Below are 907,922 nucleotides of genomic sequence, written 5' to 3'. Positions count from 1 at the left end.
CGCAGCGCCCTGCTCTCGAAGAGCGGCGCCGTTTCCATCGAGGCCGCAAATGCCGCGCTCGCCGGCACGGACATCGACGGCACGGCCGGCACGGCGATCCAGGCGCAGTCGCTGGCGCTGCAGGATGCCGACGTGCGCTCCTCCGGCGGCGCCATCGCGGTCACGGTCGCGGGCGGCTATGCCCAGCAGGACAGCACCCTGCTGGCCGCCGGCGATGTCCACCTGCGCGCGGGCGCGGTGTCCATCGGCTCGGACGCCCGGCAATCGAGCGTGGTCGCCACCGGCGGCGGCGTGCTGGTGCGGGCCGACGGCGACATCGCCAACAGTGGCGGCCTGATCCAGGGGCAGGCGAGGAACGCCGACGACGCGCAGTCGGCGGGTGCCGTCACGCTGCGGGCCGGCGGCAACATCCTCAACACCGCCACGCCGCAATGGCTGGGCATCCTGTTCGGCGCCGGCGACGACGTCTCGGTGCAGGCCGGCGGGGATATCGTCAACCTGCACGGCCGCATGCTGTCCAACGGCTATCTCGACGTGCGCGCCGGTGGCGACCTGCTCAACCAGATCACCAAGCAGGCCGGCGCCAACGGCGAGCAGCCCGACTTGCGCACCGCCTCCGGCAAGCGCTGGCTGTTCCTGACCAAGAGCACGGCCAGCTTCGACGTGGACTACGGCCAGGCCGACCGGCCCGGGCAGATCGCCTACCTGCTGTCGGACAAGGGCACCACGCTGACCGGCCGCAACGTGATCAACCAGGGCGGCGAGATCTACGCCAACAACGGCGACATCACCGTGCGGGCCGCCGATACCTTCAGCACGCAGGGCGTTGCCACCGGCAGCGCGCACTACGCGCGCTCGTGCCTGATCGTGTGCCGCACCTCGGCATCGTCCACCACCACCGTGACCGGCGGCCTGCTGTCCGCCGGCGGCAACATCGACATCCAGGCGGGCAGAGTGGCATCCAACGTCGGGGGCCGGGTGCTGGCGCTGGGCGACCTGCGCGTCGACGCGCCAGTGACCTACGCCACAGGCATCACCGGCTACAGCGCCATCGCGCGCGACCGCGGCTTCAAGGCCTTCTTCGGCGATACCTGGGCGCGGCTGTACGCGATGGACGTGGGCGGCAGCTGGATGGCGGCGGGCCGCACCCATGTCAGCGGCGACACCGTGACCAATGGCGGCAGCTTCGACGGCGACGTGACCATCGCCGGCAACGCGGCCACGGTCCGGCCGCGCCAGCGCGATCCGGTGTCCATCGACAACCGGCTGGGCCTCACGTCGTGGTTCTGGAAATGACGGACGTGAGAATGCGCGACTTCGACGGATTCCATGCCGTGGCGGCACTGGCCGCCGCGCTGGCGATGACGCCGGCAATGGCGCAGGTGCCGCCGCTTGCCGTGCCGTCCGCGCCGGCGGTGCAGGAAGACCCGGCGCAACGCCTGCTGCGCGAGCAGCGCCAGCGCGAGCTTGAGCGCGAGGCCACCCAGCCGCCGGCGCAGATCCAGGCCGCCCCCGGGCTGGCGCCGGACGCGCCGGTCGAGGCCGTGCCGGAAACCTCCGCCACCTTCGAGATCCGGCGCATCCAGGTGCGCGGCAACACCGTGCTGTCCGATGCCGAGGTCGATGCCATCACCGCGCCGTTCCTGGGCCGCGCGCTCGGCACCAACCGCATCAACCTGCTGCTGCGCCGCTTCACCGAAGCCTTCGTGGCCCGGGGCTACATCACCACCCGCGCTTACCTGGGCGAGCAGAACCTGGCCAGCGGCGTGCTCGTCGTCACCGTCGTGACCGGCACGGTGGAGTCGTTCCAGCTCAACGGCCGCGTCATCCGCCCGGGCGGCGGCGGGCTGTTCGACACCGTCGGCGGCGGCCTGCTGACCGACGCCGGCACCGCGTGGCAGTTCCCGGCGCCGGACGACACCCTGCGCCTGCCCGACCTGGAGCAGGGCGTGGACCAGATCAACCGCCTGCGCCGCAACCAGGCCGAGCTGCAGATCCTGCCCGGCCAGACCCCCGGCAGCTCGGTGGTGGCGCTGACGAACCAGACCGGCGACCGCTTCCGCTTCAACGCGGGGGTGGACAACTACGGCAGCCGCAGCACCGGCATCGCGCGTACCCGGCTGGGCATCGACGCGGACAACGCGCTGGGCTTCCAGGAATCCGTTTCCGCCAGCTACATCGGCACGGTGGACACCAATGCCGCCGTGCTGTCGGCGGCCGTGCCGTTCGGCTACAACACGTTCAGCTATACCGGCTCGCTCTCGGAGTACCACAGCGCCATCGCTGACACGGTGCTGCTCTACGGCCGCAGCCTTGGCCACACGCTGGGCTGGAACCGCGTGATCACCCGCGACAAGGGCGGCCGCCAGGCGCTGGACCTGACGCTCACTTACCGCAAGAGCGAGCGCGAGATCAACAACCTGCAGCTCGACCCCCAGCGCCTGACCGTGCTGCGCGCGGCCTGGAGCGGGCTGCGCCGCTTCGCCGCCAACGGGCAACCCGGATACGCCACCGCGGAGGCCGGCATCTCGCGCGGCCTGACCTCCCTGAACGCCACCCGCGATCCGTCGGACATCCGCGCCGACGAAGCCCACGCGCAGTTCACCAAGCTGGACGCCAGCGCCACGCTGCAATTGCCGCTGCCGCGCCTGCCCGGCGGCGCGCAACTGGCGTGGCGCGCGCAACTCGCCGGCCAGTGGGCCAACGTGGCGCTGTTCGGCTCCGAGCAGATCTACGCGGGCGGCATGAGCACCGTGCGCGGCTTCCGCGAAGGCGTGATCGCGGGCGACCGCGGCGCCTACCTGCGCAACGAGCTGGCCTGGGCCAACGCCCCGGCGCTGGCCGGCGTGCGCATGGAGCCCTATGTGTTTCTGGACGGCGGCCAGGCCGCCTATGTGGCCACGCGCGACTGGCAGTCCGTTGCCGGTACCGGCCTGGGGCTGCGCCTTTCCGCCCAGTGGGCCAGGCAGGTCTTCACCGGCGAGCTGATGCTCGGCATGCCGCTGGCGCAGCCCGCCTACCTGGGCGCGAAGAGCGCGCTGGTGCTCGCCACCCTGAACTGGACTTACTGAACCCACGCTTTATCGGCTATCCCAAGGACCCGTCATGCAAGCACAGATCCGCCTCGTTCGCCTCACTCGCCTCACTCGTCTCACTCGCCTCGTTGCCGCCACCGCGCTGGCCTGCGGCCTGCAGGCCGCGCAGGCCGCCACCGTCAACGGCGTCGCCGTGACCGACGAACAGGTCACGCAGGCCATGCAGCAGATGCGCATCGCCGACGCGCCGCAGGCGCGCGAAGCCATCAAGCAGCAGCTCATCGCGCGCGAGCTGTTCCGCCAGGAAGCGGCCAAGGACAAGACGCTGGAGACGCGCCCCGAAGTCCAGGCCGCGCTGCGCGAGGCGCGCAACAACATCCTCACCCAGGCCTGGCTCAAGGACCACATCAAGCCCGCGCCCGTCACCGACGAGCAGGTCAGGCAGCGCTACGACGCCATCGTCGCCAGCCTGGGCGAGAAGGAATACAAGGCGCGCGTGATCGAAGTCGCCGACGACGCGGCCGCCGGCAGCGCGCTGGCCCGCATCAAGGGCGGCGAGGACTTCGGCAAGGTCGCGCAGGCGGTCAGCCTGGCGCCGTCCCGGGCCAGCGGCGGCGCCATGGAATGGATCAGCTTCAAGGTGCCGGCGCAGGAGGGGCAGACCCAAAGCCTGCCGCTGCCGCTGGCCCAGGCCATTGCGGCGCTGCCCGCCGGGGCCGTCAGCGCCGCGCCCATTGCCTGGAACAACCACCGCTTCCTGGTCAAGGTCGATGAAGCGCGGCCGACCCAGGTCCCGGCCTACGAGGCCGTCAAGCCCGGCATCCAGCAGGCCCTGCAGGCGCAGGCGCTCGAGCGCGCCACCACCGCGCTGGTCACGCAGTTGCTGACCAAGGCAAAGATCACCCAGTAAGGCGATCCGGCGCCGCCCCAGCGCAGGCGGCGCGCGGGACCAGCAAGCAGAACGAACAAGAAGACAGCCAGAACCGACCATGCACCACGACCGACCGGCCACGCCATCCACCGACACGCAGCAGCCCATGCCGCCGCTCGCCGCCACCGGCGCCGCCGACGCGGGCGCGCCGTCGCTTGCCGAACGCGGGCGCCGCAGCGTGCTGGCGCGCGCGGTGGCGGGGCTGGTCGCCGCGGCCTTGTGGGTCGGCCCCATGCAGGTCACCTTGCAGCAGGCGCGGCAGGCCGCCGGCGTGCTGGCCGCGGGCGCGGTGGAACTGCAAGCGCCGGCGGTGCATGCGGGCGCGGTGCGGCAGAGCTTGCTGCGCTGGGCGGTCGCCCACTTGCCGGTGACGCTGCGCTTCGGCCCGGCGCAGGCCTACGCCGCGCCGATCACGGACCCCAGCGCTCCGGTACGCTTCACCCCGACCATCACCAGCACCACCGGCCCCGGCGCACCGCAGGGCGGCGTGCCCGTGGTGGGCATCACCACGCCCAATGCGCAGGGCATTTCGCTGAACCAGTACCGCGCCTTCGTGGTCGACCCGGTCGGCCTGATCCTGAACAACAGCGCCACCGGCGGCGGCAGCTTCCTGGGCGGGCAGGTCGGCGCCAACGCCAACCTCGCCGCGTCGGGTCCGGCCAGCCTCATCATCAACCAGGTGACCAGCCAGTTGCCGGCGCAGATCAACGGCACCGTGGAAGTGTTCGGCGCGCCGGCCGGGCTGGTGATCGCCGCGCCGGGCGGCGTCTACACCAGCGGCGCCGGGTTCACCAACACCACGCAGGTCACGCTGACCACCGGCACGCCTCAGTTCCTCACGGCCGGCGGCGCGCCGACCAGCTTCGACACGGCGGCCGCGGCCGGTTTCCTGGTGCAGGGCGGGCGCGTGCAGATCGCCAGCCCGGCGCCGGGCAACGCCAATGCGTCCGGCATCGAGGGCACGGTCGGCAACATCAGCCTGATCGCGGAGTCGATCGGCATCGACGCGGCCCTGCACGCCGGCAACCAGATCAACCTCGTGGCGGGCCGGCAACTGGTCACGCCTGACGCGGGCGGCTTCGCCACGTCCGCCGCGGGCGCCAACAACGCGGCCGCCAACAGTTCCGCCACCGGCGGCCTGGCCATCGATGCCGCCGCCTTCGGCGCCATGAACGCCGGCCAGATCAAGATCGTCAGCACGGCCGCCGGGCTCGGCGTGCGCGCCGACGGCAGCCTGGCGGCATCGTCCGGCAACCTGACGCTCGATTCGGCAGGCAATCTCAAGGTGGGCAACACCTACGCCAAGCAGCAGGCCGCGCTCACCGCCGCCGGCGCGGCCGCCGCCTCGGGCAATGGCCTCGGCGAGGCTGGCTACAGCGTCAAGGCGGGCACGGACGCCACGCTTGGCGGCACGCTCGAATCCGGCCGCGCCTTGTCGGTGGCGGCCGGCGGCTCGATCACCGGCGCCGGCGGCGCGAAGGCGCAGGACGCCGTGACCCTGGCCGCGGGCGGCAGCGTCGATATCGGCGGCGCGGTCAGCGGCGCGCAGGTGGCGGTGCAGGCCGCCGGCAACGACGGCCGCGGCGACATCCGGCTGCGCGGCGACGTCACCTCGCCCGGCCAGATCCAGCTTGCCGCGGCGCGCGACACCACCATCGACGGCAACGCGATCTCCGCCGGCGACCTGAACCTGTCCACCCAGCGCAACCTGACCATCAACGGCGCGGCCGGCAGCACCAGCGGCAACGTGGCGCTGACCGGCGTCACCGGCAGCGTCACCACAGCCGGCAATGTCGTGTCGCCCGGCACGCTCACGGTGAACGCCGGCACCGACGTCAACCTTGGCGGCGAAGTGTTGTCCGCAAAATCCGCCACCGTAGTGGCCGGCAGCGGCAGCATCGCCACCATCGGCCAGATCGGCAGCAATGAGGATCTCACGCTCTCCGCCGCGCAGAACGTGACCGTGGGCGGCCAGGCGCAGAGCGCCGGCAACACCGCGATCACCGCCGCCGCGGGCAGCGTGGCCATCGACGGCGCGCTCACCAGCGACAAGGACGTCACCGTCACGGCCGGGCGCGATGCCGTGGTTTCCGGCAACCTCGGCAGCGGTGGCGCGGTCGCCCTGACGGCCACGGCCGGTTCCGCCACCGTGAACGGCACGCTCGGCAGCGTCGGCAATGCCAGCCTGGCGGCGGGCCAGGACATTCACCTCGCCGGCCGCGTGCTGGCGGGCGGCAACCTGGCCGCCAACGCCGGCCGGACCCTCGACGCGGGCCAGCTCACCTGGGTCGCGGGCAATGCCACGCTGCGCGGCAAGGACATCTCCATCGGCTCCGCGCCCGGGCAGGTCAACGCCGTGAGCGGCACGCTCGACGCCGCCGCCACGCGCAATCTTACGTTGACGGGCGACACCACGACAGGCAACGCCAGCCTCGCCGGGCAAGCGGTCGCCAACGGCGGCGCCACCATCGCCACGCAGCAACTGACCGTGCAAGGCGGCGCGCTCAGCAATACCGGCACCCTTGCCGGCAACCAGCTCACCCTGTCCGCCGACAGCCTCGTCAACCGCGGCACCATCGGCGGCCAGAACGTCACCGCCACCATTGCCGGAGGCCTGGACAACGCCCAGGGCCTGATCGCCGGCACGCAAAACCTGGCGGTCACGGCAGGCGCGCTCACGGCCAACCAGGGCGGCACGCTGTTCGCCGGCGACCTGAGCGGCCAGAACCCGGCCATCGGCGACCTGACATTCAGCGTGACGGGCGGCAACGGCAGCTTCAACAACGCCGCCGGCCAACTGCTGGCCGGCAACAATCTCACGCTCAACACCCCCAGCCAGGTATTCGACCCGTCCGCCGCCGCCAACGGCACGCTCAATGCCAATGGCACGCTGACGCTGGCCGCGCTAGCCATCAACAACACCGGTACCTGGAACGTGCCGGGCGGCAGGGTCGTGCTCAACGCCAGCCAGGGCATCACCAATACCGGCACCATCCAGAAGGCGGGCGACCTGTCGCTCGCCACCGGCGGCACGCTGGCCAACAGCGGCCAGATCATCGGCGGCGGCAACCTGTCCCTGTCGGCCGGCAGCCTCGGCAACACCGGCACCGTGCACGCCAATGGTGACCTCGCGCTGAACGGCGACATCACCAATGCCGGCACCGTGGAATCGCTCGGCAATATCGCCATCACCGGCAGCAACTACGACAACCGCGGCGGCACCACGCAGGCCAATGGCGATCTCAAGATCGACATCGGCGGCACGGTGAACAACCTGGGCAGCGTGCTCGGCGCCAACGGCAACCTGCATATCGCGGCCGGCGCGGTCATCAACGACCGTGCCGGCCCGGTGGATGCGGGCAGCGCCACCAGCAAGGCCAGCAATCCGGGCCTGCTCGATGCCGTGGTCATCGGCAGCTATGTGCCGTGGCTGCCCGGCGGCAGCTGCGACAGCTGCCCGGGCTACATTCCCGGCACGCCGGCCGAAGTCACGCTGGGCAACGTCGTGCGCAACCCGGACGGCTCGGTGCGGCTGGTCCTGGGCAGGGAGAACACCACGGGCGGGGATGGTTTTGCGCAGGTTTATCTCTGGCATTTCATTCCCACCTCGGCGTGGGGCGGCACCATGCCGCCCGAATACCAGAAGGCCACCGTGCGGGACATCGCCGCGCCCACGGTGGACCGCACCACGATACGGCAGGCCGACGGCGCGGCAGGACAGATCATCAGCGGCGGCAATCTCGACATTACCGCCGCATCCCTGTCGAACAAGGGTGGCGTCGTGTCCGCCGGCAGGGACGTCACGCTCAATCTCGGCAGCCTCGACAACGGCCGCTCGGCAACGCTGGTCAACAGCGTCACGGATACCGTCAACCAGGGCGACTTGTCCGCCTTCATGGCGCGGCTTGCCGCGCTGACGACCGAGGTGGTGTCCCCGACCATGCCCGGCCCGCTGGTCTACGGCGTGCCGCCGGTCATCAGCGACTGCGACACCTGTGCGGGCCCGCCACCGTGGTCGCCGGTCGTGCTCGGCCAGACCGGCAGCGGCGCCCAGCCGGCGCTGCCCAGCCAGTCCACCGTCAGCTACCAGCTTGGCAAGGCCGGCCAGATCGCCGCCGGCGGCAACCTCGGCCTGACCGGTACCGGTGACCTGACCAACACCGGCGATCTGGCGGCCGCCGGCAAGATCGCCATCGCCACGCCCGGCACCTTCACCAATCAGGGCCTGTACGACAGCAAGGTCACCACCACGCCCGGCTGCCTGCCCGGCGCCGCCTCCTGCCCCGGCGACAGCAACCCGCGTGTGGAGACGCTGGCGTGGCAGCAGACCCCCAGCACGGTCGCCGCGGGCCAGACGCTGACCATCGACGCCGCCAATATCCAGAACCTCAGCGGCACGCTGGCCGCGCAAGGCGACGTCAAGCTCACCGCCGGCAGCAGTGTCACCAACCAGGCCGGGGCCATCCAGTCCCTGAACGGCGACGTGTCGATCACCGCGCCCACGCTGGTCAACAAGACGCTGGACCCGGTCCAGCTGCACAAGAGCTACGGCAGCAGCAACCCCGCCTACGCGGGCGGCTGCAACCCGGGCGGCAGCTACGGCAACAGCCAGTGCGCCGCCACCGAAGACACCGCCGCCGGGCCGGCCGCCGTCATCAGCGCCGCGCGCGACGTGCAGATCAACGGCGGCACGCTGACCAACAAGGGTGCCCTGATCACCGGTGGGCGCGACGTCACGGTCAGCGCCAGCGGCGCCATCGACAACAGCAGCCTGCCGCTCAATGCCGACTGGGTAGGCCGCTGGCAGGAAGACCGCTCCGGCGGCGACCGCTGGCACGACACCGGCGGACGCGCCACGCTCGGCAGCCTCGAATCCGGCATCCAGGCCGGCCGCGCGCTGTCCGTCACCGCGGGCGGCCAGGTGCTCAACACCGGCAACCTGATGGGTAGCACCGTCGACCTCACCGGCGCGGCGCTGGTCAACGGCTACACCAGCCCCAACCAGCCCACGCCGCCGTCCACCGGCGCGCAGCAGGTCATCTCCCTCGGTCCCGTGGCCGCACCCGCCGGCGCCGTGCCGGCCGCCACGCCCGTGAGCGATCCCACCCGACCCTGGCAGTTCAACCCCGTGATCGTGGCCGCGCCCACGGCGCCGGACGTCGGCGGCAAGCAGACCATCGACTGGCACTTCAACGCCAACCTGGGCGGCAACCCGGTCAGCGGCCCCAGCGTCAATACCGACCGCGCCCAGTACATCAACAACAGCGCGGCCACCGCCGTACTGGCCGGCGTCACGCCGGACAGCCTGCTGGCGCAACTGCCGGCCGAGCTGCGCCCAGGCAACGTCAACTTCTACTACGACCCCTACACCGAAGGCCAGAAGCTCCAGCAAGCGGCCCTGCAACAGACCGGACAAGCCAGCTTCATCAACGGCCTGGCGTGGGATAGCCAGAACCAGCTCTCGGTCACCGACCAGGAAAAGCTGGTCCTGTACCGCAACGCCGCGGACTACGCCAAGGAACACAGCATCGCACTGGGCACCGCGCTCACGCCCGAGCAGGTGTCGGCGCTGGACGCGCCGATGCTGTGGTACGTGCAGCAAGCCGTGCCCGACCCGAGCTGCAACAGCCTGGCGAGCACGGCCTGCCCGACGGTCAACGCGCTGGTGCCGCAGGTCTACCTGCCCGAAGGCTACGCCCAGGCCCTGACCAAGCCCACCGGCGGCAGCATCGCGGGCGACAACATCAAGCTGGACATCGAAGGCCAGCTACGCAACACCGGCACGGTGACGGCCACTGACACGCTGCAGGTCAAAGCGGGCAGCATCGAGATCGGCCCGAACGTGGTGGACATCGGCACCTCGGCGTACAAGGTGCAAGGCGGCTGGAACGAAATCACCGGGACGGTGGTGCAGCCGGGCGGGTTCATGAGCGCGATGCACATGGACATCGAGACCGAGCGCATCCACGCGGTAAACGATGCCTTCCTGATCCGCAACGCCGACGGCACGGTAGACGAAGCCGCGACGCTGGCGCTGGTGAACCAGTTGAAGGCCAACCTCGGGCTGAACTACACCGAGGATACGGTCAGCGACGATATTCATACGCGGTTCATTAAGGAGAAGAAGGGGTTTGGGCCGCTGGGGCAGATTGTGGCGCTGGTGGCCGCGGTGGCGATTTCGATTGTGACGGCGGGGACTGGCACAGCGATTGTCGGTGCGGCCTACAGTGCTGCGATGGGGGCCACGGCAGCGGCAGGGGCGGCATTTGCCGCCGCTGGCATTGGCGCGGCGATGTCGCTGGCGGTGACGGGGCTGGTAGCCGGCACGCTGTCGAGCATGGCAAGCCAGTTGATCTTGAACGGATCACTTGATATCGGCGCCGCGCTCAAGGCGGGCGTGGTGTCCGGCGCGACTGCCGGCCTGACCAAGGGCGTGACAGCCGGTTTGGACCTTGGCGGCGCGGGGCTTTCCAGCATTGGCGAGAACATCAGCCTTGGCAACTGGGGAGCGATCCAGGCTAATTTCGGCAGCTACGTAGCATCCTCCGTGGTGCGCTCGGCGATCAGCGCCGGGGTGAACACCATTGCTTATGGCGGCAGCTTCGGCCAGGCGTTTGCCGGCGGCTTGGTTCGGGATGCGGCGGCGGGAGTGGCCAATGCGATTGGGGGGGGACTGCCGGGCATCGGCTCGGACAAGGCGACTGCGGAGACGATCCTGGCGAATGCGGCTGGTCATGCGCTGCTGGGTTGCGCTGCGGCGAGCCTAACGGGCGGTGACTGTGCGGGTGGTGCTGTGGGTGGCGCGGCCAGTGCCATTGGCGCCCCATTGATCCGGGATGTGGTCTACGCGGACAGTCCGGTGCTCAACTACAGCGACGACAAGATCCGGCAGGCGTTGACGGTCGGTCTGGCGACGCTGATCGGTGGAGTAGCCGGCGAGCTGCTCGGTACGGATGCAACGTCGGCGGCACTGGCTGCGCAGAATGAGTCGTTGAATAATGCGGCTTCGACAGGACCGGCGCGCGGCATTGCCAACCGTGAGAACGCAAGACTGACGAAACTCTGTGAGCCAGACTGCACGGTTGATGACTTTAGACGTATCGACAAGCAAGTCCGGGAGGTAGAGGCCGCCGCGATGCTGGCGCGGATGAATAACCTGACGCCAGAGCAAACGCTGAAACTGGCCGACACGTTGTCGAATCTGCTGCCGTACTACGGTTCGGCGGCGATGCTGTACCAGGCGGTTACGGGGCAGACCCTGAGCGGTCAGTCCCTCGATACGGCGGATCGGTGGTTGTCCGGAATTCTGGGTGCTATCCCCGTGGGGGCGGTAGCCTATAGCAAGATCAGCAGGTTCATAGCGACCAAGGGCACACTTGCCAGCGATGCAATTGTGACGGCGGGGGGGACTGCGAATGCAGCGACTGCACCAAAGCTTGCGGACGATCTGGCATCGAAGATGGCAAAACCTGTTGTCTCAGACGCAAAGCTTGGCGGTTTGATCGACGACTTGTATCGTGATGGTGCGAAAATTGGCACGGGAAGCACGGCAGACGCTGTTCGCTATGAAACCCAGACTGGTAGTCCTATCGGTGGTGTGTTCCATACCCAAAAGGCGCAAGACTACTCGATTGCTCTGCAAAAATGGTTGGACTCGAGTCCAAATGCTTCGTTTGGAGATCGTTCAGCAGCTCAGAACGTCTTACGGGATCTTCAAAATGCCTTGGGAGGAAAATAATGCGTACCTGGCAAGAGTTCGTTGCGGAACTGGCCCAATGCAATGTGCTCAGTTCGGCCAGGAGACTGGCCTTTGAGGAATGGGGAGAGGACATTCCCACTACAGTTTTGTTTGGAAAACTTGGCAAGGCTCTCGCCGATCATGTTGACGAACTTGATCTTGAAACCAGAACGCATATCTTCCAAATCATCGAGAGTGGTCTTGCAAGCAGCAATGTGGCGCTCAAGGAACTTGTGGCGACGGGCTTACTAGAGGCCTTTTATTTGCGAGTCTCTGGCGTTTTTGGTCATTGGAATCGGACTAGAGATTATCTCGGTCCTCTATCTACTGCTTATCTGGTGGAGTGGGGGGGGATAAATTCTTGACGCAGAAGAATCGAACCCGACCACAGTTGGGGTTGTCGTTTCTATGGAAAATTTCTTCTGGCCTGCAGACGTTAGGCTTACGGATCCTGCGAGGATAATGGAAAATTCGTGAAGGACGGGACCCGTGATGGTGTCAGTATTCTTATCGTACTTGAGCCACCCAGCAAGGGCGGAATTGTTACTTATATGCGGGATAAGCGCCGACTGTTTGTTACCTCTCAAGCTGGGACACTGGTCAACATTACGTCCGCTATGCCCCGGGGAGGTAGCTAGTCAGCTATGGAAGTTCTCAACGTAAAATCAAGGATGCATTACATTATCGCCAGGTGACTATGACTGGATTTGATATGCTGAAGTGGGTGCCTTGCGACTCCCGCAGCGACATGGAGGCGCGCGCTTCTGGGGAAAATGTGCTGGGACGCTGCTGACCTGCGATGCGAATACGTGGGGATATGTTCAAACGCCGGAAGGCTCGCATCTGAACGTTGGCTACGCGATCTCAGGTCTGGTGCCGCAGGGCCGTGCTCGATGGTCAACGTATGCTCGTGGGTATCAATGAATGTTTGGTCTGCTACGATTTGACGATCGGTATCAAGTGCTTCTCCTTCCGCATGCCTTTGGTGTTTCACGAATTCATCGAGATTGGTGATCCGCTAATTGTTCGAGATGAGATGGGCTTTGTCGGCATTGCTCAAGATGGCACTGAGCTTTGGAAGCTTGGTATCGAAGGTATCGTTGAAAGCTATACGGTGACATCGTCCAAAATCAGCGGGCAAACGACTGAGGGGTCGCGTTTCTCATTTGAGCTACCTATGAGTTGGCGTTTGTTTTGCGCCGAGTGATGCCCGACTACAGGATATCCGCACGGCGACGCACCCGGCGCGGTTGGCGGCGCAGCCAGCGCGATCGCGGCGCCATTGATTCGGGATACGGTGTATGCCGATAGCACGGTTGCGAAATATAGCGACGATCTCAACCGGTTGGCTTTGACGGTCGGACTGGCGACATTGATCGGCGGCGCGGCTGGTGCTTTGCTGGGGACGAATGCGACTTCGGCGGCACTAGCTGCTCAGAATGAGTCGTTGAACAATGCGACCAGTGGCAACGTGAAAAAGCCGGGGACCCCCGACGAAATCCGGAGGATGCTGGAGCAGGAGCGACGGGCGCTGGGGTACACGGGAACTGTGAGCGGGACAGCCGGCACCGGCGCGGTGGGTCCCAGCCTATTGGTGCTTGGGGGGGGCGAAGAGCAGTGGACCGAACTTCATTGTCTCGCCCGGTGGGACGGCATACCCCGTTCCTTCGGGGGCAACCGGGCCGATTCCTGTCACCAATCCTTCGGGAAACCAAACGGGTGTAGCCTTTACGGGGGGGCAGGGCGGAGCGAACGGTCAAGTTTCGTCGATGCGAATCATGGATCCTACTCTGCCTCGGGGAAGTAGTCCCGGCTATCCGGATGGCTATATTAAGTATGAAAACTCGACACAACCAAAGCCGCAGGGGGTTGATCCATACACAGGAAAGACGATTCCTAATTCACAGTCACACTTCCCAATTACAAAGTGAGAAAAATGAATTTCCGATCTCTTGAAATTGTTGTCGGGAAAAAAGTCGTGGATGCGGACCTGACTCCGCAGGATGGCGGTCTCGTGTTTGAAGGTGGGATTACTTTAAATATATACAATCGTTACACAGTATTCGATCGAAATCAGGTAGCAGTAAGGAAGATTTTGGTCGGGGCGATTGTTACAAAGGTCGAGGAAGAAAAGGATCATATCTTCATCATTTTTGGCGAGGAAATAAAGATGGAAATAGATTTAACCGATGATGCGTATTCTTCTCCGGAGGCTATGCAACTTCGGGTTCCGGGTAAATCTATAGTTATATGGAATTGAACGGCTTCTCAGGTAATTATTGCGTAGTTGGTGTCGTTGGCCGGCGAAACTTGGTCGAGCGACTTTCACAGAGAAAAATGAGCTTGAGAGGCGTGGGGCGGTCCGGGATACCGCATTTCAAGCGATAGCTTGTCGTGGGTAAGTAATGATGGTCTTCGAATTTATCGCCCGCCATCGGCCAAACCGAACAGTTCTTATGCCACAACTGGTGTGCAGGCTAATTTCGAATCGAAGCTGACACCCGGAAGCAGGCCAATTAGTAATGGACATTTAAATATCATGCCATGAAAGCCGAAATAAGATCATTATATTCTCTGCATTTAGAGGACAAATTGATAAACTACTGGCCGGATGACGTGTCGAACTTCGGTACGTGGATTCGAGCTTATATTGGTCCCCAAGGCGAGGCGGGTTCAGAGGCATTCGATATTCATGTTTGTACGCCGGAATGGCTTAAGGCGCAATGTGCTGCCCTAGGGCCGACGTGGGGCAGGCATATGCTGATTGTCGATGCCTACAGTTACGATGCCATCAAGGCAATTATTGAGGGCTACATAGTGAACAGCGAGAGTGATTGCTGGTCGACGGTGGCCGCCAAGTTGAGCCGAATTGGTGCATGGGAATTTGAGGATTATCAGTCTTGATGACTGTATAGTGTTCTTCATTTGGCACACCCCGGGATTTGAAGCAAGGCTGGATTGCACTTGGGATGGAGTTGATTCCCAAGTTGATCTCCGGATAAGGGAGTCACTGTTTATTGGACCGTCGGGTCAATCTGCAAAATTCAGAAGTACATTTCAGGTTCTTCCTGATGGAAGTAGGAAGTTTAGTGCGATCATCCCATTTAATAGTGGGGAGTAATATGGTTTTTCCTGGCAAAGAAGAATTTCTTAGGGAGTTTGGGCTGGAGCCAGTCGAAGAGGACTCTTCTATGGCGCTATGTCGTTATAGGGTTCGCTCCGAGCGGCGTGGTTTGGAAATTGATATTTCGTTTAGCGCGGTCCTTGAGTCATTCGAGGTTGTTGTCTATTGCAATGGCTACGAAATAGCAAGCCTAGTTAGTGAGAGAGTAAATAAAATTGAGATGCGAAATGACTCGTCTGGGTCTGGGATTCGGGCAGTCTTCGATATTCAAGGTGTTCGGAGCGAGGCTGTGGTGAATTTCGAACCGGAAATAGCATGTCGGTGGTGGGCAATTCGTGTCTAGGAATGTGTATCTCGATGGCGAGGTTGGTAAAATCTGTCGAGATTTCTTGAGGGCGTTGTTAAAGATAGCGAGAGCGTGAAATAAGAAGGGCACGGAATTGTTATGGATGTCATCTCGGTGCCGAATGGTGCTACCGGCCCGGAGTTGACAGCGCCGAATCCGCTGGCGCCAGGTGGCATTAAATATGGTAGTGTAGCCACAAACAATGGTCAAACACCCTCCGGCTCATCGGTCGTTTGCCGGCGAGGTACATGGTTGGCAGAGAATTTTGCGAACGGGAGTGATGTCACTCAGAACCCCAATGGTTCGAACGAATACATTGTGCATGTGAGTCCCGTAAGTACTTGGAAATCAGTGAAATGAAATCCATTCGTCTGGGCGTGGTTTATGGCGGTCCGCCCATCTTCTGTGCTGACATTGACCAAATGGGGTATGTCGAGCCGGATTGCCTACCTCTGACGCCCCCATTGGTCGCTGATCTCAAAGCTTGGAATCAGGACTTTCAGGCGACCTTTTGTGAAGACTACCCGCCGGACTCAGGATTCCAGTCAGAGGACGAGCGGCTAGAGCCCAATAAACGGGGAGCGCAACTCTGGCTGCAGCTTCAACAGGAGCTGGGAGCCAATATGTTCGTTGAATTTATTCCGTTAAGGGAGTAAGCGGCTGCCGCCAGGATCGAGACTGCCGCCGAACTTCAAGACTTTCGACTTTTACGATGAAGCAACAGGTATCGCAACCAGTGCCAAGACTCTGGATACTATGACGGAGGCAAAGATAGCTAATCCGGCACAAATCTATTCATCGTTGAAAGGAAATATCGATGCGGTTGCAGATTTCACGCAAGCTAGTCTTGGCGGCGTGGTATTGAGAGAGAAAGAAATTGTCGCCCGACAACTGCAAGTGGCGGTTCCTTCTGGAACCACTCAGGTGCAACGGCAGCAGATTGATCGCGCCATTCAGTATGGCCAGAGCCTGGGAATCAAAGTGATCGTTACCCCGGTGAAATGATGGAAAGTGAACCGATTTGGGAAAAACTGGTAATGGCATTGGCTAATGAGAAGTTTATCTGTCTCGTGCCTCAATCAGGATATCGGATAGCGATGGCAGAGCCGACGGCAACGGAGCGTTTGTTGGTGCCAGATACTCCGGATAGTGTGTTGGGTGAGGCTATCCAGGGCGCAATAGCTGAAAGTAGATTCTTGAATCTCGAAGAGGCAAAGGCGTTGCGATCAACGGTCGATTCGCGCTACGCGGAATGGGTGCGATCCCTAATGGATCGTTACGGATACAGAACGAAGCAAGCATTGTTCAAGAAGATGAAGAGTTGCAGCATTGTGGTATCGGGCGATGAATTTGTTCTATCCCCAAGTCATCACGATAAGTTGGATAGTTGGAGTCGAAGCAAGGGCGATGGCATCGAGGATGTAATTATTCCATCCGGCAGTTCTATGGTAGATGTTGGCGCGGCTTTGCGTTTGGCGCTCAGTCGTTGCACGTAGTAGGTTTGTAACGACTTGTTCTTGCATAAGTCACAAAATGAACGTGGCTATGCGGTCGGACTCAATCGTGTCGGACTTGGTTGAATTTGCCGAAAGACTGTCGGAGAGCGAGAGAACGCCGATCGCTCACTTGGTTGCCTCTTGGGCTTGCCAGGAAGCAGATGCGATTGAGTTCCTACGTGAGATTCAAAGTACGTCTCCGAAGACCGATATTCATACGACCGCTGAGCAGGCCCGCAAACGTCTATTAGCGATAGTGGAGGGTTTAGACAGTCGTCACTTTGACATTGTAGAGCAGCACGGCGGTCTAGATGATGCAGGCGAGGCTTTGCAGTGGTTTCGCAAAGCAAGAGCAGCAGCATTGCGGCTCTATTCGGTTGATGCCAATGTTATATGCAAGTTCTGCGAGACCCTGCATGAGGCTCATGCGGCGACAGGCGATCTTGATAGGCTCAGAGAACTATGTCTCCGCGAAGAGCAGAGTTAGAGCCCTTCTCTATCTATCGATTCAAACGGCTACCCGAATGAAAACGCCATTTCCTCTCTGATTTCGACGCTTTGGACTTTCTGCAGGAGCTTGCCTGGTGATTTTGGCCTGATTCCAAGAGCGGCAGGGTAATTGTCATTGACTATGGCAAGATTAAACAATGAGCGAAATTGAAATGAGCGAATACGAGCAGCATCAGTTGGGGATGATGCGTGACTTCCTTGTTGATTACACATGTCATGGGATCTCGCTGAAACGTCCGATCGATGTGATGGAGGGGCTATTGTTGTGCGTTCCCGACTTTCCCCTTAACTGGCGCACGGAATTCCATGAACATTGGTTCTCGTTGGAACAAGCTCGGGCAATAGTGCTAGATCGGGGTGAAGATGTATCTGAATTTGCCACGGAAATTGACGCTGCCATTGCTATCTCAAACAAGGAGATTAAGTTATTGGGGGGGCGAAATGAATATAAAGAATATAAAAGAGATCATTGAATGCTCGTTTGGGCTATGGATTTCAGTATTGTTCAGTGCTATTAGTGGCTGGAATCCAGGGATATCGTTCCATGAACAAAAGGGCGAATTTTTCTGTTTATTGGAAGAGCTTCTCAAGGAAGGGCGGGTAAAATTCTGTCCTCCAAATGAACTGTGGCGTGATGGTTATGATATTTGGGATGTTGATGTTAAGACCATCCTTCAATATTTGCGGTCGCGCTGGCCGGATGCGGCGAGGTCAGAGAACGATATCGTCCTGGCCGAATATTTTTACGATATGCCGGCCATTCTATGGATTTCCGAAGATGGAACGCTACACGGGTCATAGTTCTTGCACTTAACGCTGCGACCGCCTAGATGGGTACGCTGAAGAGCGTTGGTCTCTTGGGCATGATGAGATCTGTAGATGGTGATGCTGCGAGAGTTAATGGCGGGACCTATTTACAGGTTGCTGGCGGCGGAGCGACTTGTTTGGTCGAGAGGCTCGATGCTAAGGCGGGAAAACGTAGGCGCGCATATCATGATGCGCCGAACGCGGCGTATCCGGATGGCACATTACTGGTCTTTCGTGCAGGATAGATCAAAATGCTGTCCGACGAATGGTTCAGAGCAGATCAGGTGGCAGAGATCTTTGTGGTTTTTTTTGAATCAGTTGCCTGAAGCTGAATACCTAAGGTAGAGAGATGCGCCAGGGTTCTGATCGCCATGACCCATGCGAAAGGAATACGCTCGAGCAACCACAACAACATTGAAGTATCGCTACCCCAAGGGCTATATAACGGCACCGTCGTCGTGAACGGGAAAACCTTACTACAGTGCCTTCAAACTCCCCGACGGGGCAATAAATGTTGGCCGCATTACACCACCGAGGTAAACATGGGTACGCCGCGAAGGTTAAGAGACGACGAACGTGCGTTGTTAGTTGCATTGATAGCTGGCAAACCTGAGGCAAGTCGTCTCCTTGGTTCGCTAGATGAAACGATTGTTGAAGAGATGGACGGCGGCGGGATGGGCAGTTTGCTTTTCCTCCGGTCAGACAACAGACCGCGTCACCTCGGAAAGCAATTGGTAGAAAAAGAGTTTGCTGATATCGATGGCGTACCTGTTATGGTCACAGTTAACTTGGACGAGCGCGGAGAGCTATTCGAGCTTGATATTTGGAAGGTTGATTTCTCCCCGTTGATGCGATTTCCTTTTGATATCAAATGATTGCACATACACGCTCGCCCAAATTTTCGTTCGCGCTCGGTCGCTGATTTTTGTCGACGGCATAGCTCGTTCTGGTGGCGAACGACATTGTTGACGCGCGGGGATGCTGGTGTCAGGGCAGGTCGATGAAGTCGCCCTCCAGACACTGGGGGGGCAGTCGCAAGTATCCTTCCAAACTACTCGAGGTTTGCGTGTGATCGACCAACTAGCTCCTGGTGGTATTGCTAACGAAGCAAAGGTCGGTTACACCACTCTCACTAAGGATGTTCAGTTGCAGATATTGAAAGATACTGAATTATTAAAAACTGGTGCTGTAAATAGTGTGGCCTGGAATTTTTATACCAGTCCTGTTACAGGGAGGGCCGGCCCTTCAGGGCCATTGGTACGAGCACTCAATGAGGCTGGTATTAACATTATTATTCATTAACTATGATCTTTGCAATCTGCTATTCGCCTGTTTCGATGGCATTTTCAGAGATGTCAAAAAAGACCTAGTGCGATTTTATGGGTGGTTCATGGGGATTGTGCCTGGGTGTATATTGGATTTGGAGAGGGCGATAAGAGGTACATCTGGTGATGAGGGTTGGTCAGCGAATGGTGAGGTGAATTCTCTGCTCGATCTTGGTATCTGGTTTTCTACGGAAGTCGGGAGAAGGAGGCTGGATCAAGATGAGATTTTTATCCTGAAGAAGAAAATGCAACTTCCTGTCGAAGTGCAAGACTGGGATCTGGATGAAAAAACGAAATCCATGGCGGTAAGGGTGGGTATGTACTACGGTAGCGTCGCGTTGAAGAATAATCCTGGCCTGAAATGGGAGCAATTGCTAGGGAACAAACGACTTGCTGACTATGGGCAGCCGGTGCTGGCCGGTCCTGGCTTTGTTTCAATTAACCCCGTGAGAGTTGCACATTCTTTTGCATGTGGTCTTGTCGATGGGTCACGGCAGGGCGGGCGCTTGCGAGAGGTCTACGAAAACTGGGCCGAACTTAGGATGCCCTTGTAGTTAGGGTGGTAGGGTTCGTGATCATGGTGGCAAGCCGTTCTGACTTCAACGAGGCGCGGTTGAGTTGTATGGGGCCCGGCTATACGGCCGGGCTCATCGTTTCTGGGGTGGGCTCAGTCACGAGAGCTGGTTGGACTTCTGAGGTTGGAGGAAATATCCCCTTCGGACACACATTCTTCATGGTTTCTGGGGCGATTCGACTATCCGGGCGTTGAATGGCTCCATACGGCGACACACCCGGCGCGGCTGGCGCGCAGGCCCCGCCGGGCGGCCGCCGAGGACGAACCGGCGCCGACAGCGGCCGACCTGTTGCCCGCACTGGACGCCGAAGCCGACCGGCTCGACTGACTCCTCGGCGCCGAGCCGGCAACCCTCCAAGACTTGCCGGCTCGGCCGGTCCCTCCTTACCGCCCGGTCCTCCCTGGCGGCGTCACATTCCATTGCAATGGCGGGCCAGATCCACGACTAGACTGGCGCATCCGCGCGCCCGTGTGGGCGCGCCTTGTTCTTTAACGAAACCGGATTGCGCGGCCAAAAACCGCGTCTGGGCAAAAAACTCGGGAAGGGAACCCGCATCGGGGCAATTGCCGCCCGCCAAGCCAAACTGCGTCTAGGGTTGCGGGCTGGCGCCAACGTGGGACGTGTCGGGTGCTGGATATGGCGTGGTTGGCGGCGCAGCTAGCGTGATCGCGGCGCCATTGATTCGGGATACGGTGTATGCCGACAGCACGGTTGCGAAATATAGCGACGATCTCAACCGGTTGGCCTTGACGGTTGGACTGGCGACATTGATCGGCGGTGCGGCTGGTGCTTTGCTGGGGCAAATGCGACGTCGGCGGCACTAGCTGCGCAGAATGAGTCGTTGAGCAACTCGGCTAGCGGGAAGCTACCAATCCTAATTCCTGTCCCGGGGCCTGGTGGTATGGTGACGTACATGCCACTGCCTGGGCCAGAGGGGCCAGAGGGGCCAGAGGGCACGTCTACGCCGAATAATGGACCGCAGAAGACGGGCCCGTTGACCACACCACTGGAGGCGCAGAATAGCAACGGCAACGCTATTACGACGCCGAATGATGGGCCTCAGGGTTCGACGTTGACGGGATCGCCGGTTGGCACGCCGCAGGGACCAACGATTCTGGGAAATCCTGGCTGTATATTTCCGCCTACGATCTGCGCGGGTCTGACTGCTATTGCGCAGGTAGTGGGGATGGGTGACGCTGAAACTGCAATCAGTGGCTCTGGTCCTGGACTATCAGCAACACCAAGCCCGGCGCTAGCTGACAGCCCGTACAGTCCTTCTAATGTAGAGGTTCGCGTAGAGCCGCCATATCAAACCAATCCGGCGCATGACACGGGGAGTTCGTTGTATAACCCGAATAAAACACCTGAGCCTTTTGACGCTCAGAGCGCATACAACGCTAAAGCAGTTCGGGGAGGCATGGGGACGTGGTATGCGTTGGGTGAAAGCGGCTACTATCGGTATTTCTCGGATAATGCTGGTGCGGTGCATTTCAGTGGATCAGTTCCCAAATCACAGGTGCCAGATAGTGTTCTGAAACAGTTGGGGACGTAGCCATGGAGTTTGGTGATAGATATAGATTTTCGATAGCGCTAGAGGTGGACCGGAACTGCGGTGGTCCATGGTTGTTCGGGCGATTTTGCTACTGGCTGGAAGGAAAGGTCGTTGGAGACTACGGCATGGGGACTTCTCTGCGAGATATTCTTTTTCAGATGAAGTATATTATCGGCGATAGAGGGGGGAGACTATGTCCGAAGCTCCTTATGTTGCCGGAGGAAAAGATATTCGGCATGATTTCGGATGCGCTAGACGGAGTCAGTGATGAAATTCTTGGCTATACAAACCAGGATTTTTTGCCCGCGCGACTTGATGTGCGTATACCAGTCGATGTTTTTGATTGCTGGAAGATATATTTAGTCGAAGGTGTGAGTGAGGCGAAGCTCCTATATCGTAGCCTAAATTCGGATAAATTGAATGTGACAACACTGAACTCGGGGGAATTCGACACAGTATTTGAGTCGGCATACAACTATATTGAGCGTCTTTACCAAGAAATTGGTGATGAGGCCGGAGAGTCGTTTCGCAGTGATAATAATGGCACATCCAGTGATGATTTCTTCGATGGGAGTTGAATCAATTGTTGAAAAACTCGGCTAGAGGGCGCTATCAGTCCTGATATCTGTCCCCGGGGCCTAGTGATACGGTGATGTAGAAGAGCCGTTGCCGTTGCCGGAGAAGCCTGAGGTAGTCCGACCATTCAGGTCCGACGGCAATTGGTGCAACCGGACTTCGGATTGGCCTCACCTACAAAGACGGCCGCCGGTGGCCTCCTTGCCAGTTCGGCATTTGCTGTTGGTGGCATGGCAAATCTCGCCATTGCTGGCGCGCTCGGTAGCCTCGCGTCCAGCGCGACAATCCAACTCGGAACGAGTGGAACGATTGATCTTGGACAGTGGGCGACAGCAGGTCTTGCGGGAGCGGTAACTGGAGGTCTTGCAGGGTACTTCGGGTCCAGCTACGGTGTTGACCGGCTACTGGCGTCCGGTGCCGCTGGTTGTGGTACCGCCGCTATGCAGGGGGGGCGACTGCGCGTCAGGGGCCATGACGGGCTTTGCGATGGCTGCTGTCGCTTGGGCGGCCGATGCAATGCGTCAGGACCAGATTGAATCGTCTCAGCGATTCAAGGGTGTCTACGACACGCAGGACAAATCCGGTACGCTTACCTCCAATGCGACTGGACCTAGTGCCGGTATTGACGGTGATGGGATGAAAATTGCCGGAACGCGTGTCAGCATTGACGATCTGCAGAAATATGGAACGGTTGTAGCGCGGCCGGATGGCGCATGGGATTTCACTGGAAACGTTATCAATCCCGACACGAATAGTGCCTGGTCTTTGAAAGACGCGCTCGATAAGGAGGGCGGACTCACCGGTGGATTCCAGGGACTCGAAGGAACGTTGGCGAATTCACCGTATCAGCCAGGTACGTTTACTGATAAGGTTCTAGAGTCATTCGCTGGACCTCACGATTATCTTGGCAGTCTTATGGCTTACGATAACCTTGGTAACTTGAAGCAGGGCATGACATCATTCCAGCGCATGATGTTCGAAATCCAGACGGATATTGACATTCCGTTGGCGGCGCCTTTCGCCGCAGTCACATTGCTGAATCAATATGGCATCGATTGGTCGACCTTCCGTAACCAGGCACAGCAAACGAAGGACAAAAAATGACGCGAGCTAAGTCATGTATTGTGGGACTGGCTCTTAGTTGTACTGCTTGTTTCCATTCCCCGCCGAACTACCCAGGTGCTGGAGGCAACAATCTTGATCCGGCAGAGTACGCGGCTGCACGTTGCCCGAATCTCAGTGGGCGATATGAAGGGATAGGTGAGCTCATTGAAGGGGATGCAACAGCAAAACGAGCGGCGAGGAGCTGGCGTCTATCAAATGTTTTTCCCTTCCGGGACACTCGTCAATTGAAAGATGTGCTAGCTACTTCCCAGTCAAGCGACGGTCGGTACCTCCCCCTTATTTACGCAAAAGTGAGGATGAGAGAGCGTCTTGTGACACTCGATCTGCACTATGAGGGCGGAAGATCTATTGAGTATGTTTCGTCCTTTGAGAACAAGGGCAGATTTGTCTGCACTGGCGAGAATGGAATCATTTCTTGGGGAGGGTCAAGTGATGGGGGCCGGTCTGAGTTTGGGCCAAATCGTTCCGATTCCGTCGTCACGTTGTACCTGGATCCCTCCGGAAATCTCATCTTTGAACGCGGAATGCAAGTCCACATGAGTCTGCGCCTCGGCGCAATTCCCGTGGGGACAGCCAAATATTTCTCTATCTATCGATTCAAACGGCTACCCGAATGAAAACGCCATTTCCTCTCTGCTTTCGACGCTTTGGACTTGCTGCAGGGGCTTGTCTGGCGCTTCTGGCCTGTGCCCCGATGATTGCGACGGTTCCGTCGACTATCGAGGTCACGCAACCAAGTGAGGCTACCAAGCGCATCCAACTCCTGGCGGCTGCGTCCGTCGAGCTGGACACTGGCTATTCCCGCACGCTGGCTGATAAGTCGGTCTGGTCGCGGGTTGGCCGTGTGCCGCAGGGTGACGTTTACCGGCCCGTCGGCACCGTTTTCACGATCGAGGGCCGCCAAGTTCATGAGGCTTACCTGGTTATCCGCGACGGGAACCTGGTGGGCTTCTATTTGCCGGGGGAACAGAACTATTCCCCCGTTATCCCTGCAGTCGCTTTGAACTTAGGAGAATTGGAATGAAACGAGTTGCACGCATGCTGATCGCCGGACTGGCGGTATCGTCGCTGCTGGCGGGGTGTGCTTCCGGCGTGAAACACGCCGACATGGCGGCGTCGATTCCGACGCTGAAGCCGGGCGAGGGGCGGGTCTACTTCCTGCGCTCGGCGTCGATGTTCGGCGCCGCGATCCAGCCGGATCTGCGTCTCAACAATCAGGTGGTCGGCGAGTCCAAGCCCGGCGGCTTCTTCTTCGTGGACCGTGCCGCCGGCAGGTATGTGGCTTCGGCCTCGACCGAGACCGAGAAGACCCTGAGTTTCGTGCTGGATGCCGGCGAGACAAAGTACGTGCGCAGCTCGCCCTCGATGGGGTTGATGGTGGGCCGTGTCGTGCTGGAGCTGGAGACGCCGGAGAAGGCCAAGGAAGAACTGGCTTCGCTTAGCTACACGGGCGACGTGGTCAAGGCAGCGGCGAAGTAACGTGAGCGCTCTGTAAGAATCTACCGCAGAGCCTCAGCCTCCTGTGAGGGGGGCCATTGACGGTGGGCGACGTCGGCGGCGGTGGCCACGCCCGCCGGCGCGGTGCCCACCGCCACACTCGTGAGTGACCCCACCCGGTCCTGGCAGTTCAACCCCGTGATCGTGGCCGCGCCCACGGCGCCGGACGTCGGCGGCACGCCGGAACAAACACTGAAGCTGGCCGACACGTTGTCGAACTTGTTGCCATACTATGGTTCGGCGGCGATGCTGTATCAGGCAGTGATGGGGCAGACGCTGAGCGGCCAGGATCTGGGGACTGCGGACAGGTGGTTGTCGGGGATTCTGGGTGCCATTCCAGCGGGCGCGGCGGCTTACGGCAAGATCAGTGATTTGTGGCCAGCAAGGGGCCGCGGCTGTCGCTGACACGACCTTTAAGACTGCCCATTACGCGTCGCGTCTTGAAGCAGCGGGAGTAAATATCTCTCGTGCAGAAGCTGCTGTCGCAACAGAGATCAACGCCATGCGTGGAAGCTTGACCACAAACTCTGACGTCGTCGGACGCTTGATAGTCGATGGAGTCAAGGTGGAATACCGTGCTCGCCCTGCTTCCCAACGGTACCGTAAATGTCGGAACACTGTTCCCGGTGACATGACCATGCGCCAGCTAACTCACGAAGAGCAAATGCTCATAATGGAATTCGCTAGGAAGCTCGAAGAGGGCGCCCGTCAGCGGTTGCTGGAGGACCTGAGAAGCGCTGCCACGACTTCGGTGGCTCCTGATGGATCTCGAGTTGTGTTCGAAATTTCCGGCTACGAGCGGCCTCCCTATCGAGGCCAACATCCGATCGGCGTAGAAGGAAGGATGCTTGATGGGGATGGCGTTGATTTGTCGGTGTTACTTTATGCAGATGAGAATGATCATTTGCTTGAACTGGAATTTATTCGCTGGGATGCCAGCGATCTCGTTGGGCCGCGGTGGGATACGCTTACGTTGTGGTAGTTAGGTAGGTAGGGGATGAAACTGCATGTCAGAAGTGCTGGGCAATACCTGTGCGCCGGAGCACAACTACGGCACGTCAAAGAGTGCGCCGGCAGATACGGGGCGCGTGGCCGTGAACGTCGTGAGCCGACCTGCATGGTTGATGATTTAAGAAACTTTGTACTTGATATGACCATTATCCCAACAGGCATCCTTTGCAAGGGAGGGAGGTTGGCTGTCGTCGTGCTGGCGACTGTCGCCGCGCTTCTGTCGAACTCAGATGCTCGGGCAGAGAAATTGGACGGACCCGCTAATAACATTAAAGGCGTGGTAAGGATGTGGTCGGTGCTCCACGAACTTGGCAATGTGTGTGCCGGTTTCCCGGATGAGTCTGGACGGCTGACGCAACTGGACATCATGGGCCGGGATAGGTATGGCTTTTCGGCTGTCACCTATGCTGGCGAACTTGCGAGGAATCCGGAATGGCAAAGAATCATCCGCAAAGACTTGAGCTTTGTTGTCGGAGAGGCCAGCGACTGTGATACGCCGAGACTAGCCGATTGGCAGGCAGACGCCCGGCAGTACCTTGATATCGCTGTTCAGGCGCTTGGTAACCCCCGAGGCGACTTGGTGACGACATGGCCCGCGCCCGCCTTGTTGACCCCTGTACGGTTTTCCGTGGAAGGTGGTGGTCACGATGGCGAGGGACGAGGGTATTTGAGTTTATCGATTGGTAACACGACATCCCAGCCTATAGGCGTGGCATTGTCGGGGCGGAGATTGATGGTCGGATTTTGCGACCTGCTGAGTTCTGCGGAGATCCCCATTGCAGCAGATAGTTATCGACCGTCTTCGCTACTTACGCTGGCGCGCGGTGAAACCGTCCGAGTCAGATTGAAACTGGACGAGAGCTGTGTTGAGTCGGATCCGACGGCGTTGTTGGGAACGCTTATCATCCAAACGGCAGAGGGTATGGAGTACCGGGGAATTGTATTGCTCGATGTGCCGGCAATATAGGCGACTGCACAAAATTAGTGTGGCTGACAAAACCGATAGCGATGGTTGCGGGGTTCCATGCCACGCATCTGCCGGGTGTTAGTTCGGTAAGGACACGGGCCTGCGAGCCCCAAAGTCGTCAAGGCAAGAGACACGGCCCGCGGCCGCGTCTCCTGCGCCGAGCGCTAGTACATCCCCTGAATCCGACCGACAGCCAGATCCAACTGCACCTTCTGCGGCAAGAGCAGCGCATGCAGCCCGAGGCCAAACGTCGAGTCTTCACGCTGCTGGTCCAGCATGGCAAGGACCGATTCCAGCGCGGCGCTGACGCGCAACAGCGCATCGCAGCTTTCGAGCGTGGCGTCGCACACGGTATCGCCGAGCGCGCCGAGTTCGGCGGTGATCTCTGAAAAGACCGGACCGACGCGCGGCGCGTCGGGGTCGGCCATCAAGATCAGTTCCGCGACGAGATCCCGGTATCGCGAGGCCGCGAGGGTTGGATTTTCGGTGCCGGGTGGATTGTGTTGCGTCGATGCTGGCGCGGGATTGGCGCCGGTGCCGATGTGGTCAGGAAAAGCAGTGTGGCTTTGCATGAGACCTCCGTGTGTGGGTTGGAGGCCCGCTGTCCGCTGTCAATCGGGGTGGGCAGGCCAAGGCAGGGTTGACAGACCGGCACACACGCAACCGGCGAGCCCGGAGGCTCCCCCACCGAGGCCCGCCCATTGAATCATATGGGCGTGCGACGGCTACGGACGAAAAAAGCCGCTGCTGCGCGGCTTCGTCCGGCGTGTAGTGAGCAGGCTGTCAAACCCGGTCGCCCGTTGTTTCAGACGACGAGCCGATTCTTCGCGATCAACGAAGAGCTGTCAATACAACCGCGCAAGCAGAATGTTAACTTGTGCTACCGCACCGCCCCCTGAACGAAGCCCACACACGCCATCCCGGCACGTCACTACATCCCCCCAGCCTGCGCCCTCAACAACCCCACAAACGCCTGCGCCTGACGGCTTGGCGTATCGAAGCGCGAGCGCACCAGGCTCAGCGTCAGCGGAATGTGTTCGCGCAGCGGCCGCACCACGGTGCCGGGCCAGCCGGCGCGGCCGACCGAGAATTCGTCGACGATGGCCAGGCCCACGCCGGCGCGGACCAGCGCGCAGGCGATCTCGGCGCGTTCGATGTCGGCGCGCGCGCGCCACTCGACGCCGGCTTGCGCGAACGCCGCCGCCATCAACTGCCCAAACGGGATCTGGCGCGCGTAGAGCACCAGCGGATGGGCGGCGACCTCGGCCAGCGTCAGCACCGGCGATGCGGCGAGCGCGTGCCCTTCGGGCAGGATGCAGACCATGCGGCCCTGCGCGAACGGTTCCACCACGAGGTTTGGATGTTCGATCGGCAGCACCGACACCGCCAGTTCGGCCTTGCGGCCGAGCAGCTCGAGCGCCATGTCGGCCAGCAGGGTGGTACGCATGGTGAGCCGGACCTGGGGATGGGCGTCGAGGAAGGCCGCCATGATGGGCGGCAAGAAGTTCAGCGCGAGGCTCGGGCTGGAGCAGATCTTGAGCACGCCCTGGGGGTTGGTGGCGAGGTCGCGCGCGAATTCGTCGATGCGCAGCGCTTCTTCGTAGAGCGAGCCGACTTCCTGGAACAGCAGTTGCGCTTCGGCGGTCGGCCGCAGCTTGCCCTTGACGCGCTCGAACAACCGCAGGCCGAGGCTCTGCTCGGTGTAGGCGATCAGCCGGCTCACGGCGGGCTGCGAAATGCACAGCAGGCTGGCGGCGCCGTTCATGGAGCCGGTCAGCATGACGGCCCGGAAGACCTCCATTTGTCTGAGTTTGAAGCGCATCGATAACAGATGGTTATAACCCACAATTACAAGAGCATACGACAAGTTACGGCAAAACCCATACGATCTGGAGCACGTGCCGGGGTACGGACGGCAAAAAAGACATAGGAAGAGAGGAGACCACATGCGCCGCAAGATCGGCTTTATCGGCCTGGGAATGATGGGCTTGCCGATGCTCGAAAACCTGGCCACGGCCGCGGACCTGGAGATCCGGGCCTTCGACACCGCCGACGCGCCGTTCGCGCAACTCGCCGGCCATGCCGCCTGGGGCAGCACGCTCACGCGCGCCACGGCGCTGGAGGCGCTGGCCGGCTGCGAGGTGGTGATCACGATGCTGCCGAACAGCCCGATCACCAACGCGGTCGTCGCCGGCGAGGGCGGCCGCGCGGGCCTGTCGGACATCCTTGCCGCGGGCGCCACCGTGGTGGACATGGGTTCGTCCAACCCGGCCGATACGCGCCGCCTTGCCGCCACGCTGGCCGGGCGCGGCATCGCGCTGGTCGACGCGCCGGTCTCGGGCGCGGTGGCCAAGGCGCGCGCGGGCACGCTGGCGATCATGGCCGGCGGCGATCCGGCGCACGTGGAGCGTGCGCGCGCGCTGCTGGAGCACATGGGCGAGACGCTGATCGTGACCGGCGCGGTCGGCTCCGCGCACGCGATGAAGGCGCTCAACAACTACGTCTATGCGGCGGGGTTGCTGGCTGCATCCGAGGCGCTGCTGATCGCGCAGCGCATGGACCTCGACGCCGGCATCTTCGCGAGCGTGCTCAACGCGTCGAGCGGCCGCAACGTGGCCACGGAAACCAAGCTGGCGCAGTTCATCATCCCGGGCACGTTCAACGCGGGCTTCGCCATGCGGCTGCAGGCCAAGGACCTTGCCACGGCCGCGGGGCTGCAGGCGCTGGCGGGCGTCGAGGCGCCGCAACTGTCGCTGTGCGCGTCGCTGTGGCAGCAGGCCGCCGGGGCGCTCGACCCGCGCGCGGACAACACGGAGATCATCCGCTACCTAGACAAGCAGGTGTAGCACGGGCGGCCTCGCGCCGCCACGACAAGAACACAAGAGCACAAGAGCATAAAAGCACAAGAGGAGACAACAACATGAGCATTTACCGAGGCATTGCCGCCGCGGCAATCGGCCTGGCCTTCAGCATGGGCGCGCTGGCCGGCGGTTATCCCGAGCGGCCGATCCGGATGGTGGTGCCGTTCCCGGCCGGTAGCATCACCGACGTGGTTGCGCGCGCGCTCGCCGAGCCGATGTCGCAGGACCTGGGCCAGCCGTTCGTGATCGACAACAAGCCCGGCGCCAACGGCATCATCGGCACGCAGCAAGCCGCGCAGGCCAAGGCCGACGGCTACACGATCGTGATCGTCGGCGTGACCACCGCGGCCAGCAACGTGAGCCTGTTCAAGAAGCTGCCCTACGACCCGGTCAAGGACCTGCAGCCGCTCGGCGGCGTGGCGGAGACGCCTTACCTGCTGGTCGGCTCGCCGGACGCGCCGGGCAAGCGGGTCGGCGACGTGTTCAGCTACGCGCGCCAGAACCCGGGCAAGCTGACCTATGGCTACGGCTCGGGCAGTGCGCAGGTGTTCGGCGCGAAGCTCGCCCACATGGGCAAGTCGGACATCACGCAGGTGCCGTACAAGGGCGGCCCGCAGGCGCTGACCGACGTGATGGGCGGCATCGTCAAGCTGACCTTCACCGATTTCGCCAACGGGCTGCAGCAGGCGCGCGCCGGCAAGGTCAAGGTCTATGGCGTGAGCACGCGCGAGCGTTTTCCGCTGGCCGCGGACATTCCCACGCTCAACGAGAGCGGCGCGCCGGGCTTCGACCTGACGGTGTGGTTCGGCCTGATGGCGCCCGCCGGGCTGCCGGACGACGTGGCGCGGCGCCTGTCGGCCTCGCTCGACAAGGCGCTGTCCTCTGACGAGCTGATCCGCCGCTTCGCGGCGCAGGGCCTGACGCCCAAGCGCCAGCCGGCGCCGGACTTCGGCGCCTTCGTCAAGGCCGAGATCGGCAAGTGGGCGGCCATCGTCAAGGAAGCCGGCATCACGCCGGAATAGGCGGTGCTGGCCGCGCTGGCCGCGCGGTCGGCGTTGCCTGCTTTTTTCTGTGTTTCTGAGTTTTCTGGAGAGTTTCCCGTGTCCCTGATCGAAATCCGCAAGCGCTGCCTGATCGTCGAAACCACGTATCACGAAGGCGGCCCGCCGCCCGAGAAACCGCTCAAGCTGGCGGCGTCGTGCGCGGTGATCCGCAATCCCTACGCGGGCCGCTACGAGCCGGACCTGATGCCGTTCATGGCGGAGCTGCGCTCGCTCGGCTCGCTGCTGGCCGGCGAACTGGTCGACACGCTCGGCGGCAAGGAGAACGTGGAGGTCTACAGCAAGGCCGCCATCGTCGGCATCAACGGCGAGATGGAGCATGGCGCGGTGTGGCACGAGGCGGGCGGCTGGGCCATGCGCACCGTGCTCGGCGAGCCCAAGGCGATGGTGCCCGCGGTGAAGGCCGTGGCCTCGGCCGGCTACCGGATGATGGTGCCGGTGCACTATATCCACGCGTCCTACGTGCGCAGCCATTTCAACAGCATCGAGGTCGGCATCCAGGACGCGCCGCGCCCCGACGAGATCCTGTTCGCGCTGGTCATGGGCACCGGCGGCCGCGTGCATTCGCGTCTCGGCGGCCTGCTCAAGGAGAACGTCGTCGGGGCCGACGGGCAGCGGTAGTTCGCGCTGCTGCCCCGTTACCAGATCGTCTTGGCGTGCTTGCAGGCCCGGATCTTCTCGTTTTTCGTGACGAGCGGCGCGGCGAGCTTGCGCGCGGTTGCGACGATCATCCGGCCTGCCGGGTTCTTGTGGAACGCGCCCGGCAGGACGACGGGCTTCACTGCAATGTCGATAACGACCGGCAGGAAGTGCACGCCAGGAACGGGTACTGACCGGGGCCTGGGCGAGCATTGCGCACCCCGCCCGGCCCGCTAGGCATTCACCAGCACCCGCTCCCGCCACCAGCCCTCCAGCTCCTCCGCGCCCATCGGCCGCGCATACAGGAAGCCCTGCAGTTCGTCGCAGCCGAGGCTGCGCAGGATGTCGGCCTGGTGGCGGCTTTCGACGCCTTCGGCGACCACGCGCAAGCCGAGGTCGTGGCCGAGTTCGATGATGGCCTTGATGACGGCGAGGTCGGCCGGCGCGTCGAGCATGTCGTGGACGAAGGCGCGGTCGATCTTGAGCCGGTCGAGCGGAAAGCGGTTGAGGTAGCTGAGGCTGGAGTAGCCGGTGCCGAAGTCGTCCAGCGACAGCTTGACGCCGAGCGCGCGGATGGCGTTGATGGCGTCGAGGTAGTTTTCCGCGCTGTCCATCAGCACGGTCTCGGTGATCTCGAGTTCGAGCCGGTCCGGCGCCACGCCGTATCTTGTGAGGCTGGTGCGCAGCGTGGCGACCAGGTCGGCGTCGCGCAGCTGGATCGCCGACAGGTTGATGGACATGCGGATGTCGGGCATGTCGGCGTCGGTCCAGCGGGCGAGCTGGCGGCACGCTTCGTCGATCACCCAGGCGCCGATGGGGATGATCAGGCGTGTTTCCTCGGCGATCGGGATGAACTGCGAGGGCATGATGCTGCCGAGCTGGGGGTGGGTCCAGCGCAGCAGGCCTTCGACGCTGATGACGGCGCCGGTGATGGCGTCGAGGCAGGGCTGGAAGGCCAGGCGCAGTTCGTGCCGCTCGGCCGCGGTGCGCAGGCAGGCTTCCAGCGCCAGCCGTTCGCGCGCGCGTTCGGCCATGTCGGGCGAGAAGAATTTCACCAGGTTGCGCCCGGATGCCTTGGCCTGGTACATCGCGGCGTCGGCGTTCTGCATCAGGGTATCGATGTCGGTGCCGTCGTCGGGGTAGAGCGCCACGCCGACGCTGCACGAGACCTGCAGCGTGACGCCGCCGATGGCGTGCGGCTCGCGCACCAGCGGCAGCAGGCGCTCGTCGATGGTGCGGGCGACGTCCGCCGCGCTGCTGACGTCGTTGAGGACGATGGTGAATTCGTCGCCGCCGAGCCGGCTCACGGTGTCGCCGCTGCGCACGGCTTGCAGCAGGCGCCGCGACACCGAGCGCAGCAGCCCGTCGCCGACATGGTGGCCGAGCGAGTCGTTGATGTCCTTGAAGCGGTCGAGGTCGATGAACAGGACGGCGGCGCGCGCCGGCGAGCCTTTGGCGTGGTCGAGTGCGAGGCCGAGGCGCTTGGTGAAGAGGGCGCGGTTGGGCAGTTCGGTGAGCACGTCGTGCTCGGCGAGGAACTGGATGCGCGCTTCGCTCTTCTTGCGGTCGGTGATGTCGATCAGCGTGCAGATGTAGTGCGAGACGCTGCCGCGCTTGTCGCGCACGGCGCTGATCATCAGCCACGCGGGATAGTCGCCGCCGTGGCGCCGCTTGATCTGCGCTTCGCCGTTCCACACGCTGGACAGGTCGACGAGCGTCGCCAGGCCTTCGATGACGGGGGCGCCGCTGGCGCTGGCGACGACGAATTCGGGCAGCTTGCCGGTCACGTCTTCGGCGCGGTAACCGGTGGCGCGATAGAACGAGGCGTTGGCGGTCAGCAGGCGCCGTTCCTGGTCGAGCATCAGGATGGCTTCCGAGGAGGCTTCGAACACCTTTCCCCACAGTTCGAGCCGCTGTTCCATCAGCTTGATCTGGTTGATCGGGGTGAAGGCGGTCAGCACCGCGTCGCGCCCCTGGAACTTCAGCCGCCGCGCGGACAGCATCGCCCAGGTCGGTTCGGCGCTGCCTTTCCAGTGCACTTCGAATTCCTCGACCGCGTCGCGGTCGGAGAGCTGCTGGAAGAAGCGCGCGCGCACCGACGAATCGAGCGCGAAGGCCCACGGGTCCGTGGTGCAGCCGTTGAGCCAGTAGAGCGCGGGCTGGTTGGCGTGCAGGATTTCGTGGCCGGGCACCGCGGTCACCATCATCGGCACGGGCGTGGCCTCGACCAGCGCGTGCTGCGCCGCGGAGGCGCGCGCGGTGGCCGCGAGCTCCTTCTGCACGTCGCGCTCGCGGTCGAGCTGTTCGAGCATTTCATTGAAGCCGCGCACCAGCTGGCCGATCTCGTCCTGGCTGTGCCAGCTCGCGCGCAAGGTGTGGTCGCCGGTGCGGCGCACGGTGTCCATCACGCGCGCCAGCTGCCGCAGCGGCCGCGAGATCTGCTGCGCGACGAAATACACCATGCCGAGGATGCCGCACAGCAGGAACAGCGCGGTGCCCAGGTGCAGCCACATCCGCGAGAAGAGCCCGCGCACCCGCGCGTGGAGCAGTCCGTCGAGCTGCTCGCTGGTATCGCTCCAGGTGTCGCGCACGCTCAGCACCAGCGCCTGTTGGGCGGCGTCGAGGTTCGCCAGCGGGGCGGGATCGGCCTTGTCGCTGCCGTTGACCACGATGCGCGCGGCATGGCGGTAGGCTTCCACCGCGGCCCGCATCCGCGCGACGGAGGGCGCCAGCGCGGTGCCGAGCGCGTGGTCGGCCGCGGCGGCCTCGGCCAGGTCGGAGCGCAGGCCCTGCAGCACCGCGTCTAGCTGGCCTTCGAGCACGAGGTAGCGAGTGCGCAGTGCCTCGCTGGACTCCTGCTCGTGCGTGCCGTCGTGCAGGCGCCGGCCGATGCCGTGTACCGCGTCGACCAGCGCGGGGTAGCGCAGCAGCGACAGCGACATGGCGTAGTAGCTGTCGAGATCGGGGTCGAGGATCAGGTTGGACTGGTTGCCGATCCGCGTGACAAGCTCGCGGCATGCCTCCAGGGCCTCGCCCACGGCCGCCGGCGTGGGTTGCGCCTCGCGCGCGATGACGGCCAGCGCCGCGCGCACGCGCCGGCTCAGCTCGGCGCTCTGCATGTGCGTGCCGTATTGCTGCTCGGCGTTGGCCAGCTCTGCCCCGATCTGTTCCAGGCGCGCGGCAGGCGGCCGCGCTCCGGCCTCCGTCAGCGCGACGTCGACCAGCGCGTCGCGCACCGTGTGGAGGTACATGTTGCCGCCGATCTCCTTGTTGGAGAAATCGATGGCAATGTATTTCTCGTGGATCAGTATCCCGCTGATGTAGACCACGGCGCTCAGGTCCAGCAAATAGATCAGCAGCAGCTTGCGACCCACGCGCAGGCGCCCGAGAAACCGGAAGAAGGGATTGTCTTTCATCGTGCGCGCACCGTCGCGCATTATTTAAGGTGACTCATGGTGCACTCCAATGGGCTGGCGGTAAAGAGGCAAGAAAGATGCCGGGCTGCGTCGGAGGGCTGGCCGGCATTCCCATATCGACGCCGCGCGCCGGGGCTTTAGCGCTTGCCGGATATTCCCCGTGGCGGTGCGCGCATGCCGCACGAGGGTGCATGCGGCGGCCGGGGAGGGCACGCGCGGCGGCGCGGCCGATGTGCCCAGGCCCAGACTTTGGTGGGGGATTCAGGAGTCCCCGTCTTTGCCGATATCTGCAATCAATGGCAGAGGACGTATATCGTCCTCGATCAATGCAAAAGGCAAATCGGGGTGAATACGCCAGATATCGCCGAATCTGCCAGATTGCGGCGCGCCGGCTCCCCGCGGGCCGTGGCGCCGAGCCTCACGCTACAAAATCGAACAGGAGAATCAATGAGTCGTATCCGTCTTGCCGGGCTGTTCCTGGCGCTGGGTCTGCTGGGTGGCTGCGCGGTCATGCAAAAGCCGATTCCCGCTTCCACCAAGCTTTTCGAGAACCGGGCCAGCACGGTCGCGGTGGCGGTGCAGAAACTGCCGGAGCCGAACCAGAGCATGACCGGGGCGCAGGGCGTTCTCGACTACGCAATCAACAAGGCCAACGCCAAGGCCATCGTGGACCGCCTGCAGCAGCACGATTTCTCGGTGGTGAAGAACCTGCCCCAGGCGTTCGCGCAGGGGCTGGAGTCGCGCCAGATCAAGACCGTGCTGGTGCCCGAGCCGCTCGATACGGAGCAGCTGGCGAAGTTCACGGAGGGCTCCGGCGATGGCGTCGCGACCATGGACTACCGGCCCCTGGCCAAGCGGTACGGGGTCGACCGGCTGTTGCTGATCGAGCCCAAGTGGCTGGGCACGCAGCGCAACTACTACGCGTTCATGCCGCTGGGCGCGCCGGTGGGCTACGTGTCGCTGGTGGGGCAGATGATCGACTTGCGCACCAACCGGCTGGAATGGTATGAGCCGGTGCAGGTCAACACGCCGGTGGCCGGCGAATGGGACGAGGCGCCCGACTATCCCAACCTGATGAAGTCGGTGGATGCGAGCACGCAATCCGCGAGCGCAAAGCTGCGCGCGGCGTTTTTCATGGAGCAGGCCACGCAGGCGGTGAGCGCGGCGGCCGCGCCGGCGACGGCGCAGTAGCACGACGCAATACAGCGGCGGGGCTCTCGCTTGGCCGGCCCGTTTCTTGCGCATCCGTGGTGCTGGCGCCGCCAGCGGCCGCGCGCATATGCGAAAACCGCCTTTGCATAGCTGAAAAGTTGTCTATACAAGTAACGGGCGGCCCGATAACATCGGCCTGATCTACAAGCGCGTGCGGTCCCGGCGCGCTTGTTGTCTTTCCATGTTTCCGGAGTCAGAAGTGAACCGTCTTGTCCGCCAGTTGGCCGATTCCCTTGTCATCCGCTTTGCCGGCGCCGCCTTGCTGGCCTGCGCGAGCCTGTCGGCCCAGGCCGCGGGGCCGGCCGGGGCGGAAGGCTATCCGGCGCGGCCGGTCAGGGTGATCGTGCCGTTCGCGGCGGGCGGGGTGGCCGATGCGCTGCCGCGCCTGATCGGGCAGAAGCTGTCGGAGCAGTGGGGCCGTCCGGTGGTGATCGACAACAAGCCGGGCGCCGCCGGCAACATCGGGATGGAGGCCGCCGCGCGCGCACCCGCCGACGGTTATACGCTGGCGCTGGCGCCGGCGGGCAACCTGACGGTGAACCCGATCCTCTTCCCCAGGCTCGGCTTCGAGGTGAAGGATCTCGTGCCGGTCACGCTGCTGGCGACGTCGCCGAACGTGCTGGTGGTGAATCCGGGCTTTCCGGCGCACACGCTCAAGGCGCTGGTCGAATACGCCCGCGCCCATCCGGGCGAGCTGAATTTCGCTTCGCCGGGCAACGGCAGCGGCGCGCACTTGGCGGGCGAGCTGTTGAACCTCGAGGCGGGCATCAAGACCGTGCACGTGCCTTACAACGGCATCGCGACCGCGCTCAACGACGTGCTGGGCGGGCAGGTGCAGATGGTGTTCGCGGGCGTGTCGAGCGTGCTGCAGCATATCCGCTCCGGCAAGCTGGTGGCGGTCGCGGTGGCCGGGCCGCAGCGGCTGGCGCAGTTGCCGGGCGTGCCCACGGTGGCGGAGTCGTATCCGGGCTTCGACGTGACCTCATGGTACGGGCTGGTGGCGCCGAAGGGCACGCCGGACGCGGTGGTGCGCAAATGGCAGGCCGACGCGGCCGCCGTGCTGCGCCAGCCGGAGGTGCGCGAGAAGCTGCTGGGACTCGGCCTGGAGCCGGTGGGAAGCACGCCGGAGGCCTTCGCCAGGACCATCTCCACCGAAACCCTGAAATGGCGCGCGATCGTGCATCGCGCGAAAATCCAGCCGCTGCAGTCGTAGGCTGGCGCCGGGCCGCGCGTGCCGGGCGCGCGGCCCGGCCGGCATCGCCCATCTTTGCTGCTTTCCCGCCTTCTCGCTTTCCTGCTTTCCGGCCTTTCCCAAGCCCTTTCTCAAGCCCTTTCTCAAGCCCTTTCTCAAGCCCTTGGCGGCTCCGTCCTAGGGTAATCCCCAATATGCCGTATCATCTCGCCCGGTGCGTTCGTCGCCAGGGCCTGGCCGCGTCGCGGACGCGGCACATTTTTGCATCCGCCCTGTCCAACGTGCCGGTTTCACAATGAAATGGGTAACGGATCCGCCATATGACGGGTCCGGGGGCAGCGTGGCGCTCGTCGGGAGCCTGCTGCCGGGTAAATGCAGGACATGCGCAGGAATGCGCAGGAATGCGCAGGAAATGCGCAGGAGATGCTTTTGGCGATAAACGAAACCCAGCGCAGAACTGAGGTTGACCTGATTCGCGGCGTGGCGCTGATCTTCATCGTGGTGGACCACGTGAACGGCAGCGTGCTGGCCGACTACACCATCCGCAATTTCGCGTTCTTCGATGCGGCGGAGATCTTTGTCTTCCTGGCCGGCTATTCGGCCAGTTCCGCCTTCCTGGCGATGGAGGCGCGGCACGGCGTGGCCGCCGCGCAGAACCGCCTGGTGCGGCGCAGCTGGGAAATCTACAAGGCCTTCGTGCTGACCGGGTTGCTGATGCTGGTGTTCGGCCTGCTGCTGGCGCTCGCCCGCGTGCCGGCGCCGGCGGTGGTGTCCACCGAGGCGCCGGTCTTCATGGCGCATCCGTTCAGCACGCTGATCGAGGTGTTCAGCGTGGCGCGGCAGCCTTTTGTCTCGGACGTGCTGCCGATGTACGCGGTCTTCATCCTGTGCGCGCCGCTGTCGATCCGCATGGCGCGCGCGCGGCCGCTGACCTTCGTCGGCGCCAGCGCGCTGCTGTGGCTGATGGCGCCGATGCTCACGCCGCTGCTGCCGAGCAGCGACGGCAATGGCTGGAGCTTCAACCCGTTCGCGTGGCAACTGATGTTCGGCCTGGGGCTGATGTCGCGCCTGCGGCCGGACGTGATCCTGCCGCGCCAGCCACTGGTGCGCTGGGTGGTGACGGTGCTGGCGGTGGCGATGACGCTGGCCGGCGTGCTGTTGGCTTACTTGTGGATGCGCCCGCACGTGTACGAGCCGTGGCTGCCCGCGTGGCTGCCGACCATGGTGTTCCCGCTGCCCAAGCAGAGCCTGGCCGCGCTGCGCGTGGCGAGCTTCCTCGGGCTGGCGTGGCTGGCCTACCTGGCGGTGCGCGCGGGCTGGGTGGCGCGGCTGGCTGCGGTGATGGGGCCGGTGGTGCAGATCGGCCGCCACAGCCTGTTCTGCTTCGTGTTCGGCGCGGTGGTGTCGGTGGTGATCGAGGGCTTTACCTATGGCATCGCCGGCGGGCGGCCTTCGCGGCCCATCGCGCTCGGCGGCGACATCGTGGCGGTGGCGCTGCTGCTGGTGATCGGCGGCTGGTGGGGGCGGCGCAAGGAGGAGCGCAAGGCGGCGGCGGCCGCCTGACGGCCGCGCGCGGCCGGGCCGGATAGCCGTCTATGGCCGGGCCGTGGCCTTCGGCCGCGACTTCGGCTTCGGCGCGGCGGCGGCGGCTTTCTCGCGGCCGGCGGCCAGCAGGCCGGTCAGCACGAACTGCTGCACGCCCTGCCGCCATTGGGCCAGCGCCACCTTCGGGCGCGTGGTGGGGCCGGTCGGCTTGGCGCTGAAGAACATGCTGACGCCGTGCATGGCGGACCATGCGCAGCGCACCATCATGTCGTCGAACTGCTCGGCCAGGCCGTTCTCGCCGAAGTAGTCCCGCACCGCGCCATACAGCAACTGGTACGAGGCGGCGCCCGCCTCCAGCAGTTCGGGATAGTTCTCCTTGCCCACGATCTGCGGGCCGAACATCAGGTAGAACAGCGCCGGATGCCTGACGGCGAATTCGATATAGCCGTCCATCACGGTCAGCAGCCGCGCCTCGGCCGTCATCTCGGGCGACATCCGCGCGCGCCGTATCGCCACCAGCTCGCGGAAGCCGTCGGCCGCAATGGCGGCGAGCAGTCCCTCCTTGTCGGCGAACTGGTTGCGCGGCGCCCCGTGCGAGACGCCGGCGAGCCGGGCCGCCGAGCGCAGCGTCAGCCCATGCACGCCTTCGGCCGCCAGGATTTCCCTGCCGCAGCGGATCATCTCTTCGCGCAGGTTGCCGTGGTGGTAGCTCAGGCGGGGCGCGGGGGGGCTAGCGTTGGTCATGGTGTTGCCATTCGCGGTGTCGTCAGGCCTACATGGTAGCGCCAACCGCACCGCGTTCCCCCGGAACCGCCGGGCCGCGCCTATTGCAGGGTGATGTGTTTTTCGGCGACCACCCGGGCCCAGCGGTCCGCGTCCTTGCGGATCTGGGCATCGAACACGGCCGGCGTGGTGCCGCTCGGCTCCGTCCCCAGCTCCTGCAGCTTGGCCTTGACCTCGGGTACCGCCACCGCCCTGGCGACTTCCGCGCTGAGGCGGTTGACGATGGCGTCCGGCGTGCCGGCCGGCGCGAACAGGCCGAACCAGCCCACGTCGGCGAACTGCGGGTAGCCTTGCTCGGCGAAGGTGGGCACGCTCTCCAGGCCCTTCCAGCGGCGCGGTCCGGTCACGCCGATCGCGCGCACCGTGCCGGCCTGGATATGCGGCTTGATCGCCAGCGGATCGACGAACAGGCCGTTGATCTGGCCGCCGATCAGGTCCTGGATGGCCGGTGCCGAGCCTTTGTAGGGCACGTGCATCATGTCGAGCCCGGTGACCGAGGCCAGCACCTCGCCCCACAGGTGGGAGCCGGTGCCGGCGCCGAAGGAGCCAAAGTTGAGCCTGGCGGGCGCGCTCCGGCCGTATGCCAGGTAGCTCTTCAGGTCCGTCACCGGCAGCTTGCGGTCCACCACGAACACCACGGGTGCCGCCGCGATCTCCGCCACGCCCCGGAAACTCTTGATGGCGTCGTAGGGAAGGTCCTTAAACAGGGCCGGCTGGATGCTGTGCGCGGAGTTGTTCAGCAGCAAGGTGTAGCCGTCCGGCGCGGCTTTCGACGCGATCGAATAGCCGACCACGGTCTGTCCGCCGGGCCGGTTGTCCACCACGACCGCCTGCCCCAGTTGCCGGGAGAGGGCCGCGCCCACGGTGCGGGCGATGATGTCGGTGCCGCCGCCGGCCGCGTAGGGCACGATGATCCGGATCGGATGCGTGGGGTAATCCGCCGGCTTCTCCGCGAGCGCGGGATGGTGCGCGAGCAGCAGCAAGCCGGCGGCGCCGGCGATGCCGGCCGCAAGGCGCCGGGCCGTGGTGAGGGTGGTCATGGTTGTCTCCTTTCTTGTCGATGCGCTTCCGATCTGCTTTGGTTCGTTCGAACTGCCCGGACTGCGTTCCGGCCTGCCCGGGCCCGCCCGGGCCTACTCGTACACCACGGAATACTTGATGGTCAGCGTGGCGAAGGCGGTGTCGATGGTGGCCAGTGCCGCGGCCCGTTCGGTGTCGCTCAGGGTGGCGGGCAGCACCAGCGTGGAGGTCAGCCCCAGGTCGCCGCGGTCCTCGACGCGGATGTCGCGCACGGGGACCGGGGCGTTTGCCGGGGTGGCCGTGCCCGCCGCGTTTGCCACATCCGCCGCGTTTGCCGTGGCATCCGCCAGCATCTGTTGCTGCGCGCGCCGGATGGCGTCGCCGCGCAGCACGTTCTTCTGGATCTTGCCCACCGCCGTCTTCGGGATGGTGTCGACCAGGTAGAGCTGCTTGGGCACGGCGGCGCGCTCGGGAATCGCCTCGTAGGCATAGTGCTTGAGGCGGCCGAGCGGGTAGTCGCTGCCGGGCTTGAGGGCGATATAGGCTACCGGCAGCTCGCCCGCGTGCGCGTCCGGAATGCCGATGGCGGCGGCGTCGAACACCGCCGGGTGGCGGTACAGCGCTTCCTCGATCATGCGCGGGTCGATGTTGTTGCCGCCCCGGATGATCAGGTCCTTGGCGCGGCCGGTCAGCCAGAAATACCCTTGCGCGTCCATGTAGCCGAGGTCGCCGGTGTTGAACCAGCCGCCCTCGAACCAGATGTTCCGGTTGTGCTTCGGGTCGAGGTAGCCGGAAAAGACGTTGGGGCCGCGCACCACCACCACGCCCGGTTCGCCCGGCTCGCAATCGCGCACGATGCGGTGGTCGGCCACCTTGACCGCCTTCATCTGCTGGTAGGCCTTGCGGAATCCGATCGAGCCGGTGCGCGCCTCGCCGTAGCGCGGGTTGCAGGCGCTCAGCGCGGTGCCTTCGGTGAGGCCGTAGCCTTCCAGGATGGCCGAGCCGGTCTTGCTGCCGAAGGCTTCGGCGATGGCGGTCGACAGCGGCGCGGTGCCGCAGGTCGCGGCGCGCAGCGAGCTGATGTCGGCATCCTCGATCGGGATGTTCAGCAGCATGTTGACCACGCTCGGCACCATGCTGATGGTGGTGACGCGGAACCGCTCGATGATGCGCCAGATGTTGCGGATCACGGACGGGTCGCGCCAGCCGCCCGAGGTCAGCATGACCACCGAGGCGCCGCGCGCCAGCGGCATCAGGCAGTTGGTCAGCACGCCCGTGACGTGGAACATCGGCACGCCGCAGACGCGCACGTCGTCGGGCTGCACGTCGTACTGCATACCGCTGACCCAGGCCATGAAGACCTCGTTGCCGTGGGTATGCAGGGCCAGCTTCGGCGTGCCCGTGGTGCCGCCGGTGTGGAACATCGAGGCGGTGTCTTCGGGCGCGATCCGGCGCCCGCTGTCGAGCGTGTCGGCGCCGAAGCGCGGCAGCTCGGCCAGCAGGTCGACGATGCCGCCGTCGCTCGCCGGGCCGCCGCCGGCCTTAATCCAGTGGCGCACCCCGGGCAGGTCCGGGCGGATCAGCATGGCTTTGTTCCACGCCTCGATGTCCGGGTCGGGCCCGTACACGATCACCGCCTTGGCGCCGGCGTTGGCGAGCAGGGCGCGGATGATCTCGGGCTCCAGCATCCAGTTGACCGGGCAGGCGATGCCGGCGGCCTCGGCGCCCCAGATCGCGTATTGCGACTCGGGCGCGACCGGCATGAGGATGCCGATCACGTCGGCCGGCCCCAGGCCGAGCGAATGCAGCAGGTTGGCGGTCTGGGTGATGCGCCCGAACAGTTGCCCGTGGGTCACGGTGGTGGCGCGCTCGAGCTCGTCGCCGGAGGCGAAGTGATGCAGCGCGGGCGCGTCGGGGGCGCGGTCGCGCGCCAGGCGCAGCAGTTCATAGGTGCTCGCCGGCAGGTTGCGCGCCGACAGCGGGGTTTGCTCGAAGCGCTCTATGTCGGCGAGCGTGGCCACTTGCAGGCGGGGCTGGTAGATGTCCGGCTGCGGGCGGGCGGCGCCTGCCGCGCGGGCGGTGGCTTCCATGGTGGCATGCGTCATGGTCAGGATCCCCGATAGGCCGGACGGCGCTTGTTGAGGAAGGCATCGCCGCCTTCGTGCATGTCGTCGGTGCTGAACAGCGTGGCGAAGGCGAGCTGCTCCATCATCAGCGCGGTGTCCAGGTTGGTGTCCTGCCCGTTGTTGATCATCAGCTTGGCCATGGCGATCGAGTGCGGCGACTTCTCGGCAATGCGGTGGACGTAGGCCTTGGCCTCGTCGAGCAGCTGCGCGGCGGGCACTACCTTGTTGACCAGGCCGATGCGGTAGGCCTCGTCGGGCTTGATGATCTCGCCGGTGAAGATCATCTCCTTGGCGCGAGTTGCCCCCACCAGCCGCACCAGGCGCTGGGTGCCTCCGCGCCCCGGGATCAGGCCGACGTTGGTCTCGGTCTGTCCCATCAGCGCGTTGTCTGCGGCCACGCGCAGGTCGCAGGCCATCGCCAGCTCCAGGCCGCCGCCGAAGCAGGGCCCGGCAATGGCCGCCACCACCGGAACGGTGCTGTGGTGGATCAGCGCCCACAGATCGGACGCGCCGCTGGTGGGGCCGAAGGCGTCGATCGGGCGCCGCTTGAGCATCTCGACCAGGTCGCCGCCCGAGACGAACGCCTTGGTGCCGCCCCACAGGACGATGCCGCGGATGGTCTTGTCGGCCATCAGCGCCGACATTGCCGCGTAGATGTCGTTGCGCAGCGCGGCGTTGAGCGCGTTGTATTTCTCGAGCCGGTTCATCGTGACGATGCCGCAGCTGCCGTCGCGGTCGACGAACACGGTGTCGTACTCGGTGACGTTGGCGGCGGGATGGGTCGGATTGGTTGTCATTGGCTGGTCTCCTGTTTGCGTTTTACGGCGTTGCCCGCGGCTCAGTGGATGAACTCGAACAGGCCGGCCGCGCCCATGCCGCCGGCGGCGCACATGGTCACCACGCCATACTTCGCCTTGCGGCGCCGGCCCTCCAGCAGCAGGTGGCCGACCTGGCGCGCGCCGGTCATGCCATAGGGATGGCCGATCGCAATGGCGCCGCCGTTGACGTTGACGCGGTCCTCAGGCAGGCCGAGCCGGTCGATGCAGTACAGCGCCTGGCAGCCGAACGCCTCGTTGAGTTCCCACAGGTCGATGTCGTCCACGGTCAGCTCGTTGCGCTCCAGCAGGCGCGGCACCGCGCGCACCGGGCCGACGCCCATCTCGTCCGGTTCCACGCCGGCGGTTGCCAGGCCGACGAAGTACCCCAGCGGCACCAGGCCGCGCCGCTGCGCTTCTTTCTCGGACATCACCACGAGGGCCGCGGCGCCGTCCGACAACTGGCTGGCGTTGCCGGCGGTCACCTGGTAGCCCTCGCCCTTGACCGGGGGCAGGGCGCTGAGTTTTTCCAGCGTGGTGTCGGGGCGGTTGCCTTCGTCCGCCTCCAGCAGGCACGCCTCGGTGGTGGTCTGTCCGGTCGCCTTGTCGGTCACGCCCTTGAGCGTGGCCAGCGGCACGATCTCGTCCTTGAACAGGCCGGCTTGCTGGGCGCGGTCGGTGCGCTGCTGGCTGCGCAGCGAGAAGGCGTCGGCGCGCTCGCGGGACATGCCGTAGCGCCGGGCCAGGATCTCGGCGGTGTCGATCATGTGCAGATACACATCCGGCCGGTGCTCGGCAAGCCAGGCTTCCTGCTGCGCCACCTTGAGCGTGACCGGCTGCGACAGGCTGATCGACTCGACGCCGCCGGCGACCATGACCGGCACCTTGTCGATCAGCACGCGCTGCGCGGCAAACGCGACCGCCTGCAGGCCGGAGGCGCAGAAGCGCGTGAGCGTGGTGCCGCTTACCGAGACCGGCAGGCCGGCGCGGATGGCGCCGGCGCGGGCGACGTTGCCGCCGGTGGCCGCCACCGGCTGGCCGCAACCGAAGATGATGTCTTCCACTTCGCCGCCGTCGAGCCCGGCGCGCTTCACGGCATGTTCGATGACGTGGCCCGCCATGGTGGCGCCGTGCGTCTGGTTGAAAGCGCCGCGTCCGGCTTTGCCGATGGGGGTGCGGGCGTAGGAAACGATCACTGCGCGAGACATGGGTTCTCCTTTGACATGGGTATCCGCACGGGGGCATACGCTCCCGTCGCGCGGTTTATATAGACAGTGGATAGATTTGGGCGGAACGATCCGGCCTGTTGCCGGAATGGAGTGCGTCTGCCTGCGTTCCTGCCCGCCCGGCGCTGGACGTCTCGCCGGTGTATCCACTGTCTACATGCTAGGCAGCGGATTTCCGCAGGTCAAGCGCCAGACAGCCTGGCGCGGGTTTACCTCGATGGAGCTACGGCAAGGGGAGGCGTGGAAGGAAAAGCGCGGAAGGAAAAGCGCAGAAGGAAAAGCGCAGAAGGAAAAGCGCGGAGAAGCGGCGCCCGCGTCATCGCGCAGAAATGACGGCGCGCAGGCGCGGCGGCGGAGTTGCGCCGCTATCGCGCCGCCCGCACGGTATCCACGATCTCGGTGGACAGCGCTTCCGAGCGCACCGCGCGCGCGAGCACGAGGCCACCGACCATGGTGGCGAGCATCAGGATCGCGTCCTTGCGCGACGACTCGCTCTCGTCGCCGGCTATCAGCGCGATCAGCGACGCCACGCGCGCCTCGAACCGCTTGCGGGTGCCGGCGTCGAGCCGCGACACGTCCGCGCCGAGCGCGGCGATGGCGCAGCCGCTGGCCGGCTTGTCGCGGTGCTTCTTGTTCATGTAGGCGTGCAGGATGGCGCGCTTGCGCTGCCGCGCGGGCGCCGCGGACGCGGCCTCTTCGAGGGCGGCCATGGTCTGGTCGAAGGCGGCATCGACCGCGTCGGCGACCAGGGCGTCGCGGGAATCGAAGTGCGCATAGAAGCCGCCGTGGGTCAGGCCGGCGCTTTGCATCAGTTGCGCAACGCCGATGCCATCGACACCGTGCCGGCGAAACTCGGCCGCGGCCGACTCGACGATCTGCTTGCGGGTTTCGGCCTTGTGTTCCGGCGAGTAACGCACGATTGGACTCCGTAGGTTGAAGGGCGGCGCGGCCCGTTGGATGGCGATCATCATATCAAGAGCCCGATCCTCTTTTCCGTTCTTTAGTATGATGACCATAATTCAATCGAATGCCGCATGGGCGGAATGTTCACCCAAACCAGGAGCGATGTGATGAAAGCGAGAGACGTGGTGCTATGCCATCCGGTACGCACGGCAATCGGGGCCTATAACGGCGCACTGAAATCGACGCCGGCGACCGAACTCGGCGCGGCGGTGATCGCGGAGACCTTCCGCCGCTCCGGGCTCGACCCGGACCTGGTCGGCAGCGTGGTGTTCGGCAACGTGATCCAGGCCGGCAACAAGATGAATCCGGCGCGCCAGGCCGCGCGCGGCGCCGGCCTGCCGGTCTCGCTGCCGGCGATGACGGTCAACCGCGTGTGCGGCTCCGGCGCGCAGGCCATCGCCAGCGCGGCCGACGAGATCCGCCTGGGCTACGTGGACGTGGCGATCGCCGGCGGCATGGAGAACATGGACCAGGCGCCCTACCTGATGCCGGCCGGGCGCTGGGGCAGCCGCATGGGCGACGCGGTGCTGCACGACAGCATGCTGCGCGACGGCCTGGTGGATGCGTTCTCGGGCGAGCATTCCGGCTGGCATACCGAGGATCTGGTGGAGCGCTGCAAGCTGACCCGCGAAGACCAGGACCGCTGGGCCGAGCGCTCGCAGCAGCGCTTTGCGCGCGCGCAGGAGCAGGGCCGCTTCGCCGCGCAGATCGTGGGCGTGCCGGTCAAGGGCAAGGGCGGCACGGCGACGTTCAGCGTGGACGAGGCGAACCGGCCGGACACTACCTACGAGGTGCTCAGCAAGCTGCGGCCGGCATTCCGCAAGAACGGCACCATCACGGCGGGCAACGCGCCGGGGCTCAACAGCGGCGCGGCGGCGGTGGTGGTGGCCGAGCGCTCGCTGGCCGAGGCGAAGGGGCTGGCGCCGATGGCAAGGCTGGTGGCCTACGGCGTGGGGGCGGTCGAGCCGGGCCTGTTCGGCCTTGGCCCGGTGCCGGCCGTGCGCCAGGCGCTGCAGCGCGCCCAATGGGCGCTGGACGACGTCGAGCGGGTGGAAATCAACGAGGCGTTCGCCGCCGTGCCGCTGGCGGTGGCCGGCGAGCTGGGCCTGCCGCTCGACATCGTCAACGTGGATGGCGGCGCCATCGCGCACGGCCACCCCATCGGCGCCACCGGCGCGGTGCTGACCACGCGGCTGCTGTATTCGATGCGCGCGGACGGGATCCGCCGGGGCATCGTCACGCTGTGCATCGGCGGCGGCCAGGGCATCGCGCTGGCGCTCGAAGCGCTGGACTGAGGCGGCGCGGCGGCAGCGCTACGCGGTCTTCTGCCGCAGGGCGAAGGCCCGCTGCGCGGCCGGCCGCGTCACGCAGCGCTGGTGCCAGGCGGCCACGCCGGCGAGGTCCGCTGCGTCCAGGTCCGCCAGCCGGTGCAGCACTGCGGCGACGTTGAGGTCGGCCACGGTGAAGCTGTCGCCGAGCAGGTACGGCTGGCGCGCGCAGTGTGCGTCGAGCACGGCGAGCGGCTTGCGCAATGCGGCCAGCGCGGCGGCGGCCTGCGCCGAGTCGCGCTGCGCTTGCGGCAGCAGGCGCGAGTGCTGGGCGAACTGGGTGGTGAGCGGCTCGACCATGGTGGCGGCCCACAGGGTCCACTGGAGGATATGGGCGTCCTGCCGCGGCGTGCCGTCCCACAGCACGCGGCCCGCGTGCTTGCGCGCCAGGTACATGGTGATGGCGAGCGATTCGTAGATGACCAGGCCGTCGTCGTCGATGGCCGGCACCAGGCCGTTGGGATTGATCGCCAGGTAGGCCGGCGCCTTGGCTTGCGGCGAAGCGTAGTGCAGGGGAATGTTCTCGTAGGGCAGGCCAAGTTCTTCCGCCGCCCACAAGGGGCGGATGGCGCGCGAGGCGGCGATGCCGTAGATCTTCAGGGTCACGGATGCGGTTCCGGCTGGTTGGTTGGATGTGGTGAAGGGGGGCGCCGCGTGCTTATTCGCCCAGCGCGATGCCGTCCTTGCGCTTGTCCGACGCGCCCCGCAGGCCGCCCGCGGCATCGCGCATGACGATCTGCGCGCCGCCGAAATCGCTGCGCCCGCCCAGCTCGCCGAGGCCGGCGGGGTCGCTGTAGCCGGCGTCGCGCAAGGCCTTGGTGATGGCCGGGGCCATGCCGGCTTCGATGGCGAGCGCGGTGTCGGACTCCAGCCGCCAGCGCGGCGCATCGAGCGCGGCCTGCAGCGGCTGCTGCCAGGCGGCCAGCCGCACCAGCAACTGCAGCTGGCCTTGCGGCTGCATCAGCCCGCCCACCACGCCGAAGCCGGCATGGAAACGCCCGTCGCGCAGCGCCGCGCCCGGCACCACCGTGTGATAAGGGCGCTTGCCCGGCGCCGGGCTGTTTATGTGGCCGGGGCCGGCAAAGCCGAAGCCGCGGTTCTGCAGCACGAAGCCGCAGCCCGGCACGGCGATGCCCGAGCCGAAGCGCTTGAAGATGCTGGTCATCAGCGTGACGGCGAGGCCGTCGCGGTCCACCACCACCGTGCAGACGGTGTTGCCGGCCGGGTCCGCCACGGTCTGCTTGGCGTATTGCATGGCGCGGCCCATGGCCCGCACGGTGCGCAGCACGGCGGCGGGATCGTCCTCGGCCAGCAGGGCCGGATCGAGCTGGCCCAGTTCGTCGAGCGCGTGCAGGATGGCCACGCCGTGCGTATTGGGCGGGCATTCGAGGATGGTCAGGCCACGGAACTCGGTGGAAACCGGCGTGCAGAAGTCGCCGCGGTGGGCCGCGAAATCGGCCGCGGCCAGCGCGCCGCCGGCATTGCGGCTGGCGGTCTCGGCCGCCTGGGCGGGCGCGCCCAGGTAATAGGCATCGGCACCTTCGGCGGCGATGGCGCTCAGTACCCTGGCCAGTTCCGGGTTGCCGAAGGTCTCGCCGGCCGCCGGCGGCCGGCCCGCGCGGTAGAGCGCGGCGCAGACCGGGTCCTTGTGCAGCACGCGGTCGAACACGGCCCATTCGCGCGCCGCCACCGGCGCCACCGCGAAGCCGTCGCGCGCCAGCGCGATGGCCGGGGCGAACAATGACTTCCAGTCCATGCGGCCATAGCGGCGGTGCAGGTCCTCCCAGCCGCGCACCGCGCCCGGCGTGGTCAGCGAAAGCGCGTGGCGCTCGGGAATGCGCTGGTTGGGCAGGTCCGCCAGCGCCGCCATGGGAAACGTCGCGGGCGCGCGCCCGGTGCCGTTGTAGCTGACCGCATGGCCGTCGGGCTCGACGATCATGGCCAGCATGTCGCCGCCGATGCCGGTGGCCATGGGCTCGACCACGCCGAGGATGGCGTCGGCCGCGAGCGCCGCGTCCACGGCGCTGCCGCCTTCGCGCAGCACCCGCAGCGCGGCCTGCGCGGCGAGCGGGTGGCCGGTGGCGACCATGCAGTGCGGCGCGTGCACGCCTTCGGGCGGGATTGCGGTTGTCATGCGGTTCGCTCCATCAGGTTGAAGTGCATCAGGGGGAGGGGATTCGGGTTCTTGCGTTTCAGCGCCACAGCACCACGGCGCACATGGTCGACACCGCCAGGCCGGCCAGCACCGGCACCAGCAGCGCGCGCACGGCGTCGAGCACCGGCACGCGCGCGAAGCCGGCGATGGCCACCAGCGAGGACCACGCGATCAGCGTGCCGCCGCCGGTCCACACCGCGCCCATCTGGCCCACCGCGCACAGCGTGGCGGCATCCAGCCCGACGGTGGGGCCCAGCGCGCCGGCCAGCGTGCCGGTCAGCGGCAGGCCGGCGAAGCCGGAGCCGTCGATGCCGGTGATCATGCCGACCAGCAGCACGCCGAAGGCCACCAGCACGTGGTTGCTGGGAATCCAGTTCTCGGCGCCCTGGATCAGCTCGAACAGCAGGCTGGGCGCATGGCCGGCGCCGGTCTGCAGAATGGCGCCGGCGGTGTCGCCCGCGCCGATGAAGAAGAAGCCGGCGATCGGCAGCACCGAGCCCATCGCCTTGAAGGCGAAGACGAAGCCGTCGGTGATGTGCTCGGCGCTGGTGTCCAGCATCTTGCGCGGGCCTTCGGCGGCCAGCGTGCACAGGATCATCAGCAGCGCGGCGGTGCCGCCCACCATGGCGGCCGCTTCGCCGCCCTTGAGCTCGGCCACGCCGAGGCCGAGCTTGGGCGAGACCATCAGCATGATCACCGCGGCGAAGGCCAGCGGGGTGAGCAGGGCGAAAGCCTTGGACCACTTGATGCGCCGCCGCTCCACCATCGACAGGCTGCGCGCGATATTGGCATCGGTGACCAGCGGCTCGCCGTGCGCGGTGCCGCGCGCCAGCTCGCTCTTGTCGAAGCTGCCGGCGGCTTCCACGCGCGCCAGCGCGGCATCGGGCGCGCGGCCTTGCCAGCGCTCCAGCAGGCCGGCGCTGGCGGGGCGGATATGGCCGCGGATGGAGACATAGGCCAGCGTCAGCGCGATGCCGCCGGTGATCAGCGACAGCACCAGCGCACGGTCCGCCACCATGGCGGCGCTGACCGCGGCGCCGGCGGCCTTGGCGCTGATGCCCGGCGCCACCCCGATCACGTAGTCGGACGACAGCGCCGTGCCCTGGCCCGCGATGGCGATGGCCATGGCGCCCGCCAGCGGCGGCAGCCCGGCGGCGATGGCTGCCGGCAGCAGGATGGCGGACACCAGCGGGATTGCCGGGGTGGGCCAGAAGAACAGCGAGATGGCGTAGGTGATGGCAGCCAGCATGAAGTAGGCCGCATGGCCGTTCTTCATCACCGCGCGGAACGGCTCGACCATGCGCACGTCCGAGCGCAGCGCCTTGAGCGAGTTGAGCAGCGCCGTCATCAGCGCGATCACCAGGAAGATGTTGAACAGTTCGCGCGCGGCCACGAAGCTGGCGTTGAAGATGCTGGCCAGCGCTGTGACGGGGCTGTGGGTCCAGGCCAGCGTGACCAGGAAGGTGGCGATGATCGCGGGCACCACCACGTTGGCGCGGAACACCATGGTGAGGACGATGGCGAACACGCCGGCGAGGTAGACCCAGTGGGCCGCGCCGAGGGCGATATGTGAATCCATTTGGGGGCTTGTCTCCTGTGCCGGCAGGCCTGGGGCTGGCGTTGCCGGTCTGTGCAGAGGCGGCATCGTATCCGGCCTTGCGCCCGGGCGGCAAACTTTGGCGCGCGCCGGCCGCCGCCGGGTGCGGCAAACGCATCCTGCGGCGGGCCGCCCGCCCGCGGCATGGCTGCGGGCCGCGCGGGCTTGTCAGCCTATTCGGCGTCGGTGGTGCTGGCCGCCGGCGCGGCGGCGGGCGCTTGCGGGGCGGCGGCCGGCGCCGCGGCCGCGGCCGGCCGCACGGCGATCGACAGCGGCTTGGCGGGGCCGGCCTGCGGCTCCCACGACACGCTGATGTCGCCGTTGACGAAGGTCTGGCACGCCATGCGGTAGCCCTGCGCGAACTGCTCGTCGGTCAGGTGCCGGCGTTCCTTGGGCTTGATGGCGTCGGTGGATTCCAGCCCGCTTTCGATCTTGCACTTGCAGGTGCCGCACAGGCCGCCGCCGCACTTGAAGGGGATGCCGCCTTTTTCGCGCAGGGAGACGCGCAGCAGGTTGCTGTTCTCGGGGGCGCTGACGACCTTGCTGTCGTTGGTGAGGAAGGTGATTTCAATCATGGAACGGTCCGATTGCATGAGGGGGCTGCCCGGCACCGTGCCGGTCATACTCGGGTTGTCTCGCGAGCCTGCTTCACGGCCTGCCGCGCAGGCCTGGATACGGGGCTCAGCGCTTGACCAGCGCGATATCCATGCTGCCGAAGCTGGCCAGGTGCCTGAGTTCCGCGCGAGCGTCTTCGAGCGTGTCGAACTTTTCCAGGAACTTGGAGGGCACGTAGTTGATCAGCGGCGGCGCGGCACTGTCGGTTTCTTCCACCACCTTCAGCTTGACCGGATGCGCCAGTTCGGCGATCACGTACTGCGCCGTCATGCGGCCGTAGAAGAGGTAGTCGTAGGCCTCCACGGCCACCAGCCCGTCGACGAGCTCGGTGCGGAACTGCCCTGGCTTGCTGCTGAGAATCACGTACATGACTGCGCTGCCTGCTTGATGCTGTGGGTTGCGGCGGATTGCCGGGATTACGGATTGGTGGCCGCCGCGGCCGGCTGGAGCGCGGCGGCGGCGCTTTGCGCCGGCAGCTCGTCCTGCTCCAGCTCGATGTCCTGCTCCAGCCAGAGCTGGCAGGTCAGGCGATAGCCCTGTTCGAGCCGCTCGCCAAGCTGTTTCTTTTCCTTCCAGTTGGGCGGGGGCAGGTGCTCGGCGCCGGAGATCACGCGGCAGGCGCATTTCGAGCACTTGCCCATGCCGCACTCGTAGCGCAGGTTGGGATACGGAAACTGCTTGATCCCGGCCCGCACCACCAGGTTGGTATTGGGCTTGACCTCGTCTTCAAAGGTCTGGCCGTTCTTGTGAAATACGACTTTCGGCATACGACTGTCCCGCGAGCGGTCTCTTCTGGTGCGGCGGGCATCGCTTGATGCCCGCCGCGTTATGGCAAGGTCAACGCACGCTCATGCGGCGAGTTCGAGCGCGGGCAGGGGGATTTCCTGTGCGACGTAGTCGTGGTAGAGGGCGGTGGTATAGAGCAGGCGCATCTGCGCGCCGATCTCGCAGATCTTCAGGCAGCGCTGTTGCAGCTCGGGGGTGTTGGCGTGCTCGAGCACGATCTGGTAGCCGCGCTCGCCGTGGATCTCGTCGGAGACGATGTGCAGGTCGAAGAACTCGACTTCCTCGTCGGAGAAGCCGTACTTTTCGCGCAGGGTGGGGGTCTGCTTGCGGTAGATGGAGGGGACCTGGGATTCGAGGCCGACGACGAGTCCGGCGACGGCGACGATGGGGTCCTCGCGCATGGCGACGGCGTAGCACCAGCTTTGCAGGCCGCGGGTGGTGGGGGACATGTTGTCGGGGTCGACGACGCGCTCGCGGGTGGTGCCGCAGGCTTCGGCGAAGCGGATGAGCAGGTCGGTGTGGCGGTCGCCGCCGATTTCCTCTTCATACATATTGGCCAGCAGGAAGTCCTTGGCTTCGGTGAAGCGGTCTGGGGTGCGGGCGTAGATGTAGGCGAGGTAGTCGGCGAAGGGGCCGACGTAGTGGTAATGGTTTTCGGCCCAGCGGGCGAGGTGGTCGCGGGAGAGCTTGCCGCTGGCCCAGGCGACGCTGAAGGGAGCCTTGTTGGCGCTCTTGCCCTTGATGGCGTTTTCGAGTGCGGCGCGGAAGTCTTCGCGGTTCATGAGTTCAGGCATTTGGGGGCTCCGGGGTGGGTTCGAGCTGAGGGACGGGCTTGGCAGCCCTGCCGATGAATCGATATGTAGATTGTATACTATCTACCAGTTTAGCCCAGGTCAACCCGGTTTTTCCGGTTTTTTACCGGCGGGCGTGATTTCCCGCGCTCAAGCCACCTTCAGTTCACCTGCTGCGCGGATTTTCCGGTAGGCGAATCCCGCCAGCGCCACATCTTCCAGGCCCACGCCCACCGATTTGTAGATCAGCACGTCCGCCTCGCTGGCGCGCGGCCGGACCTTGCCGGTCACGACGTCGGCCAGCTCGACGATCTTCTCGGCGGGCAGCGCGGCGGGATCGGCCAGGACGATGTCGCCGGCTTCGCGCACCGATTGCGGCCGCCACTCCACCACCAGCTTGCTGGCGCGGGCCAGTGCCACGTCGTCCAGTTCGCGGGTATGCGGCAGGCTTGAGCCGATGGCAGCGACGAAGACGCCGGGCTTGAGCGAATGGCCCGAGAACAGCGGCGTGGTGGAGCGCGAGGCGGTGACCACGATGTCGGCCTGGGCGACGGCTTCGTCCGGCTCGGCGAAGGCTGCCGGGATGCCGCACCACTGCGACAGGCGCTCGGGCATGGCGGCATCGGCATACGGGTCGGACAGCAGGATGCGCTTGAGCGGCAGGGTGGCGGCGAGCTGGCGCGCATGTTGCACGCCTTGCGTGCCGGCGCCGAACAGCGCCAGTACCTCGGCGCCTTCGCGGGCCAGGTGGCGCGCGGCGAGCACCGAGCAGGCCGCGGTGCGCAGGCGGGTGATGGCGCCGGCATCGAAGGAGGCCAGCGGGCGGCCGTTTTCGGTGGAGAAGATCAGGATGACGAAGGAGAACTGGCCGGCGATGGTGGTGTACACCTTGGCGCCCGCCACCTGCTGCTCCGGGATCACCGCGCCGAGCGTGGACAGCTTCACGCCGCCGGCTTCGGTGCGGATGCGTTCCTGCATGGCGGCCTTGCCTTCGCCGAAGCTGCGGAAGGCGTCCAGCATGACTTGCTGGGCGTCGGCGGGGCTGACGTGGCGGTCGATCATCTCGTCGGTGATATGCAGCATGGTCTGTTTCCTCGAATGGCGCGGGGGCGCACTGGGTAGGTGAAGCAGGTTGAAATCGATGGGGCGGCCGCCGGCGGGAACGCCAGGATCAGGTGTCATGTGCGGTCGGGGCGGCAAGAGCGGGCCGGTAACAGTCTCCGGAGGCGCTTCCCGATGTTTATTTGTATACAGTCTACATAAAATGTACGGAGAAGGCATCTGTCGGCAACCGGCACTGATAGAACCTGCTCTTAAAAGGTGCCGGAAATCCCTGTTTTAGCGCGGAAATATAAGGCTTCGCACCAATCCGGGGGCATTCCCTAATCCTTTCAGATTTCGCTTGTTTTGATCTCAGTCAAGAATATAGTATACGTTCATGGGGCAGTCATAGTCCCCGGGAAACAGTACAAAGGTCTCTACAGATAAGGATCCAAGGGGAATACATGCAACACGAAGTGGTGATAGGCGCGGCACACTGGATCTATCTACTGGGCGTGGCGGTCATCGTCCTGACCATGATCCTGCGGGCCAACGTGGTCGTACCGTCGATTCTGGGTACGTTCCTGGTGGTGTTCGCGCTGACCGGCAGCCCGGTCTCGGCGCTCGGAGGCATTTTTTCGGCCAGCCTGGTGGCGGCCAAGGAGTTGTTCAACATCTTCCTGGTCATCGCCTTCATGACGGCGCTGCTCAATTCGCTCAAGACGCTGCGCTCGGATATCCGGATGGTGGAGCCGTTCCGCGTGGTGATGAAGAACGGGCATTCCGCCTTCTTCATCCTGGCTGGCATCACTTATGTGATCTCGCTGTTCTTCTGGCCCACGCCGGCGGTGCCGCTGGTGTCCGCCATCCTGCTGCCGGCGGCCATCGCCGCCGGGCTGCCGCCGCTGGCCGGCGCCATGGCCATCGCCATTGCCGGGCAGGGCATGGCGCTGTCGTCGGACTACGTGATCGGCGTGGCGCCCGGCATCAGCGCCAAGGCGGCCGGCGCCGCGGTCAGCGCCGCGGTGGTGGCGGACCGCGCGCTGGTGCTGTCCATCATCACGGGCGGCATCGCGCTGACGCTGGCTTACCTGTCGATGCGCAGGCATATCGTGCCGGCCAGCGGCAGCTTGCTGACCAAGTGGCAGGCCCGCGCCAGCGGCACCGATGCCGAACTGGAGCACTCGGGCACCTTCGACAAGGCGGAGATCGCGCGCGGCACCGAGCACACCGAGCCGCTCGTGACCGATTCCAATATCGAGCGCAGCCTGTCGATGGTGGAGCAGCGCCGCGTGAAGTGGTCGAAGTGTTTTGCCGTCGTCACGCCGCTGGCTTTCCTGGCGGTGGTCGCGGTGATGGTGCTGCCCAAGATGGGCGCCGGCCTGCCGGAGCTGAAGGGCGGCGACGCCGCGGCGCTGGTCGGCGGCGTGGCGGCCTTGCTGATGATGCTGGCCACGCTGGCCGCCGAAGGGCCGCGCAAGATGCTGGACGTGTGCCCCGAGCACATCACCGATGGCTTCGTGTTCGCCTTCAAGGCAATGGGCTCGGTGCTGCCGATCGCCGGCTTCTTCTTCGTCGGCGCCGGCGAGACCGCCGCGCAGATCCTGGGCGTCAGCGCCGACAAGGCGCCCAGCCTGCTGTTCGAGCTGATCCAGGCTTACCAGCACATGATTCCGGACAACCACGTGCTGGTCGCCTTCGGGGTGCTGGTGGTGGGCATGATCACCGGCATCGACGGCTCCGGCTTTGCCGGCCTGCCGCTGACCGGCACGCTGGCGGGAGCCCTGGGGCCGGTGGTCGGCTTCGACTCGGCCACGCTGGCGGCGATCGGTCAGATGGGCGCGGTGTGGACCGGCGGCGGCACGCTGATCGCATGGTCCTCGCTGATCGCGGTGGCGGGTTTTGCGCGGGTGCCGGTGCTGGACGCGGTGCGCGCGCTGCTGTTGCCGGTCCTGATCGGCCTGGGCGTTTCCACCGTGTGCGCGATGCTGATCTGGAGATAGGCCCCGGCCCGAAAGGCGGCCCCGCCATTCCGGCGGCGGCCTTCGTGCAGCCTTCGTGCGGCCTGTCGCTGGCGGCGGTTTGAATGCAAAGGCGGTTCCACCAGCCCGAGGGGCGATGGAACCGCCTTTTTCTTTGCGCTTCTGGCCCGCCGGAAAACTTCCACCGATCGCGCAAAAACTCATTGACCTTGGTCAATATGGTAGATAGTATACAATCTACATATCGATTCATCGGCAGAGCTGCCAAGCCCGTCCCTCAGCTCGAACCCACCCCGGAGCCCCCAAATGCCTGAACTCATGAACCGCGAAGACTTCCGCGCCGCACTCGAAAACGCCATCAAGGGCAAGAGCGCCAACAAGGCTCCCTTCAGCGTCGCCTGGGCCAGCGGCAAGCTCTCCCGCGACCACCTCGCCCGCTGGGCCGAAAACCATTACCACTACGTCGGCCCCTTCGCCGACTACCTCGCCTACATCTACGCCCGCACCCCAGACCGCTTCACCGAAGCCAAGGACTTCCTGCTGGCCAATATGTATGAAGAGGAAATCGGCGGCGACCGCCACACCGACCTGCTCATCCGCTTCGCCGAAGCCTGCGGCACCACCCGCGAGCGCGTCGTCGACCCCGACAACATGTCCCCCACCACCCGCGGCCTGCAAAGCTGGTGCTACGCCGTCGCCATGCGCGAGGACCCCATCGTCGCCGTCGCCGGACTCGTCGTCGGCCTCGAATCCCAGGTCCCCTCCATCTACCGCAAGCAGACCCCCACCCTGCGCGAAAAGTACGGCTTCTCCGACGAGGAAGTCGAGTTCTTCGACCTGCACATCGTCTCCGACGAGATCCACGGCGAGCGCGGCTACCAGATCGTGCTCGAGCACGCCAACACCCCCGAGCTGCAACAGCGCTGCCTGAAGATCTGCGAGATCGGCGCGCAGATGCGCCTGCTCTATACCACCGCCCTCTACCACGACTACGTCGCACAGGAAATCCCCCTGCCTGCGCTCGAACTCGCCGCATGAGGGCAGGGCAGCACACGACTGCATTGGCATCGACGGCCCCGCGCGGGGGCCTGACCGGACGAAAGGCTTGCACATCATGGCAGTAACCAAAACAGACGAATTCGCCAATCACATCAACGGCGAATGGACCAAGAGCGCCAGCGGGCGCACCTTCGACAACGTCAATCCCGCCGATACGGACGATATCGTCGGCCGCTTCCAGGCCTCCACGGCGGAAGATGCCCAGGCCGCGGTAGCCGCCGCCGCGGCGGCGTTCGAGGCGTGGAAGAAGACCCCGATCACCAGGCGCGCCAAGATCCTCAACGGCGCGGCCGACTGGCTCGAAGCCAATGCCGGGCAGATCGCCGAGGAACTCACGCGCGAGGAAGGCAAGGCGCTCAACCTGAGCAAGGACGAAGTGCTGCGCTCGGCGCAGACCATCCGTTTCTACGCGGTGGAAGGGCAGTCGTTCGCGGGCGAGACCTATCCGCAGGATGACGCCGACATGCTGGTCTACAGCCAGCGCGAGCCGCTCGGCGTGGTGACGGTGATCTCGCCGTGGAACTTCCCGGTGTCGATTCCCGCGCGCAAGATCGCGCCGGCGCTGATCGCCGGCAACACGGTGGTGTTCAAGCCGTCGTCGGATGCGCCGCTGAGCGGCTACCGGCTGGCGCAGGCCTTCATCGAGGCCGGCATGCCGAAGGGCGTGCTCAATTTCATCACCGGCCGCGCCGGCGACGTGGGCCCGGCCATCACCGAGGCGCCGGCCGTGCGCGCGATTTCCTTCACCGGCTCGACCGCGGCCGGCCAGCACATCCATCGCTCGGTGTCGCTGAGCACGCGCACGCAGATGGAACTCGGCGGCAAGAACCCGCTGATCGTGATGGAAGACGCCGACCTCGACCGCGCGGTGGACCTCACCATCAAGGGCGGCTTCTCGCTGAGCGGCCAGGCCTGCACCGGCACCAGCCGCGTGCTGGTGATGGCATCGGTCAAGGCCGCCTACACCGAGAAGCTGCTGGCCAAGGTCAGGACCCTCAAGATCGGCAGCGGCATGACCCCGGGCATGGACCTCGGCCCCCTGGCCACGCGCAAGCAGCTCGAAACCGTGCTGGGCTATGTGGACATCGGCAAGGCCGAAGCCACGCACCTGTGCGGCGGCGAGCGCCTGACCGGCGGCGAGTTCGACAAGGGCTTCTACGTCGCGCCGGCCATCTTCACCGACGTCACGCAGCAGATGCGCATCGCCCGCGAGGAGATCTTCGGCCCGGTGATCGCCATCATCGAGGCGAGCAGCTACGCGGACGCCATCGCCAAGGCCAACGACACCGAGTACGGCCTGTCCGCCGCCATCGTGACCAGCAACCCGCGCTATGCGCACGATTTCGCCAGCGACATCCAGTCGGGCACCGTCAAGATCAACCGCACCACCACCGGCAACCTGATCAACGCGCCGTTCGGCGGGCTCAAGCAGTCCAGCACCTCCACCTTCCGCGAGTCGGGCCGGGCCGGGCTGGAGTTCTATACGCAGATCAAGACCGTGTACCGCGGCTGCTGAGGCGGCAGCGGACCCACCCCATCAAGCACAAAGCGAAGAAGCAGGAGCAGGACATGAGAAAAGCCATCAAGCTGGAACTGAAGGAAGCCCGCCACATGGTGGCGGCCGCCATCCGCAAGTCGGAGGAAATTGGCGTGCTGGAATCGATCTGCGTGGTCGATGACGGCGGCTACCCGCTGGCGCTCGAGCGCATGGACGGCGCCCGCATCACCGGTCCGCAGATCGCCTGGAACAAGGCGTTCACCGCCGCCGGCCACAAGCGCTCCACCCACCTGTTCAACCAGGCGCCCAACGGCCCCGCGCTGCCGGGCAACGAAGCGTTCGGCATCCAGTGGAGCTTCGAGGGCAAGTTCGCGGTGTTCGTGGGCGGCTTCCCGATCGTGGTCAACGGCGAGGTGATCGGTGGCATCGGCCTGAGCGGCGGCAACGGCGAGCAGGACACCGCGTGCGGCGTGGCGGCCCTGGCCGCGCTGCAGGAACTGCTGGCCGGCGACGACCTGAAGGTGCTGGTCGAGGCCGACATCAAGAAGTAAGCAGGAAACCGACACCGTCAACCTGCCGATCGTGGCCGCCCCCCTCCCGTCGGATGGGAGAGGGGAGCAGACCGTCGGCAACGTACCACGCGCCTTCGCCTTTCACGCATTGCCGAGTCTGCCATGTCTTACCGTATCCATCTCATCGAATCCCAGCAATCGTTCGACGTCGGCGCCGACGAATCTGTGCTCGACGGCGCGCTGCGCGCCAACGTGCAAATGGCCCACGACTGCCGCTTCGGCGGTTGCGCCACGTGCCGCGTCAGGCTGGTGGAAGGCACGGTGGCTTATGAGGAATACCCCATGAGCCTGACGCCGGAGGAAGAGGAGGAGGGCTTCGCGCTGGCCTGCCAGGCGCGCCCCACCAGCGACCTGGTGATCAGCACCGCGCGGCCCGGCGAACCCTGCGCCGAGCCCGCGCGGCACACCGCGGTGATCCGCAAGATCGAGCCGCTGTGCGACGACGTGGTGCACCTGACGCTGGAGCTGCCGCAGGCCGAGGCGCTGGATTACCGTCCGGGCCAGTACCTGAAGATCTTCACCGGCGACGGCGTGGCGCGCAGCTTCTCGATGGCGTCGGTGCCGAAGGACCGCATCGTCGACCTGCACGTGCGCCGCATTCCCGGCGGCTATTTCACCGAGCGCCTGCTCGCCGGCCTGCGCTCCGACGACCAGCTCGACGTGGAGCTGCCGCTGGGCGGCTTCTACTTCCGCAAGGACGACTACCGCCCGCTGGTGATGGTGGCCACGGGCACTGGCCTGGCGCCGATCAAGAGCATTCTCGAATCGCTGATGGACGACCCGGACTGCCCGCCCGTGTCGCTCTACTGGGGCATGCGCACCGAGGCCGATCTCTATCTGCACGATCAGATCCAGCAGTGGGGCGCGCGCCTGTACGACTTCCAGTACGTGCCGGTGCTGTCGCGCGCCGGCGAGAGCTGGGCCGGGCGCCGCGGCCATGTGCAGCAGGCGGTGGCGGAGGACCTGCCCGACCTGTCCGAGCACGCCATCTACCTGTGCGGCTCGCCGGACATGATCCGCGACGCGCGCGAGACCTTCATGGGCCTGGGCGCCAGCGGCGCGCACATCTACGCGGACAGCTTCACCTTCCAGCGCACCTGAGCATGGACCATCCCGGCGACAGCCTCGGCGCGCGCCATTCGCCGCTGTTCGCGCAGGTGACGGACACCCTGCGCCAGCGCATCGTGGGCGGCATCTACCGCCAGGGCGACCGCCTGGTGGAGCATGCGCTGTCGGAAGAACTGGGCGTGTCGCGCGTGCCGGTGCGCGAGGCCCTGCGCGCGCTCGCGGCCGAAGGGCTGGTGCGCATCGAGCCGCGCCGCGGCGCGTCGGTGGCGCGGCTGTCGGAACATATGGCGCGCGAGATGGTGGAGGTGCGCGCCACGCTGGAGGGGCTCAACGCCAAGCTGGCCGCGCAGCGGCGCGACCCGCGCCTGGTGACGGAGCTGCAGGAGGTATTGCGGCAAGGCTCCGCCGCCGCGCGCAGCGGCGAGGAGGATCGCCTGCTCACGCTCAACTTCCGCTTCCACGAAGTGCTGGGCACCATAGCCGCCAACAGCGTGCTGCAGGAAATGATGCGCTCGCTGCGCGAGCGTACCGGGCTGGTGTTCGCGCCGGCCCATCGCCTGCGCGCGCAGCAGAACTGGGACGAGCACGCGCAGATCCTGCAGGCGGTCATCGCCGGCGACGCCGACCTCGCCGCGCTGCTGGCCACGCGCCACGTCTACAGCGCGGCGGACGCCGCCACGCCGGTCACGCCCGCGGCGTGGATCAAGGGATGAACAGCTTGTCGATATAGCACCAGCGCCACGACTCGCCCGGCTCGAACGAGCGCACCACCGGATGCTGGGTGGCGAGGAAATGGCGGGTGGCGTGCTGGTTCGGCGAGCTGTCGCAGCAGCCCACGTGGCCGCAGCACAGGCAGATGCGCAGGTGCACCCATTCGTCGCCGCTGCGCAGGCATTCCTCGCAGCCGCTTGCGCTGGGCGTGACTGCATGGCTCAGCGCAAGATGCTGACACTCCGTTGTCATCGCGGTACTCCCTCCCCGGTGCCGGCAGCGTATCCGTGCTCGACCACGCCCAACCACGCGGAACCACGCCCAACCACGCCAGACCCCATCGACGCCAGCATGGCCCGGACCATGCCTAATTGTAGGCGCCGGTGCCGCGAAGGAAAGCGTGGCGGCGCCTTCGCGCCGCCGCCACGCTTCGCCTAGACTCAACGGGTGGGCGCACCGGGGCGCGGATCGCCCGTCCGTCGTCCCTCGCCGGTTCCCCCGCGCTTTCGCGTTTCCCCGTTTCCCGTTTTTCCGACAGGAGAGTGCTCATGACCTGCAAGATCCAGGTGGTCTTCTACAGCATGTACGGACACGTCTACAAGATGGCGGAGGCCGTGGCGGCCGGCGCGCGCGAGGTCGGCGGCGCGGAGGTGGCGCTGCTGCAGGTGCCCGAGCTGGTGCCCGACGCGGTACTGGAAAAGAGCGGCGCCAAGGCCGCGCGCGCGGCGTTCGCCCACGTGCCGGTGGCGGAGCCGGACAAGCTGGCCGAGGCCGACGCCATTTTGTTCGGCACGCCCACGCGCTTCGGCAACATGTGCGCGCAGATGCGCAATTTTCTCGACCAGACCGGTGGCCTGTGGATGGGCGGCAAGCTGGTGGGGAAGGTGGGAAGCGTCTTTACCAGCACGGCCACCCAGCACGGCGGGCAGGAAACCACCATCACGAGCTTCCACACCACGCTGCTGCACCAGGGCATGGTGATCGTCGGCGTGCCCTACGCCGAGGCGCGGCTGCTCGACATGAGCCAGATCACCGGCGGCACGCCGTACGGCGCTTCCACCCTCACGGCGGCGGACGGCTCGCGCCAGCCCAGCGAGAACGAGCTGGCCATCGCCCGCTACCAGGGCCGCCACGTGGCCACCATCGCCGCGAAGCTGGCCGCGCACTGAGGCACACTGAGGCAGGGCGCGTCGCCGGCGCGCGGGCGGCTAGTCCCGCGCGGCGCCCCGCAGGATTTCGGCCACGCGCTCGCGCAACACTGGCAACAGATCCTGCCCGAACCAGGCGTTGTGCTTGAACCAGCCCTGGTTGCGCGGCGATGGGTGGGGCAGCGGCAGGTAGGCAGGTCCGTGCGCGGCAAAGCCGGCCACCGTGGCGGTCACGCCCGCGCGCGCCGCCGCGCCGAGAAAACGCCGTTGCGCGTATTGCCCCACCAGCAGCGTCAGTTCGACGTGCGGCAGGCACGCCAGCAGCGCGTCCATCCAGAGCGGCGCGCATTCCTTGCGCGGCGGCAGGTCGCCGCTGGCGCCGCGCCCGGGATAACACAGGCCCATCGGGACGATGGCAATGCGCGCCGGATCGTAGAACACGGTCTTGTCGACGCCCATCCACTCGCGCAGCCGGTCGCCGCTCGGGTCGTCCCACGGGATGCCGCTGGCATGCACGCGCGCGCCGGGCGCCTGGCCGACGATCAGGATGCGCGCGGATGCCGCAGCCTGCACCACCGGGCGCGGGCCGAGCGGAAGGTCGCTGGCGCAGACGCGGCAGGCGCGGACCTGCGTCAACAGGGTAGGAAGGTCGGGTTGGGAACGTGCCTCGGTGGCGGGCCGCTGCGCCAGCAGGTAGTGGGTGCCCATGCCGGCAGTGTAGGGAGCCTGGCAAGGTTTGCCAAGCATGGGGCAGGGATCGAACAGGGCACTTTTCTCGCAATGTGGCGCCCGCGGTATGCCAGTGCCTTTGTTGGTGCCTTTTGCTGCCCGGAATATCACGGGGGCGGGCCGCGCTTTTCGCGGGCCCGCCCCGCGGGGACGCCCGCGTCAGAAGCGGTGCCGCATCCCTACCCCGAAGCTGTCGCCGTGCGACTGGTCGGTCAGCTTGTCGTAGAAGTAGGCCACGTAGACGTCGGTGCGCTTGGACAGGTTGTAGTCGTAGGCGACGCCGGCCGTGTTGCGGCGGAAGTCCGCGGCGTCGTTCTTGGTCTTGTCGTAGGCATACGAGACCAGCACGCTGCCGGCGCCCACCGGGATGGCCGCACCGACCTGGCCGTTGGTGTGCTTGATGTCGCCGGTGGCGTTGTTCACGCTGCTCTTGATGTACTGGCCCTGCGCGAACAGCTTGACCACCTTGAAGTCGTAGCTCACGCCGACCTGCACCGCGTTCTGCTTGTCGAAGCCGGCCAGCGCGGCGGGCGAGGTGACGTCGCCCGGCACGCTGTTGAACTTGACCTGCTGGAAGGCCACGGTGGCGCCGAAGCCGCCGTTGAAGTAGAGCACGTTGCCGCCCCACTTGTTCTGGCCGTTGCTGCCCGGCTGCTCGCCGAAGGCGTAGATCGCATTGGCGGTGAGCCCGCCCATGGTGGGGGTGGAATACACCACCGAGTTGCTCCAGCCCGAATCGCCGATGATGCCCGGGTCATAGACGCGGCCGTTGCTGGCGGTGAAGTAGGTGTGGAAGATCGCCGGCGAGAACGTGTAGGAGTCGATCAGCGGGTTGAACAGGATCGTCGAGATGAAGTAAGGCGTGGTGTTGCGCCCGAGCTTGACGGTGCCCAGCTTGTCGCTCTGCAGGCCGACGAAGGCGTTGCGGGTAAACAGCGCGTCGCCGTCGAAGCGGCCCTGCTTGCCGGCGTCCGGGCGGAAGAAGCCGTTGAGGTCGAAGATCGCCTTCAGGCCGCTGCCCAGGTCCTCGGTGCCGCGCACGCCCCAGTACGAGGTCTGCATGCCGCCGCTGTTGACGCCGTAGGCGCGCTCGCCGCCGCCGGCCTTGCTGGCGCCGACGAAGGCGTCGGCCATCCCGTAGAGCGTGACGCTCGATTGCGCCATCGCGTTGCCGCACAGCACGGCTGCGGCCATGACTGCCAGTTTGACTACCGGCTTGAACTTGCATTGCATAAAGACCTCCATGGTGGACCCCGTTTTTGTCATTGCTGTCGTTGCTGGCTCTTGTGTCGAAACGTCGAATCGCCGAATCCGGTCGCCGGCCGGACGCGCGGGCACAAGGAGTCCCCCGGGGCGTGTGCAGGACACCGCCCCGTCGCATCTGGCGCATTGCTGTTCGCTGGAAATGGCGGACCCGGAGGCGGGCCCGCTACGCTAGGCTTGCTGCTGCATCGGGCACGCCCGCGTGCGTGGCTGGTGTTTCATCGTATGGCGACGGATGGCTGCGATGGATGCAGTTTGCGGCAATTCGATTGCACGCAACCAGCACTTATTTCTTCTCATGGCGCACGCAAAATGTGTGCGCTCGCCGCGCCGGCGCAGCCGGCTCATGCGGCTTCCTCCAGCGGCTGGTACAGCCCGGTCAGCGCCGCCTTCAGGTGCTCGGAAAAGGCGGCCGCCGCAGGCGGCAGGATGCGGCCCTTGCGCGCGCCCAGCACCAGCCGGCCGGCGCACAGTTCGGGGTCCGACAGCGGGATGGCCGTCAGCGTGCCCTGGCGCGTCTCGCGCAGCGTGCCGGCCTGGAACTGGAAGCTGATCGCGCCGGTCTGGCGCGAAAAGCTCTTGAGCGTCTCCACCGTGGTGGCTTCCAGCATGACCCGCAGCGACAGCCGGTTGCGCGCGCAGATGGCCTCGATCAGCTGCCGGCTGCCGAAACTCTCGGGCCCGAGCGCGACGGGATAGGGCTGGCAATCCGACAGGCGCAGCGAGCGCCGGCCCGCCAGCGGATGGTCGGGCCGCATCATCGCGCAGAACGGCTGCGCGGAGACGGACAGTTCGTGCAGGAAGGGCGTGGGCGGCGGGTCGTGCGCCAGCAACAGGTCCGCCTCGTCCTCGCGCAGCGCGGCCAGCAGGTCGCAGGAGTGGCCCACCGAGACGCGGAACTGCACGCCGCGGTGGGTGGCCTGGTAGCGGCCGATGACCTCGGGCAGGAAATCGGTGGCCACCGATTCCACCGTGGCCACCCGCACCGTGCCGCGCACCAGGCCGCGCAACTGCTCCATCTGCGCGGCGGCGGAGTCCAGGTCCGCCAGGCTGCGGCGCACGGTGGCGATCAGCACCTCGCCGGCGGCGGTCAGCCGCACGCCGCGCGGCAGGCGCTCGAACAGCGCGGTGCCGACTTCCTGCTCCACCTCCAGGATCTTGCGGTTCAGCGCGGTGGAAGCCACGTGCAATTGCTCGGCGGCCTTGCGGATGGAACCGTGGCGGGCCACGGCGTCCAGGTAGAGGTACAGGCGAGGCGGGTGGAGCATGGCGTGGGCGCTCGGGCGCTAGTGAGATCGATACGCTCTCGCTAGCAAGGATCGTGCGCACCGCGCGCCGCTCACGCCGGCAAGGCGATCTCGCAGTAGAGCCGGCGCAGGGCGTCCAGCCGGGGCGCCTGGTCCGGTGCCGTCTCCGGTGCCGTCTCCGGCGCCTCCTTTGGCGCCTTGCCCGGCGCGGGCGCGCCGTCCGGCAGCGCCGAGGCCACGGCCCGCAGGCGCGCGCGCCGGTTGGCTTCGAAACCGGCCAGCCACGCGCGCGGCGCGCCGTCGCCGCGGGCCAGCGCCGAGGCGATCAGCTGCGCGGCGCAGCAGGCGTCCTCGATGGCCTGGGTCGCGCCCAGCCCTGGCACCGCCGCGGTGGCATGCGCGCTGTCGCCCAGGTACATCACCTGCGTGCGGGGCTCGGCGTAGCGGGGCGGGGACACGCGCGGGCAGGACCAGCGGACCGCGTCGGCATGCCGGCACAGCGTCTCCAGCAGCCAGGCCGGCCGCGCGGCAAGCGCAGCATGCGCGGGTTCGAACGCGGCCTGCAGCGCGGCGCGCAGGCGGGCGGGCGTTGCCGGGCTGCCGTTGCTGCCGTCGCTGCCGTCGCCGGGCAGCGTGCCGGCGATATGCAGCAGGCCATCCGGCATGCGGATGGCGCACAGGCGGCTGGCGCCGTTGCGCCATTGTTCGTAGCCGTCGCCGGCGCCGGCCTGAGCGCCGCTGTCCGGCACCAGCAGGCGGAACTGCCGCACGCCATCCCGGGGTTCGGCGCCGTTGCCGGCGAATGCCATGCGGGTGGCCGACGCGGCGCCGTCCGCGCCGACCAGCAGGTCGATGTCGTCGAGCCGGTGGCGGCGGCCGTCCTGCTCCCACTCGACGTAGCCGCGTGCCGGATCGCGCGCGCCGCTGCCGCAGGCCAGCATGTTGCAGCGATAGCGTACCGCGCTGCCCGCTCCGTGCCGCAGCACCCGGTAGAGCGCCGCGCGCAGGATGCGCACGCCGCCGTGATCGGCCACCCGCGTGAGCGGCAGGTCCGCCAGCGTCTCGCCGCTGCACTGCGACTCGCGCCAGTGGTCCCACGGCAGGCCGGCCTCGCCGATGGCGCTGGCCAGCAGCGGGTCGCGCAGGTGCAGGGCCTTGACGGCATTGGGCGCGATCACCATGCCGGTGCGCGCGCCGGCATGATGGCCGGGCGCGGCGCGTTCCAGGCAGGTGACGTCCAGCCCTGGGTGCCGGGCCAGCGCGCGGGCCAGGACGGTGCCGGCCACGCCCGCGCCGACGATGACGATTCGCATGGGTGCTATGGATCCCCGGCCGTCAGCGCAGGCTCCGGCGGCGGTGCGCGGGGGGATCGTTCGATGGGGTGGTCATGGCCGCCAGTGTGCGCAAATCGGGCGCGCGCAACCAGCACCGTTTTGGTCTCATGGCGAGCGCGCAATGTGTGCGCTCGACACGGCGCTCGACACGGAAAAAAGGCGCGGCGCGCCCGCAAGCTGCCGCGTGCGTCGCCGCGTGTTCAGGGAACCACCGACAGGAACAGGTAGGCCGCCAGCAGCACCAGGTGCACCACGCCTTGCAGCATCGTGGTGCGCCCGGAGTGCAGCGTCAGCGTGCTGACCAGCAGGGTGAATGCCAGCAGCACGGTCTCGGTCGGCCCCAGGCCCAGCATGAGCGGCTTGCCGACCACGATGAAGACCGCCGCCACGGTGGGAATGGTCAGGCCGATGCTGGCCAGCGCCGAACCCAGCGCCAGGTTCATGCTGGTCTGCAGGCGGTCGGCGCGCGCGGCGCGCAGCGCGGCCAGGCCTTCGGGCAGCAGCACCAGCGCCGCGATCACGATCCCCACCACGGCGGGCGGCGCGCCGGCGCTGGCCACCGCGGCTTCCACCGTCGGCGAGAGCAGCTTGGCCAGCCCGACCACCGCCACCAGGCAGACCAGCAGCATGCCGCCGCTGGCCAGCGCGACGCGCGCGGGCGGGGGCGGGGCGTGCACGCTTTCGTCGGAGTTGCCGGGCACCAGGAAGTAGTCGCGGTGGCGCACCGTCTGCACGAACACGAAGCTGCCATACAGCACCAGCGAGGCGACGCCGGCGAAGGCCAGCTGCGATTGCGACAGCATCGGCCCGGGCACCGCGCTGGTGTAGTTCGGCAGCACCATGGTGAGCCCCGCCAGCGCGGCCAGCACGGCCAGCGCGGCGGTGGCGCCGGGCGCCTGGAAGGCCTGCTCGCGGTGGCGCAGGCCGCCCACCAGCAGGCACAGCCCGACGATGCCGTTGCACACCAGCATGGCCGCGGCGAACACGGTGTCGCGCGCCAGCCCGGCCTTTTCCGGGCCGGCGGAGAGCATCACGGAGACGATCAGCGCCACCTCGATCACCGTCACGGCGATGGCCAGCACCAGCGTGCCGAACGGCTCGCCCACCTTGTGCGCCACCACCTCGGCGTGGTGCACGGCGGCAAACACGGAGCCGGCCAGCGCCACCGCGGCCAGCGCCAGCAGCACGCCCTGGCCGGGCAGCGCCATGCCCGCGGCCAGGATGGCCCAGGCCGCCAGGGGCAGCCAGAGCGTCCAGGCCGGCAGTTTCGTCGAAGTCAAAGTCATCCGTTCTCCCTTTTTCGTTGGATTTTGTCGTTGGATCTTGTCGTTGGATCTTGTGCTTGCGCCCGCACCCGGCCGTGCGCGGCTTGCGGCGCCGGTCTGTGCCGCGCCGTGTGCCGCATCGAACACGCCTGGCAGGCTTCCTGTCCGTTTCCGGCTTTGCGTCCTATTGTGGTTCAGCCTGGGCACGCGAGCCGCGCGCCAGCCGGCAGCGCGCAGATAAGGCATCTTCACAGGCAATTCGGTTCCCGAGAATTCGCATGAATTGACGGAAATTGACGGTTTATTTGCGGTAATTGCTGTCGATTCGGTGAATTTTCACCAGACGGTGCCGTTCCGGGGTGAAGCCGGCGACACCGGACCGCGCCGGAGTCGCATGCGGCGCATGGCGCGGAGCGTTGTCCGGGCGGGACGCGGTTCCGTCACATCACCGGCTCGGCGCAAGCCATGCCGCAACCTTTTCATCGTGGGAGCACAGTCATGCAAAAGTACGGATCGGCCAAATGGCAAGGCGGCATCAAGGACGGGCAGGGCACCATCTCGGCGCAGAGCGGGGTGCTGAAGGACGCGCCCTACGGCTTCAAGGCGCGCTTCGAAGGCGGCCCCGGCACCAACCCCGAGGAACTGATCGGCGCCGCGCACGCGGGCTGCTTCTCGATGGCGCTGTCGCTGATCCTCGGCGAGGCCAAGCTGGTACCGGAGAAGATCGAGACCAAGGCCACGGTCACCTTGGACAAGGACGGCGCGGGCTTCACCATCACGGCGGTGCAGCTTGACGTGACCGTGCGCGTGCCGGGCGCCGACAAGGCCGCCGTGGAGAGTTGCCTGCAGGCGGCCAAGGCGGGCTGCCCGGTATCGAAGGTGCTCAAGGCGGAGATCAGCATGAACGCCACCGTGGAAACCTGAGCGTGCCGCACGGCGCGGCGGGAGGGGCGTGCCCGCCGCGCCAACAGTCCGGGCACGCCCGGACTGGCTTCCTATAATGAAAACTGCCTGCCGGGCACCGCCACGTCGGCGCACGGCGGAGTGTGCGTTCGCCGGAGGGGACGCGTCTCCTATATCCAGACTATTAAAGATAAGGCAGACATCATGTATAGCAGTGAAGCAGTCCTGACCCAGGCCCGGGCGGCCATCGCCCACGTGCCGTTTCACAGCCATTCCATCCATCCCACCATCCATCTGCGCCTGAGCGACGGCGCGCTGATCCTCGAAGGCGAAGTCCAGGATATCGTCGACAAATCCCGCGTGGCCGCCATGGTGCGCCGCGTCGACGGTGTGCCTGAGGTGATAGACCATCTGCGCGTGGCGTCCGAGGGCACGCCGGTGGGCGACGGAGAGCTGCGCAATGCGATCTGCGTGCGGCTGCTGCAGGCCATCGATTTCCGCAATTGCCGCATATGCGCGCATACCAAGGGCCGCATGGAGCCGGTGCGCGAGGCGGTGGGCGAATCCAGCGGCGAGATCGCCATCGAGGTCACCGACGGTGTGGTCACGCTGCGCGGCCACGTGATCAGCCTGTCGCACATGCGCCTGGCCGGGGTGCTGGCGTGGTGGTCGCGCGGCTGCCGCTGCGTGATCAACGAACTGGTGGTGGCGCCGGCCGAGACAGACCGCGACGACGAAGTCACCGAAGCGCTGCGCCTGGTGCTGGAAACCGATCGGTTCGTCGACGCCGACCGCATCCACGTGCAGACCCGCAACCGCGTCGTGACGCTCGAAGGCTATGCCACCAGCGAAGCCGCCCGGCGCCAGGCCGAGCGCGATGCCTGGTATGTGCACGGCGTGGAAGACGTGGTCAACCGCATCGTCCTGAGCAACTGAGCTTCCTGGCAGTACCCGGGGGCGCGGCGCCGGCGCGCTACGCCCCGCCCGTGGCGCGCGGCAGGTCTTCCACGCGCCAGTAGCGCCGCTGTGCCCGCAGCGCGAAGCGCGCGCGGTAGTTCGACATGGACATGCCGGTCGCGCGCTGGAACAGCCGGCGGAACGCCGCCGCGTCGCTGTAGCCGCAGGCTTCGGCCACCGCCTGCGCGCCGTGCAGCGTCACCTCCAGCAAGGTCTTGGCGCGCTCCACGCGCAGCGTGTGCAGATAGTCCAGCGGGCTCATGCCGCTGACCTGCCGGAAGTGCCGCAGCAAGGTGCGCTCGCTCACGGCGGCGGCCTCGGCCACCTGCGCCAGCCGGTAGGGCGCGTCCACGTTGGCCTGCAGCCAGCGCATGGCGCGGTAGACCGGGCTGTCGGCGGTGCGGCTCAGCCAGCGCTGCGAGACCAGCTCCGGCGTCAGCTGCTGGCGCTCGGCTTGGTACAGCAGCAGCCGCGAGCAGGCCTGCGCGAGGTCCGGGTCGTGCAGGTGGCCCAGCACGCGCAGCATGAACTCGGTCTGCAGCGCCGGCGCCACGCAGCCGAACACGCGCTGGTGCACGCTCATGGGCTCACTGGCGGAAAAGTCGCAGCGCGTGTAGCGCCGGGCCATCCAGCTCTGGAACGGCCAAGGCGCGCCCATGCGCGCGCCGTCCAGCAGCCCGATCTCGGCGGGAAAGGCGATGCCGCACTCGCCGGCGGCGATCCAGCCGCCGGCTTGCGCATGCCGCTCCAGCAGGCGCAGCGCCGGCCCCGCGCCGCTCACGATTTCCTCCAGGTGCAGCGCGTTGCGCGCATGCACGCCCGGCACCACCACCAGCGCGTTGCCGTCCTCGCCGCCGCGGCGGCGGCGCGCCGGCTCCAGCCCCAGCGCGGGCAGGGACAGCGCGCGGCCGCTGGGGCCGATCACGCTCCAGCTCAGGCCGGGGTCCGCCCCGGGCCGCTGCAGGCGGGCCACGCCGGCGGCGGTGCGCAGCACGTCCAGCGCGCCGAACAACATGCCCGGCATGGCATCGGGCAGCCACAGCAGGCGCACGCGCAGCGGCGCGGCGATGCCCCGGGCGGGGTTGGCAGGAGGGGTCGCAGAAAGGGCGGCGGCGGTGGTCATGGCGAGATCGGCATTCCAAATGGCGGGATCGATCCTACCTCGGCGCGCGCGTACCGGCTAGCATCGTCGCTCGGCCGGCACCCCGCCGCCGCCACGACAACAATGCAAACAGGAGACTTCATGCAGCCATCCCTGCGCCGACTTACCCATGCCGCCGCCGCCGCGCTCGCGCTGGCCCTCGGCGCCGCCGGCAATGCGCGCGCGGCCGACCAGCAACTGCTGGACGGCGCGCGCGCGGCCCAGCCCGCGGTGATCCAGTCGCTCAAGGACATGGTGTCGATCGAGTCCGGCAGCGCCAACGCCGCGGGCCTGGCGCAGATGGCCAGCTTTACCGAGGGCCGCCTCAAGGCGCTCGGCGCCACCACCGAGCGCCTCGCCGTCACGCGCGGGCCGGGCACCATCGTCAAGGGCACCTTCACCGGCAACGGGCGCCGCCGCATCATGCTGATCGCGCACATGGACACGGTCTACGGCCCCGACACGCTCGCCACCCAGCCGATCCGGCAGGACGGCAACCGCCTGTACGGCCCGGGCATCGCCGACGACAAGGGCGGCATCGCCGTGATCCTGCATTCGCTGGCGCTGCTCAAGGCGGCCGGCTGGCAGGACTATGCCCAGCTCACCGTGCTGTTCAACCCGGACGAGGAAGTGGGCTCGCCGGGCTCGGGCGACACCATCGCCCGCCTGGCCGAGCAGCATGACGTGGTGCTGTCGTGCGAGCCGTCGGCCGGCTCGGTGGTCATGAAAGGCCAGCCGCTGCTGCTGGCCTCGGCCGGCGTGGCCACCGCCACGCTCGACGTGAAGGGCCGCGCCGCGCATGCCGGCGCGGCGCCGGACCTGGGCCGCAACGCGCTCTACGAGCTCTCCTACCAGATGCTGCAGACGCGCGACGTGGCCAGGGATGTGCCCGGCGCCGCGCTGATCTGGACCCGCGCCAGCGCCGCCGGCCCGCTCAACCAGGTCACCGAGAAGGCCGAGGCGGTGGGCGACGTGCGGCTGACCCAGCCCGGCGCGCTGGAAAAGCTGCAGACCGCGCTGCAGACCAAGCTGGCCGCCGGCAAGCTGATCCCCGACACGGAAACCACGCTCACGCTGACCCCCGGCCACCCGCCCTACGTGGCGGACCAGCGCAGCCGCGCGCTGGCCGCGCGCGCGCAGGACATCTACAAGGAGATCGACCGCGACCTCACGATGGTGCCGCAGACCGGCGGCGGCACCGACGCGGGCTACGCTGCGCGCTCGGGCAAGCCCACCGTGCTGGAGAGCTTCGGGCTGGCGGGTTTCGGCTACCACGCCCGCGACGAATACATCGAGATCGATTCGATCGTGCCGCGGCTTTACCTGATGTCCCGCATCCTGCAGGAGATCGGCCGCAACTGAGGTTGGCCGCGGGCCTCAGCCGGGCTTGCGGGCGGTGCCGAAAGCCTGCTCGCAGCAGGCCAGCCACGCGCGCGCGGCGCGCGACAGGTAGCCTTCGCGCCAGACCAGGCCCAGCTCCCACACCAGCCCGGCGGCCAGCGGGCGGGTGGCCACGCGCGCGGGGTCGAGCTGGCCGGCCACCGGCGCGGGCAGGATCGCCACGCCCACGCCGGCCGCCACCAGCTCGCCGATGAAGTCCCATTGCCGGCTCTGCCCGGCGATCTGCGGCGTGAAGCCGGCCGCCTCGCAGGCATCGAGCAGCATGCGGTAGAGCACGAAGTCGTCCTCGTACATCACGAACGGCTGGCCGGCCAGATCCGCCAGCTTCACCGCGCCGGCCTTGCGCGGCGCGCTCCCGGCGGGAAACACCGCGACCAGCGGGTGGCGCGTCACGGTCAGGCTGGCCAGGCCCGCCACCGCCGCCGGCAGCACGGTCACGCCGAGGTCCAGCTCGCCGGCGGCGACGCCTTCTTCCAGCGCGCGGCCGCCTTGCTCGCGCAGCCGCAGCTTCACGCCCGGATACAGGCGCCGGTAAGCGCCGATCACCGGCGCCATGTAGCGCCCGGCCATCGGCGGGATGCCCACCATCAGCTCGCCGCGCGCCATGCCGTCCACCTCGGCCACCTCCTGGCGCAGGCGCGCCACTTCGGCCAGCACGGCCTGGCCGCGCGCGAACACCACCTCGCCGGCATCGGTCAGCTGCACCGTGCGGCCTTCGCGCAGCAGCAGCGGGCCGCCCAGTTCCTCTTCCAGGCCCTTGACCATCTTGCTGATGGTGGGCTGGGTCACGTGCAGGGTCTCGGCCGCGCGGGTGAAGCCACCCTGGCGGACCACCTCGACGAAATAGCGCAGGGCGCGGATGTCCATTGGGTTGCCTGGAAAAGGGCCGCTCCGGATTGCCATTCCAGATCGGCATCGATTCGATAATTTATATTCATTTTATATATCGAATTGCGCTTCGTACACTAGCATCCGTCGCCACCTTGCAGTGGCACCCATTCCGGTCCCAACCACCATGCAAAGCGCAGCCCCCTCCACCCACGACACCCGTTCCGTGCCTCCCGCCCGATCCTTGCCGGCCGGCGGCCGCCTGCTCAATGGCGCGGCGGCCGGCGTGCAGGTGGCCGCGCTGTGCGCCCTGTGGCTGCTGGCGGACTGGCTGCGCGCGCGCCTGGGCATTGCGCTGCCGGCCGGCCTGCTGGGCCTGGTGGCGCTGGCGGCGCTGCTGTTTACCGGCGCCGTGCGCGGCGGCTGGGTGCGGCGCGGCGCCGACTGGCTGCTGGGCGAGATGCTGCTGTTCTTCATTCCCGCGGTGCTCGCCGTGGTGCAGTACCCGGACCTGGTGCGGCACCAGGGCCTGCGCATCTGCGCCGTGATCGCCCTGAGCACGGTGGCGGTGATGCTGGTGACCGCGCTGGTGGTGGAGCAGGTGTACCGGCTGGAGCTGCGGCTGGCGCGCCGGGCGCGCGGCCGCCGGCATCGGCGGCAGGACCCGCGGCAAGACCGCCAACAAGACCAGCGGCAGGACCTGCGGCAGGACCGGCGCCCGGGCAAGGAGCAGCAGCATCATGCGTGATACCGTGCTGGCGGCCCTGAGCTTCGCGGCTACCGTCGCTTTCTACTATCTCAACAAGCGCGTCTACGCGCGCCGCGCGCGGCTGTGGCTGATGCCGCTGCTGGCCACGCCGGTGGTGCTGATCGCGCTGGTGCTGGCCGCGCGCATCCCTTACCGCGACTACATCGCCGACACGCGCTGGCTGATGTGGCTGCTGGGCCCGGCCACCATCGCCTTCGCGCTGCCCATCTACGACCATCGCGCGCTGGTGCGCCGGCACTGGCTGTCGATCTCGGTGGGCGTGCTGGCCGCGGTGACGACCTCCGTGTTCAGCTCGGTCTGGCTGGCGCGCGGCTTCGGCCTGTCGGAGATGCTGCAGAAGGGCCTGGCGGTACGCTCGGTGAGCACGCCGTTCGCGGTGGACGCGGCGCGCGCGCTGGGCGGGCCGCCGGATCTTGCCGCGGTCTTCGTCGTCATCACCGGGCTGCTCGGCATGGCCATCGGCGAGACCGTGCTGGCCTGCCTGCCGTCGGTGCGCAGCCGGCTCGCGCAGGGCGCCATCTTCGGCGCGGCGGCGCATGGCGCCGGCACCGCCAAGGCGCGCCAGCTCGGCGAAGAGCAGGGCGTGGTGGCCTCGCTGGTGATGATGATCGCGGGGCTGGTCAGCGTGCTGGCCGCGCCGCTGATTCGCGGCGTGTTCTTCTGACGCCGGGGCTGCGTAGTACTGCGCAGGCCCCGCAGCCGTCGGCGCCGCGCCTGCGCCCTGCGCGAAAAGGGCGCAAAATGCAGCCCTTGCGCAATGGCGCAATGGCGCAACCGCGCCGGCTGTCCCCCGTCACGGCGCGCCTCGCGGCGCTGCGCTCTCTTTCGCCTCTCCACAAGATTCGCCCCTCCACAAGATCATGCGCTTACCGCTTCTCGCGCTGGCAGCCGCGGCCTTCGGCATCGGCACCACCGAATTCGTCATCATGGGGCTGTTGCCCGATGTCGCCGCCGACCTCGGCGTGTCCGCCCCCGCCGCCGGCATGCTGGTGTCCGGCTATGCCATCGGCGTGGCCGTGGGCGCGCCCATCCTCGCCGTCCTCACCGCCAGGTGGCCGCGCAAGAACGCGCTGGTCGGGCTCATGGGCCTGTTCATCCTCGGCAATGCGCTGTGCGCGCTGGCGCCCGGCTATGAGCTGCTGATGGCCGCGCGCGTGGTCACGGCGTTCTGCCACGCCGCCTTCTTCGGCATCGGCGCCGTGGTGGCGGCCGAGCTGGTGCCGCGCGACAAGCGCGCGCAGGCGGTGGCGCTGATGTTCACCGGCCTGACCGTGGCCAACGTGCTCGGCGTGCCGTTCGGCACCGCCTTCGGCCACCTGCTGGGCTGGCGCGCCACGTTCTGGGCTGTCACCGCGATCGGCGTGGCCGCCGCGGCCGCGCTGGTGGCGTGGCTGCCCAAGGCGATCCCCATGCAGGGCGGCAGCATCCTGCGCGAGTTCCGCGCCATCGGCGCCATGCAGGTGCAGCTCGCCCTGCTGATCAGCACGCTGGCCTCGGTGAGCATGTTCACGGTGTTTACCTACATCGCCTACATCCTGCGCGACGTGACCGGCTTCAGCGCGCAGCAGGAGAGCATGGTGCTGCTGCTGTTCGGCGCCGGCATCACCGTGGGCGGCCTGGCCGGCGGCAGGCTGGCCGACTGGAAGCTCATGCCCGCGCTGGCCAGCCTGCTGGCCGCGGTGGCGGTAGTGCAACTGCTGTTCTCGTGGACCAGCCACTTCCCGCTGCCCACGCTGGTGACGCTGTTCGTGTGGGGCATGGTCGCGTTTGCCGTGGTCCCGGCCACGCAGGTGCGCGTGCTCGACAAGGCCAGGGGCGCGCCCAACCTGGCATCCACGCTGAACCAGGGCGCCTTCAACCTGGGCAACGCCACCGGCGCGTGGCTCGGCGGGCTGATGATCAGCGCCGGCCTGCCGCTCACGCAGCTGCCGTGGCTGGGCGCGGCGGTGGCCGCCATCGCGCTGCTGGCGGTGGGGCTGTCCGCCTCGCTCGACCGCGGCGCCCGCGCCACGGCGTAACCCGCCGCGGGCAGCGCGGGCTGCCCGTCCCGCGGTACGATGTGCGCAGGCTTTCCAACCCGACGCTTGCCGCCACGCATGGACTACGCGCACATCCTCGAACGCATCCACCGCGACATCGAGCCCCTGCTGGGCCAGGGCCGGGTGGCGGACTATATTCCCGAGCTGGGCAAGGTTTCCCGCGATCATTTCGGCATGGCCCTGGTGTTCGCCGACGGCCGCAGCCACTGCGTGGGCGACGCCGCGGTGCCGTTCTCCATCCAGAGCATCTCCAAGCTGTTCGCCTGCACGCTGGCCTTCCAGCTGCTGGGCGAAGATCTCTGGCAGCGCGTGGGGCGCGAGCCTTCGGGCAACGCCTTCAACTCGCTGGTCCAGCTCGAATACGAGCAGGGCCTGCCGCGCAACCCATTCATCAATGCCGGCGCGCTGGTCGTGACGGATATCCTCTGCAGCCGTTTCGTCCAGGCCGAGACCGCGCTGGTGCAGTTCATGCGCCGCCTGTGCGGCAACCCCGCCATCGACTACGACGCCCGCGTGGCGCAGTCCGAGTCCGAGCACGCGGAACGCAACCGCGCCATGGCTTACTTCATGAAGAGCTTCGGCCGGCTGGAGATGCCCGTCGACAAGGTGGTCGAGGCTTACTGCCGCCAGTGCGCCATCGCCATGAGCTGCCAGGACCTGGCCCGCGCCGCGCTGTTCCTCGCCCACGGCGGCGTGGTGCCGTGGAGCGGCGAACGCATCCTCGGCGCCAGCCCGGCCAAGCGGCTGTCCGCCCTCATGCTGACCTGCGGCACCTACGACGCGGCCGGCGATTTTGTCTACCGCGTCGGCCTGCCGGCCAAGAGCGGCGTGGGCGGCGGCATCGTTGCCGTGCTGCCGCACCGCTGGGCGGTCTGCGTGTGGTCGCCTGGCCTGGACCACAGCGGCAACTCGCTGGCCGGCGTGCAGGCGCTGGAATGGCTGACCACGCTCAGCGGGCACTCCATCTTCTGACCGTCCGCCGCAGGGCATGGCTCGCCGGGGGCCCCGGGGGTACCTTCGGCGCAACAGCCCGGCGAACGCGGCCGGCGTTCGCGGCCAGCTTTGATAGGATAGTGAGTAGGTTCCCGCGCCCGCCCGCGGGTGACGCGCAAGCGTCATCGCCCGCCGGCGCGCGCGCCGGGGCCGCCCCATAAGAACGGAGACCGTCATGCCATACGAGATTGCCTGGAAGAAGCGTGTGTTCGAGACACACGAGGTGCAAGTGCTGGTGCGCGCCAAGACGCCCAGCGCGTGGGACTACACGGTGCGCGTGTGCCGGCCCGGCACCAATATCCGGGCCGCGAGCACCCTGGTGGAATCGGCCAGGCCCACGGAGCAGTATTCGACGCCGGAAGCGGCGGAGGCGGCGGGGTTCGTGCACGGCAACGAGATGGTCGGGCGCCTGCCCTAGGCCCGCCGGCGTCTTTCCCCTACATGTCTTTCCCTACGTTTTTCCGGCCCAGGCCGCCAGCGCCGCCAGGCAGCAGAGGATCGCGCCACCCGAAAGCCAGAAATACAGGCGCCTGGCCCGGTCGCGCGCATAGCCGGCAAGGCTGATCGCCGCCTCGGCGATCAGCGCGCCGACGAACGACAGCAGTTCGACCATGCCGCCGTGCGCGCGCGGTTGCGGTGGCCGGCCCTCAGGCCGGGCCGCGGCGGTACACCGCCAGCACGCCGGCCAGGCCGATCAGCGTCGCGCCGGAAATGCGGTTCAGCCAGCGCATGCCGCTGTCGCGGAAGGCGTGCATCACGCGCGCGCCGAGGATGGCGTAGACCAGCATGGCGAGCAGGTTCAGCAGCGCCAGGATCGCCATGATCAGCGCGTATTGCGGCAGCAGCGGCGCGCCGGTGTCGATGAACTGCGGCAGGAAGGCGGACATGAACAGCAGTGCCTTGGGGTTGGTCGCCGCCACCAGGAAGCACCGCATGAACAGCTCGCGCGGCGGCGCGCTTTCGCGCCGGTGGATGGCCGCTTGCGCGGCGTCGCCGGGCAGGGGGCCGACTTTCGCGCGCAGCAGCTTCCAGCCTACGTAGGCCAGGTACGCGGCGCCGATCCACTTGAGCGCGCGGAAGGCGACTTCCGAAGCGGCGATCACCGCGCCCAGGCCGGCCGCGGCGGTGGCGATCAGCAGCATGTCGGCGCATACCGCGCCGGCCATGCCCCAGCAGGCCGCGCGCACGCCGAAGCGAGAGCCGTTGCTGAGCGCCAGCAGCACGGTCGGGCCCGGCGTGGCGATGGTGACGGCGGAGGCCAGCAGGAACAGCAGCAGGGTGGAGTGCGTCATGGCGGAGTCCGGATGAAGTCGGATGGAGTCGGTGAAGCCCCGGGGGCGGCAGGCGTGTGCCCGCCATTCTAGCGTCCGCGCGCGCCGCGGCTATTTTTCCGCCATCCAGCGCGCCACGGCCTGCACCACCTGCGGCTCGATGCCGTTGAAGCCGTGGTAGGCCATGGCCTCGCAGGGATCGCCCTCGTTGTTGCCGCCGTCGAACTTGATCAGGCCGGCCTTGGGCGCCTTGGCCAGCTTGTCCATCAGGCCCTGCACGTCGCCGAACGGGCAGAGCTTGCAGCCGTCCTGCACGTGATGGACCACCAGCACCGGCACCTTGAGCTTGTCGAGCTCCATCGCGGGCACGGGGCGGCCGCGCTCCTCGCGCAGGATGGTGGAGGTCAGCACGATGCCGTCGGGGCCGCCGCCGTCGGCCAGCCGGATGGCGATGGCGGCCACTGACTGGGTGCCGCGGCTGGTGCCGACCAGCCACACGGGCACCCTGGCGCGGTTGCGCATCCAGGCGATCACGGCCTGGGCGTCCTGCGCGTGCTCCGCGGTCTGCCGGAAACCGTTGAGGAAGGGCGGCACGAGGCGGTCGCTCGGCGCGTCGACCACCGCCACGGCGAAGCCGTTGTCGACGAACAGTTGCCGCGCGCGCACCAGGAAATTGTTGGCGCCCCAGCCGAAGCCGCCGCCGGGCGCGATGCGCAGGCCGCCGTGGCCGCCCGCGTAGAGGATGACCGCGGCCGTGGGTTGCGCCGGGGCGAGATAGATGAAGCGCTGCGTGACGCCGGGCCGGGTGGGGATGTCGACGACTTCCGGCGCGCCTTGCGCATGCGCCGGCGCGGCCAGCCACGGCTGGGCAAGCAGCAGGGCGAGCAGCATGGCGGCCATCAGCGCGGCGCCGGGCAGGCGCGCGGATCCGGAAGCGGGGCGGTTCGGCATGGTGGTCTCCGTGAGCGGCAGGCCGGTGCGGATGCCGGCGCGGCCCGGGGCGGGCTGCCGGCACCAAGATAGCATCGCCGCGCACGCCGATCAAACGCGGCCCGCGCGGCTCAGGGCGCCGCGCTGATGCGGTACACGCAGCGGCGCGCGTTGCTCAGCAGGTGTTCCTCGCGGCTGACGGCGGCGCCGGCACCGGCGACTTCGCGGAAGATCTCCAGCTCGGAACGGCAGAAACCCTGGCAGGCCTGCGCCGCGGCGCAGATGGGGCAATGGTCTTCGATCAGCAGCCAGTCTTCGCCGTCGCGCTCCAGCCTTGCCATATAGCCTTCGGCGCGGCGCAGCCCGGCCAGCGTTTCCAGCCGCTGGCCGAGCTGCGCCTGGCCGGCCACCGCGCCCAGGTATTGCGCGCGGGTCTCGGCTTCGCGCCGGGCGATCAGTTGCTCCATGCCGGCTTCGCCGAACAACTGGCGCACCGAGCCGATCAGCTGGATGGTCAGTTGCGCGTGGCTATCGGGGAAGCGGCCGTGGCCGCTGGCGGTGAGCACCCAGTCCTGGCGCGGGCGGCCCGCGCCGGCCGCGTTCTGCTGGCGGCCTTCGATCAGGCCCGCCGCCAGCAGCTTCTGCACCTGCTGGCGCGCGGCCTCGGCGGTGCCGCCGAGCGCCTGGGCAATCTGCGTGGTGGAGGCCGGGCCGCGGGTCTTGAGCAGGAACAGGATGCGATCACCCGGAGAGCCGGCAGGGTTATCCAAGCTTTCTATTGCGTAATTCATGGTGGCGCCCTAATATCCAAAAACTTTCTTGGATATTAGGGTAACCCGTCCGCGCTGTCGAGCGCGCGCCGGTTTGCTCCTTGTCCCGGCCAACTCGTTCCAGCCTTCATTCCATTCAAGGGAAACCGCCCCATGCACGCTCCAGACGTCCCCGCGCCGCGCCAGCTCACCATGCTCAACCCGATCGGCTTGTACGATCCGAGCGCCAACGGCTATTCCCACGTGGCGATGATTCCGCCCGGCGCCGGCCTCGTCTGCGTGGCCGGGCAGGGCGGCGAGCGGGCCGACGGCAGCCTGCCCGATGGTTTCGCGGCCCAGGTCCGGCAGGCGCTCGACAACCTGCGCGTGGCGCTGGCGGCCGCGGGCTCGCAACTGCGGCAGGTGGCCAGGCTGACGGTACTGGTGGTGGATCACGACGCGGCGCGCCTGGCGGTGCTGTCCGGCGAGCTGCGCCGGGCCTGGGGCGACGCGCCGGCGCCGGCCTGCACGCTGATCCCGGTGCCGCGGCTGGCGCTGGACGGCATGCTGTTCGAGATCGAGGCGCTGGCGGTGGCGCACGCCCCGCGCGCCGCCTAGCGTGAAGCCGCAGGGGTGCCTACGCGGCCAGCCTGGACGGCTGCGCGGGCCGGCCGTCCTGGCTGTCGCCGAAATGCGGATGGCGGGCGAACAGGTCGGCGGCCCAGTTGACGAACACGCGCACCTTGGCGGACAGGTGGCGGTTCTGCGGATACATGGCGGAGACCGGCAGCGAGTCGGTGGGCCAGTCGGCCAGCACTTCGACCAGCCGGCCGCTTTCCACGTAGGGCTGCGCCATCATGCGCGAGATGCGCGCCAGGCCGTGGCCTTCCAGCGCGCAGGCCAGGTAGACGTCGGCGTCGTTGGTGGAGATGGACGAGGGCAGCAGCAGCTCGGTGCGCTTGTCGCCCTGGCCCATCGGCCACGGCACTTCGCGCCCGGTGCGGTTGGACAGGTAGTTGACCGCGCGGTGCTGCGCGAGGTCGCTGGGCTGCGTGGGCGTGCCCTGGCGGTTGAGGTAAAGCGGCGAGCCGTAGAAGCCCAGGCGCAGTTGCCCGATGCGGCGCGCCACCATGGTCTCGTCCACCGGGTCGCCCACGCGCAGCACCACGTCCACGCCTTCCTTGAGCAGGTCGATGGGCTTGCCGTTGATGGTCAGCTCCATCTTCAGCTCGGGGTAGGCGGCGAAGAATTCGTGCAGCCTGGGTATCAGCACGCTCTGCGCCAGTCCGGCCGTGGTATCCACGGCCAGCGTGCCGCGCGGCGTGTTGTTCTGGTGGGTCAGCGACTGCTCGGCTTCTTCCACGTCCGCCAGGATCCGCACGCAGCGTTCGTAATAGGCGGCGCCGTCGGTGGTGACGCTGATGCGCCGCGTGGTGCGGTGCAGCAGCTTCACCCCGAGGTGCGTTTCCAGGTTCTGGATCAGCCGCGTGAGCGTGGCCTTGGGCAAGTCCATCGATTCGGCCGCCCGCGCAAAGCTGCCGACATCCACGACGCGGGTGAATGCCTGCATTGATACGAGACGATCCATGTTCACTCCCCGGGAAAAGGATACAGGCGGTACAGGCGATACAGGCGGGTCCGGCAGGCCGTTCCGGCACTTGCGCCGGGGCCGGCGAGGCCCCGCCGGGCGCGGATCGTGCTCCGCGCGCGGCTGCGGAAGTGCGGGAGTGGATCACAAAACCAATGACCTTGCTCGGCGCAGGGTTTCCCGGCGCGGGCGTGCCGGATTATTCCACCGCAGAAACAGTGCATTGGTAAAGCCTCGCTTTATCCCACGTTTATCAACCACCATAATTCGCTGCATCGCAATATGCAATGGAAGCGCCGTTAACGCGGCGCATGTGACCGCCATGGCGCCTTCCCGCACGAAAGCCGCAGCCGCAGCGTCCGCCGCCGAACTGGCCGCGGGGCGCACGACCGAGCACGCCGTGGAGAGCTGTGGCCGCACGATCACGGTGCGCCTGAGCTATCCGCCCGGCTATCCGGAAGGCAAGGGCGCTGCGCTGCTGCCGTGGCTGGTCTACCTGCATGCGGGCGGCTTCGTCGAGTGCAGCATGGAGAAATCCCAGCGCCTGGCCGCCTGGCTGGCCGCGACGATGCCGGCCGTGGTGGTGACGCCGGCGTATTCGCTGGCCCCCGATTTCCCGTTCCCGGCCGCGCCGGAGGACGTGTTCCATACGACTGCCTGGGTGTTGCGCCATGCGCGCCGCCTGAAGGTGGACAAGTTGCGTTTCGCCGTGGTGGGCGAGGAAGCCGGCGGCAACCTGGCGATCGCGCTGGCGCAGATGCTGCGCGACCGCGGCCTGCCCGAGCCGCGCGCGCAATGGCTGATCCGGCCGGTGACCGATCCCTGCCTGGAGCACGCCTCGTGCGCGTTCGCGCAGGGCGGCCCGAGCGTGTCGCTGGAGCGGCTGCAGCGCATGGCCGGCTATTACCGCGATTACCTGCCCACCCCGGCCGCCAGCGTGCATCCGTACGCGGCACCCGCGCTGGCCTCCCGGCTGGCGGGTTTGCCGCCCACGCTGATCCAGGTGGCGGAAGAAGACGCGCTGCGCGCCGAGGGCCAGGCCTTCGCCGCGCGGCTGCAGACGGCCGGGGTGCCGGCCGAAGCCCGAGTCATGCCCGGCGCCTGTGGCGACGGCGTGGAACAGACCCTCGACCGATGTCAGGTCTGGGTCAACGAAGGCGCGCATTACCTGCAAGGCTACCTTGCCGGCGATGACGATGCCTCACCAAGGACCGGACGCGACCCGGGAGCCAGCTCGCCAGGCTGACCCGCGCGAACCACGACAAGCCCGCCTGCACGAGCAGGCACCCCCGGCGCTTCCCCTGGCGCCCCGGGAGGCGGCGTTCGTCCTTTTTTTGCTTTCCAGTTGAAGAAAACCCGCTACGGAATACGGAGTGAAGAAAATGAAGCAGCAATATCGACGCACCATGATTGCCCTGGCCATCGTCGCCGTGCTCGGCGCGGGCCTGGCGACCTCGTTGCTCAAGCCCTGGCACGCCGGCGAGGCGCAGGCCGTGCCGGCCCCGGCGCCCACCGCGGTGGACGTGGCCGGCGTGATCGGCAAGACCATCACCGAATGGGATGAATTTTCCGGCCGCCTCGAAGCGGTGGACCGCGTGGAGATCCGCGCGCGCGTCGGCGGCACCATCGACGCCGTGCACTTCCGCGAGGGCGCGCTGGTGAAGAAGGGCGATCCGCTGTTTACCATCGACCCGCGCCCGTACGCCGCCGAAGTGGCGCGCGCCGAGGCCGCGCTGGCCGCCGCGCAGGTGCGTGCCTCGCATGCGCAGACCGAACTGGCGCGCGCCCAGCGGCTGGTGCAGGACAACGCCGTGTCGCGCCGCGAGTTCGACGAGCGCGACAACGCCGCGCGCGAGGAAGTGGCCAATGTCCGCGCGGCGCAGGCCTCGCTGGAAGTGGCGCGGCTGAACCTGAACTACACCCGCATCGTGGCGCCGGTGAGCGGCCGCGTCTCGCGTGCCGAGATCACGGTGGGCAACCTGGTGGCGCCGGGCGCGTCGTCGCCGGTGCTGACCACGGTGGTGTCGGTGTCGCCGATGTACGCGAACTTCGAGGTCGACGAGCAGACCTACCTGCGCTATACGGCCCCCGAGACCGGCGGCACCGCCGGTGCCGCCGGCACCCAGGGCGCGCAGCCGAAGCTGCCGGTGTTCCTGGGCCTGGGCAACGAAGAGGAATACCCGCGCGAGGGCCGCATCCAGTCGATCGACAACCGGCTCGACACCAAGAGCGGCACCATCCGCGTGCGCGCCGTGTTCGACAACCCGGACGGCCGCCTGCTGCCGGGGCTGTACGCGCGCATCAAGCTCGGCGGCGGCGCGCCGCATCCGGTGGTGCTGATCAATGACCGCGCGATCGGCACCGACCAGGGCAAGAAGTTCGTGCTGGTGGTGGACAAGGCCAACAAGCTGGCCTACCGCGAAGTCACGCTCGGGCCGTCGTACGAAGGCTTGCGCGTGATCCGCGCGGGACTGAAGGCCGACGAGAAGATCGTGGTCAACGGCCTGCAGCGCGTGCGCCCGGGCGACACGGTGGCGCCCAAGGCGGTGGAGATGGCGTACAAGCGCGAGCTGGAGCAGCGCGCCGACTCCCCCGACCGCAAGCAGGCCGCCGCCGACAAGGAAACCGACAAGGCCGCCGAGGGCAAGCCGGTGACCTGAGCCGCAGTGGCCGCATGAGCCCGACATGAACGGAACCTGCTGAGGGTTTGCTCCCCTCTCCCGCGCGCGGGAGAGGGGCCGGGGGAAAGGGCCGGCGCTTGTCGTGCGCCGGCCCCGATGAAATACCGTCCCCCAAAAGAGCCGAGCCATTTTCTTGCTTCCCCATGCTCCATATGGCGCCCCCGCTTCGGGCCGCCAGGGGGAGCGCTTTCGCCGAGACTGAGATGAATCTCTCGAAATTCTTTATCGACCGGCCTATCTTTGCCGGCGTGCTATCGGTGCTGATCTTCCTGATCGGCGCCATCTCGATGTTCAAGCTGCCGATCTCGGAGTACCCCGAGGTGGTGCCGCCTTCCGTGGTGGTGCGCGCGCAGTTCCCGGGCGCCAACCCCAAGGTGATCGCGGAAACCGTGGCCACGCCGCTGGAAGAGCAGATCAACGGCGTCGAGGACATGCTCTACATGTCGTCGCAGGCCAACAGCGACGGCACGCTCACGCTGACCGTGACCTTCAAGCTGGGCACCGACCCGGACAAGGCACAGCAGCTCGTGCAGAACCGCGTCTCGCAGGCCGAGCCGCGCCTGCCGGAAGACGTGCGCCGCCTGGGCATCACCACCGTCAAGAGCTCGCCCGACCTGACCATGGTGGTCCACCTGGTCTCGCCGAACGACCGCTATGACATGACCTACCTGCGCAACTACGCGCTGATCAACGTCAAGGATCGCCTCGCGCGCATCCAGGGCGTGGGCCAGGTGCAGATGTTCGGCTCGGGCGACTACTCCATGCGCGTGTGGCTGAACCCCGAGAAGATGGCCGAGCGCCAGCTCGCCACCAGCGACGTGGTCAACGCGATCCGCGAGCAGAACGTGCAGGTGGCCGCCGGCGTGATCGGCCAGTCGCCTTCGCTGCCGGGCACCGACCTGCAGCTCTCGGTCAACGCCCAGGGCCGCCTGACCAGCGTGGAAGAGTTCGGCGACGTGGTGGTGCGCACCTCGCCCGACGGCGCGGTGACCTACCTCAAGGACATCGCCCGCATCGAGCTGGGCGCGTCGGAATACGCGCTGCGCTCGCTGCTGGACAACAAGTCCGCGGTGGCGCTGCCGATCTTCCAGGCGCCGGGCTCCAACGCCATCCAGATCTCGGATGACGTGCGCAAGACCATGGACGAGCTCAAGGAGAACTTCCCCGACGGCGTGGACTACAGCATCGTCTACGACCCCACGCAGTTCGTGCGCCACAGCATCGAGGCGGTGACCCACACGCTGTTCGAAGCCATCGCGCTGGTGGTGCTGGTGGTGATCCTGTTCCTGCAGACCTGGCGCGCCTCGATCATCCCGCTGCTGGCGGTGCCGGTGTCGATCGTCGGTACCTTCGGGCTGATGCACGCGTTCGGCTTCTCGATCAACGCGCTGAGCCTGTTCGGGCTGGTGCTGGCCATCGGGATCGTGGTGGACGATGCGATCGTGGTGGTGGAGAACGTCGAGCGCAACATCGAGGAAGGGCTGAGTCCGAAGGAAGCGACCTACAAGGCCATGCGCGAAGTCAGCGGCCCGATCATCGCCATCGCGCTGACCCTGATCGCCGTGTTCGTGCCGCTGGCCTTCATGAGCGGCCTGACCGGGCAGTTCTACAAGCAGTTCGCGCTGACCATCTCGATCTCGACCATCATCTCGGCCTTCAACTCGCTGACGCTGTCGCCGGCGCTGTCCGCGCTGCTGCTGCGCGGCCACGATGCGCCCAAGGACTGGCTGTCGCGCGCCATGGACCGCGTGCTGGGCAAGTTCTTCGCCCGCTTCAACCGTTTCTTCGGCGCCAGCGCCGAGCGCTACGGCCGCGGCGTGAAGGGCGTGATCTCGCGCAAGACCGCCGTGTTCGGCGTCTACGCGGTCATGCTGGTGCTGACCTGGGGCGTGTTCCAGCTGGTGCCGAAGGGCTTCGTGCCGGCGCAGGACAAGCAATACCTGGTGAGTTTCGCCAAGCTGCCCGACGGCGCCACGCTGGACCGCACCGAGGACGTGATCCGCCGCATGTCGGAGATCGCGCTCAAGCATCCGGGCGTGGAATCGGCGGTGGCCTTCCCGGGCCTGTCGATCAACGGCTTCACCAACAGCCCGAGCGCCGGCATCGTGTTCGCCACGCTCAAGCCGTTCGAGGAGCGTAAGAGCGCGGCGCTGTCCGGCAACGCGATCGCCGCCGACCTGAACCAGAAGTACGCGTCGATCCAGGATGCCTTCATCGCGGTGTTCCCGCCGCCGCCCGTGCAGGGCCTCGGCACCATCGGCGGCTTCAAGCTGATGATCGAGGACCGCGCCGCGCTCGGCTACGACGCGCTGTTCGACGCCACCAACGCGTTCATGGGCAAGGCGCGCGCCACGCCCGAGCTGGCCGGCATCTTCAGCAACTACCAGGTCAACGTGCCGCAGCTCGACGTCAAGCTCGACCGCGTCAAGGCCAAGCAGCTCGGCGTGCCGGTCACCGACGTGTTCGACACGCTGCAGACCTACCTCGGCTCGGCCTACGTGAACGACTTCAACAAGTTCGGCCGCACGTACCAGGTCAAGGTGCAGGCCGATGCGCAGTTCCGCAACCACGCCGAGGACATCCTGCAGCTCAAGACGCGCAACCGCGCCGGCGACATGGTGCCGCTGTCGTCGCTGCTCACCGTCAAGCAGGGCTTCGGCCCGGACAGCGTGGTGCGCTACAACGGCTTCACCGCCGCCGACATGAACGGCGGCCCGGCGCCGGGCTTCTCCTCGGGCCAGGCGCAGGCCGCGGCCGAGCGCATCGCCGCCGAGACGCTGCCCAAGGGCATCAAGTTCGAGTGGACCGACCTGACCTACCAGGACATCCTGGCCGGCAACGCGGGCGTGTGGATCTTCCCGCTGTGCGTGCTGCTGGTGTTCCTGGTGCTGGCCGCCCAGTACGAAAGCCTGACCTTGCCGCTGGCGGTGATCCTGATCGTGCCGATGAGCCTGCTGGCCGCCATGACCGGCGTGTGGCTCACGCGCGGCGACAACAACATCTTCACGCAGATCGGCTTCATCGTGCTGGTGGGGCTGTCGGCGAAGAACGCGATCCTGATCGTGGAGTTCGCGCGCGAGCTGGAGCATGAAGGCCGCACCATCGTGCAGGCCGCCATCGAAGCCAGCCGCCTGCGGCTGCGCCCGATCCTGATGACCTCGTTCGCCTTCATCATGGGTGTGGTGCCGCTGGTGATCTCCACCGGCGCCGGCGCCGAGATGCGCCATGCGATGGGCGTGGCGGTGTTCGCCGGCATGCTGGGCGTGACCTTCTTCGGGCTGTTCCTCACCCCCGTGTTCTATGTGGCGCTGCGCCTGCTGGCCACGCGCGGCGAGCGCCGCCGCGCCGCCAGCGCGGGCGACGCCCCGCCGGCGAGCCACAAGGCCATCGCCTCCGCAGAATAAGGACGACTGACATGACTGCATCAATCACATCCGGGACCCTGCCGCGCCTGGCCACGCTGGCCGTGGCCCTGATCCTGGCGGGCTGCTCGCTGGCGCCCACCTACAAGGTGCCCGAGAGCGCCACCGCCGCCACGCCGGCCTACAAGGAAGCCGAGGCCGCGCGCGCCGAAGGCAGCCAGTGGAAAGTGGCCACGCCCGCCGAAGGCGCGCAGCGCGGCGAGTGGTGGAAGATCTTCGGCGACGCCGACCTCGACCGCCTGATCGCCCAGGCCACCGAGTCCAACCAGGACCTGGCGGTGGCCGCGGCGCGCCTGAAGCAGGCGCGCGCCTTCACCGGCGTGGCCGAGGCCGACCAGTACCCGCAGCTCAGCGTGGGCCTGGACCCGACCCGCACGCAGTACTCGGCCGCCTCGCAGGGCTTCCCCGACGGCACCAAGGTGCCGGCGCAGACCGTGTACAAGGCGCGCGCGTTCGCCAGCTACGAGCTCGACCTGTTCGGCCGCGTGGCCGACAACGTCAAGGCCGCGCGCGCCGAAGGCGCCGCCGCCGAAGACCTGTACCGCTCGGTGCAGCTCGCCCTGCAGGCGGACGTGGCGCAGGCCTACTTCGCGCTGCGCACGCTCGACAGCGAGCGCGACCTGCTCAACGCCACCATCGTGCTGCGCGAGGACGCGCTCAAGCTGCTCAAGCGGCGCTTCGACGAAGGCGAGACCACCGACCTCGATCCGGCCCGCGCCGAAGCCGAGCTGGGCACGGCGCGCGCCGACCTGGCCGCCATCGAGCGCCGCCGCGCCAACCAGGAGCATGCGCTGGCAGTGCTGACCGGCGCGCCGCCGGCCGCTTTCACGCTGGCCGCGCGCCCGCTCGACGCGGCCCTCATCACGGTGCCGGCCGGGCTGCCGTCGGACCTGCTGGAGCGCCGTCCCGACATCGCCCAGGCCGAGCGCCTGATGGCGGCGGCCAACGCGCGCATCGGCGTGGCCAGGTCGGCGTTCTTCCCGAAGATTACGCTGACCGGGCTGTTCGGCTTCGAGTCGAGCGACCTGTCGAACCTGTTCAAGTGGTCGTCGTCGGCATGGATGCTGGGGCCGCTGGTCGGCAGCACGCTCGCCGCGCCGATCATCGACGGCGGGCGCAACCGCGCCAACCTGAACGCGGCCAAGGCCCAGCACGAAGAAGCGGTGGCAAGCTACCGCCAGAGCGTGCTGACGGCGCTGCGCGAAGTGGAAGACAGCCTGGCCGACGTGCGCTGGCTGAGCCAGCAGGCCGGCGCGCTGGACGGCGCGCTGGGCGGCGCGCGCCGCGCGGCGAAGATCTCGCGCAGCCGCTACGAGGCGGGCGCGGTGGACTACCTGACGGTGATCGACGCCGACCGCACGGTGCTGCAGTCGCAGCGCGATGCCAACCAGGTGGCCGGCCTGCGCGCCTCCGCCACGGTGGCGCTGGTGCGCAGCCTGGGCGGCGGCTGGGGGCCGCTGCCGGATGCCGGCTCGTCCGCGCCGCCGGCACCGCTCGCCGCGAACCCCTGAAGCAGCAAGGCAGCAGCGCGCCGCACGCGACCGGTCGCGTGCGGCGTATCACACGGCAACCGTCCCTGGCGGTTGCCGTTTTTTTTTTGCGGGTGCGGCCAAGGCCATGCGCCGGCGCGCCCGCTCGCACGGCGACGCGCTCCCGCCCTGCGCGGCATGGCCGGTCCGGTGCGATCCTGACGCAAATCCCGCCGCCCGCAAAGAGTAGATCCACTCATTTTCACGGGGGGGATTTTCCCTAGATGGTGCTGCCGCATCCGCGCCCATACACTGCGCCAGCCCTTCACCGGGGTCGTCGCTTTTCTTGTAGGGCCCGCCATGCGCGGGCTTTTTTTGACTGCGATGCGGCGCCGGTGCCGGGACATTGCCCGCGCGATTTCCCATGCCCGTGCACCGGCAACGATCAAAAGATCGGGCTTTCTGCCGATAGACAGAAGCGCGATCGCTATCGGTACGCGCGACCGGGCAGCGGGCAAAGACCCGCGCACGGGGAATCACTACGGGTCTGCAATCAATGGAGCATGGAAATGAAGGACCTTAGCATCAGGTCGCGGCTGTACTTTGTGATCGGACTACTTTCGGTGCTGCTGGTGGGAGTCGGCGGGCTGGGCGTGTACAGCCTGCATACGGTGAATGCTTCGCTCAAGACGGTCTATGACGACCGGCTGGTCGCACTGGGGCAACTGGACCAGATGGCGCGGCTTGTCCTGCGCGGCCAGCTGTCGATCGCCACGGCGGATGTCGCCGACGAGGGAAAGCGCGCCAGGGAAGCCGAGGACATCGAGCGGCTCTTCGGCAACGCCGACAAGGAATGGGAGGCCTATGGCGCAACCTACCTGACGCCGCAAGAGAAGGAACTCGCCGCGCAGTACGCGAAGCTCCAGAAGACATTCCGGGACGGCGCCGTCACGCCGGCGCTCGCCGCGCTGCGGGCCGGCGACCAGGGCGGCGTGGACGCGATCGTGCGCGGCGCCATGCGCGATCTGTACCTTCCCATGCGCAAGCCGCTGAGCGACCTGCTGCAGCTCCAGCTCGACGTGGCCAAGGAGGAATACCAGCGCTCACAGGCCCGCTACGGCACCGTGCTTGCCTTCACGCTGGCCGTGGTGACGGGCGGCGTGCTGCTGGCGGTGCTGATCGGCTGGTGGCTCGTGCGCGCCATTTCCGTGCCCCTCGAGGCGGCGGTAAGGCTGGCCAGGAGCGTGGCCCGGGGCGACCTGACGCAGCGCATCGAAGTGGCATCCCGCGACGAGGTCGGCCAGCTCGTGCAGGCGCTCAAGGACATGGTCCACAGCCTGGTGGGCATCATCGGCCAGGTGCGGAACAGCACCGACACCATTGCCACGGCGTCCGCCCAGATCGCCAGCGGCAACCTGGACCTGTCCTCGCGCACGGAACAGCAGGCAAGCTCGCTGGAGGAGACCGCGGCATCCATGGAAGAGATGACCGCCACCGTCAGGCAGAACGCCGAGAACGCGCGCCAGGCCAACAGCCTGGTCGCCAACGCGTCCGACATGGCGGGCAAGGGCGGCGAGGTGGTGGCCCGGGTGGTGCGGACGATGGGCTCGATCAATACGTCGTCGAAGCGGATCACCGACATCATCGGCGTCATCGACGGCATCGCCTTCCAGACCAATATCCTCGCATTGAACGCCGCGGTGGAAGCGGCGAGGGCGGGAGAGCAGGGCCGCGGCTTCGCGGTCGTGGCGGGCGAGGTCCGCAGCCTCGCGCAGCGCAGCGCCGGCGCCGCCAAGGAGATCAAGGGGCTGATCGAAGCGTCGGTGGAGCAGGCCGCGCTGGGAAGCACCCTCGTCGAGGAGGCCGGCAGCACCATGGAGCAGGTCGTCGCCAGCGTGAAGCGGGTCGCCGACCTGATGGGAGAGATCACCGCCGCCAGCGACGAGCAGAGTGCCGGCATCCAGCAGGTCAATACGGCCGTGACCCAGATGGACGAGGTCACCCAGCAGAACGCCGCGCTGGTGGAACAAGCCGCGGCCGCGGCGGAGTCGCTGCAGGAGCGGGCCAGGGACCTGGCGCAGGCGGTATCCATCTTCCGCCTCGACGGACACGCGGCGCGCGCCGCATAGCGTCCGCGGCAGGCGCGGCGGCAGGCGCTCTGCGGCGGGGCTACGCGCGGTGCGCCAGCTCGAAGGCGAACACCAGGCGCTGCAGCCGCCTGGCCGCCTGGCCGTCGACATCGCGGAAGGCCGCGCCGACATGATGGATGGCGTTGCCGCCCCGCCAGGCGATCCGGTGTCTCACCACCTCGAAGTCCAGCTCGAGGGTGCCCAGCTCCCCGCAGACGAGGCGGCATCGGCCGCGCCGGGCATCTCCCGGCCATGGCGGCGCGCCTGCGCCGGTGGCGCGCAGGCCGATGCCCGACACCGACAGGTCGACGATGCTCATCTCGGCCAGCGCGCCGTCGCCGGCCAGGATCTCGCAGCGAAAGCCGTTGCCCGCCGGGGCGCTGGCGCGGAAATGCCGGCGGCGATGCAGGTGATGGATCCGGGCCGGAAACGGAACGATGAACGCGGGCTGGCCGTCGAAGCGCGCGATGGCCGGCGCGCAGACCGGAAAGCGCACGGGCGCGCCGTTCAGCATGCCGCCGACGTGCAGCTCGCGGGCGTTCAGGATGGCGTCGAGCTCGGCGCCGTCGCGGCACCACGCCAGGATGCAGGTGCGGCTAGAGGGCTCGGCCCGCAGCAGCATGGTGGCCACGCGGCGCATGCCCGCCGGCTGGAAGTGAAGGAGCGCGCGCTGACGGGCCAGGTCCAGCAAGGTACGCAGGACGTGGCCCGGATCGCCGCTTGCGCGGTCGTCGTCGTGCGCGGGGAACATTGCGGTTCGCATTGTCGTGGCGGGCATATCGTCATTCATGGCAATGGCGGTCCGCCAGGCATTCCTTTCTTTTGCGCCGCGGCGCCGGCCCGCAATTATGCCAGCGGCATCCACGCGCCCGGTAGCGCAAGCCGGCGAAATACCGGCGAATGCCAGCGAATGCCGAGTCAATCCCGACCCTGGTGGGAAATGACTTGCGCACGGGAAAAGCCGTAAGGTCGCTCCTGGTGGAATTCCCCTTTCCACCTAACCCTGTTGAGGATTGCGCCGCACCCGCTGCGGCGTTTTTTTTTTGCCGGCATGGGGTCCCCCGTTTCTTTTCCATGCATGCGCGCGCCTCGCCGGAGGGTACTTCTACTCTTTTGCCCGCGCGGACAAGCGATGACAATTCAGCATTCAGGAGGGACCTGAAGCAGGCTCTCACGTCAACGCCGTGCGTCAGCCTGCCCGTCGCGGCGGCCCCGGGTTCATGGCGGTGGCGGTCTCGCTCCGGCGGGGAGCAGACGTCACGCAAGAGCGATTCAATGAAGCAGGTAGAGAAGATTATCGAGACCGAATCCCTGGCTGCCAGCAATCAGGTCCGGCATGTGGACCGGTGGCTCTCGGAAGTATCCGCGGGGAAATCCACCATGGACTACGACACCTGGCTGGAATGCCATCTGAGCGAGATCGTCCCGTTCGGGCAGGCCGTATGGTATCGCCAGGGACGCGTGACTTTCCGGCTGGAGCACGGCGCGGTCTACGAGGTGAGCAGTCCGGCGAAAGGCGTCAGGCGATTCCGCTGCCTGCTCGACGGCACCCTGCCGCTGATTGCCTTTGTCGGGACGCGGCACCATTCGCCGTGGCTGACGATACCGAATCTCTTCACCCTGGCTGAACTGAAGAGCCTGAACCGGATCGGGTGAGCCGGGGCGGCCGGTTGCCCCGTCCCCGTCCCTGCGGGCCCGCGCGCCCGGCGGTATACTGGGCGGGCAATCCAACCGGAGTCGATGGTGTCGGCACAAAACCCCGCGTCCGCAGCAGGGCGCAACGCAGGAACGGCGCAGGCGCCGGAGCAGGCAGCCGCGGCCTTGCCGCCCCGGCCGGAGCCCCCGGTGACCCCGGACATCAACGAATGCTGCGGCAATGGCTGCGATCCCTGCATCTTCGACCTGCACGCCGAGGCGATGGAACGCTACCGCGCGGAACTGAAGGCGTGGCAGGCCCTGACCGGCCAGGCGGCGGATGCCGGCGCCGGCGGCCCGAGTTTCTGAAGCCGGCGCCGCCTTGCCACAGGAGTTGCCCGTGCTCGCCACCGACCAGCCTGTCCTGGCCGATCTCCACGATTTCGTGCGGCGCCACCCGCGCCTGCTGGTGCTGACCGGCGCCGGCATCAGCACCGATTCCGGCATTCCGGGCTACCGCGATGCGCAAGGCAACTGGCAGCGCACGCCGCCGGTGCAGGCGCAGGATTTCTTCCGCTCGCACGCGGTGCGCCAGCGCTATTGGGCGCGCAGCATGCTGGGCTGGCCGGTGCTGGCCCAGGCGCTGCCCAACGCCGCGCATTTCGCGCTGGCGCGGCTGCAGGCGGCGGGCCACGTGCGCCAGCTCGTCACGCAGAACGTGGACGGGCTGCACCAGCGTGCCGGCAGCCACGGCGTGATCGAGCTGCATGGCCACGTGGGCACGGTGGTCTGCCTGCAATGCGGCACGCGGCGCCCGCGCGCCTCGCTGCAGGCGCAGCTCGAAACGGACAACCCGGCGCTGGCCGAGCTGCGCGCGTTGCCCGCTTCCGACGGCGACGCGCACCTCGAACTGGCCAGCTTCGCGGACGTGCGCATTCCGGCCTGCGGCCATTGCGGCGGCGTGCTCAAGCCCGACGTGGTGTTCTTCGGCGAATCGGTGCCGCGCGAGCGGGTCGACGCCGCCATGCAGGCGCTGGAGCAGGCCGATGCCCTGCTGGTGATCGGTTCCTCGCTCACGGTGTTTTCCGGCTACCGCTTCTGCCTGGCGGCGGACAAGCTCGGCAAGCCGGTGGCCGCCCTCAACCTGGGCCGGACGCGCGCCGACGCGCTGCTGGCGCTGAAGGTGGACGCCCCCTGTGCCCCGGCGCTGACGGACCTGACCGCGCGCCTGGGCCTGGCCTGAGCGCGGCGGCGTCAGGCCGCCGCCTTGCGCGCGATCAGCCGGTGCACCCGCTTGCCCGAGGACTGGCTCGTTTCTTCCTGGTCGGACAGCACGCGGTCGCCGCTGCCCAGCGCGCCGGTCACCAGCGCGCTGCCGAAGGCGGCATAGAGCCGGCCGGCCTTGTCGCGCTGGGAGACATGGTCCGTGACGCGCCAGCTCAGGTAGAGCGTGCCGCCGGGGCGCAGGATGTCGAGCAGGTGCCGCACGGCGCTGGCGACCATGCGCGGCTCCAGGTGCATGATGACGGTCTCGCACAGCACGTTCTGGTAGTAGCCGCGCGGCACGCCCTCCAGTTCGGGCAGGGCGGCCTGCTCGAAGGCCAGGGCGGGATAGCGCCGGCGCGCTTCCTCCAGCAAGGCCGCGGACGGGTCGAAGCCGCACGGCTCGAAGCCGTTGGCGGCCAGCCAGGCGGTGTCGCGCCCGGCGCCGCAGCCGATGTCGGCGGTCGGGCCCGGCGTGAACGCGCGCAGCAGCGCGGCGTAGAGATCGGCGGGCGCCTCCTGCGCGTGCCAGTCCCTGGCATAGTCGGCGGCGGCGTGGTCGTAGGCCTGCAGTGTCGCGGTATCGGTGTTCACGATGTGCTCCCTGAGGGCGGCTCTTGCGGGCGGTTCCTGCGGGTGGCTCCCTATGGGTGGCTCCCTATGGGCGATCGCCGTGCAAGGCCGCGTCGAATTCGCCGGACCTGCCTGCAAATCTAGCAGATCCGGCGCGCGCCTGGCGGTCCGGCGGGCTCGTTTTGCCGGGGGCGGCATGCCGGAGCGGCGGCGCTGCGTGCCGCAGCGCACGGAGCGCAGGGCGGCACGGGCGCATAGTCGCCGGGGCGCATGTCACGCTGCCGCGCTTGTGCGGCACGTCGCCGCCCGGCTAATATGGTCCGCAAGTGCCCACGGAGCATGGGAAAGTGGCGTGCAAGCCAGCCAGCTGGCGCGCCGCGTGTCTCACGAGGATGCCTGAATGCCATCGCAGATGAATCGCCTCTCCACCACCGACGCGCGCTTCGGCCAGCTCCCGGTGCCGCTGTCCGCGATCGGGCTGGACACGATGGACAACCCAGTGGCCGTCGCCGACGCGCGGGGCCGCATCCTCCAGGCCAACGCCAGCTTTGCATCGGTGTTCGGGCCGCCCGCCGGCCGCGACGCCGAGGCGGCCCGGCGCAACTGGCTGCCGCCTTCCATGGACACCATGCACGGCGCGGCGGCCGGCGACTTCCTGATCCGGCTCGCGGCGGGGCAGGCGGTGCGCAGCGAATGCCTGCTGGACACCGCCGGCGGGCACCCCCGCTGGTTTTCCGCGCTGACCAATCCGGTGTTCGACGACCACGGCGGGCTGGTGAACCTCGTCTCGGTGCTGACCGACATCACCGAAACCAAGCTGCGCGACGGCATCCAGCGCACCGCGCTCGAGGCCATCGCGCAGGACCGGCCGCTGGCCCAGATCATGGAAGCCATGTGCCGGGAGATCGAGCGGGTCACGCCCGAGGTGGCGGTCTCGGTGCTGCGCATCGACGCCGAAGGCCGCCTGCGCCCGCTCGCCGCGCCCAGCCTGCCGCCGCTTTACTCCGCCAGCATCGACGGCGCGCCGGCCGGTCCCTGCAACGGCTCGTGCGGCACCGCCGCGTTCCGCGGCGAGCCGGTTGCGGTCACCGATATCTTCACCGATCCGCTGTGGGCGCCGTTCCAGGACCTCGCCCGCCTGTCCGGCATGGCCGCCTGCTGGTCCACGCCGATCAAGGCGGGCGACGGCCGCGTGCTCGGCACCTTCGCGTTCTACTATCCCACCCGCCGCGGCCCGGACGCCTATCACTGCCGGCTCACCGAGATCTGCACGCACCTGTGCGCGCTGGCGCTGGAGCGCGACGCCGCGCGCGAGCACATCCGCTGGCAGGCGTATCACGATGCGCTGACCGGCCTGCTCAACCTCCAGGCCGTGCGCGGCCGCACCGAGGAAGCCATCGCGCAGGCAGACCGCAGCGGCACGCCGCTCACCGCGCTGTTCGTGGATCTCGACGACTTCAAGCAGATCAACGATGCGCTGGGCCACAAGCAGGCCGACCTGCTGCTGCAGGAGATCGCGGCGCGCATGCGCGGCCACGCGCCCGCGGGCGCGCTGCTGGGCCGGCGCTCGGGCGACGAGTTCGTCATGGTGCTGCCCGGCATGGACGCGCCGGACGCGCTGGCGCTGGCCGAGGGCCTGCGCGCGGCCATCGGCCAGCCGCTGGTGTCGGTGCCCGGCCGCAAGCTGAGCGTATCGGCGAGCATCGGCGCCTGCGTCTGCCCCGCGCACGGCCGCGACTGGGACGCGCTGATGCGCCATGCCGACCTGGCCCTGCGCGAGGCCAAGCGTGGCGGCCGCAACCGCGTGCGCCTGTTCGACGCCGAACTGGGCGCCCGCGCGCTGGCGCGCGCCAGCCTGGAACAGGCGCTCAAGGCGGCGCTGCAGGAGAACCGGCTGCAACTGCATTACCAGCCCAAGGTGCGCCTGCGCGACGACGCCCTGGCCGGGGTCGAAGCGCTGGCGCGCTGGCACGACAGCGAGATGGGCGACATCTCGCCGGCCCGGTTCATTCCGCTGGCCGAGGAGTGCGGGCTGGTCGTCGAGCTGGGCTACTGGGTCCTCGACGAGGCATGCGGGCAGCTTGCGCGCTGGCGTGCCGGCGGCATGCAGGTGCCGTCGGTTGCCGTCAACCTGTCGCCGCTGAACTTCCATCACCACGAACTCCCCGCGGTCATCGCCGCGGTCCTGCAGCGGCACGGCCTGGCCGGGGCCGACCTGACCGTGGAGATCACCGAGGGACTGGTGATGGAGAGCAAGCCCGAGATACAAGCCACGCTCGCCGCGGTGCGCCGGCTCGGGGTGTGCCTGTCGATGGACGATTTCGGCACCGGCTATTCCAGCCTCGGGCATTTGCTGAACCTGCCGGTCGACGAGATCAAGCTCGACCGGAGCTTCGTGCAGGGCCTCCACAGCCACCGCGCCGCCGCCACGCTGGTGGACGCGGCCATCCGCATCGGCCAGAGCATCGGGCTGACCCTGGTGGCCGAGGGCGTGGAGGACGAATCGCAGCGGGCCTTCCTGCGCGCGCACGGCTGCGAGATCGGCCAGGGCTACCTGTTCGCCGGGGCCATGCCGCCGCAGGCGTTCGAAGCGTGGCTGGCCGAGCGCAGCGCGGCGGCGCCGGCAATCTGAGGGCCTCGGCCGCCGGCTTATCCGCGCCCGCCGGGCAGCACGATTTCTATCTCCAGCCCCGGCTGCGCGTTGCGCACCTGCCAGCGGGCGCCGTGCGCCTGCGCCACCAGCCTGCACAGGTAGAGGCCGAGCCCCACGCCGCCGGTGGCGCGCGCGCGCGCGGCATCGGGGCGGTGGAAGGGCTCGGCCAGGCGGGATAACTGGTCCTCTGGCACGCCGGCGCCATGGTCGCGCACGCGCACCACGACGCCATCGCCGGCGGCGCGCGCCAGATGCAGCTCGGGCGGCAGCGGCGCGCCGGCGCTGTGGCGCAGCGCGTTGTCCAGCAGGTTGCGCAGCAGCAGGCGCATGCGGGCGCGGTCGAGCATCAGCGAGGCCGGCAAGGCCGCGTCGATATGCAGGGCGACCGGCCCGGCGGCGGGCTCGCCGGGCATGCCGCCGGACATGTCGCCGGACATGGCCTGCGCCACCTCGCCGGCCACCTCGCGCGCGAGCGCGGCCAGGTCGGTGGCCTCCAGGTGCAGGGCGGCGTGCCCCTGGCCCAGGCGCTCGCTTTCCAGCAGGTCCGTCACCAGGTCGCGCATGCCGGCCAGGTCGCGCAGCAGCGCGTCGCGCTGGGTCCGGACTTCGGGCGTGTCGGGCAGCAGTTCGGTGTTGAGGCGCGCCCGCGTGAGCGGGCTGCGCAGCTCGTGGCTGATGGCCAGCAGCAGCGCGCGCTTGGCGTCGAGCATGCGGTGGATGTCGCGCGCCATGGCATTGACGTCGTGCGCCAGTTCGCCCAGCTCGTCGCGCCGGCGCACCGGGATGGGCTGGCCGAACTCGCCCGCGCCGAAACGCCGCGCGCCCGCGCGGATGTCGTCGAGCGGGCGCAGCAGGTGGCGCACGTAGAGATAGGCCAGGGCGGTCAGGCACAGCAGCACGGCCAGCGTGGCCCAGCCCGCGCGGTGCGGCTGGTTCTGCCAGGTGGCGGTGCTCAGGCCGAAGTCCACGCGGTGGCCGTCGGCGGTGGCGCGGCTGAACAGCGGCGTGTCGTCGTCCGCCGCGCGGCGCGGCCAGCGCGGGTTGCCGGCATGGCCCTGGCCCGCGCCCGGCGCATTGTCCGACTGCCAGTTCACGCGCGGGCCGGAGATGCGCACGCTCACCGGCAGGCGCGCGCTGATCGCGCGGGCGCGCTCGACGCTGGGCGGGCTGCCGATCTCGGCCGCCAGGCGGTCCACGTAGTCCGCCACCAGCGGGCGCGCGGCGCTGCGCCAGCCGCTGCTGAACGCCTTCTGCATGCCGCCGACGAAGGTCACGGTGGTGGCCAGCGCCAGCAGCAGGAACAGCAGCACCAGCCGCAGGTGCAGCCGGTGGCGCACCGCGTGGCGCGCGCGCCGGTGCCAGCGCGCGGAATCCGGGCGGGCCGCGGGCCGCGCCGTCATGCCGGCGCTCCGCCTTGCTGGCGCAGCGCGAGCGCGTAGCCCGCGTTGCGCAGCGTCTTGATGCAGTCCAGCGGCTCGAGCTTCTTGCGCAGGCGGCTGACCACGATGTCCACCGCGCGCGTGTACAGCTCGGCCTCGTGGCCGCGCAGGTGATTGAGGATGTCGTCCCGGCCGAAGACCTTGCCGGGCTCGCGCGCCAGCAGCAGCAACAGGTCGAACTCGGTGCCGGTCAGCTCCACCGGCTGGCCGGCGCGGCGCACGCCGCGCGTGGCGGGGTCGATCTCCAGCCCGCCCTCGAACAGCAGCCGCGCGCCGGCCTCGGGCCCCGGCGCCGCGCCGCGCCGGCGCAGCACGGTCTGGACGCGCGCCACCAGCTCGCGCGGCTCGAAGGGCTTGGGCAGGTAGTCGTCGGCGCCCAGTTCCAGGCCCACCACGCGGTCCATGACCTCGCCGCGGGCGGTCAGCATGACGAGCGGGATGTCGCTGTCGCGCCGGATCGCGCGGCACAAGGCGAAGCCGTCCATCTCGGGCAGCATCACGTCGAGGATGGCGGCGTCGAAGCCGCCGCGCGCGAGCCGCGCCAGGCCGTCGCTCGGCCGCAGGGCCTGTTCGAGCTGCAGCTCGAAGCGGGCGAAATACGCGGCCAGCGGCGGGCCGAGTTGCTCGTCGTCGTCGATCAGCAGGATGCGGGGCATGGCCGGCATGGTGTCTCGCTGGTGTTCCAGTTCATGCCCCGGGCCTGCTCAGTGGCCGCGCCAGCCGCCGCGGCGTTTTTGCAGGAACTCGCGCACCTGTTGCTGCTGGGTGGCATCGAGGCTGTCGTAGAAGTCTGCCATGGCGGCGATGACTTCGGGGCTTCCGGCGTTGATGACGGCGGTTTTCTCGCTCACCAGCGACTGCGCGCGGGCGCGGTCGAACCTGTCGCCGGCGACCAGCGCCTGCACTTCGGCGCGCGGGTCGGCCGCGTTGCCGGCCAGCGCGGCGCGCTGCGCCTTGAGCTTGTCCGCCAGCACCGCCAGGCGTTGCTTCTGCTGCGCGTTGAGGTCCAGCTTCTTGCTGATGCGCTCGATGATCTTCTCGCGCATCTGGGCCACTTCCTCGGGGCTCATCTTGCCGCCCGGGCCGTGGTGGTAGCCGCCGCACGCGGTCAGGCCGCCCACGGCGATGCCGGCGCCGAACAGGCCGAGCAGGGTGCGTTTGATCCAGGGTCTCATGACAGTTTCCTTCGGACAGGGGTGAACGTGGCTGTCATGGTGCCGGCCGCCGGGCCGGGGCGGGTGTCGCCGGGGTTTCGCTTTGTTTCGTTTTGTTTCCGGGCTGGGAGGGGCTGGGAGGGGGCCCGCCTAGGGAATCCCACTACAGCACTGGTGCGGAAATTGCATAAGAATCGCCGCTGTTGTGACTGTGAAATTTCAGTGCGCAGTGCACGGGCAAGGGGAAATATGCAGACGACGGTACCTGGGGCGCCGGCCCCCAGAGCGCGGCCCGCCCGCCGGGCGCAGGGGCGGCCGCGCGCGGGAAGCCGGGCGCCATGAACACGCGCTTTATCGAAGCCTTCATGTGGGTGGCCCGCCTGGGCAGCTTCCGCGCGGCGGCCGAGAAGCTGCACATCACGCAGGCGGCGATGTCCAACCGCATCGCCTCGCTGGAGCAGGAAATCGGCGCGCGGGTATTCGAGCGCGAGGCGCGCGACCTGCGCCTCACGCCGGTCGGCCTGCGCCTGCTCGGCTACGGCGAGCGGCTGCTGGAACTGCAGCGCGAGATCATGGTGCTGGGGCGCGCCGGCGATGCCCTGCTGGGGCTGGTGCGCATCGGCGCCATCGAGAGCGTGGTGCATACCTGGCTGGTCGATTTCCTGCGCCACCTGCAGACCCACTATCCGGGCATCGAGGTGCAGATCACGTCGGAGACCACGCAGAGCCTGCACAACACCCTGCGCGCCGGCGGCATCGATATCGCCTTGCAGACCGATCCGGCGGTGGGCGAGGGCATCACCAGCACGCCGTGCCTGCCGATGGCCATCGGCTGGGTCGGCCCGCCGGGGCCCGCGCTGCCGGACGAGGGCCGGCTGGCCACGCTGCTGCAGCACCCCACCATCACCATGAGCCCGGGCTCGCAGCCGCACCTGGCGCTCAAGGAGCTGTACCGCAAGGCCGGACTGCCGGTGGGCAAGGTGCATTGCGTCAGCTCCATCGCGGCCATCGTGCGGCTGGTCAGGGGCGGCTTCGGCAAGGCGCTGATGCCGCTGGCGCCGGTGCGCGAGGAGGTCGAGCGCGGCGAATTGCGCGTGATCCCGTGCGATGTGCCCTTGCCGCACCAGCGGCTGGTGGTCAGCCACGTCGACCACGCCGCCTCGGAGGCGATCCGCCTGGTGGCGGAACTGGCCTGCCGCGAATCCGACCGCTGCGTGCTGTCGCTGCCTGCACCATTTGCGCCGGCTTAGGGCACGCCCGCGCGCCGTGCTGGTGCGCGCGCGTGGCGCGATCGAACAGAAAAACTGATCGGAAACGCGAAGAAAAACCCGTTTGCCGCGCGCGCCGGCCGCGCCGATCATCTTCTCACCGCCCGCCGTCGGCGCGGGCCACCGGAGAGAAGGATGAGCGAGATGCAAGAGATCAGCGAGGCGGCCGGCGCGGCTGGCACGAGCGAGGCGCCGGCAGGCCGGGAAGGGGGCCGGGTGGTCCGGGCGGCCCGGGCCACCCGGGACGTGGCCGGCATGGCGCCGCACGGCATGCTGTTTGTCGCGTCCAACGTGGATGCGGCCGACGAGGACGATTTCAACCAGTGGTACGACCGCGAGCACGTGGAAGAGCGCGCCCGCATCCGCGGCTTCATTTCCGCCGCGCGCTACGAAGCCGTGCAGGGCGGCCCGAAATACCTCGGCCTGTACCGCACCGAGTCGCTGGCGGTGTTCACGTCCGCGGCCTACCAGGCCGCCTTCGGCCGCCAGACCCCGTGGTCGGTCACCAATCTCGGCCGCATGCGCCAGCCCATGCGCCGCGTGAGCGAAGTCGCCGCCGCGGTGGGGCAGGGCAGCGGCAGCTGGCTTGCCGTGCTGCCGCTGGCGCAGCCCGAGGATGCGCCGGCGCTGGTCGACCAGGTGGCCGAAGCGGGCGGCGAACTCTCGTCGCGGCCCGGCTTCGTGCACTCCTACCTGCTGATGCCCGATGCCGCGCTGAGCCAGCCGCTGCCGCGCGAGAGCATGGAGAACCGCCAGTTGCTCCCCATCCTCGTGATCGAGACCAGCAGCGAGGCCGCCGGCGCGGCCGCGCTGCGCGACGCCGCCGGGCACCTGCGCGCATGCGGCGCCGATGCCGCCAACGCCGCGCGCTATGCGCTCAAGTGGAAGCTCTTCTCGCAGGAGGTGGCATGATGCCGGGCGCCGACACCATGACCGCCGCGCCGGACCTGGCCGGCGCGCAGGCCGTCGCCGGCAGGCCCAGGATGGGCCGCCTGGCCGCGGCCAGCACCATCGGCACCACGCTGGAGTGGTACGACTTCACCGTCTACAACCTGATGGCCGCGCTGGTCTTCAACGCCATTTTCTTTCCCTCGTTCGACCCGCTCACCGGCACCATCCTGGCGTTCTCAACCTACGCCGTGGGCTATGTCTCGCGCCCGCTCGGCGGCGTGCTGTTCGGCCACCTCGGCGACAAGCTGGGGCGCCGCTTCGTGCTGGTGGCCACGCTGGTGGTGATGGGCGTGGCCACGGGCCTGATGGGCGTGCTGCCGACCTATCAGTCGTGGGGGATCTGGAGCCCGCTGCTGCTGGTGGCGCTGCGCTTCGTGCAGGGTGCGGCCATCGGCGGCGAATGGGCCGGCGCGGTGCTGCTGTCGATGGAGCACGGCGCGCAGCACCAGCGCGGGCGCAATGCCTCGTTCACGCAGGTGGGGCCGTCGTGCGGCACGCTGCTGGGCACCGGCTTCATCGCGCTGGTGTCGCTGTGGCTGAGCCCGGAAGACTTCCAGGCGTGGGGCTGGCGCATTCCCTTCCTGTCCAGCGTGCTGCTGGTGGTGTTCGGGCTGTGGCTGCGCCGGGGCGTGGAGGAAACCCCGCTGTTCCGGGAGATGGAAGCGCGCAAGAGCACCGCGAAGACGCCGATCAAGGAAGTATTCGCGGACCACTGGCGGCGCCTGCTCGTGGCCGGCGGCGCGCGCATCGGCTCGGACGTGCTCTACGCGCTGGTGGTGGTGTTCACGCTGACCTACGTGACCAGCGTGCTGCACTTGTCGCGCCCGCTGGCGCTGACCGCCACCATGATCGGCGCGGGCTGCAACGCGATCGCCGTGCCGCTGTTCGGCAGCTTGTCGGACAGGCTCGGCCGGCGGCCGGTGTATGTCGCCGGGGCCTTGCTGGCGGTGGTGTGGGCGTTCGTGTTCTTCCGCCTGATGGACAGCGCGCAGCCGTTGCAGATCTGCGTGGCGGTGGTGGTCGGCCTGGTGATCCACGCCATGATGTACGGCCCGCAGGCCGCCTTCGTGACCGAGCAGTTTCCCACCCGGGTGCGCTACGCGGGGTCGTCGCTGGCCTACACGCTGGCCGGCATCCTCGGCGGCGGCTTTGCGCCGCTGATCATCGCCAGCCTCTACAAATCGTATGGCTCGACCACCGCGATCTCGCTCTACGTGAGCCTGGCGCTGGCGCTCACGCTGGCGGCCCTGCTGGTGGCGCGCGAGACGGCGCGCCGGCCGCTCGAGAACTGACGCAGGCGCCGGGCCGGGCGCCGCGCGGATGCCGCTAGCCGCCCGCGCCGGTCATGGCGAAGACCGGCTCGCGGCGGCCCTGCAGCAAGGCCTGGCGGAACGACAGCACGTGCGCCGTCACCGCGCCGGCCGCCGCCGCGCCGTCGCCGTCGCGCAGCGCCCGCAGGATGGCGCGGTGTTCTTCGCCGACTTCGCCCAGGTGCCCCTCGGACGACAGCGAGATGGCCCAGAAGCGCTGCGAGCGCGCGTGCAGCACCTTCAGGATCTCGATCAGGATGGGGTTGCTGGACAGGTGCGCCACTTCCTCGTGGAACAGGCGGTCCAGGTTGGTCACCCGCGGCAGGTCGCGCCGCGCCACGGCTTCGTCCAGTTCGCCCAGGATGGCTTCCAGCGTGGCCAGGCCGTCCGCGGTGACGCGCTCGGCGGCCAGGCGGGCGCACAGCGTCTCGTTGGCCAGCCGCACGTCGATCAGGTGCAGCGCGTCGTCGAGCGACAGCGGCGCGACCACCACGCCCTTGCGCGGCAGGATCTGCACCAGGCCTTCGTTGGCCAGGCGGTGCAGCGCCTGGTTGATGGGCGTGCGGCCGATCTCGAGGTCGTCCACCAGCGTGGAAATATTGAGATGCTCGCCGGGGCGGTAGACCAGCGTGGTCAGCCGTTCGCGCAGGCCGGCATAGGCCCGCTCGTTTTCCGACACGGTCTCGGTCCGGGCGCGCGGCGGGCGCGGTGTGCGCAACGAGCCGGCGCTGCGGCGTTCCACTGATGGCAAAACTCTCCCCCTGCTGTCTGGCGTGGCTTGGCAAGGGCGTAATCGTACTACCAATCCGTGGCGGCCCCGCCGCGGGCGGGCGGCGCTAGCGCCGGCGCAGCGGCTCCAGCAGCCCCTTCAGGCCGTTGTGGTCCAGCTCGTGCATCAGCGCCAGCAACTGGCCGATCTCGCCGGGCGGGAAGCCTTCGCGCGCGAACCAGTTCAGGTAATTGCCCGGCAGGTCCGCGATCGCGCGGCCCTTGTACTTGCCGTAGGGCATGGTGCGGGTGAGCAGGAGCTGCAGGTGTTCGGGATTCATGGAACGGACGTCGAAGGACGGCGGCAGGCCGATGGTGCCGATGGTAACAGCGCCCCGGCGCGGCGCAGGGGCCCGCTGGCGCCGATTGCGGCACACGGGCGCGCCGGGGTACGATCCCCACCTTGAGCCGGACCCGCCGGCCCGGTCGGCGGAACGGGCAGGCTGAGTCCGGCAGGCCGATTCGACAAGATGATTCGGCAAGACGATTCGACAAACCGAGTTGACAAGGATGGGCAAGATGGCAAAGCACGCCGGGGCCGCCGGCCTCAAGAGCATCGCCCTGTTCGAAGCCGCCAAGGGCGCGCTGGTGATCCTGGCCGGGCTGGGACTGGTCGCGCTGCTGCATCGCGACGCGCAGGCGCTGGCCGAGTCCATCGTGATGCGCCTGCACCTGAACCCGGGCAGCCGCTATCCCACCATCTTCCTGTCGCTGCTGAACCATCCCAGCGATGCGCGGCTGTGGGCCATCGGGGGCTCGGCCATGGTCTACGCGGCCATGCGTTTCGCCGAGGCCTTCGGGCTGTGGCACCAGCGCGTATGGGCAAGCTGGCTGGGCGTATGGTCCGGCGCGGTCTACATCCCGGTGGAGATGTACGAGGCGCTGGCCCATCCCACGCCGATCCATATCGGCCTGGCCGTGGCCAACGCGCTGATCGTGCTCTACCTGGCCAACGGCATCCGGCGCGCACCGGCGGGCGCCCGCTAGCGCGGCCGGCGGCGCAGCCGCGCCAGGCACGCCAGCGCGGCCAGCGCCAGGGCCGGCGGCAGGTCCACGGCGCCGCCGCCGCCCGCGGCGGGAAATGCCAGCGCGCCGGCTTCCTTGCCGTCCCCGGCAGGCGCCCCGGCGGCGGGCAGCACGGCATCGTCGCGCATCGCCAGGTCGACCAGCACCGGATCGTGGTCGGACGAGCGGTAGGCATCCGCCGCGTAGAAGGCCTGCTGCTGCGCCGCGCTCTTGTTGGCCAGCGGATAGGCCAGCGCCACCGGTTCGTCGGCATTGATGTGCCAGTGGCGCGCGGCGCGGATGCGGCCGGCCGCGCCGGCGTCGGCCAGCGCGTGGTCCAGGTAGCCGGCCTCGCCGCCGAACACGAAGCTGTACGACGGCGTCGCCGAAAAGCGCGCGATCATGTCCGCGTAGCCGCGCTCCGCGAGCAGGCGAAGCGGGTCTTCGCGCGCATAGCTGTTGAGGTCGCCGATCACCAGCTTGCCGTCGTCGGGCACGCCGGTGGGCGAGCCGGCCAGCCAGTTGGCCAGGCGCATCGCCGCGGCCATGCGGGCGGGGTTCCAGCAGGCCTGCCCGTCGCCCTGGTCGGCGTCGGCGCCACGCGCGTCGGTGCAGCGCTTGGACTTGAAATGGTTGACGGCCACGGTGAGCTGGCGCGCCTGGCCCGCCAGGCGGAAGGTGGCGGCCAGCGGCTGGCGCGTGCGCTCGCCGAACCACAGCGTGGCGGGCTGGCCCACCGGCTGCACCGCGCGGCTGTCGTAGAGCAGGCCGACCGCGATGGCATCGCCGCCGAGGCTGACCCCGCCGGGGTCGACGAAGCGCCAGTCCGGCCCCATCCGCGCCGCGAGCCGGTGGATGGCGCTGCCGGCGTCGAAGCCGTTGTTCTCGACCTCCATCAGGCCGATCACGTCGGCGTCGAGCGCGCGTAGCGCGGCCAGCAGCTTGGCTTCCTGGCGGGCGAACTCGGCCGGCGTGGCGGCGCCGCGGTTGGCGGGGTCGTCGAAGCCGCCGCCCTTGCCGTCGCCGTTGAAGTAGTTCTGCAGGTTGAAGGCGGCCACGCGCAGGTCGCTGCCGGGCGCGCGCAGGGGCGCGCCGGCGCGCGGGTTGTCCGCCGCGAAGCGCGGCGGCGGCGCTCCCGGCACCGGCTGCACGCGCCAGTTGCCGTAGCGCATGTCCAGCACGCCTTGCACGCCGGCCACCGTGGCGCCGGCGCGCAGCGTGTTGGCGGCGTCCAGGCCCGGCGCCGGATGGACGACCGTGGCCGGGTTCTGGCGGCTGGAGCCGTCGTCCAGCGTCAGCCGGTTCAGCGCGTTGGCGGCGGCCTGGGCGCGGGCGCCGTCGCCCGGCGCGGCGACGTTGGTGGGGATCGGCAAACGCCCGTGGCTGAGCACCACGCTGCCATAGCGGCCCAGCTCGTAGGTGTCGCTGACGGTGAGCGCCTGCGGCAGGCGCACCAGCATGCCGGCGTGGGCGGCCGGCGCGTCCGCGCGCGCGAACGGCAGCGCGATGTCCACCGGCGTGACATGCCGGTCCCGTGCGCAGACCGTGGCCGTGCCGGCCAGGCGCAGCTGCATCTGGCCGGCGCGCTGCTCCACCGTGCCGTCCAGCCGCACGAGGTCGCCGGCGCGCATGCCGGCGCGCGGCGCGTACACGAACATGCCGTCCGAGACGCCGGGGCGGCGCTGGCGTTGCGCATCGGCCTGCTGGACGAAGAAGCCGGCGAAACCGTCGCTGCCGGTGTAGTCGGCGCTGACCACGGCTTCGAGCGTCACCCGGCGGCCGACCGAAGGCGCGCCGGCGGCCCGCAGCTCGGCGATGGGGGTGGCGGGCATGCCGCACTGCGCGGCGGGCGGCCCGGCATGGGCGGGCGCGGCGAGCCAGGGTACGGCAAGGCAGGCCCAGGTGAGGCAGGCCCAGGTGAGGCAGGCCCAGGCGGGGCAGGCGCGCGCAGGGCGCCGGAACGAAGGATGCGCAAGGGCAGGCAGGGCTGGCAGGGTGGGCGGCGGAGGCATCGGGCGCATGGCTTGGGCGGGCTGGTGGCAGCGGAGGTAGCGATGCCTTCGAGCGTACGGCGCGCAGGCCGCCCGTTCACTGCGAAAAATCTCATTTTCGCGCGGGTTTGCGTCTTGCCGGCGGCGGACTCTGCGAGAATGCCGGCTATCCGTTTCCACTGCCGGCCAGCCCGGCGAGACCCCGTGACCGTCAATGCCGTCGTATTCGATTTTGGTGGCGTCCTGTTCGACTGGAACCCAGAATATCTCTACCGCGAACTGATTCCCGACGCCACCGAGCGCGCGCGCTTCCTGTCGGAGGTCTGCTCGCCCGCGTGGAACCTGCGCCAGGATGCGGGCCGCCCGCTGCGCGAAGCCACCGAGCAGCTCGCCGCCGAGCATCCCGCGCAGGCTGGCCTGATCCGCGCGTTCTACGGCCGCTGGCCGCAGATGCTGCGCGGCCCGCTGGCCGGCGGCGTGGACCTGCTCGAGCGCCTGCATGCCGCGCGCGTGCCGCTGTTCGGCCTGACCAACTGGTCCAGCGAGACCTACCCGCATGCGCGGCGCATGGGCGATTTCCTGCACGTGTTCCGCGATATCCTCGTGTCCGGCGAAGTGGGCGTGGCCAAGCCCGACCCCGCCATCTACCGCCTCATGCAGGAGCGCGTCGGCGCGCACCTGCCTGGCATCGCGCCGCGCGAGATATTGTTCATCGACGACAATGCGGCCAACGTGGCGGCCGCCGCCGCGCTCGGCTGGCAGGCGGTGCATCATGTCGGCGCCGCCGGCACCGAGCTTGCCCTGCGCGAGGCGGGCGTGCGTTTCTAGCGGCTGGTTCGCTTCTTGCGATCCTTCCCCGACGTGCCAACGGACCCAGGAGAACGCCAAGATGGCATCGACGCCGGAACGCCCCAAGCATTTCTCCATGATCCGCGAGATGCAGCTCGCGGACCTGTTCACGCTGGGCAATGCCGCCTGCGGCATGGCTTCGGTCTTCTTCGCCATGTTCTACGTGGCCACGCAGCTGCCGGGCCATTTCTACGCGGCGGCCGCGCTGGCGCCCGCCGCCTTCATCTTCGACGTGCTGGACGGCCGCATCGCGCGCTGGCGGCACCAGCACTCGGCGCTCGGCCGCGAGCTCGACTCGCTGGCGGACATCATCTCGTTCGGCGTCGGGCCTGCCGCGCTGGCGTTCGCCGCCGGCATGCGCGGCGGCTGGGACATGGCCGCGCTGATCTACTTCGTGTGCTGCGGCGTGAGCCGGCTGGCGCGCTTCAACGTGACCGCGGAAACCTTGTCCGAGGGCTCCGGCAAGGTGGCTTACTTCGAAGGCACGCCGATCCCCACCAGCGTGCTGCTGACCGGCGTGCTGGCCTGGTGCGCGTGGCAGCAACGGCTGGGCGACGCGCTGCCCGGCGGTGCCTGGGCCGTCGGCCCGGCGGACCTGCATCCGCTGGCCCTGCTGTTCGTGCTGTCCGGCTCGCTGATGATCAGCAAGACGCTGCGGATTCCGAAGATCTAGCCCGCCGGCCCGGCGGCAAGATTTGCAGCGCACGGCAGGATTTTCATACCGGCGGCTGCCACTGATCGCCGATGGCGCGCCCGCCCATGGCCGGATCGCTGACCGACGGCCGGCCGGTTTCCACGCGCCCCGCGCAGCGCCGCATGAAGCCCGGCTGGTCCGCCGCCAGCACGGTGAAGTCGTACCAGCCGCCCGATGCCCGCGCGGGCCAGGGCAGTTCGCGCCGGCTGCGCGCCGGCACCGCGACGCTGCGCGGCGCGCCATCCAGATAGGCGTTGGCGCGCACCGTGAAGGCGAGCGGCTGGCCGCCGTCGTTGCGCAGCGCGAGGCGCACGCCGTGCCCGGCGAGGTCGTAGCCGAGTTCGATTTCCGCGGCCGCGTCCGTGGTGCCGGCGAAGTGCCGGTGCCAGCCGTTGGGGCCCAGCACCCACAGGTCGTAGCGGCCGCCGTCGGCGCGCGTGTCCCACTCGCCGGCCAGGCGCTTGCCGGCTTCCACGGTATAGCGGCGCGGCACGCGCTCCAGGTGCAGGCGGTCGTAGACGTGGAAGACCGCGCCCGCGCGCCCGGTGTTGGCGAAATCGAGCCGCAGCGTGCCGCCGCCGGCGCTGGCGTGGGCATGCAGTTCGTAGGGCAGCGCGCGCGACGGGCGCGTGCCGGCGGCCTGCTCGGGCAGCGCGGGCAATGCAGCCATGGCCGGAATGGCCGGCGTGCGCGTGCCCGGCAAGGCGCGCGCGCGGGCCGCCTGCGCGGCGGTGGCGGGCAGCCCCGCCAGCGCGTCGGCATGGTTGGGCGTGGCGAAGTCGAACAGCGAGGTCAGGTCGCCGCACACGGCGCGCCGCCACGCCGAGATGTTGGGCTCGCGCACGCCGAAGCGCGCCTCGATGAAGCGGATCACCGAGGTGTGGTCGAACACCTCCGAGCCGACCCAGCCGCCCTTGCTCCACGGCGAGATGGCGATCATCGGCACGCGCATGCCGAGGCCGTAGGGACGGTGCCGCAGGCGCGGGAAATCGTCGGCCGCCACGCCGCTCGCGACGTGGTGGTACTCGCCGCCGGTGTCGGCGGTGGAGGCGCCCGCATAGGCGGCGCGCGCGGGGTCGTCGTGCCAGTCCAGGCAGGACGGCACGGCAGGCGGCGGCATGTGGTCGAAGAAGCCGTCGTTCTCGTCGTACATCAGCAGCAGCACGGTCTTGCTCCACACCGCGGGGTCGGCGGTGAGCGCGTCCAGCACGGCCGCGACATAGGCCGCGCCCTGCGCCGGGCTGGACGGCGACGGATGCTCGGAACCCTGCCGCGTGGGGCAGATCCATGCCACCTGCGGCAGGCGGCCATCCAGCACGTCCTGGCGCAGCCGGTCGAGGCCGCGCGTGCTCAGCGCGCGCTCCTTGAGCGCGGCTTGCGCCCCGGGCACGCCGTGCCAGGCGTCGCGGTAGGCCTTGAAGCCGGCGGTGGCGTTGAGCGAATAGTTGTCGGCCATGTCCTGGTAGATCCGCCAGTCCACGCCGGCCGCTTCCAGCCGCTCCGGATAGGTGGTCCAGGCGTAGCCGCCGTCGGGCTTGCCGCCGCCGAGCTTGTTGTAGGTGTTGTCGATGGCCGGGCCGCCGCCGTTGCCGTCGGGGCCGTTGGTGCCGCTCCAGAGGAAGCAGCGGTTGGTGTTGGTGCCGCCGAGGAAGGACGAGTGGTAAGCGTCGGCCACCGTGAAGGCGCCGGCCAGCGCGTACTGGAAGGGCAGGTCGGGCTGGCTGAAGTAGCCCATCGCATGGCGGTGCTTGAAGGTGGGCCATTGCTGCATGCGGCCTTCGCCCCAGGCGTCCTGCGCGTTGGACCAGGTGTGCGGCGTGCCGGTGACGCGCATCAGCTCGAAGGCCTGCGCGGTGTCGAGATGGAACGGCGCCAGCGTGGACGGCGCGGCGGGATCCGCCTCGTCGCGCTGGTACCAGACCGTCCCGCCGCCGGCCACCGGCACCGGAAAGCGGTCGGCAAAGCCGCGCACGCCCGGCATGGCGCCGAAGTAGTGGTCGAAGGCGCGGTTCTCCTGCATCAGCACCACGATATGTTCCACGTCCCGCAGGGTGCCGGTGGGGCTGCTGGCGGGGATGGCGAGGGCGCGGCGGATGGCGGGCGGCAGCAGGGACAGCGCGCCGGCACCGGCGAGGGTGCCGGCCGCCGAGCGCAGGAATTGGCGTCGGTCGGGCATTGCGGGGCGTTGGCATGAGGGCGCCGGGCGGCGCGTGCGTCATCTTAACGCCGCCGCGCCCGCGCGGCACGCGCCATGCGGCCCGCGGCCGCCTTGTGGGCCTGCCGCCTTACTGCCGCAGCGACAGCCAGATCGCCTTGGGTTCGGTGAAGTTGTCGATGGCCGCGTCGCCGTGCTCGCGGCCCAGGCCGGAGTCCCCGGCGCCGCCCCACGGCAGGCGCACGTCGGTGTGGCCGTAGGTGTTGATCCACACGGTGCCCGCGCGCAGTTCGCCGGCCACCTGGTGCACGCGGCCGATGTCCGCGCTCCATACGCCGGCGGCCAGGCTGAAGGCGGTGCCGTTGGCGATGCGCACGGCATCGGCTTCGTCCTCGAAGCGGATCACGCTGGCGACCGGGCCGAAGATCTCTTCCTGCGAGATGCGCATCTCGTGCTCGACGTTGGCGAACACGGTGGGCGCCACGAAGTAGCCCTTGTCGCCCAGGCGCGCGCCGCCGGTGACGGCGGTGGCGCCTTCGCGCTTGCCGATTTCCACGTAGTCGAGCACCGTCTTCATTTGCGCGGCGGACACCACGGGGCCCATCGTGGTGTCGGGCGAGGCCGGGTCGCCCACGCGGATCGAGCCGGCGCGAGCCGCGAGCTTTTCCACCACCTCGTCGTAGATCTCGCGCTGGGCCAGGATGCGCGAGCCGGCCGAGCAGACCTGGCCGGAGTTGAAGAAGATGCCGGAGGCGGCGGCGCGCACGGCGGCGTCCACGTTGGCGTCGGCGAAGATCAGGTTGGCGGACTTGCCGCCCAGCTCCAGCGTCACGCGCTTGAAGTTGGCGGCGGCGCCCTGCATGATGCCGCGCCCCACGCCGGGCGAGCCGGTGAAGGTGACCTTGTCGATGCCGGGGTGCGCCACCAGCGCGTTGCCCACCACGCTGCCCTTGCCGGTGACGATGTTGAGCACGCCCGGCGGCAGCCCGGCCTCGAGCGCCAGTTCGGCCACGCGCAGCGCGGTCAGCGGCGTGATCTCGGCGGGCTTGACGATCAGCGTGCAGCCGCAGGCCAGCGCCGGGGCGATCTTCCACATGCCGATCATGAGCGGGAAATTCCACGGCACGATGGCCGCCACCACGCCGACCGGCTCGCGCACGGTGTAGGTCAGCGCACCGGGGCGCGCCGGCACCACCTGGCCGTTGATCTTGTCGGCCCAGCCGGCGTAGTAGCGCAGGGTGTCGATCGCCGCCGGCATGTCCTGGCGGCGCACCGCGGCGAGCGGCTTGCCGGCGTCCAGGCTTTCGAGCGCGATGAGCTCTTCCTGGTGCAGCTCCAGCAGGTCCGCCAGCCGGTACAGGATGCGGCCGCGGTCGGCCGCCCGCATGTTGTTCCAGACCTTGAGCGCGGCGCGCGCGGCGGCCACGGCGAGGTCGACGTCGGCGGCGCTGCCCTGCGCGACCAGCGCGATGGGCGCCTCGGTGGCGGGGTCGAGGTCGGTGGAATACTCGCCGGTGCCGGGCGGCAGGCGCTTGCCGTCGATCAGCAGGTCGTGTCTGGGCAGTTCGGGCTGCGTGCTCATGGTTGCTCCTCGCTTGGGTCGGTGGAACCGGGCGGCACTGTGGCGCGATGCGGCGATGCGGCTTGCGGGCGCCCGCGCCTGCTGTCATGCAATGCAGTGTGGGCGGGCGATAGTCCTAAGTCCAATTAATAGGATGGATTGATTGATACGAAATTTGCATAAATAGGGCGGAGGCACGCCGACGCTGGGACGGCGGCACCGGCGTGGCGGCCTCGCCTCAGCCGTGCGCCCGCAGCGCGGCGGCGCGGGGAATGTCCGGCCGCCAGCCCGCTTCGCTCAGCAGGGCCGTCATGGCCGTGTGCAGGTGCTGCGCCACCACCGGCTTGTGCAGCAGCGCGGCGCTGTCGGCATGGACGCTGCGCAGCCGTTCCGGCGCGGTGTCGCCGGTGATGATGACGGTGGGCACGGGCCGGCCCAGCCGCGCGCGGATGGCTTCCATGGCCTGGCTGCCGGTGCGCTCGCCGCGCAGGCGGTAGTCGGCCAGCAGCAGGTCGGGCTTGAAGTCTTCCAGCGCGTCCAGTGCTTCGTCCTCGGACTCCACCGCCAGGCAGGTAGCACGCCAGCTCTGCAGCAGCTCGCGCATGGCGGTGCGGATGTCGGGGTCGTCGTCGAGCACCAGCACGCGCAGCCCGTTCAGGGCGGGCCTGGGCTGCGGCTCGCCGGGGGCGTCGCCGGCCATTTCCGCGTAGGGCGCGGCCTGCCCCGTGAGCGGCAGGGCAAAGCGGAACACCGAACCGCGCCCCGGGCGGGAGTTCAGCAGTACGCGGGTGGAGATGGTGCGCGCCAGGCCCTCCACGATGGCCAGCCCCAGCCCCAGCCCCTTGCGCTGGTCGCGCTCCGGGTTGCCGAGCTGGTGGAACTCCCTGAAGATGGCGCGCCGCTGGCCCAGCGGGATGCCCACGCCGGTGTCCCACACCTCCAGCACCGCCGTGCCGCGCCGCAGGCGGCATGCCACCAGCACGCCGCCCTGGCTGGTGTAGCGGATCGCGTTGGCGATCAGGTTGCGCAGGATCAGCTCGACGAGGTTGGGATCGGCGAACACCGAGACGGTGGTGTCGCGGGTGCGGTAGAACAGGCCGCGCGCGTCGGCCTGCGGCGCGAACTCGTTCTCCAGCTTGTAGAGCATCGGCTGCAGGCGGAATACGCGCGGCCGCGGCGTGATCACGCCGGCGTCCACCTTGGAGAAATCCAGCAGCGTGTTGAGCATCTCGCGCGCCGCGCCCGAGGCCGCCTCGATATGCGCCAGCAGCTGCCGCTGCTTGTCGTTCAGCTCGGAGCGGCCCAGCGTGACCACGAACAGCCCCAGCGCATGCAGCGGCTGGCGCAGGTCATGGCTGGCCGAGGCCAGGAACACCGACTTGGCGCGGTTGGCCTCCTCGGCCTCGTGCTGGGCCGATTCGGCGCGCGCGGTCTGCTCGCGCAGGCGCGCGATCAGCTCCACGTTGGCGAAGCGCAGCGCGATGGCGTGGCGCGCCACGCGCGCATAGTTGCGCGCGAACACCATCAGCACCGCTAGGTAGAGCGGCGCGCCGAGCAGCATGGCCAGGTAGGCGGTGTCGCCGGTGGCGATGAACACCGCCCACACCGGCACGATGGCGGGCACGAAGAACCCCACCGCCACCGGCAGGCACGCCGAGAACACCGCCAGCGCCGCGGCGCTCATGCCGGCGATCAGCGACAGGATGCAGATCACCGTGGCGGGCGAGCCGACATCCATGTAGAGCCACGCCGCCAGCCCCCAGAGGCCGCCGATCACGGTCAGCAGCGCCGTCATGCAGCGGGCGTAGGTCCCGGCCCCGGCTTCGTCCAGGCGGTCGGGCAGGGCGCGCCGCCCGAAGTGCCCCAGCGCGCAGCACGCGGCCAGCGCGGCGGCCCACAGCAGGGCGCCGGGGTGCCGGTGGTCCACGCTCAGCCCGAGGGCGAGGATCAGGCCCGCCAGCGCGCAGCCCAGCATGGCGACGCCGAAGCTCTGGTCGATCAGTTCCATCTCCGCGGCCAGCAGGCGCGGTTCGTCGTAGCGGGGAATGAGCAGCGCCATCGCTCACCTGCCGTTCTGGACCAGGCCGCGTCGCTGCGCCTCGAGCACGGCTTCGACGCGGCTGACCACGCCCAGGTGGTCGAGGATGGCCGCCACATGGACGCGCACGGTGTTCTCCGAAAGGCCCAGGTGATGGGCGATGATCTTGTTGGAGCGGCCCAGGCTGAGCTGCTCGAGCACTTCCAGCTGGCGCGGCGTCAGCGAGCTGGCCTGGTAGGCCGGGCCGCCCGCGTTGCCGGACGGGTGGTCCGCGCCGCCGTCGCCGGGGGCGCTGCCGGACGCGGCGGCCAGCTCGGGATCGAAATAGGTATCGCCGCGCAGCACGCAGGCGATGGCCTGCTCGATCTGCACGCTGTCCGCGGATTTCGGCAGGAAACCCGCGATCTCCTTGCGCGCCGCGCCCGGAATGGTCTCCAGGCCGGAGGTGCCCGAGACGATCAGGATGCGCGCGGCCGGGAAATGCCGGCGCAGCACCTTGACGCCCTCGATGCCGTTGAGCCCCGGCATCTGGATGTCGAGCAGGATGATGTCCACGGGCGCGCCGCGGTGGTCCTGCACCGCGCCCATGACGGAGCCCGCCTCGATGATGCCGGCCACGCTGGGGCTGTCCGCCAGCACCAGGCGCAGCCCGGTGCGGAACAGGGTGTGGTCGTCGATCAGCAGCAGGCGGGCGTTGAGCATGGGGGCGGTGGATGGCACGGTGGCCGTGGCAGAAAGGCTAAGCATAGCAAGCGGCCGGCCGCGAAGCCGCATGCGCGATGCCGGGCGCCGAAGGGCGAATTGGACTCGATTCTGGCTGTACTGTCCATCACCCCTACCTTCGAGGGGACCGGCAATCCGCGCGGGCCGCGCGGATTGCCCGCCAGGCCGCGCCAGCGCTGGATCCGTGGGCAACCGGGCCGCTCTGGCCGCGCGCGCGACTAGTCCGGAAAGATTATTTCGCTGGCGCGCGCGCGCTGTCACCATGCAGGCGTGGGCGATTTCCGCGACTCGCCCATACCACTTTTCTTGCCCACAACCACCCGGCTGTGGGCTTTTTTTCGCCTGTACGGCCGGAGCCGGCGGCGGCGCCACGCGCCGCCCGCCGCGTCCGCTGCCTTGCATGCCCCGCATCGCCCCGTCCGCCTTTGGCCCGCGCGGGCCGCTCAGTCGATCAGCTTGCCGGCCGCGTCGAAGAATGGGTGGTCCGCGCCGAACTCGCCGATCACCGCCGCGTGGCTGACCAGCCCGTGGGCCGGATGCCACCAGTGCAGCAGGTAGCCCGGCGGCTCCATGCGGAAGCGCGAGGCCGCCCGCGGGTCGAGGTCGAGCGTGACCTGGTGCGCCGGCCCCGGCGCGGTCATGGCGATGGTGCCGCCGAAGCGGTGCGCGATATGGCGGTGCAGGTGCCCGCACAGCACGCGCTCCACCTGCGGGTGGCGGCGCACCACGGCCTCCAGCAGGCCGGCGTTCTCCAGTCCCTGCCGGTCCATGTGGCCGATGCCGGTATGGAAGGGCGGGTGATGCAGCAGCAGCAGCGTGGGCCGCGCGGGCGCCGCCGCCAGCGTGGCTTCCAGCCACGGCAGCGCGGCGGGCTCGACGCGCCCGCCCGGCTGGCCCGGCACCGTGCAGTCCAGCGCCACCAGCCGCAGCGGGCCGGCGTCCACGCTGTAGTGGACCGGCGCGTCGCCGTCGCCGTTGGCGAACAGGTAGGCGTGGTCGGCGAACACGCGGCGCAGCGAGGCGCGGTGGTCGTGGTTGCCCGGCAGCAGGTGCACCGGCAGCGGCAGGCCGGCCAGGATGCCGCGCAGGAAGCGGTATTCCTCCTCGCTGCCGAAGTCCACCAGGTCGCCGGTGACGACCACCGCGTCGGGCCGCTGCGGCGCGGCCAGGATGGTGTCGATGCAGCGCCGCAGCGCGCCGGCGGTGTCCACCAGGCGGTAGGACAGCTTGCCGCCCGCCTTGATGTGCAGGTCGGTGATGTGGGCCAGCAGGTAGCCGCCGGCGGAGCCGGCCGCGGGGTCTTGGTCAGGAGTGTTCATGCGGTGCTTATGGGATGCCTGTGTGGTGCCTGTGCGTTGCTTTGCGGCGCTCGTGTGGCGCCCTGTCAGGCGGCGAGCGCCGGCGCAAGCGTGATCAGGTGGCCGGTATCGAGGCGCAGGCCGACGCGGTCGCCCGGGTGCCAGCCGTCGCGCCGGGTGGTGTCGACCACCAGCGGCGCGGGCGCGCCCACGTCCACCAGCAGGCGCGTGTAGTTGCCGAGGAACAGCGCGGTCACCACCGCGCCGCCCAGGTGCGCATCCTCGGGGAGTGCCAGCGCCACGTCCTCGGGGCGGAACAGCAGTTCGGCGTGCGGCGCGGCCGCGGCGTTCGCGGCGCACGGCACCAGGCCGCCGGGCACGCGCCAGGCGTTGCCTTCCAGCGCCGCCGGCAGGCGGTTCATGGTGCCGATGAAGTCCGCCACGAAGGCGTTGGCCGGGGCGCGGTAGATCTGCTGCGGCGTGCCGGCCTGGGCGATGCGGCCGCGCTCCATCACGATGATGCGGTCGCCCAGCGCCATCGCCTCGGCCTGGTCGTGGGTGACGTAGACCGCGGTGATGTGCAGGCTGCGCAGCAACTGGTTGATGTCGGCGCGCAGCGCGTCGCGCAGCTTGGCGTCGAGCGCGGTGAGCGGCTCGTCGAGCAGCAGCACGCGCGGCTGCACGGCGATGGCGCGCGCCAGCGCCACGCGCTGGCGCTGGCCGCCGGAGAGCTGGTCGACGCGGCGCCCGGCGAACGGGCCGAGGTGCATCATGGCCAGCATCTCGTCCACCCTGCGGCGGCGCGCGGCGGCGTCCACGCGGCGCACGCGCAGGCCGTAGGCGATGTTCTCCGCCACCGTCATGTTGGGGAACAGCGCGTAGCTCTGGAACACCATGCCCACGCCGCGCCGCTCGATCGGCAGCGGCGTCACGTCGTTGTCGCCGAACATGACCACGCCGCCGGCGTCCGGATATTCCAGCCCGGCGACGATGCGCAGCGTGGTGGTCTTGCCGCAGCCCGATGGCCCGAGCAGGACCACGGTCTCGCCGGCGCCGATCTCCAGGTCGAGCGGTTCCAGCGCCAGCGTGCCGTCGGCAAAGGTCTTGCCGCAGCGGTGCAGCGTGATGGGAGTGGGTTCATGCATGGCGGGCCTCGGAAGCGGGAAGCGGTTCGGCGCCGGCCAGGTCCCTGGCCACGGCGTCGTCGGCGGGCGGCCGGTGCCGGCGGGCGCGCGCGCCGAGCGCGCTTGCGGCCTGCATCAGCACCAGCAGCGGAATGATCATGAAGAAGAACACGATGGTGTAGGCCGAGCCGATCTCCAGCCGCATCGAGGCGTAGCTGTCGGCCAGCCCCACCGGGAGCGTCTGGGTGGTGGGCGTGTGCAGCATCCAGGTCAGGTTGAATTCGCCCACCGACAGCGTGACCACCATCAGCGCGCCGGCCAGGATGCCCTGGCGGCAGTTGGGCAGCACCACCGTGAAGAAGCGCTGGACGCGCGTGGCGCCCAGGCTGGCGGCGGCGTCTTCGAGCGTGCGGATGTCGATGGCCGACATGATGGCCAGCACCGAGCGCACCATGAACGGCAGCGTGAACAGCACGTGCCCGACCAGGATGAACACCCAGCTGGTGCGGAACGCCTGCCAGCCGCCGTACAGCAGGATCAGGCCCAGCGCCGTGGCCAGCCCGGGCACGGCCACCGGCAGCATCAGCAGCTCCTCGATCAGGCGCGTCACGCGCCCACGCCGCAGCGCCATGTAGTAGGCCGCCGGCACGCCCAGCGCCAGCGTGCAGGCCAGGCAGGCCAGCGCGATGCCGAGCGACAGGAAGATGGTGTTGCGGTAGAGCGACCACACCTCCGCCAGCCAGCGCGTGGTCAGCCCGCTGGCCACGCCGATGAAGATATTGTTGGTCAGTCCGGCCAGCACCGACAGCACCACCGGCACCACCATGAACAGGCAGACCGCCAGCGCCAGGGCAAGCTGCAGCCAGTAGGCGCTGCCGCGTCGTCGTGAATGGATCATGCGCGCTCCTCAGGCGGTGGCGGCGACGGCGTCGCCGGAGAACCAGCGCGCCAGCGCCAGCAGGGCCCACGTCACCGTGCCGAGCAGCACCGACAGCGCCGCCGCCATGCCGAAGTTGGCGTAGTTGGTGAACTCGTTGTAGATGGTCAGCGGCAGCACGTCGAGCTGCGTGGCCAGCGTAAACGCCGTGCCGAACGCGCCCATGCTGGTGGCGAAGCAGATCGCGCCGCTGGAGATCATGGCCGGCATCAGCGCGGGCAGCATCACGTCGCGCACCACGCGCCAGCGGCCCGCGCCGAGCGAGCGCGCGGCTTCTTCCAGCGAGGTGTCGAGCTTGGCCACCGCGGCCATCACGGTGAGGATCACGCGCGGGATGGAGAAATACAGGTAGCCGACGAACAATCCCGCCAGTCCGTAGGCGAAGGTCCAGCGTTCGTCCGCCAGCCACTCGCCGGCCATCGCCAGCAGGCCGTTGCGCCCGCCCAGCATGATCACCATGAAGCCGATCACCACGCCGGGGAAGGCCAGCGGGAAGGTCAGCATGGCCACCAGCAGCGATTTGCCGGGCACCGCGTTGCGTTCGAGAAAGGTGCCCGTGATGCCGGCGATGATCAGCGTGGCCAGCGTCACGGTGGCCGACAGCAGCACCGTGACCAGCAGGCTGTGCAGGTAGCGCTGGCTGGTGAGCACGGTCCAGTAGACGCTGGCGCCGTCCTTGCCGCTGACGCTGATGGCCAGCAGCTTCGCCATCGGCAGGCAGAAGAAGGCCACGAAGACGATCAGGGCGGGCAGGGCGAAGAGGAGAAGAGGAAAGGGCTTCTTCATGGGCGGGGCGCTTCCCGGTGCGAGCCTGTGGAGGCGGGTTTGCGCGGGCCCGGCGGGCACCGCGGCTGGAACCGGCGGCGGACCGGGCGGCCCGCCGCCGGCTTCGGCGGCAACCGGGCCGCCGCGGCCGGCATTGCCGGAGTGCTTGCCGGAGCGATTACCGGACTTCCTTCAGGTACGTCTCGCTGAAGGCCTTCTGCGCATCCGCCATCTTGCCGAAATCCACCGGCCTGGCGCGCGCATAGTCCGCCGCGGGCAGGAACTTCGCCTGCACTTCCTTCGGGATGCCGGCGCTGCGCACCGGGCGCAGGTAGGCGCTGGCCCACAGCGCCTGGCCGGCGTCGGACAGCACGAAGTCGAGCACCTTGCGGCCTTCGGCGTCATGCGGCGCCTTGTTCACCAGGCTCATCACGTAGGGCACCACCACCGTGCCTTCCTTCGGGATCACGAAGGCCACGTTGGCGCCGTCCTTGTAGCGCGCGCGGTAGGCGTTGAAGTCGTAGTCCAGCAGGATGGGGATCTCGCCGGACAGCACGCGCGCGTAGGCGGTCTGCTTGGGCACGATGGGCTGGTTCTTCTGCAGGTCCTTGAAGTACTTGAAGGCGGGGCCGAAGTTGTCCATCGAGCCGCCCAGGGCCTGGTTGACGGCCACCGCGCCCACATAGCCGACGAAGGCGCTGGCCGGGTCGAGGTAGCCGATCAGGCCCTTGTACTCGGGCTTGAGCAGGTCGGCCCACGACTGCGGCACGGGCTTGCCGCGCAGCGCATCGACGTTGACCATGAAGCCGAGCGTGCCCGAGTGGATGGCGAACCAGTTGCCTTGCGGGTCCTTCAGGCCGTCGGGGATGTCGTTCCAGTGGGCGGGCTTGTAGGCGGCGGTGACGCCGTCCTTCTTGGCCTCGATGCCGAAGGTCACGCCGTAGTACACCACGTCGGCGACCGGGCTGGCCTTCTCCGCCACCAGTTGCGCGAGCGACTGGCCGGAGTTCTTGTTGTCGTGCGGCACGGTGACGCCGGTCTTTTCCTTGATGGCGCGGATCTGCGCGGCCCAGTCTGCCCATTCGGGCGGGCAGTTGTAGCAGATCGCGGTCTGGGCGGCCACGCCCTGGCTGAAGGCGGCGGCGCCGAGCGCGATGGCGATCCAGCGTAGCGGTTTGTGCCAGGAACGGCTTGCTTGCATGGTGAACTCCTTGGTTGCGGACTGGGGCTGGGGGAAAGGCTGGGGGAAAAGGTCGGGCCGCATGCGGTGCTTCATGTGGTGCCGCGCGCGGTGCCTCGTGCCGGCGCGGCGACCGTGCCGCCCAGGCGCAGCGCGTGCGGCAGCAGCGTGACCCGAGCGGTGCCGGCGTCACGCGCGGCGCCCGCGGGATCGAAGCGGGCCAGCAGGCGCGCCACGGCGCGCGCGCCGATCTCGGCATTGGGCTGCACCACGGAGGCCAGCGGCGGCTCCACCAGCGCGCCGAGCGCGATGCCGTCGCAGCCCAGCACCGAGATGTCGCGCGGCACGCGCAGGCCGAGGCGCTTGAGGTCCGAGATCACGCCGATGGCCAGCAGGTCGTTGGTGCAGAAGAAGGCGGTGGGCGCGTCCGGCCCCGCGGCCAGCGCGCGGATCTGTCCGGCGCTGCTGGCGGTATGGCTGGGCAGGCACAGCGGCGGCGCCGGTTCCAGGCCGTGCGCGCGCATGGCGTCGCGGTAGCCGTCGAAACGCTGGCGGGCGCGGTCGGAGGCCACGAAGGCGCCGGACACCACGCGGATGCGGCGGTGCCCGGCGGCGATCAGCGCCGACACGCCTTCGCGCGCGCTGCCGCGGTTGTCCACCGAGACCGAATGGCGCCGGCCGCGCGCGGCGGCCTGGTTGTAGGCCAGCACGTAGGGCACGCCTTCGGCGTCGAGCTGGTCGAGCACGGCGCTGCGCGCGGCGTCGGCCACCGTCAGCACCATGCCGTCGACGCGGTGGCGCAGCAGGTATTCGATGCGCTCGCGCTCGCGCGCGGGGTCGTAGGCGCTGGTCACCAGCATCAGCGAATAGCCGGCGGCCAGCGCGGTGTCTTCGATGCCGCGCCAGCAGTCGGCGAACACGGCGTTTTCCAGCGTCGGCAGCATCACGCCGATCATGCGGCTTTGCTGCGCGCGCAGCTTGCTGCCGAGCAGGTTGGGGCGGAAGCTCAGTTCGCGCGCGGCATCCAGCACGCGCTGCACGGTGCTCTTGCGCACCAGCGCCGGGCTGTTGAAGGCACGCGATGCCGTGGCCAGCGACACGCCGGCCGCCTGCGCCACGTCGACCAGGGTGACGGCGGCGTCTTGCGGGGCACTGGGCGAGCGGTCGTGGTGGCGGTTCACGTTGACGAAGCGGGTGTGGTTCTGAAGGGGGCAAACGTTCCCGGCAATGAAAACGTTTTCATTCAAGTCGCAAAAAAATCGGGCAGCAAGCCTTTGAGATGTTGCGGCGCATGAGCCAAACCTGCGCCGCCAAGGCGGTAACCCGGTACAGCGCGGATTGTGGGGATGGTGCGTGACAGCACGATGACAGCCGCGGCGGCGGCAGGCGCCAGGGTTCCGCAGCAGAGGCGGGGGAGCAAAAGCGCGGAGCAAAAGCGGGGAGAGGGCACCGCTGGCATGGCGTTTGCGGCAGGCAGTGGGTCCCGCCGCCACCGCGGCAGTCCAGCAGAGGAATCCGCCATGAACCGCTCCAGCAAGACCGCCCGCTCCGAAGACGACAAGCCGGTGCCCGGCCGCGCCGGCACCGCCACGCGTGCGCAGGACCCGCAAGGCGGCGCCGAGCCCCGCCTGCCGCACGAGCACGACGAGAGCCACCACAGCCAGGACAGCGGCCCGCGAAAGGAAGTCGAGCAGGCCGGGCGCGATATCGAACGCGGGCTGGAAGATACCGATCTCTACCGCACGCGCGGCAAGCGCACCGGGCGCCAGCAGTAGCCCGCGGCCATAGCCGATGGCACGGGCCGTCAATACGCACTTGGGAAGCAATCGGGAAGCCGGAAACGGCAGCGGCCTCCGCGCATGCACGCGGAGGCCGCATCTGGCGGCGCCCGGAGGCGCCGCGCCGGGCTCAGGGCCCGGGGGCCGGGCTGCCCTTAGCGTTGCCCGCCTTGCTGGCCGCTCCCTTGCTGGCCGCTCTTCTGGCCTTGCTGGTCCTGCTGGCCGGCCTGATCGGTCTTCTGGCCTTGCTGCCCTTGCTGGCCGGGCTGACCTTGCTGGCCCTGTCCGCGGTCTTGTTGCTGCTGCTGGCCGCCCTTCTGGTCATGGCTGCCCGACTGGGAGCCTTGCTGACCCGATTGCTGCTGTTGCTTGCTCTGGTCCTGCTGGCCTTGGCCGGATTGCTGTTGCTGTCCCATCGTGTTCTCCATGGCGCGGCGGAATGCCGCGTTGTGGAGAACGTGCAAAGCGCGTGCCAAACGCGGTGGCGGCAGCGGCGCATGGCGTGCGCCGCGCCGCCTGGCACCCCGCCAGGCGCCGACTGGCAACGGCTGGCCGCCGGGGCACCGTGGCCGGCGCGCGCCGGCCGGCCCGGTCCGGGCCCGGAAAGTCGATGGCGCGCCATATGCGCGCGGCCACGCGATGCCGCGTCCCCGGCGTTTTTTACAACGCCCGCAGTTTTTTACAGGCGGCGCCGGGGCCGCTCGCCGCTTCCGCTCGCGGTGCTTTGCCCGTCCGAGCCTGCCTCGATGCCCGCGCGAGCGCGCAATCGAGGAGGGGCCGCTGCCCGGAACGGTCTTTGCAGAGAGGTATGCAGGAGCCCGCACACGGCGGCATGCCTGACGGCGTGACAGACGGCGTGCCAGACGGCGTGACGCCGCCATGCAAGGCCTACCGGCTCTTTTCCCTCTTTCCCGAGTCTTTCGGGCCATCATCAGGAGATCGCCATGAACACCACCACCACGCTGCGCACCCTTTGCCTGGCCGCCATGCTGGCAGTCGCCGGCGCCGCCCAGGCCGCCACCGATACCGGCACCAGCATGAGCAACACCACCGACAACGCCAAGCAGAAGATCAGCGACGGCACCCTCACCACCAAGGTCAAGGCGGAATTGCTGGCGGCCAAGGGCCTCAAGTCCACCGGCATCCACGTCAAGACCAAGGATGGCGTGGTGTCGCTCGACGGCAAGGTGCCTAGCGAGGATCAACGCACGCTCGCCGTGCAGACCGCCCGCAACGTCGACGGCGTGGCCTCGGTGTCGGATTCGCTGCAGGTGGTCGCCAAGTAGGGCGCAGCTGGCCGGCCCGGGCGGCGCGCAGGGCGCGGCTCAGGCCGCGAGATGGAAGCCCGCCGGGCCGAAGCCGGCGCCGTGCGGGAGCGGGTCCGGCGCGTCCGCCTCCAGCAGGCGCACGGCGGCCGGGCCCACGGTATTGGCGCAGGCGGCCGCCAGCGCGCGCGCATGGGGCAGGCCGGCCTGCCGCGCCAGCCAGTCGCCCGGAATGCCGCGGCCGGTGGCCAGCAGGTAGAGCGCGTGCGCCACGCGCTGTTCGCGCAGCAGCACGCGCAATGCCTCGCCCTCCGCGAACAGGCGTGCGCGCACCAGCCGCGGCGCCACCTGCCAGCGGGTCGACACCAGCGAGGCATCCCAGGCCAGCCGGGGCAGTTCGAACATGGCCCCGGCCAGCGCGCGCGACCAGTATTTCTCGGTCGTGCCCTGGCCGTGCGGCAGGCCGCCCAGCGTCATGCGCGGGCAGGCCGCATCCGGCACCGCGCGCAGCGCGAGTGCCGTCTCCTGCCCGGCCCTGGGCAACAGGTCGCAGTCGAAGTAGGCGAAGGCCGGCACCACGAAGGGCTTGCCCGGCACCACCTCGCGCCGCGCGTTGGCATCGCGCAGGCGCGCGCTGCCGCGCAGGGCGTCCACGCGCACGGCGAAGGGAAAGCGCAGATGGGACAGGCGCAGCTCGGTGCTGCTGACAAGGGCCATGCGGGGTTCAGGGGCGCGGCCGGCGCACGGACGTCGCACGCGGGCGCAAAGGCCCCATTGTACGTGGGTGGGCGCGGCAGATTGTCGTCGCGGCGACCATTGCCGGCGCTACAGTTCCGACAGCCCGACGCGCCGCAGCCGCTCCAGGTCGGTCACGCGGATGCTCTGGTACGAGATGTCGACCATGCCGTCGGCCGCCAGCCGGCGCAGCGCCTGGTTGACGCGCTGGCGCGACAGGCCGGTAAGCAGGCCGATTTCTTCCTGGGACAGCTCCAGCACGGCATTGGTGCGCGGATACAGCGCCGCGTGGAACAGTTGCGCGATGGCCTGCGCCACGCGCGCATCCGCGCCCAGCAGCCGGTCGTTCTGCACGGTGGCGATGAACTGGCCCATGCGCTCGTTGAGCTGGCGCACCACGAAGCTTGAGAAGGGCAGGCTCTCGGCCAGCAAGGCATGGAATACCGTATCGGGCACCAGCGCGATGCGCGAATCGCGGATGGCGATCACGTCGTAGCGGCGCGCCTCGCGCTTGATGACGCTGCCTTCGCCGCACCAGCCGCCCGCCGGCACGCCGGAGAACGTGCAGCCGCGCCCGTCGGGCGTATAGACCGCCAGCTTGATCAGCCCGCTTTCCACCCCGATCCAGTAGCGCGAGGGCTCCCCCCGGCGCGCCACGAAGGCGCCCGCGGCAAAGTCCTGCATCACCACCTGCCGCGCCGCCAGCGCCTGGTGCTGCGGGGCGAGCGACGCGAACCACTCATGCCGGGCCAGCAGCGTGGCGGGCGCCTCGGGCGTGGCGGGGGCGGTCGCGGGAAGTCCGGCGGGGGCAGGGGGGATCGGCAGGCTGGACATTGATGTGGGTCAAGCCCGGAGCGCTGGCCGGGCAGGCACTGTCATCCGGGCGACAAAGCTTTGTCGTGTGGGATGATAGCCTTGCGCAGCAAAAAGTAACAGCGACCGGCGGCGCACGCCGCGCCCGGCGCAAGCGGAGACCAGCAATGCCAACCGATTTCGACACCGGCCTGGGCAAGAACCCGGCCAACCACGTTCCCCTCACCCCCATCGACTACCTGGCCCGCGCCGCCAACGTCTACGGCGAGCGCCTGGCCATCGTGCACGGGCCGGTGCGCCAGACCTGGCGCGAGACCTACGTGCGCGCGCGCCGCCTGGCCAGCGCGCTGGCGCGCCTGGGCGTGGGCAAGGGCGACACCGTGGCGGCGCTGCTGCCCAACACGCCGGCCATGGTGGAAGCCCACTTCGGCGTGCCGATGGCGGGCGCGGTGCTCAACGCGCTGAACATCCGGCTCGATGCCTCCAACCTGATCTTCATGCTGCGCCACGGCGAGGCCCGGGTACTGCTGGCCGACACCGAGTTCGCCGACCTCGCGCGCCAGATCGCCAACGAAATCCCGGGCCTGAAAGTGGTGGCCGTGGTCGACGCGCTCGGCCCGCAGGACGCGCCGCGCTTCGCCGAGACCGACTACGAAAGCCTGCTGGCCTCGGGCGATCCCGAATACGCGTGGCAGATGCCCGCCGACGAGTGGGACGCCATCGCGCTCAACTACACCTCCGGCACCACCGGCGACCCCAAGGGCGTGGTCTACCACCACCGTGGCGCGGCCATCAACGCCGTCTCCAACATCCTCGAATGGGACCTGCCCAAGCACGCGGTCTACCTGTGGACGCTGCCGATGTTCCACTGCAACGGCTGGTGCTTCCCGTGGACCATCGCCGCGCGCGCCGGCGTCAACGTCTGCCTGCGCAAGTTCGAGCCCAAGCTGGTGTTCGACCTGATGCGCGACGAAGGCGTGACCCACTACTGCGCCGCGCCCATCGTGCATACCGCGCTGGTCAACGCGCCGCCGGCCTGGCGCGAGGGCCTGCGCGGACCGGTGCGCGGCATGGTGGCCGGCGCGCCGCCGCCGGCCGCGGTGCTGGCGCAGATGGAAGCGATGGGCTTCGAGCTGACCCACGTCTACGGCCTGACCGAAACCTACGGCCCGGCCGCCGTGTGCGCCGAGCAGGACGACTGGGCCACCCTGTCGCAGGAAGAGCGCGCCACCAGGAAGGCCCGGCAGGGCGTGCGCTACCACCTGCAGGCCGACGTCGCCGTGCTGGACCCGGACACCATGCAGCCGGTGGCCGCCGACGGCGAGGAGATCGGCGAGATCATGTTCCGCGGCAATATCTGCATGAAGGGCTATCTCAAGAACGAGAAAGCCACGCGCGAAGCCTTCGCCGGCGGCTGGTTCCACACCGGTGACCTGGGCGTGCGCACGGCGGACGGCTACGTCAAGATCAAGGACCGCAGCAAGGACATCATCATCTCCGGCGGCGAGAACATCTCCAGCGTGGAGGTGGAAGACGCGCTCTACCGCCACCCGGCCGTGCTGGCCGTGGCGGTGGTGGCCCAGCCCGACGCCAAGTGGGGCGAGACGCCGTGCGCGTTCGTCGAGCTGAAGGAAGGCGCCGGCGTCACGGCCGAAGAGCTGATCGCGCACTGCCGCACGCTGCTGGCCGGCTTCAAGGTGCCCAAGGCGGTCTACTTCGGGCCCTTGCCCAAGACCTCGACCGGCAAGATCCAGAAGTTCGAGCTGCGCCGCAAGGTCAAGTCGGATACGGCCATCGACGTCTGAGCCGCCGGCATGCGGGCCGCCGCGCGCCGGGCGCGCGGCGGCGGTGGCGTCAGTGCGTGGCCGCGCGCGCCGGGGCCGGCGCCGGCGCGGCCGGCCGCGGCGCGCGCGCCGGCAACTCGCCCGTGAAGGCAAAATCCACCTCCGGCACGCGCCCGCTCACGATGTCCGCGATGGCGCGGCCCGAGCCGCAGCCGTGCGTCCAGCCCAGCGTGCCATGCCCGGTGTTGAGGTACAGCCCGCGCACGGCGGAGGCGCCGATGTACGGCACGTTGCCCGGCGTGGCCGGGCGCAGGCCGGTCCAGAACTGCGCCAGTTCGGGCCGGCTCATGCCCGGGAACACCTCCAGCGTGCGCCGCACGATGGCCTCGCAGCGCACCGGGTTGAGGTCCATCGCATAGCCGTTGAGCTCGGCCGTGCCGGCAATGCGCAGGCGGTCGCCGAAGCGCGAGAACACCAGCTTGTACTCGTCGTCAGTCAGGCTCACGCTGGGCGCGCGCGCGGCGTCGAGCACCGGCAGCGTCGCCGAGTAGCCCTTGGCCGGATAGATGTCGAGCTTGACGCCGAGCGGGCGCGCCAGCACCGGGCTGAAGCTGCCCAGCGCCAGCACGTAGGCGTCGGCGCTCTCGATCTCATAGGCGCCGGTCTCGCTGGCGATCTCCACCCCGCGCATGGCGCCGCCCTCGGCATGCAGCCGCTGCACCCGCACGCCGTAGCGCAAACGCACGCCCAGCGCCTCGCAGCGCGCCGCCAGCGCGGTGGTGAAGCGGTGCACGTCGCCCGATTCGTCCTCGCTGGTATAGGTCGCGCCCGCCAGGCGCGGCGCGATGTTCGCCAGCGCCGGCTCCAGCCGCACCACCTCGTCCGGGCCGATCACGCGGCGCTCGCAGCCCAGCTCGCGCATGATGCGCGCCGGCTCGATGGCCGCGTCGAACTCCTTCTGGCTGGTGTAGAAATGCAGGATGCCGCGCGTCAGGTGGTCGTACTCGATGCCGGTCTCGGCGCGCAGCGCCTGCAGGCTGGCGCGGCTGTAGGTGCCGAGGTTGAGCAGCTGGACCATGTTGTGGGTGGAGCGCCGCGCCGAGCACTCGCGCAGGAACTTCAGCCCCCACGACCACTGCGCCGGATCGGCGCGCAGGCGGAACAGCAGCGGCGCATCCTCGCGCCCCAGCCAGCGCAGCATCTTCAGCGGCGCGCCCGGGTTGGCCCACGGCTCGGCATGGCTGACGGAGATCTGCCCGCCGTTGCCGAAGCTGGTTTCGCGGGCCGCGCCCGCATTGCGTTCCAGCACCACCATCTCATGCCCGGCGCGCGCCAGGTACCACGCCGAGGCGACGCCGATCACGCCGGCTCCCATCACGATGACTTTCATTTCTCAGGCTCCGGATAGCAAAAAGGGACAGCCAGGCCATCCGGCCCGGCTGTCCCCACTGTCCTTTTACCTGAGAGATTCGCCGCACCCGCAATGGGTACCGGCTTGCCCCTTCGGCGGCCGCGCGCCGCTTACCTTGTCGGTGCGGCCCGGCGCTCTCCAGTTCGTTCGGTTTCCAGTCTTTTGCACCTGAGCGTTTCAGGGGTACGCCTTCGGTAGAGCCGCCCGCATCGCCGCGGCGGGGGTGGCTCGTTCTCCTGGAAGCGGCACATTAGCATGCGCCGCGCGCGGCCGCAATGGCCGCGGCGCCGCCCTCGGCCGCCCTGGCCGCTCTTGACCGCTGTCAGCCGCCGATGCCCAGCAGCTCCACCTCGAAATTCAGCGTCGCGTTGGGCGGAATCGTGCCGGGTACGCCACGCGAGCCGTAGGCGGTCGGGCCCGGGCAGACCAGCCTGGCCTTGCCGCCGACCTGCATCTTCTGCACGCCCTCGGTCCAGCACGGGATCACGCGGTTGAGCGGGAAGGAGATCGGCTGGCCGCGCTTGTACGAGCTGTCGAACTCGGTGCCGTCGGTGAGCGTGCCGCGGTAGTGGACCTTGACCGTGTCGGACGCCTTGGGCGAGGGACCGGTGCCCTTGACGAGGTGCTGGATGGTCATGCCGGAGGGCAGGGTCTCCACCGGGCCGGCGGGCGCGGCGGCGTGGACGGCGCCGGCGGTGGCAAGGGCGGCGAGGAGCAGGGTGATCTTCTTCATCGTGGGTTTTGCTGGGTGAAAAAAGCAGGCGCCGGCCGTGGCCGGAAAGCCGCATCTTAAACCGGGACGGAGACGGCCCCGGGTTTTGGCTCGTGGCGCCCGCCTTGCGCCACCGTGGCGTCAACGCATCACGGCATCACCGGCGGACGATAGGGCAGCGTCGTCGCGAACGCCCACAGCATGAACAGCACCAGCGGCGCATGGACCAGCAACTGGGTGAAGGTGAAGCCCACCACGTCCTTGGCGCGGATGCCGAGCACGCCCAGCAGCGGCAGCATCCAGAACGGGTTGATGAGGTTGGGCAGCGCCTCCGCGGCGTTGTACACCTGCACGGCCCAGCCGAGGTGGACCTGCAACTGGTTCGCGGCCTGCATCACGTAGGGTGCCTCGATGACCCACTTGCCGCCGCCGGAGGGCACGAAGAATCCCAGCACGGCCGAATAGACGCCCATCACGGCGGAGAACGATTCCCGGGTGGCCACCGAGACGAAGGCGGACGCCAGGTGGTGCGACAGGCTGGCGCCGTCCACGCCGGTGGCCTTGGTCAGCATGAACGCGATGCCGCCGTACAGCGGGAACTGGATCAGCACGCCGGCCGTCGACGGCACGGAGCGCGCGACCGCGCGCAGGAAGCGCTTGGGGCGCCAGTTCAGCAGCATCCCCAGCATCAGGAACAGGAAGTTGTAGGTGTTGAGGTTGGAGATCGCGAGGATGGGGTCCTTGCTGGTGAACTCGTGCGCCAGCCAGCCGGCGCCGAGCGCGACGATGACCAGGGTCAGCAGCGGGCTGTATTCGAGCCATTCGCCGGGGCGCGCCGGGCGCGCCGTCGCGTCGGCGGCATCGTCGAGGTCCACGCCCATGTCCTGCGCGGTGCGTGCGCGCTCGCCGGCGGGGGCGGAGAAGTAGGCCACCAGCAGCGAGGCCGTGATCAGCACGGCGGTCATCGCTATCGACTGCCACAGGAAGATGGTCTCGGCGAACGGGATCACGCCGGTGATGTCGAGCAGCGACTTGGGCAGGCTGCCCGGGTTTGCCTGCAACTGCGCCGCGGACGAACTCAGGCCGAGTGCCCAGGTGGCTCCCATGCCCAGGTAGGCGGCCGCGCTGGCAGCCCGGTAATCCACGCGCAGCCCGGTGCGGCGGGCGATGGCGCGCACCAGCAGGCCGCTGAAGATCAGGCTGATCGCCCAGTTGAGCAGTGAAGTCAGCAGGCTCACCAGCGCCACGAAGGCCACCGCGCCGCGCGCCGTCCTGGGCAGCGCGGCGAGCCGCGCGATCAGCAGCGAGGCGGGCGGCGACGCCGCCACCACGTAGCCGGAGATCGCCACCACCGCCATCTGCATGGTGAACGGAATCAGGCTCCAGAAGCCGTCGCCGAACGCCTGCGCCACGCTTTGCGTGGAGGCGCCGATGCCGAGCGCGCCGAGCGCGACCACGACCACCGCGATCGCGGCGAAGATATACGAATCGGGGAACCAGCGCTCGGACCAGTCGGTGACCTTGACGGCCAGGCGCTCGAGCCCGCCGCGGCTTGGGTGGTCTTCGCTTTCCAGTGACAGGGGTGTGCTCGTCATTGCTCTCTCCTTACTTTGCCAGGGATATGGCGCGCGGCGCGGTGCCGCGCGGGTCTTCGAATCCTTCGTAGGCCATGACGGCGGCCGCCAGGTCTTCCAGCGCGGTGCCGACCGCCTTGAACACGGTGATTTCGCTCTCGCCCGCGCGTCCCGCGTGGGCTTGCCGGCACAGCTCGGCGAGCGTGGCGCGGATGTCGGCCGCGCGCAGCACGCCCTGCCCGATCGGGTGGAGCAGGTCGCCCGCCTTGAGGATGGCTTCGCCGGTATCGACGAACACCGAGGTCCCGCCGAAGCAGGCGTCGTCGGCCTCGCGCATCTCCGGGGTGAAGCCGCCGATCAGGTCCAGGTGCGTGCCGGGGCCGAGGAAGGCGCGCCGGACCAGCGGCGCGGTGGCCAGCGTGGCCGAGCTCACGATGTCGGCGCCCGCGCAGCCTTCCTGCACGGACGCCGCCACGCGGGCATCGAAGCCGTCGGCGCACAGCCTCGCGGCCAGCGCCGCGGCCTGGCGGGCATCGATGTCCCACACGGCGACGCGCGCGACGGGCCGGACCGCGCGGTAGGCATAGGGCAGCAGGCTCGCCACCCGTCCCGCGCCGATCACCAGCATGGACGACGCCTGCGGCCGGCTCAGGTACGAGGCGGCCAGCGCCGACGCGGCGGCGGTGCGGCGCGAGGTGATCTCGTTGCCGTCGATCATCGCCAGCGGCCTGCCGGTGCGCGCGTCATGCAGCAGATAGGTCGAGTACAGGCCCGGCAGCCCGGCCTGCGTGTTGCCGGGGAAGATAGTGACGGTCTTCACGCCGAGATAGGCGCCGGCCTGCCAGGCGGGCATCAGCAGCACCGTGCCGGTGCCCGTTCCCGCTGCCTGGCCGGGCGCGCCGATGGCATGGCTGTGCCGCTGCGGGACCTCGCAGCCGCGGATGAAGGCCTCGCGCAGGGCGGGGATGAGCGTGTCGAACGGCAGCAGCGCGCGGGTGGTGTCGGAGTCCAGTGTCAGCATGGTCGCGTGATGAAGTGAGAAGGGAAGAGGCATGGGGGCCCTGGTGGCTGGCATGGCGCGGTTCCGCTCAGGCATCGAGCACGATGTCGCTGGCGGGGATCGCCTGGCACGCAAGGCACATGCCGGCGTCCTCCGGGTCTTCGCCGTGCAGGTGGCGCACCTGGCCGGCGGCGAGCGGCACGGCGCAGCTCTCGCACTGCCCGACCCGGCAGCCGCTGGGCAGCGCCACGCCCAGCCGTTCGGCGAAGCCCAGCAGCGGCCCGTCGGCCGAATGCCAGATGCCGGCCAGGCCGGATTTGGCGAACACCACGTTGAACTGCCGCGCGGGGCCGGCGGGCGCGTGCGCGGGCGCGCGGAAGATCTCGCGGAAGATGTCCGAGCGGTGCACGCCGCGCGCGGCCAGCGCGTCGGCAAAGGCGGCCATCATCGGCGCCGGCCCGCACATGTAGACCAGCGGGCGCGCGTCCAGCCACGGCGCGGGGACGTGCCCGGCGCCGACGCGCCCGGCCACGTCGTAGTCGATGCCGGGGCGGTCGTGCGGGTCCGGGCGGTCGTAGAAATCGATGATCTCCAGGCCGGGGATCTGCCGGCGCAGCGCGCGCAGGCGCGCGCGGAAGGCATGGGCCTGCCCGTTGCGGTTGGCGTACAGCAGCAGGATCCGGGGCGGATCGCCGATGCCCTCCAGCGATTCGAGCAGCGAGATGAACGGCGTGATGCCGATGCCGCCGGCCAGCAGCACCAGCGGGCGCCGCGTGCGCACCGGCATGACGAAGCTGCCGGACGGCGCGCGCAGCGCGACGAGCTCGCCCACCGCGAGGCGCTGGTTGATGTAGGAGGACACCAGCCCGGGCACGGCCTCGCCGGTGGCCGACACGCCGCCGGCGCGGCGCACCGAAATGGAGTAGCCGCGCCGCCCCGGCACCGTGGCGGGCCCCGTGAGCGAGTACGAGCGCACCACGTCCTCGCCGCCGGGCTGCACGGCGAGCTTGATCGTCACGTGCTGGCCGGGCTGGAAATCCGGCAGGCCGCCGCCGTCGGCGGGCTCGAGGAAGACCGACGTGACCTCGTGCGCTTCCTGGCGCAGGCTGGCCACGCGGAACGCGCGATAGCCGTCCCACGCGCGCCGCGCCACGTCCAGCCCCGGCTCGCGCTCGACGTTGCAGCGGAACGCGCGCAGCGGCACGGAGCCGCTGAGCGGGTCGATGCTGTCGGTGCTGATCAGCCCGTTGTAGTTGCTGTTGCCCGGCCCCGTGGCCGGCAGCGGCCCTTGCGCCAGCGCGTCGCAGCGCTGCCACCAGCCGAACTCGCCGACCACCACGCGCGGATGCAGCCCTTCCCTGACCCGGGCGGTGAAGGTGGCGCTGCCCGCGGCGGTGGTCACGCGGATGGCGTCGCCGCTGGCGATGCCGCGCGCGGCGGCCAGCGCGGTGGAGATGTCCGCCTCCGGCCGCGGCGCCTTGCGCCTGAGCGACGGCAGGCCGCGGTGCTGGCTGTGGCAGTAGTAGCCGCTCTTGGCCGATGTCAGCATGAACGGAAACGGCTCTGCCGCCGCACCGGGCGCGTCGCCTGCGGGCTGCGACGGGCGCGGCAGGGCCGGATAGCCGTGGCGCAGCAGCAGCTCGGAATACAGTTCCACCAGGCCGGTCTGCGTGTCGAAGGCGCGCCCGCGCGGCTTTGCCGCGTATTTTCTTTCCACGTCGGCCACCGGCACGCGCATGCCTTCGGGATGCCGGCGCAGCTGGCTGACGGTCAGGCCGCTGGGCGCCAGCATGTGGTTCCAGCCGGCTTCCAGGCTGCCGCCGAAGAACGCGTCCGACATCCCCAGCCTGACCGCGAGGTCGAACACGATGTCGTTGTCCGAGCGCGCTTCGCCGCGCGGCGAGACCATGCGCTGGCGCAGCTGCACCAGTTGCTCGGCTTCGGCGCTGATCTCGAAGCCGATGCGCAGCCCTTCGCGCTCCCACGGCGTGTTGACCGGCAGCAGGATGTCGGCATAGCGCGCGCTGGGCGTCTCGAACAGGTCGCAGTGCGCGTAGAAGTCCAGGCTGCGCAGCGCCCGCGCGCCGTCTTCCACGTCGGCCTGCGACAGCAGCGGATTGGTGCCGAACGCCACCAGCGTGCGCACGCGGTAGGGCTGCGCGTGCAGGATGGCGCGGTAGAGGTCGCGCGCGGTGATCCAGCCCTGCGCGGGCGGGCCCAGCGGCCGTTCGCCGTAGCCGAGGGCCTTGGCCTTCTGTTGCGGCGGCAGCAGGCCGAAGCCGCTCACGGCGTTGGAGGGCGGTTTCTGGTAGATGCGGTTGCCGCCGGCGCGGTCGAAGCTGCCGGTCAGCGCGTACAGGCAGGCGATGGCGCGGTCGGTCTGGGTCGCGTTGTCGTGCTGGCCGACGCCGGACCAGGCGTGATAGGCCACCGGCCCGGCGCTGGCGAACAGGCCGGCGGCCTGGCGGATGTCGCCCTCGGGCACCCAGGTCAGCTCGGCGGCCAGCGCGGCGGGATAGCGCGCGCATTCCTCGGCATACAGGTCGAAGGCGGGCCGGCACGCGACGGCGGGCAGGCCGGGGGCGTTCGCGTCGCTCACGCTGAACGCGCCCCTGAGCGCGACGTGGGCGAAATCCCCGGGCTGCAGCGCCAGCCAGGGCTGCGCCCGCGCCGCGCGCGCGTTCCACACCAGGTAGGCGTCGCCGTCGGCCAGGCCGATGTCGCGCCCGCGCAGGAAGCGCCCGTTGTCGTTGCGCACCAGCAGCGGGCCGTTGGTCCACCGGCGCACGAAGTCCAGGTCGAAGGCATTGGCTTCGATCAGCAGGTTGGCGATCGCCAGCGCCAGCGTGGCATCCGTGCCGGGGCACACGCGCAGCCACTGGTCGGCCTGCCCGGCCAGCGCCGTTTCCCGGGGGTCGACCACCAGCAGCTTCGCGCCGGCCCGCCTGCCGGCGCCGATGGCATCGGCCTGCGCCAGCCAGGTATTGGCCGGGTTGTGCCCCCACAGCACGATGAGCCCGGCGTGGCGGTAATCCGCGGTCGGCATGCCGCAGCCGAAGGTGAAGGCGTGGGCGTAGTCCTTGTGCCAGTTGCAGATCTCGGTGGCGTAACAGGTGTTGGGGCTGCCGAAGAGCCGGATGAACCGTTCGATCCAGTCGATGCTGTCGCTCAGCGGCGTGCCGCTCGGCGTGGTGACCGCGAACGCCACCGATTCGGCGCCGCCTTCCTGCCGGGCCAGCCGCATGCGGCTGGCCACCTCGGCCAGCGCCTCGTCCCAGGAAATGCGCTGCCAGCCGGGGTCGGGATCGGTCTTGGGATTGGTGCGGCGCATCGGGTAGAGGATGCGCTCGGCGCTGTGGACCAGTTCCGGCGCGGACTTGCCCTTCAGGCACATGGCCTTGCCGGTGGGGTGGGCGGGGTCTGGCCGCACCGATACCAGGGCGTCGTCCACCACCACGTTGACCGTGCCGCAGCGGGAGCGGCACAACGTGCAGTAGCCGTGCTTGTGTTCTTCGTTGCTCATTGCGGGTCCATGCTTCTTGTCTCCTGGGCGGATGCTAGCTAGCATGGGCACGTATTTCTAATTCTTAATTTTGAAGACGCAATATCGGAAAAATCGATGCTCCCCACTTTGAAGCAGGTGCAGCACTTCATTGCGGCGGCCGAGTGCGGACAGGTGTCGCGGGCGGCACTTCGCTGCCATGTGTCGCAGTCCTCCATGACGGCGTCGCTGAAGAGCCTGGAGGAGGCCCTGAGCGTCCAGTTGTTCACGCGGCACGCCGGCGGCGTCCGCCTGACCGAGGCGGGCGCGCGTTTCCTGCGGCATGCGCAGCGCATCGAGGATTCGGTGCTCGACGCCGTGGAGGCCGTCAGCGTTGCCCCGGTGGAGATCGCCGGCACCGTGCGCCTGGGCGTGACGGAAACCATCACGGCGTACGTGCTGCCGGGCCTGCTGCCGTCCATCGAGCGGAAATTCCCCAGGCTGCGGCTCGAAGTGCTGGAGCACGAGCGGCATGACCTCGAACGCGGCATCCTGGGCGGCAAGATCGACGTGGCCCTGCTGCTGGTGTCGAACCTGCCCGGGCTGAACCACGTCACCTGCGAGACGCTGCTGCGCTCGCCGCGGCAGTTGTGGGGACACCCGGAGCATCCGCTGATGACGGCCGAGCGCGTCGGGCTGGCCGACGTGGCCCGGCACGACTACATCCTGCTCGACATGGACGAGCACATCTCCACGGTCGGGAAGTACTGGGGCCAGTACGGCCTGGCGCCCGCGGTGCGCTACCAGAGCTGCTCGATCGAGGCGGTGCGCAGCCTGGTCGCGGCCGGGCGCGGGGTGGCGATCCTGTCCGACCTGGTCTACCGGCCGTGGTCGCTGGAGGGCCAGCGCATCACGCGGCGCGGCCTGGCCGACAAGGTGCCGTCGATGGACGTGGGCCTGGTCTGGAAGCGCGAGCCCGCCACGCCCGGCAACGTGGTGGCGCTGGCGGACTTCCTGCGCGGCGCCGTGCGCGAGAAGGCCAGGTTCTAGCCGGCGCCATCCGGTCATCCGCTCATCCGGTCAATTTGACCAATTTGGCCAGTTCGCCCAAACCGGCCTATGCCCGCGCGGCCGGCGCCGCCTATCCTGTCTTGTGCGGCGCGCGGTCCCGACCGGCGCCGTGCAGCCGGGCGCACCCACGACAGGAGCACGACAATGGCCGGAACCACAGTGGCAGACATGATGGCGGACATCCTCACGGTGGCCGGCGTGCAGCGCATCTACGGCATCGTCGGCGACTCGCTGAACGGGCTGACCGATTCGCTGCGGCGCAAGAAGACCATCGACTGGATCCACGTGCGGCACGAGGAGGTCGCGGCCTTCGCCGCCGGCGCCGAAGCGCACCTGAGCGGCAAGCTGGCGGTGTGCGCCGGCAGTTGCGGCCCCGGCAACCTGCACCTGATCAACGGCCTGTTCGACGCGCACCGCAGCCGCGTGCCGGTGCTGGCCATCGCCGCGCATATCCCCAGCTCGGAGATCGGTTCCGACTACTTCCAGGAAACCCGCCCGCAGGAACTGTTCCGCGGCTGCAGCCATTACTGCGAGATGGTCAGCAACCCGGAGGAACTGCCGCGCATCATGCAGTCGGCCATGCGCGCCGCGCTGGGGCAGCGCGGCGTGGCGGTGATCGTGGTGCCGGGCGACATCGCCCTGATGGAGGTGCAGGCGCCGGCCCTGCTGGAGCTGGCCTTGCCGGAAGCGCCCGCGGCGGTGCCGCCGGCCGAGGAGCTGGCGGTGACCGCGCGCCTGCTCGATGCCGCCGGCAGCGTGACGCTGCTGTGCGGGCGCGGCTGCGAGGGCGCGCACGCCGAAGTGGTGGCGCTGGCGCAGCAGCTGAACGCGCCGGTGGTGCACGCGCTCGGCGGCAAGGAGTTCGTCGAGTACGAAAATCCGTTCGACGTGGGCATGACCGGCCTGATCGGCTTTGCCTCGGGCTACTACGCCATGCTCGAGTGCGACACGCTGCTGATGCTGGGCACGGACTTCCCGTACCGCCAGTTCTACCCGACCAAGGCCAAGGTCATCCAGGTGGACATCCGCGCCGAGAACCTTGGCCGGCGCTGCCGGCTGGCGCACGGCGTGGTCGGCTCGGTGAAGGAGACCATCGGGGGCCTGCTGCCGCTGCTCGCGCAGAAGAGCGACCGCAGCCACCTCGACCGCGCGCTCGAGCATTACCGCAAGGCACGCGCGGCGCTCGACGACCTCGCCACCGGCGCGCCGGGCAGCGGGCTGGTGCATCCCCAGTATCTCGCGCGCTGCATCAGCGAGAGCGCCGCGCCCGACGCGGTCTTCACCTTCGACGTGGGCACGCCCACGGTCTGGGCCGCGCGCTATCTCGCCATGAACGGCCGGCGCCGCCTGATCGGCTCGCTCAACCACGGCTCGATGGCCAACGCCCTGGCGCAGTCCATCGGCGCGCAGTCGCTGCTGCCGCAGCGGCAGGTGGTGGCCATGTGCGGCGACGGCGGCTTCTCCATGCTGCTGGGCGACCTGCTCACGCTGCGCCAGCACAACCTGCCGGTCAAGGTGGTGATCTTCAACAACGGCAACCTCGGTTTCGTCGCCATGGAGATGAAGGCGTCGGGCTTCCTCGACACCTATACCGACATGGTCGACACCGACTTCGCCGCGATCGCCATGGCCGCGGGCATCCCCGGCATCCGCGTGGAAGACCCCGGCCAGGTGGCGCCGGCGCTGCAGGAAGCGTTCAGGCGCCCCGGCCCGGTAGTGGTGGACGTGAAGACCAACCGGCTCGAGCTGGCCATGCCGCCCACCATCACCACCAAGGAAGCCAAGGGTTTCAGCCTGTACCTGCTGCGCGCGATCATCGACGGGCGCGGCGGCGAGATCGTGGACCTGGCAAAGACCAATTTGTGGCGGTAGGCCGCGCGGGGGACCGCGCGGCGCTCAGTCGATGCGCGCGCCGCTGGCCTTGACGATCGGCTGCCAGGCCTGGTACTCGGCCACCACGAACTTGCCGAACGATTCAGGCGTGTACGACATCGGCTCGGCGCCCTGCATCACGAACTTCTTGCGGATGTCGGGGCGGTTGACGGCATCGGCCACCGCCTTGTTGAGCCTGGCCACGATCTCCGGCGGCGTGCCCTTGGGCGCGAACAGGCCGAACCATGCGCCCGTGACCAGGTTCTTCACGCCGGCCTCGGCCATGGTCGGGGTGTCGGGCAGCGCTTCGGCGCGCCTGGCGCTGGTCACGGCCAGCGGGCGCAGCTGGCCCGCGCGGATATGGCTCATCACCGACGGGATGGTGGCGAACATGAATTGCACTCGCCCGGCCAGCAGGTCGTTGAGCGCATCCGCTCCCTTGTACGGCACGTGCACGGCATTGGCGCCGGTGCGCTCGTTGAACAGCGCGCCGGACAGGTGGGCCGCGGTGCCCACGCCGGTGGACGCAAAGTTCATCTTGCCGGGATGGGCCTTGGCATAGGCCACCAGCTGGCTTACGTCGGCGGCCGGCACGCCCGGGTGCACGACCAGCACGTTCGGCACGTCCGCGATCGGCGCGACGGCGGCCAGCGTGGTCTGCGGATTGACCTTCAGGTTGGGATAGAGCGTGGGGTTGATGGCGATCGGGCCGACCGACGTGGCCAGCAGCGTGTAGCCGTCCGGCGCGCTCTTGGCCACGAATTCGGTGCCGATGTTGCCGCCCGCGCCGGGCCGGTTTTCCACCACCACCGTCTGCTTCAGGCTCTGCCCGAGCTGGTTGGCCACTTCGCGCGCCAGGATGTCGGTGGTGCCGCCGGCCGAGAACGACACCACCATGCGGATGGGCTTGTTGGGATAGTTGTCCGTGCCGGCGACGGCACAGGTGCTGGCGGCGCCGGCCAGCAATAGCAGCGCAGCGGCGTGCAGCCGCTTTGGCAGATTCATGTCTCGCTCCACGATTTGAGGTGGTTTCGGCCCGCGCTGCATTGGCGCGGACCGTTGGAGACATCGTAGGGGCCCGGCGCGGCCCAGCGTTGATCAATGAGAAACGCTGCTTTCTTTGCGCATGATGGCTGGCTGTACCGCCTGTCCGAGAAGTCGTTTCAAAATGAAGCGAAGCGGTCCTGGCTAGGCGTGCGGCCGCACACAGTGCAAGTGGTACCGCAAGGCCGCGCAGCGATGCCAGGATCTTTTTGAAACAACTTCTCAGCGCGCGCGCTGGTAGTGCCGCTCCATGCTGGCGCACTGGCCCAGGTAGTCGAGCAGGCGTGCCGTGCCGGCCGGCAGCGACTGGCGGTCGCGCACGCACACGTAGAAATTGCGCGCGGCCCAGGCATCGGTCAGCGTCAGCAGGCTCAGTCCCATCATCCCCAGGTAGTTCCTGGCAATGCCCTCCGGCACCACCGCGATGCCCAGCCCCTCGCGCACCATGCGGCAGCGCGCCTCGAAGTTCGAGACCTGCGTCTTCACCGTCAGCGGACGCGAGATGGTGCTGCTCACCAGTTGCAGGAACGCGTCGAACGTATGGCGCGGGAAATAGCCGAGGAAATCGTAGTCGAGCGCATCTTCCAGGCGCAGCGTGCCCCGCGCTTCCAGCGGGTGGCCGCGCGGCACCACGAGGCCGACGCGGTCCGAGCGGTAGGGCAGCGAGAACACGCCCGGGCTGGGCGCCTCGGCGTGGTAGATGCCGATGTCGGCGTCGCCGTTGGAGACCATGCGCGGGATGTCGAAGCTGAACGACTCGATCAGGTCGATGCGGCTGTCGGGCGCGCTCTGCTGGAAGCCGCTGATGTCGGTGGGCAGGAACTGCAGGATGGTGGACGGGTTGGCCGCCAGCCGGATCTTGGCGGTGCCGTCGGTGGAGTACACGGTCAGCGCTTCCTCGGCCAGCCTGATGCTGCGCACGATGGCCTTGGCGCGCTGGTAGAGCATGGCACCGGCCGGCGTGGGTTCCACGCCGCGGCCATGCCGCACCAGCAGCGCGGTGCCCGCCTGGCGCTCCATTTCCGAGACGCGCTTGCTGGCGGCCGAAGTCACGAGATTCTCGCGCTCGGCGGCGCGGGACAGGCTTTTTTCCTCGACGGCGGCGATGAGGATTTCCAGGGAGGCGATATCCATGCGGGGTAGGGGATGCGTGGGTGGATGCGTGTCGGGGATGCGGACCGGGGATGCGGGCCGGGCAACGCGGACGGGGGTGGGACGCGGAGCCGTGTCCGCCGCGCAGCAATGCTATGCATCCGCGCCGCCGCCGTCAAACCGGATTTTCCCGGGCGTGATGGCAGCGCCGCCGCGTGCGCTGCGCCGGTGGGCTGGCGCGGCCGCGCCCGCGTCGCTTCGCGCGCCCGCTCACGAGCTTTCACCAAATTTCAAGGCTCGGCGCCGCGCGCCCAATAACATTGGGCACCTGGGCAGACACGCCGCGCAAGGCGGAAGAAAGACAAGCGACCAAAGACAGGAGACAAGGAGCGATGCAGCATGGTGATCGATGAACTGGCCGAGTATGTCGGCGCACAGGGGCGGCGCGCGCTGGCGCCGGAGGTGGCGCACCACGGCAAGCGCGCCGTGATCGACTGGTTTGCCGCGCTGTTTCCCGGCACGCGCATGTCGCCCGGCACGAACCTCGTGCAGGCGCACCGCGCGGAGCTGGGCGTGGGCGCGGCCTCGGTGGTCGCGCATGGCACCACGGCATTCCCGGCCACGGCGGCGTGGATCAACGGCAGCGCTTCCCACGCGGCCGAGTTCGACGACATCTTCCGCGATGCCGTCTACCATCCCGGCTGCCCCACCATCGCCGCGGCGCTGGCGCTGGCCGAGGCGCGCGATGCCTCGGGCGCGGATTTCCTGCGCTCGGTGGTGGCGGGCTATGAGGTGTCCACGCGCATCGGCGCGGCGATCCAGCCCGCGCACTACCGCTATTTCCACACCACCGGCACGGTGGGCTGCTTCGGCAGCGCGGCGGCCGGCGCGCTGCTGGTGTCGCCCGGCGACGCCACCGTGGCGGCCGACGCGCTGGCCACCGCCGCCACCTTCGCCTCGGGCCTGCAGCAGGCCTTCCGCTCCGACGCCATGACCAAGGCGCTGCACGCCGGCCACGCCGCCCAGGTGGGCGTGCAGGCCGCGCAGGCCGCCGCGGCCGGCGTCAATGGCGTGCACGACATCCTCGAGGGCGCGGCCGGCTTCGGCGCCGCGCTGTGCGGCAGCCCCGACTGGACCGCCGTCGCGCAGGGGCTGGGCACGGACTACAACGTGCTGCGCATCACGCAGAAGAACCACGGCTGCTGCGGCCATACGTTCGCGGCGATCGACGCGGCCATCGCGCTGGTGCGCGAGCACGGCATTGCCGCCGGAGCGATCGAGTCGGTCACGGTCGATACCTACCAGACCGCCCTCGACGTGACCGGCAACGCCACGCCGCGCACCGCGTTCGAGGCGCGCTTCAGCCTGCCCTACGTGGTCGCGCACGGCATCCTGCACGGCGCGGTGCGGCTCGATGCGTTTGCCGACGCGCGCCTGGCCGATCCGACCATCCGCCAGCTGATGCGCACGGTCGTCCTGCGGGCCGACCCGCAGCTGACCGCGGCGTTTCCGCGCCAGCGCGCGGCGCGCGTGGAGATCCTGCTCAGGGACGGCACGCGCCACGCGCATTTCGCGCCGTACCGCAAGGGAGACCCCGAAGCCCCGCTCGACGACGCCACGCTGGCGGACAAATTCACCGAGCTGGCCGCGCCGGTGATCGGCAGCGACGCGGCGCGCGCGCTGCTGGCCGCGCTGTGGCGGCTCGACGGCGGCAGCGTGCGCGCGCTGCGACTGGCGGAACTGGGAAGGGCCTGAGACGATGAGAAACGACATGAGTGAAATGATCGCGCAAGCGAGCGGGGAAGCCGGCGCGCAAGCCGCTGAAGAGGGGCGCGATCCGGCGCGCCCCGCAACCGGCGCCGCGCTGGCCAGGGCGCTGTTCGCGCCGCGGTCGGTGGCACTGGTGGGCGCCTCCGGCGATATCGCCAAGAACACCGCCCGGCCCATGCGCTTCATGCGCAAGCATGGCTACCGCGGCAGCCTCTACCCGATCAACGCCACCCGCGGCGAAGTGCTCGGCGAACGGGCGTATCCGTCGCTGGCGGCCGTGCCCGGCGCGGTGGACCACGCCTTCGTCATGGTGCCCGGCAGCCAGGTCGAGGCCGTGCTCGCGCAATGCGCGGCCAAGGGCGTGAAGGTGGCCACGGTGTTCTCCGACGGCTTCGCCGAGACCGGCGAGGCCGGCATGGCCGCGCAGCAGGCGCTGGTGCGCAAGGCCGCGGAAATGGGCGTGCGGGTGGTCGGCCCCAACAGCATCGGCGTGGTCAACGTGGCGTCCGGCGCGGTGCTGTCCGTCAACGCGGTGTTCGAGATGGACGAGCTCCATGCGGGCCCCATCAGCCTGGTCTCGCAAAGCGGCTCGATGCTGGGTGCGCTGTTGTCGCGCGGCGCCGCGCGCGGGCTGGGCTTCGCCAAGCTGGCGTCGGTCGGCAACGAGAGCGACGTCGGCGTGGGCGAGCTGGTCGACCTGCTGGTCGACGATGCCCAGACCGGGGTCATCCTGCTGTTCCTGGAAACCATCCGCGACGCCGCCGTGCTCGGCCCGGCGCTGCGCCGCGCGCATGCGGCGGGCAAGCCGGTCATCGCCTACAAGCTGGGCCGCTCGGCGCAGGGCGAGGCGCTGGCGCAGTCGCACACCGGCGCGCTGGCCGGCAACGATGCCGCGGTCGGCGCGTTCCTGCGCAAGCATGGCGTGATGCGCGTGGAGATGCTGGAAACGCTGTTCGAGGCTGCGCCGCTGGCGCAGCGCTACGGCGGCCGCGTGCCCGCGCTGGCGCGCCAGCCGCGCGTGGCGGTGGTGACCACCACGGGCGGCGGCGCGGCCACCGTGGTCGACCGCCTGGGGCTGTCGCGGATCGAGGCGGTGGCGCCGCCCGATGCCTTCGTCGCGCACATGGCGGCGCGCGGCGTGCGCATCCGCCAGACCCCCATCATCGACCTGACGCTGGCCGCGACCAGCGCGCAATACAAGGACCTGGTCGGGCAACTGTTGCGCAGCGACTGGTGCGACGCCGTGCTGTGCGTGGCCGGATCGTCCGCGCAGTTCCATCCCGAACTGGCCGTGCGCCCCATCGTCGAGGCCGCCGCCGGCGGTGCCGGCAAGCCGCTGCTGGCCTTCCTCGCGCCAGAGGCGCCGGCTTCCCTGCGCGTGCTCCAGGCCGCGGGCGTGGCCGCGTTCCGCACGCCGGAGGCATGCGCGGACGTGCTGGCGCAACTGTTCCAGGCGGCGCGCGCGCGCACCGATGCCGGCGACGCGCCCGCGCCGCAGGCCTGGCCGCAGGGATTGCCGCTGGCCGGCAGCCTGTCGGAATACGAAGCGGCCCGGGCGTTCGCGGCGCTGGGCGTGCCCATCGCGCCGCTGGCGCTGCTGGTGCCGGGCGGCGAGTCCCGCCACGGCATTCCGTATCCGGTGGTCGCCAAGATCTGTTCGCGCGACATCCTTCACAAGACCGACGTGGGCGGTGTGCGCGTGGGCGTGCGCGATACCGGGGAACTGGAACACGCCGCCGCCGCGATCCTGGCCAGCGTGGAGCGTGCGGCGCCCGGCGCGCGCCTCGACGGCATCCTGGTGCAGCGCATGGAGGACAAGCTGCTGGAGCTGATGCTGGGCTACCGGGACGACCCGCTGGTCGGGCCCATCGTCATGCTCGGCGCGGGCGGCATCGCCGCCGAGCTGCATGCCGACGTGAGCCTGCGGCCCGCGCCGGTGACGCGCGAAGAGGCCGTGGAGATGATCGGCGAAGTGCGCAGCACGGCGCTGGTGCGGGGCTTTCGCGGCCTGCCGCGCGGCGACATGGATGCCCTGGCCGATGCCATCGTGCGTTTCTCGCGCCTGGCGGCGCTGCGCGGGGTGCGCGTGCAGGAGGCCGAGATCAACCCGCTGTTCGTGCGCGCGGACGGCGTGGTGGGCGTGGATTGCGTGCTGCGGCTGGCGGAGGCGGGCTGAGCCCGCGTCCGGGTTGCCGCGAACGATTCACAGGATTCACCGAAACAGGAAACGGAGACAAACGATGGATTTCAAGCTGACCCCGGAGCAGGCCGAGTTCGAGCAGGCCGTGACCCGCTTCGCGCAGAAGGAACTGCTGCCCGGCGCGGTGACCCGCGCGCACACCGACGACTACCCCTGGGACGTGGCCCGCAAGATGAGCGCGCAGGGGCTGCTCGGCATCACCGTGGCGGAGGCCGACGGCGGCCAGGGCGGCAGCCTGATGGACGCCATCATCGCCATCCAGGCGGTGGCGGCGGTGTGCCCGCGCAGCGCCGACGTGGTCCAGGCCGGCAATTTCGGCGCCATCCGCGTGCTGGCGGAGTACGGCTCGCCGGCGCAGAAGGAAAAATGGCTCAGCCGCCTGCTGGCCGGCGAGGCGCTGATCTCGGTCGGCATGACCGAGCCCGAGGCCGGCTCCGCGGTGACCGAGCTGCGCACCACCGCCACGCCCGACGGCGACGATTTCATCATCAACGGCACCAAGGTCTTCACCACGCATGGACCGCACGCCGACGTGATCCTCGCCTACGTGCGCTTCGGCCCCGGTATCGGCGGCATCGGCTCGGTGCTGATCGACACCCGCCTGCCGGGCGTGCGCATCGGCCAGCGCTCGCGCTTCATGTCGGGCGAGGAATGGGCACAGATCTATTTCGAGGACGTGCGCATCCCGGCCACCGACGTGCTGCTGGGCGAGGGCGGCTTCAAGAAGCAGATCGCCGGCTTCAACGTGGAACGCATGGGCAACACCGCGCGCTCGCTGGCGCTCGGCCGCTACGCCTACCAGGCGGCGCGCGACTGGGCCATGCAACGCCGGCAGTTCGGCCGCCTGCTGTGCGAGTTCCAGGGCCTGCAATGGAAGTTCGCCGAGATGAAGATCAAGCTCGATGCCGGCCAGTTGCTGCTGTACCGCGCCGCGGCCAACGCCGACAGCGGCTTCCCGTCGGCGGAGGAGACCGCCATCGCCAAGGCTTTCTGCAACCAGGCGGGCTTCGACGTGGCCAACGAAGCGCTGCAGGTGATGGGCGGCATGGGCTACAGCCAGGAGGCGCTGGTGGAGTACTGCCTGCGCCGCTGCCGCGGCTGGATGATCGCGGGCGGATCGATCGAGATCCTCAAGAACCGCATCGCCGAATCGGTGTTCGAGCGGACGTTCTCCCAGCGGCCGGAACGGCGGCAGGTGGCGTAGGGAGGTCCGGGCGGCGGGACGGGCTCCCTGCCGCCGCGGAGTGTCTTCCTGTGTACAACGGAAGGCCCGCGCTGGCAAGCCTGCCGGCGCGCGGCCGTGCCGGGCTGTGGCGCGCTGCCGCATTGCGCCGGGTAGCGTACGCTACGCCGCCCCCGCGGCGCGAACTTGCGCTAGAGTGGAACCCCCGCACAGCTTGCGCCACAGATGAGGATGCCCATGGAAGCCCAGCGCCTGCAGTTTCCCGGTAGCGACGGCCAGCAGCTTGCCGCGCGGCTGGATCTACCGGCCGGCCCGGTCCGGGCCTTCGCCTTGTTTGCCCACTGCTTCACCTGCGGCAAGGACGTGCTTGCCGCCACGCGCATCGCGCAGGCGCTCACCGAGCACGGCATCGGCGTGCTGCGCTTCGACTTCACCGGTTTGGGCGGCAGCGGCGGCGATTTCGCCAACACCAATTTCTCCTCCAACGTGGCCGACCTGCTGGCGGCGGCCGATTACCTGCGGCAGCATCACCGCGCGCCCGCACTGCTGATCGGCCACAGCCTCGGCGGCGCCGCCGTGCTGGCCGCGGCGCAGGGCGTGCCGGAGGCCAAGGCGGTGGTCACCATCGCCGCGCCGAGCGATCCCGGCCACGTGGTGGGCCTGTTCGGCGACCAGGCCGCGCGCATCGCCGCCGAGGGCGAGGCCGAGGTCCAGCTTGCCGGCCGGCCGTTCCGCATCAAGCGCCAGTTCCTCGAGGACGTGGGCGAGCAGAAGCTGCTCGACAGCGTATCCCGGCTGCGCCGCGCGCTGCTGGTCATGCACGCGCCGCAGGATGCCACCGTCGGCATCGACAACGCCACGCAGATCTTCATCGCGGCCAAGCATCCCAAGAGCTTCGTCTCGCTGGACCGCGCCGACCACCTGCTCACGCGCAAGGAAGACGCCATCTACGTGGCCAACACCATTGCCGCCTGGAGCCAGCGCTACCTCGGCACCGAGACGCTCGACATGCCGCCCGCGGTGGCCGAGGAAGGGTTCGTGCGGGTGGAGGAGGCGCACATCGGCAAGTACCAGCAGCGCATCGCCGCCGGCCCGCACCGGCTGGTGGCCGACGAGCCCGTCTCGTTCGGCGGCCTCAACGGCGGCCCGGCGCCGTATGACCTGCTGCTCGCGGGCCTGGGCGCCTGTACCTCGATGACCATGCGCATGTACGCCGACCGCAAGGGCTGGCCGCTCGAGCACGTGGCCGTCTCGCTGCGCCACGAGAAGATCCACGCCGCCGACTGCGCGGACTGCGCCACCACCGAGGGCAAGATCGACTGGATCGAGCGCGAGATCACCATCCAGGGGCCGCTCGACGACGCGCAGCGCGCGGCCCTGATGGAGATCGCCGACAAATGCCCGGTGCACCGCACCCTGCATTCCGAGGTGGTGATCCGTACTCACGCGGCGGAGACTAAGGCGAAGTAGGTCTCTTCGGCGGCAACCGGCCGTTGGTTTTCTCCCTTTTCCCACACGCGGGGGAAAGGGCAGCGCTGCCCAGCGGTAGTATGAGAAAAATAATAGGAATCGAATTTTCGGTCGATTTTATTTATCTACTTCGGTATTGGTGCGGGGAATCAATGTATTCTTTTGGGGGGGGCGGTTAAATATTTGCGTTGCATATAAATCGCTGCTATCTAATAGGGTACGCAGCATATGAAGCAAGCTTATTTCTCCTTGGTTTGGGTTTCAAGGTAGTCTCGGCCATTCCAGGAAAATTGATGCCGCTCTAACTCTCCCGCTTCGATATACTCAATCCCTACTAGGGGGGTGGGAGAGGCGTGTGTATCCTTCTTCGGTGTCAGCCATGTGCCAAAAAATATAAATTGAGGACGAATTTTGCCTTCCTTGATGACATAAAATCCGGTATAGAAATTTCTCGCCTTCCTGATGGGAGTTGCAAAGCATCCAATCACATCACTGCCAAGAGATTCTTGATAAATTGTAATAGAATTGGCGAAATAATCTATTGGGCAATCATTATTTGCGCATACGAATTGCTTGTAATCAGGGTCGCTATAGATGTCGTGTATGATGAAATTAGCATTGGTTTGGCACTCTGTGGCTTGCGCTGGGAAAGAGATGGATATTAGTAGGAAAAGTATTTTTTTCATGGCCTCTGATCACTCAATGGCACGTCTATCGAATGCGTTGTAAAAATATAACCAGTTTTTTGCTGTCCGTTTGGGTTGAAGACGGGCTGCCCGTTCGGATGGAACAACGGTTCTCTTGAGGAATTCCTGCGCCAAACAAATGAAACTCGCTCTGTGTCGTCTGGCTTCACTAGATCGAGGAGTATATATTTGATGAATGTAAAGGCCTGAAAACGTGTGGCAAGGCCATTGATGTTCTGAATGCTAACGTTTCCATTGGTAGTTTTGCTGACCTCCACGACCTCATCTATTCCAGTGCCTCTATCCGATACCTTGATCGCATTTATTTGGGTTGCGGTGATATTAGGGCAAGTCCAATAGAATCCCGCGCTGTCTGCACAGTTTTCTGCATTGTGACTTGTGCTGCCGGCTATCAATTGATCTGGATCCCATCCTAACCCGGGGAATCCCGATGTGGCACTGGGGTGCGTATGCGCGAAGTTACGAAAATTGCCATAGGCGATGTAGTTTTCGCGATGCGTAAGCTGGATAAGTCCGCGGCCAAAGTACGGCGCATACGGCGCATTCTGAGCGCCGCCCTCTCTGACAAGGCGGTAATATCCGGTTTCTTCAGTCAGTTGTGCTAAAAAATGAAGCAATCGCTGCATTGTGTTACTGATGCAGTATTTTCTGAGTGAGCGATTGGTGTGAATGCTCCAGTGGTCGGCACGTTTTCTAGCGGTAGGCCATGTGGCCACCAACTGGTTTGAAAATTGGGTTCCGCTCAAATGGAGATTTCGACGCGGAATGCACTGCGCAAGCTCATCTGTTGTTAGCCATGGGCAATGTCTGTAATGCTCGATGAACTGAAGTGGGTGGAAATGCCAGACAGACCGATCCCCCATTCCTGCTTGCGACCAGAATGCCATTTGGTTGACGTGGGCCTCGAATTTCTGCCATGCCTGCGCATCGTTCAGTGGCCCGCCGGGTTCCCGCTCGCGCTGGTAGCGATTGGCCAAATCGCCGCTATCCCACTCGCTAGGATGCTTGCAGATGAGAAACCTCAGTTTTTTGGCAATCTCGGGGCGTGAGGTATATGTGTCAAAGTCTGTCTCGTCGATCACTCCATCCTGGTTGGTGTCGGGTACCTGACCAATGAGTTGGAGCAAAAGAGCCACGTCGCAAATGCCATCCGATGCGTTGGCGGCTTGCCCTTCGTCCAGCAATTGCCAGTTGAGCGGGAAATCCGCATCGGACCAAACCGACACATTATTGGCTACAGCAGCAAGGTCGATGTAGCCCGCGGCAGTGCTGGTGTAGCGAACAAGCTGCCAGTTCTCATTGCGCGTGGTGCTATCCGGCCCGAGGATGCGGCCAAACCGTAGATATTCAAAGCCTGCGCTCGGGCAGTCGGGGTAGAGCGCAGTTGCCAGCCGAAAGAGTTCGTATTCGTAGTCGTCTTGCTCCACTGGTGGACCCAGTCGTTCACGACTTCCATCGGCGAGAATGCGGAAGGTGGTAGCTATGCGCCGGCCTTGCGACAATTGCACTGTGACATGTAAGGCTTCTGTCGTGTTAGAGCCGGCTTGCCCGAGCGCCAGGTTGTAAAAATTGTTCGCCCCCGGCAGGTCAATACGATGGGGCGCAATGGCCCGGGGATGACGCTCAACGAAGTTGCGATTGACGGGTATGACGAAGTGCGTGTCGCCAAAAACGTCACGGATGCCATGCTGTCCTTGCGGTATGGCCAGTCGATCACGCCAGAATCCCGTCTGAGCGGGCGTATTGCCGTTGGCCGGTGTGCCTTTAAAGTTAGCGTCCGTGGCGAAGATCTCGAAATGGACTTGACGGCACCCGTACAGCGCACCGGCAAAGCCAAGCACGTCCTTGCGCCAAATTCGCGTGCTGGCGGGGGCGCGAACGACATTCGGTCCAGGGGTAGCGTTGCGCAGGCACGGCGGGAGCTGCGCTTGTTGCGCGGCATTTAATTGTGTGCGAGAGCGCAAGTGCATATAGAGCGAATAGAACACCACGAGGGTATCCTCGCCAGATTGCGTGGTGTGCTTGATCAGCACGAAGCTGGTATCGACCATATCCTGCGATCCCGCGGGATATATTTCCGGCGAGGCCGCCACACGATACGCGACGATTTCGCCGTCGGCAATGGCGCGAATGGGCTCGTTATCGCTGCCGGGGTCAAGGTGAATCCCGCCGTGCCAACGATTATGGAAACTGACAGGATAAACACCTTCGTTAGGGCGAACACGTCCCAGCATGTAGTTGAACTTCGCCTCTTCATCTGCTGCCTGCAGATTGGCAGGGAGAATGGGATAACTAATCAGCATTGATCTCGTTCCTTAAACCGAGAAGGGGAATGCCTTCTTGTAGTTGACCGTTGACCACTTGAGCTGGGTCACCGACATGCTGGCCGGCCCCGTCAATGTGTGCTTTGCCGCTTTGGCGGTGAACTTTCCCGGCATACCCAACTCGATATTCCCGCCCTGCATCCTGATGTAGGCACCGCCGCACAACAGCGTGATGTGCTCGTCCGCACTGATCTGTACGTGCTCATCGCTCGCGGCAATTTCCACGCTCTGATCCGCTTCGACACGGATGGTGTTGTGCTGCGCCTGCAAGAGCAGCTCGCCCTGATGCGCGATGTGGCGCATGTCACCGCTCTGCGCAAACGTGCCCAGCCCAGTGCCGGCGTTGATCACCACCCGCTCGCCCGCACTGAGTTGCACGTTCTGCTGTGCCGCGCCGTCCAGGTGCTCACCCGCGCCCAGCGCGATGCTGCGCGGCGTACCCGCGGCAATCCCCGCCGGCGCCGACAGCGCAATCACCGGCTGGCCGCCTTCTCCTGCGCCGTTAGCCTCGTCGTTGGCACCATGCCCGAGATCGCGCACGGCTTCGGTCAATTGCCGCCGCGGCTTGGCGTCATGGGCGACGCCCTGGTGCTCGCCGGCATAGTCGCCCAGGCCCTTGGCCACCTGCAGCGCCGTCTCTAGCAAGCTCACCACCTCGCGGCGGTCCAGATGGCCACCCCCGGCCTCGGGTTGCGCCTCGGTGCTCAGCAGCAAGCCCTTGGCCGCGCGCAGCGCGCCGTGTTCGTCGGTGCGCAACTCGAAGCCCTCGCCGCGCGGTGCGCCGCCGTCCGGGCGCGGGTGCGTCAGATAGCCCAGGTGTAGCGCGCTGGCGCCGTGGTCGTTGATCAGCGCCGCGCTGATCTCCTTGGTGGTGTCATCGATGCGCAGTTCGCTGGCGCGCTGGCCTTTGTGTTCCTTGCTTTTGATGACGCTGAGGATGTTGTGCCTGGGCAGCGCGTACGGCGTCGGGTGAGTGGACCGGAACGCGCGGGACGTGATCAACGGCTGGTCCGGGTCCCCGTCCAGGTAGTCGACGATCACTTCCTGCCCGATGCGCGGGATGGCGATATGGCCCCAGCGGGCGCCGGCCCAGTTGCTGGCCACGCGGATCCAGCACGAGCTGTGCTCGTCCTCGCGGCCCTGGCGGTCCCAGGGGAACTGCACCTTGACCCGGCCGTGCTCGTCGACGTAGATCTCCTCGCCCTCGGGCCCGACCACGGTGGCCACCTGCGGGCCGGCGATGACGGGTCGCTCCAGAGGTTCTGGGCGCCACTCGATGCGGTCGGGGATGATCTCGGCGGTGTAGCGGTAGTGGGTGCCTTGCTGGGCACCGGCGCTCTCCTCGGCCTGGCTGGTGTGCTGCACGCCGTGGTGGTGCATGCGCACGGGGCGCCAGCCGTGGTTGAGGTCCTCGCGCGGGTGGTCGACGAGGTCGAAGGCCACGCCGGGCACCAGGCGCGGGTCGTCGCCCTCGACCACGGCCATGCGTGCATCGCGGCGATGGCCGAGCAGGCGGTTCTCGGTGAAGGGCCGGCCAGCCTCGTCTTTCTTGTATCTGCCGGGGTAGCCGTAGTGTTCGTAGCGGTCATCCTGGCCGCCCAGAGCACACCCGACCTGGGTGTGCTCCTGCCGATAGCGCGGGTGCGTGAAGGTGTAGTCACGCTGGGTCTGGCGCGCGGTGCGGACGTGCTCGGTGTAGGTAAAGCGGCGCAGAGCAGGCTCGGGCTGGTCGCCACCGGGGTTGGGTTGATAGCGCACGGGGCCGCCCTCGATGGCGCCGTGGATGTAGAGGCGATCCCCGTGGATGAGGCGGTGGCCATCGGCGGTAAAGGCGAAGCGATGAAAAAGGCCTTCCTCCGTCGCGATCCGCTGGACGAATTGGAAATCGGTCTCGCCGGCCTGCACGCAGTACTCGCGGGGCAGGTGGGTGTTGGTGATGACCTGTTCGTAGTCGGTGATGCCGTAGTCGCCGAGCACGGACTGGAGGATCTCGGGGACGGAGCGGGTCTGGAAGAGGCGCCAGTCGGAGCCCAGGCGCAGGCGCGCGAGGGTGGGGTCGACGACGGCGCGGTAGCGGGTGCGGCGAAAGCCGGTGTCGCCCTGCTGGAAAGTGGAGATGCGGCCGTGGACATGGCGCACCGGCCGCTCGCCGTGCCAGATGGTGAGCAGGGCGGGCTGGTCGAGGATCCGGTCGAAGTCGAGGTCAGGGTTGGCGTGGGCCAACTGCACATCGAGACGGAAGGTCTCGCTGAGGGCTTCCTGGAGGTCGAACTCGATGACCTCGAAGTCCACGCCGCCGATGACGGCGAAGGTGAAGCGCAGATCGGACTGGCTGGGCATGGCGGGTTCCTGGCAAGGCGATGCGGCTCGCCGGCAGGAACGGCGGGGGCATCGCGACGGGAGCGCGGCTTAAGATGAGATGACTTTCCTGCGGCGTCGAACGGGATGGCCGTCGATGGACTAGCTCTCGCGGGGAGAATGCAGCAGGAAAAGGCTGGTGGGCATCAGATGTTTCGGAAAATGCGCATGGAAACGGCTTTATTCCATGCGCGCGAGATGCCAGGCATGCCATGCCATGGCATGCCCCCGCGCGTTCTTGGTGTGTCGGTGAATCACACAGGATTCACGCCGTACTATCTCGGCGCACTATCGCCGGCGTCGGTCACGTCGTCACACGGCGCTGGTGCCGCATGCGGAAGGGCAACGAAAGGGCCGGCGCCCGCCTTTGCAAAAACCCCCGCCTCGCAGGCATCCTCCCTGCCGGCAGGCTCCGGCAACAGCCGGGTATCACACGAACGTCGTCTCGATCCGCGACGCCGCCTTCAGGAACAGTGTCACCGGCGTGCGCTCGCAGATCTGCGCGAGCCGCTCGCGCTCGGCCTCGCCCAGCGCCGCGCCGCTCACCCGGACCTCGCGCCGGATGAAGCGCGCCTCGTCCTTGCCCTGGAACGCCGCCGTGACTTCCACGTCGGCCACGGGCCATCCTTTGCGCTGCATGTACATCTTCAGCGTGATCGCGGTACACGACACCAGCCCCGACAGCACGAAGGCGAACGGCGCCGGGCCCTGGTCCGTGCCGCCCAGGCCGGCGGATTCGTCGCCGGTCAGCGCATGGCTGCCGGCCTGCAGGTGCACGAGATAGTTGGCGTCGGCCGGGCCGAGGCGGGCGGTGGCTTGGGAGTTCGACATGGCAGGTCCAGGCGGGATCGGTTGCAGGGCTGCGCGCGTCGCGCAGGCGTGGAAGCCGATTGTAACCACGCCGCGGACGGCGCGTAAGAGCTACCCCGGTGCCGCCGCCGGCTCCCTGCGCCAAAACCATGCCGCCGTGCACCATGTGTTTCACCATCATTGTGCAAAGAAGCGTCTGTTTCCATTTTCCTGGTGAAAATACGATTGTTTCATGGTTATCCATGATGGAACAAATGTTGCTCAGTGGCTAGCATCTGAAACGACGACGGATTTCGGTATCCGGCAGACAAGGAGCAAGCGATGACGGCAGTGGCAGCAGTGGAAGCGACAAAGGCAGTGAAGGCGGCGGCGCTCGGCATGGCCGTGGCCGCGGCGGTGCTCGGCACGGCGGCGGCCCGCGCCGCGGACGTGCCGGCCAGCGAGACGCTGGCCAGGATCAGGGAGTCGGGCGCGATCTCGATCGGGCACCGCACCTCGTCGATCCCGTTCTCGTTCTACGACGGCAGCCAGAAGGTGATCGGTTTCTCGCAGGACATCTGCGACAAGGTCATTGCGGAGGTGAAGAAACAGACCGGCGTGGCGAACCTGCAGGTGCGCATGGTGCCGGTGACCTCGCAGAACCGCATCTCGCTGGTGCAGAACGGCACGGTGGACCTGGAGTGCGGCGTGACCACCAACCTCAAGGCGCGCCAGCAGCAGGTGGCGTTCTCCACCACCTTCTTCGTGGCGGGCACGCGCCTGCTGGTCAGGAAGGGCAGCCCGGTGCAGGACTTCGGCGACCTGTCCGGCAAGGCCGTGGTGACCAATGCCGGCACCACCTCCGAGCGCATCCTGCGCAAGCTCAACGATGAGAAGAAGGCCAACATCGCCATCCAGAGCGCCAAGGACTACGGCGAGTCCTTCCTGATCCTGCAGTCGGGCCGGGTGGCGGCCTTCATGATGGACGACGTGCTGCTGTCCGGCGTCAAGACCACGGCCCCGGCGCCGGCGGACTGGACCGTGGTGGGCACGCCGCAGTCGTTCGAGGCCTACGGCTTCATGATGCGCAAGGACGATCCCGGCTTCAAGAAGCTGGTCGACGGCGTGATCACGGGCCTGATGAAGGACGGCGAGATCCTGGCCATGTACGACAAATGGTTCAACAAGCCGATCCCGCCCAAGAACGTGAGCTTCGAGTTCCCCATGAGCGCCGCGGTCAAGAAGGCGTACGCGCAGCCGAGCGACGAGGCGTTCGAGTAGCCGCCGTTCAGCCCCGTTTCGCCGCCACGTAGGCTCCGGTCTGGTGGACCTGCCCCTCCGCCAGTTCGAGCGCCTTGATGGCGCCCTTGCCCTTCTTGGCCAGCAGTTGCTCGGCCAGCGCCTCGGCCAGCGCCACGCCGGCGGTGATGGACGGGAAGAAGGAAGGGCTGTCGAGCGAGAACAGCAGCGTGCAGTCGGCATGCAGGGCGATCGGTGCGACGGTGCTGTCGGTCAGGGCGACGACGCGGCAGCCGGCTTCGTGCGCGGCGCTGGCCACGCGGATGCTTTCCTGCGAATACGGCGCGAAGCTGGCGACCACCACCGCGTCCTTCGGCGCGAAGGCGCGCAGTTCCATCTCCAGCGTGCCGGCGTCGCCGCGCACGAGGTGCACCGAGGCGCGGAACAGGCGGTAGAGATAGTGGAAGGTGAAGGCGATCGGGTAGCACGAGCGGAAGCCCGCCACATGGACGCTGGGCGCGGCGCTGATGAGTTCGGCCGCGCGCGGCAGCGATTCGGCATTGCCGGCGCCGGTGCGGTCGAGGTTGCGGTGCTGGATCTCCAGCATCTCGGCCAGCATGCGCGTGGAGCCGCTTTCCCGCACCACCTTGCGGGCGCGCTTGGCGTAGGGCTGCGGGCCGCCGCGCAGCGACTCCACGAACAGCTCGCGCAGGCCCTGCCAGCCCTCGAAGCCGAGGAACTGGGCCAGGCGCACCAGCGTGGCCGGCTGCACGCCCGCGTCGGCGGCGATCTTGCGCATGGACAGCATGGGCACTTCCTGCGGATGGTCCAGCAGGTAGCGCGCGCCGCCCTGGAATTGCGTGCTCAGCGAGGCGAAGTGCTCGCGCAGGTGGGCCTGCAGGTCGTCCAGGCTTTGCGGCGGCTGGGGGCTTTCGGTGGGCATCGTGAATCCGGAATGAATGGATGCAACGATTGTTGCACAAACTCCGGCGACCGTCCGTGGCGGCCTGGGCGGCGCGGTTGCCGCCGATCCGGCCAGGTCGGAATCAAATGAATCTTAATTTATTGATAAGGAAACATATGTTGCATGCGCGGCGGTGTTTCCTTATACTCTCCACGGCCGGCATCTCCGGCCCTTTTCCGTACCGCACACCATGACCAACGTCTTCCACCGCAATCCGCGCCAGGCACTTCCCGTTGCCGTGGCGGGCCGGGGCATCGAGCTGATCGACAGCAACGGCAAGCATTATCTCGACGCTTCCGGCGGCGCGGCGGTGTCGTGCCTCGGCCACGGCCATCCGCGCGTGATCGAGGCCATCAAGCGGCAGGTCGACACCATCGCCTATGCGCATACCTCGTTCTTCACCACCGAAGTGTCGGAGGAACTGGCCGGGACGCTGGCGCGCTCGGCGCCGGGCGACCTCGATCATGTGTATTTCGTCTCGGGCGGCTCGGAGGCGGTGGAGGCGGCGCTGAAGCTCGCGCGGCAGTATTTCGTGGAGACCGGGCAGCCCGCGCGCCGCCATTTCATCGCGCGCCGCCAGAGCTACCACGGCAATACGCTGGGGGCGCTGGCCATCGGCGGCAATGCCTGGCGGCGCGAGCCGTTCCTGCCGCTGCTGGTGCCGGCGCATCATGTCTCGCCTTGCTATGCCTACCGCGACCAGCATGCCGGCGAGACGGACCGGCAATACGCGCAGCGGCTGGCCGGCGAGCTGGAAGCCAAGATCCTGGCACTGGGGCCCGACAGCGTGGCCGCGTTCGTGGCGGAGACGGTGGTGGGCGCCACGGCCGGCGCGGTGCCGCCCGTGGCCGACTACCTCAGGCGCATCCGCGCGGTGTGCGACAAATACGGCGTGCTGCTGATCCTGGACGAGGTGATGGCGGGCATGGGCCGCACCGGCCATCTGTTCGCCTGCGCGGAGGACGGCGTGGTGCCTGACATCGTCACCATCGCCAAGGGCCTGGGCGCCGGCTACCAGCCCATCGGCGCGATGCTGTCCACGCGGCGGATCTATGGCGCCATCGTGGGCGGCAGCGGCTTCTTCCAGCACGGCCATACCTATATCGGCCATGCCACCGCCTGCGCGGCGGCGCTGGCCGTGCAGCGCACGATCGCCGAGGAGAACCTGCTTGCCAACGTGCTGGCGCGCGGAGAGCAGCTGCGCGCGGGCCTGCGCGCGGCGCTCGGCGGCCATCCCAACGTGGGCGACATCCGTGGCCGCGGGCTGTTCGTCGGCGTGGAGTTCGTGGCCGACCGCGCCAGCAAGGCCACGCTGGCGCCGGCGCTGAAGACGCATGCCCGGCTCAAGTCGGCGGCGATGCAAAACGGGTTGCTGGTCTACCCGATGGGCGGCACGGTGGACGGCGTGCATGGCGACCACGTGCTGTTCGCGCCGCCGTTCATCTGCACGGCGCAGGATATCGACCGCATCGTCGCGCGCTTTGCCGACTCGGTGGCAGCCGTGCTGCCGGGCTGACGCCGGGCCCGGGAGGGCTCAGGGCTGGCGCGTCATGCGCAGCAGGCTGGTGTCGTAGCCCATCGCCGCCGCCTTGCCGAGCAGCAGCGCGCGCGTGGCTTCGTCGGGCCGGGCCTCGCGGCTCAGGAGCCACAAGTATTTGCCCGAAGGCTCGCCGACGATGGCCCAGGCATAGTCGTCGGCGCGGTCCAGCACCCAGTAGTCGCCGACATAGAACGGCCCGAAGAAGGATACCTTCAGCTTCGCGCCGCCGGTATGCCTGACCACCTTGGCGCGCCCTTCCTCGGCGCGGACCTTGCCGTGCGGCCCGTCCTGGTGGCAGGTATTGAGCACGCGCAGGCGGCCGTCGGCCAGCAGGCTGTAGTCCGCCGTGACGGCCTCGCAGCCGCGCTCGAAGCTGCTGTCGTAGCGCGCGATCTCGTACCAGCGTCCCAGGTAGCGCTGCAGATCCACCTCCCGCGCCGGCTCCGGCACATTGCGGTTGCCGCTGCGGCGGCACGTGCCGCACAGCAGCGCCAGCGCGCCGGCGGCGAGCGCCGCCGCGGCCAGCGCGGCGCCGGGGCGCACGGGGCAGGGCGGTGCCTCGCAGAAAGGCCGGATGTCTCTGGTCATGTGCTTTCCCGGAAAATGGATGCCGCCGCGCCGGCGGCGTCGCAAGCAGTGTAGAAGGCGGCCGCCGGGCAGGAAAGCGGACGCCGTCCTACACCACCTTCCGGCGCCATGTCGACCCGGCGCCGCTCGATGCGCGCCGGCGCCACGCCCGGCCGATTTCTGTCGCGCCACACCGAAACGTTCATCGTTTTGTCATCAGCGCCACCCAGAATGCGCTCACTGTTTATGCAAGTGTTGATGCAAGGAGAGCGGGATGACGCATGCGATCGAAGTGCACGGCTTGTCCAAGTCGTTCCAGGCGGGACGCAAGGCGCTGGACAATGTCGGCCTCGCCGTCGCCCCAGGTGAAATGGTGGCACTGCTGGGCGCCTCCGGCTCCGGCAAGTCCACGCTGCTGCGCCATCTGGCCGGCTTCGTGGCGGGCGACGCCGGCAGCGGCAAGGTGGTCGTCAACGGCCACGTGATCCAGCAGGGCGGCCGCCTGGCGCGCGACGTGCGCCAGGCCCGTGCCGGCATTGGCTTCGTGTTCCAGCAGTTCAACCTGGTGGGGCGCCTGCCGGTGATCACCAATGTACTGACCGGCATGCTGCCGCGCGTGCCACTGTGGCGCAGCCTGGTGCGTTATTTCCGCAACGAGGAAATCGACGCGGGACTGGAAGCGCTTGCCCAGGTTGGTATAGACGACTATGCGTTTCGACGGGCTTCGACCCTGTCGGGCGGCCAGCAGCAGCGCGCGGCCATTGCCCGCACGCTGGTGCAGAACGCGCAGGTGATCCTGGCCGACGAGCCGATCGCCTCGCTCGACCCCGAATCGGCGCGCCGCGTGATGGAGCTGCTGGCGCAGATCAACCGCACGCGCAAGGTAGCGGTAGTGGTGTCGCTGCACCAGGTGGACGTGGCGATGCGCTATTGCCCGCGCGTGGTCGCGCTGCGCCACGGCCAGGTAGTCTACGACGGCCCTTCGTCGGCGCTCACGGCAGCCATGCTGCGCGACCTGTACGGCACCGAGGCGGACGAACTCTTGCCGCATGACGCAATGCAGGACGCGCCCGGGCTGGCCCCCGCCCCCGCCGGGCTGGCGGCCGCCTGACCCCGCCCGACGCCGCCTGATGCCTGTCTCCGATACCGGACCGATGTCTTTCCCGTAGCGCTTTCGCCAGTCTTACCGAAGCAACCCCAACCCAGCCTCAACCCCGTTTTCCCCCCGGAGCCTTTACATGCTGCGCAGAACCTTTGTTGCCCTGATCGCGACCGGCGCCGCCGGCGCGCTGTCGCTGCCCGCCCTTGCCCAGGAAGGCAAGACCATCACCATGGGCTTTATCTCGACCGAGACCTCCTCCAACCTGAAGTCGGCCTGGCAGCCGGTGGTCGACGACCTCAGCAAGCAGCTTGGCATGCAGGTCAAGCCCTTCTTCGCCTCCGACTACGCCGGCATCATCGAAGGCATGCGCTTCAACAAGGTGCAGGTTGCCTGGTACGGCAACAAGGCGGCCATGGAAGCCGTGGACCGCGCCAACGGCGAAGTGTTCGCCTCGGTGATCGACAAGGACGGCAACCCGGGCTACTGGTCGCTGCTGATCGTCAACAAGGACAGCGACCTGAAGTCGGTCGACGACGTGATCAAGAACGGCAAGTCGCTGAGCTACGGCGCCGGCGACCCGAACTCGACTTCCGGCACCGCCGTGCCGGGCCACTACCTGTGGGGCGCGCACAATGTCGACCCGAAGACGCTGTTCAAGACCGTGCGCGTGAGCAACCACGAAACCAACCTGCTGTCGGTGCTGAACAAGCAGGTCGACGTGGCGGTGAACAACACCGAGAACTTCGAGCGCTATCGCATCAACACCGGCAAGAACGCCTACGACCAGGTGCGCGTGCTGTGGAAGTCGCCGCTGATCCCGGCCGACCCGCTGGTCTACCGCAAGGACCTGCCGGCCGACCTCAAGCTCAAGATCAAGACTTTCTTCGTCAACTACGGCAAGGGCGCCGACGCCGCGCGCGAGAAGGCCAACCTGGCCACGCTGACGTACCAGGGCTTCCGCCCGTCCACCGACGCGCAGCTGGTGCCGATCCGCCAGATCGAGCTGGCCAAGGAAAAGGCCAAGATCGAGTCCGACACCACGCTGGCCGGCGCCGACAAGGAAAAGCGCCTTGCCGACGTGAGCCGCAAGCTGGCCGAGCTGGACAAGATCGCCGCCACCAGCGCCCAGTAAGCGCGCACCGCGCCGCAGCAGCCGCGCCGCCGCGCGCGGCCCGTCCCGCGAAAAAAGCGGGGCGGGCCGCCCGGCCGCGCCGCAGTACTCATGCCCGCATTTCCGGGCTTCCGGTTTTTTGTCCTTATGCATCGTCCCGCCAACCCCGCCATGATCCCAGCCACCTCGCCCCGCGCCGCCCGCCCGCCGCGCACCAGCCTGCCCGTCCTGTTCGTGTGGGCCGTGGTGCTCGCGCTGCTGGCGCTGTCCTGGCAAGGCGCCGACATGCGCCCGCTCGACCTGCTGCGCGATTCCGGCAACATGGGCAAGTTCGCCGCCGACTTCTTCCCGCCGAGCTTCCGCGACTGGCGCATCTACCTGGACGAGATGGTGGTGACCGTGCAGATCGCCATCTGGGGCACCTTCCTGGCCGTGGTGGCGGCGGTGCCGCTGGGCCTGGCCTGTTCGGCCAACATCGTGCCGCGCTGGGTCTACCAGCCGATGCGGCGCGTGATGGACGCCTGCCGCGCCATCAACGAAATGGTGTTCGCCATGCTGTTCATCGTGGCGGTGGGCCTGGGGCCCTTCGCCGGCGTGCTGGCGCTGTGGGTGCATACCACCGGCGTGCTGGCCAAGCTGTTCTCCGAGGCGACCGAGTCGATCGACCCGCGCCCGGTCGAGGGCGTGCGCGCCACCGGCGCCAACGCGCTCGAGGAAATCGTCTACGGCGTGATTCCGCAGGTGCTGCCGCTGTGGATCTCGTTCGCGCTGTACCGCTTCGAGTCCAACGTGCGCTCGGCCTCGGTGCTGGGCATCGTCGGTGCCGGCGGCATCGGCACCGTGCTGTGGGAAATCATCCGCAGCTTCCAGTACGCCGAGACCTGCGCCGTGATGATCATCATCGTGGTATTCGTCACCGCCATCGACGTGCTGTCGGCCCAGATCCGCAAGGCGCTGGTCTGACCGCGCGTCGCCGTGCACGGCGCGCAACCTGAAAGGCGCCGGCTTTTCCATCCAACACATCTGTTCATGACCATCCTCAGGCGCATCGAAATCCTGTTCTCCGGCCACGGCGCCAACTACTACGGCGGAGAAGCCATCACCCAGACCGAGCACGCGCTGCAAAGCGCCTACCTGTCCGAGCAGGCCGGCGACCCCGAGCCGCTGGTGGTGGCCAGCCTGCTGCACGATCTCGGCCACCTCGTGATGGCCGAAGACAGCACCACCGACATGCGCCACCAGGAAGTCGGCGCCGACCTGCTCGCGGTCGGCTTCGGCCCGGCCGTGACCGAGCCGATCCGCCTGCACGTGGCCGCCAAGCGCTACCTGTGCGCCACCGAGCCGGGCTACCAGGATGCGCTCTCGCCGGCATCGCAGCACAGCCTCGCGCTGCAGGGCGGCCCGTTCGACGCGGCCCAGGCCCAAGCCTTCCTCGCCCAGCCCCACGGCGCGGAAGCGGTGCGCCTGCGCCGCTACGATGACCTCGCCAAGGTGGTCGGCCTCGTCACGCCGCCGCTGGAGCACTACCTGCCCATCGTGGAGCGCTGCCTGCGCCGGCCGCTCCAGGAGGCGTGACATGGCCGAAGACAATGCACCGGCCCGCCTGCGCGAACCGCACGGGCGGGGCAACGCCGCGCCCGGCGCGCTGACGCTGCACGAAGTCACCGGCACCGACGCCGAACTCGGACAAGTGGCCGCCTTGCTGTCGGAAATGGACGGCGAGACCCCGCTGCCCCTGCCGCGCATGCGCGCGCTGTTCGCCCGCCTGCGCGCCGTGCCCGACTATCGCTGCTACCTGATGCTCGGCGCCGGCGGCGAGCCGCTCGGCACCTTCAGCCTGCTGGTGTTTCCGGTGCTGGTGCACGCCGGCCACAACGAAGCCATCATCGAAGGCGTGGTGGTCACGCAGAGCGCGCGTGGCGGCGGCGTCGGCTCGGCCATGATGAATGCCGCCATGCGGCTGGCGCGCGAGGCCGGCGCGGACAAGCTCGCGCTGTCGTCCAACGGGCGGCGGTTGCAGGCACATCAGTTTTACCGCCGGCTCGGGTTCAGGGAGCATGGGGTTAGTTTTAGTATTGATTTGGGTTAGTGATAGGTTGATTTCCTATTTCCTATTTCATCTCTTGGGTCTTGGCGAGATTTTATTGGTTTATTAAGTCGTGTTTGAGAGTGTGCTTGCGTCTGCGGGCCTGGCGGCTTGGGCTTGGTAGCCCATTCGCACACATGTAAGTGTCACTTTTCTTTTCTCGAAAAGAAAAGTAACCAAAAGAAAGCGATTCTTGCAGAAGGCTGGGCGCTCAGATTTTAAATTTTATTGTGGTTTCGTGGTGGGCGCGTTGGCTTCGATGGGACTGCTGACGCTACCGGTTTGCTTGCCTGCGGCGTCGCGGGTGGTGTCGGATTCATGGTGGCGCTGCATGATGGCAGCGGCGCAGGTGGTTCAGGCTGCTGCCGCGACCGGGGCGGATGCCACGTCATAGGCACGACACTGGTTTCGTGGTGGGCGCGGTGGCCCCAGTTTGAAACGTAGCCCCATACACCCGCGCCCCGGTCCACCACGCCCACCACGAAACCATGAGGGTGCTACGTCGTGGCCGCCAAAACCGGTAACGGCAGATGGCCGAACAAGCAGTGCGTTCGCCATCATAGGTCTGACCCCGAAACCAATACCGCCAGCAAGATCGTGGTGGGTCGCACCGGTAACGGCAGCATGCCAGCAGAACCGCAGCCCCCACCACGAAACCACCAACAATCAGAAATTCCAATGTTTCTGCCCCTGCCGGCCAGGCAGTCCGCTTTCTTTGCCTACTTTCTTTTCGGAAAAAAGAAAGTAGGTCGCTCCGGGGGAGCGAAAGCCTTTGACTTTGACTTTAATATTTTAAGTAATTTGATCTTTAAGTAAATATTAAAAATAGTATAGAAGTCATTGAAATATGGGGCAACCCGCTACCCCACGCCAACAGCATTGGCAGAATGAAACAACAACCGCCCCCCAATCTCGCGCCCATGGTCGCGCAGACTCCGGCCCAGCAGCACCTGCTCCGGTTCCCAGCTCGCCAGCGCGCGGTCGGGATCGTCCGGGAAGGCGTGCAGGGCGGTGGCGAGCGCGATGGCGTTGGCGGCTGCCTTCGAGGTGCTGGCGGCGGTATGCGGGCGGGGAATCGAGGCGGCATCCCCCAGCAGAATCACGCGGCCGTCGACCATGTGGTCCACCGCGAGGTCGCGGATGGCCTGGGCGAAGGGCTGCGCGGTCGCCCTGACCACCGCGCGGAACGGCGCGGGCAGCAGCGCGTCGGCCTCGCGGTAGACGTGCTCGCGCCACGCCGGCGCCAGCAGGCCTTCGGGAACGGCATGGCCACGGTAGCGCCCGGCCGTGTCGGTCATGATGGCGCGCAGTTGCGTGGCGCCCGCCACGCGGTACCAGACCCAGTTGTAGAGTCGGTGCCCGGGGCGCATGTCGTTGCCGGGGCCGGGCACGAGATAACCGAGGATATGGGAGCCGCGGTTGTTGGCGAAGCCGAAGTCGCCATGCAGGAATTCCCGGGCGACGGCCGGCATGGCGTCTTCAGGCAGCAGGCCGCGCCAGGCAAGGTAGCCCGCATAGGACGGCTGCGCGTGTGACCACAGTTGCTGCCGCACGCGGGAGTTGCCGCCGTCCGCGCCGACCAGCAGGTCGGCGCTCGCCTGCGTGCCGTCCTCGAAGATGGCCGTGACGCGCCGGTCCGGCAGTTGCCGGACCTCGGCCAGCGCGCTGCCCTGGTGATAGTGCGCCGCGCCGAATGCCTGGCGCAGCGTCGAATAGATCAGCGACCACGACGTCTGCGTCTGCGGCGCGGGCCGCCGGCTCTGGACCGAGCCGTCGGGACGCAGGACCACGCGCGCCTGCGAGCGCACGCCTAGTTCGCTGTCCGGCAGCGTCACGCCGGACAGCCGGAAGGCCTCGACGACCTCGGGTTGCAGCACGATGCCGCCGCCACGGCTGTCGAGGTCGCGCGGCGAGCGTTCGTGGATGTCGACGTCCCAGCCGGCGCGGCGCAGCAGGTTGCCGGCGAACAGGCCGCCGAGCGAGCCGCCGACGACGATGGCGCGGCGCCGGGACGGGGTTTCGGGGCGGGGAGGCTGTGGGCGGGAGGCTGGCATGGTCGGTTCCGCGATGCGGTGGCTGTGTTGACGCCCTCACTTTAGGCCGTAGCGACGGCGCTGATAATCGGGTAAGGTCCGGCAGGTGCGTTGCGCCGTACGCAACGATAAACCGGGCCCCCCGCATGGACACATTCGCTGCCTTGAAGGCTTTCGTCGCGGTCATCGAGGAAGGCGGCTTCGCGCCCGCCGCGCGGCGCATGGGCGTGGCCACGTCGTCGGTCACGCGGCAGGTGGACGCGCTGGAGGCCAGCCTCGGCACGCAGTTGCTGAACCGCTCGACGCGCAGCGTGACGCTGACCAGCGTGGGCGAGAGCTACCTGGAGCACGCGGTGCGCATCCTGGGTGACCTGGAGAGCGCCAACCTGGAGGCCGGCGAGGCCGCCGGGCCGCCGCGCGGGCTGCTGCGGGCGAGCCTGCCGGTGGCGTTCGCGCGCCTGCACATCGCGCCGGCATTGCCCGAGTTTGCCCGCAGGTATCCCGGCATCCGGCTCGATCTCGCCATGACCGACGACGTGGTCGACCTGGTGGCGCAGCGGCTCGACCTGGCGATCCGGCTGGGCAGCGTCGATGCCCCCAGCCTGGTGGCGCGCAGGATGGCGCCGCACCGGCGGCTGGTGTGCGCGAGCCCGGACTACCTGGCCCGGCGCGGCGAGCCACAAGCGCCGGCCGAACTGTCCGGGCACGATTGCCTGACCTTCTCCTACGCGCGCGGCAGCAGCATCTGGCGGTTCTCGGGCCGGTCGGAAGAGGCGGTGCGCGTCGGCGGCAGCCTGCGCGCGAACAATTCGGAGATGCTGCGGGAGGCCGCCATCGGCGGCATGGGGCTGATCCTGATGCCGAGCTGGCTGGTCGGCGCCGACATCGAGGCCGGCCGGCTGCGCGCCGTGCTGCCGGGCTGGGAGGCGGGGCTGGGCGCCGGCGGGGCGATCCAGGCGGTCTACCTGCCGAACCGGCGCGCCTCGCAGAAGGTGCGCGCGTTCGTGGACTTCTTCATCGAGCGTTTCGGCTCGCCGCCGTACTGGGACCGGCAGGGCAACACCTGAACGGGGCGGGGTGTCTCAGGCGCGCCGCGCCGCCGCCAGGCTGTCTTCCTCGCTGGCGGCTTCCTGCGCCTCCCGCACCACCTCCAGCAAACGCGCCGCCGCCGTCTCCAGCCTGCCGCTGTTGTCGATTTCGGTGAAGCGGCATCCCGCCGGCACGGCAAACGGCTCGGCCGCGCGCGCCAGGCGGCGGGCAATGTCGTCTTCGTCCTCGCGCCCGCGCTGGCGCAGGCGCTGCGCCAGGACTTCGGGCCGCACCCCGACCTGCACCGCGTGCAGGCCGGGGTAGCGCGCCTGCGCCTGCGCCAGGTATTCGCGCGAGCCGTTGACCACCACGCACAGGCCTTGCGCCAGCCAGTGGTCGAGCTCGATGCCGATGCCGTAGCGCAGGCCGTGGCTGTCCCATTGCAGGGCGAAGCAGCCCAGCGCCGCGCGGCGCGCGAACTCGGCCGCGGTGATGGCGACGCTGGCCTCGTCGGCGCCGCTGGCGCGCGTGATGTAGCGGTGCGCGATCACCACGCGCTCGCCGGGACGCAGGCGCTCGTGCAGCGCGCGCAGCAGCGAGTCCTTGCCGCTGCCCGACGGGCCCATCAGGTAGACCAGTTGGCGGCCGGCATCGCTCATGCCGCATCCTCCAGCAGGGCCGCGCCGGCAGCGTCGGCGGTGCTGCCGTCGAAGCCGTAGTGGCGCGCCGCCACGAACGGCGCGTCGGGCGCGGGCTGCACGAACAGGCTCACGTCGCGCACCGGCATCGGCGTGGCCGCCAGGTGGCCGGCGTGGGCCTGCAGCAGCGCGGTGGCGGCGGCCTGGTCGGCTTCGTCGAGCTGGCCGCTGAGCGTGATGTGGAAGATGAAGGTCTCGAACGCATAGGGGTAGCCCCAGGCATCGAGCATGCGGCGCGCCTCGGGTGCCAGCGCGTCGGGCTTGCGGCGGGCGATTTCCTCGCTGGTGGGCGGGGCGCGGAATGCGTCCAGCTCGCGCACGGCGGCGTCGGCCAGCGCGTGCATGCGCGCGTTGGCCGGCTGGTCTTCGCCGAGGCACCAGGCCAGGAAGCCGCGCAGGTTGCGCAGCGCCAGCGGCACCGCGAACGGGTGGCGGTCCAGCGCGAACGCGCGCATGGCGGCGTCGAGCGCGGCGGGCGTGCAGCCGGGCGCGAGGCGGAACGGTGCCTTGAGCGTGGCGTGCAGGCCGTAGTGCGCGGGCGCCTCGGTCCAGCGCGCGAGGCGCGGATCGTCGGCGAGGCGGTCGAGCGGACCGCCGGTCTCGGCGCTGCGGCCGAGCCAGCGGGCGCCGAGGTCGCGCCACGGCGCCGCGGGGGTGAGGTAGATGGCGTAGCGGTAAGCTGGCTGCATGGGCGTGGCGGGGGATTTCAGGCCGGTCTCGGGCCGGTTTCAGGCGGCGCGGCGCTCGCCGCCGGCCTGTTGCAGCGGGAAGGCGCGCGTGGCGTGGTGCAGCACGCCGCCGACGATGGTGGCGCAGACCTGGGGCAGGGCGGGATTGCTGTCGTCGACCAGGATGGCGTCGGCGCGCAGGCCCGGGCTCAGCGCGCCGCGGTCGGCCAGGCCGGCGGCGCGGGCCGGATTGCGCGACACCAGGTCCCACGCGGCCGGCAGCGGCAGCACGCCGAGCTGGGCGATGCGGAACGCCGCCTGCAGCGGCGCGGGGTAGTAGTAGTCGGAGGCGAGCACGTCGCACAGGCCGGCGGCGATCATCTCGGTGGCGTTGGGCGCGCCGGTATGGCTGCCGCCACGGATCACGTTGGGCGCGCCGAACACGGTGAGGTTGCGCAGCGCGCGCGCGGCGCGGGCCACGTCCACGGTCAGCGGGAACTCGGCGACGGTGCAGCCTTGCTGGTGGAAGTTCTGGCGCGTGGCGGCGTCGCCGTCGTCGTGCGAGGCTACCTGCAGGCCGGCCGCGCGCGCGGCGGCGATCAGGCGGGCCACGGCGGCGGGCACTTCGGCGGCCCGCGCGGCGGCCTGCTCCAGGCGCTGGCGGAAGGTGGCCGTGTCGCACTCGGCGCGCTCGGCGTAGCCGGCGAGCTTGCGCGTGTCCTGCATGCGCCTGAGCATCTGCGGCAGGTGATCGTTGATGGCCAGGAAGCGCACCTTGCCGCTGGCGATCCACGCCAGCGCGGTGTCCAGCCCGTCCAGGTGATGCGCCTCGAAGCGCAGGTGCACGTGGTGCTGCGCGCCCAGCGTGCCGCGCATGCGCTCCAGCCCGTCGAACATGCGCTCGGCATAGGCCTCGCCGCGCAGCCCGCCTTCCCACGACAGCGTGACGCCGTGCAGCTCGGTGGTGATGCCGTGCGACAGCAACTGGCGGTCCACGTCGAACAGCGCGCCGGCATACGGGAAGCTGACGCCGGGGCGCGGCATCACCGCGCGCTCGAAGGCGTCGCCATGGATGTCGACGATGCCGGGCAGCACCAGCAGGTCGCCGGCGTCGAGCGTGGGCCCGGCGGCGCCGGGCGCGCCGATGCAGCCGTCGCGGAACGCGAGGCCGGCCGGCGCGATGCCGCCGGCGGTGAGGACGCGCCGGCCGCTGAGGCCGGTGAGGGTGGGGTGCAGTGCGAGAGTGGTATCCATGCTGGCGACCTTAGCGCGGGCAGATGACAAGCGGATGTCTAGACCAATTTTGTTGCCGGGAGGGCCACCGCGTGATGCGGCAATGGCCCGTGAAGCGAGTGTGGCGATGCAGCGATCGGGGAGGGCGGCCTCAGTCCTGGTCGGCCACCGTCAGTTGCACCCAGTCGCCGGCGAAGCGCACCACGCTGTAGTGCAGCGGCACGCCGGCGGTATCCACGTTGAGGGCCTCCACCTGCAGGATGGGCCGTGTCTTGGGCTGGTTGAGCTGGCGCGCCACCGGCGCGGTCGGCATGGCCGCGGTGATGCGCGACCACTTGCGGGTGTAGTCGGTCACGCCGAAATGCGCGAGCGCCTTGGAGATCGACTGGCGTGCGCGCAACTGCGCATCGAGCTCGGGGAAGCGCGCGGCGTCGAAGTAGTGCTCGGCCACGTCGATGGTGCGGGCCTCGGCCTTGCCGAGCATCTGCACGCGCAGGATGGAGGCGTTGCGCGCCAGCCCCAGGTGCTTGGCGATCTCGGGCGCGCGCAGGGTCTGCGACTCGATCACCTCCATGTGGGCGCGCATGCCCTGGCTGGCCAGGTTCTGCGAGAAGCGCGTGCGCCGCCCGATGGCGTAGTCGATCGCGTGTTCCTGCACGAAGGTGCCGCGGCCCTGCTCGATGCGCACCAGCCCGTTCTGCTCCAGCTCGCCCATGGCGCGGCGGATGGTGTGGCGGTTGACGGAAAAGCGGCTGGCCAGCTCGGGCTCCGGCGGCAGGCGCTCGCCCGGCTCGTAGAGCTTGTTGCGGATGTCGAGGGCAAGGGCCTCGCCGATCTGGCGCCACACCGCTACTCCCGAACCGCGTTCGACTTCCTGTTCCAGCATCGTTTCCTGCCCCTTCGTCATCCAGCGTTCATCAACGGCGTGCTTCAATGGAATGCGATTGTGCCTCAACGGCGCGCCCCGTGCGTTGCATCGGCCAGGCTGGCGTGCCGTCATGAAAACTTCATCTGCCTGTGTTCTAGTTCTGCCCCATGGATGGTATTCTACATCTAAACGTATAGACGTATAGGGGATGTACAGATGAATCGAACCGATACCGGAAGCACGGCCCGCGCCGGCTGGCTGCGCGAGCTGGCCCTGGCGGCGCCGGAAGCGCTCGAACAGGCCTTCGGCCAGCTTGGCACCGTGCCCGCCCACCAGCTGCTGCGCAAGCCGGAAAGCGGCATGGCGATGGTGCGCGGGCGCGCCGGCGGCTCCGGCGCGCAGTTCAACCTGGGCGAAGTCAGCGTCACGCGCTGCGCGGTGACGATGGCATCGGACGATGGCGGCGTGGTCGGCGTGGGCTATGTGCAGGGCCGCACCCACCGCCAGGCGGAACAGATCGCGGTGCTGGACGCGCTGCTGCAATTGCCGGGCTGGCACGACCGCGTGCAGGCCACGGTGATCGCGCCGCTGGCGCAGGCGCGCGCGGCGCGCCACGCGCAGCAGGCGGCGGTGGCGGCACAGACCAAGGTGGAGTTTTTTACGATGGTGCGTGGAGAGGATTGAGATGCCAGGCCAAGCGAATGCCGCCCCCGCGGCAGGTAACGACAACGCGGCCGCGGGCCGTGCCGGCGCGGCGATGCTGCTGCCCGGCTTCGACGATGCGGTGCAGTCCGCGCAGCGCACTTTCCGCGCCGCGCTGGACGCGATGTCCCGTCCCGGCAGCGTGCGCGAGCTGCATGAGTCCTGCGGCGTGCCGCACGGCTTGTCCCCGGCGCTGAGCGCGCTGCTGCTGACGCTGGTCGACGCCGACACGCCGCTGTGGCTGCCGCCCGGCGTCCCCGCGGCGGTGCGCGCCTTCCTGCGTTTCCATTGCGGCTGCCCGCTGGTGGACGACGTGGCCCGGGCCGCCTTCGTGGCGGTGCCCGCGGGCCATGCCGCGCCCGCGCTGGCGGCCTGCGCGCAGGGCGATCCGGCTTACCCGGACCGCTCCGCCACGCTGCTGCTGGAGGTGGCCGCGCTGTCCGGCGGCCCGGCGGTAACGCTGCGCGGCCCCGGCATCGAGCACGAGGCCGCGCTGTGCGCGCAAGGCCTGCCGGCGGATTTCTGGACCCAGTGGCACGCCAACCAGGCGCGTTTCCCGCTGGGCGTCGACGTGCTGCTGACCAGCGGCCACGCCCTGAGCGCGCTGCCGCGCACCACCCAAGCGGAGCTTTGACATGTACGTAGCCGTCAAAGGTGGCGAACGCGCCATCCTGAATTCCTATCGCATGCTCGACGACTACCGCCGCGGCGACCGCGCCGTGCCGGAGCTGACGCTGGCGCAGGTGCGCGAGCAGATGCCGCTGGCGGTGTCGCGCGTGATGGCCGAGGGCTCGCTGTACGACCCGCACCTCGCCGCGCTGGCCATCAAGCAGGCCGCGGGCGACCTGATCGAAGCCGTGTTCCTGCTGCGCGCCTACCGCACCACGCTGCCGCGCTTCGGTTATTGCGCGCCGCTCGATACCGGCACCATGCGCCTGCAGCGCCGGATCTCGTCGACCTTCAAGGACGTGCCGGGCGGCCAGGTGCTCGGGCCGACCTACGACTACACCCAGCGCCTGCTCGATTTCACGCTGGAGGCCGAGCGCGGCAACGCGCCGCTGCCGCCCGCGCAGTCCACGCTGGATGCGCGCATGCCGCGCGTGACCGACCTGCTGCGCCAGGAATCGCTGATCGAGCCGGAAACCGTGCCGGCCGGCGATCCCGCCCCGCCGGACCTGACGCGCGAGCCGCTGGAACTGCCCGCGGCGCGCCCGGCGCGGCTGCAGAACCTGGCGCGCGCCGACGAGGGCTTCCTGCTGTCGATGGGGTATTCCACCCAGCGCGGCTACGGCAACTCGCACCCGTTCGCGGCGGAGATCCGCTACGGCCAGGCGGAAGTGGAGCTGTTCGTGGAGGAGCTCGGCTTTGCCGTGACCATCGGCGAGATCGAGGTCACAGAATGCCAGATGGTCAGCCAGTTCGCCGGCAACGCGCAGGAAGGGCCGAGCTTCACGCGCGGCTACGGCCTGGTGTTCGGCTACGGCGAGCGCAAGGCCATGTCGATGGCGCTGGCCGACCGCGCCATGCGCGCCGCCGAGCTGGGCGAGGCCGCCGACGCGCCCGCCAACGACATCGAGTTCATGCTCTACCACAGCGACAACGTGGAAGCGTCCGGCTTCACGCAGCACCTGAAGCTGCCGCACTACGTGGACTTCCAGACCAATCTCGAACTGCTGCGCCGGCTGCGCGCCGAGCGCGCCCAGGCTGCGCCGGCCGCGCCGGCCGTGCCTGAAGCGGCGGACACCCGGCCCGCGCAGGACGGCACGCAAGCGCAGGAGGCACTCGCATCATGACCAACGCCAGCACGAATCCCAACGCGAACGCGAACGCCACGGCCGACGCCGCCGTGCGCGACGAGCACTACAACTTCGGCTATCTCGACGAATCCACCAAGCGCATGCTGCGCCGCGCGCTGCTCAAGGCGGTGGCGATCCCCGGCTACCAGGTGCCGTTCGGCAGCCGCGAGATGCCGCTGCCCTACGGCTGGGGCACCGGCGGCATCCAGGTCACCGCCTCCATCATCGGCGGCGACGACGTGCTCAAGGTGATCGACCAGGGCTCGGACGACACCACCAACGCCATCAACATCCGCCGCTTCTTCGGCCGCGTCACGGGCGTGCGCACCACCGAGCGCACCGCCGAGGCCAGCATCGTGCAGACCCGCCACCGCATCCCCGAGACGCCGCTGGCGGCCGGCCAGATCATGGTGTTCCAGGTGCCCATCCCCGAGCCGCTGCGCTGGCTGGAGCCGAGCGAGACCGAGACGCGCACCATGCACGCGCTGGCCGAATACGGCGTCATGCACGTCAAGCTGTACGAGGACATCGCGCGCCATGGCCGCATCGCCACCACCTATGACTACCCGGTGATGGTGAACCAGCGCTACATGATGCGGCCGTCGCCGATTCCCAAGTTCGACAACCCCAAGCTGGACAACAGCCCGGCGCTGATGCTGTTCGGTGCCGGGCGCGAGAAGCGCGTCTATGCCGTGCCGCCCTACACCAGCGTCAAGAGCCTGGACTTCGACGACCATCCGTTCGCGGTGGAGACCTGGGACGGCTGCTGCGAGCTGTGCGGCTCGACCCACAGCTATCTCGACGAAATCATCACCGACGACGCGGGCGGGCGCATGTTCGTCTGCTCCGACACCGAATACTGCGCCACGCGCCAGGAGCAGGGCATGACCGGCCCCGCCAATGCCGCGGATATCGACAGCAGCCCCAGCATCACCAGCACCAGCAAGGAGCCAGCATGAGCCCCACCGACCAGCCGCTGTTGTCCGTGCGCGGCCTGACCCGCACCTGGGACGGCGTGCACGGCTGCCACGACGTGAGCTTCGACCTGTTCCCCGGCGAGGTGCTGTGCGTGGTGGGCGAATCCGGCTCGGGCAAGAGCACCTTGCTGCAGGCCGTGTCCTGGCAGGCCGCGCCCGAAGCCGGCAGCGTCAGCTACGACACCCGCGAGCAGGGCCTGACCGACCTCGCCACGCTGTCGGACGCGCGCCTGCGCCTGCTGGCGCGCACCGACTGGGGCTTCGTGCGGCAGAACGCGCGCGACGGCCTGCGCATGCGCGTGAGCGCCGGCGCCAATATCGCCGAGCGCCTGATGGCGGTGGGCGGGCGCCACTACGGCGAACTGCGCGAAGTGGCCGGCACCTGGATGGAGCGCATGGAACTGGACCTCGCGCGCCTGGACGATGCGCCCTCCAGCTTCTCCGGCGGCATGCAGCAGCGCCTGCAGATCGCCCGCAACCTGGTCACGCATCCGCGCCTGGTGTTCATGGACGAGCCCACCGCCTCTCTCGACGTGTCCGTGCAGGCGCGCCTGCTGGACCTGCTGCGCGGCCTGGTGGCCGACCTGGGACTCGCCGCCATCATCGTCACCCACGACCTCGCCGTGGCGCGCCTGCTGGCGCACCGCACGCTGGTGATGCAGGGCGGGCGCGTGGTGGAGAGCGGCCTGACCGACCAGATCCTCGACGACCCGCACCACCCGTACACCCAGTTGCTGGTGTCCTCCATCCTGCAGAGCTGACCATGACGCAAGACTTCGACACCAATCCCGGCGCCAATCCCGGCACCGATCCCGCCAGTGCCGCCAGCGCCGCCGACCCGCGCCGCATCGAAGTGCGCGGCCTGGGCAAGACCTTCGTCCTGCACAACCAGGGCGGCACGCGCCTGCCGGTGCTGCAGGCCATCGATTTCGACGCCGCCGCCGGCGAATGCGTGGTGCTGGCCGGCAGTTCCGGCGCGGGCAAGAGCACGCTGCTGCGCTGCCTGTACGGCAATTACCTGGCCACCGAAGGCAGTATCCGCATCCGCGACGAAGCCGAGTGGGTGGAGCTGACCCGCGCGCCCGAGCAGCGCATCCTGCGCCTGCGGCGCGAGGTGATCGGCTACGTCAGCCAGTTCCTGCACGTGATCCCGCGCGTGAGCACGCTCGACGTGGTGGCCGAGCCGCTGCAGCAGCGCGGCGCCAGCTTCGAGGAAGCGCGCGAGCGCGCCGCCGTGCTGCTGGCGCGGCTGCAGGTGCCGGGCCGGCTGTGGGCCTTGCCGCCGGCCACCTTCTCGGGCGGCGAGCAGCAGCGCGTGAACATCGCGCGCGGGCTGATCGGCGGCCATCCGGTGCTGCTGCTGGACGAGCCCACGGCCTCGCTCGACGCCGACAACCGCGCGGTGGTGGTGGCGCTGATCCGCGAGGCGCTGGCCGAAGGCCGCTGCCTGGTGGGCATCTTCCACGACGAAGCGGTGCGCGACGCCGTGGCCACGCGCCTGCTGCCGCTGCACCCCGCGCCGGCCGCCGACGCGCCGGCCGGCAAGCTGGCCGCCGTGCCGGCCTGAACCCCAGTTTTTTCCGTGCCTGACCCGTTCCCGGAACCGACCATGCTTCCTGCCTACCTGACCCGCGCGCGCATCGTGCTGCCCGACGGCGTGCTGACCGATAGCGCGCTGCTGATCGAGGACGGCCGCATCGCGGCCATCGAACCCGACGCCGCGGCCGTGCCGCGCACCGCCCAGGTGATCGACCTGGGCGGCCAGACCCTGATGCCCGGCCTGATCGACCTGCACTGCGACGCCATCGAGAAAGAAGCCGAGCCGCGCTCGCGCGTGATGTTCCCGCTGGACTTCGCCGTGGCGCAGGTGGACCGCCGCAACGCCGCGGCCGGCATCACCACGCCGTATCACGCGCTGTCCTTCGCCAGCACGCAGTTCGGCGTGCGCAACAACGAGACCGCGTCGCAGATCGTGCGCACGGTGGCCGCCTTCCGTGCCCACAGCCTGGTGGACAACCGCATCCACTGCCGCTACGAAGTCACCGACGCCAGCGCGCTGCCGGTGCTGAAGACGCTGCTCGAAGCCGGCGTGGTGGACCTGATCTCGGTGATGGACCACTCGCCCGGCCAGGGCCAGTTCAAGACGCTGGAAGCCTACGTGGCCTACATGATCGGCAACCACGACATGAGCCGCGAGGAAGCCGTCGCGGCGGCCGACAAGAAGGCCGCCGAGCAGCAGGGCGCGCTCGCGCGCGTGGAGCGCCTGCTGGCGCTGGCCGCGCGCCTGGGCGTGCCGGCCGCCAGCCATGACGACGATTCGGTCCAGCGCATCGCCACCATGCAGGCGCTGGGCGTGCGCATGAGCGAATTCCCGATCAACCTGGAGACCGCGCAGGCCGCCGTGGCGCGCGGCCTGCCGACCATCCTGGGGGCGCCCAACGTGCTGCGCGGGCAGAGCCAGAGCGGCTCGATGCGCGCCATCGACGCCATCCGCGCCGGCGTGGCGGACTGCCTGTGCTCGGACTACCAGCCCTCCACGCTGATCGCCGCCGCGTTCGCCGCCGAGCGCCAGGCGGAGCTGACGCCGTCGCAGGCGGCCGCGCTGGTCAGCGCCAATCCGGCGCTGGCCTGCGGCCTGTCCGACCGCGGCCGCATCGAGCTCGGCCTGCGCGCCGACCTCGTGGCGGTGGCCACGGTGGCGGGGCAGCCGCTGGTCACGCATACGTGGTCGTGCGGGCGGCTGGTGTTCTCGGCCGGCTATCCGGCCAGCGCCATGAGCGCCGGCGCGGCCGTTGCCAGCGCGCCGGCCGCGCGCAGCGAGGGGCGCGTGGCGGCCTGACGGCCTGAGAAGTGAATAGCGCGAAGTGTGACGGCGTGAGGGCGGGGTGCGGAGGGGCGGCGCTAACGGTGGGCGGCACGGGCGGCGACGCGGCGCGGCGCGTGCCACTCGCCGGGGATGTCCGGCACCACTTCGCACTCGCCGCGCACGATCAGCTCCACCGTGGCGCACACGCCGTTGACCCCGCGCGGGCCGACGCAGACCAGGCTGCGCGGATGGTCCGAATGGTTGGGGATGGCGTACACCCGCATCCCTTCCTGATACAGGGGATGCTCGGGCAGCCTCGCGTTCAGTATCTCGACGAACCGCAACGGGCTCACGATCGGCTTTTCCATCGCGCTCTCCCAAAGAGCGTGGGCACGGTACACGGCGGCGCCGGATGGCCCGAAGGTGCCTGGCCGGCGGGAAGCGGGGGCTTTCCGGACGGGTTTGCAGGCACAGACCAGGATATGTGGCCCGGGAGCCGCGGCGGGGGCGGAATTGCGGCTCGGTAGCCGCTTGGCGCGCAATGCGATGCCGGGGGCCACGCGGTAAGGTTAGGCGATCTGGCGGCAGGATCAAGGATTCTGGCCGTTTGAAACGGAAACGCGATGCACGCGGCACTCCGGACCCTGGCGCGGCAGCGCTGCCGGCGGCCCGCGCGCGGCGCTGATGTATATTTGCGGCCATAGCAGCATCCGCGCGCCGCCCCGAGCCGCCGCCGCTGCGCCTTACCGACCCGCCATCCGCATGAACGCCACCCCGAGCCTTGCCCCCGACGATGCCGCGTCGATCGCCGCGTCCGTTGCCGCGCTGCGCGCGCACTACGACGCCGCCGTCCTTCCCCTGTGGCGCGGCCCCGGCTGGAACGCCGGCATGCAGTTGCCCTACGAGGCATTGGGCGGCGCGGACCGGCAGCCGCTGCCGGCCAGCCGCTACCGCGCGATGGCCTGCGCGCGCCAGCTCTATGTGTTCTCGCAAGGCGCGGGCGCCGGCGACGCCGCCCATGCCGGGCAGCTGTTCGGCTCGCTGCGCCGGCATTTCGCCGACGCCGCGCGCGGCGGTTTCGTCTACAGCGTCGACGCGCAGGGCAAGCCGCTCGATACCACCCGCGACCTCTACACGCACGCCTTCGTGGTGTTCGCCTGCGCGGCCTATGCCGAGCGCACCGGCAGCGCCGAGGCGCGGGCCTTGCTGGAGGAAACCACGCAACTGATCGAGGCGCGCTTCGCCACCGCGCACGGCTTGTATCACGCCGCGCTGGCCGAGGATTTCAGCCCGGCCGCCACGCCGGCACAGAACCCCATCATGCATCTCACCGAGGCCTACCTGGCGGCCCACGCGCTGACCGGCGACAGCTTCTATGCCACGCGCCTGCAGGCCATCGCCACGGCCATGCTGGACGCCTTCGCCGACCCGGCCACGGGCTGCATCGCCGAGCTGCCGCTGCTGCCCGCCATCGCGGGCGCCGTGGCGCCGGCGGACAACCGCGTGGAGCCGGGCCACCAGTTCGAGTGGTTCTCGCTGCTGGCGTCGGCGCCGTCGCTGTTCGGCGGCTCGCCGCTGGCGCGGTCGCTGGCGCGCGCCTTCGATTTCGCGCTGGCGCACGGGGTGGACATGAAGACCATGGGCGTGGCCGCCGCGCTGCGCCTCGACGGCTCGCCGCGCGACGCCACGCAGCGCATCTGGGCGCAGACCGAGTTCGCGCGCGCGCTCGCGGTGCGCGGCGACGGCGCGGCGCTGGCGCACCTGCGCGCGTGGCTGCAGGCCTTCCCGGCGCGTTTCCTCCACGCCGGCGGCTGGCACGAGTGCCTGGCGCCGGACGGCGCGGTGGCGCGGGCCGAGATGCCGTCGACCACGCCTTACCACCTCGCCACCGCATACCAGGCGCTGGCCGAAGCGGGCGGCTGGTAGGGCGGTAGAGCGGTAAAGCGGTAGAGCGGCAGGCGCCGGCCTTACCAGCCGTACTTCAGCTCCACGCCGACATAGTCGGCATTGCGCCCCCCCAGCTCGCGGATCGAGTCGCCGACCTGGAAGTGCACCGCCTCGACCGCGCCGATCAGGTTGGCGGCCAGCGTGACCTCGGTACGCAACTGCAGGTACATGCCGGTCCAGCGCGAGCCGCGCCCGGCGGTGCCGGGCACGGTGGCGTTGCCCTGCGCATAGACCGCGTCGCCGGTGGTGGCGCGCCACTGGAAGCCGGCCGCGGCGAGCACCGACAGCTTGCTGGTCGGCTTGACCGTGATCGAAGGCTTGACGTGGATCAGGTTCGAATACCCCGTGTAGCCGGCCAGCGTGAAGTAGTAGCCGTTCGGAAACAGCGGGTTGAAGGTGCCGATGTGCCCGTCGCCCGGATGGCGGTCGCCCGAGGCCGCGTCGACCTGCAAGCCCGCGCGCGGTTTCCACGGCAGGGTGGCGAAGGTGTAGCCGCTGAGCGAGCCGAGCGCCCAGGCGTTGATCGTCTGGTTGCCGACGTGCCCGGTCTGGACCATGCCTTCGACGTCCCAGTCGATGTGGTTCACGTTGCCTGAGTAGCGCGCGTCGAAGACATTGCGGTGCTCGTCGCCGCCACCATCGAGGAAGCGCGCGTTGCAGCGGTTGTAGCGCGAATAGTAGGCCGACAGGTCGCCCGGGCCGACGTTCTGCCGCTCGACGCGCACGCCGCTGAAGGTCAGGTCGCGGTTCGACACGTCGTCGAACGCCTGGTTGTCGCGATACTGCACCGGCTGCGTGGCGTAGGCGATCAGCCGCCAGCGGTTGATTTCCCAGTCGGCCCAGAGCGCGTCGAACGCCTGCCGCACGTTCGGGCCGTCGCGCACGGAGATGAAGCGCTGCAAGTCGAACGCCATCTCCTGGCGCCCCACGCGCGCCTTGAACACGCCGTCGCCGAGCGGGTGGACGACGGCGATGAAGGCCTGCTCGACGTCCACGACGTTCTTGTCGGTCGGGCTCACCATGTCCTTGCCGAACGGCCGCGCGTCCTCGAGCTGGACGAAGACCTGCACGTACTTGCCCAGGCGCGCGTCGGCGTGTATCTCCGCGCGTTGCAGCAGATAAGTGTTGGCGCGCGCGGCGCCGAGGCCGAACAGGGGCGTGTTGTTGACCTCGACGCGCTCGCGCAGGTTCGCGCCCAGCGACAGATAGGTGTCCGGGTCGCCGGAGAACGGGATGTACTTGAGCGCGTCGAACGGCTGGCGCGGCACGCACGGACTGGCCAGCACCGACCAGTCTTCCTGCCACCGGTTGAACATGACCGGAGGCCGCTTTGCGGCGCAGGCCGCGGCGGCGGGTGCGGGTGCGGAAGTGGGCTGGGCGTCGGCAGCCTGTGCCCACGCATGGCCCGGCAGCGCGGCGCCGGCGCTGGCCGCCAGGCACAGCGCCACGCGGGCGAGCCGGCGCGCGCGCCGGTACCGGCGGCCGGCGGGGCCGTCAGCGGGCGGCATCGCGGGTCTCCTGGGCCGGCTCGCCGGCGCTCGTCCTGACCGCCAGCCAGACGATCAGCGCCAGCGGCAGCAGCAGCGCGCCGAACGACAGCCGGACGTAGGTGGTCGCCCCCGCGATGGCGCCGATGCCGAAGCCGGCCAGCGGCCCGAGCGTGCGCGCCAGGCGCTCGCGCGCGACGCGCCGGGCGGCGGCATCGGGATGCGACAGCAGCGCGTCGAGCGTGTCGAGCACGGCCTGCGTGACGTTGCCCGTCATGACCGTGTTGGGCACGCCCGGGCGGCCGACCAGCTTGGCGTGGGCGTTCTGCACGCCCATCGCCACCGCGCCCAGCAGCCCGCACAGGATGGCGGCGGGCGCCTGCGCATCGCGCACGGGCGCGGCGTACAGGCCCGCGGCCAGGAAGCCGGCCAGCAACACCGCCTGCAATGCGTACAGCGGCCGCGCCGCGGTGGCCGGCGGCTTGCCGCCGCGCGCCCTGACGACGGCGCTGCTGAGCACCACGCCGGCGATGAAGGCCGGAAACGCCAGCAACTTCATCAGCACGCCTTGCCCCAGGCCCGCGGCTTCCGCGCCGATCAGCACGAAGTTGCCGGTGACGTGCGCGGTGAACAGGCCGAACAGCGCCACGAAGCCGAGCGTGTCGACGAAGCCGGCGACGACGGCAAGCAGGGTGTCTTCATGTTTCATCCGGCATCTCTCGGCATCTCTCGTTTGCCGGCCGGCTTCATCGCGCGGCCGCGGCGTGGATCTCGGCGACGTAGCCGCCGGGGAAGCGGACGATCGCCGCGCTGCGCCCGTCGGCCGTGTAGGGCGGCACCAGCACGGTCACGCCGGCGGCGGTCGCCTTGGCGAGCGTGTCGGCCAGGCTGGGGACCTCGTAGCCGGTCAGCTCGTGCCCGTACGGATAGGGCAGGTGGCCATCGGTCACCAGCACGGTGATCTTGCCGAAGCCGGACTCGATGCGGACCCGGCGGTAGGTGTCGTTCGGCCGGCCGATCTCGATGCCGGGCGCGCGCGCGGCGTCCGATACCACCTTGCCGCCCGAGAAGCGGACGAAGCTGCGGACGAAGGCGTCGGCGCGGTCGGCGGAGAGGTAGACGCGGTTCTCGGGAATGGTCGCGAGCTTCGGGTAGTCCGGCGCCGTGGTGTGCCAGTAGAGCTGCATGTTGACGCCGCCGGGCCATTGCACGATGGCGTCGCGGCCGATCGGGTCGGGGAACGTCGAGACGATGACGTCCGCCCCCGCGGCGCGCGCGGCGGCGACGGCCTTGTCCATGTCGGTCACCAGGTAGCCGGTGCGCTCCGCGCCGAACGGATACGGGATGGGCGTCTTGAAGCCGAACACGGAGAGCGTGCCGGCCGGCGTCAGCACCAGTTGCGACATGGTCAGGCTCGGCGTGGGCGTGACCGTGAATTCGCCTTCTTTCGACGTGGTGCCGCCGAAGGTGGCGACCAGGCTGTCGACGAAGCGGCTGAAATCGGCGGGCGCGACATACACGTGGGTCGTGTCGTATTGCGGCCCGACCGAGACCGCCGCCGCCGCTGCCGGGGGCCGGGCCTGGGCCACGGGGGCGACGGGGCTCATCGCGCTGGCCGCCACCAGCGCGGCGGCCGTCAGGAGGGATCGGATCGAACGCATGGAAACCTCTTCTTATCGGATTTATCGAATCTATCGAATTGACCGGCGTGAAAACGCGAACCGGGAAACCCGGATTGCGCGCCACGGCCGGGCGGCTGCGCGGCGCACGGCGCGTCGCGCAGCGCAAGCAGGCCGGAGCGGGCCGGGCGCGTCAGTGTGGCTCGGCGGCGTCCTTGCCGAGCGGGGCCGCCGGCTGGTTCTCGGCGAGCGTCTTGGGCGGCGTGCCGGTGATCTTCGGCACGCACTCCGAGCTGAACCACGCCACGGTGACCGGCTCGCCGGCGAGCATGCGCTTGATGGGGGGCACCACCTGTTCGCCGATCAGCATGCCCAGCAGGCCGACCAGGGCCACCACGGGCGGCGCCGGCGAGCGGACCTGCAGCAGCGCGTAGATGATGCCGACCAGGATGCCGACGGAAAGAGAGACGAGATAAAGCTTCATCAGGGGCTCCAGGAAAGGGGAAAGTGGGGACCGGTGGGCACCGGCCCTAGCGCCGCGCCGGCCGGCCGTGCCGGAGGTCTTCCCAGGCCACCAGCAGGAAGCCGCCGGCCAGCCCGATGTGCTCGAAGAAGGCATTGGCCATCATGAACTGCGCGCCGGGCGGCGCCTCCCAGAAGCGGTTCGCCAGGAAGCTGGCCATCACCGTGAAGCCGGCCAGCGCGAGCGCGCCGAGCCAGCGGAACCAGCCGCCCAGGATCAGCAGCGAGGCGCCCAGCTCCAGCGCGATGGTGGCCGCCGCCAGCGGCGCCGCGGGCGCCAGGCCGAAGTGCTGCATCTCGGCGATGGCGCCGCCGAAGTCGGCGAGCTTGGTCAGGCCGCCTTGCAGGTAGGCCGCGCACAGCGCCAGCAGGGCGAGCCAGCGCACCCAGGCCGGGGCGAAGCGCGCCCGCGCGCCGTCGGCGGGCTCGAAGAGGGGCGTGGCCTTGCTCATGGCCGGCTCCCGTGTCCCGCGCGCCCGGGCGGCATCCGCGCGTGCATCGGAGCATGCATCGGAGCGCCCCGCATCAGAACGCCCAGCACGAGCAGCCGAGCGCGCCCCAGAAAGCGCTCTCGTCCGCGGCCGGCGCGCTCGCGGTCCAGGCGCGCGCATGCGCGTGGCCGTGCACGCCGCAGGCGCTGGCGCAGCCGCAGGCGGTGCGCAGCGCCGCTGCCTGCGGGCGCGGCTGGTAGCCGCCGTGGCGGCGCACCGGCGACCAGTCCGGCATGGCCGGCGGCAGCGGCGGCGCGAGCTTGCCGAAGTCGCCGTCGCCGTACACCGGCTTGCCGCCCAGCAGCGTCAGCACCGAGGTGATGTCCTGGATCTCGTCGCCGGGCACGCTGAAATAGTCGGCCGACAGCACCACGAGGTCGGCCAGCTGGCCGGCCTTGATCTCGCCCTTCTTGCCTTCTTCGGAAGAGAACCAGGTATTGGCCTCGGTCCACAGCCGCAGCGCCGTCTCGCGGTCCAGCAGGTTGGCCTGCGGGTACATCGACAGGCCGCCCACGGTCTTGCCCGTGGTCAGCCAGTACAGCGACACCCACGGGTTGTACGAGGCCACGCGCGTGGCGTCGGTGCCGGCGCCGACCTTCACGCCGCGCTCCAGCATGCGCTTGACGGGCGGCGTGGCCTCGGCCGCGCGCGCGCCGTAGCGCTCGACGAAGTACTCGCCCTGGTAGGCCATGCGGTGCTGCACGGCGATGCCGCCGCCGAGCGCGGCGATGCGGTCGATGTTGCGGTCGGTGATGGTCTCGGCATGGTCGAAGAACCAGTGCAGGCCGTCGAACGGCACGTCCCTGGCCACCTTCTCGTAGACGTCGAGTGCGCGCGAGATGGTTTCGTTGTAGGTGGCATGCAGCCGCCACGGCCAGCGGTTCTCGGCCAGCAGGCGGATCACGGGTTCGAGGTCGCCCTCCATCGAGGGCGGCATGTCGGGCCGCTCGACGCGGAAGTCCTCGAAGTCGGCCGCGGTATAGACCAGCATCTCGCCGGCGCCGTTGTGGCGGTACAGGTCGTCGCCCTGGCCGGGCTTGACCTTGCCGGCCCAGTTCTTGAAGTCGCTCAGTTCGTCCTTGGGCTTCTGCGTGAACAGGTTGTAGGCCAGGCGCACCGTGAGTTCGCCGTCGCGGTGCAGCTCCTCGATGATGCCGTAGTCCTCGGGGTAGTTCTGGTAGCCGCCGCCGGCGTCGATCACGCCGGTCACGCCGAGCCGGTTGACCTCGCGCATGAAATGCCGCGTGGAGTTCTTCTGGTACTCGGGCGGCAGCTTGGGGCCCTTGGCCAGCGTGGCGTAGAGGATGGTCGCGTTGGGCTTGGCCAGCAGCAGGCCGGTGGGGTTGCCGGCGCTGTCGTGGACGATCTCGCCGCCCGGCGGGTTGGGCGTGTCCTTGGTGTAGCCCACCGTGCGCAGCGCGGCGCCGTTGAGGATGGCGCGGTCGTACAGGTGCAGGATGAAGACCGGCGTGTCCGGCGCGGCCGCGTTGAGTTCTTCGATGGTGGGCAGGCGCTTCTCGGCGAACTGGTGCTCGGTGAAGCCGCCCACCACGCGCACCCATTGCGGCGCGGGCGTGCGCGCGACCTGCTCCTTGAGCATGCGCATGGCGTCGGCCAGCGAGCGCACGCCGTCCCAGCGCAGCTCCATGTTGTAGTTCAGGCCGCCGCGGATGATGTGCATGTGGCTGTCGATCAGCCCGGGGATGACGCGGCGGCCCTGCAGGTCGACCACCTGGGTGGCGGGGCCGGCAAGCTGCATGATCTCGTGCTTGCCGCCGACCGCGGCGAACTTGCCGTCGCGGATGGCGACGGCTTCGGCCTGCGGGTTGGCGCGGTCGAGCGTGGCGAACTTGCCGTTGACGAGGATCAGGTCCGGGGTGGCCGGTGCGTTCATGGCGAAACTCCTGCGAATGGGTGCCGCCCGTTGCGGCGGGTGGGGCCAGGTTGGGGGGCCAGGTTGGGGCCGGACCAGGGCCAGGGCGGGGGCGGAAGGCGGCGCCGCGCGGCGGCGGCCACGGCGCGCCGCCGCCGCCGCGGCGCGGCGGGCTTACTTGGCCGGCACCGGGGCCAGCACTTCGTGCTCGCCGGCGGCGCGCTGCGCGGCCTTGTGCACCATGGTGTAGGCATAGTCCACGCCCATGCCGTAGGCGCCGGAGTGCTCCTTCACCAGCGCCATCACGGCGTCGTAGGTGTCGCGGTGGGCCCAGTCGCGCTGCCATTCGAGCAGCACCTGCTGCCACGTCACCGGCACCACGCCGGCCTGGATCATGCGCTGCATGGAGTAGTCGTGGGCTTCCTTGGAGGTACCGCCGGAAGCATCGGCCACCATGTAGATCTCATAGCCGCCTTCGCCCATCGCGCACAGCGCGAAGGTGTTGTTGCAGACTTCCGTCCACAAGCCGGCCACGACCACTTTCTTGCGGCCATTGGCCTTGAGCGCATCGCGTACCTTCTGGTCGTCCCAGGAGTTCATCGAGGTGCGCTCGAGCAGCTTGTGGCCGGGGAAGACGTCGAGCAGTTCCGGGTAGGTGTAGCCCGAGAACGAGGCCGACTCGACGGTGGTGATGGTGGTCGGGATGTTGAAGATCTTGGCGGCCTTGGCCAGGCCCACCACGTTGTTCTTCATGGCCTGGCGGTCCATGGACTGCACCCCGAAGGCCATCTGTGGCTGATGGTCGATGATGATCAGCTGGCTGTTCTGGGGGGTCAGGACTTCGAGCTTCGGATTGGTCATGGCGATTTCCGGTTGCGCGCCGTTGCTGGCGCGGGGTTCGCGAAGGCAAGGACTACGTCGGAGGCCGGCATCGGCAACCGACATCGGCCTGCAACATCAACATGCTTGACATTGCGCCAAGCATTTCATTCTCCACAACTCAGCGTGGCGAATCTGGCATCAATGAATCTAGTGCACGCGGCTCCGGTTTTCAAAAAAGAATTAAAAGCGGCAGATGAAAATATTCGCTTGCGCGCACGCAAGGCACCTGAAGGGGATTGACGGCACGCCGCCCCGCTGGCATGCCGGCGGCCACGCGATATATCGATGCAGAGATTATGGGATTGCGTCCGCCGCGTCTTGTAGGAAAGGACGCAAAGTTAGCGAAAAGTGTGATCGCCGTGCGCGCGGATCAGGCTCGCGGCGGCCTCGGGGCGCCAGGCGCCAGGCGCCGCGCCGCGCACGGCGGGCGCGCGCGTTCTCGCGAGGGCGCACGGGCGCATCCTCGGCGGCGGAAAATGCGCCGGCGATTATGCTGGCGCCCGGTCAGCGGCGATTTTCGCGCGGCTTTCGTTTATAAATCATTGCGATTTCGCCATTTGGCCGGTGGAATGCCGACGACGCCGCTGAATATGCGAGTGAAATGGCTTTGATCGGAAAATCCGGAGCGCGCTGCAATTTCAGATATTGGAATACCCTGGCGCAGCAATCCCTTGGATTGCTCGATGCGGTGTTCCAGCAGCCAGCGATAGGGCGTGACCCCGGTATTCTGCTTGAACGCCTTGATGAAATAGCTGCGCGACAGATTGCAGTGCGCCGCCACCATCTCGATCGAGACGTCTTCGCCGGCATGGGCGACCAGGTATTCCTTGGCCAGCGCCTCCTGCCGGCGCGACAGCGTGGCCGTCTTCAGCATGTGCACCGAGGCGCTGCCGTAATGCGCGACCAGGTGGGCCAGCATGGCGTTGGCCAGCTGGTCGAGGAAAAGGCGCGAGGCCTGGGCGGGCATTTCCAGCGAAGGCAGGAACGCGCGCGCCAGCGACAGCATCACCGCATCGGTGTCGCCTTCGGGATTGCGCAGGGAAATCGGCGCGCGCGCGCCGTGTTCGCGCGCAAAAGCCTGCAGCTCGTCGCAACCGACCTGCAGCCTCACATTGTCGAACGACGCGCGATGATGGCAGCGCCAGCTCTGCTGCAGGCTGGTGATGGCCAGCGCGCCTTCGGCATGACCGCCGGCAAAGACCTGCCGGCCGTCGCGCCACAGCGTGTGCGCGGCGAACGGGCGCAACTGGACGATGGCGGAAAACGCGTCCTGGGACGCAATCACGGGAGCCGGAGGCAGCCCGCCCGGCTCGTCGCAGCGCATGCGCGTGATGCTGGCATGCGTGGTGTCGAGCCTGTCTATTACCGGAAAGGCTGCCGTTGGAGGCGGGCGGTCCGGCCTGGCCGCGCTTTGCATCATATGTCTTCCCTGGCAAGCGAAGCGTTGAAGGCGGTCGAAGCGCCGCCCATGAGGAACGCAAGGTGCCAGTGTGCTATCGCGGCGCGGGCCGCGCAATGGGCAGCGCATCATTTGGCCGGCCGGCCCGGCATGCCGGCGTGTGGAGGCTCGGGCCTGCGGCTCGGGCCTGCGGCGCGGCGAGGTCGCGCGAAGAGGGAAGGCGGCGGGCGCGGCGCGGGCCGGCGCGGCTCAGGCGTCCCAGTCGGGCGCGAACGGCGGCGTGACGTAGCGCAGGTGCTTCGGCAGGGCCGCGATGGCGCGCCGGTCTTCGTCGTCGAGCTTCACGTTCAGCGCGTCGAGATTCGATTGCTGGCTGTCGCGGCGCTGTGCCTTGGGAATGGCCGCCACGCCGTCCTGCTCCAGCAGCCATGCCAGCGCCACCTGGGCGGCGCTGGCGCCGTGCCGCGTGGCAATGCCCTGCAGCACCGGGTCGGCCGCGGCCCGGCCTTGCGCGAGCGGCGCGTAGGCGACCAGCGGAATGCCCTTGCCGCGCAGGTAGGCCAGCATCCTGGACTGGTCCAGGAACGGGTGGTACTCGACCTGGTGGCAGGCAATCGGGGCGCCGATGTCGTCGATGGCGGCGCGCAGCATCGCCAGGTTGAAGTTGCACACGCCGATGGCGCGCACCGAGCCTTCCTGCAGGAAGCCTTGCAGGGTATCGAGCACGGCGCCGAGGTCCATGTCGCGCGACGGCCAGTGGACCATGTACAGGTCCACGTAGTCGACGCCGAGCTTGCCGAGGCTGGTATCCAGCGCGCGGTGCATGGCCTGCGGCTTCAGGTTCTCGTGCCACACCTTGGTGGTCAGGTGCAGGTCCTCGCGCGCCATGCCGAAGGCCGCGATGGCGGCGCCGACGGCCTCTTCGTTCTGGTACATCTCGGCCGTGTCGATATGGCGGTACCCGAGCGCCAGGGCGTTTTCGACGACCGGCTGGCAGCCGCCGCCCGGCATGCGGAATGTGCCGAATCCGAGGCGCGGCATGCGGATGCCCTGTGTTTGCAAGAATTCCATTTCGATGAACCCCAACTTGGTTGAAGCCTGCGCGCAAGCGTGCCGCAGTGCCCTGGGCAGCAATTTCGCACGCCGGGGTCATTGAATAAAGTATGTCTCGCTCAAATCAATCGTGATTAAACTCACGCAATGGGCGGGATGGGAAACGCGGGAGCGGGAAATGGGGGAAAAGATGCGAAAAAAGAGGCGGGGCGGACATGACGTTTGACGGGCGGCTGTTTTCGGGCATCACCGTGCTGGCCGCCGTGGCCGAGAGCGGCAGTTTCGTGCGCGCCGCGGACGCGCTGGGCCTGTCGCCGTCCGGCGTCAGCCGGGCGGTCTCGCGGCTGGAAAAACGCATCGGCGTGCGGCTGCTCGACCGCACCACGCGCTCGCAGACGCTGACCGACGAGGGCCGGCGGCTCTACGAGGCGGTCGGCCCGCACCTGACCGGCATCGAGGAGGCCGCTTCCGCCGCGTCCGGCTCCGCGAACGTGGTGCAGGGCAAGCTGCGCGTCAACGTCGATCCGTTCTTCTCGCGCACGGTGCTGGCGTCGCGGCTGCCCGATTTCCTGGCGCGCCATCCCGACCTCTCGCTCGAGCTCATCATGCGCGACGACGTGGGCGACCTCGTGGCCGACGGCTTCGACCTCGCGGTGCGCTTCGGCCCGCCGCCGGCCGGGACGCTGGTGGCCAGGAAACTGCTCGACACGCGCATCATCACGGTGGCCTCGCCGGGCTACGTGGCCGCGCACGGGCGGCCCGCCAGCCCGCGCGACGTGAGCCGCCACCAGCGCATCATGTTCTACGATCCGGTGGCGGCGCGGCCCTTCGAATGGGAATTCCACCGCGGCAAGAAGGTCATGCAGATCCCCGCCGAGGGGCGGCTGCTGGTGTCCGACGTGGGGGCGATGCTGGGGGCGTGCATCGCCGGCGCGGGCATCGCGCAGGTGATGGAGATCAGCGTCGAGCAGCCGCTCGCCGACGGCCTGCTCGTCGACCTGTTGCCGGACTGGCCGGACGAGAAATTCCCGCTCTACGCGCTGTTCCCGTCGCGCCGCCATCCCGCCGCCAAGGTGGAGGCGTTCATCGCGTTCTGCCGTGCCTCGCTGGCCCCGGCGCTGCCCGGCGCCGGCCCGGGCGCGGTGCCACCCGCATAGCGTCAGTCCCGTCGCGCAGCGGAACGTGCCCGGAACGGAGCGGGCCGGCCGCTACTCGTCGAGCGAGGCGCCGCGCAGGTCGCTTTTTTGCAGCAGTTGCAGCAGCGTCTCGGCCGGGCGGCTCAGGCGGCCCGCGCGCAGCGAGATGAATTCCACCTCCGGCAGCGCCGGCAGCGCATCGCTGTTGACCAGCGGCGCCAGCCCGCGCCCGGACAGGTATTGCGCCCGCACCGTGATGCCGAGCCCGCCGCGCGCCGCGGCGATGCAGCCCGAATGGCTGCTGCTGGTGCACACGATCTGCCAGCGCATGCCGGCCTTGGCCAGCGTGTCGAGCACGATGGCGCGCGTGACGCTGGGCTCGGGCACGAGGATTAGCGGCAGCGGCTGGCGCAGGTCGGCCACCGTGCCGGGCCGCGCCAGCCATTCCAGCTTGCCGCGGAATAGCGGCGTGCCGCGGCGGTCGCCTTCGCGGCGCTTGCCGATCATCAGGTCCAGCGCGCCGGCGTCCATCAGCTCATAGAGCCTGCTGGTCATGCCGATGGTGATCTCCAGCTCCACGTCCGGATGCGAGTCGCGGAACGCCGCCAGCACATTGGGCATGGGGCCGAGCACGAGGTCCTCGGAGGTGCCCAGCCGCACGCGGCCTTGCAGGCGCGGCGCGTTGAACTGCGATTCGGCCCGCGCGATGGCTTCCAGGATCAGCCGGGCGTGCGCCAGCAGCGCCTCGCCGTCGGCGGTCATGGTCAGGGTGTGGGTGTCGCGCACGAACAGCCGGCGTCCCACGTGCTGTTCGAGGCGCCGGATATGGTCGCTCACGCTCGATTGCGACAGGCCGAGCTGGCGCCCCGCGTCGGTAAAGCTGTGCGCGGCCGCCACGGTGGCGAAGGTCTTGACCCAGACGGGATTCAGCATGCGGCATTGTCATCGGATTGTCCGATGACAGTCAATATGTCCAGCGGGGTTCCCGATTGAGGCGGCAATCATTAACATCGGCACATTCGTGGCGTTTTCGCGCGCGCGCCTTTTTCGCGCGCTGCCGGGCGTCCTGCCCGGATGCCACGCCGGCCCCCGCCGGTTCTTCAAGAGATGTACCAGAATGCACAGTCAATCCTCGCAGAAATCGCACACGGCCATGCTGTGGATCGTCGCCGCAGGTTTTTTCATGCAGACGCTCGACACCACCATCGTCAACACGGCCTTGCCCGCGATGGCGCACAGCCTGGGCGAAACGCCGCTCGACATGAAACCGGTGGTGGTGGCCTATACGCTCACCATGGCCATGCTCACGCCGGCCTCGGGCTGGCTCGCCGACCGCTTCGGCACGCGCCGCGTGTACTTCACGGCCATCCTGATCTTCGTGCTCGGCTCGCTGTTCTGCGCCACCGCGCAGAGCCTGGACCAGCTCGTGGTCGCGCGCGTGGTACAGGGCATCGGCGGCTCCATGCTGTTGCCGATCGGGCGCCTGGCGGTGCTGCGCAGCGTCTCCGGCGAGCAGTACATCGCGGCGCTGGCCTTTGTCTCGGTGGCGGGCCAGGTGGGGCCGATCTTCGGGCCGGTGCTGGGCGGCTGGATCGTGCAGACGGTGGCCTGGCACTGGATCTTCCTGATCAACGTGCCGGTCGGCGCGATCGGCCTGCTGGCCGTGCTGCGCTACCTGCCCGACAACGCGCTCGCGCGCCCGCCCGCGTTCGACTTCATCGGCTGCGGCCTGCTGTCGCTGTGCATGGTGGCCTTCTCGCTGGCGCTGGACACGCCGCGCGAAGCCAGCCACGCCGCCTGGAGCGGCAGCCTGTTCGCGCTCAGCCTGCTGTCGGCGCTGCTCTATATCCCCTACGCGCGGCGCAAGCGCAATCCGCTGTTCCGGCTGGCGCTGTTCCGCGAACCCAATTTCAGCGTGGGCCTGGCCGGCAACCTGGTATGCCGCATCGGCTCCGGCGCGGTGCCGTTCCTGATGCCGCTGCTGCTGCAACTGCAACTGGGCTACACGCCGCTGCATTCAGGCATGATGCTGCTGCCGGCCGCGCTGGCCGGCGTGGTGGCCAAGCGCGGGATCGTGCCGCTGGTCAAGCGCTTCGGCTATGACAACTTCCTGCTGGTCAACACCGTCCTGGTGGGCGGCTCGATCGCTTCCTTCGCGGCGATCTCGCCGGGCTGGCCGCTGGCCCTGTCGATCACGCAGCTGGCCCTGTTCGGCGCCACCAACTCCATGCAGTTCGCCGCCATGAACAGCGTCACGCTCAAGGGTCTGAGCGTGGAGGACGCCGGCAGCGGCAACAGCCTGTTCTCGATGGTGCAGATGCTGGCCATCGGGCTCGGCGTGACCATCGGCGGCGGGCTGGTGAGCCTGTTCACGGCGCAGTTGGGCGAGGGAGGGACTGCCTACCGGCTGGCTTTCTTCAGCGTCGGCACGATTACGCTGCTGTCGGCGCTGGTGTTCCGGCGGCTTGACGTGGAGCAGTTTGACAAGGGGAGGCGGGTGGTGGGGGTGGCGGGGAGATAATACGGTTTTGTAGGGATCGGGTTTCCCTTGTTCGGGCCTTTGGGGTCGGTTGGTCGTTTGGTCGTATGCGCGAATGGGCTATCAAGTTCAGGCCGCCAGCCGACTATTACGCGGATAAGAAACGCAAAAGAAGATCCCGCCGCCGCGGCCCGGCATCCAGATAACTACTACTCAGCAACCCCATTCTCCCGCAGCAACCTCTCGCATTCATCCAGCATGTCATGCGCGACAGCGGACTGATAATTGGGGTCGAGCGCTTCCATCATGTCGTGAGATACATAGAGCCCCGCCTCGCGCGACAGCGTGCCGGCCAGTTGCCGCGCGAAGTCGTCGCTGAGCTGTGACAGCAGGCGGCGCTCGGCCAGCGCGAGCTGGAGCTTCGAGCGCGACAGCCACAGTCCGGCCAGGGTCGCGCCCTGGCTGTCGGTCATCCACTGGCCGTGTTCGTAGTAGGCCGACAGGCGCTCGGCGGTGAGCGCGAACAGCAGCGCCTTGCGCGTGTCGAAGTCGATCCTGGGCGGGGGCGGGGAAGGGGCGTCGGTGCCGGGCGGCGTGGTTTTCATCTGGCTGGCAAAAAAGGCAATGGGCGCGAGACTACCACGGCGCGGCCGGCGCGGGCCGGGACTTCAGGCCGCGGCGGCGGCAAGGCGCGCCTGGAGCCAGGCGCCGATCGCCGTGATTTCCTCCATGCAGACCGTATGCGGCATGCGGTAGGCATGCCATTCCATCGGGCAGCCAAGCTGCTGCACGGTGTCGCGCGCCAGCATGCCGAGCCGCACCGGCACCACGTCGTCCTCGCTGCCATGCGCGGCGAAGACGGGCGTGGCGCGGTTGGCCTCGCTGAACTCGGCGGCCAGCAGCGCCGGTGCCGGGATGTAGGTGGACAGCGCGATGATGCCGCCGAGCGTTTCGGGATGCGTGAGGCCGGCGGTGTAGGCGATGGCGCCGCCTTGCGAGAAGCCGGCCAGCACCACTTGCCGGCTGGGCACGCCGCGCTGGTTCTCGCGCGCGATCAGGGCGCGGATGGCCTCGCGCGAGGCGCGGATGCCGGCCTCGTCGCAGTGGCTGCGCGCGTCGTCCAGCGAGGTGATGTCGTACCACGCGGGCATGACGTAGCCGCCGTTGCAGGTCACGGGGATGGCCGGCGCGTGGGGGAAGACGAAGCGTACCGCGGGCGCGGGGCCAAGCCCGAGGTCGGGCACCACCGGGGCGAAGTCGCCGCCGTCGGCGCCCAGCCCGTGCATCCAGATCACGGACCACGTGGGCGACGGCGCGCTCTCGATTTCAATGGAAGGCAGCAATTCGCTCATGGGGATTCCTGTTGGCGCCGCGCGGCGGCAATGGCAATGGCAATGGCAATGGCAAGAGCGCGGGCCTGCCGCGCGAGGCTGCCAGTATCGCATGGCCGCAAGTCGGGCCCGCGCGCCGCGGCGGATGCCACGCGGCCGCGGCGCGCCATGGATGGCGCGCACCCGTCCGCCCGCTACACAGGGGTACGCCGGCGCTGCGCGCGCCGGCATGCCGCCGTGTCAGGCTGCCGAAGGAACCGTTGGTATGGTGACGAGGCCCGGCGCGCTGCGCGGGCCCTGTGCGGGCTCGGCGCTGGCGGGGGCGCGGCGCTTGTCCACCACGTTCTCGACGCCGGTGGCGGACACATCTTCGAGGAAGGCGACGAGGTCGCGGTAATAGTCGACCTGCATCTGTGCTTCGAGCAGGCGACGCTCGGCCTGGAACAACGTAAGCCGCATTTGCTGCAATTCCCTTGCTGCGATTTTCTCCGGGGTGGGCGGACTAAACATGTCTGCAAGCGAACGCATGGCATACCTCCCAAAAAGACGGCCTCGAATTGAAGCGCCTGCCATTGCTTCCAATATAGTCAAGAAACACGCATTTCAGGTTTTGTCGCATGCCGTCCACACGGTCGATTGCGGGCGACTTGCGGCAGGAGTAGATTTATTGGCCGGCAAGCGGATCCGACGCAGGGCCGACGCAGGGCCCACATACCGGACGATATCGGCAGTATGGTGCCAGCTGGCTCCATCCGGACCTATATCCGCCTGGAACGCCCGCGCGGCGAAGCTACATCGCCAGCATGCCCGGTTCCGGCTGCTCCATCCTGGCCAGGTAGGCGTGGATCTGCGCCACCACGGCCGCGCCTTCGCCCACCGCCGCGGCCACGCGCTTGGTGGAATTCGAGCGCACGTCCCCGATCGCGAATACGCCCGGCACGCTGGTCTCCAGCGCCGAGGCTGGCCCCATGCCTTCATGCGGCGTATCGGCGCCGGTCAGCACGAATCCTTTCTCGTCCACGCGCACGTTGCAGGTGCGCAGCCATCCCGTGTTGGGATCGGCGCCGATGAAGAGGAACAGATGTCGGATCGGCATGTCGGTGATGCGGTCCGTATTGCGCGAGCGGAAGCTGATGCCGGCCAGGCGCTCGTCGCCGGCCAGCGCGGTGATTTCCGCGCCCGTGTGCAACTCGATATTGGGCTGGGCCGCGATGCGCTCGATCAGGTAGCGCGACATGCTGGCCTCCAGTCCCGGGCCGCGGATCAGGATGTGCACGCGCCTGGCGTGCGAGGCCAGGAAGACCGCGGCCTGTCCCGCGGAATTGCCGCCGCCGACCAGCATCACCTCTTCGCTGTTGCACAGGCGCGCCTCCACCGGCGAGGCCCAGTAGTAGACGCCGCGGCCTTCGAAGCGTTCGAGCGCGGCGATGGACGGATGGCGGTAGGCCGCGCCGCTGGCGATCACCACCGTGCGCGCCGGGATCTGGCGGCCGTCGCTCAGTTCGAGCCGCTGCGGGTGTTCGCCGCAATGCAGCGCCGCCACTTCCAGCGGGATCGCCAGGTGCGCGCCGAACTTCTGCGCCTGCACGAAGGCGCGCCCGGCCAGCGCCTGGCCCGAGATGCCGGTGGGAAAGCCGAGATAGTTCTCGATGCGCGAGCTCGCGCCGGCCTGTCCGCCGGGCGAGAGCGAATCGAACACCGCCACGGAAAGGCCTTCCGATGCGGCGTACACCGCGGTGGCCAGGCCGGCGGGACCGGCGCCCACCACCACCACGTCATAGATGTGGTCGGGGTCGAACTCGGGCACCAGCCCGAGGCAGGTGGCAAGCTGGCCGGGGTCGGGGGCGCGCAGCACGGCGCCACCCGGGCAGATCACCAGCGGAAAATCGCCGGGCGAGGCGCCGCTGAACTCGAGCAGGGCGCCCGCATCGGGGTCGGTGTCGGCGTCGACCACGGTGTGCGGATAGCCGTTGCGGCGCAGGAATGCCTGCAGGTGCAGCAGCTTGGGTTCGCTGCCGTGGCCCAGCAGGGTGGGGCCTTTGCCGCGTTCGATCAGGCCCACGCGGCGCAGGATCAGCGCGCGCATGATGCGCTCGCCCAGTTCGGCCTCGGCCACCAGCAGCGCGCGCAGCCGCTCCGGCGGGATCGCGATGGCCTCGACGTCTTCCATGGCCTCGCCGTCGACGATGGCCGGCTTGCCCGACAGCTGGCCCACCTCGGCCAGGAAATAGCCGGGGCCGTGCTCGCCGACCAGGCTGGGACGGTCCAGCGCGTCGCGCTGCTGGATGCGCACGCGGCCCTTGAGCAGCACCGTCATGCCATGCGCGGTTTCACCGATGCGGTACAGGTACTCGCCGGCGCGCCAGTGACGCACCGTGCCGAACTGGTGGAGCCGGGCGATCTCGGCGTCGGTCAGCCGCGGAAACATCTGGTGGCGGCGCGACTCCATCGGGGAAAACGCCGCCGCCGCCGCGTCCGGCTCGTGGGCCTGGCCGGGCGGCGGCATGACCTGCGGGCTGGCCGGGCCAATGCTGCCGATGGAATGCTCTGCGCTCATGACGGTATGGCCTCCCGGTGGCGCCGCGGCATGCGGCGCGGATGGATGCGAGTGCTGCAGGTGCGTGGGGCAGTTTGCACGCGATGCCGCACCGCGGCAATCCCCTTCGCGCCGATGTCGCGCGGCCTGCACCTGGCGGAAGCGGCAAAGAGCACGCGCCCTGAAATGCAAGCCTAGTACAAGCCGGTACGGGCGCCAGCGGCAGTTGCGTGCCCGGCGGCCAGCGCAGGCCTGATCGGGCACCCAGGGCAGCGGTCAGCCCGCAGCGATCCTCGAAGAGGCGTCTGGCGCACCTGAAAAGTATTTCTAAAACAACCTAGTGAAAACCCTTGACTATCTACCTACAGATAGATAAGATTCGTTCCATGGATGCGGCAACGAGACAAGGGCAGAGCAGCAAGGCCCACCCGGCGCCGGATTCCAGTGCAGCAAACAGCAACAAAGACGGAAGTCATTTTTTTTGCCTCGTCAGTCTACCTATTGATAGATAAAGCAAAAAAGACGGCCTCCCGGATAAATCCCGGTCCCCGCGGCCAGTGCAGACCCCCGGACCCATGCTTCGATTGGAGAAAATCATGAACGCCAAGCTTCTTGCCAAGTCCCTGCTCACCGCCGCCACCCTTGCCGCGGCTTTCGCCACCGGCGCCGCCCAGGCCGGTACCGTCCCCGCCGACAAGTACGGCTACAACTACCGCGTCCGCGACGCCTATACCGACGGCGCCCGCACCGGCAAGTTCGATTCCTTCACCGAAGGCGCCCGCGCCGGCAAGGCCGACCCGTTCACCGAAGGTGCGCGCACCGGCAAGTTCGACGTCTTCACCGAAGGCGCGCATGGCGTCACCGTTGCCGGCCTGGACCGCAGCGGCGTGTCGGCCGAGCCGGCCCGCAGCGCGGACCCGTACACCGACGGCGCACGCGGCAACGGCAAGCGCAACCCGTTCTACGACGGTGCCCGCAGCGGCCGTGCCGACCCGTACCTCGACGGCGCCAACGCCTGAGACACCGGCGGCAGCGCGGCGCCGCTCAAGGCGCCGCCTGACGCCATCCCCGATCCACCCCGTCGCGCCGCCCAGGCGGCGCGCGGATACCAGGAGCGCATCATGAGCCGTTGGCAGAGTTTCCGTCTGCTGGCAGGCTGGGTCTTGGTCTGTGTTGCCAGTGGCTCGATGGTCACCCTGGTAGCGCAGACACTGCCCGCCTGACTTGCCTCGCCGCAGTCCCCCGACGGCGTGCCCTTACCGGCACGCCGTCGTCTTTTGCACTATTTTTTCATCACCGCGAATCCATTCCGCATCCGGCCGCCTCTTAGCCTGCGAGGGTCGTCCTCGTGATACGCAAAAGGAGAATTCCATGTTCTACGTGAAGAATGTGCCCGGCTGGGAACGGGTGGTGCGCGTGATCGCCGGCCTCGTGGTGGCCGGTTTTGCCTTGTTCTCGCCGGGCGGCGTGGCCGGCATCGCGATCGCGGTGGCAGCGGCCGGCATCGTGGTGTCCGGGCTGGTGGGTTTCTGCCCCGCGTGCGCGCTGGCCGGCCGCAAGCTGGCGCGCCAGGCGGCCCAGGCCAGGCCGCGCCGTTGAGGCCGGCATGACGCTTGCCACCAAGCTTGCCGGCGCGCACCAGCCAGTCGTGGAAGCCGCGCGCGGCGGCGACCCGGAAGCGCTGGCGCGCCTGCTGGCCTTGTGCCAGCCGGACGTGCGCCGCTATGCGCAGCGCCATTGCATGATCAGCGATGTCGACGACGCCGTGCAGGAGGCGCTGCTGGTGCTGTCGCGCCGGCTCGGCTCGGTGCGCGCGCTGGCCGCGCTGTCGGGCTGGCTGTTCAAGGTGGTGCAGCGCGAATGCCGGCGCCTGGGGCGCAAGGCGTTCCACTTCGATCCCTACGACGAGGAAAAGCTGGAGCACTGGCTGGCCTCGCACAGCAACGATTCGCTGCGGCTGGAACTGGTGCACGCGCTGGAGTCGCTGCCGGCGGACTACCGCCAGATCATCCTGCTGCGCGACTTCGAGGCGCTCACGATCGCCGAGATCGCGGCCGAGCTTGGCCTGAGCGTGCCGGCCACCAAGAGCCGGCTGCACCGCGCGCGGCAACTGGCGCGCGAATACCTGCTGGCGGGCTGAGGCGCGCTGCCCGGCCAAGGGTAAATTTCCGCCCCGTCCTGCCGTTATCTCCGTAGGCGACCAGCGCAAAGGCAGCGCTGGCGCGTCCGTCCGCCCGTGCGCGCAAGGGGCTCTTCCCGACAGGGGCGAGTGCGTGTCCGGGCGGCATACACAGATAACGCCGACACCATCCATGCCGCATATCCAAGGTCCGCCCGCCGAGGCGGAGCTCGTTCGCCTGCTCATCCAGGGCGTGACCGACTACGCGATCTACGCGCTCGATCCGTCCGGCAGCGTAAGCAGCTGGAATGCGGGCGCGCAACGGGCCAAGGGTTATACGCGCGACGAAATCCTGGGCACCCATTTCTCGTGCTTCTACACGCCCGAGGACCGCGCCGCCGGCCTGCCCGCGCAGGCCCTGCAGCGGGCGCGCGAACTGGGCCGCTGCGAGGTGGCGGGCGCCTGGCGCGTGCGCAAGGACGGCAGCCGTTTCTGGGCGCACGTGCTGGTCACCCCGATTTACGACCGCACCGGCAGGCTGCTCGGCTATGCCAAGATCACGCGCGACGCGACGCAGCAGAAGGCCGAGGCCGAGCGCATCGCCGAGGTCACCCGCAAGCTGGACCTGGCGCTCGAGAACATGGCGCAGGGCCTGTGCATGTTCGACCCGGACGGCACGCTGGTGCTGGCCAACCGGCGCATGGAAGCGATCTTCGGCGCGGCCGCCGGCGGGCTGGGGCCCGGCACCGATTTCCTGGAAGTCTGCCGCGCCATGACCGGCGCGCGCGCGAGCGAGGCCGCCGCGCCCGGCGCGCCGGCCCGCCCCGGCGCCATGCCGTCCGAAGCGCGCGCGGGGCAGGCCGAACACTATGCGCAGGCGCTGTCCGGGCGGCACCTCGACCTCCTGCGCCGGCACCGGCGCTGGCGCAGCGTGGAAGCGCTGCCGGACGGGCGCGCCATCGCCTTGTCGCACAGCGCGCTGCCCGACGGCGCCTGGGTGACCACCTGCGAGGACATCACCGAGCAGCGCCGCATCGAAGCCCAGATCCATCACATGGCGCGCCACGACGGGCTGACCGGCCTGCCTAACCGCAGCTTCCTCAACGATTACCTCGACGAGGAGTTGCCGCGCGCGCGCAAGCAGGGCTGCCAGGTGGCCACGCTGGCCATCGACCTGGACCGCTTCAAGGAAATCAACGACCTGTACGGCCGCGCCGCCGGCGACACCGTGCTGCGCGCGGTCGCCGGGCGCATTGCCGCGCAACTCGATACGGGCGAATTCATCGCCCGCACCGGCGGCGACGAATTCATGGCCGCCAAGCGTTTCACGCAGCAGTCCGGGCTGAGCGATTTCACCGCGCGGCTGGTGACCTGCCTGGGCGAGCCGGTACGGCTGGACGGCTTCGAGCTGACCGTCGCGGCCAGCATCGGCATCGCGATCTTTCCCGGCGACGGCATCCGCCGCGAGCAGCTCGTGGGCAACACCGAGCTGGCCCTGCGCCGCGCCCGGGGCAACCTGTCGGAATCGATCTGCTTCTACGAAAGCCGCATGGACGAAGCCGAGCGCGAGCGCCGCACGCTGGCCGGCGAGCTGTGGACGGCCATCACCGCCGACCAGTTCGTGCTGGACTACCAGGTGCAGGCCGCCATCGCCAGCGGCGAGCCGATCGGCTGCGAGGCGCTGCTGCGCTGGCAGCATCCACGGCGCGGCCTGATCTCGCCGGACAGCTTCATCCCGCTGGCGGAGTCGTGCGGCGCCATCCTGCCGATCGGCGAGTGGGTGCTGCGCACCGCCTGCCGCGCGGCCGCGCAATGGACCTCGCCGCGCAAGGTCTCGGTCAACCTGTCGCCGGTGCAGATCATCCATGGCAACCTGGTGAAGCTGGTGACGCGCATCCTGGCCGAAACCGGGCTGGATGCCAGCCGGCTGGAGCTGGAGATCACCGAGTCCGCCATCATCGGCGACAAGGCGCGGGCGCTGGACATCCTGCGCCGCATCCAGGCGCTGGGCGTGACCATCGCCATCGACAACTTCGGCACCGGCTACTCGTCGCTGGATATCCTGCGCTCGTTCCCGTTCGACAAGATCAAGCTGGACCGCACCTTCATCGCCGAGATTTCCGGCAGCCGGCAGGCCCGGGCCATCATCCGCGCCATCCTTGCGCTGGGCCGCAGCCTGGCCATCCCGGTGCTGGCCGAAGGCGTGGAGACCGGCGAGCAGCTCCGCCTGCTGCAGGCCGAAGGCTGCGACCAGGCCCAGGGCCTGCTGTTCGGCCGGCCGCAGCCGCTCGACCATTTCCGCCGCGACCATATCTAGGCTAGGGGATACGCGCGTCCGTTGCGGGTGATGCACAAGGCGCGCGGATGCCGCATGGCAGGCTTGCCGCGCCGGCGCGGCGGAACTCGCCCGCCGGGGCCGCACTCTCATCCCTTATCGGCGGCCGTCCGGCCGCCGCCCCAACAAGCACCGACAAGAAACGGGAGCGGGAATGCCAGCACGGATCACCAGCACGGGGGAAGTCACCGATGGCGCCGGCGGTGGCGGCGCACGCCGGCCATGAAGAACCTGCCCCGCGCCGCCGCCGTGCCGCGCGCGCTGCGCGTGCGCGAGGTGGCCGACCGCACCGGCGGCCACCATGTCGCCCCGCACCGCCTGCCGGGCCGCCCCCACGCCGATCCGCTCACGCCGGCCGACCGCTACCAGGAGTTGTTCGTCGCCGTGCAGACCGGCGGCCTCTTCGGCGACAGCAAGACCTTCACCGATGCCATGCCGCGCCAGGACCCGGCTTCCATCCTGGCGGCCTACCGCGCCCGCGCCGGCGCCGCCGGCTTCGACCTTGCCGCCTTCGTGGGCGAGCACTTCGCGCTGCAGGAAGTGCCGCGCAGCAGCTATGTCTCCGATCCGGCCCAGACGCTGGGCGACCATATCGACGGCCTGTGGCCGGTGCTCACGCGCCATCCGGCCGCGCACCCGCCGCAATGCTCGCTGCTGCCGCTGCCCCACGCCTATCTGGTGCCGGGCGGGCGCTTTACCGAGCTGTATTACTGGGATTCCTACTTCACCATGCTGGGCCTCGCCGCCAGTGGCCAGGACAGCCTGCTGCACGGCATGGCGGACAATTTCTCCTACCTGCTCGACACCTACGGCCTGATTCCCAACGGCACGCGCACGTATTACCTCAGCCGCTCGCAGCCGCCGGTATTCGCGCTGATGGTGGAGCTGTTCGAGGACCACGGCGTGCGGCCCGAGCTGGCCTACCTGCCGCAATTGCGCAAGGAGTACGCGTTCTGGATGCGCGGGGCCGAACACCTGGCGCCGGGCCAGGCCTGCCGGCGCGTGGTGCGGCTCGCCGACGGCAGCCTGCTCAACCGCTACTGGGACGAGCGCGACACGCCGCGCGAGGAAGCGTTCGTCGAAGACATCGCCACGGCCGCCGCGTCGTCGCGCCCCGCGCCCGAGGTCTACCGCGACCTGCGCGCGGCGGCCGAATCGGGCTGGGACTTCAGCTCGCGCTGGCAGGACCCCGACGGCGGGCTGGAGACGGTGCGCACCACGGCCATCCTGCCGGTCGATCTCAACAGCCTGCTGTACAAGCTGGAAACCAAGCTGGCCGAACTGGCCGCCGCCGCCGGCGACCACGACGCGCCGGACTTCCTGGCGCGCGCGCGGGCGCGGCGCCACGCCATCGACCGCCTGATGTGGAACGAGGCCCAGGGCGCCTGGTTCGATTTCGACTGGCAGCGCCACCGGCCGCGCGCGGGCCTCACGGCGGCCACGGTGCTGCCGCTCTACGTGGACGCCGCCAGCCCGGCGCAGGCGGCGCTGCTGGCCCGCACCGTGGCCGCGCGCCTGCTCCAGCCGGGCGGCATCGCCACCACCGAGCGCATCAGCGGCGAGCAGTGGGACCAGCCCAACGGCTGGGCGCCGCTGCAATGGCTGGCCATCGGCGGGTTTGCGCGCCACGGCCAGCACGCCATCGCGCGCGAGATCGCGCACCGCTGGCTGCATACCGTGGCCAGCCTCTACCGCCGCGAGTACAAGCTGGTGGAGAAGTACGCGCTGCGCCCGGCGCCGCACGGCGCCGTGGGCGGCGGCGGCGGCGAGTACCCGCTGCAGGACGGCTTCGGCTGGACCAACGGCGTGGTGCGCCGGCTGCTGCAGCAGCATCCCGGCCACGCGGCCTGCACCTCGCGCGCCGGGGAGCATGGCTAGCCTGCGCCAGGCCGGGCTAGGCCGCGCCGGTCTCCCCCAGCCAGTGCGCCACGGTGGCCGCCAGCCAGGCCGGGTCGTCGTGCGGCAGGTCGTGGCCGGCCCACGGGTGCCAGCGGTGCCGCACGCTCCACGCCGCCGCCAGGCGCGCCGAGCAGGCGGGGTCTACCAGGCGGTCGGCGCTCGACGATACCAGCAGCGTTGGGCACGGCGGCGGCGACGCCTGCGCGCGGTAGCGCGCCGCGGCCCACAGTTGCCGCAGCGCATTGCCGCGGCTCACCGGAGCGCTGGCGCGGATCGCGCTCCACGCGGCCACGTCGGCGGCCACCGCCGCGCCGGCGTTGCAGGTCAGGCGGTGGATGGTGCGCTCGCAGAAAGTGCCGTCGTGCCAGCGCAGCGCCATGCAGGCCAGCGCGGGCCAGTTGCGCGGGCGCAGGCGCTGCGCCACGGTGCCGAACGGCCGCATGCTGGTGTTGACCAGCACCAGCGCGGCGATCTCCGCCGGATAGCGCCGTGCCCATTCGGCCGCCACCATCGCGCCGAGCGACATCGCCAGCACGCGGTAGGGCGGCGCCAGCGCCTGCCGGCGCGCGCCGGCGCGCATGTGCTCGACCATCGCCGCCACGCTCGCCGGCGCGCGCACCGCCGCCTGCGTGCCGTTGCCGGGCAGGTCCAGCAGGGTCAGGCGCGCGATGCCGCAGCGCGCCCGCAGCGCCGCGGGCAGGGCGCCCCAGTGGCGCGCTTCGCGCGTCAGCCCGCGCAGCAGGATCCAGTCGCTCATCGGTGGCTCATCGGCGGCTCATCGCGGGCCACCGCGCGGCGGCCACTGCGCGGTGGCCAGCGCCTGCAACTGCTCGCGCCGCTCGCCGCGCGGCAGCCAGCGTTCGGGCGCGTACGCCACGCGGCCGAGGAAATCGAGCAGGTTGGCGTGGCGGCGCAGCACGCGCTCGGTGCGGTGCGCCTTGACCGGGTTGAAGAAGCCGTGGCGCGAGAACAGCTGGCGCGGGTTCTTCTTGATCCATAGCCACGAGCCCAGCTCCAGCGTCATCGGCAGGAAGATGTTGGACGCCGGCGTGTGGTCGTAGGCCCAGTCCCACAGGTCGCCGTGCAGCAGGTACTGGTGGCTCTGCGGCTCGAAGGCATAGCCGTGGTGCGGGTGGGCCTGCTCGAACATGGTCTTGAGCGCGAACATCTCCGGCAGGTGCGCCATCGGCGCCGCGGTGCGCGCATAGGGAAACCAGATGCTGTCGCCCCAGCCGTAGCCCGAGTGGCAGTCCAGCGCGAAGCTCAGCGGGCGCTGCTGCAACTGCTGCGACACCACGCGCAGCATCGACAGGCTTTCCTCTTCCATCGGCGCGCCCAGCCTGCCGCGGTACCACGGCAGCCACGGGCCCAGCCGCTGCCCGCCGGCCAGCGGCGGCACGCGGCCCTCGGCATCCTGCGGCGCGTTGCGCATCAGGTCCACGCCGTTGGGATTGGCGCGCGTGGAGGCCCACATGCCGCCGGGGTTGACGATGGGCATGAACAGCAGCCGCACGGACTGCAGTTGCCGCTCGAGCAGCTCGTCCCACTCCAGCCGCCACAGCAGCATGCGCATGTAGTCCAGCAGCAGGTGGGTGCCGATGCGCTCCAGGCCGTGGATGCCGGCAAAGAAGCCGATGGCCGGCGCGCGCGGGTCGGCCGAGCCGATGCTGGCGGTGTAGAGGGGGAAGCGCTGTCGGCCCGCGCCGACCTCGCCGACCTGGCAGGCATCCAGTCGATGCGCGCCGGCTTCGAGGATGGCTTCCAGTTGCCGCATTTCGGCGAAACCATCGGCGGCGGGCGGGGGCATGGGCGAGGGCAGATCCGGGTCCAGGCAAGCGGGCGTGCCTCCCATGATCCGCCCGCAATGTGAAATCCCCGTGACGCGGCGCGCCGGCGGCGGCTCACCCCGTCCTCACCCCGCCATTTCTTCCTCGAACAGCTCCAGCACCGCCCAGCCGCGCGCCGCCGCCAGCTCGCCCAGCGCCATGTCAGGGTTGGTGGCCACCGGATGGCTCACCACCTCGAGCAGCGGGATGTCGTTGCGGGAGTCGCTGTAGAAGGCGGTGCGCTCGAAGCCGTCCCACGACAGGCCGAGCGAGGCCAGCCACTGCGCGACCCGCTCGATCTTGCCCGCGCCGAAGCTCGGCACGCCCGCCACGGCGCCGGTGAACTCGCCGCGCGCGTCGCACGCCGCTTCCACCGCCACCAGGTGCCCGACGCCCAGCGCCGCGGCGATCGGCTCGGTGACGAAGCGGCAGGTCGCCGTGACGATGCAGCACAGGTCGCCGGCGTCGCGGTGGCGGGCCAGCAGCGCGAGCGCGCCGGGCTGGATGGCGGGCGCGATGACGTCGCGCATGAAGCCGTCGCGCAGCGCCTCCAGGTGCGCGCGCGGATGGCGCGCCAGCAGGCCGAGGGCGAAGGCCGCGTGGCGGTGGAAGTCGAGCCGCCCCGCGCCGTATTCGGCCAGCCAGAGCGCGTTGTTGGCCTCGACCTCGCGCGCGTCGGCGGCGCCGGCCTGCACCAGGTAGCGAGCCCATTCGTATTCGCTATCCAGCGGTAGCAGGGTGTGGTCGAGGTCAAACAAGGCAAGGCAGGACATGCGCCGTCTCCGGTCGGAAAACCGGAAAGCATGCGCAGGCGCGGTGACCCGCAGATGATGCGCGGCGCAAGAATTCCGATACGGCTATCGGCGTATTTGCGCGGCGCCTCCCGCGCGCCTGCCTACGCGGCCGCGCGGGGGGCCAGGCACTCCAGGAACGCGCCGATCAGGCGCGTATGCGTGCGGCCCTGCAGGCAGTACAGGTATTCGTGCAGCACCGGCGGCTGGCTGGCGAAGGGCACCGCGCACAGGCCCGCGTCGCGCGGGACTTCGCCCAGCGGCACCACGCTGGCGCCGAGGCCCTGGCGGATGGCTTCGTAGATGGCCTCGCGGCTGCCGATCACGGTGCTGGACGGCAGCTTCAGGCCGGCGTTTTCCAGCGCGGTCTCGACCGCCTTGCGCGTCATCGAGCCGTGCTCGCGGATCAGCAGGTGGCAGGTGGCGATCTGCGCCAGGCTGACGCTGCGCGCGCGCGCCAGCGCATGGCTGGGGTTGACCACCAGCACCATCGGGTCGGACGCCAGCGTGATGCGGGCCAGCCGCTCGTCGTCCACGGCGTGCGAGGACACCGCGACGTCGATGCGGTATTCGAACAGCGCGTCGAGCATCTGCTGCGAGTTGCCGATGTCGATGCTGATCTCGATGGCCGGGTGGCGCTCGCGGAACGCCGCCACGCTGGGCAGGATGTAGTACGGGCCGGTGGCGCCGATGCGCAGGTTGCCCAGGTGCAGGTTGCCGGCGTTGCGCAGCAGGAAGTCCGCGCTGCCCTCGTGCTGCATGAGCTGCTCGACCACCGGCATCAGGGCCACGCCCACGTCGCTGAGGTCGACGCGGCCGGCGCGCCGGTAGAACAGTTCCACGCCATAGCTCTCTTCGAGCTGGCGGATGCGGCCCGTGACGGTGGGCTGGCTGACGCGCAGCTGCTTGGCCGCGGTGGTGATGCTGCCCTGTCGCGCCACTTCATAGAATGTCGTCAGCAGGTCGCCGAGCATGGGGAAATCCGTGGGAAATGAGGCAAGCGCGACAGTGTAGCGGCGCTTTATGACAGTTCCGTGCAACGCCGCCGAAAACAGGGGGAAAGGCGGCGCCGCACGGCGGGCGGGGCGGGCAAGAGAGGGCCGGGGCGCGCGGCCCCGGCCCGGCGGCGCTCAGGTCACGATCTGCGCCGGCAGGCCCAGCGCGGGATCGGACTTGCCGTCCGCGCCGGTTTCCACGCGGCCGGCGAAGCGCCGCAGGAAGCCGCCCTGCGGCACGGTGACGACGAAGTCGTACCAGTTGTCCTGCAGGGCCAGCGGCCAGTGCTGGTCGAGCTGCTTGCCGGCCGGGATGTCGAACGACCACGGGCCGTCGGTGCGGTAGGCACCCGGCGTCACGGTGAAGGTGCAGGGCGCCGCGCCGGTGTTGATCATGGTCAGGTAGACCGCGGCGTTGGCCACGTCGTAGCACACGCGGATCTCCGGCGCGGTGCCGCCCACCGCCGCCACGGCGCTCACGTCGCCCTTGAAGCTGCGGTGAAAGCCGTTCGGGCCGGTGATCCACAGGTCGTACTTGCCGCCGTCGGTGGCGTAGGCGTCCCAGCTGTCGTGCAGTTCCTTGCCGGGCTCGACCGCGTAGCGGCGCGGCACGCGGTCCAGGTGCAGGCGGTCGTACACGTGGAACACGGCCGCGGCCGTGCCGGTGTTGCTGAACAGCAGCCACATCAGGCGCGAGGCCGGGTCCTCGCGGCCGCTCACGTGCAGTTCGTAAGGCAGCGCGCGCGACGGGCGCTGGCCGACTTCCTGGTTGGCCGGCGTGGCGGCCTGGGCGCTCTCGGTGGGCACCGGCACCTGGGCCTTGGCTTCCTGCGCGGTGCGCACGGCGTCGGCATCGGCCTTGGTGCTGGTCGGGATGGCCGGCAGCGCCGCGCTGTTCGGGTTGACGAAGTTGAAGGCCGAGAGCAGGTCGCCGCAGATGGCGCGGCGATAGGCGCTGATGTTGGTCTCCGCCACACCGAAGCGGGCTTCCAGGAAACGCAGCACCGAGGTGTGGTCGAACACCTGCGAATTGACCCAGCCGCCGCGGCTCCACGGCGACACCACGTACATCGGCACGCGCGGGCCGGGGCCGTACGGGTGCTTGTCGGTGTGGTACTCGCCGTCGGTGGAGATGGTGGACTTGCCGGCCAGCACGCCGTTGCCGTCGAAGGCGGGCGCGCACGGCGGCGGCACGTGGTCGAAGAAGCCGTCGTTCTCGTCGAAATTGATCAGCAGGACGGTCTTGCTCCAGATGTCCGGGTTGGCGGTCAGCGCATTGAGCACTTCCTGCGTGTACCAGGCACCCTGCACCGGGCTGGAAGGCCCGGGATGCTCGGAATAGTTGGCGGGTGCCACGACCCACGACACCTGCGGCAGCGTGCCGGCGGCGATGTCGTCCTTGAACGACTGCAGGAAGCCGTTGTCGGGCATGGTATTGCTGATGCCCTTGATGAGCGGGTTGATGGCTTCATCGGTGGCGGCGTTGTACGCCGTGTAGGGGCTGCCGTTGGCTGCGTTGCCCTTGGCCTCGTTGGCCTTGCGGTACTGCACGAAGCCGGCCAGCGGGTTGTCCGTGAAGTTGTCCGGCATGTTCTGGTAGAGCTTCCAGCTCACGCCGGCGGCCTGCAGGCGCTCCGGGTACGTGGTCCAGGTGTAGCCGCTGGTGGACGCGCCCATCGAATCGCCGCTGTTGTCGATCACGGGACCGCCGTGGGCGCCGGTGGGATCGTTGGTGCCGGTCCAGTGGAACAGGCGGTTGGTGTTGGTGCCGCCGTGGAAGCCGCAGTGGTACGCGTCGCACAGCGTGAAGGCGTTGGCCAGGGCGAACTGGAAGCCTACCTCGGCCTCCGTGTAGTAGCCCATCGACTGGGTGTTCTTGTAGGTCGGCCACTTGTTCATGCGGCCCAGGTCCCAGGCGTTCTGCGCGTCGGGGTAGCTGTGCGGGGTGCCGCTCACGCGCTGGGCGTTGCCCTGCGCGCTGTCCAGGTGGTACGGGCGCACGATGCGGTTGGTATAGCTCTGCTGCCACACGTTGAGGCCGCCGGCCAGCGGGATCGGGAAGCGGTCGCCGAAGCCGCGCACGCCCTTGAACGTGCCGAAGTAATTGTCGAAGGAGCGGTTTTCCTGCATCAGGATCACCACGTACTCCACGTCGCGGATGGTGCCGGTGGCGTTGTTGGCGGGAATCGCCAGCGCCCGGCGGATCGACGGCGGGAAGGCGGCCAGCGCCGCGGCCGCGGCGGTGGTGCCGCCGGCCATCTTGAGGAAGTTGCGTCTGCTGTGAAGGCTCATCTTGGTATGTTCTGACTAGGCTGGTTCGGCGGATCGGTGCGCGCGATGGCGGCCCGGCGCGCGGCGCCGGGCGCGGGCATCAGGGCGCGCAGCGCAGTTGCGGCGTGACGGCGGGCTCCTGGCCGGGCTGCCCCGGTTGCGAAGGCTGCGCGGGCTGCTGGGCGCCGGCGGGGCTGCTGTCGTCGCCGCCGCAGGCGCTCAGCGCGGCGCACAGCGCCAGGGCTGCCAGCCAGCCGGGCAGGGCGAGGGTATGGGAAGGCTTCATGGTCACGTTGGCTCTCATGGGGAAATCAGGGGTTGAGCGTGGACAGCGGCTGGCGCGAGCCGGTGATGGTCTGCAGCTCGGCCAGGCTGAGCTGGCGCGTCCACATGGCCAGGTCGTTGAACTCCATCAGGCCCTTGAGCGAGCCGGAGTTGTTGGGCACGTAGGCGTGCGTGGCATCGTCGTTGATGCCCCACTGCTTGGTGGCCAGGCCGTTGAGCTTGGTCACGTCGGTGTTGACGATGGCCTTGTTCTCGGTCTTCTGCACGCCGAGCACCGGGTCGATGATGTAGGCGCTGAAGGTCTTGGCCGTGGCGTTGACCGACAAGGCCAGGTAGGCCCACTGGTTGGCGCTGAACTTCATGCCCTGGATGTCGTCGCGCTTGCCGCCGCTGCCGATGTTGAAGCGCACCTCGCAGCTGCCGAACAGGCCGAGGGCGATGCCCGCGTTGGCGCCGGACACATAGTTCTTGTTCGACAGGATCGGCTCGCCGGTGCCGTTGCCCTGCGTGCAGTCGGACTTGAACCAGAAGCCGATGGTGAACTGCGGCGACAGCGCGATGTCGGCGCCGCTCTGGTTCAGCACGTAGGCGTCCACGTTGGAGTTGACCTTGAGCGACCGGGCGCCGAAGTTGTCGGTGCCGAGCGAGCCGCCGTCGGTGCCGGCCACCCACGGGCCGATGGTGGTGGTGCCCTTGGCGTCCACCGCCGGCAGCGTCTCGAAGCTGTAGTACGCGGCCAGGTTGTTGCGCAGCGTGTCGGCCAGCACGATCGGCTTGACGTAATTGATCTGCGCCAGCAGCGAGGTGGGCACGCCGTTGCGCACCAGCGTGTAATTGAAGCGGTAGAGGCCGCTGGCCGGCGCGTCGAAGCTCTTGTCCTCGTAGCTGGTGGTGCCGGCCGGCAACGTGGCGATCTGCACGCCGTCGCGCAGCAGCGTCATCTCGCCGGTGGCGCTGGCGGGGTTCTGCCAGGACAGCAGCAGCGAATCGTTGAAGGTGCCGACGGTGGACTTGAGCGCGCGCGCGCCGGCGTTGCCGGTCAGCGCGGCGCCGTCGATCTGGTACGAGGCGGCCGGCACCGAGACGCTGCGGTAGGCCAGCAGCGTGGGCAGCAGGTCGGCCTCGCTCGGCATGGCCGACAGCGCGGCCGCGGTGGCCGGCGTGGCGGGCAGGTTGGCGGCCATGGCGTTGAACGGCTGGTTCAGCGCGATGAAGGCGGTGCGGTTCTCGATGGTCGGCAGCGTGGTGGTCGCGCCGGTGGCATCGAGGCCGTGGCTGGTGGTCACGGCGACCAGCCATTCTTCGCCGGCATTGGCCTGGCGGCGCGCCTGCACGGCGGCCAGCAGCTTGCCCAGCGCCTGGTCGAAGCCGGCCAGCGCGCTCGCGTAGCGGCCGCCCTGGAAGCCTTCCGCCATGGCGGCCAGGTCGGGCGCGGTGTACTGGGCCAGGACCACGTCGTAGCCGGATTGCACCAGCTTGACGCCTTCCTGCGTCACGCAGCCGTCATCGTAGGCGCAGTCGCGCAGCGAATCGACGTTGCCCGCGGCGGCGTCGGCCTTGAGCAGCAGGGGCAGCGTGGCCGAGCTGCTGGCCACGCCCAGGCGCGGCTTGGCGCTGCCGGCGTCGGCGGCGCGCAGGTAGGCGAACAGGGTCGGCGCCTTCAGGCCGGCGGCGGCGGAGACGTCGTCGGTCACGCCATGGCGGTCCTGCCAGGTGCCGGTCAGCACGGTGGCCCAGCTCGGGCCGTCGAGCGGCGCCTGCTCGGTGGTGGTGCCAAGCCGGCCGCCGGTGGAGGCAGCCGTGATCGACAGCGTGGCCAGGTTCGGCAGGGCGCGCTGGGTCATGGCGGCCTGCAACTGGCTGTAGGTGGCGCCGTCCACGCCGACCAGCAGGATCTTCTTGCTGGCCGCGCCGCTGCCGCCCCCGCCGGGGTTGCCCTGGTCCGGCGTCACCGTCGCCGGCGCATCGCCGCCGCCGCCGCACGCCGCTACCACGCCCGCCAGGGCCAGGCTGCACGCCACGCGTGCCTGCTGTTTCCATGCCATGTTTGCTTCCCTCTTTTCTGTTGTCTCTCAAGCCGCGCGCCGCAACGGCGGCGCTGCCGATCACGCTCCCCGTGACGCGTTGGCAGAGTAAGAAAAGGGGTTGTCAGCCGGGTGACATGCGGGCAAAGAATGCTGATGCGCCTATTTGTATTCTTGATGGAACAGGTACGGGCGCCCCCGGGAGGGCGCCCGCAAACGCAAAAACGCCCGCGCGGAGGCGGGCGTTTCGGGGGTGTCCGGGGGTGTCCGGGGGTGTCGGGGCCGGGCGCCCGGGCGGGTCGTCAGGCCTTGGCGGCCTGCACCGGCGCGCCGTCGTCGCGCACGGTGCGGCGCCCGGCGGCGAGCGCGAGCAGGGCCGCCACCACGCAGGCCGCGCCGGCGGCGTACAGCGCCGGGGTGTAGGTCAGCAGCAGCGTGCGGGTCAGGCCGGCGCCGAACGCCGCCGTGGCCGCGCCCACCTGGTGGGCCGCGAAGATCCAGCCGAACACCATCGGCGCGCGCTCCTTGCCGAAGGCGGCGCCCGCCAGCCGCACCGTGGGCGGTACCGTGGCGATCCAGTCCAGGCCGTAGAACATGGCGAAGATCGACAGGCCATACAGCGTGAAGGTGGAGTGCGGCAGCCAGAACAGCGACAGCCCGCGCAGGCCGTAGTACCAGAACAGCAGCTTGCGGCAGTCATAGCGGTCCGACAGCCAGCCCGACAGGATGGTGCCGACGAAATCGAAGGCGCCCATCATCGCCAGCGCGCCGGCGGCCGGCACCGCGGCCATGCCGAAGTCCGCGCACAGCGCGATGAAGTGGGTCTGGATCAGGCCGTTGGTGCTCAGGCCGCAGATGAAGAAGGTGCCGGCCAGAACCCAGAAGGTCTGGGTGCGGGCGGCATCGCGCAGCACCACGAAGGGGCCGCGCAGCGTGAGCGGCGCCGGCGGCTGGGCCGGCGCGGCGTGGACCTGCTGCGGGACCTCGCCATACGCGGCCAGGCCCACGTCGGCCGGCCGGTTGCGCATGAAGCAGAACACCAGCGCGGCCAGCACGGCGCAGGCCAGCAGCACCGGCAGCACGGCGGTGCGCCAGCCCATGTGCTCGATCAGCCAGGCGGCCACCGGCAGGAAGGCCAGCTGCCCGGTGGCCGAGCTGGCCGTCAGGATGCCGATCACCAGCCCGCGCCGCGCGCTGAACCAGCGGCTGGCCACCACCGCGGCCAGCACCAGCGCGGTCAGCCCGGAGCCGACGCCGAGCATCAGGCCCCAGGCGATGAAGAGCTGCCACAGCTGCGTGGCGGCCGTGGCCAGCGCCATGCCGCCGGCGATCAGTGCCAGTGCGGCCCACACCACATTGCGCACGCCGAAGCGCTCCATCAGGATGGCCGAGAACGGCGCCATCAGCCCGAACAGGGCAAAGCGCACGGCCAGGATCGACGAGATCTGGTCGGTATCCCAGCCCATCTCGCGGGTCAGCGGCTTGAGAAAGGCGCCGGGCAGGCCGAGCGCGGCCGAAGTGGTCAGCATCACGCCGAAGGTGAGGGCGGCGATCAGCCACGCGTAGTGGATGCCGCGCCGGTCGAGCCGGCTGGAAAGCGCTTGAGCGAACATGAATTTTCGGGGGCGGGGTTCGTTGTCGGTGAATGGATATATGGGGGTCAGGGCGCGAGCGGGCCCAGCAGCATCTCGCGCGCGGCGGCAAGGATGTCGTCGGACAGGGCGTCGCCGGCGGTGGCCCGCGCCAGCGTCATCGCGCCCAGCAGCATGGACAGCTCGGCCAGCGCCAGCTTGCGGCGCTGGGCCGGATCGGGGTGCTCGACGGTCTTCATCCAGTCCTCGACCATGACCTTGAGGCCGTCCAGGTAGGCCTGGCGCACCGGCTTGCCGGCCGGCTCGCGCGCCACGTCGCTGGCCAGCGCCACCGCCGAGCAGCCTTCGCCGGGCGCGGCGCAGTGCTCCTGCGTCAGGTAGGGCTCGACCAGATTGGCGCGCATGGCGTGCTTGTCGTCGCCGGCGCGGCCCAGGCGGCGCGCCCAGCGCTGCGCCGACTCGTCGAAGCCGCGCTTGCACGCCAGCGCCACCAGTTCGTCCTTGGACGAGAAGTGCCCATAGAAGCCGCCATGCGTCAGGCCCGCTCCGGCCATCAGCTCGGCCACGCTGACGCCGTTCAGTCCGCGCTCGCGGAACAGCTTCGTGGATGCTGCTTCGATCGCTTCGCGGTGCTTCTCGACCTGTTCTCGTGAGGCGCGCGCCATGTCTGTTTTCCTCCGGGGATTCCCGCCAAAACTCTGCTTGACCGGATTTTATATGACGGCCATAATTTATTCAATAGATGTCGGTCATCATTTAAGAGATCGCGGCCCGTCCCGGGCCGCGCGCCTTTCGTCCCCAAGGAGTCCCCTCATGCAAAACCTGTTCGATCTCACCGGCCGCGTCGCCGTCGTCACCGGCTCCACCAAGGGCATGGGCCTGGAAATGGCCCGCGCGCTGGGCGCCTCGGGCGCCGCCGTGGTGGTGTCCGGGCGCGACCGCGCCGGCGCCGAAGCGGCAGCCGCCACGCTCGCCGCCGAAGGCATCGCGGCCAGGGGCATCGCCTGCGACATCGGCGACGTGGACAGCGTGCGTGCCTTCGCCGAGCAGGCACTGGCCGCCTACGGCCGCGTCGATGCGCTGGTGCTGAACGCCGCGGCGGGCGCCGCGCCCGGTTCGCTGCTGGCGCAGGGGCCGGACCTGTTCGACCAGGCCATGGGCGGCAACGTGCGCGGCAACCTGATGCTGGTCAACGCGCTGGCGCCGCAGATGGTCGCGCGCGGCGACGGCGCCATCCTGTTCATGTCGAGCATCGCCGCCAAGCGTGGCTCGGCCTTCCTCGGCATGTACAGCATCACCAAGGCGGCGACCGACCAGGCCGTGCGCAGCCTGGCGCTGGAACTGGGCCCGAAGGGCATCAACGTGAACGCCATCAACCCGGGGCCGGTGCGCACCGAGTTCTCGCGCGAGGCGCTGTGGGGCAACCCGGAACAGGAAGCGCGGCTGGCCGCCGCCATTCCCATGCGGCGCATCGGCGAGGCCAGCGACGTGGCCGGGCTGGCGGTGCTGCTGGCCTCGCCGGCCGGGCGCTTCATCAGCGGGCAGAGCATCGGCGTGGACGGCGCGCTGTCGGTCGCCTGAGCGCGGTGGCGCGTGGCCCGCGCTTCCCATCCGGCCGCCGATGCGGCAAAGTAGCCGAATTCGAATGTCCGGACGGCGCGCCGATGCGCCGGCCGGAGCGGACGCACAGGAACCACGCCATGACGCAATCCTCTCCACAGCCCGCCCCCCGGCCCGATCCCGATCCCGACCACGAGCGCATGCAGGCCGCGCTGGCCGAGGTCTTCGCGCTCGCGCGCGCCGGCGACGCGGCCACGCTGGCCGGCCTGCTCGAGCGCGGCCTGTCGCCGGACCTGCGGAACGAAAAGGGCGACAGCCTGCTGATGCTGGCCTGCTACCACGGCCACGCCGAGGCCGCGCGCGTGCTGCTGGCGCGCGGCGCGGCGCCCGACCTGCGCAACGACAACGGCCAGACCCCGCTCGCGGGCGCGGCGTTCAAGGGTTATGCGGACATCGCCGCGCTGCTGCTGGACCACGGCGCCGACGTCGAGGGCGCCTCGCCCGACGGCCGCACGGCGCTGATGGTGGCGGCGATGTTCGACCGCGCCGAGATCGTCGATTTACTGCTGGCGCGCGGCGCCAATCCCGCCGCGCGCGATGCCGGCGGCGCCACCGCCGCGGCCGCCGCGGCCATGATGGGCGCGCGCAGCGCCGCTGCGCTGCTGGCGGGCAAGGACGGGCAGTAGCCCCGCGGCGCGGCGTCGGCAGCGCCGTGCCGGACGCGGCAACGCATGGGCATTTTCCCGCCCGCGAGAAGCTACGTTCGCCGCCGTCACGTCCTCCTCACCGGCTGACGCCCGCCAGGCCGCCCCGCCGGGCCGGTCGACCGGCGGCGCTGTCGTCGGCCTCGACCTCGCCGCCGGCGCCGAGGCACCGCCCGTAGGGCTGGTCCGCGCTAAAGCTGCCGAAAAGCCCGCTTTCGAAAAGCAAAATTGGCCGCCCGTGGTTTCTTCGCGATACTGCGAGGCTGTTGCCACGAGAGCGGCATGAGGCCGGCCAGGATGCCGCCGGCCCGTCACAAGGCGCGCAAGGAGACATGAAAATGATGCAATCCCGCCAGGTCGGCGACCTGAAGGTTACCCGTATCCTCGAATATGCGGGCCCCACGCACGATCCGGCTTTCCTGTTTCCGGACGCCGACCGCGCGGTGCTCGACGCGAACGCGGACCTGATGGCGCCGCACCACTGGATCCCGCACATGAACAAGCTGATCGTGACGATCCAGTTCTGGGTGGTGCACGCCGGCAGCAACATCATCGTCATCGACACGGGCGTCGGGAATTTCAAGCCGCGCGCCGGCATCGCGCGGATGAACATGCTCAATTCGCTCGTAAGGGAGTGGATGATCGCCGCGGGCGCGCCACCGGAGAAGGTGACCCACGTCGTGCTGACCCACCTGCATGCCGACCACGTTGGCTGGAACACCACCTGGCAGGACAATCGCTGGACGCCCACCTTTCCCAATGCGCGCTACTACATTCCGCGGGAGGATTTTGTCTTCTGCAGCGAGGGGCGCAACAAGGAGGCCGGCGTGGTCGACGTATTCGGCGATTCGTTCTTCGACAGCGTCATGCCCGTGGTCGACGAAGGGCTGGCGGAGATGACCGACCTGTCGCGCGAGATCGCGGATTGCCTGCTGGTCGAGCCGGCTCCCGGCCACAGCCCCGGCCAGGTCGTGTTCCGGGTGCGGTCCCGGGGAGAGGAAGCGGTATTCTGCGGCGACATCCTGCATAGCCCGCTGCAGATCGTGCGCCCCGACCTGAACTCCGGCTACTGCATCTGGCCCGACACGGCTCGCCGCACGCGTCTCGACTTTCTCCACCGCGCCGCGGACCGCGAGGCACTGATTCTGCCGGTGCATTTCGGCGAACCATATTGCGGCTACGTTCGTCGCGAAGGGCAGGGATTCCGCTTCGAGCCCGCCACGTGGTAGCGGGCGGGCGGATGGCAGTCCCGGCGGCGGGGTGCGCGCGCGCTTGAACCGGCGGGCATGCCTGCGCAGCCGCGGCGGCGCCGGCATGCCGGGCGCTATCATTCGCGGAGCCCCGATCCCGCCGCGAGACTCCGATCATGTCCGTACCCTTTGATATCACCGATTTCCGCCTGTTCGTGAACGTGGCGGAAACCCGCAGCCTGACTCGTGGCGCGGAGCGCTCGTTTCTGTCGGTGCCGGCCGTCAGCAACCGGATCAAGAACCTCGAGGATACGCTGGGTATCCGCTTGCTCGAACGCTCGCCGCAGGGCGTGACCGTGACCGAGGCCGGGGAAATCTATCTTCTGCACGCCCGCAGTGTCCTGCTGGAACTCGAACGGCTGACCGGCGAGCTCCAGCGCTTCGCCACGGGACTGACCGGACAACTGAAACTGGTCGCGAACACGACCGCGATCACGGAATATCTGCCGCCGGTGATCGGCGACTACCTTGCCGCCAACCCCGACGTGCATATCGATGTGCGCGAGCGGCTGAGCGACGACATCGTTCGCATCGTCCGCGAAGGTGGCGCGGACCTGGGCATCATTTCCGGCAACATCCCGACCGCCGGCTTGCAGGCGGTGCCTTTCGTATCGAGCGGCCTGATCCTGATTGCGCCGCTGGGCCACCCGCTGCTCGCGGCGGCGGAAATCTCGTTCGAGGAAGCGATGGCGCATGCCTTCGTCGCATTGCTCGAGGGAAATGCCATCCAGGTGTTCCTGACGCGGGCGGCCGGCGCGTTGCACAAGCCCATGACAATACGCGTGCATGTCGCCAGCTACGACGCCATCCTGCGGATGGTGGCGGCGGGAGCGGGCATCGCCATCGTGCCCAAGGCCGCATTCGCGCGACTCAAGGGGGACCAGCCCATCGGGGCCTGCAACCTGCGCGACGACTGGGCAGTCCGGACCTTCCAGGTCTGCGCCAGGGACTTCGACGGCTTGTCCAGTTTCGCGCGCGAGTTCGCGAACCGGCTGATCGATCGCTATGCCCCTGCCAACGCTGCGTAGCGACCGGTCCGCATCCGCGTCCGCGGCCTGACGAAGCCGGCCGGCAGATGCCGGACATGGGCCCGCGCGCGGCGGGTCGCGCGACCAATCCGTCCACGTGGTGCCGCCGGCGGATGCGTTCGACAGGAGCGTTAGCCGTGGCTTAACGGCGCTTGCGAATCGCGAAATTGCCCGATGCGGACTGCGGTGGCAATCTGGTCTCGTGGGCTGGCCCGGGCAATCCGGCCGGCAAGAAAATCAACTACACGAGACATGATCAACAAGCTATGCGAAACGGCACGCGATGCCGTGGCCGACGTGCGCGATGGCGCGACCATCGCCGTTGGCGGATTCGGGGGCGCGGGCATGCCCGACGAGCTGATCGACGCGCTGGTCGACCAAGGGGCAAGGGACCTCACCGTCGTCAGCAACAATGCCGGCAACGGGGATACCGGCCTGGCCGCGCTGCTCAAGGCGGGAAGGGTACGCAAGCTGATGTGCTCCTTTCCCCGTCAACGCGACGCCTATGTATTCGAGGGGCTCTATCGCTGCGGCCGTATCGAGCTGGAGGTCATTCCACAGGGCAGCCTCGCGGAGCGCCTGCGTGCCGCGGGATGCGGCATCGGCGCTTTCTATACCCCTACGGGATTCGGCACCTTGCTCGCCGAGGGGAAGGAGGCGCGCCGCATCGGCGGCCGAGACTACGTGCTCGAGTATCCGATCCATGTCGATTTCGCCCTGATCAACGCCGCGGCGTCCGACCGCTGGGGCAACCTCGTCTACAACAAGACGGCGCGCAACTTCGCTCCGGTCATGGCAATGGCGGCGGCCCGGACCATCGCGGCGGTTGCCCGCGTATGCGAGCTGGGCGAACTCGATCCCGAAGCGATCGTCACTCCCGGCATCTTCGTGAGCCGGGTGGTGTTGCGCGATGGCGGGCGGACATTCTGAACCGGACGGCTGGACAAAAGAGAAGATGGATCAAATCGCAAGGAATCTGCTGGCGCGGCGCGTGGCGCGCGACATTCCCGAAGGCGCCTACGTGAACCTCGGGATCGGCCTGCCGACACTGGTGGCCAATCATCTGCCCAAGGACAGGGAAGTCATTCTTCACAGCGAGAACGGCGTCCTGGGCCAATGGGCCGCGGCCGAGCCAGGCCAGGAGGACTGGGACCTCATCAATGCCGGCAAAGAGGCCATCAGGCTGTCGCGGGGCGCGGCGTTTTTTCACCACGCGGATTCCTTCGGGATGATGCGTGGCGGCCATCTGGATATCTGCGTGCTCGGCGCGTTCCAGGTTTCGGCGCGAGGCGATCTCGCCAATTGGCATACCGGCGCGAAGGACGCGATCCCGGCAGTGGGTGGTGCGATGGACCTGGCGATCGGCGCCAAGCGCGTGTTCGTGATGATGGACCACCTCACCAGGGAAGGTAACAGCAAGCTCCTGCGGAGCTGCACCTACCCACTGACCGGGCTCGCGTGCGTGAGCCGCGTGTACACAGACCTGGGCACCTTCGACATCGGCGACGGCAAGGTGCGAGTGACGGAGATCGCGACGGACATGTCGCCTGTCGAGTTGCAGGCGGTAACCGGCGTGGACCTGGATTTTTCCCCACTGACGATCGAAGCGGGTGCCTGACCCCTGCGCACGGCAGGAGCGCAGGAACAAGAAGATAAAGAACGCAAGGAGACAAAAAATGCTGGCTTGGTACAAAAACGGAACGCCGCAACAGAAGAATACCTTCTGGGCGTGTTATTCGGGCTGGATGCTGGATTCGTTCGACATGCAGTTGTTCAGCTTCCTGCTGCCGGCCCTGACCGCGGTCTGGGGACTGGCCAAGGGCGAGGTAGGACTGCTGGGCACGATCGCGCTGATCGTCACGGCGGTTGGCGGCTGGGTTGCCGGCATTCTCAGCGACCGCTATGGCCGTGTGCGGATCCTGATCTTCTCGATCATATGGTTTACGTCCTTCGGCGTGCTGGCCGGCTTTGCCCGGTCGTTCGAGCAACTGCTGGTGGCCCGCACGCTGCAGGGACTGGGCTTCGGCGGCGAATGGGCGGTAGGGGCGGCGCTGATGGCGGAAGTGATCGGAGCCCGGGACCGCGGCAAGGCGCTGGGCTTCGTGCAGTCGAGCTTCGCGCTGGGTTGGGCGCTGGCGGTACTTGTCGCGACGGCGTTGCTGGCCTGGCTGCCGGCGGAGCTGGCGTGGCGCGTGGCACTCTGGAGCGGCGTGATTCCCGCCACCGTGGTGCTGTTCATCCGCCGCAACGTCAAGGACTCCACCGTCTTCGAGCGCTCGCTGCGGAGCAACGCGCCGCGCGCTTCCCTGGCCTCCATATTCGACCGCCGATACGCCGGTACGCTGATATTGTCGAGCATGCTGGTGATCGGCCTGCAGGCGGGGTGCTACGCCATTCTTGTCTGGCTTCCCTCGTTGCTGAGCGAACGGCACGTCGCGGCCGGCTCGTTGATCGCCACCGTGCTGGTCATGTCGCTGGGATCGTTCGGCGGTTTCGTGTCGTCGGCCTACCTCGCGGACAAGGTGGGACGACGCCCGACGCTCATCGGGATGTCCGTCTGTGCGTGGGCGGTCACGGTGAGCTATATGTTCATGCCGCTCAGTCCGGTGCTGGCCGCGGTCATGGGATTTCTGGTCGGATTCTCCGCGATCGGCATGTTTGCGGCCTTGGGGCCGTTCCTGAGCGAATTGTTCCCGACTCATGTGCGCACTACCTGCATGGGATTCGCGTACAACGTCGGCAAGTCGGTAGGCGCGGGGTCCGTCGTCGGTGTCGGCTTCCTGTCCGCACATATCGGCCTGGCAAACTCGATGGGAGCATTCTGCCTGGTGGCCTATGCCATTGCCGTGTTCGGCATCCTGCTATTGCCCGAGACGCGCGGCGTCGCGATCGAGGCCGTGGACGCCGTGGCGCAAGGCGGCGGCGAGCCTGGCCTGGCCGATCCTCTGCGCGTCCATGGCTGAGCGCACGCCGTTCCTGTTCCATCCATTCCAACCCAAAGCCTCCGAGGAGGAGACATGATTCGAATGCTGTATCTGCTGGTCAAGCCGGAGGGCATGCCGGACGAAAAGTTCAGGGCCGAATGCATGCGTCATGACGAAATGTCGCGCGACGTGCCGGGCCTGTTCAGATATGAGGTGAGGCTCGTGAGCGAGCAGCCGACCGATACGCACGTGCCATTCCTGGACATCGGGCATGTGGACGCGATTGGCGAGTGCTGGTTCGAGAGCGAAGCCGACTACGCCACCTATCTGGCTTCGGACATCAGGAAGGCCTGGTTCGAACATGGCAAGACCTTCATCGGCCGGCTCAAGCCCTTTCGGACGCAAGCGCTGCCGGCGAACGCCAAGGGCGGCTGAGGCCGCCGGGCGACAGGGGCCGGAGCAGGGCGCCGCCGTGGCCGGCCGCGTCCCTCACGGCCTCCAGCTCACAGCCAGCTCACAGCCGCCGGATATCTGACCAGGAGAAAAATATGCTCTATTGCGTGGAAATGACCGTAAACCTGCCGGCATCCCTCGATCCCAAGCGGGCCGAAGAGATCAAGGCGGCCGAAAAGGCAAGAGCCATCGAGATTCAGCAATCGGGAAAATGGCCGCACCTGTGGCGGGTGGCGGGGCGCTATTCGAACATCAGCATCTTCGACGTGCAGAGCAATGACGAACTGCACTCGCTGCTATCGTCGCTGCCGCTGTTCCCTTTCATGGAGATCCAGGTGACGCCGCTGGCGCGCCATCCCTCGGCGATCTGACCGGCCGCGGCGCGGCACCATGCCGATGGCGGCCGCGCTCGTCACGCATGCATCCCCGCGAGCCGCATCACGCCCCTGATCAGCAGCGCGGCCACGCCGAGCCCCGCCACGCTGGCGATCCAGATCGCCAGCAGCCAGCCCACCCGCGCCAGCCAGCCGCGCGGCGCCGTGCCGTTCTCGCGCCGGTTCGCCGCCATCAGTGGTATCCCTCGCCGTGCTTCACCTTGCCGCGGAACACGTAGTACGCCCACACCGTGTACATCAGGATGAACGGGATGATGAACAGGGCGCCGACCAGCGTGAAGCCCTGGCTCTGCGGCGGCGCGGCCGCGTCCCAGATCGAGATGTTGGGCGGCACGATGTTCGGCCACACGCTGATGGCCAGCCCGCTGTAGCCGAGGAAGACCAGCGCCAGCGTGTAGAGGAACGGCGCGAGGCGCGCGTCGGCGCGCAGCGAGCGCACCAGCCGGTACATGCACAGCAGCACCAGCAGCGGCACCGGCGCGAACCAGAACAGGTCGGGCAGGCTGAACCAGCGCGCGGCGATGCGCGGCTGCGCCAGCGGGGTCCAGATGCTGATCACGGCGATCACGCCGAGCAGGATCCAGGCCAGCCTGCCGGTGAGCTGGAGCATGCGCCGGTGCAGCTCGCCCTCGGTCTTGACGATCAGCCAGGTGCTGCCCAGCACGGTGTACGCCACCGCCACGCCGACGCCGCAGAACACCGGGAACGGCTGCAGCCAGTCCAGCGGGCCGCCGGCGAAGGCACGGCCGCTGACGCGGATGCCGTCGATGTACGCGCCCAGCGACACGCCCTGGAAGAAGGCCGCGGCCAGCGAGCCGCAGATGAAGGCCTTGTCCCACACGTGGCGCTCGCGGTCGTTGGCCTTGAAGCGGAACTCGAACGCCACGCCGCGGAAGATCAGCCCCAGCAGCATCAGGACCAGCGGCAGGTAGAGCGCGCTGAGCACCACCGAGTAGGCCAGCGGGAAGGCGGCCAGCAGGCCGGCGCCGCCCAGCACCAGCCAGGTCTCGTTGCCGTCCCACACCGGCGCCACGGTGTTCATCATCACGTCGCGGTCCTGGCGGTCCGGCACGAAGGCATAGAGCATGCCGATGCCGAGGTCGAAGCCGTCCATCACCACGTACATCATCACCCCGAAGAAGATGATGACGGCCCAGATCAAAGAGAGGTCGACACCCATGTTCAGCTCCCGGAAGTGTTGGCGGCGGGCACGTCGCCGCGGTCGTCGACGGCGGACAGCGGGCGCGCCGGCGTATGGGCAGGATGGGCCGGATGGCCATCGTCTTCGGCTTCGTCGTCGCCTTCATGCATGACCGGGCCCTTGCGCACCAGCCGCATCATGTAGGCGATGCCCACGCCGAACACGAACAGGTAGGCCACCACGAACAGCGCCAGCGTCAGCGCCAGTTCCGGCGCGCCGTGCGGCGAGACCGCGTCGGCGGTGCGCATCACGCCGTACACCACCCACGGCTGGCGCCCGATCTCGGTGGTGAACCAGCCGGCCAGCAGCGCCACCAGCCCGGCCGGGCCCATCCACAGCGCCACGCGCAGGAAGGCGCGCGCGCGGTAGAGCGCCTCGCCGCGGCGCAGCAGCAGGCTCCACAGGCCGAGCAGGATCATCAGCACGCCCAGCCCCACCATCACGCGGAAGCTCCAGAACAGGATGGTGGCGTTGGGCCGGTCCTGCGGCGGGAATTCCTTCAGGCCGGGGATCTGGCCGTCCAGGCTGTGGGTCAGGATCAGGCTGCCCAGGCGCGGTATCTCCAGCGCGAAGCGGGTTTCCTCGCGCGCCATGTCGGGCCAGCCGAACACGATCAGCGGCAGCGGCTCGTTGCCGCGGTTTTCCCAGTGGCCTTCCAGCGCGGCGATCTTGGCGGGCTGGTGGGCGAGCGTGTTGATGCCGTGCATGTCGCCGATCACGGCCTGCACGGGCGCGACCACCAGCAGCATCCACATCGCCATCGACAGCATCTTGCGGATGGCCGGGTTGTCGCGCCCGCGCAGCAGGTGCCAGGCGGCGGAGGCGCCGACGAACAGCGCCGTGGCCAGGAAGGCGGCCACGCTCATGTGCGCGAGCCGGTACGGGAACGACGGGTTGAAGATCACGCGCAGCCAGTCCACCGGCACCACGCGCCCGTCGATGATCTCGTAGCCCTGCGGCGTCTGCATCCAGCTGTTGGAGGCCAGGATCCAGGTGGCGGAGATCAGCGTGCCGAGCGCGACCATCAGGGTGGCGAAGAAGTGCAGGCCGGGGCCGACCTTCTTCCAGCCGAACAGCATCACGCCGAGAAAGCCCGCTTCCAGGAAGAATGCGGTCAGCACCTCGTAGGTCAGCAGCGGGCCGGTCACGCTGCCGGCGAAGTCCGAGAAGAAGCTCCAGTTGGTGCCGAACTGGTAGGCCATCACCAGCCCGGACACCACGCCCATGCCGAAGTTGACCGCGAAGATCTTGGACCAGAAGTGGTACAGGTCGCGGTAGACCGGGTTCTGCGTGCGCAGCCAGCAGCCTTCCAGCACGGCGAGGTAGCTGGCCATGCCGATGGTGATGGCGGGGAAGATGATGTGGAACGAGATGGTGAACCCGAACTGGATCCGGGCGAGGTCGAGCGCACTCAGGCCAAACATGGCGTGGTCTCCGTGGGGCGGTGGTTGTCCGGGGTGGCTTGTCCAAGACACCCGCCGGCGCGTATGGATAGGGTAGACCACGGCGCGAGCGCATTAAAGGACGCTTGCGGGAAAGGGCGGCGCCGGCGCGGCGCGGCTGCCGGGGCAGGCCGCTCGCGGCCGGAGGTGGCGCCTGCCCGCGCGGGCAGGCCTGATGCGGGGATGTCCATGTGCGTAAGCCGGAAATTGGGCTCGCGCCCGGAGCGCGGACTGCGCCCGGCGCATGCCATGGACCTCATGCTACCGGCGGCCCGGTGTGGATAACAGAAGCAAATGCGGGAAAAAAGACCGTATCAGTTTGCTGCGGTGCGGTGCAACGCCGCACCGCCCGGGAGAGCCAGGCATTTCACCGCCTCCCCGCATCGGCACATCAGCGGCTCAGCCCGCGCGCCGCCACCGGCCACACGCTGGCCACGGTGCCGCCGCGCACGCCGACGATGTCGTCGTACAGGTTGAGCGTGGGATCGCAATGGCCCGGCACCAGCAGCACCTGGCTGCCCAGCGCGGGCAGCAGCGGCATGGCGCGCGCGCCCGGCGCCGGCAGCGCCTCGACGATGCCGTGCTCGTCGTTGGCGGCCACGTAGGCCAGCGCCAGGTCGTGGCCGTCCGCGCCCCATACCAGCGGCAGGCCGGAATCCACCGCCATCGACTTCAGCCCCGCGTCCAGCACCACGCGCGGCGTGGCGGGCGCCGGCGCCGTCGCGGCGGCCACGCTCATGACCGTGCTGGCGATGAACAGGCTGTGCTCGAAGCGCAGCGGGCCGCAGTACTCGTTGCGGCCGTAGTCGCCGTCCATGAAGACATAGGAGCCGGGCTGGATCTCGGTATAGACGCCGCTGGCGAGGTCGAACTCCACGCTGCCGCTGCCGCCGCCGGTGACCGTGGCGCAGGCCACGCCGGCCTCCGCCAGCGCGGCGACCACGGCCGCGGTGCGTGCCGCCGCCTCGGCCGCCGCCCGCTTGCGCGCGGCGTATTCGCGCACGTGCTGGATGCCGCCCTGGTAGGCCTGCAGGCCGCGGAACGACAGCCCGGCATGCGCGCGGATGGCTTCCACCAGCCGCAGCGCGGCGGCGGCGCCGGCCACGCCGCAGCGGCCCTGGCCCACGTCAATCTCGACGAACACGCCGACGGTGCTGCCGGCCTGCGCGGCGGCCGCGGCCAGCGCCTCGACCTGGCGCGCGTCGTCCACGCACACGCTCATGCGCGCATGGAGAGCGAGCCGCGCCAGCAGCGCGGCCTTGGCCGGCCCGGCGATCTCGTTGCTGATGTGGATGTCCCTGACGCCGGCCTGCACGAACGGCAGCGCTTCGCTGACCTTCTGGCAGCAGATGCCCGCCGCGCCACGCGCGATCTGCGCCAGCGCGATGGCCGGGCATTTGTGCGCCTTGGCATGCGGGCGCAACCGCACGCCGGCCTGGTCGGCGGCCTGCTGCATGCGCGCGAGGTTGCGCTCGAACGCGTCCAGCTCGAGCACCAGCGCGGGGGTGTCGATGGCGGCCATGGGCTGGCCGGGCTCGGCGGCCGGCGGCAATGGCAGGTCCGGGAAGGCTTGCGGGACGGATGGAGCGGATGTGGCGGATGGGGCGGGCGTGGCGTGTGTCATGGGGCGGGCTGTCCTTGGGCTGGATGGCAAGGCGGGGTCTGACCGTGCCTGCGATGATGTGGCGCGGAGACGGGCGCTGTCAAATCGGCCGGCGGCGCCCCCTGCCATGCGCCCGGCCGGCCCGGCGGCGGATGACAAGCGCTCCGATTCGGCGCATAGTTTGCGGCTTTCGCACGATGCGCATCGCGCACTTGTCGCCAGCGGCATCCCTGCGGCATCCCGGCGGCATCCCGGCGGCATCCTCTACCGAATGGACTTTCCTCTCCTGATCGTGGCGCTCGGCGCCGTGGTGGCCGGCTTCGTGCAGGGCCTGTCCGGTTTTGCCTTCGGCATGGTGGCCATGTCGTTCTGGGTGTGGACGGTGGAACCGCGCCTGGCGGCGGCGATGGCGGTGTTCGGCTCGCTCACCGGGCAGGTGGTGGCGGCGCTCACGGTGCGGCGCGGCTTCTCGCCGCGGCAACTGCTGCCGTTCGTGGCCGGCGGCGTGGCTGGCATTCCCATCGGCGTGGCCCTGCTGCCCATGCTCGATGCCAACCTGTTCAAGGCCTGCCTGGGCGCGTTCCTGGTGGTGTGGTGCCCGCTCATGCTGCTGTCCGCGCAACTGCCGCGCGTGCGCATCGGCGGGCGCCTGGCCGACGGCCTGGCCGGCACCGCCGGCGGCATCATGGGCGGCATCGGCGGCTTCTCCGGCGTGATCCCGACCTTGTGGTGCACGCTGCGCGGGCTGCCCAAGGACGAGCAGCGCGCCATCATCCAGAACTTCAACCTGGCCACGCTGGCGGTGACGATGGCCACCTACGTCGGCACCGGCATCGTCACGCGCGACATGGTGCCGATGTTCCTGGTGGTGGGCCCGGCCATGCTGGTGCCGAGCATCCTCGGCGCGCGGCTGTACATCGGCATCAGCGAGATCGCCTTCCGCCGCATCGTGCTGAGCCTGCTGACGGCCTCGGGCGTGGTGCTGCTGTGCGCCTCGCTGCCCCGGCTGCTGGCCGCCGCGCACTGAGCGCGGCGCCTTCAGGTGTGGAAGGCGCCGGCGTCGCCGCGCTCGAACTCGGCGATCACCTGCGCGCCCAGCAACAGCAGCGTGGCGGCGATCTCCAGGCTGAGCAGCACCACGATGGCCGTGGTCAGCGAGCCATACACCACGCTGACCTGCGACAGCGTGGCGAAGTACCACACCAGCACATGGCGCGAGATTTCCCACAGCACCGCCGCGGTCACCGCGCCGAACAGCGCGTGCCGCCACGACAGGCGCCCCACCGGCATCACCAGGTAGATCGAGGTCAGCAGCAGGATTTCCCCGCCCAGCCCGAGCAGGTAGAGCAGGGTGCCGGAGAGCCGGTCCAGCGACCAGTCGTGCCCCAGCACCTCGACGTGCCGCTCGCCGAACGCCTGCAGGCCGCCCGCCACCACCGTCACCAGCAGCAGGCCGAAGCTGAGCACCACGATATAGCAGTAGGGCAGCACCGCCGACACCAGGAAGTGGCGCCGGCGGATCGCCACGCGGTGCTCGAAGATCACCGACATGGCGTTTTCCAGCACCGTGAAGGCCAGCGAGCTGAAGAAGATCATGCTGGCCAGCAGCACCCAGCCGATCACGCCCCGGTTGTCCAGGAAATGCGCCAGTTCGCCGACCAGCGCGCGCGACTGCCCGGGCACCAGCCATTCCAGGTAGCGCGACAGGGTGCCCAGCAGGGCCCGCCGCTCGATCACGTGGGACAGCGCGATCACCATCAGGATCAGCAGCGGCACGATTGACAGCAGCGCGTAGTAGGCCACCGCGCCCGCCAGCAGCAGTCCCTGGTTGGCGCGGAACTGCCGCAGCGTGCGCAGCGCGAAGCCGGCCGGATGCTTCAGCACCAGGCGGGTGCGCGCGTCGAGGAAGGGCATGGCGGCGGGGCGGTCATCATGGTCTTCATCCAATGTGGTGTACCGCGCGCGCGCCGGCAAGACGCGCTTGTCCTACATGCGCTGCCGGCATCGGCCGACAGCCGGCGCGGCGCGCGCGGCTATGCTGGTAGGGAGCCATCGCCGGATCCCCCGCCATGCCGTTTCTCATGCCCTTGCGCAGCCATTTTCGCCCCCGGCACCGGCAGGCGGCGGGAGCGGACGCGGACGCCGCGCCGGGCGAGGGGGAGGGCGTGGAGGGGGGAGTCGAAGGGGCGCCGCCCGCCGCGGTGCCTGGCGCGGCCCCGGTCGTCCTTGCGGCGCCGCGCCCGCGCGGCGAGGCGGCCCTCGTCGTCCTGGCCGTGCTGGCCTCGCTCTATGCGCTCCACCTCGCCCGCGCCTTCGTGATCCCGGTGGTGCTCGCCATCGTGATCGCCTACATGCTCGATCCGCTCGTCACCTTCCTGTGCCGGCGCCGCGTGCCGCGCGTGATCGGCGCCTCGCTGGCGCTGCTCGCGCTGCTGGCGGGCGCGGCCTGGTGCGCCTACCTGCTGCAGGACCAGGCGGCGGGGCTGGTCGACCGCCTGCCCGAAGTGGCCGCCAAGCTGTCGCGCTCGCTCGGCGCGCTGGCCAGCGGCGACGATTCGATGCTGCAGAAGATCCGCCGCGCGGCCACCGTGCTGGCGGACACCGGGCAGCCGCCGCCGGCGCGCGTGCCCCAGGTCGTCGTGGAGCGCCCGGGCGACCCCGTGACCAACCTGCTGCTGGCGGGCTCGCTGGGCGTCTTCGCGGTGATCGCGCAGGCCGCCGTGGTCCTGTTCCTGACGTTCTTCATGCTGGTTTCGGGCGACATGTTCAAGCGCAAGTTCATCAAGATGGCCGGCACCACGCTGTCGCAGAAGAAGATCAGCGTGCACATGCTCGACGAGATCAACCGCCAGATCCAGGGCTACATGGTGATGCTGCTGGTCACCAACGCCGGGCTCGGGCTGCTGACCTGGCTCCTGCTGAAATGGCTGCGCCTGGACAATGCCGCCGCCTGGGCGCTGACCGCGGCGGCGCTGCACCTGGTGCCGTATTTCGGCGCGGCGCTGATCGCCGCGTGCATCGGGCTGGCCGCCTTCATGCAGTCCGGCGGCGACGTCGGACTGGCGGCGCTGGCCGCGGGCGGCTCGCTGCTGATCGCCACGCTGATCGGCTCGGTGGTCACCACCTGGATGACCGGGCGCATGGCGCGGATGAACGCGGTGGCGGTGTTCGTGATGCTGCTGCTGTTTACCTGGCTATGGGGCGCGTGGGGCGTGCTGCTGGCCATTCCGATCGCGGTGATCGCCAAGGTGGTGGCCGATCACGTGGAGGGGCTGGAAGTGCTGGCGGAATTCCTCGGCGAGTGAGCGCGCGCGGACGCGAAGGCGGTTCCGGCGCCGCCCCGGCCTGCCTGCCTCAGCCTGCCGCGACGAACGCCGTCACCAGCGCCATCGCCTGCGGCGCCGGCGATGCGCAGGCCCGCAATGCCAGCGGATGCCGTCCTTCCAGCACCAGTTCGGCCGCTTCCTCGCCGAAGCGCAGCGTGCCTTGCTCGAACACGCGCCGCTGCGGCAGCGGCGCGCCCGGCTCCTCGTCCATCGACACGAAGCGCAGCGGCCGCACCTGCGGCGGCAGGCGCGTGCCGTCCAGCCACAGCCATTGATAGAGGCGCGCGCGCGGCGTGCCGGCGGGCAGGCCGAGCCGCTTGATTTCGAGCACGGTGCCGGCGTCGGCGCCGAACGCGTACAGGATGCGGAAGGCGGGCGTAAGGGGTGCGGAAGGTGAGTCCTGGGTCATGGGCCGGGCCTGGCGTCGCGGGGAGCGCAATTCTACCGGCTTCGCCGCGCGGCATGCGGCGTCGTGCGGCGTGATGCGGCGTGATGCGGCGTCATACGGCGCATATCGATAGGCGAACACCTTCATTCCGCGCCGCGAAGCGCGGCGCTAACATCGCTGCCACGCGAGCCGGCGTCACGAGCGCCGGCCGCGCCCCTCACCACAGCGGCCGCCCCGGCCGCGACCAACCTCAGTGGAGACTGCATGCAGCGCCGTACCTTGTTCAAATCCATCGCCCTGGCCGCCGCCATCGCCGTGCTGCCGGGCTTCGCCGCGCAGGCCGCGCACGCCGCCGACCAGGTGGTGCGCCTCGGCACCATGAGCGGCCCCGACGCGCAGATCTGGGAAGTCGTGCGCACCGTGGCCAAGCGCAGCGGCCTGGATGTGAAGATCGTCGAGTTCAACGACTACGCCCAGCCCAACGCCGCGCTCGACGCCGGCGACCTCGATGCCAACGGCTTCCAGCACCAGCCTTTCCTCGACAGCCAGATCGAGGCGCGCCACTACAAGATCGCCAACGTGGGCCTGACCTACGTGGCGCCGATGGGCTTCTACTCGAAGAAGTTAAAGTCGCTCAAGGACCTGCCCGAAGGCGCCAAGGTCGGCATCCAGAACGATCCCTCCAACGGCAACCGCGCGCTGCTGCTGTTGCAGAAGGAAGGCCTGATCACGCTGCGCGACGGCGCCGGCAAGAACGGCAAGAACGCCACCCCGCTCGACATCGCCGCCAACCCGCGCAAGCTGAAGATCGTCGAGCTCGATTCCGCCATCCTGCCGCGCTCGCTGGACGACCTCGCCGCCGCCTCGATCAACACCGACTACGCCGTCAAGGCCGGCCTGAATCCCACGCGCGACGCCATCGCCGTCGAAGACCTGCGCGGCCCGTACGCCAACCTGATCGCGGTGCGCACGCAGGACAAGGACAAGCCGTGGGTCAAGCCGCTGGTGTCGGCCTACCAGTCGCAGGAGGTGCGCGACTTCCTGGCCAGGCAGTTCAAGGGTTCGATCCTGCCGGCTTTCTGAGCGCGCCCGCGCCGGCGCCGGGCCTTACCCGCCCAGCGCTTCTTCCACGAACAGCAGGCGGTCGTTGCCCCAGAACAGTTCGTCGCCGACGATAAAGCTCGGCGCGCCGAACACGCCGCGGGCCACCGCCGCCTCGGTGGCCTGCCTGAGGGCGTCCTTGACCGCGGGCTCCTCGATCATCTTCAGCGCCGCGCGCGGGTCGAATCCGGCCGCCGCCAGCACGGCGCCGATCTCGGCCGGATCGTTCAGGTTGCGCTGCTGCTCCCACATGGCCGCGAACATGGTTTCCACATAGCGGTGGAAGGCCGCCTCGTCGCGCAGCTGGAAGCCCTTCGCCGCGCGCATCAGCGCCAGCGTGTTGACCGGGAAATGCGGGTTCTGCCGCAGGCTCGCGCCGTAGCGCCGCGACCAGCGCTCGGTGTCGGCCGTCGACCAGCGCGCCTTGGCCGGAATCTCGGCCGGGCTGTGGTTGCCGGTCGCCTTGAAGATCCCGCCCAGCAGGACCGGCTGCCAGTCGATGCGCGCGCCGGTGCGCTGCGCCACGCGCGGCAGCTCCTTGTAGGCCAGGTAGGAGTAGGGGCTGCCGAAATCGAAATAGAAGGTGACCTGCTTGCTCATCCGTTGTCTCCGCATGCCGCGCGGTGCGCGTTGTTTTTGCGGCAGCGCGTAAGGCCCGCGCGCCGTGCCGTATCCGGCAGGCAGACGTTAGGGCACGCCTGCGCCGGGCGTCAAGGCAGGCCGCGCGCGCCACCGCGGTTTTCCGGCCGGAGCCGCATGACATTTGCAAACATCTATAAGTATTTTAAGTGACATTAAAGTCATACATTTAGCCATATCCCTGTCACTTGCGGTGCCTACCATCGGCGGCTTTCCAAGGTCTTGCGCGTCACTTGCGCGGACCGTTTCCGACGAAAGCCCACCTTGCGAGCCGCCGCATGACAACCACAGCCCCGCCTGTCTTCCGCTTCCCCCGTCGCCTGCCCGCGTTGCTGGCGGTCTCGCTGTTCGCCCTGCTCGCCGCCTGCGGCAGCGACAGCGACAACGGCCCGGCCGCCTTGCCGCCGGCCGCCACCACGCCGCCGCCCGCGGCCCCGGTCGCGCCCGCTTCCACGCTGGTCGCCTTCATGCCGGACATCCACTTCCACGATGTCTATGCCACGTTCCAGGACGGCTCGTTCCAGGGCATCCCGAACCAGAAGTCCGGCCGCAACGCCACCATCCGCCTGATGCAGGCGCAGATGACTTCCACCCGCCTGTTCAACGAGAACTACTTCGCCTTCATCGCCGCGCTGGACGATGCGGTGGCGCGCGGCGTCAAGCTGATCGCGCTGCCGGGCGACTTTTCCGACGACGGCCAGCCCGTGCACATGCGCGGCCTGAAGAAAGTGCTGGACGAGTACGCCGAGAAGTACGGCATCGAGTTCTTCGCCGCCCCGGGCAACCACGATCCGAACAAGCCGTTCGCCCGCGCCGGCGGCAAGAGCGACTACCTCGGCGTCGACCCCAACAACGGCGAAGTCGGCTTCCCGCAGCCCATCTTCAGCCGCGGCGGCAACGGCGACTGCTCCAATGCCTACGCCGGCAACTGGTCGAAGCAAGGCTTCTCCTATTGCACCGAGGAAGTACAGGAACTCGGCTACGCCGGCGTGACCGCGGCGCTCGAGCAGCACGGCTTCATGCCCAAGGCCAAGTTCCGCTACTTCGAGACGCCGTACAGCACGTACGACACCAAGACCTATTCCTTCCAGGCCGCCAAGGACCAGGCCGCCTGGGCCAACCGCCAGTACGAGATCTGCAAGGAAGGCACCGGCGGCCCGTACAAGAAGACCGGCTACACGCTGTGCAAGACGGTGCCGGACACCACCTACCTGGTCGAGCCGGTGGACGGCGTGTGGCTGGTCGGCATCGACGCCAACGTCTACATCCCCACCGGCGCCGGCAACACGGCCGCCGATTTCAATGGCTCGGGCGACGCCGGCTACAACGCCATGCTGACGCACAAGCAGCACGTGATCGCCTGGCTCAAGGACGTGGTGGCGCGCGGCAAGGCGGCCGGCAAGCAGGTGGTGGCGTTCAGCCATTTCCCGATGAGCGAGTTCTTCAACGGCGCCTCCGACGACATCATCGCGCTGCTCGGCGCGGGCAAGATGCAGATGGTGCGCCGTCCCGCCGAGGACGTGACCAAGGCGCTGGCCGAGACCGGCCTGCAGGTGCACGTGGGCGGCCACATGCACTTCAACGACACCGCCATCCGCAACTACGACGGCGGCCGCGCGCTGTTCAACATCCAGGCGCCGTCGATGGCGGCCTACGTGCCGGCCTACAAGCTGATGGCGATCCAGGCCGACGACAAGCTCGAGGTGCAGACCGTGCGCATCGACAACGTGCCGCGCTTCGACGAGCTGTTCGAGCACTACCGCGATGAGCACAAGTACTTCACCAACTACGGCTTCATGATCCCGGGCGGCGGCGAACTGTGGAACGCCTCCATCCTCGACGCCAAGAACTACGCCGATTTCAGCTCGCGCTACATGGCCGAACTGGTGCGCCTGCGCCTGCTCAAGGACGACTGGCGCTGCGAAATGCGCGAGCTGGTCAAGAGCCCGCTGTTCGGCTCCGACTTGCTGGTGCTGTCGCAACTGCAGACCAATGTCACGCTCAAGGAACTGGCCAACACCGGCACCCACGGCCTGCTCTCCAACGCCTTCTTCGCTTGTTTGGCCGACGGCGGCGGCCCCAACGCGGCCAATCCGGCCTACGCCACCGACTACGCCGCGGCCGAGGCCCGCGCCCGCGCGCTGGCCCAGGCCAACGGCATGCGCCTGGAAGACTTCAACGACTGGAAGGCGATCGACCTGGCCGGCGACTTCGTGCGCCTGGCCAATGCCGGCGACCTCGCGTTCTCGGACATCCCCGAAGCCCGGGCCCGCCAGTACAAGCTGCTGGCCCAGGCCCTGCAGGGCACCTCGGCCACGCTCGCCATGACCGGCGACCAGGTCAAGGACAGCAACACCGCGGGGGCGCTGTTCCAGGCCCGCTTCAAGCCGCTGATGGCCATCCTGCTCAAGCTCGCCAAGGGCGCGCCGACCAAGCACTTCGTCATCGACCTGAAGGCCAACAAGCTCACCGACCTCAGCACCGAGCCGTCGCTGTTCTGAGGCCGCGAGCCGATGTCCCGAGGTGATGTCCTGAACTGATGTTTTGAGTGGCGCGCAGGACCGGCCCGCCCGCGCGGGCGGGCCGGCTTGCCGCGTCCTTCCGACTCCCGATTCCTATCGTTGACCCCATGAGCCAATCACGCGAACAAGAACTGCCCGACACCACGCGCCGCCAATTGCTGCGCGGCGGCCTGGGCGCCACCACGCTCGCCATGCTGGGCGTGTCCACCTCCATGCTGGCCGCCTGCGGCGGCGACGACGACACGCCGCCGGCCTCCGGCAACGCCCCGGTGCCGCCGGCCACCACCCCGCCCGCGGCCACGCCGGAGGCGGAAGTGCAGGCCCCCACGCTGCTGGGCCGCGCCGTGCTGCCCGCCGACAGCTTCGTGGCCGGCCCCACCAGCGGCCAGTTCATCTCGGGCGGCGACTACGACCGCGCCACCGGCGTGTACCGCTACACGCTGCCGTTCAACGCCAGGCAGCCCATGCAAGGCTTCTCGGCCATCATCCCGGGCCCCAAGGCCGGCACGTTCTACGCCCTGCAGGACAACGGCTTCGGCGGCCGCGGCGCCTCGCCCGACGCGCTGCTGCACATCTACGCGGTGTCGTTCGACTGGGCCGCCGGCAAGGTGGTCCCGGTCCATTTCCAGACCGGCGCGCCGCTGGCCGCGTTCACGCCGGAAAGCTACATCCGCCTGAGCGACCCCAACCGCCGCATCGGCTACCCGATCGTGGCCGACATGGCCAACTACCCGGGCACCTCGGTCTCGCCGGCCGGCCAGACCATTCCGGTGGACAGCGCGATCATCAACGGCCGCCTGCTCACCGGCTATGACATCGATCCCGAATCGATGCAGCTCGACGCCGACGGCAACCTGTGGCTCGGCGACGAATTCGGCCCCTTCCTGCTCAAGTTCGACAAGCAGGGCAGGCTGCTCGCGCGCGAAGTGCAGATGCCCAACCTGCGCCGGCTCGGCGCCAACCCGCTGGTGCAGACCGCCAACAATCCGTACCTGATCAACAGCGGCACGACCGCGCAGGCCAACCTGGGCGGCTCGGGCGGCATCGAAAGCCTGGCCATCAACGCCAGCCGCACGCGCCTGTACGGCATGTACGAAAAGGAGGTGAACGGCGACGACCTGCGCAGCCGCATCATCAACGTCTTCAACCTGGCCACGCTCAACTTCGAGACCAGCTACCGCTACCGCGTCGGCAGCGGCCAGCGCATCAACGGCGACGGCAACCTGGAAACCGAGTACTACTCGGTCAACGACATGGTCGCCATCAACGACCGCGAGTTCCTGGTGGTGGAAAAGGACAGCGGCGCGGGCGACGTGCGCACCGGCAAGTTCGCCGCGTCGAACACCTGGCGCAATGCGGCCCGCTTCAAGCGCATCTTCAAGATCAGCCTCGACCGCACCGACGCCGACGGCTTCCTGGCCAAGGAAGAAGTGGCCGACCTGATGCAACTGCTCGACCCGAAGAAGCTGGGCGGCAGCGACACCATCGAAGGCGTGTTCGCCTACCCGATGGAATGCATCGAAGCGGTCGCCATCGTGGACTCGCGCACGCTGCTGCTGGTCAATGACAACAACTACCCGGGCGGCTCGCCCTCGCGCGTGCCCTCGGGCGTCGACGCCAACGAGTTCGTCATGATCCGCCTGCCGAAGCCGCTCGCGGTGGCCTGACGGGCAAGGGCGCTGCCGGGCCGGCCTCGCTGGCAGCACCCCTTTCTCCGCGCGGCGTGGCGTCCCCATGAGCATCCGCCGTCGCCGCGCGCCCTCCCGCGTTTCCGGAATACGCGCTCACCGATTGCCAGGCCCATCCGCTATCGCCGCGATAGAAAACGGCAAAGGAAAAGCCGCGCGCCATGCACCATACTGGAAAACAGAGGGGCCACCGGTGACGAGAGCGCGGCAGGCAGGCGCGAAGCGGCGTGTGCGTCCCAGTCACGACTTGCCATGCCAAGAGACGCACATCATGTCCTTCACCCTCAAGATCAACCTGTTCCACGATATTTTTCCCAACGCGCTCGACGCCCGCGTGGCCGAAATACGCCAGCTCGAGCAGGACGTCAGCAAGGAGATCGCCCGCAAGCGCGAACGGCGCGAGCGCGAGCGCCTCATGCCAGACCCGGACGCGCCGCGCACGCGCCACTAGTGCGCGTCGGGCCCATGCGGCGAAGTGCATGCCAGGCATCGTCCGCGAGGCGTCAGGTGCCGGGTTCCCGATGCTGGCCGCCGCGCTTTCGGCGTAGCGCCGAACACTGTCTGCGATCATTCTGATCCGCAGCCGGAATTCCCAAGGCTATATTCCTGGTCCACGTGCCGTATTACGTACGGCTTAATGTCGCTTGTCTATATTTGTTGCAGTAAGTCAGATCAATCCGAGGGAATAAATATTCGCTTTGTGTTAATTCTTGCTGTTGGTTTAATGCCGGTGGCGAGAATGCGCATGGAGAAATCGGACAAGCGGATAGCATTTTTTGAGCAACGGCTTTTCAGGCCGGCCTCATGGGCCCTTCGGCGCGAGCGGCAAGGCTGCACCATCGAAGACGCGGCCGAGTTCTACGTTTCCACGGATCGCGCACCCCCTCCCTTGCGAGACCAGCCGCCGCCTCCAGCGCCGCCGAAACCGGAGGCGCCAAAGCCTCCCCCGAAATCACTGGCGGAAAGACTGCGGGACTGGATGAACGAGCCGCCGGAGTCAGCGCCGCCTCCGGCGCCCGCGAAACCAAAGGTTAGAAAACCACGCGTCAAGCCGTTCGACCTTCAGGATATTCCTATTGCCATGGATCGCATTGGCTGGCCCATGTCGGCCAAGGTCATGCGCAAGTGGTTTTCCGGGGAGTTGAATTACGCCAATACTGATTTGGGTGCGACAAAAGGGATCAATCAAGGCGGCGAGCCATTCCCTGCCAGCATGATTGATACAACCATGTTTACGATGGAGTGGATATTAAGTTTTTCGCGTGCCAGGAATAAATATGATGAGCTGGTTGGGAAAATAATATTCAGCCAGGATTCAAAAAAGGCAATAAAAGGGATATTGGCGCGATATGAGCCATCGCCATACTATTTTGATGCGTGGGAGATTTGCGGTGGTGATTTTGGTGGATATCACCGGGAATTTCAATTCCAGTTGAATCGTGTCGACGCCGAGAATAAAGATAAATTCTTGATGTTTATAAGAGGGGCCGTTCTGCCCAATGGCGTGCTGATGGATGATCTGTATGGAGCTCTCGGGGCTTTTTCACTGTATGCTGCACTTGATGGATTCTATTATAAAAAGATTGGCCCTGCGCGGGTGCGCTTGATAATAATGAGCATATCTATATACATGAAGGACGTTTTTACGTTCCACGACCGTTCGGATAAGACAGTCGGTGTCATTCCTAACGGAACTCAATATTTGGGGCATTGGAACAAGACGGGGTTCATCATCATCCCTTTCGATACTGTGGTTGGCGAGGTGAGTAAGGCCGATTGGCTCATGTCGCCGGTGGCGCGGTGGGGGATGGTTTCTTCGGACATGGTTTACTATCCCGTGAGGAATAAAGATTACAGGGCTTGGCAATTAAAGCATAGGCAAGGAGGGGATCTGATCATTTATTCAGATCGGCGAATACTGAGATTTCGTGATCCGTGGGTGATGGATTTCAACCTGTGAACGCTGATATGGGCGTGCGAGAGAGAGGGGGCGGAAGGCGCGTTGGGAGACGGGTGTTCAAGCTCTTGATTTTTATTTCAATTATTTCCACGGTAATTTTCTATGGTCTGGATGTTGCGAATCGGAAGGGGGCACATGAGTGCGAGCGGATTCGCGGTAGTGACCTTTATGTCGGCGAGATGTGTTTTTTGTCGTTCGATAATTCAATGATGTTTCGACTTTATAGTAAGAATGGGGAGTTGCTGGCAGAGAGAACCTACATCCACCTCGATCCAAAAATAATCTGGGCCGACGACCGCGTGATATATGACCTGGGCGACCCCGACGGAAAGGGGCATGTGCTGTTGCCGCCCACGCGCTGGGACTGGATAAGGGCCAGACTCCCATAGCGGGCAGAAACGCTCGCGTCAACCATATCTCGGATCGGGATTGCTCAAAGGCCGTGCCGGGCGAAGCGGCCGCTTTCTGCAGCCGGTCGCATGCCATGCCTCGCATGCACGCCCCAGCGCACTACCGATGAAAGCCCCGAAAGCCACCCCCCAAGCGCCGGCCGCCCCCGCGCCCGCCGAAGTCGCCGCCGCCCCACTGGTGGGCGGTCTGCCCGAACCGCTGCTGTCCCACGTCGCGCGCCTGGCGCTGCTGCTCTAGCTGCCCGCCGACGTTGGCGCCGGGCTGCACGGGTTCCCAGCCGCCGCCGGTGTGTTTCTGCCACCCGCCGTCCTGCGTGTGCTGGTAGATGTTGCCGTCGTGCCCGGCGTACACGTCGCCGTTGTTCCAGGCCACGCCGTTGCCCTGGCCCCGGTTGACCACGAAGCCCTTGCTGCCGGCTTCGCGCTGGCCGGTCTGGGTATTGCCGGCCACGCCGAACTCGGCGGCGCCGGCACGCCCGGTCTGGGCGTTGTAGCCGGCCACTTGCCGCCCGCCCGCGTAGTTGCCGGTGTATTCGTTGCCGGCGATGCCGCCGCGCCCAGCGCCTGCGCTGCCCGTCGACGGGTCGTGGAACGCGCCCTGGCGCCCCGCCGCGGCGTTGCCGCTGTACGGGTTGAAGGCGGCGCCGGCGCTGCCCTGGAAGCGCGCTCCGGTGGCGGGGTTGTAGCCGGCGCCGGCGGTGCCGCGCCATTGCGTGCCGGTCCAGGCGTTCCAGCCGGAAGCGTGCGTGACGGTGCCTTGTCCCCAGCGGCCGTAGAAGTTGGCCCGGTTGACGTTGACGTAGTTCCAGTTGTAGCCGCCACCCCACCAGTACGGCCCCCAGTAGGGCGACGCCGCGCCCCAGAAGGCGCCCGCCGCGAAACCGAAGGCGAAGCCCTCGGCCGCGCCCAGGGCAAAGCCGGCGCCGTAGCCGTAGGTGGGCGGATAGCCGTAGTAGACGTTGCCCACGTAGGCCGGGTAGGCGTAGCCGGTGCCGTACACCACGGTGCCGTCGGCGCCGATCACCACGCCCATGTAGCCGGGTGTGTAGCCGACCACCACGGTGTCGGGCGCGACGGAATAGATGCGCACATAGGTGACGTAGTGCAGCGGCGAGCTGGCCGGGATGGTGTAGATCGCACCCGGCACCTCGGTGGCGACCCGCCACGGGCCGGTGGGGCCCGCGGCGGTGAACCACACGCCGTTGGCCACCGCGTAGAAATGCTCGCCGTCGGTCTGGATCACCGGCGTGGCCGAGTTGACCGCGTAGTTGAGCGTGGTGCCCTCGATCGGCGCGAAGCGCGGCGAGCCGTCGAAGGCCACCGTCAGCGAGGCCTTGGCGCGCGATACCGAGGCGGTCTGCGGGATGGTGGCGGCGATGCTCGCCTCGCGCGCCTGCGGCGTGCCCGGCACCGAGACCAGCACATTGGCCTTGGGATCCTGCGGCGAGATGCGCGCGAAGTCCGCCGGCAGCTCGCTGCCCGGCACGAACCGCCACGGGCCGTCCATGCCCGGCGCGGCGAACCAGCGCCCCGAGACCAGCACGTAGTAGCGGTTGCTGGCGGGATCGACGAACACCGCGCGGTCGGTATTGCTCACGGTAAGCAGGCTGACGCCGGCCACCGGCGTCAAGGCGGGCGCGCCGTCCGTGACGATCAGCTCGGTGGGCGCGGTGGCCACCAGGATGGCGGGCGGCGCGGCGGGGCGCTTGCCGTCGGCCGGCAGCATCGGGTCGGCCCTGGCGCCGGCCTGGGCCTTGCCCGCGGCGGCCAGCAGCGCCTGCGGCGGGCTGGCCATTACCTGCCACGGGCCGGCGAGCGCGGCCGCGCCGTACCAGTAGCCGGCCGCCTGCAAGTAGAGCTGGCCGGCGCTGTCGCGCAGCAGCAGCGCGCGGGTGTTGAGCGCGTGCTGGTAGCGCGTGCCGCCGGCTTCGCGCCAGGCCGGCTCGCCGTCGATCAGCACCAGCAGCGTGGGCGCCGAGGCGAACACGATGCGCGGCGCGTCGTTCTTCACCGCCACGCCGTTGGCCCTGGCGATCTCCTGCGAGGCCGCGTAGCTGGCCTGCAGCTCGTCGAGCGGTACCGTCAGCCCGGCCGGCGGCAGGCGCGCCACCAGCGCCTGGCGTACCTGGTCGGCGGCGCCGGGATTGGTCGGCACGTCCACGCTGTCGATGCGGATCGCGCGCATCTGCACCAGGCCGGAAGCCTTGTCGATATCGGCGCGGGCCGAGAAGCGCACCACGCCATAGGTCGGGGTGCCGTCCCTGGCGCCCACCGCCACGGCGGCGCGGCCGGAGAGGAGATCGCCGTCCCATTGTTCGACTTGCGGCTGGTAGATCTCGATATGCTGGCTGGCCGCGTCGAAGTTGCGCGGCCAGGTCAGCGGGGGCGCGGCGCGCGGCGGGCTGGCGGCATGGAGCGGCGGCATGCCGGGCGCCAGGCAGGCGGCGATCAGCAGCATCCGCAGGCATGCGGCGCGCGGCGAGGGCATGGACGAGGAAGATGGCATGAGGTGGCTCCCTGGCGGCAGGATGGCTGAGGCAGCCGCCGGACGGCAGGCGCGGGCCTGCCGCGGCTCCTCCGCCGCGCACCGGCTACCTTACCCCCGCCGCGCCGCGCGGCGCGTCCGCGCGAAAACTTTCAGATCGAGGCCCCAAAGGACTCAATATCGTCCGGCCGCGCGCCATGGCAGCATCCGGTAGCGCCTGGGCCCGCGAGGGGCCACGGCCCACGATCCTCTGGAGGACGCCGATGACGACCAGGGCACATCGACTCAGGCAGGCAGCCGCGCTGGCCCTCGCGCTCGGCGCCGCGCCCGCGCTGCACGCGCAATCCGCGGCGGAAGATGCCAACAAGAGCAACAACCCGCTCAACCCCGCGCCGTCGCTCAACCTGCAGAACTACTATTCGCCGCGCCTCTACGACAGCAACGCGCACAGCAACGATTTCCTGCTGCGCGGCACGCTGCCGGTATTGCCCGGCGAGCTGGTGGGCGTGCCGCAGATCCTGCGCGCCACGGTGCCGCTGAGCACGCGCCCGCAGGCCGACGGCAGCTACGCCACCGGCCTGGGCGACGTCAATATCTTCGACATCTTCCTGCTCAGGGAGCACGGCACGCAGATCGGCGTGGGGCCGCTGCTGACCATGCCGACCGCCACTTCGCGCGAGCTGGGCACCGGCAAGTGGCAGGCCGGGCTGGCGGCCGTGGTGGTGGACCCGACCCCGGCGCGGCTGCTCGGCGCGCTGGTGCAGTGGCAGCACTCCTTTGCCGGCCAGAGCGACCGGCCCACCGTGCAGTCGCTGACCTTCCAGCCCTTCGGCATCTTCAACTTCCCGGGCGGCTGGTACGCGCGCTCCACCGGGGTGTGGACCTTCAACCTGCGGAGCAACGACTACTACATCCCGCTCGGCCTCGGCGCCGGCAAGGTGTGGAAAGAGGGCAAGACCATCTTCAACGCCTTCATCGAGCCGCAGTACTCGGTGGCGCACAAAGGCGCGGGCCAGCCGCAATGGACGGTATTCGCGGGGCTGAACATGACCTTCGGCAAGTAGGCGCATGCCGGCCGGCGCGGCGGGCGTTTGCCTTGTTTCCTGCGCCCGCGCGGCCGCCGGGCATGCCGGTCAGGGCGTGATCGCCACCTTGAGCACGCCGTCGCGCTGGTTGGCGAACAGCTCATACGCCTGCTCGATCTGGCCGAGCTTGTAGCGGTGGGTGACCAGCGGCCCGAGGTCGAGCCGGTCCGACTCGATGATGCGCATCAGCCTGCGCATGCGTTCCTTGCCGCCGGGGCACAGCGAGGTGATGATGCGGTTGTCGCCGAGGCCGGCATGGAAGGCATCGAGCGGGATGCGCAGGTCGCTGGAGTACACGCCCAGGCTCGACAGCGTGCCGCCGGGCTTGAGCACGCGCAGCGCGGATTCGAACGTGCCCTGCGTGCCGAGCGCTTCGATGGCGGCATCCACGCCGCGCCCGCCGGTGATGCGCCGCACTTCGTCCACCACGTCCACCTTGCGGAAATTGACGGTGGCGTCGGCGCCCATGCGGCGCGCGATCTCCAGGCGCTCGTCGATGCCGTCGATGGCGATGATCAGGCCGGCGCCGCGCAGCCGCGCGCCCGCCGTGGCGCACAGGCCGATCGGCCCCTGCGCGAACACCGCCACCATGTCGCCGATCTTGATGTTGGCGTTCTCCGCGCCGGCAAAGCCGGTGGACATGATGTCCGGGCACATCAGCACCTGCTCGTCGGTGAGCGCATCGGGGATCGGCGCGAGGTTGGCCTGCGCGTCCGGCACCAGCACGTACTCGGCCTGGGTGCCGTCGATGGTGTTGCCGAAGCGCCAGCCGCCCATCGGCTTGTAGCCGTGCCCGTGGCCCTGGCCGTCCTGCGAGGCGCAGCCGTCCTGGCACGCGTAGGAATGGAAGCTCGGGCAGATCGCGCCGGCGATCACGCGCTGGCCCTCGCGGTAGCCGGTGACGTTCTTGCCGAGCTTCTCGATGATGCCGACCGGCTCGTGGCCGATGGTGAGGCCCTGCGCCACCGGGTACTCGCCCTTGAGGATGTGGACGTCGGTGCCGCAGATGGTGGTGGTGGTGATGCGCACCAGCGCGTCGGACGGGCCGACGTCGGGGATGGGCTTTTCCTGGAGCGCGATGCGGTTCGGCCCGAGGAATACCGCTGCTTGCATGTTGGGCATGGGATCTCCTTCGCGGCCTCGCCGGCCGCATGGTTGCCGCCTGCCTGGCCGCGCGCGGCGCCTATTCGTTGCTCACCTTGCGCGACTTCCAGCGGCCGTCGCTCTGCTTGCAGAACCAGCCGGTCCAGTTGTCTTCCAGGCCGTCGCGCTTGAGCTGGGTGCGCAGCTGGCGGCAGGACTGGCCCTGGTCGGTCTTGCTGCGCACCGGCGTGAGCGTGCCGTCGATGGCGCGGCGGCCCTTGGTGGCGGGGTAGTTCCATTGCGCGGTGGCGCCGTCGGCGCCGGTGTCGAGCACTTCGCGCACGCGCTTGGCCAGCGAGGCGGATTCCTGCTGGTTCATCTTGCCGATCACCGTGGAATTGATGAAGGTGTCGAAGTAAGCGAGCGCGGGCGTGGCCGGGGCCAGCGCCAGTACGGCGGCGCATGCCAGCGAGGCTTGGAACGACTGGCGCGGTGTCATGAATACGGTCCTCGGATAAAAGTGGATGGATGCGTCGGCCGCGGGCTACGGGTTCTCCACGCGGGCCCAGCCCTCGCCCGGCGCGAACGTGCGCAGCGCCGCGGCGCGCGCCGCGGTGGCCGGGCCCAGGTCGCGCTGGTAGGCCACGCGGTCGCTGCCCATCACGAAGGTGTGCACGCCGCTCTGGCCATACCGCGCCGGCCACGCGATGAAGCGGAACGTCGCATCGCCGCCGCTGCCGGGCGGCAACACCCGGTAATGATAACCGTAGAAGGCGGCCTCGGGCGGGGTGTCCGGGCCCATCGCCAGCGCATCGGGGCCGAGCGGGCTCGGATCGCCTGCGCTGACGGCGGGCCAGTAGAGGCCGTCGGTCTTGCCGGCGCTGCTCACCAGGCGCGTGGCATAGCGGCCGCCGCCGACCTGCTGCGCGTAGCGCTGCTGCGCTTCGGCCAGTTGCCGCAGCGTGTCCAGCGTGGCCAGTTCGTTGCGGCCGATGCGGCGCGCATGCACCTCCTTGCGGCCTGCGGCGAGGTCGAACTTCCAGCCCGCCGGTGTCCTGGCGAGCGGCACCGGGAAGGTCCAGCCGCTGTCGCCCACCGCCACCACGGCGCGGTCGGCGCCCTGCGGCTGGATGGCGTGGTGCCGGGCCCAGGCCGCGAGGAAGGCGTAGATGTCGTCCTGGTGCACGCCGCCCTCGGGCAGCAGCGCCGGGTAGCCGGCGCCCAGCACCTGGGCCAGCGCGGCGCGGTCGCTGCTGGCGATGGCGTCGCCCATCGCCTCGGCGGCCGCTTCCGGCGTAGGGTAGGCGCGCTGCGCCAGCGCCGGGCCGCTGGCGGCGAAGGCCGCCGCGCACAGCAGGGCCGCCAGGGCCGCCGTCGCGGCACGGTTGCGCAGCGCGCGGGCCAGCTTGAGCAGGGTCGCATGCATTGTGGTTACCTCCGGCCGTGGCCAAGACGTCCGCCGCCACCGCCGCCGATGGCCCCCGCGCCCGGCCGCGCGCCGCCGCCGGGATTGCCCAGGCGCTGCTGTGCGCCGAAGCCTTGCCCGGCCTGGGCCGCGCGCTGGTTCTGCTGGCGCAGGCGGTCGCCGTTGCCGGCGTCGCGCAGGGCGCTGTCGCGGTTGGCGTCGCGCGCGCGGTTGCGCGCTTCGTTCTGGTCGGTGCGCTGGCGCTCGGCGCCGCTGAGCTGGCGCTGCTGGCCGCCGCCGGCCGCGCCCGGCCGCTCGCCGCCGGGGCGGTTGCGCTCGCCGGCGCCGCCGTGCCCGGGGATGGATTCGCCGGTGCGGCTCTGGAACGACTGCGCGGCGCGGTCGCGCGCGGCCTCGCGGGAGCCGGCCGCCTGCGTGCCGCCGGCGCCCCCGATGCGCGCGCCGGGCTGCCCGCCCTGCGGCCGGCCGGCCAGCCCGGCCTGGCGCTGCTGGTCGTAGCGGTTGCGCACGTTGGCGTTGTTGTACGGCACGTTGCCGCGGTTGGCCGGGTTGTGCTGCCAGTTCACGTTGTTCTGGCTGGCGTTGAGGCGGTTGTTCACGTTGATGTTGTTGTAGCGGTTGACGTTGATGTTGACGTCATGCGTGTTCCAGTTGAAGCCGCCCCAGATCGAGTTGACGGCGGCCACGCCCAGCCCGAAGCCGATGCCGGCCACCACGGCGGTGGCGAAGGCCGAGCCGGGCGGCGGCGGGTAGTAGGCCGGCGGATAGGCGGGATAGGGCCAGGTGCCGTACACCACGGTGGGGTTGTAGGCGGGCACGTAGACCACCTGCGGGCTGGCCGGCTCGATCTGGATCACGGTGGTGCCGCCGCTGCCGGGCTGGGTCACCACCTTCTGCTGCTCGGTGGTCTTGAGCGAGCCGGCCTTCTGTGCCTGGGCGCGCAGGCGCTGCACGGAATCCATTACGCCATCGGGCTGGGCCAGGAAGGCGTCGCCGACCGACTCCACCCACTTGGGCTGGCGGCCCATCATGTCCAGCACGGACGGAAACGCGGCCAGCGACTGCACGCTGGGGTCCCAGGGCTCGCCGGCGACCGCCCTGGTGGCGGCGTCGCCGGACAGGCTGGGGTTGGCCTTGGACCATTGCGCCGCGGCGGCCACGTCGGCCGGGTAGGTGGCGGCCATCAGCACCTGCGACAGCAGCGCATCGGGATAGAGCGCCACCGGCGCGGTGAGCTGGTCGAGCTGGGCCTTGCCCAGCGTGGCCTGCGCGGCGGCGTCGCAGGCCGCGGCCAGCATCATCAGGCCGAGCCAGCAGGCCACGACATGTCGAAATCGATGCATCTTGACTCCCTCCCGGGCAGGGCCCGCCGGCAGCCCTGCCGCCAAGGTAGTCCACCCGCATGGCAAAAGGCAAACCGGCATGGCCGGTGAGCGCGCCGTGCGGGAGTACCGCCCGCGCCACCTGTGCGCATGCGGATACCTTAGGCCATTCCCGTGCGCTTGCGTCGCCACGCGAAAACTTTCAGATCGGCCCCAAAAAGGACATATCGCGGCCGAAAAGTTTCAATGGAGCGCGCCTCCCGCCCTGTGCCATGCTGGACCCCACTGCCCAACCGGGCACGGAGCGCGCATGCCTTCGCGCCCGCACCGACAAGAGACCGCCAGATGAGTGCACGAGACGCAATGGCAGCGCTGCAGCGCCACGTGGAGGAGGCCATCAAGGGCCAGGGCGAGGTGATCCGCCAGATCGTGATCGGCCTGCTGGCCAACGGCCACCTGCTGCTGGAGAGCGTGCCCGGGCTGGCCAAGACGCGCATGGTCAAGAGCGTGGCCGCCAGCCTGGACGCGCAGATGCGCCGCATCCAGTTCACCCCCGACCTGCTGCCGGCCGACATCACCGGCGCCGACGTGCTCTACCAGGAGGGCGGGCGCAACAGCTTCCGCTTCCAGCCCGGCCCGGTGTTCGGCAACCTGGTGCTGGCCGACGAGATCAACCGCGCGCCGGCCAAGGTGCAGTCCGCCCTGCTCGAAGCGATGGAAGAGCGGCAGGTCTCGGTGGGCGGCACCACCCATCCCATGCCGCCGCTGTTCATGGTGCTGGCCACGCAGAACCCGATCGAGCAGGAGGGCACCTATCCGCTGCCCGAGGCGCAGATGGACCGCTTCCTGATGAAGGTGCTGATCACCTATCCGGCGGCCGGGGACGAATGCGAAGTGCTGCGCCTGGTGCGCGGCGAGGAGCGCGGCGAGGAGCGCGGCGGCACCGGGCCGGCCCACGCTTCGGCGCAGCGCGTGCCGCAGTCGGAGATCTTCGCCGCGCGCGCGGAGATCGGCGCCATCCACGTGGCCGACGCCATCGACCGCTACATCGTCGACCTCGTCAACGCCAGCCGCGCGCCGGCCCGCTACGACGAGGCGCTGGCCAGGTGGATCGCGCTGGGCGCCAGCCCGCGCGGCGGCATCGCGCTGGACCGCGCCGCGCGCGCGCATGCGTGGCTCGAAGGCCGCGACCACGTCACGCCCGACGACGTGCGCGCGATGGCGCTGCCCACGCTGCGCCACCGCCTCATTCTTTCCTACGACGCCAACGCCGACGGCGTGGATGCCGACACGGTGCTGCGCAAGCTGGTGGAAAGCGTGGCCGTGCCGGCCTAGGCGCCGCGCGCATCGCAAAAGGAGGACGAGCGTGGCGATACAGGCAGCGCCCACGGCGGCGGAGATCGGCACGGTGTGGGTGGACGTGGCGCACCTCGCGCGGCTGGAGCATGCCGTGCGCGGCCTCGGCTTCACCATGCGCCAGCCGCACGCCAGCGTGCTGGCCGGCAAGCACGGCTCGCGCATCCGCGGGCGCGGGCTGAACTTCGAGGAGCTGCGCGGCTACCGCCAGGGCGACGACATCCGCCACCTGGACTGGCGCGCCTCGCTGCGCGCCGGGCGCGCGCTGGTGCGGGCCTATACCGAGGAGCGCGACCTGCCGGTGCTGCTGGTGGTGGACCAGCGCATGCCCATGTTCTTCGGCTCGCGCCGCGCCATGAAGTCGGTGCTGGCGGCGGAGTTCGCCGCGCTGTGCGCGTGGATGGCGCTGCAGGCCGGCGACCGCGTGGGCGCGGTGGTCTTCAACGACGGCGAGACCCGGCTGGTGCGCCCGCTGCGCAGCCGCGCGCGCGTGCAGGCGGTGCTCGGCGCGGTGGCCGGCATGAACCAGGCGCTGCATGCCGCGAGCGAGGCGCGGCCCGGCTACGGCCAGCTCGACCGCGCGCTGGAGCGCGCGCTGCAGGTGGCCGGCCACGACCACCTGGTGTGCGTGGTGAGCGATTTCGCCGGGGCCGGGCAGCGCACGCAGGACCTGCTGCGCCAGCTTGCCAGCCACAACAGCGTGATCGCCGCGCTGGTGTTCGACCCGATGTTCCAGGCCGTGCCGCAGCACGGCGGGCGCATGGTGGTGACCGAGGGCGAGCTGCAGGTGGAACTGGACATGGGCGCCAGGACCGTGCGCGAGCCCATCGAATCCTTCTTCGCCGGCCGCCTGCACGACGTCGCCGCGCTGCTCAAGCGCAGCGGCGTGCCGATGATGGCGCTCGACACCGAGGGCGAGGCGCCGGCCCAGCTGCGCCGCCTGCTCGGCCGCCTGGCGCCGCGCGGCAAGGCGCCGCGGCGGCAGTGAGCGCACCGCCATGGCCGACCTGATCCACGCCACCGCCGGCGCCGTGCCCGCGGACGCGCCATCGCTGTCCGGCCTGCAGGAGATTCCGCTGCCGGAGCCGGTCTCGTGGCTGCCGCAGACCTGGGGCTGGGCCGTGCTCGCCGCGTTGCTGCTGGCCGTGCTGGCGCTGCTGGCGTGGCGCGCATACCGCCGCCGCCAGGCCGGCCGCTACCGGCGCGAGGCGCTGGCCGCGCTCGCGCGCATCGAGGCCGCGCTGGCCGACGAGCGCGGCCGCGCCGGCGCGCTGGCGGCGCTGCCCGCGCTGGTCAAGCGCGTGGCGCTGGCCTTCGCGCCGCGCGCGCAGGTGGCCAGCCTGTCGGCGCAGGCGTGGCTGGCCTGGCTGGACGGCACCTGGCGGCCGGGCAGCTTCACCAGCGGGCCCGGACGCCTGCTGCCGGCGCTGGCCTACGGCAGCGGCGAGCCGGCGCCGGCCGAGGTGGCGGCGCTGGTGGCGCTGCTGCGCGACTGGATCGGACAGCATCATGCTCGCCTTTGAATATCCCTGGATGGCTTTCCTGTTGCCGTTGCCGCTGCTGGCGTGGCTGCTGCTGCCGGCCTACCGCGAAACCATGCCGGCGGTGCGCGTGCCGTTCTTCGAGGAAATGGCCGAACGCAGCGGCCAGCGCCCCGCGCCCGGCGCGGTGGTGATGCGCGCCAACTGGGCGCAGCGGCTGCTGGCGCCGCTGTGCTGGGCGCTGCTGGTGGCCGCGCTGGCCCGGCCGGCGTGGGTGGAGCCGCCGGTCGAGCGTACCGAGCCCGCGCGCGACCTGATGCTGGCCATCGACCTCTCGCAGTCGATGGAGGCGCGCGACTTCACCGCGCCGGACGGCAGCCGCGAGGACCGCCTGACGGCGGTCAAGCAGGTGGTGCGGGACTTTATCGCGCGCCGCAAGGAAGACCGCATCGGCCTGGTGGTGTTCGGCGCCGCCGCGTTTCCGCAGGCGCCGCTGACGATGGACCACGACAGCGTGCTGGCGCTGCTCGGCGAGACCCGCATCGGCATGGCCGGGCCGCAGACCGCCATCGGCGATGCCATCGGCGTGGCGGTGCGCATGACGCAGGCGTCCCCCGCGCAGGAGAAGGTGCTGATCCTGCTGACCGACGGCAACGACACCGCCAGCAAGGTGCCGCCGGCGCAGGCCGCGCAGGTGGCCCGGGACAACATGCTGGTGATCCATACCATCGGCATCGGCGACCTCCATGCCAGCGGCGAGGACAAGGTGGACCTGGACGCGCTGCGGGCCATCGCGGCGCGCACCGGCGGCCAGAGCTTCCGCGGCGAGGACCTGGCTGGGCTGGAGGCGATCTACGCCACGCTGGACCGCATCACGCCGGTCAAGGTCAAGCGCCGGTCGCACCAGCCCAGGCGCGAGCTGTTCTACTACCCGCTGGGCGCGGCCGGCATCGTGCTGCTGCTGTACCACGCGGCCATGCTGCTGCTCACGGCGGCGCGGCGGCCGCGCCGGCAGCCGCTGGTGGACGAGGGCGCCGCGCCGGCGCGGGAAGGCGGGCGCTGATGGACTTCGCCGCCTTCCACTTCCTGCGCCCGGCATGGCTGCTGCTGGTGCCCGCGGCGGCGGCCATCGCCTTCGCCTGGCACCGGCTTTCCGATCCGCGCCGCCGCTGGCAGGGCGTGATCGCCCCGCACCTGCTCGCGCGCCTGATCGTGGACAACGGCCGCGCCTGGCGCCTGCGCCCGGTGCATGGCGCCTGCGTGGCGCTGGCGCTGACCGGCCTGGCCGCCGCCGGGCCGGCCTGGGAGCGCGAGCCGCCGCCGTTTACCGAGGACAAGGCGCCGCTGGTGGTGGCCATCGACCTCTCGCGCAGCATGGACGCGGTGGACGTGGCGCCCACGCGGCTGGAGCGCGCCAAGCAGAAGGTGCGCGACCTGATGGCGCTGCGCGCCGGCGCGCGCACCGGGCTGGTGGTCTACGCCGGCACCGCGCACATGGTGGTGCCGCCCACCGACGACCCCGCCTTCATGGAACTGTTCCTGGCCGCGCTCGACACCGGCATGATGCCGGCCGCCGGCAAGAACGCCGCCGCCGCGCTGGCGCTGGCCGACGGCCTGCTCGGGCGCGAAAGCGCCGCCGGCACGGTGCTGCTGGTCACCGACGGCTTCGAGCGCGCGCAGATCCCGGCCTTCGCCGCCCATGCGCGCGCCAGCCGGGTCCAGGTGCTGGCGCTGGCGGCGGGCACCGCGCGCGGCGGCCCGGTGCGCACGTCCGACGGCCGCGTGGCCACCGACCAGCAGGGCAGGCCGGTGCAGGGCACGCTCGACCTGGCCGCGCTCCAGGCGCTTTCGTCGCAGGCCGATGTCCCGCTGGCCAGCCTCACGCTCGACGACGACGATGTGCGCTGGGTGCAGCGCCGGGCGGTGCGCAACATGGAGGCCGCGCAGGAGAAGAACGCCGAGGTGCGCTGGAAGGAGGCGGGCTATCCGCTGGTCGTGCCCGTCGCCGTGCTGGCGGTGCTGTGGTTCCGCCGCGGCTGGGTGGTGCGCTGGCTGCCGCTGTGGCTGGCCGCGCTGGCCGGGCTGCTGGCGCCGCCGCCGCGCCCGGCGCAGGCCGCCGAAAGCCGCGTGGCCGGGGCCGTCGCCAACGCCTTCCTCACGCCGGACCAGCAGGGCCGCCGCCGTTTCGGGCAAGGCGACTTCGCCGGCGCGGCGGCGCATTTCCAGGACCCCATGTGGCGCGGCTGGGCCAGCTACCGCGCGGGGGACTACGCAGCCGCGCTGACCGCCTTCGCCAGCCTCGACACGCCGGACGCCTTCTTCATGATGGGCAACTGCTACGCGCGCCTGCGCGACTATCCGCGCGCGCTGGCCGCCTACGACAACGCGCTGCGGGGCCGCCCCGCCTTCGCCCAGGCCAGCGCCAACCGCGCGCTGGTGGCGGCCCTGCTGGCGCGGCAGAAGAAGGACGAGGACGATGGCGAGCAAGCGCCAGCCCTGCCGCCGGACAAGGTGGAATTCGACGACAAGGACCACGGCGGCAAGCAGGGCAAGCTCGACATGAGCCAGTTGCAGCGGCAGAACGCCGAACTCTGGATGCGCAACCTGCAGGTCTCGCCGGCCGATTTCCTGCGCCAGAAGTTCCTGATCGAGGCGCGGCAGCCGGCACCGGCATCCGCGCCGGCATCGGCTGCCGCCGCGCGCGGAGCGGCGCCGTGAGCCGGCGCGCGCTGCTGGCCGCGCTGCTGCTGGCCTGTCTGCTGGCCGCGCTGCCCGCGCTGGCCGAGGGGCCCGGCAGCATGGCGCGCGCGCACCTGGAGCCGGCCGGGCCGGTGGCCGCCGGCCAGCCCGTCCGGCTGGTGGTGGACGCGCTCACCACCAACTGGTTCACGCAGGCGCCGGCCTATCCGGTGCTCGACATCCCCGGCGCCATCGTCAGCCCGCCCGGCGACGACGCCGGCAACCTGAGCGAGGACATCGGCGGGCGGCGCTGGTTCGGCGTGTCGCGCACCTACATCGTCACGCCGCAGGGCGGCGGCAGCCTGGCCATCCCGGCGCTGGAGCTGACCCTGCACGTGGGCGAGGTCGACGGCGCGGTCAAGGTCAGCACGCCGCCGCTCACGCTGGCGGTCAGGGAAGTGCCGCGCCCGCCCGGCGCCGAGCATGCGGTCGGCACCACACGCCTGGAGGTGCGCCAGACGCTCGACCGCGACCTGGGCGCGCTCAGGCAGGGCGACGCCTTCACGCGCGCCATCGAGATCAGCGCCGACGGCGTGCAGGCCATGCTGCTGCCGCCGACCGCGTTCGGGCCGGTGAGCGGGCTGGCCGTCTATCCGAAGGCGCCGCGCGTGGAAGACCTCAGCCGCGAGCGGCAGGGCTTCATCGGCGGCCACCGCATCGACGCGGCGACCTACGTGGTGCAGCGCCCCGGGCACTACACGCTGCCCGGCGTCAGCGTGCAATGGTGGGACGTGCGCGCGGGCCGGCTGCGCACCGCCAGCGTGCCGCCGCTGCGGTTCAGCGCCGCGGCGCAGCCGGACTACCGGCCGCCCGTGGCCATTCCCGGCGAGCCCGCGCTGGCGCAGGCCGGCGGCATTTCCCGCCTCGGCGCGCGGCAACTGGCGGGCGCCCTCGTGGCGGCGGCGTTGCTGGGATTCGCCGGGTGGCTGCTGCTGCCGCGCTGGCGCCGCTGGCGCGCGCGCCGGCTGGCGCGGCGGCGGCAGCGGCGGCTGGCCCGGGAGGGATCGGAGCCGGTGGCCTTTGCCCGGCTGCGGCGCGCGCTGCGGCGCCGGCCGCCGGCGCCGGCGGAGGTGGCCGCCCGGCTCTATGCCTGGCTCGACCGCGTGCCGGCGCTGGCCGACAAGCCGGCCACGCTGGCGGGCGCGGCGCGCGCCGCCGCGCGCTCGGTCTTCGCGCAGGCCGGCCGGCAGTGGCTGGCGGCCCGCTACGGCGGCGCCGCGCCGGACCCGGTGGTGGACACCGCGCTGGCGCGGTCCCTGGGCGAGGCGCGCAAGGCCCTGGCCCCCGCGCCGGCGCGGCCGGGCCGCGCGCGCCGGCTGCCGCCGCTGAATCCCGGCGGCTAGCGCCGCGCCATGCCGATGCCGCCGGCCGCGAAAACTTTTGTCGCGGCCGCGCAAAACATTCAATTCAGGCGCGCCGCGATTCCGCGCAGAATGCCCTGCAGGCCGCCGCCGCCGCGCCGCCGGTGCATCGCCGGCGCGGCGCCACGGCTCTCCCAGCCCACGGTCCGAGGTGAAACAACCATGCGCCCCACACTGACCAGGCAACTCGCCATGACCCTCCCGCTGCTGCTCGGCGCGGCCCACGCGCATGCCACCGAAGGCGCGCTGGGGCGGCCGGTCAGCGGCACCAGCGTCGCGCCCAACGCCGGCATCGTGGCGCCGGAGCCCATCCTCGCCGTCAATATCGGCGAGATCTACCTCAACGGCTCCATCGGCGGCAGCCGCGAAGTGCCGGTCGGCGGCCAGACCACGCTCGGCGTGGATGGCAAGGTGGCGTTCACGCTGGCCACCATCATGAAGGTCTGGGACACCAAGACCGGCGCCTGGAACTTCGCTTCCAGCTTCACGCTGCCCTACGTCTGGACCCAGGTGAACGCCACCGTGGCGGTGGGACGCCTGCAAGGCAGCCGGCAGGACACGGCGTCCAACCTGTTCGACATCTACTTCGCGCCCGTCATCGCCGGCTACCACTTCTCCAAGACCGAGCACATTGCGTTCAGCCTCAACATCTGGGCGCCCACCGGCAAGTACGACCCCAATGCGCTGGCCAATCCGAGCCTGAACAACTGGACTTTCATCCCGCAAGTGGCGTACACGAAGATCCTGCCGCAGTACGACATGCAGATCAACGTGGTGGCCGGCGTGCAGTTCTATACGCGCAACAGCGCCACCGACTACCAGAACGCGCCGCTGTTCACGCTCGACACCATGCTGACCAGACAGTTCGGGCATGGCTTCGGCGCGGGCGTGATCGTCGGCACCACCCAGCAGCTCGGCAACGACAGCGGCCCGACCGCCGACCGGCTCAACGGCTTTCGCGGGCACGACTGGGCCATCGGCCCGATCGTCACCTACGACACCAGGATCGGCGCCAAAAGCACGCTCTCGCTCGGGCTGCGCTGGGTGCCCACCGTGTCCAGCCAGAACCGGCTGAGCAGTACCAGCACCTTCATGGGCACGGCCACCGTGGTGTTTTGACACGCCTTTCGGCATTCGTCCCTGCTTGTCCCCGGCCCTGAGTTAAACGGATTCGATCATCGCGCCACCCGCGCGCGCGCGGGCCCCGCGCCATGCGCCGCGCTTTATCGACCCGGCGCCGCTTTTCGTGCCGGATTGCTGCGCCACCACACGCGCCGCGCCATGGCCGCCGATGAAAACTTTCACTACGGGTTGCGCCATCCGCCACCTACAAATCAGGAAGCAAATCTTGCTTCGCTAAGTCGCAAATTGGACCGTCGTCCGTTCTGGCAACGGCGGCCAAGACAAGTCCTGGCTCACCAGGCAAGGAGCGGCGGAGATGATCGGAATGCGGAATACGGCAAGGACACTGCCCATGCCGGGCAGCGGGGCCTCGCCGCCTGCGCGCGGCCACACGCGCTACCTGCGCACCTTCGTCGATCTCGCCGAGCGCGGCAGCGTGCACGCGGTGGCGCAGGCCCACGGCATCCAGCCCTCTTCGGTGCTGTATCACCTGCGCGCGCTGGAAGACTGCCTTGGCGCGCTGTTCGTGCCCGGCGCGGAAAAGGGCGCGCTGGTGCCGACCGCCAGGGCGCTGGAGATCCTTCCCAGGGTCCGGCGCATGTTGTGCATTCTCGACGAAACCTGCGCCGGGCAGGCACTGCCGCTTGCCCGCGTCATGGGGCTGGTGCGCGTGCGCCTGGCGGGGCCGCTCGGCCTGGCGGCCGGACTGGTGGTCGAGGTGGTGCGCGGCGCCGTGCCGGTCAGCCGGCTCAGCCTGTCGCATGCCGGGCCGGAGTTGCCGCAGGACGGCGGCGACCTCGAGGTCGTGGTATCGCTGGGCGAGGCGCGCACGGACGGCAGGGCGGGGGCGACGACGAGGATGCCGGGCTTGCTGGTCCCGGTGTTCTGCCGCGCGCATGCCGGCTTCGACGTCGCGGCGGCGCCGTGGCTGATTCCGGAGGCGCTGCTGGGGCTGTCGGGCCAGCTCGACCACTGGATCCGCACCGTCGGCGCGCTGGGAGTGGCGCGGCTGTCGTCGCTGCCGATGGAGGCGTTGGTCGAACTGGCCCAGGCCAGGCCGGCGGTCGTCCTGCTGCCGGCGCCGGGACTGGAGAGCGCATTGCAGCGGCGCGATTTCGCCGTGCTCGGCGTGGCCGGGCTGTTCGGACAGCCGCCGCCGCTGGAGCTGGGCATTGCCGCTATCGCGCACGATCCCGCCCTGCGCCGCTTGGCGCAGACGGTGCGCAGGCAGTTGCACCGCGGCCTGGCGGCGCGGCCGCCCGATGCGCGCGATGAATCGACGGGCGCGATGAGAACGGCTCGCGTGTGCCGGCCTGACGATGAAATCGTGCAGATCGAGCGCGCAAAGAATTGATTTCCGTTTTGCCGCGCGATTTGCGAGCATGAGTTGGCGATGGTGGCGATGGGCCTGTTGCAGGAGGCGGAATGGGACGAAGCAGGAATAGCAAGCGGCGCTTCGCCGTGGCCGGCGCGGCCGTGGTGCCAGCCGTGGCGATGCCGGCCGGCCGGGCCCCGCAGCGCCGCCGCATCGTGTTCGGCGGCGCGCTGCTGTGCGCCGCGGTGGCCGCGGGCGGCGCGTTTTCCTACTGGCAGGGCGGCACGGCCGGGGCAACGCCCGCGCAGGTCGGCGACGGCGTGCGCGGGCCGGCCGGCATGGTCCACGTGCCCGGCGGCGAGTTCCTGATGGGCAGCGACCACAAGCTGGCGCAGCCCAACGAACGCCCCGCCCACAAGGTGCGCGTGCGCGGCTTCTGGATGGACCAGCATCACGTCACCAACGCCGAGTTCCGCAGGTTCGTGCAGGCCACCGGCTACGTCACCACGGCCGAGCGGAAGCCCGAATGGGAAACGCTGCGCGTGCAGCTCCCGCCGGGCACGCCGCGTCCGCCCGACAGCGCGATGGTGGCCGGCGGCATGGTGTTCGCCGGCACGGCCGGGCCGGTGCCGCTGCAGGATTACTCGCGCTGGTGGCGCTACGTGCCCGGCGCCGACTGGCGCCATCCCGGCGGCCCCGGCAGCTCCATCGCCGGCAAGGACGACCACCCCGTGGTGCAGGTTTCCTACGAGGACGCGCAGGCCTACGCGAAATGGGCGGGCAAGCGCCTGCCCACCGAGGCCGAGTGGGAGTTCGCCGCGCGCGGCGGCCTGGAGCAGGCCACCTATGGCTGGGGCGACCAGTTCGCGCCGGGCGGCAAGCAGATGGCCAACGTCTGGCAGGGCCAGCAGGCCCAGCCGTTCCCGGTGGTCAGCGCCAAGGCCGGCGGCGCGCTCGGCACCAGCGCGGTGGGCACCTTCCCGCCCAACGGCTACGGCTTGTCCGACATGACCGGCAACGCCTGGCAATGGGTGGCCGACTGGTACCGCGCCGACCAGTTCCGGCGCGAAGCCGTGGCCGGGCGCACCATCGACTCCCCGGCCGGGCCCGCGCAGTCGTGGGACCCCGGCGACCCCGGCGTGCCGGTGTCCGCGCCCAAGCGCGTCACGCGCGGCGGCTCCTTTCTCTGCAACGAGGACTATTGCCTGAGCTACCGGCCCAGCGCGCGGCGCGGCACCGATCCGTACAACAGCATGTCGCACCTGGGCTTTCGCCTGATGATGGACGACGCGCAATGGGAGACGCTGCGCAGGCAGCGCCAGCCCGCGCTGGCGCGGGCCGGCACGGACCAGGCCGCCGGCGGGAACTGAGGGAAGACAAGCCATGCCGCTATTCACGCCATTGCCCGCAGGCACGCGCTGGCGCCGTGCCGCCGGTCTTGCCGGCGCCGCGCTGGCTGCCGCTGTCATGGCAGGCTGCGCGGCGCCGCCCGCCGACGGCGGCGCCACCGCGGCGCCGTCGCAGGCCGGCACCACCAGCGCCGCCAGCGTATTGCCGTCCTGGCGCGACGGCGCGGCGCGGCAGGCGATCCTGTCCTTCGTGGCCGACGTGACGCGCGCCGGCGCGCCCACCTTCGTGCCGCCGGCCGAGCGCGTCGCCGTGTTCGACAACGACGGCACGCTGTGGAGCGAACAGCCGCTGTACTTCCAGTTCCTGTTCCTGCTCGACCAGGTCAGGGCGGCCGCGCCGGGCCATCCGGAGTGGAAGGGCAACCCGGCCTTCAAGGCCCTGATGGCCAACGACATGGCCGCGCTGCACGCGCAGGAAAAGCAGTTGCTGCCGCTCATCATGGCGGCCAACAGCGGCATGACGGTGGACGACTACGACGCGGCGATCCGCGCCTGGCTGGACCGCTCGCGCCATCCCAGGCTCGACCGCCCGTACACCGAACTGGTGTACCAGCCGCAGCTCGAACTGCTGGCCTACCTGCGCGCCAACGGCTTCAAGACCTACATCGTGTCCGGCGGCACGGTCGAATTCATGCGGCCGTGGACGGAGCGGGTCTACGGCATCCCGCCCGAGCAGGTGATCGGCTCCACCGCCGGGATCAAGTACGAGCCGCGCAACGGCAAGCCGGCGCTGGTGCGCGAGCCCAGGGTGGCCTTCGTCGACGACGGCCCCGGCAAGCCGGTGGGGATCTACCTGCATATCGGCCGCCGCCCGATCCTGGCGGTGGGCAATTCCGACGGCGACCTGCAGATGCTGGAGTACACCACCGGCGGCAGCGGCCGGCGCCTGGCGCTGCTGGTCCACCACGACGATGCCGAGCGCGAGTTCGCCTACGACCGCAAGTCCGCGGTCGGCAAGCTCGACAAGGCCTGGGACGCGGCCGCCGCGCGCGGCTGGACCGTGATCAGCATGAAGCAGGACTGGCAGCAGATCTATCCGCCGCCCAGGTAGCGCCGTCGTACACGGCAATTCCTTCGTCATACCCTTGCAAACGTCCGTTCATGCCGGACGCGGATGCATTCGCCTTGAATCTACAGGGAGACTGGCCATGAATTTCTCGTTCGGGAAACTGCATCGATGCCGGCGCGCCGCGCTGGCGCTGGCCGCGGCGGCCACGGCCATGCTCTGCCTGGCGGCGCCGCCCGCGGCGCAGGCCCAGGGCGCCGGCAAGAAGCCCAATATCCTGGTGATCTTCGGCGACGATATCGGGCAGACCAACATCAGCGCCTACAGCATGGGCGTGATGGGCTACAAGACGCCCAATATCGACCGCATCGCCCGCGAGGGCATGCTGTTTACCGACTACTACGCGGAGAACAGCTGCACCGCGGGCCGCTCGTCGTTCATCACCGGGCAGACGCCGCTGCGCACCGGGCTGTCCAAGGTGGGATTGCCGGGCGTGCCCGTGGGCCTGCAGAAGCGGGACATTACCATCGCCGAGGCGCTCAAGCCGCTCGGCTACGCCACCGGCCAGTTCGGCAAGAACCACCTCGGCGACAAGGACGAGTACCTGCCCACCCGGCACGGCTTCGACGAGTTCTTCGGCAACCTGTACCACCTCAATGCCGAGGAAGAGCCGCAGCGCGACTACTGGCCCAAGGACAAGAACGATCCCTACGTGAAGAACTTTTCGCCGCGCGGCGTGATCCGCAGCACGGCCGACGGCAAGGTGGAAGACACCGGCCCGCTGACCACCAAGCGCATGGAAACCGTCGACGACGAGACCACGGCCGCCGCGCAGAACTTCATCACCAAGCAGGCCCAGGCCAACAAGCCGTTCTTCGTTTGGATGAACACTACGCGCATGCACGTCTACACGCACGTAAGGCCGTCGATGCGCGGGCAGAGCGGCATGCCGGGCAACGAGTACGCCGACGGCATGGTCGAGCACGACGGCGACGTGGGCAAGCTGCTCAAGACGCTCGACGACCTCAAGATCGCCGACAACACCATCGTGGTCTACACCACCGACAACGGTCCCAACCAGTTCTCGTGGCCGGACGCCGCCACCACGCCGTTCCGCAGCGAGAAGGACACCAACTGGGAAGGCGCGTTCCGGGTGCCGGCCCTGATTCGCTGGCCGGGCAAGATCAAGCCCGGCGCGGTGAACAACGAAATGTTCTCGGGGCTGGACTGGTTCCCCACGCTGCTGGCGGCAGCCGGCGACACGGGCGTGAAGGACCGGCTGCTCAAGGGTGGTGCCTTCGGTGGAAAGAACTTCAAGGTCCACCTGGATGGCTATAACCAGTTGCCCCTGTTGACCGGCCAGAGTGCCAAGAGCGCGCGCGAGGAGTTCTACTACTTCAACGACGACGGCGACCTGGTGGCGATGCGCTTCGGCAACTGGAAGGCGGTGTTCTGCGAGCAGACCACGCCCGGCGGCTTCCAGGTATGGGCGAATCCGTTCAGATGCCTGCGCGCGCCGAAGATATTCAACCTGCGCATGGACCCTTACGAGCGAGCGGACATCGTCTCCGACCAGTACTACGACTGGATGGTCCGGAACGCTTATCTGGCCGGGATAGCCGCCATGAAGGCCAGCGCTTTCTTGCAGACCTTCGTCGACTATCCGCCCAGCCAGAGGCCGGCGAGCTTCAGCATCGACCAGGTGCGCAAGGACGTGGATCGCAAGGTCGAAGAGGCCCTGAAGAAGCGCGGGCCACAGTAATCCCGCCGTAGCTCGACGTGGCTTGCCGTTGGCATGGCCTCAACCGCAGCCGGCGGGCCGCAGCCATTGCGGTCCGCCTGTTTGCGTTTCCAGGGTGGCAAGCGATGTTGAATTCCCATGTGGCTCGGGGCGGCAGGAAACACGGCAAGCGCGGCGAGCCGGCACGCGGTGGCATCGCCGGCCACGGCTTGCCGCGCGCGCAGGCACCGGCAGCAACAGCGCAGGCTTGGCCGGCGCTGCTGCTGCTGGCCTCCGGCGCGGCCGGGCTGGTATTCCAGGTGCTGTGGATCAAGCAGCTCACGCTGGTGGAGGGGGTGGAGGTGCACGCGGTCACGGTCGCGGTCAGCGCGTTCTTCGGCGGGCTGGCGCTGGGCGGCTGGCTGTTCGGGCGCGCGGCGGACCGCAGCGCCTGCCCGCTGCGCCTGTATGCGTGGCTGGAACTGGCGGTGATGGTGCTGGCGCTGGCGAGCACCGCGGGGCTGTCGGCGGCGGCGGCGCCGTTCGCCTGGCTGGAGGACCGCGCTGGCCTGCTGGCGTGGGCCTTGCCCGTGCTGCTGGCTGGCACGCCGGCGGTGGCGATGGGCGGCACGCTGCCGGTACTGATGCGCGCGCTGGCGCCGGCGCACGGCATGGGCGCCCACGGCGGGCGCCTGTACGCGGCGAACACCGCCGGCGCCATTGCCGGCACCTTGCTGGCCGGCTTCGCGCTGGTGCCGTGGCTCGGCGTGCTGGGCAGCGCCTGCGCGGCGGCGGCGCTCAACGGCGCGGCCGGCGGCGCGGCGCTGGTGCTGGCGCGCGGCGCCGGCGCCGCGCCCGGCCCGGCCGCGCCGCAAGCCGCGTTGCCGTTGCCCGGGCGGCGCCTGGCGCTGGCCTTGTACGCCATCGCCGGCGGCATCGCGCTCGGCTACGAAGTGGTGTGGTCGCAGGCCATCGTCCAGTTCATCAGCACCCGCAGCTTTGCCTTCAGCGTGGTGCTGGCCACCTACCTGTGCGGGCTGGCGGCGGGCAGCGCGCTGATGGCGCGGCGCGCCGACCGCGTGCGCGACCCGTGGGGCGTGTTCGCGGCGCTGATCGCCGGCGCCGGGCTGGTGGCGCTGCTGGAGATCGTGTGGCTCGGCGCGTGGCTGCCGCGCTGGCAGGCGCAGGCGGCGGCGTGGCTGCTGGCGGCCGGCGCCAGCCAGCTTGCCGCCATGTGCGCCCGCTTCGCGGTGGCCGCGCTGTGGGTGGTGTTCGTGCCGACGCTGCTGCTCGGCGCCGCGTTCCCGCTGATGCTGCGCATCGCCGTGGACCGCCGCCGCGTGGGCCGCGACGTGGGCGCGGTGGTGGCGCTCAACACCGTGGGCGGCATCGCCGGCAGCGCCATCGCCGGCTTCGGGCTGGTGCCGCTGCTGGGGCTGGTGCACGCGCTGGCCGCGCTGGCGCTGGCGGCGTGCGCGGTGGCATTGGCGGCGGCCTGGGCGGGCCGCGGCACCGGCCATCCTGCGCGCGCGGGCGCCGCGCTGCTGGCCGTGGCGGCACTCGCCGCGGCGCTGCTGGCGCCGCCCGACCGGCTGGCCGTGCTGCTGGCGCGCGCGCGCGGCGGCGAGCTGGTGTTCTACGAGGAAAGCCGCGGCGCCACGGTGGCGGTGGTGGAGCAAGGGGCCGGGCAGAACCGCTTCCGGCGGCTCTACATCCAGGGCGTGTCCAACTCCGGCGACGCCATGGCCTCGCTGCGCTACATGCGCCTGCAGACGCTGCTGCCGCTCATCATCCACCGCGGCACGCCGCGCTCGGCGCTGGTGATCGGCCTCGGCACCGGCATCACGGCCGGCGCCATGCTGGCCTATCCCGGGCTGGAGCGGCGCGTGGTGGCCGAGCTGCTGCCGGCGGTGGCGCGCGCGGTGCCGCAGTTCGCCGGCAACTACGGCGTGGGCGCCGACGCGCGCGTGCAGGTCCGCCTGCGCGACGGCCGGCGCGAACTGCTGCAGAGCCCGCAGCGCTACGACCTGATCACGCTGGAGCCGCCGCCGCCCTCGGCCGCGGGCGTGGTCAATCTCTATTCGACCGATTTCTACCGCCTCGCCGCCGCGCGGCTGCAGCCGTCCGGCCTGGTCGCGCAATGGCTGCCGCTGCCCACGCAGAACGACGAAGACACGCGCGCGCTGGTGCGCAGCTTCCTCGACGCCTTTCCCTACGCCACGCTGTGGACCACCGAACTGCACGAGATGATGCTGGTGGGCTCGGCCGCGCCCATCGAGCTGGACGCGGCGCGCATCGCGCAGCGCTTCGCGCAGCCCGAGGTCGGCGCCGCGCTGCGCGCGGTGGGCATCGCCTCGCCGGCGGCGCTGATGGCCACCTGGGTGACCGGCCGCGAAGGGCTGGAGCGGTACGCCGGCGACGCCCGCGCGGTGACCGACGACCGCCCGCGCATCGAATACGCGCAGTGGGTGCGGCGCGCGGATTTTCCGCTGGTGCTGGAACACCTGCTGGCGTTGCGCACGGAAGCGCCGCTGAGCGGCGCGGACGATGGGCTGCGCCGCGCCATCGCGGCCGAGCGGCAGAACCTGCTGACTTTCTACGGCGCCGGCCTGGATGCCTACCGCGGCGACCGCGAGCAATGGTCGCGGGATATCAGCGAAGTCATGCGCGCCGATCCCGGCAATCCGTACTACAACTGGTTTGCCGGGGGAAGGCCGGGGCCTGCCCAATGAGTTTTACTTTCCTGATTTCCGATATGAAATCTTTCAGGCGCCACGCCGCGGCGGCCCATGGCAGGCTATGTTGTAACCGATGCGCCCACGTGCGGTAGCAGACGACGCGCGCGGACTGCAGGTTGACGTCCATCACGGCGGAGAATCGGCACAATGAAGGTTCGGGTCCGCATGCTATTTCTTGCCCTGCTCGCATGCGTCGCGTGCGGCGCGGCGATGCTTCCCGCTTATTCTCAGCCGACGCGTTCCGTCATGCCGGCAGACAAGGTGCGCGAGGAGAATGCGTACGCGATCGGGCTGCAAGCATATTTGTGGGGATATCCGCTCCGTGAGTACGGGGTCGTCGTCCCGGCCACCGTGAAGGCCGGTGGCTCATACGTGAACAGCCTGCGTAAATTTGCGCAACTGAAAAGTGCGAAGGATCGCACGATCGTCACGCCTAACAACGTCACGATCGATGCATACGGCGCCTTCGACGTCAGCCGCGAACCGGCGGTGGTCTTCGTCCCCCGACTAAATGAGCCGCGCTGGTACATCGTCCAGGTCGGCGACCATTTTGACGAAGTCATCCACAACATCGGCGGCACGAAGGGACAACAACCAGGGGCGTATATCATCACCGGCCCCGATTACGCTGGCAGCGTGCCAGGGGACATGGTGGAAATCCGCAGCCGAACAAAAATGGGGGCCGTCGCGGTGCGCATCCTTGCCAACGGCTCGGCGGATCTTTCGAAGGCGGTGGAGGCGCAAAAAGGCTTCGCACTGATGCCGCTTTCCGCCTATCTGAAGGAAGGGCTGGCCCACAGGGAGCCGGAGCCCAGGCCCACGCTGGAGGCATACGCAGGCAAGGCGCCTGCCGAGATACGCTACTTCGATGAGCTTGGCCACTGGATGACCAGATTCCTGGCAGTTTCCAGCGACGCCTCCAACGAGCTGGTCGCGTCGTTTCATCAGATCGGTTTGAGTGTGGGCGGCGGTTTTCAGTGGCAAAGCCTTGACGAGGCCACCAGGCGGGGCCTCGCGCGGGCGATCGCGGCCGGCGGCCAGATCGTCGATAGCCGGTGGGCGGAGGCGGGCCAGATTGTCGACGGTTGGAAATACACCTTCGCCGGCGGACGGGCAGGGCACGACTTTGCCCTCCGCGGCGCGCTGGCGAAGTACGAAATAGGCGCGCAGCTTTCCGATCAGGTGCTCTATCCCAACACCAAAGTGGACGCAGCGGGCGAGGCGTTGACGGGAGCCAGATCCTACGTGTTGCACTTCGATGCCGGCAAGCTGCCACCCGTGTCCGTGTTCTGGAACATGGCCATGTACGGGGCGGACATGCTGTTCGTCGAGAACGACTTCGGCCGCTACAGCATAGGCAGCACCACGGATGGACTGAAGAAGAACGCCGATGGCTCGCTGACGATCCTGATCCAGCGCGACAGGCCGGCGGAGACGTCGAATTGGCTACCGGCACCTGAAGGACCGTTCAACCTCACATTGCGGCTCTACGGGCCCGATGCGTCTGTCCTGGACGGGTCGTACCGGCTTCCCGCTGTGAAGCGGGTCCGCTGAGTGGCATGGTCAATGCCGCAAAGGGGCGGAAGCAGGGTTTCACCTCTTTTCTTTCGGACGCAAAGATGATGCTCGATCCACTGCCCGCGCGGCTTACGCTCTGCGCCTCTGTCCTGGCCGCTGTCTTCGCTGCGCCAAGCCTTGCGGAGCCGCCCGGCCGCGCCGATCCGGCCCAGGCAGTGGTCCAGCGCCGGGCAGTGGAATCCGCGATCTGGGGCATTCCATGGGTCAATTTCGACATGATGTTTCAAGCCATGAAGAGGGCGGGCGGTGACTACGGGCAGCTCGCCTACTGGTCGCGTCCGTCGGACTGGAAGAATCAGACGCTCACCCCCAACACGGATGCCCTTTACATACTGCCCTTCTGGAATACAAGGGATACCGGACCGATGGTGCTCGATCTCCCACCGGCAGACGACGGCGCGATCGTCGGCAGCGTCATGGACAGTTGGCAGGTCGCTCTGGACGATGTCGGCCCTGCCGGTGCCGACAAAGGACAAGGGGGCAAGTACCTGATACTGCCGCCCGGGTACAAGGACGACGTGCCGCAAGGCTACATCGCCCTGCGGTCGCAAACCTATCAAGGGTATGCACTCCTGCGATCGATTCCGCGGAGCGGCGACGAAGCGGGAATCGCACGCGCGGTGACGTACCTCAAGCGAATCAGGTTCTATCCGTTGTCGGCCGCCGCGAATCCGCCGGAAGGGCGGTTCGTGGACGTCACCGATGTCGTCTTCGATGCGACGATCCCCTACGACATGCGCTTCTTCGCGTCGCTGGACCGCATGGTCCAGGCCGAGCCGGGGCTCGAGCGAGACCGCGTCATGATCAACATGCTGAAGTCCATTGGCATCGAAAAAGGCAAGCCGTTCGCGCCCGACGCCAGGCGTGCGGCAGCGATGAAATCGGGGCTCGCGCAGGCGCGGGCGGAGATGACCAGAGCCTACGAATCCTTCCCGGCGTATTTCCCCGGCAAACGATGGGTTCTTCCCGCCGCCCCGGATCTGGTGAAGTCGGTCGAAAGCGGCTACACCGATCCGAGCGTGTATCCCATCGATTCGCGTGCCGCCATCTTTTCGGCAGCCTTCAGTACCGTCAAGCATCTCGGTACCGGGCAGTTCTACCAATTCGGAATGCGAGACAGCAAAGGCAGGCCTCTGGATGGGGGCAGGACCTATCGGCTGAGAGTGCCGCCCAAGGTGCCGGTGCATCAATATTGGTCCGCGACGGCCTACGACTTCAGCACGCATGGACTGATCCGAAATGTACCCTGGGGCAGCCGCTCATCGCTGACGCCGGGACTTCAGACCAATTCGGACGGCTCGACGGATCTCTTTTTCGGTCCCAGGGCACCTGCCGGCAAGCAGTCGAACTGGGTCCCCACCCGCGCCGGAGAGCGCTTCGAGACGGTCTTTCGTTTTTACGGGCCCGACCGGCCGATATTCGAAAAGACCTGGGTCTTGCCCGATCTGGAGCGGATTCAATAAGATCACGCGCGGCTCACTGGCCTCGCCGGCCACGCCCCGATCGTGCGGACCGATCGTGCGGACTTTTCCCGGCGGGGCGCTTCTCGGCGCGGGAACTCACCAGGTGTACTTGACGCCCACTCGCCCGATGAAGGCGTGATAGGCCTGCGTGCCCCATTGCCAGCCGACGTTGCTCCAGCCGGTCCAGCCCTTGCGGCCCTGGACGTCCAGGCCCAGCTTTACCTCGTACCGGTTGCGCGGGTAGAGGTCGCTCATGGCGATGCCGTTCAGCGCGATGTTGTTGTCCACGGAATCGTGCCACCAGTTCAGCGTCAGGTAGGGCTGGTAGCGCTGGCCCTTGCCGTCGATCCAGGTGCGGTGCATGCGCACGCCGAGCCGGGTGATCACGCCGCCGGAGTCGGCGCCGCCCACCTGGGTGCCGTTGGGCTCGGAGAACGTGCCCTGATAGCCGTGCACGTAGATGACCTGCGCCTGCGGCTCGACCGCCCAGTCGCGCGTAAACGCGGGCAGCCACGCGTAGCCGGCCTCGGCCGACAGGGCCAGCACCTTGGAGTGGTAGCTGACGGAGGGCAGCAACTGGCCGTCGACGTGGTTGCTGAACCAGCCGAACTGCGCCCACAGGTCGGTGTACCAGCCGAGCCGCGACTTGTCGTTCTGGAACCAGGTGCCGTAGACGCCCACGTTGACGCCTTGCACGTCGCTGTCGGCGGTGAACGGGTTGCCGGCGGCGCGGCCGGTGCTCGATCCCCAGTTGTAGCCGGCCATGCCGCCCAGGTGCAGGCGGTCGTCGCCACGGAACACCGACCACTGCGCGACGTCGCCGCCGAGCTGGAGCATCCATGCTGTGCTCTGGACGTCGAAGGTGCCGTTGCGGGTGCGCGAGCCGATGTCCTTGCCGACCAGCCGCACCCAGCCGGATCCGCGCTTGGCGTCGTCGTTCTCGAAGGTCTGCTGCTCGGTCCACTGCGGCTCGCCCAGCCGGTCGTGCAGGCTATGGATGAGGAAGCCGGTGGCGATGCGCTGGTTGGCGAGGTAGGCGCCGACCTCCGGGCGCAACAGCGGGACGATGACCTCGGGGTTCGGCGGCGGGGGCACCGGCGGAGCGGGCGGCTCGGGCGGGAGTTCGCTGCGCAGGTACCAGGCTTGCGGGCTGGCGCCATCGACGCCGCCGCGGAACAGCCGGTACTCGTAGACGCCCGCGACCGCGCGTCCGCTCTGGGAAAACGACGTCGGCCCCGTGGTGCCGCCGTTGGCGACGTCCACCACCAGAATCCCGTTGCTGGTGGTCAGCGCGCCGGCGCCGCCGGCATTGGCGACGCGGATCCCCGACGTGCCGGAGGCCGTGCCGCCGTTGATGACCAGCTTGTCCGACGGCGAGCCGTCGGCGCCCAGGACCGTGTTGACGGCCAGCACGCCGCCGTTGCCGGCGTAGTTCTGCGTGGTCAGCGTCTTGAAGGCGCCGCCCGCCGGCGCCGTGAAGGCCACCGTGCCGGCGTTGGAGACCTGCTGGCTCACGGTCGAGTTGCCCGTCACGAGCCACGTGCCGGTCGGATCGGTGCTCACGTTGGTCACGTTCAGCGCGGCGCCAGTCCAGCGCGAAGCGGTCTGCAGCGTGATGTTCGCCGTGGCCGTGGCATTGGCGGAGGCATCGCCGGTCAGCACGCTGCTGTTGCGGGCAAGCACGTCGGCCACGGTTGCCTGCGGCGCGCCGGCACTGCCGATCGCCGTCAGCAGGCGGGTGCCGCCGTTGATGGTGGCGTTGTCCGCGACGACGCTGGTGGGGCCGCCGGATACGTAGATGCCAACCGCTTCCGGGGCGTTCACGCTGGAGCCGGTCAACTGGACGCGGTTGGTCAGCGTGTTCGAGAAATTCTGCGACACGATGCCGTAGGTGGCGCTGCCGCTGGTCGTCACGTTGCTGCTGTTCAGCGCGATGGCGGGGCCGACCCCGCCGGCCACGTCGGTGCCGGTGATCAGGTAGAGCCCGCCGCCGCCGCCCGATACGTTGACGGTGGACCCGGTCGCGTTCACCGCGCCGTTCTGGTCGGCCCCCAGCCCGTAGCTGGCCGCGCCGGTACCGTTCACGGTGCTGTTGGCGAGATTGACCGTGTTGAGGCCGGAGACCGCGCGGGCGCCGGCATAGACGCCGAAGCCGTTCGCGGCATTCATGTTGATGGTGGTGTCGGTCGCGTTGATCGTGCTGGTGGCGGCCTGGGATGCCTGCGAGCCGGGCGCCGCGCGCAGGCCGGCGGGGGTGGAGATGTTCTGCGAGGTCAGGGCAGGCGTGGTGTTGCCCGCGAGAGTCACGAGTTGCGTGCCCGACGAAGATGCCATCGAGAACGTGGAAGTGCCGGCCCGGCCGATGGTGATGGTCGCACCCGCAAGATCCACGCGCGAGCTGGCGCCGGCATTGCCGGCCCCGGTAGAACGGGGATCGCCGGCGTATGCGACGACGCCCGTGCCGGCGTCCGCGCCATCCACGACCAGGCCGTTGAGCGTGGCCGTCGACCCGGCAAGGGCGGCCACGCCGACGCTGCCGTTGACATAGGACTGGCCGGTCCCGGTGAGGTGGATCGTCAATCCGTCGCCGATGGCCGTGGCGGCCTGCGGCGCCGCATCGAGCACCACGCCGGCATTTCCCTGCCCGTTGAGGTTCAGCACGGTGCCGGCGGGCAGCGAGACCGTTCCGCCGTTTTGCGCGTAGAGGCCCACGCCCTGCGCGCCGTTGCTCGTGATGGCGTTGTTGCCCTGCATGGCGAGGCTGCTGCCGGCACCGGATGCGCCGAGCGCGATGGCGCCGCTGCGCGATACCGTGACCGAGGTATCGGCCAGGGAAATCGTGCCGCCGTTCTGCGCAATGGCGCCGTAGCCCGCGCCGCTTCCCGTGGCGGTATTGCTGATGGTGAGCCCGCTTGCCGTCACGCTTGCCGCGCTTCCGAAGGCCACGACGGCCGTGCCGAAAGTCGAGGTGGAAACGGTCACTCCCGGCAGCGCCACGATCGCGGCCGGCGTGGTGGCCGAGTTGGCGAACAAGCCATGCCCGCTTGTCGACTGAATCGTGATCGGCCCGGCGGGAAAACCCGGGGCATTCGGGTCCAAGGTCAGTGTCCCGGCCGTCACGCTGGTGGCCGAGCCTGCCGCGGGGATGGCGACGGTCGTGTTGCCGACGATGGTGCGGTCGCCGGTCGCGCCGTTATTGAGTACCGGCACCGTGATCGTGCCGGGCCCGACGGTCTGTCCCGACGAGGTCTCCGCACCCAGCGCCGCCAGCGCGAGCACGACCAGGCGGCGTGCCGCCAGCTGGCCGCGGCAACGCGGCGTGGGAGCCGGATTTGCCGGATTTGCCGGCGTTGCCGGCCGGCAGGGGCGGGCGCAGGGGTATGGGGAGGCAGAAGTGGACATAGGTCAGTGGCTCGTCACGGGAACGGGCAGGGCGACATCCGGGCGCGCCAGCGACCGGGCAAACGCCGATTCCGCGTTGACATAGTCGAGCATCACCTTGCGCAGGATCTCGGTGGTGTCGCCGAGAAGCGCGGCTTTCCCGTCCTTGTCGACGTAGTGGACGGTGGCGAAGCCGCGTTGCGTGTCGTACAGCGCGACGATCAGGTGCGCGGGGTTCTCCGGATCCGTCATGCGTCCAAGCACGTAGGGACGGTCATCTATGCGCAGCGGCAGCATTGCCGAGGCTGTCGTCGGCGGTGGCGTGTCGCCGCGTTGCCGCCTGTCCGGGAGCTTGGCCTTGACCCATTCGGGAACGACCTGATCGCCGTGGCGCAGGCTGAGCGACAGCGCGTGGCGAAACGCCGGCGTGGCCGCGTAGACCTCGTCGAACAGCGGGCACCGGGAGGCTTCCGTGCACTGGCTGGCAGCATGCGCGCCGGCCGGCGGGGGGCGGTCCGGGGAGCGGTCCTTATCCGCCGGCTCCGCAGCCGGCGCCGGGAGGCCCAGCAGCATTGCGATGCACAGTACGGCAATGCTTCCATGCAACGGTTTCAGCAGCATGTCGATCATCCCTGTCGGTTAATCGATGGCCTGGCTATCTGGAGCGGAGCACGGACCGTTGCCCGCATCTTTGATTTTGATCGATTAAAGCAAACGGCAGGTACAAAGCGTAGTTACTATTCTGGTCGGCCGTGTTTAGTGGCTTCGTGCCTCCGCGGCAGTCGCCGGCCACGTCCGCCAGCCGCCCTTCGACCCGCGGCGATGCGGATCGCAGGAGAGATCGCAGGAGGGGATCGCAGAAGGGATCGCGGAAAGCCTGCCCGATGGGCCGAGGCAGCCTCCGCACGGCAAGCGGGGGGGCTGCGCAGCGAGCTTCACTTTCCCGGTCTCCGATATGAAATCTTTCAAGCGCCACGCCGCGGCTGCGCATTGCGGGCTATGTTGTATCTGATGCGCGCCCCAACCCCGAGGCCCCGGCCGTGAGCGGGTGATGCCGGCGTTGCATTTCCTCTTTCACCAGACTCCGACAAGAAGGCCAGGATCTCCATGCAAACACGCCGCCTGATTACCCATTCCCTGTCCGCGCTCAGCCTCGGCGCGGCCGTATTGCTCGCGCCCGCCGTCCATGCCGCGCCGCCCCAGGGCGTGGGCGTGGCCGAGGAGGCCGTGGTGTCGGGGCGCATCGTCGCCATCGACCCCGATACCAAGGCGGTGCTGGTGCAGGGTCCGCGCGGCAACGTGGTCGAGCTGATCGGCGGCGACGAGGCCAGGAACTTCAAGCAGATCCGCAAGGGCGACATCGTCACGCTGGCGCGGCAGGCGGTGCTGGTGACCAGCCTGGACCCGGTCGACACCAAGGACACGCCGATGACCGAGACCGTGGAGCGCACCGCGCGCGCCGGCGAGGGCGACAAGCCGGGGTTTGCGCGCGAGATCACCACCACGGTCACGGCGCAGGTCACCAAGGTGGATGCCAAGAACCGCACGGTGACCTTCCGCGGCCCGCAGGAAACGCTGCGCACGGTGGCCGTGCGCGATCCCAACATCGACCTGAGCAAGCTCAAGCCGGGCCGGCTGGCCAAGATCGTCTACCGGCAGATCGTCTCGATCTCGGTCAGTTCGCCCAAGTCCTGAGGCCGGCATGCCAGCCGGGGAGGGCGCGCAGGCCGCCGTGGCGACGCCTGCCGAGACGCATGCCCGCCGCGCCAGCGGCAAGGACACGCGCAAGCACGTGCCGCGGCGCTCCCATGCCGCGCTCGGCAACGTGGACCGCGATCCGGTGGCGTTGCTGGAGCTCAGCAGCGCCGGCCGCGTCGAGCGGCTGGTGCCGCTGCGCTACGGGCGCATGATCGAGTCGCCGTTCGCGTTCTACCGCGGCAGCGCCATCCTGCAGGCCCACGATCTCGCCGGCACGCCGAACTCGGGCATGACGATCCAGATCTGCGGCGACTGCCACCTGGCCAACTTCGGCGGCTTCGCCAGCCCGGAGCGGACCCTGATGTTCGACCTCAACGATTTCGACGAAACCAGCCCGGGGCCGTGGGAATGGGACCTGAAGCGGCTCACCGGCAGCTTCGTGGTGGCGGCCAGGCACCTGCGGCACAAGCGCGGCGTGGCCGAGGAACTGGTCTACCGCGCGGTGCGCAGCTACCAGGAGCGCATGGCCGCCTATGCGGGCATGAGCATCCTCGACACCTGGTACGACGCCATCACCTTCGAGCGGCTGATGGCGCAGACCCAGGAGCCGCAGGTGCGCAAGCGCCTGGAGCGCGGCATGGAGCGCGCCGCGGCGCGCACCAGCGACGCGCTGCTGCCCAAGCTGTCCGAGCACGACGGCGAGCGCTGGGTCATCCGCGACGCGCCGCCGGCGGTGTTCCACGTGCGCGGCGAGAACACGCTGTTCTCGCCCGAGGACAACTGGATGAAGGTGGCCGACACCGGCAAGGCGCTGAACGAGGCGTTCGAGATGTATACGTCCACGCTGTCGCCGGACCGGCGCCTGCTGCTGAGCCATTTCACGCGGCACGACGTGGCGTTCAAGGTGGTCGGCGTGGGCAGCGTGGGCACGCGCTGCCTGATCGTGCTGATGATCGACAACCACGGCAAGCCGCTGTTCCTGCAGAGCAAGCAGGCCACGCAGTCGGTGGTGGCGCGCTTCTTCGGCTCGCCGCCGGTCGAGCACGAGGGCCGGCGCGTGGTGGAGGGGCAGCGGCTCATGCAGGCCGCCAGCGACGCTTTCCTGGGCTGGAACGACGGGCCCTTCGGCCGCCACTTCTACCTGCGCCAGCTGCGCGACATGAAGCTCTCGCCCGAGGTCGAGCTGATGGACGCGGACATGCTGGGCGGCTACGCGGCGCTGTGCGGCTGGGTGCTGGCGCGCGCCCATGCCAAGGCCAGCGGCATGGCGCTGGAGATCAGCGGCTACCTCGGCAGCGGCGACGCCATGGCCGAAGCGCTGGTCGCGTACTCGAACGCCTGCGCCGACCAGGTCGAGCGCGACTACGAGGTCTTCGTCGCCGCCTGCCGCTCGGGCCGCCTGGAAGCGCGCACCGATGCCGACATGGCGGCGGACTTCCGCGTATAGCGCGGCTCAGTCCAGCGCCTGCGCGTCGGGCATGCGGAATGCATGCCCGAGCAGCGCCGCGCGCGGATGGTAGTAGCGCAGCGCCAGCGAGAACCTGCCCGCCGGCGCCGGCAGCCAGTTGGCGCTGCCCTCGGCCGGCCCGGCATGCTGGATGGCGATGTCGAGCGAGCCGTCCGCGTTGCGCCGCAGGCCCGGGGTGCGGTCGCCGATGGCGAAGCGGTCCAGCGGGTTGGCCGTGAAGAAGCGGCGCCCGTCCGGCTCGAACTCATACATGGTCAGCGACCAGAACGCGTTGACCGGCACGTCGGCCGGTACGTGCAGGCGGTAGCGGCGCGCGCCGTCGAAAAGGTTGCCGTCGGCGTCGACCAGCGCGGTCGAGTAGATCGCCTCGGCGCGCTCCAGCGCGCCCAGCCCCACCAGCGCGATATAGGCGCGGTAGGCGTAGTCGCTGCCGAAATTGCCGATGTGGTCGGGCCCGCTTTGCCAGCTGACGCGCGGCCCGCCATGCTGCGCCTGCGACCGGGGCGGCTGCTCGAGCTGGCGGCGCAGCGCCGGATAGAGCCGCGTCCAGGCCTGCCGCACCGGCTCGGCCATCTGCCGCCACGCGTCGCGCTCGCCCGCGCGGATGCCCAGGTCGGCCATGCCCGCCACCATCTCCCGCTCCGCCGCCGGCACGCCGTTGCGGCCAAGCGCCTCGTTGACCAGCGCCAGGTACGCGGCCGGGTCGGTCTCGTCCGGCGTGGTGGCCAGCGGATTGGGCGACGCGCTGGCGGGCGCCAGCGTCATGGCGTCCTGCAGCGCGTGCACGGCGGGCAGGTCGGGTTCGCCGTCGATCAGCAGGCGCGCCAGCAGCCACACGTCGTTGCACGGCGCGCGCACCAGCATGGTGTCGGCCGGCAGCGCCGCCGGCACCTGGCCGGCGTGGCCCGGGCCGGCGATGATGAAGGTGCGCACGCCCGGCGCGCAGGTGCGCGGCCCCAGGCAGGCGAAGTTGTTGGTGAAGCAGTCCAGCAGCGCCACGCTGTAGTAGCGCGCGCCCATGTCCGGCAGCGCGAGCGTGACGGGGCCGCCGGCCAGGTCCAGCCACGCCGACGAATAGAGCGTGTCGTTGTTGGGCATGGTGACCTGGCGCGCGCGGTGGTTCAGCAGGCGCCGGTTGTGGTGCAGCCGGTTGGGTGGCGCGGCGCGCTCGCCCGGGCCCTGCGTGAACAGCCAGCGCGTGCGCGCGAGGTCGTGCAGCGCGAAGGCGTAGGTGAAGGCGGCGGCGATGCGCTGGTCCAGGGCGGTGTCGATGGTCATCGGGTGGTCCTTGGAGCGGGAAAGGGGCTGGCGCGCACGGCCCGGGCGGCCGTGCGCGCCGGCGGGGTCAGTCGGCGCTGATGCGGTTGACGCGGATCACTTCGCCCCACGCCTGGATGTCGGCGCGCACCGTCTGCGCGAACTGCTCGCTGGTCTTGGCCGGCATCTGCGCCATGTTGAGCTGGTCGAAGCGCTCGCGCATGGCCGGGTCGGCCAGCACGCGGTTTACTTCCGCGTTGAGCCGCTGCACGATCGGCGCGGGCGTGCCGGCCGGAGCGAACATGCCGTACCAGCTGTCGGTGTCGAAGCGCACGCCCTGTTCGGTCATGGTGGCCAGTTCGGGCAGGGCCGGCCCGCGATGCGAGCCGCTCAGCGCGAGCGGGCGGATCTTGCCGGCGCGGATCAGCTGCAGCGGCGAGGACGCATCGACGAAAGCCACCTTGATGATGCCGCCCTGCAGGTCGTTGAGGATCTGCGGCACGGTCTTGTAGGGCACGTGGCGCAGCTTGATGCCGGTCTGCATCTTGAGCGATTCCATGGTCAGGTGGCCGCCCGAGCCGATGCCCCAGGAGGCGTAGTCGTAGCTGTCCGGGTGCCCCTTCATGTAGGCGACGAAGCTCTTCAGGTCGCGCGCGGGAAAGTCCGGCGACACCACCAGCAGGTTGCCGCCGGCGCCCACCTGGGCCACCGGCACCAGGTCGCGCAGCGCGTCGTACGGCACCTTGGGCTGCAAGGTCTGGTTGATGACCACCGAGGCCGCGTAGGTGAACAGCAGCGTGTAGCCGTCAGGTTTGGCCTTGGCCACCATGTCGTTGCCGATCATGCCGGTGGCGCCGGTGCGGTTGTCCACCACGATGGTCTGGCCGAGCGACTTGCCCAGGCGCTCGGCCAGCAGGCGGGCGAACAGGTCGGTGCCGCTGCCGGCGGCGGAGGACACCACCAGCCGGATCGGGCGCGCGGGCCAGGGCGCCTCGGCGCGCGCGGCGTGGAACGGGGCCAGGGCGCCGGCGGCCAGTGCCGCCGCGAGCAGGCGCGCCGCGCGGCGGCGGCCGAGGCGGGGCGGGTTCGTCGGGGCGGCCATCAGCGGATCCCCAGGGCGTTGGCGCCGCCTTGCTCGATGGTGTCCGCGGCCGCCGCATAGAGGCTGCGCGAGACATAGCTGCGCACCTGCGCGGCGCGCTCGCGCAGCAGGCGGGCCTTGAGCGCGCGGGCGCGGTTCAGCGCCGGCGTGTCGCCGCGCGCGGTGGCGAGCACGTCGATCACGTGCAGCGCCAGCTGGGTCTCGCCGCGCGCGGCGAGCGCCTCGGCGTGGCGGATCAGCGCGTCGTGGTCGGCCACGGCGGCGGCGATTTCCTCGGCGGCGCGCTCGGGCGCGGCCGGGTGCAGCGAGGTGGGGTTGCGGTCCCACCAGCCGTTCTCCGAGCGGTAGATGTCGCGCGCGATATAGCTCGGGTCGCCGTAGGCGGGGCGCATCCACGGCTGGTCGAACAGTTCGGGCGGCAGTTCCAGCCGGGCCAGCATCTCGCGTTCGCCGTAGCCGGCATTCATCAGGCGCACCACTTCCGCGCGCAGCCAGCGCAGCGCGCGCGCCGTCTGCGCCAGCACGTGGCGGCACTCCTGCTCGCCCCGGAGCGCGCTGCCGAACTCGCGGATCACCGTGCGCGGCGCCAGCGCGGCAAGCCGCTCCAGCGTGTCGGCCCAGCGCACGGTGTCGCGCAGCGTGCGGAACGGCGTGCCGATATTGGGGATGGAGTCGATCACCGCCGGGCCGCCGTACAGCAGCCGCGGGCCGGGCAGCCACACGGCCACGGCGTCGTCGGTCTCCGACGGGGCCCACAGGATTTCCGCGCGCCGCTCGCCGCTGCCCAGCGCCAGCGTGCCGGTGAAAGTCTCCGCCGGCGCCGGGAAGAGGAGCCGGCCGCTGAGCGCGCCGGCCGGATGGCGGAACTGGATCTCCGCCATGCGCTCCTGCAGGCCCATGGTCTCGCGGTAGCGGGCCTGGCGCGCGAGCACGTTGGCATGCGCGATCACGCGCGGCGGCGCGTCGCCGCGCGCGGCCGCGTGGGCCAGCCATTCGGACAGCCCGGCGTTGTAGCCGAGGTGGCCGTGGCTGAAGCAGATGGCGGCCAGCGGCAGGCCGGTCTGCTCGCGCAGCGCCGCGATCATGGCGCGCGTGACCTTGCCGCCGGGTCCGGCATCCACCAGCAGCAGCGCGCCGCCGATATCCGCCACGAAGGACTGGCCCTGGCCGTGCAGCAGCCAGATGCCGTCCGCGACGGCTTCGCAGCCCGTGCCGGTGGCGAGTGCGGCGGCGGGGCGTTCTTCGGTGTCCTGCATGTCTGCTGTCTCCTGTCTTTGCGTTCTTGTGTCATTGCCGACGGTCAGCATAGCAATAATCCGTCGTATTAATACTAGGCATTATCCCTGAAGGATGCCTGAAGGCGGCACGCGAAACTGTGCCGGATCAGGCACGCAGAGGGCAATGCGCGCGCTGCATGCCGCGTCATGCACGCGCCGGTGCTTGGGGAAATCCCCAAATGCCATAACGTGTTCTCCCGGCTTTAATCTGCTGCATTACAAATTAAGACAAGAGATTAACCGGGGCGGGGCAGGCGCGGCCCGCGTTCCCGCAGGGAATCCACCTACAGAGCATAGCCACAGAGCACAACCGGGAAAGTAACGATGAAAAAGACGTTGTTCGGCGCGGCCTGCGCCGGCCTGCTGATGCAAGGCGCCCATGCGCAGTCGTCGCTGACGCTGTACGGTGTCGTGACGGCGAGCATGCAGTACGTGAACCATGCGCAGAACGTGAGCGGCGGCGTGCTCGCGCCCGGCAGCGGCTCGCAGGTGCTGATGACCTCGGCCGGCATCGCGCAGTCGCGTTTCGGCCTGCGCGGCGTGGAAGACCTGGGCGGCGGGCTGCAGAGCCTGTTCGTGCTAGAGAACCAGTTCAACACCGACAACGGGCAGCTCGGCGGCGGGCTGCTGTTCGGGCGCCAGGCCTACGTCGGGCTCAAGAACAGCCTGGGCCGGGTGAGCTTCGGGCGCCAGTACACCTCGTCGTTCCTGACCATGGCCAACTTCATGCCGGCGGCGTATGCGCCGGAGTTCGAGCCGGTGGTGGGCTTCGCCGGGGCGAACTTCCGCGAGAACAACATGGTGCAGTACCAGGGCCAGTTCGGCCCGGCGGGGCTCAACGCGCACTGGTCGTTCGGCGAGCGCGCGGGCTCGGCCACGGCGGGCTCGGCCTACGGCATCGGCGTGGCGTATTCGGCCGGCGCGTTCGGGCTGGGCATGGCCTACGACGAAGTCAAGACGCTCAACCAGGCCGAGGCCGCCGGCACCTCGGCCGGCAACGAATACGGGCGCGACATGCGCGCGGCCATCGGCGCGAGCTACCAGATCGGCGCGGTCAAGCTGATGGGCGGCTACCGCTGGGGCAACTCGGTGGCGCCCGCCACGGGCGCCTTCACGCTGCTGCCGCACCGCGACGACATGTACTGGCTGGGCCTGAACTGGGACGCCACCGCCGCGCTGCGCCTGACGCTGGCCTATTATTACGACGACATCAAGCACGCCACCGTCAGCGGCACCAGCGTCAATCCGGCCAACCCGCAGCAATACCTGGCGATCGCCGACTACAACATCTCCAAGCGCACCGATTTCTTCTGTGCTGTGATGTACGCGCGCAATGCCTCGCTGAACTGGGACAACATCGCCTACCTGCCCAACGGCCAGTCGGTGGGCTACCTGCCGGCCACCGCGCAGACCTACTACAAGACGCCCGGCTCCAATGGCCAGCTGGGGGTCTCGCTGGGCATCCGCACGATCTTCTGAGTGCCGACCGACCGTCCCCTTCCCGCATTGCCGAGGCTTCGCACCATGCCAGAATCGCTGACCACCTCCACCCCGCCGGGCCTGCTGGCCGGCACCGCCGCGCCCGCCGCCGGCGGCACCTACCAGCCCGCCCGGGCCTGGGCCACGGCCGTGTGGCTGACGGTGTTTTCTTCCATCAACTTCCTCGACAAGGTGGTGCTCGGCATGGTGGCGGTGCCGGTCATGCGGGAGATGCACCTCAGCCCCACGCAGTTCGGCATGATCGCGGGCAGCTTCTTCTGGCTGTTCTCGCTGTCGGCGGCGGTGGTCGGCTTCGTCGGCAACCGCGTCCAGGCGCGCTGGCTGCTGCTGGCGATGGCGGTGCTGTGGTCGCTGGTGCAGTTCCCGGTGGCCTTCGCCGGCAGCGCGGCGGCGCTGCTGGCCGCGCGCGTGATCCTGGGCGCGGGCGAGGCGCCGGGCTTTCCGGTGTCGGTGCACGCGCTCTACAAGTGGTTCCCGCACGAGAAGCGCAACCTGCCGGTGGCGCTGATCAACCAGGGCGCGGTGATCGGCCTGTTGCTGGCCGGGCTGGCGGTGCCCTTCATCACGCAGCACTGGGGCTGGCGCGCCAATTTCGTGGTGCTGTCGGCGGCGTCCGCGCTGTGGGCGCTGGGCTGGCTGTGCTTTGGCCGCGAGGGCACGCTGCAGGCCGGGCCCGCGCGCGGCGCGCCGGCGCGGCCGCGCGTGCCGTACCGGCTGCTGCTCACGGATGCCACCGTGCTGTCGGGCTTCGCGGCCGGCTTTGCCGCGTACTGGGGCCTGGCGCTGGTGCTGACCTGGATGCCGTCCTACCTGGAGCAGGGCCTCGGCTTCGACAGCGTGGCCGCCGGCCGGATGTTCGCGGTGATCGTGGCGGTGGGGGTGCCGGTGAGCCTGGCGCTGAGCTGGTGCTCGCAGCGGATGCTGCGCCGCGGCGCGTCCTCGCGCGCGGCGCGCGCGGTGTTCGGCGCGGCCTGCGTGGGACTGGGCGGCGCGCTGTTCGTCTGCCTGCCGCTGCTGCCGCTCTCGCCCGGGCAGAAGGTGGCGCTGCTGGCGGTGGCCGCGACGCTGCCGCCGGTGGCGTTCGCGGTCGGGCCGGCGATCCTGGCGGAGATCGTGCCCGACGCCCAGCGCAGCGCGATCATCGCGCTGAGCACCGCGGTTTCCACCAGCGCCGGGGCCATCGCGCCGGTGGTGATGGGGCGGCTGGTGCAGGTGCAGGGCCACGGCGGCGCGCATGGCTTCGAGCTGGGCTTCACGGTGTGCGGCGCGGTGATGCTGGCGGGCGCCGCCGTCGGCTTGCTGGGGCAGCATCCGGCGCGCTCGCTGCGGCGCCTGTACCGCTGAGCCGCGCCGGCGCGGCAGGGGTTTCCCTTGCTTGCCGGGCGCATGGCGTTGCCCCGATAATCCCATGCATTAGATCGCCGGCATCCGCCCAGTCCATGACCCGTACCCGCAACCGTTCTCTGGCCACCGTGCTGGCCGACAGTGCCGTCCTCGACAAGCCGCTGCCGCGCAAGGCTGCCGCCGCCGATGGTGCGCCGCCGCCCAGTCCGCTCGACAACGAGACCGCGCGCCGCATGCTCGAGATCGCCGAGCGCCTGTTCGCCGAGCATGGCGTCGAGCTGGTGCCGCTGCGCCAGATCGTGGTGGAGGCGGGCCAGCGCAACCGCTCCGCGCTGCACTATCACTTCGGCTCGCGCGAGGCATTGGTCAGCCAGTTGCTGAACTTCCGCCTGGCCCATATCAACAAGGTGCGCAACAGCTACCTCGACGAGGTCGAGGCCGCCGGGCTGGCCGGCGACGTGCGCGCCATCGTGGAGGCTTCCATCAGCGCGCTGGCCGACACCATCCGCGACACGCCGTGGGGCGCGCGCTACGTGCAGGTGCTGGCGCAGGCCACCTTCAGCCCGAGCCTGGTCAACGCGGAGCTGATCGACCCGGACGCCATGACCGGCGTGCTGCGCGCGCGCCGCATGATCGCCGCCGCGCTGCCCGGCCTGCCGCGCAAGGTGCTGCATCACCGCCAGGTATGGTTCAACAACAGCGTGGTGTATTCGCTGGCGCAATGGTGCCGCCGCAAGGGCGCGCTGCGCGGGCAGCCGCCGGTGGCGGAGCTGGTGGACTACTGCGCGGCGGCGCTGACCGGGCCGGTCGGCAAGCCGCGCGCCGTGCCGCGCGCCCGCAGCCGGGCGGAATAGGCCGATGCCGGCCGGCCCGCGCGCCGGCGGCGCTTTGTAGTTTTTCTGCCCTGAAGCGCCATCAACTGCCAGAAAGTGTAAAAAAGCCAAATTCGCCTGCCTCTGTCACCCGATCAGGTGATGGCGCGGCCCGCCCGGCGCTCTATGATCCGGCCTTGGGCGGACCCCGCGAACCGCCTTTTTTGCCTTGAGCCCTTGACCACCCCGGCCAGGGGCTTTTCTTTTCGGGCTTCGTCGTGCCGCTTGCGTATTTTGCTCACGGCTTGCCGAGAAACAGGTAAAAGCTGTAACGCCCGCCGGCGGCCCGCCCGTAGCCGAGATAGAACGGCCCCAGCGGGCTGTCCAGCGCCAGGAACAGCGAGCCGGACTTGAGCAGGCCGGTCGGGCTGCCCGGCACCAGCGGCGCGCCCATGCGGCCCGCTTCCAGCGACAGGCCGGCATACATGCCTTCGAGCAGCGTCTGCTTGACGAACTTGTTGTAGTAGACGAGGCGCGCGAACTGCAGGTTGCCGCCGATCAGCTCGCCGGTGCTGTAGCCCGACTGCTGCAGGAAGCCGCCCCACTGGAACAGGTCGTAGCGCGGCAGCGGGTCGCCGCCGACGTTGCTGCCGGCCTTGAAGCCCAGGTTGAGGGTGTGCACGCCATGCGACCAGGCGTAGGTGCCGTCGGCGTCGACCTTGACGTAGGGCTGCTCGGCCCCGAGGGCGCGCTGCGAGGCGTAGGCCCGGAAGGTGCCGCCGTAGCCCGAGCGCGGGAAGTTCACGCTGTCGAGCTGGTCGAACAGCAGCCGCGCGGTGACGGCGCCGCGCCCGACGCTGCCGTTGCCCGGCGAAAGGAAGGCGGGGCCGGTGCTGAGCGTGGCGTTCTCGATGCCGGTCAGCACGCCCAGGCGCGCCTCGCCGTACTTGGTGAACTGGCTGCCCAGGTCGAGCGCGAAGTCGGCGCGCCGCTGGTCATAGGCGGCGAAGCGCACGCCCTTGTTGAAGATGTCGACATTGCGCCGTTCCAGCTCGATGCGCGGGGCGACGAAGAAATACTGGCGCAGGTCGAGCGGCTGGTAGAACTCGCTGACCACGCTGCTGGTCTGGCCGAGCTGGAGGTCGGTGCGCCATTCCGCGCCGAGCGAATTGAGCCAGGTGCGGCGGTAGCTGGCCAGGATGTTGAAATAGGCATTGCCGCGAAAGTCGGAACTCAGCCCCAGGCCCAGGCGCAGGTAGTTGGGGCCGTAGGATTTCTCGACCGCGTCCACGGCCAGCACGCGCTTGCCCGGCTCTTCGAGGAAGCGATAGTTGACGTGCTCGAAGTCGCCGGTGCCGAACAGGCGCCGCATGTCCTGGTCGAGCTGCTCCTGGCGGATCGGCTCGCCCGGCCTGGTTTCCATGGTGGCGGCGGCGAAGGCCGGGTTGACGCGCTCCATCGGCGCGAAGCGGATCTCGTCCACGTCGCGCTCGTCGGGCGCGGGCACGGCGCGCTGGCGCGCGCGCAGCGCCGCATAGGCCTGCGGCGGCAGGGCCAGCGCCGAGAGGCGGTCCGCCACCTTGCGCGCGGCCGCCTCGCCGATGGGGATGGTGCCGGGCAGGTGGTCGAAGTCGCCGGCCGAGAAATCGCCCAGCTCGGGCAGGATCAGGATGTCCTGCGGCTTGAGCTGGGCCAGCGAGGCGCGCACGTTCTGCTCGCTGAGGATGTTGAGCATCTGGCTGGTCACGCCGACCACCGAGGTCAGGTTTTCGCGCTTCATCAGCGTGGTGCCGAGATTGACCGCGATGACGATGTCCGCGCCCATCGCGCGCGCCACGTCCACCGGCAGGTTGTCGACCAGGCCGCCGTCCACCAGCAGGCGCCCTTCGTATTCGACCGGCGCCACGGCGCCCGGCACCGACATGCTGGCGCGCATCGCGATGGCCAGCTCGCCCTGGCTGAACACCACCGCGGTGCCACTGACGAGGTCCGTGGCGACGGCGCGGAACGGGATCGGCAGCGTGTCGAAATTGTGGTAGCCGGGCGTGCGCGCGAGCGTGCGCAGCACGGTTTCGAGCTGGACGCCGGACACCAGGCCCTTGGGCAGCAGCAGGCCCTTGCCGCTCACGCCGATCTCCGGCGTGAGCAGGTTGGTGTGGTCGTCGAGCTTGCGGCGGATCGCCAGGTCCTGGCGCGGCGGGCGCTCCTTGAACAGTTTGTCGGTGGACAGGCCGCCGACCAGTTGCGCCATCTCGTCCGGCAGCATGCCGGTAGCGTAGGCCGCGCCCACCAGCGAGCCCATGCTGGTGCCGGCGATGCAGTCCACCGGCACGCGCAGTTCCTCCAGCACCTTGAGCACGCCGATGTGCGCCGCGCCGCGCGCGCCGCCGCCGGACAGCACCAGGCAGATGCGCGGGCGCGCGGAAATGGCCGGGGCGCCGGGCAGCGGGGCGGGGGGCGTGGAAGGCGTGGAAGGTGTAGATAGCGCCGAGGGCGTGGAAAGCGCCGGAGGCGCTGTAGGCGGCACGGCCACGGCGGGAGACGTGACGGCGGACGCGGGCGCCGTTTCCGGCGGGGCCGCCGGCGCGGCCTGCGCGCGCGCGTGGCGCGCCGCGCCGCACGCGGCCAGCATCGCGAGCGCCACCAGCAGCGCAGGCAGGCGGCGCGGGCGCGCACGGACAGGCGGAAGGGGCATGGATCGCGATGCCAATGGCTTGCTTCCTCGCTCTCGCGAAGGCGCGCCGGAGACCCCGGCGCTGGGTGCCGGCACGCGCCCCCGGCCGGTAACGTCAAACGGCTATTGCAGGGTGTAGCCGCGGCCCTGCATGCAGGCGCCGACGGCGCGCCAGTACGTGCCCATGGCCGCCTGCGTGCCGGCCTGCTGGTTTTGCGCCTGCTGCGCCTGCGCGGCGTGCTCGCGCCGCGAGCGCACGCCGCCCGCCACCACGCCGGCGGCCGCGCCCACCGCCGCGCCGTGCCCGGCGTCGTCGTTGGCCACGTCGCCGACCACCGCGCCGGCCGCCGCGCCGCGCGCCGCGCCCCTGACGCGCGCGCCGGTGGGACCGGCCGGCGCCGGCGGGGGCGTGGAAGCGATCGCCGCGGGATCCACCCCCGTGGTCTGCTTTGCCCAGCCCGCGCAGTCCGCTTCGTCCTGGCTCTGCTGGGTCGGGCTCTGGCCCTTGGCCGGGTACACGATGGGCTTTTGCGCCTGCGCGGCGCCCGCGGCGAGCAGCAGCAGGCCGGCGGCGACAAGATGCGGTCTCATGGCGTATTCCTCAGGTGGCGGGCAGCCGTCCGGATGCCGCTGCGCAACGGGTGCCTTTCATGGTCGGGCATGGGCGGGGGCAGGGCAATTGAATGTTTTCGTGATTTGGCGGGGGCGTGCTGCACGACATCGGGGGGCGCGGCGGATACGGCGCGGAGGCGGGGCGGCAGGGCCTCGACGGTGTGCCGGCCTTGACTTTATTACTTACGATATATATCTTAAGATATGTTTTGCGATAACAAGGAGTCGTCGACATGCGCCACCACCTCTTGAGCCACCATCTCTTGATGGGCCGGATGGGTCACCACATGCTTGCCCGCCTTTCCTCTCATTTCGCCTCGCACCCGCATGATTTCCATGGCCGCGGCGAGGGACGCCACGCCATCGGCCGCCACCGCCATGGCGGCGGCCCGGGCGGTTTCTTCGGCGGCGGCGGGGACGGCTTCGACGGCGAGGGCGATGCCTGGCGCCGCGGCCGCAAGTTCAGCGCGGACGACCTGCAACTGCTGCTGCTGTCTCTGCTGGAAGAAAAGCCCAGCCACGGCTACGAGCTGATCAAGGAACTCGAGACCCGCACCAACGGCTTCTACAAGCCCAGCCCCGGCATGGTGTATCCGGCGCTGACCTTCCTCGAGGAAGTCGGCTACGCCACCGTGGACAGCCAGGGCAACAAGAAGCGCTACCAGCTTGCCGGGCCGGGGCGCGCGCATCTCGATGCCAACCGCGAGCGGCTGGCGCTGATGCTCAACAAGCTCAAGCACGTGGCGCGCAAGATGGAATGGGTGCGGCGCGCGCTGTCCGGCGACAGCCCCGAGGCGGGCAGCGACGACGGCGCCGAGGCGCGTGGCGGCTGGCTGCCCGAGTTTGTGCAGGCGCGCATGGCGCTCAAGCGCGCCTTGCTGCTGCGCACGGACGCCGCGCCGGACGAGCAGCGGCGCATTGCCGCCATCCTCGCGCGCGCCACCGCGGAGATCGAAGCCGGCCCCGGCGCGGCGGGCGCGTGATGCTGATTGCCCGCATGACCCAAGTCAACCAACAGGACCAGACCCCGATGACCACCCGTGACCTTACCGTCCAGCGCGTCCGCCATACCCTCAAGATGCGCCTGCTGCAGGTAGTGCGCACGCGGCAGGTGTCGCCGCAACTGCTGCGCGTGACCCTGGCCGGCGACGACCTCAAGGACTTCGTTTCCGCTTCCTTCGACGACCACGTCAAGGTGTTCTTCCCCCCGCCCGGGCAGCAGAAGCCGGCGCTGCCCGAAGTCGGGCCCAACGGCCCGGTATTTCCCGAGGGCGCCCCGCGCCCCGCCGCGCGCGACTACACGCCGCGCCGCCATGACCCGGTGGCCGGCGAGCTCGACCTGGAGTTCGTGCTGCACGGCGACGGCCCCGCCTCCACCTGGGCGGCGCAGGCCGCGCCGGGCCAGTACCTCGGCGTGGGCGGCCCGCGCGGCTCGTTCGTGATCCCCGACGGCTTCGACTGGCACCTGCTGGTGGGCGACGAGACCGCGCTGCCCGCCATCGCCCGGCGCCTGGAAGAGCTGCCGGCCGGCACGCAGGCGCTGGTGGTGGCGGCGGTGGACAATGCCGCGGCCGAGATCCCGCTGCCCAGCCGCGCCAGCGTGGAAGTCCGCTGGCAGCACCGCGACGGCGCGCCGGCCGGCGACACCGCGCTGCTCGAGCGTGCGCTGCGCGAGATCGCGCTGCCGCGCGGCGAAGGTTATGTCTGGGCCGCGGGCGAGGGCGCGGCGATCCGCGCGGTGCGCCAGTACCTGGTGGCCGAGCGCGGCATCGACAAGAGCCGCATCCGCGCCTCCAGCTACTGGAAGGCCGGCGCGGCCGCCGTGCACGAGACGCTCGACGACTGAGGCGGCGGCTTGTCCGCGGCGCCGCGCGGTTTTACAATGCAACCGCTTCGCCGCGCGAGCCGCCATCGTCCTGGACGGCCCGGGCCGCGCGCCGCATCCCGCGGCGCCGCGCCGGCGGCATGTCAAGGGAGTGGCGCGATGGTGCGGCGAACCAGCCTGGAAGGCGCGGAGTGTCCGGTGGCACGCTCGCTCGATGCGATCGGCGACTGGTGGTCGCTGCTGATCGTGCGCGATGCCTTCGACGGGCTGCGCCGCTTCGGCGAGTTCCAGCGCAACCTCGGGCTGGCCAAGAACATCCTCGCCGACCGGCTGCGCACGCTGCTGGCGCACGGCATCCTGGAACAGGTGCCCGCCTCCGACGGCAGCGCCTACCAGGAATACGTGCTCACGCCGCGCGGCCGCGCGCTGTTCCCGGTGGTGGTGGGGCTGCGCCAGTGGGGCGAGGCCTTTTTCTACGCGCCCGGCGAGGCGCATTCCGTGCTGGTGGATACCGAAGGCGGCCAGCCGGTGCCGCCGCTCGAGGTGCGCGCCGCGGACGGCCGCCTGCTGGGGCCGGACGATGCGGTGGTGCGCAAGGTGGACGAACTGGCGGCAAGGTAGCGGGCAAGGTAGCGGCGCCGCGTCGCGCAGCCCCGCGTCGCGAAAATCCTTGGACGCCGCGCGCGTTCGCCGCTAAGATCTTTCCCGTCCGGCCGCAAACAACGGCCGGCAGCGTCGCTCGGACGGTTCCGGGCGCTTACGTTCAAGGAAAACCATGTCCGCCTCCGCAGGCAAGCGCCGTTTCGCGCGCATCGATCGTCTCCCCCCGTACGTCTTCAACATCACCGCCGAGCTGAAAATGGCGGCGCGCCGCCGTGGCGAAGACATCATCGACATGAGCATGGGCAACCCGGACGGCGCCACGCCGCCGCATATCGTCGCCAAGCTCACAGAGGCCGCGCAGCGGCCGGACACCCACGGCTACTCCGCATCGAAGGGCATCCCGCGGCTGCGCCGCGCCATCTCGCGCTGGTACCGCGAGCGCTACGACGTCGAGATCGACCCCGACAGCGAGGCCATCGTCACCATCGGCTCCAAGGAAGGCCTGGCCCACCTGATGCTGGCCACGCTGGACCGCGGCGACACCGTGCTGGTGCCGGACCCGAGCTATCCGATCCATATCTACGGCGCGGTGATCGCCGGCGCCGACATCCGCTCGGTGCCGCTGGTGCCGGGCGTGGACTTCTTCGCCGAGCTGGAGCGCGCCATCCGCGGCAGCTATCCCAAGCCGAAGATGATCGTGCTGGGCTTCCCGTCCAACCCCACCGCGCAATGCGTCGAGCTGGACTTCTTCGAGCGCGTGATCGCGCTGGCGCGCAAGCACGACATCTTCGTGGTGCACGACCTGGCCTACGCCGACATCGTGTTCGACGGCTGGAAGGCGCCGTCGATCATGCAGGTGCCGGGCGCCAAGGACATCGCGGTGGAGTTCTTCACGCTGTCCAAGAGCTACAACATGGCGGGCTGGCGCATCGGCTTCATGGTGGGCAATCCGGAACTGGTGGCCGCGCTCACGCGCATCAAGAGCTATCACGACTACGGCACCTTCACGCCGCTGCAGGTGGCCGCCATCGCCGCGCTCGAAGGCGACCAGCAGTGCGTCAAGGAGATCGCCGCGCACTACCAGGCGCGCCGCGACGTGCTGGCGCGCGGGCTGATCGAGTCCGGCTGGCCGGTGGAGATTCCCAAGGCGTCGATGTACATCTGGGCGCGCATTCCCGAGCCGTACCGCGCGCTGGGCTCGCTGGAGTTTTCCAAGCAGCTGCTGGCCAAGGCCAAGGTGTGCGTGTCGCCGGGCATCGGCTTCGGCGACTATGGCGACGAGTACGTGCGCTTCGCCCTGATCGAGAACGAAGGGCGCATCCGCCAGGCCGTGCGCGGCATCAAGGCGATGTTCCGCGCCGACGGGCTGGTCAAGGTACCGGTGGACGAGCACGCGGCGCACGGCCACGCGGGCAAGGCGCGCGCGTAGGCCCGCGCGCGTAGGCCAGATCGGGCCGGCGCTCCCGTGCCGGCCTCGTCTTTCCTTTCCTCTTTTTCCTCATCTTCTTCGCGCGCTCCGGCACCATCGCCGTGCGCGCATGCCTTCCGGCGGTGCGTGCCTGCCCATCCCTGACGCCGCCCAGCCGCGTCGCGGCGGCGGCCGCCGTTCGCGCCATCCCCGTCTTTGCTAGGTAAAAACGCCGATAGGCGTCTTCGCATGCACGGTGGCATAAATGTTGCAAGTGAATCTGCAATCCATACGTATCGCAGTGCGATATACAAAGAGTGCAGTATTCAAGGCCGCGCCGTCCCGGGCGCCGGCCCCCACGCCTGAGAGGCCCGCATGCAAAGAGGTTCCCCGCTGTTCACCCCGGCCCTGCCGTTCATGAATGCGCCCGCCGCGCGCCCGCGCCCGGCGCTGCCGCCGCTGGCCACCGTCATCGGCATTCCGTTCGATTGCGGCTCGCACGCGTTCCGCATCGGCGCCCGCCAGGGCCCGGACGCCATCCGCGAGCAGGCGCGCCTGCTGCGTCCCTACGACGTGGCGCCGGTCGGCGAGATCGACAATGCGTTCGATTTCCTGCGCCTGACCGACCTGGGCAACGTGGCGTGCACGCCGGGCGACGTCGAGGCTTCCTTCCCGCACATCGAGGCGGCCATCGAGCAGGTGCAGCGCACCGGCGCCATGACGGTCACCATGGGCGGCGACGGCGCGGTCAGCCTGCCGCAGATGCGCGCCGTGGCGCGGCACCATCCGGACCTGGTGGTGCTGCATTTCGATTCGCACACCGACACCTACGACATCGGCGGCTACAACACCGCCACCACCTTCACGCGCGCGGCCGAGGAAAAGCTGGTCGACACCGCCAACAGTTTCCACGTGGGCACGCGCGGCCTCACCTTCATGCCCGGCGTGATCCCGTTCGGCCGCTCGGTCGGCTACAACGTGGTGCCGTTCGGCGAGTTCGCGCCGCAGCAGGAGGAGGTGCTGGTGCGCATCCGCGAGCAGGTGGGCGAGCGCCCGGTCTACCTGTGCTTCGACATGGACCTGTTCGACCCGTCCTGCGCGCCGGGCGTGTGCACGCCCGAGTGGGGCGGCCTGACCGCGCGCGAGGGGCTGAGCCTGCTGCGCGCGCTGCGCGGGCTCAACTTCGTCGCCTTCGACGTCAACACCGTCTCGCCGCCGCACGACGTGGGCGGCATGACGGCCTTCCTGGCCGCCACCGTGATGCAGGAGTTCCTCTGCCTGGCCGCGCAGACGGTGCGCGCGCATCCGCAGCGCTTCGCGCACCTGATGCGCTGATTTCGCCGGCCTGTTCCGCCAGCCCGGCCGCACCACCCCGAACCTGCCTCGCAACTAACTTCCACCTACCTCGCACCTAACTCGCACTATCCGGAGAAACGACATGAAACTGACCGCAGCCATCACCGCCGCCGCGCTGTGCGCCGCCGCCTGGTCCGGCCTGGCGCAGGCCCGCACGCTGGACGAGATCAAGGCCAGCAAGACCATCAACATCGTCACCACCGCCGCGAGCCCGCCGCACGGCTTCATGGACCCGGCCAGCGGCACGCTCAAGGGCGTGATGGTCGAGGTGGCGCAGGGCGTCGGCAAGCGCCTGGGCGTGGAAGTGAAGCTCAGCGACGTGCCGTTCGCCGGCCTGATTCCCACGCTGACATCGGGCCGCGCGGACCTGATGTCAGCGCCGCTGTTCATCACCGAGGAGCGCGCCAGGGCGGTGTCGTTCTCCACGCCGGTGTACGGCTGGGGCGAGGGCGTGGTGGTCAGCGACAAGACCGACAAGAAGTACGCCCGCTTCGACGACCTCAAGGGCGCCAAGGTCGGCGCGCTGGTCGACAGCGTGCAGTTCGCCATGATGAAGGACCTGCCGGGCACGCAGGTCTCGACTTACCAGGACTACCCGAGCCTGCTGACCGACGTGCGCGTGGGCCGCGTCGACCTGGGCATCGTCGATCCGCCCAGCATCGCGTACCAGATCCGCTCCAAGGGCATTCCCGGCGTGCATCTCGACGAGAGCTACAAGCCGGTCAAGCGCTGGCTGGTGGGCATGGCGGTGCAGAAGGACAACGCCGCGCTGCTGGCGTCGGTCAACGCCGCGCTGCAGGACATGGAGAAGAGCGGAGAGATCGAGGCGATCCTCAAGAAGTGGGGCATCGGCGGCCTCGCCGGCAATCTCGCGGCGAAGTAACCGCGAAGCCGTAGCGCGCGCCGGGCGCCCGTGCGGGCTTGCCCGGCTTTTCCGACCGCACCGACTGGAGTTCGACCGTGGACCTGGCCACCCTGAAGATGTACCTGTTCCCGCTCGCCGAGGGGGCGAGCGCGACGATCGCCCTGTTTTTCCCCACCGCCTTCCTCGCGGTGGCGCTGGGCCTCGCCGTGTGTTTCTGCCGCATGTCCTCCAACGGGCTGGTGCGCGGCGTGGCCAAGGGCTACATCGAAATCATCCGCGGCACGCCGCTGCTGGTGCAACTGTTCTTCATCTACTACGGCATGCCCGAGATCGGCATCGTGCTGCCCGGCTTCGTAGCCGGCGTGATCGGGCTGACCATCAACCTGTCGGCCTACCTGGCCGAGCTGTTCCGCGGCGGCATCCAGTCCGTCGACGCGGGCCAGTACGAGGCGGCGCGGGCGCTGGGGCTGACCCGCGCGCAGCGGCTGCGCGCCGTGATCCTGCCGCAGGCCGGGCGCATGATCTTCCCGGCGCTGGGCAACTACGCGCTGGTGCTGGTCAAGGAAAGCTCGCTGGTGGCCGTGATCAGCGTCTACGAGCTGATGCGCGCGGGCGAGATGCTGGCCGGCGCGACCTTCAAGTCGCTGCTGGTGTACAGCCTGGTCGGGGCGGTCTACTTCCTGCTGTGCAGCGTGGTGTCCGGCGCGTTCCGCTGGGGCGAGCGGCGCCTCGCGGTGCCGGGCTACTGGGACGGCGCGGCGGGCCACGATCATCTGTCCAAGGCATGAGGCAAAGCGACATGGATACCACGCAGGCCGGCGCGGATGCCGGCGCGGACATCATCCGCATGACCGACGTCTCCAAGTGGTACGGCGACTTCAAGGTGCTCGACCAGGTGTCGCTGCGCGTGCGCGCCGGCGAGAAGGTGATCCTGTGCGGGCCGTCCGGATCGGGCAAGTCCACCACCATCCGGCTGCTCAACCGGCTGGAGGAGCACCAGGAAGGCGAGATCGTGGTCGACGGCATGGCGATGAGCGCCGGCATGGGCAATATCGAGCGCATCCGCGCCGAAGTCGGCATGGTGTTCCAGCACTTCAACCTGTTCCCGCACCTGAGCGTGCTGCAGAACTGCACGCTGGCGCCGATGATGGTGAAGAAGGTGCCGCGGCGCGAGGCCGAGGCGCGCGCGATGCGCTACCTGGAGCGCGTGAAGATCCCGCAGCATGCCCACAAGTACCCGGGCCAGCTGTCGGGCGGGCAGAAGCAGCGCGTGGCGATCGCGCGCAGCCTGTGCATGGAGCCGCGCATCATGCTGTTCGACGAGCCCACCTCGGCGCTCGACCCCGAAATGGTCAAGGAAGTGCTGGACACCATGATCGCGCTGGCCGACGACGGCATGACCATGATCTGCGTCACGCACGAGATGGGTTTCGCGCGCCAGGTGGGCGACCGCGTGATCTTCATGGACAAGGGGCGCGTGGTCGAATCGGCGCCGCCGGCGGACTTCTTCCGGGCGCCCGCCACGGCGCGCGCGCGCGAGTTCCTGGGCCAGATCCTGCACGGCTAGCGCCGCGCGCGCCGGCGCGCTATGGCCCGCCGGCGGCGTACCCATTAACATGCGGAGTTTTCCTTGCCTACCAAGCCTGCCATGACAGACCAAACCAGCCCGGACGAGCCGCCCGAGGAATCGCGCCTGTTCGTCACCTCGCTCGCCCGCGGCCTGAACGTGCTGACGGCCTTCTGGGAGGGCAAGCCGTCGATGAACCTGGTGGAGCTGGCCGACGCCACCGGCATGACCAAGAGCGCGGTGCAGCGGTTCACGCACACCCTGCTGGCGGTCGGCTATCTCAAGAAGGACCCGCTCAGCAAGGAATACGCGCTGGCGCCGCGCTCGCTCGAGGTGGGGCTGCGCTACCTGCAGACCAGCGCGCTGCTGAGTTCGGCCACGCCGTATCTGCACGCGCTGGTGCGCACCTGCGAGGAAACCACCACGCTGTCCGAGCGCGACGGCCTGCACATGACGTATATCTCGCGCTTCCCGACCCACAAGGAGATGTTCGTCAACATGCCCCTCGGCATGCGCATCCCGATGTATTGCACGGCCGGCGGGCGGGCCATCATGTCGCACCTGGACCCGAAGGAGGTGGCGGAAATCCTCGATCAGAGCGACCGCGTGGCCTATACCCCGACCACCCTGACGCGCGTGGCCGACATCCGCGGCGCGGTCGCCCAGGCGCGCGCGGACGGCTTTGCCGCGACCAACGGCGAGTACTACACCGGCGACATCACGGTCAGCGCGGCCATCCTCGGGCCGAGCGGGCAGCCGCTCGGCGCGGTGAACGTATCGGCGCCGTCGAGCCGCTGGTCGTTCGAGGAAGCGTGCGCGGGGCTGGGGCCGCAGGTGGTGGCCGCCGCGCGCGCGATCGGCTCGAGCAGCGCGGTCAAGCAGATGCCCAGGAAGGGGCGCGCGGCCGCCTGAGCGGCCGCGCGCGTCAGCCCAGCGCCGCCAGCGGGTGGGCTTCGGCCGGCCACGGGCTGGCGAAGAACGCCTGCACCGCGGCCTCGCCGACTTCCTGCGGCGACGCCACGCGCCAGCGCGGCGCGTTGTCCTTGTCCACGATCAGCGCGCGCACGCCTTCGATGAAGTCGCCCTGGGTGAACGCGTGCGCCACCACGCCCAGCTCCATGCGGAAGCAGCTCGCGAGGTCGAGCCGGCGGCCGCGCAGCAGCAGCTCCTGCGTCACTGCCGTCATCAGCGGCGAGCGCTTGCGCAGGATCTGCAGCGTGCTGTCCGCCCACGGCGCGTAGCGCGGATCGGCCTCGCGCTCCAGGCTGGCGCACAGCGCGGCCACGCTGGCATCGGCGCGGAAATGGCGCAGCACGGCGGGCAGCACCGCCTGCAACGGCGCGCTGGCCGCTGCCGCCACGGCGTCCGGCTGCGGTTGCAGCGCGGCGCGCAGGTCTTCCGTCACATCGCCGGTCCAGCGGATGCCGGCCAGCGTCTGCTCCAGGTTCTCCAGGCGCGCGGCGGGCACGGCGATATCGGCCAGCCCGCACAGCAGCGCGTCGGCCGCGCCCAGCGTGGCGCCGGTCAGCCCCACGTAGAGCGACAACGCCAGCGGCAGCTTGCCGAGGAAAAAGCTCGCTCCCACGTCCGGCACCAGGCCGATGCCGGTCTCCGGCATGGCCACGCGCGAGCGCTCGGTGACCACGCGCAGGCGCGCCGCCTGCGCCAGGCCCATGCCGCCGCCCATCACGATGCCGTCCATCAGCGCCACCACCGGCTTGGGATAGCGGTGCAGGCGGTAGTCCAGCCGGTATTCGTCGACGAAGAACTGGCGGTGCAGCGGCGTGCCGGCATGGAAACTGTCGTACAGCGCGCGGATGTCGCCGCCGGCGCAGAAGGCCTTGGCGCCGGCGCCGCGCAGCAGCACCGCGGCGATGCCGGGCTGCGCGGCCCAGGCGGCGAGCTGCGCGTCGAGCGCGCCGATCATCGGGTAGGACAGCGCGTTGAGCTGGCGCGGGCGGTCCAGCGTGGCCACGCCCACGCCGTTGATTTCGTCGAAGCGCACCTCGGCCGGCGCCGCGCCGGCCGCGCCTTGCTGGCCGGCGTGGTCCGGGTCCAGGCGCATGGCGTGCGCGGTCATGCCGCGCGCTCCGGGTCCAGGTAGCGGCGGATCACCCCCGAGAAGTCGAGCTGGCCGTCGCCGGCCTGGCTCATGGCCTGGTAGATCTGCTGCGCCAGCGCGCCGAGGAACAGCGGCTGGCGCACGCTGCGCGCCGCGTCCGCGGCCAGGCCCAGGTCCTTGAGCATCAGGTCCGCGCCGAAGCCGCCGCTGTAGCCGCGCGAGGCCGGCGCGGTCTCGATCACGCCCGGGTACGGGTTGCAGGTGTCGGCGGCCCAGCAGCGCCCGGTGGAGGTGTTGACGATGCCCGCCAGCACATTGGCGTCGATGCCCAGCCGCGCGCCCAGCGCCATCGCCTCCGACACGCCGATCATCGAGATGCCGAGGATCAGGTTGTTGCAGATCTTGGCGACCTGGCCGGTGCCGGTATCGCCGCAGCTCACCACGTTGCGGCCCATGCCGGCCAGGACCGGCCGGATGCGCTCGAACAGGTCGGGCTGCGCGCCCACCATGAAGGTCAGCGTGCCGGCCTGCGCGCCGCCGGTGCCGCCGGAGACCGGCGCGTCGGCCATCGGGTTGCCGCGCTGGCCGGCCTGCGCCGCCAGCGCGCGGATGGTGGCCGGGTCGATGGTGCTCGAATCCACCAGCGGCACGCCCGGCCGCACGCCGGCCAGCACGCCGTCCTGGTCCAGGTAGGCCGCGCGCACGTGGGCCGCGGCGGGCAGCATGGTGATGACGAAGTCGGCCGTGGCGGCGGCCTCGCGGGCCGATGGCGCCACCGTGGCGCCATCGGCCCGCAGCGCGGCGAGCGCGGCGGGGCTGAGGTCGAACACGGTCAGGGCATGGCCCGCCTTGAGCAGGTTGCGGGCCATCGGCGCGCCCATGTTGCCCAGGCCGATGAAGGCGATATGCATGTTTGCTCCTTGGTGGTGGCGCCGTTCAGCGCAGGCTGATGGTGGTATTCACCCCGTCGTTCACCGTCGCGTCGTCGAACCAGCGCGCCGTGACGGTCTTGGTCTGGGTGTAGAACTGCACCACCTGCTTGCCGTAGGGACCGAGGTCGCCGAGCTTGGAGCCGCGCGAGCCGGTGAAGCTGAAGTAGGGCACCGGCACCGGGATCGGGATGTTGATGCCGACCTGGCCCACGTCGATCTCGCTCTGGAACTTGCGCGCGGCCGCGCCGCTCTGCGTGAACACGCCGGTGCCGTTGCCGAACGGGTTGCGGTTGACCAGCGCGATGGCCTCGTCGAGCGTGTCCACGCCGATCACCACCAGCACCGGGCCGAAGATCTCCTGGGTGTAGATCGACATCTGCGTGGTCACGTCGGCGAACACGGTGGGGCCGACGAAATTGCCGTCGGGATAGCCCGGCACCTGCACGCCGCGGCCGTCCAGCAGCAGGGTGGCGCCTTCGCGCACGCCGGCGTCGATGAGGCCGGTCACGCGCCGTTTCGCCGCCACCGAGATCACCGGGCAGACGTCGGTGCCCGGCTCGTGCCCGGCGCCCACCTTGAGCGTGGCGGCCTTGGCGACCAGCTCCGGCAGCCATTCGCGCGCCGCGCCCACCAGCACCGCCACCGAAGTCGCCATGCAGCGCTGGCCGGCCGCGCCGAAGGCGGCGCCCACCAGCGCATTGAGGGTGTGCTCGCGGTGCGCGTCGGGCAGCACCACGGCGTGGTTCTTGGCGCCCATCATCGACTGCACGCGCTTGCCGTGCGCGCCGGCCAGCTCGTATACGTGGGTGCCCACCGCGGTGGAGCCGACGAACGAAACCGCCTTGATGTCCGGGTGCGTGCACAGGGCATCGACCACCTCGCGCGCGCCGTGCACCACGTTCAGCACGCCCGCCGGCACGCCGGCTTCCACCGCCAGCCTGACCAGCTCCATGGTGGACAGCGGGTCCTGCTCGGACGGCTTGAGCACGAAGGTGTTGCCGCACACGATGGCCATGGGGAACATCCACAGCGGGATCATGGCGGGGAAGTTGAACGGCGTGATGCCGGCGCACACGCCGATGGGCTGCTGCAGCGTATAGGTGTCCACCGTGGCGGCCACGTTCTCGGCAAAGCCGCCTTGCTGCAGCGTGCCGATCGAGCAGGCGTGCTCCACCACCTCGAGGCCGCGGAAGATGTCGCCCTCGGCGTCGGCCAGGGTCTTGCCTTGCTCGGCGGTGAGGATGGCGGCGATGCGCTTGCTGTGCTCGCGGATCAGTGCCTGGTAGCGCAGCATGATGCGCAGGCGCGCGCCCAGCGGGGTGTGGCGCCAGGTGGCGAAGGCGCGCTGCGCGGCGCCCACCGCGGCATCGACCTCGGCCGGCGTGGCCAGCGGCACGCGCGCCAGCACTTCCTGCGTGGCGGGGTTGACCACCGCGCGGAACTCGGTGGCGGCGGATTCCACCCATTCGCCGTTGATCAGCAGCCTGACGGCGGGCGCGGCGGCGGTTGCGGCGGCGGTGTTTGCGGATTGGGCACTCATCTTGTCTCCGTCGGTTCTGGTTCCGGGTTTGGATACTGCGCGGCTCAAAGGCTGCGCGCGATCAGCATGCGCTGGATCTCGCTGGTGCCTTCGTAGATCTGGGTGATGCGCGCGTCGCGGTAATGGCGCTCGACCGGGTAGTCCTCCAGGTAGCCGTAGCCGCCGTGGATCTGCAGCGCCTTGGAGCACACGCGCTCGGCCAGCTCGGAGGCATAGAGCTTGGCCTGCGAGGCTTCCGACAGGCAGGGCTGGCCGGCCGTGCGCATATGCGCGGCGCGGTGCACCAGCAGGCGCGCGGCGTTCAGCTCGGTGGCCATGTCGGCCAGCATGTTGGCGATGGGCGGATGCTCGCGCAGCGCGCGGCCGAACTGCACGCGCTCGCCGGCGTAGCGGCAGGCGGCCTCGAAGGCCGAGCGCGCGATGCCCAGCGCCTGCGCGGCGATGCCGATGCGCCCGCCCTCCAGGTTGGACAGCGCGATGCGCAGGCCCTCGCCGGGCTCGCCGAGCAGGGCGTCGTGCGGCACGCGGCAGCCTTCCAGCGTGATGGCGCAGGTGTCGGAGGCGCGGATGCCGAGCTTGCGCTCGGGCGCGTGCACGATGAAGCCGGGCGTATCGGTGGGCACCACGAAGGCCGACAGGCCGCGCTTGCCCTGCGCCGGCTCGGTGACGGCGAACACGATGGCCACGCCGGCGCGCTGGCCGTTGGTGACGAACTGCTTGCTGCCGTCGAGCACCCAGCCGTCTTCGGCCGCGCGCGCGCGGGTGCGCAGGTTGTGCGCCTCGGAGCCGGCCTGCGGCTCGGTCAGGCAGAACGCGCCGATGACCTCGCCGGCGGCCAGCGCGGGCAGGTAGCGCGCCTTCTGCGCCTGGCTGCCGTAGTGCAGGATCGGCCCGCAGCCCACCGAGTTGTGCACGCTCATCAGCGTGGCGCAGGCCGCGCAGCCGGCGGCGATCTCCTCGATGGCCAGTGCGTAGGCCACGTAATCGGTATAGGTGCCGCCCCATTCCTCCGGCACGATCATGCCGAGCAGGCCGAGCGCGCCCATCTCCGCCACCACCTCGGGCGGCAACCGGCCGGCGCGGTCCCAGGCCGCCGCGTGCGGCGCCAGGCGCTCGCCGGCGAAGGCGCGCGCGGTGTCGCGGATCATGGCTTGCTGTTCGGTGAATTCGTGTTGCATGGCGGATCGCGGTGGGTGTGGCGTGGCGCCGGCGGCGGGAAGGGGCATGCCGGCAGGAGGCGTTGGCAGCAGTGTAGGAAGACGGCCGCGGCGGCGGTATGCCAGAATCCGCCAGATTTGCTGAACTCGTTTGCCAGTCCCTTCGGCTGGTCCTTCGAACTGGTCCTTTGAACTGGCCCTTCGACTATCCCTTTGACCGGCCCTTTGCCGGTCCACGACTTCTGTCCATGGAAAAACACAGCGTCGCCATCTGCTTCGTCCATCACGCCATCGCCGGGCTGCGCGCGCGCGGCATCGCCCCGGAGCCGGTGCTGCAGGCCGCCGGCATCGCGCCGGCGCTGCTGGCGGTGCCGCAGGCGCGCGTGTCGGCGGCCAGCTACAGCGTGTTGTGGATGGAGGTGGCGGCCGCGCTCGACGACGAATTCTTCGGCCAGGACTCGCGCCGCATGAAGCGTGGCAGCTTCGCCATGCTGTGCCACGCGGTGGCGGGCAGCAAGACGCTGGCGCAGGGGCTGGAGCGGGTGGCGCGCTATTTCGGCCTGCTGCTCGACGATATCGGCGTGCGGCTGGCGCGCGAGGGCGAGGCGCCGGGCACGGACCTGGCCGCGCCGGCCGGGCGCGGGCACGAGCGCGCGGCGCTGGTGCTGACGGCCCCCTCGGCGCGGCCGCCGGGCGTGTTCGCGCAGGAGACCATGCTGATCATGCTGCATGGCCTGATGAGCTGGCTGCTGCGCCGCCGCGTGCCGGTGCTGCTGGCCGCCTTCAGCTACGCCGAGCCGCCCTATGCGGCCGAATACCGCCGCATGTACTCGCGCCACCTGGCCTTCGGCCAGCCCGCCACGGCGCTGGTGTTCGACGCGCGCTGGCTGGACCAGCCGGTGCACCAGGACGAGCGCAGCATCAAGGCCTTCCTGCGCGAGGCGCCGCACAACGTGGTGGTCAAGTACACCGACCGCGCCAGCGTCATGGCGCGCGTGCGGCGCCAGTTGCGGACCCAGCCGCCGGAGCGCTGGCCCACCTTCGAGCGGCTCGCGCAGGGGCTGCACATGTCGGCGTCGTCGCTGCGGCGGCGGCTGATGGAAGAAGGCGGGACATACCAGCAGCTCAAGGACGAGATGCGGCGCGACCTCGCCATCGAGGCGCTCAGCCATTCCAGCCGCTCGCTGGCGGAGATCGCGGCCGGGCTCGGGTTTGCCGAGCCGGGCGCCTTCCACCGCGCGTTCCGGCGCTGGACCGGGCTGCGGCCCGGCGCCTACCGGGCCACCAGCGCGGCCAATGTCGCCAGCGTCGCCGGCGGGGCCGCCTAGTTTCCGATGCGCGCCGGCGCCGGCTGCCGGGCCGCCGTGTGCGGCAGCATGCGGTTGCGCCCGGACAGCTTGGCCATGTAGAGCGCGGCGTCGGCGCGCGCGGTGAGCTGCGCCAGGGTTTCGCCGGGCTGCCACGCGGCATAGCCGCCGCTCACGGTATAGCGCACCGTGGCGGGCTGGCCGCCGGCGTGGCCGATGCGGCTGGCCTCGGCCCGCGCGCGGATGCGCTCGGCGGCATGGCGCGCATCGTCCTGCGAGCTGCCGGGCAGCAGCACCACGAACTCCTCGCCGCCCATGCGGCCGATATGGTCGGTGGCGCGCAGCGCCGCCATGGCCAGCCGCGCGAACGCGGCCAGCACGGCATCGCCGGTGGCATGGCCGAAGGTGTCGTTGACCGCCTTGAAGTGGTCGATGTCGACGATCAGCAGCACCGGCGCGCGGCCGCCGCGCGCTGCGCGCGCCAGCTCGCGCGCGGCGATGTCCTCGAAGGCCTTGCGCGACAGCACGCCGGTCAGGAAGTCGGTGTTGGCGATGGCTTCCAGCCGGCGCACCATGGCGTCGTGGATCATCAGCACCGCGCCCATCGTCAGCGCCGGGCTGGCGATCGCGCCCAGCACCAGGAAGATCGCGTTGAGCCCGGGCGACACCATCGTGGCGGGGTCGTCCATCACCGACAGGGCCGACAGGGTGCCGCGCAGTACGTGCGCCGCGGCCAGGAAGAAGGCGAAGCCGGCGGTGGCCAGGTGATGGCTGGCGGCGTGCGTGCGCGGCCGCCAGCGCACCAGCGCCACGCCGGTGGCGGCGCAGAACCATGCATGGAAGGCCGAGACGATCGCCACGCGCGTGTTGAAGTCGGGGAAGGCATAGCGCCAGGTCACGATGCCGGCCACCACCGCCAGCGTGCAGGCGGCCAGCAGCCGCCACGGCGGCGCGCGCCCGCAGAAGCGCAGCGCGCCGGCATGGAACAGCGCCAGCGCCCACGCCAGCGCGCCGTTGGCCACCACGATGCTGAGCACGTCGGGGAGGATGCCGCGCAGCGTAAACAGCATCAGCGCGGCCATGGCGGTCAGGTTGCTGTACAGCCACAGCGTGACCCCCGGCAGGCCGCAGCGGCGCAGCGACCAGACGATGCCCAGCATCATGACGCTGAGCAGCGTCGTGACGGCCAGCAGGGCGATCGGGTCGGTCATCGGCGGGGGGCCTCCGGGTGGCGTGGGCAGGCCGGCCGCGGGCGCGGCGGGCGGGCGAAGCCACGGAGAATACCGCAAGCGGGGCGCCGCATTTCACCTACGCAGGTGGGGTGTCCCGCGGCCCGCGCCCCGGCTACGGGCGGCAGCCCCGGGCGCCGGGGCGCGGGCGGCTAGGCTGCCTGCGCTTCAGTCTGCGTTGCCAGCGCCAGCTCCTGCGCCAGCCGCGCCGCCAGCGCGGCGGCCTGGTTGCGCACGTCGATGATGGTGCCGGACTCCCACAGCGCGCCGCGCAGGGGCGCGCCCAGGGCGCTCAGGCCGGGCACGGCGCGCCCGCCGCGGTCGAACACGGTGCCGCGCGCGTCGCCGTCCACGCCGGAGCCGGCCGCGGCGGGGCGCACGATGCCGCGCGCCAGCAGGTTGCGCACCAGCGGCCGTTCGCTGCCGGCGTGCCAGCCGTATTCCGCGCCGGTGCAGTTGACCAGGGCATCGACCGCGGGCACCGCCGGCAGCGCGCGCGACAGGCGCAGCGCCAGCCGGCCGCCGGCGTCTTCCACGCCGGTCACCCGCGCCGCATGGACCTGCAGCCGGCCCTGCGCGCGCACCGCCGCCAGCACGGCATGCGTGGGCGCCGCCGCGCGGTGCAGCAGGTTGTCCCAGAACGGGCGCGCGTGGCGCAGGAAGCGCTGGCGCTCCGGCACGCTGGCGGCGGCCCACAGCGGGCCGACGTGCTCGCGCAGCGCGGGCGGCACGCTCTGCCAGTCAAGCCCCCGCGCGTCCAGCGCGCGGCACTGGGCGCGCACGCGGCGCACCACGTCGCGCGCGGTGGGCCTGGCCAGCGCCGCCGGGCCGGCGGCGGCGAGGAAGTCATCGCACGGGCCCGCGCCGTGGCGCGGCCACGGCAGCAGCGCGCGCCGCGAGAAGGCATGGTAGGTGCCGCCGAAGCCGAGCCGCTCCAGCGTGGCCACCACGTCGAGCATGGTCAGGCTGGTGCCGGCCAGGGCGACGGCGCGCGCGCCGGCCAGCGCGGCCAGCGCCGCGGGCTGCCACGGATCGGGCACGTAGCGGCCGTCGGCCTCCAGCGCCGGGTCCCGCGCCAGCGCCGGGCGCGCCGGCTGCACGCCGGTGGCCAGCACGATATGGTCGGCATCCCACGCGCGGCCGTCGGCGCCATGCACGCGGTGGGGCACGCCGATGGCCAGGTCGGCGATTTCCGTGCGGATGTGCTCCAGCGTGGCGCGCCCGGCGGCGCCGGCCAGCGCGCGCGCCAGCGTGTCCTGCAGGTAGTCGCCGTAGACGCTGCGCGGCGCGAAGGTCTCGTCGGCGTCCGCGGCGGCGGCGTGGCCGCGCCGTACCAGCCAGCGCGAGAAATCCTCGGGCGCTTCCGGGAACAGGCTGAAGTTGAGCGCGGGGCCGTTCAGGTAGTGGGCGGGGTCCGGCGTGCCGTAGGCCAGGCCGCGCCCCACCTCGGCGCGCGGCTCGAACAGCTGGATGGCCAGCGGGGCGCGGGTGTCGCGCAGCAAGCGGATGGCGGTCAGGGTGCCGGCCATGCCGCCGCCGACGATGGCGATGCGGAACGGCCCGGCATCGGGTCCAGGGCGGAATCGGATCATGGCGGCCTCAGGCGGCGGCGGGGGCCTGGGCGGCGGCCCGCAAGGCCTGCGCGCCGGCGCCCGCCAGGATGGCGTCGTTCTGCGGAGTGTGGATGCGGCTGCACAGCACGTTGCGGTAGTGGCGCTCGAGCGGATTGCCGCGCGACAGCGCCGGGTTGCCGGCCAGCTTGAGCGCCAGTTCCACCGCGGCGATGGCGTTGTCGGTGACGTTGAGCTTGAGCAGGTTGCTGTCGGTGACGCCGGCCGGCGCGCCGGCGTCGGCGTCGGCGCTGAAGCGGTCCAGCAGCACGCGGTTGGCCAGCAGCCAGGCGTCGATGCGGCCGACCGCTTCCTGGAAGCGCGGCAGCGTGGCCAGCGGCGCGCCCAGGCTGCCCGGCGCGCGCAGGTTGAGCCAGCCGGCGAACCAGTCGCGCGCGGCGCGGGCCACCGCGTCGTAGAGCGTGCCGAGCAGGGTGGAGGTCCAGGCGGCCCAGGCCGGGTCCACGCGGTCGGCCCAGGCCGCGGGCGGACGCAGGTCCACGGCGTGGTCGGCCGGCAGCGGGGTGTTGTCGAAGATCACCTCGTGGCTGGCGGTGGCGCGCATGCCGAGATGGTCCCAGGTGGGCAGCACGGTGATGCCGGGCGCGTCGCGCGGCACCAGGAACACGCCAGTGCGCGGGCTGGCCTCGTCGGTGCGGCCCCAGACCGCCAGCCAGCCCAGCGCGGGAATGCCGGTGGCGTAGATCTTGTGGCCGGACAGGACCCAGCCGTCGCCGTGCCGGCGCGCCACCGTGCCCGGCAGGCCGCCGCGCGCGGGCGAGCCCAGCTCGGGCTCCACGCGCAGCGAGTTGATCAGCGCGCCGCGCTCCACCGCGCTGCGCTGCACGGCCTCGCGCACGGCCTGCGGCCATTGCGTGTCGTTGGCGAGGTTGCGGTGGCCGAGCGTCTGCATGACCAGCACCAGCGCCGTGGACGGATCGCCGGTGGCCACGTGGTGGATCACGCGGCGCGACTCGGCCAGCCCGGCGCCGGCGCCGCCGAGCGCGCGCGGCACGGTGAGCGCGAGCAGGCCGAGCTGGTGCAGCTCGGCGATGTTCTCGTGGGCGAAGCTGGCGTCGCGGTCGTGCGCGGCGGCGCGCGCGGCAAAGCGGGCGGACAGCGCACGCAAGGTGTCGTCGGTGGGCAGGGCGCGCGGCGCGCTGGCGGCCGCATCCGCCGCGGCGGATGCGGGGGCGAAGCCGCTGGCGCGATGCCACTCGGAGATCCGCTGGCGGCTGCTGGCGCCGCCCGATGGCAAACTCATTGTTGCTCCTGTGTTGCGTTGTGCTGCATGTGTGTGGTGCGGGCGTTGCCGCCGGCGCGGCCCGGTCGGTTCGTGTTGGCCCGGGTGGATCGGTTGGTTCAGGGGGCTAGTGGCAGATCAGGCCGCTTTCCACCAGCATCATGTTGAAGGCCGCGTCGCCGGCGGCGGCGTCGCGCCAGCGTGCCAGCAGGCCGTCGCGCCGGCGGCCCGCCAGCCATTGTTCGAGGAAGCGGGCGGACTGCGCGTCGGCCTGGCGCAGCGCAAGCAGCGGCCCCGCGCCGTCCACCAGCAGCGGCGCCGCCGCGAAGAAGCGCCATTCGGGCAGGCGCATGACGCGCGCGGCCAGCGCGGCGTCTTCCGCCACCGCCGCGCAGTCGCCGCGGCGGAAGGCCAGCAATGCCTGCAGCGCGGACGGGTAGCGGCGCAGCGTGGCGCCGGCGCGGGCCAGCGCGGCCTGGTAGGGGCTGTCCTGGCTGACGCAGGCGGTCTTGCCGGCCAGCATGGCCAGTCGGTCCACGGGCGTGAAGCGCAGCGTCAGCAGCGTGCCGGGCGGGATGGCGGGCGCACGGGCGAAGGCCGCGCGCGGCTGCGTGGCGGCGGGGCCGCCAAAAGACAGATCGGTGCCCGGCGGCAGCGTGCCGCGGCCGTCCGCCGGCTGGGGCAGGTGGCGCAGCCTGACCGGCACGCCGAGCGCGCGGCCGAGTTCGGCGGCCAGCGCGGCCTCGGCCGGATCGGGTTCCGGCACCAGCGGCCGGCCCGGCGGCGTGGCGCGCGGATACGCATGCACGCCGACCACCAGCTCGCCGCGGGCCTGGGCCTGCCGCAGCAGCGGGCCGGGCGCCGGCTGGCCGCGCCACGGCAGGCCTGCCAGCAGCCACCACAGCACGATGGCGAGGACGAGAGCAAAGCTGGCGGGCCGCAGCGCGGCGCTGCCCGGGCGCGGCGCCGCGGCGCGGCCCGGCAGCACGTCGGCGCCCAGCCACCAGGCCCCGTGCAGATGCCAGAGCTCATCCGGCATGGCGGCTCCGCGCGCTTGCCGGCGGCGGTGTCATGCGCGTGGCTACCATCCTTCGCCCAGGCCCAGCAGGCCGAGGATCTCGCGGCGCAGCCGGATCAGCTCGGGGTCGTCGCGGTGGCGCGGATAGGCGCGGTCGATCTTCAGTTCCGCGGTGATGCGCGCGGGGCGCTCGCTGAACACGATCACGCGCGTGGCCAGCAGCAGCGCTTCTTCCACGTCGTGCGTGACCAGCAGCGCGGTGAAGCCGGCGCGCTGCCACAGCGAGACCAGCTCGCCCTGCATGCTCAGGCGCGTGAGCGAATCGAGCTTGCCGAGCGGCTCGTCGAGGATCAGCAGGCGCGGCTCGTTGACCAGCGCGCGCGCCAGCGCGGCGCGCTGCGCCATGCCGCCGGAAAGCTGGCGCGGGTAGGCGCGCGCGAAGTCGCTCAGGCCCACGCGCGCCAGCGCGTCGTCCACGCGCTGGCGCTGGGTGGAAAGCAGGCCGCGCGCTTCCAGCCCGAGCGCGGCGTTGTCCCACACGGTGCGCCACGGGTACAGCGTGGGGTCCTGGAACACCACCACGCGGCTCGGGTCGGGGCCGGTGATGGGCACGCCGTCCACGGCCAGCGTGCCGCGCCGCGGCGGCTCCAGCCCGGCCACCAGCCGCAGCAGCGTGGACTTGCCGCAGCCGCTGGGGCCGAGCAGGGCCACGAACTCGCCCGGCTCGGCGTTCAGGCTGACGCGGTTGAGCACCGGCAGCACCTGGTCGCGCAGGCTGAAATGATGGCTGACCTGGTCGATGGTCAGGCGCACGCCATTGCTGGCGGCGGCCTGTTCCGCGACGATGGCGGGGGCGGCGCTTACCATTTGACGACTCCTTTCTGCCACGCCAGCAGGCGGTCGCGCGAGCGGAACAGCAGCGTGATGAGGCCCGAGAACAGGATGGCCATGACCAGCAGCGCGCCATACATGCTCGCGTAGGCGGCCCAGCCCTGCGCCCACTGCAGGTACCAGCCCAGGCCGGACTTGACGCCCAGCATCTCGGCCACCACCAGCACCGAGAACGAGGCGCCCAGGCCCATGAACAGGCCGACGAACACGCTCGGCAGCGCGGCCGGCACGGCCACCTTGAGGACCAGGAAGCGCTCCCTGGCGCCAAGCGTGCGGGCCACGTCGTAATAGGCCGGGTCCACCGCCGCCACGCCGGACCACGTCAGCACCGTGACCGGGAACCACGTGGCCAGCGCCACCAGGAAGGTGGCCGCGCTGGCGCTGCTGGGAAAGGCGAAGAACACGATCGGCAGCCAGGCCGTGGCCGGCAGCGGCCCGAGCAGGCGCAGCACCGGGTGGACCCAGTAGCCGGCGCGGCTGGACCAGCCGATCGCCACGCCGGTCAGGAAGCCCGCCAGCGCGCCGAGCAGGTAGCCGGTGGCCAGCAGGCGCAGCGAATGCGCCACGGCGTCGGCCAGCTTGGCGTAGTCGTCCAGGAAGACTTCCAGCAGCGCCTGCGGCGGCGCGAAGAACGGCCGCGGCAGCAGGCCGAGCTTGGCGGTCACCACCTCCCACACCAGCGTCAGCGCCGCCAGCACCACCAGCCACGGCCCGGAGCGGCGCAGCGCGGCGCCGGCGCGGCCCAGGCGGTGCTGCACGAAGGCCAGCACCAGCAGCAGCCCGGCGAACGTGGCGAACAATTGCGCGGTTTCCTGCGTCAGCGGCCAGTCCTCGGCCTCCGGCCAGAACTTCACGGTGGCGGCCACCGCTAGCCAGCCGGCCGCGGCCAGCGCGCCGCCCAGCCACACGCGCGGCACGGCCGGCGCGGGCAGCGCGAGGAAGTCGTCGTGGGTGTCGTGGGCGCCGGGCGCGCCGTGCTGCCCGTCAGCTGAGTACGTTGGCATAGATGCGGTCCGCGAACTTGGTGGAATCGGTACCGGGACGGATCACCGACACCAGCTTGAGCTCGTCCGTGTACTGCGCCAGCTCCTTCTTCAGGTCGCCGCCGGTGGGGTGGTGGCCGTGGGTGTGGCTCTTGAGCATGGCCACCACGTCGGCCTGCGGCACCTTGGCGAACTCGGCGAAGTGGCGGGCGGTTTCCTCGGGATGCGCCACGGTCCATTCCTGCGCCTGCAGCACCGAATGCGTGAGCGCGGCCGCGGTGGCCTTGTCCTCGCGGATCAGGCTGCCGCGGATGCCGAGCACGCAGCACGCGCGGTTGGCGTATTCGTCGGACAGGTTGGTGGCCACCTCGACCAGGCTGCGCTCCTTGCGCAGCAGGTAGGTGCGCGGATCGCCGTCGGCGGCGGCCTGGGCCTCGCCTTTTTCCAGCGCGATGCCGAGCAGGTCGGCCGGATACTGGCGCCATTCCACGTCGCGTACCGGGTCGATGCCGCGCTTGGCCAGCAGGATGGAGAAGAAATTCTTGGCCGGGCTGGCCATGTCGCTGACCGCCACGGTCTTGCCCTTGAGGCTCTTGAGGTCGGTCACGCCGGAGTTGCGCGTGGTCAGCAGGCGCATGCAGCCGCCGTGGGTGGCGGCCGTGAGCTTGACGTCGAAGCCCTGCTCGAGCGGCTTGAGCCAGCGCAGCGCCATGCCCACGCCGGCATCGGCCTTGCGCGTGGCGATGGCTTCGAGCAACTGGTCGGTGGAGCCGCCGAAGTTGATCAGCTCGACGTCCAGGCCGTGGTTGCGGAAGATGTCTTCCTTGATCGCGGCCGCCACCGGCGCGAAGCACACCGAACTGGCGTTCCAGGCCAGCTTGATCGGCTTGAGCTGCCCGGCGGCGCGGGCGCGCGGCGCCCACACGAAGGGCGCCACGCCACCGGCCACGGCCAGCGTGCCGGCGGCCTTGAGCCAGCCGCGGCGGCTCAGGGTGCCGGTGGCGCGCGGCGTATCGGCGGGATGATGGATGGCGGACGGCTGCTCTGGCTCGTGATGCATGACGCTCCTCGGTTGGGCTGCCCGCCGGCGTGGCCGCCGCGGGCGCGGAATGGGGACGGATGGATGGCCGGACTTGGACGGCATGCACCATGCTAAGAAAGGGTTCACCGCAACAGAACGAATTTGTTGGCGCAAGCTTGCACGCGCAGCGCTTTAGGCGGTGGGCGCATAACCTTCATAGCCCGGTGCGCGCCGGCGCAGGTGCCGGCGCAGGTGCCGAGTTAAGATCGGCGCTTTCATTGCGGACCAGGCCGATGCAAGCGCAGCCGAACACCGCCCCGCGGCGGGTGGATATCGTGGTGTACCCGGGATTCAAGGCGATGGAGGCGGTCGGCCCCATGACGGTGTTCGACTACGCCAACGTGCGGCTGGCCCAGCGCGGCCAGCCGCCGGCCTACGCCACGCGCGTGGTGGCGCTGGAGGCCGGCCCGGTGCGCTCGGACACGCTGATGACGCTGGAGGCCACGGCCCGGCTCGATACCGTGCTGCTGCCGGACATCGCGCTGATCGTGGGCGCGCGCGACATCGAGCGCGCCATGGGCGAGGCGCACGGCATCGTGCCGTGGGCGCGCGCGGTGGCGCCGCGCATCGGCCGGCTGATCGCGCTGTGCTCGGGCACCTTCTTCCTGGCCGCGGCGGGCCTGCTCGACGGGCGCCGCGCCACCACGCACTGGAGCGTGGCCGCGCTGCTGCGCCAGCGCTTCCCGGCGGTGGAGGTGGATGCCGACGCGATCTTCATCCGCCAGGGCAACCTGTGGACCTCGGCCGGCGTGACGGCCGGCATCGACCTGGCGCTGGCGGTGGTGGAAGAAGACCTCGGCCGCGAGCTGGCGCTGGACCTGGCGCGCGAACTGGTGGTCTATCTCAAGCGCCCGGGCGGGCAGTCGCAATACAGCCTGCACCTGGCCAGCCAGGCCACCAGCCACGCCGGCATCCGCGGGCTGCAGGACTGGATCCTGTCCGACCTCGCGCGCGACTTCACGCTGGCCGAAATGGCGGCGCGCGTGGCCATGAGCGAGCGCAATTTCCGGCGCGTGTTCGCGAAGGAGACGGGCGCCAGTCCGATGGCCTTCATCGAGTCGGCCCGCATCGAAGGCGCGCGCCGCCTGCTGGAGCAGGGCGACCTGCCGCTCAAGGCGATCGCCGCGCGTACCGGCTTCGGCTCGGACGAAGGGCTGCGGCGCGCGTTCCTGCGGCAGATGGGCATCACGCCGCGCGACTACCGCGAGCGCTTCGGCCCGGGCCGGCGCTAGGCGGGCCACGCCCGCGGGCCGGCCAGGGACGGCCCCGGCCACTTTCTCGCTACCGCACACGCCGCGCACCCCGGCGGCGGGGCCGGCGCCAGCCCGCAGCGGCGCGCCGGCCGCGCGCCGCTGCCCTCATCTGTTCGGCGCGGTTCCGCCATACCGCACGCCCGGGGCGACCGCGCCCGGGTTTCCTCCTCCACCCTGAGCGCCGGCGATCTCCATTAAGTAATCTTAACGGAAGATGCAGACGAGAATCATTATCATTAGGCATCCATTTGCATCAGCCGGGTTTCTCGCCGCCGGTTCCGCCTCCCATGCGTCTGAAATACCTTGCCGTCGTTGCCGGCACCCTGCTTTCCGCCACGCCGCAGGCCCGGGCCCAACAGGCCGCGCCTGACGACCCCCTGCCGACGGTCGTCGTCACCGGCACCCGAAGCGAGAAGACGCTGGACGAGACGCCGATCCGCACGGAGGTGGTGACTCACCAGGAAATCGAACGCACCCATGCGCGCACGCTCAAGGATGCGCTGGAGAACGTGCCCGGCCTGCAATTGCGCGAGATCCACGGCAAGTCGGGCTATGAAGTCACCCTCCAGGGCATGACCAGCGAGCAGGTGCTGATCCTGATCGACGGATTGCCGATCACCGCCAGCACCGGCTCGACGGTCGATGTCTCGCAATACCTGCTCACCGAGGTCGACCATGTCGAAGTGGTCAAGGGCGCCAGCTCGGCCCAGTACGGCAGCTCGGCGATGGGCGGTGTCATCAACGTGATCACGCGGCCGGTCGCCAAGGGCTTCTCGGGCGCGGTCGCGGCCGATACCGGCACCTACGGCGGCCAGAACGCCGACGGCTCGCCGGGGCTGCTGCATGGCAATGTCCGGGTCGAAGGCGGCACGGAGCAATTCCGGGCACGGGTCAGTGCGGACGCGCTCGACAACAAGGGCTATGCCGTCGATGCGGACGGCTGGACGCGCCACGGCGACAAGGTGCGCCGCGAGCAGTATGCGGGCCGGCTCGAATGGCTCCCCAGCAGGGCGGGCAAGTTCTGGTTCGACGCCAGTGCCTACCGGGAGACGGACGAGCAGCGTTACCAGTACTACGCGCCGCCGAACTACGTGCCGCAGCGCAAGACCGAGGACATCGACCGCAACCGCTACACCTATGGCGGGCAATGGGGCTTCGACAACGGCGTGCGCGCCCGGCTGGCCGGCGTGCACGAGACCTACGACAGCACCTCGCGCGAATACTCGAACGGCTTCCAGACCTCCACGCGCAATTCCGCGCAGCAGACCGACCATGTCTCGGCCCAGTTCGACATGCCGGCGTGGTACCGGCAGCTCTGGCAGTTCGGCGGCGACTTCCACCGCGAAACGCTGAACCAGAGCGTCAACGGTGCGTCGGAGCTGGCCGGCGCCGGCAGCGCCGAGCGCAGCGCGGGCGAGCTCTACGTGCAGAACGACATCCTGTTCAACGACACCTGGGAAATGGTCGTCGGGCTGCGGGGCCAGCATGACTCCGACTTCGGCAGCCACTTCGCGCCGAAGGTGGGCCTGCGCGCCAACCTGCTCTCCAACGACACCTGGAAGGGCGTGCTGCGCGCCAACTATGGCCAGGGCTACCGCGTGCCGAATCTCAAGGAACGCCACTACCTGTTCGACCATAGCTCGCTGGGCTACATCGTGCTGGGCAATCCGGACCTGAAGCCGGAGTCGTCGAACAGCTTCCAGTTCGGCGGCCAGCTCACCTGGCGCGAGCGCGTGACGCTCGATGCCAACCTGTTCTACAACCGCGTCACGGACCTGATCCAGACCGACATGACCAACTTCTCGATGGTCAACGGCATCGCGGTCTATACGTACCGGAACGTGGCGCGCGCCAAGACGCAGGGCGCCGAGACGTCGCTGCGCTGGCGCGCCACGGACCAGCTCAACCTGACGGCGGCCTACACGTTTACCGACACCGAAGACCTCAACACCGGCTCCGAGCTGACCCGCCGGCCCCGCCACATGGCCCGCGTGGGCGCCGACTGGCGCATCTTGCCGTCCACCGAGCTGTCGACCCGCGCCCGCTTCCAGAGCAGCGAGCTGACCGATTCCGCCACCGGCGCCCGCTCGCCGGGCTGGGGCACGCTCGATCTCGTGCTGAACCAGAAGATCGGCCGCGGCGTCACCGCGTTCGTCGGCGTCAACAACCTCTTCGATCGTCAACGCGATTTCGCGAATGCCAGTGACTTCGGGCCCGTGGCGGGGCGCTTTATCTACCTGGGCGCGCGGTTCAACGTGGACCTCGCCCGCTAACAAGAAACCAAAGGGGAAGCCTCATCATGATGAATGACACTCTCTCACTGTATCGCCGCCCGCTTGGCGCACTCGGCGTGGTCGCTCTCGCACTGGCGCTGGCCGCATGCGGCGGCGGCGACGACGGCGGCACGACCACCGGCGGCACCGGTGGCACGGGCGGCAACGGCACCCCGGGCGGCGGCACGACTACCCCGCCCGCCGCGACCACGGCCTTCACGCAGTCGGCCGAATGGACGTTCGCGCTGCCGGCGGCCGGCGCTTCGCTGTGCTACGACTTCAATGCCAAGGCACAGGCAGCCTGCACCGGCACCGCATGGGACCTGAAGGTCAAGACCGACACCGGCGGGCGCACCGCCACGCTGTGGACGAACAGCGGCACCACCGACACCGGCAACGGCGGCGCCTTCGGCAGCCCCTTCGACCATACCTGGACCGCGCTGTCGGCCTGGAAGAACGCGACCGTCGACCCGGTCAACGGCGCGTTGCCCGACGCGGTATTCCTCAAGGATTCGGCCAGTGGCGTGTTCTCGGGCACCAACGACATCGGCTCGGCCGTGTTCGAGTACGGCGTGACCGGCGCGGCCACCGACCACTCGCTGTATCCCACCTTCCGCACGTTCGTGATCACCACGAACAGCGCGCTGCCCGATACCACCGGCACCGTGGCGGCGCCCGTGTTCGCGCTGCAGATCACCGGTTACTACGGCGGCCCGGGCGGCACCACGTCCGGCTATCCGAGCTTCCGCTTCGTCGATCGCAGCAACCCGGGCACGGTGTACACGGCGTCGGTCAACGCCTCGGCCGACTGGGTCTACTACGATCTGGTCAACCGCGCGGAAACCACCGCCACGGGCACCTGGCACATCGCGTTCAACCGCTACAACGTCAAGCTCAACGGCGGCGAGTCGGGTACCGGCACGGTGGCCGGCTTCCTGGGCAAGACGCCCGCGGGGTTCTATGACGCGTCGAACAAGCCGGTGGCGTCCGCGTTCACCAGCGTCAACAACGTGACCACCACGCTGGCGGACCTGACCGCCGCGGACATGAGCCTGCCCGCCACGGCCGCCCAGTGGAAGAAGGATGCGACGGCATCGGTGCTGAATCCCACCTACACTGGCACGTACCCGAACCCGCTGAACTACGGCTGGTACTCGTACTTCCCGACTGCCGCGGCAGCCGCGGCGAATGGCCTGCCGGCGGTGGCCCACCTGATCAGCGCCAATGCGGATGCGGGCGGCCTGATTCGCGGCGGCGAGGGTGCCACGTATGCGCGCTTCCACCTGACCAAGATCGTCTACGCCGATCCGAACTCGAACAGCAGCCAGCAGACCTGGACGATCAACTTCGACGTCCAGCCCTGAACCATCCCGGATCTGCATGGAAATGGAACAACAAAGCAATGACGCGCTGCGCCAGCGGCATCAGGAACTGGTCGAAGCCCACCCAAAACTGCGTATCCGGGACCGCGCGCAGCGCCTTGGCGTGAGCGAGGCCGAGCTCGTCGCGGCGGGGTGCGGCGTGGCCGTGCGGCAACTCGGGGGCACGGCGCAGCAGTTGTTCCGTGACCTTGGCATGCTCGGGCCGGTGATGGCATTGTCGCGCAACGACCGTGCCGTCCATGAGCGCCACGGCCAGTACCAGGGCATCGAAGCCGAGGGGCCCGTGGGCATCGTGCTCGGGCCCGACATCGACCTGCGCATGTTCTTCGGCAGTTGGCGGTACTTCTACGCCGTGACGGAGAACGGCCGCGACAGCGTGCAGTTCTTCGACAAGGCGGGCGAGGCGGTGCACAAGGTCTACCGGACCGACGCCACCGACGCCGCGGCATGGCAGGCGTACGTCGACCGGCACGCCGTGGACACGGTGGCGCCGGTCGTGGTCGAGCCCGTCGCGGCGGTTGCCGAGGCCGACGCGCCTGCCGATGCCGCGGCACTGCGCGACCACTGGCGCAGTCTGCGGGACACGCATGACTTTTTCGCCATGCTGCGGCAGTTCAGCGTGTCGCGCCTCGGCGCGCTGCGCGCCGCCGGCGAAGATCTGGCGCAACGGGTGGACGATGCGGCCGTCGAAACCGTGCTCGGCCGCGCCGCCGGATCCGCGCTGCCGATCATGTGTTTCGTCGCCAACCGGGGGATCGTGCAGATCCACACCGGGCCGGTGCGGAAACTGGTGCGCACCGGTCCGTGGTTCAACGTGCTCGATGACAACTTCAACCTGCACCTGAACACCGATGCCGTGGCGTCGAGCTGGGTCGTCAACAAGCCCACCGTCGATGGCTGGGTGACGTCCCTGGAACTGTACGGTGCCGGCGGCGAACTCATCGTGCAGTTCTTCGGCGAGCGCAAGCCCGGCAAGCCGGAGCTGGGCGCCTGGCGAGCGCTGCTGCAGTCGCTGTGCCCGGTCGCGCTGGCGGTCTGACGGCATGCCGGAGTCAACGATGAAACTGCTGCGCTCTGCGCTGTTGTCCCTGCTGTGCGCGGCAGGTATCGCCCAGGCCGCTCCGCCTGCCCGCGTGGTCGGGCTGGGTGGCGCCGTCACCGAAATCGTCTATGCGCTGGACGCCGACAAGGCGCTGGTCGGTGCCGATGCGTCCAGCATCTATCCCGCCGCGGCGGCGAAGCTGCCAAAGGTGGGTTACTACCGCACGGTTTCGGTGGAAGGGCTCGCCAGCCTGAAGCCGGACCTCGTGCTGGCTTCCGACCAGGCGGGTCCGCCCCAGGCGCTGGACCAGATCCGCAAGCTCGGCGTCAAGGTCGTGATGCTGCCGTCCGCGCCGACCGTCGAGGCGCTCGACCAGCGCATCCAGGGCGTGGCCGCGGCGCTGGAAATACCCGAGCGCGGGCGTGCCCTGGTCAGCCGGCTGCACGCCGAGCTGCGCGACATTCGCCCCGTCAGCCCGCCGGCGCGCGTGCTGATCGTCAGCAGCCATACCGGGAAAATGCAGGCGGTGGGCAACGACACCGCCGGCCATGCGATGCTCAGGCTCGCGGGCGCCACCAACGTGCTGGCCGACCAGAGCGGGTTCAAGCCGTTCTCGGCCGAAGCCGCGGCCGCGTTGAAGCCGGACGTGATCGTCACGACCACGATGTCGGTGAGCGCCAGCGGCGGCGCCGATGCTTTCCTGGCGCAGGCGGGCCTCAATGCGACGCCGGCGGCCAGGAACCGGCGCCTCGTCGTCATGGATGACCTGTTGCTGCTCGGCTTCGGTCCCCGCTTGCCCGAAGCGCTGCGGCTGTTGCAGGCCGGACTGACCGCCGGGCAGCCGGCGGCCCGCTGATGCGCGTTCACCGAGCGGCCGTCTTCACCGCCCTGTGCGTCATGCTGGCATTCACCGCGCTGTGGGCGGCGGCCAGCGGTGCGCTGCCGATTCCCCGCGGCCGGCTGCTGCCGCTGCTGTGGTCGTCCGCCGCGACCGGCGAGGATGCCATGTGGCGCAACGTGCTGATCCAGGTGCGCTTGCCGCGCATCGTGCTGGCCGTCACGGTGGGCGCCGCGCTGGCCTTGTCGGGGGCGGTCATGCAGGCCTTGTTCCGCAATCCGCTGGCCGAGCCGGGCCTGATCGGGATTTCGCTGGGCGGCGCGGCCGGCGCCGTGGCGGCCATCGTGCTGGGTGCGGAGGGCCTGGCCGGCGTCGCGCCGGCGGCGTTCGCGGGCAGTCTCGCGGCCACCGCGCTGGCCTATCGCCTGGGCTCGCGGCGCGGGGGCATGGCCAATCTCCTGCTGGCGGGCATCGCCATCAACGCGATCTGCGCGGCAATCGTCGGTTTTTTCACGTACCAGGCCAGCGATGTGCAGCTGCGCAACCTCACGTTCTGGAACATGGGCAGTCTCGCCGGCGCGACGTGGCCCATGCTCGCGTGGCTGGTGCCGCTGGTCGGCGTGCTGTGCGCGTTGCTGCTGCGCGACTGGCGCGCCATGAATGCCCTGCTGCTCGGTGAGCGGGAGGCCCAGCACCTGGGCTTCGACCTCAAGCGGCTGCGGCGCCGGCTGATCGTGCTGACCGCGCTGCTGGTGGGGCCCATCGTCGCCGTCACCGGCACGATTTCGTTCGTCGGCCTGGTCGTGCCGCACCTGGTACGCATGCCGCTGGGCGCCGATCACCGCTGGCTGCTGCCAAACACGCTGGCCGGCGGCGCGATCGCCATGACGCTGGCCGACTGGCTCTCGCGCATGGTGGTGATCCCCGCGGAATTGCCGATCGGCATCGTGACGAGCCTCGTGGGCGGACCGTTCCTGCTGTGGATGCTGGCGCGAAAGGGAGCATGACATGCTGGTAGCCCGGAAACTCAGTTGCAGCCGCGGCCGCCGCCAGGTGCTCTCCGGCATCGACCTGAGCCTGCCCGCGGGCGAGGTGCTCGGCGTGCTCGGCGCGAACGGCGCGGGCAAGAGCACGCTGCTGGGCGCGCTGGCCGGCGAGATCGCCGCGCCGGCCGACGCGCTGACGCTGGACGGGCGCAGCCTCGCGGACTGGCCCGTCCAGGCGCTCGCCCGGACCCGCGCCGTTCTTCCGCAGTCGCCTGGCCTGAGCTTCGACCTCGACGTGACCGAGGTGGTCGCCATGGGCGGCTATCCGTTCCCGGAGCTCGATCCTGCCGCCATCAGCGCGCTGATCCGCCGCGCGCTCGATCTGGCCGACGTGACGCACCTGGCGGGCCGCGACTATCAACGCCTGTCCGGCGGCGAGCAACAGCGTGTCCAGTTTGCCCGCACGCTGGTGCAGGTGCTGGCCTGCCGGTCGCCGGGCAGCTACCGCGCCTTGTTGCTCGACGAGCCGATCTCGAGCCTGGACCCGCGCCACCAGCTACTGATGCTCGACAGCATCAGAACGCTCAGCCGCACGGACGGCCTGGCCGCGCTCCTCGTGCTCCACGACGTCAACCTGGCCGCGCGATGGTGCGACCGGCTCCTGCTGCTGGCCGACGGCCGCGCGGTCGCGTATGGCGAACCTGCCGAGGTCCTCACGGAAAGCCATCTCGCCAGCGTCTATGGCATATCCGCCAGGGTGATGGCGTCTCCCGTGCACGCGGGCGTGCCGTTTGTGTTCTTCGGTTGACGAACGGTTGACCGACAACGGGGACAAGGACGGTGCGGCGTTACCCAAGGTGTTTTTGTCGTGCTTCTGCCGTGCTTTCGCTGTGATTTTTCCGTGACTTTTCCGTGTTCCCGCCGTGTTCCGGAGCCCCTCATGCCGCCTCGCTTTCCGCATTTGCTGCAAGACGCCATCGCGCTCGTGCCGCCTTCACTGACGTTTGCCGCCCTGGTGCTGCCGCCCGCGCTGCTCTGGGCGGTGCTGTCGGACCTGCTGTATCGCCGCATCGCCAACCGGCTGGTCCTGGCGCTCCTCGCGCTGTGGACGATCCACGCCGCGTGGCTGGCCTTCCAGGATGGGCAGGCGCTGGCCTGGCCGGAGCTCGGGCGCAGCGCGCTGGCCGCCGCGCTCGTGCTGGTCGTGGGCTATGGTCTGTTCGCCATGCGCTGGGTCGGCGCGGGCGACGTGAAGCTGGTGGCGGTGCTCTGCCTCTGGCTGGGAGGCGACGTGTCGATGTTCCTGCTGGTCACGTCACTGGCGGGCGGCGTGCTGGCACTGGGCATGCCGGTCCTGCGCAGGGTCGAGCTGTGCGTCGCGCGGCGCGTCGAGCAGCTTGGCCCGTGGCTGCGCCGGCCGCTGGCCACCCCGATGGCGCTGCGTTCCCATTCGCTGCCGGGCATTCCCTATGGCTTTGCGATTGCCGCCGGCGCGGCGTTCGTGTTGTTCCTGGGCTGACGTGATGCGCCAGCACCTTCCGGCATTGCACGTTGCCGTCCGCCGCATCGCCGCCGGGCGCGGCTTCCGTAAAGAGCGCGGCAATGCGTAACCGTCGCATGCATCGGAGCGGCAGCCGCGGCGCGGTGGCCGTCGAGGCCGCGTTCGCGCTGCCCGTCATCATTGCCGGCGCGATGATGTTCATCGAGCTCGGGAACATCGGGCTTGCCATCGCCATGGGCGGCACGGCGCTGGAGCGCGCCGTCCAGCAGTTCCACACCGATCCCGCCGAATCGCTGGAAGCGCGGCAGATGGAGCGGCGCGTGCGCATGCGCATGGCGGCCGCGGCACATGGCTATCTGGGCGACGGCGACATTGCCACCGTTGCCGTGGAGAGCTTCACGTCGCTCGATACCATCGGCGGCGGCCAGGCGGGGAAGGGCGCCGCGGCGCCCGGCCGCGCGGTGCCGGTCTGGCGCATCACGGTGGAAATCCGCAAGGACTTCATCACGCCGTTGCCGCGCCTGCTGGGCACGGGCGGTACCGCGTTCCGTTACCAGTACCAGCAGTTGCTGGGCCACCAGCTTCCCCGGACAGCCAGTCCGCCGGCCGCGCGGTGACGGCAGCCGGCCGCGCGCGCCGGCCTACATGAAGCAAGATTAACGTGTCTTGAGCGGCGCGATCACGTAAAAAGAAGGCTGGCTTACGCGTGCCGCCGCGCCCGCTATCCGCTATCCGCCACCCGCTATCTGTTCAATCCTGGAAGCATTCCCATGACCACCTCCACCGAAGCCCGTCCCATGCTGTCTGCCCGGCTCAAGCACGAGACCGCCGTCCAGCACGAGCGCATGCACGCGCTGATGGAAGCCGCCGATCCCTTTGCCAGCCGCGACGGCTACGCCCGTTTCGTTGCCGCGCAGTATCTGTTCCAGCGCGATGTGGAGCATCTGTTCGAAGACGCCGCCGTGCGCGCCGCGGTGCCGGATCTCGATGGCCGCGGCCGCGCCGCCGCGTCGCAGGCCGATCTCGCGGACCTGGAACGGGATGTGCCGCAAGCCGAAATCGCCAGCACTGGCGTCGCCATGCCCGAGGCGCTGGGCTGGCTCTACGTCTCCGAAGGCTCGACGCTCGGCGCGGCGTTCCTGTTCAAGGCCGCGCAGGAGAAGCTCGGGCTGTCCGCCGAATTCGGCGCACGCAACCTGGCCGCCTATCCCGAAGGCCGCGCCGTGGCGTGGCGGAATTTCGTGGCTGCGCTGGACAGCGATGCGCTGGACGCGCGCACGCACGACGCCGTCGTCGCGGGCGCCAATGCGGCGTACGACCGCTTTGGCCAGTTGCTTGCCGACATGTTCGAGACGGCCTGACCCGTGCGCAGGCGCAACGACGAAGCCAGGCCGGCGCGCGGCATGGCGCGGTGGGCCTGGCTGGCGCTGGCCGGTTCGAGCCTGGCCGTCGCCGTGGTCGCGCTGTTCGTGCCGGGCCTGCCGAGTACCGAGTTCGTGCTGTTGGCGGCCTGGGCCGCCACGCGCGGCTCGCCGCGGCTTGCGGCCTGGATCGAGCGGCACCGCCTGTTCGGCCCCATGCTCTATAACTGGCGCAATGGCCGCGCGGTGTCGCGCCGCGCCAAGGTGACCGCCACGCTGAGCATGAGCGCCTGCGTGGCGATCATGGCGATGTCGGTCGACGACCGGCGCTGGGTGATCGCCGCCGCGCTGGCCATGGCATGCGGGGCCTGCTGGATGTGGGGGCGTCCCGAGAAGCCCGAAGCGCCCGAGGCGCCGGTGACGCCGGTGACGCCCGGGCGCGTCTAGTGCTCCCGTCCGGGCCACCGGCGCGTCGCTCGACGGAGCGGGGGGACTGAGCTGGGGAGATGCCGCCCCCAGGGCCGGCCGCTCAGGTCCGGAGCGCGTTCTTGAGGCCGGTCTGGTCGTTCCAGTGGCGGCGGTCGAGCAGCAGCACGGCCAGCAGTCCGGCGGGACGGTTTTCCTCGAGCGAGAGCTGCGCGCCGTGAAGCCTGGCGATGGCATTGACCAGCGCCAGGCCAAGTCCGCTGCCCGATTGCGACGTGCCGCCCAGGCGGCGAAAACGTTCCACCGCCTGGCCGCGCAGCGTGGCGGGAATGCCGGGGCCGTGGTCGGCCACGCCCAGCGCGATGCCGTCGCCGCGGCGGCGCGCCAGCAATACCAGCGTTTCGCCGCCGGGCGCGTACTTGATGGCGTTTTCCAGCAGGTTCGACAACGCCTGGAACAGCAGCGCGCGGTCGCCGTAGATCTCGCGTCCCGGCTCCGCCTCGATGTGCAGCGCCATGCCCGAGACCGCCACCAGCGGCGCGTAGTATTCGGCCAGGTCGTCGAGCAGCGGACGCACCTCGAACCATTCGAACGCGTGCTCGCAGCGGCCCGCATCCACTTCGCCGATGCGCAGCACGGCGCGGACCATGCGCTGGATGCGCTCGCCTTCCTCGAGCGCGCCAAGCACGTCGTCGCGCATGGGGTCGTCGACCTTCTCGGCCAGGTTGGCGAGCTGGTTGTACATGCGCGTGAGCGGCGTGCGCAGTTCATGCGCGAGATGGCTGCTGACGCTCTTGACCTCTTCCATGAGCCGGTTCACGCGGTCGAGCACGTGGTTGATGTCCTGCCCCAGCAGGTCGAACTCGTCGCCATCGGGCCCGCACGGCACCGTCGCGCCGCGTTCCCCGGTCACGTAGCGGCGCAGCGCGCTGCGGATGCGGTCCACCCGGCGCATGCTTTGCACGCTGGTATAGAGCCCGATGGCCAGGCTCGACAACAGCACGGCGAACAGTCCTGCGCCGGCCACCAGCGGGATCACGCGCAGCCGCTCGCGCATCGGCAGGATGTCGTACCCGCTGAAAAACATGCCGCCGTCGGCCAGCGGCACCTGCACGCCAAAGAGTTGCGCGAGCTGGGCGCTGGCATCCCCGACCGTGACATTGCGCCACTGCAGCGCGCACGGCGGCTCGCATTGCAGCGCGGACCTGACCCTCGGGTCGCCGAACAGCAGCGCGCCCGAGGGCGACAGCACGAGCGACTTGTTGCCTTCGCGCTCGCGGGTGTCCTCATGCGCGAGCGCGAGCGCCAGGCCGCCCGCCTCGGCGAAGTGATGGCTGCGCTCCTGTGCGCGGACGTCGGCCAGGACCATGTCGCGCACATGGCTGTGCAGCAGCACGTCGATCTGGTGGGCGCTCAGCAATACCGTGCCGACCGCCACCAGCAGGAACAGGAACGCGACCAGCGAGGCATGGCGAAAGGTGCGGGTCTCGAGCAGATGGGCAGCGCGCTCAGCCCAGGACATAGCCGACCGCACGCACCGTGCGCAGCAGCGACCGGGGGAAATTCCGGTCGATCTTGCTGCGCAGCTTCGAGACATGGACGTCGATCAGGTTCGTCTGCGGATCGAACTGGTATCCCCAGACTTTTTCCAGCAGCATGGCGCGCGTGACCGTGCGGCCGGCATTGGTGGCCAGCACCTGCAGCAGCGCGAATTCCTTCTCGGTCAGATCGATGGCCTGGCCGCCCCGCGACACCCGCCGCTCGCGCCAGTCGATGCAGAGATCCTCGAGCCGGGTGACCCAGTCCGCGTCGTTCGGCACGGCGCGCCACTTGGCCAGGCCTTCGAGGCGCAGCAACAGCTCGGTGAAGTCGAACGGCTTTCCCAGGTAATCGCCGGCGCCGGCGCGCAGCCCTTCCACACGGTCGCTGGGCTGGTCCACCGCGGAGAGCACCATGACGGGGGGATGGGGATGATCGGCCAGCGCGCGCAGCACGCCAATGCCGTCGATGCCGGGCAGCATCCGGTCCAGCAGTACGGCGTCAAATGCCTCGGATCCGATCAGCTCGAGCGCGTGTTCGCCGGTGTCCGTCACGAGGCAGTCGTGTCCTTTCTGTTGCAGCCTGGCGCTTAGCCACTGGCTGACCCGCTGATCGTCTTCCACAATCAGAACACGCATGACCATTTTCCCCTTTCCCAATGCGCACTTGCGGCACCCACTCCAACTGACCCTTTCATCCAGCGGCTTAATGTCTTATGTACCAGCCACGCTCAATTCTACATGAGACGCATTCGCATTTGTGCGCAAACCACGACGAAACATAGGGGTACCGCCAGGGCGCCCGATCCGGACTTGCCGGCTGCATGCCGCGGACGCCGGCGCCGAGCATCATCGGTGGGAACCGGCCTTGGGCCCCCGTACGCCTGATGGGCATTATTAAGGAATTGGGCGCCGCGAAGAATTAACTTTGCTTAACGCCGCTTGATCGCGTCACGCCCGGCGCCACCGCCGGCCGGTCCGGCGCCTGTCCGGCCGGGCGATGGCGCGGGGGTGCATGCGGGTTTCCGGCAGTTGACTAAATTTTTCATGCATATAAAATTTAATTCATAAACATGAAAAATGGCATGCCTGACCGACCCCGCGCGAAACGCGCCGGGAAAACGGGAAGGCGCGGCCGGCAAGGAGACGATCGATGGCTGCATCCCCGGCGCCGCAGGCGGCGCCCACCTATTTTGTCCGCACCGAGGACGTCGCGGGCTATCACCCCGCCAACCACGTCGGCACGCTGAACCGACGCATCATCGGCCGCGAGAACGTGGGCGCCACGCAGCTGGAGGTCATCCACGGCACCATCGAGCGCGGCAAGGGCGCCTTGCCGCACGCGCACCCGGGCATCGAGCAGGTCTGCTACGTGCTGGAGGGCAGGGCGCGCGCGGAGGTCGACGGCCAGTCGCGCGAGCTCGGCCCGGGCGATTGCTGCTTTTTTCCGGCCGATGCCATGCATGTGTTTACCGTGATCAGCGACGAGCCGGTCAAGCTGCTGGTGATCTACGCCCCGCCCTACGAGGAATCGCCGCAGCGCGTGATCCGTCCGGCGTGAGCGCCGCGGCGCCCGCCCCGCGGGCGCGCCCTTGCTAGTTCGCAGTTCAAGCCTGGAAGGAGATGCAGATGACCTTGTGTTCCCGACGCCGGTGGCTGCTGTGCGCGGCGCTGTCGGCCTGCCTGCCGGCCACCGCGTGGAGCGACGCCTATCCCAGCAAGCCGATCCGCATGGTGGTGCCCTATGCGCCCGGCGGCGCGACCGACGTGGTGGCGCGGCTGGTCTCGCAGAAGCTGGCGCAGGCGCTGAAGCAGCCGGTGGTGGTGGAAAACCGGCCCGGCGCCAACGGCATCATCGGCACCGACGCGGTGGCGCGCGCCGCGCCCGACGGCTACACCATCCTGCTCAACACGGCGGGTGCGCAGACGCTCAGCCCGGTGCTCTACAAGGCTGGCTACGAGCCGCTCAAGAGCTTCGCGCCGATCAGCCTGATCAGCAGCATCGGCTTCGTGATGGTGGTGCACCCGTCGGTGCCGGCCAGGACGGTGCAGGAATTCGTGGCACTGGCGCGCGGCAAGAGCCGGCCGCTGAGCCTGTCGGCTGGCAGCAGCATGATCGAGCTGATCGGCGAGACCTTCAAGGCGACCGCCGGCACGCTGGACGTGGTCAGCGTGTCCTACCGCGGCACCGGGCCGCAGCTGCAGGCGGTGGTGGCGGGCGAGGTGGACATGACCATCGACCCGTTCAACGGCATGGCGATGATCCGCGCCGGCAAGCTGCGGCCGCTGGCGGTGCTGTCGTCCAGGCGCTCGCCCGCGCTGCCCGAGGTGCCGACCATGCAGGAGGCCGGCATCCAGGGACTGAACTTCAATTCGTGGGCGGGCCTGCTGGCGCCGGCCGGCACGCCGAAGGAGATCGTGGCGCGGCTGAACCAGGAGGTCGTGCGCATCGTCGCCGAGCCCGACATCAAGGCGAGGCTGGCCGCGATCGACTATGAAGCGGTGGGCAGCACGCCCGAGCAGTTCGCCGCCGTCATCGCCGACGATGCGGCGCGCTGGGCGCGGCTGGTCAGGGACACCAACTACAAGGACAAGACCGCGCCCTGAGCGCGGCGGCCGATTTCATGCAACCGGCGCGGCCACGGCGGCCGTCAGCCACAGGAGACAAGACGCAATGGCAATGCTTACCACGCTGCGGCGCGCGGCGCTTTCCCTCTTATCGCTGGCGCTGGCGGCGCCGTTCGCGGCCGCCGCGGACGCCTATCCCAGCAAGCCCATCCGGATGGTGGTGCCGTTCGCCGCCGGCAGCGGCACCGACGCGGTGGCGCGCATCACCGCCAAGGAGCTGGGCGACGCGCTGCGGCAGAACGTGCTGGTGGACAACCGGCCCGGCGCCAACGGCGCCATCGCGGCCGAGATCGTGGCGCAGGCGGCGCCGGACGGCTATACGCTGTTCATGACCACCAACACCACGCATTCGGCCAATCCGTCGCTGATGAAGAAGCTGCCGTACGACCCGATCCGCGACTTCACGCCGGTGGCGCGCATGGGCAACCTGCCGTTCATGCTGGTCATCAATCCCAGGCTGCCGGTGAAGACGGTGCCGGAGCTGATCGCCTACGCCCGCACCCATCCGGGCATGTCTTACGCCAGCGGCAACAGCACCGGCATCGTCTCGGGCGCGACCTTCGCCCGCCTGACCGGGCTGGACCTGCTGCACGTGCCGTACAAGAGCACGCCGCCGGCCATGACCGACGTGATCGCCGGGCAAGTGCCGATGATGTTCGTCGACGTGGCCGCGGGCATCGCCAACGTCAAGGCCGGCAAGCTGCGCGCGCTGGCGGTGACCACCGCGCAGCGCAGCCGCCTGCTGCCGGACCTGCCGCCGCTGGCCGACACGCCGGAGCTCAAGGGATTCGACATCACCTCGTGGAACGGCGTGTTCGCGCCCGCGCACGCGCCGGCCGAGGTGGTGGACAAGCTCAACCAGGCGCTGTCGCGCATCGCCGCCAGTAAGGAGGTGGCGCCGCGCTTCGAGGCGCTCGGCTTCGAGGCATTCGGGCAATCGCCCAAGCAGTTCTCCGGTTTCGTCGCCGGGGAGCTGGTCAAGTGGACCAAGCTGGTCAAGGACGCCGGCATCCAGCCGGAATGAGGCAGGCATGAATTTCGAAAGAACCCCAGAACAGCGCGCCATCGTCGAGGCGGTGGCGCAACTATGCAGCGGCTTCGGCGCCGAGTACTGGTCCGGGCTGGACGAGCAGGGCAAGTTTCCCGAAGCCTTCCACCAGGCCATGGCCCGCGCCGGCTGGCTCGGCATCGCCATGCCGGAAGCCCATGGCGGCGCCGGGCTGGGCATCACCGAGGCAGCGCTGATCATGCAGGCGGTGTCGGCCTCCGGCGCGGGCTTCTCCGGCGCGTCGGCCATCCACATGAATGTGTTCGGGCTCAACCCGGTGGTGGTGTTCGGCAGCGCGCGCCAGCAGGAGGCCGCGCTGCCGCCGCTGATCGCCGGCACGGAGAAGGCGTGCTTCGCCGTGACCGAGCCGGACGCCGGGCTCGACACCACGCACCTCAAGACCCAGGCCGTGCTGTCGGCCGACGGCACGCACTACCGCGTCGACGGCCGCAAGATCTGGATCTCCACCGCGCAGGTGGCCGACCGCATGCTGCTGCTGGCGCGCACCACGCCGCTGGACAAGGTGGCCAAGCCCACCCAGGGCCTGAGCCTGTTCTACACGGCGCTGGACCGCCAGCACATCGAAGTGCGCGAGATCCACAAGATGGGCCGCGCCGCGGTGGACTCCAACATGCTGTTCATCGACGGCCTGCGGGTGCCGGTCGAAGACCGCATCGGCGAGGAGGGGCGGGGCTTCGAATACATCCTGCACGGGCTCAACCCGGAGCGCATCCTGATCGCGGCGGAAGCGGTCGGCCTGGGCCGCGCGGCGCTGGAAGCGGCCACGCGCTATGCGAAGGAGCGCACCGTGTTCGGCCGCCCGATCGGCCAGAACCAGGGCATCCAGCATCCGCTGGCGCAGGCCTGGATGGCGCTGGAGGCGGCGGACATGATGGTGTGGAAGGCCGCGTGGCTGTACGACCAGGGCAAGCCGTGCGGCGCCGAGGCCAACACCGCCAAGTACCTGGCCGCCGAGGCGGCCCACCAGGCCTGCCAGACCGCGGTGCTCACGCTGGGCGGCATGGGCTACGCGCGCGAGTACCAGGTGGAGCGCTACCTGCGCGAATCGTATATCCCGCGCATCGCGCCGGTCAGCGCCCAGCTCATCATGTGCCATATCGCCGAGCGGGTGCTGGGTTTGCCGAAGTCGTACTGAGCGCATGGAGGGCAAGGCGACTCTTTAGCCGTTGCCGTGCAATCTGGCCCTTGGTGACGCCATTCTTTCAGCGATGAAAATAATGAAAAACGCGCCGCTGGCGACAGCGGCGCGTTGCAGGTTGCGTTGCGGGTTCGCTCCCGCCGCGGGCTCCTATAAGCGGCCCATCAGCACGAGGATCACCACGATCAGCACGACCAGGCCCAGGCCGCCGCTGGGGTAATAGCCCCAGCCGGTGCTGTACGGCCAGGTTGGCAGCGCGCCGAGCAGCAGCAGGATAAGAACGATAAGCAGGATCGTGCCGATGGCCATGATGGGCTCCTTGCGGGTTGGATTTCTGGCCGGCCCAGGCGAGAGGTGCCTGGCGCCGGACGGGCTTACTTGCCCAGTTCGTGGCCGATGACGGCGCCGCCCACGGCGCCGCCGACCGTGGCCGCGGTATTGCCGTGGGAGAGTTCATGCCCCGCCACGCCGCCGGCCACCGCGCCGGTGGCGGTGCAGCCGTTCAGGCCCATCAGCAGGGCAGCGCCCGCGGCGAGCGCGCTTGCGAGTCTCAACATGGTGGTCTCCTACATGCTTGGTTGGCGATGCGGGGCAGCGCGCGCGACGCGCTTGCCATGCTTCCAAGATAGCCGGGCAGCGCGCGGCACCCAGCGGGGCAGGCGCTGATACGGATGTAGGAATCGGACGACGCCGCGCAGGCGGCGCCGTCGGCGCGGGAGGCGCGCGCAGGGAGGGGAGGCGGGAGGTTGCCTAGCGCAGCCGCTTGATCAGGGACGAGGTATCGGCACGGCCGCAGCCGTCCTGCTGCAGGTCGGCGTAGAACTGGTCGACCACGGCGGTGACCGGCAGGCTGGCGCCGTTGCGGCGCGCTTCGTCCAGGCACAGGCCGAGGTCCTTGCGCATCCAGTCGACCGCGAAGCCGAAGTCGAACTTGTTCTCGATCATGGTCGGGCCGCGGTTCTCCAGTTGCCACGAACCGGCCGCGCCCTTGCTGATGACGTCCAGCACCACCGCCATGTCCAGCCCGGCGCGCTCGCCGAAGGCGATGGCTTCGGACAGCCCCTGCAGCAGGCCGGCGATGCAGATCTGGTTGACCATCTTGGCCAGCTGGCCGGCGCCGCTGCCGCCGATGCGCGTGACCGCGCGCGCGTAGGCGCCCAGCACGGGCTCGACGCGCTCGTACACGGCCTGGTCGGCGCCGCACATGATGGTGAGGATGCCCTTCTGCGCGCCCACTTCGCCGCCGGAGACCGGCGCATCGACGAAGTGCAGGCCGCGCTCGGCGGCGGCGGCATAGAGCTCGCGCGCCACATTGGCGCTGGCGGTGGTGTGGTCGACGAACACGCAGCCGGCCGGGGCCTGGGTGAAGGCGCCGTCGGCGCCGGTCATCACCGCGCGCAGGTCGTCGTCGTTGCCCACGCAGGCGCACACCACCTCGGCATCCCGCGCGGCCAGCGCCGGGGTGGCCGCCGATTTGCCGCCGAACTGAGCCACCCACTGCGCGGCCTTGCTGGCGGTGCGGTTGTAGACGGTGACCTGGTGGCCCTTGGCGGCGAGGTGGCCCGCCATGTGATAGCCCATGACGCCAAGGCCGATAAATGCAACACGCATGACTGGAAAGCTCCGAGACCGGCAGGCCGACGCGGTGCGGCGCTGCGCATGGTGCGGTGCGGCCGCAGCGGCCCGCACGCGCATGAAGAACCGGGCGGCAAGCCCGCCGAAGCAGCGAATGCTGCCATTCTTGCACTGCAACGTCAACCGCGCCGGCGGCGCTTTCCGGGCGGCCCGCGCGCGCGTGCGCGGTCAGGCGGGCGGCGGGCCGGCGTCCGGCGCGAAGGTGTACCGGTCCTTGCCGGCGCGCTTGGATTCGTAGAGCGCCTCGTCTGCCTTGATGAAGGCCCGCGTGAGGGTGTCGCCGCCGCCCAGGCGCGCGATGCCGATGCTGACGGTGACCGGGTGCGCCGACGGCGCCTCGCGGATGCCGCGGCATAGCAGGCCGATGCGCGCTTCGGCCTGCTCGTGCGACATGCCGGTCAGGTAGATGCCGAATTCCTCGCCGCCCAGGCGCGCGTACTGGCAGTCGGCCATGATCCGCCGGATGCCGCCGGCCACGTGCCTGAGCACTTCGTCGCCGGTGTCGTGGCCGAAGCGGTCGTTGATCTTCTTGAAGTCGTCGATGTCCACCATGGCCAGGTAGTGGTCCTGTTCGGCGCCGGCGCGCGCCAGCAGGCCGCCGGCCCTGAGCATGAAGGCGCGCCGGTTGGGGATCTCGGTCAGGGCGTCCAGGTACGCCTGCTCCAGCAGGACCCTCGACATGACGAAGTTGCGCAGCTTGGTCCGCCGCAGCGCAAGGAAGGTGTAGATGGTGACGGCGCTGAAGTAGAGCGCGTAGCAGATCACCAGGATGCCCTTGAGCTCGAGGTACTCGGCCAGCGGCAGCACCGGAAAGAGCAGCAGCCACGTGACCGCCACCACCGCGACGAAGCCGCGCGGGCTCAGTGGCAGCGTCGAGCCGCCGAACAGCACGGTCGCGCCGATCAGCAGGGCCCAGACCGGCCGCACGGCCTCGTCGATGCCGTCGAGCACCAGCCGCGCGCCCATGCAGAAGGCCAGCGCGAAGGCAAAGTTGAGGCGCTCGAAATGCCGCGCCAGCCGCACGAAGGGCACCGCGATCGTCAGCGCCGACAGCAGCGCCAGGTGCAGCACCGAATTGAGGGTGAAACCCTGGCCGCCCTTGAAGCTGACCAGCAGGTCGAACAGCAGCCACATGGCCACGCTGACCGCGAACGTCATCAGGCTGAAGCGCTGCAGCCGTTCGTATTCATGCTGGGCGAACTCCGCCTGCATTGCCGCCGGGACAGGCTTCTTGAGCAGTTCCGACTCAACGGTTCCGAACATGTTCCGATAGGCCCTTTCGATGTACCGGCGGTATGTACCAGCGGTGTACGGGGTCCGGATCGGGCAACGCGCGGGAAGCCCGGAGCCAGCGCATTCAGCGGCAATCATACAAGCTCCGCAGGGCGTTTGAGCCGGCTGTTTCTTGCCGCCGCCAGGGCGTGCCGGGCGGGCGGCGAGGCTTGGTGGCGCGGCGCTCACAGGGCCGCGCGGCGAGGTTTCCCGCGCCTTGCACGGGTGCCTATGCTTAAGGCGTGGTACGGCATGCCGGCGCCTGCACCGACGCGGCGCCGGCATGCCGATGCCTGGCGCGGGCATTGCGCGCTGGCAGTTGTGCAGGAGGTTGTATGAGAACGCTGGGCTTGCTGTTCGCCGCTTCGGTGGCGATGGCGTTGCCGCTGCGCGCGGGCGCGGCGGGTTGCCAATATGACATGCAGTGCAAGGGAGAACGGATCTGTCAGCAGGGACAGTGCGTTGCGCCCGACGACGACACGGACGGGGACCAGGCCCGCCCGCCGGCGTCCCGCCCGGCCCAGGTTCCACCCGCGACCTCCACCCCCGCCTCGGCCCGCATGAGCAGGAGCGCGCCGCCGCCGGCCGATCCGCAATACTGCTGCACGGTGGCCGGCAAGCTCAAGCCCTATGGCGGCATGTCCGCCGGCGCCGCCGTGGGCGATGCCTGCCAGGGTGCCACCAACTCGGGCAAGCCGGTACCCGGCACCGCCTGCCAGTAAGGAGGCGCGCAGGAAGAACGGACGATGCCGGCTCAGGCCGGCGCGGCGCCATTGCTGCCGGGGGCCGGCAGCAATGGCTTGGCGCCGGGCAGGCAGGCGGTGACCCACTGGGTCATCGCGTCGCCCATGGCCGGCAGCGTGCTGCCTTCGGGCAGGAAGTCGCGGCCCATCAGGCAGAACTGGAACGGATCGCCGCCGGTCATGAGGGCGAACTGCTGCTGCAGCCCCTGCGCCCATTGCAGGTGGGCCGCGTTGACGATCTCGTTGAGGCTGGTGACATAGGCGGCGAAGCGCTGCCCGAGCACGTCGGCCAGCTCCGGGCGGAACATGCCGAACGGAAACGGCTGCGCCGCGGCTTCGGTGGCGTACTCCGCGCCTTCCGCGAACATCGCCGTCATGGTCTGGGTGTTCAGGGCGCCGATCTTCTCCGCCGCTTGCGCCCACGCGTCCGCGAGGCCGAGGAACGGACCGCGGTAGGACAGTCCGGCTTCGATGGTGGCAGGCCCAGAGGATTGCGCCATGAATGTCTCCAAGGTGCGATGCAAGGCGCCCGGAGGGATTCCCCGGGCGGCACGGTAGCCTGCTGCGCCGCAGCATCGTTGCTAGTCAGCATAGGCGTATTCGACCCGGAGTCAAGACGTGAAACACGCCAGGCGCCCGCGCGCACGGGCCGTCACACAGGCCGGGCGGCTACCGCCGGGCCGCGGCTTTCTCTTTCTCTTTCTCTTTCTCTTTAATAAGGCTCGCGCGTTTCCTGCGCGGGCTGGGGCTGCGGCGGTTGCGGCTGGGCCGGTGCCGCCGCGGCGCTGGCCGGCGGCGGCGCGGCAGCGGGCGCGGCGTCCCACGCGCTGCGCAGCGGCGGCCGCGCCAGGTTGGCCTGCCAGGCGCGCCGGATGACTTGCGCGATCTGGTTGTAGGCCTCCTTGGAGATCACGTTCTCCTCGCGCATGGCTTCCAGCGCGCGCTCGCCCTTGCGCAGGGCGAACAGCATCAGCAGGCGTTTTTCCAGCGCCAGCGTGTAGCCGCCGAACTGCGTGCGCATCGCGTCCAGCCCGCTCATCACCGATTTGTTGCGATCCGCCAGCACGCCGTCCAGCACCGTCGCCAGGCGCGCGCCGAACACCGGCGTGAGCAGCGAGCGGTTGTACTGGCGCAGGCGCTCCAGCACGGTCTGGCGGCATACCAGCAGCTCGAAGCGGTCGGCCAGCGCATGCGCCAGCGGGCTGTCGATCGACAGCCGCCGGTGCAGGAACAGCGCGATGCGGTAGCCGAGCTGGTAGTCGAGGATATGGCGCGCGGCGCGGTTGTAGCCGATGCGGCCCTGCTCGCGCGCGGCGTCGATCATGCGCGTGGTGTTGCGCACCATGGCGTCGAGGTTGGCCACCGAGATCACGCCGTCGCCGTATTCCGGGATCAGCTCGCGCTCGCGCGTGGCCAGCGTGACCAGGCCGATGCTGAGCCGGTCGCGCTCGGACAGCGCGGTGTCGAAGTCGAACTCCACCGAGCCCAGCTCGATCTCGCGCCGGTAGTGCAGCGCCACCTCGCGCGCCGCCGCGGGCGGCAGCCCGAAGGTCTCGGCGATGTGGTTGAGTGTGGTCTCCACTTCCTCGGTGGAGAGCTGGATGGCCTGGCGCTGCAGCGCCAGGTCCTGCGGCGAGAGCCGGTCCAGGCCGAGCTGGTGGATCAGCCAGCGCAGCGTGGTGCCGTTGAGCAGCAGGCTGACCAGCACGAAGCCGGTGGCCAGGATGGCGATGAAATGGCGCGATTCGTACGGCAGCGCGCTGTTCTCCGCGATGTCCAGCGCCAGCACCAGCGTGACGGCGCCGCGCAGGCCGCCCCATGCGATCGCCAGCTTGTAGGCGCCGTTGATGGGGGCGCTGAGCTTGAGCCAGGACAGCAGCGGCAGCAGGCCGAACAGCGTCAGCAGGCGCGCGGCCAGCGCCGCCAGCACCAGCACGGCCAGCAGCACGCCGTGGTGCAGCGTCACCCCGGCCAGCAGCGACGGCACCCGCACCGCCGCCAGCAGGAAGACGATGGCCCCGGCGATGCCGGCGAACTGCTCCCAGATCATGCGCAGGTGGCCCCAGTTGCGCGGGCTCAGGCGGGTGGGCCCGAGCGCGCTGACCATCAGGCCGGCGCATACCACGGCCACCACGCCGGACACGCCCAGCATCTGTTCGGCCAGCAAGTAGAGCGGGTAGGGCAGCGCCAGCGTGAGCGCGCCCTCGGCCATGGCCAGCCCGGCCAGGCGCGGCAGCAGGTCCGCCACCAGCCGCCCGGCGACGGCGCCGCACAGCACGCCGCCGGCGAACGACCAGGCCAGCGCGCGCAGGCCGGCGCCGAGCGTGGCATCGGTGCCGTGGCCGGTCAGCATGGCCACCAGCACGCCGGCGATGGCGATGGCGGCGGCGTCGTTGAGCAGGCTTTCGCCTTCGACCAGCCGGATCAGCCGCGCCGGCGCGCCCACGTCGCGGAAGATGGCGATCACCGCGGCCGGATCGGTGGTGGCCACCACCGCGCCGAGCAGCAGGCACACCACCAGGTTGGTGCTGCTGGCCAGCGAAGTGACCAGGCCGATCACGCCGGTGGCCACGATTACCGCGACGATGGCCAGCAGCAGCACCGGCGCGGCATCCGGCAGCATGTTGCGCACGTCGGCGGTCAGCGCGGCATGGAACAGCAGCGGCGGCAGGAAGATCCACAGATAGGCCTCGGGCGGCAGGGCCGGGTCGATCAGCGGATGAAGGAAATGCTGGGCGAACTGTGGCGCGGAGGCATCGATGGCCACGTAGCCCGCGCCGATGGCGATGCCGATGGCGGACAGCAGGGTGGACTCGGGCAGCGCCAGCCGCGCCGCGGCGACCTGCACCACGGCGACGATGGCCAGCAGCGCGCCGGCCAGGATCAGCACGTCGACGACGATATTCAAGCGCGCCTCCGTGCCGCCGCGGCGGGCCGGCTGGACGACGGCGCGCGGGTGGCCGCAGGGCTGGCCGCGGGGGTGGCCAGAATGACGGCGGCCGGCAAGATGGCCAGGAATGCAAGCGGAAAGATGGCTGGGGATGTCACGGCGGGATCCTCGGACGGCTGCCGGTTCAGACCATACCCCGAATTGCCGCGCCCTTTCAAGCGCCGCGGCGCTTTGTTGCGGATCGGCGGGCCCAGTGCCGCTTCAAGCCGCTTCATGTCGCTTCATGTCGCCTCAGGCCCCCTAATGCCGCTTCATGCCGCTTCATGGCGCCTCATGCACGCCGCCACCGGCCTGCGCCATGTGTCGGCGCAGCGCGGCCGCCAGCGCGCCGGCGGCGGGCGACAGGCTGCGGTTGCGCGGCGTCACCAGGCCGATGGAGCGCTCGGTCAGCGGCGCGGTCAGCAGCCGTTCGACGATGCCGGGCTGGCGCACGGTGCCGGCCGCGATCTCCGGCAGCGCGGCCACGCCGAAGCCGCACTCGACCATGGCCGCGATGGTGGCCAGGTGCTCGGCCTCGAAGCCCGGCTGGAAACGGATGCGGTTCTGCAGGAAAGCCCACTCGGCGTACTGGCGCACGCTGCTGGGATGGGTCATCGACACGTGCTCGGCGCCCAGCGTGTCGGCCCAGCGCAGCGGCCCGCTGCCCCGCGCCAGCGCGTGGCCGGCCGGGATCAGCAGCACGAAGCGGTCGGACATCATCGGCTCGTAGTGCAGGTCGGCCTGCTGCGGGTCCGCCGCGGTCAGCGCGAAATCCACCTCGCCCGCGCGCACCAGGTCGAAGGCGGGGCCGGAAAGCGTGTCGCAGACCTTGAGCGCGACCGCCGGGTGGTCGCGCCGGAACGCCATCAGCACGCGCGGCAGCAGGCGCGCCGCCAGCGAGGGCAGGGCCGCCACCGCGACCTGCCCGCGCTCGGCGCTGGCAATGCCGCTGACCGCGTCGATGGCGTCGCGGAAGGCCGCCTGCAGCAGCGCCGCCTGCTGCATGAAGACTTCGCCCGCGGCGGTGAGCCGGACCGTGCGGGTGGTGCGGTCGAACAGGCGCACGCCGAGCGCTTCCTCGATGCGCAGGACCTGGGTGGACAGCGCCGACTGAGACAGGTGCAGCTGGCCGGCCGCCTGGCGGAAGTTGAGCGTGCGGCCGAGCACCAGCATGGTCTCGATGTCGCGCATCGACAGGTTGATTTTCATTGCATTGATCTGGTTTGCAGATCATTTTATCCATAAATTCTGCTTCATCAATCAAAGCCCCTTGTCTACACTGGCGCCCTGACTGGACCGAACGGGTCCCAGCGAAAGGATTTCCCCATGCCAGACACTCCCGCAACGTTCCCGCTCGCCGCGCCCGGCAAGGCCCATGCCGTGGTGGTCGGCGGCGGCACCATGGGCGCCGACGTGGCCGTGGTGCTGGCCCGCGCGCATTGCCGCACCACGGTGGTGGAGCCGGATGCCGCGCGCGCCGCGGCCGTGCCGGCGCGGGTCGGCGCCAACCTGGCCGCCATCGGGCCGCACGCCGAGGCCGGCATGGCCGGGCTGTCCGTGGCCGCGTCGCCCGATGCCATCGACTGGGACACGGTGGACCTGGTGATCGAATGCATCCCCGAGCGCCTCGACCTCAAGCGCGCCCTGTTTGCCGATCTGGTCCGGCGCGCGCGCCCGGATGCCATCCTGGCCAGCAACAGCTCCAGCTTCCCCGTCAGCGCCATCGGCGCGGGCCTGGCCACGCGCGCGCGCATGTTCGGCCTGCATTTCTTCATGCCGGCGCACCTGGTGCCGCTGGTGGAAGTGGTGATGGGCGAGGGCAGCGCGGAGGCCGGCGCCGATGCGCTGGCCGCGTTCATGCGGCGCTGCGGCATGGTGCCGGTCAAGGTGAAGAAGGATCTGCCGGGCTTCCTCGCCAACCGCCTGCAGCACGCGCTGTCGCGCGAGGCCTTCGACCTGATCGACCGTGGCATTGCCTCGCCGGAGGACGTGGATGCCGCGGTGCGCTTCGGTTTCGGCTTCCGTTTCCTGGCGGCGGGCCCGGTCCTGCAGCGCGACCATGCCGGCATCGACGTGCACGCGGCGGCCGGCGCCACCATGTATCCGACGTTCTGCAACGCCGCCGAGCCGGCGCGCTGCCTGAGCGAGCGCGCGGCGGACGGCCGCCACGGCATGAAGGCCGGCGAAGGCTTCTATGCGTGGACGCCGCAGTCGATCGCGGCCGAGCGCGAGCGCTATGACCGGCTGCTGCGCGCGGGGCTGGACCTGATCGCGCCCGAATTGCCGAAGATCGAACCCTGAGCCGGCCGCTTAGGGCCGGGCGCATTCCCACGCCATTTCCTACCGAAGCCCCATGACCGAACAAGCCCTGCTGGCGGATTCGCCGCTGATCGTCACCGTCGCGCCCAACGGCGCGTACAAGACCGCCGCCGACCACCCCGCGGTGCCGCTGACCGCGGCGGCCCTGGCGGCCGAGGCGCGTGCCTGCCTGGAGGCCGGCGCCGCCATGATGCACATGCACGTGCGCCAGCCCGACGGCCGCCACTCGCTCGATGCGCAGATCTACCGCGCGGCGCTCGCGGCCGTGAAGAATGCGGTGGGGGACGAACTGCTGGTGCAGGTGACCAGCGAGGCCGCCGGCATCTACCGTGCCGCCGAGCAGATCGCCATGGTGCGCGAGTTGCGGCCCGAGGCGGTGTCGATCGGGCTGCGCGAGATCGCGGTGCCGGACATTGCCGAGGCCGGGCTGGCCGATTTCCTGGCCTGGCTGGCGCGCGAGCGCGTGATGACGCAGATCATCCTGTACGACGCCGCCGATGTGCAGCGCTGGCAAGCGCTGCGCGCCCGGGGGCTGGTGCCGCCGGGCGCGTGGTCGCTGCTGTTCGTGCTGGGCCGGTATGCGGCGGGTCAGGTCTCGTCGCCGCGCGACCTGCTGCCGTTCCTGCAGGTGTTCGACGGCACGCTGCCATGGGCGATCTGCGCTTTCGGCCGGGAAGAGAATGCCTGCGTCACCACCGCGGCCGCCTTCGGCGGCCATGTGCGGGTGGGTTTCGAGAACAACCTGAAACTGCGCGACGGCAGCACCGCGCCGGGCAACGCGGCGCTGGTCGGGCAGGCCGCGGAAGGAGCGCGCACGCTTGGCCGTCCGCTGGCTTCGGCCGCCCAGGCCCGCGCCATCTACGGCGCGGTCCGCTGAGCGGCGCCGCGCTCATGCGCCGTCGGTGAACGGATCGCGCGGGCCGTTGCGGGCGCCGTCGGTGAACACGTCGCGCTGGCTGATGTTGCCGCCGCCGTCGGTGTAGGGATCGCGCGGGCCGTTGCGGCTGGCGCCTTGCGAGAAGACGTCGCGGCCCTGCGCGGCGGCGCCGTCGAGGTACGGATCCACGCTGCGCGGCGCGGCGCCGGCGAGGCCGGCGGCACCGGCCAGGGTGGCGGTGGTGGCAGTGAGCAACAGGGCTTGCTTGAGAGTACGCATCGTTCTTCTCCGAGGATTTGCCGGTCACCATCGACCGACAACGGAAGCCAGTCTAAGAACGCGCCCCCCACGACAACATGACTTCGGCATGACAATGGTGTCATGCATCACGCGCCACATCCTGCGGCAGATATTGCCGGTTCCGCTGGCGCCCCGGCATGCCATGGCGCGCGGCGCCGCCCTCCCTTTTTTTCGCGGCTCCGCGCAATTCCCGTCTTCCGCCGCGCTCGGCTTGCGGATTGGCCGGGCGCCCCCAGTCATGCAAGGCCGCGGACCCGCCGCGCCCGCCAACTGTGTCCAAAATGTGCCAAAAACCTCATAAGTTGTTAATGATTGGCGGAAACGCACAATCCGGCTATCCTTGCCCGATTGTCGGGCGCGCAGCACCCCGCACGGTCGCTACGGGAGGCGGGGCGAACGTGGGGCGACAAGCCCGATCGTGACGGAACAAATCAAAACCATAAGGCCCAGGAAATCCTCCGGAAAGGCCCCCGACCATGACGCTTTATCAGATCAAACCCAAGTTCCAGGCGCTGCTGCGGCCCCTGGTGAAGCGCCTTGCCGCGCGCGGCGTGACCGCCAACCAGGTCACGCTTGCCGCCGCCGCCGGTTCGCTGGTGGCAGGTGCGCTGGTGGCGGCGCTGGCCTGGCTGCCGGCGGTGTTCCTGCTGATGCCGCTGTGGCTGTTCCTGCGCATGGGCCTCAACGCCATCGACGGCATGCTGGCCCGCGAACACGGCCAGCAAAGCGTGCTGGGCGCCTATCTCAATGAACTCGGCGACATCGTCTCCGATCTTGCGCTGATTCTCCCGTTCGCCGCCGTGACGCCGTTCGGCGCCGGCGAGGTGGTGGGGTTCGCCCTGCTGGCGGTGACGGTCGAATGCGCCGGCCTGATCGGGCCGCTGGCCGGCGCCAGCCGCCGCTACGACGGCCCGCTCGGCAAGAGCGACCGCGCGCTGGTGCTGGGCGCGCTGGGGCTGTGGATCGGGCTCGGCCTGGGCCTGGCGCCCGCCGCGCACTGGCTGTGGGGCCTGCTTTCGCTGCTGTCCATCCTGACCATCGTCAACCGGGTGCGCCGCGGGATCGAGGAAGCCGGGCAGCCCGGCCGCGCGCGCACGCCGCCGCCCGCGGCACCGTCTTCGCAATCCGTGGAGTAAACCTACGTGGATAGTCAAACCGGGCGTTCCGCCATCGAGGCGCAGTTCGAGACCCATGACGGCCAGTCGCTTTTCTATCGGCACTGGCCGGCCAGGGACGCGGCGCCGCAGGGCGCCGTGGTGCTGTTCCACCGCGGGCACGAGCATTCGGGCCGCATCGCCCACCTGGTCGACGAACTCGACCTGCCCGGCCATGCCTTCTTCGCGTGGGATGCGCGCGGCCACGGCCGCTCGCCGGGCGAGCGCGGGTTCAGCCCCAGCCTGGCCACCTCGGTGCGCGACATCCAGACCTTCATCGATCACATCGCCGCGGCCCACGGCATTCCGGCCAGCCGCATCGCGGTGGTGGCGCAGAGCGTGGGCGCGGTGCTCGCTGCCACCTGGGTGCATGACTACGCGCCGCCGATTCGCGCGCTGGTGCTGGCCTCGCCGGCGTTCAAGGTCAAGCTCTACGTGCCGCTGGCGCGCCCGGGGCTGAAGCTGATGCACAAGCTGCGCGGCAAGTTCTTCGTCAACAGCTACGTCAAGGCGAGGTTCCTGACGCACGATCCCGCGCGCATCGCCAGCTTCGGGCAGGATCCGCTGATCACGCGCCCGATCGCCGTCAATATCCTGCTGGATCTCCATGAGACCGCGGGGCGCATCGTGGCCGATGCCGCCGCCATCACGGTGCCCACGCAACTGCTGATCTCGGGTGCCGACTGGGTGGTGCACCGCGCGCCGCAGGACGCCTTCTTCGAGCGGCTGGGCTCGGCCGTGAAAGAGCGCATCGTGCTGGACGGCTTCTACCACGACACCCTCGGCGAGCGCGACCGCGCGCAGGCGGTGGCGGCGGCGCGGCGCTTTATCGTGCGCGAGTTCACCTCGCCGTCGGCGCCGGTCTCGCTGCTCGACGCGCACCGGCGCGGCGCGTTCAAGGACGAGTCCGAGCGCCTGTCCCGCCCGCTGGCGGCGGCCAGCCCCGCCGGCCTGTACTGGGCGCTGACGCGGGCCGGCCTGAAATTCGGCGGCCTGCTGTCGGACGGCGTGCGGCTCGGCCACCGGACCGGCTTCGATTCCGGCTCCACGCTGGACTATGTGTACTGCAACCAGGCGCGGGGCCGCTTCGGCATCGGCGCGCTGGTCGACCGCGGCTACCTGGACGCGATCGGCTGGCGCGGCATCCGCCAGCGCAAGGTGCATGTCGAGGAACTGCTCGGCCAGGCCATCGGCGCGCTGCATGGCGCCGGCGTGCCGGTGCGCATCGTCGACATCGCCGCGGGCCACGGCCGCTACGTGCTGGAGGCGCTGGCCGCCAGGGGGTTCAACGGCTCGGCCGCGCAGCATGTGCAGAGCATCCTGCTGCGCGACTACAGCGACATCAACGTCGAGCAGGGCCGCGCGCTGATCCGCAGCAAAGGGCTGGCGGACATCGCCCGTTTCGAGAAGGGCGATGCCTTCGACGGCGACGGCCTTGCCGCGCTGGACCCGGCGCCCACGCTGGCCATCGTCTCCGGCTTGTACGAGCTGTTCGGCGACAACGCGCTGGTGGCGCGCTCGCTGGGCGGCCTGGCGCGCGCCGTGGCGCCGGGCGGCTACCTCGTCTACACCGGGCAGCCGTGGCATCCCCAGCTCGAGTTCATCGCGCGCGCGCTGACCAGCCACCGCGCGGGCTCGGCCTGGGTCATGCGGCGGCGTCCGCAGGCGGAGATGGACGAACTGGTGCGCCAGGCCGGCTTCGAGAAGATCGCGCAGCGCATCGACCCGTGGGGCATCTTCACGGTCAGCCTGGCGCGCCGGGTCGCGTGATGCCGCAGGCAGCCGAAGGCGGCCACCTGGCAGGGACGGCGGCGCCCGCCGCCGAGGCGCGCCCCTGGGGACTGGCGCTGGCCTTGCTCGCCGGCATGGGCACGCTGTTCTTCTCGTCCTACGGGCTGGCCAACTGGCTGGCGAGCCAGCGCGCGGCGGTGCCGTACTTCCATTTCGCGTGGGAGCGGCATATTCCCTTCGTGCCGTGGAGCATCGTGCCGTACTGGTCCATCGACCTGCTCTACGGCTTGTCCTTTTTCCTGTGGCGCACGCGCGCCGCGCTCCTCACGCATGTGAAGCGGCTGCTGGCCGCGCAACTGATCTCGGTCGCGTGCTTCATCGCGTTCCCGCTGCGCTTCGCCTTCGAGCGCCCGGCCGCCGGCGGTCTGCCGGGGCAACTGTTCACGTTGCTGGGCGGCTTCGACAAGCCCTTCAACCAGGCGCCGTCGCTGCACATCAGCCTGCTGGTGATCCTGTGGGTGGCCTACGCCATGCATGCGCGCGGCGGCTGGCGCTGGCTGCTGCACGGCTGGTTCGCGCTGATCGGCCTCTCGGTGCTGACTACCTACCAGCATCACGCCGTCGACGTGCCGACCGGCTGGCTGGTGGGCTGGTTCTGCGTCTTCCTGTTCCCGTTCGGCGCGCGTGAGGACGCGGCCGGGCCCGCCGCGCGGGCGCGCACGCACCGGCTGTCCCTGCGCTACGCCGCGGGCGCGCTGGCGGCCGCGGCGCTGGCATGGCTGGCGCTGCCGGGCTCGGTCCTGGCGGCGCTGCTGCTGGGCTGGCTGGCGCTGGCGCTGGGCTGCGTCGCGGCGATCTACCGGCGGGGCCTGCCGGCGCTGTTCCAGAAGCGGCCGGACGGCGGCATGCCGATGGCCGCGCGCTGGGTGCTGGCGCCGTACCAGCTTGGCGCCTTCGCCAATTTGCGCTGGTGGACGCGCCGCCGGCCGCAGGCCAGCGAGATCGTGCCCGGCATCTGGGTGGGCCGTTTCCCGGGCGCCGCCGAACTGCGCCGGCTCGGCGCCGATGCCGTGCTGGACCTGACGGCGGAACTGCCGCGGCTGGTGCCCGCCGCCGTCGCGTACCGCTGCGTGCCGGTGCTGGACCTGACCGTGCCGCCGCCGGCGCAACTCGACGAAGCGGTGTCCATACTGGATGCATGGCACGGCCAGGGCCGCAAGGTGCTGGTCTGCTGCGCGCTGGGCTATTCGCGCAGCGCGCTGGTGGCGGCCGCCTGGCTGGCCGTGCGCGCGCCGGGCGAGCCGCTGGCCCTGCTGCGCAAGGGCCGCCCCCAGGTCGTGCTGGGGGCGGACAGCGTGGCGGCGCTGGCGGATTTCATCGGCCGCAGGCAGGCCGCGCAATCTTCGGGAGGGGCAAGCCATGCCGGACGCAATGAATGAAGACGACAGCCGGCGCGACGCCGGCGCCGCGCGCTGGGTGGCGCTGGCCGCGGTGGGCGGGCTGGACGCGGCGGCCAGGCTGACCTGGGCCGGGCTGGTGCTGGCGCTGATCAACGTGCTGCTGGCCGGCACGCTGTCGCCGGCGGGCACGGTCTACCTGGTGCTGGGCATCGTGGCAGCGCTGGCGGGCGCGCTGCAGTTGTGGCTGCTGGTGCGCGTGACCATCGACCGCCCGTTGTTCGCGGCGCTGGCCGCGGCGGAGCCCGCGCCGGGCGCGCCCCTGGAGGCGCTCGATCATGCCCTGCGGCAACTGGGCTGGCTGCGGGGCGAGAAGCGGGGCGAGAAGCCGGACGAGAAGCAGGCCAAGGCTGGCCGCAGCCTCGTGCAGCGCGCCCGCGGCGCCTTGCGCTTCCTTCACTGGGCCGCGGCGCTGGCCGCGCTGCAATTGCTGGCGGCCCTGCTATTGCTTCTGCTGAGATAACACGCCATGTGGTTTTCCAAGCTGGTGGCGCGCGCCATCATCCTGTTCGCGCGCCTGCTCACGGGCATGCAGGCACGCTGGAACGGCTGCCTGCCGGTGGCCGCGCAGCGCATCTACTTTGCCAACCACAGCAGCCATGGCGATTTCGTGCTGATCTGGGGCTGCCTGCCGCCGGACCTGCGCCCGCTCACGCGGCCGGTGGCCGGCGCCGACTACTGGAACAAGTCGGCCGTGCGCCGCTTCATCGGGCGGGACGTGTTCAATGCCTTGCTGATCGACCGCAGCGGCGCCGGCCAGGATGGCGGCGCGGCGGCCGACCCGGTGGCGCTGATGCAGGCGGCGGTGCTGCAGGGCGATTCGCTGATCCTGTTTCCCGAGGGCACGCGCAACACCACCGACGCGCGGCTGCTGCCCTTCAAGAGCGGCATCTACCACCTGGCGCGCGTGTGCGGCAGCGTGGAGTTCGTGCCGGTGTGGATCGACAACCTCAACCGCGTGATGCCCAAGGGCGAGATCGTGCCGGTGCCGCTGCTGTGCACGGTCACCTTCGGCAAGCCGCTGACGCTGGGCGCCGGGGAAGCCAAGGACGATTTCCTGGCGCGTTGCCGCGCGGGCCTGCTGGCGCTGGCGCCGGCGCTGGAGTAATGGTGATGATCCAATCGTATTCGACCGTGCCGCGCGAGACCTGGCTGCTGTTCGCGGCGGTGTTCGGCGTGCTGGCGCTGGCTTCCGCGGTGACGGCGCTGCTGCGCTGGCGCGTGGCCGGCGGCCGCCCGCACGCGGTGATCGACAACCTGGGCGCGCGCGTGTCGGCCTGGTGGTGGATGATCGGCGTGCTCGGGGTGGCGTTCGTGCTGGGGCGCACCGCCATCATCGTGCTGTTCTACCTGCTGTCGTTCTTCGCGCTGCGCGAGTTCGTCACCATCACCACCACGCGGCGCGGCGACCACCGCGCCATCGTGGCGGCCTTCTTCGTCTTCCTGCCGCTGCAGTACGTGCTGGTCTATGTCGGCTGGTACGGGCTGTTCTCGATCCTGATCCCGGTCTACGCCTTCCTGATCCTGCCGATCCTGTCGGCGCTCTCGGAGGAGACCACGCGCTTCCTGGAGCGCTGCGCGGGCGTGCAGTGGGCGGTCATGGTGTGCGTGTTCTGCATATCGCACGTCCCCGCGCTGCTGACGCTGCCGATCCCCGGCTTCGAGGACCGCAACCTGCTGCTGATCGCCTTCCTGGTGATCGTGGTGCAGGGCAGCGACGTGCTGCAGTACGTATGGGGCAAGCTGTTCGGCAAGACCAGGATCGCGCCGCTGCTGTCGCCGTCCAAGACGGTGGAGGGGTTTGTCGGCGGCGTGGCCAGCGCCACCGCGCTGGGCGCCTCGCTGTGGTGGATCACGCCCTACTCGCCGTGGCAGGCCGGCCTGATCGCGCTGGTGATCGCCCTGATGGGCTTTCTCGGCGGGCTGGTGATGTCGGCCATCAAGCGCGACCGCGGCATCAAGGACTGGGGCCACATGATCCAGGGCCACGGCGGCATGCTCGACCGGCTCGATTCGGTGGTGTTCGCCGCGCCGGTCTTCTTCCACATCACGCGTTACTGGTGGGTGCCCTGAGGTGCCGCCGGCGTCGTCCTCCCGGGGATACCGGCGGCAATTCCCCGCCGGCACCAGGGGAAAACCGGCGCCATTGTGGTGCAACCGGAGTGCAACTGCGGCCCGGCCAGGCGGCCGCGGGCGCCGCCGTGAAATAATCCGTAGGAAATGTCTCTGCCAGCATTGGCGCAAGACCCTGTAAAATCTCGGGCTACAGGCGGCACGACCCGCCGGATTACCCCCTTCCTTCGCTTTGCCGGCCCGTCCTTGCCGGCAAAGTCAATTACGAAAGTCATGTCAGAGTCTGATGAAGCCAGAATAGCCGCGGCGGCGTGGGTCCGTGAGCAGATGGATCGCCACGGCCTCACGTTCGACGATTTGGTCGAAGCCGGCTGTTTTGCCGAAGCGCAGCCGGACGAAGCGGATGCGGAAGCGGCCAATGCAGCAGAGGCGCCCCCGCCCCCGGCAGCCCCGAAGCCGGCCACGCCCCTTTACCGCAATGCCCTCGGCCAGAGCTGGGACGGCACCGGCGAGCGGCCGGAATGGCTGCAGCGCGCGGTGAACGCCGGCCAGTCGGTGGAGTTTTTCCGCGTCGAATAAGCAGCGGACGCCGGCCGGCCGCCGGGCGGGCACGCTTACTGCGCGGGTATTTCCACTTCCAGCGCGGTGACGGTCAGCGCGCCGTTGACGCGCTCCACGCTGAATTTCACGTGGTCGCCTTCCTTTACCCGCCCGATCATGGCGGGGTCCTGCACGCGGAAGATCATGGTCATGGCCTGCATGTCCAGGTTGACGATGGGGCCATGCCTGATGGTCAGCTTGCCGGCCGCGGCATCCACCTTGCGGATTTCGCCTTCGGTCATGGGGGCCTGCGCCTGCGCCGCGGCGGGGGCACCGGCGTCGGCGGCCTCCGCGGCGCCGGCTGGCGCCGCCGCGACGGCGCCGAGCAGGGCCAGCAGGGCGATGAGGTGTTGACTGGTTTTCATGTCGGTTCCTTGATCTCGATATTCCGGATGTGCGGCGCGGCGCGCCGGCGGATTCAGCGCACGCGCACTTCGCCGCGCATGCCGGCGTCGTAGTGGCCCGGCTGCAGGCACGCGAACGGCACGCGGCCGCCTTGCGCGAAGCGCCAGACCAGCTCGCCGGTCTGGCCGGCGTCGAGCGTGACGGCATTGGCTTCGGCGTGCTCCATCTCCGGCATCTTCAGCATGGCGGCGTAGTGGGACCGGAGATCGGCCTCGCTCGCGATCACCATCTCATGGCGCAGCCGGCCGGCATTGCGCACCACGAAACGGATCGTCTCGCCGGCGCGCACGTCGATGTCCGGCGGCGAGAAACGCATGTCGTCGCCCATGTCGATGGCGATGGTGCGGGCCACCCGGGCCGCGTCGCCGGGCTGGCCGATGGCGCCGCCGTCGCCGGCGTGGTGGCCGCCATGGTTGCCGGCGGCGAATGCGGATGACAGCGCAAGGGCGCCGGCGATGGCCAGCAGCGTTGCGCAAGCGCGGGATGTCGGTCTGTTCATGTCAGGCTCCGTCGGTGTATTCGAAGGCAACCGTGCCCTTGGGATGGCGGTACCAGCCCGGGTCGCGGTAATCGTTGCGGCCGAGGCCGGCGCGCACCTTGAGCACGCTGAACATGCCGCCCATCTCGATCGGCCCGAACGGGCCCTGGCCGCTCATCATCGGCAAGGTGTTGTCGGGCAGCGGCATTTCCATGCCGCTCATGTCCGCCATGCCCGCTTCGCCCATCGCCATGTAGTCCGGCACCAGCGCGTTCATGCGCCTGGCGAGGTCTTTCTGCTTGACGCCGATCATGGTCGGCACCTGGTGGCCCATGGCGTTCATGGTGTGGTGCGCCTTGTGACAGTGGAAGGCCCAGTCGCCCGGGTTGTCGGCCACGAACTCGATCGCGCGCATCTGGCCCACCGCCACGTCGGCGGTGACCTCGGGCCAGCGCGCGGACGGCGGCACCCACCCGCCGTCGGTGCCGGCGACCTCGAAGCGGTGGCCGTGCAGGTGGATCGGGTGGTTGGTCATGGTCAGGTTGCCGAAGCGGATGCGCACCCGGTCGCCCAGCCGCGCGGGCAGGCTGTCGATGCCGGGGAACACGCGGCTGTTCCAGGTCCACATGTTGAAATCGGTCATCTCCGCCACGCGCGGCGTGTAGGAGCCGGGGTCGATGTCGTACGCCGCGATCAGGAACACGTAGTCGCGGTCCACGCGCATCTGCGCCGGATCCTTCGGGTGCACCACCAGGAAGCCCATCATGCCCATCGCCATCTGCACCATCTCGTCGGAATGCGGGTGGTACATGAAGGTGCCGGCGTGCTTCATCTCGAACTCGTAGACAAAGGTCTTGCCCGGCGGGATGTGCGGCTGCGACAAGCCGCCCACGCCGTCCATGCCGGCCGGCAGGATCAGGCCGTGCCAGTGCACGGTGGTGTGCTCGGGCAGCTTGTTGGTGACGAAGATGCGGACCTTGTCGCCCTCCACGCATTCGATGGTGGGGCCGGGGCTCTGGCCGTTGTAGCCCCACAGGTGCGCCTTCATGCCGGGCGCGAACTCGCGCTCGACCGGCTCCGCCACCAGGTGGAACTCCTTCCAGCCTTGCCGCATGCGCCACGGCAGGGTCCAGCCGTTGAGCGTGACCACCGGGTTGTAGGGGCGGCCGGAAGCGGGCATGAGCGGCGCCTGCGTGGCGGCGCTCGATTGCAGCGCCGCCTCGGGCAGCATGGCGGCGCCGGCGCGCGACACCAGCGCCGCGCCGAGCATGGCGGCGCCGGAGCCATGCAGGAATTGTCTTCGGGTGACCATGTTCAGTTTCCTTTGGGCAGGGCGGCGGCCTCCGGGCCGGGAGCGGTGCCGGAGGGCGGCAGGGCGGGAGACGGCGCGCGCGCGGGCGCGGCGGCGTCGCCGGGCAGGCGTCCGCCCAGCGCGGCCTGCAGGTCCGTCTCGGCCAGCCAGTACTCGCGCAGCGCGTCGAGGTAGCCGTTGACCGCGTTGACCTGCTCGCGCGCGTCGGCCAGCAGCTCGAACACGCTGACCAGCATGCCGTTGTAGCGCAGCAGGCTCTCGCCGGAGATGCGCTTGCGCAGCGGCACTACCTCGTCGCGGTAGTGCCGCGCGATGTCGTAGCGGGCCTGGTAGCCGGCATAGCTCTCGCGCACCTCCGAGCGGGCGTCGACCGCGCTCCCGGCCAGGCGGCTGGCCGCCTGCATGTAGACCGCCTCGGCCCGCGCCACGCGCGCGCCGCCCCAGTCGAACAGCGGGATTTCGAGATTGATGGCGTAGCCGTTCTCGGTCGGCTGGGCGGTCTCCGAATTGCGCAGGTAGGCCACGTCGATCACGCTGACGAAGCGCGTGGCGCGCGTGAGGCCGAGCGAGCGCGCCAGGCTCTCCAGCTGCACGCGGCCGGCCTGCAGGTCGAGCCGGTTGCCCACGGCATAGCCTTCCAGGTCGGTGAATTCCGGGCGCGCCTTGGGCAGGTCCGGCAGGCGCTCCGGCAGGCGGTATTGCGCGCCGGTGCCCCACAGGCCCAGGCGGCGGGTCAGCTGCTCGCGCGCGGCCAGTGCCTGCTGGCGCGCGCGCGCGAGCTGGGCGGCGGCGTCGGCGTAGAAAGCCTGCTCGCGCGCATGGTCGAGCGAGCTGACATTGCCGGCGCGCGCCAGGTCGCGGGCAAACAGCGCGCCGGTCTCGGCGGCCTGCTTGACCTGCTCGGCATAGCGCGCCGCCTGCTCCGCGGCGACCGCGTTGACGAAGGCGCGGCGGGTTTCGAACGCATGGCGCAGCAGCGTGTCGGCCACCGCCAGCCGGGTTTGCGCGAAGCGGTCCTGCTCGATGCGCGCCACCAGCGGCAGCGTCAGCAGGTTGACCAGCCCCACCGCGATGGCGCGGTCGATCTTGAGGTCGTCGCCCTGGCGCTTGCGGCTGAAGGAAAACCCGGGATTGGGCAGGCGCGTGGCCTGCACGTACTCGGCCTCGGAGATGCCGAGTTCGGCAAAGGCGGCCTGCAGGCCGGCATGGTTGAGCAGCGCGATCTGCACCGCGCTGTCGGCGTCGAGCGGCTGGGCCAGCAGTGACCGGGTGCGCTGGTAGGCGTCGGCGCGGTCCTGGTCGGAGCGGACCCACAGGGCGTCCTTGCCCAGCCGCGCGCGCGCGGCATCGGCGGCGGTGCCGAAGCCGCCGTCATCGGTAAAGCTGGCGCAGCCGGCCAGCAGCAGGGCGCAGGCAGCCGCGGCCAGCCCCGCCCTCGGCGCCGCCGGGCGCCCGGGAAATGGAAACGACATGCGGCGTCCTCAGTGATGTTGGTGATGGCCGCCGGACGCCGGGGCAACCGCGCCGGCGCTGCCGGACGATGCCGGCATCGGCATGGCGGTGCCGGCGGCCGGCGCCGTGCCTCTGGCGGCGGGCGCGACCTGCTCGTTGGTCTGGCGCCACGGCGCGACCGGCTGCGCCTGGAACGGGATGTAGCCGGCCAGCACGTTCGGCGACGGCAAGGGCGGCACGGCGGCGCCGGGATCGAGCGGGTCGGCGGAGCGATCGGCGGGTGTGCTGGCGGACGTATTGCCGGGCGCGGGGGCGGACTGCGCCGACGCCAGGGCGGGCCCGAGCAACAGGCAGGCCGCCGCCAGAATGCGGACGTATTGCATGACAACCTCAGTGTTCGTGGGGTGCGCCGCGGATGGCGCGGGAAAAGACGAACTTCAGCGAGCGTGCGATGGACGCACCTCGGGTGTCAGCAGCGTGCGGCGGGCGGACGGTCGGAGGGAATGGGGAGGAAACCCGTGAAAGCCGCGAGCGCGGCCTGCGGCGCGGCGTGGCCGTGGCTGGCCAGCGCGAGTTCGGGCAGCACGGTAGGCATTACCGCGCCGGCGGCGCAAGCCGCGCAGGCGCTGCAAGTCCCGTTGGCGCCGTGGCCGGCATGGTGGTCGGTGTGGTGGCTGCCGGCGTGCTGGCCGGCGGCGTGGCCGGCCCGATGCATGGCGACATGATCGGCGCTGGTGGCCATGGCCGTGTCGTCGCTATCGGCCATCTCGTGCGCCGCCGCCGTCTCGTGGCAATGTCCGCCGGCGAGCGCCGTTTCCGCCGCCGATTTCACGGCGGCGTGGCGCACCATCATCGACTCGATGGCCGGCGAGTCCACCGCCATGGCCGCCATGGCGGGCAGGGCCTGGCGCGACGGTGCCTGGATCGACTGCGCCGTGCTGCACACCATCATGACCGCCGCCGCGGTGCCTTGTGCGGGCAACGCGATCATGGCGAGACACAACAGGAAGCAGCTCAGGAAGCGTTTCATCGAAGCCGGGGAGCAGATCGGGGGAAGAGGTCGGACAAAAACGGATGCGGTATTGTACCCGCATTGAAAGCCGCCAGAGCGTGACGCGAACATGACAATGTTGACATCTTCGGCCGTGGCCGCGGTTACTCGTATAGCGTGTCGGTCTGGCAGGGCCGGTTCGATGGCGGCATATGGCCGCAGCCCGGCCCGGAGTGAATGGAAATGCGCATACTGATCGTGGAAGACGAGCCCAAGGCGGGGGACTACCTGCGCAAGGGCCTCAGTGAATCGGGCTTCGTGGTGGACCTGGCGCGCGACGGCGTGGACGGCCTCGCCCACGCGCGCGGGCAGGAGTACGACCTGATCGTGCTGGACGTCATGCTGCCCGGCATGGACGGCTGGAAGGTATTGCAGGAGCTGCGCCGCGAGCGCGACACGCCGGTGCTGTTCCTGACCGCGCGCGACGAGCTGTCCGACCGCCTCAAGGGCCTGGAGCTCGGCGCCGACGACTACATGGTCAAGCCCTTCGCGTTCGCCGAGCTGGTCATGCGCATCCGCACCATCCTGCGGCGCGGGCCACTGCGCGAGAGCGAGCTGATGGAAGTGGCGGACCTGCAGATCGACACGGTCAGGCGCCGCGTGACGCGCGGCGGGCAGAAGCTCGAGCTGACCTCCAAGGAATTCGCGCTGCTGCAGCTGCTGGCGCGCCGCCGCGGCGAGGTGCTGTCGCGCTCGCTGATCGCCTCGCAGGTGTGGGACATGAACTTCGACAGCAATACCAATGTGGTCGACGTCTCCATCCGCCGCCTGCGCGCCAAGGTCGACGACCCGTTCCCGGCCAAGCTGATCCATACCCGCCGCGGCATGGGCTACGTGCTGGAAGAAGAGGACGCGCAATGAGCCAGGCGCCAGCATCGGACGGCGGCCTGGCGCGCGCCATGATGGGCCTGCCGGCTTCGCTCACCGCCCGCATGGCGCTGGCCTACGGCGCGGCCACCGTGGCCATCCTGGTGGCGGTCAGCACCTACCTGGCCAGCGCGCTGGCCACCCAGCTGCAGGACCGCGACGAAGGCGAGCTGGTCGGCGAGGTGCTGCTGGTGCGCCATCTCCTGCGCGAAGTCAGCTCCGAGGCCGAGATCCGCGCCGACACCCACCGCTTCGCCGACCTCGCGCTCGGGCACGAAGGCCTGATCCTGCTGGTGCGCGGCAGCCGAGGCGAGCCGCTGGTCACGCTCAACCCGCGCCACGAGCCGGTGCCCGCGCTGCCGGTGCTGCCGGCCAACGCCACGCCGGACAAGTCGCGGCTGCACACCTGGTATCCGCGCAACGGCGTGGCCTCGCGCGGCATCGCCGCGCTCGGCCAGCTCGGCGACGGCGAGCGCACCGTCGAGATCGTGGTGCTGCGCGACGCCGGTTATCGCGTCGCCCTGATGAAGGCCTACCAGTCGCAGATGCTGTGGGCCACGCTGTGCGGCGCGGGGGCCGCCGCGGGGCTTGGCTACCTGCTGGCCAGGCGCGGCCTGCGGCCGCTGCGGCGCATGGCCGAGGACGCCTCGGCCGTGACCATGAGCCGGCTCGCTACGCGGCTCGACGCCGGCCACGTGCCTTCCGAGCTGCGCGTGCTGGTGGACGCGCTCAACGACATGCTGGCCCGCCTCGAGGATGGCTTCCAGCGCCTGTCGGAATTCTCCGCCGATCTCGCGCACGACTTCCGCACCCCGATCAGCAACCTCATCGGCCAGACCCAGGTCACGCTCGGGCACAGCCGCACGGTGCAGGAATACGAGAACCTGCTGGAATCCAACCTCGAGGAATACGAGCGCCTGGCCCGCATGATCGAGAACATGCTGTTCCTGGCGCGCGCCGACCATGCCCAGGTCGCCATGGCCGTGCGCGAACTCGATGCGCGCGCGGAACTGGACACCGTCGCCGAATACTTCGAGGCGGTGGCCGCAGACCGCGACATCAAGGTCCGGCTGGCGGGTCAGGGCATGGTGCGCGCCGACCAGACCCTGCTGCGCCGCGCGGTGACCAACCTCGTCGACAACGCCCTGCGGCACGCGCCCACCGGCAGCGCCATCGACATCCGCGTGGCGGCGGGCAGCACGGCCACCACCATCCGCGTCGGCAACGGCGGCGCCGGCATCCCGCCCGAAGCGCTGCCGCACGTGTTCGGCCGCTTCTATCGCGGCGACCCCGCGCGCAGCAATTCCTCGTCTTCCACCGGCCTGGGGCTGGCGATCGTCGACACCATCATGCGCCTGCATGGCGGCAGCGTCAGCGTGCGCAGCCTGCCCGGGGAAACCGTGCTGGAATTGTCGTTCCCGGTCGTGAACGTGCTGGCGCAGCGCGCGGACGGGTAGCCCGCCCCTCCCGCCTGCGGGAGAGGGGCGGGGGTGACCGCCTTCGCCATGCGAGAGCATCCGGGAGCCGCCTTGCGCGGCTCCCGGCGCCGTCACGCCAGCGACTGTGTCGCGCCGGCTTCCGCCTTGTCGCCGTCCTCTTCCCGCTGCGCCTCGCGCCGGTGCGCCAGCCGGTAAAGCACCGGCAGGACCAGCAGCGTCAGCGCCGTGGAAGACAGTATCCCTCCGATCACCACGGTGGCCAGCGGCCGCTGCACCTCCGCGCCCGTGCCGGTGGCGATCGCCATCGGGATAAAGCCCAGCGAGGCCACCAGCGCGGTCATCAGCACCGGGCGCAGCCGCGTGAGCGCGCCGGTGTGGATGGCTTCGTCGAGCGGCCTGCCTTCCTCGCGCAGGCTGCGGATGAACGACAGCATCACCAGGCCGTTGAGCACGGCGACGCCGGACAGCGCGATGAAGCCGACCGCGGCGGAGATGGACAGCGGGATGCCGCGCAGCCACAGCGCGACAATGCCGCCGGTGAGCGCGAACGGGATGCCGGTAAATACCAGCAGGCCGTCGCGCGCGTTGCCGAACATGGCGAACAGCAGCACGAACACCATCAGCAGCGCTACCGGCACCACGATCTGCAGGCGCGTGGTGGCGGACTGGAGCTGCTCGAAGGTGCCGCCCCAGGTGACCCAGTAGCCGGCCGGGATGCTGACCTCGCGGTCGAGCGCCGCCATGGCCTCGGGAACGAAGGTGCCGACGTCCCTGCCGCGCACGTTGGCGCTGACCACGATGCGGCGCTTGCCGTTCTCGCGCGAGACCTGGTTGGGGCCGGGCGCGAGCGTGAGCGTGGCGATCTCGCCGAGCGGGATGTAGCTGGCCGGCGCCGCCTCGCCGTTGCGCGCGGCGCCGCCCCTGGGCAACGGGATGGGCAGGCGGCGCAGCGCCTCGACGTCGGTGCGGATGCCTTCGGGCAGGCGCACGCCGATATTGAAGCGGCGGTCGCCCTGGAAGAAGATGCCCGCGTCGCGCCCGCCCACGGCAATGGCGACCGTGTCCTGCACGTCGGTCATGTTGAGGCCGTAGCGCGCCGCGCGGGCGCGGTCCACGTCCACCGTGAGCACCGGCAGGCCGCTGGTCTGCTCGATCCTGATCTCGGCCGCGCCGGGGATGCCGCGCAGCACGCCGGCCACCTTCTGCGCGGTGCCTTCCAGCACCTGGTTGTCGTCGCCGAAGATCTTCACGGCGACGTCGCTGCGCACGCCGGAGATCAGCTCGTTGAAGCGCAGCTGGATCGGCTGCGAGAACTCGTACTTGTTGCCGGGGATGGTCTCCAGCTCGGCTTCCAGTTGCGCCAGCAACTGCTCGCGCGTCTTGCGCGGATCGGGCCACCGGTCGCGCGGCCTGAGCATGATGTAGCCGTCGGAGGCATTGGGCGGCATCGGGTCGGAGGCGATCTCGGCGGTGCCGGTGCGGGCGAAGACGCGTTCGATTTCGGGGAATTTTTCCTTGAGCCGGGTCTCGATCTGCTGTTGCATGGCGAGCGACTGGGTCAGGCTGGTGCCCGGGATGCGCAGCGCCTGCACGGCGATGTCCCCCTCGTTCAGGTTGGGGATGAACTCGCTGCCCAGGCGCGTGGCGACCAGGCCGCTGAGCAGCACGGCCACGGCGGCGAAGGTCAGCACCACCGGCGTGTTGGCGATGGTCTTGCCGAGCAGCGGCGCGTAGGCGCGCCTGGCCCACAGCATCAGGCGGTTCTCCTTCTCGGCCACCTTGTCGCCGATGAACAGCGCTACCGCGGCAGGCACGAAGGTCACCGACAGGATCATCGCGCCGATCAGCGCCAGCACCACGGTCATGGCCATCGGGTGGAACATCTTTCCCTCGACGCCGGTGAGCGCGAAGATCGGGATGTAGACGATCATGATGATGAGCTGGCCGAACACCAGCGCGCGCCGGGCTTCCTGCGAGGCGGCGAAGACCTCGTGGAAGCGCTCGCCGCGCGTGAGCGGCCGGCCATGCCGCTGCTGCGCATGGGCCAGCCGGCGCACGCAGTTTTCCACGATGACCACCGCGCCGTCGATGATGATGCCGAAGTCCAGCGCGCCCAGGCTCATCAGGTTGGCGCTGATCTTGTAGGTCACCATGCCGGTGAACGTAAACAGCATCGACAGCGGGATCACCAGCGCGGTGATCACCGCCGCGCGCAGGTTGCCGAGGAACAGGAACAGGATGACGACGACCAGCACCGCGCCTTCGACCAGGTTCTTCTTGACGGTGGCGATGGCGCGGTCCACCAGCAGCGTGCGGTCGTACACGGTGACCGCCTTGACGCCCGCCGGCAGCGAACGGTTGATGGCCTCCATGCGCTTGTCCACCGCCTGCGACACGGCCCGGCTGTTTTCGCCGATCAGCATGAAGACGGTGCCCAGCACCACTTCGCGCCCGTTGTCGGTGGCCGCGCCCGTGCGCAGCTCGCGCCCGATGCCCACCTCGGCCAGGTCGCGGATGCGGATCGGCTGGCCTTGCGCGCTGCCGACGATGATCTCGCGGATGTCGTCGACGGACCTGACCTGGCCGGGCGCGCGCACCAGGTACTGTTCGCCGCGCCGCTCGATGTAGCCGGCGCCCACGTTGGCGTTGTTCTTCTCCAGCGCGGCCACCACGTCCTGCAGGCTCAGGCCGTAGGAGGCGAGGCGCTCGGGGCTGGGCGCGACCAGGTATTCCTTGGCGAAGCCGCCGATGGAGTTGATCTCGGTCACGCCGGGCACGGTGCGCAGTTGCGGCTTGATGACCCAGTCCTGGATCTCGCGCAGGTCGGTGGGCGTGTAGGCGCTGCCGTCGGGCTTCCTGGCGCTGTCTTCGGCTTCCACCGTCCACAGGTAGATCTCGCCGAGGCCGGTCGAGATCGGGCCCATCTGCGGGGCCACGCCGGGCGGCAGGCTGCGCGCGGCCTCCTGGATGCGCTGGTTGACCAGCTGGCGCGCGAAGTAGACGTCGGTGCCGTCCTTGAAGATCGCCGTGACCTGCGACAGCCCGTAGCGCGACAGCGAGCGGGTCTGCTCCAGCCCGGGCAGGCCCGACAGGGCGGTCTCGATCGGATAGGTCACGCGCTGCTCGGCCTCCAGCGGCGAGTAGCCGGGCGCGGCGGTATTGATCTGCACCTGCACGTTGGTGATGTCGGGCACGGCGTCGATCGGCAGCCGGCTGTAGTTGTACACGCCGAGCGCGGCCATGGCCAGCACCGCCAGCAGCACCAGCCAGCGCTGCGCGATGGCGAAGCGGATAAGTCGTTCGAACATGGCAGTCTCCGCTCAGTGGCTGTGCTCGGCGCCGGCCTTGCCGAGTTCCGCCTTGATCATGAAGCTGTTGCCGGCGACGTACTGCCAGCCGGCCCGCATGCCCTGCGTGATCTCGACCAGCTTGCCGTCGCTGCGGCCGGTCTTGACCGGCTGCGCCAGGAAGCCGCCCGGCACGGCGACGAACACCACCTGCTGGTCGCCGTTGCTCTGCAACGCCTGCGCGTCGATGGCGACCGGCACCTCGGCGCTGGAATCCGTCACGCCCACGGTGACGAACAGCCCGGGGCGCCAGGCCGTCTTGGGGTTGGCCAGCGTCACGCGCGCGGTGGCGGTGCGGGTCTGCTGGCCCAGCAGGGAGCCGACGTAGGACACCGTGCCTTCGGCCTTGCCGTCGAAGGCGGTGGAGGCGATGCGCACCTTCTCGCCCACGCGCACGCGGTCCAGGTCCTTGGGCGCGATCACGAACTCGGCCCACACGGTGCCGAGGTCGGAGATGGTGAAGACGTTGGCGTCGGCAGCCAAGGCTTCGCCGAGCGCGAGGTGCTTTTCCACCACGGTGCCGTCGAACGGCGCGCGCAGCTCGAAGCGGTTGAGCGCGCGCATGTTGCCCGCGCTGCCGCTGGCGCCGATGGCGGTGAGCTTCTGCGCGGCATTCTGCGCGGCGATGCGGGCTTCCTGCAGCGCGGTGCGCGCGGCCAGGTAGTCCTGCTCGGCCGAGATCTTGTCTTGCCATAGCGTCTTCTCGCGCTGGAAGGTGGTTTCGGCCAGTTCCAGGCGCTTCTGCGCGGCCAGCAGTTCGCTGCGCTGGTCCGACAGCGCGGTGCTGGCCAGCACCGCCAGCAGGTCGCCCTTCCTGACCTGCTGGCCGAGATTGGCGGCCACGCCTTCCACCACGCCGGCCACGCGCGGCACCACGTGGGCGGTGCGGTCTTCGTTGAAGCGGATCTCGCCGGGGAAGGAGACGATGCCTTCGATGCGCGCCGGGCCGGCGGCCTGCAGCGTCAGCCCCGCGCCCTGGATCTGCGCCGGCGTCATTTCGACCAGGCCTTCTTCCTTGCGCAGCTTGATGGCCAGCGGGGCGCCCGCGCCGGGCAGGGTCACCTCCAGGCTGGCTTCGAAGGCGTGCGGCTCGCCCACGGCGGCCGCGCTCTGCAGGTAGGCCTGGGCCGGCACGAAGGCGAGGCGCTCGCTCTCGCCGGTGAGCCGCCGCAGTTCGCCGGCGGCTTTCACGCTGGCGGGGGCGAGCGGCTTGCCCGCGCGCGAGGCCCACAGCCGCAGGCGCGCGCCACCTGCGCCGGGGCCGGCTTCGCCCACCAGCACTTCCACGGCGGCGTCGCCTTGCCGGAACAACTGGCCGCCGTTGGGGCCGGCGGCGCTGCCGGCGTGGTGCTCGCCGTCGCCATGCGCGCCGGCGTCGTCGTGGGCGGCGCCGGAACTGGCGCCGTGGTGTTCGTTGTCGTCATGGGCGGCTGCCTCGGCATGGGTGCCGCTGCCGTGCCCGTCGGTGCCGTTGCCGCGCCCGGCGAAGATCAATGCCGCGCCGGCCAGCGCGCCGCCGGCGAGGATGACGGCGACGGCGGTTTTCTGCTTGCTGTTCATAGCCATGATGGGGTTCCTTTGGCGCTAGCGGCCGAGAATGCGGTCGATGGTGGTGGCGGCCTGGTAGGCGCTGGCGACCACGCCGAGATAGCGGGCGCGTGCCTGGAACCAGGTACGCTGCGCATCGAGCACGTCGAGGAAATTGAACTTGCCGGCCTCGAAGCCGCGCGTGGCGGCCTCGTAAGCCTGTTGCGCCGCGGGCAGCACGGTGCCCCGCAGCGTCTCGGCCGAGGTGCGCGACACCGTCAGCTGCTGCGCGGCCTGCTGCAGTTCGCCGGACAGGCGCACCTGGGTGGCGCGGTACTCGTCCGCGGCCTTGTCGGCCTGGCGCGCGGCGGCGTAGAGATTGCCCTGGTTGCGGTCGAACAGGGGCAGCGGCAGGGCCACGCCGACCACCGGCATGGTGCCGCGTTCCGAGCCGTTGTCGCGCTTGCTGCCCAGGCTCAGGGTCAGGTCGGGATACTGGCGGCTGCGCTCCACGCCGATCACGGCCTGGCGCCGCTCCAGTTCCAGGCGGCTGCTGAGCAGTTCGGGCGCGCTGTCGAGCGCCTGCATCAGGCTCGGCGCATCGGGGCGCGCGGGCAGTGTGTCGAGGTTGCCGGCGGCTTCGCTGAAGCGGGCCTCGCCGCTGCCCCACAGGCTGGCCAGCGACAGGCGCGCGGCGGCCAGCGCGGCCTCGGCGTCGGCCACTTCCAGCCCGGCGTTGGCCTGCTCGACGCGCGCCTTGCTTTCTTCCAGCGGGGCGATCTTGCCGGCCGCCACGCGGCGCGCGGCGGCCTGCGCGCCCTTGGCGGCGATCTCGGCCGAACCGCGCGCCAGCCTGAGGCGCTCCTGCGCGATGACCACGCCGAAGAAGCCGCCGATGACGGCCGCGCGCAGGTCGGTGCGCGCCGCGCCCAGCCGGGACTGCGCCAGCTCGCGCGCCTTCTGCGCCGCGCCGATGCGCGCCGCGCGCTTGCCGCCCAGCTCGATGGGCAGGTTGATCTGCGCGGTGGTGGTGCGGGTATCGCGGCGGTGGTCCTCGAACAGGACCGCGACCTCAGGGTTGGGGATGGCGCGAGCCTGCATGATGCCGCCCTCGGCGGCATCGAGTTCTCGGCCGGCGGCCGACAGCGTGAAGTTGCGCGCGTCCGCCAGCGCGAGGGCGGCGTCCAGCGTCAGGGCGCCGGCGGGTTCCGCGGCGGCCCATGGCGCCTGCGGCGTGGCCTGGGCCGGCATGGAGGAAGGCGCCGCGCCCTGGGCGAGCGCGGCGGGGCTGAGCAAAGCTGCCGCCAGCCCGAGCGGCATCACAAGTGTTCTCATCGAATTTCACCGGAAAAAGACCAGGGAAGTTCGGCGAGACGAGAGTCTGGAAAGGAGTGGAGTCGTCTCGCCGGTCAGGCGAGAGACCACTGCGGGCGGTCGGGCGTGGCGCCGGGCGCGGAGAGGAAGGAGGGGGCCAGCGAGCGGTAGCTGATGGCTACCCCGAAGTGCGGGCCCGGGCCGGCGAAGTCGGGCAGCACGAGCTGCGCGCCGGCGAAATGGCAGACCGCGCAATCGAGGTCCGGCAGCTTGACCTTGCCGCTGCCGTCCTTGCCGTCGGGGCTGCCGTGATCGGCGGTCTTGGTGGTATCGGCGGCATCGGCGATATTGGCGCGATGGGCATGGCTATGGTGGCCGAAATGCCACTTTGCGACCGCGTTGGCGCCGTCGTGCTGGCTGTCATGGCTGCAATAGGCCGCCGCCCCGGCCCAGGCGAACTGGAGCGGCAGCAGGAGCACGAAAAGCAGGATCAGGAAACGGCGCATGCGGCGGATTATATAGGCAGCGGCTTCGACCAGGACACAGATGGGGTTTAACCGATGCATTTCCTGGCGGGAACGGCCGGTTGGAGTGCGATGCGCGGCGAGGGTTCCCCGGCGGCCGTGCGGCAGAAGATTCACTTATTCCCGGGCAGGGCGGCGCTTGACCCTGTAGCCGCTCCAGGGTCTTAAATGGCGGTATGCACAACAAAGCAGGGAGCACCGCCATGTCCAGCGCCACGCCAGACCACGCCGCCGTCCGCGAGCGGGAGGGCGACAGCCACGACCATGCGCACGAGCACGCACATGAGCATGCACACGAGCACGCACATGACGGTGCGCACGCTTGCGCGCATGACCATGCCCATGGGCATGGCCACGATCACGTGCATGAACCCCGGCCTGCGCACGAACACGCGCATGGGCATCAGCACGGCCAGGTCGGCGCGCCGGCCTGCTGCGGCAGCGCCTGCGGGTCGCCCAGCGTGGCGCCCGCTCCGGCTGCAGCCATGCCGGCGGTCGCGGCCGGCGCGGCGATGGCCACCTACCGCATCGACGCGATGGACTGCCCGACCGAGGAAACGCTGATCCGCAACAAGCTCGGCGGCATGGCCGGCGTGGCGGGGCTGCAGTTCAACCTGATGCAGCGCGTGTTGACGGTGCACCACACGCTGGATTCGCTGGACCCGGTGGTGCGCGCCATCGAGAGTCTCGGCATGAAGGCTGAGCCGCTCTCCGAGCAGGCCGCCGAACTCGCCCCGCAGGCCGCCAGGCCCTGGTGGCCGCTGGCGCTGGCCGGCGTGGCGGCGCTGGGCGCGGAAGCGGTGGGCTGGCTGCAGGTGCCGGGGCAGGACTGGCTGGCGCCGGTGCTTGCGCTGGCGGCGGTCGCCATTGCCGGCCTCGGCGTCTACAAGAAGGGCTGGATCGCGCTGTCCAACGGCAACCTCAACATCAACGCGCTGATGAGCATCGCCGTGACCGGCGCGATGCTGATCCGCCAGTGGCCGGAGGCGGCCATGGTGATGGTGCTGTTCGCGCTTGCCGAGCGCATCGAGGCAGCGTCGCTGGACCGCGCGCGCAACGCCGTGCGCGGCCTGATGGCGATGGCGCCCGAGCAGGCCACGGTGAAGCAGACGGACGGCAACTGGCTGCCCGTCGACGCGCGCGCGGTCCCGGTCGGCGCGCTGGTGCGGCTGCGTCCGGGCGAGCGCGTGGCGCTCGACGGCCGCGTGCTGCGCGGCCAGTCCACGCTGGACCAGGCGCCCATCACCGGCGAGAGCGTGCCGGTGGACAAGGGCGTGGGCGACGCGCTGTTCGCCGGCACCATCAACCAGGCCGGCGAGCTGGAATACGAAGTGACCGCGGCCGCCAGCGGTTCCACGCTCGCGCGCATCATCCACGCGGTCGAGGCCGCGCAGGGCAGCCGCGCGCCCACCCAGCGCTTCGTCGACCGCTTTGCCCGAGTGTACACGCCGCTGGTCTTCCTCGGCGCGGTGCTGGTGGCGGTGGTGCCGCCGCTGGCGCTGGACGGCGACTGGAGCGCGTGGATCTACAAGGCGCTGGTGCTGCTGGTGATCGCCTGCCCGTGCGCGCTGGTGATCTCCACCCCGGTGACCATCGTCAGCGGCCTGGCCGCTGCAGCGCGGCGCGGCATCCTGGTCAAGGGCGGGGTCTATCTCGAGCAGGGCAAGGACCTGGCCTGGCTGGCGCTGGACAAGACCGGCACCATCACGCACGGCAAGCCCGTGCAGACCGACTTCCAGCCGCTCGGCGAGATCGCCGCGGGCGGTGCCGCGGCCAGCGCGGCGGCGCGCGCGGTGGCCGCCAGCCTGGCCGGCCGCTCGGATCATCCGGTGTCGCTGGCGGTCGCCAGCGCCGCGCGCGCCGAGGGCATCGCGCCGCTGGACGTGCAGGACTTCGCGGCGCTGCCCGGCTACGGCGTGAGCGGCACCGTCGGCGGCCGCGCCTACTACCTCGGCAACCACCGCCTGATCCATGACCGCGGGCTGTGCTCGCCAGAACTGGAGGCCACGCTGGAAGCCCTGGAGCGCCAGGGCAAGACGGTGGTGCTGCTCGGCGCCGGCCACGGCGTCGAGGCCCTGTTCGGCGTGGCCGACACGGTCAAGGAAAGCAGCCGCCAGGCGGTGGCCGAACTGCACGCGCTGGGCGTGCGCACGCTGATGCTGTCGGGCGACAACCCGCACACGGCGCAGGCCATCGCCGCGCAGGTGCAGATCGACGAGGCGCGCGGCAACCAGTTGCCGCAGGACAAGGCCGACGCGATCGCCGCGCTGAGCGTGAAGGGTGGCGAAGGTCAGGCCAGCGCCGGCGGCAAGCGCGTGGTGGTGGGCATGGTCGGCGACGGTGTCAACGACGCGCCCGCGCTGGCGCGCGCCGATATCGGCTTCGCCATGGGCGCGGCCGGCACCGACACCGCCATCGAGACCGCCGACGTGGCGCTGATGGACGACGACCTGCGCAAGATCCCCGCGTTCATCCGCCTGTCGCGGCGCACCTCGGCGATCCTGACGCAGAACATCGTGCTGGCGCTCGGCATCAAGGTGGTCTTCCTCGTGCTGACCGCGGCGGGGCTGGGCACCATGTGGATGGCGGTGTTCGCCGACATGGGCGCGAGCCTGCTGGTGGTGTTCAATGGCCTGCGGCTGGCGAAGGCCGGGCGGGGGTGAGGGATTGGCCCGCCGGGGAATTCGCTCTGCCCCATGTTGTCTCCCCTCTCCCGCTTGCGGGAGAGGGGCGGAGAGAGGGCCGGCGTTTCCACGAGGTGACAGCCTTCGCCATGCGCGAGCGCCTTGCCCTCTCCTCCGGCGCCTTGCTCTCCCGTTTCATGGAAGAGGGGAGCAAACCAATGGTGACGGGAGGCGCTGCCGGGGTCCTAGGGCTGCACGATCAATTCGCCGCTGCGGCCTTCGATGGCGCCCCACGTGACCGGCGCCAGCGGCAAGGCGGTCCGGTCGAGCTGCCGGTAGAACGTGGCCATCGACACCAGTTCGTGGCCCTGCGCGCGCCAGCCGTCCAGCAGCCGGTTGAACACCGGCGCCAGCTTGCCGCCTTCCAGTTCGGTATGCAGCGTGAAGACGTGGTCGCGGCCGTCGCCGCTGAGCCGCAGCACGGCTTCGTGGACGTTGTCCTCGGTCAGCCCGTCCACGCCGATCAGCTCGTCGAGCGTCGGCAGCGTGGTGGGCATCTGCACGTGGCGCAGCGCCACGCCGTCCACGGTCGGGATGTACGGCGCGGTGCCGCGCCCGTCGGACGCGTAGGCCATGCCCCAGTCGTCGATCTGGCGGAACGCTTCGTCGTTCATCTGCCAGCCCGCCGCGCCGTGCGTGGGCGGGGCTTCGCCGAAGATGTCGACGTAGCGGTCGAACGCGCTTTGCATCTGGCGCCGGGTCCAGGCCGCGTCGCGCCCGCGCACGTTGTCCTGCCAGTAGACGTGGTCCCAGGTATGGATGCCGCACTCATGGCCCGCCGCGCGCGCCGCGCGCATCTCGGCCGCGCCCTTGCGGCCGATGTCCGGCCCCGGCAGCAGCACGCCATACATCAGCGTGCGCAGGCCGTAGTTGGACACCACCGAGGTACGCGACACCTTCTGCAGGAAACCCGGGCGGAACACGCGCCGCAGCGCCCAGCCGGTGTGATCGGGGCCCAGGCTGAACAGGAAGGTGGCCTCGGCCCGCACGCGGGCCAGCATGGCGAGCAGCGCCGGCACGCCTTCGCGGGTGCCGCGCAGCGTGTCGACGTCGACCTTGAGGGCGATGCGTGCCATCGGCGCGGGCCTCAGCTGGCCGAATCGACCAGGGTACGGGCCTCGACCACCTTGCCGCGGTAGGCCTCGAAGATGGCGCGCAGCGCGTCTTCCATGCTGACCGCGGGCTTCCAGCCCAGCTCTTCGATGGTGTTGTCGATCTTCGGCACGCGGTTCTGCACGTCCTGGTAGCCCTTGCCGTAGAAGTCGCCCGAGGACGTTTCCACGATCTTGGTTTCCTTGGCCTGGTCGGCGTATTCCGGGTAGTCGGCGGCCATCTTGAGCATCATCTCGGCCAGCTCGCGCACGGAGTGGATATTGGCCGGGTTGCCGATGTTGTAGATCTTGCCGGTGGCGATGCCTTCCGGGTTCTCGATGATGCGCATCAGGGCGCTGATGCCGTCGGTGATGTCCGCGAAGGCGCGCTTCTGGGCGCCGCCGTCGACCAGCTTGATCGGCTCGCCGCGCACGATGTGGCCGAGGAACTGGGTGACCACGCGCGAGGAGCCTTCCTTCGATTCGAAGATGGAGTCCAAGCCGGCGCCGATCCAGTTGAACGGGCGGAACAGGGTGTAGTTCAGGCCTTGCTCCATGCCGTAGGCGTGGATCACGCGGTCCATCAGCTGCTTGGAGCAGGCGTAGATCCAGCGCGGCTTGTTGATGGGGCCGCAGATCAGCTCGGAGGTCTCGGGGTCGAACTCGTCGTCGTGGCACATGCCGTACACCTCGGAGGTGGACGGGAAGACCAGGTGCTTGCCGTACTTGACGGCCGCGCGCACGATCGGCAGGTTGGCCTCGAAGTCGAGCTCGAACACGCGCAGGGGCTGGCGCACGTAGGTCGCCGGGGTGGCGATGGCGACCAGGGGCAGCACCACGTCGCACTTGCGGATGTTGTACTCGATCCACTCCTTGTTGATGGTGATGTCACCCTCGAAGAAGTGCATGCGGGGGTGGTCGATCAGGTCGCCGAGGCGGTCGCTGGACATGTCCATGCCGTAGACTTCCCACGGCGTGGTTTCGAGAATGCGGCGCGTCAGGTGGTGGCCGATGAAGCCGTTGACGCCAAGAATCAGGACCTTTTTCATCGGTTTTCCTCTTTGGACGATGCGGTAAGAAATGTAGAGAGTGCGTCGGGCGAAACGGCCTGTGCCGGTGCGCCCGCGCCGGGTAATTCGAGCAATTCGCGGACCAGGATCACGCCGCCGTCGCCGCACAGGCCGACGATCTGCCCGCCGGCCACGTGCAGCCCGGGGCGGGCGCCCGCCGGCAGCGCGGGGGCGGCGCCGTGCGGCCGGCGCGCCTGCGCCACCACGAAGCGGCGCCCGGGCGCGTCGGTGAAGGCGCCGGGATAGGGCGGCGCCACCGCGCGCACCAGGTTGTAGACCTGGGCGGCGCTTTGCTGCCAGTCGATGCGGCCGTCTTCCGGCTTGCGGCCGGAGAAGTAGCTGCCTTCGGCGAGGCGGTTCGGCAGCGGGACGATATGGCCGGCCATCATGGCGGGCAGGGCGCGCCAGAGCGTCTGCTCGGCCGCCACGGTGACCTTCTCGAAGACTTCGCCGGCGGTGTCGTCCGGCAGGATCGGCACGGCGGTCTGGTCGACGATGTAGCCGGCGTCCGGCTTGGCTTCCATCGCGTGCAGCGTGGCGCCGGTCTCGCTCTCGCCGTGCAGCACGGCCCAGTTCACCGGCACGCGGCCGCGGTACTTCGGCAGCAGCGAGCCATGCATGTTGAACGCGCCGCGCGGGGCCAGCGCCAGCACCGCCGCGGGAATCATCGCGCGGTAGTAGAACGAGAAGATCATGTCCGGGCGCGCCGCGGCCACCGCTTCGGCCACCGCCGGGTCGGCGGGGTCCTCACCGTAGATGAAGGGCACGCCCAGTTCGGCGGCGGTGTCGGCGACGCGGCGGAACCAGATGTTCTCGTCCGGGCGGTCGCGGTGGGTGACCACCAGCGCCACTTCCACGCCGCGCGCGTGCAGCACGCGCAGGCAGCGGTCGCCGACGTTGTGGTAGGCGAAGACTACTGCGCGCACGATGGCTCCGTGGCCGGCTGGCCCTTCTGCGGCTCGGGGCTGCCCTCGAGCACGGCCTGGATGCGGTAGCGCGGGCGGTTGCGCACTTCCTGGTAGATGCGGCCGATGTATTCGCCCAGCAGGCCGATGCCGAACAGCATGATGCCGACCAGGAAGAAGTTGAAGGCCAGCAGGGTGAACACACCCTGCACTTCCGCGCCAAGCAGGAAGCGGCGCACCAGCAGCACCGCCACCAGCCCGCCCGAGGCCAGCGAGAGCAGGGTGCCGATGGCCGAGAACCATTGCAGCGGCACGATCGAGAAGCCGGTCACCAGGTCGAAGTTCAGCCGGATCAGCTGGAACAGCGAGTACTTGGATTCGCCGGCGTGGCGCTGCTCGTGCTCGACCACGATCTCCACCGGGTTGGAGGCGAAGGTGTAGGCCAGCGCGGGAATGAAGGTGTTGACCTCGCGGCAGGCGTTGATGGTGTCGATCACGTTGCGGTCGTAGGCGCGCAGCATGCAGCCCTGGTCCGTCATCTTGATGCGCGTGATGCGCTCGCGCAGCCGGTTCATGGCGCGCGACGCCACGCGGCGGAAGGCCGTGTCGTTGCGCTCGCGGCGGATGGTGCCGACGTAGTCGTGCCCTTCGCGCATGGTCGCCACCAGGCGCGGGATTTCCTCCGGCGGGTTCTGCAGGTCGGCGTCGAGCGTGATCACGATCTGGCCGCGGGTCTGCTCGAAGCCCGCCAGGATCGCCATGTGCTGGCCGAAGTTGCCGTTGAACAGCACCACGCGCGTGACGTCCGGGCGCAGCCGGTACTGGCTGGCCAGGATCTGCGCCGAGCGGTCGCGGCTGCCGTCGTTGACGAAGATGATCTCGTAGCTGCAGGCCAGACCGTCCAGCGCCGGGTAGAGGCGGTCGAACAGGGCTTGCAGGCCGTCTTCCTCGTTATAGACGGGAATGACGACGGAGACCTCGACGGGGCTTATTTGAAGAGGCGTTTGCATGTTTCGCTGAGAGTTGCGCAGACCCGCTCCACGTCGGCGGCCTGCATCGCAGGGAACATCGGCAGGGTGACGATGCCCTGCCCGATGCGCTCGGCATGGGGCAGCATGCCTTCGCGCCAGCCAAGGGAGCGGTAATAGGAAAACAGGTGCAGGGCGGGATAGTGCACGCCGGTGCCGATGCCGCGTTCGCGCATGGCTTCCATCACGGCGGTGCGGCCGCCGTCGAGGCGCGCGGCCGGCAGCACCACCTGGAACATGTGCCAGTTGGTGGTGGCCAGCTCGCCGTCGCGCGGCAGCGGCAGCTCGATGCCGAGCTCGGCCAGGCCGGCATCGGCGGCGCAGCGGAAATACGCCTCGGCCAGCTCGGCGCGGCGCGCGGTGACGTGGTCCAGGTGCGCGAGCTGCGACAGGCCGATGGCGGCGTTGACGTCGGTCAGGTTGAACTTGCCGCCCGGCTCCTCCACGTCCATGCCGTCCGGGCCGGTGCGGATCACGCCTTGCAGGCGCAGGCGCTCGGCGCGCAGCGCTTCTTCGGGCGAGTTCATCACCAGGCAGCCGCCTTCGACGCTGGTGATGTTCTTGTTGGCCTGGAAGCTGAAGCTGACCAGGTCGCCGAAGGCGCCGATGCGCTGGCCGCGCCAGCGCGAATCGATGGCCTGGGCGGCGTCCTCGATCACGCGCAGGCCGTGCTTGCGCGCGATGGCGTAGAGGCGGTCCATGTCGACCGGCAGGCCCGACAGGTAGACCGGCATGATGGCGCGCGTGCGCGGCGTGATGGCGGCCTCCACGGCGTCGAGGTCGAGGTTGCGCGTGCGCGGGTCGATATCGACGAAGACGGGCCTGGCGCCCACGGTGACCACCACGTTGGCGGTCGCCACCCAGGTGACCGGCGTGGTGATGACCTCGTCGCCGGGGCCGATGTCGGCGATGCGCAGGGCGATTTCCATGGTCGCCGAGCCGTTGGCGAAGGTGCGCACGGGGCGGCCGCCGAACAGCGCGGACAGCGCGTCCTCGAACGCGTGCATCTTGGGGCCGGAAGTGATCCAGCCGGAGGCCAGCACCTTGCCGACCTCGGCAATGGCGTCGGCGTCGATCGCCGGCTTGACGAAGGGCAGGAAGGCTTGGGCAGCGGGGGCGGTCATGACGGTCGGGCTTTCCGGTACGTTGTTGTGGCGCTCACGAGCGGGCGATCAGGAACACGCCGGCGAGGATGAGCAAGATGCCTGCCACGCGCAGCGGGCCGATCATCTCGCCGAACAGCCACCACGCCGCCAGCGCGTTCACCACATAGCCGAGCGACAGCATCGGGTAGGCAATGGACACGTCCACGCGCGACAGGCCGACGATCCACACGCCCACGCTCACCACGTACAGCGTCAGGCCGGCCAGCACCGGCCACTGCGTCAGCACGCGCAGCGCGGTGGCGAGCAGCGTGGCGCGCTCCAGCGTGATGGCGCCGACGGCGTTGGTGCCCGCCTTGAGCAGCAGTTGCGCGCACGCATTGAGCAGCACGCCGGTAAAAATGAATGCGAAGGTAGAAAGCGTCATGGGGCGCGGGTCGGTTCGGGCTGGGCGGCGGCCGGGGCCTGCCCGGGCAGCGGGAAGTTGGCGACCGCCACGCGGCGCTTGTCCTGCGCGATCTTGTACATCGGCACGTTGCGGTCCTGCAGCAGGCGGTAGGTCGCGGCCGACATGATGCCCACGGCGTGCTGGCCGTCCTGCCATTTTGCAATAAAGGCATCCAGCGTGGGCAGCCATTTCTGCGGCTCCTGCTTGGTGCCGAATTCGAGCTCGTCGGGCCATTCCACCATGATGGTGGTGCGGCGCAGGTAATACGGCAGGGTGTGGTCCAGCATGCGCACGCCGTAGATCGGCATGTCGTCGGTCAGCACCGCCTTGATGGCCGGCACCATGTCCACGCCGGAAGTGGGCCGCCCCATGACCTCATGGCCGAGCAGCGCCACCGTGAAGCTGGCGAACAGGCCCACCGCGTAGGCGGTGATGCTGACCATCAGGCCCTTGCGCGGCAGCAGCCAGCGCGCCAGGAAGACCGTGCCGAGCATCAGCACGAACGCCGCGCCGACCCATACCGCGAACAGGCGGTACAGCTCGTTGGGCGTGTTGTCGGAGTTCAGCGTGGCCACGTAGGGGCTGGCCAGCAGGCCGACAGCCGCGATCGCCAGCATGCCGGTCATCTGGCGGCGCCAGCTGCGCTCGTCGATATGCTGCAGCGCGACCGCGGCAAGCATGCCCAGCGCCGGGAAGATCGGCACGATATAGCCGGGCAGCTTGGAGCCGGACAGGCTGAAGAAGACGAAGATGGCGATGGCCCACACGGACAGCAGCAGCGCCGGCTGGAACGGCCTGGTGCCGGTCGCGCGCGCCGCGGCGGCGCCGCCGCGCACCACCTGCCACATGCGCGGCGCCAGGCCCAGCCACGGCAGGAAGCCGGCCACCAGCAGCGGCACGAAATACCAGAGCGGGCCTTTGCGCGAATGCACCGTCGAGGTGTAGCGCTGCCAGTGCTCGTGGATGAAGAAGAAGTTGAGGAATTCGGGATTGCGCTCCGACACCAGCCAGAACCACGGCACCGTGACGATCAGCATCAGCGCGATGCCGGTGACCAGATGCAGCCGCTTCCACAGGCCGAAGTCGCGCGAGATCAGCGTATAGATCACCAGGACCAGGCCCGGCAGCGCGATGCCCACCAGCCCCTTGGTCAGGATCGCCACGCCCATCGCCACCCAGCACGCCCACATCCAGTAGCGGCGCGCGGCCGGCGTGGCGGACGGGTGCTGCGCCAGCAGCATGAACGCCAGCACGCAGGCCATGGCGCCGGACAGCGTCATGTCGAGCGAGTTGAAGTGCGAGGCCACGCTCCACATCGGCGCGGCCGCCAGCACCAGGCCCGTGAGCAGCGCGGCGCGGGCGCCGTACCAGCGCGCCGCCGCCTTCATCGACACCAGCAGGCCGAGCATGCCGGACAAGGCCACGCACAGCCGCGCCTGCCAGTCGCCGACGCCGAACAGGGTGTACGACAGCGCCGTCACCCACATGTGGAAGGGCGGCTTCTCGAAATACTTGAGGGCGTTGTAGCGGATCGTGACCCAGTCGCCGCTGGCGAACATCTCGCGGGCGATTTCCGCGTAGCGGCCTTCGTCCGAGCGCAGCAGGTGACGGGCTTCGAGCGTGCCGAACCAGACCAGGAGAATAAACAGGCTGACCAGGATAATCGCGCCCAGGGGCAGGCCGGCGGACTGCGAAACACCTTGCACGGTGCTTCGCGAAGTATCTCGCGAGGTCACGGAACTACGCATACGTCTCCTGGAAACGGTCGGATGGGCGTCATGGCAATGACGGGCGATTCCCGGCGGAGCACGGCATGGCGCCGCGCCGCCGGAAACGCCGGGATCGGCCGTGGGTGTGCCAGCGCATCGCGTGCCAGTGGCCAGCCCGGATCTGGCGGTTCGGGGGCGGCTCGCGTGCAGGAAACACATCACAACGCTGCATCGGCCGCTTTGGTGGACAACAAACCAGAGTCATGCCGGCACAGGCCGCCCGGGCGGGATTCGCCAACGGCAAACCGCGCCCTCAATGTGGCGCGGCGCGCAATGTTAGCACGACCGCCGGGGTTCCCCGCCGGCGGCGGGGGCAGGTGGCGCGCGCGGGGCCCGGCGCGCGCCGCGCGTCAGCCGGGAAGCGGCGTGGACGCTACATGCCGGGCGCTGCGCAGGCGCAGGGCGACGCCGATCAGGAGCACGCCGCAGACCAGCGCCCAGGCCCCGATCATCCACAGCAGCGCGAGCGCGCCGGCCAGCGGCTGCCACAGCAGCAGGAACGCAAACACGATGCTGACCGCGCCGGCCAGCACCAGCCACCACTCGTTGGGAATATCCTTGCGCAGCCGGATGGCGGCCACGATCTGCAGGACGCCGGTGGCCAGCGTCCAGGCCGCGATATATAACAGCAGCGAAAATGCCGTGACCACCGGGCTGAACCACGTCAGCAGGCCCACGCCGAGGCCGAGCAGGCCCTGCAGCGCCAGGATGCCGCGGTCGCTGGCCTCGCGCTGGCTGCCCGAGATCGCCATCGCCAGCGCGGTCACGCCGTCGGCCGCGGCAAAGGCGCCGAACACCAGCACCAGCGCGGCCAGCGTGGCGATGGGCGCGAAGAACGCGCAGATCCCGAACAGCAGCGCGAACACGCCGCGCAGGCCGACGACCCACCAAAGCTTGGCGTAGTAGTGAAGCATGGCAATTTCCCGACGAGTGGCAGGCCGCCGTGGCGGGCACGGCCTGCGCGGACCAAGACCGACAAGACGACCAACAAGACGACCAACAAGACAAGCCAGCGAAAAAGCGCTACTTTGTCACCAGCGCGGGCGCACACGCCTGCCCGCCCTGGCGCGCGGTGCCTTGCCGGAACCAGCGGGGGCGTGAACCCATTCTAGACAGGAATCATGTGAGGACAAAGGCGCAACTCGTCGGGGCGGCCATCGCGGCGGGACTGCTGGCCCAGGGCGGCCCCGCGCTCGCCCAGGCCGTGGCCGCGGCGGCGCAGGGCCAGGCCGCGGCGCAGATGCCGGTGGAGGCGGTGGCGCGCTCGGCGGCGTTCCTGTGCGACGCGCCGTGGTTCCGCTCCGGCGCCCGGGTGCAGATGGAAGGCGATGGCGACATGCCCACCTCCATCACCATGACCCTGCGCCAGGCCACCAAGAGCGCCGACGGCTGCCGCGCCCAGCTCGAAGTCCGCTCCAAGTCGGCGCTGTCCGCGCTGATGGGGCCGCCGGTCATCATGGACCAGATCCACATGGTCAACATCGAGCGCCGCAACAGCACGGCCAGGACCAGCATCGAGAGCGAGCATGCCGTGATCAACGCGCAGGGGCGCTATGCCCGCATGTACGGCGAGGCGGCGTTCCGCGGGCAGGGCGTGTTCAACTATGCCGGCCTGGATGTGCGGGAGGGCGGCACGCTCGACGGCGAGACCTTCGAGTCCAGCGTCTCGCTGCAGATCTATCCGCTCGGCGGGGATGAGGCCATCGGCAATCTGCGCGCGCTGTACGCGTCGATCAACGTCGGTACCCGCCATGTCGGCAAGCGCCAGATGATCGATACCGTGCTGGGCCGCAGGGAATGCATGCCCATCACGTACGAGAAGCGGACGTCGCTGGGGCCGCTGATGGTGGGCGAGGAGGTGGTGCAGGTCGAGCCCGCGGTGCTGAACGTCACGGACTGGTACTGCCCGGCGGAAGCGTTCGTGCTGCGCACCGAGGTCCGCCAGCGCGACAAGCAGGACAACAAGGAAAGCAAGGTCGAGCGCATCGACGTGACCGCGCTGGAACTCGGCGCGCCCTGAGCGCGCCGCCCGAATCCCCGTTCTCTCCATTCTGTCCGGGACACCCTTGAGCGCCATAGCAGGCAACGGCCGGCGGGACGGTCGCGCCCGCCGCGCGCCCGGGCCGGGGCCAGGCCGTTGCCGCCGGTGGCGACCACGGCGTTGCATGGTGGTGCACGGCACGCACCGGCGCCGGGCTTGCGCCATTGTCCGGATGCACCGGGCCGGCGATTCGCCGCTCCCCGCGTACGCGCCCGGCTCCTGCCGGGCTGGCGCGGAAATTACGCAAGCCGATGATTTTCAATGATTTTCCAGCGATCCTGGTCGTCTCCGCACGCCATGGATGGCCTGTGGCACGCCCTTTGCTCATCTTGAATCCAAGATTGAATTTTCTGTGGGACACGAATGAGCCAGGTCCGCATGACCGCCTCCCGGCCTGCCGTGGCCCGTCCGGGGGCGGCGGGTCCGCCGGATGTTCTCGTTTCCTGACCGCGTTTCCGCTCCATCCATTGCCTCCATTGCCTCCATTGCCGCCTGACGCCCATAACAAGGAAGCCGCCATGTCCAAGCCCTCGCTCCCGCCCGACGCGCAACCCGCCGAGGGCGCGCCGGACGTTTCCGCTACGCGCCGCCGCCTGCTGAAGACCACGGGCGCCGCCCTGACCGCGCTGGCCGCGCCCGCCATCGTGCGCGCGCAGGCCGCGCCGAAGCTGCGCATCGGGTTCTGGCCGGTGGCGTCGGGGCTGCCGTTCTATGCCGCGGTGGAAAAGGGTTACTTCAAGGAGGCCGGGCTCGATGTGGAGCCCATCAAGTTTGCGAGCGCGCAGCAGGTGATCGAGGCCATCCTCGCCGGCCGCTGCGACGGCAGCGCCAACGGCACCGCGTCCGCCGCGCTGGCCCTCGGCGAGATCGCGCAGCCCGGCCTGCTCAAGATCTTCTGCACCAACCCGACCAATGCCAGGTACGTGCTCGAGGAATTCCTGGTCGCCCGGGACAGCCCGATCAAGTCGGTGGCGGAGCTGAAGGGCAAGCGGGTGGCGAGCGGCCCGGGCGTGCAGAACGTGGTGCTGGCCAAGACCATGCTCGAGCGCGCCGGCGCCGGCCAGATGAGCGTGATGGAGCTGCCGATCGGCCAGCACGTGGCGGCCCTCGCGGCCGGGCAGATCGACGGCGTCTATACGCTGGAGCCGACCGGCACCGTGGGCCGGCTCAAGGGCACCACGCGCACGCTCGAGGCCGGCGTGGTGGCGCGCTACATCCTCGGCGATCCGATGGCGCCCTGGCATGGCGGATCGGCCAGCCTGACCTCCGAGTTCCTCGGCAAGAACAAGGACGCGGCCAGGCGCTACATGACGGCCTACCGGCGCGGCGTGGCGCTGGTCAAGCAGTCGCCGCAGGAGGCGCGCCCGTACCTCAAGGGCTATACCGCCATCGACGGCGCGCTGACGGCCGAGGTGCCGATGTCCGATTACCTCTTCTATGACGAGTTCAAGGCCAGCGACGCCGCGTACTTCCAGAAGTTCTACGACCTCTTCACCGAGAAGGGGATCTTCTCGCACAAGGTGGACGTCAACACCATGCTCTACAAGGGGTGAGCGCCATGCCCGAACTTTCCACGCCCGAGGCGCCCGCGGGCGCGCCCGGGGCCATGCCGCCGGCGTCGCTGCCCGGCGCCGGCGGCGCCCGTGCCGCCCAGCCCTGGGCGCCGCCGGCCTCGCGCGACGCCATGCCGCGCCGCCCCGCGTCCGACCGCCTGCTGCCCGTGCTGGGGCCGCTCGCGCTGTTCGTGGCCTGGGACCTCGTGGTGCGGCTCGGCTGGATCAAGGCGATCCTGCTGCCGAGCCCGGCCGATACCCTCGTCGCGCTGGTCACGGGCCTGGCCGGCGGCGCGCTGCTGACCGACTTCGCCGTCACCGTGTCGCGCACGCTGGAGGCCTTCGCCATCGCGGCCGTGATCGGCATGCCGCTCGGCGTGCTGCTCGGCAGCAACGAGCGCGCCTACCGCAGCGTGGAGTTCCTGATCGACTTCTTCCGCTCCACGCCGTCGTCGGCGCTGATCCCGCTGTTCCTGCTGATCTTCGGCGTGTCCGACATCAACAAGGTTGCCATCGCCGCGTTCGGCGCGCTGCTGATCGTGGTGTTCAACAGCGCCTACGGCGTCATCAACGCGCGCAAGCAACGCGTGATGGCCGCGCGCGTGATGGGCGCCTCGCGCTGGCGCATCTTCCGCGACGTGCTGATCTGGGAAAGCCTGCAGCCGAGCTTCGTCGGGCTGCGCTCGGCGGTGTCGATGGCGCTCGTGATCGTCATCGTGGCGGAAATGTTCATCGGCTCGGAGAACGGGCTCGGCCACGCGATCATCGACGCGCAGCAGGTGCTCAACGTCAAGACCATGTACGCGGCCATCCTCGCCGCCGGCGCGCTCGGCTACGTCCTCAACATCGTGTTCCTCCTCATCGAGCGGCGCGTGGTCCACTGGAGCGGGAGGTAAATCATGAGCGCAGTCCTCACCCCGGCGCGCCACGCCGACGTGCCGGCCCCGGCGTTCCAGCCGGGGCCGCCGGGCACCCATATCACCATCCGTGGCCTGACCAAGTACTTCGCCGGCTGGCCGCTGTACGAGAACTTCGATCTCGACATCCCCAAGGGCAAGATCGTTTCCGTGTTCGGCCCCAACGGCTGCGGCAAGAGCACGCTCATCAACATGATCGCCGGGCTGATTCCCATCGACCGCGGCGAGATCCTGTTCGACGGCAAGTCGCTCAAGGACACGCGCATCGGCTACGTGTTCCAGAACTACCGCGAGGCGCTGTTCCCGTGGATGCGCACCATCGACAATATCGCCTATCCGCTGCTGCTCGAAGGCCGCAGCAAGGCCGAGGTGGACCGGCGCCTGGCCGAGCTGGTGGCCTCGTTCGACGTCAAGTTCGACCTCAACCGCTATCCGTACGAACTGTCCGGCGGCCAGCAGCAGACCGCCTCCATCATGCGTGCGCTGGCGCCGCGGCCGGAGGTGCTGTTCCTCGACGAGCCGTTCTCGGCGCTGGACTTCGAGATGACGCTGTTCATCCGCGAAAAGCTGCAGGAGGTATTCATGCAGACCGGCACCACCATGCTGCTGGTCTCGCACGACCTGGAAGAAGCCGTGTACCTGGCCGACCAGATCCTGCTGCTGACCAAGCGCCCCACGCGCGTGGCCGAGATTCTCGATTATGCCGACGCGCGCCCGCGCACCGTGGAAACGCTGTCGCAGGCGAGCTTCGTGGCCGCCAAGCGGCTGAGCCTGGACATCTTCCAGCGCGAGGTGCGGCGATAGCGCGCGCCTCGCATCGCCGGCGGGCGCATAATGAAGGCCTCGCCGTCGCCCCTGTACACGATCCGCGGCGATCCGCGACGATCCGAACCCACTCCCGCCATGACTTCCGCCCGCGCCGCGCCTCTGCCCGAACCCATGCCAGCCAACGACCTGCCGGACAGCCCCGCCGTTGAACTGGCCGAGGCCGGGCGCGCCGAGGACGGCCGCACGTCGCGCGCGGACAGCGTCTACGCGCTGCTCAAGCGCGACATCGCGGAGTTTCGCCTGGTGCCGGGCGACCGCTTTACCGAGAACGAGGTCTGCGAGCGGCTCGGCGTGTCGCGCACGCCGGTGCGCCAGGCGCTGTTCCGCATGAAGCAGGAGGGCTTTGTCGACGTCAGCTTTCGCGCTGGCTGGCACGTGCTGCCGTTCGATTTCGACAAGTTCGAGCAGCTCTACGACCTGCGCATGGTGCTGGAGACCGAAGCCGTGCGGCGCCTGTGCGGCATGGACCGCGACGCCGTGCAGGCGTCGCTGGCGGAGCTGGCCGCCATCTGGCTGGTCGCCCCCGAGGCGCGGCTGGCGGACATGGCGCGCGTGGGGGAACTCGACGAAGCGTTCCACTGCGCGCTCGTGGAAGTGGCCGGCAACGGCGAAATGGCGCGCGTGCACGGCGAGCTGACCGAACGCATCCGCATCATCCGCCGGCTCGACTTCACCAAGCGGGCGCGCGTGGACGCCACCTACGAGGAGCACGCGCAGATCCTGCGCGCCATCCTCGCGCACCGCGCCGACGAAGCCACGCTGCTGCTGCGCTCCCACATCGGCACCAGCCAGTCCGAGGTCCGCAAGATCACGCTGCACGAGGTGTACCTGGCGCGCATGCAGGCGCGCGGCGACGGTCACTGATATCCGGCCCGCCGCGGCTCGTTTCTCCACCCTCCATGCCGCCGTTTACGCATGAAGCCCGCCAATGGCGGGCTTCATGCCGTGCCGCGCTGATCCTTGCGGATCAGCTGGCGGCGGCAGCCGAGGCGGCCTTCTTGCTCTTCTTGGTTTTCTTGTGCGACTTCTTGGCGGCCGGGGCCGAGGCGTCGCCGGCGAGGTCGGCGCGGGTGCTCTTGTTCGCGCCCTGGGTATACGGGTCGAACTTGTCGCCGGACTTGGCGCCCTGGGTGTACGGGTCGAACTTCTCGCCCGACTTGGCGCCCTGGCTATACGGGTCGAACTTCTTCCCGCCGGTCTGGGCCTGGGCAGCCACGGAAACGGCGCCGATGCAAAGCGCGATGGCTGTCGCGACGAACTTGTTCATGGTTTCTCCTGAAAAATGCCGCCTTGCGGCGGTTCGAATACGCGGTGCCGCGGGGAGATTCGCCTTGCCTGAGCCTGGCCGCTCCTGCGGGTTTGTCCGCTCGGTCCCAGTGTCGCCAACATTTCGCCGGCTTGTCAACTTGCGCCGGCTCGCGTTGTATTGCCGGAAACACGCTTGGCACCGGCCTTATGGAAACCCGCTATTGCGGTAGCCGCCGGCTCTTGGTTTACAACTGCCGGGAATATGCGCCATGGCGCATTTTGTCTGCGTTGCGCCGCGGATTGTGCGGCGAGCGGCATAAAAAAATCCCGCGAGCCTGTCGGCTGCGGGATTTCCCGGTGCTGAAAAGGCCGCGCCTTACTCGGTGGCGACGTCCGAAGGATGCTTCCACGCCTCGCGCACCTGGGCGCTCGGCGCCAGCGCCAGATTGATATTGCGTGCGCCGATGGGCTGCTGGAACCACTGCTTCTGCAGCGCCACCACCTGCGGCCCGGCGAACACCGAGGCCAGCGTCTGGTCCACCAGCTGTTTCCACTCCGGATCGGCGCGCGACATCATCAGCGCGTTCTGCTCGGTCGACAGCGCCGGGCCGATGATCACGTACTGCGACGGATCCTTGGCGCGGGCGCGCAGGCCGGCCAGCAGCACGTCGTCCATGACGAAGGCCTGGGCGCGCCCGGACTCCAGCAGCAGGAAGGACTCGCCGTGGTCCTTGGCGTAGATGTCGTGAAAGCCGTACTGGCTCTTCAGGCGGCGCACATGGCGGTCGCCGGTGGAGCCGGCGCTGGTCACCACGTTCTTGCCGCGCAGGTCGTCGAAGGACTGGATGCCCGAGTCCACGCGCACCAGCATGCGCACCGTCGAGATGTAGTGCGACACGCTGAAGGCAACCTGCTTCTGGCGTTCCAGCGAGTTGGTGTTGGGCGCGCAGTCCAGGTCGACCAGGCCATTGACCACGGCCGGGATGCGGTTCTGCGGCGTAAGCGGAATCCACCGTACCTTGATGGCGCTCAGGCCCAGCTTGACGCGCGCGGCTTCGGCGGCGCGCAGGCACAGGTCCACGGCGTAGCCGGCCGGCTGGCCTTTGTCGTCGGCGAAGGAAAAGGGCAGGGCCGATTCACGGTAGCCGAGCACGATGGTGCCGGTGCTGCGGATCTTGTCCAGCACCGGGCTCGGGCTCTGCGCCAGGGCGGTGTGGGGAACGGCGGCGATGGCGCTGGCGGCAACGGCGAGCCCGGCCAGCAGGCGGGAGGCGCGCGCCGCGCCGGCGCGGCTGAAGGTGGCAAACGGCAACATGTGGCGAAATTTTCAAAAGAAGGAAGGCTACGTGGGTTGCCGCGGTGCACAAAGTACATCTTCGTCATAAGCAAATATCTCCCGCTCAGCCGCCAGGGCCACGGTTTCCCCGCATTCACTTGCCGCGCCGCGCCGGATATATCACAAATTTTCACAACGGCCGGCTTGCGGGCGGATTGATGTGCACGGTACGCTACCGGGCTCGCCGCGTGGTGAGTCGGGGCGGCCAAAAGAACGGGAAGGGGACCATGAAGATGTCGCGCAAGAAAATCGCGCTTGGCGTGGCGGTGCTGGCGGTCGCCGCGGGGGTGGCGGTGCAGCTGGTCTGGCACCCCTTCGGCAAGGCCTGGAAGGGCCAGCCGCGGCAGGTCGAGCTCGACTTCGGCCGCCCGGACGCGCTGGTCGACAGCGAGAGCCTGTCGAGCCTGCCGCGCGACATGCTGCGCGTGCCGCTGCTGCGCGATGTGCTTACCGAGGACTTCGTCAATTACTACGAGGACAACGAAGGCCGCCTCTCGGTGGCCGGCGCGCTGCGCCGCATCGCCTTCGAGCATGACCTCGACTGGTCCGACAGCCTGCTCAAGCGCGTGTTCGACGAGCCCGGCCGGCTGATGGCCTGGCGCGGCGCCGACGGCACGCTGCGCTACTGGGCGCTGGCGATGGAGCGCAACGGGCTGGCCAAGGCGCTGCAGATGCTGGCCACCGTCGCGCCCGCCGATGCCCAGCTCGCGCGCGCCGGCGAGATCGGCGGCACGCCGCTCTACGCCCTGCGCATCGGCGCCGCGCGCAGCCTGCTGATCGCCGGCAAGGGCGACCGCCTGGTCGTGTTGTCGGAGGCCGGCATGCTGCTCGACGCCGAAAGCAAGCCCATCGGCGCGCGCGCCAAGGCGGTGTCGGCATGGTTGTCCGACGATGCCGCCGCCCGCGAGGCGCCGCTGCTGTCGTTCGCGCTGGAGCCCGCCAAGGGCCCGCCCAAGGGGCACCGCGCGGTGGTCGGGGCGAACTACCTGTCGTTCGGCTACCAGGCCTTCTTCCCCGGCATCGAGGCGCTGCGCTTCGATTTCGCCGGCGCCGATCCCGAGGCCGCCGCCGGCAGCACGGACTGGCGCAGCGCGGTGCTGGTCGACGGCGCCCGCCTGCCGGACAAATGGAACACCGCCGCGTTGTGGCAGGCGCTGCCGGCGGATCCGGCGGCCTGCGCCACCTTGCCGGTCGACTGGCAGGCCGCCGGCAAGATGCTGCAGAAGGTCGGCGGCGGCCAGGGCGAGCTTGCCGCGCAGCCCGGCCAGGCATTCGAAGGGCCGGCCGCTGTGTGCTGGTACGGCAAGTCCGCGCTGGCCGCGCCCTTGTTCATGGCGCGGCTCAAGTCGGCGGCGGCCGCGGCCGCGCTGCAGCCGGTGCTGGCCAGCCTGTTCGAGCAGGTCATCGGCGCCTACGAGCCCAAGGCCGGCGCCGGCCAGGGCGGCTATGCGCGGCTGCCCGTGCAGGCCAGCAAGGGCCCCGGCGGCGCGCAACTGTGGTCGCGCCCGGTCAGTTCGCCCTACGGCACGCGCGAAGCCAGCGGCGCGCCGTTCGCCGGGCAGTTGTCCGCGGGCGCCTATTTCCCGGTCACGCTGGCGCTGGCCGGCAACATCGTGCTGTTTTCGCCGGACGCCACGCTGGTCGACGACGCACTGGCGGTGCGGGGCAAGCGCTTCCCGGCGGTGGCCGACACCATGCCGCGCGACCAGCAGTCCCGCACCGTGCTGAGCTTCACCCCGGCCACGCTGGCGCCGCTGGTGCGGCGTGAGGCCATCAAGGCGCTGCCGGCCGAGCAGGAAGCGCTGTTCCTGAACGCGGCGCGCGCCCACCTGTTCCCCAAGCTCAAGGCGCTCGGGGCCTATCCGGCGATGTCGCTGGTGCTGCCGGACAGCCTGCCCTCGGGCCGCGCCTGGGTGCCGGTGACATGGCAGCAGTCCGGCGCGCCGCGCGGCGTGCTGGCCAGCGCGGACGCCCCAGAGGCCGCGCGGTGACGGCGGCGCGCCGGGGGCGCCGCGCCGCGCTGGCGGCGCTGGCCGCCGCCTGCCTGCCGCTGGCCGGCGTCGGCCGCGCGCTGGCGCTGTCGGGCCTGGAGCCCGCCGTGCCCGCGGACGACCTGCTCGATCCCGCGCAGTCGGCGGTGTTCCGCGCCTGGTTCGTGCGCATCGCCGGCGAGCAGTTGCGGCAGGGCCCGACTCCGCGCTGGTATCAGCGCGACTGCGCCGGCCTGGTCCGCTTTGCCGTGGGCGAGGCGCTGCGCGTGCACGATGCGCGCTGGCTGCGCGCCAACGGCATGCAGGGCAGCGCGTCCGCCCGCCAGTTGCCGCCCGAGCTGAACCTCACCGCCGCGCAGCGCTCGCTGGGCCAGCGCTGGACCCGCGCCGACGGCAGCACCGGCGCCTATGCCTCGGCACTGGCGCTGGTGCAGGGCAACAGCCGCTTCGTCGCGCGCAACGTCAACCTGGCCCAGCCCGGCGACCTGCTGTTCTACGACCAGGGCGACGAGCAGCACCTGATGATCTGGATGGGCCAGTACCTGGCCTACCACACCGGCACCGTGACCCGCACCGACAACGGTCTGCGTGCCGTCACCCTTTCCCGCCTGATGCAATGGAACGACTCCCGCTGGCAGCCGCAGGACGGCAATCCCAATTTCATCGGTGTGTTCCGTTTCGCTTTTTTGTCGAGGTAAAGACGATGCCTGTCGTCATCACGCGCGCCCGCGCGCTGCTGCGTTCCGTGACCATCCGCATGCTGCTGGCGCTTGCCGTGCTGGGCGCGGCCCATGCAGCCCGCGCCGACGGGTCCGTCGCCACGCTCGACACGGTGCCGTCGAGCGGCTATGCCGCGTTCCAGGGCCAGCCGTTCTTCCTGCTCTCGGATGCCAGCTTCGGCAGCGACCAGACCGCGCAGGTGCGGCTCGAAGCGCCGGGCCGCGAATACAAGGAGGAGCTGCGGCGCTACGGCGGCGCCGACATCCTGGTCTACCGCGTGGCCGATCCGCTCGCCTTCCTGCGCGCGCAGAAGAACCTGCACCGCATCGACGTCAAGGCGAACTACCGCGGCGAAGGGCTGGCCAACACGCTGTCCTACCTGTGGGACAGCTGGTACAAGCAGGCGCGCCGCGCCTGGCAGCGCGTGCTGTCGTTCGCCACGCGCAGCAAGGCGGTGGAGGACGCGCCGCAGTTCAGCATGGGCGACCAGATCGCGCAGCCCACCCGCTTCGAGAACAACCCGCAATACGAGCCGCTCAAGGGCTACGAGGTGGTGGCGCGCTTCCGCTACCCGATCTGGGACGCCAGGGAGATCGCGCCGCCCAGGGACGTGAAGCTCGAAGGCAGCAGCAGCGAATTCCTGCCGCGCGACGCCGGCAACGTGATGGTGCCGCTGGGCAAGCTCAAGCCCGGCCTGTACATCGTCGAAGGCATCGTCGGTGCCTACCGCGCCCATACGCTGCTGTTCGTCTCGGACACCGTGGCGGTCACCAAGAGCACCGCCGACGGCATGCTGGTATGGGCCGCGCAGCGCAAGAGCGGCCGCCCCGTGAGCGGCGCCAGCCTGGCGTGGACCGACGGCCTCGGCGTGCTGCAAAGCGCCACCACCGGCGCCGACGGCGCGGCCGAGCTGGCTCATGCCAGCCCCGAGCGCAGCTACCTGCTCGGCGTGGACCCGGCCGGCGGCGCCTTCATCTCGGAAAACTTCTACTACGACAGCGAGATCTACAACACCAAGCTGTTCGCCTTCACCGACCGGCCGCTGTACCGCCCCGGCGATGAGGTGCGCGTCAAGTTCATCGGCCGCAATTTCCGCAGCGCCACCGAGTCGGCGCCCGCCGCCGCCGGCGACATCAAGCTCGACGTGCTCGACCCCAACGGCGCGCCGCTGGCCTCGCTCGGCACCGTGCTCAGCGCGGACAACGGCGCCGACGCGCGCTTCACGCTGCCGGCCAACGCGCTGGCCGGCGGCTACACGCTGCGCTTCGACTACGGCGGCGATACCTATGGCGGCGCTTTCCGCGTGGCCGAATACATCAAGCCGCATTTCGACGTCAACCTCGCGCTGGACAAGGCCGACTACGCCACCGGCGAGGCGCTCAAGGGCAAGATCCAGTTGCGCTATCCCGACGGCAAGCCGGTCAGGGACGCCAGGCTGTCGGTCAGCCTGCGCGCGCAGCAGGTGACGATGGTCGAGGGCGAGCTGCGTTACGCCGGCCTGTTCCCGGTCAAGCTCGAACAGCAGGAGCTGACCACCGACAGCAGCGGCAACGCCGCGCTCGCGCTGCCGGCGGCCAGGGAGCCGAGCCGCTACGTGGTCACGGTGTTCGCCAACGACGGCGCGGCCTACCGCGTCAAGGTCACGCGCGAACTGCTGATCGCGCGCGGCGCCACGCCGTACAGGCTGAGCGGCCCGGCCAACTTCACCAACGCCGGCCAGAGCGTGACCTTCACGCTGGAGGCGCTGGCCGCCCAGGCGCCGGCGCAGGCGCCCGCCAGCTGGGAGCTGGTGCGGCTCGAATCGCGCACGCGCACCGAAGGCAAGCTGGGCGCGGGCGCCGGCGGCGCGCTGTCGTTCCCGGTGAAGTTCGACCAGCCCGGCTCGTACACGCTGTCGGTCAAGGACGCCGCCGGCAACCTGCTGGCCGCGGCCAGCCACTGGGTGGCGGGCGAGGGCCTGCAGACCGTGCCCGGCAATATCGAGATCGTGTTCGACCGCGACCGCTACCGCATCGGCGACACCGCCGAGGCGCTGGTGACGTTCCCGCTGGCGGTGGAGGACGCGCTGCTCACGCTCGAGCGCGACCGCGTCGAGCGCCGCGGGCTGCTGTCCAGGGGCGGCGACTGGCTCTCGCTGGAAAAGGTCACCGACCGGCAATGGCGCGCGCGCATCAAGGTCGGCAACGGCTTCAGCCCGAACATGACGTTCTCGGTGCTGTACGTGAAGGACGGCGACTATGTGTTCCAGAACGCCGGCATCGCCGTGGCGCAGCCGGCCATCGAGCTGGCCGTCAAGAGCGACAAGCCGGTCTACGCGCCCGGCGAGACCGTCACGCTGGATCTGAGCAGCGCCTTCGGCGGCAAGCCGGTGCCGGCCAACCTCACGGTCAGCGTGGTCGACGAAATGGTCTACGTGCTGCAGCCCGAGATCGCGCCGAGCATCGTGGACTTTTTCTATCATCCGCGCCGCAACAGCGTGCGCACCACTTCCAGCCTGAATTTCATCGGCTACGACCTGGCCGTCTCCGGCCAGCCGGGCGGCGCCGGCCCCGAGCGCGGCCGCTACAACGAGCGCGGCGTCAAGGTGCTGGAGCGCCCGCGCCGCGACGAGAAGGACACCGCCGCGTGGGAAGCCACTCTGCGCACCGGCGCGGACGGGCGCGCGCGCATGAGCTTCGTCATGCCGGACTCGCTGGCCCGCTGGCGCATCACGGTGCGGGCCATCGCCGCCGACGGCACGGTCGGCCAGCGCACCGCCAATATCCGCTCGGACAAGGCGCTGTACCTCAAGTGGACCGGACCGCAGCGCTACCGCGCCGAGGACGCGCCGCGCATCGACATGGTCGCCTTCAACCAGGGCGGGCAGGACGTGGCCGCCGACCTCGTGGTGACGGGCGCCGGCCTCAACGTCAGCCAGAGCGTCACGCTCCGGCGCGGCGCCAATTATGTGAGCCTGCCGGTGGCGCCCGGCGCGCTGCGCAGCGGCACGGTCAATGCCGAGATCCGGCAGCAGGGCAAGGCCGTGGACCGCCTGCAGACGGCGCTGACGGTGGAGCCCACCGGCTGGCTGTCGCAGCGCGAGCTGACGCTGCCGCTGTCGGGCGCCAATGCCGGGCTCAGGCTGCCGGCCGACGCGCAGGACGTGCGCCTGCGCTTCGTCGACAGCGCCGCCAGCCAGTTCGCCCGCGTGGCCGACGACCTGCTGGCCTATCCCTATGGCTGCACCGAGCAGACCGCCAGCCGCCTGATCCCGCTGGCGCTGGCGCAGCGCAGCCTGGCCGCGAGCGGCGCCAGCACCGGCGCCGATACCGGCGGCGGCACCCAGGGCCTGGACGCGCTGCTGCGCACCCAGCGCCAGCGCCTGGCGCTGCTGGCCGGCGTCAACGGCCAGTTCGGCTGGTGGGGCGACACGCTCGGCAACAGCGCGCTGCTGACCGCCTACGCCTACTACGCCGATTGGCTGGCCACGCGCGCGGCCGGCATCAGCCTGCCGCCCGAGCACTGGAAGCACACGCTGGACGCCTACAAGCAGAGCATGAAGGAGCCGCCGCTGCACCGCATGCTGGCGCTGTGGTTCATCAACGAGATGGGCTTGCCGGTGGCGACGCAACTGGGCGGCCTGGCCGCCGAGCTGGGCCGGCCAGGCAGCGATGCGGGCGCCGCCGTGGCAGCCGGCGACAGCCTGGTCTTCGCCGCGCCGGATTCGCCGCAGGGCCGCCGCGTGGCGACCGTGCTCGCCGCGCAGCTCTACAAGCAGATCGGCCAGCCCATGCCCGAAGGGCTGGCGAGCGCGGCCGAGGCCGCGCGCCAGGCGCTGGCCGCCGATCCGTCGCCGCTGGTGCAGAGCCTGCTGCTGATGGCCGGCAAGGGCGCCGCCGCGTCGGACGTGCAGGCGCTGCTGTCGCGCGCCGGCGCCGCCAGCCCGACCATCGACCGCGCCGTGACCCTGGTCTGGCTCGACAAGGCGCTCGGCGGTGGCCTCGGCCGCGGCCTGCCGGGCGAGGCGGGCGCCGCGCCGCGCGCGCCGCAGGGCGACTGGCAGGCTGCGCGCAGCCCGCTCGGCCTGCCCGAATGGCGCTGGACCGGCGCGCAGCTGCCGCAGGCGCTGACGCTGGGCGCGCCGCAGAACATGGATGCGGCCGCGCAGTCGTACAACACCAACGCGGTGGTGTCGTACCGCAGCCGCGCGCAGGAAGCGCCGGGCCTGCCCATCGGCATCGAGCGCAAGCTCTACCGGCTGGTGCCGGCCGGGGACGAAGGCAAGACCGACAAGACCGGCAAGCCGGCCGATCCCGCCGCCGGCACCGCGGGCCTTGCCTTCTCGGCCCGGCCGGTCAAGCCGGGCGACAAGCTCGACAGCAACACGCTCTATGTCGACGAGATCGTGCTGAGCCCGCGCCAGGGCGTCTACCGTTACGGCCTGGTCGAGGCGCCGCTGCCGCCGGGCGGCGAAGTCGAGGGCACCACCTGGGGCCTGCGCATCGAGGGCTTGCCGGACCCCGACAACAAGGCCACCGGCCTGCAGCCGTTCCAGCGCGCCGTGACCTACGAGATGGGCATGCTGTCGTACCACCAGCCGGTGGTCGCGCTGGAGCGCCCGGTGGTGCTGCGCCAGCTGGTGCGCTTCTCGCTGCCGGGCAGGTTCAGCCTGCCGCCGGTGCGCTACTTCCGCATGTACCAGCCGGAGGCCAAGGCGCTGCAGGGCGACGGCAAGACCGCGGTCTTCCCGCTGGCGGTGGAGTGAGGCCGGCATGCGCGTGGCCGTGACGGCAGGCAGGGTGGGGCGCCGCTTGGCGCATTGTCTTGCTCTGTTCGCTGCTCTGTTCTGCGCCGCGCCCGCGTTCGCCGCGGCGCAGGCGGAGGGCGGCGAGCCGCTGCGCTTCGCGCGGCTGGCCGGCGGCGAGGCGCGGCTCTACCGCCTCGGCGGCAGCGGCGAGAGCGCGCCCGCGCCGCTGCCCGCCGGCCTGCGCACGCCGCTGGGCAGCGTCTGGAAGCTGTTCGTCTACAGCTACCTCGTGGCCCGCGACCGGCGCACCGAGGACTACACCTGCCGCGGCGGCGACCCCGAGGAAGTCTATTGCTGCACGGCCGGCCAGAGCATCGACCGCGAGCATGCGCTGGTGCAGTCGTGCGGGCGCTATTTCGAGCCGCGGCGGCTGGGTTTGTCGGGGGCCGACTGGCGGCGCTTCTGGCAGGACGCGGGCGCGCCCGCGTGGCTGCAGGACTTGCAGGCGATGCGCCCGGAGCATGCGGTGCCGGTGGCCGAGCTGCTGGCGGCGCTGCACGCGGTGCCGCCCGCCGCGCAGCAGGCCGCCTCGGCCACGCTGGTGTCGGTGCTGACCGTGGGGCGCGGCGAAGGCACGCTGGCCGACTACGGCAGCCTGCTGCGCGCCAAGACCTGGACCATGCCGGACCCGGCGCGGCCGGGCGCATCCATCGGCGGCGCCGCGGGCTGGCTGGCCGACGGCAGCCCGGCGTGGCTGGGCGGGCAGGGCGCCAGCGCCAATGTGCTGCGCCGCGCGGCGCCGCTGCTGCGCCCGCTGCTGGCCGCGCTGCCGGTGCCCGACGACGGCGCCTGCGTGCTGGTCGACATGTTCGAGCGCTACCCGCTGCGCGAACTGCTCGATGCGGGCAGGGCCGGTGGCGAGGCCGCGCCCGCCGGCCCGCTGGACGGCGTCTTCCGCGCCGAGTTCGCCAATGGCAACAGCGTGCGCGTGGCAAGCCGCGGCGAACTCAGCCTGCTGCGCCCGGCCGGCGCCGCGCCGCGCGTGGTCGGGCGCTTCGGCCTCAACGACTACGTGGCGCGCGTGGTGGAGCGCGAAGGCGATACCGCCGAGCCCGAGGCCGCCCGCGCGCTGGCGGTGGCCGTGCGCAGCTACCTGGTCCAGCAGGCCACGCGCGAGCAGGGCTGCTTCCGCATCGCCGACAGCAGCCGCACCCAGCGCGTGCTGCCGCGCGCGCCCACCGCCGCGGCGCGGCGCGCGGCCGACCAGACCGACGCGCTGGTGCTGTCCGGCGTGGCGGTGCGTTACCACCACGATGCCGGCGGCCAGGGCCGCATGGCGTGGACCGAGGCCAGGCGCGCGGCCGGGCAGGGCCTGGCCTTCGACGCCATCCTCGCGCGCTGGTGGCCGCAGGCCACGTTGACCTCGTTCCAGAGCCCGGTGGCCGGCGACTGCCTGGCGGTCGCCGGCGCGCGGCAATGGCTGGCGCAGCGCGCGCCGCGGTGGCAGCGCCGGCTCGGCGCCGAGCCCGGCTTCGAGGCGCCGCCGCTGCCCGCCGTGTGCGAGGTGCGCGAAGGCCGGCCTTATGCGGACGCGCGCCGCAACCGGCTCTACATCCACCGGCTCGCCAGCGAGGACGACCGCATCGCGCTGGCCCACGAATACCTGCATCTCGCATTCGCGCGCCACCCGCGCGGCCAGGACGAGTCCTTCGTCGAAGGCCTCGCGCGCCGGCTGGTGCGCACGGAAGATCCCTCATGAACCCCCATTCCACTTCCCCGCGTTCCCGGCGCCGCGCCGCGCTGGTCCTGGCCTGCGCGCTGGCGCCGCCGGCGGCCTTGGCCGGCCCGCTCGCCGATCTCGACGGCCCGGCCGGCGGCTGGCGCCACAGCGGCCTGTCCAGCGAGCTGGAGCGCTACACCGCGGCCTATCCCAAGCCGCCGGTGGACCGCGGCGCGCAGAAATACCGCACGCTGATCGAAGGCCGCCTGCGCCAGGCCGGCAGCGCAGGCCGCAAGCCGCCCACGCTGGTGGTCAACGGCAATGCCATGCCGCTCTATGCCGACGAGCAAGGCCGCTTTGCGCGGCCGTGGGCGTTCGGGCGCGGCTCCAACAGCGTGGAGATCGTCTCCGCCGACGGCGCCTCGCGCCAGCGCCTGCAGTTCTACGAGGCCGACGCCACCAAGGTCCAGGCCAGGCTGCGCGCGGTGCTGACCTGGGACGATCCCCGGGCGGAAGTCGACCTGCACGTGATTTCGCCCGCGGGCGGGCACGCCTTCTGGGCCAGCCCGCTGCTGCCCGAGGGCGGCGGGCTCGACGTGGACAGCGTGGACGGCGCTGGCCCCGAGATATTCTCCAGCGCGGCGCCGCGCCCTGGCGTGTGGCTGTTCTACGTGAACTACTGGGGCAACTTCGACGCGGGCGGCTACAACTTCCAGGCCGGGGCGAACGCGCGCGACCTGATCACCGCCCGGCTCACGCTGATCTACAACGAAAACACGCTCGACGAAAAGCGCGAGACACTGGCGATGCCGCTGCGCAAGCTGGGCGAGCTGGCGTTGATGAAATCGGTGCGCTTCTGAAGCAGACAACGCCCGCAAGGGAGATGGGACCGTGGATATGCATCGCAAGCCGAACCTCGTTCTGGCCAGCCTGATCCTGCCGCTGCTGGCCGCCGCGGCACATGCCGACGACGCCATCGAGTTCGCCACGCCGCGCAACGGCTGGCGCAACTCCGCCGGCGACACGGCTTCCTACACGCAGGAAGTCCACTATCCGGCCGTGTCGGTGTCCACGCCGGCCGGCCAGGCCGCCAGCGCGACGATCGCCGGGCGCATCCGCTCGTCGCCCAAGGGCAATGCTGGCGGGTCTGTCGCCACGCTGGTGGTCAACGGCATCGCCATGCCGCAGCGCGTGGAAGAGGACGGCAGCTTCTCGCGGCCGTATGCCTTTTCCGGCGGCAGCAACAGCGTGGAGATGCGCAGCGCGCAGGGCGCCGGCAAGCGCGTGCAGTTCTATGACGACTACCAGGGCCGCACGCGCCCGCGCCTGCGCGTGGTACTGTCCTGGGACAGCGACGCCACCGACCTCGACCTGCACGTGGTGTCGCCCGACGGCCAGCACACCTTCTACGCCCACCGCGTCGCCGGCAACGGCGGCGCGCTCGACGTCGACGTGACCACCGGCTACGGGCCCGAGATCTATTCGATCGCCGCGCCGCCGCCCGGCACCTACCTCGTCTACGTGAACTACTACGGCAGCGGCGCGGGCCCGGCAGCCATCACGGTGGCGCAGGTGGCGGTCGTCACCGACGAGAACACGCCCAGCGAGAAGCAGCAGGTCTTCCGCGTGCCGATGCGCAAGCCCGGCGAGCTGACCCTGGTCAAGTCCTTTGTGATGAAGTAACCCGAACCGATATCGCCGATGCCGCAGATGCCGCCGACGCCGCAGCACAAAATCCTGTTTCTCAGCGTTTCCGCCGGCGCCGGCCACATGCGCGCGGCCGAGGCGCTGCGCCTGACGGCGCAGGCCGAATTTCCCGCAGTGCGGACCCTCCATCTCGACGTGATGGGCTATGTGCCGGCCACCTTCCGCAAGCTCTACACGGACTTCTACATCAAGCTGGTCAACAGTTATCCGGCCTTGTGGGGCATGCTCTACGCCCACACCTCCGAGGCCGACCCGGCCGCGCCGATGCAGAAGCTGCGGCGCGCCGCCGAGCGGCTGAGCACGCGCGCGCTGCGCCGCGCGATCGACGAGTTCGCGCCGGACGCCATCGTCTGCACGCATTTCCTGCCCGCCGAGATCCTGATGCACGAAGTGCGCCGCCAGCGCCTGGCGGTGCCGGTGTGGGTGCAGGTGACCGACTTCGACCTGCACGGCATGTGGGTGATCCCGCATATGGCCGGCTACTTCGCCGCCAGCGAGGAGATCGCTTTCCGCATGCGCGCCAGCCGCATCGAGCCGGGCCGCATCCACGCCACCGGCATCCCGGTGGTGCCGGCCTTCACCCAGCCGCAGGACCGGCAGGCATGCGCCGCGCATTTCGGGCTCGACCCGGCGCGGCGCACCATCATGCTGATGGGCGGTGGCGCCGGCCTCGGCGGCCTGGACGAGGTGGCCGAGGCGCTGCTGCGGCTGGACCACGGTTTCCAGCTGATCGTGATGGCCGGGCGCAACGAGGCCGCGCTCGGGCGCCTCGGGACGCTCGCCGCCGCCCGGCCCGGCCAGCTGTTTCCGTTCGGCTTCATCGACGAAGTGGCGCGGCTGATGGGCTGCTCGGACCTCGTCATCACCAAGCCCGGCGGCCTCACCACCTCCGAGTGCCTGGCGATGGGCGTGCCGATGATCGTCAACGCGCCGATTCCCGGACAGGAAGAGCGCAATGCGGATTACCTGCTGGAGCAGGGCGCCGCGCTCAAGGCGGTGGACCTGGTCTCGCTCGAATACCGCGTGCGCCTGCTGCTGGGCGAGCCGGCGCGGCTGGCGCAGATGCGCGAGCGCGCCCGCGCGCTGGGCCGCCCGGCGGCCGCCCGGCAGGTGCTGCAGGCCGTGCTGGCGCAACTGCCGGGGTGGCCGCAGCCGGCGCCGGCGGGGACGGACCGATGCGCTCGCTGAACCTGTCCGCGCTGCCGCCGCACGCGCAGGCCTGGCCCCCGCGGCACCCGCTGGCGCTGGCACTGACGCTCGGCTGGACCATGCTGCTGGCGTACTTCTTCGCCAACGTCGAAATCCAGATCGAAGGCGCCGCGGGCTGGGCCGCCAACCTGCCCACCTGGCGCATCGAGCATCACTGGCTGCTGGATATCTTCTGGGGCGGCCGCCCCATGACCGGCTATCACGCCTGGGTGTTTCCCTGCGTGGCGCTGTTCTTCCATTTCCCGCTGCTGTTCGCCGGCCGCTGGAACTGGCGCGCGCAGGCCCGGGTCGTGGCCTGCATCATGGTGTTCTGGGTCACGGAGGACTTTCTCTGGTTCGTGCTCAACCCGGCCTACGGCCTGGCCCGCTTCGCGCCGGAGTTCGTGCCCTGGCACATTCACTGGCTGGGCGTGGCGCCCACCGACTACTGGGCGGGGCTGGGCGCGGCGATGGTGCTGACGTGGTTTTCGTGCCGGCGGGGCGGCTGAGCAGGGCGCGGCATAAACGCACCCGGAAAGGGAATCGGGGCGGCGGTGAAGTGGCCCAGGCGGCGGTGCCGCACTGGTGCGGTGCGTCATGCACACATAGGAGTAGAATCACGCCTCCTGCACTTTGTCGCGTTCTTATAACAATGAGCCCCCGTCCTTCGCGCATGGCGTGCATTGACGCACTCAAGGCGATCAGCTCGCAGTTGATCGTGCTGCATCACCTTGCCTTCTACGGCCCCATGTCCGACGCGGCCCACGTGCTGGCGCCCGATCTGCTCGACTGGTTCTCGCAGTACGCGCGCATCGCGGTACAGGCTTTCCTGGTCATCAGCGGCTTCCTGGCCGCGCGCAGCCTGGCGCCCGGCGGCCACCTGACGGTGCCGCATCCGCTGCTGGCGATCTGGCGCCGCTACCAGAAGCTGGTGGTGCCTTATACCGTGGCCATCCTGATCGCCATCGCCGGCGCCGCCATCGCGCGCACCTGGATGCATCACGATTCCATTCCCGGCGCGCCCGGCCTGCACCAGTTCCTGGCGCATGTGCTGCTGCTGCACAACGTGCTCGATTTCGACGCGCTTTCGGCGGGGGTCTGGTACGTGGCCATCGACCTGCAGTTGTTCGCCCTGCTGATCGTCGCGCTGTGGGCGGCGCGCGCGTGCGCGCGGCGGCTCGAAGCGGGCGGCGCGGCGCTGGGCGTGCTGGCGGTGTCCGGCCTGGCGCTGGCGTCGCTGTTCTGGTTCAACCGCGATGCCGCCTGGGACGTGTGGGCAATCTATTTCTTCGGCGCCTACGGCATGGGCACGCTGGCGTTCTGGGCCTCCGCGCCCGGGCGCTCGCCGGTGGCGCTGCTGGTGCTGGGCGCGGCGGTGGCGGCCGCGCTGATCGTGGATTTCCGCCTGCGCATCGCGGTGGCGCTGGCGGTGGCCCTGCTGCTCGGCGTGGCGCGCCGCGGCGGCTGGCTGGAGCACTGGCCGCGCGCCAGTATGCTGGCATTTTTCGGACGTATTTCTTACTCGGTGTTTCTGGTCCATTTCCCGATCTGCCTGGTGGTCAACGCGGTGGTGTCCCACCTTGCACCGCAGCAGCCGGTGCTCAATGCGCTCGGCATGATCGCCGCGTGGCTGCTGAGCAACGCGGCCGGCGCACTGTTCCATCGCTATGTGGAAAGCGGGGCGGCGCTGGGCGCATTGCGCCAGGCGCTGTGGGCGGCTCCTGCCGGGGCCCGGGCGCAGCGCCAGGCGGTTGGCCGGGAGCGGTCCACCTGACGCCGGCGCCGGCCGGCCCGGCTTCCATCTCGGCCCATCGCGGCCCGTTCGCGCGCATGCAGGCGGCGCCCGGTTCCCCAGGACCGGGCGCCGCTTCCACATGGTGCCGCTGCACCACAAGCCGGCAGCGTCCCGCGTTGCGCCGCACGCGCGCGGTGCGATGCCGCCGCCCTGCCATGGTTTGCTGTGCAACACACGGTAAAAACGAGCATTAGGATATGGCACGAAGGTTGCCTACTATGAAGTCGTAAACCTGACCGTTTGGTCAGGATTCCTGTTTCGAGGCTGCCATGTCCGATCATATCGTCCTGACCTCGCACGCCCGCCGCGACAAGCCGGCGGAGCCCATTCACTGGGGGGCAGCCACCGCCGCCGAGCGCGGCCCCGTGATCGCCAGCCTCACCAATCCGGCCCAGCGCAACGTGATCGGCACCCACTCGGGCGCCTACGCGGTGTATCGCGCGCTGGCGGTGGCCTCGGGCAAGCTGCAGCGCGACCACCGCGCCGACCTGACCGATACCGCGCCGGCCGAGGTCATCGGCCCGCATCCGCAGTGGGCCGACCCGGACAAGATCGTCTCGCTGGATCCCTGGGGCCACCTGGTGTCCACCGCGTTCGCCGACCGCATCGCCGCCGGCATCGATATCCGCCCTTCCATCGCCATCACGCGCGCCCACATCAACATGCCCGAGCTGGCGGGCGCCATCGCCGCGGGGCGGCTGGTGCCGGACGGCCAGATCCTGCATGCCAACGGCGACGTGCGCGTCACCAAGGCCGCCATCGACCCGGTCTGGTACCTGCCCGGGCTGGCGCGGCGCTTCGACATCAAGGAAAGCGCGCTGCGCCGCGCGCTGTTCGAGCAGACCAGCGGGATGTTCCCGGAGCTGGTGACGCGGGCGGATCTCAAGGTGTTCCTGCCGCCCATCGGGGGCATGACGCTGTACTTTTTCGGCGACGTCGGCCAGCTCGGCAAGCCCGAGACCAGGGTGGCATGCCGCGTGCACGACGAATGCAACGGCTCCGACGTGTTCGGCTCCGACATCTGTACCTGCAGGCCTTACCTCGCGCATGGCATCGAGGTCTGCATCGAGATGGCGCAGCAGGGCGGCGTCGGGCTGGTGGTCTACAACCGCAAGGAAGGCCGGGCGCTGGGCGAGGTCACCAAGTTCCTGGTCTACAACGCGCGCAAGCGCCAGGTCGGCGGCGACCGCGCCGAGACCTATTTCGCGCGCACGGAATGCGTGGCGGGCGTGCAGGACATGCGCTTCCAGGAGCTCATGCCCGACGTCTTCCACTGGCTCGGCATCAAGCGCATCGATCGCTGGGCCTCGATGAGCAACATGAAGCACGGGGCGCTGACCGCCCAGGGCATCGAAGTGGTCGAGCAGGTGGCGATCCCCGATGCGCTGATCCCGGCCGACGCCCGCGTGGAAATCGACGCCAAGGTAGCGGCTGGCTACTTCACGAGCTATACCCCGCCCGACGCGGAAGAACTGGCGCTGGCAAAGGGTAGAGGACTGGACGAATGAACGAGACACCTGAAGCGGGCGCGCCGGGCGGCGCGTCCGATGGCTTCACCGATGCAGCCGGCTGGGCCAGTCCCGTGCCGCCGGGGCACCCGGCCGCGGCGCTGCTGACCGGCCAGGCCGTGCGCGCGCGCTGCGCGGCCGTGACCGAGCATGTGGCGGCCGGCGCGTCGGCGCTGTTTACCTGGCACCCGGACCGCATTCCCGCCGTGGCCGACTACGTGGCGGCCACCATCCGCCAGCGCTACCCGGACCTCAAGGTGCCGTATCACAGCCGCTGGCGCCATTTCGAGAGCGGCCAGGGCGGCGAGAAGCTGGACCGCTGGCAGATCCTGTGCGAGCGCGGCGGCTTGTCCGGCGAGGCCGACCGCGAGGAGCGGGCCCGCATCGGCATCGACCTGGTGATCCCCAGCGTGCTGCTCGATGCCGGCGCGGGACCCGACTGGCGCTACCGCGACCCGGCCAGCGACCTGCTGCTCACGCGCTCGGAGGGGCTCGGCGTGGCCAGCTTCGACCTGTTCGCGCGCGGCGGTTTCTCCGCCGAGCACGGCCAGCCGCTGCGCGCCGACGCCGAGCGGCTGATGCGCATCGATGCGTCGTCCATCGCCACCGCCTTCCAGGTGGCCCAGCACAATCCGCTGGTCGGCCTGGAAGGCCGGGCCGGGCTGCTGCGCCGGCTCGGCGAAGTGGCGCAGGCCACCCCGGCCGTGTTCGGCGCGCCGGCGCGGCTGGGCAACCTGTACGACTACCTCAAGGCGCATGCCGTCGACGGCCGCATCGAGGCCGGCTTCGTGCTGACCACGCTGCTGGTGGCGCTGGGGCCGGTGTGGCCGGGCCGCGTCAGGCTCGACGGCGTCTCGCTGGGCGACTGCTGGCATCACCCGGCCAGCCCCGACGGGCTGGTGCCGTTCCACAAGCTCACGCAATGGCTGACGTATTCGCTGCTGGAGCCGCTGGAAGATGCGGGCCTGACCGTGACCGGCCTCGAAGTCCTCACCGGGCTGCCCGAATACCGCAACGGCGGCCTGCTGTTCGATTTCGAGCTGATGGTGCCGCGCGACCCGGCCTTCGCCACGCTCACGCATACGGTGGACGAGCCGGTCATCGTGGAGTGGCGCGCGCTCACCGTCACCGGGCTGGACCTGGTGGCGGCGTCGGTGCGCGAGGCGCTCGGGCTGTCGGCAGCGGACTTTCCGCTGGCGCGCGTGCTCGAGGGCGGCACCTGGGCGGCGGGGCGGCGCATTGCCGCCAAGCGCCGCCCGGGCGGCGCGCCGCCGTTCGCCATCGACAGCGACGGCACCGTGTTCTAGCCGGCACGCCGCGCGCCCCATGCGGCGCGCGGCAGATCTTTTCGCGATTCGCCTCCCGAGGAGCGCAACATGACCGACCTTTCCGCCGTACCGCCCGTCACGCCATCGGTGATGGTGGTGGACCACCCGCTCGTGCAGCACAAGGTCACGCTGGTGCGCAGCGAAGACACCACCACCGACAATTTCCGGCGGCTGGTGCGCGAGATCAGCCAGTTGCTGACCTACGAGGCCACGCGCGACCTGGCCATGGAGACCATCGCCATCAAGACGCCGATCGCGCCGATGGAGTCGCCGGTGCTGTCGGGCAAGAAGCTGTGCCTGGTGTCGATCCTGCGCGCCGGCAACGGCTTCCTGGACGGCATGCTGGACCTGCTGCCGGCGGCGCGCGTGGGCCATATCGGGCTGTACCGCGACCCCGATACGCTGGAGCCGGTCGAGTACTACTTCAAGATGCCGGAGGACATCCAGGAGCGGCTGGTGATCGTGGTGGACCCGATGCTGGCCACCGGCAATTCCGCCATCGCGGCGCTCAACCGCCTCAAGGAGGCCGGCGTGAGCACGCTCAAGTACGTCTGCCTGATCGCCTCGCGCCCGGGCCTGCGCGCCTTGCAGGCGGCGCACCCGGACGTGGCCATCGTCACCGCCGCCATCGACGAGGAGCTGAACGAGCACGGCTACATCGTGCCCGGCCTGGGCGATGCGGGCGACCGGCTTTACGGCACCAAGTGATGGGGGCGCCGGCCACGGCGCAGCCGCCATGCTTTCCGCCGCCGCGGGAAGCGGCGGGCGGGCGCATTCGCCAGGAGAACGAGGCGCTGATCCTGCGCGCGGCCGAATACGTGTTCGCGCGCGCCGGGTTCGCCGGCGCCACCATGGCCGAGATCGCCGCGCGCGCCGGCGTGCCCAAGTCCAACCTGCATTACTACTTCCGCACCAAGCAGGCGCTGTACCGCGCGGTGCTGGCGCACACGCTGGCGCTGTGGCTGTCCGAGACCGACATCATCACCGCCGAGCAGCGCCCGCAGGTGGCGCTGGAGCAGTACATCCGCGCCAAGATGCGGCTGTCGGCCAGCCACCCGGACGCCTCGCGCGTGTTCGCCAACGAGCTGCTGCACGGCGCGCCGGAGATCCGCGACGTGCTCAGCGGCGCCCTGCGCGCGCTGGTGGTGCGCAAGGCCGGCGTGATCAAGGAGTGGATCGCGCGCGGCGAGATGGCCAGCGTGGACCCGCGCCACCTGTTTTTCACGATCTGGGCCGCCACCCAGACCTATGCCGATTTTGAGTCGCAGGTATGCGCCGTGCTCGGGGTGAGCCACCTGGGCCAGCGCGATTTCGAACAGGCCACCGACCACCTGGTACGGCTGCTGCTGCGCGGCTGCGGGCTGGAGCCGGACGGCCTGGCCATGGAGTTATCGTCAACAAGGGGAGAAAGTCATGAGGTTTGAGGGCAAGCGCAGGACCTGGTTGAAGCTCGCGGCGGCCGCTGCCGGCGCGAGCGCGCTGGCCGGCATGCAGCCGGCGCTGGCGCAGGCCAAGGTGAAGGTCGCGGCGGTCTACACGGTGCCGGTCGAGCAGCAGTGGGTGTCGCGCATCCACAAGGCGCTCAACGAGGCCAAGGCACGCGGCGAGATCGACTACGTGTTCTCGGAAAGCGTGTCCAACGCCGACTACGAACGCGTGCTGCGCCAGTACGCCGAGCAGGGCTCGGCGCTGATCCTGGGCGAGTCCTTCGCGGTCGAGGCGGCCGCGCGCAAGGTGGCCAAGGACTATCCCAAGACCGCTTTCCTGATGGGCTCGTCCGGCAAGCCCCAGGCGCCCAACTTCTCGGTGTTCGACAACTACATCCAGGAGCCGTCCTACCTGACCGGCATGATCGCCGGCGGCATCACCAAGACCAACCATATCGGCATGGTCGGCGGCTACGCCATTCCCGAGGTCAACCGCCTGATGCACGCCTTCATGGAAGGCGCGCGCGAGGTCAATCCCAAGGTGAAGTTCACGGTCAGCTTCATCGGCTCGTGGTTCGATCCGCCCAAGGCCAAGGAAGCCGCCTTCGCCATGATCGACAAGGGCGCGGACGTGCTCTACGCGGAACGCTTCGGCGTCTCGGACGCGGCCAAGGAAAAGGGCAAGCTGGCCATCGGCAACGTCATCAACACCCAGCCGCAGTATCCCGCCACGGTGGTGGCCTCGGCGCTGTGGAACATGGAGCCCACGGTGGCCGCGGCGCTGGCCAAGGTCAAGTCGGGGCAGTTCAAGAACGAGGACTACGGCCCTTACTCGCTGATGAAATTCAAGGGCGCCGAGCTGGCGCCGCTGGGCACCTTCGAAGGCAAGGTGCCGGCCGACGTGATGGCCAAGGTCAAGGCGAAGGAGAAAGCCATTCTCGACGGCAAGTTCGTGGTGAAGGTGGTGGAGACGGAGCCGAAGTCGACGCAGTGAGGCCGGACCTTGGCGACGCAGCCGGCATTCCCTTCGGCTCGCTCTCCTCTTCCGCGTGCGGGAGAGGGGAGCGAACCATTCGCATCCCCGATACCCAGCATTCCGCTTCCATGCCCACTCCCATCCTCCGCCTGAGCGGCATCACCAAGCGCTTCGGCACGCTGCTGGCCAACGACGCCATCTCGCTGGAGCTGCAGCGCGGCGAGGTGCTGGCCCTGCTGGGCGAGAACGGCGCCGGCAAGAGCACCCTGGTCAGCATCCTGTTCGGCCACTACGTGGCCGATGCCGGCACGGTGGAGGTCGACGGCCGGCCGTTGCCGCCGGGCCAGCCGCGCGCGGCGCTGGCGGCCGGCATCGGCATGGTGCACCAGCATTTCACGCTGGCCGACAACCTGTCCGTGCTGGACAACATCCTGCTCGGCACCCAGCCCCTGTGGCAGTGGCGGCTGGAGCGCCGCGCCGCGCGCGCGAAGGTGCTGGCGCTGGCGCAGCGCTTCGGCCTCGCGCTGCGGCCGAACGCGCGCGTGGGCGAACTGTCGGTCGGCGAGCGCCAGCGCGTGGAGATCGTCAAGGCCCTGTACCGCGGCGCGCGCGTGCTGATCCTGGACGAACCCACCGCGGTGCTGACGCCGCACGAGGCCGAGACCCTGTTCGCCACGCTGGCGCAGCTGATTGCGCAGGGCTTGTCGGTGATCTTCATCAGCCACAAGCTCGACGAGGTGCTGCGGGTGTCCGACCGCATCGCCGTGCTGCGCGGCGGCAAGCTGGTGGCGCAGCGCGCCGCGGCGCAGACCGGCAAGGCGGAACTGGCCGAGCTGATGGTGGGGCGCGTGGTCGCCATGCCGGAGCGGGCGCCATCGGCGCAGGGCGCGGAGGACGCGGCGCCGGTGGTGCTGGCGCTGGAGCAGGCCGGGGCGCGCGGCGCGGACGGGCGGATGCTGCTGGACCGGCTCAGCCTGCAGGTGCGCGCCGGCGAGATCGTCGGCATCGCGGGCGTGTCGGGCAACGGGCAGGCGGCGCTGGCGGAGCTGCTCAGCGGCACGCTGGCGGCCACCGAAGGCCGCGTCGCGCTGGCCGGCCTGCCGATGCCGGCGCGGCCGCGCGCGTGGATCGGCGCGGGCGTGGCGCGCGTGCCGGAGGACCGGCATGCGGTTGGCGTGGTGGGCGACCTCGCGGTATGGGAGAACGCCGCCAGCGAACAGCTCGGCCAGCCGCGTTTCTCGCGCGCCGGCGTGATCCGCCGCGCGGCGGCGCAGCGCTTCGCGCGCGAGCTGGTGGCGCGCTTCGACGTGCGCACCGCCGGCATCGACGTGCCGGCGCGCACGATGTCCGGCGGCAACATGCAGAAGCTGATCCTGGGCCGGGCGCTGTCGGTGCGCGGGGAGGGCCGCGCGCCGCTGCTGGTGGTGGCCAGCCAGCCGACCTGGGGACTGGACATCGGCGCGGTGGCCTACGTGCGCGCGCGCCTGCTGGAGGCGGCGCGCGAGGGCGCCGCCGTGCTGCTGATCTCGGAAGATCTCGACGAACTCCACGCGCTGGCCGACCGCATCGCGGTCATGCATGCCGGCCACCTGACCGAGGCACGCCCGACCGCGGCCTGGACGCTGGCGGAGCTGGGCCTGGCGATGGCCGGCGCCGGCGATGGCGCGCGCGGCGGCGCCGGCCACGGGGAGGTGCTGCATGCGGCTTGAACCCCGGACCGGCACATCGCGTGTCTCGCGCGTGGCCATGCTGGCCGCGCCCATCCTGGCCATCGCGGCCACCCTGCTGATCTGCGCGGTGCTGGTGCGCTGGGCCGGCGCGCCGGTGGGGCGCGCCTACGCGTTGCTGCTCGAGGGCGGCTTCGGCTCGCGCTTCGCGTGGTCCGAGACGCTGACGCGCGCCACGCCGCTGATCCTTACCGGGCTGTCGGTGGCGGTGGCGTTCCGCGCGCGGCTGTTCAATATCGGCGCCGAGGGGCAGCTCTATCTTGGCGCGCTGGCGGCGGTGGCCGTGGGCGGGCAGGTCGACGGCGCGGTGGCGCCGTGGGCGGAACACCTGCCGGCGGCCGCGCACTTCGCGCTGATGGTGGCGGCCGGCATGCTGGCGGGCGCCTTGCTGCTGCTGGGCGCCGCGTGGCTCAAGACCCGGCTCGGCGTGGACGAGGTGGTGACCACCTTGCTCGGCAACTTCATCGTGCTGCTGTTTGTCTCGATGATGCTGGACGGGCCGATGAAAGACGCCACGGCGATGGGCTGGCCGCAGTCGGTGCCGCTGGTGCCCGAGCTGGAGCTGTCCAAGCTGATGGCGCGCTCGCGCGTGCACAGCGGCCTGCTGCTGGCGTGCGCGCTGGTGGCGATCCTGTGGGCGGTCAACCGCTTTACCGTGTTCGGCCTGCAGATGCGCGCGGTGGGCGCCAACGCGCGCGCCGCGGCTTTCGCCGGCGTGCCGGTGCGGCGCGTGACGATGTGGACCGCGCTGCTGTCGGGCGCGCTGGCGGGGCTGGCCGGCGTGGTGGAGGTGGCGGGCCGCACCAGCTATCTCACGCTGGACATCTCGCCGGGCTACGGCTACGCGGGCGTGGTGATCGCCATGCTGGCCGGACTGCATCCGCTGGGCGTGGTGGCGGCCTCGGTGTTCGTGGCCGGCGTGCTGGTCGGGGCCGACGGCATGAGCCGCGCGGTGGGCGTGCCCAATACCATCGCCGACGTGATCGTGGCGGTGGCGCTGCTGGCCATGCTGGTGGCGACCATGCTCACGCGCTACCGCATCCGCTTCGACACCCTGCGCAAGGTGGCCTGATGGAACTGCTCGATATCGTGGCCTCGGCGCCATTCTGGATCGCGGTGCTGCGCGTGGCCACGCCGCTGGTGTTCGGCACGCTCGGCGTGCTGCTGTGCGAGCGCGCCGGCGTGCTCAACCTGGGCATCGAAGGGATCATGGTGGCCGGCGCCTTCGGCGGCTGGCTGGCGGTCTATCACGGCATGCCGCTGTGGGGCGGGGTGGCGGTGGCCGCCGGTGTCGGGCTGGCGTTCGGCCTGCTGCACGGCTGGCTCACGGTCAGCCTGGCGCTGTCGCAGCACGTGGCCGGGCTTGGCGTGACGATGCTGGCCACCAGCTTGTCCTACTACGCCTACCGGCTTGGTTTTGCCTCGGTGTCCACGCCGCCCACCATCACGCCTTTCGGGCCGATGCGCTGGATCGGCGAGATTCCGCTGCTCGGCGGCCTGCTGGGCCCGGTGCTGGGCGAGGAGACCGCGCTGACGCTGCTGGCGCTGGCGCTGGTGCCGCTGGTGGGCTGGCTGCTCTACCGCACGCCGCTCGGCCTGGCCGTGCGCATGGTCGGCGAAAACCCGGCCGCGGCCGAGGGGCAGGGCATCAGCGTGGGCGCCATGCGCATCGGCGCGGTGATGGCAGGCTCCGCGCTGATGGCGGTGGGCGGCGCCTTCCTGACGCTGTCCGCCTTCAACGCCTTCTTCTTCAACATGATCAACGGCCGCGGCTGGATCTGCGTGGCGCTGGTGGTATTCGCCTCGTGGCGCCCCGGGCGCGCGCTGGCCGGCGCGGTGCTGTTCGCCGCGTTCGACGCGCTGCAACTGCGCCTGCAGCAAAGCGGCGCCAGCCTGCCCGGGCTGCCGGCGCTGCCGTACCAGCTTTACCTGATGCTGCCCTATGTGCTGTCGATCCTTGCGCTGGTGCTGGTGGCGCGGCGCGCGACCTATCCGCAGGCGCTGATGAAGCCCTACCGCAAGGGCGAACGCTGATCCACGCCATCCTCCAAGAAAAAGAACCCGCCATGCTCGACCTGATCCTGCGCAACTGCACGCTTCCCGATGGCCGCACCGGCATCGACATCGGCATCGCCGGCGACCGCATCAAGGCGGTCGAGCCGGCCATCAAGACGCACGCCGCCACCGAGGTAGACGCCGCCGGGCAACTGGTGGCGCCGCCCTTCGTCGACGCGCATTTCCACATGGACTCCACGCTGTCCTACGGCAAGCCGCGCATCAACCAGTCCGGCACCCTGCTGGAGGGCATCGCCTTGTGGGGCGAGCTCAAGCCGCTGCTGACCCAGGATGCCATCGTCGAGCGCGCGCTGGCCTACTGCGACTGGGCCGTGGCCAAGGGCCTGCTGGCGATCCGCTCGCACGTGGACGTGTGCGACCCGCGCCTGCTCGCCACCGAGGCGCTGCTGCACGTGCGCGAGAAGGTCAAGCCCTACCTGGACCTGCAACTGGTGGCGTTCCCGCAGGACGGCCTGCTGCGCGCGCCCGGCGCGCTCGACAACCTCAAGCGCGCGCTCGGCATGGGCGTGGACGTGGTCGGCGGCATTCCGCATTTCGAACGCACCATGGAGGACGGCGCGGACTCCGTGCGCATCCTGTGCGAACTGGCCTGCGAGCGCGGGCTGCGCGTGGACCTGCACTGCGACGAGACCGACGATCCGCTCTCGCGCCATATCGAGACGCTGGCCGCGCAGACCGTGCGCCTGGGCATGGAGGGCAGGGTGACCGGTTCGCACCTGACCTCGATGCACTCGATGGACAACTACTACGTGTCCAAGCTGATCCCGCTGATGCAGCAGTCGGGCGTGGCCGCCATTGCCAACCCGCTCATCAACATCACGTTGCAGGGCCGGCACGACACCTATCCCAGGCGGCGCGGCATGACGCGCGTGCCGGAACTGATGGCGGCGGGCGTGCCGGTGGCCTTCGGCCACGATTGCGTGATGGACCCCTGGTACGGGCTCGGCTCGGGCGACATGCTGGAGGTGGCGCACATGGGCCTGCACGTGGCGCAGATGACCGGGCAGGATGCCATGCGCGCCTGCTTCGCCGCCGTCACCGAGACCCCGGCCCGCATCCTGGGGCTGGAGGGCTACGGCATCGCGCCGGGCTGCCGCGCCGACCTCCTGTTGCTGCAGGCGCGCGACCCGGTGGAGGCGATCCGCCTGCGCGCCACGCGCCTGATGGTCCTGCGCGCCGGCAAGGTGGTGGCCAGCACGCGCCCGGCCACCGCCACGCTGCACCTCGACGGCCGGCCGGGGCAGGTGTGCTTCCAGCCATGACCGGGACCGGCGCAAGAAAGTGCAGGCCGGGGTGTTGACAGACGAATCCGAACTTGCCATAATCCTTTTCTTCGCAGCGTTGCAGTAGTTCAGGCAGCGAAACGAAGCCCAGATGGCGGAATTGGTAGACGCACTAGGTTCAGGTCCTAGCGGTGGCAACACTGTGGAGGTTCGAGTCCTCTTCTGGGCACCAAGACTCGATGGAAAAGGCCGTTGCAAATGCAGCGGCCTTTTTCTTTTTCGGGCGCGGTTTCATCGGCCGGCGCGCATCGGTCTTCGCGTCTGCCGCGCCGTTCCGTTTCAGGCCTGCATCGCCTGCCGCGCAGGGTCCGCGGGCCTCGTCATCGCGTTCGGTCCGGCCGTGCGCTGGCGCACGCAGGAGCCTGCGGGGGTGCCCTTACGCTTGCCCTGGCTTTGACCTATGCTCAAGCAAAGCCGTAGCGTATTTTCGAGCCAGAGGTGCGGTCATGGCCAGGGGCGTGTCATCTCCGAGCAGGGTGGAGAGCGGTGCCAGCAGCGCTGCCACCGGGCTTTGCCCGAGCATTTCCCGTCGTCATCTCCATCCCCATTCGTGCCGCCAGTGTTGTTGCTCGATACTTGCCATGCTCGTCGCCAGCCTGGCACAGGGCGAGGAACGGCCAGCCGGCGGCAATTCCGGTTTCGGCTGGGACCGGTTCGAGTCCGAGCCTCCCGCGCAGTTCTCCGGCAGCGATCCGGTCATGCTGGCCGCCAACACGATCGGCGCTGTTGCAGCGGACACGGCAGCGAACATGGCAGCGAACATGGCGGGCAGCGCGATAGCCGCGCCGCCGTATCCGGCCGCCGCGGAATCCGCGCAACCGGCAGGCGCGGCGCGGACCGGTGAGCCGGTCCTGGTTGCCTCGCTGGGCGGCTGGGGCGGGCCCGCCGCGCCGGCGCCATCGGGCCCGCCCTCGGCCTATCACGACGCGCCCGGCCCGCTGCCGGCCGCCGCCGGCACGCGCTACGCGGATCCGGCGCCGCGGCCCCTCCGGCCCGCCATGTCGCTGCACCTTGACGATGCCAGCTCCGCCACGGGCTACGTCGGCAACCGCGTGCAGAGCATGGCGCTGTCGCTCGACACCGTGCTGCCGCGCAGCGGCGGCCTCACGATCCAGCCGCGCGTGCAGCTCGCCTACCAGCCGGCCCCCGACCGGAGCGGCGCCGGCTTCCTCGGCAGCCAGCCCGCCGATGCCAGTGCCGCCGAAGTGCTGGTGCGGGTCTACCGCACCCAGCCGACCCGGCTCAACGGCGCCAACGGCGTCTACCCCTTCGTCGAGGCCGACCTCTGGCAAGACCACAAGCAAGCCATCAACATCAACGGCACGCGCATCGACCCCGACATGCTGCGCGGACTGCTGTCGGTCAACGTCGGCGCGCACGGCAGCACGAATGGCGGCGTCAAGCTGTGGATCAAGCTCAAGGGCGGGCGCAACGCGGGCGGCACGCTGGGCGCGCGCTATCGGTGGTAGGCGGCGCCAGGCCAGGCCTGGGGCGGGATCGCGGCCTGACACATGGCTGTAAAAAACGCTTGCATTCATGCATGGCTGCGCTACAATTGCGACCTCGCGTGCGGCTGTAGCTCAGTTGGATAGAGTACTTGGCTACGAACCAAGGGGTCGTGGGTTCGAATCCTGCCAGCCGCACCACCTATAGCAAGCAGTAAGCAGCAGTAAATCGACGGCCTGGAGAGACGCTCTCCAGGCCGTTTTTCTTTTCCCCGATGCCCCCGAACCGGCGGCGGTTGACTGCGCCGAAGTCCGCGCACTCGCGACTCCGTTTCGCGGGCTGGGATTGGATGGGAAGCGCGGTCGCGATCCGCCATTGGTCAATGGACTGGCTTACCATGTCTCCCATAGACACAGCCAATGGCCCATCGCGATGCTGCTTCGACATGTCCGCTACTTCCTCGCCGTCGCCGAGTGCGGCAATTTCACCCGCGCGGCCGAGGTGCTGCATGTTTCCCAGCCGACGCTTTCGCAGCAGATCCGGCAGCTCGAAGACACGCTGGGCGTGCAGCTTTTCGACCGCTCCGGCCGCAGTATCCGCACCACCGATGCGGGGCAGGCGTACCTGATCTATGCGCGCCGCGCGCTGCAGGACCTGGAAGCGGGCAAGCGCGCGGTCCACGATGTCCAGGAACTGACGCGCGGCACCTTGCGGCTGGCGATGACGCCGACCTTTACGCCCTACCTGGTCGGCCCGCTCGTGATGGATTTCAACGAGCGCTACCCGGGCATCGTGCTGAGCGTGCTGGAGATGCCGCAGGCGCAGATCGAGCAACTGCTGGTGCAGGACAGCCTCGACGTGGGGATCGCGTTCAAGGACGTGCGCCTGGCCGATATCGAAACGCAGCCGCTGCTGCTGGAGCCGCTGGCGCTGGTGGTGGGGCCGGGGCACCGCTATGCCCGCCGGCGCACGGCGCTGACGCGCAAGGAATTGCAGGGCGAGCCCTTCGCCTTGCTGACGATGGAATTCGCTACGCGCCATTACATCGACAACTACCTCGGCCGGCAAGGCATCCTGCCGCAGGTCGCGCTCGAGGCCAACTCGGTCGCCGCGGTGGTGGAGGCGGTGCGGCGCGGGCGCCTGATGACGGTGCTGCCGGCGGCCATCGCGCAGGACAGCGGCGGGCTGTGCAGGGTGAAGCTGGAACCGCCGCTGCCGCCGCGCGAAGCCGCGCTGCTCCAGCGCAAGGACGCTTACCGGAGCGCGGCGGTGCGGGCTTTCGTCGAGTTTGCCCGCAAGGCGGCGCCCGCCTGAGCCGGCGCGATGCCGGTGGCGCCGGCGGTGCCGGGGGTTCAGGCCGGCGCCACCGGCCGCCGGTAGCCTTTCTGGTAATGGACCGTGAACGTGCCCAGTGCTTCGAGGGCCGCGCGGGGATCGTGGCTGGGCTTGATGGCGAAACTGTCGAAGCCGCAGCGCGCCATGTAGTGCACCGTGTCGATCATCACGTCGCCCACCGCGCGCAGCTCGCCGGCCCAGCCGTATTGCGTCCGCAGCAACTGGGCGAGCGAGTAGCCGCGGCCGTCCGTGTAGACCGGGAAGTCGATCGCCAGGTGGGCGATGCCGGCCGGGTCGATGCGGTCCGCGCCGGGGTCGAGAAGCGCCTCGGGATCGGCGTCCGGCGCGAGATACACGGCCACCGGGTTCGCCCGCTGCCGCAATTGCGCCTTCATCGCCTGCCAGGTGGCGGCGGTTACCAGCCAGCCGTCTTCGTCCGGCGGCAGCGCGGCGGCATCGCCGCCGGCGGGCACGAAGGCGCGCCACCTGTCGGGTTCGAGCACGCCGTTGCGGATGACGTTGGGCACGGGGTTCTGCGCGGGGGGCTGCACGGGGATCTCAGGCACGTGCGCTCTCCGCTTGCAGCTTGCGCTTGACGATCCGCTCGTCGGCATAGACCGCGGTCTTGAACGGCTCGATGCCGGTGCGCTCGACCACGTCGATGAAGCGTTCTTCGTCGCTGTCGCGCAGCGAGAGGTAGGTCTGCACGAGCAGCTCCACCACGTCCGGGATTTCCCCGCGCGCGAACGACGGGCCGATGATCTTGCCGATGGCCGCGCCGCCGGCGCTTTCCATGCCGCGCCGCTCGCCCGCCAGCGCGCCGTTCTGGCGGCCGCCGATGGTGACCTGGTACCACTCCTCGCCGGCCTTGTCGACGCCGAGAATGCCGATGTGGCCCACGTGGTGGTGCCCGCACGAGTTGATGCAGCCGGAGATGTTCAGGTCCAGCTCGCCGATGTCGTGAAGGAAGTCCAGGTCGTCGAAGCGCTGCTGGATCGCCTCGGCCAGCGGGATCGACACGGCATTGGCGAGCGAGCAGAAGTCGCCGCCCGGGCAGGCGATGATATTGGTCAGCAGGCCGATGTTGGGCGTGGCGAGATCGAGCTTGTCCAGCCGCTGCCAGATGTCGTGCAGGTGGATGCGGCGGATGTCGGCCAGGATGAGGTTCTGCTCATGCGAGACGCGCAGCTCGCCGAAGCCGTAGGCATCGGCGAGGTCGGCGACGGCATCCATCTGGCCGGCGGTGATGTCGCCGGGCGGGCTGCCGGTGGCCTTGAGCGACACCGTGACCGAGCAATAGCCCGCCACGCGGTGGCGGTGGACGTTGCTGCGCAGCCAGCGCCGGAAGCGCGGGTCCTGGGCGGCCAGCGCCGCCGCGGGGTCGCCGTCGCCGGCCGCGGCGGGATCGTACGCCGGCGCGGTGAAGCGGCCGGCGATGTCCTGCACGAACTCGGCGCTCACGGTATCGGGGCCGCCGCGGATGCGCTGCCATTGCTCGTCGACCTGCTGCGCGAACACGGCCGGGGTCAGGTCCTTGACGAGGATCTTGATGCGCGCCTTGTATTTGTTGTCGCGGCGGCCGTGCAGGTTGTAGACGCGCAGCGTGGCCTGCAGGTAGGTCAGCAGGTCGGACCAGTGCACATATTCGTTGATCAGCTTGCCCACAATCGGCGTGCGGCCCATGCCGCCGCCTACCCATACGCGAAAGCCGATCTCGCCGTCCACGCTGACCGCCTGCAGGCCGATATCGTGGACGCCCACCGCGGCCCGGTCCGTCAGCGCGCCGCTCACGGCGATCTTGAACTTGCGCGGCAGGAAGGCGAACTCGGGATGCAGCATCGACCATTGCCGGATGATCTCGCACCACACCAGCGGGTTCACTACCTCGTCGGCGGCGATGCCGGCGAAATGGTCGGTGGTGGTATTGCGGATGCAGTTGCCGCTGGTCTGGATCGCGTGCATCTGCACCGTGGCCAGCTCGGCGAGGATGGCCGGCGCGTCTTCGAGGCGCGGCCAGTTGAACTGCATGTTCTGGCGGGTGCTGAAGTGGCCGTAGCCGCGGTCCCAGCGGCGCGCGATCTCGGCGAGCTTGCGCAACTGGCGGCTGACGAGCATGCCGTAGGGAATGGCGACGCGCAGCATCGGCGCGTGGCGCTGGATATAGAGGCCGTTCTGCAGGCGCAGCACGCGGAATTCGTCTTCGGTCAGCCGGCCGTCCAGGAAGCGCCTGGTCTGGTCGGAGAACTGGACGACGCGCTGGTCGACCACCTGCTGGTCGACGGTGTCATACGAATACATGGCGAAGATCGCAACAGGTGCTGCCCGCGGCAGGCGCCGGACGCTTGAGTGAGGAGAGGGCACAAGGCTAGCCCCTGCGGCGCCCGGCGAACAGAATCAGTTCCGGCGAATTCGGTCGTACCAGCGCGCACGGTTGTGCGCTTCGTTGCGGGCCTGGCCATCGAAAAGGGGCGCAACGGAGCCCCAAGGCGGAGGTGGCGCGGGCGACATGCCCCGGCTTTACAGAGACAGGTCTGTCTGTAATACTGGCTTGTCTACTCCATTTCAAGGAAGGGTGCCATGGCACAGCCCTCGGCGCGTGACCGGATCCTCGATACCGCGGCACGCTTGTTCTACCAGGATGGCTTCCGGGCGACCGGCATCGACAAGATCATTGCCGAGTCGGACGTGGCGAAAATGTCGCTCTACCGGCATTTCGCCTCCAAGAACGAACTGATTTCCGCTTTCCTAGACTGGCGCCATGATTTCTGGATGAACTGGTTCACCGAGGAGGTGGAGGCGCGCTTTGCGGCGTCTCCGGGCCTGGGCGCGATCGCGGACGCGCTGGGGGCCTGGTTCGCGCAGGAAACGTTCCGCGGCTGCGCCTTCATCAACGTGGTTGCCGAAGCGGGGTCCACCGGGCTCCCCGAGCATCTGCAGCAGGCCATCGCGCACAAGGCGTCGCTCAGCGCGTACCTCGCCGGCCTCGCGCAACGGCTCGGGCTGGCCGCGCCCGAGGAGGTGGCCGAGGAAGCCATGTTGTGCCTCGAGGGCATGATCGTCCGTTACCAGATGACCGCCGATCCGGCCGTGGTGGCTTCCGGAAAGCGCCTCCTTGCCCGTATCGAGCAGGCCGCCGGCGCTCGCGCAACGGGCGCCATCGCGGCTTGAGGCCGGGCCGTCAAGGCTGGGATTGCCCGGCTTGCCGAAGCTGCCCGACGTCGCCGGGCGGCTTCGGTTACGACGCGCAGGCCGTTTCCTGCAGCGTGGCATAGTGGCGCTCGCCGCGCGTGCGCAGGCACAGCGTGACGGGGCTGAGGAATTCCATGCCTTCGGCGATGCTGAAGCTGATGCGCGCGCCGTCGCGCTCGAACGCCAGCGCGTCGATGGTCCACGGCAGCGCTTTCAGGGCGGCGGTATCGATGCCCGAGAGATACAGCGTCGCGCCGGCGGCCTGCGCGGCCGCTTCGGCTTCGGGGTTCCAGGTGTCCGCGATGAGCAGCGGGTCGTCCACCGTCAGGAGCGGGCAGCGGATCGACAGCCTGGCCGCGGCGGGGCGCTGGCTGTACAGGTAGAGGGTGCCGGGGTCGCAGCTGAACATGATTTCTTGGCCTCATGTGGTACTGTATGGATATACAGTATAGCGCGGTTTTGGCGAACGGCTACCCCCGGCTGGACGAGGAGGGCCAAGGCTCGTCAGCGGGGCGCGTGCTAGCATGCAGCGCAGGATTCGCCCTGCGGCGAGAACGGACGAGCAGGCCAAATGGACAGCGGCACCACGGCATACAAGGCGGAATACAGAGGCTACGTCATCCACGTGTTCTGCAAGACCATCAAGGCGGGCCTGCACATGGCCTCGTGCGCGATCTGGGAGGACGGGGCCATCGTCCAGGACGCGAAGGCGATCGGCAGCCATCATGCCACGCCCGCCGACGCGACGTCGGCGGCCTATGCGTGGGCAAGGAAGTGGATCGACGGCAATAGCTGACGCGAAGCCTGGCGCGAAGCCGCGGCGGCGTGCCCGCCGAGCGCGCTTCGCAAACGTCTCCCGCGCTGCCGGCCGATCCGCCGCGCAAGTGGCCCGAGTGGCCCGCGTGGCCGGCGGGCCGGCGCTTTTCCGGTTTTTTCCTCTCCAGGGGTATCCAGATGCCGCCGATCCGCGTATATTTCGGCCCGCGGGGTGGAGCAGTTGGCAGCTCGTCGGGCTCATAACCCGAAGGTCGCAGGTTCAAGTCCTGCCCCCGCAACCAGGCCTGCGCACGGTCAGCGCGCTCCACCGGCCCGGGCCTTTTTTCCCATTTCAGCATCCCCAGCCTTAGCCTTTGCCAGACCCAATGCGGCCTCGGCAGATGCGCACCTCGTCGTTTTCCCGCCCGATCCAGCTTGCCACGCCCGCGCCCGACAGGCCGATAACGCCGCAACCGCAGCGAGCGCTCTGTGCGCCAGGCCGCAAATGTCGGCTGCCGTCCTACCCGCAACGCCTTCCTTCGCGCCGCGCTCGCCTAAGATGGTTGCTGGCGATGCGATTCGATCACGTATTGCCATGCCGGCAGCCGGGCGGGCCGGTCGGACCGGGCCCCCGGCCGACATCGCGTTGCGAGCGGGCGTGCCCGAACGGCTCGATTAGCCCGCTGCAGTCTCCTTGGCTTACCCGATTCGGAGCGCTACATGCCGATGCACTCGATGCCCGCCGCCGTTGCCTGCCTTCGCCCCGTTCCCGGCGGCGCGGCAATTTCCTTCCGGTGCCGGATTCCGGTCTTGGCCGTCGCCGGACTGCCGCGCCGGCCACGGGGCCGCGGCCTGGCCGTAGCCGCGATCGCGGGGCAGTAATGCAGCAGATCGTCCTGATCTTCATCTGCCTGCTCATCGGCATCGCGCTGCGCTGGACCGGGCGGCTGCCGGACACGACCACCAAAGTGCTGGGCGGCTGGGTGATCAACGTCGCGCTGCCGGCCGCCGCCTTGCACAGCGTGCACGGGCTTACGCTCGACTCCGACTGGTGGCTGGCCGCAGCGACGCCGTGGATCGGCGTGGGACTGGCCTTCGCGGTGATCGTCCCGCTGTGCCGGGTGCTCGGCTGGTCGCGCCAGCGCGCCGGGGCGCTGCTGCTGGTGGCGGGCTGGGGCAACACCTCGTTCGTCGGTCTGCCGATGATCGCCGCCTTCGCCGGCAGCCAGTGGCTCGGCCTGGGCATCGTCATCGACCTGTTCGGCTCCTACATGGCCTTGTCCACGCTGGGTCTTGCCATCGCCACGGTGGCGAGTTCCGGGCGCTTCGACTGGCGTGCCGTGGTCAGGCGGATCGTGACTTTCCCGCCGTTTATCGCGATCCTGATCGCCTTCGCCACCAATCACCTGGAGCGGCCGGAATGGCTGACGCAGGTGTTCGGGACGCTCGCCGATACGCTGACGCCGCTCGCGCTCGCGGCGGTGGGGTTTGCGCTGCGCTTCGACCACCTTGCCGGCCGCCTCGCGCCGCTCGCCGCCGGGCTCGGCCACCGGCTGCTGCTGGCGCCGCTGCTGATCGTGCTCATGTACCTCGGGCTGGGCAGCGCGGGAGACCCCGTCGCCAAGGTGGCGATGCTGGAAATGGCGATGCCGCCCATGCTGGGCGCGAGCATCATCGCCATGGACCACGATCTCGAGCCCGACCTGGTCGCCTTGCTCATCGGCGTCGGCGTGCCGCTGTCGTTGCTGACGGCGTGGGGCTGGTGGCTGGTCATTGCGGGTCTGTGACCGGCTGCGCCGGGTGCCCGCGCAGCAATGGCGATCCTTGCCGCACGGGCTTTCTTGCCGTTGCGCCGCCCGACGCGAGGCGGGCGAACCGCGTCAGGCGATGACCTGCAGGAAGACGCCCCGCGCGCTAGGCGAAATCGCCGGGCGGGTCGTCGGGAATGGTCCACTTGGGCGGTTTGTCTTCCGCCAGGGGCGTGCGCTGCGGCGCCTGCGAAGGAGGATGCGGCGCGATCCGGGACAGCACTTGCGCGGACGATACGTCGACGGTTTCCTCATCGCCGTCTTCTGACCAATACCTGAGCGTCACTGTCATGTTCCTCTCCGGTAAGCAAATCGATAAACCCGCCTGCCGGCATGGCGCGGGCGGGGCCAGCCTTTACCTTAGGCGGCTTTGGGCTGCCTGCCTGTCGTCGTTGGCGATGGCCCGCAGGCCGCGGCCGCGGCGCCCTCATGTCCTTGGGCCCTTGCCCGGCTAGCGGGACGTATCGATGTTCAGCCGCGCCTGTCCCGTTGCGGTGAGGTAAGGCGAGAACAGGCTCATCACCTGCGACGCGCCCCAGCTGATGTGTTCGCGCCGGAGCGCGTCGATGCCGTGGCGCGAGCGCAGGTAGTCGATCCAGTAGGTCGACACGATCCAGCTGTTGACCACCAGGTGATCGAGCTGCGCGGGCGTGGCGCGCAGCAGGCCGGCCGCTTCCATGCTCGCGAACACGCGCCGCACGTGGCGCTGCCCGTCGTCGGCGAGCGTCTCGGTGCGCGCGCGCAGGGCGGGGGCGAGCGCGCGGATCGCGGCCGCGTCGCGGTAGAAGAAACGCCATTCCCACATCAGGCTGAACCAGCCGCTCAGGTAGCTGGCAAAGCGCCCCGGCGCGTCGCCTTGCGCGAGGTCGGCTTCCGCCGTGCCGCGCAGCGCGCTTTCGAACGCATCGAACAGGGCTTCGAGAATCTGCTCCTTGCGGTTGAAGTGGTAATGGAGGTTGCCTTCCTTGATGCCGACCGCCGCCGCGATCTCGGCCGTGGTCACCACCATCGGCCCGCGCTCGTTGAACAGGCTCAGGCAGGCCTCCAGGATGCGCTCGCGGGTCTTGGGCCGCCGCGCGGCCGCGTGGTCCGCGTGGTCCACGTGGTCGGCGTTCATGGGCGGTGGCTCCCGGGCATGGCGGGAGCGGGGCGGCCGTGTTTCGTATGCGGCATTTTCTGCGTATCGCGTTGGATCGCGGTTTAAGGGAAAGCCCTAGGAAAGCCTGGGTCCGGGCGATCTCGGTTGATTAATTAGGGTGAACACCCTAGTCTAGTCGGAAGACGGCACGCCGGCACCGCGGAAATGCGATGCGGATGCGCGCGGCCGCAGCCGAACAACAGGAGACGATCGATGCTATCAGGCAACGCAGACAAGGCGCATCCCCCGGCGCGCGCAACGGTTCCGGACCCGGACGCGGCACAGCAAGTCCTTCATTTCGACGTGCTGGTGGTGGGAGCCGGGCTGTCCGGCATCTGCGCGGCCTATCACCTGCAAGCCAGTTGCCCCGGCAAGCGCTATGCGATCCTGGAGGGCCGCGAGGCGATCGGCGGCACCTGGGACCTGTTCCGCTATCCCGGCGTGCGCTCGGACTCGGACATGTACACGCTGGGCTTCAGCTTCCGGCCGTGGCGCAGCGACAAGTCGATCGCCGCCGGCGGCGCCATCCTCGAATACATCCGCGACACGGCCAGGGCCTTCGACATCGAGCGCCATATCCGCTTCGGCCACCGCGCCACGCGCGCGTCGTGGTCGTCCGAGACCGCGCGCTGGACGGTGGAGGCCGCCGTGGGCCCGCGGGGCGAGCCGGCGCGCTTCACCTGCAATTTCCTCTATCTGTGCAGCGGCTACTACGACTACGCCGACGGCTACATGCCGGGCTGGCCGGGCATGGAGCGCTTCGGCGGCCGCGTGGTGCATCCCCAGCACTGGCCCGAAGACCTGGCGTACGACGGCAAGCGCGTGGTGGTGATCGGCAGCGGCGCCACCGCGGTGACGCTGCTCCCGGAAATGGCCAGGCGCGCCGCGCACGTGACCATGCTGCAGCGCTCGCCCACCTACATCGTCGCGCGCCCGTCCAGCGATGCCGTGTCCGCATGGCTGCAGCGCAAGCTGCCGGCGGGCATGGCGCATCGCGCCACGCGCTGGAAGAACGTGCTGTTCGGCATGTACTTCTACAATCTCGCGCGCAAGAAGCCGGAGCTGGTCAAGCGCAAGATCCTCCAGGCCGCGCGCGCGCAGCTGGGCCCGGACTACGACATCGACAAGCACTTCACGCCTTCCTACAAGCCGTGGGACCAGCGCCTGTGCCTGGTGCCGGACTCGGACCTGTTCAAGTCGATCCGTGCCGGCCAGGCGTCGGTGGTGACCGACCATATCGAATCCTTCACCGAGACCGGCCTGCAACTGCGTTCGGGGCAGCAGCTCGACGCGGACATCGTCGTCACGGCCACCGGGCTGAAACTGAAGGTGGCGGGCGGCATGAAGATCGAAGTGGACGGCGTGCCGGCCGATCCGGCGCAAGCCTTCATGTACAAGGGCATGATGTACAGCGACGTGCCCAACCTGGCCGTGGCGATGGGCTACGTCAATGCGTCCTGGACGCTGAAGGCGGAGCTGTCGTCGATGTACGTGTGCCGGCTCATCAACCACATGGACGCGAACGGCCATGCCTGGTGCGCGCCGCGGCGCGGCGGCGCGGCCGGCGACGGCGAGGAGCCGTCGCTGTCGCTGACCTCCGGCTACGTGCAGCGCGCCAGCGGCATCCTGCCCAGGCAGGGCCGCAAGCGTCCGTGGAAGGTCCACCAGAACTACCTGTTCGACCTGATGGCGCTCAAGTTCGGCAAGGTCGAGGACGGTGCGATGGAATTCGGGCGGGCCGGCCAGCCCGCGCCGCGCATGCCGGCGCCCGCCAGCGCGGCGGAATCGGCGCGCGGTTGAGGAAGAGACGAAAAACGAAAGGACACCATGACCATACTGATTGCCTGCATCGCCGTCGTCGCCGCCGTCATTCTCGGCCTGGTGGCATTCACTGCCTTTATCGCGCGCAAGGTCGAGAAGGCGCTGCCGCCGCGCGGCAAGTTCATCGAGATCGACGGCGCCCGCCTGCACTACATCGACCAGGGCCAGGGCCCGGTCATCGTGATGGTGCACGGACTGGGCGGACAGACCGGCAACTTTTCCTACGCGCTGCTGGAGCGCCTGACCCCGCGCTTCCGCGTGATCCTGGTCGACCGGCCCGGGTCGGGCTATTCGACCCGTCCGGCGGGCATGTCGGCGCGCCTGCGCACGCAGAGCGAGGTCATCGCCAAGTTCATGCGGGCGCTGGACCTGAAGGATCCCCTGCTGGTGGGGCACTCGCTGGGCGGCGCGGTCGCGCTTGGCGTGGCGCTCGACCATCCGGGCGCGGCGGCCGGCCTGGCGCTGATCGCGCCGCTGACGCATCCGGTGGCGGGCACGCCCGCCGTGTTCCGCGCGCTGGCGGTCTCGCCGGCCGCGCTGCGGCGCGCGGTTGCCTGGACACTGGCCGTCCCGCGCTCGATCCTGCGCGGGCGCGACATGCTGGAATTCGTCTTCAGCCCGGAGCGGCCGCCGGCCGATTTCGGCACGGCCGGCGGCGGCTTGCTCGGGCTGCGGCCCGGTGCTTTCTATGCCGCGTCGTCCGACATGACCAGCCTGGCAGAGGACCTGCCGTCGATGGCCGGGCGCTATGCATCGCTGGCGCTGCCGGTCAGCATCCTGTACGGCACCGCCGACGCCATCCTTGACTGGCGCGCGCACGGCCAGGCCATGAAGGACAAGCTGCCGGCACTGGAGCTGGAACTGGTGCCCGGCGGGCACATGCTGCCGGTCACCATCCCGGATCAGGCCGCGGCCTGGCTTGCGGCGGCGGCCGAGCGCACGCGGCTGGCCGGCGCGCCCGCGCGAGGCCCATGCCTGAGCCCCGCATGAGTGCCACCTTAGCGCCACCTGAGGGCCACCTTAGGGCCACCTGAGCGCCCGCGGCTTCAGGCGTCGATGCTGAAGCCGATTTCCTTGATGAACTCGCCCCAGCGCAGGTAGTCCGCCTTGACCTGCGCGGCGAACACCGGCGGCGTGATGGCCTGCGGCGGCAGCACGCCCACCGCGAACAGGCGCTTGTGATAGGCGGGGTCGACGAGCACCTTGCGGATCGCGGCCGAGACCGCGGCCACCACGTCCGCCGGCATGGCCCTGGGCCCGAACAGCGCGAAATAGCCGCTCAACTGCTCCATGTCCGCCAGGCCCTGCTCGCGGAAGGTGGGCACGCCCGGCGCCATGTCCGAACGCTCGGAGGTGGTGATGGCCAGCGCCTTGGTCTTGCCGGACTGGTACAGCGGCACGGCCGTGGTGAGCCCGTCGATCATGAGCGGCACCACGCCGCCCACCAGGTCCTGCGTGGCTGGCGCCGAACCCTTGTACAGCACCGGCTCGAGGCGGCTGCCGGCGAGCTTGTTGAGCAGCAGCGGGCCGAAATGCGAGGAGGTGCCCGGCCCGTACGAGGCCGAATGCAGCGGCGCCCTGGCGGTCCTGGAGCAGGCGATCATCTCGGCCAGCGTCGAGAAGGGCGCGTTCTTCGTTGCCACCAGCAGCACCGGCGCGCGCGCTGCCTCGGCCAGCGCGGTCAGGTCATTGAGCGGGTCGTAGGGCACCTTGTTGATATGGGCGCCCGAGGTGGCCGACGAACCCAGCGTCATCAGCAGGGTGTGGCCGTCGGGCCTGGCGCGGATGACGTCCTGCGTGGCGGGAATCGTGGCGCCGCCGGGCTTGTTCTCCACCACTACCGACTGGCCGAGCGCCTTGCCGAGGAAGTCGGCGAACAGCCGCGCCACCACGTCCGTGCCGCCGCCGGCCGGATAAGCGACCACCAGGCGCAGCGGGCGGCTGGGCCAGCTGGCCGCGAAGGCAGGCAGCGCGCCGGCCGCGGCCACGGCAGCGGCGGTCGCAAGGAAATGTCGTCGGTCCATGGCAATGTCTCCTGTCTGGATCATGTACGGGCGGTGTTGGTCCCGCTACATGGTCATGGACGTTCGACATCGGGCGGAATCGGGCGATACCCTCGCCCCGATTCCGTGCATGGCGACGCGGCCGCGCGTGCCCGCGCTGGGCCGTCAGGGCACGGAGAACGTGCGCACCAGCTTGGTCTTGAGCGGCCACGGCCGCGCCGCCAGGATCCAGATGCACAGCAGCGGTCCCATCAAGGGGATCAAGGACAGGTAGGCATAGGGCGCGCCGAAGTGCGCGGCGCGGAAGACTTTCCTGAACGGAAAAAACCAGATGGCTTCGAAAGCCACGAACCCCAGAAGGTAAAACGTCATTGCCGTGCTTCCTGTGTCATTTTTACGGCTCCGTATACGCGCCTCTGCAGGACTCTGGCGGTCCTGCTGGTGTTTGCCGAACGGCAGCGGGCAGCGTTTTCCGGGGTGGCATCGGTGTTGTGCAGCGGCATTGTAGTGCGCAACCGCATGGGTACAATCCCGCCCCTTCGGGGGATTTTTGCTGCTTTGTCGTCATCGCTGCGTCGTCTACGGCAGGTAGGTATTGTCTTGCGCGATCAGCCCCGAAACGGGGCGTCCGAGATACATGGCCCGATATTGTGCGCCGGTCACGATATCGGCGCTTCTGGCGCCGGAAAAGGTATTTCCGCTCACCGTATTATTGTCGTCCTCCACGACGACGCCCTGCCAGACATTGCTGAAGCGGTTGCTTATCACCTGGTTGTCCTGCGCATAATCGAGGAAATAGCGGCCGGCGTAGTAGGAGGGATCGCCGCAATTCCAGTTGCTCAGGTCCCGGCTCTGCCGGGATGCGATCCAGACGCCGACGTTTTCCGCGGCAAAATCGTTGTCCTGGATCAGGTTGCCGTCCGAGTGCTGCCAGCGCGCCGGGCCCTGGTTCTCGCCGCAGTTCTTGTAGAGCGTGATCGCGGCCAGGGCGTTGCCGCCGAACTTGTTGCCGGCGATGGTGTTGCCGGCCGAGGAATCGATGGCGATGGCTTCGCGGGTGCGTGGCAGGCCGTTGCCGGTGAACGTGGAGTTCACGATCCGGTTGCCGCGCGTCGAGGCATCCAGGTACACGCCCGGGCCGCGCGAGTTGGTCACGGTGACATGGCTGAGCGTGTTGCCGGACGCATAGGTCTCTAGATAGATGCCGGCGTTGCCCGCGCCGTCCACGCTGGCATTCTCGATCAGCACCTGCTGCGGCGTGCGGGCGTAGATCTCGTCGCGGGAGTAGGCCAGCAGCCTGGCCGCCAGCGAACCGCTCCAGCCGATCGCGATGCCCACCGAGGCCTGGTTCTTCAGGTGGCAGTTGCGGATGGTGACGTTGCGCAGTGCGTTGCCGCGCGAGTCCACGTAGATGCCCCTGGCATCGGTGCCGCGGCCGTCGATGGTGGCGCCGTTGCAGTCCAGCGTGACGTCGGAGCGGGTGATCGTGAAGGCCTGCTTGTACACGCAGGCACCGTCGAGCACGGTATCGGCGGTGACCTCGGCGGGGGATGCGCAGGCAGGCGCATCCGGCGCGGCGGACGGCGTGTTGCCGCTGGCCGGGCCGTCGCCGCCACCGCCGCAGGCGGCCAGCGCCAGGGCAATGCCGGAGCAAAGGGAAGCAGGAAAGGGCGGTTTCCAGGCGGGCATGAGGGCGCCTCCGATGCAGGAGTTATCGGGCCGCCGGACAAAAGGAGGCCCCGCGCCTGCGTGCCGAACGCAGGCGCCATTTTGTTTTCTGAATGGATCTGGTTATCCCGCGATTTTTCCGGGCAAGAATCGTGCGGCGGGCCGTCGATTATTCGATGGTCCCGGTGTCGTGGTCCGGATACGCGGCTGGTTTCCCCGTTCGACGGTTTCCCTGTTTTGTCTTTCCTCCCGTGTCGAGATGGATCTGCGGCTTGAGCAGGAAATTTCTTTATTGGCGATGAGAGAATTCTAATTGTGGTTTTTACGATTTCATATAAGAATGGTCTTATTGCGGGTGCTATTTAAGGGTGGATCAGAGGGTGGTTTACCCTTCAATTCCGGCGGGAAGGAAGAGCCGGATGACAAAAGCCGGATGACGCACAAGGCCCGGCGTGTCAACGGCCGGGCACCCTGCGCGGAGGAACAGGCGAGAGCCGGCCGGGCCAGGCCGGCGCTCCTGCAAGAAGCATGCGGGCGACAAGCGGCGCGGCCAGACGGAGGCTCCCGATTCCCGGCCGGCGCAACCGCCATAAGGCTGGTGCTTGGTGCGCTGCGCCGCATTAATTCCCACTGGCGAATTGACAAGGGCGGACTCGCCAGCCCATCATCGATCGAATAAAATCACACCTTCATGCGGGAAAATATCTCCGCTTCAGCGGTAACCGACATGACGGGTAGTCAAACCAAAAAAGGGATCGGGGTCATGAGTTTTTCGATTCGCCAAATCGCGGGCGCGGCAGCCCTCGGCCTGCTGCTGGCAGGTTGCGCCGCGGCGCCGCAGAAGGCGCAGGCGCCGCAAGGCGCCTCCAGCCAGCCGGATGCGACCGTCAAGGCCTTGTCGGCCCAGGTCTTCACCTACGCTTATCCGCTGGTGCTGATGGATGTCACGCGCGAGGTCATGACCGCGCGCACGCCGGTCAATACCTTCGCGCATAAGCGCAGCTTCCCGGATGCCACCTTCACCGACGTGGTCAGCCCCAACGCCGATACGCTTTATTCGTCGGCATGGCTGGACCTGAGCGAGGAACCGCAGGTCCTGTCCCTGCCCGACACCCGCGGCCGCTATTACCTGATGCCGATGATGGACGCGTGGACCAACGTGTTCGCCTCGCCGGGCAAGCGCACCACCGGCACGAAGAAAATCGTGTTCGCCATCACCGGCCCGCGGTGGAAGGGCACGCTGCCGCCCGGCGTGAAGGAAATCCGCTCTCCCACCGAGATGGCCTGGCTGATCGGCCGTACCCAGACCAACGGCAAGCAGGACTACGCGGCGGTGCGCCGCCTGCAGAACCAGTATCGGCTGATGCCGCTGTCGGTGTGGCAGAGCGGCGGCAAGGCGCGGCCCCGGGCCGCGCCGGCGAGCAGCGCGGCGGACGTGGACACGCCGCCGGCCGAGCAGGTGGCGGCGATGGATGCGCAGGCGTTCTTCACGCGCTTCGCCGCGCTGCTGCCGGCCAATCCGCCGGCGCCGGCCGACGCGGCGATGGTCGCGTCGATGAAGAAACTCGGCATCGTGCCCGGCGCGCCGTTCTCCGTGACCGCGCTGGAGCCTGCCACGGCCCGCGCCGTGCAGGAAGGCGCCACCACGGCGCTGGCCGGCATCGTGGACGCGGCCAGGCGCGGCGCCGATACCGGGGCGGAATGGACGGTCCGCCGCGACCTCGGCGATTACGGTACCGCGTATGGCAAGCGCGCGCTGGTGGCATGGATGGGGCTGGGCGCCAACCTGCCCGCTGACGCGCTCTATCCCAGCACGCGCGTCGACTCGGCCGGCAAGCCGCTGAACGGGTCGAAACGCTACGTGGTGCATTTCGACAAGAACCAGTTGCCGCCGACCAATGCGTTCTGGTCGCTCACGCTCTACAACGACAAGCAGGCGTTCGTGGCGAACCCGCTGAACCGCTACGCGATCGGCGACCGCGACCGCCTCAAGTACAACCGCGACGGCTCGCTCGACATCGTCATCCAGAATGCGCGCCCGCCCGCCAGCCAGGTACCCAACTGGCTGCCGGCGCCGCCGGACGGCTTCAACCTGATGCTGCGCGTCTACTGGCCCAGGCAGGCCATGATCGACGGTACCTGGGTGGCGCCCCCGGTCGAGCGGATCGACTGAAGCAAACGGCGGGGCGGCATGCGCCGCTCCGGCCGCGGCCTTCAGAACTGGTACTTCACCCCGGCGTAGAAGGCACGTCCCGTGCCGGGATAGAACACCGCGGTATTGGCCGTGCGCGCATCCGCCACGGTGCTGAAGTCGCTTACGTAGCGCTTGTTCCCCAGGTTCCTGGCATCCAGGAAGACCGTCACCGCGCGCCGGAATGCGTAGCTGGCCTGCAGGCCGAACAGCGCGTACCCCGGCGTGCGCAAGGTGTTCGCATAGTCCACGTAGGCGCCGCCCGGCACCCAGTCGAGGGTGCCGGCTACGCGCAGTCCGCCCGCGCGGCTGTAGGCGACGGTGGTGCGCAGCACGTGCGCGGGCACGCCCGCGATGCGGTTGTTGCCGTACTGCGGGTCGTTGTCGAAGCGGAAATCGCTGTAGCTCCACAGTTGCGACAGCGTGAACTTGTCGCCGGCGCCGAACACGTTGCGCAGCACGTCGCCGGACACGCCCAGTTCCACGCCCTGCAGCGTGGTGCGCCCGGCGTTGAAGGTGGCGGCGGGCACGTCCGGGCTGGTGGTGTATTGCAGCAACTGGTCGCGCACCAGCGAGCGGTAGGCCGTCACGTCCCACGCAAAGCGTTCGCGCGTGCCGCGCGTGCCGATCTCCAGGGTCCAGCCGTGTTGCGCGGCCAGCGGCACGAAGCGCGTGGTGGTGGCGATGGTCTGGGTCAGGTCGGTGAAGTCCGGCACATCGGCGCTGCGGGCGATGTCGGCGAAGGCCTGCACCGCGTGCGCCGGTTCCCACAGCACGCCGAACTTGGGATTGACGCCGCTGAAGGTGGCGCGGTCCGACCTGGCCGCCGGGTTGGCCGCCAGTCCGCCGTAGTCGTGGTAGTCGCGCACGCTGCGGTAGGCCTTGGCGCCGGCCATGAGCGCAACCGCGGGCAAGACCCACAGGCGGTCCTCGAGGTAGGCCTCGTAGTTGTAGGCGTCCTGCGCCGCGTCGAGGGTCTGCGCGCCGCGGTTGCCGCCGTTGTTGACGAACTGGCGCGCATCGTTGTTGCCGCCGAAGAAGCGCGCGCCGGCGATGACCTGGTTGCGCAGGCCGCCGACGGCGTGGGTGCCGGTGTAGCGCGGGGCGAAGCCATAGGTCCAGTAGTCCTGGTCGATGACCTGGAAGATCGGGTGGTACAGGCTCTTGTGGATGACCCAGGTGCCGAAGTCGAGCTGGCCGCCGTCCAGCCTGACGGTGGTGACGTTGGCCACGCGCTCGGTGCGCGTGTCGCGCGCCTGGTCGCCCGACAACGCGCCGGCGGACGCCTTGCGCGGGCTGTCGAGCGCATCGCCGAGCGAGAGCGAGCCCGGCAACTGCTGGTCGACGACATAGGCGCCGAGGTAAAAGCGCGTTTCCACCGCCGGGCTGAAGCGGTAGCCGAAGTTGGCGTTGAACTGCTCGTACTGGCCGCGCTCATGGGCCCGGAAGCCATCCGCGTGGCTGACGCTCAGGCTGGCGAGGAAATCGAAGGCGCCGATGCGGCGCGAGACCTGGCCGCTGGCGCGTGCCGTGCCGAAGCTGCCACCGTCCACGCGCACCTGGCCGGGCGCGTCGGCGGTCAGCGCGGTGGGCGTGGTGAAGTTGAGCGCGCCGCCCAGCGTGGTGCTGCCGTAGGCCAGGCCGTTGCCGCCTTTGTAGACTTCGGCCGCGCTCAGGGCCAGCGGGTCGATCTGGTAGTAGTCTCCGCTGCCGTCGGCAAAGTTGGTGGGCACGCCGTCCTGCAGGATCTCCAGGCCGCGCACGTGATAGCCGCGCGCGATGCCCGAGCCGCGCACCGACAGGCGCAGCTCCTGCCCGTAGCGTTCCTGCACGTACACGCCCGGCGCGTCCTTGAGCACGTCGCGCAGGTTGCCGGCGTAGCTGTCGCCATACGCGGCGGCATCGACGAAGCCGACCGAGCCGGCCGTGCCGAACAGGATTTCCTTTTGCTGGCCCACCGCAGGCACCGTGAGCGATCCTGGCGCGCTGGCGGTCACGGTGGCGAGCGGCAGCGTGACCGTGGCGCCGGGACCGGCCTGGGCCAGGGCGGCCGTGGTGAATGCCGCGGCCGGCAAGGCGGCCGCGCGCCGCCTCCAGTGTGTGGCTGGTTTCATCTTCTTCCGTTGCGGCAGCGGTCCTGCGTGGGACCGCGCCTTGTATCGTGCTGGACAAGCCGCGTACGATACGAAACAAGGCTTGCCGCGCGCTATGTGACACAGTGCCGCAACGGATGTTGCAACGCATGCCGCAACGCGTGCCGTGGCACATGCGGCGGCGCATGCCGAAGGGAAGAAAACAGCAAGGCGGGCTGCCCGCGCTGCAGGCAGCCTTGCCGGCTCAGCTCGCGTGCGTGGCGCAGTCGCAGGCCCCTGCATGCGTGGCGTGGCGGGATGCCTGGCCGGCCGTCCCGGCACGCTGCCAGCGCGTGGTGCCGGCGTCGCCGACACGCTCGCGCAGTGCGTGCGCGGCCGCTACCATGTTGGCCAGCGCGGCCTCGGTCTCCGGCCATGCGCGCGTCTTCAGGCCGCAGTCCGGGTTGACCCACAGGCGCTGCGGCGGGATGACCTCGCAGGCGCGTTCGAGCAGATGCGTGATGGCCTCCACGCTCGGCACGCGCGGCGAATGGATGTCGTACACGCCTGGCCCGATCTCGTTGGGGTAGTCGAATTCGCCGAAGCCTTCGAGCAGCTCCATCGCCGAGCGCGAGGTCTCGATGGTGATCACGTCGGCGTCCAGCGCGGCGATGGCGGGCAGGATGTCGTTGAACTCGGCATAGCACATATGGGTGTGGATCTGGGTCTGGTCCGCCACCGAGGCGGCCGAGACCTTGAACGCGCGCACGGCCCATTCCAGGTAGGCGGCCCAGTCGCCCTTGCGCAGCGGCAGGCCCTCGCGCAGCGCCGGCTCGTCGATCTGGATGATGCGGATGCCGGCCTGCTCCAGGTCGCTCACCTCGTCGCGGATCGCCAGCGCGAGCTGCAGCGTGGTGGCCGAGCGCGGCTGGTCGTCGCGCACGAAGGACCACTGCAGCATGGTTACCGGGCCGGTGAGCATGCCTTTCATCGGCCGCTCGGTGAGGGACTGGGCGTAGCGCGTGGTCTCCACCGTCATCGGCTCGGGGCGGTACACGTCGCCATAGATCACCGGCGGCTTGACGCAGCGCGAGCCATAGCTCTGCACCCAGCCGTTGGCGGTGAAGGCGTAGCCGCACAGCTGCTCGCCGAAATATTCCACCATGTCGTTGCGTTCGGCCTCGCCGTGCACCAGCACGTCCAGGCCCAGCGCTTCCTGCTTGCGCACGGCGGTCTCGATCTCGGCGCGGATGCGCTGCAGGTATTCCAGCGCGCCGATGTCGCCGCGCTTGTAGGCCGCGCGGGTCTGGCGGATCGCCGCGGTCTGCGGGAAGGAGCCGATGGTGGTGGTGGGCAGCGCCGGCAGTTGCAGCGTCTCGCGCTGGCGCGCGATACGCACCTCGAACGGGCTGTTGCGCTCGGCCATGGCGGCGGTGACGGCGGCCACGCGCGCCTGCACCTGCTGGTTGACCACGCGGCGCGAATTGCGGCGCGAGGCCAGCGCGGCGTCGTTGGCGGCCAGTTCCGCCGCGACGGCCGCTTCGCCCTCGTCCAGCGCGCGCGCCAGCACGCTCACCTCGCCGAGCTTCTCCGTGGCGAAGGCCAGCCAGCTGCGGATCTCGGCATCGAGCTTGTGCTCGGCCTCGAGCGACACCGGCACGTGCAGCAGCGAGCAGGACGGCGCCACCCACAGGCGCTCGCCCAGCTCGGCCTGCAGCGGCGCCAGCAAGGCCAGCGCGCGGCGCAGGTCGGTGCGCCAGATGTTGCGGCCGTCGATCACGCCGGCCGAGAGCACCGCGCCGGCGGGCAGCACGCGGCGCCACGCGTCGAGCTGCTGCGGCGCGCGCACCAGGTCGATGTGGAAGCCCTGCACCGGCAGCGCGGCGGCGCGCGCCGCGTGGTCGGCGGCGGTATCGAAGTAGGTGGCCAGCAGCAGCTTGACGCCCGTGCCGGCCAGCGCCGCGTAGGCGCTGTCATAGGCGTCGAGCCACGCCGGTTCCAGGTCCAGGCACAGCGCCGGCTCGTCGATCTGCACCCACTCGATGCCGCGCTCGCGCAGGCGGCCCAGGATGCGGGCGTAGGCGGCCACCAGCGCCGGCAGCAGGCTCAGGCGGTCGAAGCCTTCCACATGGCTCTTGGACAGCCACAGGTAGGTGACCGGCCCGATCAGCACCGGCTTGGCAACCAGGCCCAGCGCCAGCGCTTCGTCCACCTCGTCGAAGAACCAGTCCACGCCGCCGTCGAAGCGCGTCTGCGCGTCCAGCTCGGGCACCAGGTAGTGGTAGTTGGTATCGAACCACTTGGTCATTTCCATGGCGGGCTGCGCCTTGTTGCCGCGCGCCAGCTCGAAGTACTGCGCCAGGCTCAACTGCTTCGCGTCGAAGTCGAAGCGCGCGGGCAGCGCGCCCAGCAGCGCGCTCATGCCGAGCACCTGGTCGTAGTAGGCGAAATCGCCCACCGCCACGCTGTCCAGGCCTGCATCGGCCTGGGCGCGCCAGTGGCGCTGGCGCAGCCCGGCGGCCACCTCGCGCAGGTTGGCTTCGCCGGTCTCGCCGCGCCAGAACGCCTCCTGGGCGAATTTCAGTTCGCGCTGGGCGCCGATGCGGGGAAAGCCCGCGATATGTGTCCGTGCCATCTGATACTCCGTATGTGGTGTGTGACGATGGCGCCCAGTGTGGAATCCGGCGTAGAATGAATCAAGCGATAAGATTTAATCAACGTATGAATATGTTTCATATCAGGCCATTTCCCATCAGGCCCATCAGGCCCATCAGGCCCATCAGGCCCATCAGGCCATTTCCCGTCAAGCGTTTTGCCGGGAGCGCGCCATGATCGAAGTCAGGCACCTCCGTTCCCTGGTGGCGATCGCCGAGTCCGGCAAGCTCGCCACCGCCGCCGAGCGCGTGCACGTGAGCCAGTCGGCGCTGTCCCACCAGATCAAGGGCATCGAGTCGCACTACGGTTTGCCATTGTTCGACCGCACGCGCCAGGGGCTGCGCTTCACGCCCGCCGGCGAGCGCCTGCTGGCGCTGGCGCGCGAGACGCTGGCGGCCATCAGCACGGCCGAGCGCGATCTGGCCCGGCTCAAGGGCGACACGCGCGGCGAGCTGCGCATCGTGCTCGAATGCCATACCTGCTTCGACTGGCTGATGCCCGTGATGGACGAGTTCCGGCGCCGCTGGCCGGAGGTGGAAGTGGACCTGGTGGCGGGCTTTCACGCCGACCCGCTGGCGCTGCTGGCCGAGGGGCGGACCGACATGGTGATCGGCTCGCTGCCGCCGGCCAAGCGCGGGCTGGCGGTGGCGCCGCTGTTCCGCTTCGAGATCCTGGCGGTGATCGCCAACGAGCACCGGTTGCGCAACAAGCGCCGCATCGAGGCGCAGGACCTGGCCGGCGAAACCCTCATCACCTACCCGGTGCCGGAGCAGCGCATCGACCTGATCCGCGAAGTGCTGGAGCCGGCCGGCATCAAGCTGCAGCGGCGCACGGCGGAGCTGACGGTGGCCGTGCTGCAACTGGTGGCGAGCCGACGCGGCGTGGCCGCGCTGCCCAACTGGGGCGTGAAGAACTACGTCGACCACGACTACGTGCTGGCCAAGCGCATCGGCGCCAAGGGGCTGTGGAGCGAGTTGTACGCCACCACGCCGGCGGCGCTGGCGCAGCGGCCCTACGTGCGCGACTTCGTCGCCATCGTGCGCGACACCTGCGCCGCGGAGCTGGACGGCATCGAGCTGCTGCCGGACGGCCGGTAGCGTTCCGGGCGCCCGGCCGCGCGGCGGCGGCCGCTCGGTAGGCCGCTCAGGCGGAGCGCGGGGCAGCGCCGCGCGGCGCCGGCTGCGGCGCGGGCGTGCCGGCCGCGGTGTCGTCGATGGGGAAGTGCAGCAGCGCGGCCACCAGCCCGGCCAGCGCCGTGGCGGCCCACACTGCCGAGTAGGAGCCGGTCAGGTCGAACATGAAGCCGCCCAGCCAGGCGCCGAGGAAGGAGCCGACCTGATGGCTGAGGAAACACACGCCGAACAGCGTGCCCAGGTGGCGCGTGCCGAAGACCTTCGCCACCAGCCCGCTGGTGAGCGGCACCGTGCCCAGCCAGGTCAGGCCCATCACGGCCGCGAATACCATCACCGAGGCCGCGCTCTTGGGCAGCAGCAGGAAGACCGCGATGGCCAGGCCGCGCGCCAGGTAGAGCCAGCCCAGCACGTATTGCTGGCGGAAGCGCCCGCCCAGCCAGCCGCAGGCCCAGCTGCCCGCCATGTTGAACAGCCCGATCAGCGCCAGCGCGGTCGCGCCCAGGCTCGCGGGCAGGTGGCACAGCGTCAGGTAGCCCGGCAGGTGCGTGCCGATGAAGGCGAGCTGGAAGCCGCAGGTAAAGAAGCCGAGCGTGAGCAGCCGGTAGCCGCGATGCCGGCATGCCAGCGCCAGCACCGCGCGCAGCGGCGCCGCCGGCGGCTGCGCCTGGGGCGTGCCGGCCGCGCCGCGCTTGTCGAGCAGCAGGCCGAGCGGCGCCGCCAGCAGCATCAGGGCGGCGAGGACGTAGAGCGAGGCGCCGACCCCCGCGCCCGCGCGGACCGATTGCGCCAGCGGCACCACCAGCACCTGGCCGAGCGATCCGCCGGCGCTGGCGATGCCCATCGCCATGCTGCGCTGCGCGGGGCTGGCCACGCGGCCCACCGCCGTCAGCGCCACGCCGAAGCTGGTGCAACTGATGCCGATGCCGACCAGCAGGCCCATGCCGACCACCAGCATGGCGCCCGACGGCGCCACCGCCGCCAGCCCGAGCCCCGCCGCGAAGGCCGCGCCGCCGAACGCCACCACGCGCGCGCAGCCGTAGCGGTCGGCCGCCGCGCCGGCGAACGGCTGGGCGATGCCCCAGACGAGATTGTGGAGCGCGATCGCGAAGGCGATCAGCGTGACCGGCATGCCGCGGTCGAACGACAAGGGCCCGAGGAACAGCCCGAAGGTCTGCCGCACGCCCATCGCCGCGCTGAGGATCAGCGCGGCCGCTATCACGACCGGCAGCGCGGGGTTGCGCAGGGAAACGAAGCGCTGTTCGTGGTCATCGTGGATTTTCGCCGTGGGCATGGTGGACTTCCTCCTGCGCCAATACTGGCAGCGGGGCAGGCGCGCGGCAAAGGAAAAGAATTCGGCCGCGGGTGAGCCATGCTCACCCGGGCGGGGCGGCTCAGCGCGCCACGGCGCTCGCGGGCGCGTGATCCTCGCAGGCGCGCGCCTCGGCCAGCAGCCATTGCCGGAAGCCGGCGAGGTCGGGCCGGCCCCGCATCTGGCCGACGCCTTCGGCGCTGACCAGCCAGTAGGCCGTGCGCGCGGCCAGCGGCGGCGCGCCGAGGGTGACCAGCGTGCCGGCGGCCAGTTCGCGGTCGACCAGCGGCCGCCGCCCCAGCGCCACGCCCAGGCCCGCGGCGGCGGCTTCCAGCGCGAGCTGGATGGTATCGAAGTGCAGGTTGCCGGCCGGCGCCGCGTCCGGCATGCCGGTGGCGGCCAGCCACGCGGGCCAGTCCTCGGTGGCGGTGTCCACATGGATCAGCGTGGCCAGGCGCGGATCGAAGTGGCCTTGCGCGTCGAGCACGCCGGCGCGGCACGCCGGGCCGCATACCGGCAGCAACTGTTCGCCGAACAGGCGGTCCCACGCCGCGCCGGGCGCTGGCGCGCGGCTCATGCGGATGGCGAAGTCGAAGCCGTCGGCGGGGAATCCCACCAGCCGCCGCGAGGTATCGACGCTGACGCTGATGTCCGGCCATCTGCGGCGGAAGTCCTGCAGCCGCGGCAGCAGCCAGCGCGAGGCCAGCGTCGGCGCGCAGCTCACGGCGATGGTGCGGCCGGCGCGGCGGTCCGGCAGGCGCTGCGTGCCGGTGGCGATCAGCGCGAACGCTTCCGAGATGTAGGCCAGGTAATCCGCCCCGGCCGGCGTCAGCGCCAGCCCGCGCGGCTCGCGCACGAACAGCTCCACGCCGAGCGCCTGTTCCAGGCCGACGATGCCGTGGCTGACCGCGCTCGGCGTAACGTTCAGCTCGGCGGCGGCAAGCTTGAAACTCTGGTGCCTGCCGGCGGCTTCAAAGAAGCGCAGCGCCGAGAGGGGTGGCAGACGAAGCGGCATGAGACGTTCCCGGGGGCAGCCTGTTGGCGGCCTGAGGATACCGAGCCGGGGCGGCGGCCGCAAGCGCGGGTGCGCTGGCGATTTCGCGCACCTCCAGCACGTCCACGCCGTTGCCGAGGCGCCTGACGAACAGCGCCAGCAGGTCCGCGTCCGCGGCGGCGACCGACAGCGTCAGCGCCCACGGCGCGGCGGCGTCGAAATCCATGCCGGCCAGGGTCAGGCCGGTGCGGCGGGCATTGGCGAGCGTCCATTCGATGGCGCCGAAGACATCGCCGCGGTCGAGGCGCAGCGCGAGATTGAGGGTGGGCATGGCAGGCATGGACGGGCTGGAAAGGGACGTTGAAGACATGCGACGAATTTACCAGCGGCACCGCGAAATGAGCTTCTTTATTCCCTATCGTTCTGGTGTATATGCAGATGAATTGACTTGCAATGATAGGATTGCGGGTGAATTATCCTTTTCGATCCCGCAAAGCCATGGCAACTTCTCCCAAGCTCGACGAAACCGACCGCCGCATCCTGCGCGCGCTGCGCCGCGACGGCAGGCTCTCCAACCTCAAGCTCGCGGAGCAGGTCGGCCTGTCGCCCACGCCGTGCTGGAACCGCGTGCGCGCGCTCGAGGAGAGCGGCGTGATCGAGGGATATGCGGCGCTGCTGAACCAGAAGGCGCTGGGCTTGCCCGACACCGTGCTGATCGAAGTCACGCTCGACCGGCACGACGACGACATGCTCGACCGCTTCGGCGAAGCGCTGGCCGAACTGCCCGAGGTGATGGAGGCCTATCTGCTGACCGGCGAATACGACTATCTCATCAAGGTCGCGGTCGCCGGCACCGAGGGCTATGAGCAGTTCCTGCGCCACAAGCTGTACAAGCTGCCCGGCCTGCGGCATAGCCACTCCACCTTCGTGCTGCGCACCATGAAGCGCGAGCCCTCCGTGGCGCCGTGAGGCGCGGCTCAGGACGCCGGCGTGTCCCAGCCGTCGGTGGCCACGAACGCCGCCAGCGGCCGGCCGTGGCGCCAGTCCTCGAGTTCCAGCATCGGCGCCGGATAGAACGCCGCCACCGGCCCCAGGCACAGGATGGCGACGGGCTGCGCGCCGGGCGGCATCCGCAGCAGCGCGGCCAGCGCCTCGGGCGCGAACATCGAGACCCAGCCCATGCCGAGGTTTTCCGCGCGCGCCGCCAGCCACAGGTTCTGGATCGCGCAGGCCGCCGAGCACAGCGCCATCTCGCGCGGCATGGTGCGCCGGCCGAACACCGTGCCGTCGTCGGGCGCCAGCGCCACCACCAGCAGCTCCGCGCATTCGCGCACGCCTTCCACCTTCAGCCGCAGGAACTCGGCATCGCGCTCGCCCAGCGCCAGCGCGGTCTGCTGCCGCTCGGCTTCGACCAGCGCGGCGATCTCCGCCCGCACGGCCGCATCGGCGATGCGGATAAAGCGCCAGGGCTGCATCAGGCCGACCGAAGGCGCCGCATGCGCGGCCTGCAGCATGCGCAGCAGCACGGCCTCGTCGACGGCCGCGCCGGCGATGAAATGGCGCATGTCGCGGCGCGCGGCCACGAGATCGTAGAAGCGCTGCTGGTCGTGGGGCGTGAAGACGGCGTCGGCGTGGTCGGTCATGGGCAAAAGCAGGTGGGCAGGGAGGTCCGGTGGCCTCCGTGGCCGGATATCAGTCGTGCCACGGGTCGACCACGGTCAGGCCGATGCCGCCGAAGTCCTTGCCGTTGCGGGTGGCGAGCACGGCGCCGTGTTGCAGGCAGATCGCCGCGATCTGCGCGTCCGCCATGCTGATCGGGCGGCCGGCGCGGGTGCGCATGGCGACGATTTCCGCATGGCAGCCCGCGGCCTCCGCGTCGAACGGCAGCACGGAGCCGGTAAATTCGGCGTCGAGCATATTGGTCGCCGCCGCGTAAAGGCCGGCTTTGCGCTGTCCATCCGCAAGCAGGGCAATGCCTGTCAGCAACTCGGCGACCGTGATGGCCGTCACCGCGAATGCCTGTTCGGAAGCACGGTCCAGCCAGGCGACGACCACCGCGTCCGGCTCCGCCCGCATGAGCTCCGACAGCACGTTGGTGTCGAGGACGATCATTCCGGCAGGTCCGCCGCGCGCGGCGGTTCGTCGCGCGGAGGCAGCGCCACGCCCGGGTCGGACAGGTGCGCGAAATGCATGCGGATCCGGCTGCCGAGCCCCTCGGTGCGATACGGCTTGCTCAGCGCCTGCCGCAGGATGGCGCGCACTTCTTCTTCCATCGAGCGCCCGTGCTGGGCGGCTTCGAGGCGCAGGCGTGCCTTGAGCGCCTCGTCGATATTGCGGATGGTCAGCGTTGCCATGGCTTGTCCTGTGCTTGCGTTGCAGGCAATGCTAGCACAAGGGCGCCCGGCTCATCCCTCGCTTTCGTCCCTTTCGTCGCTTCCGTCCCTTCCGTCGCTTTTCCTCGCAAACCGCCGCATCGCCTCGAACCCCCGCGCGAGGTCCGCGATCAGGTCGCCGCTGTCTTCCAGCCCGATATGCAGCCGCACCACCTGTCCGCGCGCCGACCAGTCGGTCACGCTGCGCGCGCCGCGCATGTCGGCGAGCACGGCCAGGCTTTCGAAGCCGCCCCACGAGGCGCCGATGCCGAACAGCGCCAGGCTGTCGACGAAGTGCTCCGCGGCGCCGGGCGCGCTGCCGCGCAGCGAGAACGACAGCAGGCCGTTGGTGCCGTGGCAGTCGCGCTGCCACAGCGCGTGGCCGGGGTCGCCTGGCAGGGCGGGACAGAAGACTTCGGCCACCTCGGAACGTGCCTGCAGCCAGCGCGCCACGGCGAGCGCGCTGCGCTCGTGCTGGGCCATGCGCGCGCCCAGCGTGCGCATGCCGCGCTGGACCAGGTAGGCGTCGTCGGGACTGACCGCGATGCCGAACGCGTCGGCCAGGCCGGCCAGCGCCGGCCACGCGGCCTCGGTGGTGCAGACCGTGCCCATCATCACGTCGGAATGGCCGGACAGGTACTTGGTGGCGGCCATCAGCGAGATGTCGGCGCCGAGCGCCAGCGGGCGGTAGAGCAGGCCGGAGCCCCAGGTATTGTCGGCGGCGACCAGCGCGCCGTGGCGGTGGGCGATGGCGGCGATGGCGGGCAGGTCGCACATCTCGTAGGCCAGCGAGCCCGGCGTTTCCACGTAGACCAGCCGGGTTTCGGGCCGCAGGCGGGCTTGCAGGTCGTGCCCGTCGCCGGCGTAGAAGCTGGCGGCGATGCCATGCCGGGCAAGAAAGCCCGTGGCCAGCTTGCGCACCGGCTCATAGACGCAGTCGGGCAGCAGCACGTGCTCGCCCGGGCGCAGGCAGGCCAGCAGGGTCATCGCGGCGGCGGCCAGCCCGGTGGGGAACAGGCGCGTGCGGTAGCCGCCTTCCAGTTCGGTGACCATGTCTTCCAGCGCGAAGGCGGTCGGGGTGCCGCGCGCGCCGTAGGTAAACAGGCGCTCGCTGCCGCGCCGGCCGCGCATCTCGCGCATCTGCGCGGTGGAATCGAACAGCACTGTGCTGGCGCGCACCAGCGGCGGGTTGACGGGCTGGCCGCCGTCCACCACGGAGGGGCGGCCGCCATGCGCGAGCCGGGTCAGGGGGCGGTGTTTCATCGGCTGGCCTTAGTCCACGCGCGCGCCGGACAGCTTCACGATCTGCGACCAGCGCGCGATGTCGCTCTTGAGCTGGGCCGCGAACGCCTCGGGCTTGCTGGCCACCACGTCGCTGCCGCCTTCGTTGATGAGCCTCGCCACCTCGGGCATCTGCAGCACCTGCACGATGGCGCGGTTGAGCAGGGCGATGCGCTCGGGCGAGGTGCCGGCCGGCGCGAACACGCCGTACCAGTCCTCGAAGCGGGCGTTGCGGTAGCCGAGCTCTTCCAGCGTCGGCACTTTGGCGAACACGCCCAGCCGGCGCGGGCTGGTGACGGCCAGCGCGCGCATGCGGCCGCTCTGGATAAAGCTGGCCACCGAAGAAGTGGAGGTGATCAGCACGTCGACCTGGCGGCCCAGCAGGTCGTTGATGGCCGGTCCCGCGCCCTTGTACGGCACGTGCTGCAGGGCGATGCCGCTGTCCTTGTCCAGCACCACGCCGACCAGGTGCGAGAGCGTGCCGTTGCCGGGCGTGGCGAAGGTGATCTTCTGCGGCTGGGCCCTGGCCTGCGCGGCCAGTTCCGCGAAGCTCTGCCACGGCGCGCCGGCGGCCACCACGATGGCCAGCGGCGCGGCATTGATCTGCGTGACCGGCGCGAAGTTCTTCACCGGGTCGAAGCCGGGCGCGCTGTAGAGCGTCGGGTTGACCGCCATCACCGAGACCTGCGAGGTCAGCAGCGTGTAGCCGTCGGGCCTGGACTCGGCCACGAAGCGCGTGCCGATATTGCCGCCGGCGCCGCCGCGGTTGTCGGTCACGGCGGCCTGCCCCAGCACCTCGCCCAGGTGCGTGGCGACGATGCGGGTGACGGCATCGTTGCCGCCGCCGGCCGGAAAGGGCGAGACGATGCGCAGCGGCTGCGCGGGAAAGCCGCCGACGGGCGCGAGCGGCTGGGCCGCCGCGGGGCCGGCGCACAGTACGGCGCACAGTACGGCGCTCAACGCGGCGATGGCCGCGAGCGCGCCGGCGAGGACTTGCGTGGGGCGAGACATGGGGACCTCCTTTTTTGCTTTGGGGTGGGGCACTGTCCGAGGCGGGTAAGTCGGGCGAATCGGGCCAATCAGGCCAATCGGGCCAATCAGGCAAAGCGGAATGTGGCCAGCTCCTGCTCGTCGAGCTGGCCGACCAGGCCGGTCTCCCATGCCAGGTAGCGGCGGGCGGCCTCCTTGTTGCCGTCGTGCCGGTCATGCACGAAGAACAGGAAGTCGATGCAGCGCGCGTCGGGCAGGATGCTGCCGGCGGCATCCGCGGCGAGCGCGAGGCCGGCCGCCTGCCAGGCCGGCGCGCCGCCGTCGAGCAGGCGGATGTCGCCGTAGCCGAGCGCGGCCAGTTCCGCCGCGGCGAGTGTGGCCACGCCGTCTTCGTCGGCCACCAGCACCAGTGGCGTGTCGCGGGGCACGCCGGCCAGGTCGCGCGCCAGCACCGGGCGGATCGACCAGCGGCTGCCGGGCACGTGGCCGGCGCGGAACGCCATGCCGGGGCGCACGTCGAGCGCCAGCATCTGGCCGGCCGCCAGTCCGGCGGCGAGGGCGCGCGCGTCGATGCGCGCCGGCGCGCCGGCCGGCGCGCGCGGCCCCGGCGGCGCGGCGAGCCGGGCCGCCCGCGCGGCATCGAGCCCGCCTTCGAGCACCACCGCGTCGTGTCCCATCTGGCGCAGCCAGCTTGCCACCACCGGGGCCCGCACGCCGTCGGCATCGATCAGCACCAGCCGCGCGCGGCGCACGCCCACGTACTGGTCGGTGGCCTGGATCAGTTGTCCGCCGGGCGTGTTTTGCGCGCCCGGGACGGAGCCGGCGGCGAATTCCTCGGGGGTGCGCACGTCGCACAGGAAGGTGGTGCGCGCGGGGTCGCGCAGCCAGCCGCGCACCTCGCCGGCGCCGGCGTGCGGCACCGCGAAGCGACCGGCCAGCGCCCGCGCCGCGGCGCGGGCGTCTTCCAGGCCGGCGGGCGCGGCGTTGTCCGGGTAGCGCCGCGTGCCGCCGTGCTCCAGCGGGAAATCGTTCAGGTACCAGCCCTGCGTGCCGTTTTCCAGCGCGAACACCGGGTTGGGCACGCCGAAGTTGATCAGCGTCTGGGCGCCGATGATGCTGCGCGTGCGGCCGGCACAGTTGATGACGATGGGCGTGGCGGCATCGGGCACGAGGTCGCGCAGCCGGTAGGCCAGCTCGCCGTTGGGGCAACAGATGGCGCCAGGGATGTTCATCTTGCGGAATTCCGCCGCGGGACGTCCGTCGAGCACCACCGGCGGGCGCTCGCCGGCCTGCATGGCGGCCAGCTCGGCCGCCGACACGCGCGGCGTGCCGTAGTGGTGCTCGGCCAGCTCGCCGAAGGTCTTGGAGGGCACGTTGACGCCGGCGAACAGCGCGTGGCCCGCGGCCTGCCAGCCCGGCACGCCGCCCTCCAGCACGAATACATGGCCGTAGCCGAGCCCGGCCAGCGCCTGCGCGGCGCGCGCCGCCACGCCGTCGCCGCCGTCGGCCAGCACGATGCGCGCCGCGGGGTTGGGCGCCAGCCGGCCGATCTCGAGTTCGAGCCGGCTGTACGGCAGCGGCACGGCGTGGAAGGGATGGCCTTCGCCATACTGGCCGTGCTCGCGGACGTCGAACAGGGCGATTTCCTCGTGGCCGTGCAGCCAGGCCTTGAGCGTGGCGGGATCGACAGGCAGAGGGTGGAAGTGCTGGGGCATGCGGGTTTATCCAGGCAAGAAGGGGGCCTGCCTCCTGGCCGCGCGAAGCGCGGGAGGCAAGCTGCGATGCATTCGAACGGGAAGCCGGGGCGCGCCCCGGGGGAAGGCGGGCCGGTGCCGGGCACCAGCCCCCGCGCCGGTCAGCGGCGGGTCTTGACGCCCACGCTCATGACCTGGCAGCGGCCGGTCTCGAGGTCGAAGGACAGGCGCTCGGTCAGGGTTTCCAGCGCGCGGCCGTACATGTGCAGGTGGCGGATCACGCTGTCGCCGCGGATCTCCACCGAATGGATGTCGTCGGGCAGCAGCGCGATGCCGCTGCCCGGCCCGACCTCCACCGTGTGCGAATGGGCCAGCGTGCCCACGCCGGGCTCGCTGCCGTCGTCGGTGCGCAGGTAGACGTCGTTGAACTCGGTGCCCACCACGCCGGCCACGCAGGCCCAGGTGGTGTGGTTGTGCGGCGGGATGCGCTTGCCGGGCCGCATCACGTTCAGGTAGAGCGCGAAGGTCTGGTCCGGGTCCTCGGCGATCAGGTAGCGCGCCTGGCGCTCGCCGTCCTCGGGCGGCGCGAACTCGCCCTCGGCCCACAACCGCGGCTGCGCCGCGAGCTGCTCGACCTGGCCCAGCACGGCGGCCAGCGAAGTGCGGGTGACGCCGCCGGCGGCAACGATGTCCTTGATGGAACGGATGGCGTCTCCGACGGCTTGCTGGCGTTGTTGTGCGATCGACATGTCTCTAGAATCCTTGCTTGATCTTATGGTTCTCGGGTTTGCGGGGCGCTGGCTGGCGTTGTCTGGCTTCACTTTAATGAACCCGGCCGTCCGGAACCACTTAATCGCCGATAAAAACACTTAAGCAAGTCTAATGAATGCCTGATCCCGATGCGTAATCTCGACCTCGACCTGCTGCGCACGCTGGCCGCCATTGCCGACCGCGGTACCTTCGGCGCCGCCGCCGAGCACCTGCACCGCACGCAGTCCGCGGTGACCCAGCAGATGCAGCGGCTCGAAGAACAGGTGGCGCTGCCGCTGTTCGAGCGGCAAGGGCGCGGCAAGCAGCTCACGCGGCACGGCAACAAGCTGGTGGAATACGCGCGCCAGCTGCTGAGCCTGAACGACGAGGCGCTGCGCGTGCTGCGCGAGGGCGACCTGACCGGCTCGCTGCGCATCGGCGCGCCCCACGACGTGGCCGACACCATCCTGCCGCCGCTGCTGTCGCATATCGCGCGCGCTTCGCCGGCGCTGCGGCTGGAGATCCACGTGGGGCGCAGCCCTTTCCTGATGGAGTCGCTGCGCCGCGGCGAGATCGACCTGACCGTTTCCACGCGCGAGGACAGCAGCCTGGACGGGCTGGTGCTGCGCACCTCGCCCACCATCTGGGTGTGCGCGGCGGATTTTGCCTACGAGGCGGGCAGCGCCGTGCCGCTGATCCTGGCCGACGAGCCCAGCCTGTTCCGCCGGCTGGCGCTGGAAGCGCTCAAGGAGGCCGGCGTGCCGTGGCGCGCGGCCTACCTGGCGCCGAGCCTGATCGGCATCAAGGCGGCGATCCGCGCCGGGCTGGGCATCACCGCGCGCAGCATCGACCTGCTCGGCGCCGACATGCGCGTGCTGGGCGACAAGGACGGCCTGCCGCGCCTGCCGGACGTGACCTATTACCTGTGGGCGCGGCCCAACGCGGCCAACCCGGTGGCGCGCCAGGTGTTCTCGATGCTCAAGACCACCTTGCAGCGCGGGCTGGGGGCGTAGCCGGGCGGGTGGCGCGGCCGGCGTGGCGCTCAGGACGCCGGCGCCAGCCGGAACGCGCCCACCGCCTCGGCGAGCTGCCGCGCCTGCGTCTCCAGCGAGCCGGCCGCGGCCGCGGCCTGCTCGACCAGCGCCGCGTTCTGCTGGGTGACTTCTTCCATCTGCGTCACCGCGCGGCTGACCTGGACGATGCCGGCGCTCTGCTCTAGCGAGGCGGCCGAGATATCCTCCACGATGCGGGCCACGCGCTGCACGGCCTCGACCGCCTCGTTCATGGTGTGGCCGGCCTGCGCCACCAGCGCGTTGCCGGCGGCGACCTTGCCGGCCGAGTCGTCGATCAGGTTCTTGATCTCGCGCGCGGCCTGCGCGCTGCGCTGCGCCAGCGCGCGCACCTCGCCCGCCACCACGGCGAAGCCGCGGCCGGTCTCGCCGGCGCGGGCCGCTTCCACCGCGGCGTTGAGCGCCAGGATGTTGGTCTGGAAGGCGATGCCGTCGATCACCCCGATGATGTCGGCGATGCGCTGCGAGCTGCTGCTGATGTCGCCCATGGTTTGCACCACGCCGCGCACGTCGTCGCCGCCGCGGGTGGCCAGCCGGGCCGCTTCGGCGGCCAGCTCGCTGGCCTGGCGCGCGCTCTCGGTGTTGTTGCCGACGGTGGAGGTGAGCTGCTCCATGCTGGCCGCGGTCTGCTCGAGCGAGGCGGACTGCTGCTCGGTGCGGCCGGACAGGTCGGCATTGCCGGCGGCGATCTCGCGCGCGCCGATATTGACCGAGTCCGAGCTGGCGCGCACCTGGCTGACCGTGCGCGTGAGCGCGGCCTGCATGCGCGCCACCGCGCCCAGCACGCGGCCGACTTCGTTGCCGCTGGCGGCTTCGGCGCGCTGGGTCAGGTCGCCCTCGGCCACGCGGTCGAGATGCTCGGCGGCGGCGGCCAGCGGCGCCACCACGAAGGTGCGCAGGCCCAGGTGCACGGCCACGATCAGCGCCAGCGCGGCGCCGATGCCCACCGCCACCAGCTTGACCACCAGGCGGTAGCGCGCGCTGCTGGTCTCGGTTTCCTGCAGCGAGCGATCGCTGGCCTCCTGCTGGAAGCGTTCCAGCAAGGCGGAAAAGTCCGCGCCGGAGCGGGTGATGTCCTGGTCGTTGAGCGCCGCATAGGCGGCGGGGTCGCCCGCGCGCAGCGCCGCCGCGGCGCGCTCGACGGCGCCGGCGTGCCGCTGCGCGGCCTCGGCGAGCCGGCGGCGCTCGCCGTCCGTCTCGCCGTCTTGCGCCGGGGCCGCGGCAAATCGCTGCATCCGCTGCGCCGCGCTGCCCAGCGACTTGGCGGCCGACGCCAGCGCTTCGGCATTGACGCCGCCGCCTTCGCGCGCGGACGCGTAGGCGCGCGACAGCGCGGCCCGGGCCCGGGTCATGTCCTTGTAGGCATCGTTGAGCAGCAGGGTGCTGGCCGAGAATTGCTGCACGCGCACCGTGGCCTGGTTGGCGGCGCCGAGCGCGAACACGCCGACCACCGCGCCGAACACGATCATCAATGCAAAAGTCACCAGGATGGCCAGCAGGGCAGTGCGTACGCTCAGGTTTTTCATCTTCGCGGCAGTCTCGGAATTGGGATGCCTACGCTAACGGACGGCCCCGCCGGGACTTGACGCGCGCGGCGCCGGATATTGAGCGAGATCAAATGCGGACGGGGGAAGGGCACAGAACGGCACCCATGTGACGGGTAAGTATGAATGTTTTGTGACGGTCTCAAGGAAATGTTGCGCTGCACCGATAGAACGGTTTTCCGTCCCGGCGCATCCCGCGCCCGTCCTGCGAGCCCATCTCATGTTCCCGAGCCTGACCATCCGTGCGCGGCTGATTGCCGCCATTTCGCTGTTGTTCTTGCTGGCGCTGGGCGTCGGCATTGCCGCGCTGCTCGGGCTGCGCGCGGCCAACCAGGCACACGATTCCACCTATTCCAACCAGCTTGCCTCGGCGCTGGCGCTGGGCGAGGCCGACCTCAGCATGACCCGCGCGCGCACCGCGCTGGACCGCGCCATGCTCTATCCCGACAATGCCGAGTTCGATGGCTTGCTGCGCCGCACCGAAGAACTGATGCAGCGCTCCGACGAAGCCTGGAAACGCTTCATGGCGCTGCCGCGCGACAACGAGGAAGACCAGCTGGCCCGGGAAGTGGCCGCCAAGCGCGAAGCCGCCAGCCGCGACGGCATCGCCGCCATCATCGCCGCCTTGCGGGCCAAGGACCGGGCGCTGGCGGACCAGATCATGGAAAAGAAGCTCTCGCGCCTGTTCCGCGACGCCAACGACACCGGCCTGAAGCTGGGCAAGCTGCAGATGCAGCTCGCCACGGGCAATTTCGAGGCCTCGCAGGTGGCCTACCACCGCTTCCGCGACGGCCTGATCGCCGCGCTGGTGCTGGCGCTGCTGGTGTCGGTGGCATGCGCGGTGCAGTTGCTGCGCGCCATCGTGGGGCCGCTGGAACTGGCCCTGGCGCAGTTCAACCGCATCGCCGAGGGCGACCTCAGCCAGTCCGTGCCGGCCGGCCGCAAGGACGAAATGGGCCGCCTGATCGAGGGCCTGGGCCGCATGCAGGCCAGCCTGGCCGGCACCGTGGGGCGCGTGCGGCAGGGCTCGGACGCCATCACCGCGGCCACCCGGCAGATCGCCGCCGGCAACGCCGACCTGTCCGGCCGCACCGAGGCGCAGGCCGCCTCGCTGCAGGAAACCGCGGCCAGCATGGAACAGATGACCTCCACCGTGCGCCAGAACGCCGACAATGCGCGCCAGGCCAGCCAGCTGGCAGTCAGCGCGGTGGAAGTGGCGCAGCAGGGCGGTACCGTGGTGGGCGAGGTGATGTCCACCATGGGCGACATCAGTACGGCCGCCAAGACCGTGGCGGAGATCATCGGCGTGGTCGACGGCATCGCCTTCCAGACCAATATCCTGGCGCTCAACGCCGCGGTGGAGGCGGCCCGCGCCGGCGAGCAGGGCCGCGGCTTCGCGGTGGTGGCCGGCGAGGTGCGCAGCCTGGCGCAGCGCAGCGCCAATGCCGCGCGCGAGATCAAGTCGATGATCGAGACCTCGCTGGCGCACGTGGCCACCGGCAACGGCCTGGCCAGCCGCGCCGCCACCACCATGGAAGAGGTGGTGACCGCGATCCGCCGCGTGACCGACATCATGAGCGAGATCGCCGCCGCCTCGGTCGAGCAGAGCAGCGGCATCGAGCAGGTCAACCGCGCGGTGACCTCGATGGACGAGGCCACGCAGCAGAACGCCGCGCTGGTGGAGGAGGCGGCTGCCGCGGCCGCCTCGATGGAAGAGCAGGCGCGCCAGCTCAACCTGGCCATCGCCGCGTTCCGCGTCTAGCGGCCGGCCTGCCCGGGCATCCCGCGCCGCGCGGGATGCCATGATGCTGCACGCGCACTTTGTGCGTTAGGCCCCATTGGTCTAGGGTATACGTTGTGACGCAGGCGCCCCGATCGGTGCCATCGTTGCCAGCAGGCGGCCAGTGCTGGCCGACGTGCCGGGCATTCCCCGGTTTCCTTGCAAGACGGACCTGAAAGCGGACCTGAATCGTGCGACGACGTCTCTGGCCCAGGCTCGTGATACTGGCCCTGCTGGTGGGGGGCGCGTACGTCCTGTACGCGGTGGTGGCCGAGGAGCTGGCCACCTCGCGCCTGCAGGCCCGCTATTTCTCCGCGCGCGTCAAGGGCGTGTCCTACGCGGACGCGGCCGGGCCCAGCGACCGCATCCGCTTTCCCGACGACGGCCCGTACGACCTGCGCTTCGGCTACAGCCGCCTGCCGCAGTTCACCGAGCTGCTGGAAGCGCGCGGCTACCGGCGCGAGCGCCAGGCGCGCTGGTCCGACCGCCTGCTGGAGCTCACCGACGCCGGCCTGTTCGCGCCCTACCGCGAGAAGACCCAGGCCGGCCTGGCCCTGCTCGACTGCAACGACCAGCCTTTCGGCACGGTTCCCGCGCCGCGGCGCGCCTACGCCAGCTTCAAGGACATCCCGACGGTGCTGGTGAACGCCTTGCTCTATATCGAGAACCGCGACCTGCTCGACCCCGAGTTCCCCACCCGCAACCCCGCGCTCGACGTGCGCCGCTTCACGCGCGCGGCGATGGACCAGGGCGTGCGCCTGTTCAACGACCGCCACGACGCCCCCGGCGGCAGCACGCTGGCCACGCAGATCGAGAAATACCGCCATTCGCGCGCCGGGCGCACCGGCTCGCCGCGCGAGAAGCTCAGGCAGATGGCGAGCGCGTCCATGCGGGCCTACCTCGACGGGCCGGACACCATCGGCGCGCGCCAGCGCATCCTGCTGGACTACCTGAACACCGTGCCGCTGTCGGCGCGCCCCGGCCTGGGCGAGATCAACGGCCTCGGCGACGGGCTGTGGGCCTGGTACGGGCAGGATTTCGACGAGGCCAACCGCCTGCTGGCCGCCGCCGGCACGGGGCCGGGGCCGGACAGCGGGCCGCTGCCGGGCGCGCAGGGCGAGCGGCAGGCGCGCGTGTTCAAGGAGGCGCTGTCGCTGATCATCGCGCAGCGCGGGCCGTCGCATTTCCTGCGGCGCGACGCGGCCACGCTGGCGGCGCTGACCGACAGCTATATCCGCCTGCTGTCCGCCGCCGGCGCCATTCCGCCGTGGCTGCGCGACGCCGCGCTGGCCCAGCCGCTCAGGCTGGGCAGCGCGGATGCCGGCGCGCAGGACCGCCCGGAGATTTCCTTCGTCTCGCGCAAGGCCATCAGCGGCGTGCGCACGGACCTGCTGCGCTACCTCGGCCTGGACAGCAGCTACGAGCTGGACCGCCTCGACCTGACCGCCCACAGCACCATCAACACCGCCTTGCAGCGCGTGGTCACCGACGCCCTGCTCAAGGCCGGCACGCGCGAGGGCGCGCGCGCCACCGGGCTGTACGGCCGCAACCTGCTGCGCGACGGCGACGACCCCGGCCGCCTGGCGATCAGCTTCACGCTGTACGAGCGCATCGGCGGCGCCAACCTGCTGCGCGTGCAGTCCGACAACCTCGACCTGCCGTTCGACCTCAACCGCGGCGCGCGCCTCAACCTGGGCTCCACCGCCAAGCTGCGCACGCTGGTGACCTACCTGGAGATCCTCTCCGAGCTGCACGAGAAGTTTTCCGCCATGACCCCGGCGCAGCTCAAGGAGGTCAGGCCGGCCAAGCTCGATGCGCTCAGCCTGTGGGCGCAGAACTACCTGCTGACGCAGCCCGACAAGAGCCTGCGCGCCATGCTGGAGGCCGCCATGCTGCGCAAGTATTCCGGCGGCGCGGGCGAGGCCTTCTTCACCGGCGGCGGCCTGCAGACCTTCACCAACTTCGAGCGCTGGGAAAACCTGAAGATCATGCCGGTGCGCGAAGCCTTCGAGCATTCGGTCAACCTGGTGTTCGTGCGCCTGATGCGCGATATCGTGCGCTATGAAACCTACCGGCTGCACCCGGACGCCGACGAATGGCTCAACAACCCGGCCGCGCCGCAGCGCCACGCCTACCTGGTGCGCTTCGCCGACAAGGAGGGCAGCGACTACCTGCGCGCCTTCTACGGCAAGTACCGCGGCAAGACCTGGCCGGAGCGCTTCAGGCGCGCGCTGGAGAACCGCCGCTTCAGCCAGGTCGGGCTGGCGGTCACGCTGCGCAGCATCGAGCCCGACATGGACCTGGAGCAGTTCGGCAAGACCATGCGCGCCACGCTGCCGAAGATCGCCAAGGCGCCGCTGACCGACGAGGCGCTGGCCAAGATGTACAACAAGTACGGCCCGCGCAGCTTCAACCTGAACGACCGCGGCTACCTGGCGCGCGTGCATCCGCTGGAGCTGTGGCTGCTGGACTACCTGCGCCAGCATCCCGACGCCAGCCTGGACGAAGTGCTGCGCGACAGTACCGCGCAGCGCCAGGAGGTCTACGCGTGGCTGTTCAAGTCCCGCAACCCGGGCGGCCAGACCCGCCGCATCCGCGGCCAGCTGGAGCGCCAGGCCTTCGGCGAGATCGCGCGGCGCTGGCAGCGGCTGGGCTATCCGTTCAGCGCCATCACGCCGTCCTATGCCTCGGCCATCGGCGCTGCCGGCGACCGCCCGGCGGCGCTGGCCGAGCTGGTCGGCATCATCCAGAACAACGGCGTGCGCCAGCAGGCCACCGCGCTGCGCAGCCTGGATTTCGCCGAAGGCACGCCGTATGCCACGGCATTCGGCCTGGACATGCAGGGCAAGCGGCTGCTGAGCGAGGATCTGGCGCAGGTGGTGCGCGCCGCGCTGGTGGGGGTGGTGGAGGCGGGCACGGCCGGCTCGCTCAAGGCGGTGCTGGCGGGCAGCGGCATCGTGGCCGGCGGCAAGACCGGCACCGGCGACCACCGCTACGAAGTCTACGGCCCCGGCGGCCGGCTGATTTCATCGCGCGTGGTCAGCCGCTCGGCCACCTTCGTGTTCTTCCTCGGCGAGCGCTACTTCGGCAACGTCACCGCCTACGTGCAGGAACCGTACGCGGCGCGCTACGCCTTCACCAGCGCCTTGTCGGTGCAGTTGCTGAAGTCGCTGGCGCCGACCATCCTGCCGCTGGCGCGCGACGGCGGCACGCGCTCGCCGCTGGCCTGCAAGCATTGAGGCCGGGTCAGTCCCAGCAGTGGCGCAGGGCGGAGTAGCGGTCCTCGGAACTGCGGGCTTCGCGCTCGTACTCGGCGATGACCTGCAGGGTCGCGCGCTGGAGCAGGGACCCGGCGGTCAGCAGGGCCGCCAGATCGCGCAGGCCCTGCAGGCAGGTCACGGTGGGGACGTCGATGTCTTGCTGCATGATGCGTTGCTGGCTCGGGAGGGGCGGCTCGTGCCGCTCGATGATTCGAGTGTAGTGAGCGGCCGGGCGCCCGAATGCAAGGCAATGTGTCCGCGCCCACCTTTTCCGCTCCGGGCCTGGGGGCCGTCACATCATGGCCGCCCGAAGTGGCGGGCAAGCAGCGTGGCCGACAGCGCGGCGATGCAAATCCACAACATCACGATCACCACCGCGGCGGTCCGGCTGCGCGGGCGTTGCGCGGCCGCCACGGCCGCCGCGCGATATTCGCGCATCAGCGCTGGCGGCACCATCCGCACCGCCAGCAGCACGCCCAGCGGCACCAGCACCACGTCGTCGAGGTAGCCCAGCACCGGGATGAAGTCCGGGATCAGGTCGATCGGCGACAGCGCGTAGCCCGCCACCAGCAGCGCCACGGCCTTGGCGTACCACGGCGTGCGCGGGTCGCGCGCGGCCAGCCACAGCGCATGCACGTCGCGCAGCACCTCGCGCGCCCAGGCGCGGCAGCGCACCGCTATCCGCAGCAGGTGGCCGCGCACGTCGTCGGCCACCGGCACCACCGCCAGCGCCAGCAGCAGCGCCGCCAGCACCAGCGTGGCGCTGAAGCCCATGTGCTTGAAGCCCAGCGCGCCGACCACGCCGCCGCCGAAGAACAGCCCCACCAGCGTGGCCAGCGTGCGCAGCCGCGAGCGGTTGGCCAGCACCACCGGCTTGCCGGCCACGGCGCCGGTGGCGTTCCAGTAGAACAGCTTGCCGAGCTCGATGCCGATGTCGGTGACCATGCCGGTGACGTGGGTGGTGCGGATCTCGGCGTTGGAGACCTTGGTGATCATGGCGTTCTGCAGGCCCATGATGAAACACAGCACGATCACCGTGGCGGTGCCGAGCGCCCAGCGGTGCATCTCCAGGTTGCCGCCCATCAGGCCGAAGCACAGCAGCAGCACGGCCTCCAGCAGCAGCGGCAGCGCGTATTCGCTGTGCAGGTCCTCGCGCCGGGCCCAGTTGATCAGCACCGCCGAGGTGGCGGCGCCGGCCAGGAAGGACAGCAGCGCGCCCAGGCCTTCGAGCAGCAGGCCCGCCTCGCCGAGCGCGAGGTGGTCGGCCATCGCCGAGACGATGCCGCTCATGTGCGAGGTGTATTGCTGGACCGCGAGATAACCGCCGGCATTGGCGGCGCCGGCGACGAAGCTGAGGTAGCAGGCGAGCTGCCGGTTGGCTTGCGGACTACGCTGGCGGCCGGCTAGGCTGCGCAGGTAAGGGATGGGCATGGCGACGAATTCCGTGGGCGGGGGCCGTTTGGAGCAGGGTGCTATGGATGGAATGGTAATCCACGCGGCGCCGCGCTCGGCAAGACGGCCTGCGTGCGCGATGTGCCATGCCATGCCGGGGGCTGGCAGAATGGCGGTTTGCCCGGCTTGCCCGGTTTGTCCCTCGCGCCATCCACCCACGGAGCCACTGCCCCCGCCATGCCTGCACGCCCCCAATCCGCTGCCGTCGCCGTGCGTTCCCTGCCGTTGCTGCTGGCCGCGCTCGCGCTTGCCGCCCCGGCCGTCGCCCAGACCATTCCGGTCCCGGCGGTATCGCCCGCGGTGGACCGCGCCTACGCCAGCCTCGAAGCCGCGCCGCTGTTCAAGGCGCTGCAGGCCGCCGTGAAGGCGGACGACGCGCGCTCGCTGGGCGATCTCAAGGCGATGACCGAGATCCCCGCGCCGCCGTTCAAGGAGCGCGCCCGCGCCGAGTACTTCGCCGGCCGCCTCAAGGCGCTCGGGCTGAGCGACGCGCATATCGACGCCGAGGGCAACGCCATCGGCATCCGCAAGGGCAGCGGCAACGGGCCCCGGCTGCTGATCTCCGCGCACCTGGACACGGTGTTCCCCGAAGGCACCGACGTCACCGTGAAGCCGCGCGACGGCCGCCTGTACGCGCCCGGCATTTCCGACGACACGCGCGGCCTGGCCGTGCTGCTGTCGTGGCTGAAGGTGCTCGAGGACAACAAGGTGAACACGGTCGGCGACCTGGTCTTCGTCGGCAACGTGGGCGAGGAGGAACTGGGCAACCTGCGCGGCATGAAGGCGGTGTTCCGCGACCACCCGGACATCGACGGCATGGTCGGGCTGGAGCCCGGCGAGAGCGACCGCGTGCTTTCGCTGGGCACCGGCAGCCATCGCTATGAAGTCACCTTCCGCGGCCCGGGCGGCCACAGCTTCGGCGCCTTCGGCCTGCCCAGCGCGATCCACGCGATGGGCCGCGCGATCGCCAAGGTGGGCGACGTGCGCCCGCCCGCCGACCCCAAGACCACCTTCACCGTGGGCACGGTGGGCGGCGGCACCTCGGTCAACGCGATTGCCGGCGACGCGCGCATGGCCGTGGACATCCGCTCCAACGCCACGCCGTCGCTGCTGGAAACCGAGAAGCAGATCATGGCCGCGATCGAGGCCGGCGTGGCCGAGGAAAACCAGCGCTGGCAGCCGGCCGGCGCCAGCAACCGGATCACCTGGCAGGCCCGCCAGATCGGCGACCGCCCGGCCGGGCAGACGCCGCCCGACGCGGTCATCGTGCAGGCCGCGGTGCGCGCCATCGGCGGCCATGGCAAGGGCAAGCCCAGCCTGCGCGGCGGCAGCACCGACGCCAACGTGCCGATGTCGCTCGGCATCCCGGCCATCATCATCGGCAGCGGCGGCAAGACCGGCGGCTTCCACGCGCGCGACGAATGGTACGACCCGGCCAATGCCTGGGAAGGCGCGCAGATCGGGCTGGCCACCGTGCTCGGCCTGGTGGGCGTGCAGGGCGTGAGCCAGCCGCTGCTGGAAAAGCGGCCTGGGACGCGGTGAGACGGCATTGTATTTAAACGGTTTAATATTCAATTTGTAGTGAACCCACGGACCCCACTGCCCATGCCAGCTTCCAGCAAACCGGCTTCGCCGCTGCAGATCGACCTTGCGCGCCGCATCGCGCGGCAGGTGGTCGAAGGCGAACTGGAGCCCGGCGCGCATCTCGCCGAGGAAACCCTGGCCGGCCGGTTCGAGGTATCGCGCACGCCGGTGCGCGCGGCGCTGCGGCTGCTGGCCGGGCACGGCCTGATCAGCTACCGCGCCAACAGCGGCTATTTCGTCGAGGCGCCGGCGCCCGGCGCCGGGGTGCCGGACTTCGGCGAGTCCGGCGTGGGCGGCGACGAGCTGTACCGCCAGCTGGTGGACGGCCGCGCCCGCAAGCAACTGCCCGACACGCTGACCGAGAAGGAGCTGCTGCGCGCCTATCCGGTCTCGCGCAGCCTGCTGGCCAAGACCCTCACGCGCATGGCGGCGGACGGCCTGATCGAGAAGCGCCCCGGCCACGGCTGGCGCTTCCTGCCGTCGCTGGAGACGCCGCAGGCGCTGGCCGAAAGCTACCGTTTCCGCATGATCGTGGAATGCGGCGCGTTGCTGGAGCCCACCTTCGTGGCCGACAAGGCGCAGATCGAGCGCTGCCGCAAGGCCTACGAGCAGGTTATCCGGGACGGCGGCGCAAGCTTGTCGCCGGCCGGGTTCTTCGCGCTGAACACGTCCTTTCACGAGATGCTGGCGCGCTTTTCCGGCAACCGCTTCGTCCTGCAGGCGGTGCAGCAGCAGACCCAGCTGCGCCGGCTGGAGGAGCATGCGGCGTTCTACCGCGAGATCGACCTTCTCGAAGCCTGCCGCGAGCACCTGCAGATCCTCGACGCGCTGGAGCTCGGAGACCGCGAGTGGGCGGCGGCGCTGATGCGCCGGCACCTGCTGAGCGCGCGCGACCACAGCAACTGAGCCGTCCGGGCGGCGGCCTCTCTTCCGAATACCTCGCGATACGCGGCCGGGCGCGCGGACGCGGCACGGCTGCGCGCGCGGCTTGCGCATGGACTGTTTTTCCTCTGAATTGCACTTTATTATTATTTAGTACAAAATGGCTGGCAGCCTGTTCCACTCCGATGTCACTTCGACGAGCCCCGCCATGACCGCCCACAGCGTATTGCCCGATTCCGACACTACTTCCGACGCCACCTCCGCCACCTCCGCCTCGATGGCCGCGTACTGGATGCCGTTCACGTCCAACCGCCGCTTCAAGCAGCAGCCGCGGCCGCAGATGTTCTCCGGCGCGGACGGCATGTACTACATCCGCCCCGACGGCAGCCGCGTGCTGGACGGCATGGCCGGGCTGTGGTGCGTCAATGCCGGGCACCGCCGCCCGGAAATCGTCGAGGCCATCGCGCGCACGGCCTACGAGCTGGACTACGCTCCGTCGTTCCAGATGAGCCATCCGCTGGCCTTCGAGTTTGCCGAGGCGCTGGTGGCCGAGGCGCCGGCCGGCTTGTCCAACGTGTTCTTCTCCAATTCCGGATCGGAGGCGGTGGACTCGGCGCTCAAGATCGCGCTGGCCTATCACCGCGCGCGCGGCGAGCCGCAGCGGGTGCGCCTGATCGGGCGCGAGCGCGCCTATCACGGCGTGGGTTTCGGCGGGCTCTCGGTGTCGGGCATCGCCGGCCATCGCAAGCCGTTCGGCAACCTGCTGCCGTGGGTGGACCACCTGCCGCACACCTACAACCGCGAGGCGATGGCGTTCTCGCGCGGCCAGCCGGCCTGGGGCGCGCACCTGGCCGACGAACTGGAGCGCATCGTCGCGCTGCACGACGCGTCCACCATCGCCGCCGTGATCGTCGAGCCGGTATCGGGCTCCACCGGCGTGCTGGTGCCGCCGGTGGGCTACCTGCAGCGCCTGCGCGAGATCTGCGACAAGCACGGCATCCTGCTGATCTTCGACGAGGTGATTTCCGGCTTCGGCCGCGTGGGGGCGCCGTTCGCCTCGCAGGCCTTCGGCGTGGTGCCGGACCTGATGACCAGCGCCAAGGGCCTGACCAACGGCGCGGTGCCGATGGGCGCGACGCTGGTGCGCAGCCATGTGTACGAGGCCTTCATGCAGGGCGCGCCGGGCAGCATCGAGCTGCCGCACGGCTATACCTATTCGGGCCACCCGATGGCTTGCGCGGCCGGGCTGGCGGCGCTGGACATCTATCGGCGCGAGGGCCTGTTTTTGCGCGCCGGCGAACTGTCGGAGCGCTGGGCCGACGCGGCGCACGGCCTCAGGGGCCTGCCGCATGTGGCGGACGTGCGCAACATCGGGCTGCTGGCGGCCATCGAGCTGGAGCCGCTGCCGGGCCAGCCCGGCCAGCGCGGCTATGCCGCGCACCTGGCCTGCCTGGAGAAGGACTGCCTGATCCGCGCCTCGGGCGACACCATGGTGCTGTCGCCGCCGCTGGTGATCGAGCCGGCGCAGATCGACACCCTGTTCGGCACGCTGGCCGAGGTGCTGCGGGCGTCGTGATGCCGTCGTGATGCTGTCGTGATGGCCGCCGCCGCGCCTGCCGCGGCGGCGGCGGGCTTACCGCAGCGAGTGGTTGGGCAGCGGCGCCGCGCGCTCGGGCGGGCGCCGCGACTTCATCCATTGCGCCGCGGCGTCGGCGTCCAGCGGGCGCGAGAACAGGTAGCCCTGGCCCATGTGGCAGCCCTGCGAGAGCAGGAACTGGCGCTGCGCCTCGTTTTCCACGCCTTCGGCCACCACCGCGAGCTTCAGGCTGTCGCCGATGCGGATCACGGCGCTGGCCAGCTCGCGCGCGGCGGCGTCGCTTTCCAGGTCGATCACGAAGCTCTTGTCGAGCTTGAGCTGGTGCACCGGCAACTGGCGCAGGTAACCCAGGCTCGAATAGCCGGTGCCGAAGTCGTCCATCGACAGGCGCACGCCCTGCGCGTGGATGGCGGCGACGGTGGCGGCGATGCCGGCATCGTCTTCCATCAGCAGGCCTTCGGTCATCTCCAGCACCAGCGCGTGGGCGGGCAGGCCGTGGCGCGCGAGCGTCTCGGCCACGTGGGTGGCCAGCGCCGGGTCGCGGAAGCTGGCCGGCGAGATATTGACGGAAATGGTCGGCACAGGGATGCCCTCGCGGCGCCACGCGGCCAGTTGCGCGCACGAGCGCTCCAGCACCCAGCGGTCCAGCGTGCCGATCAGCCCGGCGTCCTCGGCCAGCGGCACGAAGCGGTCCGGCGGCACCTTGCCGAAATGCGGATGATGCCAGCGCACAAGCACTTCCAGCCCGTACAGGCGCCCGTCGCGCAGGAACACCTGCGGCTGGAAATTGAGGTGGAGCTCCTCGTTGAGCAGCGCGTCGCGCAGCGCGGACTCCAGCGCCAGCCGCTCCTGCGCGGCCCAGTTCATCTCGATGCTGAAGAAGCGGAACAGGTTGCGCCCGGCCGCCTTGGCGTCGTACATGGCCATCTCGGCGCAGTGCAGCAGGTAGTCCAGCGTGTCGCCGTCCGACGGGAACAGGCTGATGCCGATGCTGGCCGAGGGCGCGATGCTGGCGTGGTCGATGCGCAGCGGCTGGCGCATGGCCGCCAGCAGGCGCTGGCCGGCGGCGATGGTGCGGGTGCGGTCGGAGCCGGGCAGCACCAGCGCGAACTCGTCGCCCGACAGGCGCGCCACCAGCGCGCTTTCGCCGGCATGGGCGATCAGGCGCTTGGCCACCTCGCGCAGCATCTTGTCGCCGCCGCTGTGGCCGAGCGAGTCGTTGATGTACTTGAAGCGGTCCAGGTCGACGAACAGCACGCTCAGCGCGGCGCCGGCCTGGCGCGCCGCCAGCAGCAGCTTGCCGGCCTGGCGCTGCAGCAGGCTGCGGTTGGGCAGGCCGGTGAGGGAATCGTACTGGTCGAGCTGCTGGATGCGCTCGGCGGCGTCGTCGCGCTCGAAGGCCAGCTTGCACAGCGAGGCGCATACCTCCACCAGTTGCTGGTGGAAGGCGTCGGGCTCGCACACGCGGCGGAAATAGAAGGCCAGCGTGGCGAGCACGCGGCCGTCGCCGGCCTTGATCGGGTATGACCAGCAGGCCGCCAGGCCCAGCGGCAGCGCCAGGTGGCGGTAGTCCGCCCAGCGCGGATCGGCGGCGATGTCGCTCACCACCACCGGCTCGCCCAGCCAGGCGGCGGTGCCGCAGGAGCCTACCGTGGGCCCGACCGGCAGGCCGTCGAGCATGGCCGAATATTCGGGCGGCAGGGCCGGCGCGGCCAGCGGGCGCAGGCGCCGCTCGGCGTCCACGCGCAGCACGCTGGCGATGACCGAGGGCGCCACGCGCTGCACTTCCTGGCAGATCAGCTCCATCACCGCCGGCAGCGGCTGCTCCATCACCATCGCGTGCAGCACCTTGCGCTGGAGCAGCTCGTAGGTCTTCTTCTGGGTGATGTCGGACAGGATGACGATGCCGTGATGGTGGCCTCCGCCCGTGCTGGCCAGGTGCCGCACGGTGGCCGAGACCCACAGCGGGCTGCCGCCGCGCGCATAGATCAGCGCCTCGTGGCGTTCCACCAGCGGCGCGGGGTGCGGCGCCTGCAGGCGCCGCAGGGCGGCGAGGTCGGTGAACTCGCCGGCCAGCACGTCGCAGGGCGTGCGCCCGACCATGTCCTCGGGCGCGTAGCCCAGCATGCGCGTCAGGCCCGCGTTGACGTAGACGATGCGCCAGTCGGCATCCACCACCAGCACCGCGCTGTCGATCTCGTCGGCGATCACCGCCAGCAGCGGGTGGTCGTCGCGGCACGGCCCGGCCGCGTCGGACAGCTTGACCAGCAGCGTGCGCAGCGTGAGGTCGCCCAGCGTGGTGGCCGATTCCGCCAGGAAACCGAAGCGCTTCCCGCCGTCGGCGCGCAGCACCTGCACCGCCGGCAGCCGGTCGCCGCGCCCGTCGCGCTCGTCGCGCTCGTCGTTTCCGCGCCCGGGCTGCGGGCAGGCCTCCGGAGTGGCGTGGCCGCCATCGGGCAGCCGCTGCACCAGCGTATCGACATGCAGGCCGATCACCTCCGCCCGGCTGGCGCCGCACAGCGCCTGCGCCGCCGCATTCAGGAAGATCACCTGGCCGTCCGCGTTCAGCACGAAGACGGCATCGGTGGCCTGTTCGAGCGAGTTGCGAAATAGCTGATGGGGGTCGGCTATGCTGAGCGCTTTGTCTCTGTCTGGCATGAGTGAGGTAAACGTCGCTAACGACCGATGATGCTTGCCCGCCCCGGCGGGGCCTCGCGGGCCAATGACTCGGCTCTGGCATTGCTATCGGCAGCCCGGCGCGGATTCTGAAGTTATTTTTTCGGCGCTCGCCCGCCGCCCCGGCCGGGGGCTGCCACGGCGCGCCCGGGCTTGGCATAATTGCGGCGCGGCGGCACCGCGGCATCGTGCGCAGGCCCCCGCCGCCGCCCAATCCACCGCTGACCGTGCCCGGAGCCCCAGACATCATGGAATACAAGACCCTGCTGGTCGAACTTGGCCCGGATACGGGCTGCGCCGACCGGGTGCGCCTGGCGGCCGGGCTGGCGCGGCACAGCGGCGCCAGCGTCACCGGCGTGACCGCGACCGGCATGCGGCTCGAGCCCTTGCGCGGCGCCGGCGACGACGCCGGCCGCTATGCCGAGCTGGCCCGGCGCCAGTTGCTGGCGCAAGGGGCGGCCGCCAGCGCCGAGTTCCACCGCGTCATGCAGGAGGCCGCGCCGGAGGTGAGCTGCACGCATCGCCTGATCGAGGAAGATCCGGGCTGGGCGCTGGCCCGGGAAGGGCGGCTGGCCGACCTGATCGTGCTGGCCCGGCTGCCGGGGCTGGAATCGCTGCCCGTGCTGGTGGCGCAGACCCCGGAATACGTGATGCTGGAAGCGGGCCGGCCGGTACTGCTGGTGCCGCCCGGCGTGCGCAGCCTGGCCTGCGGACACGTCGCCGTGGCCTGGGACGGCGGCCGCGAAGCCGCCCGCGCGGTGGCCGACGCCATGCCGCTGCTGCGCCGGGCCGCGCGCGTCAGCGTGATCTCCGCCCCGGCCGCCGACGGCGGCACGCCGCAGCCGCAGGCCGCGCCCGCCGCGCTGTGCGAGCACCTGGCAAGCCACGGTATTGCCGCCGCCGTCCATGCCGTGCCGGGCGGGCAGCGGCCCGGGCCGCTGCTGCTGGCGGCGGTGCGCGAATTGCAGGCCGACCTGCTGGTCGCGGGCGGCTACGGCCACGCGCGCCTGCGCGAGCTGGTCACCGGCGGCACCACCCGCACCCTCATGCGGCAGTCCGACATTCCCGTGCTGATGTCGCACTAGCATCGCACTCGCATCGCACCAGCGCAGCACCAGCGCAGCACGAGGGTGGCACCAGCCGCCCGGGACCCCGACAAGAAGACCATCATGACAATCGACTGGACGCATTTCACCCCGCTGCCCGCGCTGGCCGGCGGCCTGCTGATCGGGCTGGCCGCGGCCCTGTTCATCCTGTTCAACGGACGCATCGCCGGCATCAGCGGCATCGTCGGCGGCCTGCTGCGCCCGGCGCGCGGCGAGGTGGCTTGGCGGCTGGCCTTCGTGGCCGGCCTGGTGGCGGCGCCGCTGGGCTGGCGCCTGGCCGCGGCGCTGCCGGAAATCCGCATCGAGGCCGGCACCGGCATGCTGGTCGTGGCCGGGCTGCTGGTGGGCCTGGGCACCCGCTATGGCGCGGGCTGCACCAGCGGGCACGGCGTGTGCGGGCTGTCCCGGCTGTCGCCGCGCTCGCTGGCGGCCACGCTGGCCTTCATGGCCGCCGGCTTTGCCACGGTCTATGTGGTGCGCCACGTGACCGGCCGCTGAGATGGCCATGCATACGACGGTTTCCGCTACGCCTTCGCGCGGCGCTCCCGATGCCGCCGCGCGGCCGGCGTCCCTGCTGTCCCTGCTGTCCCTGCTGTCCGCGCTGCTGGCCGGGCTGGTGTTCGGCCTCGGGCTGATCCTGGCCGGCATGGCCAACCCCGCCAAGGTGCTGGGTTTCCTCGACCTGGCGGGCGCCTGGGATCCGTCGCTGGCGCTGGTGATGGGCGGCGCCATCGCGGTCGGCCTGGTGGCGTTCGCGCTGGCGCGGCGCCGCCGCGTATCGCTGCTCGGGCTGCCCATGCAGCTGCCGGCCGCGCGCCGCATCGATGCGCGCCTGGCCGGCGGCAGCCTGCTGTTCGGCATCGGCTGGGGCCTGGCGGGCATCTGCCCGGGCCCGGCGCTGGTGTTGCTGGGCGCGGGCGCCTGGCAGGGCGCGGTGTTCGTGCTGGCCATGCTGGCGGGCATGGTCTTGTTCGAGTGGCTGGAACGGCGCGCCCGCGCCGCGCGTGCGCGATGAGCGCGGCAACGCCCGGCGAGGGCCGCATGAGAACCGACGCGCGCGAACCCGGCGAGCAGGACGGCGCCGACACGACGGTCAAGTCCGAGGCGGCGCGCCGCAGCACGCTGGTGAGCGTCGGCGTGAATATCCTGCTGACCTGCATGCAGATGCTGGCCGGGCTGTTCGCCGGCTCGCAGGCGCTGATCGCCGATGCCGTGCACTCGCTGTCCGACCTGGTCTCGGATTTCGTGGTGCTGTTCGCCGGTCACCATAGCCGCAAGGACGCGGACGACGACCACCAGTACGGCCACCAGCGCTTCGAGACCGCCGCCTCGCTGGCCATCGGCGTGCTGCTGCTGGCGGTCGGCGCGGGCATGTTGTGGAGTGCGGTGAGCAAGCTGGAGCATCCCGAGCTGATCCAGCCGGTCAGGGAGATCGCGCTGTGGGTGGCGCTGGGCGCGCTGGCGGCCAAGGAACTGCTGTTCCGCTACATGCTGGCGGTGGCGCAGCGCGTGCGCTCCGGCATGCTGGTGGCCAATGCCTGGCACGCGCGCTCGGACGCGGCGTCCTCGCTGGTGGTGGCGCTCGGCATCGGCGGCAACATGCTGGGCTTCCACATGCTGGACCCGATCGCCGCGCTGGTGGTCGGCCTGATGGTCAGCCGCATGGGCTGGAAGTTCTCGTGGGAGGCGCTGCACGACCTGATGGACCGCGCCGTGGACGAGCAGACCGTGGAGCAGATCCGCCGGGCCATGGCCGACACGCCCGGCGTGCAGGGCCTGCATGACCTGCGCACGCGCAAGATGGGCGACTTCGTGCTGGCCGACGTGCACCTCGAGATCGACGGCTCGCTCACGGTGGAGGCCGGCCACCGCATTGCCACCGAGGCACGCCGGCGCGCCTTGCTGGTGACCGACGTGCTGGACGTGATGACGCACGTGGATCCGGTGCGCGTGCCGCGCTGAGCGGCGACGGCAACGGCTGGCGCCCAGGCCCGGTATGATGGCGCTTTTGCCCCGGCGCGCCAGCCCCGGGGCGGCCGCCAAGACCGAGACAACCCACCCCTGTGCCCGGCGGCACCCTGCCGGGCCGCGCACGCCAGTCCATGGAAACCACGCAAAGCCAGTCTTCGATGAGATTCCTGCCGTATCTCGTCGCCGCCACCTTTTTCATGGAGTACCTCGACACCACCGTGATCGCCACGGCGCTGCCGCAGATGGCGCGGTCGTTCGGGGTCGGGCCGAACGACCTCAGCCTGGGCATGACCGCCTACATGCTGGCGCTGGCGGTGTTCATCCCGGTCAGCGGCTGGATTGCCGACCGCTATGGTTCGCGCACCGTGTTCGGCGGCGCCATCGTGGTGTTTACGGTGGCATCGGTGCTGTGCGGGGCTTCCGGCGGGCTGGTGGAGTTCACCGCGGCGCGCGTGCTGCAAGGCATCGGCGGGGCGATGATGGTGCCGGTGGGGCGCCTGATCGTGGTGCGCAATACCGACAAGCGCGACCTGATCAAGGCCATCTCCACCATCACCTGGCCGGCCATCGTCGCGCCCGTGGTGGGGCCGCCGATCGGCGGCTTCATCACCACCTATGCCTCGTGGCGCTGGATCTTCCTGCTCAACGTGCCGTTCGGCATCGCCGCGCTGGTGGCCACGTTCATGATGGTGCGCAACGCGCGCGAGGCCGAGCGCAAGCCGCTCGACGTGGCCGGATTCCTGCTCAGCGGCGCCACCCTGACGCTGGTGCTGTACGGCACCGAGCTGGCCAGCCAGGACGGCGCCAGCCTGGCGCTGGCGGGCGGCTGCGTGGCGGCCGGGGTGGTGCTGGGCCTGCTGACCGTGCGCCACGCCGCCGGGCATCCGCACCCGCTGCTCGATTTCACCACGCTGCGCGTGCCGACCTTCTCGGTCACGGTGATGACCGGGTCGCTCACGCGCGTGGGCATCGGCGCGGTGCCGTACCTGATGCCGCTGCTGTTCCAGGTCGGCTTCGGCTTGTCCGCGTTCCGCTCGGGCCTGCTGCTGCTGGCCAGCGCGCTGGGCAACCTCGGCATGAAGGCGCTCACCACGCGCGTGCTGCACCGCTACGGGTTCCGCACCACGGCAATCGTCGACGTGGCCTTCGCCAGCCTGTTCATCGTGGCCTGCGGGCTGCTCACGCCGCAGACGCCGCTGGCGGTGGTGCTGTTCGTGGTGTTCGTCTACGGCGTGACGCGCTCGATGCAGTTTTCCACGCTCGCCACGCTGGCCTACGCGGACATCCCGCAGGCGCAGATGAGCAGCGCCAACACGCTGTGGAACGCCGCCCAGCAGATGACCATCGGGCTCGGCATCGCGTTCGGCTCGCTGTCGCTGCGCGTGGCGGCGTCGCTGCGCGCGGAGCCGGTCCAGGCGGGCGCGCTGCCGCATTTCACGCTCGGCGATTTCCGCTGGGCCTTCCTGTTTGCCGGCGTGCTGACACTGGTCTCGCTGATCGGCTACGTGCGGATGGCGCCGGACGCGGGGCGGAACCTGGGCGGGCAGCGCAAGGCTGCCTGAATCCCCCTTGGGCGGGCGGCGCTACAGCAGGTCTGCGTCGACGGCCAGGATTGCCGGCGCCATCGCCTGCAGCGCCTCGGCCTGGCGCCGGACCAGCGCCGCGATGGCCCGCACCATGTCGCGCTCGGCGCCGACGTAGGCTGCGTCGCCTGCCTGCGCCTCGGCCTGGGATGAGGCTGCGCGCGCCAGCGCGGTCATGATCCGCACGCCGGTGGGCCGGCGGATGCCGATGCGCGAGAGGAAGTCCGCGAAGGCAAACGGCGTGATCTTGTCCAGTTCGAACGCGTCGCCATAGGCCATGGCCAGGTCATGCTGGAAACGCGGGTATTGCACCACCGAGACCAGGTCGTAGAAGGGTGTGGGTGTCAGGCCGGCGCGCGTGCAGAAGAAGGAAAAATTCTTGCCGTGCGCGTCGCTGTTGCCGATCAGGAACTGTAGCGTGGCCCATTGCAGCATCACGCGCTGGGCCACCGCCTGGTCCACGGTCTGGCCGCGCAGCGAGAACAGCCGTTCGAAGCCCACCCCGTCGCGGATGGCGGCTATGTCGCTGCCGGCGCCGAAATTGCGCTCGTACTTGTAGCTCACGGGCAGGTCCAGCGCCTGGCATGCATCCACGATGTGCAGGCGCCGTACGGCGCCGCCTTCGCGCACGCGGTCGAAGCGCTCGATCAGCAGGACCGGGCTGGGGATGCGCAGGATCGACACCGGCGCGGCGGGCAAGCCGAGGCGCGCGGCCAGCGTCATGCAGAAGTGTTCGTTGGCCACCATGCAGGGGGCAGACTCCTGTGCCGCCTCCGGCTTGACGATATGGGTGGAGGCCACGCCCTCGCCGTCGGCCAGCCAGAGGCGGCCGCCCTCCACGTAGACCGCGAGCTTGTCCTGATATCCGGCAATCGACAGCCGGACGCGGCCATCCCACACCGAGAACGGCACCTGTTCGCGCGCCCGGATGCGCTGGTCCAGTTCCTCCGAGGTGATTTCGCGCAGGCGTGGCGCATCGGGCGGGGGCGGCGCGCCGGCATGAAAGCGCAGGGCGCCAGCGGTCTCGCCGCCGAGTTGCCGGATCAGGCCGTAGACATTGTTCCTGGCGACCTGCCCGTACTCGGAGGCGATGTCGAGCGCATGGCCCTCGGGCAGCAGGTTCTCGATGAAGCGCCGGATCGTTGCCGAAGCGGCGGGTGCCCCGAACGGGATTGCCGGAGACAGCGGGTAGCGCCGCGCGGCACCGAGCCAGGCCGCATCGTAGGCGAACGCGAAGGTGTCCGCGAGTGCGTCGTAGCTGACCGTGCCGACGCGGTCGTCGCCGTCATGGACGGACAGGGCATGCGTTGCCATCAGGCGTCCGCTTCCGCGGCGGCAGGCAGGGACAGCCCCGCTACCATTGCCTTCGGCCCGGCGACGAGGCCGAGGCCGAGGCCCGCCAGGACCAGCAGCAACTTGTCGGTCTGCACCGGGCGGCCGTTTTCCAGCCGAGACAACAGGTTGGCCGAGACGCCGCAGAATCCCGCCGCATCGTCGATGCGAAGTTGTTGTTCCAGGCGGCGGCGGCGCACCAGCGCACCCAGCTCCGCGAGGGTGGTCAGGCGCGGATCGACCGGCGCTGGTACGGGCAATAGCTGGCGTGGCATGGTGGCGGATAGGGTCAGGTGGTTTCCAGGAATAGAAACAACGAGATGAATGCAGTACGGAAACTCGATTGTTTCCTCAAGCGGAAACTTTAGGGACGCCGGGACACAAAGTCAAATTAGTTTCCTTATACGGAAATAAAAAGCACTCGCCCCGGCTCACGTCGATTGTTTTGCTATACGGAAACAATGTGACGCCATATTGGCTCAGTGCAGGTGAGCGCCGCAAACGCCGGCTGTCGGCGCGCCGCCAGCACCGTGCCGCGCGGCCAGTTCATGCTCATGCAGGCTGGCATCCTGCCATTTGCCGCCGTCCCAGGCCTGAAAGCGCAGCTCGGCGAGCGGGATGGCGGACATCGTGCCCAGCCAGTCGGTCGGGTTTGCGCCCATGCGCAGGCCGCTGGCGACCATCACCATGGCCTGCGGCACCGCGATGCCGGCCACACGGGTGATGGCGGGCCAGGGCAGCAGGCGGGTGTCGCTGCGCGGCAGGCCGAAGCGGAACAGGGGCGGCTGCCCGGACATGCCGGGCCGCGGGACGGCGCGCGAGGCGTCGCGGCGCTGCCATGCGGCGTGGGCGGCGGATGGCTCCCAATGCTGTTGCCGCGAGAACCACAACACCTTGCCCGTGCCGGCGGGCGTGGCGGCAGGGATCAGGCCTCTGGATTGCGCGATCGCCGGCAGATGGCTCCCCGTGGTGTAGTGCCAGACGAAATAGGTGGTGTTCATGACGGACTCCTGCTGTTCGCCTCCTACACTGAGTGCGAATGCTTGTCATGACAAGGAAGGGCAATGACGCGTTGCGCCGCGTGGAAATATGCCTCGGGCAGCACCGCGGGCGCATGACGACCGCGAGGCCAGTGTCAGCGCGGTCTGGCGGGCGGGTCCATGTTCCGCGTCGCGCGGGACTGCCGCGATGTGCAGGGGAAATGGAGGAAAACTGCTAGTCGGGAGAGCGCCGAAAGTGGTTCAAGCCTTGCTTTCATGCCAGGGAAGGCGAACGAGAGAGAGCGGGCAGGGTATACATTTCTTGACCTGGAAAATGATAATCATTACTATTTAATTCTCAGGTTTGTGACACGATCTGAGTCAGCAAATGGGTTCCCGGACACCTCGCGTGTCCGGACTTTTTTGCGGCGCCCGCTTCATGCGGCCGTTCACGCAGCCGTTGTGCCTGGCACCGGCCTTTCCCGCCATCTCCGTCCCCGCCGTTCTTTCGGTCTTTTCTGGTCCTCCCTCCCGGCTCCGCCACGCTGCGTTGCGGTAGCATCTCTTCCTGCATTGCCTTCTGTATTGCCTTCGTGACGGCCGCTCCCGTATGCCCGCCGTTTTCGTTCCATCCCGCAGATCCGATCAATGCCGAGGCGCATGGGAAAGCCAATGACGGAAGCCGCAGGTCCGCCGCCCTTCGACGCTGCGCCCGCCGGCGCGCAGGCTGCCGGCCGCCGCTGGGCCTGGCTGCCGGCGCAGGGCAGCTGGGGTTACTACGCGCTGCTCGGCGCGGTCGGGGTGCTGGTGCTGGGGCCCCTGGGCGGGGTCGCGGCGGCCTACATGAATTTCTCGCTCGGGTTCTTCGTGGGCGGCCAGGTGCTGGCCGGCATCCTCGGCTCGACCATCACCTACGGCTATGGCGCGGACGGCCGCCACGGCGCCAACTACATCCAGACCATTGCCGCCTCGGTGGCCGGCATGAGCGGCATGGCCGTGGTGGTCCAGGCGATGACGTGGATGGGCCTGCCCGAGCCGCCGCTGTGGCAACTGATGTTGTACATGCTGTGCGTGGGCATGTTCGGCGTGGGCGTGGGCATGCTGTACACGCCGATCCTGGTCGACCGCCTGCAGCTGACGTTCCCTTCCGGGCTGGCGGTGGCCAATATCCTGCGCGCGCTGACCGATCCGGTGCTGCTGCGGCGCTCGGTCTCGCGCCTGGCCGGCGGCACCGTGCTGGGCGCGGCCTGCGGCATCGGCGCGGCGCGCGTGGCGCTGCTGGCGGCCGTCGATTTGTCGGCTTCCACCTTCGGCGCGGGCATGATCGTGGGCGCGCGCATCGGGCTGGCGGCGCTGGCGGCAGGGCTGGCGGGCCAGGCGCTGGTGCCGTATTTCATCTCGGTCGGCTGGCTGGCGCCCGGCGATCCGTTCCGCAAGATCACCTTCCTGATCGCGCTCGGCATGATCATGGGCGCGGCGCTGGTCGACATCTCATTGCTCCTGCGGCGCGCCTGGCGGCAGGCCCGGGAAGTGCGCGCGGCCCGCCCGCGGGCCCGCGGCGGCGCCTCGTGGCGGCTGCTGGCGTGGGTGGTGTTCTGGGGCGGCGCCGTCGTGGCGGTGGGCAGCGGGTTGCTGCACCAGCCGGCCGGCTACCTGCTGCTGGCCGTGATGCTGGTGTTCCTGTTCGCGATGGTCAACGGCATCTCGGTCGGCATGGTGGACCAGAACCCGATTTCCTCGGCCTTCGTGCTGTCGGTGATCCTGATGGCGGCGCTCGGCCTGAAGGATCCCCAGGTGGGTTTGATCGCCGCCACGGTGCTGCTGGTCTCCACCAGCCAGGCCTGCGACATGCAGCAGGACCGTTCCACCGGCTGGCGGCTGGGCACGGACCGTACCGTGCAGTTCCGTTTCCAGGTGGCGGGGATCGTCGTCGGCGCGGTGCTGGCGGTGCTGTTCGCGCGCCTGTTCATGCGGGCCTATCCGGAGCTGGCGCTGGACCAGACCATGCTGTCCGCGGGCGCGCAGCCGCAGCGCTGGGCCTCGGCCATGACCTACAAGATCGTCGGCGCGCTGCGCGGGCTGGCGCAGGACCTGCCGCACCAGCGCACCGCGGTGGCGCTGGGAATCGGCCTTGGCCTGGCCACCGCGCTGCTGCGCCTCGCGGTCAAGTCGCGCGCGGGGTATCAGCGCATGGTCGCCGCGGGCGGCCGGGGCCGGGTGCTCGATTTCCTGGTCGATGCCGTGCTGCTGCCTTCGCCTTATGCGTCCTCGTTCGGCGGTTTCGTCAACCTGCCGACCTCGGCGTGGTTCGCCGCCGGCGGGGTGGTGGCCAGCGTGCTGAACGCCATGCCGGGCCGGCGCGCCGAGGCCGATCCGCTGCCCGAGGACATGAGCACCACTTCGCTGGTGGGCGGCGGGCTGATCGCCGGCGATGCGCTGGCCGCGGTGGGCCTGGGCATTGCCGGGCTGCTGTTCACGGCGATGGGGTGAGGCGGCGCCGAGTTTAGTCTTTTCGAAAGCGATCTGAATTTTTTGCCAGCCGCGGCCGCGCGCGGGCGGGGCGGGGCGGTTGTGGCGCAGAATGGCCGCAGGCACCCGCCCGCGGGGAGCGGGCCGCACCGGAGGGTCAGCACCATGACCGTGGTAGTGCTTGCAGCAGACGGTTCGCCCGGCAGCGAGGCAGCAGCGGCCAGGCTGGCCTCCCGTCCCATGTTCGCGCCGCCGCTGGTGGTGCACGTGGTGCACGTCTCGCCGGTGCTCGGCGCCGCCGGCCGGCAGGTGATGCCGGGCGCGGACCTGGCGCTGGAGAACAAGGCCGCGGCCGCGCGCGCCTTCGACAAGGCCAACGCGGTGCTGGCGCCGGTGGCCGGCGAGATCCGCCGCCACTGGGTGAGCGGCGATCCGGCGCGCGAGATCGTGGCGCTGGCGGCGCAGCTCGACGCCGACGCCATCGTGGTCGGCGCCAGGCGGCGCGGCGCGCTGGTCAATGCCATCCTCGGCTCGGTGGCGGCGGCCGTGCTGGCGAAATCGCACGTGCCGGTGGTGGTGGTCAACCGCGAGCCCGGCGGGCCCGGCGGCACGCCATGACCACGGTGGTGCTGGCCACCGACGGCTCGGCCAACAGCGTGGCGGCGGCGCGGCGGCTGCTGGCGCCGGGCGTGCTGACGCCGCCGCTGGTGGTGCATCTCGTGCATGCCTCGCCGGACATCGAGGGCCGGCCGCGCCCGTACTTTTCCACGGACCTGCTGGAGCAGTGGGTGGACGAGGCCGCCGCCCAGGCCTTTGCCGCCATCCTGCCGCTGCTGCTGCCGGCATGCGCCTCGGTCACGGAGCATCGCCGCCTGGGCGACCCGGCCGAGGTCATCACCGAGGTGGCCGCGCAGAGCGGGGCGGACATGATCGTGATGGGCACGCACGGCCGCGGCGCCTTGCTGGCCGCGGTGCTGGGCTCGGTCGCGTCGCGCGTGGTGGCCTCGGCGACCGTGCCGGTGCTGCTGGTGCCGCGCGGCGCCGCGCCCGGCGGGCCCTGAGCGTGCCTGGCGCCGCGCGCCCGCGCTGCCGGCCCGCGCGCCACCTGCGGGTTGCCGGAGAGCGCCGATGTTGATGGTCTGGCTGATCGCGCTGCCGCTGATCGCCGCGGTGCTGGCGCTGCCGGCATACCGCCATGCGCGCGTGCTGGCGGCGCCCATCGTGGCGGGCGCGCCGCTGGCGGGCCTGGCCTTGCTGCTGGCCGCGCGCGCCCGCGTGGCCGGCGGCGGCGTGGTCGCCTGGCGCCAGCCCTGGCTGACGGATATCGGCCTGGACCTCAGCCTGCGCCTGGACGGCCTGTCGTTCCTGTTCGCGCTGCTGGTGCTCGGCATCGGGCTGCTGGTCATCCTGTATGCGCGCTACTACCTGCCGCGCGGCGAATCGAGCGCGCGCTTCTTCGCCTTGCTGCTGCTGTTCATGGCGGCCATGCTGGGCGTGGTGCTGTCGTCCAACCTGCTGTTGCTGGCGGTGTTCTGGGAGATGACCAGCGTCGTGTCGTTCCTGCTGATCGGCTTCTGGTCGTACCGGCAGGAAGCGCGCCAGGGCGCGCGCATGGCGCTGGCGGTGACCGGCGCGGGCGGCCTGGCCCTGCTGGCCGGCGTGCTGCTGCTGGGCCATATCTGCGGCAGCATGGAGCTGTCGGACGTGCTGGCCCGGGCCGGCACCGTGCAGCGCCACCCGCTGTACGTGCCGATGCTGGTGCTGATCCTGCTGGCGGCGTTCACCAAGTCGGCGCAGTTTCCCTTCAGCTTCTGGCTGCCGCATGCGATGGCGGCACCCACGCCGGTGTCGGCCTACCTGCATTCGGCCACCATGGTGAAGGCCGGCGTGTTCCTGCTGGCGCGGCTCTACCCGGTGCTCGACGGCAGCAACTGGTGGTTCTACCTGGTCAGCCTGACCGGCCTGGCCACGCTGGTGGCGGGCGCCGCCATGGCGCTGCTGCAGCGCGACCTGAAGGGCCTGCTGGCCTATTCCACCATCAGCCACCTCGGCCTGATCACGCTGCTGTTCGGCCTGGATACGCAGCTCAGCACCGTGGCCGCGCTGTTCCACATCATCAACCACGCGGTGTTCAAGGCCTCGCTGTTCATGGCCGCGGGCATCATCGACCACGAAACCGGCACGCGCGACCTGCAACGGCTGCGCGGCCTGCGCCGCTACATGCCGCACACCGCGCTGCTGGCCATCGTGGCCTCGCTGTCGATGGCGGGCGTGCCGCTGTTCAACGGCTTCCTGAGCAAGGAGATGTTCTTCGGCGAAACCCTCGCACAGGGCCTGCTCGGCGAGTTCAACTGGGTCATTCCGGCGGCGGCGACGTTTGCCGGCGCGCTCACCGTGGCGTATTCGCTGCGCTTCATCTATGGCGTGTTCTTCGACGGCAAGCCGGACGGCCTGCCGCGTTTCCCGCCGCACGAGCCGCCGCGCTTCATGCGCATTCCGGTCGAGGTGCTGGTGGTCATCTGCCTGGTGGTGGGGCTGTTCCCGGCCTACACGGTCGGCTCGCTGCTGGCCGGCGCCGCGCTGGCCACGCTGGCCGCGCCGCTGCCCGACTACAGCCTCAGCCTGTGGCACGGCGCGAACCTGCCGCTGCTGATGAGCGGGGTCTCGATGGTGGCCGGCGCGGTGCTGTTCTTCCTGCGCCGCCACGCGTTCCACCGCTATCACGCGCGCATCGCCCATCTCAATGCGCGCGACATGTTCGAGGCCGGCGTCGCCTGCCTCGCCCGCACCGCCGGGCGGCTGGTCGCGCTGTTCGAGAACGGCTCGCTGCAGGCTTACCTGGCCTGGATGCTGGCCGCCATGCTGGGCATCCCGGCGATCCTGCTGGCCGGCCTCGACTCGCTGGCCGGCCCGTTGCCGCCGAGTCCGCCGGACGCGCTCACGCTGGCCGGCCTGGGCCTGCTCGCCGTGGCCGCGCCCGGCGTGGTGGCCGCCCGCCGGCGGCGGCTCGATGCGCTGATCCTGCTGAGCGTGTGCGGGCTGCTGGTGGCGCTGGCGTTTACGCGCTTCTCGGCGCCGGACCTGGCGCTCACGCAGGTCTCGGTGGAGGTGGTGACCATCCTGCTGCTGGTGCTGGCGCTGTATTTCCTGCCGGTGGACCGGCCCGAGGCAGCCTCGCGCGCGCGCCACGCGCGCGACGGCGTGCTGGCGCTGGGCGGCGGCGCGCTGGTGGCGGCGCTGGCGTATGCCGTCATGACGCGCCCCTACGATCCGATCGCCTCGTTCTTCGTCGACAACAGCGTGAGCGGCGGGGGCGGCCACAATGTGGTCAACGTGATCCTGGTGGATTTCCGCGGCTTCGATACGCTGGGCGAGATCTGCGTGCTGCTGGCCGCCGGGCTGGGCGTGCACGCCATGCTCAAGGGCCTGCGGCTGGCGGCGCCGCCAGCCGGCCCCAACGGCCTGCCGTGGACCGGGCAGCGCCATCCCCTGCTGCTTGCCATCCTGGCGCGGCTGATGCTGCCGCTGACCATGCTGGTGGCGGTATTCATCCTGCTGCGCGGGCACAACCTGCCGGGCGGCGGCTTCATCGCCGCGCTGGTCACGGCGGTGGCCCTGCTGCTGCAATACGTGGCCAGCGGCGTGCTGTGGACCGAGGCGCGCATCGCGCTGCACCACCGCGCGCTGGCCGGCGGCGGCATCCTGCTGGCGGGGCTGACCGGGCTGGGCAGCCTGGCCTTCGGCTACCCGTTCCTGACCACGGCCTTCGGCCATTTCCATGTGCCGCTGCTGGGCGAGATTGAGCTCGCCACCGCCATGCTGTTCGACCTCGGCGTGTACTTCACCGTGGTCGGCACCGCGCTGCTGATCGTGTCGCACCTGGGCGTGCGCGACAAGCGCGGCGGCGGCCAGCCGGACGCGGGCGAGGGAGGCCGCTGATGGAAGCCGCCTACGCCGCCACGATCGGCATCCTGATGGCCAGCGGCATCTACCTGCTGCTGCGCGCGCGCACGTTCACGGTGGTGCTGGGGCTGGCGCTGGTTTCCTACGCGGTGAGCCTGTTCCTGCTCGGCATGGGCCGGCTGGCTACCGGCAAGCCGCCGGTGATCGCGGCCGGCGCGCAATATGCCGATCCGCTGCCGCAGGCGCTGGTGCTGACCGCCATCGTCATCGGCTTTGCCATGACCGCGTTCGCGGCGGTGCTGGCGCTGCGCTCCCTCGGGCTGACCGGCAGCGACCACGTCGACGGCGCGGAACCTGGCACGGAACCTGGCGCGGGGCCGGGCGGGGAGAGCGGGCCATGAACGCCGGCGCGCCGCTGTCCACGCTGTTCATCCTGCTGCCGGTGCTGCTGCCGATGTTCGCCGGCGGCATGCTGGCCGCGGCCCCGGCGCGCCGGACCGGCGCGCGGGCCGCGCTGAACCTCGCCGCCACCTTGCTCCTGCTGCCGCTGGCGGCGGGCCTGGCCGGGCAGGCCGCCAGCGGCGGCATCGCGGTCTATCGGCTCGGCAACTGGCCCGCGCCGTTCGGCATCGTGCTGCAGCTCGACCGGCTCGGCGCCATGATGCTGTTGCTGACCGCCGTGCTGGCCGCGGCCGCGGCAGTGTGCGCCGGGCGTGGCGACGCGCGGCTCGGCCGCCATTTCCATGCGCTGTTCCAGTTCCAGCTGATGGGGCTCAACGGCGCTTTCCTGGCCGGCGACCTGTTCAACCTGTTCGTCTTCTTCGAGATCCTGCTGATCGCCTCTTATGCGCTGCTGGTGCATGGCGGCGGGCGGACGCGGGTGGGCGCGGGGCTGCACTACGTCGTGCTGAACCTGGCGGGCTCCGCGTTCTTCCTGGTCGCGCTGGGCGTGCTGTACGGGCTGAGCGGCACGCTCAACATGGCCCACATGGGCCTGCGCCTGGCCGGCCTGCCGCCGGCCGACCTGCCGCTGGCGACGGCCGCCGCGGCCATGCTGATGCTGGTGTTCGCGCTCAAGGCGGCGCTGTTCCCGATGGCGTTCTGGCTGCCGCGCGCCTATGCGGGCGCCGCCGGCGCGGTGGCCGCGCTGTTCGCCATCCTGAGCAAGGTCGGCATCTACGCCATGCTGCGCTGCACGGCGCTGGTCTTCGGCGGGCCGGACGGCATGCTGGCCGCTTTCCTGCACGGCTGGATCTGGTGGCTGGCGCTGGCGACGATGGCGTTCGGCGCGGCCGGCGCGCTCGCGGCGCGGGGCCTCAAGGCGCTCACCGGCTATCTCGTGCTGGCTTCGGCAGGGCTGCTGGCCGCCGCCATCTCGCTGCAGACCGGTCCGGCGTGGAGCGGGGCGCTGTACTACCTGCCCGGCACCGCGCTGTGCACGGCGGCGCTGTTCCTGCTGGCGGACGCGCTGGAGCCGGCGCGGGAGCGGGCCGGCTCCAGCGTGGTCCATCCTTCGCGGCTGGCCGGGCTGCTGTTCCTGGCCGGCGCGGCGGCGGCGGTCGGGCTGCCGCCGCTGCCGGGCTTCATCGGCAAGGTCATGGTGATGCGCAGCGCGCCGCTGGACGCCGCGGCCGTGCTGTGGCCCGCGATCCTGCTGTCGAGCCTGGCGCTGCTGGTCGCGGCCAGCCGCACCGGCACGCGCCTGCTGTGGCGCCTGCCGCAGCAGCCCACGGCGCCGCGCCGCGCGCCGGACCGGTGGAAACTGGGCTGCTGCGCCTTCCTGCTGGCTTGCAACGTGGCGCTGGTGCTGTTCGCGCGCCCGCTCAAGCTGTACCTGGACGCCACCGCGGCCCAGCTGGCCGACCGCGCCGCCTACCGGCGCGCGGTACTGCCCGCCGGGGAGGGCTAGGTCCATGTCCGCGCTGGCCCGCCGCTGGTTTCCCCATCCCCGGCTCAGCCTGGCGCTGCTGGCCATGTGGCTGCTGCTGGCCAACAGCGTGGCGCCGGCCAACTGGGCGCTGGGCGCGTTGCTGGCCTGGGCCATCGGGCTGCGCGTGGGACAGCGGCTGTGGCTGCGCCCGATGCGGCTGGCGCGCCCGGGGCTGATGGCGCGGCTGGCGGTCCATGTGCTGACCGATATCGTGAAGGCCAACGTGGAAGTGGCGCTGCTGGTGCTGGGGCGGCCGTCGCGGCTGCGCCCGGCGTTCATCGTGGTGCCGCTCGAGCTGGAGCACGAGCTGGCGCTGGCGGCGCTGATCAGCATCGTCTCGCTCAGCCCCGGCACGCTGTGCGCCGAGCTCAGCGACGACCGCCGCCGCCTGCTGGTGCACGTCCTCGACCTCGACGACGAGGCCGCGCTGGCGGCGCTGATCCGCGCGCGCTACGAGGCGCCGCTCAAGGAGATATTCGCATGCTTGCCATCGTCATCCCGCTAGCGCTGGCCCTGCTCGGGCTGGCCTTTGCGCTGGCCTTTGCCCGCCTGCTGCGCGGCCCCGGCCTGCCGGACCGCATCGTGGCGCTCGATACGCTCAATATCAACGCCATCGCCCTGATCCTGGTGGCCGGCATCTGGCTGCGCTCGGGCCTGTTCTTCGAGATCGCGCTGCTGATCGCGGTGATGGGCTTCGTCGGCACGGTCGCGCTGACCAAGTACCTGCAGCGCGGCGACATCATCGAACTCAAGTGAATGGGGAGGAGGAAATCATGAGCATCGTCGCCGAACTGGCCACCTGCGCGCTGCTGCTGGTGGGCAGCATCTTCACCCTGGTCGGGGCCATCGGCCTGTTCCGGCTGCCCGATTTCTACATGCGCCTGCACGGGCCGACCAAGTCGACCACGCTCGGCGCGGGCGGCATCGTGCTGGCCTCGCTGGTGTATTTCAGCTGCCAGGGCAACGGCCCGAGCCTGCACGAACTGCTGATCTCCGCGTTCCTGTTCCTGACCGCGCCGATCAGCGCGCACATGCTGGCCAAGGCGGCCATGCAGCAGCGCCTGCCGGTCGACCCGCGCACGCGCGGCCGGCCGTGGGAGGCGCAGGCCGGCGCCTGCGCGGACGACGCGGACGGGCAGGACCCGGCCGCCTAGCCCTGTTCCCAGGCGCTGCACCAGCCTGCCGCCGCGACCTGCTTGTCGCCGAACAGCACGCAACTGCCCATGGCCGGGCTGCTGCCTTCCTGGAACAGCTGGCAATTGGCGCAGGTCTGGCTGGCCGCGTGCCTGGGGTACTTGGCCTGGTCGACCTTGCGGGTATCCGCCTTGTAGCCGAGGCCGACGGCCTGCGGGTCCTGTTCGTCGAGCGCGGCTGCCGCCGCGCGGGTGGCGGACGCGGCCGCCAGGCCAGCGGCCACGGCCGCCGGCACGGTCTTGAGGAACACACGGCGAGTGGGCATGCTGCTTCCTTTTTCTGGCTGGAGGAACCGGGACGGCCGGCGCCCGCCGGGGATCGGGGTCTTGTGGGGAGGGGCGCCGGCCTGCGTGCCGGATTGTGGCACAGCGCGCGTGGCCCGGCGCGCCGCTTCTGTGGCAAACTCGCCGCTGCCTTTTCGTTCTTCCCGCCGCCCACGTCGCCACCATCACCGCCATCGCACCCATGACCGCTCCTACCAACACCGACACCCTGCGCCAGGCCCTGCAGGAGCCGCTGCCGCTACAGCTCTCGCCCCTGATGGGCACCGGCTTCCTCGACGGCGGCGAAGCCGGCCGCTTCGCCATCTACACCGAGCCGCCGGAAGCGCCCGGCCGCGACGAGGTGCTGGCCGGGCTGCGTGCCTTGCTGGCCGCGCAGGCCGATGCGCAAGCCAGCGGCGAGGCGCTCGACGGCGAGGACTGGGAGCCCGGCCAGGCCTTCGAGATGGACATGGACAGCGACGAGGTCTGCGGCCAGGTGCTGTTCTACCGCCTGATCCTCGCGCGCGACCTGGACCCGGTGGGTTATTGCGCATTCGAGATCAATGCCGACGAGACCGGCGTGATCTTCGTGACCCTGGTGGAATCGTGGGTCCGCGCGCAATACCAGCCGCTGGGCGTGCAGCGCGGTTTCGTGCTGCAGATGGCCGGCGCGGTCTACGCCGTGCTGGCCGAGCTCGACGCGCGGCTGCAGGCCGCCGGCGAGCACGGCGCCTCGTTCGAGGTGCTGCTGGGGCTGGAGCAGGAGTCCGACGACAGCGGCGCGCTGCTGGAGGCGCTGCGGGACACGCTGCGCGCCTGGACCGGCCCGTCCGCCCCGAGCGATGCCGAGCGCCAGCCGCTGGGCATCGCGGCGGTGAACGTGTCGGTGATCGGCGGCTCGGCGGCATGAGGCGGCATAAGGCGGCACGAGAGATGGCGCAAGACAGGGCGGCGCAGCCCCGCAGCCGACGGCCGGAATGCCGCGCGCGGCATGGCGCGATCCGGGCGACGGGAATGCGTCTTGCATGGTTCACCCAAGCCGTCGCGGCAACGATATCCCCGGCATCCTGACCGATGCGTGCGTGGCGCAGGGATTCCGCTCCCCGCGCCGCGGAATGCGCGGCACCGGCCGCACGCCTTGCCGGCGTGACGGGTACGCCAATGAAGGGCGCGCCAATGACGGGGACACGTCATGGCGAGGCAGGCAGGCGGATTCTTTCGCAGCACCGGGGTGCGGGGAGTGCTTTGAGATGCGAAAAGACGAGATTCTCCTGCGAATGCGGCTCGGGGCCACGCTGACCCTGGCGGTCAATCCGTGGGGCGGGCGCATTCCGGCGGCGATACTGAAGCATCCGTCGCTCAAGCGGGACGTGCATATCGCCTGGTGGCAGATCCAGCGCCTGATCGATGCGCAATTGCTCGCGCTCGATGGTGCAACCGTTGAAAAATCTACTTCCCTGCGGCTGACGCGCCTGGGACACCGGCGTGCCGGCGCCGACGGCGCGGGCGGCCCGGCTTGAGGCCCGCCGGCCGCCTGCGCCGGCCGCCTTCAGTCCACGCCCAGCAGTGACTTGGGCTCCATGAATGCTTCCAGCCCGAAGGTGCCGTACTCGCGGCCGATGCCCGACTGCTTGAAGCCGCCGAACGGGGCGGCGGGCTCGTGCGCGAGCGTGTTGACCAGCACGCGGCCGGCCTCGATGCGGCCGGCCACCGCGCGGGCGCGCGCCGCGTCGGCCGACAGCACGTAGGCCTGCAGCCCGTAGCTGGTGTCGTTGGCGATGGCGATGGCTTCCTCGGTGTCGCGGTACGGCAGGATGGCCAGCACCGGGCCGAAGATCTCCTCGCGCGCGATGGTCATGTCGTTGCGCACGCCGCTGAACACGGTCGGGCGCACGAACCAGCCGTCGCGCGTGCCGCGCGGGCGGCCCTCGCCGCCGGCCAGCAGCCGCGCGCCTTCGCCGATGCCGAGGCGGATATAGCGCTGCACGCGCTCCCATTGCTTCTGGCTGACCATCGGGCCGATGGCGGTGTCGGGGTCGCGCGGGTCGCCGCTGCGGATGCGCGCCACCTCGGCCACCACGGCCGCCTCGAACTCGGCCAGGCGCTGCCGCGGCACCAGGATGCGCGTGCCGGCGATGCAGGCCTGGCCGCTGTTCATGAAGCCGGCCTGCAGTGCCAGCGGCACGGCCTGCGCGAAGTCGGCGTCGTCGAGCACCAGCACGGGCGACTTGCCGCCCAGTTCCAGCGTGACGCGCTTGAGTGTCTGCGCGCCGGCACGCAGGATGGCCTTGCCGACCTCGGTGGAGCCCGTGAACGACACCTTGGCCACGTCCGGGTGCGTGCTGATCTCCGCGCCGACCACCTCGCCGCGCCCGGTCACGATATTGAACACGCCGGGCGGCAGGCCGGCCGCGTGCAGCGCCTCGGTGACGACGCGGGTCTGGAGCGCGCTCATCTCGCTGGGCTTGATCACGGCGGTGCAGCCGGCGGCCACGGCCGCGGCGAGCTTGCCGCAGATAAAGCCGCCGTTGCTGTTCCATGGCGTGATCAGCCCGGCCACGCCCAGCGGCGTCATGACGACTTCCGCCGTGCCCATGCGGCGCGTGAACGCATAGTCCTCCAGCACGCTGGCCGCGTCGAGCAGCACGCTGGCGGCATACTGCGCCATCCAGCGCGCGCGCGAGACCGGCGCGCCGTATTCCTCGACGATGGCGTCGAAGAGATCGTCTTCGCGCGCCTGCACGGCGGCGTGCAGGCGCCGCAGCCATTCGACGCGCTCGGCCTTGCCGGTGCGCGAAAAGGCGGGAAAGGCGCGCCTGGCGGCGGCGATGGCGCGCCGCGCATCGTGCTCGTCGGCGAGCCTGACCTGGCCGATCACCTGGGCGGTGGCGGGATTGAACAGGTCGAACCACTCTTGGCCGTGCGGGGCGACGAAGGCGCCATCGATGTAGATCTGCTCGATGCGATGCATGAGGACTCCGGGAATGCGCAGGATGCGTAGGAACATGGAGCAGAAGATAAGCGCCTGGCATTGGCCGGTCTAGCCATATAATTGCGGACGAACTGTTGAACGATTTGGGACAATGCAGACTTCCGGCCTGACCGAGCTCGAAGGCGTGGCCGCGGTGGCGCGCCTGCGCAGCTTCCGCGCGGCGGCCACGGAGCTGGGCGTTTCCACTTCGGCGCTCAGCCATGCCGTGGCCGCGCTGGAGGCGCGCCTGGGCGTGCGGCTGTTCCATCGCACCACGCGCAGCGTGTCGCTGACCGAGGCCGGCACGCAGTTCGTGGCGGGCATCGCGCCCGCGCTGTCGGCGATCCGCGGCGCCATGGAACACGCCGGCAGCTACCGCGACACGCCCTCCGGCACGCTGCGCATCAACACCTCGGTGGGGGCGGCGCAGCAGGTGATGCCGCTGTTCCTGGCTTTCCTGCGGCGCTATCCCGAGATGAAGCTGGACATCGTGACCGAGGGCCGCCTGATCGACATCGTGGTGGCCGGCTTCGACGCCGGCATCCGGCTGGCCGAGAGCGTGCCGCTGGACATGGTGGCGGTGCCGCTGGGGCGACCGCAGCGCTTCGCGGTGGGTGGGCAGCCCGGCGTACTTCGCCGCCCACCCGGCGCCGCGCGCGCCCGCCGACCTGCTCGCGCACCGGTGCATCCGCACGCGCATGCCGAGCGGCAGCCTCTACCGCTGGGAGTTCTCCCGCCACGGCGAGTCGATGAGCGTGGACGTGCAGGGCGCGCTCACGCTGGACGATGCCTCGCTGATGCTGGAAGCGGCGCGCGACGGCCTCGGCCTGACCTACCTGACCGAGTGGAACGTGGCGGCGGACCTCGCCGCCGGCACGCTGCTGCGCGTGCTGGAAGACTGGACGCCGACGTTCGGCGGGCTCAGCCTGTACTACCCGAGCGGCCGCCATGTGCCGGCGGGGCTGCGGGCGCTGATCGGCATGGTCCGCGAAGGCGCGCTGGCCGCGCCGCCGCCGCCGCGCGCGGCCGGCAAGGTGCCGAAGAAAGGCTGAGGCGCGGCGAGCGCGGGGGCCTTGCCGCGGGCGGCGTCAGGACTTCTTGTGCCCCGGCTTGCCCTTCTGGCTGGTGGAAGCCATGTCGTGCAGCTCGCCCTCGCTCATCGACTTGTACATCGACTTCGACGCGCCCTTGAGGCTGCCTGCCTTCTTGTCGCCGCGCTTGGCGGAAAGCGCCGCGCCCGCGGCCATCTGCTGTGCCTTGGATTTTGCTGGCATGGTGTGCTCCTTGTGTGGCATGCCGGCCGCCGGTGCGGCCAGCGGTACATGGAAACCGGAACGGCGGCAAGAACGATGCCGAAACGGCCTACCGGAACGACGCGCGTTCAGCCGCGCACCGTGCGCGGATCGTGGCCGTAGCTGTTGCGCGAGCGGATCTGGCCGTCGCGCCCGTGGATCAGCAGTTCGACCTGCTCGCGCTGCGCGTCGAGCGTGCCGGCCGCGATGGCGGCGTCCTGCGTGTCGTGGTGCGAGTTGGCGTTCCTGGCGCCTTCCTGGATCACGTCCCAGCCGGTGCCGTGCGGTACGACGTGGATATTGTGGGCTGTCATGGTCGCTCTCCTGCTGGTCCTCGGGTTGGTGCGGCCGCCACCGGCCTGCTGCCGGCGCGCGGCATATCTCCATTGTGGCGCGCGCCGCGCGCGCGGCAATCGGCATCTGTCTGACACGCGGCGCGGCCTCAGCGCACCGCGCCCAGATACCCCGGCAGCCCGCGGGCCTTGCCGCTGCGCGCCAGCTGCACCGCGCGCGCCAGCGCCTCGGCAAAGCCGTCCACGGTGTCGAGCGGCCCGCCGACGTGGCGGCGAAAGAAATCGGCCCAGCGGAAATCCGGGTAGGCCTGCCGCACCTTGCGGTAGCCGCCGGCCAGCTGGACGAACGCTTCGAGGCTGCGGTAAGGATCGTCGCGCATGTCGCCCACGCGCTCGGGCAGCGCGCTCACGGGCAGGCGCCTGCCGTGCTCGTCGTAAGGATGGACCGAATGGGTCTTCAGCATGGCCTGCCAGAACGCCGCGGGCGCCAGCGCGCTGAGGTCGCGCAGCACCAGCACCGGCGCGGCGTGGATGCCCAGTTCATGCCAGGCGCGCACCCAGTGATGATGGTCCACCACGTAGGCGACGTGCTCCGGGCCCATCACCACGTCGAGCCGGTGGCGTTCCAGGAACGCGGGGCGCTGGTGTGCGCCGCGCCGGGCGGTGGCGTGCATTTTTTGCTCGACGTGGTACCAACCCACTGTAATTTGGGTGGGTCGCAGCTCGTCGATCGGGATCACGAGCTTGCTGCCTTTGCCCAGCGGCGCAATCATCGGCGGTCTCCTTCAGGGCTCGCGCGGTACATGGGCGCCAGGGGCGCAAGAAACATGCCCTGGCGACATGCCCTCGGGCGGCGCGTCCGGCGCGAAGCTTGCTTTTACGCTCTTGCTCTTACGCTTTCACGCTTTCACGCCGGACGGCCCGGACAGGAGCGAGCACGCCATGAAAAAGGCCAGCATCACCCGCGCGAGCCCCGAGGCGGACGCGCCCGCCGCGCGCAAGCGCGCCGCGGCCGGCGGCCCGGAGGCGGCCCTGGGTCATCCCGCCGTGCCGCCCGGCGAGATGCGCGTCGAGCTGTACGCGCTGCGGCCCACCCAGCTCACGCTGGGCATGGACCAGGTCCGCGAGAAGATGCGCGCGACGCTGCGCCATGCCGGCACGGCCGACGCCGCGCGCGCGGATGCCGCGCTGTGGGCGTTCCTGCGGCGCCATCCGCTCAAGCTGGTGCGCGGCCCGCAGCAAGGGCTCCATATCGTCGACCACCATCACTGGGCGCGCGCGTGGGCGGAGCTCGGCTACGTCCATGCGCCGGCCCGCCTCCTGCTCGACCTCGGCCATCTCGCGCCGGATGCCTTCTGGCGCCGCATGGAGACGCTCGGCCATGTGCACCCCTACGACGAGCATGGCAAGCGGCTCACTATCGCCGCCTTGCCGCACAACGTGATGGGCATGCGCAACGATCCCTACCGCAGCCTGGCCGCGTTCGCGCGCAATGCCGGCGCCTACCGCAAGCCCGGCAGCGCCTATGGCGACTTCCAGTGGGCCGGGCTGTTCCGCGAACATATCGGCGGGCGGCTGGATACCGTGGGCGGCTTCGCGCTGGCGCTGGCGCAGGCGATCAAGCTGGCGCAGGGAAGCAAGGCGCGGCGCCTGCCGGGCTTTACCGGCAAGCTGGAGCGGGTCGCGTAGCCGGCGCGGCCATCACATAGCGCCGCCGCACGTTGTGCCAGTGGTACAGCGCCGGCCGGATCGCCGCGCCGGCGGATGGCCCGCGCCGGCCATGCCCGCGGCTCCCGCGCGGCCCGTACTGCACGTAATGCGTATCGAAAGTGCCATGCCCGGCGCGTGGTTGCGCCGCCCGCGATGCGCGCGCGCCGCACGCGCGCTGTCAACCGGCAAATAGGCACCTTTTCCCGGCCAAACCGCGCGTTTGGGCAAGCCGCGCCTGCGGGTAAATTGCTGCGCGAATCCATCGCGAGTTCATCGCAAGTTCATCGAAAGTCCATCATTTCGGGAAGCCATTCCATGTGCAATATGTGCAATACCGCGGACCGGCCGCGCGCCGGGCGCCGCGCACCGGCCTCGCTGGCGTCATTGGCATGCTCGGGCGCGGCGGCGCTGCTCGCGCTGGCCGGTTGCGCGCAATTGCCGGAATCGACGGCCACGGCGGGCGCCCCGGCACCGCGGGCCGCGCTCGCCGGCTTCGTGATTCCGCCCGATGCGCTGGGCGCGCGCGATCCGCAACTCGCCAGCGTGCTGGCCAAGGCCGGCACGCTGGCGGCCCGGCAGGGCCAGCCGGCTACCGTGCTGGTCACCGCGCTCGCGCAGGACCTGCCTTACCTCAACCAGGCGATCTGGAAAGGCGTGCCGGCCCAGCGCGCGGCGGCCGTGCGCCTGGAGAACCTGACGGCCGGCGCAGGCCAGCCATACAGCGTCACCGTCAAGACGGCCCGATAAGGAGCCCCGGCCATGTACCGCCTTACCCTGCTTGTCCTTGGCCTGACGCTGGCGCTGGCGCTGCCGGCGCTTGCCGCCGAAGCGGGCGCCGTTGCCCGTCCCGCCGCGTCCACGCCCGCTCCGGCGCCGGACAAGGTCTATCCGCCGTTGCCTTCGCTGGCGATGCTGCCGCCCGCGAGCGACAACGAGGAACTCGCCGCGCCGCGCGCGGGGCGCGTTGCCAGGGCCAGGATCAAGGCAGCGGCCGCGCCGGAGCGCAAGAGCGCGGCGCCGGTGGCGCACCTGGTGGTTTCCGAGGCCTCGCGCGCCTATCTCGACACGGTCGGGCGCGAACTCGACCAGGCGCTGCTGCAACTGCCTGCGCCGGCGCTGCCGAACGAGCGCCGCACGCGCCTGGCCAGCGAGAGCGGCAACCATGTCCAATAACGGGAACGACGGCAGCCATGGCCGCCGCCGGCGCTCCGGCACGGCGCTGTCCATGTGGCTGCCGCTGGGCTTGTCGCTGCTGCTGTTCCACGGCACGGCGCGGGCGCAGCAGGATTGCTTCGAGCAGGCCGGTACCTACCAGGGCGTCAATCCAGTGGTCCTGCGCGCCATCGCCTGGCTCGAATCGAAGGGCGACGCGGCCGCGGTGAACCGCAACGCGAACGGCTCGGTCGATGTCGGGCAATTGCAGATCAACTCGATCCATTTCGGCGCGCTGGCGCGCCATGGCGTGCCGAGCGGGGCGCTGACCGATGCCTGCGTCAATGTCTACGTCGCCGCGTGGCTGCTGAAGCAGAAGATGGTGCGGCACGGCAACACCTGGCGCGCGATCGGCGCGTATCACTCCGAATCGCCCGTGCGCCGCGATGCCTACGCCCGCCGCATCCAGCGGATCCTGGTGGCGTGGGGCGAATTGCCGGCGGCGCGTTAAGCAGCGTCCGCGCTGGCCCGGATGCGGCCGTCATGCAGCGCGGCTTCGGCTTCCTCCAGCACCCCGGCTATCTGCCGCACGATCGCTTCCATCGCCGTGCCCGGGCCGAACAGGGCGCGCACGCCAAGGCCGAGCAGCAGGCGCGCGTCGGCATCCGGCACGATGCCGCCGGCAAAGACGGGCGTGCGCAGCCGCGCGGCCGCCAGCGCCTGCAGGAAGCGCGGCAGCAGCGCGAGATGCGCGCCGGCCAGCGTGGAAATGCCGACGGCGTCGAAACCGCCGCGCGCCACTTCGGCGGCCACGTCCTCGGGCTGCCGGAACAGCGGGCCGAGCGTGACGGCGAAGCCCGCGTCGGACAGGGCCGCGGCCACCGCCTTGGCGCCGCGGTCGTGCCCGTCCAGCCCCAGCTTGGCGACCAGGATGCGCGGCGCCCGGCCGAGCCGCGCGCCGAGCGCCCGCACGCGCGCCGCGGCCTGTTCCCACGCCGCGTCCTCGGCGCGCCCGCCGCCGTATTCGCCTTGCGCGAAGACCGGGCTGGCCTGGTGGCGCGGCCAGACCTGCTCCAGCGCGGCGGTGCATTCGCCCACCGTGGCGCGGCAGCGCATGGCGTCGATGGCGAGCGCGAGCAGGTTGCCGCTGCCGCCGCGCGCCGCCGCCGTCAGGGCGGACAAGGCGCGCCGCAGCGCCGCCGGATCGCGGCCGGCCTTCAGCGTGGCCAGGCGCTGCGCCTGCGCGGCCAGCACCGCGCGCCCGTCCACCGCGAAGCAGGCCGGTTCCTCGTCCGGCGCCACGAACTGGTTGACGCCGATGATGGCCTGCTCGCCGGAGTCGATGCGGGCCTGCGTGCGCGCCGCGCTGCGCGCGATCATGGCGTGCACCCAGCCGGATGCCAGCGCGGCGTGCACGCCGCCGCGCGCCTCGATCTCGGCCATCAGCGCGCGCACCTTGCGCGCGACCTCGCCGGTCAGCGACTCCATCATGTAGGAGCCGGCCCACGGGTCGGCCACGTCGCACAGGCCCATTTCGCGCTGCAGGATGAGCTGGGTGTCGCGCGCCAGGCGCGAGGCATCGGCGCCGGGCAGCGCCAGCGCTTCGTCGTAGGCATTGGTGTGCAGCGACTGCGTGCCGCCGAACACCGCCGCCATCGCCTCCACCGTGGTGCGCACCACATTGTTCTGCGGCTGGCGCGCGGTGAGCGACCAGCCCGAGGTCTGGCAGTGCATGCGCAGCGCGCCGGCGCGCGCGCTGGTGCCGCCGGCGGCCTGGACGATCTCCCACCACAGCAGCCGCGCGGCGCGCAGCTTGGCGATCTCCAGGTAGAAATCCTTGCCCACGCCGAAGAAGAAGCTCAGCGTGCCGCAGAACGCGTCGACGCCGATGCCGCGCTCGCGGATGGCTTCGACGTAGGCCCGGCCGTTGGCCAGCGTCAGCGCCAGTTCCAGCACCGGGTCGGCGCCGGCCTCCTGGAAGTGGTAGCCGGAGATCGACATGCCGTTGAAGCGCGGCACGTGCCGGGCCAGCCACGCCACCACGTCGCCGGCGATGCGCATGGACGGCCCGGGGGCGAAGATCCACGCGTTGCGGACCATGTACTCCTTGAGGATGTCGTTCTGGATGGTGCCGCTCAGTTGCGCCAGCGGCACGCCGCTTTCCTCGCCGGCCACCAGGAAGGCGGCCAGCACCGGCAGCACCGCGCCGCTCATGGTCATCGAGACCGACACGCGGTCCAGCGCGATGCCCTCGAACAGCCGCTTCATGTCCTCGACCGAATCGATCGCCACGCCCGCCATGCCCACGTCGGCCTGCGCCAGCGGGTGGTCGGAATCGTAGCCGCGGTGGGTGGGCAGGTCGAACGCCACCGACAGCCCCTGCGTGCCTTGCGCCAGCGCGGTGCGGAAGGCGAGGTTGGAGGCGGTGGCGTCGGCATAGCCCGCGTACTGGCGGATGGTCCATGGCTTGCCCGCATGCATGGTGCGGTGCACGCCGCGCACGAACGGCGCCTCGCCGGGCAGCGTGCCGAGGTGGGCGATGCCGTCCAGGTCGGCGGCGGTATAGACGGGGCGCCGGGGCACGGCGTGGTCCTCGGCGCTCATCGCGTTCTCCAGTGCTTGCGGGTGACCACGTCGGCGATCTTCTCGCCGTCGCTGGCGCGGCGGATCTCGCACCAGTGGGCCAGCCCGCCGGGGCCGCTGTGCACGGCGCCGAACGACAGCTCCAGCGCGTCGCCCAGGTTGACGTTGCCGTGGAAGAAGAGGTCGCGCTGCGACACCGCCGGCGGCTCGTCGAAGCGCTGCCATTGCCATTCGGCGCGGTCGACGATGGCCTGGAAGCTGGCGAAATAGAGCAGGTCGGCGCCGTTGAAGTCGGTGTACGGGCAGGGCAGGTACTCGGCCGTGTGGCGCGCCGGAGCCAGCGTCTGCGCCAGCCCCAGGTGGGTGCCCCAGTCGGCCGCGCGGAAGCGCTTGGCCAGCGCCGCCATCTCGGCGGCGGCCGGCAGCGGCGCCTCGGCGGCCGGGCCGAACGCCGCGCGCACCACCGAGCGGTTGTCGCGCTCGCGCTCGCGGCGGATGAAGGTGGACATCATCGATACCTCGGCGCGGCGCGCGCCGCCCACCATGACGCGGTGCGTGCTGTGGTGGCGCGCGCCGGCCACGCGCTGGAGCTCGGTCTCGATGGCGAATGCCGCGTGCTCGCCCAGTGTCTCCAGCGCGGCCTCGCGCACGCGGATCGCCAGGAAGGCGGCGTAGGACTTGTGGCCGCCGGCGTCGCGGAACTCGGGCAGGGCCTGGCCGGCCAGCGCGGCCAGGCCCTGCCAGTGCAGGTCGCCGCAGGTCTTCAGCAGCCAGTTCTCCGACAGCCCCGTGTACGACAGCTGCGGCATGCCCGCCACGTAGCCGGTGCGCGCGCGGTGCATGTCAGGCCGCCAGCGCTTCTTCGCCGGCCAGCGTGGCGGCCACCCTGCCGGCCAGGAACTCGGCGTCGCGCGCGATGCCCGAGAAGCGGCCCGAGCCCCAGGTGTGCAGCCACGGCAGGCCGAGGAAGTACAGGCCGGCCTGCGCGGTGACGCCGCGCACGTGGCCGGGATAGCCGCGGCCGTTGAAGACGGGCACTTCGAGCCAGCTGAAGTCGGGGCGAAAGCCGATGCACCAGATGATGCTGCCGATGCCGGCGCTGCCCAGGTCCAGCGCGGTGCGCTCGCCGGCGGGCCGCCACACCGGCTCGTAGACGCTGGCCGGCGGCGCCTCGATGCCCTGCTTCTCGATGTACTTGTCGATGCCGGCGTTGATGCGGTTGTAGGTGTCGTCGGCGTCCTGGAGATTGGCCGCCAGGTTGGGCGCGAAGCGCAGGTGGCCGTCGCGGTAGTCGTCCAGCACGCCGTACAGCTCCATGCCCTCGGCGGCGAACTTGCGCAGGTCGATGTCGCGCCCGCCGTCGCGCCCGGTCACGTAGTGGTTGGTGTTGTCGCGCACGCCTTCGCGCAGCGGGTGCTCCTGCACCGGCATGTCGTAGTACTGCATGTCGGCCAGCCAGTCCACCACGTCGCGGCCGCGGTAGAAGCGCGCGCAGCGCGGGGCCTCGCCCACCGCCAGGTAGACCTTGCGCCCGGCCAGGTGGAGGTCTTCGGCGATCTGCGCGCCGGACTGGCCCGAGCCCACCACCAGCACCGCGCCTTCGGGCAGCGCCTGCGGGTTGCGGTACTCGGACGACTGGATCTGGCGGATGCCGGCCGGCAGCCGCTCGGCCATGCGCGGCACGATGGGCGAGTGATAGCCGCCCGACGCCACCACCACCTGGTCGGCGGTGAAGTCGCCGTTGGAGGTGAAGACCTCGTAGCCGCCGCGCTCGCGCGGCCTGACGCGGCGCACTTCGGTGTGTTCCAGCACCGGCGCGTCGACCATGGCGATGAAGCCGTCGAGGTAGGCCTCGATCTCGTCCTTCTTCATGAAGCCGTGCGGATCGTCGCCCTGGTACGGATAGCCGGGCAGGGCGCATTGCCAGTTGGGGGTGACCAGGCAGAAGGCGTCCCAGCGCTGGTTGCGCCAGGTGTGGGTGACGGTGTGCTTCTCGAGCACGAGGTGGTCGATCCTGGCCTGCTGCAGGTAATAGCTCATGGACAGGCCTGCCTGGCCGCCCCCGACCACGATCACGCTGTAGTGCTTGGCGGCGGGCGCGCCGGATTGATTTGCGCCGAGAGTGCTGGACATGATGGTTCCTTGTTAGATGGCGGTGATGCGGAATGACTGGCGTGCTGGCCGGGCCGCGCTAGCGCCCGAAGCCGAGCACGCGCACGGTGGCGTCCGGCTGGGCGCTCCACCTGGCGGCGGTGTTTTCGATCTGTTCGAGCTGGTCCATGGCCGAGGAGCAGGCGTAGCCGTACTTGGCCCTGACCCGCTCGGAAGCGCTGCCCAGGGCCTGCCGCGCGCGCGCCAGGAAGTCTTCGAGCGGATAGTCCTGCCCGGCGGCGAAGTACTCGGTGACGACCGAGGACGGCGAGTAGCAGGTGGCCTGGCTGTGGTCCGGCCATTGCACCCGGAAATGCGTGACTGGCATGGGTACTCCTTATGCGGTGAGCGGCTGCGCGCCGCGCGGAACGATGAAGGCGTCGCTGGCGAAGTCCCACAGCACGGCTTGCTCGCCGTCCCGTTCGACCCGCACGGTGCGCGTGGCGTCGATGGCGCCGATGTCCGCGCAGGCGATGCCGCGCGCGCCGAAACGCGCGCCCACGGCCGGCACGTGCTGTTCGTCCACGGCCAGCAGGAAGCCGTAGCTGGGGAAGGCGGTCAGCCAGCGCTGCAGGTCCACGCCGGGCGGCACGGGGATGCGCGCGAGGTCGATGCCGGCGCCCACGCCGGAGCATTCCAGCAGCATCAGCGCGGTGCCGAGCGTGCCGGCCATGCTGATGTCCTTGGCGGCGCCGCACAGGCCGTCCTCGGCCAGCGCCGGCAGGATGTCCAGGTCGCCGCGCAGGCGCCCTGCCGGCGCCTCGGTGGAGGCGTTCCAGTACGGATACGGCTCGACGAAGGCGCCGCGCAGGTCCACCGCCATCAGCAGGCGCTGGCCCGGCCGCGCGGCGAAGCTCGACAGCAGGCGCCCGGCGCGGCCGAGGATGGCCACCGCGAGCTGGGCCTGGTCGCTGCGGGCGTTGCTGTGCCCGCCGACGATCGGCACGCCATAGCGCGAGGCCGCCGCCGCCATGCCCTTGAAGACCTCGGCGGCATCGTCCACGCCCTGGCTCCAGATCGCGTCGACCACGGCCAGCGGGCGTCCGCCCATGGCGTAGACGTCGCTGACGTTGACCATCACCGCGCTGTAGCCGGCGAACCACGGCATGGTGCGGATGAAGTCGCTGACCATGCCTTCGATGGCGAACAGCAGGTAGCCGTCGCCGTCCGCGATGGCCGCGCAGTCGTCGCCCACCGCCACGGCCTGGTCGAGGTCGCGCGCGCCGCCGGGCAGGGCGTTGCCGAGCGACGAGAGCATGCCGGCGATGTCGGTCTTGTGGCCGAAGCCGCGGCTGGCGCGCTGCGCGCGCACGAGTTCGTCGAGCGTCATCGCGCGGCCCTGCCTTCGGCGACGAAGCCCTCGCGCGGCGTATGGCAGGGCGGGTACATGTTCAGGTCCGCCTGCATCAGGTGATGCGGATGGCCCAGCAGGGTTTCCTCCGACAGCACGCTCCAGTGCAGGCGCCGGAACAGCGGCACGTTCTGGCTCTGCACGTGGGCGAGGAAGCGCTGGCAGCCCAGCGCGTTGGCGCTGCTCACGGCCAGGCGGATCAGCGTGGCGCCGATCTTGCCGTGGCGGCGGAAGGCGGCGTCCACCGCCAGCCGCGAGCCGAACCACACGCCGGGCTCGCTTTCATGAATGCGCACCGTGCCGACCACCTGGTCCAGCTGGCCGGGCCGGGACACCACGGCCACCAGCAACTGGGCCACGTCGTCGACGGCGTCGCGGTCGTCGCCGGCGAAGATGCCCTGCTCGTCGCAGAACACCGCGCGCCGCAGGCGGTAGGCCTGCTCGCTCTCCCAGGCCGCGTCGGCCCAGCGCACGCGCAGGACCTCGGCGGCCGGCACTTCGACGCACAGATCGGCTTTCATGCTGCCAGCCCTTCGTAGGACGACAGCGACGAGCAGGCGCCGCACTTGCCGCAGCCGGCCTTGATGTCGGCCGAGCGCATGCCGGCCGCGCCGACCATGGCGCCGAGCGGCTGCAGCACCGACTTCATGAACTCGGGCGTGGGCGCGGGGTGGTCTTCCAGCGGCGTGCCGGAGATCGGCACGAACGGCACCACGAACGGGTAGACGCCGATGTCGAGCAGCTCGCGCGAGATCGACAGGATGGCTTCGGCGCTGTCGCCCAGGCCGGCGAGGATATAGGTGCTGACCTGGCCGCGGCCGAACACCGCCACCGCGGCCTTGAACGACTCCATGTAGCGGCTGACGGGCACCGAGGCCTTGCCGGGCATGATGCGCTCGCGCACGGCGGGCGTGACCGCTTCCAGGTGCATGCCCAGCGTGTCGACGCCGGCGGCGCGCATGCGGCCGAACCAGCGGTCGTCGTCGGGCGGCTCGCACTGCGCCTGGATCGGCAGGTCGACCGCGGCGCGGATGGCGAACGCGCTGTCGCACAGGATGCTGGCGCCGCGGTCCGGCGTGGGCGGCGTGCCGGTGGTCAGCACCATGTGCTTGACGCCGTCGAGCAGCACCGCGGCGCGGGCCACCTCGGCCAGTTGCTCGGGGGTCTTGCGGGCGATGGTGCGGCCGGCCGCCAGCGACTGCCCGATCGAGCAGAACTTGCAGGTCTTGCGCCGGCTTTCATAGCGGATGCAGGTCTGCAGCACGGTGGTGGCCAGCACGTCGGCGCCGTGCAGCGTGGCGATGTGGGAGTAGGGCACGCCCTCCATGGTCTGCATCGCGTAGAAGCGCGGCGTCTTCGGAAAGCTGATGCTGGCGATCGGGATGGTGCCGCGCGTGAGCCTGACCTCGCCGCGCGCGTCGGGCGCCGAGGCGACGAACGGCGAGTCCCAGGCCGTGCTGGTATGCACCGGCACCATGATGGTCACGCCGTCGATGGTCACCGCCTTGTGGTCCGACGGGCCCGCGCCGCCGCGGCGGCTGGCCGCGCCGGCACGAGGGTCTTCCAGGCGCATCCCGACGGATTGAAGCTCAGTCATCAACTGCCGGCTCGAGGCCGGCGTCGTCTCGCTGGAGTGCATGTTGGGTGCTCCCGTTGAAGTTGGCGAATGCGGTGCCCATGGCCGCGGGCATGGACGAGAAGGTGGCGGCCGGCCGGTCGTTGATGGCGAGGCTCAGCAGCTCGGGGCGCGCGTAGTGCCCCACCGAGTCCATCATGCGTTTGCGCTTGGTGATGAGCGACATGTCCAGGTCGGCGATCACCAGGCCTTCGCCTTCGCGCAGCGGCGTGGCCAGATGCTGGCCTTCGGGCGAGATGATCGCGGTGTTGCAGCCGCCGCGCAGGGCCTTCTGCAGGCCCGGGTCGGTGGTCACCGAAGCGATCTGCTGCTCGGTCAGCCAGCCGGTGGCGTTGACCACGAAGCAGCCCGACTCCAGCGCGTGGTGGCGGATGGTGACCTCGATCTGCTCGGCGAAGACCGGGCCCACCAGCGAGCCGGGGAACTGGCTGCAGTGGATTTCCTCGTGCTGGGTCATCAGCGCGTAGCGCGCCAGCGGGTTGTAGTGCTCCCAGCAGGCCAGCGCGCCCACGCGGCCGACGGCGGTGTCGGCGACCTTGAGGCCGGCAGCGTCGCCCTGGCCCCAGATCATGCGTTCGTGGAAGGTGGGGGTGATCTTGCGGCGCTTGAGCACGAGGCGGCCGTCGGCGTCGAAGATCAGCTGGGTGTTGTAGATGCTGCCGTGGTCGCGCTCGTTGACGCCGAGCACCACCACCATGCCGTGCCGGCGCGCGCGCTCGGAGACGGCGTGCGTGACCGGGCCGGGTACCACCACGGCTTGCTCGTACAGGCGCATGTGGTCGCTGCCGGACTGCACCGGCGGCCGCACGAAGGAAAAATACGGGTAATACGGCACGAAGGTCTCGGGAAAGACGATCAGCTGCACGCCCTCCAGGGCGGCCTTGTCGATCGCCTCGCAGACCTTGCCGAGCGTACCCTCGCCGTGTTCGAGGTCCGGGGAGATCTGGACCGCGGCTGCGCGCACGATGCGTTTCTGTGACATGGTGATACCCGCCTCTGTGTGCTTAAACCGTCCAGGTGTCGATGATCAGCGCGTTTTCCTTGCGGTGCAGGAGCTTGAGGTCGAGCACGTCGAGCGGGTTGATCGGGCGCACGCCTTCGATCAGCGAGGCTTCGCCGTGGCCGTACAGCGCCTGCAGCGCGAAGCGGCACGCGTACACCTTGCCGCCTTCGTCCATGAACTTGGTGAGCTGCTTGTTGAAGTTCAGGTGGCCCGGGAACGCTTCGTCGCCGAGCGTGGGGAAGCCGCGCTGCAGGCCCAGCGTGACGCCCGGGCCATACAGCAGGATCGAGGTCTCGAAGCCCTTGCGCTGCAGGCGGGTGGCCTGCAGCATGTTGACGAAACCGATCGAGCCTTCGAAGGCCACGGTGTGGAAGGTCACCAGCGCCTTCTCGCCCGGCTCGGCTTTCACGTCCTCGAAGACCTTCTCTTCGTAGTCGACCAGGAAATCGCCCTTCTGGTGGGCCGGTTTGTTCACTGCGGGCATGTTTTGCTCCAATTCGTTGGGGTTCAGTCGATCAAGCGATCCGTCGATCGATCGATCGGCCGGGGGGCCGACGTGGAACCTTGTGCAACCGGTATGCCATCCGCGCGGCGCAGCCATGCGATCAATCTGCGATCTGGCAGGCGCAGCCGCATTGATCGCATCGGTGATCGGCAGCGATGTGGCCCGGCCGAGTCGTGCCGCTGCCACATCGCGCAGGCGCGCCGGCCGACGGAAATGCACCGTGGCGCGGCCCGGGAGGCGATCGCATGCGCTCAATCGGTGCAATCAGCCTCGTTCACGCACCATCATGTTGCGCGTCATGATGCAATCAATATTGCGTGGAAAAAGCAATCGCTTGGTGCTAGCCTTGAGGCCTGAATCCAGCTACCGGAGCCCGCCTTGTCTGGCCTGACGAACCATTGGGAAAAGCGCATCGCAGAGAGCCCGAAGCCGGCTTATCTGATGATTCCCGACCTGATCGAGGAGGCGCTGGCGAGCGGCCGCCTGCAGGCGCGCGACCGGCTGCCGGCGCTGCGCGACCTCGCCGACGCCCTCAAGCTCAACTACACGACCGTGGCGCGCGGCTACAACGAGGCGCGCAAGCGCGGCCTGATCGACACCAAGGCCGGCAGCGGCACCTACGTGCGCGGGCGCGCGCCGGCGCTGCCGCTGCGCGCCGGCACGGGCGCCGAGATGACCATGAACATGCCGCCCGAGCCGCCGGTGCTGGCCGCGCGGCTGCGCGAATCGATGACGCGCCTGATGGGCGCCACCGATCCGTATACGCTGCTGCGCTACCAGGATTTCGGCGGCACGCCGGCCGACCGCGCGGTGGCCACCGGCTGGCTGCGGCGGCTGGTGCCGGCCTGCAGCGCGGAGACGGTGCTGATCGCGCCCGGCATCCACAGCGCGCTGGTGGCGCTGCTGTCGCAGTTGTCCCGGCCGGGCCAGGCGATCTGCCTGGACACGCTGGCCTATCCCGGCATCAAGGCCATCGCCGCGCAGCTCGGGGTGCAGTTGCAGGCGCTGCCCGGCGACGAGGACGGACCGCTCGCGCCGGCCTTCGAGGCGCTGTGCAAGACCCAGAAGCCGGCCGCGTTCTACTGCAACCCCACGCTGCAGAACCCGAGCACGCGCACGATCCCGCAGCGCCGCCGCGAGATCCTCGCCGACATCGCGCTGCGCTACAGCGTGCCGATCATCGAGGACGACGCCTACGGCATGCTGCCGCAGAGCGTGCCCGATGCGTTCGCCACGCTGGCGCCGGAGCTGACCTACTACGTGACCGGGCTGTCCAAGTGCTTCGGCGCGGGCCTGCGCATCGCCTTCATCCACGGCCCCAACGCGCGCCAGACCCAGCGCCTGGCCGGCACGCTGCGCGCCACCACGGTGATGGCCAGTCCGTTCAACACGCTGCTGGCGACGGCCTGGATCAAGGACGGCACCGCGGACGACATGCTCAAGGCGATCCGCGCCGAGAGCGTGGCGCGCCAGGCGATCGCGCAGCGGATCCTGGCGGACCGGCCCTACGATGCCGATCCCGGCGGCTTCCACCTGTGGCTGCCGATTCCCGGCGAAAGCGTGTGGAGCCCGTCCGAGCTGGCGCTGCACCTGCGCTCGCGCAGCATCGGCGCGGTGTCCAGCGCGGCGTTCTCCACCGACGGCAACCCGCCGGACGCGGTGCGCATCTGCCTCGGCGGGCCGAGCGACCGCGACGAGGTGGAGGAATCGCTGCAGATCATCGCCGACACGCTGGACGACCCGCACCACCTGCACTCCGCCATGCTCTGACGCGCCGGCGCCGGTAGAATGTCCGGTGGCCGCGAGGGCCGGATGTTCATGGCGCAAAGGCAGCGCAGGCAGCGCAGGCGGCGAAGGCAACGACAGGGTGGATCGACTACAACAGGGGTTTCTTCTGACCCGGCACTGGCGCGACACCGCGGCCGGCGCCGAGGTCGAGTTCTGGCTGGCGACCGACGACGGTCCCCGGCATATCCGGCTGGCGCCGCAGCAATCGGTGGCCTTCATCCCGGCCGAGCATGGCGAGCGCGCCGCCGAGGTCCTGCGCGGCGAGCGCGGCTTCGAGCTCAGGCCGCTGCCGCTGGCCGACTTCCACCAGCGCCCGGTGCTGGGCCTGTACTGCGCGCAATACCGCCAGCTCGGCAAGCTGGAAAAGCTGCTGCGCGAATACGGCGTCGATGTCTACGAGGCCGACATCCGGCCCACCGACCGCTACCTGATGGAGCGCTTCATCAACGCGCCGGTGTGGTTCGGCGGCGAGCCGCCCGCGCCGGGCGCGCAGGGGCCGCTGCTCAACGCGCAGATGAAGCCCGCGCCGGACTACCGGCCACGCCTGAAGCTGGTCTCGCTCGACATCGAGACCACCGCCCACGGCGAGCTGTACTCGATCGCGCTGGAAGGCTGCGGCCAGCGCCAGGTGTACATGCTCGGCCCGCCCAACGGCAACGCCGACGGCCTCGATTTCGACCTGGCATATTGCGCCAGCCATGCCGACATGCTGGAGCGGCTGAACCAGTGGATGGAGCGCCACGACCCCGACGCCGTCATCGGCTGGAATGTGGTGCAGTTCGACCTGCGCGTGCTGCAGAAGCACGCCGACCGCCATCGCGTGCCGCTGCGCTTCGGGCGCGGCGGCGGCCTGCTGGAGTGGCGCGAGCACGGCTTCAAGCAGGAGCACTATTTCGCCTCCGCCGCGGGCCGCCTGATCGTCGACGGCATCGAGGCGCTGCGCTCGGCCACCTGGAATTTCCCCTCGTTCAGCCTGGAGAGCGTGGCGCAGGCGCTGCTCGGCGAAGGCAAGTCCATCGACAACCCGTACCAGCGCATGGCGGAGATCGACCGCCGCTTCGCCGAGGACAAACCCGCGCTGGCGCGCTACAACCTCAAGGACTGCGAGCTGGTCACGCGCATCTTCGCCAAGACCGAGCTGCTGCACTTCCTGCTCGAGCGCGCCGCCGTCACCGGGCTGGCGGCCGACCGCAGCGGCGGCTCGGTGGCGGCATTCAGCCACCTGTACATGCCGCTGATGCACCGGCAGGGCTACGTGGCGCCCAACCTCGGCGACGTGCCCGAGGCGGGCAGCCCCGGTGGCTTCGTCATGGACTCGCGGCCCGGCCTGTACGATTCGGTGCTGGTGCTGGACTACAAGAGCCTGTATCCGTCCATCATCCGCACCTTCCTGATCGATCCGGTCGGGCTGGTGGAGGGCATGCGGCATCCGTCCGACGCCGACTCGGTGCCGGGCTTCCGCGGCGCGCGCTTCTCGCGCGGCAAGCACAGCCTGCCGGCCATCGTCAGCCAGATCTGGCAGGAGCGCGAGGCCGCCAAGCGCCAGCGCAACCAGCCGCTGTCGCAGGCGCTCAAGATCATCATGAACGCCTTCTACGGCGTGCTGGGATCGAGCGGCTGCCGCTTCTTCGACCCGCGCCTGGCCTCGTCGATCACCATGCGCGGCCACGAGATCATGCACCGCACGCGCGAGCTGATCGAAGCGCGCGGCTACGAGGTCATCTACGGCGATACCGACTCCACCTTCGTCTGGCTCAGGCACCCGCACTCGGAGCATGACGCGCGGCAGCTCGGCCGCGCGCTGGTGGACCACGTGAACCAGTGGTGGCGCGGCCACCTGCGCGAGGCCTACGGGCTGGAAAGCGCGCTGGAGCTGGAGTTCGATACCCATTACCACCGCTTCCTGATGCCCACCGTGCGCGGCGCGGAGCAGGGCAGCAAGAAGCGCTACGCCGGGCTGGTGGCGGACCAGGACGGCAACGAGGAAATGGTGTTCAAGGGGCTGGAGACCGTGCGCACCGACTGGACGCCGCTGGCCCAGCGGTTCCAGCAGGAGCTGTACCAGCGCGTGTTCAAGAAGCAGCCCTACCGCGAATACGTGCGGGACTACGTGGCGCGCACCCTCGATGGCGAGTTCGACGACCTGCTGGTCTACCGCAAGCGCCTGCGGCGGCCGCTGGAAGCCTACCAGCGCAACGTGCCGCCGCACGTGCGCGCCGCGCGCACGGCCGACGAATTCAACCAGCGCGAAGGGCGGCCGCTGCAGTACCAGAACGGCGGCTGGATCAGCTACGTGATGACCACCGCCGGGCCCGAGCCACTGGAGACGCGGCGCGCCGCGCTCGACTACGGCCATTACCTGGAGCGCCAGCTGCAGCCGGTGGCGGACGCCATCCTGCCGTTCCTGGACGAGGATTTCTCAAGGCTGGTGACGGGGCAGCGGGATCTGTTCTGAGTCGGCGCGCGCGAGCGCGTGGTCGCAGTCCTCCTCCCATTCGCACGGGAGGGAGAGAGGGGAAACCCGCCGCCGCCCCGGCCCGCCCGCCTAGGCGAGCTGGAAGCGGCCGGCGGCCTGCATCAGCCCGCTCGCCTGGTCCTGCAGGGAGCCTGCCGCGGCCGCCGCCTGCTCGACCAGCGCGGCGTTCTGCTGGGTCACGTGGTCCATCTGGCTCACGGCTTCGTTGACCTGCTCGATGCCGGCGGCCTGTTCGTGCGTGGCCGCGGTGACCTCGGCCATGATGTCGGTCACGCGCCGGATGCTGCCGACCACGTCTTCCATGGTGCGCCCGGTCTGCGCCACGAGGTCGTTGCCGATCGCCACCTTCGAGGCCGAGTCGTCGATCAGCACCTTGATTTCCTTGGCGGCGGAGCCGGAGCGCTGGGCCAGGCTGCGCACTTCCTGGGCCACCACCGCGAAGCCGCGCCCCTGCTCGCCGGCGCGGGCCGCCTCGACCGCCGCGTTGAGCGCGAGGATGTTGGTCTGGAAGGCAATGCCCTCGATCACCGCGATGATCTCCCCGATCCGGGCCGAGGATTCGCTGATGGTACCCATGGTGTCGACGACCTGGTTGACCAGCGAGCCGCCCCGGGCCGCCACGTCGGAGGCCGACAGCGCGAGCTGGTTGGCCTGCCTGGCGTTCTCGGAGTTCTGCCTGACGGTGCCGGTCAGCTCTTCCATGGACGCGGCGGTTTCCTGCAGCGAGCTGGCCTGGTGCTCGGTGCGCGCCGACAGGTCGGTGTTGCCCGCGGCGATCTGCGTGGAGGCCGAGGAGATGGTGTCCGCGCGGCTGCGCATTTCCGCGACGATGCGCGCCAGGTTGCCCTTCATGTCGATGAGCGAGCGCAGCAGCATGCCGGTTTCGTCCTTGGCGGTGTCGGCCGCGTCGCCGGCGTCTTCGCGCAGGTTGCCCTGCGCGACTTTCCTGGCCACGGCGACCGCCTGCCCGATGGGGCGGGTGATGCCCGCGGTGAGCCAGCGCGAGAAGCCAAAGCCGAAGCACGCCGAGATCACCACCAGCGCCACCAGGATGGTGCGGCTCCTGGCGGCCAGGGCTTCGTTGTTCGCCGCCATGGTGTCCATCTGCTCGCGCTGGTAGTCCAGCAGCTTCTGCACGGCCGTCTCATAGCTGTTTGCCGCCGGCATGTATTCCTGCTCCAGCACGCGGTCGGCCTCGGCCTGCTGCTGGGCGTCCTGCGCCTGCGCGATGCGCGTGCGCGCATCGAGGTACTGCTTGCGCACGCCGGCCAGCTCCTGCAACAGCGCGCGTTCCGGCGCGGTCTCGGCGAGCGCCTCGATCTTCTTGGCCAGGTCCTGCGAAGCGGCGGTGGAGGCGGCGGCATCCTTGGCGAAGAAGGCGGCCAGGGAATGGTCGCTGCTCTTGGCGATGGCCGTGGTGCGGCGGATGCCCGCGTAGACGAAGCGGTTCCAGTCCGCCAGCATGCGCTCCTTCGCCAGCGGCAGGTCCATCATCCGGCGCGCGTCCTGCGAGACGGTCTGCAGGCAATAAAGGCCGATGAGGGTGTTGACCACCAGCAGGAACAAAACTACGAAGAACCCCAGTCCCAGCCGGGTCCCGATCCGCAGGTCGCGTATGCGTGCCATGATTTCCTTCTTGTCGACGCTTGGAAGGGCGTATCGACGCCCGTGAAAAGGGGCTTCTCCGTGGCTTGCGCGCGGCCTTTTTCCGGCAGCGGGCCGCCAGCCCCCCGCCTACCTTATCGGCCCCTTCGTGGCGGCAATTTCCCCCCACTGAAGTCGGGGTTCAGGGATGCCGTTTCCGGCCGGGGCCAGTGACGAAAAAGCGGCTTGCGCCTTGCCGGGCGCTCAGGGTTTCGCCGGGGCGGGGCTTCGCGGCGGCGGCACGCGGCATGCCTGCCGCCCCACGCGCGGCCGCAAGCCCGGTTACGATGGCGGCGATATCAACGGCAACCAACGGAGAGTGCAGCGGTGGAACTCAACCTGCAGGACAAGCTCGTCGTCGTCACCGGCGGCAGCAAAGGGATCGGACTGGCGTGCGCGCGGGCGTTCGCGGGCGAGGGCGCGCGCGTGGCCATCATCTCCAGGGACATCGGCAACGTCGAGCGCGCGCTGGCCGCGCTCGGGCAGGAAGGGATCGAGGCCAGCGGCTACGCGGTCAACCTGTCGGTGTACGAGGACGCGGCCAAGGTGGTGGCGGCCATCGAAGACGCGCAGGGCCCGGTCGACGTGCTCATCAACAGCGCCGGCGCGGCCAAGCGCTACGAGCCCGAGGCGCTCGACGGCAATGCGCTGCGCGCGGGCATGGAGGACAAGTATTTTCCGGTCGCCAATGCGCAGGAAGCGGTGCTGGCGCATATGCGGCCGCGCGGCAGGGGCGCCATCGTCAACATCATCGGCTCCGGCGGGAAAATGCCCACCTCCACCCATCTCTCCGGCGGCGCGGCGAATGCCGCGCTGATGCTGTCCACGGTGGGCCACGCCGCGCACTACGCCGCGCTGGGCATCCGCATCAACGCCATCAACCCGGGCTACACGCTCACCGGGCGCGTGGAGCAGTCGCTGGCGCTCGAGGCCAGGCGCCTCGACATCAGCCGCGACGAGGCCTTCGCGCGCACCGCGGCCGACGTGCCGCTGGGCCGCTACGGCCGGCCCGAGGAGGTGGCCGACGCGGCGCTGTTCCTCGCCAGCGAGCGCGCCAGCTACATCGTCGGCGCGATCCTGTCGGTCAACGGCGGGCGCAATCCGGTGATCTGAGCTTGCCCGCGGGCGCGCTGTTCGCGGCACGCCCGCGAGGCAGCCGGGGCGGGTCAGGCGGCCTGCCCGCGCTTCAGTCCGGCCAGCACGGCGTCCGGCAGGAACGGCACGGTGCGCATGCGCACGCCGGTGGCGTCGAACACCGCGTTCGAAATCGCCGCGGGCACGGTGGCCGGGGCCATCTCGCCGGCCCCCCAGGGCGGCGAGTCCGGATGGTCGAGCAGGTTCACCGTGATGCGCGGCGCGTCGGGGAAGCGCAGGATCGGGTAAGCCGCCCAGTCCAGCGAGGTGATCCTGTCGCGGTCGAAACGCACTTCCTCGAACAGCACGCGGCTGATGCTCTGCACCACGCCGCCTTCGATCTGGTTGCGCGTGCCGTCCGGGTTGACGACCTGGCCGCAATCGTGGCTGCACCAGATGTCCGTGACGCGGATGCGGCCGTCCTTGCGGCTGACCGCCACCTCGGCGACTAGCGCCACGTAGGTCCGTTCGTTGTCGTAGTGGATGAAGGCGAGGCCCCGGCCGCGCGCCACGTCGCCGCGCTGGCGCGGGGCCGGCGACGGGCGCGCCTGCCATTTCGACAGGCGCGCCACGTCTTGCAGCACGGCGCGGGCGCGCGGGTCGGACAGGTAGGCCAGGCGCCACTGCAAGGGGTCCGCGCCCGCGGCGGCGGCCAGCTCGTCGAAGAAGGCCTCGTTGGCGAAGGTGTTCTGCATGCGGCCCGGCGAGCGCAGGTGGGCGGTGCGGAACGCGTGGTCGACCATGCGGTGGATGCGGGTGCTGACGGCGGGGAAGGCATACGGCACGTCGGCGTTCTTCTGGATGTTGCCGGTGATGTAGCCGGTGCGCTTCACGCCCGACAGCACGGCGGCCAGCAGCGGGAATTCGTCCAGCGTGCCGTGGGCTTGCGCCAGGTAGAAATCGGAAACCCAGCCCGCCGGCTTGCCGCGGGCATCCAGGCCGGCTTCCAGGTCCACGATGGCCGGCGGGCTTTTCGGGTCCCAGCCGTGCTCGTCCGCGCGCATCCACTGCACCCGGACCGGCGCGCCGGCGAGCTGCGAGACCAGCGCGGCGTCGGCCGAGCAGTCCTCGTGGCCGTTGCGGCCATAGCAGCCCGCGCCGTCGAGATAGATCAGCCGGACATTGGGCCGGGGCACGCCGAGCATGGACGAGATCTCGCCCTGCAGCGAGTGGGTGGACTGCGCCGCCGACCAGATCGTGCAATGGCCGTCGCGGAAATCCGCCACCGCGCACGCCGGCCCGATGGAGCCATGCGTGTGCGGCGGGAACAGGTAGGTGGCCTTGATGCGCTTGCGGGCCGTGGCGAGCGCGCCGCCGGCGTCGCCGGTGCTGGCCACGCTCTCCACCTTGCTCTCGGGCAGCGCGCGCCAGTAGGCGTAAAGCTGGTCCTGCGCGGGGAAATTGGGATGCATTTCCCAGTCTGCCTTGAGCGCGCGGGCGGCCTTGACCGCGCCCCATTCCGACCGGCACACCACCGCGAGGAAATTCTCCTTGCGCACCACGCGGACCAGCCCGGGGATGTCGCGCACCGAGTCCTCGTCGACGCCGCGCAGCGTGGCCGCGGGGCCGGCCGGGCGCACCACGCGCGCGTGCAGCATGCCCGGCAGGCGGAAATCGTGCACATAGGTGAAACGCCCGGTCAGCTTGGCCGGCAGGTCGACGCGCGGCACGCTCTTGCCGACCAGCGCATGCGCCGCCGCCGGCTTGAGGCGCACCTGCGGGTCCAGCGGGATATCGAGCGGCTTGCCGGCGACGAGTTCGGCATAGCCGATCTGGTGGCCGCCGTCGGCGCTGGAGATCACGCCGTCGCGCACCGCCAGCCCGGCGGCGGGCAGGGACCATTGCGCGGCGGCGCGCGCCACCAGCGCCTGGCGGGCACTGGCGGCGGCGCGGCGCAGCGTGCCGCCGCCTTCCTGGATGGTCAGGCTGCCGGCGGTCTGGCCCTGGTCCGGCGTGAGCAGGGTGTCGCCCATGACCATGCCGACCCGGTCCAGCCCCACGTCGAGTTCCTCGGCCACCATCTGCGCCAGCGCGGTGCGGGCGCCGGTGCCGAGGTCGACCTTGCCGCTGTACACCGTGACGCTGCCGTCGGTGCCGATGGCCAGCCACGCATCGACCTCGTTCTTGGCCATGCTCTTGCCCGCGCCCGTCGTTCCGGCGGTCCCGGCCGTGCCGCCGGCCGCCTGCGCGCCGGCCGCCAGCGGCAGGCCGCCCAGCGTGAACGAGACCACCAGCCCGCCACTGCGCTTGAGGAAATCCCGGCGGTCCATGTTCATGCCTCCCCGGCGGCGGCCTGCGCGGCGCGGCGCACCGCCTTGACGATGCGGGTATGCGTGCCGCAGCGGCACAGGTTGGCCGCCAGCGCATTGCGGATCTGAGTGTCGTCCGGGTTGGGCGTCCGCGACAACAGCGCCACCGATGTCATGACCATGCCGTTGATGCAGTAGCCGCACTGCGCGGCCTGCTCGTCGATGAACGCCTGCTGCACCGGGTGCGGCTTGTCCGGCGAGCCGAGCCCTTCCAGCGTGACGATGGCGGCGGTTCCCACGGCCGACACCGGCAGGACGCAGGAGCGCGTGGCGGCGCCGTTGAACAGCACCGTGCAGGCGCCGCACTGGCCCAGCCCGCAGCCGAACTTGGGGCCGTGCAGGCCGAGCGTGTCGCGCAGCACGTAGAGCAGGGGCGTGTCGTCTTCCACGTCGACGGGCGCGACTGCGCCGTTGACGTGCAACTGGTAGGTCGTCATGGCTTTTCCTCGGGATGTGGGGGCGCCTGCCAAAGGCATACCGGGCTGATCACAATGTATGCGACAAGCGGCGCGGAGAACAGGAACGGGGCGCGCGCATTTCCATTGCCCGGAAATGGCCGGCCGTTTTGGGAAAAACTTCTCTTAAACTCGGCTGGAATCAAGGCATGCCGCATCGACGGCACACGATAAGAAAGGAGACATTGGCATGGCCCATATTCTTCGCCGCCGCCGGGCGCTGCTGCTGGCCGCGCCGGCGGCGCTGTGCGGCGGCTGGCTGCCGCGCGCGCACGCCGCGGCATACCCGGACAAGCCGGTGCGGCTGGTGGTGCCGTTCGCCGCGGGCGGGCCCGTCGACGGCATTGCGCGCATGCTCTCGCGCCAGATGGGCGCGGGGCTGGCGCAGCCGGTGGTAGTGGACAACCGGCCGGGCGCGGGCGGCGTGATTGGCCTGAACGTGGTCGCCAACGCGCCGGCCGACGGCTACAGCATGGTGCTCTCCTCGATCCAGCTGGTCACGAATCCGGCGCTAATGCCGTCGCTGCCGTTCGTGGCCGAGCGGGATTTCGCGCCGGTGACCGTGGTGGGGTTCATCCCGCACGCGCTGGTGGTGCGCGGCGACTATCCGGCGCGCACGCTGCAGGACCTCGTCGCGATGGCGCGCAAGTCGCCGGGCTCGATGAACTACGGCTCGTCCGGCAACGGCACTTCGGCGCATCTGGCCGGCGCCATGTTCGCCGAGCGCGCGGGCATCCGTGCCGTGCATGCGCCATATCGCGGCGCCTCGCCGGCGCTGACCGACCTGCTGGCCGGGCAGATCCAGTTCATGTTCCTCGACGTGCCCACCGCGCTGCCTTACCTCAAATCCGGCAAGCTGCGCGCGCTCGCGCTGGCGCCCAGCAGCGGTTCCTCGGTGCTGCCCGAGGTCCCGACCATCGCCGCTTCCGGTTATCCCGGCTTCGACATCCATGCGTGGTACGGCATGCTGACGCGCGCCGGCACGCCGCCCGACATCCAGCAGCGGCTCTACCAGGAAACGCGGCGCGCCATCCAGAGCGAGGCCGGGCAGAAGTACCTGAAGGCGCAGGGGATCGAGCCGGGCGGCATGCCGCCGGCGGAGTTCGGCGCGCTGATCCACGCGGACCTGGCGAGCTGGCGGGGCGTGGTCGAGCGCCTGCACATCTCTCTTTCATAAGCCTTCCACGGAGTTCCGACCATGCGAATTGTCATTCCCGACGACTATCAAGGCTGTGTCCGCGGCCTGCGCTGCTTCTCCAGGCTGGCCGGCCATGACGTCACCGTCTACGAGGACAACGTCAAGTCACTCGACGCGCTGGCCGAGCGCTTCCGCGAAGCCGACGCGCTGGTGCTCACGCGCGAGCGCACCCAGATCACGGCCGCGCTGCTCGACCGCCTGCCCGGGCTGCGGCTGATCAGCCAGACCGGCAAGGTGGCCGGCCATGTCGACGTGGAGGCCTGCACCGCGCGCGGGATCGCCGTGGCCGAGGGCTCGGGGTCGGGCGCCGCCACGGCGGAACTGACCTGGGCGCTGATCCTGGCAAGCCGGCGCCACCTGGTGACCGAGGTCAACCGGCTGCGCGGCGGCCGCTGGCAGGGCACGCTGGGGCAGGAGCTGCGCGGCCAGCGGCTTGGCGTCTGGAGCTATGGCCGCATCGGCAGGCAGGTGGCGGCGTACGGACGCGCCTTCGGCATGAAGGTGTGGGTGTGGGGCAGGGAGGGATCGGTGTCGGACGCCCGCGCCGACGGCTTCGAAGCCGCGCCCTCGCGCGAAGCCTTCTTTGCCGAGAGCGACATCGTCAGCCTGCACATCCGGCTCAACGCCGATACCGAAGGCCTGATCCGCGCCGCCGATCTCGCGCGCATGGGCCCGCAGGCGCTGCTGGTCAACACCAGCCGCGCCGAGCTGGTGGAGCCCGATGCCCTGGTGGCGGCGCTGCGCGCCGGGCGCCCCGGCTTCGCCGCGGTCGACGCCTACGAGCAGGAACCGGTGCTGGGCGCCGCCCATCCCTTGCTCCAGCTGGACAACGCGTTGTGCACGCCGCACATCGGCTTTGTCGAGCGCGACAACTACGAGGCTTATTTCGGCACGGCGTTCGACAACATCAACAGCTTCTTCGCGGGCTCGCCGCAGAACCTCGCCAACCCGCGTGTGCTGGCGGCGATGCGCGGCTGAGGCGGCCAGCCGCCTCGCATGGCTGGCGCGGGCACCGCGCCGGCCTAGTCCGTCTCCGTGAAGCCGAACAGGAAGACCGACGAGACGACGACACCGTACAGCACCATGCCGAGCGCCGACGCCGCGAAGAACGCGACCAGCGAGCCGGTGAGATGGATCGCCAGCCACCCGCCGCCGACCGCGACCAGCAGCCGCAGAAGACCGGCCACCAGCGGCCACTTCAGGCGGCGCGCGCCCTGCGAGGCAAAGTAGAGCGCGAATCCCAGGCCGAAGAAGCCATAGAAGGGGCCGACCACGCGCAGGTAGGTGATGCCGGTGGCGAGCATGCCGGGGTCGGAGCCGAACAGCCTGAGCCAGCTCTCCGGCCAGATCGCGGCGCACAGGCCGATGGCCTCGGTCACCGCGAACGACATCGCGCCGCCGGTCAGCGCGATCTGGCGCACGCGCGCCGGCTGGCGGGCGCCGAGGTTGGAGCCGACCATCGCCACCAGCGGCGCGCCGATGCCGAATGCCACCGGAATGACGAGATACTCCAGCCGCACGCCGGTTCCGTAACCCGCCAGCGCCGATACGCCGAAGCCGGCGCCGACCATGGCCGTGGTGGCGCCGATCATGGTGTTGGTGATCACCGGGTTGATCGCGGCGACGCCGCCGACCGAGAGTATTTCCATGGCCAGCGGCCAGCGCAGCGGGCCGGCCTGCAGCTTCGCCGGGTTGCGCCCGCTCAGGCAATACCAGGCCAGCACGGCGGCCCCGAGGGTGTAGTAGACCAGCATGGCGACGCCGGCGCCGGCGATGCCGAGCTCCGGCATGGGGCCCCAGCCGAAGATCAGGCTCGGCGACAGCGGTATGAGCAGCAGGGCGCCGCCGCAGATGACGGCGCCCGGCGTGAGCATGTTGCCCGTGCCCCGGATCACGCTGGCCAGCGCGTTCATGATCCACATCATGACGGAGCCGGCGAACACGATGTCGGAGTAAGTCAGCGCCGCGTCGAGCGCGGCGCCGCTGCCGCCGAGTGCGCGGTAGAGCTGCGGGCCGGCGAGAAGCAGGGCGGCGGAGGTGACGATGCCCAGGGCCGCGTTGATGACCACCGCATGCAGCGCGAGGCTGCTGGCGTCGGCATGCCTGCCGCTGCCGAGCGCGCGCGACACCGCGGCGGCGATGCCGCCGCCCATGGCGCCGCCGGCCATGTTCTGCAACAGCATCAGCACCGGCAGCACCAGCGCCATGCCGGCCAGCGGCGCCGTGCCGAGCCGCGATACGAACCATGTCTCGATCAGGCCCGTGCTCGACTGCGCCAGCATCATGGCGAGATTGGGCCAGGCCAGCCGCGCGACCGTGGGCAGAACCGGTCCCTTCAGCATTGCCTGCAGCCGCGGGTTCGCCGCGGCGCCGGCGGCATGCGGCGCATTGGTGGCTGCGGGAGTCGTCATCATGTCACCTGGGATGGGTTCGCATGGCGGCCGGCGCACAGCGTGGCTCGCATCACATGCTTGCATATGCAATCAGTCAAGGAGGCAAAGGTAGGTGCATATGCAAGCAATGTCAAGTGAGGTAAGCTCGTCCGCTGACGCTATCAGCCGCGGACCGATCCGCCCAGCCACGATGACATCCCTCCGGAGTGACGCAACCCTGTGCAATGGCGGCGCCCTGCGCAAGGCAACCCGCCGCGTGTCCCAGCTCTACGACACCGTGCTGGCGCCTTGCGGCCTGAAATTGTCGCAGCACGCGATCCTTGCCCATATCGACCGCGCGGGCGCGCCGCCGTCCATGGGGCAACTGGCAAAGGCGCTGGTGCTCGACCGTTCCGCGCTGGCTCACAACATCAAGCCACTGGAGCGCGACGGCCTGGTCGAGCAGCTGCGGGATCCGGATGACGGGCGTAGCCGCCTTGTCGCCCTGACCGACGCCGGCAGGAGCAAGCTCACCGAATCGAAACGGCTGTGGCGGGTGGCGCAGGCGCGCTTCGAGCGCGTCTATGGCGAGGACGAGGCGAAGGTACTGCGCAGCGCGCTTGCCAGGATCCACGCCGAGGAATTTGCCGAGAAGTTCGTGGCGCTGGGCGACTGAGCCTGGCGGAGGCGGCGAGGGCGGGGCGGCCCGCCCGGCAGCGCGGACGAGGGTGCGGGGAGGGCGGGGCTGTGCCTGCGTGCCGCCCTACGGGTTGGGCTTGCGGCCAGAACCGGCCGACCCGAGCTGGGGCCGCGTCGCATAGTCGACGCCGTGCTGCTCCAGGTAGCCGCGAATCAGCTGGCGCACCACTTGCGACGGCGTCTGATCCTGCGCCGCGCACAGCGTCTCGAAGGCTTTCTTCTTCACCGGGTCAATCAACACAGTAAGCCGGGCGGTCTTGGTTTCCATGCGTGCCAGAGTGGTATCGTATGATAATGCTATTATCATAGTATACAACTGATAGCCGGAGTACAGTCCGCGTTGGTCCAGGCTGCCATGACGTGGCAAAACCGCGTCCCGAGACCGCGTTTCGGGACGCGCGGCCAGACTGCCTGGTACCGCGGCGAGCCCGCCTCACCACGATGGATCCATCCCGCGCCTCCTTCGAAGCCTATTTGAAGTTTCTTGCCGAAACCCCGGATGACGGAAAGCCGGTGGTGCTGGAAACCGATCACGCGCTTTCGCTCCATTTCGACGTGCACGCGACGCAGAGCCTCATGTCGCGGCGCGATCCCGACAAGCTGGTGCTGGGCTATACCCGGACCATGATGGGATTTCTGCTGCTGCGCCCGGCGCCGGCCCGCATCTCGATGATCGGCCTGGGCGGCGGCTCGCTGGCCAAGTATTGCTACCGGCATCTTCCCAACGCCAAAGTCGTGGCCATCGAGATCGATCCGGCCGTGATCGCGCTGCGCGACACCTTCCATATCCCGCCCGACGACGACCGCCTCCAGGTCATCTGCGCGGACGGCGCCGAGTACGTCAAGGGCCAGGACGCCCGCCCGGACGTGATCCTGGTCGACGGTTTTCTCGCGCACGGCATGCCGGCGCAGCTGGGGACGGCGGCCTTTTATGGCGCCTGTCACGCGCGGCTTGCCGATGACGGCGTGCTGGTCGCCAATTTCCTCGAAAGCGATCAGGACATCCCGTTCTACCTGGAAGAGGTGCGCTCCGTGTTCGGCGAGTCGTTTGCCGTTTCCCAGTCCGAAGACAGCTGTAACTACACGCTGTTTGCCTGGAAAGGCACGTGGACGCTGCCGTCCCTCGATACGCTGCTCGCCCGCGCCCGCATCCTGGAAACGGCGCACGCATTGAACTTGCGCTCGGCCGCGCGCCGGCTGAAGCAAGGCAAGCGGCTCGCGTCGGACTGGCGTTTCTGGCGGAAGCTGGCGGGCTGAGTCCTCGACGGCGCGCGAGAGCGCCACCGCCCGCGCAGCCTTGCCGCGAAGGCTACTCAGGAGGGAAGTAGGACTCGAGAAACTGCTCCAGCGAGGCCGCCATTTCGCGCTCGGCGGCTGTGGCGTCGCCGCGCGCGAAATGCGCCATGAAGCGGCGGCGCGAAGCGAAGATCTCGTCGTTTTCGTAGGTGCCGATGCGCAGGATGAACTCCACCAGCAGCGCCATCATGCCGTCCACGAGGACGACCATGATGGGGTTGCCTCCCATGCGCGCCAGCATCCGGTGGAACTCATGATTCAAGGTGAATCTTTTCTCGAATTCGCCAGCCGCCGTGGCTTCCTCCGCCGCGTCGATGTTGCGGTTCAGCCTGGCGATATCGTCTTCGGTCGCTAGCCGGCACGCCTCGCGCACGATGGCCGGCTCGATCGCGATATGGGCCTGGATGAGCTGGCGCGGGGTGATGCCGCCGAGCCGGTAGAGATCCAGCAACCCCTCGACCACCACCGAGCCGTCGGCGCGCGCGATGAAGATCCCGCCTTGCGCTCCCTTTTTTGTCTCGACCAGTCCCGCCTGCTCGAGCGAGCGCACGGCCTCGCGCAGCGTATTGCGCGACACCCCCAGCTCGGCAGCCAATTGCCGCTCCGCCGGCAGCCGGCTGCCCGGCGTCAGGCGGCCGCCGGTGATTTCCTCGCGGATCTGGTTTGCGATCTCATCCGCGGCGCGCCGTACCTGCACGGGGCGGAAAGCCGGGCGGACGAGTGTCTCGGGACTTACCCGAGGGTTGTCTTGTTCTTCGCTCATCGTTGCCTATAGAATGGTTCAACCATTAAGCCATTGTGACACATTCGATGCCGCAGGCACAGGAGACGAGCGATGACATCCGAGTATCAGACCACCCGACCGCGGTTCACCAGGCGCAGGCCGCACGCATTCGCGGCCGCGGCGATTTTCCTGCTGTCGACGGTAGCCATGGGCGCGGCCCGCGCCGAGCCCGACGCGGCAAGGTTTCCGTCGCAGCCGGTCAAGCTGGTCGTGGTGTACCAGGCGGGAGGGGCGAACGACATCGTCGCGCGCGTCCTGGCGGACCGCATGACGCGGGTCCTTGGCCAGTCGGTGATGGTGGTGAACAAGCCGGGCGCGTCGGGAGCCATCGGCGCGCAGTTCGTCGCCGGCAGTCCTCCCGACGGCTACACGGTGCTGATGGGTGGCGCCCCGCTGGTGGTGGCGCGCGCCCTGTACAAGAATCCGCCGGTCGACTTCGAGAAGAGCTTTTCTCCGGTCGGCAAGGCGGTCAATCTCAACGTCGTGCTGGTGGCCCGCAAGTCCTATCCGGCGCACACGTTCCACCAGGCCGTGGAACGCGAACGCAAGCAGCCGGGCAGTTCCACCATGGCGGTGACGGCCGGCGTTTTCGAGCTCTATTTCGCGCGCCTCAACCGTCTCGCGAATACGCAGATCGTCAAGGTGCCCTATAACGGCGTTCCAGCCGCCATGAACGATATCAATGGCGATCGCGTCGACATGCTGATCGACACGGTGGCCGCGCAAAAGCCGTTCATCGCCAGCGGAGCCACCAAGCCGCTGGCGGTGTTCGGCCCGAAGCGGCTGGCCGCGCTGCCGGACGTCCCCACGCTCGCGGAACTCGGCTTGAAGGGGTTCGAGGATCAGTCGTATGTCGGCATGCTGGTGCCCAAAGGCACGCCGGGGAGTGTGGTGCGCAAGCTCAACGGCGCGCTGAATGTGGCGCTGGCCGATCCCGACGTCAAGGCGCGTCTCGAGAACCTGGACTTCGGCGTGGAGGGCAGCACGCCCGAGGCCTTCTTCAAGGAAATGAAGGCAGATTCAGACCGGTTCGCGGAGCTGGCCGACGTGGCCCACATCGAAAAGCAGTGAGGAGATTCGACATGCAGGATTCAGGACCGCTCTACGGATGCGCTACGGTTGCCGCGCTCTATCGCTCGGCATTCAAAGCGTTCGCCCACCGCGAAGCGCTGGTCGGCGATGACGTTCGCCTGAGCTACGGCGAGCTCGAGGGCCGGTGCCACCGGATGGCGCGCTACTTTCTGTCGATCGGGCTGCGCCGCCAGGACGGCATCGGCGTGCTGGCCGGCAATCGCGTCGACGCCATGGCCGCCATCATCGCCGCGCAACTGCTTGGCCTGCGCTACACCGCGCTGCACCCGCTCGGCTCCGCCGAAGACCAGGCGTTCGTGCTCCGCGACGCCAGCATCAAGGCGCTGGTGGTCGACACGCCGCGGCATGGGGAGAGGGGGGCAACGCTCGCAAGCCTGGGCATTGTCGAACACGTACTCACGCTGGGTCCTGCCGGGTTCGGCACCGACCTGGCGGCGGCATCCGCATCGATGGAAGACGGCGATTTCCCGCTCGAGGTGCAAGCCGGCGACGTCTTCAAGATCTCGTACACCGGCGGCACCACGGGCAAGCCGAAAGGCGTGGTCCACCATCACCGGACCGCCGTCACCATGGCCATGCAGCAGCTCGCCTGCTGGGAATGGCCCGACCAGGTCCGCTTCCTGGCGACCACGCCGATCTCGCATGCAGCGGGAGCGGCCATACTGCCCACCTTCCTGCGCGGCGGCACGGTGTATTTCCTCGACAAGTACGACGCGCCGCGCTTCCTCGAAGCCGTTGCGCGCCACCGGATCACATGTACCTTCCTGGTGCCGAGCCAGATCTACGGGCTGCTCGACTTTCCCGGGCTGGAGCGCCACGACCTGTCGAGCCTGCACCGCATCTGGTATGGCGCGGCGCCGATGGCGCCGGCCCGGCTTGCCGAGGCCCTCGGAAAGATCGGCCAGGTATTCGGCCAGATCTATGGCCAGGCGGAGGCGCCGATGACAGTCACCTATCTGCGCGCGGACGAGCACGATCCCGGGCGGCCCCATCTCATGGGCTCCTGCGGCCGGCCAATTCCCGGCAATGAGGTGCGCCTGCTCGACGCCCGGCTGCGCGAAGTGCCGCCCGGCGAAATCGGCGAACTATGCGTGCGCGGGCCGCTCGTGATGTCCGGCTACCTGAACCGGCCGGAGGAAACCGACAAAGCATTCGCGGGCGACTGGCTCCATACGGGGGATATGGCTCGCCGCGATGCGGAAGGCTATCTGTATCTGGTGGACCGCGCCAAGGACATGATCATCTCGGGCGGCTTCAACGTCTACTCGAGCGAGGTCGAAAACTGCCTGGCCTTGCATCCGGCCGTCGCCATGTCCGCGGTGATCGGAGTCCCGCATGCAAAATGGGGCGAAGCCGTGACCGCGCTTGTCGTGCTCAAGCCGGATGCGTCCGTCAGCGAACAGGCGCTGATCGACTTCGTCACCGAGAGAAAGGGCGTGGTATGCGCGCCCAAGTCAGTCTCGTTCGAACCCGAGCTTCCTCTCACGTCGCTCGGAAAACTCGACAAGAAGACGCTGCGCGCGCGTTATTGGAGCGGACAGGCGCGTTTGGTCAGTTGAGCGCGGGGTGCGACCGCCGCTTGGGCGGTCGTGCCGGGCTTGCCGGAGCCGTGGACGTTGGGCCGGACGTGGATTCAATATTTAACATAAGGCTAATTATGAGTTTTATGGATGGCATGTCGGCGATCCCCGTCCCACCATTCGCCGGCAACAAATACAAATCGCACACATACCGTGGCACCGCCATCCCCCCATGTGTACCCCGGATCATATCTTGTCAATTCCACCTCTGGTTGGGTATCGGGCATAAGACAGTTCCGACACACTCCACACCGCCTGGTGTGGGCCTGACGGACCATGCCAGCCCGGCGTGCACGCCAGAGCCAAGGGAGGGTCAGGGTCGGCCATCCCGGCGCGCGCGATGGAAATCAACCATACAAAGAGATATCAGGGATGAAATCGAGACTTCTTTTGACGGGTCTGGCTGTTGCCGTGCTTTCCGCATGCGGCGGCGGCGGTTCGGGGGATAGCGCAGCGCCGGCCGCGGTCACCACCAAGGTCAGCGGCACTGCCGCAGTGGGCGCCGCGCTGGCCAACGTCACCGTGCAGGCCAAGTGCGCATCGGGCAGCGGCAGCGCCACCACGGCAGCCGACGGCACGTTCACGATCAACATTGCCGATGCCAAGCGCCCTTGCGTGCTGAGCGCGGTGGCGCCGGACGGCACGGTACTGCATTCGGTGGTGGAAGCCGGTACGGATACCAACGTCGTGGCCAACATCACGCCGCTGACCGAACTGCTCACGGCCGCGCTGGCGCAAGGCAGCACGAGCACGTTCTTCGACCAGTTCGATGCCACCGCCCAGGCACGCCTGACCTCGGCCAATCTGTCGACCTCGACCGACACGGTGCGCCTGGCGCTGACCGGCCTGGTGGACATCTCCGGCGCCGATCCGCTCAAGGGCACGCTGGTGGCCGCCAACGGCAGCAAGGCCGGCAATGCGCTGGACCAGTTGCTGGACCAACTGGCCGCCCGCCTGGCATCGTCCAAGGCCACCGTGGCCGATCTGTCCACGGCCATCGGCAGCAATGCAGGCCCGGTGGCCATCGGCACGATTCTGCAGAAGGCTTCCGCCACTTGCGCGGGCCTGCGCACGGGCAAATACTTCGGGCTGCGCCCCGGCAGTTTCTCCCCGCTGACCATCGACGCCGACGCGCTGACCGTGACGGACAATTCCGCGCCGCCGCCCAGCATGGTCTCGGCCATCGTCCTGAATCCGGTACGGCCGCTGGTGGCCGCCTTGAACGACGCTTGCCGTTTCGACATCACCGATGTGGGTTCCAGCATGCTGGTCTCGAAATCGGGCGTGGCCTTGCTGATCCCGAGCACCGGCGCCGCGGCGGCGCCGAACGGCCTGCCGGGATTCATCGTGCCGGCTCAGCAGTTGCCGCTGGCCGACCTGGCCGGCAACTGGAATGCAGTGGCTTTCCAGAGTCCCGATGGTGGCAACACGTACGGCACGGCCCGCCTGACTTTCACGCTGGACGCCAACGGCAAGATGACCGCCGCTTCCGCCTGTAACGACGACAACGCCTGTACGAGCTGGGGCGCCGGCGATCTGGTCACGCTCACGGCCAACAACGACAACTCCTTCTCGGCAACCGACGCCACCGGCAGCGGCCGGGCGGCGGCGTTCAAGGGCACGGACGGACTGGTGTCGGCGGTGATCAGCCAATCCGACGGCCTCATCGTTGCCACCAAGCAGGTCGCGCGCGCCCTGCCCGTTGCCGGCTCGACCAACTCGTACTGGGACTACGTGGCGTTTGCCGACCGTTCCAGCACGCTGGGAACCTGGAGCACCAAGATCCTCAGCGTCGACCCCAAGACGAACACCTACACGCGCAACCGCACCAATGACAACCGGGTCGACACCTGGACGCAGAACGTCCCGGCGAATGGCCTGCGTTATCGTGCCAAGAGCAGCGCGGCGGACGAACTGCTCGCGATGACGCTCGGCAATACCGGCGTGGGTGTGGACATCGGCCTGCATGTTTCGAAGCCGTACTTCGACATTTCGGTGAATCGTCCGTGATGTCGCGCCTGACGGTGCCGAACCGTCAGGCGCATCCCGCATGGAGAAGCCCGCCGCGAAGCGGGCTTTTTTTCGTCGGGTCCGCCGAAATGGCCGAGGTTGTGCGCCGGATACGCCATGCCGGGGATTCGGGGGCATGCGATTGCCGCTCATTTCATGCAAGAGTTTTCTGAATTAATAATGATTCTCATTTATAATCCGTCGCGAATCGACCAGGACCTGGCTCCTTCCGGCTTTGCTACGCGATCCCGCACACCTTCCGCTGTTCGCCGCCCTGATGCGGCATTACGACGACCTGGTCGACCATGTCCGCCGCCGCTTTGGCGACCGCCATTTCGCCCGTGACGTGGTGCAGGACGTCTGCGTGCAGTTGCTGGAGCGTCCGCCCGTGGACGCGGTGGCCAGGCCGCTGGCCTTTCTGCGCCACATTTCCACGCATCGCGCCATCGATAGATACCGGGCCGACCAGGCTCGGCAAGAAGCCCTGGACGAATGGGCCGCCGTCACCGACGTGCATGGTTCGTCGGCCCCGGACGGCGCCGCGGCGCTGGAATTCCGCCAGCAGGTCGACCGGCTGGAGCAGTGCATCGCCAGCCTGCCACCGCGCTGCCGCGACGTCTTCGTGCTGCACCGGCTGCACGACCTGCCGCAGCACGAAGTTGCCGAGCGGCTGTGCATCTCGCGCGGGATGGTGGCGCGCCACATGGCGCGCGCCATGGCAACGCTGGCGCCGCTGATTGACGAATTCGCCGTGAGGGTGGAACCTCCGGGCTCGTCCTCAATCGTGAGGACGCCATGACATCTTCCCCGGCCCCGCTGCATCGGCAGCCCGCTATGGCCTGCCCTGCCCCGCCCAACGAATCCATGCCCGAACCTTCGCCTACCCCCACGCCGGATCCCGCCGCGCCCCAGGCGGAAGACCGGCTGTCGCCGTACCGGCAGGCGCTGCGCGAGCGCTTTCCGTCGGTCGACGAGATCACGCAGGCGGCGCAGGCGCGCCGGCAGCGCCGCCGCCGCACGCAGGCCGCCAGCGCGGCCGGCGCGGCGCTGCTCGCGCTGGCGGTGTGGATTGCCGATCCGGCCTATCGCAGCGACCTCGTCGCGGCCGCCCCCGGCCAGAGCATGTCCCGCATGCTGGCGGACGGCAGCGAGGTCCAGCTCGACGGCGGCAGCACGGTCGCCGTGGCCTGGCACCTGCGCTCGCGCCGGCTGTCGCTCGAGGCCGGCGAGGCGCTGTTCCGCGTGGCGCACGGCCCGCGTGAGTTCACGGTCACCGCGGGCGATACGCGCGTGCGCGACATCGGCACGGTGTTCGATGTGCGCCTGCAGCCCGGCGGCACGCGCGTGATCGTGCTCGAAGGCGCGGTCGAGGTCAGCGCGGGCAACCAGACGCGCCGGCTCGAAGCGAACCAGCGGGTCGACGTGCCCGACGGCGGCTTGCCCTCGGCGGTATTCCATGTCGACGCCGAGCGCGCCACGGCGTGGCGCCGCGGCAAGCTCTCGTTCGACGGGCTGACGCTGGCCGAGGCGGTGCGCGAGATGCAGCCGCACGCGCACCGCCCCATCGTCATCGACGATGCCCGTGCCGCGGCGCTGCGGCTGTCGGCCGAATTCGACCGCGACCAGGTCGACGCGATGCTGCCGCTGCTGCCCGGCATCCTGCCGGTGACCGTGCGCACCGCCGCCGACGGCAGCGTGCACCTCGCCGCGCGCGGCGCGCCATGAGGCCATGAGGCCATGAACTGACCGCGGAAAATTTTTTTTGGCGCGCAGGTGTACATCGCGCGCGTTTCGTTCGGCACCTACCTGTAAAGGCCGGATGCACCGGCCAGATTCAGGAGGAATCGTTGAAGCCGATCGTTCGTAGTCTGCCCGCGCGCCGCGCCGGGCATCGCAGCCGCCCCGCCGGCGCCCGTCCGTTTTCCCACGTGCTCGCGCCGCTCTCGGCCGCCCTCGCCGCCTTGTTCGCGGCCGGCGCCATCGCGCAGAGCGTGGCCACGCCGGTCGACATCCCGGCCCAGCCGCTGGCGCAGTCGCTGGCCGCGCTCGCGCGCCAGTCCGACGTGCAGATCCTGTTTTCCACCACGGTGGCCGAAGGCCGGCGCGCGCCGGCCGTGCGCGGCACGCTGACCGTCGAGGACGCGCTGGGCCGCCTGCTGGCGGGCTCGGGCCTGCAACTGGTGTCCAACGGACCCCGCACCTATACCGTGGTCCAGGCCCCGTCCGAGCGCTCGGATGCCACCCTGCCCCCGGTGACGGTCAGCGCGCGGGCCGACGGCGGCGAGCAGGCCGCCGGCATGGTCGCGCACCGCACCGGCAGCGGCACCAAGACCGACACCCCGCTGATCGAGATTCCGCAGGCCATCAATGTGGTCACGCGGCAGGAGATGGACGAGCACGGCGTGCAGAGCGTGACGCAGGCGCTGCAGTACACGCCGGGGCTGGTCAGCCCGTACGGCAACACCGATCTGCGCTACGACTGGCTGACCGTGCGCGGCTTCGTGCCGCTGCGCTATCTGGACGGCCTGCGCCTGCCGTTCGGCGCGCGCGGCTATTCGCAGGCCAAGGTCGAGCCGTACGGGCTCGAGCGCATCGAGGTGCTCAAAGGCCCGGCCTCGGTCCTGTATGGCCAGAGCGCGCCGGGCGGCCTGCTCAATATGCAGAGCAAGATGCCGCAGGCCGAGGCCTCGCGCGAGCTCCAGCTCCAGACCGGCAGCTTTGGCCGCGCCCAGGGCGCCATCGATCTCACCGGCCCGCTCGACGGCGACGGCAAGGTCCTGTATCGCGTGGTCGGCCTGGCGCGCGACACCGGCACCCAGATCGACTATCTCAACGAGAAGCGCGTGTACGTCGCGCCCAGCCTGACCTGGCGCCCCACCGCGGACACCTCGCTCACGCTGCTCGCGCAATACCAGAAGCTGCGCTCCGATGGCGGCGGCGCGCCACAGGCGTTGCCGGCGGTGGGCACCCTGCTGCCCAATGTCAACGGCGCGATTCCCACCAACCGCTTTATCGCGGAGCCGAACTACGACCGCTTCGACAGCGAGCAGGCCATGTTCGGCTACGCGTTCTCGCATCGCGCCAGCGACACCTGGCAGTTCCGGCAGAACGTGCGCTATACCTACGTGAACACCGATACGCAGCGCGTGCAGGCCATCAGCCTGGGCGCCGACCAGCGCACGCTGTCGCGCTACGGATGGGCCTTCCCCGAGCACAGCGGCATCTTCGCCATCGACAACCAGGCCGAAGCGAAGTTCGCCACCGGCGCGCTGCGGCACACGGTGCTGATGGGCGTGGACTACCAGCGCGAGGACGCGCGCTACGACGAATCCCAGCTCGTCATGGTGCCGCCCATCGATGTCTTCAACCCCGTCTACGGGGCCTCGGTCTCGCGCCCGCCGCTGGCCACGCGCGTCACGCAGTCGCGCCAGCAGGTCGGCGGCTATCTGCAGGACAGCATCGCCTGGAACCGCTTCACGTTCCTGCTCGGCGGCCGCTACGACTGGGCCGGCAGCGACACCGACACGCTCACCGCCAGCACCGGCCGCACCGTTTCGCTCAATCAGAGCGACACCGCCTTCACCGGCCGCGCCGGCATGGTCTATCAGTTCGACAACGGCATCGCGCCGTACGTGAGCTATTCGACCTCGTTCCAGCCCCAGGCCGGCACCGGCCGCACCGGCGCCCCGTTCGATCCCACGCGCGGCCGCCAGACCGAAGTCGGCGTGAAGTTCCAGCCGAACGGGACCAACGCCTTCATCACGCTGTCGGCGTTCGAGCTGCGCCAGTCCAATGTGCTCACGCCGGATCCGCTGAACATCAGCTACAGCGTGCAGAGCGGCGAGGCCCGCGTGCGCGGCATCGAGCTCGAAGGCAAGGCCTCGCCGATGCGCGGGCTGGACGTGACGGCGTCGTATGCCTACACGGACAGCAAGGTCACCAAGGCCAATCCCAACGCGGCCGGCGTCACCACGGTCGGCAACATGCTGGCCTTCGTGCCCGAGCACCAGGCATCGTTGTGGGTGCACTACACCTTCTTCGGCGGGACTTTCCAGGGCCTGGGCCTGGGCTCGGGCGTGCGCTATATCGGCCGCTCGTATGGCGATGCCGCCAACCTCTATGGCATCCCCGCGGTGACGCTGTTCGATGCCTCGCTCAGCTATGACCTCGGCAAGGCGTTCGCCGGTCTCAACGGGGTGAGCCTGTCGGTCAACGCGACCAATCTGTTCAACAAGCGTTATGTGTCGACCTGCATCTCGGCCACGGGATGCTATTACGGCGCGAGCAGGACGGTGCTGGGAACGGTGAGCTACAAGTTCTGAAGCGAAGGCGCTCGGGCCGGCGGACCCCATCCGCCGCCATGGCGCGGGGCGCCGCGCACGTGCCGCCGCGCCGGGTCCGGGCAGCCATCAGGCGGATCTTCCCGCGCGCGAACGCGCTGCTCCGGACAAGCGCCGGAAAGCGGCGAACATGCCTCACTGCTTACGACTTACTGCGTCATCGATCGCCCATCTGCCTCAGCTTCGCTCTGAGCGTCTCGATCTGCTCCAGCAGGTCGAGCACGACCGCGGTGCCGCTCACATTCAGCTCCAGGTCGCGCATCAGCCGCAGCGCGGTGCGCGTGCGTCTGAGCGCCGTGCCGTCGAAGCGCCAGTGCGGCGGATCCTCGCCGTGCGCCGGGATCACGCCCTCCTCCACCAGCGCGGCTACCTGGGCCGTGTCGGCCCGGCACGCCACGCTCAGCTCGACCAGCGTGAACTGGACCTCCTGCTCCACCAGAACGCCCTGCAGGCCGGGCATGCCGTTATCGCTCATCGCATCAAGCCTCCAGTGAACGGCGCGGTGCAAAGCCGTCGAAGGTCTTCGCCATCTCCCGGTAGGCTTGCTTCGCCTTCTCGGTATCCGCCGGCGGCAAGGCGATCGACAGCACCGCATACAGGTCGCCGGGCTGGCTGCCGGGGATGCCCTTGCCTCTGAGCCGCAGCTTGCGGCCCGACGACGATCCGGCCGGCAGGCTCATCTGGACATTGCCGTCCGGCGTGGGGATGACGACGTCCGCGCCCAGCGCGGCTTCCCACGGGGCGACCGGCACGTCGACATAGACATCGGCACCGTCCACGCGGAACAGCGGGTCCGGCGCGAACCCGACTTCGATGTACAGGTCGCCCGCCGGCGCGTCGCCGACGGCGGGTCCGCCCTGGCCGGCGAGCCGCAGGTGCTGGCCGCTGCGGATGCCTTTGGGAATGCTCACGTCCAGTTGCCGCTCGTGCATCCGCACGTGCCCGTCGGCATCCACCTGCGGCACGCGCAGCGCAATGGTGCGGCGGCCACCCCGGTAGGCGTCGCGCAGGTCGATCTGCACCTTGGCGTGGTGGTCGCTGCCGGCCATGCGCGCGCCGCGTCCGCCGCCCTGGCGGGCGCCGAACAGCGTTTCGAAGAAATCGCTGTGGTCCGTCTCGTGCTCGGCGTAGCCGTCGCCGCCGCTGAACTCGAAGCCGCTGTCCCAGCCCGGCGGCGGCGTGAAGTCCCGTCCGCCGCTCTTGTAGCGGGCCTCGACGTCGTCGTAGGCAGCTCTTTTCTCGCTGTCCTTCAACGCCTCGTAGGCCTCGGCCACGTCCTTGAAACGGGCCTCGGCATCGGCTTCCTTGTTCAGGTCGGGGTGATACTTGCGCGCCAGCTTGCGATAGGCGCGCTTGATGTCATCCTGCGTGGCCGTACGCTCCACCCCTAGCGTCGCGTAGTAATCCTTGAACTCCATGCGGACTCCCGGCAAAGGGACTGCGAGATGTGGCCGGCACTTGTGGCCGGCGTCCGCTCAAGTATAGACAAGGGTTGCCGCGGGGCGTGTGATTCTCTCGTGGCTGGCAAGGGCCGCAAAGGCCGGCAAAGGCCGGAAGCGGCCCGCGAGGCGCTACTTGATGAGGGCAGGCTCGTTGCCGGGGACCTCGATGGGCTTGCCGGTTTTCTTGCGGCCGCGCAAGGCGGAATACGTGACGCCGAGCAGCAGCAGCGCGGAGGCGACGACGAAGGTGCAGCTGATCGGCCGCTGCACGAACACCATCATGTCGCCGCGCGACAGCAGCAAGGCGCGGCGGAAGTTCTCCTCCACCATCGGCCCCAGCACGAAGCCGAGCAGAATCGGCGCCACCGAGAACCCGAGCCACATGAACAAGGCGCCGATCAGGCCGAAGGCCATCACTTCCCAGATCTGGAACAGGCTGTTCTGCGTGCTGAAGACCCCCACCACGATAAAGAACATCGCCGAGGGGAACAGGTAGCGGTACGGGACCTGCAGCAGCTTCACCCACACCCCGATCAGCGGCACGTTCAGCACGATCAGCAGCACGTTGCCGATCCAGAAGCTGGCGATCAGGCCCCAGAAGATGTCCGGGTGCTCGCCGATCAGCTGCGGGCCGGGAGAGATGCCCTGGATCATCAGCGCGCCGAGGATCAGCGCCATCACCGCGTCGCCCGGAATGCCCAGGCTCATGGTGGGGATGAAGTCCACCTGCGTCTTGGAGTGCGACGAAGCCTCCGGCGCCGCCACGCCCGCGATCATGCCGGTGCCGAATTTCTCCGGCGTCTTGGAGATCTTGCGCTCGAGCGCATAGGCGATGAAGGTGGTGATGGTGGGGCCCGTGCCCGGCATGGCGCCGAACACCGTGCCCACGCCGGTGCCGCGCACCATCGGCCAGAACGCCGTCTTCAGCTCGGCCATGGTGGGCCGCATGTCGCGGATGCGCAGCGTGCCCTTGTTGCTCACCACCGCCATGCGGTTGACGTTGAGCAGGAAGTCCGCCACGCCGAACAGGCCCATGGCGATCGCCACCAGCTCCAGGCCGTCGCTCAACTCCGGAATGCCCAGCGCGAAACGGAACGTGCCGGTGTTGACGTCGGTGCCGACCACGCCGCAAAGCAGGCCGAACAGCGTCATCGCCACGCCCTTGAGCGGCGAGCCGCGCGACATGGTCGAGCCCGCCAGCAGCCCCAGCAGCATGATCGAGAAGATCTCGGTCGGGCCGAACTTGAACGAGATTTCCGTGAGCAGCGGCGAGGCGAAGATCATCACGATGATGCCCACCGACGCGGCGAAGAACGAGCAGATCATGGTGATGCCCAGCGCCGTGCCGCCCTTGCCTGCCCGCGTCATCGGGTAGCCGTCGAGGCAGGTCACCGCGTGCGGCGGGTGCGAAGGCAGGTTGAGCAGGATCGCGCCGATGGCGCCGCCGTACTGCGAGCCGTAGAAAATGCCGGCCAGCATCAGCACCGCGGGCACCGGATGCATCGCGTAGGTCAGCGGCAGCAGGATCGAAATGGCGGACAGCGCGCCCATGCCCGGCAGCACGCCGATCAGGTTGCCGACCAGCACGCCGAAGAAGGACCACATCAGGTTGGTGCCCTGGAAGGCAACGCCGAAGCCGAACCAGAGGTCATGCAGAGCATTCGAGACCATGGTGTCAGCCTCCCCACGTAAACAGCGGCAACTGCAGCTGCAGCGCCCACCAGAACACCACCGCGGCGATGACGCACATCGCCAGCGCCAGCAGGACGGCCTGCTTGATCGTGTTGCTGCGGTCGCCCAGCGCCGAGATGAACACGATCGCAAACGTGGCGGGAATCAGGCCGCCGTATTTGCCCAGCAGCAGGAATGCCAGCACGCCGAGGATGATGCAGACGCATCCGCGCACGTCCGGCAGCCCGTGGCTGTGGTCATGCCCGGGCACCGGCGTCGCCGCCGCGGCCTTCTCGTTGCGCGCCGACAGCGCGATCAGCACGCCGACCAGCGCCAGCAGCGTTCCCACCGCGACGGGAAAAAAGCCCGGCCCCATGTGGGCCAGCGTGCCGGTGCGGTATTGCAGGCCGGCGGTGACCGAGGCTAGCCCGATCAGCGTCATCAGTGCGCCGCCGTAGTAATCCTTCTTGAAGTGCGATGGTGTGCTCATTGGCAGGCTCCCGGGGGATTTTGCAGGGGGAGCCCGGCTGGCCGGCCGGCCGCGGGACGGTGTGAGTCGGTGTCTTGGTACATAGGTGGATCCTTGTCTCCTATTTCTCCGCCCGCGCGCCGCCTCGGATTCACCGAGCGCGCTGGAGCGTGTGGAGACTTTATGAACGCAGCCTTCCAAACCGCTTACCGTCGCCTTGCATTCGGCTTTCGTCCGAATGAAATTCCTGGGGAAAATGAATGTTTCTTCTTTGTACAAATCCCGATACAAAATAGATCACCGCGTGATGCATATGCGAGCGGAACTTTTCGGCGGCGGGCCCGCACAACGGCGGGCCGCCGCCATGCTCAGGCGACCTGCTCCAGCAGCGCGATGATTTCCTCGGGCCCCTTGAACTTGCGCGGGTTGCTGTGCGTCCAGCGGTCCAGCAGCGCGTTCCTGGCCACCAGTTCGAAATCCTTGCGCTCCACGCCGACCTTGTGCAGGCGGTCGGGCATCTCCAGCGCGTCGATCAGTTCGGCCACGAGGTCGGCCGTCTCGCGGCTGGCGTCGCCCAGCGCCGCGCTCAGCAGCTTCTGTTTTTCCTCGGTCACCGGCTTGTTGAAGCGCAGCACGCCCGGCAAGGTCACGCAGGTGCAATGGCCATGCGGCACGTGGAAGGTGCCGGCGAGCACGTGGCCAATGCCGTGGCTGGCGCCCATGGGCACCAGCGACCACATGCCCATCTGCGACAGCCACATGCCGGCCTGCGCGTCGGCGCGCGCTTCCATGTCGCCGGGATCGCGCCTGGTACGCTTGAGCGCATCGGGCAGCGTGCGCAGCGCCTGCAGCGCGGTGCCGTCGACGAACGGGCTGCCGTACGGCGAACAGAACGATTCCACCGCGTGGTCGACCGCGCGCATGCCGGTGGACAGCCACAGCCCGAGCGGCGTGTGCCGCGTCAGCGCCGGGTCGAACACCACCGTGCGCGGGATCATCAGCGGGTTGCGGATGCTCTGCTTGAGCTTCTTGGCCGGATCGTTGGAGCCGCCGCTCTGGTGGAATTCCCCGCCCGACAAGGTCGTCGGCACGGCGATCTGCCGCACCTTGGGTCCGCGGAACACCGGCGCCTCCACCATCCCGGTGAGCGGGTCCGTCTTGAGGCGGAACGGTTCGAACTGGTCCAGCTCGGTGATGTTGTGCTCGAGGCACAGTTGCACGTTCTTGCCCGCGTCGGTGATCGAGCCGCCGCCCACCGTCACGATCAGGTCCGCGTCCGCCGCGCGCGCCACCGCCGCCGCGCGCAGCACCGCATCGCGCGGGATATGCGCGGGGATGTCGTCATAGATGGCGGCGAACTTCGGGCCCAGCGCGTCGCGCAGCTTGCCGATCTCGTCGGTCTTGTGGTTGAGCGTGTTGCTGACCAGCAGAAAGACCCGGCGCGCGCCGAGCCGCTCCACCTCTTCCAGGACCACCTCGACAAATGGCCGGCCGAAAAATACGCGTTCCATCGGCGGAATGCTGAATGAACCTTGTCTCATCGTGATCCTTTCGTTGTGTTGGCCGGACTGTCCGGCGGTGGCATGGCGCGGCGCGAACGCCGCCCCGGCCGGGCGCCAGCGCCCGGCCGCGGTAAACAAGAGAGCAAGAAAGGGAATGCCCGGGCGGCACGCCGGCTCAGCCGGCCTTTCAGGCGGCCCTCAGGCGGCCAGCACCGCCGCCTCGACGTTGCGGACCACGTTGAGCAGGCGCGGGCCCCACTTCTCGACGAGGTCGCCCGGCGTCAGCTGGTAGGACGGCCCGCAGCAATTGAAGCCCAGCACCGCGGTGCCGTCGGCCGCGCGGTAAGGCACGCCCACGGCATTGACGTCGGTCTGCCATTCGCCCACGGACAGGCAGAAGCCCAGTTCCCGGAACGACGCCAGGCCGGCTTCGAGCGAGTCGCGGATCTGGCCGAACTCCGACGGCGCGCGCTGCGACAGTTCGGCCAGCAGCCCTTCCCGCTCGTCCTCGTTCAGGCCGCAGTAGTAGGCCCGGCCCATCGCCGAGGTCGCCAGCGGCACGCGCGAACCGATGTTGAGGCGGAAGTTCTGGTTGGCCGCGCTGGCCGCGTTCTCCACGTAGAGCATGGTGTGGCGGTCGCGCATGCCGATGCCCACCGAGGCGGAGCAGCTATCGGCCAGCTCGCGCATCAGCGGCCGCGCCAGTTGCCGCACGCGCATCGCGCCCAGCACCGAAAAGCCCAGCGAGACCACCCGCGCGCCCAGGTAGAACTTGGCCTGCGCCTGCGCGTATTCGAGATAGCCGTTGGCCAGCAGCGTGTAGGCCAGCCGGGAGACGGTGGCTTTCGGCAGTCCGGTGCGCTCCACCAGTTCCTGGATACCGAGGAAGCGTTCATGGGAGCGGAAGCAGTCCAGCAGCATCAGGCCGCGCGCAAGCGCGGAGACCTGGTCCTTGTCGGTGTCTTCGGGGTCTGGAAGGGTAGCGGTCCTGGCGTTCACGCTTGGCCATATAAATGGAACATGACGGCCATTATATTCAATGAAGTCTGCAATACAAGTGTCTAATGCTGCATAAAAGTAAAAACAAAATAAGGTTTGACTTATATCGGCTGCAAACACAAAATAAATCGGAACTTTTGTTCCATTTATTTTTTTCGAGGCCAGCTGGCTTCGACTGGCCGGGCTGGGCCCGTTCCGCACGCCCGCCGCCCGCGCGCAAGCGCGGGCCGCCCTGCCGGCCGAGGGCGAGAAATGGCGCGCCGTCATCAAGCAAGCCGGCATCACCGCAGACTGAAACCCAAACCTGATATCCCACCCATGTCCACCGAACCGACCAGCAGCACCCCCGGGCGCGAAGCCATCCAGCGCGCCTGCAACGCCGTCCTCGACGCCTTCATGCAGGCGCTCAACGACCACGACGCCGCGGCCATGGACCGCTGCATGCACTTCCCGCACACCCGGCTCGCCAACGGCGCCACCACGCTCTACCAGGCGCCAGGCAGCAACCCGATGGACCTGTTCAAGCGGCTCGAAGAGGCCGACGGCTGGTCATACAGCCGCTGGGAATCGCGCGAGGTCGTGCAGTTCAATGCCCACAAGGCGCACGTGCTGCTGAGCTACACGCGCTTTCGCAAGGACGACAGCGTGATCGGCGTCTACGATTCCATGTACGTCATGACCCTCGAGGCCGATGGCTGGGGCATCCAGGCGCGCTCCAGCTTCGGTCCCTGAGCGCCGCGCGGGGCCCCGAAGGCGCGGCCAAGGTGCGGCGGCGGGCATGTGCATGGCGGATGCGGGCAAAAAGAGGGAAAAGCGGGCGGAACGGGCCGCGCCGGCCCAAGTACAATGCGGGACGCATTCGCGGCCAGTCCGCAGTTTCCGCCTTCGCCAGCCCAGCCAGTCCCCTATTCCTGATCCATGTCCAATCTCATCGTGCACGGTGGTACGCCTTTGCGTGGCCGCATCATTCCCTCCGCCAACAAGAACGCCGTGCTGCCCGTGCTGTGCGCCACGCTGCTCACGGCCGAGCCGCTGCGCCTGCACGGCGTGCCGGACATCACCGACGTGCGCAAGATCCTCGACATCTTCCGCACGCTGGGCAGCGACGTGCGCATGGACCACGCCACCGGCACGCTGGAACTGCACCACCGCGACACCCGCTTCGACGCCGGCAGCCACCGGCTGCCCGAGGAAATGCGCTCCTCCATCATGCTGGTGCCGCCGCTGCTGGCGCGCTTCGGCGTGGCGCGGCTCGAGGACAACGTCAAGGGCTGCACGCTGGGCGTGCGCGAGATCGATCCGCACGTGGACGTGTTCCGCCGCTTCGGCGGCCAGGTCGAGCGCGCCGACGGCTCGCTGCTGGTGCGCAGCGCCGGCCGCCTGACGCCCAACGATCACTGGCTGGACTACGCCTCGGTCACCACCACCGAGAACTTCGTGCTGTGCGCGGCCGCGGCGGACGGCGTCTCCACGCTGACCAACGCGGCCTCCGAGCCGCACGTGCAGGAATTCTGCCGCTTCATGGAAATGCTCGGCGTGCGCGTCGAAGGCATCGGCACCTCGCGCGTGACGGTGCACGGCGGCCACGCGCTGCGCGGCGGCGAATTCCACTTCGACGAGGATTTCCACGAGATCACCACCTTCCTGGCGCTGGGCGCCATCACCGGCGGCGACGTGGTGGTGCGCAACAGCGCGCCCGGCAATTTCCCGCTGATCGACCGCACCTTCGCCAAGTTCGGCGTGCACATCACGCACGAGGACGGCTGGTCGCGCGCCACCTGCGCCGGCCCGCTGGAAGTGCAGACGCCGTTTACCAGCAACGTGCTGACCAAGGTGGAAGCCGCGCCGTGGCCGTATTTCCCGGTCGACCTGCTGCCCATCTTCATCGCCCTGGGCGTGCGCGCCAAGGGCAACGCCATGTTCTGGAACAAGGTCTACGACGGCGCGCTGGGCTGGACCGGCGAGCTGTCCAAGTTCGGCGCCCATGTGTTCTCGTCCGACCCGCACCGGCTGATCACCTTCGGCGGCAACCCGCTCACGCCGGCCGTGGTGGAAAGCCCCTACATCATCCGCGTGGCGATCGCCCTGTTCATGGTCGCGGCCAGCATCGACGGCCGCTCCGAGATTCGCAACGCCACCCCGATCCGCCGCGCCCATCCGCGCTTCGTGGAAAACCTGCGCAGCCTGGGCGTGCAGGTGGAATGGACCAGCGAGGAATAAGGCGGCCTCAGGTATAGGCGGCCAGCGTGGCCTCGTCGCGCATGACGAAGCGGTCGCGCCCGCCGCGCTTGGCTTCGTACATGGCGGCGTCGGCCTTCTCCAGCAGCGACTCCAGCCGCGGCGACGACGGGATCTCGCAGACCGCGCCCACGCTGACGGTCACGCAAGGCTGCTCGGGCCAGCCGCCGTGCGGCAGGCGCAGCGCCCGCACCGCCTCGAGCAGGCGCAGGCCGGCGGTGCGCGTCTCGGGCAGCGTGATGGACGGCAGCACCACCACGAACTCCTCCCCGCCCACGCGCGCGCAGAAGCCGCCCGGGCCATCGCGCAGCGCGCCGCTGATGGCGCCCGCCACGCGGCGCAGGCACTCGTCGCCGTGCACGTGGCCGTGCAGGTCGTTGTACTGCTTGAAGTAATCGACGTCGATGAGCAGGAAACCGACCGGCACGCCGCGCTCGAACGCGCTGGCCGCCACGGCCGCCGCCTCGCGCTCGAAGAAGCGCCGGTTGTAGGCGCCGGTGAGCGCATCGCGGTACAGGTCCGCCTCGATGCGGGAGAGCTTTTCCTCGGTCTCGCCCAGCCGCTCGGCCAGGCTGGAGTTCTCCACCGTCAGCGCCTGTTCGCGCGAGCGGAAGCGCGTCACGTCGCGCAGGAACACGATGATCCCCACCGCCTGCCCGTTCAGGTTGCGCACGGACTCCACTGTCAGCTCGTAGTCAACCCGCGTCGCGGAAATCAGGTATGACCCGCCGCCGTGCGCGCCCGAGCGGCTCGCGGCAATGGCCTGCTGCCATGCCGGCGGCACCGGCTGGCCGCGCCCCATGTCGGCCAGCAGGCGCCGCGCCGCCGGGTTGGAATCCACGATGACGTCGTTGGCGCTGACGATCACGCAGCCTTCGTGCAGCGTGTCGAACACCCGCAGACGGGCATAGTGCCCTACGTCCTCCAGGTGGCTGCGCAGCGCGCAGAACCACACCAGCACCGTCATCACCGAAAACGTGGCCGGCGTCAGGTCGCCGCCCAGCGGCCCGGTATGCCGCGTCAGGTAGGCCACGTTGGCCAGCAGCGGCAACAGCAGCCCGCCCGCCAGCACGGCGCGGCCGCCGCGCGTCAGGCTGCCCGGCACGGGCGCCGTGGCCAGGAAATAGACACTCAGGAACAGCAGCAGGTAGGTATATGCCGCCAGCCCGGCGTAGGCCGGGCCATGCGAGAAAACCGGCGGCAGCCCGCCCGGCACCAGCGCGACCGACGACCAGACCAGCCGGTGCTGCTCATTGGTGAAGACCAGCCCCAGCGTCACCACGCTGATCACGGCGTGCATCGACAGCAGCCAGCGCGGGATGACGACCTTCGGCCGGCTCAGCAGCAGCATGGCGCAGAACCAGCCGATCGGCACCGCCATGATGCCGAAGTACTGCAGCTTGGCCCACAGCACCCGCGTTTCCAGGTCGGTGGCGCTCAGCTCCATCAGGCGTCCGCCGCTCCACAGCGCCGTGCCGAACGCCAGCACCAGGAACGCCTTGACGGTGGGGTCGTCCCGCCTGGTCCAGGCCATCAGGGCCATCGTCAGGCTGCCGACTACCGCGAAGGTCAGACAGAGAACTAAGGGGTACGAAGGCATTCGGCCGGTTCCTGGGTATCCGCCCGGCTGCGGCGGTAGATGCCGCCGATTATATAAGGGGCGTGCCGCTATATTCCGCCCGGCTTGCGCAAGCGCTCGGACATTTCCTTGAGCGGCATGGCCACCGTCTTCTATCAAATACGTTACCGGGCCGCCCCTTGTGATGTCCCCATAAAAGCCACAAACGCATACGTTATCGTCGCGCTTGCCTTAGAACCCCAGCTGCCGCGCCGCCAGATCCTTCATGATCTCCTCCGATCCGCCGCCGATCATCATCACCTTGACCTCGCGGTAGACGCGCTCGCTCAGGGTGCCGCGCATGAAGCCCATCCCGCCCAGGATCTGCACGGCCTGGTCGGCGCAGAACTGCATGGCCTGGGTGGCCTGGATCTTGGCCATGCAGGTGCGCGCGACCAGTTGCGCCGGGTCGCCGGCCTCGTGCTGGACGCGGTAGGCCAGGTCGTAGACGAGGTTGCGCGCGGCTTCGATGCGCAGGGCCATGTCCACCAGCTTGTGGCGGATCACCTGCCGCGCCGCCAGCGGCTGGCCGAAGGTGTGGCGCTGGCGGGCCCAGTCCAGCGCTTCCTGCAGGCAGGCTTCGCCGTAGGCGTAGGCGCTGGCGCTCATGCCGAGCCGCTCCGAGTTGAAGTTGCGTATGATGAGCGGGAAGCCGCGGTTTTCCTCGCCGATCAGATTGGCGGCGGGAATGCGGCAATTGTCGAAGCGCAGGTGGGCGGTGTCGGAGGCCAGCCACCCCATCTTGCGCAGTTCGGTGCGCGTGAGCCCGGGCGGATTGCCCTCCACCAGCAGCAGGGAGATGCCGCCCGCGCCTTTGTTGGCGGGGTCGGTGCGCACGGCGGTGGTGATGAAGTCGGCGCGCATGCCGGAGGTGATGAAGGTCTTTTCGCCGTCGACGACGTAGTGGTCGCCGTCGCGCACGGCGGTGGTGCGCAGGCTGGCCACGTCGGAGCCGCCGCCAGGCTCGGTGATGGCCAGCGCGGCGATCTTCTCGCCGGCGATCACGGGCGGCAGCACGCGCTGCCGCAGCGCCTGGCTGCCGGCCGCGACGATGGGCGGCACGCCGATGGTGTGCGAGTTGAGCGAGGCGTTGACGCCGCCCGAGCCGCTGCGGGCGAATTCCTCGGCCTGCACGAGGTGATAGAAGATGTCGCCCGGCGTGCCGCCGAACGCCTCGGGGTAGCCCAGGCCCAGCAAGCCGATCCCGGCGGCGCGGCGGTACAGCGCGCGCGGGAAGGTGCCAGCCTCGTCCCACTCGCTGGCGAACGGCGTGATCTCGCGCGCGACGAACTCGCGCAGCGTGCTGCGGAACTGTTCGTGCTCGGCGGTGAAGTAGTGCGGCAGCGGCGGCAGGGTCAGGAGGCGCATGCGGAATCCGGTCTGTGGCGGGTGGCTGGGGATGCCCCGAAACATAGGCCGCGCCGCCGCGCTTCGTCTTGCGCTAAGTGGTTGGCACCCGCGAGCTACGCCGGCGGCATGCCTTCCAGCAGCCGCGCCGACGCTGCCAGCCCGCCCAGGATGCTGTCCGCCACCTTCTGCGGAAAGCCTGCCGGCAGCGCCGCGTTGACCTGTCCGATCACGGCCGGGGTTTGCGCCACCAGCCGGCCGATGATGGCCTCCGCGTCCGGCCCGTGGAAGCATTTCGCCGCCATCGCGTTGAAATGCCGGCGCTGCACCTCCTTGAACAGGTAGTGGCGGTTCTTGCCGGCCACCGCCATGGCCAGCTTGGCCTTGTGCCAGGACCACTGGCCGGCGCCGTTGCCCTCCACCGGCCAGATCGACATCACGTCGTACAGCGGCGTCATGCGGAAGCGCCCGCCCGGCAGCAGCCGGATGCTGAAGTTCTTGGCGTGCCCGTCCGGCGCGGCCAGCATCCAGAACAGGACCTGCGCGGCAAGGAAGGTTTCCAGGTCATCGTCCGCGTCGACGGACTGGCGCAGGATCTGCGCGATGTCGCGCATGCCGGGGCCGCCGTCCGCCTCGTACTTGAGGTGCGGCGGCACGCCCAGCACCTGGCAGAAATCCTCCTGCGGCAGGCGCAGGATCCAGTTGCCCGACGAATGCATCTGGCGGTCGAAGCGCTGCACGGCCAGCACCTTCTGCCCGTCGAAGACATGGATTTCACTGCGCGCGGCCGGCAGCCCGTAGGCGGCCAGGATGGCCAGGCACAGCCATTCGTTTTCCACGGAGGTGCCGAGGTCGGCGCGCTTGTTGCCCACCAGCCCGAGCGGCAGCTTGAGGATATGCGTGGTGGGCGTGGCGCCGTGCGGCTTGAGCCAGCGCCCGCCATGCCACAGCAGCGCGGTCTTTTCCTGGGCGCCGGCCAGGGAAATGCGGAAATCGTCGTCGCGCGCGCCGGGCCCGGCCGAGCCCACGGTCTGCCGCAGCAGTGCCGCGATATCGCCGTCCGACAGCGGCGTGCCTTCGATGCGGTCATGGCCGGCCGGCTGCGCGTGCTCCGCGAGCAACTGCACGGCGCCCACGCAGTCGCGGCCGATGGCTTCGAGCAGGTCGAAGGCGTCGGTGCCGGCGGTCTGGAAGCGCGTGGCCAGCCGCTTGCGGATGGCGTCGCTGTCCGGCAGCAGGTTGTCGAAATAATTGCGCACCCGCTCGCCCCGCAGCGGCGAGGCGTCCACGCCGAACGGCAGCGACAGGGACAGCGGCCGCCCGGCCGGCGAGGCTAGCCACGCCGGGTCGTACAGCAGCTCCATCTCGCCGCGCGCGGGAATGCGCCACGTTCCCACGCGCTCGCCGTTGGCCCACAGCGACAACGCCCGCGCGTGCGATCTGCGGCCCATCGCTACCACTCCACCGCGGGCGCTGCGACGTCCGCCGCGCCCCGGTCCTGCACCACCAGTACCAGCCCCAGCACGCTCACCAGCGCCAGCAACTGGCTGGCGCTGATGGTGCCCGGGTTCAGTTCCATATGGGAGATGCGGCTCTGGCTGACGGACAGGCGCGCGGCAAGGTCGGACTGCGACAGCCCGGCGGCCCGCCGCGCGGATTGCAGTACCTGGCCGAGCTGTGTGGCGGTGGAAAGCTGTTGTTTCATGGTCTTACCTGCGACATGGGTAATGCCACTTTACAAATAATGTGGGTATTTTGCAAATACCAATGAGATAGGTATTTGTCATTTACCGATGTCATTGGTAGTACAGCGAAAACCCGGACGTCTCGTCAGCCACTTTCCGCAAGCCTCGCGCCGGCGTGTTGGCTAGGCTTTCCCGCTCAAGCGCGCATTTCCCCTCCCCATGCCTTCCCCACACGGAGATTCCCACATGGTCCCCACCCAGCCGCCCGCCACCATCGGCGCCGCCCTGCAGCAAGCCAGCGAGCGCTGGGACAAGCGCACCGCCTACCTGTGCGGCGACCACGCCTACAGCTTCGCCGAGGTCGAAGCCGCCTCGGCGCGGCTGGCCTGCGGACTGCTCGGGCTGGGGCTGCGGCACGGCGACCGCATCGGGCTGATCGGCCTGAACCAGATCGAATGGCTGCAATTGTTCTTCGCCGCCACCCGCATCGGCGTGGCGGTGGTGGGCCTGAGCGTGCGCTATCGCGACAACGAGATCGAGCACATGGTCAACGACAGCGGCGCCAGGGCCATCTTCACGGTGCCGCAGGCGGAAGGCTTCGACTTCCTCGGCATGCTGGCGCGCCTGCTGCCGCGCATGCCCGGGCTGCGCCACGTCATTCCCATCGATGCCATGCCGGAGCCGCTGCCCGGCGTGCCCGGCCTGGCGCAACTGCTGGACACGCCGCCGGACCGCGCCGCGCTGCAGGCCGCCGAGGCGCGCGTGGCGCCGGACGACCTCGCCATGGTGATCTACACCTCCGGCACCACCGGCCGCCCCAAGGGCGCCGGGCTGTCGCACCGCAGCCTGCTGGCCTCGGCCTGGGCGCAGGCACGCCACACGCGCGCCAACGAGCATGACCACGTGCAGCTCGCCCTGCCCTTCAACCACGTGGGCGGCATCACCTGCGGCGTGCTGAGCTACCTGCTCGGCGGCGGCACCTGCGAGCTGGTGCCGGTGTTCAAGGCCGACACGGTGCTGGCCATGATGCGCAGGCACCCGCCGACCATCTTCTCCGGCGTGCCGACCATGGCCACGCTGCTGCTGATGCACCCGGACGCCGCCGGCATGGACTTTTCCTCGGTGCGGCTGGTGATCGTGGGCGGCGCCACCGTGGATGCGGCCTTGCTGGAAAAGCTCCAGGCGCGCATGCCGCAGGCCGCCGTGATGAACCTGTACGGCCTGTCCGAAGCCTCGGGCGCCATCGTGATGACGCCGTGGGAGGCCGCGCACGAAGACCTGATGTCGTCCATCGGCCGCGTCTTCGATACCGCCGAGGTGCGCGTGGTCACGCCGGCCGGCGACATCGCCGCGCCCGGGGAAATCGGCGAGCTGTGCTTCCGTGGCGCCGGCGTGTGCGCCGGCTACATCGGCGGCGCCGGCAACGCGGACGCCTTCGGCGCCGACGGCTGGCTGCGCTCGGGCGACCTGGGCTGCGTGGACGCGCGCGGCTACATCGAGCTCAAGGGCCGCAAGAAGGACATGTATATCCAGGGCGGCTTCAACGTCTACCCGGCCGAGATCGAAGGCGTGATCGCGCGCCACCCGGACGTGATGCTGGTGGCCGGCATCGGCGTGCCGGACCCGGTGCTGGGCGAGATCGGGCGCTACTACATCGTGCCCAGGCCGGGCAGCGAGGTCACGGAGCAGGAGATCCGCGCCTACTGCGCGAGCCGCCTGGCCGACTACAAGGTGCCGCGCCAGGTGGTGGTGCGCGCCAGCCTGCCGATGACGCCGGCCGGCAAGATCCACAAGGCCGCCCTGCGCGAGGAAAGCGCGGCCGACGCCCGCGCCGCGCGCTAGCGGGCCCGGGCCGGCCAGCCGCTTGGCCGCCTAGCCGCCTAGCCGATTAGCCGCTTAGCCGCTTAGCCGGCCGGCACCCGCCGCTCGCCGATCAGCGCCAGCTTGCGCGAGCCGGCGAAGATGTCGCTCGGCTTGAGCCCGTAGACCTGCCGGATCGAATGGCTGAAATGGGTGGAATCGGGGTAGCCGGTATCCAGCGCCACGTGCGCCAGGTTGGAATCCTGCGTGACGTAGTGCAGCAGGCTGCGCGCGCGCTTCCAGGTGCGGAAACTGCGGAACGGCGCGCCCACCTCTTCCTTGAACAGGTGCAGGAAGCGCGAGAACGACAAATGCGCCGACGCCGCGCAGGACTGCGCCGTGGCCGTGGCCGACGGCGCGCCGCGGATGCGCTCCACCACCGCCTCGATGCGCGGGTCCAGCCGGCGCCGCGCCAGCGCCTGCCCGAAGAAGATCTGGTCGAAGCTGCCAGCCTCCAGGTCGAGCGCCCTGCCGTGCCGGCCCAGCCAGGCATGGGCCTGCCGCACGTGGCGCGCGAAGGCGGCATCCTCCACCGGCCCGGCCCGCCCGCGGATCACGGCGGGCAGCCGCTCCAGGTCGATGCTCTCGGCTTCCAGCCCGAGGTCGCAGATCATGCGGTCGTCGCAGGCCACCGAATGCGGCATGTAGGCCGGCACCACCGCGAGCTCGGTGCTGTCCCAGTGCGCGCCGTCCAGGCTGATGCGGATCGGCGCGCGCAGCGCCACGTAGATCAGCAGCCCGCCCATGGTGCGCACCGACGGCGAACCGAGCAGGCCGGCGTAGAACAGCCGCTCCGGCGTGACCCACATCACCCGGCCGCCGCCGTCCGCGGCGCCGGGCGCCGCGGACGTGGCTGGCGGGCACGCAATGCTGCTTGCCTGCATCTGCATGTCCTTTGTCTCCTGCCGGCGCCGTCCGCGCGCCCGTGGCGCTTCGCCGGGCCGGCTTGTGCGTGGTGGCGCCGCATGGAGCCGGGCGCCGGGAGTAGCCTGGCCGGCGCCGCCGCCTGCGTGCAGCGGCAGGCGGCTACGGGCGGCTGTCGCCCACCAGCGCCGGCGCCTCATCGTAGTGCCCCTGGCAGCGTTGGCGCAACCGGAGTTTCCCCCGTCCTGCCGGCGAGGGGCGCCACCCTCCGTTGATACAATGAGCGCCCTCCAGCCCCGATCCCACAGCCAGCATGTCCAGCCCCGACCAGCCCGAAAGCCCCCTGCAGGCCACCTTCCTGCCGCACAAGGAAACCCTCGCCCCGCCCGGCCATGCGTTCGGCGACGACGACAGCGCGGTGTACCGGACGCTGCTGGAGTCCACCAAGGCGATTCCCTGGAAGATCGACTGGGCGACCATGGAGTTCGCCTACATCGGCCCGCAGATCGAGGCGCTGCTGGGCTGGGCGCCGTCGACCTGGAAGACCGTCAACGACTGGGCCGAGCGCATGCATCCGGACGACCGCGCCGCGGTGGTGGAGTTCTGCGTCGCGCAGTCGCGGGCGGGCACCGACCATGAGGCGGACTACCGCGCGCTCACGCGCGACGGCGGCTATGTCTGGCTGCGCGACGTCGTGCACGTGGTGCGCAACGCGCGGGGCGAGGTGGATTCGCTGGTCGGTTTCATGTTCGACATCAGCGAGCGCAAGCGCACCGAGGAAAAGCTCGCGCAATTGCAGAAGGAGCTCGAGCACCTGTCGTTCCGGGACAGCCTGACCGGCGCCGGCAACCGCCGCATGTTCGACAACGTGATGGCGCGCGAGTGGGCGGCGGCGAAGGAAACTGGCAAGCCGCTGTCGCTGCTCATGATCGACATCGATTTCTTCAAGTCATACAACGATTACTACGGCCACCTGCAGGGCGACGGCTGCCTGAAGCGGGTCGCCCGCATCCTGGACGAAGTGGCGGGCCCGGACAATTTCCTCTGCCGCTTCGGCGGCGAGGAATTCATGCTGGTGCTGGCCAACACCGATGCGGAAGCCGCCATGAAGGCCGCCGAACGTTGCCGCGCGCTGATCGCGCAGGAAGCCATCGCGCATGTGCGCTCGCCGTACAACCAGTGCCTGACGGCGAGCTTCGGGGTCGGCACCATCGTGCCGACCGAACGGATGGACCAGACCGCGTTCATCAACCTGATCGACGCGCAGCTCTATCACGCCAAGGACAACGGCCGCAACCGCATCGCCGCCGTCGACCGCGCCGGGATGCAGGGCGAATCGTTCAAGCTCCAGTCGCGCTGAGCGTGCCGGCGGGACATGGGCCGCGCGCGCGGCGCCCGCCGGGTAGCTTCCGCGCCACAAGCTATGGCATCATCGCCCCAGACCACTCGCGCGAGGCCAACGATGTATGTACCGCATGTACCGAGCAATCCCCCGGGCAACCTCCCGGGAGACACGCACAGCAAGGTCATCGGCTACCTGCTGTGGATCTTCGGCTTTACCGGCTCCCACCGCTTCTACTACGGCAAGCCCGTCACCGGCACGATCTGGTTCTTCACGCTCGGCCTGCTCGGCATCGGCTGGCTGATCGACGTGTTCCTGATCCCCGGCATGGACCGCCGGGCGGACTACCGCTTCACCGCCGGCCGGACCGACTACAACGTGGCGTGGCTGCTGCTGACCTTCCTCGGCATCTTCGGCGTGCACCGGATGTATATCGGCAAATGGATCACCGGCCTGATCTACCTGCTGACCGGCGGCCTGTTCCTGGTCGGCGTGCTGTATGACTTCTGGACGCTGAACGAGCAGGTCTCGGAGCGCAACCGGACGCCCTGAAGGTCGCCCCCTCTCCGGCCGCGGCAGCGCCGCTCGAACCGCTCAGCCAGCGCCCGGCGAGCCCGCATCGCGCGGGCCCGGTCCGTCTTGCGGACGCATCCCTTCGCGCTCCAGCCAGGAGCGGAACAGCAACACGAGGTCGTCCCCGGATTTCCCCTCCGGAACGTAGGTGCAATAGCTGCGTGAAGGCAGCCGAGGCTCCGCGAACGGCGCGACGAGCCGGCCGGCGGCGAGGTCGTCCGATACCAGCGCGGTCGGTCCCATCGCGATGCCGATCCCGTCGATGGCCGCTTGCAGCGTCAGATAGAAGTGGTCGAACGTCAGCACCGCCGCCGGCCGCAGCGCGGGAATTTCTGCCTTTGCCAGCCAGTCCGGCCACAGCCGCGGCAGGCTCGACGTGTGGAGCAAGGTGTGTTTCTGCATGTCCTCCGGCAGGCGCAGCGGCAGGCGCCGCAAAAGCGCGGGACTGCAGACCGGGAGTCTCTCCTCCGACAGGAACGGCCGCATCGCGTAGCCATAGAACGTATCCGGGCCGCCCCGGATGACGATGTCGTGGCTGTCGGTCAGGCTCTCCACCGGCTCGTTCGACGTCTCCACCCTGACCTCCACATCGGGATGCGCGGCGCGGAACTTCGCCAGCCTCGGCACCAGCCAGCGCAAGGTGAACGTCGCCGGCGCACTGACCGACAGTGTCCGCGAAGCCGCCTCCGGCATGCCATAGCTGGCGGTTGCCCGCGCGAGCTGCTCGAACAGCGGACCGATTTCCGCCAGATAAGCCTTGGCCGCCGGGGTTAGCACCACGCGCCGGTTGTGGCGTTCGAACAATGCGGCGCCGAGCCATTCCTCCAGCAAGCGCACCTGCTGGCTCACGGCGCCGTGCGTCACGTGCAGTTCGGCGGCGGCTTCCTTGAAGCTGCCGAGCCGGCCCGCGGCCTCGAAGGCGCGCAAGGCATTGAGCGGGGGCAATATCCGTTTCATTCAAAGGAGTTTATCTAACGCGAGCGCCCAATTTATCTGGTTTGCTGGGCCACCACAAGATAGATATCCTTCCTATTGTGCTGCCGGTCCTGCTTGCGGCAGTCGGCAGTCTCCCTCGCCCGCAACCCTCTACGCACCGGAACCCGAATGCTCAGCGATACCGGCGGCATCGTCCTCCTTGCGGCCCTGCTCCACGCGAGCTGGAACGCGCTGCTGCACGGCAACCGCGACCGGTTCCTGTCCATGACGTGGATGAGCATCGCCATCGCGGCGGTCTCCACGCTCGTGGTCCTGTTCACGCCGTGGCCCGGGGCCGCGGCGTGGCCGTACATCGTCGCATCGGGTCTCGTGCACATCGTCTACAACGTGAGCCTCGTGCGCTCGTACCGCCGCGGCGATCTGGCGCAGGCGTATCCGATCGCGCGCGGCTCGTCGCCGCTGCTGGTCGCGCTCGGCGCGGCGCTCTTCGCGCATGAGGCGATCGGCCCCGTGCACGCGCTCGGCATCGTGCTGGTCTCGGGCGGCATCATCGCGCTCGCGCTGCAGGGGCGCCACGCCTCCCGCGCTGGCGTGCCGGCCGCGCTCACGACCGGCGCGACGATCGCGCTCTATACCGTGATCGACGGCATCGGCGTGCGGCGGTCCGGCGGTCAGGCGCTGGCCTACACGGCCTGGATGTTCCTGTTCTACTGGCTGATGCCGGTGTTGTTCGTCGCCAGGCGCGGCGGCACGGCGCTGTGGGCGCCGGTACGGGCGGCGCCGCTGGCGGTGGGCTCGTCGCTGGCCGGCGGGCTGGTATCGATCGCGGCGTATGGCATCGTGATCTGGGCGCTGCAATCGGGCGCGATGGGCGCGGTATCGGCGCTGCGCGAGACCAGCGTGGTGTTCGCCGTACTGATCGGGCGGGTGTTCCTGCGCGAAGCGGTCAGCGCAAAGCGCTGGCTCGCCTGCGTGATCGTGGCGGCCGGCGCGGTTTGCCTGGGTGCCTGACCCGGCAAGATCGCGGCGTCGCGCAGGGCATTTCCCTCATTATTGACTGATCGTTCCAGATTGCTGTATCGTCCCGCCATGGCGAGACCAAAGGCATTCATCGAGGAAGAGGCGCTGGACGCAGCGATCGCGGTATTCCGCGAGCACGGGTTCGAGGGAACGTCGACCGAGATGCTCGTGCGCGCGCTGAAGATCGGCCGGCAGAGCCTTTACGACACTTTCGGCGACAAGTGGCAGATCTACCTCGCCGCCGTGCGCCGCTATGCCGATGCGGAAACGCGCTCGCATGTGCTTGCCCTGCGCAGCGGGCCGGGCGCCATCGACGGCATCCGGGCGATGATCGGCCGCGTGGTCGACGATGCGGGCCACAGCTGCCTCGGCGTCAACTCGGTCTGCGAGTTCGGGCGCAGCCGCCCGGACCTGGCGGCGATCCACGATGCCGCGGCGCGCGTGCTCGGCGCCGCCGTGGCCCGGCGCATTGGCGAAGCACAGGCCGAAGGCGATGTCGCGGCCGAAGTCGATCCGGAAGATGCGACGCGGTTCTTGTTCGCGAGCTTCGCCGGCATCCGGATTGCCGCACGCGGCGGCGCCGCGCCGGCCGAACTGGATGCCCTCGGAAAACTGGCGCTGCGGGCCTTGCAATGAAGCGCGCCGTTTTTTTTCTCTATTTTGGAATGATCGTTCAAATATTGAGGTGACGAGATGAAAGCGATAGTCATGTCCCGCGCAGGCGGACCCGAAGTGCTGACACTGGCCGACCGTCCCGATCCTGTCCCCGGCCCGGGGCAGGCGCTGGTCGAGATCGCCGCGGCAGGCGTGAATTTCATGGACACGGGCGTGCGGCGGGGCCAGTTCTGGACCGAGATGCCGCTGCCCCGCCCCGTGGGCGTGGAAGGCGCGGGGCGCGTGCTGGCGGTCGGCGACAGCGTGACCGGGGTCCGGCCCGGGCAGCGCGTCGCCTGGGTGTACGCGCCCGGCAGCTATGCCGAGCGCATCGCCGTGCCGGCCGACTCGCTCGTGCCCGTGCCGGACGGGATCGACGACCGCACCGCCGCGGCGGTGATGATGCAGGGCCTTACCGCCAGCCACTTCGCCACCCAGTTCTATCGCGTGCAGCCGGGCGACATAGCGCTGGTGCATGCGGCGGCGGGCGGCGTCGGGCTGTTGCTGACCCAGATCATCAAGTTGAGGGGTGGCCACGTGATCGGCCGCGTGTCCGGCGCGGCCAAGGTCGCTGCCGCGAAGGCCGCGGGCGCGGACCATGTGATCGTGGACACCGAAGGACAATTCGCGGAAGAGGCGGTCCGCCTGTCCGGCGGCGAAGGCGTCCACGTGGTCTATGACGGCTCGGGCCCGGCCACCTTCCAGGGCTCGCTCGATTCGTTGCGCCGCTGCGGCACCTTCTGCTGGTACGGGCCGATTCTGGGCGCGCCCGCATCGCTGGACCTCATGAAACTGCCGAAAAGCATCAAGATCGGCTACGCCGTCTTTTCCGACCACGTGCACACGCCGGCGCTGCTGCGGGCGCGTTCCGCCCAGCTGTTCGACTGGATCGCGGACGGCGCGCTGAAGATCGGCATCGGCGGCGCCTATCCGCTGGCGGAGGCCGCGCGGGCACACGCGGACATGGAAAGCCGCGCCACCACCGGCAAGCTGTTGCTGATCCCGTAACGTCGCGGGTGGCCGCGGGTGGCCGCTGTCTCCCGCCTCGCGCGCGTGCGCCCCGGAACCGGGAAAACCTGTAACCGGCGCAAAAAACGCCGCGAGTGTGTGCGACATTGGGAAGTCCGGCCACGGCACTCATTCCGTCTCCGAGGTGCGGGTGCCCGGATTTTCAGGAGACACGACATGACCAGCAAGAACACGATCTGCTTGTGGTACGACGGCGGCGCCCTGGACGCCGCGAACTTCTATGCGGAAACCTTCCCCGACAGCGCCGTCAGTGCCGTGCACCATGCGCCGGGCGACTATCCGGACGGCAAGCAGGGCGATGTCCTGACGGTCGAGTTCACCGTCGCCGGCATCCCCTGCCTGGGGCTGAACGGCGGCCCGCATTTCAAGCACAGCGAGGCCTTCTCGTTCCAGATCGCCACGGACGACCAGGCCGAGACCGACCGCCTGTGGAACGCCATCGTCGGCAATGGCGGCCAGGAAAGCGCATGCGGCTGGTGCAAGGACCGCTGGGGACTGTCATGGCAGATCACTCCGCGCGCCCTCACCGCGGCCGTGTGCGACCCCGACCGCGCGGCGGCCAGACGCGCTTTCGACGCCATGATGACCATGAAAAAGATCGACATCGCCGCGATAGAGGCGGCGCGGCGCGGAGGCTGAAGCCCTTGCAGCCGGCCGTGTCCGTTTAGCGGTCGCGGCCGGGACGCCACTTCCCGGCCAGCTGCCTGGCGGTTCGCTCGCGCGCCAGCAAGCGGGCCTGCAATGCCCGCAGTGCGCCCAGCAGGGTCTCGTTGCCGAGGTGATGGCGATAATCGGCGTCGATATGCGCGAGCACGATGACGCCTTCCTGGTCCACCAGGTAGGTCGCGGGAATCGGCACGAGAAAACTGTCGGCCTTCCGGGTCCTGGGCGGGACGTAACCGAGTTCGAGATACCTGCGCCTGAGCTCCGCCGGCAACTCGAAGGCAAGGCCAAAGGCACGCGCGACCTTCATGTCCGCGTCCACGAGTTCGGGAACCGGCAGTGACGTGCCGGTCGACGGCAACCGGCCGGGCGGCGCGATCGCAAAAGCCGCCGCGCCCGCCGCGACGACGCGCTCGTGCGTCGCGGCCAGCTGTGCCAGGCTTTCCTCGCCGAACGCGCACCAGGTGCCACGCAGAAAATTAAGGACGACGGGACCGGCGCCCAGCGGGTGGTCGAGCGAAACCAGCCTGCCGCGCGTGTCGGGCAGCGCGAACGCCGGCACGCGCGCGCCGGCGCGCAGCGCGCCCGGCACGGCGCCTGCCGCGGCGGCCATCGCAACCTCGGCCGCATGGTCGGCCGCGCACTTCGACACGGAAGAAACTCGGCTCATGTTGGATTCTCGTCAGGTCACGTCAGGCTACATCGCCGATGCCTGTCCGGTCGGGCCGGCCGCGCCCCGCCTGCCGTGGCCGGGGCGCGGCGCGCGCTCAGACCGTCTCGGCGTCCACCTCGTCCTGCGCCGCGCGGGCGGCCACTTGCTCGTGGTAAGTCGGGAAGTCCGAATAGCTGGTCGCGTCGCCGCCCCAGAATGCCGCGCGGACGTACGGCGTCAGCGGCAGGTTGTGCTGCAGCCGGTAAGGCAGGTCCGGATTCGACGAGAAGTGGCGGCCGAAGGCCACGAGGTCGGCGTCGCCGCGCTCGACGATGGCGATCGCGCCGTCCCGGTCGAAGCCGCCGGCGGCGATGATCGGGCCGGAGAAATGCGGGCGCAGGTACGATGCGGCGACCACCGGATGGCCTTCGTGCAAGGTGTCGTCGCCCTTGACGCGCGGCTCGATCACGTGGAGATAGGCGATTTTGTAGCTGTCCAGGACCTTCGCCACGTAGCTGAAGGTCGCTTGCGGATCGCTGTCCGAGACCCCGCCCCATTCGCCCGAGGGCGAGATGCGCACGCCGACGCGGTCGGCGCCATAGACCGAAATCAGTGCCTCCAGCGCTTCGCGCAGGAAGCGCACGCGATTCTCGACCGGGCCGCCGTAGGCGTCCGTGCGCTGGTTCGTGCCGTCCTGGATGAACTGGTCGACCAGATAGCCGTTGGCGGCGTGCAGCTCGACGCCATCGAAACCGGCTTTCCGGGCGCGCTCGGCGGCAGCGCGGAAGTCCTCGATGATGGCCGGGATCTCCCCGATCTCGAGCGCGCGGTGCGGCGATGCCGGAACGAACCCTTCCTTCGTGAGCGCCACCCCGTCAAAGGCAACCACCGACGGCGCCACCGGGTCGGCGCCACCGGTCACCTCGACGTGGCTCTGGCGCCCGCCATGGATCAACTGGAGGAACGCGCGGCCGCCCTTGGCGTGCACCGCGTCCGCGATGGCCTTCCAGCCTTCGTGCTGGCCATCGTGGTAGATGCTCGCGGCGCCCAGGTACGAACGCGCCTGAACGGAAACGCTGGCGGCCTCGATCACCAGCAGGCCGCCCTGCGAGGCCCGCTGGCCGTAGAAGTCAGCCATGATCGGGCTCGGGATGTCGCCGGGCTGGAGCGTGCGCACGCGGGTCATCGGCGCCAGCGCCACGCGATGGTTCAGTTCATATGCGCCGACTTTCGCCGCTGTAAAAAGCTTTGCCATGATATTTCCTCTCAATGTTTCGAATCGCCGGAAGGCACCGGCATGCAGGCTTCGGTGAGAGGAAATGTAGAGATTCCAGCGACGGTCAGATAGCCATCGGGCGGGATATGGTTTATTCCGAATACGGATGAGTCCCGGCGAATGCCGTCCCGGCGGGCGCCGTGCGCCGTGCGCGGGGCTGGGACAAGTCAGGCTGGCGCCACCGGGCCGGTGACTGCCGTGGGCGGCGCACGGGGCGGGGCCGCCGGCGCGCCGGTCAGCGCCGGAACCACAAGATCGACAGCACGCACGCCGCCACCAGCAGCAGGCCCGAGGCCGCCGCCAGCAGCGCGCCCACCTCGGTTTCCCTGCGCTCGAGCGCGAAGCGGGCGCTGAGCTGACGATACACCTTGCTCAGGTCGGCGGCCGAGCCCGCCTGGAAGTACTCGCCGCCCGTGAGCGCCGCGACCGCGCGCAGCGCGGTTTCATCGAGCTGCATGTAGAAAGACAGGTTCGATTCGTCCGCCCCGCCCTGCGCCGAGCCGAAGCCCACGGTATAGACGCGCACGCCGCGCTGGGCGGCCATGCGCGCGGCGTCCGTGGGGTCCGGGCCGGTGGTGCGGCGGCCATCGCTGAGCAGGATCACCGCGCCGTGCTGGTACGAGCCGGGCTGCGCCGCGGTGCGCGCCTGCGCGCGCTTGCGCACCGCGTCGGCGGCCGCGGCTTCGTCCAGCGACGGGGTGGGGCTGTCGGCGCGGCCGGACCCGCCGTTGAACAGGATCGCTTCCAGGTCGATGCCATCGTCGGGAAACAGCACCGCCAGCGCCTGGTACAGGCCGCTGCCGGTGGCCGTGCCGCGCTGGAGCTGGAAGCGGTCGATGGCATCGAGCATGTCGTGCCGGTTGTCGGTGGGCGGCAGCACCACGGTGGCCGTGGAGGCGAAGGACACGATGCCCAGCCGCACGTTGGCCGGCAGCCCCACGATGAGATCGCGCGCGGCCTGCTGCGCGGCGCTGATGCGCGTGGGCGCGACGTCGGTCGCCTCCATGCTGCGGGACGTGTCCATGGCCAGGACCAGCGTGACCGCGTCCGACGGCAGCGTGATGGTGGCGCTGGGGCGCGCGCACGCCAGCAGGGCGGCGGTCAGCGCGAGCAGGAACAACAGGGGCGGAATGTGACGCCGCAGGCGTTGGCCGGGACCGAGGGCAGCGCGCGGCAATGCCAGGCTGGCATAAAGGAGGGCGGCTTTCTTGCGCCGCGCGATCAAATAGAGATAAGCGGCTACCAGCAATGGGACCGCCAGCAGCAGCCAGAGCATCTGCGGCCAGAGAAACTGCATGCCGTGCTCCTTGGCGCGTGGGTAAGAGGATGGTACTGTATTTTGCACTGCGGGACCTCGGGGGCTGCAATGAGACGGGTAACGATCTACGGGTGGGTCTCGGCGGCTGCCGCGCTGCTTTTCGCGGCGGGCATGGGCGCCGCCTGGCTCCTTCAGCCCAAGTTGCGCACGCTCACGCAGGCCGACATCGACTCCGCTGTGCTGCATACGCTGCAAACCAAGAATCTGCCGTCGCGCACGGCCCGGGCAGCCGAGGCGGTGCGCGAATCGGTGGTGGAAATCCGCGGCTTCGTGCCACCGGAAAAAACAGCGGAAGCGCCCGCCGCCCCCAAGGCCCGGCGCGATCCCCCCGCCCGGCGGGATGCGCCAGCCAAACGCCCCAAATCGTCTCCGCCCGCCCCGGCTGCCCCTTCCGCCCCTTCTTCCCCGCGTGACGAGCTCGCCATGGGCACCCCGCCCAACGGCAAGGACCCGGCCGCCGGCAAGAATCCGCCCGAGGCCAGGAAACAGCCCCCCGCCGCGCCCGAGGGCCGCCAGATCGGCTCCGGCGTGGTGGTGACCGAAAGCGGCATGATCCTCACCAACTATCACGTCATCGCCGGCGCCAAGCGCCTGGAGATCACGTTCTTCGACGGCTCCACGTCCGAGGCCTCGGTGGTGCAGGCCATCCCCGAGAAAGACCTCGCCATCATCAAGGCCAAGACCATTCCCGACGACCTGCCGGCCGCCACGCTCGGCTCCAGCCGCGATCTCGCGCCCGGCAGCGAGGTGGTCGCGGTCGGCTTTCCGTTCGGCATCGGGCCGTCGGTCTCCGCCGGCGTGGTGTCCGGGCTGGACCGCGAATTCATCTCGCCGGACAACAAGCAGAACCTGGACAAGCTCATCCAGTTCGACGCCGCGGCCAACCCGGGCAACTCGGGCGGGCCGCTGGTGAACATGAACGGGGAGGTGGTGGGTATCGTCACCGCCATTTTCAGTCCCCACGAGAGCGGCACCTTCGTCGGCATCGGCTTTGCCATCACGATCGAAAGCGCCGGCAGTTCCATCGGATCTTCTCCTTTCTAGACAGACGCGGAGGCCTATGAACGACCAAGCCCGGGACGCTGTGGACAGCGCCAACCTGATGGAACGCCTGCTGTACGAGGTCAAGCGCGTGGTGGTGGGGCAAGACCACTTTCTCGAACGGGTGCTGGTGGCCATCCTCGCCGGCGGCCACCTGCTGGTGGAAGGCGTGCCCGGCCTGGCCAAGACGCTCACCGTCAACACGCTGGCCAAGACCATGAGCGGCTCTTTCAAGCGCATCCAGTTCACGCCGGACCTGCTGCCGGCCGACCTGATCGGCACCCGCATGTACAACCAGGGCACGGGCGAGTTCTCCACCGTGCGCGGGCCGGTCTTCGCCAACCTGCTGCTGGCCGACGAAATCAACCGCGCGCCGGCCAAGGTGCAGAGCGCACTGCTGGAAGTCATGCAGGAACGGCAGGTCACCATCGCCGGCGAAACCCACCGCGTGCCCACGCCCTTCCTCGTCATGGCCACGCAGAACCCGATCGAGACCGAAGGCACCTACCCGCTGCCCGAGGCCCAGGTCGACCGCTTCATGATGAAAGTGCTGGTGGGATACCCCACCGAGGAAGAGGAAGTCGTCATCGTCAACCGCGTCACCGGCCCGCGCATCAGCGTGGCCCCGGTCGCCACGCCCGAGCACCTGACCGGCCTGCAGGAACAATGCCGCAAGGTCTACGTGGACCCGGGCCTGATCCAGTACGCGGTGCGCGTGGTGGCGGCCACCCGCAAGCCGGGCACCTACGGCCTGGCCGAGCTGGACCGCTACGTCTCCTTCGGCGCCAGCCCGCGCGCCACCATCGGCCTGATCGAAGGCGCGCGCGCCCTGGCCTTCCTGCGCGGGCGGCACTATGCCCTGCCCGACGACGTGATCGACCTCGTGCCCGACGTGCTGCGCCACCGCGTCACGCTCTCCTACGAAGCCATGTCCGACTGCATGACGGCCGACCAGCTCATCAGCCGCATCCTGCAAGCGCTGCCGGTGCCCGAGCGGCCGCTGGAATCCCATGTTCGGGCGGCTGCGCGCTAGGCGCCGGGGCGGCCCGGACGCCGCCACGTCCGCTACGTCCGCCACGGCCCCCGGGCCCGCCGACGGGCCGGCCGGCCGCGTCGGCGCCAGCCAGACCGAGGCCCTGCTGCGCCGCCTGGAATGGACGGTGGTGCGCCGCCTCGACGGCCTGCTGCAGGGCGACTACCGCACCCTGTTCCGCGGCTTCGGGCTGGACCTGGCCGACCTGCGCGAATACCACCCCGGCGACGACGTGCGGCACATCGACTGGAACGTCACCGCGCGCCTGCAAACGCCCCACGTGCGCGAGTTCCAGGAAGACCGCGAGGTCTGCGCCTGGTTCCTGCTGGACCTGAGCGGCTCGGTCGACTTCGGCTCCGGCGAGGTGCGCAAGCGCGACCTGCTGAGCGACTTCACCGGCGTCATGGCCAGCCTGCTCACGCGCTACGGCAACCGCGTCGGCGCGGTGCTCTACGGCGGGGCGGCGGACACCGCCGCCGCCGTGGTGCCGGCGCGCTCCGGCCGCCGCCACCTGCTGCACCTGCTCGACCGCATCCGCGCCACGCCGGCCGCCTCGCCCGGCGACACCCGGCTGCGCGACCTGCTCGAGCGCGCGCGCGCCGTCGCCAGACGGCGCTCGGTGCTGTTCGTGGTCTCCGACTTCATCAGCGCTCCCGGCTGGCAGGCCTCGCTCAGCCTGCTGGCCCGGCGCCACGAAGTCATCGCCGTGCGGCTGGTCGATCCCCTGGAGGTAGCCCTGCCCGACCTCGGCCTGGTGGTGCTGCAGGACGCCGAAACCGGAGAGCAGATGTTCGTCGACACGCATGACCCTGCCTTCCGCAAGCGCTTCGCCGCCGCCGCCGAAGCGCGCGAGGCCGAGTTGCGCCTGGGCTTCGAGCGCGCCGGCGTGGAGTGCCTGACGCTGTCCACCTACGCGCGCCTCGACCTGGCCCTGCTCCACTTCGCCCGCCAGCGCCGCCACCGGCAAGGCGCGCAGAGCGGCCAGAGTGCCCAAAGCGGCCAAAGTGTCGTCAAGGGGGCCGCATGACCGATGCCCTGACCGGCCTGCCCGCCTTCAGCTTCCAGTGGCCCAGCATGCTGTGGCTGCTCGCGCTCATCCTGCTGCTCGCCGGGAGCTATGTCTGGCTCGACGCCCGCCGCCGGCGCGCATCGGTGCCCTACCCCACCCTCAAGACCGTCGGCCTCGCCATCCAGGGCGGCGCGCGCTGGCGCCGCCACATAGCGCCCGCGCTCATGCTGCTGGCGCTGACCGCGCTGATCGTCGCCATCGCCCGGCCCCAGGCCGTGATGATGCTGCCCTCCCGCATCGAAACCGTGGTCCTGGTCATCGACCTGTCCGGCAGCATGCGCGCGCAGGACGTGCAGCCCAGCCGCATCCGCGCCGCCCAGCGCGCCGCCAAGACCCTGCTCGACGCCCAGCCCGCCGGCGTCAGCGTGGGCGTGGTCGCCATGGCCGGCACCGCCGCCCTGGCGCAAGCTCCCATCCGCCGCAAGGAAGACGTGGCCGCCGTCATCGACAACCTCAAGCCCCAGGGCGGCACCGCCCTCGGCAACGGCCTGCTCATCGCCCTCACCACCTTGCTGCCGCAACTGGGCAGCGACGCCGCGCAGTTGCTGGACGACGACGATTCGCTCGCGAAAGCCGCCGCATCGCGCAAGGCAGCCAAGGGACAACAAGCCTCGCCCGGCGGTACCAGCGGCACCGACCCCGCCAAGCCCGGCTCGTACGCCGCCGGCGCCATCGTCCTGTTCTCCGACGGCGAAAGCAACGCCGGCCCCGCCGCCATGCAGGCCGCGCAACTCGCCGCCGCCAACGGCGTGCGCATCTACACCGTAGGCGTGGGCACCACCGACGGCGTGGTGCTCACCGTCGACGGCTGGTCAGCCCGCGTCAAGCTGGACGAACAGGTGCTCAAGCAAGTCGCCGACGCGACCGGGGGCGAATATTTCCGCCTGGAAGACGCCAACAGGCTCAAGCAGGTCTACCGCGCGCTCAACGCCAAGCTGGCCTTCGACAAGCGGGATCAGGTCGAGATCACCGCGTTCTTCGCCGCGCTGGGGGCGTTGCTGGCGGCCTGCGCGGGGCTGCTGTCGCTGTGGTGGTTCGGGCGGGTGGTCTAGGCGGAGGCCGGAATTACACGACCTCGTCAGTTCTGTCGGCCCTTGAGCAAAGCCATGCCAGCATTTGCTGTGCGGCCGGATCCTTGTGCATCGATGGATCATGGCAGACAGTGATCTCGAATTGGCTCGCATCCGCCGATAGCTGTGCAATGGCGAGGCCTTCGGGGCGATTCCGGGGAACGGCCACGTTGGGCACGACTGCGATGCCGGCCCCCTCCCTGACCGAGTGCCAGACGACCTCGAAGCTGCGGATGGTCAAGCCGACTTCCGGGTCGTCGTGGTTGAACCCGGCGGTCTTTCGTCCGCCTTGCGTTCCAAGGTCAACCGGCGGCTTCCACACCAATGGATAGCCTTCGAGTTCAACGGGCGAAATTATGGCGCGCGCCGCCAACGGATGGGTGGCGGGCATGACGACAACGAGCTCGGTTTGCCTGTATGGGCGGCATGCCAGCCCCTTCACAAAATCCGTCCGCACGCAGACCCCGATGTCCACCTGATTCTTCTTGACGGCCTCCGCTGTCTCAGGACTGCTGCCCTCGGAAACCAGGACGCGGATGCCGGGGTGAGATTCGCGGAACTGCCTGATATCGTCCAGGAGCCCCAGCAAGATGGCGGCTACGTTGGACATGATTCGCACTTCGCCCGATTGTTTGGCCAGAAGATCGGCAATCTCCTGAGTCATCTCCGCCACCCGGCCCATCAGATCGTCGGCACAGCGTGCGACGACCTCACCGGCTGCAGTCAGCCGTACACCGGTTGCATGCCTGACCAGCAATGGCGTGCCGAAGCGGGCCTCCAGTTCCGCGACCCGTTTGCTGACAGCCGATGTGGTCATGTTCAACTCCGCCGCCGAGCGCGTGAGGCTCTTCGTGGCGGCGACGGAGGCCAGTATCTGCATGCTGTGGAGGTTGATGCGAGACATTGCTGCGGATGTGGAACCAGGAACGGTCGAAAGTTTCTGAGCATACGCCGCTCCACTATTGCCTACAAGCCGGGGAAAAGATGCACTAGATTGGGGAGCACATCTTGCTGATTGGGAAACCCCCGCTTTCCAACTTCTCGCTTTCCAATCCACTCCGATCGCGCGAAATTCGAGGGCACCGCTGCCAGCGCGCACGGCGGGGCTCACAGCACGCTGTGCCGGCCTCGCGGTCTTCACGGCCTTATCGTTGCGGGCAGCTTGACAGCACTTCGGCTCTCTCGATGAAGTCGCGTACGGCGCGAGAGAAAACGAGGATGCATTGGTAATCCAGTTGGCTCACGCCGACTTCACGAAACAGGACGAACAGATGGCCCGCAATACTCACATCGTCGCAGACCAGAATGCGCCGGCAGTCACCAGCATTCTTGGCCGCTATGTCGCGAACCACCCCTCGGCGGGATGGGATCGCTCGATTGAACACGAGGCGCATCGGACGTTCATGAACTGGCTGGGCTGCGCTGTCGGTGCAGCAAGGCACGAGACAGCCGATGCCGCGCTAGCCGCCGTGGCAATGCTGGAACCTGCGGCCCAGGCGACGGTTCTTGGCCGCAGCGAGAAAGTCGACATGGCAAGCGCGGCATTGCTCAACGGCATTACGTCGCACACTTTCGACTTCGACGATACCCATCTGAAAACGATCATCCACCCCGCGGGTCCTGTTGCGTCGGCAGTGCTGGCCCTCGGGGAGTTCACTCGCGCCAGCGGCCGAAAAGTCATCGATGCCCTGGTTCTCGGCATCGATGTCTCTTGCCGTGTAGGCAATGCAATGTACCCGGACCACTATGATCGCGGATGGCACATTACCGGCTCGACCGGCACGCTGGGGGCGGCGGCAGCGTGCGCACGGCTTCTGGGCCTCGATGAATCCCGCACGATCATGGCGCTGGGTATTGCCGCGTCACAACCTGTGGGACTGCGCGAGCAGTTCGGGACGATGACCAAGCCGTTCCATCCCGGCGGTGCCGCGCGGGCAGGCCTGATGTCGGCCCTGATGGCGAGCCACGGTTTCACGGCCAGTGCGCGGGCGCTGGAAGCGCCTCGCGGTTTCCTGCAGGTCATTTCCTCAAAGCAAGATTGGCGTGAAATCACCGACGAACTCGGCAGCCGTTTCGAGATCGGCTTCAACACCTACAAGCCGTTCGCATGCGGCATCGTCATCCATCCGAGCATCGACGCGTGCGTCCAACTGCGCCAGCAGGGCATTCATTCCGGCGATATCGAGCGGATCGATCTGCATGTCCATCCGCTGGTACTGGAACTCACCGGGAAAAAAGAACCTGCGGACGGCCTTCAGGCAAAGTTCAGCGTCTATCATGGCTGCGCCGCCGGCCTGATCTTCGGGCGCGCAGGGGAAGAAGAGTTCTCGGATGAAATCGTTCTGCGCGATGACGTGGTCGCGCTTCGCAGGAAGGTAGTTGCCCACGCCGATAGCGAAATCGACGAGGCGGCGGTCCGATTGAAGGTGGTTCTCAAGAACGGCAGCGAGACGACACTGTGTGTTGAACATGCAATCGGCTCACTGCAGCGCCCCATGACCGACGCCGACCTCGGCCAGAAATTCCACGATCTGGCAGACCCCGTGTTGGGCGCGGCAAAGACAGGAGAACTTATCCAGGCGTGTTGGGCTTTGGGTGAGACTGCCGACGTCTGCGCCATCACGGCCCTCGCTCGCCCTTGAGCCAGGAGTTCGAGCCGCCCGCACCGTGAGGTGCGCGTCATCAAGGTGCGTCGCCTCGGTCGAGGTGATGCACGCCGTCAGCCATGACGCGATCAGGCTGTTCCTTCCTACCCAATGCCGGCGACTGCATTGAGCACATTGCTCATGCGTGTCGACTTTCCTGTTCCATCGTGTCAGCGACAGCGGATAGCGTTGTATGTCCAGCGCAATACGCAACTCTGTCGCCCCAGCTTTCCTTGCGCCCCGATCATCCTGGTGCATTCATCCACCGTATTGGTGCACACAAAATGGCGGCCGTGCATGTTGCCATGAGTGCCCCGGCGCAATGAATTGGCTTGCCCAGGTCAAGGGCATTTTTCGCGCGAATGGAGCATTGGGGCGCACTGCAGGCTGGGATTTGGTGCCTCTTGAACTGTGGGAAAGGACGGCTTTCCAAGTTCTCGCTACCGTCTTAACCTCATCCGCGCCAAATTAGCAGTACACGCTGGCGCGGGGCCGTAGCCAGTCCGACGACGCCGGCGCATGGCCCTGCCTTTCTGCTCCCCCATCCATGCGGGCGCTTCGCGGCGCCGGATGAAATTGCCAATGCGGCCTTTTTTTTCTTTGTTCTTCGCGAGCGTCCCACATCAACGCAACGTGCCTGACCGTCGATGACGGCACCACGGACGACGTTGTTTGACAAGGCTTTAGCCACACCACCACCTACGAACTGGAGAAGGGAATGAACCACAAGTCCTATTCGATCGGCAACAGCCGGCGCAATGCACTAGCAGCGCTGCTGGTGATCGGTGCCTGTTGCGCCGTCACGCATGTCTGGGCCGCGCCTTACCCGACCAAGCCGATTACTCTGGTGGTCCCCTTTGCGGCAGGAGGCCCCGTCGACATCGTTGCACGCGCGATTGCCCAACCGCTGAGCGTGCAACTTGGCAAGCCTGTCGTTGTGGAGAACGTCGGGGGCGCCTCGGGGATGATAGGCGCGGCGAGGGTCGCACGCTCACAGCCTGATGGTTACACGCTGCTTCTTGGTACCGCCGGAACGCAGGCTTTGAATCCGAATGTCTATGCGAAGGTGCCATATCGCTCACCGGAAGACTTCCAGCCAATTGCAGAGGTTGCGAGCATCCCGTCTGTTCTGTCGGTGCCTACCAGCTCTCCTCACAAGACGATCCAGCAGTTCGTGTCCTTCATCACGAAGAATCCCGGGTCCGTGACAATGGGCAATGCCGGTCCGGGTTCCGTTTCGAATCTCGCGGCGCTGACGTTTCTGGCTAGCGTGAAGGCGAAAGTCACTCCGGTTTCATACAAGGGAACCGCCCCTGCCTTTGTCGACCTCATGGGAGGTCAGATCGACTCTCTATTCGACACCACCGTACAGGCCGTCCCGCAGATCAAGGGGGGGCGTGTCCGCGCGCTTGCCACGACATCTCCTTCCCGTCTTCCGAGTTTGCCGGATGTTCCTACGCTCGCGGAAAGCGGCTACCCGAATACCGAACTTCTCATCTGGTACGGACTGTTGGCCCCCGCAGGATTGCCGAGCGACGTCCTCAAGACGCTTAGCGACGCCGTGCGGAAGGCTCGCGCCGATGCTCAGTTCAACAAGGCCATGCGCGATGGCGACGCCCTCGTCCCGCCCGAAAACCAGGGAAGCGCGGAATTCGCGGAAAGGGTCCAGCGCGATGTCCGTCGATTCGGAGAACTGGTCAAGCAAGCAGGCATCACGAAGGGCAGCGAATAGCCCCTGGCCAGAGCGTAGCCGATGCTCATGGCCTTCATGAAATCGCGACGCGAAGGCGTCGCCTCATCCAGCAAGACCAACGAACAAGGATCTCAAAATGATTCAGTATCCGCGCTACAAAGCCGCAGCAGCGCACGTTTCCCCTGTCTATTTCGACATCGATCGCACGGTGGACAAGGCCTGCGATCTTATCGCCGAAGCGGCACGCAGTGATGTACGACTGCTCGCGTTCCCGGAAAGCTTCATCCCCGGCTATCCGCACTGGGGACGCATTGTCGCCCCCATCGAGACCGACGAACTCTTCGCCGCCATGGCCGCACGCGCCATTCGCATCGATGGCCCCGAGATCGCCCGGCTCCGCGCCGCCGCGGCCCGGCACGAGATGGTCGTGTCGATCGGATTCAACGAAGGCACCAATGCCAGCGTAGGTTGCCTCTGGAACTCCAATGTGCTGATCGGCAGCGACGGCACGATTCTGAATCACCATCGGAAGCTCGTTCCGACCTACGTGGAGAAGCTGGTCTGGGCCAACGGCGATGGCTCCGGTCTGCGCGTGTCGGAGACCGACCTCGGCCGGATCGGCATGCTCATCTGCGGAGAGAACGCCAATCCCCTGGCCCGGTACACGCTGATGGCGCAAGGCGAGCAAGTGCACATATCGAGCTACCCGTCCGTGGCCCCGGCACGCAAGCCGGATGGCAGCGGTGGCTATGACATCCAGGACGGCATTCGCATCCGGGCCGCCAGCCACTCGTTCGAAGCGAAGGTGTTCAACATCGTGGCGTCCACGCCATTCGACGACACCGCGAGGCGCTTCCTGGAGCCGCTGGGCAAGGACGTGCTCGCCTTGCTCGAGAACGGCTCCCAGACTGTCTCGATGATTCTCGATCCGACCGGGAAGCCGGTCTCGGATGTCCTGTCGACGGACGAAGGTCTCTGCATCGCCGAGATTGACCTCAGCCGTGCGCTTCCCGTGAAGCGGATCCACGATGTGGTCGGCTATTACAACCGCTTCGACATCTTCGATCTCCAGGTCAACACGTCTCGCAATCTTCCGATCTCCTGGCGGAATGGCACTCAGCTTCGGGAACCGGGCGCCGGCACGCCTGCGGCCGCCGAGTCGGAACTGCCCATCCATCTGGTGCCGACAGAGGTGTTGTAAGCCTTGAAAAATGGAGGGTTCGTGGCGGATACGATCCAAGGCGCGAACCCTCGCAAAGCCGGAATCGGGTCGAAGACATTATCTCGGTCAGACTCGTGATGTTGTCCAGCACATCGTCCCGCGTGAGGCCTTCCGGCTTGCCGTCGAAGACGCGCGCTGAGCGCGTAGCTGCGCGCGTGGTGGTTGAGCATCCAGGAGGCATCGCCCCAGTCGCCGCCTTGCGCGACGAAGCGCGTGTAGCCGAGCCGTTTCATCACTGAACTCGTGGCGGGGACCACCTCATACCGGCCTGTGCCTTCATTGAGGATGAATTCGATTCGGTCCCCATGGACACCCCCGGATGGGTGCGCACCTCTACGGGAATCGTGGCCTGCCCTTTCGATGGCAGGGTTGCAGTGGACATTTCAGCTCCCGGCGGGGCTTGACGCACGTTCAGGCCGTTCGGGCCTGCCCACCTCCCCTTCAACCCGCAGCCGCGGCAAAAACTGCGGATACTCCCGCTGCATGAAGTCGATCAGCCCTTCCCGCACCACGCAGCGCAAATCCCACGCCAGCCCAGAGGACGCCGCGGTGCACAGCACGCGCAACTGCATGGTCCGCTCGGTGGCATCGGCCACCACGAGGTTGAAAAAGCGCTGGTCCCACTGCGGCGCCGCGCGCACGATGCGCTCCAGCTCCGTGCGCAGCGGCGCCAGCGGCATGCCGTAGTCGACGTAGAAGAACACGGACCCCATGATCTGGGCGTTGTTGCGGGTCCAGTTCTGGAACGGCTTTTCGATGAAGTACTGCAGCGGGATGATGAGGCGGCGCTCGTCCCAGATGCGCAGCACGACGTAGGTGCCGGTGATTTCCTCCACACGGCCCCACTCGCCTTCGATGATGAGCACGTCGTCGAGCCGGATCGGCTGCGTCAGGGCGAGCTGCAGGCCGGCGATGAGGTTGCTGAACACGGGCTTGGCGGCAAAGCCGGCGATCAGGCCGACCACGCCGGCCGAGGCCAGCAGGCTGGCGCCGACCTGGCGCGCGCCGGGGAAGGTCATGAGCAGCATGGCCGCGCCCATGATCACCACCAGCGTCATCGCGGTGCGGGAGAGCACGCGGGTCTGCGTGTGGATGCGCCGCGCGTTCATGTTGTCGGCCACGTCCACGGGGTGGCGGTCCATGATGCCCTGCGCGCAGCCGGCAATGATGCGCGCCACCAGCCAGGTGGTGGCGGCGATCATCAGCAGGCCGTTGGTGTGGCGCACGCTGCCGATCCAGCGCAGCTCGTCCGGCGCGGCCTGCCAGACCGTTTGCAGCGCCAGCAGGGGCAGCACCGCAGTGGAGGGCGCGCGCGCCTTTCTGACCACGGCATGCAGTAGCGGGGCGTGCCGGGTAATGCGCAACAGCAGCAGGCCGCCGAGGCGGTGCGCCAGCAGCGCCACGGCCACGGCGACGACGGCTGCGGTCCATGTGCCGAACCAGGGATGGGCGAGGAGGATTGCCATGTTCATCGGTCGGTCGTCCTTGAGTGATCGTGGCTGGGCGCGGCTGGGGTGCGGCTGGGGTACGACCAGGGCGATTATGCAAGGAAGGACACGAGGATGGGACGGAAGTTTCGCCCCCCGGGGCAAACCGCCGCGCTTACACGGCGCTGTCGAGCCGCCTGGCCAGCGATTCGCCCATGCTGCGCAGGATCAGGTAGCAGGAGCACGCGCCGGGGTCCAGCACGCCGACGGAGCGCTCGCCCAGGCGGCTTGCCCGGCCGATCTTTGCCCGCAGGCCGCGCGTGGCGCGCATGCCCGCTTCGGCGCCGGCCGTCATCGCCGCCAGGCATCCGCGGAAGTCTTTGCCGCCGGCAAGCGCGGCCTGGCAGGCCGCGCGGGCGGGGAGCAGCGTGTCGACCAGGGTCTTGTCGCCGGCCTTGGCGCCGCCGATGTCCTGGACCGCGGCGATGCCCGCGTCCAGCGCGCGGAGGAACAGGACTTTGTCCAGGCGCGCGTGGCCGGCCAGCACGTCGCGCATGGCAAAGAAGAAGGTGCCGTAGAGCGGGCCCATGGAGCCGCCGATGCCTTCCATCAGCGCCGTGGACAGGTCGCCCAGCGCCACCGGCAGCGGCGGCGTGGCGCCGCGCGCGGCCAGTGCCTCGCCGCATTGCGTGAAGCCCTTGCTCATGTTGATGCCGTGGTCGCCGTCGCCGATGGCGCCGTCGATTTCGCTCAGGTACTGGCGGTTGGCGTTGATGGTGTGGATCAGGTCGATGACCACGCCGCCGGCGTCGGCCATCATGATGGTGTCGGTCATGGCGTATCTCCCACGGTGAGGCCGATGCTGCGGCAGGGGTGGGCAAGGCACGCACCGAGCTCGGCGTCGAGCCGGGTCAGCGTGAGCGTGACGCCCATCATTTCCAGCGAGGTGAACAGGTTGCCCACGAACGAGCATTCGACGTCGATGCCCGCCTCGCGCAGGTAGCCGGCCACTTCCCCGTAGAGGATGTATTGCTCCATCAGCGGCGTCGCGCCGAGGCCGGACAACAGCACGGCCACGCGGTCGCCGCGCGCGACGGGCAGGTCGGCCAGCAGCTGGTCGAGCATCAGGCGCGCCATGTCGCGCGCGGGCACCAGGGGCTGGACCAGGATGCCGGGCTCGCCGTGGTGGCCGATGCCCACTTCCATCTCGCCGTCGCGGATGACGAAGTTGGCCTTGCCGACGGCCGGGATGGTGCAGGCGGCCAGGCCGACCCCGATCGAGCGCGTGGCGTCCACCGCGCGGCGCGCGGCGGCGATGACTTCGTCGAGCGAGGCGCCCTGCGCCGCGCGCGCGCCGCCCACTTTCCACATGACGATCTCGCCGGCCACGCCGCGGCGCTTGTCGATCTCGTCCTTCGGCGCGGAGGCCGCGTCGTCGTTGGCGACGACGGTGCGTACCCGGATGCCTTCGCGTTCGGCAAGCCGCACCGCCATCTTCACGTTCATGTTGTCGCCGGCGTAGTTGCCATAGAGGCACGCCACGCCGGCGCCGCCGTCGGCCGCCCGGAAGGCATCGAGGAACGACCTGGCCGTGGGCGACGAGAAAATCTCGCCGACGGCCACGGCGTCCACCAGGTTGCGGCCGACATAGCCGATGAACGCGGGCTCGTGCCCCGACCCGCCGCCGGTCACGATGCCGACGCGGCCCGCGCGCCCCGCCGTGGCATGCGAGACCACGCGCGGGTTGTCCCGCGCCGCGCGCAGCTCGGGATGCGCCGCGAGGATGCCGCGAAGCATGTCCTCCACGACCAGGTCCGGGTTGTTCATGACGCGGTTCATGCTGCTCCCTCCTCTCTCGGATGGTTTCATTGGGCGGTATAGCCGCCGTCGATCACGATGTTCTCGCCGTTGATCATCGCCGCCGCGTCGCTGACGAGGTACAGCACCAGCGCGGCGATTTCGTCCGGGCGCGCGAAGCGGCCCGCGGGAATCCTGGCCCGCATGGCCTCGCCCGCGGCGCCGGCCCAGGCCTTGCGGCCAAGTTCCGTATCGACCACGGTCGGCGAGATCGCGTTGACCGTGATGCCGTGCCGGGCCCATTCCAGCGCCAGCACCCGGGTCATGCCCACGATGGCCGCCTTGCTCGCGCAGTAGGCAACGTGCCGCTCCAGCGCGACCACGCTGGCCTGCGACGCGAGGTTGACGATGCGGCCGCCGCCGCGGCCCAGCATCTGCAGCCCGAACGCCTGCGCCAGCAGGAACGGCGCCTTGAGGTTGATCGCCATCGTGCGGTCCCAGGCGTCCTCGGACAGGTTCTCGGCGTGGTCGAGCAGGGCCACGCCGGCGTTGTTGACGAGGATGTCGGCGGGACCCAGCGTCTCGGCGACGCGCCGCGCCAGGCCTGCCGCCGCGCCATCCGCGGTGACGTCGGCGGCAATGCCCACATGCCGGTCCGCCCCGCCGGGCAGCGAGCGCGCCACGGCGGCCACGGCCGTATTGATGTCGAGCAGCGCAAGCCGCGCGCCGGCGGCCGCCAGGCGCCCGGCCACGGCGAGCCCGATGCCGCTGGCGCCGCCGGTCACCACCGCGACGCGGCCGGCCATGTGGGACAGGGTCGTTGAATTCGAGAACATCGGCCAGTGCCTCCTTCCTGTTTCAGCCTCGGGGATCCAGCACCACTTTCAGCGACTGCTCGCCGCGCTCCATCACGCCGAAGGCCTCGGCAAAGCGCGACAGCGGGAAGCGGTGCGTGACGATGCCGCGCACGTCGATGCGCCTTGCGGCGATGAAGTCGATCGCGCGCGGGTACATGTACGGGCCGAGGTGCGAGCCCAGCACGTCCAGCTCCTTGCGGTCGCCGATGATCGACCAATCGACGATGGCGTCGTCGTTGAACACGCTGAACTCGACGAAGCGGCCGAGCTTGCGCAGCATCGACAAGCCCTGGTTGACGGCGCGGTGATGGCCGGTGGCCTCGATGTAGATGTCGCAGCCGTAGCCGCCCGTGAGCGCCCGGATCTTGTCCACCACGTTGACCTGGGCGGGGTTCCACACCGCGTGCGCGCCCATCCTGAGCGCGAGCGCCGCGCGCTCGGGCCGCATGTCCAGCACGATCAGCATCTTCGGGTTGCGCATCCGCACCGCGCCGATGATGCCCAGCCCCAGCGTGCCGGCCCCGGCGACCACCACCACGTCGTCGAAGCCGGCGTCCGCGCGGTCGGCCGCGTGCAGGGAGCACGCGAGCGGCTCGATCAGGATGGCTTCGTCGGGCGGCACCGCCTCGGGCACCTTGTGGACGATGGCTTCCTTCGGGAAGATCATGTACTCGGCCATCGCGCCGTGCACGTTGTTCTGGAAGCCGTACAGGTCGTGCTTCTGGCACATCCAGTACTGGCCGTGGCTGCAGAAGCGGCAGCCCCAGCACGGCACGATCTGCTCGGAAATCACGCGCTCGCCCACCCGCACGCCGCGCCGCTGCGCGCCGGGGCCGAGCGCGACGGCGCGGCACACGAACTCGTGGCCGGGAATCATCGGCGGCTTGACGTAGCGCGGCTGCGCCGCGTCGCCCCAGAACGAGGGCGCGCCGCGAAACGTCTTGATATCGCCCATGCAGATGCCGACCAGCTCCACCTGCGTGAGGATTTCGTCGGGCCCGGGCTGCGGCACCGGCACCTGTTCGAGCCGGTAGTCCTGCGGGCCGTGGCAGACCACCGCGCGCATCGTCGCGGGCAGCGCCGCCGGCGCGCGTGCCGCGCCGGCTTCGGTTATCGACGCCATGGAACGTCTCCTGTGTGGTTCGCAATGGACAAGCGTGACGGACCGGCGCGCCGCTCAGCCGCCCGTGACCTGCTTGTGCAGCGCGTCCGCGTTCTCCGGCGTGACGGGCACCCACGGCAGGATGTAGCGCCCGGCGGTGCCGCCGTCCCAGCTCAGGTCCTTCGCGTAGCGCTGCCAGATCGCCGACTGCGGCGCGTAGCTGGCGCCCACCAGCTGGCGCAGCACCAGGTCCAGCGCGCCCTGCGACTGCGCCTGCGCGTCTTGCAGGAAGGTCGTGATCTCGCCTTTCTTCGCCGCCTGGAGCGCGTCCGGCATGCCGTCGATGGAGGTGATCGGGATGTCCCGCGGCGTCAGGCCGCGGTTCTTGATGGCCTGCAGCGCGCCGAGCGCCATGTCGTCGTTCTGCGCGATCACGCCGTGGATGCCCTTCGGGTGCGCGTTGAGCCAGTCCTCCATCAGGTTCATGGCCTCGGCGCGCGACCAGTTCGCGGTCTTTTTCTCGATCACCTTGATGCCGGGGTATTTCGCCAGCACTTCCAGCTCGCCCTTCTCGCGGTCGATCTGCGCGGACTGGCCGATCGGGCCCTGGATGATCACCACGTTGCCCTTGCCGCCGAGCCGCGTGGCCAGCGCTTCGGCCTGCAGGCGGCCGCCCTGCACGTCGTCGTTGCCGATGTACGGCACCTTGGGCGTGGCCAGCATCGTGTTCGACGCGATGAACGGGGTCGCGGACGCCGCCGCGCGCGCCGCCACGCCGATCCCCGCCCTGGTGTCGATCGGCACGAACAGGATGCCGCTGTAGCGCTGCGTGAGCATCGTTTCGATCTGGTTGTTCTGCGTGAGCGCATCGTAGTTGCCGTCGAACACCGTGAGCTGCACGGTGCCGTTCTTCACCGCGGGATGCGCCTTGATCTCGCGCACCCAGTTCTGCATGAACTGCCCCTTCATGCCGTACACCGCGGCGCCCACGCGATAGGTTGCATTCGCCGCGTTCGCCGCGTGCGCGGCACCGCTTGCGGCCGCCAGCGCCGCGCCGAGCACCGCCGTTGCCGCCAGCCTGCCAAGCCATGTCCTGCGTGCTTTCATGTCGTCTCCTCCGGATTGGGAATGCGCCGGTTCAGCGCTGCTGCTTGCGGGCCACGTCGATCAGGACGGCCAGCACGATGATGAGACCCTTGGCGATCTGCTGGTAATACGACGACACGCCGAGCAGGTTCAGGCCGTTGTTGATCACGCCGATCAGCAGCGCGCCGAGCAGCGTGCCGACCACGCCGCCCTGCCCGCCCGACAGGCTGGTGCCGCCGATCACCACCGCCGCGATCGCGTCGAGCTCGTAGGACACGCCGGCCTGCGGCAGCGCCGACGTCGTGCGCGCGGCCAGGATGATGCCGGCCAGGCCGGCCAGCAGCCCGCCGATGACGTAGGCCGAGAAGATGATCTTGCCGGTGGAGATGCCGCTGGTCTTGGCGCTCTTGACGTTGCCGCCGACGGCGTAGACATAGCGCCCGTAGGTGGTGTAGCGCAGCACGAACCAGAACAGCGCGACCACCGCCGCGAACATGGCGATGGGCACGGGCACGCCCGCCACGGTGCCCGTGCCGATGCCGAGATACGCGTCGGGCAGGTCGGTCACGGGCATGCCGTCGTTGTAGATGTACGTGAGCCCGCGCGCCACGCTCAGCATGCCGAGCGTGGCCACGAACGGCGGAATCGACAGCCGGGCCACCAGCAGGCCGTTGACCGCGCCGATCCCGGCGCCCACCAGCAGGCCCGCGAGCAGCCCCAGCGCCGGGCTGACCGCGTGCGGGCCGGTCACGAGGCTCGCGCTCACGATGCCGGCCAGCGCCAGCGTGGCGCCCACCGACAGATCGATGCCCGCGGTCAGCACCACGTAGGTCATGCCGACGGCCAGAATGCCGTTGATGGAGGTCTGCCGCAGGATGTCGGCGATATTGCCGAGCGTGAGGAAGTACGGGGTGGCAAAGGACAGCGCGGCGCACAGCAGGACGAGCACGGCGACGATGCCGTAGCGCCGGCAGGCATCGCGCAGGTGCGCCGCGCGGCCGTGGCCCGCCGGGGCTTTCAGGGTGGTGGCTGGCATGTTCATGATGCGAGGTGCAGGAGGTCTTCCTGCGTGGTGGTATGGCCGTCGATCACGGTGACCAGCTGGCCGGACTTGAAGATGGCGATGCGGTCGCTGACGTCCAGCACTTCCTGGGCTTCCGAGGAGACCACGACCGCGGCGCCGCCGTTCGCCACGAAATCGTCGAGCAGCCGGTACACCTCCCGCTTGGCGCCTTCGTCGATGCCGCGGGTCGGTTCGTCGCACAGCAGGCAGCTGGGCTCGGTCGACAGGCAGCGCGCCAGCACCACCTTCTGCTGGTTGCCGCCGCTCATCGACGACACCGGCAGCGACACCGAGCTGGTCTTGATGCGCATGCGCGCGACCATGGCGTCGACGAGCGCCCTGACCTTGCGCCGGTCGATCAGCGACAGCCGCGACAGGCGCCGGTAGGCCGAGAACGCGATGTTGTCGCTCACCGAGGCGGACAGGACCAGCCCGCTCTCCTTGCGGTCTTCCGTCACCAGCGAGAGCCCGGCCTGGATCGACCTGCGCGGGCGCCCCGCCGGCAGCGGGCGGCCGTTGAGCCGGACTTCGCCGCGGTCGGGGCGGGTCAGGCCGTACAGGCAGTTGAGGTATTCGCTGCGGCCGGCGCCCATCACGCCGTATATGCCGAGGATCTCGCCCTGGCGGACCGTCAGCGAGATGTCCTGGAATTCCGCCGCGCGCGACAGCCCGGTGGACTCCAGCACCGGCGCGCCGGCCTGCCTGCGCACCTTGCCGGACGATTGCAGCCTCCGCCCGACGATCGTGCTCACCAGGTACGCGCGGTCGATGTCGGCGATGCGGCCGCTGTCCGCGTAGCGCCCGTCGCGGAATACCGTGTAGTCGTCGGCGATCTGGAAGATCTCGGACAGCCGGTGGCTCACGTAGATGATGCCGGTGCCCTGCGCGGTCAGGCCGCGGATCGCGCCGAACAGCACCCCGGTCTCGCGCTCGCCGATGGCGGAAGTGGGCTCGTCCATGATCATCACGTCGCAGTCGCGGCTGAACGCCTTCGCGATCTCCACCAGTTGCACTTGCGCGAGGCTCAGGGACGACATGCGGGCGCGCGCGTCGACCGGAAAGCCGAGCCGGTCGAGCAGCGCCTGCGCCTGGCGCACGAGCGCCGCGGCCCTGACCAGCACGCCGGCGCGGCGCGGTTCGCGCCCGAGGTAGAGGTTCTCCGCCACCGTCATGCCGGGAATCGGCGAGAGCTCCTGCGTGATGATGGCGACCCGGTGGCCCAGCGCCTCGGCGGGCGTCTGGAAATCCACGCTGCGCCCGTTCAGCAGGATCTCGCCCGCGTCGCGCCGGGCGATGCCCATCACGATGCCCAGGAAGGTCGACTTGCCGGCCCCGTTGCCGCCGCACAGGGCGTGGACGCTGCCGCGCCGCAGGGTCAGGCGGCCGTCCTCGAGCGCGCGGACACCGTTGAATGCCTTTTGCACGCCGCTGGCTTCCAGAAGAAGATCGTTCACTGCGCCTCCTTGCATTTGTGCATGAATGGACAATTGAGCAAGTCCATGGCATGGTAGGTCGACGCTCGTTGAGTGTCAATCGATGCAGGCGCATGGTTTACCCGCGACGCGTATCTTGCGGATTTTTATAGGAATAATCGGAAAACAGGCCGGAAGAAGCCGGCGGTCATGGCCGCGCCACGATGACTTGACAGCGCCATACCCGGCGACGAGAATTCGTCCGTTTATGAGTATTTTCTCAATCGCGAACGCCGCGTGTTGGGCTAACCGGAGCGAAACATGAAGCTGGCCATCGGATGTGACGAAGCTGCGTTCGATCTGAAGGAGCTGCTGAAACAGCACCTCGCCACGCGGGGATTCGACGTCACGGATTTCGGCACGCATGACGCCAGCCCCGTGCACTACCCCAATATCGCCTTCGCCGTGGCGGAAAAGGTGGCGCAGGGCGATTTCGAGCGCGCTGTCCTGCTGTGCGGCACCGGGATCGGCATGGCCATCGCGGCCAACAAGGTCTGCGGCATCCGCGCGGCCCAGTGCCATGACACCTACTCGGCGGAGCGCGCCAGCCGGAGCAACGATGCGCAAATCATTACAATGGGCGCTCGCGTGGTCGGCCCCGAACTCGCGAAAGCCATCGTCGACACCTGGCTCGCCGCGAGTTTCCTCGGCGGGCGCTCCGCGCCGAAGGTGGCACGCATCAAGGAATACGAAGACGGACATCACTTGCCGCGCGGCGGCAAGACAGCCTGACCGGGCCAGTCCGCCCGGCCAGGCCGATCCGACCCATCCGTCCCGCCCGGCGGGACCTGCAAGTTGCGCGGCAAGCCCTACCCCATGACCACTGACGAACTGACCCGCCTCGCGACGCTGTACTACGTGGACGGGCTGACGCAGGAAGACCTGTCCCGGCAATTCTCGCTGTCACGCGCCAAGATCGGCCGGCTCCTCAAGCGCGCGCAGGAAGAAGGCATCGTGGAGATTCGCGTGCGGCATCACCCGCGCGATACCCGCGACCTGGAGCGCGAGCTGATCGAGCGCTTCGGCATCGAGAAGGCGATCGTCTCCATCAACCACAACGACCAGGACAAGCAGCGCGAGCTGCTGGCCGGGCTGGTCGCCAGCCACCTGGACCGCCTCCTCGCCAGCGACATGATCGTGGCCGTCGGCATGGGCCGCAACATCAATGCGATCTCGGAGCACGCCATCTCGTCGACCCGGCGCGCGTCGACCTTCGTGTGCGCCATCGGCGGCTTCCATCGCGGCGGCGAGGTGATGAATTCCGACCACATCAGCCGCCGGCTGGCGGCGCGCTTCGGCGGCGCGAGCGAAACGCTCTATGCGCCGGCGCTCGTCGGCGACCCGCGGGTGCGGGAAGCGCTGCTGAGCAACGATGCCGTCAAGCCGACGCTGGACAAGGCGCGGCGCGCGGACGTCGCGCTGGTGGGCATCGGCGACATCAACGAAGACAGCAACATGGTGCGCTCGGGCTGGTTCGCGCCGGACGAAATCGCGGCGCTGCGCCGGCTCGGCGCGATCGGCGACGTGATGGGCTACCACTTCATCGACATCGCCGGGCGGCCCGTGGTGACGCCGGTGCGCGACCGCGTGATCGGCCTGAGCCTGGACGACCTGCGGCGCATCCCGAACGTCATTGCGGTGGCCAGCGAGGGCACCAAGACCACGGCCGTGCTCGGCGCCCTGCGTACCGGCGTGGTCACCACGCTGGCCACGACCGAGGCCATCGCGCAGGCGCTGGTCAGCATCGAAGGGGCCACGCGCAGCCAGATGCCGGCGCAGCCGCCCGCGCCCTGACCGGCGCCGCACGCGCACGGCCAGCCTGGTCAGGCCGGCCAGGAAGCGGCCCCGCTCAACGCCCCCAGCGCAGCACCAGCGGGTCCAGCCGGCGCGCGATCCGCAGCAGCCCCGCGCGGGTGGCCGGGTGCATCGGCTGGAGCGGGTGGCGCACCGCGTCGCTGGCAATCACCCCGCCTTCCTTCATCAGCACCTTGCTGGTGGCCAGCCAGCCTTGGCGGTTCTCGTAGTTGATCAGCGGCAGCCATTGCTGGTAGTGATCCGCGGCGCCCTCGGTGTCGCCGGCCTGGTAGGCATCGACGATGCGGCGGATGCCGTCCGGAAAGCCCGCGCCGGTCATGGCGCCGGTGGCGCCGGCATCGAGGTCGGCCATCAGCGTGATGGCTTCCTCGCCGTCCCACGGGCCCACGATGGCGTCGCCGCCGAGCGCGATCAGCTCGCGCAGCTTGGCCGCAGATTGCGGCACCTCGATCTTGAAGTACGACACGTTGGCGATCTCCCGCGCCATGCGCGCGAGGAACGGCGCGGACAGCGTGGTGCCGCTGACCGGCGCGTCCTGGATCATGACCGGGATGTCGATGGCGTCGGATACCGTGGAGAAGAACGCGTGGATGGCGTGCTCGGGCACGCGGATGGTGGCGCCGTGATACGGCGGCATCACCATCACCATGGCCGCGCCCGCATCCTGCGCGGCGCGGCTGCGTTCCGCGCAGATGCGCGAGCTGAAGTGCGTGGTGGTGACGATCACCGGCACGCGCCCGGCCACGTGGTCCAGCACCGTGGTCATCAGCGTGCTGCGCTCGGCGTCGGTCAGCACGAACTGCTCCGAGAAGTTGGCCAGGATGCAGATGCCGTGGGAGCCGGCGTCGATCATGAAATCGATGCAGCGGCGCTGGCCGTCGAGGTCGAGGCCGCCCTGCTCGTCGAAGATGGTCGGCGCGACCGGGAATACGCCCCGGTAGGCGGTGTGGCGGGCTGGCTGGGTCATGTCTGTCTCCTTGTGGTGCGCGGCGGGCCGTGTTCCCGCCGCGGGTAGCTTCCGCAATATAAGAGCGTCCGGCATCCGATGTATATTGAAACCTTTCCATCTGGTGATCGCTTTTGCGACTCACCCGAGACTCGGCAGCTTGCCGGACCTGACCCAAGGCGGCCATGCCCGCCCATGCCCATGAGAGCCACCCTCGACGTACTGATGTCGCGCCTGCGCATGAAGCAGCTGCAGTTGCTGATCGCGCTGGACGACCACAAATCGCTGCACCAGGCCGCCTCGGCCATGGCCATGACGCAGTCCGCCGCCAGCAAGGCCCTGCAGGAGCTGGAAAGCATGCTGGACGCGCCGCTGTTCGAGCGCACCCGCACCGGCATGCAGCCCAACCCGTTCGGCCATTGCGTGATCCGCTATGCGCGGCTGCTGGCCACCGACCTCACCGCGCTGTGCCAGGACATGGCCGAGATCCGCTCCGGCACGGCCGGGCGGCTCGCCGTGGGCGTCATCATGGGTGCCGTCACCGGCGTGCTGGCGCCCGCGCTGGCCAGCCTGCAGGCCGGGCAGCCCAACCTGGCGGTGGAAATCGTGGAGGACACCAGCCTGCGCATGCTCGGCCTGCTGGACGACGGCCGGCTGGACCTCGTCATCGGCCGCGCGCTGGTGAGCGACCAGCCCGCGCGCTACCGCTACGAGCCGCTGGGCGACGAGCCGATCTCGGTGGTGGTCGGCCCCGCCCACGCGGCGCCGCGGGCCAGCGAACTCGCGTTTGCCGACCTGGCCCGCTACCGCTGGGTCATCTATCCCTCCCAGATGCCCATGCACGCCCTGCTCCTGCGCGAGCTGGACCTGGCCGGCATGAGCATGCCGGCCAACGCCATCACCACCGCCTCCACGCTGGTCACCGTGGCGCTGCTGCAAGGCAGCGCCGACCTCGTGTCGCTGCTGCCGACCAGCGTGGCGCAGCCCTACGCGCGCCAGAAGATGCTGCGCATCCTGCCGGTGCGCATGCAGTCGCGCAACGATACCTTCGGCATCGTCACCCGGCGCGGCGGCACGCTTTCGGCCGCCGCGAAGCGGCTGATCGCGGCGCTGCGCGCCGGCAGGCCGGAGTGAGATGTTTCCGGGCGGGCCGGTCGACAAGACGCCAGGCGATGCCCGGGCCGGTCAGTCCCCGCGCGCGCGCCGCGCTTCGTAGGCCTTCAGGCTGGTCAGCGCCATTTCCAGCGTCGGCGCCGGCGTCGGGCCGCGGCGCGCCAGCAGGTCGCCCACGATCTGGTCCGATTCGATGGCGCCGCCGCGCTCCAGGTCGCGCAGCATCGACGCCGTCATCGGCGAGCCCGCCTTGAACAGCGAGGCCGCCGCCTGCTCCAGCGCCGGCGCGCGGGCGGGATAACCGTTGGCCGCGGCAATGGCGGAGCACTCGTCGAACAGCGCCGCGATGAGCTCGCGCCCGCGCGGCGCGGCCAGGATGTCGCCCACCGCGGCCCGCATCAGGCAGGTGGAGGACGCCAGCGTGGCCAGGAACAGCCACTTCTCCCACATGTCCTGCAGCATGGCCTCGCTGCGCTGCACGTCGAAGCCGGCGTCCCCGAACACGGCGGCCAGGGCCTGCGCGCGTGGGCTGCTGCCGGACGGGCGCTCGCCGAAGGACAGCACGTGGAAGGCCGACAGATGCAGGATGGTGCCCTGCTCGTCCAGCGTGCTGGAGATCAGGCAACGGCCGCCCATGACCCGTCCGGCGCCGAAGCGGGCATCGAGCTTGTCCAGATGCTGCATGCCGTTGAGCAGCGGGATGATGACCGTGTCCGGGCCCACGGCGGGCGCGAAACCCTCTATTGCGCTGTCGAGGTCGTAGGCCTTGCAGCTCAGCAGCACCACGTCGTACGGTTGCGCGATCTGCCCGACCTGCACCAGCGGCGGCCTGGCGAAATGCAGGTCGCCGTGCTGGCTCTTGACCCGCAGGCCATGCTCGGCCAGCTGGGCGGCGCGCCGCGGGCGCACCAGGAACGTCACGTCGCGCCCGGCCTGCAACAGCCGCGCGCCGAAATAGCCGCCAGTGGCGCCCGCTCCGACAACCAGAATACGCATCTTCGACTCCAGGGTGCGGCCCGGCGGGAGGCCGGGCGATGCGCCATTGTAGTGGGTGGCCGGCGCGGCTGCCGGCACGCTTGCGGCCACGCGGCGGAAGACCCGCGGCGTGGCCGCCGGTCCCGTTGCTGCCGATCCATCACCGGCCTGTGAGTATTCATCGATAGCGCCGCCCCGCGGCCTCGAACAGAATGGGATCTGCCCAAGCCATCTGGAACCCTGGAACCCTTGTGAACGACACCGTGAATATCGCCCTGAAGATCCCGGCGCCCATCGGCGGCGCCCTGCCCGCGCCGCGGGAGTTCGACTCCGCCGAGGCCGCGCGCAGGGACCGCAAGCTGCGGCTGGCCGCCGCGTTCCGCATCTTTGCCCGCTTCGGGCTGGCCGAAGGCATCGCGGGCCACATCACGGTGCGCGACCCGGAGCACGCGGACCGCTTCTGGGTCAATGCCTATGCGCAGCATTTTTCCGCCATCCATCCCGACGACCTGATCTGCATCGACGAACACGGCAAGGTCCACGCGGGCACCGGCCCGGTGAACGCGGCGGCCGCGGCGATCCATTGCGGCATCCATGGCAGCAATCCCGCCGTGGTTGCCGCGGCGCACACGCATTCCGTCTATGGCCGCGCGTTTGCGGCGCGGCACCGGACGCTGCTGCCGATCAACCAGGAGGCCTGCCTGTTCTTCGAGGATCAGGTGGCGTTCCAGGGCGACGTGCTGGTGCTGGCGGCGGACGAAGGGCGGCGCATCGCGCAGTCGATGGGCGACCGGCGGGCGGCGGTGCTGGTCAACCATGGCCTGCTGACGGTCGGCACGTCGGTCGACGCGGCGGCCTTCCGCTTCGTGGCCATGGAGCGTTGCTGCCAGATCCAGCTGCTGGCCGAGGCGGCCGGCGAGTTCAGCGTGCTGTCCGATGAGCAAGCGCGTTCCGTGCGCCGCCAGATCGGCTCCGACTACGTGGCCTGGCTCGGTTTCCAGGGCTTGTTCGGGCAGTTGCTGCGCGAAAGCCCGGACCTGCGCGATTACCAGGCGACCATCCGATAGGCGGCGCGGCGGGCGCGGCCCGCCTCAGCCGGCGGCTTGCACAAGCCGGACGTAGCTGGCCGCCGCGTCGATCAGCCAGGCCTCGAACCTGCGGACCGGCTCCCAGTGGCGCCGCTGCTCGGGAAACGCGAAATAGATATTGCTCGGGCTCGGCACGAAGTGCGGGTGCGCGACGACCAGCTGGCCGCCGGCCAGCTCGCGGTCGACCAGGCTGCGCGGCAGCAGCGCAAGGCCCTGCCCCGCCACCGTGGCGTTGATGGACATGACGAACATGTCGTAGTGCGGCGTGGGAGCATCGTGCTCCAGCGGCCGCCCGACCAGCGATTCGCCCCAGTCGGTCCAGGCCGCCGGGATGTCGCGCGTGTAGATCCACGGCGCCGCGGCGATGCGCTCCAGCGGCAGCTCGCGCTGCCCCTCGCACCAGCCCGGCGCGCACACCAGGACCAGGCGGTCGTCGCTGACCAGCGCGGCGCCGGTCATGCCCGCCCACAGATGCTGGCCGAAATAGATGGTCGCGTCGAAATTGGAGTCGTCGAAGAAGTTCGGCTGGTCCCGCCCGATGATGTGCAGGCGGATATCCGGGTTCAGGTCATAGAAGCTCTGCAGGCGCGGCACCAGCCACTGGGCGGCGAACGAGACGCCCACGGCCACGTCCAGGTGCAACTCGCTCTCCGAGCGGATCAGCTCGATGGTGTCGCGGCGGATCTGGTCCAGGTGCACGCGGATGCGGCGCGCGTATTCGGCGCCGGACGGCGTCAGCACGAGGCGCTGGCGCACGCGGTGGAACAAGGCCACGCCCAGGTCTTCCTCCAGCTCGTTGACCTTCTTGCAGATGGCACCGTGGGTCTGGGCCAGTTCCTGGGCGGCCTTCGAAAAGCTCTCATGCCTGGCGGACGCCTCGAACGCCTGCAACGACCCCAGGCTTGGTACGCCACGACGCATTGCTCACTCCTTGCCCGGGCCGGCGGCCCTGCGGCTTGTCGGTACGGGCAGATCAAAGGTAAAACGCGCGGCCGCCGGCATCAGTTGCCCATGACCGGCCTTGCCGCGGCCCCCGGCGCCCGGCTGCTTTCCAGCGCCACGACCACGCAAGCCGATATCAGCATCAGCGCGGAGACGCCATAGAAGGCCAGGGCGAAGTGGCCCGAGACGTCCTTGGACCAGCCGATGAAATAAGGCAGCACGAAACCGGCGCAGACCCCCAGGCTGGTGATGAGCGCGATGCCCGCCGCGGCGGCGCGCTCGGCCAGGAAGCGGCTGGGCAGTTGCCAGAAAGTGGTCATTGTACAGAAGCACGCCGCCGTTCCCACCGCGAAGGCGGCGATCGTGCCGTACGGCGAGCGCATCCACATGGCGACCGTCAGCGCGGCGGCGCAGACCAGCAGCGGCCCGGCGATATGCACGCTGGTGATGCGGTGCCGCTTCACGACGCGGCCCCACACCAGCATGCTGGCCACCGCGAACGCGAAGGGAATGGCGGTGATCATGCCGATCTGGGGAATCGTGTACTTGACGCCGAGGGTCTTTTCGAACGACGCCACCACCTGCGGCAGGAAATACAGCAGGGACACGATGCCGGCGTTGATGCCGAAGTACACCGCGCCCAGCGCCCAGACGCGCCCGTTGGCGATGACCGAAGCCAGGCCATGGCCGGCCCGCGTGCTGGCCGCGGCCTGCTCCTGCGCCAGCACCGCGGCGATGGTCGATTGCTCGGAGGCCGAGAACCAGCGTGCCTTGGCCGGGCTGTCCGGCAGGTAGAAATACACCACGAGACCCAGGAAGACGGACGGCAGGCCTTCGAGGAAGATCATGGCGCGCCAGCCCGACAGCCCGAACACCGTCGCGTTCTCCATCAGCCAGGTGGAAACCGGCGCGCCCAGCACGCCCGTGAGCGGGATCGCGGTCACGAACAGGGACATCATCCAGACGCGGTCGCGCGTGGGCAGCCAGAGCGTCAGGTAGTAGACCATGCCGGGGAACAGCCCGGCCTCGAACACGCCGAGGCAGAACCGCGCGACGTAGAGCCACTGGGCATTGGGCACGAGGCTGGTCAGCGACGACGCCACGCCCCACGTCAGCATGATCCGCGTCATCCACAGGCGCGCGCCGAAACGGTACATGCACAGGTTGCTCGGCACCTCGAACAGGACATAGCCGAGAAAGAACAGGCTGGCCGCGAGGCCGAACTGGGCCGCCGTCATGCCCAGCTCCTGGTTCATGGTCAGCGCGGCGTAGCCGATGTTGGCGCGATCGAGCTGGTTCGCCATGTACATCAGGATCATCAGCGGGGCCAGCCGCCAGGCGATCTTTCTTGCAATTTCGGGCGGCATCGCAATGGGGGCAGTCATGTCAGTTCATCCTTTCGTCTGCGTTTCGGAGCACGAGCTGCACCGAATCTACGTGGTGCGGCCGGGACCCGCTACGGACAAAAGATGAACGGCTCATGACGGACTTTCACAATGCGCCAGCTTGGTTAAGAAAAACCGCCGGCCGGATCTGCCTTGGTGCAGCCGAAGCGATAAAGACGCCATTTCCGGCGGGAAATCCCGGAAATGGGGCGGTCTTGCCGAGAAAAGCCCGCTTCGGTATTTACCCGGATACCGCGGGCCGTGGGCCGTGGGCCGCAAGGCGGCCGGACAGCTACGCGGCTTGCCCGCCGTGCTCCCGCAATCTGACCTTCAGCACCTTCCCCGTGGGATTGCGCGGCAGCGCCGCCACCACCCGCAGCTCGCGCGGCAGCTTGTAGCGCGCCAGCCGCGGCCCGGCGAACGCCTGCAGTTCTTCCAGCGTCAGGCTGGCCCCGGGCCTGAGCGCCGCCACGGCCACCACGCGCTCGCCCCATTGCGCGTCGGGCGCGCCGATCACCGCGACTTCGGCGATGGCCGGATGGTCGTACAGCACGCTTTCCACCTCGGCCGGGTAAACGTTCTCGCCGCCGGTGATGATCATGTCCTTGAGGCGGTCGCAGATGTAGTAGAAGCCCTCCTCGTCGGCATAGCCGACGTCGCCGGTGCGGAACCAGCCGCCGGGGTAGAACGCGCCGGCGGTGGCCTCGGGGCGGTTCCAGTAGCCTTTCATGACGTTGCCGCCGCGCACGCAGATCTCGCCGCGCTCCCGCGGGGTGGCGACGGGGGCGCCGTTGAACGCGCGGATGCAGACTTCGGTGAGGATGGCGGCGGTGCCGCAGGATCCGAGCTTGTCCGCGCCGCGCTCGGGCGCGAGGAAGGTGGTGGCGGCGGCGGTTTCGGTCAGGCCGTAGCCCTGGTTGACGGGGATCCCGCGCGCGCCGAACAGGCGCAGCAGCGGCTCGGGCATGGGCGCGCCGCCGACCGAGATGCCGCGCAAGGTGGAGAGATCGGCGCGCGCGAAGTCCGGATGCTGGCTGATGAACAGCAGCATGGCGGGCACGGCGAAGCTGAGCGTCACGCGGTGGGTGGCGATGTCCTGCATCACGGCGGCCGGGTCGAAGCTGCGCTGCAGGACGAGGTGGCCGCCGGCCATCAGCACCGGCAGCGTGATGCAGCACATGCCGCCGACGTGGAACAGCGGCGCGAAGTTGAGCGCGACATCGGTGCTGGCGATGTCGCTCATCATGGTGACGTTGAGGTTGTTGATCCAGAAGTTGCCGTGCGTGAGCATGGCGCCCTTGGGGTTGCCGGTGGTGCCGGAGGTGTACATGATGGCGGCCACGTCGCCGGGGCGGGTGGCGGCCGGCGCGGGCGCGGCATTGTCGCGGGCGGCAGCGGCCAGCAGCGCGTCCAGCCCTTCCCAGCCGGGCGCGGCGGCGCGGGACAGGTAGCGCCGGCATTCGAGCTGGCCGCGCACCTCGCCGATCACGGCGGTATGGCCGTCGTCGGCGAACAGGGTGTGCACGCCCGCGTCGTTGAGGATGAAGGCCAGTTCGGGGCCGGTCAGGCGGAAGTTGAGCGGCACGAAGATGGCGCCGAGCCAGCCGCACGCGAACTGGGTGACCAGGAACAGCGGGTCGTTCAGGCCCAGGTAGCCCACGCGCTGGCCGGGCCGCACGCCGCCGGCGGCGAGCACGGCGGCCATCTGGCCCGCCCGGGCCACGAGCTCGCCGTAGCTCCAGGTCTGCCCGCCGCTGGTCAGCGCCGGGCGCTGCGGGCCGCGCGCGGCGCGGCGGCGGAGCCAGTCGGCCATGCCGAGGGCCAGCATGCCGGCGCGCTCCCCGTCGCCGCTGCCGTCGGTTGAGGATGGTGTGGCGGTCATGGTGTCTCCCATACGCGATTTCCCCTGTCTCGTCTCGCAAGTTGCCGGTCGCCGCCGGCGTTGTCATGCCTTACGCTGCCATGCCGTCATGCCGTCATGCCGTCATGCCGTCATGCCGTCATGTGGTTACTTGCCCGTCCACACCGGCCTGCGCTTTTCGTTGAAGGCGGCCAGCCCTTCGCGCGCGTCCTCGGTCATGGCCAGCAGCGCGATCTGGCTCTCAGTGTAGGCAATGCCTTCGCTGAAGCTCATCGAGGCCATGGCCTGCATGGCGTATTTGCCGCGCCGGATGGCGGTGGGCGACTTGTCGGCCACGCGGGCGACGAGCCAGTCGGTGCGGGCGTCCAGCTCGCCGGGCGCGGCGAGGTGGTTGACCAGGCCGGCGGCCCTGGCCTCGGCGGCGCTGAAGGGCTCGCCGCCGATGCACCATTCGCGCACCAGGCGCGGCGGCGCCAGCGCCTGCAGCAGGCTCAGCACCTGCATGGGAAACACGCCGACCTTGACCTCGGGCAGGCCGAACAGCGCGGTGTCCGCGGCCACGGCCATGTCGGTCATGCACAGCAGGCCCATGCCGCCGGCCATGCAGGTGCCGTTGACGCGGGCGATGGTGGGCAGCGTGGCCTGCTGCGACTCGCGCAGCAGGTCGGCGTAGTCGAGGTTGGGCCGGGACAGATCGAACGCGAAGCCCTTGCCGGGCTGGAGGTCGGCGCCGGCGCAGAAGGCCAGGTCGCCCGCGCCGGTCAGCACGATGGCGCGCACGGACGGGTCCGCGTGCGCGGCGCGGTAGCCGGCGCGGATGCCGGCGATCACGTCCTGGTTGAGCGCGTTGCGCTTGCCGGGCCGGTTGATGGTGATCCAGAACGCGGCACCGCGTTTGTCGTGGAGGACTGCCGGGTTGTCTGCTTCGCTCATTGGGCTCTCTCTGAACTCTCTCCGGGCTTTCTCAGGCTGTCTCGGAATCTCTCGGAATCTCTCGGGATGGCGGCGCTCAGGCGGCCCGCGCTTCGCATTCGATCTCGGCGATCACGCGCATGGCGGCGGCCTGGTCGCCCACCTGCACGTGCACCGCGCCCACGCGGCCGGCGGCCGGCGCCACGTGGACGTGCTCCATCTTCATGGCTTCCAGCGTGACCATGGGCTGGCCGGCTTCCACGCGGTCGCCGATGGCCACCATCACGTTGACCACGCGGCCGTTCATGGCGGCGCGCAGCTTGCCGTCGCCGGCGCCGGCGCCGGCGCGCTCGGCGGCGGCGCGGGTGTGGTCCTCCACCCGCACCGGCTCGCCGTCGTATTGCAGCAGCAGCGTGTCGCCGTCGCGGTGGAAGACGGCGCTCTCGGTCACGCCGTCGCGGGCGAAGCGCGCGGCGTGCTGGCCCAGCGCGATGGTTTCGAAGGCATGGCGGGTCGCGCCCAGCACGACCTCGAACCGGCCGGCGCCCATGAACGCCAGCCGCGCCTGGTGCTCCGCTCCGCCCACGCGGTAGCGCAGGCCGATCGGCAGCGCCGGCGCCAGGCTGGCCGCCGGGGCACCCGCCGCGCGGCCCGGCGCGGTCTCGTACAGCAGCAGCGCGGCCAGCGCGGCGGTGCGCGCGCAGCGGTCCGGCTCCGCGCGCAGCAGCGCGTCCTGGTGCTCGCCGATGAAGGCGGTGGTGGCCTCGCCCGCCGCGAACGCCGGGTGTGCCAGGCAGCGGCCCAGGAAGGCCTGGTTGGTGGTCACGCCCAGCGCCACCAGATCTTCCAGCCCGCGCGCCAGCCGGCGCCGCGCTTCGTCGCGGTCGGCGCCGTGGCTGACCACCTTGGCGATCATCGAGTCGTAGTACGGCGGGATGGCCGCGCCATTGCACAGCGCGTGCTCCGTGCGCAGCGCGGGCGGGGCCTGCCACAGCGCCACGGTGCCGCTCTGCGGCATGAAGTCCTGCTGCGCGTCCTCGGCGCACAGGCGCACCTCGATGGCGTGGCCGGCAAAGCGCACGTCCTGCTGCGCCAGCGGCAGCGGCTCGCCGGCGGCGATGCGCAGCTGCAGCGCCACCAGGTCCAGCCCGGTGATGGCCTCGGTGACGGGATGCTCCACCTGCAGCCGGGTGTTCATCTCCATGAAGTAGTAGTTGCCGTCGCGGTCGAGCAGGAATTCCAGCGTGCCGGCGCCTTCGTAGCCGATGGCCTTGACCGCGGCCACGGCGGTGGCGCCCATGCGCGCGCGCAGTTCGGCGCTCACCGCCGGCGACGGCGCCTCCTCGATCAGCTTCTGGTGGCGGCGCTGCACGGAGCAGTCGCGCTCGCCGAGGTGGATGGCGTTGCCGTGGCGGTCGGCCAGGACCTGGATTTCGATATGGCGCGGCCGCGCCACGGCGCGCTCCAGGATCACCTCGGGGTCGCCGAAGGCGCCCAGCGCCTCGGAGCGCGCGCTGCGCAGCAGCCCGGCAAACGCGCGCGCATCCGGCACCAGCCGCATGCCGCGCCCGCCGCCGCCGGCGGTGGCCTTGATCATGACCGGGAAGCCGATGCGCGCGGCCTCCGCCGCCAGCCGCGCGTCGCTCTGGTCTTCGCCCTGGTAGCCGGGGATGCACGGCACGTCGGCCGCCATCATCAGGCGCTTGGCGCCGGCCTTGTTGCCCATGGCCAGGATGGATTCGGGCGACGGGCCGATGAACACCAGCCCGGCCGCGCGGCAGGCGCGCGCGAAATCGGCGTTCTCGGCCAGGAAGCCGTAGCCGGGGTGGATGGCGTCGGCGCCGGTGCGGCGCGCCGCGTCGAGGATGGCGTCGATGCGCAGGTAGGACTGCGCCGGCGCGGCCTCGCCGATATGCACCGCCTGGCCGGCCTCGGCCACGTGGCGGGCGCCGGCGTCGGCGCTGGAGTAGACCGCCACCGTGCGGTAGCCGAGCGCGGCGGCGCTGCGCATCACGCGCAGGGCGATCTCGCCGCGGTTGGCGATCAGGATCTTGTTGAATGGCGTGGACGGCTTCATGGTCCTCTTTTCCCTTATTTCCTTCATTTCCCTCATTTCCCTTGCGGGAAGGTGCCCATGAACTTGCACAGGATCTGCAGCATCACCTCGTCCGCGCCGCCGCCGATGGAAGTCAGCCGCCCGTCGCGGAAGATCCGCGAGACCGGGCTTTCCAGCGCGTAGCCCATGCCGCCCCAGAACTGCAGGCTGCGGTCCGATACCTCGCGCACCAGCCGCCCGGCCTTGAGCTTGGCCATGGTGGCCAGGCGCGTGGCATCCTCGCCGCGCACCATCATCTCCACGGCGCGCCAGCACAGCGCGTGCAGCGCTTCCACCTCGGTCTGCAGCTCGGCCAGCGTGTAATGGACCCACTGGTTGTCCAGGATGGCGCGGCCGAACGCCTTGCGCTCGCGCGTGTAGCCGATGGTCAGGTCGATGGCTTTCCGGCATACGCCGCAGGTGTTCAGCGCGCCCCACAGGCGCTCGACCTGGAACTGCTCCATCTGGTAGGTGAAGCCCATGCCTTCCTCGCCGATGCGCCAGCGCTGCGGCACGCGCACGTCGTCGAAATAGAGCTGCGCGGTGTCGGACGAGTCCATGCCGATCTTGCGGATCTTCCTGGCGACCGAGACGCCGGGCGTGTCCATTGGCACCACGATCAGGGTCTTGTTGCGGTGGGGCGCGCCTTCGGAGGTATTGGCCAGCACGCAGCAGAAATCGGCCTGGGTGCCGTTGGTGGTCCACATCTTGCCGCCGTTGATGACGTAGTCGCCGCCGTCGCGGCGGGCGGTGGTCTTGATGGAGGCCACGTCGGAGCCGCTGCCGACCTCGGACACGCCCAGGCACGCCACGTACTCGCCGCGGATGGCCGGCGCCAGGAACGCGCGCCGGACTTCGTCGCTGCCGTGGTGGGCCAGCGCCGGCGTGGCCATGTCGGTCTGCACGCCGATGGCCATCGGCACGCCGCCGCAGTTGACGTCGGCCAGGGTCTCGGCCAGCACGGCGCTGTACGAATAGTCCAGCCCGGCGCCGCCGTCGGCTTCCGGCTTGGACAGGCCGAGCAGGCCGAGCGCGCCCATCTTGCGGAAGACCTCGTGCGCGGGAAAGATCTCGGCCTCTTCCCAGGCGTCCACGTGGGGGTTGACCTGCTCGGCGATGAAGCGCTTGATGGTGGCGCGCAGCGCCTCGTGTTCGGTGGTGAGTTGCATGTCGGGTTCCTGGTATGCGGTATCTGGTGGCGGGCGGACGGCGCGCGGCGAATGTGCAGCTGATGTGCAGCGGATGCGCGATGGACGCGCGGCTCAGGGGCGCGCCACGCCGAACTGCATGGCCTGCGGCGCGCGCGCGTCGCCCTCGCGGCACACGGCCAGCACGCTGGCCAGCACGGCGCGCGTGTGGCGCGGGTCGATCACGCCGTCGTCCAGCACATGGGCGCTGGTGACGAACACGCTCATCTGGCGGTCGAAGCGTTCGACGATGCCGTTGCGCAGCGCCTCGAGCTGGGCGGTGTCCACCTCCCCGCCCTTGCGCTTCATGGTCGCCTCCGACACGATCGCCATGGTGCGCGCGGCCTGCTCGCCGCCCATCACCGCGGTCTTGGCGTTGGGCCACGAGAAGCAGAAGCGCGGATGGAAGCCGCGCCCGCACATGCCGTAGTTGCCGGCGCCGAACGACGCGCCGCAGTAGATGGTGATCTGCGGCACGGTGGCGTTGCTCACGGCCTGGATCATCTTGGAGCCGTGCTTGATGATGCCGCCTTCCTCGTAGCTGCGGCCCACCATGAAACCGGTGGTGTTGTTCAGGTACAGGATGGGCGTGCGCGACTGGCAGCAGGCCTGGATGAAGTGCGTGGCCTTGGTGGCGCCGGCCGGATCGATGGGGCCGTTGTTGGTGATGATGCCGAGCGGCCAGCCTTCGATGCGCACATGCCCGCAGACGGTGGCGCCGCCGTAGTTCTCGCCGAATTCCAGGAAGTCCGAGTCGTCGGCGATGCGGGCGATGACCTCCTTCATGTCCACCGGCCGCTTGTGGTCCATCGGCATGATGGCGAGCAGTTCCTCGGCGTCGTAGCGCGGCGGCTTGAACGCGCGCGGCGCGGGCTGCTCGCGCGGCCAGTCGATCTTGCCGAGGATTTCGCGCGCCAGGCGCAGCGCGTCGCGGTCGTCCTCGGCCAGGTAGTCGCCCAGGCCGGACACGCTGGTGTGCATCGCCGCGCCGCCGAGTTCTTCCTCGCTGGCCACCTCCCCGGTGGCGGCCATCAGCAGCGGCGGGCCGGCCAGGAACGCGCGGGAGCGCCCGCGCACCATGATGATGTAGTCGGACAGGCCGGTCTGGTAGGCGCCGCCGGCCGTGGACGAGCCGTGCGTCACCGTCACCACCGGCAGCCCCGCGGCGGACAGCCGCGCCAGGTTGCGGAACAGGTTGCCGCCGCGGATGAAGTCCTCGACCTTGTAGGTCATCAGGTTGGCGCCCGCGCTTTCCACCAGTTGCACGTAGGGCAGCTTGTTCTCCAGCGCGATCTCCTGCACGCGCAGTTGCTTGTCCAGCCCCTTGGGCTGCAAGGCGCCGGCGTTGATGCCGGAGTCGGACGCGCTGATCACGCAGCGGATGCCGGACACCACGCCGATGCCCGCGATCAGCCCGCCGCCGGGCACGCTCTTGTCGAGGTCGGGGTTGTCCAGCCCGAGCCCGGCCAGCGAGCACAGCTCGATGAACGGCTCGCCCGGGTCGAGCAGCAGCGCCAGCCGCTCGCGCGGCAGCAACTGGCCGCGCTTCTCGAAGCGCTCGCGCGACGCGGCGGAGGTGTCGGCGGCGCGCCGCTCGAACGCGCGGATGCGCTCGAGCAGCGCCAGCATGCCGGCGCGGTTGGCCTGGCTGGCTTCGCTGGTCGGTGAAATTCTGGATTCGATATAGGCCATGGAGAATGTGCTTGACGATCCGCCGCGGGTGCGCGCCGGCTTGAAACCATGGTAGGGGCGGCTCCGGCCGGGGTCTTGCGAGAACTGGCTGTGCTGCGGGGCCCGCCGGCGCGCCAGGGCCGGCCGGCGGGCTCACTCCGCGCGCAGCGTGACCCGGTACTTGGGCAGCAGCGCGCTGGGCGCGTACGACTGCTTGGTCCGGCGGAAGTTGTCCAGCCCGAGGTCCTGCTCGAAGTTCAGCCACGCCACGGGCCGGGCAAAGGCCGTGCAGAAATGGTGGAACATGTACTGGTAGATGCCCTTGTACGCATCCACCCCCTTGGCGAAGCGCATGGCGAACACGGCCGGGCGGATCTCCTGCGCCAGCACGAAACCGGCAGGCTGGCCGCCCGCTTCGTAGAGGAAACCTTCCAGGCCCAGGCGGTCCGCCTCGCGCAGGGCCTCGGTGCATGGCGCGTCGTCGGCTTCCCCCTGCGCCTTGCGCCTGGCCTGCATCCACTGCGCATGGACGGTCATGGCCCGCGGCGCCAGCCCGGCGCGATAAGGCCGCGCGGTGACCGCGTGCGCGGCCAGCAACTGCTTCATCAGGTTGCGCTTCTTGGACAGCACCGTGCCGCGGTAGCCGGCGAAGTTGGCGGCCGGATAGAGATAGTCGGCATCGGCGCGCACCGCGCTCCAGCCGAACACGGCCGGATCGAGCCGCGCCACCTGCGCGGCGGACAGCGGGTAGAAGCAGTCGTGCCCGCGCAGCAGCGCACGCACGGCCGCGCGCGGCGCGGTGTCGAGCGCGAACAGCGGCAGCACGTGGCGCGCGCCGTCGTAGGTCAGGCCGGTGATGTGCGGATGGCTGCCCGCGACGAAGCGGTAATCGTGCGCGTGCCGGAACAGGTAGAGGTTGGCGAACGCGTGCTCGGACAGGCAGGTCTGGCCGGGGTCCGCGCCGAGCGCGCGCAAGGCGGCGTCGATGCCGGCGGCCTGCGCGATGGCCAGCGGCACCCCTGCCTGCGCGGCCAGCGCCGGGGCGGGGCCGTTCACCCCGCCTGCGCCGCGCGCGCCACGCGCGTGCCGGCCGCCGGCCCGGTGGCGGGCGGGCCGGCGAAGCACTGCGCCTGCGCCAGCCACATCCGCGCCGGGCCCGCGCTGTATTCGAGCGTGGTGTCGTCGAGGTGGCGGCGCTGCGTCACCAGCAGGCAGAAGTCCTCGGCGCTGCCGCGCACGAAGTTGTCTGGCTGGGGCGCGTTCCAGGTCCATGTCTCGCCATCGGGCGCGGTCAGCGCGACATGGGGCGCCGGCCCCGGCACCGGCTCGCCGCGGTTGACGAAGGTCCAGCCGTAGGTGGTGGCGCCGATGTGGGCGATATGGCGCAGCCGCGCCGTGGGCCGGCGCATGCGGCCGACGGTATCCCACACATCTTGCCCGTGCGCCCAGGTCTCCATCAGCCGCGCCGTGGCAAAGCTGCGCGCGCTCATCGCCGGGCCGTACCACGGCAGCCGGGCCTTGGGGTCCAGCGCCGCCAACGTGCCGGCCAGCTGTTCATAGACGGGCCGCCAGTACGCCAGCAGCGCCGGGCCGTCGAGGCGGCCGTATTGCTCGCGCGCCACCGCGCTGATGTGGCCGCCGGCCGCCATCAGCGCGTTGAGCGTTTCCGCGCCGCGCAGGAAGGCTGCGGGCTCGGTGGCGGACTGCAGCGCGGTCTGGTCGAAGTAGCACAGGTGGGCGATCTCGTCCCACGCGCTCCAGCCGTAGAAGGCGCCGGGCTCGCGCCACTGCGCGGCGCTCAGGGACGCGGCAAGCGCGTCGAGTTCGCGGTATTCGGCCAGCAGGTCCTGGCAGGTGTCTTTCATGGGTGGCGTTTCGTGGGTGTTTCAGGGGCGGCTTCGATTGTGCGCGGCGCACCCGGCGGCGGTCTTGCGCTAACTGGTCGCGGGCGGGTGCCACGCGCGCTCCCCGCCTCCGGCACCCCGGCCGCCGGGCATATGCACAATGCGATTGGTTATTTCCCAAAAAGCGGCCTGCCGCTTATATTCGAGGGTTTTGACCGGCCGGCATCGCGCTGCCCGGTTTCCCCTTTTCTCGCCGTCGGAGCATTGCCTTGAGTCACGTCCTTACGCTGAGCGACACCCTTTCCTGGCCAGCGCGCTACCTGCCGCGCAAGACCGCGCTGGTCGCCGGCATGGGCGCGGAGCGCCGCGCCTGGACCTACGCCGAAATGGAAGCCGAGGTCAACCGCCATGCCCACGCGCTGCTGTCGGTCGGCGTCGGCCACGGCGATGTGGTGGCGGCCTTCCTCTACAACACCCCGGCCTTCGTCTTCAGCATGCTGGCGGCGGCGCGCGTGGGCGCGATCTTCAATCCGGTCAACTACCGGCTGGCGGCGCAGGAACTGGCCTTCATCCTGGAAGACGGCAAGGCCAAGGCGCTGCTGTTCGAGGCCGAAGGTGCCGCCGTGGTGGAAAAAGCGGCCGAGCTGGTGCCGGGCACCACGCGCTGGATCTACGCCGATCCCGGCCCCGCGCCGGCCTTCGCCACCCATCACCTGGACACGCTGGCCGCCGCGCAGCCGGACCACGCGCCCGGCATCGCCGTGGACGAGAACGATCCGTGCATCCTGATGTACACCAGCGGCACCACCGGCCGGCCCAAGGGCGTGCTGCACACCCACCGCAGCAAGCTCGCGCACAACGCGATGATGCACCAGGTGATGACGCTGTCGCGCGAGGACGTGGGCCTGTCGATCGCGCCGCTCAACCACACCGCCGAACTGCACACCAGCTTCCTGCCGCGCCTGCACCTGGGCGCCACGCAGGTGCTGCTGCGCCGCTTCGACGCCGGCGAGGCGTGGGCGCTGGTCGAGCAGGAAAAGGTCACGCACTTCTTCGCCGCGCCGACCATGATCACCCTGATGCTGCACCACCCGGACGCCGGCACGCGCGACGTGTCCTCGCTGCGGCTGGTGGAGTACGGCGGCGCGTCGATGGCGCCGCACCTGATCCGCGAATGGGACCGCACCATCGGCGCCGGCCTGGTCCAGGTCTACGGCACCACCGAAATGGGGCCGTGCATGTCGGTGCTGTACCCGCATGAGCAGCTCAGCCACGCCGGCTCGGCCGGCCTGCCCTCGCTCAACCACGACCTCGTGGTGGCCGTCCTGAGCGACGACGGCGCGCCCACCGACCCGTCCCGGCCATGCGCGCCCGGCGAAGTCGGCGAGATCCTGGTGCGCGGGCCCTGCATGATGGCCGGCTACCTGAACCGCCCGGACGCCAACGCGCGCGCCCTCGCCTACGGCTGGTACCACACCGGCGACCTCGGCAGCCTGGACGAAGACGGCTACCTGTGGGTGCGCGACCGTATCGACTACATGATCAACTCCGGCGCCGAGAACGTGTACCCGCGCGAGGTCGAGGACGCGCTGGTCGAACACCCCGGCGTGCTGGAAGTCGCCGTGATCGGCGAGCCGGACGAAACCTGGGGCCACATCGTCACCGCCCACGTGGTCGCCAAGCCCGGCGCCGAAATCAGCGCCGAGGTGCTCGACGCCTTCCTCGTGCACGGCGACCGGCTGGCCGCCTACAAGCGCCCGCGCCGTTATTACCTGCTGGATGCGCTGCCCAAGACCACCAGCGGCAAGATCCAGAAGCATTTGCTGCGAAAGAGTTGATTGCTAGGTAATCGCCAGGTATCTCATTGGAATCAGCAAGTTGCAGGCTACTTCTGGCAGATGACATGAAGTTTCACCGCTGCGGAGAAATCGATGACTGACGATGTGCGCGTGCGCCGCCTGGACGCCGGGGAAGCCGCGGCCAGCGTGCCGGCGCTGGCCGACGTGCTGATCGACTGCGTCCAAGGCGGCGCCTCGGTCAGCTTCATGCTGCCCTTGCCGCGCGACAAGGCCGAGGCATTCTGGCGCGGGGTGGCCGACGGCGTCGCCCGCGCCGAGCGCGCCCTGCTGGTCGCCGAAGATGGCCACGGCGCCATCCTCGGCACCGTCCAGCTGATCCTCACCCAGCCCGACAACCAGCCCCACCGCGCCGACCTCGCCAAGATGCTGGTCCACCGCAAGGCCCGCCGCCGCGGCATCGCGCAACGCCTCATGGCGGCCGTCGACGAGGTGGCGCGCAGCGAAGGCAAGACCGTGCTGGTGCTCGATACCGTGACCGGCGGCGATGCCGAACGGCTATATGAAAGGGCGGGATGGCAGCGGGTCGGCGCGGTGCCGAAGTACGCCCTGATGCCGGACGGGGCGTTTTGCGGGACGACGTTTTTTTATAAGCATCTCGGGTGAATCCGGCAGGAATCTGAATCGACCATGCCAGTCAGTAGAGCTTGGCACGGAAACTATCTCTCGGATGGCTTATCCGGCCATGAGAAGGGCTCTCCACCTCGTCTGCCGCCGCATACATAATTGATTATAGTTTGTTGCCCGCATCAGAAATCATTTGATAATGCCGAATATCCAGCCGCCTCAATCCAGGCTCTGTCTCCCGGCTTGAGGCACCCTCAACTCGTAACAAATGGCATCAAAATAGCGGTATTTTGTGACATTGAGATAAATCTTAGTGCGGATTTCTTGTTTTCCAAGACAATTTAATCTCACATTCTCAATGGAATAGCAAAACAGCGGAGAGGGATATGAGCGACAGGCGGGAGGCACTGAAGCATGGCGACCGGACGACAAATAACGGCATCCTGATTTCGACTGTATCGACCGTCTCGCACCACGGCGTCCCTGTCGCCGCGGAGGGGGATTTTGCTACCTGCCCTGTCTGCAATGTTGGCGGGCCGGTGCTGAATGATGCCTCCCCTTCGTTTACGCTCACGGACGGGCGCAAGATTCTTGTACGGGGAGCCCGGGTGATGTGCCAGTGCGAAGACAAGCCATTGGTCATTCCGTCACAAAGCAGTTTCGTCATTGCCGTCGATATTCGAAGCGGTCCCCGCCAGCCAAAAGCGGAGGCAGCAGCGCGCTGGCCGGCAACCAGCGAAAAGCTTGCGGAAAGCGGATCCCCCAGCCTGAAGGATCACCCGGAGTTGATCTGCCCGAACATGAGCAACGAGGAGTTTCGGAAACATATCCTGGCACTTCGCAATGAAGCACTCGGCCTCATAGACGAGCGCGTCCGGCAACTGGCACGATGGAACGCCTCAGATCAGGAATGGTTTCAAACCTGGTTTGGCACGACAGACCAGAGAGCCCGTTTCGCCATTTCCTCAGGACTGGGAAGAATGCGGCACGCTCTCGCGAGCCTGGGGCCAGCCAATTTCATCCGATACTCCTATGAAGCGATGCGTACGGTGGGATGCGTCTCTCGTCCGGAAAATCCTGGCACTGTCGCAGAAGTTTGCGCGCCAGACACCGCTACCCATACTATTGCCATTCGACTGGATTTCTGCACCTTGCGTCATCGCCACCCGCAATTCGATTCGCAATTGCTGACGCTGGTACATGAAGTCTCTCATTTCGATGATGTATTTGGTTCTCGTGATCCGTGGTATTCCACTTTGACCGCGAAGAAAATGGCCAGCGCAAAAGACCCAAGGACCCTTACCAATGCGGATAACATTGCCGGCTATGTCGTTTGCTCTGAATAACGTCCTTGCGATGGTCGCCAGTTGCATGTCAACAGTGGTATTCGCGTGTAGTCCTGTACAGGGCCTGGACCTTGTTTTCCGGAATGATTCTGCGGCCCTCGACGCCGAAAATGCCCTTCGCCTTGGCGGCTGGCTTGCGGAACTGAGAGTGCATTTCCCGAATTACAGCGATTTCGGCATTTATGGTCACACCGACGTCAGCGAGCGGAGAGGCAAACTGCTGGCGAAGGACCGGGCAGAAACGATCCGGCGATTCCTTGCCATGAGGGGGTTTCAGGCTGACCGTATTCATGTCGCCGAACCGGGAAAATCCTATAACGCCCCGATCGCAGGACTGCCTACGCGCTCGGTGCAGATCGAGTTCGTTCCAGCGTGCCCGCACATATGCTGCACCCTGCCCACCCACGAGGAAATGGACCACGGAATCCCGATGCCTTCAAATGCAGTGCCTGAGGCCCATTAGAGTTTATATATCAGTAGTTTACGGGGGAATTTTGATTCTTGGCTTTAGCTCAGGTTTCTCCCTAAACCTTCACCCGCGGCGCCCTCGCCGCCCGTAGCTGGCGGCTTCTTGCCATCCCTGGCCGTCCCGCCCGCTGCATCTCCGGCTCCGCGCCGCCGCGGCTCTCCCGCATCCGCCGGTATTCGGCCAGCATGGCTTCCTGCTGCCTGAGCCGCTCTTCCAGCACCGCCATCGCCTTGCCCAGCCGCGTTGCCTCGCCGGCCTGGCGCGCGGCGGCTTCCGCGGCTTCGGCCAGTTTCTGCTGCGCCGCGCGGCGTTCGCCTTCCAGCAGCCGCTGTCCGTCTTTCGCCGCCACGCGCGCGGCGTCGAGTTCCAGCGCCATGCGGCGCTCGTTCGCGCTGGCCCGCCCGGCCATCGTTTCGCGTTCCTTGTCCCAGGCGGCACGCTGGCTGGCAGCTTCGGCCAGCAGCGTGTCCTTTTCCTGGCGGGCCTGCTCTAGCTGGGCACGCAGCGTGTCGTTATCGGCTTGCTGCGCCAGCAGTTGCGCCTCGGCGCGGGCAGCGCGCTCGCCGGCTTCGTCGCGGGCGCGGGCCAGTTCGGCCAGGGCGCCGTCGGCCGCTGCCAGGCGGGCTTCCAGCACGGCGCGTTCCTGCGCCAGGGCGCCCTGCTCCGTTTCCAGTGCCTGGCGCGCGGCTTCCAGCGCGGCCTCGCGGCCGGCGAATCCGGCCGCGGCGGCGGCGCGGGCTTCGGCCTGCGCCGCTTCCCACAGGTAGCGGGCGGCCTGGCTCACCGGGTCGGGCAGGCTGGCCGGCGCCGCGAACGCCTGGGGATCCTGCAGGCGCGCGCCGAGCCCGGCGAACCAGGCGTCGAGGTGCGGGCTGACCGTATTGGGCGAGCCGCGCCCGAGATGGAGGCGGATGCGCTCGATGGTCGGGCGCTGCCCCGCCAGCAGCAAGGCGTCGGCGGCCTGCCAGACGTCTTCGCGGGTGATGGCGCGGGCGCGGGTGGTGGCGGGAAAATCGGCGTTTTGCATGGTCCAGGCAATCGTTTTGGCGGGGTTGGCGCGAGGCAACCGGATAAGGCTCGATAAGGAATAGTTATCGCGCCTTATCTGGCCTTAATGTATAATTTAATACAGCTTACATCATATTTATTATGATTACTCGTAAAACGCCGCCCCGCCTTGCCAGGAACCCGGAAAACGCTGCGAAAGACGCCGCCGAAGCCGTGCCGGACGGCGCGGCGGGCGAGTCGCCTCTTTTTTCCGCCGCTTCCATCCTTCCCCGCCTTGCCGATGTCGACCTTCCTCCGCCGCTTCGCCCGTCCGAACTCGACCCGCTTGGCCGCCAGGCCGCCGAAGCGCTGTACCGCGAGGGCGAATCCGCCAACACGGTGGCCAGCTATCGTTCCGCACTCCGCTATTGGGCGGGCTGGTTCGCCCTGCGCTACGGCCAACCGGTTGCCCTGCCCCTGCAGCCGGCGGTCGTCATCCAGTTCCTGGTAGACCACGCCACGCGCAGCACGCCGCAAGGCCCGGCATGCGAACTGCCGCCGGCCATCGACGCGGCGCTGGTCGCCGGCGGGCTCAAGGCCCGCCTCGGCCCGCCCGCGCTGGCCACGCTCACGCACCGGCTCGCGGTCATCGCCAAGGCCCACCATCTGGAGGGCCATGCCAACCCCTGCGCCGACCCGGCGGTGCGCGAACTGCTGTCGCGCACGCGCCGCGCCTATGCCCGGCGCGGCGAGCGCCCGGCGCGCAAGGCGGCGCTGACGCGCGAGCCGCTGGCGCGGCTGCTGGCTACCTGCGACGATTCGCTGATCGGCCTGCGCGACCGCGCGCTGCTGTTGTTCGCGTGGTCCAGCGGCGGACGGCGGCGCTCGGAGGTGGCGGGCGCGATGCTGGCCAGCCTGACGCGGCTGGCGCCGGGCGAGTTTGTCTACGAACTGGGCTGGTCCAAGACCAACCAGTCGGGCGCCGACCTGCCGGACAACGCCAAGCCGGTGATCGGCGCGGCCGGGGCGGCGCTCGAGGCGTGGCTGCTGGCGGCCGGCCTGAGCGAGGGGGCGATCTTCCGGCGCGTGCGCCGTGGCGGGCATGTGGGCGAGGCGCTGTCGCCGGCGGCGGTGCGCAAGATCGTCCGGCAGCGCTGCGAGCTGGCCGGGCTGGAGGGCGATTTCTCGGCGCACTCGCTGCGCTCGGGTTTCGTGACGGAGGCGGCGGCCCGGCAGGTACCGCTGGCGGAAACCATGGCCATGACCGGCCATACCAGCGTGGCGACGCTGGTGCGCTATTTCCGCGCCGCGGACGCGCGCCGCTCGGTGGCGGCGGACCTGATCGGCGAGACGGACGACGCGCAAGCGTGACCGCAAGGCGCGCCCGCCACCCCGAGGCGCCCGATGCGCGTTCTCCGACGGGCGCCGGCAGCCTCCGGCAGGCGGCCGGATGGCGGGAAATACGGCCGGCATTACATTTCGCGCCGATTGCGCCGATATCACTGCATGCGGCCTGCCGCGAGCCCCCATTTCCGTCGCCGAATCCCCTATGAAGGCACCTTCGATCCCCGCCGATGAACCAACCCGCCTGGAGACATTGCGGTCCCTCAACCTCCTCGACACCGGCGCCGAGGAGCGCTTCGACCGCCTGACGCGGCTGGCCCGGCGCCTGTTCGCCGTGCCCATCGCGATGGTCACGCTGGTCGACGCCAACCGCCAGTGGTTCAAGTCCTGCATGGGCATGTCGGCCACGCAGACCTCGCGCGACATCTCCTTCTGCGGCCACGCCATCCTCGACGACGACATCCTGACCGTGCCCGACGCGCTGCTCGACGAGCGCTTCCACGACAACCCGCTGGTCACCGACGACCCCGGCATCCGCTTCTACGCCGGCTGCCCGCTGTCGGCCGCCGGCGGCTGCAAGCTCGGCACCTTGTGCCTGATCGACATGCAGCCGCGCCAGTTCGGCGCCGACGACCGCGCCCTGCTGCGCGACCTGGCGAGCATGGCCGAGCACGAGCTGGCCGCCCTGCAACTGGCCACCACCGACGAGCTCACGCAGTTGTCGAACCGCCGTGGCTTCGCGGCGCTGGCGCAGCACACGCTCGATGTCTGCAAGCGGCTGGGCAAGCCGGCCACGCTGCTGTTCTTCGACATGGACGGCTTCAAGGCTGTCAACGACCGTTTCGGCCACGCCGAGGGCGACCGCGCGCTGGTGGCGTTCGCCGCCGAGCTGCGCCGCGCGCTGCGCGATTCCGACGTGATCGGCAGGCTCGGCGGCGACGAGTTCGTCGCGCTGCTGACCGGCACCGACGCCACCGCCAGCGCGCACGCGCTGGCGCGCCTGCGCACCGGCGTGGCCACGCATAACCGGCGCGCCGCGCGCGGCTACGGCATCGAGTTCAGCGTGGGCGCCATTGCCTTCGACCCGGCGCGGCACGGCGACGTGGCGGCGCTGCTGGGCGCGGCCGACGCCGCCATGTACGCCAACAAGGCCGTGCGCAAGGCCCGGCGGCACTGATCCGCCACGCGGCCGGCGCGGGGTGGCGGGCGGGAAGAGGCGCCCGCCACCCCGTGTTACCCCCCTCCCGCCGCGCGGGCGGCCCTGCCTATACTGGCAGGCGGAGCGCCAGTCCGACAAGAAAGGGAAGAAAGGGAAAGGGAGAAGGGATATGCCGAACGAACAATTCCTCGCCAGGCAGGAAGACCGCCGCAGCGGCTTGCGCGCGCTGCGCGCCGCGCTGCTCAAGGCGCACAAGGAACTGATCACGCTGAACCGTGCCGAGTACGAACGTCTCTACGGTCCGGTCCCGGCCGGCCTGTTCGTGCAGATTGTGACCGAGGAGCCGTATTTCCGCTGGCTGGATCCGCTCTCGCGCCTGATCATCGAGATCGACGAAGAACTGGAAGCCCCCGAGCACCACGACCAGACCTGCCGCGCCGTGGCCGCCGCCACCGAAAAGCTGTTCGGCCCGCAGAGCGAGCCCGCTTTCCGCGAGCGTTACCAGCAAGCCTTGCAGGACGAGTCGGGCGTGATCGTCGCCCACGGGCAATTGATGAAGGTCATCGGCCAGCTAAAGCAGCTGGCCTGAGCGGCAGCTGGCCTGAGCGGCCGCCCTATTTTTCCCGCCGGGAAGGCTCGACGGCGATCGGGTCGCTGGCGGGGAACGTCTCGCGCAGCGCTTCGTCCAGGTCGTCTTCCTGCTGGTCGTCGGGCTGGCTGCCCTGCTTGCCGGGCGCCGGCGTGGCGGGATGGGGGGGCGCGGGCTGCTTGGGCACGGCGTGCTTGGTCATGGCCTGGTCCTGGGCGAGGTGGATGAGTCTTGATCTTAGGGGGCTTTGCGGCGGGATGCCAGGCGGCGCGGGCAGCTCGGCCTGCCGTGGCGCATGGCCGCCCCGGGCCGGCCCTTCGGCGGACAGCGCCCGCAGATAGCCGGCAAAGCCGTTGCGGACCCGCGCTTCCCGGCGCGCGCTGGTCGCCACGCGCGGCGCGGCGCTCCACGCGATGCAGGCGCCACAGGCCTGCAGCGCCCGCACCAGCGCCACGTCCTCGCGGCAGGCCAGCGGCGCGAAGCCGCCGCAGCGCACATAGGCATCGGCCGTCACCCCGAGGTTGGCGCCGTGGATATGGCGGTGGCCGTCGCGGGCCTGGTAGCGCGCCAGGTAACGGCGCCGCACCGGCTCCGGATGGTCCTGCCAGTCGTCCACGTGCACGCAGCCGCAGACCGCGTCGGCGCCCAGCCGGCCCAGGCGCACCTGGGTGCTGAGCCAGTCCGGCGACACCACCGAGTCGGCATCGGTAAAGGCCAGCCAGCGCATGCCGAGCGCCAGCGCGTGCGCGGCGCCCGCGGCGCGGGCCATGCCCACGTTGCGCGCGGCGATGCACAGCGTGAGCACGCCGTGCGCGCTGGCGATCTCGGCGGAGCGGTCCTGGCAGGCGTCGAGCACCACGATCGCCAGCACCGCCTCGCCGCGCAGCCCCGGGCAGGCGGCCGCGCGCGCCACGGCCCGCAGGCAGTCGGCCAGGCAGCCTTCCTCGTTGTGCACCGGGACGATCACGCCGATCATGCGATGCCCTCCCGCGCCGCCACCGAGCCGGGGCCGCGCAGCCAGGCCTGCATCAGGAAGTCGGCCTCGCTGTGCGTGGCCATGCAAGGCAGGCCGGCGTGCTTTTCCAGCAGGGCATGCGTGCGTTCCGGCGTCGCCCGGCGCTCGGCGAACGGGTGCCGCCAGTGGCAGGCCAGCAGCAGGCCGCCGTGCTCCAGCGTGCGGCGCACCCGCTGGCCCAGCCGCGCGATGTCGTCTTCCTCCAGGTAGTAGGCGAATTCGCTGATCACGATCAGCTCGAAGCTGGCGCGGGGCGGCCAGGCCTGCGGCACGCTGAGCTGCATCACCCGCACGTTGGGAATCCCCGCCAGCCGCCGGCGCGCGGCGTCCACCGCGCGCGGGTGCATGTCGGCCGCCAGCAGGCTATCGCAGCGCGAGGCCAGCGCCGCGCTCAGTTCGCCGTTGCCGCAGCCGGGCTCGAACGCGCTGCGGTAGCGCGGGCGGTCCAGCATGGCTTGCATGAGACCGCGCTTGCGGGCCTCGTACCAGCGGTTGCGGTAGTCCCACGGGTCGTCGCTGCGGGCATAGAGCGCGTCGAAATGCGCGGCGACGGGCTGCGGCGCGGGCTCGGCGGGCGCGGCGACGGTGTCGGTCCCGGGGGATGGCAATGTCATGTGGCCTGGCCCTGGCCGGACACGTGGCGGGCGGCGTCGGCCTGCCACGGTGCCCAGGCGGTGGTGGATGCGCCGGGTCCGCACAGCAGCGCGCCAAGCGCCGCCAGGTCGCGCTCGGCATGGCTTTGCCGCAGGAACACCGGCAGGTCGCAGAAGCGCGCGGCCAGCGCCGCATCCCGGCACAAGGGGCCGGCGCCCAGCGCGCGGCCGGCATGCTCGATCACCGTGCCGGCCGCGTGCTCGGCGGCCAGGCGCGTGCGCATCGCCACCGCGGCGGCATCGGCGGCGGGATGGCTGTCGATCCATGCCGCGGCCTCGCGCAACTGGGCCCAGCCGGCATGCAGCGCAAGATCCACCGCGCCCAGATGCGCCGCCGCGTGCGGCTCGGCGCGCCGCGCCACCTGCCCGCGCAAGGCGAGCGCGAGCGGCACCGCGGCGCCCAGCCAGCACGCGGCAATGCCGGCGCCGCCGTGCCAGAAGCCGGGCCGCTCCAGATAGGCGTTGGCCGCGCCGAGCCGGCGCGCGGGCGTGCCGTCGAAATCGATATCCGCGGTGCGCGCGGCGCGCATCGCCGGCGACTGCCAGGCACGCTCGTCCATGCGCACGCCGGGGGCGTCGAGCGCCACCACGGCCAGGCAGCGCTGTTCGCGCTCGTCGCGGCAGGTCAGCAGCGCGTGGGTGACCAGCGGCGCTCCCGAGCACCACGCCTTACGCCCGCGCAGGCTGCCCCGCGCGGGCCTATCGGGTGTATCGAGCCTATCGGGCGTATCGCCGCCGGCGTGGAATACCACCTGCGCATCGGGCGGCTCGGCCGCCCACACACCCCAGCGGCTGCCGGGCGGGGGCGGCGGCGCGCCCAGTTCGGCCATGATGGCCAGCGCGTCGGCGTGGGCCTCGAACAGCTTGACGAGGCTCACGTCCTCCGCGGCCACCTCGGCCAGCCGCAGCCAGCGCAGCCACGTCCGTCCGGCACCGGGCAAAGGCAGGTCCGGCTCCCGCGCCAGCCGGGCGAACCGGGAGGCAATGTCCGCGCCCTCGCCTGCGGGGGCGGCCGGGGTGTCGGCGCGAGGGTGCGCGGGCATGGTGGCGTCAGGCGGGTGGACCGGGTTGCACGGGGACCGCGGCTCAGGCTGCGCGATAGCGGTTGCGCAGGTCGCGGATCAGGTCATGGTTGCGCAGCACCCCCTGGTACTGGCGCTCGACCAGCGCGCGGATGTCGAAGCTCAGTTCGCTTTCCTGCAGCGCGTCCGCGTACTTCTTCTTGGCCACGTCCTCGCCCTTCTCGGTTTCCTCGAGGATGGCGAGGTCGTTGCGGTCGGCCACCGCCGTGCGCACGCTGATCCAGCCGCGGTGCAGCGCGCCGGCCACGCTGCCGTGGTCCTCCGGCTTGCCGCCGAGCGCCGCCACCTGGGCCTGCAGTTCGGCCACCGCGCTGGCGATCTCGCTTGCGCGGCTGGAGAACAGCGACTTCAGTTCCGGGTTCTGCGCGTCCTCGGCCGCTTTGCGGAAGCCCTGCTCGCCGTCGCGCGATACCTCGATCAGGTCATTGAGTACGGAAACGTTCTTGTCAGCCATGTCAGCTCCTTGGAGGGATTCGTATTCGACAAAAGAATGGCGCCTTGAAGACGACATACCGGTCATGCTGGCTGGCGGCGAGGGCACCGATGCGCCTCGTCCGCGCCACCCCTTCACAATATGGAAGCCGGGCCGCCGCGGCTGTAGGGTGGCCCCCCGAAACCTTGTCGGCGCATGCCTACAGGCGCCGTCGGCAGTTTCGTTCCCGCCTGCACAAATTACATCCCGATGAAAAAAGAAGCGCCGCCGGCGGCGGCCCGCTGCCGCCGACCGGCCGGCATGCGGCGCGCCCGGGCGGCGTCTGCGGACGCGCCGCCCGCGCGCGCGGGCTTGGCACGCTACCTGCCTTGATTGTGTCTTCCCGCCCTCACCCATCAGGATTCCGACATGGCCAAGACGCCCGCTTCCAAGAAGACTTCCGCCAGCAGCAAGGCCGCAGCCAGATCCCCCCGCAGCAACGGCAACGGCAATGACAGCGGCAACGGCAACGGCGGCGGCGCGCCGCAGGGCCTGACCGGCGCCTCGACCAGCGACGTGACGCAGACCGCAACCCGCGCGGCCACCGGCGCGGAGGCCGCCTACGACCGCGCCGTCAAGGAGCGCCTGGCGCCCACGCCGCGCGCGCTGGGCTCGGACACGGTCGGCAACCTGGTTTCCAACGAGGACCAGGTGCTCACCACCAACCAGGGCATGGCGATCGGCGAGGACGACAACTCCTTGCGCCTGGATGCGCGCGGCCCGACCTTGCTGGAAGATTTCCTGCTGCGCGAGAAGATCACGCACTTCGACCACGAGCGCATCCCGGAACGCGTGGTCCACGCGCGCGGCGCGGGCGCGCATGGTTATTTCGAGCTGCATGAATCGCTGGCGGACTACACCACCGCGGATTTCCTCACCCGCACGGACGGGCAGACGCCGGTCTTCGTGCGCTTTTCCACGGTGGCCGGCTCGCGCGGCTCGCCCGACCTGGCGCGCGACGTGCGCGGCTTCGCGGTCAAGTTCTATACGCGCCAGGGCAACTACGACCTGGTCGGCAACAACATGCCGGTGTTCTTCATCCAGGACGCGATCAAGTTCCCCGACTTCGTCCACGCGGTAAAGCCCGAGCCGCACAACGAGATCCCGCAGGCCGCCTCGGCGCACGACACCTTCTGGGACTTCGTCTCGCTGCAGCCCGAATCGATGCACATGGTGCTGTGGACCATGTCCGGGCGCGCGCTGCCGCGCAGCTTCCGCACCATGGAAGGCTTCGGCGTGCATACCTTCCGCCTGATCAACGCGCAGGGCCGCGCCACCTTCGTCAAGTTCCACTGGAAGCCGGTGCTGGGCGCGCATTCGCTGGTGTGGGACGAGGCCCTGAAGATCAACGGCAAGGACCCGGACTTCCACCGGCGCGACCTGTGGGAATCGATCGAGAACGGCGCCTTTCCCGAGTACGAGCTCGGCGTGCAGCTGGTGCCCGAGGAAGACGAGCACCAGTTCGGCTTCGACCTGCTGGACCCCACCAAGCTGATCCCGGAAGAACTGGTGCCGGTGCGCCGCGTGGGCAAGATGGTGCTGAACCGCAACCCGGACAACTTCTTCGCCGAGACCGAGCAGGTGGCGTTCCACCCGGGCCACCTCGTGCCGGGGCTGGATTTCACCAACGATCCGCTGCTGCAAGGCCGGCTGTTCTCCTACCTGGACACCCAGCTCACGCGCCTGGGCGGCCCCAACTTCCACGAGCTGCCCGTTAACCGGCCGCTGGCCCCGGTGCACAACAACCAGCGCGACGGCTTCATGCGCCAGACCGCAGTGCGCGGCCGCTCGAGCTACCAGCCGAACACGGTCGGCGGCGGCTGCCCGTTCCTGGCGGGCGATGCCGACGCCCATCTCGGCTACGCGGAGGCGGCGGCCGCAGGCGCGGCCAAGATACGGCGCCGCAGCGAGACCTTCTCCGACCACTTCTCGCAGGCCAACCTGTTCTGGCGCAGCCAGACCGACGTCGAGAAAGGCCAGATCGTCGATGCCTACACCTTCGAGCTGTCCAAGGTGGAGACCCCCGCCATCCGCGCCCGTGTGGTCGGCCAGCTGGCGCATATCGCGCCCGAGCTGGCCAGCGGCGTGGCGGCCAAGCTGGGCATCGAGGTGGAACCGGTGGGCGAGCCGGTGGAGATCGACGACTACGGCATCGAGGCGTCGCCGGCGCTGAGCCTGGATTCGCAGCCCAAGGGCGACCTGCGCGGCCGCAAGATCGCGGTGCTGGTGGCCGACGGCGTGAGCGGCGCGGCGGTGGCAGCGTTGCAGAAGCGGGTGCAGGCGGCCGGCGCCTCGGCCAAGGTGGTGGGGCCGCGCGCGGCCGGCGTGACCTCGGCCGAAGGCAAGCCGATCGCCGTCGACCATGCCTTGCCGTCGGTCGGCTCGGTGCTGTTCGACGCGGTCTACGTGCCCGAGGGCGACACCGGCGCGCTGGAGGCCGAGCCGGCCGCCCTGCTTTTCGTGTGCGAGGCTTACAAGCACTACAAGGCCATCGGCGCGGGCGGCACCGGCGCCGTGCTGGTGGCGGCGGCCGCCCGCGCGGCCGGCATCGAGGGCGGCTTTGCCGGGCCGGGCGTGGTGCTCGGCAAGTCCGACGGCGCCGCCCAGCACGACGCCTTCCTGGCGGCCGTCGGCGAGCACCGCTGGTGGGCCCGCGCCGACGCCGCGCGCGTGATGGCCTGAGCGCGGCATGGCGCCCGCCATGCCTGCCCTGGTGGTGTCGCCCCACCTGGACGATGCCGTCTTCAGTTGCGGCGAGCTGCTGGCGGCGCGTCCCGGCTCCGTGGTGGTGACGGTGCTGGCCGGCCTGCCGCCGGCCGGCGCGCCGGCGCCGCCATGGGACGCCGCGGCGGGCTTCGCCGAAGCGCGCCAGGCGGTGCTGGCCCGCCGCGAGGAAGACCGCGCCGCGCTGGCCATGCTGGATGCCGAAGCCGTGTGGATGCCGTTCCTCGACGGCCAGTACGGCGCGGCGGCGCCGGTGGCCGCGCTCGCCGCCGCGCTGGCGCTGGCGGTGGCCGAGCGGCCGGGCCTGCAGGTGGTGGCGCCCGCCGGCATCCACCACAGCGACCATTTCCTGGTGCACGAAGCCTGCGCGCGGGTGTGGGCCGCCCTCCACCGGCCTGGCACGCCGTGGCTGTTCTACGAGGACGCGATCCACCGGCGCGTGGCCGGCGAGACGCAACTGCGCCTGTCGCGCTGGCGCCAGGCGGGCGTGCTGGCCTCGGCCGCGCGCCTCGGCGCCGGCGCTGGCGACGCCGCCGCCAGCGCTACCCTGTGCAAGGCCCGCGCGGTGACCGCCTATGCGAGCCAGCTCCCTCTCTTCAGCGCCGCGCAACTGGCCGATCTCGCCGCCCCGGAACGCTACTGGCGCTGGCACCGGCGCGCCTGACGCCGCCGTCCGCGCCCCGTTCTGTGGCGCCACGGCCACTTTCTTGCGCCCCCGGCATCACAAGTGTCGGCAAGCGCGCGGGAGAATCCCCGTCCACACGGCAGAATAGCTTGTCGGCGCAACACGCGATCAGCCACAGGCAGTCCGTTCATTCCAGCCCATACATTGCAAACAATGGATGCGGACAGCGCCTGCGTTGCAACGACTTTTTCGCCGGACCGTATCGCAGGCATCTGCCAGCGGCCGGCATTTTCGTCGGAGTGATTCCAAGGGGAATGTAAATGAACAAAATGGAAACGGGCTGTCCGGAACGCGATCGCAAGGCAGGCCAGGCCGCGGCCGCGGCGGCCACCGTCGCGGCATGGCCCGACTTCATCACCGCCCGCGTGGCGGGGCACGAGGTGGAGCGCGTGCAAAAGCGCTGGGGCGGCAGCCACCTGCTGCACGGCCGGCAGCCCGGTCCGGACGCGGTGCACTTTTCCAGCAACGACTACCTGAGCCTGCTGGGCGAGCAGGAGCTGGTCATGGCCCAGACCGCCGCCATGCGCGGCCCCGAGAGCGAGTTGCTGATGTCGGCCGTGTTCCAGTACGGCGACAATCCGACCAGCCGGCTGGAACGCAAGCTGGCCGACTTCGCCGGCGCCGAGGCCAGCATCCTCTGCCAGTCGGGCTGGGCCGCCAACGTGGGCCTGCTGCAGAGCATCGCCAGCGAGCGCACGCCGGTCTATCTCGACATGCTGGCGCATATGTCGCTCTGGGAAGGCGCCCACGCGGCCCGCGCGCGCGCGGTGCCGTTCATGCACAACGACGCGGAGCACGCCGAGCGGCAGATCCGCAAGGAAGGCCCCGGCGTGCTGGTGGTGGATTCGGTCTACAGCACCAACGGCAGCCTGTGCCCGCTGGCCGATTTCGTCGAGGTGGCGGAGCGCACCGGCAGCGTGCTGGTGGTGGACGAATCGCACTCGCTGGGCACGCACGGCCCCGGCGGCGCCGGCCTGGTGGCCGGGCTGGGGCTGTCGGGCCGGGTCCATTTCCAGACCGCCAGCCTGGCCAAGGCCTTCGGCGGGCGCGCCGGGCTGGTCACGTGTCCGGCTTCGTTCAAGGGCTACTTCGCCGCGGAGTCGCGCCCCGCGATCTTCAGCTCGGGGCTGCTGCATCACGAACTGGCGTGGTTCGACGCCGCCGCGGATTTCATCGTCCGCGCCGACGCGCGGCGCGCCCGCCTGCATGCCATTTCCGCCTACGTGCGCGGCGCGCTGGCCGAGCTGGGCTACAACGTGTCGGCCGGCTCGGAGCAGATCATCGCGCTGGAGTCGGGCACCGAGGAGCAGACCCTGGTGCTGCGCGACGCGCTGCAGTCGCGCGGCATCTTCGGCGCGGTCTTCTGCGCGCCGGCCACGGCGCGCGACCGGGCGCTGATGCGGCTGACCATGAACGCCTGCCTGACCGCCGTGGAAACCGAGCGGCTGATCCAGGTCTGCGCGGAGATCCGCGACGAGGTAGGCCTGGCCAGCTGGCGCTCCAGCCAGCGCCGCCAGCGCGCGCCGGCGGCGCGCCACGCCGCGCCGCGGCAACCGGCGCGCGGCGAGCTGCTGGAAGTGGCGGGCAGCGCAGCCTGAGCGCGCGGCCGCGGCTCACTCCGCCGCGGCGCCCCGCCGCGGCACGGCCTGCGGAAATTCCAGCACGAACTCGGTGTACTCGTGCTCGACGGAGTTGCAGTGGATGCGCCCGCCCCAGGCCTCGATGGTTTCCTTGCAGAAGGCCAGGCCGATGCCGGTTCCCTCGTTGCGCGGATAGGTGTGGAAGCGCTTGAAGATGGAGCCCAGTTCGCGCTCCGGGATGCCGGTCCCGGTGTCGCGGAACACCAGGCGGTTGCGCCGCGGGCCCTGCTCCAGGCGCAGGCGGATCTCGCCATGCCCGGCGCGCGCCAGCGCGTGCAGCGCGTTCTTGATGAGGTTGAACAGCACCATCACCAGCAGCTTCTGCTCGGCGCGCACCAGGAAATCGTCGTCCAGCTCGGCGTGGACCAGCTCGCGCTGGCCCGCCTCGAACGGATAGCGCGCCAGCGCCTCGCGCACCGCCCCGCCGAGCGGGAACGGCTCGCCGGGCTCGCGGTCGGCGCCGCCGCGCGCGTTCACCAGCAGCACGTCGATGCCGTGGTTCATGCGCTCCACCTCGAGCTGGATGCGCGGCAGCGCGTCCTTCATCAGGCCGAAGTGTGCGCGCGGCAGGTTGAGCGAGTTCTCGGGCGTCTCGTTGTCTTCGTAGAAGCGGATCAGGCCCGGCAGGTAGCGGCCCATGCCCAGCGCCGTCGAGCCGATGCTGCGGATGGGCGTGCGCAGTTCATGGGCCACGGTGCCCAGCGCGATGGCCATGCCGTCGAGCTTTTCCTGGATCAGGATGCGCTGGTCGATCTTCAGCACGGCGATCGTGCAGATGGTGAAGCCGATGATGGGCAGCTCCACCGGCCACTTGACCTCCAGCAGCCCGGCCGGCGGCGGCGTCACGTAGGTATAGACCAGCCACGCCGCCGCGGTGCCCACCACCAGCGAGGCCGCGCCGCCCACCCAGCCGCTGAAATTGAACAGGATAATCACGGCGATCACCAGCGACTGCGACCAGACCAGGTTGCCGTGATTCATCAGGTACAGATAGACGAAGAAGAACGACAGGCAGTAGGTCAGCGTGAACAGGAAATAGGGCGGCAGCCATTTGCGCTCGCGCAGATCGCGCGTGACCAGCAGCGGCAGGCACATCAGCATGGCCACCAGCCGCAGGACCAGGCTTTCGTATGGCTGGGGAAACCAGAATGTCCAGACCGCGTAGAACACCGGGAAGCCGATGAACGCCAGCCAGCCCAGCAGGCGGATGCGCTTGATCTGCGCCGGCTGGCGCACGTCGAGGTGGACTTCCCGGGCAAGCACCCGGCGCAGGCGCACCGCACCTTCCCCGCAACTGCGTTGAATCTGGGCAAGCATGTTCAAAACCGGCTGATGAATGGCGTCGATACACGAGTGTATCTGGATAGCCGGAGATGCCGGCCAGTTTTGTGCGCTGCTCGTGGCTTTGCCGCATCGCGCCCGCGGCGGCGCGATGCCGCCGGTCAGGCCCTGCCCGGCTCAGTCCAGCAGATGCCCCATGCGCACACGCTTGGTGGCCAGGTATTTCTCGTTCTCGGCGTTGGACGGGATGATATGGCGCATCTGCTCCACCACCGTGATGCCGGCGGCTTCCAGCGCCTGCTTCTTCTTCGGGTTGTTGCTCATCAGCCGGATCGACTTCACGCCCCACTGGTGCAGCAGGTCGGCGGCGAAAGCGTAGTTGCGCGCGTCGATTTCCTGGCCCAGCGCCAGGTTGGCGTCCACCGTGTCCAGCCCCTGGTCCTGCAGCGCATACGCGCGGATCTTGTGGCCCAGGCCGATGCCGCGCCCTTCCTGGCCGCGCAGGTAGAGCAGGATGCCGCGCCCTTCCTCGGCGATCTTCTTCATGGCCAGTTCGAGCTGTTCGCCGCAGTCGCAGCGGCAGGAGCCGAACACGTCGCCGGTCAGGCACTCGGAATGCAGGCGGGTCAGCACGCCCTCGCCGGCGATGTCGCCGACGCTCAGCGCCAGGTGTTCGATGCCCGAGACCGCCCCCTTGAACGCGGTGGCGGTGAATTTGCCGAAACGGGTCGGCAAGCGGGCCGAGCCGATCAGCTCGATTTCTGTGTCATTCATGTCAGTCGGTATTGGCGCCGTCGCTTGCCTGGCAGGGCCAGCGGGCGCGCTTTGGCAGCGTCCAGCCCGCTAAGGTAGCACGAGCGGGCTCCTATCGCTGGAGCGCCGCAGCCGGCACCGGCGTCCGGCGGTTTGCCGCGGCGGCGGGGGAATCGCCGGAAAGTTTATCTTGTTTCACTTTTACGGACGGACAGCGGCGCGCCTCAGCCGCGCGCCGGCACCGCCCACACGCGCCCGCCGCCGGCCACGTAGATCCGTTCGCCGGGCGCCGGCCTGACCGTGAAACGCCCGGTGAAGGCACCGAAGGCCGGCAGCACGGCGCCGTGGGGGCCGAACACGAAGCACGGCAGGCGCAAGGCATCGGCCTCGCCGCGGCCGCGCAGCACGTAGGCCGGATGCAGGTGCCCGGCCAGCACGTAGGCGGCGCCGGCCAGGTCCCGGCGCGGCAGGTGGCACAGCGCGAAGGGGCCGGCGCGCAGCGGTTCGTCCGCCACGGCGATGCCGAGCTCGGGCGGCGGGTCGCCGGCGTGGACGTCGTGATTGCCGCGCACCAGCGTGCAGGCCAGCCCGTCCGGCAGGCCGGCGCGCCACTGCCGCAGCGCGGCCAGCGTGGCCGGCGTGCGGGCCGCGCGCGCATGGAGGAAATCGCCGAGGAAGACCAGATGCTCGGCCGGGTAGCGCGCCAGCAGCGCGCTCAGCCGCGCGAGGTTGTCGGCGGTGGTGCCGGACGGCACCGGCTGGCCCAGTGCGCGGAACGCGGCGGCCTTGCCGAAGTGCGCGTCGGCCACCAGCAGCATGCGCGCGGCCGGCCACCAGAGCGCGCATTCGGGCAGCAGCCAGAGGGTTTCGCCCGCCACCTCGACCGGCGCGGGCTGGGATTCGGACGGCGGCGTCATGGGCTGGCGGCGGGGTCGCAACGAAAAGCGCGGGGAGCCGGCAAGCTTACAACAGCGGCAACGGCCGCGACGGTCGTGCCGGCCGTGATGGCCGGCGGGCGCGGCGCGGCTTGCGTCCAGGCGGCGCGGCGTGGTCGGCCAGGCCGAAGCGCGCGGTTTCGGCGACCTCCGCCACCTCGGCCACCGCTGCCACGCCCACGCCGGCAGCCGCGCTGTCCGGCGCCGGCCCGGCCGCTTTCTCCAGGTCGGCCAGCATGCGGGCGATGCGGTCGGCCAGCTTTTCCGTGCTCAGCTTCTCGCGCAGGAACTCCACCACCAGCGGGAAGGACAGCGGCGAGGGCCGGCTCAGCGCGCGCAGGTCCAGCCGTTGCGCGGCCATGCGGCGCAGCGTGCGCGCCAGCTGCTCGGCGTCCAGTTCCTGGCGCAGCACCTCGCGCTCGGCCTGGCCCAGCAGCAGGTTGGCGGGATCGTGCTTGCGGAAGACCTCGTAGAACAGGCTGGACGACGCCTGCAGTTGCCGCGCGCTCTTGGCCGCGCCGGGATAGCCCTGGAACACCAGCCCGGCCACGCGCGCGATCTCGCGGAAGCGCCGCTGCGCCAGTTCGCCGGCGTTGAGGCTGCCGAGCACTTCGCCGGCCAGCGCGCCGCCGGCGCCCGCGCCCTCTTCCTCGCCGGCCAGCACCAGCGGCAGCCAGCGGGCCCAGTCCAGCGGCGCCGAGGACAGCAGCTCCAGGCCGTAGTCGTTGACCGCCACCGAGAACGTGGCCGGCACCTGCCGCCCCAGCCGCCAGGCCAGCAGGCTGCCCAGGCCGAGATGGACCGAGCGGCCCGCGAACGGATAGAGGAACAGGTGCCAGCCCTCGCGCGAATGCAGCGTCTCGGCCAGCAGCGTGGCGCGCGAGGGCAAGGCGGACCAGCGACTTTGCAGGTCGATCAGCGGCTGGATCAGCGGCAGCTCGGGCGTGCTGGCCGGCGGCAGCGCATGGCGCGCGGCGGCGTCGAAGGTGTCGACCACGGCCTCGGCCAGCTCGGTGGACAGCGGCATGCGCCCGCCGTTCCAGCGCGGCACCACGGCGCGCTTGCCGGTGGCGCGGCGCACGTAGGCGGTCATCTCCTGCACCCGCACCAGTTCCAGCAGGCGGCCGCCGAACAGGAAGCAGTCGCCGGGCGCCAGCCGCGCGATGAAGCCCTCTTCCACGCTGCCCAGCGCGGCGCCGCCGCTGCCGGCCCGGGTCCAGTAGCGCACCTGCATGCTGGCGTCGCTGACGATGGTGCCCACGCTCATGCGGTGGCGCCGCGCCAGCCGGGCGTCCGGCACGCGCCAGACGCCGTGCTCGTCGGGCTGCGCGCGGCGGTAGTCGGGGTAGGCCGAGAGCGTGCTGCCGCCCTGCCGCACGAAGTCCAGGCACCATTGCCAGTCGGCCTCGCCGAGCGCGCGGTAGGCATGGGTGCCGCGCACTTCGCGGTAGAGCGCGTCGGCGTGGAAGCCACCGCCCAGCGCCACCGTGACCAGGTGCTGCACCAGCACGTCGAGCGGCTGCTCGGGCGGCTCGCGCGCCTCGATGCGCCCGGCCGCCACCGCGTGCCGCACCGCCACCGCTTCGACGATCTCCAGGCTGTGGGTCGGCACCACGGTCACGCGCGAGGGGCGGCCCGGCGCGTGGCCCGAGCGGCCGGCGCGCTGCAGCAGCCGCGCCACGCCCTTGGGCGAGCCGACCTGCAGCACGCGCTCCACCGGCAGGAAATCCACGCCCAGGTCCAGGCTGGAGGTGCATACCACCACCTTGAGCGCGCCGCTCTTCAGGTTCAGCTCCACCCATTCGCGCACGTCGCGGTCGAGCGAGCCGTGATGCAGGGCGATCAGCCCGGCCCAGTCCGGGCGCGCGCCGAGCAGCGCCTGGAACCACAGCTCGGCCTGCGAGCGCGTGTTGAGGAAGACCAGCGTGGTGGCGGCGCCCTCCACTTCCTCGATCACCTTGGGCAGCATGCGCAGGCCCAGGTGGCCGGCCCACGGGAAGCGGTCGGCACTGTCCGGCAGCAGGGTGTCGATCACCAGCGTCTTGGGCGTCTTGCCTTGCACCAGCGCGCGGCGCCGCGGCGGGATGCCGGACAGCAGCACCTCGCTGGCCTGCGCCAGGTTGCCCAGCGTGGCCGACAGCCCCCAGATGGCCAGCCCCGGGCGCCACTGGCGCAGCCGCGCCAGCGCCAGCTGCACCTGCACGCCGCGCTTGTTGCCGATCAGCTCGTGCCATTCGTCCACCACCACCAGGCGCACCGGGCCCAGCACGGCCTGCGCGTCGGCGCGCGTGAGCAGCAGCGACAGGCTCTCCGGCGTGGTCACCAGCGCCGTGGGCAGGCGGCGCGCCTGCGCGGCGCGCTCGGCGCTGCCGGTGTCGCCGGTGCGCAGGCCCACCGTCCACGGCAGGCCGAGTTCGGCCAGCGGCGCCTGCAGCGCGCGCACGGTGTCGGCCGCCAGCGCGCGCATGGGCGTGAGCCACAGCACGGTCAGCGGCGGCGCGTCGGTGCCGCCGCGCGCGGCCGCGCCGAAGGCGAGCAAGGCGCCGAGCCAGGCCGCGTAGGTCTTGCCGGTGCCGGTGGTGGCATGCAGCAGACCGCCCTTGCCCTGCGCCAGCGCGTCCCACACGGCGCGCTGGAACGGGAACGGCTGCCAGCCGCGCGCGGCGAACCACGCCGCCACGGCGGCTTCCATTTCGGCGCGGGCCGCGGCGGTGGCGGCCGTGGCGGGCCGGCGGCGGGGTGCGTTCATGCCGCGGCGTCCCCCACCGCGGCGGCATCGTCCGGCGCGGCGGGCGCGGCGCCCGGCAGCATGCCCTCCAGCACGGCCAGCGTGTCGGCCTCGGCGACCGGCTTGTCGGTGCGCCAGCGCAGCATGCGCGGAAAGCGCACGGCGATGCCGCTCTTGTGCCGGCCGCTGCGGGCGATGCCCTCGAAGCCCAGCTCGAACACCTGGGTCGGCTCCACGCTGCGCACCGGGCCGAACTTCTCCACCGTGGTCTTGCGCACGATGGCGTCGACGGCGCGCATCTCGGCATCGGTCAGCCCCGAATACGCCTTGGCGAACGGCACCAGCGCGCGTTGCGGATCGCCGGGCGGCGCGTTCCACACGGCGAAGGTGAAATCGGTATAGAGGCTGGCGCGGCGGCCGTGGCCGCGCTGGGCGTAGACCAGCACCGCGTCCACGCTGTACGGGTCGATCTTCCACTTCCACCACACGCCGCCGTCCTTGGTGCGGCCCGCGCCGTAGGGCGCATCGGCCTGCTTGAGCATCATGCCTTCCACGCCCATCGCGCGCGAGGCCTCGCGCAGGCGCGCGAAGGCCGGCCAGTCCGGCGCCTCGACCAGCGGGCTGAGCTCGAGCGCGGGATGCCGGTGCGCGGCCGCCAGCGCTTCGAGCCGCCGGCGCCGCTCGCGCTGCGGGCGCGCGCGCCAGTCCTCGCCCTGCCATTCGAGCAGGTCGTAGGCCAGCAGGATCACCGGCGTCTCGCGCAGCAGCCGCGCGCTCAGGTTCTTGCGTCCGATGCGCTGCTGCAGGCGCGCGAACGGCTGCGCGCGGCGGTCCTCCCACACCACGATCTCGCCGTCGATCACGGTGCCGTCGGGCAGGCCGCGCGCCATCTCCACCAGTTCGGGGAAGCGCTCGGTCATCAGGTCCTCGCCGCGCGACCACACCCAAGTCTCGCCGCCGCGCCGGACCACCTGGGCGCGGATGCCGTCCCACTTCCATTCCACCAGCCAGCCGGCCGGCGGCCCGAGCACGGCGTCGAACGCCTCGGGGGCGGCCTGCAGCGGATGGGCCAGGAAGAACGGATACGGCTGGCCGCCCGCGCGGGCTTCGCCGGCGGCATCGGCCGGCGCCAGCAGCGCCAGGTAGCGGCCGGCGTCGGGCCGCGCGGACAGGTCGGTGTAGCCGACCAGCCGCTCGGCCACGCGCTTGGGGTCGATGCCGGCCACCTCGCCCAGCGCGCGCGTGACGAGCAGGCGCGACACGCCGACGCGGAAACTGCCGGTGATGAGCTTGAACAGCACCAGCCGCGCCGGTGTATCGAGCACCTGCCACATGGCGTCCAGGCGCGGCAGCAGCGTCTCGGGCGGCAGCCCGCGCAGCGGCAGCAGGCGCTGCTCGACCCAGTCGGCCAGGCCGTGCCCGTCGGCGTGCCGCGCGGGCGGCAGCAGCAGCGCGATGGTCTCGGCCAGGTCGCCGACCGCCTGGTAGCTCTCCTCGAACAGCCACGGCGGCAGCCCGGCGGCGGCCTGCGCCATCTCGCGCAGCAGCGCCACCGGCACCAGCTGGCGCGGCTTGCCGCCGGCCAGGAAGTAGACCGCCCAGGCCGCATCGCGCGGCGCGGCGGCGCGCAGCCAGGCCGCCAGCGCGGCCAGCTTGGCGTTGCTGGAAGTGGTGGCGTCCAGTTCGGCATAGAGCGCGGCGAAGTCTCTCATGCCGGCTCTCCCCCGGCGGCATCGGCGGCATCGGCAGCGGCCGGCGCGTCGTCTTCCTCGCCGTATTCGGTCTGGAAGGCGCCGGCCTGCCAGCCGCGCTCGCCGAGGTAGCGCACCATCACCGGCACGTTGCCGTGCGTGACGACGATGCGCTGCGCGCCGGTGGCCTCGATGGCGGCCAGCAGGCCGGGCCAGTCGGCATGGTCGGACAGCGCGAAGCCGCGGTCCACGCCGCGCCGCCGGCGCGTGCCGCGCAGCTGCATCCAGCCGCTGGCAAAGGCGTCGGCGGCGTCGCCGAAACGCCGCATCCAGGGCGAGCGCTGGGCCGACGGCGGCGCCAGCACCAGCGCCTGCGCGAACGCGGCCGGGCGCGCCGGCAGGTCGGCGGTGCGCAGCGTGGGCGGCAGCGCCACGCCGGCCGCCGCATAGGCCGCATCGAGCGCGGTCATGGCGCCGTGGACGACGATCGGGCCCGGCGCCTGCCCCGCCCCCTGCGCGGCGGCCAGGCCGTGCAGGATGCGCTGGGCCTTGCCGAAGGCGTAGCAGTACAGCACGCTGGCGCGCCCGGCGGCGGCGTTGGCGCGCCACCAGGCGTCGATCTGCGCCATGATCGCGGCCTGCGGCTGCCAGCGGTAGACCGGCAGGCCGAACGTGCTTTCGGTGATGAAGGTGTGGCAGCGCACCGGCTCGAACGGCGCGCAGGTGCCGTCGGCTTCCACCTTGTAGTCGCCCGAGGCCACCCAGACCTCGCCGCCGTGCTCCAGCCGCACCTGCGCCGAGCCGAGCACGTGGCCGGCCGGATGCAGGCTCAGGCGCACGCCGTGGTGGACGATGGCCTCGCCATAGCGCAGCGTGTCGAGCCGGATGCCGGGCAGGCGCGCCAGCATCACGCCGCGGCCCGCTTCGGCGCAGAGATAGTGCCCGTGGCCCGGGCGCGCGTGGTCGGCATGCGCGTGGGTGACCACCGCGCGCTCCACCGGCCGCCACGGGTCGATGTAGAAATCGCCGGGCGGGCAATACAGCCCTTCAGGACGGGCAACGATGAGATCCATGGGCAGGCATGAGGGTCTGCTATCGGTGGGCAGCGCCGCAAGAACCGGGCAAGGGCAGCCGGCACGACCCGAAGGTACCACTCAACCGCGCGGCCATGCAGCGGCGCCGCGCGGGCGCGGGGCATGGATTTTGCCACTCCGCATGCAGGTCCCGCGCGCCGCGCGGGCCGCCGGGCGGCCAGCGTGGCGGTTTTACACGTCCGTCCCAAAGCTACACGGTGCGGCGCAAGGTTCTCGTCCCCGCGGCCCGCGCCCTTCTTTTCCCACCGTCAGCCCCGCGGCTGACCGCCACCAGGAGTCACGCATGAAACAGGAACATTCCGCCATTCCCCAGGACGGCGCCCACGGCTCGGCGCTGGCCGGCAAGCGCGTGGCGCTGCTGGTCACCGACATGTTCGAGCAGGTCGAGCTCACCGGCCCGCGCCAGGCGCTGCAGCAGGCCGGCGCCACCACGGTGATCGTGTCGCCCAACCCCGGCCAGGTCCAGGGCGCCCACCACGACAGCAAGGCCGACCGCTTCGACGTGCAGGCCGTGCTGTCCGAGGCCCGCCCCGAGGAATTCGACGCGGTGATGCTGCCGGGCGGCGTGATGAACGCCGATACCCTGCGTACTAGCGCCGAGGCCCAGCGCTTCGTCAGGCAGATCCAGGAGGATGGCAAGCCGGTCGCGGTGATCTGCCACGGCGCCTGGCTGCTGGTCTCGGCCGGCATGGTCGAGGGGCGCACGCTGACCAGCTGGCCCTCGCTGGCCGACGACATCCGCAATGCCGGCGGCAAATGGGTCGACCGCGAAGTGGTGCGCGACGGCAACTGGGTCAGCAGCCGCAAGCCCGACGACATCCCCGCCTTCAACCGCGAGATGGTGGCGCTGTTCGGCGCGCACGCGTAGGACGGCACCGCCAGCGTCCGCGCGGCACTGTCCTACACGCGGGCACGGCTTTTGCGCCATATCCGCCATGCGGGGCACGCGCCGCGCCGGCGGAAAACCGGCCGGATCGCGCATGACCGCGGCAAACCGTTGCCGGCCAACGGCAACCACCAAGACACGCATCCGAGGGGGAAATCGTGGCGCCGACGCTGCATGCAGAAGCTACCAATCAAAGGCCGGACTTTCTTGTAGTTTTTACAAACGAGATCGAGCAGTTACTGGAAGAGTGGATCGGATTGCAACTGACCCAGGCCGGCGGCCAGCGCTTGGCCGAATCCGAGCTGCGCGACCAGTCGCAGCGCTTCCTGCACGGCTTGCGCGAGGCGCTGCGCGCCGGCGCCACGGCCGACCTCGACGGGCCGGAATGGGAGCGGGTGCGCAGCGTGCTGGCCGACATCTCCCGGCGGCGCGCGCGCGAAGGCTACTCGCCGGCGGATACCGCCACCTTCGTGTTCTCGCTCAAGCAGCCGGTGTTCGTGCGCCTGCGCGCGGCGCTGGCCCACGACCCGGCGCGGCTGGCCGAGGAGACGTGGGACATCAGCGTGCTGCTCGACAAGCTCGGCCTGTATACCGTGGCGCTCTACCAGGCCAGCCGCGAGGAGGTCATCGCGCGCCAGCAGCGCGAGCTGATGGAGCTTTCCACCCCGGTGGTGCAGTTGTGGGACGACATCCTGGCGCTGCCGCTGATCGGCACGCTCGACAGCGCGCGCACGCAGACCGTGATGGAAAGCCTGCTGCAGAAGATCGTGGATTCGGGCGCCTCGATCGCCATCATCGACATCACCGGCGTGCCCACCGTGGACACGCTGGTGGCCCAGCACCTGCTCAAGACCGTGGCCGCGGCGCGGCTGATGGGCGCGGACTGCATCATCAGCGGCATCCGCCCGCAGATCGCGCAGACCATCGTCCACCTGGGCGTGGACCTGGCCGACGTCACCACCAAGGCCACGCTGGCGGACGCCTTCCAGATTGCCCTCAAGCGCACGGGTGGCAGCATCGGCGCCATCCCCGCGCGCTAGGCCCGGCCCACGGACAAGGACACAAGACGCGATATGGAGCGCATTCCAATCCTCCGCATGGGACGCCTGCTGCTGGTGACGATCCAGGTGGACATGCATGACCGGCTGGCCCTGACGCTGCAGGAAGACCTGTCCGAGCGCATCGTCAAGGAGCGCGCCAAGGGCGTGCTGATCGACATCTCGGCGCTGGACCTGGTCGATTCGTTCATCGGCCGCATGATCGGCAACACCGCGGCCATCGCGCGGGTGCTCGACGCCGAGACCGTGGTGGTCGGCATGCAGCCCGCGGTGGCGATCACCCTGGTCGAGCTGGGCGTCACGCTGGAAGGGGTCCGCACGGCGCTGAACGTCGAGCGTGGCATGGCCCTGCTGCAGGCCGGCACATGAACCGCCATGACGGCGACTTCGCTGGCCAGCCCTCGTGGCCGCCCCCTCCTTCCTTCGGCGCGGGCGGCGCCGCGCCCCAGCAGGTGCCGCTGCAGTCCAGCGAGGATGTGGTGCGCCTGCGCAAGCTGGTGCGCGACGCGGCCGTGGCGCAGGGCATGAGCCTGGTGGACCAGACCAAGCTGGTCACCGCGGCCAGCGAGCTGGCGCGCAACACCGTGGTCTACGGCGGCGGCGGCCACGCGGAGATCCTGCCGGTGAGCGCCGGCGGGCGGCGCGGCGTGCAGTTGCGCTTCGTCGACCGCGGCCCCGGCATCCCCGACGTGCAGGCGGCGCTGCGCGACGGCTTCACCACCGGCAACGGCATGGGGCTGGGCCTGGGCGGCGCGCGCCGGCTGTCCGACGCCTTCGACATCGTGACCGCGCCGCAGCGGGGCACCACGGTGACGATCACGCGCTATGGCGCCTTTTGAACGCGGCAACGCACGCTGGAAGACATGATGCAGATCCGAGCCTTGATCCAGGAAGCCAGCCACGTCGCCGAAGCCCGGCGCACCGTGACCGAGCTGGCCATCCGCTGCGGCTTCGGTGAAGTCGCCACCGGCAGGCTGGCGATCGCGGTGTCCGAGGCGGCCACCAATATCCTCAAGCACGCCCGCGAGGGAGAGCTGCTGATCCGCACCTTGCAGGAAGAGGTGACCGGGCCGGCCGCGCCGCAGGTCGAGGTGATCGCCATCGACCGCGGCCCGGGCATGGCCGACCTCGGCGCCAGCCTGCACGACGGCTTTTCCACCACCGGCACGGCCGGCACCGGGCTGGGCGCGATGCGCCGGCTCGCCACCGCCTTCGACATCTACAGCGCGCCCGGCAAGGGCACGGTGCTGCGCATGGCGCTGTGCCCGTCGGACCGGGCCGCCGCGCCCGAGCTGCCCGCCCTCGCGGTGGGCGCGGTGTGCCAGCCCATCGCCGGCGAGACCGAATGCGGCGACGGCTGGCATGCCAGCTCGGCGCGCGCCTTGTCCAGCCTGGTGCTGGCCGACGGCCTGGGCCACGGCCCCGACGCCGCGCGCGCGGCCGATGCCGCCCGGCGCGTGGCGGCCGCGCATGCCTTCGTCGCGCCCGCCGTGCTGATCGGCCACGCCCACGCGGCGCTGCGCGCCACGCGCGGCGCGGCGGTGGCGGCGGCGCGCATCGAGACCGAGCCCGGCACGCTGCGCTTTGCCGGCATCGGCAACATCGCCGCGTGCGTGTACTACCCGGGCACGCTGGGCGGGCGCGGCAACCGGCGCCAGCTGATCTCCCATAACGGCATCGTCGGCTACGCCATGCGCAAGGTTGCCGAGGTGGAAGCGCCGTGGCCGCCCGACACCTTGCTGGTCTTGCACAGCGACGGCCTCGGCACGCACTGGGACCTGGACGACTACCCGGGCCTGCATGCGCGCCACCCCGCCATCGTCGCGGCGGTGCTGTACCGGGACTTCTCGCGCGGGCGCGACGACGTGACCGTGATCGTGTGCCGGCGCAACAGCGAATGCACGCCGCCCGCCACGCGCGCGGACGACCTTGCCAGCCACGGAGAACGGCCATGAGGCTGCCCCTGTTCCAGCTGTCCCTGCGCGCCGACACCGACGTGGTGCTGGCGCGCCAGGCCGCGCGCGGGGCCGCGGCCGAGCTGGGCTTCTCGGCCATCGAGCAGACCGCCATCGCCACCACGGTATCGGAACTGGCGCGCCTGCTGCTGTCGATGGACGAGCCGCGCACCCTGTGCGCGGCGCTGGTGCGCGGCGAAGGCAGGCAGCGCGCCGGGCGCGAGCTGGCCATCCTGGTGGACGCGGCGCCGGCGGCCATCGCCACGCTGGCGCGCATGCTGCGCGGCGAAACCGGACCCGGCGATCCGTCCGCGCAGGCGCTGCTGCACGCCGTGGCGCTGGCCGACAACTGGTCGCTCGAGACGGTCGGCCCCGCGCGCGAGCGCCTGGCCATCCACCGGCGGCTGCCCGCGAACGCGCCCGAGCCGGCCCCGGCGGCCCTGGCCGCGCTCTCCGAACGCTGCCTGGACCGCGCCCCGGACCTGATTTCCAGCGAACTGCGCGAGCAGAACCGGGAGTTGGCCGGCACCCTGCACGAACTCGCCGCGCGCCAGCGCGAACTGGAACTGCTGGCCAACGAACTGGCCGACACCAACCGCGGCGTGGTGGCGCTGTATGCCGAACTCGACGACCGCGCCGACCGCCTGCGCGTGGCCGACGAGACCAAGAGCCGCTTCCTCTCCAACGTCAGCCACGAGTTGCGCACGCCGCTGAGCTCCATCCGCGCGCTGTCCGGCCTGCTGCTGGACCAGACCGATGGCCCGCTCAACACCGAGCAGGTGCACCAGGTGACCATGGTCCGCCACGCCGCCGAATCGCTGGCGCAACTGGTGGACGACCTGCTCGACCTGGCCAAGATCGCCTCCGGCAAGACCGAGCTGCGCTTGTCCGACTTCACGCTGGACAACACCTTCAGCGCGCTGCGCGGCATGATGCGGCCGCTCCAGCACAGCGCCGACGTGGAGCTGGTGATCGGCGCGGTGGACCAGATCCCGGCGCTGCACACCGACGAGGGCAAGCTCGCGCAGATCCTGCGCAACTTCGTCTCCAACGCGCTCAAGTACACCGAGCGCGGCGAGGTCGGCGTCGCCGCGCAATACCTGGCCGACACGGACCAGCTGGTGGTGACGGTGGCCGACACCGGCATCGGCATTTCGCCCGAGCACGTGCCGGTGGTGTTCGAGGAGTTCGCGCAGATCGCCAATCCCCTGCAGCACCGCGTCAAGGGCACCGGCCTGGGCCTGCCGCTGTGCCGCCAGCTGGCCGGGCTGCTGCGCGGCGAGATCCAGGTCCACAGCGAGGTGGGCCAGGGCTCCACCTTCACGCTGACGATTCCCGCCCACCATCCGGCGCGCACCAGCCCGGCCGCTGCATCCGATGCCCACTATCGTTGAGTTCGCCATGAACACGCCATTCCGCCCCAGCGCCGCCGCGCGCCCCCTGATCCTCAACGTCGACGACAGCGACGGCCCCCGCTACGTCAAGGGCCGCATCCTCCAGCGCGCGGGCTTCTCGGTGCTGGAGGCCGCCAGCGGACAGGCCGCGCTGTCGCTGGTGCGCCAGCACGCGCCGGACCTGGTGCTGCTCGACGTGAAGCTGCCCGACATCAACGGCCTGGAAGTATGCCGGCTGATCAAGAGCGACCCCGAGACCGCCGGCACGCTGGTGCTGCAGACCTCGGCCGCGCTGACCGAGTCGCGCCACCGCGTGCAGGCGCTCGACGGCGGCGCCGACAGCTTCCTGATCGAGCCGGTGGAAGCCGAGGAGCTGGTGTCCAGCATCAACGCGCTGCTGCGCATGCGCCGCGCCGAGGAAGCCGCGCGCCAGACCTCGCAGGCGCTGCGCGAGAGCGAGGAGCTGTTGCGCCAGCTCGCCGAGAACCTGTCCGACGTGCTGTGGATACTCGATCCCGCCGGCGGCGAGTTCCTGTTCGTCAGCCCCGCCTTCGTGCAGTTGTGGGACCGCCCGCTCGACGACTTCAAGCACAACCCGCGGCGCTGGCTGGACTGGGTACAGCCCGCCGAGCGCGAGCGCATGGCCGCGGCGTTCGAGTCGATGATGAAAAGCGGCCACATGGATGCCGAATTCCAGCTGGTGCGCGGCGACGGCGAAGTGCGCGAGGTGCGCGCGCGCGCCTTTCCGGTCTCGGACGCGGCGGGCAACTTCTACCGCGTGGCCGGCATCTACCAGGACATCACGCGGCAAAAGCGCGCCGAGCGCATGCTGCTGGAAGAAGACCGCCGCAAGGACGAGTTCCTCGCCATGCTGGCGCACGAGCTGCGCAACCCGCTGGCGCCGATGCGCAGCGCGGCCGACCTGCTGATGCGCTGCGCGCCGACGCGCGAGGACACCTTCAAGGCGCGCGACATCATCGCCCGCCAGCTGCACCATCTCACGCGCCTGGTGGACGACCTGCTCGACATCTCCCGCTTCACCCAGGGCCGCATCGTGCTGCGCGACGACGTGGTGGAGTTGCGCACCGCGCTCAACACCGCGGTGGAAGCGGTGCGCCCGCTGATCGATTCGCGTGGCCACACGCTGCGCCTGAGCGTGCCCGAAGGCCCGATGCCGGTGCGCGGCGACCTCGTGCGGCTGACCCAGATCTTCAGCAACCTGCTGCACAACGCCGCGCGCTACACCCAGCCCGACGGCCAGCTCGCGGTCGAGGTGGCCAGCGACGGCAAGCTGCTCACGGTCAAGGTGCAGGACAACGGCCCGGGCCTCTCGCCGCAGGCCCTGCTGGCCATCTTCGACCCCGCCACGGCGCATCACGGCGACAAGCGCGGCGGGACCAGCGGCCAGGAAGGAATGGGGATCGGCCTGTCGCTGGTGCAGAAGCTGGTGAAGCTGCACGGCGGCGACGTGCATGCCGAAAGCGCCGGGCCCTCGCTGGGCTGCACCTTCGTGGTCACGCTGCCGGCCCAGCCCTGGCAAAGCTGGCAGCCCGAGGCCGGCAAGCCGCGCCCGCAGCCCGGCGCGCCGCGCACGGTGATGGTGGTGGACGACAACATCGACGCGCTCGAGGCGATGGCGCTCACGCTCGAGGCCATGGGGCACACGGTGGTCACCGCCATCGACGGCCCCGCCGCCATCGTGCGCGCGGTCAAGGCGCAGCCCGACGTGATCCTGCTGGACCTGGGCATGCCGGCCATGGACGGCTACGAGATCGCCCAGCGGCTGCGCGCCATCCCCGAGCTGCAGCGCGTGCGCCTGGTGGCGCTGACCGGCTACAGCCAGCCGGCGGACCGCCTGCGCACGGCGGAGGCGGGTTTCGACCGCCACCTCGTCAAGCCGGTCGACCTGGAGGCGCTGGCGAGGATCCTCGAAGAACTGGGCGAAGCGGCCTGACCCGAGGGCGGCTTCGCGGACGAACCGGAGAAACGACATGACGGCACAGCGCTTTCACATCACGCCCGAACCCGACCCCGCGCCACCGGCGCCCGAGATCCCGCCGCCCGAGGTGCCGGACCCCGAGCCGCCCGCGCCGGTCAGCGACCCGCCGCCCGGCGACCTGCCGCCGCCGCCCCCGCAGCGGGCCTAGCAGGCCGCCGCGTCTCATCCTGTCGCGGCCGTGGCCGCCTTGCCGGGTTTCCCGGCGAGGCGGGCGGCCGCTTTCCGCTTTCCGCCTGCACTTTCGCTTTCCGCTTGCCTGACGGCAGCGCCGCGTGCCGGCGGCAGGCTGCGGCTTGGCTTTCGCCATGCGCCGAAGGGCTGCAAATCGCCAGATAATATTATCGATAACTTTGTTGATATAAACGGGGGCGCCATCTATACTCCACGCGGCACCGTCTCGCTCACGGTGAGACAGCTTCGCGACAAGAACAACACAAACACAGCCCGGCCCTTCCGCACGGGCGCAGACATGGAGACAACCGGATGAAACGCAGGCGATTTCTGGCTGCCCTCGCAGCGATCTTGATGTCGATGGCCGTGCCGTCGATGGCGCAGCAGGCGTGGCCGACCCGCCCCGTCACGCTGACCGTCATGTACGGCGCCGGCGGCTACATCGACCTGCTTGCGCGCGCGTTCGCGCAGCGCCTGGAAACGGCGCTCGGCCAGCCCGTGGTCATCATGAACCGGCCCGGCGCGCAAGGCGCGCTGGCGCTGGACCTGGCCCGGCGCCAGGCGCCCGACGGATACAACCTGACCATCGTCACGGGCTCGTCGATGGCCGTCCTGCCGCACATGATGAACGTGAACTTCACCATCGACGACTTCGCCTACGCCGGCGCGTTCGCGATGCCGCGCTACGGCGTGGCCGTGCAGGGCAAGTCGCCGTACAAGACCATGGACCAGCTGATCGCGGCGGCCAAGAGCGGGCCCGGCGTGTTCATGGGTTCGTCCTCGGCGCTCAACACGCTGATCCTGGCCGACATGAACCACCGCTTCGGCACGCACTTCGAGGTCGTCGCCTACAAGTCGGCGCCCGAGGTCTCGAATGCCCTGCTCAGCGGCCAGGTCGCGGTGATCGTCAGCAACCCGCCCGACATCGTGCCCTACCTGAAGGACGGCAAGATGCGCCTGCTGGCCTCGGCAAGCCCGGCCCGCTGGCCGCACACCCCGGAAGTCCCGACCCTCAAGGAACTGGGTTTCCATTCCATCGATGCCGATTCGTGGGTCGGCCTCGCCGTCCCCAAGGGCACGCCGAAACCGGTGCTCGCCAGGCTCGAGGCCGCGCTGCTCGATATCTGCAAGAAGAAGGACTTCCAGGAAGTCCTGGAAACCCGCGGCACCGACTCGCTGTGCGCCAGCGGTGCCGAAATGGACAATTACCTGAGAAAACGCCGCGTGGAATGGGGAGAAGCCATCCAGCGCGCCAACCTGCCCAGAGAGGAGGCCACCCGATGACATCCCGCCCCCGAGCCATACTCGTCACCGGCGCATCCAAGGGCATCGGCCTGGCCCTGAGCCAGATGCTGGCGGCCGGCGGACAGCAGGTGGTCGGACTCGCGCGCACCGCGCCCGAGCATTTTCCCGGCGATTTCCGCGCCTGCGATCTCGCCGACCTGGAAGTCACCGCCGAAGTCATGGCGGCGGTCAACGGCCAGTATTTCATTACCGGGGTCGTCAACAACGCCGGCATCGCGCTGCCGCAGAGCCTGGCCACGCTCGACTTCTCCAGCCTGGCCGCCGTGCTCGACACCAACCTGCGCGCCGCCATCCAGGTCACGCAGGCCTGCCTGCCTTCCCTGCTGGAAGCCAACGGCGGGCGCATCGTCAACGTCTGCAGCCGGGCCATCCGCGGCTCCGCCGACCGGACCGCCTATTCCGCGGCCAAGAGCGCGCTGGTGGGATGCACCCGTACCTGGGCGCTCGAGTTCGCCCGCTTCAACGTCACCTCCAATGCCGTGTCGCCCGGACCGACCGAAACCGCCCTGTTCCGCCAGAAGAGCCGGCCCGGCAGCGAGGAAGAGCGGCGCATGCTGGCCTCGATTCCGATGGGGCGCATCGGCCAGCCGGAAGAAGTGGCGTCGGTGATTGCGTTCCTGCTGTCGCCGGCGGCCGCCTACGTGACGGGGCAGGTCATCGCCGTCGATGGCGGCGGGAGCCTGGGCGGACGGCCGTCGGCTTGAGAGAAAACCCGCGGCGGGCGGCGCGCCGCGGGATAAGCAGCGCCCTGCCGCCCCGCCCTACCGCCCCACCCACGGGTCATAGCGGTCGCCCTGCCAGTACGGCGCGGCACCGTAGTACTCGTGGATGCTGGTGGCCCATTGCGAGTCGCCCATGGTCGGCCAGTGGTCCTTGTCGAACCCCGGCGCGGCCTTGAGCTTCTCCTTGTCCACGCCGAGCACGAAGCATTTGCGCCGCGTGTCCAGCGTGAGCGCGGACCACGGCACCGCGAACAGCTTTTCGCCGATGCCGAGGAAGCCGCCGAACGACAGCACGGCGTAGGCCACGCGGCCGCCGCGCACGTCGATCATGATGTGGTCGATGGTGCCGAGGTCGTCGCCGGCGGGGCCAAGCACATTGTTGCCTTCCAGCGTGTCGGCGGCCATGACGAACGGCCCGGGCCCGGCGCGGTCGGCCTCGAGCTCGCCGACGATGGCGGCACCCGGCACCGGCGCGGCGGCACGGTTGGTATCGAGCGGATTCATGGTTCAGTCCTCCTGGATGGATGACGCGCGCCCGGCGGGAACCGGCGGCGCGAGCGGATCGAAATCGGCCCAGCGGCCGTTGTTCCAGCGGCCCCGCGCGCGCTCCACGTCGCGCGCGCCGGTGGCGCGCAGGATGTCCGCGGCCTGCGCGCCGGTGTCCGGCTGCACGTGCACGGCCAGCAGCACGCCGGCGTCGCGCACGGCCTTCTCGCCGGTGTCCGGCTTGCGGCCCGCGTCCTGCCGCGCCAGCGCGAGCGCGCCGACCAGCGAGCCGAGATAGGCGCCCACGCCGGTGGCAAGCATCAGCAGCAGCGGCGCGGCGCCGAACGCGGCCAGGATGCCGACGCCCGCGATCGCGCCCGCCACCGCGCCGATGACGATGCCGCGCCCGGCGCCCAGGCCGGAGCGGCGCGCGCCGGGGTCGGCGCCGCGGTCGCCGCCGATGGGATAGCGCGCGTGCTGCCCGGGCGGGTTGACGAAGAACAGCGTCACGTCGTCTTCCGCGAAGCCGCGCGCAAACAGGCGGGCGGCCGCCTGCTCGGCAACGGGATAGGTGTCGTAACGGCCGGCAATGATCAGTGACATGGGGTCTCCTGTAGTCGGCGGGCGCGATGCCTCGGTTCCTCTTCCGGTTCCTCTTCCGGTCTCTCTTCCGGTCTCTCTTCCGGTCTCTCTTCCGGTCTCTCTTCCGGTCTCTCTCCGGCTGCCGCTATCTCCCGCCGCGCTCGTGCATGCGCCCGGGCGCGCGGCGCCTCAGTGCGCGTCGGTCTTGCCCTTGCGGTGCGCGGCCGGTTTGGCGCCGGCGGGCTGGTGCTCGCTGCCGGGCTTGAGGTGCCAGTCGGTGTCGTCGCGCGCGGTGCTGGTTTCCTTCTCGGCGTGCATGGCCGCGCTCGGCGAGATGGGATCGCTGGCGGGAAAGGTCATGTCCAGCGAGTCGTCCACCGCTTCCTGGTAAGTGGCCGGCTTCTTGTCTTTTTTCGCGCCGGCGGCGTGCTTCGCCGTGCCAGGGCTGTGGCCGCCCTTGCCGGCGTGGCCTGCGGTGGAGGGCGGCTTGGGGTGTGCCTTGGGCATGGACAGCTCCTTGAAAAGGGGGACGGACATGCTGTTCATGCAAGCGGCGGGCCAATCCGCGCGGCAAGGAGAAAACCGGCCGCTGCCGTGGGCCGGAATGCGGCCCGGGCAGGGGAAAAAGGCAGGGACAGCGAGGGCGGAGCCCGGCCATCAAGCACGCGGCCCGCAGACCCGCGGCGGCGGCGGCCGTGCAGTTTATGCCGCGGCAGGTAAAAACTACGGGCGCGCCGCGCCGCTTCAGGCGCGTGGAACGTGAAGCGGGAAGCGCACCGCGATGCACACCGAGTCGCCGTCCGCGGCGCAGCCCTGCCCCTCGGCCTCGATGCGCGCGCCGTGCGTTTCCGCCAGCCGCCGCGTCAGCATCAGCGCGGTGCCCTGGCGCGGCGCCGCCGCGCCTTCGGGCGGCGGGCGCCGCAGGAAGAAGTCGGACAGCACGGCCACGCGCTCGTGGCGGCGCGCCTCGCTGGGCACGCGGCTCTCCGTGATGCGCAGCGTGATGTGGTCCCCGCCGGGATGGAGCCGGGCCTCGACCGCGTCGCCGCCGCGCGCATGGCGGATGCAGTGGATCAGCAGGTGCCGCAGCAGCGGCGGCAGGCGGCGCGGGTCGGCATCGATGGTCATGGGCGTGCCCGCGGGCGGCGCCGCCTCGGCGGACGGCATGCCGGGCAGCGTCACGCCGCGCCCCTCGGCGAAGGGACGCACGGCCTCGATGGCCGCCAGCAGCGCGGCTTCCAGGTCCGTGCGCTGCCATTGCGGCGCGCTTTCGTCGGCCAGCAGCGCCACGGCTTCTTCCATGTGCTCGATCAGCGCGACCTGCTGCTGCATGCCGGTGCGGATGCCCGCCAGGGCCCGTTGCGCGCCGGCCGGCGGCGTGTCCAGCGTGTGGTCGAGCACGTAGGCCCAGCTCTGCACCCCGTTGAGCGCGGAGCGCAGGTCATGCGCGACCTGGCCGATCAGGCTGGCGACCTCGGCGCTGTTGCTGACCCCGCCGGCCGCCGGCGCCTCGTCTTCGCAGCCGTCGCCGGAAGGAGAATGTTGTTGCGACATCGATATTTGTCGGGCTGCATGCCCGCCCCCCTGGCCATGATGCAATAAGCATACCGCCCGCGCGGCGCTGCCGTCCGCGCGCGCCCATGCCGCAATCCGGGCACTCGCCCGGCCCGATATTGTCTAGGATCAGTAGACGTGGCCATGCCGCGTCCCACCCCGCGTGTCCCATCCGGCGCGCCGCCGCGAAGGCCGCCCACAGGAGGATCCCGATGACGGCAGATACCGAGCCGAACGCCCCGCCGCCCGACCCCAAAGGCACCCGCGGCGCGCACCATGCCGCCCCGCACGCCGGGCACGACACCCGCACCGCGATGTCCAGCGCCACCATCCGGCGCGCCTTCCTCGACCATGTGTTCTACACCCAGGGCAAGCTGCCCGGGCTGGCCAGCGGCAACGATCTGTACCAGGCGCTGGCCCATACCGTGCGCGACCGCCTCGTGCAGCGCTGGATCAGCACCGCCGAGGCCTACCTCGGGCAGCCCTCGCGCACCGTGGCCTATCTGTCGGCCGAGTTCCTGATGGGGCCGCACCTGGGCAACAACCTGGTCAACCTGGGCATCTTCGACGAGGTGCGCGAGGCCATGACCGAACTGGGGCTGGACCTCGACGAGATCCTCGCGCAGGAGGAGGAGCCGGGCCTGGGCAACGGCGGCCTGGGCCGGCTCGCGGCCTGCTTCATCGATTCGCTGGCCACGCTGGAGATGCCGGCGCTGGGCTACGGCATCCGCTACGAGTACGGCATCTTCCACCAGTCCATCGTCGACGGGCAGCAGGTGGAAAGCACCGACACCTGGCTGCGCAACGGCAACCCGTGGGAAATCCAGCGCTCGGAATGGGCGGTGCAGGTCAAGCTCGGCGGCCACACCGAGCGTTACACCGACGACCGCGGGCACTACCGCGTGCGCTGGGTGCCGGACAAGACCGTGGTGGGCGTGCCGTTCGATTCGCCGATCCTGGGCTACCGCGTCAATACCGTCAACACGCTGCGCCTGTGGCGCGCGGAGGCCACCGAGGCGTTCGACTTCAACGTGTTCAACCGCGGCGACTACCTCGGCGCGGTCAGCAAGAAGGTCACCTCGGAGAACCTGACCAAGGTGCTCTACCCCAACGACGAGACCCAGCAGGGCAAGGAGCTGCGGCTGGAGCAGCAGTACTTCTTCGTCTCCTGCTCGCTGCAGGACATGCTGCGCCTGCTCGACGCGCACGGCATCCCGCTCACGCGCTTTCACGAGAAATTCGCGGTGCAGCTCAACGACACGCATCCGTCGATCGGCATCGCCGAGCTGATGCGGCTGCTGGTGGACGACCACGACCTGCCGTGGGACCAGGCCTGGGACATCACGCGCCAGGCCTTCGCCTACACCAACCACACGCTGCTGCCCGAGGCGCTGGAGCGCTGGCCGCTGCCGCTGTTCGCGCGCATCCTGCCGCGCCACCTGGAGATCATCTACGAGATCAACGCGCGCTTTCTCGACGAGGTGCGCATCCGCTTCTACGGCGACGCGTCGCGCCTGGCGCGCCTGTCGCTGATCGACGAGCACCCGCCGCGCTACGTGCGCATGGCCCACCTGGCCTGCGTCGGCAGCCATGCCATCAACGGCGTGGCCGAGCTGCACTCGCGCCTGATGCAGCAGGACGTGCTCAAGGACTTCCACGAGATGTGGCCGGAGAAATTCACCAGCGTCACCAACGGCGTCACGCCGCGCCGCTGGATCGCGCTGGCCAACCCGCGCCTGACCCGGCTGGCGTGCGACGCCATCGGCGACGGCTGGATCCGCGACCTGTCCGGGCTGCGCGCGCTGGAGCCCTACGCCGACGATCCCGCCTTCCGCCAGCAATGGCAGGCCGCGCGGCGCGCCAACAAGGTGGACCTGGCGGCCGTGATCCGCGACTGCACCGGCGTGGCGGTGGACCCGGACTCGATGTTCGACGTGATGGTCAAGCGCATCCACGAATACAAGCGCCAGCACCTGGCGGTGCTGCACATCGTGGCGCTGTACCACCGCATCAAGTCGGACCCGCACGCGGAGATCGCGCCGCGCACCTTCCTGTTCGCGGGCAAGGCCGCGCCCGGCTATCACTACGCCAAGCTGATGATCCGCTTCATCACCGCGGTGGGCGAGGTGGTCAACCGCGACCCGCAGGTGCGCGACCGGCTCAAGGTGGTGTTCCTGCCCAACTTCAACGTGACCTACGGCCAGCGCATCTACCCGGCGGCCGACCTGTCGGAGCAGATCTCGCTGGCGGGCAAGGAGGCCTCGGGCACCGGCAACATGAAGTTCGCCATGAACGGGGCCATCACCATCGGCACCATGGACGGCGCCAACATCGAGCTGCGCGACCATATCGGCGCCGACAACTTCTTTCCGTTCGGGCTGACCGCCGCCGAGGTCTACGCGCTGAAGGCGGCCGGCTACCGTCCCGCGACCTTCTACGACGGCAACGCCGAATTGCGCGCCGTGATCGGGCTGGCGCGCCAGGGCTTCTTTTCCAAGGGAGACGCGGCCGTGTTCCAGCCGCTGTTCGACGGCCTGCTGCAGCACGACCCCTACCTGCTGCTGGCGGATTTCGCGTCCTACCTGCATTGCCAGCAGGACGTCGGCGCGGCCTTCGCCGACCAGGAGCGCTGGCAGCGCATGTCGGTGCTGTCGTCGGCGCGCTCCGGGCATTTTTCTTCCGACCGCGCCATCCGGGAATACTGCGCGCGCATCTGGCACGTGCGGCCGGTGCCGGTGCCGCTGCTGCAGCAGGCCGGCGACGGCCTGGCCGCGCAGCGCCGGCGCCGCCAGCTGGCCAATGCGTGAATCCGGGCCGCCATGCGCCAGCGCTAGCAGGGCGGCGCCGGGCTGCTGCCGTTGGCGCGCAGCGATTCGGGCAGCTCGCCGCGCGAGGCGTATTCTTCCAGCCGGTTGTAGAGCGTCTTGAGGCTGATGCCGAGGATCTCGGCGGCGTGCTTCTTCACGCCCGAGCATTGCTCCAGCGTGGCGAAAATCAGCTGGCGGTCCGCGTCGGCCAGCGACATGCCCACCGGCACCGACACCATCGCGGTGGCCGACGAGGTGGTGGCCGCCACCTGCAGCGGCACGTGGGCGTCGGCGATCAGGTCCTGGTCGGCCATGATGTAGGCGCGCTGCACGAAGTTGCGCAGCTCGCGCACGTTGCCGGGCCAGGCATGCAGCAGCAGGCTGTCGAGCAGCTCGGGCGCAAAGCGGCGCTGCGTGCCGTGCTCGCCGTTCATCTGCTCGAGCAGCGTGTTGGCGATCTGCACCACGTCGTCGCCGCGCGCGCGCAGCGGCGGCAACTCGACCGGGAACACGTTGAGGCGGTGGTAGAGATCGGCGCGCAGCTTGCCGTCGGCCACCGCTTCCTCCGGATTGCGGTTGGTGGCCGCCACCACGCGCACGTCGGCGTGCAGCTCGCGGTTGGTGCCGACCCGCATGAACGCGCCGGACTCCAGCACGCGCAGCAGCTTGACCTGCAGCTCCACCGGCATCTCGGTGATTTCGTCGAGGAACAGCGTGCCGCCGTTGGCCCGCTCGAAATAGCCCTTGTGCTGGCGCTCGGCGCCGGTGAAGCTGCCGCGCTCGTGGCCGAACATCTCGGATTCGATCAGCGTGGGCGAGATCGCGCCGCAGTTCACCGCCAGGAACGGCTGGCGCCGGCGCGCCGAGAGTTCGTGCAGGGTCTGCGCGGCCAGTTCCTTGCCGGTGCCGCTCTCGCCCACCAGCAGCACGGTGGCCTCGGTGGGCGCCACGCGGCTGAGCTGGTCGTAGACCACCTGCATGGCCTCCGAGCTGCCCAGCAGGCGGCCGAAGCGGCCGTAGCGGCGCAGCTCGCCGCGCAGGGAATGGATTTCCGCCTTGAGGTCGCCGGTGGTGGCGATGCGCTTGAGGATGGTGCGCAGCCGGGTCACGTTGATCGGCTTGACGAGGTAGTCGGTGGCGCCCAGGCGCAGCGCGTCGACGGCCGACTCCACGCTGGCGTAGCCGGTCATCAGGATCACCTCCACGCCGGCCGTGCCCACCTCGCTGAACAGGTCCATGCCGCTGCCGTCGGGCAGCTTGAGATCGGCCAGCACCGCGTCCGGCATCTGCCAGCCGATCTGCAGGCACGCCTCGCGCAGGTCGCCCGCGGTGGCCGAGGTAAAGCCTTCGGCCGCCACGATTTCCGACAGCGCAGCACAGGTATTTTCGTCGTCGTCGACGATCAGGATGTGAGGCATATCTTCCGTAGGGGGGCGCCATCGACCAACGCGGAGGCGCCATGCCACAAGCCATGAGCAAAGCGCCGGAGAGCCCCCGCTGGCGCGGCAGCAGCCAGGCCGGAGCGAATCGCGGCGCCGAAGGAAAAACCGGGGTATGAGGTATTTTATGCGGGCATGCCGCGCTGCGATACCGGTGTCTGTCTGACAACGCCACGCGCTGGAAAACAAGTTGGGACTTTGTGCGCAAAAGGGTGGACCTCATGCCGCCGCAGGCGCTAGCATTGGGCCAGACCGTCGCGCAGCCGCAGGCGCCTCCTGCCCGCGGCGCAGCCCCGCCCCCTTGCCACTGCCGATGCCAAGCAGCCTACCCGACGCCTCCGCCACCGCCTCCGCCGCCGAACGCGCCCCCACGCAGCCGGCGGGCGGCAAGCCGCGCCCGGTGGTCCAGGGCCCGGTGGCGCTGCTGTGGCAAAGCGCATCGCCCGCCATGCAGCACCTGCTGACGCAGGTGGACCGCGTGGCCGCCACCGAAGTCACCATGCTGGCGGTGGGCGAAAGCGGCACCGGCAAGGAACTGGTGGCGCGCGCCGTGCACGAGCGCAGCGCGCGCCGCGGCGGCCCGTTCGTGGCGGTGAACTGCGGCGCGATTCCGCCCACGCTGATCGAGTCCGAGCTGTTCGGCCACGAAAAAGGCGGCTTCACCGGCGCCGTGCAGCAGAAGGCGGGCTATTTCGAGCAGGCGCGCGGCGGCACGCTGTTTCTCGACGAAGTCACGGAAATGGCGCCGGACATGCAGATCAAGCTGCTGCGCGTGCTCGAGACCCGGACTTTCCACCGCGTCGGCGGCGACACCCAGATCGCGTGCGACGTGCGCATCCTCGCGGCCACCAACCGCGACCCGGTCGAGGCGGTGCGCGAAGGCCAGTTGCGCGAGGACCTGCTCTACCGGCTCGCCGTGTTCCCCTTGCATATCCCGCCGCTGCGCGAGCGCGGCGAGGACATCGCCCTGCTCGCCCGCCACTTCCTGGCCGAATTCAACGCCATCGAAGGCACCGACAAGACCTTCTCGGCCACCGCCGTGGAACGCCTGCGCCATTACGGCTGGCCCGGCAACGTGCGCGAACTCAAGAACACCGTGTACCGCGCCTTTATCCTGGCCGACCGCGTGATCGACATCGCCAACCCCAACATCGCCGCCCAGCCGCCGCGCCCGGCCACGCTGGACGGCGTGGTCAACGTGCGCATCGGCACGTCGCTGGCCGATGCCCAGCGCGAGATCATCCTCGCCACGCTGGCCCGCTACGACGGCGACAAGCGCCAGGCGGCGCACGCGCTCGGCATCAGCCTCAAGACGCTCTACAACCGGCTCGACAGCTACCGCGCCGGCTGAGGCCGCGCACGGCACTTCCGTTCCCGGCCGGCCCGTGGTGCCGCCCCTTCCCGCTTTTTCCCTGACTGCCCGGCGCGCCCGGTAGTTTTTACACGCGCGGCGCACTGCACTGCATCACAAGTCGCCCGCGCGCACCTTCGCCAATCGGGCGCGCGGCCTTGCCCCGCCCGGCGCGGCGGCCATCGGGCCCGCTCCGTGGCCACGCCTGGCACGCGCTTCGCATGACAGCCGGATGCGCAGTGGTTCTCCGCAATGCAGCAAACGGCGCCGCCCCCACCGCGGCGTCCGCGGCAGCACCCAGCCAAGCCCTCTCACCTGTGCCATCGCGGTATCCGCGGGCGGATGCCGAAGGAGTTCCATCTTGAACCCGAGCATGCTATTGGCCGCCGCCGGGGCAATCCCGCCGGCCCGAACCGGAAGCCCTGGCGAAGTGATCCCGGCGCGTGCGCCGCGGCGTGCAGGCAACCGGCGAGGATAGACGTGCGCATCTGCCAGATCGACCTGTCCCCCGCCCGGCTTGACGGCGCGCCCGACGCCGACGCGCTGGCCCGCGCCGCGGCGCTCGGCTTCGATCACGTGCTGCTGGCCGGCTGGCCGGTGCTCCATGCGCAGGCGCCGACACTGGCGCGGGCGGTCGCCGCCTGCCAGGCGCACGGCTTGTCCTGCCTGCTCGAACTGGCGCTGGACCGCCACCCCGACGGCAGCGCCGCGCTCGACCCGGCCTGGCGCGAGCCCGCGGGCCTGGCCGCCGACCCGCGCGACACCGACAACCACCTGCCCGGCGCGCGCCTGCGCTGGCATGACCCGCAGGTCGCGGCGGCGCTGGTGCCGTGGTGGGGCGAACAGTTGCGCGTGCCGGTGGCCGCCGGCGTGGCCGGCTTCGTCTGCCGCGCCCCGGCGCGCGTGGCCGGCCGGCACTGGGCGGCGCTGACCGCCGGCGCGCGGCGCGCCTCGCCGGGCCGCCACGTGACCTTCCTGGCGTGGACGCCGGGCCTCGGCCCCGCGCAACTGGACGACCTCGCCGGCGGTGGCTTCGACGGCGCCTTCTGCTCGCTGCCGTGGTGGGATTACCGCAGCGCCTGGCTGGCCGAGGAAATCGCCCGGCTGCGCCCGTTCGGGCGCGTGCTGGCCGCCGCGGCGCTGGAAGCGGGCGGCAGCGACGCGCTGGCCGCGCGCCGCGCCTTGTGGGCCGCCGCCGCCATCGGCGACGGCCTGCTGGTGCCGGCCGGCTTCGAGGCCGGCGGCGACGGCGAGGACACCCCGCCCTACGACCTCTCGCACGAGGTGATCCACGCCAATGCCTGGCTGGCCGCCTGGGGCGAGACCCCGGCGCGCACCCTGCGCCACGTCAGCAGCGGCGACGCGCCGCTGACCGTGCTCGCGCGCACCGCCGCCGGCAGCGCCGGCGCTGCCCCCGTCACGCTGGCCATCGTCATCAACCCCGACACCGAGCAGGCCGCCTCGCTCGGCGTCGACCGCATCGCCGCCGCGCTGCCGGCCGGCGCCGGCACGCTGCTGCCGGCCGACGGCGGCCCCGGCGGCGCGGACGCGGCGGCCGGCAGCGGCGGCTTCCTGCTGGACGCGATGGCCACCATCGCCCTCGCGCCGGCCGGCATCCAGCTCTACCAGGCCGTGCCGGGCCCGGCGCAGGCGGCGCCGGCGCGCCGCAACGGCAAGCGCGTGGCGGCCGCCGTGCGCGCCACGCTGGAAAAAAGCGTGGCCGCCGCGCTGCAGGCGCCGCGCATCGCCATCGAGAACGTGGCGCCGGCCTGCGACGCGGGCCGCTTCGCGGTGCGGCGCGTGGCGGGCGAGCGTGTCGAGGTGGAGGCCGACATCTGGATGGACGGCCACGACAAGCTCGCCGCCGTCCTGCTGTGGCGCGGCCCCGGCGAGCAGGACTGGCAGGAAGCGCCGCTGCTGCCCGGCGTCAACGACCGCTGGCACGGCAGCTTTCCGCTGCGCGGCATGGGGCGCCACGAATTCACCGTGGAAGCATGGCGCGACACCTTCGCCAGCTGGTGCGACGAGGTCACCAAGAAAAAGCAGGCCGGCGTCGACGTGACGCTGGAAATCGAGGAAGGCGCGCGCCTGGTGGCCGCCACCGCCGGCGCCACCAGGGACACCCAGGCCGCGGTGCACGCCATCGCAGGCGAGCTGCGGCAAGGCGGCGGCGATGGCCCGGGCGATGCCGCCGCCGGTCCCGCGCACGACATGCACCGCCTCGAACTCCTGCTCTCGCCGCGCACGCGCGCGGCCATGCAGGCCGCGGACCCACGCCCGTTCGCCACGCGCCACCCGGCGGCGCTGCCGGTGGAAGCCGACCGCCTGGCGGCGCGCTTCGCCAGCTGGTACGAGCTGTTCCCGCGCTCGCAGAGCGGCGACGCGCAGCGCCACGGCACCTTCGACGACGTGATCGCGCGGCTGCCGGCGATCCGCGCGATGGGCTTCGACGTGCTCTACTTCCCGCCCATCCACCCGATCGGCCGCACCCACCGCAAGGGCCGCAACAACAGCCTGCGCGCCGCGCCCGGCGACCCGGGCAGCCCGTACGCGATCGGCGCGGAGGAAGGCGGGCATGACGCCATCCACCCCGAGCTGGGCACCTTCGACGACTTCCGCCGCCTGCGCGACGCCGCCGCGGCGGCCGGCCTGGAACTGGCGCTGGACTTCGCCATCCAGTGCTCGCCCGACCATCCGTGGCTGCGCGAGCACCCGGAATGGTTCGCCCACCGCCCCGACGGCTCGCTGCGCTACGCCGAGAACCCGCCCAAGAAATACGAGGACATCGTCAACGTCGATTTCTACTGCGCGCCGCCGGCCGACGCCGCGCTGTGGACCGCGCTGCGCGACGTGGTGATGTTCTGGGCCGGCCAGGGGGTGCGCATCTTCCGCGTGGACAACCCGCACACCAAGCCGCTGCCGTTCTGGGAATGGATGATCGCCGAGGTGCGCGCGCGCTACCCCGACGCGCTGTTCCTGGCCGAAGCCTTCACGCGGCCCAAGATGATGGCGCGCCTGGCCAAGCTCGGCTTCAGCCAGTCGTACACCTACTTCACCTGGCGCAACCACAAGCGCGAGCTGACCGAGTACATGACCGAGCTGACGCAGGGGCCGCTGCGCGAATACTTCCGCCCGCATTTCTTCGTCAACACGCCCGACATCAACCCGTATTTCCTGCACGACAGCGGCCGCCCCGGCTTCCTGATCCGCGCCGCGCTGGCCGCGCTGCTGTCCGGGCTGTGGGGCGTGTACAGCGGCTTCGAGCTGTGCGAAGGCACGCCGGTGGTGGCCGGCGGCGTGCCCAAGGAGGAATACCAGGACTCCGAGAAATACCAGTTGCGCGCGTGGGACTGGCAGCGCCCGGGCAACATCGTGGCCGAGATCTCGCGCCTGAACGCCATCCGCGCCAGCCAGCCGGCGCTGCAGAGCCACCTCGGCCTGCGCTTCTACCACGCCAGCGACGACGCGGTGCTGTACTTCGCCCGCTTCGTGCCGCGCGCGGCGCCCGCGCCGGGCGCGCCGCCGCCGCCCGGCGCCTTCGACGGCGAAGTGCTGCTGGTCGCCATCAGCCTGGATCCGCGCGCCGCGCGCGAGGCCGCCATCGAGCTGCCGCTGTGGGAATGGGGCCTGCCCGACCACGGCGCGCTGCACGCCGAAGACCTGATGCACGGCCCGCGCTTCACCTGGCGGGGCAAGCACCAGCGCATCCGCCTGGACCCGCACGCGCTGCCGTTCGCGCTGTGGCGGGTGCGGCCGCTGCGCGAGGAGACCGCATGAAACGCCTGACCGAACCGGGCAACGCCGCGCTGCTCAACGCCGATCCGCTCTGGTACAAGGACGCCGTCATCTACCAGTTGCACATCAAGTCCTTCTTCGACGCCAACGGCGACGGCGTGGGCGACTTCGCCGGCCTGTCCGCCAAGCTCGACTACCTCGTCAACCTCGGCGTGGACACCATCTGGCTGCTGCCGTTCTATCCGTCGCCGCGCCGCGACGACGGCTACGACATCGCCGACTACCGCAACGTGCACCCCGACTACGGCACGCTGGGCGAGGCGCGCCGCTTCGTGGCCGCGGCGCACGCGCGCGGCCTGCGCGTGATCACCGAGCTGGTCATCAACCACACCTCGGACCAGCACCCGTGGTTCCAGCGCGCGCGCCGGGCCAAGCCGGGCTCGGCCGCGCGCAACTACTACGTGTGGTCGGACACCGACCAGGCCTATGCCGGCACCCGCATCATCTTCTGCGACACCGAGAAGTCGAACTGGAGCTGGGACCCGGTGGCGGGCGCGTATTTCTGGCACCGCTTCTACTCGCACCAGCCCGACCTGAACTTCGACAACCCGCAGGTGCTGCGCGAGGTGATGTCGGTGATGCGCTTCTGGCTGGACATCGGCGTGGACGGGCTGCGCCTGGACGCCGTGCCCTACCTGGTCGAGCGCGAAGGCACCACCAACGAAAACCTGCCCGAGACCCACGCCGTCATCAAGCAGATCCGCGCCCACCTCGACGCCGAATACAAGGGCCGCCTGCTGCTGGCCGAGGCCAATATGTGGCCCGAAGACGCGCAGCAGTACTTCGGCGGCCCCGGCGCGCCGGCCGCCTCCACCGCGCCGATCTCGCCCGCGGTGGCGCTGCGCACGCACGCGCCCGCGCAGCCCGGCGCCGGCCCGGCCGCTCCCGCGGCGCAACCGGCGGGCAACGCCGGCGAGCTGAGCAACGAGGGCACCGCCGCGCTCGGCGACGAATGCCACATGTCCTTCCACTTCCCGCTGATGCCGCGCATGTACATGGCGATCGCGCGGGAGGACCGCTTCCCCATCACCGACATCATGCGGCAGACGCCGGAGATCCCGCCCAACTGCCAGTGGGCCATCTTCCTGCGCAACCACGACGAGCTGACGCTGGAAATGGTGACCAGCTCCGAGCGCGACTACCTGTGGGAGGTCTACGCCTCCGACCGGCGCGCGCGCATCAACCTCGGCATCCGGCGGCGCCTCGCGCCGCTGATGGAGCGCGACCGCCGCCGCATCGAGCTGATGAACAGCCTGCTGTTCTCCATGCCGGGCACGCCGGTGATCTACTACGGCGACGAGATCGGCATGGGCGACAACATCCACCTGGGCGACCGCGACGGCGTGCGCACGCCCATGCAGTGGTCGCCCGACCGCAACGGCGGCTTTTCCCACGCCGACCCCGAGCGCCTGGTGCTGCCGCCGCTGCAAGGCCCGCTGTACGGCTACGAGGCCGTTAACGTGGAAGCGCAGACGCGCGACCCGCACTCGCTGCTCAACTGGATGCGCCGCATGCTCGCGCTGCGCCGCCAGCACCATGCGTTCGGGCGCGGCACGCTGCGCTTCCTGTTCCCCGGCAACCGCAAGATCCTGGCCTACCTGCGCGAATTCGAAGGCGAGCACATCCTGTGCGTGGCCAACCTGGCGCGCGCGCCGCAGGCGGTGGAGCTCGACCTGTCCGCCTTCGCCGGCCGCGTGCCGGTGGAAATGCTGGGCGCCACGCCCTTTCCCGCGATCGGCCAGCTCACCTACCTGCTGACGCTGCCGCCGTACGGCTTCTACTGGTTCGTGCTCAGTGACGAAGCCCAGCCCCCTGCCTGGCACGTGGACGCCCCCGAACAAATGCCGGACCAGATCACCCTGGTGATGCAGAACACCGCCAACGCCGAACTCACCGAAGCCTCCCGCCGCACGCTGGCCAACGAGGTACTGCCCCACTACATCGGACGGCGCCGCTGGTACGGCGCCAAGGGCGAGCGCATCCGCAGCGTGGGCATCGCCTACGCCATCCCGTTCGCGCAGGGCGCGGCCGGCGAGGAAACCTACCTGTGCGAGATGGAACTGGCGCTGGAAGGCCGCACCACCTGCTACCAGCTGCCGGTGGCGCTGCTGTGGGACCGCGACGGCGCCGCCGAAGGGGCCTCGCAGCTGGCGCACTCGCTGTCGATGGCGCGCGTGCGCAAGGGCAGCCGCGTGGGCCTGGTGACCGATGCGTTCGCGGTGGAGTGCTTCGCGCGCGAGGTGGTGCGCGCGCTGCGCGCCGGGCGCGAGCTGCCCAGCCCGCGCGGCCCCATCCATTTCCGCGGCGAGCCCGCGCTGGCGGGCCTGCCGCTGGACACCGACGAGGTCCAGTGGATGTCGGCCGAGCAGTCCAACAGCTCGCTGTCGTACAACAACACCGCGGTGCTCAAGCTGGTGCGCCGGCTGGCCGGCGGCGTCCACCCGGAAGCCGAGGTGACCCGCTACCTGACCGAGCACGGCTACCGCAACGCCGCGCCGCTGCTGGGCGAGGTGGTGCGCACCGGGCTGGACGGCACCCCGCACACGCTGATGCTGCTGCAAGGCTACATCCTCAACCAGGGCGACGCGTGGGGCTGGACGCTGGACTATATCGGCCGCGCCATCGACGACGCGGTGCCGTCCGAGGACTGCGAGGACGAGTTCGCCGAAGCCCTCAACGGCTATGCCGCGCTGGCCGGCACGCTGGGCCAGCGCCTGGCGGAAATGCACACCGTGCTGGCGCGGCCCAGCGACGACCCCGCCTTCGCCCCCGAGCCCGCCGGCCAGGCGCAGGCGCAGCAATGGGCCGAGCAGGCGCTGGCCGAACTGGACCGCGCCATGGACCTGCTGGAAAAGCGCGCCGGCGAGTTGGGCGGGCAGGCCCGCAACGACCGCTTCGCCGCCGACATCGACACCCTGCTGGCGGGCCGCCGGCACTTGCCCGCGGTGGTGGCGCGCTTGGCCGCCGCCGCGCCGGGCAGCCTGCAGACGCGCATCCACGGCGACTTCCACCTCGGCCAGGTGCTGGTGGCGCAGAACGACACCTACCTGGTCGATTTCGAAGGCGAGCCGGGCCTGCCGCTGGCGTGGCGCCGCCGCAAGACCTCGCCGCTGCGCGACGTGGCCGGGCTGCTGCGCTCGCTCGACTACGCCGCCGCCACGGTCGGCACCGACCGCCACGAACGCACCCACGCCGCGCTGCCGCCGGCCCTGACCCAGCGCCGCGAGATGCTGCTGGACCGCTTCCGCCAGACCGCCGGCGAGGCCTTCCTGGCCGGCTACCGGCAGGTGGCCGCGGCCGCCGCGCAGCCGTGGGTGGAGCCGAAACAGGCGCAGGATCTGCTCGACCTGTTCCTGCTCGAGCGCGCGGCCTACGAAGTGGGCTACGAGGCCGCCAACCGCGTGGCCTGGATCGACCTGCCGGTCAACGGGCTGGCGCGGCTGGTGCGCAAGCTGTCCGGCGCCACCGGGGACACCGATGAGCAAGACTGAAAGCGCGCCGCCGCGCGCCGCGCGTGCCGCCGCCAGGGCGCCCGCCCCGAGCGCGGCACCCTCGCCGGCGGCCTTGCCGGCGGCCGATGCCGAAGCCCTGCTCGCCGCGCGCCATGGCGACCCGTTCGCGGTGCTCGGCCCCCACGCCGAGGCGGGCGCCACCACGGTGCGCGCCTGCCTGCCGGGCGCGCGCGCGGCTTGGCTCGCCGCGCCCGACGGCACGCACCTGGCCGACCTGGAACGGCTGCACCCGGGCGGCATCTTCGCCGGCGTGCTGCCCGGCGCGGCCGCTGCCAGCGGCGCCGCGGACTACCGCCTCGGCCTGCGCTGGCCCGACGGCAGCGAGCAGCTCAGCGCCGATCCGTACGCGTTCGGCACCCTGCTGGGCGACCTCGACCTGCACCTGATCGCCGAAGGCCGCCACTTCGAGCTGGGCCGCTGCCTGGGCGCGCAGGCGCAGGAGCTGGGCGGCATGGCCGGCGTGCGCTTCGCGGTGTGGGCGCCCAATGCGCGGCGCGTCTCCGTGATCGGCGACTTCAACGGCTGGAGCCCGGCGCGCCATCCCATGCGCCTGCGCCACGGCGCCGGCGTGTGGGAGCTGTTCGTCCCGGCCGCCATGGGCGCCGCGCCCGGCAGCCGCTACAAGTTCGACCTGCTCGGCCCGCACGGCCAGCCGCTGCCCGACAAGGCCGACCCGCTGGCGCTGGCCACCGAGGCGCCGCCGGCCACCGCCTCGGTCGTCACCGCGCCCGGCGCCTCGGCGCCGCCCTTCGCCTGGACCGACCAGGACTGGATGCGCCGGCGCGCCGCCACCGACCCGCGCGCCGCGCCGATGTCGATCTACGAGCTGCACGTGCTGTCCTGGCTGCGCGAGGTCAACGACCCGGTGCGTGGCTGGGAGCGGCTGGCCGCGCGGCTGCTGCCCTATGTGCGCGAACTCGGCTTCACCCACATCGAGCTGCTGCCGGTGATGGAGCATCCGTTCGGCGGCTCGTGGGGCTACCAGCCGCTGTCGCTGTTCGCGCCCACCGCGCGGCTGGGCCCGCCGCAAGCCTTCGCCGCCTTCGTCGACCGCTGCCACGAGGCCGGCATCGGCGTGATCCTGGACTGGGTGCCGGCGCACTTCCCCACCGACCCGCACGGCCTGGCGCAGTTCGACGGCACCGCGCTGTACGAATACCAGGACCCGCGCGAAGGCTTCCACCAGGACTGGAACACGCTGATCTACAACCTGGGCCGCAACGAGGTGCGCGGCTTCATGCTGGCCAGCGCGCTGCACTGGCTGGAGCACTACCACATCGACGGCCTGCGCGTGGACGCGGTGGCCTCCATGCTCTACCGCGACTACAGCCGCGAGGCCGGCCAGTGGCTGCCCAACCGCTTCGGCGGGCGCGAGAACCTGGAAGCGGTGGCCTTCCTGCGCGAGCTCAACACCGTGGTGCGCGAGCGCTGCCCGGGCGCCATGACCATCGCCGAGGAGTCCACCGCCTGGCCCGGCGTGACCGCGCCCGTGCAAAGCGGCGGCCTCGGCTTCACCTTCAAGTGGAACATGGGCTGGATGCACGACTCGCTGCGCTACCTGTCGTACGACCCGGTGCACCGCGCCTGGCATCACCAGGACATGACCTTCGGCATGGTCTACGCCTGGTCCGAGGCGTTCGTGCTGCCGATCTCGCACGACGAGGTGGTGCACGGCAAGGGCTCGATGATCGGCAAGACGCCGGGCGACCGCTGGCAGCGCTTCGCCAACCTGCGCGCCTACTACGGCTTCATGTGGACCCACCCGGGCAAGAAGCTGCTGTTCATGGGCACCGAGTTCGCCCAGTGGCGCGAGTGGAACCACGACACCGAGCTGGACTGGACGCTGCTGGAGCAGCCCGAACACCGCGGCATGCAGGCGCTGGTGCGCGACCTCAACCGCCTGCACCGCGCGCTGCCGGCGCTGCACGCGCTGGACCACCGCCCCGAAGGCTTCAGCTGGGTGGTGGGCGACGACAGCCGCAACAGCGTGTTCGCCTACCTGCGCCGCGCCGCGCCGGGCAGCCGCGACGTGGTGCTGGCGGTGGTCAACATGACGCCCGTGGTGCGCCACGGCTACCGCCTGGGCGTGCCCTTCGCCGGACGCTGGCTGGAATGCCTGAACACCGACGCGGCCTGCTATGGCGGCAGCAACGTCGGCAACGGCGGCGAGGTGCCGGCCGCCGACGAACCTTCGCACGGGCAGCCCGCCTCGCTCGTCCTCACCATCCCGCCGCTGGCCACGCTGGTGCTGCGCTACGCCGACCCTGGAGCCTGACCTTGCCCCTCGCCCCCGCCACCCGCATGCTGCCCGGCAAGCCCTACCCGCTGGGCGCGCACTGGGACGGACTCGGCATCAACTTCGCCGTGTTCTCCGCCAATGCCAGCCGCATCGACCTGTGCCTGTTCTCCGACAACGGCCGCAAGGAGCTGGCGCGCCTGACGCTGCCCGAATGCACCGACGAGATCTGGCACGGCTACCTGCCGCAGGCGGCGCTCGGCACGGTGTACGGCTACCGCGCCTTCGGCCCCTACGAGCCCGCCCACGGCCACCGCTTCAACCCGCACAAGCTGCTGCTCGATCCCTATGCGCGCCTGCTCAGCGGCCCGGTGCGCTGGTCCGACGCGCTGTTCGGCTACCGTCTGCAAAGCGCGCGCGCCGACCTCACGCCCGACCGCCGCGACAGCGCGCCCACCATGCCCAAGGGCGTGGTGGTCGACGCCAGCTTCCACTGGGGCGACGACCGCCCGCCGGCGGTGCCGTGGGAACAGACCGTGATCTACGAGGTGCATCCGCGCGGGCTGTCGATGCTGCGCCACGACCTGCTGCCGCACACGCGCGGCACCTTCGCCGCGCTGTGCGACCCGCGCTTCATCGACCACCTCAAGGCGCTGGGCGTGACCACCGTGGAGCTGCTGCCGGTGCATGCCTTCCTGCAGGACCGTTTCCTGCTGGAGCGCGGGCTGCGCAACTACTGGGGCTACAACACCATGTCGTACTTCGCGCCGGAGCCGGCCTACCTCGGCAACGGCCACCTGAGCGAATTCAAGGTGGCGGTGCGGCGCCTGCACGCGGCAGGCCTGGAGGTCATCCTCGACGTGGTCTACAACCACACCTGCGAAGGCAACGAGCTGGGACCCACCGTGTCGTGGCGCGGCCTGGACAACGCCAGCTACTACCGCCTCATGCCCGGCGACGAGCGCCACTACATCAACGACACCGGCTGCGGCAACACGCTCAACACCTCGCACCCGCGCGTGCTGCAGATGGTGATGGACTCGCTGCGCTACTGGGTGGAGTGCTTCCACGTGGACGGCTTCCGCTTCGACCTGGGCAGCACGCTGGGCCGCGAGGGCACCGGCTTCGACCCCGGCGCGGGCTTCTTCGACGCCATCCTGCAGGACCCGGTGCTGTCGCGCGTCAAGCTGATTTCCGAGCCGTGGGACCTGGGCCCGGGCGGCTACCAGGTCGGCAACCACCCGCCCGGTTTCGCCGAGTGGAACGACAAGTTCCGCGACACCGCGCGCCGCTTCTGGCGCGGCGACGCGGGCCAGCGCGGCGACCTCGCCGCGCGCCTGGCCGGCTCGGCCGACCTGTTCGACCGGCGCCACCGCAAGCCCTGGGCCTCGGTCAATTTCATCACCGCGCACGACGGCTTCACGCTGGCCGACCTGGTCAGCTACAGCGGCAAGCACAACGAGGCCAACGGCGAGGACAACCGCGACGGCACCGACGACAACGCCAGCGCCAACTGGAGCCCGGACGGCAGCGTCGAAGGCCCCACCGACGACCCCGCCATCCTGGAGACGCGCGGCCGCGTGGCGCGCGCGCTGATGGCCACGCTGCTGCTCTCGCACGGCACGCCGATGCTCACCGCCGGCGACGAATGGTGCCGCAGCCAGCACGGCAACAACAATGCCTATTGCCAGGACAGCGAGCTGTCCTGGCTCGACTGGGAACACGCCGACAGCGACGCCGGGCGCGCCATGACCGCGTTCGCCAGCCGCCTGCTGGCGCTGCGCCGGCGCCTGCACGCGTTTGCCCAGACCCGCTTCGCGCACGGCCGGCACGAAGTCGAGCCGGGCCTGCCCGACATCGCCTGGTTCGACACCGGCGGCGAGCCGCTCACGCCCGAGCAGTGGTCCAGCGGCGAGGCCCGCACGCTGGCGCTGCAGCGCGCGGCCGCCGCGCCGGGCGGCCACGCCCAGGTCACCCTGCTGTTGCTCAACGCCGGCGCAGAGGACGCCGATTTCAGCATGCCGCAGCCGCGCCAGGACTGGCGCGTGCTGCTCGACAGCAGCCGGCCCGGCGCCCCGGAAGAACCCGCCGGCACGCCCACGGTGCGCGTGCCGGCCCACTCGGTGGTGCTGCTGCTGGCGGCGCGCCCGGACGCGGGCGGCCCGGCACACGCACCGGACCCGCAATGGCGCTAGCCACCCAAGCCGCAACGGCCACCGAAGGAGGCCGCATCATGAACGCCTTGCCATCTCAGTCGACATCACCGCCGGTGCCGTCGTTCGGGCCTTGCCGGCTCGACGACGGGCGCACGCGCTTCCGCCTGTGGGCGCCCGGCGCCGCCGCCGCCGGCCAGGCCATCCGCCTGGAAATCGCCGGCATGGGCCCGGTGCCGATGTGCCCGCCCAAGGACGATCCCGGGCCGGGCGAAGGCTGGCTGGAAGCCGTCGTGCCCTGCTGCCCCGGCGCGCGCTACTGGTTCCGCCTCGACGACGGCACCATCGTGCCCGACCCCGCCGCGCGCGCGCAGGCCGCCGACGTGGACGGCGCCAGCCTGCTGTGCGACCCGGCCGCCTACGCCTGGTGCCACCCGTTCTGGCTCGGCCGGCCCTGGCCGGAAGCGGTGATCTACGAAATGCACGTGGGCCTGTGCGGCGGCTATGCCGGCGCGGCGCGCCAGTTGCCGCGCCTGGCCGCGCTCGGCTTCACGGCGGTCGAGCTGATGCCGCTGGCGGAGTTTCCCGGCGGGCGCAACTGGGGCTACGACGGCGTGCTGCCGTTCGCGCCGGAATCCAGCTACGGCACCCCGGACGAACTGCGCGCGCTGGTGGACTGCGCCCACGGCCTGGGCATGATGGTGCTGCTCGACGTGGTCTACAACCATTTCGGGCCGGAAGGCAATTTCCTGCCCCAGTACGCCGGCGCCTTCTTCCGCGACGACGTGCGCACGCCGTGGGGCCCGGCCATCGATTTCCGCCGGCCCGAGGTGCGCCGCTTCTTCACCGAGAACGCGCTGTACTGGCTGGACGATTTCCGTTTCGACGGCCTGCGCCTGGACGCCGTGCACGCCATCGCCGACGAAGGCTGGCTGCCCGAGCTGGCCGGCGAGATCCGCGCGCGCCATCCGGCGCGCCACATCCACCTGGTGCTGGAAAACGACGACAACGATGCCGGCCTGCTCGCCGCCGGCTACGACGCGCAGTGGAACGACGACGGCCACCATGCGCTGCACGTGCTGCTGACCGGCGAGCAGGACGGCTACTACGGCGACTACGGCGACTACGCCGCGCCCGCCGGCGGCGCGCGGTGGCCTGGCGCCGACACCCCGCACGCCGCCGCGCTGGACCACCTGGCGCGCGTGCTGGCCGAAGGCTTCGCCTACCAGGGCGAGACCTCGCCCACGCGCAGCCGCCCCGGCCGGCCGGGGCGCCGCGGCCAGCCCAGCGCCGCGCTGCCGCCGACCGCCTTCGTGCTGTTCCTGCAGAACCACGACCAGACCGGCAACCGCGCGCTGGGCGAGCGCCTGGCCAGCCTGGCCGGCGAGGACGCGCTGCGCGCGGCGGTGCTGCTGCAGCTGCTGTGCCCGCAGGTGCCGCTGGTCTTCATGGGCGAGGAATACGGCGCCGCCACGCCCTTCCTGTATTTCACCAGCCACCCGCCGGCGCTGGCCGAGGCGGTGCGCGAAGGCCGCCGGCGCGAGTTCGGCGCGGTGGCGGCATTTGCCGACCCCGCGCGCGCGGCACTGATCCCGGACCCCAACGACCCCGCCACCTTCGAGGCTTCGCGCCCGCCGCTCGAAGGCGACAACGCCTGGAGCCAGTACTACCGCGCGCTGCTGGCCGCGCGCCGGCGCGAACTGGCGCCGCGGCTGGCCGGCAGCGCCAGCGCGGGCGTGCGCATCCTCGGCGAGCGCGCGCTGGCCGCCAGCTGGCGCCTCGGCGACGGCGCGCTGCTGACGATCTGGATCAACTTCGGCGACGCGCCGGCGCCGTCCGTGCTGCCGGGCCTGCCCGCCGCGATCCCCGAGCGGCTGCTGGCGCAGAGCCGGGAAGGCGCCATGCAGGCGCTGGCCGGCGGCACCTTGCTGCCGGCCAGCGCCATCGCCTGCCTCGACGGCGCCGCGCCGGGCGCCGCGCAACCCTAGCCACCTCAGCGAAACCCGCATGGACTCCGATCCCCACCCAAGGCAAGTTCCCGCCGGCCCGGCCAACCCCGCCGCCCGCGCCGCCCGCCCGGCCGACGCCGCCGTGCAGGCGCTGCACACCCTGGCCGACCGCGCCGGACTGATGGTGCACTGGGAAGACGCGCAGGGCCGCGCGCGCGAAGTCGAACCCGACGTGCTGCGCGCCATCCTCGCCACCTTCGGCCTGGAGGGCGCCACCGTCGGCCAGTGCGAAGCCTCGCGCGCGCAGCTGGCGGCCGAAGACGCCGCGCTGGCGCTGCCGCCGCTGCTGACGGTGGACCGGGGCCGGCCCGTCATCGTGCCGCTCGTGCACACGCTCACCCAGCAGGCCTACCGGCTCGAACTCGAGGACGGCAGCGTGGTCACCGGCACCGCGCGGCGCCATGCCGGCGGCGGCATGCGCCTGCCGGCGGTGGATGCCATCGGCTATCACCGGCTGCTGCTCGGCGACGCCGAGGTGACGCTGGCGGTGGCGCCGGCACGCTGCTTCGGCGTGGCCGACGCGCTGCGCGCGCGCGCCGCCGCCGGCGGCCAGCGGCCGTGGGGCCTGTCGGCGCAGTTGTATTCGCTGCGGCGCGGCGCGGCCACCGGCCTGGGCGACCTGACCACGCTGGCCGAATGCTGCGAGGCCGCCGCCGGCGCCGGCGCCGACGCGGTCGCCATCAACCCGCTGCATGCCGGCTTTGGCGCGCTGCCGGAACGCTACAGCCCATACTCGCCGTCCAGCCGCCTGTTCCTCAACCCGCTCTATGCCGACCCCGCCGCGGCCTTCGGCCAGGAGGCGGTGAACCAGGCCATCGCCGCGCTCGGCCTGGGCAACACCATGCAGGCGCTGGAAGCGCGCACGGAAATCGACTGGCCCGCGCTGGCCGCGGCGCGCAATGCCATCCTGCAATGGCTGTGGCAGCAGCGCGCCCGGCTGCTGCCGGCGCGCGCGGCCGAGGCATGCCGCGCGTTCCGCCAGCAGGGCGGCGCGGCGCTGGAGGCGCACGCGCGCTTCGAGGCGCTGCAGGCCCACCACCTGGCGGCCGCCGGCAGCCCCGCGGAGGCCGCCGCCGCGGCCGACTGGCGCCAGTGGCCGGTCACCCGGCACACGCCCGATGCGGCCGCGGTGGAAGCCTTCGCCGGCAGCCACGCCGACGCGGTGAGCTACCACGCCTTCCTGCAATGGCTGGCCGCCGACGGGCTGGCCGGCGCGCAGCGCCGCGCGCGCGCGGCCGGCATGGCGATCGGCGTGGTGGCGGACCTGGCGGTCGGCACCGACGGCGGCGGCAGCCATGCCTGGGCGCGCCAGGCCGAGATGCTGGCGGGCGTGAGCGCGGGCGCGCCGCCCGACCTGTACAACCCGCTCGGCCAGGGCTGGGGCGTCTCGGTGTTCTCGCCGCGCGCGCTGCGCCGGCACGGCTTCGGCGCCTTCATCGAGATGCTGCGCGCCAACCTGGGCGCGGTGGGCGGCCTGCGCATCGACCACGCGCTGGGGCTGGCGCGCATGTGGCTGGTGCCCGACGGCGCGCCGCCCACGGCCGGCGCCTACCTGCGCTTTCCGCTGCAGGACCTGCTGCGGCTGATCGCGCTGGAATCGTGGCGCCACCGCGCCATCATCATCGGCGAGAACCTCGGCACGGTGCCGGCCAGCTTCAACGACAGCCTCGCCGCGCGCGGCATGCTGGGCATCGACGTGCTGTGGTTCGAGCGCGCGGCCGCGCCGCCTGCCGTTCCCCCTTCCCTCCCGCCGGCCCGGCGCGGCGCGGCGCCGGCCGTGGCGGACTTCCTGCCGCCCGAGCGCTGGCCCGCCGAGGCGGTGGCCACCACCACCACCCACGACCTGCCCACCGTGGCGGGCTGGTGGGCCGGGCGCGACATCGCCTGGCGCGCGCGGCTGGGCCAGCTCGGCGCGGGCGAGACCGAAACCGGCGCGCTGGTGGCGCGCGCGCGCGAGCGCACCGCGCTGTGGCAGGCGCTGGCCGCCGCGGGGCTGGCCGGCGGGCCCGAGCCGGCGCCCGACGACGCCCCGCTCGACGCCGTGCTGGCGTGGCTCGGCCGCGCCGCCACGCCGTTGCGGCTGGTGCCGGTGGAGGACCTGCTGGGCGCGCGCGAGCAGCCCAACCTGCCCGGCACCGTGAGCGGCCATCCCAACTGGCAGCGGCGGCTCGACGCCGACGTGCGCACGCTGCCCGAGCTCGCCCCGGTACGCCGGCGCATCGCCGCGTTACGCGGCGACGCGCGCCACCCCGCCGCGCCCGCGCGGCCACCGCTCCCGGAGAAACACTGAATGTCCCAGCCTTGCCTGCCGCCGCGCGCCACGGCGCGACTGCAACTGCATGCCGGCTTCACCTTCGCGCACGCGGCGGAGCAGGCCGGCTACTACGCCGCGCTCGGCGTCAGCCATCTCTACCTGTCGCCGGTGTTCGCCGCGCGCCCGGGCTCCACGCACGGTTACGACGTGACCGACTACCGCGCGATCAATCCCGAGCTGGGCGGCGAAGAGGGCTTCTACCACCTGGCCGGGCGCGCGCGCGAGCACGGCCTGGGGCTGGTGCTCGACATCGTGCCCAACCACATGGCCGCCAGCGCCGAGCACAACCCGTGGTGGCGCGACGTGCTGGCGCGCGGCGCGGAAAGCGCCTACGCCCATCATTTCGACATCGACTGGCACTCGCCCGACCCCGACCTGCACGGCCGCGTGCTGCTGCCGGTGCTGGACAAGCCGTACTGGGACACCTTGTGCGCCGGCGAGCTGACGGTGCGCTTCAACGCGGCCGCCGGCCAGCCGGTGCTGTGCCACAGCGGCCAGACGCTGCCGCTGGCCGAGGACACCGTCGACGGCGCCGCCTGCGGCCTGCCCGCGCTGTTCGACGCGCGCGAGCCGGCCGGCCGCGCGCGCCTGCACGAACTGCTGGAGCAGCAGCACTACCGCCTGGCGTGGTGGCCCGCCGCGGCCGACGAGCTGAACTGGCGGCGCTTCTTCGAGGTCAGCGACCTGGTCGGCATGCGGGTGGAGCAGCCGCCGGTGTTCGACGCGGTGCATGCGCTGGTCTTCCGCCTGTTCCGCGAGGGCTGGATCGACGGCGTGCGGGTTGACCACGTGGACGGCCTGGCCGACCCGGCCGCGTACTGCCAGCGCCTGCGCGCGCAGCTCACCGCGCTCGCGCCCGAGCGGCCCGCGGGGCGCGCGCTGCAATGCCCGTGGCTGGTGGTCGAAAAGATCCTGGCGCCCGGCGAAGCCGTGCACGCCGACTGGCTGGTGGACGGCACCACCGGCTATGACTTCATGGATGCGGTATCCGCCGTGCTCCATGACGGCGACGGCACCGCCGCGCTGGACGCGCTGTGGCGGCGCACCACCGGCCAGGCGCAGGGCTTTCGCGAGCAGGTGCTGGCCGCGCGCGCCGATATGCTGTCCCATCACCTGGTGACCGAGTACGAAGGCGCGAGCCGCCGCCTGCACGCCTGCGCGCGCGCCGAGCCCGCCACCCGCGACTTCACGCTGGCCAGCCTGCGCCGCGCGCTGGCCGCGCTGCTGGTGCCGCTGCCGGTCTACCGCACCTACTTCAGCGAGCGCGCGCGCGCGCCGGAGGACCCGGCCGTGCTGGCGCGGGCCGCCGCCGCCGCGCGCGCCACGCTGGCCGCCACCGACCGGCCCGCGCTGGAGCAGCTGCTGTCGTGGCTGGCCGACCCGGCCGGCGACAGCACGGTGCTGCGCGAGGCCCGCACGCGCGTGCAGCAACTGATGCCGCCGCTGGCCGCCAAGGCCGCCGAGGACACGGTGTTCTACCGCTACGGCCGCCTGCTGTCGCGCAACGAGGTGGGCAGCGACCCGTCCGTGCTGGCCCTCTCGCCGGACGAATTCCACGCCGGCCTGGCCGGGCGCGCGCAAGCGTGGCCGCGCGCCATGCTGGCCACCGCCACCCACGACCACAAGCGCGGAGAGGACGCGCGCATGCGCCTGGCCGTGCTGAGCGAGCTGCCCGGCGAATGGACGCGGGCGGTGGACGAATGGGAACGCGCGTGCGAACCGCTGCTGGCGGGCCTGCCGCGCGCGCCGGACGGCGCCGACCGCCTGATGCTTTACCAGACCCTCGTCGGCGCGTGGCCCGCGGCGCTCGATCCCGCCGATCCCGCCGATCCCGCCGATCCCGCCAACCCCGCCGATCCCGCCGATCCCGCCGATCCCGGCGGCGTGGCCGCCGTGCTGGAGCGCGTGCAGGCATGGCAGCGCAAGTCGATCCGCGAAGCCAAGCGGCACGGCAGCTGGACCAGCCCCGACGCGCCCTACGAGCAGGGCTGCGCGGACTTCCTGGCGGCGCTGGGCCGCGGCGGCGGCGCCAGCGTGCTGGCCGGCATCGCCGCCTTCGCGCGCCGCATCGCCGTGCCGGGCGCGCTCAACAGCCTGACGCAGGTGCTGCTCCAGCTCACCGCGCCCGGAGTGCCGGACCGCTACCAGGGCACCGAGGACTGGGACCTGAGCCTGGTGGACCCGGACAACCGCCGCCCGGTGGCGTTCGGCAAGCTGCGCGCCGCGCTGGCCGACACGGCCGGCTGGCCCGCGTGGCTGGCCGGCTGGCAGGACGGCCGCCTCAAGCTGCAGCTGATCCGCGCGGTGCTGGCCGCGCGCCGCGCGCATGCCGCGCTGTTCGCCGAGGGCGGCTACCGCCCCGCCACCGTGGCCGGCCCGCTGGCGGCGCATGCCATCGCGGGCGCGCGCAGCCACGGTCAAGTGCGGGCGCTGGCGGTCGGCACGCGCCTGGCGGCCCGCCTGTGCCATGCCGATGTGCCGCATGTGCCGCCCGCGCAATGGCGCGGCACCGAGCTGCACACCGGGCTCGGCGAGGACAGCCGCTGGGTGGACGCGCTGACCGGCCGGCCGCTGCTGGCGCGCGCCGGACGGCTGCCGCTCGAAGAAGTGCTGGCCATGCTGCCGGTGGCGCTGTTGCTGCACACCGCATGAACGCGCCCGCTGCCGCGCCGGGGCCCGGCTTCCCCCTCTCAAGGGGGGAAGCCTTGAACCGCCGAACTGCGCAGACTGGGGATTCCATGTCATCGAGCCAATGCGCCCTGGCGCGCGGGACCCGGCAATGACCCGAAGACAACAAGACGTGTGTCCCCTGTGCGGCAACCCGGCCGAGGCGCGTCCCCGCCACGGCAGCTACGGGCAATGGGTGCTGTACGGCTGCAACAATCCGCAATGCGGCCCCAGCGAGATCAGCACCGGCGCGCGCCGCAACCTGCGCGAACCCGGCCGCCAGGCCGAGCTGCGCGCGCTGGCGCGCACCAGCCGCGAGCACGGCAAGGTGCCGCGCCTGGGCTACGACGGCCCGCGCGGCGAGATCTACGTCGAATTCGAATAGTCCCGCGGTCAGACCCGGCCGGCCCCCCGCCCTCCCTGGCCTTCCCACGGCCACGCCACCGTTTCGCCACTCCGCCGCGCCGCGCCATGCCGCGTACTGGCAATCCGCGTGATCCGCCGTTACATTCCAGGCAGTTTGTGACGGCACTGATACGCGCGCCGGCGGAACGCCCGGGCGCGCGCGGCGGTCACTATGCCTATTGCAGGGCAACATGAGGACAGACCGATGCAATTCAGCTCCCACGATCTTCTGGCGCTGCTCTGCGCCAGCGTGCTCACGGTGATAGTGGTCGTCATCCACTACGAAGCGCTGCGGCTCCTGTCGGCGATGAGCCCGCACCGCTGGTCCGGGCGCGTCAACGTGGGCGTGCTGATCGTGTGCATCATCGTGGCCCACTGCGTGGAAGCCATCGTGTTCGGCGGCGGCTACTGGGTGGCCGGCCACGTGCTCGGCCTCGGCGGCCTGGGCGGGCCCCAGCCGGTCCAGCCCATCACCTACATCTACTTCTCGCTGGAGACCTACACCACGCAGAGCCTGGGCGACATCTCGCCGGTGGGCGCGACGCGCCTGATCGCCAGCATCGAGCCGCTGGTGGGCCTGATCCTGATCGGCTGGTCGACGTCGTTCACCTACATCATCATGCGCCGCGACTGGCCCACCGCCGGGCCGCGGCAGGTGCCGCAGGGGGATATCTAGCGGCGCGGGCGGCTGCAGGACAGCTACAGGATCGGCGCGAACAGGGTCGCCACGTGCATCGCCACGCGGCGCAGGCGCGGGCCGCCCAGGTACTCGTCGCGGCCGATGCGGCGCGCCTGGGCGAAATCGTCTTCGAGCATGGCGGCCACGCCGGCGGCAAAGCCGCGGTCCGCGGTCATCACCATCAGCTCGAAGTTCAGGCGGAACGAGCGGTTGTCGAGGTTGGCGCTGCCCACCGCGGCGGCCTCGTCGTCGATCAGGATCACCTTCTGGTGCAGGAAGCCCGGCTGGTAGCGGTAGATCTTCACGCCCGCGCAGATGGCCTGGTAGGCGTACAGCGTGGAGGCCGCGAACACCACCAGGTGGTCCGGGCGCGCCGGCAGCAGGATGCGCACGTCCACGCCGCGCAGCACGGCCAGGCGCAGCACCGCGAACACGGCCTCGTCGGGCACGAAGTACGGGCTGGTGATCCACACCCGCCGGCGCGCCGCCTGGATCGCCTCGACGAAGAACAGCGAGCAGGTTTCCTGCGCGTCGGCCGGCCCCGACGGCACCACCTGGCAGGTCATGCCGCCGGCGGGCGCGGCCGGCGGCGGCAGCAGCATCGGCACCTCGCGCGCGGCCCAGTACCAGTCCTCGGCGAACACCATCTGCAGGTCCAGCACGGCGCTGCCGCGGATCTCGATATGGGTGTCGCGCCACGGCGCCAGCGGCGGCTTCAGGCCAAGGTATTCGTTGCCGACGTTGTGCCCGCCGGTAAACGCGCAGGCGCCGTCCACGATCACCAGCTTGCGGTGGTTGCGGAAATTGAGCTGGAAGCGGTTGACGAAGCCGCGCCGCGTGGCGAACGCGCGCGCCTCCACGCCGCCGGCGTGCAGCCGCTTCACGTAGTGCCCGGGCAGCGCGTGCGAGCCGATGCTGTCGTAGAGGAAATACACCTTCACGCCGGCGGCCGCGCGCTCGCACAGCAGGTCCTGCAGGCGCCGGCCGAGCTCGTCGTCGTGGACGATGAAGAACTGCACGATCACCACCTGCCGCGCGGCGGCGATGGCGGCGAAGATCGCCGCGAAGGTGTCCTCGCCGTTGACCAGCAGGCGCACCGCGTTGTTGGCCAGGCACGGCATGCCGGTCAGGCGCGGCAAGGCGCGCAGGCAGGCCTGCTCGGGCTCGTGCACCACGCAGGCGTCGCGCGCGGCGCGCTCGCCGGCGTCCATGTCGTGCGTGACCTCGCGCAGGCGGTCGTTGTTGAAGCGGCGCGCGTTGACGTAGCCGGCGAAGTTGCTGCTGCCCAGGATCAGGTAGGGCACCAGCGTGAAGTACGGCATCATCACCAGCGAGCCCGCCCACGCGATGGCGCCCGGCGCCGTGCGCACCGTCATCACCGCATGCAGGGCCGCGAGGATGCCGAGCAGGTGGAAGGCCAGCACGATCACGGCAATCAGGGAGGGACTGGGCATGACCGTTGGGGACCTCGCGGGTGTCGCCTGCCGGCGACGGATCACAATGCCCGCCATTCTGGCATAGGCGCGGCAGGATTTCGCGGCAAGCGTTAAGCTGTAGCGTTTTTCGTTCCGCCGCAGCCCCGCATCGTCAAGGAAGACCGCAATGTCAGAGTTCAAGATGGAATACCGGCGCCTGGGCGCCAGCAACCTGAAGGTATCGGCCCTGTGCCTCGGCACCATGATGTTCGCCGACCAGACCGACGAGGCCGAAGCCGGCCGCATCGTCGACAGCGCCCGCGCGCATGGCGTCAACTTCATCGACACCGCCGACGTCTACAGCAAGGGCGGCTCCGAGCGCATGGTGGGCAGGCTGCTGGCCGCCGACCGGCACGACTGGATCCTCGCCAGCAAGCTCGGCAACCCGATGCACGCCGCGCCCAACCGCTCGCACTACTCGCGCACCTGGATCCTGCGCGAGGTGGAAGACAGCCTGGCCCGCCTGGCCACCGACTACCTCGACATCCTCTACCTGCACCGCGACTTCCCCGGCGAGAACCTGGAAGAGCCGGTGCGCGCGATGGGCGACCTGGTGCGCGCGGGCAAGATCCGCTACTGGGCCGTGTCCAACTTCCGCGGCTGGCGCATCGCCGAGATCGCGCGCCTGTGCGACCAGCTCGGCGTGCCGCGCCCGGTGGCCTGCCAGCCCTACTACAACCTGCTCAACCGCATGCCCGAAGTGGAGATCCTGCCGGCCTGCCAGCATTTCGGCCTGGGCGTGGTGCCCTACAGCCCGATCGCGCGCGGCGTGCTGACCGGCAAGTACCTGCCCGGCCAGCAGCCGCCGCAGGATTCGCGCGCGGGGCGCGCCGACCGCCGCATGATGGAAACCGAGTTCCGCGAGGAATCGCTGGTCATCGCGCAGACGCTCAAGCAGCATGCCGACGGCCGCGGGCTGCAGCTCGGGCAGTTCGCCACGGCCTGGGTGCTGGCCAACCCCATCGTCAGCTCGGTGATCGCCGGGCCGCGCACGCTGGCGCAGTTCGAGGATTATTTCGGCGCCGTGGGCGTGACGCTGTCGGCCGCGGAAGAAGCGATGGTGGACGACCTGGTGCGCCCGGGACATGCCTCCACGCATGGCTACAACGATCCCAACTACCCGCTGACCGGACGGCCGATCTCGGCGTTCTGAGCCGCCCCGCCCCACCGTCCTCCTCCCGTCCCCCTCCCCTCGGTCCCTGCCGCGACCGCCGCCTGGCGGTTGCCGCCGGGCGTGCCTTCGCGCCGGCGCGGGAGGGGTGGCGAGGGGTCCCGCAGCGGCCTGCCTAAAATTTAATCAGACCGACGCAGGGCCGCCGCCATTGGCCGCGCGCCCGGCGCGGACACCTTTTATCCACATATCCTGTGGATAACACCGGGCGCCAACTTCGGACAAATCCTGTACCGGCGGCGCCGCAATCCCGGCCGCCGCCGGCCGGTCCGCATGCCGGCTCCCGGACCGTGCAAGATGAGTCGCCGGCCATTTTGGGAATGCTCTGCCTGAGCTTGCGGACTACTCCGAGCGATATCGCCGCCGCCGCGCACTATGCTGCCCGCATCGCCTTGCGGGACAGGCCCCCTCCAGCCCCTTCCTGCGCATGGCTGCCCGTCTGGCCGGGCGGCCGGTGCGCGCGCCGGCCCGCCATTTGCCCGAACGCCAGTTGGATATCTCCCCATGAAGATCGCACTGCTCGCGGACCGCTCGGTCCAGGCCGAGGCCCTTTCGGACTCCCTGGTCCGCGCCGGCCTGTACTGCCACACCTACCACGCCAGCCGGGATCTGTTCCAGCGCATCGACCGCTCGGGCTACGACGTGGTGCTGATCGACCATGAACTGGCCGACATGCCCGCGGTGCAGGCGGTGCGCGCGGTACGCGCGGCGTGGAGCGGCGAGCTGCCGGTGATGGTGCTGTCCGACCGGCGCGACGAGGACTCGGTCGTCAACACCCTGCAGGCCGGCGCCGACGACTACATGATCCGCCCGCTGCGCGCGCGCGAACTGGTGGCGCGGCTGCATGCGCTGCGCCGCCGCACCGGCGCCCGCGAGCCGGCCGCGGGCGCGGCCATCTCGCTGGGCCCCTATACGCTGGACTGCCTGTCGCACCGCGCCATCTTCCGCGGCCAGCGCGTGCCGCTCACGCCCAAGGAATTCGACCTCGCCGCGCTGCTGTTCTCGGGCGCCGGGCGCGTGATGCCACATGCGCAGATCGAGCAGGCGATCTGGGGCTATGCGCTGCCGCCGGGCTCGCGCGCGCTGGCGAACCTGGTCTCGCGCCTGCGCCGCACGCTGGCGCTGCATCCGGGCAACGGGGTGGTGCTGGCGGTGGTCTACGGGCAGGGGTACCGCCTGGAGGAAACGGCGGCCGCGATGGGCGCGCGCGCGCGGCGGCGCGGCCTCTGAGCCGGCCCGCGAGCGCGGCTCAGGGGCGCAGCCGCCCCTCGCGCGCGAGCTCGCGCAGGTCGATCACGACAAAGCCGCTGCTGGCCTTCTTGGCCTCGCGCTTGGCGGTGGCCGCGGCGGCGCCGATATGGCTGCTGTCCAGGCGCCGCGCGCCGGCCGTCCCGGCGGCGGGCCGCGCGCCCACCCGCACCGCGCCGGCGGCCATGCTCACGGTGGGGAAGAAGGTGCGCTGGCCGAGGCGGTCTTCGCCGTGGATGCCGCCGGCCGCGCGGTCGGCGCTGCTGTACAGCTCGCGCGCGGCCCGATTGAATTGCGCGATGGCGGTGCGCGTGCGGGTTTCCCAGTCGGGGCTCTGGTACAGCACCAGGAAATCGTCGCCGCCGACGTGGCCGAGGAAATCGCGGGCCGGATCGCAGGCCTGCGCCAGGAAGGCGGCCGCGCCCTTGAGCATTTCGTCGCCCTTCCAGTAGCCGTACTGGTCGTTGTAGGGCTTGAAGTGGTTCAGGTCGACATAGCAGGCGTGGAACTCGGCGCCGGCGTCGAGCAGGCGGTCGATATGGCGGTTCAGCGGCATGTTGCCGGGCAGGAAGGTCAGCGGGTTGGCATAGCGCGCCGCCTCCATGCGGATCTCGGTGACCGCGCGGATCAGGTCGGCGCCGGTGCCCAGGCCCGCGTAGCGCCCGTGGTCGGTGACGATGAAGCCGTCGGCCAGCGGGCGCTGGTCCTCGCCCGACAGCGCCTGCGCCATCTCGTCGATGCCGGCGCCCTTGTCGAAGCACAGCGGCGCGCGGCTGGCCATCGCCATGCAGTCCTTCTTGCCGTACAGCTCGCGGTGGAACGGCGCCGTGAAGCGGTCGAGGAAATAATGCCGGTTGACGATGGCCAGCGGCGTGCCGTCGTCGTTGACCACGGCCACCGCGTGCAGGCCGGGCCGCGCGTGGAACAGGTCCAGCAGCGCGTTGTTGGTGGTGCCGGCGCGCACCGCCGGCGCGGGCCGCATCAGCTTGCCGGCCGCGACGCCCGGGCGGGCCGAGCGCACCGTCTGCGGGAACACCGCGATCTGCTTGGAGACCAGCGCCTGCCGCGCCTGCGGCGCGACGGCGGTGACCGGCTGCGCCGCCGGCCGCCCCAGGTAATAGCCCTGCCCGAAGGGCACGCCGAGATCGCGCAGCACCGCCAGCTCGTCGGCGTCCTCGATGCCTTCGGCGATGACCGCGCCGCCCAGCGCCTTGGCCAGCGCCAGCATGGTCCGCACGATCTCCAGCCGCCGCGGGCTGGTGCCGATGCCGCGCACCAGCGACTTGTCCAGCTTGACGTAGTGCGGCGTCAGGTGGATCAGGCGGTCCAGGTTGGCGTGGCCGCTGCCGAAGTCGTCCAGCGCGTACTGCATGCCCAGCTCGTGGAGCACGCCCATGGCCTGCCCGAAGCGCTCGGCATGCTCGATCTGCGCCTGCTCGGTGACCTCGATCACCACGCGCGCGGGATCGATCTTGCCGGCCACCAGCGCTTCCAGCGCGCGCCCGCCGTCGGCCAGCAGGTAGCGCAGCGCCATGGTGCTGAAATTCAGGAACAGGCTGCCCGCCAGGCCGAGCGCGGCGCAGGCGGCCAGCGCCGTGCGCGCCGCCTCCAGCTCGATCTGCACGGTGTCGGCCTCGTTGCGGGCGAGGCGGAACAGCGCGTCGGGCATGGCCAGCGGCGTGTCGGACGGGCCCCGCACCAGCGCTTCGTAGCCGAGGATCTCGCCGGTGCCGAACGCCACGATGGGCTGGAACACAGCGTGCAGCGGCGGCAAGCGCAGCCGCGGCAGGGGTTCGCCCGCCAGGAAGGAAGCGTTGGACATGAACGGATTAACGGACGGACGTGACGAAACGTGAGCGGTGGCGGGATAAACGCGGCAGGTAGGCGGCGAATGAGCGGCGAATGAGCGGCGATGCGGGAGAAATATGGGGGGACCGGTGCGACGCACGCGTATTTCATGTCAGTCATGTGACAGGGCGATGACAACCGGCATTACCCCAATGCCCGGCCAGGGTGTCATGGTTTTGTCACGGCGGTATTCCAGCATGCGCGGCACAACGAGGTCGCCGCCGGCGCACGCCCGCTTCCGGCGGCCCAGGACGGCGACACCCAGGGTCAGTATGTGCGGACCGCCAGGTCCATCGGAGTTCCTCACCGTGTTGCAAGCCGTCCGATTCACCTCCTCCCGCCGCGCGCGCCCGCGGCTGCCTGCCTGGCTGGGCCGGCTGCCGCTGGCGGCGCGCCTGTGCGTGGCCTTCGCGCTGGTCTACGCGTTCGGCGCGGCGGTCGGGCTGACCGGCATCTTCAGCTTGGTGTCGGTCAAGCAGATGACCGACACCCTCTACCAGCGCGACATGCAGGGCGCCATCGCGGCCGAGCGCGCGCAGTCGGCGCTGGCCCGGCTGGAGCGGGCCCAGCTTTCCCTGACCATGGCCACCAGCGGCAGCGAGCGCGACACCGCCGTCGCCGACATCGACAACGCCCTGGCGCGGCTCGACCAGGCCCTCACGGTGGTGCGCGCGGCCACGCCGGCGCAGGCCGACGCGCTGCAGAAGGAGCGCGACAGCGCCGCCCGGCTGCTGGCCGGCTACGTGACGCTGCTGCGCAAGCAGCCGCTCGACGCGCTGCAGTTCGACAGCGCCGTCTCCGTGGACGGCCATTTCCTCGGCGAGCAGTTGCAGAAGCTCGCCACCGTGGTCGAGGCCGCGCGCACCCGGCAAGAGCGCCAGGCCGCCGACACCGTGGCCGAGGTGGCATCCAGCCAGTTGCACGCCCAGGGCCTGATGGTGGCCATGCTGCTGGCCAGCCTGGCCGCGGCCGCGGCGCTGGCCTGGTTTGCCGCGCGCCAGTTGCTGTCCCAGCTCGGCGGCGAGCCGGCGGACGCGGCCCAGGTCGCCAGCCGCATCGCCTCCGGCGACCTGCGGCAGGCGGTGCCGCTGCGCCGCGGCGACGACCGCAGCCTGATGTGCCTGCTGGCCCGCATGCGCGACCAGCTCGCCGGCGTGCTGGCGGACATCCGGCGCTCGTCGGGCGAGATCGCCGCCACCAGCGAAGGCATCGCCGCGGGCAACCAGGACCTGTCGCGCCGCACCGCGCTGCAGGCCAGCGCGCTGGCCGCCGCCACCGACAGCGTGGCCCGCCTCGCCACCCTGGTCGGGCAGGCCCGCGAGCAGGCCACGGAATCGAGCGAGATGGCGCGCCGGGCGCGCCAGGCCACCGACGCCGGCATGGCGGTGGTCAGCGAGATGAGCGGCGCCATGGACGCCGTGCACGGGCATTCGCGCAGCGTGGCGGAAACGGTGGCGGTGATCGAGAGCATCGCCTTCCAGACCAATATCCTGGCCCTCAACGCGGCCGTCGAGGCGGCCCGCGCGGGCGAGGCCGGGCGCGGCTTCGCGGTGGTGGCCGAGGAAGTGCGCGGGCTGGCCCAGCGCAGCGCCGCCTCGGCGCGCGAGATCCGCGCCACCATCGGCCAGGCCACCGCCGAGATCGCGCGCGGCGCGCAGTTGAGCCAGCAGGTGGTGAGCGCCATGGGCGGCATCGAGCAGGCGGTGGGCCAGAGCCATGTCCTGGCCGGGCGGCTGTGCGGCGTGGCCGACGAGCAGGCGCAGGGCGTGCGCGCGGTGGGCGCGGCGGTGGCCCAGCTCGACCAGACCAGCCGGCAGAACGCGGCGCTGGTGGAGGCCGTGACCGCGCAGGCGGCGAGCCTGGACGAGCAGGCCGCGGGGCTGGCGGCCGGCGTGGCGCGCTTCCGCTTCTGATATCCGTGCCGATATGGGTGCCGATATCCGTGCAGATATCTGTGCCGATATCCGCGCCTCGATCACTGTTCTGCAATGCAGAACAGTGATTCCACGGTGCAGTTGACGGCCAGGGCGTTCGGTGGGAGTATTGCCGCCATCGAACAAATCCGGCGGCCACGCCGGAAGCCTTGCCGGAGACACTCATGAGCAGCACCACCACGCCCGGCGCGTCCGCGCCGGCAACCGATTCCCACGTCCCCTCTTCCAGCTTCACCCGCCTGCACCAGACCATCGCGCCGTGGGTGCGCAGCCATCCGGAGCGCGTGGCGCTGGCCGATGCCGAGCGCTCGCTGCGCTATGGCGAGCTGGACGGCGCCATCGCCGGCACCGCCCGCGCGCTGGCGGAGCTGGGCGTGGGCGGCGGCGACCGCGTGGTGCTGGTGACCGAGAACTGCGTGGGCTGCGCGGTGCTGATCCTGGCGCTGAGCTCGCTCGACGCGTGGGCGGTGCCGGTCAACGCGCGCCTGTCGCAGCGCGAGATCGACAACATCATCGAGCACGCCGGCGCGCGCGTGGCGCTCTACCTGGACGGCGCCCACGCCGAGGCGCGCGAGCATGGCCTGGCGCGCGGCGCCCGGCAGGCGCAGTGGCCGCACGTGGGCCGCCTGCTGGTCGGCGCCGTGAACGCCGCGGCGGTGCCCGAGCCGGTCGAGCCGGCCGCGCGCGACCAGGTCGCCGCGCTGATCTACACCACCGGCACCACCGGCGCGGCCAAGGGCGTGATGCTCACGCACGCCAACATGATGTTCATCGGCCGCTCCAACCGCATGCAGGGCCGCGTGCAGCCGGGCGACCGCGTCTACGGCGTGCTGCCGATGTCGCACGTGTACGGCTTGTCGGTGCTGCTGGTGGGCCCGCTCTCCAACGGCGCCACGGTGTTCTACGAGCCGCGCTTCCGCCCCGAGACGCTGGCCCGGGCGCTGGCCGAGCAGCAGCTCACCGTGCTGCACGGCGTGCCGGCGCTGTACGCCAAGCTGATCGAATGGGGCCGCGCGCAGGCCACGCCGCTGCGCGCGCCCGCGCTGCGCATGGCGCAGTCCGGCGGCGCGCCGCTGACGGCCTCGCTCAAGTCCGCCTTCGAGAGCACCTTCGGCATCGTGCTGAACAACGGCTACGGCATGACCGAGACCTCGCCCACGGTGTGCCAGACGCGCGTGGAATCCCCGCGCACCGACTGCTCGGTCGGCCCGGTGGTGCCCGAGGTGGAGATCCGCCTGGGCGACCCGCTGGCGGACGGCAGCGGCGAGCTGCTGGTGCGCGGCCCCAACGTGATGAAGGGCTACTACCGCCGCCCCGACCTCACCGCCCAGGTGATCGACGCCGACGGCTGGCTGCATACCGGGGACCTGGCGCGCATCGACGCCGACGGCGCGGTGTCCATCGTCGGCCGCTCCAAGGAGATCATCATCCACTCCGGCTTCAACGTGTACCCGGAGGAAGTCGAGCAATCGGTCAACGCCTTCCCCGCCGTGCTGCAGTCCGCCGTGGTGGGCCGCGCGGTGGAGGGCAACGAGGAAGTCATCGCCTTCGTCGAGGTGCGCGCCGGCATGGCGCTGGACCAGGCCGCGCTGCGCGCGTTCCTGCGCGAGCGCCTGTCGCCGTACAAGATGCCGCACGAAGTGCGCGTCGTGGAGCACCTGCCGGCCGCGCCGTCCGGCAAGATCCTCAAGGCAAAGCTGCGCGAGATGCTGGCGTCGGCCGGCTGATCCGCGTCCGCGCCCGCCCGCCAAGGCCCACGCATGGACAATCTGGACAACCCCGGCAACCCGGACAACCCGGGCGGCGGGGAGCAGCCGCCCGACGACGGCGCCCAGCCCAAGGAAGACCGGCATTTCGTCACCGCGCTGGCGCGCGGGCTCGACGTGCTGGCCTGCTTCCGCAGCTACGAGACGCGGCTGGGCAATGCCGAGCTGGCCCAGCGCTGCGGCCTGCCCAAGTCGACCGTGTCGCGCCTGACCCATACCCTGACCGAGCTGGGCTACCTGCGCCTGGACGCCGAGCAGGCCAAGTACCAGCTCGGCAGCTCGGCGCTGGCGATGGCGCCCGCCGCGCAGCAGGGCGTGGACGTGCTGGAAGTGGTGCGGCCCTTCATGCGGGCGCTGGCGGACCTGTCGCAGGGCGTGACCTCGCTGATCGTGCGCGACCGCGCGCAGATGCTGATCTACGAGAACTGCCAGTCGGAGTCTTACCTGACGCTGCGCGTCGCGGTGGGCACGCGCATTTCCGGGCTGACCACCGCCGCCGGCCGCGCCTACCTCGAGGCGCTGCCGCCGGCCGAGCGGAAACAGGCGCTGGCCGCCTTCCGCCGCCATGACGGCCTGGACGGCGCGCGCGCCGACGCCATCGTGGCGAACAGCCGCGCGGAAGTGCGGCGCATGGGCTGCACCACGTCGTTCGGCGAATGGCTGCCCGACATCAATTCCATCGCCGCCGCGTTCCGCCCGGGCCTGGCCCTGCCGCCGATGACGCTGTCGTGCAGCGGCCCCACCGCCATCGTGCCGGCCGCCATGCTGCTGGAAACGGTGCGCCCGCTGCTGGTGGAAAGCGTGCGCGGCATCGAGGCCGCGCTGAGCGCGCAGGCGCGCTGAAGCACTGAAGCGCCCGCGCGCGGCGTATCAGCTCTCGTCCAGGCCGGGCGGCACGGCATGCTTGCCGCTGCCCGGCCCCGCTTGCCGGTCATCCTGCTTGCCGTCCTGGCCCGCGCGGCCCAGGTCGCGGTGCCGCTTGCGGGCGCGCAGCAGCGCCTCGTCGTGCAGCAGGCGCTTGTGCAGCAGGCGCTCGAAGCGCCCGCCGATCAGCAGCAGCAGCAGGCCCAGCGCCAGCGCGACCGCCACGATGGCGTAGTAGCCCGCCCCGCACGCCGCGCCGACGATGGCGGCCAGCCAGATCGCCGCCGCCGTGGTCAGGCCCTGGGGCTTGTCGTCGCTGCTGTGGCGCGAGATCACGCCCACGCCCAGAAAGCCGATGCCGGTCAGCAGGCCCTGCAGCACGCGCGACATGGCATCGGGCGGATGGCCCGACACCGTCACCACGCACACGGCGGCCGCGCCGCCGAGCGACACCAGCCCCAGCGTGCGCACGCCGGCGGGCTTGCCGTGCAGGTTGCGGTCCAGCCCGAGCAGGACCCCGCACAGCAGGCCGGAGAAAAGGCGGAGAAACAGGTCGAGGCTGAAAGCTTGCATGGATGGCGGCGGACGATGGCAGGCGAATGCCGGATTCCGCGAGCTTACCGCACGGCGCCGGCCGCCGGCCAGCGCCCCGGCGTCATGCCAGCGGCGCGGGCGCCGCCATGCCGTACTTCTCCAGCCACGGCGCCAGCTGCGGCAGGATCGCCGGGTTCAGCGCCACGCCCTCGCGCAGCTGCCGCGCCTTGCGCTCGAGCGCGCCCTGCCCCGGCAGCCTGACCCGGTCCACGCCGGGCCGCGGCGGGTTGCCGGTGCTGGCGCGCGCCACCCATCCCATCTGCGTGGCGAAGGCTTCCTCGCCGGCGAACGCGGCCGGGTCGAGGATCTGCAGGAACACGGTATTGCCCCAGCGCTTGCCCGGGTCGTCGCGGCCGTGGCCGGTCAGGCCGGCGGTCAGCGCTTCGACCATCAGCGACAGCGCGAAGCCCTTGTGGCCCACGTCGAGCCCGCCCAGCGGCAGGATCGAGCCGGCGTGCGGGGGGAACAGCACGGCCGGATCGTCGCTGGGGTTGCCGTGCTCGTCGATCAGCCACGGATGCGGCAGGCGCTTGCCTTCCTTGTACAGGCGCCCGGTCAGGCCGTTGGTGGTGATGGAGGTGGAGACGTCGATCAGCACCGGGCCTTCCGGCGTGGGAAAGCCCACCGCCAGCGGGCTCGGCGAGAACACCGCGCGGGTGCCGCCGAACGGCGCCACGGTGGCCGCGCCCGGCGCCGACGAGAACAGCAGCATGACCAGCCCGGCACGCGTGGCGCGCTCCAGGTAGGCGGCCAGGCAGGCGATGTGGTGCGAGCGGCGGATGGTGACGGTGCCGGTGCCGTAGTCGCGCGCGCGCGCCATCGCGCTTTCCATGGCGCGCAGGGTCAGCCACGGGCCGGGCAGGCGCTTGCCGTCCCAGGTGGCGACCGCGGCGCGCTCGGAGATGACGTCGTAGTCCTCCGTGACCGCCATGCTGCCGCTCTCGATCTCGGCCAGGTAGGTCGGCAGCAACTGCAGGCCGTGGGTGTCGTGGCCCATCAGGTCGGCCTCGATCAGGATGTCGGCCACGTCGGCGGCGCGCGCGTCCGGCATGCCGGCGCGCACGAACATGGCTTGCGCCAGGTCGCGCAGCGCGGCGGCATCGTGGCGCGGGGTGGCGGGGGCTGGATTGCTCATGGTGATGGTTCCTCGGTGGGGTGGCGCGCCCGGCGCGGCTGGCCGGGCGCCTGCGCCGGCTTACTCGTCGACCGAGACGCCGGCGGCCTTGACGACCTTCTCCCAGCGCACCTTCTCGGCCAGCGCGAAGGCCTGGAATTCGGCGGCCGGCTTGGGGTCCGGGTCGGCGCCGGCGGTCACCAGCGCTTCGCGGAAATCGGGCCGGGCGGAGGCGGCCATGATGATGTCGCTCATGCGCGTGACGATCTCGCGCGGCGTGCGGGCCGGCGCGAACACGCCGAACCACGAGCCGGTGACGAAGCCCGGCAGGCCGGCCTCTTCCATCGTCGGCACGTTGGGCAGCGCGCTCATGCGGTGCGCGCCGGTGACCGCCAGCGCCTTGAGCTTGCCGGCCTTGACGAACGGCAGCGAGGTCGGCGCGTTGTCGAACATCAGCTGCACCTGGCCGCCCATCAGGTCGGTCACCGCGGGCGCGCTGCCCTTGTAGGGCACGTGCACCATCGACACGCCCGTCATGACCTTGTACAGCTCGCCCGAGAGGTGGATCGAGGTGCCGGTGCCGGACGAGGCGAAGGTGGTGCCACCGTTGGCGCGCTTGACGTACTGGGTCAGCTCCTTGACGTTGTTGGCCGGCACCGCGGGGTTGACCACCAGGATGTTGGGCACCGAGGCGACCATCGCCACCGCGGTGAAGTCCTTGACGGTGTCGTAGGGCATCTTGCGGTAGAAGCTGGCGTTGATGGCATTGGTGCCGACCGTGCCCACCAGCAGCGTGTAGCCGTCCGGCGCGGACTTGGCCACGGTGTCGGCGCCGATGTTGCCGGAGGCGCCCGGGCGGTTGTCCACCACCACCGCCTGCCCCAGCGACTTCTGCAGCTCGCGCGCGACCAGGCGCGCCACGATGTCGGTATTGCCGCCCGCGGTAAACGGCACGATCAGGCGGATCGGCTTGGACGGCCAGGTCTCGGCCTGCGCCGGCAGCGCGCCGCAGACAGTGGTGGCGGCCAGCGCGGCCAGGGCCAGCAGCGTGGCGCGGCGGCCGCGCTTGTGCGTTGCTTCTTGCATCGGTGTCTCCTGCTCTTTGCGAGCTTTATGAGCTTTGTTGTCGGGCTTTCTTCTGGTTTTCCTGGAACTTTCTCCGGGGCCTTCCTTGTCCGTCCTCAGTGCCCCGGCAGCAGCCGGCCCGGGTTCATCAGGCCGTGCGGGTCCAGCGCCTGCTTGATCTTCTGCATCAGCGCCATTTCCACCGCGGACTTGTAGTGCGCGTTCTTCTCGACCTTGAGCTGGCCGATACCGTGCTCGGCCGAGATGGAGCCGCGCACGCGGTCCACCGCCTCGTACACCAGCGCGCTGACCGCCGCGCCGCTGGCCTGCACGAACGGCGCCTGCGGCATGCCGGCCGGCGCGCTCACGTTGTAGTGCAGGTTGCCGTCGCCGAGATGGCCGAAGGCCAGCACGCGCGCGCCCGGATGGGCCGCCACGATGTCGGCGCTGGTGCGCTCGATGAAGGTGGCGATCGACGAGATCGGCACCGAGATGTCGTGCTTGATGTTGTCGCCGCCGTCGAGCGACTGCGCCTCGGGCAGGTGGTGGCGGATGCGCCAGAGTCCGTCGGACTGCGCCAGCGAGGCGGCGATCGCCGCGTCCGCCACGATGCCGGCCTCGAACGCTTCTTCCATCAGCTCGCCGAACGCCTGCGTGGCATGCGCCTCGCTGTGCGGGTCGCTGCTTTCCAGCAGCACGTACCAGGCGTGGTCCTGCTCGAACGGCGCGCGGCAATCGGGGAAATGGCGCGCCACCAGCGCCATGCAGGCGCCGCTCATCAGCTCGAACGCGGTCAGCGTGGCGGCCAGCCGGCGCTGGGCCAGCTCCAGCAGGCGCAGCGCCGCATGCGGGCTGGCCACCGCGGCCAGCGCGGTCATGCGCGCGGCCGGGCGCGGGTAAAGCTTGAGCGTGGCGGCGGTGATCACGCCCAGCGTGCCCTCGGCGCCGATGAACAACTGCTTGAGGTCGTAGCCGGTGTTGTCCTTGCGCAGCGCGCGCAGGCCGTCCCAGACTTCGCCGTCGGGTGTGACCACTTCCAGCCCCAGGCATAGTTCGCGCGTGTTGCCGTAGCGCAGCACCTGCACGCCGCCGGCATTGCTGGCGAGGTTGCCGCCGATGGTGCAGCTGCCCTCGGCGCCGAGCGAGAGCGGATAGAGGCGGTCAGCCTGCTGCGCGGCCTGCTGGACGTTGGCCAGGATGCAGCCGGCCTCGGCGGTCAGCGTGTTGTTGAGCGGGTCGATCTCGCGGATGCGGTTCAGCCGCGCCGTGGACAGCACCAGCGCATGGCCGCCGCTGTCGGGCACGGCGCCGCCCACCATGCCGGTATTGCCGCCCTGCGGCACCAGCGGTATGCGCTGCGCGGCGCACCAGCGCACCACCTCGGCCACGTCGGCGGTGGTGTCGGGCTGCGCCACCGCCAGCGTGCGGCCGGTGAAATTGCGGCGCCAGTCGGTCAGGAACGGCGCGGTGTCGTCGGGCGCGGTCAGCAGCCGGCCGCAGAAGCGGCCGCGCAGGCTGTCCAGCGTGCCATCGCTCATGCTGTGTCTCCTTTTTCTTGTTCTGGTTCTCGGTGTCTTTTCTCGCCGCGCCGCCTCAGCCGGCGATGCGCATGGCCGGCGTGATCTGGCGCGGATCGGTGGCCAGCTCCAGCACGGCGGGCTTGCCGGCGGCCAGCGCGCGCCCGAACGCCGCGGCGAAGTCTTCCGTGCGCGTCACGCGCTCGGCCCAGGCGCCGCACGACTGCGCCATCGCCACGAAGTCCGGGCTGGGGATGTCGGTGCCGCTGACGCGGCCCGGATAGCGCTTTTCCTGGTGCATGCGGATGGTGCCGTACATGCCGTTGTTGACCACCACCACGACCAGGTTGGCGCCGTAGGCGGCGGCGGTGGCGATTTCCTGCGGGTACATCAGGAAGCAGCCGTCGCCGGCGAAGCACACCACGGTGCGCTGCGGGTCGCGCAGCTTGGCGGCGATGGCCGCCGGCAGGCCGTAGCCCATCGCGCCGCAGGTGGGCGCCAGTTCCGTGCGCGGCTGGCGGTAGGCGTAGTAGCGGTGCAGCCAGACCGTGTAGTTGCCGGCGCCGTTGCTGAGCACGGCGTCGGCCGGCAGGGTCTGGTTGAGATGGTCGACCACCGCGGTCATGTCCACGCCGCTGAGTTCGGGGTGCGGCTTGGCCGGCGCGACGAAAGCGATGTGCGCGGCGCGCGCGGCGCCGGTCCAGTCGCCCCAGGCCACGCTGTCCGGGGCCGGCAGCGCCGCCAGCATGGCGGCGCCGGGCTCGATGCCGGCCTCGATGGCCAGCTCGGGCTGGTAGACGCGGCCCAGCTCGGCGCTGTCCGCATGCACGTGGATCAGGCGCTGGCGCGGCGTGGGCGCTTCCAGCAGGGTGTAGCCGTCGGTGGCGATGTCGCCCAGGCGCGTGCCGAAGGCGAGGATCACGTCGGCGGTGCGCACGCGCTCGGCCAGCGCCGGGCTCACGCCCAGGCTCAGGTGGCCCACGTAGTGCGGGTCGCGGTTGTCGAACACGTCCTGGCGGCGGAACGCGCACGCCACCGGCAGGTCCCAGCGCTGCACGAAGGCGGCGAAGTCGGCCGCCGCGCGCGGGCTCCAGTTGGCGCCGCCGGCGATCACCAGCGGCCGCTGCGCGCCGGCCAGCAGCGCGGCCAGCGCCTCGGCGTCGGCCGCGCGCGGGGCTGCCGCCACGGGCTGGTAGGGGGTGGTGTCGGCGACTTCGCACAGGCCGTCGAGCACGTCCTCGGGCAGCGAGATCACCACCGGGCCGGGCCGGCCGGAGGTGGCGCAGCGGAACGCGCGCGCCACCAGTTCGGGGATGCGCGCGGGGTCGTCGATCTCCACCACCCACTTGGCGATGGAGCCGAACATGGCACCGTAGTCCACTTCCTGGAACGCCTCGCGGCCCTTGTGGCCGCGCGCGATCTGGCCGACGAACAGCAGCATCGGGGTGGAGTCCTGCGCGGCGATGTGCACGCCGATGCTGGCGTGGGTGGCGCCCGGCCCGCGCGTGACGAAGCAGATGCCCGGGCGGCCGGTGAGCTTGCCGTCGGCTTCGGCCATGTTGGCCGCGGCGCCTTCGTGCTTGCACACGATCAGGTCGATGGCGGGCTGGTCGTGCAGGGCGTCGAGCACGTCGAGGAAGCTCTCGCCGGGCACGCAGAAGATGCGCTCGGCGCCGTGGATGCGCAGGGCGTCGACCAGCACGCGGCCGCCCGAGCGGGCAGCCGGGGCGGCGTCGGCGGGGTTGGTGGACGCGGTGGCAGCAGGAGTGTGGGTCATGTCGGTCGTGGAATGGTGCACTGCAATCGGGTCGGGGCCGGGCGGCATGCGGGGCCTTTGTTGCGGCGCGGTAGACAAAGGTCGGCGCGATGTGCCGATTCGATGTGCCGATTGTTACGGCCGCCGCCCCTTGCGCGCCCGGCACAGGCCGCATTTCTGCTATGCGTAAAACGCAAGGCTGCGCCGGGCCGCGCGCGTGTAGATTGTGGCCAAGGCGATCCCGCCCTGCCCCGGTGCCGCTTGCCAGATCATAGCGGCGCGCGCGGGGCGGCGGAAAGAAGGATCGCCGCACAAACCAGTCAGGAGACAGGACATGCCCATGCACCGCCGGCCGCTCAGGCCTGCTCGTTCCCGCTATTTCCGGGCAACCCGCGCCCTGGCCGCGCTCGGCGCGCTGGCCATGCTGGCCGCGGGGAGCGCCGCCCGTGCGCAGGACGCCTGGCCGGCCAAGCCGGTCAACTACGTGGTGCCGTTCGCCGCCGGCGGCACCACCGACGTGCTGGGCCGCCTGATCGGCCAGCGCCTGTCGCAGATGATCGGCCAGCCGGTGGTGGTGGAGAACCGCGCCGGCGCGGGCGGCAATATCGGCTCCGACTACGTGGCCAAGGCGGCGCCGGACGGCTATACGCTGGTCGGCGGCACCATCAGCTCGCACTCCATCAATGTGAGCCTGTATCCCAGGATGCCCTACGACCCGGTCAGGGACTTCAAGCCGGTGGCGCTGATCGGCACCCTGCCCAACCTGCTGGTGGTCAACGCCGGCAGCCCGTGGAAGACCGTGCAGGACGTGATCGCCGCCGCGCGCGCCAAGCCGGGCACGGTCTCGTTCGGCTCGGCCGGCAACGGCACCTCCCAGCACCTGGCCGGCGAGCTGTTCGCCTCCATGGCCGGGGTCAAGCTGCTCCATGTGCCGTACAAGGGCAGCAACCCGGCGGTGCAGGCGCTGCTGGGCAACCAGGTCGACGTGCTGTTCGAGAACAGCGTGGCCGCCATGCCGATGATCCAGGGCGGCAAGCTGCGCGCGCTGGCCACCACCGCGGCCACGCGCGCGCGCGAGCTGCCGGACGTGCCTACCGTCGCCGAGGCGGGCGGGCCGAAGCTGGCCGGCTACGAGATCGTGTCGTGGCAGGCGGTGTTCGCCCCGGCCGGCACGCCGCAGCCCATCGTCAACCGGCTCGGCGCCGACATCGGCAAGATCGTGCAGGAGCCGGACATGCGCGCGCGCTTCGCCACGCTCGGCATCGAGCCGTCCGGCGCGGGCCCGGCCGAGCTGGGCGCGTTCCAGAAGCGCGAGGTGGCCAAGTGGGCGCAACTGATCAAGAGCGCCAATATCCGGCCGGAATGACAAGAATGCATGGCTGGCCGCCGCTGGCCGGGTACCCAAGCGGGGCCCGGCGGCTTATGATGGTGGCCGCCGCCCGCCCGGCCCGGGTTTTCTCGCGCCCTGTTCCGCCCAAGCTGCCCGTTTCATCCTTTTCGTCCGCCTCGTCCGCCTAGCCCGCCTCCTTCCGCTACCCGATCCCATGAGTGAACACCGCATTCCGACCGCCGCCCTGCATCAGTGGGTATCCGACCTCTGGCTCGCCGCCGGCTCCGACGCGCGCGAAGCCCGCCTGACCGCGGACCACCTGGTCGGCGCCAACCTGTCCGGGCACGATTCGCACGGCGTGGGCATGATCCCGAAATACGTGCTGTCCTGGCTGGGCGAGCAGCTCCAGCTCAACCAGCGCGTGAGCGTGGTCCACGAGGCCGGCGGCATCCTCAGCCTGGACGGCAACCGCGGCATGGGCCAGGCGGTCACCGAGGAGGCCATGGGCCTGGCCATCGGCCGCGCGCGCGAGCACGGCGTGTGCGTGCTGGGCCTGCGCCGCTCGCACCATCTCGGCCGCGTGGGCCACTGGGCCGAGCAGGCCGCGGCCGCCGGCATGATCTCGATCCACTTCGTCAACGTGCTGTCCAAGCCGATCGTGGCGCCGCACGGCGGCTACGAGGCGCGCTACGGCACCAACCCGTTTACCATCGGCGTGCCGGTGGCCGGCGCCGCGCCGCTGGTGATGGACTTCGCCACCAGCGCGATCGCGCTGGGCAAGGTGCGCGTGGCCAACAACAAGGGCGTGCCGGTGCCGCCGGGCTGCCTGCTGGACGCCGCTGGCCACCCCACCGACGACCCGGCCGTGATGTTCCCGCCCGCGGGCCAGGCGCAGGGCGCGCTGCGCTCGTTCGGCGAGCACAAGGGCTACGTGCTGGCGGTGATGTGCGAACTGCTGGGCGCGGCCGTGACCGGCGGCCACACCATCCGCCCCGAGACGCTGACCCACGAGCACGCGGTCTGGAACAACATGCTGGCCATCGTGTTCGACCCGGCGCGCCTGGGCAGCAGCACCACCTTCGGCCACGAGGTGCAGTCCTTCGTCGACTGGATCCGCTCGTCCGGCCTGCAGCCCGGCACCGAAGCCATCTTGCTGCCCGGCGAGCCCGAGCGCGCCTGGCGCCGCGCCCGCGCCGAATCCATCCCGGTGGACAGCGGCACGCTGGCCCAGCTCGACGACGCCGCGGCGCGCGTGCAGGCCGCGCGCGGCAAGTCGCCCGGCCCGCTGTCGCGGCTGGCGGCGGACTGAGCCGGCCCCCCCGCAACCCTGACCGGAACCGCCGTGCCCCACCTCATCATCGAACTCACCGAAAACACCCGGCTGGCCTGCTCGCAGGAAGAGCTGCTGGACCAGGCCAACGCCGCGCTGCTGGCGTCGGGCCAGTTCAACGAGCCCGACATCAAGTCGCGCTGCGTGACGCTGACCTCCTACCGGCAGGGCACCGAGGCGCGCGAGCGCGCCTTCGTGCATGCCACGCTGCGCATCCTCGACGGCCGCGAGCTGGCCGTGCGGCAGGCGCTCGGCAAGGCCATCTGCGAGGCGATCGCCGAGCAGGTGCGCCCGGACCAGTCCGGCGAGAGCGTGCAGGTCAGCGTGGACGTGGTGGAGATGGAGCGCGCCAGCTTCGCCAAGCAGGTCGTCGGCGGCAGATAGCCGGCGTCCGCAATGCCGCAACGATGGCCTCCGCGCCGTGCCGCGGGCGTGCCTCCAGGGGCGCGCGCGGCGCGGGCGCAACGAGAGGCCACGCACGATAACCAGTGAAGAAAAGCCCACAGGAGACAGCGTGACCACCACCAGCCCAGCCCAAGCCAGCGCGCCCGCCGCGCCGGTGATCCGCCTGCATGCGCAGGACAACGTGCTGATCGCCCGCACCGAGCTCGGCATCGGCACGCCCGTGCCCGGCGAGGCATTCACCATCCGCAGCCAGGTGCCGGCCGGCTACAAGATCGCCGCGCGCCCGATCCACAAGGGCGAGCCGATCCTGAAGTACAACACCACCATCGGCTTCGCCAGCGCGGACATCGCGCCGGGCGCGCTGGTGTCCGGCCACAACATCGAGTTCCGCGAGTTCGACCGCGACTACGCCCACGCGCGCGATTTCGTGCCGGTGGCGCTGCTGCCGGAGGCCGAGCAGGCCAGCTTCGACGGCATCGTGCGCGACGACGGCCGCGTGGCCACGCGCAACTTCATCGGCGTGGTGGCGACCGTCAACTGCTCGGCCACCGTGGTGCACAAGATCGCCGAATGGTTCACGCCAGAGCGCCTGGCGGACTATCCCAACGTGGACGGGGTGGTGGCCTTCGCCCACAGCACCGGCTGCGGCATGGAGATGAGCGGCGAGCCGATGGCGATGCTGCAGCGCACGCTGGCCGGCTACATGCGCCACCCCAACCTGGCCGCGGTGCTGGTGGTGGGGCTGGGCTGCGAGCGCAACCAGGTGAACGCCCTGCTCAAGGCCGAGGGGCTGGAGACCGGCCCGCGCCTGCACGCCTTCACCATGCAGGACACCGGCGGCACGCGCAAGACCATCGCCGCCGGCGTGGCCGCCGTGCAGGCGCTGCTGCCGGACGCCAACCGCGCCGCGCGCCGGCCGGTATCGGCCAGCCACCTGAGCATCGGCCTGCAATGCGGCGGCTCGGACAGCTTTTCCTCGATCACCGCCAATCCGGCGCTGGGCGCCGCCATGGACATCCTGGTGCGCCACGGCGGCACCGCCATCCTGTCGGAGACGCCCGAGATCTACGGCGTGGAGCACACGCTGACGCGCCGCGCGGCCAGCCGCGAGGTGGGCGAGAAGCTGGTCGAGCGCATCCGCTGGTGGAAGGACGTCTACGCCGTGGGGCGCGACGTGCAGATCAACGGCCGCGTGAGCCCCGGCAACCAGGCCGGCGGGCTGGCCAATATCTTCGAAAAGTCGCTGGGCTCGTCGATGAAGGGCGGCACCGGCCCGCTGATGGACGTGTACCGCTATGCCGAGCCGGTCACGCGCAAGGGCTTCGTCTTCATGGATTCGCCGGGCTTCGACCCGGTCTCCGCCACCGGCCAGATCGCCAGCGGCGCCAACCTGATCTGCTTCACCACCGGGCGCGGCTCCATGTTCGGCGCCAAGCCCGTGCCGTCGCTCAAGCTCGCCACCAACTCGCCGATGTACCGGCGGCTGGAGGAAGACATGGACATCAACTGCGGCGAGATCCTCGACGGCACCGCCACCATCCAGGAAATGGGCGAGCGCATCTTCGCGCAGATCCTCGCCACCGCCTCGGGCCAGCGCAGCAAGAGCGAGCTGCTCGGCCTGGGCGACCATGAATTCGCGCCGTGGCAGATCGGCATCACCGGCTGACAGCCGGTTCCCGCCCCCCCGGTTCCACCCGTATTCAACCAACTGCTCCAGGAAATACCGCCTCATGCCTTCGTTGCCGAACCCGTTGCCGAACTCGCTGCTGCCCTCGCCGCTGCCCAACCGCTTCCGCGCCGACATCCTCGCGCGCCGCCGCCTGATCGGCTGCTGGTGCTCGCTGGGCAACGCCACCACCACCGAGATCCTCGGCCTGGCCGGCTTCGACTGGCTGCTGCTGGACGGCGAGCATTCGCCCAACGACGTGCTGACCTTCATCCCGCAACTGCAGGCGCTGCAAGGCAGCACGAGCGCGCCCGTGGTGCGCCCGCCGGTCAACGACCCGGTGCTGATGAAGCGCCTGCTCGACATCGGCTTCTACAATTTCCTGATCCCGTTCGTGGAAAGCGCCGAGCAGGCCAGCCGCGCGGTCAGCGCCACGCGCTACCCGCCGGCCGGCGTGCGCGGCGTGTCGATGTCCCAGCGCAGCAACCGCTACGGCACGGTGCCGGAGTACTTCAGCCAGATCAACGACAATATCTGCGTGCTGGTGCAGATCGAAAGCCGCAAGGGCGTGGATGCCGTGGACGAGATCTGCGCGGTGGACGGCGTGGACGGCGTCTTCATCGGCCCGTCCGACCTGGCCGCCGCGTGCGGGCACCTCGGCAACCCGAACCACCCCGACGTGCAGGCGCAGGTGGCGCGCATCTTCGAGGCCGCCAACCGCGCCGGCAAGGCCGTGGGCACGCTCACGCCGGTCGAGGCCGACGCGCGCCGCTACCTCGACATGGGCGCGGCCTTCGTCGCGGTGGGCGTGGACCAGGGCATCTTCCGCAATGCGACGCAGGCGCTGCGCGACCGCTTCGCCGGCTGACGCATCCCGGCGACCCGACGGACCTGACGCTGCGAGCCGCCCTGGCGCGAGCAGCGAACATGAAGAGAGGACTGACATGAGCAAGATCGGATTCATCGGCCTGGGCGTGATGGGCACGCCGATGGCGCAGCACCTGGTGGCCGGCGGCCACACGCTCTACGTGCACTCGCGCAGCGGCGCGCCCCAGGCCCTGCTCGACGCCGGCGCGCAAGCCTGCGCCAACGCCGCCGAGGTGGCGCGCCAGAGCGAGGTCATCTTCCTGATGCTGCCCGACACGCCCGACGTGGAGCGCGTGCTGTTCGGCGAGAACGGCGTGGCGCAGGGGCTGGCCAAGGGCAAGACCGTGGTCGACATGAGCTCGATCTCGCCGATCGAGACGCGCGTGTTCGCCGGCAAGATCGAGGCGCTGGGCTGCGACTACGTGGACGGCCCGGTATCGGGCGGCGAGGTCGGCGCCAAGGCTGCCACGCTGTCGATCATGGCCGGCGGCAGGCAGGAGGTGTTCGACCGCGTGCTGCCGCTGCTCAAGCTGATGGGCAAGAACATCACGCTGGTGGGCGGCGTGGGCGACGGCCAGGTGGCCAAGGTGGCCAACCAGGTCATCGTGGCGCTCACCATCGAGGCCGTGGGCGAGGCGCTGGTGCTGGCCGCCAAGGCCGGTGCCGACCCGGCGCGCGTGCGCGAGGCGCTGATGGGCGGCTTCGCCAGCTCGCGCATCCTGGAGGTGCACGGCGAGCGCATGATCAAGCGCACCTTCGACCCGGGCTTTCGCATCGAGCTGCACCAGAAAGACCTCAACCTGGCGCTGTCCACCGCGCACAAGCTGGGCGTGAGCCTGCCCAACACCGCCTCGTGCCAGCAACTGTTCAACGTGTGCGGCGCGCTCGGCGGCGCCCGCTGGGACCACTCCGGCCTGGTGCGCGCGCTCGAGCACATGGCCGGCCACGCCATCGGCGACAAGCCGGCGGCCAAGGGCTGATGGCGGCGCGTCGATGACGGCAAGCGCGCTGAACTCCGAAGACCTGGCCTGCTTCGTCTGCGTGGCCAACACGCAGAGCATCTCGCGCGCGGCGCTCGAAATGGGCGCCGACCAGTCCACCGTCAGCCGCCAGATCGCGCGGCTGGAAGCGGCGCTGGACACCCGCCTGTTCCACCGCAGCGGGCGCGGCGTGGTGCTGACCGAGGCCGGCCAGACGCTGATCGTCTACGCGCGCCAGGTCGCCGCCACGCTGGCCGAGGCGCGCGAGGCCATCCGCGCGTCGTCGGCGCAGGGGCCGGCGCAGCTGGTCATCGCCGCCCAGCCCACCATCGCCAACACCGCGTTCGCCAGCATCGGCACCGCGCTCAAGCAGCGCTTCCCCGCCACCCGCGTGCGCTTCGTCGAGGGGCTGGCCAGCCCGGTGCTGGCCTGGCTCGCGGCCGGCGAGATCGACGTCGCCCTGCTCTACCTGCCCGAGCAGCAAGGCGCGCTGAAAGTGGACATCCTGCTCGAGGAAGACCTGACGCTGGTCACGCCGACGTCGTGGAGCCACCTCGGCCCCACCTTCGCCGTGCGCCGGCTCGCCGAAGTGCCGCTGATCCTGCCCAGCACCGGCCACGGCCTGCGCGTGCTGGCCGAGTCGCTGGCCGCGCGCAGCGGCACCGCCCTGCAGCTCGCGCTGGAGTGCGATGCCTCCAACACCGTGGCGATGCGCCTGGTGGAAGACGGCTGCGGCGCCACGCTGCTGCCGTTCGCCGCGGTGGCCGACCGCGTGGCGCAGGGCCGCCTGCACTCCGCCCGGCTGGTCGATCCCGTGGTCACGCGCCAGGTGGCGCTGGCCACCGCGCGCAACCGCCCGCCGGTGCCCGAGTTGTGGGACATCATGCAGACGGTGCGGCAATCGGTGCGCAATATCGTGATGTCGGGGGCGTGGCCGGGCGCGCGGCTGATCTGATCCTGCGGGGACCAAGCGGAACCAAGCGGGACCAAGCGAAACGTGGCGGGAGCAGGCATGCTCCCGTTGCGCCATTCCTGCCGGCACCATGACCGGTGTCCGGCGGGAAATCCTGGGCGTTAATTGCGTCTTTCTCGCGTGGCGGCTCCCCGCCCGCACCGCCGCGCCATCGCTTCATGGATTCAGGCCGGCTTGATGTTCTGGTTGTGCCGGAACAGGTTGTCCGGGTCGTAGCGCCGCTTCACCTGCGCCAGCCGCGCATAGTTCGGCCCGTAGGCCGCGCCCACGCGGTCGCCCTCGTCCTGCGTGAGGAAATTGACGTACACCGAGCCCAGCGCATACGGCGCCGCCGCCGCGAAGATGGCGCGGGCCCAGCCGATGCAGGCGTCGTCGTCGGCCGCATCGTCCCAGCGGCCGTGCACGTTCATGATGAAGTTCGCGTCGCGGTTGGCGTAGGCCGTGGCGTCGGGCGCGGCCCGGTTGGTCTGGCCGCCCATCGCGCCGACGAAGATCTCGGTCTGCGGCGACGGCAGCTTGCCGATGCACTCCGTCAGCAGCTCGATCAGGCCGTCGTCGAGCCCGGCGAAGTTGTGCGATTTCCAGTAGTTGCGCGCGCCCGGCACCAGCATGGGGTCGAACGCCTGCTGCCAGGAAGCGAAGCGCATGGGGCCCAGGTGTTCGCCGTAGGGCGTGCCGAGCCGCCGCAGCGGCGCGGCGAGCTGCGGGCCGTTTTCCACCGGCCCGATATAGCAGACCGCGAGCGCGACGATGGGCTTGCCGTGCACCTCGGGCGGCAGGAACGGCAGCGGCGGCGCCTGCCGCAGCACCGCCCACACGGTGAGGTCGTCGGGCATGCCGGCGAAGCGGTCGCGCAATCCCTGCAGCACGGCGCCCGCCTGCGCCAGCGGATAGACGATCAGCCCGCCGTAGATCTCGGGCCCGACCGGATGCAGGGCGAACTCGAACTGGGTGACCACGCCGAAGTTGCCGCCGCCGCCGCGGATGGCCCAGAACAGGTCGGCGTGCTCGCCCGCGTTGGCGCGCAGCAGCTTGCCCTCGGCCGTGACCACGTGCGCGCCGGTGAGGTTGTCGACTGAGGCGCCGAACTTGCGGCTGATCCAGCCGAAGCCGCCTCCGAGCGTGAGCCCCGCCACGCCGGTGGTGGAGTTGATGCCCAGCGGCGTGGCGAGGCCGAAGGCCTGCGCTTCGTGGTCGAAGTCCGCCAGCGTGGCGCCGGGCTCGACGCAGGCACGCAGCGCAACGGGGTCGATGCGGACCGATTTCATGCCGGACAGGTCGAGCGTGATGCCGCCGTCGCACACCGCATGGCCGCCGATGTTGTGGCCGCCCGAGCGGATCGAGAGCAGCACGCCGTGCTCGCGCGCGAACGCCACCGTGGCCATCACGTCGGCCGTGCCCGCGGCCTTGACGATCAGCGCGGGGCGCCGGTCGATCATGGCGTTCCAGATCTGGCGCGCCTCGTCGTAGCCCGCTTCGCCGGGCAGCAGCGCCTTGCCCCGCAGCTTTGCCTTCAAGCCATCCACCAGTTCGACGGACAGGTCAGCCATGATGCACCTCGCGACGTGATTCCCCGGTTCAGGATCTGGCCCGGCGGCCCGCAAACGCGCGCAGCCTGCCCCGCCGAAGCGTCATGTCGGGAAGAAAAACGGCATGGCGAAGCGAAGGAAGAAACGCGGCGGCGGCAGGCCGGGCGCTTGCCGCAAGCGGCGCCTTTCTCCGCGTGGGGCGGGCCTGTGCGGTGTTGTGCCGGGACGGCGGCGGGGAACGAATCCATCCCCATTTAAGGTTGGCGCCGCGCCAATGTAAAGGCGTCCGGGACGGGTGTCCCGGACGCCGCGGGGAACCGGCCGCGCGGCGGGACTCAGGTCACCGGCGCGGGGTTGAACAGGGCCAGCGAATTGTGCAGCTTGTGGTGCTCGGCCCAGGTTTTCCTGCGTCCGCTGGCCACGTCGAGCATCAGGCGGAACAGCTCCCAGCCCACGTCTTCGATGGTGGCCTCGCCGGTGGCGATGCGCCCGGCGTCGACGTCCATCAGGTCATGCCAGCGGCGCGCCAGGTCGCTGCGCGTGGCGACCTTGATGACCGGCACCTCGGCCAGGCCGTAAGGCGTGCCGCGGCCCGTGGTGAACACGTGCAGGTTCATGCCCGCGGCGAGCTGCAGCGTGCCGCAGATGAAATCGCTGGCGGGCGTGGCGGCGTAGATCAGCCCCTTCTGCCTGAGCTTCTCGCCCGGCGACAGCACGCCGGTGATGGCGCTGCTGCCCGACTTGACGATCGAGCCCATCGCCTTTTCGACGATGTTGGACAGGCCGCCCTTCTTGTTGCCGGGCGTGGTGTTGGCGCTGCGGTCCACGCGGCCTTTTTCCAGGTAGCGGTCGTACCAGTCCATCTCGCGGATCATGGCCTGCGCCACTTCGGGCGTGGCCGCGCGCGCGGTGAGCTGGTCGATGCCGTCGCGCACTTCGGTGACTTCGGAGAACATCACGGTGGCGCCGGCGCGCACCAGCAGGTCGGTGGCAAACCCGACCGCCGGGTTGGCCGTCACGCCCGAGAAAGCATCGCTGCCGCCGCACTGCACGCCCACCACCAGCTCGGAGGCCGGGCAGGTCTCGCGGCGGCGCTGGTCCAGCCTGGCGAGGTGCGTGTGCGCCATCGCCATGATGGAATCGATCATGCTCTCGAAGCCGACGTGCTCGTCGTCCTGCAGGCACACCACGCCGACGTCGAGGCTGCCGGCCCCGGTCTGCACGGGCATGGTGCCGGCCGGCATCAGGCGCTCGGGCTGGAGCTTCTCGCAGCCCAGGCTCACCATCATCGCGGTGCCGCCGAAGTTGGGATTGAGCGCGATATTGCGCAGCGTGCGGATCGGCACGATAGCGTCCGGCGCGTCGATGGCCACGCCGCAGCCATAGGTGTGCTCCAGGCCGATCACGTCGTCGACGTTGGGATACCGCGGCAGCAGCTCGGCCTTGATGCGGCGCACCGCATGCTCCACCACGCCGGACACGCACTGCACGGTGGTGGTGATGGCGAGGATGTTGCGCGTGCCGACCGAGCCGTCCGGGTTGCGGAAGCCTTCGAAGGTGTAGCCCTCCAGCGGCGGCAGCGGCGCCGCGGCGCGGGTGCCGACCGGCAGGTCGTGCAGCCCGGGCGCGACCGGCATCTCGATCACGCGCTCGTTGACCCAGCTGCCGCGCGGCAGGTCCTTGAGCGCGTAGCCGATCACCACGTTGTAGCGCACCACCGCGTCGCCGGCCTTGAGGTCCGCCAGCGCCACCTTGTGCCCTTGCGGCACGCGCTCGCGCAGCACCAGCCCGTCCGCGAACACCGCGCCTTCGGGCAGCCCGCCGTCGTTGGCGACGATGGCCACGTTGTCCTGCTCGTGGATGCGGATGTACAGCGGGGCGCGCTGCGGCTGCGCGCCCGCCGGCGCACTGCCTTGTTGTTCTATCTTGATATCGATGACCGACATGACCTTGTTCCTTGCCAGATGCTTGCCGCGCCGAACGGGAATGCCCAGGTCAGGGATGCCTGAGTTCGACGCGCCTGATTTCCTTGACGATCACCAGGTAGCTGATCACCGTCACCAGCGCGTTGGCGCCGACGAAGACCAGCGCGCCGTTGAACGAACCGGTGGTGCCAAGGATATAGCCGATCACGATCGGCGTGACGATGCCGGCAATATTGCCGAACATGTTGAAAATGCTGCCGGCCAGGCCGATCACTTCCTTCGGCGCCGTATCGGCCACCACGGCCCAGCCCAGCGCGCCGATGCCCTTGCCGAAGAAGGCCAGCGCCATGAAGCCCACCACCAGCCATTCGCTGTCCACGTAGTTGCAGGCCACCATGCTGACCGAGAGCAGCATGCCGGCGACGATCGGCACCTTGCGCGCCACCGTGAGCGAGTAGCCGCGGCGCAGGAAGGTGTCCGAGATCACGCCGCCCAGCACGCCGCCGAGGAAACCGCAGATGGCCGGCAGCGAAGCCACGAAGCCGGCCTTGAGGATGGACATGCCGCGCGCCTGCACCAGGTAGACCGGGAACCAGGTCAGGAAGAAGTACGTGAGCACGTTGATGCAGTACTGGCCCAGGTACACGCCGAGCAGCATGCGGTTGGACAGCAGTTGCTTCACGTAGAACCAGCGCGCGCCGGCGGGTTCCTTCTCGCCGCGCGCCTTGCCGCCGTCGCCGCTCATCTCGATCAGCCCGCCGCCCTGCTGGATGTGCTCCAGCTCGGCGCGGTTGACCGACGGATGCGTGGCCGGGCTGCGCACCACCTTGAGCCACAGGCCCGCCAGCACCATGCCGAACACGCCCATCCACATATAGACGTGATGCCAGCCGAGCGAATGCGTGAGCCACGCCATCAGCGGCGTGAACAGCACGGCGGCGAAATACTGCGCGGAGTTGAAGATGGCCGAGGCCGTGCCGCGCTCTGCCGTGGGAAACCAGCTCGCCACCACCTTGGCGTTGGCCGGGAAGGCCGGCGACTCGGCCAGCCCCACCGCGAAACGCAGCACGAACAGCGTGGTGACAGCCGCGCCGACCGTGGCGAACACGCCGATGAAGCCCTGCAGCAGCGTAAACAGCGACCACAGGAAAATGCTGCACGCATAGATGCGGCGCGCGCCGAACCGGTCGAGCAGCCAGCCGCCCGGGATCTGCGCCATCACGTAGGCCCAGCTGAAGGCGGAAAAGATGAAGCCCATCTGCACGGCGTCGAAGCCGAACTCCTGGCGCATGGCCGGGCCGGTGATGGAAAGCGTGGCGCGGTCGGCGTAGTTGACCGTGGTCACCACGAAGATCATCAGCAGGATCCAGTAACGGACATTGCTGCGGCGGGTGGCCTCGCCGGCCACGCTGATGGTATTGCTGAGATTCATGGGGTCTCCGGCAGGCCGGCGGCGCGCGTGGGCAGCCCCCCTTCCCACCGGTGCCGGCCACATCGAGACTGCTGCCGGCCTCGTGATATGTCATCGTATGACCGGAATTATAAGCACCTGGTTTCGGATGTGCGGCTAAGTGTTTACCCGATAAGCAGTCACGTCGCCGCCACGCGCCGAGGCCGTCTTCAAGACGGCCTCCCACGCGCGCGGCAGCGCGCCCGGGGATAGCCCGGTGACAGGACCAGATCGTTACCGCATCAGCCTTTCAGCCAGCTTTCAGGCGATTGCCGGCCGGCTGCCCAAAGCAATACCCCGCCCCGGGCCGCCCCGTTTCCGCTGCCCGATGGTCGCCCGGGCATGGTCATTGTCCCCGCCGCATTCCATCCCCAGCAACAAATCCGCTTGCATAAACCCGGTCACAGTTGTACGATGACATATCTCAAGAACGCGTGCCCCGCCAGGAAGCACCAGAGCCAACCCACCCAAACCTTGCCCTTGCGGCGCTCAGGACCAGCCATCATGACCACACCACAAGAACTCAAGCAGATCATCTCGGAAGGCCTGCTCTCCTTCCCCGTGACCGACTTCGACGCGCAAGGCAACTTCCGTCCCGACACGTACGTGGAGCGCCTGGAATGGCTGGCTCCCTACGGCGCCACGGCCCTGTTCGCCGCCGGCGGCACCGGCGAGTTCTTCTCGCTGACGCCGGACGACTATGCCAACGTGATCCGCACCGCGGTGGAAACCTGCGCCGGCAAGGTGCCCATCCTGGCCGGCGCCGGCGGCCCGACCCGCATGGCCATCGCCTACGCCAAAGAAGCCCAGCGCCTGGGCGCCAAGGGCATCCTGCTGCTGCCGCACTACCTGACCGAAGCCAGCCAGGAAGGCATCGCCAACCATATCGAAGAGGTCTGCAAGTCGGTCAATATCGGCGTGATCGTCTACAACCGCGCCAACTCCCGCATCAACGCGGAGATGCTGGAACGCCTGGTCGACCGCTGCCCCAACCTGATCGGCTTCAAGGACGGCGTGGGCGAGATCGAGCACATGGTGCGCATCCGCCGCAAGCTGGGCGACCGCCTGTCGTACCTGGGCGGCCTGCCCACCGCGGAAGTCTATGCGGCGGCCTACAAGGCGCTCGGCGTGCCGGTGTATTCGTCGGCCGTGTTCAACTTCATCCCCAAGACGGCGATGGACTTCTACCGCGCCATTGCCGCCGACGACCACGCCACCACCAACCGCCTGATCGACGAGTTCTTCCTGCCCTACCTGGACATCCGCAACCGCCGCGCGGGTTATGCCGTGAGCATCGTCAAGGCCGGCGCCCGGCTGGTCGGCCATGACGCGGGCCCGGTGCGCGCGCCGCTGACGGACCTGACCGAGCAGGAGCTCGAACAGCTCGACGTGCTGATCAAGAAGATGGGTCCGCAGTAAGCCGGCCCGCCGGCGGGCCGTCTGCGGTCCGCCGGTTTCATTCCCCGGGGCCTGTCCTGGCCCCGGCGCTCTCCTCGCTCCCTTCGTTTTCCCCCTCGGCCCTGCCGGCCCAGCTTCCCGCCTCGCTCTCCAGCCGCGCCCGCATGAAATCCATCAGCGTGCGCGTGGCCAGCGTGGGAAAGCGGTTGGGCGCGGTCAGCATGTAGACGCTGTCGCCCACGCCTTCGGGCTCGTATCCGGGCAGCACTTCCGCCAGTTCGCCGCGCGCGATCTGGCGCCACACCGCGTAGCGCGGCAGCAAGGCCACGCCGAGCCCGCCCATGACCGCCTCGACCAGGAACGGATAGTCGCCCGACTGGATGCGCGGCGCCACGCGCAGCATCAGCGGGGTATCCGCCGTCTTCAGCTTGAGCTCGAAGCGCCGCCCCAGCGAGGCCGGCGCGATCAGGTCGCGGCTGGCCAGCGCCGCGGCGCTCGTCACCGGGCCATGCCGCGCCAGGAACGCGGGCGACGCGCACAGGCACCAGCCCACCGCGCAGATGCGGCGCGCCACGTGGTCCTCGGGCGGCTGCGAGGTGATCTTGAGCGCGACGTCCACCTCGGCGGAAACGAGGTCGCCGATGTAGTCGTTGATCAGCACCCGCAGCGAGATGGCCGGGTACTGCCGCGCGAACTCCAGCAGCACCTGTGCCATGTAGAGATGGCCGAGGCCGGTCGGCAGGCGGATGCGCACGTCGCCGCGCACGGTCTGGCCGAGGCTGTCGATCGAGGTGCCGGCGGCCTGCAGTTCGTCCAGCATGCGCACGCCGTGGGCATAGAGCAGGCGGCCCGCCTCGGTCAGCTCCACATGGCGGGTGGTACGCCGCATCAGTTGCGCGCCCATGTGCTGCTCGAGCGCCTTGAGGCGGCGCGAGACGTTGGAGCGGGTCATGCCGCCGCGCTCGGCGGCGGCCGTGAGCGTCTTCGATTCGACCAGCGTGACGAACAGGCGGATCAGGTTGAGGTCGAGATGTCCGAGGGTATTGTCAATCATGGATCAACACGGTTGGCACAGTCAGGCGGATTGTTACCGCGGAAGATGCGCCGTAGCATAAGCCATCCCCAGCCCCATGACGATTCCCTGTCCGAGACCGATGGCCCAGATCCAGCCACAGCCCCCGCACCCCGCTTCTCCGTCCGCCGCGCTTGCCGACCTGCCCTTCGCCGGCCTGCGCGTGCTCGACATCAGCCAGGGCATCGCCGGGCCCTATTGCGCGCATATCCTGTGGCAACAAGGTGCCGAGGTCGTCAAGGTCGATCCGCCCGCGGGCGACTGGGGCCGCCACGTGGGCGTGGTGCGCGGCGAGCACAGCGCGTTGTCGGTGGCGTATAACGGCGGCAAGCGCAGCGTCTGCATCGATGCGGCCAGCGACGCCGGCAAGGCCCTGCTGTTCGATCTCGCGCTGCAGGCCGACGTGGTAGTGCAGAACTTCCGGCCGCAGGTGGCCGGGCGCCTGGGCGTGGGCTACGCCGCGCTGGCCGCGCGCAACCCGGCGCTGGTCTATGTCTCCATCAGCGGCTACGGCGCCGACGGGCCCTATGCCGACCATCCCGCCTCGGATTCGGTCATGCAGGCCGACAGCGGGCTGATGTTCGCCAACCGCCTGGCCGACGGCACGCCGCGCCGCATCGGCATGCTGCTGGCCGACGCCGCCACCGGCCTCTACGCCGCGCAGGCCTGCGCGGCCGCGCTGTGCCGGCGCTTCCGCACGGCGGGCAGCGGCGCTCACGTGGAGCTGAGCCTGTTCGACGCCTGCTGCGCCTTGCAGGCCAACAATATCCTCGAATACGCGATCCAGGGCACGGCCGCCGCCGGCCCGGTCAGCGCGCCCAACGGCGTGTTCCCCACCCGCGACGGCAGCATCACGCTGCTGGCCCTGAACAACGCGCAGTTCGTCCGGCTGTGCCAGGCGCTTGGCCAGCCCGGCTGGGCGGCCGACCCGCGCTTTGCCGACAATGCCAGCCGCATGGCCCATGCCGGCTGGCTGCGCGACGCGGTCAGCGCGTGCCTGGCGCGCGAAAGCACGGCGCACTGGCTCGGCGTGTTCCAGGCGCACGACGTGCTCCACGCGCCGGTGCGCGATCACCGGCAGGTGCTGGACCACCCGCAGGCACAGCAGCAAGGCACCTTCCAGCAGATCGAGCAGCCGGGCCTCGGCACGCTGCCGTTCGCCGGCATTCCGGCCCGCGGCCTGCGCCGGCCGGCCGGCGCCGCGCCCCGCATCGGCGAGCACACCGAGGCCGTGCTGCGCGAATGGGGCATCTGCCAGGATCGTCTCGAGCGCTGGCTGGCCGCCGGCGTGGTGCGGCAGGCGGCGGGAGCGGCGGGAGCGGCGGGAGCGGCGGGAGCGGCGGCATGATGCGCGCCCTGCTGTGCGACCGCTTCGGTCCGCCCGAAGACGTGCGCGTGGCGGACATCCCCGCCCCCGCTGCCATCGACCCGCATGCGGTGGTGCTGGCCGTGGAATACGCCAGCGTCAGCCACGCCACCGGCCTGATGGTGGCCGGCCGCTACCAGACCAGGCCGCCGCTGCCGTTCGTGCCCGGCACCGAAGCGGTGGGCCGCGTGGTCGCCTGCGGCAGCGCCGTGACGCGCCTGCGCCCCGGCGACCGCGTGGTGGCCATCGCCGACTGGGGCTGTTTCGCCGAGCAGGTCTGCCTGCCCGAATACACGGTCTACCCCATACCGGATGCGGTCGACGCCCTGCAGGCGCTGCCGGTCCCGCTGTCCTACGGCACCGCCTACTGCGGCCTGGTGTGGCGCTGCGCGCTGCAGCCCGGCGAGACCGTGCTGGTGCTCGGCGCCGGCGCCGGCGTCGGCCTGGCGGCGGTGGAGATCGCCCGCGAACTGGGCGCGCAGGTGATCGCCTGCGCCAGCACCGAGGCCAAGCGCGCGGAGGCGCTGCGGCGCGGCGCGGCGCATGCGCTGGCCCCCGAGGACCTGGCCGCCGCCGTCAAGCGCGTGACCGGCGGGCGCGGCGCCGACGTGGTGGTGGACCCGGTGGGCGGCGACCTGTTCGACCAGTCGCTGCGCGCGGCCGCGGCCAACGCCCGGCTGCTCAGCGTGGGCTTTGCCAGCGGGCGCATCCCGCAAGCACCGCTGAACCTGCTGCTGGTCAAGAACCTGACGCTGCATGGCTTCTTCGTCGGCCGCTACATCGGCTGGACGCCGGCCAACGAGCGCGCGCAGCACGCGCCCGCGCTGCAGGCCGTGATGCAGACGCTGCTGGCGTGGGCCAGCGCGGGAAAGATTCGGCCGACCGTGTCGAAGGTGTACCCGATGACCGGGCTGGCCGGGGCGCTGCACGCGCTCGAAGCCCGCCAGGTGGTCGGCAAAGTCGCGATAAAAATCCAGGAGACAGAACCATGCACCACTACGCCGGCCGCAGGGCCGCAATCCAGCTAGCGCTGTTCGCCGCCGCCGTCGTCGCCACCGGCCTCGGCGCGGCGCCCGCGCACGCTGCCGACGACTATCCGCAGCGCCCGATCCGCCTGGTGCTGCCTTATCCGCCCGGCGGCCCCACCGACCTGCTGGCGCGCGTGGTGGCCGTGCGCATGGGCGACACGCTGGGCCAGACCGTGGTGGTCGACAACAAGCCCGGCGCCAGCGGCATGATCGGCGCCGAAGGCGTGGCCAAGGCCGCGGCCGACGGCTATACGCTGCTCGCCAACGCCTCGCTGCACGTGATCAACCCGAGCATCTACCCCAAGATGCGCTACGACGCGTTCCGCGATTTCGTGCCCATCACGCAACTGGCGGACGTGCCGCTGGTGCTGGTGGTCAACAACGATTCGCCGGTCAGGACGGTGCGCGACCTGATCGCCCTGGCCAAGGCGCGCAACGGCAGCCTCAACTTCGGCTCGGCCGGCAATGCCTCGGCCCAGCAGCTTGCCGGGGAATCGTTCAAGATCGCCGCCAACGTGTCGATGCAGCACGTGCCCTACAAAGGCAGCTCGCCCGCGCTGACCGACCTGATGGGCGGGCAGATCCAGCTCATGTTCGACTCGATGCCCTCGGCCATGCCGTTCATCAAGGCCGGCAAGCTGCGCGCGGTGGCCGTGACCACGCTCAGGCGCGCCCGCGCGCTGCCGGACGTGCCGACCGTGGCGGAGTCCGGCCTGCCCGGCTTCGACATCAGCACCTGGTACGGCCTGTGGGCGCCGCGCGGCACGCCGGGCCCGGTGGTGGAAAAGCTGGCGGCCAATGCCGCGCAGGCCCTGCGCCAGGCGGACGTGCAGCGGCAGTACGCCGAGATGGGCGCCGAGCCGGTGGGATCGTCGCCGGCGGAATTCGCCCGCTATACGCTGGCCGAGGGCAACAAATGGGCCGAGATCGTGCGCAAGTCGGGGGCCAAGGCGGACCAGTAAGCCGGCGCCGCGGGCCGGCGCGGACGGACGGCGCGCCACGTGAATGCCGCGTGAATGTCGCGTGAATGCCGCCGGCCCGCGTCAGCGCCTTACAGCGCGAAGCTGTCCGAGCGCGCCAGCGGCCAGTACTTCTCGTAGAGCTGGTAGCGGAAGTTGCCGTTGAGCAGGTCGCCCGGCGCGAGGAACTTGAGCAGCTCCGACATCAGCCGCACTTCGTTGGGCGAGATGCGGCGCACGATATGGTGCGGCTCGAGGTCGCCCGGATGCTGCAGGCCCGCGGCCTGCAGCAGTTCCTGCAGCGCATGCAGGGTCTGGCGGTGGAAGTTGGCCACGCGCTGGGCCTTGTCCGGCACCACGATGGCGCGCTGGCGCACCGGGTCCTGGGTGGCCACGCCGACCGGGCAGCGGTCGGTATGGCATTTCTGCGCCTGCACGCAGCCCAGCGCGAACATGAAGCCGCGCGCGGAGTTGCACCAGTCGGCGCCGGTGGCGAGCGTGCGGGCCACGTCGAAGGCGGTGATGATCTTGCCGCTGGCGCCGATGCGGATCTTGTCGCGCAGGTTCGCGCCGACCAGCGTGTTGTGGACCAGCAGCAAGCCCTCCTGCAGCGGCACGCCGATGTGATCGACGAATTCCAGCGGCGCCGCGCCGGTGCCGCCTTCGGCGCCGTCCACCACGATGAAGTCCGGCAGGATGCCCGATTCCAGCATGGCCTTGACGATGCCGAAGAATTCCCACGGATGGCCGATGCACAGCTTGAAGCCGGTGGGCTTGCCGCCGGACAGGCTGCGCAGGCGCTCGACGAACTGCAGCAGGCCCAGCGGCGTGGAGAACTCGCTGTGGGTGGCCGGCGAGATGCAGTCCTCGCCCATGCCGATGCCGCGCGTGGCGGCGATCTCCGGGGTCACCTTGGCGGCCGGCAGCACGCCGCCGTGGCCGGGCTTGGCGCCTTGCGAGAGCTTGACCTCGATCATCTTGACCTGCGGCGAGCGGGCCTGCTCGGCGAACTTGTCGGGGTCGAAGCCGCCGTCGGCGCGGCGGCAGCCGAAGTAGCCCGAGGCGACTTCCCAGATCAGGTCGCCGCCTTCGGCGCGGTGATAGGGCGAGATCGAGCCTTCGCCGGTGTCATGGATGAAGCCGCCGATCCTGGCGCCGCGGTTGAGCGAGCGGATCGCGTTGCCGGACAGCGCGCCGAAGCTCATGGCCGACACGTTGAACACCGACAGCGAATAGGGCTGGGCACGGCCTTCGCCCACGGTGACGCGGAAGTCGGCCGAGGCGATGCGGGTGGGCGCGAGCGAGTGGCTGATCCATTCGTGGCCGGCCACGCGCACGTCGATCTCGGTGCCGAACGGCCGGCTGTCCACTTCGTTCTTGGCGCGCTGGTAGACCAGGCTGCGCTGCTGGCGCGAGAACGGCATCTCGTGCGTGTCGTCCTCGATGAAGTACTGGCGGATTTCCGGGCGGATGAATTCGAAGAAGAAGCGCAGGTGGCCCCAGATCGGGTAGTTGCGCAGGATGGAGTGGCGCGACTGGCCGATATCGTGCAAGCCGACCAGCAGCAGGGCAACCGGCGCGGCCAGCCAGGCCGGCGAGATGCGGTGGACGGCGGCAAGGGCGGCGAGCGCGAGCAGCGCCAGCGCGGACAGCCACACCGCGCCGTAACGACGAGAAAACATGAAGGCTCCTAGGTGCCGGCCCCGGGCCGGCGGCCCCGCGATTATCGCCGTTCCGCGTGAAACCGGCAGGGCAGCGCCGCTGCCGCTGCCGGGCGCGCCGTCACGATGCGCACCGGCATGCGCGGGCGCCGAATGCAAAAAAGGAGCCGGCGAGCGGCTCCTTTTCTTCAAGCTGGGCTCAGGCTTGCGCGCAAGCCCGGAACAGTCGCCGGTCAGGCGGCGGCTGCGTCCTTCAGCTTCTTCAGCGGGCGTACCTTGACCTTGACGCTGGCGGGCTTGGCCGGGAACCAACGCTCTTCACCGGAGAACGGGTCCTTGCCGAAGCGCTTCTTCTTGGCCGGCACTTGCTGCGCCGTGACCTTCATCAGGCCGGGCAGCGTGAACTCGCCGGCGCCCTTCTTGTGCAGCGCGCTGACGATGGTGTTTTCCAGATGGGCCAGCACCGTCTTCACGGCCTTGGCGTCCAGCTGGGTCTGAGCTACCAGGTGAGCGACCAGGCTCGACTTGTTGAAGGTGTCCTTCAGCGGCTTCGGGGTTACCGCAGCAGCGGGAGCAGCCTTCTTGGCCGGCGCGGCCTTCTTGGCGGCAGCCTTTACGGGTGCTTTGGTTGCCGGTGCCTTCTTGGCAGCGGTCTTGGTTGCAGTCTTCGCGGTCGGGTTCGCTTTGGTCGCCATATCGATGAATATGAGTTGAACAGAATGATGTCGCACGGGATGTGGCACCCGATGCCGCACCGGTTCTTGACCGGCCGGCTGTCGGCGCGCGACACCGACTGAATCATAGCGGAAACAAACGCACGTCAAGGGGTTTTCGTGCATGCGGATGCAAAAAGCGGGGTTTTCCCCGGGTTTTTCCGGGTTTTTTCCTCTCGTGGTGCGCCGTTGTGTCGCGTGGAAGCAGCAGCGCGCACTGCTTTGGCCCCTGAAAACAAGGGGTAAACACGAAAACGGGGAACGGCCGGTGAACGCGAAGCGCGCCCGCGCGCGGCGCCGGCAGCGGAAAAACCGGCGCGCGCGGCGCCCCTATCCGCGCAGCGCGCGGCGCAGGATCTTGCCGGTCACGGTCTTCGGCAGCTCGTCGACGATCTCCACCACGCGCGGGTATTTGTACGCCGCCATGCGCTCCTTGCACCAGGCCAGCGGCGCCTGCGGCATGGCGCTGGCGCCCGGCTTCAGGCTCACCACCGCCTTGACGGTCTCGCCGCGGTAGGCGTCGGGCACGCCGACCACGGCCGCCTCGCGCACCGCCGGGTGCGTGTAGAGGACCTCCTCCACCTCGCGCGGCCAGACCTTGTAGCCGGCGGCGACGATCATGTCCTTCTTGCGGTCGACCAGGTAGAACCAGCCATGCGCATCCATGAAGCCGACGTCGCCGGTATGGAAATAGCCGCCCGCCATTCTGCAGGTACAGCGCCACGCGCTCGCCGCGGGCGCAGCCGCGCGCCGACAGCGCCACCGCCAGCGCGTCGGATATCTGGTCCAGCTCGGCATAGTCGAGCGTGGCGTCGAAATAGTGGATGGCCGCGCCGGCGGGCGCGCGGCGCACGGCGTCGCGGAAGATCGACAGCACATCGGCGTACTGCGGCGCGATGGTGTGCGGCTGGCCGGCGTCGTGGCTGGAGAGCCACGGTCTGGCTTCGTAGGTCGTCATGGGGCACCTCGGCGGGGATGCGGATCGAATGCGGCAATGCCGGCCGGCGCGCGGACCGCGCCGGCCGGCCCCGGACCTACTTGATCGCCACCGGGTTGACCGGCGCGCCGCTGCCGTTGACCACCTTGAGCGGAGCCGCCGTGTAGAGAAAGGTCCATTGTCCGTCCGCGGCGCAGTCGTCGGCGAGCGGGTCGAGCTGAGCGATCTCGGTCAGCGTCACGCCGAGGTTGCGCATCAGCGCATTGTGCAGCGGCAGGACCACGCCCGACTCCGGGTCCACCGTGACCTCGTTGGCGATGGTGTCGGTGACAAGGTTGGGGATCTCCATGTGATGGAACCACTCGACCAGCGCCGGGCTGTAGGTCAGGCCCGGCTCGACGAAATCGCGGTAGAACTCGGCCGGGCCGCGCTGGTAGAACGAGCCGGTCCAGCCGGTGCGGATCACCAGGATGTCGTGCTTCTCGATGCGCACGCCCTGCATCCCGGCCGCGGCCATCAGGTCTTCGTGGGTGAACGTGCACATCATGCGTCGAGCCCGAACGCCAGCACCGGCCCGAGCACCAGCGTGCCGAGCGCGATCATCAGCAGCCCGCCGTCCAGGTGCTTCCATTCATGCAGCACCGCGCGCGCATCGGCCTGCGCCCAGAACGGCGCCAGCACCGCGAGCAGCACCGCCGCGACCGCGCCGGCGAGCAGCAGCGCGCCGCGCGCGGCGCCGGGACGGCGGCGGGAAGGACTATCATTGGCGGCACGAACAGCTTGCATGGACTGGCTCCCGGGAGGCGGTAACGATGGAAGGCGCCCATTGTGGCGAGCGCTCCCTGAACCGCGCCTGAGCACCGCGTTCAGCCTCCGTTCAGGCAAGACCACGCACACTGCGCCCGATGAAACCAGGCCCCCCCGCCCGCCGCACGCCCCGCCCTTCCCCGCCGTCGCGCATGCCGCGCGCGCTGCCGCCGCTGCTGGCGGCGGCGGCGCTGCTGCTCGGCGCCGCGCCGCCCGCGCATGCCGACAGCGACGCCGACCGCGCGCGCGCCGCGGTGCAGTCGGGCGAGATCCTGCCCCTCACGCGCATCCTGGAGACGGTCGCGGCGCAATACGCCGGCGACGTGATCGGCGTCAAGCTCGACCGCGACGACGGCCTCTGGCAGTACGAGGTCAAGCTGCTGCTGCCCACCGGCGCCGTCGCCAAGCTCGAATACGACGCCCGCACCGCGGCCCTGCTCAAGGCCAAGGGGCGCGACCTCGACCAGGCCCGCAAAAAACCCTGAATCCGCATGCGCATCCTTCTGGTGGAAGACGAAGCCACGCTCGCCGCCCAGGTCCACGCCAGCCTGGCCGACGCCGGCTACGCGGTCGACACGGCCGCCGACGGCATCGACGGCTGCCACCTCGGCGCCACCGAGCCGTACGACGCGGTGGTGCTCGACCTCGGCCTGCCCGGGCTGGACGGCCTGTCGGTGCTGCGCCGCTGGCGCGCCGCGCAGGTCAACGTGCCGGTGCTGATCCTGACCGCGCGCGACAGCTGGACCGACAAGGTCGAAGGCATCGACGCCGGCGCCGACGACTACCTCGCCAAGCCCTTTCGCATGGAAGAGCTGCTGGCCCGCATCCGCGCGCTGATCCGCCGCGCCCACGGCATGCCGGCGCCGGAGCTGGCCTGCGGCCCGCTGCGGCTGAACCCGCGCACCGGCGTGGCCACGGTGGACGGCGCGGCCGTGGTGCTGACCGCGCATGAGTTCAAGGTGCTGGACTACCTGATGCACCACCCGGGCGCCATCGTCAGCAAGGCCACCCTGACCGGGCATATCTACGCGCAGGATTTCGACCGCGACAGCAATACCATCGAGGTCTTCGTCGGCCGCCTGCGGCGCAAGCTCGGCGTGGACGTGATCGAGACGGTGCGCGGCCAGGGCTACCGGCTGCGCCCGCCGCCCGCGCCCGGGACGCGCTGAGCCATGCGCCAGTCCCTCGCGCTGCGCCTGCTCGCGGTGGCGGCCATCTGGCTGGCCGCCGCGCTCGGCGGCACCGGCTGGCTGCTGTCCACGCTGTTCGCCCGCCACGTCAGCCAGACCTACGTGCGCCAGCTCGACAACCAGCTCGCCAGCCTGGCCGCCGCGCTGGACTGGGGCGCCGACGGCAAGCTGGCGCTGACGCGCGCGCCGGCCGACCCGCGCTACGAGCTGCCCTATTCCGGCGCCTACTGGCAGGCGCAGGGCGGCGGCAACACGCTGCGCTCGCGCTCGCTGTGGGACGCGGACATGCCGGCCACGGTCGACAGCAAGGTGGCCGGCAGCCACGCCGAGGTGCGTCCCGGGCCCAACGGCCAGTCGCTGCTGGTGGTGTCGCGGCCGATCGTGCTGGCTTCGGCCGATACGCCGGTGACGCTCTCGGTGGCGCTGGACCGCACCGAGCTGCGCGCCGCGCGCCAGGCGTTCAACCGGCTGCTGGCATGGTCGCTCACCGCGCTGGGCGCCGGGCTGCTGCTGGCGGTGGCCGCGCAGGTGAAGTTCGGCCTGGCGCCGCTGGCGCGCCTGCGCCAGGCGCTGTCGGCCATGCAGGCACGCCGCGAAAGCCGCCTGGGCGGCACGTGGCCGTCGGAGGTGGTGCCGCTGGTCAACGAAATCAACAGCCTGCTGGCGCGCAATGCCGATGCGCTGGAGCGCTCGCGCCGGCAGGCCGCCGATCTGGCCCACGCGGTCAAGACGCCGCTGGCCGTCCTCGCCAACGAGGCCGCGCGCCTGCCCGGCGACGCGGCCCGCGCCGCCGCCGCGCAGGTGGAGGCCATGCGCCGCCAAGTGGACCGGCACCTGGCGCGCGCGCGCGCGGCCGGCGCGGCCAGCGCGCGCGGCGCGCGCATCGAGGCCGGCCCGGCCGCGGCCGAGCTGGCGCGCGCGCTGGCGCGGCTGCATGCCGGGCGCGCGATCGCCATCGAGGTAGCGGGGGAAGGACACTTTGCCGGCGACCGCCAGGACCTGACCGAGATCCTCGGCAACCTGCTCGACAATGCCTGCCAGTGGGCCGCCGCGCGCGTGCGCGTGACGCTGGCCGAACGAGGGGAAATGCTGGAAGTGCGCGTGGAAGACGATGGCCCCGGCATGCCGGAGGCGGCGCGCGCGCTGGCCACGGCCCGCTTCGGGCGGCTCGACGAAGCCGCCGCGGGCAGCGGCCTGGGGCTGGCCATCGTCAGCGAGATGGCCGCGCTCTACGGCGGCGGCCTGGAGCTGGGCCGCGGCGAGCTGGGCGGCCTGCTGGCCCGCCTGACGCTGCCGGCGGGCCAGCCCTGAACGCGCAGGCGCCTCAGCAGGCCGCGGTCATCTTGAAGATGCCCTGCGCGTTGCCGGCGTCGAAGGACAGGTCCAGCGTGCCGGCGGCGCCCTCGGCGGCAGGCACGAAGTCGCGCGTGATGAACTCGTAGAACGAGCCCGGCACGGTGCGCCTGACGATGGCGCCGTCCGCGCCGACGAAGCCGCGCTCGACCGGGTCGGCCTTGAACGCGGTCTGCAGCACGCGGCCCGAGCGCGAGACTTCCACCGTGTCCTTGATCGGGCGGCCCAGGCCGCGCTGGGCGTCGGCCACGGCGCGCACGTCGGCCACGCGGTCGGTGGCGTGGTTGAAGGCGTTGCCCTCGGTGGCGATCCAGGCCATCTCGGCCGATTCCTCGAGCAGCAGCTCGTAGTCGGCCAGCGCCGGCTCGGCATGGTGGCGCTCGAAGCAGGCGGCCAGCTGCGGCACCAGGCGCGCGGCGTCGGCCATCGGCAGGCTGGCGTCGCGCTCGAGCACGGCAAGCTGCACCACGGCGTCCTCGCCCAGCGGATCGGCGGAAGCGGACACCACGCGCGACACGGCGGCCTGGAAGCCGGCGCTGAAGCGCTCCGGGTGCAGCTCGCTCAGGAAGTACTGGGCGATGTCGTCGGGCAGGTCGGCGTGCGCGTAGGAGCGGCCGGTCATGCCGATGCGCTCGAGCGGATAGGTGCCGTTGAGGCGGTAGCCCAGCGGGCCCAGGATGCGGGTGAAGGCGATCTCGCCGCCGGGCAGGCTGCCGCAGTCCCACTTCACGGTGCGCAGCGCGCCGTGGTCGAACACCACCTGGCCGCCGGCCCGGATCACGTCGCGGGTATAGGCCATGCCGGTGGGCACGCGCTCCAGGATGCCGGCGAACAGCACCATGTTGAGGGCCTGCGCCACTTCGGCGCGGCTGGCCGTGTCGCTGCCGGCGGTCAGCAACTCGGGAGAAACATTCATCAATTGCAGCAACTCGGTTGCCTGTGCTTCGCCGCAGATGGTCTCGAGAAGGCGTTGCAGATTCGGCTTGGTCATGGTCGATACGCTGGAAATCGTTTGTTTTCGGGGGATGGAGAGAGTCTGGAGCCTCCCGGCGGCCTTATTGTGAGACCGCGCCGGACTTCGTACAATTGATAACTTCGCATCAACTTCCTTCCCAAAACGCACTATGCGCAAAGGCATACCCAGCCTCACCGCGCTGCAGATGTTCGAGGCCGCCGCGCGGCTGGGCAGCTTCACCCGCGCCGCCGACGAGCTGGCGGTGACCGAAAGCGCCGTCTGCCGGCAGATCGCCGGGCTGGAGGCGCGCCTGGGCGTGCCGCTGTTCCACCGCATCCGCAAGCGCATCGCGCTGACGCCGGCCGGCGGCACCTATGCCGAGGAAGTGCGCGAGCGGCTCGACCAGATCGAGCAGGTCACGCTGGACGTGATGGCGCAGCGCCCGCGCGGGCGCGCCATCGAGCTGGCCATCGGCCCCACCTTCGCCAGCCAGTGGCTGATTCCGCGCCTGCCGCAGCTGGCGCAGGCCCTGCCGGACCTGACGCTGCACTTGTCGTCGCGCACCGAGGCGTTCGAGCTCAGCGACACCGCCTTCGACGCGGCGATCTACTACGGCGAGGGATTGTGGCCGGGCACCGAGGGCGAGCGCATCCTGCAGGAAGGCCCCTCGGTGCCGGTGTGCAGTCCGTCATTGCTGGGGCGGCGCAAGCGGCTGGACCTGGCGCAACTGCTCGAGCTGCCGCTGCTCCACCTGGCCACGCGCCTGCGCGCCTGGGACGACTGGCTGGCGGCGGCCGGCACGGCGCTGCCGGCGCAGGCCATGCGCGGCCCGCGCTACGATCTCTACACCATGCTGGCGCAGGCCGCCGCTGCCGGCGTGGGCGTGGCGCTGATCCCGCGCATCCTGATCGCCGAGGAACTGGCGCAGGGACGGCTGGTGGTGCCGCTGGCCGCGCTGCCGGCGGAAGCCGAAAGCCGCAAGGCCTATTATTTCGCGCACCGGCGCGGGCTGGCACCCGACGACAAGGTGCTGCAGCTGCGCGGCTGGCTGCTGGCGCAGGCCCGGTAGGCGCGCGGCCCGGCGCGCGGCCGGCTCAGTGCGCGTGGGCGCTGACGGCCTCGCGCGTGTCGCGCGCCAGGCCGATGGCGAAGGCGGTTTCGGCCACCAGGAACAGCGGTCCCACCACCAGGCCGGACAGGTCGTCGACGAAGGCCGGCTTGCGGCCTTCGTAATAGTGGCCGATGAACTGGATCGCCCAGCCCGCCACGAACAGCCCGATGCCCCAGGCCAGCCAGGCGCCGGTGGACAGCGCCGCCAGCATGCCGCCGAGGTAGACGAAGCCCGCCAGGATCAGCGTCATCGCCACCCCGAAGCCGGCCGACAGGCGCAGGTAGAACAGGCACGACAGCGCGTACAGCACCATCGCCGGAGTCAGGTAGGCCGCGCCGTCGCCGAGCGGCATGGCCGGGCGCGCGAGCAGCGTGGTCACGGCCAGGACGATCATCGGAATGCCGATAAAATGCGTGAACACATTGCGCGGATCGCGGTGGTAGGCCGCGTAGTTCGCGAGGTGCTCGATCAGTGTTTTCAAGCGGGTCTCCTGCCGTCTCGGGGGTACCGCCGCGCGCCTTGCGGCTTGTGGCGCGGCCGGTTGTGGCGGTATCGTAATGGGCGGCACGAAGCCGGTCTGTCCGGTTTTTGACAGTCCCGCGGCGCCTGCGGGCGGGAACGCACCAGGCGGGCTGGCGGACAAGCGGGCAAGCGGGCAGAGAGGCGCGACGACGGGAGGAGACCAGGATGGGCGCAACGCAACGCACGCAGCCGGCGCAGGCGCCCGATCCGCTGCCGGTGCTGCGCGCGGGCAACTGGTTCGCGGGGCTGCCGCCGGCCATGCAGGACGCGCTGCTGCGCGACGCCGTGCCGCGCCGGCTGGCCGCCGGCCAGTTGCTGTTCGCGCGCGGCGATGCCTTCGACGGCATCTTCGCCGTGCTCGCCGGCACGCTGCAGATCGACGCCCACAGCGCGGCCGGCAAGGCCGCCCTGCTCGGCCTGCTGGCGCCGGGCGCGTGGTTCGGCGAGATCTGCCTGTTCGACGGCCTGGCGCGCACCCACGATGCGCACGCCACCAGCGCGGCCACCGTGCTGCACCTGCAGCGCGACAAGCTGTACGCCATGCTGGCGCAGCATCCCCAATGGTGGCGCGAATTCGGCAAGCTGCTGGCGGCCAAGACGCGCGAGGCCTTTCATTACGTGGAGGAAACCCAGGTGCTGCCGCCGCTGGCGCGCACCGCGCGCCGGCTGGTGGCGGTGGCGCAGGCCTATGGCGACCTGCCCGGCAGGGAGCGCCGCTCCGTGCACATCCCGCAGGAGCAGCTCGGCCAGATGCTCGGGCTGTCGCGCCAGACCGTCAACCACGCGCTGCGCGAACTGGAAGCGCGCGGGCTGCTGCGCCTGCATTACGCCGATATCGAACTGCTCGACGTGCCGGCGCTGCTGGCGCTGTCCTGACCCCGCATGCCCACTTGCCCCCTATGTCCCACCTGCCCCATATGAACGCGCCCATGACCAGGCTGGACCACGCCCGCCTGCAGGCCTATCTCGACCGCATCGGCCACGCGCGGCCGCCGGCGCCGGACCGCGCCGCGCTGGACAGCCTGATCGCCGCGCACCTGGCGTGGATCCCGTTCGAGAACATCGACGTGCTGCTGCAGCGCCCCGTGCGCATCGGCATCGACGCGGTGTTCGACAAGCTGGTGGCGCGGCGCCGCGGCGGCTATTGCTTCGAGCACAACACCTTGCTGGCCGCCGCGCTGCGCGCGCTCGGCTACGGCGTCACGCCGCTGGCCGCGCGCGTGCGCTGGCACGTGCCGGACGGCGTGCCGACCATGCAGTCGCACATGCTGCTGCGCGTGGAAGCCGCGCATCTGAGCCATATCGTCGACGTGGGCTTCGGCGGCCCCACGCCCTATCGCGCGCTGCCGTTGCCGCCGGCCGCCGAGGCCGACGCGGCGTTCCCCTACCGGCTGACGCCGGCCGAGGCCGGCGACGGCGCCTTCCACCTGTACGACATGGAAGTGCGCGGCGCCGACGGCTGGCTGCGCCTCTACCGCTTCGACCTGTCGCCGCAGCAGGAGATCGACTACGAGGCGCGCAACTGGTACACCGCGACCCATCCGGACAGCTTCTTCCGCAAGGGACTCGCCGTGGCCCGCTCGCAGGGCGACGCGCGGCTGACGCTGCTGAACGGCGATTTCAGCGTGCGCGCGGCCGACGGCGGCCTGCAGCGCGAGCGGCTGGACACGCCCGGCGCCGTGCTCGCGCTGCTTGCCGGGCGCTTCGGCCTTGCGCTGGAGCCCGCCGATGCGCAGGCGCTGGAGGCGGTGCTGCCCGCGCTGCTGGAGAGCGGGCGCGCCTGAGCGCCGCCGCGCGTCTCACGCCGCGGCCGGCTGCGCGTCGAATCCCGCCTGCGCGAGCAGCGCCGGCAGCCCGGTCTCGCCGACCAGGTGCAGCGCGCCGACCACCACCAGGGCCGGCGTGCGGGCGGCAATCAGCGCCAGGATCTTCGGCATCCACAGCCGGTTGCGCGCATCCACCAGCGCCGCCAGCGTGGCCGGCCACTGCGCGCGCCGCTGCGCCAGCAGCGCCGCGAACGGCGCGGCCTGCCCCTGGCGCCACCAGCGCACCATGTCGGCGGGCTCGGCGGCGGCCGCCTGCGGCTGCGCGGCGAAGAACGACAGCATGTCGACCTGTTCGTGCAGCGGCACCCCCTGCAGCAGGCGCAGCGCGTCGCTGGCGTCTTCGAGCGCCTCGGCGGGCAGCCCGTCGGCCTGCGCGCGCGTCCACAGGTAGCGGTCCACGCCGTGCTGCGCCACGATGCCCTGCCGCGCCGCCAGCGCGAACTGCAGGTGCAGCGCCGCGAACACCGGACGCAGGCGCTCCAGCTCGGCGGCGCGCAGGCCGAAGTCCTGCCACAGCGCCCGCACCTGCCCGAGCACGGCGGGCGCGAGATGCCGGCCAAGGCCGTCCCCTTCCGGGAAATAGGCCGCGCCGCCATCGGGCACGCGGTCCAGCGCCACCTCGAAGACCACGCGCGCCGCCGCGCGGTAAGCCTGCTCGGCCGCCGGCGCCAGCGCCGCGAGCGGCGCATCGAGTACGTGGATGGCGCCCAGCAGCGCGACGCCGGTGTTCCTGATCTGCCAAAGCATGCAGCGTATCTCCCCCAGTGCGGCCGGTCCCGCCGCCGCGCCGGACAGCATACCGCCTCCCACTGTGCAGAACACAGCCATGCACCGCGTGAATTGCCGGCAGAAAAAACACTGATAAGCCGGGGCCGCCGCCGATTTCCGGGTGGACTGAGCCATGCCGCCCAACCATAATCTACCGGGCGGTAACATTGTGCCGCGCCGCCGGCGCTCCGGCGGCGCGGCCTGCATCCGATCACGCTTTCACAAAACATCCGGTCCCGCGCGGCGAGGACCCGGAAACCAGGAGACACGCATGTCATTGTTCGACCTGACCGGCAAGGTTGCCATCGTCACCGGCTCTTCGCGCGGCATCGGCCGCGCCATTGCGGAACAGATGGCGGTACAGGGCGCCCGAGTGGTGATTTCCTCGCGCAAGGCCGAAGCCTGCCAGGAAGTCGTCGACGCCATCAATGGCAAGCACGGCGCGGGCACCGCCATCGCCGTGCCCGCCAACATCTCCTCCAAGGAAGACCTGCAGCACCTGGTGGACGAGACCAACCGCGCCTTCGGCAAGATCGACGTGCTGGTCTGCAACGCCGCCTCCAATCCCTACTACGGGCCGATGAGCGGCGTCACCGACGAACAGTTCCGCAAGGTGCTGGACAACAACGTCATCTCCAACCACTGGCTGATCCAGATGGTCGCGCCGCAGATGATCGGGCGCCGCGACGGCTCCATCATCATCGTGTCGTCCATCGGCGGGCTGCGCGGCTCGCCCACCATCGGCGTGTACAACGTGTCGAAGGCGGCCGACTTCCAGCTCGCGCGCAACCTCGCGGTGGAGTTCGGCCCGCACAACGTGCGCGTGAACTGCATCGCGCCGGGGCTGATCAAGACCGATTTCGCGCGCGCGCTGTGGGAAGACCCGGAGCGCTACAAGCAATCGACGCAAGGCGCCCCGCTGCGCCGCATCGGCGAGCCGGTGGAGATCGCCGGCGCGGCGGTGTTCCTGGCCTCGGCGGCCAGCACCTTCATGACCGGCCAGGCGATGGTGGTGGACGGCGGCGTGACGATCTGAGCCGCGCGGGAACGCCCGTTCCCGCCCTTGCTGTCGCTCACGCTGTTCCTTCCGCGGCCCCGCTGCCGGCGGCGGCGCCTGCCCTGGCGCCCGCGCGCCGGCGCAGGCCGGGTTCCGCCATGCAGTCAGGGAGACACCGATGTCGAACCAACCGCAAGCGGCCACGTCGTGGCCGGCCATCAGCCTGGCCGAGGCGCATGCCCGCCTCACCGCGCCCGGCGCGCCCTTCGAGACCGAGACGCGCGTCATCCGCGGCATTCCCACCACCGTCTTCAAGAACGCGCCGCCCACGCTGCGCGAACTGTTCCTGCAGGCCCGCGCGCTGGGCGGCAAGACCTTCGTCGTCTACGAGGACGAACGGGTCTCGTACGACGCCTTCGGCCGCGCCGCGCTGACGGTTGCCCACGCGCTGATCCGCGACGGCGTGCGCAAGGGCGACCGCGTGGCGCTGGCCATGCGCAACCTGCCCGAGTGGCCGGCCATCTTCTACGGCGCCTTGCTGGCCGGCGCCATCGTCACGCCGCTCAATGCGTGGTGGACCGGCGCCGAGCTCGAATACGGCCTGGCCGATTCGGGCAGCCGGATCGCCTTCGTCGACGACGAGCGCCTGGGCCGCATCCTCGAACACCTGCCCGGCTGCCCGGCGCTGGAGAAGATCTACGTCAGCCGCGCCGCCGGCGCGGCGCACGGCGACGCGCGCATCGCCGCCCTGGAAAGCCTGCTCGGCACGCCGCACCGGTGGCACGCGCTGCCCGCGCTGCCGGTGCCGGACATCGCCATCGAGCCCGACGACGACGCCACCATCTTCTACACCTCGGGCACCACCGGCAAACCCAAGGGCGCGCTCGGCACGCACCGCAATTCGGCCACGGTGGCGGTGGCCGGCCTGTTCAGCCCGATGCGCAACTACCTGCGCCGCGGCGAGGCCATTCCCGCGCCCGATCCGCAGGCGCCGCAGAAAGGCATGCTGCTGGCGGTGCCGTTCTTCCACGTCACCGGCTGCATGGCGGCGCTCAACGGCGCGCTGGCCAACGGCAGCAAGATCGTGCTGATGCGCCGCTGGGAACCGGTGCGCGCCATGGAGCTGATCGAGCGCGAGCGCTGCACGGCCGCCGGCGGCGTGCCGACCATCGCGTGGCAGATCATCGAGCACCCCGAGCGCGCGCGCTTCGACCTGTCATCGCTGGAGAACATGAACTACGGCGGCGCGCCCGCCTCGGCCGAGCTGGTCCGCCGCATCACCGAGGTGTTCCCGCGATCCGCGCCGGGCATCGGCTGGGGCATGACAGAAACCTCGGCCACCTTCACCAGCCACAGCGGCGAGGAATACGTGGCGCGCCCGGAAAGCGGCGGCCCCGCCCTGCCCGTCGGCGAGATGAAGATCGTGGACGGGCGCGGGCGCACGCTGCCCGCGGGCGAGGCCGGCGAACTGATGGTGCGCGGCGCCAACGTGGTGCGCGGCTACTGGAACAAGCCCGAAGCCACCGCGCAGACCTTCGTCGACGGCTGGCTCAAGACCGGCGACATCGCGCGGCTGGACGAGGAAGGCTTCCTCTACGTCGTGGACCGCATGAAGGACATGCTGATCCGCGGCGGCGAGAACATCTACTGCATCGAGGTGGAAAGCGCCCTCTATGACCATCCGGCGGTGATGGACGCCGCGCTGGTAGGCATCGCCCACCGCACGCTGGGCGAGGAGCCGGCCGCGGTGGTGGCGCTCAAGCCCGGCGCGCAGGTCGGCGAGGCCGAGCTCCAGGCCTTCGTGGGCGAGCGGCTGGCCGCGTTCAAGGTGCCGGTGCGGATCGTGTTCTGCCCGGAGATGCTGCCGCGCAATGCCAATGGCAAGATCCTGAAGTCGACGCTGCGCAAGATGTTCGACGCGGCCTGACGCCGCTTGCGCGCACGGAAGCAATCGAAGGACAGAAGCCAAGCGAAGGAATCCCATGCAGATCAAACGCACACATGCCCTGCCCGCCATCGCGGCGACCGTGGCGGCCGCCGCGATGGCCGCCGGCTGCGCCGTCCGGACACAGGACGGCAGCGCCGCCGCGGTGCCGGAAATCCGCCCCGGCGTGCTGGCCGGCTACCTGCCGGCCGGCGAGCGCCCCGACAGCCTGCGCCTGGTGCCCCCGCCGCCGGCGCCGGGCTCCGCCGCGCAGGCGCAGGACGACGAGATCGCGCGCGCGAACCTGCCCTTGCGCGGCTCCGCGCGCTGGCGCCAGGCCACCGCCGATGCCAACCTGAAATTCCCGCAGGCGGCGCAGATCTTCGCCTGCGCGCTCGACGCGCCGGTGTCGCAGGAGCAGACGCCGCGGCTCTACCTGCTGCTGCGCCGCACGCTGGCCGATGCCGGGCTGTCGACCTACGGCGTCAAGAACAAATACGCGCGGCCCCGCCCGTTCATGGTCAACCACGCGCCGACCTGCACGCCGGAAGACGAACCCAAGCTGGCCAAGGATGGCTCCTACCCGTCCGGGCACAATGCCGTGGGCTGGGCGTGGGCGCTGATCCTGGCGGAGACTTCGCCGCAGCAGTCCGATGCGATCCTCGCGCGCGGCCTGGCCTACGGCCAGAGCCGCCTGGTCTGCAACGTGCACTGGCAGAGCGACGCCATGCAGGGCCGCATCATGGGCGCGGCGGCGGTGGCGCGGCTGCATGCCGACCCCGCGTTCCGCGCCGACCTCGCCGCCGCCAAGGCCGAGCTGGCCGAGGCGCGCGCCAGGGGCCTGCGGCCCGCCGGCGACTGCGCCGCCGAGCGCGCGGCGCTGACGGCGCCATAGCGGCCGGCGCCGCGCATTGGTCAGCCGCGCCCGACGAAGGGCATCTTGGTGGCCATCACGGTCATGAACTGCACGTTGGCGTCGAGCGGCAAGTTGGCCATGTGGACCACGGAGCTGGCCACGTGGGCCACGTCCATCAGCGGCTCCGGCGCGATCTCGCCGTTGGCCTGCGGCACGCCGCGCGCCATGCGCGAGGCCATGTCGGTGGCGGCGTTGCCGATGTCGATCTGGCCGCAGGCGATGTCGTGGGCGCGGCCATCGAGCGAAAGGCTCTTGGTCAGGCCGGTGATGGCGTGCTTGGTGGCCGTGTACGGCACGGTGTTCGGCCGCGGCGCATGCGCCGAGATCGAACCGTTGTTGATGATGCGGCCGCCGCGCGGGCTCTGCGACTTCATCAGCGCGAACGCCGCGCGCGAGCACAGGAAGACGCCGGTGAGGTTGGTGTTGACCACCGCCAGCCACTGCTCGACCGACAATTCGTCGATCGGCACCGCCGGCGCGTTGATGCCGGCATTGTTGAACAGCACGTCGAGCCGGCCGAACTCCTTGCGGACTGCCTCGAACAGACGCTCCACGGAGGCGGGGTCGCCCACGTCGCACTGCACGGCCAGCGCCACGTGGCCGTCCGCGCGCGCCTGCGCGGCCAGCGCCTCGAGCGGCTCTGCCGTGCGGCCGGCGAACACCACGCGGTAGCCCGCTGCCAGCAGCGCCTGCGCCACCGCCTTGCCGATGCCGCGGGCCGCGCCCGTCACCAGTGCTACCTTGCCTTGCTGAGTCATCTTGTCTTCTCCGGATATGTGGATGGAATGATCGCGAGCCGGCCATGCGCGCCTGGCTCGACGGGTAGGAATGCCTGGGGAACGCGGGCGATGGGTGCCCGCGACGTCCGCCGCGCCGTTACTTGACGGGAATCGGCATGTCCGCGGCCACCGGCACCGCGGTCACGCTGTTCTGCGGGCTGCCTGACACGATGCGGTCGGAATACGTCAGGTAGACCAGCGTGTTGCGCTTGCGGTCGACCGTGCGCACCACGTGCAGCGCCTTGAACAGGATCGACATGCGCTCGGAGAACACATTGTCCTGCTGGCGCAGCGGCTCCTTGAACGAGATCGGCCCCACCTGGCGGCACGCGATCGAGGCTTCGGGCGGGTCCTCCGCCATGCCCAGCGATCCCTTGATGCCGCCGGTGCGCGCGCGCGAGACATAGCAGGTCACGCCCGCGACCACGGGATCGTCGTAGGCTTCGATCACCACCTTGTCGGAGCCGGTCACGCGGAAATTCGTGCTGACGCTGCCGATTTCCTCGGCCTGCGCCGGCAGCGCCGGTGCCAGCAGCGCCAGCATGGCGAGGACCCGCGCGCTGTTCTTCATGGTCTGCATGGCCGCGTCCGCCATCTCAGGATGCCTTGCCGGTGATCTCGTCATGCCGCTTTTCCATTTCCTGGCGCAGCTGGCGGCGCGCCTGCGCGGCGGCGAAGCGCTGGCGCTCCACCTCGTCGCGCGGCTGCAGCGGCGGCACTTCGGCCGGGCTGCCGTTGTCGTCCACCGCCACCATGGTGAAGTAGCAGCTGTTGGTATGGCGCACGAGCTTGCTGCGGATGTTCTCCGTCACCACCTTGATGCCGATCTCCATCGAGCTGCGGCCGGTGAAATTGACCGCCGCCAGGAAGGTCACCAGTTCGCCCACGTGGATGGGCTGGCGGAACACCACCTGGTCGACCGACAGCGTCACCACGTAGCGCCCCGCGTAGCGGCTGGCGCAGGCGTAGGCCACCATGTCGAGGTACTTGAGGATGGTGCCGCCGTGCACGTTGCCGGAGAAGTTGGCCATGTCCGGTGTCATCAACACGGTCATGGAAAGCTGGTGGGACAGGTCGTTCATGATGAAAATCCGGATTCTGGGGGCCGCCGGGCGGGTCCGCGCGGGCCCGCGCCGATGACCGGCAGTGTAACCCGGAACGGCGCCGCCGCCGCGCCCGCGCGGGCGCGCACGGGCCGGTGCGGGCGCCCTGGCGGGCAATAAAAAAGCGGCCTTCGAGGCCGCCTTCTCATTTCAAATGCGCTGCAGACGCGGACTGCTTACTTCTTCTTGTTCACAGCGTCCTTGAAGCCTTGGCCGGCGGAAAACTTCACCGTCTTGGCGGCCGGAATCTTGATGGTTTCGCCGGTGCGCGGGTTGCGGCCGGTGCGCGCTGCGCGCTTGCCCGAGCCGAAGCTGCCGAAACCCACCAGCGTCACCGAATCCCCCTTGGCAACCGCCTTCTTAATGTTGTCCAGAGCGGCATTCAGCGCGCGCTCTGCTGCAGCATTGCTCAGTTCCGCGTCAGCGGCGATGGCAGATACCAGTTCACCTTTATTCATGGCTGATTTCCCTTGTTGGTCGTCGTCATCGGAGTGTCTGCCACGCGGCAAATTACCGATCGGCGCAGTCTAATCCGCGCTTTGCGCATTGGGCAATCCCCAGTGGCACCAATGCAACGAAAAAAGCCGCAAATCCTTGAGTCAAGCGCCTTTGCGGGGAATTTACACTCCTTTTTCGCGCTTTCAAATACGGTCACTGAGAGTAGTCGAATTCGAACGCGCGTCCGTGCGCCGGGGTCGCCCGCCGGCCGGATCCGGGGCCGGGATGCCGGCCCTTGTTGCGGCCCCGAAGCTGCCTCGAAGCGGCCCGGAAGCGCCGCCGGCGCCATCGTGGCAAAGGCCGCGCCGCGCATGCCGGCCGGCGCCGGCGCATGCACCGATGCGGCGAAGAGAATCATTTTGGTGCAGGCCGCCGCTGCGTCGATGCCCCAAATCGATGCGCCGCATCATTTTGGCGCAGGTCCGGCAATCGCCATTCCACCGTCCTCGCGAGGCGCAAGGCGTCATTCTGCCCGTTCGCCGCCCACAATTCCAGCGCCCGCTTCCCGGCGCCGGGCCGCCACCGGCCACAAACCAGTGCAGAAACCACCAAGACAGTGCAGGTCCGCACCTTTCCGGCTCATCTCTGGAACGGTTATTGCGTACGGGTGCTCCCATTTTGAGCACGAGGAATGTATGGACAATTGGAAGAGCGGCACCGATGCCCTGTTCATCCTGTTAGGGGCGATCATGGTGCTCGCCATGCATGCGGGCTTTGCGTTTCTTGAACTCGGCACCGTACGCAAGAAAAACCAGGTCAATGCGCTGGTCAAGATTTTGGTGGATTTCGCCATATCCACGATTGCCTATTTCTTTATCGGCTATACGGTGGCTTATGGCGTGGAGTTCCTCGCCAGCGCCCAGACGCTGGCGCAACGCAGCGGTTATGAGCTGGTGAAGTTCTTCTTCCTGGCAACATTTGCCGCGGCCATCCCGGCGATTATCTCGGGCGGCATTGCCGAGCGTTCCCGTTTCAACCCGCAACTGGTGGCGACCTTCGTGCTGGTCGGCCTGGTCTATCCCTTCTTCGAAGGCATTGCGTGGAACAACCGCTTCGGCGTGCAGGACTGGATCGCCTCGGTGGCGGGCGCGCCTTTCCATGACTTCGCCGGCTCGGTGGTGGTCCATGCCATGGGCGGCTGGATCGCGCTGCCGGCCATCCTGCTGCTGGGCGCGCGCCGCGGCCGCTACCAGAAAGATGGCCGCATCAGCGCGCATCCGCCCTCCAACATCCCGTTCCTGGCGCTGGGCGCCTGGGTGCTGGCGGTGGGCTGGTTCGGCTTCAACGTCATGAGCGCGCAGACCGTCGACAAGATCAGCGGGCTGGTGGCCATCAACTCCCTGATGGCGATGGCCGGCGGCACGCTGGCGGCGTGGGCGGCCGGCCGCAACGATCCCGGCTTTGCCTACAACGGACCGCTGGCCGGGCTGGTGGCGGTGTGCGCGGGCTCGGACCTGATGCATCCGCTGGGCGCGCTGATCACCGGCGGCATTGCCGGCGTGCTGTTCGTCTATCTGTTTACGCTAGCCCAGAACAAATGGCACATCGACGACGTGCTGGGCGTGTGGCCGCTGCACGGGCTGTGCGGCGCGTGGGGCGGCATTGCCGCGGGCATCTTCGGCGCCCGCGCGCTGGGCGGCATCGGCGGCGTCTCTCTGGGCGCGCAGCTGATCGGCACCTTGCTGGGCATCGTCATCGCGCTGGTCGGCGGCACCGTGGTCTACGGCACGCTGAAGAAACTGGTCGGCATCCGCCTCGATGCCGAATCCGAATACAACGGCGCGGACCTCTCGCTGCACCGCATCTCGGCCACGCCCGAGCGCGAAACCAGCTGGTAAGCCCGCGGATCGCGGCCCCGCTCCGCCATGCGGGCGGGGCCGCGGCGGACACCAAGTCCCACAATTCCGTGCTTGAACTTCCGCTCGCGGCGACGCAATAATGCGTTGCCGCGCCCGCGCTGCGCCGTTCGGCGCGCCCCGGGCATCGCCGCATGACGTTGGTTGTTCGTGAACCTGCAAGAGCCAGCAAGGGAGAACGCGATGGATGCCACCACGCTGCAGAAGTTCGAGGATGTCGTCGTCGCCTATGCGACGGAATTCGGGGTCAAGATACTTGCCGCCCTTGCCTTCTGGGTGATCGGCCGCTGGCTGATCCATGTGGTGGTGCGCATGGTGCAGGGCTCGCTGGCCAGGCAGAAGGTCGATCCCACGCTGCTGCGCTACGTCGGCTCGATCGTCACGGTCACGCTGAACATCGTGCTGGTGATCGGCATCCTCGGCTATTTCGGCATCCAGACCACCACCTTCGCCGCGCTGATCGCCGCGGCCGGCATTGCCATCGGCATGGCGTGGTCGGGCCTGATGGCCAACTTCGCCGCGGGCGCCTTCCTGGTGGTGCTGCGGCCGTTCAAGGTGGGCGATTTCGTGACCGTGGCAGGCGTGACCGGCACCGTCAGGGAGATCGGCCTGTTCGCCACCACGCTGGACACGCCCGACAACGTGCTGACCGTGGTCGGCAACAACAAGATCTTCTCCGACACCATCCAGAACTTCAGCGCCAACGCCTACCGGCGCGTCGAGCTCAAGACGCAGCTGGCCGGCGTCACCGATGCGGCCGCGGCCATCGCGCTGCTCAAGGAACGCATCGCCGCGCTGCCGAATGTCCTGGCCGAGCCCGCGCCGGACGTCGAAATCCTGGAGTTCACGCTGGTGGGCCCGGTGCTGGCCGTGCGCCCGTACTGCCATAACGACCATTACTGGCAGGTGTATTTCGACACCAACCGCATCATGCGCGAGAGCTTTGGCGAGGCCGGCTATGCCGCGCCGATGCCGGCCCAGCTGGTGGTCCTGCAGCAAAGCGGCGCCGCCGCGGGCTGACCCCGCGCGGCCCGGCTCATGCCGGGCGCTGCGCCTGCATGCCGGCGTGGCCGAGCATGCGCATGCCCACCGCGCCGATCCCGCATGCCGCCATGACCACCGCGAGCGGCAGCGCGCTGCCATCGCGCCACAGGCTGACCGCGGCGCCGGCCAGCGTGCCGAGCGAAAACTGCAGCGTGCCCATCAGGGCCGAGGCGGTGCCGGCCCGGTGGCCCTGCCGGGCCATCGCCAGCGCCGAGGCATTGGGCAGGATGCAGCCCAGGCCGCCGATGAAGACGAAGAAACCCGCCAGCAGCACCGGCAGCGGCGCCATGCCCGCCAGCGCCGCCGCGGCCAGCATCACGCCGGCCGCGCATGGCGCCACCAGCGCGCCGCGCAGCACGTGGTCGAGCGAGCGGTTGCGCACCAGGCGCGCGTTGAGCTGCGACATGGCGATCAGGCCCAGCGCATTGGTGCCGAACACGAAGCCGTAGTGGGAGGGCGCGATGCCATGCAGCTCGATCAGCACGAACGGCGAACCCGCGATATAGGCGAACATGCCCGCCTGGGCGCAGCCGGCCGACAGCGAATAGCCGACGAAACCGCGGTCGCGCAACAGTTCGCCGTAGTTGGAGAGCACGTGCCCGAGGCGCAGCGGCATGGCGCTGGCGTGGTCGAGCGATTCTTCCATGTAGCGGTGGACCACCAGCAGGATCAGCAGGCTGGCGCCGCACAGCAGCCAGAAGATGGCGCGCCAGCCGAACGCGCCCAGCACCGCGCCGCCGATGACGGGCGCCAGGATCGGCGCCAGGCCCATGACCAGCATCAGCGAGGAAAACGCGCGCGCGGACTCGTGCGCCTCGAGCCGGTCGCGGATGACCGCGCGCGCCATCACCATGCCCGCGCAACCGCCCAGCGCCTGCAGGAAGCGCCACAGCATCAGCGCCTCCACGTTCCGCGCGAGCGCGCAGCCGGCCGCCGCCGCCGCGTATGCCAGCAGGCCGACGTACAGCGGCGGCTTGCGCCCGAAGCGGTCGCTGATCGGGCCATAGAACGCCTGCCCCGCCGCGAGCCCCACCAGGAACGTGCCCAGCGTCAGCTGCACGCGCCCGATATCCACGCCGAGATCGCCCGCCAGCGCCGGAAAACTGGGCAGGTACATGTCGATGGACAACGGCCCCAGCGCGGTCAGCGAAGCGCATACCAGCAGCCAGAGGGGAAAGCGCGCGGCCTGGGGCGCGCGGGTGGGACGGGTCATCGGAACATCCTGAGGAACAAGCGGACACGCCGCGGGCGGCGCGCGAAGGGGCAGCGGCAAGACGAAAGGCGTAATTGTTGCATAGCGTAACAAGGCGCGCACCCGCGGCGGCATGCGCGGACGATGCCGGCGCGCGCGACAGCGCGAGGACCCGAGGCATGCCGCTTCGCGGCGTGGATCGGGGGGCCTGGCTTTCAACCGCGGCAAGGCCAAGGGTACAATGCCACCCTGTCGGCCGCCCGGGGCGGACGGCCACGCAGCCCGACGCACCGCGGAAGCCTGCCCACCGGCATGGTTTCCGGCAACGTTTTCCTGCATGAGAACAAGATACGCTCTGCTTCCCGTCCTACTGACCCTGGCCGCCGGCGCGGCCGGTTTGCCGTGGGCGCGGCACGCGCACGCGGCACCGGCCCCGGCACCCGCCAAGGCCGCTGCCTCCGCCCCGGCAGCGCCCCCCGACGAAGCCGACGCGCTGGCACAGATGCTCAAGGGTGCGGCCACCGGCCAGAACACCGGCGCGGCCGGCGTGCCCGAACTGCTGCGCAACACCGCGCGGCCGGACAATATCCTCGCGCGCGCCTGCCGCCAGCTCAACGACGCGCTGCCCATCGAGATCGACGGCGAGACGCGGCTGCGGCGCTGCCAGGCCGTGCCCGGCAAGCACGTGCTGTTCCAGCTCGAACTCACCAAGTACCGCGGCCCGATGCTGGACCTGGCCAGCTTCGAACTCAGCTACGCCGCGCCCCTGCAGCGCAATATCTGCGCCAACCGCGACGTGGAAATCCTGACCAAGCTGGGCGTGAGCATGATGTTCCGCTACATGACACGCAACGAGCGCGGCGAGCGCCGCGTGGGCGATGTCTACATCAACGCGCCGATCTGCACCTCAGCACTGCGCTAGCCTCCCTCTCCTTCCCGTCCCTGCCCTGCAAAGAAAAACGCCGGCATCCCCGCGGGAATGCCGGCGTGCGCTTCGTGCGCGCCGCGCGCAGCGGCGTCAGGCCAGGCGCGGGCGCAGCGGCACCACGTTGGGCGCGCGCCGCGGCAGCAGGCGGGTCTCCTTCCAGCTCGCGTGCGCCAGCGGCGAGGCCCAGACCTGTTCATGCAGGCTGGCCAGCGCGAACGGGTCGCCCAGCAGCAGGTGCTTCTGCGCGGCGCTGAGATTGTCCGGGCCGGCGGTCAGGGCCTGCTGCACCAGCGCGGCATGCGCCAGCCGCGTGGCTTCGGGCTGGATCACGCGCGACGAGCCCGTGGCGCACATCAGCGCGTTGGTCACGGGATCCACCACCGCGTCGATGAACGCCGGCGGCTCGCCGGCGGCTTCCACGTGTTCCTGCATGGCCACCATCTCGCGCGGCGGGCGGGCTTCCTCGGGCGTGACGAACAACCGCGCGCGGCGCAGCGCGCGGCCGAACGACACGCGCGACAGGAACACCGACAGCGGGATCGACAGCACCAGCGAGCCGACGATCGGCAGCAGCCACCACACGAAGCTCGGGTCCAGCCACAGCACCAGCCCGCCCCACGCCAGGCCGAGCAAGGTATGCAGGCCGTGGCGGCGGAATGCTTCGCCCCAGGTGGTTTCGGCATCCTCGCGCGGCGGCGACTTCCAGGTAATGCCCCAGCCGCTGTAGGCCGCCAGCACGAACTTGGTGTGGAACAGCATGCGCACCGGCGCCAGCAAGGCCGACATCACCACCTCGATCAGCATCGACATGACCAGCCGCGCGGGCCCGCCATAGTTGCGCGCGTCCTTCATCAGCAGCACCACGCTGGCCACCTTGGGCAGGAACAGCAGCGTGGCCGTGGCCGAGAACAGCGCCAGCGCCTTCTCGGGGTGCCACTCGGGCCAGGTCGGGAAGAACTGGTAGGGCTGCGTGAAGTATTCGGGCGGCACCAGCGCATGCTTGGCCAGCATGACGGTCGACAGCACCAGGAACAGGAACCACAGCGGCGCCGACAGGTAGGCCATCACGCCGGTGAGGAACACCGCGCGGTGCACCGCGTGGAAGCCCTGCTTCATCCACAGCCGGAAGTTCATCAGGTTGCCCTGGCACCAGCGGCGGTCGCGCTTGACTTCGTCGAGCAGGTTGGGCGGCAGCTCCTCGTACGAGCCTTCGAGATCGTAGGCGATCCACACGCCCCAGCCGGCGCGGCGCATCAGCGCGGCCTCGACGAAATCGTGCGAGAGGATCTCGCCGGCCAGCGGGCCCTTGCCCGGCAGCGGCGCCAGCGCGCAATGCTCCATGAAGGGCTGGATGCGGATGATGGCGTTATGGCCCCAGTAGTGCGACTCGCCCAGTTGCCAGTAATGCAGGCCGGCGGTGAACAGCGGGCCGTACACGCGCGTGGAGAACTGCTGCACGCGCGCATACATGGTCTCGCGCCCCACCGCCAGCGGCGCGGTCTGGATGATGCCGGCGCCGGGGTTGCTCTCCATCAGCCTGACCAGCGTGGACAGGCATTCGCCGCTCATCACGCTGTCGGCGTCGAGCACCACCATGTAGCGGTAGGCGCTGCCCCAGCGGCGGCAGAAGTCCGCCACGTTGCCGGTCTTGCGCTTGACGCGGTGGCGGCGCCAGCGATAGAAGATGCGGCCGAAGCCGTTGACGGCGCGGCAGGTTTCCATCCACGCATCGGTCTCGGCGGCGCGCAGGTCGGGGTTGCCGCTGTCGGACAGCACGAAGAAATCGAAGCGCGCCAGCTCGCCGGTGCGCTCCATCGATTCATAGGTGGCGCGCAGGCCGGCGAACACGCGCGTGACGTCCTCGTTGCAGATCGGCATGATGACCGCGGTGCGCGCGTCCTCGGCGATGGGCCCGGCCTGGGCCGCGGTGCGCGAGATCAGGTGGCGGTCGCCGCCCCTGGCCAGCACCAGGAAGCCCATCATGGCGGTCCAGAACCCGGCCGACACCCACGAGAACAGGATGGCGAAGAGCGCCAGCACGGCGATCTCGAGCGGGTCGGTGCCGTGGTACGGCAGCACCTTCGTCATGAAGTAGGTGGCCAGCACGGTCTGCCCGGCCACCAGGCCCAGCAGCACCCAGCGGCGGTGCGTGCCGGCGGGATGCCACTTGCCTTCGGCGTCGGGGCCGTCATGCAGGGTGTCCCAGGTCTCGGGCACCGGCGGGCGGCCGAACAGGCGGCGGCCCAGGTTGCGCAGGAAACCGGTGACGATGTGGGGCGGCCACGCGCGCGGCACCATCGAGGCGCGCCGCGGGGCCGGGCCGGTATCGATGTGGACGGTGCCGTCCTCGCGCCGCTCGATCAGCGGCTCGCCCGCTGCCTGCGGGGCGCCGTAGGCGAGGTTGAGGCGGCGCCCGACCGAAGCGTAGGCCGCGCCGCCGGCGGCCGGCTGCACGCCGTCCTTGGCCGCCAGCCTGCGCTGCAGTTGCTGCATGGCCGGCTCGGCCTCGGCGCCGTCGCTGCCGGCGATGTGGTCAAGCAGCTCGCGGCGCTGGTCGGGAGAGACCGGCACGCGGTCGAGATAGCGCTCGCATGCCGCCGCCGGGGCGGCGCGCCGCTTTAGCCTGGGGGTAAGATGTAGCTCCACGTCTCGGATAGGGTTGTATTGCCATTGCGAAGATAGCCGCGCAGTTCAACCGGCTTGTTCTCGTCCTTGCGGCGCACGACCATGGTCATGCGCCAGCCGCCGGTTGCGTCGTTGCGCTGCGTCGAAGTGTTCAGCAGCTCCCCGTTGCTGTCGGCCGAGATCACCGGATCGATGCGGGTGTCGGCGGCCAGTTTCTTGAAGGCAGGGCCTTCGAAATCGACGACCAGGGAAAAGCTGGTGTCGTCCTGCTTGCGGCTCAGGCCCTGGCCCCGCCGCGTTTGCGTCACCCACGACAGCGGCGGCACTCTCTCGCCGTCCTTCTGCCACAGCAGGCGATACTCGTAATCGAAGGGCTGCCTGAGCTTGGGCGGGGTGTCCGGCACCCAGTAGGCCACGATGTTGTCGTTGGTCTCGTCGGGCGTGGGGATCTGCACCAGCTCCACCCGGCCCGAGCCCCAGTTGCCCTTGGGCTCCACCCACGCGCTCGGCCGGCGCTCGTACCATGCGCCGATCTCCTGGTAGCTGGCGAAGCTGCGGTCGCGCTGCATCAGGCCGAAGCCCTGCGGGTTGGTCGCGGAGAACGACGTCACCAGCAGCCGCTTGGGATTGACGAGCGGGCGCCACAGCCATTCGCCGGTGCCGAGCTGCACGGAGAGGCCGTCGGAATCATGCACCTTGGGCCGGTAGTCGGGCACCGCCGAGGGCTGGTTCTCGCCGAACAGGTACATGCTGGTCAGCGGCGCCAGGCCGAGCTTGGTGACGTTCTCGCGCAGGAACAGCCGCGACTTCACCTCCATCGCCGTCTCCGTGCCCGGGCGCAGCACGAAGCGGTAGGCCCCGCTCATGCGGCGCGAATCCATCAGCGCGTAGATGGTGATCTGCTTGTCCGCCGGCGACGGGCGCTCGATCCAGTATTCGACGAAGCGCGGAAACTCCTCGCCCGAGTTGAGCGCGGTGTCCACCGCCAGCCCGCGGGCCGACAGCCCGTACCACTGGTCCTTGCCAAGCGCACGGAAATAGCTCGCGCCCACGAACGACGCCACTTCGTCCTTGACCTTGGGCTGGTTCAGCGGGAACAGCACGCGGAAGCCCGCGAAGCCAAGCGTCTTGAGCTTGGCAGCATCCACCTTGTGCGGGCCGTAGTTGAACGCGGCCGGGTCGAAGCGGATCTCGCGCACGCTGCCGCTGACCACCTCGTTGATGCGCACCGGCTGGTCGAACACCATGCCCTCATGGAAGAAAGACAGCTCGAACGGCAGCTTGGCGTTGCGCCACTGGTGACGGTCGGGCTTGAACTCGATTTCGCGGTAACGCTCGTACGACAGCTCGCGCAGTTCGCGCGGCAGGTTCTGCACGGGCGCCTTGTAGGGATTGGCTGCCAGCTGGCGCGCGCGCGCCGCCACGGTCTCGAAGTCGAACGCATGCGCCGCCACCGCGCACACCGCCAGCACCCCGCCGCACAACCACCTGCCCACGCGCATGGCGCCCGCGCTGGCGCGCGCCGGCTGGCGGCGCGCTGGATTGACGGTGATCGGCAGGGTAACGGTATCGGACATGGATGCCAGCAGGCAGGGTTGAACACAAAGGCCGGGCCAGGCTCCGCTGCAAGAGGCGGACCATCGTGCGGCCAGGGCGGCAAGAAACGGGGAGCGCGGCAAGGCGCGGCAGCCTGGGCAAGCCGCCCGCGTGGCCCCGGATGAGCACGCGACGCATCATAACGATAATGTCTTGAAAAAGTAACAGGCTTGTTGCAATGCGCAATAGGACCTTAACAATTCGAGACCTAAAAGTCACGTTTCGATCACGCAATGTTTGCAACAAATTGAAACCCCGGTGGGCTGGAAGCCGCTTGCCGCATGGCTTCCAGCCCTGCGCATCACACTGGGTGCGCGGCGCGGCGAGCGTCAGGAGCGAAGTCCGTTCGTCGGCGTTTTGCCGGGAGCGGGGTGTGGCATGGAAAGGCGGACATGGCAGTCATCGCACGGGCATCGTGCGCGTCTCGGCTTATTGGAATAGGTATGGGCAGACTCCGAATCTGCAACGCTAGGATATGAATCGCGCTTCGTCAACGCGCGGGGCCGCGCCCCGAAACGGCGCATGGCGCACCCCGGGTCATCGTGCGGTGCACAGCGTTGCGGCCCGCGCTGCCCGACAGGCAAAAAAAAAGAGAGGCCGCAGCCTCTCGATCGGATCTCGCCCCGGTGCCGGTCCCCCCGGACGGCATGTTGCCACTGGCCACCGTTTCCCCGTCATCGCGGCAACGCGCCGGCAAGGCGCGGCATGCAGATGCGGGGCGGCGCGGCGAACTGTTGGCGCAGCGGGCGTGCCCGCTGCCTGTCGCCTTTCACTACCGGCGTTTATACGCCTTTGTTCATCATCTTGTCGGTATCGGGCGGTGCGTGGTTCTTTTTCTTTTTGGCAGTTTTCGCCTTTTTCTTGGACGCCGAACTCGCCGCTGGCTTGTCGCCCGATGCGGCTGGCGCGGAGGCCTGGGCATAAGCGCCGGCGCCGAACATCGCCAGCGACAACATCACGATCCACTTCTTCATATCCGCCTCCTGTGTGCTGCGAGCGTGCTGCGATAAAAGAAGCCTGCCTGGGGCCTGACGGCGTCCGGCTGCTGCGCTTCGTCATTACCAGCAACGACGCAGCAAGGGAAAGGGTTGACGCGCCGGACGGCCTTTCGCGCGGCCATCCGGCGTTGCCGCCGGGACCGCGCCGCAAGCATCACCCGGGGGCGCCCGATGCCGCAACGCGACGGCGCAACTCGCTGGCACAACTCGCTGGCATGACGCTCAATGGCACAGACGGTTGAACAGCTCGCCCGCCACGGTGCCGGCCGTGGCCTGCTGGGGCATGCCGGCCTGCGGCGCGCCGATGGTATAGAGCGACTCGCCGCGCGCATAGCGCTTCGAATACAGGGTCTGCTCGACCACGGCGTACATGGACGTGGCGCAGTTGAAGATCATGCGCTTGAGCGAGGAGCGGATCGGCTCGCCGCTGGTGGTGCGGATCACGCCGGCCGGCGCGTTGCGCATGACGGCCACGCCCACCTCGGCGCCGCGGCGGCGCACCGAGGTCTTGTCGAAATAGGAGATCGCGCCGTTGGCGCCCATCAGGGGCAGCCAGCGCTGGGGGTCGGGAGCGCCCGGATCGGGCGCCGCCACCAGGGTGCAGCCTTCGCGCGGCGTGGCGCGGAACACCGTGCCGCCGTCGGCGCCTTGGCATTGGAACAGCCCCGCGGCGGCGGCGGGACGGACCGCCTCGGCATGGGCGGCAAGGCACGAACAACCGCCGGCAAGCAGGACGACGGCGTGGAAAACGGCGCGCAAGGACATGGACGGACCCTCGTTCAGGCAGAAAACAGGCCGCATTGTCGCATACGGTCCCGCCGCCGCCCCGCGCGCCGCGGGGCGCGCTCAGCAGCCCTGCTGCTCGCGCCAGGCCACCAGGTCGGCGATGGTCAGCACCGGCAGGCGGTACATCTCGGCGAAGGCCAGCGCCTCCGGGCGGCGCGCCATGGTGCCGTCCGGGTTCATCAGCTCGCACAGCACCGCGGCCGGCGCCAGGCCGGCCAGGCGGGCCAGTTCGACCGAGCCTTCGGTATGGCCGCGGCGCGCCAGCACGCCGCCGTCCACCGCCACCAGCGGGAACACGTGGCCGGGGCTGACCACGGCGTCGAGGCCCGCATCCTCCGCGATGGCGGCGCGGATGGTGGTGATGCGGTCGGCCGCGCTCACGCCCGTGGTCACGCCTTCGCGCGCCTCGATCGAGACCGTGAAGGCGGTGCCGTACTGGCTGCGGTTGTTTTCGACCATCGGGCGCAGGCCCAGGCTGGCCACCTTCTCGCGCGTCAGGCACAGGCACACGATGCCGCTGCATTCGCGGATCATCATGGCCATGTTGGCCTGGGTCAGGCGCTCGGCGGCGAGGATCAGGTCGGCCTCGTTCTCGCGGTCGTCATCGTCGAGCAGCACCACGGGACGGCCTTCGCGCATGGCGTCGAGCGCCCGCGCGATGCGCTCGCCGAGCGGACGCGGGTCGGCCTCGGCCGCAAAGGTGACGACGGGTTGTTCCTGGGTGGGAAGTGACAACATGAATGAAACGCTCCTTGCATGGCGATAAGCGGGCGTTCCAGGGGATCAGCGGAAAAACACGGGCAAATCCAGCCGAGCAGGCGCAAGCTGGCGCGTGCCGGGTGTCCAGCCAGGTTGTACCGCCCATCTTCTTTCATCCGGACTATGACCGTCGGCCCTGGCCTCTCACCAGGTCTGCTGACCCCGCACGGGAATGCGGGCGCTCGCGGGCTCGCCACGCATTGTGGTGGCATACCGCCGGTGGGGACTTGCACCCCGCCCTGAAGACGTAACGATGCCGGCGCGCCGCCAGTTGGATGGCAGGCGCGCCGGCAGCGCAATGTTAGCACGGGTGCGCCAAGGCTTGCTTGGCGCGCTTCGGCCTACGGCGGCACGGCGGCGGCCTCGCCGGCCAGCGCCTCCAGCGCCAGGCGCGAGGCATCGTCCGCCGGGAAGAAGCACTCGATGCGCATTTCCTGCAGCGTGACGTCCTGCGGAATGCCGAGCGTGGTCAGCGTGGAGAACAGCCCGGCGCGGAAGCCGCCCGCGGCCACCTCGACCGGCAGCATCGGCGGCGGCGTGCCGCCCGCGGCCTCGTCGTCGGCCAGCGGCAGGCCGCCAGGGCCGAGCATGTCCGGGTGCCAGGCCGCGATGCGCTCGAAGATCTCGCGCGCGGCCTGGTCCTGCGCCTGCGTCTGCAGCTCCTGCCAGACGCGGCGCAGCAGGTAGCGCCCGACCTGGCGGGCGTTCCCGATCGCCGGCCACAGCCCGTGCGGGTCGAACACCGTCAGCATCAGGTTGATGCGCCCGCTGCCCGGCTCCAGCGTGGCCGGCGCGCGCCCGTCCAGCAGCACGCGGATCATGTTGCGGTAAGCCTGGTTGGCGTCGAGCATGTTCCAGAAGCGGTCCAGCACCACCGCCGGATAGGGCTCCTGCTTGCTCAGGATCAGCGCCACCGCCTGCTGCACCATCTGCAGCGCCGGCGCGGCAAGGCCGTGCTCGCTGTAGGCCGGGGCGAAGCCGCCGGCCAGCAGCAGCCGGTTGCGCTGGCGCAGCGGCACGCCGAGGCGGTCGGCCAGCGACAGCACCATCTCGCGGCTGGGCCGGGCGCGGCCCGATTCGAGGAAGCTGATATGCCGCTGCGACACCCCGGCGGCCAGCGACAGCGCAAGCTGGCTGTAGCCGCGCTTGCCGCGCCAGTAGCGCAGCAGGCCGGGGAAGTCGGTGGCGGTCTCGGAGCTGGGGGTCAGGGTGTCCATGACGGCATTACAGCACGGCGCGGGCCGTCCGGCGATTACCTTGCAGGTAATCAATCGTGGCGCGGGCAAACCCGCTTCCGCCCCCTGCCCGTCCCTGCCTACGCCACCCTGCCCCGCGTCTCGCTGAGCGCGGCGGCCAGCCCGTACTTGCGGATCTTCTGGTAGAGCGTGCTCTTGGCGATGCCCAGGTACGAAGCGGTCTTGGTCAGGTTGCCTCCGCTGTATGCCACCGCCTTGCGGATCGATTCCGCCTCGGCCATTTCCAGCGAGCAGACGGCATCGGGCGGCGCCCCTGCCGTGCCATCCACCATGCCGCCGAAGTCCCGCCGGCCGGCCGCGCCGATCTCGAGCGGCAGCTTGTCGACCGTGATCACCCCGCCGTCGGCCATCAGCAGCGAGCCTTCCAGCGCATTGCGCAGCTCCCGCACGTTGCCGGGCCAGTCGTAGGCGAGCAGGCAGGCGTAGGCCTGGTCGGCGAACGAAGCCGGCGGCAGGCCATAGCGCTCGCACAGGTGCGCCAGCCAGTGCGCGACCAGCGCCGGGATGTCGTCCTTGCGCTCGCGCAGCGGCGGGATGGCGATATTGGTCACGGCGATGCGGTAGAACAGGTCCATGCGGAACTTGCCCGCGGCCACGTCGTCGCGCAGGTTCCGGTGCGTGGCGGCAACCAGGCGGAAGCTGACCTTGCGCGGCGTGTTCTCGCCCAGCCGGTAGATCTCGCCCTCTTCCAGCACGCGCAGCAGGTGCGGCTGGATGTCGAGCGGCATCTCGCCGATCTCGTCGAGGAACAGCGTGCCCCGGTTGGCGGCCTCGATCTTGCCCGCCGCGCCCGACTTGCGCGCGCCGGTGAAGGCGCCTTCCGCATAGCCGAACAGCTCGCTGGCCAGCAGGTCGCGCGACAGCCCGCCGCAGTTCAGCGCCACGAACGGCCCGCCCGCGCAGGCGCTGGCCTGGTGGATGCCTTGCGCGAACAGTTCCTTGCCGACCCCGGTCTCGCCCAGCAGCAGCACCGGCACGCGGGACGGCGCGAGGTGCTGCGCCTTCTCCACGGCCGAGCGCAGGGCGGCGCCATGGCCGACGATGCGCGAGAAGGCCGGCGCCGGCGCCGCGAGCGCGGGCGGCGTGCCCGCGGCCGCGCGCCGCGGCATGGCCGGGATCACCAGCAGGAAGCCCAGCGTGTCGGCGCCGTCGCGGATCGCTTCCACGCGCGCCTGCCGCAGCCAGTCCGGCGCCGGCCGGACCGCCGCGCCGGCCTGGCGTATGCCAAGGCCGGGCACCGAGAACGTGCGGTCCAGCGCGGTGTCCACGCCCAGCCGCAGCAGCGCCGCGGGCGCCTGCGGATTGGCCTTGACCAGCTGGCCGCATTCGTCGAGGACCAGCACGCCGTCGCTGCGCAGCGCGCCGAAATGGCTGGCGCAGCGGTCCAGCAGCCGCAGGCGGCGCTCCATCGCCAGCTTGGCCAGCCGGCTTTCGATGCGCCCGGCCAGCGATACCGTCAGCGCCAGGCTGTGCCGGCTGTAGGTCTGCGCCAGGCCGGACACGTCGATCACGCCGAGCACGCCGCCGTCGAGCGGGTCGCGGATCACCGTGGCCGAACAGGTCCAGCGCTTGATGCCGGCGCAGAAGTGCTCGGCGCCGTGGATCTGCACCGGCTGCCGCAGGGCCAGCGCGGTGCCGATGGCATTGGTGCCGCAGTTCAGTTCGGTCCAGTCGCAGCCGGGCACCAGGCCGACCTCGCCGGCCGGCTCGACGATGCGCATGTCGCCTTCCTGCTGCAGGATCATGCCGTCGGGATCGGCCAGCAGCATGATGGTGCCGGTCTGCGAGAGGAATTCGTGCGTCTGCTGGATCAGCGGCAGGCTGGCGCTGACCAGCCGCGCGTTTTTCTCGCGCCGCGCCTGCAGGCCGTCCTGGCCCAGCGGCGGCGGCGCGGCGCCGGCGCCGGGATCGACGCGGCCCACCAGGCAGCGCCGCCACGAGTCGTCCACCACGCAGCGCAGTTCGCCGGCGTTCGCCTCGCCGCCGCCAATCAGGTGTTCCCAGGCGGACATGATGCTGGCGTCATGGTCGGGATGGGAAAACCAGTCCATCGGTGTGCTGGCTGGATGCATGCCGTGTCTCCTTGCGGGGTCCGCTCGGCGCGGATCACGAATGGCCGGTGTGCCGGCTCGCTCTTTTTCGCTCTTTTCGCTCTTTGGCGCTGCCCTGCGCGGGACTGGGCCCGCGTTCGTTGCGTTCGGTTCGTTGCGTTCGTACTTTACGCATGCTACTCCCGGCGCCGCCACCAGGGCCAGCCGGGACTTGCCCGTCCCTCGCCGGCAAATGCCAGCAAATTCCACGCCACCGCCCCGGCGCCGCGCCACGGCGCGCGCGCCGGACCGCCCGCGCCGGGCCGTCCGAAAACAAGACGGCCGTCCGGAAATCGAACGGCCGCCCGGCCACCGGCGCAAGCCGGCGGCCGGTGCGCATCCGCGGCCCGGATGCGCACGATGGATTACACCGGTGCCGGCGCGGGCCTCAGTCCACGCGCTCCGGCAGCGGCAGCTTCACCCAGTCGGTGTAGAACGCCTCGATATCCGGCTCGAAGTCATGGATCACCGGGTACCACGGCGTGGGCGCCTCGACGTCGTGCATGGTGCCGCACTTCGGGCAGTAGTACTCGCGGTAGACCTGCCACTGGGTGTCCGGTGCCATCAGGTGCGGATAGACCTCGGCCATGGCTTCGTCGGTATCGCGCACATAGATGCTGGCGTGCAGCTTCCAGTTCTCGCGGTAGTCGCAGAAGACATGGCCGCAGTCGCATTGCGTGACCCACTTGCGGGTCTTGGCCTGCTGCACGATGAACATGTGCGGGCTCAGCGGCAGCACGATGCGGTCGTCCCAGTCGAGCTTCTTCTGCAGGGCTTCGACGTACAGCTTGAAGCGCTCCGCGTCCTTGGGCATGGACAGCATGCGCAGCGTGGTATCCCAGTCGAGCTTGCCGTCGACGAGGTTCTTGACCTGTTCACTGGTATAGGTAGACATCCTGGTCTTCTCCTGAATCCATCCTGTGTGATCCGATATCCGATGTGCCGGCGCGGCGTTATTCCTCGACCAGCACCACGGTGTGGACGTCCGGCATCTTGGACAGGTCCATGCGGTACCGGGAGCCATAGGTGGGCACGTCGAGCTCGTCCTCGGTGAGGGTCCACGATTCGGGCAGGTCCCAGAACGCGCGGAACTGCCGCTCGAACTTCTCCGACAGGCCGAAGCTGGTGGCGAACATGTGCTGCACCTGGGTCGAGGCATGCTTGACCAGGATCCGTTCGCGCTCGCCCTTCATCCACTCCTGGGTCGGCTGCGAGCGCGCCAGGCGCTGGTTGCGGATCTCGACCCGCTGCAGCGCGGTCTGGCGGGCGTCGACCTTCCAGATGCCGTTGCCGTCCCGGGTCGCGACCGCGCCGTAGACCTTCTGGGCGTACTCGGGCAGCAGCAAGGCGTTGTTCAGGTCGCGCTCGATGGCTTCCACCTCGCGGTCGAGCGGATCGCCGAAGCCGGGGCCGCCGCGCAGGTAGTTCAGGTACAGGTCGTAGTTGTCGTAGCAGTCCTCGGTGGTCATGCACTGCTGGTCGCGCTTGACCACCGCGCCGGCGTTGAGGTGGTTCTCGTAGTCCGGCAGGTCCGGGTTGGTGTCGCCGCCCAGCGGCAGGCTGTCGCCGCCGGCGATGCGCTCCTTCAGGCCGGTCTTGTGCGCCTCGAAGCGGTAGCCGGTGGCGGCCGGATAGCCGCCCATCAGGCCCCAGTCGCTGTTCATGTAGCCGTTGCCCATGAAGAACATGGTCCAGTCCTGGGCCTTCCACACCATGCGCAGGGTCTCGAAGCCGCAGCCGCCGCGGTACTTGCCGTAGCCGCCGGAATTGGACTTGGCGTTGCGCCCCAGGTAGAGCAAGGGCTCGGCCATTTCCCAGATCTCGATGTCGCCCATGTCGCCTTCCGGGTTCCAGATCGCCGCGGCGTGGTTCAGGCCGTCCTTGATGGCGCAGGCGCCGGTGCCGCACGACGAGGCCTCGAAGCTGTTGACCGCGTGGATCTCGCCTTCCTGGTTGATGCCGCCGCCCTGCAGCCAGTTGGAGGTGTTGGCGTTGCCCGCGTTGACCTCTTCCAGGTAGCCGCGGCTGAAATAGGCCTGCGACAGCCCGCGCCACATCGCGCTCCAGCCGGACACCAGGAAGTGCCAGGCGTAGGCGTGGCCGGTGCGGCGGTCATCGGGGTTCATCCAGGTGCCCTTGGGCAGGTGGAATTCCGTGCCGAAGTAGGCGCCGTCGTTGATGCGCTGGGTCGGCACGAGGGTCTGGGTCATCATCACCCAGATGCCGCTGGTGAAGGCCACCTGGTGGGCGTTGTACGAATGCCAGCCCCAGCGGCTCGCGCCCTCGAAGTCCAGCCGCCACGAGCCGTCCTTGCGGATCTCCATCTCCACCGGCGAATGCATGATCGAATCGAGCTTGGCGAAGGCCGACGAGGTCTGCACGTCCGGGTGGTTGTAAGGCACGTCGACGAAGGCCACCTTGCGGTATTTGCCCGGCAGCGTCATGGCCTTGATGCGGGTCTGCAGGCCGCGCCGCCCTTCCTCGATCACCTCGTAGGCGAATTCCTCGTAGGCTTCCAGCCCTTCGTCCGCGATCACTTCCTCGATCAGGTCGCGGATCATGTGGCAGCCGGCGATGCGGGTGCGCTCGTCGAGGATCCAGTACTTGGGCGTGCGCACCGAGCGCTGGCTTTCATGCAGCCAGTCGCGCAGCGGCGTGTCGTTCACGCCGGTCTTGCGGCAGGTGATCATGTAGCCGTCGCCGAAGCGCTGCACCTGCCCGGTCGACATGGAACCGGGCGTGACCGCGCCGGTGTCGATCACGTGAGTCACGCCGCCCACCCAGCCCACCAGCTTGCCGTGCGCGAAGATCGGCACGATGGTGGCGATGTCGCACGGGTGCACGTTGCCGATCGAGCAGTCGTTGTTGGTGAACATGTCGCCGGGATGGATGCCGGGATTGGCCTCCCAGTTGTTCTCGATCATGTACTTGATCGCCGCGCCCATGGTGCCGACGTGGATGATGATGCCGGTCGAGGTCAGCACGCAGTCGCCGGCGGCGTTGTAGAGCGTGAAGCAGAGCTCGCCTTCCTGCTCGACGATGGGGCTGGCGGCGATCTTCTTGGCGGTCTCGCGCGCATGCACCAGGCCGCCGCGCAGCTTGGAGAAGAGTTTTTCGTAGCGGATCGGGTCGCACTCGCGGAAAGCCAGGCGCGCCAGGCCGTTGTAGTGGCCGGTCTGCGCGGTGCGCTCGAGTATCGCGTCGCGGAATTCCTTGAGCGTCTGGCCGGTCTTGAGCAGGTCGGCCAGGCCGACTTCCTTGCTGGACATCATGTTCATGGCGTGTCTCCTTTTATTTCGCTGCCTTGTTCGCTTCCTTCACTTCCTTGAGATGGAACAGGCGATGCTTGTCGAGCGTGGTGGCGAAGCCCGCGGGCACCACGAAGGTGGTGGCGTCCGACTCGATGATGGCCGGCCCCGTGATGGTGTTGCCGGGCTGCAGCGCTTCCATCTTCCACAGCACCGCCTCGTGCCATTGCTTCTGCCGGTAGAGCGGGCGCGTGCCGGTGCGGGCCGCGGCCGGCGGCGTGGGTCCGCCGTCGGGGTCTTCCGGCAGCACGGGCTTCTGCGTGAGCACCATGCCGCGCATGATCGCGCCCGTCACCGAGAAGCCCAGCTCGGGCGAGCGCGCCGAGCTGGCGTACACGCGGCCGTAGGTCTGCTCGAAGGCATCGACGATGCGGTCCCAGTCGGCGGCGCCGGCCGCGCTGGGGATCGGCGAGTCGATCTCCAGGTCGTTGAGCTGGCCCATGTACTGCATGCGGTAGCCGGGGCGCAGGATCACGTCCTCGGGCTTGAAGCCGTTGATGCGGAATTCCTCGATCACCTTGGCGGCCAGGTCGGACCAGGCCTTCTGGATGGTCTCGGCGGCCTGCGCCTTGTCCGCTTCGGCCGCGCCTTGCGGCAGCGCCAGGTCGACGCTCTTGTCGTAGCGGTACTCGAAGTCCGCGCAGGCGCAGCCGAACGCCGAGAAGCCGGCGGCCCAGGCCGGCACGATCACGTCCTTGAAGCCCAGCCCCTCGGTGTAGCCGTAGGTATGGACCGGCCCCGCGCCGCCGTAGGAAAAGCAGACGAACTCGGTCGGGTTGTAGCCCTTGGCGCTGACGTTGGAGCGCAGGTACTCGCGCAGTTGCAGGTCCAGCAGCTCGATCACGCCGGCGGCGGCGTCCTCCACCGACAGGCCCAGCGGGTCGGCGATCTGCGCCTTGATGTGCTGGCGCGCGCGCGCCACGTCGAGCTTGATGGCGCCGCCGAGGAAGTTGTCGGGATTGAGGTAGCCGAGCACCACGTGGCAGTCGGACACCGAGACCGTGTCCAGCCCGCTCTCGGGCCAGCAGGTGCCGACCCGGTAGCCCGCGCTGTCCGGCCCCAGCTTGATGGCGCCGCTGTACGGGTCGAGCCGCACGAAGCTGCCCGCCCCCGCGCCCACCGAGTCCATCGTCACCAGCGGCAGCGACAGCACCAGGCGCGCCATGTCCGGATCGGCGGCGATGGCGAAGTTGCCCTTGGTGATGAGCGCCATGTCGAACGAGGTGCCGCCGATGTCCGAGCAGGCGATATTGTCGTAGCCCAGCGTCTCGCCCAGCAGGCGCGAGCCGATCACGCCGCCGATCGGGCCGGAGACGATGGTGCGCGCCAGCTCCTTGGCCTTCCAGCTGATGGTGCCGCCATGGGTGGCCATCACGCGCAGGTCGAACCTGGCGCCGTGCTTGCGGAAACGGTCGCTGACCTTCTTGAGGGTCTGGCGCGACGGCTCGGCCGCGTAGGCTTCGAGCACCGTGGTGTTCATGCGGTGGCTTTCCTTGCGCTGCGGGTAGTAGTCCACCGAGGCGAAGACCGGGATGTCGGCGCCGAGCTTCTTGAGCTCGTCGCGCACGATGTCGCGCGCCTGCTGCTCGCTGGTGCCGTTCTTGTGCGACTGGAGGAAGCAGATCACGATGGCCCTGGAGCCGGCCGCCACCAGCTCGCGCGTGGCCTGGCGCGCCTCCTGCTCGCGCAGCGGGATGACGATCTCGCCCTGCACGTCGGTGCGCTCGGTCACGCCGCGCGTGCGCGACAGCGGCACCAGCGGCTCGTCGTAGCGGTGCGTGTTGAGGTGGATGCGCTCTTCCAGCGCATACCCCAGGTAGCTCTGGATCGCGCGGCCCATCGAGTGGACGTGCTCGAAGCCCTTGTTGACCATCAGGCCGACGTCCAGCCCCTTGCGCTGCACCACGCGGTTGAGCATCGCCGTGCCCGAATACACGCAGGTCAGCAGCTCGGGATAGACGTCGTCGACGCCGCGCTGCCAGTGCGCCAGCGCGTCCTCCGACGAATTGAAGATGGCCAGCGATTCGTCCTCGGGGTTGCTTTGCGCCTTGCCCACGACGAAACGGCCATCGGAGCGCACAAAGAAGGTGTCGGTCATCGTGCCGCCGGCATCGATGCCCATCACCTGGACTTGCGATTGCACTTCCATATCCATGTCTCCTTGCAGTGATTGCGTTCACGGCGGCTGCCGGGCAGCGCCGTTGCCAGGCTCGCCGCGCGGCGCGGGGCCCGGCTTCTCTTCGCAACCGCTGTGCCAGAACGTGGAAGGCGGAAAATTATCTTTTACATCAACGGGTTGGCGCAGAACCGGCGAGTCGCTGCCGGGGCGCTTGCGTAGCGGACGTCGCGATTTCGAACGGCGCCACCGTCCGGTTTTCGCGCTGTGGCGGCGCGGCGGCGCGGCGGCCGGGGCGCGCAGAGCGCCGCGGGCGCGGCGCGCGAGGCCGGCCGCGCGGCCCGCGCGCGCGCGCCGGCATCGGTCCGGACACATAGCAATGTTATGCTTTGGGCCTCGATAAACGCCTGCGCGCACAGGGCGCGCACCCTGATGGAAATTGCCATATTACTGGCGCTGATTTTGCTCAACGGCCTGTTCGCCATGTCGGAGATCGCCCTGGTGACGGCTCGCAAGGCCCGGCTGCAAAGACGGATAGAGGAAGGCGACCGCGGCGCCATCGAGGCGATCAAGCTGGGCGAAGATCCCACCCGCTTTCTCTCCACCGTCCAGATCGGCATCACCTCGATCGGCGTGCTCAACGGCGTGGTCGGCGAATCCACGCTGGCGCAGCCGCTCGGGGTCTGGCTGCAGGGCTTTGGCATACAGGCATCCACCGCGGGCTACGTGGCAACCGCCATCGTGGTGGCCGGCCTGACCTACTTTTCCATCGTGCTGGGCGAACTGGTGCCCAAGCGGCTCGGCCAGATGGCGCCCGAGAGCATCGCGCGCCTGGTGTCGCGCCCCATCTCGTTCCTGGCGGTGGCTTCCACGCCGTTCGTCAAGCTGCTGTCCAGCTCGACGCGCCTGGTGCTGCGCCTGCTCGGCGTGAAAAGCGGCCGCGGCCCGGCCGTGACCGAGGAAGAAATCCATGCCTTGCTGGTGGAAGGCTCGGAAGCCGGCGTCATCGAGCAGAACGAGCACACCATGGTACGCAACGTGTTCCGCCTCGACGACCGCCAGCTCACCTCGCTGATGGTGCCGCGCGGCGACGTGGTGTGCCTGGACGTCGAGGTGCCGCTGGAAGAAAACCTGCGCCGCATCGAGGAATCCGACCACTCGCGCTTCCCGGTGGTGCGCGGCGGCATGCACGACATGCTGGGCGTGGTCAGCGCCCGCCAGCTGCTGGCGCGCCGCCTGCGCGGCGAGCCCACCGACCTGACCGCCGTGCTGCAGACGCCGGTGTTCGTGCCGGAGAGCGTGACCGGCATGGAGCTGCTGGAGAACTTCCGCGCCTCGGGCGGCCAGATGGCCTTCGTCATCGACGAGTACGGCGAAGTGCTGGGCCTGGTGACGCTGCAGGACCTGGTCGAAGCCATCACCGGCGAATTCAAGCCCGACAGCGCCGGCGAGGAATGGGCGGTGCAGCGCGAAGACGGCTCCTGGCTGCTCGACGGCCTGATCCCGATTCCCGAACTGAAGGACCGCCTCGGCCTGCGCCACGTGCCGGAAGAGGACAAGGAGCGCTACCACACGCTGTCGGGCATGCTGCTGCTGTTGCTGGGCCGGCTGCCGCAGACCGGCGACACCGTGCGCTGGGGCGACTGGAAGTACGAGATCGTCGACATGGACGGCAAGCGCATCGACAAGGTGCTGGCCTCGGTGGTGCCGCCCGAGGACGGCGCCGACGCGGAAACCACCGGCTGACATCGCGCCGCGCCCGCATGCGGCGGCTACCCCGCCGCATGCCAGCCGCGCTTGTTTGCGCGCGCGCCGCGCACCACGGTGGGGCGAGCCGCCTGCGGAACTTGACCTCCGTCAAGGCTTTGCATCTCCGCATTATCCCTGTGCCCGCCACGCTTCGGACCGTGGCCGGTCTGCCGTATGATCCTGGCTATGCCGCGCCGCGCCAGGCCGCCGCGCGGCGCAGCAGCGTAATCCACAGGGACCCTCAATGCATCCAGACGCAGGCGGCGTCGGCAGGCCGGAGGCGGCCCCGTTCGAAACCGGCGATTTCGCCGCCCTGCTGGCGGCACGCCGCCAGCAGTCGGGCGCCGCGCCGCGCTTCGCGGTACTGGCCATCCACCTGGACCGCTTCACCCACGCCAGCGAGACGCTCGGCCCCGGACCGGCCCGCGGCATGCGCGCGCAGGCCGCCGCCCGCGTCGCGGCGCAGGCCCGCACGGCCGACCTTGCCTGGTTCGGCAGCGCCGACCTCGGCGCCGTCGTCGCGCTGCCGCCGGCAGCCGACGCGCGGGACGCCGCGCTGCGCGTGGCGCGCGGCGTGGCCGGCGCGCTCGCCCGGCCGTTGCAGCAGGACGGCTTCGAACTGTTCCTGTCCTGCAGCATCGGCGTCGCGCTGGACGATCCCGGCAAACCCGCCGAGCGCACCCTGCACGAGGCCTGCGATGCCATGCTGCGCGTGCGCAAGCGCGGCGGCGACGGCATTGCCGGCGCCGCGGGCGAGGCACCCGCGCCGCTTTCCTCTCCGGTCCTGGCAGCATTGCCGCACGCCCTGGCGCGCGGCCAGCTGGCGCTGAACCTGCAGCCGCGGGCCATGCTGGCCAGCGGCGACGTGGCCGGCTACACGGTCAGGCTGCGCTGGCAGAGCCCCGAGTTCGGGCGCGTCGCGCCGCACGACTTCCTGCCCGCGCTGGAGGCGCTGGGCCTGATCGGCGAGGTGGCGGGCTGGATGATGGAGACCGCGCTGCCGCTGCTGGCCAGCCCCGGCATCGCCGAGCCCTTCGACCTGAGCTTCCTGGTTTCCAGCACGCAGCTTCACGGCACGCCGCTGATCGACACGCTGCTGCGCACGCTGGACAGCCAGCGGCTCGACCCCGCCCGGGTCTGCCTGGAGATCCCCGCGGCGGCCGTGCCCGACGGCGATGCCGTGGCCGCCGGCAAGCTCGCCACCCTGCGCGGCGCCGGCGTGCGCATCGCCCTGAGCGACTTTGCCGGCGAGCCGGGCGGCCACGCCCTGCGCGCCACCCTGGAACGCCTGCGGCCGGACCTGGCGACGTTCAGCGCGCGCTGCCTCGGCGGCGCCGGCGGGCCGGGGCGCCAAGACGCCGCCGTGGCGCACATGCTGGCCGCCTGCGAGCTGGCGGGGCAGCTCGGCGTGCCGGTGTGCGCCAAGGGCATCGAGACGCGCGCGCAGCTGGCCGAGGTGCGCCGCTGGGGCTGCGGCAGCGTGCAGGGCTACCTGCTGGCCCAGCCGTTTCCCGCGCACTGGCTGGCGCAGACGCATGCGGCCATCTGCGCGCGCGTGCGCGAGCTGCTGGCACAGGCATAGGCATAGGCGGCGCGGCCGATGGCGCCACCGTGAAAAAGTTACAAAATGCCGTGCCGGGTACCCCGATGAAGTGCGCCAACAACGGTAAAATTGCGGCGATCAAATCGACCGAAAGGAGTCTGGCGTGAAAAAAGGATGGATCTTCTGCGTTCTGTTTGCCACCCTGCTGGCTGGCTGCAATACGATGGCCGGCCTCGGCCAGGACATTCAGAAGGGTGGCCAGAAGCTCGAAGGCGCGGCCGACCGCAGCAAGTAAGCCCCCCGCGCGGGCGCCCGCATGGACGCCTGGCGGCAAGAGGCCGGCGCCGCGCGCCGGCCTCTTGCATTGGCGCCCGCCGCTGCGCCGATGCCCTAGAGCAGTTCCTCCGGCGTGAACGGGGCCAGCACGTCGATCCACAAGCGCTTGGACCACGTGGTATCCGGCTCGGTATCGAGCACCGCCGCCTTCTCTCCCTTGCCATCCACCCACTGCACCGCGCCCGTGTCGGACAAGCGCAGCAGGTAGCTGTTGTCGTCGATGGCGCCGGCAAACAATTGCGCCACCTGCTGCGCCAGGCGCGGGCTGTGGATGATGAGCCCGGTCTCGGTGTTCTGGCTGGCCGAGCGCGGATCGAAGTTCATCGAGCCGACGAACAGGTTGGCGCGGTCCGCCACGGCGGCCTTCACGTGCAGGCTGGCCTGCGACGACGAGAAATCGCCGATCGCCTTCTGCGGGCGGCCTGGACGCGACTTCAGCTCGTGCAGCTCCACGCCGGCGCGCAGCAGCGCGGGCCGGTAGCGGCGGTAGCCCACGTGCACGATCGGCGCATCGGTGGCGGCCAGTGAGTTGGTCAGCACCCTCACCTTGACGCCCTGCCTGACCAGGCTGGCCATCCAGGCCACGCCGGCGTCGCCGGGCACGAAGTAAGGCGAGATCAGGATGATCTCCTGGTGCGCGTCGCTCAGCATGCGGCCCAGTTCCTCCACCATGGTGTCGGTGGCGGGCGCCTTGTCGGGCGAGGCCTTGTCCGGCGTATCCACCATCACGCTCGCGGCGGCCCATTCCAGCGGCAGCTTGCCGCCGCCGGCAAGCTGCCGGCCCAGGAAGCTGGCGCGCGCGTCGATGCGGCTCAGCGGCGTCATGTCCTGGGTGGCGCTGCGCCTGAGTTCGCCCTCCTCGCCGCCCAGGCCCTGCCCGGGCTTGCCCGCGGCGAAGGCCCCGGCAGCAGCGCCACCGCCCGCCGCCGCGCCGCTCGCCGGCGCCGTCGACGCGGCCAGTTCCTCGTCGGTGGCCAGCGCTTCCACCGAGACCGCCAGCGGACTGTTCCAGTAACGGTCGAACGCGGTCGACAGCCGCAGCACGGCGGGCCCGGCGGCGATCACGTCGAGATCGACGAAGTTCGTGTCGGGCGCGCGCAGGAAGTAAGCATTGCCGATATTGCGCCCCCCCGTCATGGCCAGCGCGTTGTCGGCGATGAAGACCTTGTTGTGCATGCGCCGGTTGATGCGGCGGATGTCCGCCGCCGACGACAGCATTCGCGTCAGCTTGGAGAAGCGTCCCGCCGGGAACGGATTGAACATCCGCACCTCGATATTGTGGTGGCCCGCGAAGCGCAGGAAGGCACGGTCCTCGCCATCGCTGTGCAGGTCGTCCACCAGCACCCGCACGCGCACACCGCGCTCGGCGGCGGCGCGCACGTGGCGCAGGATCTCGCGCGAGGATTCGTCGGCTTCGATGATGTAGTACTGCAGGTCCAGCGTGCGCGTGGCGCGGTCGGCCAGCGTGATGAGCGTGCCGTAGGCTTCCTCGCCGGAGGTAATCACGTGGAAGCCGGACAGCGCCGGGTCCGGCGAGCTTTGCGCCACCAGCCGGCCCAGGGCCGTGCTGGCGGGATCGGCCAGCGCCGCGCTCGGCTGGCGCGGCGCTTCCTGCGGCAGGCTGGCGCAGCCCTGGGCGAACAGGACCAGCACGCAGACCAGCGCGCGCGCGAGCCACGCGGCAGCGCCGCGGCCTCGCGCCGTTGCCGGACTTGCAGCCGTCCCCGCCGCCGTCACTGCCAATCGCTTCAGCATGCCGCCTCCAGCAGTCGGGATATCCGAAGCTTAGGACCTCGCGCGGCGCGCGGCTATCCGCCTTTGTCTGACTTTCCAGACAAAGGCGGCGGGCGCGCGCAAAGGGGGACGAAGGGCTCGCCCGGCGGGCCGCTCAGGACGGCTTGCGCAGCGCGGCCGCCTCGCGCGCCAGCGTGCGCACGCGCTCCCAGTCGCCCTTGGCCACGGCATCCTTGGGCACCACCCACGAGCCGCCCACGCACACCACGTTGGGCAGGGCCAGGTAGGACGGCGCGCGCGCCGCGTCGATGCCGCCGGTGGGGCAGAAGCGCAACTGGGCCAGCGGGCCGTACAGCGACCTGAGCATCGGGATGCCGCCGGCGGCTTCGGCCGGGAAGAACTTGAGGAACTGGAAGCCCGCTTCCAGCGCGGCCATCGCCTCGCTGGCGGTAGCCACGCCCGGCAGCAGCGCCACGCCGGCGCCCTGCGCGGCCACGGCCAGCGCCGGCGTCAGCCCGGGCGACACGGCGAACTTGACGCCCGCCTCGCCCACGGCCTGCAGCTGGGCCGGCGTGAGCACCGTGCCGGCGCCGACCACGGCGTCCGGGAAGGCCGCCGCCACCGCCTTGATGGCTTCCAGCGCCACCGGCGTGCGCAGCGTGATTTCCAGCACCGGCAGGCCGCCGGCGATCAGGGCTTCGCTGACGTGCAGCGCTTCGTCGACCGAGGAGAATTCCAGCACCGGGATCACCGGCACGCCGGCGAAGCGTTCGATCAGGGAGGATTGAGTTTGCATGACGGATATTCGGTCAGGTAAGTCGGACAAGCCGACAGGGCACGAAAAAACAGCGGAGCGGCCGCGCGGGGCGCGGACGCCCCCGCGCGGCGTTCAGGCAATCACGGAAACCGACTGCGCCAGCCTGGCCAGCACGGTGTCGGTGGTGGGGATCGGCGCCACCGCGCCGTAGCCCGTGGTGGACAGCGCCGCGGCCACGTTGGCGTAGCGCGCGGCCTCGAACGGATCGTCGCCGGCCGCCAGGCGCGCCACGAAGCTGCCCCCGAAGCAGTCGCCCGCGCCGGTGGCATCGAGCGGGCGCACCGGGTACGGCGCCACCAGCGAGCGCGCCTCGGGCGTGGCCACGTAGGCGCCCTCCTCGCCCAGCTTGAGCGCCACCAGCCCGATGCCGCAGCCGAGCAAGTGGTCGACGATGGCGTCGCGGTCGTCGAGCCCGGTCAGCACGGTGATGTCGTCCCAGCTTGGCAGGCACACATCGGTGAGCGAGAAGGCCTCGCGCATGATGCCGCGCGCGCGGGCCAGCGTCCACAGGCGCAGCCGCAGGTTGGTGTCCAGCGTCACCTTCACGCCGGCCTTGCGCGCGTGCTCCATCGCGGCCAGGGCCGCGTCGCAGGCGCTGGTGCTGATGGCCAGGCTGATGCCGGACACATGCAGGTAGCGCGCCTCGGCAATGGCGTGGTGCGGCACCTGTTCGTGGCAGTAGCGGCTGGCGGCCGAGCCGCTGCGCAGGTAGTCGAAGCGGTGGCCGTGCGCGTCGTGGCTGACGAAGTACACGCCGGTCGGCGCGCCGGCGTCGATGCGCACGTGGCGGGTGTCGACGCGCTCCTGCGTCCACAGCGCCAGCAGGCGCTCGCCGAAGCTGTCGTCGCCCACCGCGCTGATATAGCCGGCGCGCGCGCCCTGGCGCGCCGCGGCGATGCAGAAATTGGACGTATCGCCGCCGAAGCCCTGCAGGTAGCGGGCGGGGTCATCGGGCTGCTGGTTGAATTCCACCAGCGCTTCGCCGAAAGCAAGAATGTCGATGCTCATGATGCAGGCGTCCTTCAGGGTGTTCCGTGGTTCCGTTCGCGCCGTTCAGAAGAAGGTCTGGACGATGTCGGTCACGCGCAGGCTGGCGTCCAGTACCGGGATATGGCGCCACTTGTCGAAGGTCAGGCACGGATGCGAGATGTCGAAGGCGATCATGTCGCCCACCTGGATGTCGTCGCCCGCGCGGATCTGCAGGTAAGCGTGCTGGTCCATCATGCCGGTCACCTCCCAGTGCGCCGGCACCGCCACCGGCTCGGCCGCGCCGGGCCGGTACAGCCGCGCCGGGACCGGCATGCCGGCGTCGAAGGCCGCGTCGCGCTTGCCCATGCCGACGATGGCGCGGTCCGGCTCGGGAACCGACTGCACATAGGCCCACAGTTGCAAGGCCGGCAGCAGGCCCTCGCGCATCTTCTGCGCGACCGGGTTGCTGGCCAGGATGCGCTGCTGCGCGGCGCGGTAGATGCCCACGTCGTGGGTGAGATAGCAGCCGGGCCGCAGCACGATCTCGATCGGCGCGCCGATCTCGGTGCGCGCGAACTCTTCGGCCACCACGTCGTACCAGGCCGAGCCCGCGCCCGACAGGATCACCGGGCTGCGGCCGAAGCGGCCGGCCGCGGCCAGCTCGCGCGTGACCGCCACGGTGCGTTGCAGGAAGGCGCGGATGTCGGCCTCCTCCTTCAGTACGCCCTCATAGATTTCCACGCCGGCCAGCGACAGCGCGCCGGGCCAGCGGGCCAGCGCGGCGAGCACCGCGTCCTGCTGCCGGGCGTCGCGCACGCCGGTGCGGCCGCCGGCCACGCCAAGCTCCAGCAGGACCTGCAGTTGCTGGCCGCGGCCGCTGAAATACGCGCCAAGCTGGTCTACCAGTTCGGGCGAATCCACCAGCGAGAAGAACTCGAAGCCGGGATCGCGCAGCAGGTCCGCCACGATTTCCATATTGCGGCGGCCCACCAGCTGGTTGGCCATCAGCACGCGGCGCACGCCGTGCGCATGGGCGGCGGCGGTCTGGTGGGCGGTGGCCAGCGTGATGCCCCAGGCGCCGGCCTCGAGCTGGCGCGCGAACAGCTTGGGCGCCATGGTGGTCTTGCCGTGCGGCGCGAGCTGCACACCGTATTCGAGCATGAAGCGGCGCATCCAGGCCAGGTTATGGGCCAGGCGCTCTTCATACAGTACCGCCGCCGGCAGGCTGAGATCCTCGGCCAGCAATTGCCAGCCGACCTGGCCGGCCGCGCCGGGCGCCAGCGGCGCCTCCAGCTTGCCGAGCGCCTTGTTGAGCGGATCGATCGTGCCGGCCTGGTACTTTATTTCATGCATCTCTGTCATCACTGTGCAAAATTCCGATTGACGTAATGATAGCCTTGAAATTACGATATTTCACCCTTGTTATAAAGTAACATCCCGGGTTTGCCGGCTGCCACCGGCCACCGGGCCACGCCCTTACGCTTCGCACCACGCTGCGCCGTCCATGTCCGCGTCCTTCGACATCCTCTCCCGCATCGCCGAGCGCGGCCCCACGCTGCGCCTGGCCGAGCAGAAGGTCGCCCAGGTGATCCTGGAGGATCTGGCCGGCGCGGCCGCCACCAGCATCAACGAACTGGCGCGCAAGGCGGCCGTGAGCGAAGCCAGCGTGACGCGCTTTGCCAAGGCCATCGGCTGCCGCGACGTGCGCGACCTGAAGCTGCGCCTGGCGCAGGCCACCGCGGTGGGGCAGCGTTTCCTGCAGGCGCAGGGCGCGCGCGCCGCGGAGCCGGCGCCGGCCACGCTGGCGGACAGCATTCACGCGGATATCCTGGACTCACTCGAGGTCAACCGCAAGCTGATCGACCCCGCTCACATCGAGCGCGCCGCGCGCCTGTTGCTCGACGCGCGCATGGTCTACGCTTTCGGCATGGGTGGCGGCTCGTCCTTCATGGCCGACGAGGCGCGCTACCGCCTGGCCCGCCTGGGCCGTCCCGTGGCCAGCTACCAGGATGCGCTGCTGCAGAAGATGGTGGCCGCCACCCTGCACAAGGACGACGTCGTGCTCGCCTTCTCCGCCACCGGCAGCGTGCCCGAGATGCTGGCCAGTTGCGACATCGCGCGCGAATACGGCGCGCGCCTGGTGGCGGTGACCGCGCTGGGCTCGCCGCTGGCCGCGCGCGCCGACGTGCTGCTGCCGGTGCGCACGCTCGAAACCGATTTCATCTTCAAGCCCTCGGCCTCGCGCTACGCCATGCTGCTGGTGATGGACGTGCTGTCCACCCAGCTCGCGCTGCTGCAGCAGGAGCACAGCCAGGACCGGCTGCGCCGGCTCAAGTTCGTGCTCGACGCGCACCGCGGCAACGCGGGCCCCGGCGCCGCGGACAGCCGTCAGCCGCTCGGAGACTGACATGCCAGGACTGTTCGATACCCTCATCCGCGGCGCCACGGTGCTGGACGGCTCCGGCGCCGAGGCGCGCCTGGCCGACGTGGCGCTGCGCGCCGGACGCATCGCGCGCATCGCCATGCTGGAAGACGGCGCCGAGGGCATCGACCCCGGCAGCGCCGCGCACGTGGTGCAGGCCGAAGGGCTGGTGCTCGCCCCCGGCTTCATCGACGTGCACACGCACGACGACACCAACGTGATCCGCCAGCCGGAGATGGCGCCCAAGCTCTCGCAGGGCGTCACCACCGTGATCGTCGGCAACTGCGGCATCAGCGCCGCGCCGGTCGCGCTGCGCGGCGAGCCGCCCGACCCGATGAACCTGCTCGGCGCCGCCGAGGCCTTCCGCTACCCCGATTTCGGCACCTATGTACGGGCCGTGGAAGATGCGCAGCCCGCCGTCAATGTCGCGGCGCTGGTCGGCCATACCGCGCTGCGCAGCAATCATATGGACCGGCTCGACCGCGCCGCCACGCCGGCGGAAACGGCGGCCATGCGCGCGCAGCTCGAAGCGGCGCTGGACCACGGCGCGCTGGGCCTGTCCACCGGGCTGGCCTACGCCAATGCGTTCTGCGCCACCACCGGCGAAGTGCTGGCGCTGGCCGAGCCGCTGGCGCGCGCCGGCGCGCTCTACGCCACCCACCTGCGCAGCGAGTTCGCCGAGATACTGGACGCCATGGACGAAGCTTTCCGCATCGGCCGCCATGCGCGCGTGCCGGTGGTGATCTCCCACCTGAAATGCGCCGGCGTGGCCAACTGGGGCCGCAGCGGCGAAGTGCTCGACGCGCTCGAGCGCGCGCAGCGCTGGCAGCCGGTGGGCTGCGACTGCTATCCCTACACCGCCAGTTCGTCCACGCTCGATCTCAAGCAGGTCACCGGCGACTTCGACATCATGGTCACCTGGTCCGAGCCGCATCCCGGCATGGGCGGCCGCCTGCTGGCCGACATCGCCGCCGAATGGCAGACCAGCCTGGAAGACGCCGCGCGCCGCCTGCAGCCGGCCGGCGCGGTCTACCACGGCATGGAAGACGCGGACGTGGACCGCATCCTCAGCCACCCGGCCACCGTGATCGGCTCGGACGGCCTGCCCAACGACCCGCTGCCGCATCCGCGCCTGTGGGGCGCCTTCCCGCGCGTGCTGGGCCACTACGCGCGCGACCGCGAACTGTTCCCGCTCGCCGTGGCCGTCAACAAGATGACCGGCCTGTCCGCCGAGCGCTTCGGCCTGGCGCAGCGCGGCTTCGTGCGCGAAGGCTACTGGGCCGACCTGGTCCTGTTCGACGCCGCCACCATCCGCGACGCGGCCAGCTTCACCGACCCCATGCAGCCGGCCGAAGGCATCGCCGCGGTGTGGGTCAACGGCGCGCTGTCGTGGCGGCAGCGCCAGGCCACCGGCGCGCGCGCCGGCCGCTTCCTGCCCCGCGCCAGTCCCGCCGGCGACGGCGCCGCCGCGGGCGCCGCGGCAGGCTAGCGGCCCGACAACCCGTTTTCAGCAATCTGCTTCAGGAGTCCCCATGGATATCAAACGATTCGGCGTGGAAGGCGGCACCGGCACCGGTGGCCAGCACATGCCCTTTGCCCGCGCGGTCGCCGCCGACGGCTGGCTCTACGTCTCGGGCCAGGTGCCGATGGTGGCCGGCGAGGTGATCGATGGCGGCATCGTGCCGCAGACCCACCAGGCCATCAAGAACGTGCTGGCCATCCTGGGCGAGGCCGGCTACGGCCCCGAGCACGTGGTGCGCTGCGGCGTGTGGCTGGACGACGCGCGCGACTTCGCCTCGTTCAACCGGATCTTCAAGGAATATTTCGGCGCCAACCCGCCGGCGCGCGCCTGCGTGCAATCGAGCATGGTGGTGGACTGCAAGGTCGAGGTCGACTGCATCGCCTACAAGAAGCCGGCGGCCTGAGACCCGCCCCCGGCAAGCACATCAACCGGCCGCCGCCTGCGCGGCCATTTTCATAGCGGACGCGGGAGAGCCCCGCCGGAGCCTCCGGCGGACCCCGCACCAAGGAGACAATATGGGCGCCGTAACCGGAACCACACTATTGCTGTACGCGCTGATCGCAGTGATCGCACTGGTCGTGCTGATCGCCAGGTTCAAGCTCAATCCCTTCATCACCCTGGTGGTCGTCTCGGTGCTGCTCGGCTTTGCCGTGGGCATGCCGATGGGCGACATCGTCAAGTCGTTCGAAGCCGGCGTCGGCGGCACGCTCGGCCACATCGCGCTGGTCATCGGGCTGGGCACCATGCTCGGCAAGATGATGGCCGAATCGGGCGGCGCCGAGCGCATCGCGCGCACGCTGATCGATTTCTTCGGCGAGAAGAACGTGCACTGGGCCATGGTCACCATCGCCTTCATCGTCGGCCTGCCGGTGTTCTTCGAGGTCGGCTTCGTGCTGCTGGTGCCGATCGCCTTCAACGTGGCCAAGCGCACCGGCACCTCGATGGTGCTGGTCGGCATCCCGATGGTGGCCGGCCTGTCGGTCGTGCACGGCCTGATCCCGCCGCACCCGGCCGCGCTGCTGGCCGTGACGGCCTACGGCGCCGACATCGGCAAGACCATCCTGTACGCGCTGATCGTGGGCATTCCCACCGCCATCATCGCCGGCCCGCTGTTCGCCCGCCTGATGGACCGCTACGTCAAGCTGCCGGACCTCAACCCGCTGGCCGCGCAGTTCACCGAAGACGACGGCAAGGGCACGCACGGCCTGCCCGGCTTCGGCATCACCATCTTCACCATCCTGCTGCCGGTGGCGCTGATGCTGATCGGCAGCTGGGCCGACCTGTTCACCACCCCCAAGACCTTCGCCAACGACTTCCTCAAGCTGATCGGCAACTCGGTGATGGCCCTGCTGATCGCCGCGCTGGTGAGCTTCTACACCTTCGGCAAGGCGCGCGGCTTCAGCCGCGAGAACATCCTCAAGTTCACCAACGAATGCGTGGCGCCCACCGCCATCATCGTGCTGGTGGTCGGCGCCGGCGGCGGCTTCGGCCGCGTGCTGCGCGACTCGGGCATCTCCAACGCCATCGTCGAGGTCGCCACCGGCGCGCACGTCTCGGTGCTGATGCTGGGCTGGCTGGTCGCCGTGCTGATCCGCATCGCCACCGGCTCGGCCACGGTCGCCATGACCACCGCCGCCGGCATCGTCGCCCCGATCGCCGCCAGCGTGCCGGGCACGCGCCCCGAACTGCTGGTGCTGACCACCGGCGCCGGCTCGCTGATCCTGTCGCACGTCAACGACGGCGGCTTCTGGCTGGTGAAGGAATACTTCAACATGACCGTGGCGCAGACCTTCAAGACGTGGTCGGTGTGCGAGACGATCATCTCGGTGGTGGCGCTGCTGCTGACGCTGGCGCTGGCTACGGTGGTCTGACCTGGTAAGCATCCGGGGCGGGCGCCCGCCCTGCCTCGGCTTCGCGGCCCGGGTCCTGACCGGGCCGCCTCCCTTCTCTCCCGTGTCGTCGCGAGGACATGCATTTCGGTGGATGTCTTGCTTCTTTGATCTCCCTGCGCATACCGCCCAATCAATGGCGGCCGACGCCTTTTCTGGCCAGGCCCTGGCGGCGATCCCGATTCCATGCGATGCGAACGCCTCGGTGACAAATCAGATTTTTCACCTCGCCGAAGTTAAGTGCTCAGCCGATAACCGAGGTATTCCTTCACCGGGTATGCCGTATCTGCGATGTAAATATCGATCAGGCTTGAGCGCGGCGACATATCGCTGTCCGGTTCCGGTACCAGGACCCAGCGGCCGGCGCCGGAAAATGTAATAACATTGTGTTTCCCCCACATGCCGCAATGGCATTGGAGTGACGAGGGTGCTATGAAAGCGATGATCCGCAGAATGGGCAATTCGCAAGGGGTGCTGATCCCGAAGCCGATCCTGGCCCAGCTGGGCCTGGAAGATGAGGTGGACATGTCGGTCGAGAATGACGCGCTGGTGATCCGCAAGCCGCGGAAGAAAGCCCGTGAAGGCTGGGCCGAAGCCAGCCAGGCGATCGCGACGGCGGGCGACGATGTACTGACGATGGGTGAATTTGGCAATGCCGACGATGCGGAGCTGGCTTGGTAGCGCGCGGCGAGGTCTGGCTGGTCGCTCTTGACCCGACGATAGGTAGCGAGGTCCAGAAGACACGGCCCTGTGTGGTCGTCTCACCGCCTGAAATGCACGACCATCTGCGCACGGTCATCGTAGCGCCGATGACATCGAAGGGCCGTCACGCGCCATTCCGAGTCCCGGTTACCTTCATGGGGAAGGACGGCCTGATCCTGCTGGACCAGATTCGCGCGGTCGACAAGGCGCGCCTGCTAAAGAAAGCCGGGGTTGTGGCCGACAACACGTTGCTGAACAGCCTGCGAAGCTTGCAGGAAGTATTCGCGCAATAGCGTCAGACACGGCCGCTGCAAGTCGTGCCCCGGGTCCGCTTTGGCCACCGGCGCCAGGGTGAGTGGCAATGGCCAGCCCGCATCGGGAAAGAGAAAACGGAGCTAGTTGTGACCCTCTATAGCATCATGTCCAGAAAGCTCGTCACCGTGGTGTTCGACGACACCTTGGCGACGGTCAAGCATATCTTCGACGAGGCGAAGTTCCACCACCTGCTTGTCGTCGAGGACGGCAAGCTGCATGGTGTCGTATCGGACCGCGACCTGCTGCGCGCGATGAGCCCGTTCATCGGCAGCACGGTGGAGTCGGCCAGGGACGTCAATACCCTCAACAAGCGCGTGCACCAGATCATGACGCGCAAGCCGGTAACGCTGCGCCCCGAGGCGAAGATCGCCGATGCCGTCGAGATGTTTCTCGCCCACCGGATCTCGTGCATTCCCATCGTGGACGAACAGTTCCGGCCGGTCGGCATCGTGAGCTGGCGGGACATCCTGCGATCGATGGCGGCGGATGCCAGGCAACCCGAGAGCGCGGCATAGGCGACGGAGCAACGTGGCCTTTGCCACATCGCTTGCGTCCGGTTCGCGCTCCCGTCCAGCCGCGCCTCGAGCAACGCAGGCAAACCATGATTTGCGCTTCTTCCGGCATCTCCCGTCCGGCTCCATCGGCTGTTCCGTGACGCGCCGAGGGTCCTCCGGCGCCGGCTACAGCGCTAGCCGCCGCTGCGCCCTCCGCCGCTTGCCACCGGCGCATTCGCCTCGAACTTGGCCCGGTGCGTCGAGAAAAACGTCCGCACGTTGCGCACGTTGGACGCGCCGGCGAACAGCCGCCGCGCGAACGCGTCGTAGGCTGGCATGTCCGCCATCTCCACCGTGACGATGAAGTCCGGCCCCGGCGAGACCCGGTAGCACTGGGTGACCGCGGGCTCGGCGCAGATATAGGCCTCGAAGGCGTCGTGATCCTCCGCGGCCTGGCGGTCGAGGCTGATCTCGATGATGGCGGTCAGCGGCGCGCCTGCCTGGCGCGGATCCAGCACGGCGATCTGGCGCTGGATGACGCCGCTCTCCCTGAGCCGGCGCACGCGCCGCAGGCAGGTAGGTGCCGAGGCATGCACACGCTCGGCAAGATCGGTATTCGAGATCGACGAGTCGGCCTGCAGGATCCGGAGGATGCGCAGGTCGAGTTCGTCCAGGAATGTGCCGGGCAACAGGAACTCCGTAGGAAATGATGAAATAAAATTTCATCGATATTTATGTATCGGTGATTATTTCATTTTCCATCAATTTACGAAAGAAAATTACACACCGCCCCCTCTACCATGCTAACCGCTGGCCCGGACCGGGCCGATCATGGGGAACAACGGATATGTGCGGAATTGTCGGGGCGGTCGCGCAGCGCGACATCGTGCCCAATCTTGTCGAGGGCCTGAAGCGCCTGGAATACCGCGGTTATGACTCGTGCGGCGTGGCGCTGCACCAGGACCGCCGGCTGGTGCGCGCGCGCAGCGTGGAGCGGGTCGCGGCCCTGCAGGCCGATATCGCCCGGCAGGCGCTGGCGGGCTACACCGGCATCGCGCACACGCGCTGGGCAACGCACGGCAAGCCGGTCACCGGCAACGCGCATCCGCATTTCTCGCCGCGCGAGGAGGCGGCGCGCATCGCGCTGTCGCACAACGGCATCATCGAGAACCATGAGGAATTGCGCGCGGGGCTGGAGGCCAGCGGCTATGTCTTCACCAGCCAGACCGACAGCGAGGTGATCGCGCACCTGATCGACCACCTGTACGACGGCGACCTGTTCGAGGCGGTGAAGACGGCCGTGGCGCGGCTGCGCGGCAGCTTCGCCATCGCCGTGCTGTGCCGCGACGAGCCGCACCGGCTGGTGGGCGCCCGCAACGGCATGCCGCTGGTGGTGGGCGCGGGCGACGGCGAGAATTTCCTGGCGTCCGATGCGATGGCGCTGTCCGGCGTCACGGACCGGATCGCCTACCTGGAGAACGGCGATGTGGTGGACGTGCAGTTGCACCGCTACTGGATCGTCGACGCCGCCGGCCAGCGCGCGGAACGCCCCGTGGTGCGGGTGGCGGCGCACGGCAGCGGCGCCGAGCTGGGCCCGTACCGCTACTACATGCAGAAGGAAATCTTCGAGCAGCCGCAGGCGGTCGCCGACACCTTGCAGGATGTCACCGCGATCATGCCCGAACTGTTCGGCGACAAGGCATGGCGCGTGTTCAACGCGGTGGATTCCGTGCTGCTGCTCGCATGCGGCGGCAGCTACCACGCCGCGCTGACCGCCAAGTACTGGATCGAGAGCCTGGCCGGGATGCCGGTCAGCGTGGAGATCGCCAGCGAGTTCCGCTACCGGGAAAGCGTGCCGAACCCCAAGACGCTCGTCGTCGCGGTATCCCAGAGCGGCGAAACCGCCGACGTGCTCGGCGCGCTCGAAGTGGCCCGGCAGCAGGGCATGCAGCACACGCTGGCGATCTGCAATGTGCCCACCAGCGCGCTGGTGCGGGAATGCGCGCTGACCTTCATCACGCGGGCCGGCGTGGAAATCGGCGTGGCCTCCACCAAGGCGTTCACCACGCAACTGGTGGCGCTGTTCCTGCTGGCGCTCGCGCTGGCGCAGATCCGGCAGCGGCTGTCCGAGCAGGACGAGCAACGCCATCTGCGCGCGCTGCGCCACCTGCCCGACGCCATGCGCCAGGTGCTGGCGCTGGAGCCGCAGATCATGGCCTGGTCCGAGCTGCTGACGCGCCGCGAGAACATGCTGTTCCTGGGCCGCGGCATGCACTACCCGGTAGCCATGGAAGGCGCGCTGAAGATGAAGGAGATCTCGTACATCCATGCCGAAGCCTACCCGGCCGGCGAGCTGAAGCACGGCCCGCTGGCCCTGGTCAGCGACGAGATGCCCGTGGTCGCGGTAGCCCCCAACGACCGCCTGCTGGAGAAGCTCAAGTCGAACATGCAGGAGGTCAGCGCACGCAGCGGGCGGCTGTTCGTCTTCGCCGACAGCGATTGCGGCATCGCGCCGAGCCCCGGCATCGAGGTCCTGCAGCTGACGGAGTACTACGGGCCGCTGTCGCCGATCCTGCACACGATCCCGATGCAATTGCTGGCCTACCATGCCGCGCTGGCGCGCGGCACCGATATCGACAAGCCGCGCAACCTGGCGAAATCGGTGACGGTGGAGTGAGCGATGCGGTGGAGGCCGCGTTTTTTCCCGCGCCTGGCCGCCGCATTGCCGCCCTGGAGATGCCGGAGTCCGCGCCGCGCAGCGCCGGCAGGTGGCGGACGTCGCTGGCGCCGCGCAGGTCCATCTCGTACAGGCGGATGCCGTTGGCGAAGCTGCCGCCGGGCTGCCGCACCGCCGCCCGCTCGAGCACCAGCAAGCGGTGCCCGTCCACCGCCAGGATCTCGGTGACGCCGTTGTTGGCCGGCACGTCCTGCTCCGGCATCGAGGGAATCGGGTCCATGGGGTAGGTGACCTGCCGCAGCACGCTGCCGTCGCGGCCGAACTCGGTGATGCGCGAGACGGCGCCGTGATCGCGCGCGGGCTCCGGGCCGTCCTGGTACAGCGGGCCTTCCATCGCCACCCACAAGGACTTGCCGTCGCGCGAGAAGCTCATGCCCTCGAAGGTCAGGTTGTCGCGCGAGCCGTAGCCGGCCTGCCGGCACATGGCGAACGGCGCGGGCGCGGCGATGCGGGACAGATAGCTGCCGTCGCGCGCGAGGTGGATCACGGCCGGGTCCTCCTGGAGCGAACAGTCGCCCTCGGTGGCCAGCCACAGGCTGCCGTCCTGCGGGTCGACACGGATGGCCTCAAAGTCCGGCACTTCGCCGCCGCGCGCGCTCCATTGCCCGCGGCTGGGGTAGGGGCTGCCGTCGCGCTGGCGCGGCACGATCACGCCGTCGAGCGACAGCGCGTGGAACCCGCCCGCGTCGTAGCGCATCGTGGCGGTGTAGATGCGCGCCGGCCCGAGCGCCGAGCGGTCGTCGCTGACCATGAGCCAGCCGCCGGAGCGGGCATCGTAGTCCAGCCCGGAGAGGCCGCCGACGACGGTGTCGCGCAAGGGCTGGCGCAAGGCGATGCGCTGCTCGCCGATCAGCGCCAGCGCGGCCGCGTCTTGCGCGGGCGCGGGCCGGTCCGCGCAGCCCGCGGCGCCCAGTGCCGCGGCCAGCAGCCACAGCCGCGCGGCCGCCTGCAGGGCCCCAGATCTCATGCGCCGCCCGGACGGCCCGGCGCCGGCTCCAGCCGGGCGGGCGGCGGCTCGGTATCGGCGTGCCCTTCGTGCTGCCGGCCCAGCCACCATCCCAGCCAGGCCCAGCCCAGCGCCAGCACGGCGCCGGTGAGCGCGACCACGGCGGGATGGCCGGAGAACGCATCGATGGCGGTCTTGATCCACGCGCTGACCGCGTCGCCGGCGCGGTAGACCGCGGTGTCGATGACGTTCTTGGCCTTGTACTTGGTCTCCGCGTCCACCACCGTGAACAGCATCTCGCGGCCCGGGCGCAGCAAGGCATATTCACCCACGCGGCGCAGGATCATCACGCCGGCCAGCACGCCGAAAGCGGGCCACATCGCCAGCGCCAGAAAGCCGAGGCCGGTGGCCAGCGGCACCACGCTCAGCAGCATGGTCACGCCGTAGCGCCGCGCGATGCGCCCCGAGAAAAACACCTGGATCAGGATGGTCAGCCCCTGCACCACGGCGTCGATGGCGCTGAACACCTGGGTCTGCTGCGTGCGGCTGGGGAAGGTCTGCGCCACCAGCCGGGCCTGCTCGAAGTAGAGGAAGGTGCTGGCGGTGGCCAGCAGGATCACGAACAGGCTGATGCCCAGCAGGTAGCGCGAGCGCGCCACCAGCGTCAGGCCCGCCCACAGGCCGCCGCCGATCGGCCGTGCCGGGTCCTGCGGCAGCACCGGGTCGTCGGCCACGGGCACGCCGGCGCCGGCGCGCTTGCGCCAGCCGAACAGGAAGCCCGCGCCGGGCAGCGTGGCCGCCAGCAGCGCGGCCGACAGCAGCATCAGCCCGGTCAGGCCGATGCGCGGCACCAGCCAGCCGCCCAGCACCGGGCCGGCCAGGCCGCCCGCGCTGGCCCCCGCGGCCAGCAGCGCGAACAGGCGCCGCGCCTGGCCCGGGCGGAACACGTCGGCCATCAGGCTCCACGCCACCGACACCACGAACAGGTTGAACACCGACAGCCAGACATAGAACATCCGCGCCAGCCAGATGTTGTCGGGCGCCGCGCGCGTGGCCAGCGCGAAGCCCACCAGGTTGGCCACGAAGAAGGCGTACACCCACGGCACGAAGCGGCGGCGCGGCAGGCGCGCGCTGCACAGGCCGTAGATGGGAATGGCCACCAGCATCACCACGAAGGTGGCGGTAAACAGCCATTGCAGGTTCTGCACGCCGCCGGCGATGCCCATGGTCTCGCGCACCGGGCGCAGCATGAAATAGCTGGCGAACAGGCAGAAGAAGAACAGGAAGCCGGCCACCACCGCGCTGCCTTCGCCGGGCTGGATGCCGAGCCCCTGGCGGGCTGTCCGGGCCGGGGCATTCATGATGGGCTCAGGCCAGCAGCGCGGCGATCTGCGCGCGCTGGCCGGCGTCGGGCATGCGGCCGAAGCCGGCGCCGAGGTTGTCCTGCATGTTCTTCGGCTTGGAGGTGGCCGGGATGGCCGCCGTCACCGCCGGATGGCTGACGATGAATTTCAGGAAGAGCTGGCCCCACGACGCGCAGTCGAGCTCGGCCGCCAGCGGCGGCAGAGGCCGGTCCTTGACGGCGCGGAACAGCCGCCCGTCCTGGAATGGCCGGTTGACCAGCACGGCCATGCCGCGCTCCTGGCATAGCGGCAGCAGCGTGCGCTCGGCATTGCGCTCGGCCAGCGAGTAATTGAGCTGGACGAAATCCAGGCGCTCGGCGCGCACGATCTGGATCAGCGCGTCGTGCGCGTCCTCGCGGTAATGGGTGATGCCGATGTAGCGCGTCTTGCCTTGTTCCTTGAGCTGGCGCAGGAAGCGCAGGTTGTCGCGCCAGTCGATCAGGTTGTGCACCTGGAGCAGGTCCACGCTGTCGCTGTGCAGGTCGCGCAGCGACTGCGTCCACTGCGCCTGCGCCGGGCTGCCGGCCGACGCGGAGATCTTGGTGGCGAGGAACACCTTGGCGCGGGCGTGCGCGCCTTGCAGCAGGTCGCCGGTGACGGCTTCCGCGCTGCCGTAGCTGGGGGCGGTATCGATGACCGAGCCGGGGGTTTGCAGCAGCAGGGCCAGCACCTGCGCGAGCGGAGCGCGTTCGGCGGCTTCGGTGCCCACGTTGAAGGTGTCGGACGTGCCCATGCCGATGACGGGGAGGGTATCGCGGGTACCGGGAATCGCGCGGCGCAGCGGGCCCTGCGCGGCCGGCCCCGCGGCGGGCCAGGCGCCGCCGGACAGGCCCAGGGCCGTGGCGGCGAAGCAAGTGCTGTGGCTGAGGAACCGGCGTCGATCGGGTGACATGGCGATCTCCCTTGCAAGGCAGGCGGACATCTTCTCACAGATGGCAGTGCGCCGTTGAGGCCGCGGCGGCCGCGCTTTTGCCGGCGCCGCGCAGGCGGGGGCCCAGGCTCCGGTCATCCGCATGTGAGCGGGGCGTCGGCGCGATGCGGGCATGCCTAGTGGTTAACCCGTCCCCCACTCTCGCCGGATGCGCCGAGCGCGGATTTGGCGCCTATCATGGTTCAGGCATTGCAGCATGTGATCCGCCGCACGATAAAAGATGGCGGCACGGCATGGCCCGGCGCGCGATGAGGCGCGGCCTGGCAAGGCGGTGCATGAGGTGGTGCATGAGTCGACCGGCACGGAGTTGCTGGCGGACCAGGGCAAGCCGGACCGGCTGGTGACCGTCGCCTGAGCCAGGGCGCGACCGCGGCCGCCGGCCGGACCCATTCTTTTTCAGGCGGGTAGTCCGGGGGGACGATGGAAACCCATGAGCAGAAGCGTCTGGTCGACGCCTACATCAGGCGTTACAGCCGCTACGATCCGGCCATCGGCCGGCACGAAGTACGTTCGTTCTGGGTCTGGCAGGCCTGCGACTGGCTCTGCGTCAACGACCCCGACGGTCTGTGGGAACTGGTGCTGGAGATCCTGGCCCACACCCGCAACGACCGTGTGCTCGGCGCGCTGGCCGCCGGCGAACTCGAAGACCTGATCGAATACCACGGCGGCGCGTTCATCGAGCGCATCGAGCAGCGGGCCGCGAGCGACCCGCGCTTTCGTCGCCTGCTGTGCGGCGTGTGGCGCAGCTCGACGCCCGAGGTCTGGGCGCGCATCCTGGCCGCCAGCGACGGCAATTTCAACGACGTGCCGCAGCGCGCGATGTGGATCTGCTATGACCGGCACGTGAACGCCGAGCCTGACGAGCCGGTGGCCGGCCCGGCGGCGCAGGCCGTGCCGGAAGGCGAAGCCGTCGGCGGCGCGCGCAAGGTGCCCGCGCGGATCGTGCCGCCGGCCTTTCAGCGCAGCCCCGACGCGCGTGCCGCGCCGGACACCGCGGCACAGGCGCGTACGGCTGCGCCGGTGCGCCGGCCCGCGCGCGCCGCCGCGCCGGACCCCTGATCCGGCCCGGGGCGGGCGCCGCTTCGGCAGCCGGTCCGCGTGAAGCGCCAGCCGCGATGCATGGGCGAGGGTGCCGGAGTCGCGTACCGACAAGGTTCGCGCTTCATGCCGGCATGCCAGCGCAGCGATTTCTATATTTCAACGATTATCGAAGCGACAGGCAAGCCACGGCCCCGTTTGCACCTTGCCTGCACAAGACGATCGGTGCAGGGGGAAGCCACGGGACGGGCCGCGTGCCCGCTCCGGTGGCGGGGCGCTTAGGCGCCGGGGTTTTCCGCTGCGCGCTTGTCGGCGTCGCGCAGGCGCTTGACTGCCTTGCCCAGCAGGCCGCCTTCGCTGTCGGAGATCGCGCTTTCCAGCGAGTGCAGTGCCGCGCTCACCTGCGTGCCATGCGCGGCGGAGAATGCCTCGTCCGCGGCCAGTGCGTCGGCTTCCTTGCGGGCGCGCTTGCCCAGCTTGCGGGCAAACTCGGGGTCCAGCTGGCCCTGGGCCGTTGCATTGGCGATATGGTCGAGCAGGGCGATCAGGCCTTGCGCCGTGGTCGTGGCCGGGATTGACTCCTCGGCCTTCCTTGGCTTTTTGGGCATCGTTCTATTCCTCCAGTTAGGGTTTGATTCTATAGCCGGCGAGCATGATCATCCTGCTTCCCCGTATGAAGAGATTGTGACAACTGTCATAAAAGCAGGCCGCGCGGCGCCGCAATGCCGCAATGCCGCAATGCCGCAGGCGTGCAGCGTAGCGCATCCGCGGCGAAAGCGCTGGCCGCGCCTAATGCTGTTGCGCGGCGGCGGCCTCGATCCTGTCGAGCCTGTCGAGGCTGAAGCGCAGCCGCCCGGCGTCCATGCGCACGCGCAAGCCCTGGTACTTCCTGAGATACCGGATTCCTACCGCCGCCGCCGCGACCCCGGCCGCGGCGCCGATGCCGAGCGCCCAGCGCGGGCCGAAGCGGTCCGCCACCCAGCCGACCACCGGCGCGCCCAGCGGCGTGCCGCCCAGCACGATGGCCAGCAGGATCGCCACCACGCGCCCGCGCATGGCGGGCTCGGTGGAGAGCTGCACGAGGCTGTTGGTCGAGGTGGTGATGGTCTGCGCGCAGGCGCCGATGATCACGAGCATGGCGCCGAACAGCGCGTAGCCGGGCATGACCGCGGCCAGCGCGCAGCCGATCCCGAACACCGCGCAGGCGCCGGCCAGCAGCACGACCCGGGGCCTGGCCCGGCGCGCGGCCAGCAGGGCGCCGCTCACCGAGCCGATCGCCATCACCGACGACAGCAGGCCGTACTGGCTGGCGCCGGCATGGAACACGCCCACCGACATGGTGGAGATGAAGATCGGGAAGTTGAGCCCGAACGTGCCGATCAGGAAGAGCATCAGCAGCACGGCCTTCAGGTCGGGCCGCTTCCACACGTAGCGCACGCCGTCGGCCAGGCCGGCACGGGCGACGGGGCGCCGTTCCTTGCGGTGCAGCTCGTGCAGGCGCAGGCGGCTCAGCGAGCCGAGCACGGCGGCGAACGAGGCCGCGTTGATGAGGAATACCCAGCCCGAGCCCACCGCCGCGATCAGCATGCCCGCGATGGCCGGGCCGATCATGCGCGCGGCGTTGAACGAGGTGGAGTTGAGCGCCACCGCGTTGGCCAGGTCGGCCTCGCCGACCAGTTCGGAGACGAAGGTCTGGCGCGCCGGCGCGTCGAACGCGGTGACGCAGCCCAGCAGCAGGGCGAACAGGTACACGTGCCAGAGCCGCACGAGCCCCGCGACCGTGAGAAGCCCGAGGCCCAGCGCCAGCGCGCCCATGGTGGCCTGGGTGGCGAACAGCAGCTTGCGCCGGTCGAGATGGTCGGCGGCGTAGCCGGTCAGCGGCAGCAACAGCATCTGCGGCCCGAACTGCAGCGACATGACGATGCCGACGGCGGTCGCGTTGTGGTGGGTCAGGTGGGTCAGCACGATCCAGTCCTGGGCCGTGCGCTGCATCCACGTGCCGATGTTGGACACGATGGCGCCGCCGGCCCAGACCCGGTAGTTGAAGGTGTTCAGCGAGCGGAAGGTGCTGGCCATGGTGCCGCCTAGCCCGGGGCGCGGCGCGCCGCGGCGGTGCTCATGCGCGGGTCCTGCCGAGCAGCTCGACGATCTCGCGCGTGGTGCCGGTCTCGCCCAGCCGCGGGAAGATCCGCGCGACGCTGTTGGCGTGCGCGTCCGCGTTCATGTCGGTCATGGCATCCACCGCGAGGGTGACGTTGTAGCCGAGCTCCTGCGCCTGGCGCGCGGTCGATTCCACGCCGATGCTGGTCGCCACGCCGGCGATCACCACTTGCGTGACGCCGAGGCTCCTGAGGTGCGCGTCGAGCCCGGTGTCGGTGAAGGCGCCCCAGGTGCGCTTGGTGACGAGATGATCGCCGGGCTGCCGGTTCAGTTCAGGAACGAGGTCGGTCCAGCCGGGCGGCAACTGCCCGAGGTTGCGCGCCTGCTCGGCCCGCCCCGGCGCGCCGCCGGCCACGTTGACCAGCACCACCGGCAGGCCGTGGCCGCGGAAGGCCGCGGCCAGCGCGCTGGCATTGTTCACGACGCCGCCGATCGGGTGTGCCGCGGGGTAGGATACGATGCCCTGCTGCAGGTCGATGACGATGAGGGCGGTCCGGGAGTCGAGCGTGGTCGTTGTCATGGCGTTTCTCTGGATGGGGCAGGTGGTACAAGGTGATACAGAGACGGGGACGGCGCGGATCAGGACTCGACCAGCCGCGCCAGCAGCCCGACGGCCGCGGCGAGCTGTTCCCGCTCCGCCGGCGCGAGCCTGGTCTCGATGGCGTGGAACAGCCAGTCCTCGCGCGCCGCGCGGCCGGCCCGGACCGCTTCGACGCAGGCCGGCGTGAGCGACAGGACAGTCTGCCGCCCGTCGGTGGGATCCGGCGCGCCGCTGACCAGTCCTGCCGCCTTGAGGACGGAAACCGTCTCGCCCATCGATTGCGGACGCATGCCTTCGGCCCGCGCCAGCGCCGATACGGTCGCCGGCCCTTCGCGTTCCAGCCGCAGCAGCACGCGCAACTGAGTCCAGGAAAGATGGCTGAAATGCGATTTTTCGCGCAGCCGGCGGGTCAGCCGGCCGAGCACGACACGCAGCTCGGCGGCCAGTGCGTGGGCGGCGTCGGAATCCGGATGCGGGGTGTCCATAGGGGAGGGAAGGCGAACTATGAAGGTTAGCTGTGAAGGTTACCTTCATATATGGACGGCAGTCAAGGCGGCGCGGGCGATGGCGCGCCGCGGCGAGATTACGGAGAGCGGGGGCGCGTGGCGGTCACAGGCCGGAGGCGATGTCCAGACCGGCCAGGGCGACGATGGCGCTCAGGGCCAGCATGGCCGTCGAGTGCTGCCCGAAATAGACCAGTGCGGCTGCCGACCAGCTTGCCGTGGCGAATGCTGCGAAACGTTTCATGCTCTGAACGCCGGGGGCGGCGGCCTGCGGATGAATTCGAGGGGGCGAAAAAAATAAACCCGCCCCGAAGGGCGGGTTGAATCCATGTCGTTGGAGACAAGGAGGAGACAGGGCTAAGTATAAACCCTAGTTTCATTCCGTCCAATAGGCAGATTGGAGTGTTTGCTCAAAAATAGGATTGCGGCGGTGCATCATGCACATTGGTCGGCAACAAGCCTGTCATGGGGCGCTTTTTCGGCGCCGGTCATCGTGCGATTTCGATATGGCTCGCAAGGCCGACAAGATGCATGCGGCTTATACGTGCCGGCGCGCAAGCGGCTGGTGCTCGACCTGGACCGCCTGGCGCTGCCGCGCCTGGACAACCTCGAAGGGATGGCCTGGGGGCCGAAGACGGGGCGAGGGTGCGCCACGCTGGCCATGGTGTCGGACGACAACTTCAGTCCCCGGCAGGTCACGCAGGTGCTGGCCTTCGACGTGCTGCCGGACAGCGGCATCTGTCCGCCCTGAAAGTGCCCTGGAACGGCACGGCCGGCATGCGAATCAGCCGCTCTCCGACACCTGCCGCCGCCGCGCCGGCCGATAATGGTGACGGAATATTACTGACCCGGCATGAAGAATCGAGGAATCTCGCCATGAAACCACACCCGATCGTCTCCAGGACCGCCGTGCTCGGCGCCCTCCTGGCCGCCCTGTCCCTGGGCGGCATCGCCCACGCGCAGCTGCCGCCACCCCAGCCCCAGCGGCCGCAAGGCGAGCGCGCCACCGCCACGCCGCTGCCCGCGCAACCCGCGCCGCACAAGAAACACAAGCACAGGCACAAGCACCATTACAAGAAGGCCGCGTCCGCGCAGTCCGCCCAGCCGGCTGGCTTGCCGCCGCCCGCGCCGGCGCCGCAGACACCCCCGCCGCCGCGCCCCGCGCCCTGATCCGGACGCACGCAAAGAGCGCATGCCGGGTCGCCCCGGCGTTACATCTGCTAACCGCGCCGTAATATTGCAGTGACACCTTGGCCCTAGCATGACTCCATGGCCAGCGCGATTGCGCCGGCCGCCATCAGCAAGGATCAGGAGCCAGTCATGCGCAACCCCACTCGTGCCAACCGTGCAGTCCGTGTCATCGGCGCTGGCCTGCTCGCCGCCTCGCTGCTCGCCGCCGGTCCCGCCTCGGCACGCGGGCGCGATCATGGCCACGGCGGCGGCGGCGGCGGTGCCGCGGCGGTGCTGGCCATTGGTGCGCTGGTCGGCCTGGCCGTCGGCGCGGCCGTGGCCAGCCAGCCCGTGATGGCCGCCGCGCCGGCGCCGGCCTATGCGCCGCCCCCGGGCTACTGCTACAGCAACTACAACCGCGCCTACGTGCCGTGCGGCCCGCAGCCGGTGCAGGCCGTGCCGTATTACCAGCAGCCGTATCCGCAGCAGTACCAGCAATACCAGCAATACCAGCAACCGTATCCGGCTTACTGAACCGCCGGGACACGGGCGGCCGGCGGCCGCCCGCGATGATGCTCCGCCGCGCGGCCCGGGTGCCGCGCGCACGGCCGGATTCCTCCGCCGGCCTGCCGCCCGTCTCTCTCCCGCCTCTCCCGCCTCTCCCGTCCCTTTCCCGTCTCCGCCGGTGGCTCCGGCCCATGCCCGCCCGCGCGGCGGCGCTCGCCGCTCCGCTCTCGCCTCGCGTCATTTTCATCCAATGAAAATTTCAAGCCATTGTTTGACGCTGAAACCGGCACATGAATAAGATCACCGCCAGAAGGTTTCAATAAACAAAACGCTGTGGCGCATCCGCGCACGCAGCGCAGCCAGCATGCGCGGCCACCGCGGCCGCGCATGCCAGGAGACAACGACCATGAACCGACGCACCACCTTGCGCCTGGCCGCGATGGCCTGCGCCACCTTGTGCGCCCCGCTCGCCTTGACCGCGCTGCCCGTGGGCGCGGCCCGCGCGGCCGAGGCCTATCCCGCCAAACCGATCCGCCTGGTGGTGCCGTTCACGCCGGGCGGCACCACCGACATCCTCGCGCGCCTGGTCGCGCTCAAGCTCGGCGAGGCGCTTGGGCAGACCGTGGTGGTGGACAACCGCCCCGGCGCCGGCGGCAACATCGGCGCGGAGGCCGTGGCCAAGGCGGCGCCGGACGGCTACACGCTGCTGATGGGCACGCTCGGCACGCAGGTCACCAACCAGTTCATCTACGCGCGCATGCCGTATGACTCGGGCAAGGACTTCGCGCCGGTCACGCTGGTGGCCAACTCGCCCAACGTGCTGCTGACCAACGCCACGCTGCCGGTCAAGTCGGTGGCCGAACTGATCGCGCTGGCGAAGCAGCAGCCGGGCAAGCTCAACTACGCATCCACCAGCACCGGCGGCTCGCCCCATCTTTCCGGCGAGCTGCTCGACAGCATGGCCGGCGTGAAGATGCAGCACGTGCCGTACAAGGGCGCGGCGCCCGCCATGACCGACCTGCTGGCCGGCCAGGTCAACCTCATGTACGACAACCTGCCCTCGGCGCTGGCGCAGATCCAGGCCGGCAAGGTGCGCGCGCTGGCTGTCACCACCCCGCAGCGCGCGCCGGTGCTGCCGGAGGTGCCGACGGTGGCCGAATCGGGCCTGCCCGGCTACGTGGTGAACTCCTGGTTCGGGCTGCTGGCGCCGGCCGGCACGCCGGCGGCGCTGGTGGCGCGCCTGCAGCAGACGGTGGCGCGCATCCTGGCCACGCCGGAGGTCAGGCAGCGCGTGGAGCAGCTCGGCGCGGTGCCGGGCGGCGACACCCCGGCCGCCTTCGCGGCGGTGATCCGCGCCGACACCGAGAAATGGTCGCGCGTCATCAAGAACGCGGGCATCCAGGCGCAATAGCGGCCGGCCCCACAGACAAGGAATCCCTCATGGCAACAAAGACCATCCGCATCGGCTCGGGCTCGGGCTGGTGGGGCGACCGCGTCGAACCCGCGGCGCTGAGCGCGCAGCACGGCCGGCTCGACTTCCTCTGCTTCGAGACCATGGCCGAGGCCACGGTCTCCGCGGCGCAGGTGCGCAAGCGCCGCGACGCCAGCTTCGAAGGCTACGACACCTACCTCGACGAGCGCATGCGCGCGGTGCTGCCGCACTGCATCGCGCAGGGCACGCGCATCGTCAGCAACCAGGGCTGGATCAATCCGCTCGGCGCGGCGCGGCGCATCGCGCAGCTGTGCGAGGAGCTGGGCCTGCCGCGCGTGAAGATCGCCGCGGTCACCACCACCGACCTGACCGGCACCATCTGCGACCAGGCACTGCACATCCTGGAGAGCGGCGCGCCCATCGCCACGCTGCGCGATTCGCTGATCTCGGCCGAGCCCTACGAGGGCGCGGGCCCCATCGTGCGCGCGCTCGAAGCCGGCGCGCAGATCGTGGTCACCGGGCGCGTGGCGGACCCCTCGCTGTTCCTCGCGCCGATGATGCACAGCTTCGGCTGGCGCGCGGACGACACCGCGCTGCTGGCGCGCGGCAGCGCCATCGGCCACCTGCTCGAATGCGGCGCGCAGGTGACCGGCGGCTACTTCGGCGACCCCGGCTACAAGGACGTGCCCGAGCCGTGGAACCTGGCCTTCCCCATCGCCGAGGTGGATGCCGGGGGCACCGCCGTGATCTCCAAGGTGGCCGGCACCGGCGGGCGCATCGACCTGCAGACCGTGAAGGAACAGATGTTCTACGAGGTGCACGACCCGCGCCGCTACATCACACCCGACGTGGTGGTCGATTTCACCACGGCGCGGCTGGAGCAGGTGGCGCCCGACCAGGTCCGCATCAGCGGCGTGGACGGCGCGCCGCGCACGCCCACGCTCAAGGTCTCGCTGGGCTGCACCGAGGGCTTCATCGGCGAGGACATGTTCTTCTACGCCGGCCCCGGCTGCCTGGAAAAGGCGCGCCTGGCCAAGACCATCCTCGAGCACCGCTTCCGCCTGGCCGGGCTGCGGGCCGAGGCGCTGCGCATCGACTTCCTCGGCGTCAATGCCATCCACGGCGACGCTTCGCCGGCGCCGGCCTGCGAACCCAACGAGATCGCCGTGCGCGTGGCCGCGCGCACGCGCACGCGCGCCGAGGCCGCCAAGGTCGGCCGCGAGATCGACAGCATGGCCGTGTGCGGGCTGGCCTCCACCGGCAAGCGCGTGCCGCACCAGGAACGCACGCGCGAGATCATCGGCGTGTGGTCGGCGCTGGTGCCGCGCGAGCAGGTCAGCTCCGAAATCCACTACCTCTGAGGCAACCCGCGATGAAGGTTTCACTGAGGCGCCTCGCGCACACCCGGTCGGGCGACAAGGGCGACATTTCCAACACGGCGGTGATCGCCTACGACCCGGCCTTCTATCCCCATCTCAAGGCGCAGCTCACCGCCGACGCCTTCAAGGCGCTGTACGGCGGCGTGGTCACCGGCAAGGTGGAGCGCTTCGAGGCCGACGGCCTGCAGGTGCTGAACTTCGTCGCCCACGGCGCACTCGGCGGCGGGGTCTCGCGCAGCCTGGCGCTCGACAACTACGGCAAGGCGCTGGCGAGCGCGGTGCTGCGCTTCGAGGTGGAGGTGCCGGAAGACCTGGCGCCGCTGCTGCGCGGGCCGGCCGGCTGAGCGGGCGGCGCCGCGCGCTCAGTCCACCAGCACGCGGCGCGCCCACGCGCTGGTGATGCGCCGCGCCTCCTCCTTGAGCAGGCGCGCCATCTTCGCCTCGCGCGCGAGGATGCGCTCGCTCAGGGCCGCCACGCTCAAGGCGCCGATGGGCCGGCCCTCGTAGTCCAGCAGCGGCACGGCGATGCCGCCCATCTTGTCCACCACCCAGTCCAGGAACAAGGCATAGCCGCGGCCGCGCGCCGCCTCGATCTGCTCGCCGATCACCTCGGCGCTCAGGCGCGGATAGCGCGCGCGCTGGCTCTTGCCCAGGCGAAAGCGCGCGGCGCGCTCGGCCTCGGGCATCCAGGCCAGCACCGCCAGGCTGCCGGCGCCCACGCCGAGCGGACGCCGCGTGCCGATCTCCACGTAGTTGGCGCGGATCGGGAAGGTGCCCAGCTCGATGTCGGCCACCACCGATTCCCCGCGGCTGGCCAGCGTCAGCACCGCGGTGTCCTCGAATACCTCGACCAGCCGCTCCAGGCTCGGCCGCGCCAGCGCGCGCAGGTCCACGCGCCGCTGCGCCACGTCGGCCAGCTGGAAGATTTCCGGGCCGATGCCGAAGCGGCGGCCGGCATCGCGCGTGACGAAGCCCTCGGCCACCAGCAGCTCCAGCAGGCGCGAGGCGGTGGCCGGGTCGAGGCCGGTGGCGCGCGCCACGTCGGACAGGCGGCGCACCTGCGGGTCGGACAAGGCGCGCAGGATCCAAAGCGCGCGCTGCACGGGCGAGGCGCGCGAGGTGCGGGGCGGGGACGGAGGATTCATGCCGGGGCAGGAACGGCCGACGAAATCGGCAAGGGGTGCGGAAGAAGCATGGGCGGATGGCCGCAGCGCGTAGACAAGCGGGCATTTAAGCCGCAGCGCGCGGGCCGGTCAACCGGGGACAGCGAGCGGCCGGCGCGGGCGGCCCGCGGCAAGCCCGCGATTCCGGCCAATCTGGGGGCGGCCCGGGCCAAATCCGCCGCTTCGGGTGCCAACGGCCAGCCGGATGGTCGTATAGTCTTCCCCTGACGAACGAATCGCCCCGGCGCCGTGCCTCCCCATGCCGGCGCCAGGGCCGTTGCGCCCCGACACACCGTGCCGGCCAGCCGGCCGCCGCCACACGACAAGGAAAACCGATCATGAAGACCAAAGCCGCCATCGCCTGGAAAGCCGGCGCCCCTCTCACCGTGGAAGACGTCGACCTGGACGGCCCGCGTGCCGGCGAAGTGCTGGTGGAGATCAAGGCCACCGGCATCTGCCACACCGACTACTACACGCTCTCCGGCGCCGATCCGGAAGGCATCTTCCCGGCCATCCTCGGCCACGAAGGCGCCGGCATCGTCACCGACGTGGGCCCGGGCGTGACCTCGCTCAAGCCCGGCGACCACGTGATCCCCCTCTACACGCCGGAATGCCGCCAGTGCAAGTTCTGCCTGTCGCGCAAGACCAACCTGTGCCAGGCCATCCGCGCCACCCAGGGCAAGGGCCTGATGCCGGACGGCACCTCGCGCTTCTCGATCGGCGGCAAGCCCGTCTTCCACTACATGGGCACCTCCACCTTCGCCAACCACATCGTGGTGCCGGAGATCGCGCTGGCGAAGATCCGCCCGGACGCGCCGTTCGACAAGGTCTGCTACATCGGCTGCGGCGTGACCACCGGCGTGGGCGCGGTGCTGTTCACGGCCAAGGTGGAAGCCGGCGCCAACGTGGTGGTGTTCGGCCTGGGCGGCATCGGCCTGAACGTGATCCAGGCCGCCAGGATGGTGGGCGCCGACAAGATCATCGGCGTGGACCTGAACCCGGGCCGCGAAGCGATGGCGCGCAAGTTCGGCATGACCCATTTCATCAACCCGAACGAGGTCGAGAACGTGGTCGACCACATCGTCCAGCTCACCGACGGCGGCGCCGACTACTCGTTCGAGTGCATCGGCAACACCAAGGTCATGCGCCAGGCGCTGGAGTGCTGCCACAAGGGCTGGGGCAAGTCGATCATCATCGGCGTGGCCGAGGCCGGCGCGGAAATCTCCACCCGCCCGTTCCAGCTGGTGACCGGGCGCGAATGGAAGGGCTCGGCCTTCGGCGGCGCGCGCGGCCGCACCGACGTGCCCAAGATCGTCGACTGGTACATGGAGGGCAAGCTCAACATCGACGACCTGATCACCCACACGCTGCCGCTGGAGCGCATCAACGAAGGCTTCGACCTGATGAAGCGCGGCGAGTCGATCCGCTCGGTGGTGCTGTACTGAGGCCGGCCATGAGCACGCTCGAACTGCTCTCGGAGCACGGCTGCTTTGGCGGCGTGCAGCGCTTCTACCGGCACGCCAGTGCCACCATCGGCCTGCCGATGCGCTTCTCGGTGTTCCTGCCGGCGGCGGCGCTGGCCGCGCCGGCGCGGCGCCTGCCCGCGCTGTTCTACCTCGCCGGCCTGACCTGCAGCGAGGAAACCTTCATGATCAAGGCCGGCGCCCAGCGCTTGGCCGCCGAGCATGGCCTGATCCTGGTGGCGCCCGATACCAGCCCGCGCGACACCGGCATCGCCGGCGAGGCCGAGTCGTGGGACTTCGGCGCCGGCGCGGGCTTCTACCTCGACGCCACGCAGGCGCCGTGGAGCCGGTACTGGCGCATGGAAAGCTACGTCACGCAGGAACTGTTCGGCATCGTCACCGGCGAACTGCCGGCCGATCCGCAGCGCGCCGGCGTGTTCGGCCACTCGATGGGCGGGCACGGCGCGCTGGTGCTGGCGCAGCGCCATCCGGACCGTTTCCGCTCGGTGTCCGCGTTCGCGCCGATCGCCGCGCCCGCGCGCTGCCCGTGGGGCGAGAAGGCGTTCAGCCGCTACCTCGGCGACGACCGCGCGGCCTGGGCGCAGTACGATGCCTCGGCGCTGATGGCGGGCCAGGCGCGGGCGCCGTTCCCGGGCGGCATCCTGGTCGACCAGGGCCTGGCCGACAAATTCCTCGCCGAGCAGCTCCACCCGGAAGCCTTCGAGGCCGCCTGCGCCGCCGCCGGCCAGCCACTCACGCTGCGCCGCCACGCGGGCTACGACCACGGCTACTACTTCATCTCGACCTTCATCGAGGATCACATCCGGCACCACGCGGCGCAGCTCTGAACGCCCGCCAAGGGCAGCGCGCGCCGCTTGCGTAATACGTTGAAACACGCGCGCGCGCCCTGAAACGCAACGGCTACGTTCGCTGCGTTGCCGCACCCCGGCGCGCGCTGCTAGCATCCGCCGGATCGCTTGCCAGCACGCCCGGAGGACCGCCATGACCCGCCTTGCCCACCCGCTCCGACTGATCTGCCTGACGGCCGCGCTGGCGCTGCCGGCGGCCACCTTCGCCCAGGGCTCGCCCGCGAGCGGCGACGAGGCCATCAACGCGATCAACAGCAACTTCGCACGCATGACGCCGGCGCCGCGCACGGTGGACAGCATCAACCAGGAACTGCGGCAGAACCATGCCGCGCCCGTGGCCGGCGCCGGCATGCGCGGACGCGGACGCGGCCGGCAGCGCTCGCAGGACAACACCGCGGACGGCGGCGCAAACAACGCGGCGGGCGCGGCCGCCAGCCAGAACGGCGGCGGCCTGCATACCAGCCTGCCGGGAACCAGCGGCACCGGCGGGACCATCGGCACCCCGGCGCCTGCCGTCGCGCAGTAGCGCGCGGCGGCCCGCGGCGACCCGACTCTTCAGCCGCGTCCGTCAGTCATAAGTCCACTCGGTGCGCAGTTCGCGCACGCCCGGGCAGGCGCGCGCGCATGCCTCCACGGCATCGCGCATGGCCCCGTCGCGCAGCTTGCCGCGCAGCGTCAGCACGCCTTGCGCGCAACTGGCCTGCAGGCGGTGGGGATCGGCCAGTTCCGCCAGGCGCTCCTCCACCACGCCCAGCACCTGGGCGTCGCTTGCCGGCTGCCGCGGGGTGGGATCGCCGCCGTCGTACTGGCCCAGCACGGCGGGACCGGGCGCGGGCCGCACGCGCGCATCCTGTGGCGGCGCGCCGCCGTCCGGCCCCACGCCGTACATGCCGTAGCGCGCCACGCCCGCGGGGGCCTTCTCGCCCGGCTCCGCGCGATACGGCGCGGGCGCCGCGCCAGGGCCCGCAGCGGCGGGGTCGCCGGCCGGCGCGGGCGCCTCGCTGGTTGAGGCAGGCGGGTCTTCCAGCGTGCCGCTGTGGCTGCCGTAGCGATAGTCGGTCAGCGTGCGGCGCGGCGGCACCGCGCGCGCGCCGGCATCGGGCAAATCGCCGCCCGGCGGCGCAAGGTCGGAAGGTCTTGGCATGGCAGGCTCCTGTCTGCGCTAGCGGCCCGAGCCGCCGGAACTCATGCCCGAGCCCGTGGACGACCCGCCGCCGGTGGTGGACGAATCGGGCGTGGTGCGCGGCATGCTGCCCGGGCTGCGGGGACGCGTGGTGCGGACATCGGGCGCATCGCGGCGGGTGCCGTCGTTGCGCATGGCGCCGTTGCGCGGATTGGTCATGGCGCCGTTCGGGCCGTTCGGACTATTCAGGCCATTGGGATTGTTCAGGCCGTCGGGCCGGTTGACGCCGCCTGGCGTGCCCGCGCCCGGCATGCCATTGAGTGTCCCGCCGCTGCCCGGGGCCTGGGGCGCGCCCAGCGTGCCGCCCGCGGCGCCGCCGGGGCCCGTGCCGGCGCTGCCGGCTCCCGTGCCGCCGCCGACCCCGCCGCCCCCGCCTGCGCCGGCTCCCGCGCCGCCGCCGGCCCCGCCGCCTGCGCCCTGCCCCATGGCGGTTCCGCAAGCGAGCGCGGCGCCCAGCATGCAGACCGCCGTCCATTTCCTGGCGTATTGTCGTGTGCTCATGGTTGTCTCCTTGCATGAACCGGATACGATGCCGCGCGTGCACGGCCCGCTCTTGTCACGCAATTCGCGTTCCCGCGCGGCCGCCTCCGGCAAACCCGGCCCACAGTGGAATCCGCGGGCTATCCGGTCAGGCGCCACGGCGCTATTTGCAATGCACCGGCAATTCCTACCTGCGCGAGGGCCACCGGCAACGCGGCCGCCGCGGCCGTGCCTGCCGATGCACTATGATGAGCGCTTCTTTCCACCCGCCCGGACATGCGCCCCGGGCAACGCCATGACCGCCAACGACAACAAGGCGCCGCCGATGAACGTGAAGACGGCGCTGCGCGTGCTCGAGATCATCGAAACGTTCGCGCGCGAGCGCCGCGCGCTCTCGCTCTCCGAGCTGGCCCGGCTGCTGGCGGTGCCGGCGTCGAGCTGCCTGGCGCTGATCCGCACCCTCACCTCGCTGGGCTATCTCTACGAAACCGGCCGCCGCCAGGGCTACTACCCGACCGGGCGCCTGCTGGCGATGGCGCAGCAGATCGCGCGGCACGACCCCGTGCTGGACCGCGTGCACGGCACCATGAACGAGCTGCGCGCGGCCACCGGCGAGACGGTGGTGATCGGCAAGCTGCATGAAGGGAGATGGGTGGTGTACCTGGACGTGCTGGAGTCCCCGCACGCCATCCGCTACATCGCCACGGCGGGCGAGCGGCGCGACCTGCACGCCAACTCGATCGGCAAGGCGCTGCTGTCGGTGATGCCGGAGGAGGAGCGCCGGGCGCTGATCGGGCAACTGAGCTTCGAGCGCTTCACGCCGCGCACGGTGGCGGACGCGGCGCAGCTCGAGGCCGAACTGGAAGCCTCGGCCGAGCGCGGCTGCTTCATCAACCTGGGCGAGTCGCTGCCCGACGTGGGCGCGCTCGCGTGGCCGGTACGGCTGTCGGGGGAATGCTACGGCATCTCGATCGCCGGGCCGGCCTACCGCATCGAACCGGCGCTGACGCGCTTCTCGGCCATGTTGCGCACCGCCTGCTCCACGCTGGAGCGCGACGAGCGCAACCGCTTCTCCAAGTAGCGGCCGGCGCCGGCGGCCCGGATCAGGCGGCGCGCGGCGTTTCCGCGCCGCCGTTCTGGCGCAGCAGGTCGCGCAGCTCGTTGATGACCGGGAACACCTCGTGGTTCCAGTCGGCGCCCTGCGCGTCGTGCGCGGCCTGCTCCATCTCGACGATCTCGCGGTCTTCCTTGAAGATGCGTTCGGTAAACCACACCAGCAGCGGCCACGCCAGGTCGAGCGCGCCGGGAATGCCCGGCTTCTTGATCGACAGCAGGCCGAAGGTGCGGTTGGTGCGCTGCTCGGCGTCGAGCGGCACGTAGACGATCCACAGGTCCATCACCAGCGTGCCTTCCGAGGTGCGGATCTGCAGCGTCTGGTAGGGATAACTGGTGCGTACCGTCATCACGTCCTTGTTGTTCTGGCCGCCGCCCTTGCCGCTGCCGAACACCAGCGCCTCGCCCACCGGCTGCTTGCCCTCCTCGCGCGAGAAGGTGTAGTCCACCTCGACCCAGCCGTCGCCGCGCCGGCGGCCCAGCGAGCGGGCGCGCATCTGCCCCATCTGCCGGCGGTGCAGGAACTGGTGGTTCATGTCCATCAGGTTCTCGTGCATGAACGAGTAGTGGCACTTCACCTCGCGGCCGAAGCGGCGGGTCTTGTAGGCCTTGTTGGCAACCGAGCCGAGCGCGGGCAGCGGGGTCTCGTCGGCCAGCACGGCGCTGCCCGGGAAGACGAAGATCAGGCCTTCGGCCTCGCGGCAGGGATAGGCGCGCACGCCATTGGGCAGCCGCTCGCGGCCCAGGTAGGGCACGTCGATGCAGCTGCCCGTGCAATCGTAGGTCCAGCCGTGATAGCAGCAGCGGATCGATTCGCCGGCCACCACGCCTTCGTGCAGCGGCACCTGGCGGTGCGCGCAGCGGTCTTCGAGCGCGAACACGGCGCCGGACTCGGTGCGCACGAGCACGATCGGCTCGCCCGCGAAACGCACGCCGTGCGCCTTGCCGCGCTTGACTTCGCGCGACCAGGCCAGCGGGTACCAGTGATCGGGATGGATCGCGACGCGGCGCAGGTCGCGAAGGGGAGCTTCGGCAGGGCTATCGTTGGCACTGCTGTCAAGCAACGGGACTGCATGCATGGGGAATATTCTCCTCGCGTATTCGGGGATCTCGGTAAGCCGGTTGCATGGGCGGAGGCGCTCGCACCGTCCAGTCTACCCGAAGGCACGCGATCCGGATGTAGGAAGGCCACCGACGCGGCGCCCGGCCATGGCGCCGGCGTGACGGTCAGGCCGCTTGCGCGGCCGCGGCCAGATGCCAGTAGCGAATCCCCGCGGGCAAGGCGCCGGCGAGCGCGACGGGAGGACCGGCGCTGAGCGCCAGCATGGCATCGCCATGGCGCCAGGTGCAGGCATTGGCGGCGGTGGGCGAGGCGGCCGGCGAGATGGCCACGGCGCGCCCCAGCATGGTCTGGAACAGCGCGCCGCCGGTGCGCTTGAGCCAGGCTTCCTTCAAGGTCCAGAGCCGGAAGAACGCGGCCAGCCGGGCCTCTGCGTCGCCGGCGTCGGCCAGCTCCGGCATGGCGGCGCGCTCGGCGGCGCTGCTGACCGCCCCGATCAGGGCATCGAGGCCCTGGCGCGGGCGCAGGCATTCGAGATCGAGCCCGAGCGGGGCCGGGCCCGCGGCGCAGGCGACCAGCCCGCCGGAATGGGAAATCGAGAGATGCGCGGGCACGGGCCCGCTGGCTTGCGGCGGGCCGTCCGGCGCGGCGCCGAGCGTCCAGTCCTGCCAGGCGCCGCCGCAGGCCTGCGCCAGCAGCGCGCGCGCCAGCCAGCGTCCGGCCACGAACTGGCTGGCGCGCAGCCCGGCGCGCAGCCCGGCGAGCCGGCGCGCCTCCTGCGCGCTCATCCACTGCTCCGGCGGCGGCGCCAGCGCCGCCATGCCGGCCACTTCGGCCACGCGCACATGGACAAGCCCGGCCTGCATGGCGCGCTTCAGCCGCGGACCGCTTCGCCGGTCACCTGGCGGCGACCCGGGCATAGGTGCCCTTGAGCGCGACGCCGGCCACCACGGCGCCGGCATGGCATTCGTACTCGGCCGGGCTGGCGACCTCCACCTTCTTGTAGTAGCTCACCACGTTGACCACGGCATTGGCGCCCAGCGACCTGGCCTTGTCCTGGAACGCGATCAGGGCCGACAGCGCGGCCCAGCGGCAGGCTTCCTCGTCGCTCTTGCCGAAGCTGTTGGTCTTGCGGTTGGACACGTCCTCTTCCTTGCTCTCCAGCACCTTGGGCTTGGCCTGCCCGGCCAGGAAGAACTTGACCGAGCCGTCGAGCTTTTCCTGCGCCTCGGGCATGTCCAGCACGTCCTTGAACGGCAGCATGTACTTGGTGTCGCGCGCCGCGGCGGGCGTGGACAGGAGCATGGCAGCCGCGGCGGTGGCGGCGAGGATCGAGACAGCGTGCTTCATTGACCTTCCTTTCTTGGTTTTGTCGATCAGGAAAAAACGGGCGGCGCCGCAGGGAGCCGCCCGGGTCCGGCTAGTCACGCCAGCGGCGGAACACCAGCGAGGTGTTGATGCCGCCGAACGCGAAATTGTTGCTCATGGCGTAGTCGACATCGAGCCGGCGGCCCGCGCCCATGATGTGGTCGAGCGGCGCGCAGCGCGGGTCGGGCGTGGCCAGGTTGATGGTGGGCGCGAACCAGCCCTCGCGCATCATCTCGATGGTCATCCAGGCTTCCAGCGCGCCGCAGGCGCCCAGCGTATGGCCCAGGTAGCTCTTGAGCGAGCTGACCGGCACCGCGCCGCCCAGCACCTGCGCGGTGGCGTGCGACTCGGCGATGTCGCCTTGGTCGGTGGCCGTGCCGTGGGCGTTGACGTAGCCGATGGCCGAGGCCGCCAGCCCGGCGTCCTCGAGCGCCAGGCGCATGGCCTGCGCCATGGTGCCAGCCTGCGGCTGGGTCACGTGGGCGCCGTCGCTGTTGGTGCCGAAGCCGACCAGTTCCGCCAGGATGCGCGCGCCGCGCGCCTGCGCATGCTCGAGCTCCTCCAGCAGCAGCGTGCCGGCGCCCTCGCCCAGCACCAGACCGTCGCGCTCGCTGTCGAACGGGCGCGGCGTGGTGTGGGGCGCGCCGTTGCAGGTGCTGGTGGCGAACAGGGTGTCGAAGACCGCGGCCTCGGTCGGGTCGAGTTCCTCCGCGCCGCCGGCCAGCATCGCCACCTGGCGCCCGCTGCGGATGGCCTCGTAGGCGTAGCCGATGCCCTGGCTGCCCGAGGTGCAGGCGCTGGAGGTGGTGATGATGCGCCCGGTGATGCCGAAGAACACGCCGATATTGACCGCCGTGGTGTGCGGCATCATGCGGATATAGGTGGTGGCGCTGATGTCCTCGGTGGTGCGTTCGTTCATCATGCGCCCGAAGTCGGCCACCGCGGCGGGCGTGCCGGTCGACGAGCCGTAGGCGATGCCGAGCTTGCCGCCGGTCACCAGCGGATCGCCGAGCAGGCCCGCCTGCCGCAGCGCGGCCTCGCTGGCCAGCACCGACATCACCGCCACGCGCCCCATCGCGCGCGTGGCCTTGCGCGTGTAGTGCGCGGGCAGAGCGAACGGCGGCACCGGCGCCGCCAGCTGGGTGTTCAGGCCCTTGTACTCCTGCCAGCCGGGCATGTGCACGACCGCGTTGCGCCCCTGCGCCAGGCGCTCGCGCACCGTGGCCCAGTCATTGCCCAGCGCGCTGACCGCGCCGGCTCCGGTAACGACGACCCGCTTCATCCGAACATCCCCCCGTTGACCGAGATCACCTGCCGCGTGATGTAGCCCGCGTCGGCGGACATCAGGAAGGCCACCGTGGCGGCCACTTCGTCCGGCGTGCCCATGCGGCGCGCAGGGATCATGCGCAGCGCTTCGTCCAGCACGTGCGCCTCCACCATCTCGGTGTCGATCAGGCCGGGCGCCACGCAGTTGACGGTGATGTTGCGCTTGGCCAGCTCGATGGCCAGCGCCTTGGTGGCGCCGATGATGCCGGCCTTGGCCGCGCTGTAGTTGGCCTGGCCGCGGTTGCCCACCAGCCCCGAGACCGAGGACAGCGTGACGATGCGGCCCGGCTTGCGCCGCTGCACCATCGGCATCACCACCGGATTGAGCACGTTGTAGAAGGCATCCAGGTTGGTGTGGATGACCTCGTCCCACTCCTCGCCGGTCATGGCCGGGAAGGCGGCGTCGCGCGCGATGCCGGCGTTGCACACCACGCCGTAGTAGCAGCCGTGGGCTTCGATGTCGGCCAGCAGCGCGGCGGCGGCCTGCTCGCGCTGGCGCACGTCGAAGCACAGCACGCGCGCGCCGCAGCCCAGCGCGCGCACCGCGTCGGCCACCGATTCGGCCTCTTCGCGCCGCGCGCGGCAATGCACCACCACATCGCAGCCTTCGCGCGCCAGGCGCAGCGCGATGGCGCGGCCGATGCCGCGCGATGACCCTGTGACGAGCACGGTCCGGTCCGTCATGGTTGTTGTCCTTGCAAGAACGCCCGCGCGTCGGCGGGCTGGAAAACGGAAACGTTGGCGCGCGCGACTTCGCGGCCGTCGAGCGACACGGCGCAGGCGAACATGCCCAGGCCGTTGTCGCCGATCAGTTCGGCGCTGACCTGCACGGTCAGCACGCTGCCCACCGGGAAGGCCGGCACGTCGCACTCGTAGCGGCGCGAGCCGAGCAGGAAGCCGATGCCGGGCTTGCGCCCGGCGCGCCAGTCGCGCGCGCCGGCCCAGGCGGCGATGGCCTGCGCCATGTATTCGATGCCGACCCAGCCCGGCATGCCGGCCTCGTCGACGAACAGCTGCGTGGCCCGCACCGTGGCGCGCGCCACCGCCCGCTCCTCGTCGGCGCTGAGCAGCTCGTCGAGCAGGCGCATGGCGCCGGCATGCGGCACCAGCTCGGCAATCGCCGGCAACCCGGCGCCGCGCTCGCTTGTGATGGTCTCGCGCATGCTCAGCCCGCCCCGAGGATCACGGCGCTGTTGCTGCCGCCGAACGCGAAGGAATTACTCATCGCGTAGCGCGGCGCATGGCCCAGCGCCTCGCCGGGCGCCACCACGTGCAGCGGCGGCAGCGCCGGATCGGCCGCGCCGTCCCACCAGTGCGCCGGCAGGCGGCCTTGCGGGTTGCCGGCCAGCGTCAGCCACATCAGCGCCGCCTCGATGGCGCCCGCCGCGCCGAGCGTGTGGCCGGTCATCGGCTTGGTCGAACTCAGCGGCACCCCGGCGCCGAACAGCGCGGCGCAGGCCAGCGCTTCCATGGCGTCGTTCTGCGCCGTGGCGGTACCGTGCAGGTTGAGGTAGTCGATGGCCTGCGGGGCCAGCCCGGCGCGCGCCAGCGCCTGCCGCATGGCGGCCTGCGCGCCGGCGCCGCTGGGATCGGGCGCCGACATGTGATGCGCGTCGGAAGTCTCGCCCCAGCCCGCCAGCCGCACTTCGCCCGGCTCGCGCGAGAGCAGGAAGACCGCGGCCCCCTCGCCCAGGTTGATGCCGGCGCGGTTGACCGAGAGCGGATTGCAGCGCGCGGCCGAGACCGAGTCCAGCGCGCTGAAGCCGGCCACGGTAAACGGGCACAAGGTGTCGGCGCCGCCCGCGATCACCGCGTCGGCGGCGCCGCTGCGCAGCAGCCGCGCCGCCGCGGCCAGCGCCTTGGCGCTCGACGAGCATGCCGTGGACAGCGTGTACGCCACCCCGGTCACGCCGAGCGCGCCGGCCAGGAACTGCGCCGGCGAGCCGAGTTCCTGCTGCCCGTAGTGGAAACCTTCGGGCCAGGCGCCGCTGGCGCTGCGCGCGCCGACCGCCTCGCCGCCCTCGGCGATGCCCGAGGTGCTGGTGCCCATCACCACCGCCACGCGCGCCGGGCCGAAGCGGGCGATGGCCGCCTGCAACTGCGGCAGGCATTGCAGCGCGGTGTGGTGCAGCAGCGCGTTGTTGCGCGTGCGGTGCACCAGCGCCGTGCCTTCGGGCAGCGCCAGCGCGGCATCGACCGTGCCGAGGTGCAGCGGCCGGCCCGCGCTGTAGCGCCCGGTGACCTCGCCGCCGGGTGCGGCGTCGGTGCGCCAGAGCGCGGCGCGCACGGCGTCCACGCCATCGCCCAGCGCGCAGGTCACGCCGAGTGCATGGATAAAGACATCGTTCATTCCGGCATTCGTTGTGGCATTCATTGCGGCCCTCCTGGCGTCGCCGCCGGCAGCGTGCGGATGGTCAGCCGGTAGCCGTCGCGGTATTGCTCGAATTCGATCGTCCGCGGGTCCGGGTAGCGTATCTCGGCCACCGTCTCGCCGCCCGCGCGCAGCACGCGGCCACCGCCCTCGGCGTCGAGCCGCCAGCCGGGCGGCAAGGCCGCGGCGATCGCCGCCACCGGCCACAGCGACAACTGCATCTCGCTCAGGATACGCTCCGGCACCAGTTCGGCCGGCGCCCACGGCGAGCGCACCACGCGCAGGTCGCGCCCGTCCCAGTCGAGCCGCGCCAGCACCTGGCCGCCGGCCAGCGCGGCCAGCCGCGTATGGGCGGCATCGGCTTCGAGCAGGGCCTGGATCTCGCGGGTCTCCTCGCCGCGCGGCGTGCGGTACGTCACCGTGATCTGCTGCTGCAGCATCAGCGCGCGGCCCAGCGAGGCCGGCGGCAGGCGCAGCAGCGGCACCGGCTCGCGGCTCGCGGCCGGAACAGGCGCGCGGCGCGTGGCCGGGGCAGGCGGCACCGTGCCGGGCGCGGCGCAGCCGGCCAGCAGCAGCGCCGCGGCGGCGGCCAGCAGCGCGCCCCGCGCGCTGGCCCGGCGCGGCATGGAACGGGAAACGGTCACGCGCAAAGCTGCTCCAGCACGGCCAGGCGGCGCCGCGACTCGGTCACGAACGGGTTGCTGCGGTCCCACGCATAACCGGCCAGGATGGCCGAGATCATGCGGCGGATATCCGGCGTGGCGTCGGGATGGAAGATCAGCTTCTGGAAGCGCCCTTCGTACCAGGCCTCGACGAAGGTGCGGAAGCAGTCCACGCCTTCCTTGAGCGGGCGGCCGTACTCGGCCTGCCAGTCCACGGTTTCGCCGGCGAACTGGCGCGCCAGGCAGGCCGTGGCGAGGCTGGCCGACTTGAAGGCGATGGTCACGCCCGACGAGAACACCGGGTCGAGGAACTCGCCGGCGTTGCCCAGCAGCGCATAGCCCTTGCCCCACAGCGACTTCACATTGGCCGAATAGCCGGCGATCTGCCGCGCCGGGGTGTCCCATTCGGCGTTGGCCAGCAGCCTGGCCAGGCCGGGCTCTTCGCCGACCAGCGCCTTGAGGCGCTCGGTCTCGGTGCCGGCGTACCGGTCGAGGAAACGCTTTTCCGCCACCACGCCCTGCGAGCAGCGGCCGTCCGAGAACGGGATGGTCCAGTACCACACGTCGACGTGCTCCGGATGCACGCTGACGCGGATCTTGTTGCGGTCGAAGGTGCCGGGCGGCACGCGGTCTTCCACGTGGGTGAAGATGGCGCTGCGCACCGGGAAGCCGGACGGCGACTCCAGGTCCAGCAGGCGCGGCAGCACGCGGCCGAAGCCGGAAGCATCCAGCGCGAAGCGCGCCTGCACGCCATAGACGTTGCCGTCGGCGTCGCGCACGGTGACGCGGGGCTGCTCGCCCTCCACGTCCACCGCCGTGACCTGGTGCCGGAAGCGCACCTCGGCGCCCTGCTTCTGCGCCTCGCGGATCAGCACGTCGTCGAAGCGCGCGCGCTGGACCTGGTAGGTGGTGCCCCAGCCGGCGGAGAACTTGTCGCGGAAATCGAAATCGGTATAGCGCCCGCCGCGCACGAAGGCGGCGCCGTTCTTGTACTGGAAGCCGGCTTCCACCACGGCCTGCAGCATGCCCGCCTCTTCGATGTACGCCATGCTCTGCGGCAGCAGGCTTTCCCCGATCGAAAAGCGCGGGAAGGTTTCCTTCTCCAGCACCAGCACGCCGATGCCGCGCTTGCGCAGCAGGCCCGCGGCCACGGCGCCCGCCGGGCCCGCGCCGATGACAAGGACGTCCACCTGTTCGATATGCATCGCTACCCCTTCCTGTCGTTTGATCTTGTTGGTCTTGTTGGTCTTGTTGGTCTTGTTGGTCTTGTTGGTCTTGTTGGTCTTGTTGGTCTTGCTGGTCTTGCCTGTCGTTACCGGTCCCGGTGCCGCGCGGCGTCCGGCCCGCCGGCCCGCGGCCGGAACCACGGCGACAGCAGCCACACCGCGCCCACGCCGGACAGCATGGTCATGCCGAACGCGTGCAGCGCCGGCGTGGACGACAGCGCGAGCAGGCCGAACGCCAGCAGCGTGCTGGCCGCGCCCAGCACGATCGCCGTCCACGACTCGCCGTCGCCAGGATGCTCGAGCAGGAAGATGCCGTAGTCCACGCCCACGCCCAGCAGCAGCGCCAGCGCCAGCACCGAGAACAATTGCAGCGGCACCTGCAGCCAGCCCAGCAGCGCCACGCTGAACAGCGCCGCCAGCAGCGTCGGCACCAGCGCGCGCCATGCGCCGCGGCCGTAGCGCCACGCCAGCAGCAGCGCCACGGCGGCGGCGCCGGCGGCCAGCAGCCACGTCATCAGCACGCGGTAATGCTTGAGCAGCGAGGACAGGTCCGCCACGCGGTCCACCCATTCCACGCCGGGCACCGTGGCCGCGGCGGCTTCGATCAGCGCCAGCGTGGCCGGCTTGTCGAGGCCGCGCAGCAGCATGACGCTGGCATAGCCGTCGCCTTCGCGGTCCAGCCACAGGTGGCGCAGCGTGTCCGAGACCGGCGCGGCCAGCCATGCCTGCAAGGTCAGCACCTGGCCGGCCGGCGCGGCGCCGGCCGCGCCCACGGCGCCGCCCACCGCGCGCGCCACGCGCTCGCGCACGGCGCTTTCCAGCCCGCCGGCCAGGGCCGCGTCGGCGCGCTGGCGCGCGGCCGAAGGCACCCAGTCGGAAATCGCCACGAAACCGTCCAGGCCGCCGCGCGCCACCACGCCGGCCAGCGCCTGCTTGACCTGTTCCTCGCGCGCCAGCACCTGGTCCGGCGTGGCGCCGCGCACGAGCAGGAACTGCGCCGGGCTGGGCGTGCCCAGCAGGCGCCCGGCGGTGCGCTGCGCCTCGATCAGCGCCGGCGGCGAGCTTTGCAGCTGGCGCACGTCGTCGGCCACGCGGACCTGCCACAGGCCCGGTACCACGAACAGGGCCAGCAGCCCGAGCAGCAGCAGGGAGCGGCGCTCCGTGCCCACGCGCGGCCAGCGCGCCAGGCTGGCGGTCAGCCAGGCCGACAGGCGGGTCTGGCGCAACTGGCCGCGGTCCAGCAGCGGGAACCAGAACACCACGGTCAGGAACGCCGCCACCAGCCCCACCGCCGAGAACAGCGCCATCTGGCGCAGCCCCGGGAACGGCGCGATGCCGAGCGCGAGGTAGGCCACCGCGCTGGTCGACAGCGCCAGCGCCATGCCCGGCAACAGCCGGCGCATCACCTGCGGCGGCGTGGCGCCGGCACTGGCCTGGCGCGAGACGAAGTAATGGATGCCGTAGTCCTCGGCCACGCCCACCAGGCTGGCGCCGAACACCAGCGTGATCAGGTGCACGCGGTCGAACACAAGCGCCGTGACGGAGACCGCCGCCGCCGTGCCCACCAGCAGCGACAGCCCCACCAGGACGATCGGGCGCAGCGAGCGGAAGGCCAGCCACACCAGCAGCAGCACCGCCGCCAGCGAGCCCCAGCCGATCACGTTCATCTCCAGGCTGGCCTGCGCGGCGGCCGCTTCGGCGTGCAGCGGAATGCCGGCCGCCACCACCTGCACGCCGGCGCCGCCCTGCTGCGCGGCGCGCGTGGCGAGCCCGAGCAGGTCGGCATAGTCGGTGTCGCCGCTCACCGAGAACGCGGGCTTGCCGATGCGGTACGTCAGCAGCACCCATTCCTTGCCCTCGGCGCTGAGGGCGGCCAGGCCGTCACGCTCGTGCACGCGCGTCATGGCCGCGCGCGACAGCCACCAGTCCTGCCACAGGCCGAGCGGGTCGGCGGCCCAGCCGGTCAGGCGCGGGCCGGTGGAGAGCTGGTAGAGGCGGGTCAGCGCCTGCTGCGCGAGCGTGTCCGCGTCGGCATGGCCGAGCATGGCGCGCTGGCTGTCGGTCAGCAGCCGGTCGCGGTACGGCCGGTAGAAGGCCAGCGCCGCATCCAGGTCGAAGCTGGCGATGCGGTCCACCGGCTGCAGCAGGCTCGCCCGCGGTTGCGTCGCCGCGCTGAAACGCTGCGCCGCCGCGCGCGCGGCCGGCCAGTCCGGCGCGCCGACCAGCACCACGATCTCGCGCGAGACGCCGTCGGCCAGCCGGCGCAGCACGCGGTCGGCGGTGGCGGTGCGCTGGCTGGTGGGCAGCAGCGCCATCACATCGGTGTCGAGCCGCGAGGCGCGCCAGAACTGCAACTGGTGCGCCGCCAGCGCGATCACCAGCAGCAGCCAGGCCACGGCCAGCACCCGCTCCAAGGTGCTGAGGCCGCGCAGGGGCTTGCCGGTGGCCATGCCCGCGTTACTCAAAGCGCTGCTCCTCGTCGGCCGCCAGGCGGGTGGCCGCGCTCGGCTCGATCAGCTTCACGTGGGTGCTGTCGCCGCCCGCTTCCTCCAGGCGCACGTCGCGCACGAAGCGGTCGCCGGCCAGCTCGATGCGCGCGAACACGCGGCGCATGGCGGCGTCCCTGGGCGTGAGCGTCAGCGACCAGCCGTCCTTGCCGGCCAGCTTGCCGGCCACCTCGAAGCGCGCCGACAGGGTCCGCAGGTCGCCGCGCAGCACCGCGATCACCGATTCGCCGACCACGCGCATGGCGGGCTGGGCGTCGGCCTGCATCTGCTGCTGCACGCGCCCGTCGGCGCCGCGCATGACCAGCCGGTCCGGCGTCACCAGCAGGCTGGAGGCGAACGGCTCGCGCGTGCTCCACACCACGCCGCGCTCGCGCGCGAGCACGAAGTCGCCGCGCGACACCAGCGGGTTGGCAAAACCGGACAGGCGGCGGGTCTGCTCGAAGCGGCCGTGGATCACCGGCGCGTCGGACAGGCGCGCGGCCACCGCGGCCAGCAGGTCGGGGGCCGCCGCGCCGCACAGGCGCGGGGCGGCCAGCGCGGCGCCGCACAGGGCCAGCAGGAAGCCGCGGCGCTTCATGCCCGGCCCTCCCCGTCCGGCGCGGCCGGCACGCCGAGCCGCTCCCACAGCACCGGCGGGCACACGTAGCACATCTCGCCGCTGCGCATGTCCACCGCCACCTGGATGGTGTAGCCCTTGGTCAGGCGCCGGCCGGTGGCGGCGTCGCGCACCAGGTAGTCGATCTTCAAGCGGTTCTCCCACTCGACGATGGCGGCGCGGACGACGAAGGGCTGGCCATAGGTCAGCGGGCCGACGTACTTCACGCGCATGTCCACCACCGGCCAGGCGTAGCCCGAGTCGCGCATGGCCGGGTAGTCGTAGTGGAAGCGTTCGAGCAGCGCGCAGCGCGCCTGCTCGAAATAGCGCACGTAGTTGCCGTGCCACACCACGTTCATCGGGTCGAGGTCGTGGAAGGCGGGGCTGAGCGTGATCTCGTGGCTGAGGTCTGGGGACATTGCGGTTGCGGTATGGGGGCGGGACGTCAGTCGCCGCGCGGCGCCGGCGCGGACCGGGGCGCCGGGCGCGGCGCGCCGGCGCGCGCGGCCTCGGGCACGCCGCCGCCCTGCCCCCAGAAATCGTAGAAGTTGAACCAGTCGTAAGGCGACTCGGCGAGCAGCCGCGACAGCCACTGCGCATAGTCGGCGGCATGGCCGGTGAGGATGGCTTCGCGCCGCGCGCGCGGCAGGCGCACCTCGCGCGCCAGCTCCGTGAAGCGCAGCAGGTGGCCGTCGCCCGAGCGCACGCAGCCCATGGCGAACAGCGGGCACTCCATCAGCGCGGCCAGCACGTAGGGGCCGACCGGCAAGCGCGCCGGCGCGCCGAAGAACGGCACCGTGACCGTGCGGCCGCCGTGCACCGGCACGCGGTCGCCGGCGATGGCGACGAACTCGCCGGCGCGCACCTTCTCCGCCAGTTGCAGCGCGGTGGCCGGCGAGATGTCGTCGACCTGGAACAGTTGCAGCCCCGAGCGCGGGTCCAGCCGCGACAGGATGCGGTTGAACTGCGCCGCGTGCGCGGTATGCACCAGCACCGTCAGGCGCAGCCCCTGGCGCTGGCTGGCCAGCACGCGGCACAGTTCCAGGCAGCCCATGTGCGCGGTCACGATGATGCCGCCCTGGCCGCTGGCGATCTGCCGCAGCATCACCTCGGCGCCTTCGCGCCGCACGTTGCCGTAGCGATAGCCGCCGCCGATGGCCAGCAGCTTGTCGAGCAGCGTCTCGGCGAACGAGAACAGATGGCGCAGGCTGTGGCGCAGGCCCGGCGTGGCGCCGGCCGGCAGCACCGCGCCGGTGGCGGCCTGCACGCGCCGCAGGTAGTCGAGCGAGGCATGGCGCGCGAGCGGCCTGGCCAGCCAGTAATAGGTCACCACCGGGTACAGCACGGCGCGGAACAGCGTGCGGCCGCACAGGCGGTAAAGGCCGTACAGGCACCACACGCCCCACACGCAGGTGGACTCGCGGATCTGGCTCCAGTGGCGCGCCATGCGGCCGAGCTGGCCGGCTTTCGGAGGCGTGTTCATGCCGGCCGCACCTTGCGCCACAACAGCAGCGGCAGCCGCGCGACCATGCCGCAGAACAGCCGCGCATGCATGGCGGAGATCAGCGCGTTGTCGCGCCACGCCTGGAAATGCGAGACGCCGTCGGACGGATAGGTGACCTGCGTCGGCACGTTGACGACAGGCACGCCGCGCCAGACCAGGTGGACCAGCACCTCGGTGTCGAACTGCATGCGCCGGCCCAGCCGGACCTCGCGCACCAGCGTCAGCACCGTGGCGAGCGGATAGACCCGCAGGCCGCACATCGAATCGCGGATGGCGAGCGACAGCGTATTGATCCACACCCACACATGGGTCAGGTAGCGCGCCAGCAGCCGCACGCGCGGCACCGACTCGTCGTAGACCGGGTAGCCGCAGACCATGGCGTGCGGGCGCGCCTGCGCCAGCGCCGCGAACTGCGGGATGCAGGCGGCGTCGTGCTGGCCGTCGGCGTCGATCTGCAGCGCGTGCGTGAAGCCCATGCGGGCGGCCTCTTCGAAGCCGGCCATGATGGCGCCGCCCTTGCCCTGGTTCTCGGCCAGGCGGATCAGGTGCACGCGCCCGGCGTGCGCGGCGGCGATCTCGCGCAGCACGCGCTCGCACGCCGGGCTGCTGCCGTCGTCCACCAGCAGGCACGGCAGCGGATGCCGCAGGATGGCCTGCACCATCGCGCCGATGGCGCGCTCGTGGTTGTAGACCGGCACCAGCACCACCGGCTTAAACATGGGCGTCTCCAAAAACGATGCGCCCGCTGGCGTGCGGGCCCTGCGCGGAACTCAGGCGGAACGCCAGCGCGCGGCGCTCGGGCTGCCACGTCAGCGCCAGCTGCACCGTGCTGCCGGGCACGATCACGGCCTGGAACTTGAGCGTTTCCAGGCGGCGGAACTGCGCGCGCGGCGGCACCGGCAGGCGCTCGGGCGCGAGCGCCATGACCCAGTCGACCTGGGCCACGCCGGGCGCGATCGGGCTGCCCGGGAAATGGCCGTCGAACACGGCGAGGTCTTCGCCGATCTCCAGCTCGGCGCTGGCCGACAGCGCGTCTTCGGATGCCTGCCAGCGCGCCACCGGCAGCACGCGGCGGAACACGTCGCGCAGCATGGCCTCGGTGGTCTTGCCCTGGGCGTTGCACGGCAAGGCCTCGGCAAAGTGCCAGCGGCGCGGCAGCGCGAGCGCGTCCACGGCCGGGGCGAGGTCCGCGCGCAGCGCCGCCAGCAAGGCCGCCCTGCCCGCGCCGGCCAGCATGGCGGCGCCGCTCGCGCTGGGCACCGCCACGGCGCCCAGGCGCATGCCGCTGTCGAGCTCGAGCAGCACCACGCGCGCTTCGCGCACCAGCGCCGACTGCTGCAGCGCCTGTTCGACCTGCGTCAGCGAGATGCGCTTTTCCTCGATCTTGACGATGCGGTCGGCGCGGCCCGCCAGCGCGAAGCCGCCTTCGCCGGCCGGCTGCACGCGGTCGGCGCACAGATGCCAGCCGTGGTCCGGCAGGTGGGCCGAGCGCACCGCGAGAAAGCCGTCCTGCAGGCGCCATTGCACGCCCGGCAGCGGCGTCCAGCGCTCGTCGTGGCGCGCGCGCTGGCGCCAGGCGATGCCGCCGGTCTCGGAGCTGCCGAAGACTTCCACCGGCGCCCGGCCGAGATGCCGCAAGGCATCCGCCGCGGCCTCGGGCGGCAGCGGCCCGCCCGACGAGAACACCGCATGCAGCGCGGCGCGCGCGGGCGCCCAGTCGAGCGCCGGCGGCATGCGCCGCAGGTGCGCCGGGCTGGTCACCAGCACCGCCGGCGTGCCGTCGCAGGCGCCCACGATTTCCTCGTGGAAGGCCAGGCGCGCGGCCGGCATGGCGCGCGCCGCGGCCAGCGGCCACAGCACGCAGAACAGCAGGCCGTAGATATGCTGGTGCGAGACCGTGGCCAGCACGCGCGCCTGCGCGGGTAGCGCGGCGCCGAAGGCGGCCTGCAGCGCCCGCACTTCCGCCTCCAGTTGCGACAGGTGCTTGACGATGGCGCCGGGCACCCCGGTGGAGCCGGAGGTAAACAGCGTCACCTGGGTCGCGCGCGGGTCCAGCGCCGGCCATTCGGGGGCCGGGCCGGCCGCGTGCGGCTGCGGGCGGATGCCGCCGGGCAGGTCGCCGGCGCGAGCGTCGGCGTGCCCCTCCAGCGCGGCCAGCGTCTCGGCGCGCGTGTCGCCGGGCAGCACCACATGCTTGCCGGCATGCCAGGCGCCGAACAGCGCGGCGGCAAATTCGCCGGTGGCTTCGAGGTAGAGCGCCACGCTGGCGCCGGGGACCGCGGCGAAGGCCTGCCGCCAGGCGGCCGCGCGCCGCACGAAGGCCGGCGCGTCGAGGCCGCCCGCTTCGCCATGCGCCACCACATGCGTGCGCGCCGACAGCGCGGCCATCGCGCCGCTGGTGCCAAGCCACTCAGCCATGCCGCCCCCCCGCCATCGCGCGCTGGCGCACCAGCCATTCGCCGGCGAACATCGCGCCCATCAGGCCATAGGCGATGCCGCCGTTGTAGAGCGCCCAGATGCGGTCGCTGGCCAGCACCGCGGTCAGCGCCGCCGCCGTGCCGTTGCAGACGAAGAACACGCACCAGGCCTGGGTCACGCGCCGCGTGTAGGCCACGCCCGCGGGCGGCAGGTCCGGCTCGCGCAGGCGCGCCAGCCGCTCGACGAGGCTGGGCGGGTGGCGCAGGCTCCAGCCGAACACGGCCAGCGTGCCGGCATTGACCAGCACCGGGTAGAGCTTGAGCGGCAAGGCGTGGTTGGAGGCCGCCACCACCGCGGCCAGCCCGGCGGCCAGCACCGCCAGCAGGCGCCAGCCGGCCTGGCGGCTGGTCAGCGCGCGCAGCAGCGCCAGCGCCACCAGTGCCAGCGCCAGCACGCGCGGCGGCCAGTATTGCAGGCCGAAGTAGATCGCCACCGGGTAGCACAGCGTGAGCGCGCCGAGCAGCAGTTTGCGCAAGCGCATGCGGATCAGGCCGTGGCGGGCGAGTCGATCAGCAGGGCCAGTGCCTGCACCACGTCCTGCACGGTGCGCACGGCCTTGAACTGCTCGGGCTTGATCGGCTTGTTGAGCATGGGCTTGAGCTTGACCAGCAGGTCGACCGCGTCGATGCTGTCGATGTCCAGGTCCTCGTACAGGCGCGCCTCCGGGCGGATGCGGGCGCGCTCGATCTCGAAGGTTTCCTCGAGCACGGTGGCCACCCGCGCGAAGATTTCGTCATGAGTCATGAGGGGCTCCCCTTGTCGGTTGTGCTTGCCGGGCTTGCCGTTGCAAGCGGGTTGATGGGCGGCGGGCTCAGGCCGGGGCCTGGCTGGCGCGTTGCGAGGCCACGAAGGCGGCCAGCGCCGAGACGCTGGCGAAGCGCGCGCGCATCTCGTCCTTGTCGCCGTTCATGGCCACCCCGTAGCGCTTTTGCAGCGCCAGCCCGAGCTCGAGCGCGTCGATCGAATCCAGGCCCAGGCCGTCGATGAACAGCGGCGCGTCGGCGTCGATGTCGGCCGGGCCGATATCTTCGAGCGACAGCGATGAAATGATCAGTTCCTTGATGTCTTGTTCAAGCGCCTTCACGGCGGACCTCCCTGGAGAAAAACTCGGATAGCGATTGTGTCAGTTGCCGCACGGCCAGCGCGTCGTCCAGCCCGGGGCTCACCGAGCCGGCCACGCTGATGTCCTCCCGCACGTCGATCACGTAGCGGGGCCGGCGCGCCGGCACGCGGTACCACTTGTCGCCCTTGGCCAGCGTGGGCGGCTCGCAGCGGATCACCACCGGCGTGAGCGCGAAGCCGCCGCGCACGGCGATGTTGGCCGCGCCGCGCTGCAGCCGCAGCGGGCCCCGCGCCGGCGTGCGCGTGCCTTCGGGAAAGATGACGAGGTTGTTGCCGGCGCGCAGCGAGGCGATGCAGTCGTCCACCATGCCGGCGCCGGAATCGTTGCAGACGTAGCCGGTGGCGCGCACGGGCCCGCGCGTAAACGGGTTGCGCGCCAGCCCCGACTTGACCACGCAGTCGGCCTGGCGCGTCAGCGCGACCAGGAAGATGACGTCGATCAGCGAGGGATGGTTGGCCACGATCAGCAGGCCGCTGCGCCGCAGCCGCTCGGGGTGCAGCACTTCGTAGCGGATCACGCCGACCGCGCGCATCAGCAGCAGGAACAGGCGGAAGGCGTGGCGGACGACGTTCTTGCAGGTCCGCTGGCGGCTGGCCGGGGACCACAGCAGCACCGTGAGCAGCGGGAACACCAGCACGCGCAGCAGCAGGCCGCCCACGCCGAAGCTGGAGAAGCACAGGCCGGTGGCGCACACGCGCCAGGCGCGGTCCAGGCGCTCAACCATGGCGCTGCCACCTCCAGCCGGCGCGCTCGCCGGCGTGGCGCAGTTCGGCGTCGCCGGCCAGCGCGAAGCGCAGCACGTCGAGCCCGTGGGGCAGCAACGGATTGCGCGGCGCCGGCACGGGCGCGTCGGTTGCCTCCAGGCTGAACACGGCATCGCCGGCCCGCGGCCTGGCCACGCGCCAGGCCCAGCCGAACAGGCATTCCGGCTCGTCGGCAAAGACCGCATAGGGCGCCGGCAGCGGCGCCTCATACTGGACCAGCAGGACTTCGGGGGCGCCGTCGGCCAGCAGGCCGCAGGCTTCCACCACCGCGGCTTCCACGGTATCGCGGCCGGCGGCCAGCGCCTGCAGGTTGGCGGCGTCGCCGCGGTCGATCGAGTACAGCGCGCCGATGGCGTTATGCACGGACAGGCCGAACGCGGTGGGCGAGAGCGCTTCGCCGTCGGCCAGGTTGCCGAGCATCTGCAGCGGACGCAGGGTGTCGCCGTGGCGCGAGGCGAAGATCACCGGAATGCCGTCCACGCCCGGCTGGCAGGCGTAGGCCGGATGCAGCGCGGCCCGGCCGAGCGCGGAGACACGCCGGCGCAGCATCGGCGCCATGGGGCTCAGCGCCGGCAGTTCGTCGCCGGCCGGCAGCCAGGGCGCCCGGCTCCAGGCCAGCCAGGCTTGCTGCGTGTCGAGTTGTGCTGCACATGCCGCCCATGCGCGAATACCGAATTCCATTGCCCTGCCGTTCGCGTTGGGTGGAAGAAATGGCCCGCCGGCGCACTGCCCGCCCGCGGTGTCCGGCGGCGATCGCGCAAGACGCGTATCGCGCCTGTTGACGCACCGTTGGCGGCAGATAACGCTGGTTGCCTCCTGTTTACCACCTGTCCGGCACCTGCTTGCCGGTGAGGCGCCCTGCTCGCGGGCGCTTTTCGCCGCCTGTTTTTCCGGGCCGCCCCCGGCATGGCCGGGGCCGTAGCCCGCATTTCCGTATTAACGGCGAAAAGCTTGCCAAACTGACCTCGGGGTGAGGCCGCAGCCGCAAACACCCCGGTCTGGCATTGCATCAGTGACGCAGAAAACAGGACGAACTTTGGCCTGCATTTTTTGTCAGGCCCGAATTCTCGCACAAAGGGACAGCGGCGGGGGATGCCAGATGGTTAAGAAAGTTCGCAAATGTAACCACCAAAACGAGGGGCGGCGGCGGGCCGCCCCGCCGCCGCCCCGCGTCCCGGAAGCCGCGGCCCCGGGGGGCCGCCCGGCGTTCAGTTCGCCGGCAAGATCTTGCCGGTCACCTCGCCAAAGCCGACCCGGTAGCCCTCGCCCTGGCACCAGCCGGTCATCACCACCTCGTCGCCATCCTCGAGAAAGCCCCGGCTGGCGCCATCGGCCAGCGCCAGCGGCTCGGCGCCGTTGCGGGTCGATTCGAGCAGGCTGCCGCAGGAATCCGGCGTGGAGCCGCTGATGGTGCCGGAGCCCATCAGGTCGCCCACGCGCACATTGCAGCCGGACACGGTGTGGTGGGCCAGCTGCTGCGCCATGGTCCAGTACATGGCCTTGAAGTTGGTGCGGCAGACCGTGGTGGCGTGCTCGGCACCTTCGGGGCGCAGCGCCACTTCGAGGGCGATGTCGTAGGCGTTGCCCTGTTGCTGCCGGAGGTAGGGCAGCGGCTCGGGCGATTGCGCCGGGCTGTCGCGGCGGAACGGCTCCAGCGCGTCCATGGTCACCACCCACGGCGAGATCGAGGTGCCGAAGCCCTTGCTGTTGAACGGCCCCAGCGGCACGTATTCCCATTGCTGGATGTCGCGCGCGCTCCAGTCGTTGAGGATCACCATGCCGAAGATGTGCGCGGGCGCGTCGGCCGTGCTGACGGCCTGGCCCAGCACCGAGGGCTTGCCGACGATGAAGGCCATTTCCAGTTCGTAGTCGAGCTTGCGGCAGGCCGTGAAGATGGGGCGCGGCGCGTCGGGCGGCTTGATCTGGCCCTTGGGCCGGTGCAGCGCGGTGCCGCTCACCACCACCGAGCTGGCGCGGCCGTTGTAGCCGATGGGGATTTCGAGCCAGTTGGGCAGCAAGGCGTTCTCGGGGTCGCGGAACATGCGGCCGACGTTGGTGGCGTGCTCGCGCGAGGAATAGAAGTCGGTGTAGCCGGGAATGTCCACCGGCAGGTGCAGCGTGGCCCAGGCCATCGGCACCAGCGCCTGTTCGTGCAGGGCCGACTTGCCGCGCAGGGTGTCGTCGCCGGTCGACAGCAGGCGCGTCAGGTGCTGGCGGGTCTCGCTCCAGGCCGGCTTGCCGAGCGCGATGAAGGCATTGAGCGTGGCGCCGCCGAACACGCCCTTGACGGCCGGCGGCAGCAGGCCGGCGCCGTCGAGCACGGCAAGGTCGAGGATGAAGTCGCCGATGGCGACGCCCACGCGCGGGCCCTGGCCGGCGCTGGAAAAGATGCCGTAGGGCAGGTTCTGCAGCGGAAAATGGGTGACGCCGTCGTTGGCGGATTCGATCCAACTCTGCTGGATGGTGGTCATCGGGGGCTCCGGAAGGGAATGACATTGCGCCGGGGCGCCCGCGCGGCCTGGCCGCGCGGGCGCCCCGAGGAAGGGGACAAGGATCAGCGGCGGGCCGGGTCGAAGTGCTTCTTCAGCCCTTGCCAGCAGGTGTAGTAGTCATGCTGGAGCTGGGCGGACTCGGCCGCGTACGGCGTCGGGCGGATCACGGCCGGGGTCTCGAACATGAACGCCATGGTATCGCCGATATGGTGCGGCTGCGAGGTGTCCGCCGCGGTGGCCCTGGCGAAGGTCTCGGCATCGGGGCCGTGGCCGCTCATGCAGTTGTGCAGGCTGGCGCCGCCGGGCGAGAAGCCATCGGCCTTGGCGTCGTAGACGCCCGCGATCAGGCCCATGAACTCGCTGGCGACGTTGCGGTGGAACCAGGGCGGGCGGAAGGTATCCTGCGCCGCCAGCCAGCGCGGGCCGAAGATGACGAAGTCGATGGTGTCCACGCCCGGGGTGTCGGACGGGCTTTGCAGCACCAGGAAGATCGACGGGTCCGGGTGGTCGTAGCTGATCGAGCCGATGGTGTTGAAGCGGCGCAGGTCGTACTTGTAGGGCGCGTAGTTGCCGTGCCAGGCCACCACGTCCAGCGGCGAATGCCGGATGGGCGCGCGCCACAGGTTGCCCTGGAACTTGGCCACCAGCTCGAAGTCGCCTTCGCGGTCCTCGTAGCAGGCATGCGGGGTGAGGAAATCGCGCGGGTTGGCCAGGCCGTTGGAGCCGAGCACGCCCAGGTCGGGCAGGCGGAACAGCGCGCCGTAGTTCTCGCAGATATAGCCGCGCGCCTCGCCGTCGGGCAACTCCACGCGGAAACGCACGCCGCGCGGCACCACCACGATCTCCTGCGGCTCGACCTCGAGCACCCCCATCTCGGTGGCCAGGCGCAGCCTGCCCTGCTGCGGCACGATCAGCATCTCGCCGTCGGCGTTATAGAAGAAGCGGCCGTCCATCGGCCGGTTGGCGAGGTACAGGTGGATGCCGCACCCGGTCATGGCTTCGGGGCTGCCGTTGCCGGCCATGGTGACGATGCCGTCGACGAAGTCGGTGGGCGCGGCCGGCATCGGCGGCGGGCTCCAGCGCATCTGGTTGGGCGACGGCGGCACAGCGTCGAAACGGCTGACGATGCGCGCCTGCTCCAGCGGCGCGAACGGCTCGTGCATGGCCGCGGGGCGGATGCGGTAGAGCCAGCTGCGGCGGTTGTGCGCGCGCGGCGCGGTGAAGGCGGTGCCGGAGATCTGCTCGGCATAGAGGCCATAGGGCGCGCGCTGCGGCGAGTTTCGCCCCACCGGCAGCGCGCCGGGCAGCGCTTCGGTGGCGAATTCGTTGGCGAAGCCGGACTGGTAGGCCGGGGCGGCCGGGGTAGCCGCCTCGCGCGGATGCGCCGGCGCGTGAAGTTGGGTCTGGGTCATGGCGTGGGTCTTCCTTGGAGTCTTTTCCTCTGGATACGGGAAACGGCTGGCCGCGCAGCGTCAGGCTGCGGCCGCCGGGTCGGCGGCGGGCTGGCGGCCAGCCCGTGCGAGCACGCCCGCGCGGGCGTGCGTCATGGCTTCCTGCAGGATGGCAAGGTCGCCGATGTGGTTGGCGAGCAGCAGGATCAGTTGGGCGTTGGCGGACTGGCTCTGGGCGTCGGACAGGTCGCGGTGCATGTCGATCAGGGCCTCGTAGAAATCGTCCGGACGGGCGAGATTGGGTTCGGTGTTGAGCGGCATCGGCGTGTCTCCGGGGCGGGTCATGCGGCGGCGCCGGCAGTGGCGGAAATGTCCGCGCCGGCGCCCTCCCGCCAGCCCAGCGCGCGCTGCAGCGCGGCCTGCACGCGTGCCGGCTCGAAGGCGCGCCAGCGCGCGCAGACGTGCTGGTCCGGGCGCAGCAGGTAGACGGTGCCGGGCCGGCCGTCGTAGCGGCGCGCCAGCCAACCGTGAGTATCCTCCAGCAGGCTGGCGCCGGGGACTTCCGGCGCGCCTTCCCCTTCCGGCGCGGCCACGCAGACCAGCGCCAGCGGCACGGGACCGTCGGCGAGAGCCCGCAGGGCCGGCAGGGCGGCCGGCGGCAAACCCGCCGGCCCCACGAACAGCATCAGGGCAAAACGGTTGCCGAGCCGGGGCAGCAGCCAGGTGTCGCGGCCGCCCTCGCGCACCGGCGCGTCGGCGCACGGCGCGCCGGGCACCATGGCGCCGGCGAATGGCGCCGCGCCATCGGGCGTATTGAGCACCGAATCGTGCAGCACGGCGGGCACCGACAGGCGCCCGCTGTTGACCAGCCGGCGCGCGAAGGCATGGTGGCGCGCCAGGCTCAGCGCCGCGTCGCGGAACACGCGGCTCACGGGCGTCTTGGGCGTGATGAAATCGGTCGCGCGCGTGGAGTGGCGGATGTTCTCGTCGGCGGCGAACTCGCGCTCGCCGGCATAGCTGTCCAGCAGCGCGTCGGGGGCGCTGCCCGCGAGCACCAGCGCGAGCTTCCAGGCCAGGTTCTCCGCGTCCTGCACGCCGCTGTTGGCGCCGCGCGCGCCGAACGGCGAGACGCGGTGCGCGGCATCGCCCGCGAACAGCACGCGGCCGTGGCGGAAGCGTTCCATGCGCTGGCAGGAGAAGGTGTAGACGCTGACCCATTCCAGCGTGAACCCGGCATCCTCGCCCAGCAGGGCCCGGACGCGCGCGATGACCCGCTCCGGCTGCTTTTCGAGATCGGGGTCGGCATCCCAGCCGAGCTGGAAATCGATGCGCCAGACCTGGTCCGGCTGGCGGTGCAGCAGCACCGACTGGTTGCGGTTGAACGGCGGGTCGAACCAGAACCAGCGCTCGCTCGGGAACGGCGCCGTCATCTTCACGTCGGCGATCAGGAAGCGGTCGCGGAAAGTGCGCCCCTTGCTTTCCAGCCCCATGGCCTGCCGCACCGGGCTGCGCGCGCCGTCGGCCGCCACCACGTAGCGCGCGCGCAGCGCGTAGCGGCCGTCCGGCGTTTCCACGTCCAGCGTCACGGCGTCATCGTCCTGCGCCAGGCCCGCCACGCGGTGCCGCCAGCGGATGGCGAGGTTGGGCAGCTCCGCCGCGCGTTCCACCAGGTAGCCTTCCACATAGTATTGCTGCAGGTTGATGAAGGCCGGGCGGGCGTGGCCGGCCTCGGGCAGCAGGTCGAAGCTGTAGACCAGTTCCTCGTCGAAGAAGATCTTGCCGACGCTCCAGCTCACGCCCTTGTCCACCATGCGCGCGCCGCAGCCGAGGCGGTCGAAGATGTCGAGCGTGCGCTGGGCGAAGCAGATCGCGCGCGAGCCGGCGGACAGCGCGCAGTCGTCGTCGAGCAGCACCACCGGCACGCCTTGCTGGGCCAGGTCGATCGCCGCGGCGAGGCCGACCGGGCCGGCGCCGATCACCGCCACCGGATGCACGGGATGCGGTGCCGCGCCCGGCGGCGGCGCCTGCTGCTCGGCGCACGGCCGGTAGGCAAAGGTATGCGCCTGGTAGTTCGTTTCCGTCATGTCTCCATCCTCGAGCCTTGGCCGCTGGCGCGGCTCTTGCGGCGAAGCGGCGGCATGCGTCGCTGCCGGGGACCGTCTGCGCGTTGCCTCAGTGCTGCAGCGCGGCCCACATTTCCTTGTCGCGCTCGGCGGTCCAGATGCGTGGATGCTTGATGCCGCTGGCCTCGTCGTAGGCGCGCGCCACGTCGAACGGCAGGCAGTGCTCGTAGATGAAGACGTGGCCGAACCTGTCGTCCATGGCGGCGCGCGTGTGGGCCATGGCGCCCTTGAGATCCAGCTTCTGCGCCACCGCCTCCCTGCCCCGCTGCAGCAGCGTGCCGACGAAGTCGCGCGTGTAGTCCAGCCCGCGGCCGACCATCTCCGGCGTGGCCAGCACCGGGCCGCGGCCGGGCACCAGCGCGGCCGGCGCCAGCGCGCGCAGCGCTTCGAGCGTGGCGGGCCATTCCTCGAGCTGCGCGTCGCCGCAATAGCAGGCGGCGTCGAATTCGACCAGGTCGCCCGAGAACAGGATCTTCTGCGAGGGAATCCACACGACGGTGTCGCCCTTGGTGTGGCCCGGCCCGGGGTGCACGATCCTGACTTCGAGCTGGCCGAGGAACAGCGTCAGCTCGCGCTCGAACACCAGGTTGGGCCAGGTCAGGCCGGGCACCGTCTCGACGCCGGCGAACAGGCGCGGGAAACGCTCGATCTCGGACTTCATGTCGGCCTCGCCGCGCTCCACGATCATCTCGTAGGTGCCGCGGCTGGCGATCACGTTCTGCGCGCCTTCCTTGAAATAGGCGGAAGCGCCGAGCACGCGCACGGCGTGATAGTGGGACAGCACCACGTGCCTGATCGGCTTGTCGGTGATGGCGCGGATGCGGGCAATCAGGTCCTGTGCCATCGCCGGCGTGGCGGTGGTGTCGACGATCAGCACGCTGTCGTCGCCGACGATCACGCCGGAGTTAGGATCGCCTTCCGCGGTGTAGGCGTATGCGTTGTCCGACAGCCGCGTGAAGGTGACCTGCTTGTCCTGCAGGTCCGCCTGCGATGCAAAGGCCTTGCTCATGCTTGTGCTCCTCTCTTTTTCTCTTGGTGGACCGGCCGCCTGCGGGACACAGCACTGCGCGCCTTGCCAGGCAGGTCGCGCGCTGCAGGGGACTGTGGCGGCCGGGGATTACGCCAGGGGCGGCCCAGGTCTTCCGTGCGGGACGGCAAGACAGGATCACCCCTGAAATTACACAATACGTAATCTATTTACCATATCGTAATCTTCGACCCGAGAGCTGTCAAACCAGGGCAATCTCGCCACCGAAGACGGCACCATGGGCCGAACGAAAGGCGTGCCTGGCGAATGCAGCAACGCATGCGCCGGCGCCGCCGAACAGACGAGAATCAAAAGGGGAAAAACGGGAAAGACGGGAGGACGGCCCGGAAACGGGCCCTGTGCGGGTCAGGAAGGGATCCCGTCCAGGCAAGGGAGCCGGAGTACCGGCGAGGGCCGGCACTGGCCGCGCGGCCAGCGGGGAGACCGTTCGGCACGGCCGCGCAGACGCGAACAGCAGGCTGGAGGCTGCCTGCTGCACCAGGACAAACAACACCGCCCCGGCCGTGTTTCAGGCCGGGGCGGCGTGCATGCTCAGGCGGGCTTGTGACCTTCGCCGGGACTCGCCGCGAAGCCGGCACCGACCGGATTGGACGGTGCCGGGCTGGCGGGAGCGGATGTCGTGGCGGGCGCCTGGCCGGCCATGGATGCGGCCGTGACGCCGCCGTTGCGGCTGGCTATGAACGCGTTGACGTCGGCGGCCAGATGCTGGGGAGCCAGCACCACTTCCAGTCCGAGCGCCTCGCAGGCCGCCAGGAAGGTGGACATGCGGGGGTCGGCTTGACCCGATTCGGCCCGCAGGTAAGCCTCCCGGGAAATGCCGGCCTTACGGGCGACGTCTTCCTGCTTGAGCTTTCGCGCTCGGCGCAACGCCCGCAGTTGCCGGAACGGTTCGCTAGCGCCTCTTGGCACGGCTGTACTGTTCATGTCGGTCTCCAGTCACCAGTGAAAATAAAAGTGCGCGGACGTGCATTCGAGTATAGAGCACGCAAAGCGATCCGTATGTAATCAGGGGAACACTTTGTGCAGATTTCTTGAGAGTGCCCGGGCAAAGCGGATTTACACCTGTCCGTAGGTCCAATAAAGCACAAGCTACTGCATCCGTGCAGACATAACGAGCGACTTCATTTTAGGTTGACGAGAGCGCACAAGCACGGCATTGACAAACCGACCGGTCGTGCTATTCTCGACAAATGCAAAAAGGCCAGATCACCCGCGCCGCGATCATCGAACAAGCGCTCGACACCGCCGCCCAGGTGGGTTTCGAGCAGTTGTCGCTCGCCACCCTGGCGGCCGACACCAGCATGTCGAAGAGCGGCCTGTATGCGCACTTCAAGTCGAAGGAGGCATTGCAGCAGGCCGTGCTGGCGCTGGCGGCCGAGCGCTTCGCCGAGATCGTGGTCCATCCCGCCCTGCGGCAGCCGCGCGGCACGCGCCGGCTGCAGGCCCTCTTCGACGGCTACATGACGTGGCTGGGCGGCCCGGTCAACAAGGGCCGCTGCCTGTTCATGGCGCTGAGCCAGGAATACCGCGACCGGCCCGGGCCCACGCGCGACATGGTGGTGCAGTCGCTGAAGGACTGGCATGGCCTGGTTGCCCGCGCGGTGGGTGACGCCATCGAGGAAGGCGACATCTCGCCGGCGCAGGACCCGCGCCAGTTTGCCTTCGAAATGGTCGGCATCGGCATGTCTTTCCAGCTCTCCTACAAACTGCTGGGCCGCGAAGACGCCGAGATCATGGCGCGCCGCGCGTTCGAGGCGCTGCTGCGTCGCGCCGAGCTGGCGCAGCCGGCGCACCGGTAGACGCTTGCTTGCCGCGCCCGGCCGGTCTGTCGGGGGCGCATTGACGAAAGAAACGACCGGATACCAGGCGGCCCCGAGCCGTCTTTTCCGGGACTAAAAATAGCACGACTGGTCGGTCTTGCCGGGTGACAAAGGACGCCCGGGCCCGGACCGCCAGCCAGGATGCAAGTCTTCGTTGGAGATAGGCCGTGACACAAGCGACAAATCCCTCCCCGGCCAAGCCGCCGGCATTCCGCCCCGCCATGCGCTGGGCGCGCCTCTATTGGCAGCTTGCCGGCCTCGTTCATCCGGCCGGTGCCGCCCGCGCGCTGGAGCGCGCGTGGTTCAGCCCGCCGCGAGGCAACGGTCCCGACGCTGCCGGACGCGAAGTGCTCGGGCAGGCGCGCGCGGACTGGGCACTGGTGACCGGCCAGGGCGCAAGCCGGCGCGTGCGCGTATACCGCTGGGGCAGCGAGGGGCCGACCGTGCTGCTGGCGCATGGCTGGGGAGGCCACGCGGGACAATGGCACGCGCTGGTCGCGCCCTTGCTCGCCGCCGGCCTGCGCGTGGTGGCGTTCGACGCGCTCTCGCACGGCGCCTCAGATGCCGGCGCGCGCGGCCCCGCGCAAAGCTCCGTGGTGGAAATGTCGCGCGCCCTGCTCGCCGCCGCCTGGCATGCCGGGCCCATCCATGCCGCGATCGCGCACTCGCTGGGCAGCGCCGCGCTGGCGCTGGCCGTGCGCGAAGGCCTCCACCTCGAAGCTGCCGTGATGATCGGGCCGCCCGCCGACATGCGCAGCGCCGCCGCCGCGCTGGCGTGGCGGCTCGGCATCGCGCCGGCCGTGCTGGACCGCATGCAGCGCGACAGCGAACGCTGGCTGGGCATGCCGTGGTCGGCCTTCAACGTGCCGGCGCTCGGACATGCGCGCCCGGTGCCGCCCGCACTGGTCATCCATGACCGGCAGGACAAGGAAGTGGACTGGGAAAACGGCGCGGCCATTGCCGGCGCCTGGCCTGGCGCCAGCCTGGTGACGACCGAAGGGCTGGGACACCGGCGCGTCCTGCACGATGCGGCCGTGATCGCGCGGGCGGTGGCCTTCGTGCGCGGCAAGCGCGAACCGGCCCTGCATGCGGCCGCGCCCGGCACGCAGGCCGTCGAGGCCCACGCATAGGCCCAGCCAGGCATCTCGCACCGGGCCGCACGCTTGCAGAGCCTGTGTCCGCCAGCGAAACGGGGATCGTGGTTTGAGCGCGATCCCCGGCATGCAGATGCCCGGGTTTCATGGCCGTTAATTGCGTGCCATCCGGGAAATACAGCGCGCCCTCCGCCCCTGCTGCATCGAGCAGCCGAAAATGCAGCGGGGAGTTCCCGTGAACGCCGGAACTCCCCCGCCCTGCATCAGACAAGCATCAAGCCCCCGCCCCAGGACGGCGTCAGGTCAGATCCTCCGGCACCGCCCGGTAGCCCATCGGCGCGGCGGCGTTGGCATGCACGTATTTCCTGGCATGCGCCTCGCGCATCGGCTTGAGCACGAACATCGCGAGCAGCGCCGACAGCCCCGCCATGCCGGAGGCCAGCATGAACACCGCGTGCCAGTCGCCGGTGGCGGCGGTGATCACGCTGGAGAAAGGCACCAGCAGCGCCGCGGTGCCCTTCGCCGTGTATAGCAGGCCGGCGTTGGTCGCGGCGAACCTGGGGCCGAAGGTGTCGCCGCACGTGGCGGGAAACAGGCTGTAGATCTCGCCCCAGGCAAAGAACACCACGCCGGTCAGCACCACGAAGGCCACCGGGTTCTGGCCGTACCGGGCCAGCAGCAGGATGCCGACCGCCTCCACCGCGAAGGCCAGGAACATGGTGTTCTCGCGGCCGATATTGTCGGAGATCCAGCCGAAGAACGGCCGCGTCAGGCCATTGAGCACGCGGTCGATGGTCAGCGCGAAGGTCAGCGCCGGCAGCGTCAGCCCGAGCAGCGAGACCGGCGTGCCGTCGAGGCCGAAATCCTTGGCGATGGGGCCAAGCTGCGCGGTGGCCATCAGCCCGCCCGCCGCCATCATGACGAACATGGCGTACATGACCCAGAAGATCGGCGAAGACAGTACCTGGCGCGGCGAGGCGTTGTAGGCGGCGGTCTTGACGGCGTCCTTGACCTGGCTGAGCACCTTGGCCGAAGGCGGATAGAGCGCCATGCCGAGGAAGAACACGATCAGCCCCTGGCCCAGGCCGAACCACAGGAAGGTGGCCTCGTAGCCGCTGCTCTTGATCATGTTGGCGATCGGCACCACGGTCAGCGCCGAGCCGGCGCCGAAACCCGCGGCGGTGATGCCCGCCGCCAGCCCCCGCCGGTTAGGGAACCACTTGAGCGCGTTGCCGACGCAGGTGCCATACACCGCGCCCGCGCCGACCCCACCCACGGCGGCGGCGAAATAAAGCATCGGCAACGACGAGGCCACCGAGTTCAGGGCCCACGCCACCGCGCACAACAGGCCGCCGCCCACCACCACCGGGCGCGGGCCGTACTTGTCGACCAGGTAGCCCTCGATCGGCACCAGCCAGGTTTCGGTCACCACGAAGATGGTAAAGGCCACCTGGATCGCGGTGCGGCCCCAGTGGTACTTGTCGTCGATGGGATTGACGAACAGGGTCCAGCCGTACTGCATGTTGGCGATCATCGCCATGCAGATCACGCCAAAACAGAGTTGTACCCAAGGTGAGGCAAAGCGTGACGCGGGCGCGTTTTGCTGATGGTCCATGGTGTCTCCTGATGGCGGACGGAGCCGCCTTTTGTTTTGGGTAGGGTGTCCGTGGACACCGTCCGTGGACACTGCTTGCGGGACGCTTCATTCCGGCTCGCCGGCGGCGCCCTCTTCCGTGGCGCCCTTGCCTGGCGCGGCATCCCGGCTGCCAGGGTCGCTTCAGTGCTATACAGTATGTGATATATCAATATAGTCAAGTCACTTCCCGGGCACACCGGAGCGGCCTGAAACGCATGTGGAGACAAGGGGAAAATCCGAGAAAACAAGAGGCGGCGCACTGGTGCGCGGCACGCATCAACGGCGGCCGGCGGCGCGCGCGGCGATGCTGAAGGATCAATGACTTAGGTCACTGCGCATCATCAATGCGGAGGCCGGAAACGGGCGAGGCGAAGCCCGGCCGAAAGCGCGGGGAATCCGGAAACCGGCAGCGATTTCCCGGCATTGGGGAAAGTCCCTAGAACGAGTCAGGCAAAAAATCCGCTGAATGTTCTCAATGTATGGGGTGCGGCGTAGCCGCCGAGGCGCATGTCGCGGGCGGCGGATGCAAGCGCGATCCAGCGCCGACTCACCGGTGACGGCGGCAGTCCGGAGGACCGGGGCGGTCAACGGAAGAGATACCTGGCGAGCGCGACCGGGAACCGGCAGGTCCCCCGGTCTCGCGCCCTGCCGGGAGCATTACGCGCGAGCGAGCTGCGGCGCGGCGCCCACGCCACTGGCGGCGGAACGCGGACGGCCCACGCCGGTGGTTTCCTGCGAAGCGCCCAGACCCGCGAAACGGCCATGTTCCTGCGCGCGGGCCAGCACCACGGTGGGCACGCGGGTAGCGATCAGGAAGGTGACGCCGACGCCAAAGGTAATCGCACCAAAGGCAAGACCGAGGAGAAGAACGCTGTCCATCAGAAAACTCCGATATGGATGGTGGGTAGGAGTTTTCATTATATGCTGCGTCGCACTATGTGTAAATATCCTGTATGTAATATATCAGAGAAAATTTTGGGGTCCGGGCACCGCCAGGCGGTACCGGCAAGACCCGACCGCTTGCGCAGGCGGACCGCCCGTCCCTAGCCCGCCCTGGCCATCCGCGCCTGCTCATACTCCATGCCACGCAGCGCATCCCATATGGCGGCCGCGTTCGGCTTCAGCGACCGGCTCTTGCGCCGCACCAGCATCACCGACGACGTGACCTGCGGCCGCAGCGGCCGCATGACCGCCGCCGGGTTCAGGCCGGCGCCGTGCGCGCGCGACGGCACGATGCCGATACCGAGCCCCAGCGCCACCATGCCGAAGATCGCGGCAAAGTGGCCCAGCACCTGGAGCGATCCCGCCCGCACGTGATAGACGCCGAAGGCCTGCTCCACCGCCGGCTGGATGCCCGAGCTGTGGTCCAGCATCAGCACGTTCGCATCGTTGAGGTCGCCCCACCCGATCGCCTCGCGCGCGGCCAGCGGATGCTGCGACGGCAGCACCGCGTGGAACGGATCGGCGCACAGCGCCTCGCAATAGAGATCGTCGCCCGCCTCGGGGTTGGTGGCGATGCCGAAGTCCACCTCGCCGCTGCGCACGCATTGCAGCACGGCATCGTGCGGACGGTCTTTCAGGCAGATGCCGATGCCGGGCCAGGCCGTGCGGCAGCCCGCCAGCCATGCCGGCACGGACATCGAGGACAGCACCGGGTCGGACGCGATCTGCACCGTGCCCTGGCAGGCCTTGCCCGTGCCTTGGCTTTCGCGCAGGGTCTGCTCCACCTCTTCGATCAGGTGACAGATGCGCTGCGACAAATGCTCGCCCGCGTCGGTGAGCTCGACCTGCCGCGTGGTGCGGTCGAACAGGCGCTGGTCGATCTCGTCCTCCAGTTCGCGCACGCTGCGGCTGATGGCCGACTGCGTGAGCCCGAGTTCGGCGGCGGCGCGCGTGAAGCTTTTCTGGCGGGCCACGGCGGCAAATGCCTTGAGCTGCGGAAGCGAGATATTCATGATGCCCCCTTCTGTATGCGCGATGCCCGGCCGCCTGGGCCGGGCTGCTTGCTGTTGCAATGCCCCGCGGCGCCCCGCCTACTCGCTCTTGCGGGGCGACAGTGCGGCGAGGTAGGCGGCGCTGTCGGTCCCCACCGGCACGGCTTCGCCTTCATGGCCGGTAATGAAGCGCCTGCGCATCGGCGCCAGCACGAGCTTGGCGGACAGGCCCGCGACGATGGTCACCGCCGCCGCGGCCGTAAACACCGCGTCCCAGCCGCCGTGCGCCGACAGCACCGAGGCCAGCGGCACCAGCATCGCCGCGGTGCCCTTCGCTGTGTAGAGCGTGCCGGCGTTGGCCGCGGCGAACTTGCTGCCGAAGGTGTCGGCGCACAGCGCCGGGAAGATCGAGAAGATCTCGCCCCAGAACAGGAAGGTCAGCGCGGCGAAGGTCATGAACCAGTACGGGTTGTGGCCGAACTCCATCAGCCCGAGCAGCGACAGCCCCTCGCCGATGAAGATGAAGAACATGGTGTTCTCGCGCCCGATGCGGTCGGAGATGAAGCCGCACAGCGGCCGTGTCAGCCCGTTGCAGAGGTTGTCGATCGACAGCGTCATGGTCAGCAGCGGCAACGTGAAGCCCAGCATCGTCACCGGCATCGAGGCGAAGCCGAAATCGCGCGCGATGGGGCCAAGCTGCGCGGTGGCCATGATGCCGCCCGCGGCCACCGCCACGAACGAGGCATAGATGACCCAGAACACCGGCGTCCTGACCATGCGCCCCGGCGTGAACTCGATCGGGTTGGTCAGCACCGCCTTGCCCGCCGTAGCACCCGCGGGCGGGCGCGGCTTGACCAGCAGCAGCGCCATCAGCAGGATGCAGACGCCCTGCAGGATGCCGAAGGTGATGAAGGCATGCTCGTAGCCCGAGCGCTGGATCATGTTGGCGATGGGAATCACGGTGAGCGCCGAGCCCGCGCCGAAGCCGGCCGCGGTCAGCCCCGCGGCCAGGCCGCGCCGGTCAGGAAACCACTTGAGCGCGTTGCCCACGCAGGTGCCGTAGACCCCGCCCGCGCCGATGCCCGCGATCACCGCGGCGAGATAGAGCTGCGGCAGGCTGGTGGCATAGGCGTTGATGACCCAGGCCAGCCCGGCGCACAGCGCGCCGCCCGCCACCACCGGGCGCGGGCCGAGCTTGTCGACCAGCCAGCCCTCGAGCGGCACCAGCCAGGTCTCGGTCACGATGAAGATGGAAAAGGCAACCTGGATCGCCGATTCGCCCCAGTGATGCCTGGCGTTCATCGGCCCGACGAAGAGCGTCCAGCCATATTGGAGGTTGGCCACCAGCCCCATGCAGACCACGCCGATCGCGAGCTGGAACCAGCGGTTGCGGAGCCAGCCGGAACGGCCGTGGGCGGAGGCCGCCGTGTTGTCGTGCGTCATGTCGTGTCTCCTGCATAGTGCTGTCGCGCTCTGCGGCGCGAGGGGAAGGCTTCTCTGGCGGGAGCCCTTGGTCACTACTGATCGAGCGCGCCTGACATTGCGGCACGTTGCATCCGTGGACTGATGCTAGTTCAAACTAAGTACGGCACAGCATAAAGTTTTTTATTATGATCATTGACGATCCCTTATATGTCGGGCGGACCAGTGCATGAAGAACGCGACGCTGCGCCAGTTGAAGGTATTCGAGACGGTAGCCCGGCACCTGAGCTTCTCGCGCGCGGCGGAGGAACTGCACCTGACCCAGCCCGCGGTCTCCACGCAGGTACGCCAGCTCGAGGGGCACGTCGGCCTGCCGCTGTTCGAGCAGCTCGGCAAGAAGATCTACCTCACCCCGGCGGGCATCGAGATGCTGCACTACAGCCGCAGCATCATGCAGCAATTCCGCGAAGCGGAAGACGCCATGTCGCAGCTCAAGGGCATCTCCGGCGGGCGCCTCAACGTGGCCGTGATCAGCGCCGGCGACTACTTCTTCCCGCGCCTGCTCGCGCAGTTCATGCAGCGCCACGATGGCGTGACGCTCAACCTTGCGGTGCACAACCGGGAGGAATTGCTGCACCAGCTCGCCGGCAATCTCACCGACCTCGCCGTGATGGTGCGCCCGCCCGAAGGCATGGACACCATCAGCGAGCCGTTCGCGCCCCATCCCTACGTCATCGTCGCGGCGCCCGGCCACCGGCTGGTGGGCGCGCGCGGCATCCCGCTGGCGGCGCTGGCCGACGAAGCCTTCGTCGCGCGCGAGAAAGGCTCCGACACGTGGAACTCCATGCAGGAAGGTTTCGCCGGCCGGCTCTCCAACATGCGCATCGCGATGGAGATCAAAAGCACCGAGACCATCAAGCAGGCCGTGATCGCGAACATGGGCATCGCCTTCCTGTCGGCCCACACGGTCGGGCTCGAACTGCAGACCGGCAACCTCGCCGTGCTCGACATCGAAGGTTTCCCGGTGATGCTCAACTGGTACGTGGTGCACCGCAAGAACAAGCGCCTGCCGCCGGTGGCGCTCGCCTTCAAGCATTTCCTGATGGAGGAAGGCGCCAGCCTGATCCAGCGCATTACCGGCGTGGACAGGCTGATCAGGCCGCAGCGCCAGTCGCCTTCAGTCCATAAACAATAGATTATGGTTAGTCCATCCAACTTTAATTATCGTTAATCGATCGGCAACCCTATGCTTCGACTCAGGCCCACCACTGCACAGCGCCCGAGGAGTCCGATCATGAACCAGGTCCAGTCCGCAGTCCGCCCCGGCACCCCCGCCGCCCCCGCGCCCGCCGCGGCCGACGACGCCCAGCTTGCCGCCTACAACGCCGCCTTCACCGAGCTGGGCCTGCGCTTTCGCTGGGACAGCGAGATGTACGCCTGGCTGTGCGGCATCGAATGCGAGCAAAGCCGCATCGCGCGCTATCTCGAGCAATACCACGCGCACCTGCTCAAGGCCTACGACGCCGACTTCCTCAGCCGCCTGATCCTCGACAAGAAGAGCGACTACCTGCGCGCGCTGGCGGGCCGGGCCAACTGAGCCGCCGCGCCATGCCGGAGCGCCGCGGGCCGGCACCGGCCCGCGCGCCAGACCCGCCATGAAAGTGCGCTTGCGCACTTAGCCTGCGCCGCCGCCCCGCTAATGTCTGCCTGACAGGCAAGACAAAAAACAGGACAACGGGAGGCCGACATGGAATCGCAGACGCAAACGATATCCGGCGCCGCCGCGCCGGCGGCCCGCACCCGCGCGGAACGGCGCGAAGGCGTCTTCGCCAACGCGCGCGACATAGCGATGCACGCCTGCCCGATCGAGCCTGCCTGGGTCCGCGGCGGCGAACCGCAGTCGCGGGCCGCGCTGCATTCGCGCGCGCTCGACGGACTGGCCTGCACCAATCTGTGGGAATGCACCGGCGGCACCTTCCAGTGGTACTACGGCTGGGAGGAAACGGTGGTGATACTGGAAGGCAAGGTCCAGGTCACCGGCGCCAACGGGCGCGTGCATGTGCTGCGCGCCGGCGACATTGCCTACTTCCCGGCCAACACCACGTGGCTGTGGGAGGTCGACGGCTATGTGCGCAAGGTGGCGTTCTGCCGCAAGCAGGTGCCCTTCTCGCTGCGCTTCGCCACACGTGTGCTGGCGCGCCTGAACATCGCCAACCGCATCGGCGAGGCCGGCAGCGCCGCGCTGGCGGCGCTGCGCCGCCTGACCGCGCGCGCGAGCGTGCGCGACACCTCGGCGCTGACGCTGCTGATGACACTGCCGCTCTGACGGCGCCGCCGGCGGTCGCGCGCGCCCTGCCGGCCTAGCCGCGCATGTGATTGACCAGCGCGCCGATGCCGTCGATGCTGACCTCCACCACGGCCCCGTCCTTCATCGACCCCACGCCGAGCGAGGTGCCGCACGCGATCACGTCGCCGGGCATCAGCGTGAGGTCCTGCGAGATCAGGCTGACCTGCTGCTCCGGCGAGAAGATCAGGTCGGAGAGCGGATAATTCTGCCGCTCCGTGCCGTCCAGCCGCGTGACCACGCGCGCCGCGCGCCAGTCGAACGCGGTGACGATGGCCGGGCCGATGCAGCCGAAGGTGTCGAAGCCCTTGGCGCGGCACCACTGCGGGAAACCGGGGTCTTCCCCGATCACCTCCGACGCCGTGACATCGTTGACCACGGTATAGCCGAAGATATGCGCGGCGGCCTCTGCCGGCGCCGCGTCGCGGCAGCGCCGGCCGATCACGATGCCGAGTTCGCCCTCGTAGACGATCTTGCCCGCGTAGCTGCGCGGGCGCACGATGGGGTCGCCGGGCCCGGCCAGCGAGCTGGCCGGCTTGATCAGGAACAGCGGGTGCCGCGGCACCGGTTTCTCGAGCTTGCGCGCGAGCGCGTGAAAGTTGTTCCACAGCGCCACCACCTTGCCCGGCTCGCACGGGCTGAGCAGGCGCAGGCCTGCGCGCGGCAGCGTGGCGCCGGTGGGCTGCGGGCCGGCAAAGCCGGGGCCATCGTATTCGGCCACGCGATCGCCCTCGATGCGGCCGAAGCCGATCGCGCCGTCGCCGGTCTGGAAGCGGATCCATGTCTGCACAGCAAACTCCTGCGGCGGGCCCGGCTGTGCGCCGCCCGCCTTTGCGCCGCATTGTCGTGGCGACGGCGCCGCGCGGCGCGGCGCCGTCGCCCGGGTCAGATCTTCCCCGCGCCGCGCGCCCACTTGTACTTGGCGCCGAGCACCGCGACCGGGATCTCGGTCGAGTAGGCATAGGCCGGCACGCCGTGCCCATACAGGTATTCGGCAGCCTCCTCCACCTGCACGTCGCCCGCCAGCGAGGCCACGATGGGCTTCTCGATGCCGCGCGCGGCCATCTCCTCCTTGACCGCCACCACCAGCCTGGCGAACACCATCGGCGGCGTGATGATGGTGTGCCAGTAGCCCAGGATGATGGCGTGGATGCGCGGATCTTCCATGCCCAGGCGCAGCGTGTTCTGGTAGGTGGAAGGCGGCTCGCCGCCGGTGATGTCGACCGGGTTGCCGGCCGCGCCGAACGGCGGGATGAACTGGCGGAAGGCCGCGTCGAGGTCGTCCGGCATGGTCATCAGCGACAGGTTGTTGTCCACGCAGGCATCCGACAGCAGCACGCCCGAGCCGCCGGCGCCGGTGATGATGACCACGTTCTCGCCCTTGGGGGTGGGCAGCCTGGGAATGCCGCGCGCGAACTCCAGCAGGTCGCGCAGCGAGCGGGCGCGGATCACGCCGCACTGCCTGAACACGTCCTCGTAGATCTTGTCGTTGCCGGCCAGCGCGCCGGTGTGCGAACTGGCGGCGCGCGCGCCCAGGCTGGTGCGCCCGGCCTTGAGCACCACCACCGGCTTCTTCTTCGAGACGCGGCGCGCGGCCTCGGCGAAGGCGCGGCCATCCTTCAGGTCCTCGCAGTGCTGGGCGATGATCTCGGTGTTGTCGTCCTGCTCGAAGAAGGTCAGCAGGTCGTCTTCGTCGATGTCGGACTTGTTGCCCAGGCCGACGATGGCGGACACGCCCATCCTGGCCGAGCGCGAGAAGCCGATGATGGCCATGCCGATGCCGCCGGACTGCGACGACAGCGCCGCCTTGCCCTTGACGTCGTATGGCGTGCAGAAGGTCGCGCACAGGTTCTTGGGCGTGTAGTAGAAGCCGTAGATGTTCGGCCCCATCAGGCGGATATCGTGCTTGCGCGCGATCGCCACGATCTCTTCCTGGCCCTCCACGTTGCCGGTCTCGGCGAAGCCGGACGGGATCAGCACCGCGCCCGGGATCCGCTTGCGCCCCACTTCCTCGAGCGCGCCGGCCACCAGCCTGGCGGGAATGGCGAACACCGCCACGTCCACCTCGCCCGGCACGTCCAGCACGCTCTTGTAGGCGGTCATGCCCATGATCTCGCCGCCCTTGGGGTGGATCGGGTAGATCTTGCCCTGGTAGCCGCCGTTGACGAGGTTCTTCATCACCGAGTTGCCGATCTTGCCGTCTTCGGCGGAGGCGCCGATCACCGCTACCGCATCGGGCCGCATGATGCGGTTCATCTGCCGCACGATCTCGTCCTGCGTGGGGCGGTAGCGCTCGGGCTGCGGGGAGAAATCGACCACGATGCGCACGTCGGCGGCGATGGCGCCGTCCTTGCTGGCGAACACCGGGTTGAGGTCCAGCTCGGCGATCTCCGGAAAATCGCTGACGAGTTCCGACACGCGCCGGATCATGCCCGCCAGCGCCTCGCGGTTGGCCGGCTCGGCGCCGCGCACGCCCTTGAGCACTTCGGCGGCGGCGATGCCGTCGAGCATCGACAGCGCATCCTCCTGGCTGGCCGGCGCCATGCGGAAGGTGATGTCCTTGAGCACCTCGACCAGCACGCCGCCGAGGCCGAACGCCACCAGCTTGCCGAAGGAGGGATCGGTGACCGCGCCGATGATGACTTCCTGGCCGCCGGGAATCATCTGCTGCACCTGCACGCCGACGATGCGGGCCTGCGCGTCGTACCTGCGCGCGTTGTCGACGATGGCCAGGTAGCCGCGCTCCACTTCGGCGGCATCCTTCAGGCCGACCAGCACGCCGCCGGCCTCGGTCTTGTGCAAAATGTCCGGCGAGACGATCTTCAGCACCACCGGGTAGCCCATCTGCGCCGCCAGCTCGACCGCGCCGGTCGGCGTCCTGGCGACGCCCTCGCCCGGCACGCCGATGCCGTAGGCATCGCATACCAGCTTGCCCTCGGGAGCGGTCAATGACGCGCGGCCCTCTTCCTTCACGGCGGCAAGGATCTTGCGCACCGCCTCTTTGTCGTGTGCCATGTCAGGTCTCCATCTGTTCTGTTTTTCGGGTTGCAGCGGGATGCACCGCCCCGCGCCCTCGCGGCGGGCGCGAGGGCGGGCGGTGTGCAGACTTGCCAGGGGATGTGCCTGAAGCCCGGGCGCTCAGACGGCGCCGGCGGCGCGCAAGGCTTCGATCTGCGCGGGCGTGCGGCCCAGCCAGTCGAGGATTTCCTCGGTATGCTCGCCCAGCAAGGGCGAGCGCTCCACCGTGACCGGCGAGGCCGACAGCGTGATGGGGCAGCCGAGCTGCACGTACTGGCCGCGCTCCGGATGGTCGAGCTCGACCAGGTAGCCGCGCTCGTACAGCGACTTGTCTTCGATCAGGTCCTTCATCGAGAGGATCGGCCCGCACGGCACGTCGACCTCGTTGAGGGCGTCCATCACTTCGAACTTGGTGCGCGTGCGCGTCCATTTCTCGATGATGGAGAAGCACTCGTCCAGGCACTTGAGGCGCGCCTCCGGCGTGGCGAACTGCGCGTGGGTGATGAGGTCCTCGCGCCCGCACAGGCGCATCAGCGGCTCCCAGCCCTGCGGCTGCACGATCACGTAGACGTAGTCGTTGGCGCCGCCCGGCGCGCAGCGCAAGGCCGCGCCGGGCTGGCCGCCGCCCGAGGCATTGCCCGCGCGCGGCACGAAGTCGCCGAACTCCTTGTTGGGATACTCGCGCATCGGCCCGGCGGCCAGGCGCTGCTGGTCGCGCAGCTTGACCCGGCACAGGTTGAGCACCGAGTCCTGCATGGCCACTTCCACGCGCTGGCCGCGCCCCGAATGCTCGCGCTGCAGCAGCGCCGCCAGGATGCCGACCACGCAATGGATGCCGGTGCCGGAGTCGCCGATCTGGGCACCGGTCACGGTCGGCGCGCCTTCCGCGGTGCCGGTGGTGCTGGCCGCGCCGCCCATGCACTGCGCCACGTTCTCGTAGGCCTTGCAGTCCGCGAACGGGCCCGGGCCAAAGCCCTTGATGGAAGCGTAGATCAGGCGCGGGTTGAGCGCCTGCAGGCGCTCCCAGTCGAAGCCGGCGCGGTCCAGCACGCCGGGGCCGAAGTTTTCCACCAGCACGTCGCAGCGCTGCACCAGGTCCTCCAGCAGCGCCTTGCCTTCCGGCGTCTTCATGTTGAGCGTGAGGCTGCGCTTGTTGGAATTGAGCATGGTGAAGTACAGGCTGTCCGCGTTGGGCACGTCGCGCAGCTGGCTGCGCGTGATGTCGCCGCGCCCGGGCAACTCCACCTTGATCACGTCCGCCCCCAGCCATGCCATCAACTGGGTGGCCGAAGGGCCTGCCTGCACATGCGTCATGTCCAGGATGCGCACACCGTCCAGTGCCTTGTCCATCGTTGTCTCCTTGCCGCGCGGTTATTTGTACATGGTCTGGTTCTTGGTGCCCGGCGCGTATTCGCGCGGATCCACCCAGATGTTGATCACGGCGGACTTGCCGGTGCGGCGCACCGCTTCGCGCCCGCGCTGCAGCGCGCCGGCGATGGCGCTGGCGTCGCGCACTTCCTCGCCGTAGCCGCCCAGCATCTCGGCGAACTTCGAGAACGGCACGTCCGACAGCAGGTTGCCGACGTTGCCGCGCTCCTCGCCGTACTTGGCCAGCTGGCCATAGCGGATCTGGTTCATGGCCGAGTTGTTGCCGATCACCGCCAGGTAAGGCACGCCGAAACGGTTGGCGGTCTCCATGTCGAAGGCCGTCATGCCGAACGAGCCGTCGCCGTAGTAGCAGAGGATCTCCTTGTCCGGATTGGCCAGCCCGGCGGCGATGGCGAAGCCGGTGCCCACGCCCAGCGAGCCGAGCGCGCCGGGGTCCATCCACTGGCCCGGGCGGCGCGGGCGCACCGCCTGCGCGGAGATGGTCACCACGTCGCCGCCGTCGCCGATATAGACGGTGTCGTCGCCCAGGAATTCGTTCAGCTCATAGGCCACGCGGTACGGATGGATCGGCGAATTTTCCGAGCGGAACAGCGGCATCAGCTTCTCGGTGGCCACGGCCTCGGCTTCGGTCAGCTGGCCCATCCACTTCTGGCGCGCCTGGCGCTTGTCGTTCTTGATGCGCCCGCCGGCCGCCTGCAGCACCGCGCCGAGGATGGCGCCGGGATCGCCCACCAGGCCGAGGTCGATCTCGCGGTTCTTGCCCACCGTGCGGTAGTCCATGTCGATCTGCACCAGCGTCAGTTCGCGGCTGATGCGCTTGCCGTAGCCCATGCGGAAGTCGAACGGCGTGCCCACGATGATCAGCACGTCGGCATTGGCGAAAGCCTGCGTGCGCGTGCGGTCGAAGTGGTGCGGATCGCCCGGCGGCAGCAGCCCGCGGCTGGCGCCGTTGAAATAGCCGGGGATGTCCAGGCCCTTGAGCAGCGCGATGGCTTCCTGGTGGCCGCGCGCGGTCCACACCTGCTGGCCGTAGAGGATGGCCGGGCGCTCGGCATCGACCAGGATGTCGGCCAGGCGCTCGATGTCCCGGGGGTCGCCGATCGACCTGGTGGAAGCGCGGTAGTGGCCGGGCCGCGGGATCACGGCGCGCGCGAGGTCGACCTCGCGGTCCAGCACGTCGCGCGGGATCTCCAGGTAGGAAGGCCCCGGCGCGCCGTTGAAGCATTCGCGCACGGCCATGGAGATCATGTCCGCCACGCGCTCGGTGCTGGGAACGGTGGCGGCGAACTTGGTGATGGGCGACATCATGTCCACGTGCGGCAGGTCCTGCAGCGAGCCCATCTTGTGCTGCGACAGCGCGCCCTGGCCGCCGATATGGAGCACCGGGCTTTCGGAGCGGAACGCCGTGGCCACGCCGGTCACGGCGTTGGTGCAGCCAGGGCCCGCGGTGGTCACCACGCAGCCGAGCCTGCCGGTCTGGCGCGCATAGCCGTCGGCCGCATGCGCGGCGACCTGCTCGTGGCGCACGTCGACGATGCGGATACCTTCGTCCACGCAGCCGTCGTAGATGTCGATGATATGGCCGCCGCACAGCGTGAAGATGGTGTCGACACCTTCGTTCTTCAGCGCCCGCGCCACCAGGTGGCCGCCGGAAATCACGCCAGCGTCGCGGGTCTTCTGCTTCAGGGTGTCTTCGGCCGTGGTGGTGGACTCGGGCCGCGTGGATACGACTGCAGACATGTCTTGGTCTCCTCGTTGACTGGATTGCGGCTGGCTGTGAAACGCGACGCCCGCCGCCGGCGCGGGTCACGACACCCTCGCCTATCGCCTGTCGCCGCCATCCTGCCTCCCGGCCGGCCGCGGCGTGCCTCTTGCGTCCACTCTGCGACGCACCCGATCCTTTTAGCCGGACCTTGTTGAATACGGTATGTGATATATCAATGAAGCTCAAGAGAAATCTGCCTGACGCCAGGTGGGTTTCGACGACGCGATGCAGCAATTCAGGGGGATTTCAGCGAAACAAGCGCATGGATGATGGAAATTGCTGAATCGATGCCGACTAATTCCGCATCCGCACTAACGTGCCAGCCCTCCCCAGCCCTCCGTGCCGCGGTGTTTTCTTGACCTCTTAATCGGCTCTTTTTCTTGTTTCCTATTGATATATTACATACCATATTTCACAGCGTGATCGCCGACGGGCCAACCCAGGCGCGCCGGGCTGCGCAATCACAAGAGCGAGGAGACCCGTGAACATCCACGAATATCAGGCCAAGGAACTGCTGCGGCGGTTCGACGTGGCCGTGCCGCGCGGCGCGGTTGCCTTTACCCCGGAGGAAGCCGCCAGCGCCGCGCGCAAGCTCGGCGGCGCGGTTTGGGTAGTGAAATCCCAGATCCACGCGGGCGGCCGCGGCGCCGGCCGCTTCCGCGGCGATCCTGGCGGCAAGGGCGGCGTGCGCGTGGCCAGGTCGGTCGACGCGGTGCGGGCCGAAGCCGGGCAGATGCTCGGCGCCGTGCTGGTCACCCGGCAGACCGGCAAGGCCGGGCGCGAAGTGCGCCGCCTCTATGTGGAAGAAGGCTGCGAGATCGCCCGCGAGTTGTACCTGGGCATGCTGATCGACCGCGCCACCTCGCGCGTGACCGTGATGGCCTCCACCGAGGGCGGCATGGAGATCGAGGAGGTGGCGGCGCGCACGCCGCAGAAGATCCTGAAGGTGTCGATCGACCCGGCCAGCGGCATCCAGCCCTTCCACGCGCGCCGCCTGGCCTTTGGCCTGGACCTGTCAGGCCAGCAGGTGGGCGCGGCCGCGCGCTTCATCCTGGCGGCCTACCGCGCCTTTGTCGAACTGGATGCCTCGGTGGTGGAGATCAACCCGCTGGTGGTCACGCGCGCCGGCGAGCTGGTCGCGCTCGACGCCAAGTTCGACTTCGACGACAACGCGCTCTACCGCCATCCCGACATCGAGGCGCTGCGCGACGAGACCGAGGAAGATCCCGCCGAGACCGTGGCTGCGCGCCACGGGCTGAACTACGTCAAGCTCGACGGCAATATCGGCTGCATGGTCAACGGCGCGGGGCTGGCCATGGCCACCATGGACATCATCAAGCTGCACGGCGGCGAGCCGGCCAACTTCCTCGACGTCGGCGGCGGCGCCACGCGCGAGCGCGTCACCGCCGCGTTCCGGCTGATCCTGGACGACCCCAAGGTCGAAGGCATCCTGGTCAATATCTTCGGCGGCATCATGCGCTGCGACGTGATCGCCGAAGGCGTGGTGGCGGCCGCGCGCGAGATCGACCTGACCGTGCCGCTGGTGGTGCGGCTGGAGGGCACCAACGTGGAGCTGGGCAAGGCCATCCTGCGCGATTCGGGCCTGCCCATCGTGTCGGCCGATCACCTCGCCGACGCTGCCGAAAAAGTAGTGAACGCGGTCAAGGCCGCGCATGCCAGGGGAGGAAAATAAGATGGCCGTACTGATCGATCGAGACACCAGGGTGATCTGCCAGGGCTTCACCGGCGCGCAGGGCACCTTCCATTCCGGACAGGCCGCGGCCTACGGCACGCGCATGGTCGGCGGCGTGACGCCCGGCAAGGGCGGCGAGACCCATCTCGGCCTGCCGGTGTTCGACACCGTGGCCGCGGCCGTGGAGCGCACCGGCGCCGACGCCTCGGTCATCTACGTGCCGCCGCCGTTCGCCGCCGACGCCATCCTGGAGGCGGCGGATGCGGGCGTCGGCCTGATCGTCTGCATCACCGAAGGCATCCCGGTCATCGACATGGTGCGCGTCAAGCGCGCGCTGTCAGGCTCCGGCAGCCGGCTGGTGGGCCCCAACTGCCCCGGCGTCATCACCCCCGGCCAGTGCAAGATCGGCATCATGCCGGGCCACATCCACCGCCCGGGCAAGATCGGCGTGGTATCGCGCTCCGGCACGCTGACCTACGAGGCCGTGGCGCAGACCACCGCCGCCGGGCTGGGCCAGAGCACCTGCATCGGCATCGGCGGCGACCCGGTCAACGGCACCAGCTTCATCGACTGCCTGGAGATGTTCCTGGCCGACGACGACACCGAAGGCATCATCATGATCGGCGAGATCGGCGGCTCGGCCGAGGAAGATGCCGCCCGCTTCCTGCAGGACGTGCGCAGCGGCGGGCGCCGGGGTGCGCGCCTCAAGCCGGTGGTGGGCTTCATCGCCGGCACCACCGCCCCGCCCGGCCGCCGCATGGGGCATGCGGGCGCGATCATCTCGGGCGGCACGGGCACGGCCGATGCCAAGATCGACGCCATGCGCGCGGCCGGCATCCGCGTGGCGCGCTCGCCGGCGGAGCTGGGCAAGACGATGGCGGAAGCCATGGGGGCGTAGTACGGCGGCATGCAGGCAAGACGGGCGCGGGAGCTTGCAAGGCTCCCGCGCCCGCTTCGTCATTGCCGGCGCTCCGGCTGGCCGGAACGCAGCAGGCAGTCTTTCAGTCCAGGAAGTCGCAATGCTTCTCGACGTAGTCCGCCAGGTCGAGCGAATGCTGGCGCGCCAGCTTCTCGGCCAGTTCGGTGTCGCGCTTTTCCAGTGCCTCGATGATGCGCAGGTGGTCGACGATGGAACGCGAGGCCCGGTCGCTCTGCGAGATCGTCATCTTCCGGATGGCGCGCACGTGGACGAAGATATTCTTGATCGAGTCCATGATGACCTGCGACTTCGACAACTGCACGATGGCCTGGTGGAAGGCAATGTTCGCGTCGGAGTACTCCTCGATATGCTCGGCCGGCGTGGCATCGCGGAAGCTGTCGAACATATGGCGCAGCGTGGCGATTTCCTCGTCGGTGGCATGCAACGTGGCCAGGCGCGCGGCCATGCTTTCCAGCGCGGCCCAGACCTGGATCATCTCCACGATCTCGCGCTTGGTCTTGCGCATGATGTAGATGCCGCGCCGCGGCACGGTGCGCAGGAAGCCCTCCTGCTCGAGCAGCGTCATGGCCTCGCGGATCGGCGTGCGGCTTACGCCGAGCGCCTCGCTCAGGACGCGCTCGTCGAGCCGGATTTCCTCGTCGGACTGGTAGATGTCGGCGTCGGCGATGGCCTGGCGCAGCATGGCGTAGGCCTGGTCGCGCAGGCTGGCGCCGGCATTGATGGGCTGGAGGGACAGGGTCAGCCCGGCGGGCTGTTCGGCGGATTGGCTTTGCGCAGACATGGAAGGGCTCATATTGATACCAGCACCGCCGGCGCCCGCGAAGCGGCGCCGGCGGCTTGCCGCCTAGCTTACCAAAAGCCGCCTTGCATGCGCGGAATGCATAGAAAAATGCACAATTGGCATAAATTCAGCCACATTCGGACGGCGGCCGTTACTGGCGTATATGGTATATCACATAATCGCTGCCGTCCGCATGGCCCTCGTCCCCGTGTCGGCGGGCGATGCTAGGCCGCCTGCGCCATGCGCTCGCGCTGCTTGATCAGGCCGAGCACGGCATCGACCATCGGCGTCGGCCGGCCCACCAGCCGCCCCATTTCCTGCACCACCGTCAGCAAGGGGTCGATTTCCATGGCGCGCCCCGCTTCCAGGTCCTGCAGCATGGACGTCTTGTGCGCCCCCACCGCGCCCGCGCCGTCGATGCGCCGTTCCACGTCCACGCGGAAATGCACGCCGAAGCGCTCGGCGATGTCCTTGGCCTCCAGCATCATGGCGCGCGACAAGGCGCGCGTGGCCGGATCGGCGGTGATGATGTCCAGCGTGGCATGCGTCAGCGCGCTGATCGGGTTGAAGCACAGGTTGCCCCACAGCTTGAGCCAGATCTCGTCGCGGATATTGTCGCGGATGGGAGCCTCCAGGCCAGCCGAGACCATCATCTCGCTCAAGTGAGCCACCCGCGCCGACTTGCTGCCGTCCGGCTCGCCGAGCGGGAATTTCTTGCCATAGACATGGCGGATCACGCCGGGCTCGACGATTTCCGCGGCCGGGTACAGCACGCAGCCGATGGCGCGCTCCGGCCCGAAGCCGTGCCACTGGCGCCCGCCCGGGTCCACGCTCTGCAGCGTGGTGCCGGCCAGCGCGCCGCCATGCCGGTGGAAGTACCAGTACGGAATGCCGTTGACGCCGGTCACGATCGCCGTGCCGGGGCCGAGCAAAGGCTGCATGAGGTCGACCACAGCGGGCACCGAGTGCGCCTTCAGCGTGATGAACACATAATCCTGGGGCCCCAGTTCGGCCGGATCGCTGGTGCAGCGGACCCGCGCCACGCGCTCCTCGCCGTCGATCTGCAGGCGCAGGCCATCGGCCTTCATGGCGGCAAGGTGCGGCCCCCGCGCCACCAGGCTGACATCCGCGCCGGCCAGCGCAAGCTGTGCGCCGAGATACCCGCCGATCGCGCCGGCGCCATAGATACAGATTTTCATGCTGTCGTCTCCCGCTGCCTTGAATGGATTTTTTGATATATCACATACTACATTCCACAAAGCAGGAGTCAACCTCAATCCGCTCGGCATCGGCCGCCCGGATATCAGCTACGGCGAACGGCCGCATCCGGGCCAGCCGGCCTGTTCGGAACGCATCGCATCGCGCGCGACGAAAGCCCTGGCACGATGCTTTTGCATCACTTCAAGCGGCCGTTGCCCGAACTTTCCCCTTTCCCTGGCGTCTTCTAGAGTTCTGCCCACCGGAGCACCACGCCCAGGACACCCCGCTCTCGATGACGAATCGCCGCACCCTGCTCGTTTCCGCCACTGCCAGCGCCGCGCTCGCGGCGCTCGGCATCACGCCGTCCGCCCTGGCCGCCAGCCGGATCAAGCTGGGCGACGCCCGCCCCTTCGGCTTCGATACCTTGATCGCGCAGGCCCGCGCCATGGCGGGCAAGCCCTATGCGCCGCCCGCCACGGCGCCGGCCGACATCCTGGACCGGATCGACTACGAAGCCCATGGCAAGATCCGCTTCAGGCCGGACGAAGCCCTCTTCGCGGACGGTCCGGGCCAGTTTCCGGTGACGTTCTTCCATCTCGGCACCTTCTTCCGCAAGCCCGTGCGCATGCACGTGATCGACAGCGTCCGCGGCGCGCCGGCCGCGCGCGAGATCGTCTATGACGAGTCGTACTTCGACATGCCGCCCGACAGCCCCGCCCACAAGCTGCCGCGCGGCAGCGGCTTTGCCGGCTTCCGCCTCCAGGAAAGCCGCCTGCGCGACCAGAAGAAGCTGGACTGGAAGCAGAACGACTGGGTCGCCTTCCTCGGCGCCTCGTACTTCCGCGCCATCGGCGAGCTCTACCAGTACGGCCTGTCCGCGCGCGGCATCGCCATCGACGTGGCCGAGCCCGGCAAGCCCGAGGAATTCCCCGCCTTCACGCACCTCTTCTTCGAGCCGCCGGCGGGCAACGCGGATACCGTCAAGATCTACGCCCTGCTCGACGGGCCCAGCGTGGCCGGCGCCTACCGCTTCGTCATGCAGCGCGGCAAGGGCGTGCTGATGGACGTCGACTGCGCGCTGTTCCTGCGCAGGGACGTGGCGCGCCTGGGCCTGGCGCCGCTGACCTCGATGTGCTGGTTCTCCGAAGCCATCAAGGGCACCGCCGTGGACTGGCGCCCCGAGGTGCACGACTCCGATGGCCTGGCGCTCTGGAACGGCGCCGGCGAGCATATCTGGCGCCCGCTCAACAATCCGCCGCGCACCACGGCCTCCAGCTTCGGCGACGACAATCCGCGCGGCTTCGGCCTGCTGCAGCGCGACCGCGATTTCGACCACTATAAGGACGGCGTGCATTATGAGCGGCGCCCCAGCCTGTGGGTGGAGCCGCTCGACGGCTGGGGACAGGGCGCGGTGCAACTGGTGGAGATTCCCACCGACGACGAGATCCACGACAACATCGTCGCCATGTGGGTGCCCAGGGCACCCGCCCGCGCCGGCAGCGATTTCCGCCTGCGCTACCGCCTGCACTGGCTGGCGGACGAGCCTTACCCCACGCCGCTGGCGCGCTGCGTGGCCACCCGCCTGGGCAACGGCGGCCAGCCCGGCCAGCCGCGCCCGCAGGGCGTGCGCAAGTTCATGGTGGAGTTCAAGGGCGCCCCGCTCGAAAAGCTGCCCTCCGGCACCCGGCCCGAAGCCGTGCTGACCAGCTCGCGCGGCACCTTCTCCCGCGTCTTCGCCGAGGCGGTGCCCGACGGCGTGGCCGGGCACTGGCGCGCGCAGTTCGACCTGAGCGTCGACGGCAAGGACCCGGTCGACATGCGCCTGTTCCTGCGGCTGGACGGCAAACCCTTGTCGGAAACCTGGCTCTACCAGTACCACCCGTTCAGTTCGCCCGCCGGCATCGGCACCTGAGCCCGCGCAGCGGCGGCGGCATTGTCCTGCCACGCCGTGGCGGACACCGGAGCGGGTATCATGGCGGCGGCATCCGCATGCCGCGCTGCCCATGACGAACCCCACGGCCCCGGCCGTTCCCGCTTCCTGCCGAGATGATTTCCGCCGATCCCGCCGCGCCCGGCCCCGACGCTTCGCTGCCCCGCGCCGAGCGCGCCTACCAGCACCTGCGCAATGCCATCCAGGCCGGGCAACTGCCGCCCGGCACGCGCCTGCGCGAAGTGGAGCTGGCCGCCACGCTCGGGCTGTCGCGCACGCCGGTGCGCGAAGCGCTGTCGCGGCTGGAATCCGAGGGGCTGGTCGTCAACGAGCCCAACCGCGGCATGATGGTGACCCAGCTCGACGCCAGCATGGTCAGCGAGCTGTACGTCATGCGCGAGATGCTCGAAGGCACCGCCGCGGCGCTGGCCGCGCGCCATGCCACCGACGTGGAAATCTCGCTGCTGCGCGATATCGTGCAGCGCGACCTCGCCATCGCCGAGAACCCCGACAGGCTCGCCGCCAACAACCGGCTCTTCCACGAGACGCTGCACCGCTGCGCGCACAACCGCTACCTGCTCAAGACCCTGCGCTCGCTGCACGAATCGATGGCCTTGCTGGGCCGCACCACGCTGGCCCTGCCCGGGCGCGCGCAGGTCTCTTACCAGGATCACGCCGCCTTGGTGGACGCGCTCGAGCAGCGCAATCCGGCGCAGGCCGAGCAGATCATGCGGCGGCACATCCAGCAGGCCTACAAGGCGCGGCTGTCGATGTGGATCGAGGAACAGGCCTGAGCCGCGCGGCGGCCCGCGCCAGGCCCGGCGCGCGCAGCGCGCCCGGGCGCCCTTCCGCCTTCCTTCAGCCCGCTTTCCCCGCGCGCCGGTAATGGCGCGGGGAATCGCCGGTCACGCGCTTGAACGCATTGCTGAAGGCGCTTTCGGATGCGTAGCCGAAGCGCGCCGCGAGCACGGCGATCGGCGTGCTTTCGTCGCGCAGCGCGCGCCGGGCCAGCCGCATGCGCCATTCGGTCAGCCAAGTCAGCGGCGCCGTGCCGGCGACCGCCTTGAAGTGCGTGGCAAACGCGGTGCGGGACATGGCCGCCGCGCCGGCCAGCTCCTCCAGCCGCCATGCGCGGCCGGGCTCGCCATGCATCAGTTGCAGGACCGGCGCGAGCCGGCGGTCGCCGATGGCACGCAGCCAGCCGCCGTCGAGATCGGCGGTGGTATCCAGGTGCACGCGCAGCATCTGCACGAACATCAGTTGCGCCAGGTAGGCCGACGCGAGACGGTTGCCGGGACGCTCCGCCTCCTGCTCCCGCACCATCTGGCCAAGCAGCCATTGCAGCACCGCCGCCTGCGGTGACGCGGCCCGGATATGGACCAGCGGCGGCAGCGCGTCGGCCAGCCAGGCGCCGTTGACCGGGTCCAGGCGCACATGCCCGCCGATCTGCACGCAGTCGTTGCCGTCGCCGAGCTTCGCCGTCTTGCTGGCGCTGCCGGTGAAGAGGGCGGCCGCGCTGAGCGGCTCCAGGTCCAGGTCGCTGGCCAGCACGAAGGCGCGCTGGCCCGACAGCAGGAAAACGTCCCCCTGCTCCGCCCGCACCGGCTCGGCCACGCCGTCGATGCGCAGCCAGCAGCCGCCCTTGAGCAAGGCAAAGAACTTGAGCTTGTCGGGCTGGGGGAAGCGGATCGCCCACGCCCCGCCCGCGCAGAAGCCGCCGGCCACGGCGGGCTGCGCGTCGGCGAGCTTGAGAATGTCGGAAAGCAGGTCGGCCATCATTTCTGAACGCACACGAAAGTATTCGGGATTCTAGAGCATTCATCGTCCAGGCCGCCGCGCCTACACTGGCCCCGCACCCCCAATCCCCGAAAGGACAAAGGACACCATGCTCACCGAACAACAACCCATCGGCTCCGGCTTCGGCCCGGCCTCCACCGCCAGCGAAGTCATCGCCGGCATCGACCTCTCGGGCAAGACCGCGATCGTGACCGGCGGCTATTCCGGGCTCGGCCGCGAAACCGCGCGCGTGCTGCGCGCGGCCGGCGCGCGCGTCCTCGTTCCCGCCCGCGACGTGGAGCGGGCGCGGACGGCGCTGTCCGGCATCGACGCCGAAGTGGAACCGATGGACCTGCTGGACCCGGCCTCGATCGACGCATTCGCCGCGCGTTTCCTCGCCGCCGGCCAGCCGCTGCACATCCTGGTCAACAGCGCCGGCATCATGGCCGTGCCGGCGCTGACCCGCGACGCGCGCGGCTACGAATGCCAGTTCGCCACCAACCACCTCGGCCACTTCCAGCTCGCCTCCCGGCTGCTGCCGGCGCTGCGCCAGGCCGGCGGCGCGCGCGTGGTGTCGGTCTCCTCGCTCGGCCACCGCTATTCGCCGGTGGTGTTCGACGACCCGAATTTCGAGCGCCGCCCCTACGATCCATGGTCGGCCTACGGCCAGTCGAAGACCGCCAACATCCTGTTCGCGGTGGCGCTGGACGCGCGCGGCCGCGGCGACGGCATCCGCGCCTTTTCCCTGCATCCGGGCGCCATCGTCGACACCGGGCTGGGCAAATACCTCTCGCGTGAACAACTGGTCGCCGCCGGCGTCCTCGACGCAAGCGGCAACCCGATACGCGATCCGTCCCGGCAATTGAAAACCGTGGAGCAAGGCGCGGCCACCAGCGTCTGGTGCGCGACCAGCCCGCGGCTCGACGGCATGGGCGGCGTCTATTGCGAGAACGTCGAAGTGGCGGCGCTCATGGCAGAACAGCCGCAGCGCATGGAAATGCGCGACGCCATGCGGCTCACCGGCGTGATGCCCTACGCGGTCGACCCGGCCGCGGCTGAGCGCCTGTGGGCACTCAGCGAAGACCTCCTGGGCCATTGAGCGGCGGCGTCCAGGCATAAAAAAACCGGCCAAAAGCGCTGCGCTCCCTGGAGCGACGCGTTGGCCGGTCTTGCCGCGCGGAACACCCGCGCCGGGTCCGACGATGCCGATGCCCGCGCCCGCGCCGATGCGTGCCTCGGCACGATCTGCAAAGCTGCGGCCGCATGGCCGTCAAACCGATACTGCGAAGAACTACGAACTGCAAAGGCGACTATCGACTATCGACTACCGACAGATCGCAAACGACAGACTTCAGACTACCGAGTACAGCAACAGCGCTGAACTCCTGATGACAGTTGCGACTGCCGCGATCAGCCGTTGGCGTAGGCGATCTTTGCCTTGCGTGCCTGGCTTTGCAGACGGCCGAAGACGCGCTGCACGGCGGCGATGGCGCTCTTCACGTCGTCGATGAAGGCCGGGCTGCGCGGGCCGAGTTCGCGTTCGATCAGCTCGCGTTCGAGTTGGTCGGTCATCTTGATATCGGATTGCTTGGTCATGATTCACTCCTTAAGGGATAACCCGCATCGGGTTTTCCCTAATTGTAGCAAAAGGAATGTCGCAACGCAGCATTAGGTGATAGTACGTATGTGGGAAAGCAACGATGTGCTCGTTTCCAGACTTTTCATCATCCCCACGGCCGACAATCCGTACCTGCTACTCCCTGAGCGCCACGCTGTAAGGCGCCGGCACCCAGCTGAAGCCGCTCTGCTCCGCCCGCACATGGCCTATTCCCGGGAACGACAGGTGGGCCCCGCCGACCATGAAGCCCTCCCGGGCGGCGTCGGCAAGGATGCGGTGCCGCGTCGCGGCGGCGCCGGCGCGGTCGACGTCGTAGTCGATGGTGATGCCGGGATCCCGGAACTGCGCTTCGCTGGCGTGGATGATGTCGCCCCAGAGCAGCAGCCGTTGACCCTGGCTTTCGATGAAATAGCCGTTCATGCCGGGCGTATGGCCGTACAACGGCACCGAGCGTATCCCCGGAAACAACTGAGTGGCGCCATCGAACGTGCGCAGCCGGCCCGCCGCCACATAGGGGTCCACGGTCTGGTGGGACTGGCGGAAGGTCGTGCGGGCCGCCGCGGGGGCCCGGGCTTCGGCTTCCGCGCTGAGCCACAGGGCCGGATCGCGCTGGTCCACATGGACCACGGCATTCGGAAATACCCGCTGTCCGCCGATGCTGAGGCCGCCGGAGTGGTCGCCGTGGATGTGGGTGAGCAGGATGTCGTCGATATCGCCGAGGTCATAGCCGGCCGCGCGGAGATTCTCGGCGAGGCGGCCCGTCAGCGGCCCGAACAGTTCGCCCGCGCCGGTGTCGACGAGAATGCGCCGCTGGCCGGTATCGATCAGGAAGCAGTTGACGGAAATCTCTACCGGCAAGGCCTGGTGGCTGGCCGCGAACGCCTCGCGCACCGCTTGCGGCTTGCTCATGATGGCCGACACGTCGCGCGGCGCGGTGCCGTCGGACAGCACGGTGACGCGAAACGCCCCGAGCGCAAAGCGGTAGAAGCCGGGAGCCTGGCGTGCCACCCAGCGGGTGCTGTCCGCTTTGTCCGGCGAACTGGCCGCGCCCGCGTGGCCGGGACCGGCGGCGAGGACGGACAGGGAAGCGGTGGCAAGGAGCAGGAAGCGGGGAATATGCATGGCTGGTCTCATTCGGGGTTGGGCGGCGGCCTTTTCGTCAGTGCCGCCAGGGCTGATATTGGTGCTAGATCAGCGATAAATGAAACGATAGCCTCGGCGGCGAGGCGCGATAAGGCGTCTTTCTCGACAATGATTGTGCTACCCATGGCATAATCGCCGTCCGCATCGTCCCGTCCCCATCGTCCCGCCCCGCCTCGCCTTGCGCACACCGAGACCGCCATGCCGCCCGACATGAACGACACCCTGGTCTTTCTCAAGGTCGTGGAAGCGGGCAGCTTCACCGCCGCCGCGAACGCGCTGAACCTGCCCAAGACCACGGTCAGCCGCAAGCTGCGCGAGCTTGAGCAGCGGCTGAGCGCCCAGCTCCTGCACCGGACCACGCGCCGCCTCGGCCTCACGGAGGCCGGCACGCTCTACTACGAATCCTGCCGCGCCATTCCCGCCATGCTGGCGAACGCCGATGCCGCGGTAGGCCAGTTGCATGGCGCGCCGCGCGGCACGCTGCGCATCACGGCGTCTTATTCGCTGGCGGTCAGCCTGCTCGGCCCCCTGCTGGCGGAATTCCGCGCCGAATACCCCAGCGTGCACATCGACCTGGTGCTCAGCCACCGCACGCTCGACCTCGTCGGCGAGGAAATCGACCTTGCCTTGCGCATGGGGGACCTGCCGGATTCATCGATGGCCGCGCGGCGCCTCGCGACCTTTCCGAACCGCGTCTACGCCAGCCCTGCCTATCTCGCGCGGCATGGCGCACCGGCCCATCCCGACGCGCTGCGCGACCACGCGGCGCTGTCCACGCGCGTGGCCCGGCGCGCCGGCGGCCATGCCTGGCCGATGCGCCGCGCGGACGCGGCCGAAAAACCGGTCGACTACCCGATCCGCCCCGTGATCGAGGCCGATGATCCGGAAGCGCTGAAGGTCCCGCTGTTCGATGGCGCGGGCCTGATGATGGCAACCGACCTGATCATGGCGCGGCATGCCGGACAAGGCCTGGTGGTACCCGTGCTGCCGGGCTGGCTCGGGCGTTGCCCAGACCTGCACGCCGTGTTTCCGCGCGGGCGCATGCAGCCGCCGAAGCTGCGCGCGTTCATCGACTTCCTCGTGCCGCGTCTCGAGCAGGCGGCCGCCGGCGGGCGGCGCTGAGCGCAGCGCCCGCGCGGCGGCATGCGGGCCGGGCCGCGTATTCCGGCGCGCGACCCGTCCGCCTTTTCGCCGCCCGTGCTTTGTGGCATGTTTGCCGTGGCCCACCGGCCACCACCAGACCAACCAGACCAACCAGACCAGATCGACAGCGGGTGACTTCGTGGAACTACGACATTTGCGCTATTTCATCGCCGTGGCCGAGCATGAGAGCATTCGCGTGGCGGCGGAACATGTCCACGTCACCCAGCCCGCCATCTCGCGCCAGATCCACGACCTGGAGGAAGAGCTCGGCTTCGCGCTGTTCGAGCGCACGCCGCGCGGCCTCAAGCTGACCGCCGCCGGCCAGGCCTATCTGCGCGATGCGCGCGCGGCGCTCAACCAGCTCGACGTGGCCGCGCGCGGCGCCCAGCGCATATCGGCAGGCGTGCAAGGCTACCTGCGCCTGGGCTTTGTCGAAAACAGCGGATGGGACGGCATCGTGCCGAACGTCTTTCGGCGCTTCCAGGAAGAGGTGCCCGACGTGCGCATCGAACTGGTGCCGATGAACACACCCCAGCAACTCGACGAGATCCGCGCGGGCACGCTCGACGGCGGCTTCGTCTACCAGTACGGGCCGCTTGCCGAACCGCTCTGCACGCTGCCGCTGACGACGAACGACGTGATGCTGGCCGCGCCGTTCGCCTGGCCCCTGCCAGCTCACGCAACCGCCCTCGCCCGGCAGGAGCCGCCCCGCGTGGCGTTGCGCCAGATCGCGGACTGGCCGTTCGTCACCTTCCCCCGCGCGACGTATCCGCTCTACTACGACCGGCTGATCGGCGCCTGCCAGGCGTGCGGGATCACGCTCAACGTCGTGCAGGAAGTCTCGACCGAGGCCGCCATGCTTTCACTGGTCTGCGCCGGCGTCGGCGCGGCCATCGTCAACTCGGCCAATCTCGGCCGCCCGCCCGCCCTGTGCCGCTTCGCCTCGTTCACGGATCTCTCCATTCCCATGCCGCTTGTGTTCGCGTGCAGGACCGACGCGCCCGAGCCAGCCCTTGCGCGCTTCATCCAGACCGTCGAAGCGATGCGGCTGGCCGGCGCCGCGCCCGGCTGATGCCTGCAAGGCATCGCCTCCGCCAAAAAACGGCATTTGTCGTCGACCGCCGCGGTCATCAATATGACATGCAGACGCGGCCTCCCCCCACACGCCAGCCGGCCGCGCGCGACCCTCTCACCGGAGACAAGGCATGCCAGGCCGACAGAACGACCCGACCAATCCGACCGACCTAACCCCTACCAGGAAAACACTGATCTCCACGGAGATCGACTACGAGCGCGAGGGTTTCCAGACCGGCGTGCTGCGCATTCCGTACTCGCATGACCGTTCCGCCTATGGCCACATCCCCGCGCCGGTCGCGGTGCTCAAGCAGGGCGCGGGGCCGACGGTGCTGCTGACCGGAGGCAACCACGGCGACGAATACGAAGGCCCGCTGGCGCTGATGAAGCTGCTGCAGCGCATGCCCACGATGCAGATCCAGGGCCGCCTGATCGTGATCCCGGCGCTTAACTTTCCGGCGTTCCTGAACGGCTCGCGCACCTCGCCGATCGACCGCGGCAACCTCAACCGGATGTTCCCCGGCGACCGCAACGGCTCGGTCACGGCAATGATCGCGCACTACGTGGACAGCGAGCTCTTTCCGCGCGCCGACGTGGTGCTCGACCTGCACGCCGGCGGCGCGTCGTTCAACCACATGCCCACGCTGCTGGCCGCGCTGCCGTCCGACCCCGCGCGGCGCGCCGAGTACCTGAAGCTGGTCGATGCGTTCGCGGCGCCCCACACCATGATCATGGACCTGCTCGGCGAAGACCGGACCTACGGCGCGGCGGCCGAGCGCCACGGCACCTTGTTCCTGTGCGGCGAATTCGGCGGCTTCGGCAGCTGCAACGTGGAAGGCCTGGCCATCGTCGAGCAAGGGCTGCGCCGCGTGCTCCATGCCACCGGACTGACGCGCGGCGACAGCCCGCCGCCGCCGCGCCACGACACGCGCTTCATCGCCGTGGAAGGTACCCGGCACTACCTGTTCGCGCCGCGCCACGGCGTATTCGAACCTTGCTTCACGCTTGGGCAGCAGGTGGCGGCCGGCGAACTGGCCGGACGGCTGTTCGATCCCCACGCCCCGTGGGAGCGCCCGCGCGAGCTGCATTTCGGCGCCGCCGGCATGGTGGTCTGCGCGCGCAGCTTCGCCGGCGTCGCGCCTGGCGACTGCATCGCCCTGCTGGCCTCCCCCGCCACGCTGTAGCTTCCGCTGCGGCATCCCGCTACGACACGACAGCCCCGCCGGGACTGGCGCGCCTTGCCTGAAGCGCGCCGGCCCGCCCTCCGCCTATCCGAGGAAACCGTCATGCACTCCGCCCCCGAAGCCGCGCCTGCCCCGCAAGCGGGCACGCCCCGCGCCGAAACGCCGGCGATCGAAGACACCGGCCCCGCGTTCTCGCATGGATACATCGTATTCATGTTCTTCGTCTGCTTCGCCTTCTCCTATATCGACCGCCAGGTCGTCAGCATCCTGGTACAGCCGCTCAAGGCATCCCTGCTGCTCAGCGACACCCAGATCGGGCTCCTGCAAGGCGCGACGTTCACGCTCTGCTACGCCACCGCCGGCGTGTTCGTGGCCCGGCTGGTCGACCGTTCCAACCGCGTGCGCCTGAGCGCCGCCTGCGTGGCCATCTGGGCCATCTCCACGGCCATGTGCGGCACCGCCGGCAGCTTTGGCGAACTGCTGGTGTGGCGCGCCGGCACGGCCATCGCCGAGGCCGCGCTCAGCCCGGCGGCCCTGTCCATCTTCAGCGACATGTTTCCCCCGCGCAAGGTAACGCGTGCCAGCAGCGTGTTCATGCTGGGCCCCTATATCGGCGGCGGCGTCGCCCTGCTCGGCGGCGGCGCGCTGCTGGGCTGGATGGACCAGCCCGTGATGGCCGGCTGGCTGGCCAGGCAAGGCTTGCAGCCCTGGCAAGTGGTCTTCTTCCTGGTCGGACTGCCTGGCCTGGCGCTCGCCGCGCTGGTCCTGGCAACGATCCGCGAGCCGGCGCGGCGCGGGCTGCCGGCCGCGCAGGGCGCCGGCGAAACGGCGCCCCCCATCGGCGAAGTCCTGCGCGAGCTGTTCGTGCGCAACCGCTTCTGCCTGCCCTATTTCTTCGGCTATGTCGCGCTCATCCTGCTGTTCTATTCCCACGCCGCGTGGTTCCCGACCCTGCTGATCCGCCGGTTCGGCCTGGCCGCCAGCGAGGTCGGCAAGCTGACCGGCCCGGTCTACATGATCGGCGGCATGGCGGGCGTCATCAGCGCGAGCCTGTTCGTGGGCAAGGTGAACGACCGCGATGCGCTGCGCAAGGTGCTGCGCATCGCCTGCGGCGCAGCCGCCTTGCTGGTGCCGGCCGCCTGCGCGGCGCCGCTCGCGCCGGCGCTGCCACTGTCGCTGGCGCTGTACGGCCTGTGTGCCTATGCCGCCAGCATCGTCATGGCGCTGGCGCCGGTGCCGCTGCAGATCGCCATCCCCAACCGCATGCGTGGCCGCGCGGTGGCCCTGCTGGTGTTCCTGACCAATGCCATCAGCGGTGGACTGGGACCGTTCGCGGTAGGTGCCATCAACGAATGGCTGGGCCAGCCGAAAGCCGGGCTGGCCATCGCCCTGGCCATTGTCGGCACCACGGCCGCGGCAGCCAGCGCGCTGCTGTATTTCGTCGCCGCCAGGCGGGCCGGCGCCGGCATCCAGGGAGCGCGCTGATGCCAGCCCGCAAGCCCTGCCGACCAGGCCGGGCGCCCCTGGCCGGGAGGCGCGGCAGGCATGCGCGGCCGGGGCAACCGGCCCATGCGGCCCGCGCGGGAAGTCCGCCTCCCTCAGGCCCGCAACGAAGGCTCGCCGGAGACCGCAGGCAGCCGGAACGACGCCACCGACTGCCTCAGCACGCGCGCCTGCTCTTCCAGCGCCTGGGCCGCCGCCGTCGCCTGCTCGACCAGCGCTGCGTTCTGCTGCGTGACCTGGTCCATCTGCGTGACGGCCTGGCCGATCTGTTCGATGCCGGAACTCTGCTCGTCCGAGGCCGAGCTGATCTCGCCCATGAGAGTGGTCACGCCGCGCACGGCGGCAAGCACTTCGTCCATGGTGGCGCCGGCCTGGTCCGCCTGCCGGGCGCCGTTCTCCACGCGGCCCACGGTGTCGCCGATCAGTTGCGCGATCTCCTTGGCCGCGGTCGTGGTGCGCTGGGAGAGCGTGCGGACCTCGCCCGCCACCACGGCGAATCCGCGCCCTTCTTCGCCGGCGCGCGCCGCTTCGACAGCCGCGTTGAGCGCGAGGATGTTGGTCTGGAAGGCGATGCCTTCGATCACGCCGGTGATGTCGGCGATCTTCTTCGAGGCGGCGTCGATCTCGCCCATGGTCCGCACCACCAGCCGCACCGCCTCGCCGCCGCGGCCGGCGACGTCGGACGCCTGCGCTGCCAGCGCGTTGCCCTGCCGTGCGTTGTCGGCGTTCTGCTTCACGATGGCGGTCAGTTGCTCCATGCTCGACGCGGTTTCCTCCAGGGCGCCGGCCTGTTCCTCGGTGCGCTGCGACAGGTCGAGATTGCCGGCCGCGATCTCCTGGGTCGCGCCGGCAATGGTCTCGCTGCCGTCGCGCATGGTCTGGATGGCCTTGACGAGGCCGCGCTGCATGTCCTGCAGGCCGCGCGCGAGCGCGCCGATCTCGTCGCGGCTGGTGGCCACGACCGCCTCGGTCAGGTTGCCGCGCGCGATCTCGCCGAAATGCCCCAGCATGCGCGCCAGCGGCACCGATATCGCCCGGTGCAGCCCGAAGGCGCAGGCCAGCGCCGTCAGGATGCCGGCACCGATGGCCACGGCCACCAGCCACAGGAACTGCCGCGACCGTGCCAGCGCGCCTTCATAAGTGGCCCGGGCCTGCTCGCCCTGGTTCTTGTCGAGCGCTTCCACGGCGGCCGTCAGCGCCACGAACAGCGGCGGAATCACGCTCATGACCGCCTTGTCGGCGGCGGCGCCATCGCCGGCGCGCAGCGCAGCGACCAGCGGATCGACGCCGTCGCGGAAGAACGTGGCGCGCCGGGCCTCGACTTCGCGCATCAGCCGCTCCTCGTCGCCGCTCATCGGCAAGGCCCGGTAGCGTTTCCAGGCATCCTCCGACCTGGCGCGGTAGGACAAGGCCCGCTCGACGATGGCGGGCACGTCGGCGGCCTCGGGATGCAGCACCGCCCGGTCGAGCGTCGTGCGCACCACGGCCGAGTTCAGGTGGGCCTTGGCCAGCAACGAGGTGGATGCCAGCTGGTTCTCGTAGATCTGCCGGATATCGGCCTCGGACTTGCGCATGCCGACCACGCCGGTCAGCCCGATCGCCGACAGCAGCACGGCGAGCAGCAACAAGACCGCGTTCAGGCGAAAGCGGATGGAGAGATTATTAAACATGTCGGTGACGATTTGAATTTACGTGCCACGGTTTACGTCACCGGCCATAAAACCTAAAGCGGGATTCTCACCCTGCCGCAAGATAATCGTTATCCGCGGCCCTGATCGTCCCGAATATTTCTTTTTCAAGTACGCCTCATGACGATTTACTGACAGCGGGCAAGAAAACCGGCGATGAAGCCGGGAATTAAGCCTTTGCTGCGTAAATCCGCGCCCCAAAAGGGCCGCAAGGAAGCATGCGGCCCACGCGGCACATTTCGACAAAATAAGCAGGCTTATTTTCCACGGGGAAACTCTCTCTTTTCTCTCTTATTAGCATGCCGGGACCAGGCGGATCGAATTCCCGCCGGCAGGAAAGACAGGCCGCTGCCCGCTACCGCCGCCCGGCATTTATCATCTTCGCCCGGGAAAATGCGCCACCTGGATGGATATCCGGCAAATCAAATGACCGGCAGCCACGTCCCGCGCGCTTGCGCCGGGGCCAGGCCGGACGGCCGCCGCCTATGCCGGCGCGATCGCTTCTTTCAGCAGCGCGATCAGCGCCTCGGCCGCCGTCGACGGGCGCGCGTTCCAGCGCCGGATCAGCGAGATCGGATGGCTGTAGTCGGCCGCGGGCAGCAAGACCGAGGCAAGCCCGATGTCCGCCACGAAGTTCATCACATAGCTGGGCAGCACCGCCACGCCGACGCCGGCCTTCACCATCCCCAGCACCGAAAGCACGGTGCCCACCTCGATCACCGACACGTAGGCCAGCCCTTTCTGCGCATATACGCGGTCGACGGTGCGGCGCACGCTGAAGGACGGATGCATGGAAACGTGCGGATAGCCGCTGAGCTTGTCCCAGGAGACGCGCGATTTCTTCGCCAGCGCGTGGTCCCTGGCGCAAATGGCGTACATGGACTCGTCGTAGAGCCGCTCGATGGCGAGCTTGGGGTGCGTCTGTTCGATAGAAACAAGGCCGAAGTCCGCCTTGCCGTTGACCACGTAGTCGATGGTCTCGTCGGTGGAGAGTTCGTGCAGCCCGATGCGCACGCCGGGATGCGCCGCATGGAAGCGGCTGACGGGGCCGGTCAGCAGGCCCTGCGTCATCATCGGCGAGGCGGCCACGCGCACCTCGCCCTCCTCCAGGCTCAGGAGGCCGTTCAGGCTGCGCTCGGCCGCGTCCATGGTGCCGAGGATCTCGCACGCATAGCCGTAGAGGTGGTCGGCCAGCATGGTGGGCTCCACCTTGCGCGTCGAGCGCTCGAACAGACGGTGCCCGACCTTGGCCTCCATTTCCTGGCAGAGCTTGCTGACCGCGGACTGCGTCATGTGCACCGCTTCGGACGCGGCGCTGAAGCTGCGCAGCTCATACACCACGCGAAAAACGCGGAATTCCCGGATCGTCAGATTCATGTTGGCGCGGCCGTGTGCGAGAAGCGCCGGATGGCACCCCGTGCCGGACCGCCGCCAGGGGCGCCGGCCGGCGCCCCGATCTTACAAGAGATCCCCGCGCGGGCTCACGCCGGGCGCTTGCGGTCGAGGAAGCGCTGCATGTACTGGTCCGGCTCGGCGCCCGCATAGACCGCGCCGAACATGGCGATGCTGTCCTTCAGGCCCCGCTCGATCGCCGGGTTCTCCCAGCCGCGCAGCAGCGCCTTCTGCGCGCGCACGGCGGCCGGGCCGCATTCGAGGATTTCGCCCACCGCGTGCGCGATGGCGGCGTCGAGCGCGTCGGGCCCGGCGAGCTCGTTGACGAAGCCCCACGCATGCGCCCTGGCCGCGTCGATGGCGGCGCCGGACAGCAGCAGCCAGCGCGTATTGCCTTCGCCGATCAGGCGGGGCAGCAGGTTGGCATGGATCACCGAGGGAATGCCGATGCGCACCTCGGGCATGGAAAAGTGTGCCGCCGTCGAGGCCACGCGGATGTCGCACGCCGCCGCCAGCTCCATGCCGCCGCCCATGCACCAGCCGGCCAGGCGGGCGAAGGTCGGCACGGGAAAGTCGCGCACCGCCTCGCACAGGTCGTGCAGGCGCGTGATGAAGGCCACCGCGGTATCCGGATCGAGCCGGGCCAGTTCCTTGATGTTGGCGCCGCCGATGAAGGCCTTGTCGCCGCTGCCGCGCATCACCAGCGCGCGGACCTGCGGGTCCCGGGCCAGCGTGCGCAGCACGCGGGTCAGTTCGACGATGGTGTCGGAGTCGAGGATATTGAGCGACGTGCCGTTGGCGATCTGGATCGTGGCGACGCCCTGCCCGGACATGGCGAGCGTGGCATGGTGAAGAGTCTGCATGAGGAGGTTCCGGACGATGGTTGAGTTCAGTGGCCGGTGTGGCCGTTGCGGGGCGATGCGGCCTGCGCGGTGACTTCGGCCGTGGCTTCCGCGTCGGCCTGCGCGCCCAGCGCCGGCGCCGGCGCGCCGCGCCCGGCGGGCGCCGCGGGCGAGCGGAAACGCGCGGCGATGCGGCGTTCCGCGCCGTCTTCCTCGAAGAAGCCGACGGCGCGCAGGTGCGGTTCGTTCAGCAGGTCTTCGACGCGGTTGACCGGGCAGCACGGGATGTCGGCCTGCGCCAGCAGCGCCAGCCAGGCCGCGCTGGTGCGGGTGGCGAGCACCTCGGCCAGGTAGCCGTAGATGGCGTCGTAGTTCTCGGCGCGCGCGGCGGCGCTCTGGAAGCGCGCGTCGGCGTCGAACGCGGCGAGGTCGCCGATGGCCGCGAAGAACGCGCGCCAGTGCTTGTCGTTGTAGACCACCACGGCGATATGGCCGTCCAGCGTCCGGTAGGGGCGCCGGTGCGGCGTCAGCAGCCGGCTGTAGCCCATCGGGCCGGCCTGCGGCCGGAAGCTCGCGCCGCCGAGGTGGTCGCCCAGCACGAAGGCGGCCATGGTCTCGAACATCGAGATCTTCACGGATTCGCCCTGGCCGGTCTGGCGGCGGCGGTAGAGCGCGGCCAGCGTGGCGTGCGCCGCGGTCAGCCCGGTGACGCGGTCGGCGATCAGGGTCGGCACGTACGTCGGCGCGCCGCCCGACTGGCGCGCGAACAGCTCGGCCAGGCCGGTCTGCGCCTGGATGATGTCGTCGTACGCGGCGCGGCCCGCGTAAGGACCGTCCGCTCCATAGCCGCTCAGTTCGACGTGGATGACGCCCGCATGGATGCGGCGCACGGCGGCTTCGTCCAGGCCCAGCCGGCGCATTGCCTGCGGCCGCACGTTGTGGATGAAGACGTCGAAGTCCGGCAGCATGCGGCGCAGCGCGTCCTGGTCCGCCGCCTGCTTGAGGTCGAGCACCAGCGAGCGCTTGCCCTGGTTGGCGTGCAGGAACATGGCGCCCATGCCCGGCGCGCGCTTGGCCCCCGCGTGGCGCATCACGTCGCCCTCGGGCGGCTCCACCTTGACCACCTCGGCGCCATAGTCGGCGAGGACCTGGGTGCATACCGGCCCCATGATGACCGAGGTCAGGTCCAGGACGCGCACCCCTGCCAGCGGCGCCGGTTGGCTGAACGGCTGCGTCATTGCTGCTCGACTCCCGCCTTGGCCGCGCGCGTCATCCAGATATCGCGCTGCGCCAGCGCGAACGCGCCGTGCTCGCGGATGCCGCTGGGGCTGGCCACCATGCCCAGGCGGGCCAGCTTCTCCTTCACCTGCGGGTCGGACAAGGCCGCGCCGACTTCCTTGTTCCAGCGCTCGGTCACGCTCGCCGGCGTGCCCGCCGGCGCCGCCAGCCCGACCCAGACCACCAGGTCGAAGTCCTTGTAGCCGGCTTCCGCCATGGTGGGGATATCGGGCAGGTCGGGCGAGCGCCGCGGGCTGGAAATGGCAAGCCCTTTGAGCTTGCCGCCCTTGAGGAAACTCGTCACCACCGAGGTATCCGCCAGCATGTAGTCGATCTGGCTGCCCATCAGGTCGGTGACCGCGGGCGGCTGGCTCTTGTACGGAATGCCGTCGGCGGGTGCGTCCGCCACCATGCTGAAGGTGGCCGCGGCGATCTGCGCCGAACCGCTGCCATAGCCGTAGCGCAGATGGTCCTTGCGGGCGTGCGCGGAGAGCTCCTTCGCGCTCTTGTAAGGCGCGTCCGGCCGGGTCACCAGCACCATCGGGATGGTGGCGATGCGGGTGATGTGGACGAAGTCCTTGATCGGGTCGTAGCCGGGATGGCGGAACAGCGCGCCGATGCCGGAATGGGTCGCGCTGCTGGTCAGCAGCAGCGTATAGCCGTCAGGCGCGGCCTTGGCCACGTAGGCCGAGCCGATGATGCCGCTGGCGCCGGGACGGTTGTCCACCACGATGGTGCCCAGCTTGTCGCGCACCGCTTCGGCGACGATGCGCGCCGCCGTGTCCGACGCGCTGCCCGCGCCGAACGGCACCACGAGCTTCACCGGGCGGCTGGGATAGGCGTCGCCATCCTGGGCGAAAGCGGCATGGGCCAGCGCGGCCGACGCCATCAGCAAGACGGCAAATCTCTTCATCGCATGTCTCCTCATCGTCGTTCTGTTTTGATGGGGAGCATCCTATGCGCAGCGCGCCGCGCGTCACAAGCGAATGGTTTTCATAAACTTATCCCGGCCGGGAATGAATGGCGAAGGCAAATGGCCCGCTCACGGCAGCCGGCGCATCCCGGCCGTCTCGTTCTGCACGAACAGCACGGTGTCCCGCAGCGTGGGGCGCAGCGGCGCGGGCGCCTGGCCGATCACGCGGCGGTAGGCCGAGGGCGTCCAGCCCGTGTTGGCGCGCAGGAAGCGCGTGAAATGCGGCGGCGCGCTGAAGCCCAGCTCGTAGCCGACGTCGGTGACGGTGCGCGAGTCATCGAGCAGCAGCGCGAACGCCATCTCCAGCCGGCGCATGTTGTAGAACGCGCGTGGCGGCAAGCCCGTCGCGCGGCGGAACAGCGTGAAGAAATGCCGCTCCGAGATCTCGTACGACCGCGCGATCTCGCGCACCTCGCGGAACGCGTTCATCTCGCCGAACAGCAGGGTATTGGCTTTTTCCGCCAGCGCGCGCTCCACCTGGTCGGCGGCCATCCAGGGCGCCGCCAGCACGGCGCCCGGCGCATCGTCCAGCGCGGCGGCGGCGATGGGCCCGAACAGGCTGCGTATGCCCTCTTCCAGCCCGCCCGGCCCGGGCTGGGCCGCGGTCAGCTCGGACAGCAGCTGTCGGGCTTCGTCGCGCAGCCGGCGGCCCAGCGGCACGACGGCGTTGTGCTTCGCGCCGGGACGGAAGCGGGCCGACGCCAGCCCGGCGGCATCGACCAGCGCGTCCGATGCCTTGATCAGGATGGAGCCCGGCGTGCCGTCCGGCGCGGGCCGCCCCTCGCGCGGAATGGCGTAGGTCTGGCGCGGGCGGATGAGGATGGCCTCGAACGCATCGAGGCGGTGCAGCCCTTCGTCGATGCGCACGTACAGCGGCTGCGCATCGACGTTGACCAGCGCCTGCTCGCAATCGCGCGCGTGATCGGCGAACTCGACGTCCGAGGCGAGCAGCGACACCCGGCCGAAAGGGCCGCCGTAATACCGCAGATGCGGCGAGGGCTGCTGGGACTGCGCGTGCTGCATGAAAGGTCAGTCCGGCTCGGTGGTGATGTGCTTTTCCTTCGCCAGCCGCGCCCACACCGCTTTCTCCGCGCGCACGGTGCGGCCCAGCTGGCCGCTGCTGGTGTCGGGGATTTCCGCGCCCCACTGCGCGACCGTGTCGCGCACCGCCGGTTCGTTCGATACCGCCGCAATGTGCTCCGACAGCCTGGCGAGGACAGCCGGCGGCACGCCCCTGGGCGCGAACAGGGCGATCCACGAAGCGATGTTCGGCATGCCGGGCACGCCGCTCTCGGCCAGCGTGGGGACCTCGGCCATGACCTTGCTGCGCGCGGTGGTGCTGACGGCCAGCGCTTCGAGCCGGCCACTGCGGATCTGCGGCAGCGCGGTCACCAGCGAGATGATGGCGATATCCACGTCGCCGCCCAGCACGGCCTGCAACTGGCGCGCGCCGGTGGCATAGGGCACGTGGACCATGTCGATGCCGCTGTTGGTCTTGATCAGTTCGCCGAGGAAATGCATGCCGGTGCCGATGCCCGGCGACGCATAGTTGAGCGTGCCCGGCGCGGCGCGCGCGGCAGCGAGGAAATTCCGGAAGCTGTTGAACCGCCCGGACCTGGCGACGATCACGTAGGGCGTCATCACGATCTGCCCGACCGGCTGCAGTTCGTTCTCGGGATCCACATTGCCGGGATGCGAGGCCCACGAGGTGGTGATCGACGTGCCGGTGGCCAGCAGCGTATAGCCGTCCCTGGGCGCGCCGCGCACCTGGCGCGCGGCGATCTCGCCGCCGGCGCCGGCGCGCACCTCCAGCACCACCGGCTGCTTCAGGCGCTTGGCAAGCTCCTGCCCGTACAAATGGGGAGAATTGGCGGGAAAACCGTCGCCCCACGGCATGAGAATGCGGATGGGTTTTTCCGGATAATCGGCGGCAATGGAGGGGGCGGCCCAGACGATCGCCGCCGCGGCGGCGCCGGCGGCCCAGAGGGCGCGCCAGATTCTGAAACTCCGGATGTGGTTCAAGATGACTCCTGCAAAATCTTTCTCGCCGTCAGCGAAAGCGAGCGAAAGGCGAAGCCATTCTAGCGGCCCTGTTTGCGGCCAACTTACCCTGGAATGCATGGCTTAGATCGATTTCATCGTTGGATATAACCGGATGCCATGGATCCGTTCTTCCCGCTCAAAACAGGAATTTGGTTATTACAAAACCAGATATAACGGCCTCGCCATACGTCCTCCGACAAGCCGCCGATACGCTCCCCACCCATCTCGCATATTTCACGCCCCCGCCCCCTGAAACCGGCAGTGCAGCCACGGGTAATGCCGCAAGATCGGCACCGTCCGACAATGCCGTCACCTGTTCCTCCCATGCCGTGGATATGACGATCATCGACGCACCAACCACCACCCCGCTGGTCCAGGCGGAAGACCTTCTGGCCCGGCCCGCCGCCAACCGCCTGTACGTGGACGTCCGCCTGGGCGACCCCGACAAGGAGCTGGCGAGCTACCGCGACTGCCACATCTTCGGCGCCGTGCACGCGCAGATCCGCGCCGTGTTCGCGGCGGCGCCGACCGCGGCCAGCGGCAACCTGCCGTTGCCCGACATCGCGGTGCTGCAAGGCACGCTCGAAGGCTGGGGCGTGGACGAGCACACCGAGATCATTCTCTACGGCCCCAGCCCGGCCGTGGCCGCGCGCGGATGGTGGGTGCTGCGCTGGGCCGGCCTGACCCGCGTGCGGCTGCTGGACGGCGGGCTCAAGGCATGGAGCGCCGCGGGCGGCGCCGTGGCGCGCGGCGACGCCGCCCCTCGCCCGGCCACGCCGCCGGGCACGCTAGCCCTCGCCGCGGGACACATGCCGTCGATCGAGGCCGCGGAAGTCGAGCACCTCGGCCACGCGGTGGCGCTGGTCGATGCCCGCGACGAAGCCGCCTACCTCGCCGGCCACATCGGGCGCGCGCGCAACCTGCCCGCCGCCGCGCAATGGACACCCGCCGGCAAGCTGCGCTCGCGCGCAGCCCTGGCCCGCCTCTATGCCGAGGCCGGCATCGCGCCGGGCAGCGACGCAGTGGTCTATTGCGGCGGCGGCGTACTGTCGGCGCTCACAGCCATGACGATGGCCGAGGCCGGCATCGCCGCCCGCCTGTACGTGGGCTCGTGGTCGGAATGGAGCAAGAGTCCGCAGCGGCTCGCCCGTGCCGCCACAGGGAGCGCCGCATGACCGCCAGCACCCGGCACCATCCCCGCGCGCCCGAACCGGTCGACGTGGCGATCTGCGGCGGCGGCCCGGTGGGCCTCGCGCTGGCCTACCTGCTCGGCCGCGAAGGGATCCGCACCGCGCTGTTCGAAAAGCGCCCGCACACCACCACCCTGCCCAAGGGACAGTACGTGCATGCGTCCACCGCGGAACTCTATCGCCAGTGGGGCGTATGGCAGTTGCTCGAAAACGCGGGCTGGCCGGTCGAAACCTCGAACGGCCAGGGCTTCTACGTCCGCGTGGCGCACGGCCCGGTCGCCGAGGTGCGCTCGGCCACCGGCAGCGATGCGGAATACGAGCAGAAATGGAGCGCGCTTTCGCCGGTCTTCCCGCGCAAGATTCCCGCCGCCGACTACGAAGCGGCGCTCCTGCGCCAGGCCTCGGCGTGGCCAGGCGTCACGCTCGACTTCGGCACCCAGGTGATCGATGTGGCCGAGGCGAGCGAAGAAGCGGACGAAGCAGCAAACGAAGAAGCGGGCGGCGAATCGCACGGGCACGTCCGCCTGCGCGTGCGCGACAACCGCGGCGGCGCCACGCGCGAAGTCCGCGCGCGCTTCCTGGTCGCCTGCGACGGCGCGCGCAGCTTCGTGCGCAGCCGGCTTGGCGGCGGCGAGGACCACGGGCCCACCTTCGGCAACCAGGTGCTCACCGAATTCCGCGCGCCGCTCGACGATACGCTCGGGCGCGGCGGCTTCTTCCACTCGTTCATCCTCGATCCGCGCTATGCCGGCTGGTTCGGCAGCAAGCATCCCGACACCGGCCTGTGGCGCTACAGCTTCCGCCACGACGAGGACGAACTGCCCGAGCCTGCCGCCGTGCTCGCGCGCATGCGCGGCGCGCTGGGCATGCCGGAGCTGCCCATCGAGATCGTCGACACCTACCGCTTCGACTACACCACCGGCCTGCTGCGGCGCTGGCGGCAAGGCAACGTGTTCTTCGCCGGCGACGCGGCGCACTGGCATTCGCCGTGGGGCGGCTTCGGCGCCAATATCGGCGTGCAGGACGCCAACAACCTCGCATGGAAGCTCGCGCTCGTGCTGCGCGGCGGCGCCGCGCCCGCGCTGCTCGACACCTACGAGGCCGAGCGCAAGCCCAAGGCGCAACTGGCCGTCAAGGCAGCCACCTACAACTCGCTCAATTTCCAGGCGCTGGTCGCCGCGGTGACGACCGGCGAGCCGGAGATCGCCACCGCCGGCACGCTGAGCGGCCCGGCGCTCGCCTTCCTGCGCGACTGCGTCGAGGCGCACGGCCGCAACAGCGTGCTCCACACCGGCTTCCAGCTCGGCACCACCTATGACTCGGCGGCCGTGGTGCGCGATGGCGCGGCCGCCCCGCCGGCCAGCCTGGCGGACTACGAGGAAAGCACCGTGCCGGGCGTGCGCGCGCCGCACGTCTGGCTGCGCGGCCGCGACGGCAAGGTGCTGTCGACCGTGGACCTGTGGGGACCGTCGTTCTCGCTGGTAGTCCGGCACGACGCCGCGGCCTGGGCCGCGGCCGCCGCGCAGGCCGGCGCCGAACTGGGCCTCGCGCTGAAGGTCATCGACACCGGCCCGGACGGCGACTACCTTGCCGACGAGCCGAAATTCGGCCGGCTCTACGCGCTGCACGACGGCGGCGCGCTGCTGGTACGCCCCGACGGCTTCGTCGCGCGGCGGCTCGCGCCGCAGGCGGCCACGCATGCGCAGGTGCTGCGCGAGACCTTCCGGCGGATTCTCGGCGCCGGCGGCCGCGCACCGCGGCGGGGGCCCGCCGGCGCATGGCGGGCTGGGCGGGAAGCTGGCCAGGAAACAGCCACCCCTCTCTGACTGCCGGAGGTAACCGCACGTCGCCGGCGCCCGGCCAACGCCGGCGCTTGCCAATGGTGCGGCGCCACAGATTCCGGCAGACGCCGCCGCGCCCGCCCCCCCCGCACAGCCCTCCTCAAGCGCCGCGCGACGCGGTACTATCGGTCCATCGTGTCGCCGCTGACGGCGATCCACAAGAAAAAAGGATTGAAGTCGAATATGGCCGAAGGCTCGGGTGTTCCACTCCAGACCGCCCCGTCCCTCCCCTTGCCGTTGAGTGATGCAAAAGGCACTCCAGCGGATTTCCTCGCCAGCGCGGATGCCCGGCAAACCTTCCTGAACCGCATCGCCAGCCAGCTGGAGTTCAACCATCGCGTGCTCCTGCAGGCGGAGGATCCCGAAGTTCCGCTGCTGGAGCGGCTGCGCTTCCTGTGCGTGTTCAGCAGCAACCTCGACGAGTTCTACGAGATCCGCGTGGCCGGCCTCAAGGAGCAGATCAAGCTGCAGTCCGCGCTGCCCGGCCCGGACGGGCTGGACCCACGCCAGGTCTACGCGCTGCTTGGCGCGCGCGTGCGCAAGCTGGTCGCCGAGCAATACCGGTTGTTCAACGACGTGCTGATCCCGGAACTTGCCGCCGAGGGCATCCGCTTCCTGCGGCGCCCGCACTGGTCCGCGCAACAGGCCGAGTACATCCGGAATTTCTTCTTCCGCGAACTGATGCCGATGCTCACCCCGATCGGCCTCGACCCGGCGCACCCGTTCCCGCGCGTGCTCAACAAGAGCCTGAACTTCGCCGTGGAGCTCGAAGGCAAGGACGCCTTCGGCCGCGAGGCCGGCGCCGCCATCGTGCAGGCGCCGCGCGCGCTGCCGCGCGTGATCCTGCTGCCCAGCGACATCTCGGGCTGCCCGCACGGCTTCGTGTTCCTGTCTTCCATCCTGCACGCGCACGTGGGCGAGCTGTTTCCCGGCATGCGCGTGCGCGGCTGCTACCAGTTCCGCGTCACCCGCAACAGCGAGCTGTTCGTCGACGAGGACGAAGTGCGCAACCTGCGCGACGCGCTGCAGGGCGAGCTGCCGCAGCGGCATCTTGGCGACGCGGTGCGGCTGGAAGTGGCGGACAACTGCTCGGCCAAGATGACGCGCTTCCTGCAAGGCCAGTTCGGGCTGGAAGACACCGAGGTCTTTGCCGTCAACGGGCCGGTCAACCTGGTGCGGCTGCTGCCGGTGCCCGACAGCGTCGCCCGCGAGGACCTGAAGTACCCGCCGTGCCGCCCCGGCCTGCCGAAGGGGCTGCAGGAGCAGACCGACATGTTCCGCGCCATCCGCGAGGGCGACATCCTGCTGCACCACCCCTACCAGTCCTTCGCGCCCGTGGTGGATTTCATCCGCCAGGCCGCGGAAGACCCGGAGGTGATGGCCATCAAGCAGACCGTGTACCGCGCCGGCAACGACTCCGCCCTGCTCGACGCGCTGATCGGCGCGGCGCGGCGCGGCAAGGAAGTCAGCGTGGTGGTGGAACTGCTGGCGCGCTTCGACGAAGAAGCCAACATGAGCTGGGCGGCGCAGCTCGAGGAAGCCGGCGCGCACGTGGTCTACGGCGTGGTGGGCTACAAGGCGCATGCCAAGATGGCGATGGTGGTGCGGCGCGAAGGCGGCAAGCTGCGCCGCTACGTGCACCTTTCCACCGGCAACTACCATTCGCAGACCGCCCGCAATTTCACCGACATCGGCCTGTTCACCTGCAAGGAAGCCATTGCCGGCGACGTCGCCAACGTGTTCTCGCAGCTGACCGGCCTGGGGCATCCCGGCACGCTCGCGCACCTGTGGCAGTCGCCGTTCACCATGCACACGGCGCTGATCGACGCCATCCGCCGCGAAGCCAGGCACGCCAAGGCGGGCCGCAAGGGCCTGATCATCGCCAAGATGAACGCCCTGCTGGAGCCCAGGATCATCGAGGCCCTGTACCAGGCCTCGTGCGACGGCGTGAAGATCGAACTGATCGTGCGCGGCGCCTGCGCGCTGCGGCCCGGCGTGCCGGGGCTGTCGGAGAATATCCGGGTGCGCTCCGTGCTCGGCCGTTTCCTCGAGCACGAGCGGATCTTCTATTTCTACAATGACAAGGCCGAGGACGTGCGCCTGTCCAGCGCCGACTGGATGGAGCGCGACTTCTTCCGCCGCATCGAGATCTGCTTCCCCATACTGGACAAGGCCCTCAAGAAACGCGTGATCGAGGAAGGGCTCAAGCGCTACCTCAAGGACAACCGCGACACCTGGGAGCTGGACGCCGAAGGCAACTACCGGCGCCGCCGCGGCCGCCGGCTGGTTTCCGCACAGGGCACGCTGATGGACCTGCTGGCGTAGTGCCACGCCGAAGTCACGCGGGGGATACCCTCTCACGCCCTGGGAACACATGGAAATCACGCATCTGCGCGCGCTGCTGGCCGTCATCGAGTCCGGCACGCTGAGCAAGGCGGCAGACAGCCTGGGGCTTACCCAGCCCGCGGTGAGCCGCCAGATCCGCCTGCTGGAGGAGGAACTCGGCGAAGCGCTGTTTTTCCGCCACGGCCGCGGCATGACGCCCACCGATGCCGCTCAGCGCATCGCCTTCCGGGCGGCCGCGGGCCTGCGCGAATTCGATGCCATCTCGAGCGAGATCGCCGAAGCCCGCAGCGCACCGAGCGGCACCGTGCGGCTGGGCATGACGCCGACCGTGGCCGAGCTGACCATCGTGCCGCTCACTGCCATCATTTCCCGGCGCTTCCCCGACATCCGCCTGCGCTTTTCCACCGCCTTCAGCGGCTACCTGCTGGACTGGATCCACCGCGACGAGGTGGACCTGGGCGTGCTCTACGACCCCAGCCGGCACCACAGCCTGAGCGTCGAGCCGCTGCTGAGCGAGGAGCTCGTGCTGGTGGGCGGCGCCCACCGCAAGCTGTCCCTGGCGCAAGCGCAGCCGTTCGCCAGCCTGACGAAAGAGCGCCTGCTGCTGCCTGGTCCGCGCCACGGCATACGCCGCGCCATCGAACGCACCGCAGAGGAACTTGGCGTGCAATTCGAGGTGGCGATCGAAGCCGATTCGTTTCCCGTGCTCAAGGATCTCGTGGCGGCAGGCCACGGCACCACCATCCTGCCGTACAACAGCGTGCGCGCCGAGGTCGCGCAGGCCCGCTTCTCGGCGACGCGGATCGCGCCCGAGCTGCGCAGGCAGCTTGTACTGGCACGCCCGGCAGCGTCCCATCAGTCCACCGCCGCGCGCGCCGTGTGCGCCGTGCTGGTCGAATTCCTCGTCGCCGAAGTCGACAGCGGGCGCCTGGCCGCCGACGTACTGGTCGACGCCAAGCGCTTCCGCGGCCGGATCTAGCACCGCCCGCGCCCCGCCGCGGCGCCCGCTATGCAAGGCCCTTATAGGTGCTATGTGCAACGGGCGATACACGCGCGCACCCGCCATTCTTACACTTTCCCCTGACATCCACGCGTCAGCACGTTGGGGAAATGGAGATGAGGCAATACCCGCTGTACATCGACGGCAAGGAAACCGCCGCCAAGGAAGGCCGATGGCTTGACACCTGCGACCCGGCCACGGGACAGCCCTGGGCTCGCATCGCCCGCGGCGGCCCGGAGGACGTGGAGGCCGCGGTCGCGGCGGCGCACCGCGCCTTCGGCTCCGCGCAATGGGCGGGACTGAGCGCCAGCGGCCGCGGCATGCTGCTCCACCGCCTGGGCGACCTGATCGCGCGCGAAGCGCGCGCGCTGGCCGAAACCGAAGTCCGCGACAACGGCAAGCTGATGGCGGAGATGCATGCCCAGCTGCAATACGTGCCCCAGTGGTTCTACTACTACGCGGGCCTCGCCGACAAGGTCGAAGGCACCGTCATCCCCACCGACAAAGCCGGCTTCTTCAACTTCACGCGCAACGAACCGCTCGGCGTGGTCGCCGCCATCACGCCGTGGAATTCCCCGCTGCTGCTCACCGCGTGGAAGATCGCGCCCGCGCTGGCGGCCGGCTGCACCGTGGTCATCAAGCCCTCCGAGTTCGCCTCCGTATCCACGCTGGAATTCGTGCGCCTGTTCAAGGAAGCCGGCTTTCCCGACGGCGTGGTCAACGTGGTGACGGGACTCGGCGCCGAGGTAGGCGCGGCGCTGGTGGCGCACCCGGGCGTCAGCAAGGTGACGTTCACCGGCTCGGACGAAACCGGCAGGCATATCGGCGCCGCGGCCACGGGCCAGTTGAAGCATGTCAGCCTGGAGCTCGGCGGCAAGTCGCCCAACGTGGTCTTCGAGGACGCCGACCTGCCGGCCGCGGTCAATGGCTGCATCTCGGGCATCTTTGCCGCCACCGGGCAGACCTGCATCGCCGGCTCGCGGGTACTGGTCCAGTCGTCCGTCCACGACGAATTCGTCGAGCGGCTGCTGGCGCTGGCGCGCACCGCCCGGGTCGGCCACCCCGCCGACGCGGCCACCCAGGTCGGCCCGGTCACCACGCGGCAGCAGCTCGACAAGATCCTGCATTACATCGAGGTGGCGAAAGCCGAGGGCGCGCGGCTGATGCTGGGCGGCGAGCGGCTCGCCGCCACAGGTGCCGCGCAGGACGGATGGTTCGTCCAGCCCACCGTCTTTACCGGCGTGAAGAACTCCATGCGCATCGCACAGGAAGAAGTCTTCGGCCCGGTGTTGAGCGTGATCCGCTTCGACACCGAGGACGAAGCCGTGCGTATCGCCAACGACGTCCGCTTCGGCCTTGCCGCCGGCATCTGGACGCAAGACATGGGCCGCGCGTTCCGCGTCTCGGCGCAGATCCAGGCGGGCACGGTGTGGGTCAACAGCTACCGCGCCGTCAGCTACATGTCGCCGTTCGGCGGCTACAAGGACTCCGGCCTGGGCCGCGAAAACGGCATCGGCGCGATCCGCGAGTACCTGCAGACCAAAAGCGTGTGGATGAACATCGGCGCGCCGGCCGGGAATCCGTTCGTCATCCGCTAGCCGCGCCGCACCCGGCGCGGTGCGTGACGAGCGCAGTGTCGTTCCGTGGCACCTCAAAAAAGACAAGGAGACAGACAATGCAACACAAGCTGGCTTTCCTGCTGCTGGCAGGGTCCCTGTGCGCCTCGGCGGCACCCGCCGCGTGGCCGCAGGCCTATCCGTCCAGGCCGATACGGCTGGTGGTGCCGTTCCCCGCGGGAGGCGTCACCGATACCGTGTCGCGCATCTTCGGCCGCGGGCTCGCGGACCAGCTCAGGCAGCCCGTGGTGGTGGACAACAAGGCCGGTGCCAGCGGCGCCATCGGCGCGGAGGCCGTGGCCGGCGCGCCGGCCGACGGCTACACCCTGATGGTGGGCAATATCTCGACGCTCGCGGTGAACCGCGTGGCGTTCGCCAAGCTGCCCTATGACCCGCTGCGCAGCTTCACCTCGGTATCGATGATCTCCAGGCAGCCGATGGTGCTGGTCAGCGCCAAGGACGCCGGCAAGGACACCATCGCCAAGCTCCAGCGGCAGGCGAAGGAAAAGAAAGGCGGTCTCAACTTCGGCTCCGGCGGGGCTTCGTTCGAACTGCTCAACGCGGCCTTCGAGCAGAACGCCGGCGTGGTCTCCACCAACATTCGCTACAAGGGCGACACCGAAGCCCTGAGCGGCATCCTCAGCGGCGAGATCGATCTGATGTTCTCCTCGCTGTCCAGCGCCAGCAGCTTCCTCCAGGCGGACAAGGTCAACGGCATCGCCGTCACGTCCGAGGCGCGCTCGCCGCTGCTGCCGGGCATTCCCACGCTGCGCGAGCTCGGCATCCCGCTCGAGGCCTCGTCGTGGCAAGGCCTCAGCGCGCCCGCCGGCACGCCCGCCGAGATCGTTTCCCGGCTCAACGAAGCGGCCAGGAAAGTGCTGCAGGACCCCGCCGTGATACGCCAGTTCGCGCGGCTGGGCGTGACCGCCACGCATTCCAGCCCGCAGGAGATGCAGGCGTTCGTCGCCGACGAGCTCAACCGCTGGACCAAGGTCGGGCAGAGCGCCGGCTTCGTGGCGCAGTAGCGGCAAGGCGTTTTTTTCAACGATGGCAAGTCATGGAGTTTGCTTTGGCAACCGACGACATTTCACAGAAAGAGGCCGGCAAGGATAGCTGGCCGCATCGGCTCTACGGCATGCTGAAAGCCGCAGGCGTGGCGCAGATGAGCTATGTGCCCGACGCGGGCCATACCCAGCTGATCAACCTGATGACAGCGGACCCCGGCATCGCAGCGACCGTGCTGACGACCGAGGAAGAAGGCGTGGCGATGGCCGCCGGCGCGTGGCTTGGCGGCCAGCGCAGCGTCCTGCTGATGCAGAGCAGCGGCGTGGGCAACTGCATCAACATGCTATCCCTGATATCGAACTGCCGCTTCCCGTTCCTGACCATCATCACCATGCGCGGCGAATGGGCCGAATTCAACCCGTGGCAGGTTCCGATGGGCCGGGCCACCGACGCGTCGCTCGGACTGATGGGCGTGCACACGATCCGGATCGAAAGCGAAGACGACCTCGAGCCCGCGCTCGAATCCGCGCTCACGCTGGCTTTCGACGGCGACATGGCCGTCGCAGTCATTCTTTCGCAGCAATTCCTGGGCAGAAAAAAATGGATCCGATAAAGCAGACGGCGGCGCAGACGATGGAGCACACAGCAGCGCGGCCGACAAGGCAGCCGGCCGCGGCATTCGACCGGCGCGAAGCCGTCCGCATCCTGCTCGCGCAGCGCGGCGACCTGTTGGTCGTGACCGGGCTCGGCTCCGCCACCTACGACGTCTTCGCCGCGGGCGACCATGACGCCAACTTCTACCTGTGGGGCGCCATGGGCGGCGCCGCGCTGACCGGGCTCGGCCTGGCATATGCGTATCCGCGGCGGCCCGTACTGGTGATCACCGGCGACGGCGAGCAGCTCATGGGGCTGGGCGGCTTGGCGACCATCGCCGTGGGCAAGCCGGCGAACCTGTCCATCGCCGTGCTCGACAACGGGCATTTCGGCGAAACCGGCATGCAGCGCAGCCACGCCGGCCTTGGCGTCGACCTCGCTGCCATGGCCGCCGTCGCCGGCTTTGCCGAGGCCCGCAGCGTGACCGCGGCCGACGACCTGCGCGGCATCGCCGGAGAAGTGACGAGGGCCGGCACCGGTCCGCGCCTGTTCCGCATCCCGGTCCATGCCGAGAACCTGCCCCGGGCGCTGCCGGCGCGCGACGGCGTCTATCTCAAGAACCGCTTCCGTGCCCATCTCGGCCACGGCGTGAACTAAGCCATGAACGCACCCGCCACCTACCAGGCCATGGAAATGGAAAACAATCCCACAGATACCACGGCGACAGTGAGCGCCGGCAAGGCGCTCGCCGACGCGCTGCACCGGCGCGGCGTGGAGCGCATCTTCTGCGTCCCGGGCGAGAGCTACCTGGACGTGCTCGATGCGCTGTACGACTACCCCGACATCGACGTCATCGTCGCCAAGCACGAAGGCGCCGCGGCCAACATGGCCGAGGCCGACGGCAAGCTCAGCGGCAAACCCGGCATCTGCTTCGTGACGCGCGGTCCCGGCGCGTCGCATGCCGCCATCGGCGTGCACATCGCGCAACAGGATTCCACGCCGATGATCCTGTTCGTCGGCCAGGTGCCATCCGGCGAGCGCGGCCGCGACGGCTTCCAGGAAATCGACTACCGCGGCATGTTCGGCTCCATCGCGAAATGGGTTACCGAACTCGACGACGCCGAGCGGCTCGAGGAAGTCCTGCACCGGGCCTTCCATGTCGCCAGCAGCGGCAGGCCCGGTCCGGTGGTGATCGCGCTGCCCGAGGACGTGCTGGCCATGCCATGCCGGAGCGCCGCGGCGCTCCACGACACGCTGCCGCGCAGCGCGCCTGACCCGCGCGACGTCGACGAGGTCATCGCGCGCCTGCGCGCGGCGCAGCGCCCGCTCGTGCTGCTCGGCGGGACCGGCTGGTCGCCCGAAGGGCTGGACAGCTTGCGGCGCTTCGTCGAAGCCTGGCAACTGCCCGTGGCCGTCACCTTCCGGCACCAGGACATGTTCGACAACCGCCATCCGTGCTACGTCGGGCACCTCGGCCTGGGCGTGGACCCGGCGCTGGCCGACAGCCTCCGCTCGGCCGACCTCGTGCTGGCCGTCGGCACGCGGCTCGGCGACGTATCGACGGGCGCCTACACCTACCTGCAGCTGCCCTATCCCGCGCAATTCCTGGTGCACGTCTATCCCGCGAACGAGGACCTGGGCCGGGTCTATGCGCCGCAACTGCCGGTCTGCTGCGCCCCTTCGGCGTGGGCAGCGGCCGTCGCCGCGCACCCTGGCGAGCCCGCCGCGCCGTGGGCCGGGCACACGCGCGCCACGCGCGAACAGTACCTGCGGTTTTCCGCGGCACCCGCCGAAGACCCGGAGTTCGACGGCGTCAACCTTACCGATGTCGTCAAGCACCTCTCCGACAAGCTGCCGGCGGACGGCATCGTGACCAACGGCGCCGGCAACTATACCGGCTGGGTCCACCGCTTCTTCACGTACAAGCAGCCCGGCACCTGCCTGGCCCCGACCAACGGCTCCATGGGCTACGGGCTGCCGGCGGCGATCGCGGCCAGCCTGCGCCATCCGGAGCGGGAGGTGGTCTGCTTCGCCGGCGACGGCTGCTTCCTCATGTATGCGCAGGAGCTGGCCACGGCGGTGCAGTACGGCGCCAGGATCATCGTCATCGTGGTCAACAACGGCATGTACGGCACGATCCGCATGTACCAGGAAAAACGCTTCCCGGGCCGTCAGGTCGCCACGCGGCTGCAAGGCCCCGATTTCGTCAAGCTGGCGCAATCGTTCGGTGCGCATGGCGAGCTGGTGACGCACGCCGGCAATTTCGCCGCCGCCTGGGAGCGCGCCCGCGCCCGGAACACCGCCGCGCTGATCGAGTTGCGCGTCGACCCGGCCCAGATCACGCCGCAGGCCCGCCTGCCGCGCGCCGCGGCAGTGAACATCCGGCAATGAACATCCCAAAGGGGAAAACAGCATGGACAAGATCCTGAACTGCGTCGGCGGCGATTTCGTCGACTCGGACCAGACCATCGTCACGCACAATCCGTCGGACCTGTCGGAGGTGGTCGGCGAATACGCCGAGGCCGACGAAACGCTGGCCGCGCAAGCCATCGACGCGGCCCGCAGCGCGCTGGACGAGTGGGCATGGTCCGGGCCGCAGCAGCGCTTCGACATCCTGGACGGCGCCGGCGCCCGCCTGCTCGCGCAGCGCGCGGAACTCGGCGCGCTGCTGGCGCGCGAGGAAGGCAAGACACTGCCCGAAGCCATCGGCGAGGTCGCCCGCGCAGCCATGGTGTTCAAGTTCTTCGCCGGCGAAGCGCTGCGCCCGGGCGGCGAGTTGCTGCCTTCGGTGCGGCCCGGGATGACCGTCGAGGTCACCCGCGAACCGGTCGGCGTGGTCGGCCTGATCACGCCGTGGAATTTCCCCGTGGCCATCCCCGCGTGGAAGATCGCCGCGGCGCTTGCGTGCGGCAACACCATCGTGCTCAAGCCTTCGGAGGTCGCGCCCGGCTGCAGCTTCGCGCTGGCCCGCGTACTGCGCGAAGCCGGCCTGCCCGCCGGCGTGCTGAACGTGGTGCTGGGCCAGGGTGCCGTGGTGGGCCAGGCGCTGGCTGCGTCCGCGCAGGTGGACGCCATCAGCTTCACCGGTTCCGTGGCCACGGGACACGCCATCCGGGCGCAGTGCGCCGGCAACGGCACGCGCCTGCAGCTCGAGATGGGCGGCAAGAACCCGCTGGTGGTGCTGGACGACGCCGACCTCGGCGCGGCCGTGGAAAACGCCATCAACGGCTCCTTCTTCCAGACCGGGCAGCGCTGCACCGCTTCGTCGCGGCTGATCGTCGAGCGCGGCATCCATGACGCCTTCCTCGCCGCCATGCGCGAGCGCATGGCGCAATTGAGGGTGGGACATGCACTGGACCCCGCCACGCAGATCGGCCCGGTGGTCAACCAACGGCAGCTCGCCAGCCACCAGCGCTACCTGCAGGCCGCGCGGGAAGACGGCGCCGAAGTGTGGGGCGGCGAAGTGCTGACGCGCCCCACGCGGGGCCATTTCATGGAGCCGGCGCTGGTCCTGAAGGCCGCCGCGTCGTCGGCCATCAACCGGGAAGAGGTATTCGGCCCGGTGGCATCGGTGCTGAAGGCGGACGACTACGGCCACGCGCTGGCGCTGGCCAACGACACCGAATTCGGCCTGTCCGCCGGCATCTGCACGGCTTCCCTGAAGCAGGCCCAGCATTTCCGGCGGCATTCCCGCTCGGGCCTCGTGATGGTGAACACGCCGACGGCCGGGCTCGACTATCACGTGCCGTTCGGCGGGCGGAAACACTCCAGCCACGGCCCGCGCGAGCAGGGATCGTATGCGCGCGAGTTCTATTCGGTGGTCAAAACGGCGTACATCAACCCTTGAGAACGGGGCCCTGCCGGGCGATCCCGGAGCCGGCGGGCACCCCTTCCCTTCAAAGCAATCGAGAAGGCACAAATCGGAGCCATTCCTTGAAAATCCCAGATTACTGTATATATTTACAGTTACTGTATGCATGAACAGTACTCACTGGGAGCCCTTCATGGAACATCTGGTCCGGGTGCAGAACGAATACGACCGCCAGGTCCTGGCCTGGCTGCGCGCGCGGGTCGGCGACGCGGCCGTCGCGGCGGCGGCGCAGCGGCTGACCGGCGAACGCAAGCCCTACCTGTCCACGATCTGCCGCAGCCTGAACGTCACGCCGCCGCCGCGGCGCTCGCTGCGGGCCCAGGCCAACCGCGCCACGCGGGAGGTCGGCGACCGCTACCTCGCCTCGATCCGCCAGATGCTGGCGCGGCCGGCGCCCGCGGCGCGGCACACCGGGCCGCCGGACGCTTCCCGGCCGCCGCGGCCGGCCCTGGCCAGGAACGCCGGGTGACAGCCGCGCCGGCTCAGCGCTCGCTGTCGAGAAACGCCATCTGTTCCTCGCCGTAGCGCGTGCCGGCCACGGCTTCGCGCGGCACGGCCTGCTCGATGCGGGCCATGTCCTGCGCCGACAGCGACAGCCGCAGCGAACCCAGCGCGCCATCGAGCTGGGCCAGCGAGCGCGAGCCGATCAGCGGCACCATCTGCACGCCGAGCGCGCGGCCCTTGGCCAGCGCCCAGGCGATCGCCACCTGCACCGTCGTCGCGCCCAGCTCCTGTGCCACCTGCCCGAGGGCGGCGACGAGTTGCTGGTTGCGGCCGAGGTTCTCGCCGGTGAAGCGCGGCAGGTGGGCGCGGAAATCCTGCGGCCCCGTGGGCCGCGAACCGCCGATCAGGCCACGCGACAGCACGCCGTAGGCGGTCACCCCGATGCCCAGCCGCCCGAGCAGCGGAAAGATGCCGGTCTCCGGCCCGCGGCTGAGCAGCGAGTATTCGATCTGCAGGTCGCTGACGGGATGCACCTTGTGGGCGCGCTCGATGATTTCCGGCCCCACTTCCGACAGGCCGATATGGCGCACGTAACCGGCCTTCACGAGGTCGGCCACGGCGCCAATGGTGTCCTCCACCGGTACGGCCGGGTCGTGCCGCGACATGCGGTAGATGTCGATGTGATCGGTGCCGAGCCGCTGCAGGCTGTAGGTGATGAAGTTCTTCACCGCCTGCGGGCGTCCGTCCATGCCCAGTCAGTTGCCGTCCGGCGAGCGCAGCGAGCCGTATTTGACGGACACCAGCGCCTGCCCGCGGCGGCCCTTGAGCGCTTCGCCGATCAGCATCTCGTTGTGGCCGGCGCCGTAGAAATCGCCCGTATCGAGCAGGTTGATGCCGGCATCCAGCGCCGCGTGGATGGTGGCGATGCTCTGGCCGCGGTCGCTGCCGCCGTAGAAGTCGGACATCCCCATGCAGCCCAGGCCCAGCGCCGACACCTGCCGGGGGCCATGCGCGCCGAGCGGGGTCAGGGGGATGCTGGCGGATCGGGAAGACGTGCTCATGTGAATCTCCTTCGCATTCGTGAATGGGTGAAGGCAGTCTATTGTGCGCATCAATACGTATAAACTGCCGAATGGAGAAATCACTGTTCCTTTATTCGAAAACAATCGAGCCATGTCCATCGACCGCTTCAAAGCCATGGAAGTCTTCGTCCGCGTGGTCGAGCTGGCCAGCTTCTCGCGCGCGGCCACCGCGCTGCATCTGCCCAAGGGGCGCGTCACCACTATCGTCCAGGACCTGGAGAGCCATCTCGGCGTGCGGCTGCTGCACCGCACCACCCGGCGGCTGAGCCTGACCGACGACGGCATGGCCTATCACCAGCGCGCGCTCGCCATGCTGCAGGAGATGAACGAACTCGAAGCCATGCTCGGGCGCGCCGTGCTCATGCCCGCCGGCCGGCTGCGCGTGGATGTGCCGGCTGCGCTCGGCCGCCACGTCATCGCGCCGGCGCTGCCGGACTTCTTTGCGCGCTATCCGCAGGTGGCGATGGAACTCGGCAGCTCGGACCGCCCGGTGGACCTGATCGCCGAGGGCGTGGACTGCGTGATCCGCGGCGGACTGGTGCATGACGAAAGCCTGGCCGCGCGGCGGCTGGGAGAGATGGAGGTGGTGACCTGCGCCGCGCCGGCCTACCTGGAGCGCTACGGCATGCCCGTCACGCTGGCCGACCTCGACCGCCACCGCTTCGTGAACTTCTTCTCGGCCAAGACCGGCCGCGTGTTCCCGTTCGATTTCCGGCGCGGCGACGAGACGCATGAAATCAGCCGCCCGCACTGGGTCGCGGCCAACGATGCCGACACCTACATCGCCGCCGCCGTGGCCGGCATGGGCCTGATGCAGAGCCCGCGCAACGGCGTCGTGCGCGGACACCTCGCCAGCGCGCGCCTGGTGCCGGTGCTGCCGGACTGGAACGCCGGCACGCTGCCGATGCTCGCGCTGTATCCGCGCAACCGCCACCTGAGCGCCAGGGTGCGGGTCTTCATCGACTGGGTGGCCGAGCTGCTCGATGCCCGGCAAGGGGTGGCGCGGTGAGGCGGCCGGGCCGCACTCAGTGCCCGCCGGCCTGCGCGCGCGCGGCCACGACCTCCTTCGCCGCCAGCGCGGCGTTGATGGCGCGCGGAAAGCCGGCATAAGCGGCCACCTGGATGATGGTTTCCACGAGCTGCGCCCGCGTGCCGCCGACGTTCAGCAGGCCGTGCATGTGCACCTTGAGCTGGGGCGTGGCCGAGCCCATCGCCGCCAGCGCGGCCACCGTGACCATCTCGCGGCTGACCAACCCGAGGCCGGGCCGCGTGTAGATATCGCCGAAAGCGAATTCGACGATGAAGCGGCCCAGGTCCGGCGCGATTTCCTGCAGCGCGGCAATCACGCGCACGCCGGCCTCGCCGTCGATCTCGCGCAGGCGGTCGAGCCCGCACTGGTAGCGCGAGCCGGCGGCGGCCGGCAGCGGCGCGGCAGCCGCCACTGCGATCCCGGCCTCGGCAAAGACCGTCCTTGCCGCGGCGACGCCGTTGAGCGCCGCCGGAAAGCCCGCGTAGATCGCCAGGTGGATCATGGCCTCGACCAGTTCAACCGGCTCGCAGCCGGCGTTCAGCGCGCCGGCCAGGTGGAACCTCAGTTGCGGCTCGAGTCCGCCCATCGCGGCGAGCGCGGCCACGGTGACCAGTTGCCGCTGCGGCAGCGACAGGCCTGCGCGCGGATAGATCTCGCCGTAGACGAAGCCGATGGCGAGGCCGGCCAGATCGGGGGCGATATCGTCCAGCGCGTCGAGGATGGAGGCATCGGCGCTGCCTTCGATGGCGGCAAGCTGCGCGCGGCCTAGGGCCTGGGTGTGCGGGTTCATCGGGATGCTTTTCCTTGGTTCGGTGAAGAGGTGAGGCAAGCTTAGCGAGCGCGCCCGCGTGCCGCCAATGCCTTCGGCGTGATACCTTGCGCGTATCAGCAACCCTCCAAGTACCCCGCATGCCGCCCCGCCTGGAACTCTGGCAACTCGATTACTTCGTGGCCGTGGCCGACGAGCTGAGCTTTCGCCGCGCGGCCGAGCGCCTGTCGATCACCCAGCCGCCGCTGACCCGGCAGATCCAGGCGCTCGAGGAAACCATCGGCGCGCGCCTGTTCGAGCGCGACCGCAACGGCGTGGCGCTCACGCCGGCCGGCAGCCAGTTGCTGCCCGAGGCGCGCGCGCTGCTGGCCGGCGCCGATGCCCTGCTGACACGCGCGCGCAAGCGCGCGCGGCGCAATGCCGGGCTGCGCCTGGGCATCACCACGGTGGTCGACGCCGCCTTGTTCACCTGGCTGGCGCCGGCCCTGCAGGCGCGGGCACCGGACGTGCGGCTACTGCAGAAGCGGCAGATCTCCCAGCAATCCATCGCCGACCTGCGGCGCGGCGCGCTCGACGCTGCGCTGATCGGCCTGCCGTCGAGCACCGGCGAACTGCACGTGGAGCACCTGTTCGACGACCCGCTGGTGGCCGCGCTGCCGGCCACGCACCGGCTTGCCCGGCGCAAGCGCATTTCCATCCTGGAACTGCAGGCCGATCCGCTGTTCTGGTTCCAGCGGCGCCTGAACCCCGCCTACTTCGACCACTACGAGGCGCTGTTCCGCGCGCTCGGCTTCGCGCCGCCGCGCGTGCCCGAGCCGGCGGACCACCACGTGCTGCTCGGGCTCATCGCCGACGGCCAGGGGGTGGCGCTGGTGCCGGCCTCGCTGCAGGCGATGGCGCGCGCGGGCGTGGTCTACAAGCCGCTCAAGGAAGCCGCGGTGCTGCGCATCGGCGTGGCGCTGGCCCATGCGCCGGGCAATCCCGCGCCGGCGCTGCCGCTGCTGCTGGACACCCTGCGCGCGCGCTACGCCCCCGCCCCGCGATCCCGGCGCCGCTGAACCGGCGCGTGCGCCGGGCAAAGGCATCCGCCCGCAGACCCTGCGCGCGGCAAGGTTTTCTTGACTTCATCATCCCCATAAATGATAGTTAACGAAAATATGTTCTCTTTTTAAGAACATACTTCATTCACCTTCCTCCGAACAAGGACTTGCCGTGGACCTGGCCGAGCTGGAAATCTTCAGGACGGTGGCGCGCGAAGAAAGCGTGACGCGCGCCGCCAAGGCGCTGGACCGCGTGCAGTCCAACGTCACCACCCGCGTCAAGCAGCTCGAGGAGGAGCTCGGCGTGGCCCTGTTCCTGCGCGACAGCAAGCGCATGACGCTCACGCCCCAGGGCCAGCGCTTCCTCGGCTACGCCGAGCGCCTGCTGGCGCTGGCCGAGGAGGCCCGCCAGTCGATGCGCGCCGACGAGCCCACCGGCCGGCTGCGCGTGGGCACCATGGAAAGCTCCGCCGCGGCCCGGCTGCCGCGCCCGCTGGCGCGCTACCACGGCAAGTGGCCGCAGGTGCAGATCGAGATCCAGACCGGCACCACGCAGGCGCTGGTGGACGCCGTGCTGGCGCACCGCGTCGACTGCGCGGTGGTGGCGCACCCCGGCGAGGGCGCGCCGGACACGCTGGACATGGACGAACTCGGTCCCGGCCTGGAAGGCACCTACCTGTTCTCCGAGGAATTGCTGCTGGTGCTGCCGCCCAGCCACCCGCCGGTGCGCACGCCGCAGGACCTGACGCTGCGCAGCCTGGCCACTTTCTCGCGCGGCTGCACCTACCGCCTGTGCGCGCAGGCCTGGCTGGGCAGCGGCGAGGGGCCGCGGCCGGCGCTCAACATGCTGGAACTGGCTTCGTACCACGCCATCCTGGCATGCGTCACGGCCGGCTCGGCGGTTGCCATCGTGCCCCGCTCGCTGCTCGCGCTGCATCCGGACGCCGCGGCGCTGCAGACCGTGCCGGTGCGCACCGCGCATACTTTCCTGGTGCGCCGCCAGGGCTTCGCGACCGCCGCTTGCCAGGCCTTCCTGCGGGAGCTGCAACATGAATGAGGCACAACCCGCCCGCGCCGCCCTGTCTGGTGGCGACGGCGCGCCCTGGCTGCCGGCGCTGGCCGCCTCGCTGGTGCTGGCGGTGGGCATGGGCTTCGGCCGCTTCGCCTTCACCGGCATGTATCCGCTGATGGTGCGCGACGGGCTGCTGACCGTGGGCGCCGGCTCGCTGGCCGCCTCCGCCAACTACGCGGGCTACCTGGCCGGCGCGCTCGCGGTGACGCGCCTGTCGCCGCGCGCCACGCCGCTGCTGTGCCGCATCGCGCTGGCCGGCACGGTCCTGTGCCTGCTGGTGCTGGCGCTGCCCGCCGCGCCGTGGTTCGTGGCCGGCGTGCGCTTCGTTGCCGGCTTCTTCAGCGCCCTCGCGCTGGTGGCGGCCTCGGTGTGGCTGTTCCAGCTGGTGGGCCAGCCGCACGGCGCGCCGCTGCTGTTCGCGGGCGTGGGCACCGGCATCCTGCTCTCGGCCGAGGCCATCGCCGCCGGCAACCTGGCTGGCTGGCACAGCCCCGCGCTGTGGGTAGTGCTGGCGGCCGGCGCGCTGGCGCTGGCGCTGCCCGCCTGGCGCCAGCTCGGCAGCCGTTCCGTGCCGCCGGCGCGCGCGGCCGAGGCGGCCGAGGCGGCTGAGGCGGCCGGCGCCGCCGCCGCCGCGGCCAGCGGGCCGGGCCCGTGGCCGCTGATCGCCAGCTACGGCCTGGCGGGTTTCGGCTATATCGTGACCGCCACCTATCTGCCGCTGTTCGTGCGCGACGCGCTCGGGCAAGTCGATCCGATCCACGTCTGGGCCGTGTTCGGCCTGGGCGCGGCGCCCTCGTGCTACCTGTGGCACGCCCTGCATGGGCGCCTCGGCACGCGGCGCGCGCTGGCGCTCAACCTGCTGGTGCAGGCAGGCGGCGTGATCCTGCCCGCGCTCAGCCATTCGGCGTGGTCCTACCTGGCCAGCGCGCTGCTGGTCGGCGGCACCTTCGTCGGCACCGTCACCATCGCCATGCCGGCGGCCAGGCGCGTGGCCCACGCCGTGAAATTCAACCTGCTCGCCGCCATGACTTCCGCCTATGGCATCGGGCAGGTCGCCGGACCGCTGGCGTCCGGCGCGCTGATGGGCCACAGTCACAGCTTCAATGGCCCGCTGTCTGCCGCCGCGGCCGCCCTGCTGGGTGCCGCCGCCGTCATCTTCCTGCGCACGCCGCAGGCCGGCATGTCCCTGTCTTCCGAAGGAGCCCCGCAATGAACGCCCCCACCTGCGCCACGCAACCCCGCTCGCTGCTGTCGCGGCTCGGCCTCGCCGTGCCGCTCATCCAGGCACCGATGGCCGGCATCAACACGCCGGCGCTGGCCGCGGCCGTCTCCAATGCCGGCGGCCTGGGCTCGCTCGGCGTCGGCGCCCTGGATGCCGAGGGCGCCCGCAAGACGATCCGCGAGACCCGCGCGCTGACCGGCAAGCCGTTCAACGTCAACGTGTTCTGCCACGCCCCCGCCATCGCGGATGCCGCGCGCGAGGCGCGCTGGCTGGCCTATCTCGCGCCGAGCTTCGCCGAGTTCGGCGCCACGCCGCCGGCGGCGCTGCGCGAGATCTACAAGAGCTTCGTGGTCGACGAGGCCATGTTCGCCATGCTGCTCGAAGAGCGTCCGGCGGTGGTGAGCTTTCATTTCGGCCTGCCGCCGCAGCCGTGGATCGCCGCGCTGCGCGAGGCCGGCATCTTCCTGATGGCCACCGCCACCAGCGTGGAAGAGGCCCGCCAGGTGGCCGACGCCGGCGTGCATGCCATCGTGGCGCAGGGCGTGGAGGCCGGCGGCCATCGCGGCATCTTCGACCCCGAAGCGCGCGACGAGCGGCTCGGCACGCTGGCGCTGGTGCGCCTGCTGGTGCACAACACCACGCTGCCCGTGGTGGCGGCCGGCGGCATCATGGATGGCGCAGGCATCGTCGCCGCGCTGGCGCTGGGCGCGCAGGCGGCGCAGCTCGGCACCGCCTTCGTGCCGTGCCCGGAGAGCGCCGCCGACGCGGCCTACCGCACCGCCCTGCTCGCCGGCCAGCCGATCCGCACCACGCTGACGCGCTCCATCTCCGGGCGCGCCGCGCGCGGCATCGTCAACCGGCTGACCGGACTGGGCGAAGCGCCGGACTGCCCGCCGGTCCCCGACTACCCGATCGCCTACGACGCCGGCAAGGCGCTCCATGCCGCGGCCAAGGCGCAGGGCAGCGCCGGCTTCGCCGCGCAGTGGGCCGGCCAGGCCGCGCAACTGTCGCGCGGCCTGCCGGCGGCGGAACTGGTCGCGCAATTGCAGGCGGAAATGAAGCAGGCGGTGGCAGGCCTGAGCCAGGCAACCGGCGAAGCCGGCTGAAGCCGGCATGAAACGCCAGTTCGACGACCTGCAGCTCGGCAGCATCGAGCTGTTCTGCCTGGCGGCGGAACTGAGCAGCTTCACCGCCGCGGCGGTGGCGGCCAGCGTCACGCCGGCGGCGGTCAGCCGCTCGGTGTCGCGGCTGGAAGAACGGCTCGGCGTGCGGCTGTTCGTGCGGACCACGCGGCAGATCCGGCTGACCGACGAAGGCCGCGCGTATTTCGAGCGGGCGCGCCGGGCGCTGGCGCAACTGGTGGATGCCGAGCGGGAAGCCACCGGCCAGCACGCCAGCCCGGCCGGCCTGCTGCGCATCAGCCTGCCCACGCCGTACGCGCATTACCGCGTGCTGCCGGTGCTGCCCGAATTCCGCGCGCGCTATCCGCAAGTGGAGATCGAGACCCACATCAGCAACAGCAACGTGGACTTCGCCGACGATGGCTTCGATCTCTCGGTACGCGGCCGCGCGCCGGACGACTCCAGCCTGATCGCGCGCAAGCTCGAGGACGCCGAGCTGGTGCTGGTGGCGGCGCCCGCCTACCTGGCGCGCGCGGGCGTGCCCGATACGCTGGATGCGCTGCAGGCGCACGACTGCATCCAGTTCGACCTGCCCAGCAGCGGCCGGCGCATTCCGTGGCTGTTCCGCGAGGAGGGGGAAACGGCCGAGGTGGCCACCAGCGGCGGCTACGGCTGCGCGGAGGACATACTCGGCGGCGTCACGCTGGCGCGCAGCGGCGCGGGCCTGTTCCAGACCTACCGCTTCGTGGTGGAGCACGATCTGCGCGACGGCCGGCTGGTGGAGCTGCTGCCGCAGTTCGGCGGCGCCAGCCGGCCCTTCGTGCTGCTCTACCCGCACGCGCGGCATATGTCGTCGCGCGTGCGGGCGCTGGTGGACTTCCTGGTCGACAAGTTCGCCGGCTAGGCCTGCCGCGCCGGCGTGGCATCCGGCGCGATCTGCGAGATCTGCGCGATCGCCACCAGGATCACCGCCGCATTGGCCGGCAGTTGCGTCTGCGAGAACGCGGCGCGCGCATGCCCGGCCTTGTCGCCCAGCACCGCGGCGAACAGGTCGGACGCGCCATCGAGCACGGCCGGCTGCCCGAAGAAGCCTTCGGCGCTGCTGACATGCCCCTCCAGCCGCACGATCCGCACCAGCCGCCCGAAGCCGTCCAGGTGCGCGCGGATCTGTGCCAGCACGTTGAGCGCGGCCAGCTGCGCGGCCTGCCGGCCGTCTTCCGGCGTCAGCTTGCCGCCGACCTGCCCCTGGTACAGGAGCTTGCCGTCGCGCAGCGGCAACTGCCCCGAGACGAACAGCAGTTCTCCGGCTTCGCTGACCGCCGTGTAGCTGCCCAGCGGCTGCGGCGGCGCCGGCAGCGTCAGCCCCAGCGACGCGATACGTTGTTCCACGGACATGGTTGCCTCCTTCAGGTTGCTTGCCGGCGGGCCGCCCTCCAGCGGCGGCACACGCGAACTATAGGCAGGCGCCGCGGCGGGATAAACGGGATGTCCGGTACATGAGCTGATACATGGCGGAACAAGTATCGGGGCACGGCCAGGCGCGGCGCGCGGGAACGTGAAAACGCGCTAGCGAGGGAAGGAGCGGGACGCGGCCGCCACCGCGGGATCGCGGCGGCGGCAATGTGCGCCTTACAGGCCGAGGTCGCTCAGGCCGGGATGGTCGTCCGGGCGGCGGCCCAGCGGCCAGAAGAACTTGCGGTCGGTTTCCTTGATCGGCGCGTCGTTGATGCAGGCAAAGCGGCGCTGCATCAGGCCGGCCTCGTTGAACTCCCAGTTCTCGTTGCCGTAGGAGCGATACCAGTTGCCGGAATCGTCATGCCATTCGTAGGCAAAGCGCACCGCGATGCGGTTGCCGTCGAAGGCCCACAGTTCCTTGATCAGGCGGTAGTCGAGTTCTTTCTGCCACTTGCGCGCCAGGAAGCCGACGATGGCCTCGCGCCCGTTGACGAACTCGGCGCGGTTGCGCCATGCGCTGTCGACCGTGTAGGCCAGCGCCACGCGCTCGGGGTCGCGGCTGTTCCAGCCGTCTTCGGCACCGCGCACTTTCTGGATGGCGGTCTCGCGGGTGAACGGGGGAAACGGGGGACGGGATTCGGCTTGAGACATGGGTTCTCTCCTGGCTGGGGGTGGTCGGGGGTTGGGGGTGAGGCCAAAAATGATACAAGTCTGTCTACATTGTTTAAGTAGACAGGTCTGTATGTCAAGGAGAGATTTGAAAACCCCCACCCTCCGGCGGGCCGGCAGGCCCGTTCCCGCGCGCCCTCAGCCCGGGCGGCGCATGCGAAACAGCGCCTCGGGCGCGATCTCGAAGTAGTCAGCGGGGCCGCCGCCGCGCAGGATCGGCCGGGCGGCGGCCGTGTCGTAGACGCCGTCCTTCAGCAGCGTCTTCTCCACATGCACGCCCACCACTTCGCCCAGCACCAGCCATGTCGGCACCTTGTGGCCGTCCACGCCCTGGAGCTGGATCAGTTGCGTGAGCTTGCATTCGAACGAGACCGGGCTTTCCGCCACGCGCGGCACCGCGACCGCGCGCGAGGCCACCGGTGTCAGCCCCGCCAGCGTGAATTCGTCCACCTCGGGCGGCACCGCCGCGCAGCTGGCGTTCATCGGCTCGGCCAGCGCGCGCGTGGCGAGGTTCCAGCAGAACTCGCCGGTCTGCTCGATATTGCGCACGCTGTCCTTGTAGCCGATGCTGGAAAAACCCACGATGGGCGGCGTGTAGTTGAAGGCGTTGAAGAAGCTGTACGGCGCGAGATTGACGATGCCGTCGGCGGCGCGCGATGAGATCCAGCCGATCGGGCGCGGGCCGACGATGGCGTTGAAGGGATCGTGCGGCAGGCCGTGGCCGCGCGCGGGTTCGTAGAAGTAGAAGTCGTGGGACACGGAGCGGGACACCTGGGAACACTGCGTTGAAGACAATGCCGGGCGGCACGGGGCCGCCCGGCAAGCTGCCTGCGATGCTACCAGTTGCCGGCGCGGCGCGTTCTACGGCGCCGCGGCCTCGTCGTAGGCATCCTGCGCCAGCAGCACGAGGTCGGCGACGGCCTTGCCGCCCGCCGAGATATGCGCGCGCATGGCCGCCGCCGCCGCGTCCGCGTCGCCCGCCAGCACCGCCTCCACGATCGCGCCGTGCTCGCGGAACGAGCTGGGCACGCGCGCGGCGTTGATGAGTCCGCGCTGGCGCCAGTAGATCGCCAGGCGCCGGCGCAGCATGCGGATCTGCTCGGCCAGGTAAGGATTGGCGCTGGCCTGGTAGAGCACGTCGTGGAATTCGCGGTTGGCCTCCACGTAGCCGGGCGTGTCGGCCGCCTCCACATAAGCGCGCCCCTGCTCGAAAGCCGCCGCCAGCGCGGCCCGGCCCGCCCCGGCGATGCGCTGCGTGGCCAGCCGCGCCACCACGCCTTCCATCTCGGCCAGCGTCTCGAACATCGCCACCAGTTCGGCCACCGTGGGCTTGTGCACGAAGATGCCCGCGCGCGGCGCGATCGTCACCAGGCCCTGCGCCGCCAGCATCAGCAGCGCCTCCCGCACCGGCGTGCGCGAGCTGTCGAACTGCTCGGCCAGCGCGCGCTCGTCGAGCTGCGAGCCGGGCTTGAGCTTGCCTGCGTGGATCTCGGCCTCGATGGCCTCGCGGATGCGGTCCTGGAGCGACTGCACGGGTAAACCTCGATTTGACGGCTCTTTTGGCATATCTAGAATCGCATTTGATATATCTAAACATCAATCTTATATGCAAAACTACGGTGAACCGCAGCTCCGCGTTGAAGAAAGCACGGCAACCATCACTTTCGATCGCCCGCAACTGGCCAACCGGCTGAGTCCGCGCGATCTGCAGGTAGTGCGCGAGCATATCAACTCCGTCAATGCGATGGAGTCGGTGCTGGTGCTGCGCTTCACCGGCGCCGGCAAGTATTTCTGCAGCGGCTACGACATCGGCGCGCTGGCCAGCCCCGATACCGCGGAAAGCGCCGGCGCGCCGGCCTTCGGCGACCTGATCGACCTGATCGAAGCGGCGCGCCCGGTCACCATCGCCGCGGTCAACGGCGGCGTGTACGGCGGCGCCACCGATCTGTGCCTGGCCTGCGACTTCCGCGTCGGCGTGCCTCATTGCGAGATGTTCATGCCGGCGGCAAGGCTGGGCCTGCATTTCTATCGCGGCGGCCTCGAGCGCTATGTGAGCCGGCTGGGCGTGGATACGGCCAAGCGGCTGTTCCTGGCCGCCGACCGGCTCGATGCCGCCGAGATGCTGCGCACCGGCTTCCTCACCGAGATCGTCGCCGCCGACGCGCTGGCGCAGCGCGTGGACCAGCTCAGCGCCACGCTCTGCGGCATGGCGCCGCTGGCCCTGCTGGGCATGAAGCAGGCGCTCAACCAGATCGCGCGCGGCGCGCTCGACGCCGCCGCGCTGGAACGCGCGATCGCGCAGGCCGGCGCCTCGGCGGACCTGCGCGAAGGCGCCGCCGCGTGGCGCGAGAAGCGCCCGCCCGTGTTCACCGGCAGGTAGGCGCGCGCAACGAAAAAACCGCGACGAACGCGGACAAACCAGGAAAGGAGACAAACATGACCAAGCGGCACCCGACCTTGCTGTTGATGATGGCCTGCGCGCTGGCCGGCCCGGCGCTGGCCGCGGACGCGTTCCCGTCCAAGCCGGTGCGCATCGTGATCGGCTTTCCCGCCGGCGGCGGCGCCGACAACGTGGCGCGGCTGTACGGCGACGCGCTGTCGAAGGAACTGGGCCAGCCAGTCATCATCGACAACAAACCTGGCGCGGGCACCACCATTGCCGCGGAAACCGTGGCCAAGGCACCGCCCGACGGCTACACGCTGTACATCGCCACGGCCAGCGTGATGGGCGGCGACAAGGTGCTGTACAAGAACATCCGCTACGAGCCCGCGGACTTCGCCCCGATCACGCGGCTGACGGTGTCGCCGCTGCTGCTGGCGGTCAGCAAGGCTTCCGGCATCGGCAGCGTGGCGGACCTCGTGGCCAGGGCCCGCCAGCATCCGGGCACGCTCAACTACTCGTCCTCGGGCAACGGCGTCATCACGCACCTGGCCGGCGTGCAGTTCACCAAGCTCGCCGACGTGCAGCTCACCCACGTGCCGTACAAGGGCGGCGCGCCGTCCGCGCAGGCGGTGGCCGCCGGCGACGCGCAGCTCACCTTCGCCACGCCGGCCTCGGTGCAGGCCGTCATCGATACCGGCAAGGTGGTCGGCATCGCCGTGACCTCGGCCACGCGCTCGCCGGTGCTGCCCAACTACCCCACCATCGCCGAGGCCGGCATCAAGGGCTACGACGTGACCAACTGGTACGGCCTGTTCGCGCCCGCGCAGACCCCGCCCGCGGTGATCGAGAAGCTGTTCGCCGCCTCGGCCAAGGCGCTCGCCAGGCCCGACCTGCGCGCGCGGCTGGCCAGCCGCGGCGAGGAGGTCTCGCCGTCCGCCTCGCCGGCCGAGTTCAAGCAGTTCGCGCTGCGCGAAGGCAAGACCGTGACCGAGCTTACGCTCAGCAGCGGCGCCCGCATCGACTGAATTTCCAGGTTTTCCCCAAGGAGCAAGATGAATCGCAATGCCGCAGACCTCCCGCTCGCGGGCTTCACCGTGGTGGACCTGACCCGCGTGCTGGCCGGTCCCTACTGCACCATGATGCTGGCCGACCTCGGCGCGCGCGTGATCAAGATCGAGAACCCCGACGGCGGCGACGACTCGCGCCACGTGGGACCGTTCGTCGATGGCGAATCCGCGTACTTCGCCTCGGTCAACCGCAACAAGGAATCGATCGCGCTCGACCTCAAGGCGCCGCGCGACCGCGCCGTGCTGGCCGCCATGATCGCCGGTGCCGACGTGCTGGTGGAAAACTTCCGCGCCGGCGTGATGGAAAAGCTCGGCTTCACCTGGGAAGCGCTGCACGCTGCCAACCCGCGCCTGGTGTACTGCTCGATCTCCGGCTTCGGCCAGACCGGCCCGTACCGCGAGCGGCCCGCCTACGACATGGTGGTGCAGGCCATGGGCGGGCTGATGAGCGTGACCGGCGAGAACGGCGGCAATCCGGTGCGCGTGGGCGTGTCCATCGGCGACCTCGGCGCCGGGCTGTACGCGGCCATCGGCATCCAGTCCGCGCTGCTCAAGCGCAGCCGCACCGGGCTGGGCGAGCGCGTGGATATCGGCATGCTCGACTGCCAGGTCGCGCTGCTGGAAAACGCCATCGCGCGCCACGCCGCCACCGGTGCCGTGCCCGCGCCGCTGGGCACGCGCCATCCGTCCATCACGCCGTTCGACATGTTCCGCACCGGCGACGGCTTCATCGTCATCGCCGCCGGCAACGACAACCTGTTCCGCAAGCTGTGCGCCGCGCTCGGCGACGCGGCGCTGGCCGCCGACCCGCGCTTCGCCACGGTGGCCGCGCGCAACCAGCATCACGCCGAACTGAAGGATTGCCTCGAAGCATTGCTGGCGCATGCCGGCAGCGCGGCGTGGTCCGGCCGCCTCGAAGCCGCCGGCGTGCCGCACGGCCCGCTGCAAAGCGTGGCCGACATCGTGCGCGACCCGCACGTGCAGGCGCGCGGCATGCTGCTGCAGGCCAGCATCGGCGACGACCGCCCGATCACGCTGGCGGGCAACCCGGTCAAGGTCGGCGCCGCGCCGGCGGCCTTCGCGGCCGCGCCACGGCTTGACCAGCACCGCGAGGCGTTGCTGGCGGAGTTCGGGACGACTGACGACTGACGACGGCTGCATCACCGGCGATTGTCTCCCCTCTCCCGCGCAGCGGGAGAGGGGAGCCCGCAAGCGGCATCTGAACCGGGGCGGCGCTACACGAAGCGCATGCCAGCCTCGTCCGCCGACCGGCATCCTCCCCTCATATAAAAACCGCAATGCCCGCCATGCGCCGCCGCGTATGGGGAAGCGCCGCGTCTCCCTTAGTCTTCGCCATGCCGGACCGCGGCCGCCAGCACGGAGTGGCGGACATGCGGCCGGCACCCGCGTAGCGCAGGCAATGCAGTGCAGCGCGCGGCACAAGCCGCGGGCTCGTGCCGCCGCGCCTGCCTGCCCGGCGACGACGAAAACGAAGCGAGACAGCCCGGCCGCGCGTGCACAGCCACCGCGCCGGCGCACCACAAAGGAGACACTCCGCCATGCTTGAGCAGCCATTCCCCGGCCGTGCCGCCGCGCCCGGCACCGATGCCGCCGAGGCCAGGGCCATCGATGCGATCGAAGCCATCGAAGCCATCGAAGCCATCGAAGTAAAGGGATTCCTCGACCAGTACTTCCAGATCAGCGCGCGCGGCAGCACCGGCCGGCGCGAGGCCGTGGCCGGGGTGACCACCTTCATGGCCATGGTCTATTCGGTCTTCGTGGTGCCGGGCATGCTCGGCAAGGCGGGCTTCGACACCAGCGCGGTGTTCGTCGCGACTTGCCTGACCGCCGCCTTCGGCTCGCTGCTGATGGGCGTGTGGGCCCGGCTGCCGATCGCCATCGGCTGCGCCATCTCGCTGACCGCGTTCACGGCGTTCGGGCTGGTGCTGGGCCAGGGCCTCTCGCCGGCGGTGGCGCTCGGCGCGATTTTCCTGATGGGCGTGGTGTTCACCGCGATCTCCGTCACCGGCGTGCGCGCATGGATCCTGCGCAACCTGCCGGCCGGCGTGGCGCACGGCACCGGCATCGGCATCGGCCTGTTCCTGCTGCTGATCGCCTCGAACGACGTGGGCCTGGTGGTGAAGAACGCCGGCGCCGGCCTGCCGGTCTCGCTCGGCAAGATCACCGCCTTCCCGGTGGTGATGTCGATCCTCGGCCTGGCGGCCATCTTCGGGCTGGAGCGGCGCCGCGTGCCGGGCGGCATCCTGCTGGTGATCGTGGCCATCTCGGCGCTGGGACTGGCCTTCGACCCCGCGGTCAGGTTCGGCGGAGTATTCGCCTTGCCCGCGCTCAGCGCGCCCGGTCATGCCTCGCTGATCGGCGCGATGGACATCAGGGGGGCGCTCTCGCTGGCGGTGCTGCCGAGCGTGCTGGCGCTGGTGATGACCGCCGTGTTCGACGCCACCGGCACCATTCGCGCGGTGGCGGGACAAGCCGGGCAGCTCGACGAGCGGGGCCAGATTCCCAACGGGGGCCGCGCGCTGACCACCGATTCGCTCAGTTCGATCTTCTCCGCGTTCTTCGGCGGCGCGCCCGCGGCGGCGTACATCGAATCGAGCGTGGGCGTGGCCGCCGGCGCCAAGACGGGCCTGGCCGCCGTGGTGATGGGCCTGCTGTTCCTCGCGGTGATCTTCTTCTCGCCGCTGGCCGCGCTGGTGCCGTCCTATGCCACCGCGCCGGCGCTGATGTATGTCGGCCTGCTGATGCTCTCCAGCGTCGGCAAGCTGCATATGGACGACATGGTCGACGCGATGGCGGGCCTGGTCTGCGCGGTATTCATCGTGCTGACCTGCAATATCGTCACCGGCATCATGCTGGGTTTCTGCACGCTGGTGATCGGCCGCGTGGTGGCCGGCGAGTTCCGCAAGCTCAATGCCGGCACGGTGGGCATCGCGCTGGCGCTGGCGGTGTTCTACGCGGGAGGCTGGGCGATCTGAGCACGCCCGCGAGCCACGCTGCGTACTTGAGCGTACTTGGACTGCGTACTGGAAGCCGGCGCACGATGACGCCGGCTTCTTTGGAGGCGGGCGACACCGTGACCCGGCCCCGCCTCCCTTTTTTTCGTCATCAGGCCGCCGCGCGCGGCAGCGCCTGGCGCTGGGTCGCGGCCAGGCCTTGCTCCAGGTCCGCGATCAGGTCGGCCGCCGCCTCGAGCCCCACGTGCAGCCGTATCACCGGCTCCGTGCCGCGCCAGTAGGAGTGCTCGGCCAGCCGTTCCGGCGCCGCCACCTGCACCAGGCTTTCGTAGCCGCCCCAGGAAGCGCCGAGCCCGAACAGGCCCAGCGCGTCGACCAGCGCGTTCGCGGCCGCCGCATCGGCGCCCGGCAGCGTGAACGACACCAGCCCGTTGGCGCCCGAGAAATCGCGCTGCCACAGCGCGTGGCCCGGGTCGGACGGCAGTGCGGGATAGAACACGCGGCCCACGGCCTCGTGCCCTTCCAGGTACTGCGCCACCGCCAGCGCGTTGCGCTGGTGCTGGGCCAGCCGCACCGCCAGCGTGCGGATGCCGCGCAGCGCGAGGTAGGCATCGTCCGCGCTGATGGCCAGGCCGAAGCCGTCGTAGGTCTCGGCGATACGCCGCGCCAGCGCCGCGTCCTTCACCACCACCGCGCCCTGCATCAGGTCGGAATGGCCGCTGACGTACTTGGTCGAGGCCAGCACCGACACATCCACGCCCAGCGCGAGCGGCTGCAGCAGGTGGCCCGAAGCCCAGGTGTTGTCGGTCGCCACCGTCACGCCATGCCGGTGCGCGATCTGCGCCAGGCGCGGCAGGTCCAGCACCTCGTAGAGCAGCGAGCTGGGCGACTCCAGGTACAGCAGCCGCGTGTTGGGGCGGATCAGCGTCTCCAGGTCGTCCCGCGACGGCGAGAAATAGGTCAGCTCGATGCCGAGGCGGCGCAGCAGCGACTGGTCGAGCCGGCGCACCGGCGCGTAGACGCTGTCCGCCACCAGCGCGTGGTCGCCCGGCGACAGCAGCGCCACGAAGACCAGCGAGATCGCCGCCAGCCCGGACGGCGCCAGGAAGGTGCGGCTGCCGCCTTCGAGCGCGGCCAGCGCGTCCTCCAGCGCGTGGTGCGTCGCCATGCCCTGGCGCCCGTAGGAACTGACGCGCTCGCCGCGCGCGTGGCGGGCGCGGATATCCGCATAGGCGGCGCTGTTCTCGAAGCGCACGGTGCTGGTGCGCACCACCGGCACATTGACCGGGCCGTGCCCGTCGGTGAGCGGCGGCGTGCCGGCGTGGATCAGCTGGGTATCGCGATGGTGGCTCATGGTGATCGGTTGGAAACGCGGGTGTGCGTGCTCAGATGGCGAAGCGCAGCTTGTCGAAGCTGGCGACGAAAGGATCGGCCGGCGGATCGACCGGCGGGCGCGCCTGGGCGCCGAGCGCGCGGTTGAGGAAGGCGCGCGTGCGGTCGCTGGCCGGCTGGCTGAAGATGCGGCGCGCCGGGCCGTGCTCGACGATGCGGCCGCCTTCGGTGAAATACACCTCGTCGCTGATTTCCTCGGCGAAGCGCATCTCGTGGGTGACCAGCAGGCAGGTCAGGCCCTCCGCCACCAGGTCGCCGATCACGGTCAGCACTTCGCCCACGGTTTCGGGGTCGAGCGCGGAGGTGACTTCGTCGAACAGGATCAGCTCGGGCTCCATCGCCAGCGCGCGCGCGATCGCCACGCGCTGCTGCTGGCCGCCGGACAGCTCGCCCGGATAGGCGCCGGCCTTGTCGGCCAGCCGCACCTTGCGCAGCAGCTCGATGGCGGTGGCCTCGGCCTGCGCGCGGCCGCGCCCCAGCACGCGCAGCGGCGCGATGGTGAGATTCTGCAGCACGGTCAGGTGCGGAAACAGGTTGTACTGCTGGAAGACAAAGCCCACGCGCTTGCGCAGCGCGATGCGGTCGGCCTCGCCGCGCAGCTCGCGCACCGCCACGCCGTCCACGGTCACGCTGCCCTGCTGCGGCTCCAGCAGGCCGGTGATGCAGCGCAGGATGGTGGACTTGCCCGAGCCGGATGGCCCGATGATGGACACCGCCTGCCCGCGCCGCACTTCGAGATCGATGCCCTTGAGCACCGCATTGCCGCCGAAGGACAGGTGCACGTCGCGCAGGGAAACCAGCGGCGCGGCCTGCACCGTCGGTGCAGGCGACGCGGCCAGCGATGGGCCGTCGGCATGTTCAGGCAACAGCATGTTTTTGTTCCAGGAAACGGGTGAAGCGCGAAATCGGGTAGCACCAGGCGAAGAACATCGCCATCACGACGAAGTAGATCAGCACGGTGAAGGCGGTCTGGTTGACGGTATTGCTGGCGATCTGCGCGGTGTCGAGCAGGTCGTGCACGCCCACCAGCGAGGCCAGCGCGGTGCCCATGGTCAAGGTGGCATACAGGTTCATCCACGGCGGCAGCATGCGCCGCACGCACTGCGGCACGATGATCAGCCGCAGGATCTGCCAGCGCGAGAACGCCATCGAGCTGGCCGCCTCCCACTGCGTGAGCGGAATCGACTGCACCGCGCCGCGCAGCACCTCGGCCACGTTGGCGCTGGCCGGCAGCGCCAGCCCCACCACCACCTTGAACCAGTCCGGGAACGGCAGGACATGGCTGCCGACATTGATCTCGAACGGGAATACGTAGGTGGAGAAATAGATCAGCACCAGCCACGGCGCGTTGCGGAACACCTGCACGTACCAGTGCGCGGGCCGCGCCAGCAACGCCACCGGCGACAGCCGCAGCGCGCCCACCAGCAGCCCGCCGGCGGTGCCCAGCGCGATGGCCAGCACGCTCACGCCGATATTGACCAGGAAGCCGCGCAGCAGCGCCGGCGACCACTGCCACGCGCCGGCCAGCGCGCGCGCCAGGTCGGGATGGCGGCTGGCCGCGAGCGCCAGCGCGGCCAGCGGCAGCAGCCACAGCAGGCCGGCGAAGCGCCGTGCCGCGGGCCAGGCGATGCCCGCGCGCGGCAGGCTTGAATCAGCGGTTGCCATAGCCGGGCATCCTCAGTCGGAGTTCGAGCCAGTTGCCGGCCCGGCTGACCACCCAGGTCAGCACGCCGAAGAACAGCAGCAACAGCACCATCAGTTCCAGCACGTTGTCGCGCTGGGTCCAGATCATGATCGAGGCGTAGGTGATGTCGCCCACCGCGATGGCCGACGCGACCGCGGTGGCCTTGACCAGCTCCACCGAATTGTTGACCAGCGCGGGCAGCGCGAAGCGCAGCGCCAGCGGCAACTGCACGCGCCACAGCAGCGTGCGGCGGTCGAAGCCGAGCGACGCCGCCGCTTCCAGCGTGACCTTGGGCACCGCCTCGATGCCGGCGCGCAGGGCCTCGGCGTGGAACACGCCCTTATGCAGCGACAGCACCACCACCACCCACAGGAACGGCGTGAGCGGGTTGCTGCGCTGCGCATCCTGCAAGGCGTGGGTGATCAGCATGTTGAGCACCAGGAAGGCGCAGTAGAGCTGCACCAGCGTCGGCGTGTTGCGCGTGACCTCGACGAAGGCGCGCGTGGCGCCGGCCAGCAGCGCGCTGCGCGAAGTCAGCAAGGCGGCCATCGCCACGCCCGCCAGCAGGCTGCCGGCCAGCGTGCACAGCACCAGCTCCAGCGTGACCCAGGCGCCGTGCACGAAGGCGCTGCGGTCATAGGCGTCGGCCAGGAATGCGTAGTTCAGGCCGATGTGGCGCGCCCCCGCGATCAGTGCGGCGATCGCGGCGTCCATCAGGTGCGGCCGCCCTTGAACTTGTCATGCAGCTCGGTGAGCGAAGGCGACGGCGGCAGGATGCCGTTTTTCTTCTCGGTGCCGATCAGCCAGCCGGTGCGGTGCCAGCCCTGCACCACGCGGTCGACGGCCTGGATGGTGTCCTGCTCGCCCTTGCGCGTCCAGATCACCGTGGGCGCGGGATTCAGCTCGGGCAGCACGATGCGGTAGTTCTGCCATTCCGGGTTGCCGCGCACCAGCGGCTGCAGCAGCGTGTTGTCGTGCACGGCGCCGGCGCAGTTGTCGCCGCGCAGCGCCAGCAGGGACTCGGACGAGCCCTTGAAGCCCTTCGGGATCGCGCCGTACTCCACCTGCACCGGGCGCGTGTAGCTGCTGCCCTGCGAGATGCACACGGTCTTGCCCTTGAGGTCTTCCCAGCGCTTGATGTCGCTCTGTTTGGGCACGATCACGGCGCCGCCCACGCGGTAGTACGGCGTGGGCACGTAGCCGAGCTGCTCGCCGCGCTCGGGCGTGTATTCCATCGACGCGATCAGCACGTCGACCTTGCCCTGCTGCAGGAACTGCACGCGGTTGGACGGCTGCACCTGCACCGTTTCGAGTTCCACGTTGAGCTGCCTGGCGAGATCCTGCGCCAGGTCCGCGTTGAAGCCGACCGGCTTCTGCGTGGCCGGTTCGATCGAACCGAAGGCGCTGCCGGACAGCATGACGCCGACCACGATCTTGCCGCGCTGGCGGATCTTGTCGAGCGTGGCGTCGGCATGCGCGGCGCCGGCGAGGAAGGTGCCGGCCAGCAGGGCCGCGGCAAGGGCCAGGGGCCGCGGCGAACGCGGCGAACGCGGCGAACGCGGAGAACGCGGAGAACGCGGAGAATGCGGCGAGTGCGTCGAGTACGGAGAAATCGTGCGTGTCATGGTGTGTTTCTCGTTGTTATGCGTGTCGTCATGCCTCGCGCCGGCCAGCGCGCGGCAGCCGGTGCGGTCGACAAACTGTACGCAAACGACAGCCGCCACGGAACGAATAAAAGAAGCAATCGTTATGCGCGGCGCGTTGCACCGGCCGCCTCGCATAACCATGCGCGGAAAGATTCGTTGGCCGGTGGCGGGGTGCGTTCCTAAGCTGTTCCTCCTCTTTCCGCCGCACACGTCCGGGCAACGCCCGTGGCCACAACGTCATGCAACGACGCACTCTCTTTCGCACCTTCATCGGACTTGGCGCTGCCGCCATCGTCGGCACCCCGCTGCTGCTGCGCGCGCACGCCGCGCCCGCCGACGCCGATGCCTTCCCCGCGCACGCCGTGCGCATCGTGGTGCCGGTTTCCGCCGGCGGCAGCGCCGACAAGCTGGCGCGCACGCTGGCGCTCAAGCTCAGCGAGAAATGGGGCCAGCCGGTGGTGGTGGAAAACGTGATCGGCGCCAGCGGCACCCTGGGCGCCGCGCAGGTGGCCAGGGCCCGGCCCGACGGCTACACCCTGCTGCTCGGCGGCGAGGGCGTGACGCTCAACGCCGCGCTGTTCAAGACGCTGCCCTACGATACGGGCCACGCGTTCCGCGGCGTCAGCAAGGCGGTGGTCAACCCGCAGATACTGGTGGCGCGCCCCGATCTCGGCGTGCGCACGTTCCAGGAGTACCTCGCGCTGGCCCGCCGGAAACCCGGCGAGGTGACCCTGGGCCTGCCCGGCAACGGCGGCATCGCCCATGTCGCGCACGAGATGCTGTCGCGCCAGACCGGCGTGAGGGTCAACTACATTCCGTACGCCGGCGGCGCGCCCGCCACCGTGGACCTGCTCGGCGGCCATATCGATGCCACCCTCATCACGCTCGCCGCGGTCACCGACTACGTGCGCGCCGGGCGCCTGACCGCGCTGGCGGTCACCACGCCCTATCGCTCGAAAGCCCTGCCACAGGTGCCCACCATGGCCGAGGCCGGCGCCGCCGGCTTCTCGGTGGAAAGCTGGCAAGGCCTGATCGCGCCGGCCGCCACGCCCACGCCGGTGGTGGACCGCATCAGCCGCGACGTGGCCGCCGTGCTGAACGTGCCGGCCACGCGCAGCCAGCTCGAAGAAGCGGGCTATGTGGTGGTAGGGTCGACGGCGCAGGAGCTGGACGCGACGCTGTCGAAAGACTTGCCGCGGTATGCGGCGGTGATTGCGGCTTCGGGGATTTCGTTGCGGTGAACATGCGCTCGCGCATGTTCACCGCGCGGGCCAGCGAATGGTGAAGGCGCGCACTTCGTGGCTGCGCCGCCCCTCTCCCCCGCCCCTCTCCGGCACGCGGGAGAGGGGAGCAAACCCTCGATAGGCTCATGCACCGGCCAGATCACGCTGCGCTGTAGTCCACCAGCTTCACCGCCAGATCCCCATCCCGCTCGAGCTGGTCCACCAGACCGATTTCCCAGTTCAGGTAGGCATGCATCTCGGCCTTGCGCCGGCTCTCGTCCTCGTAGGCGTAGGCGCTGTACCAGGCATCCTCGTCGCCGGTCAGCACGCGCGCCGCGGCGGCGGAGCCGGCCGGCGCGGCTTCGGCCGGCAGGCCCAGCGCCTGCCAGCGCGCGTTGCCGCCCAGCAGCGCGCGCACGTCGCGCCCGCTGGCGCGGCGCAGTTCCGCGGCCACCGCCTGCGCCAGCACGCCGTCGGCGGAGGTGACGACGATCACGTCCGCGGGGCCGGCGCGGTCCAGCACCAGCGCCGCCTTCTCCGGCGTGGCGAACCACGCGCCGGGGATGTGGCCGCGGCGGAAGGCCAGGCTGCTGTCGACGTCGGCCACCGTCACGCCGCCCTGCGCCTGCAGCGCGGACAGCGAGGCCGCCTCGATCCACGGCGCCTCGGCCGCCGAGGCGCGCAATACGCGCACCGGCTCGGGGCCGGCCTCGCGCACGGCGAGCGGATCGGGACGGAACAGGAACACTTCGTGGCCGCTGAACTGGGCCAGCCATGCCGCCGTGGTCTGCGCGCGCACGCCGTCCCAGTCGGCCAGCACGATGCGGGCGCGGCGGGTGCCGGCGTAGGCGTCGGTGGCCTGCACCAGCTGGCCGCCGGGCGCGCTGCGCCAGCCCGGCAGGTGGCCGGCGGCGTATTCCTCGGGCGAGCGCACGTCGAAGCGGTACAGCGTGCGCTCGCCCGCCTGCTGCTCGAACGCGGCCAGCCGGGCGGCGTCGATCTGCCGCACGCCGGCGCGTTCGGCCACGCGGGCCGCGCGCTCGCGCGCCGCGGCCTGCGCGGCGTCGCCGGGCTGCGGGGCAAAGCGGGTCTGGCCGTGGTCGAGCGCGTAGCCGGCCAGCAGCCACGCCATGGTGCCGTCCTTGAGCGACACCACGCGGTTGGGAATGCCGGCGTTGATCAGCGTCTGCGCGCCGACGATGCTGCGCGTGCGGCCCGCGCAGTTGACCACCACCAGGGTGTCGGGGTCGGGCGCGATCTCGCCGATGCGGTAGACCAGCTCGGCGCCGGGGCAGTCCACCGCGCCGGGAATGCTCATGTTCTGGAATTCCGCGAACGGGCGGCTGTCCACCACCACCACGTTGTCGCCGCGCTGCTGGTGCAGGTGAAGCGCCTCGGCGGTAATCCACGGCGTGCGCAGCTCGTGCTCGATCACCTCGCCGAACGCCTTGCTGGGCACGTTGGTGCCGCTGAACACCTCGTAGCCGGCGGCCTGCCACGCGCGCGTGCCGCCCGCGAGCACGGAGACGTCGGTGTAGCCCAGGCGCAGCAGCTTGTCCGCGGCGGCATGGGCGATGTCCCCGGCCAGGTCCGTCACCACGATGCGCGTATTGCGGCGCGGCACCAGGCGGTCGATCACGGTTTCGAGCCGGCCCAGCGGCGCCGGCACGGCGAACAGCAGGTGCGCGCGCGCGAAGGCGCCCTCCTCGCGCGCGTCCAGCACGGCCAGCTCGCCGGTGCCGGCGATGGCCTGCTTGAGCGCGGCCGGGCTCACCAGCGGATGGCCGCCGGCGGCCGTGGCGGCGTCGTCGGCAAGGGTCTGGGTCAGGTCGGTGATGGTCATGGCGAAAAAAAGAAGAAGGGATCGTATGGTTGCGGCGGATGCGGCCGATGCGGCAGCGACCGGGCAGCGAAGCCGTGCGGGCCGCTCAGGCCGCGGCCTGCTGCAGCGCGCGCAGCAGGCTCACGAGGCGTTCCACGCCCTGCGCGCACTCCTCGGGGCTGGCGACCAGCGCAATGCGGACATGGCCCGCGCCCGGGTTGTGGCCGCCGACCGTGCGCGCCAGGAAGGTGCCGGGCACCACGGCGAGATTCTGTTCGGCCAGCAGCAGGCGCGTGAAGGCCACGTCGTCCAGCCCGCTGGCGCGGATGTCGAGCCACGCGAAGAAGCCCGCCTGCGGCGCCTCCAGCCCGGCGACCTGGCGCAGGCGGGGCACGGCGAAATCGAACTTCTCGCGGTACAGGCGGCGGTTCTCCACCACGTGCGCCTCGTCGCGCCACGCGGCGAGGCTGGCGCCCTGCACGGCGGGGTTCAGCACGCCGCCGGAATAGCTGCGGTACTGGCGCAGGCGCGCCAGCACGTCGGCGTCGCCGGCCACGAAGCCGGAACGCAGCCCGGGCGCGTTGGAGCGCTTGGACAGGCTGGCCACGGCCAGCAGGCGCCGGCGGTCCCGGCCCAGCGCCCGCGCGGCGGCCAGCGCGCCGAGCGGCGGCGCGTCCTCGTCGAAATACAGCTCGGAGTAGCACTCGTCGGAGACCACGTGGAAGCCGTGGCGCTCGGCCAGCGCCAGGACGTGCGCCCAGTCTTCCAGCGGGTAGACGCGCCCGGACGGATTGTCCGGCGAGCACAGGTAGCACAGCCGCACGCGCGGCCAGACATGGGCGGGAACCGCATCCAGGGCCGCCACCAGGCCGCGCGCGGTGTCGATGTAATAAGGCTCGGCCCCGGCCAGCAGCGCCGCGCCCTCGTACACCTGGTAGCCGGGATTGCTGACCAGCACCACCGGCGCGCCCTCGCGCGGGCGGCCGGCGCCGAGCACCACCTGCGCCACGCCGAACAGCCCGTCCTTGGCGCCGTTGACCGGCACGATCTCGCGCGCCGGGTCCAGGTCGCCCACGCCGTGGCGCAGCGCGATCCAGGCCGCGATGGCCTCGCGCAGCGCGTCGCTGCCGGGCACCTTGGGATAGCGGCCGATCTCGCCGGCGTGCCGCGCCAGCGCTTCCTCGATGAAGCGCGGGGTGGGATGGCGCGGCTCGCCCCAGCTGAAGCTGATCGGCGGCAGGCTGGTGCGCAGCGGCGTCTGCGCCGCCAGCGCCGCCAGTTTTTCGGTGGGATAGGGTTGCAGGCGTTCGTGCAGGGTCTGGCTCATGTGCATTCTCCGTTCCGGGAAAGGGGCCCGGCGATGGCTGGCCCCGGGGCTGGCCCGGCTCGGCTTGCGCCTCACTCTAAGAGCCGGGCATGCGCCGCCGCAACGAATCTTTCCGCGATTGGAAATGCAAAGCGTGGCGCCCGCGCCCGGCCTCCGGCCGCGCGGCAAAACCGCATATGCATCGGCGATATTGTTCTTTCGGCGGCTGCCGCGCACTCCGTAGAGTGGAGGCCTGCCGATTTGAACAAGGATCCCCCCCATGACCATCCAGAGCCAACGCGCCGCCGCCATCGCCACCACCCTCGCCGAAGTCCGCGCCCTCACCAGCCAGCACGACGTGGACCGTGCCACGCTGCAGCGCATCACCCTGGCCCTGCAGGCGCTGGCCGACAAGAAAGAGCTGTTCAGCTTCGCCGACTTCCCGCCGCCCGCCGACGGCACCGCCACCTCCACGCGCTACCGCCTCAGCGAGGAAGGCCAGTTGCCGGCGCTCTACCTGAACTCCATCATCCCCGGCAAGAAAACCATCCCGCACAACCATGACACCTGGGCGGTGATCGTGGCCGTGCAGGGCGACGAGCTGAACCGCGTCTACCGCCGCACCGACGACGGCAGCGATCCCGCCCGCGCCACGCTGGCGCTGGAGCGCGAACAGGTGGTGCGCCCCGGCGCGCCGATCAGCTTCCTGGCGCAGGACATCCACAGCATCCACGTGGTGGGCGATGCGCCCACGCTGCATTTCCACCTCTACGGGCGCCCGCTGGAAACGCTTACCGGACGCATCGGCGTGGAGCCGGAGAGCGGCCGCATCGTCAACTACAACGCCACCCAGATGAACCGCAGCGAGCAGGTCCCGGCGCAGGCCACGGCCTGAAGCAGGCGGCCATCCACCTCATCCGGAGCCTCCCATGACCCGATCCATCGATGCCGTCACGCTGCGCGGCTGGCTCAACGACGGCCAGCCCCTGGCGCTGTTCGACGTACGCGAGCACGGCCAGTATGGCGAGGGCCATCCCTTCTTCGCCGTGCCGCTGCCCTATAGCCGGCTCGAGCTGGAGGTGGCCCGCCTGGCGCCGCGCCTGGCCGAGCGCATCGTGCTGCTCGACGACGGCGACGGCGTGGCCGCGCGCGCCGCGCAGCGGCTGGAGCAGCTTGGCTACGGCGACGTGACGCTGCTCGCGGGCGGCGCGCCGGCCTGGGCCGCGGCCGGCTACACGCTGTTCAAGGGCGTCAACGTGCCGTCCAAGACCTTCGGCGAGCTGGTCGAGCACTGGCACCACACGCCGCGCCTGGACGCGGACGCGCTGCTGGCGCGGCGCGCGGCCGGCGAGCCGCTGGTGCTGGTGGACGGACGCACCTTCGAAGAACACCAGAAGATGACGATTCCCGGCGCGCGCAGCCTGCCCAACGGCGAGCTGGCCCTGCGCCTGGACGCGCTGATACCCGACGCGCGCACCACCGTGGTGGTGCATTGCGCGGGCCGCACGCGCAGCATCATCGGCGCCCAGACGCTGCGCAACCTCGGCCTGCCGAACCCCGTGCTGGCGCTGGAGAACGGCACCCAGGGCTGGTACCTCGCGGGCCACGTGCTCGAACACGGCAGCCAGCGCCGCTATCCGCCGGCGCCGGACGCCGCCGGGCTGGCCGCGGCGCGCGCGCGCTCGGCGCGGCTGCTGCAGCGCTTCGGCCTGCCCGCGCTGTCCGCCACGCAGGCGCAGCACTGGCTCGACGATGCCGGCCGCACCACCTTCCTGCTCGATATCCGTACCGCCGAGGAATTCGCCGCGGGCACCATCGAAGGCGCCGCGCACGCGCCCGGCGGCCAGCTGATACAGGCCACCGACCAGTACGTCGGCGTGCGCGGCGCGCGCGTGATCGTGTTCGACGACGACGGCGTGCGCGCGCCGGTGGTGGCGAGCTGGCTGTACCAGCTCGGTTATGAAAGCGCGGTGCTGGCAGATGGCGTCGACGCGGCGCTCAAGGTGCCCGCGCCGCCGCGCACCCTGCCCGCCCGCAACCTGCCGGTGCTGGACGCCAGCCTGCTGCGCGCGCTGCATGCGGAGTCGCACGACGCCATCGTGATCGACCTGCGCGACAGCGCGGCGTACGGGCGCGGCCACGCCGACGGCGCGGCCTGGTCGATCCGCCCGCGCCTGCCGCACACGCTCGCCGAGCTCGGCGCCACGCACGACCGGCCGGTCATCCTGGTCGCCAGCGATCCGCACGTGGCCAGCCTGGCCGGCCACGACCTGCTCGCCGACGGCTACACGCACGTGTACCGGCTGGCGCAGGGCTACGACACCTGGCTGGCCGCCGGCCTGCCCCAGGCCGTGCGGCCGGCGCCGCTGCCGGCCGCGGCGCGCATCGACTTCCTGTTCTTCGTGCACGACCGCCACGAAGGCAACCACGAAGCGGCACGCGCCTACCTGGCATGGGAAACCGGGCTGATCGCGCAATGCGCGCCGGACGAGATCGGCGTCTTCCGCCAGGCGCCGGAGCAGCCGGCGGCGGCGCGCAGCCGCGCCGCGTAGGCCTGCCCGGGCCAGGACGACGCCACAATGCCGTCGCGGATCGGCGCTCCGGCAATTCGCGCCGGGCGCGGCGCGAGTAATACGCGAACGTGGCCTCGAAGCGCCTCGGCGTGCTGACCCAGCGCTGCGCCTCGGCGCCGAGACCGGCGCCGACCGGCCGCTGCCAGGCGGCTTGCATCGTTCGCATCACACGCCTACTTGTTATGCCATAGCATAATTTTCAGAAGAAAATCATGGAATAGCATAATCACCTGCTATGCTATGACATATGTTTTCGATAAAAATTATGTCATGGCATCATTCCACGAACAGTTGCAGGCGCGCCGCGCCGCGCGCAAGTCGTCCTTGGCGGAAGTGGCGCGGCTGATCGGCATGGCGCCCTCGAACCTCACCACCGTTCTGAGCGGCCGCAGCGACGTGCGCGCCTCCACGCTGGAGGCGGTCGGCGCCGCGCTGGACGCGGAATGGGTGCTGGTGCCGCGCGAACACCTGCTGGCCGTGCGGCGCCTGCTGGAAGGCAAGGACGGCGGGCCCGACCGCGAGGCCCGCACCTCGGTGGAAATGTTCCTGGAGCAGGAACCGTGAGCCCCGGACTGCGGCCCCGTTACCTGGAGGTGCATCTGCACGGCGTGCTGTGCGGGCATCTGTGCGAAGTCGAGCGCACCTGCCGCTTCGTGCCGGCCGAAGCGTTCCGCGGCGATCCGCTGCGGCCCACGCTGAGTCTGTCGCTGACCTTCCCCGGCAACGAAGCGCTGACCGCCGCCGTGCTCTCCAACCCGTTCCATCCGGCGCTCTACAACACCAACGGCGCGCTGCCGCCCTATTTCGCCGGCCTGCTGCCCGAGAGCGAACTGCGCAAGCGCCTGGAAGCCACCCGCCGGCACGCCGAAGACCGCGACGACTTCGGCATCCTGGCCGCCGCCGGCGACGACCTGCCCGGCGCGGTGGTGGTGCGCCCGGCCCCGATCGACGCGCTGCCCGCGCATGTGCGCACGGTGGGCGTGACCGGCGGCGCGGACAACCTCGAGATTGCCGTGATCGAAGGCGCCACCGAGGGCGCGGCCTCGGTCTCGGGCGTGCAGAACAAGCTCGCGCTGTCCACCGCGCACGCCGGCAAGCGCTATACCTTGCCCACGCACGGCCGCCTCTCCGACCTGATCGCCAAGCTGCCCGCGCGCAATGACGACAGCCAGGTCTTCAACGAGTACGTGTCCATGCAGCTGGCGCAGGCCGCCGGCGTGGCGGTGGCGCCCTGCCGCCCGGTGCCGCTGGCCGCCATCGAAGTGGAAGGCCTGGCCGAGACGCTCGGCGCGGACCTGCACTTCCTCGCCGTGGACCGCTTCGACCGCGAGCCGGGCGGCCGCGTGCATGCCGAGGACGGCTGCCAGGTGCTGACCCGCATGCCCAGCCGCAAGTACGCCGGCCCCGAAGCCTACGCCGCGCTGGTGCAACTGCTCGAGCGCCTCAGCGTGCGCGGCATCGAGGACGTGCGCCAGTTCTTCCTCCGGCAGGCCGTCAACACGCTGCTGGGCAACAGCGATGCCCACCTCAAGAATTTCTCGTTCCTGTACCGCAACGGCATTGCCGCCGAGCTGTCGCCCGCCTACGACATCGTCAGCGTGGCCGCCCTGCCCGGCTTTGCCGGCTTCGGCCAGAACGTCGCCATCGACCGCCAGCAGCGCGCGCAAACCCTGCAGACCTACCGCGATTTCGCGCGCCAGGCCAGGATCGCCGAACGCATCGCCACTGCCGCCGTGAAAGACGCGGTGGCGATGGCGCACGAGCGCTGGCCCGCCCTGCTGGACCAGTTGCCGGCGCCGGCGGGCATGCGCGCGGCGGTGCTGGCGCGGCTGGCAACGCTGCCGCTGGCGCAGCGCGGGCGCGGCTAGCGCGGCGCCGGCTAGCTCAGCCCGTCCAGCACCAGATGCTGCCCATGGATGGCCTGCGCGCCGTCCGAGGCCAGGAAAGCCACCGCGCGCGCGGCCGCGGCCGTCGAGACCCAGGCCGCCGTGTCTGCATGCGGCATGACGCGCCGGTTGGCGGGCGTGTCGAGAATGCTCGGCGCGATGCTGTTGACGTTGATGCCGGCCTGCCGGACTTCGTGCGACAGGCTTTCCACCAGGCGCTGCAGCGCGCTCTTGGAGGCGCAGTAGGCGCCCATCGCGGCGGCGCCGCCGGCCGCGCCGCGCGCCGACACGGCGACCACCTTGCCCGCGTGCTGCGCCAGCATGGCGGGGATGAAGTGCTGCGTCACGGCCACCAGCGACCACGCGTTGAGGTCCATCATGCGCAGCCACGATGCGCGGCTCAGCGCATGCGTGGGCTCTCCCATCTCGAAACCGCCGGCCACGTGGACCAGCACCTCGATGCCGCCGAAGGCGTCGAGAATGGTGCGCGCGGCGTCCGCCATGCTGTCCGGCGAGGTCACGTCCGCGCCGAGCAGCAGATGCCAGTCGGCGGCCTGCGCCACCGGCGCGTGCGCGCGCAGGGCTTCGGCCTCGCGGTCGATCAGGGCCAGGCGCGCGCCTTCGTCGGCAAAAGCCGAGGCGACGGCGCGGCCGAGCGCGCCGGCCGCGCCGGTGACCACGACGCGCCGGGGGGATGCGGAAGAGTCCATGCTGGGTCTCCTTGAGACGGTGGTGGTGGTGCAGGCGGGCGCCCTCCACCACCATAGACAGCGCCGCGGGCTGCCGCAAACCGCATCGGGCGGCAATGACGCCGCCCTTGCCTCACCTTTCCCACCTCTTTCTCACCTTTTCGCTACGGTGCAGCCGGAAACACCGGCGCCGGCGTCGTTCCGTGCGAATGCCGGACGCCCGGCCAGGGGACGGCCTAGCCAGCCGCGGCGAGATCGTTCAAGATGCCGGGTTCGCCGGCGTCCCGTGGCCGGCACTTCCCCGCCGAGAACCGACAATTGCCGCTGAACCGCCTGAAACAAAGCACAACCCTGGCCGCCGTGCTGGCGCTGATCGGGTCGATGGCCTCGCTTTGCATCGGCACCTCGTTTGCGAAGACCCTGTTCGCCGCGGCCGGCGCCCAGGGCACCACCGCGCTGCGCGTGAGCTTTTCGGCCCTGATCCTGCTGTGCGTGTGGCGGCCGTGGCGGATGCCGCTGAGCCGGGCCAATGCGCGCGCGATCGCGCTGTACGGCGCGGCGCTGGGCGCCACCAACCTGCTGTTTTATATGTCGCTGCGCACGGTGCCGCTCGGGCTGGCCATCGCCATCGAGTTCACCGGGCCGCTGGCGGTGGCGGTGTCGTCGTCGCGGCGAGCCATCGACTTTCTCTGGATCGCGTTTGCCGTGGCGGGCCTGTTGCTGCTGCTGCCGCTCGGGCAGAACGTGGGCATGCTGGACCCGGTGGGCATCGGCTATGCGCTGGCGGCGGGCGTGGGCTGGGCGCTCTACATCATCTTCGGCCAGATGGCCGGCAACGCGCATGGCGGGCAGGCCACTTCGCTGGGCCTGACCGTGGCGGCGCTGGTGGTGCTGCCGTTCGGGCTGGCCCATGCCGGCACCGCCGTGTTCAGCCCGGCGCTGCTGCTGGCGGGGCTGGCGGTGGGGCTGCTGTCGAGCGCGATTCCCTATTCGCTGGAGATGGTGGCGCTCAAGCGCCTGCCGCGCCGGACCTTCGGCATCCTGCTGAGCATGGAGCCCGCGATGGGCGCGCTGGCGGGGCTGGCGTTCCTGCACGAGACGCTGAGCGCGCAACAATGGCTGGCCATCGCCAGCATCATCACCGCTTCGGTCGGCTGCACGGTGACGGCGGGCACGCGCCGGCGCGACGCGGCGCCGGCCTAGCCGGCACAGCCGGTTCAGCCTGCCGCCGCGCGGGCGGCGCCGGGCACCGCTTCCTGGCCGGCGCCGTCGCGCAGCACCAAGGTGACTTCGTGCAGCATGGTGTCTTCCGGGTTGCGCCGGCTGGAAAAGCCGAATTCCCGCATCAGCGCCAGCATGCGGCGGTTCTCGCTGAGCACGTCGCCGCGCAGCAGGCGCAGGCCCGCACCGGCCGCGGCGTCGCGCAGGCGCGCGATCAGCCGGCGGCCCAGGCCCTTGCCCTGCCAGTCGTCGGCCACGGCCACCGCGAACTCCGCCACGCCGGCCGCCGTGACGACATAGTTGCCGTTGGCGACGATGACAGGCTCGCCCGCCACATCCACCGTGACGACCAGTGCCAGGCCGTCCTCGTCATGGACAAAACGGCGGATCACATCGTCCGCCACCTGCCCGCCGGTGAGAAAGCGGTAATAGCGGCTCTCGCGCGACAGGGCCTGCACGAAGGCCCGCTCGCGCGCCGCGTCGGCGGCGCGCACGGCACGCACCACGACCCGCTCGCCGCCAGCCAGTTGCCAGGCCTGGGCGCATTGCGGGCAGCCGGCGTGGACATCGGATTCTTGCGACGAGGGCATCACCGGCTCCTGACTACATTTTCGATAGTCAGAAGTATAGGCTATACCCTGACTTTTTCAAACGAAGTCAGGGTGCTATGCTGGTTTCCATGCGACCCACTGCCGAAGACCTCCGGAACTGCTCGATTGCCGCCACGCTCAGCCTGATCGGCGAGAAGTGGACGATCCTGATCTTGCGCGACGTGTTCCATGGCATCCGCCGCTTCGACGATTTCCTCGCGCAGCTGCAATGCTCGCCTGCCGTGCTCTCGGCCCGGCTCAAGACGCTGACCGAGGCCGGCATCCTGCGCAAGGTGGGCTACAAGGAGCCCGGCGAACGGGAGCGCTTCGAATACCGCCCCACGCGCGCCGCGGTCGAGCTGCTGCCGGTGATCGTGGGACTGCTGCAATGGGGCGACCGCCACCTGGCGCCCTGCGGACAGGGGCCGGTGGAACTGCTCACGCCCGCGGGCCGCCGCGTGCGCGCCGCGCTCGTCGACGACATGGACGAACTGGTGCGGCCCAATGAAATCGAGATCAGCCGCGTGCCGCGCCAAGACCAGCCCGCCGCCGAAGGCCAGCCTGCCCCCACGGGCGGCATCCCGGCCGGCACCTGAGCCGAAGCCCGCAGCCGCCGGGGGCAGCGCCACGCACCGCCCTTGCTCACCGCACTGCACCATGAACGTGCCGCGCCCCGGCGCTTGCCCCAACGCTGCGCATCGGCGCCCGCGCTGAACCCGCCTTTCTCCTCCAAACTCCCGCTTCCCGTCACATCCGCGGCTGGCACACCGCTTGCGTAATGGAACGCGAGCGGACCAACGGCGGCCCGCTCACCCCACACACGGCGGCAGCGGTCTTCACCGATGCCGCCAGGACAACGGCGTCCCCTGAACCTGTCTTCACGACCGGCTCGCGGGACGCCATTTGTTTTTCTGGAGTCGTGATGATGACCGGCAAAGCCACCCGCATCGAACTGCTGAGCCTGCGCACCCCGCAGATGCGTGCCTTCCACCTGACCTGGATGGCGTTCTTCGTGTGCTTTTTCGCGTGGTTCGCCTGCGCGCCGCTGATGCCGGTGCTCAAGGGCGAATTCGGCCTGACGCCCGACCAGATCGCCAACATCAATATCGCCGCGGTCGCGGTGACCATCCTGGTGCGCCTGGTGGTCGGCCCGCTGTGCGACCGTTTCGGCCCGCGCCGCACCTATACCGGCCTGCTGGCGCTCGGCGCGATCCCGGTGCTGGGCGTGGCGATGGCGCAGAGCTACGAAGCCTTCTTGTTCTTCCGCCTGCTGATCGGCGCCGTGGGCGCGAGCTTCGTCATCACGCAGTACCACACCTCGGTGATGTTCGCCCCCAACGTGGTGGGCACCGCCAACGCGGCGGCGGCCGGCTGGGGCAATGCCGGCGGCGGCGCCGCGCAGGCGACCATGCCGCTGCTGCTCGGCGCGATCCTGATGCTGGGCGTGAACCACGCCATGGGCTGGCGCCTCGCGCTGCTGGTGCCGGGCGTGCTGATGCTCATCATGGCCGTGCTGTACTGGAAGTTCACCCAGGACTGTCCGCAAGGCGACTTCGCCGAACTGCGCAAGCAAGGCATCGCCGTGGACAGCGGCAAGAAAGGCGGCTGGGCCAGCTTCGCGGCCGCCAGCGCCAACTACCGCGTGTGGATGCTGTTCATCACCTACGGCGCCTGCTTCGGCGTGGAGATCTTCATCCACAACGTGGCCGCCACCTATTACGTGGATCACTTCGGCCTGTCGCTCGGCAGCGCCGGCCTGGCCGCCGCCAGCTTCGGCCTGCTGGCGCTGTTCGCGCGCGCGCTGGGCGGCTGGCTGTCGGACAAGGCGGCCCTGCGCCGTGGCCTGGATGCCCGCTCGATGCTGCTGTTCGTGCTGATCCTCGGCGAAGGCCTGGGCCTGCTGTGGTTCGCCCAGGCCCACAGCGTGGTGGCGGCGGTGGTGGCCATGCTGGCCTTCGGCCTGTTCACCCACATGGCGTGCGGCGCCACCTACGCGCTGGTGCCCTTCATCGACCGCAAGGCGCTGGGCGGCGTGGCCGGGATCATCGGTGCCGGCGGCAACGTGGGCGCGGTCGCGGCCGGCTTCCTGATGAAGGGCCTGGGCGGCAACCTGCAGCAGACCCTGACCGTGCTCGGCGCGGCAGCGCTGGTCTCGGCCCTGTGCGCCATCGCCGTGCGTTTCTCGGCCGAGCACAAGGCCAGCGAGCAGGCCCTGTTCGACAACGCGCTGGCCGGCTCCTGAGCCGGACCCGGGAACCGAACGCACAGCCAGGCCCCAGCCCCGCGGAACAAGGAAAACCATCATGAAACTGATCGTCATCGGCCACGGCATGGTCGGCCACAAATTCCTGGAAAGCCTGGCCGAGGCCGGCTCGCAGCACATCGAGGTCACCGTGCTGTGCGAGGAGCCGCGCCCGGCCTACGACCGCGTGCACCTGTCCGAATTCTTCGCCGGCAAGTCCGCCGAAGACCTGTCGCTGGTGGAAGCCGGCTTCTTCGAGCGCAGCAACATGCTGCTGCGCCTGAACGCGCGCGCCACCGCCATCGACCGCGCCGCCAGGACCGTGGCCGTGTCCACCGGCGAGATCCTGCCCTACGACAAGCTCGTCATCGCCACCGGCTCCTACCCGTTCGTGCCGCCGCTGCCGGGCAAGGACCGCAAGGACTGCTTCGTCTACCGCACCATCGAAGACCTGGAAGCCATGCAGGAATGCGGCGCGCGCTCGCAGACCGGCGTGGTGGTCGGCGGCGGCCTGCTCGGGCTGGAATGCGCCAAGGCGCTGCGCGACATGGGCCTGCAGACCCACGTGGTGGAGTTCGCCCCGCGCCTGATGGCGGTGCAGGTGGACGATGGCGGCGGCGAGATGCTGCGCCGGAAGATCGAAGACCTGGGCGTGACCGCGCACACGCGCAAGAACACCGTGGAGATCGTCGACGGTGAGACCGGCACCCATCGCATGAACTTCGCCGACGGCAGCTATCTCGATACCGACATGATCGTGTTCTCCGCCGGCATCCGCCCGCGCGACGAACTGGCGCGCGCGGCCGGCCTGGCGGTGGGCGAGCGCGGCGGCATCGCCGTGGACAACCAGTGCCTGACCTCCGACCCGGACGTCTACGCCATCGGCGAATGCGCGCTTTGGCAAGGCAAGATCTACGGCCTGGTCGCGCCCGGCTACGAGATGGCGCGCGTGGCGGCGAAGCACCTGCTGGGCCACCAGGCCGAGTTCGCCGGCGCCGACATGAGCACCAAGCTCAAGCTGATGGGCGTGGACGTGGCCAGCCTCGGCGACCCGCACGGCAGCGCCCCCGGCAGCCGCGCCTACCAGTTCACCGACGAGCGCAAGCAGGTCTACAAGAAGCTGGTGGTGTCGGACTGCGGCAAATACCTGCTGGGCGGCGTGCTGGTGGGCGACGCCGAGGAATACGGCACGCTGCTGCAGATGATGCTCAACAGGATCGAGCTGCCCGAGTCGCCGGAATTCCTGATCCTGCCGTCCTCGGACGGCCAGGCCAGGCCCGCCCTGGGCGCCGACGCGCTGCCCGACGCCGCGCAGATCTGCTCGTGCAACAACGTCTCCAAGGGCGACATCTGCGCCGCCGTGCGCGGCGGCGCCACCACCATCGCCGCGCTCAAGAGCTGCACCAAGGCCGGCAGCACCTGCGGCGGCTGCGTGCCGCTGGTCACGCAGGTGATGAAGGCCGAGATGAAGAAGCAGGGCCTGGCGGTGAACAACCACCTGTGCGAGCACTTCGCCTATTCGCGCCAGGAGCTCTACCACCTGGTGCGCGTGGGCGGCTTCAAGACCTTCGGCGAACTGCTGGCCGCGCATGGCAAGGGCCTGGGCTGCGACATCTGCAAGCCCACCGTGGCGAGCATCCTGGCCTCTTGCTGGAACGAGTTCGTGCTCAAGGAAGAACACGCCAGCCTGCAGGACTCCAACGACTATTTCCTCGGCAACATCCAGAAGGACGGCACCTATTCGGTGGTGCCGCGCATGCCCGGCGGCGAAGTCACGCCCGACGGCCTGATCGCCGTGGGCCAGGTGGCCAAGAAGTACGGCCTCTATACCAAGATCACCGGCGGCGCCCGCGTCGACATGTTCGGCGCGCGCGTGGAAGAGCTGCCGATGATCTGGGAGGAACTGATCGCGGCCGGCTTCGAATCGGGCCACGCGTACGGCAAGTCGCTGCGCACCGTGAAGTCGTGCGTGGGTTCCACCTGGTGCCGCTACGGCGTGGACGACTCGGTCGGCCTGGCCATCGAGATCGAGAACCGCTACAAGGGCCTGCGCGCCCCGCACAAGATCAAGTTCGGCGTGTCCGGCTGCACGCGGGAGTGTGCCGAGGCGCAAGGCAAGGATGTCGGCATCATCGCCACCGAACGCGGCTGGAACCTCTACGTGTGCGGCAACGGCGGCATGAAGCCGCGCCACGCCGAACTGCTGGCCAGCGACCTGGACCGCGCCACCCTGCTGCGCTACGTGGACCGCTTCCTGATGTTCTACGTGCGCACCGCCGACCGCCTGCAACGCACCAGCACCTGGCGCGACAACCTCGAAGGCGGCCTGGACTACCTCAAGGCGGTGGTGCTCGAGGACAGCCTGGGCATCGGCGCCGAACTGGAAACGCAGATGCAGCACGTGGTGGATACCTACGAGGACGAATGGAAGCGGGCCGTGACCGATCCGCAGACGCGCAAGCGCTTCCGCCACTTCGTCAACAGCGACCTGCGCGACGACAACCTCGTGTTCGTGGAAGAGCGCGGCCAGATCCGCCCGGCCACGCCCGAGGAACGGATCTTGCGCCGGTCGAAGCTCGAACAGATTCCGGTGGCCGTCAAGGCCGCCTGAACCGCCGCCCCCGCCACCGCACGCTTCACCGCACCCGCGCCCAACCCAAGGAGAACAGCATGACCCAAGCCCGCCAGCCCGAGACCTGGACCGCCGTCTGCGCGCTGCGCGACATCGTGCCCGATACCGGCGTGTGCGCGCTGGTGGACAAGGCGCAGATCGCCGTGTTCCGCGTCGGCACGGGCGAGGCGGAGCAGGTCTTCGCCATCGCCAACTACGACCCCAACTCCAACGCCGCGGTGCTGTCGCGCGGGCTGGTGGGCAGCCTGGGCGAGCGCGTGGTGGTGGCCTCGCCGATCTACAAGCAGCACTTCGACCTGCGCACCGGCGAATGCCTGGAAGCGCCCGAACACTCCGTGGCGGCCTACCCGGCCCGCATCCATGACGGCAAGGTCTGGGTGGCGGCATGAGCACCGGCTCCATGCACCCGAGCCGCAAGCCCCGCCTGGTGGTGGTCGGCAACGGCATGGCCGGCATGCGCACGGTGGAGGAGCTGCTCAAGCTGGCGCCCGACCTCTATGACATCACCGTGTTCGGCGCCGAGCCGCACGGCAACTACAACCGCATCCTGCTGTCGCCGGTGCTGGCTGGCGAGAAGACCATCGCCGACATCATGCTCAACACGCGCGAGTGGTACGCGCAGAACGGCATCGAGCTGCTGGCCGGCGACCCGGTGGTGGCCATCGACCGCCCGCGCCGGCTGGTGCGCTCGCAAGCGGGGCGCGAGGTGCGCTACGACCGCCTGCTGCTGGCCACCGGCTCCAAACCCTTCATCATCCCGGTGCCTGGACACCAGCTCGACGGCGTGATCGCCTTTCGCGACATCCAGGACGTGGAAACCATGCTGGCCGCGGCACGCGAGCGCCGCCACGCGGTGGTGATCGGCGGCGGCCTGCTGGGCCTGGAGGCCGCCAACGGCCTGATGCGCCAGGGCATGGAAGTGAGCGTGGTGCATGTGACCGGCAGCCTGATGGACCGCCAGCTCGACGCGCCCGCCTCGGCCCTGCTCAAGCAGGCGCTGGAGCGCAAGGGCCTGCGCTTCCTGCTCAACGCGCATACCAGCGCCATCCTCGGCGACGAGCGCGTGGCCGGCGTCAGCTTCAAGGACGGCACCAGCATCCCCGCCGACCTGGTGGTGATGACCGCCGGCGTGCGCCCCAACATCGAACTGGCCCGGCAGGCCGGCCTGCACTGCGAGCGCGCCATCGTGGTGGACGACACCCTGCAGACCTACGATCCGCGCGTGTACGCCGTGGGCGAATGCGTGCAGCACCGCCAGGCCACCTTCGGCCTGGTCGCGCCGATCTGGGACCAGGCCCGCGTGGCCGCGGCCCACCTGGCCGGCGCCGGGCACCGCCGCTACGTGCAGCAGGCCACCGCCACCAAGCTCAAGGTGACCGGCGTGGACCTCTATTCCGCCGGCGACTTCATCGGCGGCGAAGGCAGCGAGGACCTGGTCATGCGCGACGCGCGCCGCGGCGTCTACAAGCGGCTGGTGCTGCAGGACGGGCGCCTGGTGGGCGCCGTGCTGTACGGCGACGTGCAGGACGGCCCCTGGTACTTCGACCTGATCCAGCGCGGCGCGCCGGTCGGCGCGATGCGCCAGCGGCTGCTGTTCGGCCGCGCCCAGTGCGAGGCGCTGGCGGCCTGAGCGCCGCGCCAGCCTCCGATCGAACCGCCAGCAAACGAGCGCCACCGTGAACCTGTCCGATATCCCCGTCATTGTCTCCACCGCCGCCGCCGGGCTGTCCGCCGGGGTGTCCGCAGATGCCGCAGCCACCGTCGCCGACACCACCTGCCCCTACTGCGGCGTGGGCTGCGGCGTGCGCGCCACGCGCCACGCCGACGGCAGCGTCGAGGTGGCCGGCGATGGCAATCACGGCTCCAACCTCGGCCGCCTGTGCGTGAAGGGCTCGGCGCTGGCCGAGACCACCGGACTGGAAGGCCGCCTGCTGCATCCGCAGGTGCGCGGCACCGACGGCAGGCTCGCGCAGGTCTCGTGGGACCACGCGCTGGACCGCGTGGCGCGGGGCTTCAGCGACATCGTCGCCGAGCACGGCCCGGACGCCGTGGCGCTCTACGTCTCCGGGCAGTTGCTGACCGAGGACTACTACATCGCCAACAAGCTGATGAAGGGCTTCATCGGCAGCGCCAATATCGACACCAACTCGCGCCTGTGCATGTCGTCGGCGGTGGCCGGGCACAAGCGCGCGTTCGGCGAAGACCTGGTGCCGGGCAACTATGAGGACCTGGAACTGGCCGACCTCGTCGTGCTGGTCGGCTCCAACACCGCCTGGTGCCACCCGATCCTGTTCCAGCGCCTGTCCAGGGCAAGGGAAGCGCGCCCCGGCATGAAGCTGGTGGTGATCGACCCGCGCCGCACCGCCACCTGCGAGCTGGCCGACCTGCACCTGCCGGTCAAGCCCGGCACCGACGTCTGGCTGTTCAACGGCCTGCTGCACTACCTCGCGCAGCACGGCGCCGCCGACGCGGACTTCATCGCCGCCCACACCAGCGGCCTCGACGACGCGCTGGCCGCCGCCGGCCCGGACTGCGCCGATCCCGACAAGGTGGCCCGCGCCTGCAAGCTCGACGTGGCCGACCTGCGCGCCTTCTATGCGCTGTTCGCCGCCACGCCCAAGGTGGTCACCGCCTTCTCCCAAGGCGTCAACCAGTCCTCGGCCGGCACCGACAAGGTCAACAGCATCATCAACTGCCACCTTGCCACCGGCCGCATCGGCCAGCCCGGCGCGGGGCCGTTCTCGCTGACCGGCCAGCCCAACGCCATGGGCGGGCGCGAAGTCGGCGGGCTGGCCAATATGCTGGCCGCCCACATGGAACTGGCCGAGCCGCTGCACCGCGAGATCGTGCAATCGTTCTGGGGCTCGCCCGCCATCGCGGACAAGCCCGGCCTCAAGGCGGTGGAACTGTTCGAAGCCATCGAGCAAGGCCGCGTCAAGGCCGTATGGGTGATCGCCACCAACCCGGTGGTGAGCCTGCCCGACGCCGACCAGGCGCGCCGCGCGCTGGCCAGGTGCGAACTCGTGGTCAGCTCCGACATCATGCTGCGCACCGACACCAACGACGCCGCGCACGTGCTGCTGCCCGCGCTCGGCTGGGGCGAGAAGGACGGCACCGTGACCAGTTCGGAGCGCCGCATCTCGCGCCAGCGTGCCTTCCTGCCCGCGCCCGGCGAAGCGCGCGCGGACTGGCGCATCCTGTGCGACGTGGCCACGCGCATGGGCTTCGGCGGCTTCGCCTATGCCGGCGTGCACGAGATCTTCGACGAGCACGCGCGGCTGAGCGCCTACCGCAACGGGGACGACGACGCCGCGCACGCGCCGCGCGTCTTCAACATCGCCGGACTGGCCGGCATGAGCCGGCAGCAATTCGATGCGCTCGCGCCGGTGCAATGGCCGGTCACGGCAAGCGCGCCGGCGCTGCGCGGCAGCGCCGGCACCGCGCGCCTGTTCGCCGACCGCCGCTTCGCCCACCCGGATGGCCGCGCCCGCTTCGTCGCCACCGCGCCGCGCGCGCCCTCCAACGCCACCGACGACGCCTTCCCGCTCGTGCTGAACACCGGCCGGGTGCGCGACCAGTGGCACACCATGACCCGCACCGGCAAGTCGCCCAGGCTGGCCGACCACATCGCCGAGCCCTTCGTCGACATGCATCCGCAGGATGCCCTGCTGTGCGGCGTGGGCGAAGGCAGGCTGGCGCGTGTTTCCACGCGCTGGGGCGCCATGGTGGCGCGCGTGCAGCACAGTGGCGGCATCGCGCGCGGCAGCGTGTTCGTGCCGATCCACTGGAACGGCCAGTTCAGCTCCGACGCGCGCGTCGGCGCGCTGGTCAACCCGGTGGTGGACCCCATCTCGGGCGAGCCCGAGTTCAAGCACACGCCGGTGCATGTGGAGGAATTCCGCGTCTCGTGGCACGGCTTCGTGCTCAGCCGCGGTGACCTCCAGGCCGACGCCCTCACCTACTGGACGCGCGTGCAAGGCCGCCAGTTCCAGCGCTACGAATTCGCCGGCCGCGAGACCGTTGCCGACCGCGCCGCCTGGGCGCGCGCGCTGCTCGGCGTCACCGACCCGGAGGCGGACTGGATCGAATACGAAGACCGCACCGCCGGCATCTACCACGCCGGCCACGTGGTCGACGACCGCCTGCAGGCCTGCGTCTATATCGCCACCCGGCCCGAGCTGCCCTCGCGCGCCTGGCTCTCCACGCTGTTCGCCAGGGAGCGCCTGGAAGATGCCGACCGCATCGGCCTGCTGCTCGGCCAGCCGATGGAAAAGGGCGTGGATGCCGGCCCCACGGTGTGCTCCTGCTTCGCCGTGGGGCGCAATACGATCTGCGATGCCGTGCGCAAGAACAACCTGACCACGCCTGCCGAGATCACCGCCTGCGTGAAAGCCGGCGGCAACTGCGGCTCCTGCGTGCCGGAACTGAAGAAGCTGCTGGCGGAGATCAGGATGGTGGAAACGGCTTGAGGATGGCCCGCGCCCCGGGCCGTGCGCCCACGTGCCTGCGCGCAAGTGTGCAAGTGTGCAAGTGTGTAAATACGGTGAAGACCCTGCCGCAGACCCGGGATTAAGCGGGTATTTGCGGGCCGCCAGCACAAAGCGCGCGGCGGTGGTATGTTGCCGGTCTTTCGGGGGCGCGCCCCCGCATCTCCGTAACAGACGTAACAACGAGCAGAATCATGATGATGGAAGGCAGTCACCGCACCGGTGACCCAGTGAATAACCCCGCCGCCAGTTCGCCCCTGCGGGCGTGGCTGGCGGTCGGATCGGTGACGATCGGCGCGTTCGCGTTCGTGACCACGGAGTTCCTGCCGGTCGGGCTGCTGCCGCAGGTCGCCGCGGAGTTCGGCGTGACGCCAGGCACCGCAGGGCTCATGGTGACGACGCCCGGCATCCTGGCCGCCATCTCCGCGCCCGGCATGATGCTGGGCGCCGGGCGCATCGACCGGCGCCTTATCCTGCTGATCCTCTCGGTGCTGCTGCTGGCGTCGACGCTGATCTCGGCGTTCGCGCCCACCTTCGCCGTCATGCTGGTCGGCCGCGCGCTGCTGGGCGCGAGCCTGGGCGGTTTCTGGACCCTCGCGCTGGCCGCGGCGGGCAGGCTGGTGCAGCCCCATGAAGCGCCGAAGGCCACCGCCATGATCCTGGCCGGCGTGACGTGCGCCACCGTGATCGGCGTGCCGCTGGGCACCTTCATCGCCGGCCTGGCATCGTGGCGCGCCTCGTTCATGGCCACCGGCGTGCTGGTGGCGATCGCGCTGGCCGCGCAGGCCATGCTGGTGCCGTCGCTGCCGTCCAAAGCCGCCCTGCGCATGGCCGACCTGTTCGCGCTGCTGCGGCAGACGCATTCGCGCCGCAGCCTGATCATGGTCGCCTTCGTGTTCGGCGCGCACTTCTCGTCCTATACCTTCATCGCCCCGTTCCTCCAGCAATACGCCGACTTCAGCGCGCAGAGCATCACCCTGGTGCTGCTCGGCTTCGGCATCATCGGCTTCGTCTCCAACTTCGCCGTCTCGGCCACGGTGGGGCGCAACCTCGGCGCATCGCTCGCGGCGATGATCGTGATGCTGATGATCGCGCTGCTGGCGATGCCCGCGCTGCGGCAAACGGGCCCGGCGGTGGTGGCGACCGTGCTGGCGTGGGGCATCGCGTTCGGCGCGATTCCGCTGTGCCTCAGCGTGTGGATCCAGCGCTCCACCGCCGACCTGCCCGAGGCCGGCTCGGCGCTGTTCGTCGGCATCATCCAGGTGGCCATCGCGGTGGGCTCGTCGGTTGGCGGCGGGATCGTCGACCACGCCGGCATTCCGGTGGACTTCGGCTTCGGCGCAGTCCTGGCGCTGATCGGCCTGGCGCTGCTCGGGAGCTTCCGGGCCATGGGCCGGGACCGTGCCGCGGCCCCCGCGGCCGCAAGCGTGATCGCGCCGGCGCCGGACTGCAACTGCTGAGGCCCGGGGACAAGGCGATCCGGGCAACCGGCGCGGCAGGCGCGGCGCGGAGATGTCGCGAAAAAGCGAATGCGCGCCGCGCCATATCATTTGAAAAACGCCTATGACAGAATCGGATCCATGCGCAGGCCGGTGAATCTTCACCGGCCTTTGTGTAGCGGCACCGTGGCAAAGACATCATCAGTCCACCGCTTCACGCCGCCGTCATGATTGCGTGCCGGCGCGCCAGGCTGGCACGTCATGACGGTGGCGTCGCTTCCTGCTTCCGGTGCGGACCGGCCAACCCGCTGCCTTTCGGATCACGACCATGCATGCCGCTGCCCCCGCGCGCCAGCCCGGGTCTTCATCGCCGCATTCGATCTACATCACGTTGCTGGTCCTCATGGCGGGCATGGTCCTGCTGCTTTACGGGGCGCTCACGCTCTACGAGCGGCATGCGAGCGAGCGGCTCATGCTGGCGCAGGCGAAGACCACCTTCGAGCGGGTTGGCCGGGAGGCGGTGGCTTCCGCCGAGGCGGAGCTGCGGCCGGCGCGGCTCACCGCCGCGCTGCTGGCCGAGACGCCGCTGCTGAGCGCGCCCGACCAGGCCACGCGGCTGGCGCAGTTGCCGGTGCTGGCGACCGCGCTGCGGCACAACCCGTCGCTGTCGGCGGTGTACGGCGGCACCGGCGACGGCTCTTTCGTGCTGCTGCGCGACCTCCGCACCGCAGACCCCGACGTGGTGCCGGGCGCGCCGGCCGGCGCCGCCTTCCTGCTGCAGTCGGTGGACCGCGCCGGCGGCCAGCCGCGCGGCCGCTTTGCCTTCTACGACGCCGGCCTCCGGCTGCTGGCGGCGCGCGACGAGCCGGACTACCGCTACGATCCGCGCGAACGGCCCTGGTTCGCCGCCGCCCTGGCCACCGGCGCCGGCGGCGCGGTGGTGCAGACCGGCCCCTACCGCTTCTCGACGACGCGGGAACTGGGCCTCACGATGGCCAGCGCGCGGGGCCAGGCGGTAGCGGGAGTCGACGTCAGCCTGCGCGACCTGTCGGAAATGCTGGTGCGCCAGCACATCACGCCCTCGGCGGAGCTGATGATCGTCAATCCGCAGGGCGCGGTGCTGGCCTACTCCAGGGCCGGGCGGGCCGGCGGCCCGGACCGGCAGGCCGAGGCCGGGACCGTCGGGGTGGCGGCGCTCGGCGTGCCGGTCCTGAGCGCGCTGTGGCAACGGGCGCGGCAGGGCAGGCAGGCGGACGTCGCCATGTTGTCCGTCGACGAGCGCGAATGGGTCGCGCGCCTGGAGCCGCTGCCCAGCGCCGCCGGCGCGCCCCTGATGCTGGCCATCGCCGCGCCGCGCGACGAGCTCCAGGCCGACGCGATCCGCAGCCGCAAGCTCTCCCTGCTGATCACCGCCGGCATCGTGCTGCTGATGCTGCCGCTGGTGCATTGGGCGGCCAGCCTGATCGCCAGGCCGCTGGAGCAGCTGGGCCGGCAGGCCGCCGCCATCCGCCGCTTCGACTTCAGCCTTGCCGGGCATCCGCGCAGCCGCATCCGCGAGATCGACCGCCTCGCCACGGCGATGCTGGGCATGAAGGAGACGCTGCGGCGCTTCCTGGAGATTTCCGATGCCATGTCGAGCGAGCGCGATTTCGACACGCTGCTGGACCGCATCCTGACCGAGACGATCTCCGTCAGCGGCGCCAGCGAGGGCGCCATCCATCTGCTGGCCGCCGATGGCCTGACGCTGGAACCGGCCGCCATCCGCGTGGGAGACGCGCCCGGCGACCTGTCCGGCATGAAGGAATGGTCGCTGAACGACCCGGCCAATCCCGCGGCCGCCATGCAGGCGGCGCGCGACGGCCGCACCGTCAGCATCGAAGCCAGCCAGGACGATCCTTCCCTGGCCGCCACCTACAGCCACCTGTTCGCGCGCCTGCAATCGCCGCGCTTCCGCGTGCTCGCGCTGCCCTTGAAGAACCGGCAGGACGAAGTGGTGGGCACGCTGTCGCTGGTGTTCCTGCCGGAAACGGGCATGGAAGACAACCTGCCGTCGTCGCGCGCGGCCTTCGTCGAGGCGCTGTCGGGCACGGCGGCGGTGGCCATCGACAACCAGTTGCTGTCGCGCGGGCGCAAGGACCTGATGGAGAGCTTCATCCAGATGCTGGCCGGCGCCATCGATGCCAAGAGCGCCTATACCGGCGGCCATTGCCAGCGCGTGCCGGAGCTGACCAAGATGCTGGCGCGCGCCGCCTGCGACGCCGACTGCGGCCCTTACGCCAGCTACCAGCTCAGCGAGGCGCAATGGGAGGAACTGCACATCGCCGCGTGGCTGCACGACTGCGGCAAGGTCACCACGCCGGAGTTCGTGGTCGACAAGGCGACCAAGCTGGAGACGCTCTACGACCGCATCCACGAGATCCGCATGCGCTTCGAGCTGCTCAAGCGCGACGCCTACGTCGAACAGTGCGAGCAGGCGCTGCGCGCGCGCGGCGCCGACCTCGCCGCCATCCGCGCGGCGGCGGCCCCGGCGCAGGCGGTGCTGGACGAAGAGTTCGCCTTCGTCGCCGCCTGCAACCAGGGCGGCGAATTCATGGCGCAGGAGAAGATCGAGCGGTTGCGCGCGATCGGCTCGCGCACGTGGCTGCGCACGCTGGACGACCGGCTCGGCATTTCCCGCGACGAGCGCAGGCGCAAGGAGGCGCAGCCCGCCCCGCCGCTGCCGGCGGACGAGCCGCTGCTGGCCGACAAGGCCGAGCATGTGTTCGCGCGCCCCGAGCGCGAGCGCCTGCCGGCCGGCAATCCGTGGGGGTTCACGGTCAAGCCGCCCGAGCATCTGTATGACCGCGGCGAACTCCACAACCTGACGATCGGACGCGGCACGCTGACCGAGGAAGAGCGCTACAAGATCAACGAGCACATCGTGCAGACCATCAAGATGCTGAGCGCGCTGCCCTTCCCCCGCCACCTGCGCAACGTGCCGGAAATCGCCGGCGGCCATCACGAGAAGATGGACGGCACCGGCTACCCGAAGGGACTGACGCGCGAGCAGATGAGCCCCGCCGCGCGCATGATGGCCATCGCCGACGTGTTCGAGGCGCTGACCGCCGACGACCGGCCCTACAAGAAAGGCAAGACCCTCTCCGAGGCCATGGAAATCATGGTGGCGATGAAGAACGGCCACCATCTCGATCCGGACCTGTTCGACCTGTTCCTGCGCTCCGGCGTCTACCTGGACTATGCCCGGCGCTTCATGCGGCCGGAGCAGATCGACGAGGTCGATCTGGAGGTCTGCCTGGCCTGAGCGGGCGGGTGGCGCCGCCAAGGCCCGCGGATCAACTCGCCGACGGCCCCTGCGCATCCATGGCCGCGAACACGTCCGCGGTCATGTGGAAGGCCGAATTGGCCGCCGGCACGCCGCAGTAGATGACGGCTTGCCGCAGGACTTCCTTGATCTCTCTCCGGCTGACCTTGTTGTCGGCTGCCGCGCGCAGACGCAGCCAGAGCGGCGTGAGCGCGGCCAGCGAGCGCTCCACGTGGGCGCTGCCGAACACGGCGCGGCGCACGGCGAAGCCGGCCGCGTAGCGCTCGCTGTCTGGACCTCAACGAAGTCGCCGCGGCACACCGGCGCATCCGCGTCGGCGCCCTGCCCAGCGTGGTGCCGGACCTGCCACAAGACACCGTGCTGGCATTCCGCGCCAGCCATCTCCAGGTCGGCCTGCTGCGCCAGACCGGACGCGGCCTCGACGGTGCCGCCCAGGCCTTCGTGCAGAACCTGCGCGCGCGGCGCTGCGACCAAGACAGGAAAGACAGCATGCGCCGAGCGATGTGCCAGGCCGATCTTGGAAGATGCCCCATGCTGGCCGCTTTGGCTCCGCGCTGCAAAGCCATCCACCGAGAGCGCGACAGCGTCGCTCGGACACCACGCATTGCGAACAAATGTCAATGCGCGGGAATCTGCAATATGCCTACATTCGACCCGCGCATCTTTGCTTATTTGGCATTCACTTGAAATTCAATTTCATTTAATTCTGGATTATAAATTTTATATTTAAAAATAGGATTTTTCTGATTGAATCATCGCCATCGCCGCCCCTATGATCGAGCCTGACTTGCAGTGTCATCACCTGGATGACTAGCGCAGCGATGCGCTCCACGAACGCACACACCAAATCACTTGGCGTCACTTGCCATTTGCGGCAGGAAAAAATTCGACCCGGCACGAAGGACCACGCGTAGCGGCACGTCGAAAACGGAGTGAACGACGATGGCGGAAGATTTTGACGACCTCAGGACATACGGTACCAAGGCAATCCACACGCTGACCACAGGACGGCAGGTGTATTTCGTAGAAGTGCCCGGCACGGCCAGCGCTGCCGCGCTGTCGGTGGTGTCCTTCGAAGCGGTGGAGCGGATGGGCGAGCCTTATGCCGTCACCATCCAACTGACGCACCCGCTCGAGCTTGACCGGGCCGGCTATCTCGGCAAAGACGCAACCTTCGTGATCGATCCCGCCGACGGCAGCGAGCCGCGCAGGTTTGCCGGTTGCATCACGCGCTTCTCCAAGACCCGCCAGACCCGGGATTTTCGCGGCTACGAAATCGTGGTCGAGCCGCTGGTCGCGCGGCTGCGGCTCACGCGGGCCAGCCGCATCTACCAGCAGCAGACCGCACCGCAGATCATCGAGGCTATCCTGCGCCGCCACGACCTCAAGGGTCACCAGTTCGTCTTCAAGACGCGCCGCAAATACCCGGCGCACGCCTTCCGCATGCAGTACCAGATGTCGGATTGGGACTATATCCGGCTGCTGATGGAGCAGGAGGGCTTGTACTGCTATTTCACCCATGGCGAATTCGGCGAGATGATCGTGTTCGGCGACGACATCGACCACTATCTCTACCAGCCTGAACTGCGGGTGCCCTATCGCGAGACGGCGGGGCTGGAATCGGGCCAGGAAACGGTGTTCTCGCTCAAGACCTGCGCCAGGAACATCCCCGAATCGTTCCGGGTCGCGGACTTCAACCCCGACAAGGCATGGGAGCGCCCCACCGGCGAGGCCAACGTCGCGCGCGGCGAGAAGACCACCTACGGCCAGTCCTATGTCTATGGCACACATCACCTGGACTTCGGGGACGGCAAGTGGGAGGCGCAATTGCGCCACGAAGCGGAGTTGGCCGGACAACTGGTCTACGCGGGCGAGAGCAATGTGCTGGCGCTATGTCCGGCGCGCATCCTGCGCATGGACTACGCGCTGCCAGATGCGCCCGACGGCCAGGTGATCACCGAGGTCATCCACACCGGCGCGCGCGATGCGGCCTACCGCAACACCTACCAGGCCATTCCCTCGGACCGGCGCTTCCGGCTGCCGATGGACGAAGCCAACTGGCCGCGCATGGCCGGCACGCTCAGCGCCCGCATCACCTCGCCGGGCCAGTACAAGTACGCCTACCTGACCCAGGACGGCCATTACGTCGTCCGCTTCGATTTCGACTTCGACACGTGGCCCAACGGTGGGGAAAGCGTGCCGCTGCGCCTGGCCAAGCCGTTCGCCGGAGCGCGGCAGACGGGTTTTCACTTCCCGCTCATCGACGGCACCTATGTGGACGTGGCGTTCCGCGACGGCAACCCGAACAAGCCGTACATCGCCAGCGCGCAGCACAACAGCCAGCATGCGGACCTGATTACCAGCCAGGACCGCTGGCTGTCGCGCAACGTGATCCGCACGCAGAGCAACAACAAGCTGCGGTTTGAAGACTGGGAGGGGCAGGAGGGGATCAAGCTCGCCACCGAATATGGCAAGACCCAGCTCAACCTGGGGTATCTCGTTGACCATCAGAAGAAAAAGCGGGGGGAGGGGTTTGAGTTGCGCACCTCGGGCTGGGGGCGATCCGGGGCGGCAAGGGACTGTTCCTTTCCGCAGACGACCAGCCGGGAGCGAATGGGCAACAGTTGGACATGCAGGACGCCGAGGCAACGCTCAGGCAAGCCGTGGACATGATGCGCTCGCTGAACGAATCGGCCAATGCAGCTCGCGCGTGGCTTGCGGAAATCGACCAACAGCGCGCGCTCATCGAAGAGAAACTCGTGGGCCTGCGAAGGCCGGTCATCGTGGCCAATGCGCCCGAAGGTATTGGCATTACGAGTGGTCAAGACATGCATTTAGCCACCCGCACACAGATGTTTATGACCGCTGGCCGTGGTCTGGACATCGGCGTGCTCAAGCGTCTAACCGTGGCTGCCGGTCAAACGATCTCGCTCTTTGCTGCAAAGCTTGGCATCCGCATATTCGCGGCAAAAGGCAAGGTACAGGTCCAGGCCCAAGGGGATGTGCTGGAACTGATGGCACTCAAGGATGTAGTTGTCAGTTCGTCGTCCGGCGAAGTAGTGATTACCGGGTCCAAGGGCATCACCTTGGGCGATGGTGCCGGAGCATACGTAAAGATCGCGAACGGGAAAATCGAACTCGCGAGCCCGAGCGGGAAGGTCGACGTCAAAGGCAACCTCGATGTGTCTGGACCAGCCGGGGGAAACTTCACCTTCCCTAGCTGGACAAATGCGCCACTGAAAGATGTGAAGGGCGATATGCACTTCGGCTTCTCTGAATGACCACGGCCATGACAACCACCCCTACGAACCCACCCAGCACACCAGTCAAGCTGTTGCGCTTCGCCTTTCCTTTCCGCAAGAAGGCGCAGGGAAATGGTACCTCCCCTGTCGATTTCACCGATGAGCACGAAATCCATAGGCTGCTGAAGGGAGAGCCATCTGGTGCCTATGCCGTCAGCGGCAAAGGCATGTGGCATGGTGGCATTCATGTGACGGAAGCCACCGCCGGCCAGGCACTGGATCTCAAGCATGGCGTGCTTTGCATCGCGGATGGCGAGGTAGTGGCCTGGCGCCTGAATCGCGTCTATCCCGTGAGCGAAATCCCGGCGCAAGACGGCAGGCCCGCCATCCATGCGCCCTACAGCACGGGGTTTGCATTAGTGCGACACGCCATGGAGTTTCCGAAGGACACGAAACTCACGTTCTTCAGCTTATATATGCATCTGCAAGATCTCGCAGGCTACGAAGCCGATGCGACGCTAGACAAGCCGGCTTACTTGTATCCGGAATTCAAAGTCACCGCGTTTGCACAAGACAGGCCCCAGGCATTGGCGGGCCAAACGCCCCCTGCTGGTCAAATCGGACTAAGGGTTCGAGCTTCTCATCCGCACGGGACGCCCTTGTGTATCCTGCCACAAGGAACGCAGATTGCCGTTAGCAAGCGCGAAGGCAACTGGGGAAAAATCAAGGCCATGCATGGCGCTCAGGTATTTCCCCCTATAGCCGGCGGATTCGCAGCGCCATCGGCGGCGGTCAACGGATGGGTCTTCCTGGGCAAGGAGCATGGTGGCCATGTGGTCGAAAGAGCGATGCCAGAATCATCGCTGGATCGCGTGGTCGTGCCGTCCCCTCCGTTCCCGATCAAGGCTGGGGAGTTGATTGGCCATCTTGGTCGCTACGACTCTCTGACTCAGCCCACATCTAACCGGCAGGTCCACATCGAAGCCTTCTGTGGGGATGACATAAAGACGTTCCTCGACAGGGGGCGAGCGTGGATCAGCATCAATGGACCGCAACCTGATGCCTGGAAGCAACTGGGACTGCCGAGCGATCCGACCATTCTGCGCGTGGACAAGCGGACAACACTATACAAGGCAGTCAACCAGCCTGGACAGGATGCACCGCAGACCGACGTGATCCACGTGGTCGCGCTTGCCGAACTGGCTAAGCATGCCGAGAACCAGTACACAGAAACCACCGCGGGCAGTGACGGCATGAAGTTGCGCTGGTGGAAGATCGACAGTGCGGATGTGCTGCGCCACGATATCTCCGGCTGGGTGCGCGAGCAGAATTTTGCGGGTGGCCGAGTGACGCGGGAATTCGCACAGAAATGGGTAGATTTCGAGACCTTTGACGACCCGCACGACCAGACGCATACGATCTTTGCGACGACAAACGCATATGTCGACTACAGGATGGGAGCCGACGTGCCCGAACGCGCTTCGCTCGGCAAACTCAGTCCATTGATGACATCTGTCTACAGCGCCCTCTACCCGAGCGGCGACCCGAGCCGGGCTGCGGACGAGCTGTGTACCGCCGCGGAAGACCCTTGGCGAGCACTACGCATGTCGCGCCTGATTATCAAGCACGAAAGCGAATGGGCGAACCCGGAGAAATGGAAGCAGCTTGTCAGCGAGATCGAAGAACGGACTGGTCAAAAGGCGCAACACGAAGCGGAGCAGGAGCGGATCGAGAAGCTCGTCTGGTGGGATGAAGTCAAGGCTGGCGTGGCTGATCTGCCAGGGTCGAGTGTTTTTCACATTCACCCGATTGGGCTAGTGGGGAATTTCCAGAGGGAGTTGCAACTAATAACTATTGAAATGCTAACGTCCGTTAATCCGAATGGCTCAAGAGATTATCATGAGGGAATTATCCCGGCGCTGAACAAATATGCAAAAGGGTATTTTGTTACGACCCCAAAAAGAATCGCACATTTTCTGTCGCAGATCTCTGTGGAAAGTGGATTTATGAATGTAGGTGAAGATCTTAAGTATTCCTCTAGGCGAATGAAGGAGGTCTTTGGATGTAGGCCCGTTCCTCACGGTAACCACACGCCAAAATATCACATAGTTGGTGATGATGTTGTATGCAATTTTGGACAGCTTCGAACGAAACTGTGGACTGAGGCGGGCTACTATTCCAATAATGCGGAGCACCTTGGCAATTACGTTTACGAAAATAGGTACGGAAACGGCCCGGAGTCTAGTGGCGACGGTTACAAGTATCGTGGGCGTGGGCTTATTCAGACAACTTTTAAGGCGAATTATGAAATTTTTAATAATGAACATAATGTTCGATTTCCTGGGGATCAACATAATTTCGTTGAAAATCCGGACCTCCTTTTAAATTCTCTTGAGTACGGGATAGAGTCTGCTTTCGTTTATTGGGCAGTAACCAGAAATATAAATGCTGTGGCAGATGATGGTAATGTTCTGGCCGTAACCAAAAAAGTTAATGGAGGAACAATTGGACTTGCGGAAAGACGAGATGCATACAATAGAGTTGCCCCGCTTTTGGGACTTCCCATGGACGAGAGTTGATGGCCTCTTCAGATGGGTGGCATGTGGTTTTCTATTTCTTCTGATCATATCAATTTCTGCTCATGCTGCCACGGTGGCAAAATGTCCTGCGCTATCAAGTGATGGCGGAGTTTTCTCATCTGAGGAAATTTACACGGGATCTATTGTAGCCATCGAAAAAGGCGATGAGAATTACCCGTTGAAACTTGTTTTGTATCGCCCAAAAAATGGTGAGTGTGAACAAAAGCAGTTTGCAAAATATCCTCACGAAGGGGCAGATCCGATTGTAGATTCCTTGTTTTTTGGGGTAGTGGAAGGGCACATCAATTTATTCGTTATAGTTCGCTGGTCTATTAATCACAGAGGGGTTGGAACATTTGGGTATTTTTATAGAATATATGCATACAAGCCCGATCAACATAACGCACTGCAAGAAAACAAGATGATTACAAATAATGATTCGATGGCCGGCATGGATGGATATGAGGATGGCAAGCAAACTTCGTTTTCTTACAAGAGTTCCGATTCCGTGATGGAATATATTAAAAATATAAAATAGTTTTTTAAAAATCATATGAAACTTCGATTCTATCGTTGGGATAGATACACGCGACGTCAAGATTCTGATTGACTCTGACCGCACCGGGCGTAGGCCGGCACGAGGTGGAGATGTCTTGCCGTGCTCGATCCTTAGTAGTAACCCGGTTGTGTCAGGAAGCGCCAGTATGACGGGCATTGGTGGTGGGCCCGCGAGACCCGCTGGTAGGTCAACGAACACAGTTCGCGTTGGAATGTACGCGATCAGTTTTCCGTTGATGGCTGAGGGTTCCTATTGGCTATGACAAAGGGAGTTTAAAGTGAAACTGGGAATCGATTTGACGGTGCTCACGAGAGCCACTTTGGTGGCTGGCATAAGTTTGTTCGGCGCTAAATTAGAGGCCGACGAAATTTCGCTCTGCCAACCTCATTAGGAGGTGTATTTCAGTTTCCCATCTAACGGGAGAATACTGTCAGTATGCACCTCCGGAAATATATCACCGGATAATTTATATTTTCAATATCGATTTGGTCAGATCGAAAAAATTGAACTTGAATACCCAAGTAAGCCATACCCACCAAGAAAATGATTTTTGATTACCGATATATCAAATGGAGGTTTGAGTTTCACGCATTTGAAATTTAATTCTGGCGGCTATCACTATGTGCTGTATCAAGGAGAGCCAAGCGAAAATCCATGTTAAGCGGAATGGGAAGATGATTTCAAATCGCACCTGTAATCCTGGAACTTACCAACCGATCAGCCCGCGGGTTTTCAGAGGAATAAAGACAGTCACGCCGGTTGATGGGATCGATAACTAGATTGCGCGGTCTATATGAAAAATATTTCAAATTTAGTGTATGTTGGCGACAAAACTACCCATGGCGGCAAAATCCTGACCGGCTCTGACCGCATAAAGGTTCAAGCCCGCAGGGCGGCGCGAGTTGGAGATCTCGTGTCGTGCCCGATCCATGGTGACAATCCGATTGTGTCGGGAAGCACCAGCGTGACGGACGCCGGCGTCCCCCTGGCGCGGGATGGCGACGAGACCCGATGCGGGAGCGTTCTGATCGCCACGTCGAGCGGAGCGACAGTCCGATAGATGCCCATCGACTTTGCACGAGTACCGCCACGGGTACCGGTACCGGACCTGCCGCGGCCATCCATGCTGTTTTGGGCGGTCATGCTATGTGCGATGCTGGGATTGGGCACGGCACTGACAATTTTCCTGTGGCCCGTTGGCCGGCCAACGAACACGATCCGTTTTGGGATGTATGCGGTCGGCTTTCCGGTCATGGCTTGGGGGTTCTTGCTGTCGGGCTATCTCGGACTGTCGTACCTGCAAGTGAGCCAGGCCATTGCAACCAACCGCGCCAGCAAGAAGATTGAGGATGCTTGCCATGTGCTCGCAGGCATGCCCCTTGCCATGCTTGGGCATGCGTGGTGTTTTTCCTGCGACGACCAGGTAAACCGCGCACAAGGGATCGTGGAAGGCGCTGTGCGCATGGCGTCCCAGCCGAGCGGAGTCGATCCTGGCGTGAATGTCAATGCTCGCTGGCTGCAGATTCCGGACCGGCCTTTTTTTCCGGGTAACGAACTCACCGAACACGCTCGTCATCGCGTAGTTGGCGACTGGCTTCTTGAGCGGCTGGTCGACCGAATTGGCAACGGCCTGATAAACCTGCCCGCACGTACCGCCCTCCATGTCGATCTATACGTGCAGTCGATGACAGACCTGGCGGAGATGACGACACGCCTGGAGAGCTTGATCAGGGCAAAGGCGCCGGCACTCCAAATTGCGGTCAGCGCCTCATCTGAACCTCCCTCGCTATTCGCCATCGACCGGTGGCATGACCGCCTCCCGCCTCGCGAAGCGCAATTGGTCGTTTTACTGCGATTGCACAATGCAGTTAGTGAGCTACTGCCGAATGGCGCCGCCGAAGCGGGCGTCGCCATTCTACTGGGGCAGGCTGGCGCTGTCCCTCGCCAGCATGCGAATCCGTCGACACTGCAACTACATCGGCCTGCCATAAGTGCTCCTGATAGGGTCAAGGATACGGTCCAACTTGCAGTGCGCTGGGGACAGGCCCAAGCCGCGCATATCAGGGCTATCTGGAATCACGGGCTATCCGAAGACCTTGCGCGCTCGGTCAAGTCCGGGTTCGGCGACGGCGGGCAATGGGTCCACATAGACAAGACCATCGGGAATTGTGCTGGCGTTGGAGATTGGATGGCCGTAGCCCTAGCTGCGGAACACGCATTGATCACAGGGGAGCCGCAACTGATTCTTTCACAACAGGGCAGTGACTTGATTGCCCTTCTGTGCAGGACATAACCATGAATGAGAACAAGCCGTTGCCTGTGGCATTCTTTATTGGCATAGCCGTATCTATTGTCTTTGTGGTCGCAGGCGTGACTGTCTGGTTCGAAGGCACCGGTTGGGGGCTTTCGGATGACAAGCGCATCCTGATCGAGGTGAGCCTGTTCGCCGGCCTTCTTGTCGTGCTCTTCCTCGTGAAATATCTGGAAGCGGTCGCTGTATGGACTGCCTCGTTACGCGCGGAAAAGGCACTGGCGGACCATGATCGTCAACATCAGGCGTTTGCCGGTGGCATATCGCGAGGGCATGTTCCGGAATCGGTGGCGGCACTGCGTGACGCACTTCGCACACGTCATGGTTGGCGCTGGCGCTACCGTCAGCCGTGGTTGCTACTGACTGGCGATGATAAAGCCATCGCCAAGTTCCTGCCCGACTGTACGGGGCAGCATTGGCAGATCACTACCGATGCGGTGCTGTTGTGGTGCAAAGACGGCCAGCTGGACACGGACTGGCTCAAGCGCGTCTACCAACTGCGCCGGCGCCGTCCGGTCGATGCCGTGATCCTCGTGACCGACGGCGAGGCCCAATTGCCCCAGCCACGCGGGAGTACCCTGCCCTATGGTCTCCGCCTGGCTCGCATCGCCGAGGTATTGCACTGGTCTGCCCCGGTCTATCTGCTCGATGTCGCCCGGACGGACGTGACCACCGACGGCAACACGCCGGCGATCGGCTGCGAGTTGCCGCGCGGTGCGGATGCCACCGCCATCGGCAACGCGCTGCAGTCTCTGCGCGACCAACTCGCGGACCGCAGCGTGGAGCAACTGATCCAGAACGGGCACGACAGCTATATGGGGACGTTGTCCCAGCGGCTCGATACGCGAGGCCCGGCGCTGGCCGGTTGGGTCGCAGCAATGCATGGCAACCAGCGCCGACACCTCCCGCTCAGCGGCATCGTGTTCGCGCCGTATCCTGGCCCGGCTGTCGCCGAGGCGGACGACGAGGCCAGCGCCGGCCTGCCCCTCTGGCAGTACCTGGGCGAGGCCGCCCGCCGCCAGCGCGGCCGCCGAATCGGCTGGCACCCGGTCACGGTGTGCTCCACTCTGGCGTTGACGGCCATCGGCCTGTGGAGTGCCGGCATGCTGGTGTCTGGCGCGCTGAACGCGCGGGACCTGCGCGCCGCCCGGCAGGCCGTTCACCACATCCAATCGGCCCCGGATCCGGCCACCCGCCTGCGCGTCCTCGTGACGTTGCAGCAGCAGATCGAGCGTTACGAATACCGCACCCGGCATCACGCGCCGCTCGCGGCCCGCTTCGGGTTGAACCGCGACCGTGAGGTGCTGGCCGCGCTGTGGAAGCCCTACGCGCAGGCCAGCCGCCGCTTGCTGGCGACGCCGGTCCAGCAGGACCTCGAGGCGGCGCTGGTGGACCTCGCGCAGATGCGCACCGACGCACTGGATGAGCAGACCAGCCGCTGGGCGCTGGGCGGCCACGAAGGGCTCAAGACCTACCTGATGCTGGCCGCCCCCGAGCGTGCCGAGCCGGCCTTCCTGGCTCCCCGACTGGTGCGACACTGGTCCACCGATGCCCGCATCACGCCGGGCGAGCGGCAGGACCTCGCCGAACGCCTGCTCAGGTTCTATGCGCAGCACCTCAAGGCGAACCCGGACTGGCGCATCGAACCCCGCCCGGAGCTGGTGGCCGGCGCTCGCCAGACGCTGCTGGCGGTGATCGGGGAGCGCAACGCCGAGGACACCATCTACCAGGGCATCCTCAACGCCTTCGCGAACAACGGCGGCAACAAGTATCCGGACGCCACCCTGGTCTCGCTGACGGCCGGCGCCGATCCCCGCGGGCTGGTGCGCGCCACCGCGATCGTGCCCGGCATCTTCACGCGCCAGGCCTACGAGGGCTATGTCGCTCCCGCGATCGAGGCCGCCGCCAGGCGCAGCGAGGTCGCCAGCGACTGGGTGCTGACCGGCGGCAAGGCCCAGGCATCGCCGACGGAAGGCCGCTCCGCCGAGGCCCTGCAGGCTGCGCTGGGCGAGCGGTACTTTGCCGATTATGCAGACCGCTGGCAGGGCTTCATGAACAGCCTGCAATGGGAGCCCGCCCCCACGCTGCCGGCCGCCATCGATCAGCTCAAGCTGATGGCCGATGCGCGCCAGTCGCCGGTGATCGCGCTGATGAAGTCGCTCGAGTACCAGGGCGGCGCCGGCGCGCACAGGGATTCGCTGTCGGACACGCTGGTGGCCAAGGCCCAGGATTTGCTGGGCAAGAAGGCGGCGGGACCCGAGGCGATCAAGCCGGACGCGGCGGGACCGCTGGGCGCCGCCTTCGGGCCAGTGCTGCGGCTGGTGGGACAAGGCCAGGCCGCCAATGCGGGCAGCAGCAGCGACCTGAGCCTGCAACGTTTTCTCGACCGCGCGACGGCGCTGCGCCTGCGCTTGCAGCAGGTCAGCAACAGCGCCGATGCCGACGCGCAGGCCCGGCAGATGGCGCAGGCGCTCTTTCAGGGCAAGGGTTCGGAGCTGGCCGACACCCAGGCCTATGCGCAACTGATCGCCGCGAGCCTGGGCAACCAGTGGGCGGGCATGGGAGAGACGTTGTTCGTGCGCCCGATCGCGCAGGCCACGCAGACCGTGCTGCAACCCGCGCAGGCAAGCCTGAACGCCGCCTGGCGACAGGGCATTGCCATGGCGTGGGGCAAATCGTTCGCCGGGCGCTATCCGTTCGCCGACAGCGCCAACGATGCCTCGTTGCCGGAGCTGGCGCGCTTCCTGCGCCCGCAGACCGGCGTGATCGGGGTGTTCCTCGGCTCGCAGTTGGCCGGCGTGCTGGAACTGCAGGGCGATCAATGGGTGCCAGCGGCTACCGGCGGGCAGGCGCTGGCCTTCGATCCGGCCTTCCTCAAGGCGGTCAATGCCCTGCAGCGCATCGCCACCCGCCTGCTGGCGCAAGGCGAGCCGCAGTACCGGTTCGAGTTCAAGCCAATCCCGACACCGGGCCTGACCGACACGCTGCTGACCGTCGATGGCCAGAAGCTGCACTACTACAACCAGCGCGAGACCTGGCAAGCGATGAACTGGCCGGCCAACAATCTGCAGGACCTCGGCACGCGGCTGCAATGGCAGACCGAGAAGGCTGGCACCAACAAGAGCTATGAGTTCGGCGGCCGCTTTGGCTTCGTGCGGATGCTGGAGCGCGCGCACATCACGCCGATGGACAGCGCGACCTACGAGTTGACCTGGCAGAGCACGCCGGACACGAAGGAACCGACAATCAGCGAGCCTGAGCCGACCACTGCCGACGCCGACAGCCTGGCGACGCGCCCTGCGAAGCAGCCACCGCAAGCAGAGATGGCCTACCCGATCCGCTACCAGATGCGTACCGAAGTCGGCCAGGGGCCGCTGGAGATGCTGGCACTGCGGGGCTTTGTGCTGCCGTCGCGCATCTTTGTGGGCCGTGAACCGCAGGTGGTGCCACGTGCCGCCTCGGCCCCGCGCAGGTAAGGCAAACCGAGAATCATCCTCGGTATGCCTGCGCCCGGCGGAGCAGGCCTCCCGACAGCGAAAGCCCGCTCACATCTCCACCGCATCCGCCGCCTTCCCACGCTCGCGCACCACGTCCGGCGACAACTGCAGAAAAATCCACGCCGAGGCCGAGGTGATCAGCCCCACGCAGATGAAGGTGGCGTGGAACGCCGGCAGCGCCGAGGTCGTGCCGTGGCGGGCGAAGACGCCCTGGAATGTCGCCAGCAACGCGCCGGCCGACGTCACCGCCAGGCTCATCGACAGCATCTGCACCATCGACAGCAGGCTGTTGCCGCCGCTGGCGCCGGCGGTGCCGAGGTCCTTAAGCGTGACGGTGTTCATGGCGGTGAACTGGATCGAGTTGACCGCGCCGAATACCGCCAGTTGCAGCAGGATCAGCGCGAACGGCTCGCGCGGCGAGATCACCGCGAACGAGGCCATCGTCAGCCCCACCACGAAGGTGTTGGTGACGAGTACCTTGCGGTAGCCGTAGCGTTCGATCAGCTTTGTGGCCAGGCGCTTGGAGGCCATGCCCGCGGCGGTGACGGGCAGGATCATCATGCCGGCCTGCAGCGGCGAGTAGCCGAGGCTGATCTGCAGGGTCAGCGGCACCAGGAACGGCATGGCGCCGTTGCCGATGCGCGCGAACAGGTTGCCCAGCAGCCCCACGCTGAAGGTGTGGATGCGGAACAGCCGCAGCGCGAACAGCGGGCGGCGGTGCCGCGTGGCGTGCAGCACGTAGGCGGTGAGCGAGGCCATGCTGGCGATCAGCAGCATCAGCACGACGGCATGCTCGAAGCCCAGCTCGGCCAGGCCGTCGAGCGAGAACGACAGCGTCAGCATGGCGATGGCCAGCAGCAGGTAGCCGCTGAAATCGAAGCGCGCCACGCCGTGCAGGCGGCTGTTGGGCATGTAGCGCAGCGTGGCCAGCCCGCCCAGCAGGCCCACCGGCACGTTGATCAGGAAGATCCAGTGCCAGGAGAACGCCTCGGTCAGCCAGCCGCCCAGCGTCGGCCCGATCAGCGGCCCGACCATGCCGGGGATGGCGACGAAGCTCAGCGCCTGCAGGTACTGGTCGCGCGGGAAGGTGCGCAGCACGGCCAGCCGCCCCACCGGCAGCAGCATCGCGCCGCCCACGCCCTGCAGCACGCGCGAGACCACCAGCATGGTCAGCGTGTTGGAGTACGCGCACGCGAGCGAGCCGGCCACGAACAGGCCGATGGCGGTCTGGAAGATGGTGCGGGTGCCAAAGCGGTCGGCCAGCCAGCCCGAGGCGGGGATGATGACCGCCATGGTCAGCGAGTAGGCGATGATCACCGACTGCATGCGCAGCGGGCTTTCGCCGAGGCTCGTGGCCATCGAGGGCAAGGCGGTGTTGACGATGGTGGAGTCCAGCGTCTGCATGAAGAAACCGACGGCCACGACCCACAGCATGATCCTGCGGGTGTGGTCGTCGGCGGCGGAAGGCGCCGGGGGCGCGGTGGAGGCGGTGGACGCGGTGGACGTCAAGGGCTCGGTATCTTGCATGTAGGCGTGTAAACGTGCGAAGCGGCGCCACGCGGCCGTGGCCATGGGAGACAGTTTAGTGCAGGCGGGCGGCATCGCGCCGCAGACGGCCCGGAACGGCGCGGCGTCCGCCGTGCCGCAGCGCCGTCAGATCTCCGCGCGCAGTCCCAGGAAGAAACGCCGCCCCGGCGCCGGCTCGAAGTACCGCCCGTTGCTTTCGTTGACGATCACCGAGCCGATGTAGGGCCGGTCGGTAATGTTGTCGATGCGGCCGAACGCGTACCAGCGCGTGCGCCCGACGCGGAAGGCATAGCCCGCGCGCAGGTTGAAGCTGGCGTAGCCGGGCGCGGCCTGCGTGTTGAGGTCGTCGGCGAAGACGCGCCCTTCCACGTGCATTTCCGCGCCCAGCGTCAGGCCCGCCACGGGCCGGTAGGTCGCCTCGAAGTTCAGGCTGTGGCGCGCGGTGCCGGGCACGCGCGCGCCGGCGGCCACGGCCTGGCCCTGGGCGTTGACGAAGGCTTCGCCGAAATAGGCGTCCAGCCAGGTGTAGGCCAGCCCGGTGCCGTAGCGCCGGCCCGCGCCGAAGGCGCCATGCCAGGCCAGCTCGAAGCCGCGCCGGCGCACGCCGTCGACGTTCTGGTAGACGCTGCGGCCGTTGTCGTTGGACAACGGCACGATCTCGTTGTGGCTGTCCGCATCGAACAGGGCCGCTTCGACGCGCTGGCTGGCGCCCTGCCACTTGACGCCCAGTTCGCCCTGGCGGCTGGTGGACGGATTCAGCCCGAGGTTGGTGCCGGTGCCGGCCGGGCCGTAGGCCACCTCGGTCAGCGTCGGGGTCTCGAAGCCGCGGCCGAGGTTGGCGTAGACGTTGACGGAATCGAGCGCTTGCCAGACCACGCCGAGCACCGGGCTGACGTTGTTGTAGGTGTTGTTGCCGCTGTCGTCGGGGCTGGCGGCCATGACGAAATGGTCGGCGATGCCCAGCCGCACCCGGCTGGCGCGCACGCCGCCCACCAGGCGCCACGCCGGGTGCCAGGTCCAGTCGAACTGGGCGTAGGCGCCGTAGCTGCTGGCGGTGTCGGTCTCGTCGCGGCGCAGCGCGCCCTGCGTGCCGTTCTGGTTGACGTAGCCGGTGCGCGCGTCGCGCATGCCGTCGGCCTCGACGCCGGCGCTCCATTGCAGCGGCAGGCCGGCCAAGCGGGTGTCGTGGTGCCACGACAGCGCGGCGCCGCCGTAGCTGCGGTCGATGTCGACGATGCCGCCGGCGGAATTCAGCGCGGCGCCGCTGAAGCCCAGGTACTGGGTCAGCGCGCGCGTGCCGCCGTAGGCGCGGGCTTCGATGCGGTCGCGCTCGCCCAGGCGCTGCTCCCACACCAGCCCGCCCTGGGTCTGCCGGACGGTCTTGCCGGTGTCGAACTGCGCCGACAGCGGCACCGACTGGCGCGGGTTGGCGTCGGCCTGCGCGCGCGTGAGGCCGAGCGGGTCCTGCGCCAGCGGCTGATCGAAGATATTGAGCAGCGCGGTGAGGCGGGTGCCGGCCACCGGCTCGGCCACCACCTTGGCGTTGAGCTGGCGCCGCCGCGCGGCGCCGTGGTCGCGGTAGCCGTCGGTCTCGAAGGACCAGGCGTCGAGCGTGGCGCCGAGCTTGTCGTTGCCGCCGCCCAGCGTGACGCCGGTGGTCCACTGCCCGTCCGAGCCGAAGCCGGTGGAGGCGCGCGCCATCGGCGCCTTCGGCGGGTCGGGCGTGAAGACTTGCACCACGCCGCCCGACGAATTGCCGTACATCTGCGCGAAGGGGCCGCGCAGCACCTCGATACGGCTGGCGTTGTTGAGATCGAAGGTGGACGCCTGCCCCTGGCCGTCCGGCATGGTGGCGGGAATGCCGTCGACGAACAGCCGCACGCCGCGCACGCCGAAGGTGGAGCGGCTGCCGAAGCCGCGCACGGCCAGTTGCAGGTCCTGGGAATAATTCTGGCGCTCGCGCGCGGTCACGCCCGGCACGCCGCCGAGCAGCTCGGAGATATTGACCAGCGGGCTGGGCGCGGCCATCGGGTCCACCGGCACGCTGTCGATGGCCGCGGGCGCGTCGAAGCGCTTCTGCTCGGCGCGGCTGGCGCTGACCACCACGTCGGGCAGCGTGTCGTCGGCAAAGGCGCCGCCGGCGCCCGCGGCGAGCATGGCCGCGGCCATGCAGCACAAGCGCTGCGCGGGGCGCGGCGGCGCATGTCCGCCAGCTGGCCTGCCGCCCTGCGTACCCGCCCTGTTGCCCGCCATGTACCGTCCCGGGTTGGTTGATCGGATCCTTCACTGCCGTCGCCTGATTGTGCCAGAGCCGCCCGGCGCTCACCGGCTCACTTTGCTTGCTCCGCGCAGGGGAAATGCAAAGCGCGCCGTGCGCGGCAAGCCAGGGCATGCGTGCGGCGCGCTGTCGCCGGCGCGCGCACACGGCGGACATCCCTGTCTGGCACGGGCCGACAGATTACCCGCGCGAAGGTCTTCCGGGCGCACAGCCGGGCGGCTTTGCGCCGCCGGCGCCGCCGGCACGGGAAATGCGTTGAAGCTCGGGAGCGCACAGGCGCGCGCGAGTGGGGGCCGGTGGCCTTCCGTCCATCGGCCGCGCATCGCCCGGCGCAAATGCCGCAACCGTCCGAGGGGCTGGCCATGCAAAAACTACCGGTTCTCACGCTCTGCCTGCTGGCCGCCCTGGCTGGCATGACCGCGTTCATCTGCCTATCCGGGGCGCTTACCTTGCACGATACCGAATACGGCAGCGGCACGGCCATCGTCCGCTGCTTCGGCGGGTAGCCGGCGGAACGATGGAAGCTCGCGGCAGCATGCAGAAAAAAGGCCGGTCGTCCGACCGGCCCAACGATCCCTGCGCCAGGCAAGGTCGATATGAGACTTGGCGGCCGGGTCGTCCCCGGCCTGCCCGTCATTGCCATGCAGCCCGGACGAACCGGGCTGGCTCAGAAGCGGTGGCGCACGCCGACGGTGGCGCCGGTCTGGTTCGCGCCCGGCAGGGCCGTGCCCGCGCCGTTCAGGCCCAGCGACGAACCGTCCTTGTTCTTCACGTAGCCGATGTTCAGGTAGGCATCGGTGCGCTTGGACAGCGAGTAGTCGCCCGACAGCACGAACATCCACGGATCCCCGCCGCTGTTCTTGGTGTCGGTGTAGTAGGCCGCGCCGGTGAGCTGGAAGGCAGGCGTGAACTTGTAGCTCGCGCCGGTCCAGTACACGTTGCTGCGCTGGACCGCGGCGGTGACGCTGGCGGTGCCGTCGTCGCGCAGCCAGCGGTAGCCGGCAAACACCTTGGCGTCGCCGAAGGCGAACGAGGCGCCGATGGCGGCGCGCTTGGCGCTGCGGTCCTGCAGCGCGGCCGAGGCGCCCTGGAACTGGTCGTAGGCGCCGCCGACCGAGAAGCCGCCCACGGCATACGACACGCCGACGCCGTAGTTGCGGCCGACCTTGAATTCGCCCGGCACTTCGCTGCCGTTGGCCACGGTAGCGTCGCGGCCGAAGCTGTAAAAGCCGGTCGCCGTCAGGCCGCCGAACTTGCCGGTGTACTTGATGGCGTTGTCGGCACGGCCGTTGAACTGCGCGTCGACGTTGTTGAGCGAGTAGCGCGGACCCACGCCCATCGGGTCATAGGCGCCGAACAGGTCGTACAGCGCGTTCTGCTGGCGGCCGAACGTGACCGAGCCGAGGTCGGCCTGCAGGCCGACGTACGACTGGCGGCCGAACAGGCGGTTGCCCTGGCCAGACAGCCCGGTATCGATGTCTAAGCCGCTTTCCAGCACGAAGATACCCTTCAGGCCGCCGCCGAGGTCTTCGACGCCGCGCACGCCCCAGCGCGAACCGGACAGGGTGCCGGAATTCAGGCGGGTCACGGTGCCGCCGGCCGAGCCGGTGGCGGGCGTGTGGTTGATGACTTCGACGCCAGCGTCGACGATGCCGTAGAGGGTGACGCCGGAGGCGGTCTGGGCGAACGTGGCGCCCGACGCCGTGGCTGCGGCCGCGGCGGTCATTACGAGGAGAGCTTTCTTCACTGGGTTGTTCTCGGTCTTATGGATGGAGGAGGCGGTCTGCCACAAGGCTGAGGCTGTTGCGGCTAGCGCATTTTCTCCATCTTCCGTGAAAGCTTTATGTCCGTTCGTCGCAATAATTCGGTCATATTCAGGCGTCGCGGGACCGTTTTCTCCTGTGCGCAAGGACCGATGAGGAGGTCACCGGCGGCGGCGACGCCCCTCTGCGCGAGACCGGGCACGCTGCCCTGCCTCGCCACTCTCCTAGCCGGGAAACGGATATTCCGCGTCGAAGGCAGCGAAGCGCGCCTGCAGGAACTCGATCAGGCGGCGCTGCCGGTACGACGGAAAGCGGCTCTGCAGGAATACCAGCTGCAGCGGCACGCTGTCCTCGTACCACTCGGGAAACAGCAGCACGAGGCGGCCCGCGCTCACGTCGGCGGCCACGTCGAACCAGCTCTTGAACGCAATGCCGTGCCCGGCCAGCGCCCAGTCGCGCACTACCGCGCCGTCGTCGCTGGTACGGCGCCCGCTCGCCTCCGCCTCGATGCGCGCATGGCGCGAACGGAACGGCCAGGGCATGCGCGGCTGCCCGCCCGGCGCCAGGCACAGCATCTGGTGCTGCGCCAGCGCCTCCGGCGAGGCCGGCTCGCCATGCGTGGCCAGATAGGCCGGCGCGGCCACCGCCACGCGGCGCGTCAGCGCCAGCTGCCGCCGCACCAGCCCGGAATCCTCCAGCCAGCCCACCCGCACCGCAAGGTCCACGTTGCTGCGGTACAGGTCCGCCAGCGTATCGCCCACCGACAGTTCCAGCGACACCTGCGGATGCGCGCCCAGGAAATCGTCGAGCCAGCCGCGCAGCAAGGTGCGCCCCAGGTCCGCCGGCGCCGACAGCCGCAGCGGCCCGGCCAGCTCCTCGCGCTGCTCGGCCAGCGCGCCCTCGCCCTCCTCCAGCGCCGCCAGCGCCTTGCGGGCGGCCTCCAGGAACACCCGCCCCTCCTCGGTCAGCCGCATGCGCCGCGTGGTGCGCGCGAACAGCCGCGCACTCAGGCGATGCTCCAGCCGGATCAGCGCCGCGCTCGCGGTAGCCGCCGTGCGGCCCAGCTCGCGCGCCGCGGCGGAGAGGTTTTCAAGCTCGGCGGTGCGGACGAAAAGCTTGAGGTCGTCGAGGGAGTACATTCAAAGGTGAATTGATAAAGCCGGCAGAAATTGCCACATTATCAAACCCGGTTCACGCCGGCGCAATCTTCGCGGCACGCCGTCGCAGGAAGCCAAGGCGAACCCGGAGAACCTCTTCGCCCGCTACGCCAACTCCCTTGCCAGCCCCTGCGCCGCCTCTTCATCGGTCCGCTCGAAGCGCAGCGGCGTGACCGAGATCCCGCCGCTGCCGACCACCATCGCTTCGCTGTCCGGCAAATCGGGCCGCGGGCCGCGCGAGAACTGGAGCCAGTGGTAGGGAATGCCGCGCGGGTCGACATGGGCGCGCACGGCGATGTCCTTGACGAGCCCGGCGCCCTGGCGCGTGACGGTGAGCGGGCCGGCGGCCTCGGGCGCCACGTCGGGGAAATTGACGTTGAGGCAGGCCTGGTTGCTCCAGCCGGCGGCCAGCAGGCGGCGGATGACTTCGGGGGCCAGCGCGCGCGCGGTTTCCCAGCGTACGTTGTTGCGGTCGGTGAAGGCCTGGCTCAGCGCGATGGACGGGATGCCCAGCAGCATGCCGGTCATGGCGGCGCCCACGGTGCCCGAAAACACGGTTTCGAGGCCGAGGTTGGCGCCGCGGTTGATGCCGGAGAGCACCAGCGTGGGCGGGGCGTCGGCCATCAGGTGGCGGGCGGCCATGACGACGCAGTCGCCGGGCGTGCCGGTGACGCCGAAGCGGCGCTCGCCTTGCTGGCTGAAGCGCAGCGGCGCGTGCAGGCTGATCGAGTGGGAGGTGCCGCTCTGGTCATGCTCGGGCGCGACGACCCAGACCTCGCGCGCCAGGGTGGCGGCCACGGCTTCGAGCACGGCGAGGCCGGGGGCGTCGATGCCATCGTCATTGGTCAGGAGAACGCGTTCCAACAGGGGTTCGGACATGGGCAGGGAGAAAGAGGATTCGACGGGGAAACAATGGAAAACCGCTCGGCGGGGCCGCAGGCTGGCGGAAACCAGCGGCAACTATAAACCGCGGACGGCGCCGGCGCCGGCGCAGGCTGCCGGCCATTGCCGGAATTGCCAAGACCGCCGGCCGCCGCCGCTCTAAGCTCCCGCGCATCGTTGTCCTTGCCGCGTGCTCCGCCACGCCGATGCCATGTCGTCCTCCCGCCCTTCCCTGCTTTCCTGGCTGCCCAGCCTGGCCTTTGTCCTGATCTGGTCGACCGGCTTTATCGTCGGCCGCGCCATCGTGCCGGTGGCGCAGCCGAGCCTGTTCCTGCTGGCCCGCTTCGCGCTGGCGGCGCTGCTGTTCGCCGCCGTGGCCGTGGCCGGCGGCGCGCGCTGGCCGGCGCTGCGCGAGGTGCCGAAGCATCTGCTGGCGGGCGCGCTGCTGCATGGCAGCTACCTGTGCGGCGGGTACTGGGCCGTGGCGCACGGGCTGCCGCCCGCGGCAATGGCCCTGCTGGGGGCCTTGCAGCCCGTGCTGACGGCGCTGCTGGCCATCCCGCTGCTGGGCGAATTCCCATCGCGGCAAGGCTGGAGCGGCCTCGCGCTGGGCTCGCTAGGCGTAATATTGGTGGTGGCTCCGGCCATGCTGGCCAGCGTATCGCACCCGGTTTCGCCGTGGGTGCTGCTGGTGGCGCTGCTTTCCATCCTTTCCATCACCATGGGCACCATCCTGCAGAAGACCTCGATCGCCTCCGCCGACCTGCGCGCCAGCTCGGCGTGGCAGAACGTGGGCGGCGCGCTGGTGGCCGGCGTGCTCGCGTGGCTGCTGGGCGAGACCTACTGGCAGCCGGGCGTGGCGCTGTGGTCGGCGCTGGCGTGGGCGGCGCTGGTGCTGTCCGGCGCGGGAACCTACCTGCTGCTGCGCATCGTCCGCCGCGGGCAAGCCGCCACCGCCGCTTCGCTGATGTTCCTGGCGCCGCCGCTGGCCGCGCTGCAGGCGTGGCTGCTGTTCGGCGACAAGCTGGGCGGACTGCAGCTGCTCGGACTGGCCGTGGCCGGGCTGGGCGTATGGCTTTGCCAGACCGGGCAGCGCGCCCGGCCCCCGGAACGTACCAGCCATGCCGGCGCCCGGTGATCTCGCCACGCCCCCGCGCGCGGGCCCGCCGGCGCCGCTGGTGGAAACCCGCGTCTACCAGCCGGAACCGGACTGGCACCGGCACGGCTACACCCAGGTCCTGTTCGGCCTGGACGGCGCCAGCGAACTGGAGATCGACGGCCACCTGCACCGCCTCGACCCCGGCAGCGGGCTGATCGTGCCCGCCGGCGAGCGCCATGACTTCCTCGGCCTGGCGGATAACCGGCAACTGGTGCTGGACGTGCCGCCGGGCTCGCTCGCGGTGCCGGCGGCGCTGACCGCGCGCCCCCGCGCCTTTGCCGTCACCGGCGGCTGGGCCGAGCGCGTGCGCCGCTTGGCCGCGCTGCCGCAAGATCCCGCCCGCGGGGGCTCGCGCCAGCACCACTGGCGGCTGGCCGCGGCGCTGGCGAGCGACCTGGCGGCGGGCCTGGACGTGCCGGAACGAGACCGCTTCGCCCCCTTCCCCGTGGCGCACATCGACGCCTACCTGCGCCGGCACCTGGACACGCCACTGAGCGCCGGCCAGCTGGCCAGCCATTTCGGCTGGAGCGTGCGGCGCTTCCACACCTTGTTCTGCGAGGCCTTCGGCGACACGCCGCACCGCTACCAGACGCGCCTGCGGCTCGACCATGCCACCCACCTGCTGGCCGACCGCGGCCACGCCCTGGCGGACATCTCGCTGATGCTCGGCTTCCCCGACCAGACCACCTTCACGCGCCGCTTTGCCCAGCGATTCGGCATGCCGCCGGGTGCGTGGCGCAATGCCAGCATGCGCGCATAGCATTGCCTGCGGCACAGGTTGACGGCGTGCCGCCGCCCGCTGACCTAGCTACGGCAAAAAATCCAGGTCCCGATCTGCAGGCGGACCTGGCTGCTGTCGGGGCAGTTGGATTGCAGGAAGGCGATCACGGCGTCGAGCTGGCGCCACCGCCGGATGCTGCCGCGCACGGTGCCGAGCATGTAGCTGTGTCCCGCCAGCAGGAATTGCACCCGCCAGAATCCGTCGCCCTGGCTCGTCACGATCGCGTCGTACTCGCATTTCAGTACCTGGGTGAGCCGCCCGAGGTCCGTGATGGTGATGCGGCCCGTTTCTTCGGTGTCCAATAGATTCATACTGCCTCCGACCTCGTTGTCCTTCGCTTATCGAAATCGACGCCGCAACAGGGCTTTTGATCATGGCGTCGCTAAAACCCAAGGCGATTTGAGACCAGTCGAGGCAGCCAGTTACTAGGCCATTTCGCAAAACAGCTTGAGAAATGTCCCAAACGCCGTCTCCGATTCCCTTAAATGCAGGGGCGATGGTGCCTGGGCCGCCGCGCCGGCATCGCGTGCCCCGCACAGCCCGCCAGCGGAGAACCCGCGCCGGCGCTGGCCCGGCGGGGCTTCTGATACCTCCCGCGCACACGTAGCCACGCGGGCCACGCTAGAATGGCCCCGGATCATCAACGCCAGGGGGAGCCGGGATGTCAGACGCGCTTGCCGCACCGAGCAGAACCGAGAAAATCGAGGAAACCGAAGCGTCCGGCGCGCAGGCGCGGGCAATCGCCGCCGCGGCCACCATCGCGAAAGCCGCGGTGGAGCAGGCCGACTACGCCATGCGCAACTGGACCGATCCCGAGCCGGGCCCGGTCCGCATTGGCTCGGCGCGGCACTTGCGCCTGTTCTGCAATATGCTGCTGCAGACGCACAACCCTTACAAACCGGCCGTGATCGACTGGCCGAAACTCGACCCGGCCGCGTTGCAGCGCGTCACCTCCCTGCCGATCTGGGATATCGCCGTGCAGACCGAAGGCCGCGCCTCGGTGCGCGTGCAGGCCTTTGCCGATACCGTGGCGGACCCGCTGCTGCGCAGCGCGCTGGAGATGGACGGCGCCGAGGAGGCGCGCCACAAGGTGGTGCTGTCGAAGCTCGTGGAGGCCTACGGCATCGCCCTGGCGCCCGAGCCTGCGTACCTGCCGCCGGCCGACCCGGAATGGGGCTGGCTGGCCACCGGCTACAGCGAGTGCATCGACAGCTTCTTCGCTTTCGGCCTGTTCGCCGCGGCCAAGAAGTCGGGCTATTTCCCCGCGGAACTGGTGGAAACCTTCGAGCCGGTCATCCAGGAGGAAGGCCGGCATATCCTGTTCTTCGTCAACTGGGCAGCCTGGTACCGCCGCAGCCTGCCGTGGTGGCGGCGCCCGCCGTACCTGCTCAAGGTGGCGCGCGTGTGGGTTTTCCTGATCCGGGAGCGCATCGGCATCGCGCGCGGCATCGAGGCGGACGGTTCGGCGAAGGATGCCAATTTCCCGATGAACATGAGCAATTCGGCCGACCTGGGCGCCACCATGTCCGCGCGCGAGATGATCGACCTGTGCCTGAGCGAGAACGAAAGGCGCATGGCAGGCTATGATCGCCGCCTGCTGCGCCCCGAGACCGTGCCCAGGCTGGCCCGGCTCGCCCGGCGCCTGTTGCGCTGAACGCACCTAACCTGTTTGCCTCTCCGGAGTGTTTCGAGATGTTTTTGCTGTCCCTGATCCCGCTCGCCATCTGGTGTGTACTGCTGGCTGCACGCGGCGGCTTCTGGCGCGTGCGCAAGCCCGCGCCGTCGCCCGCGCCGGCGCGCTGGCCGGAAGTCGTCGCCATCATTCCCGCCCGCAACGAGGCGGCGGTGATCGGCGGCGCCGTGGCCAGCGCGCTGGGCCAGGACTACCCCGCGCGGCTCCACCTGGTGGTGGTGGACGACCACAGCACCGACGGCACCGCCGACCACGCGCGCGCCGCGGCCGCGGCGCTGGGCAAGGCGGATGCGCTGACCGTCATCACCGCGCGCGAACTGCCGGCGGGCTGGAGCGGCAAGGTCTGGGCCCAGTCGCAGGGGCTGGAAGCGGCGGATGCCTGTGCGCCGGGCGCCGCCTGGGTGTGGCTGACCGATGCCGATATCCATCATGGCGCCGGCGTGCTCAAGCAACTGGTGGCCCGCGCCGAGCACGAGCAGCGCGACCTGGTCTCGCTGATGGTGCGGCTGCGCTGCGCCTCGTGGTGGGAGCGCATGATCGTCCCGGCCTTTGTGTTCTATTTTGCAAAACTGTATCCCTTCGCGCGTGTCAATGACCCGAGCAGCCGGGTAGCGGCCGCGGCCGGCGGCTGCATGCTGGCGCGGCGCACGGCGCTGGCGCGCATCGGCGGCTTCCACGCGATCCGGGGCGAGCTGATCGACGACTGCAGCCTGGCCGCGTGCATCAAGCAAGGCGGCTCGATCCGCCTGGACCTGGCCGACGACAGCATCTCGGTGCGCCCCTACGACGACTGGCGCAGCCTGTGGGACATGATCACCCGCAGCGCCTACACCCAGTTGCGCCATTCGCCGCTGCTGCTGGCCGGCGCGGTGGCCGGCATGGCGCTGACCTACCTGGCGCCGCCGGTGCTGGCGCTGGCCGGCGGGCTGCGCCTGTGGCCGGCGTGGGCGGCCTGGGCCGCCATGGCGCTGGCCTACGCGCCGATGCTGCGCGAATACCGCCAGCCGCTGTGGCTGGCGCCGCTGCTGCCGCTGACGGCGCTGTTCTACCTGGGCGCCACGGTGGATTCGGCCCGCCGCTACTGGCTGCGCAAGGGCGGCCAGTGGAAGGGCCGCTCGCAGGCGCCCCAGCGCGGCTGAGCGCCGCGCTCAGCGCAGATAGCCCGCGCCTCGGAACCACTCGAGCGCCTCGCGCAGCGCCTCCTGGTAGGGCCTGGCCTGGTAGCCCAGCACGCGGCGGGCCTTGTCGGAGCTGAAGAACATCTGGTATTTCGACATGGCCAGGGCGTCGGCGGTCAGGAACGGCTCCTTGCCGGTCATGCGGGCCACGGCCTCGGCCGCGTAGGCCAGCGGATAGAGCGGCCAGCGCGGCAGCTTGATGGTGGGCGCGCGGCGCCCGGTCATGGCGGCCAGGTCGGCCAGCATCTGCTGCAGGCTGACGTCCTGGCCGCCCAGGATATAGCGCTCGCCGGTCGCGCCGCGCTCCAGTGCCAGCATGTGGCCTTCGGCCACGTCGTCCACGTGCACCAGGTTGAGGCCGGTATCGACGAAGGCCGGGATCTTGCCGGTGGCCGCCTCGACGATGACGCGGCCGGTGGGCGTGGGCCGCACGTCGCGCGGGCCGATCGGCGTGGACGGGTTGACGATCACCGCCGGCAGGCCGTCGCGCGCCACCATGCGCTCGACCACGCGCTCGGCCAGCACCTTGCTGCGCTTGTAGGCGCCGATGGCCTCGTGGCCGCTCATCGGCGCGTCTTCGGTGACGGGGGCCGTTGCGCCGGCGACACGCAGGGTCGCCACGCTGCTGGTATATACGATGCGCTCGACGCGGCAGGCCTGCGCGGCGCCCATGACGGCCTCGGTGCCGGCCACGTTGGTGCGCACGATTTCCTCGGGATCCGGCGCCCACAGGCGATAATCGGCTGCCACGTGGAACAGGTAGCGCACGCCCTGCAGCGCCGCTTCCATGGCGCGCGCGTCGCGCATGTCGCCTTCCACTATCTCCACGGGCAACCCTTCCAGGTTGCGTCGCGGGCTCTGGGCGCGTACCATCGCGCGCACCCGGAAACCCCGTGCCAGGGCCTGCCGTGCGACGGCCGAGCCGAGAAAGCCGGAGGCGCCGGTTACCAGGACATAGTCTCCTGACGTCATATTACTCACTGGGAAAAACCTCAAAGTGTTGCTGGCAAATGCCAGGTGCCAGGCAAAGGTTGCGGCACGGGTATATAGTAACCACCGTATGACGGGAAAGTGATTCCGGAATATCAACCAATGCTGAACCCGTTGACAGGGTCGGGGGGCCTATTTTTATGCAGGTGATTCTTGCTCAACCCCGTGGCTTTTGTGCCGGTGTGGTGCGCGCGATCGAGATTGTAGACCGCGCACTGCTCAAGCACGGAGCCCCGGTGTTCGTGCGACATGAGATCGTGCACAACAAGCACGTCGTGGAAGGACTCAGGCGCAAGGGTGCGCGCTTCGTGGAAGAACTGGACGAAGTGCCGAGCGGCGCCGTCACCATTTTCAGCGCGCACGGCGTCTCCAAGGACGTCGAGGCCGACGCCCGCACGCGCGAGCTGCACTCGATCGACGCAACCTGCCCGCTGGTGATCAAGGTCCACACCCAGGGCCGCCAGTACGCGGCCAGCGGCCGCACCGTGATCCTGATCGGCCACGCCGGCCATCCGGAAGTCGAAGGCACGATGGGCCAGATCCCCGGCAAGGTGATCCTGGTGCAAAGCGAGGCCGAAGTGGCCGAGCTGGACCTGGCGGACGACACGCCGGTCGCCTACGTGACGCAGACCACGCTGAGCGTGGACGACACCCGCAATATCATTGCCGCGCTGACCCGCCGCTTCCCCAACCTGGTGGGACCGGACACGCGCGACATCTGCTATGCCACGCAAAACCGCCAGAGCGCGGTGCGCGAGCTGTCGAAACAGGTGGAACTGATCCTGGTGATCGGGGCCACCAATAGCTCCAACTCCAACCGGCTGCGCGAAATCGGCACCGAAAGCGGCGTGCCCAGCTACCTGATCGCCGATGGCAGCGAGCTGGACCCCGAGTGGGTGCGCGGCGTCGAGGTGGTCGGCATCACCGCCGGCGCTTCCGCCCCCGAGGAAATGGTCATGGACGTGATCGCCGCGCTGCGCCGCCTCGGTCCGGTGGAAGTCTCCACCATGGACGGCCGCGAGGAACACGCCGAATTCCGGCTGCCCGCCGAACTGGCCGACCCGCCCGCGCGCAAGCGCACGGCTCCCCCCGAGGCCGTGCCGCAGCCGGACCCGCAAACCGCCGCCGGGTAATGCCCGGCCGCCCCCATAGAAGAAGGAAGTAAATGGCCATTCCCTTTCTGCAGGTCGCCCGCGTGGGCGCCTATGTCGTCAAGCAGCACCTCTCCGGCAACAAGCGTTATCCCCTGGCGCTGATGCTCGAGCCGCTGTTCCGCTGCAACCTGGCCTGCAACGGCTGCGGCAAGATCGACTATCCGGACGAGATCCTGAACCAGCGCCTGTCCGTGGCCGAATGCCTGGGCGCCGTCGACGAATGCGGCGCGCCGGTGGTTTCCATCGCCGGCGGCGAGCCGCTGCTGCACCGCGACATGCCGGAGATCGTGAAGGGCATCATCGCCCGCAAGCGCTTCGTCTACCTGTGCACCAACGCGCTGCTGATGGAAAAGAAGCTGGACCAGTACGAGCCCAATCCGTACTTCGTGTGGTCGGTCCACCTCGACGGCGACCAGGAGATGCACGACCACGCGGTCAGCCAGGAAGGCGTCTACGACCGTGCCGTGGCGGCGATCCGCGCAGCCAAGGCGCGCGGCTTCCGCGTCAACATCAATTGCACGCTGTTCAACAACGCCGAACCGGAAAAGGTCGCGAAATTCTTCGATTCGGTCAAGGAAATCGGCGTGGACGGCATCACCGTGTCGCCGGGCTATGCCTACGAGCGCGCGCCGGACCAGCAGCACTTCCTGAACCGCGGCAAGACCAAGCAACTGTTCCGCGACATCCTGCAGCGCGGCCGCAACGGCAGGAACTGGGCATTCAGCCAGTCCACGCTGTTCCTGGACTTCCTGGCCGGCAACCAGACCTATCACTGCACGCCCTGGGGCAACCCGGCGCGCACGGTGTTCGGCTGGCAGCGTCCGTGCTACCTGCTGGGCGAAGGTTATGTGAAGACCTTCAAGGAATTGATGGACACCACCGACTGGGACGCCTACGGCACCGGCAACTACGAAAAGTGCGCCGACTGCATGGTGCACAGCGGCTTCGAAGCCACCGCCGTGGCCGATACTATCGCCCATCCGCTCAAGGCGCTGGGCGTGTCCCTGCGCGGCGTGCGCACCTCGGGCCCGATGGCGCCGGATATCCCGCTGGACAAGCAGCGCCCCGCCGACTACGTGTTCTCGAAGCACGTCGAGATCAAGCTCGAAGAGATCGGCCGCTCCAAGGCCAAGGCCGCCAACGACGCCGCAGCCCGCAAGGCCGCGGCAGCGGCGCACTGAGCGCCGGGCGCCCCCACGCGATGGGGGCGCCATGCCGGAGGTGCCTTGCGTACCTCCGGGCGGCCGCCGCGCGGCGCTCAGGCGTCCGCGGTCTGGCGCGCGTTGTGGCTGGCGAGGTACTTCAGCAGGCCGTCGATGCCGTTGCGCGCAACGATGTCGGCGAACTGGCGGCGGTACACCTCGATCAGCCATGCGCCCATCATGTTGATGTCATAGATCTTCCAGCCGTTGCCGCTGCGCTGCAGGCGGTAGTCGATCTGCATCTCGTCGCCATTGTTCAGCACGCGCGTCTCCACCACCACATCGTTGGCGTTGGCCGCCGCGAGGACCGGCTTGTAGGTGAATTTCACCTTCTGCTCGCGCAACTGCGACAGCGACACCGCATAACTGCGCACCAGCAAGGTCTGGAACTGTTCGTAGAGCTGCTTCTGCTGCTCGGGCGAGGCATTGCGCCAGGCGCTGCCCACCGCCAGCCGGGTGGTGCGCTCGAAATCGGCGTAGGGCAGGAACTGGCGCTCGACCACGGCCGTGATCTTGGCCAGGTCGCCGTTGCGCGTATCGGGGGTGGACTGGATCGTGCCGATCACGCCCTCGACCGCCGCCCGCACCAGGCGGTCCGGCGAGGACCGGTCCACCGATTGCGCCTGCGCGGCGGAAACCATCGCCACCGCCGCGAGCGGGACCAGGACCTGGAAAGCAATACCTTGTGTCTTCATGCGAATTTAGACCTGAAAAAGCCAGCCGGCCTGCGGCCGGACCGCTGCCGGGACTACCCGGCAGACTTGCCAGGAAAACCAGAGGTGGAGAGTACTGCGGCGCACCTTGCGGCGATGGAAAACGGGCTGCAGGCCGCCCCGGTGCACGTGACGGGGCAGTATAGCGTACCGGCGCGAACGCGTGCCGGGCCCCGCCGCAGCCGCCATCGTGTCGCCGCGCGGCCCGCTGCGGCAGCGCCGGGCCGCGCCAGCCCGTTATACTCGCGGCTGCCGCTTTGTGCCTGCGCATCGCCTTGCGCCCTGCCCGGCGCCGCGTGCCGCGGGCCGGACCGGATCGCCAGCGCTGCCGGCCGTGGCGCCGGTCGTGCTGGTTGTGGCGATCGTGCCGGTTGTACCGCTTGTCCCGGTTGTACCGCTTGTCCCATTTACCGCGCCCGCCCCGGCGCCTCACTCAGGCCCCCATATCGCCCATGATGACGTCGTTGGTCATTCGCATCGTCAAGTTCTCCACCCGCCGCGCGTGGCCCGTGATCGCGCTTGCGCTGTTGCTGACCATCGCCAGCGGTATCTATGTGGCCCGGCATTTCGCCATCAACACCGACATCAGCCGCCTGCTGGAGTCGGACCAGCCGTGGGCCAAGCGCGACGCGGCGGTCAGCGCCGCGTTTCCCCAGCGCGACCAGATGATCCTGGCCGTGGTGCGGGCGCCGGCGCCGGAACTGGCCGATGCCGCCGCCGACGAACTGGCCGGCGCGCTCGCGCAGGAAACCGCGCGCTTTCGCGCCGTCAGCCAGCCCGGCGGCGGGGACTTCTTCGAACACAACGGCCTGCTCTTCGTCGACACCGCCAAGCTGCGCGACGTGACTTCCCAGCTCAAGCAGGCGCGCCCGCTGCTCAACGCGCTGGCGCATGACCCCACCCTGCGCGGCCTGGCCGACACGCTCACCACCACGCTGTCGCTGCCGCTGCAACTGGGCCAGGTCAAGCTCGCCGACATGGCCAAGCTGCTGGGCAGCAGCGCCGCCGCCGTCGACCAGGTGCTGGCCGGCAAGCCCGGCGCGCTGTCCTGGACCGGGCTGGTGGACTCCAGCCAGCAACTGGCGCCGGGCGCCGAGGCCATGTCCTTCGTCGCCCTCAGCCCCGTGCTGGACTACGCCGACCTGCAGGCCGGCGCCGGCGCCGCCGAAGCCATCCGCGCGACCGCGCTCAAGCTCGGCCTGGCCCAGCGCTACGGCGCCAGCGTGCACCTGACCGGCTCGCAGGCCCTGGCCGACGACGAATTCGCCTCGGTCCAGCAGGGCGCGGCCATGAACGGCGTGCTCACGCTGGTGGTCGTGATCCTGATCCTGTGGCTGGCGCTGCGCTCGAAGCGGCTGATCCTGGCCGTGCTGGCCAGCCTGCTGGTCGGCCTGGCCATCACCGCCGCGCTGGGGCTGGCCATGGTGGGCGCGCTCAACATGATCTCGGTGGCCTTTGCCGTGCTGTTCGTCGGCCTGGGCGTGGACTTCGGCATCCAGTTCGGCGTGCGCTACCGCGCCGAGCGCCATGCGCACCCGGACATCCCCGACGCGCTCGCCGCCGCCGCCAAGGCGGTCGGGGTGCCGCTCGCGCTGGCCTCCGCCGCCACCGCGGCCGCCTTCTTCTGCTTCCTGCCGACCGACTACCGCGGCGTGGCGGAGCTGGGCAAGATCGCCGGCGTGGGCATGCTGGTGGCCTTCAGCACCACCATCACCCTGCTGCCGGCGCTGATCACCGTGATGCGCCCGAAGGACGAGGCCGGCCGGCTCGACGTGCCGGGCTTCAAGTGGCTGGCGCCCGCCGACGCCTTCTTCGAGCGCTATCGCACCCAGGTGCTGATCGCCACGCTCGGCGTGATCCTGGCGGGCACCCCGCTGCTGCTGCACCTGCGCTTCGACTTCGACCCGCTGCACCTGAAGGACCCGCACTCCGAATCGATGGCCACGCTGCTCTCGCTCAAGGATGCGCCCCAGGCCGGCACCGACAACGTCAATGTGCTGACCCCGTCGCTGGATGCCGCCCGCGCCGTTGCCGCCCGCCTGGCGGCGCTGCCGGAGGTGTCGCGCGTGGTCACGCTGCAGACCTTCCTGCCCGACGACCAGCCGGCCAAGCTGGCCCTGATCGCCGATGCCGCCGCCAGCCTGCTGCCCGTGCTGACGCAGACCGTGGCCACCCCGGCCAACGACGAGCGCCGCGTCAATTCGCTCAAGAACGCCGCGCGCCAGCTCGCCCTGGCCGCCGAGGACCATCCCGGCCCGGGCGCGGCGGAGGCAGCCCACCTGGGCGCCTCGCTGCGCAAGCTCGCCGCCGCCGATGCCGCCACCCGCGACCGCGCCGAGCAGGCCATCGCCCTGCCGCTGCGCCTGGCGCTGGCGCGCCTGCAGCGCGCGCTGTCGCCCCAGCCCATCACGCAGGCCTCGCTGCCGCCCGCGCTGGTGCGCGACTGGGTCGCCCCGGACGGCCAGGCGCTGGTCAGCGTGAGCCCCAGGCTGCCCGCCGCGGCCAAGCCCGGCGATGCCGACGTCTCCAGCCAGGACAGCGCGCTGCGCGACGCCGCGCTCAAGCGCTTCATCGACGCCGTGCAGCGCGTCGCGCCGGACGCCGTGGGCGGCCCGATCTCGATCCGCGGCTCGGCCGACACCATCATGACCGCGTTCGCCCACGCCGGCGTCTGGGCCGTGCTGTCGATCACCCTGCTGCTATGGATCACGCTGCGCCGCGTGGGCGACGTGCTGCGCACGCTGCTGCCGCTGCTGGTGTCCGCGCTGCTGACGCTGGAACTGTGCGTGGTGTTCGGCATCCCGCTGAACTTCGCCAACGTGATCGCCCTGCCGCTACTGTTCGGCATCGGCGTGGCGTTCAAGATCTACTACGTCCTTGCCTGGCGCGAGGGCAAGACGCACCTCCTGCAATCGCCGCTGACCCACGCCGTGCTGTTCAGCGCCGCCACCACCGCCACCGCCTTCGGCAGCCTGTGGCTGTCGCAGCATCCGGGCACCGCCAGCATGGGCAAGCTGCTCGCGCTGGCGCTGGTGTGCACATTGGCCGGCGCCGTCTTCTTCCAGCCGATCCTGATGGGCAAGCCGCGCGCGCGCTCCAAGCCTGCCAAGAAACTGGCCCACTGAAAACCCATAACCATGACGAACCGTCCCGACCCCCAATCCAGCCGCCTGGCGCGGCTCCTGTCCGCGCTGTCCCTCGCGCTGCTGGCGACGGCGTGCGCGAGCGGCCCGCAGGCCAGCCCGGCCGACCCCATCGAGCCGTTCAACCGCGCGGTGTTCAAGGTCAACGACAAGCTCGACGAATACGTGGCGACGCCGCTGGCCAAGGGCTACCGCGCCGTCACGCCGCAGCCGGTGCGCACGGCGGTGACCAATTTCTATTCGAACATCGGCGACGTCGGCAATTTCGTCAACAACCTGCTGCAAGGCAAGGGCGTGGATGCGGCGGAGAGCTTCATGCGGATCGCCATCAACTCGACGCTGGGCATCGGCGGCCTGATCGACATCGCCACGCCGGCCGGCCTGAGCAAGCATTCGCAGGATTTCGGCCTGACCATGGGCGTGTGGGGCATCCCCTCGGGACCCTACCTGGTGCTGCCGCTGTTCGGCCCCAGCTCGATCCGCGACGGCGTCGGCCTGTACGTGAATTTCCAGATCTCGCCCACCACCTGGATCGACCAGGACTACCGCTACGGCATGTATTTCCTGGGCTTCCTCGATGCCCGCACCAATGCGCTGGGCGCCACCGACCTGCTTTCGCTGGCGGCGCTGGACCGGTACAGCTTCGTGCGCGACGCCTATCTGCAGCGGCGCCAGTACCTGATCAACGGCGGCGGCGGCAAGCTGCCGCAGTATGACGACGACGACGCTTCTACGGACGCCGCCTCCCCGGCCGCGCCTGGCGCGCCGGCCGCCGCGCCCGCCGATGCGACGTCGGCGCCGGTGCCCCCGCCCGCCGGCGGCGTGGAGCAAGCCCCCGCAGGGGACGGCAAGAAGGAATAGGAAGGACTTCGACGGGGCGCCTGGAGCGCTCCGTCCGCTGGCCCCGGGTGCCGGATGCCGGCGCCAGATCAAAAACCAGGGGTGCCGGCCAGCCAGGCCGGCTGGCTCAGGCCACCCCGAATCCCGCCCCCACCCGGCGCCGCGCGTCTTCCAGCCCCAGCCTGGCCAGCTTCGCGTCGCGCGCGAGCCTGAGCAGATCCGGCAACTGGCCGGGTCCGGCCAGCAGAGACTTCAGCACCGCCAGGATATCGGTCCCGCCATCCGCGCCCATGCCGGCGACGGCGGCGGGCGGGACCTCGCGCGCGGCGGGGTCCACCACCACGCGGCAGGCCGCGAAGGGCACGCCATGCGCGTGCGCGATGCGCGCCGCGATATGGGATTCCATGTCGGCTGCCAGCGCGCCGGTGGCGGCGTGCAGCGCGGTCTTGGCGGCAACGGCGGTAACGGGAAGGTCGCCGCCGGCGAGCGTGCCGGCGACCGCGCCGGGAAGTGCGCGCACGAGCCGCCGCAGCCAGCCGGCGTCGGCCGGCCAGTGGCTGGCGCCGTCGTGGATGCCGGTGGCCAGGATCACCGTGCCGGGCGCCAGCGCGGGATCCAGCCCGCCGGCCACGCCGAAGCTGACGACGCCGGCGCAGGGCCGCGCCAGGCGCTCGCGCAAGGCTTGCGCCAGCGCTTCGGCGCGCAGGCCATGGAGGGTTTCGATGCCGGGGCCCGCGGCGATGCGGGCCTCGAAGCGCATGCCGGCCACCACCAGCGTGGCACCGGCGCGGCGCGGCGCCTGGGCAGCCGCGCCCGCAGCCGCACTCGCCTGCGCGCTTACATCCCCCACGCCACCGTCCGCGTGCCGTCGCGGCGCAGGTTGCGGAAGCGCGCCAGCGCCCACAGCGGGAAGAAGCGCGCATAGCCGTGGTAGCGCAGGTAGAACACGCGCGGGAAGCCCACCGCGGTGAAGCGCGCCTCGTTCCACAGGCCGTCGGCCTGTTGCGTGCTCACCAGGTAGTCGATGCCGCGCGCCACCGCCGGATGATCGACCGCGCCGGCCGCCATCAGGGCCAGCACCGCCCATGCGGTCTGCGAGGCCACGCTCGGCGCGGGCTCGTAGCCCTTGTAGTCGAGACGGTAGCTGCTGCCGTCCTCGCCCCAGCCGCCGTCGGCGTTCTGGATCGAGATCAGCCATTCGGCCGCGCGGCGCATTTCCGGCGCTTCCGGGCCCAGGCCGGCGGCGTTCAGCGCGCACAGCGCGCTCCACGTGCCGTAGATGTAGTTCATGCCCCAGCGGCCATACCAGCTGCCGTCCGGCATCTGCTCGTCCAGCAGGTAGCGCAGCGCGCGCCTGAAGGCGTCGCTGCTGGTGGCGGACTCGCCGAGCTGCGCGAGCATCGACAGGCAGCGCGCGGATACGTCGGCCGTGGGCGGATCGAGCAGCGCGCCATGGTCGGCGAACGGGATGTTGTTGAGGTATTCGTGCGTGTTCTCCGGCTCGAAGGCACCCCAGCCGCCGTTGCTGCTCTGCATGCCCTCGACCCATTCACGCGCGCGCGCCACGGCGTCGCCATAGCGCTCGCGGTGGCTGGCCGCCGTCACGGCCGGCGCGCCGGCGCCCACGCGCGCGGCGCGGTCCATGGCCATCGCCACCACGGCGGTGTCGTCCACGTCCGGGTAATGCGGGTTGGCGTACTGGAAGGCCCAGCCGCCGGGGCGCACGTCGGGGCGCCGCACGATCCAGTCGCCGCGCACCTCCAGCTCCTGCAGCGGCAGCAGCCATTGCAGGCCGCGCTCGGCGGCCGCCTCGGCGCGGGCGCCGCCGGCTTCGAGCAGGGCGTGGCTGGCCAGCGAGGTATCCCACACCGGCGACAGGCAAGGCTGGCAATAGGCTTCGTCGCCATGCACCACCAGCAGCTTCTCGACCGAGGCGCGCGCCACCGCCACGTCCGGGTCGGTCTTGGGCACGCCGAGCACGTCGAACATCATCACGGCATTGGCCATCGCCGGGAAAATGGCGCCCAGGCCATCCTCGCCGTTCAGGCGCTCGCGCACGAACTGCTCCGCGCGCGCGATCGCGCGCTGGCGCAGGCTGCGCGGGAACAGCGGCTCGGCCACGCGCAGGCCGGCGTCGACCACGCGGAAAAAACCGAACCAGGCGCGGCTCTGGTGCGGCGCCTTGGGCGGCAGGCGCGCGGCCTGGCACGGCCGCACGAACAGCTCGTCGATGCCCACGCCGCGCGGATTGCGCGCCTGCGGGCGCAGGCTGTTGAGCACCAGCAGCGGCACGATCACCGTGCGCGCCCAGTACGCCACCTTGGACAGGTGGAACGGGAACCACAGCGGCAGCAGCATGATCTCCACCGGCATCATCGGCACCGCCTGCCACGGCATCACGCCGTACAGCGCGAGCAGCGTGCGGGTGAACACGTTGCTGCCCTCGGCGCCGCCCTGGGCGTGGATGGACGCGCGCGCGCGCCGCATATGCTCGGACTCGGGATCGTCGCCGATCATCTTCAGCGCGAAATACGCCTTCACGCTGGCGCTGATGTCCGAGGCGCCCTGGTGGAACAGCGGCCAGCCGCCGTCGGCATTCTGGATGCGGCGCAGGTAGCGGGCGATGCGGGCTTCCAGCACGGTGTCGGCGGTCTCGCCGAGGTAGTGCACCAGCAGGACGTACTCGGCCGGGATGGTGGCGTCGGCTTCCAGCTCGAACACCCAGTGGCCGTCGGGCTGCTGGGCCACCAGCAAGGCGTCCTGCGCGCGGCCGATCGCGCCTTCCAGCGCGCCCGCTTCCGGCATGCCTTGCGCGGATGCCGCGGACAGGGCCGGATCGGGGGATATTGCTACTTGGCTCATCGGTTTCGATGTCCTCTCTTCAACGACGCAATTACAGCAATGCTGCGCGCTCGCCAGGCCCTCGGGGTGGCGCCAGCGTGCAGCGGCAAATCAGCAAGAAGGCTTCAGACGAAGCCGTGCCGCAGCAGGATCCACAGCGCGCGGGCACGCGGCACGCGCACCCGCTCGCGCGGGTTGGCCCAGCCGCGCGCCAGCAGGCGCTGCAGCACCACGTGGTAGACCTCGCCCATGATGCGCGGCGAGCGCACCACGCGGCGCGGGGCATCCGCCATGATGGCGAACGCCTTGTCATAGTGCGCCTGGGCCTGCCCCGCCACTTCCAGGCAGGCGCGGCCCACCGCGGGATGGCCGACGATGGCCTGCGGCGCGCCCTGCGGCACGCCGGCGCCGGCCAGCGCTTCGGCCGGCAGGTAGACGCGGCCCAGGCCGGCATCCTCGTCGATGTCGCGCAGGATATTGGTCAGCTGCAGCGCGCGGCCCAGGTGATGGGCCAGCGCCACGCCGGCCTCGCGCTCCATGCCGAACACGCGCACGGCAAGCCGCCCGACGGCGCTCGCCACGCGGTCGCAATACAGGTCCAGCGTGGCGGCGTCCGGCGCGCGGATGTCCGCCAGCACGTCCATCGCCATGCCGTCGACCACCGCCAGGAAATCCTCCTGCAGCAGTTCGTAGCGCACGATCTGCGCGTGCAGCCCGCGCAGCGCCGCCGGCGGCGCGCCCGCATAGCAGGCGGCCAGGTCGGCGCGCCAGGCATCGAGCCCGGCCAGGCGCTGCGGGCGCGGGCCGTCGCCGTCGGCAATATCGTCCACCGCCCGGCAGAAGGCATAGATCTCGAACATCGCCTCCCGCTGCGCGGCAGGCAGGATCTTCATGGCGGCATGGAACGAGCTGCCGGTCGAAACGGGATTGCCCGCGCTGGGTGGGACGTCTTGCACTGCGATATCGGTTCCGGCCACGTAACTCCCCGTCACGCGTTGAACCGCCCTCGCCGCGCGGCCGTTGCCGGCAAAGCGCGGGCAAAGGCATGCGGGCAGCCGGGGGCGGCATGATTTTGGGTAATTCGGGATTATAGCAAGGCGCGCCGCGCAGGGACTGGCAGCGGACAGCCGGATGAACCCGGCACGCCGGGGCGCCCGGGAAAACGGGCGCCCGCCGGGCGGAAGTCGACTGAAGATGAGCCCGATGAGACCGATGAGACGCAAAGGCCGGCGCGGCGCAAGCCGTGCATGCCGGCTGCCATGCCCGGGGGCAGGCGCGCCGCCCGGCCCGGAAAGTCAGGCGCCGCGCACCCGGCCGCGCAGCCGGAGCAGCACGAATCCCCGCAATCCCGGCTCGTAGCGGGCGAATTCGAAGCCTTCTCCGGCCGCGTCCACCGGCGCCCGGTCGGCCGCGGCCTGCGCCGCGGCCCACTCGGTGGCCGCCTGCATCCTGCGCAGATCGGCCAGCACGGCCGGCGAAACACGATCGAGCAAGCGGCGGGACCGGAGCGTTTCCATGGCGACCTCTCCTTGGCTGGCAAAACAGGACGCCTTCAGTCTATGCCGCGGTTCCGGCCGTTTGATGTGGCCCAGCCCACACATCGGTGCATTTTTCCGGCACCGTGAAAACAGAAAACCGGAATCAGAACCCCACCGGGTAGCCGTCCTTGCGGTGATCGGAGGCGGCCGCGTAGCCGCTGTCGAGCCGCATCGCCAGTTGCGCCCCGCCGAATTCCAGGTTGCCGCGCACGGCCACCTCGACCTTGTGCCCGCGCGCGCGCAGCCCCGCCACGGTGGCCTCGGGGCAGTTCCATTCCACCGCGATGGTGCTGTTGTCGTCCAGCACGCGCCAGCGCGGGCCGTCGCAGGCTGCCTGCGGGTTCTGGCCGAAGTCCGCCAGCCGGCTGGTCATCTGCACGTGGCCCTGGGCCTGCATGGAGCCGCCCATCACGCCGAAGCTGGCCAGCGGCTGGCCCTGGCGCATCAGGAAGCCGGGGATGATGGTGTGGAACGGCCGCTTGCCCGGGCTGACCTGGTTGGGATGGCCGGGCTTGAGGTTGAAGCCCCAGCCGCGGTTGTGCAGGGCGATGCCGGTGCCGGGTACCACCACGCCGGAGCCGAAGCCCTTGAAGTTGGACTGGATGTACGAAACCATCATGCCGTTGCGGTCGGCCACGGTCAGGTAGACCGTGCCGCCGCTGTGCGGCTTGCCGGGGCCGGCGTTGCCGGCGCGCTCCGGATCGATGCTCCTGGCGCGGCTGGCGAGGTAGCCGCGGTCCAGCAAATGCGCGGCCTGCACTTCGGTCATCGTCGCGGGGTCGCCCACGTAGGTGTGCAGGTCGGCAAAGGCCAGCTTCATCGCTTCGACCTGCAGGTGGATGGCCTCGGCCGAATCCACGCCCGCGCCGGCCACGTCGAACTGCTCCAGCATGCCCAGCGCCATCAGCGCGCCGATGCCCTGCCCGTTCGGGCCGATCTCGAACAGTTCCAGATCACGGTAGGCCATGCTGATGGGCTGGACCCAGTCGGCGCGGTGCGCGGCGAGGTCGGCCTCGGTGATCAGCCCGCCGGTGGCGCGCGCGTGCGCGGCGATGCTCGCGGCCAGCTCGCCGTGATAGAAGTCGTCGCCCTTGGTTTCGGCGATGCGCGCCAGCGTGCGCGCCTGGCCCTCGCAGATGAAGCGCTCGCCCGGCAGCGGCGCGCGGCCGTTGGGCGCGAAGGCTTCGGCAAAGCCCGGCTTGTCGATCAGCACCGGCACCTGCGCCTGCCACTGGCGGTGCACCGTGTGGGACACCAGGAAGCCGTTGCGCGCGTATTCCAGCGCCGGCTCGAACAGGTCCGCGAACGGCAGGCTGCCGAACTTCTCCCAGGTGGTGCGCCAGCCGGACACGGCGCCCGGCACGGTGACCGAGTCCCAGCCGTTGGGCGGCATGCTGTCGTAGCGCGAGAAATATTCCGGCGTCCAGGCCGCGGGCGCGCGGCCGCTGGCGTTGAGGCCGTGCAGTTCCTTGCCGTCCCAGATCAGCGCGAAGGCATCGCCGCCGATCCCGTTCATGCACGGCTCGACCACGGTCAGCGCGATCGCGGTGGCCAGCGCCGCATCCACGGCATTGCCGCCGCGCGCGAGCATGCGCAGTCCGGCCGCGGCCGCCAGCGGCTGCGAGGTGGCCACCACGTTGTCGGCCAGGACCGGCACGCGCTGCGAGGGATAGGGGAAATTCCAGAAGTTGTTCATGGCGAGGAATGCTTGGCGCTCAGGGAGCGGCATTGAGGATTGGGAAAGCGGGACTAAAAAAGCCGGAATAAAAAGCGGAACGAAAAACAGGGCCGGAATCGCAGCGCCAGAAACGCAGCGCCGGAAACGGCTCCGGGGATCGGCCCGGTCCGGCCGCCGCCATCGGCAAGCCGCCGCGGCCGGACGATTCACTGCACGGAAATTTATCTCATCATGGTTGCGGCTAGTCGATGCGTACGTTGGCGGCGCGCGCCACCTTCTCCCAGGAGCGCATTTCGTCGCCGATCATACGGCCAAACTGCTCGGGCGGCGTGTACTTGATCTGCACGCCCTGCGCCTCCATCGCCGCGCCCAGCTCGGGCGAGGCCAGCACGTCCTTCATCACGGCGGCAAGCTGCTTGACCACCTGCGGCGGCGTGCCCTTGGGCGCCACCAGGCCGAACAGGTTGTCGGCGCGGAAATCGCGGATGCCCGACTCGGCCACGGTCGGCGCGTCGGGCAGCGAGCTCACGCGGTGCTCGGACGCCACCGCCAGCAGGCGCAGCTTGCCCGACTTCACGTGGGGCAAGGCCGCCGGGATGCTGTCGAACATCATGCTGGAGCGGCCGGCGATCAGGTCCGGCAGCGCGAACGAGCTGCCCTTGTACGGCACGTGCACCACGTCCACGCCGGTGCGCAGCTTGAACAGTTCCGACTCCAGGTGCGAGAGCGTGCCGGCGCCCTGCGAGGCGAAGTTGTACTTGCCCGGCGAGGCCTTGAGGTAGCTCACCAGTTCCGGCACCGAGTGCACCGGCAGCGAGGCCGGCACCACCAGGATGTGCGGCACGGTGCCGATGCCCGCGATCGGCACGAAATCGCGGCTCAGGCTGGCGGGCTGGCTGTTGTAGGTGGCCGCGGCGATGGCCGCGTTGCTCACGGCGGCCAGGTACAGCGTGTAGCCGTCGGGCGCGGCCTTGGCGGCGAAGCTCATGCCGATGGCGCCGCCCGCGCCGGGGCGGTTGTCCACCACGACCGGCTGCTTCAGCGCCGTGGACAGGCGCTGCCCCACCGCGCGCGCCAGCACGTCGGTGGCGCCGGAAGGCGGGAAGGACAGCACCAGTTGCACGGGGCGGTCCGGGTAATCTGCGGCGGCGGCCGGCACGGCGGCCGCGCCAAGGGCCAGCGCCAGCAGCAGGGCGGCCTGCTGCGCGCGGTGACGGAAAAGCGACTGCATGAACATGATCAGGGTAGCTCCGGAAAGCGTCGGGAAAGACGTTGACTGCCGAGGTAGAGTCGGAACGTTCCAGGGCGCGGCCGCTTTACCCGCCGGCTTGCGCGCCCCCTGTCATGCTGGATCTGCTTCGCCTGAGGCGATATGTCGGCTGATGGGAATGGACGATTCTAGGCCGCCCCCGCCGGCAGCGGGATGCGGATCGGCCATAGGCCTATGCGAAAATGGAATACCCGCGGCGAACCCGCCGCCCCTCCCCCGACCCCGAGGCGCCAAGCCATGCAACTGAAATGGATCGATGACCTGCTGGTGCTGGAAAAGACCCGCAGTTTTTCGCGTGCCGCCGAGTTGCGGCACATCACCCAGTCGGCCCTCTCGCGGCGCATCCGTTCGCTCGAGGACTGGACCGGCGCGGTGCTGGTCGACCGCAACACCTTCCCGCTGGACCTCACCCCGGCCGGCAAGACCTTCTGCGCCAGCGGCCGCGAAGCGCTGACCCTGCTGATGGACGCGCGCGCCACCTTGCGCCAGGAAAGCCGCATGCCGGGCAAGGCCATCCAGATCGCCGCCGGGCATACCTTGTCGCTGACCTTCCTGCCGGCCTGGCTCAAGGCCTGCCAGGCGCGCTACGGCCAGTTCAACGCGCGCGTGGTGGCCGCCAACGTGCTCGAGGCCGTGGTAGCCCTGTCGGAAGGCAATTGCGACCTGATGCTCGGCTACAACCATGCGCGCGTGCCGGTCTCGCTCGACGCGGACAAGTTCCGCAGCCTGACGGTGGGCCACGACCTGCTGATGCCGCTGAGCGCGCCCAACCTGCGCGGCGGGCCGCTGTTCTCGCTGGGCGGCAACGGCAGCAAGCCGATTCCCTACCTGGCCTATACCGCCGGCACCACGCTGGGCCGCGTGGTGGAAGTCATCCTGGAAAACACGCCGCCGCGCCGCCCGCTGGAGCGCTGCTACGAGGCGGACATGGCCATCCTGCTGATGAAGATGGCCATCGAAGGGCACGGCGTGGCATGGCTGCCGCGCACCACCGCGGCCGACGCGCTGGCCGCGGGCACGCTGGTGCCGGCCGGCGATGCCGGCTTGCAGTCCGCGCTGGACATCTGCGCCTACCGCGCCGCGCACGCCGGCAATCCCACCCTGCTGGAACTGTGGGACGTGCTGGAGCGGCAGACGCAGTAGCCACGCGCGCGCCTTGCGCCTTACGAACCCACCGTCACGAACACCGGGTTCGAGTAGAACCACAGGTCGTTGTAGTTGCGCGCGTTGATGGTGTTGAAGCGCGCCACGTCTTCGGTGACCGAGGTACGGTCGTCCGCCAGCGGGTTGCCGTTGGCGGTCTCGCCCGGCACGTTCATGCCGAGGTTGGTGCCGCGCAGGCGGAAGTACTGGCTCTTGGACGCGGTGTAGGTGTACGTCACCGTGTTGTAGCCGTCCTTGTCCAGCTTCCAGTCGGCCTTGGTGAAGGTGGCGATGACCTTGGTGGAGTCGTTGGTTTCCTTGTTGTAGCCCGGCGTGCCGGCCGCCGCGCGCGGCGTCACGTCGCCGGCGATCAGGTCGATGTGGTCCACGGTGGGCCTGGCGTTGACGTTCACGCCGCTGTCCAGCGGGTACTCGTAGTTGTTGCGGTCCGGGCTCTTGAAGCGGATCGTCACGGTCACGGTTTCGCCGGCCTTGGCCTTGAGTTCGCCGCCCATTTCACGCTTGGTCGCGCCCGCGGCCGCGTTGAAGTCCAGCGCGTTGATCAGGTCGCCGAACACCGCGAACGCCTTGCCCGAGCGCAAGCCTTCGAGCACCGCCTTGATGCCGGTGTTGCTGTTCTCCAGCCAGACGTAGTTCTTGGCGTACTCGCCCGGGAAATAGCCGCTGCTGTTGGCGCCGATGGTCTTGAAATGGTGGTCCGAGCTGGCCACGTTCCAGAAGCGGCGCCCGTCGCCCAGCAGCGCGTCCCACATGCCGCCCACCTGGGCCACCACGTAGTCCACGCCGCCGTAGGTGCGCGCCTTCACGTTGGCGGGGATGTAGGCGGTGTTGAAGCCGCCGCGGTCCGGTTCCATCTGGTTGCCGACCATGCCTTCGACGGCGAAGGCGATGTTCGGCGCGGTGTCGTTGATCTCGCGGTAGTCCGCCGCGGTGTACTTGAGCGGCATGCCGCGCGACGGATGGTTGATGAACGCGTAGCTGGTGTCGGGATAGTTGTCCTTGAGCCAGGCAAAGGCAGCCATCGCGTCGGCGTGGGTGTTGAACTTGCGCGGGCCCTTGGCATTCCAGGCCGCCACGTCGACGGGGTCGAACTGCGTGTCCGGGCGGTTGGTGAAGAAGTACTCGAACTCGCTGGCGGCCTTGAGCACCGGCGCCAGCGGCGCGCCGCCGAAGATGCCCACGTTGACGTGGTCATGCGTGGGCATGTCCCACTCGAAGCCGGAGAAGATCAGCTTGCCGGCGTAGCGGCCGTCGGCCTGCAACTGCTTGACCACCGGCACTTCGTAGGTGGCCATCGCCTTCGAGTACGGCACCGCGCCGCCGGCGATGGGATTGCCTTCGTGGTCGCGCGTGGACGGGCGCAGGTGGTTCGTCAGCGCGGTCCAGTCCAGGTTGTTGACGGTGAAGGCTTTGTCCAGCACGGCGGTCAGCGGGCTTTGCGCGTCGTCGGACTCGATGGTGTGGACGTGCAGGTCGCCGGTGGTCCACTTGCCGGTGACTTCGGCCGCGGGCGGCGGCTTGGGCGCGTCCGGCGTGGCCGGCGTGCCGGGCGCGGCCGGGGCGGCCGGCGCGGCGGGGGCATTGCCGGACTGGTCGTCGTTGCCGTTGCAGCCGTAGAAACCGGCGGCGACGAACAGCGCGGCCGCCAGGCCGATGATGGATTTGGTATGACGCATTGGACTTCCCTGGTGACTTCTTTTTTTGAACGTATTGACCCGGCATGGCCGCGCGCCTTCGGCCGGGCGGCAGTGTCGGTGCACTGCGTCTGGTACCGGTCCGGCCGCGCTGGCAAGGCTCTTGTGGGCGCCGATGGTGACCGGCGTTCATGACAGGGAAGTGAAGCAATGAAAACACATCCGGCATTCCTGTCGAATGTCATGGCCGGGCGACGTTTCCTCGCAGCGAATCGCCGTTCCGACTGGCAGAATCCCGTTTTTCACACGGCTGTCATGCCGGCGAGCCCGCGCTGCGGCGAGCCAAAGCCGTTGGGAAGAGGAAAGAACCGGATCGGCGAGGTCTCGGTCCGGCCGGCCCCCGGCAGCGTCAGGCCGCCTGCCGGCCGCGCTCCGGAACCACCGCCGCCTGGATCGCCTCGCGCAGGGCCTCGGCGGAAAGCGGCTTGTGCAGGATGCGAAAGCCGCTGGCATCGAGTTCGCGCAGGCGGTCGGGCGCGGTGTCGCCGGTGACGACCAGCGCCGGCACCTCCGCCCGCAGGTAGTCGCGCAGCGCGGCAATGGCGGCAAAACCGGTCGTGCCGCCCGCGAGCCGGTAGTCCGCCACGATGATGTGCACCGGCACGGCGTCGGCCGCATCGCCAGCACTGGCGGCATCGGCGGCATCGGCCACGGCGGCGGCATGCGCGCGGCACGCCTGCGCCGCGCTGGTGCCGGCATAGACGGCGTGGCCCCACAGCACCAGCAGTTCGCCCAGCGCGGCCAGCACGCGGGCGTCGTCGTCCACCAGCATGATGCCGAGGCGGTGGTGGGCAGGCGCCGCGCCGCTGCATTCGCCGCCGGCCGGCACCGGGACCGGCAGGGCCGGCGCTTCCGCGCGCGCCACCAGCACCGAGAAACGGGCGCCGCGCCCCGGCACCGAGCGCAGCCTGACCTCATGCCCGAGCAGGGCCGCCAGCCGCCGCACGATGGCCAGCCCCAAACCCAGCCCCTGCTCGGGGTGGCGCCGCGCATCGGGCAGTTGCGCGAATTCCTCGAACACGCGCGCCTGCTGCGCCGGCGCGATGCCGGGGCCCTGGTCGATCACCTGGATCTCGACCCCGCCGGGCCGGCGCCGCGCGCCGAGCAGGATCTTGCCGCCCGGCGCATAGCGCAGCGCGTTGGACAGCAGGTTGTCGAGAATGCGCCGCAGCAAGGCCGGATCGGTATCGATCCATGCGTCGGTGGCGACCACGCGTAGTTCGCCGCCGCACTGGCGCGCCTGCCCGGCGTACTCGCCATGCAGTTCGCGCAGCAGCGCGCCGAGGGCCACCGGGCGCCGCGCCACCGGCATCAGCCCGGCGTCCAGCCGCGACACATTGAGCAGGCCGTCGAGCAAGCCGCCCATATGGCCCAGGGTGCCGTCGATCCTGGCCGCGACCTGGGCGGCGTGCGCCGCCGCCACGTCGCCGCGCCGCGCCATGCTGGCCAGCGTGGCGGCGAACAGGCCCAGCGCGTGCACCGGCTGGCGCAGGTCGTGGCTGGCGGCGGCCAGGAAGCGGGTCTTGGCATTGTCCGCGGCGGTGGCGCGGTCGCGCTCGCGCTCGAGCTGGCCGATCAGCGCTACGTTCTCGAAACGCAGGCGCACGCCCTCGAGCACGCTGCGGTAGGTCACGCGGCAGTAGTAGAGGTTGACGCAGGCCAGGCACAGCGCAAAGGCGAAGAACACGTTGTACAGCGGACCGCCATGCCACAGGCAGTTGAGCATGAAGGGCAGCACCATGGCCGTCATCGTCCCGACGTAGGTCAGCGGGCGCGCCGACAGCGACGGAATCGCCCCGCTCGTCATGCCGGCGATGATGATGATGCAAAAGGCCACCAGGGTCGGGTCGGGCGGCAGAAAGACGGCCGACCCGAGCAATCCCCACAACAGCCCGGACAGCCACGACATGGCCGTGAAGCGCTGCGCCCACGCCCGCGGCGACAGGCTGCGCGGCGCGGCCAGCGAGGCCAGCGTGAGCGGCGCGGCGCCGTCGGCCCGCGCATGGCGGAAGTACTGCACCGAATTGAAGATGCGCACCGCGGTAAGCAGGTAGACCATGGCCAGCCAGCCCAGCAGCAGCTTCAGCGGCGCGCCGTCCTGCAGCACGTAGAGCGCCGGCAGCGGGATGATGAAGTTGGCGAACATCACCGCGTTGGACTGCCGGTAGAGCAGCCCCACCATGGCCGCCTCGATCTGTTCCTCCGCGCAGCCGTGCGGCGCGGCGGCGTCGCCGCGGGGCCATGCCGTCGAATCTGGGGAGGGTGCTGGGGCTGGCATTGGCGATCCGTGGATGGGTGGGCGCGGGCGCCGGGCGGCCGGCTCCGGAGAAAACCGGAGCCTGATAATATCGCTTTCGTCCGCGTCCGTCCGCGCCGGACAAACAACACTACCTGCCGCCGGCCTTGCCCACTGCCCCGATGCACGCCTCCCCCGCCCCGCTGCGCGCCGTGCTGGCCGACGACCACGCCATGGTCCTGGCCGGCCTGCAGATGCTGCTCTCGACCATGGACGGCATGACGGTGGTGGGAGAAGCCGCCGATGCCGGCCAGCTCGCCGCGCTGCTGGCGCGCGGGACGGCCGACCTGCTGGTGGTCGACCTGGGCCTGCTCGGCGCCGGCGCCGCCGCCCTCTCCGCGCTGCGCGAACTGCGCGCGCGCCATGCGGCGCTGCGCATCCTCGTGCTGACCGGCAACACCGGGCCCGGCACCGCGGCCGCCACGCTGGCCGCCGGGGCCGACGCCTTCCTGGTCAAGGACGGCAATATCGGCGCGCTGATTCCCGCCATCGAAGCCCTGCGCGCTTCCCGCCGCTAGCGCGCGGCCCGGACCGGCAATTTCACGCCGCCTTCCGCCGCCTTCCGCCACTTCCCGCACGCCGCCCAAAAGCCACGGCGCACGCCCGCCGGCGCGCCGAAGAATCTCCTTGCATTCTGTATCGGTTGATATAGTATCTCGTTCTATATCACTTGATACACAATCCACGCGCCGCGCACGCCACGTGGCAGCCGGGCCGGCCGCCGCCAGCGGCCGCGAGTCCCCCGCAGGAGAAGTCCATGCCACAAGACACGATAGCCATGCCGGTACGCGCCGGGGCGCCGCTCGATACCCGGGCGATGTTCGCCATGCTGGCCGGCCTGTGCGCCAGCCTGGTCGCCATCGGCCTCGCGCGCTTCGCCTACACGCCGCTGATCCCGCCGCTGATCCAGGCGCACTGGTTCACCTCGTCGCAAGCGGTCACGCTGGGCGCGGCCAACTTCGCCGGCTACCTGGCCGGCGCCTTGCTGGGCCGCCCCATGGCCAGCGCGCTGTCCAACCGCACCGCGCTGCGGCTGCTGATGCTGGTCGCCACGGTCGCGTTCCTTGCCTGCGCGTTTCCGCTTTCGGTGAGCTGGTTCTTCGTGTGGCGCTTTGCCTCGGGCCTGTCGGGCGGCGCCATCATGGTGCTGGTGGCGACGACCATCCTGCCGCACATCCCGCCGGCACGCCGCGGCTTTGCCGGCGGCATGATCTTCCTCGGGCTGGGCCTGGGCATCGCGGCCTCGGGCACGCTCATCCCGCAATTGCTGCGCCTTGGCCTGCGGGACACGTGGATCGGGCTCGGCGTGGTCGCGCTCGTGCTCACGGCCGTGAGCTGGTTCGGCTGGCCCGCCGGCAACGCCCCGCAGCAGGCCGCCCCGGCCACCGCGGCCGCGGCCGCGGCGCCGGCGCGCCGCGACGGCGCTGCGATGCGGGTGCTGTACGCCCAATACGCGGCGAACGCGCTGGGCCTGGTGCCGGCCATGGTGCTGCTGGTCGACTACGTGGCGCGCGGGCTGGGCCGCGGCGCGGCGGTCGGCTCCGGCTACTGGGTGCTGTATGGCGTCGCGGCCATCGCCGGCCCGGTCCTGTGCGGCAACGTGGCGGACCGCATCGGCTTCCGCGCCGCCTATCGCATCGCCCTGGCGCTGCAGGCGCTGGCCGCGGGCATGCTGGCGTTGTCCGGCAATGCCGTGCTGATCGGCGTGGCCGCGGTCATCCTCGGCGTGTTCACGCCCGGCGTGGTGCCGCTGGTGCTCGGCCGCATCCACGAGATGGTGCCCCACGACCACGCCGAGCAGCGCGCGGCGTGGGGCCGCGCCACCACCGCGTTCGCCCTGTTCCAGGCGCTGGCCGGCTACGGCTACTCCTACCTGTTCGGCATCACGCACAACAACTACGCGCTCATCTTCGCCTGCGGCGGCGTGGCGCTGGTGCTGGCCCTGCTGGCCGACTTCGCGGTGCGCGGTCGGCGCGCGCGCGGCGCGCACTGAGACGGATGCCTGGCGCGCTCAGCGCTGCTCCGGCGCAATGCCCGCGATGGCCGCCGCGAAGCGCGCATGCGCCTGCGGGTCGACCGGCTTGTGCTTCTTCTGCGTGCTGGCCGGGTCGTGGGCCAGGCAGTTGTCGTTCTTCCAGTTGCGCGCGGGCCGCACCGGCCTTGCCGTGAAGCCACCCCCGCAGTTGGGACAGACGTTCTGCAGGATGGTGTCGACGCACGCGGCGCAGAACGTGCATTCGTAGCTGCAGATGCGCGCGTCCGTCGCCGCCGGCGGCAGCGCCTTGTCGCAGTGTTCGCAAGTGGGCCGCAGTTGTAGCATCATGTCTCCCGGGATGGCGTGGTCAGGTAATTTATGTGCCATGGTAGGAACAAAGCACTGCGCCGGAAAGCCGCTAACCTGCCAATCTGCGTAAAAAACCTGCCACGCATGACTGGCCATGCTTCGAAACCGCATGAAACGGATCTACTTCGTGGTGCCGCCCAAGGTGCACGTGCTCGACCTGGCCGGGCCGCTGCAACTGTTCGGCGCGCTGGGCGAGCTGGGGCTGGGCGCGGTGGAGTGCATCTGCACGGGACCGGAGCGCGAGCAGAGCAGCTTCCAGGGCCTGGCGCTGAGCGCGCTGCGGCCCTTGCCCGCCCGGCTGGCGCGCGGCGACACCGTGATCGTGGCCGGATGCAAGCTGGTCCCCGGCGCACCGCTCGCGGCCGGCAACCGGGTGCTGGTGCAATGGCTGCAGGACGTGGTGCGCCCGCGCCTGGGCGACATCACGCTGGCCAGCGTCTGCACCGGCGCCTGGCTGCTGGCCGCCGCGGGCCTGCTCGACGGGCGCCACTGCACCACCCACCACGACTACCTGGAGCGCCTGCAGCGGCGCCACCCCGCCGCGCGGGTGCTGGCCAACCGCCTGCTGGTCGACGACGGCGGGCTGGTCACGTCGGCCGGCGTCACCGCCGGCATCGATCTTGCGCTGCACCTGATCGCGCGGGATTTCGGCGCGCCCGCGGCAATCCGCGTGGCGCGCGACAACGTGGTGCCGTTCCGCCGCCTGAGCCAGGACCCGGCGCTCGACGCGCAATTGCGCTACCGCAGCCACGATCATGCGGTCATTCACGCGGTACAGGATTTCCTCACGGCCCAGCCCGGCTACGCGCTGCCCTACGAGGCCCTGGCCGCCCGTTTCGCGCTGAGCTACCGGCAACTGGCGCGGCTGTTCCGGCAGCAATGCGGCGTGACGCTCAAGCAGTACCAGCAGCAATTGCGCATCGCGCTGGCACGGCGGCTGCTGAAGGAAAGCGACTGGCCCGTGGAACAGGTTGCCGCGCAATGCGGCTTTGCCAGCCCGCACGCGTTCCGCGCGGCGTGGCGGCTGGAAGAACCGGCGACGCCCTCCGCGTGGCGCACTGCACCCTGACAAGCGGCGGCGAGGCACTATATTGGAAGCTCGCTTTTCCACAGCCCGAAAGGAGCCTCGCATGAAAGCCCGCTTCCACCGCCTTACTGCCGTATCGATCCTGCTGGCCGCGCTGTTGCCTGCGGCCGCGGTCCACGCCCAGATCGGCGACCTGCTCAAGGGCGCCACGCAAGGCGGGGGCTCGGGGGGCGGCAGCGGCGGCCTGGGAGGCCTGGCCGGCGGCCTCGGCGGCGGGGGGGGCGGCATGCCTTCGCTGCAATCGCTGACCTCGGGCAGCACCGGCAACGTGGCCGGCGTGCTCGAGTTCTGCGTCAAGAACAACTACCTCGGCGGCGGCAGCGGCGCCGACTCGGTCAAGGACAAGCTGATGGGCAAGCTCGGCGGCGCGCCGGCCTCCGACCCCGGCTACAGCGAGGGCGCCAAGGGCATCCTCAGCAGCGCCGAGGGCGGCAAGTTCGACCTCAGCGGCGGCGGCCTCAAGGAACAGCTCACCAGACAGGTCTGCGACAAGATCCTGGCGCAGGGCAAGTCGCTGCTCTAGCTAGCCACCGCCCGCGCCCGCAGGCCGGGCGCCCCGCCTCAGGCCGCCAGCCGGAAGGCGGACACCGCGTGGTGCAGCGCGCCGGCCTGGTCTTCCAGCGAGGCCGCGGCCGCGCTGGCCTGTTCGACCAGCGCGGCGTTCTGCTGCGTCATCTGGTCCATCTGCGAGACCGCGCGGTTGACTTCCTCGATGCCGGTGCGCTGCTCGGCCGTGGCCGAGGCGATGCCGTCCATGATGGCGGTCACGCGGCCCACCGCGCTGACGATCTCGGCCATGGTCTGGCCGGCCTGCTCGACCAGCGCGGAGCCGCTGTCGACCTGCCCCACCGACTCCACGATCAGGGCCTTGATCTCCTTGGCCGCGTTCGCGCTGCGCTGCGCGAGGCTGCGCACCTCGCCCGCCACCACGGCGAAGCCGCGGCCCTGCTCGCCGGCGCGCGCGGCTTCCACCGCCGCGTTGAGCGCGAGGATGTTGGTCTGGAAGGCAATGCCGTCGATCACGCCGATGATGTCGTTGATCTTGCGCGAGCTGGCGGTGATGCCGCGCATCTTGTCCACCACCTCGCTCACCACGCTGCCGCCCTGCTGCGCGATCTGCGCGGCGTCCGCCACGTACTGGCTGGCCTCGGCCGCGTTGTCGGCATTCTGGCGCACGGTGGCGGTGAGCTGCTCCATGCTGGCGGCGGTTTCCTGCAGCGAAGCGGCCTGCTGCTCGGTGCGGCCCGACAGGTCGGTGTTGCCGGCGGCGATCTGCTGCGCCGCCGCGCTGATCGAGTCGGCCGACTGCTGGATGCCCGCCACGGTGCCGGCAAGCTGGTCGCGCATATGGCCGATCGCGTACATCAGGCTGGCGCGGTCGTCCGGCGCGGTGCCGGCGCGCACGGTCAGGTCGCCCGCGGCCATGCGCAGGGCCAGCGCGGCCGCGTCGGCAGGCTCGCCGCCCACCGATTTCTGGATGCTGCGGATCACCAGCGTGGCCACCCCGGAAATCACGAAGCCGAGCAGCACCAGCAAGCCGATCGACTGATAAAGCGAGGAGCGGAACTGCGCTTCCACGTCATCCATGTAGGTGCCTGCCACCAGGTCCCAGCCCCACGGCTTGTAGCGGGCCACGTAGCCGATCTTGGGACTGGGCTGGTCGCTGCCCGGCTTGGGCCACCAGTAGTCCAGGTGCCCGGCGCCTTCCGGCGAGGCGCCGCGCGCCGCGATCTCGACGTAGAGCGGCAGGCCCTTCGCGTCCTTGAAATCGATCATGTTCTTGCCATTGAGCTTGGCATTGATCGGATGCATCACCAGCACCGAATCCGCGCCCACGATGGTGATGTAGCCATCCTTGCCGTAGCGCTGCGCGGCGATGCGGGCCGTGGCCTGGGCCTTGGCCTCGTCTTCGCTCATCTTGCCCTGGCGCGCCAGTTCCGCGTAGTCCCGGATCAGCGACAGCGACATGTCGACCACGTTGGCCAGTTCGCCGCGGCGGTCGGCCATCTGCAACTGCCGGGTCTGGAAGGCGTGCATCACGGTCAGCAGGAGCAGGCCGAGCCAGGCCAGCACGAGAGGAATCCACAGCTTTTTTCGCAGGGTCAGATGGTTCATGACAGGGTTCGCTTTATCGAGGCATATGCCGGCAATGCAAAAGGCACGCGGCTTCCCGGATATCGGAGCCCGCCTCCCCTTCTTTAGCGGTACGCGCGGCTTCTCCGCACGAAGCCCGCGGCTCCTCGTAAAAATGCCGCATGAAGCACCGATATCGCAGCAGGATTCTTCACCTTGGTGCAGCCACACCGGGTCAATGCGCTGCGGCGGCGCACGTCCGGCATGTCGTCTGCCATGTCGTCTGGCATGTCCGTCTGCCATCTCCGTCTGTGGCGCATTGGCACACTCGCGGACAAGCCGCCTTTCAATATTTGTTTAAATCCCGTTACAATCCGCCTCGCACCCCCGTTGCTTATGCAATTGGGTTGCAACTGGTTCGAAGGTGCCTCCGTTCGCCGCGCGCGGCGGGGGTTAAACGGGAAACAGGTGCGCCGCCGCCATGCCGCGGCAAGTCCTGTGCTGCCCCCGCAACGGTCAGCAGGTAGAAAGGTGTCACGCCGCGCCTCACAAGCAGCGGCAGCCACTGCGCGTCGAACGCGCGGGAAGGCGGCACCCTGGACGCGCCCCTGGCGGCAATGCGTCCCCCTGCGAGCCCGGATACCGGCCTGCGATCCATCACCGGGGCTGCGGACGGGCGGCCAGGCGTGAGGCTGCCGGGCAAGCGCCCGGCGCCGGCGCGCGCGCGTCCGCGGCTTGTTCGTTCATTGCCGCGGGCGGGGTCGCCCGCGGCCACGATGGAAACACGATGTCCGCGCGCCTTCGTTTTGCCCGCACCGTCTTGCCCGGCCCTGCCCGGCTCCGCTTCACTCCCACCCGCCGCGCGCTGGCCCGCCAATGCGCGCTGGCGCTGTCGCTCGGCGCCCTGGCCGGCGCCGGCGCGGATGCCGCCCGCGCCGCCGACGACACGGACGCTCCCGGCCGCGCGCAGGCGCGGAAAGACACCGCGATATTGCCGCCGGTGGTCGTCAGCGGCGCCGCCACGCCGCCGGGCCTGTCGCTGTCGGAACCGGCCAGCACCGGCAGCCGCCTGGGCCTGACGCCGCTGGAGACCCCGGCCAGCATCGAAGTGCTGCCCGGCGAGGTGATCCGCGAGCGCGGCGACCTGACCGTGAGCGACGCGGTATCGCGCGCCACCGGCATCACCGCCGGCGGCGCGCCCGGCAACGGCGGCACCGCGCTCGCCGCGCGCGGCTTCTCGGGCCAGGGCTCGGTCATGCAACTGTACGACGGCACGCGCCTCTACGTGGCGGCCGGCACGGTGACCTTCCCGTTCGATACGTGGTCGGTCGAGCGCATCGAAGTGCTGCGCGGCGCGGCCTCCGTGATGTACGGCGAGGGCGCCATCGGCGGCGTGGTCAACGTGATCCCGAAGAAGCCGCTGCGCGGCCCCATCGCCAACGAACTGCAGCTCACCGGGGGCACGCAGCGCACCGCGCGCGCGGCTTTCGACAGCGGCGGCGCGGTCAACGAGAACCTGTCCTACCGTTTCAACGTCAACTACGGCCGCTCGGCCGGCTGGGTGGACCGCGGCGAATCGCGCGACGTCGACGTGTCCGCCGCGGTGCGGCTCGACGTGTCGCCGGAATTCAACCTCACGCTGTCCTACGACGACGGCGACCAGCATCCGATGCGCTACCTCGGCACGCCGCTGGTCAACGGCAGCCTGGACACCTCGCTGCGCACGAAGAACTACAACGTGGGCGACAGCACCATCACCTACCGCGACCGCTGGACCCGGCTGGCGGCCGAGTGGCAGCCCAACGACCGCGTCGCCGTGCGCAACCAGTTCTACTACCTCACCAGCCAGCGCCACTGGCGCGATGCGGAGTCCTACACCTACCTGCCGGCCACCGGGCAGGTGCGCCGCACCGATTACCTGGAGATCCTGCACGACCAGGAACAGATCGGCGACCGCGCCGACCTGAAGATCGACGGCCGGTTATTCGGCATGGCCAACACCGCCATGGTGGGCTTCGACGTCAACCGCATCAACTTCACCCACAGCAACAACTCGCCCTACGGCGGCGCCTCCACCGTCGGCGCCTACCAGTTCGACCCCGGCCAGTTCTTCAGCCCGCCGGGCGTGGTCACCTCGCCGCGCTACCGCACCCACACCACGCAGGCCGCCCTGTTCGGCGAGGACCGCCTCAAGCTCACGCGGCAATGGTCGGTGATCGGCGGCGTGCGCTTCGACCACGCCCAACTGGAGCGCGGCAACCTGCTGACCGGCGAC

At 69.8% G+C, this 907,922-nt stretch carries 794 protein-coding genes, 3 tRNA genes, 7 pseudogenes and 3 riboswitches (2 of these 807 only partly in view); of the genes and pseudogenes, 419 read left to right on the top strand and 385 right to left on the bottom strand.

Going from position 1 to position 907,922, the window contains the following annotated elements:
- The 24 genes from ACKI2N_RS29680 to ACKI2N_RS29565 form a co-directional block, all read left to right on the top strand.
- On the top strand, positions 1–1,296 hold the 3' portion of the coding sequence (locus tag ACKI2N_RS29680) for a filamentous hemagglutinin N-terminal domain-containing protein (RefSeq protein WP_420992485.1). It extends 1,191 nt beyond the left edge of the window; only the last 1,296 of its 2,487 coding nucleotides appear in the window; its start codon lies beyond the left edge, outside the window; the stop codon is at positions 1,294–1,296.
- Positions 1,293–3,071 carry a ShlB/FhaC/HecB family hemolysin secretion/activation protein gene (locus ACKI2N_RS29675; RefSeq protein ID WP_420992486.1) on the top strand — a complete coding sequence of 593 codons (1,779 nt, stop codon included), beginning with the start codon at positions 1,293–1,295 and terminating at the stop codon, positions 3,069–3,071. The genes ACKI2N_RS29680 and ACKI2N_RS29675 overlap by 4 nt, the downstream gene beginning before the upstream one ends.
- Before the next feature lie 34 nt (positions 3,072–3,105).
- A complete protein-coding gene (locus ACKI2N_RS29670) occupies positions 3,106–3,945 on the top strand; it encodes a peptidylprolyl isomerase (RefSeq protein ID WP_420992487.1) in 840 nt (279 codons plus the stop codon).
- 79 nt (positions 3,946–4,024) lie between these two features.
- Entirely contained in the window at positions 4,025–11,704 is a 7,680-nt protein-coding gene (locus tag ACKI2N_RS29665; RefSeq protein WP_420992488.1) for a filamentous hemagglutinin N-terminal domain-containing protein, read from the top strand.
- Positions 11,704–12,069: a hypothetical protein gene (locus ACKI2N_RS29660; RefSeq protein WP_420992489.1), complete on the top strand. Its 366-nt coding sequence runs from the start codon at positions 11,704–11,706 to the stop codon at positions 12,067–12,069. The genes ACKI2N_RS29665 and ACKI2N_RS29660 overlap by 1 nt, the downstream gene beginning before the upstream one ends.
- A 545-nt stretch (positions 12,070–12,614) precedes the next feature.
- Complete coding sequence (locus tag ACKI2N_RS29655) at positions 12,615–12,911, top strand: hypothetical protein (RefSeq protein WP_420992490.1); 297 nt, start codon at positions 12,615–12,617, stop codon at positions 12,909–12,911.
- 729 nt (positions 12,912–13,640) lie between these two features.
- Complete coding sequence (locus ACKI2N_RS29650) at positions 13,641–13,964, top strand: hypothetical protein (protein WP_426990864.1); 324 nt, start codon at positions 13,641–13,643, stop codon at positions 13,962–13,964.
- A gap of 284 nt (positions 13,965–14,248) precedes the next feature.
- Positions 14,249–14,608, top strand: coding sequence for an immunity 8 family protein (locus ACKI2N_RS29645; protein ID WP_420992492.1), 360 nt, complete (start codon positions 14,249–14,251; stop codon positions 14,606–14,608).
- A 922-nt stretch (positions 14,609–15,530) separates the two neighbouring features.
- Positions 15,531–15,830 (top strand): hypothetical protein, encoded by a 300-nt coding sequence (locus ACKI2N_RS29640; protein WP_420992493.1) that lies wholly within the window; start codon positions 15,531–15,533, stop codon positions 15,828–15,830.
- Positions 15,831–15,834: 4 nt separating this feature from the next.
- Positions 15,835–16,179, top strand: a complete 345-nt coding sequence (locus tag ACKI2N_RS29635; RefSeq protein ID WP_420992542.1) for a hypothetical protein — start codon at positions 15,835–15,837, stop codon at positions 16,177–16,179.
- Entirely contained in the window at positions 16,176–16,670 is a 495-nt protein-coding gene (locus tag ACKI2N_RS29630) for a contact-dependent growth inhibition system immunity protein (protein WP_420992494.1), read from the top strand. The genes ACKI2N_RS29635 and ACKI2N_RS29630 overlap by 4 nt, the downstream gene beginning before the upstream one ends.
- 67 nt (positions 16,671–16,737) lie before the next feature.
- Positions 16,738–17,157, top strand: a complete 420-nt coding sequence (locus ACKI2N_RS29625; RefSeq protein WP_420992495.1) for a replication initiation protein — start codon at positions 16,738–16,740, stop codon at positions 17,155–17,157.
- Positions 17,158–17,317: 160 nt separating this feature from the next.
- Positions 17,318–17,653, top strand: coding sequence for a hypothetical protein (locus tag ACKI2N_RS29620; protein ID WP_420992496.1), 336 nt, complete (start codon positions 17,318–17,320; stop codon positions 17,651–17,653).
- Positions 17,622–17,981 carry a hypothetical protein gene (locus ACKI2N_RS29615; RefSeq protein WP_420992497.1) on the top strand — a complete coding sequence of 120 codons (360 nt, stop codon included), beginning with the start codon at positions 17,622–17,624 and terminating at the stop codon, positions 17,979–17,981. Before ACKI2N_RS29620 ends, ACKI2N_RS29615 begins: the two co-directional genes overlap by 32 nt.
- Positions 17,982–18,529: 548 nt before the next feature.
- Positions 18,530–18,862, top strand: a complete 333-nt coding sequence (locus tag ACKI2N_RS29610; protein ID WP_420992498.1) for a DUF6984 family protein — start codon at positions 18,530–18,532, stop codon at positions 18,860–18,862.
- Positions 18,863–19,055: 193 nt separating this feature from the next.
- The gene (locus ACKI2N_RS29605) at positions 19,056–19,289 is read left to right on the top strand and encodes a hypothetical protein (protein ID WP_420992499.1); all 234 of its coding nucleotides are present in this window, start codon (positions 19,056–19,058) and stop codon (positions 19,287–19,289) included.
- Positions 19,258–19,866 (top strand): hypothetical protein, encoded by a 609-nt coding sequence (locus ACKI2N_RS29600; protein WP_420992500.1) that lies wholly within the window; start codon positions 19,258–19,260, stop codon positions 19,864–19,866. The genes ACKI2N_RS29605 and ACKI2N_RS29600 overlap by 32 nt, the downstream gene beginning before the upstream one ends.
- 1,575 nt (positions 19,867–21,441) lie before the next feature.
- Entirely contained in the window at positions 21,442–22,017 is a 576-nt protein-coding gene (locus ACKI2N_RS29595) for an Imm42 family immunity protein (protein WP_420992501.1), read from the top strand.
- A 469-nt stretch (positions 22,018–22,486) separates the two neighbouring features.
- On the top strand, positions 22,487–23,119 hold the full coding sequence (locus tag ACKI2N_RS29590; RefSeq protein WP_420992502.1) for a hypothetical protein: 633 nt from the start codon (positions 22,487–22,489) through the stop codon (positions 23,117–23,119).
- 634 nt (positions 23,120–23,753) lie between these two features.
- Positions 23,754–24,164, top strand: coding sequence for a hypothetical protein (locus ACKI2N_RS29585; protein ID WP_420992503.1), 411 nt, complete (start codon positions 23,754–23,756; stop codon positions 24,162–24,164).
- A complete protein-coding gene (locus ACKI2N_RS29580; RefSeq protein WP_420992504.1) occupies positions 24,161–24,619 on the top strand; it encodes a DUF2846 domain-containing protein in 459 nt (152 codons plus the stop codon). Before ACKI2N_RS29585 ends, ACKI2N_RS29580 begins: the two co-directional genes overlap by 4 nt.
- Before the next feature lie 120 nt (positions 24,620–24,739).
- Positions 24,740–25,042 (top strand): hypothetical protein, encoded by a 303-nt coding sequence (locus ACKI2N_RS29575; protein WP_420992505.1) that lies wholly within the window; start codon positions 24,740–24,742, stop codon positions 25,040–25,042.
- Positions 25,043–25,268: 226 nt separating this feature from the next.
- Positions 25,269–25,619: a DUF6984 family protein gene (locus ACKI2N_RS29570; protein WP_420992506.1), complete on the top strand. Its 351-nt coding sequence runs from the start codon at positions 25,269–25,271 to the stop codon at positions 25,617–25,619.
- A gap of 135 nt (positions 25,620–25,754) precedes the next feature.
- Positions 25,755–26,615 (top strand): hypothetical protein, encoded by an 861-nt coding sequence (locus ACKI2N_RS29565; protein ID WP_420992507.1) that lies wholly within the window; start codon positions 25,755–25,757, stop codon positions 26,613–26,615.
- 164 nt (positions 26,616–26,779) lie between these two features.
- On the opposite strand, the gene ACKI2N_RS29560 is transcribed toward ACKI2N_RS29565, so the two are convergent.
- Together ACKI2N_RS29560 and ACKI2N_RS29555 are read right to left on the bottom strand one after the other, a co-directional pair.
- On the bottom strand, positions 26,780–27,187 hold the full coding sequence (locus ACKI2N_RS29560) for a DUF1484 family protein (protein ID WP_420992508.1): 408 nt from the start codon (positions 27,185–27,187) through the stop codon (positions 26,780–26,782).
- Positions 27,188–27,546: 359 nt separating this feature from the next.
- Positions 27,547–28,437 carry a LysR substrate-binding domain-containing protein gene (locus ACKI2N_RS29555; protein ID WP_029043836.1) on the bottom strand — a complete coding sequence of 297 codons (891 nt, stop codon included), beginning with the start codon at positions 28,435–28,437 and terminating at the stop codon, positions 27,547–27,549.
- A gap of 124 nt (positions 28,438–28,561) precedes the next feature.
- Between ACKI2N_RS29555 and ACKI2N_RS29550 the strand changes: the two genes are divergently transcribed.
- The 3 genes from ACKI2N_RS29550 (at position 28,562) to ACKI2N_RS29540 (ending at position 31,158) form a co-directional block, all read left to right on the top strand.
- Positions 28,562–29,461, top strand: coding sequence for an NAD(P)-dependent oxidoreductase (locus ACKI2N_RS29550; protein ID WP_420992509.1), 900 nt, complete (start codon positions 28,562–28,564; stop codon positions 29,459–29,461).
- 80 nt (positions 29,462–29,541) lie between these two features.
- On the top strand, positions 29,542–30,498 hold the full coding sequence (locus ACKI2N_RS29545) for a Bug family tripartite tricarboxylate transporter substrate binding protein (RefSeq protein WP_059414228.1): 957 nt from the start codon (positions 29,542–29,544) through the stop codon (positions 30,496–30,498).
- A gap of 78 nt (positions 30,499–30,576) precedes the next feature.
- On the top strand, positions 30,577–31,158 hold the full coding sequence (locus ACKI2N_RS29540; protein WP_420992510.1) for an amino acid synthesis family protein: 582 nt from the start codon (positions 30,577–30,579) through the stop codon (positions 31,156–31,158).
- Between the two features lie 17 nt (positions 31,159–31,175).
- Here the strand turns inward: ACKI2N_RS29540 and ACKI2N_RS29535 are convergent.
- Both ACKI2N_RS29535 and ACKI2N_RS29530 read right to left on the bottom strand, forming a co-directional pair.
- A pseudogene (locus tag ACKI2N_RS29535) lies at positions 31,176–31,349 on the bottom strand (VapC toxin family PIN domain ribonuclease); the annotation flags it as partial.
- A 60-nt stretch (positions 31,350–31,409) separates the two neighbouring features.
- Positions 31,410–34,592 (bottom strand): EAL domain-containing protein, encoded by a 3,183-nt coding sequence (locus tag ACKI2N_RS29530; RefSeq protein ID WP_420992511.1) that lies wholly within the window; start codon positions 34,590–34,592, stop codon positions 31,410–31,412.
- 447 nt (positions 34,593–35,039) lie between these two features.
- On the opposite strand from ACKI2N_RS29530, the gene ACKI2N_RS29525 reads away from it, so the two are divergent.
- The 3 genes from ACKI2N_RS29525 (at position 35,040) to ACKI2N_RS29515 (ending at position 38,559) form a co-directional block, all read left to right on the top strand.
- Entirely contained in the window at positions 35,040–35,783 is a 744-nt protein-coding gene (locus ACKI2N_RS29525) for a hypothetical protein (RefSeq protein WP_420992512.1), read from the top strand.
- 220 nt (positions 35,784–36,003) lie between these two features.
- The gene (locus ACKI2N_RS29520) at positions 36,004–37,017 is read left to right on the top strand and encodes a Bug family tripartite tricarboxylate transporter substrate binding protein (RefSeq protein WP_420992513.1); all 1,014 of its coding nucleotides are present in this window, start codon (positions 36,004–36,006) and stop codon (positions 37,015–37,017) included.
- Positions 37,018–37,419: 402 nt separating this feature from the next.
- Positions 37,420–38,559 (top strand): OpgC domain-containing protein, encoded by a 1,140-nt coding sequence (locus tag ACKI2N_RS29515; protein ID WP_420992514.1) that lies wholly within the window; start codon positions 37,420–37,422, stop codon positions 38,557–38,559.
- A 30-nt stretch (positions 38,560–38,589) separates the two neighbouring features.
- On the opposite strand, the gene ACKI2N_RS29510 is transcribed toward ACKI2N_RS29515, so the two are convergent.
- The 6 genes from ACKI2N_RS29510 to ACKI2N_RS29485 all read right to left on the bottom strand — a co-directional run bounded on the left by ACKI2N_RS29510 (position 38,590) and on the right by ACKI2N_RS29485 (position 45,482).
- The gene (locus ACKI2N_RS29510) at positions 38,590–39,285 is read right to left on the bottom strand and encodes a TetR/AcrR family transcriptional regulator (RefSeq protein ID WP_420992515.1); all 696 of its coding nucleotides are present in this window, start codon (positions 39,283–39,285) and stop codon (positions 38,590–38,592) included.
- An 80-nt stretch (positions 39,286–39,365) separates the two neighbouring features.
- Positions 39,366–40,364 carry a tripartite tricarboxylate transporter substrate binding protein gene (locus tag ACKI2N_RS29505; RefSeq protein ID WP_420992516.1) on the bottom strand — a complete coding sequence of 333 codons (999 nt, stop codon included), beginning with the start codon at positions 40,362–40,364 and terminating at the stop codon, positions 39,366–39,368.
- Positions 40,365–40,457: 93 nt separating this feature from the next.
- On the bottom strand, positions 40,458–42,449 hold the full coding sequence (locus ACKI2N_RS29500) for an acyl-CoA synthetase (RefSeq protein WP_420992517.1): 1,992 nt from the start codon (positions 42,447–42,449) through the stop codon (positions 40,458–40,460).
- Between the two features lie 2 nt (positions 42,450–42,451).
- Positions 42,452–43,267, bottom strand: coding sequence for an enoyl-CoA hydratase/isomerase family protein (locus ACKI2N_RS29495; RefSeq protein ID WP_420992518.1), 816 nt, complete (start codon positions 43,265–43,267; stop codon positions 42,452–42,454).
- Positions 43,268–43,308: 41 nt separating this feature from the next.
- Positions 43,309–44,493 (bottom strand): acetyl-CoA C-acyltransferase, encoded by a 1,185-nt coding sequence (locus ACKI2N_RS29490; RefSeq protein ID WP_420992519.1) that lies wholly within the window; start codon positions 44,491–44,493, stop codon positions 43,309–43,311.
- A 383-nt stretch (positions 44,494–44,876) separates the two neighbouring features.
- Entirely contained in the window at positions 44,877–45,482 is a 606-nt protein-coding gene (locus ACKI2N_RS29485) for a TetR/AcrR family transcriptional regulator (RefSeq protein WP_420992520.1), read from the bottom strand.
- A 99-nt stretch (positions 45,483–45,581) separates the two neighbouring features.
- On the opposite strand from ACKI2N_RS29485, the gene ACKI2N_RS29480 reads away from it, so the two are divergent.
- Positions 45,582–46,769 carry a thiolase family protein gene (locus tag ACKI2N_RS29480; protein ID WP_420992521.1) on the top strand — a complete coding sequence of 396 codons (1,188 nt, stop codon included), beginning with the start codon at positions 45,582–45,584 and terminating at the stop codon, positions 46,767–46,769.
- Positions 46,770–46,787: 18 nt separating this feature from the next.
- Here the strand turns inward: ACKI2N_RS29480 and ACKI2N_RS29475 are convergent, their stop codons facing one another.
- The 8 genes from ACKI2N_RS29475 to ACKI2N_RS29440 all read right to left on the bottom strand — a co-directional run bounded on the left by ACKI2N_RS29475 (position 46,788) and on the right by ACKI2N_RS29440 (position 53,829).
- A complete protein-coding gene (locus ACKI2N_RS29475; protein WP_420992522.1) occupies positions 46,788–47,408 on the bottom strand; it encodes a glutathione S-transferase family protein in 621 nt (206 codons plus the stop codon).
- A 52-nt stretch (positions 47,409–47,460) separates the two neighbouring features.
- On the bottom strand, positions 47,461–48,936 hold the full coding sequence (locus ACKI2N_RS29470) for a gamma-glutamyltransferase family protein (protein WP_420992523.1): 1,476 nt from the start codon (positions 48,934–48,936) through the stop codon (positions 47,461–47,463).
- Between the two features lie 58 nt (positions 48,937–48,994).
- Entirely contained in the window at positions 48,995–50,536 is a 1,542-nt protein-coding gene (locus ACKI2N_RS29465) for a hypothetical protein (protein ID WP_420992524.1), read from the bottom strand.
- A gap of 191 nt (positions 50,537–50,727) precedes the next feature.
- Positions 50,728–51,129 (bottom strand): 2Fe-2S iron-sulfur cluster-binding protein, encoded by a 402-nt coding sequence (locus ACKI2N_RS29460; protein WP_420992525.1) that lies wholly within the window; start codon positions 51,127–51,129, stop codon positions 50,728–50,730.
- Between the two features lie 106 nt (positions 51,130–51,235).
- The gene (locus tag ACKI2N_RS29455; RefSeq protein WP_420992526.1) at positions 51,236–51,538 is read right to left on the bottom strand and encodes a ferredoxin; all 303 of its coding nucleotides are present in this window, start codon (positions 51,536–51,538) and stop codon (positions 51,236–51,238) included.
- 47 nt (positions 51,539–51,585) lie between these two features.
- A complete protein-coding gene (locus ACKI2N_RS29450) occupies positions 51,586–51,936 on the bottom strand; it encodes a 2Fe-2S iron-sulfur cluster-binding protein (protein WP_420992527.1) in 351 nt (116 codons plus the stop codon).
- A gap of 81 nt (positions 51,937–52,017) precedes the next feature.
- Entirely contained in the window at positions 52,018–52,749 is a 732-nt protein-coding gene (locus tag ACKI2N_RS29445) for a TenA family transcriptional regulator (RefSeq protein WP_426990863.1), read from the bottom strand.
- 147 nt (positions 52,750–52,896) lie between these two features.
- Positions 52,897–53,829, bottom strand: coding sequence for an ornithine cyclodeaminase family protein (locus tag ACKI2N_RS29440; RefSeq protein ID WP_420998558.1), 933 nt, complete (start codon positions 53,827–53,829; stop codon positions 52,897–52,899).
- Positions 53,830–54,251: 422 nt separating this feature from the next.
- Here ACKI2N_RS29440 and ACKI2N_RS29435 point away from each other — a divergent pair, with 422 nt between their 5' ends.
- From ACKI2N_RS29435 to ACKI2N_RS29410, 6 genes are all read left to right on the top strand, one after another.
- Positions 54,252–55,790 carry a hypothetical protein gene (locus tag ACKI2N_RS29435; protein WP_420998559.1) on the top strand — a complete coding sequence of 513 codons (1,539 nt, stop codon included), beginning with the start codon at positions 54,252–54,254 and terminating at the stop codon, positions 55,788–55,790.
- A gap of 285 nt (positions 55,791–56,075) precedes the next feature.
- Entirely contained in the window at positions 56,076–56,807 is a 732-nt protein-coding gene (locus tag ACKI2N_RS29430) for a TenA family transcriptional regulator (RefSeq protein WP_426990863.1), read from the top strand.
- 76 nt (positions 56,808–56,883) lie between these two features.
- Complete coding sequence (locus tag ACKI2N_RS29425; protein WP_420998093.1) at positions 56,884–58,344, top strand: aldehyde dehydrogenase family protein; 1,461 nt, start codon at positions 56,884–56,886, stop codon at positions 58,342–58,344.
- A gap of 53 nt (positions 58,345–58,397) precedes the next feature.
- Positions 58,398–58,877, top strand: a complete 480-nt coding sequence (locus tag ACKI2N_RS29420; protein ID WP_420998092.1) for a GlcG/HbpS family heme-binding protein — start codon at positions 58,398–58,400, stop codon at positions 58,875–58,877.
- A gap of 123 nt (positions 58,878–59,000) precedes the next feature.
- Entirely contained in the window at positions 59,001–59,999 is a 999-nt protein-coding gene (locus tag ACKI2N_RS29415) for a 2Fe-2S iron-sulfur cluster-binding protein (RefSeq protein ID WP_420998091.1), read from the top strand.
- A gap of 2 nt (positions 60,000–60,001) precedes the next feature.
- Positions 60,002–60,679: a GntR family transcriptional regulator gene (locus tag ACKI2N_RS29410; protein ID WP_420998090.1), complete on the top strand. Its 678-nt coding sequence runs from the start codon at positions 60,002–60,004 to the stop codon at positions 60,677–60,679.
- On the opposite strand, the gene ACKI2N_RS29405 is transcribed toward ACKI2N_RS29410, so the two are convergent.
- Positions 60,669–60,929, bottom strand: a complete 261-nt coding sequence (locus ACKI2N_RS29405; RefSeq protein WP_420998089.1) for a ubiquitin carboxyl-terminal hydrolase 14 — start codon at positions 60,927–60,929, stop codon at positions 60,669–60,671. The genes ACKI2N_RS29410 and ACKI2N_RS29405 overlap by 11 nt on opposite strands.
- A gap of 296 nt (positions 60,930–61,225) precedes the next feature.
- Here ACKI2N_RS29405 and wrbA point away from each other — a divergent pair, with 296 nt between their 5' ends.
- Positions 61,226–61,846: an NAD(P)H:quinone oxidoreductase gene (gene wrbA / locus ACKI2N_RS29400; RefSeq protein WP_420998088.1), complete on the top strand. Its 621-nt coding sequence runs from the start codon at positions 61,226–61,228 to the stop codon at positions 61,844–61,846.
- A gap of 39 nt (positions 61,847–61,885) precedes the next feature.
- Here the strand turns inward: wrbA and ACKI2N_RS29395 are convergent, their stop codons facing one another.
- The 5 genes from ACKI2N_RS29395 to ACKI2N_RS29375 form a co-directional block, all read right to left on the bottom strand.
- Positions 61,886–62,533, bottom strand: a complete 648-nt coding sequence (locus ACKI2N_RS29395) for a uracil-DNA glycosylase family protein (RefSeq protein WP_420998100.1) — start codon at positions 62,531–62,533, stop codon at positions 61,886–61,888.
- 180 nt (positions 62,534–62,713) lie between these two features.
- A complete protein-coding gene (locus ACKI2N_RS29390) occupies positions 62,714–63,787 on the bottom strand; it encodes a porin (RefSeq protein WP_420998087.1) in 1,074 nt (357 codons plus the stop codon).
- Between the two features lie 374 nt (positions 63,788–64,161).
- A complete protein-coding gene (locus tag ACKI2N_RS29385) occupies positions 64,162–65,085 on the bottom strand; it encodes a LysR family transcriptional regulator (RefSeq protein WP_420998086.1) in 924 nt (307 codons plus the stop codon).
- Between the two features lie 71 nt (positions 65,086–65,156).
- The gene (locus ACKI2N_RS29380; protein ID WP_420998085.1) at positions 65,157–66,377 is read right to left on the bottom strand and encodes an FAD-dependent oxidoreductase; all 1,221 of its coding nucleotides are present in this window, start codon (positions 66,375–66,377) and stop codon (positions 65,157–65,159) included.
- A 221-nt stretch (positions 66,378–66,598) separates the two neighbouring features.
- Complete coding sequence (locus tag ACKI2N_RS29375) at positions 66,599–67,684, bottom strand: calcium:proton antiporter (protein WP_420998084.1); 1,086 nt, start codon at positions 67,682–67,684, stop codon at positions 66,599–66,601.
- 477 nt (positions 67,685–68,161) lie between these two features.
- Between ACKI2N_RS29375 and ACKI2N_RS29370 the strand changes: the two genes are divergently transcribed.
- Entirely contained in the window at positions 68,162–68,587 is a 426-nt protein-coding gene (locus ACKI2N_RS29370; RefSeq protein ID WP_420998083.1) for an OsmC family protein, read from the top strand.
- A gap of 183 nt (positions 68,588–68,770) precedes the next feature.
- Positions 68,771–69,502, top strand: coding sequence for a BON domain-containing protein (locus ACKI2N_RS29365; RefSeq protein ID WP_420998082.1), 732 nt, complete (start codon positions 68,771–68,773; stop codon positions 69,500–69,502).
- A 37-nt stretch (positions 69,503–69,539) separates the two neighbouring features.
- On the opposite strand, the gene ACKI2N_RS29360 is transcribed toward ACKI2N_RS29365, so the two are convergent.
- Positions 69,540–70,646, bottom strand: coding sequence for a GlxA family transcriptional regulator (locus tag ACKI2N_RS29360; protein ID WP_420998081.1), 1,107 nt, complete (start codon positions 70,644–70,646; stop codon positions 69,540–69,542).
- A gap of 120 nt (positions 70,647–70,766) precedes the next feature.
- On the opposite strand from ACKI2N_RS29360, the gene ACKI2N_RS29355 reads away from it, so the two are divergent.
- Positions 70,767–72,026, top strand: coding sequence for a glutamate carboxypeptidase (locus ACKI2N_RS29355; RefSeq protein WP_420998080.1), 1,260 nt, complete (start codon positions 70,767–70,769; stop codon positions 72,024–72,026).
- A 15-nt stretch (positions 72,027–72,041) separates the two neighbouring features.
- Here the strand turns inward: ACKI2N_RS29355 and ACKI2N_RS29350 are convergent, their stop codons facing one another.
- Positions 72,042–72,932, bottom strand: coding sequence for a LysR substrate-binding domain-containing protein (locus tag ACKI2N_RS29350; RefSeq protein ID WP_420998079.1), 891 nt, complete (start codon positions 72,930–72,932; stop codon positions 72,042–72,044).
- A 187-nt stretch (positions 72,933–73,119) separates the two neighbouring features.
- Between ACKI2N_RS29350 and ACKI2N_RS29345 the strand changes: the two genes are divergently transcribed.
- From ACKI2N_RS29345 to ACKI2N_RS29325, 5 genes are all read left to right on the top strand, one after another.
- On the top strand, positions 73,120–73,641 hold the full coding sequence (locus tag ACKI2N_RS29345) for a CidA/LrgA family protein (protein WP_420998078.1): 522 nt from the start codon (positions 73,120–73,122) through the stop codon (positions 73,639–73,641).
- Positions 73,634–74,326 carry an LrgB family protein gene (locus tag ACKI2N_RS29340; RefSeq protein ID WP_420998077.1) on the top strand — a complete coding sequence of 231 codons (693 nt, stop codon included), beginning with the start codon at positions 73,634–73,636 and terminating at the stop codon, positions 74,324–74,326. Before ACKI2N_RS29345 ends, ACKI2N_RS29340 begins: the two co-directional genes overlap by 8 nt.
- A gap of 196 nt (positions 74,327–74,522) precedes the next feature.
- The gene (locus ACKI2N_RS29335; RefSeq protein WP_420998076.1) at positions 74,523–75,680 is read left to right on the top strand and encodes an MFS transporter; all 1,158 of its coding nucleotides are present in this window, start codon (positions 74,523–74,525) and stop codon (positions 75,678–75,680) included.
- Between the two features lie 78 nt (positions 75,681–75,758).
- Positions 75,759–76,673, top strand: coding sequence for a glutaminase (locus ACKI2N_RS29330; protein ID WP_420998075.1), 915 nt, complete (start codon positions 75,759–75,761; stop codon positions 76,671–76,673).
- Between the two features lie 196 nt (positions 76,674–76,869).
- The gene (locus ACKI2N_RS29325) at positions 76,870–77,112 is read left to right on the top strand and encodes a hypothetical protein (RefSeq protein ID WP_420998074.1); all 243 of its coding nucleotides are present in this window, start codon (positions 76,870–76,872) and stop codon (positions 77,110–77,112) included.
- 33 nt (positions 77,113–77,145) lie between these two features.
- On the opposite strand, the gene ACKI2N_RS29320 is transcribed toward ACKI2N_RS29325, so the two are convergent.
- From ACKI2N_RS29320 to ACKI2N_RS29305, 4 genes are all read right to left on the bottom strand, one after another.
- On the bottom strand, positions 77,146–77,307 hold the full coding sequence (locus ACKI2N_RS29320; protein ID WP_420998073.1) for a hypothetical protein: 162 nt from the start codon (positions 77,305–77,307) through the stop codon (positions 77,146–77,148).
- Between the two features lie 34 nt (positions 77,308–77,341).
- Positions 77,342–77,986 carry a LysE family translocator gene (locus ACKI2N_RS29315; RefSeq protein WP_420998072.1) on the bottom strand — a complete coding sequence of 215 codons (645 nt, stop codon included), beginning with the start codon at positions 77,984–77,986 and terminating at the stop codon, positions 77,342–77,344.
- Positions 77,987–78,076: 90 nt separating this feature from the next.
- Positions 78,077–78,916: an alpha/beta hydrolase gene (locus tag ACKI2N_RS29310; RefSeq protein ID WP_420998071.1), complete on the bottom strand. Its 840-nt coding sequence runs from the start codon at positions 78,914–78,916 to the stop codon at positions 78,077–78,079.
- A gap of 110 nt (positions 78,917–79,026) precedes the next feature.
- Positions 79,027–79,686 (bottom strand): helix-turn-helix transcriptional regulator, encoded by a 660-nt coding sequence (locus ACKI2N_RS29305; protein ID WP_420998070.1) that lies wholly within the window; start codon positions 79,684–79,686, stop codon positions 79,027–79,029.
- Positions 79,687–79,818: 132 nt separating this feature from the next.
- Between ACKI2N_RS29305 and ACKI2N_RS29300 the strand changes: the two genes are divergently transcribed.
- On the top strand, positions 79,819–80,262 hold the full coding sequence (locus tag ACKI2N_RS29300; protein WP_420998069.1) for a RidA family protein: 444 nt from the start codon (positions 79,819–79,821) through the stop codon (positions 80,260–80,262).
- 19 nt (positions 80,263–80,281) lie between these two features.
- Here ACKI2N_RS29300 and ACKI2N_RS29295 read toward each other — a convergent pair whose 3' ends face one another.
- Positions 80,282–81,232, bottom strand: coding sequence for a LysR family transcriptional regulator (locus ACKI2N_RS29295; protein ID WP_420998068.1), 951 nt, complete (start codon positions 81,230–81,232; stop codon positions 80,282–80,284).
- Positions 81,233–81,554: 322 nt separating this feature from the next.
- Between ACKI2N_RS29295 and ACKI2N_RS29290 the strand changes: the two genes are divergently transcribed.
- From ACKI2N_RS29290 to ACKI2N_RS29270, 5 genes are all read left to right on the top strand, one after another.
- On the top strand, positions 81,555–82,478 hold the full coding sequence (locus ACKI2N_RS29290) for an alpha/beta hydrolase (RefSeq protein WP_420998067.1): 924 nt from the start codon (positions 81,555–81,557) through the stop codon (positions 82,476–82,478).
- A 136-nt stretch (positions 82,479–82,614) separates the two neighbouring features.
- The gene (locus ACKI2N_RS29285) at positions 82,615–83,892 is read left to right on the top strand and encodes an efflux RND transporter periplasmic adaptor subunit (RefSeq protein WP_420998065.1); all 1,278 of its coding nucleotides are present in this window, start codon (positions 82,615–82,617) and stop codon (positions 83,890–83,892) included.
- 224 nt (positions 83,893–84,116) lie between these two features.
- Positions 84,117–87,317, top strand: a complete 3,201-nt coding sequence (locus ACKI2N_RS29280) for an efflux RND transporter permease subunit (protein ID WP_420998064.1) — start codon at positions 84,117–84,119, stop codon at positions 87,315–87,317.
- Between the two features lie 11 nt (positions 87,318–87,328).
- Complete coding sequence (locus tag ACKI2N_RS29275) at positions 87,329–88,846, top strand: efflux transporter outer membrane subunit (RefSeq protein WP_420998063.1); 1,518 nt, start codon at positions 87,329–87,331, stop codon at positions 88,844–88,846.
- A gap of 527 nt (positions 88,847–89,373) precedes the next feature.
- Positions 89,374–90,933 carry a methyl-accepting chemotaxis protein gene (locus ACKI2N_RS29270; RefSeq protein ID WP_420998062.1) on the top strand — a complete coding sequence of 520 codons (1,560 nt, stop codon included), beginning with the start codon at positions 89,374–89,376 and terminating at the stop codon, positions 90,931–90,933.
- 40 nt (positions 90,934–90,973) lie between these two features.
- Here ACKI2N_RS29270 and ACKI2N_RS29265 read toward each other — a convergent pair whose 3' ends face one another.
- Positions 90,974–91,696 carry a flagellar regulator YcgR PilZN domain-containing protein gene (locus tag ACKI2N_RS29265; protein WP_420998061.1) on the bottom strand — a complete coding sequence of 241 codons (723 nt, stop codon included), beginning with the start codon at positions 91,694–91,696 and terminating at the stop codon, positions 90,974–90,976.
- Between the two features lie 512 nt (positions 91,697–92,208).
- On the opposite strand from ACKI2N_RS29265, the gene ACKI2N_RS29260 reads away from it, so the two are divergent.
- From ACKI2N_RS29260 to ACKI2N_RS29250, 3 genes are all read left to right on the top strand, one after another.
- Positions 92,209–92,589, top strand: a complete 381-nt coding sequence (locus ACKI2N_RS29260; RefSeq protein ID WP_420998060.1) for a hypothetical protein — start codon at positions 92,209–92,211, stop codon at positions 92,587–92,589.
- Between the two features lie 189 nt (positions 92,590–92,778).
- Positions 92,779–92,937, top strand: coding sequence for an oxidoreductase-like domain-containing protein (locus ACKI2N_RS29255; RefSeq protein ID WP_426990862.1), 159 nt, complete (start codon positions 92,779–92,781; stop codon positions 92,935–92,937).
- Between the two features lie 55 nt (positions 92,938–92,992).
- The gene (locus ACKI2N_RS29250; protein ID WP_420998098.1) at positions 92,993–93,811 is read left to right on the top strand and encodes an NAD-dependent protein deacetylase; all 819 of its coding nucleotides are present in this window, start codon (positions 92,993–92,995) and stop codon (positions 93,809–93,811) included.
- A gap of 11 nt (positions 93,812–93,822) precedes the next feature.
- Here ACKI2N_RS29250 and ACKI2N_RS29245 read toward each other — a convergent pair whose 3' ends face one another.
- Complete coding sequence (locus tag ACKI2N_RS29245; RefSeq protein ID WP_420998059.1) at positions 93,823–94,425, bottom strand: class I SAM-dependent methyltransferase; 603 nt, start codon at positions 94,423–94,425, stop codon at positions 93,823–93,825.
- A gap of 379 nt (positions 94,426–94,804) precedes the next feature.
- Between ACKI2N_RS29245 and ACKI2N_RS29240 the strand changes: the two genes are divergently transcribed.
- On the top strand, positions 94,805–97,036 hold the full coding sequence (locus ACKI2N_RS29240; RefSeq protein WP_420998058.1) for a putative bifunctional diguanylate cyclase/phosphodiesterase: 2,232 nt from the start codon (positions 94,805–94,807) through the stop codon (positions 97,034–97,036).
- Positions 97,037–97,053: 17 nt separating this feature from the next.
- On the opposite strand, the gene ACKI2N_RS29235 is transcribed toward ACKI2N_RS29240, so the two are convergent.
- The 3 genes from ACKI2N_RS29235 to ACKI2N_RS29225 are packed head-to-tail and all read right to left on the bottom strand — an operon-like array spanning position 97,054 to position 99,671.
- Positions 97,054–98,457 (bottom strand): sensor histidine kinase, encoded by a 1,404-nt coding sequence (locus ACKI2N_RS29235; protein WP_420998057.1) that lies wholly within the window; start codon positions 98,455–98,457, stop codon positions 97,054–97,056.
- Positions 98,454–99,152, bottom strand: coding sequence for a response regulator transcription factor (locus ACKI2N_RS29230; protein ID WP_420998097.1), 699 nt, complete (start codon positions 99,150–99,152; stop codon positions 98,454–98,456). The genes ACKI2N_RS29235 and ACKI2N_RS29230 overlap by 4 nt, the downstream gene beginning before the upstream one ends.
- Positions 99,153–99,200: 48 nt before the next feature.
- Complete coding sequence (locus ACKI2N_RS29225) at positions 99,201–99,671, bottom strand: Spy/CpxP family protein refolding chaperone (protein ID WP_420998056.1); 471 nt, start codon at positions 99,669–99,671, stop codon at positions 99,201–99,203.
- 317 nt (positions 99,672–99,988) lie between these two features.
- On the opposite strand from ACKI2N_RS29225, the gene ACKI2N_RS29220 reads away from it, so the two are divergent.
- From ACKI2N_RS29220 to ACKI2N_RS29210, 3 genes are all read left to right on the top strand, one after another.
- Entirely contained in the window at positions 99,989–100,900 is a 912-nt protein-coding gene (locus tag ACKI2N_RS29220) for a LysR family transcriptional regulator (RefSeq protein ID WP_420998055.1), read from the top strand.
- 153 nt (positions 100,901–101,053) lie between these two features.
- Positions 101,054–101,830 carry a hypothetical protein gene (locus tag ACKI2N_RS29215; RefSeq protein ID WP_420998054.1) on the top strand — a complete coding sequence of 259 codons (777 nt, stop codon included), beginning with the start codon at positions 101,054–101,056 and terminating at the stop codon, positions 101,828–101,830.
- A gap of 17 nt (positions 101,831–101,847) precedes the next feature.
- Positions 101,848–103,161, top strand: a complete 1,314-nt coding sequence (locus tag ACKI2N_RS29210) for an MFS transporter (protein WP_420998096.1) — start codon at positions 101,848–101,850, stop codon at positions 103,159–103,161.
- Positions 103,162–103,195: 34 nt separating this feature from the next.
- On the opposite strand, the gene ACKI2N_RS29205 is transcribed toward ACKI2N_RS29210, so the two are convergent.
- Positions 103,196–103,858, bottom strand: a complete 663-nt coding sequence (locus tag ACKI2N_RS29205; protein ID WP_420998053.1) for a GntR family transcriptional regulator — start codon at positions 103,856–103,858, stop codon at positions 103,196–103,198.
- 157 nt (positions 103,859–104,015) lie between these two features.
- On the bottom strand, positions 104,016–104,228 hold the full coding sequence (locus ACKI2N_RS29200) for a DUF3820 family protein (RefSeq protein ID WP_020204754.1): 213 nt from the start codon (positions 104,226–104,228) through the stop codon (positions 104,016–104,018).
- 238 nt (positions 104,229–104,466) lie between these two features.
- Between ACKI2N_RS29200 and ACKI2N_RS29195 the strand changes: the two genes are divergently transcribed.
- A complete protein-coding gene (locus ACKI2N_RS29195) occupies positions 104,467–104,934 on the top strand; it encodes a DUF2127 domain-containing protein (protein ID WP_420998052.1) in 468 nt (155 codons plus the stop codon).
- Here the strand turns inward: ACKI2N_RS29195 and ACKI2N_RS29190 are convergent.
- Complete coding sequence (locus ACKI2N_RS29190; RefSeq protein WP_420998051.1) at positions 104,931–106,784, bottom strand: ExeM/NucH family extracellular endonuclease; 1,854 nt, start codon at positions 106,782–106,784, stop codon at positions 104,931–104,933. The genes ACKI2N_RS29195 and ACKI2N_RS29190 overlap by 4 nt on opposite strands.
- Before the next feature lie 363 nt (positions 106,785–107,147).
- Here ACKI2N_RS29190 and ACKI2N_RS29185 point away from each other — a divergent pair, with 363 nt between their 5' ends.
- Positions 107,148–107,771, top strand: coding sequence for an HAD family hydrolase (locus ACKI2N_RS29185; protein ID WP_420998050.1), 624 nt, complete (start codon positions 107,148–107,150; stop codon positions 107,769–107,771).
- 61 nt (positions 107,772–107,832) lie between these two features.
- The gene (gene pssA, locus ACKI2N_RS29180; RefSeq protein ID WP_420998049.1) at positions 107,833–108,465 is read left to right on the top strand and encodes a CDP-diacylglycerol--serine O-phosphatidyltransferase; all 633 of its coding nucleotides are present in this window, start codon (positions 107,833–107,835) and stop codon (positions 108,463–108,465) included.
- 43 nt (positions 108,466–108,508) lie between these two features.
- Here the strand turns inward: pssA and ACKI2N_RS29175 are convergent, their stop codons facing one another.
- The 10 genes from ACKI2N_RS29175 to ACKI2N_RS29130 all read right to left on the bottom strand — a co-directional run bounded on the left by ACKI2N_RS29175 (position 108,509) and on the right by ACKI2N_RS29130 (position 121,448).
- Positions 108,509–110,662, bottom strand: coding sequence for a phosphocholine-specific phospholipase C (locus tag ACKI2N_RS29175; RefSeq protein WP_420998048.1), 2,154 nt, complete (start codon positions 110,660–110,662; stop codon positions 108,509–108,511).
- A 109-nt stretch (positions 110,663–110,771) separates the two neighbouring features.
- Positions 110,772–112,223, bottom strand: a complete 1,452-nt coding sequence (locus ACKI2N_RS29170) for an aldehyde dehydrogenase family protein (protein WP_420998047.1) — start codon at positions 112,221–112,223, stop codon at positions 110,772–110,774.
- A gap of 217 nt (positions 112,224–112,440) precedes the next feature.
- Entirely contained in the window at positions 112,441–114,261 is a 1,821-nt protein-coding gene (locus ACKI2N_RS29165) for a hybrid sensor histidine kinase/response regulator (protein WP_420998046.1), read from the bottom strand.
- Between the two features lie 3 nt (positions 114,262–114,264).
- Positions 114,265–114,942 (bottom strand): response regulator, encoded by a 678-nt coding sequence (locus ACKI2N_RS29160; protein WP_420998095.1) that lies wholly within the window; start codon positions 114,940–114,942, stop codon positions 114,265–114,267.
- Positions 114,943–115,406: 464 nt separating this feature from the next.
- Positions 115,407–116,282 (bottom strand): phosphodiesterase, encoded by an 876-nt coding sequence (locus ACKI2N_RS29155; RefSeq protein ID WP_420998045.1) that lies wholly within the window; start codon positions 116,280–116,282, stop codon positions 115,407–115,409.
- A 65-nt stretch (positions 116,283–116,347) separates the two neighbouring features.
- On the bottom strand, positions 116,348–117,406 hold the full coding sequence (locus ACKI2N_RS29150) for an ABC transporter ATP-binding protein (protein WP_420998044.1): 1,059 nt from the start codon (positions 117,404–117,406) through the stop codon (positions 116,348–116,350).
- Entirely contained in the window at positions 117,399–118,283 is an 885-nt protein-coding gene (locus ACKI2N_RS29145) for an ABC transporter permease (protein WP_420998043.1), read from the bottom strand. Before ACKI2N_RS29145 ends, ACKI2N_RS29150 begins: the two co-directional genes overlap by 8 nt.
- A gap of 9 nt (positions 118,284–118,292) precedes the next feature.
- On the bottom strand, positions 118,293–119,108 hold the full coding sequence (locus tag ACKI2N_RS29140; protein ID WP_420998042.1) for an ABC transporter permease: 816 nt from the start codon (positions 119,106–119,108) through the stop codon (positions 118,293–118,295).
- Positions 119,109–119,265: 157 nt separating this feature from the next.
- The gene (locus tag ACKI2N_RS29135) at positions 119,266–120,288 is read right to left on the bottom strand and encodes an ABC transporter substrate-binding protein (protein WP_420998041.1); all 1,023 of its coding nucleotides are present in this window, start codon (positions 120,286–120,288) and stop codon (positions 119,266–119,268) included.
- Between the two features lie 71 nt (positions 120,289–120,359).
- The gene (locus ACKI2N_RS29130; RefSeq protein WP_420998094.1) at positions 120,360–121,448 is read right to left on the bottom strand and encodes a substrate-binding domain-containing protein; all 1,089 of its coding nucleotides are present in this window, start codon (positions 121,446–121,448) and stop codon (positions 120,360–120,362) included.
- 339 nt (positions 121,449–121,787) lie between these two features.
- Between ACKI2N_RS29130 and ACKI2N_RS29125 the strand changes: the two genes are divergently transcribed.
- Positions 121,788–122,042: a hypothetical protein gene (locus ACKI2N_RS29125; RefSeq protein WP_420998040.1), complete on the top strand. Its 255-nt coding sequence runs from the start codon at positions 121,788–121,790 to the stop codon at positions 122,040–122,042.
- A 158-nt stretch (positions 122,043–122,200) separates the two neighbouring features.
- Here the strand turns inward: ACKI2N_RS29125 and ACKI2N_RS29120 are convergent, their stop codons facing one another.
- A complete protein-coding gene (locus ACKI2N_RS29120) occupies positions 122,201–122,461 on the bottom strand; it encodes a hypothetical protein (RefSeq protein WP_420998039.1) in 261 nt (86 codons plus the stop codon).
- A 528-nt stretch (positions 122,462–122,989) separates the two neighbouring features.
- Here ACKI2N_RS29120 and ACKI2N_RS29115 point away from each other — a divergent pair.
- Positions 122,990–123,331: a BON domain-containing protein gene (locus tag ACKI2N_RS29115; protein ID WP_420998038.1), complete on the top strand. Its 342-nt coding sequence runs from the start codon at positions 122,990–122,992 to the stop codon at positions 123,329–123,331.
- A 39-nt stretch (positions 123,332–123,370) separates the two neighbouring features.
- Here ACKI2N_RS29115 and ACKI2N_RS29110 read toward each other — a convergent pair whose 3' ends face one another.
- Positions 123,371–124,027 carry an AraC family transcriptional regulator gene (locus ACKI2N_RS29110; protein WP_420998037.1) on the bottom strand — a complete coding sequence of 219 codons (657 nt, stop codon included), beginning with the start codon at positions 124,025–124,027 and terminating at the stop codon, positions 123,371–123,373.
- Positions 124,028–124,135: 108 nt separating this feature from the next.
- The gene (locus tag ACKI2N_RS29105) at positions 124,136–124,879 is read right to left on the bottom strand and encodes a Crp/Fnr family transcriptional regulator (protein ID WP_420998036.1); all 744 of its coding nucleotides are present in this window, start codon (positions 124,877–124,879) and stop codon (positions 124,136–124,138) included.
- 146 nt (positions 124,880–125,025) lie between these two features.
- Here ACKI2N_RS29105 and ACKI2N_RS29100 point away from each other — a divergent pair, with 146 nt between their 5' ends.
- Positions 125,026–126,663 carry an acyl-CoA synthetase gene (locus tag ACKI2N_RS29100; protein WP_420998035.1) on the top strand — a complete coding sequence of 546 codons (1,638 nt, stop codon included), beginning with the start codon at positions 125,026–125,028 and terminating at the stop codon, positions 126,661–126,663.
- Positions 126,664–126,712: 49 nt separating this feature from the next.
- Here ACKI2N_RS29100 and ACKI2N_RS29095 read toward each other — a convergent pair whose 3' ends face one another.
- From ACKI2N_RS29095 to ACKI2N_RS29075, 5 genes are all read right to left on the bottom strand, one after another.
- Positions 126,713–128,032, bottom strand: coding sequence for a D-amino acid dehydrogenase (locus tag ACKI2N_RS29095; protein ID WP_426990861.1), 1,320 nt, complete (start codon positions 128,030–128,032; stop codon positions 126,713–126,715).
- A gap of 48 nt (positions 128,033–128,080) precedes the next feature.
- Positions 128,081–128,205: riboswitch (glycine riboswitch) on the bottom strand.
- A 170-nt stretch (positions 128,206–128,375) separates the two neighbouring features.
- On the bottom strand, positions 128,376–128,786 hold the full coding sequence (locus tag ACKI2N_RS29090) for an FKBP-type peptidyl-prolyl cis-trans isomerase (RefSeq protein WP_420996739.1): 411 nt from the start codon (positions 128,784–128,786) through the stop codon (positions 128,376–128,378).
- Positions 128,787–128,914: 128 nt separating this feature from the next.
- Positions 128,915–130,360, bottom strand: coding sequence for a short-chain fatty acid transporter (locus ACKI2N_RS29085; RefSeq protein ID WP_420996740.1), 1,446 nt, complete (start codon positions 130,358–130,360; stop codon positions 128,915–128,917).
- Positions 130,361–130,370: 10 nt separating this feature from the next.
- Positions 130,371–131,360: an ornithine cyclodeaminase family protein gene (locus tag ACKI2N_RS29080; protein ID WP_420996741.1), complete on the bottom strand. Its 990-nt coding sequence runs from the start codon at positions 131,358–131,360 to the stop codon at positions 130,371–130,373.
- 67 nt (positions 131,361–131,427) lie between these two features.
- Positions 131,428–134,862 carry a molybdopterin-dependent oxidoreductase gene (locus ACKI2N_RS29075; protein ID WP_420996743.1) on the bottom strand — a complete coding sequence of 1,145 codons (3,435 nt, stop codon included), beginning with the start codon at positions 134,860–134,862 and terminating at the stop codon, positions 131,428–131,430.
- Between the two features lie 96 nt (positions 134,863–134,958).
- Between ACKI2N_RS29075 and ACKI2N_RS29070 the strand changes: the two genes are divergently transcribed.
- Both ACKI2N_RS29070 and poxB read left to right on the top strand, forming a co-directional pair.
- Entirely contained in the window at positions 134,959–135,870 is a 912-nt protein-coding gene (locus ACKI2N_RS29070) for a LysR family transcriptional regulator (RefSeq protein ID WP_420996744.1), read from the top strand.
- A gap of 165 nt (positions 135,871–136,035) precedes the next feature.
- Positions 136,036–137,763 carry a ubiquinone-dependent pyruvate dehydrogenase gene (poxB, locus tag ACKI2N_RS29065; protein ID WP_420996745.1) on the top strand — a complete coding sequence of 576 codons (1,728 nt, stop codon included), beginning with the start codon at positions 136,036–136,038 and terminating at the stop codon, positions 137,761–137,763.
- A gap of 24 nt (positions 137,764–137,787) precedes the next feature.
- Here the strand turns inward: poxB and ACKI2N_RS29060 are convergent, their stop codons facing one another.
- Both ACKI2N_RS29060 and ACKI2N_RS29055 read right to left on the bottom strand, forming a co-directional pair.
- Positions 137,788–138,768, bottom strand: a complete 981-nt coding sequence (locus ACKI2N_RS29060) for a Bug family tripartite tricarboxylate transporter substrate binding protein (RefSeq protein ID WP_420996746.1) — start codon at positions 138,766–138,768, stop codon at positions 137,788–137,790.
- A 261-nt stretch (positions 138,769–139,029) separates the two neighbouring features.
- On the bottom strand, positions 139,030–139,941 hold the full coding sequence (locus ACKI2N_RS29055; protein ID WP_420996748.1) for a LysR family transcriptional regulator: 912 nt from the start codon (positions 139,939–139,941) through the stop codon (positions 139,030–139,032).
- Between the two features lie 357 nt (positions 139,942–140,298).
- On the opposite strand from ACKI2N_RS29055, the gene ACKI2N_RS29050 reads away from it, so the two are divergent.
- The 4 genes from ACKI2N_RS29050 (at position 140,299) to ACKI2N_RS29035 (ending at position 146,522) form a co-directional block, all read left to right on the top strand.
- Positions 140,299–141,654 carry an MmgE/PrpD family protein gene (locus ACKI2N_RS29050; protein ID WP_420996749.1) on the top strand — a complete coding sequence of 452 codons (1,356 nt, stop codon included), beginning with the start codon at positions 140,299–140,301 and terminating at the stop codon, positions 141,652–141,654.
- Between the two features lie 16 nt (positions 141,655–141,670).
- Entirely contained in the window at positions 141,671–143,845 is a 2,175-nt protein-coding gene (locus ACKI2N_RS29045) for an acetate--CoA ligase family protein (RefSeq protein ID WP_420996751.1), read from the top strand.
- 64 nt (positions 143,846–143,909) lie between these two features.
- A complete protein-coding gene (locus tag ACKI2N_RS29040; protein ID WP_420996752.1) occupies positions 143,910–145,073 on the top strand; it encodes an acyl-CoA dehydrogenase family protein in 1,164 nt (387 codons plus the stop codon).
- Positions 145,074–145,289: 216 nt separating this feature from the next.
- Positions 145,290–146,522, top strand: coding sequence for an alpha/beta fold hydrolase (locus ACKI2N_RS29035; RefSeq protein WP_420996753.1), 1,233 nt, complete (start codon positions 145,290–145,292; stop codon positions 146,520–146,522).
- A gap of 239 nt (positions 146,523–146,761) precedes the next feature.
- Here the strand turns inward: ACKI2N_RS29035 and ACKI2N_RS29030 are convergent, their stop codons facing one another.
- The 4 genes from ACKI2N_RS29030 to ACKI2N_RS29015 form a co-directional block, all read right to left on the bottom strand.
- Positions 146,762–147,208 carry a hypothetical protein gene (locus ACKI2N_RS29030; RefSeq protein ID WP_420996755.1) on the bottom strand — a complete coding sequence of 149 codons (447 nt, stop codon included), beginning with the start codon at positions 147,206–147,208 and terminating at the stop codon, positions 146,762–146,764.
- On the bottom strand, positions 147,205–149,532 hold the full coding sequence (locus tag ACKI2N_RS29025) for a hypothetical protein (protein ID WP_420996756.1): 2,328 nt from the start codon (positions 149,530–149,532) through the stop codon (positions 147,205–147,207). The genes ACKI2N_RS29030 and ACKI2N_RS29025 overlap by 4 nt, the downstream gene beginning before the upstream one ends.
- A 12-nt stretch (positions 149,533–149,544) precedes the next feature.
- On the bottom strand, positions 149,545–151,893 hold the full coding sequence (locus tag ACKI2N_RS29020; protein ID WP_420996758.1) for a type VI secretion system Vgr family protein: 2,349 nt from the start codon (positions 151,891–151,893) through the stop codon (positions 149,545–149,547).
- 447 nt (positions 151,894–152,340) lie between these two features.
- Positions 152,341–152,742 (bottom strand): OsmC family protein, encoded by a 402-nt coding sequence (locus ACKI2N_RS29015; protein WP_420996760.1) that lies wholly within the window; start codon positions 152,740–152,742, stop codon positions 152,341–152,343.
- 357 nt (positions 152,743–153,099) lie between these two features.
- On the opposite strand from ACKI2N_RS29015, the gene ACKI2N_RS29010 reads away from it, so the two are divergent.
- A complete protein-coding gene (locus ACKI2N_RS29010) occupies positions 153,100–153,981 on the top strand; it encodes a transporter substrate-binding domain-containing protein (protein WP_420996904.1) in 882 nt (293 codons plus the stop codon).
- A 7-nt stretch (positions 153,982–153,988) separates the two neighbouring features.
- Here ACKI2N_RS29010 and ACKI2N_RS29005 read toward each other — a convergent pair whose 3' ends face one another.
- Entirely contained in the window at positions 153,989–154,882 is an 894-nt protein-coding gene (locus ACKI2N_RS29005) for a MurR/RpiR family transcriptional regulator (RefSeq protein WP_420996761.1), read from the bottom strand.
- A 211-nt stretch (positions 154,883–155,093) separates the two neighbouring features.
- On the opposite strand from ACKI2N_RS29005, the gene ACKI2N_RS29000 reads away from it, so the two are divergent.
- Positions 155,094–156,419, top strand: coding sequence for an aspartate aminotransferase family protein (locus tag ACKI2N_RS29000; RefSeq protein ID WP_420996763.1), 1,326 nt, complete (start codon positions 155,094–155,096; stop codon positions 156,417–156,419).
- A gap of 18 nt (positions 156,420–156,437) precedes the next feature.
- On the opposite strand, the gene ACKI2N_RS28995 is transcribed toward ACKI2N_RS29000, so the two are convergent.
- Positions 156,438–157,031, bottom strand: a complete 594-nt coding sequence (locus ACKI2N_RS28995; RefSeq protein ID WP_420996765.1) for a lipocalin family protein — start codon at positions 157,029–157,031, stop codon at positions 156,438–156,440.
- Between the two features lie 253 nt (positions 157,032–157,284).
- Between ACKI2N_RS28995 and phnC the strand changes: the two genes are divergently transcribed.
- The 6 genes from phnC to ACKI2N_RS28965 all read left to right on the top strand — a co-directional run bounded on the left by phnC (position 157,285) and on the right by ACKI2N_RS28965 (position 162,125).
- Positions 157,285–158,121 (top strand): phosphonate ABC transporter ATP-binding protein, encoded by an 837-nt coding sequence (phnC, locus tag ACKI2N_RS28990; RefSeq protein WP_420996766.1) that lies wholly within the window; start codon positions 157,285–157,287, stop codon positions 158,119–158,121.
- A gap of 127 nt (positions 158,122–158,248) precedes the next feature.
- Positions 158,249–159,244, top strand: coding sequence for a phosphonate ABC transporter substrate-binding protein (phnD, locus tag ACKI2N_RS28985; protein WP_420996768.1), 996 nt, complete (start codon positions 158,249–158,251; stop codon positions 159,242–159,244).
- A gap of 150 nt (positions 159,245–159,394) precedes the next feature.
- On the top strand, positions 159,395–160,186 hold the full coding sequence (gene phnE / locus ACKI2N_RS28980; RefSeq protein ID WP_420996769.1) for a phosphonate ABC transporter, permease protein PhnE: 792 nt from the start codon (positions 159,395–159,397) through the stop codon (positions 160,184–160,186).
- A gap of 66 nt (positions 160,187–160,252) precedes the next feature.
- Complete coding sequence (locus ACKI2N_RS28975; protein ID WP_420996770.1) at positions 160,253–160,798, top strand: phosphonate degradation HD-domain oxygenase; 546 nt, start codon at positions 160,253–160,255, stop codon at positions 160,796–160,798.
- Between the two features lies 1 nt (position 160,799).
- Positions 160,800–161,312, top strand: a complete 513-nt coding sequence (locus ACKI2N_RS28970; protein WP_420996772.1) for a GNAT family N-acetyltransferase — start codon at positions 160,800–160,802, stop codon at positions 161,310–161,312.
- Positions 161,313–161,813: 501 nt separating this feature from the next.
- Positions 161,814–162,125, top strand: coding sequence for a hypothetical protein (locus ACKI2N_RS28965; RefSeq protein WP_420996774.1), 312 nt, complete (start codon positions 161,814–161,816; stop codon positions 162,123–162,125).
- A 44-nt stretch (positions 162,126–162,169) separates the two neighbouring features.
- On the opposite strand, the gene ACKI2N_RS28960 is transcribed toward ACKI2N_RS28965, so the two are convergent.
- The gene (locus tag ACKI2N_RS28960) at positions 162,170–163,363 is read right to left on the bottom strand and encodes an FAD-dependent monooxygenase (protein ID WP_420996775.1); all 1,194 of its coding nucleotides are present in this window, start codon (positions 163,361–163,363) and stop codon (positions 162,170–162,172) included.
- A gap of 125 nt (positions 163,364–163,488) precedes the next feature.
- On the opposite strand from ACKI2N_RS28960, the gene ACKI2N_RS28955 reads away from it, so the two are divergent.
- A complete protein-coding gene (locus ACKI2N_RS28955) occupies positions 163,489–164,409 on the top strand; it encodes a LysR family transcriptional regulator (protein ID WP_420996778.1) in 921 nt (306 codons plus the stop codon).
- A 15-nt stretch (positions 164,410–164,424) separates the two neighbouring features.
- Here the strand turns inward: ACKI2N_RS28955 and phnN are convergent, their stop codons facing one another.
- The 4 genes from phnN to phnF form a co-directional block, all read right to left on the bottom strand.
- A complete protein-coding gene (phnN, locus tag ACKI2N_RS28950; protein ID WP_420996779.1) occupies positions 164,425–165,030 on the bottom strand; it encodes a phosphonate metabolism protein/1,5-bisphosphokinase (PRPP-forming) PhnN in 606 nt (201 codons plus the stop codon).
- Positions 165,027–165,758: a DUF1045 domain-containing protein gene (locus ACKI2N_RS28945; protein ID WP_420996781.1), complete on the bottom strand. Its 732-nt coding sequence runs from the start codon at positions 165,756–165,758 to the stop codon at positions 165,027–165,029. Before ACKI2N_RS28945 ends, phnN begins: the two co-directional genes overlap by 4 nt.
- A gap of 39 nt (positions 165,759–165,797) precedes the next feature.
- Positions 165,798–166,991, bottom strand: coding sequence for an alpha-D-ribose 1-methylphosphonate 5-triphosphate diphosphatase (locus ACKI2N_RS28940; RefSeq protein WP_420996783.1), 1,194 nt, complete (start codon positions 166,989–166,991; stop codon positions 165,798–165,800).
- A gap of 130 nt (positions 166,992–167,121) precedes the next feature.
- Entirely contained in the window at positions 167,122–167,856 is a 735-nt protein-coding gene (gene phnF / locus ACKI2N_RS28935) for a phosphonate metabolism transcriptional regulator PhnF (RefSeq protein WP_420996905.1), read from the bottom strand.
- A 198-nt stretch (positions 167,857–168,054) separates the two neighbouring features.
- Here phnF and phnG point away from each other — a divergent pair, with 198 nt between their 5' ends.
- The 7 genes from phnG (at position 168,055) to ACKI2N_RS28900 (ending at position 174,152) form a co-directional block, all read left to right on the top strand.
- Positions 168,055–168,522 carry a phosphonate C-P lyase system protein PhnG gene (gene phnG / locus ACKI2N_RS28930; RefSeq protein WP_420996784.1) on the top strand — a complete coding sequence of 156 codons (468 nt, stop codon included), beginning with the start codon at positions 168,055–168,057 and terminating at the stop codon, positions 168,520–168,522.
- Between the two features lie 73 nt (positions 168,523–168,595).
- On the top strand, positions 168,596–169,174 hold the full coding sequence (gene phnH, locus ACKI2N_RS28925) for a phosphonate C-P lyase system protein PhnH (protein ID WP_420996907.1): 579 nt from the start codon (positions 168,596–168,598) through the stop codon (positions 169,172–169,174).
- Between the two features lies 1 nt (position 169,175).
- Positions 169,176–170,333 carry a carbon-phosphorus lyase complex subunit PhnI gene (locus ACKI2N_RS28920; RefSeq protein ID WP_420996785.1) on the top strand — a complete coding sequence of 386 codons (1,158 nt, stop codon included), beginning with the start codon at positions 169,176–169,178 and terminating at the stop codon, positions 170,331–170,333.
- Complete coding sequence (locus ACKI2N_RS28915) at positions 170,330–171,295, top strand: alpha-D-ribose 1-methylphosphonate 5-phosphate C-P-lyase PhnJ (RefSeq protein WP_420996787.1); 966 nt, start codon at positions 170,330–170,332, stop codon at positions 171,293–171,295. Before ACKI2N_RS28920 ends, ACKI2N_RS28915 begins: the two co-directional genes overlap by 4 nt.
- Complete coding sequence (gene phnK / locus ACKI2N_RS28910) at positions 171,292–172,074, top strand: phosphonate C-P lyase system protein PhnK (protein ID WP_420996789.1); 783 nt, start codon at positions 171,292–171,294, stop codon at positions 172,072–172,074. Before ACKI2N_RS28915 ends, phnK begins: the two co-directional genes overlap by 4 nt.
- A gap of 2 nt (positions 172,075–172,076) precedes the next feature.
- The gene (gene phnL / locus ACKI2N_RS28905) at positions 172,077–172,880 is read left to right on the top strand and encodes a phosphonate C-P lyase system protein PhnL (RefSeq protein WP_420996791.1); all 804 of its coding nucleotides are present in this window, start codon (positions 172,077–172,079) and stop codon (positions 172,878–172,880) included.
- Between the two features lie 42 nt (positions 172,881–172,922).
- On the top strand, positions 172,923–174,152 hold the full coding sequence (locus tag ACKI2N_RS28900; protein WP_420996793.1) for an alpha-D-ribose 1-methylphosphonate 5-triphosphate diphosphatase: 1,230 nt from the start codon (positions 172,923–172,925) through the stop codon (positions 174,150–174,152).
- A 62-nt stretch (positions 174,153–174,214) separates the two neighbouring features.
- On the opposite strand, the gene ACKI2N_RS28895 is transcribed toward ACKI2N_RS28900, so the two are convergent.
- Entirely contained in the window at positions 174,215–174,487 is a 273-nt protein-coding gene (locus ACKI2N_RS28895; protein ID WP_420996795.1) for a hypothetical protein, read from the bottom strand.
- A 394-nt stretch (positions 174,488–174,881) separates the two neighbouring features.
- On the opposite strand from ACKI2N_RS28895, the gene ACKI2N_RS28890 reads away from it, so the two are divergent.
- The gene (locus ACKI2N_RS28890; RefSeq protein ID WP_420996797.1) at positions 174,882–176,045 is read left to right on the top strand and encodes an AGE family epimerase/isomerase; all 1,164 of its coding nucleotides are present in this window, start codon (positions 174,882–174,884) and stop codon (positions 176,043–176,045) included.
- A gap of 41 nt (positions 176,046–176,086) precedes the next feature.
- On the opposite strand, the gene ACKI2N_RS28885 is transcribed toward ACKI2N_RS28890, so the two are convergent.
- The 9 genes from ACKI2N_RS28885 to ACKI2N_RS28845 all read right to left on the bottom strand — a co-directional run bounded on the left by ACKI2N_RS28885 (position 176,087) and on the right by ACKI2N_RS28845 (position 185,380).
- The gene (locus ACKI2N_RS28885) at positions 176,087–177,574 is read right to left on the bottom strand and encodes an alginate export family protein (RefSeq protein ID WP_420996798.1); all 1,488 of its coding nucleotides are present in this window, start codon (positions 177,572–177,574) and stop codon (positions 176,087–176,089) included.
- Positions 177,561–178,262: a YoaK family protein gene (locus ACKI2N_RS28880; protein ID WP_420996799.1), complete on the bottom strand. Its 702-nt coding sequence runs from the start codon at positions 178,260–178,262 to the stop codon at positions 177,561–177,563. The genes ACKI2N_RS28885 and ACKI2N_RS28880 overlap by 14 nt, the downstream gene beginning before the upstream one ends.
- A 37-nt stretch (positions 178,263–178,299) precedes the next feature.
- Complete coding sequence (locus tag ACKI2N_RS28875; protein WP_420996908.1) at positions 178,300–179,160, bottom strand: VOC family protein; 861 nt, start codon at positions 179,158–179,160, stop codon at positions 178,300–178,302.
- Between the two features lie 205 nt (positions 179,161–179,365).
- On the bottom strand, positions 179,366–179,656 hold the full coding sequence (locus ACKI2N_RS28870; RefSeq protein ID WP_420996801.1) for a XapX domain-containing protein: 291 nt from the start codon (positions 179,654–179,656) through the stop codon (positions 179,366–179,368).
- Positions 179,657–179,702: 46 nt separating this feature from the next.
- Complete coding sequence (locus ACKI2N_RS28865) at positions 179,703–180,146, bottom strand: DoxX family protein (RefSeq protein WP_420996802.1); 444 nt, start codon at positions 180,144–180,146, stop codon at positions 179,703–179,705.
- Between the two features lie 73 nt (positions 180,147–180,219).
- Entirely contained in the window at positions 180,220–182,079 is a 1,860-nt protein-coding gene (locus ACKI2N_RS28860; RefSeq protein WP_420996803.1) for an amidohydrolase, read from the bottom strand.
- 153 nt (positions 182,080–182,232) lie between these two features.
- Entirely contained in the window at positions 182,233–182,919 is a 687-nt protein-coding gene (locus tag ACKI2N_RS28855) for a hydrolase (protein WP_420996805.1), read from the bottom strand.
- 553 nt (positions 182,920–183,472) lie between these two features.
- A complete protein-coding gene (locus ACKI2N_RS28850; protein WP_420996806.1) occupies positions 183,473–184,360 on the bottom strand; it encodes a helix-turn-helix transcriptional regulator in 888 nt (295 codons plus the stop codon).
- A gap of 228 nt (positions 184,361–184,588) precedes the next feature.
- Positions 184,589–185,380, bottom strand: coding sequence for an aldo/keto reductase (locus ACKI2N_RS28845; RefSeq protein WP_420996807.1), 792 nt, complete (start codon positions 185,378–185,380; stop codon positions 184,589–184,591).
- A 227-nt stretch (positions 185,381–185,607) separates the two neighbouring features.
- On the opposite strand from ACKI2N_RS28845, the gene ACKI2N_RS28840 reads away from it, so the two are divergent.
- Positions 185,608–186,549: a LysR family transcriptional regulator gene (locus ACKI2N_RS28840; RefSeq protein ID WP_420996808.1), complete on the top strand. Its 942-nt coding sequence runs from the start codon at positions 185,608–185,610 to the stop codon at positions 186,547–186,549.
- Positions 186,550–186,600: 51 nt separating this feature from the next.
- Here ACKI2N_RS28840 and ACKI2N_RS28835 read toward each other — a convergent pair whose 3' ends face one another.
- Entirely contained in the window at positions 186,601–187,461 is an 861-nt protein-coding gene (locus ACKI2N_RS28835; protein ID WP_420996810.1) for a LysR family transcriptional regulator, read from the bottom strand.
- A gap of 184 nt (positions 187,462–187,645) precedes the next feature.
- Here ACKI2N_RS28835 and mdtD (ACKI2N_RS28830) point away from each other — a divergent pair, with 184 nt between their 5' ends.
- Complete coding sequence (gene mdtD, locus ACKI2N_RS28830) at positions 187,646–189,049, top strand: multidrug transporter subunit MdtD (protein WP_420996813.1); 1,404 nt, start codon at positions 187,646–187,648, stop codon at positions 189,047–189,049.
- 167 nt (positions 189,050–189,216) lie between these two features.
- On the opposite strand, the gene ACKI2N_RS28825 is transcribed toward mdtD (ACKI2N_RS28830), so the two are convergent.
- The 4 genes from ACKI2N_RS28825 to ACKI2N_RS28810 form a co-directional block, all read right to left on the bottom strand.
- Complete coding sequence (locus tag ACKI2N_RS28825) at positions 189,217–189,612, bottom strand: hypothetical protein (RefSeq protein WP_420996815.1); 396 nt, start codon at positions 189,610–189,612, stop codon at positions 189,217–189,219.
- A gap of 63 nt (positions 189,613–189,675) precedes the next feature.
- Positions 189,676–190,359, bottom strand: a complete 684-nt coding sequence (locus tag ACKI2N_RS28820; protein ID WP_420996817.1) for an alpha/beta hydrolase — start codon at positions 190,357–190,359, stop codon at positions 189,676–189,678.
- A 219-nt stretch (positions 190,360–190,578) separates the two neighbouring features.
- The gene (locus ACKI2N_RS28815) at positions 190,579–190,866 is read right to left on the bottom strand and encodes a hypothetical protein (RefSeq protein ID WP_420996818.1); all 288 of its coding nucleotides are present in this window, start codon (positions 190,864–190,866) and stop codon (positions 190,579–190,581) included.
- A gap of 262 nt (positions 190,867–191,128) precedes the next feature.
- Entirely contained in the window at positions 191,129–192,895 is a 1,767-nt protein-coding gene (locus ACKI2N_RS28810) for an FAD-dependent oxidoreductase (RefSeq protein ID WP_420996820.1), read from the bottom strand.
- Between the two features lie 575 nt (positions 192,896–193,470).
- On the opposite strand from ACKI2N_RS28810, the gene ACKI2N_RS28805 reads away from it, so the two are divergent.
- From ACKI2N_RS28805 to treF, 5 genes are all read left to right on the top strand, one after another.
- A complete protein-coding gene (locus tag ACKI2N_RS28805) occupies positions 193,471–193,893 on the top strand; it encodes a hypothetical protein (protein WP_420996821.1) in 423 nt (140 codons plus the stop codon).
- A gap of 352 nt (positions 193,894–194,245) precedes the next feature.
- The gene (locus ACKI2N_RS28800; protein WP_420996822.1) at positions 194,246–194,473 is read left to right on the top strand and encodes a YgaP family membrane protein; all 228 of its coding nucleotides are present in this window, start codon (positions 194,246–194,248) and stop codon (positions 194,471–194,473) included.
- A 7-nt stretch (positions 194,474–194,480) separates the two neighbouring features.
- Complete coding sequence (locus ACKI2N_RS28795) at positions 194,481–195,014, top strand: RNA polymerase sigma factor (RefSeq protein ID WP_420996824.1); 534 nt, start codon at positions 194,481–194,483, stop codon at positions 195,012–195,014.
- Positions 195,015–195,186: 172 nt separating this feature from the next.
- Positions 195,187–197,310 carry a putative bifunctional diguanylate cyclase/phosphodiesterase gene (locus ACKI2N_RS28790; protein ID WP_420996826.1) on the top strand — a complete coding sequence of 708 codons (2,124 nt, stop codon included), beginning with the start codon at positions 195,187–195,189 and terminating at the stop codon, positions 197,308–197,310.
- A gap of 240 nt (positions 197,311–197,550) precedes the next feature.
- Positions 197,551–199,206 carry an alpha,alpha-trehalase TreF gene (treF, locus tag ACKI2N_RS28785; protein ID WP_420996828.1) on the top strand — a complete coding sequence of 552 codons (1,656 nt, stop codon included), beginning with the start codon at positions 197,551–197,553 and terminating at the stop codon, positions 199,204–199,206.
- 16 nt (positions 199,207–199,222) lie between these two features.
- Here the strand turns inward: treF and ACKI2N_RS28780 are convergent, their stop codons facing one another.
- The 9 genes from ACKI2N_RS28780 to ACKI2N_RS28740 form a co-directional block, all read right to left on the bottom strand.
- Positions 199,223–199,984: an alpha/beta fold hydrolase gene (locus ACKI2N_RS28780; protein ID WP_420996829.1), complete on the bottom strand. Its 762-nt coding sequence runs from the start codon at positions 199,982–199,984 to the stop codon at positions 199,223–199,225.
- Positions 199,985–200,002: 18 nt separating this feature from the next.
- Entirely contained in the window at positions 200,003–201,034 is a 1,032-nt protein-coding gene (locus tag ACKI2N_RS28775) for a M14 family zinc carboxypeptidase (RefSeq protein ID WP_420996831.1), read from the bottom strand.
- A gap of 105 nt (positions 201,035–201,139) precedes the next feature.
- Positions 201,140–201,826 (bottom strand): HAD family hydrolase, encoded by a 687-nt coding sequence (locus ACKI2N_RS28770; RefSeq protein WP_420996832.1) that lies wholly within the window; start codon positions 201,824–201,826, stop codon positions 201,140–201,142.
- Between the two features lie 122 nt (positions 201,827–201,948).
- Entirely contained in the window at positions 201,949–202,818 is an 870-nt protein-coding gene (locus ACKI2N_RS28765) for a LysR substrate-binding domain-containing protein (protein ID WP_420996834.1), read from the bottom strand.
- A 156-nt stretch (positions 202,819–202,974) separates the two neighbouring features.
- Complete coding sequence (locus ACKI2N_RS28760) at positions 202,975–205,131, bottom strand: phosphocholine-specific phospholipase C (protein ID WP_420996836.1); 2,157 nt, start codon at positions 205,129–205,131, stop codon at positions 202,975–202,977.
- 79 nt (positions 205,132–205,210) lie between these two features.
- Positions 205,211–205,414, bottom strand: coding sequence for a hypothetical protein (locus ACKI2N_RS28755; protein WP_420996838.1), 204 nt, complete (start codon positions 205,412–205,414; stop codon positions 205,211–205,213).
- Between the two features lie 7 nt (positions 205,415–205,421).
- Positions 205,422–207,440 carry a hypothetical protein gene (locus tag ACKI2N_RS28750; RefSeq protein ID WP_420996839.1) on the bottom strand — a complete coding sequence of 673 codons (2,019 nt, stop codon included), beginning with the start codon at positions 207,438–207,440 and terminating at the stop codon, positions 205,422–205,424.
- A 281-nt stretch (positions 207,441–207,721) separates the two neighbouring features.
- On the bottom strand, positions 207,722–209,032 hold the full coding sequence (locus ACKI2N_RS28745) for an MFS transporter (protein WP_420996841.1): 1,311 nt from the start codon (positions 209,030–209,032) through the stop codon (positions 207,722–207,724).
- A gap of 47 nt (positions 209,033–209,079) precedes the next feature.
- On the bottom strand, positions 209,080–209,676 hold the full coding sequence (locus tag ACKI2N_RS28740; RefSeq protein WP_420996842.1) for a TetR/AcrR family transcriptional regulator: 597 nt from the start codon (positions 209,674–209,676) through the stop codon (positions 209,080–209,082).
- Between the two features lie 148 nt (positions 209,677–209,824).
- On the opposite strand from ACKI2N_RS28740, the gene ACKI2N_RS28735 reads away from it, so the two are divergent.
- The 9 genes from ACKI2N_RS28735 (at position 209,825) to catC (ending at position 217,301) form a co-directional block, all read left to right on the top strand.
- Positions 209,825–210,592 (top strand): SDR family NAD(P)-dependent oxidoreductase, encoded by a 768-nt coding sequence (locus ACKI2N_RS28735; protein ID WP_420996844.1) that lies wholly within the window; start codon positions 209,825–209,827, stop codon positions 210,590–210,592.
- Between the two features lie 119 nt (positions 210,593–210,711).
- Positions 210,712–211,257, top strand: coding sequence for an ankyrin repeat domain-containing protein (locus ACKI2N_RS28730; protein ID WP_420996846.1), 546 nt, complete (start codon positions 210,712–210,714; stop codon positions 211,255–211,257).
- Positions 211,258–211,613: 356 nt separating this feature from the next.
- The gene (locus tag ACKI2N_RS28725; protein WP_420996848.1) at positions 211,614–212,504 is read left to right on the top strand and encodes an MBL fold metallo-hydrolase; all 891 of its coding nucleotides are present in this window, start codon (positions 211,614–211,616) and stop codon (positions 212,502–212,504) included.
- A gap of 137 nt (positions 212,505–212,641) precedes the next feature.
- Entirely contained in the window at positions 212,642–213,553 is a 912-nt protein-coding gene (locus tag ACKI2N_RS28720; protein ID WP_420996849.1) for a LysR family transcriptional regulator, read from the top strand.
- A gap of 252 nt (positions 213,554–213,805) precedes the next feature.
- Positions 213,806–214,483, top strand: coding sequence for a 3-oxoacid CoA-transferase subunit A (locus ACKI2N_RS28715; RefSeq protein ID WP_420996851.1), 678 nt, complete (start codon positions 213,806–213,808; stop codon positions 214,481–214,483).
- A gap of 25 nt (positions 214,484–214,508) precedes the next feature.
- Positions 214,509–215,171 carry a 3-oxoacid CoA-transferase subunit B gene (locus ACKI2N_RS28710; protein WP_420996852.1) on the top strand — a complete coding sequence of 221 codons (663 nt, stop codon included), beginning with the start codon at positions 214,509–214,511 and terminating at the stop codon, positions 215,169–215,171.
- 58 nt (positions 215,172–215,229) lie between these two features.
- The gene (locus tag ACKI2N_RS28705) at positions 215,230–216,516 is read left to right on the top strand and encodes an MFS transporter (RefSeq protein WP_420996854.1); all 1,287 of its coding nucleotides are present in this window, start codon (positions 215,230–215,232) and stop codon (positions 216,514–216,516) included.
- Positions 216,517–216,570: 54 nt separating this feature from the next.
- Entirely contained in the window at positions 216,571–216,912 is a 342-nt protein-coding gene (locus ACKI2N_RS28700; RefSeq protein WP_420996856.1) for a 4-methylmuconolactone methylisomerase, read from the top strand.
- 113 nt (positions 216,913–217,025) lie between these two features.
- Positions 217,026–217,301 (top strand): muconolactone Delta-isomerase, encoded by a 276-nt coding sequence (gene catC, locus ACKI2N_RS28695; protein WP_420996858.1) that lies wholly within the window; start codon positions 217,026–217,028, stop codon positions 217,299–217,301.
- 41 nt (positions 217,302–217,342) lie between these two features.
- Here the strand turns inward: catC and ACKI2N_RS28690 are convergent, their stop codons facing one another.
- The 4 genes from ACKI2N_RS28690 to ACKI2N_RS28675 all read right to left on the bottom strand — a co-directional run bounded on the left by ACKI2N_RS28690 (position 217,343) and on the right by ACKI2N_RS28675 (position 221,490).
- Complete coding sequence (locus ACKI2N_RS28690; RefSeq protein ID WP_420996860.1) at positions 217,343–217,498, bottom strand: DUF2474 domain-containing protein; 156 nt, start codon at positions 217,496–217,498, stop codon at positions 217,343–217,345.
- On the bottom strand, positions 217,498–218,505 hold the full coding sequence (gene cydB, locus ACKI2N_RS28685) for a cytochrome d ubiquinol oxidase subunit II (protein WP_420996862.1): 1,008 nt from the start codon (positions 218,503–218,505) through the stop codon (positions 217,498–217,500). The genes ACKI2N_RS28690 and cydB overlap by 1 nt, the downstream gene beginning before the upstream one ends.
- A 2-nt stretch (positions 218,506–218,507) precedes the next feature.
- On the bottom strand, positions 218,508–219,950 hold the full coding sequence (locus tag ACKI2N_RS28680) for a cytochrome ubiquinol oxidase subunit I (protein WP_420996864.1): 1,443 nt from the start codon (positions 219,948–219,950) through the stop codon (positions 218,508–218,510).
- A 409-nt stretch (positions 219,951–220,359) separates the two neighbouring features.
- Positions 220,360–221,490, bottom strand: a complete 1,131-nt coding sequence (locus ACKI2N_RS28675) for a DSD1 family PLP-dependent enzyme (RefSeq protein WP_420996866.1) — start codon at positions 221,488–221,490, stop codon at positions 220,360–220,362.
- A 352-nt stretch (positions 221,491–221,842) separates the two neighbouring features.
- Between ACKI2N_RS28675 and ACKI2N_RS28670 the strand changes: the two genes are divergently transcribed.
- Positions 221,843–222,598, top strand: coding sequence for a sulfite exporter TauE/SafE family protein (locus ACKI2N_RS28670; RefSeq protein WP_420996867.1), 756 nt, complete (start codon positions 221,843–221,845; stop codon positions 222,596–222,598).
- 11 nt (positions 222,599–222,609) lie between these two features.
- On the opposite strand, the gene ACKI2N_RS28665 is transcribed toward ACKI2N_RS28670, so the two are convergent.
- Positions 222,610–223,485: a YihY/virulence factor BrkB family protein gene (locus ACKI2N_RS28665; protein WP_420996910.1), complete on the bottom strand. Its 876-nt coding sequence runs from the start codon at positions 223,483–223,485 to the stop codon at positions 222,610–222,612.
- A 155-nt stretch (positions 223,486–223,640) separates the two neighbouring features.
- Between ACKI2N_RS28665 and ACKI2N_RS28660 the strand changes: the two genes are divergently transcribed.
- Positions 223,641–224,876: an AI-2E family transporter gene (locus ACKI2N_RS28660; RefSeq protein WP_420996868.1), complete on the top strand. Its 1,236-nt coding sequence runs from the start codon at positions 223,641–223,643 to the stop codon at positions 224,874–224,876.
- Positions 224,877–224,925: 49 nt separating this feature from the next.
- Here the strand turns inward: ACKI2N_RS28660 and ACKI2N_RS28655 are convergent, their stop codons facing one another.
- On the bottom strand, positions 224,926–225,306 hold the full coding sequence (locus ACKI2N_RS28655) for a hypothetical protein (RefSeq protein WP_420996869.1): 381 nt from the start codon (positions 225,304–225,306) through the stop codon (positions 224,926–224,928).
- A gap of 243 nt (positions 225,307–225,549) precedes the next feature.
- On the opposite strand from ACKI2N_RS28655, the gene ACKI2N_RS28650 reads away from it, so the two are divergent.
- Entirely contained in the window at positions 225,550–226,368 is an 819-nt protein-coding gene (locus ACKI2N_RS28650) for a MetQ/NlpA family ABC transporter substrate-binding protein (protein WP_420996871.1), read from the top strand.
- Positions 226,369–226,392: 24 nt separating this feature from the next.
- Here ACKI2N_RS28650 and ACKI2N_RS28645 read toward each other — a convergent pair whose 3' ends face one another.
- Positions 226,393–226,986: a 2-hydroxychromene-2-carboxylate isomerase gene (locus tag ACKI2N_RS28645; protein ID WP_420996872.1), complete on the bottom strand. Its 594-nt coding sequence runs from the start codon at positions 226,984–226,986 to the stop codon at positions 226,393–226,395.
- Positions 226,987–227,303: 317 nt separating this feature from the next.
- On the opposite strand from ACKI2N_RS28645, the gene ACKI2N_RS28640 reads away from it, so the two are divergent.
- The 5 genes from ACKI2N_RS28640 to ACKI2N_RS28620 all read left to right on the top strand — a co-directional run bounded on the left by ACKI2N_RS28640 (position 227,304) and on the right by ACKI2N_RS28620 (position 233,584).
- Positions 227,304–229,526, top strand: coding sequence for a metallophosphoesterase (locus ACKI2N_RS28640; protein WP_420996874.1), 2,223 nt, complete (start codon positions 227,304–227,306; stop codon positions 229,524–229,526).
- A gap of 128 nt (positions 229,527–229,654) precedes the next feature.
- Positions 229,655–231,214, top strand: a complete 1,560-nt coding sequence (locus tag ACKI2N_RS28635; protein ID WP_420996876.1) for an esterase-like activity of phytase family protein — start codon at positions 229,655–229,657, stop codon at positions 231,212–231,214.
- 292 nt (positions 231,215–231,506) lie between these two features.
- Positions 231,507–231,686: a hypothetical protein gene (locus ACKI2N_RS28630; protein ID WP_420996878.1), complete on the top strand. Its 180-nt coding sequence runs from the start codon at positions 231,507–231,509 to the stop codon at positions 231,684–231,686.
- Positions 231,687–231,872: 186 nt separating this feature from the next.
- Positions 231,873–233,195: a DUF6402 family protein gene (locus ACKI2N_RS28625; protein WP_420996880.1), complete on the top strand. Its 1,323-nt coding sequence runs from the start codon at positions 231,873–231,875 to the stop codon at positions 233,193–233,195.
- 53 nt (positions 233,196–233,248) lie between these two features.
- The gene (locus ACKI2N_RS28620; protein WP_420996882.1) at positions 233,249–233,584 is read left to right on the top strand and encodes a hypothetical protein; all 336 of its coding nucleotides are present in this window, start codon (positions 233,249–233,251) and stop codon (positions 233,582–233,584) included.
- A 121-nt stretch (positions 233,585–233,705) separates the two neighbouring features.
- Here the strand turns inward: ACKI2N_RS28620 and ACKI2N_RS28615 are convergent, their stop codons facing one another.
- Positions 233,706–236,111: a carbohydrate-binding family V/XII gene (locus ACKI2N_RS28615; RefSeq protein ID WP_420996883.1), complete on the bottom strand. Its 2,406-nt coding sequence runs from the start codon at positions 236,109–236,111 to the stop codon at positions 233,706–233,708.
- 242 nt (positions 236,112–236,353) lie between these two features.
- Here ACKI2N_RS28615 and ACKI2N_RS28610 point away from each other — a divergent pair, with 242 nt between their 5' ends.
- A complete protein-coding gene (locus ACKI2N_RS28610; RefSeq protein ID WP_420996885.1) occupies positions 236,354–237,154 on the top strand; it encodes a hypothetical protein in 801 nt (266 codons plus the stop codon).
- A gap of 69 nt (positions 237,155–237,223) precedes the next feature.
- Here ACKI2N_RS28610 and ACKI2N_RS28605 read toward each other — a convergent pair whose 3' ends face one another.
- The 4 genes from ACKI2N_RS28605 to ACKI2N_RS28590 form a co-directional block, all read right to left on the bottom strand.
- A complete protein-coding gene (locus ACKI2N_RS28605) occupies positions 237,224–238,297 on the bottom strand; it encodes an NAD(P)-dependent alcohol dehydrogenase (protein WP_420996887.1) in 1,074 nt (357 codons plus the stop codon).
- 61 nt (positions 238,298–238,358) lie between these two features.
- Positions 238,359–238,757, bottom strand: a complete 399-nt coding sequence (locus ACKI2N_RS28600; protein ID WP_420996889.1) for a hypothetical protein — start codon at positions 238,755–238,757, stop codon at positions 238,359–238,361.
- 45 nt (positions 238,758–238,802) lie between these two features.
- The gene (locus ACKI2N_RS28595; RefSeq protein ID WP_420996891.1) at positions 238,803–239,684 is read right to left on the bottom strand and encodes a DUF2950 family protein; all 882 of its coding nucleotides are present in this window, start codon (positions 239,682–239,684) and stop codon (positions 238,803–238,805) included.
- Between the two features lie 5 nt (positions 239,685–239,689).
- Positions 239,690–241,027 (bottom strand): DUF3300 domain-containing protein, encoded by a 1,338-nt coding sequence (locus tag ACKI2N_RS28590; RefSeq protein ID WP_420996893.1) that lies wholly within the window; start codon positions 241,025–241,027, stop codon positions 239,690–239,692.
- Between the two features lie 324 nt (positions 241,028–241,351).
- Here ACKI2N_RS28590 and ACKI2N_RS28585 point away from each other — a divergent pair, with 324 nt between their 5' ends.
- The 7 genes from ACKI2N_RS28585 (at position 241,352) to ACKI2N_RS28555 (ending at position 249,062) form a co-directional block, all read left to right on the top strand.
- Positions 241,352–242,341 (top strand): AAA family ATPase, encoded by a 990-nt coding sequence (locus tag ACKI2N_RS28585; protein WP_420996894.1) that lies wholly within the window; start codon positions 241,352–241,354, stop codon positions 242,339–242,341.
- Between the two features lie 37 nt (positions 242,342–242,378).
- Positions 242,379–243,350 (top strand): DUF58 domain-containing protein, encoded by a 972-nt coding sequence (locus ACKI2N_RS28580; protein ID WP_420996911.1) that lies wholly within the window; start codon positions 242,379–242,381, stop codon positions 243,348–243,350.
- A 10-nt stretch (positions 243,351–243,360) separates the two neighbouring features.
- Positions 243,361–243,885 carry a DUF4381 domain-containing protein gene (locus ACKI2N_RS28575; protein WP_420996896.1) on the top strand — a complete coding sequence of 175 codons (525 nt, stop codon included), beginning with the start codon at positions 243,361–243,363 and terminating at the stop codon, positions 243,883–243,885.
- Positions 243,872–244,906 carry a vWA domain-containing protein gene (locus ACKI2N_RS28570; protein WP_420996898.1) on the top strand — a complete coding sequence of 345 codons (1,035 nt, stop codon included), beginning with the start codon at positions 243,872–243,874 and terminating at the stop codon, positions 244,904–244,906. The genes ACKI2N_RS28575 and ACKI2N_RS28570 overlap by 14 nt, the downstream gene beginning before the upstream one ends.
- Positions 244,906–246,561: a VWA domain-containing protein gene (locus ACKI2N_RS28565; RefSeq protein WP_420996900.1), complete on the top strand. Its 1,656-nt coding sequence runs from the start codon at positions 244,906–244,908 to the stop codon at positions 246,559–246,561. The genes ACKI2N_RS28570 and ACKI2N_RS28565 overlap by 1 nt, the downstream gene beginning before the upstream one ends.
- Complete coding sequence (locus tag ACKI2N_RS28560) at positions 246,558–247,925, top strand: hypothetical protein (protein ID WP_426990860.1); 1,368 nt, start codon at positions 246,558–246,560, stop codon at positions 247,923–247,925. The genes ACKI2N_RS28565 and ACKI2N_RS28560 overlap by 4 nt, the downstream gene beginning before the upstream one ends.
- A gap of 210 nt (positions 247,926–248,135) precedes the next feature.
- Positions 248,136–249,062, top strand: a complete 927-nt coding sequence (locus ACKI2N_RS28555; protein ID WP_426990859.1) for a SphA family protein — start codon at positions 248,136–248,138, stop codon at positions 249,060–249,062.
- Positions 249,063–249,104: 42 nt separating this feature from the next.
- On the opposite strand, the gene ACKI2N_RS28550 is transcribed toward ACKI2N_RS28555, so the two are convergent.
- Positions 249,105–249,248 carry a hypothetical protein gene (locus ACKI2N_RS28550; protein ID WP_420995263.1) on the bottom strand — a complete coding sequence of 48 codons (144 nt, stop codon included), beginning with the start codon at positions 249,246–249,248 and terminating at the stop codon, positions 249,105–249,107.
- Positions 249,249–249,417: 169 nt separating this feature from the next.
- On the opposite strand from ACKI2N_RS28550, the gene ACKI2N_RS28545 reads away from it, so the two are divergent.
- The 7 genes from ACKI2N_RS28545 (at position 249,418) to ACKI2N_RS28515 (ending at position 260,294) form a co-directional block, all read left to right on the top strand.
- Positions 249,418–250,419, top strand: coding sequence for a LysR family transcriptional regulator (locus ACKI2N_RS28545; protein WP_420995264.1), 1,002 nt, complete (start codon positions 249,418–249,420; stop codon positions 250,417–250,419).
- A 140-nt stretch (positions 250,420–250,559) separates the two neighbouring features.
- Positions 250,560–251,750, top strand: a complete 1,191-nt coding sequence (locus tag ACKI2N_RS28540; protein WP_420995405.1) for a formylglycine-generating enzyme family protein — start codon at positions 250,560–250,562, stop codon at positions 251,748–251,750.
- A 13-nt stretch (positions 251,751–251,763) separates the two neighbouring features.
- Positions 251,764–252,840 (top strand): HAD family hydrolase, encoded by a 1,077-nt coding sequence (locus ACKI2N_RS28535; RefSeq protein WP_420995265.1) that lies wholly within the window; start codon positions 251,764–251,766, stop codon positions 252,838–252,840.
- Positions 252,841–252,937: 97 nt separating this feature from the next.
- Positions 252,938–254,557 (top strand): arylsulfatase, encoded by a 1,620-nt coding sequence (locus tag ACKI2N_RS28530; RefSeq protein WP_420995266.1) that lies wholly within the window; start codon positions 252,938–252,940, stop codon positions 254,555–254,557.
- 104 nt (positions 254,558–254,661) lie between these two features.
- The gene (locus ACKI2N_RS28525; protein ID WP_420995267.1) at positions 254,662–257,247 is read left to right on the top strand and encodes a fused MFS/spermidine synthase; all 2,586 of its coding nucleotides are present in this window, start codon (positions 254,662–254,664) and stop codon (positions 257,245–257,247) included.
- A gap of 153 nt (positions 257,248–257,400) precedes the next feature.
- Positions 257,401–258,807, top strand: a complete 1,407-nt coding sequence (locus ACKI2N_RS28520; RefSeq protein WP_420995268.1) for a DUF1254 domain-containing protein — start codon at positions 257,401–257,403, stop codon at positions 258,805–258,807.
- Between the two features lie 5 nt (positions 258,808–258,812).
- Entirely contained in the window at positions 258,813–260,294 is a 1,482-nt protein-coding gene (locus ACKI2N_RS28515; protein ID WP_420995269.1) for a DUF1254 domain-containing protein, read from the top strand.
- A 96-nt stretch (positions 260,295–260,390) separates the two neighbouring features.
- Here the strand turns inward: ACKI2N_RS28515 and ACKI2N_RS28510 are convergent, their stop codons facing one another.
- Both ACKI2N_RS28510 and ACKI2N_RS28505 read right to left on the bottom strand, forming a co-directional pair.
- A complete protein-coding gene (locus ACKI2N_RS28510) occupies positions 260,391–263,573 on the bottom strand; it encodes an autotransporter outer membrane beta-barrel domain-containing protein (RefSeq protein ID WP_420995270.1) in 3,183 nt (1,060 codons plus the stop codon).
- A 126-nt stretch (positions 263,574–263,699) separates the two neighbouring features.
- Positions 263,700–264,305: a hypothetical protein gene (locus ACKI2N_RS28505; RefSeq protein WP_420995271.1), complete on the bottom strand. Its 606-nt coding sequence runs from the start codon at positions 264,303–264,305 to the stop codon at positions 263,700–263,702.
- 477 nt (positions 264,306–264,782) lie between these two features.
- Here ACKI2N_RS28505 and ACKI2N_RS28500 point away from each other — a divergent pair, with 477 nt between their 5' ends.
- Together ACKI2N_RS28500 and ACKI2N_RS28495 are read left to right on the top strand one after the other, a co-directional pair.
- On the top strand, positions 264,783–265,370 hold the full coding sequence (locus ACKI2N_RS28500) for a hypothetical protein (RefSeq protein ID WP_420995272.1): 588 nt from the start codon (positions 264,783–264,785) through the stop codon (positions 265,368–265,370).
- Between the two features lie 7 nt (positions 265,371–265,377).
- The gene (locus ACKI2N_RS28495) at positions 265,378–266,820 is read left to right on the top strand and encodes a DUF2252 domain-containing protein (protein WP_420995273.1); all 1,443 of its coding nucleotides are present in this window, start codon (positions 265,378–265,380) and stop codon (positions 266,818–266,820) included.
- Between the two features lie 6 nt (positions 266,821–266,826).
- On the opposite strand, the gene ACKI2N_RS28490 is transcribed toward ACKI2N_RS28495, so the two are convergent.
- The 3 genes from ACKI2N_RS28490 to ACKI2N_RS28480 all read right to left on the bottom strand — a co-directional run bounded on the left by ACKI2N_RS28490 (position 266,827) and on the right by ACKI2N_RS28480 (position 270,456).
- Positions 266,827–268,119 (bottom strand): DUF1254 domain-containing protein, encoded by a 1,293-nt coding sequence (locus ACKI2N_RS28490; protein ID WP_420995274.1) that lies wholly within the window; start codon positions 268,117–268,119, stop codon positions 266,827–266,829.
- Between the two features lie 67 nt (positions 268,120–268,186).
- Positions 268,187–269,200, bottom strand: coding sequence for a Bug family tripartite tricarboxylate transporter substrate binding protein (locus ACKI2N_RS28485; RefSeq protein WP_420995275.1), 1,014 nt, complete (start codon positions 269,198–269,200; stop codon positions 268,187–268,189).
- Positions 269,200–270,456 carry an alkyl sulfatase dimerization domain-containing protein gene (locus ACKI2N_RS28480; RefSeq protein ID WP_420995276.1) on the bottom strand — a complete coding sequence of 419 codons (1,257 nt, stop codon included), beginning with the start codon at positions 270,454–270,456 and terminating at the stop codon, positions 269,200–269,202. The genes ACKI2N_RS28485 and ACKI2N_RS28480 overlap by 1 nt, the downstream gene beginning before the upstream one ends.
- Before the next feature lie 345 nt (positions 270,457–270,801).
- Here ACKI2N_RS28480 and ACKI2N_RS28475 point away from each other — a divergent pair, with 345 nt between their 5' ends.
- The 3 genes from ACKI2N_RS28475 (at position 270,802) to ACKI2N_RS28465 (ending at position 274,175) form a co-directional block, all read left to right on the top strand.
- Complete coding sequence (locus ACKI2N_RS28475) at positions 270,802–271,956, top strand: porin (protein WP_420995277.1); 1,155 nt, start codon at positions 270,802–270,804, stop codon at positions 271,954–271,956.
- A gap of 45 nt (positions 271,957–272,001) precedes the next feature.
- Positions 272,002–273,321, top strand: coding sequence for an MFS transporter (locus tag ACKI2N_RS28470; protein WP_420995278.1), 1,320 nt, complete (start codon positions 272,002–272,004; stop codon positions 273,319–273,321).
- 95 nt (positions 273,322–273,416) lie between these two features.
- Entirely contained in the window at positions 273,417–274,175 is a 759-nt protein-coding gene (locus tag ACKI2N_RS28465; protein ID WP_420995279.1) for a TetR/AcrR family transcriptional regulator, read from the top strand.
- Between the two features lie 256 nt (positions 274,176–274,431).
- Here the strand turns inward: ACKI2N_RS28465 and ACKI2N_RS28460 are convergent, their stop codons facing one another.
- Entirely contained in the window at positions 274,432–276,828 is a 2,397-nt protein-coding gene (locus ACKI2N_RS28460) for a patatin-like phospholipase family protein (protein ID WP_420995280.1), read from the bottom strand.
- Positions 276,829–276,930: 102 nt separating this feature from the next.
- Positions 276,931–277,398 (bottom strand): YMGG-like glycine zipper-containing protein, encoded by a 468-nt coding sequence (locus ACKI2N_RS28455; protein WP_420995281.1) that lies wholly within the window; start codon positions 277,396–277,398, stop codon positions 276,931–276,933.
- Positions 277,399–277,652: 254 nt separating this feature from the next.
- Here ACKI2N_RS28455 and ACKI2N_RS28450 point away from each other — a divergent pair, with 254 nt between their 5' ends.
- The 9 genes from ACKI2N_RS28450 (at position 277,653) to ACKI2N_RS28410 (ending at position 285,955) form a co-directional block, all read left to right on the top strand.
- On the top strand, positions 277,653–278,402 hold the full coding sequence (locus tag ACKI2N_RS28450) for a PadR family transcriptional regulator (RefSeq protein ID WP_420995282.1): 750 nt from the start codon (positions 277,653–277,655) through the stop codon (positions 278,400–278,402).
- 47 nt (positions 278,403–278,449) lie between these two features.
- A complete protein-coding gene (locus ACKI2N_RS28445) occupies positions 278,450–279,265 on the top strand; it encodes a siderophore-interacting protein (RefSeq protein WP_420995406.1) in 816 nt (271 codons plus the stop codon).
- A 138-nt stretch (positions 279,266–279,403) separates the two neighbouring features.
- Positions 279,404–279,865 (top strand): winged helix-turn-helix transcriptional regulator, encoded by a 462-nt coding sequence (locus ACKI2N_RS28440; RefSeq protein WP_420995283.1) that lies wholly within the window; start codon positions 279,404–279,406, stop codon positions 279,863–279,865.
- Positions 279,866–280,019: 154 nt separating this feature from the next.
- Positions 280,020–281,276 carry an alanine transaminase gene (gene alaC / locus ACKI2N_RS28435; RefSeq protein WP_420995284.1) on the top strand — a complete coding sequence of 419 codons (1,257 nt, stop codon included), beginning with the start codon at positions 280,020–280,022 and terminating at the stop codon, positions 281,274–281,276.
- 396 nt (positions 281,277–281,672) lie between these two features.
- Positions 281,673–282,590, top strand: coding sequence for an arginase family protein (locus ACKI2N_RS28430; protein ID WP_420995407.1), 918 nt, complete (start codon positions 281,673–281,675; stop codon positions 282,588–282,590).
- 103 nt (positions 282,591–282,693) lie between these two features.
- Positions 282,694–283,494 carry an ABC transporter substrate-binding protein gene (locus tag ACKI2N_RS28425; protein ID WP_420995285.1) on the top strand — a complete coding sequence of 267 codons (801 nt, stop codon included), beginning with the start codon at positions 282,694–282,696 and terminating at the stop codon, positions 283,492–283,494.
- A 77-nt stretch (positions 283,495–283,571) separates the two neighbouring features.
- Positions 283,572–284,264: an amino acid ABC transporter permease gene (locus ACKI2N_RS28420; protein ID WP_420995286.1), complete on the top strand. Its 693-nt coding sequence runs from the start codon at positions 283,572–283,574 to the stop codon at positions 284,262–284,264.
- An 11-nt stretch (positions 284,265–284,275) separates the two neighbouring features.
- Positions 284,276–285,043 carry an amino acid ABC transporter ATP-binding protein gene (locus ACKI2N_RS28415; RefSeq protein ID WP_420995287.1) on the top strand — a complete coding sequence of 256 codons (768 nt, stop codon included), beginning with the start codon at positions 284,276–284,278 and terminating at the stop codon, positions 285,041–285,043.
- A gap of 81 nt (positions 285,044–285,124) precedes the next feature.
- A complete protein-coding gene (locus ACKI2N_RS28410) occupies positions 285,125–285,955 on the top strand; it encodes an IclR family transcriptional regulator (RefSeq protein ID WP_420995288.1) in 831 nt (276 codons plus the stop codon).
- Positions 285,956–285,968: 13 nt separating this feature from the next.
- Here ACKI2N_RS28410 and ACKI2N_RS28405 read toward each other — a convergent pair whose 3' ends face one another.
- From ACKI2N_RS28405 to ACKI2N_RS28390, 4 genes are read right to left on the bottom strand one after another with little or no spacing between them, the layout of a single operon-like run.
- Positions 285,969–287,108, bottom strand: a complete 1,140-nt coding sequence (locus ACKI2N_RS28405) for an enoyl-CoA hydratase/isomerase family protein (RefSeq protein ID WP_420995408.1) — start codon at positions 287,106–287,108, stop codon at positions 285,969–285,971.
- A gap of 11 nt (positions 287,109–287,119) precedes the next feature.
- A complete protein-coding gene (gene mmsB / locus ACKI2N_RS28400) occupies positions 287,120–288,016 on the bottom strand; it encodes a 3-hydroxyisobutyrate dehydrogenase (RefSeq protein ID WP_420995289.1) in 897 nt (298 codons plus the stop codon).
- Positions 288,017–288,041: 25 nt separating this feature from the next.
- Positions 288,042–289,577 carry a CoA-acylating methylmalonate-semialdehyde dehydrogenase gene (locus ACKI2N_RS28395; RefSeq protein ID WP_420995290.1) on the bottom strand — a complete coding sequence of 512 codons (1,536 nt, stop codon included), beginning with the start codon at positions 289,575–289,577 and terminating at the stop codon, positions 288,042–288,044.
- Positions 289,578–289,621: 44 nt separating this feature from the next.
- Positions 289,622–290,755: an acyl-CoA dehydrogenase family protein gene (locus ACKI2N_RS28390; protein ID WP_420995291.1), complete on the bottom strand. Its 1,134-nt coding sequence runs from the start codon at positions 290,753–290,755 to the stop codon at positions 289,622–289,624.
- Between the two features lie 227 nt (positions 290,756–290,982).
- On the opposite strand from ACKI2N_RS28390, the gene ACKI2N_RS28385 reads away from it, so the two are divergent.
- Positions 290,983–292,062: an AraC family transcriptional regulator gene (locus tag ACKI2N_RS28385; RefSeq protein WP_420995292.1), complete on the top strand. Its 1,080-nt coding sequence runs from the start codon at positions 290,983–290,985 to the stop codon at positions 292,060–292,062.
- Here the strand turns inward: ACKI2N_RS28385 and ACKI2N_RS28380 are convergent.
- The 7 genes from ACKI2N_RS28380 to ACKI2N_RS28350 all read right to left on the bottom strand — a co-directional run bounded on the left by ACKI2N_RS28380 (position 292,059) and on the right by ACKI2N_RS28350 (position 300,075).
- Positions 292,059–293,252, bottom strand: coding sequence for a GGDEF domain-containing protein (locus ACKI2N_RS28380; RefSeq protein ID WP_420995293.1), 1,194 nt, complete (start codon positions 293,250–293,252; stop codon positions 292,059–292,061). The genes ACKI2N_RS28385 and ACKI2N_RS28380 overlap by 4 nt on opposite strands.
- Before the next feature lie 170 nt (positions 293,253–293,422).
- Positions 293,423–294,862 (bottom strand): FAD/NAD(P)-binding protein, encoded by a 1,440-nt coding sequence (locus tag ACKI2N_RS28375; protein ID WP_420995294.1) that lies wholly within the window; start codon positions 294,860–294,862, stop codon positions 293,423–293,425.
- 7 nt (positions 294,863–294,869) lie between these two features.
- Positions 294,870–296,144 carry an acyl-CoA dehydrogenase family protein gene (locus ACKI2N_RS28370; protein WP_420995295.1) on the bottom strand — a complete coding sequence of 425 codons (1,275 nt, stop codon included), beginning with the start codon at positions 296,142–296,144 and terminating at the stop codon, positions 294,870–294,872.
- A gap of 106 nt (positions 296,145–296,250) precedes the next feature.
- A complete protein-coding gene (locus tag ACKI2N_RS28365) occupies positions 296,251–297,162 on the bottom strand; it encodes an ABC transporter substrate-binding protein (RefSeq protein WP_420995296.1) in 912 nt (303 codons plus the stop codon).
- A 42-nt stretch (positions 297,163–297,204) separates the two neighbouring features.
- Positions 297,205–298,008, bottom strand: coding sequence for an ABC transporter ATP-binding protein (locus tag ACKI2N_RS28360; RefSeq protein ID WP_420995297.1), 804 nt, complete (start codon positions 298,006–298,008; stop codon positions 297,205–297,207).
- The gene (locus ACKI2N_RS28355; protein WP_420995298.1) at positions 298,002–299,036 is read right to left on the bottom strand and encodes an ABC transporter permease; all 1,035 of its coding nucleotides are present in this window, start codon (positions 299,034–299,036) and stop codon (positions 298,002–298,004) included. The genes ACKI2N_RS28360 and ACKI2N_RS28355 overlap by 7 nt, the downstream gene beginning before the upstream one ends.
- A complete protein-coding gene (locus ACKI2N_RS28350; protein WP_420995299.1) occupies positions 299,017–300,075 on the bottom strand; it encodes an ABC transporter substrate-binding protein in 1,059 nt (352 codons plus the stop codon). Before ACKI2N_RS28350 ends, ACKI2N_RS28355 begins: the two co-directional genes overlap by 20 nt.
- A 254-nt stretch (positions 300,076–300,329) precedes the next feature.
- On the opposite strand from ACKI2N_RS28350, the gene ACKI2N_RS28345 reads away from it, so the two are divergent.
- The 11 genes from ACKI2N_RS28345 (at position 300,330) to ACKI2N_RS28295 (ending at position 311,179) form a co-directional block, all read left to right on the top strand.
- Entirely contained in the window at positions 300,330–301,328 is a 999-nt protein-coding gene (locus tag ACKI2N_RS28345; protein ID WP_420995300.1) for a GlxA family transcriptional regulator, read from the top strand.
- Between the two features lie 308 nt (positions 301,329–301,636).
- Entirely contained in the window at positions 301,637–303,622 is a 1,986-nt protein-coding gene (locus ACKI2N_RS28340; protein ID WP_420995301.1) for a TonB-dependent receptor plug domain-containing protein, read from the top strand.
- 77 nt (positions 303,623–303,699) lie between these two features.
- Positions 303,700–304,986, top strand: a complete 1,287-nt coding sequence (locus ACKI2N_RS28335) for an HmuY family protein (RefSeq protein ID WP_420995302.1) — start codon at positions 303,700–303,702, stop codon at positions 304,984–304,986.
- Between the two features lie 16 nt (positions 304,987–305,002).
- A complete protein-coding gene (locus tag ACKI2N_RS28330) occupies positions 305,003–306,043 on the top strand; it encodes a hemin-degrading factor (protein WP_420995303.1) in 1,041 nt (346 codons plus the stop codon).
- 19 nt (positions 306,044–306,062) lie between these two features.
- On the top strand, positions 306,063–306,902 hold the full coding sequence (locus ACKI2N_RS28325) for a heme/hemin ABC transporter substrate-binding protein (RefSeq protein WP_420995304.1): 840 nt from the start codon (positions 306,063–306,065) through the stop codon (positions 306,900–306,902).
- Between the two features lie 41 nt (positions 306,903–306,943).
- Positions 306,944–307,891: a FecCD family ABC transporter permease gene (locus tag ACKI2N_RS28320; protein ID WP_420995409.1), complete on the top strand. Its 948-nt coding sequence runs from the start codon at positions 306,944–306,946 to the stop codon at positions 307,889–307,891.
- A gap of 1 nt (position 307,892) precedes the next feature.
- Positions 307,893–308,678, top strand: a complete 786-nt coding sequence (locus ACKI2N_RS28315; RefSeq protein WP_420995305.1) for a heme ABC transporter ATP-binding protein — start codon at positions 307,893–307,895, stop codon at positions 308,676–308,678.
- Positions 308,679–308,810: 132 nt separating this feature from the next.
- Entirely contained in the window at positions 308,811–309,389 is a 579-nt protein-coding gene (locus ACKI2N_RS28310) for an A24 family peptidase (RefSeq protein ID WP_420995306.1), read from the top strand.
- 83 nt (positions 309,390–309,472) lie between these two features.
- A complete protein-coding gene (locus tag ACKI2N_RS28305) occupies positions 309,473–309,988 on the top strand; it encodes a hypothetical protein (protein ID WP_420995307.1) in 516 nt (171 codons plus the stop codon).
- Between the two features lie 153 nt (positions 309,989–310,141).
- A complete protein-coding gene (locus ACKI2N_RS28300; RefSeq protein WP_420995308.1) occupies positions 310,142–310,732 on the top strand; it encodes a biliverdin-producing heme oxygenase in 591 nt (196 codons plus the stop codon).
- A gap of 3 nt (positions 310,733–310,735) precedes the next feature.
- Complete coding sequence (locus ACKI2N_RS28295; protein WP_420995309.1) at positions 310,736–311,179, top strand: YbaN family protein; 444 nt, start codon at positions 310,736–310,738, stop codon at positions 311,177–311,179.
- 82 nt (positions 311,180–311,261) lie between these two features.
- On the opposite strand, the gene ACKI2N_RS28290 is transcribed toward ACKI2N_RS28295, so the two are convergent.
- Entirely contained in the window at positions 311,262–312,680 is a 1,419-nt protein-coding gene (locus ACKI2N_RS28290; protein ID WP_420995310.1) for a sensor histidine kinase, read from the bottom strand.
- On the bottom strand, positions 312,667–313,335 hold the full coding sequence (locus tag ACKI2N_RS28285; protein WP_420995311.1) for a response regulator transcription factor: 669 nt from the start codon (positions 313,333–313,335) through the stop codon (positions 312,667–312,669). Before ACKI2N_RS28285 ends, ACKI2N_RS28290 begins: the two co-directional genes overlap by 14 nt.
- A gap of 514 nt (positions 313,336–313,849) precedes the next feature.
- On the opposite strand from ACKI2N_RS28285, the gene ACKI2N_RS28280 reads away from it, so the two are divergent.
- The 4 genes from ACKI2N_RS28280 (at position 313,850) to ACKI2N_RS28265 (ending at position 317,528) form a co-directional block, all read left to right on the top strand.
- Positions 313,850–314,257, top strand: coding sequence for a cupin domain-containing protein (locus tag ACKI2N_RS28280; RefSeq protein WP_420995312.1), 408 nt, complete (start codon positions 313,850–313,852; stop codon positions 314,255–314,257).
- A gap of 68 nt (positions 314,258–314,325) precedes the next feature.
- A complete protein-coding gene (locus ACKI2N_RS28275) occupies positions 314,326–315,303 on the top strand; it encodes a Bug family tripartite tricarboxylate transporter substrate binding protein (protein ID WP_420995313.1) in 978 nt (325 codons plus the stop codon).
- Between the two features lie 67 nt (positions 315,304–315,370).
- Positions 315,371–316,348, top strand: a complete 978-nt coding sequence (locus tag ACKI2N_RS28270; RefSeq protein ID WP_420995314.1) for a tripartite tricarboxylate transporter substrate binding protein — start codon at positions 315,371–315,373, stop codon at positions 316,346–316,348.
- Between the two features lie 7 nt (positions 316,349–316,355).
- Positions 316,356–317,528 carry an acyl-CoA dehydrogenase family protein gene (locus ACKI2N_RS28265; RefSeq protein WP_420995315.1) on the top strand — a complete coding sequence of 391 codons (1,173 nt, stop codon included), beginning with the start codon at positions 316,356–316,358 and terminating at the stop codon, positions 317,526–317,528.
- Positions 317,529–317,681: 153 nt separating this feature from the next.
- Here the strand turns inward: ACKI2N_RS28265 and ACKI2N_RS28260 are convergent, their stop codons facing one another.
- The 4 genes from ACKI2N_RS28260 to ACKI2N_RS28245 form a co-directional block, all read right to left on the bottom strand.
- Positions 317,682–317,840, bottom strand: coding sequence for a DUF3309 family protein (locus ACKI2N_RS28260; RefSeq protein WP_420995316.1), 159 nt, complete (start codon positions 317,838–317,840; stop codon positions 317,682–317,684).
- Positions 317,841–317,905: 65 nt separating this feature from the next.
- Positions 317,906–318,088 carry a glycine zipper 2TM domain-containing protein gene (locus tag ACKI2N_RS28255; protein ID WP_420995317.1) on the bottom strand — a complete coding sequence of 61 codons (183 nt, stop codon included), beginning with the start codon at positions 318,086–318,088 and terminating at the stop codon, positions 317,906–317,908.
- A 193-nt stretch (positions 318,089–318,281) separates the two neighbouring features.
- Complete coding sequence (locus ACKI2N_RS28250) at positions 318,282–319,142, bottom strand: NAD(P)-dependent oxidoreductase (protein WP_420995318.1); 861 nt, start codon at positions 319,140–319,142, stop codon at positions 318,282–318,284.
- 192 nt (positions 319,143–319,334) lie between these two features.
- Positions 319,335–320,429 carry a diguanylate cyclase domain-containing protein gene (locus tag ACKI2N_RS28245; protein ID WP_420995319.1) on the bottom strand — a complete coding sequence of 365 codons (1,095 nt, stop codon included), beginning with the start codon at positions 320,427–320,429 and terminating at the stop codon, positions 319,335–319,337.
- Positions 320,430–320,773: 344 nt separating this feature from the next.
- Between ACKI2N_RS28245 and ACKI2N_RS28240 the strand changes: the two genes are divergently transcribed.
- Positions 320,774–321,160: a hypothetical protein gene (locus tag ACKI2N_RS28240; RefSeq protein ID WP_420995320.1), complete on the top strand. Its 387-nt coding sequence runs from the start codon at positions 320,774–320,776 to the stop codon at positions 321,158–321,160.
- A gap of 32 nt (positions 321,161–321,192) precedes the next feature.
- Here the strand turns inward: ACKI2N_RS28240 and ACKI2N_RS28235 are convergent, their stop codons facing one another.
- From ACKI2N_RS28235 to ACKI2N_RS28220, 4 genes are all read right to left on the bottom strand, one after another.
- Entirely contained in the window at positions 321,193–321,681 is a 489-nt protein-coding gene (locus tag ACKI2N_RS28235) for a hypothetical protein (protein WP_420995321.1), read from the bottom strand.
- A gap of 212 nt (positions 321,682–321,893) precedes the next feature.
- Complete coding sequence (locus ACKI2N_RS28230; protein WP_420995322.1) at positions 321,894–324,089, bottom strand: cation:proton antiporter; 2,196 nt, start codon at positions 324,087–324,089, stop codon at positions 321,894–321,896.
- Positions 324,086–324,346: a hypothetical protein gene (locus ACKI2N_RS28225; RefSeq protein ID WP_420995323.1), complete on the bottom strand. Its 261-nt coding sequence runs from the start codon at positions 324,344–324,346 to the stop codon at positions 324,086–324,088. The genes ACKI2N_RS28230 and ACKI2N_RS28225 overlap by 4 nt, the downstream gene beginning before the upstream one ends.
- A 46-nt stretch (positions 324,347–324,392) precedes the next feature.
- Complete coding sequence (locus tag ACKI2N_RS28220) at positions 324,393–325,319, bottom strand: LysR substrate-binding domain-containing protein (RefSeq protein WP_420995324.1); 927 nt, start codon at positions 325,317–325,319, stop codon at positions 324,393–324,395.
- Between the two features lie 117 nt (positions 325,320–325,436).
- On the opposite strand from ACKI2N_RS28220, the gene ACKI2N_RS28215 reads away from it, so the two are divergent.
- Together ACKI2N_RS28215 and ACKI2N_RS28210 are read left to right on the top strand one after the other, a co-directional pair.
- Positions 325,437–326,411: a 3-hydroxyacyl-CoA dehydrogenase family protein gene (locus ACKI2N_RS28215; RefSeq protein ID WP_420995325.1), complete on the top strand. Its 975-nt coding sequence runs from the start codon at positions 325,437–325,439 to the stop codon at positions 326,409–326,411.
- Between the two features lie 52 nt (positions 326,412–326,463).
- Entirely contained in the window at positions 326,464–327,306 is an 843-nt protein-coding gene (locus ACKI2N_RS28210; protein ID WP_420995326.1) for a 3-keto-5-aminohexanoate cleavage protein, read from the top strand.
- Between the two features lie 12 nt (positions 327,307–327,318).
- Here ACKI2N_RS28210 and ACKI2N_RS28205 read toward each other — a convergent pair whose 3' ends face one another.
- Positions 327,319–327,585 (bottom strand): copper resistance protein CopQ, encoded by a 267-nt coding sequence (locus tag ACKI2N_RS28205; RefSeq protein ID WP_420995327.1) that lies wholly within the window; start codon positions 327,583–327,585, stop codon positions 327,319–327,321.
- Between the two features lie 497 nt (positions 327,586–328,082).
- Between ACKI2N_RS28205 and ACKI2N_RS28200 the strand changes: the two genes are divergently transcribed.
- The 7 genes from ACKI2N_RS28200 to ACKI2N_RS28170 all read left to right on the top strand — a co-directional run bounded on the left by ACKI2N_RS28200 (position 328,083) and on the right by ACKI2N_RS28170 (position 334,600).
- The gene (locus ACKI2N_RS28200; RefSeq protein ID WP_420995328.1) at positions 328,083–328,742 is read left to right on the top strand and encodes a CDP-alcohol phosphatidyltransferase family protein; all 660 of its coding nucleotides are present in this window, start codon (positions 328,083–328,085) and stop codon (positions 328,740–328,742) included.
- Between the two features lie 6 nt (positions 328,743–328,748).
- The gene (locus tag ACKI2N_RS28195) at positions 328,749–330,530 is read left to right on the top strand and encodes a bifunctional alpha/beta hydrolase/class I SAM-dependent methyltransferase (RefSeq protein WP_420995329.1); all 1,782 of its coding nucleotides are present in this window, start codon (positions 328,749–328,751) and stop codon (positions 330,528–330,530) included.
- The gene (locus ACKI2N_RS28190) at positions 330,530–331,930 is read left to right on the top strand and encodes a phosphatase PAP2/dual specificity phosphatase family protein (protein ID WP_420995330.1); all 1,401 of its coding nucleotides are present in this window, start codon (positions 330,530–330,532) and stop codon (positions 331,928–331,930) included. The genes ACKI2N_RS28195 and ACKI2N_RS28190 overlap by 1 nt, the downstream gene beginning before the upstream one ends.
- Positions 331,923–332,411, top strand: a complete 489-nt coding sequence (locus ACKI2N_RS28185; RefSeq protein WP_420995331.1) for a hypothetical protein — start codon at positions 331,923–331,925, stop codon at positions 332,409–332,411. Before ACKI2N_RS28190 ends, ACKI2N_RS28185 begins: the two co-directional genes overlap by 8 nt.
- Before the next feature lie 6 nt (positions 332,412–332,417).
- Complete coding sequence (locus tag ACKI2N_RS28180; protein ID WP_420995332.1) at positions 332,418–333,056, top strand: lysophospholipid acyltransferase family protein; 639 nt, start codon at positions 332,418–332,420, stop codon at positions 333,054–333,056.
- A 5-nt stretch (positions 333,057–333,061) separates the two neighbouring features.
- Positions 333,062–334,021 carry a phosphatidate cytidylyltransferase gene (locus ACKI2N_RS28175; RefSeq protein ID WP_420995333.1) on the top strand — a complete coding sequence of 320 codons (960 nt, stop codon included), beginning with the start codon at positions 333,062–333,064 and terminating at the stop codon, positions 334,019–334,021.
- A gap of 273 nt (positions 334,022–334,294) precedes the next feature.
- Positions 334,295–334,600: a histone-like nucleoid-structuring protein gene (locus ACKI2N_RS28170; protein WP_420995334.1), complete on the top strand. Its 306-nt coding sequence runs from the start codon at positions 334,295–334,297 to the stop codon at positions 334,598–334,600.
- Between the two features lie 35 nt (positions 334,601–334,635).
- On the opposite strand, the gene ACKI2N_RS28165 is transcribed toward ACKI2N_RS28170, so the two are convergent.
- The 6 genes from ACKI2N_RS28165 to ACKI2N_RS28140 all read right to left on the bottom strand — a co-directional run bounded on the left by ACKI2N_RS28165 (position 334,636) and on the right by ACKI2N_RS28140 (position 339,298).
- A complete protein-coding gene (locus ACKI2N_RS28165) occupies positions 334,636–334,986 on the bottom strand; it encodes a copper-binding protein (protein ID WP_420995335.1) in 351 nt (116 codons plus the stop codon).
- Positions 334,987–335,039: 53 nt separating this feature from the next.
- Entirely contained in the window at positions 335,040–335,525 is a 486-nt protein-coding gene (locus ACKI2N_RS28160) for a cupredoxin domain-containing protein (RefSeq protein WP_420995336.1), read from the bottom strand.
- Position 335,526: 1 nt separating this feature from the next.
- Positions 335,527–336,816 (bottom strand): multicopper oxidase family protein, encoded by a 1,290-nt coding sequence (locus tag ACKI2N_RS28155; protein ID WP_420995337.1) that lies wholly within the window; start codon positions 336,814–336,816, stop codon positions 335,527–335,529.
- A gap of 2 nt (positions 336,817–336,818) precedes the next feature.
- Entirely contained in the window at positions 336,819–338,288 is a 1,470-nt protein-coding gene (locus ACKI2N_RS28150; protein ID WP_420995338.1) for a TolC family protein, read from the bottom strand.
- Positions 338,289–338,297: 9 nt separating this feature from the next.
- Positions 338,298–338,651, bottom strand: coding sequence for a hypothetical protein (locus ACKI2N_RS28145; protein WP_420995339.1), 354 nt, complete (start codon positions 338,649–338,651; stop codon positions 338,298–338,300).
- 86 nt (positions 338,652–338,737) lie between these two features.
- Complete coding sequence (locus tag ACKI2N_RS28140) at positions 338,738–339,298, bottom strand: hypothetical protein (protein WP_420995340.1); 561 nt, start codon at positions 339,296–339,298, stop codon at positions 338,738–338,740.
- 204 nt (positions 339,299–339,502) lie between these two features.
- Between ACKI2N_RS28140 and ACKI2N_RS28135 the strand changes: the two genes are divergently transcribed.
- Together ACKI2N_RS28135 and ACKI2N_RS28130 are read left to right on the top strand one after the other, a co-directional pair.
- The gene (locus ACKI2N_RS28135) at positions 339,503–340,180 is read left to right on the top strand and encodes a heavy metal response regulator transcription factor (protein ID WP_420995341.1); all 678 of its coding nucleotides are present in this window, start codon (positions 339,503–339,505) and stop codon (positions 340,178–340,180) included.
- A 38-nt stretch (positions 340,181–340,218) separates the two neighbouring features.
- Entirely contained in the window at positions 340,219–341,643 is a 1,425-nt protein-coding gene (locus ACKI2N_RS28130; RefSeq protein WP_420995410.1) for a heavy metal sensor histidine kinase, read from the top strand.
- Between the two features lie 92 nt (positions 341,644–341,735).
- Here the strand turns inward: ACKI2N_RS28130 and ACKI2N_RS28125 are convergent, their stop codons facing one another.
- The 5 genes from ACKI2N_RS28125 to ACKI2N_RS28105 form a co-directional block, all read right to left on the bottom strand.
- Positions 341,736–344,933 (bottom strand): CusA/CzcA family heavy metal efflux RND transporter, encoded by a 3,198-nt coding sequence (locus ACKI2N_RS28125; protein ID WP_420995342.1) that lies wholly within the window; start codon positions 344,931–344,933, stop codon positions 341,736–341,738.
- Between the two features lie 12 nt (positions 344,934–344,945).
- Positions 344,946–346,538 (bottom strand): efflux RND transporter periplasmic adaptor subunit, encoded by a 1,593-nt coding sequence (locus ACKI2N_RS28120; RefSeq protein WP_420995343.1) that lies wholly within the window; start codon positions 346,536–346,538, stop codon positions 344,946–344,948.
- Positions 346,539–346,556: 18 nt separating this feature from the next.
- Entirely contained in the window at positions 346,557–347,834 is a 1,278-nt protein-coding gene (locus tag ACKI2N_RS28115) for a TolC family protein (RefSeq protein ID WP_420995344.1), read from the bottom strand.
- Positions 347,835–347,908: 74 nt separating this feature from the next.
- Positions 347,909–348,454 carry a cation efflux protein, CzcI family gene (czcI, locus tag ACKI2N_RS28110; protein ID WP_420995345.1) on the bottom strand — a complete coding sequence of 182 codons (546 nt, stop codon included), beginning with the start codon at positions 348,452–348,454 and terminating at the stop codon, positions 347,909–347,911.
- Between the two features lie 47 nt (positions 348,455–348,501).
- Positions 348,502–348,735: a hypothetical protein gene (locus tag ACKI2N_RS28105; RefSeq protein ID WP_420995346.1), complete on the bottom strand. Its 234-nt coding sequence runs from the start codon at positions 348,733–348,735 to the stop codon at positions 348,502–348,504.
- 87 nt (positions 348,736–348,822) lie between these two features.
- On the opposite strand from ACKI2N_RS28105, the gene ACKI2N_RS28100 reads away from it, so the two are divergent.
- The gene (locus tag ACKI2N_RS28100) at positions 348,823–351,000 is read left to right on the top strand and encodes a heavy metal translocating P-type ATPase (RefSeq protein WP_420995347.1); all 2,178 of its coding nucleotides are present in this window, start codon (positions 348,823–348,825) and stop codon (positions 350,998–351,000) included.
- Positions 351,001–351,206: 206 nt separating this feature from the next.
- Here the strand turns inward: ACKI2N_RS28100 and ACKI2N_RS28095 are convergent, their stop codons facing one another.
- From ACKI2N_RS28095 to ACKI2N_RS28060, 8 genes are all read right to left on the bottom strand, one after another.
- Positions 351,207–352,097, bottom strand: coding sequence for a polysaccharide deacetylase family protein (locus ACKI2N_RS28095; RefSeq protein ID WP_420995348.1), 891 nt, complete (start codon positions 352,095–352,097; stop codon positions 351,207–351,209).
- An 11-nt stretch (positions 352,098–352,108) separates the two neighbouring features.
- A complete protein-coding gene (locus ACKI2N_RS28090; protein ID WP_420995349.1) occupies positions 352,109–353,161 on the bottom strand; it encodes a bifunctional UDP-4-keto-pentose/UDP-xylose synthase in 1,053 nt (350 codons plus the stop codon).
- On the bottom strand, positions 353,158–354,108 hold the full coding sequence (locus ACKI2N_RS28085) for a formyltransferase (protein WP_420995350.1): 951 nt from the start codon (positions 354,106–354,108) through the stop codon (positions 353,158–353,160). Before ACKI2N_RS28085 ends, ACKI2N_RS28090 begins: the two co-directional genes overlap by 4 nt.
- Positions 354,096–355,097, bottom strand: a complete 1,002-nt coding sequence (locus ACKI2N_RS28080; protein ID WP_420995351.1) for a glycosyltransferase — start codon at positions 355,095–355,097, stop codon at positions 354,096–354,098. Before ACKI2N_RS28080 ends, ACKI2N_RS28085 begins: the two co-directional genes overlap by 13 nt.
- A complete protein-coding gene (locus tag ACKI2N_RS28075; RefSeq protein ID WP_420995352.1) occupies positions 355,076–356,239 on the bottom strand; it encodes a DegT/DnrJ/EryC1/StrS family aminotransferase in 1,164 nt (387 codons plus the stop codon). The genes ACKI2N_RS28080 and ACKI2N_RS28075 overlap by 22 nt, the downstream gene beginning before the upstream one ends.
- Before the next feature lie 34 nt (positions 356,240–356,273).
- The gene (locus ACKI2N_RS28070) at positions 356,274–356,645 is read right to left on the bottom strand and encodes a DMT family transporter (protein WP_420995353.1); all 372 of its coding nucleotides are present in this window, start codon (positions 356,643–356,645) and stop codon (positions 356,274–356,276) included.
- The gene (locus ACKI2N_RS28065) at positions 356,642–358,414 is read right to left on the bottom strand and encodes a glycosyltransferase family 39 protein (RefSeq protein WP_426990858.1); all 1,773 of its coding nucleotides are present in this window, start codon (positions 358,412–358,414) and stop codon (positions 356,642–356,644) included. The genes ACKI2N_RS28070 and ACKI2N_RS28065 overlap by 4 nt, the downstream gene beginning before the upstream one ends.
- 371 nt (positions 358,415–358,785) lie before the next feature.
- The gene (locus ACKI2N_RS28060; protein ID WP_420995355.1) at positions 358,786–359,349 is read right to left on the bottom strand and encodes an HdeD family acid-resistance protein; all 564 of its coding nucleotides are present in this window, start codon (positions 359,347–359,349) and stop codon (positions 358,786–358,788) included.
- A gap of 209 nt (positions 359,350–359,558) precedes the next feature.
- Between ACKI2N_RS28060 and ACKI2N_RS28055 the strand changes: the two genes are divergently transcribed.
- The 5 genes from ACKI2N_RS28055 to ACKI2N_RS28035 all read left to right on the top strand — a co-directional run bounded on the left by ACKI2N_RS28055 (position 359,559) and on the right by ACKI2N_RS28035 (position 364,638).
- Complete coding sequence (locus ACKI2N_RS28055) at positions 359,559–360,455, top strand: hypothetical protein (RefSeq protein WP_420995356.1); 897 nt, start codon at positions 359,559–359,561, stop codon at positions 360,453–360,455.
- Between the two features lie 539 nt (positions 360,456–360,994).
- Complete coding sequence (locus tag ACKI2N_RS28050; protein WP_420995357.1) at positions 360,995–362,029, top strand: ABC transporter substrate-binding protein; 1,035 nt, start codon at positions 360,995–360,997, stop codon at positions 362,027–362,029.
- A 53-nt stretch (positions 362,030–362,082) separates the two neighbouring features.
- The gene (locus tag ACKI2N_RS28045) at positions 362,083–362,925 is read left to right on the top strand and encodes an ABC transporter permease (RefSeq protein WP_420995411.1); all 843 of its coding nucleotides are present in this window, start codon (positions 362,083–362,085) and stop codon (positions 362,923–362,925) included.
- 3 nt (positions 362,926–362,928) lie between these two features.
- Positions 362,929–363,750: an ABC transporter ATP-binding protein gene (locus ACKI2N_RS28040; protein ID WP_420995358.1), complete on the top strand. Its 822-nt coding sequence runs from the start codon at positions 362,929–362,931 to the stop codon at positions 363,748–363,750.
- Between the two features lie 135 nt (positions 363,751–363,885).
- Complete coding sequence (locus tag ACKI2N_RS28035; protein ID WP_420995359.1) at positions 363,886–364,638, top strand: GntR family transcriptional regulator; 753 nt, start codon at positions 363,886–363,888, stop codon at positions 364,636–364,638.
- Between the two features lie 103 nt (positions 364,639–364,741).
- On the opposite strand, the gene ACKI2N_RS28030 is transcribed toward ACKI2N_RS28035, so the two are convergent.
- Positions 364,742–365,041, bottom strand: a complete 300-nt coding sequence (locus ACKI2N_RS28030) for an amino acid ABC transporter permease (protein ID WP_420995360.1) — start codon at positions 365,039–365,041, stop codon at positions 364,742–364,744.
- A gap of 357 nt (positions 365,042–365,398) precedes the next feature.
- Positions 365,399–366,337 (bottom strand): amino acid ABC transporter substrate-binding protein, encoded by a 939-nt coding sequence (locus ACKI2N_RS28025; RefSeq protein ID WP_420995361.1) that lies wholly within the window; start codon positions 366,335–366,337, stop codon positions 365,399–365,401.
- 248 nt (positions 366,338–366,585) lie between these two features.
- On the opposite strand from ACKI2N_RS28025, the gene ACKI2N_RS28020 reads away from it, so the two are divergent.
- The 22 genes from ACKI2N_RS28020 to cynR all read left to right on the top strand — a co-directional run bounded on the left by ACKI2N_RS28020 (position 366,586) and on the right by cynR (position 393,290).
- On the top strand, positions 366,586–368,349 hold the full coding sequence (locus ACKI2N_RS28020; RefSeq protein ID WP_420995362.1) for a DUF2138 domain-containing protein: 1,764 nt from the start codon (positions 366,586–366,588) through the stop codon (positions 368,347–368,349).
- A complete protein-coding gene (locus tag ACKI2N_RS28015) occupies positions 368,283–369,047 on the top strand; it encodes a DUF1175 domain-containing protein (RefSeq protein WP_420995363.1) in 765 nt (254 codons plus the stop codon). The genes ACKI2N_RS28020 and ACKI2N_RS28015 overlap by 67 nt, the downstream gene beginning before the upstream one ends.
- Positions 369,048–369,052: 5 nt before the next feature.
- Positions 369,053–373,813 (top strand): alpha-2-macroglobulin family protein, encoded by a 4,761-nt coding sequence (locus ACKI2N_RS28010; RefSeq protein ID WP_420995364.1) that lies wholly within the window; start codon positions 369,053–369,055, stop codon positions 373,811–373,813.
- Positions 373,814–373,820: 7 nt separating this feature from the next.
- Entirely contained in the window at positions 373,821–375,554 is a 1,734-nt protein-coding gene (locus ACKI2N_RS28005; protein ID WP_420995365.1) for a DUF2300 domain-containing protein, read from the top strand.
- A complete protein-coding gene (locus ACKI2N_RS28000) occupies positions 375,551–376,375 on the top strand; it encodes a YfaP family protein (RefSeq protein WP_420995366.1) in 825 nt (274 codons plus the stop codon). Before ACKI2N_RS28005 ends, ACKI2N_RS28000 begins: the two co-directional genes overlap by 4 nt.
- Before the next feature lie 37 nt (positions 376,376–376,412).
- On the top strand, positions 376,413–377,198 hold the full coding sequence (locus ACKI2N_RS27995) for a YfaP family protein (RefSeq protein WP_420995412.1): 786 nt from the start codon (positions 376,413–376,415) through the stop codon (positions 377,196–377,198).
- Between the two features lie 27 nt (positions 377,199–377,225).
- On the top strand, positions 377,226–378,410 hold the full coding sequence (locus ACKI2N_RS27990) for an MGDG synthase family glycosyltransferase (protein ID WP_420995413.1): 1,185 nt from the start codon (positions 377,226–377,228) through the stop codon (positions 378,408–378,410).
- Positions 378,398–378,919 (top strand): hypothetical protein, encoded by a 522-nt coding sequence (locus tag ACKI2N_RS27985; RefSeq protein ID WP_420995367.1) that lies wholly within the window; start codon positions 378,398–378,400, stop codon positions 378,917–378,919. Before ACKI2N_RS27990 ends, ACKI2N_RS27985 begins: the two co-directional genes overlap by 13 nt.
- Before the next feature lie 143 nt (positions 378,920–379,062).
- Positions 379,063–380,184, top strand: coding sequence for an acyltransferase family protein (locus ACKI2N_RS27980; protein WP_420995368.1), 1,122 nt, complete (start codon positions 379,063–379,065; stop codon positions 380,182–380,184).
- 290 nt (positions 380,185–380,474) lie between these two features.
- Positions 380,475–381,713, top strand: a complete 1,239-nt coding sequence (locus tag ACKI2N_RS27975; RefSeq protein ID WP_420995369.1) for a GTP cyclohydrolase II — start codon at positions 380,475–380,477, stop codon at positions 381,711–381,713.
- Positions 381,710–383,020, top strand: a complete 1,311-nt coding sequence (locus tag ACKI2N_RS27970) for a URC4/urg3 family protein (RefSeq protein ID WP_420995370.1) — start codon at positions 381,710–381,712, stop codon at positions 383,018–383,020. Before ACKI2N_RS27975 ends, ACKI2N_RS27970 begins: the two co-directional genes overlap by 4 nt.
- 69 nt (positions 383,021–383,089) lie before the next feature.
- Positions 383,090–383,749 (top strand): uracil phosphoribosyltransferase, encoded by a 660-nt coding sequence (upp, locus tag ACKI2N_RS27965; RefSeq protein WP_420995371.1) that lies wholly within the window; start codon positions 383,090–383,092, stop codon positions 383,747–383,749.
- A complete protein-coding gene (locus ACKI2N_RS27960; RefSeq protein WP_420995372.1) occupies positions 383,749–384,465 on the top strand; it encodes a TetR/AcrR family transcriptional regulator in 717 nt (238 codons plus the stop codon). The genes upp and ACKI2N_RS27960 overlap by 1 nt, the downstream gene beginning before the upstream one ends.
- Positions 384,455–385,462: a BMP family protein gene (locus ACKI2N_RS27955; RefSeq protein WP_420995373.1), complete on the top strand. Its 1,008-nt coding sequence runs from the start codon at positions 384,455–384,457 to the stop codon at positions 385,460–385,462. The genes ACKI2N_RS27960 and ACKI2N_RS27955 overlap by 11 nt, the downstream gene beginning before the upstream one ends.
- A gap of 110 nt (positions 385,463–385,572) precedes the next feature.
- A complete protein-coding gene (locus ACKI2N_RS27950; protein WP_420995374.1) occupies positions 385,573–387,153 on the top strand; it encodes an ABC transporter ATP-binding protein in 1,581 nt (526 codons plus the stop codon).
- Complete coding sequence (locus tag ACKI2N_RS27945; protein WP_420995375.1) at positions 387,143–388,243, top strand: ABC transporter permease; 1,101 nt, start codon at positions 387,143–387,145, stop codon at positions 388,241–388,243. The genes ACKI2N_RS27950 and ACKI2N_RS27945 overlap by 11 nt, the downstream gene beginning before the upstream one ends.
- Complete coding sequence (locus ACKI2N_RS27940) at positions 388,240–389,205, top strand: ABC transporter permease (protein ID WP_420995414.1); 966 nt, start codon at positions 388,240–388,242, stop codon at positions 389,203–389,205. Before ACKI2N_RS27945 ends, ACKI2N_RS27940 begins: the two co-directional genes overlap by 4 nt.
- Positions 389,206–389,237: 32 nt before the next feature.
- Complete coding sequence (locus ACKI2N_RS27935) at positions 389,238–390,509, top strand: amidohydrolase family protein (protein WP_420995376.1); 1,272 nt, start codon at positions 389,238–389,240, stop codon at positions 390,507–390,509.
- 106 nt (positions 390,510–390,615) lie between these two features.
- Positions 390,616–390,702 (top strand) — tRNA-Leu (locus tag ACKI2N_RS27930).
- Positions 390,703–391,111: 409 nt separating this feature from the next.
- On the top strand, positions 391,112–391,999 hold the full coding sequence (locus tag ACKI2N_RS27925; RefSeq protein ID WP_420995377.1) for a hypothetical protein: 888 nt from the start codon (positions 391,112–391,114) through the stop codon (positions 391,997–391,999).
- A gap of 100 nt (positions 392,000–392,099) precedes the next feature.
- Positions 392,100–392,176: transfer RNA gene (locus tag ACKI2N_RS27920), tRNA-Arg, on the top strand.
- A 232-nt stretch (positions 392,177–392,408) separates the two neighbouring features.
- Positions 392,409–393,290 carry a transcriptional regulator CynR gene (cynR, locus tag ACKI2N_RS27915; protein WP_420995378.1) on the top strand — a complete coding sequence of 294 codons (882 nt, stop codon included), beginning with the start codon at positions 392,409–392,411 and terminating at the stop codon, positions 393,288–393,290.
- Positions 393,291–393,328: 38 nt separating this feature from the next.
- On the opposite strand, the gene ACKI2N_RS27910 is transcribed toward cynR, so the two are convergent.
- Together ACKI2N_RS27910 and ACKI2N_RS27905 are read right to left on the bottom strand one after the other, a co-directional pair.
- The gene (locus tag ACKI2N_RS27910; RefSeq protein ID WP_420995415.1) at positions 393,329–393,868 is read right to left on the bottom strand and encodes a DUF934 domain-containing protein; all 540 of its coding nucleotides are present in this window, start codon (positions 393,866–393,868) and stop codon (positions 393,329–393,331) included.
- A gap of 1 nt (position 393,869) precedes the next feature.
- Positions 393,870–395,609: a nitrite/sulfite reductase gene (locus ACKI2N_RS27905; protein WP_420995379.1), complete on the bottom strand. Its 1,740-nt coding sequence runs from the start codon at positions 395,607–395,609 to the stop codon at positions 393,870–393,872.
- Between the two features lie 279 nt (positions 395,610–395,888).
- Here ACKI2N_RS27905 and ACKI2N_RS27900 point away from each other — a divergent pair, with 279 nt between their 5' ends.
- Positions 395,889–396,479 (top strand): TetR/AcrR family transcriptional regulator, encoded by a 591-nt coding sequence (locus tag ACKI2N_RS27900; protein ID WP_420995380.1) that lies wholly within the window; start codon positions 395,889–395,891, stop codon positions 396,477–396,479.
- Between the two features lie 67 nt (positions 396,480–396,546).
- On the opposite strand, the gene ACKI2N_RS27895 is transcribed toward ACKI2N_RS27900, so the two are convergent.
- Positions 396,547–396,909 (bottom strand): hypothetical protein, encoded by a 363-nt coding sequence (locus ACKI2N_RS27895; protein WP_420995381.1) that lies wholly within the window; start codon positions 396,907–396,909, stop codon positions 396,547–396,549.
- A gap of 162 nt (positions 396,910–397,071) precedes the next feature.
- Here ACKI2N_RS27895 and ACKI2N_RS27890 point away from each other — a divergent pair, with 162 nt between their 5' ends.
- The 3 genes from ACKI2N_RS27890 (at position 397,072) to ACKI2N_RS27880 (ending at position 399,043) form a co-directional block, all read left to right on the top strand.
- On the top strand, positions 397,072–397,296 hold the full coding sequence (locus ACKI2N_RS27890; protein ID WP_420995382.1) for a hypothetical protein: 225 nt from the start codon (positions 397,072–397,074) through the stop codon (positions 397,294–397,296).
- Between the two features lie 186 nt (positions 397,297–397,482).
- Positions 397,483–397,558, top strand: a tRNA-Met gene (locus ACKI2N_RS27885).
- 579 nt (positions 397,559–398,137) lie between these two features.
- Complete coding sequence (locus ACKI2N_RS27880; RefSeq protein WP_420995383.1) at positions 398,138–399,043, top strand: AEC family transporter; 906 nt, start codon at positions 398,138–398,140, stop codon at positions 399,041–399,043.
- A 127-nt stretch (positions 399,044–399,170) separates the two neighbouring features.
- On the opposite strand, the gene ACKI2N_RS27875 is transcribed toward ACKI2N_RS27880, so the two are convergent.
- Together ACKI2N_RS27875 and ACKI2N_RS27870 are read right to left on the bottom strand one after the other, a co-directional pair.
- Entirely contained in the window at positions 399,171–399,356 is a 186-nt protein-coding gene (locus ACKI2N_RS27875; protein ID WP_420995384.1) for a hypothetical protein, read from the bottom strand.
- 159 nt (positions 399,357–399,515) lie between these two features.
- Positions 399,516–400,181, bottom strand: coding sequence for a TetR/AcrR family transcriptional regulator (locus tag ACKI2N_RS27870; protein ID WP_420995385.1), 666 nt, complete (start codon positions 400,179–400,181; stop codon positions 399,516–399,518).
- A gap of 234 nt (positions 400,182–400,415) precedes the next feature.
- Here ACKI2N_RS27870 and ACKI2N_RS27865 point away from each other — a divergent pair, with 234 nt between their 5' ends.
- A complete protein-coding gene (locus ACKI2N_RS27865; protein ID WP_420995386.1) occupies positions 400,416–402,002 on the top strand; it encodes a flavin-containing monooxygenase in 1,587 nt (528 codons plus the stop codon).
- Between the two features lie 27 nt (positions 402,003–402,029).
- Positions 402,030–403,013 carry an alpha/beta fold hydrolase gene (locus tag ACKI2N_RS27860; RefSeq protein WP_420995387.1) on the top strand — a complete coding sequence of 328 codons (984 nt, stop codon included), beginning with the start codon at positions 402,030–402,032 and terminating at the stop codon, positions 403,011–403,013.
- Positions 403,014–403,069: 56 nt separating this feature from the next.
- Here ACKI2N_RS27860 and ACKI2N_RS27855 read toward each other — a convergent pair whose 3' ends face one another.
- The 3 genes from ACKI2N_RS27855 to ACKI2N_RS27845 form a co-directional block, all read right to left on the bottom strand.
- Positions 403,070–404,047 (bottom strand): tripartite tricarboxylate transporter substrate binding protein, encoded by a 978-nt coding sequence (locus ACKI2N_RS27855; protein ID WP_420995388.1) that lies wholly within the window; start codon positions 404,045–404,047, stop codon positions 403,070–403,072.
- Positions 404,048–404,191: 144 nt separating this feature from the next.
- Positions 404,192–404,398, bottom strand: coding sequence for a hypothetical protein (locus tag ACKI2N_RS27850; RefSeq protein WP_420995389.1), 207 nt, complete (start codon positions 404,396–404,398; stop codon positions 404,192–404,194).
- A 207-nt stretch (positions 404,399–404,605) separates the two neighbouring features.
- Positions 404,606–405,715, bottom strand: a complete 1,110-nt coding sequence (locus ACKI2N_RS27845; protein WP_420995390.1) for a right-handed parallel beta-helix repeat-containing protein — start codon at positions 405,713–405,715, stop codon at positions 404,606–404,608.
- 742 nt (positions 405,716–406,457) lie between these two features.
- Between ACKI2N_RS27845 and ACKI2N_RS27840 the strand changes: the two genes are divergently transcribed.
- Entirely contained in the window at positions 406,458–407,867 is a 1,410-nt protein-coding gene (locus ACKI2N_RS27840) for a DUF1254 domain-containing protein (protein WP_420995391.1), read from the top strand.
- Between the two features lie 41 nt (positions 407,868–407,908).
- Here ACKI2N_RS27840 and ACKI2N_RS27835 read toward each other — a convergent pair whose 3' ends face one another.
- Positions 407,909–409,999, bottom strand: coding sequence for a TonB-dependent receptor family protein (locus ACKI2N_RS27835; RefSeq protein ID WP_420995392.1), 2,091 nt, complete (start codon positions 409,997–409,999; stop codon positions 407,909–407,911).
- A 223-nt stretch (positions 410,000–410,222) separates the two neighbouring features.
- Positions 410,223–412,592: a 5-methyltetrahydropteroyltriglutamate--homocysteine S-methyltransferase gene (metE, locus tag ACKI2N_RS27830; RefSeq protein WP_420995393.1), complete on the bottom strand. Its 2,370-nt coding sequence runs from the start codon at positions 412,590–412,592 to the stop codon at positions 410,223–410,225.
- A gap of 193 nt (positions 412,593–412,785) precedes the next feature.
- Between metE and ACKI2N_RS27825 the strand changes: the two genes are divergently transcribed.
- Positions 412,786–413,709: a LysR family transcriptional regulator gene (locus tag ACKI2N_RS27825; protein WP_420995394.1), complete on the top strand. Its 924-nt coding sequence runs from the start codon at positions 412,786–412,788 to the stop codon at positions 413,707–413,709.
- Positions 413,710–413,755: 46 nt separating this feature from the next.
- On the opposite strand, the gene ACKI2N_RS27820 is transcribed toward ACKI2N_RS27825, so the two are convergent.
- The 3 genes from ACKI2N_RS27820 to ACKI2N_RS27810 form a co-directional block, all read right to left on the bottom strand.
- Positions 413,756–415,036, bottom strand: coding sequence for an MFS transporter (locus ACKI2N_RS27820; RefSeq protein ID WP_420995395.1), 1,281 nt, complete (start codon positions 415,034–415,036; stop codon positions 413,756–413,758).
- A 100-nt stretch (positions 415,037–415,136) separates the two neighbouring features.
- Positions 415,137–416,069, bottom strand: coding sequence for a LysR substrate-binding domain-containing protein (locus ACKI2N_RS27815; protein ID WP_420995396.1), 933 nt, complete (start codon positions 416,067–416,069; stop codon positions 415,137–415,139).
- Positions 416,026–416,379, bottom strand: coding sequence for a hypothetical protein (locus tag ACKI2N_RS27810; RefSeq protein ID WP_420995397.1), 354 nt, complete (start codon positions 416,377–416,379; stop codon positions 416,026–416,028). The genes ACKI2N_RS27815 and ACKI2N_RS27810 overlap by 44 nt, the downstream gene beginning before the upstream one ends.
- A gap of 167 nt (positions 416,380–416,546) precedes the next feature.
- Here ACKI2N_RS27810 and ACKI2N_RS27805 point away from each other — a divergent pair, with 167 nt between their 5' ends.
- A complete protein-coding gene (locus tag ACKI2N_RS27805) occupies positions 416,547–417,017 on the top strand; it encodes an Lrp/AsnC family transcriptional regulator (protein WP_420995398.1) in 471 nt (156 codons plus the stop codon).
- 8 nt (positions 417,018–417,025) lie between these two features.
- On the opposite strand, the gene bluB is transcribed toward ACKI2N_RS27805, so the two are convergent.
- From bluB to ACKI2N_RS27770, 7 genes are all read right to left on the bottom strand, one after another.
- The gene (gene bluB, locus ACKI2N_RS27800; RefSeq protein WP_420995399.1) at positions 417,026–417,691 is read right to left on the bottom strand and encodes a 5,6-dimethylbenzimidazole synthase; all 666 of its coding nucleotides are present in this window, start codon (positions 417,689–417,691) and stop codon (positions 417,026–417,028) included.
- Positions 417,692–417,740: 49 nt separating this feature from the next.
- Complete coding sequence (locus ACKI2N_RS27795; RefSeq protein ID WP_420995400.1) at positions 417,741–418,160, bottom strand: type II toxin-antitoxin system VapC family toxin; 420 nt, start codon at positions 418,158–418,160, stop codon at positions 417,741–417,743.
- A complete protein-coding gene (locus ACKI2N_RS27790) occupies positions 418,157–418,402 on the bottom strand; it encodes a FitA-like ribbon-helix-helix domain-containing protein (RefSeq protein ID WP_420995401.1) in 246 nt (81 codons plus the stop codon). Before ACKI2N_RS27790 ends, ACKI2N_RS27795 begins: the two co-directional genes overlap by 4 nt.
- Positions 418,403–418,453: 51 nt before the next feature.
- Entirely contained in the window at positions 418,454–419,683 is a 1,230-nt protein-coding gene (metC, locus tag ACKI2N_RS27785) for a cystathionine beta-lyase (RefSeq protein WP_420995402.1), read from the bottom strand.
- A gap of 9 nt (positions 419,684–419,692) precedes the next feature.
- Positions 419,693–420,712 carry a Bug family tripartite tricarboxylate transporter substrate binding protein gene (locus ACKI2N_RS27780; RefSeq protein WP_420995403.1) on the bottom strand — a complete coding sequence of 340 codons (1,020 nt, stop codon included), beginning with the start codon at positions 420,710–420,712 and terminating at the stop codon, positions 419,693–419,695.
- A gap of 86 nt (positions 420,713–420,798) precedes the next feature.
- Positions 420,799–422,406, bottom strand: coding sequence for a rhodanese-like domain-containing protein (locus ACKI2N_RS27775; RefSeq protein WP_426990857.1), 1,608 nt, complete (start codon positions 422,404–422,406; stop codon positions 420,799–420,801).
- 140 nt (positions 422,407–422,546) lie between these two features.
- Positions 422,547–423,134, bottom strand: coding sequence for a hypothetical protein (locus ACKI2N_RS27770; RefSeq protein ID WP_420992051.1), 588 nt, complete (start codon positions 423,132–423,134; stop codon positions 422,547–422,549).
- Between the two features lie 150 nt (positions 423,135–423,284).
- Between ACKI2N_RS27770 and ACKI2N_RS27765 the strand changes: the two genes are divergently transcribed.
- Positions 423,285–424,148 (top strand): LysR substrate-binding domain-containing protein, encoded by an 864-nt coding sequence (locus ACKI2N_RS27765; RefSeq protein ID WP_420992050.1) that lies wholly within the window; start codon positions 423,285–423,287, stop codon positions 424,146–424,148.
- Positions 424,149–424,177: 29 nt separating this feature from the next.
- Here the strand turns inward: ACKI2N_RS27765 and ACKI2N_RS27760 are convergent, their stop codons facing one another.
- On the bottom strand, positions 424,178–425,731 hold the full coding sequence (locus tag ACKI2N_RS27760) for a methyl-accepting chemotaxis protein (protein ID WP_420992049.1): 1,554 nt from the start codon (positions 425,729–425,731) through the stop codon (positions 424,178–424,180).
- A gap of 238 nt (positions 425,732–425,969) precedes the next feature.
- On the opposite strand from ACKI2N_RS27760, the gene ACKI2N_RS27755 reads away from it, so the two are divergent.
- Both ACKI2N_RS27755 and ACKI2N_RS27750 read left to right on the top strand, forming a co-directional pair.
- Complete coding sequence (locus ACKI2N_RS27755; RefSeq protein ID WP_420992048.1) at positions 425,970–427,511, top strand: methyl-accepting chemotaxis protein; 1,542 nt, start codon at positions 425,970–425,972, stop codon at positions 427,509–427,511.
- A gap of 209 nt (positions 427,512–427,720) precedes the next feature.
- Positions 427,721–430,768, top strand: coding sequence for a transglycosylase domain-containing protein (locus ACKI2N_RS27750; protein ID WP_420992047.1), 3,048 nt, complete (start codon positions 427,721–427,723; stop codon positions 430,766–430,768).
- Positions 430,769–430,775: 7 nt separating this feature from the next.
- Here ACKI2N_RS27750 and ACKI2N_RS27745 read toward each other — a convergent pair whose 3' ends face one another.
- Positions 430,776–430,955 (bottom strand): hypothetical protein, encoded by a 180-nt coding sequence (locus ACKI2N_RS27745; protein ID WP_420992046.1) that lies wholly within the window; start codon positions 430,953–430,955, stop codon positions 430,776–430,778.
- Between the two features lie 131 nt (positions 430,956–431,086).
- On the bottom strand, positions 431,087–432,220 hold the full coding sequence (locus tag ACKI2N_RS27740) for a DUF1275 domain-containing transporter (RefSeq protein WP_420992045.1): 1,134 nt from the start codon (positions 432,218–432,220) through the stop codon (positions 431,087–431,089).
- 198 nt (positions 432,221–432,418) lie between these two features.
- Here ACKI2N_RS27740 and ACKI2N_RS27735 point away from each other — a divergent pair, with 198 nt between their 5' ends.
- The 3 genes from ACKI2N_RS27735 (at position 432,419) to ACKI2N_RS27725 (ending at position 436,283) form a co-directional block, all read left to right on the top strand.
- Complete coding sequence (locus ACKI2N_RS27735; RefSeq protein WP_420992044.1) at positions 432,419–433,783, top strand: M20/M25/M40 family metallo-hydrolase; 1,365 nt, start codon at positions 432,419–432,421, stop codon at positions 433,781–433,783.
- Positions 433,784–433,846: 63 nt separating this feature from the next.
- Entirely contained in the window at positions 433,847–434,731 is an 885-nt protein-coding gene (locus ACKI2N_RS27730; RefSeq protein ID WP_420992043.1) for a GntR family transcriptional regulator, read from the top strand.
- Between the two features lie 253 nt (positions 434,732–434,984).
- Positions 434,985–436,283 carry an aspartate aminotransferase family protein gene (locus ACKI2N_RS27725; RefSeq protein WP_420992079.1) on the top strand — a complete coding sequence of 433 codons (1,299 nt, stop codon included), beginning with the start codon at positions 434,985–434,987 and terminating at the stop codon, positions 436,281–436,283.
- 57 nt (positions 436,284–436,340) lie between these two features.
- Here the strand turns inward: ACKI2N_RS27725 and ACKI2N_RS27720 are convergent, their stop codons facing one another.
- A complete protein-coding gene (locus tag ACKI2N_RS27720) occupies positions 436,341–438,962 on the bottom strand; it encodes an EAL and GGDEF domain-containing protein (RefSeq protein WP_420992042.1) in 2,622 nt (873 codons plus the stop codon).
- Between the two features lie 266 nt (positions 438,963–439,228).
- On the opposite strand from ACKI2N_RS27720, the gene ACKI2N_RS27715 reads away from it, so the two are divergent.
- From ACKI2N_RS27715 to ACKI2N_RS27695, 5 genes are all read left to right on the top strand, one after another.
- Complete coding sequence (locus ACKI2N_RS27715; protein ID WP_420992041.1) at positions 439,229–440,065, top strand: universal stress protein; 837 nt, start codon at positions 439,229–439,231, stop codon at positions 440,063–440,065.
- Between the two features lie 84 nt (positions 440,066–440,149).
- Entirely contained in the window at positions 440,150–440,584 is a 435-nt protein-coding gene (locus ACKI2N_RS27710; protein WP_426990856.1) for a YeeE/YedE family protein, read from the top strand.
- A gap of 7 nt (positions 440,585–440,591) precedes the next feature.
- A complete protein-coding gene (locus ACKI2N_RS27705; protein WP_420992039.1) occupies positions 440,592–441,101 on the top strand; it encodes a DUF6691 family protein in 510 nt (169 codons plus the stop codon).
- 26 nt (positions 441,102–441,127) lie between these two features.
- Positions 441,128–442,048 (top strand): cation diffusion facilitator family transporter, encoded by a 921-nt coding sequence (locus tag ACKI2N_RS27700; protein ID WP_420992038.1) that lies wholly within the window; start codon positions 441,128–441,130, stop codon positions 442,046–442,048.
- A 140-nt stretch (positions 442,049–442,188) separates the two neighbouring features.
- Positions 442,189–443,619 carry an MFS transporter gene (locus ACKI2N_RS27695; RefSeq protein WP_420992037.1) on the top strand — a complete coding sequence of 477 codons (1,431 nt, stop codon included), beginning with the start codon at positions 442,189–442,191 and terminating at the stop codon, positions 443,617–443,619.
- A gap of 21 nt (positions 443,620–443,640) precedes the next feature.
- Here ACKI2N_RS27695 and ACKI2N_RS27690 read toward each other — a convergent pair whose 3' ends face one another.
- From ACKI2N_RS27690 to ACKI2N_RS27680, 3 genes are all read right to left on the bottom strand, one after another.
- Complete coding sequence (locus ACKI2N_RS27690; RefSeq protein WP_420992036.1) at positions 443,641–444,954, bottom strand: HipA domain-containing protein; 1,314 nt, start codon at positions 444,952–444,954, stop codon at positions 443,641–443,643.
- A complete protein-coding gene (locus ACKI2N_RS27685) occupies positions 444,954–445,247 on the bottom strand; it encodes a helix-turn-helix domain-containing protein (protein WP_420992035.1) in 294 nt (97 codons plus the stop codon). Before ACKI2N_RS27685 ends, ACKI2N_RS27690 begins: the two co-directional genes overlap by 1 nt.
- A 204-nt stretch (positions 445,248–445,451) precedes the next feature.
- The gene (locus ACKI2N_RS27680; protein WP_420992034.1) at positions 445,452–445,973 is read right to left on the bottom strand and encodes a hypothetical protein; all 522 of its coding nucleotides are present in this window, start codon (positions 445,971–445,973) and stop codon (positions 445,452–445,454) included.
- A gap of 651 nt (positions 445,974–446,624) precedes the next feature.
- Between ACKI2N_RS27680 and ACKI2N_RS27675 the strand changes: the two genes are divergently transcribed.
- The 9 genes from ACKI2N_RS27675 to ACKI2N_RS27635 all read left to right on the top strand — a co-directional run bounded on the left by ACKI2N_RS27675 (position 446,625) and on the right by ACKI2N_RS27635 (position 455,408).
- Positions 446,625–448,442 carry an OPT/YSL family transporter gene (locus ACKI2N_RS27675; RefSeq protein WP_420992033.1) on the top strand — a complete coding sequence of 606 codons (1,818 nt, stop codon included), beginning with the start codon at positions 446,625–446,627 and terminating at the stop codon, positions 448,440–448,442.
- A 144-nt stretch (positions 448,443–448,586) separates the two neighbouring features.
- Complete coding sequence (locus tag ACKI2N_RS27670; RefSeq protein ID WP_420992032.1) at positions 448,587–449,039, top strand: universal stress protein; 453 nt, start codon at positions 448,587–448,589, stop codon at positions 449,037–449,039.
- Positions 449,036–449,482: a universal stress protein gene (locus ACKI2N_RS27665; RefSeq protein ID WP_420992031.1), complete on the top strand. Its 447-nt coding sequence runs from the start codon at positions 449,036–449,038 to the stop codon at positions 449,480–449,482. Before ACKI2N_RS27670 ends, ACKI2N_RS27665 begins: the two co-directional genes overlap by 4 nt.
- A 67-nt stretch (positions 449,483–449,549) precedes the next feature.
- On the top strand, positions 449,550–452,360 hold the full coding sequence (locus tag ACKI2N_RS27660; RefSeq protein ID WP_420992030.1) for a monovalent cation/H+ antiporter subunit A: 2,811 nt from the start codon (positions 449,550–449,552) through the stop codon (positions 452,358–452,360).
- Entirely contained in the window at positions 452,360–452,725 is a 366-nt protein-coding gene (locus ACKI2N_RS27655; RefSeq protein WP_420992029.1) for a Na+/H+ antiporter subunit C, read from the top strand. The genes ACKI2N_RS27660 and ACKI2N_RS27655 overlap by 1 nt, the downstream gene beginning before the upstream one ends.
- Positions 452,722–454,233: a monovalent cation/H+ antiporter subunit D gene (locus tag ACKI2N_RS27650; protein WP_420992028.1), complete on the top strand. Its 1,512-nt coding sequence runs from the start codon at positions 452,722–452,724 to the stop codon at positions 454,231–454,233. The genes ACKI2N_RS27655 and ACKI2N_RS27650 overlap by 4 nt, the downstream gene beginning before the upstream one ends.
- A 13-nt stretch (positions 454,234–454,246) precedes the next feature.
- A complete protein-coding gene (locus tag ACKI2N_RS27645) occupies positions 454,247–454,759 on the top strand; it encodes a Na+/H+ antiporter subunit E (protein ID WP_420992078.1) in 513 nt (170 codons plus the stop codon).
- Positions 454,735–455,010 (top strand): K+/H+ antiporter subunit F, encoded by a 276-nt coding sequence (locus tag ACKI2N_RS27640; protein WP_420992027.1) that lies wholly within the window; start codon positions 454,735–454,737, stop codon positions 455,008–455,010. The genes ACKI2N_RS27645 and ACKI2N_RS27640 overlap by 25 nt, the downstream gene beginning before the upstream one ends.
- Before the next feature lie 14 nt (positions 455,011–455,024).
- Positions 455,025–455,408 carry a Na+/H+ antiporter subunit G gene (locus tag ACKI2N_RS27635; RefSeq protein WP_420992077.1) on the top strand — a complete coding sequence of 128 codons (384 nt, stop codon included), beginning with the start codon at positions 455,025–455,027 and terminating at the stop codon, positions 455,406–455,408.
- Here the strand turns inward: ACKI2N_RS27635 and ACKI2N_RS27630 are convergent.
- Entirely contained in the window at positions 455,405–455,713 is a 309-nt protein-coding gene (locus ACKI2N_RS27630) for a high-potential iron-sulfur protein (protein WP_420992026.1), read from the bottom strand. The genes ACKI2N_RS27635 and ACKI2N_RS27630 overlap by 4 nt on opposite strands.
- Before the next feature lie 200 nt (positions 455,714–455,913).
- Here ACKI2N_RS27630 and ACKI2N_RS27625 point away from each other — a divergent pair, with 200 nt between their 5' ends.
- Together ACKI2N_RS27625 and ACKI2N_RS27620 are read left to right on the top strand one after the other, a co-directional pair.
- Positions 455,914–456,621: a hypothetical protein gene (locus ACKI2N_RS27625; RefSeq protein WP_420992025.1), complete on the top strand. Its 708-nt coding sequence runs from the start codon at positions 455,914–455,916 to the stop codon at positions 456,619–456,621.
- A 340-nt stretch (positions 456,622–456,961) separates the two neighbouring features.
- Complete coding sequence (locus ACKI2N_RS27620) at positions 456,962–457,231, top strand: hypothetical protein (RefSeq protein ID WP_420992024.1); 270 nt, start codon at positions 456,962–456,964, stop codon at positions 457,229–457,231.
- Between the two features lie 29 nt (positions 457,232–457,260).
- Here ACKI2N_RS27620 and ACKI2N_RS27615 read toward each other — a convergent pair whose 3' ends face one another.
- The gene (locus ACKI2N_RS27615) at positions 457,261–458,682 is read right to left on the bottom strand and encodes an aldehyde dehydrogenase family protein (RefSeq protein ID WP_420992023.1); all 1,422 of its coding nucleotides are present in this window, start codon (positions 458,680–458,682) and stop codon (positions 457,261–457,263) included.
- Between the two features lie 112 nt (positions 458,683–458,794).
- On the opposite strand from ACKI2N_RS27615, the pseudogene ACKI2N_RS27610 reads away from it, so the two are divergent.
- Positions 458,795–459,734: pseudogene (locus tag ACKI2N_RS27610) on the top strand (LysR substrate-binding domain-containing protein).
- A gap of 36 nt (positions 459,735–459,770) precedes the next feature.
- Here the strand turns inward: ACKI2N_RS27610 and ACKI2N_RS27605 are convergent.
- From ACKI2N_RS27605 to ACKI2N_RS27595, 3 genes are all read right to left on the bottom strand, one after another.
- Entirely contained in the window at positions 459,771–459,956 is a 186-nt protein-coding gene (locus tag ACKI2N_RS27605) for a DUF3008 family protein (RefSeq protein WP_420992022.1), read from the bottom strand.
- A gap of 107 nt (positions 459,957–460,063) precedes the next feature.
- Entirely contained in the window at positions 460,064–460,288 is a 225-nt protein-coding gene (locus ACKI2N_RS27600) for a DUF2188 domain-containing protein (RefSeq protein ID WP_420992021.1), read from the bottom strand.
- A 128-nt stretch (positions 460,289–460,416) separates the two neighbouring features.
- A complete protein-coding gene (locus ACKI2N_RS27595; protein WP_420992020.1) occupies positions 460,417–461,040 on the bottom strand; it encodes a ParB-like protein in 624 nt (207 codons plus the stop codon).
- Between the two features lie 169 nt (positions 461,041–461,209).
- On the opposite strand from ACKI2N_RS27595, the gene ACKI2N_RS27590 reads away from it, so the two are divergent.
- The 4 genes from ACKI2N_RS27590 (at position 461,210) to ACKI2N_RS27575 (ending at position 463,640) form a co-directional block, all read left to right on the top strand.
- Complete coding sequence (locus ACKI2N_RS27590) at positions 461,210–461,956, top strand: ParB-like protein (protein ID WP_420992019.1); 747 nt, start codon at positions 461,210–461,212, stop codon at positions 461,954–461,956.
- Positions 461,957–462,292: 336 nt separating this feature from the next.
- The gene (locus ACKI2N_RS27585) at positions 462,293–462,724 is read left to right on the top strand and encodes a hypothetical protein (RefSeq protein WP_420992018.1); all 432 of its coding nucleotides are present in this window, start codon (positions 462,293–462,295) and stop codon (positions 462,722–462,724) included.
- A 12-nt stretch (positions 462,725–462,736) separates the two neighbouring features.
- Positions 462,737–463,150, top strand: a complete 414-nt coding sequence (locus ACKI2N_RS27580; protein WP_420992017.1) for a hypothetical protein — start codon at positions 462,737–462,739, stop codon at positions 463,148–463,150.
- A 52-nt stretch (positions 463,151–463,202) separates the two neighbouring features.
- Positions 463,203–463,640 (top strand): lytic transglycosylase domain-containing protein, encoded by a 438-nt coding sequence (locus ACKI2N_RS27575; RefSeq protein WP_420992076.1) that lies wholly within the window; start codon positions 463,203–463,205, stop codon positions 463,638–463,640.
- Here the strand turns inward: ACKI2N_RS27575 and scpA are convergent.
- From scpA to ACKI2N_RS27530, 9 genes are read right to left on the bottom strand one after another with little or no spacing between them, the layout of a single operon-like run.
- Complete coding sequence (scpA, locus tag ACKI2N_RS27570; protein WP_420992016.1) at positions 463,637–465,733, bottom strand: methylmalonyl-CoA mutase; 2,097 nt, start codon at positions 465,731–465,733, stop codon at positions 463,637–463,639. The two genes, ACKI2N_RS27575 and scpA, sit on opposite strands and share 4 nt — an antisense overlap.
- Complete coding sequence (locus ACKI2N_RS27565; RefSeq protein ID WP_420992015.1) at positions 465,730–466,554, bottom strand: Pnap_2097 family protein; 825 nt, start codon at positions 466,552–466,554, stop codon at positions 465,730–465,732. Before ACKI2N_RS27565 ends, scpA begins: the two co-directional genes overlap by 4 nt.
- Before the next feature lies 1 nt (position 466,555).
- Positions 466,556–467,845 carry an MSMEG_0569 family flavin-dependent oxidoreductase gene (locus ACKI2N_RS27560; RefSeq protein ID WP_420992014.1) on the bottom strand — a complete coding sequence of 430 codons (1,290 nt, stop codon included), beginning with the start codon at positions 467,843–467,845 and terminating at the stop codon, positions 466,556–466,558.
- A 58-nt stretch (positions 467,846–467,903) separates the two neighbouring features.
- Positions 467,904–468,191: an MSMEG_0570 family nitrogen starvation response protein gene (locus tag ACKI2N_RS27555; protein ID WP_420992013.1), complete on the bottom strand. Its 288-nt coding sequence runs from the start codon at positions 468,189–468,191 to the stop codon at positions 467,904–467,906.
- 9 nt (positions 468,192–468,200) lie between these two features.
- Positions 468,201–469,193 (bottom strand): sll0787 family AIR synthase-like protein, encoded by a 993-nt coding sequence (locus ACKI2N_RS27550; protein ID WP_420992012.1) that lies wholly within the window; start codon positions 469,191–469,193, stop codon positions 468,201–468,203.
- Positions 469,190–469,735 (bottom strand): MSMEG_0567/Sll0786 family nitrogen starvation N-acetyltransferase, encoded by a 546-nt coding sequence (locus ACKI2N_RS27545; protein WP_420992011.1) that lies wholly within the window; start codon positions 469,733–469,735, stop codon positions 469,190–469,192. The genes ACKI2N_RS27550 and ACKI2N_RS27545 overlap by 4 nt, the downstream gene beginning before the upstream one ends.
- Complete coding sequence (locus ACKI2N_RS27540; RefSeq protein WP_420992010.1) at positions 469,732–470,811, bottom strand: MSMEG_0568 family radical SAM protein; 1,080 nt, start codon at positions 470,809–470,811, stop codon at positions 469,732–469,734. The genes ACKI2N_RS27545 and ACKI2N_RS27540 overlap by 4 nt, the downstream gene beginning before the upstream one ends.
- On the bottom strand, positions 470,804–471,832 hold the full coding sequence (locus ACKI2N_RS27535) for a Nit6803 family nitrilase (RefSeq protein WP_420992009.1): 1,029 nt from the start codon (positions 471,830–471,832) through the stop codon (positions 470,804–470,806). Before ACKI2N_RS27535 ends, ACKI2N_RS27540 begins: the two co-directional genes overlap by 8 nt.
- 22 nt (positions 471,833–471,854) lie before the next feature.
- The gene (locus tag ACKI2N_RS27530) at positions 471,855–472,337 is read right to left on the bottom strand and encodes an MSMEG_0572/Sll0783 family nitrogen starvation response protein (RefSeq protein WP_420992008.1); all 483 of its coding nucleotides are present in this window, start codon (positions 472,335–472,337) and stop codon (positions 471,855–471,857) included.
- Positions 472,338–472,736: 399 nt separating this feature from the next.
- Between ACKI2N_RS27530 and ACKI2N_RS27525 the strand changes: the two genes are divergently transcribed.
- The gene (locus ACKI2N_RS27525) at positions 472,737–474,128 is read left to right on the top strand and encodes a PLP-dependent aminotransferase family protein (RefSeq protein ID WP_420992007.1); all 1,392 of its coding nucleotides are present in this window, start codon (positions 472,737–472,739) and stop codon (positions 474,126–474,128) included.
- 97 nt (positions 474,129–474,225) lie between these two features.
- Positions 474,226–476,601, top strand: coding sequence for a DNA polymerase II (locus ACKI2N_RS27520; RefSeq protein ID WP_420992006.1), 2,376 nt, complete (start codon positions 474,226–474,228; stop codon positions 476,599–476,601).
- A 90-nt stretch (positions 476,602–476,691) separates the two neighbouring features.
- Here ACKI2N_RS27520 and ACKI2N_RS27515 read toward each other — a convergent pair whose 3' ends face one another.
- On the bottom strand, positions 476,692–478,248 hold the full coding sequence (locus ACKI2N_RS27515; RefSeq protein WP_420992005.1) for a methyl-accepting chemotaxis protein: 1,557 nt from the start codon (positions 478,246–478,248) through the stop codon (positions 476,692–476,694).
- Positions 478,249–478,593: 345 nt separating this feature from the next.
- Here ACKI2N_RS27515 and ACKI2N_RS27510 point away from each other — a divergent pair, with 345 nt between their 5' ends.
- A complete protein-coding gene (locus tag ACKI2N_RS27510; protein ID WP_420992004.1) occupies positions 478,594–479,379 on the top strand; it encodes an SDR family NAD(P)-dependent oxidoreductase in 786 nt (261 codons plus the stop codon).
- A gap of 53 nt (positions 479,380–479,432) precedes the next feature.
- Here the strand turns inward: ACKI2N_RS27510 and ACKI2N_RS27505 are convergent, their stop codons facing one another.
- Positions 479,433–481,670 (bottom strand): molybdopterin cofactor-binding domain-containing protein, encoded by a 2,238-nt coding sequence (locus ACKI2N_RS27505; RefSeq protein ID WP_420992003.1) that lies wholly within the window; start codon positions 481,668–481,670, stop codon positions 479,433–479,435.
- Positions 481,671–481,672: 2 nt separating this feature from the next.
- Entirely contained in the window at positions 481,673–482,146 is a 474-nt protein-coding gene (locus tag ACKI2N_RS27500) for a (2Fe-2S)-binding protein (protein WP_420992002.1), read from the bottom strand.
- A gap of 208 nt (positions 482,147–482,354) precedes the next feature.
- Between ACKI2N_RS27500 and ACKI2N_RS27495 the strand changes: the two genes are divergently transcribed.
- Together ACKI2N_RS27495 and ACKI2N_RS27490 are read left to right on the top strand one after the other, a co-directional pair.
- Positions 482,355–483,341 (top strand): tripartite tricarboxylate transporter substrate binding protein, encoded by a 987-nt coding sequence (locus tag ACKI2N_RS27495; protein ID WP_420992001.1) that lies wholly within the window; start codon positions 482,355–482,357, stop codon positions 483,339–483,341.
- Between the two features lie 21 nt (positions 483,342–483,362).
- Positions 483,363–484,340 (top strand): D-2-hydroxyacid dehydrogenase family protein, encoded by a 978-nt coding sequence (locus ACKI2N_RS27490; RefSeq protein ID WP_420992000.1) that lies wholly within the window; start codon positions 483,363–483,365, stop codon positions 484,338–484,340.
- 44 nt (positions 484,341–484,384) lie between these two features.
- On the opposite strand, the gene ACKI2N_RS27485 is transcribed toward ACKI2N_RS27490, so the two are convergent.
- Positions 484,385–485,773 carry an MATE family efflux transporter gene (locus ACKI2N_RS27485; RefSeq protein ID WP_420992075.1) on the bottom strand — a complete coding sequence of 463 codons (1,389 nt, stop codon included), beginning with the start codon at positions 485,771–485,773 and terminating at the stop codon, positions 484,385–484,387.
- A gap of 172 nt (positions 485,774–485,945) precedes the next feature.
- On the opposite strand from ACKI2N_RS27485, the gene ACKI2N_RS27480 reads away from it, so the two are divergent.
- On the top strand, positions 485,946–486,410 hold the full coding sequence (locus ACKI2N_RS27480; RefSeq protein WP_420991999.1) for a MarR family winged helix-turn-helix transcriptional regulator: 465 nt from the start codon (positions 485,946–485,948) through the stop codon (positions 486,408–486,410).
- 87 nt (positions 486,411–486,497) lie between these two features.
- Here ACKI2N_RS27480 and ACKI2N_RS27475 read toward each other — a convergent pair whose 3' ends face one another.
- Positions 486,498–486,701 carry a CopG family transcriptional regulator gene (locus ACKI2N_RS27475; RefSeq protein ID WP_420991998.1) on the bottom strand — a complete coding sequence of 68 codons (204 nt, stop codon included), beginning with the start codon at positions 486,699–486,701 and terminating at the stop codon, positions 486,498–486,500.
- 173 nt (positions 486,702–486,874) lie between these two features.
- Between ACKI2N_RS27475 and ACKI2N_RS27470 the strand changes: the two genes are divergently transcribed.
- Entirely contained in the window at positions 486,875–487,690 is an 816-nt protein-coding gene (locus tag ACKI2N_RS27470; RefSeq protein WP_420991997.1) for a fused MFS/spermidine synthase, read from the top strand.
- 52 nt (positions 487,691–487,742) lie between these two features.
- Here ACKI2N_RS27470 and ACKI2N_RS27465 read toward each other — a convergent pair whose 3' ends face one another.
- Complete coding sequence (locus ACKI2N_RS27465) at positions 487,743–488,492, bottom strand: FadR/GntR family transcriptional regulator (RefSeq protein WP_420991996.1); 750 nt, start codon at positions 488,490–488,492, stop codon at positions 487,743–487,745.
- 72 nt (positions 488,493–488,564) lie between these two features.
- Between ACKI2N_RS27465 and ACKI2N_RS27460 the strand changes: the two genes are divergently transcribed.
- From ACKI2N_RS27460 to ACKI2N_RS27435, 6 genes are all read left to right on the top strand, one after another.
- On the top strand, positions 488,565–489,584 hold the full coding sequence (locus tag ACKI2N_RS27460; protein WP_420991995.1) for a Bug family tripartite tricarboxylate transporter substrate binding protein: 1,020 nt from the start codon (positions 488,565–488,567) through the stop codon (positions 489,582–489,584).
- An 11-nt stretch (positions 489,585–489,595) separates the two neighbouring features.
- On the top strand, positions 489,596–491,164 hold the full coding sequence (locus ACKI2N_RS27455; RefSeq protein WP_420991994.1) for an AMP-binding protein: 1,569 nt from the start codon (positions 489,596–489,598) through the stop codon (positions 491,162–491,164).
- A 432-nt stretch (positions 491,165–491,596) separates the two neighbouring features.
- Positions 491,597–493,195, top strand: a complete 1,599-nt coding sequence (locus ACKI2N_RS27450; RefSeq protein ID WP_420991993.1) for a hypothetical protein — start codon at positions 491,597–491,599, stop codon at positions 493,193–493,195.
- A 277-nt stretch (positions 493,196–493,472) separates the two neighbouring features.
- The gene (locus ACKI2N_RS27445) at positions 493,473–493,994 is read left to right on the top strand and encodes an RNA polymerase sigma factor (RefSeq protein WP_420991992.1); all 522 of its coding nucleotides are present in this window, start codon (positions 493,473–493,475) and stop codon (positions 493,992–493,994) included.
- Positions 493,995–494,059: 65 nt separating this feature from the next.
- Complete coding sequence (locus tag ACKI2N_RS27440; protein WP_420991991.1) at positions 494,060–494,920, top strand: FecR family protein; 861 nt, start codon at positions 494,060–494,062, stop codon at positions 494,918–494,920.
- A gap of 122 nt (positions 494,921–495,042) precedes the next feature.
- Positions 495,043–497,517, top strand: coding sequence for a TonB-dependent siderophore receptor (locus ACKI2N_RS27435; protein ID WP_420991990.1), 2,475 nt, complete (start codon positions 495,043–495,045; stop codon positions 497,515–497,517).
- A 175-nt stretch (positions 497,518–497,692) separates the two neighbouring features.
- Here the strand turns inward: ACKI2N_RS27435 and ACKI2N_RS27430 are convergent, their stop codons facing one another.
- From ACKI2N_RS27430 to ACKI2N_RS27405, 6 genes are all read right to left on the bottom strand, one after another.
- Entirely contained in the window at positions 497,693–498,010 is a 318-nt protein-coding gene (locus ACKI2N_RS27430) for a chaperone modulator CbpM (protein WP_420991989.1), read from the bottom strand.
- Between the two features lie 4 nt (positions 498,011–498,014).
- Complete coding sequence (locus tag ACKI2N_RS27425; protein WP_420991988.1) at positions 498,015–498,953, bottom strand: DnaJ C-terminal domain-containing protein; 939 nt, start codon at positions 498,951–498,953, stop codon at positions 498,015–498,017.
- A 153-nt stretch (positions 498,954–499,106) separates the two neighbouring features.
- Positions 499,107–500,648 (bottom strand): tripartite tricarboxylate transporter permease, encoded by a 1,542-nt coding sequence (locus ACKI2N_RS27420; RefSeq protein WP_420991987.1) that lies wholly within the window; start codon positions 500,646–500,648, stop codon positions 499,107–499,109.
- Between the two features lie 4 nt (positions 500,649–500,652).
- Entirely contained in the window at positions 500,653–501,138 is a 486-nt protein-coding gene (locus ACKI2N_RS27415) for a tripartite tricarboxylate transporter TctB family protein (protein ID WP_420991986.1), read from the bottom strand.
- Between the two features lie 347 nt (positions 501,139–501,485).
- Positions 501,486–502,628, bottom strand: a complete 1,143-nt coding sequence (locus ACKI2N_RS27410) for an iron-containing alcohol dehydrogenase (RefSeq protein WP_420991985.1) — start codon at positions 502,626–502,628, stop codon at positions 501,486–501,488.
- Positions 502,629–502,817: 189 nt separating this feature from the next.
- A complete protein-coding gene (locus tag ACKI2N_RS27405) occupies positions 502,818–503,618 on the bottom strand; it encodes an IclR family transcriptional regulator (protein WP_420991984.1) in 801 nt (266 codons plus the stop codon).
- 318 nt (positions 503,619–503,936) lie between these two features.
- Between ACKI2N_RS27405 and ACKI2N_RS27400 the strand changes: the two genes are divergently transcribed.
- Positions 503,937–504,350 carry a hypothetical protein gene (locus ACKI2N_RS27400; RefSeq protein WP_420991983.1) on the top strand — a complete coding sequence of 138 codons (414 nt, stop codon included), beginning with the start codon at positions 503,937–503,939 and terminating at the stop codon, positions 504,348–504,350.
- A 186-nt stretch (positions 504,351–504,536) separates the two neighbouring features.
- The gene (locus ACKI2N_RS27395; RefSeq protein ID WP_420991982.1) at positions 504,537–505,838 is read left to right on the top strand and encodes a UDP-N-acetylglucosamine 1-carboxyvinyltransferase; all 1,302 of its coding nucleotides are present in this window, start codon (positions 504,537–504,539) and stop codon (positions 505,836–505,838) included.
- 7 nt (positions 505,839–505,845) lie between these two features.
- On the opposite strand, the gene ACKI2N_RS27390 is transcribed toward ACKI2N_RS27395, so the two are convergent.
- The 4 genes from ACKI2N_RS27390 to ACKI2N_RS27375 form a co-directional block, all read right to left on the bottom strand.
- Entirely contained in the window at positions 505,846–507,456 is a 1,611-nt protein-coding gene (locus ACKI2N_RS27390) for a histidine kinase N-terminal 7TM domain-containing protein (protein ID WP_420991981.1), read from the bottom strand.
- 210 nt (positions 507,457–507,666) lie between these two features.
- Entirely contained in the window at positions 507,667–508,842 is a 1,176-nt protein-coding gene (locus ACKI2N_RS27385) for an acyl-CoA dehydrogenase family protein (RefSeq protein ID WP_420991980.1), read from the bottom strand.
- Between the two features lie 95 nt (positions 508,843–508,937).
- The gene (locus ACKI2N_RS27380) at positions 508,938–510,272 is read right to left on the bottom strand and encodes a type II toxin-antitoxin system HipA family toxin (protein ID WP_420991979.1); all 1,335 of its coding nucleotides are present in this window, start codon (positions 510,270–510,272) and stop codon (positions 508,938–508,940) included.
- 2 nt (positions 510,273–510,274) lie between these two features.
- Positions 510,275–510,526: a helix-turn-helix domain-containing protein gene (locus ACKI2N_RS27375; protein ID WP_420991978.1), complete on the bottom strand. Its 252-nt coding sequence runs from the start codon at positions 510,524–510,526 to the stop codon at positions 510,275–510,277.
- Between the two features lie 226 nt (positions 510,527–510,752).
- Between ACKI2N_RS27375 and ACKI2N_RS27370 the strand changes: the two genes are divergently transcribed.
- Positions 510,753–512,348 carry an AMP-binding protein gene (locus tag ACKI2N_RS27370; RefSeq protein ID WP_420991977.1) on the top strand — a complete coding sequence of 532 codons (1,596 nt, stop codon included), beginning with the start codon at positions 510,753–510,755 and terminating at the stop codon, positions 512,346–512,348.
- A 62-nt stretch (positions 512,349–512,410) separates the two neighbouring features.
- On the opposite strand, the gene ACKI2N_RS27365 is transcribed toward ACKI2N_RS27370, so the two are convergent.
- Positions 512,411–513,256 carry a helix-turn-helix domain-containing protein gene (locus tag ACKI2N_RS27365; protein WP_420991976.1) on the bottom strand — a complete coding sequence of 282 codons (846 nt, stop codon included), beginning with the start codon at positions 513,254–513,256 and terminating at the stop codon, positions 512,411–512,413.
- Positions 513,257–513,543: 287 nt separating this feature from the next.
- Here ACKI2N_RS27365 and ACKI2N_RS27360 point away from each other — a divergent pair, with 287 nt between their 5' ends.
- Both ACKI2N_RS27360 and ACKI2N_RS27355 read left to right on the top strand, forming a co-directional pair.
- Entirely contained in the window at positions 513,544–514,590 is a 1,047-nt protein-coding gene (locus ACKI2N_RS27360; RefSeq protein WP_420991975.1) for a GGDEF domain-containing protein, read from the top strand.
- A gap of 102 nt (positions 514,591–514,692) precedes the next feature.
- A complete protein-coding gene (locus tag ACKI2N_RS27355; RefSeq protein WP_420991974.1) occupies positions 514,693–515,124 on the top strand; it encodes an NINE protein in 432 nt (143 codons plus the stop codon).
- Positions 515,125–515,166: 42 nt separating this feature from the next.
- On the opposite strand, the gene gcvA is transcribed toward ACKI2N_RS27355, so the two are convergent.
- Positions 515,167–516,102, bottom strand: a complete 936-nt coding sequence (gene gcvA / locus ACKI2N_RS27350; RefSeq protein WP_420991973.1) for a transcriptional regulator GcvA — start codon at positions 516,100–516,102, stop codon at positions 515,167–515,169.
- Between the two features lie 147 nt (positions 516,103–516,249).
- Between gcvA and ACKI2N_RS27345 the strand changes: the two genes are divergently transcribed.
- From ACKI2N_RS27345 to ACKI2N_RS27330, 4 genes are all read left to right on the top strand, one after another.
- Positions 516,250–517,092 (top strand): EamA family transporter, encoded by an 843-nt coding sequence (locus ACKI2N_RS27345; RefSeq protein ID WP_420991972.1) that lies wholly within the window; start codon positions 516,250–516,252, stop codon positions 517,090–517,092.
- Positions 517,093–517,152: 60 nt separating this feature from the next.
- Positions 517,153–517,737, top strand: a complete 585-nt coding sequence (locus ACKI2N_RS27340) for a TetR/AcrR family transcriptional regulator (RefSeq protein ID WP_426990855.1) — start codon at positions 517,153–517,155, stop codon at positions 517,735–517,737.
- Positions 517,738–517,794: 57 nt separating this feature from the next.
- The gene (locus ACKI2N_RS27335; protein ID WP_420991970.1) at positions 517,795–518,763 is read left to right on the top strand and encodes a quinone oxidoreductase family protein; all 969 of its coding nucleotides are present in this window, start codon (positions 517,795–517,797) and stop codon (positions 518,761–518,763) included.
- A gap of 177 nt (positions 518,764–518,940) precedes the next feature.
- The gene (locus ACKI2N_RS27330; RefSeq protein WP_420991969.1) at positions 518,941–519,423 is read left to right on the top strand and encodes a VOC family protein; all 483 of its coding nucleotides are present in this window, start codon (positions 518,941–518,943) and stop codon (positions 519,421–519,423) included.
- 25 nt (positions 519,424–519,448) lie between these two features.
- Here the strand turns inward: ACKI2N_RS27330 and ACKI2N_RS27325 are convergent, their stop codons facing one another.
- From ACKI2N_RS27325 to ACKI2N_RS27315, 3 genes are all read right to left on the bottom strand, one after another.
- A complete protein-coding gene (locus ACKI2N_RS27325; protein WP_420991968.1) occupies positions 519,449–520,117 on the bottom strand; it encodes a redoxin domain-containing protein in 669 nt (222 codons plus the stop codon).
- A 97-nt stretch (positions 520,118–520,214) separates the two neighbouring features.
- Complete coding sequence (locus ACKI2N_RS27320; protein ID WP_420991967.1) at positions 520,215–521,354, bottom strand: alkene reductase; 1,140 nt, start codon at positions 521,352–521,354, stop codon at positions 520,215–520,217.
- 256 nt (positions 521,355–521,610) lie between these two features.
- Positions 521,611–522,672, bottom strand: a complete 1,062-nt coding sequence (locus tag ACKI2N_RS27315; RefSeq protein ID WP_420991966.1) for a VWA domain-containing protein — start codon at positions 522,670–522,672, stop codon at positions 521,611–521,613.
- Between the two features lie 69 nt (positions 522,673–522,741).
- Here ACKI2N_RS27315 and ACKI2N_RS27310 point away from each other — a divergent pair, with 69 nt between their 5' ends.
- The 4 genes from ACKI2N_RS27310 to ACKI2N_RS27295 are packed head-to-tail and all read left to right on the top strand — an operon-like array spanning position 522,742 to position 526,888.
- Positions 522,742–523,737, top strand: a complete 996-nt coding sequence (locus ACKI2N_RS27310) for a S1C family serine protease (protein WP_420991965.1) — start codon at positions 522,742–522,744, stop codon at positions 523,735–523,737.
- Positions 523,738–523,753: 16 nt separating this feature from the next.
- Complete coding sequence (locus tag ACKI2N_RS27305; RefSeq protein ID WP_420991964.1) at positions 523,754–524,767, top strand: AAA family ATPase; 1,014 nt, start codon at positions 523,754–523,756, stop codon at positions 524,765–524,767.
- On the top strand, positions 524,745–525,794 hold the full coding sequence (locus ACKI2N_RS27300) for a DUF58 domain-containing protein (protein ID WP_420991963.1): 1,050 nt from the start codon (positions 524,745–524,747) through the stop codon (positions 525,792–525,794). Before ACKI2N_RS27305 ends, ACKI2N_RS27300 begins: the two co-directional genes overlap by 23 nt.
- On the top strand, positions 525,791–526,888 hold the full coding sequence (locus ACKI2N_RS27295; RefSeq protein ID WP_420991962.1) for a VWA domain-containing protein: 1,098 nt from the start codon (positions 525,791–525,793) through the stop codon (positions 526,886–526,888). The genes ACKI2N_RS27300 and ACKI2N_RS27295 overlap by 4 nt, the downstream gene beginning before the upstream one ends.
- A 13-nt stretch (positions 526,889–526,901) precedes the next feature.
- On the opposite strand, the gene ACKI2N_RS27290 is transcribed toward ACKI2N_RS27295, so the two are convergent.
- Positions 526,902–527,810, bottom strand: a complete 909-nt coding sequence (locus ACKI2N_RS27290; RefSeq protein WP_420991961.1) for a LysR family transcriptional regulator — start codon at positions 527,808–527,810, stop codon at positions 526,902–526,904.
- 367 nt (positions 527,811–528,177) lie between these two features.
- Here ACKI2N_RS27290 and ACKI2N_RS27285 point away from each other — a divergent pair, with 367 nt between their 5' ends.
- From ACKI2N_RS27285 to ACKI2N_RS27275, 3 genes are all read left to right on the top strand, one after another.
- A complete protein-coding gene (locus tag ACKI2N_RS27285) occupies positions 528,178–529,548 on the top strand; it encodes an MmgE/PrpD family protein (protein ID WP_420992074.1) in 1,371 nt (456 codons plus the stop codon).
- Between the two features lie 721 nt (positions 529,549–530,269).
- The gene (locus ACKI2N_RS27280; protein WP_420991960.1) at positions 530,270–531,283 is read left to right on the top strand and encodes a Bug family tripartite tricarboxylate transporter substrate binding protein; all 1,014 of its coding nucleotides are present in this window, start codon (positions 530,270–530,272) and stop codon (positions 531,281–531,283) included.
- Positions 531,284–531,380: 97 nt separating this feature from the next.
- Positions 531,381–532,445: a carbon-nitrogen hydrolase family protein gene (locus tag ACKI2N_RS27275; RefSeq protein ID WP_420991959.1), complete on the top strand. Its 1,065-nt coding sequence runs from the start codon at positions 531,381–531,383 to the stop codon at positions 532,443–532,445.
- 404 nt (positions 532,446–532,849) lie between these two features.
- Here the strand turns inward: ACKI2N_RS27275 and ACKI2N_RS27270 are convergent, their stop codons facing one another.
- The 8 genes from ACKI2N_RS27270 to ACKI2N_RS27235 form a co-directional block, all read right to left on the bottom strand.
- Positions 532,850–533,938 carry a mechanosensitive ion channel family protein gene (locus ACKI2N_RS27270; RefSeq protein ID WP_420991958.1) on the bottom strand — a complete coding sequence of 363 codons (1,089 nt, stop codon included), beginning with the start codon at positions 533,936–533,938 and terminating at the stop codon, positions 532,850–532,852.
- Positions 533,939–534,068: 130 nt separating this feature from the next.
- Positions 534,069–534,728 (bottom strand): dihydroxyacetone kinase subunit DhaL, encoded by a 660-nt coding sequence (gene dhaL, locus ACKI2N_RS27265; protein WP_420991957.1) that lies wholly within the window; start codon positions 534,726–534,728, stop codon positions 534,069–534,071.
- Complete coding sequence (locus ACKI2N_RS27260) at positions 534,725–535,732, bottom strand: dihydroxyacetone kinase subunit DhaK (RefSeq protein WP_420991956.1); 1,008 nt, start codon at positions 535,730–535,732, stop codon at positions 534,725–534,727. Before ACKI2N_RS27260 ends, dhaL begins: the two co-directional genes overlap by 4 nt.
- A gap of 26 nt (positions 535,733–535,758) precedes the next feature.
- Positions 535,759–536,526: a GolD/DthD family dehydrogenase gene (locus ACKI2N_RS27255; RefSeq protein ID WP_420991955.1), complete on the bottom strand. Its 768-nt coding sequence runs from the start codon at positions 536,524–536,526 to the stop codon at positions 535,759–535,761.
- A gap of 22 nt (positions 536,527–536,548) precedes the next feature.
- The gene (locus ACKI2N_RS27250; RefSeq protein ID WP_420991954.1) at positions 536,549–537,670 is read right to left on the bottom strand and encodes an MDR/zinc-dependent alcohol dehydrogenase-like family protein; all 1,122 of its coding nucleotides are present in this window, start codon (positions 537,668–537,670) and stop codon (positions 536,549–536,551) included.
- A 54-nt stretch (positions 537,671–537,724) separates the two neighbouring features.
- Positions 537,725–538,756 (bottom strand): substrate-binding domain-containing protein, encoded by a 1,032-nt coding sequence (locus ACKI2N_RS27245; protein WP_420991953.1) that lies wholly within the window; start codon positions 538,754–538,756, stop codon positions 537,725–537,727.
- Between the two features lie 31 nt (positions 538,757–538,787).
- Complete coding sequence (locus ACKI2N_RS27240) at positions 538,788–539,771, bottom strand: ABC transporter permease (RefSeq protein WP_420991952.1); 984 nt, start codon at positions 539,769–539,771, stop codon at positions 538,788–538,790.
- Positions 539,772–539,773: 2 nt separating this feature from the next.
- Positions 539,774–541,252 (bottom strand): sugar ABC transporter ATP-binding protein, encoded by a 1,479-nt coding sequence (locus ACKI2N_RS27235; protein ID WP_420991951.1) that lies wholly within the window; start codon positions 541,250–541,252, stop codon positions 539,774–539,776.
- Between the two features lie 279 nt (positions 541,253–541,531).
- Here ACKI2N_RS27235 and rpiB point away from each other — a divergent pair, with 279 nt between their 5' ends.
- Positions 541,532–542,002, top strand: coding sequence for a ribose 5-phosphate isomerase B (gene rpiB / locus ACKI2N_RS27230; protein WP_420991950.1), 471 nt, complete (start codon positions 541,532–541,534; stop codon positions 542,000–542,002).
- Positions 542,003–542,086: 84 nt separating this feature from the next.
- Entirely contained in the window at positions 542,087–543,064 is a 978-nt protein-coding gene (locus ACKI2N_RS27225) for a sugar-binding transcriptional regulator (RefSeq protein ID WP_420991949.1), read from the top strand.
- 55 nt (positions 543,065–543,119) lie between these two features.
- Here ACKI2N_RS27225 and ACKI2N_RS27220 read toward each other — a convergent pair whose 3' ends face one another.
- A complete protein-coding gene (locus ACKI2N_RS27220; protein ID WP_420991948.1) occupies positions 543,120–544,052 on the bottom strand; it encodes a dihydrodipicolinate synthase family protein in 933 nt (310 codons plus the stop codon).
- A gap of 180 nt (positions 544,053–544,232) precedes the next feature.
- Between ACKI2N_RS27220 and ACKI2N_RS27215 the strand changes: the two genes are divergently transcribed.
- Positions 544,233–545,165 (top strand): LysR family transcriptional regulator, encoded by a 933-nt coding sequence (locus ACKI2N_RS27215; protein ID WP_420991947.1) that lies wholly within the window; start codon positions 544,233–544,235, stop codon positions 545,163–545,165.
- Positions 545,166–545,216: 51 nt separating this feature from the next.
- Here the strand turns inward: ACKI2N_RS27215 and panE are convergent, their stop codons facing one another.
- Positions 545,217–546,140, bottom strand: coding sequence for a 2-dehydropantoate 2-reductase (panE, locus tag ACKI2N_RS27210; protein WP_420991945.1), 924 nt, complete (start codon positions 546,138–546,140; stop codon positions 545,217–545,219).
- A gap of 230 nt (positions 546,141–546,370) precedes the next feature.
- Between panE and ACKI2N_RS27205 the strand changes: the two genes are divergently transcribed.
- Positions 546,371–547,186, top strand: a complete 816-nt coding sequence (locus ACKI2N_RS27205; RefSeq protein WP_420991944.1) for a class II aldolase/adducin family protein — start codon at positions 546,371–546,373, stop codon at positions 547,184–547,186.
- Between the two features lie 24 nt (positions 547,187–547,210).
- Here ACKI2N_RS27205 and ACKI2N_RS27200 read toward each other — a convergent pair whose 3' ends face one another.
- The 9 genes from ACKI2N_RS27200 to ACKI2N_RS27160 form a co-directional block, all read right to left on the bottom strand.
- The gene (locus ACKI2N_RS27200) at positions 547,211–548,128 is read right to left on the bottom strand and encodes a LysR substrate-binding domain-containing protein (RefSeq protein WP_420991943.1); all 918 of its coding nucleotides are present in this window, start codon (positions 548,126–548,128) and stop codon (positions 547,211–547,213) included.
- 80 nt (positions 548,129–548,208) lie between these two features.
- Entirely contained in the window at positions 548,209–549,534 is a 1,326-nt protein-coding gene (locus ACKI2N_RS27195; RefSeq protein ID WP_420991942.1) for an MFS transporter, read from the bottom strand.
- Between the two features lie 292 nt (positions 549,535–549,826).
- Complete coding sequence (locus ACKI2N_RS27190) at positions 549,827–551,416, bottom strand: acyl-CoA synthetase (RefSeq protein ID WP_420991940.1); 1,590 nt, start codon at positions 551,414–551,416, stop codon at positions 549,827–549,829.
- A gap of 126 nt (positions 551,417–551,542) precedes the next feature.
- A complete protein-coding gene (locus ACKI2N_RS27185; protein ID WP_420991938.1) occupies positions 551,543–552,328 on the bottom strand; it encodes an enoyl-CoA hydratase/isomerase family protein in 786 nt (261 codons plus the stop codon).
- A 76-nt stretch (positions 552,329–552,404) separates the two neighbouring features.
- Positions 552,405–554,384 carry an acetyl-CoA carboxylase biotin carboxylase subunit gene (locus ACKI2N_RS27180; protein ID WP_420991936.1) on the bottom strand — a complete coding sequence of 660 codons (1,980 nt, stop codon included), beginning with the start codon at positions 554,382–554,384 and terminating at the stop codon, positions 552,405–552,407.
- A 32-nt stretch (positions 554,385–554,416) separates the two neighbouring features.
- Positions 554,417–555,571: an acyl-CoA dehydrogenase family protein gene (locus ACKI2N_RS27175; RefSeq protein ID WP_420991934.1), complete on the bottom strand. Its 1,155-nt coding sequence runs from the start codon at positions 555,569–555,571 to the stop codon at positions 554,417–554,419.
- Between the two features lie 93 nt (positions 555,572–555,664).
- Positions 555,665–557,281 (bottom strand): acyl-CoA carboxylase subunit beta, encoded by a 1,617-nt coding sequence (locus ACKI2N_RS27170; protein ID WP_420991933.1) that lies wholly within the window; start codon positions 557,279–557,281, stop codon positions 555,665–555,667.
- 132 nt (positions 557,282–557,413) lie between these two features.
- Positions 557,414–558,316 (bottom strand): phosphatidylglycerol lysyltransferase domain-containing protein, encoded by a 903-nt coding sequence (locus ACKI2N_RS27165; protein ID WP_420991932.1) that lies wholly within the window; start codon positions 558,314–558,316, stop codon positions 557,414–557,416.
- A complete protein-coding gene (locus ACKI2N_RS27160) occupies positions 558,313–559,125 on the bottom strand; it encodes a TIGR03084 family metal-binding protein (RefSeq protein ID WP_420991931.1) in 813 nt (270 codons plus the stop codon). Before ACKI2N_RS27160 ends, ACKI2N_RS27165 begins: the two co-directional genes overlap by 4 nt.
- A gap of 248 nt (positions 559,126–559,373) precedes the next feature.
- Between ACKI2N_RS27160 and ACKI2N_RS27155 the strand changes: the two genes are divergently transcribed.
- The 4 genes from ACKI2N_RS27155 (at position 559,374) to ACKI2N_RS27140 (ending at position 563,336) form a co-directional block, all read left to right on the top strand.
- Positions 559,374–560,942 (top strand): fatty acid--CoA ligase, encoded by a 1,569-nt coding sequence (locus tag ACKI2N_RS27155; RefSeq protein ID WP_420991930.1) that lies wholly within the window; start codon positions 559,374–559,376, stop codon positions 560,940–560,942.
- A 93-nt stretch (positions 560,943–561,035) separates the two neighbouring features.
- Positions 561,036–561,566 carry a GNAT family N-acetyltransferase gene (locus ACKI2N_RS27150; protein WP_420991928.1) on the top strand — a complete coding sequence of 177 codons (531 nt, stop codon included), beginning with the start codon at positions 561,036–561,038 and terminating at the stop codon, positions 561,564–561,566.
- A gap of 347 nt (positions 561,567–561,913) precedes the next feature.
- Positions 561,914–562,873 carry a M35 family metallo-endopeptidase gene (locus ACKI2N_RS27145; RefSeq protein WP_420991926.1) on the top strand — a complete coding sequence of 320 codons (960 nt, stop codon included), beginning with the start codon at positions 561,914–561,916 and terminating at the stop codon, positions 562,871–562,873.
- Complete coding sequence (locus ACKI2N_RS27140) at positions 562,833–563,336, top strand: OmpA family protein (RefSeq protein ID WP_420991924.1); 504 nt, start codon at positions 562,833–562,835, stop codon at positions 563,334–563,336. The genes ACKI2N_RS27145 and ACKI2N_RS27140 overlap by 41 nt, the downstream gene beginning before the upstream one ends.
- Before the next feature lie 61 nt (positions 563,337–563,397).
- Here the strand turns inward: ACKI2N_RS27140 and ACKI2N_RS27135 are convergent, their stop codons facing one another.
- Positions 563,398–564,369 (bottom strand): DNA-binding protein, encoded by a 972-nt coding sequence (locus tag ACKI2N_RS27135; protein ID WP_420991923.1) that lies wholly within the window; start codon positions 564,367–564,369, stop codon positions 563,398–563,400.
- Positions 564,370–564,491: 122 nt separating this feature from the next.
- On the opposite strand from ACKI2N_RS27135, the gene ACKI2N_RS27130 reads away from it, so the two are divergent.
- The 3 genes from ACKI2N_RS27130 (at position 564,492) to ACKI2N_RS27120 (ending at position 567,421) form a co-directional block, all read left to right on the top strand.
- The gene (locus tag ACKI2N_RS27130) at positions 564,492–565,700 is read left to right on the top strand and encodes a tyrosine-type recombinase/integrase (protein ID WP_420991921.1); all 1,209 of its coding nucleotides are present in this window, start codon (positions 564,492–564,494) and stop codon (positions 565,698–565,700) included.
- A 178-nt stretch (positions 565,701–565,878) separates the two neighbouring features.
- The gene (locus ACKI2N_RS27125; protein WP_420991920.1) at positions 565,879–566,850 is read left to right on the top strand and encodes a diguanylate cyclase; all 972 of its coding nucleotides are present in this window, start codon (positions 565,879–565,881) and stop codon (positions 566,848–566,850) included.
- A gap of 151 nt (positions 566,851–567,001) precedes the next feature.
- Positions 567,002–567,421 (top strand): hypothetical protein, encoded by a 420-nt coding sequence (locus ACKI2N_RS27120; protein WP_420991919.1) that lies wholly within the window; start codon positions 567,002–567,004, stop codon positions 567,419–567,421.
- 313 nt (positions 567,422–567,734) lie between these two features.
- On the opposite strand, the pseudogene ACKI2N_RS27115 reads toward ACKI2N_RS27120, so the two are convergent.
- The 4 genes and pseudogenes from ACKI2N_RS27115 to ACKI2N_RS27100 form a co-directional block, all read right to left on the bottom strand.
- Positions 567,735–568,397 (bottom strand): annotated as a pseudogene (locus ACKI2N_RS27115) (glycosyltransferase); the annotation flags it as partial.
- The gene (locus ACKI2N_RS27110; RefSeq protein ID WP_420991917.1) at positions 568,394–569,050 is read right to left on the bottom strand and encodes a class I SAM-dependent methyltransferase; all 657 of its coding nucleotides are present in this window, start codon (positions 569,048–569,050) and stop codon (positions 568,394–568,396) included. The pseudogene ACKI2N_RS27115 and the gene ACKI2N_RS27110, both read right to left, overlap by 4 nt.
- Positions 569,047–570,132, bottom strand: a complete 1,086-nt coding sequence (locus tag ACKI2N_RS27105) for an acyl-CoA dehydrogenase (protein ID WP_420991915.1) — start codon at positions 570,130–570,132, stop codon at positions 569,047–569,049. Before ACKI2N_RS27105 ends, ACKI2N_RS27110 begins: the two co-directional genes overlap by 4 nt.
- A 43-nt stretch (positions 570,133–570,175) precedes the next feature.
- Positions 570,176–570,625: a PA2169 family four-helix-bundle protein gene (locus ACKI2N_RS27100; RefSeq protein ID WP_420991914.1), complete on the bottom strand. Its 450-nt coding sequence runs from the start codon at positions 570,623–570,625 to the stop codon at positions 570,176–570,178.
- A gap of 387 nt (positions 570,626–571,012) precedes the next feature.
- Between ACKI2N_RS27100 and ACKI2N_RS27095 the strand changes: the two genes are divergently transcribed.
- The 3 genes from ACKI2N_RS27095 to cqsA all read left to right on the top strand — a co-directional run bounded on the left by ACKI2N_RS27095 (position 571,013) and on the right by cqsA (position 575,650).
- Complete coding sequence (locus ACKI2N_RS27095; RefSeq protein WP_426990854.1) at positions 571,013–573,325, top strand: catalase; 2,313 nt, start codon at positions 571,013–571,015, stop codon at positions 573,323–573,325.
- Between the two features lie 19 nt (positions 573,326–573,344).
- A complete protein-coding gene (locus tag ACKI2N_RS27090; protein WP_420991911.1) occupies positions 573,345–574,031 on the top strand; it encodes a PIG-L family deacetylase in 687 nt (228 codons plus the stop codon).
- A 281-nt stretch (positions 574,032–574,312) separates the two neighbouring features.
- Entirely contained in the window at positions 574,313–575,650 is a 1,338-nt protein-coding gene (gene cqsA, locus ACKI2N_RS27085; protein ID WP_420991910.1) for an alpha-hydroxyketone-type quorum-sensing autoinducer synthase, read from the top strand.
- A gap of 15 nt (positions 575,651–575,665) precedes the next feature.
- On the opposite strand, the gene ACKI2N_RS27080 is transcribed toward cqsA, so the two are convergent.
- The 6 genes from ACKI2N_RS27080 to ACKI2N_RS27055 all read right to left on the bottom strand — a co-directional run bounded on the left by ACKI2N_RS27080 (position 575,666) and on the right by ACKI2N_RS27055 (position 584,153).
- Positions 575,666–577,009 carry a sensor histidine kinase gene (locus ACKI2N_RS27080; RefSeq protein ID WP_420991909.1) on the bottom strand — a complete coding sequence of 448 codons (1,344 nt, stop codon included), beginning with the start codon at positions 577,007–577,009 and terminating at the stop codon, positions 575,666–575,668.
- A gap of 141 nt (positions 577,010–577,150) precedes the next feature.
- Complete coding sequence (gene ribA / locus ACKI2N_RS27075; protein WP_420991908.1) at positions 577,151–577,747, bottom strand: GTP cyclohydrolase II; 597 nt, start codon at positions 577,745–577,747, stop codon at positions 577,151–577,153.
- Positions 577,748–577,950: 203 nt separating this feature from the next.
- Positions 577,951–578,643 (bottom strand): ligase-associated DNA damage response endonuclease PdeM, encoded by a 693-nt coding sequence (pdeM, locus tag ACKI2N_RS27070; protein WP_420991907.1) that lies wholly within the window; start codon positions 578,641–578,643, stop codon positions 577,951–577,953.
- A 46-nt stretch (positions 578,644–578,689) separates the two neighbouring features.
- Positions 578,690–581,410, bottom strand: a complete 2,721-nt coding sequence (locus ACKI2N_RS27065) for a ligase-associated DNA damage response DEXH box helicase (RefSeq protein ID WP_420991905.1) — start codon at positions 581,408–581,410, stop codon at positions 578,690–578,692.
- Positions 581,407–583,101, bottom strand: a complete 1,695-nt coding sequence (locus ACKI2N_RS27060) for an ATP-dependent DNA ligase (RefSeq protein ID WP_420991904.1) — start codon at positions 583,099–583,101, stop codon at positions 581,407–581,409. Before ACKI2N_RS27060 ends, ACKI2N_RS27065 begins: the two co-directional genes overlap by 4 nt.
- Entirely contained in the window at positions 583,098–584,153 is a 1,056-nt protein-coding gene (locus ACKI2N_RS27055; RefSeq protein ID WP_420991902.1) for a ligase-associated DNA damage response exonuclease, read from the bottom strand. Before ACKI2N_RS27055 ends, ACKI2N_RS27060 begins: the two co-directional genes overlap by 4 nt.
- Before the next feature lie 304 nt (positions 584,154–584,457).
- Between ACKI2N_RS27055 and ACKI2N_RS27050 the strand changes: the two genes are divergently transcribed.
- The 10 genes from ACKI2N_RS27050 (at position 584,458) to ACKI2N_RS27005 (ending at position 593,646) form a co-directional block, all read left to right on the top strand.
- Entirely contained in the window at positions 584,458–585,042 is a 585-nt protein-coding gene (locus ACKI2N_RS27050; RefSeq protein ID WP_420991901.1) for a type 1 glutamine amidotransferase domain-containing protein, read from the top strand.
- A gap of 275 nt (positions 585,043–585,317) precedes the next feature.
- Positions 585,318–586,100: an STAS domain-containing protein gene (locus ACKI2N_RS27045; protein WP_426990853.1), complete on the top strand. Its 783-nt coding sequence runs from the start codon at positions 585,318–585,320 to the stop codon at positions 586,098–586,100.
- A 33-nt stretch (positions 586,101–586,133) separates the two neighbouring features.
- Complete coding sequence (locus tag ACKI2N_RS27040) at positions 586,134–586,487, top strand: STAS domain-containing protein (RefSeq protein WP_420991899.1); 354 nt, start codon at positions 586,134–586,136, stop codon at positions 586,485–586,487.
- Positions 586,484–586,957 (top strand): anti-sigma regulatory factor, encoded by a 474-nt coding sequence (locus ACKI2N_RS27035; RefSeq protein ID WP_420991897.1) that lies wholly within the window; start codon positions 586,484–586,486, stop codon positions 586,955–586,957. Before ACKI2N_RS27040 ends, ACKI2N_RS27035 begins: the two co-directional genes overlap by 4 nt.
- Positions 586,958–586,981: 24 nt before the next feature.
- On the top strand, positions 586,982–588,073 hold the full coding sequence (locus tag ACKI2N_RS27030; RefSeq protein ID WP_420991896.1) for an ATP-binding protein: 1,092 nt from the start codon (positions 586,982–586,984) through the stop codon (positions 588,071–588,073).
- On the top strand, positions 588,070–589,467 hold the full coding sequence (locus tag ACKI2N_RS27025; RefSeq protein WP_420991895.1) for a sensor histidine kinase: 1,398 nt from the start codon (positions 588,070–588,072) through the stop codon (positions 589,465–589,467). The genes ACKI2N_RS27030 and ACKI2N_RS27025 overlap by 4 nt, the downstream gene beginning before the upstream one ends.
- Before the next feature lie 7 nt (positions 589,468–589,474).
- Positions 589,475–591,421: a response regulator gene (locus ACKI2N_RS27020; RefSeq protein WP_420991894.1), complete on the top strand. Its 1,947-nt coding sequence runs from the start codon at positions 589,475–589,477 to the stop codon at positions 591,419–591,421.
- A 37-nt stretch (positions 591,422–591,458) separates the two neighbouring features.
- Entirely contained in the window at positions 591,459–591,614 is a 156-nt protein-coding gene (locus tag ACKI2N_RS27015) for a hypothetical protein (protein WP_420991893.1), read from the top strand.
- Between the two features lie 377 nt (positions 591,615–591,991).
- A complete protein-coding gene (locus ACKI2N_RS27010; protein WP_420992072.1) occupies positions 591,992–592,921 on the top strand; it encodes a tripartite tricarboxylate transporter substrate binding protein in 930 nt (309 codons plus the stop codon).
- Positions 592,918–593,646: an SDR family oxidoreductase gene (locus tag ACKI2N_RS27005; RefSeq protein ID WP_420991892.1), complete on the top strand. Its 729-nt coding sequence runs from the start codon at positions 592,918–592,920 to the stop codon at positions 593,644–593,646. The genes ACKI2N_RS27010 and ACKI2N_RS27005 overlap by 4 nt, the downstream gene beginning before the upstream one ends.
- Before the next feature lie 57 nt (positions 593,647–593,703).
- Here ACKI2N_RS27005 and ACKI2N_RS27000 read toward each other — a convergent pair whose 3' ends face one another.
- The 4 genes from ACKI2N_RS27000 to ACKI2N_RS26985 form a co-directional block, all read right to left on the bottom strand.
- Positions 593,704–594,168 carry a PRC-barrel domain-containing protein gene (locus tag ACKI2N_RS27000; protein WP_420991891.1) on the bottom strand — a complete coding sequence of 155 codons (465 nt, stop codon included), beginning with the start codon at positions 594,166–594,168 and terminating at the stop codon, positions 593,704–593,706.
- Between the two features lie 3 nt (positions 594,169–594,171).
- Positions 594,172–594,753, bottom strand: a complete 582-nt coding sequence (locus tag ACKI2N_RS26995) for a hypothetical protein (RefSeq protein WP_420991890.1) — start codon at positions 594,751–594,753, stop codon at positions 594,172–594,174.
- A 168-nt stretch (positions 594,754–594,921) separates the two neighbouring features.
- Positions 594,922–595,239: a hypothetical protein gene (locus ACKI2N_RS26990; RefSeq protein ID WP_420991889.1), complete on the bottom strand. Its 318-nt coding sequence runs from the start codon at positions 595,237–595,239 to the stop codon at positions 594,922–594,924.
- A gap of 237 nt (positions 595,240–595,476) precedes the next feature.
- Positions 595,477–596,286, bottom strand: coding sequence for a sensor histidine kinase (locus ACKI2N_RS26985; protein WP_420991887.1), 810 nt, complete (start codon positions 596,284–596,286; stop codon positions 595,477–595,479).
- Between the two features lie 314 nt (positions 596,287–596,600).
- On the opposite strand from ACKI2N_RS26985, the gene ACKI2N_RS26980 reads away from it, so the two are divergent.
- Positions 596,601–599,093, top strand: coding sequence for a glycogen/starch/alpha-glucan phosphorylase (locus ACKI2N_RS26980; RefSeq protein ID WP_420992071.1), 2,493 nt, complete (start codon positions 596,601–596,603; stop codon positions 599,091–599,093).
- Positions 599,094–599,116: 23 nt separating this feature from the next.
- Here the strand turns inward: ACKI2N_RS26980 and ACKI2N_RS26975 are convergent, their stop codons facing one another.
- Entirely contained in the window at positions 599,117–600,511 is a 1,395-nt protein-coding gene (locus ACKI2N_RS26975) for a sigma-54-dependent transcriptional regulator (RefSeq protein ID WP_420991886.1), read from the bottom strand.
- Between the two features lie 334 nt (positions 600,512–600,845).
- On the opposite strand from ACKI2N_RS26975, the gene ACKI2N_RS26970 reads away from it, so the two are divergent.
- From ACKI2N_RS26970 to ACKI2N_RS26925, 10 genes are all read left to right on the top strand, one after another.
- On the top strand, positions 600,846–601,883 hold the full coding sequence (locus tag ACKI2N_RS26970; RefSeq protein ID WP_420991885.1) for a sigma-54 interaction domain-containing protein: 1,038 nt from the start codon (positions 600,846–600,848) through the stop codon (positions 601,881–601,883).
- A 480-nt stretch (positions 601,884–602,363) separates the two neighbouring features.
- Entirely contained in the window at positions 602,364–605,660 is a 3,297-nt protein-coding gene (locus tag ACKI2N_RS26965; protein WP_420991884.1) for an alpha-1,4-glucan--maltose-1-phosphate maltosyltransferase, read from the top strand.
- On the top strand, positions 605,657–609,169 hold the full coding sequence (locus tag ACKI2N_RS26960; RefSeq protein ID WP_420991883.1) for a putative maltokinase: 3,513 nt from the start codon (positions 605,657–605,659) through the stop codon (positions 609,167–609,169). Before ACKI2N_RS26965 ends, ACKI2N_RS26960 begins: the two co-directional genes overlap by 4 nt.
- On the top strand, positions 609,156–611,465 hold the full coding sequence (gene glgB, locus ACKI2N_RS26955) for a 1,4-alpha-glucan branching protein GlgB (protein WP_420991881.1): 2,310 nt from the start codon (positions 609,156–609,158) through the stop codon (positions 611,463–611,465). The genes ACKI2N_RS26960 and glgB overlap by 14 nt, the downstream gene beginning before the upstream one ends.
- 26 nt (positions 611,466–611,491) lie before the next feature.
- Positions 611,492–613,621, top strand: a complete 2,130-nt coding sequence (gene glgX, locus ACKI2N_RS26950) for a glycogen debranching protein GlgX (RefSeq protein ID WP_420992070.1) — start codon at positions 611,492–611,494, stop codon at positions 613,619–613,621.
- Between the two features lie 38 nt (positions 613,622–613,659).
- On the top strand, positions 613,660–615,567 hold the full coding sequence (locus ACKI2N_RS26945) for an alpha-amylase family glycosyl hydrolase (protein WP_420991880.1): 1,908 nt from the start codon (positions 613,660–613,662) through the stop codon (positions 615,565–615,567).
- Positions 615,568–615,586: 19 nt separating this feature from the next.
- A complete protein-coding gene (gene malQ / locus ACKI2N_RS26940; RefSeq protein WP_420991879.1) occupies positions 615,587–617,878 on the top strand; it encodes a 4-alpha-glucanotransferase in 2,292 nt (763 codons plus the stop codon).
- Complete coding sequence (gene treY, locus ACKI2N_RS26935) at positions 617,879–620,554, top strand: malto-oligosyltrehalose synthase (RefSeq protein ID WP_426990852.1); 2,676 nt, start codon at positions 617,879–617,881, stop codon at positions 620,552–620,554.
- A 127-nt stretch (positions 620,555–620,681) separates the two neighbouring features.
- The gene (locus tag ACKI2N_RS26930; RefSeq protein WP_420991877.1) at positions 620,682–620,954 is read left to right on the top strand and encodes a hypothetical protein; all 273 of its coding nucleotides are present in this window, start codon (positions 620,682–620,684) and stop codon (positions 620,952–620,954) included.
- A gap of 225 nt (positions 620,955–621,179) precedes the next feature.
- A complete protein-coding gene (locus ACKI2N_RS26925) occupies positions 621,180–621,650 on the top strand; it encodes an ion channel (RefSeq protein WP_420991876.1) in 471 nt (156 codons plus the stop codon).
- A 23-nt stretch (positions 621,651–621,673) separates the two neighbouring features.
- Here the strand turns inward: ACKI2N_RS26925 and cls are convergent, their stop codons facing one another.
- On the bottom strand, positions 621,674–623,107 hold the full coding sequence (gene cls, locus ACKI2N_RS26920; RefSeq protein ID WP_420991875.1) for a cardiolipin synthase: 1,434 nt from the start codon (positions 623,105–623,107) through the stop codon (positions 621,674–621,676).
- Between the two features lie 148 nt (positions 623,108–623,255).
- Here cls and ACKI2N_RS26915 point away from each other — a divergent pair, with 148 nt between their 5' ends.
- Positions 623,256–624,281: an aldo/keto reductase gene (locus ACKI2N_RS26915; protein WP_420991874.1), complete on the top strand. Its 1,026-nt coding sequence runs from the start codon at positions 623,256–623,258 to the stop codon at positions 624,279–624,281.
- Between the two features lie 522 nt (positions 624,282–624,803).
- Positions 624,804–625,529 (top strand): response regulator transcription factor, encoded by a 726-nt coding sequence (locus ACKI2N_RS26910; RefSeq protein WP_420991873.1) that lies wholly within the window; start codon positions 624,804–624,806, stop codon positions 625,527–625,529.
- Between the two features lie 19 nt (positions 625,530–625,548).
- Here the strand turns inward: ACKI2N_RS26910 and ACKI2N_RS26905 are convergent, their stop codons facing one another.
- Entirely contained in the window at positions 625,549–627,369 is a 1,821-nt protein-coding gene (locus ACKI2N_RS26905) for a phosphodiesterase (RefSeq protein WP_420991872.1), read from the bottom strand.
- Between the two features lie 334 nt (positions 627,370–627,703).
- Between ACKI2N_RS26905 and ACKI2N_RS26900 the strand changes: the two genes are divergently transcribed.
- The 3 genes from ACKI2N_RS26900 to ACKI2N_RS26890 all read left to right on the top strand — a co-directional run bounded on the left by ACKI2N_RS26900 (position 627,704) and on the right by ACKI2N_RS26890 (position 631,938).
- A complete protein-coding gene (locus tag ACKI2N_RS26900) occupies positions 627,704–629,308 on the top strand; it encodes a methyl-accepting chemotaxis protein (RefSeq protein WP_420991870.1) in 1,605 nt (534 codons plus the stop codon).
- Between the two features lie 185 nt (positions 629,309–629,493).
- The gene (locus ACKI2N_RS26895; RefSeq protein ID WP_420991869.1) at positions 629,494–631,056 is read left to right on the top strand and encodes a class I adenylate-forming enzyme family protein; all 1,563 of its coding nucleotides are present in this window, start codon (positions 629,494–629,496) and stop codon (positions 631,054–631,056) included.
- Between the two features lie 33 nt (positions 631,057–631,089).
- A complete protein-coding gene (locus ACKI2N_RS26890) occupies positions 631,090–631,938 on the top strand; it encodes an IclR family transcriptional regulator (protein ID WP_420991868.1) in 849 nt (282 codons plus the stop codon).
- A 27-nt stretch (positions 631,939–631,965) separates the two neighbouring features.
- On the opposite strand, the gene ACKI2N_RS26885 is transcribed toward ACKI2N_RS26890, so the two are convergent.
- The 5 genes from ACKI2N_RS26885 to ACKI2N_RS26865 all read right to left on the bottom strand — a co-directional run bounded on the left by ACKI2N_RS26885 (position 631,966) and on the right by ACKI2N_RS26865 (position 638,026).
- Complete coding sequence (locus ACKI2N_RS26885; RefSeq protein WP_420991867.1) at positions 631,966–632,532, bottom strand: MgtC/SapB family protein; 567 nt, start codon at positions 632,530–632,532, stop codon at positions 631,966–631,968.
- Between the two features lie 82 nt (positions 632,533–632,614).
- A complete protein-coding gene (locus tag ACKI2N_RS26880) occupies positions 632,615–633,688 on the bottom strand; it encodes an Ldh family oxidoreductase (protein ID WP_420991866.1) in 1,074 nt (357 codons plus the stop codon).
- 60 nt (positions 633,689–633,748) lie between these two features.
- Positions 633,749–634,753 carry a Bug family tripartite tricarboxylate transporter substrate binding protein gene (locus tag ACKI2N_RS26875; protein ID WP_420991865.1) on the bottom strand — a complete coding sequence of 335 codons (1,005 nt, stop codon included), beginning with the start codon at positions 634,751–634,753 and terminating at the stop codon, positions 633,749–633,751.
- A 95-nt stretch (positions 634,754–634,848) separates the two neighbouring features.
- A complete protein-coding gene (locus ACKI2N_RS26870) occupies positions 634,849–636,270 on the bottom strand; it encodes an FAD-binding oxidoreductase (protein ID WP_420991864.1) in 1,422 nt (473 codons plus the stop codon).
- Positions 636,271–636,325: 55 nt separating this feature from the next.
- Positions 636,326–638,026 carry a thiamine pyrophosphate-binding protein gene (locus tag ACKI2N_RS26865; protein WP_420991863.1) on the bottom strand — a complete coding sequence of 567 codons (1,701 nt, stop codon included), beginning with the start codon at positions 638,024–638,026 and terminating at the stop codon, positions 636,326–636,328.
- A gap of 400 nt (positions 638,027–638,426) precedes the next feature.
- On the opposite strand from ACKI2N_RS26865, the gene ACKI2N_RS26860 reads away from it, so the two are divergent.
- From ACKI2N_RS26860 to ACKI2N_RS26830, 7 genes are all read left to right on the top strand, one after another.
- Complete coding sequence (locus ACKI2N_RS26860) at positions 638,427–639,371, top strand: Bug family tripartite tricarboxylate transporter substrate binding protein (RefSeq protein ID WP_420992069.1); 945 nt, start codon at positions 638,427–638,429, stop codon at positions 639,369–639,371.
- A 178-nt stretch (positions 639,372–639,549) separates the two neighbouring features.
- Positions 639,550–640,644 carry a malate/lactate/ureidoglycolate dehydrogenase gene (locus ACKI2N_RS26855; RefSeq protein WP_420991862.1) on the top strand — a complete coding sequence of 365 codons (1,095 nt, stop codon included), beginning with the start codon at positions 639,550–639,552 and terminating at the stop codon, positions 640,642–640,644.
- A gap of 33 nt (positions 640,645–640,677) precedes the next feature.
- Positions 640,678–641,049, top strand: a complete 372-nt coding sequence (locus ACKI2N_RS26850; protein ID WP_420991861.1) for a 5-carboxymethyl-2-hydroxymuconate Delta-isomerase — start codon at positions 640,678–640,680, stop codon at positions 641,047–641,049.
- A 130-nt stretch (positions 641,050–641,179) separates the two neighbouring features.
- Positions 641,180–642,736 carry a UxaA family hydrolase gene (locus tag ACKI2N_RS26845; RefSeq protein WP_420991860.1) on the top strand — a complete coding sequence of 519 codons (1,557 nt, stop codon included), beginning with the start codon at positions 641,180–641,182 and terminating at the stop codon, positions 642,734–642,736.
- A 64-nt stretch (positions 642,737–642,800) separates the two neighbouring features.
- A complete protein-coding gene (gene garL / locus ACKI2N_RS26840) occupies positions 642,801–643,604 on the top strand; it encodes a 2-dehydro-3-deoxyglucarate aldolase (RefSeq protein ID WP_420991859.1) in 804 nt (267 codons plus the stop codon).
- A 76-nt stretch (positions 643,605–643,680) separates the two neighbouring features.
- Positions 643,681–644,583, top strand: coding sequence for a 2-hydroxy-3-oxopropionate reductase (locus ACKI2N_RS26835; protein WP_420991857.1), 903 nt, complete (start codon positions 643,681–643,683; stop codon positions 644,581–644,583).
- A gap of 13 nt (positions 644,584–644,596) precedes the next feature.
- Positions 644,597–645,538, top strand: coding sequence for a LysR substrate-binding domain-containing protein (locus ACKI2N_RS26830; protein WP_420991855.1), 942 nt, complete (start codon positions 644,597–644,599; stop codon positions 645,536–645,538).
- A gap of 182 nt (positions 645,539–645,720) precedes the next feature.
- Here ACKI2N_RS26830 and ACKI2N_RS26825 read toward each other — a convergent pair whose 3' ends face one another.
- The 3 genes from ACKI2N_RS26825 to ACKI2N_RS26815 form a co-directional block, all read right to left on the bottom strand.
- On the bottom strand, positions 645,721–647,106 hold the full coding sequence (locus tag ACKI2N_RS26825; RefSeq protein ID WP_420991854.1) for an FAD-binding oxidoreductase: 1,386 nt from the start codon (positions 647,104–647,106) through the stop codon (positions 645,721–645,723).
- A 314-nt stretch (positions 647,107–647,420) separates the two neighbouring features.
- Positions 647,421–649,031, bottom strand: coding sequence for a galactarate dehydratase (garD, locus tag ACKI2N_RS26820; protein ID WP_420991853.1), 1,611 nt, complete (start codon positions 649,029–649,031; stop codon positions 647,421–647,423).
- 49 nt (positions 649,032–649,080) lie between these two features.
- Entirely contained in the window at positions 649,081–650,442 is a 1,362-nt protein-coding gene (locus tag ACKI2N_RS26815; RefSeq protein ID WP_420991852.1) for an MFS transporter, read from the bottom strand.
- A gap of 522 nt (positions 650,443–650,964) precedes the next feature.
- On the opposite strand from ACKI2N_RS26815, the gene kdgD reads away from it, so the two are divergent.
- Positions 650,965–651,879, top strand: a complete 915-nt coding sequence (kdgD, locus tag ACKI2N_RS26810; protein ID WP_420991851.1) for a 5-dehydro-4-deoxyglucarate dehydratase — start codon at positions 650,965–650,967, stop codon at positions 651,877–651,879.
- Positions 651,880–651,916: 37 nt separating this feature from the next.
- Here kdgD and ACKI2N_RS26805 read toward each other — a convergent pair whose 3' ends face one another.
- A complete protein-coding gene (locus ACKI2N_RS26805; protein ID WP_420991850.1) occupies positions 651,917–652,912 on the bottom strand; it encodes a LysR family transcriptional regulator in 996 nt (331 codons plus the stop codon).
- Between the two features lie 100 nt (positions 652,913–653,012).
- Here ACKI2N_RS26805 and ACKI2N_RS26800 point away from each other — a divergent pair, with 100 nt between their 5' ends.
- The 3 genes from ACKI2N_RS26800 to ACKI2N_RS26790 are packed head-to-tail and all read left to right on the top strand — an operon-like array spanning position 653,013 to position 656,286.
- Positions 653,013–654,278, top strand: a complete 1,266-nt coding sequence (locus tag ACKI2N_RS26800) for a CaiB/BaiF CoA transferase family protein (protein WP_420991849.1) — start codon at positions 653,013–653,015, stop codon at positions 654,276–654,278.
- Positions 654,278–655,324 carry an NADPH:quinone oxidoreductase family protein gene (locus ACKI2N_RS26795; RefSeq protein WP_420992068.1) on the top strand — a complete coding sequence of 349 codons (1,047 nt, stop codon included), beginning with the start codon at positions 654,278–654,280 and terminating at the stop codon, positions 655,322–655,324. Before ACKI2N_RS26800 ends, ACKI2N_RS26795 begins: the two co-directional genes overlap by 1 nt.
- On the top strand, positions 655,285–656,286 hold the full coding sequence (locus tag ACKI2N_RS26790; RefSeq protein ID WP_420991848.1) for a tripartite tricarboxylate transporter substrate binding protein: 1,002 nt from the start codon (positions 655,285–655,287) through the stop codon (positions 656,284–656,286). Before ACKI2N_RS26795 ends, ACKI2N_RS26790 begins: the two co-directional genes overlap by 40 nt.
- A gap of 89 nt (positions 656,287–656,375) precedes the next feature.
- Here ACKI2N_RS26790 and ACKI2N_RS26785 read toward each other — a convergent pair whose 3' ends face one another.
- The 5 genes and pseudogenes from ACKI2N_RS26785 to ACKI2N_RS26765 all read right to left on the bottom strand — a co-directional run bounded on the left by ACKI2N_RS26785 (position 656,376) and on the right by ACKI2N_RS26765 (position 660,380).
- Positions 656,376–657,965: an FMN-binding glutamate synthase family protein gene (locus tag ACKI2N_RS26785; protein WP_420991847.1), complete on the bottom strand. Its 1,590-nt coding sequence runs from the start codon at positions 657,963–657,965 to the stop codon at positions 656,376–656,378.
- Between the two features lie 212 nt (positions 657,966–658,177).
- Positions 658,178–658,639, bottom strand: coding sequence for an HU family DNA-binding protein (locus tag ACKI2N_RS26780; protein WP_420991846.1), 462 nt, complete (start codon positions 658,637–658,639; stop codon positions 658,178–658,180).
- Positions 658,640–658,987: 348 nt separating this feature from the next.
- Positions 658,988–659,350: pseudogene (locus tag ACKI2N_RS26775) on the bottom strand (AMP-binding enzyme); the annotation flags it as partial.
- Between the two features lie 341 nt (positions 659,351–659,691).
- Entirely contained in the window at positions 659,692–660,141 is a 450-nt protein-coding gene (locus ACKI2N_RS26770; RefSeq protein ID WP_420991845.1) for a cyclase family protein, read from the bottom strand.
- On the bottom strand, positions 660,138–660,380 hold the full coding sequence (locus ACKI2N_RS26765; RefSeq protein ID WP_420991844.1) for a hypothetical protein: 243 nt from the start codon (positions 660,378–660,380) through the stop codon (positions 660,138–660,140). Before ACKI2N_RS26765 ends, ACKI2N_RS26770 begins: the two co-directional genes overlap by 4 nt.
- Positions 660,381–660,553: 173 nt before the next feature.
- On the opposite strand from ACKI2N_RS26765, the gene ACKI2N_RS26760 reads away from it, so the two are divergent.
- From ACKI2N_RS26760 to ACKI2N_RS26750, 3 genes are read left to right on the top strand one after another with little or no spacing between them, the layout of a single operon-like run.
- The gene (locus ACKI2N_RS26760; protein ID WP_420991843.1) at positions 660,554–660,886 is read left to right on the top strand and encodes a PepSY domain-containing protein; all 333 of its coding nucleotides are present in this window, start codon (positions 660,554–660,556) and stop codon (positions 660,884–660,886) included.
- A 6-nt stretch (positions 660,887–660,892) separates the two neighbouring features.
- Positions 660,893–661,570, top strand: a complete 678-nt coding sequence (locus ACKI2N_RS26755) for a response regulator transcription factor (RefSeq protein WP_420991842.1) — start codon at positions 660,893–660,895, stop codon at positions 661,568–661,570.
- A gap of 3 nt (positions 661,571–661,573) precedes the next feature.
- Complete coding sequence (locus ACKI2N_RS26750) at positions 661,574–662,902, top strand: sensor histidine kinase (RefSeq protein WP_420991841.1); 1,329 nt, start codon at positions 661,574–661,576, stop codon at positions 662,900–662,902.
- Positions 662,903–662,915: 13 nt separating this feature from the next.
- Here the strand turns inward: ACKI2N_RS26750 and ACKI2N_RS26745 are convergent, their stop codons facing one another.
- Positions 662,916–663,935 (bottom strand): DUF1338 domain-containing protein, encoded by a 1,020-nt coding sequence (locus ACKI2N_RS26745; RefSeq protein WP_420991840.1) that lies wholly within the window; start codon positions 663,933–663,935, stop codon positions 662,916–662,918.
- A gap of 133 nt (positions 663,936–664,068) precedes the next feature.
- On the opposite strand from ACKI2N_RS26745, the gene ACKI2N_RS26740 reads away from it, so the two are divergent.
- The gene (locus tag ACKI2N_RS26740) at positions 664,069–664,968 is read left to right on the top strand and encodes a LysR substrate-binding domain-containing protein (protein WP_420991839.1); all 900 of its coding nucleotides are present in this window, start codon (positions 664,069–664,071) and stop codon (positions 664,966–664,968) included.
- 25 nt (positions 664,969–664,993) lie between these two features.
- On the opposite strand, the gene ACKI2N_RS26735 is transcribed toward ACKI2N_RS26740, so the two are convergent.
- Complete coding sequence (locus tag ACKI2N_RS26735) at positions 664,994–665,491, bottom strand: DUF962 domain-containing protein (RefSeq protein ID WP_420991838.1); 498 nt, start codon at positions 665,489–665,491, stop codon at positions 664,994–664,996.
- Between the two features lie 206 nt (positions 665,492–665,697).
- Here ACKI2N_RS26735 and ACKI2N_RS26730 point away from each other — a divergent pair, with 206 nt between their 5' ends.
- Both ACKI2N_RS26730 and ACKI2N_RS26725 read left to right on the top strand, forming a co-directional pair.
- Positions 665,698–666,408: a Crp/Fnr family transcriptional regulator gene (locus ACKI2N_RS26730; RefSeq protein WP_420991837.1), complete on the top strand. Its 711-nt coding sequence runs from the start codon at positions 665,698–665,700 to the stop codon at positions 666,406–666,408.
- Positions 666,409–666,461: 53 nt separating this feature from the next.
- Positions 666,462–667,316: an arylamine N-acetyltransferase family protein gene (locus ACKI2N_RS26725; RefSeq protein ID WP_420991836.1), complete on the top strand. Its 855-nt coding sequence runs from the start codon at positions 666,462–666,464 to the stop codon at positions 667,314–667,316.
- Positions 667,317–667,331: 15 nt separating this feature from the next.
- On the opposite strand, the gene ACKI2N_RS26720 is transcribed toward ACKI2N_RS26725, so the two are convergent.
- Positions 667,332–668,105: a TraB/GumN family protein gene (locus tag ACKI2N_RS26720; protein ID WP_420991834.1), complete on the bottom strand. Its 774-nt coding sequence runs from the start codon at positions 668,103–668,105 to the stop codon at positions 667,332–667,334.
- Between the two features lie 292 nt (positions 668,106–668,397).
- Here ACKI2N_RS26720 and ACKI2N_RS26715 point away from each other — a divergent pair, with 292 nt between their 5' ends.
- From ACKI2N_RS26715 to ACKI2N_RS26705, 3 genes are all read left to right on the top strand, one after another.
- On the top strand, positions 668,398–669,162 hold the full coding sequence (locus ACKI2N_RS26715) for an SDR family oxidoreductase (protein WP_420991833.1): 765 nt from the start codon (positions 668,398–668,400) through the stop codon (positions 669,160–669,162).
- 139 nt (positions 669,163–669,301) lie between these two features.
- The gene (locus ACKI2N_RS26710) at positions 669,302–671,050 is read left to right on the top strand and encodes a class I adenylate-forming enzyme family protein (RefSeq protein ID WP_420991832.1); all 1,749 of its coding nucleotides are present in this window, start codon (positions 669,302–669,304) and stop codon (positions 671,048–671,050) included.
- A gap of 55 nt (positions 671,051–671,105) precedes the next feature.
- Positions 671,106–671,942 (top strand): acid phosphatase, encoded by an 837-nt coding sequence (locus ACKI2N_RS26705; RefSeq protein WP_420991831.1) that lies wholly within the window; start codon positions 671,106–671,108, stop codon positions 671,940–671,942.
- A 20-nt stretch (positions 671,943–671,962) separates the two neighbouring features.
- Here the strand turns inward: ACKI2N_RS26705 and ACKI2N_RS26700 are convergent, their stop codons facing one another.
- The 4 genes from ACKI2N_RS26700 to ACKI2N_RS26685 form a co-directional block, all read right to left on the bottom strand.
- Entirely contained in the window at positions 671,963–672,721 is a 759-nt protein-coding gene (locus ACKI2N_RS26700) for an SDR family oxidoreductase (RefSeq protein WP_420991830.1), read from the bottom strand.
- Positions 672,722–672,839: 118 nt separating this feature from the next.
- A complete protein-coding gene (locus ACKI2N_RS26695; protein WP_420992067.1) occupies positions 672,840–673,313 on the bottom strand; it encodes a CreA family protein in 474 nt (157 codons plus the stop codon).
- A gap of 25 nt (positions 673,314–673,338) precedes the next feature.
- Positions 673,339–673,824: an acyl-CoA thioesterase gene (locus ACKI2N_RS26690; protein WP_420991829.1), complete on the bottom strand. Its 486-nt coding sequence runs from the start codon at positions 673,822–673,824 to the stop codon at positions 673,339–673,341.
- 197 nt (positions 673,825–674,021) lie between these two features.
- A complete protein-coding gene (locus ACKI2N_RS26685) occupies positions 674,022–674,303 on the bottom strand; it encodes an HU family DNA-binding protein (protein ID WP_020202816.1) in 282 nt (93 codons plus the stop codon).
- Between the two features lie 675 nt (positions 674,304–674,978).
- Between ACKI2N_RS26685 and ACKI2N_RS26680 the strand changes: the two genes are divergently transcribed.
- On the top strand, positions 674,979–676,181 hold the full coding sequence (locus ACKI2N_RS26680; protein ID WP_420991828.1) for an ammonium transporter: 1,203 nt from the start codon (positions 674,979–674,981) through the stop codon (positions 676,179–676,181).
- Between the two features lie 201 nt (positions 676,182–676,382).
- On the top strand, positions 676,383–677,219 hold the full coding sequence (locus ACKI2N_RS26675; protein WP_420991827.1) for a mechanosensitive ion channel family protein: 837 nt from the start codon (positions 676,383–676,385) through the stop codon (positions 677,217–677,219).
- Between the two features lie 16 nt (positions 677,220–677,235).
- Here ACKI2N_RS26675 and ACKI2N_RS26670 read toward each other — a convergent pair whose 3' ends face one another.
- Positions 677,236–678,456 (bottom strand): Bcr/CflA family multidrug efflux MFS transporter, encoded by a 1,221-nt coding sequence (locus tag ACKI2N_RS26670; protein WP_420991826.1) that lies wholly within the window; start codon positions 678,454–678,456, stop codon positions 677,236–677,238.
- Between the two features lie 316 nt (positions 678,457–678,772).
- Between ACKI2N_RS26670 and ACKI2N_RS26665 the strand changes: the two genes are divergently transcribed.
- Positions 678,773–679,357, top strand: a complete 585-nt coding sequence (locus tag ACKI2N_RS26665) for a hypothetical protein (RefSeq protein ID WP_420991824.1) — start codon at positions 678,773–678,775, stop codon at positions 679,355–679,357.
- Between the two features lie 96 nt (positions 679,358–679,453).
- On the opposite strand, the gene mdoH is transcribed toward ACKI2N_RS26665, so the two are convergent.
- From mdoH to ACKI2N_RS26615, 10 genes are all read right to left on the bottom strand, one after another.
- Positions 679,454–682,009: a glucans biosynthesis glucosyltransferase MdoH gene (gene mdoH / locus ACKI2N_RS26660; RefSeq protein ID WP_420991823.1), complete on the bottom strand. Its 2,556-nt coding sequence runs from the start codon at positions 682,007–682,009 to the stop codon at positions 679,454–679,456.
- Positions 681,982–683,565 (bottom strand): glucan biosynthesis protein G, encoded by a 1,584-nt coding sequence (locus ACKI2N_RS26655; protein ID WP_420991822.1) that lies wholly within the window; start codon positions 683,563–683,565, stop codon positions 681,982–681,984. The genes mdoH and ACKI2N_RS26655 overlap by 28 nt, the downstream gene beginning before the upstream one ends.
- An 801-nt stretch (positions 683,566–684,366) precedes the next feature.
- Positions 684,367–684,558 carry a hypothetical protein gene (locus ACKI2N_RS26650; RefSeq protein ID WP_420991821.1) on the bottom strand — a complete coding sequence of 64 codons (192 nt, stop codon included), beginning with the start codon at positions 684,556–684,558 and terminating at the stop codon, positions 684,367–684,369.
- Positions 684,559–684,804: 246 nt separating this feature from the next.
- Positions 684,805–685,347, bottom strand: coding sequence for a surface-adhesin E family protein (locus ACKI2N_RS26645; protein ID WP_420991820.1), 543 nt, complete (start codon positions 685,345–685,347; stop codon positions 684,805–684,807).
- 81 nt (positions 685,348–685,428) lie between these two features.
- The gene (ribB, locus tag ACKI2N_RS26640; protein WP_420991819.1) at positions 685,429–686,106 is read right to left on the bottom strand and encodes a 3,4-dihydroxy-2-butanone-4-phosphate synthase; all 678 of its coding nucleotides are present in this window, start codon (positions 686,104–686,106) and stop codon (positions 685,429–685,431) included.
- Between the two features lie 121 nt (positions 686,107–686,227).
- A riboswitch (FMN riboswitch) is annotated at positions 686,228–686,378 on the bottom strand.
- Positions 686,379–686,468: 90 nt separating this feature from the next.
- Entirely contained in the window at positions 686,469–687,344 is an 876-nt protein-coding gene (locus ACKI2N_RS26635; protein WP_420991818.1) for a helix-turn-helix domain-containing protein, read from the bottom strand.
- 98 nt (positions 687,345–687,442) lie between these two features.
- Complete coding sequence (locus ACKI2N_RS26630) at positions 687,443–689,455, bottom strand: sigma-54-dependent Fis family transcriptional regulator (RefSeq protein ID WP_426990952.1); 2,013 nt, start codon at positions 689,453–689,455, stop codon at positions 687,443–687,445.
- Between the two features lie 406 nt (positions 689,456–689,861).
- Positions 689,862–690,368 carry an acetone carboxylase subunit gamma gene (locus ACKI2N_RS26625; RefSeq protein WP_420991816.1) on the bottom strand — a complete coding sequence of 169 codons (507 nt, stop codon included), beginning with the start codon at positions 690,366–690,368 and terminating at the stop codon, positions 689,862–689,864.
- A 58-nt stretch (positions 690,369–690,426) separates the two neighbouring features.
- Positions 690,427–692,751 carry a hydantoinase B/oxoprolinase family protein gene (locus ACKI2N_RS26620; RefSeq protein WP_420991815.1) on the bottom strand — a complete coding sequence of 775 codons (2,325 nt, stop codon included), beginning with the start codon at positions 692,749–692,751 and terminating at the stop codon, positions 690,427–690,429.
- 13 nt (positions 692,752–692,764) lie between these two features.
- Positions 692,765–694,930, bottom strand: a complete 2,166-nt coding sequence (locus ACKI2N_RS26615) for a hydantoinase/oxoprolinase family protein (RefSeq protein ID WP_426990951.1) — start codon at positions 694,928–694,930, stop codon at positions 692,765–692,767.
- A 399-nt stretch (positions 694,931–695,329) separates the two neighbouring features.
- On the opposite strand from ACKI2N_RS26615, the gene ACKI2N_RS26610 reads away from it, so the two are divergent.
- The 3 genes from ACKI2N_RS26610 to ACKI2N_RS26600 all read left to right on the top strand — a co-directional run bounded on the left by ACKI2N_RS26610 (position 695,330) and on the right by ACKI2N_RS26600 (position 698,484).
- A complete protein-coding gene (locus ACKI2N_RS26610) occupies positions 695,330–696,643 on the top strand; it encodes a hemolysin family protein (RefSeq protein ID WP_420991813.1) in 1,314 nt (437 codons plus the stop codon).
- A gap of 247 nt (positions 696,644–696,890) precedes the next feature.
- A complete protein-coding gene (locus tag ACKI2N_RS26605; RefSeq protein WP_420991812.1) occupies positions 696,891–698,228 on the top strand; it encodes an EAL domain-containing protein in 1,338 nt (445 codons plus the stop codon).
- Between the two features lie 124 nt (positions 698,229–698,352).
- The gene (locus ACKI2N_RS26600; protein ID WP_006163387.1) at positions 698,353–698,484 is read left to right on the top strand and encodes an entericidin A/B family lipoprotein; all 132 of its coding nucleotides are present in this window, start codon (positions 698,353–698,355) and stop codon (positions 698,482–698,484) included.
- A 95-nt stretch (positions 698,485–698,579) separates the two neighbouring features.
- Here the strand turns inward: ACKI2N_RS26600 and ACKI2N_RS26595 are convergent, their stop codons facing one another.
- The 4 genes from ACKI2N_RS26595 to ACKI2N_RS26580 form a co-directional block, all read right to left on the bottom strand.
- On the bottom strand, positions 698,580–700,280 hold the full coding sequence (locus ACKI2N_RS26595; RefSeq protein WP_420991811.1) for a phospholipase D-like domain-containing protein: 1,701 nt from the start codon (positions 700,278–700,280) through the stop codon (positions 698,580–698,582).
- Positions 700,281–700,413: 133 nt separating this feature from the next.
- A complete protein-coding gene (locus ACKI2N_RS26590; RefSeq protein ID WP_420991810.1) occupies positions 700,414–701,055 on the bottom strand; it encodes a bifunctional 4-hydroxy-2-oxoglutarate aldolase/2-dehydro-3-deoxy-phosphogluconate aldolase in 642 nt (213 codons plus the stop codon).
- 93 nt (positions 701,056–701,148) lie between these two features.
- A complete protein-coding gene (locus ACKI2N_RS26585; protein ID WP_420991808.1) occupies positions 701,149–702,084 on the bottom strand; it encodes a sugar kinase in 936 nt (311 codons plus the stop codon).
- A gap of 45 nt (positions 702,085–702,129) precedes the next feature.
- Complete coding sequence (locus tag ACKI2N_RS26580) at positions 702,130–703,398, bottom strand: amino acid deaminase (protein WP_420992066.1); 1,269 nt, start codon at positions 703,396–703,398, stop codon at positions 702,130–702,132.
- A gap of 151 nt (positions 703,399–703,549) precedes the next feature.
- Here ACKI2N_RS26580 and ACKI2N_RS26575 point away from each other — a divergent pair, with 151 nt between their 5' ends.
- The 7 genes from ACKI2N_RS26575 to ACKI2N_RS26545 all read left to right on the top strand — a co-directional run bounded on the left by ACKI2N_RS26575 (position 703,550) and on the right by ACKI2N_RS26545 (position 709,410).
- Entirely contained in the window at positions 703,550–704,452 is a 903-nt protein-coding gene (locus tag ACKI2N_RS26575; protein ID WP_420991806.1) for a MurR/RpiR family transcriptional regulator, read from the top strand.
- A 1-nt stretch (position 704,453) separates the two neighbouring features.
- Positions 704,454–705,956 carry an N-acyl-D-amino-acid deacylase family protein gene (locus ACKI2N_RS26570; protein WP_420991805.1) on the top strand — a complete coding sequence of 501 codons (1,503 nt, stop codon included), beginning with the start codon at positions 704,454–704,456 and terminating at the stop codon, positions 705,954–705,956.
- Positions 705,957–705,999: 43 nt separating this feature from the next.
- On the top strand, positions 706,000–706,392 hold the full coding sequence (locus ACKI2N_RS26565; protein WP_420991804.1) for a RidA family protein: 393 nt from the start codon (positions 706,000–706,002) through the stop codon (positions 706,390–706,392).
- Positions 706,393–706,504: 112 nt separating this feature from the next.
- Complete coding sequence (locus ACKI2N_RS26560) at positions 706,505–707,860, top strand: GntP family permease (RefSeq protein ID WP_420991803.1); 1,356 nt, start codon at positions 706,505–706,507, stop codon at positions 707,858–707,860.
- 450 nt (positions 707,861–708,310) lie between these two features.
- The gene (locus tag ACKI2N_RS26555; RefSeq protein WP_420991802.1) at positions 708,311–708,559 is read left to right on the top strand and encodes an AbrB/MazE/SpoVT family DNA-binding domain-containing protein; all 249 of its coding nucleotides are present in this window, start codon (positions 708,311–708,313) and stop codon (positions 708,557–708,559) included.
- On the top strand, positions 708,553–708,873 hold the full coding sequence (locus ACKI2N_RS26550; RefSeq protein ID WP_420991801.1) for a type II toxin-antitoxin system PemK/MazF family toxin: 321 nt from the start codon (positions 708,553–708,555) through the stop codon (positions 708,871–708,873). The genes ACKI2N_RS26555 and ACKI2N_RS26550 overlap by 7 nt, the downstream gene beginning before the upstream one ends.
- Before the next feature lie 126 nt (positions 708,874–708,999).
- On the top strand, positions 709,000–709,410 hold the full coding sequence (locus ACKI2N_RS26545) for a CBS domain-containing protein (protein WP_420991800.1): 411 nt from the start codon (positions 709,000–709,002) through the stop codon (positions 709,408–709,410).
- A gap of 173 nt (positions 709,411–709,583) precedes the next feature.
- Here the strand turns inward: ACKI2N_RS26545 and ACKI2N_RS26540 are convergent, their stop codons facing one another.
- Positions 709,584–710,078, bottom strand: a complete 495-nt coding sequence (locus ACKI2N_RS26540) for an Lrp/AsnC family transcriptional regulator (RefSeq protein ID WP_420991799.1) — start codon at positions 710,076–710,078, stop codon at positions 709,584–709,586.
- A gap of 158 nt (positions 710,079–710,236) precedes the next feature.
- Between ACKI2N_RS26540 and glmS the strand changes: the two genes are divergently transcribed.
- Positions 710,237–712,066, top strand: a complete 1,830-nt coding sequence (glmS, locus tag ACKI2N_RS26535; RefSeq protein WP_420991798.1) for a glutamine--fructose-6-phosphate transaminase (isomerizing) — start codon at positions 710,237–710,239, stop codon at positions 712,064–712,066.
- Positions 712,067–712,184: 118 nt separating this feature from the next.
- Here the strand turns inward: glmS and ACKI2N_RS26530 are convergent.
- The 3 genes and pseudogenes from ACKI2N_RS26530 to ACKI2N_RS26520 form a co-directional block, all read right to left on the bottom strand.
- A pseudogene (locus ACKI2N_RS26530) lies at positions 712,185–712,877 on the bottom strand (esterase-like activity of phytase family protein); the annotation flags it as partial.
- Between the two features lie 212 nt (positions 712,878–713,089).
- On the bottom strand, positions 713,090–714,433 hold the full coding sequence (locus ACKI2N_RS26525; protein WP_420991797.1) for an NTP/NDP exchange transporter: 1,344 nt from the start codon (positions 714,431–714,433) through the stop codon (positions 713,090–713,092).
- A 7-nt stretch (positions 714,434–714,440) separates the two neighbouring features.
- Positions 714,441–715,367, bottom strand: a complete 927-nt coding sequence (locus tag ACKI2N_RS26520; RefSeq protein WP_420991796.1) for an aldo/keto reductase — start codon at positions 715,365–715,367, stop codon at positions 714,441–714,443.
- Positions 715,368–715,626: 259 nt separating this feature from the next.
- Between ACKI2N_RS26520 and ACKI2N_RS26515 the strand changes: the two genes are divergently transcribed.
- Both ACKI2N_RS26515 and ACKI2N_RS26510 read left to right on the top strand, forming a co-directional pair.
- Positions 715,627–715,761, top strand: coding sequence for a hypothetical protein (locus ACKI2N_RS26515; RefSeq protein WP_420991795.1), 135 nt, complete (start codon positions 715,627–715,629; stop codon positions 715,759–715,761).
- Between the two features lie 65 nt (positions 715,762–715,826).
- Positions 715,827–716,465 carry a DUF6869 domain-containing protein gene (locus tag ACKI2N_RS26510; protein WP_420991794.1) on the top strand — a complete coding sequence of 213 codons (639 nt, stop codon included), beginning with the start codon at positions 715,827–715,829 and terminating at the stop codon, positions 716,463–716,465.
- A 257-nt stretch (positions 716,466–716,722) separates the two neighbouring features.
- Here ACKI2N_RS26510 and ACKI2N_RS26505 read toward each other — a convergent pair whose 3' ends face one another.
- The 5 genes from ACKI2N_RS26505 to ACKI2N_RS26485 all read right to left on the bottom strand — a co-directional run bounded on the left by ACKI2N_RS26505 (position 716,723) and on the right by ACKI2N_RS26485 (position 719,892).
- Positions 716,723–717,052 (bottom strand): hypothetical protein, encoded by a 330-nt coding sequence (locus ACKI2N_RS26505; RefSeq protein ID WP_420991792.1) that lies wholly within the window; start codon positions 717,050–717,052, stop codon positions 716,723–716,725.
- A gap of 181 nt (positions 717,053–717,233) precedes the next feature.
- Positions 717,234–718,520, bottom strand: a complete 1,287-nt coding sequence (locus ACKI2N_RS26500; RefSeq protein ID WP_420991791.1) for an MFS transporter — start codon at positions 718,518–718,520, stop codon at positions 717,234–717,236.
- Positions 718,521–718,560: 40 nt separating this feature from the next.
- A complete protein-coding gene (locus tag ACKI2N_RS26495; RefSeq protein WP_420991790.1) occupies positions 718,561–719,124 on the bottom strand; it encodes an isochorismatase family protein in 564 nt (187 codons plus the stop codon).
- A 59-nt stretch (positions 719,125–719,183) separates the two neighbouring features.
- Positions 719,184–719,630 carry a MarR family winged helix-turn-helix transcriptional regulator gene (locus ACKI2N_RS26490; protein ID WP_420991789.1) on the bottom strand — a complete coding sequence of 149 codons (447 nt, stop codon included), beginning with the start codon at positions 719,628–719,630 and terminating at the stop codon, positions 719,184–719,186.
- Between the two features lie 124 nt (positions 719,631–719,754).
- Complete coding sequence (locus ACKI2N_RS26485; protein WP_420991788.1) at positions 719,755–719,892, bottom strand: hypothetical protein; 138 nt, start codon at positions 719,890–719,892, stop codon at positions 719,755–719,757.
- Between the two features lie 300 nt (positions 719,893–720,192).
- Here ACKI2N_RS26485 and ACKI2N_RS26480 point away from each other — a divergent pair, with 300 nt between their 5' ends.
- The 6 genes from ACKI2N_RS26480 to ACKI2N_RS26455 all read left to right on the top strand — a co-directional run bounded on the left by ACKI2N_RS26480 (position 720,193) and on the right by ACKI2N_RS26455 (position 724,480).
- Entirely contained in the window at positions 720,193–720,399 is a 207-nt protein-coding gene (locus ACKI2N_RS26480) for an esterase-like activity of phytase family protein (RefSeq protein ID WP_426990950.1), read from the top strand.
- Between the two features lie 125 nt (positions 720,400–720,524).
- Positions 720,525–720,818: a hypothetical protein gene (locus ACKI2N_RS26475; protein ID WP_420991786.1), complete on the top strand. Its 294-nt coding sequence runs from the start codon at positions 720,525–720,527 to the stop codon at positions 720,816–720,818.
- A gap of 150 nt (positions 720,819–720,968) precedes the next feature.
- Positions 720,969–721,352, top strand: a complete 384-nt coding sequence (locus ACKI2N_RS26470; RefSeq protein WP_420991785.1) for a mechanosensitive ion channel protein MscS — start codon at positions 720,969–720,971, stop codon at positions 721,350–721,352.
- A gap of 379 nt (positions 721,353–721,731) precedes the next feature.
- On the top strand, positions 721,732–722,736 hold the full coding sequence (locus ACKI2N_RS26465; RefSeq protein ID WP_420991784.1) for a Bug family tripartite tricarboxylate transporter substrate binding protein: 1,005 nt from the start codon (positions 721,732–721,734) through the stop codon (positions 722,734–722,736).
- Between the two features lie 29 nt (positions 722,737–722,765).
- The gene (locus ACKI2N_RS26460) at positions 722,766–724,118 is read left to right on the top strand and encodes an acyclic terpene utilization AtuA family protein (RefSeq protein WP_420991783.1); all 1,353 of its coding nucleotides are present in this window, start codon (positions 722,766–722,768) and stop codon (positions 724,116–724,118) included.
- An 11-nt stretch (positions 724,119–724,129) separates the two neighbouring features.
- On the top strand, positions 724,130–724,480 hold the full coding sequence (locus tag ACKI2N_RS26455; protein ID WP_420991782.1) for an AtuA-related protein: 351 nt from the start codon (positions 724,130–724,132) through the stop codon (positions 724,478–724,480).
- An 18-nt stretch (positions 724,481–724,498) separates the two neighbouring features.
- Here ACKI2N_RS26455 and ACKI2N_RS26450 read toward each other — a convergent pair whose 3' ends face one another.
- Entirely contained in the window at positions 724,499–725,281 is a 783-nt protein-coding gene (locus ACKI2N_RS26450; RefSeq protein ID WP_420991781.1) for an IclR family transcriptional regulator, read from the bottom strand.
- Between the two features lie 356 nt (positions 725,282–725,637).
- Between ACKI2N_RS26450 and ACKI2N_RS26445 the strand changes: the two genes are divergently transcribed.
- The 3 genes from ACKI2N_RS26445 to ACKI2N_RS26435 all read left to right on the top strand — a co-directional run bounded on the left by ACKI2N_RS26445 (position 725,638) and on the right by ACKI2N_RS26435 (position 728,157).
- Positions 725,638–726,744 (top strand): S-(hydroxymethyl)glutathione dehydrogenase/class III alcohol dehydrogenase, encoded by a 1,107-nt coding sequence (locus tag ACKI2N_RS26445; RefSeq protein WP_420991780.1) that lies wholly within the window; start codon positions 725,638–725,640, stop codon positions 726,742–726,744.
- Between the two features lie 8 nt (positions 726,745–726,752).
- Positions 726,753–727,610 carry an S-formylglutathione hydrolase gene (fghA, locus tag ACKI2N_RS26440; RefSeq protein ID WP_420991779.1) on the top strand — a complete coding sequence of 286 codons (858 nt, stop codon included), beginning with the start codon at positions 726,753–726,755 and terminating at the stop codon, positions 727,608–727,610.
- A 154-nt stretch (positions 727,611–727,764) separates the two neighbouring features.
- On the top strand, positions 727,765–728,157 hold the full coding sequence (locus tag ACKI2N_RS26435; RefSeq protein ID WP_420991778.1) for a hypothetical protein: 393 nt from the start codon (positions 727,765–727,767) through the stop codon (positions 728,155–728,157).
- Between the two features lie 42 nt (positions 728,158–728,199).
- On the opposite strand, the gene ACKI2N_RS26430 is transcribed toward ACKI2N_RS26435, so the two are convergent.
- Both ACKI2N_RS26430 and ACKI2N_RS26425 read right to left on the bottom strand, forming a co-directional pair.
- Positions 728,200–728,775: a hypothetical protein gene (locus tag ACKI2N_RS26430; protein ID WP_420991777.1), complete on the bottom strand. Its 576-nt coding sequence runs from the start codon at positions 728,773–728,775 to the stop codon at positions 728,200–728,202.
- 18 nt (positions 728,776–728,793) lie between these two features.
- A complete protein-coding gene (locus ACKI2N_RS26425; RefSeq protein ID WP_420991776.1) occupies positions 728,794–729,315 on the bottom strand; it encodes a hypothetical protein in 522 nt (173 codons plus the stop codon).
- A 304-nt stretch (positions 729,316–729,619) separates the two neighbouring features.
- Between ACKI2N_RS26425 and ACKI2N_RS26420 the strand changes: the two genes are divergently transcribed.
- Positions 729,620–730,375: an IclR family transcriptional regulator gene (locus ACKI2N_RS26420; RefSeq protein WP_420992065.1), complete on the top strand. Its 756-nt coding sequence runs from the start codon at positions 729,620–729,622 to the stop codon at positions 730,373–730,375.
- Positions 730,376–730,397: 22 nt separating this feature from the next.
- On the opposite strand, the gene ACKI2N_RS26415 is transcribed toward ACKI2N_RS26420, so the two are convergent.
- The 26 genes from ACKI2N_RS26415 to ACKI2N_RS26290 all read right to left on the bottom strand — a co-directional run bounded on the left by ACKI2N_RS26415 (position 730,398) and on the right by ACKI2N_RS26290 (position 755,369).
- Positions 730,398–731,486, bottom strand: a complete 1,089-nt coding sequence (locus tag ACKI2N_RS26415; protein WP_420991775.1) for a Rieske 2Fe-2S domain-containing protein — start codon at positions 731,484–731,486, stop codon at positions 730,398–730,400.
- A 148-nt stretch (positions 731,487–731,634) separates the two neighbouring features.
- Positions 731,635–732,333, bottom strand: coding sequence for a 4'-phosphopantetheinyl transferase family protein (locus ACKI2N_RS26410; protein ID WP_420991774.1), 699 nt, complete (start codon positions 732,331–732,333; stop codon positions 731,635–731,637).
- Positions 732,334–732,364: 31 nt separating this feature from the next.
- Complete coding sequence (locus ACKI2N_RS26405) at positions 732,365–732,817, bottom strand: excinuclease ATPase subunit (protein ID WP_420991773.1); 453 nt, start codon at positions 732,815–732,817, stop codon at positions 732,365–732,367.
- A gap of 70 nt (positions 732,818–732,887) precedes the next feature.
- On the bottom strand, positions 732,888–734,117 hold the full coding sequence (locus tag ACKI2N_RS26400; protein ID WP_420991772.1) for a beta-ketoacyl-ACP synthase: 1,230 nt from the start codon (positions 734,115–734,117) through the stop codon (positions 732,888–732,890).
- Positions 734,114–734,845: a 3-oxoacyl-ACP reductase FabG gene (fabG, locus tag ACKI2N_RS26395; protein ID WP_420991771.1), complete on the bottom strand. Its 732-nt coding sequence runs from the start codon at positions 734,843–734,845 to the stop codon at positions 734,114–734,116. The genes ACKI2N_RS26400 and fabG overlap by 4 nt, the downstream gene beginning before the upstream one ends.
- Positions 734,842–735,324 (bottom strand): hypothetical protein, encoded by a 483-nt coding sequence (locus tag ACKI2N_RS26390; RefSeq protein WP_420991770.1) that lies wholly within the window; start codon positions 735,322–735,324, stop codon positions 734,842–734,844. The genes fabG and ACKI2N_RS26390 overlap by 4 nt, the downstream gene beginning before the upstream one ends.
- A 2-nt stretch (positions 735,325–735,326) precedes the next feature.
- Positions 735,327–736,511 (bottom strand): beta-ketoacyl-ACP synthase, encoded by a 1,185-nt coding sequence (locus ACKI2N_RS26385; protein WP_420991769.1) that lies wholly within the window; start codon positions 736,509–736,511, stop codon positions 735,327–735,329.
- A 20-nt stretch (positions 736,512–736,531) separates the two neighbouring features.
- The gene (locus ACKI2N_RS26380) at positions 736,532–737,176 is read right to left on the bottom strand and encodes a DUF3261 domain-containing protein (RefSeq protein ID WP_420991768.1); all 645 of its coding nucleotides are present in this window, start codon (positions 737,174–737,176) and stop codon (positions 736,532–736,534) included.
- Positions 737,173–738,399: an NAD(P)/FAD-dependent oxidoreductase gene (locus ACKI2N_RS26375; RefSeq protein WP_420992064.1), complete on the bottom strand. Its 1,227-nt coding sequence runs from the start codon at positions 738,397–738,399 to the stop codon at positions 737,173–737,175. Before ACKI2N_RS26375 ends, ACKI2N_RS26380 begins: the two co-directional genes overlap by 4 nt.
- A gap of 107 nt (positions 738,400–738,506) precedes the next feature.
- Positions 738,507–740,885, bottom strand: a complete 2,379-nt coding sequence (locus tag ACKI2N_RS26370) for an MMPL family transporter (RefSeq protein ID WP_420991767.1) — start codon at positions 740,883–740,885, stop codon at positions 738,507–738,509.
- Positions 740,878–741,504: an outer membrane lipoprotein carrier protein LolA gene (locus ACKI2N_RS26365; RefSeq protein WP_420991765.1), complete on the bottom strand. Its 627-nt coding sequence runs from the start codon at positions 741,502–741,504 to the stop codon at positions 740,878–740,880. The genes ACKI2N_RS26370 and ACKI2N_RS26365 overlap by 8 nt, the downstream gene beginning before the upstream one ends.
- On the bottom strand, positions 741,501–741,941 hold the full coding sequence (locus tag ACKI2N_RS26360; RefSeq protein ID WP_420991764.1) for an acyl-CoA thioesterase: 441 nt from the start codon (positions 741,939–741,941) through the stop codon (positions 741,501–741,503). Before ACKI2N_RS26360 ends, ACKI2N_RS26365 begins: the two co-directional genes overlap by 4 nt.
- A gap of 26 nt (positions 741,942–741,967) precedes the next feature.
- Positions 741,968–743,005: an acyltransferase gene (locus tag ACKI2N_RS26355; RefSeq protein WP_420991762.1), complete on the bottom strand. Its 1,038-nt coding sequence runs from the start codon at positions 743,003–743,005 to the stop codon at positions 741,968–741,970.
- On the bottom strand, positions 743,002–743,745 hold the full coding sequence (locus ACKI2N_RS26350; RefSeq protein WP_420991761.1) for a glycosyltransferase family 2 protein: 744 nt from the start codon (positions 743,743–743,745) through the stop codon (positions 743,002–743,004). Before ACKI2N_RS26350 ends, ACKI2N_RS26355 begins: the two co-directional genes overlap by 4 nt.
- A complete protein-coding gene (locus ACKI2N_RS26345; RefSeq protein WP_420991759.1) occupies positions 743,738–745,444 on the bottom strand; it encodes an AMP-binding protein in 1,707 nt (568 codons plus the stop codon). The genes ACKI2N_RS26350 and ACKI2N_RS26345 overlap by 8 nt, the downstream gene beginning before the upstream one ends.
- Positions 745,437–745,985: a hypothetical protein gene (locus ACKI2N_RS26340; protein ID WP_420991758.1), complete on the bottom strand. Its 549-nt coding sequence runs from the start codon at positions 745,983–745,985 to the stop codon at positions 745,437–745,439. The genes ACKI2N_RS26345 and ACKI2N_RS26340 overlap by 8 nt, the downstream gene beginning before the upstream one ends.
- 5 nt (positions 745,986–745,990) lie before the next feature.
- Complete coding sequence (locus ACKI2N_RS26335; RefSeq protein WP_020201155.1) at positions 745,991–746,248, bottom strand: acyl carrier protein; 258 nt, start codon at positions 746,246–746,248, stop codon at positions 745,991–745,993.
- 67 nt (positions 746,249–746,315) lie between these two features.
- Positions 746,316–746,588 (bottom strand): phosphopantetheine-binding protein, encoded by a 273-nt coding sequence (locus tag ACKI2N_RS26330; RefSeq protein ID WP_420991757.1) that lies wholly within the window; start codon positions 746,586–746,588, stop codon positions 746,316–746,318.
- Positions 746,575–747,351 (bottom strand): lysophospholipid acyltransferase family protein, encoded by a 777-nt coding sequence (locus ACKI2N_RS26325; protein WP_420991756.1) that lies wholly within the window; start codon positions 747,349–747,351, stop codon positions 746,575–746,577. The genes ACKI2N_RS26330 and ACKI2N_RS26325 overlap by 14 nt, the downstream gene beginning before the upstream one ends.
- Complete coding sequence (locus tag ACKI2N_RS26320; RefSeq protein WP_420991755.1) at positions 747,344–748,072, bottom strand: beta-ketoacyl synthase chain length factor; 729 nt, start codon at positions 748,070–748,072, stop codon at positions 747,344–747,346. Before ACKI2N_RS26320 ends, ACKI2N_RS26325 begins: the two co-directional genes overlap by 8 nt.
- Before the next feature lie 527 nt (positions 748,073–748,599).
- Positions 748,600–749,862 (bottom strand): fumarylacetoacetase, encoded by a 1,263-nt coding sequence (fahA, locus tag ACKI2N_RS26315; protein ID WP_420991754.1) that lies wholly within the window; start codon positions 749,860–749,862, stop codon positions 748,600–748,602.
- An 83-nt stretch (positions 749,863–749,945) separates the two neighbouring features.
- On the bottom strand, positions 749,946–751,295 hold the full coding sequence (hmgA, locus tag ACKI2N_RS26310; RefSeq protein WP_420991753.1) for a homogentisate 1,2-dioxygenase: 1,350 nt from the start codon (positions 751,293–751,295) through the stop codon (positions 749,946–749,948).
- Between the two features lie 60 nt (positions 751,296–751,355).
- Complete coding sequence (locus tag ACKI2N_RS26305; protein WP_020201149.1) at positions 751,356–751,595, bottom strand: DUF2783 domain-containing protein; 240 nt, start codon at positions 751,593–751,595, stop codon at positions 751,356–751,358.
- Between the two features lie 20 nt (positions 751,596–751,615).
- Complete coding sequence (locus ACKI2N_RS26300; RefSeq protein ID WP_420991751.1) at positions 751,616–753,358, bottom strand: FAD-dependent oxidoreductase; 1,743 nt, start codon at positions 753,356–753,358, stop codon at positions 751,616–751,618.
- Between the two features lie 88 nt (positions 753,359–753,446).
- Positions 753,447–754,406 carry an MBL fold metallo-hydrolase gene (locus ACKI2N_RS26295; RefSeq protein ID WP_420991750.1) on the bottom strand — a complete coding sequence of 320 codons (960 nt, stop codon included), beginning with the start codon at positions 754,404–754,406 and terminating at the stop codon, positions 753,447–753,449.
- Positions 754,407–754,976: 570 nt separating this feature from the next.
- The gene (locus tag ACKI2N_RS26290) at positions 754,977–755,369 is read right to left on the bottom strand and encodes a helix-turn-helix domain-containing protein (protein WP_420991749.1); all 393 of its coding nucleotides are present in this window, start codon (positions 755,367–755,369) and stop codon (positions 754,977–754,979) included.
- Positions 755,370–755,635: 266 nt separating this feature from the next.
- On the opposite strand from ACKI2N_RS26290, the gene ACKI2N_RS26285 reads away from it, so the two are divergent.
- Positions 755,636–756,244 (top strand): TetR family transcriptional regulator C-terminal domain-containing protein, encoded by a 609-nt coding sequence (locus ACKI2N_RS26285; protein ID WP_420991748.1) that lies wholly within the window; start codon positions 755,636–755,638, stop codon positions 756,242–756,244.
- Between the two features lie 242 nt (positions 756,245–756,486).
- Positions 756,487–757,395 (top strand): alpha/beta fold hydrolase, encoded by a 909-nt coding sequence (locus tag ACKI2N_RS26280; RefSeq protein ID WP_420992063.1) that lies wholly within the window; start codon positions 756,487–756,489, stop codon positions 757,393–757,395.
- A 262-nt stretch (positions 757,396–757,657) separates the two neighbouring features.
- Here ACKI2N_RS26280 and oxlT (ACKI2N_RS26275) read toward each other — a convergent pair whose 3' ends face one another.
- From oxlT (ACKI2N_RS26275) to oxlT (ACKI2N_RS26260), 4 genes are all read right to left on the bottom strand, one after another.
- A complete protein-coding gene (oxlT, locus tag ACKI2N_RS26275; RefSeq protein WP_420991747.1) occupies positions 757,658–758,974 on the bottom strand; it encodes an oxalate/formate MFS antiporter in 1,317 nt (438 codons plus the stop codon).
- A 678-nt stretch (positions 758,975–759,652) separates the two neighbouring features.
- Positions 759,653–759,874 (bottom strand): hypothetical protein, encoded by a 222-nt coding sequence (locus ACKI2N_RS26270; RefSeq protein ID WP_420991746.1) that lies wholly within the window; start codon positions 759,872–759,874, stop codon positions 759,653–759,655.
- Between the two features lie 164 nt (positions 759,875–760,038).
- On the bottom strand, positions 760,039–760,950 hold the full coding sequence (locus ACKI2N_RS26265; RefSeq protein ID WP_420991745.1) for a LysR family transcriptional regulator: 912 nt from the start codon (positions 760,948–760,950) through the stop codon (positions 760,039–760,041).
- A 78-nt stretch (positions 760,951–761,028) separates the two neighbouring features.
- Entirely contained in the window at positions 761,029–762,372 is a 1,344-nt protein-coding gene (gene oxlT / locus ACKI2N_RS26260; RefSeq protein WP_420991744.1) for an oxalate/formate MFS antiporter, read from the bottom strand.
- Positions 762,373–762,580: 208 nt separating this feature from the next.
- Here oxlT (ACKI2N_RS26260) and ACKI2N_RS26255 point away from each other — a divergent pair, with 208 nt between their 5' ends.
- The 3 genes from ACKI2N_RS26255 to ACKI2N_RS26245 all read left to right on the top strand — a co-directional run bounded on the left by ACKI2N_RS26255 (position 762,581) and on the right by ACKI2N_RS26245 (position 764,677).
- Positions 762,581–763,546 (top strand): LysR substrate-binding domain-containing protein, encoded by a 966-nt coding sequence (locus ACKI2N_RS26255; RefSeq protein ID WP_420991743.1) that lies wholly within the window; start codon positions 762,581–762,583, stop codon positions 763,544–763,546.
- 99 nt (positions 763,547–763,645) lie between these two features.
- Positions 763,646–763,948 (top strand): LysR family transcriptional regulator, encoded by a 303-nt coding sequence (locus ACKI2N_RS26250; RefSeq protein WP_420991742.1) that lies wholly within the window; start codon positions 763,646–763,648, stop codon positions 763,946–763,948.
- A gap of 150 nt (positions 763,949–764,098) precedes the next feature.
- Positions 764,099–764,677 carry a cupin domain-containing protein gene (locus ACKI2N_RS26245; protein ID WP_420991741.1) on the top strand — a complete coding sequence of 193 codons (579 nt, stop codon included), beginning with the start codon at positions 764,099–764,101 and terminating at the stop codon, positions 764,675–764,677.
- Between the two features lie 34 nt (positions 764,678–764,711).
- Here ACKI2N_RS26245 and ACKI2N_RS26240 read toward each other — a convergent pair whose 3' ends face one another.
- The 4 genes from ACKI2N_RS26240 to ACKI2N_RS26225 all read right to left on the bottom strand — a co-directional run bounded on the left by ACKI2N_RS26240 (position 764,712) and on the right by ACKI2N_RS26225 (position 770,842).
- Complete coding sequence (locus tag ACKI2N_RS26240) at positions 764,712–765,485, bottom strand: fumarylacetoacetate hydrolase family protein (protein WP_420991740.1); 774 nt, start codon at positions 765,483–765,485, stop codon at positions 764,712–764,714.
- A 95-nt stretch (positions 765,486–765,580) separates the two neighbouring features.
- Complete coding sequence (locus tag ACKI2N_RS26235) at positions 765,581–767,710, bottom strand: acetate--CoA ligase family protein (protein WP_420991739.1); 2,130 nt, start codon at positions 767,708–767,710, stop codon at positions 765,581–765,583.
- Positions 767,711–767,833: 123 nt separating this feature from the next.
- Positions 767,834–769,063, bottom strand: coding sequence for a formyl-CoA transferase (gene frc, locus ACKI2N_RS26230; protein WP_420991737.1), 1,230 nt, complete (start codon positions 769,061–769,063; stop codon positions 767,834–767,836).
- 21 nt (positions 769,064–769,084) lie between these two features.
- The gene (locus tag ACKI2N_RS26225) at positions 769,085–770,842 is read right to left on the bottom strand and encodes a thiamine pyrophosphate-binding protein (RefSeq protein WP_420991736.1); all 1,758 of its coding nucleotides are present in this window, start codon (positions 770,840–770,842) and stop codon (positions 769,085–769,087) included.
- 506 nt (positions 770,843–771,348) lie between these two features.
- Between ACKI2N_RS26225 and sucC the strand changes: the two genes are divergently transcribed.
- Both sucC and sucD read left to right on the top strand, forming a co-directional pair.
- A complete protein-coding gene (gene sucC / locus ACKI2N_RS26220) occupies positions 771,349–772,560 on the top strand; it encodes an ADP-forming succinate--CoA ligase subunit beta (protein WP_420991735.1) in 1,212 nt (403 codons plus the stop codon).
- A 1-nt stretch (position 772,561) separates the two neighbouring features.
- Positions 772,562–773,458 (top strand): succinate--CoA ligase subunit alpha, encoded by an 897-nt coding sequence (gene sucD / locus ACKI2N_RS26215; protein ID WP_420991734.1) that lies wholly within the window; start codon positions 772,562–772,564, stop codon positions 773,456–773,458.
- A 103-nt stretch (positions 773,459–773,561) separates the two neighbouring features.
- Here sucD and ACKI2N_RS26210 read toward each other — a convergent pair whose 3' ends face one another.
- Both ACKI2N_RS26210 and ACKI2N_RS26205 read right to left on the bottom strand, forming a co-directional pair.
- The gene (locus tag ACKI2N_RS26210; RefSeq protein WP_420991732.1) at positions 773,562–774,281 is read right to left on the bottom strand and encodes a GntR family transcriptional regulator; all 720 of its coding nucleotides are present in this window, start codon (positions 774,279–774,281) and stop codon (positions 773,562–773,564) included.
- Positions 774,282–774,505: 224 nt separating this feature from the next.
- Positions 774,506–775,480 (bottom strand): 2-dehydropantoate 2-reductase, encoded by a 975-nt coding sequence (locus tag ACKI2N_RS26205; protein WP_420991731.1) that lies wholly within the window; start codon positions 775,478–775,480, stop codon positions 774,506–774,508.
- Between the two features lie 293 nt (positions 775,481–775,773).
- Here ACKI2N_RS26205 and ACKI2N_RS26200 point away from each other — a divergent pair, with 293 nt between their 5' ends.
- Together ACKI2N_RS26200 and ACKI2N_RS26195 are read left to right on the top strand one after the other, a co-directional pair.
- Complete coding sequence (locus tag ACKI2N_RS26200; RefSeq protein WP_420991730.1) at positions 775,774–777,393, top strand: glucan biosynthesis protein; 1,620 nt, start codon at positions 775,774–775,776, stop codon at positions 777,391–777,393.
- A gap of 134 nt (positions 777,394–777,527) precedes the next feature.
- Positions 777,528–778,205 (top strand): GntR family transcriptional regulator, encoded by a 678-nt coding sequence (locus ACKI2N_RS26195; protein WP_420991728.1) that lies wholly within the window; start codon positions 777,528–777,530, stop codon positions 778,203–778,205.
- 64 nt (positions 778,206–778,269) lie between these two features.
- Here ACKI2N_RS26195 and ACKI2N_RS26190 read toward each other — a convergent pair whose 3' ends face one another.
- Positions 778,270–779,202, bottom strand: coding sequence for an AraC family transcriptional regulator (locus ACKI2N_RS26190; protein ID WP_420991727.1), 933 nt, complete (start codon positions 779,200–779,202; stop codon positions 778,270–778,272).
- 94 nt (positions 779,203–779,296) lie between these two features.
- On the opposite strand from ACKI2N_RS26190, the gene ACKI2N_RS26185 reads away from it, so the two are divergent.
- Entirely contained in the window at positions 779,297–780,286 is a 990-nt protein-coding gene (locus ACKI2N_RS26185) for an oxidoreductase (RefSeq protein ID WP_420991726.1), read from the top strand.
- A gap of 311 nt (positions 780,287–780,597) precedes the next feature.
- On the opposite strand, the gene ACKI2N_RS26180 is transcribed toward ACKI2N_RS26185, so the two are convergent.
- Entirely contained in the window at positions 780,598–780,783 is a 186-nt protein-coding gene (locus ACKI2N_RS26180; protein ID WP_420991725.1) for a hypothetical protein, read from the bottom strand.
- A gap of 157 nt (positions 780,784–780,940) precedes the next feature.
- On the bottom strand, positions 780,941–781,927 hold the full coding sequence (locus ACKI2N_RS26175) for an MBL fold metallo-hydrolase (protein ID WP_420991724.1): 987 nt from the start codon (positions 781,925–781,927) through the stop codon (positions 780,941–780,943).
- A 219-nt stretch (positions 781,928–782,146) separates the two neighbouring features.
- Here ACKI2N_RS26175 and ACKI2N_RS26170 point away from each other — a divergent pair, with 219 nt between their 5' ends.
- The 4 genes from ACKI2N_RS26170 (at position 782,147) to ACKI2N_RS26155 (ending at position 786,834) form a co-directional block, all read left to right on the top strand.
- The gene (locus tag ACKI2N_RS26170; RefSeq protein WP_420991722.1) at positions 782,147–783,070 is read left to right on the top strand and encodes a LysR substrate-binding domain-containing protein; all 924 of its coding nucleotides are present in this window, start codon (positions 782,147–782,149) and stop codon (positions 783,068–783,070) included.
- Between the two features lie 160 nt (positions 783,071–783,230).
- A complete protein-coding gene (locus ACKI2N_RS26165) occupies positions 783,231–784,163 on the top strand; it encodes a LysR family transcriptional regulator (protein ID WP_420991721.1) in 933 nt (310 codons plus the stop codon).
- A gap of 133 nt (positions 784,164–784,296) precedes the next feature.
- Positions 784,297–785,349 (top strand): succinylglutamate desuccinylase/aspartoacylase family protein, encoded by a 1,053-nt coding sequence (locus ACKI2N_RS26160; protein WP_420991720.1) that lies wholly within the window; start codon positions 784,297–784,299, stop codon positions 785,347–785,349.
- A 102-nt stretch (positions 785,350–785,451) separates the two neighbouring features.
- Positions 785,452–786,834, top strand: coding sequence for an MFS transporter (locus ACKI2N_RS26155; protein ID WP_420991719.1), 1,383 nt, complete (start codon positions 785,452–785,454; stop codon positions 786,832–786,834).
- A 113-nt stretch (positions 786,835–786,947) separates the two neighbouring features.
- On the opposite strand, the gene ACKI2N_RS26150 is transcribed toward ACKI2N_RS26155, so the two are convergent.
- From ACKI2N_RS26150 to ACKI2N_RS26120, 7 genes are all read right to left on the bottom strand, one after another.
- A complete protein-coding gene (locus tag ACKI2N_RS26150; RefSeq protein ID WP_420991718.1) occupies positions 786,948–788,522 on the bottom strand; it encodes a methyl-accepting chemotaxis protein in 1,575 nt (524 codons plus the stop codon).
- A 501-nt stretch (positions 788,523–789,023) separates the two neighbouring features.
- Positions 789,024–789,917: a LysR family transcriptional regulator gene (locus ACKI2N_RS26145; protein ID WP_420991717.1), complete on the bottom strand. Its 894-nt coding sequence runs from the start codon at positions 789,915–789,917 to the stop codon at positions 789,024–789,026.
- 104 nt (positions 789,918–790,021) lie between these two features.
- Positions 790,022–790,795 (bottom strand): enoyl-CoA hydratase, encoded by a 774-nt coding sequence (locus ACKI2N_RS26140; protein WP_420991716.1) that lies wholly within the window; start codon positions 790,793–790,795, stop codon positions 790,022–790,024.
- Positions 790,796–790,821: 26 nt separating this feature from the next.
- A complete protein-coding gene (locus ACKI2N_RS26135; RefSeq protein WP_420991715.1) occupies positions 790,822–792,012 on the bottom strand; it encodes a CaiB/BaiF CoA transferase family protein in 1,191 nt (396 codons plus the stop codon).
- Positions 792,009–792,965 (bottom strand): Bug family tripartite tricarboxylate transporter substrate binding protein, encoded by a 957-nt coding sequence (locus ACKI2N_RS26130; protein ID WP_420991714.1) that lies wholly within the window; start codon positions 792,963–792,965, stop codon positions 792,009–792,011. The genes ACKI2N_RS26135 and ACKI2N_RS26130 overlap by 4 nt, the downstream gene beginning before the upstream one ends.
- 129 nt (positions 792,966–793,094) lie before the next feature.
- Entirely contained in the window at positions 793,095–794,048 is a 954-nt protein-coding gene (locus tag ACKI2N_RS26125; protein WP_420991713.1) for a helix-turn-helix transcriptional regulator, read from the bottom strand.
- Positions 794,049–794,054: 6 nt separating this feature from the next.
- Positions 794,055–795,047, bottom strand: coding sequence for a tripartite tricarboxylate transporter substrate-binding protein (locus tag ACKI2N_RS26120; RefSeq protein ID WP_420991712.1), 993 nt, complete (start codon positions 795,045–795,047; stop codon positions 794,055–794,057).
- Between the two features lie 356 nt (positions 795,048–795,403).
- Between ACKI2N_RS26120 and ACKI2N_RS26115 the strand changes: the two genes are divergently transcribed.
- The 11 genes from ACKI2N_RS26115 (at position 795,404) to ACKI2N_RS26065 (ending at position 809,000) form a co-directional block, all read left to right on the top strand.
- The gene (locus tag ACKI2N_RS26115) at positions 795,404–796,243 is read left to right on the top strand and encodes a sulfurtransferase (protein ID WP_420991711.1); all 840 of its coding nucleotides are present in this window, start codon (positions 795,404–795,406) and stop codon (positions 796,241–796,243) included.
- On the top strand, positions 796,240–798,084 hold the full coding sequence (locus ACKI2N_RS26110) for an FAD-dependent oxidoreductase (protein ID WP_420991710.1): 1,845 nt from the start codon (positions 796,240–796,242) through the stop codon (positions 798,082–798,084). Before ACKI2N_RS26115 ends, ACKI2N_RS26110 begins: the two co-directional genes overlap by 4 nt.
- Positions 798,085–798,330: 246 nt before the next feature.
- Positions 798,331–800,424 carry a polyphosphate kinase 1 gene (gene ppk1, locus ACKI2N_RS26105; protein ID WP_420992062.1) on the top strand — a complete coding sequence of 698 codons (2,094 nt, stop codon included), beginning with the start codon at positions 798,331–798,333 and terminating at the stop codon, positions 800,422–800,424.
- Between the two features lie 49 nt (positions 800,425–800,473).
- Entirely contained in the window at positions 800,474–801,424 is a 951-nt protein-coding gene (locus ACKI2N_RS26100) for a LysR family transcriptional regulator (protein WP_420991709.1), read from the top strand.
- 137 nt (positions 801,425–801,561) lie between these two features.
- Complete coding sequence (locus ACKI2N_RS26095; RefSeq protein ID WP_420991708.1) at positions 801,562–803,043, top strand: aldehyde dehydrogenase; 1,482 nt, start codon at positions 801,562–801,564, stop codon at positions 803,041–803,043.
- Between the two features lie 77 nt (positions 803,044–803,120).
- Positions 803,121–804,086 (top strand): Bug family tripartite tricarboxylate transporter substrate binding protein, encoded by a 966-nt coding sequence (locus tag ACKI2N_RS26090; protein WP_420991707.1) that lies wholly within the window; start codon positions 803,121–803,123, stop codon positions 804,084–804,086.
- Positions 804,087–804,130: 44 nt separating this feature from the next.
- Positions 804,131–804,679 (top strand): phosphonopyruvate decarboxylase, encoded by a 549-nt coding sequence (locus ACKI2N_RS26085; protein ID WP_420991706.1) that lies wholly within the window; start codon positions 804,131–804,133, stop codon positions 804,677–804,679.
- A 20-nt stretch (positions 804,680–804,699) separates the two neighbouring features.
- Entirely contained in the window at positions 804,700–805,317 is a 618-nt protein-coding gene (locus ACKI2N_RS26080; protein WP_420991705.1) for a thiamine pyrophosphate-dependent enzyme, read from the top strand.
- A 3-nt stretch (positions 805,318–805,320) separates the two neighbouring features.
- Complete coding sequence (locus tag ACKI2N_RS26075; RefSeq protein ID WP_420991704.1) at positions 805,321–807,051, top strand: thiamine pyrophosphate-binding protein; 1,731 nt, start codon at positions 805,321–805,323, stop codon at positions 807,049–807,051.
- A 22-nt stretch (positions 807,052–807,073) separates the two neighbouring features.
- On the top strand, positions 807,074–808,507 hold the full coding sequence (locus tag ACKI2N_RS26070; protein ID WP_420991703.1) for an aldehyde dehydrogenase family protein: 1,434 nt from the start codon (positions 807,074–807,076) through the stop codon (positions 808,505–808,507).
- 157 nt (positions 808,508–808,664) lie between these two features.
- Positions 808,665–809,000: a hypothetical protein gene (locus ACKI2N_RS26065; protein WP_420991702.1), complete on the top strand. Its 336-nt coding sequence runs from the start codon at positions 808,665–808,667 to the stop codon at positions 808,998–809,000.
- Positions 809,001–809,013: 13 nt separating this feature from the next.
- Here ACKI2N_RS26065 and ACKI2N_RS26060 read toward each other — a convergent pair.
- Positions 809,014–810,036 (bottom strand): annotated as a pseudogene (locus tag ACKI2N_RS26060) (aldo/keto reductase).
- A gap of 112 nt (positions 810,037–810,148) precedes the next feature.
- Between ACKI2N_RS26060 and ACKI2N_RS26055 the strand changes: the two are divergent.
- Positions 810,149–811,066 carry a LysR family transcriptional regulator gene (locus ACKI2N_RS26055; protein ID WP_420991701.1) on the top strand — a complete coding sequence of 306 codons (918 nt, stop codon included), beginning with the start codon at positions 810,149–810,151 and terminating at the stop codon, positions 811,064–811,066.
- A gap of 16 nt (positions 811,067–811,082) precedes the next feature.
- On the opposite strand, the gene ACKI2N_RS26050 is transcribed toward ACKI2N_RS26055, so the two are convergent.
- Entirely contained in the window at positions 811,083–811,877 is a 795-nt protein-coding gene (locus ACKI2N_RS26050; protein ID WP_420991700.1) for a carboxymuconolactone decarboxylase family protein, read from the bottom strand.
- 119 nt (positions 811,878–811,996) lie between these two features.
- Between ACKI2N_RS26050 and ACKI2N_RS26045 the strand changes: the two genes are divergently transcribed.
- From ACKI2N_RS26045 to ACKI2N_RS26025, 5 genes are all read left to right on the top strand, one after another.
- A complete protein-coding gene (locus ACKI2N_RS26045; protein WP_420991699.1) occupies positions 811,997–812,914 on the top strand; it encodes a LysR family transcriptional regulator in 918 nt (305 codons plus the stop codon).
- 154 nt (positions 812,915–813,068) lie between these two features.
- Entirely contained in the window at positions 813,069–813,953 is an 885-nt protein-coding gene (locus ACKI2N_RS26040; RefSeq protein ID WP_420991698.1) for a LysR family transcriptional regulator, read from the top strand.
- Positions 813,946–815,181 (top strand): YbfB/YjiJ family MFS transporter, encoded by a 1,236-nt coding sequence (locus tag ACKI2N_RS26035; RefSeq protein WP_420991697.1) that lies wholly within the window; start codon positions 813,946–813,948, stop codon positions 815,179–815,181. Before ACKI2N_RS26040 ends, ACKI2N_RS26035 begins: the two co-directional genes overlap by 8 nt.
- Complete coding sequence (locus ACKI2N_RS26030) at positions 815,178–816,296, top strand: NAD(P)H-dependent flavin oxidoreductase (RefSeq protein WP_420991696.1); 1,119 nt, start codon at positions 815,178–815,180, stop codon at positions 816,294–816,296. Before ACKI2N_RS26035 ends, ACKI2N_RS26030 begins: the two co-directional genes overlap by 4 nt.
- A gap of 7 nt (positions 816,297–816,303) precedes the next feature.
- A complete protein-coding gene (locus tag ACKI2N_RS26025; RefSeq protein WP_420991695.1) occupies positions 816,304–817,215 on the top strand; it encodes a LysR substrate-binding domain-containing protein in 912 nt (303 codons plus the stop codon).
- Here the strand turns inward: ACKI2N_RS26025 and ACKI2N_RS26020 are convergent.
- From ACKI2N_RS26020 to ACKI2N_RS26005, 4 genes are all read right to left on the bottom strand, one after another.
- Positions 817,212–817,706 carry a RidA family protein gene (locus tag ACKI2N_RS26020; RefSeq protein WP_420991694.1) on the bottom strand — a complete coding sequence of 165 codons (495 nt, stop codon included), beginning with the start codon at positions 817,704–817,706 and terminating at the stop codon, positions 817,212–817,214. The genes ACKI2N_RS26025 and ACKI2N_RS26020 overlap by 4 nt on opposite strands.
- Positions 817,707–817,940: 234 nt before the next feature.
- Entirely contained in the window at positions 817,941–818,417 is a 477-nt protein-coding gene (locus ACKI2N_RS26015; protein WP_420991693.1) for a DUF1348 family protein, read from the bottom strand.
- A gap of 156 nt (positions 818,418–818,573) precedes the next feature.
- Positions 818,574–819,194, bottom strand: a complete 621-nt coding sequence (locus ACKI2N_RS26010) for a flavin reductase family protein (RefSeq protein ID WP_420991692.1) — start codon at positions 819,192–819,194, stop codon at positions 818,574–818,576.
- Between the two features lie 102 nt (positions 819,195–819,296).
- Positions 819,297–819,968: a GntR family transcriptional regulator gene (locus tag ACKI2N_RS26005; protein WP_420991691.1), complete on the bottom strand. Its 672-nt coding sequence runs from the start codon at positions 819,966–819,968 to the stop codon at positions 819,297–819,299.
- A gap of 73 nt (positions 819,969–820,041) precedes the next feature.
- Between ACKI2N_RS26005 and ACKI2N_RS26000 the strand changes: the two genes are divergently transcribed.
- The 4 genes from ACKI2N_RS26000 (at position 820,042) to ACKI2N_RS25985 (ending at position 824,881) form a co-directional block, all read left to right on the top strand.
- Complete coding sequence (locus tag ACKI2N_RS26000) at positions 820,042–820,815, top strand: enoyl-CoA hydratase/isomerase family protein (protein ID WP_420991690.1); 774 nt, start codon at positions 820,042–820,044, stop codon at positions 820,813–820,815.
- A gap of 56 nt (positions 820,816–820,871) precedes the next feature.
- Positions 820,872–821,843, top strand: a complete 972-nt coding sequence (locus ACKI2N_RS25995; protein WP_420991689.1) for a Bug family tripartite tricarboxylate transporter substrate binding protein — start codon at positions 820,872–820,874, stop codon at positions 821,841–821,843.
- Positions 821,844–821,870: 27 nt separating this feature from the next.
- Positions 821,871–823,034 (top strand): CaiB/BaiF CoA transferase family protein, encoded by a 1,164-nt coding sequence (locus ACKI2N_RS25990; protein WP_420991688.1) that lies wholly within the window; start codon positions 821,871–821,873, stop codon positions 823,032–823,034.
- A 410-nt stretch (positions 823,035–823,444) separates the two neighbouring features.
- Positions 823,445–824,881, top strand: a complete 1,437-nt coding sequence (locus ACKI2N_RS25985; RefSeq protein ID WP_420991687.1) for an NCS2 family permease — start codon at positions 823,445–823,447, stop codon at positions 824,879–824,881.
- A gap of 130 nt (positions 824,882–825,011) precedes the next feature.
- On the opposite strand, the gene metC (ACKI2N_RS25980) is transcribed toward ACKI2N_RS25985, so the two are convergent.
- Genes metC (ACKI2N_RS25980) through ACKI2N_RS25960 form a run of 5 tightly spaced genes read right to left on the bottom strand, consistent with a single transcriptional unit; the run spans position 825,012 to position 829,561 of the window.
- Complete coding sequence (gene metC, locus ACKI2N_RS25980; RefSeq protein WP_420991686.1) at positions 825,012–826,214, bottom strand: cystathionine beta-lyase; 1,203 nt, start codon at positions 826,212–826,214, stop codon at positions 825,012–825,014.
- A 31-nt stretch (positions 826,215–826,245) separates the two neighbouring features.
- Positions 826,246–827,124, bottom strand: a complete 879-nt coding sequence (locus ACKI2N_RS25975; protein WP_420991685.1) for an amino acid ABC transporter ATP-binding protein — start codon at positions 827,122–827,124, stop codon at positions 826,246–826,248.
- Entirely contained in the window at positions 827,111–827,917 is an 807-nt protein-coding gene (locus ACKI2N_RS25970; protein ID WP_420991683.1) for an amino acid ABC transporter permease, read from the bottom strand. Before ACKI2N_RS25970 ends, ACKI2N_RS25975 begins: the two co-directional genes overlap by 14 nt.
- The gene (locus tag ACKI2N_RS25965; protein ID WP_420991682.1) at positions 827,904–828,650 is read right to left on the bottom strand and encodes an amino acid ABC transporter permease; all 747 of its coding nucleotides are present in this window, start codon (positions 828,648–828,650) and stop codon (positions 827,904–827,906) included. The genes ACKI2N_RS25970 and ACKI2N_RS25965 overlap by 14 nt, the downstream gene beginning before the upstream one ends.
- Positions 828,650–829,561 (bottom strand): transporter substrate-binding domain-containing protein, encoded by a 912-nt coding sequence (locus tag ACKI2N_RS25960; protein WP_420991681.1) that lies wholly within the window; start codon positions 829,559–829,561, stop codon positions 828,650–828,652. Before ACKI2N_RS25960 ends, ACKI2N_RS25965 begins: the two co-directional genes overlap by 1 nt.
- 260 nt (positions 829,562–829,821) lie before the next feature.
- Between ACKI2N_RS25960 and ACKI2N_RS25955 the strand changes: the two genes are divergently transcribed.
- Complete coding sequence (locus ACKI2N_RS25955; RefSeq protein ID WP_420991680.1) at positions 829,822–830,823, top strand: tripartite tricarboxylate transporter substrate binding protein; 1,002 nt, start codon at positions 829,822–829,824, stop codon at positions 830,821–830,823.
- Between the two features lie 142 nt (positions 830,824–830,965).
- On the opposite strand, the gene ACKI2N_RS25950 is transcribed toward ACKI2N_RS25955, so the two are convergent.
- Together ACKI2N_RS25950 and ACKI2N_RS25945 are read right to left on the bottom strand one after the other, a co-directional pair.
- Positions 830,966–832,648: a rhodanese-like domain-containing protein gene (locus tag ACKI2N_RS25950; protein WP_420991679.1), complete on the bottom strand. Its 1,683-nt coding sequence runs from the start codon at positions 832,646–832,648 to the stop codon at positions 830,966–830,968.
- An 85-nt stretch (positions 832,649–832,733) separates the two neighbouring features.
- Positions 832,734–833,954, bottom strand: a complete 1,221-nt coding sequence (locus ACKI2N_RS25945; RefSeq protein ID WP_420991678.1) for an aminotransferase class I/II-fold pyridoxal phosphate-dependent enzyme — start codon at positions 833,952–833,954, stop codon at positions 832,734–832,736.
- A 259-nt stretch (positions 833,955–834,213) separates the two neighbouring features.
- Between ACKI2N_RS25945 and ACKI2N_RS25940 the strand changes: the two genes are divergently transcribed.
- The 4 genes from ACKI2N_RS25940 (at position 834,214) to ACKI2N_RS25925 (ending at position 838,374) form a co-directional block, all read left to right on the top strand.
- Positions 834,214–834,828, top strand: a complete 615-nt coding sequence (locus ACKI2N_RS25940; RefSeq protein WP_420991677.1) for a cysteine dioxygenase — start codon at positions 834,214–834,216, stop codon at positions 834,826–834,828.
- Positions 834,829–834,862: 34 nt separating this feature from the next.
- Positions 834,863–836,485, top strand: a complete 1,623-nt coding sequence (locus ACKI2N_RS25935; RefSeq protein WP_420991676.1) for a rhodanese-like domain-containing protein — start codon at positions 834,863–834,865, stop codon at positions 836,483–836,485.
- 291 nt (positions 836,486–836,776) lie between these two features.
- On the top strand, positions 836,777–837,070 hold the full coding sequence (locus ACKI2N_RS25930; protein WP_420991675.1) for a helix-turn-helix domain-containing protein: 294 nt from the start codon (positions 836,777–836,779) through the stop codon (positions 837,068–837,070).
- Positions 837,067–838,374, top strand: coding sequence for a type II toxin-antitoxin system HipA family toxin (locus ACKI2N_RS25925; RefSeq protein ID WP_420991673.1), 1,308 nt, complete (start codon positions 837,067–837,069; stop codon positions 838,372–838,374). The genes ACKI2N_RS25930 and ACKI2N_RS25925 overlap by 4 nt, the downstream gene beginning before the upstream one ends.
- 11 nt (positions 838,375–838,385) lie before the next feature.
- Here ACKI2N_RS25925 and ACKI2N_RS25920 read toward each other — a convergent pair whose 3' ends face one another.
- Positions 838,386–839,102: an SDR family NAD(P)-dependent oxidoreductase gene (locus ACKI2N_RS25920; protein ID WP_420991672.1), complete on the bottom strand. Its 717-nt coding sequence runs from the start codon at positions 839,100–839,102 to the stop codon at positions 838,386–838,388.
- Positions 839,103–839,399: 297 nt separating this feature from the next.
- Between ACKI2N_RS25920 and ACKI2N_RS25915 the strand changes: the two genes are divergently transcribed.
- Positions 839,400–840,284: an EamA family transporter gene (locus ACKI2N_RS25915; RefSeq protein WP_420991670.1), complete on the top strand. Its 885-nt coding sequence runs from the start codon at positions 839,400–839,402 to the stop codon at positions 840,282–840,284.
- Between the two features lie 14 nt (positions 840,285–840,298).
- Here ACKI2N_RS25915 and ACKI2N_RS25910 read toward each other — a convergent pair whose 3' ends face one another.
- Positions 840,299–840,892 carry a GNAT family N-acetyltransferase gene (locus ACKI2N_RS25910; RefSeq protein WP_420991669.1) on the bottom strand — a complete coding sequence of 198 codons (594 nt, stop codon included), beginning with the start codon at positions 840,890–840,892 and terminating at the stop codon, positions 840,299–840,301.
- Positions 840,893–840,981: 89 nt separating this feature from the next.
- Between ACKI2N_RS25910 and ACKI2N_RS25905 the strand changes: the two genes are divergently transcribed.
- From ACKI2N_RS25905 to ACKI2N_RS25870, 8 genes are all read left to right on the top strand, one after another.
- Positions 840,982–841,488: a winged helix-turn-helix transcriptional regulator gene (locus tag ACKI2N_RS25905; RefSeq protein WP_420991668.1), complete on the top strand. Its 507-nt coding sequence runs from the start codon at positions 840,982–840,984 to the stop codon at positions 841,486–841,488.
- Between the two features lie 329 nt (positions 841,489–841,817).
- Positions 841,818–843,134, top strand: coding sequence for an MFS transporter (locus tag ACKI2N_RS25900; protein WP_420992061.1), 1,317 nt, complete (start codon positions 841,818–841,820; stop codon positions 843,132–843,134).
- A gap of 61 nt (positions 843,135–843,195) precedes the next feature.
- Positions 843,196–845,745 carry a nitrite reductase large subunit NirB gene (gene nirB / locus ACKI2N_RS25895; protein ID WP_420991667.1) on the top strand — a complete coding sequence of 850 codons (2,550 nt, stop codon included), beginning with the start codon at positions 843,196–843,198 and terminating at the stop codon, positions 845,743–845,745.
- Positions 845,746–845,804: 59 nt separating this feature from the next.
- The gene (nirD, locus tag ACKI2N_RS25890) at positions 845,805–846,155 is read left to right on the top strand and encodes a nitrite reductase small subunit NirD (protein ID WP_420991666.1); all 351 of its coding nucleotides are present in this window, start codon (positions 845,805–845,807) and stop codon (positions 846,153–846,155) included.
- The gene (locus tag ACKI2N_RS25885) at positions 846,152–847,396 is read left to right on the top strand and encodes an NAD(P)/FAD-dependent oxidoreductase (protein ID WP_420991665.1); all 1,245 of its coding nucleotides are present in this window, start codon (positions 846,152–846,154) and stop codon (positions 847,394–847,396) included. Before nirD ends, ACKI2N_RS25885 begins: the two co-directional genes overlap by 4 nt.
- Before the next feature lie 46 nt (positions 847,397–847,442).
- Positions 847,443–850,235 carry a molybdopterin-dependent oxidoreductase gene (locus ACKI2N_RS25880; RefSeq protein WP_420991664.1) on the top strand — a complete coding sequence of 931 codons (2,793 nt, stop codon included), beginning with the start codon at positions 847,443–847,445 and terminating at the stop codon, positions 850,233–850,235.
- A gap of 212 nt (positions 850,236–850,447) precedes the next feature.
- Positions 850,448–851,713 carry an MFS transporter gene (locus ACKI2N_RS25875; protein WP_420991663.1) on the top strand — a complete coding sequence of 422 codons (1,266 nt, stop codon included), beginning with the start codon at positions 850,448–850,450 and terminating at the stop codon, positions 851,711–851,713.
- Between the two features lie 307 nt (positions 851,714–852,020).
- A complete protein-coding gene (locus ACKI2N_RS25870; protein WP_420991662.1) occupies positions 852,021–854,993 on the top strand; it encodes an HD domain-containing phosphohydrolase in 2,973 nt (990 codons plus the stop codon).
- Between the two features lie 31 nt (positions 854,994–855,024).
- Here ACKI2N_RS25870 and ACKI2N_RS25865 read toward each other — a convergent pair whose 3' ends face one another.
- Entirely contained in the window at positions 855,025–855,255 is a 231-nt protein-coding gene (locus ACKI2N_RS25865) for a carboxymuconolactone decarboxylase family protein (RefSeq protein ID WP_420991660.1), read from the bottom strand.
- A 116-nt stretch (positions 855,256–855,371) separates the two neighbouring features.
- Between ACKI2N_RS25865 and ACKI2N_RS25860 the strand changes: the two genes are divergently transcribed.
- The 7 genes and pseudogenes from ACKI2N_RS25860 (at position 855,372) to ACKI2N_RS25830 (ending at position 867,181) form a co-directional block, all read left to right on the top strand.
- Positions 855,372–855,701, top strand: a complete 330-nt coding sequence (locus tag ACKI2N_RS25860; protein ID WP_420991659.1) for a hypothetical protein — start codon at positions 855,372–855,374, stop codon at positions 855,699–855,701.
- A gap of 255 nt (positions 855,702–855,956) precedes the next feature.
- Positions 855,957–858,295: pseudogene (locus ACKI2N_RS25855) on the top strand (type VI secretion system Vgr family protein).
- Positions 858,296–858,303: 8 nt separating this feature from the next.
- A complete protein-coding gene (locus ACKI2N_RS25850) occupies positions 858,304–860,835 on the top strand; it encodes a glycoside hydrolase family 19 protein (protein ID WP_420991657.1) in 2,532 nt (843 codons plus the stop codon).
- Positions 860,783–861,373, top strand: a complete 591-nt coding sequence (locus ACKI2N_RS25845) for a hypothetical protein (protein ID WP_420991655.1) — start codon at positions 860,783–860,785, stop codon at positions 861,371–861,373. The genes ACKI2N_RS25850 and ACKI2N_RS25845 overlap by 53 nt, the downstream gene beginning before the upstream one ends.
- A gap of 814 nt (positions 861,374–862,187) precedes the next feature.
- Positions 862,188–862,454 (top strand): PAAR domain-containing protein, encoded by a 267-nt coding sequence (locus ACKI2N_RS25840; protein ID WP_420991654.1) that lies wholly within the window; start codon positions 862,188–862,190, stop codon positions 862,452–862,454.
- Between the two features lie 63 nt (positions 862,455–862,517).
- The gene (locus tag ACKI2N_RS25835; RefSeq protein WP_420991653.1) at positions 862,518–863,687 is read left to right on the top strand and encodes a hypothetical protein; all 1,170 of its coding nucleotides are present in this window, start codon (positions 862,518–862,520) and stop codon (positions 863,685–863,687) included.
- Positions 863,688–863,689: 2 nt separating this feature from the next.
- Positions 863,690–867,181 carry an ImcF-related family protein gene (locus ACKI2N_RS25830; RefSeq protein ID WP_420991652.1) on the top strand — a complete coding sequence of 1,164 codons (3,492 nt, stop codon included), beginning with the start codon at positions 863,690–863,692 and terminating at the stop codon, positions 867,179–867,181.
- A gap of 69 nt (positions 867,182–867,250) precedes the next feature.
- On the opposite strand, the gene mdtD (ACKI2N_RS25825) is transcribed toward ACKI2N_RS25830, so the two are convergent.
- Together mdtD (ACKI2N_RS25825) and ACKI2N_RS25820 are read right to left on the bottom strand one after the other, a co-directional pair.
- On the bottom strand, positions 867,251–868,636 hold the full coding sequence (mdtD, locus tag ACKI2N_RS25825; RefSeq protein ID WP_420992060.1) for a multidrug transporter subunit MdtD: 1,386 nt from the start codon (positions 868,634–868,636) through the stop codon (positions 867,251–867,253).
- A 219-nt stretch (positions 868,637–868,855) separates the two neighbouring features.
- Positions 868,856–870,898: a TonB-dependent receptor family protein gene (locus tag ACKI2N_RS25820; RefSeq protein ID WP_420991651.1), complete on the bottom strand. Its 2,043-nt coding sequence runs from the start codon at positions 870,896–870,898 to the stop codon at positions 868,856–868,858.
- 471 nt (positions 870,899–871,369) lie between these two features.
- Between ACKI2N_RS25820 and ACKI2N_RS25815 the strand changes: the two genes are divergently transcribed.
- The gene (locus tag ACKI2N_RS25815; RefSeq protein WP_420991650.1) at positions 871,370–871,513 is read left to right on the top strand and encodes a hypothetical protein; all 144 of its coding nucleotides are present in this window, start codon (positions 871,370–871,372) and stop codon (positions 871,511–871,513) included.
- A 161-nt stretch (positions 871,514–871,674) separates the two neighbouring features.
- On the opposite strand, the gene ACKI2N_RS25810 is transcribed toward ACKI2N_RS25815, so the two are convergent.
- The 3 genes from ACKI2N_RS25810 to surE form a co-directional block, all read right to left on the bottom strand.
- Positions 871,675–872,754: a porin gene (locus tag ACKI2N_RS25810; RefSeq protein ID WP_420991649.1), complete on the bottom strand. Its 1,080-nt coding sequence runs from the start codon at positions 872,752–872,754 to the stop codon at positions 871,675–871,677.
- Positions 872,755–872,994: 240 nt separating this feature from the next.
- Positions 872,995–873,909 carry a LysR family transcriptional regulator gene (locus ACKI2N_RS25805; RefSeq protein WP_420991648.1) on the bottom strand — a complete coding sequence of 305 codons (915 nt, stop codon included), beginning with the start codon at positions 873,907–873,909 and terminating at the stop codon, positions 872,995–872,997.
- A gap of 123 nt (positions 873,910–874,032) precedes the next feature.
- Entirely contained in the window at positions 874,033–874,806 is a 774-nt protein-coding gene (gene surE / locus ACKI2N_RS25800; protein WP_420991647.1) for a 5'/3'-nucleotidase SurE, read from the bottom strand.
- A gap of 214 nt (positions 874,807–875,020) precedes the next feature.
- Here surE and ACKI2N_RS25795 point away from each other — a divergent pair, with 214 nt between their 5' ends.
- Entirely contained in the window at positions 875,021–875,947 is a 927-nt protein-coding gene (locus ACKI2N_RS25795) for a DMT family transporter (RefSeq protein WP_420991646.1), read from the top strand.
- Positions 875,931–876,728 carry an AraC family transcriptional regulator gene (locus ACKI2N_RS25790; RefSeq protein WP_420991645.1) on the top strand — a complete coding sequence of 266 codons (798 nt, stop codon included), beginning with the start codon at positions 875,931–875,933 and terminating at the stop codon, positions 876,726–876,728. The genes ACKI2N_RS25795 and ACKI2N_RS25790 overlap by 17 nt, the downstream gene beginning before the upstream one ends.
- A 44-nt stretch (positions 876,729–876,772) precedes the next feature.
- Here the strand turns inward: ACKI2N_RS25790 and ACKI2N_RS25785 are convergent, their stop codons facing one another.
- Positions 876,773–877,060 (bottom strand): hypothetical protein, encoded by a 288-nt coding sequence (locus ACKI2N_RS25785; RefSeq protein ID WP_420991644.1) that lies wholly within the window; start codon positions 877,058–877,060, stop codon positions 876,773–876,775.
- 350 nt (positions 877,061–877,410) lie between these two features.
- On the opposite strand from ACKI2N_RS25785, the gene ACKI2N_RS25780 reads away from it, so the two are divergent.
- Both ACKI2N_RS25780 and ACKI2N_RS25775 read left to right on the top strand, forming a co-directional pair.
- Complete coding sequence (locus ACKI2N_RS25780; protein WP_420991643.1) at positions 877,411–878,403, top strand: ferritin-like domain-containing protein; 993 nt, start codon at positions 877,411–877,413, stop codon at positions 878,401–878,403.
- 38 nt (positions 878,404–878,441) lie between these two features.
- Positions 878,442–879,581, top strand: a complete 1,140-nt coding sequence (locus ACKI2N_RS25775; protein WP_420991641.1) for a glycosyltransferase — start codon at positions 878,442–878,444, stop codon at positions 879,579–879,581.
- 9 nt (positions 879,582–879,590) lie between these two features.
- Here ACKI2N_RS25775 and hpnA read toward each other — a convergent pair whose 3' ends face one another.
- Positions 879,591–880,592 carry a hopanoid-associated sugar epimerase gene (gene hpnA, locus ACKI2N_RS25770; RefSeq protein ID WP_420991640.1) on the bottom strand — a complete coding sequence of 334 codons (1,002 nt, stop codon included), beginning with the start codon at positions 880,590–880,592 and terminating at the stop codon, positions 879,591–879,593.
- A gap of 158 nt (positions 880,593–880,750) precedes the next feature.
- Between hpnA and ispH the strand changes: the two genes are divergently transcribed.
- Together ispH and hpnH are read left to right on the top strand one after the other, a co-directional pair.
- On the top strand, positions 880,751–881,743 hold the full coding sequence (gene ispH / locus ACKI2N_RS25765) for a 4-hydroxy-3-methylbut-2-enyl diphosphate reductase (protein WP_420991639.1): 993 nt from the start codon (positions 880,751–880,753) through the stop codon (positions 881,741–881,743).
- A gap of 32 nt (positions 881,744–881,775) precedes the next feature.
- The gene (gene hpnH, locus ACKI2N_RS25760) at positions 881,776–882,945 is read left to right on the top strand and encodes an adenosyl-hopene transferase HpnH (RefSeq protein ID WP_420991638.1); all 1,170 of its coding nucleotides are present in this window, start codon (positions 881,776–881,778) and stop codon (positions 882,943–882,945) included.
- Between the two features lie 77 nt (positions 882,946–883,022).
- Here hpnH and ACKI2N_RS25755 read toward each other — a convergent pair whose 3' ends face one another.
- Positions 883,023–883,661 (bottom strand): MlaC/ttg2D family ABC transporter substrate-binding protein, encoded by a 639-nt coding sequence (locus tag ACKI2N_RS25755; protein WP_420991637.1) that lies wholly within the window; start codon positions 883,659–883,661, stop codon positions 883,023–883,025.
- Between the two features lie 470 nt (positions 883,662–884,131).
- Between ACKI2N_RS25755 and ACKI2N_RS25750 the strand changes: the two genes are divergently transcribed.
- Positions 884,132–886,804 (top strand): MMPL family transporter, encoded by a 2,673-nt coding sequence (locus ACKI2N_RS25750; protein WP_420991636.1) that lies wholly within the window; start codon positions 884,132–884,134, stop codon positions 886,802–886,804.
- Positions 886,805–886,816: 12 nt separating this feature from the next.
- The gene (locus ACKI2N_RS25745) at positions 886,817–887,683 is read left to right on the top strand and encodes a VacJ family lipoprotein (protein ID WP_420991635.1); all 867 of its coding nucleotides are present in this window, start codon (positions 886,817–886,819) and stop codon (positions 887,681–887,683) included.
- A 106-nt stretch (positions 887,684–887,789) separates the two neighbouring features.
- Here the strand turns inward: ACKI2N_RS25745 and ACKI2N_RS25740 are convergent, their stop codons facing one another.
- The 6 genes from ACKI2N_RS25740 to ACKI2N_RS25715 form a co-directional block, all read right to left on the bottom strand.
- Positions 887,790–888,422: a phosphorylase gene (locus ACKI2N_RS25740; RefSeq protein WP_426990953.1), complete on the bottom strand. Its 633-nt coding sequence runs from the start codon at positions 888,420–888,422 to the stop codon at positions 887,790–887,792.
- A gap of 77 nt (positions 888,423–888,499) precedes the next feature.
- Complete coding sequence (shc, locus tag ACKI2N_RS25735; protein WP_420992058.1) at positions 888,500–890,467, bottom strand: squalene--hopene cyclase; 1,968 nt, start codon at positions 890,465–890,467, stop codon at positions 888,500–888,502.
- Between the two features lie 161 nt (positions 890,468–890,628).
- Positions 890,629–891,480 (bottom strand): presqualene diphosphate synthase HpnD, encoded by an 852-nt coding sequence (gene hpnD, locus ACKI2N_RS25730; protein ID WP_420991634.1) that lies wholly within the window; start codon positions 891,478–891,480, stop codon positions 890,629–890,631.
- 318 nt (positions 891,481–891,798) lie between these two features.
- Positions 891,799–892,020 carry a hypothetical protein gene (locus ACKI2N_RS25725; protein WP_420991633.1) on the bottom strand — a complete coding sequence of 74 codons (222 nt, stop codon included), beginning with the start codon at positions 892,018–892,020 and terminating at the stop codon, positions 891,799–891,801.
- 124 nt (positions 892,021–892,144) lie between these two features.
- Positions 892,145–893,737 carry a gamma-glutamyltransferase family protein gene (locus ACKI2N_RS25720; RefSeq protein ID WP_420991632.1) on the bottom strand — a complete coding sequence of 531 codons (1,593 nt, stop codon included), beginning with the start codon at positions 893,735–893,737 and terminating at the stop codon, positions 892,145–892,147.
- Between the two features lie 223 nt (positions 893,738–893,960).
- Positions 893,961–894,950 carry a Bug family tripartite tricarboxylate transporter substrate binding protein gene (locus ACKI2N_RS25715; protein ID WP_420991631.1) on the bottom strand — a complete coding sequence of 330 codons (990 nt, stop codon included), beginning with the start codon at positions 894,948–894,950 and terminating at the stop codon, positions 893,961–893,963.
- Positions 894,951–895,226: 276 nt separating this feature from the next.
- Here ACKI2N_RS25715 and ACKI2N_RS25710 point away from each other — a divergent pair, with 276 nt between their 5' ends.
- The gene (locus tag ACKI2N_RS25710) at positions 895,227–896,132 is read left to right on the top strand and encodes a LysR substrate-binding domain-containing protein (protein ID WP_420991630.1); all 906 of its coding nucleotides are present in this window, start codon (positions 895,227–895,229) and stop codon (positions 896,130–896,132) included.
- A 20-nt stretch (positions 896,133–896,152) separates the two neighbouring features.
- On the opposite strand, the gene ACKI2N_RS25705 is transcribed toward ACKI2N_RS25710, so the two are convergent.
- Together ACKI2N_RS25705 and ACKI2N_RS25700 are read right to left on the bottom strand one after the other, a co-directional pair.
- Entirely contained in the window at positions 896,153–897,829 is a 1,677-nt protein-coding gene (locus ACKI2N_RS25705; RefSeq protein ID WP_420991629.1) for an S-layer protein, read from the bottom strand.
- 367 nt (positions 897,830–898,196) lie between these two features.
- The gene (locus tag ACKI2N_RS25700; protein ID WP_420991628.1) at positions 898,197–900,125 is read right to left on the bottom strand and encodes an ATP-binding protein; all 1,929 of its coding nucleotides are present in this window, start codon (positions 900,123–900,125) and stop codon (positions 898,197–898,199) included.
- 140 nt (positions 900,126–900,265) lie between these two features.
- Here ACKI2N_RS25700 and ACKI2N_RS25695 point away from each other — a divergent pair, with 140 nt between their 5' ends.
- Both ACKI2N_RS25695 and ACKI2N_RS25690 read left to right on the top strand, forming a co-directional pair.
- Positions 900,266–900,661, top strand: a complete 396-nt coding sequence (locus ACKI2N_RS25695; protein WP_420991627.1) for a response regulator — start codon at positions 900,266–900,268, stop codon at positions 900,659–900,661.
- Positions 900,662–900,900: 239 nt separating this feature from the next.
- A complete protein-coding gene (locus ACKI2N_RS25690) occupies positions 900,901–902,136 on the top strand; it encodes a YbfB/YjiJ family MFS transporter (RefSeq protein ID WP_420991626.1) in 1,236 nt (411 codons plus the stop codon).
- An 18-nt stretch (positions 902,137–902,154) separates the two neighbouring features.
- On the opposite strand, the gene ACKI2N_RS25685 is transcribed toward ACKI2N_RS25690, so the two are convergent.
- The gene (locus tag ACKI2N_RS25685) at positions 902,155–902,463 is read right to left on the bottom strand and encodes a DUF1272 domain-containing protein (protein WP_420992057.1); all 309 of its coding nucleotides are present in this window, start codon (positions 902,461–902,463) and stop codon (positions 902,155–902,157) included.
- A 133-nt stretch (positions 902,464–902,596) separates the two neighbouring features.
- On the opposite strand from ACKI2N_RS25685, the gene ACKI2N_RS25680 reads away from it, so the two are divergent.
- Positions 902,597–903,556 carry a GlxA family transcriptional regulator gene (locus ACKI2N_RS25680; protein WP_420991625.1) on the top strand — a complete coding sequence of 320 codons (960 nt, stop codon included), beginning with the start codon at positions 902,597–902,599 and terminating at the stop codon, positions 903,554–903,556.
- A gap of 61 nt (positions 903,557–903,617) precedes the next feature.
- Complete coding sequence (locus ACKI2N_RS25675) at positions 903,618–904,097, top strand: DUF2501 domain-containing protein (RefSeq protein WP_420991624.1); 480 nt, start codon at positions 903,618–903,620, stop codon at positions 904,095–904,097.
- A gap of 38 nt (positions 904,098–904,135) precedes the next feature.
- Here ACKI2N_RS25675 and ACKI2N_RS25670 read toward each other — a convergent pair whose 3' ends face one another.
- A complete protein-coding gene (locus ACKI2N_RS25670; protein ID WP_420991623.1) occupies positions 904,136–905,689 on the bottom strand; it encodes a methyl-accepting chemotaxis protein in 1,554 nt (517 codons plus the stop codon).
- Positions 905,690–906,052: 363 nt separating this feature from the next.
- A riboswitch (cobalamin riboswitch) is annotated at positions 906,053–906,312 on the top strand.
- A gap of 122 nt (positions 906,313–906,434) precedes the next feature.
- On the opposite strand from ACKI2N_RS25670, the gene ACKI2N_RS25665 reads away from it, so the two are divergent.
- Positions 906,435–907,922 carry the 5' portion of a TonB-dependent receptor gene (locus ACKI2N_RS25665; RefSeq protein WP_420991622.1) on the top strand. Its footprint extends 756 nt past the window's final position, so only the first 1,488 of its 2,244 coding nucleotides appear in the window; it begins with the start codon at positions 906,435–906,437; its stop codon lies beyond the right edge, outside the window.

The organism is Cupriavidus sp. 30B13 (assembly GCF_049059565.2).
Classification (GTDB): Bacteria; Pseudomonadota; Gammaproteobacteria; order Burkholderiales; family Burkholderiaceae; genus Cupriavidus.
This window is presented reverse-complemented; position numbering and strand designations above follow the sequence as displayed.

Coding starts and splice junctions, on each gene's coding strand:
- ACKI2N_RS25750 (WP_420991636.1), top strand. CDS start 884,132: ATGATGACGTCGTTGGTCATTCGCATCGTCAAGTTCTCCACCCGCCGC.
- ACKI2N_RS26925 (WP_420991876.1), top strand. CDS start 621,180: ATGCAATTCAGCTCCCACGATCTTCTGGCGCTGCTCTGCGCCAGCGTG.
- ACKI2N_RS26790 (WP_420991848.1), top strand. CDS start 655,285: ATGCACCACTACGCCGGCCGCAGGGCCGCAATCCAGCTAGCGCTGTTC.
- ACKI2N_RS27180 (WP_420991936.1), bottom strand. CDS start 554,384: ATGAAGCCGTCCACGCCATTCAACAAGATCCTGATCGCCAACCGCGGC.
- ACKI2N_RS26755 (WP_420991842.1), top strand. CDS start 660,893: ATGCGCATCCTTCTGGTGGAAGACGAAGCCACGCTCGCCGCCCAGGTC.
- ACKI2N_RS28705 (WP_420996854.1), top strand. CDS start 215,230: ATGCTGGCTTGGTACAAAAACGGAACGCCGCAACAGAAGAATACCTTC.
- ACKI2N_RS28210 (WP_420995326.1), top strand. CDS start 326,464: ATGACCGAACAAGCCCTGCTGGCGGATTCGCCGCTGATCGTCACCGTC.
- ACKI2N_RS25710 (WP_420991630.1), top strand. CDS start 895,227: ATGCAACTGAAATGGATCGATGACCTGCTGGTGCTGGAAAAGACCCGC.
- ACKI2N_RS28205 (WP_420995327.1), bottom strand. CDS start 327,585: ATGCGTACTCTCAAGCAAGCCCTGTTGCTCACTGCCACCACCGCCACC.
- ACKI2N_RS28885 (WP_420996798.1), bottom strand. CDS start 177,574: ATGCCGCCCGCTGACGGCCCCGCCGGCCGCCGGTACCGGCGCGCGCGC.
- ACKI2N_RS26870 (WP_420991864.1), bottom strand. CDS start 636,270: ATGAGCGATGGCACGCTGGACAGCCTGCGCGGCCGCTTCTGCGGCCGG.
- ACKI2N_RS26115 (WP_420991711.1), top strand. CDS start 795,404: ATGACGATCATCGACGCACCAACCACCACCCCGCTGGTCCAGGCGGAA.
- ACKI2N_RS26875 (WP_420991865.1), bottom strand. CDS start 634,753: ATGCAAGAAGCAACGCACAAGCGCGGCCGCCGCGCCACGCTGCTGGCC.
- ACKI2N_RS29280 (WP_420998064.1), top strand. CDS start 84,117: ATGAATCTCTCGAAATTCTTTATCGACCGGCCTATCTTTGCCGGCGTG.
- ACKI2N_RS29595 (WP_420992501.1), top strand. CDS start 21,442: ATGGAGTTTGGTGATAGATATAGATTTTCGATAGCGCTAGAGGTGGAC.
- ACKI2N_RS28540 (WP_420995405.1), top strand. CDS start 250,560: ATGCCGGCCGGCCGGGCCCCGCAGCGCCGCCGCATCGTGTTCGGCGGC.
- ACKI2N_RS26470 (WP_420991785.1), top strand. CDS start 720,969: ATGCGCAACCCCACTCGTGCCAACCGTGCAGTCCGTGTCATCGGCGCT.
- ACKI2N_RS27130 (WP_420991921.1), top strand. CDS start 564,492: ATGATTACTCGTAAAACGCCGCCCCGCCTTGCCAGGAACCCGGAAAAC.
- ACKI2N_RS26995 (WP_420991890.1), bottom strand. CDS start 594,753: ATGTCACTGATCATTGCCGGCCGTTACGACACCTATCCCGTTGCCGAG.
- ACKI2N_RS27855 (WP_420995388.1), bottom strand. CDS start 404,047: ATGGACCGACGACATTTCCTTGCGACCGCCGCTGCCGTGGCCGCGGCC.
- ACKI2N_RS27865 (WP_420995386.1), top strand. CDS start 400,416: ATGCTATCAGGCAACGCAGACAAGGCGCATCCCCCGGCGCGCGCAACG.
- ACKI2N_RS29200 (WP_020204754.1), bottom strand. CDS start 104,228: ATGAATCCCGAACACCTGCAGCTCCTGCTCACCCGCACCATGCCCTAC.
- ACKI2N_RS26760 (WP_420991843.1), top strand. CDS start 660,554: ATGCCGCGCGCGCTGCCGCCGCTGCTGGCGGCGGCGGCGCTGCTGCTC.
- ACKI2N_RS26655 (WP_420991822.1), bottom strand. CDS start 683,565: ATGTCCGATACCGTTACCCTGCCGATCACCGTCAATCCAGCGCGCCGC.
- ACKI2N_RS28310 (WP_420995306.1), top strand. CDS start 308,811: ATGCCGCCTCGCTTTCCGCATTTGCTGCAAGACGCCATCGCGCTCGTG.
- ACKI2N_RS29335 (WP_420998076.1), top strand. CDS start 74,523: ATGCGCTTACCGCTTCTCGCGCTGGCAGCCGCGGCCTTCGGCATCGGC.
- ACKI2N_RS29330 (WP_420998075.1), top strand. CDS start 75,759: ATGGACTACGCGCACATCCTCGAACGCATCCACCGCGACATCGAGCCC.
- ACKI2N_RS28945 (WP_420996781.1), bottom strand. CDS start 165,758: ATGCAGCCAGCTTACCGCTACGCCATCTACCTCACCCCCGCGGCGCCG.
- ACKI2N_RS27505 (WP_420992003.1), bottom strand. CDS start 481,670: ATGGACCGCCGGGATTTCCTCAAGCGCAGTGGCGGGCTGGTGGTCTCG.
- ACKI2N_RS28755 (WP_420996838.1), bottom strand. CDS start 205,414: ATGAGAGCCAACGTGACCATGAAGCCTTCCCATACCCTCGCCCTGCCC.
- ACKI2N_RS28625 (WP_420996880.1), top strand. CDS start 231,873: ATGTCGCTTGTCTATATTTGTTGCAGTAAGTCAGATCAATCCGAGGGA.
- ACKI2N_RS27000 (WP_420991891.1), bottom strand. CDS start 594,168: ATGAATCCGCTCGATACCAACCGTGCCGCCGCGCCGGTGCCGGGTGCC.
- ACKI2N_RS28155 (WP_420995337.1), bottom strand. CDS start 336,816: ATGGTCACCCGAAGACAATTCCTGCATGGCTCCGGCGCCGCCATGCTC.
- ACKI2N_RS29310 (WP_420998071.1), bottom strand. CDS start 78,916: ATGCCGAACCGCCCCGCTTCCGGATCCGCGCGCCTGCCCGGCGCCGCG.
- ACKI2N_RS27425 (WP_420991988.1), bottom strand. CDS start 498,953: ATGGAGTTCAAGGATTACTACGCGACGCTAGGGGTGGAGCGTACGGCC.
- ACKI2N_RS26225 (WP_420991736.1), bottom strand. CDS start 770,842: ATGTCTGCAGTCGTATCCACGCGGCCCGAGTCCACCACCACGGCCGAA.
- ACKI2N_RS27550 (WP_420992012.1), bottom strand. CDS start 469,193: ATGACGCTCGACGAACTCGTGCGCGCGCAGCGCGCCAGCCGCGGCTTC.
- ACKI2N_RS28960 (WP_420996775.1), bottom strand. CDS start 163,363: ATGCCAGCCTCCCGCCCACAGCCTCCCCGCCCCGAAACCCCGTCCCGG.
- ACKI2N_RS28520 (WP_420995268.1), top strand. CDS start 257,401: ATGAAGGTTCGGGTCCGCATGCTATTTCTTGCCCTGCTCGCATGCGTC.
- ACKI2N_RS27160 (WP_420991931.1), bottom strand. CDS start 559,125: ATGAAAGACACCTGCCAGGACCTGCTGGCCGAATACCGCGAACTCGAC.
- ACKI2N_RS28880 (WP_420996799.1), bottom strand. CDS start 178,262: ATGAAACATGAAGACACCCTGCTTGCCGTCGTCGCCGGCTTCGTCGAC.
- ACKI2N_RS27990 (WP_420995413.1), top strand. CDS start 377,226: ATGCCGCCGACGCCGCAGCACAAAATCCTGTTTCTCAGCGTTTCCGCC.
- phnK (WP_420996789.1), top strand. CDS start 171,292: ATGAGCCCCACCGACCAGCCGCTGTTGTCCGTGCGCGGCCTGACCCGC.
- ACKI2N_RS27380 (WP_420991979.1), bottom strand. CDS start 510,272: ATGGGCCGCAGATCGCACGCGCGGGCGTTGTCGCTGTGGGCCAACGGC.
- ACKI2N_RS28675 (WP_420996866.1), bottom strand. CDS start 221,490: ATGGCCGCCATCGACACCCCCGCGCTGGTGCTCGAGCTGGACGCGTTC.
- ACKI2N_RS29390 (WP_420998087.1), bottom strand. CDS start 63,787: ATGCAATGCAAGTTCAAGCCGGTAGTCAAACTGGCAGTCATGGCCGCA.
- ACKI2N_RS27390 (WP_420991981.1), bottom strand. CDS start 507,456: ATGCCTTCGTACCCCTTAGTTCTCTGTCTGACCTTCGCGGTAGTCGGC.
- ACKI2N_RS27790 (WP_420995401.1), bottom strand. CDS start 418,402: ATGGCAACGCTGACCATCCGCAATATCGACGAGGCGCTCAAGGCACGC.
- ACKI2N_RS26615 (WP_426990951.1), bottom strand. CDS start 694,930: ATGGAAGTGCAATCGCAAGTCCAGGTGATGGGCATCGATGCCGGCGGC.
- panE (WP_420991945.1), bottom strand. CDS start 546,140: ATGCGTATTCTGGTTGTCGGAGCGGGCGCCACTGGCGGCTATTTCGGC.
- ACKI2N_RS25690 (WP_420991626.1), top strand. CDS start 900,901: ATGCCACAAGACACGATAGCCATGCCGGTACGCGCCGGGGCGCCGCTC.
- ACKI2N_RS29315 (WP_420998072.1), bottom strand. CDS start 77,986: ATGACGCACTCCACCCTGCTGCTGTTCCTGCTGGCCTCCGCCGTCACC.
- ACKI2N_RS27225 (WP_420991949.1), top strand. CDS start 542,087: ATGACCACTGACGAACTGACCCGCCTCGCGACGCTGTACTACGTGGAC.
- ACKI2N_RS27845 (WP_420995390.1), bottom strand. CDS start 405,715: ATGCCCGCCTGGAAACCGCCCTTTCCTGCTTCCCTTTGCTCCGGCATT.
- ACKI2N_RS27675 (WP_420992033.1), top strand. CDS start 446,625: ATGACGGAAGCCGCAGGTCCGCCGCCCTTCGACGCTGCGCCCGCCGGC.
- cynR (WP_420995378.1), top strand. CDS start 392,409: ATGCTGCTTCGACATGTCCGCTACTTCCTCGCCGTCGCCGAGTGCGGC.
- ACKI2N_RS27475 (WP_420991998.1), bottom strand. CDS start 486,701: ATGGAAACCAAGACCGCCCGGCTTACTGTGTTGATTGACCCGGTGAAG.
- ACKI2N_RS25695 (WP_420991627.1), top strand. CDS start 900,266: ATGCACGCCTCCCCCGCCCCGCTGCGCGCCGTGCTGGCCGACGACCAC.
- ACKI2N_RS28440 (WP_420995283.1), top strand. CDS start 279,404: ATGGTGCGGCGAACCAGCCTGGAAGGCGCGGAGTGTCCGGTGGCACGC.
- ACKI2N_RS27445 (WP_420991992.1), top strand. CDS start 493,473: ATGCGGCATTACGACGACCTGGTCGACCATGTCCGCCGCCGCTTTGGC.
- ACKI2N_RS28355 (WP_420995298.1), bottom strand. CDS start 299,036: ATGCCAACGTACTCAGCTGACGGGCAGCACGGCGCGCCCGGCGCCCAC.
- ACKI2N_RS29660 (WP_420992489.1), top strand. CDS start 11,704: ATGCGTACCTGGCAAGAGTTCGTTGCGGAACTGGCCCAATGCAATGTG.
- ACKI2N_RS25885 (WP_420991665.1), top strand. CDS start 846,152: ATGAGCACCGGCTCCATGCACCCGAGCCGCAAGCCCCGCCTGGTGGTG.
- ACKI2N_RS29260 (WP_420998060.1), top strand. CDS start 92,209: ATGAAGCAGGTAGAGAAGATTATCGAGACCGAATCCCTGGCTGCCAGC.
- ACKI2N_RS28395 (WP_420995290.1), bottom strand. CDS start 289,577: ATGAGTGCCCAATCCGCAAACACCGCCGCCGCAACCGCCGCCGCGCCC.
- ACKI2N_RS27415 (WP_420991986.1), bottom strand. CDS start 501,138: ATGAGCACACCATCGCACTTCAAGAAGGATTACTACGGCGGCGCACTG.
- ACKI2N_RS26235 (WP_420991739.1), bottom strand. CDS start 767,710: ATGGCACACGACAAAGAGGCGGTGCGCAAGATCCTTGCCGCCGTGAAG.
- ACKI2N_RS28145 (WP_420995339.1), bottom strand. CDS start 338,651: ATGCAATACGTCCGCATTCTGGCGGCGGCCTGCCTGTTGCTCGGGCCC.
- ACKI2N_RS28855 (WP_420996805.1), bottom strand. CDS start 182,919: ATGACCAATCCGAAGCTCGAAGTCCTGACCCCCCAGAACAGCCAGCTG.
- ACKI2N_RS28075 (WP_420995352.1), bottom strand. CDS start 356,239: ATGACCGCCCCCGCTGCCCAAGCCTTCCTGCCCTTCGTCAAGCCGGCG.
- ACKI2N_RS25905 (WP_420991668.1), top strand. CDS start 840,982: ATGCGACCCACTGCCGAAGACCTCCGGAACTGCTCGATTGCCGCCACG.
- ACKI2N_RS29560 (WP_420992508.1), bottom strand. CDS start 27,187: ATGCAAAGCCACACTGCTTTTCCTGACCACATCGGCACCGGCGCCAAT.
- ACKI2N_RS27145 (WP_420991926.1), top strand. CDS start 561,914: ATGAGCGACAGGCGGGAGGCACTGAAGCATGGCGACCGGACGACAAAT.
- ACKI2N_RS26725 (WP_420991836.1), top strand. CDS start 666,462: ATGACCAGGCTGGACCACGCCCGCCTGCAGGCCTATCTCGACCGCATC.
- ACKI2N_RS25785 (WP_420991644.1), bottom strand. CDS start 877,060: ATGAATCTATTGGACACCGAAGAAACGGGCCGCATCACCATCACGGAC.
- ACKI2N_RS27580 (WP_420992017.1), top strand. CDS start 462,737: ATGTACCGCCTTACCCTGCTTGTCCTTGGCCTGACGCTGGCGCTGGCG.
- poxB (WP_420996745.1), top strand. CDS start 136,036: ATGGCCGGAACCACAGTGGCAGACATGATGGCGGACATCCTCACGGTG.
- ACKI2N_RS29040 (WP_420996752.1), top strand. CDS start 143,910: ATGGATTTCAAGCTGACCCCGGAGCAGGCCGAGTTCGAGCAGGCCGTG.
- ACKI2N_RS26015 (WP_420991693.1), bottom strand. CDS start 818,417: ATGTCTCAAGCCGAATCCCGTCCCCCGTTTCCCCCGTTCACCCGCGAG.
- ACKI2N_RS29075 (WP_420996743.1), bottom strand. CDS start 134,862: ATGAGCAACGAAGAACACAAGCACGGCTACTGCACGTTGTGCCGCTCC.
- ACKI2N_RS26800 (WP_420991849.1), top strand. CDS start 653,013: ATGGCCCAGATCCAGCCACAGCCCCCGCACCCCGCTTCTCCGTCCGCC.
- ACKI2N_RS27220 (WP_420991948.1), bottom strand. CDS start 544,052: ATGACCCAGCCAGCCCGCCACACCGCCTACCGGGGCGTATTCCCGGTC.
- ACKI2N_RS28485 (WP_420995275.1), bottom strand. CDS start 269,200: ATGGCCGCCCCGACGAACCCGCCCCGCCTCGGCCGCCGCCGCGCGGCG.
- ACKI2N_RS28555 (WP_426990859.1), top strand. CDS start 248,136: ATGACCCTCCCGCTGCTGCTCGGCGCGGCCCACGCGCATGCCACCGAA.
- ACKI2N_RS27985 (WP_420995367.1), top strand. CDS start 378,398: ATGCGCTCGCTGAACCTGTCCGCGCTGCCGCCGCACGCGCAGGCCTGG.
- ACKI2N_RS28955 (WP_420996778.1), top strand. CDS start 163,489: ATGGACACATTCGCTGCCTTGAAGGCTTTCGTCGCGGTCATCGAGGAA.
- ACKI2N_RS26815 (WP_420991852.1), bottom strand. CDS start 650,442: ATGAATCTCAGCAATACCATCAGCGTGGCCGGCGAGGCCACCCGCCGC.
- nirB (WP_420991667.1), top strand. CDS start 843,196: ATGAAACTGATCGTCATCGGCCACGGCATGGTCGGCCACAAATTCCTG.
- ACKI2N_RS29015 (WP_420996760.1), bottom strand. CDS start 152,742: ATGTCGAACTCCCAAGCCACCGCCCGCCTCGGCCCGGCCGACGCCAAC.
- ACKI2N_RS28000 (WP_420995366.1), top strand. CDS start 375,551: ATGAACCCCCATTCCACTTCCCCGCGTTCCCGGCGCCGCGCCGCGCTG.
- ACKI2N_RS28720 (WP_420996849.1), top strand. CDS start 212,642: ATGTCCGTACCCTTTGATATCACCGATTTCCGCCTGTTCGTGAACGTG.
- ACKI2N_RS26385 (WP_420991769.1), bottom strand. CDS start 736,511: ATGAACGATGTCTTTATCCATGCACTCGGCGTGACCTGCGCGCTGGGC.
- ACKI2N_RS28260 (WP_420995316.1), bottom strand. CDS start 317,840: ATGGCCATCGGCACGATCCTGCTTATCGTTCTTATCCTGCTGCTGCTC.
- ACKI2N_RS28360 (WP_420995297.1), bottom strand. CDS start 298,008: ATGGTAAGCGCCGCCCCCGCCATCGTCGCGGAACAGGCCGCCGCCAGC.
- ACKI2N_RS25950 (WP_420991679.1), bottom strand. CDS start 832,648: ATGACCATCACCGACCTGACCCAGACCCTTGCCGACGACGCCGCCACG.
- ACKI2N_RS29240 (WP_420998058.1), top strand. CDS start 94,805: ATGCCATCGCAGATGAATCGCCTCTCCACCACCGACGCGCGCTTCGGC.
- ACKI2N_RS26605 (WP_420991812.1), top strand. CDS start 696,891: ATGCATCCAGACGCAGGCGGCGTCGGCAGGCCGGAGGCGGCCCCGTTC.
- ACKI2N_RS27385 (WP_420991980.1), bottom strand. CDS start 508,842: ATGCGCCTCCTGACCCTGCCGCCGCTGCCGCACTACTTCACCGCCGAG.
- ACKI2N_RS26635 (WP_420991818.1), bottom strand. CDS start 687,344: ATGGACACCCTGACCCCCAGCTCCGAGACCGCCACCGACTTCCCCGGC.
- ACKI2N_RS26090 (WP_420991707.1), top strand. CDS start 803,121: ATGCAACACAAGCTGGCTTTCCTGCTGCTGGCAGGGTCCCTGTGCGCC.
- ACKI2N_RS29645 (WP_420992492.1), top strand. CDS start 14,249: ATGAAAGCCGAAATAAGATCATTATATTCTCTGCATTTAGAGGACAAA.
- ACKI2N_RS27240 (WP_420991952.1), bottom strand. CDS start 539,771: ATGCCAGCCACCACCCTGAAAGCCCCGGCGGGCCACGGCCGCGCGGCG.
- ACKI2N_RS25715 (WP_420991631.1), bottom strand. CDS start 894,950: ATGCAGTCGCTTTTCCGTCACCGCGCGCAGCAGGCCGCCCTGCTGCTG.
- ACKI2N_RS29095 (WP_426990861.1), bottom strand. CDS start 128,032: ATGAAAGTCATCGTGATGGGAGCCGGCGTGATCGGCGTCGCCTCGGCG.
- ACKI2N_RS27575 (WP_420992076.1), top strand. CDS start 463,203: ATGTGGCTGCCGCTGGGCTTGTCGCTGCTGCTGTTCCACGGCACGGCG.
- ACKI2N_RS27245 (WP_420991953.1), bottom strand. CDS start 538,756: ATGAAAGCACGCAGGACATGGCTTGGCAGGCTGGCGGCAACGGCGGTG.
- ACKI2N_RS28860 (WP_420996803.1), bottom strand. CDS start 182,079: ATGAACGCACCGGCCACCCCGGACCTGATCCTCGTCAACGGCAAGTTC.
- ACKI2N_RS29405 (WP_420998089.1), bottom strand. CDS start 60,929: ATGACAACGGAGTGTCAGCATCTTGCGCTGAGCCATGCAGTCACGCCC.
- ACKI2N_RS26420 (WP_420992065.1), top strand. CDS start 729,620: ATGAACGTGAAGACGGCGCTGCGCGTGCTCGAGATCATCGAAACGTTC.
- ACKI2N_RS26975 (WP_420991886.1), bottom strand. CDS start 600,511: ATGCCTCACATCCTGATCGTCGACGACGACGAAAATACCTGTGCTGCG.
- ACKI2N_RS28170 (WP_420995334.1), top strand. CDS start 334,295: ATGTCAGAGTCTGATGAAGCCAGAATAGCCGCGGCGGCGTGGGTCCGT.
- ACKI2N_RS28940 (WP_420996783.1), bottom strand. CDS start 166,991: ATGGATACCACTCTCGCACTGCACCCCACCCTCACCGGCCTCAGCGGC.
- ACKI2N_RS28605 (WP_420996887.1), bottom strand. CDS start 238,297: ATGCCCAACATGCAAGCAGCGGTATTCCTCGGGCCGAACCGCATCGCG.
- ACKI2N_RS26460 (WP_420991783.1), top strand. CDS start 722,766: ATGGCAACAAAGACCATCCGCATCGGCTCGGGCTCGGGCTGGTGGGGC.
- ACKI2N_RS27185 (WP_420991938.1), bottom strand. CDS start 552,328: ATGAGCGAAGCAGACAACCCGGCAGTCCTCCACGACAAACGCGGTGCC.
- ACKI2N_RS28050 (WP_420995357.1), top strand. CDS start 360,995: ATGTCCAAGCCCTCGCTCCCGCCCGACGCGCAACCCGCCGAGGGCGCG.
- ACKI2N_RS28120 (WP_420995343.1), bottom strand. CDS start 346,538: ATGGCTATGAACAGCAAGCAGAAAACCGCCGTCGCCGTCATCCTCGCC.
- ACKI2N_RS25780 (WP_420991643.1), top strand. CDS start 877,411: ATGTCAGACGCGCTTGCCGCACCGAGCAGAACCGAGAAAATCGAGGAA.
- ACKI2N_RS29410 (WP_420998090.1), top strand. CDS start 60,002: ATGGACCATCCCGGCGACAGCCTCGGCGCGCGCCATTCGCCGCTGTTC.
- glgB (WP_420991881.1), top strand. CDS start 609,156: ATGAGCAAGACTGAAAGCGCGCCGCCGCGCGCCGCGCGTGCCGCCGCC.
- ACKI2N_RS28185 (WP_420995331.1), top strand. CDS start 331,923: ATGAATGAAGACGACAGCCGGCGCGACGCCGGCGCCGCGCGCTGGGTG.
- metC (WP_420995402.1), bottom strand. CDS start 419,683: ATGAAACACCGCCCCCTGACCCGGCTCGCGCATGGCGGCCGCCCCTCC.
- ACKI2N_RS26430 (WP_420991777.1), bottom strand. CDS start 728,775: ATGCCAAGACCTTCCGACCTTGCGCCGCCGGGCGGCGATTTGCCCGAT.
- ACKI2N_RS27430 (WP_420991989.1), bottom strand. CDS start 498,010: ATGAGCGATAACGGCATGCCCGGCCTGCAGGGCGTTCTGGTGGAGCAG.
- ACKI2N_RS28305 (WP_420995307.1), top strand. CDS start 309,473: ATGCGTAACCGTCGCATGCATCGGAGCGGCAGCCGCGGCGCGGTGGCC.
- ACKI2N_RS28180 (WP_420995332.1), top strand. CDS start 332,418: ATGTGGTTTTCCAAGCTGGTGGCGCGCGCCATCATCCTGTTCGCGCGC.
- ACKI2N_RS28490 (WP_420995274.1), bottom strand. CDS start 268,119: ATGACCATCGACACCGCCCTGGACCAGCGCATCGCCGCCGCCTTCACC.
- ribB (WP_420991819.1), bottom strand. CDS start 686,106: ATGTTGTCACTTCCCACCCAGGAACAACCCGTCGTCACCTTTGCGGCC.
- ACKI2N_RS26685 (WP_020202816.1), bottom strand. CDS start 674,303: ATGAATAAAGGTGAACTGGTATCTGCCATCGCCGCTGACGCGGAACTG.
- ACKI2N_RS26390 (WP_420991770.1), bottom strand. CDS start 735,324: ATGCGCGAGACCATCACAAGCGAGCGCGGCGCCGGGTTGCCGGCGATT.
- ACKI2N_RS27955 (WP_420995373.1), top strand. CDS start 384,455: ATGAGGTTTGAGGGCAAGCGCAGGACCTGGTTGAAGCTCGCGGCGGCC.
- ACKI2N_RS28495 (WP_420995273.1), top strand. CDS start 265,378: ATGCCAGCCGGGGAGGGCGCGCAGGCCGCCGTGGCGACGCCTGCCGAG.
- ACKI2N_RS25740 (WP_426990953.1), bottom strand. CDS start 888,422: ATGCGCTTCGAGGCCCGCATCGCCGCGGGCCCCGGCATCGAAACCCTC.
- ACKI2N_RS28390 (WP_420995291.1), bottom strand. CDS start 290,755: ATGCAACACGAATTCACCGAACAGCAAGCCATGATCCGCGACACCGCG.
- ACKI2N_RS25910 (WP_420991669.1), bottom strand. CDS start 840,892: ATGCCCTCGTCGCAAGAATCCGATGTCCACGCCGGCTGCCCGCAATGC.
- ACKI2N_RS27560 (WP_420992014.1), bottom strand. CDS start 467,845: ATGTCCAGCACTCTCGGCGCAAATCAATCCGGCGCGCCCGCCGCCAAG.
- ACKI2N_RS29570 (WP_420992506.1), top strand. CDS start 25,269: ATGACCATGCGCCAGCTAACTCACGAAGAGCAAATGCTCATAATGGAA.
- ACKI2N_RS28895 (WP_420996795.1), bottom strand. CDS start 174,487: ATGGAAAAGCCGATCGTGAGCCCGTTGCGGTTCGTCGAGATACTGAAC.
- ACKI2N_RS27795 (WP_420995400.1), bottom strand. CDS start 418,160: ATGATCGTCCTCGACACCAACGTGCTGTCGGAGCTCATGCGGGCGGAG.
- ACKI2N_RS29005 (WP_420996761.1), bottom strand. CDS start 154,882: ATGCCCACCGAAAGCCCCCAGCCGCCGCAAAGCCTGGACGACCTGCAG.
- ACKI2N_RS28670 (WP_420996867.1), top strand. CDS start 221,843: ATGGACTTTCCTCTCCTGATCGTGGCGCTCGGCGCCGTGGTGGCCGGC.
- ACKI2N_RS27980 (WP_420995368.1), top strand. CDS start 379,063: ATGAGCCCCCGTCCTTCGCGCATGGCGTGCATTGACGCACTCAAGGCG.
- ACKI2N_RS26175 (WP_420991724.1), bottom strand. CDS start 781,927: ATGCATATTCCCCGCTTCCTGCTCCTTGCCACCGCTTCCCTGTCCGTC.
- ACKI2N_RS28610 (WP_420996885.1), top strand. CDS start 236,354: ATGACGACCAGGGCACATCGACTCAGGCAGGCAGCCGCGCTGGCCCTC.
- ACKI2N_RS29460 (WP_420992525.1), bottom strand. CDS start 51,129: ATGATTGAAATCACCTTCCTCACCAACGACAGCAAGGTCGTCAGCGCC.
- ACKI2N_RS27850 (WP_420995389.1), bottom strand. CDS start 404,398: ATGACGTTTTACCTTCTGGGGTTCGTGGCTTTCGAAGCCATCTGGTTT.
- ACKI2N_RS28340 (WP_420995301.1), top strand. CDS start 301,637: ATGCGTCTGAAATACCTTGCCGTCGTTGCCGGCACCCTGCTTTCCGCC.
- ACKI2N_RS27975 (WP_420995369.1), top strand. CDS start 380,475: ATGTCCGATCATATCGTCCTGACCTCGCACGCCCGCCGCGACAAGCCG.
- ACKI2N_RS27095 (WP_426990854.1), top strand. CDS start 571,013: ATGGCCAAGACGCCCGCTTCCAAGAAGACTTCCGCCAGCAGCAAGGCC.
- ACKI2N_RS28475 (WP_420995277.1), top strand. CDS start 270,802: ATGAAAAAGACGTTGTTCGGCGCGGCCTGCGCCGGCCTGCTGATGCAA.
- ACKI2N_RS27535 (WP_420992009.1), bottom strand. CDS start 471,832: ATGTCACAGAAACGCATCGTGCGCGCAGCCGCGGTCCAGATCTCCCCG.
- ACKI2N_RS29000 (WP_420996763.1), top strand. CDS start 155,094: ATGACCAACGTCTTCCACCGCAATCCGCGCCAGGCACTTCCCGTTGCC.
- ACKI2N_RS26000 (WP_420991690.1), top strand. CDS start 820,042: ATGCAAAACTACGGTGAACCGCAGCTCCGCGTTGAAGAAAGCACGGCA.
- ACKI2N_RS27895 (WP_420995381.1), bottom strand. CDS start 396,909: ATGTTCAGCTGCGACCCCGGCACCCTCTACCTGTACAGCCAGCGCCCC.
- ACKI2N_RS29340 (WP_420998077.1), top strand. CDS start 73,634: ATGCGTGATACCGTGCTGGCGGCCCTGAGCTTCGCGGCTACCGTCGCT.
- ACKI2N_RS29585 (WP_420992503.1), top strand. CDS start 23,754: ATGAAAACGCCATTTCCTCTCTGCTTTCGACGCTTTGGACTTGCTGCA.
- ACKI2N_RS27255 (WP_420991955.1), bottom strand. CDS start 536,526: ATGTTCTCGAATTCAACGACCCTGTCCCACATGGCCGGCCGCGTCGCG.
- ACKI2N_RS26350 (WP_420991761.1), bottom strand. CDS start 743,745: ATGTTTAAGCCGGTGGTGCTGGTGCCGGTCTACAACCACGAGCGCGCC.
- ACKI2N_RS27900 (WP_420995380.1), top strand. CDS start 395,889: ATGGCACAGCCCTCGGCGCGTGACCGGATCCTCGATACCGCGGCACGC.
- ACKI2N_RS28410 (WP_420995288.1), top strand. CDS start 285,125: ATGACAGACCAAACCAGCCCGGACGAGCCGCCCGAGGAATCGCGCCTG.
- ACKI2N_RS28275 (WP_420995313.1), top strand. CDS start 314,326: ATGACCTTGTGTTCCCGACGCCGGTGGCTGCTGTGCGCGGCGCTGTCG.
- ACKI2N_RS26525 (WP_420991797.1), bottom strand. CDS start 714,433: ATGAATGCCCCGGCCCGGACAGCCCGCCAGGGGCTCGGCATCCAGCCC.
- ACKI2N_RS26985 (WP_420991887.1), bottom strand. CDS start 596,286: ATGTCGCAACAACATTCTCCTTCCGGCGACGGCTGCGAAGACGAGGCG.
- ACKI2N_RS26340 (WP_420991758.1), bottom strand. CDS start 745,985: ATGCGCTTGCGCAAACTGCTGCTCGGCGCGCTCACGCTGTGCTACCCG.
- ACKI2N_RS25805 (WP_420991648.1), bottom strand. CDS start 873,909: ATGTACTCCCTCGACGACCTCAAGCTTTTCGTCCGCACCGCCGAGCTT.
- upp (WP_420995371.1), top strand. CDS start 383,090: ATGACCGACCTTTCCGCCGTACCGCCCGTCACGCCATCGGTGATGGTG.
- ACKI2N_RS25685 (WP_420992057.1), bottom strand. CDS start 902,463: ATGCTACAACTGCGGCCCACTTGCGAACACTGCGACAAGGCGCTGCCG.
- ACKI2N_RS27715 (WP_420992041.1), top strand. CDS start 439,229: ATGGAATACAAGACCCTGCTGGTCGAACTTGGCCCGGATACGGGCTGC.
- ACKI2N_RS26880 (WP_420991866.1), bottom strand. CDS start 633,688: ATGAGCAATCCAGCCCCCGCCACCCCGCGCCACGATGCCGCCGCGCTG.
- ACKI2N_RS26545 (WP_420991800.1), top strand. CDS start 709,000: ATGTCCAGAAAGCTCGTCACCGTGGTGTTCGACGACACCTTGGCGACG.
- ACKI2N_RS27455 (WP_420991994.1), top strand. CDS start 489,596: ATGCAGGATTCAGGACCGCTCTACGGATGCGCTACGGTTGCCGCGCTC.
- ACKI2N_RS29590 (WP_420992502.1), top strand. CDS start 22,487: ATGACGGGCTTTGCGATGGCTGCTGTCGCTTGGGCGGCCGATGCAATG.
- oxlT (WP_420991747.1), bottom strand. CDS start 758,974: ATGGACCATCAGCAAAACGCGCCCGCGTCACGCTTTGCCTCACCTTGG.
- ACKI2N_RS27685 (WP_420992035.1), bottom strand. CDS start 445,247: ATGCCACGCCAGCTATTGCCCGTACCAGCGCCGGTCGATCCGCGCCTG.
- ACKI2N_RS26205 (WP_420991731.1), bottom strand. CDS start 775,480: ATGAAAATCTGTATCTATGGCGCCGGCGCGATCGGCGGGTATCTCGGC.
- ACKI2N_RS26200 (WP_420991730.1), top strand. CDS start 775,774: ATGACGAATCGCCGCACCCTGCTCGTTTCCGCCACTGCCAGCGCCGCG.
- ACKI2N_RS28795 (WP_420996824.1), top strand. CDS start 194,481: ATGACGCTTGCCACCAAGCTTGCCGGCGCGCACCAGCCAGTCGTGGAA.
- ACKI2N_RS29160 (WP_420998095.1), bottom strand. CDS start 114,942: ATGCTCAACGCCCGCCTGCTGCTGATCGACGACCACACCCTGTTCCGC.
- ACKI2N_RS26025 (WP_420991695.1), top strand. CDS start 816,304: ATGAAACGCCAGTTCGACGACCTGCAGCTCGGCAGCATCGAGCTGTTC.
- ACKI2N_RS28585 (WP_420996894.1), top strand. CDS start 241,352: ATGAGTGCACGAGACGCAATGGCAGCGCTGCAGCGCCACGTGGAGGAG.
- ACKI2N_RS26050 (WP_420991700.1), bottom strand. CDS start 811,877: ATGAACCCGCACACCCAGGCCCTAGGCCGCGCGCAGCTTGCCGCCATC.
- ACKI2N_RS28800 (WP_420996822.1), top strand. CDS start 194,246: ATGTTCTACGTGAAGAATGTGCCCGGCTGGGAACGGGTGGTGCGCGTG.
- alaC (WP_420995284.1), top strand. CDS start 280,020: ATGTCCGCCTCCGCAGGCAAGCGCCGTTTCGCGCGCATCGATCGTCTC.
- ACKI2N_RS28660 (WP_420996868.1), top strand. CDS start 223,641: ATGCCGTTTCTCATGCCCTTGCGCAGCCATTTTCGCCCCCGGCACCGG.
- fabG (WP_420991771.1), bottom strand. CDS start 734,845: ATGACGGACCGGACCGTGCTCGTCACAGGGTCATCGCGCGGCATCGGC.
- ACKI2N_RS26945 (WP_420991880.1), top strand. CDS start 613,660: ATGAACGCCTTGCCATCTCAGTCGACATCACCGCCGGTGCCGTCGTTC.
- ACKI2N_RS29010 (WP_420996904.1), top strand. CDS start 153,100: ATGGCCGTGGCCGCGGCGGTGCTCGGCACGGCGGCGGCCCGCGCCGCG.
- ACKI2N_RS28320 (WP_420995409.1), top strand. CDS start 306,944: ATGCTGGCATTCACCGCGCTGTGGGCGGCGGCCAGCGGTGCGCTGCCG.
- ACKI2N_RS26490 (WP_420991789.1), bottom strand. CDS start 719,630: ATGGACACCCCGCATCCGGATTCCGACGCCGCCCACGCACTGGCCGCC.
- ACKI2N_RS27355 (WP_420991974.1), top strand. CDS start 514,693: ATGTATGTACCGCATGTACCGAGCAATCCCCCGGGCAACCTCCCGGGA.
- ACKI2N_RS28810 (WP_420996820.1), bottom strand. CDS start 192,895: ATGAGCGCAGAGCATTCCATCGGCAGCATTGGCCCGGCCAGCCCGCAG.
- ACKI2N_RS25990 (WP_420991688.1), top strand. CDS start 821,871: ATGAATCGCAATGCCGCAGACCTCCCGCTCGCGGGCTTCACCGTGGTG.
- ACKI2N_RS26345 (WP_420991759.1), bottom strand. CDS start 745,444: ATGGCTGAGTGGCTTGGCACCAGCGGCGCGATGGCCGCGCTGTCGGCG.
- ACKI2N_RS29650 (WP_426990864.1), top strand. CDS start 13,641: ATGAATTTCCGATCTCTTGAAATTGTTGTCGGGAAAAAAGTCGTGGAT.
- ACKI2N_RS29285 (WP_420998065.1), top strand. CDS start 82,615: ATGAAGCAGCAATATCGACGCACCATGATTGCCCTGGCCATCGTCGCC.
- ACKI2N_RS29150 (WP_420998044.1), bottom strand. CDS start 117,406: ATGCATGAACCCACTCCCATCACGCTGCACCGCTGCGGCAAGACCTTT.
- ACKI2N_RS28450 (WP_420995282.1), top strand. CDS start 277,653: ATGCGCCACCACCTCTTGAGCCACCATCTCTTGATGGGCCGGATGGGT.
- ACKI2N_RS26745 (WP_420991840.1), bottom strand. CDS start 663,935: ATGACCAAGCCGAATCTGCAACGCCTTCTCGAGACCATCTGCGGCGAA.
- ACKI2N_RS27670 (WP_420992032.1), top strand. CDS start 448,587: ATGACCGTGGTAGTGCTTGCAGCAGACGGTTCGCCCGGCAGCGAGGCA.
- ispH (WP_420991639.1), top strand. CDS start 880,751: ATGCAGGTGATTCTTGCTCAACCCCGTGGCTTTTGTGCCGGTGTGGTG.
- ACKI2N_RS27485 (WP_420992075.1), bottom strand. CDS start 485,773: ATGACGACTCCCGCAGCCACCAATGCGCCGCATGCCGCCGGCGCCGCG.
- ACKI2N_RS27660 (WP_420992030.1), top strand. CDS start 449,550: ATGTTGATGGTCTGGCTGATCGCGCTGCCGCTGATCGCCGCGGTGCTG.
- ACKI2N_RS27080 (WP_420991909.1), bottom strand. CDS start 577,009: ATGCTTGCCCAGATTCAACGCAGTTGCGGGGAAGGTGCGGTGCGCCTG.
- ACKI2N_RS28600 (WP_420996889.1), bottom strand. CDS start 238,757: ATGACACCGCGCCAGTCGTTCCAAGCCTCGCTGGCATGCGCCGCCGTA.
- ACKI2N_RS28465 (WP_420995279.1), top strand. CDS start 273,417: ATGACCCGTACCCGCAACCGTTCTCTGGCCACCGTGCTGGCCGACAGT.
- ACKI2N_RS26890 (WP_420991868.1), top strand. CDS start 631,090: ATGGACAATCTGGACAACCCCGGCAACCCGGACAACCCGGGCGGCGGG.
- ACKI2N_RS27310 (WP_420991965.1), top strand. CDS start 522,742: ATGAGACGGGTAACGATCTACGGGTGGGTCTCGGCGGCTGCCGCGCTG.
- ACKI2N_RS29430 (WP_426990863.1), top strand. CDS start 56,076: ATGCCTGAACTCATGAACCGCGAAGACTTCCGCGCCGCACTCGAAAAC.
- ACKI2N_RS28915 (WP_420996787.1), top strand. CDS start 170,330: ATGACCAACGCCAGCACGAATCCCAACGCGAACGCGAACGCCACGGCC.
- ACKI2N_RS27020 (WP_420991894.1), top strand. CDS start 589,475: ATGAACACGCCATTCCGCCCCAGCGCCGCCGCGCGCCCCCTGATCCTC.
- ACKI2N_RS29415 (WP_420998091.1), top strand. CDS start 59,001: ATGTCTTACCGTATCCATCTCATCGAATCCCAGCAATCGTTCGACGTC.
- ACKI2N_RS29175 (WP_420998048.1), bottom strand. CDS start 110,662: ATGCCCGACCGACGCCAATTCCTGCGCTCGGCGGCCGGCACCCTCGCC.
- ACKI2N_RS28845 (WP_420996807.1), bottom strand. CDS start 185,380: ATGCCGCGCCTCGGATTCGGCACATTCCGCATGCCGGGCGGCGGCTGC.
- ACKI2N_RS27615 (WP_420992023.1), bottom strand. CDS start 458,682: ATGCATCGCATCGAGCAGATCTACATCGATGGCGCCTTCGTCGCCCCG.
- mmsB (WP_420995289.1), bottom strand. CDS start 288,016: ATGCATATCGCCTTCATCGGCCTGGGCAACATGGGCGCGCCGATGGCC.
- ACKI2N_RS28080 (WP_420995351.1), bottom strand. CDS start 355,097: ATGCAAACGCCTCTTCAAATAAGCCCCGTCGAGGTCTCCGTCGTCATT.
- ACKI2N_RS25835 (WP_420991653.1), top strand. CDS start 862,518: ATGCTGTTTTGGGCGGTCATGCTATGTGCGATGCTGGGATTGGGCACG.
- ACKI2N_RS29305 (WP_420998070.1), bottom strand. CDS start 79,686: ATGAATTACGCAATAGAAAGCTTGGATAACCCTGCCGGCTCTCCGGGT.
- wrbA (WP_420998088.1), top strand. CDS start 61,226: ATGACCTGCAAGATCCAGGTGGTCTTCTACAGCATGTACGGACACGTC.
- ACKI2N_RS26795 (WP_420992068.1), top strand. CDS start 654,278: ATGCGCGCCCTGCTGTGCGACCGCTTCGGTCCGCCCGAAGACGTGCGC.
- ACKI2N_RS26055 (WP_420991701.1), top strand. CDS start 810,149: ATGTCCATCGACCGCTTCAAAGCCATGGAAGTCTTCGTCCGCGTGGTC.
- ACKI2N_RS29115 (WP_420998038.1), top strand. CDS start 122,990: ATGAACACCACCACCACGCTGCGCACCCTTTGCCTGGCCGCCATGCTG.
- ACKI2N_RS26325 (WP_420991756.1), bottom strand. CDS start 747,351: ATGGTTGAGCGCCTGGACCGCGCCTGGCGCGTGTGCGCCACCGGCCTG.
- ACKI2N_RS27330 (WP_420991969.1), top strand. CDS start 518,941: ATGACCAGCAAGAACACGATCTGCTTGTGGTACGACGGCGGCGCCCTG.
- ACKI2N_RS27360 (WP_420991975.1), top strand. CDS start 513,544: ATGTCCAGCCCCGACCAGCCCGAAAGCCCCCTGCAGGCCACCTTCCTG.
- ACKI2N_RS28850 (WP_420996806.1), bottom strand. CDS start 184,360: ATGATGCAAAGCGCGGCCAGGCCGGACCGCCCGCCTCCAACGGCAGCC.
- ACKI2N_RS25830 (WP_420991652.1), top strand. CDS start 863,690: ATGAATGAGAACAAGCCGTTGCCTGTGGCATTCTTTATTGGCATAGCC.
- ACKI2N_RS29190 (WP_420998051.1), bottom strand. CDS start 106,784: ATGCCCGCCACCCCCATCGCCGAGCTGCGGGCCGCCGGCGCGCCTTCG.
- ACKI2N_RS26145 (WP_420991717.1), bottom strand. CDS start 789,917: ATGAATCTGACGATCCGGGAATTCCGCGTTTTTCGCGTGGTGTATGAG.
- ACKI2N_RS28655 (WP_420996869.1), bottom strand. CDS start 225,306: ATGACCCAGGACTCACCTTCCGCACCCCTTACGCCCGCCTTCCGCATC.
- ACKI2N_RS26400 (WP_420991772.1), bottom strand. CDS start 734,117: ATGAAGCGGGTCGTCGTTACCGGAGCCGGCGCGGTCAGCGCGCTGGGC.
- ACKI2N_RS29445 (WP_426990863.1), bottom strand. CDS start 52,749: ATGCCTGAACTCATGAACCGCGAAGACTTCCGCGCCGCACTCGAAAAC.
- ACKI2N_RS29210 (WP_420998096.1), top strand. CDS start 101,848: ATGACCGCCGCGCCGGACCTGGCCGGCGCGCAGGCCGTCGCCGGCAGG.
- ACKI2N_RS29265 (WP_420998061.1), bottom strand. CDS start 91,696: ATGCGAACCGCAATGTTCCCCGCGCACGACGACGACCGCGCAAGCGGC.
- ACKI2N_RS26835 (WP_420991857.1), top strand. CDS start 643,681: ATGAGCAAGATCGGATTCATCGGCCTGGGCGTGATGGGCACGCCGATG.
- ACKI2N_RS26255 (WP_420991743.1), top strand. CDS start 762,581: ATGAAGAACGCGACGCTGCGCCAGTTGAAGGTATTCGAGACGGTAGCC.
- ACKI2N_RS28250 (WP_420995318.1), bottom strand. CDS start 319,142: ATGCGTGTTGCATTTATCGGCCTTGGCGTCATGGGCTATCACATGGCG.
- ACKI2N_RS27905 (WP_420995379.1), bottom strand. CDS start 395,609: ATGTATTCGTATGACACCGTCGACCAGCAGGTGGTCGACCAGCGCGTC.
- ACKI2N_RS27835 (WP_420995392.1), bottom strand. CDS start 409,999: ATGAAACCAGCCACACACTGGAGGCGGCGCGCGGCCGCCTTGCCGGCC.
- ACKI2N_RS27195 (WP_420991942.1), bottom strand. CDS start 549,534: ATGACTGCCCCCATTGCGATGCCGCCCGAAATTGCAAGAAAGATCGCC.
- ACKI2N_RS29110 (WP_420998037.1), bottom strand. CDS start 124,027: ATGGCCCTTGTCAGCAGCACCGAGCTGCGCCTGTCCCATCTGCGCTTT.
- ACKI2N_RS27950 (WP_420995374.1), top strand. CDS start 385,573: ATGCCCACTCCCATCCTCCGCCTGAGCGGCATCACCAAGCGCTTCGGC.
- ACKI2N_RS26590 (WP_420991810.1), bottom strand. CDS start 701,055: ATGCAAACTCAATCCTCCCTGATCGAACGCTTCGCCGGCGTGCCGGTG.
- ACKI2N_RS28225 (WP_420995323.1), bottom strand. CDS start 324,346: ATGAAGCGGCTTGAAGCGGCACTGGGCCCGCCGATCCGCAACAAAGCG.
- bluB (WP_420995399.1), bottom strand. CDS start 417,691: ATGACCGACCACGCCGACGCCGTCTTCACGCCCCACGACCAGCAGCGC.
- ACKI2N_RS28065 (WP_426990858.1), bottom strand. CDS start 358,414: ATGCGTAGTTCCGTGACCTCGCGAGATACTTCGCGAAGCACCGTGCAA.
- hpnH (WP_420991638.1), top strand. CDS start 881,776: ATGGCCATTCCCTTTCTGCAGGTCGCCCGCGTGGGCGCCTATGTCGTC.
- ACKI2N_RS29035 (WP_420996753.1), top strand. CDS start 145,290: ATGGAAGCCCAGCGCCTGCAGTTTCCCGGTAGCGACGGCCAGCAGCTT.
- ACKI2N_RS27690 (WP_420992036.1), bottom strand. CDS start 444,954: ATGGCAACGCATGCCCTGTCCGTCCATGACGGCGACGACCGCGTCGGC.
- garL (WP_420991859.1), top strand. CDS start 642,801: ATGCCTTCGTTGCCGAACCCGTTGCCGAACTCGCTGCTGCCCTCGCCG.
- ACKI2N_RS26180 (WP_420991725.1), bottom strand. CDS start 780,783: ATGACCAAGCAATCCGATATCAAGATGACCGACCAACTCGAACGCGAG.
- ACKI2N_RS27060 (WP_420991904.1), bottom strand. CDS start 583,101: ATGAGAGACTTCGCCGCGCTCTATGCCGAACTGGACGCCACCACTTCC.
- ACKI2N_RS28240 (WP_420995320.1), top strand. CDS start 320,774: ATGAGAACGCTGGGCTTGCTGTTCGCCGCTTCGGTGGCGATGGCGTTG.
- ACKI2N_RS26045 (WP_420991699.1), top strand. CDS start 811,997: ATGCCGCCCCGCCTGGAACTCTGGCAACTCGATTACTTCGTGGCCGTG.
- ACKI2N_RS29030 (WP_420996755.1), bottom strand. CDS start 147,208: ATGAAAAAAATACTTTTCCTACTAATATCCATCTCTTTCCCAGCGCAA.
- ACKI2N_RS27100 (WP_420991914.1), bottom strand. CDS start 570,625: ATGGCTGACAAGAACGTTTCCGTACTCAATGACCTGATCGAGGTATCG.
- ACKI2N_RS28040 (WP_420995358.1), top strand. CDS start 362,929: ATGAGCGCAGTCCTCACCCCGGCGCGCCACGCCGACGTGCCGGCCCCG.
- ACKI2N_RS25840 (WP_420991654.1), top strand. CDS start 862,188: ATGAAAAATATTTCAAATTTAGTGTATGTTGGCGACAAAACTACCCAT.
- ACKI2N_RS29320 (WP_420998073.1), bottom strand. CDS start 77,307: ATGGTCGAACTGCTGTCGTTCGTCGGCGCGCTGATCGCCGAGGCGGCG.
- ACKI2N_RS28665 (WP_420996910.1), bottom strand. CDS start 223,485: ATGCCCTTCCTCGACGCGCGCACCCGCCTGGTGCTGAAGCATCCGGCC.
- ACKI2N_RS26865 (WP_420991863.1), bottom strand. CDS start 638,026: ATGACCCACACTCCTGCTGCCACCGCGTCCACCAACCCCGCCGACGCC.
- ACKI2N_RS26035 (WP_420991697.1), top strand. CDS start 813,946: ATGAATGAGGCACAACCCGCCCGCGCCGCCCTGTCTGGTGGCGACGGC.
- ACKI2N_RS28730 (WP_420996846.1), top strand. CDS start 210,712: ATGACGCAATCCTCTCCACAGCCCGCCCCCCGGCCCGATCCCGATCCC.
- ACKI2N_RS29550 (WP_420992509.1), top strand. CDS start 28,562: ATGCGCCGCAAGATCGGCTTTATCGGCCTGGGAATGATGGGCTTGCCG.
- ACKI2N_RS27665 (WP_420992031.1), top strand. CDS start 449,036: ATGACCACGGTGGTGCTGGCCACCGACGGCTCGGCCAACAGCGTGGCG.
- ACKI2N_RS26365 (WP_420991765.1), bottom strand. CDS start 741,504: ATGAAGCGCCGCGGCTTCCTGCTGGCCCTGTGCGGCGCCGCGCTGGCC.
- ACKI2N_RS26560 (WP_420991803.1), top strand. CDS start 706,505: ATGGGCGCCGTAACCGGAACCACACTATTGCTGTACGCGCTGATCGCA.
- ACKI2N_RS26695 (WP_420992067.1), bottom strand. CDS start 673,313: ATGAAGAACAGCGCGCGGGTCCTCGCCATGCTGGCGCTGCTGGCACCG.
- scpA (WP_420992016.1), bottom strand. CDS start 465,733: ATGAGCGCCGAGGACCACGCCGTGCCCCGGCGCCCCGTCTATACCGCC.
- ACKI2N_RS26570 (WP_420991805.1), top strand. CDS start 704,454: ATGCCAGGACTGTTCGATACCCTCATCCGCGGCGCCACGGTGCTGGAC.
- ACKI2N_RS26080 (WP_420991705.1), top strand. CDS start 804,700: ATGGAGCACACAGCAGCGCGGCCGACAAGGCAGCCGGCCGCGGCATTC.
- ACKI2N_RS25995 (WP_420991689.1), top strand. CDS start 820,872: ATGACCAAGCGGCACCCGACCTTGCTGTTGATGATGGCCTGCGCGCTG.
- ACKI2N_RS27695 (WP_420992037.1), top strand. CDS start 442,189: ATGGAAACCACGCAAAGCCAGTCTTCGATGAGATTCCTGCCGTATCTC.
- ACKI2N_RS29155 (WP_420998045.1), bottom strand. CDS start 116,282: ATGAACACTCCTGACCAAGACCCCGCGGCCGGCTCCGCCGGCGGCTAC.
- ACKI2N_RS29055 (WP_420996748.1), bottom strand. CDS start 139,941: ATGGATATCGCCTCCCTGGAAATCCTCATCGCCGCCGTCGAGGAAAAA.
- ACKI2N_RS28875 (WP_420996908.1), bottom strand. CDS start 179,160: ATGAGCCCCGTCGCCCCCGTGGCCCAGGCCCGGCCCCCGGCAGCGGCG.
- ACKI2N_RS28095 (WP_420995348.1), bottom strand. CDS start 352,097: ATGGCACGCATCGCCCTCAAGGTCGACGTCGACACGCTGCGCGGCACC.
- shc (WP_420992058.1), bottom strand. CDS start 890,467: ATGCCGGAAGCGGGCGCGCTGGAAGGCGCGATCGGCCGCGCGCAGGAC.
- phnE (WP_420996769.1), top strand. CDS start 159,395: ATGATCCCAGCCACCTCGCCCCGCGCCGCCCGCCCGCCGCGCACCAGC.
- ACKI2N_RS27250 (WP_420991954.1), bottom strand. CDS start 537,670: ATGGCGTCGATAACCGAAGCCGGCGCGGCACGCGCGCCGGCGGCGCTG.
- ACKI2N_RS29440 (WP_420998558.1), bottom strand. CDS start 53,829: ATGCTGCATATCACCGACGAGATGATCGACCGCCACGTCAGCCCCGCC.
- ACKI2N_RS27300 (WP_420991963.1), top strand. CDS start 524,745: ATGTTCGGGCGGCTGCGCGCTAGGCGCCGGGGCGGCCCGGACGCCGCC.
- ACKI2N_RS27055 (WP_420991902.1), bottom strand. CDS start 584,153: ATGGATCTCATCGTTGCCCGTCCTGAAGGGCTGTATTGCCCGCCCGGC.
- ACKI2N_RS29455 (WP_420992526.1), bottom strand. CDS start 51,538: ATGTACGTGATTCTCAGCAGCAAGCCAGGGCAGTTCCGCACCGAGCTC.
- ACKI2N_RS26770 (WP_420991845.1), bottom strand. CDS start 660,141: ATGATGTGCACGTTCACCCACGAAGACCTGATGGCCGCGGCCGGGATG.
- ACKI2N_RS26905 (WP_420991872.1), bottom strand. CDS start 627,369: ATGTCCAACGCTTCCTTCCTGGCGGGCGAACCCCTGCCGCGGCTGCGC.
- ACKI2N_RS27935 (WP_420995376.1), top strand. CDS start 389,238: ATGCTCGACCTGATCCTGCGCAACTGCACGCTTCCCGATGGCCGCACC.
- ACKI2N_RS27110 (WP_420991917.1), bottom strand. CDS start 569,050: ATGACATTGCCATCCCCCGGGACCGACACCGTCGCCGCGCCCGCCGAG.
- ACKI2N_RS29165 (WP_420998046.1), bottom strand. CDS start 114,261: ATGGCGCTGCTCATTCCCCGCTACGACGAACCGCGCCTGCTGGCCGCG.
- phnC (WP_420996766.1), top strand. CDS start 157,285: ATGACGCATGCGATCGAAGTGCACGGCTTGTCCAAGTCGTTCCAGGCG.
- ACKI2N_RS29385 (WP_420998086.1), bottom strand. CDS start 65,085: ATGCTCCACCCGCCTCGCCTGTACCTCTACCTGGACGCCGTGGCCCGC.
- ACKI2N_RS28815 (WP_420996818.1), bottom strand. CDS start 190,866: ATGCGTTCGCTTGCAGACATGTTTAGTCCGCCCACCCCGGAGAAAATC.
- ACKI2N_RS28415 (WP_420995287.1), top strand. CDS start 284,276: ATGGATACCACGCAGGCCGGCGCGGATGCCGGCGCGGACATCATCCGC.
- ACKI2N_RS28160 (WP_420995336.1), bottom strand. CDS start 335,525: ATGAACAGACCGACATCCCGCGCTTGCGCAACGCTGCTGGCCATCGCC.
- ACKI2N_RS27590 (WP_420992019.1), top strand. CDS start 461,210: ATGAAAAAGGCCAGCATCACCCGCGCGAGCCCCGAGGCGGACGCGCCC.
- ACKI2N_RS26465 (WP_420991784.1), top strand. CDS start 721,732: ATGAACCGACGCACCACCTTGCGCCTGGCCGCGATGGCCTGCGCCACC.
- ACKI2N_RS26895 (WP_420991869.1), top strand. CDS start 629,494: ATGAGCAGCACCACCACGCCCGGCGCGTCCGCGCCGGCAACCGATTCC.
- ACKI2N_RS26930 (WP_420991877.1), top strand. CDS start 620,682: ATGACCCGAAGACAACAAGACGTGTGTCCCCTGTGCGGCAACCCGGCC.
- ACKI2N_RS28690 (WP_420996860.1), bottom strand. CDS start 217,498: ATGGCGGCGAACCGGCGCGAGAACGGCACGGCGCCGCGCGGCTGGCTG.
- ACKI2N_RS28045 (WP_420995411.1), top strand. CDS start 362,083: ATGCCGCCGGCGTCGCTGCCCGGCGCCGGCGGCGCCCGTGCCGCCCAG.
- ACKI2N_RS29120 (WP_420998039.1), bottom strand. CDS start 122,461: ATGGGACAGCAACAGCAATCCGGCCAAGGCCAGCAGGACCAGAGCAAG.
- ACKI2N_RS28370 (WP_420995295.1), bottom strand. CDS start 296,144: ATGAGTTTGCCATCGGGCGGCGCCAGCAGCCGCCAGCGGATCTCCGAG.
- ACKI2N_RS25935 (WP_420991676.1), top strand. CDS start 834,863: ATGACCCGATCCATCGATGCCGTCACGCTGCGCGGCTGGCTCAACGAC.
- ACKI2N_RS28565 (WP_420996900.1), top strand. CDS start 244,906: ATGGACTTCGCCGCCTTCCACTTCCTGCGCCCGGCATGGCTGCTGCTG.
- ACKI2N_RS27035 (WP_420991897.1), top strand. CDS start 586,484: ATGAACCGCCATGACGGCGACTTCGCTGGCCAGCCCTCGTGGCCGCCC.
- ACKI2N_RS29220 (WP_420998055.1), top strand. CDS start 99,989: ATGAACACGCGCTTTATCGAAGCCTTCATGTGGGTGGCCCGCCTGGGC.
- ACKI2N_RS27545 (WP_420992011.1), bottom strand. CDS start 469,735: ATGAAAGCCGATCTGTGCGTCGAAGTGCCGGCCGCCGAGGTCCTGCGC.
- ACKI2N_RS25900 (WP_420992061.1), top strand. CDS start 841,818: ATGACCGGCAAAGCCACCCGCATCGAACTGCTGAGCCTGCGCACCCCG.
- ACKI2N_RS29225 (WP_420998056.1), bottom strand. CDS start 99,671: ATGAGACCCTGGATCAAACGCACCCTGCTCGGCCTGTTCGGCGCCGGC.
- ACKI2N_RS26565 (WP_420991804.1), top strand. CDS start 706,000: ATGGATATCAAACGATTCGGCGTGGAAGGCGGCACCGGCACCGGTGGC.
- ACKI2N_RS28545 (WP_420995264.1), top strand. CDS start 249,418: ATGCCGGGCAGCGGGGCCTCGCCGCCTGCGCGCGGCCACACGCGCTAC.
- ACKI2N_RS26960 (WP_420991883.1), top strand. CDS start 605,657: ATGAAACGCCTGACCGAACCGGGCAACGCCGCGCTGCTCAACGCCGAT.
- ACKI2N_RS26210 (WP_420991732.1), bottom strand. CDS start 774,281: ATGTCTGCGCAAAGCCAATCCGCCGAACAGCCCGCCGGGCTGACCCTG.
- ACKI2N_RS27190 (WP_420991940.1), bottom strand. CDS start 551,416: ATGACCGCCACACCATCCTCAACCGACGGCAGCGGCGACGGGGAGCGC.
- ACKI2N_RS27620 (WP_420992024.1), top strand. CDS start 456,962: ATGCGAAAAGACGAGATTCTCCTGCGAATGCGGCTCGGGGCCACGCTG.
- ACKI2N_RS26780 (WP_420991846.1), bottom strand. CDS start 658,639: ATGGCGACCAAAGCGAACCCGACCGCGAAGACTGCAACCAAGACCGCT.
- ACKI2N_RS26510 (WP_420991794.1), top strand. CDS start 715,827: ATGGAAACCCATGAGCAGAAGCGTCTGGTCGACGCCTACATCAGGCGT.
- ACKI2N_RS26750 (WP_420991841.1), top strand. CDS start 661,574: ATGCGCCAGTCCCTCGCGCTGCGCCTGCTCGCGGTGGCGGCCATCTGG.
- ACKI2N_RS27290 (WP_420991961.1), bottom strand. CDS start 527,810: ATGTCTCGCATCAACCTCCACAGCATGCAGATACTGGCCTCCGTCGCC.
- ACKI2N_RS26450 (WP_420991781.1), bottom strand. CDS start 725,281: ATGAATCCTCCGTCCCCGCCCCGCACCTCGCGCGCCTCGCCCGTGCAG.
- ACKI2N_RS28100 (WP_420995347.1), top strand. CDS start 348,823: ATGCCGGCGGTCGCGGCCGGCGCGGCGATGGCCACCTACCGCATCGAC.
- ACKI2N_RS26710 (WP_420991832.1), top strand. CDS start 669,302: ATGTCGAACCAACCGCAAGCGGCCACGTCGTGGCCGGCCATCAGCCTG.
- ACKI2N_RS28220 (WP_420995324.1), bottom strand. CDS start 325,319: ATGAAAATCAACCTGTCGATGCGCGACATCGAGACCATGCTGGTGCTC.
- ACKI2N_RS26860 (WP_420992069.1), top strand. CDS start 638,427: ATGCTGGCCGCGGGGAGCGCCGCCCGTGCGCAGGACGCCTGGCCGGCC.
- frc (WP_420991737.1), bottom strand. CDS start 769,063: ATGGACAAGGCACTGGACGGTGTGCGCATCCTGGACATGACGCATGTG.
- ACKI2N_RS27600 (WP_420992021.1), bottom strand. CDS start 460,288: ATGACAGCCCACAATATCCACGTCGTACCGCACGGCACCGGCTGGGAC.
- ACKI2N_RS26555 (WP_420991802.1), top strand. CDS start 708,311: ATGAAAGCGATGATCCGCAGAATGGGCAATTCGCAAGGGGTGCTGATC.
- ACKI2N_RS26665 (WP_420991824.1), top strand. CDS start 678,773: ATGAGAACAAGATACGCTCTGCTTCCCGTCCTACTGACCCTGGCCGCC.
- ACKI2N_RS27105 (WP_420991915.1), bottom strand. CDS start 570,132: ATGCCCGCGCACCCTCGCGCCGACACCCCGGCCGCCCCCGCAGGCGAG.
- ACKI2N_RS29450 (WP_420992527.1), bottom strand. CDS start 51,936: ATGCCGAAAGTCGTATTTCACAAGAACGGCCAGACCTTTGAAGACGAG.
- ACKI2N_RS25870 (WP_420991662.1), top strand. CDS start 852,021: ATGCATGCCGCTGCCCCCGCGCGCCAGCCCGGGTCTTCATCGCCGCAT.
- ACKI2N_RS26980 (WP_420992071.1), top strand. CDS start 596,601: ATGTCCAGCGCCACCATCCGGCGCGCCTTCCTCGACCATGTGTTCTAC.
- ACKI2N_RS25975 (WP_420991685.1), bottom strand. CDS start 827,124: ATGCTGTTGCCTGAACATGCCGACGGCCCATCGCTGGCCGCGTCGCCT.
- ACKI2N_RS25675 (WP_420991624.1), top strand. CDS start 903,618: ATGAAAGCCCGCTTCCACCGCCTTACTGCCGTATCGATCCTGCTGGCC.
- ACKI2N_RS26030 (WP_420991696.1), top strand. CDS start 815,178: ATGAACGCCCCCACCTGCGCCACGCAACCCCGCTCGCTGCTGTCGCGG.
- ACKI2N_RS25920 (WP_420991672.1), bottom strand. CDS start 839,102: ATGGACTCTTCCGCATCCCCCCGGCGCGTCGTGGTCACCGGCGCGGCC.
- ACKI2N_RS27200 (WP_420991943.1), bottom strand. CDS start 548,128: ATGCGTCGTGGCGTACCAAGCCTGGGGTCGTTGCAGGCGTTCGAGGCG.
- ACKI2N_RS26065 (WP_420991702.1), top strand. CDS start 808,665: ATGGAACATCTGGTCCGGGTGCAGAACGAATACGACCGCCAGGTCCTG.
- ACKI2N_RS29395 (WP_420998100.1), bottom strand. CDS start 62,533: ATGGGCACCCACTACCTGCTGGCGCAGCGGCCCGCCACCGAGGCACGT.
- ACKI2N_RS28790 (WP_420996826.1), top strand. CDS start 195,187: ATGCCGCATATCCAAGGTCCGCCCGCCGAGGCGGAGCTCGTTCGCCTG.
- ACKI2N_RS27025 (WP_420991895.1), top strand. CDS start 588,070: ATGAGGCTGCCCCTGTTCCAGCTGTCCCTGCGCGCCGACACCGACGTG.
- ACKI2N_RS25670 (WP_420991623.1), bottom strand. CDS start 905,689: ATGAACCATCTGACCCTGCGAAAAAAGCTGTGGATTCCTCTCGTGCTG.
- ACKI2N_RS26645 (WP_420991820.1), bottom strand. CDS start 685,347: ATGTCCTTGCGCGCCGTTTTCCACGCCGTCGTCCTGCTTGCCGGCGGT.
- ACKI2N_RS27320 (WP_420991967.1), bottom strand. CDS start 521,354: ATGGCAAAGCTTTTTACAGCGGCGAAAGTCGGCGCATATGAACTGAAC.
- ACKI2N_RS28595 (WP_420996891.1), bottom strand. CDS start 239,684: ATGCATGCGACCCTGCTCAAGCTGGCCCGCGCGCTGCGCAACCGTGCC.
- ACKI2N_RS28920 (WP_420996785.1), top strand. CDS start 169,176: ATGTACGTAGCCGTCAAAGGTGGCGAACGCGCCATCCTGAATTCCTAT.
- ACKI2N_RS28285 (WP_420995311.1), bottom strand. CDS start 313,335: ATGCGTGTTCTGATTGTGGAAGACGATCAGCGGGTCAGCCAGTGGCTA.
- ACKI2N_RS28825 (WP_420996815.1), bottom strand. CDS start 189,612: ATGAAAACCACGCCGCCCGGCACCGACGCCCCTTCCCCGCCCCCGCCC.
- ACKI2N_RS25700 (WP_420991628.1), bottom strand. CDS start 900,125: ATGCCAGCCCCAGCACCCTCCCCAGATTCGACGGCATGGCCCCGCGGC.
- ACKI2N_RS27820 (WP_420995395.1), bottom strand. CDS start 415,036: ATGCCCACGGCGAAAATCCACGATGACCACGAACAGCGCTTCGTTTCC.
- ACKI2N_RS28425 (WP_420995285.1), top strand. CDS start 282,694: ATGAAACTGACCGCAGCCATCACCGCCGCCGCGCTGTGCGCCGCCGCC.
- ACKI2N_RS26830 (WP_420991855.1), top strand. CDS start 644,597: ATGACGGCAAGCGCGCTGAACTCCGAAGACCTGGCCTGCTTCGTCTGC.
- ACKI2N_RS27280 (WP_420991960.1), top strand. CDS start 530,270: ATGAACCACAAGTCCTATTCGATCGGCAACAGCCGGCGCAATGCACTA.
- mdtD (WP_420996813.1), top strand. CDS start 187,646: ATGCACAGTCAATCCTCGCAGAAATCGCACACGGCCATGCTGTGGATC.
- ACKI2N_RS27480 (WP_420991999.1), top strand. CDS start 485,946: ATGACATCCCTCCGGAGTGACGCAACCCTGTGCAATGGCGGCGCCCTG.
- ACKI2N_RS26360 (WP_420991764.1), bottom strand. CDS start 741,941: ATGTCCCCAGACCTCAGCCACGAGATCACGCTCAGCCCCGCCTTCCAC.
- ACKI2N_RS27925 (WP_420995377.1), top strand. CDS start 391,112: ATGCTCGTCGCCAGCCTGGCACAGGGCGAGGAACGGCCAGCCGGCGGC.
- ACKI2N_RS26250 (WP_420991742.1), top strand. CDS start 763,646: ATGAACCAGGTCCAGTCCGCAGTCCGCCCCGGCACCCCCGCCGCCCCC.
- ACKI2N_RS28500 (WP_420995272.1), top strand. CDS start 264,783: ATGCAAACACGCCGCCTGATTACCCATTCCCTGTCCGCGCTCAGCCTC.
- ACKI2N_RS28125 (WP_420995342.1), bottom strand. CDS start 344,933: ATGTTCGAACGACTTATCCGCTTCGCCATCGCGCAGCGCTGGCTGGTG.
- ACKI2N_RS28020 (WP_420995362.1), top strand. CDS start 366,586: ATGAAGATGTCGCGCAAGAAAATCGCGCTTGGCGTGGCGGTGCTGGCG.
- ACKI2N_RS29630 (WP_420992494.1), top strand. CDS start 16,176: ATGATGGAAAGTGAACCGATTTGGGAAAAACTGGTAATGGCATTGGCT.
- dhaL (WP_420991957.1), bottom strand. CDS start 534,728: ATGACCGACACCATCATGATGGCCGACGCCGGCGGCGTGGTCATCGAC.
- mdtD (WP_420992060.1), bottom strand. CDS start 868,636: ATGCTGTGGGTCGTGGCCGTCGGTTTCTTCATGCAGACGCTGGACTCC.
- ACKI2N_RS29070 (WP_420996744.1), top strand. CDS start 134,959: ATGCTCCCCACTTTGAAGCAGGTGCAGCACTTCATTGCGGCGGCCGAG.
- ACKI2N_RS29470 (WP_420992523.1), bottom strand. CDS start 48,936: ATGACAACCGCAATCCCGCCCGAAGGCGTGCACGCGCCGCACTGCATG.
- ACKI2N_RS26410 (WP_420991774.1), bottom strand. CDS start 732,333: ATGCAGGCCGGGCTTGTCCATGTGCGCGTGGCCGAAGTGGCCGGCATG.
- ACKI2N_RS29325 (WP_420998074.1), top strand. CDS start 76,870: ATGCCATACGAGATTGCCTGGAAGAAGCGTGTGTTCGAGACACACGAG.
- ACKI2N_RS27440 (WP_420991991.1), top strand. CDS start 494,060: ATGCCCGAACCTTCGCCTACCCCCACGCCGGATCCCGCCGCGCCCCAG.
- ACKI2N_RS25930 (WP_420991675.1), top strand. CDS start 836,777: ATGGCATCATTCCACGAACAGTTGCAGGCGCGCCGCGCCGCGCGCAAG.
- ACKI2N_RS28300 (WP_420995308.1), top strand. CDS start 310,142: ATGACCACCTCCACCGAAGCCCGTCCCATGCTGTCTGCCCGGCTCAAG.
- ACKI2N_RS29375 (WP_420998084.1), bottom strand. CDS start 67,684: ATGACTTTGACTTCGACGAAACTGCCGGCCTGGACGCTCTGGCTGCCC.
- ACKI2N_RS27605 (WP_420992022.1), bottom strand. CDS start 459,956: ATGCCAGCAAAATCCAAGGCACAGCAGATGGCCGCGGGCGCGGCGCTT.
- ACKI2N_RS26075 (WP_420991704.1), top strand. CDS start 805,321: ATGAACGCACCCGCCACCTACCAGGCCATGGAAATGGAAAACAATCCC.
- ACKI2N_RS28380 (WP_420995293.1), bottom strand. CDS start 293,252: ATGACCGACCCGATCGCCCTGCTGGCCGTCACGACGCTGCTCAGCGTC.
- ACKI2N_RS28130 (WP_420995410.1), top strand. CDS start 340,219: ATGATGGGCCTGCCGGCTTCGCTCACCGCCCGCATGGCGCTGGCCTAC.
- ACKI2N_RS26125 (WP_420991713.1), bottom strand. CDS start 794,048: ATGCAGCACGCGCAGTCCCAGCAGCCCTCGCCGCATCTGCGGTATTAC.
- ACKI2N_RS26915 (WP_420991874.1), top strand. CDS start 623,256: ATGTCAGAGTTCAAGATGGAATACCGGCGCCTGGGCGCCAGCAACCTG.
- ACKI2N_RS27970 (WP_420995370.1), top strand. CDS start 381,710: ATGAACGAGACACCTGAAGCGGGCGCGCCGGGCGGCGCGTCCGATGGC.
- ACKI2N_RS26320 (WP_420991755.1), bottom strand. CDS start 748,072: ATGGAATTCGGTATTCGCGCATGGGCGGCATGTGCAGCACAACTCGAC.
- ACKI2N_RS25725 (WP_420991633.1), bottom strand. CDS start 892,020: ATGGAAACGCTCCGGTCCCGCCGCTTGCTCGATCGTGTTTCGCCGGCC.
- ACKI2N_RS29360 (WP_420998081.1), bottom strand. CDS start 70,646: ATGACCACCGCCGCCGCCCTTTCTGCGACCCCTCCTGCCAACCCCGCC.
- ribA (WP_420991908.1), bottom strand. CDS start 577,747: ATGAATGACACAGAAATCGAGCTGATCGGCTCGGCCCGCTTGCCGACC.
- ACKI2N_RS27555 (WP_420992013.1), bottom strand. CDS start 468,191: ATGCCAGTCACGCATTTCCGGGTGCAATGGCCGGACCACAGCCAGGCC.
- ACKI2N_RS27870 (WP_420995385.1), bottom strand. CDS start 400,181: ATGAACGCCGACCACGTGGACCACGCGGACCACGCGGCCGCGCGGCGG.
- ACKI2N_RS25790 (WP_420991645.1), top strand. CDS start 875,931: ATGCCGGCGCCCGGTGATCTCGCCACGCCCCCGCGCGCGGGCCCGCCG.
- cls (WP_420991875.1), bottom strand. CDS start 623,107: ATGCCCAGTCCCTCCCTGATTGCCGTGATCGTGCTGGCCTTCCACCTG.
- ACKI2N_RS25775 (WP_420991641.1), top strand. CDS start 878,442: ATGTTTTTGCTGTCCCTGATCCCGCTCGCCATCTGGTGTGTACTGCTG.
- ACKI2N_RS27015 (WP_420991893.1), top strand. CDS start 591,459: ATGACGGCACAGCGCTTTCACATCACGCCCGAACCCGACCCCGCGCCA.
- ACKI2N_RS29420 (WP_420998092.1), top strand. CDS start 58,398: ATGAGAAAAGCCATCAAGCTGGAACTGAAGGAAGCCCGCCACATGGTG.
- ACKI2N_RS27090 (WP_420991911.1), top strand. CDS start 573,345: ATGCCTGCCCTGGTGGTGTCGCCCCACCTGGACGATGCCGTCTTCAGT.
- ACKI2N_RS28345 (WP_420995300.1), top strand. CDS start 300,330: ATGCAAGCGCAGCCGAACACCGCCCCGCGGCGGGTGGATATCGTGGTG.
- ACKI2N_RS28445 (WP_420995406.1), top strand. CDS start 278,450: ATGACCACCCGTGACCTTACCGTCCAGCGCGTCCGCCATACCCTCAAG.
- ACKI2N_RS26910 (WP_420991873.1), top strand. CDS start 624,804: ATGAAGATCGCACTGCTCGCGGACCGCTCGGTCCAGGCCGAGGCCCTT.
- ACKI2N_RS28640 (WP_420996874.1), top strand. CDS start 227,304: ATGACAACCACAGCCCCGCCTGTCTTCCGCTTCCCCCGTCGCCTGCCC.
- ACKI2N_RS29085 (WP_420996740.1), bottom strand. CDS start 130,360: ATGACGAGCACACCCCTGTCACTGGAAAGCGAAGACCACCCAAGCCGC.
- ACKI2N_RS26475 (WP_420991786.1), top strand. CDS start 720,525: ATGAAACCACACCCGATCGTCTCCAGGACCGCCGTGCTCGGCGCCCTC.
- ACKI2N_RS26295 (WP_420991750.1), bottom strand. CDS start 754,406: ATGAGCAAGGCCTTTGCATCGCAGGCGGACCTGCAGGACAAGCAGGTC.
- ACKI2N_RS29480 (WP_420992521.1), top strand. CDS start 45,582: ATGAAAGCGAGAGACGTGGTGCTATGCCATCCGGTACGCACGGCAATC.
- ACKI2N_RS25985 (WP_420991687.1), top strand. CDS start 823,445: ATGCTTGAGCAGCCATTCCCCGGCCGTGCCGCCGCGCCCGGCACCGAT.
- ACKI2N_RS27370 (WP_420991977.1), top strand. CDS start 510,753: ATGGTCCCCACCCAGCCGCCCGCCACCATCGGCGCCGCCCTGCAGCAA.
- sucD (WP_420991734.1), top strand. CDS start 772,562: ATGGCCGTACTGATCGATCGAGACACCAGGGTGATCTGCCAGGGCTTC.
- ACKI2N_RS28740 (WP_420996842.1), bottom strand. CDS start 209,676: ATGGCGCGCGCCTCACGAGAACAGGTCGAGAAGCACCGCGAAGCGATC.
- ACKI2N_RS27680 (WP_420992034.1), bottom strand. CDS start 445,973: ATGAACACCACCTATTTCGTCTGGCACTACACCACGGGGAGCCATCTG.
- ACKI2N_RS28030 (WP_420995360.1), bottom strand. CDS start 365,041: ATGAACAAGTTCGTCGCGACAGCCATCGCGCTTTGCATCGGCGCCGTT.
- ACKI2N_RS27995 (WP_420995412.1), top strand. CDS start 376,413: ATGCATCGCAAGCCGAACCTCGTTCTGGCCAGCCTGATCCTGCCGCTG.
- ACKI2N_RS28870 (WP_420996801.1), bottom strand. CDS start 179,656: ATGAAGCTTTATCTCGTCTCTCTTTCCGTCGGCATCCTGGTCGGCATC.
- ACKI2N_RS26680 (WP_420991828.1), top strand. CDS start 674,979: ATGGACAATTGGAAGAGCGGCACCGATGCCCTGTTCATCCTGTTAGGG.
- ACKI2N_RS28005 (WP_420995365.1), top strand. CDS start 373,821: ATGCGCGTGGCCGTGACGGCAGGCAGGGTGGGGCGCCGCTTGGCGCAT.
- ACKI2N_RS29300 (WP_420998069.1), top strand. CDS start 79,819: ATGCACGCTCCAGACGTCCCCGCGCCGCGCCAGCTCACCATGCTCAAC.
- ACKI2N_RS29050 (WP_420996749.1), top strand. CDS start 140,299: ATGGTGATCGATGAACTGGCCGAGTATGTCGGCGCACAGGGGCGGCGC.
- ACKI2N_RS27315 (WP_420991966.1), bottom strand. CDS start 522,672: ATGCAGTTTCTCTGGCCGCAGATGCTCTGGCTGCTGCTGGCGGTCCCA.
- ACKI2N_RS26740 (WP_420991839.1), top strand. CDS start 664,069: ATGCGCAAAGGCATACCCAGCCTCACCGCGCTGCAGATGTTCGAGGCC.
- ACKI2N_RS28975 (WP_420996770.1), top strand. CDS start 160,253: ATGACCATCCTCAGGCGCATCGAAATCCTGTTCTCCGGCCACGGCGCC.
- ACKI2N_RS26495 (WP_420991790.1), bottom strand. CDS start 719,124: ATGACAACGACCACGCTCGACTCCCGGACCGCCCTCATCGTCATCGAC.
- ACKI2N_RS26595 (WP_420991811.1), bottom strand. CDS start 700,280: ATGCTGAAGCGATTGGCAGTGACGGCGGCGGGGACGGCTGCAAGTCCG.
- ACKI2N_RS27500 (WP_420992002.1), bottom strand. CDS start 482,146: ATGACGACCTACCAGTTGCACGTCAACGGCGCAGTCGCGCCCGTCGAC.
- ACKI2N_RS27650 (WP_420992028.1), top strand. CDS start 452,722: ATGAACGCCGGCGCGCCGCTGTCCACGCTGTTCATCCTGCTGCCGGTG.
- ACKI2N_RS27325 (WP_420991968.1), bottom strand. CDS start 520,117: ATGAGCCGAGTTTCTTCCGTGTCGAAGTGCGCGGCCGACCATGCGGCC.
- ACKI2N_RS26670 (WP_420991826.1), bottom strand. CDS start 678,456: ATGACCCGTCCCACCCGCGCGCCCCAGGCCGCGCGCTTTCCCCTCTGG.
- ACKI2N_RS29370 (WP_420998083.1), top strand. CDS start 68,162: ATGCAAAAGTACGGATCGGCCAAATGGCAAGGCGGCATCAAGGACGGG.
- ACKI2N_RS28530 (WP_420995266.1), top strand. CDS start 252,938: ATGAATTTCTCGTTCGGGAAACTGCATCGATGCCGGCGCGCCGCGCTG.
- ACKI2N_RS29665 (WP_420992488.1), top strand. CDS start 4,025: ATGCACCACGACCGACCGGCCACGCCATCCACCGACACGCAGCAGCCC.
- ACKI2N_RS26620 (WP_420991815.1), bottom strand. CDS start 692,751: ATGAACATGATGTCCAGCAAGGAAGTCGGCCTGGCCGACCTGCTCAAG.
- ACKI2N_RS26455 (WP_420991782.1), top strand. CDS start 724,130: ATGAAGGTTTCACTGAGGCGCCTCGCGCACACCCGGTCGGGCGACAAG.
- ACKI2N_RS27815 (WP_420995396.1), bottom strand. CDS start 416,069: ATGCCGCTTCGTCTGCCACCCCTCTCGGCGCTGCGCTTCTTTGAAGCC.
- ACKI2N_RS26805 (WP_420991850.1), bottom strand. CDS start 652,912: ATGATTGACAATACCCTCGGACATCTCGACCTCAACCTGATCCGCCTG.
- ACKI2N_RS27295 (WP_420991962.1), top strand. CDS start 525,791: ATGACCGATGCCCTGACCGGCCTGCCCGCCTTCAGCTTCCAGTGGCCC.
- ACKI2N_RS27365 (WP_420991976.1), bottom strand. CDS start 513,256: ATGCAGATGCAGGCAAGCAGCATTGCGTGCCCGCCAGCCACGTCCGCG.
- ACKI2N_RS27640 (WP_420992027.1), top strand. CDS start 454,735: ATGCTTGCCATCGTCATCCCGCTAGCGCTGGCCCTGCTCGGGCTGGCC.
- metC (WP_420991686.1), bottom strand. CDS start 826,214: ATGAGCCACCATCGCGATACCCAGCTGATCCACGCCGGCACGCCGCCG.
- ACKI2N_RS29080 (WP_420996741.1), bottom strand. CDS start 131,360: ATGCTGACACTGGACTCCGACACCACCCGCGCGCTGCTGCCGTTCGAC.
- ACKI2N_RS27810 (WP_420995397.1), bottom strand. CDS start 416,379: ATGCCCACCCTCAATCTCGCGCTGCGCCTCGACCGCGGCGATGTCTTC.
- ACKI2N_RS27460 (WP_420991995.1), top strand. CDS start 488,565: ATGACATCCGAGTATCAGACCACCCGACCGCGGTTCACCAGGCGCAGG.
- ACKI2N_RS27150 (WP_420991928.1), top strand. CDS start 561,036: ATGACTGACGATGTGCGCGTGCGCCGCCTGGACGCCGGGGAAGCCGCG.
- ACKI2N_RS29215 (WP_420998054.1), top strand. CDS start 101,054: ATGAGCGAGATGCAAGAGATCAGCGAGGCGGCCGGCGCGGCTGGCACG.
- ACKI2N_RS27420 (WP_420991987.1), bottom strand. CDS start 500,648: ATGGTCTCGAATGCTCTGCATGACCTCTGGTTCGGCTTCGGCGTTGCC.
- ACKI2N_RS27825 (WP_420995394.1), top strand. CDS start 412,786: ATGATCGAAGTCAGGCACCTCCGTTCCCTGGTGGCGATCGCCGAGTCC.
- ACKI2N_RS28315 (WP_420995305.1), top strand. CDS start 307,893: ATGCTGGTAGCCCGGAAACTCAGTTGCAGCCGCGGCCGCCGCCAGGTG.
- ACKI2N_RS28590 (WP_420996893.1), bottom strand. CDS start 241,027: ATGCATCGATTTCGACATGTCGTGGCCTGCTGGCTCGGCCTGATGATG.
- ACKI2N_RS29125 (WP_420998040.1), top strand. CDS start 121,788: ATGAACCGCTCCAGCAAGACCGCCCGCTCCGAAGACGACAAGCCGGTG.
- ACKI2N_RS26425 (WP_420991776.1), bottom strand. CDS start 729,315: ATGAGCACACGACAATACGCCAGGAAATGGACGGCGGTCTGCATGCTG.
- ACKI2N_RS28035 (WP_420995359.1), top strand. CDS start 363,886: ATGCCAGCCAACGACCTGCCGGACAGCCCCGCCGTTGAACTGGCCGAG.
- ACKI2N_RS27705 (WP_420992039.1), top strand. CDS start 440,592: ATGCATACGACGGTTTCCGCTACGCCTTCGCGCGGCGCTCCCGATGCC.
- ACKI2N_RS26500 (WP_420991791.1), bottom strand. CDS start 718,520: ATGGCCAGCACCTTCCGCTCGCTGAACACCTTCAACTACCGGGTCTGG.
- ACKI2N_RS27465 (WP_420991996.1), bottom strand. CDS start 488,492: ATGAGCGAAGAACAAGACAACCCTCGGGTAAGTCCCGAGACACTCGTC.
- ACKI2N_RS27765 (WP_420992050.1), top strand. CDS start 423,285: ATGCGTAATCTCGACCTCGACCTGCTGCGCACGCTGGCCGCCATTGCC.
- ACKI2N_RS25680 (WP_420991625.1), top strand. CDS start 902,597: ATGAAACGGATCTACTTCGTGGTGCCGCCCAAGGTGCACGTGCTCGAC.
- ACKI2N_RS26155 (WP_420991719.1), top strand. CDS start 785,452: ATGCACTCCGCCCCCGAAGCCGCGCCTGCCCCGCAAGCGGGCACGCCC.
- ACKI2N_RS25960 (WP_420991681.1), bottom strand. CDS start 829,561: ATGACACGCACGATTTCTCCGTACTCGACGCACTCGCCGCATTCTCCG.
- ACKI2N_RS27775 (WP_426990857.1), bottom strand. CDS start 422,406: ATGCCCCAGCACTTCCACCCTCTGCCTGTCGATCCCGCCACGCTCAAG.
- ACKI2N_RS27735 (WP_420992044.1), top strand. CDS start 432,419: ATGCCTGCACGCCCCCAATCCGCTGCCGTCGCCGTGCGTTCCCTGCCG.
- ACKI2N_RS28525 (WP_420995267.1), top strand. CDS start 254,662: ATGTTGAATTCCCATGTGGCTCGGGGCGGCAGGAAACACGGCAAGCGC.
- ACKI2N_RS26100 (WP_420991709.1), top strand. CDS start 800,474: ATGGAAATCACGCATCTGCGCGCGCTGCTGGCCGTCATCGAGTCCGGC.
- ACKI2N_RS26585 (WP_420991808.1), bottom strand. CDS start 702,084: ATGAGCATCGACATTCTTGCTTTCGGCGAAGCGCTGGTGGAATTCAAC.
- ACKI2N_RS26435 (WP_420991778.1), top strand. CDS start 727,765: ATGACCCGCCTTGCCCACCCGCTCCGACTGATCTGCCTGACGGCCGCG.
- ACKI2N_RS27040 (WP_420991899.1), top strand. CDS start 586,134: ATGGAGCGCATTCCAATCCTCCGCATGGGACGCCTGCTGCTGGTGACG.
- ACKI2N_RS27175 (WP_420991934.1), bottom strand. CDS start 555,571: ATGCAACTCACCACCGAACACGAGGCGCTGCGCGCCACCATCAAGCGC.
- ACKI2N_RS29510 (WP_420992515.1), bottom strand. CDS start 39,285: ATGACCAACGCTAGCCCCCCCGCGCCCCGCCTGAGCTACCACCACGGC.
- ACKI2N_RS26700 (WP_420991830.1), bottom strand. CDS start 672,721: ATGACTCAGCAAGGCAAGGTAGCACTGGTGACGGGCGCGGCCCGCGGC.
- ACKI2N_RS27215 (WP_420991947.1), top strand. CDS start 544,233: ATGAGAGCCACCCTCGACGTACTGATGTCGCGCCTGCGCATGAAGCAG.
- ACKI2N_RS25795 (WP_420991646.1), top strand. CDS start 875,021: ATGTCGTCCTCCCGCCCTTCCCTGCTTTCCTGGCTGCCCAGCCTGGCC.
- ACKI2N_RS28430 (WP_420995407.1), top strand. CDS start 281,673: ATGAATGCGCCCGCCGCGCGCCCGCGCCCGGCGCTGCCGCCGCTGGCC.
- ACKI2N_RS29105 (WP_420998036.1), bottom strand. CDS start 124,879: ATGTCCAGCCTGCCGATCCCCCCTGCCCCCGCCGGACTTCCCGCGACC.
- ACKI2N_RS27565 (WP_420992015.1), bottom strand. CDS start 466,554: ATGCACCGCGCGCGCACCGGCTACGTGGCGGGCATGCCGCAGCTGTCG.
- hpnA (WP_420991640.1), bottom strand. CDS start 880,592: ATGACGTCAGGAGACTATGTCCTGGTAACCGGCGCCTCCGGCTTTCTC.
- rpiB (WP_420991950.1), top strand. CDS start 541,532: ATGAAGCTGGCCATCGGATGTGACGAAGCTGCGTTCGATCTGAAGGAG.
- ACKI2N_RS27050 (WP_420991901.1), top strand. CDS start 584,458: ATGAAACAGGAACATTCCGCCATTCCCCAGGACGGCGCCCACGGCTCG.
- ACKI2N_RS26375 (WP_420992064.1), bottom strand. CDS start 738,399: ATGCATATCGAACAGGTGGACGTCCTTGTCATCGGCGCGGGCCCGGCG.
- cydB (WP_420996862.1), bottom strand. CDS start 218,505: ATGGGTGTCGACCTCTCTTTGATCTGGGCCGTCATCATCTTCTTCGGG.
- ACKI2N_RS29145 (WP_420998043.1), bottom strand. CDS start 118,283: ATGATCCATTCACGACGACGCGGCAGCGCCTACTGGCTGCAGCTTGCC.
- ACKI2N_RS29580 (WP_420992504.1), top strand. CDS start 24,161: ATGAAACGAGTTGCACGCATGCTGATCGCCGGACTGGCGGTATCGTCG.
- ACKI2N_RS28570 (WP_420996898.1), top strand. CDS start 243,872: ATGCTCGCCTTTGAATATCCCTGGATGGCTTTCCTGTTGCCGTTGCCG.
- ACKI2N_RS25940 (WP_420991677.1), top strand. CDS start 834,214: ATGACCATCCAGAGCCAACGCGCCGCCGCCATCGCCACCACCCTCGCC.
- ACKI2N_RS28245 (WP_420995319.1), bottom strand. CDS start 320,429: ATGTTCGGAACCGTTGAGTCGGAACTGCTCAAGAAGCCTGTCCCGGCG.
- ACKI2N_RS29100 (WP_420998035.1), top strand. CDS start 125,026: ATGCCAACCGATTTCGACACCGGCCTGGGCAAGAACCCGGCCAACCAC.
- gcvA (WP_420991973.1), bottom strand. CDS start 516,102: ATGAAACGGATATTGCCCCCGCTCAATGCCTTGCGCGCCTTCGAGGCC.
- ACKI2N_RS25970 (WP_420991683.1), bottom strand. CDS start 827,917: ATGGCAACCGCTGATTCAAGCCTGCCGCGCGCGGGCATCGCCTGGCCC.
- ACKI2N_RS27345 (WP_420991972.1), top strand. CDS start 516,250: ATGCTCAGCGATACCGGCGGCATCGTCCTCCTTGCGGCCCTGCTCCAC.
- ACKI2N_RS27400 (WP_420991983.1), top strand. CDS start 503,937: ATGTCCACCGAACCGACCAGCAGCACCCCCGGGCGCGAAGCCATCCAG.
- ACKI2N_RS27375 (WP_420991978.1), bottom strand. CDS start 510,526: ATGAAACAACAGCTTTCCACCGCCACACAGCTCGGCCAGGTACTGCAA.
- ACKI2N_RS29600 (WP_420992500.1), top strand. CDS start 19,258: ATGAGGCTGGTATTAACATTATTATTCATTAACTATGATCTTTGCAAT.
- ACKI2N_RS28015 (WP_420995363.1), top strand. CDS start 368,283: ATGGCAGCAGTCCGGCGCGCCGCGCGGCGTGCTGGCCAGCGCGGACGC.
- ACKI2N_RS26825 (WP_420991854.1), bottom strand. CDS start 647,106: ATGGCTGACCTGTCCGTCGAACTGGTGGATGGCTTGAAGGCAAAGCTG.
- ACKI2N_RS28270 (WP_420995314.1), top strand. CDS start 315,371: ATGGCAATGCTTACCACGCTGCGGCGCGCGGCGCTTTCCCTCTTATCG.
- ACKI2N_RS29020 (WP_420996758.1), bottom strand. CDS start 151,893: ATGCCCAGCCAGTCCGATCTGCGCTTCACCTTCGCCGTCATCGGCGGC.
- ACKI2N_RS26285 (WP_420991748.1), top strand. CDS start 755,636: ATGCAAAAAGGCCAGATCACCCGCGCCGCGATCATCGAACAAGCGCTC.
- phnG (WP_420996784.1), top strand. CDS start 168,055: ATGAATCGAACCGATACCGGAAGCACGGCCCGCGCCGGCTGGCTGCGC.
- ACKI2N_RS26140 (WP_420991716.1), bottom strand. CDS start 790,795: ATGCAGACTCTTCACCATGCCACGCTCGCCATGTCCGGGCAGGGCGTC.
- ACKI2N_RS27335 (WP_420991970.1), top strand. CDS start 517,795: ATGAAAGCGATAGTCATGTCCCGCGCAGGCGGACCCGAAGTGCTGACA.
- ACKI2N_RS27135 (WP_420991923.1), bottom strand. CDS start 564,369: ATGCAAAACGCCGATTTTCCCGCCACCACCCGCGCCCGCGCCATCACC.
- ACKI2N_RS26415 (WP_420991775.1), bottom strand. CDS start 731,486: ATGCATGCAGTCCCGTTGCTTGACAGCAGTGCCAACGATAGCCCTGCC.
- ACKI2N_RS27730 (WP_420992043.1), top strand. CDS start 433,847: ATGCCAGCTTCCAGCAAACCGGCTTCGCCGCTGCAGATCGACCTTGCG.
- ACKI2N_RS28090 (WP_420995349.1), bottom strand. CDS start 353,161: ATGAAAAAGGTCCTGATTCTTGGCGTCAACGGCTTCATCGGCCACCAC.
- ACKI2N_RS28765 (WP_420996834.1), bottom strand. CDS start 202,818: ATGCTCGGCGACCTGCTGACGACATTCTATGAAGTGGCGCGACAGGGC.
- ACKI2N_RS26675 (WP_420991827.1), top strand. CDS start 676,383: ATGGATGCCACCACGCTGCAGAAGTTCGAGGATGTCGTCGTCGCCTAT.
- ACKI2N_RS26305 (WP_020201149.1), bottom strand. CDS start 751,595: ATGCCGCTCAACACCGAACCCAATCTCGCCCGTCCGGACGATTTCTAC.
- ACKI2N_RS26355 (WP_420991762.1), bottom strand. CDS start 743,005: ATGAACACGCCTCCGAAAGCCGGCCAGCTCGGCCGCATGGCGCGCCAC.
- ACKI2N_RS26160 (WP_420991720.1), top strand. CDS start 784,297: ATGCCAGGCCGACAGAACGACCCGACCAATCCGACCGACCTAACCCCT.
- ACKI2N_RS29270 (WP_420998062.1), top strand. CDS start 89,374: ATGAAGGACCTTAGCATCAGGTCGCGGCTGTACTTTGTGATCGGACTA.
- ACKI2N_RS26990 (WP_420991889.1), bottom strand. CDS start 595,239: ATGCCCAAGGCACACCCCAAGCCGCCCTCCACCGCAGGCCACGCCGGC.
- ACKI2N_RS25755 (WP_420991637.1), bottom strand. CDS start 883,661: ATGAAGACACAAGGTATTGCTTTCCAGGTCCTGGTCCCGCTCGCGGCG.
- ACKI2N_RS29355 (WP_420998080.1), top strand. CDS start 70,767: ATGCAGCCATCCCTGCGCCGACTTACCCATGCCGCCGCCGCCGCGCTC.
- ACKI2N_RS29235 (WP_420998057.1), bottom strand. CDS start 98,457: ATGACGGCGCGGCCCGCGGCCCGCCCGGATTCCGCGCGCTGGCACCGG.
- ACKI2N_RS28235 (WP_420995321.1), bottom strand. CDS start 321,681: ATGGCGCAATCCTCTGGGCCTGCCACCATCGAAGCCGGACTGTCCTAC.
- ACKI2N_RS25945 (WP_420991678.1), bottom strand. CDS start 833,954: ATGAGCCAGACCCTGCACGAACGCCTGCAACCCTATCCCACCGAAAAA.
- phnF (WP_420996905.1), bottom strand. CDS start 167,856: ATGCTGGAACAGGAAGTCGAACGCGGTTCGGGAGTAGCGGTGTGGCGC.
- ACKI2N_RS27630 (WP_420992026.1), bottom strand. CDS start 455,713: ATGCCCACTCGCCGTGTGTTCCTCAAGACCGTGCCGGCGGCCGTGGCC.
- ACKI2N_RS27960 (WP_420995372.1), top strand. CDS start 383,749: ATGGGGGCGCCGGCCACGGCGCAGCCGCCATGCTTTCCGCCGCCGCGG.
- ACKI2N_RS28150 (WP_420995338.1), bottom strand. CDS start 338,288: ATGTCGTTTCCATTTCCCGGGCGCCCGGCGGCGCCGAGGGCGGGGCTG.
- ACKI2N_RS28865 (WP_420996802.1), bottom strand. CDS start 180,146: ATGAGCAAGGCCACGCCCCTCTTCGAGCCCGCCGACGGCGCGCGGGCG.
- ACKI2N_RS28575 (WP_420996896.1), top strand. CDS start 243,361: ATGGCCGACCTGATCCACGCCACCGCCGGCGCCGTGCCCGCGGACGCG.
- ACKI2N_RS28840 (WP_420996808.1), top strand. CDS start 185,608: ATGACGTTTGACGGGCGGCTGTTTTCGGGCATCACCGTGCTGGCCGCC.
- ACKI2N_RS27745 (WP_420992046.1), bottom strand. CDS start 430,955: ATGCAGCAAGACATCGACGTCCCCACCGTGACCTGCCTGCAGGGCCTG.
- ACKI2N_RS28215 (WP_420995325.1), top strand. CDS start 325,437: ATGCCAGACACTCCCGCAACGTTCCCGCTCGCCGCGCCCGGCAAGGCC.
- ACKI2N_RS28165 (WP_420995335.1), bottom strand. CDS start 334,986: ATGAAAACCAGTCAACACCTCATCGCCCTGCTGGCCCTGCTCGGCGCC.
- ACKI2N_RS26280 (WP_420992063.1), top strand. CDS start 756,487: ATGCGCTGGGCGCGCCTCTATTGGCAGCTTGCCGGCCTCGTTCATCCG.
- ACKI2N_RS27625 (WP_420992025.1), top strand. CDS start 455,914: ATGACCGCTCCTACCAACACCGACACCCTGCGCCAGGCCCTGCAGGAG.
- ACKI2N_RS26515 (WP_420991795.1), top strand. CDS start 715,627: ATGGCGGCACGGCATGGCCCGGCGCGCGATGAGGCGCGGCCTGGCAAG.
- ACKI2N_RS29495 (WP_420992518.1), bottom strand. CDS start 43,267: ATGACAACCAATCCGACCCATCCCGCCGCCAACGTCACCGAGTACGAC.
- ACKI2N_RS26245 (WP_420991741.1), top strand. CDS start 764,099: ATGGAATCGCAGACGCAAACGATATCCGGCGCCGCCGCGCCGGCGGCC.
- ACKI2N_RS26690 (WP_420991829.1), bottom strand. CDS start 673,824: ATGAACGACCTGTCCCACCAGCTTTCCATGACCGTGTTGATGACACCG.
- ACKI2N_RS26575 (WP_420991806.1), top strand. CDS start 703,550: ATGTCCGCGTCCTTCGACATCCTCTCCCGCATCGCCGAGCGCGGCCCC.
- ACKI2N_RS29025 (WP_420996756.1), bottom strand. CDS start 149,532: ATGCTGATTAGTTATCCCATTCTCCCTGCCAATCTGCAGGCAGCAGAT.
- ACKI2N_RS27700 (WP_420992038.1), top strand. CDS start 441,128: ATGAGAACCGACGCGCGCGAACCCGGCGAGCAGGACGGCGCCGACACG.
- ACKI2N_RS28375 (WP_420995294.1), bottom strand. CDS start 294,862: ATGATCCGATTCCGCCCTGGACCCGATGCCGGGCCGTTCCGCATCGCC.
- ACKI2N_RS28635 (WP_420996876.1), top strand. CDS start 229,655: ATGAGCCAATCACGCGAACAAGAACTGCCCGACACCACGCGCCGCCAA.
- ACKI2N_RS26110 (WP_420991710.1), top strand. CDS start 796,240: ATGACCGCCAGCACCCGGCACCATCCCCGCGCGCCCGAACCGGTCGAC.
- ACKI2N_RS28325 (WP_420995304.1), top strand. CDS start 306,063: ATGAAACTGCTGCGCTCTGCGCTGTTGTCCCTGCTGTGCGCGGCAGGT.
- ACKI2N_RS28255 (WP_420995317.1), bottom strand. CDS start 318,088: ATGTTGAGACTCGCAAGCGCGCTCGCCGCGGGCGCTGCCCTGCTGATG.
- ACKI2N_RS26730 (WP_420991837.1), top strand. CDS start 665,698: ATGGGCGCAACGCAACGCACGCAGCCGGCGCAGGCGCCCGATCCGCTG.
- metE (WP_420995393.1), bottom strand. CDS start 412,592: ATGGCACGGACACATATCGCGGGCTTTCCCCGCATCGGCGCCCAGCGC.
- ACKI2N_RS26610 (WP_420991813.1), top strand. CDS start 695,330: ATGGAAATTGCCATATTACTGGCGCTGATTTTGCTCAACGGCCTGTTC.
- ACKI2N_RS27125 (WP_420991920.1), top strand. CDS start 565,879: ATGAAGGCACCTTCGATCCCCGCCGATGAACCAACCCGCCTGGAGACA.
- ACKI2N_RS28350 (WP_420995299.1), bottom strand. CDS start 300,075: ATGCATCACGAGCCAGAGCAGCCGTCCGCCATCCATCATCCCGCCGAT.
- ACKI2N_RS27065 (WP_420991905.1), bottom strand. CDS start 581,410: ATGAACGCACCCCGCCGCCGGCCCGCCACGGCCGCCACCGCCGCGGCC.
- ACKI2N_RS27725 (WP_420992079.1), top strand. CDS start 434,985: ATGGCCGCGTACTGGATGCCGTTCACGTCCAACCGCCGCTTCAAGCAG.
- ACKI2N_RS26405 (WP_420991773.1), bottom strand. CDS start 732,817: ATGAAGCACGCTGTCTCGATCCTCGCCGCCACCGCCGCGGCTGCCATG.
- ACKI2N_RS26630 (WP_426990952.1), bottom strand. CDS start 689,455: ATGCATCCAGCCAGCACACCGATGGACTGGTTTTCCCATCCCGACCAT.
- phnL (WP_420996791.1), top strand. CDS start 172,077: ATGACGCAAGACTTCGACACCAATCCCGGCGCCAATCCCGGCACCGAT.
- ACKI2N_RS27470 (WP_420991997.1), top strand. CDS start 486,875: ATGGATCCATCCCGCGCCTCCTTCGAAGCCTATTTGAAGTTTCTTGCC.
- ACKI2N_RS28470 (WP_420995278.1), top strand. CDS start 272,002: ATGCCAGAATCGCTGACCACCTCCACCCCGCCGGGCCTGCTGGCCGGC.
- ACKI2N_RS28330 (WP_420995303.1), top strand. CDS start 305,003: ATGGAAATGGAACAACAAAGCAATGACGCGCTGCGCCAGCGGCATCAG.
- ACKI2N_RS28805 (WP_420996821.1), top strand. CDS start 193,471: ATGAACGCCAAGCTTCTTGCCAAGTCCCTGCTCACCGCCGCCACCCTT.
- ACKI2N_RS28760 (WP_420996836.1), bottom strand. CDS start 205,131: ATGAGCCTTCACAGCAGACGCAACTTCCTCAAGATGGCCGGCGGCACC.
- ACKI2N_RS26855 (WP_420991862.1), top strand. CDS start 639,550: ATGAGTGAACACCGCATTCCGACCGCCGCCCTGCATCAGTGGGTATCC.
- ACKI2N_RS28710 (WP_420996852.1), top strand. CDS start 214,509: ATGGATCAAATCGCAAGGAATCTGCTGGCGCGGCGCGTGGCGCGCGAC.
- ACKI2N_RS29195 (WP_420998052.1), top strand. CDS start 104,467: ATGGCAAAGCACGCCGGGGCCGCCGGCCTCAAGAGCATCGCCCTGTTC.
- ACKI2N_RS27270 (WP_420991958.1), bottom strand. CDS start 533,938: ATGAACATGGCAATCCTCCTCGCCCATCCCTGGTTCGGCACATGGACC.
- ACKI2N_RS26270 (WP_420991746.1), bottom strand. CDS start 759,874: ATGGACAGCGTTCTTCTCCTCGGTCTTGCCTTTGGTGCGATTACCTTT.
- ACKI2N_RS28970 (WP_420996772.1), top strand. CDS start 160,800: ATGGCCGAAGACAATGCACCGGCCCGCCTGCGCGAACCGCACGGGCGG.
- ACKI2N_RS29045 (WP_420996751.1), top strand. CDS start 141,671: ATGAGTGAAATGATCGCGCAAGCGAGCGGGGAAGCCGGCGCGCAAGCC.
- hmgA (WP_420991753.1), bottom strand. CDS start 751,295: ATGACCCAGACCCAACTTCACGCGCCGGCGCATCCGCGCGAGGCGGCT.
- ACKI2N_RS27540 (WP_420992010.1), bottom strand. CDS start 470,811: ATGACTGAGCTTCAATCCGTCGGGATGCGCCTGGAAGACCCTCGTGCC.
- ACKI2N_RS25955 (WP_420991680.1), top strand. CDS start 829,822: ATGCAACGACGCACTCTCTTTCGCACCTTCATCGGACTTGGCGCTGCC.
- ACKI2N_RS29530 (WP_420992511.1), bottom strand. CDS start 34,592: ATGAAAGACAATCCCTTCTTCCGGTTTCTCGGGCGCCTGCGCGTGGGT.
- ACKI2N_RS28405 (WP_420995408.1), bottom strand. CDS start 287,108: ATGCGCCTGGACCCGGACCACGCCGGCCAGCAAGGCGCGGCCGGCGCG.
- ACKI2N_RS29565 (WP_420992507.1), top strand. CDS start 25,755: ATGGTTGATGATTTAAGAAACTTTGTACTTGATATGACCATTATCCCA.
- ACKI2N_RS28060 (WP_420995355.1), bottom strand. CDS start 359,349: ATGCTTCACTACTACGCCAAGCTTTGGTGGGTCGTCGGCCTGCGCGGC.
- nirD (WP_420991666.1), top strand. CDS start 845,805: ATGACCCAAGCCCGCCAGCCCGAGACCTGGACCGCCGTCTGCGCGCTG.
- ACKI2N_RS28480 (WP_420995276.1), bottom strand. CDS start 270,456: ATGCAGGACACCGAAGAACGCCCCGCCGCCGCACTCGCCACCGGCACG.
- ACKI2N_RS28995 (WP_420996765.1), bottom strand. CDS start 157,031: ATGACCAGAGACATCCGGCCTTTCTGCGAGGCACCGCCCTGCCCCGTG.
- ACKI2N_RS28365 (WP_420995296.1), bottom strand. CDS start 297,162: ATGCCGGATGAGCTCTGGCATCTGCACGGGGCCTGGTGGCTGGGCGCC.
- ACKI2N_RS27260 (WP_420991956.1), bottom strand. CDS start 535,732: ATGAACCGCGTCATGAACAACCCGGACCTGGTCGTGGAGGACATGCTT.
- ACKI2N_RS26720 (WP_420991834.1), bottom strand. CDS start 668,105: ATGCTTTGGCAGATCAGGAACACCGGCGTCGCGCTGCTGGGCGCCATC.
- ACKI2N_RS27005 (WP_420991892.1), top strand. CDS start 592,918: ATGACATCCCGCCCCCGAGCCATACTCGTCACCGGCGCATCCAAGGGC.
- ACKI2N_RS26625 (WP_420991816.1), bottom strand. CDS start 690,368: ATGTCTACCTATACCAGTGAACAGGTCAAGAACCTCGTCGACGGCAAG.
- ACKI2N_RS26135 (WP_420991715.1), bottom strand. CDS start 792,012: ATGACGCAGCCGTTCAGCCAACCGGCGCCGCTGGCAGGGGTGCGCGTC.
- ACKI2N_RS25815 (WP_420991650.1), top strand. CDS start 871,370: ATGCAAAAACTACCGGTTCTCACGCTCTGCCTGCTGGCCGCCCTGGCT.
- ACKI2N_RS29275 (WP_420998063.1), top strand. CDS start 87,329: ATGACTGCATCAATCACATCCGGGACCCTGCCGCGCCTGGCCACGCTG.
- ACKI2N_RS28505 (WP_420995271.1), bottom strand. CDS start 264,305: ATGATCGACATGCTGCTGAAACCGTTGCATGGAAGCATTGCCGTACTG.
- ACKI2N_RS27770 (WP_420992051.1), bottom strand. CDS start 423,134: ATGTCGATCGCACAACAACGCCAGCAAGCCGTCGGAGACGCCATCCGT.
- ACKI2N_RS28115 (WP_420995344.1), bottom strand. CDS start 347,834: ATGAGAACACTTGTGATGCCGCTCGGGCTGGCGGCAGCTTTGCTCAGC.
- ACKI2N_RS26520 (WP_420991796.1), bottom strand. CDS start 715,367: ATGTCACCCGATCGACGCCGGTTCCTCAGCCACAGCACTTGCTTCGCC.
- ACKI2N_RS27410 (WP_420991985.1), bottom strand. CDS start 502,628: ATGGAACGCGTATTTTTCGGCCGGCCATTTGTCGAGGTGGTCCTGGAA.
- phnN (WP_420996779.1), bottom strand. CDS start 165,030: ATGAGCGATGCCGGCCGCCAACTGGTCTACCTGATGGGCCCGTCGGGC.
- ACKI2N_RS27880 (WP_420995383.1), top strand. CDS start 398,138: ATGCAGCAGATCGTCCTGATCTTCATCTGCCTGCTCATCGGCATCGCG.
- ACKI2N_RS26715 (WP_420991833.1), top strand. CDS start 668,398: ATGTCATTGTTCGACCTGACCGGCAAGGTTGCCATCGTCACCGGCTCT.
- ACKI2N_RS27585 (WP_420992018.1), top strand. CDS start 462,293: ATGTGCAATATGTGCAATACCGCGGACCGGCCGCGCGCCGGGCGCCGC.
- ACKI2N_RS28070 (WP_420995353.1), bottom strand. CDS start 356,645: ATGACGCTTTCTACCTTCGCATTCATTTTTACCGGCGTGCTGCTCAAT.
- ACKI2N_RS28780 (WP_420996829.1), bottom strand. CDS start 199,984: ATGAGCGACTGGATCCTGCTGCGCGGGCTGACGCGCGAAGCGCGCCAC.
- pdeM (WP_420991907.1), bottom strand. CDS start 578,643: ATGACGCCGCCGTCCGAATCCCAGCCCGCGCCGGTCGAGGTGGCGGGC.
- ACKI2N_RS26970 (WP_420991885.1), top strand. CDS start 600,846: ATGCCAAGCAGCCTACCCGACGCCTCCGCCACCGCCTCCGCCGCCGAA.
- ACKI2N_RS28715 (WP_420996851.1), top strand. CDS start 213,806: ATGATCAACAAGCTATGCGAAACGGCACGCGATGCCGTGGCCGACGTG.
- glmS (WP_420991798.1), top strand. CDS start 710,237: ATGTGCGGAATTGTCGGGGCGGTCGCGCAGCGCGACATCGTGCCCAAT.
- ACKI2N_RS29485 (WP_420992520.1), bottom strand. CDS start 45,482: ATGATGATCGCCATCCAACGGGCCGCGCCGCCCTTCAACCTACGGAGT.
- fghA (WP_420991779.1), top strand. CDS start 726,753: ATGAGCACGCTCGAACTGCTCTCGGAGCACGGCTGCTTTGGCGGCGTG.
- ACKI2N_RS27275 (WP_420991959.1), top strand. CDS start 531,381: ATGATTCAGTATCCGCGCTACAAAGCCGCAGCAGCGCACGTTTCCCCT.
- ACKI2N_RS29620 (WP_420992496.1), top strand. CDS start 17,318: ATGAGCGAAATTGAAATGAGCGAATACGAGCAGCATCAGTTGGGGATG.
- phnH (WP_420996907.1), top strand. CDS start 168,596: ATGCTGCTGCCCGGCTTCGACGATGCGGTGCAGTCCGCGCAGCGCACT.
- oxlT (WP_420991744.1), bottom strand. CDS start 762,372: ATGACGCACGACAACACGGCGGCCTCCGCCCACGGCCGTTCCGGCTGG.
- ACKI2N_RS28820 (WP_420996817.1), bottom strand. CDS start 190,359: ATGAGCGAATTGCTGCCTTCCATTGAAATCGAGAGCGCGCCGTCGCCC.
- fahA (WP_420991754.1), bottom strand. CDS start 749,862: ATGACCACCATCCAGCAGAGTTGGATCGAATCCGCCAACGACGGCGTC.
- ACKI2N_RS28900 (WP_420996793.1), top strand. CDS start 172,923: ATGCTTCCTGCCTACCTGACCCGCGCGCGCATCGTGCTGCCCGACGGC.
- ACKI2N_RS28835 (WP_420996810.1), bottom strand. CDS start 187,461: ATGCTGAATCCCGTCTGGGTCAAGACCTTCGCCACCGTGGCGGCCGCG.
- ACKI2N_RS28190 (WP_420995330.1), top strand. CDS start 330,530: ATGCCGCAGGCAGCCGAAGGCGGCCACCTGGCAGGGACGGCGGCGCCC.
- ACKI2N_RS28680 (WP_420996864.1), bottom strand. CDS start 219,950: ATGTTTGGCCTGAGTGCGCTCGACCTCGCCCGGATCCAGTTCGGGTTC.
- ACKI2N_RS27710 (WP_426990856.1), top strand. CDS start 440,150: ATGACAATCGACTGGACGCATTTCACCCCGCTGCCCGCGCTGGCCGGC.
- ACKI2N_RS26020 (WP_420991694.1), bottom strand. CDS start 817,706: ATGTCCGTGGAACAACGTATCGCGTCGCTGGGGCTGACGCTGCCGGCG.
- ACKI2N_RS27840 (WP_420995391.1), top strand. CDS start 406,458: ATGAGTTTTTCGATTCGCCAAATCGCGGGCGCGGCAGCCCTCGGCCTG.
- ACKI2N_RS26335 (WP_020201155.1), bottom strand. CDS start 746,248: ATGACTCATGACGAAATCTTCGCGCGGGTGGCCACCGTGCTCGAGGAA.
- ACKI2N_RS26485 (WP_420991788.1), bottom strand. CDS start 719,892: ATGAAACGTTTCGCAGCATTCGCCACGGCAAGCTGGTCGGCAGCCGCA.
- ACKI2N_RS27655 (WP_420992029.1), top strand. CDS start 452,360: ATGGAAGCCGCCTACGCCGCCACGATCGGCATCCTGATGGCCAGCGGC.
- ACKI2N_RS27395 (WP_420991982.1), top strand. CDS start 504,537: ATGTCCAATCTCATCGTGCACGGTGGTACGCCTTTGCGTGGCCGCATC.
- ACKI2N_RS29230 (WP_420998097.1), bottom strand. CDS start 99,152: ATGCCCCGCATCCTGCTGATCGACGACGACGAGCAACTCGGCCCGCCG.
- pssA (WP_420998049.1), top strand. CDS start 107,833: ATGGCATCGACGCCGGAACGCCCCAAGCATTTCTCCATGATCCGCGAG.
- treY (WP_426990852.1), top strand. CDS start 617,879: ATGTCCCAGCCTTGCCTGCCGCCGCGCGCCACGGCGCGACTGCAACTG.
- ACKI2N_RS26185 (WP_420991726.1), top strand. CDS start 779,297: ATGCTCACCGAACAACAACCCATCGGCTCCGGCTTCGGCCCGGCCTCC.
- ACKI2N_RS27285 (WP_420992074.1), top strand. CDS start 528,178: ATGGCCCGCAATACTCACATCGTCGCAGACCAGAATGCGCCGGCAGTC.
- ACKI2N_RS28460 (WP_420995280.1), bottom strand. CDS start 276,828: ATGCCCCTTCCGCCTGTCCGTGCGCGCCCGCGCCGCCTGCCTGCGCTG.
- ACKI2N_RS29060 (WP_420996746.1), bottom strand. CDS start 138,768: ATGAATCTGCCAAAGCGGCTGCACGCCGCTGCGCTGCTATTGCTGGCC.
- ACKI2N_RS27860 (WP_420995387.1), top strand. CDS start 402,030: ATGACCATACTGATTGCCTGCATCGCCGTCGTCGCCGCCGTCATTCTC.
- treF (WP_420996828.1), top strand. CDS start 197,551: ATGAAGAACCTGCCCCGCGCCGCCGCCGTGCCGCGCGCGCTGCGCGTG.
- ACKI2N_RS27305 (WP_420991964.1), top strand. CDS start 523,754: ATGAACGACCAAGCCCGGGACGCTGTGGACAGCGCCAACCTGATGGAA.
- ACKI2N_RS26265 (WP_420991745.1), bottom strand. CDS start 760,950: ATGAATATCTCGCTTCCGCAGCTCAAGGCATTTGCCGCCGTGGCCCGC.
- ACKI2N_RS29615 (WP_420992497.1), top strand. CDS start 17,622: ATGAATATAAAGAATATAAAAGAGATCATTGAATGCTCGTTTGGGCTA.
- ACKI2N_RS27495 (WP_420992001.1), top strand. CDS start 482,355: ATGGCCCATATTCTTCGCCGCCGCCGGGCGCTGCTGCTGGCCGCGCCG.
- ACKI2N_RS28105 (WP_420995346.1), bottom strand. CDS start 348,735: ATGCGCGTGTTCGTGCGCAGGCCGGGGTTCATGCACGTGATCGTGGCC.
- ACKI2N_RS27780 (WP_420995403.1), bottom strand. CDS start 420,712: ATGTCTCGCCCCACGCAAGTCCTCGCCGGCGCGCTCGCGGCCATCGCC.
- ACKI2N_RS28750 (WP_420996839.1), bottom strand. CDS start 207,440: ATGGCATGGAAACAGCAGGCACGCGTGGCGTGCAGCCTGGCCCTGGCG.
- ACKI2N_RS29170 (WP_420998047.1), bottom strand. CDS start 112,223: ATGAGCACGCAGCCCGAACTGCCCAGACACGACCTGCTGATCGACGGC.
- ACKI2N_RS27740 (WP_420992045.1), bottom strand. CDS start 432,220: ATGCCCATCCCTTACCTGCGCAGCCTAGCCGGCCGCCAGCGTAGTCCG.
- catC (WP_420996858.1), top strand. CDS start 217,026: ATGCTCTATTGCGTGGAAATGACCGTAAACCTGCCGGCATCCCTCGAT.
- ACKI2N_RS28025 (WP_420995361.1), bottom strand. CDS start 366,337: ATGTTGCCGTTTGCCACCTTCAGCCGCGCCGGCGCGGCGCGCGCCTCC.
- ACKI2N_RS28725 (WP_420996848.1), top strand. CDS start 211,614: ATGATGCAATCCCGCCAGGTCGGCGACCTGAAGGTTACCCGTATCCTC.
- ACKI2N_RS29090 (WP_420996739.1), bottom strand. CDS start 128,786: ATGAAGAAGATCACCCTGCTCCTCGCCGCCCTTGCCACCGCCGGCGCC.
- ACKI2N_RS28280 (WP_420995312.1), top strand. CDS start 313,850: ATGGCTGCATCCCCGGCGCCGCAGGCGGCGCCCACCTATTTTGTCCGC.
- ACKI2N_RS25875 (WP_420991663.1), top strand. CDS start 850,448: ATGATGATGGAAGGCAGTCACCGCACCGGTGACCCAGTGAATAACCCC.
- ACKI2N_RS27490 (WP_420992000.1), top strand. CDS start 483,363: ATGCGAATTGTCATTCCCGACGACTATCAAGGCTGTGTCCGCGGCCTG.
- ACKI2N_RS28615 (WP_420996883.1), bottom strand. CDS start 236,111: ATGCCATCTTCCTCGTCCATGCCCTCGCCGCGCGCCGCATGCCTGCGG.
- ACKI2N_RS28455 (WP_420995281.1), bottom strand. CDS start 277,398: ATGAGACCGCATCTTGTCGCCGCCGGCCTGCTGCTGCTCGCCGCGGGC.
- ACKI2N_RS27755 (WP_420992048.1), top strand. CDS start 425,970: ATGTTCCCGAGCCTGACCATCCGTGCGCGGCTGATTGCCGCCATTTCG.
- ACKI2N_RS29670 (WP_420992487.1), top strand. CDS start 3,106: ATGCAAGCACAGATCCGCCTCGTTCGCCTCACTCGCCTCACTCGTCTC.
- ACKI2N_RS27140 (WP_420991924.1), top strand. CDS start 562,833: ATGCGGATAACATTGCCGGCTATGTCGTTTGCTCTGAATAACGTCCTT.
- ACKI2N_RS28745 (WP_420996841.1), bottom strand. CDS start 209,032: ATGTTCGCTCAAGCGCTTTCCAGCCGGCTCGACCGGCGCGGCATCCAC.
- malQ (WP_420991879.1), top strand. CDS start 615,587: ATGGACTCCGATCCCCACCCAAGGCAAGTTCCCGCCGGCCCGGCCAAC.
- ACKI2N_RS29640 (WP_420992493.1), top strand. CDS start 15,531: ATGAAATCCATTCGTCTGGGCGTGGTTTATGGCGGTCCGCCCATCTTC.
- ACKI2N_RS28290 (WP_420995310.1), bottom strand. CDS start 312,680: ATGTCCTGGGCTGAGCGCGCTGCCCATCTGCTCGAGACCCGCACCTTT.
- cqsA (WP_420991910.1), top strand. CDS start 574,313: ATGAACAAAATGGAAACGGGCTGTCCGGAACGCGATCGCAAGGCAGGC.
- ACKI2N_RS27805 (WP_420995398.1), top strand. CDS start 416,547: ATGGCAACTTCTCCCAAGCTCGACGAAACCGACCGCCGCATCCTGCGC.
- ACKI2N_RS27595 (WP_420992020.1), bottom strand. CDS start 461,040: ATGATTGCGCCGCTGGGCAAAGGCAGCAAGCTCGTGATCCCGATCGAC.
- ACKI2N_RS29350 (WP_420998079.1), bottom strand. CDS start 72,932: ATGGACATCCGCGCCCTGCGCTATTTCGTCGAGGTGGTCCGCCAGGGT.
- ACKI2N_RS26290 (WP_420991749.1), bottom strand. CDS start 755,369: ATGAACAGTACAGCCGTGCCAAGAGGCGCTAGCGAACCGTTCCGGCAA.
- ACKI2N_RS28650 (WP_420996871.1), top strand. CDS start 225,550: ATGCAGCGCCGTACCTTGTTCAAATCCATCGCCCTGGCCGCCGCCATC.
- ACKI2N_RS26445 (WP_420991780.1), top strand. CDS start 725,638: ATGAAGACCAAAGCCGCCATCGCCTGGAAAGCCGGCGCCCCTCTCACC.
- ACKI2N_RS29675 (WP_420992486.1), top strand. CDS start 1,293: ATGACGGACGTGAGAATGCGCGACTTCGACGGATTCCATGCCGTGGCG.
- ACKI2N_RS26130 (WP_420991714.1), bottom strand. CDS start 792,965: ATGAAGAGATTTGCCGTCTTGCTGATGGCGTCGGCCGCGCTGGCCCAT.
- ACKI2N_RS28775 (WP_420996831.1), bottom strand. CDS start 201,034: ATGCCCCCGCCCGCCGCCGATGGTTTCGCCGAAATGCGGCAACTGGAA.
- ACKI2N_RS29365 (WP_420998082.1), top strand. CDS start 68,771: ATGTATAGCAGTGAAGCAGTCCTGACCCAGGCCCGGGCGGCCATCGCC.
- surE (WP_420991647.1), bottom strand. CDS start 874,806: ATGTCCGAACCCCTGTTGGAACGCGTTCTCCTGACCAATGACGATGGC.
- ACKI2N_RS28515 (WP_420995269.1), top strand. CDS start 258,813: ATGGTCAATGCCGCAAAGGGGCGGAAGCAGGGTTTCACCTCTTTTCTT.
- ACKI2N_RS27890 (WP_420995382.1), top strand. CDS start 397,072: ATGGACAGCGGCACCACGGCATACAAGGCGGAATACAGAGGCTACGTC.
- ACKI2N_RS29490 (WP_420992519.1), bottom strand. CDS start 44,493: ATGTCTCGCGCAGTGATCGTTTCCTACGCCCGCACCCCCATCGGCAAA.
- ACKI2N_RS28735 (WP_420996844.1), top strand. CDS start 209,825: ATGCAAAACCTGTTCGATCTCACCGGCCGCGTCGCCGTCGTCACCGGC.
- ACKI2N_RS28175 (WP_420995333.1), top strand. CDS start 333,062: ATGATCCAATCGTATTCGACCGTGCCGCGCGAGACCTGGCTGCTGTTC.
- ACKI2N_RS29505 (WP_420992516.1), bottom strand. CDS start 40,364: ATGACCACCCTCACCACGGCCCGGCGCCTTGCGGCCGGCATCGCCGGC.
- ACKI2N_RS28700 (WP_420996856.1), top strand. CDS start 216,571: ATGATTCGAATGCTGTATCTGCTGGTCAAGCCGGAGGGCATGCCGGAC.
- ACKI2N_RS28630 (WP_420996878.1), top strand. CDS start 231,507: ATGTCCTTCACCCTCAAGATCAACCTGTTCCACGATATTTTTCCCAAC.
- garD (WP_420991853.1), bottom strand. CDS start 649,031: ATGTCGGTCATCGATATCAAGATAGAACAACAAGGCAGTGCGCCGGCG.
- ACKI2N_RS28890 (WP_420996797.1), top strand. CDS start 174,882: ATGAACGCCACCCCGAGCCTTGCCCCCGACGATGCCGCGTCGATCGCC.
- ACKI2N_RS29290 (WP_420998067.1), top strand. CDS start 81,555: ATGGCGCCTTCCCGCACGAAAGCCGCAGCCGCAGCGTCCGCCGCCGAA.
- ACKI2N_RS27120 (WP_420991919.1), top strand. CDS start 567,002: ATGCCGAACGAACAATTCCTCGCCAGGCAGGAAGACCGCCGCAGCGGC.
- ACKI2N_RS29380 (WP_420998085.1), bottom strand. CDS start 66,377: ATGCGAATCGTCATCGTCGGCGCGGGCGTGGCCGGCACCGTCCTGGCC.
- glgX (WP_420992070.1), top strand. CDS start 611,492: ATGCTGCCCGGCAAGCCCTACCCGCTGGGCGCGCACTGGGACGGACTC.
- ACKI2N_RS27170 (WP_420991933.1), bottom strand. CDS start 557,281: ATGGCCTATATCGAATCCAGAATTTCACCGACCAGCGAAGCCAGCCAG.
- ACKI2N_RS26170 (WP_420991722.1), top strand. CDS start 782,147: ATGCCGCCCGACATGAACGACACCCTGGTCTTTCTCAAGGTCGTGGAA.
- ACKI2N_RS26650 (WP_420991821.1), bottom strand. CDS start 684,558: ATGAAGAAGTGGATCGTGATGTTGTCGCTGGCGATGTTCGGCGCCGGC.
- ACKI2N_RS29295 (WP_420998068.1), bottom strand. CDS start 81,232: ATGGATCGTCTCGTATCAATGCAGGCATTCACCCGCGTCGTGGATGTC.
- ACKI2N_RS28135 (WP_420995341.1), top strand. CDS start 339,503: ATGCGCATACTGATCGTGGAAGACGAGCCCAAGGCGGGGGACTACCTG.
- phnD (WP_420996768.1), top strand. CDS start 158,249: ATGCTGCGCAGAACCTTTGTTGCCCTGATCGCGACCGGCGCCGCCGGC.
- ACKI2N_RS28140 (WP_420995340.1), bottom strand. CDS start 339,298: ATGAAACGCTTCCTGAGCTGCTTCCTGTTGTGTCTCGCCATGATCGCG.
- kdgD (WP_420991851.1), top strand. CDS start 650,965: ATGACCACACCACAAGAACTCAAGCAGATCATCTCGGAAGGCCTGCTC.
- ACKI2N_RS26150 (WP_420991718.1), bottom strand. CDS start 788,522: ATGTTTAATAATCTCTCCATCCGCTTTCGCCTGAACGCGGTCTTGTTG.
- ACKI2N_RS27945 (WP_420995375.1), top strand. CDS start 387,143: ATGCGGCTTGAACCCCGGACCGGCACATCGCGTGTCTCGCGCGTGGCC.
- ACKI2N_RS26765 (WP_420991844.1), bottom strand. CDS start 660,380: ATGCAAGCTGTTCGTGCCGCCAATGATAGTCCTTCCCGCCGCCGTCCC.
- ACKI2N_RS25850 (WP_420991657.1), top strand. CDS start 858,304: ATGACAACCACCCCTACGAACCCACCCAGCACACCAGTCAAGCTGTTG.
- ACKI2N_RS29610 (WP_420992498.1), top strand. CDS start 18,530: ATGGGTACGCCGCGAAGGTTAAGAGACGACGAACGTGCGTTGTTAGTT.
- ACKI2N_RS29425 (WP_420998093.1), top strand. CDS start 56,884: ATGGCAGTAACCAAAACAGACGAATTCGCCAATCACATCAACGGCGAA.
- ACKI2N_RS29465 (WP_420992524.1), bottom strand. CDS start 50,536: ATGGATTCACATATCGCCCTCGGCGCGGCCCACTGGGTCTACCTCGCC.
- ACKI2N_RS28645 (WP_420996872.1), bottom strand. CDS start 226,986: ATGAGCAAGCAGGTCACCTTCTATTTCGATTTCGGCAGCCCCTACTCC.
- ACKI2N_RS26785 (WP_420991847.1), bottom strand. CDS start 657,965: ATGTTTTCTCGTCGTTACGGCGCGGTGTGGCTGTCCGCGCTGGCGCTG.
- ACKI2N_RS27010 (WP_420992072.1), top strand. CDS start 591,992: ATGTCGATGGCCGTGCCGTCGATGGCGCAGCAGGCGTGGCCGACCCGC.
- ACKI2N_RS29525 (WP_420992512.1), top strand. CDS start 35,040: ATGAGTCGTATCCGTCTTGCCGGGCTGTTCCTGGCGCTGGGTCTGCTG.
- ACKI2N_RS26505 (WP_420991792.1), bottom strand. CDS start 717,052: ATGCCCAAAAAGCCAAGGAAGGCCGAGGAGTCAATCCCGGCCACGACC.
- ACKI2N_RS28385 (WP_420995292.1), top strand. CDS start 290,983: ATGGAAAAACACAGCGTCGCCATCTGCTTCGTCCATCACGCCATCGCC.
- ACKI2N_RS28770 (WP_420996832.1), bottom strand. CDS start 201,826: ATGTCCTGCCTTGCCTTGTTTGACCTCGACCACACCCTGCTACCGCTG.
- ACKI2N_RS28265 (WP_420995315.1), top strand. CDS start 316,356: ATGAATTTCGAAAGAACCCCAGAACAGCGCGCCATCGTCGAGGCGGTG.
- ACKI2N_RS27875 (WP_420995384.1), bottom strand. CDS start 399,356: ATGACAGTGACGCTCAGGTATTGGTCAGAAGACGGCGATGAGGAAACC.
- ACKI2N_RS29435 (WP_420998559.1), top strand. CDS start 54,252: ATGCAACACGAAGTGGTGATAGGCGCGGCACACTGGATCTATCTACTG.
- ACKI2N_RS27760 (WP_420992049.1), bottom strand. CDS start 425,731: ATGAAAAACCTGAGCGTACGCACTGCCCTGCTGGCCATCCTGGTGACT.
- ACKI2N_RS25720 (WP_420991632.1), bottom strand. CDS start 893,737: ATGAACAACTTCTGGAATTTCCCCTATCCCTCGCAGCGCGTGCCGGTC.
- ACKI2N_RS29555 (WP_029043836.1), bottom strand. CDS start 28,437: ATGCGCTTCAAACTCAGACAAATGGAGGTCTTCCGGGCCGTCATGCTG.
- ACKI2N_RS25745 (WP_420991635.1), top strand. CDS start 886,817: ATGACGAACCGTCCCGACCCCCAATCCAGCCGCCTGGCGCGGCTCCTG.
- ACKI2N_RS27530 (WP_420992008.1), bottom strand. CDS start 472,337: ATGCCCGCAGTGAACAAACCGGCCCACCAGAAGGGCGATTTCCTGGTC.
- ACKI2N_RS28535 (WP_420995265.1), top strand. CDS start 251,764: ATGCCGCTATTCACGCCATTGCCCGCAGGCACGCGCTGGCGCCGTGCC.
- ACKI2N_RS25820 (WP_420991651.1), bottom strand. CDS start 870,898: ATGGCCGCGGCCATGCTCGCCGCGGGCGCCGGCGGCGCCTTTGCCGAC.
- ACKI2N_RS26885 (WP_420991867.1), bottom strand. CDS start 632,532: ATGCAAGCTTTCAGCCTCGACCTGTTTCTCCGCCTTTTCTCCGGCCTG.
- ACKI2N_RS29500 (WP_420992517.1), bottom strand. CDS start 42,449: ATGACGCATGCCACCATGGAAGCCACCGCCCGCGCGGCAGGCGCCGCC.
- ACKI2N_RS26580 (WP_420992066.1), bottom strand. CDS start 703,398: ATGCATGAAATAAAGTACCAGGCCGGCACGATCGATCCGCTCAACAAG.
- ACKI2N_RS26195 (WP_420991728.1), top strand. CDS start 777,528: ATGATTTCCGCCGATCCCGCCGCGCCCGGCCCCGACGCTTCGCTGCCC.
- ACKI2N_RS27515 (WP_420992005.1), bottom strand. CDS start 478,248: ATGGCACGCATACGCGACCTGCGGATCGGGACCCGGCTGGGACTGGGG.
- ACKI2N_RS28200 (WP_420995328.1), top strand. CDS start 328,083: ATGACGCTTTATCAGATCAAACCCAAGTTCCAGGCGCTGCTGCGGCCC.
- ACKI2N_RS29140 (WP_420998042.1), bottom strand. CDS start 119,108: ATGAAGAAGCCCTTTCCTCTTCTCCTCTTCGCCCTGCCCGCCCTGATC.
- ACKI2N_RS29515 (WP_420992514.1), top strand. CDS start 37,420: ATGCTTTTGGCGATAAACGAAACCCAGCGCAGAACTGAGGTTGACCTG.
- ACKI2N_RS25845 (WP_420991655.1), top strand. CDS start 860,783: ATGCATACAATAGAGTTGCCCCGCTTTTGGGACTTCCCATGGACGAGA.
- ACKI2N_RS28010 (WP_420995364.1), top strand. CDS start 369,053: ATGCCTGTCGTCATCACGCGCGCCCGCGCGCTGCTGCGTTCCGTGACC.
- ACKI2N_RS26095 (WP_420991708.1), top strand. CDS start 801,562: ATGAGGCAATACCCGCTGTACATCGACGGCAAGGAAACCGCCGCCAAG.
- ACKI2N_RS27720 (WP_420992042.1), bottom strand. CDS start 438,962: ATGCCAGACAGAGACAAAGCGCTCAGCATAGCCGACCCCCATCAGCTA.
- ACKI2N_RS29135 (WP_420998041.1), bottom strand. CDS start 120,288: ATGCAAGCAAGCCGTTCCTGGCACAAACCGCTACGCTGGATCGCCATC.
- ACKI2N_RS26070 (WP_420991703.1), top strand. CDS start 807,074: ATGGACAAGATCCTGAACTGCGTCGGCGGCGATTTCGTCGACTCGGAC.
- ACKI2N_RS25965 (WP_420991682.1), bottom strand. CDS start 828,650: ATGGACGCCGCGATCGCCGCACTGATCGCGGGGGCGCGCCACATCGGC.
- ACKI2N_RS25705 (WP_420991629.1), bottom strand. CDS start 897,829: ATGCGTCATACCAAATCCATCATCGGCCTGGCGGCCGCGCTGTTCGTC.
- ACKI2N_RS26300 (WP_420991751.1), bottom strand. CDS start 753,358: ATGACGGAAACGAACTACCAGGCGCATACCTTTGCCTACCGGCCGTGC.
- ACKI2N_RS26705 (WP_420991831.1), top strand. CDS start 671,106: ATGCAGATCAAACGCACACATGCCCTGCCCGCCATCGCGGCGACCGTG.
- ACKI2N_RS27030 (WP_420991896.1), top strand. CDS start 586,982: ATGATGCAGATCCGAGCCTTGATCCAGGAAGCCAGCCACGTCGCCGAA.